Below are 892508 nucleotides of genomic sequence, written 5' to 3' on the forward strand. Positions count from 1 at the left end.
GATTCGCATCGGCCAGGAATGGTCGGGCGTGGCGGGCGAGCCCGGCATCATCGGCCGCTCGTGCGGCTTCAGCGTCTCGACATACTGTTCCCAGGGCAGGTGCCAGTTGTTACGGGGCATCAGCGGGGCTCCCCGCGAGGCTTCAATCCGTCGAGGATGATCGCGCGGGTGCGCAGCGACACGGCCTGACGTTCTGCCGCGTCGGCTCCCTGGAAGCCGGCGCCCAGCAGGGTGGCGATCAGGCGGATGTCCATCGGCCGCAAATCCTCCCTCACCAGGCCGGCGGCCTGGGCCCGCGCCAGCGGTGCGGCCCCCGCCTCCATCAAGCTCTGCCGCAAGGGGGTAAGCGCATCCGGCGACCGCACGTTCCGCACGACCCCGGCCAGGCCCGCATTGCGCACCATGTCCTCGGCCAGCCGGTCCAGGAACCAGAAGAAGACGGACGGGTCGTCCCCCTGTTCGGCGGTGCGCCGACCCAGGTCCGCGACATCGGCCTCCAGCACAGCCAGCGCCAGTTCGGTGCGGTCGGCGAAGTGGCGATAGAGGGTGCCGCGCCCGACCCTGGCCTTTTCGGCGATCAGGTCCAGCGGCGCGTCCAGACCCTGGTCGGCGAAGACCGCGCGCGCGGCCTCCAGCAGGGCGGCGCGATTGTGGACGGCGTCCTTGCGGACAGGTTTGGGGGCGGGGCGCGACATGGTGACGCGCTTAAATGGACAGCGGTGTCCGTTTTGCAAGGGTCGCTAGAGTGGTTTTTCCAACACCACGAACGCCAGTTCCGGCCGGGGCGGATCGACGGGGAAGGGGCGGGTCTCGCCGGTGGGGGCATAGCCGCGCCGCTCGTACCAGGCGATCAGTTCGGCCCGGCGGCGGATGACCGTCATCTCCATGCGACGCGCGCTGAACCGGGCGACAGCCTCGACCTCGGCGGCGGTCAGCAGGCGGCGGCCCAGGCCGGACGCCTGCAGGGTCGGCTCGACCGTCAGCATGCCCAGATAGGCCTGGTCGTCGCCGGCGCGGGCGACCTGGACGCAGCCGATCAGCACGCCGTCGTGGGCCAGCAGGACGACCCGGTCGGGATCGGCGATCAGGGCCGTCAGCTCGTCCGCGCTGGTGCGGGCGCCCGACAGCAGGTCGGCCTCATGCGTCCAGCCGGCCTTGGCCGTGTCGCCGCGATAGGCGCGCTCGATCAGGGTATGCAGCGCGGCGACATCATCGGGCGTCGCCGCGCGGAAAACGATCTCGCTCACCGGGTTACGCCCAGCTCCTCGACCAGATGATCCATGCCGTAGACGTCGCGCAGGGCCACGGTGACGGCCTGGGTGGTGACGATAACGCTGCGGTTCACGGCGCGGTCGTAGCCATAGGCGTTGCGCTGGGTCAGGACGGTGGAATCGAAGTTGGCCCCGATGATCTCGCCCCTGGCATTGATGGCCGGCGAGCCGGACGAGCCGCCGATGGTGTCGGTCGAGATGGCCATGTCCATCACCGCGTTCGGATCGATCCGGTCCTTGGCCGCCAGCAGTTTGGGCGCGACGGCGAAGGGCTCGGCGCCGGTAGCCCGGTCCCACAGACCGGCGAAGGTGGTGAAGGCGGAAAATCGTTGGCCCGGCACGTCCGAGCCTTCGACCTGGCCATAGGTCAGACGCAGGGTGCCGGTGGCGTCGGGATAGACGGCGTCGCCATAGGCGGCGAAGCGGGCGGCGGCCAACTGCTCGGAGGCGCGGTCGGTCGGCGCCTTGACCTTGTTCTCCCACTCGGCGCGAACGGCGCGGGCGTCGGCGTCGATCGACAGCACATACTGGATCAGCGGGTCGTCCGACGCCTGGACCGCCGCGAGGCCGCCGGTCCACAGGGCGCGGCGCACGGCCGGGTCGGCCAGTTTGGTGCCGGCGACGATGCGGGCCGATAGACCCTCGGGGCTTTCCTTGGCCAATAGGGTGCGGACGTGCGGGCTGTCGACCGTCAGCCATTCCCGCGTCTTGGACAGCCACCACTCCAGCCGGATCTGCTCCAGCTCCGGATAGGTCGGACGCTCGGCGAACAGGCCGGATTCGACGCCGGGCAGGCGGCTGTCGGCGTATTCGGCCAGACGCTGATCCGACGGCTTGGCCCGCTCCTGCGCGCCGCGCACGATGGCGCGCGCCCACTGGAACAGCTGCGATCCGCCCGCGACCGAGGTCGTGCCCATGGCGGTGCCGCCCTCAAGCAAGGCGGTTGGGGCGTAGAGTTCGCGGGCTAGGGGCTGAACGGCTTCTAGCGCGCCCCACGGATCAGGGCCGGTTCCGTTCGTGGCGGCGTAGCGCTGCATGAAGTCGGCTTCGGCCGCCGCCTTGGCCGTCATGAAGTTGGCGTCAGTCAGGGCGCGCATCCGGCCCAGGCCGCGCTTGTAGGTGTTCTCCACGCCCACGATGGGGTCCATGGCGATGAAGGCCTGGTCCTCGCCTTCTTCGGCATAGCGGATCAGCCGGCCGCGCAGTTCGGAGGCGATCAGCTGATCCAGCGGCAGGACCACGTCGCGGATGGTGGCCAGTTGGTCCATCGTCAGCAGGCGCTGGGTCGCGCCGGGATTGCCCGAGACGAAGACGGCCTCGCCCTCGGTCGGCTTGTCGGCGTTCCAAGTGAAGTGGATCGGCGTCTCGACCGGCTTGTCGTCTTCATACAGACGGATGAAGGCCGCATCGATGGCGAAGCGCGGGAAGGAGAAGTTGTCCAGGTCGCCGCCGAAGGTCGCGGCGCGATCTTCCGGCGCCCAGGCCAGGCGGACGTCTGAGTATTTGCGGAATTTGTAGAGCTTGAACTGGCCGCCCCGATACAGGCTGACGACCTGGCAGCGGATCTTGGGATCGTTTCCGCAGGCTTCGGTTTCGATCCGGCCGGCCTCGGCCTCGCGCGCCTGGGTGAAGGCCTGGCCTTCAAGACCCTCGCCGGCCTTGTGCATCCGCTCGGTCACGTCCGAAATGTCGGTCAGGATTTCGGCCGTGGCGCCGGGGCATTTGCGCTCTTCCTCGCGCGTCTTGGGCGTGAAGCCGGTCTCGCCATACTGCTGCTGCGGCGTGGACAGGTTGGCGACGCAGGTGGCGACGCAGTGGTTGTTGGTCATCACCAGGCCCTGGCCCGACACCACGCCCGCCGAACAGCCGCCGAACTTCACCGACGACAGCCGCACCCGATCCAGGAAGGCCTGATCGATGTTCGTGCCCAAGGCCGTGTTGGCGCGAGCGATGGGGAAGTTGTCGTAGGTCCACATGCCTTCTTCGGCCAATGCCTTTCCAGGATGGGCCGAGGTGGCGGCGAGAGCGAAAACGGCGGCGGAGGCGAGGAGGGCGAGACGCATGGGATAATCCTATGTCTCCTCCCTGTTCGCGCAGCGAATGGGGAGGTGGCGCGGCGCGTCTTCAGCGCCGTGACGGAGGGGCTTTGCGATACATGACAGGCGCCGGTGCGGTGGTGAAGAGCCCCTCCACCGCTTCGCGGTCCCCCTCCCCATTCGCAAGAGGCGAATGGGGAGGAGACGTTGGGTTCTAGCGCCGCACGCCCAGTTCGCGCAGCAGGCGCGGCTGGTTGTAGACGTTGCGCAGGGCTTCGGTGATGGCCGCGGTCGAGACCGTCACCGTGCGGTTCAGCTCGGGGTCGTAACCGAAGCTGCCGCCCAGCGAGTGGATGTTGCCGTCGAAGGCGGCGCCGATGACTTCACCCTTGGCGTTGATCACGGGCGAACCCGAGTTGCCGCCGATGATGTCGTTGGTCGAGACGAAGTCATAGACGGTCGACTTGTTGACCTTGTCTTCGGCCGCCATCCAGTCCTCGGCCGCGTTGAAGGGCTCTGCGCCGGTGTTGCGCTCGTACAGGCCGCCGATCTCGGTGAAGGGCGTCACCGTCACGCCACGATAGGTCCAGCCCTTCACCTGACCATAGGACAGGCGCAGGCTGAAGGTCGCATCCGGGTACAGGTTGGTGCCGTAGACCGCGAACCGGGCCTGGGCGATCTTCTCGCCGGCGCGGCTGGTCGGGCCGGACACGGCCGATTCCCACTGGGTGCGCGTGGCCTGGGCCGCATCGTCATTGGCCAGGACGAAGGCGATCAGCGGATCGCCCGAGGCGGCCAGCTCTTCCGGCGTCATGGCCAGGGCCTGGGCGCGGAAGGCCGGATCGGCCAGACGCGTGCCGTCGATCAGGCGCGCGGCCACCTGTTCCGGGCTTTCCTTGCCCAGCAGCGCCTTCACATTGGCGTTGTCCACCGTCAGGTATTCGCGGGTCTTGGACAGCCAGAAATCGACGAAGATCTTCTCCAGATCGGTCGAAATCGGCGTCTCGGTCGCCAGGCGACGGCCCAGCGAGGCGATGTCGGCGTCCGAATAACCGGCGCGACGCTCAGCCACCGGCTTGGCCCGCTCCTTGGAGGCGCGGACGATGGATTTGGCGTAGCTGTAGAGTTGCGAACGCTGGCCCGCCGCCGATTCCAGCTGGCGGTAGGGCAGGTAGAGGTCGCGCTGGGCGGTCGAGACGCGCTCCAGATCGGCCCAGGGATCGCCAATGCGCTGGGCCAAGGCCGGGTCGGCGGTGACGCGCTGGCGCAGTTCCTGTTCTTCCGAACGCTTGGTCGCCATGAAGGCCGGATCGGTCAGGGCGCCCTGCTGGCCGTAGAAGACCTTGAAGCTGTTCTCCAGGCCGAACAGCGGATCGACGGTGACGCGCTTGGCCTCTTCGCCGGTGGTCGAATATTCGAGCAGGCGGCCGCGCAGTTCAGACGACTGGATCAGGGTCAGCGGCATCTGCTGATCGCGCAGAACCTCCAGCTGGGCCATGGTCAGCAGGCGCGAGGTCGAGCCGGGGTTGCCGGCGACGAAGGTGACGTCGCCGTCCTTGGGCGCATTGGCGTTCCAGGTCAGGTGGTTCGGCGTGGCGACCGGCTTGCCGTCCTCGTAGATGCGCAGGAAACCGGCATCCAGGGCGTAGCGCGGGAAGTTGAAGTTGTCGGGATCGCCGCCGAAAAAGGCCGCCTGGAACTCGGGCGCGAAGACCAGGCGCACGTCGTCATACTTGCGGAACTTGTACAGCTTGTACTGGCCGCCGCGATAGAAGCTGATGACCTGGCAGGTCAGCTTCTGGTCGTCACCGCAGGTCTCCTTCTGGATCTTGTCGATCTCGGCGGCGCGGGCCTGGACGAAGGCGGCGCCTTCAAGCCCGGCGCCGGCGCCGGTGACGCGGTCGGTCACATCGACGATGTCGGTCAGGATCTCGGCCGTCTGGCCGGGGCATTTCTTCTCTTCCTCGCGGGTGGCGGGCATCCAGCCGTTCTTGACGTAGTCGTTGTCGGCCGTGGACAGGTCTTGGACGCAGGAGACGACGCAGTGGTGATTGGTCAGCACCAGGCCTTCGTTCGACACCAGCGAGGCCGAGCAGCCTTGAAGGCGGACGGCGGCGTTGCGCACGCGGTCCAGCCAGGCCTGGTCGATGTTGGTGCCGTATTTCTCGTTCACCGTCGCGATGGGGAAGTTGTCGAAGGTCCACATGCCTTCGTCGGCCTTTGCGGACGTGGCGGGTGCCGACAGGACGGCGGTCGCGGCGCCCAGGGCGGCCAGCGAGGCGGTAAGACGAAGCGAAGGCAGGGACATGAAGGCGAGACTCCCGAGTGCGGGACGGCCTGTCCCATCTGTTATGTTGTAACTAGCGCCAACAAAGGGCGGGCGCCAAGGGCTGCATGGCCCTTAGTCCCCTGATTTCGAAGCCGCAATGTCCGCGCGGTCGAAGCCTTACCCCGATTTAACTTGGCCGTGAGGCGACGCGCGCTCAGATAGGCGGACGTACCGGGGATTTATCGACGACGATGTCGCTTGCGCTTTCAACACTGCTGTTCGAGTGGCGCCGCTATATGGCGGCGGTCATGGCCCTGGCCCTGTCGGGTCTGCTGGTCCTGGCGATGACCGGTGTCTTCATCGGCATCGGCAAGGGGTTCACCGCGACCATCGAACGGTCGAACGCCGACGTCTTCATCATGCAGCCCGGCGCCAAGAGCCTGATCGGCGGCCCTTCGGGCGTACCGCGTCGTTTCATCCCGCTGGCCTACAACCACCCCGAAGTGGTCGAGGTCATGCCGCTGGATGGCGCCGGCGGCACCTTCCAGAACATCAAGAGCGTCGATCCGACCAAGAGCCAGGCCGACAACGCCAACCAGGGCGCAGCGCGTCAGAAGTTCGTCCAGGCCAGCATCATCGATACCCGTCCGGGATCGGTGACCATTCCGACCGACTATTCCCAGGAACTGGTCGATGCCTTGCGTCAGCCCTACACTGTCGCGGTCGATGAGACGGCGCTGACGACCCTGGGCGTCAAGCTGGGCGACAAGGCCCTGTATAATGGCCAGACCGTCACCGTCGTCGGCGTGACGCGCGGCTATCCCAACATGATGCAGCCGGGCATCGTCATGTCGCGCGACACCCTGCGGATGCTGGGCCAGGCCGACACCGGTGCGCGCGTCGGGCCGCTGATGGTCAAGCTGCGCGATCCGGCCCGTGCACCGGTCGTGGTGGCTCAGCTGAACGCCATGGGCAACGGTCAGTGGAAGGCCTGGACCAAGCAGCAGCTGGCCGACGCCAACGCCGGCGCCATGTTCGAGGAAGGCATCCTGGTCATCATCATCGGCGGCTGCGTCGTGCTGGGGATCATCATCGGCATCGCCATCACGTGGCAGACCCTGCGCGGCGCCATCATGGCCAATATCAAGGAGTTCGCCTCTCTGCGGGCCCTGGGCGTCAGCATGGGCAGCCTTCGTCGGATCGTGGTCGAGCTCAGCTTCTGGGTCGGCGTCGTGGGCGTCATCGCGGCCATCGTCCTGACCTGGCTGGTGTCGTTGCTGGCCATGATGGGGGCGGTGATCATCGCCCTGCCGTTGTCGCTGCTGATCGTGGTGGGGATCGGCCTGATCGCCATCGCCATGGTGTCGGGCCTGCTGTCGCTGGGCATCCTCAAGAACAGCCAACCGGCGGACCTGCTGCGATGACCGATACGTCTTTTGGGCATACGAAGGTTCACGGAAAGCACGGCGACTTCGCGATCGAGGCCAACGGCCTGGTCAAGCGGTTCAAGTCGGGCAAGGCCTGGGTCGAGGTGCTGAAGGGCGTCGATTTCGACGCCAAGCATGGCGACCTGACCATGGTCATGGGGCCGTCCGGTTCGGGCAAGTCCACCCTGATCGCGGCCCTGTCCGGCCTGCTGAAACCCGAAGAGGGTCGGGTGGACGTGCTGGACGTCGACGACCTGTGGAAACTGTCCTCGGGCCGGATCGACAAGTTCCGGCTGGATAACTGCGGCTTCATCTTCCAGGGCTTCAACCTGTTCCCCGCCCTGACGGCGCTGCAGCAGGTCGAGACCGTACTGAAGTTCCAGGGGCTGACGACGGGTCAGGCCAGGAAGCGCGCCACCGTCGCCCTCGAAGAAGTCGGCTTGGGCCATCGCCTGCACCAGCGGCCGGCGGCCCTGTCCGGCGGCGAGAAGCAGCGCGTCGCCATCGCCCGCGCCCTGGCCAAGGATCCCAAGATCCTGTTCGCCGACGAACCGACCTCGGCCCTGGACGGCGAGAACGGCCAGGTGGTGATCAAGCTGCTGCGTCGCGCCGCCACCGAACACGGCGCCGCCGTGATTTGCGTGACCCATGACCCGCGCCTGGAGGCCTGGGCCGACCGCGTCATCCATATCGAGGACGGCAAGATCCTGGACGACCAACGCCGCATACCCGATCCCAACGCTATACTGGCGTCCCACTAACCGACACGACGAATTCTCCTCTTAGGACGACACGCCAATGCCCGGCTTTCTGAAGAAAAAACGCACCTGGATCGGCCTGCTGCTGGTGATCGTGCTGGTGGTCGGCTTCATGCTGTTCCAGTCCGCCGCCAAGACCAAGAAGGTCGAGCAGGACAAGGCTGCGGCCACCAAGGTCGAGAGCCCTTACGCCGCCATCGCCAACGGCAAGGTCGATGTTGAGGGCGGCATCATCCAGATCGCGGCCCGTCGCGGCGGCATCGTGCGCGAAGTGCTGGTGCAGGAAGGCGACCGCGTCGTCGCCGGCCAGATCCTGGCCCGTCAGGAAGACGATGAACCCCGCCTGGCGGTGCAAAGCGCCCAGGCCGCCGTGAACCAGGCCGAAAGCCAGTTGGCCCAGATCCGCGTCGACATCCGCACCGCCCAGCGCGAGCAGGAACGCCTGCAACGCCTGGTCGCCACCAACTTCGTCGCCGCCCAGCGCATGGACCAGGCCCAGGACGCCATCGCCACGGCCCAGGCCCGTCTCGGCTCCCAGACCGCCGCCGTCCAGACCGCCCGCGCCCAGCTGGATCAGGCCCGCTATAACCAGGAACTGACGATCATCCGTGCGCCCAGCAACGGCCGGATCGTGCGCCGTTACGCCAATCCCGGCGCCGGCGCCTCGACCCTGAACGTCTCCAATATGTTCGACCTGGAACCCGAAGCCCCGCGCATCGTGCGCGCCGAGGTGGTCGAGAGCGACCTGCCCAACCTGACCGACGGCCAGGCCGTCGAGATCAGCCCCGAGGGCGACGCCACCAAGGTCTATATCGGCGCGGTGATGCGTCGCGCGGCGGTGTTCGGCGCCCGCAAACTGGCCTCCGACGATCCTTCGCAGCGCACCGACGAGCGGGTGGTGGAAGTGGTGGCCTCGGCCGGCGACGCGCCCCTGCTGATCGGCCAGCGCGTGCTGGTCAAGTTCATGAAACCGGGCGAGACGGCCGGCGCCAAGCGCGTCGCCACGACCGGCGTCGGTCCGAACCAGGCGATGCGCCCGCAGTAGGACAGCGGATCAGCGGCCCCGCCTAGTTTCCTGTGAACTTGCCCGGCCGCTTTTCCAGCACGGCGGCGACGCCTTCCTGATGGTCCTCGGTCAGGTGGGCCAGGGCCTGCATGGCCGCCGACATCTCCAGCATCTGGTCGAAGTTCATGTCGCGCCCCTGGCGCAGCAGGGATTTGGCCATGCGCAGGGCCTGCGGCGGCTTGGCCGCGACCTGGGCGGCGGTGGTCAGGGCCTCGGCCATCAGGTCGTCGTGCGCGACCACGCGATTGACCAGCCCCCATTCTGCGGCCGTCGCGGCGTCGATGGAGCGTGCGGTGAACAGCATCTCGGCGGCGCGGGCATAGCCGATGTTGCGTGGCAGCAGCCACGACCCGCCGTCGCCGGGAATGATGCCCAGCTTCAGGAACGGCACGCCGAAGCTGGCGCGATCCGAAGCGATCCGGATGTCGCCCAGGCCCGCTATATCGCAGCCCAGCCCCATGGCCGGCCCGTTGACGGCGGCGATCAGCGGAACCTCCAGCCCGTACAGCGACCGCACGATCCGGTGCACGACCCGGCGATAGCGTTCGCGGATGGCGGCGCCTGACCCCTCGAACAGGTCGCGCCGGTCCCGCATGGCGGTCAGGTCGCCGCCGGCCGAGAAGGCCCGTCCTGCGCCGGTCAGGACCACGCAGCGGATGGACGCATCGGCGTTGACCCGCTCGCACGCCGCCGCCACCTCGTCCCCGTCGGTCAGGTCGGGCAGGGCGTTCAGCCGCGCCTCGCGGTCCAGCGTCCAGATCAGGATCGCGCCCTGTCTCTCTTCGGCGATCAGGCCCATGCGTCGTCTCCGTGTTCGCGACCGTCATCGACTGCGAACGCCGCGTCAGGCAAGTCCGGAATTGCAAAAGCCCCGGTCGAGACCGGGGCTTTTTCAGGCTGGGGCCGAAAAGGGCCGTCAGCGTTTCTTGATCGTATAGGGTACGAAGTTCGACGGATGGCTGACCACCCGGCTCGAGTTCGACGGCATATGCCGACTGTTGACCAGCATCCCGCCCCAAAGGGCAAAGGACATCATGGCGTGTTGGAGGTTACGCTCCTTATCGTTCATCTTGGCGTCTCCTTTCGCAGAACGATGAAAAGAGACGCGTCGTACCAATGGGATTCCACCGTCAGTCGTTTCGCGTCATTGGGTAATATAAGACGGTTTCGTGAATTTGCAAATTTATTCGTCAGGAGTCGGAGTGTTTTTCGCGTCTGTGTCACAATGAGCGTTCCCAGTCCGAGCAGGCCGGGACCGCCCAAGGCCATCGCCACCCCTTGCGTCATGGTCTGCGCCGTCGATGGCGAGAGCGGCCTGTGTCTGGGCTGTTTCCGCACCCTGAAGGAGATCGCTGGCTGGCGCGCGCTCAGCGACGCCGAACGCGCGGCGGTCATGGCCGACCTGCCTACGCGCCGGTCCCAAGTCGATCCGGCCAAGCTGGGCTAGCGCGGTTAGGCGTTTAAGCTTTCGTCAGCCACGTCGTTTCACGGCATCCAAACGCCGCCCCCTTAGACAGGGGACATGGTTCGCATCGATTTCCAGTCCGTCATCGTGCTCGGCGTCGCCCTCATGGCCTCGTTCGGCACGGCGCTGACGATCCGACATCTGGAGGGCGACGGCGCCGCCCAAGCGGCGACGCCCATGGTCGCGGCTTCGTCCGCCCCGGCGTCAGGCACGGCGGCCCAGGTGGTCAAGGGCGCGGACGGTCACTATTGGGCCCAGGCCAGGATCGAAGGTCGCGCGGTGCGGGTGCTGGTGGACACGGGCGCCAGCGTCGTGGCCCTGACGCGCGCCGATGCCCTGCGCCTGGGCGTCGATCCCGAACCCGAGGATTTCACCGGCCGGGTGCAGACCGCTTCAGGCGTCGTGCGCGCCGCCCCGGTGCAGCTGAAATCGGTCTCGGTCGCCGGGGCGCGGGTGGACGGGGTCGAGGCTCTGGTCGTCGAACAGGGCCTCGAATATTCCCTGCTGGGCATGAGCTATCTGGGCCGGTTGTCGGCCTTTGAGGCCACGCCCGTCGGTCTGACGCTGCGGCCCTAGAGGTCCCTCATCTGGCGACGGGCTTCGCTGAAATACTGCCAGCCCGTCCACAGGGTGATGATGGCGGCGAACCAGATCAGGAAGATGGCGAAGGATTCGAACGCCGGCTGCCAGGCCAGCGGCGATCCGTCAGGATTCTGAAGACCCAGCGCGCTCCACAACAGGGTCAGTTGAAGCGCGGCCAGAGCCACCATCTGCACCGTGGTCTTCCATTTCGCCGCCAGGGTGACGGGCAGTTCGATCCGTCCGGCCATGGTCTCGCGCAGGGCGGAAACGGCGAACTCCCGGAACAGGATCAGACCGCAAGGCAGGGCGATACCGGGCAGCGAACCCGAGGCCAGAACGCCCAGGATGGCGCCCGTCACCAGCACCTTGTCGGCGATCGGATCGAGGATGGCGCCCCAGCGCGTCGTGGAGTTCCAGCGTCTGGCTAAAAAGCCATCGACCCAGTCGGTCGAGGCGGCGATGACGAAGATCCAGAAGGCCCAGACGCTGAACCGACCTTGCGTCTCCGGCGAAAGCCAGGCCTCCAGCGCTCCCGGCGCCGCGCCGGCCATCATGGCGAACATCACCACCCCGGCGGCCAGACGCGCGCCGGTCAGGATGTTGGGGATGGGATTGGCGCGGTGGGCGGGTGTCATCATCATATCCGTTGCAACGCGCCGGGTGTGGCACGGTTCGCCGGTCAGGCCAACGGTTCGAACCGGGGCTTGTCGGTCATGACTGTCAGGGCGCCCTCGGCGATGCCGAAATGCAGGCCGCTGAGCTCCAGATCGCCCCTGGCCTCGCGCTCGGCGATCCAGGGGAAGGTGCGCAGGTTTCGGATCGACAGGCGGACGATGGCCTCTTCGGCCGCGCGCTCCAGCTGATCAGGCGCGACGGTCTCGGCGACGTGCTGGACGACGGGCGTGCCTTGCGCGACCCAGGGGGCGACGAAGTCGGCGCAGCTGTCGGGCGCGCCGTGCAGCATGGCGTTGACCCCGCCGCAGTGGGCATGGCCCATGACTACGATCCGCTTGACGTTCAGGACCTTGACCCCGAACTCCAGCGCCGCCGAGACCCCGTGCAGCCGGCCGTCGGGCTCATAGGGCGGCACCAGATTGGCGACGTTGCGGACCACGAACAACTGACCCGGCGCGGCGTCGAAGATCAGGGCCGGATCGGCGCGGCTGTCTGAACAGGCCACGATCAAGGTGTGCGGCTTCTGCCCCTGCGCCAGGGCCTCATATTCCGCATGGGCGGTCGGCCAGTGCTCGGCCCGGAAACGGCGATAGCCGGCGGTCAGTTCGTCTTCGGTGTCGCTCATGTCGGGTCTTTACCTCCGGCTCAGCTTTTACGGAAGAAGGCGTGGATGCGTTCGGCGAGGGGTTGGTTTATGCCGGCGACCTTGACTAGGTCGCTGACAGACGCGCGGCCCACACCCTTGGCGGAGCCGAAGGCGTGCAGCAGGGCCTTCTTGCGGCCGGGGCCGACGCCTTCGATCTCGTCCAGCGGATTCTTCTTGATGTCCATCGAGCGGCGCTTGGCGTGGGCGCCGTTGGCGAAGCGGTGGGCCTCGTCGCGCAGCCGTTGCAGGTAGTAGAGGGCCGGCGACTTCAGCGGCAGCATGAAGGGCGGCTTGCCGGGCATGAAGAACTTCTCCATCCCCGCATCGCGATCCGGCCCCTTGGCGACGCCGACCACGGCGATGTCGTCCAGGCCCAGGTCGGCCAGCACCGCCAGCACCTCAGCCAACTGACCCGCGCCGCCGTCGATCAGCAGCAGGTCGGGACGGACGGCGTCCTCGCCTTCCTCCTCGTCCTTGACCAGGCGGGCGAAGCGGCGGCGCATCACCTCGCGCATCATGCCGTAGTCGTCGCCGGGGGTCAGATCCTCGCCGCGGATGTTGAACTTGCGATACTGCGACTTCTGGAAGCCGTCGGGGCCGGCCACGACCATGCCGCCGACCGCGTTCGTGCCCTGGATATGAGCGTTGTCGTAGATCTCGATCCGCTCGGGCCGGGTCTCCAGACCGAAGGCCTCGCAGACCTCGTCCAGGATTTTCCCCTGGGCCGAGCTTTCGGCCAGGCGGCGGCCCAGGGCCTCGCGCGCATTGGTCAGGGCGTGGTCGACCAGGGCCAGTTTCTCGCCGCGCTGGGGCCGGACGATCTCGATCTTGCGGTCGGCCTTCATCGAGAAGGCCTCCTCCAGCAGCTCCAGCTCGTGCGGGCGGACGTTGGACAAGATCAGGCGCGGGATCGGCTTGTCCTCATAGAACTGGCCCAGGAAGGCGGCCAGGATCTCGGGGTCGGTGTCGGTCTTGTCCACGCGCGGGAAATAGGCGCGGCCGCCCCAGTTCTGGCCGGCGCGATAGAAGAAGACCTGGACGCAGGCCTGGCCGCCGTCGGAATGCAGGGCGAAGACGTCGCCCTCGGGGACGCTGTCGGCGCTGACGGAGTTCTCCATCGAGATGGCCGACAGGGCGCGGATGCGATCGCGGACGCGGGCGGCCTGTTCGAAGTCCATCTCGTCCGAGGCGGCCTGCATCTCCTGCGACAGGCGGCCGATGACGGCGCGGGACTTGCCGCGCAGGAACTGCTCGGCCTCGGTGACCAGTTCGCCATAGTCCTCCAGCGAGATCAGGCCGGTGCAGGGGGCCGAGCAGCGCTTGATCTGGTGCAGCATGCAGGGGCGGGTGCGGGTCTCGTAGACGCTGTCCGAACAGGACCGTAGCAGGAAGGCCTTCTGCAGCGTGTTCAGCGTGCGATTGACCGCCCAGGTCGAGGCGAAGGGGCCGAAGTAGTGGCCCGGCGTGGTGTGGGCGCCGCGATGCTTCCTGACCTGAGGGGCGCGGTGGTCGCTGCGGATCATCAGTTCGGCGAAGGACTTGTCGTCGCGCAGCAGGACGTTGAAGCGCGGCTTCAACTTCTTGATGAAGTTGGATTCCAGCAGCAGGGCCTCGGTCTCGGACGCCGTGACGACCAGCTCCATCGACCGGGTCTGGGCCACCATCAGGCCGATGCGCTGGGTGTGGAAGCGCCCTTGCGCATACTGGACGATGCGCTTCTTCAGCGACTTGGCCTTGCCGACATAGAGGCACGACCCGTCCTCGCCATACATGCGATAGACGCCCGGCTTGTCCGGCGCGCGGCGCGCCTCGTCAGCGATCAGGGCGGCGGCCGTCAGGATCGCGCCGTCCGTCTCGGCGAGGGCTTCCTCTGTTCGATTCTCTACCATCGCCCGGCAATATAGGGGCTTCCTCGCGATCATGCGCGGGCATGACGGCATGTCTGATGCGTCAGAAGCTGTGCAGTAAATAAGCGCTGCTTTAGACTATGGTTTATGCGGGAGAGGCGCTTGAAGGTCGGCGTGTCTGTTGTGATGAAGTCGAGCGTGGTGATGTTTAGAGATTAAACCTATGTAAACCTCTTGTGCGTGTCCTGATCGCAGGCTGGAGTTTCCGCTGAAGCCTCGCCGGAGGATGGGAGGACACGATGCGACGTGCTGCTGGACGGAATCGAACTGCGGGCTTGCTTTGTGGAACTGCGCTGGCGGCTGGCGTCATCGTTGTTTCCACCTCGGCGAACGCCCAGTGCGCCTTTCCCCCGGCGGTCGGCAACGACATTTACACCTGCACCAGCGCGACATCGACAGGCGGATTGAGCGATCTGGTCGGCGACAACAGCCTGCTGCTCCCGGTCGGAGGCAGCGGCACGCTGAATGGTTCGGTGGTGTTCGGCGACGGCGCGGACCGTGTCGAGATCAACAGCGGGACCATCACCGGCGCCGTCGATCAGGGTGCGGGACGCGACAGTTTCGTGATCACGGGCGGCGCGGTTCTCGGCGGCGTCCAGCAGGGCGGCGGCGTCGACGATTTCCGCATGACGGGCGGCGCGATCCAGTCGCTGAACCAGGGCGACGACTTCGACACCTTCTTCATGTCGGGCGGCCGGATCATCGATTTCTTCGACGACGGCGACCGGGCGGTGATGACGGGCGGCCGGATCGGTCGGGTCAACATGAAACTGGCGAACAACGTCTTCGACATGTCAGGCGGGATCATCGACCGCAATCTGGTGACCGGGTTCGGAGACGACACGATCGTGATCTCGGGCGGCGAGATCGGCGGCAATATCAGCGTCAGCGGGGGCGCCGACAGCCTGACCGTGACCGGCGGTTCGGTCGGCGGCGAGGTGCGGATGAGCGTCGGCAATGACAGCTTCGTCTGGGACGGCGGCGGGATCATCTATGGCATGATCGACATGGGGGGCGACGACGACGTCGCCGTCCTGCGCAACCTGACGGCCGCGAACATGGGGCGGACGCCTGCGATCCTGGGCGGCGAGGGCGATGACGGGCTGACGCTGGACAATGTCACGTCGGCCGGTGTGGCGCGCTTCCAGGGATGGGAGAGCGTGTACCTGACCAACGACACCGAACTGACCATGGACGGCGCCCTGGTGCTGGGCGACGCGGGCAGCGGCACGGGTGTCCTGAGCATCGATGCGACCAGCACCCTGTTCGGCGGCGGGCTGAACGGATCGATCTCGCCCTTCCTGAACGGGAGCCTGGCGCGGGTGGTGAACGCCGGGCGCATCGATTTGACCAACGGCGCCGCAGGGGCGGGGGACCGCTTCACCATCACGGGCGACTTTGTGGGCGCCGATGGGCTCGTGCTGCTCGACACGGTGCTGGGCGACGACAGTTCGGCGTCGGATCGGCTGGTGATCCTGGGCGGCAGCGCATCCGGCACGACCAGCCTGTCGATCCTGAACCGGGGCGGCGTGGGGGCCTCGACGGCGGTGGACGGCATCATGGTGGTGGAGGCCGCGAACGGGGCCAGCACGGCCGGCGGCGCCTTCGCCCTGAACGGTCGGGTCGCGGCCGGGGCGTTCGAGTATTTCCTGTTCCGGGGCGGCGTGTCGCAGGGCACGACGGACAACTGGTATCTGCGTTCGACCGTGGTGACGCCGCCGCCCAGCGTGCCGGCGCCGCAGCCGGCCCCTGCGCCGCCTCCGCTGGAACCGCCGGTTCCCGCACCCCCGCCGCAACCGCCCGAGCCGCCCGCGCCGCCCGTGATCACGAAACTGTCGCGTCGTCGACTATGTCTATTCGCTAAGCTTTGCCGTGGCGCTGTGCGAGGGCGAGATCGACGGGGTCGGGCGGGTCTGGGCCGATGGGCGACTGATGGACATGACGGGCGTCGTGATGAGGGTGTATCGCGGGGGCGAGGACCAGACGCCGGACCCGCTGATCGAGGCGGTGGAGGCGGATGCGCCCGCCTATCGCGGCGCGGCCTATGTGGTGTTCGAGGACTTGCCGTTGGGGCCGTTCGGGGATCGTGTTCCGCAGTTGAGTTTCGAGGTGTTTCGGCGGCCCAGGGGCCAGGCGGCGCGACTGGAGGACCTGCTGGAAGGCGTGTGCCTGATCCCTGGTGCGGGGGAGTTCGCCCTGGCGACCGAGGCGGTGGTGCGTCGCGAGGGGCTGACGCGGACGGCGGTGGAGAATGTGCACAACGGCGAGGGGCGGGCGGACTTGGTTGTTTCGCTGGATCAGCTGCAGGCGCAGCTGCCAAACCTGAAGCGGGTCAGTTTGGTGGTCGGGTGGTTCGGCAGCGATCTGAGGGCCGGGCATTGCCGCGTTCGGCCGGGGGTGGAGCGGCGCGACAAGCCGACGGAGCCGATGAGCTGGTCCGTGGCGGGTGTCACGCGGGATGAGGCCTATGAGGTCAGTCGGGTCGACGGCGCGCCGGCCTATGGCGGGACGCCGTCGGACGAGAGCGTGCATCAGGCGATCCGCGAGATGAAGGCGCGGGGGCTGGAGGTGACGCTGTATCCGTTCGTCTTCATGGACTGCCCTGGGTATCCGTGGCGGGGGCGTGTGGCGGGCGTGGATGGCGCGGGAGCGACGGCGGAGATCGCGGCCCTGTTCGGCGGGACCGAGGATTGGGGTCTGCTGCGGATGGCGCTGCACTACGCCCGGATCGCGGCCGAGGAGGGGGCGGACGGCGTGCTGATCGGGTCCGAGATGCGGGGCGTGACCTGGACGCGGGATGCAGCCGGGGGCTTTCCGGCGGTGGCTCAGTTGCGGGCGCTGGCGGCGGAATGTCGGGCAGTGGTGGGGCCGGGCGTGGCCCTGTCCTATGCGGCGGACTGGAGCGAATATTTCGGGTGGCAGGCGGGCGGGGAGGTGGTGTTTCATCTCGATCCGCTGTGGGCCGATGCGAACATCGATCATGTGTCGATCGACTGGTATCCGCCGCTGAGCGACTGGCGTGCGGGCGACGGCGGGGTGGATGCGGCGGCGTTCGGCGGGGCAGCGGACCCGGCCTATCTGGCGGCGGGCGTCGCGGGTGGGGACGGGTTCGACTGGTTTTATGCCAGCGAGGCGGATCGGGCAGCGCAGGTGCGCACGCCCATCGTCGATGGGGCGTATGGCGAGGACTGGGTGTTCCGGCCCAAGGATCTGGAGGGGTGGTGGTCGAACCGGCACCATGACCGCCCGGGCGGGGTGCGGCGCGCGACGGCGACGGCCTGGGTTCCGGGGATGAAGCCGGTGCGGTTGTCGGAGTTCGGCTGTGCGGCGGTGGACCGGGGCACCAATGCGCCGAACCTGTTCCAGGACCCCAAGAGCACCGAGAGCCATCTGCCGCCGGGATCGAGGGGCGCGCGCGACGACGCAGTGCAGCGCGCGGCGTTGGAGGCTGTGCTGGGGCATTATGCGGATCCTGAGAACAATCCCGCATCGCCAGTCTATGGCGGGCGGATGCTGGCGGGGGCGGACGCCTGGTGCTGGGACGCGCGGCCCTATCCGGCGTTTCCGGCAAGGGGGGATGTTTGGGCCGACGCAGGCGCGTGGCGGGCCGGGCACTGGCTGAACGGGCGGCTGGCGGGGGACGGGCGCGACCTGATCGAGGCGGTGCTGGCGCGCGGCGGGCTGACGCCGGAGGAGATGTCGATCGAGGGCGTCGAGGGGGCGGCGGCTGGATATGTCATCGACCGGCCGATGCGGACGCGCGATGCGCTAGAGCCGTTGCTGGCGGCGTTCGATGTCTGTCGCGTGGGACCGGCCGGGGCGGCGCCGGGCGGGGCGGGGTTCAGCGAGACCGCGTACGTGTCGAGGGGCGTGCATGACCGGCCGTGGTCGCCATGTGGACTGGCGGTCGCTGCGGATGAGGACGGGCTGACGATCCGGTGGACGCCGCGTGTGCGGCTGTTCGGCGACGGCTGGGATGGCGAACCGGCGGCGGTCGATCCGATGCGGTTCCGCTTGAGGGTGCTGGACGGAGGCGTCTTGGTTCGGACGATGGAGTTGGAGGGGTCGTCGGCATCTTATGATGCGGCGGACCTGGCCGTGGACTTCCCCGAGGGCGTGAAGGCGGGCGCGCGGATCGCCGTGGCGCAGTGGGGCGAGGGCTTCGGTTGGGGTGTGGAGGCGGAAATCGGGCTGATCTGAGCAAATAGGGCGGGTCCGGCCCTTTGCGGGGGGCGGGGCATGGCTTAACTGACGCCTCTCGGTTTTTCAGTTGGAGCGACAACGGACGTGGCAGGCGACCCCTACAAGGAACTGGGCGTTTCGAAGGGCGCGAGCGCGGACGAGGTCAAGAAGGCGTATCGCAAGCTCGCGAAGGAACTGCATCCCGACAAGAACCAGGGTGACAAGATCACCGAGGATAAGTTCAAACGGGTGACGGCGGCCTTCGACATCCTGGGCGACGCCGAGAAGCGGGCCAAATACGACGCCGGCCAGATCGACGACGACGGCAACGACCAATATCGCGGCTTTGGCGGCGGCGGTCGCGCGGGCGGCAGCCCATTCGGCCAAGGTGGCGGAGCCGGCGGGCCCGGCGGTCGGGCCAGCTTTGACGGTGTCGATCTGGACGACCTGTTCGGCATGTTCGGCGGGGGCGGACGTCAGCGCGGGGCACGGGACTTCACGGCGCGTGGGCAGGACGTGAAGGCGACGCTGGACATCAGCCTGGAGGACGCCATCGCGGGGGCGACGCGACGGATCCAGTTCTCGGACGGGCGCACGTTGGACGTGACCATTCCCAAAGGCGCGTCGGAAGGCCAGACGATCCGTCTGCGCGGACAGGGTTCGCCAGGACGTGGGGCCGAGAACGGCGACGCCCTGATCGAGCTGAAGATCGAGACGCATCCGATCTACAAGCGCGACGGCGCGGACCTGACGATGGACTTGCCGGTGTCGGTTCCCGATGCGGTGCTGGGCGCCAAGGTGCGTGTGCCGACGCCCGAGGGCGTGGTGCAGATGACGATCCCGGCGGGGTCGAACTCGGGCAAGATCCTGCGGCTGAAGGCGCGCGGGGCGTTCGCGGCCGGCAAGCGGGGGGATCTGTTGGCGCGGCTGGTGGTGACGCTGCCTGACGAGCCGGACGAGGCCCTGACCCGGTTCGCCGAGGAATGGCGGGCCAAGCGGCCCTATATGCCGGGGCGTTGAGCGCGCTCAAGCCGCGCGAAGCGCGGTAGCGCCAAAGGGGAAAGAGCATGATTTCCAAGCCTGATGTGAAGCCGGCGCGGCCGTGGTTTTCGGCGGGGCCGACGGCGAAACGGCCGGGATACAGCCTGGCGGGCCTGCCGTCCGACCTGCTGGGACGGGGCATCCGCGCGCCGGAGGTGGTGGAGCGTTTCGCGCATGGCCTGCGGCTGACGCGCGAGGTGCTGGAAGTCCCCGAGAGCCATGTGATGCTCTATACGCCGGGGTCAGACACGGGGGCGGTTGAGGCGGCGCTGTGGGGCATGCTGGGGCAGCGGCCGGTGCAGGTGGTGGCGTTCGAGAACTTCGGCCTGACCTGGCTGGCTGACGTGAAGGATCATCTGGGGCTGGAGCCCGAGGCGCTGACGGCGCCGTGGGGCGAGCTGCCGGATCTGAGCCAGGCGGACTGGTCCAGGGACGTGGTGTTTCCCTGGAACGGCACGACCTCGGGCGTGCGCGTGCCGGACGCCGACTGGATCGCCGACGACCGCGAGGGGCTGGCCATCTGCGACGCGACCTCGGCCGCCTTCGCCATGCCGTTGCCGTGGGACAAGCTGGATGTCGTGACTTTCAGCTTCCAGAAGGCGCTGGGCGGCGAGGCAGGCATCGGCGTGATGGTGCTGTCGCCGCGCGCGGTGGCGCGGCTGGATAGGTATCGGCCGGATCGGGCGATCCCCAAGCTGCTGCGGCTGACGGACGGCAAGGGTCGGTTCGACCGGGCGCTGGCGGACGGGGTGGCGATCAACACCTTCTCGATCCTGACCATCGAAGACTGGATCGACGCCCTGGACTGGGCGAAGGGGATCGGCGGCCTGTCGGAGTTGATCCGGCGGACGGACGCCAACTATGCCGCGTTGGCGCAATGGGTGAAGCGCACGGACTGGATCGACTTCCTGCCAGATCGGCCGGAAATCCGGTCGACGACTTCGGTCTGTCTGAAGTTCACCGATGCACGGATCGCCGCGCTGGACGCCAAGGCGCAGAAGGCCTTCGTCATGCGCTTCAAGGCCTTGCTGGAAGGCGAGGCGGCCGTGTTCGACATGGAGCCGCACCGCAACGCCCCGCCCGGACTACGCCTGTGGTGCGGTTGCACGGTCGAGACGGCCGATGTGGTCGCAGCGACGCCCTGGCTGGAATGGGCGTTCGAAACGGCGGTCTCGGAATTGGTCCTCACCCGAGAAGCGTAGCGTAATGGGGGAGGATCTTACGGAGACATCGGATGATTCCCCCGCTATAGGCTGCGCCCGCATTCAATGCGGAGAAGTGCTTTGGCGAACGTAGCGGTGGTCGGCGCCCAGTGGGGCGACGAGGGCAAGGGCAAGATCGTGGACTGGCTGTCCAACCGCGCCGACATGGTCGTGCGGTTCCAGGGCGGTCACAATGCGGGCCATACGCTGGTCGTGGACGGCAAGGTCTACAAGCTGGCGCTGCTGCCCAGCGGCGTGGTGCAGGGCAAGCCGTCGATCATCGGCAACGGCGTGGTCGTCGATCCCTGGCACCTAGTCGGCGAGATCGAGAAGATCCAGGCCCAGGGCGTGGCGATCAGCCCCGACATCCTGACCATCGCGGACAACGCCTGTCTGATCCTACCGATCCACCCCGCGCTGGACGTGGCGCGGGAGGCGGCGGCCAGCGCGCCGGGCGCCAAGATCGGCACGACAGGTCGCGGCATCGGTCCGGCCTATGAGGACAAGGTGGGTCGTCGCGCCATCCGGGTTTGCGACCTAGCCAACGAAGACGATCTGAAGGTCAAGATCGACCGGCTGCGCTCGCACCACGACCCGCTGCGCGCGGGGCTGGGGCTGGAGCCGATCGACCCTGAGGCGTTGCTGGTGTCGCTGTTGGAGATCGCGCCGAAGATACTGCCCTATGTGAAGCCGGCGTGGCGGGTGCTGGATCAGGCGCAGAAGGACGGCAAGCGGGTGCTGTTCGAGGGGGCGCAGGGCGCCTTCCTGGACGTTGACCACGGCACCTATCCCTATGTGACCAGCTCCAACACCGTGGCGGGTCAGGCCGCGGCGGGGTCCGGCATCGGTCCGCGCGGCGTCGGCTATGTGCTGGGGATTGTGAAGGCCTATACGACCCGCGTCGGCGAAGGCCCATTCGCTTGCGAACTGGACGATGAGGTCGGGGAGCATCTGGCGACCGTCGGCCGCGAGGTCGGAGTGAATACGGGCCGGGCGCGTCGCTGCGGCTGGTTCGACGCCGTGCTGGTGCGCCAGTCTGTGGCGATCAACGGCATCGACGGCATCGCCCTGACCAAGCTGGACGTGCTGGACGGGTTGAAGACGCTGAAGATCTGCATCGGTTATCGCGTCGATGGCGAGGTGCTGGATTACCTGCCGTCCAGCCTGAAGGCTCAGGCCGCCGCCGAGCCGGTGTTCGAGGAACTGGAAGGCTGGAGCGAGAGCACCGCCGGGGTCCGCAGTTTCAAGGACATCAACGCCCATGCCATCAAATATGTGCGACGGATCGAGGAGCTGATCGGCGCGCCCGTGGCCCTGCTGTCCACCAGCCCGGAACGCGACGACACCATCCTGATGAGAGATCCGTTCCAAGGTTGAGGCGACGGTTTCGTTGATTCAACAGGCTTTAACCAGCGCGCGGTAAGGATAACGGCTCCAACCGGGAGACGGACGTGTTCGCCGCAAACGCCAGAACCTTGAGCCGCATCGAACCCGCCGTCAGGCGGGTGGTGATCGTCGATCCCAACCTGTCGTCCGCACGACTGCTGACGGACATCATGAAGGGGATGGGCGCGCGCGAGGTCTATGCCGAGACCGACGAGGAGCGGGCGCTGGAGCTGCTGCGCGACGTCGAGCCGGGCGTGATCTTCACCGAGCGGTCCGGCGAGACGTTGAACGGCGAGACGCTGGCGCGCCGGATACGCCGGTCGAGCATGGCGTGCCGCATGTCGCCGATCATCATGGTGACGGGCGAGGCGACCGCCGCCGCCATCAAGGGCGCGCGCGATTCCGGCATCCACGAGTTTCTGAGGAAGCCCTTCACCACAGGCGACCTGTTCAAGCGGGTCGAGAACGTCGCGTTGAAGCCCCGGCCCTGGATCGAGGCGGTCGGCTATGTCGGGCCGGATCGGCGGCGGTTCAACTCGGGCGAATTTTCCGGTGCGCGCAAGCGACGCAGCGACGGTTCGGCAGGCGGTGGGCCGGCCGAGGTAAAGGATCAGGCGATCCGCATCCTGATTTCGGCCATGGCGCAGTTCGATCAGGATCCGTCACAAGCGACGCGCGCCATTCGACAGCAGGCCGAGACGTTGAACGGGCTGGCGATCAAGACGGCGGACGCCAAGCTGGCGATGGTCGTGGCGACGCTGCAGGCCTATCTGGCTGGCGGTCAGGTGACCAAGGTCGGGCTGGCCCAGCCGATCGGCGCCGTGGTCGCGACGGCCAAGGCCGCAGAGGCAACAGCCCCGATGGCGCGGGCGTCTTGAGGCGATAGAGGCCTGCCGCGCCGATAAAGCGCGACAGATTACTCTCGATCAGGCGTCGACCAGGTTCCGCTCTTCGGCGGCGGCGCGCATGGCCTTTTGCAGCTTCTCGAAGGCGCGGACCTCGATCTGGCGCACGCGTTCGCGCGACACGCCGTACTGGCCGGCGAGTTCTTCCAGGGTGACGGGGTCGTCCTTGAGGCGGCGTTCCGTGAGGATGTGCTTCTCGCGGTCGGTCAGCTCTTCCATGGCCTCTTGAAGGAGGCTCATGCGGATGCCCTTTTCCTCGTCTTCGGCGAGTTGGGTTTCCTGGGACACGGCCGTGTCGTCGGCTAGCCAGTCCTGCCATTCGCTTTCACCGTCGGCGCGCAGGGGCGCGTTCAGCGAGGCGTCGCCGCCGAGGCGGCGATTCATGTTGGTGACCTCTTCCTCGCTGACGCCCAGTTTGGTGGCGATGGCGGCGAGGTGTTCGGGATGCAGGTCGCCTTCCTCGAAGGCCGAGATCTGGCTCTTGGCTTTGCGCAGGTTGAAGAACAGCTTCTTCTGCGCGGCCGTGGTGCCCATCTTCACGAGGGACCAGCTGCGCAGGATGTATTCCTGGATCGAGGCGCGAATCCACCACATGGCGTAGGTCGCCAGGCGGAAGCCCTTGTCCGGGTCGAACTTCTTGACGGCCTGCATCAGGCCGACATTGCCCTCGGAAATCACTTCGCCGATCGGCAGGCCGTAGCCGCGATACCCCATGGCGATCTTGGCCACGAGACGAAGGTGCGAGGTCACGAGACGGTGGGCGCTCTCGGCGTCCTGGTGCTCAGACCAGCGCTTCGCCAGCATGAACTCCTCGTCCTTGGTCAGCATCGGAAACTTGCGGATTTCCGTCAGATAACGCGACAGGCCTTGTTCAGGCGACATCACCGCGAGCGTACTATTGGCAGCCATATAAAGGTCCCTCCGACCGTCTTGAACGAGCGGGCTCTTCGTCATCGGCCACGGTGCGTGCGCCGACGTCTCACCCCTCAACCGGTAAAGTAGCGATGGGTTGCCGCCATTTTTAGAGGCGGATCGTCACACGAAAGCGTGACCGTGGCCCTGGCGCCACTCGCGCCGATCAGAGGGCTATATAGAACTTGGACAGTTGCTATTCAAGACCTGCGCATTGGACGTGAGGCAAGCTGGGAGTCTAAAACGCGACATGAAAAAGAGCGTGCGCGAACGGGTTCTGATCGTCGTCCTGGCCGTTGGGGCGGTCGCTGCTGGCGTGTCGGCCATTGCGATCGTGGGCCTGTTCGTCATGGCCATGGCCGGAGTGTTCGGCGCTGGGTCCTAGATCCCCAGGATGCCGCGATAGGTCGGATGAACCGCCTCGGCGTGTTCGGGGTGTTTCTGAAGATAGGCCGAGAAGAAGGGGCAGACCGGCAGGATCAGCAGGTCGCGAGCCTTGGCGTCGGCCAGCACGTGTTTGGCCAGCCGGCTGGCGATCCCCTGGCCCTCGAGCCGTTCCGGGACCAGGGTTTCGGTGATCATCAGATTGGGCGGCGAGAGGTTGTAGGTGACGATCGCCACCTCGCCATCGACGGGCAGTTCGTAGCGTTTCAGCTCGGCGTTGTCGTGGATTTCGGGATCGAGCATGGCGGGTCTCAGAGTTCGGACAGCAGGGCTTCGAGGCGCAGCATATCAGTCGGGGGTGCGGTTTCGAAGCGCATCTGTTCGCCGGTGACCGGATGTATGAAGCCCAGGACGGCGGCGTGTAGGGCCTGACGCGACAGGCCCGCCTCTGCGATAGCGGCGCGGACGGGGATGGCGGGACTACCCGAGCCATAGACAGCGTCGCCGAGGATGGGCGAGCCTTTCGACGACAGGTGGACGCGGATCTGGTGGGTGCGGCCAGTGTGCAGGGTGCAGGCGACGCGGGCGGCCATGGGTGCGCCGCCGGCCTTGGCCGGTTCGCCGAAGGTGGTCTGGACGACATAGTCGGTGATGGCCTCGCGGCCGCCGGCCTTGAGCACGGCCATCTTCTTGCGGTCGCCGGTGGAGCGGCCGATGCGGGTCTCGATCCGGCCCTTTGACGGCGACGGTGCGCCGCGCGTCAGGGCGATGTAGGTGCGCTCGATGTCGTGGGTCGCGAACAGGGCCGACAGGCCCTGGTGGGCGCGGTCGGTCTTGGCGGCGACCATGACGCCGGAGGTGTCCTTGTCCAGCCGATGGACGATTCCGGGGCGGGCGACGCCCCCTATGCCCGACAGGCTGTCGCCACAGTGGGCCAGAAGGGCGTTGACCAGGGTGCCGTCGGGCGTGCCGGGCGCCGGATGGGCGGCCATGCCCGCAGGCTTGTCGATGACGATCAGGTCGGCGTCCTCGTAGAGAACGGTCAGGGGGATGGCCTGCGGCTGAGGCGTGGCGGGCGCCACAGGCGGCAGGGCGACGACGTAGAGGCCGGGCTGGGCCTTGGCCGAGCCGCCCGTCAGGACAACGCCGTCGCGGGTGACGGCGCCCTCGGCCAGCAGGGCCTGAAGCCTGGCGCGCGACAGGGTCGGGAAGGCGTCGGCCAGGGCCTTGTCCAGGCGGACGCCGGATGCGTCGATGCGGGCTTCCAGCACTTCGGCGGGGGCAGAAGCGGGCGATAGGTCTTCGTCATCGATCAGGTCAGGGTCGGACACGGGGCCTCCCTAGCACGACCGACCGCTTGCGCGAGGGGCGGAGGTGAGGCGATAGTCAAGCTTGGGGGCGTAAGAGGGTATCCGATGACACGGTGGATGATCGCCGGGGGCGCGGTCGCTGTGGCGGCGCTGCTGGGCAGTTGCACGACCATGAGCAAGGACCAGTGCCTGGCCGGCGCCTGGGGCGAGAAGGGCTATGCTGACGGGACATCGGGCTATCCGATGACGCGGCTGGACGACCACGCCAAGGCCTGCGCCAAATATCAGGTCGCGCCCAATCCAGCGGCCTATGGCTCGGCGCGCGAGGATGGCTTGCGGTCCTATTGCACCTTCGAGCGGGGATGGGCCGAGGGGCGGGCGGGCAATACCTATTACGGGGTCTGTCGGCCGCAGGAGGAGCAGGCGTTCCTGCCCGCCTATCAGGACGGGCTGAGGCTGCATGCGGTCGAGGACGCGTTCGAGACGGCGGAAAGCGCGCTGAGCAGCGCGGAGGACCGGATCGACAATCGCGAGGACAAGCTGAAAGCCAAGCAGAACGAACTGCGAGGCGAGGGCCTGACGGACGAGGAGCGGGACAGGATCCGCGACCGCATCCAGGAGGTTCGAAGCGAGATCCGCGATGCGCGCCGCAACGCTAGAGATGCACGCGACGCGCTGGACCGGGCCGAATGGGACGTTCGCCGGGTGCGGCGCGAACTGAGCGGCCGCTACCCGGTCTAGACGTGGCTCAGGCGGCCCCCGATCAGGCGGCCTTGACGGAGGCGCCGCGGAAGGACGGATCCAGGTCGCCAGAGGCGTAGCGTTTGGCCATCTGGGCGGTGGAGAGCGGGCGGATGGTTGAGGCCTGACCCTCGCAACCGAACTGGACGTACCGCTCCATGCAGAGCTTCTTCATCGCCTCCTTGGCGGGCTTCAAATAGAAGCGCGGGTCGAACTCGCCCGGCTTTTCCGCCAGCGCTTTACGGATGGCGCCGGTGATGGCCATGCGGTTGTCGGTGTCGATGTTGACCTTGCGCACGCCGTGCTTGATGCCGCGCTGGATTTCCTCGACCGGCACGCCCCAGGTCTGGGGCATTTCGCCGCCGTACTGGTTGATGATGTCCTGCAGGTCTTGAGGCACGGAAGAACTGCCGTGCATCACCAGGTGGGTGTTGGGCAGGCGGCGGTGGATTTCCTCGATCACATTCATGGCCAGGACTTCGCCGTCCGGCTGGCGCGAGAACTTGTAGGCGCCGTGGCTGGTGCCCATGGCGATGGCGAGCGCATCGACCTTGGTGGCGGCGACGAAATCGACGGCCTGATCCGGGTCGGTCAGCAGTTGCGAGTGGTCCAGCTTGCCCTCGAAGCCGTGGCCGTCTTCGGCCTCGCCCATGCCGGTTTCCAGAGAGCCCAGCACGCCCAGTTCACCCTCGACCGAGACGCCGCAAGCGTGGGCCATTTCGGTGACGCGACGGGTGACGTCGACGTTGTAGTCGTAGGAGGCGGGCGTCTTGGCGTCCTCTTCCAGCGAGCCGTCCATCATGACGCTGGTGAAGCCGTATTGGATGGCGGTGGCGCAGGTCGCCGGGCCGTTGCCGTGGTCCTGGTGCATGCAGACCGGGATGTGCGGATAGAGCTCGGCCAAGGCGTCGATCAGCTTGGCTAGCACGATGTCGTTGGCGTAGTTCCGGGCGCCCCGGCTCGCTTGAATGATCACGGGAGCATTGACCTCGTGGGCCGCCTCCATGATCGCCAGACCCTGTTCCATATTGTTGATGTTGTAGGCGGGCAGGCCGTAGTCGTTCTCTGCCGCGTGGTCGAGCAGCTGTCGCAGCGTGATGCGCGCCATGGGTATAGTCTCCTGAGCCGAATAGTCTTTTTGATTGGGCAAGAGACTAGCCGCGAGGCGTGACGAAGTCACGTCGCGTTACAGCCTTCCGATCCTCATTTCCAACGATAGGGCGCAGGCGTGATCCGCCTGCATCGCCGCCGATCAGGCGCGCAGGGCCTCGACGCCGGGCAGGGGCTTGCCCTCCATCCATTCCAAGAAGGCGCCGCCGGCGGTGGAGACGAAGGTTAGGTCGGCCCCGACGCCGGCATGGCTGACGGCCGCGACGGTGTCGCCACCGCCCGCCACCGCGATCAGGGCGCCAGCCTTGGTGCGTTCGGCGACGTGCTTGGCTGCCGCGACGGTGGCGGCGTCGAAGGGCGGCACCTCGAACACGCCCAAGGGGCCGTTCCAGATCAGGGTCTTGGATGCGTCGATGGCGGCGTTCAGGCGGGCGACGGTGTCGGGACCGGCGTCCAGGATCTTGTCATCAGCGGACAGGACCTCGCCGGTCTTGACGGTGCGGGCGTCGGCGCCGGGCTTGACCTCGGTCGCCACGACGACATCGACCGGCAGCAGGATTTCGCAGCCCCTGGCCTGGGCTTCCGTCAGAATCTCGCGCGCCGTGTCGGCCATGTCCTTTTCGGCCAGCGAGCCGCCGATATCGACGCCTTGCGCATAGAGGAAGGTGTTGGCCATGCCGCCGCCGATGGCCAATGTGTCCAGTTTGCCGACCAGGTTCTTCAGCAGGTCCAGCTTGGTCGAGACCTTGGAGCCGCCGACGATGCCGATGACCGGCTTCTGGGGATTTCCCAGGGCGGCGTCCAGGGCGTCCAGTTCGCGCCGCATGGATTCGCCGGCGTAGGCGGGCAGGTGGTGGGCGATCCCTTCCGTCGAGGCATGGGCGCGGTGGGCGGCCGAGAAGGCGTCGTTGACATAGAGGTCGCCCAGGTCGGCCAGCTTCTGGGCGAAGACCGGATCATTGGCCTCTTCCGCCGCGTGGAAGCGGACGTTTTCCAGCAGGACCACGCCGCCGGCGTCCAGGTCGCGGATGGCGTCCACGGCGTCCGGGCCGATGCAGTCGTCGGCGAAGCGGACGGGCGCGCCGAGCAGTTCTTCCAGCGGCTGGACGACCGGCTTCAGACTCATCGCCGGAACGCGCTGGCCCTTGGGACGGTCGAAGTGGGCCAGCAGGGCGACCTTGGCGCCCGCGTCGCGCAGGCGCTGGATCGTCGGCAGGGCGACCCGCAGCCGGGTGTCGTCCGTGACCTTTCCGCCCTCCATCGGGACGTTGAAGTCCACGCGGACCAGGGCCGTCTTGCCGGCGAGGTCATGAGCGTCGTCAAGAGTGCGGAAGGTCATGGTCGTTTCCGTTTTACATCTGGCTCCACGCCCAGAAGACGTAGACGAAGAAGGCTGTGACGGCGGTAAGCGTCAGAAGCAGGCCGCCGACGAGTATGTTGAGTACACGTTGCCTATGCGAAGTAGGCGGTGTTTGCCGCCAAACCACAACCACCCAGGCTCCGCACAAGAGCCATAGAGCTGGGACGAGGCGAAGGAAGAGATTCCATAATCCTCCGCTGCTCAGCAAATTCCCTTGAAGCAATTGCTCACTGACATAGTGGGGAAGGTCTAGTGCGGTTCGGCCCACGTAAAACGCTATGGGCGCTGACAGAACCAGAAGGATCGCCAGCGCCCATTTGGTCATCAGAGGAACTTCGCCATCACCAGGGCCGTGTCGGCCATGCGGGTCGCGAAGCCCCATTCGTTGTCATACCAACTCAGGACGCGGGCCAGCTTGCCGTCGACGACCTGAGTCTGGGGCAGGGCGGCGGTGGAGGAGGCGGGGATGTGGTTCAGGTCGTGCGAGACCAGCGGGTCGGTCGTCGTAAACAGGACGCCCTTCATCGGACCGTCGGCGGCGGCCTGAAGCGCGGCGTTGATCTCATCGACCGTCACGTCGCGACCGGAGACGACCTTCAGGTCCACGACCGAGACGTTCGGGGTCGGGACGCGGATCGACGAGCCATCCAGCTTGCCCTTCAGTTCCGGCAAGACCAGGCCCAGGGCCTTGGCGGCGCCGGTCGAGGTCGGGATCATCGACAGGCCGGCGGCGCGGGCGCGGTACAGGTCCTTGTGCATCGTATCCAGCGTCGGCTGGTCGCCGGTGTAGGAGTGGATGGTGGTCATATAGCCGCGCTCGATGCCGAACAGGTCGTTCAGCACCTTGGCCACTGGGGCCAGGGCGTTGGTGGTGCACGAGCCGTTGGACACGACGATGTCGTCGGCGGTCAGGACCTCATGGTTGACCTTGAAGACGATGGTCTTGTCGGCGCCGTCGGCGGGGGCCGAGACCAGGACGCGCTTGGCGCCGGCCTTCAGGTGGGCGCTGGCCTTGTCCTTGGAGGTGAAGATGCCGGTGCATTCGAAGGCGATGTCCACCTTCAGCTCGGCGTGCGGCAGGTTGGCCGGGTCGCGTTCGGCCGTGACCTTGATCTTGCCCGTGCCGACGTCGATCCAGTCTTCGCCCGAGGTCACCGTGCCGGGGAAGCGGCCGTGGACCGAATCGTAGCGGAACAGGTGGGCGTTGGTCTCGACGGGACCCAGATCGTTGATCGCCACGACTTCGATATCCGTGCGGCCGTGTTCGACAATCGAGCGCAGGACAAGGCGGCCAATGCGGCCGAAACCATTGATGGCGACGCGAACGGTCATGGGGAAGCTCCTTATGATCGGTGTGACGAGCGTTATATAGGTGGGCGTCTCAATGGAGCGGTCGCGAATGGGTTTCAACCCCGCGCGCGTAACATGATGTGATGGACGGTTACGCTTCCAGAGGCCCCCCTGACAGCTTCGGGCAAGAAACACCCTTGAGTCGGTTCTTTTCGAGATAACGCGCAAAATTTTTGCGACGGGGCTTGTGTCGGCTCAGCGGCTATGGTTTCTTGGCGTCAGAACAGGGAGCCACCCGTGGCCACGATGACGCGCGACATGATGAAGGGACGAACCGCGAAGGCGGTGGCGGCCGTTCGCGCGCCTGTCGGCCTGGAAAGCCCTGTATTCCTCATTACCCTCGTACTTCTCGGCCTGCTTACGCAAGCGGCGTGGATGCACGCGACCTGACCTAAACACACTCAGGATCGCCTCGCACCACCCCGCTCCCGAAAGGAAGCGGGGTTTTTCGTGCTTGGCGGTTCCAAAAGAACCGGACCGATGACGCAAGATTCTACCTCACAGCCCAGAAAGCCCAACGCGCGTAGCGCGGCGGTGACGGCTGGCCCGAACCGGGCCGCAGCCCGTTCGTATCTGCGCGCCGCCGGCATGCAGGACGCCGACTTCGACAAGCCGATGATCGGCATCGTGAATACGTGGTCGACGGTCACGCCGTGCAACATGCACCTGGATCGCCTTGCCAAGGACGTGCGCGCCGGCATCATCGCGGCGGGCGGCTATCCGGTCGATTTCAACACCATCGTCGTCACCGACGGCATCTCGATGGGCACGGCGGGCATGAAGGCCTCGTTGATCAGCCGCGAGGTCGTGGCCGACAGCATCGAACTGGCCATCGAGGGTCATCAGCTGGACGGCGTGGTCTGCATCGTCGGCTGCGACAAGACGATCCCGGCGGCGGCCATGGCCCTAGCGCGAATGGATATTCCCGGCCTGGTCTATTACGGCGGCACCATCATGCCCGGCGTGATCGGCACGAAGGAAGTCTCGGTCCAGGAGGTGTTCGAGGCCATCGGCGCTCACTCGGCCGGCGCCTTGGACGACGCCGGTCTGAAGGCGGTTGAGCAAGCCGTCTGCCCTGGCGCCGGCGCCTGCGGCGGTCAGTTCACCGCCAACACCATGGCCATGGCCCTGTCGGTCATGGGCATCTCGCCCATGGGCGCCAACGATGTGCCCGCTGTCGATCCGAACAAGGCGGCCGAAGGCGAACGCTGCGGCCGGATCATCGTCGAGCGCGTCTTTTCCGGCGACACGGCCCGCAAATACATCACTCGCGCCAGCCTGAAGAACGCCGCCGTCGCGGTCTCGGCCTCGGGCGGTTCGACCAATGCGGTCATGCACTTGACGGCCATCGCGGCGGAAGCCGGCGTCGATTTCGGCGTCGAGGACTGCCACCAGGCCTGCGTCGAGGCGCCGGTCATCTGCGACCTGAAGCCAGGCGGCCGGTTCCTGGCCTCGCATCTGTTCGCCGCAGGCGGCACCCGTCTGGTCACCCAGCGGATGGCCGAGGCCGGCAAGATCGTGAACACCCCGACCGTCACCGGCCGCAGCCTGTTCGCCGAGGCGGCCGAAGCCGAGGAGACGCAGGGCCAGGTGGTCGTCACCAGCTTCGACGCCCCCGTCATGGCGCGCGGCAGCTACGCCGTCATCTACGGCGATGTCGCCCCAGAAGGCGCGGTCATCAAGCTGACGGGCCACAAGGTCGATAAGTTCGAAGGTCCGGCCTGCGTCTTCGATAGCGAGGAAGACGCCTTCCATGCCGTTCAGGACGGTTCGGTCGGCGAGGGCGATGTCATCATCATACGCTACGAAGGGCCCAAGGGCGGTCCGGGCATGCGCGAGATGCTGCAGGTCACCGCCGCCCTGAAGGGGCGCAAGATCGACAATGTCGCCCTGCTGACCGACGGCCGTTTCTCGGGCGCCAGCTACGGCTTCGTCGCCGGACACGTTTCGCCGGAAGCCGCCGTCGGCGGCCCGATCGCTCTCATTCGCGATGGTGACCGCATCACCATCGACGTCACCAACCGCCGGATAGACGTCAATGTCGATCTGGCGACGCGCCGGGCGGGCTTTACGCCCCACGTAGTCCGCCCGGCGCGAGGTGTCTTCGCCAAATACCGCGCCTCTGTTTCCTCTGCGGCCCAGGGCGCCGTCACCATCCCCAATCCGCCGCCGGCCCAAGTTCCGGCAAGTCACAAGACAACCGCTGCTCAGGAAGCCTGACCCATGGCCATCACCATCTACACCAACGACGACATCCGCCCCGGCGCCATCGCCGGCCAGCGCATCGCCATCATCGGCTATGGCTCGCAAGGCCGCGCCCACGCCCAGAACCTGAAGGACAGCGGCCATGACGTGGTCGCCGGCGTGCGTCACGGCGGCACGGGCTGGAAACACGCCACCGAAGACGGCGTCGCGACCGCCGAGCCGGCCGAGGCCGTCAAGGGTGCCGACATCATCGCCATCCTGACCCCGGACATGGTCCAGGGCGAGGTCTATCGCGACATCATCGAGCCGAACGCCAAGGAGGGCTCGGCCCTGCTGTTCGCCCACGGTTTCTCGATCATCTACGAGCGCATCACGCCGCGCGCCGACATGGACGTGATCCTGGTCGCGCCGAAGGGGCCGGGCGATCTGGTTCGTCGCGAGTTCCAGCGTGGGCGCGGCGTGCCCAGCCTGTTCGCCATCGAGAAGGACGTCACTGGCAAGGCCCGCGACCGGGCCATGGGTTATGCCAAGGGTAATGGCGGCGCGACTGGCGGTCTGCTGGAAACCACCTTCCGCGAAGAGACCGAGACCGATCTGTTCGGCGAGCAGGCCGTTCTGTGCGGCGGCGCCAAGGAACTGGTCATCCAGGGCTTCAACACCCTGGTCGAGGCCGGCTACCAGCCGGAGATCGCCTATTTCGAATGCCTGCACGAGCTGAAGCTGATCGTGGACCTGTTCTACGAAGGCGGCATCTCGAAGATGCATCACTTCATCTCGGAGACGGCCAAATATGGCGCCGTCGCCAGCGGCCCGCGCGTGGTCAACGAAGAGACCAAGGCCCGCATGAAGACCATCCTGGACGAGATCCAGGACGGCACCTTCGCGCGCAACTGGATCGCCGAGAACGAAGCCGGCAAGCCGCAGTACGAAGCCTGGCTGAAGGCGGACCGCGAAAGCCAGATCGAACAGGTCGGCGCCCGCCTGCGCGAACGCATGGCCTGGCTGAACACGCCCAAGTCCGAAGCGGCCTGAGCCCAGCACTAAAGACCGGATGCCCCTGATGACCGCCGCCGCCTTCAAAACCTCAGCCGAGGCCGCTCCCCAGTCGGGCGCGCGCCTGCTGGTCTCCACCCTGGAGCGGCTGGGCGTGGAGGTGGTGTTCGGTTATCCGGGCGGCGCCATCATGCCGGTCTATGACGCCCTGGCCGGATCCAAGCTGAAGCATATCCTGGTCCGTCACGAACAAGGCGCGGCCTTCTCCGCCGACGCCTATGCCAGAAAGAGCGGCCGGGTCGGAGTGTGTATCGCCACCTCGGGTCCGGGCGCCACCAACCTGGTTACCGGCATCGCCAATGCGATGATGGATTCGGTGCCGATGGTCTGCATCACCGGCAATGTCGCCCAGGGCCTGATGGGCACCGACGCCTTCCAGGAGATCGATATCCTGGGCGTCACCCTGCCGATCGTGAAACACTCGATCCTGGTCCGTTCGGCCGCCGAGGTTCCGGCCGCGATCGAGGAAGCTTTTTATATCGCCCGATCGGGTCGCCCTGGCCCGGTTCTGGTCGACCTGCCCAAGGACGTGCAGTTCGCCACGACCAACGACGACTATGGCTTTTCCATTCCCAACGAGACGCCGCGCGTCGATCACGACGCCATCGCCGCCGCCGAGGCCGCGATCCGCGCCGCCAGGAAGCCGCTGGTCTATATCGGCGGGGGCGTGAAGATCGGCGGCGCGACCGAGGCCCTGCGCGCCTTCGTCGCCGCGACCGGCATCCCCCAGGTTTCGACCCTGAACGCCCTGGGCACCATCCCGACAGATGCGCCGGGCATGCTGGGCATGCTGGGCATGCACGGCACGCGAGCCGCCAACCATGCGGTGCAGGACAGCGATCTGCTGATCGTTGTCGGCGCCCGGTTCGACGACCGCGCAACGGGCAAGCTGGCCGAGTTCGCGCCGAACGCCCGCATCGTTCATTTCGACATCGACGCCTCGGAAGTCGGCAAGCTGCGCGCGGCCAATGTCGCCGTCGTCGGCGAACTGCCTGAAGGGGTCGAGGCCCTGACGCAGCGGATGCGCGCGGGCGCGGCGCTGGACATTCAGGCCTGGGCCGACGACTGCGCCCGCGCGGCCGAGGCCGGCGCGCACCGCTATGATGCACCGGGCGAGGGTGTCTATGCCCCGGCCCTGCTGAAGGAAATCTCGGAAGCGGCCGGCGATGATTTCGTCGCCGCCTGCGACGTGGGCCAGCATCAGATGTGGGCGGCCATGCATTGTCGCTTCGCCCGCCCGGAAGCCCACATCACGTCGGGCGGCCTGGGGGCCATGGGCTTTGGCCTGCCCGCCGGCATCGGCGCCAAGCTGGCCGATCCGTCCGCGACGGTCGTGACCATCGCCGGCGACGGCGGCTTCATGATGAACATCCAGGAGTTGGCGACGCTGAAGCGTTACGGCATCCCGCTGAAGGTCGTGTTGATCGACAACTCCTCGCTGGGCCTAGTGCGCCAGTGGCAGGAGCTGTTCTTCGCCGAGAACTATTCCGAGATCGACCTGTCCGACAACCCGGACTTCGTGAAGGTCGCCGAAGCCTTCGGCATCGAGGCCTTCCGTATCGATCGCCGCGATCAGGTGTCCGATGGCATCCAGCGCCTGCTGGCCGCCGACGGTCCCTGCCTGGCCCATGTGGTCATCGATCCCCGAGACAATGTCTGGCCGCTGGTTCCGCCGGGCAAGAGCAATGCTGAAATGATGGAGGGCTCCTGAGATGAGCGACACGATCCACATCCAGATCGACCGTGCGGACGGTTCGCTTCAGCGTCTCATCGGCCTTGTGGAGCGCCGGGGCTTCCACATCGACGGCATCAACATGGCCGACGAGGGCGCCTTCCGCCACATCGCCCTGACCGTGCGCGGCCGCGACGCCGGCCGCTGCAAGGACAACTTGGGTCGCCAGATCGACCGGCTGTTCGGCGTGCGCCGCATCAGCAACGACATTATTCAATCCGAGGCCGCGTAATGACCGCCGAACAAGTACGAGTATCCGGCGTATCCCGAACGGAGGAGATCGCCGCCGACCCCAACCGCGTCATCGTCTTCGACACAACGATGCGGGACGGGGAACAGGCGCCTGGCTTCTCGATGAGCGCCCAGGCCAAGCTGAAGATGGCCCAGGTCCTGACAGACCTGGGCGTCGACGTTATCGAGGCCGGTTTCGCCGCCGCCTCGCCGGGTGACGAAGACTGCATCCGCCGCGTGGCGGGCGAGATCGAGGGGCCGGTCTTCTGCTCCCTGTCACGTTCGAACGAGAAGGACATCGACGCCAGCTTTCGCGCCTTGGCTCCGGCGCCCAAGTCGCATCGCCGTTGCCATGTCTTCATCGGCACCAGCCCCATCCACCGCACCGCCAAGCTGAAGATGTCCACCAACGAGGTGCTGTCGACGGCGGTGCGCTCGGTTGAATACGCCCGCAGCCTGTTCGACGACGTCGAGTTCTCGGCCGAGGACGCCTTCCGCACCGAGCCGGAGTTTCTGGCCGATGTGATGGAAGCCGCCGCCGACGCCGGCGCCCGGACCCTGAACGTGCCAGACACCGTCGGCTATGCGACGCCGCAAGAGGTGCGCGAGCGTTTTGCGGCCCTGTCCGCCCGCATCCACAAGCGCCATCCGCACGTGATCTTCTCGGCCCACTGCCACGACGACCTGGGCATGGCGGTCGCCAACTCCCTGGCCGCCATCGAAGGCGGGGCGCGTCAGGTCGAGGGCGCGATCAACGGCATCGGCGAACGGGCTGGCAACGCCTCGATCGAAGAGGTCATCATGGCCCTGAAGGTCCGCGAGGACCGTTACGGCGTCACGACCGGAGCCGACAGCCGCCACCTGGTGCGCGCTTCCAAGATCCTGTGCGAGATCACCGAGACGGTCATCGCCCGCAACAAGTCGGTGGTGGGCATCAACGCCTTCGCCCACGAGGCGGGCATCCACCAGCACGGCATGCTGGCCGACAGCCGCACCTATGAGATCATGCGGCCCCAGGACGTGGGCTTCGAAGGCAGCTGGTTCGTGCTGGGCAAACACTCCGGCCGCCACGCCATCGCCAAGCGCGCCGAGACCATCGGCAGACCCATCGAGGGCGAGCGTCTGGCGGCCGTGGTCGTCGGTTTCAAACAGCGTGCGGACCAGATCGGCGAGATCAACGATGCGGAGCTGATCGCCATCATCGACCGTGTCGATGGCGTGTCCGAGGTTGTGGCCCAGTATGCCTGATCCCAAAACCCTGTTCGACAAGGTCTGGGACGCCCATGTCGTGCGGACGGAAACGGCCGACACGCCGGGGGTGCTGTATATCGACTTGCACCTGGTCCACGAGGTCACCAGCCCCCAGGCCTTCAGCGATATCGAGGCGCGCGGCCTGAAGGTGCGCCGTCCGGACCGGACCTATGCGACCCTGGACCATTCGACCCCGACCCTGCCGGCGGGGGTGAACGGCCTGAAACCCTATGTCACCGCCCAGGCCGAGGCCCAGGTGCATACGCTGGAGCGCAACTGCGCCGCCCACGGCGTGCCGCTGGCGGGCTGGGACTCCGACGACCGCGGCGTGGTCCATGTGATGGGGCCGGAACTGGGCCTGACCCAGCCGGGCATGACCGTGGTCTGCGGCGACAGCCATACCGCGACGCATGGGGCTTTCGGCGCTCTAGCCTTCGGCATCGGCACGTCCGAGGTCGGCCATGTGCTGGCGACCCAATGCCTGTTGCAGCGCAAGGCCAAGGCCATGCGAGTGACGGTGACGGGCGAGCTGCAGCGGGGCGTGTCCGGCAAGGATGTCGCCCTGGCCGTCATCGCCGCCATCGGCTTCGGCGGCGGCACCGGTTATGTTATCGAATATGCTGGCGACGCGGTGCGTGCGCTGGACATGGAAGGGCGGATGACCCTTTGCAACATGTCCATCGAGGCTGGCGCCCGCGCGGGCATGATCGCCCCGGACCAGACGACCATCGACTGGCTGCGCGGTCGAAAGCACGTCCCCGTCGACTATGAGGCGGCGACGGCCGAGTGGCTGAAACTGTCCAGCGATCCGGGTGCGGTGTTCGACAACGAGGTGATGATCGACGGCGCGGCCATCCAGCCGATGGCGACCTGGGGCACGACGCCCGACGCCGGCGCACCCATCGGTTCGCCGGTGCCTCAACCCCAGTCGGACAGCGACCGCAAGGCCATCGCCTATATGGGTTTCACGGCGGGCGAGGCGACGACCAGCCAGCCGGTGGATGTGGTCTTTATCGGTTCCTGCACCAACGGCCGCCTGCCGGATTTGCGCGTCGCCGCCGAGGTGTTGCGCGGTCGCAAGGTCAAGCCCGGCCTGCGTATGCTGGTGGTGCCGGGTTCCGAGGCCGTGCGTCGCGACGCGGAGGCCGAAGGCCTGGATCAGGTCTTCATCGCCGCCGGGGCCGAATGGCGCATTCCCGGCTGTTCGATGTGCATCGCCATGAACGGCGATTTCGTCTCGCCGGGGCAACTTGCTGTCTCCACTTCGAACCGCAATTTCGAAGGCCGCCAGGGCAAGGACGCCCGCACCATCCTGGCCAGCCCCGCGACGGCGGCAGCGACGGCGGTGGCCGGCGTGCTGACCGATCCGCGCGTCTATCTGAATGAGGTCGAGCATGTCTGAGCCCTTCCAGGTTTTGACCTCCAAGACCGTGACCTTGAGCCAGGCCAATATCGACACCGACCAGATCATCCCGGCGCGTTTCCTGACCACGACCACGCGCGAGGGGCTGGGCAAGGCCGCCTTCCATGACTGGCGTTATGAAGAAGACGGGTCGGAAAAGCCGGAAGCCATTCTGAACCGGATCGACCCCGGCGAGCATCGCATCCTGCTGGCGGGCAAGAATTTCGCCTGCGGTTCGTCGCGGGAACATGCGCCCTGGGCCTTGCTGGATTATGGGTTCAAGGCGGTGATCTCGACCGAAATCGCTGACATTTTTACATCGAATGCGCTGAAAAACGGCCTGCTGCCCATCGTCGTCAGCCAGGCTGTCTGGGACGATCTGGCGTCGCAGCCGGACCAGCCGGTCACGATCGACCTCCAGGCCAATCAGATCCAGCGCGGCAATGCTGAACCCGTGTCGTTTGGGGTCGAATCCTTCGCCCGACAATGCCTGCTGGACGGGGTGGACACCCTGGGCTGGCTGCAAGCAAACATGCCCGAGATCGAAGCCTACGAGCGATCGAGAGAGACCGTCTGATGACCAACGCCGCCCCCAAGACCTATAATATCGTCCTGCTGCCCGGCGACGGCGTCGGACCCGAGGTGACGCGCGCCGCCCGCGACGTGCTGGCTGTCATCGGCGACTTCTACAGCCATGATTTCCAGTTCTCCGAACACCTGATCGGCGGCGCGGCCATCGACGAGACCGGTGAGCCTCTGCCTGAGGCCACGCGTGCGGCCTGTGTCGCCTCCGACGCCGTCCTGCTGGGCGCCGTCGGCGGGCCGAAATGGGATGGCGGCAAGCGTCGGCCGGAAGAGGGCCTGCTGGCGATCCGCAAGGCCATGGGCCTGTTCGCCAACCTGCGTCCGCTGCAGGTTTCGCCGGTGCTGGCGCACCGTTCGCCGCTGAAGAAGGAGATCGTCGAGGGCGTCGATCTGATCGTCTTCCGCGAACTGACCGGCGGCGTCTATTTCGGCGAGAAGACCCGCACCGCCGACCGCGCCACCGACCTGTGCGAATACACCGTGCCCGAGATCGAGCGCGTCACCCGCGCCGCCTTCCAGACTGCGCGCCAGCGTCGGGGCAAGGTGACCTCGGTCGACAAGGCCAACGTCATGGAGACCAGCCGCCTGTGGCGCGAGGTGGTCACCCGCATCCACGCCGAGGAATTCCCAGAGATCGAGCTGGAGCATGCCCTGGTCGACTCCATGGCCATGCACCTGATCAGGAAGCCGCGCGACTATGACGTCATCCTGACCGAGAACATGTTCGGCGACATCCTGTCGGACGAGATCTCGGTGCTGGGCGGCTCCATCGGCCTGCTGCCGTCGGCGTCGCTGGGCGCGGGCGGGCCGGGCCTGTTCGAGCCGATCCACGGCTCTGCGCCGGACATCGCCGGGCAGGATTTGGCCAATCCGGTCGGGACGATCCTGTCGGCCGCCCTGCTGCTGCGTCACAGCCTGAAGCTGGAAGACGAGGCCGATTCGATCGAGGCCGCCGTCGCCGCCGTGCTGGCGGCCGGCGCCGTGACGGCCGATCTAGGCGGCGCACTGGGCACGCGCGCTGCGACCGAGGCTGTCATCGACGCCATTCGCGCCATTCACTGGGCGGCGGCGCATCGGGTGCAGATGCACTGGGCGTGATCGCCTAAACGAACGCTGAAAATCCTGCCGCGAACCTTGGCGATGGCGGCACGTAAAATCCTATAATGGGTCATATAATCGAAGGATCGTGCGGCCCTAGTCTTTTCGCCCATGACCGTTGCAAGAAAGTTGCGCCGTTCACGGTCTAGCCCCTTGCGCATATCGCAAATGCGGTAAAATCTTCGCAACTGCGAGATTGCATAGGGGGTACTAGCTCATGTCGCGGACAACGAACCGACTTATGGGGGCCGCAGGGCTCCTCCTTCCAACACTCTGTCTCATGGCCGCAGGGGCGGCCAATGCACAGGATGCGGCGCCGGCCCTGCTAGGCCATCAGGCCCCGCTTGAGCTGGACAGCGCCGGCGCATCCTGGCTCGGCACCTCGACCGCCCTGGTTCTGCTGATGACCCTCCCCGGTCTGGCGCTGTTCTACGGCGGCATGGTGCGCAAGAAGAACGTCATCGCCACCATCACCCAGTCCGTCGGCGTGTTCGCCGTGGTGTCGCTGGTGTGGTTCATCGCCGGCTACAGCCTGGCCTTCGGCGCCAACGGCAATGCAGCGCTTCAGCCCTATATCGGCAGCCTGGACATGCTGTTCCTGAACGGCGTGTCGCTGCAAACCGCCAACGCCCTGCTGCCGGGCATTCCGGAGTTCCTGTTCATCTCCTTCCAGATGACCTTCGCCATCATCACGCCTGCGCTGGTCACCGGCGCCTTCGCCGAGCGGATGAAATATTCGGCGCTGCTGCTGTTCACCGCCCTATGGTCGCTGCTGGTGTATGCGCCCATCTGTCACTGGGTCTGGGGCGGCGGCTTCCTGGGTTCGGCAGGTGTGCTGGACTTCGCCGGCGGCGCCGTCGTTCACGTCAACTCGGGCGTCGCGGGTCTGGTCTGCGCCATCTTCCTGGGTCGTCGTAAGGGTTATGGCGTCGAGCCGATCTTGGCGCACAACCCGGTCCTGACCATGATCGGCGCCTCGCTGCTGCTGGTGGGCTGGATCGGTTTCAACGCCGGCTCGGCAGGCGCCGCCAACGACCTGATGGGCGTGGCGCTGCTGAACACCATCCTGGCCGCCGCCGCCGGCGCCCTGACGTGGAAGCTGGTCGAGTTCATCGAGAAGAAGAAGGTCTCGCTGGTCGGCATGCTGTCGGGCGTCGTCGCAGGTCTGGTCGCCATCACGCCGGCGGCCGGCTTCGTCGATCCCAAGGGCGCGGTCATCATCGGCCTGATCGCCGGTCCGGTCTGCTACGCCTCGTCGGTGTGGATCAAGAAGCTGCTGCGTTATGACGACAGCCTGGACGCCTTCGGCATCCACGGCGCGGGCGGCCTGATCGGCGCCCTGCTGACCGGCGTGTTCGCCACGACCGCGATCAACAGCCTGTCGGAAGGCGCGAATGTCGGGGCCCAGGCGCTGGGCCTGTTGTGGACCATCGTCTACAGCGCCGTCGGCACCCTGATCATCCTGTTCATCTGCAAGTTCACCACGGGCCTGCGCGTGAGCGAGGCCGAGGAAGCCGCCGGTCTGGACACCTCGCTTCACGGCGAAGCACTGGAAAACTGATGGGGGATCGGGCGCGGCTCCCAATCCGCGCCCCTTCTTTCCGACTGCATAAAACAATCAAAACAAGGGGATAAGCCATGAAGAAGACCATGATCCGCGCGGCCGCCGCCGCCGCCGCTCTAGCTACGGGCCTGATCGGTCTCGCCGCGCCTGCCTCGGCTCAAAGCACCGTCGATGTGGCCTGGAACTTTGGTGTCGTCAGCGACTATGTGTTCCGCGGCTTCAGCCAGACGGGTGAAGATCCCGCCATCCAGGGCGGCGTCGATCTGACCTCGGGCAGCTTCTACGGCGGCGCCTGGGCCTCGAATGTCGATTTCGGCGACGACACCGACGCGGAAGTCGATCTGTACGGCGGCTATCGCACCGAGGCCGGCGGCTTCGCGCTGGACTTCGGGGTGATCGGCTACCTCTACGTCGGAGAGCCGGACGGCGCCGACTATAACTATGCCGAGTTCAAGGCTGCGGCGTCGCGCGCGGTCGGGCCCGCCACCTTCGGCGCCGCCGTCTATTACTCGCCCGACTTCTTCGGCATCGACGACGAAGCGACCTATGCCGAGGTCAACGCCGCCTTCAGCCCGGCCGACAAGTGGACGATCTCGGGCGCCGTCGGCAAGCAGTGGCTGAACGTCAGCGACGACTACACCACCTGGAACGCCGGCGTGGGCTATGCCCTGACCGACAAGGTCGGCATCGACGTCCGCTACTATGACACGGACGTCGATGGCGTGCCGGGCGCCGAAGACCGGATCGTGGGCGCCATCAAACTCGCGTTCTGATCCAGCGACAACTCTGAAAAAGGAAGGCCCCGGAGATCGCTCTCCGGGGCCTTTTGTCTATCGGGCGTAGCGGTCGTGGACGGGGTCGTAGCTGTCCCAGACCTTGCCGTCGGCCAGGGACCGCAGCAGCTTCAGATATTCCGCATGGGTCCAGGCCAGGGGCGTGGCGGAGTCCGTGTTCTGACCCAAGGCGTAAGCTTTGGCGGTCGGGTCGCCCACGCCGTCCCAGACCTGTTCGGCCAGCATCAGGCCGCTGTTGGCGAACCGCTCCATGCCGCGCACATAGGTCTGGCGGATGGCGGCGATATCGGCGGCCGAGGGGGCGCCGTGCAGGCTGACGCGGGCAAGTTCGTAGTGTCCGCGTTCGCCGGTGAAGAAGGGCCAGACCCGGCCGCGCTGACCAGGGCTCATCTCGCCGCCGACGCCGTAGTTGGCGCCCGTCAGATGATCCTCGCCGTAGCCGTCGACGCCGTAACGGCGCCAGCCCGGCGTCTTGTCGCCCTCGGGACCGAAGTCGTAGCGAACGCGATACAGCGGCTCCAGCGACTGATCGTCATAGACGGGCAGGGTGGACAGGATGTGCGGATCGTCCGCCTTGCGCACGCCGTAGCGGACCAGTTCCAGGAAGCCGCCGTCCACGACCCGGTCCTCGGCCGGAGCGATCTGGCCGTTGGCGGCGCCGATCGGGGCCTTGTCGTTCGGGTTCTCGTTCTGGGTGATGCGGATGAAGTAGCGCCCGTCGCCGAAGTCGCCGTTGGTGGTGAACATCCGCGCCTCGATCTTGGACGCATAGCTGTCGGCGGCGATCTGATACCGCGTGGCGCCCGTCGCATCGCCCGAGGCGCGGGCCATCTCGGCCGCGACCGTCAGGCCGGCGACCACGGCGGCGGTGCTGGACGGCGAATAGCCTTGCTGCTCTTCCCAGCGTTCCTGCTGGGTGAAGGGCGGCTTGATCTCGGAATCGTTCCACAACAGGCCGATCTTGCCGCCGTCCACCAGGAAGTCGGCGGCCGGTTTCAGCATGGACTGATACTGTTCGGTCATCTGGGCGTCCGACAGCCAGCCCATCTTCCACAGACGATAGCCCAGCATGATCGGCATGGCCGTCTGGTCCAGCTGAACCGCGACCCATTCCAGCTCGCCATCGACGTGGGTCTTTTGCAGGAACCAGCCGCCGACGCCGGTATTGCCGGGTGTGTTCGGTCCGACCTGCACCTGCGGCAGATAGTTGAAGGCCGCCAGCGGCGTCTCCTTGTCGCCCAGGGCCGCCAGGGCCATGGCCACCTGGTAGAAGTCGCGCGGCCAGACCGCCTTGTAACCGGTGGAGGACTTGGACGCGTCCACTGTGTCGCCCCAGGGGTTGGACAGGGACGCGATCAGGGCGCCGGCGTGGGTGCGGTCCTCCTGCACCTTCAACATCAGGGCCGAGGCATAGGCCAGCTTGCCGCCGTCCGTGGATTGTTCGGCGATGCGCGGCAGTTCGGTCAGGGAGGCGACATAGTCCTCCCAACCCACGCGCTCGCCCTCACCGTTGAAGCGGGCGCGGAGTTCGCCAAAGGTGATCCCGGACGATCCTGAACCTTCCACTGCCGCCACCGCTGCCTGTCGGCTGTCGCCAAATCCGATGTAGATAGCCTGAGCCGATGCAAGCCCTTCGGGTACGCTATGCATCTGGCCGGTCAGAACCACAGTGCCTGGCGTATCGCCGGTCGAGGCGTATAGGCGCGTTAGCCGGCCGTTGGCCTGAAGGTCCGTAAGACCGTCCGAAACGCCGAGGAAGCCGGCGCTGGAAGCTTCGAACGAGCGGCTTGGCATGAGAGCCAGATGAACGTTCCCCTCGTGGGCGAACAACATCTGATTGCTCGCCTCAGCATGATCGCCGCCGCCCGTGTTGGCCATGTGTGGTTCGAGGATGACATAGGGAGTCACCTCACCTTTTAGTGCATGTGTGATGACGGACATAACAAGGGTGTTGCGGTCTGGATCGGTGAAGATTTCCTTGATGATTTCGAACCGTCCGGTCTTGTCGGTCGTGGTCACGCGATAGGCCGGTGACAGGGGACGCCCGGCGGCGTCGACATGGGAATATTCCGTCCTTGACGTCGTGTCGGTGCCCTCGATGGACAACCCGGTTTCGGTCATGACGGCAAGGCGCAACTGCTTGATCTGGGCCTCGTGGATCAGGCCGTACATGGTCTCGGTCAGGATGCCGTCGGCGATGGAATACCAGACCTTGGACACTGCGCCGGTCGGGCCGCCGTCGCGATACTGACCATCGACATAGGCTTCATAGGATGCGCCCGCGCCGGTCTTGGCCGCGCTGGACCAGACGGGGGGTAAGCCCGGTGCGCCGGGGGCGACCGATTGGGCGGAAGCGGCGGAGGCGAGGGCCAGGCCGGCGACGCCGGCGAGGCAGAGGGTCTTTGACATACGCATGGAGGTCCTCACGGATTGCGCGTGGGGGGAAGCGAGCGGGACTCGCGGACGAACAGCGCGCTGACCGCAGCCAGCACGAAGGAGACGGCGCCCAGCACCAGGGCCCAGATGGCCTGGCCGTCGAACAGGGTCTTCAGGATCAGGCCCAGGACTGTGGCGGCCAGCAGTTGCGGCACGACGATGAAAATGTTGAAGACGCCCATATAGACGCCCATCTTCCGGTCCGGCACCGCTGCCGACAGGATGGCGTAGGGCATGGAGACGATCGAGGCCCAGGCGAAGCCGACGCCGATCATCGGTAGCCACAGCAGGCCCGGCTCTCGGATGACGAAGACGCCGAAGAGGCCCGCCGCGCCCAGCAAAAGCATCAGGGCGTGGGTCGCCTTGCGGCCAATGCGCTTGGCCAAGACCGGCAGAGTGAAGGCCGCCAGCGCCGCCACGCCGTTGTAGACGCCGAACAGAACCCCGACCCAGTCGGCGCCCGTGGCGTAGGCGGCCGAGGTGGTGTCGGTCGTGCCGTAATGGACGCGGGTCACGGCGGCAGTGGTGTAGATCCACATGGCGAACAGGGCGAACCAGCTGAAGAACTGGACGACCGCCAGGCCGCGCATCGTCTCTGGCATGCGAAAGATGTCGTTCAGAATCTCGGTGGCGGCGTTGACGATGCGGCGGCGTTGCATAATGCCGACCGCGATCTGAAGCAGGCCGAAACCGGCGGAGAAGCCGGCCAGGACCAGCAGTTCCTTTTCCAGATCCATCACTGAGATCAGCACGAAGCCCAGTCCACCCAACACCGCGCAGACCAGGCCGGAGGTCATCCAGCCCTGGACGCTGCGGGCCGGCGCCTCGGGGCCGTCGTCAGCGGGGGCGCCCAGCGCTTCCTGCTTGGCGCGTTCGAAGGCGGCGATCTGTTCGGGGCTGTATTCCTTGGTGCTCAGCACGGTCCACAGGACGGCTGCGAACAGGCCCGCCGCGCCGACGTAGAAGGCGATCTTGACCGACAGGGGCACGACGCCGGCCTCAGCCGTCGAGGCGATGTTGAAGACATTGGACAGCAGCCACGGCAGGGTCGAGGCGAAGACCGCGCCGGCGCCGATGAAGAAGCTCTGCATCGCATAGCCGGCGGTGCGCTGTTCCTCCGGCAGGTTGTCGCCGACGAAGGCGCGGAACGGCTCCATGGTGATGTTGATCGAGGCGTCCATGATCCACAGCATGGCTGCGGCGAACCACAGGCTGGGGCTGTTTGGCATGGCGATCAGGGCCAGGGTGGTGGCGATGGCGCCGACCAGGAAATAGGGGCGGCGTCGCCCGAACCGGGTCCAGGTCTTGTCGCTGAAATGACCGATGATCGGCTGGACCAGCAGACCCGTCAGCGGCGCGGCGATCCACAGAATGGCCAGCGAATCCACCTCGGCGCCCAGGGTCTGGAAAATCCGGCTGGTGTTGGCGTTCTGCAGGCCGAAGCCGATCTGGATGCCGAAGAAGCCGACGCACATATTCCAGATCGCCAGGCCGGACAGACGCGGGCGGTGGGCGAGGAGGCTCATCTACGGCGCGCCCGGCCCAGCGGTACGAAGCGAATGGCCTGGCCGCCGCCGGACGCCAGGGCCAGCGTCAGCGCATCCCCCGAAGTCACCTCGCGCTGCTCGATGACGATGTCCTCGCGCTTGGCCTTGTAGTCGGCCTCTGGACCGTCGCGGTAGATTTCGGCGCGGTAGCGGCGGCCGGCGTCCAGGAAGTCCAGAGGCGCGGACAGGACGCGCGGATGCTCGTCGGTGATGGCCCCCAGAGCCCAGATGTCAGTGCCGCGTTCCTTGCGGGCGGTGACGACATAGCCGCCCATTTCGGCGGCCAGGGTGCGGCTCTCGTCCCAGTCGACAGGCACGTCCTTGATGAACTGGAACGGTCCGGGATTGTTCTCGTAGTTGACCAGCAGGTCGGCCGCCATCTGGATCGGGCTGTAGATGACGACATAGAGGGCCAGCTGTTTGGCCCAGGTCGTCTGCACGCCGCCGGGGCTGCGCGTCTCCATGCCGAAGATGCCTGGAGTATAGTCCATCGGCCCGGCCAGCAGGCGGGTGAAGACCAGGTTCGGCTCGTGCTCGGGCGGATTGCCGGGGTTGCCCCAGGCCGAATATTCCATGCCCCGCTGGCCCTCGCGGCTGATGATGTTGGGATAGGTGCGGCGCAGGCCCGTATCCTTGAAAGGCTCGTGCGCGTTGATCGCGACCTTGTGGCGGGCGCCGGCCTCGACGACCTTCATATGGTGCTGGGCCATCGCCTGGCTCTCGTGCCAGGCCATGACCATCTGGCCGTCCGGCCCGGCGACGCGGGCGCCCTGCGCATCCGCGACATAGCCGGTCTTCACCGAATGGACCCCGAGGCGTTCATACAGGGCCATCGCCGGTTCGAGCTGCTGCTCATAATGGAAGGCGTTGCCGCCGGTTTCGTGGTGGCCGATCAACTGCACGCCCTTGGACCGGGCATGGGCGCAGACCGCCTCGATGTCGAAGTCGGGATAGGCCTCGGTGAAGCTGAAGTCCGAACCGTTGGCGAACCACTGGCCGTCCCAGCCCTTGTTCCAGCCCTCGACCAAAACCCCGCCGAAGCCGTGCTGGGCCGCAAAGTCGATGTGCTTGATGGTGTTTTCGGTGGTCGCGCCATGCTTGGGGCCGGCGTTCCAGCTCTTCAGCTCCAGGTGCATCTCCCACCAGACGCCGACGTATTTCATTGGTTTGAACCAGCTGACATCGCCCAGTTTGTTCGGCTCGTTCAGGTTCAGGATCAGGCTGGAGTCGATCAGGCCAGCGGCTGTGTCGCTGATCTGCAGCGTGCGCCACGGGGTGTTGAACGGGGCCTCGCGCACCACGGCGGCGTTGGTCAGGCCGGGCGTCAGCTGGGCGCGGAAGTTGGTGCCCTCGGAGCGACGCAGGTTCATGCCGGCGTAGTCAATGCAGGCCGCCTCGTGGATCGAGACGTGCAGGCCCGACTGGCCCTTGACCGTCATCGGGGTCTGGGCGCTGCCGACCGCGTCGATCGGCGTGCGGTCGTAGAGGTATTCCTCGCGGTTCCATTCCCAGGCCGGGCACCACAGGGCCTCGCCGTTTTCAGCCAGATTGAACTCGGTGATCTCGGAGCCGATGCGCACGGTCTTCAGCGCGGGCTGGTCGGGGAATTCGTAGCGGAAGCCCAGGCCGTCGTCATAGAGGCGGAAGACTACATCGACGCGGCGTTGCAGGCCGCCGGTCTCGGCATAGGCGACGCGCCATTCGTTGTAGTGGTTGCGGATGAAGCGACGCTCGCCCCACGGCTGCTCCCAGGTGTCGTCCACGGTCACCGGCTGACCGGCGGTCAGGGTCAGGCCGCGCTCGATAGCGGGGGCGTCGGTCAGCAGGAAGCCCAGCTTGGACGGCGCCACCACGACCCGGCCCTGGCGCAGGACCGAATACATCGGCCGGCCGTCGTTGTCGGTGAAGGCCTCGACCGTCAACACGCCGCCGGGCGACGACGCGCGGGCATGGGCGGGCGTGGTCTGGGCGCGAACGCCGCTGGCGCCGAAGGCCAGGATCGAAACGCCGCCGAGGGCCAGGAAGGATCTGCGCTGCATCATGGGAACTCCGTTACGCCGCCTCTTGCCAACCGCCGCGAACGGTGGCTGAAATATTTGCAGAAAAATTTGCAGCGTCGCCATGCTGCTGTGAGGACCCGCGACCTTGAGCCGCAAGACAACCCGTCTGGAAGACATCGCCCGCCTGGCGGGGGTGTCCATCGCCACCGCCTCGCGCGCGCTGAACGACAGCCCCGCCGTTAACGACCGCACCAAACAGACGATCTGGAAGCTGGCGAAGGAACACGACTATCCGTTCCGTCGCCACATGCCTGCCGGTCCCATCGGCGCCCAGGGCACCATCGCCCTGGTCGTGCCGCGTCCGCAGGGGCGGGAAGGGCGCCTCAGCGATCCCTTCTTCCTGGAACTGCTGGCCGGAGTGGGCGAGGCGGCGCGCGAACGCGGCTGCGACCTGCTGATGAGCCATATCTCGCCCGCCAACTATGACGAGCTGTCGGGCGCGCTGAACACCAGCCGTGCGGACGGTGTGATCTTCCTGGGTCAGTCCAGCCTGCACTCGGCCTTCAACCGGCTGGTGGATGCCGACCATCGCTTCGTCGTCTGGGGCGCCGAACTGCCCGATCAGGACTATTGCTCCATCGGCTCGGACAATATCTCGGGCGGACGGCGCGCGACCCTGCATCTGGCGCGGCTGGGGCGAAAGCGCATCGTCTTTCTGGGCGACCTGGATCCGCCCGAGTCGATGCAACGGCACCGCGGCTATCTGGACGCCTTGGCCCAGGCCGGATTGGCGGTCGAGCCGGACCTGATCGTATCGGCCCATTTCGAGGTCGAGTCGGCCGAGGCCACGGTGGACGCCCTGATCCGGCGCGGCGTCGCCTTCGACGGGGTGGTGGCCGCCTCCGACCAGATCGCCCTGGGCGCCGTGCGCGCCCTGTTGCACGCCGGTATCGACGTGCCGGGCCAGGTCTCGGTCATCGGTTTCGACAATGTGCCGTTCAGCCGTTACTCGCGCCCGGCCCTGTCCACCATCGCCCAGGACACGATGAAGGCCGGTCGGCTGATGGTGTCCAAACTGCTGGACCACGGTGGCGCCGACGTCGGCGCCGGCCGGTCGGAGCGGGTGCCGACCGAGCTGATCGTGCGCGAGACCTGCGGCGGCTGAACCCATCCTCAGACCGCGAACAACAGGCCGGCGAGGGGCGGCAATGTCTGTCCGTCCGCCTCGGTCCAGTTGATCGCCTCGATACGACGCGCACCCGCAGGCGGTGACCAGTCGATGGCGACGTGGCCCAGGTTGAAGACGCACAACAGGCGCTCGCCGTCGTCGCCGCGTTCGAACCGCTCGAAGACCACCAGACCCTGGGGCGCCTCGACCAGTTCAAGACCGCCCAGGCGCAGCGCCGGATGGGCCTTACGCAGGGCGATGACGCGGCGGGCGACGTGCAGGGTCGAGGTCGGATCGGCCTCCTCAGCATCGACGGCCAGTTTCAGGTGGCGCGGATCGACCGGCAGCCAGGGCTCGACCGTCGAGAAGCCGGCGTTGGGCGCGGACGCGACCCAGGGGATCGGCGTGCGGGCGCCGTCGCGGCCCAGGGTCAGGGGCCAGTTGGCGATGGCCTCGGGATCGACCAGCCTCTCGAACGGCACTTGGGCCTGCGGCAGGCCCAGTTCCTCGCCCTGATAGACGAAGACATTACCGCGCAGGCACATCAGCAGCAGCAGGGCCATCCGTGCGAAGGCCGTCTCGTCGCGGCCCTCAGCCCAGCGTGATACCGCGCGTGGCGCGTCGTGGTTCGAGAAGGTCCAGGACGGCCAGCCTTCGCCCTGCTGGTCCGGCCACATGCTGTCGCCCACGCCGATCAGTTCGGGCTTCAGCGCATCGGCATACAGGTAGAGGAAGCCATAGGCGGAATGCAGCCGGTCGTTCCCGGCGGTGAATTCCTTCATCTCGCGGTCGGCGTGATCGCCGCCGACCTCCGCCACCGTGAACCGGCCTTCGTAACTGTCGGTCAGGGCGCGGACGCGGTTCAGGAAGCCGATGATGTCGGGGTGGGACTGGTTGTAGATCTTGTCCTGGAAGTCGAACGGGCGCGTCCGCTTCTTGCCGTCGGCGATCGGCGGGTTGTCGCGCAGGGACGGGTCGTGGATGGCGAAGTTGATGGCGTCCAGGCGGAAGCCGTCCACCCCCTTGTCCAGCCAGAAGCGGGCCGCCGCGATCAGGGCGTCCTGCACCGCCGGGTTCCTGACGTTCAGCTGAGGCTGGGAGGCCAGGAAGTTGTGCATGTAATACTGGCCGCGCCGCGCATCCCAGGTCCAGGCCGGACCGCCGAACACCGACTGCCAGTTCGACGGCGGCGAGCCGTCCGGCTTGGCGTCGGCCCAGACGTACCAGTCGGCATGTTCGCCGTTTCGGCTAGCGCGGCTGTCGATGAACCAGGGGTGTTCGTCCGAGGTGTGGGAGAACACCTGATCAATGACGACCTTCAGTCCCAGGGCATGGGCGCGCGCGATCAGGGCGTCGAAGTCGGCGAGATCGCCGAAGATCGGATCGACGTCGCAATAGTCCGAGACGTCATAACCGAAGTCCTTCATCGGCGACGTGAAGAAGGGCGACAGCCAAATCCCGTCCACGCCCAGCGAGGCGACGTAATCCAGATGGTCGGTGATGCCCGTCAGGTCGCCGACGCCGTCGTCGTTCGAGTCCGCGAAGCTGCGCGGATAGACCTGGTACAGGACCGCCCCTCGCCACCAGTCGTGAGCGAGGGCAGGGGCGGCGTCAGCCGTAAGGAGATCGAGAGGCTGGGCGGTCACGGGACGCTCTTGCAGACGAGGTAATCGAGGGGAGGGACGCGGACGGCGACACTGGCGGGCGCGGAAGATCGGGCGGCGCAATCACCGCGCAGACCCTGCCACCGAAGCGAGCCGGGCTCCACCTCGACCTGGGCCGCGACGGGCGCGGTCGAGGTGTTGAACAGGACCAGGATTTCGCCCCCGTCCTCGCCCCCGTCCTGGCCCATGCGCGACAAGGCGAACAGGCCCGGCTTGTCGCCATAGGCGCGGACCACCTGACGACCGCGTCGCAGGGCCGGTTCGGCGGCGCGGATGCGGGCCATCTCGGCGATGGCGCGATACAGCGGCGCGTCGGTGGAATAGGCGGGCTGACGGCCGCCGACGGGCGTCTCGCTCGCATAAATCGGGGTCTGGCTTGGCCACATGTCCTGGCGCGAGTTTCCGTATCCGCCCGCGCCGGCGAAGCCCTGTTCGTCGCCGTAATAGAGGGTTGGCACGCCCCGGCTCAACATCATCAGGGCATGGGCCAGGGCGATGCGCGACTGAAGTTCGGCGTCGCCCGCGTTCGGATTGGCCTGTTTCACGAAGAAGCCGACCCGGCCCATGTCGTGGTTGCCCAGGAAGGTCGGCAGGATGGCGGCCGTGTCGGCGCCCTTGTCGTAAATCGTGTCAGCGTCGAACAGCTTGGCCAGGGCGTCGGTGCCGACCTTGCCCGAGGCCGCGTCCACCGCCTGTTTCTGGAACGGGAAGTCCAGCACGGCCGGATAGCCGTCGACCCGCGTGAACCGCGCGGTCACGGCCGGGTCGGGATCATAGACCTCGCCGAAGATGTGGAAGTTCGGAATGCCCTTGGCCTCGGCGCGGGCGATCGTGGCGGGGATGAAGGCCTGCCAGAACGCGGGGTTCACATGGCGTGCGGTGTCGATTCGGAAACCGTCGATGCCGTATTTGTCGATCCAGCCGCCGAAGACGTCGATCATGCCCTGGATCACGACCGGATCCTCCGTCAGCAGGTCGTCCAGACCGGCGAAGTCCCCGTCCAGCGAGCTTTCGCCCGAGAAGGTGCTCTCACCCCGGTTATGATAGTGGATCGGGTCATTCAGCCAGGCCGGAACCTTGGCGTTCTCCTCGCCCGCCGGGACGTAAGGCGTATAGGCGTAGTCGGGCCGGGTCAGACGCGAGAAGTCGCGGCCGTCGAAGCCTTCGTTGATCGGCGCGCCATCGACGCCGCCCCGACGGGTATAGGGATAGTCGGCGCGGCTGCGATAGGCGCAGCGCCCCTCGGGACATTCGCGGTACTGGATCACGTCGGCGGTGTGGTTGGCGACGATGTCCAGATAGACCTTCATGCCGCGCGCATGGGCGGCCTCGACCAGGGCGCGCATCACCGCCTCGTCGCCGAAGTGCGGATCGACGGCCGTGAAGTCGGTGATCCAGTATCCGTGGTGCGCCGCGCCGGTATAGTTTCCGTGCGACTGGACCGGCTTGTTCTTGAAGATGGGGGGCAGCCAAACCGCCGTGGCGCCTAGGCCCTGGATATAATCGAGCCGCTGGGTCACGCCCGCCAGATCGCCGCCGTGGTAGAAGTCGGTGTCGGCCGGGTCGAAACCGCTCTTCAGCCGCTCGGCCGGATAGCCGCCGTGATCGTTCGACGGATCGCCATTGGCGAACCGGTCCGGCAGCAGGAAATAGATCACCTCGTCCTGAGGCAGGCGCTGGCGCAGGTCGGCCAAGCTGTCGGCGTTGGCGTTTGATGCCGCCAGCAGGCTGGCTGCGGCCATCATGGCGTGCAGTCCGTTTCGGACGGCTTTCCTCTTCCTCATGGCGCTTGCTCCCTGCCGTCTGGAAAATGCAAAGCCTTCCAGATCGATTTGCAAGATTTTGCAGCAATGGTTGCCACTGTCAACGCGGGTTTAATTTGCTGCGATGCAGCGCAAGCGCCGCCGGTAGTGACCTTATGCCGATGTTGTAGGGGGCGAAAGCAACGCTGATAGAGGGCCGGAATCGGGCGCTCACATTAACTGCTTGCAACGTTGCTAAAGATTTGCATATTTTTGCGACGGCTTCAGATCGCGACGCTCAGAAACGCGGTCAGCCCCAGGGAGGATGACCATGTTCCAACGTCTCAACCGGCGCGCGCGCCTGCTATCCGGCGTCGCTTTCGGCGCAGCCGCCATGATGTCGGTCGGCGCCGCGCAAGCCCAGACCGCCGCCACGACGCCTCAGGCCGACGGCCAGGCGACGGAAGTCGGCGAAATCGTCGTCACCGGCATCCGCCGCTCCATCGAGGCTTCGATCGCAGCCAAGGCCGCAAACACCTCGATCGTCGAAGTCATCTCGGCCGAAGACATCGGCAAGCTGCCGGACGTTTCGATCGCCGAATCCCTGGCCCGTCTGCCCGGCGTGACCTCACAGCGCCTCGATGGCCGCAGCCAGGCCATCTCGATCCGCGGCCTCGGCCCCGACTTCACCACCGCCCTGCTGAACGGGCGCGAACTGGTCACGACCGGCGACAACCGCGGCGTGGAGTTCGATCAGTTTCCGTCGGAACTGCTGGGCGGCGTGACCGTGTACAAGACGCCCGACGCCGCCCTGGTCGGCCAAGGGCTGGCCGGCACGGTCGATCTGCGCACCGTGCGCCCTCTGGCCTATGGCCGTCAGGCCCTGGCGGTGAACTATCGCCACGAGTGGAACGACATCGGCGCCCTGAACTCGGGCACGACCGACAAGGGCGACCGCTACACCATCTCCTATATCGACCAGTTCCTGGACGGGACGCTGGGCGTTGCGCTGGGTTACGCCCACATGAGCTCGCCCTATCAGTCCGAGCGCTTCAATAGCTGGGGCTATCCAAACTACACCGACGGCAATCTGATCACTGGCGGCGTGAAGCCCTATGTCATGTCGTCCGAACTGGAGCGCGACGGCTATATGGGCGTGCTGGAATGGCGCCCGAACGATCGTATCCATTCCACGATCGACGCCTTCTATTCCGAGTTCAAGAACACCCAGGTCCTGCGCGGCATCGAGTTCCCGCTGGCCTGGGGTGGTCTGGCCGAAAACCCTGGCCGCAGCGACACTGTGCTGGGCGGTTGCCAGGTCACCAACAACGTCCCGACGCCGAACGTCTGCCGTCCCGCTCCGTCGCTACGCCCCGGCTATACCGTCGAGGACGGCCTGATCGTCGCCGGCACCTGGGACAACATCAAAGGCGTGGTCCGCAACGACCTGAACAAGCGTGACAGCAACATCACGGCCTTGGGCTGGAACACAGAGTTCGTCGCCAGCGACGATTGGACCCTCGGGCTGGACCTCAGCTACTCCAAGGTCGAGCGCAACGACATCATCCTTGAAACCAACGCCGGCACGGGCCGCAACATCAACGGCGCGCTGGACACTTTAGGCTTCGTCCTGACCGACGACGGCGTGACCCGGTTCACCAGCCAGCTCAACTATGCCGACCCGTCCCTGATCCGCATCACCTCGGCCCAGGGCTGGGGCTCGGACGTCATTCCGGGCGGCCAGGTCGGCTATATGAACACCCCGTCCATCGAGGACGAAATCAAGGCCGTTCGCCTCACCGCCACGCGTGAACTGCACCAGAGCCCGTTCAAGTCGATCGACTTCGGTGCGAACTATTCGGAACGCACGAAGAGCTTCGTCAACGACCAGTATTACCTCGGCGTCCCTGGCGGCGGCGATCTGACGGTGCCGTCGGACTATCTGCTGGATCCGACCGACCTGGGCTACCTCGGCATCTCTCAGGTGCTGAGCTATGACGCGCTGGGTTTGGTCAACAGCGGCCTGCTGGATCGCGTTCGCAACCCCAACGCCGACGTCGCCGCCGGCAATTGGGTTGTGACCGAAAAGGTCTCGACCGCCTATATCCGCGCCAACATAGATCACAACCTGTTCGGTCGCGCGCTGACCGGCAACGTCGGCATGCAGTTCGTCTACACCGACCAGGAAGGCCGCGGCTTCGAGGCCCAGCAACTGAGCGCCGGCGTCGCCGCCGTCACTGAGGTCACGGGCGGCGCGAAATATCTGGAGATCCTGCCCAGCTCGAACTTCATCCTGGAGGTCGGCGACGATCTGTTCGCCCGCTTCGCGGTGGCTCGCACCCTGGCGCGTCCGCGCATGGACGACATGCGCGCCTCGCGGAACTTCTCGTTCGACGCGGGCAAGAACAACGCGTCGGCGACCCCGTCCCAGAACTCGCCCTGGGGCGGCGGCGGCGGCAATCCGGAACTGAAACCCTTCATCGCCGACGTGGTCGATTTGTCGTTCGAGAAGTATTTCGCCAACCGCAAGGGCTACGTCTCGCTGGCCGGCTTCTATAAGCACCTGGAAAGCTACGTTTATACCTACAACCGCATCTTCGACTTCACCGGCTATCCGACCGGCGGTGTCACCCCCGTGATCAACGAAGGCATCCTCTCGACGCCGGAAAACGGCGAAGGCGGCTGGATCAAGGGGCTGGAGTTCTCGGTCTCGGCGCCCTTCGACATCTTCCACCCTGCGCTTGAAGGCTTCGGCGGTCTGTTCAGCGCTTCGCAGACGGACAGCGAGGTCCAGCCGGATCCGACCCAGGCCCCGACCACCATGCCGGGCCTGTCGGAAACCGTCATCAACGGCACTCTGTATTACGAGCGCTACGGCTTCCAGACCCGCGTCTCCGCCCGTCACCGTTCGGACTACCTGGGCGAGGTCGCCGGCTTCGGCAACGGCCGCACCCTGCGGTCGGTCGCGGCGGAAACCGTGGTCGACGCCCAGATCGGCTACGAGTTCCAGAACGGTCCTCTGGAGGGTCTGTCGATCCTGGCTCAGGTCAATAACCTGACCGACGAGCCGTTCAAGACCTTCGAAAACGGCGATGAGCGCCGCACCATCGACTACCAGAGCTACGGCCGGACCTTCGCGGTCGGCATGAACTACAAGTTCTGATTTCCACCCCTCTCTTCTGAGCAAACTTGGGCCGCCGCGTTCGCGAGGCGGCCCTTTTCTTTGTCGCAGCCAAAGCGGGGTGGAAAAGTTTCGTTACAGAGCACGCTTTTCGGCTGGACGCGCATCCCGCGATGTCGGAACCAAGCGCATTGCGAGAACCGCGCGAGCACAGCGCGGCCGTTTTTGTTCACTGGGGGATCACATCCATGACCGTTCCGGACGCCGGAAAACGCCAGGGCGCGGGCCTGGCCTTCGCCTATGTCACCACGCTGTTCTTCGCCTGGGGCTTCGCCACCTCGCTGATCGACCCGCTGATCGCGGCGGTGAAGCGCGTGTTCGACCTGAACAACGCCGAGGCCTTCCTGACGACCTTCGCCTGGTTCATCGCCTATGGGCTGATGTCGCTGCCGGCCGCCTCGGTGCTGAGCAAGCTGGGTTATAGCCGCTCAATTATCGGCGCCCTGATCGTCATGGTCGCGGGCTGTCTGATCGTGCCGGCCGCTACGGCCGCCGACTGGTATCCCGGCGTGCTGATCGCCCTGTTCGTCATCGCCTCGGGCGTGACCCTGTTGCAGGTCGCGGCCAATCCGCTGGTCGCCGAACTGGGAAGCCCCAAGGGCGCGTCCAGCCGACTGAACCTTTCGCAGGCCTTCAACTCGCTGGGCACCACGATCGGCCCGTGGCTGGGGTCGCACGTCCTGCTGACGGGCGGCGTCTTCGCCGCCGGCGCCGTCGTCACCGTCGCCACGCGCACGGAATCTCTACGCAGCATCGACATGGCCTTCCTGGGCATGGGATCCTTCTTCGCCCTGGTCGCCGTCTTCATCTTCACGGCGCGCAAGAAGATCAACGCCGCCGCGCCGGCCTCGACCGAAGCGGTGTCGCCGCTGAAGGCCTTATCTTCGCCCTGGGCCATCTTTGGCGCCCTGGCCATCTTCCTCTACGTCGGATCCGAAGTCGCCATCGGCGGCATGCTGACCAACTTCCTGGAAAGCCCCGACATCCTGAACGCCCCCATCGAGACGGCGGGCAAGATGGTCGCCCTCTACTGGGGCGGCGCCATGGTCGGTCGCTTCATCGGTTCGGCCGTCCTGACCAAGGTTCGCCCTGGCATTGTCCTGGTCTGCTGCACCGTGGCGGCGGGGGTCTTGTGCCTGATCGTCAGCCAGATCGGCGGCCCGACGGCGGCCTACGCCGTGCTTTCGATCGGCCTGTTCAACTCGATCATGTTCCCGACCATCTTCACCCTGACGCTGGAGCGGTCCACCGCCCCGACCTCGGCGACCTCGGGCCTGCTGGTCTTCGGCATCATCGGCGGCGCCCTGTTGCCTCAGGTCGCGGCGCACATCGCCGATGCGGCTGGCCGGCTGCAACCGGCCTTCGTCGTGCCGATGCTGGGCTATGTCGGCCTGACGATCTTCGCCATCGCCTGCATCCGCACCAAGGCGCGGGCCGAAGTGACCTCGACCGCCTCGCACTGAGGCCGGTCGTCGGACAAGACAAAGGGCGCGGAGGGAAAACCTCCGCGCCCTTCTTCATTTGCGCAATGGATCAGCCGTCGATCAGGGCCTGAAGGATCGGCGCCAGCCGGTCCCGCATCTCTTCGCACTGGGCCGGTTCGATGTTGAAACTGCCGCCGCCCAGTTCGCGGCTGATCGACATGCCCATGATGAAGCCGGCCAGCAGGCGGGCGCGAACCGTGGCGTCGGGTCCGCTGAGCCATTCCTCAAGCGGGCCAAAGAAACGTTGGGTGCAAGTGGACTGGACCATGTCCGCCGCCTTGGCCGAACCAATGGAGCGCAGCATGATGGACATGCCTTTGAGCTTGTCGGCCTTCTTGGGCTCGAAGACGATCTCGTGCGCCACGCGCCGGCCGAAATCAGCTTTCTCGCCCTGCATCAGAGCGCTGCCGTCGCCGCAACTGTCCAGCGCGGCCAGGAACAGGTCGTCCTTGGAACCGAAGTAACGGCTGATCAGCGCCGCATCGACGCCGACGTCTCGCGCGATGTCCCGCATTCCCACGTCATCATAGCTCTCGGCCGCGAATCTTTCGCGCGCAGCATCGAGAATGGCCGTGCGGGTCGCGGCGGCGTTTCTCGGGCGTGGGCCGGGACATAACAAGGTGATGACACTCCACAGGTGAATAACCGTAGATCACATATGGCTTTGTCAACGCCTGTTGACAAGCGCCGCGGCGCCGATCATTAAGTCACCACGCGTTGACAAGGCCGACTCCCCATCGGCCTCTGTCCGCACGACTGGGATTTTACCTCCGACAGGGAGATTGCGCAGATGCGCGGGCTGAAGATTGCGGCCGTATCCGTCATGGCGACGGGTGCGCTTTATGGTTGTTCCCCCAAGGCGGAGGCTCCGGCGCAAGGCGCGCCTCCCGTGACAGTGGCCACGCCGCTGAAGCAACAAGTCAGGGACTGGGACGAGTTCACGGGCCGCTTCGAAGCGGTCGAGAGCGTGGACGTGCGCGCTCGCGTCGGCGGCTATATCCAGGCGGTTCACTTCCGCGACGGTCAGATGGTCCAGCGCGGCCAACTGCTGTTCACCCTGGACCCGCGTCCCGCCCAGGCCGCTTTGGCCCAGGCTCAGGCCCAGGTGACCCAGATGCAGTCGCAGGTCACCCTGAGCCGCGCCAACCTGGCCCGCAGCGAGACCCTGCTGGCCTCGCAGGCGGTGTCCAAGGCCGAGTATGATTCCAACAAGGCCGCCGTCGACGCGGCCCAGGCCAATCTGGCCGCCGCCAACGCTGCCGTTCGCACGGCGCGTCTGAACCTGGACTACACCCGCGTCACCGCCCCGACCTCGGGCCGCGTGTCCGACCGTCGCGTCGATCCGGGCAATGTCATCGCCGGCGGTTCGTCGGCGGGCGACGTCCTGACCACCATCATCTCGGGCGGCCCGATCCACTTCGTCTTCGACGGTTCGGAAGCGGTGCTGCTGAAGTATCTGCGTGAGGGCGGCGCCAATCAGGGCGCGACGGTCAACGTCCGCCTGCAGGACGAGAGCACCTACAAGCACAGCGGCCGTCTCGACTTCTCGGACAACGCCGTGGACACCGCCTCGGGCGTCATCCGCCTGCGCGCCATCCTGCCCAACGCCGACGGCTTCCTGCGTCCCGGCATGTTCGGCAGCGCCCAGGTCGCCGGCGCCGGCGCCTACGACGCCCTGCTGGTGCCGGATTCGGCCATCGGCACGGATCAGGCCCGCCGCACCGTCGCCGTGGTCAACGCCGACGGCACCGTGACGAACAAGGCCGTTCAACTCGGCCCGATCGTCCAGGGCCTGCGCGTCGTCCGCTCGGGCCTGGCTCCGACCGACCGCGTCATCATCGCCGGCCTGCAACGCGCGGCCCAGCCGGGTTCCAAGGTCACGCCCAAGAACGGTCAGATCCAGCCGGTCGCAGCCGATGCGTCGCAAGCGCCGGTCACCCAGGCGGCCCCGGCGTCCAGCGCCTCGTTCGCCAACTCCATTCCCGCTGGCTAAGCCATGAACATCTCCCGCTTCTTCATCGACCGGCCGATCTTCGCGGCCGTGATCGCGGTGGTGATCTCCATCATCGGCATCGCCGCCTATCCGCTGCTGCCCCTGTCGCAGTATCCGGAGATCGCGCCGCCGACGATCACCATCAACGCCGCCTATCCCGGCGCCTCGGCCGAGACTCTGGCCGAGACCGTCGCCGCCCCCATCGAGCAGGAGGTGAACGGCGTCGAGAACATGCTCTACATCACCTCCTCGTCCACCTCGGACGGGGCGGTGGCGATCACCGTGACCTTCCAGCCCGGAACGGACCTCGATTCCGCACAGGTGCTGGTCCAGAACCGCGTCGCCCTGGCCGAACCCCGCCTTCCCGAGGCGGTTCGTCAGACGGGTGTCGTGGTCAACAAGGCCGAGAGCGGCTTCCTGATGATCCTGGGGCTGACGTCGCCCGACGGCACCCTGGATAACGACTATGTCGGCAACTACGCCAACTCGACGCTGCGGGACCGTCTGCTGCGCATCGAAGGCGTGGGCGCGGTTCAGGTGTTCGGCGGCGGCAACTATTCGATGCGCGTCTGGATCGACCCGGCCAAGGCGGCCGAGCGCGGTCTGACGGGCCCCGAGATCGTCGCCGCCCTGCGCGCCCAGAACGTCCAGGCTGCCGCCGGCTCCATCGGTCAGCCGCCCTTTGCCAACAACGCTTCCTCCTTCCAGCTCCCGGTCCAGGTTCAGGGCCGTCTGAGCGATCCCGAAGAATTCTCCAAGGTTATCCTGAAGACCGACGCCGAAGGGCGCGTCACCTATCTGCGCGACGTGGCGCGGATCGAACTGGGCGCTCAGGACTACGGCATTCGCGGCTTCTTCGACGGCAAGCGCGGCGTCGGTGTCGCGATCGTTCAGCAGCCGGGCGCCAATGCGCTGGGCACCGCTGATCGTGTCCTGGCCGAGGTCGATGCCCTCAAGGCCGAACTGCCCGCCGGCATGAACATCTCGGTGCCCTATAACCCGACCGAGTTCGTCGCCGCCTCGGTGGAGTCGGTTCAGCACACGCTGGTCGAAGCCGTCATCCTGGTCGTCATCGTGATCATGGTCTTCCTTCAGACCTGGCGTGCGGCCATCATCCCGATCATCGCCATTCCTGTCGCTCTGGTCGGCACCTTCGCGGTGCAGCTGGCGCTGGGCTATTCGATCAACTCCCTGTCCCTGTTCGCCCTCGTCCTTGCGGTCGGCATCGTCGTCGATGACGCCATCGTGGTGGTCGAGAACGTGGAGCGGGCCATCAGCGAGGGCCTCACGCCAAAAGAGGCGGCCTATCGATCGATGCAGGAAGTGTCCGGCGCCCTGATCGCCATCGGCCTGGTGCTGGTGTCGGTGTTCGTGCCGACCATGTTCGTGCCCGGCATCCCAGGCATCTTCTACCGCCAGTTCGCGGTCGTGATCGCCTCGGCCTCGGTCATCTCGCTGTTCGTGTCGCTGACGCTGTCGCCGGCCATGGCCGCCCTGCTGCTGAAGCCGCACAAGAAGGACCATGAACATGCCCGCAAGCCGGGCGTCCTGGGCACGGTCGTCTATTACGGCGGCTGGGCTGGACGTAAGTTCAACGAAGGCTTCGACTGGCTGTCGGACCGCTACGGCCGCTTGACGGCGCGTTTGGTGCGCACGGTCGGCCTGGTGCTGATCATCTATGCCGGTCTGCTGGGCCTGACGGCCTGGCGCCTGATCGATACACCCTCGGGCTTCATTCCCGAGCAGGATCAGGGCTTCCTGATCGGCGTCATCCAACTGCCGGCCGGCGCTTCGCTGGACCGTACCGAAGCCGTGATGACCCGCGCCAGCGACATCATTCGCCAGACCCCGGGCGTCGACGGCGCCATCGCCTTCGCCGGCCTGGACGGCTCCAGCTTCTCCTTCGGCTCCAACGCCGCGACCATCTTCGTGCGTCTGAGTCCGTTCGAAGACCGCACCAAGGAAGAGGCCGCCGCGGCCCTGGCCGGGGCCATCACCCAGGCCACCGGTCAGATCGAGGACGCGCAGATCTTCGTCATCGCCCCCCCGGCGGTTCAGGGTCTGGGCACGGGCAACGGCTTCTCGATGATGATCCAGGATCGCGAAGGCGCCGGCTATCGTCCGCTGGAAGGCGCGACCTTCGCCATGATGGGCGCCGCCGCCCAGGCGCCGACCCAGGTCAGCCAGGTCTTCTCGACCTACAATACCGCCTCGCCCCGCATCACCGCCGACGTCGATCGTGACAAGGCGCTGATGATGGGCGTCCAGCCCAGCGCCGTGTTCGACACTCTGGGGGTCTATCTCGGCTCGTCCTACGTCAACGACTTCAACATGCTGGGTCGTACCTTCCGGGTGACGGCGCAGGCGGAGCCGCAGTCCCGCGACGACATCGCCGACATCGCCAACCTGAAGACCAAGTCGTCGTCAGGGGCCATGGTGCCGATCGGTTCGGTGGCCAACCTGGTGAACGATTCGGGCCCGTCGCGGATCGTGCGCTACAACCTGTTCCCCGCGGCCGAGCTTCAGGGCAACGCCGCAGCCGGGGTGTCGTCGGGCGAGGCGCTGCAGATCATGGAAACCATGGCCGCGCAGAACCTGCCCCAGGGCTTCTCCTACGAATGGACGGGTCTGGCCTATCAGCAGAAGGCGGCCGGTTCGGGCGCGACGGTCATCTTCCTGATGGCGGTGGTGTTCGTCTTCCTGGTGCTGGCGGCTCAGTACGAGGCGTTCACGCTTCCGCTGGCGGTCATCCTGATCGTGCCGATGTGTCTGCTTGCGGCCATCATCGGGGTGAACCTGCGGGGTCTGGACAACAACATCCTGGTCCAGATCGGGCTCGTCGTTCTGATCGCCCTGGCGGCCAAGAACGCCATCCTGATCGTCGAGTTCGCCAAACAGGCCGAAGAAGAGCAGGGCATGAACCGGTTCGAGGCTGCGGTCGCCGCCGCCAAGACCCGTCTGCGTCCGATCTTGATGACCTCGTTCGCCTTCATCCTCGGCGTCGTGCCGCTGATGCTGGCGACGGGTCCGGGCGCGGAGATGAGGCAATCGCTGGGCACGTCCGTCTTCTCGGGCATGCTGGGCGTGACCTTCTTCGGCCTGATCTTCACGCCGGTCTTCTATGTGGTCAGCCGCTGGCTGTCCTCGAAGCTGCCGCAAGGCGACAAGCCCAAGCCGACCACGACCCCCGACCACTCTCCTGATCGGGCCGTGCGTTACGACGAAACCAGCGACCTGACCGATCCGAACGCTCCGGCGCCCGCGACCGGCCGGGGAGGGGACATCTGATGACCCGCAACAAGACCCTCAGCTTCCTGACCGCCGCAGCATCGAGCGCCCTGCTCGCCGCCTGCGCGGTCGGGCCCAAGGCGCCGGTCGCCGACCTGCCCATCGCCGGGACGGGGGGCTTCGTCGGCTCGGCCAGCCCCACCGTCTCGACCGCTGCGGCGCGCGACGACTGGTGGCGGCTGTATGAAGACCCGACGCTGGACGCCCTGATCCAGCAGGCCTTCGCCGAGAACAACCAGCTCGAAGCCGCCTTCGCCAACCTGCGCGCCGTTCGGGCGTCGCTGTCGGAGGCCCGCGTGGGCCGTTTCCCGACTACGACGACCAGTGGCGGGGTCACCCGGTCGCAGGGTTCGTCGGCCAGTCTGGCGGCTCAGCCCGGTATTCCCGCCGGCACGACGATCCCCGAGATCGACACCTATGACGTCGGGATCGAGGCCTCCTATGAAGTCGATCTGTTCGGGCGAGTGGGATCCACCATCCGCGCCGCCCGCGCCGACGCCCGCGCCGCCGAGGCCGCCCTGGCCACGGTCCAGGTGACGGTCGCGGCCGAGACGACTCGCGCCTATGCCGACACCTGCTCGGCCAATGCGCAGATCGCGGTGGCCGAACGGACGCTGGAACTGCAACGCAACACCGCTGAGCTGACCCAGACCCTGCTCGACGGCGGGGCCGGCACCGGCCTGGACGTGGCCAGCGCCCGCGCGGCCCTGGCCCAGACGGCCTCGACCCTGCCGACCCTGCGCGCGGCCCGCAACGAGGCGCTGTTCCGCCTGGCCACCTTGACCGGGGTCACCCCCGCCGAGGCCAGCCAGGCCGCCGCCGCCTGCGTTCGCCCGCCGCAACTCAGCCAGCCGATCCCGGTCGGCGACGGCGCGGCCCTCTTGGCGCGTCGCCCCGACGTGCGCGAGGCCGAGGCCAATCTGGCCGCCGCCGCCGCCCGCGTGAACGTGGCGACCGCCAATCTGTATCCGCGGATAACCTTGGGCGGTTCCTATGGTTCGACGGCGCTGGACGCCGACGGCTTGGGCGATTCTGGAAATACGCGCTTCAGCTTCGGTCCGCTGATCAGCTGGTCGTTCCCGAACGTCTTCGCCGCCCGCGCCCAGATCAAGGCCGCCGGCGCACGGTCGGACGCAGCCCTGGCCACCTTCGACCAGACGGTGCTGACGGCCCTGCAGGAGACGGAAACGGCCCTGTCCAACTACGCCAACGAACTGGACCGCCGTGCCGCCCTGACCGAGGCGCGCGACCAGGCAGCCCGCGCCGCCGACCTGTCGCGCCTGCGCTTCAACGCCGGCGCCGACAGCTTCCTGCTCGTGCTGGACGCCCAGCGCACCCAGGCCGCAGCCGATGCGGCCCTGGCCCAGTCGGACGCCCTGGTCACCACCTACCAGATCGCCCTGTTCCGGGCCCTGGCCGGCGGCTGGCAAGCCGACAGCTGATCGGTTCGCCTTAGCGGCAAGAAAGAAGGGCCGGGCGACACATCGCCCGGCCCTTCTTGTTTGCCTTCGCTATCTCAAGATAGCTGCGGGGCTTTGTATCAGGCCAGCATGCGCACCTTGGGCTCGCGATCCCACTGGCGGGTGCGGGCGGGGGCGAGGAAGGCCTCGGCGTCCTTGGACAGCTCGATCACGCCAGCGTCCGGCTCGACGCCCGCCTTGTCCAGCAGGGGCTGGGCCTCGGGCGTGTGGCCGACGGCCTTGAGGTGGCCGAAGGCGTCCTTGGCGAAATCGACCGCAGCGCCTTCCTTCAGCAACTGGGCGCAGCCTTCGTCGGACAGCACGATGGCGACGGCGTCGAACAGGACCGACGGGCTGCCGGCCAGTTGCCCGTCGGCGGCCAGGGTCTTGCCGCCCTTCAGCTTTGCGCCGCCGATCTTGGGCGCGACGATGAAGACCGAGCCCCCGTCGCCCTCGACCGTCGCACGAACGGCGTCGATGACCGCGCCGTCCGATCCATCGGCGACAAGGATGGCGACCTTCCGGCCCTTCAACGTGTCGGGATATTTGCCGACGATGCGCAGGGCAGGCGAGGCGTCCAGATCGACGGGGGCGACGGCCGGTTCCGACGCCTTGGGCAGAGGCAGGTTCAGGCCGTCGGCGACGCGCTGGGCCAGGGTTTCATCGACGTTCTGAAGATTGGCCAGAACGCGCTCGCGGACGTGGGACAGAGACACCTTGGACAGTTCGAACACGATGGCGCTGGCCAGGTGGGCCTGTTCGATCTCGGTCTGGGAGCGGAAGAACAGCCGCGCCTGGCTGTAGTGGTCGGCGAAGGTCTCGGCGCGCAGCCGGACCTTTTCGCCTTCGAGCGGCACGCGAGCGGTGCGGAAGCCGCCCTTGGGATCCTCGCGCGGGCCGCCGTCCTCGCCCGCTTTGGCCAGGCTGTTGGGTTCGTAATTGGCGCGACCCTTCGGCACGGCCATCTGCATATGGCCGTCGCGCTGGAAGTTTTGGAAGGGGCAGCCCTTGGCTTGGTTGATCGGGATCTGGTGGAAGTTGACCGTGCCCAGGCGTGATAGCTGGGTGTCCTGATAGGAGAACAGCCGGCCCTGCAGCAGCGGGTCTTCAGAGAAGTCGATGCCCGGTACGATATTGGTCGGCAGGAAGGCGACCTGCTCCGTCTCGGCGAAGAAGTTGTCGGGGTTGCGGTCCAGAACCATGCGGCCGATCACGCGGATCGGATAATCCTCTTCCGGCACAAGCTTGGTGGCGTCCAGAATGTCGAAGGGCAGGGCGTCGGCCTGTTCCTGGGTGAACAGCTGCACGCCGAACTCCCATTCGGGGAAGTCGCCCTGGTCGATGGCTTCATACAGGTCGCGGCGGTGATAGTCGGGATCGGCGCCGGCGATCTTGACCGCCTCGTCCCAGCAGGTCGATTGCGTCCCCAGCTTGGGCCGCCAGTGGAACTTGACCAGGGTCGCCTCGCCCTCGGCGTTCAGCAGGCGGAAGGTGTTGACGCCGAACCCCTCCATCATCCGCAGGCTGCGCGGGATGCCGCGATCCGACATGGCCCACATGACCATATGCATGCTCTCGGGCATCAGGCCGATGAAGTCCCAGAAGGTGTCGTGGGCGCTGGCCGCCTGGGGATAGCCCTTGTCGGCCTCCATTTTCACCGAATGGATCAAGTCGGGAAACTTGATCGCGTCCTGGATGAAGAAGACGGGAATGTTGTTGCCGACCAAGTCCCAATTGCCCTCGGTCGTATAGAATTTGACCGCAAATCCGCGCACGTCGCGCGGCGTGTCCACCGAGCCTGCGCCGCCGGCGACGGTCGAGAAGCGGGTGAAGAGTTCGGTCTTCTTGCCGACCTCGGTCAGGATCTTGGCGGTGGTGAAGTCTGACAGGCTGTCGGTCAGTTCGAAGAAGCCGTGGGCGGCTGAACCGCGCGCATGGACGATCCGCTCGGGGATGCGCTCGTGGTCGAAATGCTGGATCTTCTCGCGAAGAATAAAGTCCTCCAGCAGGGTCGAGCCGCGCGGGCCGGCCTTGAGTGAGTTCTGATTGTCGCTGATGGGCACGCCGTGATTGGTCGTGGTGCGGGTTTGCGGCGTCGAGGCGGTCTGGTGCAGTTCGCCGGCATTGCCGAGCGTGGACGCACCGGCGGATGTGGGTGTCTTGGCCATCTGGAAACCTTGGGGCGGCGGCGTCGACAGGGATGCGACGCGCGTTACCATCACAACGTCGCGGGAATGCGATGGTTCTGTGCGGCATCGCGCACAGGCGCAGCGGTGATCGCCCTCAGAAAAGTTCGCTCCGTATGCGGCGCGCCCTTCGCATGCGGCGAGGCGGAGTCTATGACGCGACGATGATCGCACGCCTTCGCCCCGTTCCGTTTGACCTCGGTCCCGTCCATTTCGTCGGCATCGGCGGCATCGGCATGAGCGGCATCGCCGAAATCATGTTGAAGATCGGCTATTCGGTTCAGGGTTCGGACGCCAAGGCCAGCGCCAACACCGAACGCCTGGAACAGCTGGGCGCTCGAATCTTCATCGGCCATGACGCCGCCCATGTGGGCGAGGGCGTCTCGGCTGTGGTCTATTCGACGGCGGTCAAGGCCGAGAACCCCGAGATGAAGACGGCGCGCGAGCGTCGCATCCCGCTGGTTCGACGGGCCGAGATGCTGGCCGAGCTGATGCGGCTGCAGTTCTCCATCGCGGTCGGCGGCACCCACGGCAAGACGACGACGACCTCCATGGTCGCGGCCCTACTGGACGCGGCGGGCCTGGATCCGACGGTGGTCAACGGCGGAATCATCAACGCCTATGGCACCAACGCCAAGGTCGGCGACGGCGACTGGATCGTGGTCGAGGCGGACGAGAGCGACGGCAGCTTCCTGCGTCTGAAATCGACGGCGGCCATCGTGACCAACATCGATCCCGAGCATCTGGACCATTACGGCGACTTCGACGGGGTGCGCAAAGCCTTCGTGGACTTCGTCGAGAACATCCCCTTCTACGGCTTCGCCGCCGTCTGCCTGGATCACCCCGAGGTGCAGCGGCTGGTCGCGGCCATCGATAACCGGCGGCTGGTAACCTACGGCGTCAATCCTCAGGCCATGGTGCGGGCCGAGAATATCGACATGGGGCCGGACGGCTGCCGGTTCGACGTGGTGTTCAAGGGCGCGGGCGCGGACGCCGACGAGACGCGGATCGACGGCCTGTATCTGCCCATGGCCGGGGGGCACAACATCGCCAACGCCCTGGCCGCCATCGCCGTGGCGCGCGAGCTGAACGTGGCCGACGAGGCGATCAGGACCGGCCTGGCCGGCTTCGGCGGGGTCAAGCGCCGCTTCACCACCACGGGCGTGGTCGGGGGCGTGCGCATCGTGGACGATTACGGCCACCACCCTGTCGAGATCGCCGCCGTCCTGAAGGCCGCGCGCCAGGTGGTGCAGAACGCCGAGGGCGACGGCCGCGTCATCGCCGTGGTCCAGCCGCACCGCTACACCCGCCTGCGCGACCTGATGGAAGAGTTTTCGACCTGTTTCTCGGACGCCGACGCGGTGGTCGTGGCCGACGTCTATGCGGCGGGCGAGGCGCCGCTGGACGGGGTGGACAAGCATGCGCTGGTCGAAGGGATCCGTCGTTTCGGCCATCGCTCGGTCCAGGCGCTGGACGGCGTCGAGGCCCTGCCGGGCGTGATCGCGAGCGAAGCCAAGGCGGGCGACTTGGTCGTGCTGCTGGGCGCCGGCGACATCACGTCCTGGGCCTATGCCCTGCCGGGGCAGTTGGAGGCGCGCAGCTAAAGTCTCCGCTCATCCCGGCAAAAGCCGGGACCCAGTTTTTTCGCGAGGCATTGCGTTGGACAGACAACTTGCCCCCTTCAAAATCAAACGCCCAAAGCACTGGGTCCCGGCTTTTCGCCGGGATGAGCGGATTAAAGATATGACTTGGCGTGACAATCTCCCCGACGTGCGCGGCAAGTTGCTGCTGAACGAGCCGCTGGCGCCCTTCACCTGGTTCCGGGTGGGCGGAAACGCCGAGGCCCTGTTCATCCCGGCGGACGCTCATGACCTAGCTGACTTCCTGAAGGCGCTGGACCCGTCCGTGCCCGTGACCGTGCTGGGCGTTGGATCGAACGTCATCGTGCGCGATGGCGGGGTCGAAGGGGTGGTGATCCGTCTGGCGGGCCGTCCGTGGGCGCAGATCACGACGGACGGCGACACGATCACGGCCGGTGCAGGCGCGCTGGATTCCATGGTCGCCAAGGCTTCTGCCAAGGCGGGCCTCGCCGGGCTGGAATTCTATGCCGGCATCCCCGGAACCATCGGCGGTGCCCTGACCATGAACGCCGGCTGCTATGGCTCGGAGACCAAGGACGTACTGGTCTCGGCTTGGGGGCTGAACCGCAAGGGCGAGCGGATCGATTACGGTCTGGCCGACTTCGGCTACACCTATCGCCATAGCCAAGCGCCGGCCGACATCCTGTGGGTCGAGGCCACCTATCGCGGCACGCCCGACGCGCCCGAGGCCGTCGCCGCCCGCATCGGCGAGATCACCAGCCGCCGCGAGACCACCCAGCCGATCCGCGAGAAGACCGGCGGCTCCACCTTCAAGAACCCGCCCGGCCATTCGTCGTGGAAGCTGGTCGATGAGGCCGGATGGCGCGGCAAGCTGCACGCCGAGACCGGCGGCGGGGCCATGTTCAGCGATCTGCACTCCAACTTCATGATCAATCCCGGCGAGGCCACCGCCGCCGACATCGAAGGCCTGGGCGAGGCGGTGCGCGCTGATGTCCTGGCCAAGACCGGCATTCAGCTGGAGTGGGAGATCAAGCGCATCGGTCGGGCGACCTAACCACAAAATTTCAATCGCGGGGGCGAGAAGGTTGATGGCTTGTTAAACATGTAGGCCGCAATCGGAGACGTCATGGCCCGCGCTTTCAAAGACCTTCATGTCGCCGTCCTGATGGGCGGCCTTTCCGCCGAGCGGGAGGTTTCGCTCTCCTCGGGCGAGCAGTGCGCGCAGGCGCTGGAGCGGCAGGGCGTGCGCGTCAGTCGCGTGGACGCCGGGCGCGACCTGGCCAATGTGCTGTCCGGCCTGATCCGGCCCGACGTGGTGCTGAACTGCCTGCACGGCGCCTGGGGCGAGGATGGCTGCGTCCAAGGCGTGCTGGAGACGCTGCGGATTCCCTATACGCATTCCGGCGTGCTGGCCTCGGCCCTGGCGATGGACAAGGACAAGTCCAAGGCCGTGTTGCGGGCGGCGGGCATCAAGGTGCCGGGCGGCGGCCTGTATGATCGCCACGAGGTCGCCAGCCGTCACGTCATCGACCCGCCCTATGTGGTCAAGCCGAACGCAGAGGGGTCGTCCGTGGGCGTCTTTCTGGTGCGCGAGGGCGCCAATCGGCCCGTCGCCGAGGTGGGCGAGCCGGGCTGGGCCTATGGCGAACAGGTCGTGGTTGAACCCTATATCGCCGGCAAGGAACTGTGCGTCACGGTGTTGGGCGAACCGGCCGGGCCGCGCGCCCTGACGGTGACCGACATCACCCCGACCAAGGGCTTCTACGACTATGAAGCCAAATACGCGCCGGGTGGTTCGGTCCACGTCTTGCCAGCTGTCCTGCCGCCCGCCGTGTTCGAGGCCGCGATGCGTCAGGCCGAGGCCGCGCACGTCGCCATGGGGTGCCGGGGGGTGTCGCGATCCGACTTCCGTTATGACGATGTTAAGGACGATCTGGTCCTGTTGGAGGTCAATACTCAGCCCGGCATGACTCCGACTTCGCTCGCGCCCGAGCAGGCGGCCTACACCGGGATGAGCTATGACGATCTGGTTCGGTGGATGGTGGAGGACGCCTCATGCCCGCGGTAGTTCGCGGCGGTCGGCGACAGAGTTCTAATCAGGCTCCCCAACGCGGCGCGGCTCCCAAAGGGGGAGGGCGGTCGCGTGGCGGGGCCAAGAACGCGTCCGCCATTCCCGGCAAGATGGCCGCCATTGGCCGTGTCGATATTTCACCCCGCACCGCCGTTATCGCCCTGGGCGCCGGTGCGCTTTTGCTGGTCGGGGTTCTGGCCACGGGCGCGCGCGCCGAACGGATCGGTGCGTCGGTCTCGCACGGCGTCGATAATCTGACGGCCGGCATGGGGCTGACGCTGAAGCGGGTGCACATCACCGGCGCCTCGCCCGAGGCCGAGCCCGCCATCCAGCAGGCGCTGGGTCTGTATTCCGGCCAGCCGATCACCAGCCTGGATCTGGACGCCATTCGCACGCGGGTGCAGGCCGTGGGCTGGGTCAAGGAGGCGCGCGTGGTGCGCCTGTTGCCAGACACCCTGATCGTCGAGGTCAAGGAACACGACCGTCTCGCCGTCTGGCAGGAGGCCGGTCAGATCAAGGTCATCGATGCGCGCGGTCAGGTCATCGACGGGGCCGATGCTCGCCGCTACCCGACCCTGCCGCTGGTCGTGGGCAAGGGCGCCGATGTCGCGGCCGGCGAGATCCTGCCGCTTCTGGCCCAGCGTCCGCGCCTGATGGGGATGGTGGACGCCCTGGTGCGCGTGGACGAGCGCCGCTGGGACCTGCGTCTCAAGGACGGCAGTCTGATCCAGCTGCCCGCCACCGAACAGGAGGCGGCTCTGATCCGCCTCGATGCGCTGGACCAGCGCGAACGCCTGCTCGACCTGGGCTTCGCCCGTGTCGATCTCAGAACCCCGGACGAGGTCGCCGTGCGACCCACCGGCGACGCCTAGGAACGCCAAGATCATGACCAAGCAACGCGGAGCGGCGAACGATCAGGGTCGGGGCATGGATCCTCGCGCCGGTCGCGCCCCCGTGATCGCGGCGCTGGACATCGGCCAGTCCAAGGTCTCGTGCTTCATCATGAAGCCCGACGGCGTGCGCCACGCCGACCGCACCATCCGCGTCGCCGGCGCCAGCCATGTCCAGTCCAAGGGCGTGAAGGGCGGAGCGATCATCAATATGGACGAGGCCGCTCAGGCAATCGGCCACGCCGTCGAACGCGCCGAGCGGGCGGCCCAGAGCCCGGTCTCCGGTGTCGTCGTCACGACCGCCATCGGCCAGATGGCCAGCCACCGGGTCCAGGCCCGTGTCTCCCTGGGCGCCAATCCGGTCGGCGACGCTGACCTGGCGCGCGCCATCGGCATGGCCCTGGCCCAGATTCGCCTGCCCAATCGCCGCCCAATCCACGTCCTGCCCATCGCCTGGTCGGTAGACGGGGCGCGCGGCGTGCATGATCCGCGTTCAATGCGCGGCGGTTCGCTGGGGCTGGACCTGCTGGTCGTCTCCATGGCCGAGAACGTGTTCACGACCCTGAGCCACTGCCTGGAGCTGGCGCACCTGGACTTGCAGGGCGTGGCCGCCGCGCCCGTCGTGTCGTCCCTCGCCGCGCTGGAAGAGGACGAGATGGATCTGGGCGCCGTCTGCATCGACATGGGCGGCGGCTCGACCAGCGCCGCCGTGTGGGGTGGGCGGTCCTTGCTGCATATCGAAAGCCTGAACGTCGGCGGTGATCACGTCACGTCCGACATCGCGCGCGGTCTGTCGACATCCAAGGCCGGCGCCGAACGGCTGAAGACCCTGCACGGCTCGGCCATGGCCAGCGCCAACGAGGACCGCGAGATGCTGGAGGCCCCGCCACGCGGCGAGGACGCCTCCGCCGGCCCGGTCATCGTCCCGCGCGCCATGTTGAAGACGGTCATCGCTCCCCGCGTCGAGGAAACCCTCGAATTGCTGCGCGACCGACTGAAGAACGCAGGCGTCGGCCTCGAACCCGGCGCGGGCCTGGTCCTGACTGGCGGCGCCAGCCAGTTGAATGGCGTGCGCGAACTGGCGGTGCGCGTCTTCGACCGCCCTGTCCGCCTCGGAAAACCCCAACGGGCGCCACATTTGGCCGACGCCGCCTCCGGCCCCGCCTTCTGCGCCACCGCCGGCGTCCTGCTCCGCGCCGCCTACGGCCCGCGCGAGGCCGTGTCGGCCAGGAAGCTGATGGCGCGCCAGATCACGGCGGCAGACGCGCCGCGCATCCACCGCGGTAACGTGGTGGGGCGGGTAGCCGGCTGGCTGCGGGATAATCTCTAGGCCGTTTTCGAAGAACCGCGATTGTGGCTGAACCGTCGAAAAACTGTGTCTAGATTGTTACATCCAAGTTTGGATTGTGTCTAAAAAGAGGGTGAAACCTTGTTCGACGCCATCCGGTCTCGTAGCAATGATCCCACAGCGGACCGAACTGTCCGCGATTCTGATTTTTGCAGTGGGGCTCATAGGCACATGATCAAGCGCAAGCATCTTTTTGGTACAACAGTTTTGGCGGGGGTCATGGCGATCTCGGCTCCGGTGTTGGCGCAGACGCAATCGCCCGAAGCTACTGAGGTCGGCGAGATCGTCGTCACGGGTTCGCTGATCCGTCGCGACCCGACCACTGCGCCGACGCCGCTGCAGCAAGCGACCCGTGAAGAAATCCTCGCTTCCGGCCAAGGCAACATCATCGACTTCCTCGCCGACATTCCGGCGCTGCAGAACAGCCAGACGCCGGAAGATACGACCGGCGGCTTCATCGGCGTCGGCGGTCTGTCCCTGCTCAACCTTCGTAACCTGGGTAGCGACCGCACCCTGGTTCTGGTCGATGGCCGCCGCCACGTCGGTGGACCGCAAGGCTCCTCGGCTGTCGATGTCGACACCATTCCCACCCCGCTGATCGAACGCGTCGAGATCATCACCGGTGGCGCATCCGCGCTTTATGGTGCGGACGCCGTGTCGGGCGTGGTGAACTTCGTCATGCGCACCGATTTCGAGGGTCTCGAATTCGAAGGCGCTGTCGGGCAGTTGGCTCAGGGAACGTCAGAGTTCAACAAGCGCGCCTCGGTCATTGGCGGCGTGAATTTGTTCGATGATCGCCTGAACCTCTACGGGTTCGCGGAGTATCAGACGTCCGACCGGATAAACGACAACGATCTGGATATCGACTGGCTGACCTCAAACACCCGTCTGTCGACCGTCGATGTCGATCCGGCCGGCGCGCCGAATGACGGCATCTACGACATCGTCCCCCTCAGCAACCTGCGTACGCTGGGTCGCCCGATCGGCGGCATCCTTTCGCTGGCGAACGGCGTTCGTCCCAGCCCTGCGTCCGACCCGGACATCCCATTCGGCAACTGCTCCGCTGCTCAGAACCCACAAGCCTTCTCGTCGGGCATCTGCTTCTCGTCGAATCCGGGTCTGGCGTACCAGTTCCGCGCCGACGGAAGCGCCTATCTGGCCGACTTCGGCTCGGGACGCACCGTTGGGGCCGTCAACCGCACCACCACCATCGGTGGATCGGGCGACTCTTTGGTGTTCCAGGAGATCAACCGTCTTCCCGAGCAGGAAAACAAGCGCTTCCAGGTCGGCGCAAATCTTGATGTCACCAGCAACATCAAGGCTTTCGGTGAAGTCAAATACGTCAGCGAAACCAACACCGACGTCTTCCAGCCGCACTTTATCGACCTGGGCATTCGCCAGTTCGGCGCGACCGAGCAGGCCTCGCTATTAGGCACCATCCTTGCGGGCGAGATCGGTCTGGATAACGCGTATCTCGATCCGTCCGTTCGGGCCGCCATCGTGGCCAACACTCGCGCTGTCTACAACTCTGCGGGCGTCCAAACGGGTACGGTCGCCGATCCGCGGGCCCAGTTCCGCATGTTCAGCTATGACCTTGGCTTCCGCCCGACGGTCGCCGAACGTGAGTTGACCCGCTTCGTCGGTGGCTTCCGTGGCGACATCGATCAGTTCGCCTTCGTGAAGGATATCAACTGGGAGATCGGCTACACCTACGGCAAGGTCGAATCGACAACTGTCGAGCCGGAAACCATTGATGTCGAGCGCTTCCTGTATGCAGCCGATGCGGTCCGCGACACGCTGAACGAGACGGGCAAGGGCGCGAACGCAATCGTCTGCCGCGTTCAACTGCTGGCCGCTCGCGGCATCGGCATCGAAAGCCAGAACGATGGTTCGATCTTTGCCGCGAACGATCCCACCATCGCGGGCTGCGTGCCGCAGAACATCTTCGGTCAAGGCGGCCAGATCGCTGCTCGCGATTACATCCTGACCTCGCTGACCACCGTCGACATCAACGAACAACAGGACGTTCGAGCGTTCGCCTCGGGCAGCCTGTGGGACTTCTGGGGCGCCGGCCCGATCGGTTTCGCCATCGGTGGCGAATATCGCAAGGAGTCGACCAGCCAGGATCTGACGCAGTTCGGCAATCGGGTCATCTTTGGCAATACCGGTGATGACCGTCCTGAAATCAGCTATGATGTCAGCGAAGCTTTCGCCGAAGTTCGCATCCCGCTGCTTCGCGATGTTCCCTTCGCCGAACGCCTCGAGATTTCGGGCGCCTATCGGACCTCGAACTACTCCACCATCGGCACGGCAGACACCTATAGCGTGCAGGCCTTCTGGCGTCCGATCCAAGACATCGCCTTCCGTGGCACTTACGGCGAAGCGGTTCGCGCACCGAATCTGGGCGAACTGTTCTCGTCCGCCTTCGACACCTTCCCGAATCTGACTGACAACTGTTCTTCGGCGATCATTAATTCGACGGCGGATGCGCGTATCCGTCAGAACCGCATCACGAACTGCGCCCTGTTGGGTATTCCGACGACCTACGTCGATCCGAACCCGACCTCGTCCAACGAGGGCAAGAGCGGCGGCAACCCCAACCTGCAGGCCGAAACCTCGCTCAGCTACACGATCTCGGCGATCCTGACGCCGCGCTTCGCGCCCGGTTTCAGCTTCACGGCGGACTACTATTCGATCGATATCGACAATGCGATCGCCACGCTCAGCGCTCAAACCTTGCTGAACCTGTGCACCGACGAGGCGGCTCTGAACACCTCGGCCTGTTCGAACTTCACGCGTCGTCCTGCCGGCGATCCGCAGGAATATGAAATCAGCGACTTCCTGGAAGGGCCGTTCAACTTCGCCGGTCTGCGCGCTCGCGGCATCGATTTCCAGGGACGGTATGGCTTCGAAACGTCGGACCTCTTCGGGTCTGATTACGGCAAGATCGATCTGGGCGTCTCGGGCAACTATCTGATCCGTCGCCAAGACTTCACTAACCCGACGGATCCGTCGATCGCGACGAACCTGGATAAGGCTGCGAACAACCCGCGCGTTCGCTTCCGCACCAGTGCAACCTGGTCGAAGGGGCCGCTGGCCGTGACCTGGAGCACCGACGTGCAGATGGCGACCATCATTGTCGATCGTCGCCAAATCCTGGCTAACCTGGATAACCGCGAAACCGGGTATTTCACGACCGGCAACTTCTACCAGAACGACCTGTCGTTCTCCCTGGACGTGAGCGACAAGGCGACTGTGCGCGGCGGGGTAAACAACATCTTCGACGCAGAGCCGTCGATCCAGGCGGGTCTCCAGGATCAGTTTGACCTGTTCGGTCGTCGCTTCTTCGCTTCGGTCACCGTCAAATACTAAAGTCCGAACCATAACGACGGAAAGGGCGGTCCAAACGGACCGCCCTTTTGCGTTGTGCGGCAGAATCTGCGGTCAAGCTTTTGGTTTGTGGTGTTCTTTCGCCCGACTCACATTATCGCCGTAACCTTCTCTTAACCTTCATGGGCGCAATCCTTAACGCGCTCATAACCAAAGCGATTCGGCGGGGCGGTCGGTTGGTTTGAAGGGGCGGGTCAGCAGGTCGGAAAAAGAAATGTCGCTCTCATTGGTCAAGCCGCAACACACTGAACTGAAGCCCCGCATCGTCGTGTTCGGCGTCGGCGGCGCCGGCGGCAACGCCGTGAACAACATGATCGACGCCGGCCTCGAGGGGGTCGAGTTCGTCGTGGCCAACACCGACGCGCAGCACCTCAGCTTCGCCAAGACGGATCGTCGCATCCAACTGGGCGAGACGATCACCCAGGGCCTGGGCGCGGGCGCCCATCCCGAAGTCGGCATGAACGCCGCCGAGGAATCCGCCGACGAAATCCATCAGCACCTGGAAGGTGCGCATATGGTCTTCATCACCTGCGGCATGGGCGGCGGCACCGGCACCGGCGCGGCCCCCGTCATCGCCAAATGCGCGCGCGATCGCGGCATCCTGACCGTCGGCGTCGTGACCAAGCCCTTCACCTTCGAAGGGCGTCACCGCATGCGCCTGGCCGACGCGGGCGTCGCCGAGCTACAGCGCTATGTCGACACCCTGATCGTCATTCCGAACCAGAACCTGTTCCGCGTCGCCAACGAACGCACCACCTTCGCCGACGCCTTCGGCATGGCAGACCAGGTGCTGCACTCGGGCGTGCGTTCGATCACCGACCTGATGATCCTACCCGGCCTGATCAACCTGGACTTCGCCGACGTGCGCGCCGTCATGTCCGAGATGGGCAAGGCGATGATGGGCACGGGCGAGGCCTCGGGCGACGACCGCGCCCTGCTGGCCGCCCAGAACGCCATCGCCAACCCGCTGCTGGACGAGACTTCGCTGAAGGGCGCCAAGGCCGTACTGGTGAACATCACCGGCGGTCTTGACATGACCTTGCTTGAAGTCGACGAGGCCGCCAACGCCATCAGCGCAGAAGTGGACGGCGACGCCAACATCATCTTCGGCGCGGCCTTTGATCCGGCCCTGGACGGCAAGATCCGCGTCTCTGTCGTCGCCACCGGCATGGACGAGGGCGAGATCAAGCGCATCGAGCCCATTGCCCCACCGGCTGCCAGCGCGCCGCTGGCCGGTCATGACGCCCGCCGTTCGGCCGGCGGCCTGTACGGCACCCAGCCGCGCGCGCCGGAACCGACGCGCGACAATTACCGCGAGCCGGTCCGTGCGGAAGCCCCGCGTGCGCCCGAACCCCGCATCGAGGCGGCGCCGGTCGTGCCGACCTTTCAGGCCCCTGCCGCTCGCGAGCCGGAACTGCGCCCCGAGCCGGTGATCCGGGTCGCGGAACAGCAGCCGCGCGCCCTGGACCCCATCGTCGATCCGTGGGTCGAGGAATATGAGACCCGCGCCCCGGCGCCGCGCGTTGCGCCGCAGGGCGACCTGTACGCCGAACGTGAACGCGCCGCGCCTGTCGCGCAGCCCCAAGCCGACGACGGTTATGACGACCGCGATCACCGCCGCAGCGGCTGGAGCCTGTTCGGTCGCGGCAAGCGCACCCAGCCTCAACACGAGGCCTCCTATGCACCCCAGCCCACGCATCAAGCGCGTGGGTCGGTCCAACCGGCGCAGCAATCGGAACCGGAGGCGGGACAGGCCGATGACGACCTGGAAATCCCATCCTTTCTCCGCCGTCTTGCCAACTAGACAACCCAAGTGACGATGGAACGCCCCGGAGCCCGGCTCCGGGGCGTTCTTCGTTTCAGGATATGTCCCAGACCGAAACAATCCGAAACCGGACTTTGATTTCGCAGTTGCGGCATGCCCGCTACATGAAACCTAGGGCGTAATCCGCACAGGGTGCGGCGCGCAGAACCAAGAGCGAGTTTGAGTTTGTCGGTCAGAAACGACCATCACGAACACACCATCGTCGCCCCGGCCATCATCGCCGGCGTCGGGGTGCATACCGGCCGCCGCGTGCGGCTGGCGGTTCGGCCTGCGCCTTCGGGCACGGGCATTGTCTTCGTGCGCACCGACATTACCGACCGCGACAACCGCATCCCGGTGTCGGGCGAGGCCGTCGTGGACGCCCGCCTGAACACGATGATCGAGAACGGCGCGGGCGTTCGCCTGTCGACCATCGAGCATCTGATGGCCGCCTTCGCCGCGCTGGGCGTGTCGAACGCCGTGATCGAGGTGGACGGACCGGAGCTGCCGATCCTGGACGGGTCGGCGCTGGAGTTTGTGCAACTGCTGGATCGGGCCGGTTTCCGTCCGCAGCCGACGCCGCAACGCTATATCGAGATCCTGGAGACGGTACACGTCACCGAAGGCGACAAGCACGCGGCCCTGCTGCCGTGCGACCGTTACGAGATGCGCTTCGAGATCGACTTCCCGTCAGCCGTGATCGGCAACCAGATCATCGACTTCGTCGTGGACGAGCCGACGTTCCGCAAGGAAATCATGGCCTGCCGCACCTTCGGCTTCGCCCATGAGGTCGAGGCCCTGCGTCAGGCGGGCCTGGCGCGCGGCGGCTCGCTGGAGAACGCCGTGGTGATTGATGGCGACGAAATCCTGAACCCCGGCGGCCTGCGCATGGAACGCGAATTCGTGCGTCACAAGGCGCTGGACGCCATCGGCGACCTGTATGTCCTGGGCGCGCCCCTGCTGGGCCGCTACGAGGGCTACAAGGCGGGCCACGCGCTGAACAACCGTCTGGTGCGGGCGCTGCTGGCTGCGCCACATGCGTGGCGCGAAGTGACGCGCGTGCCGGAGCTGGCGCGAGCGGGCTAAACCCCGATCACCGAAATCAACCGCCCGAAATCCGGTTCGCCGTGCTGGAACGCCCGGCGGTTGGAAAAGAACCGTTCCGCATCCGCGCAGGTGTCGTGGCCGGTCCAGACGGCCTGGCCGACGCTGGCTTGCTGGAGCCGCCACAGGACGAAGCCGGGCAGGTCGAACTGGCGTTTGTCGTCGGTCTCGCCGGGGTGGAAGAAGCGGTCGCTGCCGGGATCGTGGTGGGTGAAGCGGTCCTCGAAATCGACCCCGACCTCGTAGCTGGCGGGGGCGATGCACGGGCCGACGACGGCCAGGGTGCGGCTGGGATCGGCGCCCAGGGCCTGCATGGCGGCGACGGCGGAATGGATTACGCCGCGCAAGGCGCCCTTCCAGCCAGCATGGACAGCGGCGACGATGCGGGTCTCGGGATCTGCCAGCAAAACCGGCGCGCAGTCGGCGGTGAGCACGGAACACAACAGGCCGGGCTCGGCCGAGACGACGGCGTCGCCCTCGGGCCGGTCGCCACGCCAGGGGCCTTCCGCCACGCGGGCGACGGCGGAATGGATCTGGTAGCAGCCGTTCAGATGGTCGGCGTCGGCATTGAAATGGGCGGCGACGCGGCGGCGGTTCTCGGCGACGGCGGCGGGATCGTCCTTTGAGCCGACGCCGGCGTTCAGGCCTTCGTAGAGGCCGGTCGAGACCCCATCCGCGCGGGTGAAGAAGCCGTGGGCGATGCCCGCGGCGGTGAGAAGCGGATGGGTGATGGGGGCCAGATCGCTCATACCCCCACCTATATCAGGCGTCCCAGCCGGGCACGACCAGGGATCGGGGCGCAAAGATCGCGGCGGCCTTGAACAGGCGTCCCATCTGATCGTCGCCGGTCAAGCGGTCGAGCTGGCGCGCGATGACGGCGGCGGCTGTGGGTCGGCTGGTCGTCAGGGCCTCGGCGCGGGCCTGGATGCCCAGCAGGCGCAGGAACTCGCCCTGGGGCAGGCAGCCGGTGACGTCGGCGCCGGTGCGGACGGCGGCCTCCATGATCAGGGGGAAGTCGGCCCACTGGGTCAGGTCGGCCTCGCCCGGTGTCGAGAGGGGATCGACCTTTTGGTGACGGCGCAGGGCCTGGAGGGTGTCGCCGGCCTCGGGCCGGGCGCGGCCGTAGTCGATCAGCAGGGCGGCGCCCGAGGCGGCCTTCATCAGCAGGCCGAGGTCGCGGCCGAAGAGGGCCTGCTGCTCCGAGATTTCCAGGATGCCGCCCGGCGCGATATCGAAGTCCGGCTTGTGGAAGCCGCCGGAGATCGCGGTCAAGCCGAAGATCAGGTCGCCGTCGTCGGTGACGCCGATGCGGCGCTCGGCCCAGCCGCCATCGGCGCGGACGAACTGGCGCGCGGGCATGCAGTCCAGCACCTCGTTGGCGATCAGGATGACGGGGGCGTCGGTCTCGATCCGGGTCAGGTCGCGCACCCAGCGCGGCGACAGGTCGGCGCCGGCCAGGGCCTTGGCCTGAAGATCGCGCAAGGGCGCGCTGGGTTCGATCAGGATCAGGTCGCAGGCTTCGAGAAAGCCGGGAACCAGGCGGGCGGCACGCAGGGCGTCGGTCATCAATGTGCCGTCGCCCGGGCCGACCTCGACCAGGCGGAACCGCTCGGGGGCGCCCAGCCGGTTCCAGGTCTCAACCTCCCACAGGCCGATCAGTTCGCCGAACATCTGGCTGACCAGGGGGGCGGTGATGAAGTCGCCGCGCGCGCCCAGATCGGGTCGCGACGCATAGTAGCCGCCCTTGGGATCGTGCAGGCAGCGGGTGACGTAGTCAGCGACCGTCATCGGACCCGTCAGGGCGATCTCTCGCGCCAGACGGGTCTTGAGGGTTTGCGCCTCGCTCATGCCTCGGCGGCAGCCGGCGGACGCTTCCACGCGCGCCAGATCAGCCAGGCGCCGACCAGGACCATCGGGATCGACAGCATCATCCCCATGGTCAGACCCAGGGGGAAGTCGGGCATGCCGAAGTCAGGCTCGCGCACATTCTCCAGCGCGGCGCGGCACACGCCGTAGCCGACCAGGAACAGGCCGGTGATGTAGCCGGGCTTCCTGAGCAGGTCGAACTTCCAGATCGCAATGGACAGGATGGAGAACAGGACGATCCCTTCCAGCCCCGCCTCATAGAGCTGGCTGGGGTGACGGGGCGCGTCGCCGGCGGGGCAGAAGCCGTACATCTGTTCGATGCGGGCGTTGCAGAAACGCACGGCCCAGGGGACGGTCGTCTCGCGGCCCCACAGCTCGCCATTGATGAAGTTGGCCAGCCGGCCGAACATCAGGCCGATGGGCACCACGGGCGCGACGAGGTCGCCGAGGCGCAGCATGTCGATCTTCTGAGACCGGGCATAGAGGACGATGGCCACGACCACGCCCAGGAAGCCGCCGTGGAAGCTCATGCCGCCGGTCCAGAGCTGGAACAGTTCGAACCGTTCGCCCAGCGTCTGGCCGGTAAATAGCTGGCCGTACATGACCGGCTTGTAGAAGAGGGCGTAGCCGAGACGGCCGCCCAGGATGATGCCCAGCACGATCCACAGCACCAGGTCGTCCAGTTGCGTCGTGGTGACCGGCGGCTTGCCCGGCGCCCACAGCCGCTGGGTCTTGGCCAGGCGCGCGGCATACCACCAGCCCAGAACGATGCCGGCGACATAGGCCAGGGCGTACCAGCGGATCGGAAGCGGTCCGAGGTGGATCAGAACCGGATCGAATTCGGGAAAGGGCAAGGGGCGTTCCTGTGAAGGGCAGTCTCTGAGAGGCGGTTTAGCAAGCGTCGCAGCGTCCGTCGCCTGTGAAGACGAATAACAACGCCTTGATGGCGTCCGCGAAGCAGCAGAAAGAAAGGTTTCGTTCACCATAGTCGGTGAACCTTCGTTAACGACGTTGAGGTCGGAGCCGCCATGCAGACCCGCAATCCCATCCTGGACGAGTTCGCCAAGCTGACGACCGGTGCCATGGGCCTGGCTCAGGCCGCCGGCGAAGAGGCCAAGACCGCCTGGCGCGGGCAGGCCGACCGGATCGCCGCCGAGATGGACCTGGTCCGCCGCGACGAATTCGATGTGCTGAAGGACGAGATCGCCGCTCTGCGGGCCGAGATCGCAGAGCTGAAGGCCGCGAAAAAGCCGGCCGCAAAGCCTGCGAAGGGAACGTCCACAGATGGAACTCAACCCGGGGACGCAGCCGGTTGAGCCGAATCTGCGAACAGGCTTACCGTTCTGTTAACGCCCGCGATTCTCGCGGACGCAGCTCGAATCGAGACAATTGATGGATATCGCCCGGCCAGAGGAGATGGACGTGCCCTTCGACCCGCTTGAGGTCGTCGAGCATGTTCTTACGGCCGAGAATCTTCCGTTCGACCGCACCGATGACGGCGACCTGGCCTTTGCTTTGGCCGGCGACTGGAAGGATTACGAGCTGTGGTTCGCCTGGCGGCCCGAGGGTGATTGCCTTCAGTTGTGCTGCGCGCTGGACCTGAAGGTGGCCAAGAGCCGCAAGACCGCCGCCTATGAGTTGGTCGGCCTGATCAACCAGCGCACCTGGATGGGCCATTTCGAAGTCTGGGCCGAGGACGGCGAGATCGTCTTCCGTCACTCGCTGGCCCTGCCCATGGGCGAGCGCCCGACCCTGGCACAGGCTGCGTCCATGATCGACGCCGCCATCGAGGCCTCGGATCGTTACTACCCCGCCTTCGACTTCATGGTGCGCGGGAACAAGAAGCCGCAGGAGGCCATCGACGCCTGCCTGTTCGAGACCGTCGGCACTGCCTGATGCCAAGCGCGGCTTCCGTGTCGGGCCCTGTCGTCCTGGTTGGCTGCGGCCGACTGGGGTCCGCCATTCTGGAAGGCTGGCTGCTGACCGGGACGGTGGCGGCGTCCGACCTGATCATCCTCAGCCCGTCGGAAAAGCCGGCCGCCGAGGCGGCGCGGGCGCAGGGCGCACGGATCAATCCGCCGCTGGAGACGCTGACCGAGGCCGGCGTCATCGTGCTGGCGGTCAAGCCGGCCCTGTGGCGCGAGGTGATGGCCCCGCTGGCGCCGTTCCTGAACGACCGGGCCGTCATCCTGTCGGTGATGGCGGGCGTGACCGCGCCGACGCTGGCGGAAGGGATCGGCGGCTGGCCCATCGTGCGGGTGATGCCGACGACCGGCGTGTCGCGTGGACGCGGAGTCGCCTCGGTCTGGTCGGCAGATGCGCGGGCTGAGGATATCGGGCGCGCACTGTTCGAGCCGATGGCCGAGACCGTGGTTCTGGCCGACGAGGCCCTGATGGATGCGGCGACGGCGGTGGCCGGATCGGGCGCGGCCTATTTCTACGCCTTCACCGAGGCCTTGGCGCGGGCCGGGGAGGCGGCGGGTCTGGATGGGGCGACAGCGGATGTGCTGGCGCGCGCGACGCTCAGGTCCGCAGCGGATGCGATGGGCGACGATGGGCTGGAGGCCCTGATCGGCCGGATCGCCTCGCCCGGCGGCTCGACCCGCGCCGGGCTTGACGCCATGGCGAAGGACGGCCGCTTGAAGGCGATGCTGGACGAGACGGTCGCGGCGGCTGTGAAGCGCAACCGCGAGATGGGTTAGAAGCGCCCGCGCTCGATCTGATTTCCGAAGCGCTCGAACGCGCGGTCGGCGTCGCGCCAGACGCTGTAGCCCCAGACATCCGCGATGTTGGGCGAGAAGTAGGAATAGTTCACCGGTAGGGTCTGGCCGTCCGCCGTGACGATCTCGCCCTTGATTGCGGCGCCGCCGATCGAGATGCTGTTGATGGGGTCGAGGCCCGGCGTCTGGCGCACCTGCTCCCAGGTCGGGCGGTTCGGCTTCAGATCGACCAGAATCAGATTGGCCGTGGCGCCGGGGTAGCGTTGCTCCAACGCCTTGCCGACCTCGGCCTGAAGCCCGGCGATCTGTTCGTTGACCTCGCGGTCGCCGAGCTTTTCGACCTGACGCTGAAGTTCCGGGCCGACCGTGACGTTCACGGTCGGGGCTTGCGCCTGGGCCATGGCGGCGGCTGCGAGGGTCGCGGCCAGGGGTGCAAAGAAGGCAAGTCTACGCATCGAATTCATCTCCAAGCCCTGTCGGAACCAAGATGAGCCTTGCGGCGCCGTTTCGCCAGACCCCAATCGGCGAAAGCTGAAATGCCTCAGGCGGTCTCGGCGACCGTGACGGTTCCCGGCACGCGGATGGTGGCCTTCAGCCCGCCCAGGTCGCTGCGGTCCAGGGTGACGTCGCCGCCGTGACCGCGCGCCACGTCGCGCGCGATGGCCAGGCCCAGGCCCACGCCCTTGCGGTTCTGGTTTCGGGAATCGTCCAGGCGCGAGAAGGGGCGGAAGGCCTCGTCATACATGGCCTCGGGGATGCCTGGCCCGTCGTCCTCGACGATGATCTCCAGTCCGCCGGACGCCAGGGCGCGGCCCGACAGGCGCACATGTTCGCCGTGGGAGGCGGCGTTGCCGGCTAAGTTCACCAGCGCACGCTTGAAGGCCAGCGGGCGCACGGACGCCGTCATGCCCTCGGGCACCAAAACCTGAACCTCGGCGCCGGCGCGCCGGGCGTCTTCGCCTGCCGCCTTGAGCAGGTCGGAGATCGAGATCGACTTGGGCGGTTCGCCCGCCTCGCCGCGTGCGAAGTCGAGATATTCGTCGATCATATGCTCCATCTCGTCCAGATCGCCGCGCATGGCGGCCTGGCGCTTGAACGGAGGGGCCAGGGCCAGTTCGAGACGCAGACGGGTCAGGGGCGTGCGCAGGTCGTGGCTGACCGAGGCGAGCAGGGCGGTGCGCTGGTCGATGTGGCGCTGGATGCGGTCGCGCATGGCCATGAAGGCGACGGCGGCGGCACGCACCTCGCGCGCGCCATGCGGCTTGAACCGGGGCACGGTTTCGCCGCGCCCGAAGGCCTCGGCCGCATCGGCCAGCCGCTCGATTGCGCGGACCTGATTACGGATGAACAGGATGGCGACGCCCATCAAGAGGACGGTCGCGACCGCCAGCCACAGGACGAAGATGTGGGCCTGGGTCGCCACGGCTCGCTCGCGCGGGGCAATGATGCGCAAGACGCCCTGCGGCTCCTGCACCTGGATGTCGACATAGGCGGGGTAGCGGGTGGTGTCGAACCAGTAGGGGCGGTCCACACGGGCGTCCAGCGCACGGTCCAGCACGCGGTCCACCACGCCGATGGGGCCGCGCCGCTCCTCCGTCGGCAGGGTGCGGCCTTCCTGAAGCACGATGGACAGTGACATGGACCGTTCGGCGCGATTGGCCAGCTTTTCCAGGTTCGCCGGGCTGGGATCATCCTCATAGCTTTCCACAGCCCAGGCGACGTCGCCGGCCAGGCCCTCGGACAGGCGGGCGGTGACGGTCTGCCAGTGGGCGTCGAAGAAGACCCAAGTCACCGCCATCTGCATTACCAGCACCGGCAGGACGATGATCAGCAGCGACCGGCCCCACAGCGAGGTCGGTAGGCGCCGCTTCAGGAATCGCGGCCACAGATAGGCGGGCAGCAGCCGCATCGGATCAGTCGGGCGCCAGCATATAGCCGACGCCGCGCACCGTCTGGAGATAGCGCGGGTTCTTGGGGTCGACTTCCAGTTTGCGGCGCAGGCGCGTTACTTGAACGTCTACGGCGCGGCCGGTGATGTCGGCGGTGTCGGGCGACAGGCTCATCCGCTCGACCGGCGCATGGGCGTGCAGCGCCAAAGTTTTGAGCAGTTGCGCCTCGGCCTCGGTCAGGCGCTGGGGCGCCCCGTCTCGGATCAGCTCCAGACGTTCCATGTCGAAGACGGCGGTTCCCAGCTTGATCTCCTTGGGACCGATCGGCTTGCCGCCGGTGCGGCGCAGGATGGCGTCGATGCGCAGGACCAGCTCGCGCGGCTCGAACGGCTTGGACATATAGTCGTCGGCGCCGCGCGACAGGCCCTCGATCCGATCCTCGGGATCGCCGCGCGCGGTCAGCAGCAGCACCGGCGTCTTGGACAGTTCGGCCTTGCCGCGAACCCAGCTGGTCAGGTCCAAGCCGCTTTCGCCCGGCATCATGACGTCCAGCACGACCAGATCGAACTCGATAAGCTCCATCATCCGCTTGGCGGCGGCCGCGTGGGCGGCGCCGGTGACCCGGTAGCCTTCGCGCGCCAGGAACTCCTTCAACAGCTCACGGATGCGATCATCGTCGTCGACGATCAGCAGATGACGGCCCACGCCGGGGCCGGCAATGGGGCCCGAACGGCCGTGCGAGCGCGATTCCGTCATGCTCATGCGACGTTTCCCCCGCTGCGGGCGTTGACCTGAGCGATTCGTGAGGCTCTAACACCGTCAATTTCGCGGGAGACGTATTTCAATGGCCTTCGTTCCTTTCGACGATCGTGACGGCTGGATCTGGGTGAATGGCGATTTCGTCCCTTGGAGGGAAGCGAAAACGCACGTTCTGACCCATGCCCTGCACTATGGCTCGTCGGTCTTCGAGGGTGAGCGTATGTACGCCGGCGAAATCTTCAAGCTGACGCAACATTCGGAGCGCCTGAAGCGGTCCGCCAACCTGCTCGACTTCGAGATACCCTACAGCGTCGCTGAAATCGACGCCTTGTGTAAGGAAACCTGCGCCAAGAACGGCCTGACGGATTGCTACGTGCGTCCCGTCGCCTACCTCGGCCCTGAACAGACCAGCGTTTCGGCCCTGAACAACAAGGTCCACCTGGCCATCGCTGTGTGGGACTGGCCCAGCTATTTCGACCCCGAAGTCAAGGCGCGCGGCCTGCGTCTGGAATGGTCCAAGTGGCGTCGTCCCGATCCGGCGACGGCGCCGACGACGGCCAAGGCGGCAGGTCTGTACATGATCTGCACCATGTCCAAGAACACGGCCGAGCGTAACGGTTTCGCCGACGCCCTGATGCTGGACTGGCGCGGCTATGTCGCCGAGGCGACCGGCGCCAACGTCTTCTTCGTCAAGGACGGTGTCATCCACACGCCGGACGTCGAGCACATCCTGGACGGCATCACGCGCCAGACGGTGATCGAGATCGCCCGCGAGAAGGGCATTGAGGTCGTGGTGCGCGACATCAAGCCGGAAGAACTGTCTGACTTCTCGGAATGCTTCCTGACCGGCACGGCCGTCGAAGTGACCCCGGTCGCTGAGGTCGGCGAATACCGCTTCACCCCCGGCGTCTTGTCGCTGGACCTGATGGACCACTACGGCAAGCTGGTGCGCGGCCAGCTCTAAGGCTCTACCAACGCAGGGCGAAGCGGCCGACGGCGGCGCCGATCAGGCCCGCCGTCGCGACGCCCAGCGTATACCAAGTGGCGACGAAGGCGGCGGTGGCTTCTCCGCAATGCAGCAGGCCGTAGGCTGTGGCGGCGATACCGCCCGCCGTCACGCCCAGGGCCAGTCCGGCCGCCGCAGGACGTGTCGGCGCAAGCTTGCGCACGGACAGGAAGACCAGCGGCGCGGCGAAGGCCGAGACCAGCAGAATGTTGCGCCCGCAGATGGTCCAGGTCTGGCCCAGCCAACTCGCCAGGCGTTGGTCGGGCGGCGTCAGGCTCATTTCGATCCCGCCCCACAGAACCACGACGCCGACGATAGACATCAAGGCGACGGCTGCCGGGCGCGGATCGACGCCGGGTCGGCCCAGGCGCGTCGCCAACCAGATCGCGGTTCCAGTGAGCGCCGCCGTGTAGATCGCCTTCAACCACGGCGTTGCGGCCTGAAGCGCCTGACCCAGGTCGGGGCGCACGCCCAGCAGCAGGATCACCGCCGTGACGGCTGCAAGGCCGGACACCGCCAGCAGGGCGGGGTTGGGTCGAGCGGGCTTGGCCGGCTCAAGACCCGCAGCCAGGGCGTCGATGAGGTCGTCAGTCTTCATGGGAGTCCACGCTGGCGACCAGCGTCTTCATGGAACGGTGGACGCTGACCTTGGCCGCGCCCTCGGTGAAGCCGTTGCGCGCGGCGGCCTCGGCCAGGCTGAAGCCGCCGATGCGGACGTCTTCGACCAGGCGGCGCTGGCGCAGCGGCAGGATGGACAGAACCTTCTTCAGATCGCGCCGGACCACGCCGTCTTCGACGGTATGCTCGGCCAGCAGAACCGACGCCTCCTCCAGCGGCACATCGTGGCGGCGACCCTGGCGACGGAAGTGGTCGATCAGCTTGTAGCGGGCGATCGCATAGGCCCAGGCCGTAAACGGCAGCGACCGATCATAGGTCGCGCGCTTGGCGTGAATGGCGATCAGGCAGTCCTGCACAAGATCCTCCGCATCGGCTTCATGGCCGATCAGGCGACGTTTGAAAAAGGGCGTCAGAGCGCCGCGCATTTCGGACAGAAGGGCGCGCCAGGCCACGGGATCTCCATCGAGGCCCCGCAACATCAGACGTTTGAGCTCGGCTTCCTTGTCGACCACGCAGTTCCCCATTCGCGCCGGACAGGACGGAGGTTACAGGGTCGGCGTGAAAATCGGTCGAAATATTTTCGGTAACCTTCGCCGCATCGACATCGAACCCTTTCCTGTCAGGCCGATCCGCCACGGATTGACCCTCACACAGGAAACGATCCCATGAACACCCCTCTCAAGATGATGATCGGCGCAGGCGCCTTGCTGGCTCTCGGCGCAAACGCCGCCGCCGCGCAAAACCGTCCTACCGCGCAACAAGAGAACGCGATGGAAAAATGCTACGGCGTGGCCAAGGCCGGTCAGAACGATTGCGCCGCCGGTCCCGGCACGACCTGCGCAGCCACGTCGGTTCGCGACTATCAGGGCAACTCCTGGAAGCTGGTCGCCAAGGGCACCTGCGCCTCGATCCAGACGCCCAAGGGCAATGGTTCGCTGACCGCGATCCCGAACCGCTGATGTCCCCGTTTCCGACCGCTGGACTGGGTCTGAAGCCCCAGCACTATTCGGAGGCCGCGGCCTGTCCGGCGGTCGGAGCCCAGAGCGGCCTGTGGTTCGAGGTTCATCCCGAGAACTACATGGTCGCAGGCGGTCCTCGCCTGTCGTGGCTGGAGACGGTGCGCGCTGCGCGGCCGCTGTCGCTGCACGGGGTGGGACTGTCCCTGGCCGGCGACGAAAGGCCTGATGTCGAACATCTGGCCCGCTTCCGCGCCCTTATAGACCGGTTCGAACCCTTCGTGGTGTCCGAGCATCTGGCCTGGTCGCGACGCGGCGGGGTCTATCACCCCGATCTTCTGCCCGTGCCGCGCAGCCGCGAGATGCTGACCCTGGTGTGCGACCATGTGGACGAGGCGCAGCGCGCCCTGGGACGGCCCTTGTTGATCGAGAACCCATCCGCCTATCTGGCCCTGGCCGATCATGACTGGGACGAGGTGGATTTCCTGGTCGAGATCGCTCGCCGCACAGGCTGCGGCCTGCTGATCGACGTGAACAATGTCCATGTCAGCGCCTCCAACATGGGTTTTTTGGCCGAGGCCTGGCTGGACGCCGTGCCGGGCGAGTTGGTCGGTGAAATCCATCTGGCGGGCCATCGCCCAGATCCGGTTTGGGGCGAGGCCCTGTTGATCGACAGCCATGACGCCCCGGTGTCCGAGGCCGTCTGGGCGCTGCACGACCGATTGGTGTCACGCATCGGCGCCCGGCCGACCCTGGTCGAGCGTGACGGCGACATTCCCGAATTCTCGGTGCTGCTGGCCGAACAGGCGCGCGCCGCCCAGGCGCTGGCCGCCGTGGAGATCCTGTCATGACCGCCTTTCACGCTGCCTTCGATGCGGCCCTGAGCGGGGATTGCGACGCCTTGTGGCCCCACCTGGAGCCGGGCGACCGGACGCTGGGCGCCCTGGCCGTCTATCGCAACACCGCGCTCAAGGGACGAATCGACGCCCTGGAGGCCAACTATCCGACCGTGTTGCAGATGGTCGGCGAGGAATGGTTCCGCGCAGCCGCCCGCGACTTCGTAGAACAACAGCCCGGCGACGCGCCGGTTATGGCGGACTACGGGGCGAACTTCCCCGATTGGCTGGCGCGGTTCGAGCCGGCGCGGGACATGGCCTATCTGGCCCCCTGCGCGCGGCTGGATAGGGCCTGGACCGAGGCGCATCTGGCCGAGGACGCCGCGCCGCTGGATGCGCGACAGGCCGGCGCCCTGGGACTTGGGCTGGCCGGGATGACAGGACGGCTGCATCCTTCGGTTCGGCTGTTCTGGTTCGATTGGACCGCCCCATCGCTGTGGCTGGCGCACCGATATCCCCAGACTGAGGTTCCGCTCGATTGGCGCGCCGAGCCTGAGGGCTTGCTGGTTCGCCGGCCGGGCAGGGTGGTCGAGGCGGATCGGGTGACGCGGGCCGAATGGGCCTTCCTGGACGCCTGCCGCAAGGGGCGGCCGTTCGGCGTCGCTGCAGCGGCGGCCAAGGACGCCCGGCCCGATACCGATCTTCCCGCCCTGTTCGCCGGCCTGCTGGCGCGCGGCGTCTTCGATTCAACCCCGAGCACCAAGGTCCGACCATGAACCCCGTCGCCCAAATCCACCAGAGGATCACCGCCGCCGTGCCGGAGGCGGGGCTGGCCCTGCTGTTGCGCCTCGGGATCGCCGCGCCCTTTTTCCTGTCGGGCCGGACCAAGGTCGAGGGGCTGCTGACCATCACGCCCTCGACCCAGTATCTGTTCGCTGAGGAATATCGCGTGCCCCTGCTGTCGCCCGACGTGGCGGCCCATATGGCGACCTATTCCGAGCACCTGTTCCCGATTCTGATCGTGCTGGGTCTGGTGACCCGCCCGGCGGCGGCGGCCTTGCTGTTCATGACCCTGGTGATCCAGGTGTTCATCGAGCCGGGCGGCTGGCCGACGCACCTGCTCTGGGCCGGCCCGCTGGCCTATTTGATCTCGCGGGGGCCAGGCGCCATCAGCCTGGATCGGTTGCTGAAGATCGACTGATCCACCCGGGCCTCTTGCCAGCCGCGTCACTTTGTCCTTGAAGCGGGGTGAGACCGGCGGACCCGCCGGATACGGGGATCGTCTTTCATGTTCAGTCTGCTGAACCTCCAGAGCCTGTTCGGCCTGGTCGTCATCGTCGCCATCTGCTGGGCGTTCTCCGAGAACCGTCGTGTGTTTCCATGGAAGCTGGCGATCGGCGCCGTGCTGGTTCAGGCCGGTCTGGTCCTGGCCCTGTTCGCCATTCCGGGATCGCGCGCCGTCCTAACGGCCGTGACGGGCGCCATCGACGGCCTGGCTGTGGCGACGTCGCAGGGGACGCGGTTCGTGTTCGGCTATCTGGGCGGCGGGGATCAGCCCTATGCGGTCCAGAACGAAGGGGCCCTGTTCACCTTCGCCTTCAACGTCCTGCCGTTGATCATGGTGATTTCGGCCCTGTCGGCCCTGCTGTGGCACTGGAAAATCCTGAAGTGGCTGATCCGCGGCTTTGGCCTGCTGTTCCAGCGCACCATGGGCCTGGGCGGCGCCTCTGCCCTGGCGGTCGCGGCCAACATCTTTTTGGGCACCATCGAAAGCCCGATCGTCATCAAGGCCTATCTGGACAAGTTGAGCCGGTCCGAGATCTTCCTGATGATGACCGTGGGCCTGGCGACGGTGGCCGGTTCGACCATGGTCGCCTACGCCAGCATCCTGTCGCAGACCCTGCCCAACGCCGCCGGCCACGTGCTGGTGGCCTCCATCGTCTCTGCCCCGGCGGGCGTGCTGCTGGCCCGGATCATGGTCCCGGAACCCAATAAGGAAGCCGCCCAGTCGATCAGCTACGACTCGGCCCTGAAATACGACAGCGCCATCGACGCCATTTCCAAAGGCACGTCGGACGGCCTGATGGTGGTGCTGAACATCTCGGCGGTGCTGATCGTCTTCGTGGCCCTGGTGGCCCTGGTCAACGTCATGCTGGGCGGCTTCATCGTCTTCGGCGAGCCGCTGACGGTCGAGCGTATCTTGGGGGTCCTGCTGACGCCCCTGGCCTGGCTGATCGGCGTCGATGCGCGCGAGGCGGGGCAGGCGGGCTGGCTGCTCGGCGTCAAACTGGCCCTGACCGAGTTCGTGGCCTTCATCGACCTGGGCAAGATCCCCGCCGACGCCATGAGCGAGCGCACCCGGATGCTGATGACCTACGCCCTGTGCGGTTTCGCCAACATCGGTTCTGTCGGCATCACCGTGACCGGCCTGTCGGTGCTGATGCCCGAACGGCGCGAAGAAGTGCTGGGCCTGATCTGGAAAGCGCTGTTCGCCGGCTTCATGGCCACGGCCATGAGCGCGGCCATCGTCGGGGTCATGCCGGCGGTCGTGTTCGGCTGATCGAACACGGCTTTGGCGGCCTCAGGCCGTCCAGGTCTCGGCGAAGACGCGCTGGAAGTTGCCGCCCAGGATCTTGTCGATGGTTCGGGCGCGATAGCCGCGTTTGGCCAGGCCGTCGGCGATGACGGCGCAGCGGTCGGGGCGGTTCAGTCCCGTGACGAACGGCGGCGGCCCTTCGCCGGGCGCGGCGACGCCTGAGGCTTTTCGCTGTTCCAGGCTCGCGTTCCACTGGGCCACGCTCTCGGGCGAGGTGTCGAACGGCCACAGCAGGGCGTCGCTGCCGATCCCGACATGATCCTCGCCACAAATTTCCAGGGCGTGGGTCAGGTGGGCGAAATAGACGTCTAGCGACGGCTGAGCGGGCGCGGTCGTCAGATAGCTGAGTTCGTAGATGCCCATGACGCCGCCGCCCAGGGCCAGGGCGCGCATCAGCCGGTCGGACTTGTTGCGCGGATGGGCGTGCACGGCGCTGGCGCCGGCATGAGTGATCAGAACGGGCTTGGTCGAGGCGGTGATGGCGCCGAGGCTGGACAGTTCGTCGCTGTGGCTGACGTCGATGGCTACGCCACGGGCGTTCATGCGGGCCACCGCGTCGTGGCCCAAGTCCGTCAGGCCTGTGGAGGTCGGCGACATCGTGCCCGAGGCGAAGGGGGTGGTCAGGTTGTAGCTCAGGCCCATCACCAGAACGCCGGCGGCGCGGAACTGGTCGATGGCGTTTATGTCGCCCTCCAGCATTTCGGCCGCTTCGAACGAATAGATGATGCCCAGCTTGCCGGCCGCCTTGGCGCGGGCGAAGTCGGCCGTCGAGGCGATCTTCATGTAGATGTCGGGGTTCAGCGCCACGGTCTTGTCGATGACGGCGATGGAGGCGGCGGTTTCGGCCCGTGTCTCGCCTCCGGATCCGCCAATGGTCAGTTTGGCCGCTGTCAGGCCCGACGCCTTGATGATGTCGCGCGTCTCCTGGTCCAGCGGCGTTTCGGGATCGATCGGCAGGACAAGATTGCCGTTGATCACGATGGCGTCGCGATAAACTTGCGTAGCGTCCACGGTCGAGGGACGGGGCAAGCCCGCACAGGCCGAGACCGAGGAGGCGGCGGCTGCACCCAGCAGCAGGCGACGGGAAATGATCATGGCCTCAGGCTCCATCCCAAGAATGTGTAGGGACCTACCTATTCGTCTTCGGCCTCGTTTGGGTCCAGTGAAATTTTGGACAGGATTCGGTCGAACATGGAGCGGCGGTCCAAGGCGTCATCGAGACGGTCGAGCAAATCGACCAGGTCTCCGGCCTCGGCGTTCAGCTCCATCGCCGCACTATTGAAGGCGGCCCAGAGGGGGGCCAGTTCGGCCGCAAGAGCGTGCCCCTTGGCCGTGAGATGCAGCAAGCGGCGGCGGGCGTCCTCGGGGGCGGTGGTGGATGCGATCAGGCCGGCCTTGTCCATTGAGCGGCTGGCCTCGCTGACGGAGGCGTGAGTGATCTTCAAGATGGCGGCGATCTCGCCCACCGCCATGGGCCGGTTGTGTTCGACCAACTGGCGCAGGATGCCGTACCAGCGCTGCTCGAACTCTATGCCTTGGGCCGCATAGACGCGCGTGCCGTCACGGTCGATGCGTTCGGACGCGCGGCGCAAACGTGCGCCTAGCGCCGCACCGCCGAAACTGCGGCTGTAGTCCGTCACCGGGGCGTGAACTTGCGGATCACGCCGGAGAAGGTCATCAGCAGGCGCTCGCCGGTGTTTATCTGGCCTCGCACGAAGATCAGGCTCTTGCCCGCCTTGGTCACCTGGCCCGTCGCTTCGATCAGTTCGCCGACATAGCCGCCGTCGATGAAGGTGGAGTCCAATTGGACCGTGACGCCCGAGGCGCCCTCCATCTCCTGATAGGCGATCTGGAACATGGCGATGTCGGCGAAGGTCATTAGGCAGCCGCCGTGCATCCGGCCGCCGGCGTTCATGTGCTTCTGCTCGGCGCGGAACGCGCAGCGCATGTGCCCGTCGGGATCGGGTTTGCCGTAGAACGGGCCGACGACGGTGTCGAAGGTGTCGTGCAGATCGTAGGTCTGCCAGCCGGCGAACTCGCCCTCGGTGATGGTGATTTTCTTGGGCATGCAGACTTGGCCTTACTTATGGGCGTGCGTTGCAGCATATAGGCGCAATGAGCGATCCGATCGAAACCGCAATCCTGAACAAAATCGCCGCGCTTGAGCCCGGCAAGAGCATTGAGCCCGCCGAAGTGGCCAAAGAGCTACAGCCGGAGCAATGGCAGCGCATGCTGCCCAAGGTCCGCGCCATCGCGCTGAGCCTGATGCGCCAGGGCAAGCTGACCATCACCAAGAAGGGCAAGCCGGTCGACCCGGACCACGTCCGCGGCGTGACGCGCCTGCGTCAGGCCACGGAGGAAGAGACGGCCCTGGCGCTGAGCCGTCGTCCGCCGGTCGCCGAGGGCGATGACGACTGATCTCGACGAGGTCCTGAGCGACATCCGCGCCTGTCGCGCCTGCGCGGGCTTGCTGCCGCACACGCCGCGTCCGGTGGTGCGGGTGTTTCCAGAGACGCGGCTGCTGATCTGCGGCCAGGCGCCGGGGCGGCGGGTGCACGAAAGCGGTCTGCCTTTCACCGATCCATCGGGCGACCGGCTGCGCGACTGGATGGGCGTGGACTACGAGACCTTCTACGCCGATCACCGCATTGGGGTGGCGGCCCAAGCCTTCTGCTATCCCGGCACGGCGCCCAAGGGCGGGGACTATCCGCCGCCGACACGATGTGCTGACCTGTGGCGTCCGCAGTTGCTGGACGCCTTGCCGCAGATGGAGCTGACGCTGCTGGTGGGCGGCTATGCCCAGGCTTGGGCGCTGGGAGATCGAGCCAAGCGGAACATGACCGAGACGGTGCGGGCGTGGCGCGACTTTGCGCCTAGCCTGCTGGTGCTGCCGCACCCCTCCTGGCGCAACACGGCCTGGCTGAGGAAGAACCCGTGGTTCGAGGCGGAGGTTGTCCCTTATCTGCGGGAACGGGTTCGGGGCATTCTGACTTCCGCTGAAGTCTCGCGAACGCCGCGATCCAGTTCTGTCGTGAGGTCGTAGGGGACGAATGGTCGTGAACTTCTCCAGACTGATCCCGCTTGCGGCCGCGCTGGCCCTGTCCGCCTGCGCCACGCCCTATATTCAGCCGCCTTTGACGCCGCCCGTGGGGTTCGCCGGGGCTCATGTCGAGGATCGCGCCCTGGTCATGTCGGACGGGGCGCGTCTGCCCTATCTGCGCTGGGGGCCGACGGATCGGGCGCCTTGGGCGGTGATCGTGGCGCTGCACGGCATGAATGACCACGACGCCAGCTTCCGTCTGGCCGGGCCATGGTGGGCTGAGCAGGGGATCGAGACCTGGTCGTATGACCAACGCGGTTTCGGCGCCGCGCCGGGGCGAGGCGAGTGGGCCGGCGAACAACGTATGACCGACGACCTGCGCGAGATTACGGCCATGGCTCGCGCCCGCTACCCCCACGCCGTAATCGCCGTGGTGGGCGAGAGCATGGGCGGGTCGGTGACGGCGGCGGCCTTCGGCTCGGACAATCCGCCCGATGCGGACCGGGTCGTGCTGCTGGCGCCCGGCGTCTGGGGCTGGTCGACGCAAGGGCCGCTGAACAGCACGGCGCTGAACATCGCGGCGCGGGCGCTGGGCGACGTGGCGCTGGAGCCGCCCGAGTTCATCACGCGCGATATTCACGCCTCGTCCAATACGCTGGAGCTGATCCGCAACGGGCGTGATCCCATGAGCATTCTCGCGACTCGGTTCGACACCGTCTATGGGCTGGTCGATCTGATGGAGACCTCGTCGCGCAGCCTGGGTCGTATCCGCGGTGACGCTATACTGATGTACGGGGCCCACGACGAGGTGGTGAAGCGCGGGCCGATGCGACTGGCCTTGCAACGCGCCGAGGCCGAGGGCGGCACGTTGCGCACGGCCTGGTATCCGAACGGCTGGCATCTGCTGAACCGCGATCTGGACGCCGAGATCGTCTATCGCGACGTCGTGTCGTGGCTGAAGGATCCCAAGGCGGCCCTGCCTTCGGGCGCGCCGGCCGTCCTGCCGCAGCTTGACCGCAAGGCTTCGGGGTTCCGTAACCTCTCTTAACGCGACGTTTACCATCCAGGCGGCATTTTCTGCCTAGCGGGGCGTTAGTGTCTCCCGCGAGTTTGGGGCGGGGACGCGTGGGCGGCTTCACAGCGGCGTTGCAGAAGTTCGGGATCGGCCGTCTGGCCGCTGTCCTCGGCGTCGCCGCGGGCGTCGCCGCCGTGCTGGTCGCCGTCATGCTGCGCATGGGCCAGGCGCCCGACGCGCTGCTCTATTCCAACCTGGATCTGCGTGAAGCCAGCGAGATCAGCGCCGCCCTGGATCAGGCCGGCATCAGATATTCATCCAAGGGCGACGGTTCGACCATCATGGTCAACCGCGACGAGGTCGGCACAGCGCGGATGCTGGTGGCGGGTAAGGGCTTGGTCACGTCCGGTTCGGTTGGCTACGAGTTGTTCGACAACCAGTCCGTCTTGGGCCAGACGGAGTTCCAGCAGCAGTTGAACGAGCAGCGCGCGCTGCAGGGCGAACTGTCGCGCACCATCATGTCGATGCGCGGCATCACCGCCGCCCGCGTCCACATCACCATGCCGCGCCGCGAAATGTTCACATCCGCCGCCGCCGAGCCGACGGCCGCCGTTCTGGTGGGGCTGGGCGGGCGTGATCTCAGCTCGGATCAGGTGCGGGCGATCCGCAACCTGGTCGCCTCGTCCGTGCCGAACCTGAAGCCCGACCGGGTCACGGTCGCGGACCAGACCAACCGGACCCTGGCCGCCGGCAGCGACGACGGGACCTTCTCCTCAGCTACCGCCGCCGAAGCCAAGGGTAATACGGAAAGCCAGCTTCAGGCGCGCATCAAGGACATCGTCGAAGGCGTCGTCGGAGTCGGATCCGCTAGGGTTCAGGTCACGGCCGACATCGATCAGAGCCGCGCCACCACCCAGGAAGAGAAGTTCGATCCGGATGGTCAGGTCGTCCGTTCGACCACTACCAACGGCTCGCAATCCGCCGACAACACGGCCCAGCCCGACGGCGGCGTCACCGCCACGAACAATATCCCCGGCGGCGCGGCGCCCGGCGCGGCGGCGGCCGGTTCGACCAACACCGAGAACGCCGAAACCACCAACTACGAAATCTCCAAGACCACCACGACCACGACCAAGGAGCCTGGCGAGGTCAAGAAGCTGGCCGTCGCGGTCGCCGTGGACGGCAAGTGGACGCCCGCTGCCGACGGCAAGGGTGAGCCGACCTATGCGCCGCGCACAGCCGAGGAGATCGCCCAGATCAAGTCGCTGGTCGCCGCCGCCGCCGGCATCGACGAGACGCGCGGCGACAAGATCGAGGTCATCAACGTCCGCTTCAACCACGACACCGGCATCGCCGGCGGCCTGGAGGGCAAGTCGTCGCTGCTGGACTTCTCCAAGAACGACGTCATGCGCTTCGTCGAGCTGGGCATACTGACGGTCGTCGCCCTGCTGCTGATCTTCTTCGTGCTGCGCCCGCTGCTGAAGACGGCCTCGGGCGGCACGAACCTGCCGGCCGTCATCGGCGCCAACGGCATGCCGGTGACGACGGTGGCGACGACGGTGATCGGCGCGGACGGTCAGCCGCAACTGGTTCAGCTGCCGGCCCCGACTGAGATGGATCAGAAGATCGACATCGCCCGCATCGAGGGTCAGGTGAAGGCGTCCTCGGTCAAGAAGGTCGCCGACTTCGTCCAGGCGCATCCTGATGACGCCGCCGGCATCCTGCGCACCTGGGTGGCGGAAGGCTGATGGCGAAGCTGGTCAACAAGAAGGCTGCGATCGACGACCCCAACAAGCTGACGGGGCCGGAGAAGGCCGCCGTCATCCTGCTGGCGCTGGGCGAAGAGCACACGGCCCTGTGGGAGCGTCTGGACGACGACGAGGTCAAGGAAATCTCGCAGGCCATGGCGACGCTGGGCAATGTCAGCGCCGAGGCCGTTGAGGCCCTGATGATCGAGTTCGTCTCGGGCCTGTCGGGCTCGGGCTCGGTCATGGGCAGCTATGAACAGACCCAGAAGCTGCTGGCCGCCTTCCTGCCCAAGGATCGCGTCGACGGCCTGATGGAGGAGATCCGGGGTCCGGCCGGTCGCACCATGTGGGACAAGCTGGGTAATGTGAACGAGGCCGTCCTCGCCAACTATCTGAAGAACGAATACCCCCAGACGGTCGCCGTCATCCTGTCCAAGGTGCGCTCGGACCACGCCGCCCGCGTGCTGACCAGCCTGCCCGAAGATTTCGCCCTGGAATGCGTGCAGCGGATGCTGCGGATGGAACCGGTGCAGCGCGAGATCCTGGACAAGATCGAGGCCACGTTGCGCACCGAATTCATGTCGAACCTGGCGCGTACGTCCAAGCGCGACAGCCACGAGATGATGGCCGACATCTTCAACAGCTTCGACCGCCAGACCGAAGCCCGCTTCATCGGCGCCTTGGAAGAGCGCAATCGCGAGTCGGCCGAGCGCATCCGCGCCCTGATGTTCGTATTCGAGGATCTGTCCAAGCTGGATCCCGGCGGCGTCCAGACCCTGCTGCGCGGCGTGGACAAGGATTCGCTGGGCCTGGCGCTGAAGGGCGCCTCGGAGGGGCTGCGCGAGATGTTCTTCTCCAACATGTCCGAACGGGCCTCCAAGATCATGCGCGAAGACATGGAGTCGATGGGCCCCGTGCGTCTGAAGGACGTCGATGCGGCGCAGATGGCCATGGTTCAGGTCGCCAAGGACCTGGCCGCCAAGGGCGACATCATGCTGGCCGGCCAGGGCGCCGACGACGAGCTGATCTACTGATATGACCCATTCCCCCGAAATCCGTCACCTCTTCGCCTTCGACACCGAGTTCGACGCGGACGGCACGGTGGTGCGCCCCGGCGCCTGGACGCCCGCCAAACGCTCGTATCTGCCGGCCGAGGTCGAGGCCCTGGTGGCGCAAGGCCGGCTGGAAGCCCGCCAGCAGGCGCTGGGCGAGATCGAGAACATCCGCGCCATGGCCCTGGGCAACATCGCCCAGTCGGTGGCCTCGGCCATGCCGACGCTGAAGGCTGTGGCCCAGGCGCATCGCGAACAGTCCGCCGACCTGGCCCTGGCGGCCGCGCGCGCCATCGGCGGGGCCGCACTGGAGCGTTTCCCGCAGGCGCCGCTGAAGGCCGCGCTCGAGATGCTGGCGCAGGAGATCGACGCCTCGCCGCGCCTGGTGGTGCGGACCTCGGGCCTGGACGACGAGGCGCGCGCCCTTATCCAGCAGGCCTGCGCCGACAGCGGCTTCACCGGCGTGGTCGCCTTCCGCGACGAACCGGGCATGGCGCAGACGGCCTTCCAGCTGGAATGGGCCGACGGGCGCGCCGATCATGATCCCAAAGGGTCCGCCGATCGTGTCGCCGAGGCGCTGACGGCCGCCCTGGCGGCCGAGGCCGGTCACGCCGAAACCCTTTCCGTCGACAGGAGCATGTTCTGATGGCATCCGACGACCTGGCGCTGGAGGAATTCTCCACCCTTTCCGGCCCGCCGCCGATCGACGATCACGGCGACAAGACCGCCGCAGACCTGGCCACCGTCTTCGACGTGCCGGTCAACATCTCTGCCGTGCTGGGCAAGTCGCACATGTCGGTGGCCCAGCTGCTGAAGCTGAACAAGGGATCGGTGCTGGAGCTGGACCGCAAGGTCGGCGAGGCGATCGACATCTTCGTCAACAACCGCCTGATCGCGCGCGGCGAGGTCGTCGTCGTCGACGACCGGTTGGGCGTGACCATGACGGAAATCATCAAGACCGAGGATTCGGGCGCCTGATCGGCGACCGATTTTAGAGATTAGAGGAGAAGAACGATGCGTCTTCTGGTGGTAGGCAGACTGAGTGGGCAGCTCGCTTCGGCGGTGAAGATGGCCATGGCGCACGGCGCCAAGGTCACCCACGTCGAGCGCGCCGACCAGGCGACCGAGCAACTGCGCCGGGGGCAGGGGGCGGACCTGCTGATGGTCGATTACCAGCTGGACATCGCCGCCCTGATCGCCGCCAACGAGGCCGAGCGGATCACCATTCCGGTTGTGGCCTTCGGCATCGACGCCGATGCCCGCGAGGCCGCTGCCGCCATCAAGGCCGGCGCCAAGGAGTTCATTCCGCTTCCGCCCGATGCCGAACTGATCGCCGCCGTCCTGTCGGCCGTCGCCGACGATGAAAAGCCGATGATCTCGGCCGACCCGTCGATGAAGGCGGTGCTGCAACTGGCCGACCAGGTCGCGCGCTCGGAAGCCTCGATCCTGATCACCGGCGAAAGCGGCGTCGGCAAGGAGGTGATGGCCCGGTATCTGCACGAGCATTCGCGCCGCGCCGAACGCCCCTTCATCAGTGTTAACTGCGCCGCCATTCCCGACAATCTGCTGGAATCCGAACTGTTCGGCCACGAGAAGGGCGCCTTCACCGGCGCCGTCGCGCGCCGCATCGGCAAGTTCGAAGAGGCCGACGGCGGCACCCTGTTGCTGGACGAAATCTCGGAGATGGACGCCCGGCTTCAGGCCAAGCTGCTGCGCGCCATCCAGGAACGGGTCATCGACCGCGTGGGGGGTTCCAAGCCCGTCTCGGTCAACATCCGCATCATCGCCACCTCGAACCGCGATCTGGCCAAGGCGGTGGCGGAGGGCGTGTTCCGCGAGGACCTGCTGTATCGCCTGAACGTGGTGAACCTGCGCCTGCCGTCTTTGCGCGAACGTCCGGGCGACATCGTCGTTCTGGCCGACCACTTCATCAAGAAATACGCCGCCGCCAACGGCGTGCCGGTGCGCCCGATCTCGGCCACGGCGCGTCAGGCCATCGCCGCCCATCGCTGGCCCGGCAACGTGCGCGAGCTGGAAAACGCCATGCACCGCGCGGTGCTGCTGGCGACCGGTTCCGAGATCGATGTGGACGCCATCCGCCTGCCGGACGGCCAGCCGCTGTCGGGGCAAGGCGGCGCGATGACGGGCCATGCCTATGATGGCGGACAGGGGGGCATCGCCGCCCGGGCCGCCCAGGCCGCCGACGCCGTGACCCGCAGTTTCGTCGGCCAGACGGTGGCTGCGATGGAAAAGACGCTGATCCTGGACACCCTGACCCACTGCCTGGGCAATCGCACCCATGCCGCCAACATCCTGGGCATCTCGATCCGCACCCTGCGCAACAAGCTGAACGAATATTCCGATGAGGGCACGGCCATCCCGGCGCCCATGAGCGGCGTCTCGGCCTCGGGCTACGCGGCCTGAGGATGGCGACCCGGTTCGATCGCAGGACGCTGATCGGCGGGGCGGGCGCGCTGGCGCTTGTCGGTTGCTATCCGCGACGCGACGAACCCAAGGCCGACGAGGCTCCGCAACCCTTTCTGCTGAACGACCTGGAAGAGCTCAACGGCGGACGGCTGGGCGTGGCGGCCCTGGATGTCGGCAGCCAGCGCCGGGTGTCCTGGCGCGGACAGGAACGGTTCGCCTTCTGCTCGACCTTCAAGGCCTTCCTCGCCGTCGCCACGCTGGAGCGGGTGCAGCGTGAGGAAGAGCAGTTGGACCGCGCCGTCGCCGTCACGCGGGCGGACATGATCCCCCATGCGCCGGTCACCGAAAAAGCCATCGGCCGCACCCTGACGATCCGCGAACTGATGCAGGCGGCGGTCGAGGTCAGTGACAATCCGGCGGCCAATATCCTGATCCGCGAAATGGGCGGAATCGCCGTATGGCGTTCGTGGTGGCCGACGTTCGGCGACACCACCACCGTCATCTCGCGCCTGGAGCCGGACCTGAACACCGCCCTGCCCAACGATCCGCGCGACACCTGCCTGCCGGACCAGACCATCGCCAACATCCGCGAGCTGGCCTTCAGCGATCGGCTGACGCCGGCGCATGATCAGTTGATCAGCGGCTGGATGATCGCTTCGCCTACGGGTGCGAACCGCATCAAGGCGGGGGCGCCCGAGGGCTGGACCGTCGCGCACAAGACCGGGACCGGCGCCAATGGCGCGACCAACGACATCGGCATGTTGACGCCGCTGTCGGGTTCGCCGGTCCTGCTGGCCGCCTATTTCACCGGCGCGCCCGAGGCGACCGACGATCAGCGCGACGCCGTGATTGCCGAGGCGACGCGTCGGGCCCTTAAGGCGCTGGGGCGTGACTGACACGCCCACCATGATGAAGGACGGCATGGCGCGCCCCACCGGGCGCGACGTCCTGGGCTGGGTCAACCGCGGCGAAGTGCTGATGGCCGTCGGCGTGATCGGCGTGATCATGCTGCTGATCCTGCCGGTCCCGAAGATGCTTCTGGACCTGCTGCTGGCGATCTCGCTGGTCTCGTCCGTGCTGATCCTTATGACCGCCGTGATGATGAAGCGGCCGCTGGACTTCGCCATCTTCCCCACGGTGCTGCTGGTCTCGACCCTGTTCCGCCTGGGTCTGAACCTGGCCTCGACGCGTCTGATCCTGACGCACGGCCAGGAAGGCCACGACGCGGCAGGGCAAGTCATCAACGCCTTCGGTCAGCTGATGATGGGCGGCAACTTCATCATCGGGGTGATCATCTTCGCCATCATCCTGGTGGTGAACTTCGTCGTCATCACCAAGGGTTCGACCCGGATCGCCGAAGTGTCCGCCCGCTTCACCCTGGACTCCATGCCGGGCAAGCAGATGGCCATCGACGCCGATCTGTCCAGCGGCCTGATCACCGAGGAGCAGGCCAAGCTGCGTCGCAAGGAGCTGGAGCAGGAATCGACCTTCTTCGGCGCCATGGACGGCGCGTCCAAGTTCGTGCGCGGCGACGCCGTCGCAGGCCTGATCATCACCTTCATCAACGCCATCGGCGGCATCCTGATCGGCACGCTGCAGCACGGCATGCCGGCGATGGAGGCCGCCAACACCTATGTCCAGCTGACCATCGGCGACGGCCTAGTGACGCAGGTTCCGGCCATCATCATCTCCATCGCCGCCGGCTTCCTAGTGTCCAAGGCGGGCGTCGAGGGCACGGCGGACAAGGCCATGGTCACCCAACTGGCCACCAACCCGGTGTCGCTGGGCGTGGTGTCGGGTGCGGCCGGCCTGATCGGCCTGATCCCCGGCATGCCGCTGATCCCGTTCGCGGCCCTGGCCCTGGGGTCGGGCTTCATGGCCTGGAAGCTGGGGCGCAACCGGCTGAAGCCGCAACCGACCGAGGCCGAGATCGCTGCGACCGCCGCCGCCGCCAAGCCCAAGGAAGATGTCGAAGAACCGATCTCCAACATCCTGACCATCGACGAGGTGAAGATCGAACTGGGCTATTCGCTGCTCAGCCTGATCAACGATCTGGAAGGCCGCCGCCTGACCGATCAGATTCGCGCCCTGCGCCGGTCCCTGGCCCAGGAATACGGCTTCGTCATTCCCCAGGTGCGCATCCTCGACAACATGCGCCTGCCGAGTCAGGGCTACGCCATTCGCATCAAGGAGATGGAGAGCGGCGCGGGCGAGGTTCGGCTAGGGCATCTGATGGCGATGGACCCGTCGGGGCGTCAGGTCGAACTGCCTGGCGAGCACATGCGCGAGCCGGCCTTCGGTCTGCCCGCCACCTGGATCGAAGAGGGGATGCGCGAGGAGGCGACGTTCCGGGGCTACACCCTGGTCGATCCATCGACGGTCCTGACTACCCATCTGACCGAGATATTGAAAGACAACATGGCGGACCTGCTTTCCTACGCAGAGGTTCAGAAGCTGCTGAAGGAGCTCGGCGCCGAGGAAAAGAAACTGGTCGAGGAACTGGTCCCCAGCGTGGTCACGGTCACCACCCTGCAACGGGTGCTGCAATCGCTGCTGCGTGAGAAGGTGTCGATCCGCGACTTGCCGGCGATCCTGGAAGGCCTGGCCGAGGCGGCACCGCACAGCTCCAGCGTCACCACCCTGGTCGAACACGTCCGCGCACGCCTGGGCCGCCAGCTGTGCTGGCAGAACAAGGATGGCGAGGGCGCTCTGCCCATCGTCACCTTGTCGCCGGAATGGGAGAACGCCTTCGCCGAAAGCCTGATCGGTCAGGGCGAGGACAAGCAGTTGGCCATGGCCCCCTCGCGGCTTCAGGACTTCATCCGTGCGGTTCGCGATACCTTTGAGCGGATCGCCATGACGGGCGAGAATCCGGTGCTGCTGACCGGGCCGATGACCCGACCTTATGTTCGTTCCATCATCGAGCGCTTCCGGGGGCAGACCGTGGTGATGAGCCAGAACGAAATCCATCCCAAGGCACGTTTGCGTACGCTGGGCCAGGTCTGACAACGATCTGTAAAATCGACGGAATCAGTTTGATGTTTGACGCGGCGCAGCACGCCGTTAAAGCTCCACCGTCATGATCCCAAGCCCCCGGACCCAATGGTCGCGATTGCGCGACTTCACCCGCACGTCGTCGCTCGCGCGGTCGATGTCGGCCATGCTGATCCTGGTTTTCGGCCTGCTGATCGTCGTCAATGCGACCACCTTCGTGATGATCCAGCGCACAGCGTCGGTGAACCGCACCATCGAACATGCGCAACAGATGCGTCGCGCGTCGCGCACCACCTTGATTTCCATGCTGAACGCCGAGACGGCGCAGCGGGGCTTTCTGCTGACCGGCCGCAGCGATTTCCTTCAGCCCTATCGCCAGGCGCAGGAAGAGATGAAGCCGGCCGTCGCCTTCCTCGACGAAGGCGCCGCGCAGGATCCGACGCTGAAGGCGCCGGTCGATCGCATCCATCGCCTGGCGGACCTGAAATGGGCTGAGATGGAACGGACCGTGACCCTGGCCCAGCAAGGGCGGATCGGTCAGTCGATCCAAGCTGTCCGCTCGGGTGAGGGCAAGCGCTACATGGACGAGCTGCGGGCCGCGGTTGAGGACTTCGACGCCCTCAAGTCCGCCCGCATCGCAGAACGAAGGAAAGCCTCCGACCGTTTCGGCGTCCTGACGGTGACGATGAACGCCATCGCCGGCCTGCTGGTTATCGTGCTGGCGCTGTTGTCGGCCTGGATGGTGCGGCGCTACGTCTCTGAACTTCAGGCCGCCCGCGCCACGCTGGATGCGGCCAATGCCGGTCTGGAAGACAAGGTCCGCGAACGCACCGGCGACCTGATGCGCGCCAACGAGGAAATCCAGCGCTTCGCCTATATCGTCAGCCATGACCTCCGCGCGCCCTTGGTCAACGTCATGGGCTACACTTCCGAACTGGAGCAGGCAGGCAGGGTCGTCGACAAGGCCATCGCCGACGCCGAGAAGACGCGCGCAGTCGATGCCGACGTGATCATGGCGATCCGCGAGGACATGCCAGAGGCCATCGGCTTCATTCGCGCCTCGACCGAGAAGATGGACCGGCTGATCAACGCCATTCTGAAGCTGTCGCGCGAGGGCCGCCGCAACCTTACGCCCGAGACGCTGGACATGACCGCCATGGCCCAGAACATCGCCGACAGCGTCCACCACCAGACCGAGGCCTCGGGCGCGCGAATCGAGGTCCAGCCTCTGCCGGAAATCGAAAGCGATCGTATTTCGATGGAGCAGATTGTCGGCAATCTGATCGACAACGCCGTCAAATATCTGGACGCTAGCCGACCCGGTGAGATCATCGTGTCGGGCGAGGACGTGCCGGGTGGCTGGGTCGTCTATCGGGTCGCCGACAACGGCCGAGGCATCGCGCCGCGCGACCACGAACGGATCTTCGAACTGTTCCGCCGCTCCGGCAAACAGGACAGGTCGGGCGAGGGCCTGGGTCTGGCCTTTGTGCGCAACAGCGTGCGACGGATTGGCGGGACGATCGACCTCGAGTCCGAGCTTGGCAAAGGCTCGACTTTCCTGCTGAAATTCCCCAAACGACTGATCCTAGCTGAACCCGGAGGCGCGCTGTGACGCAACCCGTCAAAATCATCATGGTCGAAGACGACCACGGCCACGCCAAGCTGATCGAAAAGAACATCCGCCGGGCCAACATCAACAACGAGATCAAGCATTTCGACGAGGGCGGCGCGGCGCTGGACTATCTGTTCAGCGACGAAATCCTGACCAATGGCCCGCTGCTGATCCTGCTGGACCTCAACCTGCCCGATATGTCTGGAACTGATATTCTGGAGAAGGTGAAGGGCAACGACCGTCTGAAGCGCGCGCCGGTCGTCGTACTGACCACCACGGACGACAAGGTTGAGATTCAGCGCTGCTACGACTTGGGCTGTAACGTCTACATCACCAAGCCGGTGGATTATGAATCCTTCGCCGGCGCCATCCGCCAGTTGGGCCTGTTCCTGTCGGTCATCCAGGCGCCGGAGATCTGACGATCGAGACGCCGCAGCCTATCCGCCTGCTCTATATCGACGACGACCGGGGCCTGTCCCGGCTGGTCGAGAAGGAGTTGGGGCGTCACGGCTATGCCGTCACCTGCGCCCCCGATGGGGATGCGGGGCTGGAGTTGTTGCAGCAGCATGAATACGACGTCTGCGCGCTGGACCACTATATGCCGACGCGCGACGGGCTGGACGTCCTGCCTGACATCATGACCCTCAGCGCGCCACCGCCGGTGGTCTATGTGACGGGCGCACAGGACGGGCGGATCGCCGTGGCGGCTCTTCGCGCGGGCGCCGCCGACTATGTCATCAAGGACGTGTCCGAGGATTTCACCTCCCTGCTGCGTTCGGCGCTGGAAGACGCGCTGCTACGTCGCCGGCTGCAGCGCGAGAACGACCTGGCCCAGGAAGAAATCAGGCTGGGGCGCGACCGGGCCGAGGCCATGCTGCGCGAGGTCAACCACCGCGTCGGCAACTCGCTGCAGCTGGTGTCCAGCTTCATGTCGCTGCAGATGCGACACATCACCGACCAGGGCGCCAAGGATGCGCTGCGGGAATCGCAGGCGCGGATCGAAGCCGTCGCCCATGTTCACCGCCGCCTCTACACCTCAGGCGACATGAGCACCGTCGCCATGGACGAATATCTGGTGGGGCTGATGGACGAACTGTCCAAGTCCATCGGGCCGGACGAGGGGTCGCCACGTCTGGTGCTGGATGCCGAACCCCTGTCGGTCACGACCGATCAGGCGGTGTCCATCGGCGTCATCGTCACTGAACTGGTCACCAACGCCGTCAAATACGCCTATGCGCCGGGGCAGGGCGGTGAAATCCGCATCCATCTGCGCCGCGAAGGTGACAACAAGGTCGCATTGATGGTCGAGGACGACGGCCCCGGCATGGGCGACGGCACTCCCAAGGGTACGGGCCTGGGCGGCAAGATCATTTCGGCGATGGCCTCGGGCCTGCGCTCGGTCGTCGAGTTCGACGGCGCCCACAAGGGCGTGCGCGCCAGGCTGTCGTTCGACCTCTAGGGTCGGTATCCGTCATGTTGCAGTTCGGCGTCCGCAAACCCGCTTCCGATTATCGTCACCGCGCCACCGCGTTCGGCATCGTCGAACGCGACGGTCTGATCGCCTGTGTCCGCGTGGAGCGCCAGGCCGGTCCCTATTTCGACCTTCCCGGCGGCGGTATCGATGTCGAGGAGACCGAGGTCCAGGCCCTTAAGCGCGAGTTCGTCGAGGAGACGGGCCTAGCCATCGCGCCGCTGAACCGCATCGCCGAGGCCAGCCAGTATTTCGTGCGTTCCACCTCAGAGCCGGTGAACAATGTCGGCGGCTTCTGGACCGCGACCGTCACCGCCGAAAACCCGCATGCGAAATGCGAGGACGACCACACTCTGGTGTGGCTAGATCCGACCTTCGCCCTGTCCCGGTTGAGACACGATTCCCATGCCTGGGCGGTTGCCGTGTGGCTGCGTCGCGCAAGCTGAGCCTTACGGAACGGGCGCAAGGCTGCGCCGTTTACTTTTCAACCCGCAACGCCCTGTCGCGGCTATTGAAAACGGAGAGTCCAGATGGCTGATCACGATCGTGTCGAAGGCGCCGCCAAGAACATCGGCGGCAAGATCAAGGAAGCCGCCGGCAAGGTGACCGGCGACAGCAAACTGCAGGCCGAGGGCAAGGCCGACCAAGTTGAAGGCAAGGTCCAGAATACGGTCGGCGGCGTCAAGGACAGCCTCCGCGACAAGGCCTAAGTCTCACCAGAATTGCGCGAAGATACGAAACGCCGCCCGCGAAAGCGGGCGGCGTTTCTGCGTTTCGATCAATCCTTGTCGCCCCAGAGCTTGATCGACAGGCCCTTACCGTCCGTCGCATCGACGGGGCGGCATTCCGAACTGAAGCCGCCTTCGACCGGACGGGGGCGGCAGTCCATTTCCCGCAAGGCCGACGGCGCGCTGGCCGCTCGCGACTGCGGCCCGCACTGAACGGCATAGGCCGAACCGCCGGCGTTGGCCTGGATCATCTGACAGTCGCCCGCCATCCCACTGGGACGTAGGGCCTCGGGCAGGTCAGCCCCCATGGCCAGGGCCAGCTGTTCGCGCACCTCGGTCTGGCAGACCTCCATGGACTGCGCGCCGCGCACCAGCGGACTGCACCGCGCGCGCTCGAACCCGAAGGGATCGGCCAGGCCCCAGGCCGGAACGGAATGTTGCACCGCAGGCACGGGCGTCTCGACCACCGGCTCCGGCGCGGGCGTCTCCCACACCACGGTTGGTGCGGGTTGTTGCAACAAAAGTAGGGCGAAGGCGGCAGCGATCATGGACAAAGCCCCTCGATGTGGTCGCAGGGCAGGAACTCGCCCGTGACGCGAAATCTACCTTGTCAGGGCGCGCATCGCCTTGTCGAGACCTTCCAGCGTCAGGGGGAACATCCGCTCCTCCATCACCTCGCGCAGCAGGCCGACCGAGGCGGTGTAGCTCCAGTAGCGTTCCTGCACTGGGTTCAGCCAGACCGACTTGTCCCACTGCTGCCGCGCCCGCTTCATCCAGACCGCGCCGGCCTCCTCGTTCCAGTGCTCGACCGAACCGCCCGGCATGGTGATCTCATAGGGGGACATGGTCGCGTCGCCGACGAAGATGGCCCGCCAGTCGCCGGGGTATTTGTGCAGCAGGTCCCAGGTCGCGATCCGCTCGGTGTGCCGACGCCGGTTGTCCTTCCAGACACCCTCGTAGAGGCAGTTGTGGAAGTAGAAGAACTCCAGGTTCTTGAACTCGGTCTTGGCGGCGGAGAACAGTTCCTCCACCAGCTTGATGTGCCCGTCCATCGAGCCGCCGATGTCGAGGAACAGCAGGACCTTGATCGTGTTGCGACGCTCGGGCCGCATGCGGATGTCCAGCCAGCCCTGGCGCGCCGTGCCGTCGATGGTGCCGTCGATGTCCAGTTCCTCGGCCGCGCCCAGTCGCGCGAAGCGGCGCAGACGACGAAGCGCCACCTTGATGTTGCGTGTGCCCAGTTCGACCGTGTCGTCCAGGTTCCGGAACTCGCGCTTCTCCCACACCTTGACCGCCCGGCCGTGTTTTCCTGGCCCGCCAATGCGCACGCCTTCGGAATTGTAGCCGCCATGGCCGAATGGGCTGGTCCCGCCCGTGCCGATCCATTTCGAGCCGCCGGAATGCCGTTCGTGCTGTTCCTCCAGCCGCTGTTTCAGCGTCTCCATCAGCTTGTCGAACCCGCCCAACGCCTCGATCTGAGCCTTCTCATCGTCGGTCAGATATTTCTCGTTCAGCAGCCGCAGCCAGTCCTCTGGAATGTCGGTCGTCAGGTCCTCGCCCGCGCCAACTGATTCCACGCCCTCGAACACGGTCCCGAACACTTGGTCGAACCGGTCATAGTGTTTCTCGTCCTTGACCAGGACCGCGCGCGACAGATGATAGAAGGTCTCGACCTCGCGCCCCGCCAGATCGCGATCCATCGCCTCCATCAGATGGAGCCATTCCTTCATCGACACCGGAACCTTGGCGTCGCGCAGGGCGGTGAAGAAGGGCAGGAGCATCAGACGTCGTCCAGGCTGCGGAGGGCCTGATCCAACTCCGGCAGGCTAATGCTGGCGATCAGCCACAGCACGTCTGGCTTCAGCGTCTCGTAGCTGTGCGCTACACGATTGCGTAGATTGACGATGTCTAGCCACGGAATGTCCGGCAGGCGCGTCTTTATGCCGTCGCTCAGGAAGCGTGCGCATTCTCCTGTCCGCAACAGGTTCATGCAGACAGCGTCATAGACCTGCGTCTGACGCATGAAGCCCTCCCGGCCTTCGGTCGCGATGTAGGATTTCACACGACCGGCGGCGTCTAGGATTTCGGCGATCAGGTTCGCGTCGGCCTCGTCAGACAAGGATCAGGTCTTTCTCCACCTTGGTCCGTACATAGGGCCGCATGACTTCCCAAGAACAGAACTCGACCGGCGTTTCCAGTCGCTCAGCCAGGAGGCGTTCCGTGGTCAGAAACTCGATGCCCATGGGCCGGGATGTATCCACCAGCAGGTCCACATCGCTGTCCGGCCCCGCTTCGTCGCGGGCGTAGCTGCCGAACAGGCGCAGGTTGACGATGCCCTGCTCTTCGAGCCAGGGCTTCAGGTCGCGCAGTTTTTCCAGCAGTTCGGCGCGGGTCATGCGGGCAATATAGTCTATCCACGCCGCAAGATGAACTCGTGGTCGCGCCAGGCGCCGACGGGATACTCGTATTCGCCCGCCTTCTCGAAGCCGTATGCGGCGTAGAGGCGCTGAGCCTTGTCGTTGCCGCTCCAGACGCCGATCCACAGCGGGCCGTCGGTGTTGGTTTCCATCCAATCCAGCGACAGGGTCAGCAGTGTTGTCCCCAACCCAAGCCCTTGGGCGGTCTTCGACACATAGAGGCGGCGAAGCTCCATATGTTCGGGCCGGGCCTCGGGGTGAGGCAGGCCGTTGGGGCCGGCGTTTGAGAAGGCCAGCAGTTCGCCGTCCCGTTCCGCCACCCACCAGGCGGCGCCCAGCTCGGCCAGCTTCTTCAGCGTCGGTTCCACATTGAAACTGGCGTCGAGGAAGGCGTTCAGATCGGTCTGGGGATAGGGGATGCCGAACCCCTCGACGAAGGTATCGATGAAGGTCTGGCGGCCCAGTGCGCCCAAGGCGGCGGCGTCTTCGGGGCGGGCAGGGCGGATCACGATCTCGGTCATGATCCGCCCATAGAGGCAGAGATCAAAAGCCGTCCAGCGCGATCTTGCCGATGGTCGCGCCGCTTTCCAGCTGGCGGTGACCCTCAAGCAGATCTTCGACCGACAGCGCGCCCAGGTTTTTGGTCAGGGTGGTGCGGATGGCGCCAGCGTCCACCAGGCGCGAAACCTCCGTCAGCAACCGGTGCTGTTCGATCATGTCCGGGGTCTGCTGCAACGGTCGGGCGAACATGAACTCCCACACGAAGCCCGCCGCCTTCTGCTTCAACAGTTCGACCGGCAGCCCCTTGAAGTCATCGATGGCGCCGATCACGCCCTGCACCGCCACCGCGCGGGCCAAGGCTTCGAAATGGGCCTGGGTGTGGGTCAAGGATGCGATATATTTCGGGGCGCGTTCACCGGCGGCCGTCAAGGCTTCATCGATCGGGCCGGAGTGATCGATCACCGCGTGGGCGCCCAGGTCCAGGCACCATTGGCGGGTGTCGGGACGCGACGCGGTGGCGACGACCCGCAAGCTGGTGACGGCGCGGGCGATCTGGATCAGGGCCGAGCCGACGCCGCCTGCGCCCCCAACGACCAGCAGGGTCTCGTCCTCGTCCTTGCCGGCCTTCAGCCGGTCGAACAGAAGCTCCCAGGCCGTGATCACCGTCAGGGGCAGGGCGGCGGCCTCTGCAAATGTCAGGGACCTGGGCTTGGGGCCGACGATCCGTTCGTCCACAGCCTGGCGTTCTGCGTTGGACCCGGGACGGTCGATCTGGCCGGCATAGAAGACCTCGTCTCCGACTTTGAACAGGCTGGCTTCGTCGCCGACGTCGATCACCACCCCGGCCGCATCATAGCCCAGGATGCTGGTCTGGCCTTCCTCGGGCTGTCTGCTGCCGCGCACCTTGGTGTCCACGGGGTTCAGGCTGACGGCCTTGACCTGAACCAGCAGGTCGCGCGGGCGAAGGCTCGGTTCGGGCGCGTCGAAGGCGACTAGGGCGGCGGGGTCGGTCGCGGGGCGGGGGCCGGTCGTGCCAATGGCCTTCATGACGATCTCCTCGGGTTTGTTTCGTCGCCTTGCAAATCGGCTTGCGATAGGCTGGCCGCAAGGCGCATCCAAGAAATGACGAACCTGCCATGACGCACCTGCCAATCTTCACCCACCCGTCGATGCTGTCTCACGCGCCCGGCGCGGGACATCCCGAAAGTCCCGAGCGGCTGAAGGCGGTGCTGGACGCCTTAGCCGACGCCGGGCTCGCCGGCGACCGACGCGCCGCCAACTCGGCCGAGGTCGCGGATCTGGAGCGGGTGCATCCGGCCGCCTATGTCGCACGCTTGTTGGAGGCGTCGCCGGTCGAGGGCATGATCCAGCTGGACGCCGACACCGTGCTTTCGCCCGGAAGCGTGCCGGCCGCGCGGCTGGCGGCGGGGGCGGCGATCGACGCGGTGCGGGCCGTGGCGCGGGGCGAGATGAACCGCGCCTTCGCCGCCGTGCGCCCGCCGGGCCACCATGCCGAGCCGGATCGGGCCATGGGGTTCTGCCTGTTCTCCTCCGTCGCTGTCGCGGCGCGGGTGGCTCAATCCGAAGGGATGGCGCGGGTGGCGGTGGTGGATTTCGATGTTCACCACGGCAACGGCACCCAGGCGGCGTTCGAAGACGACGATAGCCTGTTCCTGGCCTCTATCCACCAGATGCCGCTCTATCCCGGCACGGGCGCGGCGTCTGAAACGGGCGTCGGCAATATCGTCAACGCCCCGGTGGCGCCCCATGCGGCGCGTGAAAGCTGGCGCGCGACCTTCGCCGGCGGTCTGATGCCGGCGCTGGAATCGTTTCGGCCGGACCTGATCCTGATCTCGGCCGGTTTCGACGCCCACAGGCGCGATCCGCTGGCGCATCAGTCGCTGGAGGCCGAGGATTTCGCCTGGGCGACACGTGCAATTCTGGAGGTGGCGCGCCGGACGTGTTCGGGCAAGGTTGTGTCGGCGCTTGAGGGCGGTTACGACCTTGAAGGACTAGGCCGCTCTGCGGTCGCCCACGTCGCCGCACTCGGGGAGGACTGAGGACGCATAACGCCTTGAAACCAAAGGCCCGTCCGTTTGTCATGTCAGCCCCCGCCCTGTCCCTCGATTCGACCGAACCGTCCGTGTCCCCGCCTGATGCCGCGCCATCCGTCGGCGCGCTCGTGGCCCTGCGTCCCGGCGCCATCATCCTGACGCGCCACGGCGAGCCGGCCCTGTCGCGCAAATGCATGATCACGGCGCGCCAGTACGGGGAGTGGTGGGCGAAATACGAGATCGGCGGCCTTCTGGCCGGTCAGACGCCGCCGCCCGAACTGGTCGCCGCCGCCCAAGGCGCCGGCGCCATCTACGCCTCCACCCGCCAGCGCGCCCAGGAAACCGCCGCCGCCGCCGCCGCCGGGCGCGAGGTCATGGCCGACGTGATGTTCATCGAGGCGCCCCTGCCGCCGCCGCCTATCCCGGAATGGATCAAGCTGTCGCCCAAATGGTGGGGCGTGGTGTCGCGCTTCTGGTGGCACGCCTTCGACCATCACGACGGCCAGGAAACGCGCGCCCAGGCCGAGGCGCGGGCCGATCAGGCGGCGCAGAAGCTGATCGCGCGGGCCGAGAGCGGCCAGGACGTGCTGGTCTTCGCCCACGGCTATTTCAACCATATGGTCGGTCGTGCGCTGAAGGGCGACGGCTGGAAACTGGTCCACAACCAGGGCTTCAAATACTGGTCTCAGCGTCGTTACGAGAAGCGATAGCTGCTTCTGACGTTGATGCGGCGAGTGCGCCCGATTAGGGTCCGCGCCATGACCGACACCGCCGCCGCCATCCCCGCCGATCTCAGCTTCGAAGACGCCCTGCAGCGCCTGGAGACCATCGTGTCCCGCCTGGAATCCGGCCAGGCGCCGCTGGAAGAATCCATCGCCTTGTATGAAGAGGGCGCCAAGCTGAAGGCCCACTGCGAGGCGCGCCTGAAGGCGGCCCAGCTGCGCGTCGAAAAGATCGTCGTCGGCCCCGATGGCCAGGCCAAGGGTGTCGAGGCGGCGTCGTTCGAATGAACGGTCGCTCTTCGTGAACCGCGTCATCGCCGCCAACTCGCCCGAGCAGGCGGTGATCGATCGTGTGGCCGAGGTCGCTGATCTGGTCACGGTCGCTCTGGATGAACTGCTGCCACGCGCCGAAGGCCCCGAATCGCGCCTGACCGAGGCGATGCGTTATGCGGCGCTCGGCCCCGGCAAAAGGTTGCGGCCGTTCTTTGCGCTGGAGGCCGCACGTCTGTTCGACATCGACGAGCGGTCGGTGCTGCGCGCTGCCTGCGCCCTGGAATGCGTCCACGCCTACAGCCTGGTTCACGACGACCTGCCGTGCATGGACGACGACGACATGCGCCGGGGCCGACCCACCGTTCACCGCGCCTATGACGAGGCGACGGCGGTGCTGGCCGGGGATGCGCTTCAGACCGCCGCCTTCGACATTATCCTGCACGAGGACACCCATGACGATGCGGCCGTGCGCTGCGAACTGGCGGCGCGGCTGTCGCTGGCGTCCGGCGCAAGGGGCATGGCGGGTGGTCAGATGATCGATCTGCTGGGCGTGCGCGACGACCTGGGCGGCGTCGCGCGGATGCAGCGGCTGAAGACCGGCGCCCTGTTCGCCTATGCGTTCGAAATCCCGCTGATCATCGCCGACGCCTCCATGTCGCAGCAGCACGCCCTAATCAGCTTCGCTCACGATGTCGGCCTGGCCTATCAGATCGTCGACGACCTGCTGGACGCCGAAGGCTCGGCCGAGGAGATGGGCAAGGCGGCGGGCGGCAAGGACGCGGCCCTGGGCAAGACCAACTTCGTCACCCTGCTGGGCCTGGAAGCAGCGCGACACAGGGTCGCGCATCTCGCCAACCAGGCCCGGTCGCACCTGGAGCCGTTCGGCGACGAGGCCGAAATCCTCAGGGCCAGCGTGGACTTTGTGCTAAAGCGCCGGTCCTGATACGAAACGTTGACGCGACCTGCGGGTTGATCAATCAGACTTTCCAAGGTTTTTCGGCTGATGCCCGACACCCCGCTTCTCGACACCGTCAATTTCCCGGCCGACACTCGGGCCTTCGACATCGCCCAGCTGAAACAGCTGGCGCAGGAAGTGCGCGCCGAAACGATCGATGCGGTGTCCGTCACCGGCGGCCATCTGGGCGCGGGCCTGGGCGTGGTCGAGCTGACCACGGCGCTTCACCATGTGTTCGAGACGCCCAAGGACATCCTGATCTGGGACGTCGGCCATCAGTGCTATCCGCACAAGATCCTGACCGGGCGACGCGACCGCATCCGCACCCTGCGCCAGGGCGGCGGCCTGTCGGGCTTCACCAAGCGCAGCGAGAGCGAATACGATCCATTCGGCGCCGCCCACGCCTCGACCTCGATCAGCGCCGCCCTGGGCTTCGCCGCCGCGCGCGATCAGAAGGGCGAGAAGAATCGCGTCGTGGCGGTGATCGGCGACGGCTCCATGTCCGCCGGCATGGCTTATGAGGCGATGAACAACGCCGCCGAGGCAACCAGCGGCCAACTGATGGTCGTCCTGAACGACAACGACATGTCCATCGCGCCCCCGGTGGGCGGGATGAGCGCCTATCTGGCCGGCCTGGTGTCGGGCGGGGCGTATCAGAACGTGCGTAGGCTGGGAAAATCCGTCGCCCAGCATCTGCCGCGCCCGTTCCGCAAGGCGGCCAAAAAGGCCGAGGAATATGCGCGCGGCATGGTCACCGGCGGCACCTTCTTCGAGGAGCTGGGCTTCTATTACGTCGGCCCCATCGACGGCCACGACATGGACAATCTGGTGCCGATCCTGAAGAAGGCGGCCGCCATCGAGGACCGGCCCGTGCTGGTTCACGTCGTGACGCAGAAGGGCAAGGGCTATGTCCCCGCCGAAAGCAGCGCCGACAAGCTGCACGCGGTGGTCAAGTTCGACGTGGTGTCGGGCAAACAGGCCAAGGCCATCTCCAACACGCCCAGCTACACCAAGGTGTTCGGGACCGAGCTGATCAAACACGCCAAGGTCGACCCGTCGATCGTGGCGATCACGGCGGCCATGCCGTCGGGCACGGGGCTGGACCTATTCGGCCAGGCCTTCCCCGAGCGGACCTATGACGTCGGCATCGCCGAACAGCATGCGGTGACGTTCGCGGCCGGGCTGGCGGCGGACGGGATGAAGCCGGTCTGCGCCATCTATTCTACCTTCCTGCAACGCGGTTACGACCAGGTGGTGCACGATGTGGCGATCCAGTCGCTGCCGGTGCGGTTCGCCATGGACCGCGCAGGTCTGGTCGGATCGGACGGGGCGACCCATGCCGGGTCGTTCGACATCGGCTTCATGGGGGCGTTGCCCGGCATGGTGCTGATGGCCGCAGCCGACGAGGCGGAACTGGCGGCGATGATTTCGACCAGCCTGTCCATCGACGACCGGCCCAGCGCCTTCCGCTATCCGCGCGGGGACGGCTTGGGCGTGGAGATCCCTGAACTGGCCGCGCCGCTGGAGATCGGCAAGGGTCGGATCGTGCGCGAGGGAACCTCCGTCGCGATCCTCAGCCTGGGCACCCGACTACAGGAATCATTGAAGGCGGCCGACATGCTGGCAGCCCGGGGCGTGTCGGCGACGGTGGCGGACGCCCGTTTCGCCAAGCCGCTGGACGCCGACCTGATCCTGCGTCTGGCGCGTGAGCATGAGGCGTTGATCACGGTCGAGGAGGGCGCCATGGGCGGCTTCGGCGCCTTCGTGCTGCAACTGCTGGCCGAGAAGGGCGCGCTGGATGGCGGGCTCAAGATCCGCACCCTCAACCTGCCCGACGTCTTCCAGGATCAGGATGCGCCGATGGCCATGTACGCTCAGGCCGGTCTGAACGCCGAACACATAGCCGCCGCCGCGCTTCAAGCTTTGGGCGTGTCCGCCAGTCAGGCTGTCCGCGCCTAACGTCCTCAGGCGCGGTCACGAATCCGCATCGCGCCGCGCTCGCCGGTCTCCACCTCGAACCGGCCGGTCGCCCGGATCAGGTCCGAAAGTTTGGCGTAGCCATAGGTGCGCTGATCGAAGTCGGGGTGGGCGTTGCGCAACCGATTGCCGATGCCGCCCACCGCCACCCAGCCGTCGCCGTCCTCGTCCATGTCGGCGATGATGGCCGCGATCAGTCGCGCCGCCTCGGACGGCTTTCGCTTGGTCGCAGGCGCTTCGGCGACCGCCGACTTGGCGCCGGCGTCGACCGGAACCGGCGCGATCAGGTTCTCGGTATAGATGAAGCGGGTGCAGGCCTGGCGGAAGCTTTCGGGCGTCTTCTGCTCGCCGAACCCATAGACGTCGACGCCCTCCTCGCGGATGCGCGCCGCCAACCGGGTGAAATCGGCGTCGGAAGACACTAGGCAGAAGCCGTCGAACCGCCCCGAATGCAGCAGGTCCATCGCGTCGATGACCAGGGCGATGTCGCCCGAGTTCTTGCCCTTTGTATTGGCGAAATTCTGCTGGGGCTGGATGGCGAAACGGGCCAGCACCCGCGTCCAGCCGGCGATTTGCGGGCTGGCGAAGTCGCCGTAGATGCGCCGCGCCGAGGCCTCGCCCAGGGTGGCGATCTCGCTGAACAGCGCCTCTGCGATCCTGGCGGAGGCGTTCTCCGCGTCGATCAGGACCGCGAGGCGAGGGGCCTTGTCGTCAGCCATGGCGGATCTCCTTTTAATATGAGGCCTGAGCCTACAACTGACCCATCGTATTGTCGTGATCCACGGCCTGTTTCTTCAGCCAGCCGACGAAGGCGGTCGCACTGGGCGACGGCGGCCGGTCGCGCGGCTGGACGACATAATAGGCGAACCCGACAGCTTCTGAGCCGTCCGGGAAGGGCGCCACCAGCCGCCCCGACGCCAGGTCCGCCTGGGCCAGGGTGCGTTTGGCCAGGGCCACGCCGCGTCCCGATATGGCGGCTTCGATCAGCAGGCCCGACTGGTTGAAGCGTGAGCCCCGACGCGGATCGGGATGGCGAATGCCGCGCGCCTTCAGCCACATGGCCCAGTCCGGTCGGCTGGGATCGCCGTCGTTGGACATGTCGTGCAGCAGGGTATGGCCGATCAGGTCGCCCGGCTTGCGGATCGGCTTGTCGCCGTCCATCAGCGATGGGGCGCAGACAGGCAGCACTGTTTCCGTCATCAGCCGATCGACTGTCAGGCCCGGATAGTCGCCGGGGCCATAGCGGACGGCTAAGTCCACCTTGCCCTCGGTCAGGTCGGCCGGCTCCATGTCGGCCGAGATCCACAGCTCGATTTCCGGGTGAGCGGTGTGGAAGTCGTCCATGCGCGGCATCAGCCATTTGGAGGCGAAGCCGGGCGCCACGCTGATCGACACCTGTTTGCGGCGCGGCGGCTCGCGCAGCAGGGCCGAGGCGTCCATCAGCCGTTCGAACCCCTCGCGCAGCAGCGGCACGGAGGATCGGCCTAGATCGGTCAGTTGAAGCCCGCGCGCCTCGCGCACGAACAACGGCCCGCCGACGATGTCCTCCAGCAGACGTATCTGCTGGCTGACCGCGCCGGGCGTCACCGACAGTTCGTCGGCGGCGCGCGAGAAGTTCAGATGCCGCGCAGCAGCCTCGAAGGCGCGCAGGGCGTTGAGCGGGAGCAGGGATCGGACCATCGCGGATAGAAATCCTATCAACGAGACAAAGGCAATCTGGTTTGCGGCTCTGGACGCGGAAGCCGAAGGTTCGTGACCTGCCGTCGTCCCTGTTTCCTCTCCCGACGGCCCTGAAAGCAAGACGATGCGTGTATTCCTCGCCTCCATTCCGCTGGAGGCCGCAAAGATCGTGATCATCGGCGGCGGCGAGCCCGCTCTGGCCAAGCTGCGACTGTTCCTCAACACCCCGGCCGAGGTGGTGTGGTTTGCGCCCGACGGCGCGCCCCCGAAGATCGAGACGCCGTTGACGGCGCCCGAGCCAGTGCTGCACGCGCCGCAGGCTGGCGACCTGGCGGGCGCGCGGCTGGTCTTCATGGCGCTGGACGATGCGGACGAACTGACGCGGCTGGGCGCGCTGGCGCGGGCGGCGGGCGCCCAGGTCAATGTGGTGGACAAGCCGCATCTGAGCGATTTCCAGACCCCGGCCCTGATCGACCGCGACGAGGTGGTGATCGGGGTCGCCACTGGCGGATCGGCCCCCATCCTGGCGCGCGACATCCGCACGGCGATCGAGGGCGTGCTGCCCGCCGGTCTGGCCAATGTGGCGCGGCTGGCGCGCGAGTTGCGCGACACGGTCAAGGCCAGCGTGCCGGACTTCATGGCGCGCCGCCGGTTTTGGGAAAAGGCCTTCCGGGGTCCGGCCGCGACGCTGGCGGCCGAAGGTCGGACGGCCGAGGCGCGGCGCGAGATGCTGCGCCTACTGAACTCGGCTGCGCCGGAACAGGGTGTGGTCCATATCGTCGGCGCGGGACCGGGCGATCCTGAACTGCTGACGCTGAAGGCGTTGCGGGTTTTGCAGGACGCCGATGTGATCATCCATGACCGTCTGGTGCCCGAGGCGGTGCTGGAGCGGGCGCGCCGCGACGCCAAGCGGCTGTATGTCGGCAAGGCGCGTGGCGAACATTCGGTGCCGCAGGACCAGATCGAGGCCCTGATGATAGAGGAGGCCAAGGCCGGACACCGGGTCGTGCGGCTGAAGGGCGGCGATCCCTTCGTCTTCGGTCGCGGCGGCGAGGAACTGGATGCCATGCGGGCGGCCGGCGTCCCGGTCTTCGTCGTACCCGGCGTGACGGCGGCCCTGGCCTGCGCGGCCTCGGCGGGCATTCCCCTGACCCATCGCGACCACGCCCAGGCGGTGACCTTCGTAACGGCCCAGGCCAAGCCGGGCGGGGTTGACGCCGACTGGACGCGGCTGGCGGGGCCGAACCACACCCTGGCCATCTACATGGGGTCGGACCGGGCCGAGGAGACGGCGGACAAGCTGATCGCGGCCGGGCGACTGGGCTCGACCCCCGTCGCCATCGTCGAGAACGGCAGCCGACCGGACGAGCGGGTTCTGACCGGCCGACTGGACGGGCTGGGCGCCCTGGTGCGCGGCGCCAATCTGACGGGGCCGGCCCTGTTGTTCGTCGGCGAGACCGCGGCCTTCTCTGCGGCCCAGTTGGACGTTCGAGCGGAGGTCGCGGCGTGAAGATCGTCACCGCAAACCGTCTGTCGGACGGCCGCGTCATCTATGCGGGCGTCGACAACCAGCCGGTCGAGCGCATCGATCAGGCCTCGGTGCTGGACGAGGCAACGACAGACATCGTGCTGGCCGAGGTCGCCGGACGGCCCGATGTGTTCGTCAATCCCTACGCCGTCGAAGTGGAGGGCCATACGCCCTCGGGCCGAGATCGGCTGAAGGAGCGCATCCGTTCGGCCGGGCCGACCGTGGGCCACAGCGTCGCGGGAGGCGTCGCCTGATGTATCGCTATGACGAGTTCGACCATGCCCTGGTGCGCGAACGGGTCGAGGAGTTTTCCGACCAGGTGGCGCGGCGCGCGTCCGGCGCCCTGAGCGAGGACGAGTTCAAACCGCTGCGGCTGATGAACGGCGTCTATCTTCAACTGCACGCCTATATGCTGCGGGTCGCCATTCCCTATGGAACGTTCAACAGCCGCCAGATGCGCCGGTTGGGCCATATCGCGCGCACCTATGACAAGGGCTACGGCCACTTCACCACGCGCACGAACATCCAGTACAACTGGCCCGCCCTGACCGACCTGCCGGCCATGCTGCGCGATCTGGCCGAGGTCGAGATGCACGCCATCCAGACCAGCGGCAACTGCATCCGCAACACTACGACGGACGTCTTCGCCGGAGCCGCCGACGACGAGATCGGGGATCCGCGCCCTTGGTGCGAGATCATCCGCCAGTGGTCCACCATCCACCCCGAATTCTCCTTCCTGCCGCGCAAGTTCAAGATCGCGGTGATCGGCGCCGAGAAGGACCGGGCGGCGATCCGCACCCATGACGTCGGTCTGCAGATCGTGAAAGGCGAGGATGGCGGAACCGCCTTCCGCGTCTTCGTCGGCGGGGGCCAGGGGCGTCTACCGCACATCGCGCAGGAGATCGCGTCGACCATTCCGGCGGCGGACCTGCTGGCCTATCTGACCGCCATTCTGCGGGCCTGGAACCTGCTGGGGCGACGCGACAACATCCACAAGGCGCGGATAAAGATCCTGGTCGCTTCGCTGGGCATCGAGGCCTTCCGCGAAGAGGTGGACAAACACTACGCCACCCTGCGCCACGAGGATCTACGCATCCCCGAGGACGAGGCCGCCCGGATCCAGACCTATTTCGCGCCTCCGCCGTTCGAGGCCCTGCTCAAGGCCAGCGCGCGGTTCGACCGCGCCCTGCTGGCCGATCCCGACTTCGCCCGGTTCGCCCGCAACAATGTGCGGCGTCATCGCCAGGCGGGCTACGCCTCGGTGGTGGTGTCGCTGAAGCCGGTCGGCGGGGTGCCGGGCGACATCACGGCGGACCAGATGGACGCGGTTGCGGGCCTGGCCGAGCGCTATTCGTTCGACGAACTGCGCGCCGCCTATGAGCAGAACCTGGTCCTGCCGCATGTGAAGCTGGACGACGTGCCGGCGCTGTGGCGGGCGCTGCGCGAAGTGGGCCTGGCGACAGCCAACGCCGACCTCGCGACCGACGTCATCGCCTGTCCGGGACTGGACTATTGCAGCCTGGCCAACGCCCGGTCGATCCCGGTCGCCCAGGCCCTGTCGAAGCGGCTGGCGGACATGGACTATCAGGAACGGCTGGGTCCGGTCCGGATCAATATGAGCGGCTGCATCAACGCCTGCGGTCACCACCACGTCGGCCACATCGGCGTGCTGGGCGTCGATCGCAAGGGCGAGGAGTATTACCAGATCACCGTCGGTGGTTCGCCCGACGAACAGGCCGCCCTGGGCGACATCGTCGGCAAGAGCCTGCCCGCCGACGAGGTCGCGCCCGCGATCCAGCGCACCCTGGACCGCTACCTGCAAATCCGCGCCGACGGGGAACGGTTCATCGACACGGTGCGCCGCGTCGGTCCCGATCCCTTCCGCGACGCCATATACGAGACGCTCAATGCAACGGCTTGAAGGCATTCAGAACGGGCTGCGCCTGTCGGTGACGACCTCGCTGGAAGAGGTCGAGGCGGCCGCCGTCAATGAAGACACTCTGGTGCTGGAGTTCGAGGCCTTCCGCGACGGGCGCGGCTTCTCGCTGGCGGCCGTGCTGCGCGAGCGGGGCTATGCCGGACGTCTGATCGCGGCGGGCAAGGTGCTGCCGGATCAGGCGCGGCATCTGCGGCGTTCGGGCTTCGACGCGGTGGAATTGGCGCCCGGAGCCGACGCCTCGGCCTGGGACCGGATGGATCAGGCGTTCAGCGGATCCTATCAGCCCGCCGTCGATCCCGCGCCCACCATCTGGCAGCGTCGGCGTGCGGCGTCCAACGACCGCGATCTGGACGCGTTGGCTGATCGGCTGAACCGCGAGACAGCGGGCAAGGACGCGTCCGAAATCGTGAAGACGGCGCTGGACCCCGCGCTGGGTCTGCGGGTCGGCGCCATCTCGTCCTTCGGGGCAGAGTCCGCCGCCTTACTGGACATCATCGCCAGCGAGGACAAGGCCGTGCCGGTGGTCTTCCTGGAAACCGGCCAGCATTTCCTGCAGACCCTGTCCTATCGCACCCAACTGACCAAGGCCCTGGGCCTGACCGACGTGCGGCTGGTCACGCCGGATGCGGGCGAGAAGGCGACGCTGGATGCGCGCGACGATCTTTGGAAAACGAACGCCGACGCCTGCTGCGACCTGCGCAAGGTGCGACCCCTGGCGCGGGCGACGGCCGGGTTCAACGCCGTCATCACCGGCCGAAAACGCTATCAGGCCGCGACGCGGGCCAAGCTGAAACCGTTCGAGGTGCTGGACGGGGTGCTGCGGATCAATCCGCTGGCGGACTGGGACGCCGACGACGTCGAGGCCTGGCTGGACGAGAACGACCTGCCGCGTCACCCGCTGGTCGAGCAGGGCTATCGCTCGATCGGCTGCTGGCCCTGCACCCGCGCGGTTCAGGACGGCGAAGATACGCGCGCCGGGCGCTGGTCGGGGATGGACAAGGTCGAGTGCGGCATCCACCTAGGCAGGCGTCAGGTCGCGGCCTGATCTTCTCCCCTTCGACCTCGCCTGAAAGCTGAAACGTGTCCGTCACCAAGTCCGTCATCGACCTGATCGGCAATACGCCGCTGGTGCGCCTGAATCGCCTGTCCGACGCGACGGGCTGCGAAATCCTGGGCAAGGCCGAGTTCATGAACCCCGGCGGCTCGATCAAGGACCGCGCCGCCCTGTCGATCGTCCAAGGCGCGCGGGCGTCCGGTGCTCTGAAGCCCGGCGGGACCATCGTCGAGGGGACGGCCGGCAACACGGGTATCGGCCTGGCTCTGGTCGGCGCGGCCCTGGGCCATCCGGTGGTCATCGTGATCCCGCGCACCCAGTCGGAAGAGAAGAAGTCGGCTATCCGGTCGCTGGGCGCGCGCCTGGTCGAGGTGGACGCCGCCCCCTTCTCCAGCCCCAACCATTTCGTCCATTATTCCGGGCGTCTGGCGTCTGAGCTGAACGACAGCGAAGAGGCCGGCGCGATCTGGGCCAACCAGTTCGACAATACCGCCAACCGCGAGGCCCACTACACGACTACGGGCCCGGAGATTTGGGCTCAGACCGACGGCAAGGTCGACGCCTTCGTCTCGGCCGTCGGGTCAGGCGGCACGATTTCCGGCGTCGCGGCCTATCTGCGCGAACAGAAGCCGGACGTGACCATCGCCCTGGCCGACCCGGCCGGCGCGGCCATGTTCAACTGGTTTAACAATGGGGAGATGACGGGCGAGGGTTCGTCCATCACTGAGGGCATCGGGGTCGCTAGGATCACCGGCAACCTGGAGGGCTTCCGGCCCGATCACGCCTATCGGATCGAGGATGCGGAGTTCCTGCCGATCCTGTTCGACCTGGTGAAATATGAAGGTCTGTCGCTGGGCGGCTCGGCCGGGGTCAACGTCGCCGGCGCCCTGCGGTTGGCCAATGAGATCGGGCCGGGCAAGACCATCGTCACCTGCCTGTGCGATCCGGGCTCGCGCTATGCGTCCAAGCTGTTCAACCCGGAATTCCTGCGGTCGAGGGGGCTGCCGGTTCCGAACTGGGCGTAAACGCATCGTCTCCTCCCCATGAAATGGGGAGGGGGACCGCGAAGCGGTGGAGGAGCTCTTCAAGTCCCACTGAAACCGGTGATGCGGTGCAGAACCCCTCCGTCGCGGCGCTGAAGGAGCGCCGCGCCACCTCCCCGCTTCGCAGGGAGGAGACAGGTTGGTTACTTCGCCTTCTGCTCCGCGATCCACGCATCCATGCGCTGGTCCAGCAGCGCCAGCGGCAGCGGGCCTTCGACCAGCAGAGCGTCGTGGAAGGTTCGCACGTTGAACTTCGGCCCCAGTTCCCGCTCGGCCCGCGCCCCAATCTCGCGCAGACGGATCTCGCCGATCTTGTAGGCCGTGGCCTGTCCGGGCCAGCCGATATAGCGCTGAAGCTCGGTCTCGATATTGTGCGGCGCCAGAGCCGAATTGTCGCGGAAGCAGGCGCGGGCCTCCTCCTCGGTCCAGCCCATCCAGTGCAGGCCGGTGTCGGCCACCAGACGGCAGGCGCGCCACATCTCGTAGGACAGGCGGCCGAACCGTTCGTAGGGCGTGCGGTAGAAGCCCATCTCCTCGCCCAGATATTCGGCGTAAAGCCCCCAGCCCTCGGTATAGGCGCTGACATTGGCCTGACGCCGGAAATAGGGTTGGCCGGGCGCCTCTTGCTGCAGGGCGATCTGGAGGTGGTGGCCGGGCACGGCCTCGTGCAGGGTCAGGGCCGGCAGTTCATATAGCGGGCGCTGGTCCAGCTTGGACGTGTTGACGATATAATGGGCGGCGACGCCGTTCTGCATCGAACCGCCGTTATAGCGGCCGGTGGTGTAGTTTTCCTCGATCTGCGGCGGCACGGGCTGCACGTCATAGGTCAGGCGGGGCAGGGTGGCGAACAGGGGCGGCAGGCCGCCGTCGGCGCGCTTGGCCATCTCTGACGCCTGTTGCAGCAGGGCCTCGCGGCTGGTCGCATAGAACTGTGGATCGGTGCGCAGGAAGTTCAGGAAGCCGGCGAAGTCGCCGGTCCAGCCCGACGCCTTCATCTCCACCTCCATGCGCGCGCGAATGCGGGCGACTTCGTCCAGGCCGATCTGATGAATCTGGTCCGGCGTCAGGTCGGTGGTCGTGTGGCCGCGCACCAGATAGGCGTATAGCGCCTTGCCGCCGGGCCGATTGCCGATGCCTGGCTCGACCGGCGCCTTGGGCAGATAGTCGGTCTCTAGGAAGGCCAGCCAAGCCTGGCGAGCAGGCAATATCGCCTCCGAAACCGCCGCCGTCGCCGCTGCGGTTAGACGATCCTTCTCGGCCTGGGGTGCTGTCGAGGGCAGGGTTGTCAGGGGTTTCAGCAGCGGCTCGGCGTCCGGCTTGATCGCCACATCGTTGCGCGCCAGCGTCAGGGCGCTCTCTGTCACGGACCGGGCCTGAATCAGGCCGGTGTCCAGGCCGCGCCGGGCGTTGGCCGTCGTCTGGGCGTAGATGGTTCCGAAGCCCCGGATGCGTTTGATATAGGCCTCGGCCTCCGCCACCGAGTTCAGGCGGGTGCTACCGCCGACATACAGCGCCCAGGTTCCGGGGCCGCCCTCGGCGTCGAAGGCCAGGCGGCTGGTGTCGTAATCCAGCCCTTCGAGGCTGCGGTTCAGGGTGTAGAGCAGGAAGGCGTGGTTGATGCCGCCGGCGTGGGAAAGACTTGCCGGGTCGATGGCGTTCAGCCGCCGAACGAAGCCTTCCAGCGGCGCGCGCTGGGCCAGTTCGAACGTGCGCGACAGGTCCGGAACCCGGCCCATCGCCTCCACATCGCCTTCGCCGCTGGCCGAGAAGGGATCGACGGACTTCAGATAGGCTTCGTAATCGACGATCAGAGTGTTCAACGCCGTGTCCGCCGCCGTGGACGCGACGGCAGCGGGCGGCGTCTGCGCCACGGCGACCAGCGGCGACGTACTCGCGAGCAAGGCCGCAACGGCCAAATGGGAAAACTTCATCACGCCCCTCCTGTTAGGGGGCGCACGCAAGCCGAGCGTGACCGATGCGTCAACCGCAGACGGTGAAGAACTGCTCGATTCCCGCCTTGGCTGCCGGATGGGCGGCGTAGATGTGGCGTTCCTCGTCCGACCAGGAGGCGATCCAGCCCAGGCGGCGGAAACGCTGGAAAACCGGATCCTTGGTCGTGGCTCTGGCGGTCAGAAGTTCGCCGTCATGGACGCCCGCCGGTTCGGACGAGGCGCGATAGCGTTCGGTGTCGCCGCCGGATTCGAGATGGATCTCGCGGCCGGGCTTCTCGCTGGCCGCCGTCAGCTCTAAGGCGCCGGAGCCGGCCTGGCAGAGCAGGTGCAGTTTGACCTCGTCGCTATTGGCGACGCCGTAAGCCAGGATCGCCTCCTGCCCGTCGCGGTTCAGGAACCAGTCGTAGCCGGGCATGGGGGCAGGGGCCGAAGACGCCGCCTCCAGATTCGCGACCGGGGCTGGCGCGTTGGTGGCGCAGGCGGCCAGGGCGGACAGGGCGATCAGGGGCAGGATCAGGCGAGACAGACGCATGGGCTTCCTATCCGGCGCAGCGGTCGGCAAAGCGACGAAGCTTGGCCAGGTGAGGGCGTTCGACGGTGATCGTGTCGGCGTCGCCGCCGACCATGATTGTCATGCGGCCGTCTGCGACGAAGGCGGAAAAGGCGGGATGATCGACCGGGATGGCGGTCTCCAGTTTGCCGCCGCGCCCGACGCGGGCCTCGCTGGTGGCGGTCACGCCGCCGGCGGTGATGCGGGCGAAACCGGCCGTCGCATCCTCGCCATAGACCGCGACCGAGACGGCGCCGGACCCCGGCTGGCACTGTAAGGTTGCGCGCAGCTCAGCGGTGTCGGGAATCTCGTTTGCCAGCACCAAGGGCCCGTCGCCTTCGTACAGGCTCCAGGTCCAGCCGGCCGTTGGCGCCGCCTGCATGCCGACCGCCATCGCGGCGGAAAGAATAAGCATCATGTGTCAGCCCCCGCCGACAACGCGCATCGTCGCGTCGCCCTTAATGTCGTCAGACCCGGCTGTAACCGCAATAGACCAGACCGACGCATCAAGGCTGAACGCGGTTATCCGTCAACGGTTCACGACAGTGGATCAGAACGGGCTGAACCGCTCCACCAAGGCCTGACCCACCGGCGGGGCCTGGACGCGGCTGACGTCGCCGCGACCGCCGTAGGAGATGCGGGCCTCGGCGATCTGGGTGTGATTGATGGCGTTGGCGGACGAAATGTCCTCGGGCCGCACGATGCCGGCGACGGTCAGTTCGCGGACCTCGCGGTTGGTGCGCACTTCCTGCCGACCCTGGATCACCAGATTGCCGTTGGCCAGGACGTCCGTGACGACGGCGGCGATGGTCAGCGACACTTTTTCAGCGCGATTGACCGTACCGGAGCCTGCCGATTTCAGGTCGCCCTCCATGCCGACCATGGCGGAAGGATCGAAACCGCCGGGGAAGGCGCGACCCAGGCTGCTTTCCAGGCCGAACAGGTTGGAGACGCCGCTGGTGATGTTGTTGGAGCGCGAACGTTGTGTCGAGTTCTGGGTCTGGGCCCGGTCGTCGATGTCGATCTTGACCGTCAGGATGTCGCCGATGTGGCGCGCGCGCTGGTCGCCGAAGAATGTGCGGGCGCCGGTGCGCCACAGGCTGTTGGCGCTGGCGGGCGCGGTCTCGCGCGCTGGCAGATAGGCCTGCTGCGCCGGGATCAGGGCGGCGGGATAGCCGATGGGGGCCAGTTCAGGACCGCGCACCGTCTCGGCGACGGTCGAGCAGGCGGCCAGCGGGGCTAGGACGGCGAGGATCAGGATGGCTTTACGCATGACGAGGATTCCCTAGCGGGCGGCGAACTGTTGGGGATTGGCGCGGGCGGCATCGCCGGCGGGGCCGGCGATGGCCTGGCCGGGACCGGAGGCGACCGCGTCGATGACGCGGTTGGAGGTGGTGTTCATGATGGCGACGGGCTCGCCCAGAGCCGCGCTGCGCATGGCCTTGCCCATGACGGCGAGGTTCACGCCGCCGACCTGATAGGTGACGCGGACCATGTCATTGCGGGCGATGACCTGGGACGCGGCGCCGGGGCGATAGGCGGCGCGGGCGATAGGCTGGACTGCGGATTGCGCCACAGGTTGGAACGCCGCGTCCGACGCCGTCTGGACTGGACCGGCGGCGCGACGCACGGCGACGCGGCGCAGGCCGTTGGGGTTGCTCCAGTCGAGACCAGCCTGGCGGGCCAGGGCCTGAAGCTGGCCGGCTTCCAGCACGACCGAGGGGCCAACGCGCTCGGCGACGGCGACATCGGCGGCGGCGCCCGCGCCTTCGAACAGGTCGCCCAGGGTGACCCGGCCGTCGTCATCGACGGGATTGGCGCGCAGGACGACGGGGCTGGCGAATGCGGCGCTGGAGACGGCGCTGACGGCGGCGGTGAGCAGGAGAGAGCGGATCAGAGTCATGGCTCAGCCCTTCACTTGCGAGGCGACCGACAGCATCTGGTCGGCGGTGCTGATGACCTTGGAGTTCATCTCGTAGGCGCGTTGGGCCACGATCAGGGCGCTGATCTCCGATACGGCGTCCACGTTCGAAGACTCCGTATAGGCCTGCATGACCTGGCCGAAACCGATGTCGCCGGGCGTGCCGACGATGGCCGGACCCGAGGCGGCGGTTTCCAGCAGCAGGTTGTCGCCGATGGCTTCCAGGCCGGCTTCGTTGAAGAAGTTGGCCAGTTCGATTTGGCCGACCGTGGTCGGGGCCGTCTGGCCGTCCTGCGTCACCTGAACCAGGCCGGTCTTGGAGATCGACAGCTTGGTGGTGTCCTGTGGGATGGTGATGGCCGGTTCCAGCAGATAGCCGTCGTCGGTGACGATCTGGCCTTCCGGGCTGACCTGCAGGTTGCCGGCGCGGGTATAGCCGATCTCGCCCGAGGGCAGGGTGATCTGGAAATAACCCTTGCCGTCGATGGCCATGTCGTAGGGGTTGCCGGTCGCCTGGGGCGTGCCCTGTTCGGTGACCCGGTAAACCGCGCCGGCCTTGACGCCCGCGCCGATCTGGATGCCCGTCGGAACCACGGTGCCGGCGGACGAGGACTGGGCCCCCATGCGTTCGACGTTCTGGTAGAGCAGGTCCTGGAACTCGGCGCGCTGCTTCTTGAAGCCCACCGTGTTCATGTTGGCGATGTTGTTGGAGATGACCTCCACGTTCAACTGCTGGGCGGCCATGCCCGAGGCGGCGGTGCGAAGTGCGCGCATTGTCCGGGGCTCCCTTAAGCGGCCTTGCCGAGGCGCTCGACGGCGCGACGGCTAAGGTCGTTGGTGTTTTCGATCATGCGCGAAATGCTCTCGTAGGCGCGGCTGATCTCGACGAGATTGGTGATTTCGATCAAGGAGTTGACGTTGGACGATTCCAACGACCCCTGATGGACCTGGGCGTCCGCCGCCTCGATCGGCTGGGTGTTGGAGTTGTTGCGGTACAGGCTGTCGCCGCCCTTCTCCAGGACGCCCAGCGCCTCGAATCGTACGACCGACAGACGGCCGGTGACCTGGCCTTCCTGGGTGATGGTGCCGTCGGCGCCGACGCTGGGTGCGCCCAGGTTGGGGTCCAGAACGATCTCGGCCCCGCCGCCCAGGACAGCCTGGCCTTGCTTGGTGGTCAGGCGGCCTTCCGGGTCCATGGTGAAGGCGCCGTCGCGGGTGTAGGCCTCGCCGTTCGCGCCGTCGCGCACGGTGAAGAAGGCGCCTTCGCCGGCGATGGCGAAGTCCAGGGCGCGGCCGGTCTGCTGCATCGACCCCTGGCCGAAATCGCGGCCCACGCCGTTGTCCAGCACGAAGCTGGCCGAGGGACGGATGGAGTCGTTGCGAGCGCGCTGGCCGATCTCGGTCCCCAGCATCAACTGCTCGACCTTGAAACCGGTCGTGTTGGCGTTGGCGACGTTGTTGGCCACGATGTCCAGCTCGCGGCGCAGCGTCATCTGGCGTGACAGTCCAATATAGGCGGCGTTTTCCACGAGTGGCGTGCTCCTTCGCTCTCGTCTCTCGCAACGGCCGTGCCAACAGGGTTAATCCAGGCGGAATGCGGGTTTGAGCGCCATCGACCCTCAGATGACCCGGCAAATCCTGCCCATTGTAAACGTCGCGTTAACCAAACCCGACGATCCTCGTCATGAGAGAGTCTCCGGGGCGCGCGCATGTTCAAGTTTGGCAAGAAGAAGGGCGATCCGGCTGCGGACGCCAATCTGCCTGCCGTGAAGGAGGGCGAGACCGCCGTCGAAGGCGACGACGCCGCCGCACCCAAGAAAAAGAAGCTGCCGCTGCTGTTCATCATCGCGCCGGTCGCGCTTTTAGTGCTGGGCGGCGGCGGGGCCGCCGCCTTCTTCATGCTGAAGCCCAAGCCCGCAGAGGCGCACGGCGCCGAGGCCGAAGCGGGTCACGGCGAAGAGAAGGCGGACAAAAAGGCCGAACACGGCAAGGAAGAGAAGAAGGAAGCCGGCGGTCACGGCGGCGGCGCAGAAGGCGGTGCGGCGGACCCGTCTCTGGGCGTCATTGCGCCGGGACCTGACGGCGTCACCTTCTACACCCTGCCGGACATGGTCATGAACATTCAGTCGCCCGACGGTCGTCCGACCTTCCTGAAGCTGAAGTTGACGCTGGAGATGCACGACGCCGAGGTGGCGACGCATCTGCAGGAAGAGATGCCGCGCCTGCAGGACATGTTCACCGGCTTCGTGCGTGAGCTGCGCCCCGAGGACCTGAGCGGTTCGGCCGGCACCTATCAGCTGCGGGCGGAGATCCTGCGCCGCGTCAATCTGATCGCCGCGCCGGGCAAGATCGACGCCGTGCTGATCGAAGAAATGCTGGTGCAATAGGCATGACCGACGCAGCCCAGCTCGACCCGTTCGGTGGTCTCGGCGATCCCGGCGACGCCCTGTCCGAACGCGTCCTGAACCAGGATGAGATCGACAGCCTGCTGGGCTTCGACCTGGGCGACGATGACGGCTCCGAACGCTCGGGCATCCGGGCCATCATCAACTCCGCGCTCGTCAGCTACGAGCGGCTGCCGATGCTGGAGATCGTGTTCGACCGCCTGGTGCGGTTGATGACGACCAGCCTGCGTAACTTCACCTCCGACAACGTCGAAGTCAGCCTGGACAACATCTCGTCTATCCGGTTCGGCGACTATCTGAACTCGATCCCGCTGCCGGCCATTCTGGCGGTGTTCCGGGCAGAGGAGCTGGACAACTACGGCCTGCTGACGGTCGATTCCAACCTGATCTATTCGATCGTGGACGTGCTGCTGGGCGGCCGTCGCGGCACGGCGGCGCTGCGGATCGAGGGCAGGCCCTACACCACCATCGAACGCGTGCTGGTGCAGCGGATGGTGGAGGTCGTGCTGAACGACGCCCGCCAGGCGTTCGAGCCGCTGACGCCCGTCCATTTCAACCTGGACCGGCTGGAGACCAATCCCCGCTTCGCCGCCATCGCGCGCCCGGCCAACGCCGCCATCCTGATCAAGCTGCGCATCGACATGGAAGATCGCGGCGGCCGCATAGAGCTGCTGCTGCCCTATGCGACGCTGGAGCCGATCCGCAAGATGCTGCTGCAGCAGTTCATGGGCGAGAAGTTCGGCCGCGACAACATCTGGGAAGGCCACTTGGCCACCGAGATCTGGACGACCGAGACCGAGGTCCGCGCCGTGCTGGACGAACAGCAGATGCCGCTCTCGGCCGTGCTGAACCTCAAGGTCGGCGATACCCTGATGCTGAACGCGACGCCGGATTCCGAGGTCTCGATCCGCGCCGGCTCCATACCCCTGACCACCGGCCGCATGGGCCGCAAGGGTCAGCACATCGCCATACGCGTCGAAGGGCCGGTCAATCCCGAAGCCGCCGCCCGCCTGGGAGTGAATGTCTGATGGTCGGAATGATCATGGACGCGGTGCTGATGCTGCTGCTGGTCGCGGCGGTTGGCTACGGCATCAAGCTGGAACGCAAGCTGGCCGCCCTGCGCGCCGGACAACTGGCCTTCGCCCAGGCGGTGAGCGAGCTGAACAATGCCGCCGGTCGCGCCGAGAACGCCCTGGCGACCCTGCGCGCCTCGGGCCAGGAGACGGACCTGCTGCATGACCGTATCATCAAGGCGCGCGAGGTGAAGGCACAACTCGAAGCCCTGATCGCCCGCGCGCCCGCCGTCGCGCCCGTTCGCGTCGTCGAGGACGAGCCGGTTCGCCGCGCGCCTGCCGCCGTCGCCGCCCCAGCCGTCACTGCGACCGAGGACGAGGAACGCGCCGAGCGCATGGCGGCTTTGGCCGAGCGTATCCAGGGTCTGGCCAGCCCCTCGACCAGCCGTCGCGCCGCCGCGAGCGCCGCCCCGGCCGGTCGCGACAATGTCGCCGCCATCGTTCAGGCGCTGACGGCCGGACGCTCCGCTAACCATTCCGCCAAACAAAGCCTCAACGCCGCGCGTCGTAATCTCGACGACGACTTGTTCGCCGCCTGAGTTCGGAACCCCATTTCATGGCCCGTCTACCCCGCCTTCTGCCCCTGATCGCCATCGCCATCGGCGGGGTGGTCGCCGTGCGCGCCATCGGCGTGGCGCCCGGCCTGTTCGACGGCGCCAAGGCCTGGGCCGAGGAGGCGGCGCCTGCCGCAGCCGGCGCGCCGGTCAAGCCTGTCCTGCCGGGCACTTGCTCCGCCCTGTCGCCCGAGCAACTGGCCCAGCAGGCCGGCATCTCCCCCGCAGAACTGAAGATCATCCAGTCGCTGTCGCAACGCCGCGCGGCGCTGGACGCCCGCGATCAGGATTTCGCCACCGCCCTGCCGCTGATGGTCGCCGCCGAACAGAAGCTGGAGGCCAAGATCCAGGCGCTGGCGGCTCTTAAGGCCGAGATGAAGCAGATGCTGGGTCAGGTGGACGAGCGCGAGAAGGCCGAGATCGACCGTCTGGTCCAGGTCTATTCCGCCATGCGTCCCAAGGAGGCCGCCCCGGTTATGGCCTCGCTGGAAGACCGGGTGCGCCTGCCCGTCGCCGCCGCCATGCGCCCGCGCACCCTGGCCGCCATCATGGCCCAGATGACGGCGCCCCAGGCCAAGGAACTGACCGAGAAGCTGGCCGCCCGCTTCCAGGCCCAGCAGATGGCCGCCCGCGCCGCCGCCGCCGAAGTCACGCCTCCGCCCGTTGCGACGCCCGCCGCCGCAACGCCTGCGCCGACCCCGGTCGCTCAGCCGGCCGCCGCGACCGTAACACCGCCTGCGGTCCGTCCGACGCCCCGCCCGGCCGCCTCTCGTCCTGCTTCCACGCCCGCCCGTCGACCGGCTGCGACGCCTGCACGTCGTCCGACGACACCCGCCGCCACGCCGCCCGCCGGTCCCCAGGCCTATCAGCCGTCGGCCGCCCCCAACGCCCAGCCGCGCCAAACTGTGCAGTAACCTTAAGTGTGATCCCTCATCGGACGTTTCGTCTCGACAGGATCATCAGTTCGACCAATGATCTTCGAACGCTCCGTGAGAGAGCGATTGCATCGAGGATAACGCCATGGTCGGCGAACTGCTTTACGTCGCGCATCGCCTGCGCCGCGCCATCATCCTGGCCGTTCCGACGGCGGGAACCGTGATGATCGCCGCCGTGGCCCAGCACTATCATCTGCTGCCATAAGCACGCCGCCGCTCGGTTTCGCATTGGCATGAGGCGCGTGCGCGTCTATCACCGCGCCTTGCCGAAAATCTGAGCCCGCTCGAAGATCATGTCCGACACGCCTCCCGATCGCCTCTCGGTCGATCCGTCCAGCCCCCATCACGACGCCGAAATGCTGCAACGCGGCGTCGGCATCCGCTTCAAGGGCGAGGAAAAGACCAATGTCGAGGAATATTGCGTCTCGGAGGGCTGGGTGCGCCTGGCCCTGGGCAACCGCGTCGATCGCAAGGGCAAGGCCCTGACCGTCAAACTGCAGGGCACGGTCGAACCCTATTTCCAGAACGACTGAACCTACCTAGGTTCCGGCTCTTCTCAGAGCTCGGAGCCTGCCCATGTCCATTCGCCTGCTGACCGCCAGCGCCGTTGCGCTGGGTCTCGTCGCCTTCGTCCCTGTCGCGAATGCTCAGGACGCCGCGACGGTGGAGCAGGCTATCGTCGTGCGCGACGCGGCGATGCGCTCCAACATCGCGATGGACTATGTCACTCAGCTGACGACCCGGTTCGGCGCGCGCCCGGCCGGCTCGCGCTCGGAACAGCAGGCCGCCGCCTGGGCCGCCGACTATCTGCGCGCCAACGGCTTCCAGAACGTCCGCATTGAGGAGTTCCCTCTGGTCGGCTGGGAACGCGGCGAAAGCTCGGCCGCCATCATCGGCGACAACGCCCAGGCCTTGGTCGCCGCAGCGTTGGGCCATTCGCCCGCCACGCCGCGCAATGGCGTCGAAGCCGAGATCGTGCGGTTCTCCACCTTCGAGGATCTACAGGCCGCGCCTGAGGCCGCCGTGCGCGGCAAGATCGTCTATATCGACCTGGGCCAGATGCACCCCATGCAGGACGGCTCCGGCTATGGTCCCCAGACCCGCGTACGCGGCGCCGGCCCCGGCGTGGCGGCGGCCAAGGGCGCATCGGCCTTCGTGATGCGTTCGGTCGGCTCGGATGAGGACCGCATGCCCCACACCGGCACGACCCGCTATGTGGACGGCAAGCCGACCATCCCGGCCTTCGCCCTGGCCGCGCCCGACGCCGATCAGGTCAGCCGCCTGGTCGCTCTGGGTCAGCCGGTGCGGATGCGCCTGACCTCCACCGCCCACACCTATCGGACCACCAGCCAGAACGTCATCGGCGATCTGCCCGGCGCCAGTCGCCCTGACGAGATCATCGTCCTGGGTTCGCACATGGACAGCTGGGACCTGGGGACCGGCGCCATCGACGACGGGGCAGGGGGCGCCATCACCGTCGCGGCGGCCAAGGCTATAGCCGACAGCGGCCGCCGCCCGGCCCGAACCCTGCGCGTCATCTTCTACGGGTCGGAGGAGGTCTCCCAACCCACGCCCCAGACCGGCAACGGCGGCGGCGTCTATGCGCGCGGCCAAAGTGCGGCCCTGGACAAGCACATCATCGCCGGCGAAAGCGATTTCGGCGCCGACCGCGTCTATGCCCTGCGCCTGCCCGCCGGCGCCCAGGGCTCCGACTTCCAGAAGGCCGCGACCCGCGTTCTCTACCCGATCGGCGTTCTGGCCTCGGATCGTATCGAGACAGAAGGCGGCGTCGATGTGGGGCCGATGGGCCCGCTGGGCGTGCCCTTCTTCGGTCTGGCCCAGGACGGCACGCGCTATTTCGACCTGCACCACACCGCCAACGACACCCTGGACAAGATCGACCCGGCGCAACTGAACCAGAACGTCGCCGCCTGGGCCGGCCTCTTGTGGCTGATCGCCGATTCCGACGTGGATTTCCGGGCGATGAAGCCGGCGGCTCCCGCCGCTCGCTAAGCCCGCTTGGCCCCGACCGGCTGGCTGGCTATACAGCCGGTCCGGTCGCGGGCGTGGCGAAACTGGTAGACGCAGCAGACTTAAAATCTGCCGGACGAAAGTCCTTGCCGGTTCAAGCCCGGCCGCCCGCACCAGTCCAGCAATTACTGCTCCTGTCCGTTTTTCGGCGGTTGCCAATGTCTCGTGTTGGCGCATCGCCTCCCACGGAAACAGCAAGCGACGCCGGAACGGAGTGCGAACGACTAATTGACTGTCATGGCCATACGATGGAGGTGCGAGCCATGCCAGAGCGGGAACTGAACCAGCCTCATGAAGCCGATAAGCGCTATCAACGTCGAAATGAGGAAGGGATCTGGAGCGACGCGGATGACCAGTCCAGATCGCTGAGTGAGGACGTCAAACAACACGCTGAAACCAAAAGCCAAAGATTGAGGGGGACAAAGTGGATTGATCGACCGCCCGCGTGCGCGCGACTGGCTCGGACGCTTTCCGACTTAGGGAGCTAATGGCGCGCAAACCCTTCACCTCTTACACCCACCACGGTGCCGATCTAATGGGGAGTTGAGGGCCCATCTTCGCACATTCGAACGCGCTGGCGTCATTACGTCCTAGTTTGACAACTATCTGATTCTTGGCGACGAGTTCGACCGCAAGGTGCGCGAAGCGCTCGCTGAATCCGATTTCATTGCAGCGTTGGTGGTGACCGCACGCTTCCTAGATTCCGATTACTGTATGAATGTCGCGAGGGAGGAGGCGATCCGGCGCCGCCAGCAAGGATCAACGCGAGTCGTGCCGACCATCGCAAAACCGTGCCGATGGAAGCTCACGAGCTTGTCAGACCTGCTCGCCACGCCGACCGACGGCAAAGCGCTGACTACCTGGGCGAACCAAGATCAGGCTTGGGACATCGTCGCCCAAGCCATTGAGAGCGCCGCAGCAGCGCCTCTCGAAGTGCCAAGCGCGGTAGCAAGTAGGCGGCCTAGCGCTGTCAGGTTAATGGAGGCGGGCCACAGCTGTCCCAACCCTACGAAATCTCAGGCAGCGGCCGCCAACCCAGCCGCCTCAGCCCCGGCGGACGGAGGCCGGGTCGGCTGACGAGATGCCTCTGGGCGTAGAAGGTGTTGTAGATCGCAGCGTGGGTGGTGAGAAAGCGTTGGGCTGACGCTTGGGATTTGAAAAGCAGCAGCAGAAGGGGGGAGCTTCTTCAGCCGTCGGGCTATCTGAGGTCCAAACTTGATCGTCCAGCAGCGGATCGTCTCGTAGCTCACATCGATTCCTCGCGCGGCCATCAGCTCCTCAACGTCACGAAGGATTAGGCCGAAGCGAAAGTAGAGCCACACGGCCTGGCGGATCACCGCCGCTGGGAAGCGATGGCGCTTGAACGATAGCGGCTTCACGAAATGCGATCTCCAATCAGGCGTTTAGGGGGGGGCTTAAGTGGAGACAGGTTAGCGTTAGACTGACAGCACCCCCTAAGAGACGGGGGGCGTAGCAAGTGTCTGCGGTGATCACGAAGCCTATTCGCCGAAAATCTTGCGGCGAATAGGCTTGCCTAAGGCGCGCTCAGGTGGCCTCAGAGCGTAAGCACCAGCTTGAGCCCGCCGACGACGATGCCGTCGCGATCGGACCGCCCGCCAGGATTGTGGATGTACTGCACGCCGGGACGCACGGTGATGGCAGGGGTCAGACGGTAGCCATAGTTCAGCTCGACGGCGTATTCGGTATCCTGCGGATCGCCGACGCGCAGGCCCGCGTCGTTCTGGGCGTGCTGGGCGTCGGTGACGCGCCCGTTCACGATGGCCGCGCCGACGCCGAAGGTGACGTCGTCCTTGGCCCGGCCGGGGACCAGGCCGGTGTAGGTCACGATGACCGCCCCCTTGCTACGCAGCTTGTTGGTCGCACGATCTGCGATGGCGAGGTTGCCGACGACCGACAGGCCGTGGGCGCCGTCCGCCTGGGGGGCGATCAACTGCTGCTGGACGTTGGCGTGGACGCCGGAATGGTGACCCTCGCGTGAAAAGGTCAGGCCGGTCACAGCCTGATAGTCGCCGTTGACGTCATAGACGATGTTGTTGGAATCGCTGGAGTCGTACCAGGCGCCGATCTTGTAGGTTCCCGGCAGGTCGCCGTTCGCGCCGAACCTGGGCGTCCACTGCAGCTCGCCGGCGTAGATCGTGCCGGTCGCGCCCTGCGTCCCCAGATAGAAGCCGCGATCCTCGCGCAGGTTTTCGGGATTGGATTCGATGACGCCCAGATTGACGTGCAGCTCCGGCGTGATGCGTTGGCGAAGCCGGGCGCCCCAGGAACTGACGGGCATGTTGTAGAGATAGCCGCTCACGATCTGGCTGGACGCCGGACCGCACAGGATCAGGTTCATCATATTGCCGCACGGCGTGGCCCCGAAGTCCTCGCCGTGGGTGACGCGGCCGAGCTTGAGCGCGGTGGCGCCGTCGTTGAAGCTCTGCTCGTACCAAAGCTGGCCCAGACGCCAGATCGTGCCGCGGCCATAGATGGTCTGAACGGGCTGGAGCAGGTCGAGGCCTGCATCATTGGCCAGGCTGTTGCCGTGGCGATTAAAGAGGGTGGCCTGAACCTTGCCGCCGGGCAGGCCCCAGGCTTTTTCGGTGTCGATCGTCACCCCCAGGAACAGCTGGCCAGCCGCGCGGCTTTCGTCACGCACGCCGCCGTTGAAGTTGTGAACGGCGTCCACGACCTCGTTCAGGGTGAAGGTCACGCCATTGTCTTTCAGGCGCGTTCGCGCGCCGCCCCAGTCGCCGGTAAGCGCGGGGCGGTCCCACAGGCCGGGCTGGGTTGCGGCGGCCTGCTGGGTCACAGCCTGAGGGGGAGCGTTGGTCGGAACGGACGGCGCGGTCTGCGCCTGCACGGAACCCGCGGCGAACAGGGCGGCGGCGAGAGCGCCGCCGTACAAGGCGACGGAACGGGTGTTGGTCATGCGATTGTTCCTCCCAATGCATGAAGATCGGCCAGCGCCTTTGCGGCGCTCTTGGATTTGAGCCGGCGCGGAAGGCCTGGAACCCGCGCCGGCCTGTCTGCTCAGGCGGCTTGCGATGCGGCCTGCGCCTGGAGAAGCTTCTTGACCTCGGCCTTGGCGACCTTGCCGTAGCCGGACTTGGGAAGCGCATCCCAGAACAGGATGTCGGTCGGGATCTTGTAGCGGCTAAGCTTGCCGTCGAGGTGGGACAGGACCGCCTGGGGGTCGGCCGCCTGGCCTTCGCGCGCGACCAGAACGGCGACGCCGCATTCTCCCCACTTGTCGTGGGGCATGCCGACGACGCAGGCTTCGGAGATGGCCGGGTGGGTCAGGATCGCTTCCTCGATCTCACGCGGATAGACGTTGGAACCGCCCGAGATGAACATGTCCGACGCCCGGCCGGTGATGTAGAGGAAGCCCCTGTCGTCCAGGTGGCCGAGGTCGCCGGTGTGGAACCAGCCGTCCTTGAACGACTTCTCGTTCGCCTCGTCGTTCTCGAAATAGCCGAGGAAGACGGCCGGGCCGCGCACGCAGATTTCGCCCGTTTCATTGGCCGACAGGCGCTTGCCGTCGTCCGACAGAATGGCGATGTCCATGCCCGTGCGGGGCAGGCCGCATGAGCCGATCGGATAGGACGCGTCGTCCTCGATCGTATGTAGACGCGGCGGCAGGACGGTGATGTTGCCCGTGACCTCGCCCAGGCCGAAATACTGGACCAGAACCTTGCCGATCTTGCGCAACGCATGCTGCTGGTCGGCCCGGTACATGGGCGCGCCTGCATAGATGACGTAACGCAGCGAGGAGTGATCGTAGCGGTCTACCGCCTCATGCTGTGTCAGCATGGTCAGGATGGTGGGCACGGTGAACATGTTCGTCACCTTGTGCGTCTCGACCAGTCGCCAGGCCTCTTCGCAATCCAGCCGTTCGGTGGACAGCAGCACGCTGGCGGCGCCCTTGGCGACCTGGGTCACGGCGTGGATGCCCGAGCCGTGCGAAAGCGGTGCGACGACCAGGGAGACGTCGTTCTCCGTCGTGTCCGGCATCAGGTCGCACAGGTGGTTCACGGTGACGAAGGCCATCTGGCCGTGGGTCAGCATCCCCGCCTTGGGACGGCCGGTGGTGCCTGAGGTGTAGAAGAACCAGCAGACGTCGTCGCGATCCACATCGGCCAGTTCGACGTGCGGGGCCGAGGTGTCGGCGACCAGCGCTTCCCAATCTTCGCCCGGCGCGTCTGCCCCGATCCAGAAGACCCTCTCGCAAGCCGTGTTGGCGTCTTTCGCCGCCGCCGCGTGATCGGGAAAGCCGGTGTCGAAGATGTGGGTCGTGGCGCGCGAGGAGGAGGCCAGATAGGCCACTTCCGGCGGCGTCAGGCGGAAGTTCGTCGGCACCCAGACCGCGCCCAACCGCCAGCACGCCCACTGGGTCTCGAACATGGCGTTGCAGTTGCGAGAATGGACCAGGACACGGTCGCCCTGTTTGACGCCACGCTTGGCCAGGGCCGAGGCGGCGCGGGTGACGCGGTCGTTGATCTCGGTCCAGGTCCAGACGCGGTCATCCTGGATCAAACCGGGGCGGTCGCCAAAATGCTGGGCGGCATGAACCAGCATGGAGGCCAGGTTGCTGGTAGGCAGCGTCATGCTTTGATCGGCTCCAGAATGGAGACGTAGTTGGCGACGGCGGCGCCGCCCATGTTGAAGACGCCTGCGACGTCGGCCTTGGGCAGTTGCATGTCGCCCGCCTCGCCGGCCAGCTGCATGGCCGAGATGACGTGCATGGAGACCCCGGTGGCGCCGACCGGGTGGCCCTTGGCCTTCAGTCCGCCCGAGCGATTGATGGGCAGGCGGCCGTCGGCCTGCGTCCAGCCCTCAAGCGCGGCGCGCGCGCCCTGGCCCTGCGGCGTCAGGCCCATGGCCTCGTACTCGATCAATTCGGCGATGGTGAAACAATCGTGGGTTTCGACAAAGGACAGGTCGCCCAGCTTCAGATCAGCGATCTCCAGCGCCTTGGCCCAGGCCTGGGCGCCCGCCTCGAAATGGGTCGGGTCGCGACGCGACAGCGGCAGATAGTCGTTCAGATGGACGGCCGCGCGCCAGCGGATCGCCTTCTTCATCGACCTGGCGGTGTCTTCATCCGTCAGGATCAGGGCGGCGGCGCCATCCGAGATCAGCGAACAATCGGTGCGCTTCAGCGGACCGGCGACGAAGGGGTTCTTTTCCGACTCGTTGCGGCAGAAGTCGAAACCCAGGTCCTTGCGCATCTGGGCGAACGGATTGTCGACGCCGTTCTTGTGGTTCTTGGCCGCTATGGTGGCCAGCGCATCCGACTGGTCGCCGTACTTCTGGAAATACATTTCTGCGATGCGGCCAAAGGCGCCCGCGAAACCGGCGGGGATGTCGCCCTCTTCCTTGCGATAGCTGGCGCCAAGCAGGACGTCGCCAGCCACGGCGCTGGTGGTGTGGGTCATCTTCTCGGCGCCGACGACCAGGGCGAAACGGCCCCGTCCGGCAGCGATGAAGTCGCGCGCCTGGAAGACGGCGGCGGCGCCCGAGGCGCAGGCGTTCTCCACGCGTGTCGCTGGCTTGAAGCGCAGGCCCGGCACACTGTGCATGGCCAGGGAGGAGGGGAAGTCCTGCTTGGAGAAGCCGGCGTTGAACACGCCGACGAAGACGCCGTCGACCTCGTCCTGCTGAATGCCGGCGTCGGCGATCGCCTGGGCGGCGACCATCTCGATCAGGCTTTCGACGTCGGGTGCATCATGAAGTTTTCCGAACGGGCTGTGGGCCCATCCAACGATGGCGGCTTCAGTCATGAGATTTTCCTCAAACGTACAGGGGAGCGCGCAGGTTCGGGCGCGGGGGAGGTGATTTCCGGACGGGCGAGGCGCAGCGACAGTTTCTGCGCTTCGTGCTGAACAATCGGAGCCAGTTCGGCGCGGCGGGCTTCGCCCAGTCGGCTCTCGATGGCTGAGATCGACAAGGCGCCGACGCAGTCGCCCTCGGGGCCAATCACGGCGACACCGATCGCCCAGCTCCCGGCCAGCAGACGTCCGGGATTGAAGGCGAAACCATTGGCGCGAGTTTCGGCGACGGCGTCGCGCAGGAAGTCGGCCGTATAGGTCGGATAGGCGGAGGCCAGTTCGGGGGCGATGGATTCGAGAATCCGCTCGACCTCGTCGTCGCTCATGGCCGCCAGCATGGCCAGGCTGCCGGCGCCCACGCCCAGCGGATGGCGGTCGCCCGCCTGAAGGACGTGAGTGCGGATCGGGAAGGCGCCGTCTAGACGTTCCAGGCAAACGGCGTGGCCGTCGCGCGGCACCGACAGGAAAACCGTGTCCTGGCTGGAAGCGGACAGGCGCTGCAGCGCACCCGAAGCCAGACGGTGGATGCCGAACCGCTCTGTCGCCAGGACGCCCAGGACGAAAGCCTCTGGACCCAGGTGATAGAGGCGATCCTCGGCGCTCTGTTCGATGAAGCCGTTCCGCTCCAGCGCTTTCAGCATTCTGTGAACGGTCGGTTTGGCCAGATTGGACTGGCTGACGATGTCGGCGAGACGCACGCCGTCCTTCGAGCGCGAGCCCACCAGGCGCAGAATTCCAAGCGCGCGATCCAGCGCTTGTGCGCCGTCAGCCTTGATTTCTTGATCCGTCATCTCAAACTCCCAAATGGTCCATATATTGGACTCTTATATAGGTATTTCTGGACTAGAAACTGAACGGACTTATTTTCCCTGTCAAATGGGCATTTGAAGAAAATTAAAAGGTCCAAATAGTGGACCATTAGAATAAAAATCTCAACTTTCGAGTTGTCGTGTGTTTTCGATTACGGTATTCCGTATTCCATCATGACCTATGCGATGGACTCGATCAGCGCCGCCCCCATGCTCGTGGAGCAGGTCTATCAACGGCTGCGGGCGGCGATCACGGACGGCTCACTGGCTCCCGGCCAGCGGGTCCGTCAGGGGGAGCTTGCGGAAAATCTGGGCGTCTCGCGCGCCCCGATCAGCCACGCGTTGCATCTGTTGAAGCATCAGGGCCTGGTGATCGAATCCGGGCGTCGCGGGGTCGAGATCGCGCCTCTGGATCCCGATCAGCTGCGCGATGTCTATCAGATCCGAGCGGCGCTCGATTCTCTCGCGTCGCGGTTGCTCGCTCAGAGATTTGCGGACGGCCGAGTATCGGACGCAGAGGCGCAGCGCCTGGACGCGGCGCTGGTTGCGGGCGACGCCATTCGACCGAAGACGCCTCTGGCCGAGCGGGCGGCCCTGGACGTCGCCTTTCACCAGGTCATTTACGGCCTGTGCTGCAATCCGACCATCGAGGAGACGCTGGCTCCGCTGTGGCCGCACATCCAGCGCGCCATGAATGCGGTTATGGCCGTCGATGAAATCCGCACCCGCGCCTGGCGCGAGCACGCCGAGATCGTGCGCCTGGTCCGGGCGGGGGATGTGGAAGGCGCGGCCTCGGCCGCCTGGAGCCATGCGGCCAACGCCGGCTCCGAAACCGAGCAGAGACTTCGACAGACCAGTCCGGCGTGAAGACCGGCGCCTCAGAACATAGGAGAACGACCATGAAACTGACCCAGGAACAACTCGAGCACTTCCGCACGGAAGGCTACATTTTCATTCCCGAGGCCTTCACGCCTGAAGAGGTGGAGGTGCTGCGCGAAGCGGCAGCAGACGTCTTCGCCCCCGAACGACCAGAGATCTGGCGCGAGAAGTCGGGTGTTCCGCGCACGGCGTTCGCTTGCCACACCTACAACAAGGCCTGCGAGTTGCTGGGCAAACACCCGAAACTGGTGGAGCCGGTGGCGCAGGCTTTCGAAGAGCCGGTGTACATGCACCAGTTCAAGATCAACGCGAAGGCGGCCTTCACCGGTGACGTCTGGCAGTGGCACCAGGACTTTGTGACCTGGCACAACGACGACGGCATGCCTGAGCCGCGGGCCATGAACATCGCTGTCTTCCTGGACGACGTCCTGCCGATCAACGGTCCGCTGATGCTGGTTCCTCGCAGCCACGAGAGCGGAGCGATCGAGGCCGGGCACGACACCGAGACGACCGCCTATCCGTTGTGGACTTTGGACAATGATACGGTGGCGAGGCTTGTTGAGCAGGGCGGCATCGTCGCCCCGACCGGGAAGGCCGGCGGGCTGCTGATGTTCCACGGCAATCTGGTCCATGGCTCGGCTGGCAACATCACGCCCTATCCGCGCAAGATCGTCTATCTGACCCTTTCGGCGGTTTCGAACGCGATCACCAAGCCGACGCGGGCTGAATATATCGCCCACACGGATTTCACCCCCATCGAGCCGGTCTCAGACGACGCCTTGGTTGAATACGCGCGCAGCCAGAAGGCCGCCGCCTAAACCTGATCACGGCGAATACGGGCGCGGGCGCGGTCGCAAAGCGGCCTCGCGTTCCTTTCCGACGACTGAACCACGCGAGGAGACACCGATGGGCGAGAGAATGAAGGATAAGGTCGTCCTGGTCACTGGCGCGGGATCGTCCGGGCCGGGGTGGGGCAACGGCAAGGCTGCGGCGGTGCTCTACGCCCGGGAAGGCGCCAAGGTCTTCGCCATCGACCTGCGGATCGAAGCCGCCGACGAGACCAAGGCCCTGATCGAAGAGGAGGACGGCGTGTGCCAGACCTTCGCCTGCGACGTGTCGAAGTCGGATCAGGTGCAGGCCATGGTCCAGGCCTGCATCGACGCCTTCGGCCGCATCGACGTGCTGCACAACAACGTCGGCATCTCCGAGACGGGGGGCGCCGTGGACGCCTCCGAAGAGAGCTGGCACAGGCTGATCGCCATCAACCAGACCAGCGTCTTCCTGACGTGCAAATACGTGCTGCCGCACATGGTGGCCCAACAGAAGGGCGCCATCGTCAACGTCGGCTCGGTCGCCGGTACGCGCTGGATCGGCTTCCCCTATGCGGCCTACACGGCGACGAAGGCGGCGGTCATGGGACTGACCCAGAATATCGCGCTTCAGCATGCGCACGAAGGCATCCGCGCCAACTGCGTCCTGCCCGGCCTGATGAACACGCCGCTGATCAAGGGGGCGCTGACAGCCGGCTACGAGGGGTCTTTCGACGACATGGTGGCCCGGCGCGACGCCCAATCGCCGACCGGCAAGATGGGCGACGCCTGGGACGTGGCCTACGCCTCCCTGTTCCTGGCGTCGGACGAGGCGAAATACGTCAACGCCACCCAGATCGTGGTCGACGGCGGCCTGACCGCGCGCTGCGCCTGATCGGATTTTCATGATCGCCCCGCCGCCATGACCGACCTGTCGCCATGACTGCTTTGTTGAACGTCGTCCTGCCGGTCTTTGCGCTGATCGCGTTGGGTTATCTGTGCCGGCGAGTGAATGTGCTGGGACCGTCGGCGGTCACGGAGATCAACCGGTTCGTGGTCTGGCTGGCCCAGCCTGCGCTGCTGTTCGGCATCACCGCCAATGCTCATTGGTCCAGCTATCGCCTGGACTTCACCCTGGCCATGGCCGGGGCCTTGGTTGGGACCTTTGTCCTGGTCCTGGCCCTGACCTGGCGCAGGATGGGCGCGGGCGACGCGGTGGTGGACGCCCAGAGCGCCGCCTACGCGAACAATGGCTTTCTGGGCATTCCGTTGGGCCTGCTCGTTTTCGGCGACGGGTCGCTGCCATTCTCGGGCGTGTCGGTCATCCTGACCGCTTGCGTCCTCTACGCCCTGGGTTTGATCGGTCTGGAGATGGCGCAGGCGAGGGGGCATGGGCTGGGCAAGGCCCTGCTGAAGGCCGGCGGGGCGGTGGTGCGTAATCCGATGATGATCGCTCCGGCCGTCGGGGCGGTCTTCTCCACCCTGGGGCTCAAGCCCCCCGAGGGGGTGACCACTCTGCTCGAGCTGCTGGCCGGCGCGGCCATTCCTTGCGCCCTTGTCGCCTTGGGCCTGTTTTTGGCCGAGAACGCCACAGCCGGGTTCGGCGACTGGAGCTGGGCGCCGCTGACAGCGGTGAAGCTGGTGGTTCAGCCGCTCATCGCCTGGCTGATCGCCGGACCGATCCTGCACGCCCCGCTGCAGGTGGTGCAGATGGCCGTGTTGATGGCCATGATGCCGACCGGCGCCGGTCCCTTCATGCTGGCCAAGGTGTACGGCCGGCGCGGCGTGGTCGCGTCTCAGACCATTCTCGCCACGACGCTTCTCTCGGTTGTGACCATTTCCGTGTTCCTGACCCTAATTCGTTGAGCCTTTTTATGCCGATATACGCCTTGGGCGACGTCGCCCCCCGCCTGCCCGATGAGGGTGATTTCTGGATCGCTCCAGACGTGATGGTCATCGGCGACCTCGTTATGAAATCAGGCGCGAGTCTGTGGTTCGGAACCGTCGTGCGCGCCGACAACGATACGATCACGATCGGTGAGAACTCCAACGTTCAGGACCGTTGTGTCCTTCACGTCGATGCCGGCGAGCCGCTCACCATCGGGCGCGACGTGACGGTCGGGCACATGGCGATGCTGCATGGCTGCACCATCGGCGACAATAGTCTGATCGGCATCGGCGCCGTCGTGATGGGCCGGGCCGTGATCGGCCGCAACTGCTTGATCGGCGCCGGCGCATTGATCACCGAAGGAAAGGTCATTCCCGACAACTCGGTCGTGATGGGTGCTCCCGGCAAGGTGGTCCGTGAGGTCGGGCCTGAACAGGTCGCCGCCCTGACCGCCTCGGCGGACAACTATGTGGCCAACTGGAAGCGTATGGTCCGCGACCTGCGGCCAACGTCATGAGGTCGCTGTCGAGCGCCTCCGCCCTGTTGGACACGCTTTGCGGCATTGTCGGCTCTCGGCACGTTCTGACAGGTGACGGCAGGACGCGACGATTTCGTAAGGGCTATCGGTTTGGCGAAGGCTCCGCGCTTGCGGTGGTGCGTCCGGGCACCCTGGTCGAGCAGTGGCGCGTCGCCAAGGCCTGCATAGAGGCGGGTCGCATCCTCATCATGCAGGCCGCGAACACGGGTCTGACCGGCGGCTCGACGCCCGACGGCGCCTATGACCGCGAGGTCGTCATTCTGTCGACGACGCGAATGGAAAAGGCGCATCTGATCCGAGGCGGCCGCCAGGTCATCTGCTTGCCCGGCGCGACGCTTTATCAGCTTGAGACCTTGCTGAGGCCCCTGGGGCGCGAGCCGCATTCTGTGATCGGCTCGTCGTGTATCGGCGCTTCGGTGATCGGAGGCGTCTGCAACAACTCCGGCGGTTCCCTGATCCAGCGTGGCCCGGCTTTCACCCAGCTGGCGCTGTTCGGGCGCATCGATGAGACGGGTCGGCTGGAGCTCGTCAATCATCTGGGCGTCGCTGTTGACGGCGATCCGGAAACCGTCCTGGCCCGGATCGAGGCCGGTGACTTCGCTGACGGCGACATCGACGACGATCCCGATTACGTCGCTTCCGATCAGGATTACGTGGCGCGCCTTCGCGACATCGAGGCGGATACGCCTGCGCGATACAATGCCGATCCGGATCGCCTGTTTGAGGCGTCCGGCAGCGCAGGCAAGGCGGTGGTTTTCGCTGTTCGGCTGGATACTTTCCCGGCCATCGACCACAGCGCCGTTTTTTATATCGGCACGAATGACCCGGCCGTGCTGACCCGCATGCGACGCGATATTCTCGGGGGGTTCGCCCATCTGCCGACAGCGGGCGAATACATGCATCGCGACTGCTACGACATCGCGCGGAAATACGGGAAGGACACGTTCCTGGCCATCCGTTCGCTAGGCACGGGACGCATCGGCCGGCTCTTCGCAATGAAATCACAGTTCGACGCGGTGGTTGAGAGCCTGGGCATTATGCCCAAGTTCTTCGGCGATCGCCTGCTGCAGGTCGTCAGCAGCCTGTTTCCCGAACATCTCCCGGAGCGAATGAATCAGTATCGCGACCGGTTTGAACACCATCTGATGCTGAAGATGTCAGGCGAGGGCGTGGAGGAGGCGCGGACATATCTCGCGCGCACCTTGACCGGCGAGACGTCCGCCTTCTTCGAGTGCACGCCGGACGAGGGCTCGCGCGCCTTCCTGCACCGGTTCGCCGCGGCGGGGGCGGCGGTGCGTTATCGCGCCGTCCACCATCGCCAGGTTTCAGATATCGTCGCATTGGACATCGCGCTGCGCCGCAACGACCAGGACTGGATGGAGGTTTTGCCGGACGACGTGCGGCGCCCGATTTTGAAGAGTCTCTATTACGGGCACTTTTTCTGCCACGTCTTTCACCAGGACTACATTGTCGCCAAAGGTCATGACCCGATCGCCTTGGAGCATCGGATGTGGCGACTGCTTGATCAGAGGCGAGCCGCCTATCCCGCCGAGCACAATGTCGGCCATCTCTATCAGGCCAGCCCGGCCCAGACCGCTCACTTCAAGAGGCTGGATCCGTGCAACTGTCTGAATCCGGGCATCGGAAAGACCTCTCGCCGCGCGGAATGGGTCTGACAAGCCTTCAGGCGGCGGGCGGGGCCGCCAGGCCCTGAGCCAGAAAGCCGCCGTCCACGGTCAGGACGTGGCCCGTCACATAGCTGGCCTCATCGGACAGCAGGAAGACCGCAGCCCCTGCCATCTCATCAGGTGAGCCGTAACGCTTCAGCGGCACGCGACGTCCCCATTCTTCACGTGTGTCGGCCGAATGAACCTGGGCCACGAGAGGGGTCTCGACAGGGCCGGGTGCAATGACGTTCACGCGTATTCCGAACTGAGCAAGGTCCACCGCCATCACCTTCGACAAGGTTATGACGCCGCCCTTGGACGCCCCGTAGGCGCTTCGATCTGCGTTGCCGAGCACGCCAGAGACACTTGCAATATTGATGATCGCCCCGCCGCCGCCCGCCTTCATGGCCCTCGCCGCCGCCTGTCCTACGAGGAAGCTGCCGCGCAGATTTACAGCGATTATGGCGTCGAACGCCTCGACAGGCGTGTCCAGGAAAGGTTGTTCACGCGCCACGCCTGCGCTGTTGACCAGGCCGTCAAGGCGTCCGTGACGATCGACTATGGTCTTGATTGCAGAGTCTACGGACGTCTGATCGGAGACGTCCAGATGCAGCGGTGAAATGGCGGCGTCGCTCAGCGTGGTCGCCGTCGTCGACAGATCCCCGGCGATAACCTTAGCGCCTTCCGAGACCAGTTTGCTGCAGATCGCCGCGCCTATGCCGGACAAACCGCCGGTCACCAGCACAACATGATCCTCTAAGCGTCTTGTCATGGTTTTCTCCAAAAAACACAGTTGGTCCGTAATATGGACCTACGGTGTGTCACTATTTCCTAGTCGTGATAGCTTGCTTGTCTTAGTGAGCGCGGTAATAATGACAATACAGAAACACGAGGTCCAATATATGGACCCTTGGGAGATGATGATGACTGATCGACTTAGGGCGAGTTTCAAAGAGGTGGCGGCTTGAGCGCCCCGCTTATCCAGGCGCGGCGCGTCCGTCATCCGGGCGCATCGCGCTTCGGGCGCGTCCTGACTGCCGTGGGTGAACATTCGCGCCAAGCCCTGGGGTTCATTCAGCCCGGCGAAACGATTCAGGGCGGCGTAGAAAGACTGTTCCTTGAGATGGGCGCGACCGCCGGCGGGTTCCGGCTTATCGGCGGGCGGCTTGCCCAGGCCTATTATCATGTGGCCGGGCCCAGATCCGACAGTGCCCGGGCGGTTGAATACGGGGCGGCCATCGTCATCGACGGCGAGGCGCTCGTCGTTGCAGCCTCGGGATCGTTTGGTCCCTCAGTCGACGGAAAACCCCTTTTGCACCTTCACGGCGCCCTAGCCGACGCTCAGGGACAAGGGCACGGCGGCCACCTCAACGTCGAGCGCTGCATCGCCGGCGTAGGCGGGGTTCACGTCCATCTGATGGCGGGTTCGGGTTTTCGCCAGGCGGCCGATCCGGAAACGCGATTTTCCACCTTCTTCCCCGTTTCAGAGTTGAATGATGCCCCTTACGAACCGCACTGATATTCGGACCGGCCGCCTCGCGACGGTCCGCCTTGGCCCGAACCAGGATTTGGTCGAGGGATTGCAGCAGGCGGCCGCTGAGCTCGGCTTCGAACGCGCGCTTGTGCGTAGCGGCCTGGGCAGTCTCAACGACGCCGTGATCGAGAATGCAGAGGGGCGCACGAAGGTGCTGCAAGGACCTGCGGTCGAGATCCTGACGCTTTCGGGCGAGATCGCTTTGGCGGACGACGCGGCATCGGTCGGCGTCTCTGGCGTCGTCGGCGAGACGACCGGAGCCGTCTGGGCCGGCCGTTTCACGCCCGGCCGCAACCTGATCTGCGTCACGGCGGAGATCGTCATCGAAGAGATCATCGAGTCTGCGGAGCAACACGCAGCCTAAGGCATATCCACGCGCCGCAGCTTTGCGGCGCAAACACCGACGGACCTGCCGCCAAAGAGCGGGCCGCTGAAGGAAAGGACAGGAAGAGGCATGACTAATCTCAATCGCCGTATGCTGCTGGCCGGAGGGCTTGTCGCGCCCGCCGCCCTGGCGGCCTGCGGCAAGGGGCCGGACGCCGAAATCGTTTGGCGGCTCGGCACCAATCTGCCCATCAGCCACCCTCTGAGTGCGCGAATGAAGGAAGCCGCCGGGCGAGTTTACGAGAAATCTGGCCATCGCCTGTTCATCGAGGTGTATCCCAGCGCACAGCTCGGGACCGACGCAGACATGCTGGCCCAGGTGCGCGCCGGCGCGATTCAGATGCTCTCGATCTCCGGCCTGATCATGTCGATTCTGGTGCAGCAGACCGCGCTGAGCGGGATCGGCTTCGCGTTCCAGGACCGCCAGCAGCTCTTCAATGCGATGGACGGCGCCTTGGGAGCCGAAATCAAGGCTGCGCTCGCCCAGCACCATCTCATCGCGACGCCGAAAGTGTTCGAGAGCGGCTTCCGTCAGATCACCACGAGCAGCCGACCGATCAATTCGCCGGCCGACCTCGCCGGCATGAAGATCCGCGTACCGCTCGGCGCTCTCTGGACCTCCATGTTCCGCGCCTTCGGCGCCGCGCCGACGTCGATCAATTTCAGCGAGGTCTATTCCGCGCTTCAGACGCGCGTCGTGGAGGGACAGGAAAACCCGCTGGCCGTCGTGGATACGGGCAAACTCTACGAGGTGCAGCACTACTGCGCCCTGACCAACCACATGTGGGACGGCTTCTGGCTGATTCAAAACGAGAAGGCGTTGAGCCGTCTGCCCAGCGATCTGCGTGACCTTATCCAGTTCGAATTCTCTGGCGCCGCCGAACGGCAGCGCGAGGATCTGGCGGTCCTCGCGGAAACCCTGCCGAAGAAAATGCAGGACGAAGGGCTGATCCTCAATCGACCGGACACGCAAGTCTTCCGCCAGCATTTGCGCGACAAGGGGTTCTACGCCCACTGGCGATCGCAGCTGGGGGAGAGTTCCTGGCGCACCCTTGAGAGCTATGTGGGAGGGTTGGCATGAGCACCGCCGCCGTGGAGAACGCCGTCATTGCGGAGGGCGTGGCACCTCCCCATCACCCGCGCGGCAAGTTCGCGCACTACTTCGAGAAGGCCGTGGCTATTCCAGCGGCCATTATCGTGCTTGTCGAAATCGTGCTGCTGCTAACCAGCGTGATCTTCCGCTTCTTCCTGCACAATCCCATCGTCTGGGCCGACGAGTTGGCTTCGACCTTGTTCATCTGGATGGGCATGTTGGGGGCGGTCCTTGCGCTGCTGCGCGGTCAACATATGCGGCTAACGACCGTCGTCACGCGATCCTCTCCCAGGGTCCGACCGATCCTTGAGGCGCTTGCCGTCATGGCGCCGGCGTTGGTCCTGGCGCTCATGCTGCCGCAAGCCATTTTTTACGCTTATGAGGAGTCGATGATCACCACGCCCGCTCTGGGCTGGTCATTGGGAATCCGCGCCGCCGCCTTGCCGGTGGGCCTGGGATTGATGCTGTTGGTGGCTCTGATGCAGCTGCCTCGGCACTCGTTGAAGGCCATAGGCGTGACCGGCGCACTGCTTGCGATCGGCGCCCTGGGTCTGTGGGCCCTGTCACCGGTGTTGATCGAGCTGGGCCACATGAGCCTGATCCTGTTCTTCATTGTGCTCTTGCTGGGCGGTGTGGTGCTGGGCGTGCCAATCGCGTTCGCCTTCGCCCTCGCCACGGCGGCCTATCTTCTGACGATGACGGACGTGCCGATCTTGGTCATGACCAGCCGGATGGACGAGGGCATGAGTTCGCTGATCCTGCTGGCGGTGCCGCTCTTCGTCTTCCTTGGCGCCTTGATCGAAATGACCGGCATGGCGGCGGCGATGGTCGGGTTCCTCGCCTCGCTTCTGGGTCACGTTCGAGGCGGTCTGAATTACGTGCTGCTCGGCGCCATGTATCTGGTTTCGGGCATCTCAGGCTCCAAAGCCGCCGATATGGCGGCGGTGGCGCCGATCCTGTTCCCGGAAATGAAGAAGCGGGGCGGGGATGAGGGTGAGATGATCTCCCTGCTGTCGGCCTCGGGCGCCATGTCCGAGACCATTCCGCCGTCCATCGTCCTCATCGCTATCGGCTCGGTGGCGGGCGTTTCAATCGCCTCCCTGTTCATCGGCGGGCTGCTGCCGGCCTTCGTTCTCGCCATCGCCCTGGGCGTTATCTCTTGGCGGCGCTCACGCAAGGAGGACATGAGCAAGGTCGTCCGACCGACCCGCAAGATAATTTGGCGCGCCTTCGTCATCGCCTTGCCGGCTCTGCTGCTCCCTGTCGCTATCCGCTTCTTCGTCGCCGAAGGCGTAGCCACGGCGACGGAGGTCTCGACGCTGGCGATCGCCTATGGCGTGATCGCCGGACTGTTCATCTACCGCAAGTTCGATTACCGCCGGATCATCCCGATGCTGGCCAGCACAGCGGCGCTTTCCGGGGCCATTCTGCTGATCATCGGCGCGGCCAGTTCGATGGCCTGGTCCCTGACGACCTCGGGCTTCTCTGCCGATCTCACGCACATGATGTCCAATCTGCCAGGGGGTAAGTTTGGCTTCCTGGCCATGTCCATCATCATGTTCATTATCCTTGGAAGCATCCTCGAAGGCATCCCAGCCATCGTCCTATTCGGCCCGCTGCTCTTCCCGGTCGCCCGCGCCATGGAAATCAATGACGTGCACTACGCCATGGTGGTCATTCTCTCGATGGGGATCGGGCTCTTCGCTCCACCGTTCGGCGTCGGCTATTATTCGGCCTGCGCCATTGCGAAGGTCGATCCGGACGCGGGTCTGAAAAAGATCTGGCCTTATCTGGGCGCCCTGGTCATCGGCCTGATCGTCGTTGCAGCGGTTCCCTGGATTTCGACAGGCTTCTTGCCGACTAAGTAACGAAAACCGACGTGAGCTACGGAGCCCGGATACCGCTGCGTAGCTCACGTCGCCGGATGCCGCACCCACGGCATCGGCGGGCTGAGGTGGAGACAGGATTGGCTGTAGATCGAGAGCGCCGGAACAAGATGATCGGACGGAGCAAAAGCCCGCCTTCTGGCGTAGAGTAGTCGATTAAACCGTAGAACCACCGGACGGCGATGCAGACCCGCCCACTCGTGGAGGCGCTAGTTTGAATTCCATCTCTGAAGAGACAATAGGCCAACGATTTCAGGCCGCCGAAATTCTCACTCGCCATCCAGCCCGCCATCTCAAGCAGCAAGATTCGGGTTATTGCTGAGTTATGCGGACGGGAAATTCATTGCCACCCCACCCCAAAATTTTTGAGCTCGGACGAAATGCGGTGAATGGGTCTGAACCAGTCTGAGATATTGAAAAATAAACTCTCTTGCCGCCGCTCCATCCTACGCTAAACGACAAGTCTGCGAGAGCAAGGAAATACACCCGACATTCCGGCGCGTTATTACCTTGGGCTCAGCTCAGAGTGCGTCTCTGCGCGTCGTCAGCCGTCCCCAAAATCTCATCAGCCTAGTGCCAGTCTCCCGTTTTTAGAGACTAGTCCAGTTTCGGCCGTTCGTGCTTACGAGAAAATACAGGGAAATCTGATCAGACGCACTTGTTCAACCTGCGCGTCAAATTAGCCAGAAGCCCGGTGACCCAAGCTTCATTCGATAAAGCAGGTTCAGAATTTTAACAGAGAAAATAATCGCCCCGACCACAGAGCGTCAATTTTGGATCAGGGAAACAGACCGGATCAGGGCTCGCCCACCGGGTCTGGCTGCGAACATCGCCTGTTGTTCATCCCAAGTGAGAGTCAGGCCGCGATGTATGATCGCGTAAAGCGAGAGGGCCTCGGGCGCCGTGCCATCGAGAACCGCCTGCCTCAGATTCGACGCGAAAAAAGCGATGCAAAAAGCGATGCAATTAGATCCCCGAGAGCAAAAACAGTGCTGCTCAACGGCAGCTTTCGGCGTCAGCCTAATGTCGTGTAGCGCGTTAGGGCTCCAGAGCAGGGGAGAGCAAGAAGCTTTGCGCCTGCGCGACATGCAGAGTCGAGTGCGGGTGGAGGCTTATTTTGCGGGCGTCCCAACCCAGCAACCAAAGCCTCAGTTGGCCGGCACTCACAGTGAGCAGACCACGCAGGGCAGCGAGGCGAGCATACCAATTGGTTCTGTTATTTTGCGGCCTTGAGGCAAAATTGGTCTATTAATATTGTTGACATCTTGGTCTAATCCGAGCGACGGTCCCGTAACAAAAATGAGGCTCTGGGAGGCCCGGGATGAAGCGTTCGTTCGTGACGAGTGGATCCGCATGTCTGGTGCGTGGCGGAAAATACATGATGATGGGCGGCGTTTCGGCCCTGTCGTTTGCAGGCGCCGCCATGGCGCAGGACGTTGGCGCAGGTGCGACGTCCGTCGACGAGGTTGTGGTGACCGGGACGCGACGTACCGTTCAGACCTCTATCGAGACCAAGCGCGGATCGGCGACCATTGTGGACGCCCTGACGGCGGATGAGATCGGGGACTTGCCGGCCCTGTCCGTCGGCGAAGCGATCGAGACCATCACCGGGGCGGCGTCGCACCGCGAAAAGGGCGGTGCGTCCGAGGTGTCGATCCGCGGTCTGGGACCCTTCCTTGGAGCCTCGACCTTCAACGGTCGTGAAGCCACGAACGGCAGCGGCGATCGCTCGGTCAATTTCAACCAGTTTCCGTCCGAACTGATCAATCAGATCAAGGTTTACAAGACCCAGCAGGCCGACCTGGTGGAGGGCGGCGTCTCCGGTCTTGTGGAACTGGGCACGCTTCGGCCGTTGGATTTCAATCGCAGGCGGATCCAGGTCGAAGGCAAGCTTAACTTCAATCCCTATGATGACCGGCTACTGCAGCCCAATGGTCCCGGCTACCGGGGGACGGTCAGCTATGTCGATCAGTTCGATGCGGGATCGCTCGGACGGGTCGGTCTGTCGCTGGGTTTCCAGCGCAATGACGTTACGAACCCGGAGGAAGTCTATAACGCCAGCAGCACCTGGTACGCTTGTAATGACGCTCAGACTGCGGCTGGAAACTGCGCCGAAGTGACCCGCGGCCAGGCCGCGGCGGGGACGCCCTTCTATCTTGTGCCTGGGAGCTACATCTTCCGCCAGATTCAGGAGGATGACACGCGCGACGCCTGGTTCGGCGCGTTGCAATGGCGTCCGAACGACCGACTGAACATCAACCTCGACTATCAATACTCGGACCGATCCTACAACGAGCGCCGCTCCGAACTGGGAATCTCCGAGGCCCGCTACGGCCTGACCAATCGGGTGGTGAACGCGGACCACGTCCTGGAGGCGGTCAGCGGCAACAGTTCGATAGAGGTCAATTCGACCTTCAAGAACCGCTCGGAGACCTATGAGGGCGCGGGGCTCAACATCGAATACGATGTCACCGACGCGCTGACGATCAAGGCGGACGTCTCGTGGTCGCATACGCTCCGGAACGAGACGGATCGCAACGTCCGCCTCAGGTCCGACCCGCTGGACATCTACGGTAACCGAACGGCCCTGAACAATCAGCGTGTGCCCTACACCATGGATCTGCGTAACGGATCTGTGCCGACCTTCACCATCGATCCGCGGTTCGATATCAACAACCACGATCTGTTCAGCGACGACGCGCGCATCCGGCGCGACCAGAGCCAGAGGGACCACGAGATCATGGCGGCGCGCTTCGACGCCACCTATCAGCCGACCGGCGGGTTGTTCACCGCCTTCGACGCCGGCGTTCGCTACTCCGAGATGACCTTCACCGACTTCGACAACCGCGTGGAGTTCACCCAGGATGATCGCGCGGTCGACCGGGCTGCGAACCTGGCCTGCCGCCGCGCCTTCCCGCAGCGCGACTTTCTGAAGATTTCCGAGTCCAACAGCATCAACAGCTGGGCATCGTTCGACGCGGTCTGCCTGTTCGAGTCCTATGCGGGCACGCCCGACACGGGCCTGCCGCTCGACATCCGCGCGGTGGAGAACCGTGACGTCGCCGAGGACGTCCTGGCCGCCTACGGCATGGCCAGTTTCGAAACCTCGCTGGGCGCCTTGCCGCTCCGCGGCAATGTCGGCGTTCGCGTCGTCGATACCCAGGTGACGTCCAAGGGCCTGCGCGCTGACCTGGATGTCGTCAACAATCCGGACGGAACGATCAGTCTCGTCCCCACCGGTGCGTTCGACGAGGTGGTCATCGAGGCCGGCACGACGCGCTGGCTGCCGAGCCTCAACCTGACCTTCGAACTGAAGGAGGACCTGCTTCTGCGCGCAGGGGTCTTCCGCGCCATGTCGCGGCCTGCGCCGAGTGCCCTGGGTGCGGGACGGATCATCACCGTGGATACCGGGACGGACTACGCCAGCGTCGAGGACGCGGTGCGCAACATCACCGCCAACGGCAGCCCGCGCCTTGAGCCGCTGATGTCGTGGAACGCCGACCTGTCGCTGGAATATTACGCCAACAAGGACTCGCTCTACAGCTTGGCGCTCTACGCCAAGCAATTCACCGGCGGCTTCCAGCCGGTCGCCTATGACGAGAGCTTCACGATCGATGGTCAGACCGTCGTCGTTCCCGTGACCCAGACGGAGAACAGCGACGACGAAAGCACCCTGTTGGGCTTCGAAATCACCGCAGCTCACAGGTTCTCGAATCTGCCCGCGCCGTTCGACGGCCTGGGAACCAAGATCAGCTACAGCTACGCCGATCTCGATTTCGAAAATCAGGACGTCCGTTTGGGCGACATCGTCGACGCCGCCACGGGCGAAGTCACCGAGGGGATCATTCCTCCGGCGGGTCTGTCCGGCATGTCCAAACATGTGCTGGCGGCGCAGCTCTACTATCAGATCGGCAAGCTCGATCTGCAGGCCATCTACAAATACCGGTCCGACTATTATCAGGACTTTGTGGGTGGAAACGCACAGCTTCGCTATGTCCACGGCGTCGGCACGACCGACCTTCGCGCCAGCTACGCCATCAACCGCAACGCTCGCGTCCAAGTCGAGGCGGTGAATATCACCGATGAGCCGCGCATCGAGGACATGCCGGTCTGGGGCAGCACGCGCGGCTACTACGCCTATGGCGCGAAATACTATGCCAGCCTGCGTTATCGCTTCTGATCATGGGGGCGTCGGACCGATTGGCCCGACGCCCTGGTTCGGCTAAGCTCGGGTCATGAGACAGAGCCGTCTATTCCATTCCGTGGCCGAACAGATCGTCCAGTTGATCGCGACCGAAGGTCTCGGGCCAGGTGCGAAGCTGCCGGGCGAGCGTGAACTGGCCGATCGTTTCGGCGTCAGCCGGGTCACCGTGCGCGAGGCCGAGTTGGCCTTGCAGGCTCAGGGCAAGCTCTCGATCAAGACCGGTTCGGGCGTCTTCGTCTGTGCGAACCAAACCCGTTCGGACGGATTGCCGACAGTGAGCGCCTTCGAGGTGACGGAAGCCCGCTCGCTGTTCGAGTCCGAAGCCGCCGCCCTGGCGGCGGCGGTCATCCAGGACGAGGCCCTGGCGCGTCTCGACTATCTCGTCCAGGCGATGGACGGCAGCAATCCGGATCTGGATCCCGACACGGCGGATCGCGAATTCCATCACGTCATCGCCGCGTCGGCCAACAACGCCGCCGTGCTCCACACCATCGAGAATCTCTGGCGGATGAGGACCGAGCAGCCGCACGTGAGGGCCGCGCACAAGGCGGTCTGTGAGATCGACGATTCCTCGCGGGTCGCCGAACACACGGCCATCCTCGACGCCCTGAAGGCCCACGACGGCGCGGCGGCCCGGCGCGCCATGCGCAACCACTTCAACCGGCTGCTGTCGGTCATGCTGGACGCAAGCGCGGCTTCGGCGATGCAGGAACTGGAACGTCAGATGGCCGCCAGCCGCGAACGATTCATGATCAGCACGCGAGGATAATTTGCCGGACCAATTGGTATGAAAATAATCGCAAATCACCACACCAAATGGTTGGACTTCTAGGGGTTCACTGGTAGCGTCTTCCTCGACCGGAAAGGTCTGAAGGAGTTCGGCGGGACAAGCCGGACCGTGGGAGACGACCATGTTGGCAAGGCTGGCGGCGACTGCCGTCCTGTTCTGGTCCGGCGCCGCGGCGGCGGAAACCTCGACCCTGGTGAAGACGCCGGCTGAGTATCAGCGCGCGGTCCGCGCCGCGCAGCCGGGCGACACCATCCGTCTCGCAGACGGCGAGTGGCGCGACTTCCAGATTCTGTTCGAGGGCGAAGGGCGGCCGGATCGTCCCATAACGCTCACGGCGCAGACGCCGGGGCGTGTGATCCTGTCCGGCCAGTCCAACCTGCGTCTGTCCGGCCGCCAACTCGTCGTTTCCAATCTGGTGTTTCGCGACGGCTGGTCGCCGACCGGAGAGGTCGTCTCCTTCAGGCGGTCCCGCGACCGCAGGGCGATCGAAAGCCGGGTGACCGGCGTGGTGATCGACGGCTTCAACAAGCCGGATCGCGCCGCCTCCGACAACTGGGTGGCGATGTACGGCCAAGACAATCGCTTCGATCACAATCATCTCGTCGGCAAGACCAACCTCGGCACGACTTTGGTGGTGGTGCGCGACGCGACGCAGGGGCTCGAAAACCGCCACCGCATCGACCACAACTATTTCGGCCCGCGGCCCAATCTCGGCTCCAACGGCGGCGAGACCCTGCGGGTGGGAACCAGCGCAGATTCGCTGTCGGCCTCTCGTACACTCGTGGAGAACAACTGGTTCGAAGGTTGCGATGGCGAAGTCGAGATCGTCTCCAACAAGTCCGGCGGCAATATCTATCGCGGCAATGTCTTCTTCCACTCGCGCGGCGCACTGGTTCTGCGTCACGGTGACGGCAATCTGGTCGAAAACAACGTCTTCATCGGCGGGGGCAAACCCCATACCGGCGGCGTCCGCATCATCAATCGCGACCAGACCGTCCGAAACAACTATATGCAAGGCTTGGCCGGAGACGGCTTCGCTGCGGCACTGAGCGTCATGTATGGCGTGCCGGAGTCTCCGATCAACCGCTATCACCCCGTCGTCGGGGCGGTGATCGAGAACAATACCCTCATCGATGTACGCAGCGTCCTTCTCGGCGCCGGCATGGATGAAGAGCGTTCCGCCGCGCCGCGCCAGACGCGTTTTGCGAGCAATCTCATCGTCGCGACCGCCGAGGGGGCGGACCCCGTGCGAGGCCAGGGCGATCTGTCGGGTTTCGCGTTCTCGGGCAATATCCAGAGCCCGACGGCTTCGGCGATTTTGGCCGACGGGGTGACGGGACGGCAGGTGCGTCTTGTCTCTGGCCCTACCGGCCTGATGATGCCGGAAGAGACGGTCGGCGTCGGGGCGGACGTCCGTCTCCGTCCGATCGCCAGAACCGAAGTCGGCGTGAGTTGGTACTCGAAGGACGCAGCGATGGTTCGGCTCGACAGCGGAAACGCCGTCGCGGTGCGGCCGGGGGAGGGGACGCTGGCTGCGGCGGCCGAGGCTGCGGCGCCCGGTGACCGGCTGGAGCTTGTAGCGGGTCGGTACGAGGTCGATCGGACCCTCAGCCTGGACGCGCCGTTGACGGTTCAGGGACCGGTGAATGGCGTGGCCGAAATCGCCTTCAGTCGGCCCGCGTTGTTTCAGATCGAGGCCGGGGGCTCGCTGAGACTGTCGCGGGTGACTGTGTCCGGCCGGAACGCGCCGGACGAGGTCGGCAACGCCGTGATCCGCGTGCGGCCGGGATCGAACGCCGCCAACTATGAGCTGATCCTGGAAGACAGCCGCATCGACGGGCTGACCGTCAACCGGGGCTTCAACGTCGTCTCGACGGGAAAGGGAAGCATGGCCGCCCTGATCGCGCTGCGGCGGATGACGATTTCCGATGTGTCCGGCGCCGTCGTCTCGGCGGCCGCAGAGACCGACGACAAGGGCGCCTATAACGCCGAGCGGGTCGAGATCGAAGGCGGCGTGTTCCGGCAGGTCGGCGGCGGCGTCGTCGACCTCTATCGCGGCGGAACCGACGAAAGCACCTTCGGCCCGACACTCAAGGTGTGGGACGCTCTGTTCGATCACGTGGGTTCGCCAGACAGCCCCGCTGTTCTGATGCGGGGCGTCCAGCACGCCGAACTGCGTGGCAACCGCCTGATCGACAGCGGCCCCGTCCGCTTCACCCATACGGTCGGCGATCCCGTCCTTCTGGTTTCAGACAACCAGTTTGTGCGCACGCCTGACCTCCAATCCGACCTTGCTGCGGAGACCGCCCGATGATTCCTGGCCGCTCACTCGCCTTCATCTTGACTGTCGGCGTCGGCTTCGGCGCGATGGCGTCCGCCGCCTTGGCGCAGGTTCCGACGACCGTCGTCCTGTCCAGCGCCGTCCAGACCGCGTCCGCCGACGACGCAGGCCCCGTGCTCGTTTCGCCGTCCGACTGGCGGACCATGGCCGAGACTGGCGCGCGCTATCCGCTGTTCGCCGCCGAACAGGCGCGCGTCGAACGCGCTGTCCGCACCGCCATGGCGCGACCAATCAATGTGCCGATCCCCAAAGACCCTGGCGGCGGTTTCACTCACGAACAGCACAAGCGGAACTATCAGGCCGTCTACAACGCCGGCGCCCTCTACCGCCTGACCGGCGAAAAGGCCTATGCAGACCATGCGCGGGACGTGCTGCTGGAATACGCCAAACTCTATCCGACGCTCGGCGCCCACCCGGCAGGGCGAGGCCAGATCCCCGGTCGCCTGTTCTGGCAGACGCTGAATGACTCCGTCTGGCTGGTCTATGCGAGCCAAGGATACGACGCCATTCGCGACACCCTGTCGGCCGAAGATCGCAAGACCATCGACGACGACGTCTTCCGACGCATGGCGCGCTTCCTGTCGGACGAGACGCCGCAGAACTTCGACCGTATCCACAACCATGCGACTTGGGCCGTCGCCGGTGTTGGCATGACGGGCTACGTCCTGCGGGATCGAGACTTGACGGAAAAGGCGCTGACCGGTCTGGCCAAGACCGGTGAGGCGGGCTTCCTACGCCAGATCGACCAACTGTTCTCGCCTGACGGCTACTACGAGGAAGGGCCCTATTATCAGCGCTACGCCATGGCGCCCTTCATCATCTTCGCACGCGCCATCGATCAGAACGAACCCGAACGCGGCATCTTCCGTCACCGGGACGGCGTGCTTCTGAAAGCGGTCGATACGCTGATACAGTCCAGCTACGCCGGCTATTTCATACCCATCAACGACGCCATTCTCGACAAGGGTCTGGACACCGAGGAACTCGTGGCCGGGGTCGCGGTCGCCTATGCCCGCACCGGAGAGCGCGGTCTTCTTTCGATCGCCGAGGCGCAGGGGCGCACCCTGCTGTCTCCGGACGGGTTGAAGGTCGCCCAGGGGTTGGCCGAGGGCGCGCCGGAGCCTTTCGCCTTCAGATCGGTCATGCTGCGCGACGGCCCGGACGGAGAAAGCGGCGGACTGGGCATCCTGCGGTCCGGCGGTCCGGATGGGCAGGCGTTGGTGTTCAAGGCCACGGCCCAGGGCATGGGCCATGGTCATTTCGACAAGCTGAACTGGCTCTTCTACAACAACGGTCGGACGGTGGTGTCCGACTATGGCGCGGCCCGGTTCCTGAACATCGAAGCCAAGGCAGGCGGAATCTATCTGCCCGAGAACACCTCCTGGGCGAAACAGACCGTCGCCCACAACACCCTGATCGTGAACGAAGCCAGCCATTTCGGCGGCGACTGGCGCGTCGGCGAGGCGCGCCCGCCCGAGCGGTTGGTGTTCGACACGGACGAAGACACCCAGATTGTGTCGGCGCGGCAGACGGGCGCCTATGATGGCGTCGTCTTCACCCGCACCCAGGCGCTCGTGCGTCATCCCGAACTCGGTCGGTCCGTGGTCGTCGATCTGCTGCGTGTCAGCGGCGACCGGCCTGCCCGGTACGACCTGCCGCTGCACTACAACGGTCACATCATGACGGTCGGGTTCGAGGCGCAACGCGCCGTGGCCTCCCGTCCGGTCCTCGGCGCCGCCAACGGCTATCAGCATCTCTGGGTCGATGCGTCCTCCGAGCCGACGACGGAGGCGCGCAGCCTTACTTGGCTTCTGGACGGACGGTTCTACACCTATCGGTTCGCGGCCGACGCCCCGTCGCGCGCCATTCTGGCCGAGAGCGGCGCCAATGACCCGGACTTCAACCTGAGGCGCGAACCGTCCCTGATCCAGCGTGTGGATGGTCAGAAGGATGTCAGCTTCGTCGGCGTCCTGGAGCCGCACGGCCTCTACGACGGAACGGCCGAAACCGTCACCGGGGCGGCCAGCGGCGTGCAGTCGATCCGACAGGTGCGTGGCGACGACGCGACCGTGGTGGTGCTGACCCTGCCGTCGGGCAAGCGGCTCGTGCTCGGCGTCGCCGACGACCCGGCGGAGGGTCGCTCGCACACCGTTTCGGCCGATGGTCAGACCTACCAGTGGACCGGCGCCTGGGCGCGCCTGGATCGATAGAGGCCGGCGCATCGCGACCGACCCGAGACATGGGCCCGAGACATGGGAGTGAGGACTATGCAGAAACCATCCGCCATCCGGTGGGCCATCATCGCCCTGATCGCAGTGGCGACGGTGATCAACTACATCGACCGCAACGCGCTCGCGGTGATGTGGCCGGAGATCGCCGGCGAGATCGGCGCGACCAAGGAGGACTACGCCCTTCTCGTCACCATCTTCATGCTCTTCTACGCGGCGGGCCAGTTCGCCTTTGGCCGGCTGTTCGATCGGATCGGCACCCGCCTGGGGTTCGCCTGGTCGATCGGCGTCTGGTCGATCTCCATCGCCCTGCATTCGGTGGCCGGCTCCATCGCTTCGTTCAGCATCTTCCGTGCCATGCTGGGGATCAGCGAGGCCGGCGCGTGGCCGGGCGCGGTCAAGGCCAACGCGGAATGGTTTCCGCCTCGGGAACGCGCCTTCGCCCAGGGCATCTTCAACGCCGGGGCCTCCATCGGGGCCATCATCTCTGCACCGTTGATCGCCTTCCTTTTTCTGTCGCTGGGATGGAAGGGCACCTTCCTCCTGATCGGCGGCCTCGGCTTCGTCTGGGTCTTGCCGTGGCTGATCATCTACCGCGCGGGTCCCGATCGCCACCCCTGGGTCAACGCTGCGGAACGCGCGCTTATTCTGGATGCGCCGGAAGAGACGGGGCAGGCTGCGGCGGCCGCTTATACGCCCACCCTCAAACAGATGATGTCGCACCGCCAGTCCTGGGGCATCGTCATCTCGCGCTTCTTCCTGGACCCGATCTGGTGGTTGTTCGTCTCCTGGCTGCCGATCTATCTGGCGGAAACCTTCGCCTTCGACATCAAGCAGATCGGCATCTTCGCCTGGGTGCCGTTCGTCGGCGCCATGTTCGGCAGCCTGTTCGGCGGATGGCTCTCAGGAAAACTCATCGGTTCCGGCTGGAGCATCGACCGCGCCCGTAAGTGGACCATCACTCTGGGCTGCGTGATCATGGGGCCCGCGCTGCTCGGTGCAGTTCTGGCTTCTGATCCGACCGTAGCGGTGCTCACGATCGCCGGCGTCCTGTTCGGGTTCCAGATCGCCATCGGCAATATCCAGACCCTTCCCGGCGATGTCTTTCACGGCAAGTCCGTCGGGTCCCTAGCCGGCATCGGCGGCATGGCGGCGGTCGCCGGCACCCTGATCACAACCTGGCTCGTGCCCGTCATGACCAAGGTCTCCTACGCCCCGATCTTCATCCTGGTGGCGGCGCTTGTGCCGCTGTCGCTGGCGGCGATTTGGTTCGTCACCGGCCGGATCGAAAAGGTCGATGGACCTGTCGCCAAGGTCGTCGATGACCAAGCCTGACTTTTCAACCTCTCCCGTTCCAAAGGACAAGACGACCATGACCCTGAACAATAAGGTGGCCATCGTCACCGGCGGCGGCCGCGACATCGGCCGCGCGGTCTCGCTGAAGCTGGCTGCAGAAGGCGCCAAGGTCTGCATCAACTACGCCAATGATTCAGCCAGCGCCGAAGAGACCCTGCGCCTGATCGAGGCGGCTGGCGGCACGGCGATCGTTCACAAGGCAGATGTGACCGATGCGACGGCGGTGGACGGCCTGGTCGCCGCCACCCAGGCTGCCTTCGGAGACACGATCGACATTCTGATCAACACGGCCGGCGGCATGGTCGCGCGCAAACCGCTCGCGGATATCGACGAGACCTTCTTCCACACCGTCATGAACCTGAACATGACCTCGGTCTTCCTGACGACGCGGGCGGTCGTGCCGCACATGGGCGAGGGCGCTGCCATCGTGAACTTCGCCTCCCTCGCCGGGCGCGACGGCGGCGGACCTGGCGCCGCCATCTACGCCACCTCCAAGGCGGCCGTCATGACCTTTACGCGCGCCATGGCCAAGGAGTTGGGCCCTAAGGGCATCCGCGTGAACGCCCTGTGCTGCGGCATGATCTCGACGCGCTTCCACGACGACTTCACCAAGCCCGAAGTGCGCCAGGCTGTGGCCGGAAGCGTTCCGCTTCGCCGCGAAGGTCGTCCGCAGGAAGCGGCAGAGACTGCCGTCTTCCTGGCCTCCGACGCGGCCGGTTACATCACCGGCGCCAACATCGATGTGAACGGCGGCGCGTCGTTTTCCTGATCCGCCTGCTGGAGGGCACCCATGCTGAAACACCTGTTTGCGAGCATCTGCACCGCCGCCGTTCTGACCGCGACGGGGGGGACGGCGGCCGAGGTATGGGTTCCCCTGTGGACCGCATCGCCTGCTCCGGATCGCCGGGACGGCACACCTGAAGCTCCGCTTCAGTTCAACGCCGAGACGGTGCGTCAGGACATGCGACTCGGTGCCTCTGCGAACGCGCTTCGGTTCCGGATCAGCAATGAACTGGGGGATGCGCCCCTGCATGTGTCCCATCTCGCCGTCCGAAAGAAGGGTGAGGACGGAAACGGGCTTCCCGTCCTGTTCAACGGCCGGTCCGACATCGTCGTCCCCGTCGGAGCGGCGCTGATCAGCGACCCGGTGGCCCTGGCTGTTCCGGCTTTCGCCGACGTGGCCATGAGCCTGTATTTCCCCGAGCCGACGCGGCCGGCTGTCCGGCGCACGCCGGTTCGGGTCGTCGCAGGCCTTGTCGACGTGGGCGACGAAGCCCGGCTGACTCGTCGTCAGAATGTGGTCTCCGCCGTCTACGGAGCGCGGGAGGCGGCCCCGACCATCGTTGTCGCGCTCGGCGATTCGATCACCGAAGGCGCGACGGCCACCCTCGGCGCGCATCTCGACTGGCCATCGGTGCTCGCGCGACGCTTTGATGAGACCTGTCCGGGACAGGTCGTGGTGCTCAATCAGGGCATCAGCGGCAACCGCCTCATGGATCATGGCCGCAGCCACAGCGCCTTGGCGCGGCTCGACCGTGATGTCCTCGCTCAGCCTGAGGTCGATTTCGTCATCCTGCTCGAAGGCATCAATGACATCCGCCACAGCGGCGCCCCCCTGATGCGCCCAGGCCGTGATGCTGCAGACATGGAACTCGGCTATCGGCAGATCGTGGCGCGACTGCATGACCACGGGATCAAGGTCGTGGGCGGCAGCCTGACGCCGTTCGAGGGATCGGAACGCTACGAGCCCGTCTCCGAGGCGACGCGCCAGTCCTTGAACCGCTTCATCCGAACCGGCGGCGTATTCGACGCCGTCATCGACTTCGACGCCGCCGTGCGCGACCCGGCAAAGCCGGAAGGTTTTCTGGCGGGCGCCAGCCGCGACGACCGGCTGCATCCCAATGACGCTGGCTACGCCCTGATGTCCGAGGCGGTCGATCTATCGGTCTTCGGCTGCAGCCCGAAATGATCGGGGCTGTAGAGGCCTGGCCCATTCTTCCCGCCGAAGGTCGGCGTTGGGATTGTCTGGCTCTCGGAGAGGTGATGCTCAGATTCGATCCGGGAGAAGACCGCGTGCGCAGCGCTCGCAACTTTAGGGTCTGGGAGGGCGGCGGCGAATACAATGTCGCCCGAGGGCTGAGAAAGACGTTCGGTCGCCGGACAGGTGTGCTCACGGCCTTGCCCGACAACGAACTCGGCGCCCTGGCCCTCGACCTGATTGGACAGGGCGGGGTGGACGCTTCAGAAATCCTTTGGCGGACCTATGACGGCATTGGTCGATCGACACGTCTCGGCTTGAACTTCACCGAACGGGGCTTTGGGCTTCGCGGCGCGCTGGGTGTGTCGGACCGGGCAAACTCGGCCGCGTCGCAGATCGCGCCCGACGATTTCGATTGGGATCGTTTGTTCGGCGCCGGCGGCGCGCGGTGGCTTCACACAGGGGGCATATTCGCAGCCCTTTCCGAGAAGACGGCCGAGGCCGCTGTGGTAGCCGTGCAGTCGGCCCGTCGCCATGGCGTCATGGTGTCCTATGATCTCAACTACCGGGCCAGCCTATGGGACAGCCATCCGTCGCCAGACGCCGCGCGTCGGATCAACCAAGCCATCGTCGCGGAATGCGATCTGCTGTTTGGTGATGAGTTTGGTCTGGCCGCCTGTCTCGGCATGGATCTCAGCACGCTGGAGCCACGACGAACGCCCATGGACGACGGACCGCCTCACGCGGCCGCTCGGGCCGTTTTCGAGACATTCCCGCAGTTAAGAGCCGTGGCCTATACGTTGCGCGAGCCCAAGTCCGCCTCGGTGAACGCGTGGCAGGGCGTACTGGAAGGCCGATCGGCGCGTTGGGTCTCGACACTACGGCCGAGCGTGGAGCTGCTTGACCGTGTCGGCGGCGGAGACGCTTTCGCTTCTGGCATGATCGAAGGGCTGCTTGAGGGCGGGACGCCGCAGCGAGCCGTGGATCTCGCCACGGCGCACGGCGCCTTGGCGATGACCACGCCGGGGGACAACGCCAATGTATCGGCGGCTGAGGTCGAGACCGCCGTGCTCGGAGCGCCTGCTTTAACCCGCAGGTGAACGCGCGAATACACCAGGCCCCTCCGACGCAAATCCCTGTCTTGCCTCACCCCTTCGCTAGACCTTCCCATTACACATATTGCCGCTCGCACCGGCTCTTGCGTGTCTTAGGCACAGTTTGCGCTTCGCGGTTTACAGGGAGGGGATCTTCGACCCCTTTAATGCCAGAGATGATTGTCCTCTGGCCCATTGCCAATGTTAGGCGATCATTGAGATGACGGTATCGTCTCAACACGATTGCCAATATGTCGGATGAATTCGTCGGTATAAAAGCGGCTCAGGGATCGCGATGGCTGCGCCTTGCAGAGCCAGTAGCGTGGTTAGTCCGCCGATTAGACGGCGGAGATTGCTCAAATTTTATGGTCTATTCCCAATAGAGCGGGAGTGAGGAGTAGCAGGGATCCGGATGCTGTTCTGACGAGGGGATTTCGTTGACGACAGAGACTCAGCGGTCAGGTTGAAACGGGGCGACCTGTAGCCTTAGGGTGGTATAAGCCGCAGAGAAAGCTCGACAATTCGCGCGTACCCTCGATGTCTGCTACTGGCGATCCGATGCGGGCTTGGCGCGTTGTACCAAAACGTCGTTTTACGCGACCTAGAAACGCATGGGGCTGGGAAGCGTGCTCCGACGCTACTTTCGAGGGGCGGAAAGCGGCGGCGACGCCAGCCCTGTATTCCAGTTCCAAGGCTGGTTGGCGGCCGCCCGTCGACGGACGGCCTCTTCGTGCAACTCGACCATGCCCGGGAACAGGTCGTGCTGGGCAGTGGCTACATCTGCGAAGTGCATGAACATGGCGTCGGACCCGTAGGGCTCCCAAACCGGCGCCGCGTTTGCGCGGGGCCGGGCATCACGCACGAAGGCGGCCCAGTAGCTGACCATGGCGTCTGACAGACGGGTTTCGCGCTCGGTTTGCGGGATCCGCGGCCAGCGCGGCGGCGTGCGATCCAACGTCCCAAAGACGTAGGGCAGTTCGGCGGCGTGGAAGGCATGGAGATTGGCGTCGTCCGCCGCCGGATAGCCGTGGTCGAACAGATAGAGGAAGGACGGCTGGCCCGCCGCCGTCTGGGAGCGCACCAGCCGCTCTGACGTCCAGCCGTAAAGCGCGTCGCGACTGTTCGCCAAGATGCTCTCGCCCATGTCCGACGACGGATAGAGTTGCAGGAAGGCGTCGGCGAGGTCGCCGTAGCGGTCGCGGATCGTCCGCTCATAATCTGCGGCGCTGGCCGGCGTCGGCGGCGCCAGCATCCGCAGCGATCGGATCTCACCGCTGTTGAAGCCGGCCAGAACCGGGACCTTGGCCTGCCGCCCCTGATCGAAGACATTGATCAGTTGGCCCGGAAGGACCTTGCCGTCGATCGCACCGAACGGCGAGAAGCCGCCCATGGCCGCGCGGTCCGTCAAGGTTTGCGGATCCATGCCGCGCAACACGCGCAGACCAGGAGCTTGCAAGGTTCTGGACAGGGCGGCGCCAGCGTCTTCCGCGGAAGGGGCGCCGAAACGGGCCGCCTTCAGCTCTGGCGTTGAAATCATATAAGCGCTCTGAGCGATGGCTCGGTCGAACAGGCCTCGCGCCAGCGGGGAGGTCATGAGGTAGAGTACGCTTAGTCCGCCGGCGGACTCGCCGGCGATGGTCACCTGGTCCGGATCGCCGCCAAAGGCTGCAATGTTGCGCTTTACCCACTCCAGCGCCGCGACCTGATCCATCAAGCCGTAGTTGCCCGAGATGCCGGCGGGCGATTCCGCGCTGAGGTCCGGATGGGCCAGCCAGCCCAGCACGCCCAGGCGATAGTTGATCGACACCACGACCACACCCTCGCGAGCCATTCGGGCGCCGTCATACAGTGTTTCCTTGCTGGATCCGGCGACCAGGGCGCCGCCATGGATCCAGACCATCACCGGCGCCTTGGTGGTGGTTCCGGGGGTCCAGACGTTCAAGGTCAGGCAGTCCTCGCTGGTCCTCCCCAGGTCGGAGGAATAGATCGACTGAACGACAGGCGTGGGCTGAACACAGGCGGGGCCGAAGCCGGTGGCGTCACGCACGCCGTTCCACGTCGCCGCAGGGGCGGGTGGGCGCCAGCGCATCTCGCCGACGGGCGGGGCGGCGTAAGGAATGCCCTTGAAGCTGAGGATGTCGCCATCGGCCTGGCCGCGAACTGCGCCTGCGGCAGCGGTCACGACGGGTGCGGTCTGAGCTGATGGCGCTGAGACACAGGCCATCAACGCCAGGGCGGCGCCGGCGGCGAAGGAAGGGAAGAAACGGCGCATCAGGCGGCTCCAGGTTTCGAGGTCTTGCGTCCCAGTACTCGGGCCAGCCACAGGAACAGGCCGATGGCGACGAGATAGACCGGGATAAGGGTGTAGAGCGCGATCTGCAGCGAGTTTTCGGGATGGGCCGCGCGGAAGAAGTCGCTGGCCGCGCCGACGTAGGTCGGGCCGACGCCCATGCCGATGAAGTTCATCACCAGCAGCAGCAGGGCGCCCGACATGACCCGCTGGTTCGGCTTCACCTCTTCCTGCACCAGCGCCACCGAAGACGACAGGTAGAAGTAGTTCAGGAAGTTCGGCCCCAGCATCAGCGCCAAGGCCAGCGGCCACGACGGCGCCCAGACGAATGCGATGTAGAAGGGCAGGGCGAGGGACAACGAGACGGCCGGCAACAGGGCATAGGCCTTGCGCGTGCGCTTGGTGTATTTGTCGATCAGCCAGCCGGAAGCGAAGATACCGCCCCCCATTCCGATGGCCACGACCAGGGCGTACCAAAGCGCCACGTCGCCCAGCTCCATCCCCTTTTCACGCATCAGGAACAGGACGGCGAAATTGCCCAGGCCATAGGTGACGATCTGGGTCACGCCGCTGCCCAGGGACGCCAGCACCAGGACGGGGTTGGAGAAGAACATCTTCACCGTGTCCCAGAAGCCGGCGCGGACCGGTGAGGCGGCAGGGGCCGCAGTTTTGGCCGCGTCCAGCCCGCCCCGCCTTGGCTCCTTGACCAGGAACGGCGTCACGAGCGCGACGACCAGGCCGACGACGCCGATGGCGATGAAGGCGTCGCGCCAGCTGAAGGCGGCCGCCACCGAGGCGCCGAAGGCGATGCCGAGCGCCGCGCCGACGGGCGGACCCAGATTGAAGATGCCCAACGCCATGCCGCGACGACCGGGCGGGAAATAGTCGGTGATGATCGCGTAGGACGGCGGCACGCCCCCGGCCTCGCCGAAGCCGACTGTCATCCGCGACATGGCCAACTGGCCAAAGTTGCGCGACAGGCCGCAGGCGATGGTCGCCGCACTCCATATGCCGCAGGCGATCGACACGACCCTAACCCGGTTGGTCCGGTCGGCCAGCCAGCCGACGGGTATGGCGATGAAGCAGTAGAAGAATGCGAAATACAGCCCGCCGAGCAGGCCCAACTGTCCGTCGGTGATATTCAGGGCGTCCTGGATCGGCTTGGCCAGGATCGACAGCAGCTGCCGGTCCAGGAAGTTCAGCACATAGATGAACCACAGGACGCCCAGGGCGACCCAGGCGTTTCGCCCGACCGAAGGTCTGGCGACGGCGGGCGGGTCTGCGGGTTCGATTGGCGTCGCACTCATCGGTCGTTTCCTCGGGATGCGGGCCTGATGGCCCGTCTATTTTTCGGGTTGGGTCAGGGCGGCGTAGGTGAGGGTGCGGGCCCTGGCGCGGAACTCGCTGCTGACGGGATCGGCCATCCGCTGGATCATGCCGACGAAGATCAGGTCATTCTCAGGGTCTATCCAGAACCAGGTCCCGCCGCCGCCGCCCCAGCTGAGCGTGCCCTTGCCCTCGACCGCGCCGAGCGCCTGGGGATCGATCATGATGGCGAAGTCCAGACCGAAGCCGAAGGCGGGGTTGAACGGCAGAAGGCGCAGCGGATTGGCGGTGTTCAACACGGCGTCGGGAATGACGTTGGTCGCCATCAGGTCGATGCTGGCGGACGACACGACACGGACGCCGTCCAGTTCGCCCTTGTTGAGGATCATCTGGCAGAACCGTGCATAATCGATCGCCGTCGAGACCAGGCCCCCGCCGCCGCCCTCGAACCGGGGCGGGCGCGTATAGTCGTTGATCGGCATGTCGAAGGCTTCGGTTGCGACCTTCAGCCCGCCCTTGCCGTCGCCGCTGTACATCTCCGTCAGCCGGTGAACCTGATTGGCCGGGACATGAAAGCCGGTGTCGACCATGCCCAGCGGCGTGAAGATCCGGGTGTGCAGGAAGTCGCCGAACGTCTGGCCGGACAGACGCTCAACCACCAGGGCCTGAAGGTCGGTGGCGATGGAGTAGAACCATTCGGTTCCGGGCTGGAACATCAGCGGGATCGTGGCGGCGCGTCGGACCAGATCTTCGTGGCTGTTCGCCATCATGACGCCCGCCTCGCGATAGGCGCGTTCGATGGGGTGGACGTCGAACAGGCCGTAGCCGAGGCCGGTCGTGTGGCTCATCAGTTCGCGCATGGTCGGCGGTCGAATGGCGTCCTGCGTCAGCATCGTTCCGTCCGGCGCCAGGCCGGCGAAGACCTTCTGGCCGGCCAATTCCGGCAGAACATCGGTGACCGGATCGTCGAGACGCCAGCGGCCCTCCTCGAACAGGATCATCATGGCCACGCCCGTGACCGGTTTGGTCATCGAGTAGATGCGGAAGATGGCGTCTCGCGCCAGCGCGGCCTCATCGCCAAGACGCGCCTTGCCGAAGGTGTTGAAGGCGACGATCTGTCCATGACGCATCAGCAGGGTCGACGTTCCCGCCACCATCCCGGCCTCGACCATGCCTGACATATAGCCGTCGAGCGCGCCGAGGCGGTCAGCGTCAAAACCCAGCGCCTCGGGCGAAGGCGCGAAAGGAAGGCCGCCCAGGGTCATTCGCGTGCGCTCCGCAGCCGCTCTTGCGCACGGTCGCGGCAGACGCCGATGAAGCCGTGGGCCATGAAGGCCGCCATCCGCTCCTTGATCGCCTCGAAGTCGTCGGACCGACATTTGCCGCCCGACAGGTGATCGATCCGTCCAGTGCGCGCCAGGCTCAGCGTCAAGGCGCCCGTGACGAAGTGATAGCCCCAGAAGATGTCTTCCTCGGCCGCGTCGGGCATCGCCTGTTTCAACAGGTCGATGAGGCGCAACACGACGGGGTCGTACAGCCGGTCCATGACCTCGGCGCCCCAGGCGGGCGTGTTGTTGATCTGGGCGCTGAGGGCGCCGAAATGCCGCCAGCCGTCGCCGCCGGTCGAATAGGTGTCCAGATCAGTGTCCAGGAAGGCGCGCAGGGCGCCCTCGACCGTCGGCTCTCCGCCCACGGCGTTTTTGTAGGCGTCGAGCGCCTCCATGCGGCGTCCGCTGGTGATGGGCGCGCGTCGCGCCATGACCCGGTCGAACACCTCCTGCTTATCGGTGAAATAGTAGTGGACCAGCGACTTATGCACGCCGACCTTTTCGGCGATGTCCTTGATGGTCACCCCGTAGAAGCCGTGCTGCGAGAACAGCTCCTCGGCGGCGTCAAGAAGTTGCTCCAGGCTTTCGGCCCGTTGTTCAGCCTTGCGACGCGGTTTCGGAGACGGGGTGTTCATGGCCAGAACCTCATGACGGTCCGGCGCGCCCCAAGGGTGAAACGCCGACTCGATGACGGAGATGGTGTCCATCCTAAGCACCCCCGTAGCTGGCGCGAAGCAGGGTCTTGTTGATCTTGCCCGTGGCGGCGAGCGGCATGGTCTCGACCCGCACGATCCGATCGGGAATCCACCAGTCGGCGACCCGCCCCTTCAGCGTCGCCTTTAACGCTGCGTCGTCGATGTCATGCCCCCGCGCCGGCTCGACCACCATCAGGGGCCGTTCGCCCCATTTGGGGTCCGCCCGCCCGATCACCGCGACCAGACCGATGGAGGGCAGGGCGCCGACGATCTCTTCGATCTCGACGGGATTGATCCACTCGCCGCCCGACTTGATCAGATCCTTGGACCGGCCCGCCAGCGTCAGATTTCCCGCGTCGTCCAGGATGGCCAGGTCCCCTGTGTCGAACCAGCCGTCCGGGTCCAGGGCGGTCTTGGTAGCGTCGAAATAGCGCTCGATGACGCTCTGACCCTTCACCTTCAGGTGGCCTACCGCATTGCGTTGCTCGGGCAGGGGGGCACCGTCGGCGTCGGTCAGCTGGAGGTCCAACCCAAGGGGCGGCCGGCCCGACCCTCGCGCCGCTCCGGGCTTGTCGCTGCGGGGGGATATGGCGCCCAGCGGCGACAGCTCCGTCATCCCCCAGCTGGTCTGCACCGTGGCGCCGAACCGGTCCTCCATGCGCCGCAGCAGGCTGTCGGGGCAGCTGGAGCCGCCGATGATGATGCGCTCCAGGCTTTCGGTCTCGCCGCCAACAGCGTCGAGGTGGTCCAGAAGACCCAACCAGACCGTCGGCACGCCAACGGCCACCGTCACCTGATGGTGGTCGATAAGCCGGGCCAGACTGGCCCCATCCGTGACGCGATTTGGCAGGACAAGATCCGCCCCGACCGCCGGCGCCGCAAATGGCAGGCCCCAGGCATTGGCATGGAACATCGGCACGGCGACCAGCACGGCGTCGGCGTTTGTCAGGGCGATGGAGTCCGCCTGTAGCGCGCGCAGGGTGTGCAGGTAGTTCGAGCGGTGCGTATAGGCCACGCCCTTTGGAGCGCCGGTGGTGCCGGAGGTGAAACAGAGGCCCGCGAGCGCGGTCTCCTCGAACCGGCCCCAGGCGGTGGGCCGTCCGTGCGTATCCAACAGGGCTTCGAGATCGACATGCGTCACGTCGGGTCCGACGTTGTCCAGCAGGATCAGGCGCTCGAGGCGCGGACAAGCGGCAAGCAGGGCCTCGGCCATTTCCTGCAAGCCTGCGCCGACCGCCAGCACACGATCATCGGCTTGGGTGATCATCGCGGCCAGGTGCGCGACGGTCAGGCGCGGGTTCAGGGTGTGGCAGACAAGGCCGACTCCCATGGCGGCGTACCAGATCTCGACGTGATGCTGGGTGTTCCAGGCCAGAGTCGCGACGCGGTCGCCGGGCGTCAGGCCAAGATCGAGAAGGGCGCCGGATAGACAGTTTGCGCGGTCTCGGAGCCCGGCATAGCCGATCAGGGTGTCGCGACCGTCTCCGCCTGCCGTGATGACACGCCCTTCGCCATGCCATTTGGCGCCGTGATCCAGGAAGCGATCCACGGTCAACGCGTAGTCTTGCATGGGGCCGGGGGGCGAGCCGATCATACCGGGCAGAGGTCCAGACTGTTGTCGATGCCGGCGGACCGGCGAGGGCGCGGGAACGACGACCGTCAGGCCATCGTCCCCGGCTGGGTTCAGAAGGTCTTCGTCAGGTTCACGCCGAACTGTCGCGGCGGTCCGGCGTAGCGCAGGCCCGCGTTGATGGCGGCGATATAGGTCTGGTCGGTGGCGTTCAGCGCATAGGCGGCCAACGTCCAGTCATTCGTCTTGTAGCTCAGCAGCAGGTTGACCAGGTTTCGGGCTTCCAACCGATCGCCGAGCGCTTCGTTGTTGAAGATGCTCGTCCAGGCCTTGCCGATGTGAGCGTAGTCGACCCGAGGCGACAGGGTCGCGCCGTTCGGCAGGTGGAAGTCATACTGGACGCCGATGTTGAACGTCAGCTCCGGCGCATACCCCTGGGTGTTTCCATCCAGATTCAGGCAGTTGGCTGTTGCGGGGCCGGTGGCGGCGTTGCACGTGCCGCTGCGCGCGATACGCGGATCGGCGGCATAGAACTCGCCCAGTTCAGAGTTGGAGACAGCGGCGCCGACGTCCACGGTCCAGGCGTTGAGCCGCACTTGAGCGGAAGCCTCCAGGCCCATCAGCACAGTCTCGTCGGCGACATTGACGATCGAGCTGAACAGAGGAACGGCCGGATCGCCGACCACGACCTGGAAGCCCTCATAGGTCATGTAGTAGGCGCCCAACTGGGTGCGGATACGCCCACCGAGCATCGTCGACTTCCAGCCCAGCTCGTAGTCGACCACATCCTCCGGGCCGAACGAACTGGCCGGGACGTAGAAATTCGGTGCGTTCAGGCCGCCCATCTTGAAGCCGGTGGCGACGAATCCGTAGAGGAAGTTGTTGTCGTCGACCTTGTAGTTGATGCTCACCTTGCCAGTGGTCTTGTCTGCGGTGACCTCGTCGTTCTGCAGCAGCTGCAGGCCGAGCGCCGGATAGGTCGTATAGACGTTCTCGTTGCGCGAGCTGCTCTCGGACCAACGGGCGCCGACCTGGATCTGAAGCCGATCCGAAAGGTCATAGCTGATCTGGCCGAAGACGGCGGTCGTCTCCTTCGGCGTGTCGCCGAAGATGTAGTAGTCGAAGACGCCCTCGGGGAAACCGATGTGATAGGCGCCTTGCGGGAAGGTCGTGACGGGGAAGGTCACGTCGTCCTGCTGCCAGAAGGCCCCCAGCAGCCAGGTCAGGCGCTGGTTGTCTGGCGACACCAGGTTGATCTCCTGGGACCAGACGGTCTCTTCGACCCGGTCATAGAAGGTGTTGTTGAGCGCACTGGTGCCGTCCAGATCGGTCGAGAACTCGCTGACCCCATCCTGGTAGCCGGTGATCGAACGCAGGGTGATCCCGTTGTCGAAGACATAGCTGACGTTCAGCGACAGGCGGGCGGTCTCGTCCTTGCCCGAGTGCGGGCCGTTGGCGGTGACCTTGAACGGATCGTTGGTCGCCAGCGCCGGATCGGCGGGATAGCCGCCGAAGTCCTGGTTGTTGTAGTCGCCCTTCAGCAGCACGCGTAGAGCCGGCGTCGGCGCCCACAGGACGCTGGCCCGGACGCTGTTCATCTCGATGTCGCCGGGATCGCCGCTATAGGGGCCGGTGATGTCGTGGAAGCTGCTGCGCCGCTCGCTGTTCGCAGCCAGGCGAACCGCCAGGGTGTCGGTCAGCGGGACGTTCACCGCGCCCTGGAGCTTCACATTGTCGTAGTTGCCGACCTGGCCCATCACATAGCCGTTCACGCTCGTGAAGTCGGGGTTGCGCGAGGTGATGAAAACCGCACCGCCCGTGGCGTTGGTGCCGGCGAAGGTGCCCTGTGGACCACGCAGGAGTTCGACGCTGCCGATGTCGTAATAAGGTTCAGCCTGGAAATATCCCGGGAAGACCGGAACGCCGTCGCGATATGTGGTCACCCCCACGCCGATGGCCGTGGTGGGCTCGGACTTACCGATGCCGCGCACGTTGAAAAAGTTGCCTTGGCCGAAGTTCTGGACCGTCGTGGACGGCGCCACGAACTGCAGTTGCTCCAGCGAAAAGACGCCCCGGTCGTCCAGGCTGTCGCCGGACAGGACGGTCGCGGCGACGGCGGTCTCCTGCAGATTGGTCGTCCGCCGTTCGGCGGTCACCACGACATCGCCCACCGATGTGGCCTGCTGGTCGTCAGTCTGTCGTGACGTTGCGTCCTGAGCCTCGGCGGCTCCGGCCCACAACAGGACGGCGGCGGATGTGGTCAGCCAGAGCTTGCGCCCCATGGTCTTCCTCCCTCGATGTTTCCCGCGGCGCTCTGACGGCGCCATGACGGGGACGGTCTCACCGATCGTGGCCCACGTCAATACTAACTCGTCGGCTAGTGAACATTGACCTTTTGGCCAGGATGATCAGAGTGCGCGCGTCCAGACAGGGCGATCGCGGCAATTTCCGCCACAGGGGAGACAGTCATGACCATCGATCTCACGGGCCGCGTTGCCATCGTCACCGGCGCGGGCGGAGGCCTGGGCCGCAGCCATGCCCTGGCGCTGGCGCGTCATGGCGCGCGGGTGGTGGTCAATGATCTGGCGGCGGCGGCGTGCGAGAGCGTGGCGGCCGAGATCCAAGCCTTTGGCGGCGAGGCTTTGCCGTGGACCTGCAGCGTGACAGATCGCGACGGTGTGGTAGCGATGGTCGAGGGGGTGATCCACCAATGGGGCGGGGTCGACATCCTGGTGAACAATGCCGGGATTCTACGCGATCGCACTTTCGCCAAAATGGATCTGGATGACTTCGCGCTGGTGCTCGACGTCCACCTGATGGGATCGGTCAATCTGACGAAGGCCGCATGGGCGCACATGCGCGACAAGGGCTACGGGCGAGTGATCTTCACCACCTCGTCCTCCGGTCTTTACGGGAACTTCGGCCAGTCGAACTACGGGGCCGCCAAGATGGCGTTGGTCGGACTGATGCAGACCCTGGCGCTCGAAGGTCAAAAATTCGACATCCGCGTCAACTGCCTGGCGCCAAGCGCCGCGACGCAGATGACCGAGGGCCTCTACTCCGAGGAGGACCTCAAGGGGCTGTCGACCGATCTGGTCAGCCCCGGAGTGGTCGCGCTCGCCAGCGCGAACGCGCCGACCAAGACCATCTTGCTGGCGGGTTCCGGCGCCTTCGAACAGGCGCATATCACCATGACGCAGGGGATCTTCGTGGGAGAACGCTCCGACTCTGCGGACCAGATCGAGGGCTTGTGGGGCCGGATCGGCAGTCGGGACAATGAGCGCGTGCCTGAAGCCGGATCCGCCCAGTACACCCATGAAGTCGCACAACGGACCCGCGCTCTAAACGAAATCGCCTGAGCAGGCTGTCAGCGCTGCTGCGTCAAATGCGGCTTACGGCTAGTTATCCAAGATGTCTTAGCTTGATGCGAAAGCTTGGATTCGGCCGCGGCGAAGCGTGTCGGCCGCCCGCACCAGCTTCCTAAAGGTTGGTGCGGGCCAGTTCGAGGACCTCGTCGCCGCGGCCGTTCATGATGGCCTTGAGCATGAAGAGGCTGAAGCCCTTGGCCTGTTCCAGCTTGATCTTGGGCGGGATGACGAGTTCCTGGCTGGCGGTGACGACATCGACCAGGGCGGGGCCGGGGTGGGCCATAGCTTGGGCGATCGCGTCCTCTAACTGGTCAGACTCCTCGACGCGGAAGGCCTTGACGTCCATGGCCGTCGCCATGGCGGCGAAGTCGGGGTTCTGAAGGTCGGTGCCGGTGTCCAGGAAGCCGGCGGCCTTCATCTCCATGGCGACGAAGCCCAGCGAGCCGTTGTTGAAGACGATCACCTTCAACGGCAGACCCAACTGGGTCAGGCTGATGAAATCGCCCATCATCATGGTGAAACCGCCGTCGCCCGACAGGGAGATCACTTGCCGATCCGGCGCGGCGGCCTGGGCGCCGATGCCTTGCAGCATCGCATTGGCCATGGAGCCGTGGTTGAACGACCCCAGCAACCGCCGCCGACCGTTCATCTTCAGATAGCGCGCCGCCCAGACGGTCGGGGTGCCAACGTCGGCGGTGAAGATCGCATCGTCGGAGGCCAGGCGGCTGACGACCTCGGCCACATATTGCGGGTGGATGGGACGGCCTCTGGACGAGGGGCGGGCCAGGTCGTCCAGGCCTTTTCGCGCCTCGCCATAGTGTTTGCGCGCGGCGTCGAGGAAGCGCGACGACCGCTCAGGCTTCAGTTGCGGGAGAAGGGCGGCGACGGTTTCGGCCACGTCCCCGACCACCCCCTGGGCCAGGTGGGCGCGCTTGCCCAGGCTGGACGGGTCATGGTCGATCTGGATGATCTTGGCATAGGACGGATAGAAGTTGCGATAGGGGAAGTCAGTGCCCAGCATGACCAGGGCGTCGCAGTTTATCATGGCGTGATAGCCGGACGAGAAGCCGATCAGGCCGGTCATGCCGACGTCATAGGGATTGTCCCATTCGACATGCTCCTTGCCGCGCAGGGCGTGGACGACCGGGGCCTGAAGCGCCTCGGCCAGAGCCAGGACCTGATCGTGGGCGCCGGCGCAGCCGCTGCCGGCCAGGATGGTGACCTTGTCGGCGCCGTTCAGCAGTTCGGCCGCACGCGCCACATCGGCCAGAGCAGGGCTGATGCGGGGCTTGCCCGGCGGGCTCCAGTCGGGCGAGGCCCCGTCGGGCGCCTGGGCCAGGGCCACATCGCCGGGAAGGACGATCACCGCCACCCCGCCCTTGCCGACGGCGGTGTTGAGGGCGCGCGCCAGGACGCCCGGCATCTGGGCCGGATTGGACACCAGTTCGCAGAAGTCGCTGCACTCGCGGAACAGCTCCTGCGGATGGGTCTCCTGGAAATAGCCCAGGCCGATCTCGGAGGAGGGGATGTGGGCGGCGATGGCCAACACCGGAACCCGGTTGCGATGACAGTCGAACAGGCCGTTGATCAGATGCAGGTTTCCCGGCCCGCAACTGCCGGCGCAGACCGCCAGTTCGCCGGTGATCGCCGCCTCTGCGCCCGCAGCGAAGGCGGCCGTCTCCTCGTGGCGGACATGCATCCATTGGATGTCGTCGAAGCGGCGCAGGCTGTCGTTCAGCCCGTTCAGGCTGTCGCCCGTGACGCCCCATATCCGGCGCACGCCGGCCGAGGCCAGGGTCTTCGCCAGCAGGTCTGCGACGGTCATCGCCATGTTCGGCTCCTTGAAGGGTTTCACGCCACGATGCGCACACCAGCACACCGCGTCTTGTCTGGAAATGCGCCGAACAGCATTCGGCTTCGTGCGGCCTCTCCCTGTCGCACGCGAAGCGGCTATGGTGGGGCGATGAGTCGGGCCGCGTCATGATCAAATACATCGGCTCCAAGCGCGCCTTGCTGGGCCATGTGACGGGCGCCGTCGCCGGCGTCCTGCCCCAGGGCGGGCGGGTGTGCGACCTGTTCTCGGGCACGGCGAGGGTCGGTCATGCGTTGAAGAAGCAGGGGTTTCAGGTCTGGTCGAACGACTACAACGCCTATGCCCACGCCCTGGCGACCACCTATGTCCAAGTGGATCGAGAGCGGTGGATCGACCGGGTCGAGATCGTGCTGGCCGAGTTGCGGACGGTGACGCCGCAGGCGGGATGGTTCACCCAGGCCTTTTGCCAGGACGCCCGCTACTTCCATCCTGACAACGGCGCACGCATCGACGCCATGCGCGACCGGATCGAGGCCATGGGGTTGGAGCCGGAGCTGAAGGCCATCGTCCTGGTCAGTCTGATGGAGGCGGCGGACCGGGTGGATTCCACGGCCGGGGTTCAGATGGCCTATATGAAACAGTGGGCGCCCCGGGCGTTGAAGACGCTGGAGCTGAGGACGCCGGACATGGTTCCGGCGATGAAAGGCGGGCCGTGCCGGGCGACGCAGGGCGATGCGATCGAGATCGCCGAACAGGTCGAGGCCGACCTCGTCTATCTGGACCCGCCCTATAACCAGCATTCCTATCTGGCCAACTACCACTGCTGGGAGAGCCTGGTGCTGTGGGACCGGCCCGAGACCTATGGGATCGCCAACAAGCGGGTGGACGTCAGGACGCGCAAGAGCGCCTTCAACAGCCGGCCCGGGATCGGCCCGGCGCTGAGGACCGTGATCGAGCGGGTCAAGGCGCCCAATCTGATCGTCAGCTTCAACGACGAAGGCTATCTGAGCCGGGCCGAGCTGGTCGAGATGCTGTCGGCGCGGGGCCATGTCCAGGTGCTGGAGGTGGCGCACCCGCGTTACGTCGGCGCCCGGATCGGCATTCACAATCCCAAGGGCGAGAAGGTCGGTCAGGTGGGGCGGCTGAGGAACGTCGAACACCTGTTCGTGGTCACGGATCGGCCGGTCGAGCTGCCTGTGGCCGCATAAGCGCAGCGAAAACAACAGTCGCAAGTTGCGGAACGCGAATCGCGGCGTGTCGTTGTGGGACTATGCAACCGCGCCCGCACACCTATCCGACCACTGATCGCACCGACGATTACCGCGTCCGGCCGGCGGTGGAACCGCGTTCGTGGGTGCCGCATGTCGCCGAGGCCGACTGGGGCCGGGACGCGCCGGCCGCCGATGCGCGGCCGACCTTCACTCACAACGCCGCCCGCTACAGCCGGCCGTCCGAGGCGACGCAGCCGGTCGAGCATGTCGATCTCGAACCCGAACTGAGCCCGCCGCCGCGCTGGATGATGGCGCTGGCCGGCGCCGCCGTGGCCGCCCTGATGGGCGCGCTGCTGGGCGGCTTCATGCACATCTGAGGCGGCTTCAGGCGTCCTGAAGCAGGGCCTTGATCGGTGACCAGCTGCGCCGGTGGGCGGGGCAGGGGCCCAATGTTTTCAAGGCGTTCTGGTGGATCGGCGCGTTATAGCCCTTGTGGCTGGCGAAGCCGTAGCCGGGATATTGCGCGTCCAGATCGATCATCAGCCGATCCCGCGCCGTCTTGGCCAGGATTGAGGCCGCCGCGATCGACAGCGACAGGCCGTCGCCGCCGACCACCGTCTGGATCTCACACGGCAGTTTGAAGCGGTAGTTGCCATCGACCAGGGCCGCGACCGGCTGGACCTGAAGCGCCTCGATGGCGCGGCACATGGCCAGGCCCGTAGCGTGCAGGATGTTGAGTTCCTCGATCTCCTCCACCGAAGCGAAGCCGACGCCCCAGGCGATGGCGCGCGCCTTGATCTCGGGCTCCAGTGCGGCGCGGCGCTTTTCCGTCAGGGCCTTGGAATCGTCTATGCCAAGGGGCAGGTCGTCAGGGTTCAGGATGACCGCTCCGGCCGACACCGGGCCGGCCCACGGTCCGCGCCCCGCCTCGTCCACGCCGCAGACGTGCCCGTTGACGCGCTGGATCAGCACCGTCTCCAGCGCGAGGGTCGGGAAGGCCTTGGGGTTTGCAGGGGCTTTAGCCATGGCCCGCCATCGCACGAACCTGGGCGTGACGGAAGCAGGTCGTCTGGTGATCGTTGACCATGCCCACGGCCTGCATGAAGGCATAGACGATCACCGGGCCGCAGAAGTTGAAGCCGCGCTTCTTCAAGGTCTTGGCCATGGCGACGGATTGTTCGGTCTGGGTCGGGGCCTGGCGAAAGTCGGCGTGGGTGGTCTGGATCGGTTCGCCGTCAACGAAGGACCAGAGCCAAGCGGAGAAGTCTTCGCCATTGTCGCGCATTTCCAGCCAGATCTGGGCGCCCCGGATGGCCGCGTTGATCTTGGCGCGCGAGCGGATGATGCGGGCGTCCCCCAGCAGGCGCTGGATGTCGTCCTCGCCGTAGCGGGCGACGATCTCGGGGTCGAAACCGTCGAAGGCGTCGCGGATGCCCTCGCGCTTTCTCAGGATGGTGATCCAGGCGAGACCGGCCTGGAAGCCGTCGAGGACCAGCTTCTCCCACAGGGCGCGCGGGTCGCGTTCCGGCACGCCCCATTCGGTGTCGTGATAGGCGATGTAGAGCGGGTCTGTGGTCCCGCACCAGCCGCAGCGGCCTTCTGCGTGTGAGTCGGTCATGGCGGGAGGTTGCCAGTCTGTTCTGGTGAGGGGAAGGGCGGGATTTGAGACTCGGCAGTGGAAAAAAGACCGTCTGAATAGTCTCAATTGTCTGAGTTCGGGCGGAGAGGTGAATTGCACTGCACCCGCGAAACGCGTGCAAAGTGCAAGACAGTGCAATTTGGCGGGGCGAAGTTGGACTGCGAAAAAACAGTCCAACGAGTCCAAGTTTTCGTCTCCTCCGGCCCTAAACCCGCGCATTGTAAGGGCGGTTGGAGGAGGGGTTGGTCGATTGACGCTGGTGGTTGGTAAGGCTCTGAAATCTGGACGAATGTCCTCAGAGAATAGGATGGAGACCGTCTCCTTCCCATGAAATGGGGAGGAGGACCTCGAAGCGGTGGAGGGGCTCTTGAAGTCCCACGGGCGGCGGTGATGCGGTGAAGACCCCCTCCGTCACGGCGCTGAAGAAGCGCCGCGCCACCTCCCCACGAGGTGGGGAGGAGACCGGTCGTCATTCAGTCACGCACCAATCCGCCGTCCACCACCAGGTTCTGCCCCGTCACCGCACGGCTCCACGGAGAGGCGAAGAAGAGGACGGCGTCGGCGAATTCTTCGGGGGTGGTCACCGAGCGCAGCGGCGTCATGCCGGCGATGAAGTCGAAGACGGCCTCGGGGGTGGCGGCGCTGGCGTCGGTGGTGCGCAGAAGGCCGCCCGAGACCATGTTGACGGTGATCCCGTCGGGGCCGAGGTCGCCGGCGGCGGTGCGGGTCAGCGACAGCAGGGCGGCCTTGGCGGCGGTGTAGTCGTGATAGGGCACGACCGGATTCTGGAACAGGTTGGTGCCGATGTTGACGACGCGGCCGAACCGGGCCGCGGCCATGCCGGGGGCGGTCGCCTGGATGACGTTCAGGGCGCCGCGCACGACGGTCGAGAACTGGGCCGCCAGTTCGTCCCACCCGATGTCCGTCATCTGGGACCGGGCGTCGCCGTTGAAGCTGTAGTCCAGGGCGTTGTTGACCACGGTGGTGACGGGCGCGCCGAAATGGGCTTGCGCGGCGGCGACCATGGCGTCGACGGCGGCGCGGTCGGTCACGTCGGCCTGGAGGGCGACAGCGCGGTCGCCGATCTCGGCGGCCAGGGCTTTCGCCGCCTCGCCGCTGGCGCGCCAGTTGATGATCAGGCGGGCGCCTTCGTTGGCGAAGGCGCGAACGGCGGCCGCGCCGACGCCGCGCGCGCCGCCTGTGACGAGGACGATCTGGTCGGCGATCTTCATGGGGGACTCAAGCGTTGGAGGAGGGGAGGACGTCCTCGCCCATCCAGGCGGGTTTGCGCAAGCGCACAGGGCGGCCGTCCACGGTCAGGTCGCCGTCGAGGCGGTCGATCCGCAGCAGGGCCATGACCGATCCGTTTTGGCCGGACAGGATCTCGCCCGCGCGCAGTTCGCCCTTCAGCACCTCGGCGCCGAAGGCGGGGGGCGGGCCGTCGAAGTCCAGCGGCAGCATCCGGTTCTTGATCGTTCCCCGGCGTTTCATGCGCGAGGTCGTCTCCTGGCCGACGAAACAGCCCTTCTGGAAGTCGATGCCGTTCAGCAGGTCGAAGTCGGCCTCGATCGGATAGGTCTTGTCCTGGGGGGCGTCGGCGGTCGGGTCGGGCAGGCCGATGGAAAGGCGGTGGGCGTCGTAGTCGGCCTGAGCGGCGTCTGGCGTCGCCTCGCCATAGAGACGGCCGCCCATCAGCGGGGTGCGCGGGTCGGGGATGAAGCCGGCGACGACCTCCGGCCAGGCGGCGAAGATGGCGCGGTCGTCGGCGGCGACCTGGACCTTGGCGCGGAGCCTGTACATCGACAGGCGCTGAAGCAGGGCGTCGCGGCGCTCCGTCGCGACATCCAGCAGGACGCCGTCGGCCTGACCCAGGATGAACATGTCGAACAGCAGCCGGCCGGGCGGCGACAACAGCGCGCCGAAGCGCAGTTCGCCTTCCGCCAGCGTCTCCACATCCTGGGTCAGCAGATTGTGCAGGAAGGGTTTCGCGTCCTCGCCCGTGATCGAGATGAGGGCGCGGCTGTCGAGACGGGCGATGGGCATGGGCGCAAGATAGGGCGCGGGCGGCGGCTTCAGAAGATGACAAATAAGAAAAGCGTGGGCTGACGTAATCAATCATGATGGTGCGGTCCTGACGGATCATGCACCGGCCGGCGATCTGTTGTGGGGTCTCGGGTGAATATGCTACAATCTGGACATGAAAGTTCTGCTCGAAATTGCGCTGACGTTTGTCTTTGTTCTCGCTCTTCTGCTGGGAACAAAAGCCATGCAGATCGGCGGTCCAGATATTGTAAGGGTGTTGGTTTGCGGCGCAGTGGGGTCGGGTTTTGCCAGCCTCGTCTGCTGGTCTGTTGGTCGCCATTTGCGGCAAAGACCCGTTAAATCTTAGGCGATCTCGCCTCACGCCACGACGGCGGCGGCCTCAGGATTGAACAGGGGATCGAAGTTGCGCCAGTCGCTGGCGCCCCAGGCCGAGACGCGGGTGACCAGATCGACGATGTTCATCGGCTTGGCGATACAGTCGTCCATGCCGGCCTCTTCGTACTGGATCAGCTGTTCCGGCAGGGTGTTGGCGGTCAGGGCCAGGATCGGCGTGCGGCCGACCGGACCCGGCAGGGCGCGGATGGCGCGGGTGGCATCGACGCCGTCCATCACCGGCATCTGAATATCCATCAGGATCACGTCCCAGTCGCCGTCGCGGGCGGCATCGACCCCTTGCGCGCCGTCGTTAGCGGTGGCGCAGAGGATGCCCTGGGCGGACATGACGGCCATGACCAGGGCGCGGTTGCTGTCGTGATCGTCGACATAGAGAACGCGCAGGGCGGCGGCGTCTTCGTTGGCGGGCGCGGGTTCTTCGATGACTGTATCGGGCGTCGGCAGGGGAATGACGTTGTCGGCCGACAGGTCGATCATGTCGTTGACTACGGACAACAGACGCTGGCCCGCGCCATTGATGCGGGCGGCGTGGTCGGCGTGTTCCTTAACCAGGCCGGCCTTGGACAACAGGTCCGAGAAGCCGATGACGGCGTTCAGCGGTGTGCGCAGTTCGTGCGACATGTCGGTCAGGAACTTCTGCCGCGCCTCGGCCATGGCGGTCTTCTGCTCGGCGGCGACGCGGGCCTGTTCGGCCTCGACCCGTTCGGTCACGTCGATCTCGTTCAGCATGACGCCCAGCTGGCCCGTGACCGGATCGATGACCGGGCGGATGTCGAGGTGGTGCCAGCGCAGGCCCTCGCGGGTGATGATCTCGCAGACGTCCGAGGACAGGTCGCCTGACAGGGCTGCGGCCAGCATGGGCTGTGCGCGCTCGGGTTCCGCGAACCGGGCCTCGAAGGGATGGGTGGTCGAGCCATAGGCCGCGAAGGCCGCGGGGTTGGAGAACAGCGGCCGGCCTTCGCTGTCGAACAGGGAGATCAGGGTGGAGGTGTGACGCAGGGCCTCGACCGCGCGACGCTCCTCGCTCTCGACCTCGATGGGGGCGGCCTCGAACAGCAGGACCGGTGTGCCGTCGTCCAGCCAATGGGTCGAGATGATCGCCGTCACCGTCAACGGCCGGCCGTTGGGATAGAAGGTCCAGTGTTCGGACAGGGTCTCGCCGTTCGCCGTCTCGCGCGCCAGGCGTTCGGTGCGGGCCAGGACGGCGGGGGACATCTGGCTGAAGTCGCGGGCCAGCAGGGCGTCGAGGCTGTCGGAGCCCCACAGATCCAGGGCGGCGGCGTTCGCATAGACGCCTCGCATGGCGGACGGATCGAACATCCAGATCGGGCGTCGAAGCGCGTCCCAGGCCTGCATTTCCGGCGTGTCTCTCAAAGCGGCGACGTTACGGATTTCAGAATAGCCGCAAGGACTTAAGCTTCAGCTAAGCTGTGGGATCATCCTGGGTTGTCACGGCGTATCGCGCGACGACGCCGTCTGGCTGAAAATCATGCTCGGCCAGCGTATCGAGCGAGCGCAGGACGCGGGCCAGGAAGGCGGCAGGATCGCCGTCCTCGATCGCCGGGCGCAGCCATTCGGTGACGACGGCGCGGGCGGGATAGGCGCCGACCGGGCCGGGAATGCTGAGGGCGACCTCAATCCCCTCGGCGACCCAGCCGGCGACGGTCATGAAGAAGTCGGGCGAGGCCAGGAAATCCGAGCGGCGCAGGACATACAGGGTGATGATCCCGTCCTCGACCCCGTCGGGGCGGACGATGACGCCGCTGAGGTCCGGCCGCCAGTCGTCCGACAGCTCGACAACGCGCCACAGGCAGAACCAGATGCGGCAGGTGTTGGGCCGGATCGCGTGGACCGAACAGCCGGCGCCGTCGACGCAATAGGCGCACAGCTCGCCGGTCGGCTTGGCCAGTTCCGGCAGGTCCAGCGGAATGACCCGGCAGCATTCGACGCAACCGCCGCAGGTCCGGCCGGGGAGGAGGGGAAGTGAGGTCATCGCGCCGGATCGTCAGTCCGGCGTCTGCCAGACCTTTCGCGCTCCATAGTCGATGGCGAAGCCCCTGTCGCCCAGCCAGTCGATGCCGATGATGGCCAGGGGCGTGTCGGCTGAGCCCAGGCGGTCGAATACGGGCAGAGCGCCGACCTTGACCGGCGTCGTCGGCCAGCGCCATCGGCCGATCTCCACATCCTCGATCTGCGCCTGACCCAGATCCAGCGGTTCGCCGTCGATGCCGGTGATCTGACCGCCCGAGGGCAGGGCGTCCGCCTTGATGGCCAGGGCGGCGGCGAAGGCGGGGTTCAGGGTGGTGTGCTGGGCGCCGGTGTCCAGCAGGCCCCAGCCGGTCGTATCGCCGATGCGGACCGGCAGCAGGATGCGCCAGGGGCGCTGCCATTCCGTCTCGACCGGCGTCCAGCCCGCCTCGACGGCGCCGCTGGCGCGGACGGACACGCAGGCCTGCGCCGGCCGCCAGACGGCCATGGCCTCGCCGAACAGATCGACGCCGGCCAGGCCCGCGATGTCGTGGCTGTCGAAGCCCGGGGGCTCGATCTCGGGCGAGACGAAATCGCGCATCTGGATCGGTCCGGCCTCGAAGGCGGCAATGCGATAGAGATCGACCTGCACCGCGCCGCCCATGCCTTGGGCCTGATCCGGCGACGGCTCGCGCGGCGGAAGCAACAGGGCGATACGCGGGGCGTCCAGTGTGGTGCCGCTGGACGCCGTGTCCAGCACGAAGGCGAAAGGCCCCTGTCCGTTGACGCGCGCCTGGATGACCGGGCTGTCTCCATCGCCGCGCTCAAGCGCCAGGCAAGACGGTTCCGTGGCGGCGAGCATCAGGGCCGTGGCGAGTGCGAACATGGGCGTCCTCCGACCTCAAGGAGGGCCACGCCGCGACGCGGGCGGCAAGTTAAGCCTTGGTCATGTCGCGCTTATCCGAGCGCACGTTCGAGCTGAGCGATGCGGCGGTCCATGTCGGTGACGACGCCTTCGAGCCGGGCCTTTTCGGAGGCCATGTCGATGGGCGTGCCGTCCTCGTAGGAAATGGTCGCGCCCTTGGCGATCAGGTCCAGCCGATAGATGGCCGTGACGCGCTGGGCCTTGAAGCGTTCGAGGGCGGCGGAGGCGGCTGGATCGGGCGTCTGGATCATGGGCGCGGCTTTTAGCCTATGGCGCCTGCCTGTGGAAACCTGCGTTTGACGCTGAACCCCCGATAGAATCCCTGTATCCGTTGACGGATGATCGGGCGGTTTCCCATCCTGTATATCGCCGAGGCGGACGCCGAGGACGCCGTGCTGTCCTCGGGCGTGCTGGCGCATCTGGTCGAGAGCCTGCCGCATGCGACCTTCACCATCGTCGGCTCGGCCGCCAGCGCGCCGCTGTTCGCCGATACGCCGCGCCTGACCAGGCTGATCGTGCTGGAGCGCGAGGGTCATTTCGAATGGATCGCCCTGTGGAACCAGGTGCGAGGGACCAAATGGGGTCTGGTCGTGGACATGCGCGGCTCGGACCTGTCGGGCAAGCTGAGGCGGCACAAGCGGGCGGTGCGGGGCAAGGATGCGCCGGGTCTGCACGCGGTCGAGGCGGCGGCGGCGGTGCTGAAGCTGGAGCCGGAGGAGATTCCGGGGCCGAAGCTGTTCGTGTCCGACGAGACGATGGCTCAGGTTCAGGCGCTGATGCCGACGATGGGCGGGGACGGACCCATCCTAGCGGTCGGGCCGGGGGTGGAATGGATGGGCAAGCGCTGGCCCGCCGAACGTTACGCCAAGGTGGCGGCCAAGCTGCTGGCCGACGACGGGCCGCTGGCCGGTGGCCGGCTGATGATCGTGGGCGAGGAGATCGACCGCGAGGCGGCGCACACCATCCGCTACGCCGTGCCGCGCGCGCGGGTGATCGAGCTGCAGGGTAAGCTGACACGGCTGCAGACGGCAGCGGCCCTGTCGAAATCGGCGCTGTATGTCGGGGCGGATTCGATCTGGACCCAGCTGGCGGTGGCCTCGGGCGTGCCGGTGGTGGCGGTGTTCGGCCCGTCGGACGAGGCCGTGCGCGGGCCGTGGAAGGGCGAGGCCGTGCGGGGGCCGCGCACCTATGAAGAGTTCAGGAAACTGGACCCGCGCCTGAACCAGGCGATCCAGCATATGATGGATCTGCCGTGGGAACGGGTGATGAAGGCGTCGATGCGTCTGTTGAAGGCGCGGGGCTGAACCCGATCTCCCTCCCCGTTCGGGGAGGGGGGCGCGAAGCGGCCGGGTGGGGGCGGCCGGTGATCGCGCGACAGACCTGTGCCGTATTGCCTGGCCCTCCCCACCCGGTCTCGCCTGCGGCTCGACCCCGCTCCCCGAATGGGGAGGGAGAAGCTTTAGCCGCTTTCGCGAAGGATGCTGCTTCCGCTAGAACCTCGGAAACGTTCGCAGGAGCCAGCCCCATGACCCAGACCTATGACCTGATCGTCCGTGGCGGCGAGGTGGCCAATCATGCGGGGCGCGGCCTGGCCGACGTCGGGGTGATCGACGGCAAGATCGCCTTCATCGGCGACCTGTCCCAGGCCTCGGCCGGCGAGACCTTCGACGCGACGGGCCTGACGGTTCTGCCCGGCGTGATCGACACCCAGGTCCATTTCCGCGAGCCGGGGCTGGAGTGGAAGGAAGACCTGGAGACCGGGTCGCGCGCGGCAGCCCTGGGCGGCGTCGTCGCCGTGTTCGAGATGCCGAACACCAATCCCAACACCACCGACCCGGACACCATGGCAGACAAGCTGGCAAGGGCGAAGGACCGGATGTGGACCGACCACGCCTTCTACGTCGGCGGCACGCACGAGAACGCGGACTATCTGGGCGAGCTGGAGCGGTTGCCGGGCTGCTGCGGGGTCAAGGTCTTCATGGGCGCCTCGACCGGCGACCTGCTGATCGCCGACGACGAGGGGGTGAGGAAGGTCCTGTCGAACGTGCGCCGCCGCGCCACCTTCCATTCCGAGGACGAATACCGGCTGGTCGAGCGGCGGGGCCTGGCCCGCACCGGCGACTGGACCAGCCACCCCGTGGTCCGCGACGCCGAGAGCGCCATCCGCTCGACCCGACGCCTGGTCGGCCTGGCCCAGGAGACCGGCGCGCGCATCCATGTGCTGCACGTCACGACCCGGGACGAGATGGAATATCTGCGCTTGCACAAGGATGTCGCCACCGTCGAGATCACACCCCAGCACCTGACGCTGGTCGCGCCCGAGGCCTATGAGCGGCTGGGCAGCTACGCCCAGATGAACCCGCCGATCCGGTCGCAGGAGCATGTGGACGCCCTGTGGCTGTGGGGCATGCAGCAGGGCGTCGCCGACGTGCTGGGGTCCGACCACGCGCCGCATACCAAGGAAGAAAAGGCCAAACCCTATCCGGCCTCGCCGTCGGGGATGCCGGGGGTGCAGACCCTGGTGCCGCTGATGCTGACGCATGTGGCGAACGGGCGGTTGAGCCTGGAGCGGTTCATCGACCTGACCTCGGCGGGGGCGCAGCGGGTGTTCAGCACGGCCAACAAGGGGCGGATGGCCGTCAGCTATGACGCCGACCTGACCATCGTGGATCTCAAGGCCAAGAAGACCATCACGCATGACCAGCAGGCGACGCGCTGCGGCTGGACCCCGTTCGACGGCGTCGAAGCGACCGGCTGGCCGATGGCGACCATCGTGCGGGGCCGGGTGGTGATGCAGGACGGCGAACTGATCGGATCGGCGCACGGGCGGCCGGTGCGGTTCATGGAGACGCTGTGAGGTCGCTTCGCTCCGTTCTCCACCTCCACTCCGTCATCCTCGGGCTTGCCCCGAGGACCGGAAGGTCCGCCGCATTGCGTCGGCGGCGAACGCACAGCCCGATCCGCACCCGGTCCTCGGGTCAAGCCCGAGGATGACGGAAGTTGGTGGGAAGGCGCCGGGTGTGACGGTGGTGAGGGAACAGCTCGGCCTGATCGGCTTCGGCGCCTTCGGGCGGCTGACGGCGCGACATTTGTCGCCCTGGTTCGACATCCTCGCCCATGATCCGGCGGCGACGCCTGGAGTCGGGGACGGCGAGGGCGTCGCGACCGTGACCGACCTGGCGACCGCCGCCGCCTGTCCCACGGTGGTGCTGGCCGTGCCGGTCGAGGCGCTGGAGGCGACGCTGACCGCCATCCGCCCGCACCTGGCGCCCGCTGCCCTGGTCATCGACGTGGGCTCGGTGAAGGTGAAGCCGGCGCAGGCTATGGCCGACCTCCTGCCGCCCGGCGTGCGGATCGTCGGAACCCACCCGCTTTTCGGTCCGCAGAGCGGCAAGGACGGCATCGCCGGCCTGCGCATCGCCGTCTGCGAAGTGCGAGGCGGAAAGGACGCCCGCCGCGTCGCCGCCTTCTGCCGCCGGGCGCTGGGGCTGAAGGTCTTTTCAGTCAGTCCCGAGGATCACGACCGCGAGGCCGCCACCGTCCAGGGCCTGACCCATTTGATCGCCCGCGTCCTGATGGCCATGGAGCCCCTGCCGACGCGCATGACCACCGCCAGCTTCGACCGGCTGATGCAGGCCGTCGACATGGTCCGCCACGACAGCCCCGCCGTCTTCCGCGCCATCGAACGCGAAAACCCGTTTGCGGCCGAGGTGCGGGAGCGGTTCTTCGCCCTGGCGGATGAGGCGCGGGGGAGGTAGGCGTTGCAGATTAAGCGACCATCGGTATGGTCAAGCCATGGCTGCACTCATCAAACGAAATACGAAACGTGCGCTGATCGTCACAGCAGCTTTGATCATTGTCGGCTTACTGACATTAAGTCTTACGATCACACGTCCCCCAAGCCGCGATTTAGCCGATGAGATTGATCGGGCGCTTGAACAAGACCCGTGCATCGGCTCGGTCGAACGCTGGCCGTCGCGATACTATGGTTGGCGGCCAACTTCCTGGTTCTGGGCGAATGACATTCGAGGGTTGCTTTGGATGGTGAGCGGCCCTTGGCTTGGGTCCGATACCTCCAAAGTCAGTGTTCGTCTCTATCGAGGTGCATCGAATGAGGACTACCCTGCGGGGCGTCATTTGCTCCGTGCGGATCAGGATAAGTTTTCGCTCGATAGCTCAAAATTCCTATTCGCTTCTGGTCTATACGATGTGCGCGCACGCCAAGTGAGGGGTTGGACGTGCGGGACTAGTGACTACCCGGTCGTTGCTTCCATCACATCCCATTCGCGCGAATAAACGCCCCCACATCCTCCCCGACGCCCGGCGCGAGCGGCAACGCCGGATCGGCATAGGTGGCCATGTTGGCGGCGCGGTCGGCGGAGGCGGTCTTGAGGAGGTGGTTGACGCCGTCCCAGAGTTTCAGCGTGGCCTTGGGGTCGGCGGCGGCGAGGGCTTGGGCGTCCGTGACGCCGATCTGGAGGTCGGTGGTTCCCTGGCCGATGAAGACCGGGCCGTCGCAGGCGGCGAGCAGAGCGGCGGGGTCCAGCGGCAGCCACGAGATCAGATAGGGCTGGACCGAGGGGCGGAACAGGGCCGCAAGCGCGGGCGGCGTGTCGGCGACGGTGCGGCCGGCCTCAAGCTCGGACAGAACCGCAAAGGCTTGGGCCTTCAGCGGATCGGGCAGGCCGTTTTCCAACTGTTCGCGGATCACCACGCCCGCCGGGCGGCCGGCGCCGGCCAGCAGGATCAGGCCGCAAACCTTGTCGCCACCACCCTCGACCGCCTTCAGCGCGACAAGGGCGCCCTCGCTGTGGCCGATCAGCCAGGTGCAGGGAAGACCCGCGCGCGAGGCGGCCTCAGTCGCCCAGGCGCGGGCGTCGGCGGCATAGGCGTCGAAGCGCAGATCGGCCTCGGACGGCCCCGCCGCCGCGCTGGCGGCGATGCCGCGCTTGTCGATGCGGATGGTGGCGATGCCTTGTTCCGCCAGACCTTCGGCCAGCAGGCGATAGGTGGAGGCGGCGACGCCCAGCGGGCTGTTCCCATCCCGATCCGTCGGACCGGAGCCGGGCAGGATGACGGCGACGGCGGTGGGCGCGTCGGGCGCCAGCAGGGTTCCGTGCAGGGGCGCGGGAAGAGCGGGCAGGGCGATCTCGGTCGAGACGGGGCCGGCGAGCAGGGCGGCGGCGAGAAGCGCGGGGGTCAGCATCGACATGGCGGTCTCCTTGGCGGCGAGGTCAGAAGGGTTGGCGGTCGGGATCGGCGCGCCAGACGCGCCAGCTTTCGAAGACCGAGAGGGCTGTAACGACAACGACGGCGACGGTCAGGGCTGTGACGCCATAAGGCTGAGACGCGAAGGGCGAGGCGATCAGGCCGATCAGACCGACCAGGCTGAACAGCCGGCCGGCCAGCCGGTTGGAGCGATCCCAGGCCAGTCGGCTCTTGTAGTTCCAGGGCGTACGGACGCCGATCAGGGGATTGGGCGCGACCCGGCCAATGAAAGCGCCGGTGACCAGCAGGATCAGCGACAGGCCGCCCGTCATGACGGCGGGTCCGCTGTCGACGGTCGCGTGCCCCAGGCTGGCCCAGGCGATGGTCAGGCCGATGGCGGCGACGGTGAACAGGGTCAGCCCCTGGCCGATCCGCATCGAGCGACGACGCGAGGCGTCGCCTTGGGCTTCGGCGCGCAGAGCGGCCAGGCCCAGGCCGGCGGCGGTGATGAAACCGATCAGGGTCAGGCCGCCGAAGAAGGTCGCGAACTCGACCCGGTCGCCCCAGCGATCGACCTGCCAGTTCGCGTTCCAGTGCATCGGCATCGGCGTGGTTGGGCCGTTGAAGCCAATGTAGAGGGCGAAGGCCGCCTGGACGCTGAAGACGGCGACGGTCAGATAGTCCAGCAGAGACAGGCGGTCCTTCATCGACGGGGCTCCTTTTGCGCGTGGGGCAGGGCTTCGGTCGCTTCGCCGGTTCCGACGATGTCCATCAGGAAGGCCATGGCCTCCTCGACCGCCGAGATTTCCAGCCGATAGCGGATGGTCTGGCCCTCGCGCTCGGGACTGACCAGGCCGGCCTCCTTTAGGCCGTTGAGGTGGCCTGTGATGGTGGGCCAGCTCATGTCGAAGGCAGCGGCGATGTCGCCGGACGCCAGCGGACCGGCGCGCAGCATGGCGATGATACGACGACGCACCGGATGCGACAGAGCCTTGAATAGGGTGTTCATAGGGATATCCCTAATTAGGAGCATGGCTAAATGCAAGGTGGTATGCGGCGAAATCACGCCCGCCTCGATCCGCCGGCGCCATTGCAACTCTGTCGCAAACCCGCGTATGAGGCGCGATCTTCTGCACTTGAGAATATGTTGCAAACTATGGTTCGCTCTACCCGTCATTTCGTCTGCGCCGCCAGCCTTCTGGCTCTGACTGCGGCCACGCCGGCCTTGGCTCAGCAGGCGACGGAGCTGGGCGAGATCGTAGTGACGGGGTCGCAGGTGCGGTTGCCCGCGCCGGCGGCGGGCGGACAGGTGGCGCGCGGCGGTCGGGTCGGCCTGCTTGGAAACCTGGGCGTGATGGATACGCCGTTCTCGACCAGCAGCTATACCGAAGAGCTGATCCGCAATCAGCAGGCGCGCAGCGTGTCGGAGGTGTTGCAAAACGATCCGTCGGTCCGGGTGTCCAAGGGATTCGGCAATTTCCAGGAGCTGTATGTCATCCGTGGCTTCCCGGTCTTCTCGGACGACATGACCTATAATGGTCTGTACGGCGTGCTGCCGCGTCAGTTCGTGGCGGCGGAACTGCTGGAGCGGGTCGAGGTCTTCCGTGGCGCGACCGCCTTCCTGAACGGCGCTGCGCCGGGCGGCAGCGGCGTGGGCGGGGCGGTGAACCTGGTGCCCAAGCGTGCGGGCGAGGCGCCCCTGACGCGGCTGACGGCGGGTTGGGAAGGGCGCGACGAGATCTACGCCGCCGCCGACGTGTCGCGTCGCTTTGGTCAGGACGACGCCTGGGGCCTGCGCCTGAATGTCGCCAGCCGCGATGGCGAGAGCGCGGTCGAGCACGAGCAGCGCGAGATGCGCGTCGTCGGCCTGGGGCTGGATCACCGCGGCGACCGCGCCCGGTTCTCGGCCGATCTGGGCTGGCAGTCGAACCGGCTGGACGATCCGCGTCCGCAGGTGACGCCGAACGGCGCCATCCCGACACCGCCCTCGGCGGACAGGAACTTCGCCCAGCCGTGGACCTATACGGACGAGGAACAGCTGTTCGGCGCGGTCCGGGGCGAGTTCGACGTGACCGACACCGTGTCCGTCTGGGCCGCATTCGGCGCGCGCGACGGCAAGGAACGCAACAGCCTGGCCAATCCGCGAGCAAATGCGGATGGCACGCTGAGCGGCAGCCGGTTCGACAACGGACGTCGCGATCAGGTCTTCTCGGCGGATGTCGGCGTGCGAGCGGACTTCGACACGGGGCCGGTCGGGCACCGGCTGGTGGCCTCGGCCGCCCAGGTGCAATCGCGCGAGAAGAACGCCTTCGCCTTCTCCAGCGGCTATGCGGCCGGCACGCTGAACGATCCGCTGTATGTGCCAGCCCCGGCGGTCGCCGGTTCTGGCTCGCTAACCGATCCGGGCATCGTAGGGCGGGTCAAGACGACCAGCTTCGCCGTCGCCGACATGCTGTCCTTCCTGGACGACCGGCTGATCGCCACGGTCGGCGCGCGGTATCAGGAGATCGACACTCGGTCGTATGACTACAACACAAACGTCAGGAACGGCGGCTATGCCAGCGACGCGGTCACGCCGGTCTTCGCCGTGGTCTATCGACCGATCGACGCGGTGTCGCTTTACGCCAACTATTCCGAGGCCCTGATCCCCGGCAAGACGGCGCCGACGGTGATCAATGGCGCCCCGGTGTCGAATGCGGGCGAGGTGCTGGAGCCGTTCCGAGGTGAACAGGCCGAAGTCGGGGTCAAATATGACGGCGGATCGTTCGGCGGCACGCTGAGCGTCTTCCGCACGACCCTGCCTAGCGAGTTGTTTGACGGCACGACCTATTCGGCCGGCGGCGAACAGGAGAACCGGGGCGTCGAGCTGTCGGTCTTCGGCGAGCCCGTCCAGGGTCTGCGCGTCCTGGGCGGCGCGACCTGGCTGGATGCGGAGATCACGCGTGCGCTGGATGCCTCGCTGGACGGCAAGTCCGCCATCGGCGTGCCGGACTTCCAGGCCAATCTGAATGTCGAATGGGATGTGCGCGCCATCGATGGCCTCACGCTGGAAGGCCGGGTCGTTCATACCGGATCGCAGCCGGCGAACGGCGCCAATACGGTGGAACTGGAAAGCTGGACGCGGTTCGATGCGGGCGTTCGCTACGCCTTTGTCGCGGGCGACAAGCCGGTGACGCTGCGCGCGCGGGTCGAGAATGTCGCGGACGAGGATCAGTGGGTCGCGGTCGGTGGTTTTCCGGGATCGAACTATCTGACGCTGGGCGCGCCGCGCACGTTCCGCCTGTCGGTCTCGACCGAGTTCTGATCCGCGCCGGCTGATGCACGCCCGAACCATCCGCGCCTGGTCCTGGACGCACAAGTGGTCGAGCCTAATCTCGACCCTGTTCCTGCTGATGCTGTGCATCACCGGCCTGCCGCTGGTGTTCAGCCATGAGCTGAACGAAGTGCTGCTGCACGAACCGTGGGAGCCGAAGAACACCTACGGCCGATTGCTGACCCTGGACGAGGTTCTGGCGGCCGGCCTGGCGCGACATCCGGGCGAGGTTCCGGCCTTCATGAGCTTCGACGAGGACCGGCCGGTGGTGAATGTCACCAGCCGCGGGCCTGACGCCCCGGCGGGAAAATACAGTTTCGAACCCATCGACCGGACCAGCGGCGAGGTGGCGCCTCTGGTCGCCGGCCATCCGGTGATGGAGTTCCTGCTACAGCTTCACACCGACATGTTCCTGGGCCTGCCGGGAATGCTGTTCCTGGGCGCGATGGGCCTGCTGCTGGTCGTGGCGGTGGTGTCGGGGGTGGTGCTGTATGCTCCCTTTATGCGGCGGCTGCCGTTCGGCACGGTGCGGGTGAAGAAGGCCGCGCGGACGCGGTGGTTGGACTATCACAACCTGCTGGGCGTGGTGACCGTGGCCTGGCTGCTGGTGGTCGGGGTGACGGGCGTGGTCAACACCCTGGCGACGCCGATCCTGGCCTATTGGAAGGATACGGCGCTGAAGGAGCTGACGGTCGCCTATGACGCCCCGGCGCCGGCGGGCCAGAGAGCCTCGCTGGACGCGGCGGTGGAGCGGGCCAAGGCGGCTCTGCCGGGGATGCAGCTACAGTTCGTGGCGTTTCCAGGAACCGACTATTCGACCGATCATCACTATGCCGTCTTCTTCCACGGCGACACGCCGCTGACGACGCACATGACCACGCCGGCCCTGATCGATGCGCGGACAGGAGAACTGGCGGCGGTGGCGCAGATGCCCTGGTACGTGAAGACGCTGTCGCTGTCGCAGCCGCTGCATTTCGGAGACTATGGCGGGCTGGCGCTGAAGATCCTGTGGGCGCTGCTGGACATCGCCACCATCGTGATCCTGGGATCGGGTCTCTACCTGTGGCTGGGCAAGGGGAGGCGGAAGTCGTGAGCCGCCATCATCACAATCGCAAGGACCTGAGCCTGTGGGGCATCTTCCGCGTGCCTGTCGTTCTGTTCGGCCTCAGTCTGATCGGCCTGATCGGCGCGCTGTTGCAGGACGGAGCTTGGGACGGGGTGTTCTCGGCCCTGCTGGCCTCGACCGTCGTCGTGACGGCCTGGGCGCTTATCCGATCGAGAAGCTGACGCCGCAGCCGCAGCTGGAAGCGGCGTTGGGGTTCCTGACGACGAACTGGGCGCCGGCCAGCTCATCGACGTAGGCGATCTCGGAGTTTTTCAGGAACGGGACCGAGACGGGGTCGATCAGGGCGGCCTGGCCGTCGGCCTGGATGCGCAGGTCGTCGTCCTCGGCGGTCTCGACCAGTTCGAACCGATACTGGAAGCCCGAACAGCCGCCGCCGTCCACCGCAACGCGCAGCATCAGGGTCTTGCCCTCGACCGCGCCCAGCTTGGCCAGGCGCTTGGCGGCGCTGGCGGCCAGGACGATGCCCTCCGGCGCGCGCGTGGCGACGCTGAAGGCGGGTGTGGACGGTTCTGTGGATTGGACGGTGGTCACGGCTGTCTATATGAGGCGCGCAAGGGCGTTCGCAAAGGCCCCGCCGCTTCAAAGTTGATGACTTGAGCCACACAGACCTCGCCACCTACGCCGAACGCGCCGACCTGACCCTGGGCCGCCGCGTTCCCGAGCCGGCCAGCCGCACGCGGACGGCCTTTGCACGCGACCGCGACCGGATCATCCATGCGACGGCGTTTCGGCGGCTGAAGGAGAAGACCCAAGTCTTCGTGGCGCACGAGGGCGATCATTATCGCACCCGGCTGACTCATTCGCTGGAGGTGGCGCAGATCGCGCGATCGCTGGCCCATGCGCTGAGGCTGGATGATGATCTGGCCGAGACCATCGCCCTGGCCCACGACCTGGGCCACCCGCCCTTCGCCCACGCGGGCGAGGACGAGCTGGTGGTGCAGATGGCCGGGCACGGCGGCTTCGACCACAATGTCCAGAGCTTCCGGGTCGTGACCGAGCTGGAGAACCGGTATCCGCAGTTCGACGGGCTGAACCTGAGCTGGGAGACGGTCGAGGGGGTCATCAAGCACAATGGACCGGTGTCGCACCGGCTGGACGAACCCGCCTGGTCGGTGGTGCGGCCGTACCGGACGGGCGGGGAGGCGGGCTGGGACCTGCGTCTGGGCACGTTCGCCTCGCTGGAGGCCCAGTGCGCGGCCGTCGCCGACGACATCGCCTATAACAATCACGATGTGGACGACGGGGTGCAGGCGGGGTTGATCACCCTGCAGGACCTGGATCAGGTGCCGCTGATCGGGCCGATGCTGGCGCAGGTGCGCAGCGACTATCCCGATATCGACGACCGGATGCTGAGGATCGAGGCCGTGCGTCGGATGATCGGCGTCATGGTCGAGGACGTGCTGGCCGAGACGGCGCGGCGGCTGGAAGACGACCGGATCGTCACGACCGAGGACGTGCGCACGGCGAAACGGACGATGGTGGATTTCTCGTCTGAGATGCACGCCGACCTGGCCATCCTGAGGAAGTTCCTGTTCGAGCGGATGTATCGCCACTACCGGGTCAACCGCACGCGCAGCCAGGCGCGGCGGGTGCTGTCGCAACTGTTCGAGCTGTTCATGGCCGAGCCGGAGGTGATGCCGCCGGAATGGAGCACGCCCGCCCTGACCCGCGACCGGACGCAGCGGGCGCGGGCGGTCTGCGACTATATCGCCGGCATGACCGACCGTTACGCCATAGAAGTGCACCAGAAACTGTTCAGCCTCGACCTCGCCCTCGATCTGTGATTCGAAAGATGCACGCGGGGGCGTAGAGTGATCGTTCGGCGCGCCGATTCGCGCGCCTGACAGACGGCGGAGCGCGACCATGTCCTTTGAAGACGACAACAAGCCGGGCCGGGGCGCCTATACGCCCCCGACCGATGACGACCTGCCGTTCCGTCGCAATTCCTATGATCCGCGCAGCGGCCGCAATGTCGGCTCGGGCGGGGGCAAGGCGCCGCCGGTCACCCTGATCATCAGTGCGGTGGTCCTGCTGCTGCTGATCGTGGCCGTGATCTTCTTCTATCGCTCGGGCATGCGCGCCTCGACCGACGCGCCGCCCGCCGTGGGCCAGCCCGTAGGCGACATGAAGACCGCCCCGCCCATCGACGCCCAGCCGATCGATCCGGCGGCCGGCGTGCGCGTCTATCGCGACGAGGGCGAGACGACCGACGCGCCCGTGACCTTCACCCCGCCGCCCGAGACGCCCCAGCCGCGTCCGGCCGCGCCGCCGACCGCCGCCCCTACAGGCCAGGGTCTGCCGCCCGCCAAGGCCGCGACGCCCGCCGCGCCGACGCCGCGTCCGACGACCGCGCCGCCTGTCGCCGCTCCGGCGACCAAGGCTCCGGCCGCTGCGGGCGGATCGGCCTCGGTGCAGATCGGCGCCTTCTCCTCGACCGAGATCGCGGATCGCGAATACGCCGCCGTCGCCGGCCGGTTCGGGTCGTTCGCCTCCGGCGCCGAAAAGCGCGTGACCGAAGTGACCTCGTCCAGCGGTTCGACGCTGTACCGCACGGCCTTCTCGGGCTTGTCGCGCGAGCGGGCGGTCGCCTTCTGCAACGCGCTGAAGGCCGCCGGGCGGGACTGCATCGTTCGGTGACATCGGCCGCGATCTACGGCTGCGCCGGTCATCGGCTGACGGAGGACGAACGGGCCTTCTTCGCCGAGGCGCGGCCTTGGGGCTTCATCCTGTTCCGGCGCAACATCGACACGCCGGAGCAGGTGCGAGCGCTGACCGACGCGTTGCGGGCGTCGATTGGAGATCCTGAGGCGCCGATCCTGATCGACCAGGAGGGCGGTCGGGTCCAGCGGATGGGGCCGCCACACTGGCCCAAATATCCGCCGGGGAACGCCTATCTGAAGGCGACCGACGATCCGCTGGCGGCGCGCGAGCTGGCGCGGCTGGGCGCGCGGTTGATGGCGCACGACCTGCGCGAGGTCGGGATCAACGTCGACCTGCTGCCGGTGCTGGACGTGCCGGTGCCCGGCGCCCACGACATCGTCGGCGACCGCGCCTATGGTCAGGATCCGCAGACCGTGAGCCTGCTGGGGCGGGCGGCGGCGGAAGGGTTGCTGGCGGGCGGGGTGCTGCCCTGCATAAAACATATGCCAGGCCATGGCCGCGCCTTCGCCGACAGCCATGAGGACCTGCCGACGGTCCATGCCGATTTCGAGACCCTGGACGGCTGGGACTTCGCGCCGTTCAAGGCGATGTCGGACATGCCGTGGGCGATGACGGCGCATATCGTTTTCACCGCCATCGATCGGAAACGGCCGGCGACCCAGTCGAAGAAGGCCGTGAAGATGATGCGCGAGCATCTGGGCTTCTCCGGCCTGATCATGACCGACGACCTGTCGATGCAGGCGCTGAGCGGATCGCTGGGCGAGCGGGCGCATCTGTCGCTGAAGGCTGGCTGCGACGTGGTCCTGCACTGCAACGGCGACATGGCCGAGATGCAAGCGGTGGCCGAGGCGACCGGCAAGCTTAAGGGCAGGGCGAAGGCCCGGGCCGAGGCGGCGATGGCGCGGATCGTTCGCGTTCCCGAACCGCTGGATCCCGTGGCGGCCCATGCGCGGTTCTTCGAGGCCATGGGCGGCCGGCTGGATGTCGCCAAGGGGCCGGACGTGGGGGAGGCGCAGGCCTGATCCCGTATGAGCGAAGCTTTCCAGCCCAATCTTGATTTTACGGCCGTCGCCGAGGTCGAGGATCGCGAGGCGTTCGTGGTCGATCTGGACGGGTATGAGGGGCCGCTGCATGTGTTGTTGGCGTTGGCGCGGAACCAGAAGGTCGATCTGCTGAAGCTGTCGATCACCCAGTTGGCGGAACAGTATCTGGCCTTCGTGCATGAGGCGCGGCGTCGGAACTTCGCCCTGGCGGCGGACTACCTCGTGATGGCGTCGTGGCTGGCCTATCTGAAGTCGCGGCTGCTGTTGCCGCGCACCGAGAAAGACAAGGGCGAGGAGCCGCCGGCCGAGCAGATGGCCGCCGCCCTGGCCTTCCGCCTGCAGAAGCTGGAAGCCATGCGCCGGTCGGTCGAGCAGTTGATGGCCCGGCCGCAGTTGAAGCGCGACGTCTTCACGCGCGGCGACCCCGAGGCGACGGTGATCGTGCCGTCCGACCGGATCGACGCCAGCCTGTATGAACTGATGAGCGCCTATGTGGTGCAGCGGCGGCGCGAGGAGGCCAGGCGCTATGCGCCCGGCCAGCGGGTCGAGGCCTTTGCGTTGGAGGCCGCGCGCGACTGGCTGCGCGAGATCATGCCGAAGCTGGCCGACTGGACCCCGCTGGACCAGGTGGCGCCGCATCGCGAAGGCGAGCACGGACCCAGCCAAGCCAGCTTTACGGCCTCGACCCTGTCGGCCAGTCTGGAGCTGGTCAAGGAGGGGGCGATGGACATTCGACAGACGCAGGCGTTCGCCGAGCTGTTCCTGAAACGGCGCGGGCAGGGTCAGCCGCTGGAGCTGACGCCGTGAGCGACCTCGCTTTCCAACCCGACGAGGCCGAGATCGAGCGGCGGGTCGAAGCCCTGCTGTTCGCGGCCGCCGGGCCGCTGACCGCCGCCGAGATCGCCGCGCGCCTGCCCGAGAACTGCAATGTCGCGCGCGCCATATCGGGCCTGCGCGCCCGCTATGAGGGCCGCGGGGTGGAGCTGGAGTGCGTCGCCGACCGCTGGCGGTTCCGCACCGCGCCGGACCTGGCCTTCATGATGACGCAGGAGCGCGAGGAGCCGCGTCGCCTGTCCAAGGCCGCGCTGGAGACCCTGGCCATCATCGCCTACCACCAGCCCGTCACCCGCGCCGAGATCGAGAGCGTGCGCGGGGTGACCATCTCAAAGGGGACGCTGGACCTGTTGCTCGAGATGGGGTTCGTGCGGTTGCGGGGGCGCCGGCGCACGCCGGGGCGGCCCGTCACCTATGCGACCACGGATCGGTTCCTGGAGCATTTCGGCCTGGCGACCCTGTACGACCTGCCGGGCGTGCAGGAGATGAAGGCGGCGGGCCTGCTGGACCTGTCGCTGCCGGTCGGGTTCGAAGTCCCCGATCCCAGTCGCGCCTCGGAAGCCGACGACGAGGACGGCAGCCTGCCCATCGACGACGATGCGCCTGAGTTCGCCCAGGATTTCGTCGGCGAGACACGCTGACGTCGCGTCACGTTCACGCCGTCTTAGTCAGCGCCATCTAAGCTGGACTTTATGAGTGGCGTGACATCGAAGACGGGTTGGCGGGCGTGGAGCACGTTCAGGATCGCGGTGATCCTGATGTTGTCGTCGATCATCGGCATGGCGGGCGTTCTGGGCACGGTCAGCCAGGGCATCGATGCGCACCAGGCGCGCAAGGAAGAGGCGTTGGTCAAGTTGCGGCTGACGCGGGCGCTGGAAATCATCGGCGAGAACCTGACCACGGCCTCGGTCTGGGACGAGGCCGTCGATCACATGACGACCGGCGATGTGGCCTGGTACGATCGCACCATGGGCGCCTTCTACGCCGTCCAGCACAAACACCATTTCACCCTGGGCTATGACGCGACGGGTCGGCTGTTCCGCATCAGCACCGAGACCCGACCGGCCAGCGCCGAAGCCGGCGATCCATTCGCGCGCGCTGCCCGACCCTTGGTCGATCGGTTGCGCGCCGAGGCGTTGGCGCGTGATCGTTCGGATGCCGCTGTCCGCCTGAGGTCGGCCTTCGTGCGTGTTGACGACACCATCTATGTCCTGGGCGCCTCAACCGTAGTTCGCCACACGGAAACGGGAGCGACGCCGGCGTCTGATCCAGTGGTCGCGTCGTTCAAACCCTTCCTGAGTGAGTTGGACATACTCCGCACGCGGCTGGCGTTGACCGAAGTGCATTTCCAGCCCGGTGAGGCCGCGCCGCCCCAGGGCATGATCGGCGTCGATGTGCGCGACGCTGGCAGCGCCCTTTTGGGCCGCGTTGTCTGGGCGCCGGAACGGCCGGGCTATCAGATCCTGACGCGGGCCGGGCCGCTGCTGCTGCTGCTGATGGTCGTGCTGATCGTCGGCACGGCGTTCCTGTTCTGGAACACGACCGCCGATGTGCGCCGTCTACGGGCGTCCGAAGTCGCCCTGTCGGCAGCGTTGGAGCGGGCCGAGGCGGCGAACCAGGCCAAGACGCGGTTCCTGTCGAACGTCAGCCACGAACTGCGCACGCCGCTGAACGGGGTGCTGGGCATGGCCGAGGTGATCGGGGCGGACCTGGTCACGCCGCAGCAGCGCGACAGGCTGGAAATCCTGAAGGCGTCGGGGCGTCAGCAGCTGAGGCTGGTTGAGGAGTTGCTGGACGTGGTGCGGCTGCGCGACGGGGCGGTGACGCTGGAGGAACGGCCGTTCCGGCCTGACAATCTGCTGCGACGTGTCGCCAATGATCTCAGCGGCGCGGCGCAGGCCAAGGGCTTGAAGATCGACGTCGAGGCCGCCGAGGGCGAATGGCTGGGCGATCCGGTCCATGTCGAGAAGCTGATGGCGGCGCTGAGCGACAACGCCGTGCGCTTCACCCGGACGGGCCAGGTCATCCTGAGGGCCGTCGCTGGCGATCAACTGGTGCTGGAGGTGGAAGATACCGGCCCCGGCATGGAGCCAGAGGCGGCGACGCGCCTTTTCGACGCCTTCACCCAGGGCGACGAGAGCAGCACGCGCACCGCCGAGGGCCTGGGGCTGGGCCTGACGGCGGCGCACGGCCTGGCCGCGTTGATGGGCGGCAGGATCGAGGTCGTGACCGAACCCGGCGTCGGCAGCACTTTCCGTGTCGCCCTGCCGCTGGAAGCCGTGGTTTAGGCCGTCAGCAGGCGCGGCAGTTTGAAGGTCACGGTCTCGCGTGCGCCGCCGTCCTCGGTCACCGTGGCGTCGAATCGCGCGCGGATGGCGTCCACCAGAGCCTCGATCAAAGGCTCGGGCGCAGAGGCGCCGGCGGTGACGCCGACCGTCTGGACCCCTTCGAACCAAGACCAGTCCACCTGAGACGCATCGTCCACGAGATAGGAAGCGCCGGCGCCGGCGCGCATCGCCACCTCGACCAGCCGGACCGAGTTGGACGAGTTCTTGGACCCGACCACCAGCACCAGCTCGCAGCCCTCGCCCAGCACCTTGACCGCGTCCTGGCGGTTGGTGGTGGCGTAGCAGATGTCTTCCTTGTGCGGATCGGGCAGTTCGGGGAAGCGGCGCTTCAGCACCTTGAGGATACCGGCGGTGTCGTCGACCGACAGGGTGGTCTGGGTCGCATAGGCCAGGGGGGCGTCGCCGGGGCGTTGGAACGATTCGGCGTCGGCCTCGGTCTCGACCAGGCTGATGGCGCCCTGCGGCAACTGACCCATGGTGCCGATCACCTCGGGGTGGCCCGCATGGCCGATCAGGATGATGTGCTTGCCAGCGGCATGGTGACGCTCGGCCTCGACATGGACCTTGGACACCAGGGGGCAGGTGGCGTCCAGGAACACCAGCTCGCGCGCCCGGGCGGTGGCGGGCACCGACTTGGGCACCCCGTGGGCCGAGAAGACGACCGGCCGATCGTCGGGGCATTCGTCCAGTTCCTTGACGAACACCGCGCCCATGGCCTTCAGCCGCTCGACGACATGGCGGTTATGGACGATTTCGTGGCGCACATAGACGGGCGCGCCGAACTTCTCGATGGCGCGCTCGACGATCTGGATCGCCCGGTCCACCCCGGCGCAAAAGCCGCGCGGCGTCGCCAACCGCACCGAAATCGGGCGAAGCGGAGCGGCGGGGGGAGGAACATGCGCATTCATGGCCGTGAACCTAGTCGTTTGCGGCGCCGATCGCCATCTGACCCGTGTCGCGAGGGGCGGGATTCTGTCGCCGTGAACAGCGGCGCATCGTCACGGCTTGTCCACAGGCGACGAAAGTCTAGGCTCTACAACGGTTTAGAGCGTGATCACGACGCCTTGACCTATGGGCCGCTCACGATTAGTTTCCGCGCCGAATTCAGACCCGTTCGGACGCACCGTCTGGACGCTGAGCGCACAGGTCCTATCCCCCATGCCGGAATCGCGCGAAGAGGCGATCAAACGCCTCCAAGACAGCGCATCCGCATTGGAGGCGCGGACTACGGCGGAGAAATCCGCCGAGCTGACCGGCCATCAGGTGTCGGGACAGGCCTACAAGATCATCGCCGAGCTTCTCGGCGGCGTCCTGGTGGGTCTGGCGTTCGGGGCGATCGCGGATTGGGTCCTTGGGATCCGTCCGTGGGGTTTGATCGGCGGGGTCCTTCTGGGCTTCGCCTTGTCGATTTACATGGCGCGTCGCACAGCCAACCGGCTGATGGCGCAGGCCAAGGCGTTGGGAACGTCGGCTCCGGCCGAACCCTACGTCGAGGCCGACGAAGACGGGGAACGATAGGGCTTCATGGCCGATCCGATTCATCAGTTTCAGATTCAGAAGGTCATCGACCTTCCTGACGTGACCCTGCCTGTGCTGGGCACGGTCGATCTGGCGATCACCAACTCGCACATCGCCATGACGGCGGCCTTCGTCGTGATCGTCGGCTTCCTGGCCGCCGTGACGTCGAACGCCAAGATCGTGCCGGGCCGACTGCAGTCGGCGGGCGAGGGCATGTTCGGCCTGATCGACAACCTGGCCGATTCCATCATCGGTCACGAAGGCCGCAAGTATTTCCCGTTCGTCTTCACCCTGTTCATGCTGATCCTGGGCATGAACATCCTGGGTCTGTTCCTGACCTTCACGGCGACCTCGCAGCTGGCCATCACGGTCACCTTCGCCCTGATCACCTTCGGCCTGGTCCTGGTCGTCGGCTTCGCCAAGAACGGCCTGGGCTTCTTCAAGCTGTTCTGGCCCATGGGCGCGCCGCTGGCGCTGCGCCCGGTCGTCGGCCTGATCGAGTTCGTCTCCTTCCTGCTCCGCCCGGTCACTCTGGCGCTTCGTCTGTTCGGCAACATGCTGGGCGGTCACGTCGCGCTGAAGATCTTCGCCGGCTTCGTGGTGTCGCTGGGCCTTCTGGGCATGAGCGGCGGCATCGGTCTGCTGGCCTTCCCGGTCGCGGCCCTGTCGCTGGGCATGGTCGTCGCCCTGACCGCGCTGGAGTTTCTCGTGGCCTTCCTCCAGGCCTTCGTCTTCGCCGTTCTGGCCTGCATCTATCTGAATGATGTGGTCAACCTGGACCACGCCCACTAAGGGCCGGACCAGTCTCTTCACCCCAACCACCAACGACTTTAATCTAGGAATACAATCATGGACGCTGAAGCCGCAAAATACATCGGCGCCGGCCTTGCCACCCTCGGCATGATCGGTTCGGCTCTGGGCGTGGGCAACATCTTCGGTCAGTTCCTGGCCGGCGCCCTGCGCAACCCGTCTGCTGCCGCCGGCCAAGTCGGCAACCTGTTCGTGGGCGCCGCCCTTGCCGAAGCCCTGGGCATCTTGGCCTTCGTGCTCGGCATCCTGATGATCTTCGGCTGATATCAGCCGATTACGGCGCGCGGGGTTCGCCCGCGCGCCGCTTCATCTGATCCTGCAGTAGACGGTTCATGGCCAGCACCCACACCATCGACGCGGTCCCGCCTTCGGTCGAAGCGGACCTGCACGCCGAGACGGCGACCACCGCCGAGCACGGCTCGGGCGGCCTGCCGCAATTCCAGTTCGAGCACTGGGCGGGCCAGATCGGCTATCTGCTGATCCTGTTCGTCGTCCTGTATCTGCTGGTCTCCAAGGTCTTCGCGCCGCGCCTTCGCAAGGTGATGGACGAACGGGCCGACACCATTTCCACCGCCGTCGCCACCGCGCGTCAGGTCCAGGCCGAGGCCGCCGAACAGGCAGCCCTCGCTCAGGCCGAAGTCGCCAAGGCGCGCGCCGACGCCCGTTCAATGGCCGCCGCCGCCAAGGCTCGCGTGACCGAGGACGCCAACGCCCGCCAGGCCGCGGAAGAAGCGATCGTCAACGCCCGCATCGCCGAGGCCGAGGCCTCGATCGGCAAGACGCGCGACGCCGCCATGGCCAATGTCTCCACCATCGCCTCCGACACGACCGCCGCCATGGTCGAGCGTCTGACCGGCAAGGCCGCCACCGCAGCCGAGCTGGCCGCCGTCAAGGGAGCCGCCTGATGAACCTGATCTTCGAACACGGCATCTGGAGCTTCGCCAATGCGGAGATCTGGGTCGGGATCGGCCTGATCCTGTTCTTCGGCATCCTGGTCGCCGCCGGCGTGCCCAGGATCGCCGCCAAGGCCCTGGACGCCAAGGCCGCCAAGATCCAGGCGGACCTGGACGAGGCTGCTCGCCTGCGCGCCGAGGCCGAAGCCCTGCTGGCCCAGATCCGCAAGGAGAAGGCCGAGGCCGAGGCGCAGGCTGCCGAGATGATGGCCCAGGCGGAAGCCGACGCCCGTCGTCTGGAAGTCGAGACCAAGGCCAAGCTGGAAGAGACCCTGGCCCGTCGTCAGAAGATGGCCGAGACCCGCATCGCCCAGGCCGAGGCCCAGGCCTCGGCCGAGGTGAAGGCGGCCGCTGCAGATTTGGCCGCCAAGACCGCCGAACAGATCCTGACCGCCCGCATCGCCAGCGGCGCCAAGGATCCGCTGCTGGACAGCGCCATCGCCCAGATCGGCGATCGCCTGAACTGATCGGCGTGACGCTGAATAAAACAAGGCCCCCGACGTCGCCGTCGGGGGCCTTTTTCTTGGGCGATTAAGCCGTGGTCAGTGGGCGTGTGCGCCGCCGATCATTGGCGCTCCCATCCGCTTGTCGCGCGCCACCAGCCGGGCATAGACATTGCCCAGCACGATGCCGAACACGGCGTGGGTGATCAGCAGCCAGGCGAAGGTGCCGAAGCCGGCGCCGGCCGTGAAGGTCCGGTAGTTTCCGAACATGACGATGGCGGCCATCATCAATACCCAGGCGCCGACGGCGAAGACGATGCCCTTGGTTTCAGGCGTATCGGTCGGCAGTCGGGGACACAGGATGGCGAACAGCGGCCCCAGGATGAAGACGCCGCTGATGACGTGGACCACCCACCCGGCGGCCAGATTTCCCGGCATGCCCATCATGCTGGCGATTACCCCCTGGAAGGGATCGAACCAGTTGAGGAACATATTGGGTATTTCGAGCAAGGATACGGCCATGGTCGCCGCAAACCCGGCGATCAGACCCTTTTGTACGCGTGACATCATGACCTTAGCGCCTCCCAACGCATGAGTGGTTCTCTGATAACGCGCAGACAGGATACGCCTGACTGGGAAGCGACGTGTTCACGTTCCTGTGGTTAGCGGTTGCAGCAACGCAACCGCAATAATGTCCGCTAACTAGCGGAACAGCTTGCGGAAATAGCGCCGCACCTGTTTGCGGCCACGCGACAGGCGACGACCAGACCGTCTGGTCACGACCTTTTCGGCGCGGAGGGCCTGTTGCCAGAAGACCGGCGCGAACTCGGGCTTCTTCCGCATCAGGCGGCGGAACGGATAGATCCATTTGGGTCGGGCATACTGCGCGCGGATGAACTGACGTTTGGCCCAGAACGAGCTCTTCAGGATCAGCATCAGGCCGACGGCGATCACTGGAATGCCGCCGGGCCCCGGCAGGGGCGCGATCAGGATGCCCAGCAGCACCACGAACAGGCCGCCGATCATCAGCGCCCAGCGTTTGACCACGCGCAGCATGCGGCTACGCGGTTTCGAAGGCTGGACGAAGAGGACGGGGAGTGTGGTCACGGATGCGCCAGATGGGGAGGGGAGGCCGTCATGACAACGGTCGCCACGACCGCCCGATCCCTCGTCGGGAAAGGAAAAGGCGACCGTGACGACCTTGCCACAACCCTTTTAAGGCTCTGCGTCGATGGCGGATCGGTGTCCGGCGAATGAAGCTTTGGTCATGAACCCCAGTCGTTCGCCGGCTGTGGCCGACGCAACACGGATCAGCCGTAGCGGACGCTGGTCAGCCGCTCGGATTCGGCCCAAAGCCGGCGCGCGACTTCGGCATCGTGGGCCTGAGGCTTGATCTCGGCAGGGCCGGGCGGTCCCTTCATCTCCATGACGCCCTGGGGCCCGTAGTAGTCGCCGCCCCTCACCTGGGGCAGGGTGGCGGCCATCACGGTCGGCAGGGCGCCGTCCGCGGCGGAATGGCTGATCCAGGGCTGAAGCAGCCGCCCCGCCGCCATCATCAACCCACCGGCGCCCGACTGGGCCGGACCATTGGCGATCAGGTCGGTCCTTGCGAAGCCGGGGTGGGCCGCCGCGCTAGTCAGGTTCCACCCCTGAGCCTGGCTGCGCCGGTCCAGTTCGATGGCGAACATCAGCATGGCCAGTTTGGACTGCTGATAGACCGGCCACGGCTTGTAGGCCGTCTTTTCGTAGTTGAGGTCGTCCAGCAGGATACGACCACCGCGGTGGGCCATACTGGACAGTTGGACGACGCGTGCCTGGGCTTGGGTCAGCAGGGGCAGCAGGCGGCCCGTCAGGGCGAAATGCGACAGGTAGTTGGTGCCGAACTGCATCTCGAACCCATCGGCCGTGGTCTGCCGTGTCGGTAGGGCCATCACCCCGGCGTTGTTGATCAGGATGTCGATGGGCCGTCCTGCCGTCAGCTGGCGATCTGCGAAGGCGGCCACGGACGCCAGGTCACCCAGGTCCAGAAGGTCGAACCGTACATCGGCGCCGGGATGTCGTGCGCGGATCAACCGCTCGGCCTCGGCCCCCTTGGTCGGATTGCGGGCCGCCAGCACCACCTCGGCGCCCTTCGCGGCCAGCACCAGGGCGGTTTCCAGGCCCAGACCGCCGGTCGCGCCGGTGATGATGACCAGCTTGCCGCTCTGGTCGGGAATATCGGCTGTGGTCCAGGTCGTCATTTCGCTATCCTGTCGCTGAAATATGGTGTCTCGAAGGGTTCCGGCTTGCATATCTGCATCCGGTGCAAATATGCAAGAAGTGCAAGAAAAGATTTCCGTCAACGATCAGGGACTGCGTGAGCGCAAACGGGTGGAGACGCATGCTCGTATCCAGGCCGAGGGCATGCGCCTGTTCCTCGACAGGGGGTTCGAGGCGACGACCCTGGACGAGGTGGCGCAGGCGGCGGACGTGTCGCGCCGAACCCTGCTGAACTATTTCGGGTCAAAGGAAGAGATCGTCTTTTCGGCCAAGGCGGGATTTCCGCAGATGGTCGCGGACGCCATCGCCGCACGGCCGGCAGACGAGCCGTTGCTGGATATGGTGGAGAACGCTTTCGTCGATCTGGCGCAGCAGCCCCAGTCCGAGGAGACCAAGGCGGTCGCCATCCTGATCCACGGCACCCCCTCGCTGAGGGCAGGCGACCAGGCGAAATACGAACAGGTCGAGCGGCTGCTGGCCGAAGCCCTGGCGGCGCGCAAGGGCCTGGCGTCCGACGACATCGCCTGCCGCGTCGTCGCCGGGACGGCGGTCAGCATCATGAAGCTGTCGCTGGACGCGTGGCTGGCCCATCCCGACGCGCCGCCCGAGACGTTCGGACGCGCGGCCTTCGCGGCGCTGAGACGGGCGGCGGGCTAGAGATCGCTGTTTAACCGCCGTCATCCTCGCCCTTGTGGCGAGGATCCAGACTCCCGATGCGTCCGCAGCGAACGCGCTGGTCGAACACCGGGAGTCTGGATCCTAGGGACAAGCCCTAGGATGACGGGGCTTAGATTTACGCCGCCTGGTTCGATCCTGCCGGCGTCGACCAGCGCAGGACGGGCGAGCGGGCGGCGCGGGTTTCGTCCAGGCGTTTCAGCGGCGCGTGGAAGGGCGCGCCCTTGAAGCGGTCGACGTCGCCGGCCTTCGCCGCCTCGGCCAGCAAGCGCATGGCGTGGATGAAGCGGTCCAGTTCGGCCTTGGACTCGGTTTCCGTAGGCTCGATCAGCATGGCGCCGTGGACGACCAGCGGGAAATACATGGTCATTGGGTGGAAGCCCTCGTCGATCATCGCCTTGGCGAAGTCGAGCGTGGTGATGTCCGTGCCCTTCAGCCATTCGTCGTCGAACAGGGCCTCGTGCATACAGGGGCCGTCGGGGAAGGCGGCCGACATCAGGTCCGACAGGCGAGCCTTGATGTAGTTGGCGTTCAGGACGGCGTCCTCGGCCACCTGACGCAGGCCGTCGGCGCCGTGCGACATCATGTAGGACAGGGCGCGCACATACATGCCCATCTGGCCCTGGAAGGCGCACAGGCGACCGAAGGCCTGAACGGCCTCGTCTTCTTCGCGCTCGATCAGGCGATAGCCATTGTTGTCATGCACGACCCAGGGGGCCGGGGCGAAGGCCGCCAGGGCTTCGGACAGCACCACCGGACCCGCGCCCGGACCGCCGCCGCCGTGCGGCGTGGAAAAGGTCTTGTGGAGGTTGATGTGCATGGCGTCGACGCCGAGGTCGCCCGGACGAACCCGGCCGACGATGGCGTTGAAGTTGGCGCCGTCACAGTAGAAGTATGCGCCGGCCTCGTGCGTCAGGCGGCTGATCTCCAGGATGTCGCGCTCGAACAGGCCGCAGGTGTTGGGGTTGGTCACCATGATGGCGGCGACGTCGTCACCCAGCTTGGACGCCAGGTCGGCGACATCCACGCGGCCGTCCTCGGTCTGGGCGACCTCTACGACGGTGTAGCCGACGAAGGCGGCCGTGGCCGGGTTGGTGCCATGGGCGCTGGTGGGCACCAGCACCTTGCGGCGCTTCTCATGCTGACCCGAGGCCTCGTGCGCAGCGCGGATGGCCATCAGGCCGCACAGTTCGCCGTGCGCGCCCGCCTTGGGCGACAGGGCGACGGCGGGCATGCCGGTCAGGGTCTTCAGCCAGTGGGCCAAGGTGTCCATCAGTTCCAGCGCGCCCTGAACCGTCGAGATCGGCTGCAGCGGGTGGATGTCCGAGAAGCCGGCCAGACGCGCCATCTTCTCGTTCAGGCGCGGGTTGTGCTTCATCGTGCACGAGCCCAGCGGATAGATGGCCAGGTCGATGGCGTGGTTCTTTTGGCTCAGGCGCACATAGTGACGCATGGTCTCCGGCTCCGACAGGCCAGGCAGGCCGATCGGATCCTTGCGGACCAGGTCGCCCAGGTCGGAGCCGTCCGTCTTGGGTTCCGGCAGATCGACGCCGGTCTTACCCCAGCCGTCGCCCTCGAAGATCAGGGCTTCGTTCTGCAACAGGCCCCGGCCGCCGGTCAGGGTGGCGGGCTTTGAAGCGACTTCGTTCGGGGCGGTCGGGCGGCCGACGGTGTTCATGGTGCTCATGGTCGTTATCCCTTACGCGCCGAGGACTTTGGAGAGCGACTTGGCGAGGATCTGGATGTCGGCATCCAGCGTCGTCTCGGTCGCGGCGACCAGCAGGACGTCGTCCATGCCGGCGTCGGGGGCGAGGCGGCTGTAGGGCACGCCGGCCAGGATGTGGTGACCGGCCAGCGCATCCACGACCTCGGCCGCATTCCTGGGCAGGCGCACCGCGAACTCGTTGAAGAAGCGGTCGGTCAGGATTTCGACGCCGGGGATGGCCGCCAGGGCGTCGCGGGTGGCGACGGCCTTTTCATGGTTCAGCAGGGCCAGTTTGCGCAGGCCCGTCTCGCCCAGCAGGCTCATGTGGATGGTGAAGGCCAGGGTGCAGAGGCCCGAGTTGGTGCAGATGTTCGAGGTCGCCTTGTCGCGGCGTATGTGCTGCTCGCGCGTCGACAGCGTCAGGACGAAGCCGCGCTCGCCGTCGGCGTCCACGGTCTCGCCGGTCAGGCGGCCGGGCATCTGACGGATCAGCTTCTCGCGCGTGGCGAACAGGCCGACATAGGGGCCGCCGAAGTTCAGGGCGTTGCCGATCGACTGGCCCTCGGCCGCGACGATGTCGGCGCCCATTTCGCCGGGCGATTTCAGCAGGCCCATGGACACGGCCTCGGTGACCACGACGATCAGCAGGGCGCCGGCGGCGTGGGCGGCCTCGGCGATCTTGGTCACGTCGGTGGCGGTGCCGAAGACGTTTGGGGTCTGGACGACGACGCAGGCGGTGTCAGGACCGATCTGGTCGATCACGGCGGCCTCGGCGTCGATTGCGGCGGGCAGGGCCAGGGTCTCGACGCCGACGGCGTGGACCACGGTCTCGGTCGCCTTGACGTAGTGGGGGTGAACGCCGCCGCTGATCACCGCCTTGTTGCGGCGGGTCACGCGGGTCGCCATCAGCACGCCTTCGGCCATGGCGGTCGAACCGTCGTACAGGCTGGCGTTGGCGACCGGCATGCCGGTCAGGTTCGCGACCTGGGTCTGGAACTCGTACAGATACTGCAGGGTCCCTTGGGCGATTTCCGGCTGATAGGGGGTGTAGCTGGTCAGGAACTCCGAGCGTTGGATCACGTGATCCACCGTCGCCGGAACGTGGTGCTTGTAGGCCCCTGCGCCGCAGAAGAAGGGCACGGCGCCGGCCGTGGCGTTCTTGGCCGCCATGGCGGACAGGGCGCGTTCGACCTCCAGCTCGCCGGCCACGCGGGGCAGGTCCACGGGGCCGTCCAGCCGCGCCGACTGAGGCACGTCCACGAACAGGTCGTCGATCGATTTCGCGCCGATGGCGGCGAGCATCGCCGTGCGGTCGTCGGGCGTCAGGGGGAGATAACGCATTGCCGGTTTCCTTCACCCTTCATCCTCGGGATTGACCCGAGGACCGGATGTTGTGCGGCTCGTGCGTCAAAGGCTTCGCACGAGTGGTTGATCGTCCGGCCCTCGGGTCAAGCCCGAGGGTGACGGAGGTTGAAATTAAAGGGTGGCGAGGAAGGCGTCGTAGGCCGCCTGGTCCATCAGGGCGTCCAGTTGCGAGGCGTCCGAGACCTTGATCTTGGCGAACCAGCCGTCGGCTTCGGCGGCCGAGTTGACGGTTTCCGGGGCGGTCGACAGGGCGTCGTTGGCCTCGACCACTTCGCCCGAGACGGGGGCGTAGACGTCGGAGGCGGCCTTGACGCTCTCGACGACGGCGAAGCTGTCGCCCTTGGCGACGGTCTTGCCGACCTCAGGCACCTCGACGAACACCACGTCACCCAAGGCGTCGGCGGCGTGTTTGGAGATGCCGACGGTGGCGATGTCGCCGTCCAGGCTGACCCACTCGTGATCCTTGGTGAACTTCATTTTGCTTCTCCTGTCTCGTCATCCTCGGGCTTGACCCGAGGATCGGATGTTGTGCGGTCCGTGCGCCGATGTCTTCGCACGAGCGGTTGATCGCCCGGCCCTCCGGTCAAGCCCGAGGGTGACGGGAGTGAATGTTACGCCTTCGGCTTCCGGTAATAGCGTTGCGCCACGAAGGGCATGGCGACGACTTCGGCGGCGGCGGTCTTGCCGCGCACGATGACCTTCAGGTCCGCGCCCAACGCGAAAAACGCGGGGGGAACGAAGCCCATGGCGACGTTCTTGCCCAGCGTAGGGGAGGGGCCGCCCGAGGTGACCTTGCCGATGACGTTACCGTCCATGTCGGCGATCTCGGCGCCTTCGCGGGCCGGGGCGCCTTCCTTGACGATCAGGCCGACGCGGACGCGCGTGGGGCCGTCGGCCAATTCGTGCATGATCCGCTCGGCGCCGGCGAAGTCGGCGCGTTCCTTGCGCGACTTGGACAGGGCGAAGGTCAGCGCGCCTTCGACCGGGCTGGTCGTCGGGTCGATGTCATGGCCGTGCAGGGGCAGGCCGGCTTCCAGACGCAAGCTGTCGCGGGCGCCCAGGCCGATCGGCTTGACGCGGGCGTCTTCCAGGATGGTGTTCCAGACGCGCTCGGCCTGATCCGCCGGCACCGAGATCTCGTAGCCGTCCTCGCCGGTGTAGCCCGAGCGCGAGACATAGCAGTCGGCCCCGAACAGCATCAGGCGGGCGCATTCCATGAAGCCCATCTCGGCCAGGATCGGCTCGTGCGCGGCCATGACCTCGGCGGCTTCCGGGCCCTGAATGGCGATCAGGGCCCGGTCCAGCACGGTCAGTTTGGCGTCGCCTTCAAGGTTCGCCTCCCAGAAGGCGAAGTCCTCGTCCTTGTTGCCGGCGTTGACGACGACGAACAGGCCGTCGTGGTCGGGGCGGCCGGCCATCAGGTCGTCGATGATGCCGCCGTCCTTGTTCAGCAGCAGCGAATATTTCTGCTTGCCGGCCTTCAGGATCGCATAGTCGCCGGGCACGAAACGTTCGAACTGGGCGGTGGCGTCCTCGCCGGTGATCTTGCACTGGCCCATGTGCGACACGTCGAACAGTCCGGCGTGTTCGCGGGTCCAGCGGTGTTCGGCCAGGACGCCCTCATACTGGACCGGCATGTCATAGCCGCCGAAACCCACCATGCGGGCCCCCAGCGCGCGGTGCGCGGCGTTCAGGGGCGTGGTCTTCAGGGCTTGATCGGTCATGGTTCAGGCTTTCACGGTCGCGTGTTGTGGCGGAGCTCCGCCGTCCTCGCGCCCCCGCTGTCCTGAAGCCTGAGAGATTCCGGCGACCAAATCATGTCGCCTTGCTCCGTCGGCGCGCCCATCGAGAGCGACTTTCCAGCGTCCGTATGCTGTCGCGGTCCGTTTGCCTGAGCGTTTCCGGGGCGGTTGCGCCTTCGGCGTCGAGGCCTGTTTCCAGACTCCGAACTCTCCCGCGAGAGCGCTCGACCTAAGGCATCGACTCTGGCCCCAAGTCAAGCGGTCGGGGAACAAGGATGCGTGGGGCGGGTTGTCGTTAAGAACCCCCGTTCGAAACCCAGGAATTCTAAAATGTCGATTATAGACAAGCTGTTCGGCGACAACGACAAGCCGCGTGACACCCCCGCCAAGGCCGACGGCCCGATGCAGAAGGTGCTGGACGAACTGGCGTCTCTCAGGGGCAAGCCGATCGAGACCCTGTCGCCGGCCGAGGCCCGTCAGCAACCGACCCCGACCGACGCCGTGAAATCCCTGCTTCGCAAGGACGGCAAGGACCCCAGCGACGACCTGGGGGTCAAGACGACCGACATCACCATTCCCGGCGCCGCCGGCCCGATCCAAGCCCGCATCTACAAGCCGCACGACCATTCCGAGGACAAGCTGCATCCGGTCGTGGTCTATTTCCACGGCGGCGGCTTCGTGATCGCCGATCTGGACGTCTATGACGGCGGCCCACGCGGCGTGTCCAAGATGGCCGATGTGATCGTCGTCTCGGTCCATTATCGCCAGGCCCCGGAACACCATTTCCCCGCCGCACACGACGACGCCCTGGCCGCCTATCGCTGGGTGCTGGACAACGCCCAGAGCTTTAACGGCGACCCGCAGAAGGTGGCGGTGATGGGCGAAAGCGCAGGCGGTAACCTGGCCATCGGCGTGTCGATGATGGCCCGCGACGCCGGCCTGCCGGCGCCGAAACATCAAGTGCTGGTCTATCCGGTCGCCGGGGTGGACATGGACAATGAGTCCTACGTCGAGAACGCCGACGCCAAGCCGCTGAACAAGCCGATGATGAAGTGGTTCGTGAAGAACATCTTCGCCAACGAGGCCGACGCCCAGGACCCGCGCATCAATATCGTGGAGAAGGCGAACCTGGCCGGCCTGCCGTCCTCGACCGTCATCTGTGCCGAGATCGACCCCCTGCGCACCGAAGGCGAACTGCTGGCCGAGAAGTTGGAACAGGCGGGCGTGGACGTGCGTCACAAGACCTTCCACGGTTCGACGCACGAGTTCTTCGGTATGGCGACAGTCGTGCCGGACGCGGCTGCGGCCCAGACCTTCGCTGCGCATGAGCTGAAGCGCGCGTTCGGCACGGCGATCCTGCCGATCTGATCCTCCAAAATCATTCCCGTCACCCTCGCCCTTGTGGCGAGGGTCCATACTCTCGGTGCTCGCCGGTGCGCCGCGTCGTCGACGGAGCGTATGGATCCCAGGCACAAGGCCTGGGATGACGGCGGGAGGAGATGGAGAGGGTTTCTGTCTTGCGGTGGCGCGTCTCGCCCGCCAAGAACGGGCGACCTTCAGAACCGGATCGACCGCATGACCCGCACCAGCCTCGACGCCCATATCGCCGCCCTGGATGTGGCCGAGGGTCTGAAGACGGTCCTGACCGTCGTCGCCGCGACCTGTTCAGAGATCAGCAAGGTCGTCGCCGGCGGCGCTCTCGCGGGGGCTCTGGGCGCCTCGGGCCAGATCAACGTCCAGGACGAGGAGCAGAAGAAGCTCGACGTCATGACCAACGACATGCTGACCGACCCCCTGCTGGCCAGCCCCGCCGTCGCCGGCGTCGCGTCGGAAGAGATGGACGAGGTTCAGCCGGCGTCCCATTCGACCGGCGCCTATCTGGTCCTGTTCGACCCGCTGGACGGCTCGTCCAACATCGACATCAACGCCCCCGTCGGCACCATCGTCTCGGTGTTGAAGTCCGCCACCGCGACGCCGACCGAGACCGACTTCCTGCAACCCGGCCGCAATCAGGTCGCCGCCGTCTATGCCGTCTATGGGCCGCAGACGATGCTGGTCCTGACGACAGGCGCGGGCGTGAAGGGCTTCACCCTGTCGAACGACGGCGACTGGATCCTGACCCACGACGACATCGCCATTTCGCCGGACACCAAGGAGTTCGCCATCAACATGTCGAACCTGCGCCACTGGGCCGAGCCGGTGCAGACCTATGTCGGCGACCTGTTGAAGGGCGAGGACGGTCCGCGGGCTAAGAACTTCAACATGCGCTGGGTTGCGGCCATGGTCGCAGACGTTCACCGCATCCTGATGCGCGGCGGGGTGTTTCTCTATCCGTGGGACAGGCGCGAACCGACCAAGCCCGGCAAGCTGCGCCTGATGTACGAAGGCAATCCGATGGCCTTCCTGGTCGAACAGGCTGGCGGCAAGGCGACGACGGACGGCGTGCAGGCGATCCTGGATGTGCAGCCGGAACATCTGCACCAGCGCATTCCGGTGGCGCTTGGCTCGGCCAACGAGATCGACGCCTACGCGGGCGTGTGATGCAGATCGCGGCGACAGACGCCCTTCTGGTCATCGACCCGCAGAACGACTTCTGCGAGGGCGGCAGTCTGGCGGTCGCGGGCGGGGCGGGGATCATGCCGCTGATCAACCGGCTGGCGGACCGGTTCGGCCGGGTGATCCTGACACAGGACTGGCACACGCCGGACCAGATTTCGTTCGCCTCCAACCACCTCGGCGCGGCCCCCTTCACCGAGATCGAAGTCGCCTACGGTCGCCAGATGCTTTGGCCGGATCATTGCCTTCAAGGCACGCCCGGCGCCGACTTCCATCCCGACGTCGCACCGACGTTGCGCAAAGCCCTGGCCGTGATCCGCAAGGGCTACAATCCGGCGGTCGATTCCTATTCCGGCTTCTTCGAGAACGACCATCGCACGCCGACCGGCCTGGGCGGCCTGCTGCGTGAACTGGGCGTGACGCGTGTCTTCCTCGCGGGCCTCGCCTTCGACTACTGCGTCCGCTTCACAGCCGAGGACGCGGTGCGCGAAGGCTTCGAGGCCGTGGTGATCTCCGACGCCAGCCGGGCCATTGCGCCACAGACCGAAGCGGCGGCGCGGGACAGTTTCCGGGCGCTGGGGGTGGTGGAGATCGAGGCGGATAGCCTGTTAGGCTGACCTCCCTTTTCGTCATCCTCCGGCGAGCGCAGCGAGACCGGGGGATCTAGGGGCGCGCGTGAGCGCGAACGAGACGCTCCACACATCGTGCGGCGGACGCATCGCCTTCGGCGCCGCTGGCTCCGCCGGTCAGCGCCGCCGCGCGGCTTGCCGGAGGATGACGAAAGTAGAATTAGTGGGCGGCAGCGTAGGCTTCCACCTCGGCGACCCGAGCAGCCTTCTCCGCCTCGCTCAGGAACGACCCCTCGAAACTGTTGCGCGCCAGCAGCGTCACCTGATCCTTCGTCAGGCCGACCGCCGCCGCCAGCCGGCTGTAGTTGTCGTTCACGTATCCGCCGAAATAGGACGGGTCGTCCGAGTTCAGGGTGACGTGCAGGCCCCGGCGCAGCATTTCGGGCACGGGGTGATCCTTCAGATCGTCGACGACACACAGTTTCAAATTCGACAGCGGGCAGACGGTCAGGGTCATCTGCTCGCGCGCCAGCCGCTCGACCAGGGCCTCGTCCTCCATAGACCGATTGCCGTGGTCCATCCGGTCGATGTTCAGCAGGTCCAGCGCCTCGTGGACATAGGCCGGCGGACCCTCCTCGCCGGCGTGGGCGCACAGTTTCAGGCCCAGGTCGCGGGCGGCGGCGAAGACGCGCTGGAACTTGGACGGCGGATGACCGACCTCCGACGAATCCAGCCCCACGCCGATGAAATGATGCAGATAGGGCTTGGCCGCCTCCAGCGTCGCGAAAGCCTCGTCCTCGGTCAGGTGACGCAGGAAGCTGAGAATCAGGCCTGAACTGACGCCCAGTTCCGCCTTGGCCCGGTCCATGCCCGCGATCAGCCCCTCGACCACGACGCCGAACGGCACGCCCCGGTCGGTATGGGTCTGGGGATCGAAGAAGATCTCGGCGTGCCGCACATTGTCGGCGGCCGCCCGCTGGAAATAGGCGAAGGCCAGATCCTCGAAATCCTTGCGGGTCAGCAGGACGGCGGCCCCGGCGTAGTAGATGTCCAGGAAGTCTTGCAGGTTCGAGAAATCATAGGCGGCCCGGACCGCCTCGACGCTGTCGTAGGGGATGGACACACCGTTGCGCTGCGCCAGTTCGAACATCAGTTCCGGCTCCAGCGAGCCTTCGATGTGCAGGTGCAGTTCAGCCTTGGGCAGGCCGGCGATATAGGTGTCGAGCGACATGGGCGATCTCCGGGAGGACATCGCCCAGTCTAACCTACATCCGCTCCGGCGTGTCGATTCCCAGTAGGTTCAGCGCGATTTCCAGCTGGCGCAGCGCCGCCGCCGACAGGGCCAGACGCGAACGTTTGGTCGCCTCGTCAGGCGCGATCAGGACGGGGCAGGCGGCGTAGAATTTCGAGAACGACTGCGCCACGCGATAGGCGTGCTCGGCCACCAGGTGCGGCATCCGCTTGTCGTAGGCGTCGGACACGGCGGTGCTGAATGCGTCCAGCGTCAGGGCCAGGTCGCGTTCGGCCGGTTCGGCGATCACGATGGCGCCGGGCGTCAGTCCCTGTTCGGCGCCCTTGCGCAGCAGGGATTTGATGCGGACCGACTGGTACAGCAGATAGGGGCCGGTCTTGCCCTCGAAGCTCATGAACCGGTCGAGGTCGAAGACGTAGCTGGTGGTGCGCGCGTTCGACAGGTCGGCGAACTTGAGGGCGGCGATGGCCACCTTGTGCGCGATAGCTTCGAATTCTTGAGGCGACAGGTCGTCGCCAAGCTTGGCCTCGTGCAGACGCTCGCGCGCCTTGTCCGTCGCCTGATCGATCAGGTCGCGCAGTTTCAGCACCCCGCCCGCGCGGGTCTTGAAGGGTTTGCCGTCCTGGCCGTTCATGGTGCCGAAGCCCAGATGCTCAAGCGCGCCCGGTTCGGCGTAGCCGGCCAGGTAAGCGGCGCGGAACACCTGTTCGAAATGCTCGGCCTGGCGTTCGTCGACGACATAGAGGGCCAGGTCGGGCGACAGAGCCTTCTTGCGGTCCAGGATCGTGGCCAGGTCGGTCGTGCCGTACATGGCCGAGCCTTCCGAGCTGATGACCAGCAGAGGCGGAGGCGACGGCGCCTCGATCACCGAGCCGTCGGCCAGCTTCTTCTTGCGGGTTTCGCCCGGCTTGGCGACATGGACCACCTGGGCGCCGTCGTCCTCGACCAGCAGGCCGGTCGCCTTCAAATGCGCCAGCATTTCCGGCATCTGGGGGTCGGCGTCGCTCTCGCCGTTCCACAGGTCGAAATCGACCGAAAGGTCGCCGTATTCACGCTTCAGCGCCTCGCGGCTGACGGCCACGAAATGCTGCCAAAGCGCGCGGTAGCCGGGACGCCCGTTCTGCAGCTCCGCCGTCGCCTTGCGGGCGCGGTCGCGGAAGGCGGGGTCTTCCTTGGCCTTGCCTGCCGCCAGCGGATACAGCCGGTCCAGGTCGGCCAGGGTCACGGGACTGTCGGCCGGGAAGGGACCGTCGCTCTCGGCCATGAAGCCTTCAGCCAGGCCTTCGTCGCCGCAGGCTGTGATCAGCAGGCCCATCTGGAAGCCCCAGTCGCCGAAGTGGGCGTCGCCGGTGACGTGGTCGCCCCGGAAGCGGAACAGCCGCTTCAGGCTCTCGCCAATGATGGCGCTGCGCAGGTGGCCGACGTGCATCGGCTTGGCCACGTTCGGACCGCCGAAATCAATCACCACCTTGCGCGGATCGGCGACGGCGGCGGCGCCGGCGTGCTCGGCGTCGGCCGAGACCTCGGCGGCGCGTTCGGACAGAAGCGCGTCAGAGAGCTTCAGATTGATGAAGCCTGGCCCCGCCACCTCGACCGAGGTGAAGCGCGGATCGGCCGTCAGGCGGTCGGCGATCTTCGTCGCCAGTTCGCGCGGATTGGCCTTCAGCGCCTTGGCGGCGGCCAAGGCGCCGTTCGACTGGAAGTCGGCCAGGTCGGGGCGGTCCGACGGCGTGACGCGCGCCAGGGCCGCATCCACGCCTTCGGCGGCGAAGGCGGCGGCGACCGCTTCGCTGAGGACGGTCTTCAAATCAGCCATTTATTCGCTCGGTGCGGCGGCGGGTGCGGGCGCGGCGGGCGTCGTGCCGGCGTTGACGCGGAAGCGGCTGCCCGAGCGGTTGAACTCGGCCATCTCCGGCGTCACGTCGAAACCGACCAGGATCTCGAAGTTGCCGCCGCTGGTGTCCACGCCGGCGCGGGGGATGACGATGGTGCGTTCCTCGTTGACCGAGGCGGTGCGCTGACCGGCGAAGTTCACCGGCAGGTCGAAATATTCCTTGGACAGGATGGCGCTGTTGCGCTCGGTCACGGCGACCCAGTAGCGATAGGTGCGCTGGTCGCTGGTCGCCTGAGGCCCGCGGCCCAGTTGGAACAGCATGCCAATGTCCACGCGAATCGGATCGGCCTCGCGATATTCGCAGTCCGACGAAATGCCTTCGATCTCGCCGGTGTAGCCGACGTTGGAAATGGCGGCGCGGCCGCCCTCCAGCTCGACGTAGCGGGCGGCGTCGTAGAGGATCTTCACATAGGGGCAGGGGCCGGCGTTGGCGCGGCGACGCAAGGGGGCGATGCGCGGCGCGCGGCTGGGAGCGGCTTGCTCGCCCGAGGCCGGCTGTTGTTGTCCGCCGCGCTGGCGTTGAGACGTTTGAGCCTCGGCGGCGACAGGCAGGACGGAGGCCGCAATCGAGAGGGCGGCCAGGGCGGTGAACACGCGACGCATCAGCTTATTTTTCCGACAGCGAGAGAGGGCGCACGATGATCGGCGGCCGATCATCAACGCTCGCCGCTGATAGCGGCTAAAGCGAGGCGCGGCAAACGCTTGCTGGCCTGTCAGCGCTCCATCACCAGACAGGTCGAGGTCGCGGTGGCGTACAGCTTGCCATCCAGCCCGCGCAGATCGGCCTCGGCGAAGGCGGCGCGGCGGCCGGCCTGAACGATCCGCCCCTCGGCCCGAACGGGCGTGCCTGCGCTCAGCGCCTTGTGAAAGACGGTCTTCAGCTCAAGCGTCGTATAGGTCTGGCCTGGCCGCAGCGTCGAATGGACCACGCAGCCGCAGGCCGAATCCAGCACGGTGGCGATCCAGCCGCCGTGCACGCTGCCCAGCGGATTATAGACGGCCGTGGTGGGGATGGCCTCGAAGACGACACGGCCTTCCTCGACCTCGGTCAGTTCGAAACCGACGGTGCGGGCGATGGGCGCGATGAAGCCGCCGGTCAGGCCCAGGCGAAGCTGCTCGACCCCGGACATGGCGGCGATATCGAGCGTGTCGGTCATGCAAACGGCTCCTGATCAGGTCCGTTTACAATAAGGACGGACGCTGCTGTGGCAAGCGTCCGTCGTCTGCGGTCTTACAGGCCGGGCAGTTTGAAGCCGCCGCTGCGGCGCGGCTGGATCGTGATGGCCTGCTGGCCGCCGGTCAGGGCCTGGAGGCGGGCGGCCTCGGTCGTGGCGTCGATAGTCTTCTGGCCTTCGGCGGTCTGACGCGTGGTGGGGGCTTGGGTCGAGGCGTCGTCCTTGCGCCAGAACATCAGGCGGTTGGCGAAGCTTTCGTCCTTGTGCGCCAGGTCGCCGAACTCGTCGTCGACGACATAGCGGGCCAGGGGATCGGCCTGTTCGCCGCCGGCCTGGGCCACCAGAACCTGCTCGCCCGGCGTGCGGGTGACGGCCTGGCGCTGACCCAGAAGGATCTGACGCGCGGCGCTTTCCGGGGCCAGTTCCTGCGGGCGCGGCTGGCCGGGTGCGGGCGGACGCAGGCCGTACTCGGGCGGGATGCTGAGCGGGGCGGTGGAGACGGTGACGAACTCGTCCGGCACGACCTTGGTCAGGCCGATGCCCTGTTTCAGGCTGCCGCAGGCCGAGACGGCCAGGGCGGAGGAGGCGACGAGGGTCAGGACGGCGACACTGCGGATACGCATGGTTTCAGGCTCTGGTCGGCTGATGCACGAAACGCCGCAACGGCGTTGTTGGCATAGTGAAGACGGGGTGATTACGACTTTTCAGGGGCTACGCCAACCTCGGAGCCTGATCGGCCGAGGCGGCGATCCCGCCGAGGCCGTGAATCAGGCTCGAAAAATGGAAAGCCGGTTCAGGCTTTCGCGGGCTTGTCTGACAGCAGGCTGTCCAGAATCAACAGGACCACGCCGATGGTGATGGCGCTGTCGGCGACGTTGAACACCCAAGGGAAGACGCCCGTGCCCGAGAAGTCGATGAAGTCGACGACATAGCCGAAGCGGATACGGTCGATCACATTGCCCAGCGCCCCGCCCATGACGAAGCCGATGGCGGTGATCAGCAGGCGACGGTTCGACTGCGTAGCCCACCAGGCCAGGCCTGCCGAGACGACGATGGAAAAGATCGCCAGGCCCCAGCGCGCTTCGCCCCCGCCGAACAGGCCAAAGCTGACGCCGGTGTTCTCGACCCAGCTGAAGTTCAGGATCGGCGGCAGGACGGGGACGCGCCCGACCTCGTGCAGCATCACGCCGCTGATGATCCAGGCCTTGGTCAACTGATCCAGGACGATGATCAGGAGGGCGAACACATAGGCGGTGACGGCGAGGCGCGTGATCTTCATGGGGCGCGGTTAGCAGGAAGCGGCGCCGGGGCGAAGCGGAAAACGGCGCGCTTCAGAACAGACTGCCCTGACCGGCCGCCGGCGGCTTTGGCTTGACGATCGGACGCGGCGACGCCGGGCGGGGTTCGCCGCCGTCGATGGTTGCGGGTTGAGACCCGTCGCCGAACACCAGCCGGACGGCCTGACCCGCCTCCAGCGCCCGGGCCGAGGTGATCCAGCCGCCGTCCGAATCCTCGACGCGGGCGAAGCCGGGCTTGGGCCGGCCGGGATCCAGCGTCGTCAGCGCCCGCGACAGAGCCGCCAGACGGTCGGCGTCCCGCTCCAGCCGACGCGGCATGACGCCGTCAAGCCGCGCGCCGACGGCCGCAAGCCGAGCCTCGCGCTGATCCAGCCGCCGGTGCAGCGGTTCGGGCGACAGGCGGGCGGAGACCTGAAGCAGCCGCCGCTCGCCCCTTGCCACGCCGGCTTGAAGGGCCGCTCCCAGCCTATCGCCCGCGCCGCGCAACCGATCCTGACCCCGCTCGATCCGTGTGCGCAGCAGGGCCGGGCTCAGTTTGCCGCCCGTCACCGCCAGATGCCGCTCGTGCAAGGCGACGTTGCGTTGCAGGCCCGATCCGAGGCGGCTGGCCGCGTGATCCAGCCGCTGCTGCGCCAGGGCCAGCAGATCCTCCGGCCGCGCCGGCAGGCCGCGCGCCACGGCCCGCAGGCGCGTGCGCCGATCCTCGATCAGCCGACCGCCTGCCTGAACCATGCGCCGGTCCATGTCGGCGACGGCGTAGCGCAGGTCCGCCAGAACCGGCGTCGCCATTTCCGCCGCGCCGGTCGGCGTCGGCGCCCTGCGATCCGAGACGAAGTCGATCAGGGTCGTGTCCGTCTCGTGCCCCACGGCCGAGATGATGGGGATGCGCGCCGCCGCCACCGTGCGGGCCAGGCCTTCGTCGTTGAAACACCACAGGTCCTCGACCGACCCGCCGCCCCGCGCGACGATCAGCAGGTCCGGGCGCGGGATCGGCCCGTCCGGCGTCATTGCGTCGAAGCCGCGAATGGCGTTCGACACCTGGCCGCACGCCGCCTCGCCCTGGACCACCGCCGGCCAGACGATCACGCGGCAGGGCCAGCGTTCGGCGATCCGGTGCAGCACGTCGCGGATCACGGCGCCGGTCGGGCTGGTAATCACGCCGATGACGGCGGGGAAGGCGGGCAGGGCCTTCTTGCGGCCCGGCTCGAACAGGCCTTCTTCGCGTAGCCGAAGCTTCAGCCGCTCCAACTGGGCCAGCAGGGCGCCGGCGCCGGCCGCCTCCATGCTCTCGATCACGATCTGATAGGACGACCGCGCCGGATAGGAAGTGATCTTGCCGGTGACGATGACCTCCAGCCCGGCCTCGGGCTGCACGCCCAGGCCCCGCGCCGATCCCTTCCACACCACGCCGTCGATGGCGGACTTGTCGTCCTTCAGCGTCAGATAGATGTGGCCCGAGGCGTGGCGGTTGACCTTGGAGATCTCGCCGCGCAGCCGCACATGGCCGAACCGGTCCTCCAGCGTGCGCTTCAGCGCAAAGGACAGCTCCGAGATCGACAGGGGCGGATTGTTGTCGCGCGGGGCAGGGGCCTCTGCCGGTCCCTCGAACACATAGGAGTCGTCGCTCATGGGTTCACCTTAGCCTGCGTCGATCCGCGCGGGAACGCCGTGCGCGCCGCGCCGTTCGACTTTCATGGCCGCCGACCCGCAAGGAACCGATCCGTCCGACCAGGACCCGCATGAGCGCGATCTCTCGCGCCGTGCCGGAGGCGGCGGCGCCATGAGCCCGTGGTTGATCATCGGCTGCATCATTCTGTTGGGTCTGGGCGTCTATGTCCTCTCGGCCCTGCTCTAGTTCGTCAGGAAACGTATGAACCGTCTTGTCTCCCTTGCCACCGTCCTCTGCCTGGGCGCCGTCGCCGCCTGTTCGGATCGCGACGACGATTTCGTTCAGGCCCCCGCGCCGGGCGCGGCCCCGGTCGCCCTGCCGGAACAGCAGGCCGACACGGCGGCGACGAACGCCGCCCTGGCCTTCAACATGAACCGCGACCAGTTGGAGGACGCGGACCTGTATTCGCACGCCAACGCCGATCTGGGCGATGTCGAAACCCTGGTGCTGGACGCCTCTGGCGCCCTGACCCATCTTGTGGTCGAGCTTGAGGGGCCGGGCGACATGAAGGTGCTGGTGCCGGTCGCCGACGTGGCCCCTATCGACCGTAACGGCGACAGGGATCTGGTCACCGATCTGACGCCGGGCCAGCTTCAGGCCCTGCCGGCCTGGACCCCACCCGCACGTTGAATGCAGCGTTAAATCTGACGGGTGCTTGACCGGCCGGCGACGGCCGGTCATTGCCCGGTCTCATGAACATTCTTCTCGTCGGATCGGGCGGCCGCGAACACGCCCTGGCCTGGAAGATCGCCCAGTCGCCGCTCGTCACGCGCCTGGTCGCCGCGCCCGGCAACCCCGGCATCGAGAAGCTGTGCGAGCTTCGCGCCATCAAGGTCGATGACGCCGACGGCCTGGCGGCACTGGCGCGTGAGATCAAGGCCGACCTGGTCGTGGTCGGACCCGAGGTGGCGCTGGCCGCTGGTCTGGCTGACCGTCTGGCCTCGGCGAGCATCCCCTGCTTCGGCCCCACGGCCAAGGCGGCGCAGCTGGAAACCTCCAAGGCCTTCTCCAAGGCCTTCCTCGAACGCCACGAAATCCCCACCGCCGGTTACGGCGTCTATGACACCGTCAAGGACGCCAAGGCCGCGCTGGACGTGTTCAAGCCGCCCTATGTCATCAAGGCCGACGGCCTGGCCGCCGGCAAGGGTGTGGCCATCAGCCCCGACCGCCCCGACGCCGAGGCCGAGATCGAGCGCATGCTGGGCGGCCGTTTCGGCGCGGCCGGCGCCCCCGTCGTGATCGAGGAGTTCATGGACGGCGAGGAGGGGTCGCTGTTCGCCCTGTGCGACGGTCAGCGCGCCCTGCTGTTCGGCGGCGCTCAGGACCACAAGCGCGCCTTCGACGGCGATCTGGGGCCGAACACCGGCGGCATGGGCGCCTATTCGCCCGCTCCCGTCTTCACGCCCGACCTGGTGCAGCAGGCCGACGACCTGATCGTCCAGCCGACCATCCGCAAGATGGCCGAGGAGGGCGCGCCCTATCGCGGCGTCCTCTATGCCGGTCTGATGGCGACCGACGAAGGCCCCAAGGTGGTCGAGTTCAACGCCCGTTTCGGCGACCCGGAATGCCAGGTGCTGATGATGCGGATGGCGGGCGACATCGTCCCCTATCTGCTGGGCTGCGCGCGCGGCGATGTCGCTGGCCTGGCCTCGCCGGCCTTCAAGCCTCAAACGGTGATCTGCGTGGTCATGGCCGCCAAGGGCTATCCCGACAGCCCGCTGGAAGGTTCGATCATCCGCGGCGCCGATCAGGATTTCGGCCCTCACGTCCAGGTCTTCCACGCCGGGACCAAGCGTCGCGACGACGGGCTTCTGGCCGCCTCGGGCGGTCGCGTCCTGAACGTCTGCGCCGAGGGCGACGACATCGCCCAGGCCCGCGAGCGCGCCTATGACGCGATCCGCAAGATCGACTGGCCCGGCGGCTTCAACCGCTCCGACATCGGCTGGCGCGCGCTGGAGCGGGGCTGACCGTATCGGCGGGGTGTGGTAGGAGTTAATCCATGGCTGATCCTGCAATCGATCACGACGACGAAGACCTGTTCTCGACGCCTGATGACGCGGCGGACGAGGCCGCAACCTTGCGGGGTCTGGCGGACGCAGCGGCAGGACGGGTCGTCGACAACGAAACCGTCATGCGTTGGGTCGAGTCATGGTCGACGGCCAATCCGCTGCCCCGGCCGAAATGCGGCTAGTCGTCTGGACGGACCAGGCGCTGAGCGATCTTGAGGACATCAGCCTCTATATCGCCGACTTCAACCCCGCCGCCGCAGCGCGTTTTTTCATTCGATTGAAGGCCGCTGCCGAGAGCCTGGCGCATTTTGCAGACAGAGGGCGGCCCGCCATTCATGGAACGCGCGAGCTGACCCTCGTGAAGCCTTACCTGATCCGCTACGCAATCCTGCCGGATCGGGTGGAGGTCGTCACCATCCGCCATTCAGCCCGACGGCCTGAGCGTTAAACTTTACGCCGCCGCGAACAGCAGCCGGCCTTCGCCCATGCGTTCGCGCAAGCCTGGCAGGTCGGTGTGGGCGACCGAGAAGCATCCGTAGCTGCGGCCCAGCTTGCCTTCGCGCGCAAGGAAGTCCGGGTCGGCATAGTCAGCGCCGTGGATGATGATGGCCCGCTCGCGCGCCTTGTCGTTGGAGTATTCCAGTCCGTCCAGCAGGACGTTCGGCCCCTGCTGTGAACCCCAGTTGGCGCCGGCGGTGGCGTAGGCGCCGACCGAGGACATGTTGGAATCCGGCGTGTTCGAGAATCGCTGGGCAAAGCCGGTGTGGGCCGGATCGGACCCGCGACCGTGGCAGGTGCGCAGGACCTTGACCTCGCCGGCGACCAGATCGACTTCGTACAGGCGTTCCTCGCCCGAGAATTTCTTGAAATCGACCAGATACATCCGGTCGCGCAGCGGCAGGTGGCGGTGATGGGTGTCCAGCGCGGTCATGGCGCGCTCCATCAGTTCCTTGCGCACGTGACCGCGGGGATCCAGCGGCGGAGGCGTCAGGGCAGCGGTCTGGATCGTCGGCAATCCGACCTGCGGCATCGCGATTGGGGCTCCGGTCTGAGCCGTGGTCAGCGGCGCCGTGGCGCTTGCGCTGGCGCATCCCGCCAGCATGGCCGATCCACCCAGAATTAGCCCTCGTCTCGATAGCCGCATGCGACGCCCTCGTTGCGGTTGGTCTTGAGGCGTGTTTGTTTCAGTTGGTTACGGGCGAGGCAACCTGAGCCTTGTGGGGCATTTTTGCGGCCAACGTGTCGCGGGGAGAAAACGATGAAGCGTTTCGGAATCGCATTGGCGGCGCTGATGGCGTCGGCCATGAGCGCTGAGGCCCAGCAAAGCCCCACAGGCGTTGGGGTTTCGTCCGAACCCACGACAACGTTCGTCGAGGCCGGAAGGTTGCTGGCCGACCCGTCGAACGGCGTTGTGCAGCGCGATAAAACTCTCGTGATCAGAGGGAACCAGGTCGTCGAAGTGCGCGACGGCTTCGTCGGCGACGCATCTCAGGGCACTATCGTTGACCTGCGACAGGCCTTCGTACTGCCGGGACTGATCGACAGCCACGTCCATCTGACCAGCCAGCAGAATCCGAATGGGCGGCTGGAACAGGTCACCCTGTCCGATGCGGACAAGGCCATGGTCGGCGCTCGCTACGCCCGCCGCACCCTGATGGCCGGCTTCACGACCGTGGCCGACCTGGGCGCCTCGAACGAAGCGATTTTCGCTCTCAGAAATGCGGTGAAGACCGGCGACGTGCCCGGACCGCGCATCATTGCGGCGGGATCGTCGGTCTCGATCCACGGCGGTCATGGCGACATCAACGGCTATCGCGAAGACGTCATGCATCTGCTCTCGTCCGAGAGCATCTGTTCGGGGCCAGAGGACTGCATGCGCGCCGTCCGCACCCAGGTTCGCGCGGGCGCCGACATCATCAAGATCACCGCGACGGGCGGCGTCCTGTCCAACACCGCCGCCGGCCTGAACCAGCAGTTCAGCGATCCCGAACTGACCGCCATCGTCGAGAGCGCCCACCGCATGGGTCGTCAGGTGACGGCGCATGCCCACGGCGTCGACGGCATCAACGCCTTCCTGCGGGCGGGCGGCGATTCCATCGAGCACGGCACCTATCTGGACGACCAGTCGATCCGCCTGTTCAAGTCGAACGGCGCCTGGCTGATCCCGACGCTGCTGGCTGGCGATTTCGTCGCCCGCGTCGCCTCCGGTCCGGACAACTTCTTCACCCCCGCCCAGACGGCCAAGGCGCTGGAGGCCGGTCCCAAGATGCTAGATATGGCGCGTCGCGCGCATGAGGGCGGAGTGAAGATCGCCTTCGGCACCGACTCGGGCGTCTCGGCCCACGGCGACAACGCTCAGGAGTTCGCGCTTCTGGTCCGCGCCGGCCTGACGCCACTGGAAGCCATCCAGGCCGCCACGGTCGGCGCCGCCGAACACCTGAGGATTTCGAACGAGGCCGGCAAGATCGCACCGGGCATGCCCGCCGACATCGTCGCCGTGACGGGCGATCCGCTGTCGGACGTGACCGAGCTGGAGCGGATGAAGTTCGTGATGAAGTCCGGCGTGGTCTATCGCGCCGACTGAATCCTAGAGGTCAGGAATGCGGCGAAAGCCGCCTCATCCTCAAACCGGGCGACGACCGGCCAGGCCGTGACATGCGCGCGCTGGCCGGGCGTCAACCGGACCCAATCCTTTTCCGTGGTGACTAGGCCGGCATCAAAAACGGCAGCGCGTTCGGTTAGGAACTTCATGTCTCCCGCGCTGTAGGCCGCATGGTCGGGGAAGGGGACGAAATCCGCTAGGTCGCAACCCGCCGCCTTCAACGACCGCTCGACCTTCCACGGCTTGGCGATACCGGCGAACCCGACCTGAGGCCCCGACGGCGGCGAACCCTCGGGCGTCAGGCGCGCGACGAAGATGGGCAGGGCGTCGAACACCGCCAGCAGTTCGGGATCGGCGTCCTCGACATCGGTCGGCAGCATGACCACCACGGCGTCGGCGCGCGCCAGCCCCGCCTTCAACGGCTCGCGCATCGGGCCTGAGGGGAAGACCGATCCGTCCCCGAACGGCCATTCGTCGCCGCGCGTCTCGCCGTCCACGACGATCAGGCTGACGGTTTTCTTCAGGGCCGGGTTCTGATGGCCGTCGTCCAGCACCAGAGCCTGCGCCCCGCCCGCGACCGCAGACCGGGCGCCCGCCACGCGATCCCGCGCGATCCAGACCGGCGACGCCTGCGCCAGCATCAGCGGCTCGTCCCCGACATCCTCGGCCGTATGGATTTGAGAATCGACCCGCACGGGACCTTCCAGCCGCCCGCCATAGCCGCGCGACAGGCCTTGCGCCTCAACCCCCGCTGCGCGCAGCAGCCGCAGGGTCTCGCGCGCCACCGGCGTCTTGCCCGATCCACCCACCGTCAGATTGCCGACCGAGATCACCGCACAGCCGGGATCGACCGGAACCGTCCGCGTGATCCGGCGCGCCGTCACGGCGGCCCAGATCCAGCCCAGCGGTTTCAACGCCGTGCGCGTCATCCGGGCGTGATTGCTGTCGCGGATGTACCACCAGCGCGGGGTGTTCAGCTTCATCCCCGGGCCTGCCTCTGCGGCGTCAGCGGGGACAGCAGCGCCCACAGCCGCTCCAGCCCGCCCCCGGCCTCGACCGCCGCACGGCGTCCGCGCTCGCCCATGGCCTTGGCCACGTTCAGGTCCGCCAGCAGCGGCTCGATCACGCCCGGCAGGTCCGACGGCGCTTGAACCAGCACCAGCCCGCCCGCTTCGGACAGTGCGGAGGTCACCGGAGCCCAGTTCGACGCATCCGGCCCTGTGATCGTTGGTCGTCCCAGTCGCGCCGGCTCCAGCGGATTGTGCCCCCCGACCGGCGGCAGGCCGATGGCGGGCGCAAACGAGCCGCCCATCACGACCACGTCCGCCAGCCGTAGGAACAGGCCCATCTCGTTCAGCGTATCGGCCAGATAGATGTCGGTGTCCGGCCCGATGGTCTCGCCGCGCGAGCGCATGGCGAAGGCGTATCCCTCGCGCTGCAGGGCCTGGGCGATGTGCGGCCCCCGCTCGGGATGGCGCGGCGTCAGGATCAGACAGACGCGGTCGCCCAGCCGGTCCAGCGCCCGCACGATGGCGACTTCCTCGCCCTCATGGGTGCTGGCGGCGACGATCACCGGCCGGTCGCCGATGGCGGCGGACACGCGGCTGAAGGCCGCCGGGTCATGCGGCAAAGGCTCGCCCGACAGCTTCAGGTTCACCAGGCCGTCGATGCGCGCGCCCATGCTCTCCAACCGTTGGGCCGAGGCCCCATCCTGGGGCAGGACCAGATCGAAGGCGCCGGTCAGCGCCCGCGCCGAGGCCGGAAACCGCGCCCAGCCCTCGACCGTCTTCTCGGTGATCCGCGCGCTGACCAGAGCCAGTTTCACGCCGCGCCGCTGCGCCTCCAGCAACAGATTGGGCCACAGCTCGCTCTCGACGAACACCGCAAGACTTGGCCGCCAGTGATCCAGAAACCGTGCGACCACGCCCGGCGCATCGACCGGCGCATACTGATGGATCACCCCCACCGGCAGTCGCTCGGCCAGGATGTGCGCCGAGGTCACGGTGCTGGAGGTGACCAGCACGGTCAGGTCCGGCCGCGCCTTCACGAACCGCTCGACCACAGGCAGCAGCGACAGGCTCTCGCCCACGCTGACGCCGTGCAGCCAGACCAGATCGCCGGCCGGTCGTTCGGCGCGGGTGAAGCCCATCCTTTCGTCCACGCGCACCGGGTCTTCCTTGCCCCGCCGCGCGCGCGCGTCCAGCAGGCGGGGCGCCAGCGGCTCCAGCGCGCGGGTCGCGAGCCGATAGGCGATCAGCGGCAAAGGCGTCACGGTTTCAGGCCCGTGATCGCATCGGCCCGCGCCTCGACGGCGTTCAGTCGCGCGGTCCAGTCGGCGAGGACGGCGGCCATGTCGGCACCCTCGGGATAGTCGGCGCGGTCCCAGACGACGGCGCCCTTGCCGAACGGGAGAGGCAGCAAAGCCCGATCCCAGCTCTTCAGCCGGATCGCCGGGCTGCACGACATGCCGATGAACAGCGCCGGCGCCTTGGACAGTTTCGCCATCAGCGGCAGGCCCTCGGCCATGACGTTCACGGGGCCGCGCGGCCCATCGGGCGTGATGGCCAGGGCGCCGACCTTCAACTGTTTCAGCCCGTCCCGCAGGGCCTGCGCTCCGCCCTTGGCCGCAGCGGCCTTGTCCTTGTTGGCGGACGACCCGCGCACCGCGGGGAAACCCTGACGCGCCACGGCCTTGGCGATGAACTCGCCGTCTGCGGACAGGGAGATCAGGGCCTTGGCCGGTTGCGCCCTAACCAGCGGCCAGCACGCCGGGGCCAGGGCGATGCGCGAATGCCAGAAGACGCACAGAACGCCGCCCCCCTGATCCCACACCTTTTCTGCGACCGGTTGGTTCTCGTGCGTCCAACGGATGGTCTTGATGCAGAACCGCATCCACTGCGCCAGGGTCCAGGCCAAGGCGGACTGGACGACGGGATTGCGAAACGGCCTCACGCGACGGTCTCGACCGTGGGCGAGGCGCCGTCCAGCGACTGCTGGCGGGCCAGGCGGGAATAGAGGCCGCCCTTGGCGACCAGGGCGTCGTGCGACCCTTCCTCGACCACGCGGCCGGCCTCGATCACATAGATGCGGTCGGCGTTGCGAACGGTCGACAGACGGTGGGCGATCATCAGGGTGGCGCGGCCCTGCATCAGCCGCTCCAGCGCCGCCTGGACCAGGGCCTCGCTCTCGGTGTCGAGCGCGCTGGTCGCCTCGTCCAGCAACAGGATGGGCGCGTCCTTGACGAAGGCGCGGGCGATGGCGATCCGCTGGCGCTGACCGCCCGACAGGCGCAGGCCCGCCTCGCCGGCGCGGGTATCGTAGCCTTGCGGCAAGGCGGTGATGAAGTCGTGGGCGGCGGCGGACCTTGCGGCCTCTTCGATCTGGGCTTGAGTCGCGCCCGGCCGGCCATAGGCGATGTTGGCGGCGATGGTGTCGTCGAACAGGAAGGGCTCCTGCGTCACCAGGGCGATATGGTCGCGCAGGTCGTGGATGCGCAGGCTTCGCACGTCGGCGCCGTTGATCGTCACCGCCCCGCCCGTCACATCATAGAAGCGCGGCAGCAGGCTCAGGATCGTGCTCTTGCCCCCGCCCGACGGCCCGACCAGGGCCACCGTCTCGCCCGGCGCGACACGAAGCGACACGGCGCTCAGCGTCGGCTCCCCGCCGGGGGCGTAGGCGAACGACACCTGATCCAGCACCACCTCGACCGGCCCGGCGGCTAGGGGCGCAGCGTCGGGGGCTTCACGGATCTCGGCCTCTATGTCCAGGGCGCCGAACAGGCGACGCGCGGCGGTTAAGCCCTCGCTCATCACCGTCGCCAGATTGGTCACCTGGCGCAGGGCTTGCCCCGCGGCCAGCAGCATGCCGATGAAGGCGGCGAACCCGCCCACGGTCATCTCGTCCGACTGTGCGCGCCATCCGGCATAGGCCATGACGGCGGCGACGACGACATAGGCGACCATATCGCTGGACGGACCGGCGAAGGCGCGGGCGTTGGCGCCCTTGATCACATGGCGCTGGCGTCGCGCCACCACCTCGGCGACACGGTCCTGTTCGGCCGCCTCGCGGTTCTCGATCTTGATCAGGCGAACCCCGTCCAGGTTCTCCATCAGGGCGGTGGACAGGTTCTCAGTCTCGGCCATGGCGCCCACCGCGGCCTTGCGTGTCTTGCGACCGAACCGGCGCAGCACCAGCGCCACCAGCGGCACCCCCAGCAGCACGACCATGGTCAGCTGCCAGTCGATGAAGACCATAAAGGTCAGCACCGCGATCAGGGTCAGCAGGTTCTGGGTGTAGTTGACCAAGCCCGAGGTGAAGGCCTCGCGCACCATATTAGCGTCGAACAGCACAGACGAAACGAAGCCGCCGGAATGCTGGCTGCGCAGCCGGGCCAAGTCGGCGCGGATCATGGCCCCGAACAGCCGGATCTGGATGTCGCCGACGATGCTGTGGCCCAAACGGTTGACCAAGGCGGCCTGCCCCAAGGCCGCCAGCGTGCGCACCAGGGCCACCGTCAGAATCGCGGCGGGGATCCAGATCAGCGCCTTGTCCGGCGAAAAGCTGACGACGCCGAACAGGCTGATCGGCTCAGTCCCGTTGAGGAACAGCCCATTGATCGCCGGCTGCAGCAGCTTCAACAAGGCCGCCGTCAGCAGGCCGGTCGCCGCCGCGCACAGCACCGACAGGATCAGCGATCCCTTGTGCTTGGACAGATAGTCGCGCCAGATCCGCGCCAGCAGGGCGCGCAGGGGCATGGTCTCTGAGGCGGCGACGGTCATCGGCTCTCGGTCGGACGGCTTGCGGTTCAAGTCAAGCCGGGACAGGTGACGCGGCGGCTCAGGATCGCTATCTGGCGGGCATGGCGCGCTTCGACCTCTCGACCGCGATGGGCCGTTTTCGGGCGCATTGGCATTATTTCTGGGCCGACCACGCGTTTCTGCGCCTGGCGTTTTCCAATGCCCACTGGCTGGGGCCGGACCTTGTGCGCACCAACCAGCCCTCGCCGCGCCAGCTGGCCTACTGGAAATCCAGGGGCGTCAAGACGGTCATCAACCTGCGCGGCGAGCGGGATGAGGGCTATTACTGGCTGGAGCGCGAGGCCTGCGAACGGCTGGGCCTGACCCTGATCGACGCCCCGCTCGATTCGCGCGATCCGCCCGAGACGGTGCGCATCCACCGCGCGCGTGAGCTGTTCAAGACGATCCAGTATCCGGTGTTGATCCACTGCAAGTCCGGGGCGGATCGGGCCGGGATGATGGCGGTCTTTTATCGCCACTTCCACCTGGGCGAGCCGATCTCCATCGCCATGAAACAGCTGTCCAAGAAATACCTCCACTCGCGCGAAGGTCTGACTGGCGTGCTCGACTATACGCTGGAGAAATACGTCGCCGAGATCGAACCTCGAGGCATCAGCTTCATCGACTGGGTCGACAGCCCCGACTACGACCCCAAGGCCATCCGCGCCGAGTTCAAGGCCGGCTGGTGGGGCACGCTGCTGACTGACAAGCTGCTGCGGCGGGAGTAGGGAGCTCAGCCCCAGGGGCCAGCCTTAGGTTCCTCGCCGCCTTCGCCGTTCGCGCGCGCCTCGGCCGCCAGTTCGGCGTCGCGCCGCGCCTTGCGATCAGCCTCCCAACGCTTGAACCACCGCGCATAGTTCATCTTGTCGCGCAGCGAAAAGCAGAACAGCCCCAGCACCGCCAGCAGGCTGACCAGTTGAAAGGTCTGTTGCGGTTCCAGGTTCATGATCGTCCTCGCATCCACGCCTAACGTCTGGATCGGGGAGCCGGTTCGGCTCCCCGATGTCGCACTCAGGCCCGATTTTTAGGCCGCGTCGCCGCGCGGATCGATCAGCTTGTGGGCGTGCAGGATGAAATAGCGCATGTGGGCATTGTCCACGGTCGCCTGGGCGCGGGCCTTCCAGGCCTTCTTGGCCTCGTCATAGCTGCCGAAGGCGCCGACGAATTCGACTTGCGACAGATCGCGGAACGTCGGCTCGCCCAGGTGACGAAGCTCGCCGCCGATGACGATGTGCAGAAGTTGCGGCGGGACGGCGTTCTGATCGGTCATCGAAAATCCTGAAGGCTGGGCCCGAAGGCAGGGGGAGGAGGTTTGCGCGCGGCATAGGCCGAGAACGCCCTCGGATCAATGTGGGTCGGGGTTTTTCCGCCCTCGCCTTAGGTCGATAAAGGCACGTTTTTACACCGCCGCACGATCATCGGCTGGATCAGCGGGGCCGCGCAGACCAGGCTGGCCTGACGTGGATCCGGCCGGTTGAACGCCCACGGCCGCCCGTGGTGATCGCTGACCTTGGCGCCCGCCTCCTGCGCGATCAGGCAGCCGGCGGCGACATCCCAGTCCCACTTCGGCGTCAGGGCCAGGGCGGCGTCGAAGGCGCCGGCGGCGACCAGCGCCATCCGATAGGCCAGGGCGTTGCGCTTGGAGAACCGCATCGGCGGCCAGGGCTCGTCGTCGAAATAGGGCGCTTCGATCAGTCGCGCATCGCCCAGGATGGAGGCGTCCTCCAGGGTATCGACATCCGAGGCGTGGATCGGCCGGCCGTTGCGTCGCGCCCCGCCGCCGCGCACAGCCACATAGGTCTCCTCGACTTCGGGCGCATGGATGACGGCGGCGACGACCTCGCCGTCCTCGACTACGGCGATGGGCACGCACCACCACGGCGTCCGCTTCATATAGGCGACCGTCCCGTCGATGGGGTCGACGATGAAGATGCGCCGCTTCGACAGCCGCTCGGGCGAATCCGCCGTCTCCTCCGACAGCCAGCCATAGTCCGGCCGCGCCGACAGCAGCCGGTCCTTCAGCATGGCGTCCACCTTCAGGTCGCCGCTGGTGACGGGCGAGCCGCCGACCTTGGATTCGATCTTCAGCCCCGCCTCGCGTTCGGCGATAGCCAACGTCCCGGCGTCGATGGCCGCCTGGCGGATCAGGTCGAGGTCGGCGTCCAGATCCATCATTTTCCCGCGATGGCCACCGCGTCGAACATCAGGCTGGGCACGTTGAACCCGCCCCGGAACTCCAGGTCCGATCCGCGCTGAATGCGCAGATACAGGTCGGTCAGCTTGCCCGCCACCGTGACCTCGCTGACCGGATAGGCGATCACGCCGTTTTCGAACCAGAAGCCGGACACACCGGCGGACCAGTCGCCGGTATTTCCGTTCAGCGACGGCCCGAACATGGAGGTGACCAGCAGGCCGGTCCCGGCGTCCGCCATCAGGCCCGCCAGATCCCGCTCGCCCGGCTCCATGTGCAGATTGTGGGTCGAGACGCCGGACGGCCCGGCCAGACCGCGCGCCGCATGGCCGGTCGATTCCAGACCCAACTGGCGAGCGGCGGCGCTGTTCAACAGCCAGGTGTTCAGCACCCCATCCTCGAACAGGGCGCGCTTCTCGACCGCCACGCCCTCGTCGTCGAACGGGGTGGATCCCATGCCGCGCGGGCGGAATGGATCGTCGATCAGGGTTACGCCCTCGGCGAACACCCGCTGGCCCAGCCGCTCCTTCAGGAAGGAGGTGCCGCGCGCGATGGATGGGCCGGAAATGGCGCCGATGGCCGGCGACACGATCTGGCCCGACATGCGGTTGTCGAAGATGACCGGGGCCGTGGTCGAGGCGATCTTGCGCGGCCCCACGCGGGCGACCGCGCGCTCGCCCGCCGTGCGCCCTATCAGCTCGGGGGCCGGCAGGTCGGACAGGTGACGGGTCGAACGGCTCTCGCCGCCGCGCTCCATCGCGCCGTCCTTTTCCGCGATGACGCCGACGCCCAGCGAGAAGGCCGAACCTTCATAGGCGCCATCGAACCCGTGCGAGGTCACCAGACGCCAGCGGGTGGAGGACCAGCCGGCATGGCCGCCCTCCGACCGCGCCACGCCCGTCACGGCCAAGGCCGCCGCTTCGGCTTCGGCCGAGACCTGTTCCAGGACTTGAGCGCTGCGCTCGCTGGGATCGAACAGGTCTAGATCGACGAACGGCCCGCGCGCCAACCGATCCTCGGGGGCGAAACCGGCATGGGGATCTTCCGGCGCCAGACGCGCCATGGCCACGGCCCGTTCGACCAGTCGCGCCTGGGTCGCGGGCGAAAGATCGGAGGCCGAGACCGACGCCTGGCGCTGGCCCACGAAGACCCTCAGGCCCAGGTCGCGCGATTCCTCACGTTCGACGTCTTCCAGCTTGCCGTTGCGCACCCCGACCGACAGGGACCGGCGATCGGCGCTGACCGCCTCGGCGGCGTCGGCGCCGGCCCTTAAGGCCGCCTGGACGATGTCGTTGAGAAGATCGGTGGAAACGGGCGCAGCCAGGGTTTCAGTCATGCCCCGATATGGCGGACGGCTTGCTGCACCGCAACCGCGTCAGACGACGGCGAAGGCGATCAGGCCCACGGCCGCCGTCAGTAAGGCCACCCAGGTCAGCAACATGCCGATCACCCGACCCAGCGACGGCCCGGTCTGGAACAGCAGGCCCAGGGCATGGACAATCCGTCCGACCAGCAGGGTCGCGCCAACGCCGTGAACCATCCAGGCGGGCGCGCCGACGGCGGCCAGCAGCAGCATGGCGATCATGCCCGGCGTCGCATATTCCACCAGATTGCCGAAGGCCCGGCTGGCGGCCATCAGGTCCGAGTTTCCGCCGTCCCCGAACGACACCATGTGCTTGCGCCGTCCGCTGACCACGATGCCCGACAGCACCAGCATCATCAGGATCAGCAGGCCGCTCCACAGGGCGGCGGCCTGGACGGCGTACATCAGCGGTGTGGTCATGGATCAGTTCTCGCGCCCGACGGGGTAGAGCAGATAGTGGTCGTCGTAGAAGGGCGTGCGTTCGTAGAACCAGGCCAGACGCGCCTGCGGATCGGCCGCGAACGCCGCATCGCCAGCGACCTTAGCCTCGAACTCGGCCTTCAGCGCGGGGTCGGCCGTCATCATCTTGTCCGCCAGCGGCGCGATGGCGTAGGCCTCGATATATTCGACCCGGCTCATGACCTCGGGGAACATGCCCCAGGCGAAGAAGCTCTCGCTGGACTGCGGCTCAAGCAACAAGACGACGATGTCGCCCAGCGGCTGATCCGTCGGCACCCGGACCGAACCGGTGGGGAAGGTCCAGTCGCGCTTCTCGACCTCGACCGCTTTCACCGAGGCCTGGACGTGACCCTCGTTGGTCCGGGTCGCCAGCTTGGGCTCGACCAGCCGCAACATCGACAAATTGACTGTGCGCGGCGCCTCGACCGTCTCCATCGCGATCCCGTGCGTCTTCAGCCGTTCGATGATGTCGGTGCGATAGCCCGGCACCCAATAGGCGGTCGGCCGCGTCAGTGTCAGGGTCGGCTTTGAGCCATAGAAAGGCATCTGCCACAGCTCGGGATCCGGTTGTCCCAGCCAGCGGATTTCTTTCCGGCCCGAGGCGGGGCTGTCGTACATCTCGTACAGGATGCCCTTGAACGGCCGGGTGGAGGACGGCGTCTCGTCGGCCTCGAAGTTGGCGGGGATCTGCGCGGGGCGCAGGGCCTCGTCCTGATCGGTCGCGGCCCTCAGATCCGCCCCCTGATCGGCCAGCAACCGCATCGCCTCCTCGATGAAGACATAGGTGCCCAGCACCCGCTGCTCGTGCGGCTTCAGGCTGTGGTTCTCGATCAGAATGGTCGGCACATGCGCCGCCGAGCCCCAGCCGTTCGAGAACCGCTCGCCCAGGCCGCCGTCCGACAGACCCTTCCTGGGCTCGTCGTCATCCATGCCGAACACCAGTTCGCCGGGGATATGGCCCTCGCGCTCCAGCGCCGTGTTCATCGCCGGCTTGAAGATCGAATCCAGCCAGGCCGAGCCGTTGGGCGAGCGGCTGAACGCCCCGTCCTCGCCGTTGAAGCCGTAGGTGACGTCGTACTGGTAATCCATGCCGTCGGTGACGTGGACGTCCACATACAGGTCCGGCCGGTATTTCAGGATCAGGCCGCGAACCGCCCGCATCTCGGGCTGGTCCAGTTTCAGATAGTCGCGGTTCAGGTTCTGGTTGGTCGCCGTGTTACGCCAGCCCTGGATACGCGGCCCGCGCTGGTTGGGGCGGGAATAGGCGCTGGCCCGCTCATGGCCATCAACGCTCAGGATCGGGATTAGGATCAGGTTGACCCGGTCCAGCAGGGCGTCCTTGCCGTAAAAGGCGATGTCGCGCAGCAGCATCATGCCCGCGTCCTTGCCGTCGATCTCGCCGGGATGGATGCCGGCCTGGATCATCAGCACCGGCTTGGCCGGATCGAACGCAGCGCCGTCCTTGGAGGCGATTACCGCATAGATGGGCCGCCCCTCGGGCGAGACGCCGAACTGCTCGATGCGGATCAGGTCGCTGGCCTGATCCAGACGGTCGAACCAGGCGCGGGTATCGACGTAGTCGGGGCTGAAATCATGCGCCGGATCGGCCTCGAACGCTGTGACCCACGGGTCGCTCGCGTCGCGCAACAGGGCCTTGGACGCCCCATCCCAGGCCGGCGCGGGCGGCAGGAAGGCCTGGTCCCAGGGGGCGGTGTTGGGAAGCGTCTGGGACATGGCGGGGCTCACGCTACAGGCAAGGGCGGCAAGGAAGGCCGAAACCAGAAGAGGGGACTGCATGGCCTTTCGTGAGCCGATTGCGCCCGGCTTACAAGAAGGCGGCTGACAAGGGGCTGGGCAAGGTTTCAACCGCCGCCGCCCAGCGCGGGCGCCCACCCACCGGCCTTGAGCAGCAGCGCCGCCGAGTTCCCCATCTGCCAAAGGCTGTAGAGCAGCACGACGGCCAGAGCTCCGACAGCCACCCTGCGCCAGGGTGCGAACGCCGCCGTCGCCGTGCCGATCACGAAGATGGCGACGCCGACCCACAGGCGCACCGAACTGGCGATCTGGGCGAAGCCGGGATCGAGCTGGGCCAGGATAACCACAACCACGGCGACGATCAGATTGGCCGCCAGGATACAGCTGAACACCAGCCGCCGGTTGGCCCAGAAATGGTCGTCCAGGTCCATCCGCTCGTCGCCGCCCTCAGCCGAAACGCGCGGGAAGGTCACGCTGGCGGCGACATAGAAGGTCGCGGCGATGCTGAGCGAGATCAGCAGCACGAAGGTGTTGAACGGCGCGCCCCGGAAGATGACCCAGGCCTGGTTCCAGAAGGTGGCGATGTCGATGGCCACGAACAGGGCCAGCATCGGCGTCAGCCAGCCGAACCGAATCCGCTGCTTCTCATGCAGGACCCGCGCGAACCCGCCCACCAGTTCGGCGACCGACAGGCCCAGCAGCAGGCCATAAAAACTGAAGAAGAATTCGAATGCGCTCACAGCCATCCCCCGATGTCAGGGGGCGATAGCTAGACCGTTTGGCGCCGCATCGCCAGTCCGCCGCCTCCATCGCTTGCGAGCGACGGAGGCGGCGATCTCATCAGGCGGGCATTTCGACGTCGTTCATGCGATCGATGGCGCGATTGTAGTCGTCCACGATGCTTTCGCGCTCATAGTCGCTCTGGCTCTGCTTGTAGTCGCGCCACGAGCCGATCATCGAGTCGACATAGCCGGCGATGGAGCCGAACTCCGACTTGTTCTCATCGTCTGCAGGCAGGCCGGCTTCGGCCGTGCGCAGCTTGGCGGCTGCGGCGACGAATTCGGGAAGCAGGCGATCCGCTTCGGCCGCATTGTCCTCGATCACGGCGGTGGTGAAGTGGTCGGCCTTCTGCATGGCGTCGATCAGGCTGGCCTCGGCGGGGTGGCCTGACTTGGTCAGGGCCTCGATCTTGGCCGCATTGCTGGCGCGCTGATACTCGCTCAGGGCCGCATCCAATTCGCTGATCCCCGCGATCGCGCCCTGATAGGCCGTCATCAGCGCGGCGTGGGCCGCCTTGCCCTTGGCCAGACCGTCTTCGCGATAGGCGCGGGATTCATAATAGGGGTCCAGCGTCTTCCACTGAGCCAGCAGGGCTTCCAGTTGCGGCAGCAGCTTGTCGACCGCCGCATCGGTGCGTTGGCTCTGGTTACCGCCTGACAGCGCCTTGCCTTCCTTCAGCTTCTCGATGGCCGTTTCCAGCGTGGTGATGTTCTCGGGGAAAGAGATCGAGCTGGTCGTGCTGGCGTTCGGGATATCCAGCTTCTGATAGCTGTCGAAGTTTTCCGGCACGCCCCAGTGTTCGTCGATCAGCTTGTTGAAGCCTTCGGTATAGAGACCCTGCTTCTGCTGCGTGGCCTCATTGCCCGTCGCGGCGCTGACCGACTGAGGTTTCCCATCGGCCCCGCCTTTGGCGTCGCCCTGTCCGCAGGCCGCAAGGCCCATCGTCATCGCGCAGACCAAGGCCATGGCGCTAACAGCTGTCCGAGACTTCATGTGATTTTCCCTTCCTGGACCGGCCAAGGTTCAGCTTGGCCGGAGTGGACAAGGAGAACGCTACGGCCAAGGTCAGGTTCTCGGGAAACCGCCAATTAAGTGCGAGTAAATCGCAAGTGGTTGACTGGCCACGGTTTTCAGGCCGCCGAAAATTCGCCTTTGGATTGTCGGGAGCCAATCAAGCTTGACCGCATTGTTTCTCCATCGCCGTCAGCTTCGGACCCGTCATGCACCAGATCATTGCCCTCGCTGTCACCCTCCTCATCGCCCTGCTGCTTAATGGCGTCGCCGCCGCCAAGATGGTTTCGGTCGGCTATTGGGGCGGGGCGCTCGGTGCGCTGTTCGTGGGTCCGGTGATCGTCTTCTACGCGGTTCACACCCTCGTCTATTTCGTTGTGCGGCTGATCAGGGGCAAGGACCGGGTGCGGTCCTACACCCGGTCGCGGATCAACTATGTCGCCGCCGCCGTGGCCATCCTGGGCGTCCTCGGGGCGGCGGCCGGTCCCGCCTGATCTATTTCCAGATCGGGGCGCTGTCGCCGGGCAGGCCCAGTCGGTCCCACATGTCGGAAACCCGCTCGATCACGGCCTCGTCCATGCGGATTTCCTCGCCCCATTCGCGCTTCGTCTCGGGGGGCCACTTGTCCGTGGCGTCCAGGCCGATCTTGGATCCCAGGCCGCTCTCGGGGCTGGCGAAGTCGAGGTAGTCGATGGGCGTCGATTCGATCACGGTGATGTCCCGCGCCGGGTCCATCTTGGTCGAGATGGCCCACATGACGTCCTTCCAGTCCCGGGCGTCGATGTCGTCGTCCACGACGATGACCCACTTGGTGTACATGAACTGGCGCAAATAGCTCCAGACGCCCAGCATCACCCGCTTGGCGTGGCCCGGATAGGCCTTCTTCATCGACACCACGGCGATGCGGTAACTGCACCCCTCTGGCGGCAGCCAGAAGTCCGTGATCTCCGGAAACTGATGGCGCAGCAGGGGAATGAACACCTCGTTCAGCGCCTCGCCCAGCACGCTCGGCTCGTCCGGCGGCCGACCGGTGAAGGTGGTCAGATAGATGGGGTCGCGGCGCATGGTGATGGCGCTGACCTGAAATACCGGAAATTTCTCTACCGAGTTGTAATAGCCGGTGTGGTCGCCATACGGACCTTCGTCCTCGAACTCGTCCAGCAGGACATGGCCCTCCAGCACGATCTCGGCCTGGGCCGGCACCATCAGCGGCACGGTCTTGCACGGCACCAGCTCGGCCTTGGCGCCGCGCATGAGGCCCGCGAACTGATATTCCGACAGGGTGTCCGGCACCGGCGTCACCGCCGCCAGGATCGTGCCCGGATCGGCCCCCAACACCACGGCGCAGGGCAGGGGCTCGCGCTTTCCGGCCTTCTTGTGCCGGGCATAGTGTTGGGCCCCGCCCCGGTGGGCCAGCCAGCGCATGATGGCCTTGTCCTTGCCCAGCACCTGCATCCGATAGATGCCCAGGTTGAAGTCGTCCTCGCGGTCGTCGCTCGGTCCCTTGGTGACGACCAGGCCCCAAGTGATCAGGGGCGCCGGCTCGCCGGGCCAGCACGACTGGACGGGCAGGGCGGTCAGGTCGATCTGGTCACCCTTCAGCACCACCTCCTGCACCGGTGCCTTCTTCACCACCTTGGGCCGCATCGACATGACGGTCTGCATCAACGGCAGCATCTCCATCGCGTCGCCCAGGCCGCGCGGCGGCGTCGGATTGCGCAGGAAGGCCAGCAGCTCCCCGACCTCGCGCAGCTCGCCTGCCGTCGTCCGGTCCTTGCCCTCCAGCGTCACGCCCATGGCGACCCGCTTCACCGTGCCGAACAGATTGGCCAGGCAGGGGATGGGGCTGATCGTGCCGTCCGGCATGACCGGCTTTTCGAACAGCACCGCCGGCCCGCCGTTCCGCAGCAGCCGGGTCTGGATCTCGGTCATCTCCAGCACGGTGGAGACGGGTTCGGACACCCGCACCAGCTCGCCCTTGGCTTCCAGCTGGTCGATGAAGTCACGCAGGGATTTGTAGGCCATGCCGGGACGCTTAGGCGGGACGCGGCCCGCTGTCACGCGCTGCGCGTCCCATCACCCGATCCACCCCCACCAGCGCCAGCCCCACCACCAGGAACAGACCCAGCATGGCCACGGCCCAGAAGCCGGTCTTGGCCCAGCCCAGCACGGGCACGTTCATGAACCAGTAGGGCCACCAGCCCGAGGCGAAGCCGTGGATCACCGTCCAGCCGGTGTAGATGACGGGAAACGCCAGCCACTTCACCGGATCGCGCCACCGCAACAGGCCCTTGGGCGTGAACATCAGCCAGTCCAGCACCACCGCGATCGGCATCACATAGTGCAGCAGGCCGTTGGCCGCCCAAGCCAACCCTTGCGGATCCCAGACGTGCGACAGCAGGAAATGATAGGTCAGGCCGACTACGGCGATATACATGGCGAGAGCCGCGCGTACGCCCTCGCTGGCCGCCCATCGCCCCAGCCGGCTCTCGGGCCGAACCAGCGGCGCGGTCAGGGCCAGCGCCGCCAGAACATTGGTCAATATGGTGAAATAGCTGAAGAAGTTGACGGTCAGGCCCGGCATCGCCTTGAGCGGTTCAGGCCCGACCATCAGGATATATTGAAGCGCCAGTGCAGCCCAGCCGACGACCGCAAAGGTTGAACGCCACAGCCTGGGCCGGTCTCTTGCACGCAGCACGGGCGCCTCCGTCGTCGATCAGGCGCCAGTCTTGTCCCATTCGAACGCCGGGTCCAGCCAGTCGCCCAGTCTTTCGCCGCGATCCAGCGCATCCATCCGCTGCATCTCCTCGTCCGTCAGGGCGAAATCGAAGATGTCGAAGTTCTCGCGCGCCCGGCTTTCCTTGGTGGTGCGAGGAATGGCGATGATGCCGTGCTGGATCAGCCAACGCAGGGTGATCTGGCCGTTGGTCTTGCCGTGCGCCTTGGCCAGTTCGCTGATGGTGGCGTCGTCGGCGATCTTGCCCTGGGCCAGCGGCGACCAGGCGGTGATCGACGAGCCCAGCTCGGCCGCCGTGGCGACCAGCTGGTCGATGCCGAGATAGGGATGGTGCTCGACCTGATCGGTCAGCAGACGCGCCTTGGACAGGCCCTGCGCCTGACGAAACTCCTTGGACGGGAAGTTGGACAGGCCGATCGACTTCGTCAGCCCCGCGTCCTTGGCGGCGTTCAGGGCGCCCAGCGTTTCCTCGAACGACGGCGTCGTCTTGGGCCAGTGCAGCAGCAGCAGGTCCGGCGTCGTGCCCAGGCTGGCCGCCGATTCCTCGGCCTGTTTCAGCAGGGCGTCATGGGCGAAATGCTCGACCCAGATTTTGGTGGTCAGAAACAGGTCTTCGCGCGCCACGCCCGAATCGCGAATGCCTTCGCCCACCGCCTGCTCGTTTTTGTAGATCCAGGCGGTGTCGATGTGGCGATACCCGATCCGCAACGCCTCGGCGACCATGCGCCGCGCATCGTCGGGCTCCAGCTGCCAGGTGCCGAAACCGAGCAGGGGGATTTCCACGTCGTCGACGGTGATGGTGGGTTGGTCGCCATAGGCCATGGGGCGCGCCTTCGCTGCGTTCAGGGAGCGTGTAATTAGGCGCCCGACCTCGTTCAGGTAAGACGCAGATGCTGTTTCGACAGACTTTTCGGCGCGACCTTGCGCCATCGCCTGTCCAGCGCCGCCTTCAACCAGACGGGATCGACCGTCGCGATCCGCGCCAGGACGATCGGATAGTCGCGATAGTGGTCGGTGAAATGAAACGTCGCCGGGTCCATTTCGATCAGCAGGTCGCGCTCATCGCGATTGTCCAGATGCACCACGATGCTGTCGTCCAGCGCAGGCCTCAGCCAGGTGAAGAACTTCCCCGCAACCTTGTACGACGCCTCGCCATAGGACACGCCGTCCTCCACGCTGGGGAACGACAGCAGCAGGGCGCGGACCTCATCGTGGGTCATCGGCGGCGGTCGTCGCCCAGCACGACGGTCGCGGCCTTGGCGTTCTCGACCGTCTTGAGCAGGCGCAACTGGGCCAGTTCGGGATTGTCCTTCAGCAAGCGCGCCGCATTGGCCAGTGAGCGCAGGGAGGCCTGTTCGCCACGGGCGCGTTCCAGGGCGGCGAGACCTTCCAGACGCGCGCGTTCGACCTCGGTCATCAGGCGGCGCAGTTCGGGTGGCAGGATGACGGCCGTGATCTGGGCCTGTTCGATGCGTGCGGCGCCGACCGTGTCGCCCAGCAGGGCGGCGAAGGCGGCGCTGGCGTCTGGCGACTGCGCCAGCAGGGCCTCCAGCGTCATTTCGCCCGCCAACCGCGTCAGGGCGACGCCGGCGGCCAGGTCGATCTGGGGTTCGACCGGCTCCCGGATCGACCGTTCGGCGTCCTCGATCCGATAGATGACGGCGGCGGCCAACCTCAGGGCCATGCGTTCGGACGACATCACGTCGGCGCGGATCATGTACACTTGGCGATCCAAGGTGACGGGCTGGACATGCAGATTGCGGCCGGTCTTCCACAGCCAGTGAACGCCGGGATCCAGCAGACGCTCATAGACGCCGTCCACATAGAGGGCGCCGCGCTGCCAGGCGTTGATCCTGATGCGCCGACGGCCGCTCAGCAGCGCCACGGCGACAGCGACTGCCACGACGACGGCGACGGCCGACAGACCCCAGGAATCGAACATGCATCCTCCGATCGGGATGCCCGGCGCCGCGGCGGAAGGGCGGGGGCGCGAAGCCCGCATGGCCCGTCCACGGCTTGCCTTTCGGCCGGCGCCGGGCGTCCTTCTTGTGACCAAACACGTGAGGCGTCCCTTTGCGGCTGACCGCGCCCGTGACCGGGCGTCGCGCCAAGACGACCTCTGACGGGGCAAGAGCCCCGCCTCACCTTACCGCCGCGCGACCCGGCGTCCAGCCTTCAATAGGCCAACGCGATCCCGTCCTTGCGCATCTCGGTCGCCGCGCCATAGGTCCAGCGGCCGCCGGGGTTCTGCTGCATCATCACGTTCTGATAGCCGCCGAACCCGCCGTCGGGCTCGCCCAGGGTCCAGCCCATGGCGCGCAGCTGGGCCTTGGTCGCCTCGGGCACGCCGCTCTCCAGATGTAGGACGCCGGTCCCTTCCTGCGGCTGGCCCGTCGGTTCTGACGAGCCATAATGCTGCCAGCGCGGGGCGTCGCCGGCCGCCTGGGGCTCCAGCCCGTAGTCCACCATGTTGATGATGATCTGGGCCTGGCCCTGGGGCTGCATGGCGCCGCCCATGACGCCGAACGCCAGCCAGGGCTCGCCGTCCTTGACCGCGAAACCGGGGATGATGGTCTGGAACGGCCGCTTACCGGGCGCATAGATATTGGGATGGCCGTCGGTCAGGGCGAACAGCTCGCCCCGATCCTGGAACATGAAGCCCAGCGGCTCCGAACCATTGTCCGGCGCCAGGCCTGAGCCCATGCCGCGATAGTTGGACTGGATCCAGCTGACCATCATCCCGTCGGCGTCTGCGACGCTGAAATAGGTGGTGTCGCCGTGGTGCGGCGCGTCGCCCGGCATGACCCGGTCCATCACCCGGTCCGGCCGGATCAGCTTGGCGCGTTCGGCGGCGTATGCCTTGGAGTTCAGCCATTCGACCGGGGTCTTGGAGAAGCGGTCGTCGGCGAACCAGCGCGCCCGGTCCTCGAACGCCAGCCGCTTGGCCTCGGCCTGGACGTGCAGCGAGGCGGCGGACTGGAAGCCCATGGATTTCAGGTCGAACTGTTCGCAGATGTTCAGGATCTGATTGGTCGACAAGCCTTGGGTGTTCGGCCCCAGGCCGAAGACATCCACGCCGCGATAGTTGGTCTGGATCGGCTCGACCCATTCGGTGTGGTGGGCCGCCAGATCGGCGCGGGTCATCCAGCCGCCGATTCGCTTGAAATAGGCCTCGATCTGATCCGCGATCGGCCCCTCGTAGAAGGCGTCGCGCCCGCCCTCGGCGATCAGTCTCAGGGTCTTGCCCAGATAGGGGTTGGCGAAAACCTCGCCCACCTTGGGTGTCGCGCCGCCGGCGGCCCAGATGCGCTTCCTGTTGTCGTTCTCCTCGATCGGGATCTGGCCCCGGTCGAAGGCGGCCATGTTGCGTTCCAGGTAGTAGGCGATGACCTGGGGCACGGGCACGCCCTGCTCGCACAGTTCGGCGACCGGCAGCAGCACGTCCTTCCACGGCAGTTTTCCATAGCGCTGATGCGCGCTCCACCAAGCGTCCACCGTACCCGGCACATTGACCGTCACCGCGCCATAGCGGGGCAGGTAGCCGTCGATGGCCTTGGAGCGCGCCGTCTCAAGGCTGAGGCTGCGCGGACTGGCGCCCGAGCCGTTCAGCCCGACGACCTTCTTCTGCTTTGGGTCCCACAGCATGCAATAGGCGTCGCCGCCGATGCCGTTGGCCACAGGCTCCAGGAAACCCAAAGCAGCGTTGATGGCGATGGCCGCGTCGATGGCCGAACCGCCGCGCCTCAGGGTGTCGATGCCGATGAGGCTGGCCGCTGGATGCGCCGTCGCCGCCGCCCCGTTTGCGCCCCAGACGGTGGAACGGCCCATGAACCTCGGCCCGCTGATCCGGTCGCCGATGCCGACGCCCGCATAGGGATCGGCCGGACGGGCAGGGGCAGGGGCAGGGGCTACCGACGCCGGCGCGGGCTGCTGCGCCTGGGCTGCGGTCGTGGCCAGCATCCCGACGGGAAGGGCGGACAGGAAGGTGCGACGACGCATGGGCGAAATCCTCGAACAACCGATGCGGCATCAAGGGGATGTCCGGCCTGTCCCGCAAGCCTTACGACAAAGAAAAAGGCCGCGTCCCTTTCGGAACGCGGCCCTGATAGTTTCGCGTGAGCGTGAACTCAGCTGATGTCTTCGTTCAGCAGACCGACCTTGAAGAAGCCGTTCTCCTGCATCTTGTTCATGACTTCCATGAACTGCGAGTATTTCACTTCCGGCTGAGCGCGGACGAAGACGCGCTCTTCCTGGCAGGAACCGCCGCCCAGGGCCGTGCAGACGTCAGCCGCCAGGTTGTCGATCGAGGTTTGCTTCTCGGCGATGAACAGCTGACCGGTGTCCTGAATGGTGATGTACACCGGTTCCTTTTCCTCGGTCGGATTGGTGGGCGGCTGTGCCGGCGGCAGGTCCAGACGGATCGAGACGGTCGCCATCGGCGCGGCGACCATGAAGATGATCATGAGCACCAGCAGAATGTCGATGAACGGCGTGATGTTGATATCCGCCGTCTGTTCGATCGTGTGCTTGTCCCCACCGGAACCGCCGATCTTCGCAGCCATGCTCGTCTCCGTTACTCGCCGGCTGCAATCCGCGCCGGCATTTCCCTATGGATCGCCCGAAGGCTTGTTCGGTTCTTGGCGTCCCGATGCGGGCTTGTAAAGCGGTTCTAAACGATCCGGCGTTCCCGAACGTCAATTATACGCGACAGTCCCACGGTGGGCGGGGGCCAGATCGGGCTTCAGGCCTTGGCCAGCTTCAAAAAACGGTCCGCCAGGGCAGGATCGTCCTTGAAGGCGCCGGTGAAGCGGGTCGTGATGGTCGAAACGTGCCGATGATGCACCCCCCGCGTGGTCATGCACTGATGCTCGGCGTCCACCAGAACCGCCACGCCGCGCGGCTGCAGGTGCGATTCGATGGCGTCGATGATGTCGTTGGTCAGGGTTTCCTGGTTCTGCAGGCGCCGCGCATAGATCTCGACCACTCGCGCCAGCTTGGAGATGCCGACCACCTTCTCGCCGGGCAGATAGGCGACATAGGCCTTGCCCAGGAAGGGGGCCATGTGGTGCTCGCAATGGCTCTCCACCTCGATGTCGCGCAGGATGACCATGTCGTCATAGCCGGTCACGTCCTCGAAGGTGCGGCTCAGCTCCTTGCCCGCGTCGGCGTCATAGCCGTCGAACCATTCACCGTAAGCGTCCACCACTCGTTTGGGCGTGTCGATCAGGCCTGGACGGCTCGGATTGTCGCCGGCCCAGGCGATCAGGGTCCGCACGGCCTCCAGCGCCTGTTCGCGCGACGGGCGTGCAACTTCAGCAGGCTTGGGGGTTTCGTCGCTGACGAGGACGGGCTTGGCGGGGATGACGCTCATGAACTCGATCCGTTGAGGCAGGCGCCTCTATAAACGATAGACTATATGTCAGGCCGCTATATGGGACGGACCCTCCGTCCTGCAAGAAAACGAAGTCCACCTCTCTTATGCCGCTGCACATCCACGACACCCTGCGCCGTGAAAAGCGCCTGTTCGAACCGCGCGATCCGAACCGGGTGACCCTCTATGTCTGCGGCCCGACGGTCTATGACTACGCCCATATCGGCAACGCCCGCCCGCCGGTGGTGTTCGACGTTCTGGTACGGCTGCTGCGCCGGACCTACGGGGCGGACAAGGTCGTCTACGCTCGCAACGTCACCGACGTGGACGACAAGATCAACCAGAAGGCCGCCCGCGAAGGCGTGCCGATCGGCGATGTCACGGCCCGCTACGAGGCCGCCTATCTCGCCGACATGGGCCTGCTGAACGTGTCGCCGCCTGACCTGGCCCCGCACGTCACCGACTATATCCCGGCCATCGTCGATCAGATTCAGGCCATCGTCGACGCCGGCTGCGCCTATGCGGCGGAAGGCCATGTCCTGTTCGACGTCTCGTCCTACAAGTCATACGGCGCGCTGTCGGGCCGGAACCTGGACGACATGATCGCCGGCGCCCGCGTCGAGGTCGCCCCCTACAAGAAGAACCCCCACGACTTCGTCCTGTGGAAACCGTCCAAGACCGACGAACCGTCCTGGCCGTCGCCCTGGGGCGAGGGGCGTCCCGGCTGGCACATCGAATGCTCGGCCATGATCGAACAGGCCCTGGGCCTGCCCATCGACATCCACGGCGGCGGCATCGACCTGGTCTTCCCCCACCACGAGAACGAGATCGCCCAGGGCGTCTGCGCCCACGGCCATGCTCATGACGATCAGGCGCACGACGAATACGCCCGCTACTGGATGCACAACGGCTTCCTGACCGTGGATGCCGAGAAGATGTCCAAGTCCATCGGCAACGTCCTGCTGCTGCACGACCTGGTCCAGGCCATGCCGGGCGAGGTCGTCCGCTGGGCGCTGCTGAGCGCCCACTATCGCCAGCCGCTGGATTGGAACCAGGGGCTGCTGGAGCAGAGCCGCAAGAACCTGGATCGTCTTTATGGCGTTCTGCGCGACGCCGACGCGGCCCTGGCCGATTTCGACTCCGCCACGTTGGACGAGGCCGAGATGGAGCTGGCCGAGAACGCCTTGGACCCGGTGCTGGACGCGCTGGAGGACGACCTCAACACGCCGGGCGCCATCGCCCAGCTGTTCGGGCTGGGAAACGCCCTTCGCGATCTGCTGAACGACGCCGAGGCGGACATCAACGACGTCGCCATGGCTCGCTGGAGCCTGGCCGAAGCCGCCAGCCTGCTCGGCGTGCTTTCGCTGACGCCGGACGCCTGGTTTGAGGGCGGCGATCCCGCCCTGAAGGCTGAGGTCGAGGCCTTGCTGGAACAACGCGCTAGCGCCCGCGCCGCAAAGAACTGGCCCGAGGCCGACCGCATCCGTGACCGCCTCAACGCACTGAACGTCGTCGTTATGGACGGCCCCGAAGGCGCCACCTGGCGGATGAAGGGCTGAGACGCATCGTCTCCTCCCCATAAAATGGGGAGGAGCCAGATTTAGTTTGAGCGGCGGATAAGCTCGTCCGCCAGCGTCGGCGTCAGATATCCGTCGGCGGTCCGGCCTGTCGCCACCTGCCAGCGGCGCAGGGCCGCGCGGGTGTTGGACCCGATCACGCCGTCGACGCCCTGGGTGTCGTAACCCAGTTGGGTCAGCGCCCGCTGCGCTCCGATCCGCTGCTCGCGCGACATCGACGGGTCGTTGGGCCAGGCCTTGCTCAGGGTCGGCTTGCCCATGATCCCGTCCGCCGTCAGGCCGATGGCCAGAGCGTAGCTGACCGAGTTGTTGTAGCGGCGGATCACATAATGGTTCGGCAGGGCCAGAAAGGCCGGGCCGTTCGCACCCTGCGGCAGCAGGATGGTCGCCTCTTCCAAGGCTTCGGCCCCGTTCGGCGTGCCGCCCTGGGCCAGGCGAACGCCCTTGGCCGCCCAATAGGCCCAGTTGTGTTTCGGCCCTTCCGCCTCGGCATAGTCGAAGCCGGAGGGCAGGGCGACTTCGTATCCCCAGCCCTGGCCGCGCTTCCAGCCGGCCTGGGCCAGCAGGTTGGCGGCGGACGCCAGGGCGTCGGCGTCGTCGGCCCAGATGTCGACCTTGCCGTCGCCGTCCTGATCCACGCCCAGGCGCAGATAATTGTCGGGCATGAACTGGGTCTGGCCCATGGCCCCGGCCCAACTGCCCTTCAGGCCCGCGCGCTCGCGTCGGCCGTCCACGACGATGTCCAACGCGTCCTTCAGCTGGCCCTCGGCCCAGTCGCGCCGGCGGCCGTCATACGCCAGGGTCGCCAGCGAGCGGATGACGTCATAGTCGCCCTGGACCTGACCGAAGGCGCTCTCCTGCGCCCAGACCCCGACCAGGATTTCGCTCGGCACGCCGAACCGCTGGACCACCGACCACGGCACCCGGTCGATTCGCTGCTTGGCCTGGGCGATTCGCACCGGCGTCACGGCGTTCTGGATATAGGCCCCGGCGGGCTTGGAGAATTCCGGCTGGTTGCGGTCCAGGCGGATCACCGTCGGATCGGGCGCCAGGCCGTCCAGTTCGCGGGCGTAGTCGGCGCGGCGGGCGCCGCCCTTGCGCGCCAGGAATCCCTGTTTCCAGCCCTCGAACCCTTGCTGGTCATAGGCGGCAAGGGGCGGCGTCTGCGGCGCGGGAGCAGGGGTCGTGGCGGGCGCGCCCGGTTGCGGCTGGGGCTGGGGCGTCGGCAGGCCCACCTGCGGCTCGGGCAACATGGGGGCGCAGGCCGAGACGCAGCCGATGAGAAGAAGGCGATAGGAAAAGCGCATGAGATTCAAACTAAAGCCCCCGAGGTCAGACGTGAAATGACATCCGCGCGAATGTCCTTTTCACGGCCATAAAGCGCTTGTGAGGCGAAAGCGTTGCCTTGCTTCTCGCGGCTGTGGTGCAATGCACTGTATTAACCACCTTTATATTGGACGACTTAAGCGTGTGTGGCGTAATGACGCACAAGCTCTGACGGCCTGATGGCGGAGTGGCGACGCGGCGGGCGTGCAACCCCGTAAACCCTCCGTTCGACTCGGAGGTCAGGCCTCCATCTTTTTTGAGCGTGCTATCGCCCTTGAGCACGTTGGGCGTGGGCGACTGTTGCGACGGCTGGGGCAGGCGTGGCCTGGCTTTTCTGCGGTTTTGGCCTTTGGCGGGTTGACCTTCTGAACCCCTCTCTCTATACGACCGCCTCCGCCGCGATCCGACCGGGTCAGCGGCTTTCTTATTGGTTTCTCTCAGGACGTCCGACCATGAAGGTCCGTAGCTCGCTCAAGTCCCTGAAGACCCGCCACCGCGACTGCAAGGTCGTGCGTCGCAAGGGCGTCGTCTTCGTCATCAACAAGACCGACCCGCGCTTCAAGGCGAAGCAGGGCTAAGCAGCGTTTGCTGCACGCCGCCTCGGCGGCGTGCACACGTTGGGTCGCGCTCAAATAGCCCAAAGGGCGATAGCGCGGCGAAAAGCCCTTACGATCCACAGGCTGCGGATGTTTGTCCGCGGCCTTTTTCGTGTTCGCGGTTGAGTCGCATCCATCGCATGGTTAGCGTCCGCGCCTGATTTCTGGAGTATCACTCATGGCTGACGACGCGTCCTTCGACGGTGGTCCCGACATTCTCAACGCGACGGCCCAGGGCCGCCTGCGAACCATCATCGAGCGACTGGAACGCCTCGAAGAGGACAAGCAGGCCGTCATGACCGACATGAAGGAAGTCTTCGCCGAGGCCAAGGGCGAGGGCTACGACGTCAAGATCCTGCGCAAGGTCATCCGCATCCGTAAGCAGGACAAGGCCAAGCGTCAGGAAGAGGACGCCATCCTGGACCTCTATCTGTCGGCCCTTGGCGAGATCTGAGGCTGACCCGGCTTGAAGCGCACCCCCTTCAAGCCAGGAGGCGGGCTGTCGCGATCAGGCAGTCCGAAAGGCGATGGCTTCGCCAAGAAGCCTATCCCAAGTCCATTTGAGCAACAGCGCGAGGCCGCCAAACGCGCTGCTCTCAACGCTTTGAAACGCGCCCGCCGCTCGGCAGAGAAGGCGGGCGTTTCGCTGTCCGAATGGGAGGGCGAGTTCATCGATTCCGTCAGCGAGCGGGTGAAGACCCACGGCCGTGCCTTCGCCGACCCCGAAAAAGGCGCGCCCGGCCAGGCGCTGTCGGCCATGCAAGGCCGCAAACTCAAGGAAATCACCGCCAAGGCCAACGGCGAAGAACCGAAGCGGCGGTGGGGCAGGAAGCCGAAAGAGCCATAACCTTTCGTCATCCTCGGGCTTGACCCGAGGATCGGGCCATCCACAACTCAGCGTTTATGAGCGAGCGCCGACCTTTCATCGCCACCTATATCCAAGCGAGCCGACCGCACGGCGTCATTTACATCGGCATGACGTCGAATCTCTTCGAACGCGGCCATCAGCACAGGACCGGGGCTTTCGAAGGCTTCGCCAGTCGATATGGCTGCGGGCTGCTGGTCTGGTACGAGCAGTTTGAATTGGCCACGACTGCAATCCGGCGGGAAAAGGCGTTGAAGCGCTGGAATCGCGTCTGGAAACTGGAGCTGATCGAACGGACAAACCCTGGATGGGTCGATCTCTATCCCAGTCTATGCGGCTGGACGCCTGATCCTCGGGTCAAGCCCGAGGATGACGAAGAGGGGAGTGTCGCTTCATTTCTTAAAAGGCTGGAATCAGGCGCATAAGCCTCAGCCCGCTTCCTTCAGCTGACCTTCCAGGCCCTGTTCGCGGACCTTGCGGTACAGGGTCGAGCGGCCGATCCCCAGGCGTCGGGCGATCTCGCTCATATGGCCGGCATAGACCTCGATGGCGTGCTGGATCAGGTCGCGTTCGATGTCTTCCAGCGTCCGCAGATGCCCGCGGTCGTCCAGGATGCGGATCGGCTGGTCCGCCTGACTGGCGTGATCGGCCTGGGCGCTGGCGGCCGTGGCGGCATACAGCGGCTGGGCGTCCGGCATGGGGGCGGCGACGCCCGAGACGGCGGGGAAATCGTGCGGCTGCAGGAAGGGCGCATCGGCCAGGACGATGGCGCGGAACACCGCATTCTCCAGCTGGCGCACATTGCCGGGCCAGTCGAACCCTTGCAGCAGGGCCAGAGTCTCGGGCGCGCAGCCGGCGATCCGCTTGCCTTCCTCGGCGTTGAAGCGGGCGATGAAATGATCGACCAGGGGCGCGATGTCCTCGCGCCGTTCGCGCAGCGACGGGGCCTCGATCGGAAACACGTTCAGGCGATAGAACAGGTCCTCGCGGAAGGCGCCGTCCTTGACCTGCTGGGCCGGGTCGCGATTGGTCGCCGAGACGATGCGCACGTCGATCTTGACCGGCCGCTTGCCGCCAACAGGGTCGATCTCGCCTTCCTGCAGGGCGCGCAGAAGCTTGACCTGCATGTCCAGCGGAAGTTCGCCGATCTCGTCCAGGAACAGGGTGCCGCCGTCCGCCTCGCGGAACTTGCCCAGCGTCTTGTCCACGGCGCCGGTGAAGGCGCCCTTCTCGTGTCCGAACAGGATGGATTCGATCAGATTGGCGGGTAGGGCGCCGCAGTTGACGGCGATGAAGGGTTTGCCGGCCCGGTCGCTGGCGCCGTGCAGAGCGCGTGCGATGACCTCCTTGCCCACGCCGCTTTCGCCGGTGATCAGGACGGGGATCGAGGATTTGGCGGCCCGGGCGCCCAGCGCCTTGACCATCCGCATCGGGGCGCTGTCGCCCACGATGTCGTCGAAACTGGTGCGGCCCTGGACGCGCTTGGTCAGGCGTCCGACCTCGGCCGTCAGACGCTTCATCTGCATGGCGTTGCGAACCCCGACCAGCAAGCGTTCCGGTCCGACCGGCTTGACGAAGAAGTCCTGGGCCCCGGCCTGCATGGCCTTGACCACCATGTCGATGCCGCCGTTAGCCGTCAGCACGATGACCGGCTCGTTGATGCCGGCGCTGCGCAGTTCGGCCAGGCACTCCAGCCCCGACATCTCGGGCATGACCATGTCCAGCAGGATCAGGTCGGCCCCGCCGCCGCGCACCATCCGGTCGATGGCCTCGCCGCCGCTGGCGGCATGGACCACGGCGTTGCCGTCCCGCTCCAGCACCGCCTGGATCAGCCGGCGCTGGGTCGGATCGTCGTCAACGACCAGAATGGTCTTGGCCATGAAAGCCCCTTGTGCTGTCGCCCACCCCCGTCGCGGATGGATCGTTTCGGGACGATTTCTAAGAAGTCGAGGTGAAAATCGAGTGATAGGGCATGGTGTCCGCCGCGTTAACGACGGCGAGTATCGTCGCAGCGAATCTCGGGAGACGCCTGCAGTTTCTGGCCGCCGACGATCAGGTCCGGCAGGGCGGCCGGAGCCGTGGTCACGCCTGTCGAAAGGTCTCCGTCCAGGGCCTCGGCATTGCGGCTGCATGCGGCCTGATACTGCCCAACCTTGCGCCACTGTCCGTCGTCGTCATTCTGCTCGAACGCCAGGACCGTCCGCGCCATCGCAACCAGCAAGTCTTCTCGGCCGTCGCCGTTCAGATCCAGCGTCCGCACGGTGCACGGACTGGCCGCGGAGCAGCCAAACAGAACATCGGCCTGGCTTTCAATCTGTGTTTGGAAGCTGGCGGGAATGGTCTGACCTGCAACGGCTTGCAGACGAACGGCCGCCACCCGATCCCTACGCGCCTTGGGCGTATCGCCGGACCGGTAGGTTCTGACCTTGGCCGCGCGGGCCAGGCGCGCGGTCTCGGCGTCGCTGGATCGCGTCAATGTCTCCAGCGCGGCTGCCCCGACCTTGCCGCTCTCGAACCTCAGGAAATCATAGTCGAAGTCTTGGGCCGAGACCGCGCCGCGTTCCAGCCGTGCGATCTGATCCTTCACCGATATCCGCGCGGGATCGGCCAGGGGGCTGAACAGGGCCAGGATGACCAGGACCGACAGGACGGCGGCGACGACATTGGTCCGCTCCAGCGGCTTCATCCAGCCTCCCGGCTTCGCCGCCGCCAGCAGATAACCCGCCCCATAGACCGCCCCGACCAGGGCGCAGGCTGCGGCGATGATCCGGTCGGGCGTCAGGCCGTGCTGGCCGATCCGCAGGCCCAGCCCCCACAGGGCCAGGACGACCAGGGGCGCGATCAGCACCGAGGCGATGCGTACGCCGTATTTCAGCACGACCGGCGGCACATTGTCGGGCCGCCCGTCCTGATAGGCCGTGTTGATCAGCACGATCAGGGCGGCGGCGGCCGACAGGACCAGGGCCGTCGCGCTGCGCGTCTCCCAAAGACCGTCCAGGCCGGTGAAGGGCAGGGCCGCCAGGAAGCCGCCGACCAGCACGGTGATCACCAGCAGCAGCCAGGACAGCAGCATCAGGGCCACGGTCCGCACGCCCCGGATCAGACCGTCGCGCACATCGGTCAGTTGGACCGCCGTGGCGAAGATCAGGACCGTGACGGGGATGGAAAACCAGGCTTCGCCGAGGATGTCCTCAAGGAAGCTGAGGCCGATCATCTTGAACAGGGCCGCGCCCAGATGCAGCAGCAGCCAGAAGGCGCCGGTGAAGCCCAGAGACAGGGCCAGTTGCACCCCCGCCTTCCAGGCCACGTCGAAATATTCGGGATAGTCGACGATCCAGCGCCGTTCGCGCACCGCCGGGACGATCAGGTGGTGGGCGATGAACAGCGCCGCCGCGCCGAACGCCAGAACGGGGAAGCTGAGGAAGGGCGCCTGACGGAAGGCTTCCGCCGACTGACGCGCCACGTCATGCGCGCCCAGCAAGGCCAGAACCACCGCAGCCAAGCCCGTCCAAAGGGCCAGGGCAAGCGGCTTGATCCGTCCCGCCGCCGCCAGCACCACCACGGGACCATAACCCGCCGCCAGGGCCAGGGCGCCGAACAGGGCAGGCTGGGTTGCGGGCCAGGCATGATTGTCCGCCGCCAGATACAGCAGATAAAGCGCCAGTCCCTGAACCAGGCCGGTCGCCAACCGAATAGCGAACAGGCCCGACGCCCCGCCCAGGCCTGTGCGGCCGGTGTCTTGATGCGTCGTCTCGGTCATTCACGTGTCTCCAAAATACAGGATCGCACGGCCGGCGCCGTCGAGAAAGCGTGACGGAAGGTTGCGACTGTCGTCCGACATCCCCAGAACAGGGGTCATGAACGCTCCTTTCAAGACGCCCAGCACCGATGCCCCGCTGTGGGACCTGACCGACCTCTATGCCTCGCGCGACGACGCCAGGGTCGCGGCCGACCTGGAAAAGGCGCGGGGCCTGGTGGATTCGCTGAATGGCCTGAAGGGGAAACTGGCCGCCGAACAGGACGCCGCCGGCCTGGGCGCCGTGCTTGATCGGGCCATTCATCTGTATGAGCAGGCGTCGGACGTGCTGGGGGCTCTGGGCGCCTACGCCTTCCTGTCGGCCTCGACCGCGCGCGACGATGCGGGCGCGCAGGGGTTCGAGGCCGATGTGCGCGAGAAGATCACCGCCATCGCCACCCCCACCGTCTGGCTGACGCTGGAGATCAATCAGATCGACGACGCGGCGCTGGAGGCCGCCCTGACCGCCGACGACGGCGCGGCGCGCTGGCGGCCGTGGTTGCGGCGGGTGCGGGCGATGAAGCCGCACGAACTGTCGTCCGAGCTGGAGACCTTCATCGCCGAGCGTGGGCCGATCACCGCCCAATGGCCGCGCCTGTTCGACGAGCAGCTGGCTGCCCTGCGCGCCAAGGCGGGGAGCGAGAGCCTGACCCTGGCCGAGGCGCTGAACCGCCTGTCGGACGCCAAGCCCGCGCGCCGCAAGGCCGCCGCCGAGGGCCTGTCGGAAGCCCTGGCCGCCCGCGCCCCGACCCTGGCCCTGGTGCTGAACACCGTCGCCGCCGACAAGGCGATGGAGGATCGCTGGCGCGGTTTCAAACGTCCCGCCGACAGCCGCCACCTGGGCAACGAAGTGGACGGCGAGGCGGTGGACGCCATGGCCGAGGCCGTCGCCGCCGCCTATCCGCGCCTTTCGCACCGCTATTACGCGCTGAAGGCCAAGGCGATGGGCAAGGCGCGGCTGGACCACTGGGACCGCAATGCTCCCATCGAGACCACGACCCCGCGCGCCTTCACCTGGACCCAGGGGCGCGAGATCGTGCTGGACAGTTTCTTGGACCTTGGCGGCGACTTCGCCGACCGGGCGGGCGGCTTTTTCGACAAGCCGTGGATCGACGGCCGTGCGCGGGCGGGCAAGCAGTCGGGCGCCTATGCCCACCCCGTCACCGCCGACCGCCACCCCTATGTCTTCCTGAACTGGATGGGCGAGCGGCGCGACGTCCTGACCCTGGCGCACGAGCTGGGGCACGGCGTCCACCAGACCCTAGCGGCGGATCAAGGCACGCTTCTGGCCGACACGCCGCTGACCTTGGCCGAGACCGCCTCCATCTTCGCAGAGGGGCTGACGTTCGACCGCCTCTTGGCGACGGCGCCGAAGTCAGAGCAGCGCGGCCTGCTGGCCGGCCGGATCGAGGACGGGCTGAACACGGTCGTGCGCCAGATCGCCTTCCACCGTTTCGAGACCCGATTCCATGACGAACGCCTGCAGGGCGAGGTGTCGCAGCAACGGATCAACCAGCTGTGGCTGGAGGAAATGGCCGCCTCGCTGGGACCGTCGGTCAAGCTGAACCCCGGCTATGAACACTGGTGGGCCTACGTCAGCCACTTCGTCCATTCGCCCTTCTATGTTTACGCCTATGCGTTCGGGGACCTGCTGGTCGCGGCCCTGATGGAGGCGCGGCGCAATGATCCGGCGGGCTTCACGCCGCTGTATCGCGAGCTGTTGGCCGGCGGCGGATCGCGGACCTATGTCGAGGCGTTGAAGCCGTTCGGTCTGGACCCGCGCGACCCGGCCTTCTGGAGCGTAGGCTGCCAGAGGCTGGAGCGTCTGGTGGATCAGTTCGAGGCGCTGGCCTAGGGCTTTGGGATGACTGCGGGCTTGAGCGGGGCGGGCGCCTCGGTGTAAGTCCGCGATAACGACGAGGGGATTTTCGCCATGGCCGACCTGCACGACACCGCCAACGCACCTGCCGACGCCGATGCGCAAGCCTATCTGCACGGCCATATGGAAGTGCGCGAGCAGGTCTCGACCTACAGCCTGTTCCTGAACCTGGCCAAGTGGGGCAGCCTGGGTATTGCGGTTTTGCTGGTCTTCCTGACCCTGTGGTTCCATCCGGGCGGCAGCTTCATCGCCGCTGTCATCGGCGCGGCCGTTCTGGGCGGCGCAGGCTTCGTGGCGCTGAAGTCCAAGCCGGGCGCCGCGCACTGATCCCTGCATCGGTTGCGCCGTTTGCCGCTGCGGCGGTCTGAAATCACGCAACCTTGCCAAGCTTTGGCATAACCGTGCTTTGACGGCTTGCGCCGGAACGGCCTAACCTTCGTTCAACGAAAAGAACGAGGGGATTCGCTTGGCCGTCGCTATCGCCGTCACGAGAGAACGCCGCGAAGGCGAGACGCGCTGCGCCGTCACGCCCGAGACCGTCAAGAAGTTGATCGCCCTGGGCGCGACCGTCACGGTCGAGGCCGGGACTGGCCTTGGCTCCTCTATTCCCGACGCCGACTATGTCGCCGCCGGCGCGACGGTGAAACCGGACACCCGCGCGGTGCTGGACGGCGCCGACATCGTGCTGAAGGTGCGCGGTCCCACGGCCCAGGAGACCAGCGCGCTGAAACCCGGCGCCATCGTCATCGCCATGCTGGACGCCTGGCGCGACAAGGCCACGGTCGAGGCCCTGACCGGCGCGAACGCTACCGCCTTCGCCATGGAGTTCGTGCCTCGCATCACCCGCGCCCAGGTCATGGACGTGCTGTCGTCTCAGGCGAACCTGGCCGGATACCGCGCGGTGATCGAGGCGGCCTATGCCTTTGGCAAGGGTTTCCCGATGATGATGACGGCGGCCGGCACGGTCGCCCCGGCAAAGGTCTTCATCATGGGCGTGGGCGTCGCCGGGCTTCAGGCCATCGCCACCGCGCGCCGCCTGGGCGCCGTCGTCACCGCCACCGACGTCCGCCCCGCCACCAAGGAACAGGTCGAGAGCCTGGGCGCCAAATTCCTGGCTGTCGAGGACGAGGAGTTCAAGAACGCCCAGACCGCCGGCGGCTACGCCAAGCCGATGTCGCCCGAGTATCAGGCCAAACAGGCCGAACTGACCGCCAGCCATGTGGTCAAACAGGACATCGTCATCACCACCGCCCTGATCCCCGGCCGCGCCGCCCCGGTGCTGCTGACGGCGGCCCATGTCGCCTCGATGAAGCCGGGCTCTGTCATCATCGACCTGGCGGTCGAGGCGGGCGGCAATGTCGAGGGTTCGAAGCTGAACGAGGTGGTGACCACGGCGAACGGCGTCACCATCGTCGGCTGGGCCAATCTGCCCGGCCGCATCGCCGCCGACGCCAGCGCCCTTTACGCCCGCAACCTGTCGGCCTTCGTCGGCCTGCTGATCAAGGACGGGGTCATGGCGGTGGATCTGGAAGACGAGATCCTGAAGGCGGCGGTGGTCACCGATCGTGGCACCGTGGTGCATGAAGGGCTTAAGGGAGCAAACTAATGGAACACGTCGATCCCACCGTCTTCCGCCTGGCCATCTTCGTGCTGGCGATCTTCGTCGGCTATTACGTCGTCTGGAGCGTGACGCCGGCCCTGCATACGCCGTTGATGGCCGTGACTAACGCCATTTCCAGCGTCATCATCGTCGGTGGCCTGATCGCGGCGGCGGCCGTGTCGGGCGACGTGACCGGCCCTAGCGCCTGGATCGCCAAGGGCGCCGGCGTGGTCGCCGTCACCCTGGCCAGCGTCAACATCTTCGGCGGCTTCATGGTCACCCGGCGCATGCTGGCCATGTACAAGAAGAAGGAGCGGCCGGCGCCTAAGCCCGCTCCCGAGGCGTCTTCGTGACGGACGCCGCGCAGATCGCCATCACCGGTTCGTGGGTCGCCACTGGCGTCGGGTTCGGCCTGTGGCTGTACGGCTGGTTCGGGACCAAGATTCCGATCAAGCGCCAGCGGCTGCACGACTGCGGCATCGCCCTGGTCTTCTCGGCCATACTGGTTCGCGTCGTGACGCAGGACCGGCCGCTGGGCGTCTTCGAATGGGCCCTGTTCTTCATCGGCCCGCTGTTCATCGCCGCCGCCCTGTGGCGGCTGGCGCGCACGTCTTGAGGGGAGGGGCGTGATGAACGCATCGCTGGCCGCACTGGCCTATCTGGTTTCGGGCGTCCTGTTCATCCTGTCGCTGCGCGGGCTGTCCAGCCCCGAGACCAGCCGCCAGGGCAACACCTTCGGCATGATCGGCATGGCCCTGGCCATAGGCGTGACCCTGCTGACGCTCGGCACGACGGGCGCGTTGGACACCGTGACTCTGGCCCTGATCGCGGGCGGCGTCATCGTTGGCGGCGGGACCGGCGCCCTGATCGCCAAGCGCGTCGCCATGACCGACATGCCGCAACTGGTCGCCGCCTTCCACAGCCTGGTCGGCATGGCCGCCTGCCTGGTCGCCATCGGCGCCGTCTATGCACCCGAGGCCTTCGGCATCCTTTCGGACGACGGGACGGGCATCAAGACCCTGTCGATCATCGAACTGTCGCTCGGCGTCGCCATCGGGGCCATCACCTTCACCGGCTCGGTCATCGCCTTCGCCAAGCTGAACGGCAATATGAGCGGCGCGCCGATCATCCTGCCCGCGCGGCACCTGATCAATGTCGGCCTGGCCCTGGGCCTGGTCTTTTTGATCGGCATCCTGATCGGCACCAACGGCGCCGCGACCTGGGCCTTCTGGGGCGTCTTCCTGATCGCCCTGATCCTGGGCGCGACCCTGATTATTCCCATCGGCGGGGCCGACATGCCGGTCGTCGTCTCGATGCTGAACTCCTATTCCGGCTGGGCGGCGGCGGCCCTGGGCTTCACGCTGGAGAACATCGCCCTGATCATCACCGGCGCCTTGGTCGGGTCGTCGGGCGCGATCCTCAGCTACATCATGTGCAAGGGCATGAACCGCAGCTTCATCAGCGTCATCCTGGGCGGGTTCGGCGGCGGCGATGCGGCGGCCGGCCCGGCGGGGGCAAAAGAGACGCGCCCGGTCAAACAGGGCTCGGCCGAGGACGCCGCCTTCATCATGAAGAATGCGTCCAAGGTCATTATCGTGCCCGGCTACGGCATGGCCGTGGCCCAGGCCCAGCACGCCCTTCGCGAGATGGCCGACAAGCTGAAGGAAGAGGGCGTCGAGGTGAAATACGCCATCCACCCCGTCGCCGGCCGGATGCCGGGCCACATGAACGTCCTGCTGGCCGAGGCCAACGTCCCCTATGACGAGGTGTTCGAGCTGGAGGACATCAACGCCGAGTTCGCCACCGCCGACGTCGCCTTCGTCATCGGCGCCAACGACGTCACCAACCCCGCCGCCAAGACCGACCCCACCAGCGCCATCTACGGCATGCCGATTCTTGATGTGGAAAAGGCCGGCACCGTCCTGTTCATCAAGCGCGGCATGGGCTCGGGCTATGCCGGCGTCGAGAACGAACTCTTCTTCCGCGACAACACCATGATGCTGTTCGCCGACGCCAAGAAGATGGTCGAGGGGATCGTGAAGGGGCTGTGACGCCGCGTTTTGCTTTGCTCGTCGGCCTGTCCGGTCTCATGGGCCTGTCGGCGTGTTCGGCGATGATGACCTTCACACTGGCAGGCGGCCTCGACCGCCCCGAGGTGACGTTCGACGATGGGCGAAAGGCCTGCGTCAATGAACTGACCGTCTATGAGGCCAACGACGCAGCGGCGCCTCTCTGGTCCATCGAAGCCGAGGGGCGGCGATGCGTGATGTTGCGCCATGTCGTCTATGGCCAAACGCCTCTCGGCTTCTCGGTCTTGACGCCTGCCGCGTCCCTGCGACCGGATGGCGTCTACGAAGCCGTCGGCGGCGGATCGACAACCCACCCGTTGTCGAAGATTCCGTGGAGAGGCTATGCGCGCTTCCATTTTCGCGACGGCGAGTGGCGTTTAGTAGAGACGGTGGCGGACGCGCCATAGGTTGGGTCGAAGGGGCGCCTAGAGCCTTGCATCAGCCCACTATCGCAGCGCTTCCAGACCCGTTATCACGCGCTCGTGAAGACCTCCGGACACCAACGATTTGAAGCCTTGGATTCCCTGCGCGGGGTGTGCGCCATCCTTGTGGTGATGTTCCACATGCCGGTGGCAAGCCACTGGCGTGATTGGGGTTTCATTCAGCATTCCTATCTGTTCGTCGATTATTTCTTCGTCCTGTCGGGCTTCGTCATCGCCCATGCCTATGCCGACCGGCTGAAGTTGGGGCGGGACGCCGGGCGGTTCATGGTGCGGCGGCTCGGGCGGATCTGGCCGCTGCATCTACTGATGCTGGCGGCCTTCGTCGGGCTGGAGTTGGCGCGGCTGACGTTTCAGTTCGACAGTGCGCCGCCGTTCACGCGGGACCGGTCGATCGAGGCGATCTTCGCCAACCTGGCGCTGATCCAGGCCTGGCATGTGCATCCGTATCTGACCTGGAACGGGCCGGCCTGGACGCTCAGCGCCGAATGGGCCTGCTATCTGATCTTCGCCGGGCTGGTTCTGGCTGCGCCGAAACGGTTCCGTTGGATCGGCCTGGTTCTGGCGATCATCGGGGGCGTGCTGGTGGTCAGCTACGCCCGGCGCTGGATGAACACGACCTATGACTTCGCCGTGCCGCGCGCGGTCTATGGCTTCTTCCTGGGCTGTCTGCTGCAGGGGCTGTGGACGCGCATTCCTCGGCTTAAGGGCGCCGCCGCAACGGTGCTGGAGGTCGCGGCCATCGTCGTGGCCTGCGTCTTCATCGGCTATGCTCAGGGGCCGATCACCGTGGCCGTCACCCTGGTCTTCGTGGTCCTGATCTGGGTCTTCGCGGGCGAGGACGGCGCCCTGTCCCGCGTGCTGGATCGTCCGGCGCTGGTCACCCTGGGGCGATGGTCGTTCGCCATCTACATGGTCCACATGTTCATCCTGACCGTGATGATGATCGTGGCTCGGAAGCTAGACCTGGTGCCGGTGCGGCGGATCGATTTCGGCTCGGTCTGGCTGAACGACCTGTTCGCCGTCGCCATGTTCGGCTTCATCGTGGTGGTCGCGGTCGTCGCGCACAGACTGGTCGAACAGCCTGCGCAGCGGATGATCGACCGCTGGACCAAGCCGAAAGCGGCCTGAGCCTCAGGCCGCCATACGCCATTCCGACGCCATATCGGTCGCGCGGCCCTCGTCCCACAGCATGTCCTCGTCCGAGTAACGGCTGCTGGCGGCGGCCGAGATGACGTCGATCACCTGTTCCTCCAGCCGATCCCAGATCACGGCGAGGTCGGACGAGCCGTCGGCCTCGCAGGGCACGATGATGTAGCGGCTGGCGTTGATCGTCTGGGTAGGTTGGAAACGAGCCATGGTGTGATCTCCTGAAGCGACGGCCTCTTGTCGATGATTGTGTTATGGCGCAGTGTTGCGTCAGAAACGGACGTAGGCATAAGGAGCGGCGTTGAGACACGACAAGGCGGCGATGGTGATCGAACTGGCGCGGCGCATGGCCGCCAGCGCCGAAGGCCTGTCCATCGACGAAATGGCGCGCGACATGCGGGTGGGCCGCCGCACCGCCGAACGGATGCGCGACGCGGTGATGATGCTGTTCCCCCAGGTGGACGAGGTGTCGGACCCGCCGTCGAAACGCTGGCGCATTCGCGGCGGCCTTTCGGCCTTCGAGCAGGCGCCGACGGCGACCGAGATGCTGGAACTGTCCAAGGCGGCATCGGCTCTGCGCGCCGCCGGAGAACCGGCGCGGGCGACGGCGTTGGAGGGGCTGGAGCGCAAGCTGAAGGCCGCAATGCGGTCCACCACACTGAACCGGATGGCGCCGGACCTGGAGGCCCTGGTCCGGGCCGAGACCATCGCTGTCCAGGCCGGGCCGCGCCCCTCGGCGGACGAGGCCATGCTGACGGCCATTCGCGGGGCGGTGCTGGCGCAGCAGCCGCTGGGCTTTACTTATTCCCGACCGGGCGCCGAGCCGCGTCGGCGCAGCGTCGCCCCATGCGGCGTCATGTTCGGCCGCGCCAACTATCTGGTCGCCGCAGACCGCGAGACCGGTCGCATCCAGACCTTCCGCCTGGATCGGATGAGCCATGTCGCACCGCAGGAGGGGCTGGCCGTCCCGCCCGCCGATTTCGACCTGGGCGTCTTCGCCAGCCAGTCCTTCGGCATCTATCAGGACGAGATCGAGGATGTCGTGCTGCGGATCACGCCCCAGGGCGCGGCCGAGGCGAAGAGCTGGCGCTGGCATCCGACTCAGAGTTTCGAGGATCAGGCGGACGGCGCGGTCGTGGTGCGGTTCCGGGCCTCGGGTATGCGAGAACTGGCCTGGCACCTGTTCACCTGGGGCGAGCAGGCTCAGATCCTGGCGCCCGAACGGCTGAAGGCCGTCATGGCTGGGGAGCTGGCGGCGGCGGGGCGCGCCTTGGAACGGGCGTCAGCGTGACGAAACCGTAAGCTGACGCGGCGCGTTCAGCACCGCTAGGCTTCGCGCCGACCATCCTGCAGGAGATCGCCCTTGCGCGTCCACGCCTTCGCTTCGTCCGCCATCGCCGTTGTTCTTCTTATGGGAGGAGCCTGCGCGGCCGGTCCGACCGTTTCGCGGCAAGCCGTTCTGGATGAAAGCGCACCCCAGGTGACCGTGACCCGCGACGGCGACCACCTGAACGTCGATTATCGGTTCGAACGCGACGTGCCGGTCTGGGCCTTCATGGACTCGGCGCTGGAAACGGACTCGCGTCAGCCCTGGCGGCCTCGCCAGTGGACGGTGCAGACGCCGGGCGTCGTGATGGAGCGGCGCGGTCACTACGACATCATCCGCAGCACGGATGGCGGCCCCGTGCCACGTGAGGTGCGGTTCCGGGTCAAACCGAAGGCCGTGGACCTGGAGGCCGAATATCGGACCCTGCTGTTCTCAAATGGCGCGGTCGCCCTGCCCACGCGACAGATGGACGTTTTCGCCCTGCCTTCGGCCCAGGCGGCGGAGGAGGTGCCGGACGACCTGAATCGGGTGACGCTGGACGGCGGATCGTCGCGCGTGACCTGGCGCGACGACAATGGGCCGGTGCTGTTCAATGGGCGCCGGCATGACCAACTGACCACGATGGACGAGCGCAGCTATGTCCTGCTGGGCGAGGCGACGGTGACGCCGGGCGAAGGATTGTCGACCGTGATCGACCCGAACCTGCCGCCCTGGATCGGCGAGGAGATTCGCGGCTTCGCGCCTCAGGTCGGCCAATATTATCGCGACAGGCTGGGCGCGCCGGGATCCGGGGGCGACACTCCCATCGTCATGGTGGCCTGGAACGGCCCGACCGAGCGCATGACCAGCATGAGCGGCAGCGTCCTGCCCGGCCTGATCGTCATGTCGTTCGAGGGTCGCGGAGTTACCACCGCCCACCCCGACATCACGGGTCGGTCGCGCTGGTTCATCGGCCATGAGGCGGCGCATTTCTGGCTGGGTCAGACCGTCCGCTATCAGTTCGCCGACGAAGCCTGGATCACCGAGGGTGGAGCGGACCTAATGGCGGTGCGAGCGCTGAAGCGTCTGGACCCCGCCTATGATGACCGCAAAGAGTTGCAGTCCGAAGTGGACGACTGCGTGAACCTGGCAAAGCAACCGGTGGCCCAGGCGGGTGCGCGGGGCGAGCACCGCGCCTACTATGCGTGCGGCGCCGTCTTCGCCATGACGGCCGAGGGCGCGCAGAAACAGCGGACGGGCGGCGACTGGCTCGACTTCCTGAAACCCCTGCTGCGCCAGCCGGACGGCGTGCTGAGCCGTGAAGAATGGCTGACGGCCCTGACGCGGACATCGCGCGATCCGTCGCTGCGCGGGGATATGGAGCGGCTGCTTGATCAGGGCGCGGCCGATCCGTCCGCCGTGATCGCGCGTCTGTTTCAGCGCACGGGCGTGGCCTTCCGCCTCGACAATGGTCGCATCGTCCTGAGCTGAAACGAGAAACGGCGGCCGGATGAACCAGCCGCCGTCTAACGCTCCGCGCTGGGGGATAATCAGCGCGGTGTCGTGGCCTCGGTGATCAGGACGCGCGCCTTGGCGACGGCCTCGGCTTCGGTCGTTTCGCCGTCCGCGATCTGTTGCGCCAGGTCCATCAGCGGCGTGCCGGTGACCGAGCCGGTTTCGCCGATCTCCTGCAGATGGATGCCGTTATGGGCGGCGATGGCGGCCTCCCAGGCCTCGCGCACGGCGGACCAGAAGCCCTGCGTCTTGGTCCAGTAGTCGTCGCCGGCCTGGGGCGAATAGCTGGTGGACCGGTCATAGGTGTTGATGACGTCTTCCTGGACGATGGCGATGGGCTCGCCGCCGGCCTTGCCCGACATCTTCATATTGTCCTGGATATGGACCCAGCCGTCCGGCGTCAGGATGTGGCGGTTCGTGCCCAGATAGCGGTCATAGACCGGATTGCGAACCGCATCGCGACGCGCCAGCGGCCGCCACGTCGGGTTGGAAGTCCAGGCCGACAGGCCGTTGTCATAGGTCCAGCGGCCAACGCCGCCGTAACGGGGCGAATCGTCGGTCTGCCACACCGTCTGGGACCAGGCGCCTGTGCGCTCGGCTTCGGGCACCGCCGTAAGGGTCCACTGGTTCGGCCCGGCATAGGTCAGGACCGTTTGGGGCTGATAGACCCAGTCGTGACGCCAGTGTTTGATGACCATGACCTGGCCCTCATGCTCCATGACCAGGATGTGCTGAAGGCTGATGCGGTCGCCCTTGTCATAGACGACGCGGACGATCTCGCTGCCGCCCGACAGCTTCTCCTCCAGCGGGTCGTAGTCGGCGCGGAAGCTGACGTTCTCGCGCATGTCGAAATGGACGCGGTACTGGCCCGCCTGGGCCAGGATCGACTGGCGATCCCGTTCGAAGGCGCTGGCGGGCGCCGTCGCCGTGGTCGGGGCGGTTGTCTGCTGGGCCAGGGCGGCCGGAGCCGTCGTCGTCAGCAGGGCGGCGGCAATCAATATGGCGCGCATCGGGCGGCTCCTTGAAGTGTGGGAAGATCTCATGGTCGCCTACAGGCGCAGGGTCAGGGAGACGCCGAAGTTGCGGCCCGGCTGGGTGTAGGCGTCCTTGACGGTCGATGTGGCGGACAGGCCGCGCACGTCGCTCCACCAGCCGTAGGTCTCGTCAAAGACGTTGAAGGCGCCGGCCCGCAGCGTCGCCCGCTCCGTCACGTTCCAATAGGCCGTCAGGTCCAGCAGGGTGAAGCTGTCGCCCAGATAGCAGGCCGATCCGCACGACAGGCCGCCATAGGTCGCAGCATCCTTCTTGCCCGACCACGTCACCGTCGCCGAACCGCCCCAGACGCCCGACTGAGCGGCATAGTTCACGCCAGCGACCACCTTGACCGGATCGATGCTGCCCAGCTCGGAGCGACGTCCGTCGGTCGTCTGTTCGCCCTCGGCGTAGGCGGCCGAGCCGATCAGGCTGAAGCCATTGTCCCAGTAGATGTCGGCGCGCGCTTCCAGGCCCCTGATGTCCACCTCGGTCAGGTTGACGTACTGATAGACCAGCGGATCGACGCCGGGGACGCCCGTGCCGCTGACCACTACCTGATCGATGAAGTCGTCATAGTGGGTGGCGAAGGCGGTGGTGTTCAGTCGCATCTTGCCGCCAGCCACATCGATGTCGCGCAGACGAAAACCGGCCTCGAAACTCTCGCTGGTCTCGGGCGACAGGTTCGGGTTCGGGATCGAGCGATACCCGAAGACGGGGTTCTCGAAGAAGTTGTTCACCTGCATCGGCGACGGCGCGCGGAAGCCCAGGCTATAGTTGGCGAAGACGCCCAGGTGCGCCCCGGTCCAATAGACCACGCCCAGCTTGGGTGAGATGTGATCGTCGCTCTGGCCGGAAGCCGCTGCGGGGAAACGGGCGTCGACCTTGGGCGACAGGTCATACCAGTCATAGCGCACGGCCGGGATGATGCTCAGCGCGCCGTCCAGCAGTTCGATCTCGTCCTGCACGAACAGGCCGGCCAACTGGAACTCGGTCTTGGGGAAGGCGCGGATGGGGAAGGTCTCGCCCACCGGCGGGGTGACGCCGTCGCGGATGCCTTCCTGCTTGGTCATCGACCAGTCGCCGCCAACGGTGACGCGGTGCTGAATGGCGCTGCCCTCGCCGAAGATACGGGCGCCTTGGGCCGCGAAGCCATAGACGGTGTTGTCGAAGGTGGTGTCGCGGACGCGGTCGACGGCCGGGATACGGTCCTCGAACGTGTACTGACGCGTGGTGGCGTCCTGCCAATACAACGACACCGAACCGTCGCTGAGGCCGGCGAAGTCCTGGAAGCGCCAGTCCGCGCTGACGCGGTCACGCTGGGTCTCGTCGTGGGCGGTGACGGCCAGGACGGTCGCCGAGCGGCTGCTCAACGCGTCGCCGTCCATCTCTGAATCCAGATGATCGTAGGTCAGGCGCAGCGTGTGGGTCGGGTTCACTTCCCATACCAGCTTGCCCAGGATGGCGTTCGAGCTGAAGTCTTGGGGGTTCGGTTCGGTGCGGGTTGCGCCGACACCGCCGACCGAGCCCTTGTTCTCGGTCTCCTGCGAATCGCGACGCGTATAGGCCAACAGGCCCGAGAGCGATCCCGACCGACCGGCGAAGGCCACGCCTTCGGTCCAGCCTTCGTCGGCGGAGTTATACGCCGCGCGACCGCGCGCGCCGAAGATCTGGTCGCCGATCAGGAAGTCGGACGGATCCTTGGTCGTGAAGGCCACGGCGCCGGCGACGCCGTCAGAGCCGTAAAGCGCCGAGGCCGGGCCGCGCAGGATCTCAACCGACTTGACCAGATCCAGGTCGTTGTAGCCGCCACGACCGACCGCCTGGGCCCCGAAGGAGAAGCCGTTGGGCACACGCACGCCGTCGTTGATGATCAACACGCGGTCGCCGCCCATGCCGCGAATGGTGAAGCCAGAGTTGGCGTCGCGGCCCGCGCCGGACAGGGCCAGGCTGAAACGCGCAGGGGAGGTGGGAACGCTGACGCCCGGCTCGAACCGGATCAGGTCCTTGATGTCGGTCGCCAGCATCGTCTCGATCTGGGCGGCGTCGATGACGCTGACGGTCGCCGGCGTATTGGAGGCCAGACGCTGCGAGCGCGTGCCGATGACCACGACGGGATCGACTTCGGCCGCCGGCGCCGCGGCAAGCGTTTCGGCGCGCGCGGGCTGGACGATCAGGGCCGAACCGACGGCGGCTGCGGCGGTGGAGAGGAGGAGAAGGTTACGCATGAATGGCCCCGCTTGATGACAGGCAGGCGTATTAGTGCGAACGATTATCAGAATCAACCGCAATGACTGTGCGGTTTTGAACCTGAACCTTGGCCGTGACGTTGTGGCGTGATGAAAACAGCCCTGTTCCCGATGGTGGCCGCCATCGCCGCCCTGGCCGCCTGCGGCGATCATCAGGTCAATCCGCCCAACGAGCCGGCCGCACCGCTACGCACGCCCGAGGCGATGCAGCAGGTCGAGCCGCCGGGGCCGTCGTCGTTGGCCATGCGGGGGCCACGCAGTTTCGTGGGAGTGTGGGCTGCCAACCCGCAATGGTGCGCCCGGCCTCAGCGCGAGCGCAGCCCGATCACCCTGACGCCGCTGCGGTTCGACGCCTATGGGCACAACTGCGACATCGCCAGCATCGACGAGACGGGCTCGGGCTATGTCGCGGCCTTGCGGTGCGCGACTTCAGGGCAGGCCAAGACCGAGCGGGTGCATATGGGGACCACCGGCGACGTGATGAACCTGACCTACATCGACCGGGACATGACGACGGTGAAACTGGCGCGCTGCCCCGGTTCGCCGCGTGCGCCCGATCCCGCCAATCCGCTGGAAAAGATGATGAAGCCGGAGGGGGCCGAGACCCCGCCAGCAGAGCCGCCTAGTTGAACAGGAAGTTCATCACGTCGCCGTCCTTGACGACATAGGTCTTGCCTTCGGCGCGCAGCTTGCCGGCCTCGCGTGCCTTGGCTTCTCCCCGCAGGGAGACGAAGTCGTCATAGGCGATGGTTTCGGCGCGGATGAAGCCCTTCTCGAAGTCGGTGTGGATCACGCCGGCCGCCTGGGGGCCGGTGGCGCCGACGGGGATGGTCCAGGCGCGAGCCTCCTTGGGACCGACCGTGAAATAGGTCTGCAGACCCAGCAGCTTGTAGGCTTCGCGGATCAAGCGGTTCAGGCCGGGTTCTTCGAGACCCAGGGTTTCGAGGAACTCCTTCTGCTCCTCGTCATCCAGCACGGCGATCTCGGATTCGATCTGGGCCGAGATGACGACCGAGTTGGCGTTGTCCTGGGCGGCGCGCGCCGCGACCTTGTCGGACAGGTCGTTGCCCTTGTCGGCCGAACCTTCCTCGACGTTCGAGACATAGAGGGCGGGGAGGGCGGTCAGCAGTTGCAGCATATGCCAGGCCTTGGCGTCGTCCTTGGACACCTCGGCGGTGCGGGCGGGCTTGCCGGCGTTCAACTGGGCCAGGGCCAGATCGACCAGCTTCAGCGTCAGACCGGATTCCTTGTCGCCGCCCTTGGCGCGTTTTTCGAGTTGGGGCCGACGGCGCTCCAGGCTCTCCATGTCGGCCAGCATCAGTTCGGTCTCGATGATCTCCAGATCGGCGATCGGATCGATGCGGTCTTCGACGTGGGTGATGTCGTCATCGACGAAGCAGCGGGCCACGAAGGCCACGGCGTCGCAGTCGCGGATATTGGCCAGAAACTGGTTGCCCAGGCCCTCGCCCTTGGACGCGCCCCGCACCAGACCGGCGATGTCCACAAAAGTGATACGCGATGGAATGATCTCCTTTGAGCCGGCGATCTCGGCCAAGGCTTCCAGACGCGGCTCCGGCACCGCCACGTCGCCGGTGTTCGGCTCGATGGTGCAGAACGGGTAGTTGGCCGCCTGGGCCGCCGCCGTCTTGGTCAGGGCGTTGAACAGAGTGGACTTGCCGACGTTGGGCAGGCCGACGATCGCGACTTTAAGAGCCATGGTATTCCTCGTGAGGCGCGAGCCTTTACCCGGTTCGAACCGGTTTGTCAGGCTCGCGCTTCAACTGGGTTCAATGTGCGCCGTGATCCATGCCCGCCATCTCCGGCTGACGCACCGCCGCCTGCACCGTGACGGCCGGCGCCGAGGCGAACTGAAGCGTCAACGGGACGGTCGAACCTTCCACCAGCGGCGCGGTCAGGCCAATCAGCATCAGGTGGTTGCCGCCCGGCGCCAAGGCCACCGCCTGACCGGCCGGCAGGGGCAGGCCTTGCGTCATCTCGCCCATCTTCATCATGCCGTCCTCCATCGTCATCTCGTGGACCTGCAGCGACCCGGCGGCGGGCGTCGAACCGCCCGTCAGACGGTCGTTGGTCGTCGCCTTGAGGGTGACGTAGCAGCCGCCGGCCTTGGCCCCGTTCGGCGATGGACGGCACCAGGCCCCGGTTGCGACCAGGGTGGCGGCTGCGACGGGACCGGCCGCATCCGCTGCGGGTGCCTTGGCCGATTCGGGTTGGTTGCAGGCCGCCAAAGACAGCGCGACGGCGGCGAGGGCGAGTTTGGCTTTCATGGTGTCGGGTCTTTCACGAGGCGGCGGAACGGCGGATCATCGGTCGTATGGCTCGATCGAGCAACACGGCCGCGACAAGGCTCAGTCCCGTCAGAGGATAGAGGATGGCGAGTGGCAGGACGATACCCAGCACGGCGGCGCGCACGCGCGGTCCGGGCGGGGCAGGCGGGGCGCCCAGGCGGCGGCGCGACAGGTTCGGCGGACGGCGCTTCCACCACATGACCAGGCCGCTGATCGCCAGCAGCCAGACGCCGATACAGCCCAGCAGCATGACGATGCGGTTGGCCTGTCCGAACTGCGTGCCCTGGTGGGTGTAGATGCCCAGTTCGATGGCTTTCGCGCCCGCGCCGAACTGATCGTAGCCGATGTCGCCCAGCAGCCGCCCGGATGTCCCGTCGATATAGAGCGAGCGACTGTCCTGAACACGGCGGGCCTGGGTCGTCAGCGTATAGGCCGTGCCCTCGGCCTTGGGGATGTTCACGGCATACGGTCGCGGCAGACCCGCCTGGTCCGCAATGCGTAGCACCTGCGCCATACCACCGTGGCCGGCGTGGTCGCGCGTCATCACCATGCCCTCCATCGTCCAACCGGCGCCGACCGGTTCGTCATGGTGCTGGGCGCGTTGCCAAGCGCCGGCGACGGGCGCGGGCGGTCGCCCCAAGCCCGTCTCCTTGACCAGACCCATGACCCGATCACCCCAGACCGCCGACCACGACATGCCCGTGACCGCCAGGAACAGGACGACGCCCCCGACGTAGAAGCCTGTCAGGGCGTGCAGGTCGCGCCAGAACGGCCGACGACGGCTGTCGGTCATCTTGGGCGTGAAGTTCGCGACGGCTCTTCCGCGCGGCCACCACAGATAGAGACCGGTGGCGAACAGGATGATGGTCCAGCCGGCGACGATTTCGACCAGAATGTTGAACGGCCGACCCAGCAGTGTCAGGCTGTGCGTTTTCTTGACCAGTTCCATGAACCCGCCGGCCGGGATGACGCCCGTCGCGCGCCCGGTGTGGGGATCGACGAAGACGGTCTTCTGCACGCCGTCGCTGCGGTCCACCCGAAGCCTGACGGCCTGATCGGCGCCGGCGGGCAGGACCAGATTAGCGACCCGTCCGCCGCCGGCGGCCGTGGACGCGTTGGCCAACCAGGTTTCCGGCGCGACCTGGGTCTGCACGGTCGGGACATTGATCATGTCGCGATAGAGAAAGCCGTCGATCTCGTCCTTGAACAGATAGAGGCCACCGGTCAGGGCCAGCAGCATCAGCACCGGCATGACGAACACGCCTGCATAGAAGTGCCACCGCCACACGGCGCGATAGGCGTCCGAGAGTGAGGTGTCGCCAAATTCAGAACGCATAACGCACCCCCACATAGGCCGAACGTCCCTCGCCGGGTACAAAGACGGAAGTCGCGACGCGATTGGCGTCCGTCACGGCGTTGACGGTCGAAATATATCGTTCGTCGGTCAGGTTGCGGGCATCCAGGAACAGGGACACCCCTCCACGCAAACTCCAGCCCGCATTCAGGGACAGAGTGGCGTAGTTCGGCGCCGTCAGGGGCGTCGCATCTGCAGCGCTGCGCGTGTTGGCATAGTCGATCAACACGTCCGTCGGGGACCATTCCACGCTGGGCGCCACGAACCATCCGGCGGGGTGGGCATATTTCAGCTCGGCCCGGTACAAATGCTCCGGCACGACGGGCAGACGGTTGTCGCCATAGACGCGGTCGTTCTGGAAGAAGAAGTCGGACCAGGCATAGGTCTGGCGCAGGGTCAGGCGACCGTCGGCGCTGTCGATTATCCGCCAGTCCAGCCCCGCCTCGATGCCCTGATGGACTGTGTCGTCCGCATTGAACGTCGCGGCCGGAATGTTTAGGGCCGGATTGACGCTGTAGTTCAGCAGTTCACCCTCGATCTGGGCGCGATAGGCCGAGACATCGTAGGTGAACGGACCTCGGCGGCCGCGGGCGCCGATTTCAGCAGTCCAGGCATCCTGGATATGGACGGGAACGAACTGCGGCACGCTGCCCTGAACTAAGGCTCCATAGCTGGGGGCCTCCACAGAGCGGGTCAGATTGGCATAGACTTGGGCTCCCGTTTCGTCTTCCCACAGCAGGCCGATGCGCGGCGCGAACCAGTCGAAGGTCTTCTCGGCATTGTTGGCTGGGGCCAGATTGTTTGTGTAGTCCCGCTCCGCACGGCCGTAGCTGCCGCCCGCGACCAGCGCCAGACGGTCCGTGACGAACAGACGTCCCTCGGCGAAGACGTCGATGCTGGTCGCGTCCTGAAGCGAATCGCCGATCTTCGCGCCGAAACGCGCCCCGCCTGTTGCAACGAAGGTGAAAGCGTCCGTCGTGCCGCCGCGATAGCTGATTCCCGCATAGGCATCAGCCCTCATGCCGCCCAGCCGACCGTTCCAATCCAGACGGCCATAGCTGCCCCACTGCAGACTGTTCTGATCGATGACGAGGGAGATGGGGTGGTACAGGTCCTTATCCACCACATAGACGGCTCCCTCGAAAGCCAAGCCGTCGTCCACGCGCCAGCGGCCCAGGATGGTGCTCCTCACGGATTTCACGTCGCGCGCAAAGCCCAGGGTCGCGTTGTTCGCTGGCACGGCGGTCGGATCGGTCAGGGCCTGCTGACGAGTGACGGCGGACGACACCGATTGGTCTAGGTCGTTGCCCTGAACGATTAGCCGCAACTCGCGCCCCTCCCCGAACGAGCGACCCAGATTGAGCGTCAGCCGTTTGCTGTCCGAACTCTGATTGTCCCGGAACCCATCCGAACTGGCCACGGTGGCGGCGGCGTACAGGTCCCAGTCGTCCCAGTCACGGGCAATGGCGACATGGCCACGTTGGGTGTCGAACGATCCGCCCTCGACGCGGATCAGGTTGCGGCTGGCCGCCGTACGGCCTGTCGGAGTGACGACATTGATCGCGCCGCCCAGGGCTGCACCGCCGAAACGCAGGGCGTTGCCTCCCTTGTACACGTCGATATGGCGCGCGATCAGAGGGTCGATCTCCTGGAACTCGCCGAACCCGTCGGGCGCAGTGAACGGCACGCCGTCCTGGGCCAGCAGCACGCCGCGCAAGTGGGCGCCGTTGCCGATACCCGACCCTCGAATCGAAAGCCGCACCTCCTCGCCCCAGCGGCGCTGGGCGAAAACGCCAGGCACGCCGCGCAGCGTATCGGCGAAGCTGAGCGCATAGCGGTCCTGATAGGTTTCCGACGCCACTACGGCCACGGCGCCGGGGGTGCGCGACAGCAGGGCGCGGGCGTCTGCGACGACGGCAGCGTCTTCAACGTTGCGACGGCCGGTGACGATGACGCTGTCGAGCACGGCGGGCTCGGGGGGGGGCTGGGCGAAGGCGGGACTGGCCCATCCAGCGCTCGTCAGTGCGGCGAGCAGCAGCGCGCACGGCGCTGCGGTGGTCTTGAAAGACATGATGATCCTGAAATCAGAACAAGAAAGACGCGCGGGTGCGGAGGCCGGCGCGGGCTTGAGGTCTGGTTCAGGCTTTGGGTGGGGCGGTGGACGGCGGGCGTGGCGGCGCACGCGCCGGGGGCGGNTCTCGAACCGTTCTTCCTTCACGACACTACCGTTTGCCGCGGGATGGAGCAGCCCGGTAGCTCGTCAGGCTCATAACCTGAAGGTCGTAGGTTCAAATCCTACTCCCGCACCCAAGATTTAGCCCGCTATTCCAATAGGATAGCGGGTTTTTCTTTGACCAAATTCAGCACCCCAAATCCACCCGTGGAAGCCTCTTGGAAGCACCCGGCGCGCAAACCCAGGGGCACAGCGGGGGTTTGGATCACGATGCTGAGAGGCTGGGCGACGACGGCAGTTCTGATGCGGCACGGCCAAATGCTTAGCGGATACCTGCCGCCTTGATGACTGGCTCCCGGTAACGCGGCTGTTAGCAAATTCCAGTTGAGGTCAGAACTCACTCGACCTACACGCTTTAAATGGTAAGACCAATTATAGGCGTCTCATGGCTCATCCGCTCAAGCTCAATCCCGACCGCCTGTTTCCGGCCGACGCCGACACCCGCGCGGTCGCGCGGCGTCTGTATGCAGAGATCAAGGGCCTGCCGATCATCAGTCCGCACGGCCATACGGACCCCAGCTGGTTCGCGCTGAACGAAGCCTTCGCCAATCCGGCCGAACTGCTGATCACGCCCGACCACTATGTCTTCCGCATGCTGCATTCGCAGGGAATGGCGATGGAGGACCTGGGCGTTCCCCGCGCCGACGGCGGGCCGGTCGAGACCGATCCGCGCAAGATCTGGCGCCGGTTCGCCGAGAACTATCATCTGTTCCGGGGCACGCCGTCGCGCCTGTGGCATGACTGGGTCTATGCCGAGGCCTTTGGCATCGACGTGCGGCTGTCGGCCGAGACGGCGGACCACTACTACGACGTCATCGACGCCGCGCTGAAGACCGACGCCTTCAGGCCCCGCGCCCTGTTCGACCGCTACAATATCGAGGTTCTGACCACGACCGAGAGCCCGCTCGATACGCTGGAGCATCACAAGACCATCGCGGCCTCGGGCTGGAAGGGGCGGGTCCTGACCGCCTATCGCCCTGACCCGGTGCTGGACCCGGACTATGAGGGCTTCCGCGACAATCTGAAGATCCTGGCCGAACAGACCGGTCGCGATACGCTGAGCTGGGACGGCTATCTGCAGGCCCTGCGCGACCGCCGCGCCTTTTTCATCGCGATGGGCGCCACCTCGACCGATCACGGCCACCCGACCGCCTTCACCGCCGATCTGCCCAAACATGAGGCCGAGGCCCTGTTCCGCCGCGTCTCGACCGCCGCGGCCAGCGCCGCCGACGCCGAACTGTTCCGGGGTCAGATGCTGACCGAAATGGCCGCAATGTCGGTCGAGGACGGGCTGGTGATGCAGCTGCACCCCGGATCGTTCCGCAACCACTCCGCCACCGTCTTCGATCGTTTCGGCCGCGACAAGGGTTGCGACATCCCGACCCAGACGGATTACGTCCGGGCGCTGAAGCCGCTGCTGGACCGGTTCGGGTCGGACAGCCGCCTGTCGCTGATCCTCTTCACGCTGGACGAGACCAGCTACAGCCGCGAACTGGCGCCCCTGGCCGGTCACTATCCGGCGCTGAAGCTGGGCCCCAGCTGGTGGTTCCACGACAGCCCCGAGGGGATGCGTCGCTTCCGAGAGCAGGTCACCGAGACGGCGGGATTCTACAACACCGTCGGCTTCAACGACGACACCCGCGCCTTCCTGTCGATCCCGGCCCGTCACGACGTGGCGCGGCGCATGGACTGCGGCTTCCTGGCCAAGCTGGTGGTCGAACACCGGATGCAAGAGGACGAGGCCCACGAACTGGCCCACGCCCTGACCTATGGCCTGGTCAAGGCGGCCTACAAGCTGTGAGGCGAGAAGGGCGTCGGGCCGAGCAGGCTCAACGTCCCTGAGTTGAGGCATGAAGCGTCGATTTATCGCCGGATATCGAACCCGCCGTCGCCCATGGCCGCGCGCACCTCGTCGGCCGAGAACAGGTTGAAGTCGCCGGGCACCGAATGTTTCAATCCGGCGGCGGCCAGGCCGAAGTTCAGCGCCTCCTGATCCGACCATCCGCTCCACAGACTGAACAGCACGCCAGAGGCGAAGGCGTCGCCGCCGCCGACGCGGTCCACCACGCCTGCCATGTGAATGGCCTCGGCGTTTGTCTCGATCACGCCGTCACCCGACTCAGGTGTGGCGCGGGTCAGCATCACCGCCGACAAAGCCTGGTCGGCGACGCTTTCCTGGACGCGCAGGGTGCAGGCGATGCGTTGCAGGCGGGGGAAGGCGGCGAAGGCGGCCTTGGCGGCCTCGCGACGGCGCACGGCCGGATCGGCGCTGTCGAATCGGGTCTTCAGCACCAGGGCGAAGTCGCGGTCGTCGGCGAAGGCGACCGTAGCGCCGGACAGCATCTTGCCCAGGGTCGCGGGCGGATTGCCGTCCCACTGTTCCCAAAGCTTGCCGCGGAAGTTGCCGTCGTAGCTGACCTTCACGCCCTTCCTGACGGCGGCCTCGATGATGGCGACGGCGGCGGCCGATCCGTTCGGCCCCGTCGCCGGCGTCACGCCCGAGGCGTGCAGCCACTCGACTCCGTCCAGAAGCTGGTCCCAGTCGAAGGCGGTATCGACATGTTCGACGAAGGCCGAACCGGCGCGGTCGTAAAGCACTTCCGACGGACGACGCACGGCGCCGGGCGTCAGGAAATACAGGCCCATGCGGCCCGGCATGAACACGACCTGCGAGGTGTCGACGCCGCGCTTGCGCACCTCGTCCCGCACGCCCCGGCCCAGGGCGTTGTCGGCCAGGACCGTCGCCATGCCTACGGCTGCGCCGAAGTTGGCCAAGGACACGGCGACGTTCGCCTCGGCCCCCGCCGGACGGATCGTCAAGGCGGGGGACTGCATCAGCAGTTCGTTGTCGTTGGGCGAGAACCGCAGCAGCATCTCGCCGAAGCAGAGGATGCGGCGATTGGGCGAAGGGAGCCCCGTCACCAGTTCCACATCGTCCCGTCCTCGAGGCGGGCCACCGGCAGATAGGCAGGCTTGTAGGGATATTTCGCCGCCACGGCCTCGTCGATGTCGACGCCGTGGCCGGGCGTGTCGCCGACATGCAGGAAGCCGTCCTCGAAGTCGTAGTCGTGCGGGAAGACGGCGTCCGTCTCGGGCGTGTGGCGCATATATTCCTGGATGCCGAAGTTGGGCACCCAGGTGTCGAAGTGCAGCGCCGTTCCCATGGTCACGGGCGAGAGATCGGTCGCGCCGTGGCAGCCGGTGCGGATCTGGTACAGGCTGGCCAGGTCGGCGATCCGCCGCAGATGGGTGACGCCGCCCGCGCCGACGATCGTCGCGCGGATGTAGTCGATCAGCTGGTTCTGGATCAGGTCCTTGGCGTCCCAGATCGAGTTGAAGATCTCGCCCACCGCCAGCGGCGTGGTCGTATGCTGGCGGATCAGTTTGAAGGCTTCCTGGTTTTCGGCCTGGGTCACGTCTTCGAGCCAGAACAGGCTGTAGGGCTCCAGCGCCTTGCCGAGTTGGGCGGCCTCCGTGGGCGTATAGCGATGGTGGCCGTCATGCAGCAGGTGATGGTCGAACCCGTAGGTGTCGCGCAGCGTCTCGAACAGTTTGGGGACGTAGTTCAGGGCCTTGCGGGTGTCCCAGCCCGTGAGCGAGGGCAGGGCGGCGTCGGCCGGTTCGTAGAACAGCTTGCCCCGCCCCACGCCATAGGCGTCTTTGACGCCGGGCACCCCAGTCTGGGCGCGAATGGCCTTATAACCCAGGTCGATATATTGTCCGACCGCATCGACGGTCTCGGCGATGTCGGACCCATTGGCATGGCCATAGACCATGACGCCGTCGCGGCTGCGTCCGCCCAGTAGATCGTACAAAGGCATGCCGGCCATCTTGGCCTTGATGTCCCACAGGGCCACATCCACTGCAGCCACAGCGCGCATCGTGACCGGGCCCCGACGCCAATAGGCGCCACGGTAAAGATACTGCCAGATGTCCTCGATCCGCCGGGGGTCCATGCCGATCAGACAAGGGACGACGTGGTCCTCCAGATAGGAGACGACGGCCAGTTCGCGCCCGTTCAGGGTCGCATCGCCGATGCCGTAAACCCCTTGATCCGTCTGGATCTTCAAGGTCACGAAGTTACGCCCCGGGCAGGTGACTATGACTTTGGCGGATACGATCTTCATGGCGGCTCGGACTTCTCACTGTTATGACCATGGGATAGCACGGTCATTTCCAATCAGGAATAGATTGGTAAGGCCATTTTTGCAACCTCGGGAGCGCGCTGATGGGAAATCCAAAAATCGAACCCTTGGCGACTTCGTCCGCAGTCTCCGTATCGCAGGACCGGCTCTACCAGAAGCTGGCCAAGATGCTTTTCGACGACCTAGTGCAGGGCAAGTTCAAGATTGGTGATCGCCTGCCTGCGGAGCGTGAGCTGGCGAGCGACTATGGAGTCAGCCGCCCAGCGGTTCGCGAAGCGATGATCGCCTTGGAGGTCCAAGGCTTCGTCGAGGTTCGGATCGGCTCGGGGGCCTATGTGGTGCGTGTGCCGGGCGTGCAGGACCAGCCAGGCTTCGGCGTGACTGCTTTCGAATTGACTGAGGCCCGTCTTCTGGTGGAGGGCGAGGCCGCCGCCCTGGCCGCCACCACGATTTCAGATGATGAAATAAGTCTGTTGCAACAGCTCGTTAATGAGATCGCTGACGAAAATAGATTGCCGGGCGTGAGCGAACGCGCCGATCGCGAATTCCATCGCGTCATCGCATCGGCGACGCGCAATTCTGCGATTGTTCACATGGTCGAAGAGCTGTGGCGTATGCGTTCCGCCTCGCCAGCGTGCGCCCTTCTTCATGAAAAGGCCCGAACCGCCAATGTGCGCCCGGTGGTGGAAGAGCATCAGGAAATCGTCGAGGCCTTGAAGACGCGCGATCCGCAAAGAGCGCGAGCCGCCATGCGCGCCCACCTGGGTCAGGTGATCGAGCATCTGCTGTTCGCGACGGAAGAGAAAGCGATGGAAAACGCAAGGCAGTCGGTCGCTTCGACTCGCGAGCGGTTCGGCCGTGCCGTTTCCCTTTGATGCTAAAGCCATTGCAATTGGCCTGACCATTAATCTATCTTTGGTCATCTCGCGTGATCCGGCGACAAGACCGGGCGCATCAGGGGAGGCCAAAAATGAGCGTTCAGACGAGCCCGATTCAGATCAAGGCGCCGTCACCGGGCAAGTACCGGTGGGTGATCATGTGGCTGCTGTTTGCAGCCATGGTCATCAACTACGTCGATCGTCAGATGATCGGTTTCCTCAAGCCGACCCTGTCGGCTGAGTTCGGCTGGTCCGAGACCGACTATGCCGACATCGTCTTCTGGTTCCAGGCGTCCTACGCCGTGGCCTACCTGTTGTGGGGCCGGATCATGGACAAGGTCGGGGCGCGCTGGGGCCTGGGCGTCGCCTTCGGCATCTGGCAGATCGGCCATATCCTGCACGGCGCGGCGCGTGACCTTTCGCACTTCATGATGGCGCGGATGGTGTTGGGCGTCGGAGAGGCCGGCGGCTTCCCCGGTGGCATCAAGGCGGTCGCCGAGTGGTTCCCCAAGAAGGAACGCGCCCTTGCCACCGGCCTGTTCAACGCCGGCACCAACATCGGCGCCATCGTCACCCCCCTGATCGTGCCGGGCCTGGTCCTGGCCTTCGGCTGGCAGATGGCCTTCGTCATCACCGGTGTTCTGGGCCTGGTCTGGCTGCCGATCTGGCTTCTGGTCTATCGCCGTCCGCGCGAGCAGAAGAACCTGTCTGCGACCGAACTGGCCTACATCGAGCAGGACCCGGCCGACGTCGTCGAGAAGGTCAAATGGACCAAGCTGCTGACGGTCAAGGAGACCTGGGCCTATGCCCTGGGCAAGTTCCTGATCGACCCGATCTGGTGGATGTTTCTGTTCTGGCTTCCGGACTTCCTGGGCAAGACCTACGGCCTGGATCTGAAGACCTTCGGCCCGCCGTTGGTCGCCATCTATCTGCTGTCGGACGTGGGCTCGGTCGGCGGCGGCTGGCTGTCCTCGCGGTTCATGCATCGCGGCATGAGTGTCAACAAGGCTCGCAAGATCACCATGCTGATCTGCGCCCTATGCGCCGTGCCGGTGGCCTTCGCCGCAGAAGCGTCCAACCTGTGGGTCGCGGTCGGCATCATCGGTCTGGCGACGGCGGCGCACCAGGGCTTCTCAGCCAACCTCTATGCGCTTCCCGGCGATGTCTTTCCGCGCTCTGCGGTGGGCTCGGTCGTCGGCATCGGCGGCATGTTGGGCGCCATCGGCGGCATGGCCATGGCCAAATACGCCGGCTACGTCCTGGAGAAGATCGGCACCTATACGCCCATCTTCATCGTCGCCGCCTCGGCCTATCTGATCGCCCTGCTGGTCATCCACCTGATCACGCCGAAATACGAACAGGCCAAGGTCTGACGAACGGCGCGCGCTCGCGCGGCATGAGCAACGGCTTCCAATAAAACAGAGGGACACGTCCATGAAACGGTACAGTGCGATCGCTGCGGGACTGCTCGTCCTGCCCCTGGCTTCACCGGTCCTGGCTGAGGCTTCGGCGGCCGCACAGGCCGAGCAACGCGATGTGATCCCTCTCGCCACCGGATGGCGTTTCCAGTTCGGAGAGGCGCCGGAAAGCGTCGTCGGCGATGCTTTCGACGACAGCGGTTGGCAGGCGGTCGAGGTGCCCCACACCTGGAACCGCGTGGGCTATTATCTGAACAATCACGAGGACCGTATCCACACCCCCGAGACGGTGAACCGGGAACAGGGCGTCGGCTGGTATCGGCTGCATTTCACCGCGCCGGACTCGTTCGAGGGCGCCAAGGCCTGGCTGCAGTTCGATGCAGCGAGCCGCACCGCCGAGGTCTGGTTGAACGGGCAGCGTCTGGGGGCGCATGACGGCGCCTTCTCGCGGTTCCGGCTGGATGCCACGGCGGCGCTGAAACCCGGTCAGGACAATGTTCTGGTGGTCAAGACGGACAACAGCAAGCCCCAGGCCGGCGCCGCGACGGCGGACAGCCTGCCGCTCGCCGGGGACTTCTTCGTGCACGGCGGCCTGTATCGTCCGGTCAGCCTGATCGCCACGAATTCCGTCCATATCGATATGATGGATTCCGGCGGCAGCGGCGCCTACGCCACGACGCGTTCGATCACGGCGGATCAGGCGCAGATCGATGTCGAGGTTCGTCTGCGCAACGACGGCGTCCGCGACCAGGCGACGACCGTGCGGATCGCCCTGGTGGACGCCGAGGGGCGGGTTCAAGGCGAGGTGGATCGCCGGCAGTTGCTGACGGCGAATGCGTCAGACGTGTTCAAGGGCATGATCACGGTCGCCCGGCCTCGCCTGTGGCAGGGCGTGGCGGATCCCTATCTCTATACGCTGCGAACGGAGGTGATGGATCCTACCGGCGCGGTAATCGACCGTGTCGATCAGCCCTACGGCGTGCGGCAAATCGTGGTCGATCCCGAACAGGGCTTCCTGCTGAACGGCCAGAAGGTGCGGCTGGTCGGCACTGGCTATCACCAGGATCGAGAGGGCAAGGGCTGGGCCGTTACTCCGGCCGACATCGAGGAAGATGTCGCCATGCTGCGCGACATGGGCGTGAACACGCTGCGACTGACCCACTATCAGCACGGGCAGACGGTCCACGATCTGGCGGACCGATATGGTCTGATCGTCTGGGACGAAATCCCGTTGGTCAGCGTGTGGACGCTGGGCGGCGCCAAGGACCCCAGCGAAGGTCTGAGAGCCAATGCCCGACAGCAGCTCACGGAGCTGATCCAGCAGAATCGCAACCATGCCTCCGTCTCGGTCTGGGGCATCGCCAATGAGGTCGATTTTGGAAACTCCCTGCCGATCTTCCTGACGGGCGACGCCTCGTCGCTGCCCGATCCTCTGCCGCTGCTCCACGAGTTGGACGCTCTGGCCAAGAAACTGGATCCCAGCCGCCACACGACCCTCGCCACCTGTTGCGAAGCACGCCATTTCGCAGAGGGCGTGACCGTTCCCGCGACGGCCGTCGCTGCGGATCTCGGGGGGATGAACCTCTACTACGGCTGGTACTATGATGGGCCTTCCGATCTTGCCGCCGCTCTGGATTCAGTCCGTCAGCGCCGCCCCGAACAGCCGCTGGCGATTACGGAATACGGCGCAGGCGGGGCGACCACGATGCACACCGACAACCCCCTGGGCGGTCCCATCGACTCGCGGGGGCGGGCGCAGCCCGAGGAGTACGAAAGCTATATCCACGAACAGGCCTGGTCGATCCTCGCGCCGCGCGATTATCTTTGGGGCACGTGGCTGTGGAACGGCTTCGATTTCGCGACGACCATCCGGCGAGAGGGAGACGCCGACGACATCAATACCAAGGGGCTGATCACCTACGACCGCAAGATCAAGAAGGACGCCTACTTCTTCTACCGAGCCAACTGGTCGTCCAATCCGACGGTCCACGTCACGGCTTCGCGCTACACCGACAGGGCCTATCAGCACGCCGAGGTCAGGGTCTATTCGAACGCCGCATCGACGGCGCTGGTCTTGAACGGCCAGACGCTGGCGGCGCAGGCCGATTGCCCCATGCGCATCTGCGTCTGGCCCGTCAAACTCTCAGAGGGCGTGAATACGGTAGAGGCCGTTGGGCGGTTCGCAGACGGCGAGGTCCGCGACGATGTTCGCTGGACGTTGGGTGAGGACGTCGCTCGCGCGGTGCGGATCGACAGCGGCGCCATCCTGGCTGCGCCGAGCGTGTCGGGCCGGTTCGGTTCGGACAACTTCTTCAGCGGCGGTCGCGCCGGTTCCGCTGATCCGGCGCCGGTCGGTTTCAGACCCGCCACACCCGTAGATGTCGAAGGCGATGATCCGGCGCTGATCAAAACTTATCGGACTGGGACCTTCGACTACGCCGTGCCGGTCGATGCGGGGACCTATGAGGTCACATTGACCTTCCTGGAGCCTACGGCGGGACCAGGCGAGCGGTTGTTCGACGTTCGCGCCAATGGCGACACGGTCCTGGCCGGGTTCGACGTGAACACCGAAGCCGGCGGGGTTCTGAAGGTCGTCAAACGCAAGTTCGAGGCGACGGCGCAAGACGGTCGGATCGTCCTGTCCTTCGCGCCGACGCGCGGCGACGCCTTGGTTTCGGCCATAGAGATCGTGAAAAAATGATTGCGGCCTAACCTGGACAGGCCGCACCAAACCAGATTAACTGGTCATACCAATAAGTGCACAAATGCACACGGGAGGGTTACCAATATGCGCTACACATCCATGCTCCTTGCGTCGGTGGCCCTCTCGGGCCTGGCGGCTCCGGTCTTTGCTCAGGAAACCGCTGCTGCTCCGACCCAGACAAACGATTCCACGGTCTATGCCCTGGATGAGGTTGTCGTCACCGCTCAGAAGCGGCAGCAGCGGCTTCAGGACGTTCCGGTCGCGGTGACGGCGCTGACGGCCGAGACCTTGGAAAACCGCAACGTGACGGAAGTGGCGGATGTGGCGCGGTTGGCGCCCAGCCTGACGGTGACCGAATCTGGTCAGGCCACCAATAACAGCATCAATATTCGCGGCATCGGGACCTCGGCCTTCAGTATCGGCATCGAGTCCGCCGTCGCCGCCGTCGTGGACGACGTGTCGCTGGTCCAACAGGCGCAGGCCTTCTCTCCGCTGGCCGACATCGCCCGCATCGAGGTGCTGCGCGGCCCGCAAGGCACCCTGTTCGGCAAGAACGCCTCGGCCGGCGCCATCAACATCGTGACCCAGGGTCCGACTGCAAATCTCAGCGGTTCGCTGACGGCGGCCGCCACCACCGACAAGGAGACCCGGCTGGAAGGATCGATCGCCGGGCCGCTGGGCGAGCGCGCCGGCTTCCGGTTGAACGCCTATGCGTCCGAGCGTGACGGCTATCTCAAGAACCTGACCACCGGCAATCTGCTGAATGGCGAGGATGCGTGGGGTATCCGCGCGCGTCTGGACCTTCAGCCCACGGACCAGCTTTCACTGTCGCTGACGGCGAGCCATTCGGAATCCGACGTTAACGGCAACGTCCGATCCTTCCGCGAGGCCACGCCGGGCGCTCGGATCGTCGGCGCACCGCTGTCCGGCAATCTTGCCGGAATTCAGCTCGGCCCGGATAACTACAAGGTCCGTATCAACTTCGAGCCCCTGAACCACAGCGAGTCGGAAGTCTTCGCGGTCAAGGGATCGTATGATTTCGGCGCAGCGACCCTGACGTCGATCACCAGCTATCAGGACTGGAAGTACGATTTCAGCGAGGACTTCGACAATATCGCCACGCCGACGCTGACGGACGCCAACAACCCCAACAGCGCGCCTGTGCCGGACGGCATTATCCAGCGGTCCAGCTTCCACACCACCAGCCTGGCGCAGGAGCTTCGTCTGGCGTCCACGGGCGGTGATCGTTTCCACTATCTGCTCGGCCTGTTCTATTCGGACTCCGAGACGGACAGAACCCTGGTGCGCGGCCCGACCTTCCCGACCAACTTCGCGGCGGGCGTCACCAATACGACCTACGCGGCGTTCGGCCAGTTCACCTATGATTTCTCGCCGCGAACCCATGTGGATGTGGGCCTGCGCTGGAATTCGGAAGAGATCAGCGTCGACTTCACCAACCGGCTCGCCACGGCGACCACTTGCCAGTTCACCTGCAGCGGGGACGCGAGCGAGGAGCGCACCACCTACAAGGTTGCGCTGCGGCACGATCTGACCAACGACATCATGGCCTACGCTTCCTTCGCCACGGGCTACAAGGGCCAGGGCTTCGACGTCAGCAGCGGCTTCACCCCGGCTCAGGCCGCGCGGCCGGTCAATGCTGAAACCTCGGACGCCTATGAAGTCGGCATGAAGGGGCGTTTCCTCGATGGCCGGGTCCAGGCGAACATCGCCGGCTTCTGGACCGACTATTCGGACTTCCAAACCCAGAGCATCGAAGAAGATCCCGCCGCGCCGGGCACCTTCGTCGCGCGCCTGCGCAACGTCGGCAGCGTCAGAAGCCGGGGCGTGGAAGTGGACGGCGCAGCGCGGGTGACGGAAAATCTGCGGTTCGACGTGTCCGCCGCCTATATCGACGCCGAGGTTACCGACTTCCCCAATGCGCCCTGCTACAACGGCCAGACGGCGGCCGAAGGCTGCCGAGACCTCAACCCAAGCCCGACGGTTCTGACCGGGGTGCAGGATCTTGCCGGCAAACGCCTGACCAACTCGCCCAAGTTCAAATATTCGATCGCGGGGACCTATGACCTGGATCTGCCGAACCTGCCGTTCAACGCCGCGATTTCCGGCGAGTGGGCATACCGGACCGCAGTGAACTTCGCCCTGGGCGACAATCCGCGTCAGGAACAGGAAGGCTATGGCGTCTTCAACGGCAACGTCAGCTTCGAGAGCTCGCCGGATTCGCGTTACCGCGTGACGGTCTTCGTCAACAACCTGTTCGACCAGCACTATGCGACCACGATCAGCCCCTCCACGGGCGCCTCCACCACGGCGCTGGGCGGCGGATACACTGTAGCCGACGCCGTGTCGCAAATCCTGCCGCGCGCATCGCAGCGCTACTTCGGCATTCGCGCCCGCGCGCGCTTCTAAGCGACTTATCCTGAGACTGCCCGGCCCCTCTGGGGTCGGGCTGCTTTTTCGATGTCTGAAGCCTGAAGGATTGTGATGTGACGCGCCTCAGCAATGCTTCCACCGAGATGCTGGACGCCCGCATATTGCGGTCCGTCTATGATCGGCCGCAGACGCCTGGCGTGGTTCATCTGGGCACGGGCGCCTTCAATCGCGCACACCAGGCCGTTTATGCGGATGCGGCGCTTGAGCATGGGGATTTGGCGGGCGCCATCCTGGGCGTGTCCTTGCGTTCTCAGACCGTGCGAGACCAACTGGCGCCCCAGGACGGTTTGTTCTCCGTCACGGAAAGGTCGGGCGAGGGGGCGGTCACGCGACTTGTCCGATCCGTCAACGACGTCCTGTTCGCCCCCCAATCGCTGCGCGACGTGATCGACGCGCTGGCGGCTGAAACCACGGGGTTGGTGACCCTGACGGTGACCGAGACGGGCTATCTCGCCGGACCGTCGGGAGACCTCGACCTCGCTTCGCCGGCAGTGGCCGCAGACCTGAAGGGGGAGGGCGCGCCGCTCAGCATATACGGCTTCCTGCGCCGCGCGCTTCACGAGCGAAAGGCCGAAGGACGGCGTGGATTAACCCTTCTGTCCTGCGATAATCTGGCCGCCAACGGCACGCGGTTGGAGGCTTGGCTCGATCAGTTTCTGCTCGCCGCCGATCCCGAACTCGCGGCCTGGACGCGCGCCGAATGCCGGTTTCCGTCCAGCATGGTGGATCGCATCGTCCCTGCGACCACGGCGGCTGACCGTGACGCGTTGACGACCCGGTTGGGCGTCGACGACCACGCCGCCGTCTTCACCGAACCCTTTTCGCAATGGGTGGTCGAGGACGCCTTCGTTGGCGACCGCCCGCGTTGGGACGCCGGCGGCGCCCAATTCGTCGGCGACGTGGCACCTTACGAGACCGCCAAGCTGCGAATGCTGAATGGCGCCCATTCGGCCCTGGCCTATATAGGGGTGCGTGAGGGTTGGGTGTTCGTCCATGAGGCGATCCGCGATCCCCGCATCGGTGATCGCGTCGAACGCCTGATGCGAAAGGAGGCCGCGACGAGCCTGTCTCCGACGCCCGGCCAGGATCTGCAAACCTACGCCGATCGGTTGATCGAGCGGTTCGCCAATCCCGCGCTCAATCACCGTCTGGATCAGATCGCTAGGGATGGGTCGGAGAAGATCGTTCAGCGTTGGCTGCCGGTGCTCGCGCATCATCAGGCGGCCGATCGACCCTGCCCGGCCACGCTCGACGCGCTGGCGGCCTGGGTGGTCTTCATCCGCGGAGACCATGGCCCGGTGGTCGATCCCCTCGCAAATCGGCTCGCCAACTTGTGGCGGCAGGCCGGCGCCAAGGAGATCGCTGCGGCGCTGTTCGGGCGCGGCGGTCTTTTGTCGGCCCAGTGGACGGCGTCGTCCGTCAATCTCGCGCGCCTGACGGAACTCATCCACGACGAAAGCCGAACCGGCTGATCTCTCTATCCTCCACGCTCCGCAACCCAGGTTAGGAAACCGATGCGTTACTCCAAAAAGTCCAAAATGGTCGTGCTGGCCGCCTGCGTCCTGACGCTATCGGCCGCTGCAGCCAGTGCATCGGCGTCGTCTGTCGCCCCGTCGAGCGCCGCTGCGACGCCGGTCAGCGAGACCGACGCCACGACGCGGGCGAACGCGCTTCTGGCCCGCATGACGCTTGAGGAGAAGGCGGCCCAGGTCAGCCAGTTCTTCATGTTCGGCGACCCTGCGACTTTCGAACCCAAGGTCCGGGCCGGCGCGGGCTCGCTGCTTTTCGTGACCGATGTCAATGTGATCAACAGGTTGCAGCGCGTCGCGGTCGAAGAGAGCCGACTGGGCATTCCGTTGCTGTTCGGGTTCGACGTGATCCACGGCCTGCGGACCATCTTCCCCATGCCGATCGGCATGGCGGCGTCCTGGGATCCCTCGGCGGCGGAACGGGCACAGGCTGTCGCCGCCAACGAGGCGCGCGCCAGCGGCATCCATTGGACCTTCGCGCCGATGCTGGATGTCACGCGCGATCCCCGCTGGGGCCGTATCGTCGAGGGACCGGGAGAAGATCCCTATCTGGCCTCGGCCCTGGCGCGGGCTCAGGTGCGCGGCTTCCAGGGTGAAACAATCGGCGCGCCGGGGCACATCATTTCCGGGCCGAAGCATTTCGCCACCTATGGCGCCTCCGAAGGCGGGCGGGACTATGACGCCGTCCACGTGTCGGACAGTCAGTTCTACAACGTCTATCTGCCGCCGTTCGCGGCCGCGATCGAGGCCGGAGCCGGCAATGTCATGAGCGCCTATATGGAGATCAACGACGTCCCTGCCGCCGCCAACAAATGGCTGCTGACCGACGTCCTGCGCGACCAGCTTGGCTTCAAGGGTTTCGTGGTCAGCGATGCGAACGGCGTGAAAAGCCTGACGACCCAAGGCTTCGCCGTCGATGAAGCGGACGCCGCGGTTCGCGCCATGAACGCCGGCAACGACATGGAAATGGCGCTGGGGGACGCCGCCTATGCCAACCTCGTCCAGGCGGTCAATGACGGCAAGGTGCCCGTGACGGTCCTGGATGATTCCGTGCGTCGCATCCTGGTCGCCAAGTTCAGGATGGGCCTGTTCGAGAACCCCTACGTCGACGCCTCCCTGACGGCGGGCGTCCTGGCCGATCCGGCGCACCGCACGGAGGCCCGGTCGGCCGCCGCCCGCTCGCTGGTGCTGATGAAGAACGACGACGCCGCCCTTCCGTTGAACCCGGCTGCGAGCCAACGGATCGCGGTGATCGGGCCCATGGCGGATTCCAAGGACGACACCCTTGGCTCCTGGGTCTTTGCGCACGATCCCAACGAAACCATCACCATCTACGAAGGCATCCGCGACCGGGTCGGGGCGAACGGCGTGGTTCAGACCGCCCCGGGCGTGCAGATCAAACGGACCTACCCGTCCTTGTTCGAGATCATGCCCGATCTGGCCAAGCTGCGTCCGCGAGCGGCCGCCTGGCCCGAAGCGCAGGATGCTCAGGAGTTCGATCGCGCCGTCGAACTGGCGCGCAACTCCGACGTGGTCGTGATGGTGCTGGGTGAAAACCAGCTGATGAGCGGCGAGCAGGCCTCTCGGACGGACCTCGCTCTGCCGGGCGATCAGCAACGCCTGCTGGATGCGGTGACGGCGCTCGGCAAACGGGTGGTCGTCGTCCTGATGAACGGACGTCCGCTCGACATCGCCGACGCCGCCGAAAAAGTCCCGGCGATCCTGGAGGCCTGGTACCCCGGCACCCAGGGTGGAGCGGCCGTGGCGGACGCCCTGTTCGGCGACGTCAATCCGGGCGGCAAGCTGCCGATGACCTGGCCGCGCAGCGTGGGTCAGATCCCGGTCTACTATTCCCAGGCCACGACCAAGGCGCCGGAGGACGCGGCCAAACGCTATTGGGACGTGGCGTCGACGCCGCTGTACGTCTTCGGCCATGGCATCAGCTACACGACCTTCGCCTTCTCCGATCTGAAGGTGTCCCGCCCCACCTTCGGTCTCGGACAGCCTGTCGAGATCACGGCGACGGTGACCAACACTGGTGATCGCGTCGGCGACGAGGTGGCGCAGCTGTACATCCACCAGAAATCAGGCCGAGCGACCCGGCCGGTTCGCGAACTTAAAGGCTTCCAGCGTGTGACCCTCGCGCCGGGCGAAAGCCGCACCGTGACCTTCACCCTGCGCGAGGCTGAGCTGCGATATTGGAGCGCGGCCGACAGAGACTGGGTCGTAGATGCTGCCAAGTTCGATGTCTGGGTAGGCGGAGATTCAAATGCCGCGCTGCAGACAGGTTTTGAAGTCGTTCGCTGAAGGTTATGCGATGGCAGGGACTGGTAGGGCTACCTGCCTTTGCTTTTCGGGGGCTTAACCCGATGAATACATCAGATGTTCGCTTTCGTGTCACTGATTCAGGCAGGGTCAGACCCAATCCGGCCGATGCCGTTCTAGTGAGCAGCCCAAGCGCTAGCCTACAGCGGGGGGCACCTTCTGCCTCGCGATCAGGTGGAGACCCAAACAACGAACGCGTCAATCTTCCTCCGAGCCTGCATTCGCAGTCTCGACGGCTTCGCTGCACTTCTCAAGGCCAGTAGAATTGCCCTAAGCTGAGCAACAAAGCTATTGCCGAGCGTCACCCCTAATCGCCATATGTCAGTGGTGTCGTCGGCGACGAGGTATGTTGGGCAATCCACGGAAGGTCCGCTTCCCGGCAGTGCCCCCATGTCTGCATATGGCGCGTTACGGACGATCCGGAGCAGGGGAGGGGACGTCGCTTTGCGTCTAAACGCCATTTACGGAAGTGTCACTGCGAGCAGAGGTCCGTCTTGCTCCGTTTCCAAGGCTGGTAGTTCAACTATGGCGCGCAGACCGCCTGCGGTACGGTTCCTGAGTTCAATTTCACCCTTGGCGCGGGTGAGGATCGCCTTTGCGATGGGAAGGCCCAATCCGGCTCCGCCCGTGTTGCGGTTACGGGAGGGGTCGAGGCGGTGGAAGGGCGTGAAGACGGCGTCGATCTGGTCGGGCGTCAGGCCGGGGCCGTCGTCGTCGATCGTGCACGTCACGAAGCCGTCCTGGGTGACGACGCCGATTTGGGCTCGGCCGCCGTGGACGACGGCGTTGTCGATCAGGTTGGACAGCGCCCGGTCGATCTGGTCCCGGTCGGCGAGCACGAGATGCTCGCCTGTCGCCGTCAAGGACACGTCATGGCCTAGCAGGCGCTGACGCGACACACAGTCTTTCAGCACATCGGCGAGATCGACGGGTTCGGTGGTCCAGACCACCTCCTCGCCGCGCACATAGGTCAGCAGCTGGGCGATCATCCGCTCCATGCGGGCGATGTCGGCGACGGCTTCGTCACGCGGCGCGCCGGTCAGGCCTTCGACGCGCAGGCGAAGGCCTGTCAGGGGCGTTCGCAGGTCGTGGGCGATGGCGGCCATCATTGCCGTGCGACTTCGAAGATGATCCAGAAGGCGGTGGCGCATGGCGTCCATCGCCTTCGCCGCCCCTTGCGCCTCGACCGGCCCCCCGACCCATTTCGCGCTGTCCAGCCGCGTATCGTCCGCCGCCGCCTGTTCGAGACGTCGGAATGGTGCGGTCAGAATGGAACATCCCCACAACGCCAGTGGAATGATCACAGCGGCGGCTACGGCCAGGGCCGTGAGCATGCGCAGACGCTCCGGGGTCACAAATGCGGTGTTGGGCTGTAGATAAAGCCAGGATCCATCCCGTTGCTGAACGGCCGTCGAGAACAGGCCGAAGCGCGTGCCGGGGGACAGGGCGAGGCGGGCGATGAACTGGGTGGCGCGCTCCGACAGGACGCCCCCGGCGCTCGACCGTGTCGCCAGGGCGGGCGGGGCCTGTGGTCTCGATTGGCGAAGCGATCGCACCTGCACCTGATCCGGCGACAGGCCCAGTTCGGACGCGAGACCGGCGCGAATGACGATGTCCTGTCCCTGCGCCGCCGTCTGGAATGGCGGGGCGTCGATCACTGATCGGCGCCAACCCGGCAGGATCTCTGGAGCCTGTAGCGCCTGGACGGCCTCGGCCACCGAAACCCGTCGCGGTTCGGGCGTGGGGAACCACAGGGCGACGACGAAGCTGACGCTGAAACAGACCAGGATTCCCAAGACCGTGAACACCGCCACCTGAAGCCGCAGGGACCACCGCATCACGGGCGACCCACCTCGGAAGAGAAGCGATAACCCAGCCCCCTGACGGTCTCGATCAACGGCGGTCGCCCCTCCCATTCCAGCTTGCGGCGCAGCCGGCTGACCGCAAGGTCTACGGCCCGGTCGAAGTTCTCGGCGAGAGGACCGTGGGTCAGCGCCAGCAGCTGATCCCGGCTGAGGATGCGACCCGGCCTTTCGACGAAGGCCAGCAGGAGCGAGAACTCGCCGGAGGTCAGGCTGAGCGGCTGACCCTCAGGATCGTGCAGCGTCCGCGCCGCCCAATCCAGACGCCAGCCGGAAAATCCGTATCGACCGTCCTGCGGCGTGGTCTCGCGCGCGATGGCGGGCCGACGCAGGATGGCGCGAATACGCGCCAGCAGTTCGCGTGGCTCGAAGGGCTTGGCCAGATAGTCGGCGGCGCCCAGTTCGAGGCCCACGATGCGATCCGTCGTCTCGCCGGCCGCACTGAGCATCAGCACGGGCGCACGACCGCTGACCCTGCGACAGATCGAAAGCCCGCTTTCGCCCGGCATCATCACATCCAGAATGATCAGGTCCGGCACACGGACGGCCAGCGCCGCATCCATGGCGACGCCGCCCTCGACCCCGCGTACCGAGAACTCGGGACCCGTCAGGTAATCCAGCAAGGCCCGGCGCACCCCCGGATCGTCATCGACGATCAGGATGTCCGCGATCCGCACTGTGCTGTGAGCGTCCATCCGCCGACCATCCCGAACCCATGTATCGATCATGTGTCGGAATAGCCCGAGCCGCGCGGGATTCGACATCATGCCGATACACGATCGGCCAAACCTGAAGCGGAACTTTCTGGAGCCGCTTCATGATCGCCATCGCCCTTGCTGCCGTGCTGCAGGAACCCGCCGATGTTCAGTCCGGCCTTTGCCAACGCGCCCTGGCCGCCGCGCCTGCCTATTCCGTCTGCACCGAGACGCCGCACGGCGTGGCCCTGGCGATGGATCGGGCCAATGCGGACGCCCTGGCGCGCCACGCCTCGGCCGGAGAGGCGCGGTTCCAGACCTATTTCGCACGCGACATCGCGCCCTATGCCGTGACCTCGTCTCCGACCCCGCTGGACCGCGGCGCGCTTGAGACGGCGGGGTTCGTCCACGTCCTGCCCTGGCCGGACCCTGAGGCCTTCGACCGGGCCAGACGACAGGGCATCGAGACGGCGGCACGCCAGTTCGCATCGTCACAGGGCCTGGGCGCCGCCCAGGCGGATCAGATGGTGGCCAGGGCCTTGGTCAACGGCGGCGCAGAGGGCGGCAAGGCCGCGCTGGACGCCGGCATGCTGCCCCATGAGCTGGGCCACCTGTGGTTCACCCAGGCCTTCTGGCCGAGGGTCGACCAAGGCGATGAGGGCGTGAGCCATTACGGCGGCCCCGGCCCCGACTGGCTGGACGAGCTGGCGGCGGTCCTTCTGGAGGATGCACCGACCACCGATCGCCGTCGCGCGCAGATGCAGCAACTGTTGCGAGGCGAGGTGGTCCCGACGATCGGTCCCGTCGCGGGACGGGACACCCTGATCGATCTGAAGGGCTTCCTGTCACGGGCGCATCCTGCACTCGCCCGTGTTCAGATGAACCCGCCCAACCTGCCGGCTGGCGGTGGGATCGCACTGGTCTATACCCCGGCGGGCGGCGCTCCCAGCGCGGCAGCCCAGGAGCGGCTGTTCTATATCCAGGCCAGAGGGTTCGTGGACTTCCTCACCGACAAGACCGGACGCGCCACGGTCTTCGCCGACATCGCCCAGGCCTTGGCCGGCGGACGGACGTTCGAGGCCTGGCTGTCGACAGACGGCGCGGCGCTTGGTCTGCCTGACACGATAGACGGCCTCGACCGCCTGTGGCGCGAGGGGCGCTGAACTCTGCATTGCGCGTAGTGACACGGCTGGCGCACTTGCGCGACATCTCGACCAACCCCGGATGTTTCAACTTTAGGCCGCCGCTGCCGAGTCAGTGGGCGAGGCTCTAACGTTGAAAGCCGTCCTACAATCGCACGGCATCAGGGCGTTTTCCGAAACGGAGAAACAGTCCGCCGGCCAGCAAGGCGAGGCCGATGCCGATCAGGAACATGGAGATCATGCCGCCGCCGATCTCATTCTGATTCGCTGCGCTGATGGCCTGAGCGGCTTGCTCTGCATCTGTCGCCGTCAAAGCCGTGGCGAAGGCCGCCTCGTCGCATTGGACCATCAGAGCGCTATCGCCGCCGCGCTCCGTCACGTTCTGTCGGCACTGGGCTGCCAGAGTCGGATCGGCGCTTGGGGGACCAGCGGTGACTTTCATTACACCGCCCACCAGAAGACAGAACAGCCCGATGGCGATCAGGAGCAAAGGGTACTTTTTCATGCGGGCGTCCATTTTAAAACTGTGAAGCTAACTAAGGTCGCGTGTTTTAGCTGCACGTGGTTGGGCACGCGGGTCTTCGGGCTGTGTATTCGGCCGTCGTCTAGATGCCCGGTTCGGGAGGAAGGATGCATTGAAAGTTCTCTGCATCGTTTGTCGCGCCCTCGCCGGCCCATCGGGCCACCTTGGGATAGGCGCACAGCGGACGGGTGCTGAGGGCCTGGCCGGTCGGCATGTTCAATAGGAGCGCCAGGTCATTGGCGTATTTGCTGGCGATGATCCTTTCCGGCGCAGGTCCGCCCTCAACCCACTTGTCCAGTTCGCCAAGGATGTCGAAGGCGTTTGGACCGGGGCCGCCAAGGCAATGGCCCATTGCCGGGACCATGAAGAGCCGCGCGAACTGATCGACCTCGTCTGCGCCCATGACATCGCGTACCCTATTGAAGTAGCGGATCGTGCCTTCTGCGGGGAGGGCGGCGTCGCTCCAGCCGTGATAGATCAGAAGTTTACCGCCAGACGCCTTGAAAGCCGCCATATCGGGACTGTCGGAATCGACGATGCCAGCCATGCGGGCCTGCGCCGTGTCGAAGCTTGCATCGAAATCGAACTGACCCAGCGACCAGTTGGCGTCGTTGAAGACGAAGTTGGCGAAGAAGGAGCGGGCGAAATCGGGATGCTGGGCCGTGGGGTCGGTGATCCACAGATTCCAGCCGCCGCGCTGCGCTTCTCCACCAGGCGCGAAGCCGGGGTAGAGGGACGCCCCGGTCATGCCGCGGCGCGGGCCGCCATAGAGAGATTTCAGCGCCGTCAGTTGCTCGTCGCTGAGGCAGCCCTCGGTCGCGTCCTTGCTGCAAAGGATGGTGCTCGGGTCGAAATGGCATTGGCGGGGGTCTTCGATCACGCCGTCCTTGACGCCGTCCAAGTCGTCGCAGGCCGCGAGGGCCGCGGCCTGTATGCGGGCGAGGTTCGGCGCCTTGAGGATGCTGTCGGGATTTTCATGGGCGACCTTCCACGACCAGGCGAAGGTGGTCATCAGCCGCGTCCAGGAGGCGCCTGGCGCGCCCGCGACGATGCCGTCGAAGTCGTCTGGATAGCGTTGAGCGGCCATCAGGGCCTCGCGCCCGCCGTCCGAACAGCCCTGGAAATAGGAACGCGAAGGACGCCGACCGTAATAGGCCTCGATCAAAGCCTTGGCGGCGACAGCCGTCACATGGTTGGCGCGATGACCGAAGTCGATGATCTGCTCGGGCTGATTGAGCGCCCAGGAGGCGTCCTTGCCGTCCGCGCCGGGTTCGGTATGGCCCATATCGGTGGCGGCGACGGCATAGCCCTGTGTGATCGTGGGCCGCATGGCCAGCCGGGGCGGGCCGAGCGAGCCGCCGAACCCGGCGTTCCCCACAGCCGTAAACTTGCCGTTCCAACTGGCGGTCAGCGGCAACCAGATCTCGGAATGGATTTCCGAGCCCGGCGCCGGCGTCAGCGTCAGCGAAACCCGGCAGTAGGCGGTTTCGGCCGGAAGGGCGGGAACGCCGAAGGCGTCGATGGGCTGGCGATCGCCGGTCTTCATGGCGACGGTGCTGTCCACGCGGGTATTTTCGACACGCACGGTCATCAGTCTGGCGCAGGCCGGGTCGACGCCGGTGGCGGGGGATGAAGGCGTGGAAGGCGAGGATTGTGCGTTGGCGGCGAAGGCTGTCGTCAGGGCTGCGATCGCCGTCGCGGTCGCCAGGCTGTTTCGGAGGATCATGATCAGGGTCTCAGGCGGGATGAGAAGGCGTTGCGGACGCGACCATCGTGCGGGCTGCGATTTCGTCGACCATCGCGGCATGGGTGCGCCGATTGATCGGATAGAAGACGATCAGGCTTGCCGACGTCAGGACGCCGACCAGAGGCGCCCAGAACATCAGGGCCTTGATGTCGGCCAGGGTCTGCGGGCTCTGAGCGACGTTCGGAAGATAGCCGAAACGGGTCAGGGCAAACCCCAACACGCCCGCGCCGAGGCCTAGGGCCAGCTTCTGCGCCAACACGGTCAGGCCGAACACCAAGGATTCGGTGCGCACGCCGCTTCGCCACTCGCCGTATTCGACAGTGTCGGGCAGCATGGACCAGAAGCAGACCACATAGGCGGCGGCGCCGATCGCCTGCAGAACTAGAGCGGCGAACAGCAGGCCGATCTCCTCGCCGTCGGCCAGATGCCAGAACACCAGACCCATGATGGCTGGCACCGCGCCGACCAGCCAGGCGTTGCGCTTGCCGATCACGCGTAGCGCCACGGCCCAAAGCGGCGTCGTCAAGACGATCGTGAGGGCCATGACGGCGAGAGCGATACTGCCCAGTTCAGCGTCGCCCACGACATATTTGAAATAGTAGAGCAGGTTCTTGGAGAACATCGTGCTCGAGAAAGAGCTGATCACGATGGCGGTCAGCAACAGCTGGAGCGCGCGGTTCGACGCCAGGCTCTTGCACACATCGGCGAAGGGGCGTCTGGCCGAGGGCGCTTCATTGGGCACGTCCAGACCGCGGCTCCCCCAAGCCGTGAGCATCAAACACAGGGTGGCGATCGCGCCGTACGCCGCGCCGACAATGATCCAGCCCTGGCGTCCGCCAGCTCCATCGCTCAAGGCCGTGGCGAGCGGCAGGGTGAGGGCGGCGACGGCGATGGCGGCCAGGGCGCCGCAGACCATGCGAAACCCGGTCAGGTCACCGCGCTGGGCGCTGTCGTGGGTGACGCGGGCGAAGAGGGACGCATAGGGTATGGCGACCACGGCATAGAGGGTGCGGAAGGCCAGTTGGCTGAGGAGGGCGAAGGCCACAGCCCCCGCCACATGGCTGCTCGGTCCCATGAACAAGACGACGAAGGCCGGGGCCAAGGCGAGACCGCCCAAGACCAGATAGGGACGATAACGGCCCCAACGGCTTCGCGTGCGATCAGCGATCAAACCAACGATCGGGTCCATGGCGGCGTCCCAGATCAGGGCCGCCATATAGATCAGGCCCGCTGTCGTCGCGGGCAGACCGATGACGTCTGTATAGAAGAACAGCAGATAGAGTTGGGTCGTCTGCCAGTATAGGTTGCAGCCGAAATCGCCAACGCCGATCGCCAGCTTGCGCGTCGTCGATATACGCAGTGGCGCGGCCGCCGATCCGGTTCCAGCGTTCCCCATCGTCTCCAGCCCCATGTTTTTACGGCTGGACTGAGCCCAGACCTATTCTTATTGTGCGAACGTATAACGAAAATTCAGGCGAGGTCGATAGGCGAATGCAGCAACTGATGTATGACATCGACGGCCCACGGTTTGTCGATGCCCAGGGGCGGCACGTCATTCTGAGAGGCGTGAACCTCGGCGGCGACGCCAAGATTCCGTTGAGCCATGCCGGCCTCAATCCGCCGCGGGACTTTTCCGATCACCGTGAGGTCAGTTTCGTCGGACGCCCTTTCCCGCTGGATGAGGCGGACGAGCATTTGGGGCGAATTCGAAGCTGGGGCTTCAATGTGCTGCGGCTGCTGACGACTTGGGAAGCCGTCGAACACGCGGGGCAGGGCCAGTATGACCAGGACTATCTCGACTATCTGACGGCGGTCTGCGCCAAGGCCGGAGAGCATGGGCTGGCCGTCTTCATCGACTTTCACCAGGACGTCTGGAGCCGAATGAGCGGCGGCGACGGGGCTCCCGGCTGGACGTTCGAGGCCGTGGGCCTGAACCTCGCCGCCTTCGACGCGGCCGACGCGGTTCACGTCATGCAGCAGCGGTACGACTACGCTTCTACCGAGCATCGTCAGGAAGAACGCTATCCGATGATGAGTTGGCCGCGCAATTACCAGATGCCGGTCAATGGTGTGATGTGGACGGCGTTTTTCGCCGGCGCCACCCTGACGCCCGATTGGAAGGTCGCGGGCAAGACCGTGCAGGACTTCCTGCAAGACAATTATTTCGGTGCCGTGCGGGCGGTCGCCGAACGCCTCAAGCACCTGCCGAACGTCATCGGCTTCGACAGTCTGAACGAGCCGGGACTGGGCTGGATCGGACAGAAGGTTTCGGAGCGTCGCGCCGGCCCGGACGGGGCCAACGCCACGCCCATCTGGCCGGGGCCGTCGTGGACGCCGCTGGACGCGCTGAAGGCGGCGCGTGGGCTGAAGGTGCGCCTGCCTGTGTTCGAACGCGGCCAAGACAGGCAGTTGAAGGCGACGGGCGAGATCACGCTCAATCCAGGCAAGGTGTCGATCTGGCTGAACGACGGCCCGGACCCATTCGAGGCGGCCGGCGCCTGGTCACTGGTGGATGGGCAGGCAGTGGTCGGGGACGAGGACTTCTTCCGCACGCGCGACGGCCGGGCATTTGATCACGAATACGACTTCATGCAGCCCTTCTTTGGAAAGGTGGCCGCGACCCTGCGCAGCGTGCGGGAAGATTGGCTGCTGTTCGGCGAGATGTGCCCCTATCTGATGCTTCAGGGAAAGACCTTCCCCAAGCCGATGCCGCCCCGCACGGTCAACGCCAGTCACTGGTACGACATGGACATTCTGGGGACCAAACGGTTTGACCCAGAGGCCGATCAAGAGGCGGACCGCCAGCGTTACGCCTTTCAGCTCGGTTATATCCGCGCCATGGGCCTGACCATGCGCGACGAAGGCGCGCCGACCCTGATTGGCGAGTTCGGCATCCCCTACGACCTGAACAATGGCGAGGCCTATGACCGCTGGGCGACAGGCGAACGCGGCGAGCAGGTCTGGCGTGCGCACGCCAAGGCCTTGGGCGCCATGTACGACACTCTGGACGCCTTGCTGCTGTCCTCGACCCAGTGGAACTATTCCGCCACCAACCGAAACGATCTGCGGATCGGCGATGGCTGGAACCAGGAAGACCTCTCGATCTATTCGGTCGATCAGGTGACTTCGGTCGACGATCCGGCTTCGGGCAGTCGCGCTCTGGCGGGCTTCTCGCGCCCCTACGTGCAGCGCGCGCAGGGCCTGATCGTTTCAATGGCCTTTGACGCTGGCGATGCGTGTCTGGACGCGGTCATCAAGGTGGACGCCGCCATCGGAGACGCTACCGAAATCTTCGTGCCGAACTGGCGCTATCCGCACGGCGTCGATATCGCCACGAGCGGGGTGAAGGCGGCCGCGACGCATGACGTCAAGGCGCAGACCGTGCGCGTGAAGGCGTCAGAAGGCGGATTGCTCAAGATCGTCCTGACGTCCTCTCACGCCAAATCGGACGCGAAATAAGGGGAGGCAGCCCCCGTTCCCTAGCGCACAGGCGTCTCGTCGCGCATCCGGCCGAGAGTATCAAGGCGCGGGGCCTGCGGCGATGTTCCCATCGAAATGCCCGTGTTGCGGATCAGCAGGGCCTGATCGCGCCGGGGATCATAGCGCGTCCAGGCGGGCTGGTTGGCCTCATCCGGGCGACCGTCACGGGCGAAGGCGACCCAGTAGTCGGCCATGGCGGTGGCGATGTGCTGATCTGCTTCTGTTGGCGCGTCCTTGAGGCGACCCAAGGTGTCGAAGCCATAGGCGACGTCGGTAGCGTGGGCGGCGCCGGCCGTATCGTGGCGTTTGCCGTCGGGCACATAACCAAAGCTGTAGAGCCAGACGGGACGGCCATCGGTGGCGGCAAGCGCGGCGAGACGCCGCGCCGGCTCAATAAAGGTGAGTTCGGAGGGCATGAGCGCGTTGAGCCTGTCGCGGTCGCCATAGATGGTTAGCAGGGCCTCGCGAGAGACGCCCACATCCTGCAGCGTGCGATCCGCCAGCATGCCGCGAAACACGGCGGGAACAGCGCCCAGCTCAAGATCGGTCGCCCCGATGATCAGCGGCACGTTCGACTGCGCGCCCCTCGCGAAGGCTTCCATGACCTGGGTGGAGACGAACCGCCCGTCGATCATGGGGCCGGAGTAGGTGTCCTTTTCGGGCGTCAGCAGATCCAGACGTCCTCGGACCTTGTCGGCCGGAATGGCGCGCAGTTGGGCGACAGAGGCGTTCGTCAGATTTTGCGCTGTCGCAAAGGCGACGCCCACGCTCTCGGCCGAGCGTTTGTCGCCGGCCTCGCGCAGCGCGGGCCAATGATCGCGTCCGCCGCCAGACTGCACGGCGGCGCGTTGGAACAGGCCTTGAGCCTGCGGGATGGTCATCAGTTGCAAGACAGAGCCGCCGCCCGCCGATTGGCCCATGATGGTCACGCGAGAAGGATCGCCGCCCAGGGTCGCGATATTCTCGTGCACCCATTTTAGCGCCGCCACCTGATCCATCAGGCCGAAATTGCCCGTAGGGGCGTCGCCGGTCTCAGCCGACAGGGCAGGGTGGGCGAAGAAGCCGAACCGGCCGAGGCGATAGTTGAAGGTCACGACGACCGCGCCACGCTCGGCAAGGCGCTCGCCGTCGAAAATCGGCTGGCTGCCGGACCCCATGACGAAGCCGCCGCCGTGGATCCAGACGATCACGGGAGCGGGGCCGCCGGGCCGGGCCTTGGGCGTCCAGACGTTGAGCGTCAGGCAGTCTTCGCTGACTGGCTGGCGCGACTGGCTGTCGTCCCAGGCCGGTCGCGACTGGATGCAATCGTCGCCGTAGGCCGTGGTGTTGCGAACTTCGGTCCAGTGCGGCGCGGGCTGCGGTGCGCGCCAGCGCAACCCACCGACCGGCGGGGCCGCGTACGGAATGTCCTTGAACGACAGGACCGCGCCCTCATCCACACCCAGGATCTGCCCCTGCGCGATGCGCATCTCGATCGAGGGACCGGGCGGGGCCCCCGCAGGGATCGGCGGCAGGGCGCAGGCTGAAGCCGTGGTCAAGGTCAGCCCCAAACAGGCAATCGTGAGGAGGGTACGGGCATTCGACGGATGAGATGTCTGAACCATCTGATATGTCTCCCTGATCGGCGCGACGGATGACTTCCGCTGCTTGTTCGGATCGCTTGCACAATACGCTATGCAGATGCATAACGAATGTCGAGCAGCCTTTGGCGGAGAGATGTCGGAAGATTTCGATGTCGACCCAACCTAAAGCGCCAATCAGGGTCGGCGAGAGCTCGGCGCTCGCTCAGAGTATGACGCAGTCTTCAGGTGCAAGGTTTTGGCCAAGGTAAATCTCAGGGTCCAGCAACGCGAAGCCACCCAGGCCAACCTGCTTCAGGCGGCGCTGGAAGTGTTCTCAGAAAAGGGCTTCGACGGCGCCTCGACGCGAGAGATTGCGGCGCTGGCCGGCGCGCACAATGCGCTGATCAAATACCATTTCTCCAGCAAGGACGCCCTTTGGCGCGCGGCTGTGGCCTTCCTGTTCGAGCGGCAGGCCCAGGAACTGGCCATGCCGCGGTACGACGACCCGGTCCATGCTGACTTCAAGGCCTATGCTCGCGCGGTCATCCGCGCCGTGGTGCTGTATTACGCCAAGCATCCCGAGCATGCGCGCCTGATGGTCCAGGAGAGCATGCGCGACAATGAGCGCCTGAACTGGGCTGCGGACACCTTCATTGTCGACATCAGCCGCGTCTCGGGCAGGTTCATGGAAATGTGCAAGCGTGAGGGCATACTGCCCGACGTATCGACGCCCGCCCTGGTCTATATTTTCGTCGGCGCGGCCCAGACCTTCTATGCGCTGGCACCCGAAGTCCGGCGCGTCTGGAACATCGACCCCTCCGATCCCGACGTGATCGAGGCGCACGCCGACGCGCTGATGAAGGTCCTTGTTCGCTGACAGTTTTCTCTTCCACTCCACACCCAACAAAAACACAGGAAACGACCATGATCCGTCAACTCGCCCTTACCGCCGCCTTCGCCCTTACCGCCGCCTTCGCCCTGACCGCGGCTGCCGCCCCCGCTCTGGCCCAGACGCCTGCCGCTCCGCCCGCCGCTCCGCCTGCGGCCACGACGGCTGCGGCGAAGTTCTCGATCGACACGCCCATGGGCGAGCTGACCTCCGATCCTCAAGCCAAGGTCGTCGTGGGCCAGTTCTTCGAAAAACGCCGCATCGCCGCAGGCGCTCCGCCGATGACGCCGGAAGAGACCGCCGGTCTGGCAGAGATGATCGCCGGCCTGTCGCCGCGCCAGCTAGCGGAGTTTCCGCAGGCCAATCTGGATGATGCCGCTCTGGCGGAGCTGAATGCGCTTCTGGCCGCCATTCCGGCCGCACCCGGCGCCTAGGCGTCATTTGCACTGACGGGGCGGAACCTCGCCCCGTCCGTCCGTAACGACCGCCGCTTGGGCGGCGAACTCCGGGGGGAGCCCGCCATGTCGATGCTCAAGCTGGCTATGGCGGGTTTCGTCATTCTGACGCTCGCCGCAAGCGCCTCGCACGCCAGTGATGTCGAAGCGACGGATCGCCCCTGGGGCCTGGTGGCGAATGACGCGGCCAATCCCATTGGCATCGATACGCCTCAGCCGCGCCTGTCGTGGCGGCCCCCGGCCGCGAGGGCGCAGAGCGCGTACCAACTGCGCGTCGGCGTGTCCGAGCGCGCCCTGGTCGCCGGACAGGTCACCTGGGACAGCGGGCGCGTCGCCTCATCGACCGACGCTGCCGCCCTCTATCAAGGCCCGATCTTGTCGTCGCGTGAGCGCAGGGTGTGGCAGGTCCGGACCTGGGACGGGCGGGGCCGCGCCTCGCCGTGGAGCAACACCGCCTCTTGGGAAATGGGCCTTCTGCAGCCGTCGGACTGGACCGCAACCTGGATCCAACGCAACGCCGAAGCGCCTAGGGGCTGGTCCGATGCGACCCTGACCGTCGATTTCACGTTGGTGGGCCGCCAGTTCGATGTGCTCTTCCGCGCTTCGCCCGAGGGCAAGACCTATGGTGAGGCCTATGTCTGGCGCGTCGGGGAGGATGAGGGGCAAGCCGTCCTGACGGCTCAAGTCCGTCATTATCCGGGTGGCGCACGGGCGGTGGTCAACCAGACGACGCTGGGAAAGATTCCTCTCGGCATGACGGCGGACGCTTTGCGCCAAGGCCGCCACACCCTGAGCATCGAAGCTGTCGGCGATCGAATCGTAACCCATCTGGACGGTCGGTTGATCGATGAGAGGCGCGACGCCAGCCAAACGCGGGGCACGGTGGGGCTGATGTCCGCCGCACCCGACGCCGCCGTCATCCATCGTCTGTCCGTCGTTCCAACCGAAGGCGCGCCGTTCGAGACCACGTTCGCCAATGGTGAAAACCCGTTGACGGGCGGCAGTGTCGGACCTGACGGTCTGATCCTCGCGTCAGGCGTGCCGACCAAGGACCTGGTCGTCCCCCTGTCTCATCCCGCACCTCTGCTGCGTCGTAGTTTCACGGTTGCCGGCGGGAAGGTCACCTCCGCGCGTCTGTACGTCGCAGCGGGGGGATGGGCCGATCTGACGGTCAACGGGGACGCCGTGTCGGAGCTGCCGATGGCGCCGGGCTGGACCGACTACAGCAAGCGCGTCCTGTACCAGACCTACGATGTCGCCGGTCTGCTCACTCCAGGCGAGAATGTGCTGGCCGCCGAGCTGGGCCGGGGTTGGTACGGCGTGACCGAGCCGAACGAGTGGTATTTCCACAAGGCGTCCTGGCATGCCGAGCCGTCGCTGCGCGCCCAGCTGGAGATTACCTACGAAGACGGTCGCCACGAGGTGGTGATGACGGACCAGAGCTGGACCACCACGGACGGGCCGACCCTGCGCGACTCCATCTATGCCGGAGAACGTTATGACGCGCGCCGCGAGCCGGTGGGTTGGCGGTCCGTGCGGTTTGCGGACCAGGGCTGGTCTCCGGCGCGCGAGGCGGTCGCGCCTGCGGGCCGGCTCGTCGCCGCGGCCGCAGAGCCGATCCGTCCCATCTCGCAGGTGCAGCCTGTCGCCCGGATCGAGGTGCGTCCCGGCGTCTGGGTGTTCGACTTCGGGCGCATTCTCACAGGGCGGCCTCAGCTGACGATGACGGGCCCGGCAGGCCGTACAGTCACCCTGGTCCTGACCGAGAAGAAAGCCGAAGACGGCTCGGCCCTGGTTGCCAGCGGGCTGATCGATGCTCAGCTCCAGACCTATCAGTACACGTTCAAGGGGGGCGTCGTCGAACACTGGGCGCCACGCTTCAGCTATGCCGGCTTCCGCTACATGCAGGTCGAGGGACTTGGGGCGACGCCGGGTGAGGACTTCGTCACTGCCGAGATCATCCATTCGGACGTGGCCCCTATAGGCGCCTTCGAAAGCGGCAGCGATCTGCTCAATCGCATTCAGCAGGCGTCGCAGAACGCGCTGTTGAACAATATGCACGGCATGATGAGCGACACCCCAAGCCTGGAGAAGAATGGCTGGACGGGAGACGCCCAGGCCTCTGCGGCGGCGGCGGGCGTCAACTTCGGCATGGCCCGGGTTTGGAGCAAATGGCTGGCCGATTTCCGCGACGCCCAGGCGCCCAGCGGGGAGCTTCCCGAGATCGTGCCGTCCACGCCCTATTACGGCTTCGACCAGACGCCGGGCTGGTCCTATATCTGGGGTCCGACCCCGTCATGGGATGCGGCGATGTTCGTCATCTCCGACGACATGCTGCGCCACTACGGCGACGCGCGGATCATCGCTTCGATGTACGAGGCGCAGAAGCGGCTGGTGGACTATACCTCGACCTTCGTCACCGCGCCCGACTTCACCTATGCCAAGGGTCTGGGCGACTACGCGGGCAAGGGGCCGTTCGGTCCGGTCGACGCCACGGCCTCGGCCTATTATTTCTACATGGTCTCCATGTTGTCGCGGAACGCGGCGACACTTGGGAAGAGCGCCGACGCCGCTCGCTATGCGGCGCTCGCAGCTCAGGTGCGCGACGCCTATAATCGCAAATACTGGGATGCGCAGACCCATCGCTACGTCACGCGCGCCATCGAGAACGGACCGCCGCCACCGTTCAGCCAGACCCAGAACATCCTGCCTCTGGCCTTCGGAATCGTGCCCGACGGCGAGCAGCAGAAGGTCGCCGACGCTGTCGCCGCCGATCTGGAGGCCAACGACTATACGCTGACCATGGGCGTCTATCCGCTTCGGTATGGCCTGACCCTGCTGACGGACTATGGCCACGTCGACACCGTCTATCGCGTGGCCACGAAGGTGACTCAGCCCAGCTGGGGCTTCTGGCTGGCCAATGACATCAACTCGATGCTGGAGGGGTGGGGGCTGAATTCTCGCTCCTGGAACCACCACTACTTCGCCCTGATCAGCGACTGGTTCTACGAGGGATTGGCCGGCATCCGGCCGGACTCGCCCGGTTATGCCGATCTGATCATTCGCCCCGCCCTGCCGACGGGGCTTGATCACGCGACGGGCCGGGTGGACACGCCGCGCGGCGAGGTCAGATCGGCCTGGCGCAGGGAGGGGGAGGCGGCCGTGCTCGACGTTGTCGTTCCCGGCGCGACGCGCGCAGAGGTCTGGCTGCCCAACGGCGGAGAGCGTCTGAAGCGTGGGCCGCGAGGCGCGCGCTTCCTGCGCGCCGAAAACGGGCATGCCGTCTACGCCGCGGCCCCAGGCGCGACGACTTTCATTTTCACGCCAAGATAAGCGACGATCCGACCGTGACCCTCTCTTCTCTTTCGGAAGCCATCACCCGACATGCCCTGACGGCTGCCGATCGACCCGCCCTGAGTCAGGGCGATGTGGTCGTGAGTTATGGCGCGCTCGACGTGCTGCTGAACCGGGCGACCGCCGCGCTGCAGCGCGAGGGGCTGTCGGTTGGCGATCGCATCGCTCTTCTGGGGGAACCGACCGTGGAATACGCCGTCGCCTTCCTTGCCGCCGTGCGCGCGGGAGTGACGCCGGTTCCTCTGGCGCCCGGCGTCACGGACGACACGCTCCGGTCCATGCTTGTGGACGCACAGCCCCGTCTGGTCTTCTGCGACGCCAGCCAGTCGGCGCGTTGCAACGCCTTAGTCGATGTGCCCGCCATCGTCACTCTGGACGGGTCCACGGGCGGCAAGCCGTGGCTGGACTGGCTTGCGCCCGAAGACGCCAAGCCTACGGTCCAGCCCGTTGGACCGGATACCGCGTTCAATATCATCTATTCGTCTGGCACGACGGGGACGCCCAAGGGCATCATCCATTCGCACCGGATGCGCGAAGGTCAGACGGCGGGATTGTCCGGCCTGTTCTCGCCGCTGTCGATCACGCTTCTGGCGACACCCCTCTATTCCAACACTACGTTGGTGACGATGCTGCCCACGCTGTTCGCGGGCGGCTCGGTCCTGATCATGCGCAAGTTCGACACCAAGGTTTTCCTTCAAGTGTCGCAACAGCACGGCGTCACCCACACCATGCTTGTGCCGGTCCAATACCAGCGCCTGATGGCCGAGGCGACATTCGACGACGCCGATCTGTCGGCCTTTCAGATGAAGTTCTGCACGAGCGCGCCCTTCTCCGTGGAGCTGAAGTCAGAGGTTCTGCGTCGCTGGCCGGGCGGACTGCTGGAGATCTTCGGCATGACGGAAGGCGGCGGTGTCTGCTTCCTGCCCGCGCATCTGTTTCCGAACAAGCTGCATACCGTCGGCATGCCCGCGCCCGGCGCCGACATGCGTATCATCGACGACGAGGGCGTCGAACAGCCGATCGGCGAGATCGGCGAGATCGTCAGCTATTCCGCGCAGATGATGCTGCGTTACAATAATCGTCCAGATGCAACGCAGGCTGGGTTCTGGACGGCGTCGGACGGGCGCGCCTTCATCCGCACCGGTGACCTTGGCCGCTTCGACGCCGACGGCTTTCTGCAGATCGTCGGGCGCAAGAAGGACATGATCATTTCAGGGGGGGGTCAACATCTACCCGATCGATCTGGAAATCGAGATCGACGCCCATCCCGAAGTCATCGAAAGCGCCGTCATCGGGGCGCCCGATCGCAAATGGGGCGAGACGCCTGTGGCCTTCGTGGTTCTTCGGTCTGGATCGCAGATCGACGCGGAGGCCCTGCGTGTCTGGGTCAATGAGCGGCTTGGTTCGCTTCAGCGGGTGTCGTCGGTCGTCTTCGTCGACGAGCTGCCGCGAAATGGTCTGGGCAAGGTGCTCAAGACCGCGTTGGCCGAGAGGGTAACGGCCTGACGGGCCAGACAGGAGCGGTCAACGCATTGTCGGGCCGCTCCTCGATTTCCGCAGATGGGATCGCTTCAGGGGGTGGCGAGCCGTTGCGTTTGCAGCCAGTTCAGGAAGTCGTCGATCCAGAAATCGCTGCTGGTGCCTTGACGATTCATGCCGAAGCCATGGCCGCCCTTGGCGTAGATGTGCAGTTCCGGCTGCTGCCCCGTCGAGACGGCGTCGGCGTAGAACTTCATGACGGTCGGCGCAGCCAGATGGTCATCTCCGGCGACAGCCAGGAACACAGGCGGAAGGCCGGCGGGCAGGGCGTCGTCATTGAAGGTCGCGCCATAGATCAGGCCCGCGAACGCCGGCCGCGCCCCAGGGTCCGAAGCCAGAAGAGCGCCGGACGTGACCTTGGCCCCGGCGGAAAATCCGACCATGCCGACGCGGGCCGGATCGATGTTCCATTCGCTCGCGCGCCGTCGCACCAGCGTCAGAGCCTGAAGACCGTCGGCGATCCCCGGTACGGCGGCCTCATCCAGATTTAAAACGCCATTTGCGCGGGCCGCCCCCGCCATGAAGACGAAGAAGTCCCGCCAGTGCGTGCGATCGTCGGCGGGTGTTTCCAGCGTACGGTATTTCAGCACGAAGGCGGTGACGCCGTGGGCGGCCAGCGCGAGCGCCACTTCGGACCCTTCGGCCTGCATCGTCAAATACCGAAAACCTCCACCGGGGGCGATGATGACGGCGGCGCCGGTCGCCGTACCCGCTTCGGGCTGAAAGACCTCCAGCGTCGGTCGGGTGACGTTTCGTACGACTTCAACAGGACCACCGGGGAATTTGCTGACCACTTCGGTTTGACGGGCTTGCTCCGACCCGGGCGCGACGCCTGGCCACACATCGAAGGTCTGAGCCTGGACAGGGGCGCCGAACGCAGCGGCGACAAGGACCGCGAGGCCGAGATGAGCGAGGATGGAAGGCATCAGGATCGATCCTTGTCGGCGGCAGAGGGGCATGGGGCGAGGCCATTTCAGACCGCATATCGCGTCGCCAAGCTAACGCCAGGTCATTTGGTTATGCAATCGCTCAAATATCTGTTGACGGCATATTTGAAATAACGGAACCTCCATTCACGATCTGGGACGACGGGCTAAACCGTCGCCGGGAGGGTCGAAGTGATTGGCGCGGCCAGTCGCACGAATGTCCAGGAACACCCGCTGCAAGCGGGCAGGCCGTCAGGCCTGGGGGGAAACACAATGCGAAATCCATCCTTGAACACGAGGCTGTTGGCGACATCTGCGCTGGTCGTGCTCGGCCTCTCCGTCGCGGGCGCAGCGGCGGCCCAGACGACAACGACCGCGAACCAAGCCGCCGAGCCGGAGGTCGCCAAGGTCGACGACATCGTCGTCACCGGCACGCTACTGCGCGGCGTGGCCCCCACCGGCACCAATGTGGTCAGTGTCGATCGTCAGGACGTCATCGCCTCCGGTGTGGCGTCGTCAAACGATCTGCTCGCCCGCATCCCCCAAATCTCAAGTGCTTTCAACACAGCCCCTCAACCCGGCGGAACGATCGGTCTTCCGATCAACCGTCCCAATATCCGTAACCTGGGGGCCTCGGGGGGATCGACCACCCTGGTGCTGCTGAACGGCAACCGGCTGGTCGGCGCAGGCATTCTGCAGACATCGCCTGATCCCACCATCATTCCGCCGGGCATGCTGGAGCGCGTCGAGGTCATTCCTGACGGCGGCTCGTCCATCTATGGCTCGGACGCCATCGGCGGCGTGGTCAACTTCATCACCCGCAAGACGTTCGATGGCGTCGAGGCGACGGCTCGTTACGGGGTCGCCGACGGCTACGACCAGTTTGACGTCAATCTGACCGCCGGAAGGATCTGGGACGGCGGTTCGGCCATCATCTCCTATGCCTATGCCGAGCACAGCAATATCGAGGGCGCGGATCGGGACTATTTCACTCAGGATTTGCGCGCCAGGGGCGGCACGGACTTTCGGTCCAAGGCGTGTTCGCCCGGCACGATCACCACCCCGAACCCGTTCTCGCCGCTGTTGCCGGGGGTGGATTATGCGCTGCCAGGGCGCACACCGGGCACGAACCTGTGCGACGAAGCCAAGGCCATCGACTTCTATCCGCAAGAACAGCGCCACAGCCTGTTCGCCAGCGTGTCCCAAGCCCTTAACGAGCGCCTGACGTTCGACGCGACGGCCTATTATTCGCAGCGTGAAACCGACCGTCGCGGCATGTCCGCCGCCGAAGGCACGGGCATCCGGGGTGGCGGTGCGATCACCGTGTTGAACCCCTATTTCCGTCCGATCGGCGCAGAGTTGGGTCATACGGTGACGTTCAACTATTCCGACGCCTGGGGCGCCGCCGCGCCGAAGAACACAAGCCGGTTCACCTCGGCGGGCGTGACGCCGTCGCTGACCTATGAACTGAACGATGACTGGCGTTTGAAGACCTCGTTGAACTGGGGGCGAAGCACCAACGAGGTCCGCACCTGGCAGATCGATACGGCGGCCGAGGCTGCCGCTCTCGCCGGCACGACGACCGCGACGGCGCTGAATCCCTATAATGTCGGCGCAACCGACGCCGCTGTGCTCAACAGGATCATCGACTTCCAGAGCTATGGACACTCGGTTCAGGAAATCCGCGAAGCCCGCGCCGTCGCTGACGGCAAATTGTTCGCCTTGCCTGCCGGCGACGTGAAGCTGGCTGTCGGCGTTGAATACCATGAGGAAATGATAGAGGCGCAACAGGGCAACGGCGCGCCGTCCGCCTTGGCGTTGAACAGATCCTCGACCAAGCGGGACGTGACCTCGGTGTTCGGCGAAGTTCTCGCGCCGGTGTTCGACAGCGCAGCCTTCGGTTCGTTCGATCTGTCGGCCTCGGTGCGCTACGACGCCTACAGCGATGTAGGCGACACGACCAATCCCAAGATCGGCTTCAACTATCGGCCGAACCCCTCCCTGACGGTGCGCGGCAACTGGGGCACCTCTTTCCACGCGCCCAGCCTGGCCGACATGGGCGCCGGTGTGGACTCCCGCGTTCAGGTGATCAGCGTCAGCCCTTGGCTTCCCGCAGGCGCGCCCTTCACCGATCTGTTTCGACCGACCCTGCTTCTGGCGGGCGGCAACGACAATCTGAAGCCCGAGACCGCCGACACCTGGTCGCTGGGCCTCGACTGGCGTCCGAGCGGCGCGCTCGAAGGCGTCACCGCCAGCCTGACCTATTTCAATGTGGCGTTCGAAGACGCGATCGGCCTCGCCCCCTTCCTGCGCGGCGCGCCCTTCTTCGCAGATCCGAGCTACGCCAGGTTCTTCGTCCTGAATCCGACGCTGGCGCAGGCGACGGCCCTGACTGCGGGTCTGGCTGTCGATGGCGCGCCGAGCATCGCCGCTCTCTACAGCGGGTTCCTGACCCCCGCCGTCTTCATCGATGCGCGCCGCAACAACCTGGGCACGCTGGATGTCGATGGCCTGGACTTCAATCTTCAGTACAGCCGTCCGGCCGCGTTCGGGCTGTGGAGCGTCGGTCTGGCGGGCACCTACAATCTCAATCGCGAAAGCCGCGCGATTGCGGGTGCGCCCAAGACCGACGAGTTCGACAATGGCGCCAGCCGCTACTCCCTGGTCGGGACGGCGGGCCTGGTCCACGGACAGTTCATGGGCGAACTAACGGTGAACCATAGCGCGTCCGCCGATGTAACCGGCGTGGTCGGCCAGTCGAAAATCGACAGTTTCACGACCGTCAATCTGTTTGGCGCCTACGACCTGTCGCTGGGCGGCGTGTTCACGGACACTTCGCTGACGCTGAATATCGACAACGTCTTCGACGAAGAGCCGCCCTACTACAACGCTGCGGGCGGCACTGCGAACGGATCGACACTGGGCCGCATGGTCTCGGTCGGGATCCGCAAGACGTTCTGATCCTGAGCCGGGCTGTACTCTCCTGCCCGACTTGCTGACTGGCCGATGCGGATCAGCCTCCGCATCGGCCATTTTTTTTGGTGTCCTGGATGAAATCGCGTTTCTTGATTCCTTGTGTCTTGAGCCGGCTGCTCGTCGGTGTCGCCGTGGCGTGCCTAACCGGGACCTCGGTGGCCGCCTATCCCGACGCCGCGCCGTCTTCGGGGGGCCGTCTAGCGGTGGCCGCTGCGTCGCCCGAGGCGCGCGCGGACGCTCTCATTGCGCGGATGACACTGGAGGAAAAGGTCGGCCAGATCAGCCAGCAGTTCGTGCTGGGCAGCGCTGGGCCTGTCGAGGCGCGCGTGAAAGCCGGTCAGCTGGGGTCACTGTTGTTCGTTCGTGATCCGGAAGTCGTCAACCGGCTTCAGAAGATGGCGGTAGAGGAGACCCGGCTGGGGATACCGCTGCTGTTCGGTTATGACGTCATCCACGGGTTCCGCACCATCTTCCCGACGCCGCTGGCGATGGCGGCGACCTGGGATCCTGATCTGGTCGAACGTTCCCAGAGCGTGGCGGCGCAGGAAGCCCGTGCGGTCGGCATCCACTGGACGTTCGCCCCCATGCTGGATGTCACGCGCGATCCCAGATGGGGCCGCATTGTCGAGGGGCCAGGCGAGGATCCTTATCTGGCATCGGTTCTGGCCCGCGCCCAGGTGCGGGGTTTCCAGGGCGAGACCATCGGCCAGGCCGGTCATCTGCTGGCCGGTCCAAAGCACTTCTTAGGCTATGGCGCGTCCGAAGGCGGGCGTGACTATGATAGCGTCAACCTGTCCGACACCCAGCTCTATAACGTCTATCTGCCGCCCTTCATCGCCGCGATCGAGGCCGGGGCCGTCAATGTCATGAGCGCCTATATGGAGCTGAACGACATCCCGGCGGTGGCCAATGACAGGTTGCTCAACGGCTTGTTGCGCGATGAACTGGGCTTTGACGGCTTCGTCGTCTCGGACGCAAACGCCGTCCGCAGCTTGATCCCGCAGCATTTCGCCACGGACGCCGCTGACGCCGCCGCGCGCTCAATCCGCGCCGGCAATGACATGGAAATGGCGCTGGGCGCGGGTGCCTTCGGCAATCTGGTCGGCGCTGTCCGGGATGGTCGGCTAGAAGAGGCCGTCGTGAACCGGGCGGTGCGCCGGGTGCTGATCGCCAAGTTCAAGATGGGCCTGTTCGAAGATCCGTACGTCGACGTTTCGAAGACGGAGGCCATACTCGAAGCGCCGGATCACCGCGTGCTGGCGCGCCAGGCGGCGGAACAGGCGATGGTTTTGCTTCAGAACAAGGACGGGGTCCTGCCGCTGGAACGCGGCGCACACCAGCGGGTCGCCGTGATTGGTCCCCTGGCGGATTCGCCTATCGATACCGTCGGGCCATGGTCATTTGCCGACAAACCCGAGGACACAATCACTGTCTTCAAGGGCCTGAAGGCCAAGCTGGAAGGCGTGGCTCAGGTCGAAACGGCGCCCGGAATCCAGTTGCGTCGCGGCACCGCCTCCATGTTCTCGGCCATGCGACCGATGCCGCCTCGCTGGGATACGGCAAGGGTCGAGGCGGAATACGCCCGTGCTCTGGAACTGGCCCAACGTTCCGACCTGATCATCCTTACGGTCGGCGAAGACTACTATATGAGCGGCGAACAAGCTTCGCGCCTGTCGTTGTCCCTACCGGGCGAGCAGCAAAAGCTGATCGATGCTGTCACGGCCCTGGGCAAGCCTGTGATCCTGGTCATGATCAACGGCCGTCCGCTGGATATTCGTCAAGCGTCGACGCAGGTGCCGGCCATCCTGGAAGCCTGGCATCCGGGATCGGAGGGCGGGGCGGCGGTCGCCAATGTCCTGTTGGGCGACGTGAACCCCGGCGGAAAGCTGCCAATCACCTGGCCGCGCGATGTCGGTCAGATTCCGCTCTATTATGCGCACAACACGACAAAGGATTCGGCAGGGGCGGCGACCCGCTACTGGGATGGTGCGGCGGGACCGCTCTATCCGTTCGGCTATGGCCTGAGCTACACGGACTTTTCGTTCTCCGACATCGTTGTGGACCGACCTGCCATCGACCGTGACGGTACGGTCACCGTTTCCGTCGTCGTCGCCAACACCGGGGCACGTGCAGGCGACGAGACGGCGCAGCTCTACATCCACCAGCGCGCAGGACGTGCGACGCGGCCTGTACGTGAACTGAAGGGCTTTCAACGTGTCACCCTGGCCCCCGGCGAACGTCGCACACTGACATTCACCCTGGGCGAGGCGGAGTTGAGATACTGGAGCGGCGCCGAGCGTAAATGGGTGATTGATCCAGGCCTGTTCGACATCTGGATCGGCGGCGATTCCCAAGCCGCTTTACACGCCACCTTTGAGTTGCGTTGATCGGTCCCGGTCTCGGTCCCGGTCAGGCCATTCAACGCGTTCGGCCGAAGCTCGCTACGGCGGGCGCTCGACAGCACTGTCAGGTTAAACGGCATTGGCCGAACCTTGCCCAGCCAGACGAAATCTCAGGCGACAGCGACCGCCCAAGTCGCATCCGCCCCGGCGCGAAAACGGCGGAGAGTTGGTCGGCTGACGAGATGTCTTTGGGTGTAGAAGGTGTTGTAGATCGCGGCGTGAGTGGTGAGGAAGCGCTGGGCTGAAGCCTGGGATTTGAAGACCTGCTGCTGCCGCTCTCGTCGGCGGATCGGGAGGTGAGAGTTCTCAGCCCGATTGTTTTCTCGCAGTCGCCGGGTGAATGTAGGTGACGCATGCCAAGGTGGTCCAGTGCCGCTGGATACGACCCGAGACCGTCGGTCACGATCCTTTCCGGGTCCACGAGCTGATTTCGGAGCAATCGCTTCAACAACTTCAGGGCGGCTTCTGTGTCTCGCCGGCGCTGGACAACGAGGTCCAACACCTCGCCTTCGTCATCGACGGCGCGCCACAGGTACATGCGCTTTCCCCCGATCGAGCAGACGACCTCGTCGATATGCCAACGGGGTGAAGCTGAGGGCAAAGCGTCTTCAGCCGCCGTGCGATCTGCGACCCAAACTTGATCGTCCAGCAGCGGATGGTCTCATAGCTGACGTCAATCACCCGCGCGGCCATCAGCTCTTCGACGTCGCGAAAGCTGAGGCTGAAGCGAAAGTAGAGCCACACGGCCTGCCGGATCATCGCCGCGGGGAAGCGATGGCGCTTAAACGAGAGTGGCTTCACGAAATGCAATCTCCGATCAGACCCTTAGGCGGCCCTGAAGTGGAGACAAGTTAGCGTTAGACTGACAGCACCGCAGACGCAGCCTTGGCAAGCTTGCTTTGCTCTGCCGGTCCGACGGCAACTTGAAGCCCACGTCGAAGAGGACCTAGCGGCCGTAATCGCTGAAACGCCGGTGCGATGACGTCCGCTCCCCGCCCCTAGCTGACATCGACTGCGACCGGTTTCCGGCATGTAGGCCAACGTCCTCTTTCGGCGGTGAAGCCCAAAACTGAAATGACCCATGGCGGACGTCGGAGAGGTCGGCTTGTCGGACACATGCTGCGCCGCGCCTGTGCATTAACGCTTAAACAGAGTTCGAAACAAACTTGGTCGAGGCGTCTTCTGAGGGGGCTTCGGCTGTTCGTACCGCTGGGGAGGAACCCCGAAGAGACAGTTGCCGTAATACTCGCCTTCGCGAAGCCCTGGATTAGCTTGGAAGTTGATGTATGGCTGTTGACAGTGTGGGCACCGGAGCGGGTTCATGTACCGAAAGCGCGTCCCGTCGGGGGCTTCCGGTAAGTTCGCCTCCAGTTTTGCTAAGGCGGCGTCATCGGGCTTACCCATGGCCGGCGGCGCTCCCGGCACCCATTCGTTGATGATCAACGTGTATGCCCCTGAGCCAGAATACATGTAGCCCATGCTGCTGAAGCCTGCATGAAACGACTGTACGTGAAACGACTGGGCGCAGCTATCACACTCGCAGGACAGCCGAACCGAACCGGGCGTTACCGTGCCACTGAAATGCATCCCCCGTCGGAATAGCCCCTGCCCCACCAGATCATTCGGGTCGCCTTTAGAGCCGGGAAGGAAGAACGGTTGAAAACGAATACCATGACCCTTGCCGGTCAGTAGCTCATCGGGATCGTAAGCTTCTTTTCCGGTTACGGCGCAATCAGCTTGGCAGGCGAGACCGTCATGAACTCGAACGGATATGTGAGCCCAACCCGATAACTCAGCCATCGAGTGAACATGGCGCTTTCCCTCTGCGTCCACGAACTCGATGATTGCGCCGGGCTGAATGGGCCGCGATGACTTGATTTCGCAAGGCTGTTCGCCAGCATCGACATGGCCGATTTCATCGTCGTTCAAAAGTACGGTGAGCAGTCTCATGCGGCGAGGTTAGAGCTAAGCAGTGGCAGGTCAATGTCCGCTTCCCACCCCAAATGGCGGTTCGGGAGGTCTGCTTTGCGGATGGCTCACGCTCGAACACACCGACTCCCCGATAGCGGACGTTCCGAACGTCTCGGATGAGTCACGAAGCGACATTGAGGTCTCCTCAGTCGGCAATGTCTGAGTTTGACTCATAGCTGACCTTCGAAAAGTCGGCTTGCGGACGATGCTCTGCTCGGTCGAGAGGCCCGAGGCTTTAGAAGAAGATGTCCTTCTTCAATTGTTCGTAGACTGCCATGCCCGGCTTTATGCGCGGGACCAGCGTGCTCCTAGCAAAAGACTGTTGGTCATTCCCCCAGCCAGTAAGCCTTAGGTGCTGCTTTGCGAACGTATACACGTCCCCGGCGGCAGATTTGACGTCGTCGGGCGGATTGGTCTCCCATCTCCTGTTTCCGGCCTGAAACTGGAACCTCGTCGGCGCACTAAGCCTTCCATGTCGGCGAGCTTGAGGGGACGCGCGTGAAGGTTGAGACGATGCGATCATGATCACGGGACAGATATGGACGCCTTATTGTGGCGTTGCGCCTGATTTCGGCGAATGGCGCTGGAACTTGGATCCGGTGTTGTTGATGGTCTTGGCCGTCGCCACAGGCCTGATCGCGCTGCGCCTTGAAGGGCGACGACGCGCCTTTGGTCTGACGGCGATGGCTGTGCTGACGGTGGGGTTTGTTTCGCCCTTGTGCGCGTTGAGTTCGGCGCTGTTTTCGGCGCGGACTGTGCATCACGTCTTGCTGGTGGGTGCGGCCGCGCCTCTGTTGGCCGGCGCCCTGCCGGTTCGGCGATATGGATCGCTGGTGCTGGCGACGGCGGTTCAGGCGGTCGTCTTCTGGGCCTGGCACGCGCCGGGGGCCTATGCCGCCGCCCTGTCCAATGACCTGGTTTATTGGGTGATGCAGATCAGCCTGTTGGTCAGCGCGGTCTGGTTCTGGGCAGCAGCGCGAACGGCCACGGCACCGGCGGCGGTCGTGGCGCTGTTAGCGGCCATGCTCGCGATGGGCTTGCTGGGCGCGGTGCTGACGTTTGCGGGTCAGGCCGTCTATGCGCCGCATGCCTATACCACCCTTGCCTGGGGCATGACGCCGCTGGAGGACCAGCAGGCGGCCGGGCTGATCATGTGGGCGCCGGCGGCGGCGCTCTATCTGTTCGCGGCGCTGTGGCGGCTTGGTCGGATGATCGGGCCTGATGTCGAGGCGCGGACGGCGTGATCGAGAAGCTTTTCAGGCAACTGCTCGAATGGGCGGCGGGGCACCATGACGAGGGGCGGTACTCGCCCGTCGGCATCGGGTTTCACTGGGTTATGGCGGGCCTGGTGATCTTCCAGCTCGGCTGGGGCTGGTGGATGGGCCGTCAACCGGTCGGCGGGGCGATGATGGCTGCCTATGATCTGCATTTCGCGGTCGGGGTGCTGATGCTGATTCTGGTGACCGGGCGGCTGTCGTGGCGGTTGTTGGCGCCCAATCTGATCAATGATGCGGACAAGCCGGGGTGGGAGAGCATGGCCGCGCATGTGACCCACTACGTCTTCTACATCTGCCTGTTCGGCTTGCCTTTGTCCGGTTGGGCGATGATTTCGGCGACGGATCGGACGCGGCAGCTAGATACCCTGGGCTTCATCAAATGGCCGCTGCTACCGCTTCAGGATTTGTCGAACACCCAGCTATGGGCGATCGAGGCGGCGGCGGAATGGATGCACTGGGGCCTGGTCGTGACCCTGCTGCTGATGATCCCGATCCACGCGGGCGCGGCGCTTAAGCACCATCTGATCGATAGGGACGACGTGTTTCACGCGATGCTGCCGGTCGTGCCGCTGCGTCAACGGAAGCGGACCCGGTGGCAGCGGCGCTGGCGGGCGCTGGAGAAGCGGGTTGCGTCGACAGCCAGGACGCTATTGCGCGGGCTTCTGGGTCCGAAAGCGATTTGACGGCGGCGGCCATGACCCCGCGCGGATCGTTGCGGCGCTTGCCTGACTTCCAGCGATCGATCTGTTCCAGGATATAGGCGGCGGATTGACCCGCGATCTGGGGGTTGCCGCCCTGACCCGATCCTTGACCGTCCACACCATGGCAAGAGGCGCAGGCGACGATGCCCCGCGAGGCGTCGCCATTCAGATAGATCGCCGGCGCGGGGGAAGCGGCCGGCGACGGCTTTTGTGGAAGGGGCAGGGACGCATAGTAGGCCGCGACTTCGCGCCGACCCTTCTGGTCCAGCGCCTTGGCGATACGGGTCATGGCGTCGTCGGGGCGCAGGCCTGAGGCGTAGTCTTCCATCTGTTTCTGCAGATAGCCGGCGTCCAGGCTCGCCAGCCGGGGCGCCGCCACTCCGTCTCCGCCGCCGTCCAGTCCATGGCAGGTGAAACAGGCGTTGGCCGCTCCGCCGGCCCCGCCGCTCATGGCGATCACCTGGCCATTAGCTGTGAAGGCGCGATCCGTCTGACCTGGCGTGGAGTCGCAGGCCGCCAGGCCGGTCAGCAGAAGTAGGGCGGAAAGGGGCGCGCGCACGGCGATGCAACACCTGCTTATGGCGGAGGTTCCGCAGGGCGTCGTGACCGAGCTCAATGTCGCAGTTGGGAACCTCCGTCCGGCAAGCGGATTGGTCAGGCGAAGCTTTGGGGGGCGGATGGGTTTTCGGACGACGGGCGAGGCGATGGGGCGGCGGGCGACGATCAGCGCGCTGGCGCTCGCCCTGTGCGCCTGCGTGGACAAGGCCGACCTGCCGCGGCCGGTGGTCCAAGCCGATCCGGCCGCCGGACTGGCGGTGATCGAAGAGGTCGGTTGCGCCGCCTGTCACAAGATTCCCGGCGTCGCCTGGCCCCAGGGACGGTCGGGCTCGAACCTTGCCGGTTTCGGCGCGCGGCCCCTGATCGCCGGACGCCTCCCGAACCAGCCCGATGTCCTGATCCGCTGGTTGATCGACGCCCCGTCGATGGACCCCGGAACCGCCATGCCGCCCATGCCCCTGACGCAAGACCAAGCCCGCGATGTCGCGGCCTATCTGTATACGCTCGATGAAGACTGAAGCCCCTCCCGGAATCGCCGGCTGGCCCCCGCCCGTGCTCGATCCGGCCGGCCCCTTCGCCGGGCCGATCCAGACCGTGGCCTGGGTGCTGTTCGTCATGGCTGCGGTGGTCATGGTGGTGGTGCTGGTCGCGCTGGGCATCGCCCTGTTCGGGCCGCGCAAGTGGAAGCGGCGGGTCGGGGGTGAGCGGCTGATCTGGATCGCCGGCCTGGTCTTTCCAGTGGTCGTGCTGACGGGCCTGTTGATCTACGGGCTGACGACGACGGCGCGGGTGGCTGATGCGCCCAAGCCGGGCGAGATGCGCGTGCGGGTCACGGGCGAGATGTGGTGGTGGCGCGTCGCCTATCTGGACGGCCAGGGTCGCGAGATCGTCCAGGACGCCAACGAGGTGCACATCCCAGCCGGTCAGCCCGTGGTGTTCGAGCTGGAAAGCGCAGACGTTATCCACAGCTTCTGGGTGCCGCGCCTGGGCGGAAAGACCGACATGATCCCCGGTCGCCGCAACTTCATGCGGCTGCAGGCCGATGCGCCTGGAACTTACGGCGGACAGTGCGCCGAATATTGCGGCGGGCCGCACGCCCTGATGGGGCTGGTGGTCGTGGCCCATGCGCCGGACGACTACGCCGCCTGGCTTGAGCGACAGTCGCGGCCGGCCGCCGCCGTGCCGTCGGCCCAGGGACCGCTGACGCTGATCGACCAAGGGCGCAACGTCTTCGCCGCCTCGGGCTGCGCCGCCTGCCACACCATTCGCGGCACCGAGGCGAACGGCCTGGCCGGCCCGGACCTGACACATGTCGGATCGCGTCAGACGCTGGGCGCCGGCATCCTGCCGAACAATCAGGGGACGATGGCCGGCTGGATTTCGGACAGCCAGAGCCTGAAGCCCGGCAACCGGATGCCTTCCTATGCCGTCCTGTCGGGCCAGGACGTGCGCGCCGTCGCCGCCTATCTGGAAAGCCTGAAATGAGTTCGGAAACCGGGTTCGATCCCGAACTCTACAAACGCTTCCCCACGACCGAGCCCCGGCCCGAGGGCGAGTTGGAGCAGCTCGAAGAAGTCTGGTGCGGCCCGCGTCGTCCGTGGGAGTGGATCACCGCGATCAACAACAACTACATCGGCGTCTATTACGTCGGCGCGGCCATGCTGTTCTTCGTGCTGGCGGGGGTGCTGGCCCTGCTGATGCGGACCCAACTGGCCCTGCCGATGACGGGCTTCCTGGCGCAGGAGACCTACAACCAGATCTTCACCATGCACGGCACGGTGATGATGTTCCTGTTCGCCGTCCCGGCGGTCGAGGCGCTGGGGGTGCTGCTGTTGCCCCAGATGCTGGGCGCGCGCGACCTGCCATTCCCGAGGCTGAGCGCCTACGCCTTCTGGGCCTATCTGGTCGGGGGGCTGTGCTTCTTCGCCTCGCTGTTCTTCGGTCTGGCGCCCAACGGCGGTTGGTTCATGTATCCGCCACTGACCTCGACCACCTATTCGCCGGGGATCAACGCCGATTTCTGGCTGCTGGGCATCGGCTTTATCGAGATTTCGGCCATCGCCGGCGCCATCGAGATCATCGTCGGGGTGCTGAAGACCCGCGCGCCGGGCATGACGCTGGACAAGCTGCCGATCTTCGCCTGGGCCATGCTGATCTTCGCCTGCATGATCATCATCGCCTTCCCGTCGATCATCCTGTCGACCCTGCTGCTGGAGCTGGAACGCGCCCTGGGCTGGCCCTTCTTCGATGCGGCCAAGGGGGGCGACCCCATGCTGTGGCAGCATCTGTTCTGGTTCTTCGGCCATCCGGAAGTCTACATCATCTTCCTGCCGGCGGCGGGGGCGATGTCGACCCTGATTCCGGCCGTCGCCCAGACCAAGCTGGTCGGTTATCGGCTGGTGGTCCTGGCCATGCTGGCGACGGGCTTCATCAGCTTCGGCGTCTGGGCGCACCACATGTTCACCACGGGCATGCCGCAGATCTCGATCAACTATTTCAGCGCCGCCTCGATGGCCGTCAGCGTACCGGCGGGGGTGCAGGTCTTCGCCTGGATCGCCACCCTGGCGGCGGGAAGGATGCGGTTCAACACGCCCGGCCTGTTCGCGGTCGGGGGGCTGGTGATCTTCGTCATGGGCGGGCTGACCGGGGTGATGGTCGCCATGGTGCCGTTCGACTGGCAGGCCCACGACAGCTATTTCATTGTCGCCCACCTGCACTACGTCCTGATCGGCGGGATGGTCTTCCCCCTGTTCGCCGCCATCTACTACTGGACCCCGATGTCCAGCAGCCGACCGCTGAGCGAGCGGTGGGGCAAGTGGATCTTCTGGTTGATGTTCGTCGGCCACAACGTGACCTTCATGCCCATGCACCTGACCGGCCTGATGGGCATGCCGCGCCGGGTGTATACCTATCTGCCGGATCGGGGCTGGGACCTGCCCAACATGATCTCGACCGTCGGCTCCTTCATGTTCGGCGTGGCGGTCCTGCTGTGGGTCGTCGACATGATCCGCAACTTCCGTCCCTTCGGAAACAAGGACGCGGGCAATGTCTTCGGCGGGCCGGGGCTGGAGTGGCTGCCCTCCGGACGCTATTCGCTGCGCTCTGTCCCGGTGATCAAGAGCCTGTATCCCGTCTGGGACCAGCCCGAGCTGGCGCGCGATGTCGAGGCCGGGCGCTACTTCCTGCCAGGCGCGCCGCGCGGCGAGCGCGAGACGATGATCACCAGTCCGATCAACGCCGAGCCGCAATATCTGCAACGCATGCCTCGGCCGTCCAGCTGGTATGTCTGGGGCGCGATCTTCACGGCCGGTTTCTTCCTGATCCTGACGATCCAGGCCTATCTGGTGTCGGTCATCAGCGGCGTTCTGGCCATCTACTGCATTCTCAAATGGTGCTGGGGACTGGATCGGCCCAGCGGCCCGGCGACGGTGGATGTGGGCGGCGGCGTGCGGTTGCCGACCTATGTCTCCGGCCCCAGCAGTCATGGCTGGTGGGCCATGGTCATCACCCTGATCGTGTCGGGCATGGTCGCGATCATGGCCTGTTTCTCCTACGTCTTCCTGTGGAGCCGGCGGCCGGATCTGTGGCAGGCGCCGCCGGAGATCGGCTCGCTGCCGCTGACGCTGGGCCTGCTCGCTGCCGCCGGGATCGGCGCATGGGCTTCGCAAGGCGCGCTGAAGCTGGGTCGGCCGCGCAGCGCCGGCATCGCCGCGGTTCTGATGCTGGTCGCAACCTTGGCGGCGGGCGGCGCCTTTGCGGCGGAGGCCTCGGCCTGGTGGAACTGGGGCCTGCGTCCCGACGCGTCCAGCCAGGGCGCGACCGTCTATGCACTATTGGCCTGGCAGGGGACGTTCGTCGGTATCTCGCTTTTGATGGGGCCGTTCGTCCTGCTGCGTTGGTTGTGCGGACTGGTGTCGCCCCGTCATCCGGCGACCTTTGAAGTGGTCGCCCTGTTCGTGGCCTTCACGGCGGTTCAGGGAGCGGCGACGACCCTGCTGATCCGCCTGTTCCCCGGCGTGGGCGCATGAGGTTCTGGCTGCTGATGCTGGGCGGCCTGCTGATCTGGGCCGCCCATTTCCTGGGCCTGTATCTGCTGTCGAGCACCAGCGACGTGGCGCGTGACGACGCCGGGGCGTGGAACGGGGCGGGGCTGGGCTTCAGCCTGATCTGCCTGATCGCCATCGCCGGTCTGTGCTGGCGTTGCATCGTCTGGCTGCGAACGAAGCCCACGGACGAAACTCGCGCCTTCGGCCTCCGGCTAGGGGTAGCCGGTGGTCTGCTGGGGGGGATCGGCGTCGTGTTCCAGACCTTGATGTTGCTCACGCCGGCTTGAGGGTCAGTTGGGTCAATGAGCGCTGTCACGCTAACGGCGGTGAGCGGCAACTTCCCCAGCCCGACGAAATATTATGCGACGACGACAACCCACGCCGCGTCGGCTCGGGCGCGACAGCGTCGGAGCGTAGATCTGCTGATGAGATGTCTCCACGTGTAGAAGGTATTTTAGATCGCCGCGTGGGTGGTCAGAAAGCGCTGAGCTGAGGCTTGGGTCTTAAACAGCGGCTGCTGTCGCTCTCGTCGTCGGATCGGCAGATGAGAGTTCTCCGCTTCCAACAAGCAGAGGGCCACAGGCGCATTGAGCCTTAGCCATGGTCAGCCTGCCCGATCCTTGCAGGTTCGTTCTGTCATTCCTTGAGATAATTTTAGGGCTGTCGCGGGTTGGCGGCAGACCGTCGTGCAAGACGTTCATCTTTGGCATGAATTGAATACGCGACGACATCAGTCTTGTTGGAACCCGTCAGGATCAAGGCCTGCAGAATCGAGCATACAGGGCGATCACGAGATAGCAGACCACCGGGATGACGAGCGCGATTCGCAGCGTCGAGATGTCCGCAACGAAGCCGGTGAGCGGCGGGATGATCGCCCCGCCGACGATGGCCATGCATATAATCCCGGAGCCTTCGGCCGCCCGCTTGCCCAGATCGGCGGAGGCCAGGGTGAATATGGTCGGGAACATCACGGCGTTGACCAGGCCGACGGCGAGTAGCGCATAGCCGGACAGGGCGCCGGTCGTGAACACCGACAGCGCGATCAACAGAACCGCGCCGAGTGCGACGCTCGCCAGGACTTTCCACGGGGCGATAAACCGCATGACCCAGGCGCCGAAGAACCGGCCGATGAGGGCGCCGCCCCAATAGAGGGCTAGACGCTCGCCAGCACCTTGGGCTGGGAGCGCCAGGGTGTCGGCCTGCATCAGGTAGTTAGTCATCAGGCTAGCGACGGCGACCTCGGCGCCGACGTAGACGAAGATACCAAGAGCGCCAAAAGCGAAGCGTGGTCGCCTCAGCAGGTTGAAGGCGCTGAGGAAGCCGATGGTCGGCGCCCGTCCCTCGATAAGCCGGTTGCGATTGAGCCAGACCACGCCTGCGACGACGGCCAGGGCCACGGCGATGCCAATATAGGCGTTGGTGATGACGGCGGACTCCACGGCGCGGTAGGCGGTCAAGGCTGGTCCGCTCAGGTCAGACGCGCTCACCGTCGCCAGCGATCCTAGGATGAAAGTGGCCCCGACCCACGGGAAGATAGTGGTGCCGAGCGAATTGAAGGCCTGGGCGAAGGTCAGGCGGCTTGGCGCCGTCCGCGGCTCTCCCAGCATGGAGATCAGAGGATTGGCCACGACCTGGACCAGCGTCACCCCAGAGGCGAGCACAAACAGGGCGCCGAGGAAGGCCGCGAAAAGCCCGGACCCCGCCGCCGGAATGAACAGCAGACAGCCAGCCATCATGATCACCAGGCCGACGACGGCCCCGCGCATATAGCCAACCTTCTGGACGAGGGCGGCGGCGGGCAGGGAGACAATGAAATAGGCGGCGAAGAAGGCCGTCTGGATCAGCATTGCCTGGAAATAGTTGAGCTCAAACAGTTCCTTCAGCTTGGGCACCAGCACGTCATTGAGACTGGTGATGCCGCCGAAGATGAAGAACAGGCCGAAGACGAACCACTGCAGATAGCCGACGTTCCCCCTCGGGCGGCTGGCCGAGGGGATGGTGTCATTGCCGGGCGTGGCGATCATGGGGCTCTCCAGTCAGATGCAGGCGACCTGTGGGGCAAAACATGGTTTCAGGGCGCCATCGGCGCCGCTTCGGACAGGGCGTTCGGGTAGCGGTCCAGCAGAGCGCGGGTGACCCCGTTCGTCCAGCCAAAACCGTCCTGCAGCGGATATTCCCCTCCGCCGCCCGGACGTTGTTCCTCGACGTCGTATTTCTCGAGCATCTTGCCGGTCTCGCGGTAGACACAGTCAACCGTTCCGAGCCAGCGCGTGGCGATGGTCTGGGCCGTGGCGCGATGCCGGTAATCGTCGAGCCCCGAAATCGCGACCCACTGGAGCGGCGCCCAGCCATTGGGGGCGTCCCATTGCTGGCCGGTGTTGAGGGCGGTCGCGCGCAAGCCGCCGGGGGCGATCAGGACGGCCTCGGCCTGGCGCGCCGTTGCACCGGCCTGGTCGCGGCTCGCCCAGCCCGTGAACAGGGGATAGAGGCCCGCTGCCGAGACGCTCGACGTCATCCGGCCGGTCCGGCGATCCCAATCTCCGAAGCGGCGTTCCGAAGCGCTCCAAAGGTAGCGGTTCATGGCGCGTTTGCGGGCTCCCGCGCGGCGATCGAAGTCGCGCACGCAGGCGCGCTCGGCCAGCGCCCGGCAGTGAGCGGCGATGGTCCGCTCCAGGGTCCACAGCAGGCTGTTCAGGTCGATCGGCACGATCTCGGTCGTGTGGAGGGTGGCGAGGTTCTGCGGGTCGTCGAACCAGCGTGAGCTGAAATCCCAGCCGCTCTCGGCGCCTGAGCGCAGGTCGCGATAAACCTGCGCGGCGGGCCGCCCCTCAGCCTCGCGGGCCGTGGCGACGTCCTCGGCCCAGCTTTCGTCACGAGGCGTGTCGCGGGCGTCCCAGTAGCGGTTGAGCAGGGCTCCGTCCGGCATCCGCACGACGTGGTCGCACGCGCCGGTCGCCTCGACGCAGTCGGCGCCCTTCATCCAGAAAGCGTATTCACCCTGCAGGGCCATCAGCTGGGCCCGGCGGCTTTCAGCGTCCTTTCGGTTGGACAGTCCGACCATGAGGGCGAAGAAGGGCGGTTGCGACCGGCTCAGATAATAGGTTCGCGCGCCGTTCGGGATGTGGCCGTGGGCGGCGATCAGGGCCTCGAAGTTCTCCAGCATGGACTCGATGAGCGGCTGCTGGCCGTCGGCTTTCAGGCCCAGCATGGTGAAATAGCTGTCCCAATAATAGATTTCGCGGAAGCGGCCGCCGGGAACGACATAGGGCGCCGGCATGGCCAGGGCCGAGGAGCCCGGCTCGGGCGTCAACGCCGGCCTGGTGAGAATGGGCCAAAGAGCGGCGATGTGCGCCTTCATAACCAGGCCTTGCGGCACGGGCGGCGTGTCCGGCGCGGGCGTGTCTCCGGGGATGACGAAGCGGGCCTCGACGAAGGCCTTCAGCGCCGTGGCGTCGGTCGGCGGCGAAGCGGCGTAATCGGCCATGATCCGGTCGACAGGCATGCGGGGCACGGCGTCGACGAAGGTCTTCCCGTCCGGGAAAATCCTCTGCGACTGAACCGCCTCGAACAGCGGACCGTAGAGATCGGCCGGGGTCTGATCGGGTGCACGCGCCGCAAGACTTGAGGCGGCCAGGGCGACCAGCAGCAGGCGTCCAAATGGGGGTTTCGCGAAACGCATCGTCGAGATCTCCAATTTGCGGGCAAGAACGCCAGGTTTCTGAACGGAAAAGACGCCCTCCGTTCGACAGGAGACGAATGAAGGGCGAGGCTCAGGAGGCGGGGGGAGGCGCTTGTCGGGGGGAGCCGAGATGGCGGTCGAAGAAGCGGGCGATCAGGCCGTAGGCCTCCTTCGATTCCGGCAACTCAGGCCAGACAAAGAAGGCGTGCCCCAGACCGTCGAACAGGAAGAGCTCGGACTCGACGCCCACAGCGGCCAGACGCCGGTGCATGGTGGTCAGGGTCGAGGCCGCGAAGTCGCGCCCGCCGGCCAGCAGGAGGGTAGGGGGAAAGCGCGCGATGACGGCGTCGTCGGTCACCGGGTAGGCCTCTGCGTTGTCCAGTTGGACGCCGTCCATATAGGGATTGGGGATGCCGATGTTATCGACGGCGGACGGTGGCGGGGCGGTTCCGCCGGTCGTCGCCTGGCCCAGAAAGACGCTGTCCCCGCCATAGCCCGAGCCGGTGCCGCAGAAGGTGCCGATGGCGCCGGGCGTCGGCAGGTCGTGAGTCTGGAACCAGGCCGTGGCCTGGGCGACGACGACGCCGCCGGCGGAGCAGCCGTACAGGCCGATGTTTTCCGGGCGGTAGGTTTTCAAGAGTTCGCGATAGACGGCTGCGACATCTTCGGACGCTGCGGGATAGCGGTGCTCAGGCGCGAGGCGATAATCGACGGCCACCACCTTGATCCGTCCGACGGAGGCGATTGGAATGGCCTCGACCAAGGCGCCGCTGCCCGATCCCCACATCCAGGCCCCGCCGTGGACATTGATCAGGACGCGATCCGCGTTTTGCTCTGACACGCCTTGCTTGGGGACGACGATATCGACCGGCACGCCGCCCAAGGTCTGACGGTCCTCGCGGGTGGCGTAGAGGGCTCTCACCTCGGCCAGGCGTGCGTCATTGTAGCGGCCGTAGTGGTCGCGCGCCTTGGCGATATCGTCGCCGAACACGAAAGGCGGCTCGTGCATCAACCGACCGGCGAGAACTCGCGCCTCCGGGCTGGCGAAGTTGGAATAGGGCAGAACGATCGGGGGGAGACGCGCGGTGGACGGGTCGTCGAGGACAGCGGTGGTCTGCGCCACGGCCGGCGAGGTCGTCATCAGCAGCGCCAGGGCGGCGCAACAGGTGCGGATCAACATGGCGACATCTACTCCTTTATCGGGACAGGTCCGACCGTGCGATGCGGGCCAGAACGTGTGCGCTGGGCTTGATCGTCCGCTTGAACGTCGTGCGATCCACCGAGACCAGGCCGAACTTGGGACCATAGCCCGAGAACCATTCGAAATTGTCCAACAGGGACCAATGCAGGTAGCCGATCACCGGCACGCCGTCGGCCCGCGCCGTCAGGACGGCCGCCGTGGCTGCGGGGATGAAGCGGGCGCGTTGGGCGTCGTCGTTCGTCGCCAACCCGTTCTCGGTCACCAGGATCGGCACGCCGGTGCTCTCATGAGCGTAACGGATCGTCGCCCCGATCGCCTGCGGATAGAACTCGTCGCCCGTCTGGGTCTGTTCCGTGTCTTTGGGCGTCGGCAAGGGCCCCTCGGCGCCGATCAGGCTGCGGCCATAGGTCTGGACGCCGAGGAAGTCGTCGTGGCGCGCCTCGGCGAAAAAGGGCGCGTAGACGGCGGCGCGCTTGTCTTCGATCTGACTGCCGGGGCCGACCGCCTGATCGTCCGGGATCGCCAGCGACAGGCCCACCGGCAGATCCGATCGCACCGTCTTGATGGCCTGGCGGACCAGGCGGTGCGCCTCGAGCACGGGCGCGACCATGGCGGCGGCGTGCCCGGCGTTCATCAGCGAGAACCGGTCCGAGCCGCTGGCCTTGGCCGCCTCCGCCAGCATGGCGTCCATGATCGAACGCACGGCGGGGTCGGGCGTCTTTCCCCATTCGCCCAGAAGCTGGAGATTGGGTTCGTTGAAGGTGACGACGTGGCTGATCTGGTCGCCCATGTGCCGGACCACCCGCTCGCAGTGGCGGGCGAAGGTCGCGGGTGCGTCCGGATGGAACCAGCCCCCCTTTGCGGCGAACCAGCGGGGCGAGGTGAAGTGGCTCAGAGTCACCACCGGCGCCAGGCCCGCCTCGCGACAGGCGGTCACAATACGGCGGTAATGCTCGAGCGCGGCCAGGGACACCTGGCCCTCGGCCGGCTCGACGCGCGACCATTCGACGGAGAAACGGTAGGCATTGAGGCCCAGGGAGCGAACGATCTCCACGTCTTCACGCCAGCGTTCGAAGCTGTCGCAGGCGTCGCCTGACGGTTCGCTGAACAGGGTGGGTTTGACCTGCTCCAGCAGCCAGATGTCGCTGGCGACATTGTTGCCCTCGACCTGGTGGCCCGCCGTGGCCGCTCCCCACAGAAAGGGTGCGGCGTTCGCGCGGCGGGCGTCGCGCGTCGGTGCGACGGCGGTCGCGGCAGCGCCGGTTCGGGGGGCGAAGGCCGCCGCGAGGGTTCCGGCCGCCAGAACGGCGCGTCGGTTGAGTGAGCGCATCAGAAGCTCCTGCTGTCGAGGACATCGTCTCCGAGGCGAAGACGCAACGCCTTCTTGTCGATCTTGCCGACGCTGGTCCGGGGCAGGGCGTCGATCAGGATGAGGCGGTCGGGCGCGGCCCAGCGACTGAGCTGTCCCGCCGCGACGAGAGGGGTCATGTGATCCTTGAGGGTTTGCAGCCGCGGCGTGCGGCCTTCTCTGGCGACGGCGAACACCACAGGCCGTTCGCCCCAACGGTGGTCCGGGGCGCCGACGACGGCAGCCTCGGCGATGTCGGGGTCCCGCAGGGCCAGATCTTCGATTTCGGCCGACGAGACCCACTCGCCTCCGGTCTTGATCACGTCCTTCAGTCGGTCCCGGATGACGAGGTCGCCCGCCGCCTCACGGGTGGCGACGTCCTGGGTATGGAGCCAGCCGCCCGACCAGAGAGCGGCGCCGGCTTCGGCGCTGTTCGGATAGGTTTGGGTGAGCCACGGCGCGCGCACCACAACCTCGCCCTGGGCGCCGGATTCGTCCGAGACGTTTTCGCCGTTCTCGTCCTGTAAGTGGACCTGGACCAGCGGGATGGGACGGCCGGCCCAGCGGCGGACCTGCTCAGGCGCGCGAGCGTCATCGTCCTCGTGGCGCGAGAGCGTCAGCACCGGACCGGTCTCCGACATTCCGTAGCCCGCCACGGCGGTGATCCCGACGGCGTCCGCCGCGCGGAGCAGCGATTCCGGCAGGGCCGATCCGCCGATGATGACGGTCCAAGGACCGAGCCGAGCGTCGGGTCCGGCCTCGTCCAGGATCATCTGCAGGATCGTCGGCACGCAGTGCGAATAGGTGACACCTTCGTCCCGCTTCAGGGCCAGCAAGCGCGCCGGGGCGTAGCGGCCGGGATAGACCTGTTTCAGCCCCAGCAGGGTCGCGACATAGGGCAGACCCCAGGCATGGACATGGAACATCGGTGTCACCGGCATATAGACCGACCCGCGCCACAGACCCTGTTCGCAAGGCTGTTGGCCCATGGCCAACCCGACCGCCAGGGTATGGAGGACCAGTTGCCGATGGCTGAAGGTCACGGCCTTGGGCAGGCCTGTCGTTCCGGTGGTGTGGAAGGTGGTGGCCAGGGCGTTCTCGTCGAAATCGACGAAGTCGTAGGTGTCGTCCCCCGAGGCCAGAAGCGCCTCGTAGTCGCCGAGGCTGTCTTCGACGGAGGCGGCCGTGCCGTCATGGCAGGTGATGACGACACAGTCTCCCGGCAGCGCCGTTCGCAACGCTTCAAGTTCGGCGACGAAGTCCGCGTGGACGATTAGGGCGCGGGGCCGAGTGTCGCTGAGGGTGTAGGCGATCTGGTCGCGTGACAGCCGCACGTTCACGGTCTGCAGGACGGCCCCCATCATGGGGATGGCGAAATAGGCCTCAAGGTAGCGATGGCTGTCCCAGTCCATGACGGCGACGACATCGCCCGGCTCGACCCCGTGTTCGGCGAGGACGGCCGCCAGGCGTCCGACGCGATGCGACAGCGCCTCATATCCGTGGCGGCGCCCGTCGGACCCGACGATCTCCTGACCGCTCCGGGCGTCCAGGGCGCTGTGCAGCAGATGCCGGATCAGCAGCGGATAGGCGTAGGCCTCCGGCGCCGGATGGGCGAAGCGAAGCGCCATGGATCAGGGCGCCGGAGCGGGGGGCGGCATGACCTGCGTGGGCCGTTGCCCGGTCGTGGTCCAGGTCTGCAAAGCGTCGAAGGCGGCCCCCAACTGGGCCGGGGTGAAGCCGCAGTGCGCGATCCCTTCGAGGCCGGTTCCCGGCAGGGGCGTTTTGATCTCCGGAACAGTGATGGCAAGCAGGCGATCGGCGTTCCCAGCAGCCTCCGTCTTTCGGACGAGGCCTTCGAACTGGCTGTAGGGAACGAGGGAATCGACGCGATTGTGAAGCGCGACCAGAGGCGTGCTGAAGCGCCCTGTCGAACGCCGCCAGCGATCGGCATAGGCGACGGCTGCGGGATCCGCCTTGATACGGGCGATCTCACGGTTCAGCCGCTGGCTCTCCTCGGACGACAGGAGCGGACTGGCGTAGACCTTGGTCGAGTTGTCGTAGATGAAGCCGCCGAAGGTGGCGTTCATGTCGTCCATGCCGAGGCTGACGGTCATGATCGGGACGATCAAGGACGCCGGCTCGGGCGTCACGCCGGTGATCGAGGCGATCTTGGCGATGATCTGGTCTTCACGCCCGCCAGGGGTCTCGCGCGCCGCCTTGAACAGGGCGGCGATCGGGTCTGCAATCCGCTTCATTTGCAGGAAACGATAGGGATCGCCCAGCGCGCCGATGGCGCCGGCCGTGGTGGTCGAGAGGGCGGAACGTTGGATGTCCGTCTCTCCCGGCAAGGCGTATTCTGTGCCGTGGGTGTAGAAGTTGTAGAGCGCGCGCAGATCGATCAGCAGGCCGACCTCGTCGCTCCAGTTGTCGACCAGTCCGCATCCCGACAGGGCGCCCTTGAAGGCGGTGGGTTGCGTCTCGATGATCGCCATGACGATATTGCCGCCCATGGAGCCGCCGGCCACATAGGCGTCGGTGACGCCCATGCGACCGAGGAAGGCCCGCAAGCGAAGCGTGTTCTCCACGGCGGATTCCACGCCCACACCGGCCTTGTCGAAATCGCTGTGGGCGACGGCGAAGCCCTGGGCGTAGGCGCCCGTCATCAGGCCTCCGGAGGGGTCCTTCTCGACCGGGTCCTTCGACACGGCGATCGCGCTGCCGGGCACGGAATATCCGTGAGCGAAGACCAGGGCCTGGCCATTCCAGTTGGACGGCACGGCCATGGCGAAATGATCGCCGTCCAGCCGGCCGTTGACGGTGAAGCCGCCGTCGTCAAGCGTCCGGACATCGACGTCCGTCGCCTGCTGGGCCGTGGCGCGAGCGGCGAAGGCGGCCTGGGCCGGCTGCAGGTCGGCGTTGGCCGGGGTGCTGCAGGCGGCGCCCGACAGCAGGGCGGCGAACGCAAGGACCGCAAGCGCGCTCCCGCTTCGACCGAGCTTGGGCGTCATCGTCATGGCGGTCTCTCCTACCAGCTGTAGCGCAGGGTCACGCCGTATTGGCGCGGATCGCCGTAGGCCGCACCGACGAGACCCGTCGTGTTGTAGGTGGCGTTCGAGGTGACCCGATATTCCTCGTCGGTGACATTGGTCCCATAGAGCGAAAGGGCGACGTCCGACCCCGCGATATGTTCCCAGTCCACGCGAACATTGAGCAGGCCATAGGCCGGGATCACGCCGAAGGGTTGCAGGTCCGAAGCGACCTGCTGGTCATCCTGCCAGGCATAGGAGGCGCGCAGGCTGACGTCGCCGATCGTCGAGGGAACCGGCAGATAGAGCTTGGCGTCGAGGCTGTATTTGTTCTTGGGCACATACTGGAACGGGAAGCCGCTGCGATCGACGCCGAGGCCGTCGATGTATTTGTCGTAGGTCGCGTCATTGTAGGAATAGGTCGCCGTAAGCGTTAGGGGCGCGATGGGCTGGATGACGCCCTCGAACTCGAAGCCCTTGACCGTGGCCTCGGCAGCGTTGGTGATCAGCTGGGTATTGAACCCGCCGATCAGGGCGTAGTCGCTGCGCTGGATATCCTCATACTTCATGTAGAAGGCGGACAGGTTCGTGCGGGCCTTGATCCCGGAGCTCGACCAGTCGTGCTTCAGGCCGATCTCGCCGTCGGTGACGGTCTCGGGCCGGACCCGGAACAGGGGGCTTGTGGCGCTGACCAGCAGGACGGACGGGTTGATCCCGCCGCTCTTGTAGCCGTGGCGGCTGACGCCATAGATCAGGGTGTCCGGCGTGGCCTGCCAGTCCAGGCCGATCTGCCAGGTGTCGCCGTCGCTCTCGCCGTCGAAGGCGCGGCTGCAGTTGGGGAAGGCGAAGCCGGGGTTGGTCCCGCAGGCGTTGCCGAGTTGGGGGATGTAGATGCTGATGTCGCCGCCGAATTCGTCCCAGGTATAGCGATAGCCGGCGTTGGCGGTCAGCGTATCCGTGATCGCATAGGTGAACTGGCCGTAGACCGCCTTGGAGCGATCATTGGCATGGGCGCTGTCCTGAACCAGGCTGACGGCTCCAAGATTGGCGCGCTGGACGAACGTCAGGGGGGTGACTGTGGAGGTGTCGGAATAGAAGAGCCCGGTCTGGAAGGTCAGACGACCCAGCTCGATGCGGGCCTGCAGTTCTTCCGTCCAGGTCTCGTTATCGACATTCCAGCGGCCGGGAATGGCGCCGTTCAGGTCATTGATCACCAGAACCGAAGCGTCCCCGTCGGAGCCGAAGTCGGCACGGGTTCGGGTGTAGCTGACGACGTTCTTGAGGGTGACGCTGTCGTTGAGCCGGAACGTCGTGTTGTTCAAAGCCAGCAAAGTCCGGCTGACGTTTTTGGTGTCGGCGCTCAGCGCGATACGGTCGTTGCCACGGGCCTGCTGGGCCGCGAGCAGCGGATTGAGCAATGCGGCCGCCGGGCCGGCGGGGTTGACGGCGAGCAGCACCGTCCCAGGTCCGTTCTCGTCGATGTCCACATAGTTGACGGCGGTATAGCTGCTGATGCGGTCGTTGGGCTGGAACAGCAGACCGGCGCGCAGACTGAAGTTGTTGCGGTCGTTATAGTCCTTGCCGGTGTTGACGTCGGTGACGAAGCCTTCACGCTTGTCGAACTGGCCGGCGAGCCGAAGAGACAGTGTCTCGCTGAGCGGAAGGGTCACGGCGGCGCGGGCCGAGCGGCGCTCAAGGTCGCCGACCGTCGCTTCGATATAGCCGTCCGGCGCAAAGCCCGGCTTGACCGGATCGAGCAGCACGGCGCCGCCGGTGGTGTTGCGGCCGAACAGGGTGCCTTGCGGACCTTTCAGGACCTGGATGGACTGTAGGTCGAACAGAAGGCCGGGACCGCTGGCGGTTGAGGGCACCTCGGCGAAATAGGCGACGACGCCCGGTCCGCCGCCAGTGCCCAGGCTGCCGATGCCGCCGATGCCGCGGATCGTGTAGTTTTCCTGGTTGCGGTTGGTATTGCCCACGACGCTGAGTGAGGGGGTGAAGTTCTGCAGATCGGTGCCGGTCTCGATGCCACGCTGACGCAAGCCCTCCTGGCTGAAGGCGGTGACGGCGACGGGCACCTTCTGGATGTTTTCCTCAGTGCGACGGGCGGTGACGACGACTTCGTCGAGCGTGGTCGCTCCCGGTTCAGTTTGTGGTTCGGCCGTTTGGGCCAGGGCCGGCGCAGCGGCGAAGGCCAGCGCGAGCGCACTTGCGCCCATCATGATGGTTTGCCGCATCGCGGTCCCCTTTCCCTATGTAAGCGGCCAGCTTGTCGCCGGCTCATCTGTGTCCGTTGACCGAACGTGGGGATTAAGACCGAGGCCATTTCCGCCGTCAACAAACTTTATTGGCGATAAAATAAAGAAGTGATCCATATAGCGTCGGAGCCGCGATGGCAGTATCAGAAAGGTCGGATTTCAACCGGCGCACCATGACTGACATCCTCTCCCCGTCTTCGACATCAAGGTCGAACCTCAAGCCGACGAAGCGGCCGCGCCGGCGTCCGCAATCGGAACGGCGCGAGGAAACGACGAACACGATCCTGGACGCCGCCGAAAAACTCTTCGCCCTACACGGTCGCGACGGGGTTACGCTCAAGGCGATCGCGACGGCCGCCAGTGTCGATACGGCGCTGATCCACTACTATTTCGGGGACAAGGATGGGGTCTTCCGGGCGGTGTTCGCCCGCCGCGCAGGCGAGGTGAATGCCGCGCGGATCGCGGCCATGGACGCCTATGAGGCGCGGGTCGGTGAGGCGACTACGATCGAAGGCGTCCTCGATGTCTTCCTGCGTCCCATCTATGAAATGGTGATCGAGAAGGGCGAGGGCTGGGTCTATTTCGCCGCCATCGTCGGCCACGCCAACGCCTCGCACTTTGGCGGCAAGGACGTGATGGCCGAGAACTTCGATCCCATCGTCCAGCGCTTCATCGGCATGCTGAAGGCCCTGGCGCCCGACGCGCCGCCGGAGCGCATCTACTGGTTCTTCGATCTCGTCTCCTCCAGCCTGACCCATGGACTGGCCCAAACAGGCCGGATCGACGACGTTTCCGGCGGGCTGTGCAAATCTTCGGATCTCGCGTCTGTGTTGGAGACGATGATCGCCGTCTTCAGCGTAGGGTTCGGGTCGGTTAGCCGCTGAATCCGGATAGAGACCCGCCTTCCATTCGCTGGAGATCAACGGCTAGTCGAAGTCGGATGTCGCCTTTCTGTTGCGAGTTCAACTTCCGCTCCTGGCGCCTTACGGTGATGCCCCGAACATCGATCATGCCAAATATACTACTGCGGCCGGTGCGTGTTCCCGCACCCAACGATCACAACACCCCCGTCGCGAAAGCGCCGGGGGTGTCGTCGTTTGTGGTCCGAGGACGCTCGCCGAACCAGGCCAAGATCGCGTCGAGCACCAATAGATGCCGGGACGCAACAAAACCGCGATTAGCATTAGACAATCACCGCAGATGACGCTGCGGCGCGGACAGCACTCAATGAAATGTGAAATTCCCCAACGCTAGTCGTGCAGATTGCCGGGAAGCCGGATTTCCACAACTGACCCTCGCCCGATCGCCGCCCCGTAATAAGCCGATCCGCCGTGGGCCTCGGCGATGGCGCGCACGACCGCTAGGCCCAGGCCCGTGCCGCCGGTGTCGTCCGAGCCGTGCTTGAAGGCGGTGAAGACGGATTGGGTCATGGGGTCGGGCAGACCGGGGCCGCTGTCCTCGACGGTAATGATGGCGAAGCGGTCATCGACAGTCACGCTGACGGCGACAGGCCCGGGATCGGCGTGGCGGCGGACGTTTTCGAGCAAGGCCAGAACAGCCTGCTGGATACGGTCGCCGTCGCAGACGACCGGAGTGGACGGCGTCGTCCAGGTGATGGGGTAACCCTCGGCCTCGGCTTCGGCGCCGACCAGGGCGCGGACGTCTTCCAGCCGCTTGCCCAGGTCCTGTGGCGTCAGGCGCAGTTGCAGTCGGCCGCTGTCGGCCAGGCTGACGACGCGCAGATCCTCGATCAGGCGACCCAGGGCGTCCACCGGCTTGAGCAGGGTCAGGATCATCTCGCGGTCCAGCGGCAGCACGCCGTCGGCGGCCGCTTGCAGACGGCCCTTCACGATGGTGACGGGCGTTCGCAGCTCGTGCGCGATGGAGGCGTTCCAGGTCGTCATGTCGGCGGCCAGAGCCTCCAGCCGCTGGGCCATCAGGTTGAAGTCGTCCACTAGGTCGGCGGTCTCGGACATGGAGCGATCGCCGGCTGCGGCGCGGGCGGACAGGTCGCCGTCGGCGATGGCGCGGGCGGCGCCGGACAGGGAGGCGAGGGGCAGGACGATGCGCCGGGCTAACTGCAACCCAGCGAAGGCCGCGCCGATCAGGGCCAGGACTGCGGCCGAGGCCAGGGCGACATAGTCCACCGGCTGGGGATGCCAGGCCTGGGGCGAGGCCACCGCATCGGGGTAGTTCTCGAACACCCAGCCGTAGAGCGCAAAGGCGCCGGCGGCGCTGAGGCCCAGCACGGCCAGGGTGACCAGGGCCATGCGCACGGCGATGCGGGGACCCAGGGCGCGGGCGGCCCTCATGGTACAGCCTCAAGGCGATAGCCCACGCCGCGTACGCCGACGAGGACATCGCCGCCGCCGGCCTTGCGCAACTTGAGCCTCAGCTTGCTGAGATGGCTGTCCACCGTCCGGTCCAGCACCTCGTCGCCATTCAGGCAGGCGTCGGCCAGTTCGGCGCGCGAGAAGACCCGCATCGGATAGCGGGCCATGTGGGCCAGCATGCGGAACTCGGTCAGGGTCAGGGGAATGCGTTGCGTGCCTTCGGCCCCTCGCCACTGGACGATATGGGCCTCCAGATCGATCTCAAGCGGTCCCAGGCGAATGACCCCGCCCTGGCCCGAACCGCCGCTGCGCCGCAGGATGGCCTGGGCGCGGGCCACGACCTCGACCGGATTGAAGGGTTTGACGACATAGTCGTCGGCCCCGATGCGCAGCGCCTGGAGCTTGTCGATGTCCTGGTCCAGGGCGGTGATCATGATGACCGGCGTCTCGCCCCTGCGCCTCAGTTCGCCCAGGACGCTCCAGCCATCGACGCGCGGCATGCGCACGTCCAGCAGCACCAGGTCAGGCCGAAGGGTGGCGTGCAGGTCCAGAGCGATCTGGCCGTCCATGGCGCGCACGGTGCGAAACCCCTCGCGCACGAAATAGGCGTCGAGCACGGCGGCGATCTCGGGCTCGTCTTCGGCGATGATGACCAAGGCGCTCATTAGGTCTCCACGACATCGCGCGGCAAAGGGCGGCGGTCCAGCCTAGATGGGGTGTCTCCATGATTTCTCCATGAAGTCCACACGAACGCCCCACGGCGACGTGCGAAGCGGCGTCGATCCCGAAGCCGATTTTGAGAGCCGATGAAATTCAACGCCCACCAGATCTTCGTCGCCGCCATGACCGCCGTGAACGTTGCAGTGCTCGCCGCCTGCGGCGCGTTCATTGTGGCCATGCTGTGAGCAGCGCTAGCCTGCGCTGGGCGCGGATCGCGGCGGCGGCGAGCTTGATCGCGCTGGCCGTGGGGTGCGCCAAGCCGGCCGAACCGCCTGCGCCGCCACCGCCCCCGCCGCCCTCGATCCGACTGGACGACAGCGTGGCGCAGGCGGCGTCGGTCTATCTGGTTTTCATGCGCGACGCAGCGACGTTCGACGGCGGTTTCGCCGACGCCGATGCGGTGCAGGCGGCGTTGCAGCGCGGCGCGACCTATAACGCCGACCAGCTGGCGCGTGGCCTTGTGGCCTATGGTGCGGTGCTGGCGATGCAGTCGCCTGATTTCGTCGCGGGTGTGCGAGCCTATGCAGCCGACCCGGCGCAACGACGCGAAATTCTGGGTCGCCTGGCGGCCGACCCCGCCTATGCCGCGACATTTCCCGGCGCCGATGCGGCGGCGGGCCTGGTCGTCGAGGTTATGGAAGAGGCCGCCGTCGCCATCGAGGCCGCGTCGGACCGGGTCGAAGGTGACGCCTATACGATCCAGGAACGCAACGACCCGCGCCGTCGCTGGGCGGGCCAGCCCGTGGCGGATCGGCCGGGGCGGTTGGAGCGGGCGAAACTGGCGTCTGAGGCGTCTCGACCGGCGTCCCAAGACGAGAGCGCCCTGTTGCTGACGGCCGCCCATGCCGAGCCGTCTCGCACGCCCGCCTCGCTTCGGTCGGCGCCCTATACGCCGGCGGTGACGCGGTCCTTGAGCATCGCTGCGCGGGCCTTGCTGGGCGAAAGCGTGACGGATGACGGGGGTGACGGCGTGCTGCAGGATCCGAACGCGACCTTCTGCCTGCAGATGTCCAAGCTGAACCTGTTCCAATGTCTGGCCGCCGCCAAGCCCAGCTATGAGGACATGTTCTGCATCGGTCGGCACGTGGTCAGGGACCTGGCCGACTGCACGCGCACGGCCGTCAGTCCTGCGTCGAACTGAGAACCGGCGGGCGTCGATATTGAGGCGTCCACCTCAGCGTGACGCCGATGGTGCGGGGGCGCAGGGGGGTGACGGCCTGAGCGTCGGGCAGGCGGAAGGGGTCGCTGTAGGCGAAGGTGTTGGCCTCGGTGTCGAACAGGTTGTCGACAAACAGGGTCGCGGTCCAGGGCGAGGCCGCCACGCCCAGAGCCAATCGGCCCGTGCCATAGTCGCCCATGCGGTGTTGCTGGCGTCCGTCGAAGGTCAGACGCGATGAGCCGACGTAGGACAGGCCGCCGTCGGCGAGCAGATGCAGGCGATCCCCCAGAGGATGACGCCAGGTGAAGCCCAGGTTGGCCGAAGCCTTGGGCACGCCGGGCAGACCGGCGTCGCGCCGGGAATCGAACTGATCGCTTGGATCGGTGATGCGGGGATCGGCGACGAGGCCGTTGGCGAACAACTCCAACGTCTCGGTCGGTTTCCAGTTCGCCTCGATCTCGAACCCCAGATCGGCGCCGTCGCCGACGTTGACGACATAGGCCAGACCGCTGGGCAGGAACTGATCGCTCTGCACGTCGCGCCAACGCGCGGCGTAGACGGCGGCGCGGACGCGGGCGCGTCCCCCGGCTGAGCGATATTTGGCGCCGAACTCCAGGTTCCACAGCGAGTCCCGCTGGTATTCGCGCGCCGGTGAGTCCGCCAGGCCGCTGAAGTCCTGGCCGATGACGCCTGCTGTGTTGAAGCCCCCGGCGCGGTGACCCTGGCTGATCTGGGCCGACAGGTTCAGACGTTCGCTGGGCTGCCAGGCGAGACCGATCTTGGGCGTCAGGCCGGAGGAGACTCCACGCCCGTCGAAGGCGCGCTTGCGTGAACCCTGGCGCACCTCCGAGGTCGTCTCATAGTCGAGGGCGTAATAACGGGCGCCGGCGGTCAGGGTCAGTTTTTGCGTCAGGTCCAGCGACGCCTCGCCATAGACGGCGGCCTCGTCCAAGCTGTCGCGGCGAGCTTCGGAATAGACGGCGCGGGGCTCCGGTGTCAGGGCGGCTAGGATGGGGTTGGTGCGGGTGGTGCTGGACGACACCAGGCCGCCGGCCAGCCAGCGCCAGCGACCTACGTCGGGCGAGGCGAAGTTGGCTTCGCCGACGACCAGATGAATGTCCTTGTTCTCGTCCAGGGCGCCGATCCGCCAGGGCGAGCCGAAACGGCGCAGAGCGCTGGAGGCGTCGTATCGGCTCTTGAACCCATGTTCGACCACCGCGAGCGAGGCGTTCATATGCCCCCAGGCGCCTCGACCTTCCAGCGTCAGCGAGGCCTGATCGAAGCGGTTCTGGTGGGGTTCGCGCACCAGGTTCGCGCGGCGCAGCGGGCCCAGGCCGCGATACACATAGTGGGTGTCCTCGGTCACGATCGACTGGTGAACGACGCCCGCTCGCGCGGTCCAGCCGGGCGCGATCGCCAGCGCCGCCGATACACGTCCGCCACGTCGCGTGCCGTCGTTGACCCGACGCAGCTTCAGTTCGACGTCGTTGATATAGCCGCTGTAGGTCTCGCCATAGATAGCCGCCCGGATCGCCGCGCGATCCCCCGCCAGCGGCAGGTTGGCGATCAACGAGTAGTCGGAGTTCGACCCTCCGCCCCTGGTGTGGGAGCGGGAGAGGGCGACGGACAGGTCTTCCTGACCGAACTCGGGCGCTCGCGTCACGATGCGGACGACGCCGCCAATGGGGCCGGTGCCATAGAGCGTGCCCTGCGGGCCGCGCAAAACCTCGACCCGGTCGATGTCGATCAGTTTCAGATCGGGGTCCGGTGCGCTGTAGGTGACGGGCGTCAGGTCAAGATACAGGCCCACGGTCGATTGGGTCAGGCCGGTGAAGACTCCATCGGATACGCCCCGCAGCAGGATCTTGTTACGGCCGGGGCCGAGGTTGGTCACCGTCATGCCCGATACCAGGCTGTCTAGGCCCTGCATGCCGGTGACGCCGGAACGGGCGATGCGATCGGAGGCGACCGCCGTCATGGCCGACGATGAATCCTGAATCAGCTCCGGCCGGCGAGGGGCGGTGACGATGACTTCGCTGACCTGAGCCACGTCTTCGGTGGGTGCGAGGCGAGGGGGTGTGCTTCGCGCGGGCGGCGGGGTCGTTGGTGAGGAGGCGCGGGACGGCGCACGGCTGATGATCACGGCGCCGTCGGCCCGGATGATATGGCGACATCCCGATCCTGCCAGGATGCGGGTCAGGGCGGTATCCAGCGACATGCGGCCATGAAGCGCCGGGCTGGTTCCCGCGCAGGCGCTCAGACTGCCGCCCAGAGACACGCGCGCCTGGAGCGCCAGGTCGAGCAGTGCGCCATCGACGGATTGGCGGGGGACGTAGAAGTCTAGCGTTCGGCCGTCGGCAGCCTGCGCCGGCGCCGACAGGGCCGTCGTCAAAAGCAGCCCAAGGCTGGGGATCAGGGCGGCGGCGCGTGACCGGGGAAGGCCGGATTTTGGAGGCCGCCTGGCCTCAGCGGGCGCCACGCGCGCTGAGGCGAACTTCGGACGTCGAGGCCTCGACGCGAAAGGGTGCGAAATCCTGGAGCTGCTGCAACATCACGGCCTCGTCGCCTACACGCAGGGCGCCGGTGAAACGCAGCGCCTGAACGGGCGTCGATAGCACGACTGGCTTGTCGAGATAACGCGAAAGATCGTCGGCCACATCGCTCAACGGACGGTCACGATAGACCAGTACGCCGCTGCGCCAGGCCGAGGCGCGATCCGGTGAGACGTTGCTCATGCGCGGCGCCGCTTGGCCCCGCTGTTCCAGGGCCTGGCCTGCGGTCAGGCGCACGGGCGTCGCGGCGTTGGCGGGGGTCACGGCGACAACACCGCGCTGGACCGCGACGGCGAAGTTGCCGCCATGGTTCAACACGTTGAAGGCGGTGCCCAGCACCTGGACCTGATGATCGCCGGCGGCGACCACGAAGGGATGGGCAGGATCGTGGGCGATGTCGAAGGCGGCTTCGCCTTCGGCCAGGGAGACCGACCGCCTGTTGTCGTCGAAGCGGACGTTCAGCGTGGAATGGCGGTTCAGATAGACGTGCGAACCGTCCTCCAGAGCGACCGAAAGCGGTGCGTCGGTGGTGGCGTAGGTTTGGCCGTTAGGTGTCATCCAAAGCCACAGGCCGACCGCCAAGGTGACGCTGGCGGCGATGCCCAGGCCTGCGCCTAGCCAAGGCACGCGACGGCGGGCGCGGCGTTCGCGGGCGGCGGACAGGTCGACGACGGGCGCAGCCGGGATCGGGGCTACGTTTGCTGCATCCAGATCAACCCAAAGCCGTTCGACGGCGTCATAGGCGTGCGCATGGGCGGGCGAGACCTCCAGCCAGGACTGGAAATCGAGCCACGCGGATTCGGGCGCCGTCTCGTCACGCAGGGTGACGAACCAATGCAGCGCCTTTTCCTTGATGTCGGTCTCTGCTGTCATCCGATCCCAGCCTGGAGTTCCGCCGTGCAACGGACTTCCTGATAACCAGACGTCGCCGCGAAGGCCGCACCTCCAGATTGATTCCCCAAAAAGGTGAAAAAGGCCGTCTTCATGGCTGAACCTTTCGGGCCAGAACGCGAAGGGCGTCCATCATGTGTTTCTCGACTGAGCTGCGCGAAACGCCCATCTGGGCGGCGATGTCGGCGTAGCTGACGCCGTCAAACTTGTGCAGGCGAAAGACCGTCTGGGTCTTGGGCGGCAGGGTCTCCAGAGCTACGACCAGGCGGGCCAGCCGTTCGCGACCCGCCACGACGGCCTCGGGGGAGGGGGCGGCGTCCAGATCTTCCGCCGCGCTGACCTCGTGATTGATTTGACGCCATTGGGTGTCGCGGTTGGTCGCCCGCTGGGTGGAGCGCCAACGGTCCATCAGCAGATTGGACGTCAGTCGGAAAAGGAAGGCGCGCGGATTGTCGGGCGGCGGATCTGGATCGAGCGCCGATACCTTGATGTAGACGTCCTGCAGCACGTCATCGACATCGCCGGATGCGCCGCCCAGCCGCGCCCGGCAGAACCGGGCCAGATCCTCGCGCTGCTCAAGATAGGCGGCGACCAGGGGATGCGCGGCGGGCGCGGTCAAACGGGCGAAATCCTCTCGTTCGGCCAAGGCAGGCCGTGACCCTCAATGCCGTGACGATTTTCCTGAGGCAAGGCCCGGTCGGCGGCGTCCTTGTCATGAAGCCGCCGTGCAGCGGCGACGAGCAGGACCCAGATGCGCGCGTTTGCAGGACACGACGGCACAGCGGCTCCGGCCTTTTTGGTCGGCTAGGGCGTCGTCATGTTCGACATCTGGCGCTCGGGCTTCATCCGCCGTCCCTTAAGCAGCTTTGTTGATCACGCCCCGCGCGCGGACGAGGTGGTATGGTTACCGGACTGCGGGTCGCATGCCTATGTGGCGGATCCGTTCGGGATCACGCGCGACGGGGTGCTGACCGTCTTCGTCGAGGCGTTCGACTATCATGTGCGCCGAGGCGAGATTCACTACCGCCAGTACGATGCCGACGACCGGCTGGTGGGCCAGGGCGTCGCCCTGACCGAGCCCTGGCACCTGTCCTATCCGACCCTGATCGAGGACGGCGGCGAACTCTACATGCTGCCCGAGGGCTACAAGAGCGGCGGGCTGATCCTGTATCGTTGCGTGCGTTTCCCGGACCAGTGGGAGGCGGTCGCGCGCGTCGGCGAGGCGGCGGCAATCGATGCGACGGTGGTGAAGCACGACGGCCGGTGGTGGATGTTCCACGCCCTGCCGGGGCCGGATGACCGGGCGATGCGCGAACTGCACGTTGCCTGGGCCGACAGCCTGACTGGACCGTGGACAGTGCACTCGTGCAATCCGGTGATGAGCGGGTTTCACACCTCGCGGCCGGGTGGTTCGGCCTTCGTGCACGACGGCGCCCTGCATCTGCCGGTCCAGGACTGCGCAGAGACCTATGGCGCGGCCATCAACCTGCTGCGGATCGACGCCCTAACGCCGGAGACTTTCTCGGCCTCGGTGGTGAAGCGTTTCGAGGCGGGCGATCTGATCGAAGGGTTCGCCGATGGTCTGCACACCCTGTCGGGCCATGGCGACGTCACTTTCATCGATGTGAAGGGCATCCGGCAGTCGCCGGCGGAGCCCTGGATTAAGGCAGGGTTCAAGGCGCGGCGGCTGTTGGGCCTGAATGGCCCGCGCGGTCGTCGCGCCACGGGCGCCGCCGTCCACCCCGGGATTTTCTCGACCGCTTCCGTTCGCAAGGAAGGCTAGACCATGCGTATCGCCGTCGTTCTGCCCCGTGGCTGCAGCTACTGCCCCGACAAGGCCAACTCGATGGAGACGGTGGTGCGAACCCTGTCGGCGCACAGCCGGCTGAACCGTTCGGTCACTCTGATCTGCGATGCGGGCGCGACGCCGCGTGCGGACCTGAACATGCTGACGGTGCCGGCCGGCCTGGGCCGCAAGGCGCGCAACGAAGCGGTGGCGACCATCCTCAAGGCGCTGTCGCCCGATATCGTCGAATATCATCAGCAGTTGAAGGCCGCGTCCGAACTGGCGCGCCAGTTTCCGAACGCGACCCACGTCCTGTATCGCCACACCCGCATCAAGCCGGCGAAGAACCCAATCGAGGCCTTCCGTTACGGTCGCCGTCTGGCGCGGTTCGACCGGCTGGTGTTCGTCAGCCAGGCGGCGGGACAAGAGTTCGCGACGGACTATCCACGTCTGGCGGGTCGGGTCTCGTCGGTGTGCAATCCCATCGAGGTCGAGGGCTGGCGCGCATCGCCGGAAGCCCGCGAAAACCTGATCCTGTTCTCCGGCCGCGCGATGCGGGACAAGGGGCTGGACCTGTTCTGCGCGGCCTTGTCCGAGACGCTGGATCGTCATCACGACTGGCGTGGCGCGCTGATGCTGGGCGATTGGGAGAAGCATCAAGCCTGGGCAGAGCCTCTGGTTCAGGCGCTGGATCGGTTCGGCGACCGGGTCGAAATCCACAAGTCGGCGTCGCTGGCCGAAGTGCGAGACGTGACGCGTCGCGCCGCCATCGCTGTGACGCCGTCACGCGTTCGCGAGGCCCTGGGACTGGCGGCGCTGGAGGCCCATGCGGCGGGCGCGGCTCTGATCTCGTCGGGGCGAGGCGGTCTGCGTGAAGCGAGCGGCGAACACGCGGTCTATGTCGAGGTCGAGGACGCGGCGCCCCTGACGGCGGCGATGAACCGACTGGTCGAGGATCCGGCGGAACGGCTGGCCCTGGCGCGCGGCGGTCAGGATTTCGTGGAGCGGGTCCATTCCCCCGTCGCCCGCGCCGCCGAATTGGACGCCCTGCGCGAGGCCCTGGCTGATCGGTCGCTGTCGAACCGTGCGGCGTCCAAGGTTCACTGGCCGTGGTTTCTGCCGCGACATGGGTCGCAGCCCAGACTGCAGGGATAGGCGCTCAAGCCCTACGGACGAAGCTGTCGTAGACGTGGGTCACCGCGTCGAACCGGACGCGTGTCGCTTGATCGCCCAACGGCGTCGGCTCGAAGTCCGCATCGGTCAGGCCAGCCGCGACCGGATCGTCGATCTTGTCGGTGTTCCAGCCCAGCAACAGGCGCCCGCCAGGACGCAGGATGGCGGCCAGCGCCTTCAACGCCTTTTTCTGCTGTTCCGGACTGTCGACGCCGTAGCCCAACACGCCGTTGCAGACGATGGCGTCGAAGGTCATGTCGGAGAAGATCCGATCCGCCTCGCAGACGTCGCCGGTGCGGTGCCGGCCCTCGCGGCCCCAGCGTTCCGCCGACGCGTCGATGTCGGTCGTCCAGACCTCGCCGCCGTGGGCTTCCAGTGCGGCATAGTCGTCCAGCGTATATTCGCGGCACCCGACCCACAGGATGCGACCGCCGTCTGTCGCCAGGGCGGGAATATAGCTGTCGGCCATCACGCGCCGGTCCGGCAGGCTGCGGATGCGTGTGGCCTTGGCGGACCGTCGCTTGCGGTCGGCGTCCTTGCCGAAGATCAGCGCCCTTACGACCGTTCCCAGAACCACGCGCTTCCCCTCGGATTGCCCACAGGGTTGTTATCGAGCGACGGATGATCTGCCAATCGCCAGATTGGCGATCTGGCCGGGCTTTATTGCAAAGCCAAGCTTTGCGGAGCCCGCGCCAGCCCCTAGTGACGGCGCATGATCCAGGACGCTCCTCCCCCCGTCGTCGCCCCCGTCGCTTTGCCCGAGATCGTCGTCACCGCCGCGCGCCTGCCGCCGGCGGCGGCCGACGCCGCGTTTTCGGTGGTGAGGATCGATCAGACGGTGTTGTCCCGATCGTCCCGGCTGGACGAAGCGCTGCGGTCCGTGCCGGCGGTGTCGCTGTTTCGACGCACCACGAGCGCGGCGGCCAATCCGACGACCCAGGGCATATCGTTGAGGGCCATCGCGCCGTCGGGGGCGGGGCGGACGCTGGTGCTGCTGGACGGCGTGCCGCTGAACGATCCGTTCGGAGGCTGGGTCATCTGGTCCCAGGCGACGCCGGAATCGCTGGAAAGCCTGGACGTGATCCGGGGCGCTGGGTCTGGGCCTTATGGAGCGGGCGCACTTACCGGCACGATCACGCTGCGCGAAAGGGGGCCAAACAACGAGGGTCTGGACGGGGTGCTGGATGTCTCGGCGGCCGAACGTGGCGGGGTGCGGGCGGCGGGCTCGGCGTCCACGCGTCTGGGGCCGGTGGCGGTGACGTTGAGCGGCCTGCGCGAGATCAGCGACGGCTATGTGCCGGTGCGCGGACCGGCGGCGGGTGCGGCGGACACGCCGCTGGACCTCGACAGCCGCAGCGCGGCCCTGCGGGTCGATACGGCCTTGGGGCAGGCGAACCTGTCGGTGCGCGCCGCGACCTGGGAGGAAGATCGCGGATCGGGCCTGGCCGGAACCCGCGCCAACGCCAGCGGTCACAGCCTCAGCGCCACGGCCGCCCAGGCGCCGACGGCGGACGGCTATGGCTGGCGGCTGCAGGCGTGGCGGATCGACAGCAACCTGGCCAACAGCTCGGCTTCGGTCTCTGACAACCGGGCGACCACGACCCCGGCCAACGATCAGTTCAAGACGCCCGCCACTGGATGGGGGCTGAACGCGGCCCTGCGTCGCCGGATGGCCGATTTCTTTGGTGGTCGGCTGGAGTGGGAGGTGGGCGCGGATGCTCGCTTCAACGACGGCGAGACCAATGAGCTGTTCAGCAATCCTCCACCTGTCACGGGCTTCAAAAAGGGACGGCGTGCGGGCGGCGAGACGAAGGTGGCCGGCGTCTATGTCGATGCGTCGTGGACGGCCGACGACTGGCTGGTCGCCGGAGGGTTGCGCGTCGACCGGTGGGAGAACAAGAACGGGTTCCGCAACGAGTTCGACCTAGCGACCGGCGCTGTTCTGCTGAATGAGAACGACCCAGACCGGTCGGGCGAGGTGGTCAGCGCGCGTCTGGCCGTGCGGCGTGATCTGGGCGGCGGCTATGCGGCGCGGGCGGCGGCCTATTCCGGGTTCAGGCCCGCCACGCTGAACGAACTGCACCGGCCGTTCCGCGTCGGCAACGACATCACCGAGGCCAACGCCGCCCTGACGCCCGAGACGCTGAAGGGGATCGAGACCGGGCTGGCGTTCGACCGCGACGGCGTGCGCTGGGGCGCAACTGTGTTCTGGAACCAGATCGAGGACGCCATCGTCAATGTGACCATCGGGACCGGACCCGCGACCTTCCCCCGCGCCGGGTTCGTGCCGGCGGGCGGTGTTCTGCGTCAGCGCCAGAACGCCGGGACCATCGACGCCTGGGGCGTGGAGCTGAACGGCTCCGTGGACCTGTCGTCCGCGGTGTCGCTGAACGCCGCCGTATCGTGGACCGACGCGGAGATCGACGGCCGATCGGCCGCCGCGCAATTGACGGGCCTGCGTCCCGCTCAGGCCCCGGAATGGAGCGCGACCGCCGGGCTGGACTGGCGCGCGACGGATCGTCTGACTTTGGCGCTGGCGGCGCGTTATGAATCCAGCCGGTTCGACGACGACCTGAACAGCCGCGTGCTGGATGCCACCGTGACGCTGGACGCACGGGGAGAGTGGGCGCTGAACCCGCGCACGACCCTTTGGCTTGCGGCCGACAACCTGCTCGACACCGATGTCGAGGTGTCGGAAACGGGGACGGGTGTCGCTGGTTACGGCCCGCCGCGAACCGTCAGTGCGGGGTTCCGTCTGAGCTATTGATTGCAACTCGAAACGCCTTTTCCGACCGCGTTTTTGCGCGACGCACAGATTTCGACCGTCCAGCGGGTGAAAATGACCTTCAACGCTGTTGCGCGGAGCCGCAGGCGCGCTAATCGCTAGAGAAGGCCGACCCCCGGCCCAAGACCCCGAACGACGAGCCTGTCATGTCCGAAGAATTCTACCGCATGAAGCGGTTGCCGCCCTATGTCATCGCCGAGACCAATGCGATGCGTGCGGCGGCCCGTGCGGCGGGCGAAGACGTGATCGACCTGGGGATGGGCAACCCCGACCTGCCGCCGCCCCAGCATGTGATCGACAAGCTGATCGAGGTGGCGCGCAAGCCCGACGCGCACGGCTATTCGGCGTCGCGGGGCATTCCCGGCCTGCGCCGCGCCCAGGCCAACTATTACGGCCGCCGCTTCGGCGTCGATCTGGATCCCGAGACCGAGGTGATCGTCACCATGGGCTCCAAGGAGGGTCTGGCCAGCCTGGCGACCGCCATCACCGAGCCGGGCGACGTGATCCTGGCGCCAAACCCCTCCTATCCGATCCACACCTTCGGCTTCATCATCGCCGGCGCCGCCATCCGCAGCGTGCCGACCACGCCGGACGAGAAGTATTTCGAGGCGCTGGAACGGGCCATGGCCTTCACCGTGCCGCGTCCCAAGATCCTGGTGATGAACTATCCGTCGAACCCGACGGCCGAGACGGTGGACCTGGCCTTCTACGAACGCGTCGTGGACTTCGCCAAGTCGAACGACCTGTGGATCATCAGCGACCTGGCCTATTCGGAGCTGTATTACGACGGCAAGCCGACGGTCTCGATCCTGCAGGTGCCGGGGGCCAAGGACGTGGCGATCGAGTTCACCTCCCTGTCGAAGACCTACAGCATGGCTGGCTGGCGGATGGGGTTCGCGGTCGGCAACAAGAAGCTGATCGCGGCCATGACGCGGGTGAAATCCTACCTCGACTACGGCGCCTTCACGCCCATCCAGGCGGCGGCCTGCGCGGCGCTGAACGGGCCGCAGGATATCGTCGAGCAGAACCGCAAACTCTATCACCGCCGGCGCGACGTGCTGATCGACAGCTTCGGCCGCGCGGGTTGGGACGTCCCCAAACCCGCCGCCTCCATGTTCGCCTGGGCGCCGCTGCCGCCGGCGCTGGCGCATATGGGCAGCCTTGAGTTCTCGAAGCAGTTGCTGACCCACGCCAAGGTCGCGGTCGCGGCGGGCGTCGGATACGGCGAGAACGGCGAGGGCTTCGTCCGCATCGCCATGGTCGAGAACGAGCAGCGCATCCGCCAGGCCGCCCGCAACATCAAATCCTATCTGAAATCACAGGGCGTCAACGTGCCGCCCAGCCGGGAAGACTGAGAATGCCGTCCGGATTGATCGCGCTGCTGGACGATGTCGCGGGCATCGCAAAGCTGGCCGCCGCCTCGCTGGATGACGTGGGCGCGGCGGCGGGCAAGGCCTCGACCAAGGCGGCCGGGGTCGTGGTGGACGATGCGGCGGTGACGCCGCGCTATGTCATGGGACTGTCGCCCAGCCGCGAGCTGCCGATTATCGGCAAGATCGCCCTGGGGTCGTTTCGCAACAAGCTGATCTTCATCCTGCCGGCGGCCCTGGTGCTGAGCGCCTTTGCGCCCTGGGCCATCACGCCGATCCTGATGTGCGGCGGGACTTATCTGTGCTTCGAGGGGGCGGAGAAGCTGCTGGAGGCCCTTGGCCACGGCGGGCACGAGACGGCGGCGCCGATCACGGGCGACGCGGCGGCGCTGGAGAAGACGACGGTGGCGGGGGCGGTGCGGACCGACCTGATCCTGTCGGGCGAGATCATGGCCATCGCCCTGGCGGATGTGGCGGCCCAGCCGATCCTGACCCAGGCGGCCGTGCTGGCCGTGGTCGGGATCGCCATGACCATCGTCGTCTATGGCGCGGTTGGCCTGATCGTGAAGATGGACGATATCGGCCTGAGCCTGGCGAAGCGCGACAATGGCGGCGTGCGCGCCTTGGGGCGTGGATTGGTCAAGGGCATGCCCGTGGTGATGAGCGCGCTGTCGGTCATCGGCACCGCCGCCATGCTGTGGGTCGGTGGAGGCATTCTGCTCCATGGCTCTCATACACTGGGTTTGCACTGGCCGGCCGTGCCGCTGGAGCATCTGGCGCACGCGGTCGGACAGGTGTTCGGGCCGCTGGCGGGGGTGATGAGCTGGCTGACGACCGCCGTGGCCTCGGCCGTGATCGGCCTGATCGTCGGCGGGCTGGTCGTTCTGGTCGTACATCAGGTCGGGAAGCTGCGGGCCAAGGAATCACACTAGGAGCGACGGCGCGCTGTCACGCGGATGCAATCCGCGGCGGCTAGAGGCCGGTCGCCTGTTGTTGGAGTTCTTCGCATGTCCCTGTCGCGTCACGCCGCCGCTGCTTTCCTGGCCGCCCTGTCGATGGCGGGCGCCGCCTGCGCCTCCGTCTCCGAGACCCCGGTTCAGCAGGTCGCCCCTCAGGCTTCCGTCGCCGCCCTGACGCCGCCGAAACTGATCGTGACCATTGTGGTGGACCAGTTCAGCGCCAACCTCTTCAACCAGTATCGCAGCCGTTACAGCGGCGGCCTGCGCCGCCTGGCGGACCAGGGGCTGGTGTCGACCAACGGCTATCAAACCCATGGCCTGACCGAGACCTGCCCTGGCCACTCGACCATTCTGACGGGCATGCATCCTGTCGAGACGGGCATCCCGGCCAACGACTGGATCGACGCCCAGACCGGCAAGGAGGTCTATTGCCTGGCCGCGCCGCAGAACCATCTGGCGCACGGTCGCGACGACACAGACAACGGGCCGGTGGGGCCGGATCAACTGCGCGCCACGACGCTGGGCGACTGGCTGAAGGCCGTCAGCCCCGACAGCAAGGTCATAGCGGTGTCGGGCAAGGATCGCGGCGCCATCAACCTGGCCGGCCATCAGGGCCAAGCCTTCTGGTTCACCGACGGGTTCGGCCTGACGACCTATGTCGAGCCGGGCCAGACGGCGCAGGCCAAGCTGGCCCCGGTCGCGGCCTTCAACGCCGATTTCAACGCCTGGATGGCGGCGACGCCGACAGCCTGGGACTATCAGAACGAAGAGTGTCGGGCGCTGGCCGGCGACTGGACCATTCGCGGACAGACCTTCCACTCGATGCTGCCGCCTGCGGGGCTGAAGTTCGACACCTCGCCGCAGCTAGACGAGCAGACCCTGAAGGCGGCGGAATATCTACTGGACAGCCAGAAGCTGGGGCAGGGGGCGACCACCGATATGCTGGGCGTCAGCCTGTCGGCGACGGACCGGATCGGCCATATGTACGGCACCCAAGGGCCGGAGATGTGCGAGCAGATGCACCGGCTGGACGCAGCGATGGGCGCCTTCCTGGACAAGTTGGCCCAAGTTCCGGGCGGGGCGCTGGTGGTGCTGACGGCCGATCATGGCGGGTCAGACTTCGTCGAGCGGATGCATGAGCACGGCTATCCCCAGGCGCACCGCGCCGACATGGATGCGATCAAGGGTGTCAATGCCGCGCTGAAGACGCGCTTCAACCTGGACGCCGATCCGCTTCAGTCCGGCGGCAGCGGCCTGATGGTCGCCGACGCCGAGCACAAGTCGCTGCCCGATCCGCTGCGCACCCAAGTCGCGGAGGCGGCGGTCGAGATGTTACGCGCCTTGCCGGACGTGGCCTTCGCCGAGACGCGCGACCGGCTGCTGACCGAGCCTCTGCCCGACAGCCGCCAACCCGAGATGATGACGGTGCGCGAACGCATGCGCCTGTCGACCGTGGCCGAGCGCTCGCCCGACATCCAGTTCGCCTGGACCCAGAACACCACGGCCGGCGGCCGCGTCGGCTCGACCTTGGCCGGTCACGGCACGCCGTGGGAATACGACCGTCGCGTGCCGATCATCTTCTGGTGGCCCGGCGCCCATGGCGAAGAGCGGTTCCTGCCCATCCGCACGGTCGATATCGCCCCGACCCTGGCCCACGTCATCGGCGTGCCGGCCCCCCAGGTCGAGGGCCGTTGCATGGACTTGAACGGGTTTGCCGTGGCCGCCTGCGCGCCGACGGTCGAGGCCGCGGCGCGATAAACTCCTGTTTCGAGGTCGTAAACTCGTGTTTCCCGGCGGGGCTACGGCCTTACGTGGAAAAGGTTTCGTTGGCAGAAGGGAGCAAAGCGCCCAAGCCATCCATACGGATGGCGTCAAAGCCAACAGGAAACGTCCATGAACAGAGCCCGCCGCGCCCGCATCGTCGCGACCCTGGGGCCCGCAAGCCGTGCGCCCGGTATGGTCAAGGCGCTGGCCCAGGCCGGGGTGGACGTGTTCCGCCTGAACTTCAGCCATGGCTCGCATGAGGATCACGCCGCCGCCCTGAAGGCCGTGCGCGGCGCCGAGGCAGCCTTGCAGCGCCCGCTGGGCGTGCTGGCTGATCTGCAGGGGCCCAAGTTGCGGCTGGGCCGGTTCAAGGACGTAGAGATCTCGGTCAAGCCGGGCCACACCATGCGCTTCGATTTGGACCCGACGCCCGGCGACGAGACGCGGGTGCAGATGCCGCACCCGGAAATCTTCAAGGCCCTGCGCAAGGGCATGCTGCTGTTGCTGGATGACGGCCGGGTGCGGCTTCGCGTCGGGGAGCGCGCCGACGAGTGGGCGGATGTGACGGTCGAGAGCGGCTCCAAACTGTCGGATCGCAAGGGCGTGGCGGTGCCGGAAGCGGTGATCCCGGTCTCGGCCCTGACGCCCAAGGACCGCGAGGACCTGGCCTTCGCCCTGCGGATGGGCGTGGATTGGGTGGCGCTCAGCTTCGTTCAGAAGCCCGAGGACATGGCTGAACTGAAGCGGATTGTGAACGGGCAGGCCGCTTGCCTGGCCAAGATCGAGAAGCCGGCGGCCCTGGCCGATCTGGAGGCCGTCCTGGACTATTGCGACGGGGTCATGGTGGCGCGCGGCGACCTAGGCGTCGAATTGGATCCAGAAGATGTGCCGGTGGCGCAGAAACAGATCGTGCGCGCGGCCCGCAATCGTGGCGTGCCGGTGATCGTGGCGACCCAGATGCTGGAATCCATGACCAGCGCCCCGGCCCCGACACGCGCCGAGGCGACCGACGTGGCGAACGCTGTGTACGAAGGCGCAGACGCCCTGATGCTGTCGGCCGAGACGGCGTCGGGCGACTATCCGCTGGAATCCGTCGGCATGATGAGCCGGATCATCGAGCGCGTCGAAAGCGACCCGATGTGGCCCAGCCTGATGGGCGCCGAGCACGCCGGCATGGACGAACATGACGTGGACGCCCTGGTCGGAGCGGCGGGCATGGCGGCCAGCGCGCCCTCGACCGGCTGTCTGGTGGTGTTCACGACCTTGGGCGGAACGGCGCGGCGGATGGCGCGGGAACGCCCGTTGAAGCCGATCCTGGTGCTGACGCCCAATCCCAACACCGCACGCCGTCTGGCCCTGGTGTGGGGACTGGAACCGCGCCTCGGCGAACAGCCGGATTCGCTGGAGGCCGTCACCGACGATGCCGTCAACAGCGCGGTCAAATACGGCCTGGCCGAACCGGGGCAGCGCATCCTGATCCTGGCCGGCACGCCGTTTGGGGCGCCGGGCGCGGCCAACCTGCTGCGGCTGGCCCATGCGCCGGCGGCGGCGTTGAAGGGCCGTAAGAAGAGCTAGAGGGCGATCTCTCGACGCTCGGCCGCACTGCGTCTGCCGGCGTCGATGATCCGCATGACCGTCAGGGCCTGATCCGCCGTCACCGGCGGCGGACCCTTGCCCAGGATTGCGTCGCGCATGGCGGCGTAGAAGGCGGGATAGTCGCCGCGTTCGGGTGTGGGCGTGGTGCGGATCGTTTCATCACCGACCTGTTTGGTCAGGACGCCGGGCGAGGGATCGATACCCCATTTGGCGTCGCCGGGCCGCAGGCCCGCCTTGGACTGGCCTTCCTGGGCGTCCAGGCCGTGCTTGACGAAGCTGCCGCCCGTGCCGTGGACGACGTAGCGCAGGCTGGATTCGGCGGCCAGATGCCCGGCGTTCAGGATGACCCGCAGCCGGTCGTAGCGCAGCAGGACGTGGGCGTAGTCGATGGCCGTCGCGCCCTGACGCTGGGCCTGCAGGTCGGCGTAGACGCCTATGGGTGTACCGAAAAGTTGCACCGCCTGGTCGATCAGGTGCGGCCCCAGGTCGGCCCAGACGCCGCCGTCGCGCTGGTCCTTCCAGCGGTCGGTGACGGTCGGGCGGAAGCGGTCGTAGTGACTTTCGAACACGGCGATCTCGCCCAGTTCGCCCTGGTCGATCAGGCGGCGCAGGGTCAGGAAGTCGGCGTCCCAGCGGCGGTTCTGGAAGACGCTCAACACGCCGGGCGCTTGAGCCGCGACAGCGGCGACGGCTTCGGCGTCCGTCAGGGTCGCGGCGAACGGCTTATCCACCACCACCGACTTGCCGGCCTTCAGCGCGGCGATCGACTGTTCGGCGTGCAGGGCGTCCGGCGTGGCGACGACCATCAGGCGGATGTCCTCGCGCGCAAAGGCGGTGTCCAGATCGGGCAGGATTTCCACGTCGGACAGGTCGGCATGCACCGCCTCGGGCCGCGACGAGACGACGGCGGTCAGGGTCAGGCCGGGCGTGGCGGCGATGAGGGGCGCGTGGAAGGTCTGGCCCGCCAGTCCATAGCCGACGACGGCGACGCCGATTCGATCGTGTGAGGTCATACCCCCGATCAATAGCGGTCCGGGCGCGGCCCATCCAGCACATAGGGCACCACGCCACGCTCGTTTTCGGGCACATGCAGGGTGCGGTCGATGGGCGGGAAGGCGCGCTGGGTGCAGTCGGTGCGCTCGCAGATGCGGCAACTGACGCCGATCCGCGTCGCCGGGCCATTCAGATCCAGTCCGGCGGCATAGACCAGAGCGCCCGCATGCTCGACCTCGCACCCCAGCGACAGGGCGTAGCGACGGTCGTTGGCCAGATAGGAACCGCTGGGCTTGGACACGCTGCGGGCGATGGAGATGTAGCGCGAGCCGTCCGGCATCTGGGCCAGCTGCACCCCGATCCGGTCGGGCGCGGCGAAGGCCTCGTGCACGTTCCACAGGGGGCAGGCGCCGCCGAAGCGGGCGAACTGGAAGCGGGTGGCGCTGTGGCGCTTGGTGATGTTGCCGGCCATGTCCACGCGGGCGAAATAGAAGGGCACCCCGCGCCAGCCGGGCCGTTGCAGGGTCGAGAGCCGGTGGCAGACCTGTTCGAAACTGACCTGGAAGCGGGTGCGAAGCCGGTCGATGTCGTGCTTCTCCTCCCGCGCCGCCTCCAGGAACGCGCGGTAGGGCAGCAGAAGCGCGCCGGCGGCGTAGTTGGCCAGACCGACACGGGCCACGTCGCGCGCGGCCTGGGTGCGGAAGGCGGCCTGGTCCAGTTCGGCCTCGATCAGGTCGCGGAAGGACAGCAGGGCCAGTTGGTGCGCCAGCTGGAACGACCGGGTTGCGCCGGGCTGCCAGGCGTCCAGGGTCAGCACCCGGCTGGCGGGGTCGTAGCGGCGCAGCGCCTCCTGTCCCGCGACATTGACCACGCGCACGCCGTGCAGATCGGCCAGCACCGTCTCCAGCGCCCGTTCGATCTGGCCGTCCTGAGCCAGGGTGGTCGCCAGCGCCTCGGCCGCCGTGTCCAGGGCGTCGATATAGTTGTCGCGATAGTGGAAGAAGTCGCGCACCTCTTCATAGGGCAGCAGGGCGACGCTGGCGCCGCGCTCGTCGCGGCCAAGCGTGTCGTCCAGCGCCTTCACCCGCTCGTCCAGGCGGCGGAAGGTCTGATGCAGGGCCAGGAACTGGCGGGCCAGGCGGGGCGTGTTGGCGACCGCCTGTTTCAGCTCGGCGGCCGTGGGCGGCTCGGCCTGACCGGCGATGTCGGTGGTGGCCTCGCGCAGGTCGGCGATCAGGCGGGCGTCGCCCTCCAGATCGAACAGGCTGGCGTCCACGTGAAAGGCGCGCGTCAGGGCGATCAGCACCCGCGCAGTGGCAGGCCTTTGGTTGGTTTCGATCTGCGAAAGATAGGACGGCGACAGGCCCAGGCGCTCGGCGCACGCCTCCAGCGTCCAGCCACGCGCCTCGCGCAGCTTGCGCAGTTTGGCGCCCAGGAAAAGCTTCTCAGCCATTCGCAACTTTGCAGATCATATCGCCATCCTTTGCAAGCCCGCGCAGTTCCACACTTTTTGCAAAGTTGCGTTTGCCTATTTGCGATGAAGGCGCCACGCCTTGCGCGAACGAGAGGCGAAGATCCATCATGACTCAAGCCATCCTTGAAGAACTGGAGCGCCGTCGCGCCGCCGCCAAACTGGGCGGTGGGGAAAAGCGTATCGCCGCCCAGCACGCCAAGGGCAAGCTGACGGCGCGCGAACGCATCGACGTGCTGCTGGACGAAGGCTCCTTCGAGGAGACCGACATGTTCGTGGAACACCGCAGCCACGACTTCGGCATGCAGGACCAGCGCATCCCCGGCGACGGCGTGGTGACGGGGCGCGGCACCATCGGCGGGCGGCTGGTCTATGTCTTCTCCAAGGATTTCACTGTGTTTGGCGGGTCGCTGTCGGGCGCCCATGCGGCCAAGATCGTCAAGCTGCAGAAGATGGCCCTGACCACCGGCGCCCCGATCATCGGCCTGTTCGACGCCGGCGGAGCGCGAATTCAGGAGGGGGTGGAGAGCCTGGCCGGCTACGCCGACATCTTCCTGCAGAACACCCTGGCCAGCGGCGTCATTCCCCAGATCAGCGTGATCATGGGGCCGTGCGCGGGCGGCGACGTCTATTCGCCGGCCATCACCGACTTCATCTTCATGGTGAAGGACACGAGCTATATGTACGTGACCGGCCCCGACGTCGTGAAGACGGTCACCAACGAAGTCGTCAGCCACGAGGATCTGGGCGGCGCGCGGGTGCATGCCGGCAAGTCGGGCGTGGCGGACGGGGCGTTCGAGAATGATCTGGAGGCCCTGTCGGAGGTGCGCCGCCTGATCGGCTTTTTGCCCCTGTCGAACCGCGAAAAGCCGCCGGTGCGCGAAAGCTATGACGAGCCCGAGCGGGACGAGCCGTCGCTGGACACCTTGATCCCGGCCAATCCGAACCAGCCCTATGATATGAAGGAGCTGATCCTGAAGGTGATCGACGAAGCCGACTTCTTCGAGATCGGCGCCGACTTCGCCAAGAACATCATCTGCGGCTTCGGCCGGCTGGACGGCCAGACGGTCGGGATCGTCGCCAACCAGCCCCAGGTGCTGGCGGGGGTGCTGGACATCGATTCAAGCCGCAAGGCCGCGCGGTTCGTGCGCTTCTGCGACGCCTTCGACATTGCGCTGGTGACCTTGGTGGACGTGCCGGGCTTCATGCCGGGGACCAAGCAGGAGTATGGCGCCCTGATCAAACACGGGGCCAAGCTGCTGTTCGCCTATGCCGAGGCGACCGTGCCGAAACTGACCCTGATCACGCGCAAGGCCTATGGCGGCGCCTATGATGTGATGAGTTCGAAACACCTGCGCGGCGACGTCAACTACGCCTGGCCCACCGCCGAGATCGCGGTCATGGGCGCCAAGGGGGCGGTCGAGATCATCTTCCGCAAGGAGGCCGGCGACCCGGCGGCCCTGGCGGCGCGCGAGGCTGAGTACAAGGACCGGTTCGCCAATCCGTTCGTGGCGGCGGGGCTGGGCTACATCGACGACGTCATCATGCCGCATGGGACGCGGCGGCGGCTGGTGAAGGCGCTGCGGACGCTGAAGAACAAGGTCCAGGAGAACCCCTGGAAGAAGCATGACAATATTCCGCTATAGGTGATGAAACACGTCCTCTTCATCTGCTCACGCAATCGTCTGCGCAGCCCCACAGCCGAACAGGTGTTCGCCAACTGGCCGAATATCGAAGTCGCTTCTGCGGGGCTGGCGCCGGATGCCGATGAGGTGCTGACGGGCGAGATGGTCGAGGACGCTGACTTCATCTTCGTGATGGAGAAGCAGCATCGGGCGAAGCTGGCGCGGCGGTTCAAGCCGCAACTCAAACAAGCCCGCGTCGTCTGCCTCGATATTCCCGATGACTATGCCTTCATGCAGCCCGAACTCGTGGCGTTGCTGAAGGCGAAGGTGACGCCGTTTCTATGAGTGGATTTCATTAAAGCGCCCAATGGGCGCAGCCGGAACCTCACGGTTTTGACGAAGGTTGCAGGGACTGAAATGTTCAAGAAAATCCTCATCGCCAACCGGGGCGAGATCGCGGTTCGGATCATCAAGACCTGCCGCCGCATGGGCATCCAGACGGTGCAGGTCTATTCGGAGGCTGACGCCGGGTCGCTGGCGGTCGAGATGGCTGACGAGGCGGTGCTGATCGGGCCGGCGCCGGCGGCGCAGTCGTATCTGCTGGCCGACAAGATCGTCGAGGCGGTGCGCCAGACGGGGGCGCAGGCCGTGCATCCGGGCTTTGGGTTCTTGAGCGAGAACGCCGGGTTCGCGCGGCGGCTGAGGGACGAGGGGATCGCCTTCATCGGCCCGAACCCCGAGGCCATCGAGGCCATGGGCGACAAGATCAGCTCCAAGAAGCTGGCGGCCGAGGCGGGGGTCTCGACCGTGCCGGGCCATATGGGCCTGATCGAGACGCCGGACGAGGCGGTCAGGATCGCCAACCAGATCGGCTATCCCATCATGATCAAGGCCTCGGCCGGCGGCGGCGGCAAGGGCATCCGCGTGGCCCATTCGGACGCCGACATGGCCGAGGGGTTCGCGGCGGTGAAGGCCGAGGCGCTGAACGCCTTCGGCGACGACCGGGTCTTCCTGGAAAAGTTCATCATCGATCCGCGCCACATCGAGATCCAGGTGCTGGGCGACAAGCACGGCCATGTGGTCCACCTGTTCGAGCGCGAATGTTCGATCCAGCGCCGCAACCAGAAGGTCATCGAAGAGGCGCCGTCGCCCCTGCTGGACGAGGCCACCCGCGCCGCCATGGGGGCCCAGGCCGTCGCCCTGGCCCAGGCGGTGAACTATGACTCGGCGGGCACGGTCGAGTTCGTCGCGGGTCAGGACAAGAGCTTCTTCTTCCTGGAGATGAACACCCGGCTGCAGGTCGAGCATCCGGTGACGGAGCTGATCACCGGCGTCGACCTGGTCGAACAGATGATCCGGTCGGCCTGGGGCGAGGCCCTGGCCTTCGAACAGAAGGACCTGTCGATCAACGGCTGGGCTATCGAGAGCCGCATCTATGCCGAGGATCCCTATCGCGGCTTCCTGCCCTCCATCGGACGGCTGGTCCGCTATGAGCAGCCGGAGGAAGGCGATCAGGGCGACTACACCGTTCGCAACGATTCCGGCGTCCGCGAGGGCGACGAGATCAGCATGTTCTACGACCCCATGATCGCCAAACTGTGCGCCTGGGGCGAGACGCGCGAGGACGCGGTGACGGGCATGGCCCGCGCGCTGGAGGACACCCACCTGTCGGGCCTGGGCCACAATGTGCCCTTCCTGGCGGCGGTGATGGACCAGGACCGGTTCAAGTCGGGCGAACTGTCGACCAGCTATATCAAGGACGAATTCCCGGACGGCTTCCACGGCCTGCGCCCGACGGTGGAGCAGGAGCGAATCCTGATCGCCTCGGCCCTGGCCATGCACGAGGTCATCGCCGAACAGGACGGCGACCCGTCGGACCGCACCGACTGGATCGTTATGATCGATAAGACGCCGCACGGCGTCGGCCTGTCCTATGACGAGGACGAGGAGATGATCCTGACCCTGACGGGCGGGGGCGACATCCGCCTGTCGGACATCGACTGGCGGCCCGGCCTGGCCCAGTTCAAGGCCGAGCTGGACGGCGAGGCCTTCACCGCCGAGGTCAAGCGCGTCGCCGACGGCTTCGACATCCGCCACCGCGCGGCGCTGGCGCGAGTGCGGGTGTTGCGGCCCCACGTCGCCGAACTGTATGCGCGCCTGCCAGAGAAGGCGGCGGCGGACACGTCGAAACTGGTGCTGTCGCCGATGCCGGGGCTGGTGGTCTCGATCCCGGTGGTGGTGGGCCAGGAGGTCAAGACCGGCGAGACGGTGGCGATCATCGAGGCCATGAAGATGCAGAACATCTTGAAGGCCGAACGCGATGGGGTGGTGAAGGCCGTCGGGGCCAAGGACGGGGATCCGGTGGCGGCGGACGACGTGCTGGTGGAGTTCGGGTGATGCGGCAGAGCCCCTCCGTCTCGCCGCTGCGCGTCGACCCACCTCCCCATTTCATGGGGAGGAGGCAGGGCGTTGATCTGTCTCCTCCCCACGCAGTGGGGAGGGGGGCCGCGAAGCGGTGGAGGGGCTCTTCACGCCGCACAGGCGGTATGGCCGCATGACCTTCCCCACCCCCACACCCCTTGAATGGCGCGAGGCCGCCCAGAAGGCGTTGAAGGATCGGCCGATCGAGTCGTTGATGTCCCTCGACGCGGACCAGCTGGTGACGCGGCCGCTGTACGCCGGGGCGAGCGGGGTGCAGGCGATCTTCGCGCCGCGTCCGTCCGACTCCGAAGGCCGGGCCTGGGACCTGCGGACCCTGATCGAGGGGGACGACGCCGAGGCGGTGAATGAAGCGGTGCTGACTGATCTGGAGAACGGCGCGGCCTCGGTGGTGCTGAAGGGCGGGGTGCTGGCGGATTCCGCGCCGCTAGGGCGGGCGCTGGAAGGCGTGGCGCTGGAGCTGGCGCCGGTCGCGCTGGACGCGGGGATCGACGGGCCGGATGCGGCCAACGCCTTGGCGGTCGTGGCGAAGGGTTCGCCGCGCGCCCAGCTGCGGTTCCACATGGACCCGGTCTCGACCTTCGCCGAGGCAGGCGGATCGCCGCGCCAGGTCGAGGAACATCTGAGCCTGGCGGCCAATACGGCGGCGCGCCATGCGGGCGCCTATCCCGACGCGACCTTCTTCATGGCGAGCGGGCGCGTGGCGCACGAGGCGGGCGGATCGGCGGCGCAGGAATTGGCCTTCGCGGCCGCCAGCGCGGTGGCCCATGTAAAGGCGGCCGTGGAAGCCGGGATGTCGGTCGAGGTGGCGCTGCGCGGCACGGTCGTCGGCCTGTCGGTCGATGCCGAATATTTCGACAGCCTGGCCAAGTTGCGAGCCATGCGTCTGATCTGGTCCAGCCTGACGCGGGCGTTCGGCGTCGAGGCGCCGGCCGTGATCGAGGCGCGGTCGTCGCGGCGGATGTTGGCGGCGCGTGACCCCTGGCCCAATCTGCTGCGGTTGACGGCGGCGGGGTTTGCGGGCGCCGTGGGGGGCGCGGACGTGGTGGTGCTGGACGGTTTCACCCGGGCGACCGGGCGGTCCGACGCCTTTGCCCGGCGGCAGGCACGCAACACCCAGCTGGTGCTTATGGAGGAAGCTAATCTGGGCCGGGTGGACGATCCCGCCGCAGGTTCCTGGTATCTGGACGCCCGGACGCGGGATCTGGCCGAGGCCGGCTGGGTCGAGTTCCAGATGATCGAGGCTGAGGGGGGGCTGGTCGAGGCCCTGAAGGGTTCGGTGATTCAGCCCCGCATCGCCCGTGCCCGCGCTGTCCGCGAGGCTGCGTTGGCGAACGGCGCGGCCCAGATCATCGGCGTGACCAAATATGTCGATGCGGACGTGCGTTCCGCCCCGGTCGAGGCGGCCGACGCCGCGCCGTCGCCTGTCGAGCGGGTGTGCGAACCCCTTACGCCGATCCGTTTCACTGCGGCCTTCGAGGAGGCGGCCCAATGAGTTTCCCCGACTTCAGCAAGATCGCCCTGAACCTCGACCCGACGGGGCAAGGGCCGACGCGTGATCCGTGGCTGACTCCCGAGGGACTGACGGTCGAGACAGCATATGGTCCCGACAGCACTGACGCGCTGGAACACCCGCACGGCCTGCCGGGCTTCGCGCCCTTCGTGCGCGGGCCCTATCCGACCATGTATGCGGGCAATCCCTGGACCATCCGCCAGTACGCCGGCTTCTCGACCGCCGAGGAGTCGAACGCCTTCTATCGTCGCAATCTGGCGGCGGGGCAGAAGGGGTTGAGCATCGCCTTCGATCTGGCGACGCACCGGGGCTATGACTCGGACCACCCCCGGGTGAGGGGCGACGTCGGCATGGCCGGCGTGGCCATCGACAGCATCTATGACATGCGCACCCTGTTCGACGGGATCCCGCTGGATCAGATGTCGGTGTCGATGACCATGAACGGGGCGGTGCTGCCGATCCTGGCCCTGTATGTCGTCGCGGCGGAAGAGCAGGGCGTGCCCCACGCCAAGCTGACCGGGACCATTCAGAACGACATTCTGAAGGAGTTCATGGTTCGCAACACCTACATCTATCCGCCCGAGCCCTCGATGCGGATCATCGCCGACATCTTCGCCTGGACGGCGCAGGAGACGCCGAAGTTCAACTCGATCTCGATCAGCGGCTATCACATGCAGGAGGCGGGGGCCTCGGCGGATATCGAGCTGGCCTATACGCTGGCGGATGGGATCGAATATCTGCGGGCGGGCGTGGCGGCGGGCATGCCGATCGACCGGTTCGCGCCGCGGCTGAGCTTCTTCTGGGCCATCGGCATGAACTATTTCATGGAGGTGGCCAAGATGCGGGCGGGCCGCCTGCTGTGGGCCGAGGCGGTGCGGAAAGAGGGCGGCGAGAACCCCAAATCCCTGTCCCTTCGCGCTCACTGCCAGACCTCCGGTTGGAGCCTCGCCGCCCAGGACGTCTTCAACAACGTCCCTCGCACCATGGTCGAGGCCATGGCGGCGGCGGGCGGCCAGACGCAGAGCCTGCACACCAATGCCCTGGACGAGGCCCTGGCCCTGCCGACCGACTTTTCGGCCCGGATCGCGCGGAATACCCAGATCCTGCTGCAGTCGGAGACGGGCCTGACTCGCGTCATCGACCCATGGGGCGGCAGCTTCTATGTCGAGCGGCTGACGCACGAACTGGCCGAACGGGCGCGAGCCCACATGGCCGAGGTCGAGGCCCTGGGCGGCATGGCCAAGGCCATCGAGGCCGGCATCCCCAAGCTGCGGATCGAGGAATCCGCCGCCAAGACCCAGGCTCGGATCGACACCGGCCAGCAGACGGTGGTGGGGGTGAACAAATATCTGAACCCCGTCGTCGACGACATTCCGATGCTGAAGGTCGACAATGCGGCGGTGCTGGCCGCCCAGATCGACAAGCTGAAACGGTTGCGGGCCGAACGGGACCCGGCGGCGACCGATGCGGCGCTTCAGGCCCTGACCGACGGCGCACGCGGAAACGCCAACCTGCTGGAGCTGGCGGTCCAGGCCGCTCGCGCCAAGGCCACGGTGGGCGAGATCTCCGACGCGCTGGAGGCCGCCTTCGGCCGTCATGTGGCCACGGTCCAGACCGTGTCTGGCGTCTACGCCAAGGAGGCGGGCGCCGATCCCCGCTTCGCCCGCGCCCGCGAGATGGTCGCCACCTTCGTCGAGAACGACGGCGGCCCGCCGCGGATCCTGATCGCCAAACTGGGCCAGGACGGCCACGACCGGGGTCAGAAAGTCGTCGCCACCGGCTACGGCGATCTGGGCTTCGACGTCACAGCCGGCAGCCTGTTCCAGACCCCGTCCGAAGCCGCCCGTGACGCGGTGGCGAAGGGCGTCCATGCGGTCGGCGCCTCGTCCCTGGCGGCCGGCCACCTGACCCTGGTCCCCGAGCTGAAGGCCGAACTGGAACGGCTGGGCCGCCCCGACATCATGATCGTGGTCGGCGGCGTCATCCCGCCATCCGACGTCCAGCCCCTGCTCGATATGGGCGCCGCGGCCGTCTATCTACCCGGTTCGGCCATCGCCGACACGGCGGTGGACCTGATCGAAAAGCTGAACCAGCGTCTGGGTTACGCCCAGCCTGCGCCTGCCCAGGCAAAGACTGAGGACAAACCATGATCGGCGCCCTGAACCATGTCGGGGTCGCCACGCCCTCCATCGCGGACTCGATCAAACTGTATCGCGATATCCTGGGCGCGACGAAGATCGGCGAGCCCTTCGACCTACCCGCGCAAGGGGTGAAGGTCTGTTTCGTCGACACCCCGACGGCCCAGATCGAGCTGATCGAACCCTATGACGAGACCAGCCCCATCGTCGGCTTCCTGGCCAAGAACCCCAAGGGCGGTCAGCACCACCTCTGTTTCGAGGTCGCCGACATCCACGCCGCCATCGCCGAGATGCGGGCCAAGGGCGTGACCATCCTGGGCACGGGCGAGCCGCGCATCGGCGCCCACGGGACGCCGGTCGTCTTCCTTCACCCGCGCGATATGGGCGGGGTGTTGATCGAGCTGATGGAAACGCCGAAGGGCGACCACTGATCGGCGCCAAGCGGAGCCTTTCAACGGCTTGGGCCGTTGAGGACGAAACGGGAGAGTCCTCATCATGATGCGCCGCCTGACCGCTTTCGTCGCCATCGCCGCCCTGACCGGCGTATCCGCCTGTTCGCAGGGTGAACCGGAGCAGCCCGCAGCGCCGGTCGAGCCGCAACCGGCGTCGGCGTCCAGCGCGCCGTCGGTCGGCTACGCCTGCGAAAGCGGCGCGACGCTGCAGGTTCAGTATGCCGACAGCGACACCGCGAAGCTGGCCTACAAGACCCAGACCTACGCCCTGCGCTCGGTTCAGGCCGCCAGCGGCGCCCGCTATGTCGGGGCAGGCGTGGAATGGTGGACGGCGACCCGCGACGGGCAGGAGAGCGGCACGCTGAGCCGCCTGGGCCCCGACGGCACGACCGGCGTTGCGGTGCTCGAGCGCTGCTCGCGTCCGGTGGCGGCCGTGGAGCCGGGCATGACGCCGGGACCGATGCCGACGCCGGGTCAGACCCCGACGCCCGCGCCGGGCGGGGTGCTGCCTGCCTCCATGCCCTGCAAGGGTCCGCAACTGAAATTGGCGGCCGAGGGCGGCGACGCGGGCGCGGGCAATCGGGTGCGCAACTTCAGCCTCGAGAACGTCGGGACGCAGGCCTGCAGCCTGACCGGCTATCCCGGCGTGACGTTACAGGATGCGCGGGGCCGCGCCGTGACCTCGATCCGCGCCGACCAGAGCCCCGGCAGCTATTTCCGTCAGGGCCAGGCGCCGACGCCTGTCGAGATCGCACCGCAATCTAAGGCCTATTTCGAAACGGCCTGGAATGTGGTTCCGGACGAGACGATGCAGACGTCCTGCCCCAGCGTGGCGACCCTGCGTGTGACCGCGCCGGGCGACACCGCCGCCGTCAGCCTGCCGTTCGAGTTCCAGCCGTGCGGCGGCAAGATCCGCGTCAGCCCCATCCGCGCCGAGGCGGACCCTCAACCGGCGACCTGATGCGGGTGGAAACGGATCGGAAATCGGCGTAGGTCGCGACCATGACTCAGACATTCTATGACCGCGTCTCCGCCGAGCTGACCGACATCGACGCCCAGGGCCTGACCAAGCCAGAACGCATCATCGCCTCGCGTCAGGGACCGGTGATCCAGGTCGCCGGCCGTGACGTGCTGAACTTCTGCGCCAACAACTACCTCGGCCTGGCCGGCGACGAGCGCGTCACCCAGGCCGGGATCGCCGCGCAGAACAAATGGGGCGCCGGCACGGCCTCAGTCCGCTTCATCTGCGGCACCCTGGAAATCCACAAGGAGCTTGAGGCCGCCATCGCCGGCTATCTCGGTTTCGAGGACGCCATCCTGTTCGCCGCCGCCTTCGACGCCAACGGCGGCCTGTTCGAACCCCTGCTGGGCGAGAACGACGCCATCGTCTCCGACAGCCTGAATCATGCCTCGATCATCGACGGCGTGCGGTTGTGCAAGGCCAAGCGCTATCGGTTCGCCAACTCCGACATGGACGAGCTGGAAAGCCGCCTGAAGGAGGCCCGCGCCGCCGGCGCTCGCGACATCATCATCGCCACCGACGGCGCCTTCTCGATGGACGGCTACATCGCCAAGCTGGACGAGATCCGGGCGCTGGCCGACAAATACGACGCCCTGATCATGGTGGACGACTGTCATGCGACTGGCTTTCTGGGCCCGCAGGGCAAGGGGTCGTTCGCCCATCACGGGGTCGAGGTGGACTTCGTCACCGGCACCTTCGGCAAGGCCTTGGGCGGCGCCATGGGCGGCTTCATCTGCGCGAAGAAGTCGGTCGTCGAACTGCTGAAGCAGCGCGCGCGCCCCTATCTGTTCTCCAACGCCCTGGCGCCCGCCGTCTGCGGTTCCAGCCTGGAAGCCATCCGCATCGCCCAAGGCGCCGAGGGCGACGCCCTTCGCACCCGCTTGTCCGCCAACGCCCACCGCTATCGAGGCGCCATGGCCGACGCCGGCTTCACCCTGCTGGACGGCGAACACCCGATCATCCCGGTCATGCTGGGCGACGCCAAACTGGCTCAGGATTTCGCGGCGCGCGCGCTGGAACTGGGCGTCTATGTGATCGGCTTCAGCTTCCCGGTGGTGCCGCGCGGCCAGGCCCGCATCCGCACCCAGATGTCGGCGGCGCATAGCTTTGACCAGATCGATCGAACGGTCGAGGCGTTCACGACGGCGGGCAAGGAACTGGGCGTTATCTGACGCCTTCCTCTGTCACCGTCGCCACATTATTCCCGTCATCCTCGGGCTTGTCCCGAGGATCCATACTCCCGGTTTTCGCCGGTGCGCACCGTCCTCGACGGAGTTTATGGATCCTAGGCACAAGGCCTAGGATGACGATCTTAGAGTTTTTCAGGAGACGCCATCATGGCTGAAACAATGAAAGCCCTGGCCAAGACCGCACCCGGCGTCGGCCTCGAACTGATCGACGCCCCGGTCCCCGAGGCCGGGCCAGAGGACGTGCTGATCCGGGTGCATCGCACCGCCGTCTGCGGCACCGACATCCACATCTGGAATTGGGACGAGTGGTCCCAGAAGAACGTCCCGACCCCGATGATCACTGGCCACGAATTCGCCGGCGAGATCGTCGCCATCGGCAAGGACGTGGATCGCCCGCTGAAGATCGGTCAGCGCGTCTCGGCCGAGGGCCACGTCATCGACCTGAACTCCGAGGCGGCCCGCGCCGGTCACTTCCACCTGGACCCCAAGACGCGCGGCATCGGCGTGAACCGTCAGGGCGCCTTCGCCGAGTTTGTGGTGGCCCCGGCCTTCAACGTGATCGAACTGCCCGACGACGTGCCCTATGAGATCGGTTCGATCCTGGATCCGTTCGGCAATGCGGTGCACACGGCGCAGCAGTTCGACCTGCTGGGCGAGGACGTGCTTGTTACCGGCGCCGGCCCCATCGGCATGATGGCCGCCGCCGTGGCCCGTCATGCGGGCGCGCGCACCGTGGTCCTGACGGACATCAACGACTTCCGGCTGGAACTGGCGCAGAAGGTGGCGCCGGGCGTTCGCACCGTGAACACCACCAAGGAAGACATCCATGACGTGATGAAGGAGTTGGGCCTCAAGGTCGGCTTTGACGTGGCGCTGGAGATGTCGGGTTCGCCCATCGCCTTCAAACAGTGCGTCGATACCCTGATCATGGGCGGCGGCATGGCGATGCTGGGTATTCCGTCCAAGCCGATGGAGACGGACTGGGGCGCGATCATCCTGAAGGCCCTGACCATCAAGGGCGTCTATGGCCGCGAGATGTTCACCACCTGGCGCAAGATGCTGGGTTTGCTGAAGGCGGGTCTGGACCTCAGCCCGCTGATCACCCACCGACTGGGCTATGCAGACTACCGCGAAGGCTTCGAGGCGATGAAGTCGGGACAGTCGGGCAAGGTGGTGCTGGACTGGGACAAGGCGGCCTGAGATCAGGACAGTGGAGATCAAGAGGGGCGGCCGGTCGGCCCCCCCCTCTTTTCATGATCAGTACCGCGCTCTCAGCGTGATCCCCACCGTGCATGGGTCGCCGGGCGTGCCTAGCACCAAGCCCGAGTTGCCGGCCTGGACTGTCAGCAGTTGGAGATAGTCTTCGTCGAAGGCGTTCTTGACGAAGATGAAGGCCTCCCAGCCGTTGTCGGACCGGAAGCCGGCGCGCAGGTTGACGATGCTGTAGCCCTCGATCTCGGTATGACGCGAGACCGCAGCGTCGGCGTTGTAGGTCAAGCGATAGCTGGCGTCGGCGCCGAAATAGGCCTCTCCGGCTTGACCCAGGCCTTGCACGTCACGGTGCAGTTCGCCGCCGATCGATCCGGCCCAGGGCGAGACGCCCGGCAGATCCTTGCCCGACAGGTCGCAGGCCAGGGTGGAGGTACCGATCGATTCCAGCGGGCAGGGGCCGTTGGTGAAGCTGGCGTATTTGGCGTCCGTCCAGGCGATGTTGGCATAGGCGTCCAGCCACGGCGTCGGCCGTGCGAAGGCGTCGAGCTCGATGCCCTGGATTTCCACCTTGTCCGCATTTGCGAGGTAGCCGCGCAGGGCGCCGGGGCCGGTGTCGACGACATTCGCCTGATAGTCTTCGACGTCGGTGCGATAGGCGGCCAGGTTGGCGGTCACCCGCTTGTCGAACAACTGGGTCTTGAGGCCCAGCTCATAGGTGGTGACTACCTCGGGCTCGACCACGGCGTTGGTCAGGGCAGGCGTGCCGTCGGGCAGGTTCGGGATGCCGGCCATGTTGATGCCGCCCGACTTGTAGCCCCGCGCCAGGGAGCCATAGACGAGGACCGTGTCGGAGATGTCGTAGGACAGGGCGACCTGGCCCGAGAGATCGCCGTCGGAGATGTCGGCGGCATAGGCCTGGGGCCGGGCGACGCCGAGGCGGCGGGTCAGATCAGCGGCGCTGCCGGGGCCGCCGCCGGTGACGGTCGAGACATAGGCGCCGTCTTTCTCTTCATGGGTGTATCGCAGGCCGGGCGTCAGATGCAGCCGGTCGGTGATGTTCCAGGTCAGCTGGCCGAAGACCGCCAGCGAGTCGGTTTCGATCCGCGAGTCGTTGAACACCGTGTAGCCTTCGAGCAGGCCGGGGTTTGTCCCTGGGACCAAAGCGTTGGTGACCGGATCGCGCACGGTCGTCAGCCAGTAGGAGGCGTTGCGGCCGTATTCCGTGACGCCGTGAGTTTCGACCGCCTGATGGAAGGCGTAGGCGCCGACGGTCCAGTCGATGCGGTTGGCGCCGTTGGAGGAAAGGCGGAGCTCCTGGCTCCACTGGTCCTGGTCAGACGGGTTGGCGGACTGCCGCGTGATGTCGAGCGCCGTATAGTCGCGGTCGTTGGCCGGACGCCAGTCCCAGGCCCGCCAGGCCGAGACCGAGGTTAGGGTGGCCCAGCCGAAATCATAGTCGACGATAGCCGAGAAGCCGCGCTGGATCTGGTCGGCGGCGATCGCGCCGTCGACATCTGCGACCCTGTCATAGGGATTTGTGCTGCCGGGCGTATAGCCCAGACCGGCGGCGAGGGCGGGGAACCGCAGATTGACCGGCTTGGCCGTATCGCCGACGCGGACATACAGTTGGGTGCAGCAGTCGGGCGTCTGGTCCGAATAGTCTGCGAACAGGCGGATGGTCAGCTTGTCCGTCGGCTGGAACAACAGTTGGCCGCGCAGGCTGATGGAGTCCTGGGCGTTCTGCTTGCGGCCGACCGTGACATTGTCCACGATGCCGTCGCGGCGGGTCGAGACGAAGGACAGGCGTGCGGCAAGCTTGTCGGTGATCAGCGGACCCGACACCGACGCCTTGGCCTGCAAGAAGCCATAGTCGCCGATGCTGACCTCCCCCTGCGCCTCGGGCGTGAAGCTGGGTGGGCGGGTGATGATGTTCAGGGCGCCCGCGGTGGTGTTCTTGCCGAACAGCGTCCCCTGCGGCCCACGCAGGATCTCGATCCGTTCGATGTCGACGAAGTCCAGCGTCGCCGTCGCCGGACGGCTGTAATAGACCTGATCGATATAGATGCCGACGCCCTGTTCCAGCCCGTCGTTGGCCAGGCCGTAGCTGGCGCCCAAGCCCCGGATGGTGATGGCGGTGTTTCGGGCGTTGGGGCTAAGCAATTGGACGCTGGGCGCTAGCTGGGTGATCTGGCCGATGTTGTAGGCGCCGGTGCGGTCCAGCAGTTCTTCGTTCACGACCGTCAGGGCGATGGGCACGTCCTGCGCCCGCTCGTCCCGCCGCCGGGCGGTGACGACGATGTCGCCGACGCTGGCGACGCTGGGTGCGTTCACCTGAGGTTCGACGACCTCGTCAGGCGCGGCGAAGGCCGCTGCGGGCGCGCCGAGGCAGGCGAGGATGGCCGTGGCGGACAGCAGGCGTCGGGCGGTTGTGGATGTCATCGTGGTCCCCCTCCGGCGACGTGATGCGCCGAGGGGGAAGAGAAGGGTTTTAAATCCTACCGATCAAATGGGGATTTCTAACGCTAGTCTTGAGAAGCTCTGAGGTCAGACGGCAAGCAACTGTTTGATCAGCGCCTTTTCGAAACCCTTGGTCTCCGAACCCGGAAGGACATCGGCGATGGCGCCGCTCTCGAACAGGGCGAAGACCTTGGGGTGGACGTAAGAGGCACGGCAGACGGTGGGGGTGTTGCCGAGCAGGCCGGCGACGGCCTTGACGCAGACGGTGATCTTTCGCTTGGCGTCGGTGGGCGAGGTTGCAGCCTCCGTGTCGCGCAGCGCTCGCGCCGCCGAGACGGTGCCGGCCCAGGTGCGGAAGTCCTTGGCCGAGAACTGCTCGCCCATCGCCTCGCGGATGTAGGCGTTCACGTCGTCGGAATCGACGGGGCACAGCGTGCCGTCCGCCGTGCGGTATTTGAAGAGTTGCTGGCCCGGCAGGCCTTCCAGTTCACGCACGACGCGGGCGAGACGGCGGTCCTTGACGCTGACGCTATGGTCCTTGCCGCTCTTGCCGCGAAACTCGAACGTCAGGGCCGAGCCGTCGACCTCCAGGTGGCGCTTGTGCAGGGTGGTCAGGCCGTAGCTGCGGTTCTGCTTGGCGTAGATGGAGTTGCCGACGCGGATGAGGGTGATCTCCAGCAGGCGCACGGCGGTGGCCAGCACCTTGTCCCGGCACACGCCGCGCAGGGCCAGATCGTGTTCGACCTTGTCGCGCAGTTTGGGCAGGGCGCGCGAGAAGGCGGGCAGCTTGTCGAACTTGTTCTCGGACCGGGCTGTGCTCCAGTCGTTATGATAGCGGTACTGTTTGCGGCCCTTCACATCGCGGCCGGTCGCCTGGATGTGACCGTTGGCCTTGGGGCAGATCCAGACGTCGGTCCAGGCCGGCGGGATGGCCAGGGCGCGGATGCGGGCCACTACCTTGGCGTCGTTGATCGCCTTGCCCTTCGCGTCGCGATAGGACCAGCCCTTGCCGGCGCGACGACGGCTCAGGCCCGCGAACTCGTCGCTGCAGTAGCTGAGCCCTTGCGGAACCTCGGCGGCGATGTCGAAGGCGTGCGATCCGTCGGCCATCCGCCGCGTTTCCTTTTCACGGGTCTTTCAGCCGCTTGCCGAAGACGAGGGACGAACGCGGGGCCTGGGCGGCGAGTTCCGCTTGACCGCGCGAACGGGGCGCGAGACGAGGCGGCATGAACTATCGCCACAGCTTTCACGCCGGAAACTTCGCCGACCTGCTCAAACACGCTCTGGTGCTGTGGCTGGTGAAGACGCGGCAGGGGGCGGGGCCGCTGACGGTGTTCGACACCCATGCGGGGTCGGGGTTGTATGACCTGTCGGGGGACGGGACGCGATCCAGGGAGGCCGAGGCCGGCGTCGCGCGGCTGATGACGGCCGAGGGTCGGACGCCGCTGATGGATGCGCTGGCGGCTGAGGTGGCAGCGATCAATCCTGACGGCGGCGTGCGATATTATCCGGGCTCGCCCCTGCTGATCGCCGACGCCCTCAAGGACGGCGGGCGCTATGTCGGGTTCGAGCTGAACCCGCCGGTTCGGGCCATGCTGGCCGAGGCGCTGGCGGGACGGTCCAATGCACAGGCGCGCGAGGGCGACGGCTATGCGGCGGTGGTCGCAGACGCGGCGAAGGTGCGCGGGCCGCTGGTGCTGATCGACCCACCGTTCGAGAAGCCCGACGATTATGTCCGCTCGGCCGAGACGGCTATCGCCGTGGTGAAGCGCGATCCGACGGCGACGGTGGCGATCTGGACCCCGTTGAAGGATCTGGAGACCTTCGACGGCTTCATCCGGCGGCTGCAGGGCAAGGCCGGCCCGACCTTGGTCGCCGAAGCGCGGCTGAGGCCGCTAACCAATCCGATGAAGATGAACGGCTGCGCCCTGGTGGTGGTCAATCCGCCTGACGGGACACAAGCCGCCGCGAACGAAGTCTGCGGCTGGGTCGCCGGGGCGTTGGGCGAAACGGGCGGGCGGGCCGAGGTCTGGACCTTCTGACCGCAGTCACTAGGTTGGTCGCATGACGCGCATCGCCATTCTGGAAACCGGCCACCCGCCGGAGCATCTGAAGGACGACTTCGACGACTATCCGGCGCGGTTCCGGGCGCTGCTGGGCGAAGGCGTGGCGACGACGCGGTTCGACGTGCAATCCGGTTATCTGCCTGAGGATCCGTCGGCGTTTCAGGGGGCCATCGTCACCGGGTCGGCGGCGGGCGTCTATGACGACCTGCCGTGGATCCCGCAGCTGGTGGACTGGCTGAGGGCGGCGCGAGGACGGACCCGACTGGTGGGTATCTGCTTCGGGCATCAGGCCCTGGCCCATGCTTTCGGCGGCGTGGTCGAGAAGTCGGACAAGGGCTGGGGCGTGGGGTTGCATCGCTACGAGGTGCAGGCAGACGAACCGTGGATGCATCCGCGCGCGCGGACGATCTCGATCCCCGTTTCGCACCAGGATCAGGTGACGGCGATCTCGGATGATGCGCGGGTGATCGCTTCCAGCGGGTTCACGCCCTATGCCGGTCTGGCCTGGGGCCAAGACGCGATTTCGTTCCAGTGCCACCCGGAGTTTCAGCCCGACTATGCGGCGGCCCTGATCGAGGGACGTCGGGGAACGCGTATCCCGCACGACCTGGCGGACGAGGCGATCGACAGTCTGAAACGGCCCAATGACCGGGCCGTGCTGACGGCCTGGATCCGCGCCTTCCTGCTGCTGACCCCGCCTCCGGTCGAGGACTACGGCAGCGGGATCTAGAGCCCGAGCAGCCGGATCAGCACCAGCGCCAGCAACACCAGGGCGCCCAGCGACAGGATGACGGCGGCGACGACACGGCCGCCGGCGCGGGCGACGGCTCGAATGTCGGTCTGGAGGCCCAGGGCGGCCATGGCGACGACGGTCAGTAGGCCGGACGCGGCGGCCATCGGCGCGAGGGTCGCCTGCGGGATCAAATCCAGCGAGCGCAGGGCGATCATGACCAGGAAGCCGACGATGAACCAGGGCAGCAGGCGGGAAAGGCCCGGCCTGATCGCCGTCGGTGCGCGGTCGCGGAAGATCAGCGACAGCGCCAGGATGACCGGCCCCAGCATCAACACCCGCACCAGCTTGACCACCGTGCCGGTCTGGGTGGCGACGACGCCGAACGGGGCGGCGGCCGCCAGGACTTGCGGCACGGCATAGACAGTCAGGCCGGCGAGGGCTCCGTACTGGAGGCCGTTTAAATGGATCAGGCCGCCTAGCAGGGGCAGGGCCAGAACAACGATCACGCCGAGCACGGCGGTGAAGGCGATGGAAGCCGCGACCTCCTCGCCATCGGCGTCGATGACGGGAGCGACGGCGGCGATGGCGGAGTTGCCGCAGATGGCGTTGCCGCAGGCGACCAGCAGGGCCATGCGCGGGTTCAGGCCCAGGGCGCGGCCGATGCCGAAACCGGCCACGATGGCCAGGGCGACGAGGGCGAAGATGCTCAGGACGAAGCCGACGCCCAGCGACGATAGGGTCGCGGCGCTCACCGAGGCGCCGAGCAAAACCACCGCAACCTCCAACAGAGTCTTGGCCGAGAAGTCGATGCCGGCCTTGAACCGCACATCCGGGGTCCAGGCGGTGCGGACGGCGGCGCCCAGCAGGATGGCTAGCACCAGTGGCTCCAGCCAGACACGGCCGATCACGTCGCGCTCGATGCTGGTCAGGCCGATGGCCGCCAGGGTCACCAGCAGGCACAGCATGACGCCGGGCCGGATCTTGCGCCCGAACGCCGTCGCCGACGCCAGGCTGGGCGTATTGGCGGGCGCGGGCAGGGCGGCGGACTTCATAAGCGGGTGATGCGCCGGCTCTCGACGGCAGTCCAACGGATAGTTATTGTCGTTTCAATCCGATTTGGAGATCAATCGTGACCCTGGAACGCCTGCGCATCTTCGTTGCCGTGGCCGAACGCGACCATGTGACGGCGGCCGCGCGGGCGCTGAACCTGACGCAGTCGGCGGTGTCCAACGCCCTGGCGGCGCTGGAGGCGGAGCACGACGTGCGGCTGTTCGACCGGGTCGGGCGGGGCGTCGTCTTGAACGAGACCGGCCAGGCCTTTCTGCCCGAGGCGCGGGCCGTGCTGGCGCGGGCGCAGGCGGCGGAGGCCGCGCTGGCGGACATGAGCGCCCTGCGGCGCGGGCGACTGGCGGTGTTCGCCAGCCAGACCATCGCCAGCTACTGGCTGCCGCGCCGGCTGGTGGATTTCCACAAGGCCTATCCCGGCGTCGAACTGGCGGTCGAGATCGGCAACACGCGCGAGGCGGCGCAGGCGGTGCTGAGCGGCGCCGCCGAGATCGGCCTGGTCGAGGGGGCGGTTGACGAGCCGGCCCTGTCGCAGGTCCAGGTGGGTTCGGACCGGCTGGCGGTGCTGGTGACGCCGGACCATCCCTGGGCGACGCGGCGGCGGCTGGAGGCGCGTGATCTGGCGGACCAGCCCTGGGTGTTGCGCGAGGTGGGGTCAGGCACGCGTTCGACGCTGGAGGCGGCGGTGCACGATATGGGCGTGGATCCCGCGACCCTGTCTGTGTCGATGACCCTGCCGTCGAACGAGGCCGTGCTGGCGGCGGCCGAGGCGGGGGCGGGGGCCACGGCCCTGTCGGAAAGCGTGGCCTATGCGTCCGTGGCGGCCGGGCGGCTGGTGACGGCGCCCTTCACCCTGCCCGAGCGGCCGTTCCGGCTGTTACGACACCGGGAACGGTATCGCAGCCGGGCCGGCGACGTGTTCGTGGAGGCGATGGGCTAGGGCCACTTCACCGAGGGCGGCATGGAACTGAGGATGGACTCCACATTCCCGCCGGTCTTCAGGCCGAACATGGTGCCGCGGTCGTAGAGGAGGTTGAACTCGACGTAGCGGCCGCGCCGGATCAGCTGTTCCTCGCGCTCTTCTTCCGTCCAGGGCTCGGCCATGCGGGCGGCGACGATGCGGGGATAGACGTCCAGGAAGGCTAGGCCGATGTCGCGAGTGAAGGCGAAATCGCGGTCGTAATCGTCGCTGTCGTGATGATCGTAGAAGACGCCGCCAGTGCCGCGCGGCTCATTGCGGTGGGGCAGGTAGAAATACTCGTCGCACCAGGCCTTGTATTTGGCGTGCCAGGTCGGGTCGTGGGCGTCGCAGGCGGTCTGCATGGCGGCGTGAAAGGCGACCGTGTCGGGATGATCCTGGCGGCGGTCCGCCATCAGCACCGGCGTCAGGTCGCCGCCGCCGCCGAACCAGCTCTTGGTCGTGGCGATGAAGCGGGTGTTCATATGTACCGCCGGGACGCGCGGGCTGACCGGGTGGCAGATCAGGCTGACGCCTGTGGCGAAGAAGCGGGGATCGACGTCGGCGCCGGGCACGGTCCTGGCGTAGTCGGCGGGAAAGCTGCCGTGGACGGTCGAGACATGGACGCCGACTTTCTCGAACAGGCGACCGTGCATCATCCCCATGACGCCGCCACCGCCTTCGGGCCGCTCCCAGGCGGTGCGGACGAAACGGCCGGGCTCGCCGGGAAACAGGTCCACGGGCGCTGAATCCTCCAGCGCCTCGAAGGCGGCGTGGATACGGTCGCGCAACTGTTCGAACCAGGCGCGGGTCTCGACCTTCTTCAGGTCGAGCGGATCGGAGAAGACGGCGTCGCTCATGGCGCGCTTGAACCACGTCGCGGCGGCGGCGTCATCCGGACAGGTTGTCATAAGAGGAATCGCAGGCGCTAATGGCCGCCTGCCGTTTTCAGGAAGCCCGCCCATGATCCGTCGTCTTGTGTCCGTCGCTGTGGTCTCACTCGGGCTGGGAGGCGCGGCCCATGCCCAACAGGCCGATGAGGCGCGGGTGTTGGAGATCCTGAAGACTACGCCGCTGATCGACGGGCACAACGACCTGCCGTGGGCGCTGCGCCAGCAGTATGGAAACGACGTCTACGCTGTTGATCTGACCAAGAACTTGGCGGCCTCCACCAAGCTGCATACCGACATCGCGCGGCTGAGGGCCGGTGGCGTCGGTGGTCAATTCTGGTCCGTCTATGTGCCCGCCAGCCTGACGCCGCTGGAGGCCGTCGAGGAAACCTTCGAACAGATCGACACGGCCAAGCGGATCATCGCCGCCCATCCCGAGACCTTCGGCCTGGCGATCACGGCGGACGAGGTGGATGCGGTGTTCAAGTCGGGCCGGATCGCCAGCCTGATCGGGATGGAGGGCGGCTATTCGATCGACGATTCCCTGGCCCTGTTGCGAGAATTCTATCGAGCCGGCGCCCGCTACATGACCCTGACCCACTCCAAGACCACAACCTGGGCCGACAGCGCGACGGACGCGCCGAAATGGGGCGGTCTGAATTCTTTCGGAGAAGAGGTGGTCAAGGAGATGAACCGGCTGGGCATGATGGTGGACCTGAGCCACGTGTCCGAGGAGACCATGCTGGACGCCATGCGCGTATCCGATGCGCCGGTGATCTTTTCCCACTCGTCGGCGCGGGCGGTGACGGACCATCCGCGAAACGTGCCGGATCGGGTGCTACGGATGATGCCCCAGGACGGCGGGATCGTGATGATCAACCTGGCGCCGGGCTTCGTGTCTGAGGCGGTGCGGGCCTGGAACGGCGCCAAGGCCGGGGAGGAGGCGCGGCTCAAGACCCTCAACCCCGGCGATCCCGGCGCGGTGGAGGCCGGTCTGACCGCCTGGACCACCGCCAATCCGACGCCGCAAGCGACCCTGGCCGACGTTGTGGCGCACATCCAGCATGTGCGTGAAGTCGCAGGCATCGACCATGTCGGCCTAGGCGCCGATTTCGACGGCATCGGCAGCCTGCCCGAGGGCATGGGCGGGGTGGATGCCTATCCCCGCATCCTGGCGGCCCTGATGCAGGCCGGCTGGACCGAGGCGGACATCCGCAAGATCGCCGGCGAGAACCTGTTGCGGGTCATGCGGTCCGTCGAGGCCGTGGCGGCGTCAAAGGCCGGCGAGCGGCCGTCGATGGCGCGGCTGGAACCTGCGGCTCAGGACTGACCGATCCCGCCGGTCTGGCGCAGGCCTTCCCACAGGGCGATGCCGGCGGTGACCGACAGGTTCAGCGAGCGGGCCTGGGGGCGCAGCGGCACGACGACGCGGGCGTCGGCGGCGGCGTGGACGTAATCGGGGGCGCCGGCGCTCTCCTTGCCGAACAGAAGCACGTCGTCGGGCTGGAAGACGAAGTCGGGCAGGGGCGTGGCGCCGCGCGTGGTGAACAGCACCAGCCGGCCGGCGGGGCGGTCGGACTGGAATGCGTCCCAATCGGCATGGCGGGTCATGTGCGACAGGGGGCCGTAATCGAGGGCCGCGCGCTTCATGGCGCGGTCGTCGAAACGAAAGCCGGTCGGCTCGATCACATGCAGATCGACGCCGAAACAGGCCGACAATCTGATGCACGCTCCGACGTTCTGAGGAATGTCAGGTTGAAAAAGGGCGAGACGCATTCTAAGGCCTGACATACGCGCGGCGAGGGGGTTTGTCGCGGTCTGTTTGCGAGCGTTTCGCAAGAAACGTCAGCAGCTTGCGCGAAATGGGCGCAAGTGTCGGGCCGTCGGGGATTTCCGGCGTCTTTTGTTGGTTCGTGCCGTGGCTGGGAGAGGCTCCTGGGCTTCTTCCGCGGCGTTCGAGAGGTGGAAACGTGGCCGAATCGGTCGTGCATACGGAAGACACTCACAGCCCCGAGGGCGGTGATCCCAATCGTCGTGACTTCATCTACATCGCAGCGGGCGCTGCGGCGGTCGGCGCGGGGGCGATGATCGCCTGGCCGTTGATCAACCAGATGAACCCTGCGGCCGACACCCTGGCCCTGGCGTCGATCGAGTTCGATCTGACCAAGGTTCAGGAAGGCCAGCAGGTCGTCATCAAATGGCAGGGCAAGCCGGTGTTCGTGCGTTACCGCACCCCGGCCGAGCTGCAGAAGGTCATCGCCGACGATCACGCGCCGGACCTGAAGCAGCCCCAGACGGACGCCGAGCGGACCAAGCCGGGTCACGAGAAATATCTGGTCGTCGTCGGTTCCTGCACCCACCTGGGCTGTGTTCCGACGTTCGGCGCGGGCGATTACGGCGGCTGGTTCTGCCCCTGCCACGGCTCGCACTACGACGCGTCCGGGCGTATTCGTAAGGGGCCTGCGCCCCTGAACCTTGTTGTGCCGGACTACGATTACCTGTCCGACACCCGCGTCAAGATCGGTTGAGGACCAAGGGGGGATCATGAGCGATCACGAGAGCACCTACGTCCCGAAGACGGGCGTCGAGAAGTGGCTGGATACCCGGCTGCCGATCATCCGTTTCGGCGCGGACTATATGTCCCTGCCGACGCCGCGGAACCTGAACTACTGGTGGACCTTCGGCGGCATCCTGGCCCTGTGCCTGATGACGCAGATCGTCACCGGCATCGTTCTGGCCATGCACTATACGCCCAACGTCGACCTGGCCTTCGCCTCGGTCGAGCGCATCATGCGCGACGTGAACGGCGGCTGGCTGATCCGCTATGTCCACGCCAACGGCGCGTCGATGTTCTTCATCGCCGTCTATCTGCACATGCTGCGCGGCCTCTACTACGGCTCCTACAAGGCGCCGCGCGAGATGATCTGGATCATCGGCTGCGTGATCTTCTTCCTGATGATCGCCACCGCCTTCCTGGGCTATGTCCTGCCCTGGGGCCAAATGTCGTTCTGGGGCGCGGAGGTCATCACCAACCTGATCGGCGCCATCCCGGTCCTGGGCGAACCGATCCTGGTCTGGCTGCGCGGCGGACCGGCGATCGACAATGCGACGCTGAACCGCTTCTTCTCGCTGCACTATCTGCTGCCCTTCGCCATCCTGGGCTGCGTCGTGCTGCACCTTTGGGCGCTGCATTCCGCCGGTCAGAACAACCCGGTCGGCATCCTGATCCCCAAGGATCGCGAGAAAAAGGACATGCTGCCCTTCCATCCGTATTTCACGGTCAAGGACGGGTTCGCGATCATCCTGTTCCTGATCCTGTTCGCGATCTTCGTCTTCTATCAGCCGAACGCCCTGGGCCACGCCGACAACTACATCCCGGCCAACCCGCTGGTGACGCCGGCGCACATCGTGCCCGAGTGGTACATGCTGCCCTTCTACGCCATCCTGCGCGCCATCCCGGACAAGTTCGGCGGCGTAGTGGCGATGTTCAGCGCCATCGGCGTGCTGTTCGTCCTGCCCTGGCTGGATACGTCCAAGGTGCGCTCGATGCGCTATCGCCCGACGATGCGGACCTTCTTCATCATCTTCCTGGTGGTGGGCTTTGGTCTGGGCTGGTGCGGCGGTCAGCTGCCGGACGCGCCGGTGCTGGGGTCGTTCAAGACCTTCACCCTGGTTGACGGCGACCTGAACTCGTACCTGTGGCTGACGCGCGTTCTGACGGCCTACTACTTCATCTTCTTCCTGATCATCATGCCGCTGGTCGGATTGAAGGAGCAGCCGCTGCCGATCCCGGCGACGATCTCCGAACCGGTCCTGACCGGCGCGGACGCCGTCGAGCAGAAGGGCTGAGGGTCATGACGATTGGAATGAAGACCGTGTCGATCAAAAAGATCATCGCCTCGGCCGCCATTGCGCTGGGCCTGATGAGCGCCGCCGCGCCTGCCATGGCGGCGGGCGTCGCCGCCCACCCGCGCTCGGGCGGTTTCAGCTTCGAGGGGCCGTTCGGAACCTACGACCAGGGCCAGCTGCAACGCGGCTACAAGGTCTATCACGAGGTCTGCGCCGCCTGTCACGGCATGAACCTGATGCACTATCGAAACCTGGGCGACCGTCATGGGCCGTTCTGGAATCCGAAGTATCCGAACCCGAACGACAACCCGGTGGTCAAGGCGCTGGCCGCCGAGAACCAGGCGCCGGACATTGACAGCGAGACCGGCGAAGCGATCCAGCGCGACGCCACCCCGGCCGACAAGTTCCATTCGCCCTATCCCAACGCCACGGCGGCGGCGGCGGGCAATGGCGGCGCGGCGCCGCCCGACCTGTCGGTCATGGCCAAGGCCCGTCACGACGGCGCCAACTACATCTATTCGCTGCTGTCGGGCTACAAGGCCGCGCCGGCGGGCCTGACGATCCGCGAAGGCCAGCACTACAACCCATATATGGCCGGCGACCTGACGCCGTTCTGGACGGGCGACCATCACGACGTGCCCCCCGGCGGCTTCATCGCCATGCCGCCGCCGTTGCAGAACGGCCAGGTGACCTATGACGACGGTTCGCCCCAGACGGTGGATCAATACGCCAAGGACGTCGCGGCCTTCATCGCCTGGACGTCGGAACCCAAGATGGTCGAGCGCAAGCAGGCCGGCCTGGGCGTGCTGATCTACCTGTTCATCTTCGCCGGCATCACCTACGTCGCCTACCGCCGCATCTGGAAGGGCGTCGCCCACTAAGCGTCTTCCGACCGCCGAAACATCAGCCCGTCGAAGCTTGCTTCGGCGGGTTTTTCGTTTGCGACGAATGGTCCGTGACACGGAATCGACATGGTAGGTTTCGCCGCCTAGGGTCGCCTATCGTTTTCGGCTGTGGGGCCACTGTTCATGCGTCTTGTCTCTTCTTTCGCGGCTGTCCTTTTGGCCAGCGCCTCCCTGTCCGCCTGCGCTACTTCAACCGCGACCGCACCCAACCCCGGCGCCGTCCATAGGGTCCCGGTGTTCGACGCCGCGCGGATCTCGCAGGACATCAAGACCCTGTCGGACGACAGCTATGAGGGACGCGGCATCGCCACCCCGGCGGAAGAGAAGGTCGTGCGTTATCTGAGCGAGGGCTATGCCGCCGCCGGGTTCGAGCCGGGCGGGCCGAACGGTCAGTGGACGCAGGACGTGATCCTGAACCGTTTCACCCAGTCCAATGTCCAGGCCTCGTTGAAGCTGGGCGACTGGACGCTGCCGATGACCCAAGGGCGCGAAGTCGCCATCTCCACCCGCCGTCCCGCCGAGCATGTCAGCCTGAAGGACGCGCCCCTGGTCTTCGTCGGCTATGGCATCAATGCGCCCGAGCGCCAGTGGAACGACTTCAAAGGGCAGGACCTGCGCGGCAAGATCCTGGTCGTTCTGGTCAACGACGCGGATTTCGAGGAGCCGGCGCTGAACACCTTCGGCGGCAAGGCCATGACCTACTACGGCCGCTGGACCTACAAATACGAAGAGGCGGCCAAACAGGGCGCGGCGGGCGTGTTGATCGTGCACGAGACGGCGCCCGCCTCCTATGGCTGGCAGACGGTCGCCAACTCGTGGGGCGTGTCGCAGTTCGACATCTTGCGCCAGAATGCGGCGGCGGAGCGTGTGCCGATGGAGGGCTGGATCCAGCGTGACGTGGCGGTCGATCTGTTCCGCCGCGCCGGGCTGGATTTCGAGGCGCTGAAGGTTCAGGCGCGCAGCCGTGACTTCCAGCCCGTCTCCTTGACCGGCGCGTCCTTCTCGACCGAGTTCGACGTGGCGACCAATCAGGTCACCAGCCACAATGTCATCGCCCGACTGCCGGGTACGACCCACCCCGACGAAACCGTCCTCTATACCGCCCACTGGGACCACATCGGCATGGGCGAGCCGGACGCGACGGGTGACCGCATCTTCAACGGCGCGGTGGACAATGCGTCGGGCACGGCGGGCCTGCTGGAGTTGGCGCGCATGTTCGGCGGCGGCCCGCGCAATGAGCGGTCGGTGGTGATAATCAGCTTCACCGGCGAGGAAAGCGGCCTGCTGGGCTCGGAATACTATGCCGTCAATCCGGTCTATCCGCTGGCCAAGACGGTGGGCGGGTTCAACATGGATTCGATGAACGTCTATGGTCGTGTCACCGGCCTGGGCGTCACCGGCTATGGTCAGTCAGACTTCGACGAGCGCCTGGCGGCGGCTATCCAGCCGCAGGGCCGCACCCTGGTTCCCGATCATGAGAATGCGGCGGGCACCTATTATCGCTCGGACCATTTCCCCCTGGCCAAGCGTGGCGTGCCGATGGCCTATGCCGGCAGCCGGGGCGAGTTCCGGGATGCTCCGATCGCCGAGCGCGAGGCGGCGCGGGCGGAATACGGCGCCAAACGCTATCACCAGGCGGCGGACGAATGGTCGCCGGATTGGGACTATCGCGGCATGATCGAGGATCTGACGGTCTTCTATGATGTCGGCCGCGCCCTGGCGAACGGTCGCGACTGGCCGGAATGGAAGACGGGATCAGAGTTCGGCCCTGTGCGGGCGACCACCGCGTCGGAACGCCGCTAACCCTTATTGACCAACGAGGGGCGGGGAGGCATCCCCGCCCTTTCGCGTTTCCACGTTTCGAGTGCGCCTGAATGATCCTTCGCCGTTCGTCCTTCGTCGCCCTTGCGGCGCTTGCCCTGGCCGCCTGTGCGACCGCCCCGGTCGCAGGTCCCGCTCCAAAGGTTGACGCCTTCGCCGTCGCCTCGGCCGCGACGCCGCAGTTCAGCGCCCAGCGCCTGTCGGACCATATCAAATATCTGGCGTCGGACGAGATGGAGGGACGGTTTCCCGGTCTGGTCGGCGAGGGTCTGACCCTGGCCTATCTGCAGGCCCAGTATGAGGCGATGGGGTTGGAGCCGGGCGGTCGCGACGGATCGTGGCTGCAGCCGGTCGATCTGGTGCGGTTCACGCCGCAGCGGGCGCCGACGGCGTCCTGGGCCGGGGAGGACGGGGCGGCGCATCCGCTGGTTTCGGGGACGGACATCACCCTGCGCGCCGGCTCGGCGGATCCGGTTGTGAAGGCTGAGGCGCCGCTTGTCTTTGCGGGCTACGGCATTTCGGCGCCGACCTGGGACGACTATGGCGATGCGGACCTGACCGGAAAAGTCGTGGTCATCCTGCGTGGTCAGCCGACCGTGATGGGCGAGGATCCAAACTTTTACGGCTCGACGACCCATAAGACCCAAGAAGCGCTGAAGCGCGGGGCCGTGGGGGTCATTACGCTTCAGGATCAGGACAACCGTTGGCGGCGCGCTGTAGGTGGGGCGACCCGGCCGCAGATGACGGTCAAGGGCGCGCAAGACCCGCGCTTCAGCGGCGCCATCAACATGGCGACGGCGACTGCGATCGGCGGCGCGGCCATGGAAGGCGCGGTCGAGCGCGCCAAAGCCAACGCCCTGAGTGGCATCGTCGATCTAGGCGCGCGCCTCAGCGTCGACATCGCCGAGACCACCGAGGTCATTCATTCCAACAACCTGCTGGCCAAGATTCCCGGCACGGAACGGCGGGATGAATATGTCTTCTACTCCGCCCACTGGGACCACGTCGGCAAGGCGAAGACGCCGAACGCCGAGGGCGACGACATCTTCAACGGCGCCTGGGACAATGCGTCGGGGACGGCGGGCCTGATCGAAATGGCGCGGGCGTTCAAGGCAGGCCCGGCGCCGAAACGCACCGTGGTCTTCCTGCATGTCACGGCCGAGGAACAGGGGCTGTTGGGGTCCGAAGCCTATGCCGCCGATCCGGTCTATCCGCTGGCGAAGACGGCGGCGGACATCAACATCGACATGCTGCCATTCACGCCTGCGACGCGGGACGTGGCGGTGTTCGGGGTGGGCAAGTCCGAGCTGGAGGACATCCTGGGCCGGTTCGCCGCCGTGCAGGGGCGGACGGTGACGGGAGACGGCTATCCCGAAGAGGGATTCTACTATCGCTCGGACCACTTCAACTTCGCGGCGGGCGGGGTGCCTGCTCTGATGCCGTGGACGGGCCGCGATTTCGTCGCGGGTGGGATCGAGGCGGGCAAGCCCTACTACGAGGGGCAGATGGCGCGGTATTATCACAAGCTGACGGACGAATGGCGCGCCGACTACGACTTCACGGCGGCGCTGCAAAACCTCGATCTGCTGTATCGGTTGGGGCTGACGGTAGCCGACAGCGAGAGCTGGCCGGCGTGGAAGCCGACGGCCGAGTTCAACGCCATCCGCGACCGCACGGCCGATCAGCGGAGGTAGGTCTCAGGCCGCTGCGAACGGGTAGGGGCTGACGGACTTGGACCAGTCGTCGACGGCCAGCGGGCGGTCGATGGGGGCGGCGGCGCGTTCGGCGCAGGGGTGGCGGTGGCACAGGCGGCAGGCGGGGCCGATGGGAGTGACGTCGGGGCGTTCCAGATCCAGGCCGAGCGCATAGGCCAGGCGGTGGGCGTGGCGTAGTTCGCAGCCCAGGCCGACAGCCAGGTCGTGGGTCTCGCCGAAACCGTCGTGGCCCTGGCGCTCGACCGTGCGGGCGAAGGTAAACCAGCGACCCCCCGGCTTTCCGTCCTGGCCGGGCGTCTCAATGATCTGGGTGACGATCCGGCCCGGCGTGCGGAAGGCGGAATGCAGCCGCCAGCGCGGGCAGGCCCCGCCGAAGCGCGAGAAGGGAAAGGCGCCCGCCGCATAGCGTTTGGAGATGTTTCCGGCCTGATCGACGCGCATCAGGAAGAAGGGCACACCGCGCGCCGTGGGGCGCGACAGGGTGGTCAGCCGATGGGCGGCCTGTTCGTAGCTGACGCCGAACCGGGCCTGGAGCCTGGCAAGGTCGTAACCGGTCTCCTCCGCCGTGCGCTGGAATGCGGCGTAGGGCATCAGGGTCGCGGCGGCGAGGGTGTTGGTCAGGGCGACCTTCAGTAGGGAGCGCGTCGCGTCGTCGGGGGCGTTCGCGGCCTGAACCAAGTCGTTCAGCGCCTGTCCGTGTTCGACCAGGGCCAGCTGATAGGCGATGGCGAAGGCGCGCGAGGACGGGCCCAGCGTCTCGGACAGCAGCAGGCGACGGCGGTGCAGGTCGAAGCGGCGGGTCCATTCGACCATGACCTCGGCGGGCAGGGTGCGGACGCCCAGGTCATGTTTCGCCGCCAGCCGGTGGCGGGCGGCGGGCTCGAAGCCGTCAGCGTGTACGGGGGCCTCTGCCGTCAGGGCTTCGGACAGGGCCTCGCCCAACTGGTCCAGTTCGGGGAAGTGGTTGCCGCGCGACTGGATGTATTCGCGCACCCATTCGGCGGGGCTGGTTTCGACCAGGCCCTCGCCGTTTTCGGCGGCGGCGCGCGAACGGGTGCGGCCGTCGTCGAAGGCCTGATACAGGCGCAGCATGGCGTCGGCCACGCCGGGCGCCTCTTCGAGCAACTGCACCAATTCGTGACGCGGGGCGGACAGGCCCTTGAACAGGGGATCGGCCAGGATCTCGGTCAGGCGAGCTTCGTCGGCGGCGCCGCCCTGGTTCAGGCTGCGCAGATCGACGTCGTAGGTGTCGGCGAGGCGTAGCAGCAGCTGGGCCGAGACGGGGCGCTGGTTGCGCTCTATGTGGTTGAGATAGCTGGGGGAAACACCCAAGTCGGCGGCCATAGCCGTTTGGGTCAGGGCCAGGTCGCGCCGCAGCCGCTTTAGCCGGGCGCCGAGGAAGAGTTTGCGGTCAGCGGCGGCGTCCATGACTGTATAATGTCATGATGTGACTTGCATTGCAAAGTCATGATATGACAAAATGACATAAATGATGTGCCTGTCGCTGTGTTATTCGTGACTTCGGCGTGTTCTTGTCTCCGAGACGGCGGCTGCGGCCGCGCCCTTCAGAGACCGAGTTCGATCATGACCACCTTTGCCGATCTGGTGCCTTCGCCCACCGGCCGTTTCGACGGCATCGAGCGCCCCTACACGCCTGAGGACGTCCTGCGCCTGCGCGGCTCGGTGCCGGTCACCCATACGCTGGCCGAACGCGGGGCCAACCGCCTGTGGCAGTTGCTGCACGACGAGCCCTTCATCAACGCCCTGGGCGCCGTCACTGGCAACCAGGCCATGCAGATGGTCCGTGCGGGCCTGAAGGCCATCTATCTGTCGGGTTGGCAGGTCGCGGCCGACGCTAATACGGCCGGCGCCATGTATCCCGACCAATCGCTGTACCCGGCCAACGCCGCGCCGGAACTGTGCCGCCGCATCAACCGCACCCTGCAACGCGCCGACCAGATCGAACACGCCGAAGGCGGGGCCAAGCGCGACTGGTTCGTGCCCATCGTCGCCGACGCAGAGGCCGGCTTCGGCGGGCCGCTGAACAGCTTCGAGATCATGAAGGCTTTCATCGAGGCGGGCGCCGCCGGTGTCCACTTCGAGGACCAACTGGCGTCCGAGAAGAAGTGCGGCCACCTGGGCGGCAAGGTTCTGATCCCCACCCAGGCGCATGAGCGCAATCTGGTCGCCGCGCGTCTGGCCGCCGACGTCATGGGCACGCCGACCATCACGGTCGCGCGGACGGACGCCGAGAGCGCCCAACTGATCACCTCGGACATCGACGAGCGCGACCAGCCCTTCATCGACCGCGACAACCGCACGCCGGAGGGCTTCTTCCGTCTTAAGGAAGGCACGGGCCTGGACCACTGCATCGCGCGCGGCCTGTCCTACGCCAATATCGCCGACCTGCTGTGGTGGGAGACGTCGCACCCGGATCTGAACGACGCGAAGAAGTTCGCGGAGGCCGTGCAGAAGGAGCATCCGGGCAAGCTGATGGCCTATAACTGCTCGCCGTCCTTCAACTGGAAGGCCAAGCTGGATGACGCCACCATCGCCAAGTTCCAGCGCGAGCTGGGGGCCATGGGCTACAAGTTCCAGTTCGTGACCCTGGCGGGCTTCCACAGCCTGAACAACTCCATGTTCGAGCTGGCGGACGGTTATCGCGATCGCGGCATGGCGGCCTATTCGGAGCTGCAACAGCGCGAGTTCGCCAACGAGGCCATCGGCTACACCGCCACGCGCCACCAGCGCGAAGTCGGCACCGGATATTTCGACCAGGTCGCCACGGTCATCTCCAACGGTCAGTCGTCCACGACGGCGCTGAAGGACTCGACCGAGACCGCCCAGTTCACCCACGCGGCTTAATCAGAAAAGGAACCCGCAAAAATGGAACCTCTGACCCGAACCGAAGCCATCATCGACTTCTGCCTGGCGCCCCTGGCGCTCGACACCGGCACGGAGGCCGAGCGAGAGGTGCGCCGCCGCATGACGCATGTGCTGCGAACCTATCAGGCCAAGACCGCAACGCCGGTCGCCGTGGACTTCTCGTCCATGCCGTCCCAGGTGATCAACGAGGCGGCTCACGGCTACGAATAGGTCGTCCGACCAAAGAAAAAGGCCCGCTCCGATCGCTCGGGGCGGGCCTTTTGTCGTGCTGGACGCGGTTTAGCGCGGGCCGGACGGCGTCGTGTTCAGCGACTGGGTCGCCGTGCTGGCGGCGGCCGGAACCGGTGTTTGGGGAACCGAGACCGAGATGGGTGTGCGCGCCGGGGCGGCGCCGGTTTCCTGGGGATCGCCGACGATGATGGTGGTGATCTGGGTCGCTTCGGTCGTGCAGGTGGCCAGGTCGCGGGTGACGTGGCGGCCCAGGCAGAAGACATCCTCATAGCTGGGGCGTGAGGCGGCCAGGCACTGGAACAGCATCAGCTTGGACATGTTCAGGCAGAACTCGCTGTTCGGCTCGTGCGTCAGGGCCTCCGTATTTACGCGCGCCTCGTCGCCGCCGGAACCCAGGGCGGCCAGAGCGGCGATGGCCAGTGAACGAACCACGGCGGGGGTGTAGGGCGGCGCCTTGCGCGACGGTTCGATGGCCAGGCCCGTGCCGCTGTTGGCGGCGGCGAATAGCAGGTTGGCTTCGTCGGCCGAGGGCAGCATGTCCACTTCCGACAGAGTTTTGGCGCTTTCCAGACGGACTTCGCGATGCGGGATCGGCACGACGGCCCAACTGCGGCGCGGGTCGCTGCGGCCTTGGATGGTGTAGGCGTCCTGCTCGATTGCCTCGGCGATTCCGCGCATGGCCACGGCGTCCTTGCCGATGGTGCTGGAGATCAGGCCGGCGGCGGCGTCGGCGCCGGGCAGGGTGGCGGCATAGGCCGGGTCGGCGACGATCTGGGCCACCATCTGCTGGCGCTGGACCGGATCGATGGCGAACTGGCGCACGCCGGCGACGAACTCGGGCGACTGAAGGGCGATGATCGAGCCATAGGCGATCAGGCCGCGCGACAGCTGGTTGGGATCATAGGACGCGCCCTTTCGCAGAGCGACCTGGATCGATTCGGCGTCTGGGAAGCCGCCCGGCTGGATCGTGCGGGCCTCGCGCAGGAAGGCGACGTAGATGGAGGCGGCGTCCGCCACGTCCTTGTTCAGCGAAATGGGCGGCGGCTGGCGAGCCGCCAGTTCGGCGGCAAGACGTTGCGCTTCCAGCTCAGCCTTCGACGGTCCGCTCTCGCAGCTGGCGAGCAGGACGGCGGCGGCGAGGGCGGCGGCGGAGAGGCCGCGGCTCAGTAGGGCCGATTTCATGAAGACTTCCTCAGGCGATCACGCGCGCACAAAGCGCCAACACTGTTGGCGCTTATAAGGCGGGCCTTATGGTTATCCGAAGGTTAATCGAACAGCTTTGAAACCGATTCCTCGTTCGCGATCCGTCGGATAGCTTCGCCAACCAGCGGAGCCACGGAAACCGTTCGTATTTTCGGGCAGTTCAAAACTTCGTGGGGTTGCTCGATGGAGTTGGTGATCACCAACTCCTTCAGCGGTCCGTCGGTGATCCGCTGGACGGCCGGGCCGGACAGGACGCCGTGGCTGATATAGGCCGAGACCTCGGTCGCGCCCTGGTCGATCAGGGCCTTGGCGGCGTTGACCAGGGTGCCGCCCGAATCGACGATGTCGTCGAACAGAATGCAGCGGCGGCCCTGAACGTCGCCGATGATGTTCATGACTTCGCTCTCGCCCGCCTTGGGCCGACGCTTGTCGACGATGGCCAGGTCGGCGTCGAGGCGGCTGGCCAGCGAACGGGCGCGCACCACGCCGCCGACGTCGGGCGAGACGATCATCAGGTCGTCGCCGCGGGCGTATCGTTCCTTGATGTCCTGCGCCAGCACGGGCGTGGCCACCAGATTGTCGGTCGGAATGTCGAAGAAGCCCTGGATCTGACCGGCATGCAGATCCATCGTCAAGACGCGGTCTGCGCCGGCGCGGGTGATCAGATTGGCGACCAACTTGGCCGAGATCGGCGTGCGGCCGCCGGTCTTACGATCCTGACGGGCATAGCCGAAATACGGGATGACGGCCGTGATCCGCCGCGCCGAGGCTCGCACCAAGGCGTCGGTGATGATCAGCAGCTCCATCAGATTGTCGTTCGCCGGATAGGAGGTCGACTGCAGGATGAAGACATCCTCGCCGCGCACGTTTTCTTCGATGATGGCGAAGACTTCGTTGTCGGCGAAACGCTTGACCTGGGCCTTGGTGAGGGGCGCATCCAGATGGTCGGCGATCGCCTGGGACAGTGCGCGGTTGGAGTTGCCTGAGAGCAGCTTCATCGGCCGGTCATCCTTTCGCCGTCATCCGCCCCCCATGAACGACGGTCGGTTGGCGCGCTCTTTACCAGTGGAGCCGGGCAGGGCAAGTCGTATGCTGAGATTTCCTTGGCATGGCGCGGCTCGGTTGCGGGTGCTAGAGGTCGCCGCGTTGGTTTCCGGGGGAATGGCTTAGGGCCTTTCTCCACACGTCATGGGGTCGTTCTTGTCCGCTTCTAAGTTCCGTTCCGGCATGGTGCTGATGGCCGCGGCGATCGCCGCAGTGACGATTTCAGGCTGCGCCGGCAAAGAGCGCCCGCGCCTCGCCTACGAAGAGCGTCCCGTCGAGGCCCTGTACAACACTGGCTATGAGCGCCTGCAGCAGCGCCGCTGGTCCGACGCCGTCGATTATTTCCAGGAAGTCGAACGCCAGCACCCCTATTCGGACTGGGCGCGCCGCGCGATCCTGATGCAGGTCTACGCCTACTATCAGAACAACGCCTATGCTGACGCCATCGCGGCGTCGGACCGGTTCATCCAACTGTTCCCCGGCAATCCGTCGGCGGCCTATGCCTTCTACATGAAGGCGGTCTGCAACTTCGAACAGATCACCGACGTGGGTCGCGACCAGGGTTACGCCACCGCCGCCCTCGCGGGTCTGAAGGACGTATCCCGCCGTTATCCGGGCACGCCTTATGCGTCGGACGCCGCCGTCAAGATCGACATGGTCAACGACCAGTTGGCTGGCAAGGAAATGAATATCGGCCGCTACTATCAGCGCGCCAACCAGCCATTGGCGGCCGTCAACCGCTACAAGTCGGTCATCGCCAACCCGGACTTCCAGCGCACCTCGCATACGCCCGAGGCCCTGTACCGTCTGGTCGAGGTGAACCTGCAGCTTGGCCTGAAGGAAGAGGCGACCCGTAACGGCGCTGTGCTTGGCTACAACTTCCCCGGCAGCCCCTGGTACGCCGAGGCCTACGCCCTGCTGACCGAGAACGGCCAGACGCCGGACAAGGCGCCTGAGGGCAAGCGCGAGAGCTGGCTGCAACGGATCATTCCGGGCTGATCACGCAACGGCTTGTGAAATGCGGCCAGTGTCGGGATTCTGTCGGTCATGATTCGTTCTCCCGGCGCTTGAAGCGATGCTGACCGCCCTTTCCATTCGCGATGTCGTCTTGGTGGACGTGCTCGATCTTGAGGTCGAGAGCGGCTTGACTGTGCTGACCGGTGAGACCGGGGCCGGCAAGTCGATCATTCTGGACGCCCTGGGCCTGGCGCTGGGCGGACGGGGTGATGCGGGTCTGGTCAGGAATGGCGCGAAACAGGCGGTCGCGACGGCCATCTTCTCCGCGCCCAACGATCCCGATCTTCTGGCCCTCGTCGCCGAGAAGGGGTTCGAGGTCAGGCCTGGCGAGGATCTGATCCTGCGCCGGGTACTGGGCGCCGACGGTCGCAGCCGGGCCTATGTCAACGATCAGCCTGCCGGAGTGACGGCGTTGCGCGAGATCGGCGCGGCCCTGGTCGAGGTGCATGGACAGCACGAGACAGTCGGCCTGCTGGACTGGCGCACCCATCGGGGTTCGCTGGACGCCTATGGCGGTCTTCAGCCGCAACTGCTTGCGGTCGCAACGGCTTCGACCAAGCTGAAGGCCGCCGAGGCCAAGCTGGCGGAGCTGAAAGCCCAGGCCGCCGATGCGGCCGCACGACTGGAAGAGATCAGCCTGAACCTGTCCGAACTGGACGCGCTGGATCCGCGCGCCGACGAGGAGACGGAACTGGCGGGCGAACGGGCGCTGCTGGGCGCGGCGGAAAAGGCCATCGCCGATCTGGCCGACGCCCGCACCCAACTGGGCGGCGACAAGCTGAGCCAGAAACTGGGCGCGGCCCTGCGCGCCGTCGAACACGCACGCCAGCGGGCGGGACAGGCGGGGGCCGAGGGCGACCACCCCGTCATCCTGAAACTGTCCGCCGCCGTGGACGCCATCGACCGCACCATGGTCGAGGCGGCCGAAGCCGTCGCCGCCGTGGACGCCGCCGCCGCCGCCTTCGACTATGAGCCGGGTCGGCTGGACAAGGCGGAAGAGCGGCTGTTCGCCCTGCGCGCCGCCGCCCGAAAGCTGAACACCACGGTCGACGCCCTGCCGACCCTACGCATCCGGCTGCGCGAGCAGTTGCGGCTGATTGAGGACGGCGAGGAGGCCCTGACCAATGCCGGGCGCGAGGCGGCGGAAGCGGCCGAATCCTACGATCTGGCGGCCGAATTCTTGACTTCGGCGCGCGAGGCTGCGGCCGACCGCCTGACCGCCGCCGTCATGGGGGAACTGGGCCCGCTGAAGCTGGAGCGGGCGCGGTTCCGCGTGGCGCTGGAGCCGATCGAGGGCCGGCGCGGCCCAGACGGGGTCGAGACCGTGCGGTTCCAGATCGCCACCAACGCCGGCAACGACTTCGGGCCGTTGGACGCCATTGCGTCAGGGGGCGAACTGGCCCGCTTCGCCTTGGCGATGAAGGCGGCCCTGGCCAGCCGCGAGGACATGCGTCAGCCGGTCATGATCTTCGACGAGGTGGATCAGGGCGTGGGCGGGGCCGTGGCCGAGGCCGTCGGCTCGCGCCTGAAACGCCTGTCGAACGGGGCCCAGGTTCTGGTGGTCACGCACAGCCCCCAGGTGGCGTCGCGCGGTCATGCCCACTGGAAGGTGATGAAGGCCGACCGTGACGGCCTGACCACCACCACGGTCGTCACCCTGGACGACCAGCGCCGCCAGGAAGAGATCGCCCGGATGCTGTCCGGCGCCGAAATCACCGACGAGGCGCGGGCGGCGGCGCGGGCGCTGATCGGCTGATGACCAGGTCTTAGACCCCCAGAATCCAGCCTTCTTCCTGCTCGACCTGTGCGATGAGTTCGGGCGAGGCGTCCTTGGGCGGGCCAAAGGCCTTGGCCAGGTCGCCGGTCTCGTCCATTCGGGCCAGGGCCTCGGCAGTCGAGCGGACCTGGGCCTGGTCCTTGAACTCGCCCTCATTCGGCTTGGTCTCGTGCATCGAGGGCCAGACCTCGACGACCAGGGCCGACAGCGGCTCGACATCTTCGGGCGTCAGGGCGCGCCAGCCGGTGCCGAAGGGCCAGACGGCGCCGGAAGGGCCAAGGCTTTCCAGCAGCCGCCGCACGGCCGGGATGCCGACCAGGGTCTGGCCGCCCACGGCGCCGGCGCCATGCATCTGCCAGACGCTCTTGGGCTGAAGCCGGCCCTTGCGGGCCTTGTTTTCAGTCTCGCGGAACTCGGGGATATCAGCGCCTGAACCAACGGGAGGCTTGGTGGTGGTCAGCCAACGCTGCGCCTGTTTGGCCGGCGCGCCCCACAGGGGCCAGGCCTCATCCGTCATCAGCCGGTTCATCTTGGCCGCGACCTGATAGCGGTTGTTGGTGTTGTCAGCCTTGTCCACGACGTTCGACGCGATGAACTTCCACATCGATTGCCATGGTGTGCCGTCCAGCTTCAGCCGGGCGGCCGTGCCGACAGGATAGCCGAAGTTGAAATCCAGCCCGACCAGCACCCGGTCGCCGCGCTTTCTGTGGTCCGCCAGGATGGAGGCCAGCAAGGCTTCGCCCTCGGCGCGGGTCGCGACATTGTGCGTCTCGGTATAGAGACGGAACCGCACGTCGCGCTTGGCCACACCGATCCACAGCGACGTGTCGCCGAGCTTCTTGGTTTCGGCGGCGGTCCAGTCGGCGACGATATAGGCGTCGAAAAGGCGGGCCAAGGCGGCCTCCTTGATAAAGGCGTGTCGTTAGGAATGAGCGGGGCTTCTACCGCTCCATCGCGGCGACCGAAAGGCCCCTGTCGCGTCTCATCCCTTCAGCAGGGCTTCCAGATGCGACAGCCAGCGCCGGCCCAGCCGAAGCGCCTCGCCGGGTGAACCGGTCTGGACGGGCAGGGCGGCGTCCCACAGGGCCAGTTCGAACTCGGGGTGTCGGGCGTCGGCGAACATCAGGCGCAGCACCACCTGCTCTGCGTCGGGGGCCAGGACATCCAGAGACTTGCGGGCCTCGCCCCGGCGAACGCGGGCCACCACATGGCCATCGACGATGATCTCGCCGCCGTCCACCTCGTCGAAGGCATAGACCAGGCCGTGGGCGCCGTTGGCCCACAGAACCACCACCTGTTCGATGTCGAAGTTCAGCGCGCAGGCGCGGCCTTCGCCCGGCGACAGGGCCTCGACCTCGGGCGCGGCGCCCAGGGTCTTGAGCATGGCGCGGTGCAGGCGACGCGGCGGCTCCATCCACCACGACAGGGCCAGGGCCAGCGTCGTCAGCAGGGCCGCCGCCAGGGCGATCAGCAGAACCACCCGCAAGGCGTCGGCCATGGGCGTCAGGCCTCTAGATCGAGATCGACCACGACGGGGACGTGGTCACTGGGCTTTTCCATGTCGCGAGCGTCGCGATGCGTCTCGATGCCCCGGAACCGGTCGGCGGCCTGTGGCGACAGCAGGGCGAAGTCGATGCGGATGCCGTGGTCGCGTTGCCAGGCCCCGGCCTGATAGTCCCAGAAGCTGTAGGTTCCGGCCGGTTCGCCGCCGATCTCATGCGCGTCGGCGAGGCCCAGGTTCTTGAGCGCCCGGAAGGCCTGTCGGCTCTGGGGCTGGAACAGGGCGTCTTCGGTCCAGGCGGCGGGGTTCTTGGCGTCCTCGGCCTCGGGAATGACGTTGTAGTCGCCGCACAGGGCCAGCGGCTCCTCGAACGCCATCAGGTCGCGGGCGTGGCGGTTCAGACGTTCGAACCAGGCCAGCTTGTAGGCGAACTTCTCGGTCCCGATCGGATTGCCGTTGGGCAGATAGATGGCGCCGACGCGGATGGGCCGGGGCGCCTCGACCAGAGCCTCGATATAGCGGGCCTGTTCGTCCGCATCGTCGCCGGGCAGGCCGCGCCGGATATCGGACAGTGGGTATTTCGACAGCAGGGCGACGCCGTTGTAGCTCTTCTGGCCGTGGGTCTCGACATTGTAGCCCAGGCTCTCGAAGGCCTCGCGCGGGAATTTCTCGTCCACGCATTTGATCTCCTGAAAACAGGCGACGTCGGGAGCGGCCTGCTCCAGCCACGCCAACACGGTAGGCAGGCGGGCGTTGACGGAGTTCACGTTCCAGGTGGCGATGCGCATGACGGCGACGCTAGGCTGCGTCTCGGTTCTGGAAAAGAGGGCGCGCAAAACAAAAGGGCCGCCGGATCGCTCCGACGGCCCTTCGTTTGGTCTGTGACGTCGCTTACGGGCGACCGCCGGCCGGTGCAGCCGCAGCCGTCGTCAGCTTGCAGCCGCCGCCTATGGCCTGGGCGGTAGCGCAGGGATAGACCTGCTGAACCGCATTTTCAGCGTTCAGGCGGGCGATGACGCCGTCGGCGCCGGCGCACTTGGCTTCATAGAAGACGCCGTTGGCGTTGCGGCCCATCAGGCGGGCTTCGGTCACGTCGCAGGATGCGGCTTCGGAACCGACAAGCAGGGTCTTCACGAAGGCGGCGTTCTCGGCGGTGGTGGTGAACTCACACGTGCCTTGTTCCGCGAGGACTTGAATGCATGGGGTTTTGGTCCAGGTCGCGGCCTGTTGCTTGATCCAGTAACCAGGACCATCCGAACAGCCAACTTCATAGATGACGGCGCCGTCGCTGGACTGTCCGCGAAGTTTGGCCTGATCCACGGTGCAGGCGACGCCGGCGTCTACAGCGTACTGGCGCAGGAACTTCTGGATGTCGATGTTGGCGGCGATCGTGCACTGCGCGGCGGGAGGCGCCGTCGGGTTAGCCGCGCGGGCGACCTCGGCCGAATGGGCCAGGATGATGCAGCTTGAGGCTTCCGGCGGCGTCTTGGTTTCGACGATGTAGCCCGGCGCGGCGCCGCAAGCGACTTCATAGACCGTCGTGTCGGCGGCGGTCTTGCCCATCAGCTTGGCCTCGCTGACCTGGCAGCCGGTCGTCGTGAGGTTCATCTGCTCTTGGGCCGAGGCCAAGATTTGCTCGGCCGTGGGGGCGGCGGGCGCGCGTTCGCGACGCTGGCGGCCGGCTGCCGCACGAGACGTGGGGCCTTGGGTCACGGCAGGTTCATCGTCAGCGTTGCGCTGTTGTTGCGATTGCTGACGCTCTTGCGCCATGGCGGGCGCGACGGCGAAGGCGCTGAACAGAAGCGCCGCAAGGGCGGCGGCGAGGCGGGACTTCATGAAAACACCCTGGGTTTCTGAATGCAGGCTGGCTTCGTGGCGGTGTATTTGGGCCGGGTCAAGGCGAGTGTGGACGCTGAGGCCGGACTGAGGCTAGTGTCTGCGCGTTTCGATTGGAGACTGACTTGGCCGACGGCAGCACGCGAACGACAGTGGCGAAGGACGCGCGGGGCCTGACCTATCCGCTCGACGTCGTGCCGGCCCCGGGCGAGGCGATCGAGGTCGCGCGCGGGTTTTTTTGGCTAAGGTTCGCCCTGCCGTTCCAGCTGGATCATGTGAACATCTATGCGATCCGGGATGGCGACGGCTGGGTTGTCGTCGATACGGGATTGAAGACATCGGCGACCATCGCCGCCTGGGAGACGGCGTTGGACGGCGCGTTGGGCGGCAGGCCGGTGACGCGGCTGATCTGCACCCACATGCACCCCGACCATATCGGTCTGGCGGGGTGGCTGTGCGAACGGACGGGCGCGCCGCTGCTGATGTCGCAGATCGAATACATCACCGGCCGGATGCTGATGGCCGAGCAGGCGGGCGATGCGCCGGCCGACGGCGAGGTCTTCTATCGCGCCGCAGGGTGGGACGAGGCGCAGATCGAACGCTGGCGAGCGGATTACGGCGGGTTCGCCAAGGGTGTCAGCCCCATGCCGCGCAGCTATCGCCGACTGTCGGAGGGTGACGCCCTGAGCATCGACGGCGACGACTGGACCGTGGTGATCGGCTCGGGCCACAGCCCGGAGCATGTCTGCCTGTGGCGTCGCTCGGACGACGTTTTCATCGCCGGCGACCAGATCCTGCCGCGCATATCGTCGAACGTGTCGGTCTGGTCGACGGAGCCTGACGCCGACCCGTTGGGTGACTGGATGGACTCGCTGGCCAAGCTGCGGGCCTTGCTTCCGGAGGGTCTGTTCGTCCTGCCGGCACATGGCGAACCCTTCTATGGCGTCCACGCCCGGCTCGACGCCTTGAAGCGCGGACACGAGACAGCGCTGAAACGGCTTGAGCGGACGTTGCGTCAACCGTCTAGGGTCGTCGACGGCTTCCCAGCCGTGTTCGGTCGGGCGGTCGGGGACGGGGTTTTGGGCATGGCCACGGGCGAGGCCCAAGCGCATCTGAACTATCTGGAGAGACGCGGCCGCGCCACGCGGACGCGCGACGAGAACGGCATCGACTGGTGGACCGCCGTCGAACAGGACGAGGAAACGACGTGAGCGAACATATCCGCAGCGAACTGATCGACGGCGTCCTGAACGTCACGTTGGACCGCGCCGACAAGAAGAACGCCATCACCCAGGCCATGTATTCGGCCCTGGCCGAGGCGACCGAGCGGGCGCGGACCGACGATGCAGTGCGTGTGCTGCTGCTGCGCGCCGAGGGCGACAGCTTTTCGGCCGGCAACGACATTCAGGACTTCATCGCCCTGGGATCGCAGGGCGCGGGACCGGGTGAGATGCCGGTGTTCCGGTTCCTGAAGGCGCTGGCGGACCTGGACAAGCCGGCCGTGGCGGCGGTGAAGGGCCGGGCGGTCGGGATCGGCCTGACCATGCTGCTGCACTGCGACCTGGTGGTGGTGGCCGAGGATGCGTTGTTGTCCGTGCCGTTCGTCAACCTGGCCCTGGCGCCCGAAGCGGCGTCCAGCCTGCTGCTGCCCGCCGTGATCGGTCATCAGCGAGCCTTCGAACTGTTTGCGCTGGGCGAGCCGTTGGACGGCAAGACGGCCCTGGCCTGGGGCATCGCCAACCGCGCGGTCCCGGCCGATCAGGTCGAGGCGACGGCGGCGGACCTGGCGGCCAAGGTGGCGGGGCGCGCGCCAAACTCCATCCGCAAGACCAAGCGGCTGATGCGTGACGCAGAGGGCCTGTGGGCGCTGATGCAGCGCGAGGGCGAGGCGTTCGGTTCGCAGATGAAGAGCCCCGAGGCGATGGAGGCGTTCATGGCCTTTACGCAAAAGCGCGCGCCGGACTTTTCCAAGGCGGGCTGACTGTCATCGAACCGCGCCTTGATTTGGCGCAGCTTTGCTTCTAGGTGCCCGCGCCTACTGGAGCGCCGATGCCGCACGCCCTCGCCATACCTGCGGCCCTGAGCCGGATCGAAGCCGAGACCCTTGCCGACGCCGAAGGCGTGGAGGCCTTGGTCATGGCCGCCTTCGGGCCGGGGCGGTTCGCCAAGACGGCCGAGCGTCTGCGTGAAGGGTCCCGCGCTGCTGTGGGCTTTGTCGTGCGGCTGGACGGGCGGGTGATCGGCTCGGTGCGGCTGTGGCCGGTCATGGTCGGTGAAACTGCGGCCCTGTTCCTCGGTCCCATCGCGGTGGACGCCGGCCGACGTAGCGACGGTCTGGGCGCCGAACTGGTGCAGGCCTGTTTGGACCAGGCGCGGACGCTGGATGTCGGCGGGGTGCTGCTGGTCGGCGACAGCGCCTATTTCGAGCGGTTCGGCTTTGCCCATGCGCCCGAGGTGATCCTGCCGGGGCCGGTGGATCGTCGCCGCGTGCTGTGGCTGGCGACGGGCGTGGATCAGGTTTCGGGTCCGGTTCGCATCGGCTGACCTTTCCCGCACGGTTCGCGGGGCCTAAGTCAGTGGGATGGATAATCCCAAGTCAGGACTGAACGCCGTCGCCGAGGCGGCGAAACAGGCGCCCGGACGGGGACTGCCGCCGGTTCACCTGTGGCATCCCGAGCATTGCGGCGAGATCGACATTGTCATCCGCGCGGATGGCGTCTGGATGCACGAAGGCTCGCCCATCGGCCGCAAGGAGCTGGTGCGGCTGTTCTCGACCGTGTTGCGCAAGGACCCGGACGGCTATCACTTGGTCACGCCGGTCGAGAAGCTGAAAATCCAGGTCGAGGATCTGCCGTTCCAGGCCGTGGCGGTGACGCGTAACGGCGACGACCTGATGTTCATGACCGATGTCGGGGATGAGGTCAGAGCGAGTGAGGCCGATTCCATCGTGGTCGAGACCGATCCGACGACGGGCGAGCCGGCACCGCGCATCCATGTGCGACGCGACCTGTGGGCGCGTATCGCGCGATCGGTCTTCTACGAACTGGTCGAGATGGCTGAAGAGGTCGATGGGTGGCTGGTCGTTCGATCAGGCGGTCAGGTTTTCTCGTTGGGAGCCGTGATGTGAGTCTGGAGACGCTGAGAACCCGGCTGGTCGAACGGCTGGCGCCGGTCGAGACCTGGCGGCCGGAACTGGTGGCGGCGCGGTCGGACTTCGACCTGAACCCCCAGGCGACACGGACGGCCAAAGAGCTTCGGCCCGCGGCGGTGCTGATCCCCATCGTGGCGCGACCAGAGGGGGCGACGGTGCTGCTGACGCGGCGGGCGGATACGCTGGCGCGGCACACGGGTCAGATCGCCTTTCCGGGCGGACGGCTGGATCCGGGCGAGAACGCGGTTCAGGCGGCCCTGCGCGAGGCGGACGAGGAGGTGGCGTTGAACCCGGCTGCGGTCGAGGTGCTGGGCCTGTCCGACGCCTATGAGACCGGCACGGGCTTTCTAGTCACGCCGGTGATCGGCTGGTTGCGCGAGGCGCCGGTGACGACGCCGTCGCCGGACGAGGTGGCCGAGGTCTTCGAGACGCCTTGGGACTTCCTGATGGACGCCGCCAACCACAGGCGCGACTTCTACGACATGGACGAGGGGCTGCGGCGCTGGTTCTGGGCCATGCCCTGGGGCGAGCGCTATATCTGGGGCGTGACGGCGGGTATCCTGAAAGCGCTGCACGTGCGGCTGTACGGCGACGAGGCGGCGCCCGAAGTCGCGGCGGACGAGGATGCCGCATGAGCGTCTCCATGGCGGGACAGCCGTGGTTGGAAAGCCAGGCGACGCGGGCGGTGATGGCGGCGCTGGAGGCGGCGGGCGGTCCGGGCTGTGCGCGGTTCGTCGGCGGCTGCGTGCGCAACAGCGTGCTGGGCCAGTCGGTCGATGACATCGACATCGCCACGCGCTTGCGGCCTGAAGAGACCATCGCGGCGCTGAAGGGGGCGGGGCTGAAGGCCGTGCCGACGGGCGTCGAGCACGGAACGGTGACAGGGGTGTCGGAACGGCGACCTTATGAGATCACGACCCTTCGCCGTGATGTCGAGACGGATGGGCGTCGCGCGGTCGTCGCCTTCACCGAGGACTGGGTCGAGGATGCGGCGCGGCGCGATTTTCGCCTGAACGCCCTCTATGCCGATGCGGCCGGGACGGTGTTCGACCCGACCGGCGGCGGGTTGGACGACGCAGCGGCGGGGCGGATCGTCTTCGTCGGCGAGGCGGAGACGCGCATCCGCGAGGACTATCTGCGCATCCTGCGCTTCTTCCGGTTTTTCGCCTGGTATGGGCGGGGTGCGCCGGACGCGGTCGGGCTGGCGGCCTGTGCGACGTTGAAGGGAGGCATGGCGCAGTTGTCGGCCGAGCGGGTGTCCAAGGAACTGCTGAAACTGCTGGAGGCGCGCGATCCGCGTGCGGCGGTGCGGGCGATGGCCGAAACGGGCGTGCTGGCTCAGGTGCTGCCGCAGGTGCAGCCCTTGCCGCTGTTCGAGGCGATGTGCGGTCTGACCGACGATCCAGTGATGCGGCTGTCGGCGCTTCTGCCCGCCGATGCGGCGGCAGTGGTCGGGATCGCGAGCGCTCTACGCCTGTCGAACGCGGTGCGGGACCGACTGGCGGCAGCCGTGGGGGACGGGCCGGCTGTGTCGCCGCGCATGAGCGACGCCGAGGCGCGGGCGGCGATCTATCGGCTGGGGCGCAGGGTGTTCGAGGATCGGCTGACGCGCGCCGAGGCGACAGGCGAGGGCGACGGCGCGCGGCTGCGTTCGCTGGCCGCCGACTGGACCCCGCCGAAGATGCCGGTCGGCGGGCGCGATCTGGCGCGGCTGGGACTCGCCGCGGGGCCTGAGACCGGCCGCCTAATCAAGGCGTTCGAGGACGGCTGGGTCGCCGACGACTTCCCGACCGACGCGCACGAGGCGCGGTTGAAGGCGCTTATCGCGGCGACTGCGCGCGGGTGAACTCTGTGACGACCGGGCGATGGTCGGACCCCGTCGGCTGGCCCAACCGTCGCGTGATCAGGGCCAGGTCGGGCGAGCGATAGACCTGATCGATGGTGATGCCGGCGAAGGCCGGGGCTTGGCTGGGCCAGGTGGCGGGCCAACCAGGCGCGGGGATCAGGCCCATGTCCGCCTGGATCTGGCGACCGATGCGGGCGGTCGAGACGCTGTTGAAATCGCCGGCGGCGATGACGGGGTGGTTCGGCGCGGCCTTGCGACGCGCGGTCAGGGCCATGACTTGGCTGATCTGGCCCCACTGATACTGATACGGCCAAGGGCGGGTCAGGTGGACGCCGAAGACGTTGATCGGGCCGATGGGCGTCTGGATCGCAGCGCCTACGGCGCTGAGGCCGTCGTTTCGATCGGGCAGGCGCTGCAGGATCGGGTAGCGCGAGGCGATGATCGAGCGCGCATGGTCGCCGGGGCCGCGCGTCCGGCCGATGGCGGTGCGGTGGGGATAGCTGGCCAGCAGCTCGTCGATCCGCGCGGCAGGCGCCTCGCCCACCTCGACCAGCACCAGGATGTCGGCGTCGGCGGCGATGATGGACCGGCGCATGGCCGCCACGTCCGTGTTGAACACCCACAGATTGGCGGAATAGACTCGTACGATGGGCTGGTCGGGAACAGGGACGCCCTTCGTCGGCGTCCACTGGGGCCAGACTGCGACAGCGAGCACCAGACAGGTCAGCCCGCCGATGATCGAGGCCGGCCATAGTCGCAAGACGAGGCAAACCACAGTCACGCCGACGGCCGCCAGCAGCACCGGCGACGTGAACTGGGCCAGGATGTCGGTCCAGCGATGTCCGATCCCGCTGAGTGCCGCCACGCCGAACGTCGCCAGTCCCAGCAGCAGGGCGCCTGCCGTCACATTCGCCGCCAACTTGATCAGGGTCATCTAAGACGTGCCTCTCGGATTGAACAGGAAGCGTCGCGCCGCGTTAAGGCGACGCTTTGGAGGGCGACATGGCCAGACGGTCCATCCGGGATATCGAGAACATCTGGTCCAATGTCGAGGGCGTCAAGAAGCTGTCCGACCGGGTGATTGGCATCGGCCCGTTCGGCATGGGCCTGGACGCCCTGCTGACCTGGGTGCCGGTGGTGGGCACGGTCTATACGGTCGGGACGGGCGGCTGGCTAATGCTTCAGGCCGTGCGGGCCAAGGCGACGCCGGCGACCCTGGCGCGGATGGGGGCATACATGGCCTTCGATACGGCGACCGGTACGGTACCCATCGCCGGCGACATCGTGGACACCTTCTTTCCCGGCCAGCTGATGGCGGCGCGGGCGCTGCAGAAGCACATCGAAAGCACCCACTGGGTCGAGGACACGGAGGCCAATGCGCGCGCCAGCGGCGATCATGAGATGCACGAGGCGCGGGTGGAAAACGACCAGACACTGAAGCGGATCGTCTATCTGCACGACTGAGATGCGCGGGCTGAGCGGCCCCAGCCATCGCATTCGCCGAAACGAAATCGCATGAAATCAAAGGCCTGATCGACGGCATCGACCGTCTTCCGGCCTGAGGTAACGCCGCGCCCAAACTGATCTCCGACGACAACGGAGAGAAGAATGAGCGACGATTTCAGCGCGCGTCTGGCCCTGCCTTATCTGGCGGCGGGGCAGATGCAGAAGCATGTGACCCTGAACACCGCCCTGACTCGGCTGGACGCCCTGTTGCAGACGGCGGTGGTCAGCCGGACAACGGCGGTTCAGCCGGGCGATGCGTCCGACGGCGACCTCTATATCCTGCCGGACGATGCAGAGGGCGCGGCCTGGGCCGGGCGGGCGGCTGGAACCTTGATACGGTTCGAGGGTGGCGGCTGGACCGTCGTGCCGACGCCCGACGGCCTGATTGCCGTGGTGCTGGACGAAGGCGCCGTCGTAGTGCGGGCCGACGCGGGCTGGGTATCGTTAGGCGAACGGCTGGGCGAGGTGCAGGACCTGGCGCGGCTGGGCCTGGGCACGACCGCCGATGACGCCAACCCCCTGGCGGCCAAGATCAATGCCGCCCTGTTCACCGCGCGCGGTGTGGAGGAGGGCGGCGACGGCGATCTGCGTCTGACGCTGAACAAGGAGGCGGCGGGCGATGTCCTGTCGCTGCTGTTCCAGACCGGATACGCCGCCCGCGCCGAACTGGGCCTGATCGGCGAGGACGATCTGGGTCTCAAGGCCTGTGACGACGCCGGGACGTGGCGACAGGTATTCCGCGTGGACCGCGCGACGGGCCGCATGGCCTTCGACCACGGCGCGGTCAGGCGCGAGACGACCCTGTTCACCAGCGACGGTGAGTACGCTACGCCACCTTGGGCGCGCTGGGTCGAGGTCGCCTGCGTGGGCGGTGGAGGAGGGGGCGGCGCCGGTCTGGCCGGACCGGCTGGAACCGCTCGCTTCGGCGGCGGCGGAGGCGGGGCAGGCGGTCTGACGCACGGCCTCTGGTCCATCGAAGACCTGGACGACGCCCTGGCGATCACTGTCGGGACGGGCGGCTTAGGCGGTGCCGCGGGTGGCGAGAGCCGGGTCGCGTCGGGCGGGACCGTCCTGTTACGCGCGACGGGCGGGGCCGCTGGAGCCACGGGAACATCCAGCGCGGGTGTGGGTGGCGCCGGCGGACTGGGCCTACGCGCCGCCAATCCCGGCGGCGGTTCGTCGATCACAACGACGGCGGCGACGGGTGGCGAAACCGCCTGTGCCGATGGGCCGGGCGGGGGAGGCGGGGGCGGCGTCTGCTGGTCGACCGGCGGGGGCGGCGGGGGAGGCGCGGTTGGGGCTTGTTGGGCCGTCGCGGCGCCGGCCAGCAACAGCGAGGAGGCCAAGGCGGTCAAGGCGATCTTCATGGGGAAATATCCTTTACGAGAAACGGCGTCTTGAAGGCGTTCGGGCGTCGTCGGGGATGGCGACGACGAGCAAGGTCGGAGCCCAACGAGGCCGTTTTTCGTCCCCGGTCCGTGGAGTAGTTCGGGGGACGCGATGCTGGAAATCGTCTTGCGATCATTTGGCAAAACGCGTTCATGTGGGGCGTGGATACATGCCGATGCAGTCGCGCATGAGATCGCGACGCGGCCTTCCAAGGTCACGGCAGGGCCATGGTTTGGCGTTCGGAGACGCGCCAAAGGTAAGAAAAAGCCCGACGGCCGGGGGCCGTCGGGCTGAAGCTTCTAAATCGTCAGGCGGTCACCAGCGCCAAGCGTCACGGATGACGTCGACAATATAGCCGTCGTATTCGTCGATCAGATAGATGGTGTTGTCGACAGAAACCCAGCGCGTGCCCTCGGGCGGATAGCCCAGGCCGTAGGTGCGCCAGTCGTTTAGCTGATAACGCCAGAAGGTGTCCGGCAGATACTGGCCGACCGACCATGTGCGGTTCCAATACGAGCGCGGGACGCTGTAGTAGCCCCAGCCCGGCGCGAAATAGAAGCCGGCGCGGACGCCGCTGTAGCCTCTGAAGCGGTTGTCGTTCCTCCACCAGTCCGAGCGGTGGTTGCGATAGAAGTCCCGCCGCCACTGATCGCCATTGAAACGCTGGCGGAACTCGCGGTGCTGGCGGTCGCGGTCGCGACCGTTGTTCCAGCCTGAGCCGGGGCGGTTGGGGCGTTGACCGCCGGCGTTCGGACGGTCGGGGCGGTTCCAGCCATTGCCGGGACGATCCGGGCGTTGGCCGCCGGTGCTGGGGCGGTCAGGACGATTCCAGCCGCCTTCGGGACGGTCAGGGCGCTGGCCGCCGGTATTGGGACGGTCAGGCCGGTTCCAGCCGCTCTCGGGTCGTTCGGGACGTTGCCCCCCGGTGTTGGGACGGTCGGGCCGGTTCCAGCCGCCTTCGGGACGGTCTGGGCGTTGGCCCCCGGTGTTGGGACGGTCGGGCCTGCTTCCGCCGCCTTCGGGACGGTCTGGGCGTTGGCCGCCAGTGTTGGGACGATCAGGCCGGTTCCAGCCGCCTTCGGGACGATCCGGGCGCTGTCCGCCGTTACTGGGGCGGTCGGGACGCTCTCCGCCGGACGGCCGTTCGGGGCGGGGCGTGTTGTTTTCCGGTCGGCTGGGGCGTTCAGCACGCGGTTGGCGGGGGGCGTCCTCGCGGCCCATCTGGGGGCGTTCCGGGCGGTTCATGCCACGGGCGCGGCCTTCGCGACGCGGCTGTTCCTGCTGAGCCTGGTCCTGGGCCAGGGCCTGAACGGGCGCCGCGAGCGGGCCGGAGACGGCGGCGATGGCGGTGAAAGCCATCAAGAGGCGTTTCATGGTCTTTGGTTCCTGCACGCCGGTTCTCCGGCGGCTTGAAACGATGATGCGGGCGTGTCGATGAACCCAGGCTGAACATTGTTCGCAATCAACGGACTGTCCGGAAAAACAGAACCCCGCAGACAAGGCCTGCGGGGTCCGAAAGGTCGATCTGTGACGGGGGTTAGTAGACGCCCGACAGGACGCTGGCGATCAGGCCGCTGGCGACGGCGATCAGCAGGATGTCGTTGCCGGCGTGGACATAGCGATAGCCGCGCGGGGCTTCGCGTAGGCCATAAACATAGGGGTCGCGCACATAGTAGCTGCGATACTGGTTGGGCAGATAGCCGCCCGTGCGCCAGCGATAGCTGCTGTAGCGCGGCTCGACCCGGTAATAGCCGTAGCTGGGCGCATACCAGTAGCCCGCGCGCGGACCGTTGTAGCCTCGGAAATCGGAGCGCCCGCGCCACCAGTCGCGATTGTTGCGGTCCCAGCGGTCGTTGCGCCAGTCGCGGCGATCGTCACGGCGTTCGGCCCGGTAGTCATGACGGTCGTCGCGGCGGTCCTGACGATAGTCCTGGCGGTTGTCGTAACGGCCGTTGCGCCAGTCGCGGTTATCGTTGCGACGTTCCTGACGGAAATCGCGGCGGTCGTCGCGACGGTCCTGACGATATTCGCGGCGGTCGCGGTCCTGCGCCTGGACGAGCATCGGCACGGCCGTGGTCGACAGGGCGATGGCGACGACGGCGGCCTTGGTGAGGCGGTTCATCTTCGTGCTCCATTCTGGGCCGACGACGGACATGCCGAACCGACCCGTTAATGATGCTGAAGTTCGGTCCGGCCGCCTGAACGCGTGCTGAACAGCTGTGTCAGGTTCCGAAAGCGGTCTCGACGCTGCGTGGAACGCGCGAGCGAGGTGTGAACGAGAGATTTCGCAGAGATTTCCGAGTGCTGAATCGCGCCGGAAGTATTCATCTCTGCTTTACTGAAAAGTCGGTGCGACGGCGTTCGGCGTTAACTTTAACTTCAAACCGGCGGTATTTGATGGCGTCTCAGAGGCGGGCCCAGAATGGCGCCCGATCAGGAGATACGGTGATGACCGCGCAAGAATTGGCGCACGACCTGCAGGCCCCGCAAGACGGTCTGCCGCTGCCGACCCCGGACATGTCCGGCGACGACCTGTTCAAACTGGGCATGATGTATTCGGCCGGTTCGGGCGGTTGCCCGATGGACCGGGTGTCGGCCCATATGATCTTCAACCTGGCGGCCATGAAGGGCTCGATCGAGGCGCGCGTTTACCGCCGCGAGATGAGCATGGAGATGGAGCGCGAGGAGATCGCCGAGGCCCAGAAGGCCGCACGGCGCTACATCGACATGGGCGTGGTTCAGCTGGTCGCCTGAGCCGACCGGTTCAGAACTGTGCGAAGCCGCTGCCGTTCGATCCGTTGATCGAATAGCTGAAGCCGATGGGCAGGGCGGCGCGCACCTGGGTGAAGAAGGCCGCCAGTTCGCCCAGCGTCGAGCGCGGCACGAAGATGATGTCGCCCCGGCGCAGGGAAACGACCTCGCCGCGACGCGGACGCAGGTCAACGACGCGCATCATGCGCGACCCGCCCGGACCGCGACGGATCAGGGCCACGCTGTCCTGGCGTGACGTGGGCGCGAAGCCGCCGGCCTGGATGACCGCCTGATAGGCGTCCAGATCGCCGATCATTTCGAAGACGCCCGGCGTGCGGACCTCGCCATCGACCCAGACGCGGATCGGGCCGGCCTGGCGCAAGGTCACCTCGACCGTCGGCCGCACCAGTTGCGGCGCATAGGCCGTGGACACCACTGACTGAAGCTGGGGCAGGGTGCGATCCGCCGCCATGACCGAACCGATCAGGGGCAGGGCGATGCGGCCGTCGGGGCCGATCTTGACCGTGCGCGTCAGTTCCGAGGCCGTAGGGGTGGCCACCTCGATCTCGTCGCCGGGGTAGAGCAGATATTCCGGCTCCTGGTCCGTCCAGTCGGCGAAGGGAATGCCGGGGAAGTCTCCGTTCATGGGGCGTTCGACGCGCTGCGGACCGCTGGCGCACGCCGCCAACGAGGCGGCGAGGGAGGCTGAACCCAGGGTCAGCAGGAACAGACGGCGATCTGACAGCATGAGAATCGGTCGGCCTCGACGAGAGATTTGAGCCAACGTCGCCGATCATGGGTAATCATCGGTTAACGCCGGTGGGCGAAGGGTGGCTGGAACAAGCCTTTCAAGGGATTCGGCCCGCTCGATGCGTTCCACGGCACACGTCACGGCAAGACCACGCTACGGCGTGCTGGACGTCATCGGCCTGCTGTTCCGCGAGCTGTTGCTGATGGTCGTGGTCTTCGTGGTGATCCTGGCGCTGGGGTTCGCGGCGGCGATGACGCTGAAGAAGAGCTATACCGCCACCGGATCGGTCTTCGCCGGGGTGGGCCAGGAATACGTCTATCAGCCGCGCGTCGGCACGGCCGAGCGGGGCCAGGCGCCGCAGGGCGACGAGGTCGCCAACTCCGAAGCCGCCATCCTGGGGTCGGGCGCGGTGCGCCAGAAGGTGGTCGAGGCCCTGGGCCCTGCCGCCATCCTGGGCGAACAGACCAAGGGCGGGCCGCAGAAGGCCGAGGCGGCCGCGCGGCGAGTGATCGGGACCAGCCTGGCCGTCGCCACGGCGCCGGGCAGTGCGGTGATCCATCTCAGCTACAAGGCCGATGACCCTGAAAGGGCGGCGCGGGTTCTGAACGCCGTGATCGAACAGTATCTGGTCTATCGCCGCGAAGTGTTCCGCGACAAGACGCCGGCCATCGCCACCCAGAGGGTCGCCTTCGAGGACGAGTTGGGCAATGCGGATCGGGCCTACGAGACCTTCCTGTCGTCCAACGACATCGGTGATTTCGCCGCGGCCAAGGCGACGCTGGCGGCGACCTATCAGACGGTCTTCACCGACCGGATGTCGACGCAGAGCCTGTTGAACCAGACCGCCCAAAGGCTGAACACCCTGGTGGCGCAGCAGGCGGGGACCCCGGCGGAGGTGGCGCTGCAACAGGATCTGAACATTTCGGCCCAGGATCAGGTGCTGCAACTGCGCACCGAACGCGAGCAACTGCTGTCGCGCTATCAGCCCGACGCCCAGCCGGTAAAGGACATTGAGGCGCGCATCGGCCAGCTTCAGGCCTATGTCTCGACCGGAACCGCCGTGGGACCAAAGGAGGTCCGTACCGGGCCGAACCCCGTCTGGACCGAGTTGGAGACGACGCGGATCAATACGCGGGCCGAGCGAGATTCGCTGGCGGCGCGCCTGTCGGTCCTGGATCGCCAACTGAACGATATTCGCGCCCGCCAGACGCGGTTGACCGCGCTGGAATCCGAGAACACGACCCTGGCCGGCAATCGCGAGGTGCTGAGCGCCTCGATCCGCGAGTTCCAGCAGCGCGAGACCCAGAGCCGGGCCGACAACGCCCTGGTCGCCGCCGGCGCCGACAATGTCACCGTCATCGAACGCGCCCAGCCGCCGTCGACGGGCAAGAGCCTGAAGATCCCGCTGCTGGCGGCGGTCTTCCTGTTCGCGGGCTTCACCGCCCTGTGCGTGGGCCTGTTGCGGGTGTTCACGCGTCGCGGCTTCACGACGCCGGCCTCGATGAGCCGGACGCTGGACATGCCGGTTCTGGCCGTCGCGCCCGCCAAGGCGGCGTAGCGACAGTCGTGCTAGGCTGAGGGCTTAGGGAGCGCCTTGGCGATTCGATGGTCGATCTGACTTCAGAAATGGCGGGCCTTTGGGCGGCGCTGGGACCGGCGCCGGCGCATCGCGCGCGCGTCATCCAGTTCGCGTCGGCCGCGACAGGCGAGGGCGTCTCAACCGTGGCGCGCGAGTTTGCGCGTCTGGCGGCCGTGCGGGCGAGAAAGCCCGTCTGGCTGATCGACGGCGACCTGGCCCAGCAGGGGCAGCTGGAGACGGTCTCGGCCGAGCCGGATCGGTTCGGACAGGTCGGCAAGGCGGCCCAGGCCTCGCCCGACGGATCCAGCTTCTACGCCGTGACGCCGCGCGTGACGGGGCGCGACGGCAAGCCGGTGCCGGATTCGCGACTGTTGACGGCGCGGTCGTGCCTGGGCGGACGGTTGTGGGTGACGCATTTCCATATGGAGGCGCTGCGGTCCGGACACCGGGTCGAGGCGGTCGGAGAGCCTCGCTATTGGGAGGCGCTGCGGCCTCATGCCGACACCATCGTCATCGACGCCCCTGCAGCCGACCGCAACGACATGGCGATCATCCTGGCGCCCTTCGTGGACATGACGGTGTTGGTCGTCGCGGCCGAGAGTACGGCGGCCAGCGCCCCGGTCATCCTACGCGACGAGATCGAGGCCGTGGGCGGTCGGATCGCCGGGGTCGTGATGAACCGCTCGACCTACAAGCCGCCAAGCTTTTTGCAGCGACTGACGGGCTGACCCGCTTCCAAATGCGGTGATTTCGCTGTCCGATTTCGGACATTCGCTTAGAAAATGAGGGGGTTGAGCTGGAAATGGGCTCAGCTGCGACACCTTTACGCACGTCGCGCATTGTGCGGCCATGACAAAGTCAGTCGCATTCGTCGGAGCGGGACCGACAACCCTTTATGCGCTTCATGCCCTTCTCTCGCGAGGCGCCGGCGCGGCGCAGATCACGGTCTTCGAGGCGAGCCAGACCGCCGGATGCGGCAGCCCCTACAGTTCGGATTGGAACGACAGGGCGATGCTTTCGAACATCGCCAGCATCGAGATTCCTCCGCTGCGCGAGACGTTGGCGGATTGGCTCGCTACACGGACCACGCCAGAGCTTGAGGCGATGGATGTCGATCGTGCGTCTCTCGACGAGCGGACCTTCGTTCCACGCATCGCCCTGGGCCGGTACTTCGAAAGCCAGTTCGCGATCATGGTGGACCAGGCCCGCGCCGCCGGTTTGAACATTGAAGTCAGAACGGGATGCCGCGTCATCGACGCCGCCAACAGAAATGAAGGTTTGGAGCTAACCTTCATGTCGCCGCCGTCGCAGCGCGTGACGAAGGCCGTGTTCGACCACGTCGTCCTGGCCACCGGTCACCAATGGCCGTCGCGCCAGCAAACCCAGCCCGGCTATCTTCTCAGCCCGTGGCCAGCTTCAGTCCTGGCGCACATTTCAGCAACGAACGTCGGCATACGGGGTTCGTCGCTGACGGCCATCGACACGGCGGTCGCACTCGCCACGTCACATGGAGCGTTCGTCCAACGTGACGAGCAACTGGTCTATCAGCCTGGGCCGGATACTGAGGGCTTTCGCATCACCATGATGTCGCGGAAGGGCCTGCTTCCGGAGGCCGACTTCTATTTCCCGCTGCCGCATCCGCCGCTTGCGTATTGCACTCCGCAGGCGGTCGCCGCCGCCATGGACCGAGGGCGGGTCGGACTGCTGGATGCGGTCTTCGATCTTTTTCGACGTGAGCTGATTGATCTGGATCCCGACTACGCCGCCGAAACGGGATTGCAGGACGCCACGCTAGAGACCTTCGCCGAGGCCTATTTCGCCCGGCGCGCAGCGGTCGATCCCTTCGTCTGGGCCGTCGCCAACCTGGAGGAGGCGCGGGCGAACCACGCTGCAAAGGTGACGGTGGCTTGGCGCGACGCCATCCTTCGGATGCACGAAGTTGTCGCTGCCATCGTGCCCCATTTGGATACAGAGCAGTTCGACCGTTTCAACCGCGCCTTCAAACCGATCTTCGTCGACATCTATGCCGGCGTGCCGCATGAATCGATCGAGCGAATGCTGGCCTTGCACGCAGCCGGCAAGCTGGAAGTCCTGGCCCTTGGCGACGATTATGAAGTCGACGCCCATTGTCCCGAGGGCGGGGCCCGCTTGACGGTCGAGGGCGCGACCAGACATTTCCCGGTCTTTATCGAGGCGACGGGTCAGGCGGCGTTGAGCGGCATTCAGTTCCCGTTCCTGTCACTGTTGGAACAGGGAATCGTTCGAGACGAAGTCGCGAATGATGCGCCCGATGTCGTCAGGGGGATCGCCGTCGATGACTCGTTTCGGCCGGTCAACGCACCTCTGCCCATAGACAGGCTGTTCTGTCTGAGCCTGCCGTTTCTCATGGGGCGTCATCCCTTCGCACAGGGGATCACCAGTTCACACGAAATGGGTGGGATCGTCGGTCGGCGACTGGCGTTGATCCTGGATACCGCAAAGCCTGCGGTCGATCTCGCCGAAACGGCGGCCTGAAGTGAGGGTAAATGAGACTGTTTGCGATCTACATCGGCGGGGAGCATCCGGCCGCGAACATCGAGGTGCATGACATGCGGTTCGTCGCCGCCCCCTCTATCGAGGCGACGCATGAGACCTTGCTCGCCCAGTGGTGGGGTCGCGAGGGGACGCTGCACATCGACTGCTGGTCGGAGATTTCGCAAGCGGACGGCTATGAGATCAGCCTTCTGCCCGAGCCTTACGAGGGCAAGGAAAAACTCTATTACGTAAACCTCGGCGGCTATGATGGCGTGGCCTTCGCCGAGCAGCATCGGAATGTCTTCGTCGTCGCCGACAGCCTGCCTGCGGCCAAGGCGCGCGCCATCAAACAGGCGACGGGATGGACCGACGCGCATCGCGACGAAATGTATGAGGCAGAGCAGGCCTTTGCGCTGGACGACGCCGCTCATGCCGTACGCCTACATATTCACCTTAAGCCGAGCCTGCTGATCGGCGATCCAAACTTCGCCTGCCATTACACGCCGATTCACTGAGCCACCGGGTCAGGCGTCGGTGCGTCTGATCATCGCCGCGCCGTAGAGTTTCGGCTCGAAGCCCTTGGTCCAGAAGACTTTGCCGAGGCCTCGGGCGCAGCGGTCGTAGGTGTGGGCGCGGTCGGGGCGGCGCAGGAGGGCGGACGCCAGCGACAGGGCGCCCCAGACGCCGGTCTGGGCCAGGCCGACCAGCATCCATTTGACGACGCCGGGCCAGTCGCGGCGGGCGGCGGCCATCTGGGTCGGGCTCTGGCCATAGGCGAAGGCGCGGGTCAGGGCGTAGTTCAGGGTGGCGCGGTGGGGCGGGGCGAACTCGTCCGCCCAGGCCTCGGCGGCCCAGCCGAACCGGCCGCCGCGCGCCGACAGGGCGGTGAACAGCCGGTCGTCCTCGCCGCCCGTCTCGTTCATGGCGACATCGAAGGGCGCGTCGCCGGGCAGGGCGGTCGCGCGCACCATCAGACTGTTGCCGCAGCCGTGGATGGTTTCGGTCAGGCCGGTCTCGTTCGGGCCGTCGCGGCCGAAGAATCGCTCCAGATAGGTGGTGGTCCAGCCGGTGTTTTGCGGCACACGCCCGTGAATGGGGCCGAAGACGACATCGGCGCCGGTCTGGACTTGCGCGTCCAGCAGGGCAGCGAGCCAGCCGGGCGAGGCGGCCTCATCGTCGTCCAGGAAGGCGATCAGGGGCGCGTTGGTTGCAGACAAGCCGATGTTGCGCGCCGTCGCCACGCCGGGGACGGGGGCGTGGGCGTAGGTCAGGGAGACGGGCGCCTCGGCGCGCAGGCGCTCTATCAGGACGGCGGCGGAGCCTTGCGGATCATTGTCCGCGATGACGATGGCGGCGACGCGGTGCAGCGATCCGGTCTGGGCGAAGACGGATCGCAGGGCGCGCTCCAGGCTTTCGGGGCGACGCAGTGTGGGGATGATGACGGCGACATCGCGCATGGTCAGACGGCGTCCGCATAGACGGCGGCGCGGTAGAGCCGCAGGGCGAAGGCGCGGGCCTTGACCGGCAGGACCGTCGTCAGGGCGGCCTGTTTCATCAGGCGGCGCGCCAGGGGCAGGCCGGGCAGGCGTTTCAGGGCGCGCGCGGCCTTGTAGCTGGGGTAGGTCTGGACGATGGCGGGGTGCAGGGCGACGACGCGGGCGAAGTTGCCGGCGCCCTGGTCGAACTTGCGCGCCAGGTCCTCGACGGTGTCCAGGCCCATATGGGTGGCCGGATTGTCGATATGGACGACTGGAAACCGGCGCGAGACGCGCATGGCCCACTCTACGTCCTCCCAGCCCCAGCCGCTGAAACCGGGATCGAAGGATTCGGCGGCGAAGACGTCACGGCGCACCAGGAGGTTGGAGGTGTAGACGTATTTCTCGGGCGTCAGGGCGCGCTGGGACGCCGGCAGGCATTCCGAGGCGCCGGACAGGGCGCGGTGGACGGCGAAGCGGGCGTCGGTCGGGGCTTGATCGAGAGAGAAGCCGCCGAAGGCCACGGCGGGGGCGTCGTGGGCGACGAGGCGCAGCCAGGTTTGGAGGAAGACAGGCGTGTCGGGCCGCATGTCGCTGTCTAGGAACAGATAGGCCTCGCCCCGGGCGGCGGTGGTCAGGCGATTGCGACCCCTGGCCCGACCCTCGTTAGCGGCCAGGCTGATCAGGCGGACGGGCAGTTGCAGGGCGTCGAGGGTCGCCTGAAGGCGCGCCGTCAGAGCGGCGTCGGCGGTGCCGTCGTCCAGCAGGATCAGCTCGACCGCGCCGGACAGGGCAGGGGCCTCGGTCTCCAGTTGGCGCAGCAGGGCCTGGGGATCGTCGCGCAGGAAGGGGATCAGGACCGAGATCGTCGGCCTCGCCTGCGACCAGGCGGCGTTGTCGTGGATATGGGCGCTCATGCCGGCACGCTCCGACGCGCGCGGATCAAGCGCAGCAGCACGTCACGGACGCCGGCGGCGTTCAGCGTCAGGGCCACGGCCGCATAGACGAGGCCGCCCACGCCGGCGTCCAGCATCAGCTCCACGAACCCGCCGATGGGGGGCAACATCCAGACGACCCCGGCCATGACGGCCGACGCGATGCCACAGCGGATCAGCGCCTCCCACGGCATGGGCAGGGCGATGGCGCGGCGGCTGAGCAGGAGGCAGGCGATCAGGCCGATGGCGAAGCTGGCGGTGGTCGAGACGGCCGCTCCGACGACGCCCAGCCGGGGGATCAGAACTAGGTTCAAAGCGACGTTGCACAGGGCCGGAATGGCCATGGTGACCAGCAGCAAGCCGGTCTTCTTGCCCAGGGTGAAGCCGAAGCCGAAATAATAGGCGATCATGCCGGACAGGAAGGACGAGGCCGCGATCCAGGGCGTGACCACGGCGGCGGCGGCGCGCAGGTCCTGGCCGATCATCAGTTCCGCCATCGGCCGCGCGACCATCGACAGGCCGACGGCGGCGGGCAGGCCGATCAGGATCAGGGTCGAACCCTGCTCCAACGCGGTCTGGCGCAGGGCCTCGCGGCCACCGCGCTCCAGCGCCATGACCATGGCCGGCGCACCGGCCGCCCCTAGCCAGATGAAGATCACGTCCAGGGTCCGGTTCGCCAGGCTATAGCTGGCGTGATAGGCGCCGACCGCCCCTGCATCCATGAAGGCGGCCAGCAGGAACCGGTCCGTCGAGGCCAGCACCACGGCCAGCGTCAGCGACGCCGCGATCGGATAGCCGTAGGCGGCATAGGCCTTGAGCCGCGCCCGATCCACGGCGGCGCCGGTCGCCTGGCGCAACTCGCCGGGCAGGATGAAGGGCAGGGCGAACAGGGGGGCGATGGCCAGGCCCAGCAGGGGTGAGGCCGCGCCGGCCCCGGCGACGGCGAACCCGGCGCCGACCAGAAAGCCCAGGATGGAGACGCCGATGTCGACGCGGGCCGCTTTCGACACTTCGCCCGCCGCTCGGAACCGCTCCTGCGCCAGCTTGGCCAGGTTGCGCACCGGCGCGCCGGCCAGGCCGAAGGCGACGGCGATCTTGAGCGCGGGCGGCAGGGGCGCCAGCCACACCACCAGGGCGGCGATGGGCGTGAAGACGGCGATGATGGCGAAGGAGGTGCGGTACAGGCTGGCGAAATGGGCGGCCAAGCCCTCGGGCGTGCGTTCGGTCGCCCAGAAGCGGGCCATCGACGCCTCCAGCCAGCTGAAGGTCACGGTGTGGGCCAAGGTGGTGACCGAAAAGGCCAGGGCGTAGTGGCCGAAGTCGTCGGCGCTGAGCAGGCGCGTGAAGACGAAGATGGTCAGGAAGCCGACCGCGCCCTGAACGATCTGGGCCGGCAGATAGCCCCAGACGCCGCGCCAGAACATGCGCTTCTCGCTCAACGCACGGCCGCCCGGTCGCCCAGCAGGACGGGGATGGTGACGGCGATGACCCACAGATCCAGCCAGAAGGACTGGCGCTCAATGTATTCGATGTCCAGCTGAACGCGCTCTCGCACCTGAGCCTCGGTGTCCACCGGACCGCGCGAGCCCTTGATTGCGGCCCAGCCGGTCATGCCGGGCTTGATGCGATGGCGGTGGGCGTATTCGGCGACCAGCAGGGCGGATTCGGTCTCGCCGGTCTTCATGCCGATGGCGTGGGGGCGCGGGCCGACCAGAGACATCTCGCCCGACAGGACGTTGAATATTTGGGGCAACTCATCCAGGCTTGTGGCGCGGATGAAGCGGCCGACGCGGGTGACGCGGTCGTCGCCGGGACAGACCTGGCGGCTGGCGGTGGCGTCGGCGGCCTCGTGGCGCATCGAGCGGAACTTCCACACCACGATGGTCTCATGGTTGAATCCGTGGCGACGCTGGCGGAAGAAGACGGGGCCGGGGCTGTCCAGACGCACCGCCAGGGCGACCAGGGCCATGACGGGGGCGGCGACCACCAGGGCGACCGCGCCGACCAACAGGTCCTGCATCCGCTTGTTGAAAGCCCGACGATCCGGGTCGACCGGCCCGTCCAGCGACGCCAGAGGCGCATTGCCCAGCCGGTTCAGCACCCCGTCGCCGCCCAGTTCCGAATCGACCAGCACCGTCAGCGGATTGGGCAGGGCGTTCAGTCTCTGGGTCAGGTCGCGCACCCGCTGGCCCGCGTTGGGATCGATGGCCAGGACGATCCGGTCCACATAGGGGGTCATGCGATGGGTCAGCAGGGCGTTGGCGTCGCCCAGCACCGGCACGCCGGCGACGCTGTCGGGCGAACGGGCCAGACGATCGTCGAACACGCCCAGCACATTCATGTCGCGCCGCTCCAGCGCCCGCTCGATCAGGATCCTGGCGTTCCGGGTGGCGCCGACGAGGACGATATTGGGCGACAGGGCGCCCAGACGCCGCCAGCGCGCGATCACCGCCAGCCACAGCCCATGCAGCACAATCAGGGCCGCCGTCGTCGTCAGCGCCCAGGGTGCGACCACGTCCAGAGCCGGTCGGTCCAGCAGCCATCCCAGGATCAGGGCGACGCCGGCCGAGACCAAGCCGACGCCCGCGACGCCGAACAGATGCAGGACCCAGGGCGTGTCGCGACCGAATCGATAAAGCTGCAGCGCCCGCATCGACGCGAGAACCAGCACTGCGCCTCCGATTACGGGCGCTGCATCTCCGACGGTGATGTCGGCTAAGCCCATCGGCTGGATCGCCAGGATCGCGCCCAGCGCCAGACCGACGACGACCAGCACATCGACCAGCCTGAAATAATGGGCCGACAGCCGCACGGCCGAGCGTTCGCGCGCATTCAGCCACACCTCGGGCCGGAACGGGCCACGCGCGGCGCGGCCCTTGGGCGGCGCGTCGGCGGCGAGACTGGCGGGGCGGTCGAGCAAAGGGCGATCCAGAGGCGAAGAACGGCCGCGATACTGCCGGTATCGCCTCTATGTCGCGTTAACGTGGACAGTTTCGCCCGAACCGGATTGCGCGACGCATCAGCCTCCGCTATCGACGCCGTCGCAGGAGACGTGGCCGAGTGGCTGAAGGCAACGGTTTGCTAAATCGTCGTACCCCGTAAGGGGTACCGAGGGTTCGAATCCCTCCGTCTCCGCCACCTTTTCCCGACATTTGACGAAGTCGCCGGTTGATCACCTGAACGCCGCCGGCTTCAAGCCGTGCCGCTGGAGCTTGTCGTATAGGGTTTTCCTCGGAACCTGCATTTCGGCGAGGACGGCGGTGATGTCGCCGCGGTGGGACTGGAGAGCGTCGCGGAGGAGTTCGGCCTCGAAGCGGTTGAGGCGGTCCGGCAGGCTGAGGCCGGCGTCGATGGGGCGTATGGTTTCCTCCAGCGACAGGGCCACGCGTTCGGCGAAGTGGGCCAGTTCGCGGATGTTTCCGGGCCAGTCGGCTTCAATCAGGCGGCGTCGCACGCCGTCGCCGAAGGGCGGCGGTTCGATGCCGTGGCGGTCAGCGGCGCGGCGCAGGAAGTGGGCGAACAGCAGGGGGATGTCCTCGCGTCGTTCGCGCAAGGGCGGCACGCGTAATCGCACCACGTTCAGCCGGTAATAGAGGTCTTCGCGGAAGACGCCGGTGCGCGCGGCTTCGCCCAGGTCGATTTTCGACGAGGCCAGTATGCGCAAGTCCAAGGCGCGGGGTTCGTTGGCGCCGATGGGGTGGACCTCGCGTTCCTCCAGCACCCGCAGCATCTTGACCTGGACGGCCAGGGGCATGCTCTCGACCTCGTCCAGGAACAGCGAGCCGTTGTGCGCCCGCTCGACATGGCCGACGCGGCGACGTAGGGCCCCGGCGAAGGCTCCCAATTCGTGGCCGAACAGTTCGCTTTCGATCAATCCGTCGGGCAGGGCGCCGCAGTTGACCGCGACGAAGGGGGCCAGCCGGCGTCGGCCGCCATTGTGCAGGGCGCGGGCGACGGCCTCCTTGCCGGTCCCGGTCTCGCCTTCGATCAGCACATCCATGCGGGCGTCGGCGATCTGGGCGATGGTGGCGCGAAGGGCGGTGATGGCGCGCGAGGATCCTGCTAGCGGCAACTCCTGGCCGCCATCCGAGGCCATGGCCAGCAGGCGGCGGTTCTCCAGCACCAAGCCGCGTTTCTCCAACGCCCGGTTCAGGCTGTCATGAAGGCGTTCGAACGGGAAGGGCTTGGCCACGAAGTCATAGGCGCCGTCCTTCATGGCCGCGACGGCGTCCGCGATGTCGCCATGGCCGGTGATCATGATGACCGGCAGGGCGGGGTCCAGCGCCTGAAGCCGGCTGAGCAATTGGCGCCCGTCAAGGCCGGGCATGCGCAGGTCAGTGACGACCACGCCGGGGAAGTCGGCGTCGATCGCCTTCAGCGCAGGTTCGGCGCTGGAGAAAGCGCGCACGTCATAACCTTCCAGTGTCAGCCGTTCGACCAGAGCCTGGCGGAAGTCGGCGTCGTCCTCGATCAGGGCGACGGCGTTGGGGCGGGCGAACTCCATCAGACAATCCTCAAGGTGGCGACGAAGGTCGCGCCGTCGTCCTCGTCGATCAGGTCAAGCTCGCCGCCGAACCCGGCGATCAAATCGCGGCAGATGACCAGGCCCAGCCCCAGGCCATTGGCGCGGGTGGTGACGAAGGGGGTGAACAACTGGGCGCGCACAGCGGGCGGCACGCCTGGGCCGTTGTCGGAAACGATAAGGCGGACACGGTCGCTCTCGCGCGTGACCTTCAGCGTCAGCCGTGGGCGGTCCCGCCCCTCCAGCGCCTCGGCGGCGTTCTTGACCAGGTTGACGATCACCTGTTCCAGCCGGAAACGGTCGGCGCGCACCGTGACGTCGGCGTCACCTTCCCGGATCAGCGCGACGCCGCCTTCGTCCAGCCGTCCCCGCGTCAGCAGCAGGGCGCCGTGGATGGCGTCTTCCAGTCGCACGACGCCGATCTTCGGGTCCGACTTTCGAGAGAAGACCCGCAGGCCTTCGGTGATGGCGCCGATACGCTGGGTCAGGTCGCCGATGCGCGCCAGTGCGCCCCGCGCCTTGTCCGGGTCTTGGCGGTCCAGCAGGACACCGGCGGTTTCGGCCTGGGTCTGGATGGCGGCGACGGGTTGGTTGATCTCGTGCGCCACGCTGGCCACGATCTGGCCGAGGGCGGCCAGCTTGCTGGCCTGGACCAGTTCGTCGCGCAGCAGTTCGCGGGCGGTTTCGGCGCGGCGACGTTCCTCGATCTGGCGGTTCAGGGCGGCGTTGGCGTCGCGCAGTTCGCGGGTGCCTTCGTCGATCCGCCGTTCCAGTTCGTGCCGCGCCTCCTCTTCGGCGCGCGCGCGGGCCAGGGCCTGTTGGCGACGACGCAGCAGGACGGCGACGACCCCCGCCAACAGGGTGACGATCAGAGCCGCCAGGGCGCGGGCGGTGGTGACGGCGGCCTCTATGGCGCCGCGTCCGGGTGACAGCAGATGCAACGTCCAGCCGGGCGTTTCGGTCGGGACGGCAGCATGCATCCAGCGTTGCTCATGGCCGCTCACGGGCGCCTGGACCAGACTGGGGCGGTCGCCGGAGGGGGTGACGAAGGGCAGGGGCCTCAAGGCTTCAGGCTGAAGCGTTTGGTCTGTGAGGGTCAGGCGTCGCCGCCGTTCGTCCAGCGGCTCGGTGGTGCGGAACCGCCATTCCGGCACGCTGGTGATCAGAACGACGCCGCCGGGGTCGACGACATATGCCGGCTCCCCCGACGCGCGCCATTCGGCCTCAAGATCTGCAAACTCGACTTTAACGACGACGACGCCAAGAGGCGCACCGTCCGGGCGATCCACGCGCCGCGCCAGATAAAGGCCGGGGCGACCCGACACGGTGCCAAGGGCGAAGAACTCCGCCTGGCCGCTGCGCATGGCGTTGATGAAATAGGGTCGAAAACCGTAGTCGGCGCCGACGAAGCTGGTCGGCAGGCGCCAGTTGCTGGCGGCGCGGGTTCGGCCGTTGGCGTCGATGATATAGATGGCGGCGGCGCGGGTCTGACGCGCCAAGTTTTCCAGCTTGAGGCTGACAGGGCCGCCCTGAACCGTCGGCGGGGCGCCCAGCAAAGCGGCGATGTCGGGATCGCCTGCCAAGGCCAGCGGTAGGGAGCGATGTTTCTCCAGCTCGCTGCGCAAGACGGCGGCGTGAAGGGCGGCGGCGGCCTCGGCCTGTCGAACCAGTTCGGCTTGGGCGTCTCGCCGGGCGGCCTCGCCGGCGCCGATAGCCGCGACGACGGCCAGAATGATCCACGCCGCCGCGACGACCAGCCAACTGCGGCGCCAAGGTCTGCGATCCGAGTCCGTGAACGATGTCCTGCGCATAGGGACATTGTGCGGATAATCGCACTATGCCGATAGATGCTTGCGCGAAAAATCGCACGATGGTCTCGGGGTGAGGGTGTGTCGGTAAGAAAAGCGACGTGATTTCATTACGATAGACTGGATGTCGCATTCGCTTTTCAAAGCGACCTTAGTCATCGAAGGTCTGTCGAACGGAGCGTGACGAAGATCGCGCCCATCGAGGAGACTGCGAGGATCGCCCTCGCAAATCAGGAGCCTTTCGTGATTTCAGTCCCATCAGAGGCCGCGCCGGTCGTTCGCCGGCCGTTCTATCGCCACCTGTATTTCCAGGTGTTGATCGCCATCGCGCTCGGCGCGTTGATCGGTCATTTCTGGCCTGACTTCGGCGAAAGCCTGAAGCCGCTGGGCGATGGATTCATCAAGCTGGTGAAGATGGTCATCGCGCCGGTGATCTTCCTGACCATCGTGACCGGCATCGCCGGCATGCGCGACCTGGGCAGCGTGGGTCGTGTCGCCGCCAAGGCCTTCGCCTATTTCCTGGTCTTCTCGACTTTGGCTCTGATCGTGGGCCTGATCATCGCCAATATCGTGCGTCCCGGCGATGGGCTGAACATCGACCCGGCGACGCTGAACGCCGGCGCCGTGGAGCAATACGCCACCGCCGCGCACGAGAGCACCATCGTCGGTTTCCTGATGGGCGTCATTCCGGACACTCTGGTCAGCGCCTTCTCGACCGGCAACATCCTGCAGGTTCTGTTCGTCTCCATTCTGTTCGGTCTGGCCCTTGCGCTGGTGGGCGAGCGCGCCCAGCCGGTGGTCGACCTGTTCGAGACCCTCAGCCTGGCCGTCTTCAAGCTGGTGGCCATCGTGATGAAGGCCGCGCCGATCGGCGCCTTCGGGGCCTTTGCCTTCACCATCGGCGCCTATGGCATCGCCTCCATCGCCAATCTGGCGGCGCTGATCGTGACCTTCTACGTCACCGCCATCATTTTCGTGGTGGGTGTGCTGGGGCTTGTGGGGATCGCCAACGGCTTCAATATCCTCAAGCTGATCCGCTATCTGAAAGAAGAACTGCTGCTGGTGCTGGGCACCTCCAGCTCCGAGGCGGCCCTGCCTAGCCTGATCTCCAAGATGGAGCGCGCGGGCGCCGCCAAGTCGGTGGTCGGCCTGGTCGTGCCGACCGGCTATTCGTTCAATCTGGACGGCACCAACATCTATATGACGATGGCGGCCCTGTTCATCGCCCAGGCGCTGAACATCGACCTGACGATCTGGCAGCAGATCACGCTTCTGCTGGTCGCCATGCTCAGCTCCAAGGGCGCGGCCGGCATTACGGGCGCGGGCTTCATCACCCTGGCGGCGACCCTGTCGGTCGTGCCGGACGTGCCGGTCGCCGGCATGGCGCTGATCCTGGGCATCGACCGCTTCATGAGCGAGTGCCGGGCCCTGACCAACTTCATCGGCAACGCCGTGGCCACCATCGTCGTGGCCCGCTGGGAAGGTGAGTTGGACCGTGACGCCTTGAAGGCCGCGTTGGATGGACAACCGTTGCCGGTGGTGGCTCTGCCCGATCCGGCGGCAGGACCAGGAGATGATCTGATCCTGGCCAAGGACTGATCCGCCGAAACTGTTTTTAGCAAGGACCGTCGATCAACGACGGCCTGGGAGAGGAAACCATAATGACCAGACGCTCGAAATTCGTGTTGTTGGCGACGACCGCTTCGGCGGTTCTGCTCACCGGAGCCGTGCAGGCCCAAGAATCGCTGCCGGCGGCGGCTGAAGACAACTCCACCCAGGTCGAGGACATCGTCGTCGTCGGGACCAACATCCGCGGTGCGCGAACTACGACCGCCCTGCCTGTGATCGTCGCCGATCGTGAGCAGATCGACGCCACCGGCGCCACAACTGGCGATGAGTTACTTCGCACCATTCCACAGATGGGCGATGTCCAGTTCGACAGCTCCAGCGGGGCGCAGACATCCAACTCCGCACGTGGCGACGTCAACTCCGTCAATCTTCGTTCACTGGGTGTAGGCAACACGCTCGTGCTGCTGAACGGGCGTCGCGTGATTCAGCACCCGACCAGCCAGGGTACATCGGATACCGGCACGGTGCCGGTGCTGAGCTATAACTCCAACGCCATCCCCGTTGCGGGTCTGGAGCGGTTGGAAGTCCTGCTGGACGGCGCGGCGGCCATCTATGGCGCGGACGCCGTGGCGGGTGTGGTCAACACTGTGCTGCGTGACAACATCGACGGCCTGACGATCAGCGCACGCTACGGCGGCGCGGAAGGCACGCAGATGCGGGATTTCGAGACCAACCTGTTCGCCGGTCGAAACTTCGAACGCGGCAATATCTCGCTGTTCTCCAACTACGCCTCGCGCACCGCCCTGTGGGCGTCCGATCAGGATTTCACCCGTTCGGACGACATACGTCCGCTGTTCGCCGACGACCCTGATTTCGCCAACGTTCAATCGCTGGATGGTCGCTCGTCAAATACGCCTTGGGCGCGTCTTTCGGTCGGATCTCGGGGTGTGATCCGCTCCAACGGGGTGGCGGTCACCAATACTGCGGGCGCTTTCCGTTTTCAGCCGACCAGCTTTGGGTGTGGGGTCAACGTCGGGGGCGACATCTGCATCGCCAGCGGCAACCACAACTTCAACACGACCAACAGGGACATGCGGTACGACACCCGTGTGGATACGACGGTGCGGCCGTCGGTTGAACGTGCGAACCTGTTTTTGACGGGCCGTTACGACCTGACGCCGGACATCGAGGCCTTTGGTGAGATCGGCTATTACACCGCCCACAGCCGCGCCGTTCAGCCGCCGGTCGTCAATCTGAACCAGATCTGGATTCCAGCCAGCAACTACTACAATCCTTTCGGCCCGGTCCGCTTTGTAGATGGTTCGCTGAATCCGAACCGCCTGCCCAACCTGACCGGCGTGTCCACGGCCGGCCTGCCTGTCCTGATGACCAACTATCGCTTCGTCGATGCCGGCTTCCAGGTGGTCAAGGTCGACAACTATCAGGCGCGTCTGCTAGGCGGCCTGCGGGGCGAATGGCGCGGCTTCAACTGGGAGACGGCTGTCAGCTACTCAGAGGCCGAGGCTGAAGATTCGTCTCCCAACATCAATATGACCGCCTTGCAGCGGCAGCTGGCTCTGTCGACTCCCGACGCCTACAATCCCTTCAGCGGCGGCTGCGTGGCCACGCCAAGCTTCGGCGACTGCTCGCCCAGCTCCCAGGCGGCGATCGACGCCATCGTGTTCGATATGCGCCGTATATCTCGCACGACCTTGGCCATGGCGGACCTCAAACTGTCGCGAGGGGACCTGTTCACCTTGCCGGCTGGTCCGGTCGGGGTGGCTTTCGGCCTCGAAGCCCGCCGTGAAACCCAAAGCGACGACCGCGACGAGAATATAGACGGCACCTTCACCTTCACCGACATGGTGACGGGCGAAAGGAACGCTTCCAACGTTTCGGCCGTCAGCCCCAACCCGGATACGAAGGGAAGCCGCGAGGTCTTCTCGACCTATCTGGAGTTCGCCGTGCCGCTGGTCTCGCCCGAGATGAACATCCCCTTGGTCAATCGCATCGATGTGCAGTTGGCGGGCCGATACGAGCATTATTCGGACTTCGGATCGGTGGCCAAGCCCAAGATCGCGGCGGCCTGGGACATCGTGCCCGGCGTCAGGGTGCGCGGTTCATACTCCGAAGGCTTCCGTGCGCCGAACCTCGAACAGACCAACGCCACGGAATACGGCCGTCTGGCGACCGGCATCGACTATGTGCGGTGCGAGGCCGATCTGCGCGCGGGCAGGATTTCCAACTTCGCGCAATGCTCGCAGAACACGTCCAGTGTGTCGTTGCTGGTGGCGGGCAATCCTGATCTGGAGCCGGAAGAAAGCACCAACACCTCCTATGGCCTGGTGCTTCAGCCGCATTTCATTCCTGAACGCTTTGGCTCTTTCACCTTCACGATCGATCGTTGGCGGATCGAACAGGAGAAGATCGTCGGCCTGTTGGGCTCTCAGACGGCTCTTGCTCTGGATTATCTGAACCGCGTTCAGGGCGGGTCGAACCCGCTGGTCAATCGTCGCGCGCCGACGCCTGAAGATATCTTGCTGTTCCAAGGCACGGGCCTGACGCCTGCCGGCGAGGTGACGTCGATCAATGATCGCTTCATCAACCTGCAGCCTCAGACCGTTTCCGGCCTGGACCTGGCGATGAACTGGTCGCTGCGGCGGACCCGCTATGGCACCTTCACCTTGAACGTGAATGCTTCGAAGCTGGAAGAATTCACGCGCGATCCGGGCGACATCGTCAACGCGCTGTTTGCGGCGCGTGCGGACGGCACGATCAACGCCGGCACAACCCTGCCGGATCCATCGCAGTTGATCGGCCAGAACGGACGTCCTGAATGGCGGGTCAACGCCAGTCTGACGTGGCGCAAGGGGCCGTGGCGATCGGGCCTGTCCAGCCAGTATATCAGCGACTTCGAACAACCCGGCCTGCTGGGAGTGTCCGGCAATCCGTTTGTCGTCGATTCTCGTCGCACGATAAACGGCTACATCGACTACGCCTTCCCTGACGAAACACGGGTGCGGCTGGGTGGGCGCGATCTGACGAACGAGGGTCCGCCTTTGGCCGACAACGGGTATCGCGGCACGGTCCACAGCCCATGGGGTCGCTACTGGTACGTCAACGTGTCCAAGACGTTCTGAGAAGGATAGGGCCATGACCGTTCGCTCCGTCGGATGCCTCGCTGTGCTGGTTCTCACGTCCATGGGGATCGCGCCGCTCGCCCAGGCTCAGGAGGCAAGAACGACGACGGCGGAGGCGCCAGTCGCAGCGGCCTGTCCCGACTATGTGCCGCAGGAGACGCGGTGCTGGTCGGGCCGGGCGGCCAAGGGCGGCTATTACTGGATCGCCGTGCCCAAGGATTGGAACGGCGCTCTGGTCGTCCACGCGCATGGCGGTCCGCGCACCAGCGCGCCTAAGGCTGAAGACCCGCTGGAGGACCTGGAGCGGTTCTCCATGACGGTGCGGGAAGGGTTCGCCTGGGCGGGCTCGACCTATCGCCGCGGCGGCTATGGCGTGCGGATGGCGGCGCAGGATACGGACGACCTGCGCCGGATTTTCTGGGAGGCGTTCGGAAAGCCCAAGCGCACCTTGGTGCACGGACAGTCGTGGGGCGGCAATGTCGCGGCGAAGACCGCCGAGTTGTATGGCCGCGACGCCGAGGGGCAGGTGGTGTGGGACGGCGTCGTCCTGACCAACGGCGTCATCGGCGGCGGCACGCGGACCTATCAGTTCCGGGCCGATCTGCGGGCCGTCTATCAGTTCTATTGCAACAATCATCCGCGCACGGACGAACCTCAATATCCACTGTGGCAGGGCTTGCCGTTGGACAGCCATCTGACCCGCGCGCAACTGACCGAACGTGTCCAGACCTGCACCGGGGCAGGCTTGCCTGAGGCGCGACGCTCAGCCGAACAGAAGCGCAATCTGGCGGATATCCTGGCTGTGACAGGCGTAAATGAGGAGCAGTTGGCTCCGCACCTAGCCTGGGCGACCTTCCTGTTCCGCGACATGGTTCAGCGGCGGCTGGACGGGCTGAACCCGTTCGACAACAGCCAGACCGTTTATCAAGGTTCTCACGACGACGCGGCTTTGAATGCAGGCGTTCAACGCTTCGCCGTCGACCCCATGGGCTTGGCGCGCCTGGCCTATGACGCCGATCTCAGCGGTCTGATCGTGGCGCCGACCTTGACGATCCACGCCAAGAACGACGCGACCGCCTTCGTCTCCAACGATGCGCTGTATCGCGAGACGGTCGCCGCCGCTGGACGGTCGGGCCTGCTGGTCCAGACCTTTACGGACGAGTCTGAGCACAGCCGCCTGTCTCCACCCGAGTATGTGGGGCTGTTCCAGGCCATGATGCGCTGGCTGGACGAGGGCGTGAAACCGACGCCTGGCGACGTGGCGACGCTGTGTCAGGCTGCGGCGTCACGCTATGATGACGGCTGTCATTTCGACGAGGATTTCCGACCCTCCATCGATCAGCGCGCCAACTGATCGGCGCCATCCGTCGGTAGACGGATCAATCGTCGCCGCATCGTCTTGGCGTCGTCGTCAAGACGATGCGGGGGTGTCGTCGCCTCGACACCGGTCCGTCGTAGGGCACCTCCCAGCTTAGTCGAATCTGGGGGATCAGATGTCCAAGACCACATTGAAGACGCGCCTGCTGGCCGCCGCCACCCTAACGGGCGTCATGACGGCCGGATCGGTCGCCTGGGCGCAGGAACAGGCGCCGGTCAACAGCGTCGAAGACGTCATCGTCACCGCGCAGCTGCGCGAACAGAAGACCATCGACGTGCCGTTCGCCCTGACGGCCTATTCGGGCCAGTTCCTGGAAGACCTGGGCATTCAGGAGTTCGAACAGCTGTCGGCCTTCGTGCCGGGCTTCCTGGTGCAGAACCAGTCGCCTAACAATCCGGGCTTCGTGATGCGCGGCATCACCTCCGATTCCGGCGCCGCGACCTCCGAGGCCCGCGTTTCGGTGTTCCAGGACGGGGTGTCGATCTCCAAGTCGCGCGGTTCCTATGTCGAGTTGTTCGACCTTGAGCGCGTCGAGATCGCCAAGGGGCCGCAATCGACGCTTTACGGGCGCGGCGCCCTGATCGGCGCGGTCAATCTTGTTCAGAACCGCGCGCGTCCCGGCGAGACCGAAGCCTATGCCAATATCGAGGCGGGCAACGAAGGCTATCGCATGGTTGAGGGCGCGCTGAACCTGCCGGTCGGCGAGACCGCCGGCCTGCGCCTGGCCACGCGCCTGAAGACCCGCGACGGCTCGGTCGAGAACCTGCTGGGCGGCGAGGATTTCAACGCCATCGAGACCCGGGCTTTCCGTCTATCCGGCGCCTGGACACCGTCGGACGCCATGCGGTTCGACGTGATCGGCAACTATCAGAAGGACAACGCCTCGGGGACGTCGTTCAAGTCGATCGCCTATGCGCCGGCCGATCCGAACACCGGCGCCGTGCTGGGCGGCAAGGAGCCCTGGGAAGGTGCGGCCCTGACGCCGGGCGCCGCGTTTGACGGCGGCAAGTCGCTGGGTCTGGACCGCGAAGTCTGGGGCGTGACGGGTCTGGCCCGCATCGACCTGAACGCCGCCTGGACGCTGAATTCGACCACGGCCTATCGCGAGTTCACCAACTACGAGACCTTTGACGCCGATGGCGTGTCCTTGCCGCTGCTGACGGCCGCCGAGGATACGCATGGCGAACAGTGGAGCCAGGACCTGCGTTTGGGCTTCGACAACGGCGGCCGCCTGACGGGCTTCGTCGGCGCGGGTTGGTTCCATGAAGAGGGCTATCAGCGCACCCCGACCCAGTTCGACGAGCGCCTGATCCTGGCGCAGCTGTCCGGCCTGCTGGACGGTTCGCCTGCGACGGTCAGTGATCGGACCCTGCCGCTGACCGCCTATCCGGCCATCGCGCAGCTCGCACTCGGTGGCCTGCTGACGCCGCTCGGCGCCGGCGCCTTCGCTACGCCTATCGCCGCCAATCTGAAGTCGGCGCACATCGAGACGCCGACCAACAGCTCGGAACTGACGTCCTACGATGTCTTCGCCGACGCCACATATGCCTTCACCGACCGGTTCGAGATGTCGGCGGGCGTGCGCTACACTCGCGACGACAAGACCACCGGATACGCCAGTTCGGTACAGAGCCGTTCTGTGCTCGGCGCCCTGCTGGCGCTGCAAGCGGGCGCCATTCCCGCGGCGCAGGTTCCGACCTTCCTCGGCGCCTTGGCCAACCCCGCCTATCTGGCCATTCCCGCCAGCGCCTTCCCGCTGTTCGGCCTGATCTCGCAGCCGACCGCAAACAACGGCGACTTCGCCTATTTCGACTCCAAGGATGACGGCGTGACCTGGCGTCTGACCGCGCGCTATGCGCTGACGGACGATACGAACGTCTATGCCAACTATGCGCGCGGTCGCCGCCCGGAAGTGATCAGCGCATCGGGCCCGTCGGCGCCGCTGGGCGCGCCCCGGTTCGCCCCGGTGGAAGCCGAGACGGTCGACAGCTATGAGGTCGGCGCCAAGTCGTCACTGCTGGACGGCCGCCTGCGCGTCGATGGCGCGGTGTTCCTGTACAACTACGAAAACTTCCAGACGACGATCCAGCAGGGCACGACCTTCGTCGTCACAAACGCCGGCGAAGCCAAGTCGTATGGCTTCGAGACCCAGGCCAACTTCGCCGTCGCGTCGAACTTCGACCTGTTCGCCACCTATGCCTACAACCACTCGCGGTTCGAGAACGGCATCTATGACGGCAACCAGTTCCGCCTGTCGCCGGATAACGCCGCCTCGATCGGCGCAACCTGGCGTCTGCCGGTCGCTGGGGGCGCGGTCGTGGTGCAGCCGACCTACACCTGGCAGTCCAAGGTCTTCTTCAGCGACGACAACGACCGCCCGGACCTGCAAACGACGGCGCGTGGCGCGATCGTTGCGGACCTGATCCAAGACGAATCTCAGGACGCCTATGGCCTACTGAACCTGCGCGTCCGCTACATCCCGGACTCCGGAGCCTGGGGCGTCGAGGCCTTCGGCGAGAACGTGCTGGACGAGGAATATATCAAGGACGCCGGCAATACGGGCGACGGCCTGGGGATGCCGACCTTCATCGCCGGTCGGCCTGCGTCGTACGGCCTCGTGTTCAAGCTGAAGCTCTGAGGATCTGACGATGAAAATGGATCGCCGCAGTCTTCTGGGGCTCCTCGGTGCGGGGGCGGCGTCGCCTGCCGTGGCGCAGGGGACCAACACCGGATCGGTCGCCTTCCTGCACGGGGTGGCCAGCGGCGATCCCGACACGCGCTCGGCCGTCTTCTGGACCCGCGTCACCCCGGCCGATCCGGCGGTCGGGGACGTCGCGGTGGTGCTGGAAGTCGCACATGACGCCGGGTTCGGCGACATCGTGCGTCGCTCGACCGGGCTGCGCGCGCGGGCCGAGCGGGACTTCACCGTCAAGCACGACCTGGATGGACAGGGCCTGGAGCCGGGGGGCGAGTATTTCTATCGCTTCGTCGCCAATGGCGTGACCTCGCCGGTCGGGCGGGTGCGGACCCTGCCCGAGGGCGCGACGGCCGATCTGGCCCTGGCCGTGGTGTCGTGCCAGCTCTATCCGGGCGGCCTGTTCAACGCCTATGACGCCCTGTCCAGGCTGGATCGGCTGGACGCCGTCGTTCACCTGGGCGACTACATCTACGAATATGGGGCCGAGCCGTCCGACTATGGCATGAGCGCGGGCGTGGCCCTGGGGCGCATTCCCCAGCCGCCGCACGAGATCGTCAGCCTGGCTGACTATCGGATGCGTCACGCGCAATACAAGATCGATCCCGACCTTCAGGCCGCCCATGCCCGTGCGCCCTTCATCTGCGTGTGGGACGATCACGAGGTGGCCAACGACGCCTGGATGATGGGCGCCGAAAACCACCAGCCCGAGACCGAGGGCGACTTCGCGACACGCAAGGCGGCAGCCCTGCGCGCCTATTACGAATGGATGCCGATCCGTGAGCCCAAGGCGGGTGCGCTGAACGAGGCGATCAACCGCAGCTTCGACTTCGGCGACCTGGCCACCCTGACGATGGTCGAGACCCGGCTGCTGGCGCGTGGCGAGCAGATGACCTTCGCCGACATCCCCAAGACGGCGGAGGGTGCGCCGGATGTCGCGGCGTTCGAGGCGCTGCGTCAGGCGTCGGATCGCGACCTGCTGGGCGAGCGTCAGCGTCAGTGGATCGGTGAGACGCTGAGCCGCTCCAAGGCCGCGGGGCGTCCGTGGCAGATCCTGGGCAATCAGGTGGTGATGGCCAAGGTCAAGGGACCGGACATCTCACGCATGATGCCGCCGGAGCAGATCCAGCAGATGGTCGCGTCACTGCCGGCCGACGTCCGGCCTCAGGTCGAGGCGGCGATCCAGTTGTTCAAGCTGGGCCTGCCGTTCAATCTCGACAGCTGGGACGGCTATCCGGCCGGGCGCGAGCGTCTGTACGAAACCTTTGCTGCGGCGGACGTGGCGCCCATCGTCCTGGCGGGCGACAGCCATGCCTTCTGGGTCAACGAACTGCATGACAAGGCGGGCGCACGCCGGGCGGTGGAGTTCGGCACCTCCTCGATCTCCAGCCCGTCGCCGGGCGACCATGTCGGCGGCCTGCCGCTGGGCGTGGCGCTGTCGGCGGCCAATCCCGAGGTCAAGTTCTGTGACCAGACGTCCAAGGGGTATGTGCTGCTGAACGTCACGCGAGACCAAGTCGTCGGCGAGCTGTGGGCCGTGTCGACCATCGCCGCCAAACCCTATGAGCTTAAGAAGGTGAAGACCTTCGCCGTCTCTCCGCAAGGCGACCTGACGGAAGTCTGAAGCGGTCCTAGGTTCAAACGCAATACGGCCCGCAGGCGACTGCGGGCCGTGTCTTTTTGTGTGCGGTGAATGCGGTGGATCAGACTGGCTTGGCGCGGTCCTTGTCCGAGGAGCTGCGGGCCAGTTCGCGGTTCAGCCACAGGGCCAGCAGGGTGCAGACGGCGCCCGACAGCAGATAGGCGCCGGCGGCGATCAGGCCGAACTGGCTGGAGATCCACAGGGCCGCCAGCGGGGCGAAGCCTGCGCCGAACAGCCAGGCCAAGTCGGATGTCAGAGCCGATGAGGTGTAGCGGTTGGTCAGGCTGAAGCTGGACGCCACCGGCCCCGAGGCTTGGCCGAACGACAGGCCCAGCAGGATGAAGCCGGAGATCATAAAGGTCAGCTCGCCCGCCGTGCCGCCGTTCAGCAGTTGTGGCGCAAAACCCGAGAAGGCGGCGATGCCGGCGGCAGTGATCGCCAGCAGGGTGCGGCGGCCGTAGCGGTCGGCCAAAACGCCCGAAGCCAGGATGGCCATCAGGCCGAAGACCGCGCCCACCATCTCGATCAGCAGGAAGCGGACCGGGGTCTCGTTGGTGAACAGGAAGACCCACGACAGGGGGAAGACCGTGACCATGTGGAACATGGCGAAGCTGGCCAGGGGAGCGAAGGCGCCGATGGCGATCTTGGGGCCTTCGGCGCGCAGGGCCTGCGACACCGGGGTCGGCTGAAGCTCGCGGGTCTCGAACAGTTTCTGGAAGGCGGGCGTCACCACGATGCGCAGGCGGGCGAACAGGGCCACCACGTTGATGGCGAAGGCCACGAAGAACGGATAGCGCCAGCCCCAATCGAGGAAGTCGGGCGCCGACAGGGTGTTCAGGAAGAAGGCGAACAGGGCCGAGGCGACCAGCAGGCCGATGGGCGCGCCCAGCTGCGGGATCATGGCGTACCAGCCGCGCTTGCCCTCGGGGGCATTCAGCGCCAGCAGCGAGGCCAGACCATCCCAGGTGCCGCCCAGGGCGACGCCCTGGCCGATGCGGGTGAGGGCCAGCAGCACCGGCGCCCACATGCCGATGCTTTCGAAACCGGGGATGAAGGCGACGGAGACGGTCGAGGTGCCCAGCAGCAACAGGGCGGTCGTCAGCTTGGCGCCCCGTCCGAACTTGCGGTCGATGGCGATGAACAGGACCGTGCCCAGCGGGCGGAACAGGAAGGCGAGGGCGAAGATCGCAAACGACAGCAGTGTGCCGCCGACAGCGCCCGCATAGGGGAAGATCAGTTGCGGGAAGACGACCACCGAGGCGATGGCGTAAACAAAGAAGTCGAAAAACTCGGAAGTTCGGCCGATAATGACGCCGATGGCGATTTCGCCGGCGTCAACCTTGCCATGCCCCTTATGAAGAGCGGCGGCGTCGCGTTCCAGCGACTCTGACGAAGGGGTCGTCGAGGCGGACATGGGCTAGGTCGCTCCGTGTGAGATGGTAATCTGGGCGTACGGCAGGTCGCCGCATTATGACCGGGCGCCCTTTGCGATGAAAGCGGCCTCAAGAGGATAGGACAGATTGTCCAATGTCGTTCCAGATCGAAGCTGACTATCCCGCCGCCTACGAACGCCAACCGTCGCGGCGCCTCCCCCTTGCCCGACGCTTTTCGATTGGATCCGCTTTGCGCCGTCTGCGCCTACTCCTGCTCGCGCCCCTCGTGGCCCTGCTGTCGGCCTGCAATCTGGTCGTGCTGAACCCTGCCGGCGACGTCGCCGCCCAGCAGGGCGACCTGCTGATGATCTCCACGCTGTTGATGCTGATCATCATCGTGCCGGTGATGGCGCTGATCGTCTTCTTCGCCTGGAAGTACCGGGCGTCGAACAAGGAGGCCGAGGCCGAATATCAGCCAGACTGGGACCACTCCACGTCGCTGGAACTGGTCATCTGGGCCGCGCCGCTGATGATCATCATCTGCCTGGGCGCGCTGACCTGGGCGGGCACCCACCTGCTGGACCCCTATCGTCCGATCGACCGGATCAAGCCAGGACAGGCTGTCGAGGAGGGCGTCGAACCACTTCAGGTCAATGTGGTCGCGCTCGACTGGAAGTGGATGTTCATCTACCCGCAGTACGGTATCGCCACAGTCAATGAACTGGCGGCGCCGGTCGATCGTCCGATCCGCTTCCACATCACCTCGTCCTCGGTGATGAACAGCTTCTACATTCCCGCCCTGGCCGGTCAGATTTACGCCATGCCGGGCATGGAGACGAAGCTGCACGCCGTGATCAACCGTCCGGGCGAATACGAAGGCTTCTCGGCCAACTATTCCGGCGACGGCTTCTCCAACATGCGCTTCGCCTTCCACGGTCTGGATCAGGCCGGCTTCGACCAGTGGGTGTCGGGCGTGCGTCAGGGCGGCCAGACGCTGGATCGCGATCAGTATCTGGAGCTGGAAAAGCCCAGCGAGAAGGTGCCGGTCCTGCACTTCGGCGCTGTCGACGGCGCGCTGTGGGACGCGATCCTGAATATGTGCGTCGAGCCGGGCAAGATGTGCATGGGCGAGATGATGGCCATCGACAAACAGGGCGGCCTGTCCATGGCGTCGATACGCAACACCATGCCGCTGGTTTACGACAAATACGCCGGGCGCGGTAAGTCGCCGGCCTATTTCGGCTCCAACGAAAGCTACGTCATGACCATCTGCACGCCGTTGCAGGCCGAGGCGCGCGCCGCCGACCGGATGCGTCAGGCCGAGCTGGATGTCGTCGCCGGCCCCACCAGCCTGGAGCGCCTGACGGGGCAGGGACTGTCGCCCAAGCGCACGCCCATGGCCTCGCTGACGACCCTCGCCAATCCCTTCGCTACGGGGCCGGTTCCGACCGACATCCGTTCCGCCCCCAACGCCTGAGCGAACACAGTCGATGAACGCTGACCAACTCATTCCGCTTATCTTCGGGCGCCTCACGTGGGAGGCCCTGCCTCTGCACGAGCCGATCCTGGTCGTGACCATGTGCGTGGTGCTGCTGGGCGGTCTCGCCCTGTTCGGCGCCCTGACCTATTTCAAGCTGTGGGGATATCTCTGGAAGGAGTGGTTCACCACCGTGGACCACAAGAAGATCGGGATCATGTACATGATCCTGGGTCTGATCATGTTCGTGCGCGGGTTCGCCGACGCCATCATGATGCGCATCCAGCAGGCCATGGCCTTCGGCGGGTCCGAGGGCTATCTGAACGCCCACCACTACGACCAGATATTCACCGCCCACGGCGTGATCATGATCTTCTTCGTGGCCATGCCGCTGGTGACGGGGATCATGAACTATGTCGTGCCGCTGCAGATCGGCGCGCGCGACGTGTCCTTCCCCTTCCTGAACAACTTCAGCTTCTGGATGACCACGGCCGGCGCCATCATCGTCATGGCCTCGCTGTTCGTGGGCGAGTTCGCGCGCACCGGCTGGCTGGCGTATCCGCCGCTGTCGGGCATCGGATACAGCCCCGGCGTCGGGGTCGACTATTACATATGGGCGCTGCAGATCGCGGGGGTGGGGACGACGCTGTCCGGCATCAACCTGATCGCGACCATCGTGAAGATGCGCGCGCCCGGCATGGGCATGATGAAGATGCCGGTCTTCACCTGGACCTCGCTGTGCACCAACGTGCTGATCGTGGCGTCCTTCCCGGTTCTGACCGCCGTCCTGGCCCTGCTGACGCTGGACCGTTACGTCGGCACCAACTTCTTCACGAACGACTTCGGCGGCAACCCGATGATGTACGTGAACCTGATCTGGATCTGGGGTCACCCCGAGGTCTACATCCTGATCCTGCCGCTGTTCGGCGTCTTTTCGGAGATCGCCTCGACCTTCTCGGGCAAGAAGCTGTTCGGCTATACCTCCATGGTCTACGCCACGGTCGTCATTACGGTCCTGTCGTACCTGGTTTGGCTGCACCACTTCTTCACCATGGGCTCTGGCGCCTCGGTCAACAGCTTCTTCGGCATCACCACGATGATCATCTCGATCCCGACCGGGGCCAAGATCTTCAACTGGCTGTTCACGATGTACCGCGGACGCATCCGGTTCGAACTGCCGATGATGTGGCTGATCGCCTTCATGCTGACCTTCGTGATCGGCGGGATGACGGGCGTGCTGCTGGCGGTGCCGCCGGCCGATTTCGTGCTGCACAACTCGCTGTTCCTGGTGGCCCACTTCCACAACGTCATCATCGGCGGCGTGCTGTTCGGCCTGTTCGCGGCCATCAACTTCTGGTGGCCCAAGGCCTTCGGTTTCAAGCTGGACAAGAAGTGGGGCCTGATCAGCTTCTGGTGCTGGGTGCCCGGCTTCTGGCTGGCCTTCCTGCCGCTGTACGTGCTCGGCCTGATGGGCGTGACGCGCCGGATGCGGGTGTTCGACGATCCGTCCTTGCAGATCTGGTTCGTGATCGCCGCCATTGGTGCGGGCGTGATCGCCCTGGGCATCGCGGCCATGTTCATCCAGTTCGCCGTGTCGATCATCAACCGCGACAAGCTGCGCGACACCACGGGCGATCCGTGGGGAGGCCGCACGCTGGAGTGGGCGACGTCCTCGCCGCCGCCGGCCTACAACTTCGCCGCCACGCCGGTCATCCATGACGCCGACGCCTGGTGGGACATGAAGAAGAAGAACTATCAGCGCCCGCTGACCGGCTACAAGGCGATCCACATGCCGTCGAACACCGGAACGGGCGTCATCATCTCGGGCCTGTGCCTGGTGATGGGTCTGGCGCTGATCTGGTACATCTGGTGGCTGGCTGCGATCAGCTTCATCGGGGTGCTGGCCGTCTCGATCGGGCACACCTTCAACTACAAGCGCGACTACTACATCCCCGAGGATGAGGTGCGTGCGACCGAAGAGGCGCGCACGCGCGCCCTGGCCGGAACGGAGGCCTGATCCATGAGCGCGACCACGATCAAGCTCGACGACCCGACCGTCTTCCACCTGGAAGAGGAGCCGCACCACGAGGAAGGCTCCAGCACCATGCTGGGCTTCTGGCTCTATCTGATGAGCGACTGCCTCATCTTCGCGATGCTGTTCGCCGTGTTCGGCGTGCTGGGCGGCAACTACGCCGCCGGGCCTGGACCCAAGGAACTGTTCGATCTGGAGCTGGTGGCGATCAACACCGCCATGCTGCTGTTCTCGTCGATCACCTACGGCTTCGCCATGCTGGCGATGGACAAGAACAACCAGCGTCAGACCCTGATCTGGCTGGCGGTCACGGGCCTGTTCGGCCTGGCCTTCCTGGGGATCGAACTCTACGAGTTCGCGCACCTGATCCACGAGGGCGCGACGCCGCAACGCAGCGCCTTCCTGTCGGCCTTCTTCACCCTGGTGGGCACCCACGGGCTGCACGTCACCTTCGGCATCATCTGGTTGGTGACGCTGATGGTTCAGGTCAGCATGAAGGGCCTGATCCCCGCCAACAAACGCCGCCTGATGTGCCTGTCGATGTTCTGGCACTTCCTGGACGTCATCTGGATCGGCGTCTTCACCTTCGTCTATCTGCTGGGCATGCTGCGATGAGCGCCGACAAGAACGACCATTCGCCTGAGTCCCACGAGACCGACGACCTGGGCCACGAGGCGCACAATCACGGCTCCTACAAGAGCTATATGATCGGGTTCGTGCTGTCGGTGATCCTGACGGCGATCCCGTTCGCCCTGGTGATGACCGGCGTCCTGCCGACCCAGGCGACGGCCTTGATCGTCATGGGCTTCGCCGTGGTGCAGATCGTGGTCCACATGATCTACTTCCTGCACATGAACTCCAAGTCGGAGGGCGGCTGGATCATGCTGGCGCTGATCTTCACCATCATCGTCGTCGTCATCGCCCTGTCGGGTTCGCTGTGGGTCATGTACCACCTGAACACCAACATGATGCCCATGACACACGACATGACGAACATGGGCGGCTGAGGTCGAGATCACGGACACGTCTCCAGCCCCGGATAAGGCCAAGCCCTCGCGACCGATCCGCATCGTCGTATCGGTCGTGGGGGTGGCGCTGTTCGTCGGCTTTCTGGCCTTGGGCGGCTGGCAGATTCAGCGCCTGGCCTGGAAGACCGACCTGATCGCCCAGGTCGACGCCCGCGTCCATGCGCCGGCTGAACCCGGGCCGGGGCCGAGACAATGGCCGACCGTCACACGACAGGACGACCAGTATCGTCGCATGGTCGTGCAGGGGGTCTTCGAGCACGACAAGGAAACCCTGGTTCAGGCCGTGACCGATGCGGGCGGCGGCTTCTGGGTCATGACGCCGCTGGTCGATGCGCGCGGCTTCACCGTCCTGATCAACCGCGGCTTCGTGCCTGCCGGACGGCGCGATCCGGCCGCGCGCGCAGATGGACAGGTCATGGGGCCGCAGACCGTCGTGGGCCTGCTCAGGATCACGGAACCCAAGGGCGGCTTTCTGCGCGCCAACGACGCCGCTGGCGACCGCTGGCGGTCGCGCGACGTGGCGGCGATCGCGGCGCGGCGCGGCCTGACGAACGTCGCGCCCTATTTCATCGATGCGGACGCGACGCCCAATCCGGGGGGCTGGCCGCTGGGCGGACTGACCGTGATCCGGTTCGCCAACAGTCATCTGGTTTATGCCCTGACCTGGTTCGGCATGGCGTTGCTGACGCTGGTCGGCCTTTGGCTGTTCCTGCGAGACGGCCGGCGCAGGCGGCCATGACCTCGGGCCTTCAAAGGCTGCTGGGGCTGGGCGGGCTCAGCGGCGGCGTCGCCTCGCACGGCGGGGCCAACCGGCGCAACATGCTGCTGCTGATCCAGCTGCGCTGGCTGGCCGTCGCCGGGCAGATGGCGACGATCCTGCTGGTTCAGTATGTGATGCGTATCCCGCTGCCGGTGCTGTGGCTGCTGGCCGCGCCCGTGGGACTGGTGCTGGTCAATCTGATCAGCGCGCCGCTGACCGCACGCCGCGAGGAGGTCGAGGATCAGGCGCTGATGATCGCCCTGCTGGCGGATGTGGCGGCCTTGACCTGGCTGCTGTTCCTGACGGGGGGTGCGGCCAATCCCTTCGTGGCGCTTTATCTGCTTCAGGTGGTGCTGGGGGCCGTGCTGCTGGCGCCGGTCTATGCCTGGGCTCTGATCGCCATCACCAGCCTGTGTTTCGCCGGGCTGGGCCTGCATTCACAGCCGTTGAATCTGCCGCCGGCGCGAGAGGATTCGCTGCTCGGCCTTTATCTGCAAGGCAGTTTGATATGTTTCGTCCTGATGGCGGTGCTGCTGGTGCTGTTCGTCACCCGGATCAGCCAGAACCTGCGCGAGCGCGACGCCTCCGTCGCCGCCATGCGTCAGCAGACCGCCGAGCACGATCACATCGTCCGCATGGGCCTGCTGGCGTCGGGGGCCGCGCATGAACTGGGCACGCCGCTGGCGTCACTGTCCGTGATCCTCAGCGACTGGAAGCGGATGCCGGCCCTGACCCAGGATCCCGATCTGGCGCAGGACATGACGGTGATGCGGGCCGAGGTCGAGCGCTGCAAGGCCATCGTCACCGGCATCCTGATGTCGGCCGGCGAGGCGAGGGGACAGGCGCCCGAGCGCACCACCCTGCGGGCCTTCGTCGCCGATGTCGTCGCCAGTTGGAATGGCGACGGCGTTGCCGTGCAGATCCATGACGAACTGGCCCAGAACCCGTCCATCATCGCCGACCCGGCCCTGCGTCAGGTGCTGGGCGTGCTGTTCGACAATGCGGTCGAGGCCGGCGCTGGGCGCATCGTCGTCACCACGACGCGGACGGATGACACGCTCGGCATCGCCGTGAGAGACGACGGACCGGGGTTCCCAGCCGCCATCCTTCAGGCCTGGGGTAAGCCCTACAACTCGACCAAGCCCCGCGCGGGCGCCGGCCTGGGGCTGTTCCTGCTGATGAACGTGATCCGGTCGCTGGGCGGCCGGGTCGAGGCTTCCAATCCCCCGGCCGGGGGCGCAGAGGTGCGGCTGACGTTGCCGCTGTCGGCGCTGGCGCCCAAGGACGAGATCGCTCCATGATCGATGAGGCCAGACTGCTGCTGATCGTCGAGGACGACGAATCTTTCTCGACCACCCTTCGCCGGTCGTTCGAACGGCGCGGTTATGCCGTCGTCAGCGCCGCCAGTCCCGACCAGATGACCGAGGTGCTGAAGACGCATCGTCCCGGCTATGCGGTCGTGGACCTGAAGCTGGGCGGTCACTCCGGCCTGACCTGCGTGGAGGCCCTGCACGCCTTCGATCCCGAGATGAACATCGTCGTCCTGACCGGCTTCGCCAGCATCGCCACGGCGGTCGAGGCCATCAAGCTGGGCGCGCGACACTATCTGGCCAAGCCCGCCAGTTCAGACGACATCGAGACCGCGTTCGGGCGGGCGGACGGCGACGCCGAGACGCCGCTGGGCACGCGCCCGACCTCGATCAAGACGCTGGAGTGGGAGCGGATCCACGAGACGCTGGTGGAGACCGACTTCAACATCTCCGAGGCCGCGCGGCGCCTGGGCATGCACCGTCGCACCCTGGCGCGAAAGCTGGAAAAGCGGCGCGTGACCTAATCCAGCGCGGCCGCGATCCGGTCGGCCAGAGCCTGCAAGGTCGCCGTGTCGGCCATCGGCGCATGGCCGTGACCCTTCATCTCACGATCGGCCCAACGCGGCACGATGTGGAAATGCAGGTGGAACACCGTCTGTCCGCCCGCGTCGCCGTTGAACTGAAGGATCGCCAGACCCTCGGGCTGCAGCGCCTTCTCGACCGCCTTGGCCGTGCGTTGAAGGGCGGCGGTCATGCGGGCCAGAACCTCCGGCTCGACCTCCAGCAGATTGCGGGCCTGTGACTGTTTGGCGATGATCAGGACGTGGCCTTCCGACTGCGGAAACACGTCCATGAAGGCCAGGACGTGATCGTCCTCCCATATTTTTACCGAGGGGATTTCGCCGCGCAGGATCTTGGCGAAGATGTTGTTCGGGTCATAGGCGCCGTGCAGGCTCATGGGCGGTCTCCGTGCGGTGTCGGCCTTGGGAATAGCAGCGGCGAGCGCGAAGGGGGAGCCTTCGCCCGCGCGATGCATTATGGTCACGCTTGAACGCAACGAGGCACGACATGATCCGTTTCATCATCCAGGCGCTGGTCACCATGGCGGGCCTGTGGCTGTCCGCCCGTTTCGTGCCGGGCGTCGACTTCACCAGCACGGGATCGCTGATCGCGGCGGCCATCATCCTGGGGTTGGTCAACGCCTTCGTGCGGCCGATCCTGGTGGTGCTGACCTTCCCGATCACCGTGGTGACCCTGGGCCTGTTCCTGCTGGTGGTGAACGCCGCCATGATCGGGCTGACGTCCATCTTCCTGGATGGATTCCGGGTCGAGGACCTGTGGGCCGGCATCGGCGCAGCCATCGTGACCGGCGTGGTCAGCTGGATCGCCGGGGCCTTCATCGGCGGCGGCGAAGAGGCGCGACGCTAGGCGTCAACCGCCACGGCGTCCATGATGACGCTTTGAAGGGCGGCGATCTCGATCGGTTTCTTCAGCACCCCGTCGGCGCCGGCCGCTCTGTAGCGCGCGACATCCTCGTCGAAGACATTGGCCGTCAGCATGTGGATCGGCGTGGGAGGGCGACCGGATGCGGCCTGTTCGGCGCGGATGGCGATCAAGGCTTCCACGCCATCCATGACCGGCATCATCACGTCCATCAGCACCAGGTCGAACGTTTGGTCGCGCACGGCGGCGACCGCCTCCTGTCCGTTCTCGACCAGGGTCAGATCGACGCCGAACGGTTCGAGCAGCAGGGTCAGCAGCTTGCGATTGGCGGGGTGGTCTTCGGCGGCCAGAATCCGAGGGGCCTGATCAGGTGCGATCAGCGCGGGGGCGATGGAAAACGACGGTATCGACGCCGGCGCCGCGCGGTCGGCGGTGAAGCGGAACCAGAAGACGGCGCCTTGCGGCCGCGCCGACCGAACGCCCAGCGCGCCGCCCAGCGCCTCGACACTGGCGCGGCACAGGGCCAGACCCAGTCCCGAGCCGCCGGCTGCACGTCCGGCGTCAAGCTGTTCGAAGGGCTGGAATATGCGCTCGCGTTGATCCTCCGGCACGCCCGGCCCCTGGTCGTGGACCTCGAAGTCCAGATCGATGCGGCCATCGGAGGCGGGCAGGGCGCGGGCCATTATGCGGATCGTGCCGTTTGGCGTCAGCTTCAAGGCGTTGGACAGATAGTTGATCAGCACCTGTTCGACCCGCGCCTCATCGGTCATGACGACGAAGTGCTCGGGCGCGCCCTGGCGTTCGATCTCCAGCGTCAGGCCCAGTTCCTCGACGCGCGAGCGCCAGACGCGGGCGACGGCGTCCAGCCGTTCGGCGAGATCGACGGGGGCGAGTTGGAGGTCGGTTTGGCCGGATTCGATCTTCGAGATGTCCAGGGCGCCGTTCAACAGCCGCAGCAACATGCCGCCCGCGTCCGCCATGTCGGCGACGACAACCGCTTCAGATTCTGGTCGTGGACGTCCGCGCAGCACCTCGGTCAGGCCCAGGATGACGTTCAGAGGCGTGCGGACCTCATGGCTGATCATGGCCAGGAACCGGGACTTGGCCTGGTTGGCGCGTTCGGCGGCGGCGCGGTCGGTCTCAGCCTGGGCCAGGGCGGTGTGGATCTCGCGTGAACGCTCGGTCACCGCCACCATCAGTTCCACGGTCTCGCGGTCGCTGCGCCATTGACGCCATGCCGTGCCGATCACAGCCAGAACGAAGACGCAGACGCTGACCTGAAGCGCCTTGTCCCAACTGGCTTCGGCGAATGTGATGATGCCCATGGCGATGGAGGGCGGCAGGACCGCGGCGATGAAGCCTTTGCGACTGGCGTGGACCTGTAGGGCCCCGACCATGAGATTGCCCGCGAGCAGCAGCAGAAGGTGCTTTAGATAGTTGGGCTCGATCCGCCAGACCACTAATACGTAGAGAGCGTTGTGCGTCGCCAGAGCCAGGGTGATCAGTTCGGTCCAGCGGTGCAGACGCCAGACTGCATCCGGTGCTTCTGAATGATCGCGGGCCGTCTGCACCACCCGCCACAGCAGCATGTACAGACCGAACTGGAAGAAGGCGAAGTTGGCGGCCCAGGCCCAACCTAAAATCCACCAGGCGACAAGGACGATGGCGGCGATGCTCGCCAGCCGCACCGGGAACATGTCCCGGTACCGATCCGCATACGCCCGCACATAATCAGCGTTCTGGATCACGCAAAGCCGTCCCTACTCACCTAGCTTGGCCATACATGGCGAAGCTTAATGAGCCCTCAATCGGAGCGTGTCGTCAGCCGACCTTCACCCGCGTCGCCGCTTCGGGCAGGTCTTCACCGAACGCGCGTTGGTAGAATTCGGCGATGCTCGGGCGTTCGAGTTCGTCGCACTTGTTCAGGAAGGTCAGGCGGAAGCTGAGCGCCAGGTCGCCGTTGAAGATGATTGCGTTCTGGGCCCAGGTGATGACCGTGCGGGGCGACATGACGGTGGAGATGTCGCCGTTCATGAAGGCGTTGCGGGTCATGTCGGCGACGCGGACCATGGCGGCGATCTGACGCCGGCCTTCCGCCGTGGCGTACTCGGGCGCCTTGGCGGCGACGATCTCGGCCTCCACGTCGTGGTCGAGGTAGTTCAGCGTCGTGACGATGTTCCAGCGGTCCAACTGGGCCTGATTGATCTGTTGCGCGCCATGATACAGGCCCGTGGTGTCGCCCAGACCAATGGTGTTGGTGGTGGCGAACAGGCGGAAATGCTTGTTGGGGCGGATGACGCGGTTCTGGTCCAGCAGGGTCAGACGCCCCTGGGCCTCCAGCACGCGTTGGATGACGAACATCACATCGGGACGGCCGGCGTCGTATTCGTCGAACACCAGGGCGATGGGGCGTTGCAGCGACCAGGGCAGGATGCCCTCGCGGAACTCGGTGATCTGCTTGCCGTCCTTAAGGACGATGGCGTCCTTGCCGATCAGGTCGATGCGGCTGACGTGGCTGTCCAGGTTCACGCGCACCAGGGGCCAGTTCAGGCGGGCGGCTACCTGTTCGATGTGGGTCGACTTGCCGGTGCCGTGATAGCCCTGGACCATGACGCGACGGTCAAAGGCGAAGCCGGCGCAGATGGCGATCGTGGTCTGCGGATCGAATCGATAGGCCTCGTCGATCTCGGGCACATGGCTGTCGCGCTCGGCAAAGCATGGCACGGTCATGTCGCTGTCCACGCCGAACGCCTCGCGCAGGGTCACGCGGCGGTGCGGTTCGAGCGTCAGCAGGGGATCGGGGGAGGCGTCGAGCGGGGAGGTCATGGCAGTGCGATTAGCGCAGGCTGACCGGGTGGTCGAGACCCATGCCGATACGAAGCGCGCGGTTCCTCAAAAGCGGCAGGCGGGCGGCGATCGGCGGAAGCGTTCGCTTGGCCAGATCGGCGACCGGGCCGGTGTTGCGTACGAAGCGGGTCAGGGTGCGAACATTGCGGACGACGGCGGCGTCCACACGATGTCGCAGGCGATGATAGTCGTCGAGGCGGCCAGTCTCGCCGGCCAGGAAATCAGCAGCGCAGGCGGCGAAGACATAGGCGTCCTCAATGCCCAGGTTCATGCCGCGCGCGCCGACCGGCGAGTGGATGTGAGCGGCGTCTCCACCCAGGGCGATGCGTCCGACCGACAGGCGTTCGGCGATGCGATGTGAGACCTTGAAGTCGCTTTGCCAGCGCACGGCGCCGATGCGCCAGTCGGCTGGAATCCGTTCCAACAGAGGGCGGCCAAAGGAGAACAGGCGGAAAGTCTGGCCCGAGAAGGGCAGACAGATGAAGCCGCCGTCCGGCTGAAAGTCGATCCAGCCCTCGTCCCCAGGCGGGCCGTCCAGATCGACGTCCATCAGATGCCACGGTTCGGGCCAGCCGTCGCCGGTGAAGGCGACGCCGAGAGCGTGGCGGGCGATGGAATGGGCGCCGTCGGCGGCGAAGATCAATGGGGCGGTCAGGGTCTCGCCGTCCGCCAGAACGACCGACGCCGTTGTCTTGGTCTGGCTGACGGAGGCTGCTGACCGGTCGCGTTCGATGTGAATGCCCAGCGCAGTCAGCGCTTTGGTCAGGTGGGCCTCGGATCGTGCCTGAGGCAGGATGACCATGGGATGAGCGCCGCCAAGGGCGGCCGTATCGAGAGGAATTTTCGCCAGCGGCCTGCCGTGGTGATGCAAGCTGAGGGCGCGGATCGGCTGGGCCTCGGCCAGAATCGCGGCGGTGACGCCAGTCTCTTCCAGAAGCGACAGGGTGCGCGGGTTGACGCCAAGCGCACGCGACGTCTGGCGCGGCGCGGGATCGGCGTCGAGGATCCGCACATCGACCCCGCGACGGGTCATGAACAGCGCAGCGGCCAGTCCGACCGGCCCTGCGCCTATGATCAGAACGGGTTCCATGGCGAGCTTCCGTTCATCCGACAGGCGCCGGATGAACGGAATGGGCCAGGATCAGTTCGCCGCCAATCGCACATCCACGTTGCCGCGCGTGGCGTTGGAGTAGGGGCAGACCTGATGAGCCTTTTCGATCAGGTCGTCGATGACGGCCTGGTCCAGACCGTGGTCGGTGACGGTCAGGTCCACGTCGAGGTTGAAGCCCTCGCCCTTGGTGTTCTTGCCGAAGCCGACGCCGGCCGTGACCTTGGTGTCGGGGCCGACGGGCGTGCCGGCCTTGCCGCTGACCAGGCGCAACGCGCCGAGGTAGCAGGCGGCGTATCCGGTGGCGAAGAGTTGCTCGGGGTTGGTGCCGTCGCCGCCCTTGCCGCCCATTTCCTTGGGCGTGGACAGTTTGACGTCGATCTTGCCGTCGTCGGTGGCCGAGCGGCCGTCTTCGCGGCCTCCGCCGGAGGCGGTGGACTGGGCGCGATACAGAACTTCCATGGCAGGCTCCTTGGGTTGGGAATGCTTGAGATGGGGGCTTAACGGAAGACGGGAAGGGGACGTTGCATCCTCGCTCTAGCAATCGACCGGCGACGCGGGCTAAAGCACCTGTTCGGGGCGCGTCGTCGGAGTACGCAGTGAAGATTGCCGAACGCTGGTTCGTGTGGGCGGGCATGGTTCTGCTGGGCGGCATCGCCCTAGCGGGGCTTGTGGTCGCCGTCTATGCGGCGTGGCTGTTCCACGACCTGCCCGATGCGTCGGAGCTGGCGGACTATCGTCCGCCGACCGCGACGCGCGTCTATGCCGGCGACGGCACTCTGATCGGCGAGTTCTCGGACGAGCGCCGAATCTATGTCTCCTACGACCAGATCCCGACGACGGTCGTGCAGGCCTTCCTGGCCGCCGAGGATCGCAACTTCTTCCAGCACGGCGGCATCGACGTGGGCGGCATCGGTCGCGCGTCGATCAAGAACGTCTTCAACCTGGCGCAGGGTCGCCGGCTGGAGGGCGGCTCGACCATCACTCAGCAGGTCGCCAAGAACGTCCTGCTGACCAACGAATCCAGCCTGAACCGCAAGCTGAAGGAAGCCATCCTGGCCAATCGCCTGGAGGCGACCCTGTCCAAGGAGCAGATCCTCGAACTGTATCTGAACGAGATCTTCCTGGGCTATCGTTCGTTCGGCATCGCCTCGGCGGCCTACAACTATTTCGGCAAGTCGCTGGGCCAGTTGACGCCGGACGAGGCGGCCTTCCTGGCGTCCCTGCCCAAGGGGCCGAACAACTATCACCCCAAACGCCACCCCGGCGCGGCCAAGGGCCGTCGGGACTGGGTACTGGGCGAGATGGAACAGAGCGGCTGGCTGACGCCGGAACAACTGGTCCAGGCGCGGGCCAAGCCCTTGGTCACGCGCGATGCGCCCCAGCGTTCGGACTACAAGGACGCGGACTTCTTCGTGGAGGAGGCGCGTCGTCAGGCCGCCGCCAATCCCCAGTTCGGCGAGCAACTCCGCGCCGGCGGCTTCTACATGCGCACGACGCTAGACCCGACCTTGCAGACGGCGGCCCGTCAGGCGCTGATGCAGGGGCTGGAGAACTATGATCGACGTCACGGCTGGCGTGGCGGCTGGGGCACCACCGACTTCGCTGACGGCTGGCAGGCGGTCGCTCTGAAGGGGCAGGTTCCGCCCGAACGGCGCAGCTGGCAGTCGGCCGCCATCGAAAGCGTCAGCGGCAATACCGTCCGTATCCGCACGGCCCGCGACGACAAGACCGGCACGCTGCTGGCGGCGGACGCGGCCTGGGCCAACGCCAACCGTCAATTGAAGCGCGGCGAACTGATCTTCGTGGAGCCCAAGGGCGGCCAGTACGCCCTGAAACAGGTGCCGCGCGTCAACGGCGCTCTGGTGGCCATCGAGCCGCAGTCCGGGCGCGTGCTGGCCATGGTCGGCGGCTACTCCTATGCCCTGTCCAGCTTCAATCGCGCCACCCAGGCGCGGCGTCAGCCCGGCTCGGCGTTCAAGCCCTTCGTCTATGCGACGGCGCTGGAAGGCGACTTCACCCCGGCCTCCATCGTGCTGGATGCGCCGATCAGCTTCGCCGGCGGGGCCAATGGTCAACGCTGGACGCCCGAGAACTACAGCCGCCAGTATTATGGTCCGCAGACGCTGCGACGCGGGCTGGAACTGTCGCGCAACGTCATGACGGTGCGGCTGGCCCAGTCGGTCGGCATGAAGAAGATCGTGGATCAGTCGGCCAGGATGGGCATTCCCGGCCTTACGCCGAACCTGTCGGTGTCGCTGGGCGCCGGCGAGGTGACGCCGCTGGAGATCACGGCCGCCTATTCCGCCTTCGCCAACGGCGGGCGGCGGGTGACGCCCTATCTGATCGACTACGTCCAGGACCGCGACGGCGAGACCATCTTCCGCGCCGACGGCCGCAACTGCCGCGAATGCGGACGCGGTTTCTCGGGCCAGGAATCGCCCCGCCTGCAACAGCGCGGAACCCAGGTCATCGACCCGATCACCGCCTATCAGATGAGCTCGATGCTGGAAGGCGTCGTCCAGCGCGGCACCGCCGCCAGCGCTCGGGGCCTGGGTCCGTGGGTCGCCGGCAAGACCGGCACGACCAACGAGTATCGCTCGGCCTGGTTCGTGGGCTTCACCACTGACATCGTGGTCGGCGTCTTCATCGGCTTCGATGACAACCGTTCTCTGGGTTCCGGCGAGGCGGGGGCCTCGGCCGCCGTGCCGGTCTTCACGGAGTTCATGCAGACGGCGCTGAAGGAACGGCCCGCTCGTCCGTTCGTGCGGCCCAAGAACGCCATTTTCCGCACCGTGAATGGCATCGAAGAAGCCTTCCGTCCCGGCACCGAGCGTCAGGCCCCGCCGCCTGCGCCGACCGGGCCGGCTCAGCCTGTCGGGCCGCAGAACTACTACGAGGTCATCCGACGCGAGCAGGAGGCCGCCAGCGGCGCCCCCGCCGCCGCGCCGGCGCCAACAGCACCGCCGCCGCCCAAGAAGGCGCCGGCCGAGGACTTGAGCGGATTGTACTGAGGCTCTAGGTAGACCTTTCGAACGGCACGTCCTCGTGGCGCGCCGTTTTCCTTTAATCCTGCCCTATCGCGCGGCCTGCGGGCCTCGCTACTTGAGGGCGTTGTGTCGCTGGAGAATGCGATGAGACCGGATGTCGAGGCCATGAAGGCCGACATCGAGCAGAGCGTCGCTCTGCTCAGGAGGCGTCTTTGACTGGGATGTCGCTCTAAGAAAGCTCGATGAGCTGAACGCGCGGGTCGAGGACCCGACGCTGTGGGACAAACCCGAACAGGCCCAGGCCGTCAGCCGCGATCGCTCGCAGCTGGAAGCCAAGATCAATACCGTCAAGGCCATGGAGCAGGACCTCGACGACGGGGTGATGCTGGCCGAGATGGCGGACGAGGAAGGCGACGAGGGCGCGCTGGAAGACGCGCGCGCGTCGCTGCGCGGCATCAAGGAACGGGCCGCGCGCGCCGAGCTGGAAGCCCTGCTGTCCGGCGAGGCCGACGGCAATGACGCCTACCTGGAAGTGAACTCCGGCGCGGGCGGCACCGAGTCGAACGACTGGGCTGGTATGCTGCTGCGGATGTATTCGCGCTGGGCCAAGGCGCACAGCTACGAGGTCACGATCGAGGCGCACGAAGAGGGCGAACAGGCGGGGGTCAAGTCGGCCACCATCCTGATCTCCGGCCCGAACGCCTATGGCTGGCTGAAATCGGAATCGGGCGTTCACCGGCTGGTGCGCATCAGCCCCTATGACGCGGCGGCCAAGCGGCACACCAGCTTCGCTTCCATCGGGGTGTCGCCGGTCGTCGACGACGCCATCGAGATCGACATCAATCCGTCGGACGTGCGCACCGACACCTATCGGGCCTCGGGCGCGGGCGGTCAGCACATCAACAAGACCGACTCGGCCGTGCGCCTGACCCACGTGCCGACCAACACCGTCGTGGCCTGCCAGGCCGGCCGGTCGCAGCACCAGAACCGCGAACAGGCGTGGAAGATGCTGCGGGCGCGCCTGTACGAACTGGAACTGCAGAAGCGCGAGGCCGTGGCCCAGGCCCTGGCCGACGCCAAGACGGACATCGGCTGGGGTCACCAGATCCGGTCCTATGTCCTGCAGCCGTATCAGATGGTGAAGGACCTGCGGACCGAGGTGGAGACGTCGGACACGCAAGGGGTTCTGGACGGCGACCTGGACGCCTTCATGGGCGCGGCCCTGGCCCAGCGTGTCGGCGAAACGCGCGGGTCCAGCACGGACTAAGAAAAAGGGGCGGCCCGCTGGGCCGCCCCTTTGTTTGTTGGGTATCGGCCTTCCGGCCTGCCTGTCAGGCCGGGGTCTTGGCCTCGGGCTTGTCCGCCTTGGCGGGCTTCTCGGGGGCTTCCAGCATGGCGGCGCCGGGGGTGTCGCGCTTGGCCTGGTTGCAGCGACCCTGGAACCAGGCGCCTTGGTCGATGGACAGCTGCTCCTGGGTGATGTCGCCCTCGACGCGGGCGGTGGCGTAGAGCTTGACCTGTTTGGCCACGATAGCGCCCGTGATGCGGCCGCGCACGTCCAGCACGTCGGCGTGGACGGTGCCTTCGACCGCGCCGCCTTCGCCGATGACGACGCGGGCCACGCGGACGTCGCCCTTCAGATTGCCTTCGACCTGAAGCTCGCCGGCGCCGGAGATATTGCCTTCGTATTTCACCCCGGCCGCCAGGGTGGACAGGTTGCTGGACCGGGTCGCCGGGCGGGCCGGTTCAGGCGCGCGGGCGGCGGGCGTCGCCGCCGGCAGGTTGGGGGTCGGCGACGGCGTCGGTTCAGGCGCAGGCGGAATGCCCAGCCCGGTCGATCCGCTGTCGTAGGATTTGCTCTTGGTGAACATGGTGCGCTCCGCATCTGCCAGCCAAGGCCGGCCAAGCCCCTAGTAGCCCTGAAGGCCACTAGGCCGTGGGCGAGGGCCTGAGGTCAAGCACGGCTTCCGAACCGTGGTCGTCGATCACAAAACCTTCACCGCCTCCAGCACGGCGGCGGCGTGGTTCGCTACCTTCACGTTGCGCCAGGCGCGGGCGATGCGGCCCTGGGCGTCGATCAGGAAGGTGGCGCGTTCGATGCCCATATATTCGCGGCCGTAGAGCTTCTTCTGCACCCAGACGCCCCAGGCCTCGCAGGCCGCGCCGTCCTCGTCCGAGGCCAGGGTGACGGCCAGGTCGTATTTGGCCTTGAACCGGTCGTGCTTCTTCACCGTGTCCCTGGACACGCCGATGACCGGCACGCCCAGGGCGGCGAAGTCGGGCGCGAGGGCGGTGAAGTCCTGGGCCTCGCGCGTGCAGCCGGTGGTGTCGTCCTTGGGGTAGAAATAGACGACGGCGGGCTTGCCCTTGAGGGCGGCGAGGGTGATGCGGCCGCCACCGTCCGTGGGCAGGTCTAGGGCAGGGGCGGGCTGGCCTTCCGTTGCGGACATGGGCATTTCTCCTGCCGTCATCCTCGGGCTCGACCCGAGGATCGGATGGTGGTCGTGCAGCGCGCCGCCCGTTCGCACGAGCGGCGGAAGGTCCGGCCCTCGGATCAAGTCCGAGGGTGACGGGGTGCTATATGGGGCGAACCAGAACGATCTTCTTCTTGCCGGCGGCCAGCTTGATCACGCCGTCCTTGAGGTCGGCCTCGGTCAGCAGCTGGGCGCCGTCGGACACGGCGGCGTCGTTCAGGCGAAGGCCGCCGCCCTGGGCCAGGCGCCGGGCCTCGCCGTTGGAGGCGGTCAGGCCGGCCTTGGTGACGACGGCGGCGATCATGGCGCCGTAAACCTCGGCCGAGGGCAGTTCAACGGTCGGCAGGTCGGCGGAGACCTGACCCTTTTCGAAGGCGGTCTCGGCGGCGGCGCGTGCCTTGGCGGCTTCGTCTGCGCCGTGCAGCATTGTCGTGGCGGCGTCGGCGAGGGCCTTCTTGGCGTCGTTGATGGCGGCGCCTTCCAGCGCTTCGTAGCCGGCGATCTCGTCCAGCGAGAGGTCGGTGAACAGGCGCATGAAGCGGCCGACATCCGCGTCCTCGGCGTTGCGCCAGAACTGCCAGTAGTCATAGGGCGACAGTTGTTCGGCGTTCAGCCAGATCGCGCCTTGGGCCGTCTTGCCCATCTTGCCGCCCGAGGCCGTGGTCAGCAGCGGCGTGGTCAGGCCGAAGGCGGCCTTTTGATCGACGCGACGCACCAGATCGACGCCCGAGGTGATGTTGCCCCACTGGTCCGACCCGCCCATCTGAAGGGTGACCTTGTGGCTGCGGTTCAGCTCCAGGAAGTCCACCGACTGCATCAGCATGTAGTTGAATTCAAGGAAGGTCATCGGCTGCTCACGCTCAAGGCGCAGCTTGACCGAGTCGAAGCTCAGCATGCGGTTGATGGTGAAGTGCGTGCCGAAGTCGTGCAGGAACTGGATGTAGCCGTAGCCCGACAGCCAGTCGTCGTTGTTGACCATGACCGCATCGGTCGGGCCGTCGCCGAAGGTCAGGAATTTGGCGAAGACCGTCTTGATCGTATCGATGTTCGACTGGATGGTTCCTTCGGTCAGCTGCGGACGCGAGGTGTCCTTGCCGGTCGGGTCGCCGACCTTGGTCGTACCGCCGCCCATCAGGACGATGGGCTTGCCGCCGGCCTGCTGGAGGCGGCGCAGCATCATGATCTGGATCAGGCTGCCGACGTGCAGCGACGGCGCCGTGGCGTCGAAGCCGATATAGCCCGGCACCACGCCCGTGGCGGCCGCCTCGTCGAGTTCGACGGGGTGGGTGATCTGATGAATGTAGCCGCGCGCCTGAAGCGTGCGGAGGAAGTCGGACTTGTATGCGTGTTCGGTCATGGCGGAGGCTCCGTTAGCAGGGATGCCGACGGTCGTCTTCCCCTTCTAGGCTGGCGGTTGGGGCGGGAGGCGATTCAGACGGTCAGGGGCGAAAACAGAGTCTCAATCGTCTGAAACGTCTGAAATCGCGTCGGGGCGAAGTTGCACTGCACGCGTGAAAACAGTGCAAGGTGCAAGAAAGTGCAATTGGGCGAGCCTCCTCCAGATGTGTTGGCCGCCATTATAAGGCCGTTTGGAGGGGTGTTAGGTAAGTCGGTCGTGCGTTGGCTTTAGGCGTTGTTTGCAAAGGACAACGCATCTTGAAATATGGTCGATGTGGACGGTAACCGCAGCCCGACCCTTGATCTAGAGCGTGGGCGTTCGACGCGTGTTTCGCTCGATCAGCCAGCGGGTGAGATTCGCCAGCGACGCCCCGACGGCGCCGCATAAGGCCACCGTCAGCAGGTGCGGCCAGGGCAGGGTCACCCCTTCCGCCAACATCAGAAGGATGAAGACGTAGACAAACGTCAGTCCAGAATACGCAATGATCTTCTTCATCTAGAGTGTAGCCCCGACATGGCTGATGCTTGGAGGGTCATCACGGGATGATGCGATTGATCGTCAGGCCAGCGAACAGAGCGCCTGCGACCCAAGTCAGGGCGACGGACGAGGGTTCGGATGACGCGGCGCTGACGCTCAGGACGAGCAGCATCGGCCCGACGATAAGATAATAGCGGTCTTTCAACGTCTGACGTCTTTCGCGCCATGTCATTTGCGGACCATACGGGGACGACTGGGGCATGCGCCGATGATGTCGGAGGTGCTGAGCACATGCAACGGTTGAATGGGGGCTGCGCATTTCGCAACCCCGCCATTCAGGTTGTTGCTGACGCGCGTTGACCGGCGCGGGGCGTGCGATACGAAGGCGGGATGCGTCTGCCCTTGATCCCGCACCCGACCTCGCCCCACGCCGGGCTGACGCTGGAGGTCGAGACGCGGCGGGCGGGGCGGGTGCTGAGCCTGGAATATGTGCTGACAGGACCGGTCGAGATGGTGCGTTGGCCTGATGCAGCGGCGCGGGCGCGGACGGACGACCTATGGCGGGCGACCTGTTTTGAGGCCTTCGTGCAGACGGCGGGCGGCTATGTCGAATATAATCTGTCGCCGTCGGGGGCGTGGGCGGCCTATCGGTTCGACGGCTATCGCGAGGGGATGCGGGTGCTGGACATCGCGCCGCCCTTCATCGTCACGCGGGCGGCGCCTGGACAGTTCGTGCTGACGCTCGATGTGGAACTGCCGGAGGATGCGACGGGCGGCGTCGGGCTGACGGCGGTGATCGAGGGGCTGGACGGGGCGATCGCCTATTGGGCGCTGGTGCATCCATCGGATAAGCCGGACTTTCATCATCCCGACTCGTTCGCGCTCATGCTTTAGGTCGTCATCCTAGGCCTTGTGCCCAGGATCCATACGCTCGGTGTCAGCAGGTCGCCCACGGCCCTTAAACCTGGATTCTGGATCCTAGGCACAAGGCCTAGGATGACGGGGAGAGAAGAGCTGGGGCGGGTTGTGAGCGGCGCTGTCGTCGGGCATGGCTGCGTCGAAAGTCTCAGGAGCCGCACATGAACTTCGGTCTCGACCGCCTGCTGTCCGACGACGCCCTGAGGGCGCAGCTGAAGGGGCGGCGCGTGGCGCTTCTGGCGCATCCGGCGTCGGTGACCAAGGATCTGCGCCATGCGGTGGATGCGCTGGCCGCCTGTCCCGAGATCACGCTGACCGCCGCCTTCGGGCCGCAGCACGGGATGAAGGGCGACCTTCAGGACAATATGATGGAGAGCCCGGATTATCGCGATCCGGTGCACGGCTTCCCGGTCTTCAGCCTGTACGGCGAGGTGCGGCGGCCAAGGGACGAATGGATGGAGACGTTCGACGTCGTCCTGATCGACCTGCAGGACTTGGGCTGCCGCATCTACACCTATGTGACGACGCTTCTGTACGTGCTGGAGGCGGCGGCGAAACACGGCAAGTCGGTGTGGGTGCTGGACCGGCCCAATCCGGCGGGACGACCGGTCGAGGGGCAGACGCTGAAGCCCGGCTGGGAGAGTTTCGTCGGGGCGGGGCCGATACCGATGCGGCACGGAATGACCATGGGCGAACTGGGCCTGTGGTTCATCGACCAGTTCAAGCTGGATGTGGATTATCGGGTGCTGGAGATGCAGGGCTGGGCGCCCGAACAGGGGCCGGGCTTCGGCTGGCCGCTGGGCGAACGGGCGTGGATCAACCCCAGCCCTAATGCGCCGAACCTGTCGATGGCGCGGGCCTATGCCGGCACGGTGATGCTGGAGGGGACGACCCTGTCGGAGGGGCGCGGCACGACCCGGCCGCTGGAGCTGTTCGGGGCGCCCGACATCGACGCGCGGGCGGTGATTGCCGAGATGCGTGCGCTGGCGCCGCAGTGGCTGGAGGGCTGCATCCTGCGCGACATGTGGTTCGAGCCGACCTTCCATAAGCATGTCGGACAGCTGTGCAGCGGCGTGCAGATCCATATGGACCACCCGGCCTATGACCATGCAGCCTTCAGGCCGTGGCGGGTGCAGGCGCTGGGGTTCAAGGCGATCCGTCGGTTGTATCCCGACTACGACCTGTGGCGTGATTTTCCGTATGAGTATGCGTTCGGCAAGCTGCCCATCGACGTGATCAACGGCGGGCAGGGGTTGCGCGAATGGGTGGATGTGGGTGCGACGCCGGCCGATCTGGATGCGGCGACGACGCCGGACGAGGCGGCGTGGGAAGAGACCCGACGGCCGTTCCTGCTGTATTGACGTGGGTTTTCGTCATCCTCGGGCTTGACCCGAGGATCGGATGCGACAGCGATGGTGCGCCTGATCGGATGCAAAGCGGCGGATAGTCCGGTCCTCGGGTCAAGCCCGAGGATGACGGGGGGTGGACGTGCGATTGGTATAACCAAAATCTATTGTGCATCTGCAAATAAGTGATTGGGCTTATTTGTTGCGGTGCGGTAGGGAGAGCGTCTCCCAACCACCCTGCATTGGATTTTCCGCATGGCCCTGATCAACACGACCATCAAACCCTTCACGGCCGAGGCCTACAAGAACGGCAAGTTCCTGACGGTCACGGACGCCGATGTCGCGGGCAAGTGGGCGATCTTCTTCTTCTATCCGGCCGACTTCACCTTCGTGTGCCCGACCGAGCTGGAAGACCTGGCCGATCACTATGACGCGTTCCAGAAGCTGGGCGTCGAGATCTATTCGGTGTCGACCGACACCCACTTCTCGCACAAGGCTTGGCACGACTCGTCGCCGGCCATCGGCAAGATCAACTACACCATGCTGGGCGACCCCTCGGGCCAGGTGACCAACAACTTCGACGCCATGCGTCCGGGCGTTGGCCTGGCCGACCGTTCGACCTTCCTGGTCGATCCGGACGGCGTGATCCAGTTCACCGAAACCACGTCGGAAGGCATCGGCCGCAACGCCGCCGAGCTGCTGCGCAAGGTCAAGGCCGCCCAGTATGTGCGTTCGCACCCGGGTGAAGTCTGCCCGGCCAAGTGGGAAGAAGGCGAAGCCACCCTGGCGCCGTCGCTCGACCTCGTCGGCAAGATCTAAGACTGACGCCTATCGGGTCCGGCCTTCGGGTCGGACCCACCCGGCCGCCTCCCTGTCTCGTGGGGGCCGGATGCTATTGCGCAAGCCTCGCCGGGATCGGCTCGAAGGCGGCGCGCCACCCCCGAAATTCGAGGACTGCCCCATGCTGGACGCCAATCTGAAATCTCAGCTTGAGGGCTACCTCAAGAACATCGTCCATCCCGTCGAACTGGTCGCCTCGCTGGGCGCGGGCCCCAAGTCGATCGAGCTGAAGACCCTGCTGGAGGAGATCGTCTCGGTCTCGCATGGCAAGGTCGAGATGGGCCGCGACTATGACGACGAGCGCCAGCCCAGCTTCCTGATTCGCAGGAAGGGCACCGACATCGGCGTGCGGTTCGCGGGCATTCCGCTGGGCCACGAGTTCACCTCGCTGGTGCTGGCCCTGCTGCACGTCGGCGGCCATCCGTCCAAGGCGGCGCAGGAGGTGATCCAGCAGATCAAGGACCTGGACGGCGACTATGTGTTCGAGACCTATTTCTCGCTGTCGTGCCAGAACTGCCCCGACGTGGTCCAGGCCCTGAACCTGATGAGCGTCATCAACCCGCGCATCAAACACGTCGCCATCGAGGGCGGCCTGTTCAAGGACGAGGTGGATGAACGCAAGATCATGGCCGTGCCGACGGTCTTCCTGAACGGCGAACTGTTCGGCCAGGGCCGGATGGAGCTGGAGCAGATCGTCGCCAAGATCGACAGCGGCGCCGAGGCCCGCGCAGCCGAGAAGATCAGGACCAAGGCGCCGTTCGACGTGCTGGTGATCGGCGGCGGCCCGGCCGGCGCGGCGGCGGCCATCTATACCGCGCGCAAGGGCATTCGCACCGGCATCGCGGCCGAGCGGTTCGGCGGCCAGGTGCTGGACACCATGTCGATCGAGAACTTCATCTCGGTGCGGCATACAGAAGGGCCGAAACTGGCGGCCCACCTGGAACAGCATGTCCGCGAATACGAGGTGGACCTGATGAACCTGCAGAAAGCCGTCAAGCTGGCGCCGTCCAGGGTTCCGGGCGGTCTGCATGAGGTTGTGCTGGAGAATGGCGCGTCGCTGAAGTCGCGCACCGTCATCCTGTCCACCGGCGCGCGTTGGCGCCAGATGAACGTGCCGGGCGAGGAGCAGTACAAGAACAAGGGCGTGGCCTATTGCCCGCACTGCGACGGGCCGCTGTTCAAGGGTAAGCGGGTCGCGGTGATCGGCGGCGGCAACTCGGGCGTCGAGGCGGCCATCGACCTGGCGGGCATCGTGGCCCATGTGACCCTGATCGAATACGACAGCGAACTGCGGGCCGATGCGGTGCTGCAAAGGAAGCTGGCGACCCTGCCCAACGTACGGATCGTCACCTCGGCCCTGACGACCCAGGTCCGCGGCGACGGCGAGAAGGTGACGGGCCTGTCCTACAAGGATCGCAACTCAGACGCCCATCACGACGTCGATCTGGAAGGCATCTTCGTCCAGATCGGCCTGGTGCCGAACACCGAATGGCTGCGCGGCGCGGTCGGCCTGACCCAGCGCGGCGAGATCGAGGTGGATCATCGCGGCGAGACCTCGCAGCCGGGCATCTTCGCCGCCGGCGACGTGACCACCGTGCCGTTCAAACAGATCGTCATCGCCATGGGCGAGGGGTCGAAGGCGGGTCTGTCGGCCTTCGACTACATGATCCGCACGGTCCCGGCGGAAGAGGTTGTCGAGGCGGCGTAAGCTATCTGGGCCGTGCGACCGCGCTTCGCACGGCCCGCACGATCTCGACCAGGATCGCCCAGGCCAGGGTGACGACGAAATAGACCCAGCGCGCCGCGAGCACCACCAGCAGCGGAATCGCCCACAGTAAGGCCCAGACGTAATAGGGCAGGTCGGAATGGGTGACGGCGCGCAGACCAAGTGCGATCCCGAACATCGGCAAGGTCAGCAGCAGATAGTTCCACAGCGTGATCCTGCGCTTGAGCCAAGGCAGGATGCGACCGGTCTTTCCCGTCGTCATGGATGGTCGTCAGCGGGCGCGGAGGGCGGCGGCGAACCGGTCGTCGATCGCCTGTTCGCCCTGCGCCAGATCGGTGATCACACCGGGATGAGCTTGGGCGAACTGGCGGCACAACTGTTTGGCGTCGGACGCCAGCCGCGTGGCATGGAATGGAAGCTCGTCGGCGGGCAGGTCCGTAATCGGCTCCGAGAACGGCAGGCTCGCCTGCTCCAGATCGACGCCGGCCTGAATGACTTGAATGATCGCGTCCTGATCCCAGCCTGCCGTGGCGGCCTGTCGGGCGAAACGGTTCGCCGCGTCCTCGGCGATCAGTTCATCGACGGGATAGCCAAGCCGTCTGCACACCGCCGTCCGCTCACCCAGACGGCCCACGGTCTCGCCTCCGGCGACCAGGTCGGATTTGGAAAGGGTCTGGATGATGAGGGCGGCGAGGATTGCAGAAACCATGGGATCGGGCCGCTCCTTCGAGAGATTATCCGTCGTGACAATGTTCGCCTGAGCGAACGGTTCAGAACCGCCGCGCGACGCCGACGCCGAACTCTACATCCGGGCTGTCGTCGTTCAGGCCGAAGTTGAGGCCGAAGTCGAGCTGGGCGTTGGGCATTGAGGGCGGCGACCAGACGGCGGTCAGGTCGAAGGTGGACTGGGTGGTCGCCTCGACGGGGTCGTCGTCGCGGCTGATCCAAAGTTCGGCGCCCAGATCCCATTGGCCGAAGCCGCGCCCGATGCCGGCGACCATCGTATAGGCGGCGTGGCGGCCGTCGCCGTCGGCGTTCGAGACCCAGTCGACCTCTGGCGACAGGCTGAAGCTCCAGTCGTCGTTCAGGGGGATGGAGACGGGCAGGATGATCCCGCCCTCGAAGCCGTCGGCGCGAATGGCGCGGGCGCCGGTCGGGGCGGTGACGAAGCCCGAAATGGCGACCGACAAGCCGGAACCATCGGGGTTCTTCAGCGAATGACGCAGGCCGAGGCTGAGGTCGCCGACACCTTCGGCCGTGTCGCGGTCGCCGGTCACGCGATCGGTGGTGCGTTCGCGGTTCCAGGTCGTGAGGCCCAGTTGAAGCTCGGTTAGGCCGGTCAGGCCATAGCGGACGAACAGGTCGCCGGCGTCCCAGGTTTCGGTTTTGGTCGCGCCGTCGGTCTGGCGCGCGCCATCGAACAGGCCCAGTTCGACCTGCCAGCGGCCTTGGTCGAGGACGCAGGTCGGCGTCCCCTTGCCGGGTCGGTCGGCGCAGAAGTCGCGCGGGGCTGAAGACGCATCCTGGGCCAGGACCGGCGCGGTGACGGCGAGGGTCGAGGCGATCAGGACGGCGGAAAGGAGCAGGCGCATGGGGTGTCTCGGGATCAAATGTCGCCCGATCATGCCGCCCAGGCCTTAATCGCGGGTGTCAGTGTAGTTTGAGCCGCCCGGAGACGCGGCGGTGCAGCAGGCGCGACAGGGCCAGCAGCCCGGTGCGGCGCACGCCCAGGATCGCGCGGTGGTGATCCAGGTGCAGCGCCATATAGGCCCATTTGGCGATCAGGCCCTCGATCAGAAAGTTGGGACCGCCCAGCCCGCCCATCAGCGAGCCGACGCCCTTGTCGCCGCCCAGGGACACCAGCGATCCCTTGTCGTGATAGACATAGGGCCCGTGATCGCGCGTCGGGTCCGATAAGGCCTTGGCCAGATAGGCCGCCTGTTGCGCCGCCGCCTGGGCGCGGGCCGGGACGGGGCGACCCTCGGGACCGGGCGCCTCGGCGCAGTCGCCCATGGCGTAGATGTGGGGCGCCGAAGTGCGCAGATGGTCGTCCACCACGAACTGATTGATGCGGCCGGTGGTCAGGCCCAGGTCGCGATTGGTGTCGGCCGCCTTCACGCCCGCCGCCCAGACGATGAGGTCGGCGGGGACTTCGCCCCTGGATGTGTCGAGGCGGTCGGCGTGGACGGCGTTGACCTTGGCGTCGGTCAGCAGGCGCACGCCCTTGGCCTCCAAGGCCTTGGCCGCCTTGGCCGAGACGCGCTCGGGCAGGCCGCCCAGGATGCGTGGCGCGGCCTCGACGATGGTGACGGCGAGGTCGAAACGCTGGTCCGGCGACAGGCCGGCGGACAGTTCGTCGTGACCCTCGATCAGTTCGGTGGACAGTTCGACGCCAGTCGCGCCCGCGCCGACGATGGCGATGTTCAGAGTGCGCTCGTCCGAATAGGCGGCGGCGAGGAAGGCCGAGGTCAGGCGCTTGTTGAAACTTTCCGCATCGGCGACGTCTTCCAGAAGACGGGCGTGCTCGGCCGCGCCCGGCGTGCCGAACAGGTTGGAGCCGCTGCCGATGGCCAAGATCAAGGTGTTGAACGACAGGGTACGTGGCGCGACGAGAACGGCGCCGTCCTGATCTCGGATTTCGCCGAGGGTCAGGGTCTTGTTGGCCGGGGCGAGGCCTGTCAGATCGCCGAAGGCGAAGCTGAAATGATTGCGCCGCGCCAGCACCGGATAGGACAGGCCCTCCTGATGGCTGTCTAGCGACCCGGCCGCGACCTCGTGCAGGCTGGGCTTCCAAAGGTGGAAGATCGACCGATCGATCAGCAGGACGCGCCGACGCCCCTCGCGCGGCCCGAACCGACGCCCCAGGCGGGCGGCGAGCTCAAGCCCGCCGGCGCCGCCGCCGATGATGACGATGTCGTGCTGCATCCGGGTCTCCTGAAGGCGACCCGAATCTAGGGTCAGGCCGGCTTTTCTTCCAGACGCTTGTCCAGATAGGCGCCGACGCGGCGGTCGACGGCGCTCATGTGGTCCTGCCAGAAGTGGCTCGCGCCTTCTTCCAGTTCGTAGTCGATGATGATGCCCTTCTGGGTGCGCAGCTTGTTGACCACGCGCTCGACCTCGACCGGCGGCACGACGGTGTCGGCCGTGCCGTGCAGGAACAGGCCCGACGCCGGGCAGGGGGCCAGGAAGGAGAAGTCGTACATGTTCGACGGCGGCGAGACCGAGATGAAGCCGTCCGTTTCCGGGCGGCGCATCAGGAGCTGCATGCCGATGTAGGCGCCGAACTGATAGCCGCCGACCCAGGTCTGGCTGGCGCCGGGGTTGTTCGACTGGAGCCAGTCGAGGGCGGTGGCGGCATCAGCCAGCTCGCCGATGCCCGAATCGAACTCGCCCTGCGACTTGCCGACGCCGCGCGAGTTGTAACGCAGGGTGGCGAAGCCGCGCTGCTGGAACAGCTGGTGCAGGGTGACCGTGACCGGGTTGTTCATGTGCCCGCCCGCCTTGGGGTGCGGGTGCAGGATCAGGGCGATCGGTGCGTTCGGGCGCTTGCCCGGGGAATAGCGGCCTTCGATGCGACCGGAGGCGCCGGGCAGGATGACTTCAGGCATAGGGGCTCTGGAATCCGTTCAACTGTCATTTCGCGAGTGCGTAATACTTGACCGCAGAGGTAGGACTTTCTAAGTCCCACGCAAGCGGGCCGCCTTCGCGAAGGCGCGGGTTCTAGCACAAGAGACCCGAAAAGCGCGCAATTTTTGAAGGTGCGATATGCGTCTGTCGACCAAGGGACGATACGCCGTGATGGCGATGGCCGATCTGGCGAAAAACGGACGCGGCGAGAGCGGTGAAATCCGGGCGGTTTCGCTGGCCGAGATCGCTGCGCGCCAGGAGATTTCGCTGAGTTATCTGGAGCAGTTGTTCGCCCGGTTGCGCAAGAGCGAGCTGGTCAAGAGTGTGCGTGGACCCGGTGGCGGATACCGTCTGGCCAAGGGGGCGCACGAGACGGTGGTGGCCGAGATCGTGCTGGCGGTGGACGAGCCGATTCGCGCGACGCGGTGCGTGGCGCACGGGTCGCCCAAGGGCTGCATGCTGGCCGGCGAACGCTGCATCACCCATAACCTGTGGGAAGACCTGGGCGACGAGATTCATCGCTATCTGGCTGGGGTTTCGCTGGAAGACGTGGTGATGAACCGCACGGGCCAGCGTCGTCGCAATGTCGAACAGCCGCAAGCTGTCGGGGTGGCGGCATGAGCGGTATCTATCTGGATTACAACGCGTCGGGCCTGGTGCGGCCGGAAGTGCTGGAGATCATGACGCGGGCTTTGGCCGACAACGGCAATCCGTCGGCGGTCCATGCGGCCGGGCGGCGGGCGCGGGCGCGGGTCGAGACGGCCCGGGCTCAGGTCGGGGATCTGGTCGGGGCCGATCCGACGGCGGTGGTGTTCAACAGTGGCGGGACGGAAGCCAATGCGCAGGGCATCGCCAGCGCCCTGGCCGCCGGGTGCGACCGACTGATCGTCTCGGCGACCGAACATCCGTGCGTGGCCGAGACGGCGGCGAATGCGGGTGCGCCGGTCGAGGTGCTGCCGGTCGATGCGAACGGCGTGGTCGATCTGGAGTGGCTGGCGGAGGCGCTGAGCCGTCCGGGGCGGGCCGTGGTCGCCATCCATCATGCGAACAACGAAAGCGGCGTGATCCAGCCCGTGGTCGAGGCGGCGAAGCTGGTGCGCGCGGCCGGCGGCTGGCTGCACGTCGATGCGATCCAGTCGGCGGGCAAGATCCCGGTCGATATGCGTGTGCTGGACGCGGACAGTCTGACCCTGTCGGCGCACAAGATGGGCGGGCCGCAGGGCGTCGGGGCCTTGATCTTCAAGGAAGGTGTGTCGGGCGTGCGCATCCTGCACGGCGCGGGGCAGGAGCGTGGTCTGCGCGCTGGGACCGAGAACGTGCCGGGCATCGCCGGATTTGGCGTTGCGGCCGACAGCGCCGCGCGGGATCTGGAGACGATGGCCTCGCACGTCGGCTGGCGTGACGCCGTCGAGGCCAGGGTGAAGGCCGCCGGGGCGACCATCATCGGCGGCGCTGTGGCGCGTTTGCCCAACACCCTGTTCATGGCGGTCGAGGGCTGGGACAGTCCGCAGCAGCTGATTACCCTCGATCTGGCCGGGGTCATGGTGTCGGCGGGCTCGGCCTGTTCGTCGGGCAAGGTCAAGCCGTCCAAGACCATCAGCGCGATGGGGCTGAATACGCTGGCGACCGGGGGCGTGCGCGTTTCCGGCGGCTGGGGCACGATCGAAGGCGATTGGGTGCGGTTCGCCGACGCCTGGGTCGCCGCCTACAACAAGCATAAGACACGCGCCGCCGAGCGCGTGAGAGAGGTCGCCTGATGGCCGCCGTCAAGGAAACCATCGACGCCGTCGCCGCGCTGGAGAAGTACGAGCACGGCTTCACCTCGGACATCGAGACGGAATACGCCCCGCGAGGCCTGAGCGCCGAGATCGTGCGCTTCATCTCCGAGAAGAAGGGCGAGCCGGAGTGGATGCTGGAATGGCGCCTCGCCGCCTATGAGCGCTGGTTGGCGATGGAAGAGCCGACCTGGGCGGCGGTGAAGTATGAGCCGGTCGACTACCAGTCGCTATTCTACTATGCGGCGCCCAAGCAGAAGGAGGGGCCCAAGTCGCTGGACGAGGTCGATCCCGAGATTCTGGAAATCTACAAGAAGCTGGGCATCCCGCTGAAGGAGCAGGAAGTGCTGGCGGGGGTGCAGGGCGCGCCGCGCGTGGCCGTGGACGCCGTGTTCGACAGCGTGTCGGTGGTCACCACCTTCAAGGAGGAACTGGCCAAGGTCGGCGTGATTTTCATGCCGATTTCCGAGGCCTTGCGCGAATATCCTGAACTGGTACGGCAATATCTGGGGTCGGTGGTGCCGGTCTCCGACAACTATTTCGCGGCCCTGAACAGCGCGGTCTTTTCGGACGGGTCGTTCGTCTACATCCCGCCGGGCGTACGGTGCCCAATGGAGCTGTCGACCTATTTCCGCATCAATGCGAGCCAGACGGGCCAGTTCGAGCGGACCCTGATCATCGCCGACAAGGGTAGCTACTGCTCCTATCTGGAGGGCTGCACCGCGCCGATGCGCGACGAGAACCAACTGCATGCCGCGGTGGTCGAGATCGTGGCTCTGGATGACGCCGAGGTGAAATACTCCACCGTCCAGAACTGGTATCCGGGCGACGCCGAGGGCAAGGGCGGCATCTACAACTTCGTCACCAAGCGCGCCGACTGCAGGGGTGATCGCTCGAAGGTGTCCTGGACCCAAGTGGAGACGGGTTCGGCCGTCACCTGGAAATATCCGTCCTGCATCCTGAAGGGCGAGGAAAGCTCGGGCGAGTTCTACTCCATCGCCATCACCAACGGACATCAGCAGGCCGACACCGGCACCAAGATGATCCACCTGGGCAAGAATTCGAAGTCGCGGATCATCGCCAAGGCGGTGTCGGCGGGCAAGTCGGACTCGACCTATCGCGGCCTGGTCTCGGTGCACCCAAAGGCGACCGGCGTGCGCAACTTCACCCAGTGCGACAGTCTGTTGATCGGCAAGGAGTGCGGCTCGCACACGATCCCCTACATCGAGGCCCGCAACGGCTCGGCCCAGCTGGAGCACGAGGCGACGACGACGCGCCTGTCGGACGATCAGATGTTCTACGCCCAGCAGCGCGGCCTGTCGCAGGAGGAGGCGGTGGCCCTGCTGGTCAACGGCTTCGTCCGCGACGTGATGCAGAAGCTGCCGATGGAGTTCGCCGTCGAGGCGCAGAAGCTGGTGGCGATCAGCCTCGAGGGGAGCGTGGGTTGAGCGAAATCATGGAAACGATTTCTGTCCCTCTGGAAGCCGATGCCGCCGATCGACTCAAGCGAGCCGCTGCGGAAATCGGCATGCCTTTGGCGGAGTTCATCGCTTCGGCTGCTGAGCAGTTCGTGACCGATATCGAGAACGCGAGCGCTGCACTTTCGGCTGATCAAAAGGCGTCCATTGAGCGCGGTCTGCAGGACGCCGCAGCGGGGCGGACATTCAGCCACGATGACGTTTTCACCGAGCTTAAAGCTCGCTTCAAGCGGTGAGGCAGGTCCGATGGTCGAAAGAAGCGCGCGACGCGCAGCGGGACTGGTTGGATCATCTGGAAGGGATCGATCCGCGTTTGACCGATCGCGCATTGGCGGAAAGCGAGGCGTTGTCATCACGCGCCGGTGCAGGCCCGTTTCGCTTTCGACCGTCGCGATGGCGCGGTCTGCGCGAAGCAAGCCTCGTCCGATGGCGCAAGATCATCGTGTTTCAAGTGCTCGGTGACGAAGTGATTATCATCTCATTCTACGACGCCCGCCAGGATTTGGCCGGCGTCCAACCTGTTCCCGAGTCCAACTGATGCTCTCCATTTCCAACCTCCACGTCTCCGTCGGCGAAAAGCCGATCCTCAAGGGGCTGACGCTCGACGTTCCCGCCGGCGAGGTGCACGCCATCATGGGGCCGAACGGGGCCGGGAAGTCGACGCTGGGTTATGCTCTGTCGGGGCGGCCGGGCTATGAAGCGACGGAAGGGTCGGTCGAATGGGCGGGCGAGGATCTGCTGGCGCTGGATCCGGCCGAACGGGCGGCCAAGGGCGTCTTCCTGTCGTTCCAGTATCCGATCGAGATCCCCGGCGTGCCGGCCCTGACCTTCGTGCGGACGGCGCTGAATGCACAGAAGCGTGCGCGGGGCGAGGAGGAGGTGGCGGCGCCGGCCTTCCTGAAGCTGGTGCGCGAAGCGTCCAAGGCGCTGAAGATGGACTTCGACATGCTGAAGCGGCCGCTGAACGTCGGCTTCTCCGGCGGTGAGAAAAAGCGGATGGAGATCCTGCAGATGGCGCTGCTGGAGCCGTCGCTGCTGATCCTGGACGAGACCGATTCCGGCCTCGACATCGACGCCCTGCGCATCGTGTCGGAAGGGGTGAACGCCCTGCGCCGTCCCGACCGGGCCATGCTGGTCATCACCCACTATCAGCGCCTGCTCGACTACATCAAACCGGACCGGGTCCATGTGCTGGCCGGCGGTCGGATCGTGGCCTCGGGCGGGCCGGAACTGGCGCATCAGTTGGAGGCGGAAGGGTACGACAAGTATCTTCTGGAACCGGCATGAGCGCGGCTTTCGCCATCGACCTGACCGACGCCGAAACCTTTCCGTCGCGGCGGACGGAGGCGTGGAAATACAGCGACCTGAAGCGCTGGCTTCGCGAGGCGCCGGAGCCGTCTGGAACGGCCGAGGTCGGGCCGCCGGGGCCGTTCTATGATCTGGGCGGGGAGGCGATCGTCTTCGCCAACGGGCGCGCCGTGGGGGTGACCGACTTCATCGCCTCGGGCGAGCAGACGCTGCGGCTGCGCTATATCTCCGACGCAGTCGGGACGGGCCATACGGCCGGGGCGCGGGTCTCGGCGCGGGCGGGCGCCAAGCTGCTGCTGCTGGAGACGCACGAGGGCGCGGGCTCGGCCTATGTCGCTCACAATACGCTGGAGCTGGACGTGGCGGCCGGGGCCGAGGTGACGCGCGTCGTGCTGGTCGAGGAGCCGGAGGACGCCATCTCCATCGCCGAGGCCCATGTGAAGGTCGAGGCGGGCGGCGTCTATCGCCAGACCATCATCACGACCGGCGCCAAGCTGCAGCGGATCGAGACCCGCATCACGCATTTCGCGCAAGGCGCGCACGTGCAGGCCGATGGCCTGTATCTGCTGAACGGATCGCGCCACACCGACCTGACCAGCGTGGTGCGCCACGTCGAGCATGACGGCGCGACCAGCCAGTTGATCAAGGGCGTGGCCCGCGACACGGCGCGTGGCGTCTTCCAGGGCAAGATCGTGGTCGAGCGCGGGGCCGACGGCACCGATGCGCGGATGGGCCATCACGCCCTGATCGCCAGCGAGCGGGCCGAGATCGACGCCAAGCCGGAACTGATCATCTATGCCGACGACGTGCAGTGCGCGCACGGCAATACGGTGGGGACGCTGGACGAGAGCGCCCTGTTCTACATGCAGCAGCGCGGTATTCCGGCCGACGAGGCCCGCGCCCTGCTGACCCAGGCCTTCCTGATCGAGGTCATCGACCGGATCGAGCACGAGGGCGCGAGAGAGGTGGCGCGGGAATGGCTGACGGCGCGGTTGTGAGCAAGTTCGATCCCTATGCCGTGCGGGCGCAGTTCCCGATCCTGTCGCGACAGGTGAACGGCAAGCCGCTGGTCTATCTGGACAATGCGGCCTCGGCCCAGAAGCCGCGTGCGGTGATCGACGCCCTGGTCGCGACGATGGAGGGCGGTTACGCCAACGTCCACCGCGGCCTGCACACCCTGTCGAACGAAGCGACCGAGGCCTTCGAGAAGGCGCGCGAGATCGTCGCCCGCTTCCTGAACGCCGAAAGCCCCGAGCAGGTCGTCTGGACCAAGGGCGGGACCGAGGCGATCAATCTGGTGGCCAACGGGCTGGGGCTGAGCATCGAGCCGGGCGACGAGATCATCGTCTCGGAGATGGAGCACCATTCCAACATCGTGCCCTGGCATCTGCTGCGCGAGCGGCGCGGGGCGGTGATCAAGTGGATCCCGGTGCTTGACGACGGGTCGCTGGACATGGCTGCCTATGCCGACCTGCTGGGGCCCAAGACGCGGATGGTCGCGGTCACCCATATGTCGAACGTGCTGGGGACCATCAATCCGGTCGCCGAGATCACGCGACTGGCGCATGCGGCCGGCGCTCAAGTGCTGATCGACGGGTGCCAGGGGGCGGTCCATGCGACGCCGGATGTGCAGGCCATCGGTTGCGACTTCTATGTCTTGACCGGCCACAAGCTGTTTGCGCCCACCGGCATCGGCACCCTGTACGGCAAGGCCGAGGCGCTGGAGGCGCTGCCGCCCTATCAGGGCGGGGGCGAGATGATCGAGACGGTCGAGCGGGACCGCGTGACCTACGCCAAGCCGCCGCACCGGTTCGAGGCGGGCACGCCGCCGATCCTCGAGGCCATCGGCCTGGGCGTGGCGCTGGAATGGCTGGCGCAATACGACCGCGCGGCGGTGCAGGCGCACGAGCACGCCCTGTATCAACGGGCCGTGGATCGGTTGGACGGCGAGGGCTGGTTGCGGATCCTGGGCCAGGCCGAGGGTAAGGGCGCGATCCTGACCTTCGCCGTCGAGGGTGCCCATGCTCATGACGTGGCCCAGATCATGGACCGATACGGCGTCGCCGTGCGGGCCGGGCTGCATTGCGCCGAGCCGCTGGCGAAAAGAATGGGGGTGACGTCGAGCACCCGCGCATCCTTCGCCCTATATAACACCGTGGAGGATGCCGACGCCTTCGTGGATGCGCTGATCAAGGCGCGGAACTTCTTCGTGTAAGCTGATGACAGATCAACCTATTCAAGACAGCGACGCCTTCAAGGACGCCTGGGACGAACCCCAGAAGAGCGCCCTGTCGCAAGCCGAGCTGGATACGCTGACCGATCAGCTGATCGAGGCGTTGAAGTCGGTCTATGACCCCGAAATCCCAGTCGACATCTATGAGCTGGGCCTGATCTATCGCGTGGACGTCAATGACGACCGCGACGTGGTCGTGGACATGACCCTGACGGCGCCGGGCTGTCCGGTCGCCGGCGAGATGCCGGGGTGGGTCGAGACGGCGGTGGAAAAGGTCGAGGGCGTGCGCAGCGCCAAGGCCAATCTGGTGTTCGACCCGCCGTGGGACAGTTCCAAAATGAGCGACGAGGCCAAGCTGGCCCTGAATATGTTCTGATGGATATGTTCTGATGACCGAACTTCAAACCACATCCCGTCCGCGCCGCCCGCGCCCCAAGGCCGTCACGCTGACCGACGCTGCCGCCGAGCGCGTGCGCGAGATTTTGGACAATGCCGAGAACGATCACATCGGTCTGAAGATCGGGATCAAGAATGGCGGCTGTGCGGGGCAGGAATACACCTTCGCCTATGCCGACGAGGTCGGACCGCTGGACGAGGTGGTCGAGGATAAGGGCGTCACCATCCTGATCGAGCCCAAGGCCGTGCTGTTCCTGATCGGCACCGAGATCGGCTACGAGACGACGCGTCTGGCGTCCAAGTTCGTGTTCAACAATCCGAACCAGACCGACGCCTGCGGTTGCGGCGAGAGCGTCACCATCGTGCCGGTCGCCGCCGTCTGAGATGGCTTACGACGCCGACTTTGGCGAATGGGCGCGCGAGCATTTCCATGCGCTCGGCCGGCTGGAGATCAAGCGGATGTTCGGCGGGGCGGGGGTCTATGCCGCCGGCGTCATGTTCGCCCTGCTGGATGACGGCGTGGTCTGGTTGAAAGGCGACGAAGCGTTGGGCGAGGCGTTCGTGGAGGCCGGTTCGCGTCAGTTCACCTATCCGACCAAGGACGGGCGGACGATGAGCATGGGCTATTGGACCCTGCCGGAGACGGCGCTGGACGACCCCGACGAGGCGGTCGCCTGGGCGCGGCGGTCGCTGGACGTGGCGGTGAAGAAGGCGTCTGGAAAGAAGCCCAAGTCCGCTACTTAGTCGGCGCTTCCACCAGCACGGCCGGCGTGACCGGCAGACCCGTCGCTTGGGCGACCAGTTCGGCGGTTCGCGTTTCAATGACAGCCTCCAGGCGAGCCAGGAACTCGTCCTTGGGCAGGCCGACGGGGATGGGGGCGAGGAACTCCAGCGTCGCCGTGCCGGGGTGTTTTTCGTATTTTTCCTCGGGCCAGAAGACGCCGAGGTTGGTGGCGAGCGGCACGACAGGCACGTCGAAGTCGCGGTACATGTGCCAGACGCCGGACCGATATTTGAACTTCTGGCCGACCGGCGCCAAATGGCCCTCGGGATAGATCAGGATCTTGCGGTTCTCGGCGCGGGCCTCGGCGGCCCGCATGGCCAGGGCCTTGCGGGCTTCATGGCCACCGCAACTGTTGACGACGATGGCGCCCAGCTTCTTCAGCACCCCGCTCAGCAGGGGGAACTTCTCCAGATGGTCGCCAGTGACGAAGGCGATGTCGTCGAACTGGTCATAGGTGGCGAAGCCGTCGCCCCAGCTCTGGTGCTTCGAGGCGATGATGAAGGCGCCCTCGGGCAACCGGTCCTTGCCGCGCACATCCAGCCGGATGCCGGCGAAGATCGCCATGGCCTGGACCATTCGCTTCACATAGCGGCGGATGACCCAGCTGGCAGGGCCACGGCCGGGCGCGAGCGCCGCAAAGGCGGCCGTCAGCCCGTAGCCGATCGACAGGATCCAGTAGGCGATATTGAAGGCGAAACTGCGCATGGGGCGACTATGGCAGAAAGCTTGGCCTTGTCAGGCCGCTTACGCCGCTTTTTCCAGCGTGGTCGCGGCGGTGACGCAGTTTCGACCGGCGCGCTTGGATTCGTAGAGAGCGGCGTCGGCGCGTTCCAGCAGGCTGGCGGCGGTTTCACCCTTCTGCCGCTGGGCGAAGCCGGCGGATATGGTCACCGAGCCCAGGTCATCGTTGGTCGAGCGACGGCGCAGGGCGCGCGAGGCCACGTCGGTGCGGATGCTTTCCAGCGCCGCCATGACCACGCCCGCGCCTTCGCCGGGGAAGATGATCGCGAACTCCTCGCCGCCGAACCGGGCGGCGAAGCGGGTCTTGCCGCAGATGTTGGACAGGACGGTGGAGACATAGCGCAGCACCTGATCACCAGTCTGGTGGCCCCAGGTGTCGTTGAACCGCTTGAAATGGTCGATGTCGAGGATGGCCAGGCTGAGCGGCGATCCGTCGTCCTCGGCGCAGGCGGCCTCCAGCCGTTCGTCGAAGGCCTTGCGGTTGGCCAGGTTGGTCAGGGCGTCCGTCATGGCGTCGCGGCGCACCTGTTCAAGGTTCTCGCGCAGGCGGATGACTTCTTTGTTGGATTTCTCCAGGCGTTTTTCCAGGATCGCGGTCTCGCGGCGCACGCGGTTGGTCGCGGTCGACAGGCCGCCGACCAGATCCTTCAGCGAGGACGGATCCTCGACAGTTTCCATGGAGTGGGAGGCGTCGGCGAGGGTGTGGCCATAGTCGGCTTGGGTCTTGTGGGCCATTGCGATGGCGCTGGCGACGCTGGCCAGTTCGCGGTCGAGCACGGCGCCGACATCGCGGATCTGATCCGGCAGACGCCCGCGCGGCAGGAATTCGGCGGCCAGCATTTCCGACGTCTTGTCGGTGATGACCGTGGACTGGGCGAGAAGGCGTCGGATTTCCTGGGCCAGGGCGCCATCAGGATCGCTGAGATAGTGCAGCCAGAGTTCGAAGTTCAGCGGCGTCGGCCAGACACCTGCCTTTTCCATTTCGGCGATGACGTTGCGCGCCAAGGCATAGGCTTGTGGACCCCGGAGCGACGTCTCGACCTGTTTGGACATTCTTCTTCCCCTTGGTTCCTGTTCTGGAACCGTATCGGGGCGGACACTAAGGAGTGTTCCGTAATGCAGAGTAAACGGCGCGGGATTTCACCGCGCCGTTATGTACGAATTCAGGCGCGGACGACGACTGGACGGCGCAGGAAGGCCGGGATGTCGTCGCCGAAGCCGCGCACGCCCTGACGCTGAGGCTCGTCCTTGGCGGCCTTGCGGTCGCCGCGACGGTCGGATTGCAGCAGGTGAGGCTCGCGGTCGGCACGATCCGGGCGCTCTGCACGGTCGGGGCGATCCGCACGGTCGGGGCGCGGGGCGCGGGGCGTCTCGACCGCTTCGACCGTCTCGACGGCTTCGGCCATGACCGGAGCGGGCGCGGCGACTTCGACGGCGGCTTCCGGACGGGCCTTGCGGCGGCTGCGGCTGCGGGGGGCTTCGGTTTCCTGAGCCTGAGGAGCTTGGGGTGCGGCGGCGACGGCGACGGTCTCGGTCGGCTCGGCGGCAGGTGCACTGCTGCGCGACCGGCTGCGGCTGCGCTCGCCCGAGCGTTCGCGTCCTCCGGAGCGTTTGTCGTCGCGGGCGGGGCCGTCCTTGATGGCGGCGAAGTCGATGCCGTCCAGAACCAGCTCCTGCGGGTCCATCTTGATCAGCTTCAGCACCTTATCCAGCGACTTGTCGTCGGCTGGGGTCACGATCATGAAGGCCTGGCCCAGCTTTCCGGCCCGGCCGGTGCGGCCGATGCGGTGAACGTAGTCGTCGGCGTGGTGCGAGACATCGTAGTTGAAGACGTGGCTGACGTCCGGGATGTCCAGGCCGCGCGCGGCGACGTCGGAGGCCACCAGGATCTTCAGCGCGCCTGAGCGGAAGTCCGCAAGGGTCTTGGTGCGTTGCGACTGGTCCAGGTCGCCGTGGATCGGCGCGGCGTCGAAGCCGTGCTGCTTCAGCGACTTGGCGACGATATCGACTTCGGACTTGCGATTACAGAAGACGATGCCGTTGCGCACATCCTCACGGCCGACCAGGGCACGCAGGGCGGTGCGCTTGGCCTTGGGGTCCGAGGTCGGGATGCGGACGACGTACTGGGTGATGGTGTCGGCGGTCATCGCCGGACGCGAGGCCTCGATCCGGGTCGGATCCTTGAGGAAGGCGGTCGTCAGGCGGGTGATCTCGGGCGGCATGGTGGCCGAGAAGAACAGGGTCTGGCGACGCGGCGGGGTCAGTTTGAAGATTTTCTCGATGTCGGGAATGAAGCCCATGTCGAGCATGCGGTCGGCCTCGTCCACGACCATGATCTCGACGCCGTTCAGCATCATCTTGCCGCGCTCGAACAGGTCCAGCAGGCGGCCCGGCGTGGCGATCAGGACATCGACGCCCTTGTTCAGGGCCGCGACCTGATCGCCCATGGAGACGCCGCCGATCAGCAGCACCCAGGTCAGTTTGGTGCCCTTGGCGTATTTGGCGAAGCTTTCGGCGACCTGGTCGGCCAGTTCGCGGGTCGGCGCCAGGACGATGGCGCGCGGCATGCGGGCGCGGGCGCGGCCGGTGGACAGGCGATCGACCAGCGGCAGGGTGAAAGCCGCCGTCTTGCCGGTGCCGGTCTGGGCGATGCCCAGCACGTCGCGGCCGGCGAGGGCGACCGGGATCGCCTGTTCCTGAATGGGGGTGGCGGTCGTGTAGCCTGTGTCGGCGACGGCCTGCAGGGTCGTGGGCGAAAGGCCCAGTTGGGAAAATTCGGTCATGAATCCTTGGGAGAGAAAGCGTCTGCGTGCATAGCAGCGACGGAACCGCCCCTCTTTGGGCGAGCGGGCGGCGCGGATCGCAGACCTGTCCCGAGGCTGGGGGGCATATAGAAGTCCCTGCGAAAAAGTCAACTATTCCCGGTTTTCGGTGATCCGACGCTCAGCGGAATAAATTCCCATGGCCAAGGTTCGAAGCGCTTGACTCCTGGGGCGTAGGAGGCGGCATATGTGTGAACAAAGGGAGAACAAATGTGCGGCTCGACCGCGACATAGAAGCCTTGCGCGAGCGCCTGAAAGCGATGGAGACGGACGGTTGTTCGACCGACGGCGCTCGCTTCGACCTGGGGCACGCGCAAGCGGATCGGCATCTGGGTGGGCTGGCGACCCATGCCTTGCATGAAATCTATGCCGCGACGACGCCGGATGCGACGGCGGCCCTGGGGTTCGCCCTGGGGCTGGTTCAGCGAGCGGCGGGCGATCGGCCTGTGGTGTGGGGCGTCCAGGCCATGGCGGGTCTGGAGGCCGGCCAGATTCATGGACCGGGCCTGCGCGAGATGGGGCTGGATCCCGGCCAGGTGGTGCTGGTGCGGGTCAAGGAGACGAAGGATCTTCTGGCGGCGGGCGAGGAGGCCTTGGCGTGCGGCGCGGTGGGGGCGGTGCTGCTGACGGCCTGGGGCGAGAGCAAGATGTTGAGCCTGACGGCGACGCGGCGGTTATCGATGGCGGCGGGGCAGGGGCGGGCGACGGCGATCCTGATCCGGCTGGCGGCCCAGCCTCAGCCCAGCGCGGCCGAGACGCGGTGGCGGGTCAAGACGACGCTGTCGCAGGCGCTGGAGGCCGAGGCGCCGGGTCATCCGACCTATGGGGTCGAACTGTTGCGGCATCGACTGGGCGCGCAGCCGATGGCCTGGACCCTGGAGTGGGATCGTGAGCGCGGAGTCTTCCAGCAAGGCGGGCAGAATGCCGAACATCAACAGTTGCAACGACCGGCGCTACCTGGCGGTCTGGTTTCCCCTGCTGCCGACGGATCGGTTGCGGCGCGAGGAGGGGCGCTCCGACGCTTCGGCTGAGCCTGCCACCGTTCTGGTCGAGAAGGTGAAGGGGGCGCTGCGTCTGGCGGCCGCAAATGGGCAGGCGCTGGCGCTTGGCCTGTCGCCCGGCATGACCCTGGCTGATGCGCGGGCCCGGGCGCCGGACATCCGGGTGGTCGCCCACCGGCCCGAGGCGGATGCGGCCCTGTTGAAGCGGGTGCTGCTGGATTTCGGTCGGTTCACGCCGATGGCGGCGACCGACGGGCCGGACGGTTTGGCGCTGGACATGACCGGCTGCGCGCATCTGTTCGGGGGCGAGGCGGGAATGGCGGAGGCGGTCGCGGCGCGGGCGCGGGGCGTCGGGCTGGCGGTGCGTCTAGCCATGGCCGGCACGCCTGAGGCGGCGCGCGCCCTGGCGCGGTTTGGGCGCGGTGGACTTTACGAGGGTGAGGGGCAGAGCCAGGCGCTGCGCCGCCTGCCGGTCGCGGCGCTGGAGCTGTCGGACAAGGAGACGCAGGCCTTGTCGCGCGCCGGGCTGAAGACCCTGGCGCATCTGGCCGACCGCCCGACGGCTCCCATCGCCGCCCGTTTCGGCGCGGCGGCGGCGACGCGGCTGAACCGGGTGCTGGGGCGAGAGGATGCGAGGATCCGGCCCGAACGGCCGATCCCGCTGATTTCGGTTGATCGTATACTGGTCGAGCCGATCACCGAAACGGTAGACGTCGAGGCGGTGATCGTCGACCTGCTGGTCGAGGCCATGGACCGGCTGGACCTGCGCGGTCAGGGCGGGCGCGCCTTTCAGGCCGGCTTCTTCCGCTTGGACGGAGAGGTGCGCCATATCACCGTCCGCACCGGGCGGCCCAGTCGCGACGCCGTGGGAGTGGCGCGCCTGTTTCGCGAACGGCTGGCGGCGCTGGCGCGACCGCTGGATCCCGGGTTCGGCTTCGATCAGGTGCGGCTGTCCGTGCCGGTGGCGGATCGGCTGGCCTCGCGCCAGCGCGGCTTCGACCGCACCCCGCCGGGCGCCGAGGACCTGGGCCGGCTGGTGGATCGCCTGACCGCGCGACTGGGGCCAGAGGCGGTCAGCCGGTTCGAGCCAGTAGCGTCGCACTGGCCTGAGCGCGCCGTCCGCCTGACGCCCGCCGCCCTTGCGTCCGGTGAAGACGGTGAATGGCTCGACCCCGATCCTGCCGACCCGCCGTTGCGGCCGCTCCAGATGTTCGATCCGCCCCAACCAGTCCTGGCCACGGCGGAGGTGCCGGATCATCCGCCTAATCGTTTCATCTGGCGGCGGGTGGATCACCGTCTGGTCCGCGTCGAAGGGCCCGAACGCATCGCGCCCGAATGGTGGCTCACCCTGAAACGTCCGCTGGAGCCTACGCGAGACTACTATCGCGTCGAGGATCAGGAGGGGCGTCGCTTCTGGCTGTTCCGCTCCGGCTTTTACGGCGAGGATCCAGCGCCGCGCTGGTTCGTGCACGGGGTCTTCGCGTGACCGCCTATGCCGAGCTGGCGACGCGCAGTAACTTTTCCTTCCTGGAGGGGGCGTCGCATCCGAAGCATCTGGTGCTGAGCGCCATCCTGCGCGGGCATACCGGCATGGGGCTGGCCGACCGCAACACCCTGGCTGGGGTGGTGCGGGCGTGGAGCGCGTTGAAGACCCTGCGCGAGGAAGGCTGGTCGCCGCCGGATCGGGTACGCCAAGGCGGCAGTCCTGGCGAGACGGTGCTGGTGGAGGATTCGTTTCCTGTCGACATCGACCCGGAGGTGATCAAGGCGCGGGCCAAGGCCTTCAAGCTGATCCTGGGCGCGCGGCTGCGGTTCAACGACGGGACGCCGGACATCCTGGCCTATCCCGAGGATCGCCAGGGTTGGGGCCGCCTGTGCCGCCTGCTGACCCTGGGTAACAGCAGGGCTAAGAAGGGCCAGTGCGAGATCGGCCTGCGCGACCTGACGCGCGCCCCCGAAGGCCTGCTGCTGATCGTCATGCCGCCCCGTCGGCTGGAGGGGTTGGAGGTCGTGCTGCGTCAGGTGAACGACGCCGCACCCGGCGCCGTCTCGCTGGGCGCCGCCATGGGCCGGATGGGGGACGACCGCCGTCGTCTGGCGCGGCTGAAGACGCTGAGCGCCACGACGGGCGCGCCGTTGCTGGCGGTCAACGACGTTCTCTATCACGATGCCGAACAGCGCGACCTGCAGGATGTCGTGACCTGTATTCGCGAGGGGGTGACGCTGGAGGGGGCGGGCCTTCGCCTGGACCAGAACGCAGAACGTTATCTGAAGCCGCCCGCCGAAATGAGCCGCCTGTTCGTGGATGCGCCGCAGGCCGTGGCGGAGACGCAGGACGTGCTGGCGCGGGTGGCGTTCGATCTGGGGGATCTGAGCTACAACTACCCCGAAGAGCCGGTGCCGCCGGGGATGACGGCGCAGGATCGTCTGGTCGAGCTGGTGGCGACCTACGAGGCGCGGAAATATCCGCAAGGCGTGCCGACGAAGGTGCGGGATATCCTCGACAAGGAATTGACCTTCATCGCCGCCAGCAAGCTGGCCCACTATTTCCTGACCATCCACGATATCGTCCGCTATGCGAACAAGAAGCGCATCCTCTGCCAAGGTCGCGGCTCAGCGGCGAACTCGGCCGTCTGTTATGTTTTGGGGATCACCTCGGTCGATCCCGGTGTGCACGATGTGCTGTTCGAACGATTCCTGTCGACGGATCGGAACGAGCCGCCAGACATAGACGTCGATTTCGAGCACGAGCGGCGCGAGGAGGTCATTCAGCACATCTATGAAAGATACGGTCGCCACCGGGCCGGCATCGCCGCGACCGTAATCCGCTACCGCCCACGCAGCGCCATCCGAGAGGTCGGAAAGGTCATGGGGCTGACCGAGGATGTGACGGCGCGACTGGCCGGAAGCCAATGGGGCAGTTTCGGATCGGACATTCCCGACCGTCATCTGGAGCAGGCCGGGCTTGAGGTCGGCAATCTGACAGTGACACGTGCCGTCGCCATGACCCGGCGGCTGCTGGAGTTTCCGCGACATCTGTCCCAGCACGTCGGCGGCTTTGTCCTGACCCAGGATCGGTTGGACGAACTGGTCCCTATCGGCAATGCGGCCATGCCGAACCGAACCTTCATCGAATGGGACAAAGACGACATCGACGCGCTGCGGCTGATGAAGGTCGATGTGCTGGCGCTCGGGATGCTGACCTGCATCCGAAAGGCGTTCGATCTGATCCACGATCAGGACGCTCAACGCTTGGAACTGGACTGCTTCGAAGAGGAAGATCCGGAGGTTTACCAAATGCTCCAAGAGGGTCGCTCTATCGGCGTCTTTCAGGTGGAGAGCCGAGCGCAGATCAACATGCTGCCGAGGCTGAGACCTGCCGAATTCTACGATCTTGCAATCCAGGTCGCGATCGTCCGGCCTGGGCCGATTCAAGGCAACATGGTCCATCCCTACCTTCGGAGACGCCAGGGCCTGGAGGAGCCCGACTACGCCGGACCCAAGCCCCCGCACGATCCCAACGAGTTGAAGGCTGTGCTTTGGAAGACTCTCGGTGTCCCCCTGTTTCAGGAACACGCGATGAAGGTGGCCATGGTCGCGGCCGAGTTCACATCCGGTGAGGCCAACGGCCTGCGCAAGGCGATGGGGACGTTCCGAGGCGACGGGACGCTTTGGAAATATGAGGAACGGATGGTCGGCCGCATGATCGAGCGCGGCTACGATCCAACATTCGCGCGCAACTGTTTCGAACAGATCAAGGGCTTCGGCTCCTACGGTTTTCCGGAAAGCCATGCCGTGTCGTTCGCCAAGCTGGTCTACATCTCGTCGTGGATCAAATGCCATCATCCGGCGGTGTTCGCCTGTGCGCTGCTGAACAGTCAGCCGATGGGGTTCTATGCGCCGGCGCAGCTGGTGCGGGATGCTCAGGAGAGTCCGCAGAAGGTCGAGGTGCGGGCGATCGATGTGAACCACAGCGTCTGGGACAACACGCTGGAACCTGGCGAGCGCGGGCTGGCGCTGCGGCTGGGCCTGCGTCAGATCGACGGGTTCAGGGAGGATTGGGCGAGGACACTGGCCGGGGCGCGTGACGCGCCCTTCACCGACGTCGAGGAGATGGCGCGACGGACCGGGCTGGAGGCGGCGGCGATGCGGAAACTGGCGGATGCGGATGCGTTTCGGTCGATCGGGCTGGACCGGCGCGAGGGGTTGTGGGCGGTCAGGCGGTTGCCGGACGATGAGCCGTTACCGCTGTTTCAAGCCGCGCGGGCGCGGGAGCTGGGCGCCGAGGCGGCGGCGAACCTGCCGCTGATGCCGCTGAAGGAACATGTCGCCACCGACTATCAGACGACGCGCCTGTCGCTGAAGGGGCATCCGATGGGGATGTTGCGGTCGGTGTTCCGGGCGGAGGGGGTGCTGAGCGCGGCAGAGGTCATGGCCCAAAAGCACGGGCGGCTGGTGCGCACGGCCGGGGTGGTGCTGGTGCGGCAAAGGCCGGGCACGGGCAACGCCATCTTCGTGACGATGGAGGACGAGACGGGGGTGGTGAACGCCCTGTTATGGGCGCGACTGTTCGAGACCTTTAGGCGCGAGGTGATGGCGGCGCGGCTGATGGAGGTGGAGGGCACGGTCGAGAAAAGTGTCGAGGGCGTGCTGCACATCATGGTGCGCAAGGTGGTGGACCGTTCGGCCGAACTGAGCCGGCTGTCTGAGGACTATGATCTGGAGGTCGAGCTGTCGCGAGCGGATGCGGTGAAATATCCGCAAGGTCCACGCAGCCCGACCGGCCGGCATCCGCGCGACGTCCGCATTCTGCCGGGGTCGCGCGACTTTCACTGAGGCGGGATCAGCCGATGGCGGGGACCGTCACGGGCGACCGCTTGCGGGTCAGGAAGAGGACCAGCAACAGGCCAAGGCCCGAGGCGACCGCCCCGGCCATGGAGACGGCAGGATAGCCCAGGCCGCCGGCGATGACCGCGCCGCCCACGGCCGCGCCGATGGCGTTGCCCAGGTTGAAGGCGCCGATGTTCATGGCCGAGGCCAGGTTGGGCGCGTCGCCGGCGGCGGCCATGACCCGCACCTGCAGCGGCGGCACCAGGGCGAAGCTGGCGATCCCCCAAAGGAAGACGAGGATCGAGGTTGGAACGGCGAAGGGCATGGCGAAGGCGAAGGCGACCAGGATGGCCGACAGCGAGGCCAGGGTCACGATCAGGGTGCGGTCGACCGACCTGTCCGCGAACTTGCCGCCCAGCCAGTTGCCCAGCGTCAGACCCAGGCCATAGGTGACGAGCATGGCGGTGACGAAGCCGAGCGAGGCGTGGGTCTGCTCGCGCAGGATCGGGGCGATATAGGTGAAGACCGTGAACATGGCGCTGGAGCCGATCACCGTCAGGGCCAGTGCCGCCAGCACAGGCCCTCGACCGAGGACGCGCAGTTCGGCGGCCACGTTTCCGCCCGTCGGGGCGGGCAGGTTGGGCAGGGTCAGGCGCAGGGCGGCCATGACCCCTACGCCGATGGCGGCGATGCCCCAGAAGCTGGCGCGCCAGCCCAGAGCGTCTCCGGCCCAGGTCGCCAGGGGCACGCCGACGACATTGGCGATGGTCAGGCCCATGAACATGGCCGCGACGGCGCCCGCCTGACGGTTCGGCGCGACCAAGCTGGCGGCTACGATCGAGCCGACGCCGAAGAAGGCCCCGTGGTTCAGCGAGGTGATGACCCGCGCGATCAGCAGCATCGAATAGTCGGTCGAGATCGCCGACAGCAGGTTGCCGACGGTGAAGATGGCGGCGAGGCCGATCAGCAGCGTCCGACGCGGCACGCGGCCGGTGGTCAGGATCATCAGGGGGGCGCCGAGCATGACGCCCAGGGCATAGGCGCTGATCAACAGGCCGGCCGTGGGAATGGAGACGCCCAGGTCGGTGGCGATGACGGGTAGCAGGCCCATCGGTGCGAACTCGGTCACGCCGATGCCGAAGGCGCCGGCCGCGAGGGCGAGAAGGGGAGGATTGAGTTTCATGGGGAGGAAATCTTCGAGGCTCAGACCAGCGGCGGGTTCAGGCGAGCGAACCCTTCCTGCTGGCGATAGGGGGTGTGGGGATAGGGCGGCAGGACATCGCTGGCGGCGTCGAGGACGGCGATCTGGCCGGGCGTCAGGCTCCAACCGACGGCGCCCAGGTTCTGGCGCAGCTGTTCTTCGTTGCGCGCGCCGATAATGACCGAGGAGATGGTCGGACGTTGCAGCAGCCAGTTGATGGCGATCTGGGGCACGGTCTTGCCGGTCTCTGTCGCAATGGCGTCCAGGGCATCGACGACGCGGTACAGGTGCTCGTCCTCGACGGGCGGGGCGAAGGCGGCGGTCTGGTGCAGGCGGCTGCCTTCGGGGATCGGCGCGTCGCGGCGGATCTTGCCGGTCAGGCGGCCCCAGCCCAGCGGGCTCCACACCAAGGCGCCGACGCCCTGGTCGGCGGCGAGCGGCATCAGGTCCGCCTCATAGGCGCGGCCGATCAGGGAATAATAGACCTGGTGGGCGACGAAGCGAGGGCGGGCGTCGCGCTCGGCGATCCCTTGCGCCTTCATCAATGCCCAGCCGGGATAGTTGGAGACGCCGGTGTAGCGGACCTTGCCCGAGGTCACGAGCGTGTCGAGCGTCGCCAGGAGTTCATCCGCCGGGGTCGAGGCGTCGAAGGCATGCAGTTGCAGCAGGTCGATATGGTCGGTGTCGAGGCGACGCAGGGCGCCCTCGACCGCGCCGATCAGTCGGCCGCGCGACACGCCCCAATTACCGGGACCGTCGCCGGTGGGCAGGCCGGTCTTGGTCGAGATCAGCACCTGATCGCGGCGGCCCTTAATGGCCTGGCCCAGCACCTGTTCAGAGGCGCCGTCGGAATAGACGTCTGCGGTGTCGAACAGATTGACCCCGGCTTCCAGGCAGATGTCGATCAGGCGGCGCGCCTCGTTGACGTCGCTGGTTCCCCAGGCCCCGAACAGGGGGCCTGAGCCGCCGAAGGTGCCCGTGCCGAAGCTGAGGACCGGCACACGCAGGCCCGATGCTCCAAGTTGACGATATTCCATGACTGTCCCCGTGGCGGCGTTCGTGTTCGGATGCACAGATGGACGCCGGCGTGCGGCGGCGGTAGGCAGGTGTCAGGCCAAACATTTTTGATCTGGGCGCAAAGATGCAGACGATGATCGGTGCGGATCGGGCGCGCGAGATGGAAGTCTTCGTCGCCGTGATCCAGAGCGGCAACTTTTCGGCGGCGGGGCGGGCGCTGGGTCTGACGCCCTCAGCCATCAGTCGAACCATCGACCGGATCGAGGCGCGTCTGGGCGTGCGATTGATGCTGCGCACGACGCGGGTGCTGACGCTGACGCCCGAGGGGCAGGCCTATCTGGGCGCCGCGCGACGGATTCTGACCGAGATGGACGACGCGGAGCAGGCGATCGCCGATCAGGGGGCGCCGCGCGGGCGGTTGAGGGTCAGCGCCTCCCTTGCCCACGGTCGCCAGCAGGTCGTGCCGCTGCTGGGCGAGTTCGTGCGCCGCTATCCGCATATTCTGGTCGACATCAATCTGACCGACGTGGTGGTCGATGTGGCGGCGGGGCAGGCGGATGTGGCGATCCGGTTCGGGCCGTTGGCCGACAGTCCGCTAACCGCTAGGCGACTGGGCGATACGGGACGCACCATCGTGGCGTCGCCTGACTATCTGGCGCAACGCGGTGTGCCGCGCGTGCCGGAGGACCTGCACGATCACGACTGCCTGAACTTCAACTTTCGGCGTCAGGAGCCGATCTGGCCGTTCCGCAGAGATGGGCGCGACTATGCGCTGACGGTGCGCGGATCGGTGGAAGCGAACAATGGCGAGACCCTGACGCAGTTGGCGCTGGCCGGCGTGGGGGTGACGCGCGTGGGGCATTTCAGCGTGGGCGACGCCATCGCCGAGGGGCGGCTGGTCCCGCTGCTGGAGGATTTCAATCCGGGGGACCGCGAGCCGATCCATGCGGTCTTCGTCGGCGGCGCAAACATGCCGGCGCGGGTGCGGGTGTTCGTCGACTATCTGGCCGAACGGCTGCGCTGAGGCGACCTCAAACGAAAATCGCCGGACGGGCGAACCGTCCGGCGATCTGCAAGATCAGACGTGAGGTGCGATCAGCGCTTGCCGAAGATCATGTCGCCCAGCTTGGCGAAGAAGCCCTTTTCCTCGGGCTTGGCGGCGGCTGGTGCGGCGGCGAGCTTTGGAGCCTCGACCGGCTTGGAAGCCGGAGCAGCGGCCGTGGGTGCGGGTGCGGTCACCGGCTTGGGCGCGGCGACCGGTTCTGCGGGCTTGGGTGCAGCGACAGTGGCGGCGGGTTTGGCGACCGGAGCGGCCTTGGGCGTTGCAGCCGGTTTCGGAGCGGCGGCCTTGGGCGCGGCGGCTTTCGGTGCAGCAGCCTTGGGTGCAGCAGCCTTCGGTGCGGCCGTCTTGGCGAAGGCGGCCTTGGGCGCCGCTTTCGGCGCGGCGGCCTTGGCGGCGACCGGAGCCTTGGCGGCCGGTGCGGCCTTCGGCTTGGCGGCGGCCTTGGGAACTACGGCTTTGGCGGCGGCGGGCTTGGGCGCTGCAGCCTTGGGTGTGACAGCCTTTGCTGCTGCAGGCTTGGGCGTCGCAGCGGGCTTGGTGACGGCCTTGGGCGCTGCGGTTTTCGCGGCGGCGGGCTTCACGGCGCTCGACTTCGGCGCGGCTTTAGGCTTGGAAGCGGCGGTCGCCGGCTTTGGCGACGCTGGTTTAGACGTAGACGGTGACTTGGCCATGTATTCCCCGACCCCTCGGTTTGATAAAAACGCGGCGGCGACGGGCAGACAACGCCGGATCGCTACGATTCGCCATATTACCGGTGTTTGAGAAATGTCCGAGTCCGCTCTTCAGATAATCGCACGGGGCCCCCGCGCCGCCGCAGAAGCCGCCGCCGAGGCAATCGACGCCGATCCCCGATTGGAAGGCGCGACCTATTCCATCCTGGAAGAGGATGAGGACAAGGGCGTGTGGCGCATCGACGCCTTCCCCACGACCGAGGACGAGGTCGAGGGACTGAAGGCCGTGCTGGCCGATCATCCGGTCACGGTCCTGGTCGAGAAGCTGGCGGACGCCGACTGGCTGGCCATGTCGCTGTCGGGCCTGCCGCCGGTCGAAGCCGGGCGGTTCTTCGTCTATGGCGCGCACGATCAGGGCAAGGTGCCCGAAGGCCGGGTGACGCTGAAGATCGACGCCGGCGCCGCCTTCGGCACGGGCCATCACGGCACGACGGTCGGCTGCCTGGAGGCGTTCGACACTCTGCTCAAAACCGAAACCTTCGAGAAGGTGCTGGACGTCGGTTGCGGCACGGGCGTGCTGGCGATCGCGGCGGCCAAGACGGGCACGCCCATAGCGGTCGGCACCGACATCGACGAGCCCTCGGCGCGGATCGCCAACGAGAACGCCGAGATCAACGACGCCAAATGCGACTTCTATTTCGCCGACGGCCTGAGCGATCCGCGCATCGCCCAGCACCTGCCGTACGATCTGGTGTTCGCCAATATCCTGGCCGCGCCCCTGGTCGAACTGGCGCCCGAGATCGGCGCCGCGCTGAAGACCGGCGGGGTCGCCATCCTGTCGGGGCTGCTGCGCACGCAGGAAGAGCGGGTGCTGGAGGCCTATCTGCCGCTGGGGTTCGTGGTCGAACAGACCATTCATCACGACGCCTGGAGCGCGCTGCAATTGCGCAAGGGCTGAGGGACAAGGACGATCATGCGCCAGACCTTCGATGAAACGACCGATCCGGCCTTTGGGGCCAAGCATCTGCCTCTGTTGCGCGCCGAGATGGCCAAGCAGGGGCTGGACGGCTTTCTGATCCCGCACGAGGACGAGCATCAGAACGAGTATCTGCCGGACGCCAACGAACGGCTGGCCTGGGCGACGGGCTTCACCGGTTCGGCCGGGGCGGCGGTGGTGTTCCAGGATCGGGCCAGCATGTTCACCGACGGCCGCTATACGGTTCAGGTGAAGGCCCAGACCGATCCGGCGCTGTTGGAGCGGCGCGATCTGACGGAGGTCGCCGCCTATCTGGAGACGGCGGCGAAGGGGGCGGTGATCGGTTACGATCCTCGCTTGCACAGCCCCGACGCCCTGGTCGCCTTCAAGGCGGCGGCGCAGAAGGCGGGGGCGACGCTGAAGGCCGTGGACGCCAATCCGCTGGACCTGGCCTGGGGCGCGGATCGTCCGGCCCAGCCGACAGCGCCCGTCGTTCCGCACGAAGATGTCTATTCCGGCGAGAGCCATGCGTCCAAGCGGGCGCGGATCGGCAAGGCCGTGGCCGACGCGGGCGCTGACGCCGTGGTGCTGACGGCGCCGATGTCGATCGCCTGGCTGTTCAATGTGCGCGGCGGGGACGTGATCCGTTCGCCGTTGCCCATCGGCCAGGCCGTATTGGCGGCGGACGGCAAGGCGCGACTGTTTCTGGATCCGGCCAAGGTGACGAACGCGCTGCCCGGCTGGCTGGGCGACGACGTTCGGATCGAGGCGACCGAGCAGTTGGCGGATGCTCTGGACGGGCTGTCGGGCCAGAAGGTCATGATCGATCCGTCGCTGTCCTCGGCCTGGTATTTCGACCGGCTGGAGAGCGCCGGGGCGACGGTGGTGCGGGCGATGGATCCCTGCGCCATTCCCCGCGCAGCCAAGAATGCGGTCGAGATCGAAGGCAGCCGCCAGGCGCATATTCGCGACGGCGCTGCGTTGAGCCGGTTCCTGCACTGGGTCGATACGGGGGTTCAGGAGACCTTGCCGAACGAGCGTGAGGTGGTCGAGGCGCTGGAGCGGTTCCGCGAGGAGACCGGGGCGCTGAAGGACCTGAGTTTCGACACCATCGCCGGGGCCGGGCCAAACGGGGCGTTGCCGCATTACAAGCCGGTCGGCGCCACGATCCGCAACGTCGAGAAGGGCTCGCTGCTGCTGGTGGACGGCGGGGGCCAGTATCTGGACGGCACGACCGACGTGACGCGCACCATGGCGGTGGGCGAGCCGACGGCGGACCAGCGTCACAAGTTCACCCTGGTGCTGAAGGCGCATATCGCCATGGCGACGATCCGCTTCCCGGCGGGGACCAGCGGCATGGCGCTGGACGCCATCGCGCGGGCCCCGATGTGGGCGGCGGGGCTGGATTACGATCACGGCACCGGCCACGGCGTGGGTTCGTATCTGGGTGTGCACGAGGGGCCGCAGCGGATCGCCAAATGGGGCACGGCACAGCCGCTGCTGGAGGGGATGATCCTGTCCAACGAGCCGGGCTATTACCGCGAAGGCCATTGGGGCATCCGCATCGAGACCCTGCAGGTGGTGACGCCGGCCGTGGTTCCCGAAGGCGGCGAGCGACCGATGCACGGGTTCGAACAGCTGACGTTCGCGCCCATCGATCGCAAGCTGATCGCGGTCGGGATGCTGACGCCGGACGAGCGGGCCTATGTGGACGCCTATCACGCCGAGACCCTGGCCAAGGTCGGGCCGTTGATGGATGGCGAGGCCAAGGCCTGGCTGGAACGGGCTTGCGCTCCGCTTTAGGCATCCGGTTCGGCTGACGGCTTGGGCTTTTCGGTCGGACAGTGCCGCATGTGGGTGACGGGGCAGGGCAGGTCGGCGAGCGCCGCCCTGGTCGCCTCGTAGCCCGTGGCGACGGGGCCGTCGTAGGTCTTCCAGTCGCGGATGTCGGTGCTGTCCAGCCGGGGCAGGATCAGGACGTCGGCGTCGGCGCGCGACTGCTCCATTTCGGCGTCGGTGGTGATGGTGGCCGAGCGCATCAGGATCGAGACGATGGGCGGGCCGGCCTTCCAGGCGCCCGACAGGATCCATTTCCACCAGGACGGCGGGTTCTCCAGCGAGCGGGCGTCGACGCCGCGCGTCTGGGACATGTCCACGCCGATGATCGGGCCGCTGTTCAGCTGGCGCATCACGCTGGTGGGGAAGTTCTTCAGCACGGCGCCGTCCACCAGCACCTGACCGTCGATGACGACGGGCGGCAGGACGCCGGGAATGGCGATCGAGGCGCGCATGGCGCGGCGCATCAGGCCGGTGCGATGCACCTCGATCCGACCCGAGGTCAGATTGGACGAGACGGCGAAGAAGGGCAGAGCCAGGTCCGCCAGATCGATGTCGCCATAGGCCCGCTCCAGCAGGCCGGCGACCTTGCGGGCGCGCGACATGGCGATGATCGGCACCGCCAGGTCCGACAGCGGGTCGGAATCGACGAAGGCGCGGCGGATCTCGAAATCCAGCCGTTCGGAACTCCAGCCCAGAGCGGGACCGGCGGCGACGACCGCGCCCATCGACGATCCGCCGGCGAAGTCGATGGGGACCTTGGCCTCTTCCAGCGCCTTGATCGCGCCGATGTGGCAATAGGCGCGCGCGCCGCCGCCCGACAGGACAAGGCCGATGGAGGCGCCGGTGACGACGCGGGCGATGCGTTCGGCGTCGCCGGCCTGGCCCTCGACGCAGTGGAACCAGCGGTCGGGCTGCAGCGCATCCAGCCAGACACGGGTGTTGGCCGGGTGATGCATGCGCGGGTCGCGCAGCAGGATCAGGTCGGTCAGCCGGCGTCCGTCGCCGAAACCGTTGCGACGCGGCACGGCGGACGGCGGCGCCAGAAGCCCGCTGCCGACGATGAACATCCGGTCCACCTGGCGCGCGCACAGATTGGCCCAGGTCGGCTGATCCTGTTCGGCGACATAGAGGACATAGTCGTGGTCGCCCTCGACGCGGTTGAACCAGTCCAGCGCCGAACTGAGGGCCGACTGATCGATGACCTGGCAGGTGAAGCCCATGGCCTGGATGGCGGCGGCGACGCGCTCGACGAAGGCGCGGATCGGGCGGGGGCGGGCCGAGACGAAACCGAAGACGCTGGGCTCCGACGCGCCGGCGGTGCGTTCGCGGGCGCGGTGGATCATCAGGCGCGATAGCTCGACCATCAGATCCGGCTCGGTGCGGGCGGCCTCGAAGAAGGCCTCGCGCGGCAGGGCCAGGATCTCGCTGTCCCTCAGGGCGACGACGGTGGCGGTGTGGGGCGTGCCGGCCAGCATGGCCATCTCGCCCACCGGCTCGCCCGTCTTGACCACGCCCAGCAGATGGGCGGGCTGGTCCGCCTCCATCCGAAAGACGCCCAGACGACCCGAGCGGACCAGATACAGCGTGTCGGCCGGGTCGCCCTCGGAAAACAGCGGCTCGCCCCCGGTCAGGGCGAACCAGCTGGCCCGGTCGATCATCCGACCTTCGAAAATGCGCGCGAGCGATGCCGCCAGCGTGTCGGGACGAAGCGTGGCCATGATGGGGTTGTAGGCGAGATTCCAGCGCGGGTGAAACGGGTGTTTGGACGTGCGAAGGCGCCTTCGCGCTTTCGCAGCGAAGTTGGTGGAGGGCTGGGCGGAGCGCCGGGCCTTCGCCCGGAGTGTCAGTTTGTAAGTACCGTTTCGACGAAGGGTATGACGCCCCGCGCGGAAGGTTGGCCTGCAAGCTCGGGGCGTCGAGCGGTGGCGGTCTTATCGCCTAACCCCATAAGCCTGCGACGGGTCGGCGGGGTCTGCGAACCCCGTCCCGAGTGCGATCGAGTATCCCCCCCATCGACAGAGACGCCTTCGCAGCAGCTTGCCCCGCAGCGCCTGGTCGAGCCTTCGCGCGGCAGGGGGCGTCCCAGGCGCTGCGGGGCAAGCTGCTGCGAAGGCGTCTCTGTCGATGGTCGGCGGCGGTGGCGGGGGTGGAAACGCCTCGGTGAACGGGGCCGGCAGCGCCGGCGGTGCGGGTGCGACCTTCGGTGCAGGCGGTGGCGGAGGTGGCGCAGGCCTGACCGTCGGCGGCCTGGGCGGTCCAGGCGCTGCGGGCGCCGTTCGCATCACGGCCGTCGGATGAGCCGGCGGCGACATCCGGCCGAGCCGGTCGAAGTGCTGGAGGCCGAGGCGTGGGAAGCGCCCGACAGCCTCAGCGACGGCGAATGGCGCGCCCAGTCCGGCTGGGACGGGCGCTGCGTCGTGGAAACCTATGACAAGGAGGACGAACAATGACCCGACCGACGATTGAGCCGCTGGCGGAAGGGCGCTGGCTGTTTCGTCGGCTCTACGCCTTCGCCGTCAGCGCAGGGTTGTGGGTGCTGCTGATGCGAACGGTCGGGCGCATGCCGCCCGAGATGCTGCCGAAGATGACGGACGGGCTGATGGGGCTGCTAGCCCTGATCCTGGTCCTCTATCTGGTGGCGCCCACCGCCCAGCAACTGGTCGCCCTGATCGCCAACGCCCGCCTGAAGATCACGGGAGGCCGGCCATGAGCTTTCGGCTGTCCAGCCGGTCGCGCACGCGGCTTGAGGGCGTGCACCCGGCGCTGACGGCGGTGGTCGAGGCGGCCATCGTCCGCACGCCCGTGGACTTCATGATCACGGAAGGGGTGCGCACGGCCGCCCGTCAGGCGGCGCTAGTCAAGGCCGGGGCCAGCCGCACGACGCGCTCGCGCCACCTGACCGGCCATGCCGTCGATGTCGCCGCACTGGTTGACGGGCAGGTGCGGTGGGACTGGCCGCTGTACGGCCGGATCGCCGAGGCGTTCAAGGCGGCGGCGCTCGACCTGAAAACCCCTCTGATCTGGGGCGGCGATTGGAAGACGCTGCGCGACGGCCCGCATTTCGAGCTGGATCGAAAGGCCTTTCCATGAGCGCGGGCTCGATCCTGCGCGCGCTGACGCCCCTGGGCTGGCTGGCGACGGGCGCTGTTGCCTTGGTGCTGGGGTTCGCCCTGTTGGGCGGGCTCGGTTTTCGCTGGGATCCGCTGAACCTTCAGCAGAAGCGTTTGGCGGCCGCTAGGTCTCAGGCGCGCGACGCCGCCTCGTCGGCCCAGGCGCAAGCCGAAGCCCGGCGCATCGAGACAGCAGGCGCGGCGGCTCAGGCCAAACGCGTCGATCACTATCAACACACAACGACGGCGGTCGAGCGGGCGACCGCGACCGCCGTCGCACAGGCCAGGAGCGCCGATGACGCCGACCATCCCTTGGAAGACCGCCGCGCTGATCGTCTGCGCGGCCATGATGACGAACTGTGCCGCCTCGCCCCCGATCTCGACGGCTGCGCCGGCGCGGCTGACGTTGCCGGAAGCGGCGAAGCGGCCGTGCGCCTTGGCGGTCCTGCCGGCTGAGCCCACGGCCGGCGATCTGGACGCGGCCTATGTGCTGCGCGGCGCCCAGATCGTCGCCTGCGACGCAGCGCGGCGTCTGGCGGTCGAGACGCTGCTGGCCGAACGGGCGATGCAGGACGCGCAATATGGCCTGAAGCGTCAGCCGGACTGACGCCCTGCAAAAACGACTCGGCAACTTCTGCCGCCCGAGGGGCAGGCTTGCCGGGTCGTCTCGCCGAACGTCGGCATAAGTTCAATGAAAACAATCGAGGCGCCTTGCTGTCGCCCCGTTTCGGGCTGGCCCCACCCTTGCTCTTAGAGAGACCGAGCAAAACGCTCCTGGCGCTAAAATGGCGCCGGACATCACACGAAGTGAACAGGAAAGCCAAAATGGCTACGAGCATCAATACGAACTACGGCGCAGCTGTCGCCCTGCAGAACCTCAATGCGACCAACGCTATGTTGGAGCGCACGCAAAACCGTGTCAGCACGGGCCTGAAAGTGGGCTCGGCCAAGGACAACGGCGCGATCTACGCCATCGCGACGACCCAGCGCGCCAACATGGGCGCCATGGATGCGGTCCGGAATTCGCTTCAGCGCGGACAGTCGATCGTCGATGTGGCCCTGGCCGCAGGCGACACCATCACCGCCGCCCTGGAAGAAATGAAATCGCTGGCGGTCAGCATCCAGTCTTCGGTCGCCGGATCGGCCGCTGAAACCTCGTATCTGACCGATTTCAACGCCTTGGGTAAGGAAATCGATGCGGCGCTGAAGGGTGCGACCTTCGACGGCGTCAATCTGTGGAATACTACCACAGCGACGGCCATCACCACCAATGTGAGCGGCGGGACCTATCAGATTGGCTTCGGCACGGTCGATAAGGCCGCCGCCGCCTCCGTCGTGGCTGTCTCGGCGGGCACCGCTGCCCGCGCTGGCGCAACGACCACCATTGTCGACGCCGCCATCACGACGATCACCGCCGATCTGGCGACCATTGGCACCCAGTCGAAGTCGGTCGGTCGTCAGATGACCTTCCTCAACAAGCTGCAAGACTCCACCGAAGCCGGTATCGGCAATCTGGTGGACGCCGACCTGGCCAAGGAAAGCGCCAAGCTGACCGCCCTGCAAACCAAGCAACAGCTGGGCGTACAGGCGCTGTCGATCGCCAATCAGGGCAGCTCGATCCTGCTGAGCCTGTTCCGCAACTAAGCCCTCAGGGCTGAACGCTTCGCCTTTCGCCGCGCGGTCACGCGCCGCGGGCGCCGACAGAACTCGCCGCGCACTCGGCAAATCTTGCCTGGTGCGTGGGCCAGCCCGGCAGCACTTGCCGGGTCGGAAGGAGGGTCAATCAAAGGTAAACAAGTAAAAACAGTTAGTTATCGCAAATTGTGCGTGCCTAAAATGGCCCGGCAATTGCTTCTTACCTACCGAGCAAAAAGCTCCCCGCGGCAAAATGCCGTTGGAAATCACTGAAGTGAAAAAGGAACAGCCAAAATGGCTACCAGCATCAACACGAACTACGGCGCCGCAGTCGCTCTGCAGAGCTTGAACAAGACCAGCGCCCAGCTGGAGACGACCCAGAACCGGATCAGCACCGGGATGAAGGTCTCCTCGGCCAAGGACAATGGCGCCATCTTCGCCATCGCCACCCAGCAGCGCGCGAACGCCGCCTCGCAAGACGCCACGCGCAACACGCTGCAACGCAGTCAATCGATCACCGATGTGGCCCTGGCTGCCGGCGACACCATCACTTCCGCCTTGGAAGAGATGAAGTCGCTTGCCGTCAGCATCCAGTCTTCGGTGGCCGGTTCGGACGCGGAAGTCGCCTATCTTAAAGACTTCAACGCTCTGGGTACGGAAATCGCCTCGGCGGTCTCCGGCGCCTCGTTCGATGGGGCCAACAGCTTGACGACACCCTTGGGCGTCGCGGCCGTCACCGGCCTGACCGGCGGCGCGGTCGCTCGCGCCGCCGCCACGACGACTGCAGTCGACACGGCCATCAGCACGGTCACGTCGTCGCTGGCCACGCTGGGCACCCAGTCCAAGTCGCTGGGTCGTCAGATCACCTTCGTCAACAAGCTGCAGGACGCCATGGAGGCCGGTGTCGGCAACCTGGTCGATGCGGATCTGGCCAAGGAAAGCGCCAAGCTGACCGCCCTGCAAACCAAGCAACAGCTGGGCGTGCAGGCGCTGTCGATCGCCAATCAGGGCAGCTCGATCCTGCTGAGCCTGTTCCGCTAAGGCCGAAGGCCAGACCGCTAAGGCGGTCTGGCCAAAGCCGCACCTGATCGGTCGTCGGTTTCCGGCGGCCGGACCTGAGCAAAATGCTCACCCCGGCAAAATGCCAGGGGATCTCACGAAGTGAAAAAGGAGGGCTAGAAATGCCCAGCATCAACACGAACTACGGCGCTGCCGTCGCCCTGCAAAGCCTGAACAAGACCAGCGCCCAGCTGGAAACGACCCAGAACCGCATCAGCACCGGGATGAAGGTCTCCTCGGCCAAGGACAATGGCGCCATCTTCGCCATCGCCACGCAACAACGCGCCAACGCCGCCTCGCAAGATGCGGTTCGCAGCTCGCTGCAACGTGGTCAGTCCATCGTCGACGTGGCCCTGGCTGCCGGCGACACCATCACTTCCGCTTTGGAAGAGATGAAGTCGCTTGCGGTGAACATCGCCTCGTCCACCGGTTCGGCGAAAACGGCATACGAGGCCGATTTCACCGCCCTGGGCAAGGAAATCAACAGCGCGCTGTCCGGCGCCACTTTTGACGGGGTCAACCTGTTGAATACGGCGGCGGGCACGACGACCGATCTTCAGACGGGTTCGGGCACCTATCGCCTGGGTACGACTGCGGCCGTCAGCGCCAACACGCAGTTGGCGATGTTCACGGCGGGAACGCCCGATGTCGCCAACTACACCTCCGCGAACGTCGATCTGGCGATCACGGGCGTGACCAGCGCTCTGGCCACCCTGGGCACCCAGTCCAAGTCGGTCGGCCGTCAGGTCACCTTCGTCAACAAGCTTCAGGACGCGATGGAAGCTGGCGTGGGCAATCTGGTGGACGCTGATCTGGCCAAGGAAAGCGCCAAGTTGACCGCCCTGCAAACCAAGCAACAGCTGGGTGTACAGGCGCTGTCGATCGCCAACCAAGGCAGCTCGATCCTGCTGAGCCTCTTCCGCTAAGGCCCGGAGACCCGGCCGTCTCGGCGGCTGGGTCGTGGCCTTGAACCCCGAGCAAAATGCTCCCGTCGGCAAAAGGCCGACGGACCTCACGAAGTGAAAAGGAGGGCTAGAAATGCCCAGCATCAATACGAACTACGGCGCCGCAGTCGCTCTGCAGAGCCTGAACAAGACCAGCCAACAGCTGGAAACGACCCAGAACCGGATCAGCACCGGGATGAAGGTTTCTTCGGCCAAGGACAATGGCGCCATCTTCGCCATCGCCACGCAACAGCGCGCCAACGCTGGTGCTCAAGACGCGGTCCGCAACTCCTTGCAGCGTGCTCAATCCATCGTCGATGTGGCTCTGGCCGCCGGCGATACGATCACGTCCGCTCTGGAGGAGCAGAAGGCCTTGGCGGTGAACATCGCCTCGTCCACCGGTTCGGCGCAGACGGCCTACCTGGCCGACTACAACGCTCTGGGAACCGAAATCGCGAGCGCCCTGTCGGGTGCGAGCTTTGACGGCGCCAATCTGTTCGCAGCGACCTCGGCGACGGGAGCGATCACGGCGCAGACCGCGCCTGGATCGACCTACACTCTGAAGGCGGCAAGTGCGGCCGCAACGACCGTGGCGACCACGACGACGGCTGCCGCCGCCGACGCGGCGGGACTGTCGGCGACTGTGGATGGGGCCATCACGGCCTTCACCACGGTGCTGGCCGATCTCGGCACCAAGTCGAAGTCGCTGGGACGCAGCATCACCTTCGTCAACAAGCTGCAGGACGCCATGGAGGCCGGTGTCGGCAACCTGGTCGATGCAGATCTGGCCAAGGAAAGCGCCAAGCTGACGGCTCTGCAAACCAAGCAACAACTGGGTGTGCAGGCGCTGTCGATCGCCAACCAAGGCAGCTCGATCCTGCTGAGCCTCTTCCGCTAAAGCCCGGAGACCACGCCGCTTTGGCGGCTGGGTCGTGGCCTTGAACCCCCGAGCAAAATGCTCCCGTCGCCAAAATGGCGGCGGATCTCACGAAGTGAAAAAGGAACGCCAAAATGGCTACCAGCATCAATACGAACTACGGCGCCGCAGTCGCTCTGCAGAGCCTGAACAAGACCAGCCAACAGCTGGAAACGACCCAAAACCGGATCAGCACCGGGATGAAGGTGTCGTCGGCGAAGGACAACGGAGCGATCTTCGCGATCGCAACGTCGCAACGCGCCACCGCCGCCTCGCAGGACGCCGTTCGCGCCGGCCTGCAACGCACCCAGTCGATCACCGACGTGGCCTTGGCCGCCGGTGACAGCATCACTTCGGCGCTTGAAGAGATGAAGTCGCTTGCGGTGAACATCGCCTCGTCGACCGGCTCGGCGCAAACGGCTTATCTGGCCGACTTCAACGCCTTGGGGACCGAGATTGGCTCTGCCATCACCGGCGCCTCGTTCGACAGTGTCAACAGCCTGACGACGCCGTTGGCCAGCCTGTCCACCTTGACGGCCGGCAACCTTGCCGCTGGCGCCGCCACCTCTGCTGCGGTGGATACGGCCATCGGCACCGTCACCGGCGCCCTGGCCACGCTGGGCACCCAGTCCAAGTCGCTGGGTCGTCAGATCACCTTCGTCAACAAGCTTCAGGACGCTCTTGAAGCCGGCGTGGGCAATCTGGTGGACGCCGACCTGGCCAAGGAAAGCGCCAAGCTGACGGCTCTGCAAACCAAGCAACAGCTGGGTGTGCAGGCGCTGTCGATCGCCAATCAGGGCAGCTCGATCCTGCTGGGCCTGTTCCGCTAAGACGCGCGGCCGGAGCGGTCTCACGACCGCTCCGGCTGATCGTTCTTTTCTTTAGAGGGCGTGGGTCAACCCGCGCATGGAGCCATGACAGACAATGTTGCGAGATCAGTAAGCGTACCCCAGCCGAACCCAATCATCGCTGTTGCAGCCAACCCGTCGGTCTCGCCGACGCCGCGAAACGACAACAACGACGCCAGCCGCTTCCGGCTGACGATCGAGTCGTTGGGTGGCAACCGCTTTGTCTACAAGGTTCTGGACCGGGTGACGGGGGAGGTGATCCGTCAGCTGCCGCGTGAAGACGTCGAAAAGCTGCATAGCGATCCGACGTATCGCGGAGGAAGATTGGTCGACACCGCCGTCTGAAAGCGGTCGTCGCCCCGATTATCCAGCGCCGCCGGCTCGCCGGACGGCGCAATCATGGTTTCGACGCCGTTAACCATGTGATTACGACTCATGGTTAATCCTGTACCCAACAGAACGTTCGGGGGCTTGAAGCCGTGACCACCAGCATCCACACCAACACCTCGGCGATGATCGCCCTGCAGAATCTGAACCGCACCAACGACCAGTTGGCGTCGACGCAGAGCCGGGTGAACACGGGACTGAAGGTTCAGGGCGCCAGAGACAACGCCGCCGTCTGGGCGGTCGCCCAGGGACAGCGTGCGGATCGTGGTTCGCTGGAGGCTGTCGCCACCAGCCTGAACCGCGCCACTTCGATCGCGGACGTTTCGCTGGCGGCGGGCGAACAGATCTCGGACCTGCTGATCGAGTTGAAGGGCAAGGCCACAGCCGCTTCCGACGAGAGCGCCACCTTGGCGATGCGGACCTCCTACAACGACGAGTTCCAGGCGCTGCTGAAGTCGATCCAGTCGTTCGCGGACAATGCGATCTTCGACGGATCGAACATCCTGGACGGCTCTGCAACGGCGGGCATCAACTTCTTGGCCAGCGCCGACGGCGCCGAAACCATCACCCTGAACCGTCAAGACCTGACGCTGGCGGGGCTGGGCCTGAGCACGACGCCGGCGGCGCCGGACCTGTTGACCAAGGCCAAGGCGGATGACGCCCTGACGCGGATCAACACCGCCATCTCCACCAGCACGGCGCGTCTGGCCGAACTGGGCGCCCAATCCAAGCAGATCGAGCGCCACACCACCTATGTCGGCAAACTGTCGGACGCGCTGGAGGCCGGCATCGGCAATCTGGTGGACGCCGACCTGGCCAAGGAAAGCGCGCGCCTTCAAGCCTTGCAGGTTCAGCAACAGCTTGGCGTCCAGGCCCTGTCGATCGCCAACCAGGCGCCGCAGATCATCCTGTCGCTCTTCAAGGGCTGATCGCACAGCTTAACGGTTCGTTATCGGGCGCAGGCGCACGATAGGATCGGAGCCGTCTGAATGATCAACAACAGCTATCTGCTGGGTCTGTACGGGGTGACGACGGACACGTCGTCGTCGCTGATCGGTGCGAGCACGGCGGCGAAAACCAAGAAGACGCAGCCGACCGCGCCATGGTCTTCCACCGCGACGCCGGCGAAGGCCAGCGACATGGTGCGCGCGGCCCTGGGCGGCCGCCGCCTGATCGACGAGGGCGCCGTCAGCCTGGATCTGGCCGGCGCCTCCAGCGACTACCGCAAGATGTTCGCCCTGTATCAGGGCCTCAACACGCTCAGCGCCCTGGCCGACCGGGCCGGGGTCAAGGGTCTCACCGCGTCCGAAGCAGCCCTGCTGTCCAAACGGTTCGGCGAAGGCATGGCCGAGATGTCCACCTATCTCAGCACCGCCAGCTTCGAGGACATGCGGCTGGTTCAGGGCGTGGCCCAGACCTCGGTCAAGAGCACCTATGCGCTGGAACGGGCGCCGACGAGCTTCCTCACCGCGCCGCTGCATGACGGTGACCCGACGGCGACGGTCAAGGCGTTCGAGGGCGACGTGAAGTTCTCCATGACGGTCAAGACCGCGGCGGGAACCCAGGCGGTCGAGATGGACCTGTCCGAGATGGGCGCAACCGATCGGTCGATGGGCAATGTCATCGCCTATATGAACGGCAAACTGGAAGACGCGGGCGTCGCGACGCGCATGGGCGTCCAGATGATCCCGGCTGAACCCAAGACAATCAAGAGCGGCGCCAAGACCATCACCCTGCCAGCCGGGCCGGATCAATGGGCGCTGAAGGTCAATGGCGGAACCGGCGAGGCGATCAGCTTCCAGGCCGTCGACACCTCCGACGCCGTCTATGTGACACAGGGCGTCGGCAAGACCGGCACGGCGGGCCAGCTGCTCAAATTCCAGACTGAGGGCGGCGCCGCGCCCGCCGCGCAACAGGGCGTGGACGATCCGTTCTGGGTCGAGGGCCGGGTGGGGCACACCAACCTGCCTGATGGTGTCGCGGCTGTTCGAGCCAGCGCCGTCGCGCCCGACGGCTCAGTTTGGGTCGTCGCCGATCTGACGGCCGGCGAGGGGGACCAGCCGATCAAGGGCGCGCGCGACGTCGCCCTGATGAAATACGATTCCGCCGGCAATCTGATGCAGACCAAGTTGCTGGGAGCCGCATCCAGCGCAAACGGCTTCTCCATCGCCATCGACGATGACGGCAGGGTCGCCCTGGCCGGGTCCGTGACCGGCGCGCTGGAGCCGGGCAAGAGCGGCGACAACGCCGCCACCGCCGACAGTTTCGTCACTGTGTTCGACAACTCCGGCAAGGAGCTGTGGACCCAGCGTCGCGGTGCAAAGGCGGCCGATGAGGCGACCGAGGTTCGGTTCGGCGCAGACGGGATGGTCTATGTCGCGGGCCGTTCGAAATCCGCCATGCCGGGAAACGCAGCCTTAGGCGGCTGGGATTCCTATCTCCAGACCTTCCAGGAGAAGCCGATCAAGATCAACGGCCCGGACGTCGGCGTGAATGTCTCGACTCTTCAGTTCGGCAGCGCCGGAGACGATTCCGTCCAGGCCATGACGGTATCGGGCAACGATCTCTATACTGCGGGCGTCGAGAACGGGAAGGCGGTCGTGCGCCGCTTCACTCTGGACGCGCAGGGCGTGCCGACCCTGGCCTCCAGCCGCGACCTTGGCTACGCCAGCGGCGCCATAGCTGGTATTTCCGTCGAGAACGGCAAGGTCGTGGTGACGGGCCATACCGAGAACGCGGCTTTGGATATCGGCACGGTGACGAACGCCCATGCGGGCGGCAGCGACGTCTTCATCGCCACCCTGTCCGATGATCTTCAAGCCTCGGGCGATGACCGCCTGACCTATTTCGGCGGGGCGGGCGCGGACACCGCCGCGGATGTCGCCATCAAGGACGGCAAGGTCTGGATCACCGGCACGAACCGGGCCGAGGGCGCCGGCAAGGACGATCCCACCTCGGGCTATCTGGCCCAGATCGATCTCGCCACGGGTGCGGTCCAATCCAACCGGACCTGGCGCGCCGACGGCGACCAGGCCAAGCCGACCAGCCTCAGCATCGCCTCGGGCGGCGCCAGCGTGCTGGACCGGCTGGGCCTACCGCAAGGGCAGATCATGCAGGCGGATTCCAAACTGCTGACCGTCGCCACCTCGGCGCGGGTCGGGGATCAGTTCTCGATCACCCCTGCCGCCGGCGGTCGCGCCGTCACCGTTACTATCGACGCCAAGGACACGCTGGAGAGCCTGGCCAAGAAGATCAACGCCGCCTCGGGCCGCCAGTTGGAAGCCAAGGTCGTCACTGATCTGAAGGCCAGGCCTGTCGTCCAACGCCTGGAGATCAAGACGGCGGCGAACAAGGACGGCGCCATCATCTCTTCCGGGGCCGTCGGCAAGGATGCGCTCGGCGCGTTGGGCCTGACGTCCGGCTTCGTCGGCCCGGTCAAGCCGGACAAGGACGCGACCAAGACCTATGGGTTGAACCTGTCGAACAAGCTGAGCCTTAACGACCCGGCGGCGATCAAGGCGGCGATCGAATCGCTGGCTCAGGCCATGACGGCGGTGCGATCCTCATACCGGTCGCTGGCTCCCTCGACAGGCGGCATCACCAACACCCAAACCGGCAACGGCTCCTCGACCAGCTATCAGCAGACGCAGTTGGCCAATTATCAGGCTGCGCTGAACCGCCTTCTCGCCTGATCGCCGTCATGGCCGTCCTTCGCGGTTGACGCCCGGCGCCCGGTCGGAGTTATTGACCTCCTCATCCGCGAAAGCCCCTTCATGGCCCTTCCGAAAGACAACCGCGTCATCATCGTGGTCGGCGCTGGTCTGGTGATCATCGCCGCCGTCGTGCTGGCCCTGATCTTCACCGGCGGCGGCGACAAGACGCCGGAGGATTCGCCTGCGTCCAAGGGCGGGCTGGTGGTCAATCTAGCCGACGCCCCCTCGCTGGAGCCGACGCGCGAGCTGCGCTGCTTCGTCGATGGTCAGTTCGTCGGTATGGCGACCCTGGCCGTCTGCGCCCAACGCAACGGCCTGGCGACCGACGCCCTTGACGTAGGTCTGGACGCCACGGGCGCCCTGGCCGCTGCGCCCACCGCTGCCTTCGCTCCGCCGCCGGAACTGCCGGCCGTCGAGATGGTCGAGACCGCGCCGCCGGCCTATGTCGACCAGACCCCAGCGCCCCGACCTACGCCGGTCGCCAACGGCAGTCCCTGCCTGCGCCACAGCGGTTCGGACTGGCGCACCCTATCGCCGAACATGAGCCTGAACGCCTGCGTTCAGGCCCTGTATTCGGGAACCTGCGTCGGGCCGGGCGACGCCCAGTACGGCCGTTGGGGCGACACGACGCTGCGTCTGGTGCCGCGCCGGGTGGAACAGTCGGGCGACAACTCACGTTTCCGCACTCTGGCGGAGCAGGATCGCAACTGCCAATTTCCCGGGATGAACTGATGCGTCTTGTCGTTCTCGCCGCCCTCGCTGGAACGGCCCTTCTGGGCGCCTGCTCCAACGAGCCCAAGTACGAGTTCGCCGAGGGCGCCTGCTATTTCGTGGCGACGCCGGACAATGCGCCGCCGCGTCTACAGAAGATCGCTGATGATCAGCCCCAGCTGGAACAGTGCGCGGCGCGCCTGGAAGAGATGCGTCTGCGCTTCCTGCGCATGGGCGGCTCGAACCAGGAACTCGCGGGCGCCTATCAGGGCCGGTTCATCTTCATCGACCGCGAGGGGGTCAAGATCGGCAAGAGCCTGAACGGCAGCCGCTTCTTCGCCATGGCCCGCACCGGGGACGGCCGTCTGGCCATCCCCGGCGCCATCCAGCGCGACGAGACCGGCCGTCCCATCGCCATCGCGGCGGACCCCGCCGCCAAGTAAGACTTGCGTGACGTGAACAAAGATGGAACATTCGGTTAACGATTATCCACCGTTTTGGCGGGTCGGATGTCGAAAGCGGCTGGCGGTGACGCGTCGCCCCGGTCAGACATCGGACTGAATTGAAGGGGCGGGCGAGGGACTCGTCGCTCCACACGAGAAGGAAGTTTCCATGGCGGGCAGCGTCAACAAGGTCATTCTGGTCGGCAACCTGGGTCGCGACCCCGAAATCCGGTCCATGCCGAACGGCGACCGTATCGCCAACCTGTCGATCGCGACCTCGGAAACCTGGCGCGACAAGTCCTCGGGCGAGCGCAAGGAAAAGACCGAGTGGCACCGCGTCGTCATCTTCAACGACAACATCGTCAAGGTGGTCGAGAACTATGTGAAGAAGGGCTCGACCGTCTATATCGAGGGCGCGCTCCAGACCCGCAAATGGACTGACCAGCAAGGCGTCGAGAAATATTCGACCGAGATCGTGGTCAGCCGCTTCAAGGGTGAACTGACCATGCTGGGCGGCCGTTCGGAAGGCGGATCGCAAGGCGGCGGCTATGCCGGCGGCGGTGGTGGTCGCGGCGACGACGACTATTCCTCGGGCTTCTCCACCGGCGGCGCCAACAAGCCGAGCGGCCCCAAGGAAAGCTACGACCTGAACGACGACATTCCGTTCTAAGGCCGATTCGAAACGAATATGGGGCGGGGGCCTTACAGCTATCGTGAGGATCCCGCCGTTCCGGCCTTCCCGGACGACCGGCCCCTGGTTCTGTTCGACGGCGATTGCGCGCTCTGCTCGGGCTCGGCGCGCAAGATCCTGAAGCACGACCGGGCGGGGCGCATCCGTCTGGCGCCGACGCAGTCGCCTTTGGGGCGGGCGCTTTTGGTCCACTACGGCGTTGATCCCCACGATCCCTATACGATGCTGCTGATCCAGGACGGTGTGGCGCGACAGCGCTCGGACGGCGTCCTGGGGATCGCGGCCCTGCTGCCGCCGCCCTACCGTCTGGCGGTCGGCGGGCGGATCGTGCCGAGGATCGTGCGCGACACCCTCTATGATTTCATCGCGCGTCGTCGTCGCCGGTTTCCCGGCGCGACCTGGTGCGCCACGCCCCCGCAAGGGGTGGATCTGACGGACCGGGTGCTGGGATGAGCGGACGTGTGCTGGTGCTGGGCGCCAACGGCTTCATCGGCTCGCACGTCGCTGCGGCCCTGTCGTCTGCGGGCTGGTCCGTGCGCGCTGGCGCGCGGCGCATCGCCGAACCGTCCCGTCGCGCGCCGACGTTCGACTGGGTCGTCGCCGACTTCGCCAAGCTGACGACGGCCGAGGCCTGGACGTCCCTGTTGGTCGGTGTCGATGCGGTGGTGAACTGTGTCGGCGTGCTCCAGAACGGCGCGGGCGACAGCACCCGCGCCGCCCACGTCGACGGCCCGCGCGCCCTGATCGAAGCCTGCGAGTCGACGGGCGTGCGGCGGCTGGTGCACATTTCCGCCGTCGGCGCGGACGATGACGCCGGCACCGACTACGCCCGCACGAAGGCGCAGACCGAACGCTTGATCGAGGCCAGCGCGCTCGACTGGCTGATCCTGCGGCCGTCGCTGGTGGTGGATCGCGCGGCCTTTGGCGGCACGGGTTTGATCCGCGCGCTGGCGGCCTTTCCGTTGTTCAGCCCGGTGGTGGGTGGCGACCAGACCTTCCGTCCGATCCCGCTGGGCGACCTGTCCGCCGCCGTCGTGGCGGCGTTGAAACCCGCCGCCCCGTCGCGCCAATCGTTCGACATGCCGGGACCAGAGCCGGTGACCATGGTCGAGACGGTCCGCCTGTATCGCGGCTGGATGGGATTGAGCCCGGCGCCGGTCGTTCGTGTGCCCCGTGCACTTGCTTCGCCTGCGCTGGCCATTGGCGACCTGCTGGGTCGGCTGGGCTGGTCCTCACCGATCCGCACGACCGCGATCAAACAGATGGACCATGACGTGTCGGGTCACGACAGCGGTTGGGCCCAGGCGCTGGGCGTTTCGTCGCGCGGCTTCACCCGTTTCCTGGCCGACACGCCGGCCTCGGTTCAGGATGTCTGGCACGCGCGGCTGTGGTTCGTGCGGCCGGTCTCCATCGTGACCCTGGGCCTGTTCTGGCTGATCACCGGCCTGATCAGCTTCGGGCCAGGCTGGGACCGCGCCGTCGCCATCCTGCGCGAGGGCGGTTATGGCCGCATGGCCGGACCCATTGCCTGGTGGGGCGCACTGCTGGACGTGTTCCTGGGGCTGATGCTGTTCGTGCGGCCGTGGACGGCACGGGTGGCGATCTTCATGTGCCTGGCCACCGTCGGCTATCTGACGGCCGCGACGCTCAGCCTGCCGCACTTCTGGGTCGACCCGCTGGGGCCGTGGCTCAAGGTGGTGCCGATGATGGCCCTGTGCCTGTTCGTGGCGGCGACGGACGCGCGCCGATGAGCCTGTATGTTCTGCTGAAGATCGTCCACATCCTGTCCGGCGCCGTGCTGTTCGGCACGGGCGCGGGCATCGCCTTCTTCATGCTGCGCGCCCACGCCACCAAAGACGCGAAGACGGTCGCCGAGGTCGGTCGCATCGTCGTTCTGGCCGACTTCGTCTTCACCGCGACCGCCGTCGTGATACAGCCGATCAGCGGTCTGGCCCTGATCCATCTGCAAGGCTGGTCCTTGACCAGTTCTTGGCTGCTGGCCGCCTATGGCCTCTATGTCCTGATCGGCGTCTGCTGGCTGCCGGTCGTGTGGATCCAGTACCGGATGATGAAGCTGGCCGAACAGGCGGCCGGGCAGGGCGCGGCCTTGCCGCCCGCCTATCATCGCCTATTCCGCTGGTGGTTCGCCCTGGGCTGGCCCGCCTTCGCTGGCGTCCTAGCCATCTACTGGCTGATGGTCGCCAAGCCGACGTTCTGAGCCGAAACCTGGGGTCATCCAAAGTGAGCCGACGCGAGGCTCTCGCCGTGGCATAGGCGATCTATGACCGACGCCAATCCTGAAGTTGGGCCCGCGCCCGCGCCATTTCCCGCCAAGCCTCATGCCCTGACCGGGCTGGAGATCGGCGCCATCGTGGCGATCATTGTGGTGTGGGGCATCAACAACGCCGGGGCCAAGCTGGCGACCGAGCATCTGTCGCCCTTGCTTGTCGGGGCGATCCGGTTCGGCATCGCCAGCGCCTGTCTGATCGCCTTCGTGCGGCCGCCGTTCCCAGACTGGAAGAGCCTGATGCTGATCGTCATCGTCGGCGGGCCGATCCAGTATGGCCTGGCCTACACCGCCTATTGGTTGGCGACCGACGTCAGTCCGGTGACGGTCGCCAACCAGCTGTGGATTCCCTTCACCACCCTGTTCGCCTTCCTGATCCTGGGCGAGCGGCTGTCCAAGGCGGCCCTGGTCGGCATGGGCGTGGCCTTCGTCGGCGTAGCCTGGATGACGTTGGACGCCCACGCGCTTCAGGACTGGAAGGCCATACTGGTCGCCATCGCGGCCGGCGCGGCCTGGGGCGTGACCACGGTGGTGGCGCGTCGGACCACCTCCATCCCGCCGCTGAAGATGCAGGGCCTGCTGGCGCTGGGCGCCTTTCCGGTCATGGCCTTCGGCTCGGCCGTATTCGAGCATGGGCAGTGGGAGGCGGTGAAGACCGCCACGCCCATGGTCTGGGCCTCGCTGCTTTGGGCCGGGATCGTGTCTTCGGTGCTGGCGACGACCCTGCTGTTCTGGCTGGTCCAGCGGCGCGAGGCGGGGCGGGTGACGCCCTATCTGCTGGTGACGCCGGTGGTGTCGATGCTGATCGGCTGGGGCTTCATGGGCGACATCCTGACGCCGCAGATCCTGACGGGTTCGGCCATCGCCATGGGCGGGGTGGCGCTGGTTGCTCTGGCCGAACGGGGCTTGCGCGCGGGGGCCGCCAAGGCTTGATCTGTTCCTGAGCGCGATTCAGGAGACCCTCTCATGCCCCACGCCCCCCTCGACGCCGACCACGTCTCCCGCCGCTGGCTGGGAAAGGCGACGCATGACCTGCCCGCAAACGAGGCCAGCGTGGTGCGCAGCGCCGCTGAACGCCGTCCGATCTCCGAGGATATCAACGAGACCTTCGACGACCGCCAGACCTTCGGCGAGCGGCTGGCGGACAAGGTGGCGACGTTCGGTGGGTCCTGGACCTTCCTGATCGCGTTCGGCCTGTTCCTGGTGGTCTGGACGGTCCTGAACCTGGTCCTGAGGCGCGACGCCTTCGACCCCTATCCCTTCATCTTCCTGAACCTGATGCTGTCGATGATCGCAGCGGCCCAGGCGCCCATCATCATGATGAGCCAGAACCGTCAGGCGCAGAAGGACCGTCTGGACGCCGGCAACGACTATCAGGTCAACCTGAAGGCCGAGATCGAAATCATGGCCCTGCTGGAAAAGGTCGAGCACCTGACCGCACGCCAAGAGGAGCAGACGGAGCTGATCCGTCATCTTCTGGCGCAAAAAGAAGCCCGCTGAACGGCGTTCAGCGGGCCATCTTCAACGTTTAGGGAAGGCTCAGCTCGCGCTGAGCGCTGCGCAGGCCACACGGTCGCCGGCGCCGCCGATGGGCTGGGCCGAGTGATCGTCGGGATTGGCGTGGATGATGATGGCCGAGCCGTCCGCGTCCCACAGCCACTGTCCTGGACCCTCCGACGAGATGCGGGCGCGCGGGGTGAACAGTTCGGCGTTCACCTTGCCGTCTGCACCGGCATAGATGTTGGGCAGGTCGCCGTCGTCCGGGCCGGCCGCGTTCAGCAGGCCATGCGGGGCCTTGGGTTCGCCGTGATTGATGTGCGCCCCGGATGAGGTGAAGGGCGCGGCGCATTCGCCGGTCGCATGGATGTGGATGCCGTGCCAACCGGGCGTCAGGCCCGAGGCCTCGATCTTGATCACTAGGCCGGTCGGCCCCTGGCGCAGGTCGACGCGGCCGATATTGGCGCCCGAGGCATTGATCAGGACCGCCTGCCCCGTTGCGCCGACAGGCGCGCGTTCGACGTGGGTTTGCGGGGCGTTGCCGGTCGCGGCGCAGGCCGTGGTCAGGGCCAGTGGCGAGGCGATCGCGAGGGCGGCGGCGAGGGTGTGGAGGCGCATAAGGAAAGTCCTTTCAGAGACGGGCTTTCACGGCGACGTCGCTTTGCCACCGAGCCCCTGGAATGCTAGAAATCGTCACAGCGGATCACGTTCCGATTCCGGCCGCATAAAGCCACGCTTCATTGACCGACGACAGCTACGAAAACGCCGCATCTCCGATCAACGGTCGAGGCGGCGGCTCCGACATTTCCACGATCACGATCGAGGACGAACTGAAGCGTTCGTACCTCGACTACGCCATGAGCGTGATCGTCTCGCGCGCCCTGCCGGACGCCCGTGACGGCCTGAAGCCGGTTCATCGTCGCATCCTGTATTCGATGCACGACCTGAACATGACCCCCGAGCGCAGCTATTCGAAATGCGCCCGCGTGGTCGGCGACGTGCTGGGCCGGTTCCACCCCCACGGCGACGCCTCGGTTTATATGGCCTTGGTGCGAATGGCGCAGCCCTTCTCGATGGGGCTGATGCTGGTCGACGGCCAGGGCAACTTCGGCTCCGTCGACGGCGATATGCCCGCCTCGATGCGTTACACCGAGGCCAAGATGGCCCCGGCCGCCGTCGCCCTGATGGCCGACATCGACAAGGACACCGTCGATTTCCAGCCGAACTACGACGAGAAAGAGCTGGAGCCGGTCGTTCTGCCCGCCCGGATCCCGAACCTGCTGGTCAACGGCGCGGGCGGCATCGCCGTCGGCATGGCGACCAATATCCCGCCGCATAACCTGGGCGAGGTTGTCGATGCGGCCCTGGCCCTGCTGGATGATCCCAACGTCACCGACGACGCCTTGCTGGACATCGTGCCCGGTCCCGACTTCCCGACGGGCGGCGAGATCATGGGCCGCACCGCGCCGCGCAATGCGCTGCGCGACGGCCGCGGCTCGGTCATCGTGCGCGGTCGCGCCTCTGTCGAGGAAATCCGCAAGGATCGCGAGGCCATCGTCGTCACCGAACTGCCGTTCCAGGTCAACAAACAAACCCTGATCGAACGCATCGCCGAAATGGTGCGCGAGAAACGTCTGGAAGGCATCTCCGACGTTCGCGACGAATCCGACCGTCAGGGCATGCGGATCGTCATCGAGCTGAAGCGCGACGCCTCCGGCGACGTGATCCTGAACCAGCTGTGGCGCTACACCGCCATGCAGTCGTCGTTCGGCGTCAACATGCTGGCGCTGAACCACGGCCGGCCCGAGCAGATGGGGCTGCGCGACCTGCTGCAGATCTTCCTCGACTTCCGCGAGGAGGTCGTCGTCCGCCGCGTCAAGTTCGAGTTGAACAAGGCCCGCGACCGCGGCCACGTCCTGGTCGGTCTCGCCGTCGCCGTCGCCAATATCGACGAGGTGATCCACATCATCCGTTCCTCGGCCGATCCGACCGAGGCGCGCGAGCGGCTGCAGTCCAAGCCCTGGCCCGTCGGCGACATGATGGCCCTGGTCGAACTGATCGCCGACCCGCGCAGCGTCGTCATCAACGGCGACAGCTTGCAACTGACCGACGAACAGGCCCGCGCCATTCTGGCCCTGACCCTGTCGCGCCTGACCGGCCTGGGTCGTGACGACATCTTCGGCGAGGCGAACGGCCTGGCCGACACCATCCAGGGCCACCTGACCATTCTGTCGGACCGCAAGAACGTCCTGGCCATCATTCGCGACGACCTTATCGACGTGAGGGAAAAGTTCGCCGTGCCGCGTCGCACCCTGATCGGGGAAGGCGACGGCGAGATGGAGGACGAGGACCTGATCCCGCGCGAGGACATGGTCGTCACCGTCACCCACGGCGGCTACGTCAAGCGTGTTGCCCTGAACGCCTATCGGACCCAGCATCGCGGCGGCAAGGGCAAGTCCGGCATGACGATGAAGGACGAGGACGCCATCACCGGCGTGTTCAGCGCCTCGACCCACACGCCCGTTCTGTTCTTCGCCACCAACGGCAAGGCCTACAAGCTGAAGACCTGGCGCCTGCCGCTGGGCAATCCGCAGTCGCGCGGCAAGGCCTTCGTCAACCTGCTGCCCATCGAGCCGGGCGACAGCATCATGAACGTCCTGCCCCTGCCCGAGGACGAGACGACCTGGGGCGACTACGACATCATGTTCGCCACCCAGGCGGGCGACGTTCGTCGCAACAAACTGTCGGACTTCGCCACGGTCAACCGCGCCGGCAAGATCGCGATGAAGCTGGAAGGCGACGACCGTATGGTCGGCGTCGGCCTGTGCACCGCCGACGACGACATCCTGCTGACCACGGCGCTTGGCCGCGCGATCCGGTTCAAGGCCGACGACGTGCGGGTGTTCAAGGGCCGGGATTCGACCGGCGTCCGCGGCGTGCGCCTGCAGGACGGCGACGAGGTCATCTCCATGGCTATCCTGGGCCGGGTCGATGCGACGCCGGAAGAACGCTCGGCCTACGTCAAACACGCCAACGCCATGCGCAAGGCTCTGGCCGGTGCGGATGCGGAAGAGGATGTCGCGGCTCCGGCCGAGGTTGAGGAAGACGTCGCCGACGCGGCTCTGACCGTCGAACGGATCGCCCAACTGGGCGCCGCCGAACAGTTCATCCTGACGGTCACCGAGACCGGCTTCGGCAAGCGCTCCTCGGCCTACGAGTATCGTCGTACCGGTCGCGGCGGCCAGGGCCTGACGGCTCACGGCCTGGGCGGTCGCGCGGGCACGCGCCTGGCTGCGGCCTTCCCGGTCGAGGAGACCGACGACCTGCTGCTGGTCACCTCGGGCGGTCAGATGATCCGCACCCGTATCGACCAGGTCCGCATCGTCGGCCGCTCCAGCCAGGGCGTCACCATCTTCCGCACCGGCAAGGACGAAAAGGTCGTCTCGGTCGAACGCCTGCCCGACAGCGGCGGTTCGGATGAGGCGGACATCGCAGATGAGGGCGGCGAGACCGAAGCCTAAAACCAAGACCCTCTCCCTGCGGGAGAGGGCTTGAGCACACGGCGGCGAGAGCCGTCGTTCTTGTGCGAAAGGGTGAGGGGTTAGGCTGTGCGACGCGATCAGCACCGTAACCCTTCATCCGGCCCTTCGGGCACCTTCTCCCTCAGGGAGAAGGAAGGAATATTGCGGAGGTTTTGGTTGGACATCCTGATCGACGGCCACCCCGCCACGCCTGAAGACCTGGCCCATCAGGCCCTGGTCAACTACGGCGCCTACACCTCCTTCCGCGTCGAAAACGGCGCCGCTCGCGGCCTCGACCTCCACCTCGCCCGTTTGGACGAGGCCGCCGTCGAACTGTTCGGTGAAACCCCCGGCGAGGCCAAGTTCCGCCGCCTGATGGCGCTCGCCGTCGCCGGTCGCGACGCCTGCTGGCTCCGCGTCAGCCTGTTCTCGCCCGAGATCGGCCATCGCAACCCGTCCTTCGTCGGCTGGCCCAAGGTGATGACGGTCGTCTCGCCTCCGCCGCCGCCGTTGGCGAGCAGCGTGCGCGTCACCGCCGTTTCCTACGAGCGCGAAGCCCCGCACCTGAAACACCTCGCGACCTTCGGCCTGACCCGCGCGCGGCGCGCTGCACAGGCCGCCGGTCTCGACGACGCCCTGTTTGTGGACGGGCAAGGGCGGGTGTCCGAAGGGACGCTGTGGAACATCGGCTTCATCCAGGGCGACCGCATCGTCTGGCCCCAGGCGCCGATGCTGGCGGGTGTGACCCAGGCGGTGATCCAGCGCGGTCTGGCCCAGGTGGGCCTGGCCTCGGAAACCCACCTGGTCTCCCTTTCCGAAATCGCCACCTTCGACGCCGCCTTCCTGTGCAACAGCGCCACGCCGGTCTGTCCCATCACGGCCATCGACGACGTCGCCTTCGCCAACGATACCGCCCTTCTGGACCGGATCGAGGCCGCCTGGTCCGCCCAGCCGCCGCAGCCCATCGAGCCCAGCGACGATGACGCCCGCGACGATGACGATGGCGTCAGCCGGCTAGGCCGCTGATTTCGCACCTGCTAAACGACCGCAACGGCACGCGACAGGCTGGGGAGACACGCATGCGCATCGGGCTTTATCCGGGCACCTTCGACCCGGTGACGAACGGGCATACCGACATCATCAAGCGGGCGCTGAAGCTGGTGGACCGGCTGGTCATCGGCGTGGCCCAGAACGACGACAAGGGCCCGCTGTTCTCTACCGCCGAGCGCGTCGAGATGCTCAAGGCCGAGGTCGCGGGCTTCGGCGGCGACATCGTGGTCCAGCCCTTTTCGACCCTGCTGATGCATTTCGCGGAAGAGCTGGACGCCAACGTCATCATCCGGGGTCTGCGCGCCGTCGCCGACTTCGAATACGAGTTCCAGATGACGGCCATGAACCAGCGCCTCAATCAGGACATCGAGACCGTATTCCTGATGGCCGATCCGCGCCACCAGGCCATCGCCTCGCGTCTGGTCAAGGAGATCGCCCGTCTGGACGGCGCGATCGACAGTTTCGTCAGCCCCGCCATCGCCGAGCGCGTGCGGGCCAAGGTCAAGAACGGGATTTGATAGACTATGCGTAAGGCGATCATCACGGCGACCGTCGCCGCCCTTCTGGCGTCCGGCGCGGCCCAGGCCCAGGTTTCGGCCACGGCTGTGGCTCAGACCGTTCCGGCGGCCTCCGACTGGCGCACCGTCGCGCCGGAAAACCTGCTGGTCATCGACACGTCCAAGGGCCGGGTGCTGGTCGAACTGGTCCCCGCCGCCGCTTCCAACCATGCCGAACGCATCCGCACCCTGGCCAACCAGGGCTTCTATGACGGTCTGAAGTTCCACCGCGTCATCCCTGAATTCATGGCGCAAACCGGCGACCCGCAAGGCACGGGCGAGGGCGGCAGCGAGCTGCCCGACCTGAAAGCCGAGTTCAGCTTCCGGCGCGGTCGTGACGCCGGCTTCGTCGCCGTGCCTAGTGTCGGCCCCGGCGTGCGCGGCCTGGTCGGCGATCTTCCGGTCCAGACCCAGCCCGACGCCCAGATGATGGTCACTGCAGACTTCAAGGTCGACGCCCACGGCCTGTTCTGCCCCGGCGTTTTGGGCATGGCGCGCTCGGGGGCGCCTGACAGCGCCAACAGCCAGTTCTTCCTGATGATGGGCGCCCGCGACCAACTGGACGGCGTCTATACGGCCTTCGGTCGAGTAGTTTCCGGTCTGGATGTCGTCGGCAAGCTGAAGAAGGGCTCGGACGCCGAGGACGGCAAGGTCACCGACCCCGACACCATGACCCAAGTCCGCATGGCCTCGGCGATGCCGGAAGCCGGCCGTCCGACCGTGCGCGTCCTGAAAGCAAGCAGCGCCGCATTCGCTGAGCGGATCGCCGCCACCCGCGCCACGCGCGGTAACGGCTTCAGCATCTGCGACGTTCAGCCGGTGGCCGAGGTCGTCGGCGGCTGACGCTTTCAAGACGACGGGGGAGGGGACGATGACGATGCGTAGTCTGATGATCGCGGCTGCGGTGCTGACCGCGACGGCCGGGGCCGGCCAGGCCCAGGACGCGACCGCCGTGCCTGCGCCCCCGCCGCCTCCGGCAGAGTGGCGCACCGTCGCGCCCGAGAACCTGTTGGTCATTGACACCAGCAAGGGTCAGGTCCTGGTCGAACTGGCGCCCCAGATCGCTCCGGCCCATGTCGAACGGATCAAGCTGCTGGCCTCGCGCGGCTTCTACGACAACCTGGTCTGGCACCGGGTGATCGACTGGTTCATGGCCCAGACCGGCGACCCGCTGGGCACCGGCGAGGGGCAGAGCTGGTATCCCGATCTGAAGGGGGAGTTCACCTTCCGGCGCGGCTCGGACATGGCCTTCACCCCGGTCGCGGCCCCGGTCGGCGCCCTGGTCGGCTTCATCGACTCCATCCCCGTCCAGACCCAGCCCGACGCGCTGATGTCGGGCACCGGCGACAACAAGGTCCACGGCTGGGCGCTCTATTGCCCCGGCGTCGCCGGCATGGCCCGTGACGAGGGCGCCGACACCGCCAACAGCCAGTTCTTCCTGATGCGCCAGGCCTATCCGGCGCTTGACAAGCGCTACACCGTCTGGGGCCGCGTCGTGTCCGGTCTGGACGTGGTGCGGTCGTTGAAGGCCAGCGGCACGCCAGACGGCCTGGTTCAGGGACCGGACCAGATGACCCGCGTCCGCGTCGCATCGGACCTGCCCGTCGCAGAGCGCCCGACGGCGTCGGTGCTGAACACCAACTCCGCCACCTTCCAGACGCTGGTGCAGCAAGCGCGTCAGGCGCGCGGCGCGGACTTCTCAGTGTGCGACATCGAACTGCCGGTGCGGATCACGCCCCCAGTCTGACCGTCTCCTCCCCGCTTTGCGGGGAGGGGGAACGCGCGAAGCGTGGTGGAGGGGCTCTCGAAGTCTCACTGACGGCTGTGATGCGGTGAAGAACCCCTCCGTCACGGCGCTGAAGACGCGCCGCGCCACCTCCCCATGAAATGGGGAGGAGACAGGTTGCTTCAGCTCGTCGCCGTCCCTCTGCCCCGACCGCGCCGACGCCTGCGGCTCTTCGCCGGTTTCTTGTCTTCTCTCATCTGCTGCAGCAGCAGCCCTTCTCGCAGTCCCCGGTCCGCGACCCGGACCCGCGCGGACGGCCAAGCCCGCTGGACCGCTTCCAGAATGGCGGCGCCCGCCAGCACCAGATCCGCTCGGTCGGGACCGATGCAAGCCTCGCGCGCTCGGCCGTCCGGCCCCAGGGCCTTCAGCCGATCCGCCGCCGCCTCGCAATCGCCGCGCGTCATCCACAATCCATCGACCCGATCACGATTGTAGCGCGGCAGGTTCAGGTGAATGCCCGCAAGGCTGGTGATCGCCCCGGACGTGCCGACCAGATGCGCCCGGTCTTGGTGGAACAGCTCCAGCATGGGGGCGTCGACGATGCCGCCGGCCGCAATGGCCTCGCCCATGTCCGCGACCATGGCCTCGTACCAGGCCTCGCCCGAGTTCACAGGCTCCGGGTGTCGCTCGGCCAAGGTCACGACCCCCACAGGCGCCGACATCCAGGCGCTGGTGGTCCAGTCGTTTCCGCTGCGCTTCAGCCACGACATCTCGGTCGAGCCCCCGCCCACGTCGATGACCAGCACCGCCTCCGCCTGAGGGTCGATCAGGTTCAGACAGCCCTCGACGGCCAGGCGCGCCTCTTCGGCCGGATCGATGATCCGCAACCGCAGACCCGTTCCCTTGCGCACCCGGTCGATGAACTCGGCGCCGTTCTCGGCCGCGCGACAGGCCTGGGTGGCGACGGCGCTCAGGCGGGCCGAGTCCACGCCCTTTCTGACGATCCGTTCGGCGCACAGAGCCAGGGCGTCATAGGCCCGGTCCATGGCGCGCGGGTCCAGCAGGCCCGTGCGCGACAGGCCTTCGCCCAGCCGCACGATGCGGCTGAAGCTGTCGACGACGCGAAAGCCTTCGCGCGACGGCCGCGCGATCAGCAGCCGACAATTGTTGGTCCCCAGATCGAGCGCGCCATACAGCGGCGCATCTCGACCCGACGCATCCCGTGAACGGGAAGGCTGGGACCGCTCGTCGCGCCGCCTGGGCGCGCCGTGGGTCTCCGGCATGGGCCGTCATTCCGATGTGGGCGGTCCAAAACGGCGCCCGTCCCGATCAGCCTAACCCGCGAAGATCGTCCGCGCCAAGCCATTCTGTCAGGAAGATGAACGGGAGTGATGGGGTCCGGCTCATGCGCCGGGTCGTATCACCCCATCATGACCCAGGTTTACACAGCACGTTTCGCCATCGGTCAGATCGTCCGCCATCGCGACGACGCCTTTCGCGGCGTGGTGATGGATGTCGACCACGCCTATGATGGCCCGGCCGGCGAGACCGGCCTGGTCGCCGCGGACCAGCCCTTCTACCGCGTCTATGCCTTGGGGGACGACGGGGGTTTCGTCGCTTATGCGGCCGAGGGCGTGCTCGAAGACGGTCAATCCGTCCTGTTGCCCGACGACGCCGATCGCTGGTTCACGACCGACGGCTTGGGCCACCACGCGCCTCTGGACGAACAACTGCACTGACGGTTGGAAGGCGCGGCCGGGCCGGGCTAGGATGGCGGCAAAAGAGGAGCGCTCCATGTCCGACTTCGAACACGTCTTCGAACAACCGCCCGAGGGCGCGGCCGCCGACTGGACCATTCCCCAGAACTGGGCGGCCTATACCGAGGTCGAACACCAGACCTGGGACACCCTGTACGCCCGCCAGATGAAGATCCTGCCGGGCCGCGCCTGCGACGCCTTCCTGCGCGGCCTGGACGCCCTGGACCTGAACGCTGGCGGCATACCGGACTTCGACGTGATCAATCCCAAGCTTCAGGCCCTGACCGGCTGGACCGTGGTCTGCGTGCCGGGCCTGGTGCCGGACGAGGTCTTCTTCGACCACCTGGCCAATTGCCGCTTTGTCTCGGGTCAGTTCATCAGGAAGCCGGACCAACTGGACTACCTGCAGGAACCCGACATCTTCCACGACGTCTTCGGCCATGTGCCGATGCTGACCGACCCCGACTTCGCCGCCTATATGGAGGCTTATGGCAAGGGCGGACAGCGCGCGGCCGGCCTGGGCATGTTGCCGAACCTGGCGCGGCTGTATTGGTACACGGTCGAGTTCGGCCTGATGCAGGATACAGACGGCCTGCGCATCTATGGCGCCGGCATCGTTTCCTCGGCGACCGAGAGCGTCTTTGCGCTGGACGACCCGTCGCCCAATCGCCTGGGCTTCGATCTGGAACGGGTGATGCGCACCCTCTACCGGATCGACGACTTCCAGCAGGTCTATTTCGTCATCGACAGCCTGGAAGCGCTGAAGGACGAGACGCTGAAAGACTTCGGCCCGGTCTATGCGGCGCTGAAGGGCCAGGACGATTTGCCCATCGAAACCGTCCTGCCGTCCGATCAGGTCTTCACCCGCGGCACCCAGGCCTACGCCCAACGCGGCGGGCGGTTCGCGGCCTGATCGCCGTCAGGTGTGCGTAATCAGGCTGTTGTGCTTGGTGTCGCGCATGCGCATGAAGGTCAGCAACGACAGCCCGATCATGCCGGTGACGTACCAGAAGAAGATGCTTTCGACGCCCGCGCCCTTCAGCCACAGCGCCACATATTCCGCCGTCCCGCCGAACACCGCATTGGCGATGGCGTAGGGCAGGGCGACGCCCAGCGCGCGGATATGGGCGGGAAACAGTTCGGCTTTCACCACCGCATTGATCGCCGTATAGCCGGACACGATCACCAGTCCCGCCAGCGCCAGCAGGAACGCGATGAACGGGCTCTCGACCGTCGACAGCGCCGTCATGATCGGTACGGTGCACAGCACCCCCAAGACGCCGAAAGCGATCATTACCGGCCGCCGGCCCACCCGGTCCGAAAGCGCGCCCACCGCCGGCTGCAGCAGCATGAACAGGAACAGGGCCGCCGCGCTGATCTCAGTCGCCGTGTTCTTGGGAAAGCCGGTCGTGTTGACCAGGAACTTCTGCAGGTAGGTCGTATAGGTATAGAAGGCCAAGGTGCCGCCGGCCGTCAGGCCCAGCACCATCAACGCCTCCTTGGGGTGTTTCAGGATCAGCTGCGTAGCGCTGGATTTCGGTGCGTCTTTGACGTCGGATGCCTTGTGCGTCTCGTCCAGCCGGCGACGCAGCCAGAAAACGATCACAGCCAAAGCCGCCCCGACGAAGAACGGAATCCGCCAGCCCCACGAGGCCAAAGCTGTCTCGCTGAGCGTATTCTGCAGCACGATCAACAGCAGCAGGGCGATCAGTTGGCCCGAGATCAGGGTGACGTACTGGAAACTGGACCAGAAGCCGCGTCGATGCGGCTCGGCCATTTCCGAAAGATAGGTGGCGCTGGACCCATATTCCCCGCCGACGCTGAGCCCCTGCAACAGCCGCGCGAACAGCAGCAGGGCCGGCGCCGCCAAGCCGATGGTGGCATAGCCCGGCGTCACGCCGATAATCAGCGAGCCGGTGCACATCAGCGTCACCGACAGGGTCAGCCCCGCCTTGCGTCCCTTGCGGTCGGCATAGACCCCCATGATCCACGCCCCGATCGGCCGCATCAGGAAGCCCACCGCAAACACGGCGGCGGCGCTCAGCAACTGGGCGGTGGGGTTCTCGCTGGGGAAGAAGACCGGCGCGAAATACAGGGTGAAGGCCGCATAGGCGTACCAGTCGAACCACTCCACCAGATTGCCGGCGGACCCGCCGACGATGTTTCTCAGGCGGCGGGTGGGGCTCATGGGCGCATCGGTCATCGGCGCATTACACTCTCTGGAAGGGATAGAAGTCGGTCCCAAGCTTCAGAATCGTCGTCAGTTCGTCCAGCGCGCCCCGGCTTTCGCTCAGCAGTTCGGGATCGGCCAGATCGGTCGGCCGCAGTGCGTCGCGGTACCAGCGTCCGGCCCAGTCCGACAGCCGCGCATGCAAGGCGCCGGTCAGCCGCATGGCGGGATTGGTCGCCGCCAGTTCAGCCTCGTTCAGCACGACCCGCAGACGCAAACAGGCCGGCCCGCCGCCGTTCCGCATCGACTGGCGCACATCGACATACTGGACCCGCCCGATGGGACCGTTCGAGGCGGCCAGGTCTTGCGCCACCGCATGACTGCGGGAATTGTCGCGGGTCTCGGTCGGACAGATCAGGGTCAGACGGTCTTCGCCCGGTATCTGGATCAGCATGGAGTTGAACAGATAGCTGCTGATCGCGTCGCCCAGCGGCAGGTCGGCAGACGACACCTCGACGAAGATCGGCTCGAACAGACCGTCCGCCGCACGGCGGATGGCGTCCTGCGTCCCTCCAGTGTCCTCGAACACCAGGTCGTGGAAGAACAGGGTCTCCAGCGCCCCGACGCAGACGACGTCGTTGTGGAAGGTGCCGCCGGCGATGGCGGCCTTGGACTGCTGGGCCAGGACCACGCCCGACGCCTCATGGCGGCGCGCGATCGCCTGCGACGCCTCGCGCGTCTGACGCGCCGGATAGAGGCCGTCCCAAGGCTCGAACGCCTCCCGCCCCCAGACCAGCAGATTGACGCCCGCCGCGCCATGTTCCGCGCACAGCCGCACATGGTTGGCCGCGCCCTCGTCGGCTAAATGCGCGACCGAGGGCAGGGCGTCGTGAACCGCGAACCGCGACGTGTCGGGAAACAGGGCGTCCAGCGCCCGCTTCGTCTGCTGATGCTCAAGCGACCGATGCAGGTTGGTGATCAGATTGGCGGGCGTGAAATGCACCCGGCCGTCGGCCGCGTCCGCGCTGGGCGTCACCGTCGCGGCGTTGGCGGCCCACATGGGCGAGGCCGAACAGGCGGCGGCGGCGAAGCTCGGCGCATCCTTCCACGCCCGCTCCAGCACATGGGCGTCCGATCCGGTGAAGCCCAGGCTCCGCAGAAAGGGGATGTTCGGCCGCTCGTGCGGCGGCAGGACAAACTGGGGCAGGCCCAGGTCCGCCAGGGTCTTCATCTTGTCGAGCCCCTGCAGCACGGCCGCCCGCGGATTCGACGCCTCGCCCTTGCTCAGGCTGGACGCCAGATTGCCCGGCGACAGACCGGCGTAGGAGTGGGTCGGCCCGATCAGGCCGTCGGCGTTGGCTTCGACGGCTTTCACGCTTCCCTCTCCCAGAGGGAGAGGGCTTGAGGCTCGCAGACCGCAGCGATGCGCTTGCCGAAAGGGTGAGGGGGTGCGGTGCGTCCCGTCGGACACCGTAACCCCTCACCCGACCGCGCCAGAACGACGGCTGCGCCGCCGTACGCGTTCTCCCTCTCCCTCTGGGAGAGGGTCATGATCTCAGTCCCTTGATCTCGCCCTCGATGTTCGCGACCGCATCGGCCTCGAAGCTCGCCACCGGGTAGGCGCAGTAGTCTGCCGCATAGTAGGCGCTTGGCCGGTGGTTCCCGCTGGCTCCCAGGCCGCCGAACGGCATGTCGCCCGCTGCACCCGTGGTCGGCCGGTTGAAGTTGACCACGCCCGCGCGGATGCGGCGGATGAAGTGGTCCCAGTTGGCCGGATCGTGGCTGACCAGGCCCGCCGACAAACCATAGCGGGTCGCATTGGCCGCTTGGATCGCGGCGTCGAAACTCGCGACGCGCGTCACCGACAGGAAGGGCGCGAACATCTCCTCGTCCGGCACGTCGATGCCGGTCACGTCGATGATGGCCGGCTTGACGAAGGCGCCGGGCAGGTTGGCCACCGGACCCGAGGCGCGGATGACCTTGGCCCCCATGTCGATCCGTTTCTGCAACGCCTTCAGCGCCGCCTCCGCCGCACGCGCCGAGATCAGCGGCCCGGCATAGGGTTCGGGGTCGCTGTCCCACGGACCGAACACCAGCCGGTCGGACAGGGCGGCGATAGCTTCGATGATGGCGTCGCCTTGCGGCCCTTCCCGCACGATCAGGCGACGGGCGCAGGAACAGCGTTGGCCGGTGGTGATGAAGGCGGACTGAACCGCGATCCCGGCCGCAGCCTCAGCGTTCGCCGCATCCCAGACCACCAGCGGATTGTTGCCGCCCAGTTCCAGCGCCAGGATGACGTGCGGATCGTCGGCGAACTTCCTGCGGAAATGTGCGCCTGCCGCGCCCGAACCGGTGAACATCAGGGCGTCGATCCCGGCGTCCAGCAGGGCCGCCCCCGTCTCGCGTCCGCCCTGAACCACATTGACCACGCCGGTCGGCAGGTCGGCGGCGGCGAAGGCCTCGGCCATCACCTGGCCGACCAGGGGCGTCTCTTCCGACGGCTTGAACACCACGGTGTCGCCCGCCAGCAGGGCCGGGACGATATGGCCGTTCGGCAGGTGTCCGGGGAAGTTGAACGGGCCCAGCACCGCCGCCACCCCGTGCGGGCGGTGACGCAGGGTCGCGCGGCCAAAGGCTGTGTCGGTCGACCGCTCGCCGGTGCGCTCGTCATAGGCGCGGATGGAGATGTCGACCTTGCCGATCATGGCGGCGGCCTCGGTCCTGGTCTCCCACAGCGGCTTGCCGGTCTCGCGGGCGATGGCCTCAGCGATCTGGGGCGCGCGGTCTTTCAAGACGGCCTGATAGCGTTTGACGCCCTCGATCCGCTCGGCGCGCGGCGCATCTGCCCAGGCGGGGAAGGCGGCGCGGGCGGCGTCCACGGCGGCCTGGACCTGGGCCGGACTGGCGGCTTCGCCCTCCCAGTTGGTGGCTTCGGTGGCGGGGTCGGTGGATTTGAATGTGGTCATGATTTCACGCGGACGGTGGCGCCGGCCTTGATCTTCAGCGCGGCGGCGGTTTCGGCGGTCAGGCGCACGATGTCGCCTTCGATGTCGGCTTTCGCCCGCACGGCCCGGAAGGCGGCGATGCTGTCGGTCGAGATCAGGGCCGGCAGTTCGGCCTCGACCGATCCGACGATCTCGACCGTCAGCCGACGCGCATCGCGCACCGTGCGGATGTTGTCGCGCCCGCATGAGACGGTCGGCCCGGCGTCGAAGATGTCCACCAACCCGTTGGGCCGAAAGCCCTCGCTCTCCAGCAGGGCCATGGCGGGCACCCCTTGTGGGTGCACCTTGCCGATCACCGCGCGGGCGGGTTCGGGCAGCAGCTCGGTATAGATCGGGTGGCGCGGCGCCAGGTCCAGGATGAACTGCTTGTCGGTCGATCCGCTCATCCGGTCGGCGTGGTCGAACTCCATCGGGAAGAATTTGTGCGCCACATGGTCCCAGAAGGGGCAGGCGCCGTCGGGCGTGAAGACCCCGCGCAACTCGGCCAGCACATTCTCGGCGAACAGTTCGGGCTGGGCTCCGATCAACATATAGCGCGACTGGCTCAGCAGCCGGCCCGCGCCGCCCTTTCTCCGATCTGCCTTCAGGAACAGCGATCCGACCTCGGTCCAGCCCGTGCATTCATTGACCAGCACCAGGGTCTGGTGATCCAGCTTGACCCCCAGCGACGGCGACGACGCCGTATTGTGGACCACCCGGAACGAGAAGAACGGTCGCTTCAGCCCCACCGTCGCCTTGACCGACCCGACCCCGTCGATGTCGCCGGTGTCGCCGTCTTCCAGCATCAGTGTGTACCAGGCCTCCTGCGGCGTGACCTGGCCCCGGAAACTGGTCTGGCTCAGTTCCAGTCGGTCGGACAGGGCGTCGGGGTCTTCGGGCAGGCTGGTGAAGCCGGGGCCTGACAGAATGGCCAGCTCCAGCAGGTGATCGAGATCGGCAGGGCCGGCAGGACGGACGACGAGCATTCTAGAGAGTTTCCATCCGCAGGGATTTCAGTTTGGCCGCGTCGATTTCGCCCGAGGCGATCTTGCACAGGATCAGGGCGCTCAGCTGGGCGCGTTCGACGAAGCTGTCGGGCCAGGCGAACTCCTGGTCCGAATGGATCTCGCCGCCCCGCACCCCCAGGGTGTCGATATTGGGCAGGCCGGCGGCATGCAGATTGTTGCCCTCGCAAACTCCGCCCGACGGCTTCCAGGCGATCGGCTGGCCCAGCAGGGCGCCGGCTTCCTTAACCGCCTCGAATAGGGCGGTCTGGGCCGCGTCCATCGGCTTGGGCGCACGGCTGAAGCCGCCGTGCAGGTCCAGGCTCAGCCCCTCGAACGGCGGCGCGGCGGCGATGGCCCGCACCGAGGCGTCGATCCAGTCCGCAGCGGCCTTGTCCGGGACGCGCACATTGAACCGCACCACCGCATTGTCGGCGACGACGTTCAGGGCCCCACCGCCGGAAATCTTGGCCACATTGACGGTGACGCCGTTATGTTGACCGTTCAGCCCATGCAGGGCGGCGGCGATGATGGCCGCGCCCGCCACCGCATTGCGGCCCTCTTCGAACGCCCGCCCGGCGTGGGCCGCGCGGCCCGTCACGATCAGATGATAGTTGCCGCTGCCCTTTCTGGCTCCCGCCAGCGTCCCGTCCGCCAGCGCGGGCTCATAGGTCAGCCCCACATGACCCCGCGCACCCAGCTCCGCCAGCAGCGGGGCCGAGGCCGGCGAGCCGATCTCCTCGTCGGGGCTCAGCAGCACGGTCCAGCCGACCCCGTGTTTGTCGGGATGGGTCTCGAATGCCTCCAGCGCGGCTAGCAGAACGCTGATCCCGCCCTTCATGTCTGCCACGCCGGGACCGTTCAGGGCGCCGTCCGACCGCGTCGTCACGGTCTGGAACCGGCTGTCGGCGGGAAAGACCGTATCGTAATGGCCGGTCAGCACGACTTGGATCGGCGCACTGGGTCGCGCAGTGATCTTCAGGGCGTCGGCATGGGCCTCGGTCCGCACCGATCCGTCGTCGGCGACACTGGTCGAGCCCTGCGTCGGGATACGCTCGACTGTGGCGGGCAGCGCGCGCGCCTCGGCCTCCAGCGCATCCAGCACGGCGTTCAAACCGGCGGCGTTTCGGCTGCCGGAGTTGATGTTGGCCCAGTCGATGGTGCGCCCGATGATGGCCTCGCGTCGCGCGGCGACGTGATCGAGGACGGCCTGGTCAGAGGTCAGAATCCGCATCGGCCGGACCCTAGACGCCCCGACCAGAAAGGTGAAGGTCGGGGTCTGTAAGTCATCGCCGATCACCGCTAGTTTCCGCGCGAACAGGGACGCGACATGACACGCACGACGATCGATCTATGGCTTCGGGCCATGAACCCACTGATCTTGCCGCGCGGCATGGCCGAGGCTCAGCGCTCGGCGCGGTCCATGGTGATCGGCCTGGGCATCGCCCTGATCGTCGGCTTGATCCCGACCTGGTGGATGTTCACCTCGGGCTGGTTCGAAACGGCGATGAGCGCCGAATACGCCCGCATGGGTCTGTCGTCGGATCAGGTCGCGATGCAGCGCGAGTTCATGAAGGTGATCTGGCCCTATGCCATCGGCTTCGGTGCGATCTTTTCCGTCCTGCTCTATGGCGTTCTTGCGGTGGTCCAATGGCGGATGATGACGCGCGCCATCCCGATCATCATGCTGGCCCTGATGGCCTATAGTCTCGTGGCCAATATGGGCATGCGGTTTCTGGGCACGATGCCGACGCCGGAACTGCCGCTGTGGATGCTCTTGACCACTTGGCCGGCCGCCGCCGTCTCGGCCGTCATCTACGTCGCGTCCCTGCAGGGCGCCATGCTGCTGCACCGCCTCAGGAACGAGCCCTGAATGACCGTCGTCATCTTCCACAATCCGAAATGCGGCACCTCGCGCAACGCCCTGGCTCTGCTGCGCGAGCAGGGCGTCGAACCGACTGTGGTCGAATACCTGAAGACCGGCTGGGATCGCGCGACGCTGGAGCGACTGGCGACCCGGACCGGCGTCGGCCTGGCGGGCCTGCTGCGCAAGAAGGAGGCCGACGCCGAGGCCCTGCTGGACGCCGGCGCCGACGACGACGCCATCCTAGCCGCCGCCATCGCCCAGCCGATCCTGATCGAACGGCCCATCGTCGAGACCGACAAGGGCGCCGTCATCGGCCGCCCGCCGCAGCGGGTGCTGGAGGTTCTCTAGCCGCCGCCGCGCCCTAGCGGGTGCGACGGCCCCGGTTCGGACGACGGTCGCCCGCTTCGCGGCTTTCGTGGCGCCAGCGGATGGACAGGCTGGTGTCGCCCTGACCGCCGAACTGCGAGGCCACGGCGATGTTGCGCCGGGGCTGCCACTCGACCTTGACCGCCGCGCCGTTCTGACCGCCGCCGATGACCTCCAGATAGACGTCGTCGGTGATGTAGCGCCCGCCCGCGACCGTGACCGCCGAGGCGTCGCCGCCGAAGGACAGCCGGTCCAGGCCCGCCAGTTCTCGCAGGTTGCCGATCACGTCGAACCCGCCGCCGCCCGCCAGGGCCGCAACCCCGGCCGCCAGCTGCGCCGCCTCGAAGGCAGAAAGCTGCGACGCCGACCGCCCGAACAGCACCTGCGACAGGATTTCGTCCTGGGGCAGGGAGGGGGTCGAAGTCAGGGCGATCTTCGGCTCGGCCGCCGTGCCCGTCACGTTGATGGAGGCGGTCAGGGCCGCATCCTCGCGCGTCGCCGCCAGGTTCAGCCGGATCTGCTTCGGATCGGTGGACAGGGTCACGCGTCCGGTGTCGTCGAACACGAACCGCTTGCCCGCGAACTCATAGTCGCCACGCACCACATTGGCCGTGCCGGTCAGTTGCGGCTGGGCGATCGTACCGCGCACCCGCGCATTGACGTCCAGCACCACGTTCAGACCACGCCCGTTGACCCGCACCTTGCCGCCGGTCGACCGCAGGGCGATGTCCATGCCGATCTGCGGGCCGCGCGCCTTCTGCTCGGTCTCGACGGGGTCGCCGCCGGGTCGGTTGATCTCGACCACGTCCATGGAAACGATGCCGGTGGCGCCGGGCAATTCCGGCTCGATCTTGGCCTCGTCGATGTCGATCCGGCCGCCCAACTGGATATTGCCGTCCGCACCTCGAACGATGGTGATCGGGCCCGAAGCCCGCGCCTCGGCGATATCGTTGTCGATGACGCGGAAGCGGCTCAGCGTGAGCTGCGCATTCGATCCCGATCCCTGGCGCAGGCCGATGCGGCCCTGGCCGGACACCGTGCCGCCCGACCCGTCGTTGGCCGTGAAGGTCTCGATTTGCGCGGTCGTGTCGTCGAACCGGGTCCGCAGGGTCATGTCGCCCAGCACCAGCCCCACCGCATTCTCGCGATAGCTGCCCTGGCTCAGGTCGAACCGGCCGTTCAGGCGCGGCGCGTTCAGGGTGCCGGCGAGGGTCGCCTGACCGTTGACTTGACCCGCCAGGCTGCGTTCGCCGCCCAGGAACAGGTCCCAGATCGGCTGGATCTGGCCGTTGATCGACACCCGGCCCGACATCTCGCGGGTCCGGGCGATAGCCAGGCGCAGCGGCGCGGCCGAGGCCTCGACCGGCAGGACCACATCGGCCGAGGCTTGAACCGCCCCCTCGTCCACGGCCGTCGCCTTGATGGTCAGCCGGTCGCCAGCCAGGGTGGCGTCCACCCGTCCGTCCACGGCCAGGCCGCGCGGCGCATCGATACTGCGCACGTTCTGCAGGGCGACGTTCGCCGTTCCCGACAGGTCGCTTCCAGCGCCGCGCATGGCCACCTGGCCCGTCACGCTGCCCCGCAGTTCCGGCGAGATCGACCCCAGGTCCACCTGCGTCAGGTCGGCTTGGACCGCGACTGTGCGCGCATCCTGGCGCAGGTCGGCCAGCAGCACGCCGCCGCCGACGCCCAGGTCCAGATGGGCCGTGCGGTTCGCGCCGTTCAGGGTGATCGAGGCCGGGCTACGGGTCGTGAAGGCCACCTCGCGCACCCGACCGCCGCCGCGCAGCGTCAGGCCGTGCGTCTCGTTCTGGCGCGAATAGACGCCCGTGCCGTTGAACTGGGCCGGCGTCGGCCCGCCCACGTCCAGCGCCAGGGTGAAGGGCAGGTTGTTCAGCGTGCCGCGTCCGTCCAGGTCCAGGGTACGGATGATCCAGCTCTGGCCCGCCAGCCGCACATTGCGCCCGCTGACGTCCAGGATGGCGCTGTCCGATCCGCCGCTGTCCGTCAGCCGGACCCGCCCATTGGCCTCGCCCGAGGCCAGGAAGGCCCCGGCGCGCGCCGTGAACGTCAGGTCCGCGCTGGACGGGATATTGTCCGACAGGGCGACGGCGCCCTTGGCCGTCACGCCGCCTGCATCCACGTCCAGATCACTCAGACGGATGCGCTTGCCGCCCAGGAAGAAGTTGCCCGAGGCGCGTGCGGGGCCATAGTTCGAGCCGCTGACGACCGTGATCCGGCCGTCCGAAGCGTCCGCGCCCTTGCGGAAGCTCAGCGTCAGGTCTGCATTATTCAGCGTCAGCGCGCCGGCCGTCACCTGCTGGAAGCCGGCGGTCAGATCGACGCGCGGCTGGGACAGGGTGCCGGTCAGTGCGCCGCGTCCGTTCATGTCGCCGCCGATCTCGACCGGCCCGGCCGCGAACGGCCCCCGCGCGTTCCAGTCCAGCGCCAGCCTCAGATCGCCCGCCGTCTCGATGATGCCCTTGGCGCCTGCGCGACCGGCCGCGCCGGTCAGTTCGCCGCGCTCGATCTCGATCCGGCCGCCGTTCAACTGGCCGGCCAGTTGCAGGCGGGGCGTCTTGCCCAGCAGGCGATCCAGCTCGGCCATGCCGATGGTCAGGTTCCGGCCCCGCCCGTCGAAGTTCAGCACCCAGGGGGCGCCTGTCCGCGCAGACGACGCCCGGATTGGCCCGCCGAAGGCGCCGCGCGCCTCGGGCAGCACGCGCGAGGCGTCGGTCAGTTGCGCGGTCCCGCGGAAGCTCATCCCGCCCAGCAGGTTGCGCGAGCCCGATCCGTTCAGCGTCAGGCCCTGGCCCTGAAGATCGACCTTCTCCAGCAGTATGGCGCCGTCCTTCATCCGCGCCGCCTGCATCTGCACGCGCGGCGCCGAACCCAGCAGGCCGCCGATGATGCCTTCACCCGACCCGCCGTTGGCGCGGATGTCGCCGTCGAAGTCCATGCGGCCGTTCTTGACAGCGACGTTCAGCGGCCCGGCGATACGGGTCGCGCGATAGCTGGCGAGGTTGGCGTTCAGCAACGTGGCCTGACCGTTCAGGCTCCAGGTCTGGGCGTCGCCCTTGAACAGGCCGGAATAGGCGGCCGGCCCGGCGACGTCGGACCCCACCAGTCGGCTCAGCGACGCGGTCTGGATGTTCAAGGTGATCCCATCCGGCGAACTCCGATCCGAGTTGCGGATCAGTCCGCGCGCTTCGGACTGGACGTTGTCGGAGATCAGCTTCCAAGCCACGCCCTGGCTGGCCTTGTCAGGCGTCGGAACCATGGCGAAGCCAAACCGCGCTGTGCGGCCGATGCGGGTGACGAACGGTTCCAGCAGGTCCGAGCCGCTGAAGTCGGCGAAGCCCGCGACGCGTGATCCCTTGTCGCCGAAATGGCCTTGGACGATCAGGGGGACGAATTGCCCCGTTTGGACGCGGGCGTTGACGACATCGGCGTTCAGCACCGCGACCGCCGAGAACGGCTGGTCGGGCGAATAGCCCAAGGCGCCAGCCAGCGGCCCGCCCTGCACCTCATTGGCGCGCAGGTTCAGGCGCGTGTCTTCCAGCTTGCCGCCGAAGGTCGCGGCCAGGCGCAGATAGTCGCCGGGCCGGTTCAGGCTGTCGGCGTTGACGGTCGCACTCTTTGCCCCGGTGCGCGGCAGGCTGGCGTCGCCCGACAGGCTCCAGCGGCCGTACTCTTTGGAGAAGCCTTCCATCAGTTCGATATTGGCCGAGAACTTGTCGATCCGAACCGAGATCGGCTGCGGGCTGGGCGGTTCGCCGCTGGGCGGTTCGACCACGGGCCGGCGCAGGACGCGGACGGTCTCGGCCTTGATGTCGTTGGCGTGGAAGCTGCGACCCACCAGCGCCAGATAGGACCAATCCATGCTGAGGTTGTTCGCCTCCAGCCAGACCCCTTGGCTATCGGCCAGGGTGATGCGGTCGATGCTGAAATCACTCAGCAGATCGCCCTTAAGCCCATAGACCTTCAGCCGACCATAGCGGCTTATCTTCAGGTCCTGCAGCCGTTGCAGCACCATCTCGCGACCGCCGTCCGAGGCGATGTAGTAGCGCCCGCCCACCAGAGCGGCGGCGATCAGCACCAGCAGACCCGCGAGGATCGCGCCCGCGATCAGGGCGATGCGTTTGACCAGCCCACGACGCGGTTTTGCGGGCCGCGCGGCCTTGGTCGGCGTCGTCTCTTGCGACGTGGTTTCGGGCGGCGTGGCTTCAGGCGGTGTGTCGGTCAAAACGCCTGCCCGATGCTGATGTAGATCTGGAAGGCCGAGTCGCCTTCACTCTTGTTCAGGGGCATCGCCACGTCCGCCCGGATCGGCCCGAACGGCAGCATGTAGCGCACGCCCACGCCCGCACCGTAGCGCATGTTGGTCAGGTTCGGCGTCTCCTGAAAGCCCACCGAGCCGGCGTCCACGAAGGCGACGGCCTGGAAGCTCTGGCCGATCGACTGGCGCACCTCGAACGAGGTCTCGAACAGCGACAGACCCCCACGCGGCGTTCCGTCCGGTAGCTGCGGATTGACGCCCTGATAGGAGTAGCCTCGCACCGACCCGCCGCCGCCGGAATAGAACAGGCGGTCCGCCGGCACGTTCAGCTCGCTGCCGCCGACGATGGACCCGATCTTCATGCGTCCAGCCAGAATGGTGCGGTCACCGGCCACCGGGAAATAGGCCGTCCCTTGCGTTTCGGTGCGCAGGAACAAGATGTTGCTCTCACCCGTCACCGCCGTCGGCTGCACCGCCAGATTGACGCGCCAGCCCTTGGTCGGGTTCAGCGGATCGTTGGAATGATCGATATAGGCGCTGGTCCGCGCGGTGATGATCGCCAGGTCGCGGTCGAAGGTTACGCGTTGTGGGGGCAGGGTGGTGAAGTCGTAGCGCGTCTCGCTGTAGCGCCCCGCATCCAGCCCGATGCCGTAGTTGAAATAGGAGGTCTTGCCGATCCGCTGCTGCAGGTCGGCATAGAGGACTAGGGCGGTGCGCAGATAGGCGTCGGTATCCTCGTTAACCACCGCCGCGCCCAGCTTCAGCGTCCGGCCGGGCCGGCGCCAATGGGGCAGGGACAGGTCGGCGCCGATCCGGCTGTCGATGTCCGCCAGCCGCGCTTCCAGCCGCAGGGTGTCGGCCCGTCCGAACCGGTTGTAGCGCGTCTGGATCACGTCCACCCCGGCGCCTTCGGCCGTGGACCAGGTGGCGCCCGCTTCCAGCACGCGGCGCGGCCGGTCTTGCAGGCTGACGATCACGGGACGCAGGCCGTCTGCCGTAATCTGATCCTGGGGCGACAGGGCCACGCCGATGCCGTCATAGACGCCGGTGTCCAGCAGCCGGCGCTCCAACTCGGCGACCTGATCGGGGTCGAAGCGGTCGCCTTCTTTCCAGGGCGCCAGGCCCGCGACCCAGTCGGGATTGGTCCGACCGCGCGTGGACAGGCGAACGCCGTCCAGCCGCACCAGAGCGCCCGAATCAATGCGATATTCCGGCGCGACGGTGAAGGCGGCATGGTCCACCACGACCCGGCGCGGATTGGCCTTGGCGTCGGCGTAGCCGTCGCGCACCAGGGCCGCGACCAACCGTCCTTCGCCCGAGATGACATCCACCGCGCGGCCGGGATCGCCGGCCTTCAGGGCGATGGCGGTCTTGGCCTTGTCCGCCGCCTCGGCTTCGGGCGCGGGGTCGACCCACTGAATGGTCGGATCGGTCAGCAGGAAGCGGCGACCCGGTTGGACCGAGACGATGGCGATCGGGGTCTCCTCGCCCTCGACGATGTCTTCCACGACCGGCTGGTAATAGGCTTCCGAGCGCAGCAGGGCGGTGGCCGAGGTCACTGCGCTTTCGGCACGACGGCGGGCCTCGAACCGGCTGGCCGGCGTCCCATCGACCTCGCCCACGGCCCGCTCCAGCATGCGGCGCAGTTCGGCGTCCATGTCGCCCCGGATCTGGGCGCGGGGGTCCGCCGCCGCCGCATGGGCGCAGGCCGAAAAGGCCGCAAGGGTCGCGACCAGCAGGTTAGGCCTGAACGTCAAACTCGATCTCTCGTCAAAACTACGCCCCCCGGCAAACCTGACCCTCTTAGTAGAACAGGGTCTCGCTCTCGGGTTGGACCGTCTGTTCCGACGTGCGTTCATCGGGCGGAAGGCTGCTGGACGGCGGGGGCGTGGGGGTCGTGTCATGCACCTCAGGCGGAGGCGGGGGGACTTCTTCCTTGACGGGAGGCGGCGCCGTCTCGACCGGCATCTCACGATAATCGTCGTCCGACCGCGACGGCCGATCGTCGCAGGCCGAGAGCGCAAGCACGCTCAACGCAGCGGCGGCCAGAACGAATGTCGAGCGTGTCATGGAAAGTCCCCGGGTCTTCGCCGATGCAACGCCTGTGGCGCTAAGCCGTTCCCTTAGCGCTGAAAACTCCGCCGGTCATCCCGCGTGATCGGACCATTTTGTGACCATTTGCTTCAGCGTCAGCTCAGACTTGGGGCCGGGCTCCGCCGCCTTGCCGTCGAACAGAGGCGCCGGTCGCGGCAGGCCGTCCTGAAACGTCCCTCTGGCCTGATTGTGCGGATGGTCGGGCGCCTCGGCCAGGCTGAGCACCGGCGTGACACAGGCCTCGGTTCCAGCGAAATGGGCGCTCCAGTCGTCGCGGTCGCGCGTCGCGAACAGAGCGGAGAACCGGCCCTGCAAGGTTGACCAGGCGGTGATATCATACTGAACCGCCTCGCCCGGATCGATATCCAGCCCGGCTAGCAGGGCGGCATAGAAGCGCGGCTCCAGCGCCGCCACCGCCACGAAGCCGCCGTCGCGACAGGCGTAGCAGCGATAGAAGGGTGCGCCCCCGTCCAGCAGATTGGCCCCGCGCCGCTCGCTCCACATCCCCTGACCGCGCAGCGCCTGGAACAGTCCGCCCAGCAGGGCCGCGCCGTCGGTCATTGCCGCATCCACCACGCGACCCCGCCCGGTGGTCCTGGCCTCCACCAGCGTCGCCAGCACGCCGACCACCAGCAGCATGGCCCCGCCGCCATAGTCTCCAACCAGGTTCAGCGGCGGGGAGGGCGGACGATCCGCCTCGCCCATGGCGTGCAGCACGCCGGACAGTCCGATGTAATTCAGGTCATGCCCCACCGCATTCGCCAGCGGTCCCGTCTGGCCCCAGCCCGTCACTCGACCGAACACCAGTGCGGGCTTCCTCGCCTGCAACAACTCCGGCCCATAGCCCAGCCGCTCCATCACGCCGGGCCTGAACCCTTCGATCACGGCATCCGCCCCATCGATCAGCGTCAGAATACGCTCGCGATCGTCAGGCGATTTCAGATCGACCGGCACGGCGATCCGCCCCCGATGCAGCACCGCACCGCCCACCTCGTCGAACACCGCAGCCCCTGCCGAGGCGTCGCGCGTCAACCGCACCACCTCCGCCCCCAGGTCCGCCAGCATCATCCCGGCGAAGGTGACCGGCCCCAGGCCGTCGAATTCGATGATACGGACGCCATTTAACGGTTGCATGCCACATGAGTAGCAGACCGGGTCTTGACCGGAAGGCCGGATTACAACAGAAGGCGCCCTTCGACGGCTCGGGCCAGCCCGGACGTCGCGCGGTGCGCCCTTAGCTCAGTTGGTTAGAGCATCTGACTTTTAATCAGAGGGTCCTCGGTTCGAGCCCGAGAGGGCGTACCATTTAAAGCCCGCTTCGGCGGGCTTTTTGCTGTCTGGAGCCGGACGTCAGTTCAGGGAATCGCGCATCGCCCCGGCCGGATCGGCTTTGGCGCCGACCTCGGCCGCCGCGAGATGTTTCGACAGGGCCGCGACCAGGGCGGGCAGTTGCAGCGGCTTGGCCAGGTGATCGTCCATGCCGGCCTCGCGGCACAGGGCGATCTGGTCCGGCTGGACGTTGGCGGACAGGGCGATGATCGCGAGGCGACGGCCGGTTCCCTGTTCCAGGCGCCTGATCTCCCGCGTCGCCGTCAGCCCGTCCATGACCGGCATCTGCATGTCCATCAGGACCACGTCGTAGGTCTTGGACTGAACCGCATGAACGGCCTCGGCGCCATCACAGGCGGTCGTCACCTCAAGTCCCAGGCCGCTGAGGATGACATTGATCAGCTCGCGGTTGGCCGGCGAATCGTCCGCCACCAGGATCCGACCTTCGGGCATGGCGGAGAGTTGCGAGCTTTCCGTCTGCGTCTCCCCATCCGCGATCAGGAGGGGAGCCGTCAGATGGAAGGTCGAGCCCTGGCCCGGCTGGCTGGAAACCAGGATATCGCCGCCCATCGCCCGCGCCAGCCTGCGCGAGATCGCCAGTCCCAGGCCCGTGCCGCCATACAGCCGCGTCGTCGAGCGGTCCGCCTGCGAGAAGCGTTCGAACAGATGGGCCACGTTTTCCGGGCTCATGCCGATGCCCGTGTCCGTCACCGCCGCCGTCAACCGCCACACGCCGTCATCGCCCTGATCGCCGCCCAGCGACAGGCCCACCGAGCCCTTGGAGGTAAACTTCACGGCGTTGCCCAGCAGGTTCAGCAGAATCTGCCGCAACCGCGCCTCGTCGCCCATCAGGCACGACGGCAGGTCCGGCGCCAGCTCGACCTGGAGCGACAAGCCCTTGGCGAGGCATTGCGCCTCCATCATCTGGGCCGTCTCCCGCGCCAGGGCGACCGGATCGAACGGCTGGGGCTCCAGCTCGATTGCGCCGGCCTCCAACTTGGAATAATCCAGCACGTCGTTGATTACCGACAACAGCGCCTCGCTGGCGGTGGCGATCCGTGCGACATAGCCGCGTTCCTCGTCAGGCAGGGCCTGGCTGGCCTTCAGCAGGTTGGAAAAACCGATAACGCTGGTCAGGGGTGTGCGCAGCTCATGGCTCATGTTGGCCAGGAACTCGCTCTTGGCCGCCGCCGCCGCCTCGGCGCGATCCCTGGCTTCCAGCAGTTCGTCGGCCAGAACCTTGCGGTCGGTCATGTCGCGGATGACGGCGACGGCTTCCGAAGGTTCACCCGGCTTCGCGGCCAATGCGCGGAAGGTGCATTCGACCCAGACGGTGGAGCCGTCGCGGTGGACCGCGCGGTGTTCCAACCGGCATTGCTTGCCGGTGTGCATGGTTTCCAGCACCGACCGGGCCACCCGCTCCTGATCGTCGGGGTGGATATAGTCCAGCGCCGTGCCGCTCATCTCCTCGTATGTCCAGCCCAGGAGAGCCTCGATGGCCGGCGAGATGTATTTGCTGCTGCCGTCAGGGCGGATGCGGGTGATGACGTCGCCGATATTGTCGGCCAGCAGCCGATAGCGCGCCTCGTTACGCTTGGCCTGGGCGATCTGGTTCTGTTGGTCGGTGATGTCCTGGAAGACGCCATAGAGCGCGCTCACGACGCCCGCATCGTCGCGCTCAGCCCGTGCCTGGGTCAGGACAGTCCGCTCTTCGCCGTCCGCGCGGATCAGCCGAAGGCGGCGATCACAGCCTTCGCCCGTCGCTGCGGTGTTCTCGATGGCGGCCAGCAATTCGGCGCGATCTTCGGGATGGTAAAAATCGACGGCGTTGTCGAGGTGAGGATCGAAGCTGTCACGGTCGAGCCCGTGAATGCGAAACACCGCGTCCGACCAGTGAACGGCGCCGCTGGCTAGATCCAGTCGCCAATTTCCGACTTCGGCCATCTGTTCGACCATCTGCAGGGCGCCGTACCGCTCCTCACTGATCCGGCTGACGTCCAGAGCGGCGATGATGTCTTCGGCCATCCGGCCCAGCGTCTTCAGCGTGGCCATGTCCGCGTCCGATGGATGCGCGCGGGGCTGGCGGTCCATCACGCCGAAGGCGCCGATAGGCTGCCCGTCCGGTCCGCAGATCGTCACACCGGCGTAGAAACGCAGATTGTGGGGCGGGTCGACCAGGAAATGATTGCGGGCGACGGGATCGGCCAGGCCGTCCTCCACCACCATGACGGCGCCCGCGCCCTGCTGCACGAGGCGGTCGCCCAAGGTTTTTTCGCGCGGCGTCGTCTGGACGATCGTGCAGTCGCTGCACCAGAGCATGGCGTTGGCGCCGGTGATCAGGGTGACGACGGCCGTCGGCGTATCGAACAGCCGGCACGCCAGTTCCGTAAGGCGCTGAAACGGGCCTGCGGGTGCGTTCAGGGCTTCGAGGCTCTTGGCGACATAGGGCACGGGGGACTCCAACGACGGCGCTCAGAATGGCATCGATCAGAGAATTCTTTGTTACCGATATGCTAAATAGCCAAGCTTTGATTGCAGGGCGTGGCATGGTTTAAGCCCGCCCCATGAAGCCTGTTTTCCTGTCCGCCGTCCTCCTGCTCGCCCTATCGGGTTGCAACGCCGGGCGGTCGGCCGTCGGTGGGGCAGAGCAGGTGGGGGCGGGGTTCGCGGCGGCGGCGTCCGCGCCGCTGGAGGATTTCAACCTGCGTCGCCAGACCATCCCGACGGTCTTGTTGCAGGCCGAAGCCAATCCCTACGACCTGCGCAACCTGAACCAATGCACCACCATCGGCGCCGAGGTGGCGCGGCTGGACGAGGCCCTGGGGCCGGACACCGACGAGCCGCCGCGTCAGGACGGCTCGTTCCTTAGCGAGCGCGCCGCCGATGCGGCGGCGAAGGCGGCGCTGAACGCCATCCGCGACACCACGACCGACTTCATTCCCGGCCGCAGCTGGATTCGCCGTCTGAGCGGCGCCGAGCAGCACAGCCGCCACGTCCAGTCCGCCATCCAGTCCGGCCGGATGCGCCGCGCCTTTCTGAAGGGCATGGGGATGCAGAGGAACTGCGCCCCGCCGGCGGCGCCGAGCTGGTTCCGCCCGACCGGGCGGTCGCAGCATTGATGGTCTGAGCCTCGGGCGGATTTAGCGGCCGAAGGTGCGTCGCCTGTCGCGACGGTCGCCCCTTATGTGGACCGTGCCGTCCTTGGCGAAGGCTTCGAATGACGCTTTGTCGATGTTCCTGAACTCGCCGGTTCTGTCCCAGTCCCAGTCGAACGAGATGCGCTCGCCCTTGTGCGCGAACTTGCCGGACCAGTGGGCGAAGAACGCATATTTGTCGCCACCGATGATGATGACGTGGCGGTGGAGTGCCGTCTCGTTCCCCTCGTCGCGGGGCGGCTCCTCAAGGTAGGTGTTGTAGGCGTGGAAGCCTGACTTCTCGATGCGCATGTCAGTTCGACGTGTGGCGGGCGTGGAAGTCGCGGCGGAAGGCTTCGAACCGGCCCTCCGAGATCGAGGCGCGCATGGCCGCCGTCAGCGCCTGGTAGAAGGCGATATTGTGCCAGCTCAGCAGGACCTTGCCGAGGATTTCGTCGGCGCGGATCAGGTGGTGCAGATAGGCCTTCGAATAGCTGGATGATGGCCCTTCGATGGTCGGGTCCAGCGGGTCCTGATCCTCGGCGAAGCGGGCGTTCTTCAGGTTCAGCGGGCCGTCCCAGGTCCAGGCCTGGCCGTGACGCCCGGCGCGGGTCGGCAGAACGCAGTCGAACATGTCCACGCCCCGATACACGGCCTCGACCAGATCGACCGGCTTGCCCACCCCCATCAAATAACGGGGGCGGTGCTTGGGCAGGAATTCGGGCGCATAGTCCAGCACCTCGCACATGGCCTGATGGCCTTCGCCCACGGCCAGGCCGCCGATGGCGTAGCCGTCGAAGCCGATCTCTTGCAGTTGCTCCGACGACTGGCGACGCAGGTCCTCGAAGGTCGAACCCTGCTGGATGCCGAACAGGGCCTGTGTATCACGCTCGCCGAACCGGGCCTTGGACCGGGCGCCCCAGCGGATCGAAAGCTCCATCGCCTTTTTGGCCGCATCCTTCTCGGCGGGATAGGCGACGCACTGGTCCAGCTGCATCGAGATGTCGGCGCCGATCCGGTCGGCCTGGATCTCGATCGACCGTTCCGGCGTTAGGACGTGTTTGGAGCCGTCGATGTGGCTGGAGAAGGTCACGGCCTCCTCCTTGACCTTCGAAATCCCGGCCAGGGACATGACCTGGAAGCCGCCGCTGTCTGTCAGGATCGGCTTGTCCCAGCCCATGAATTTGTGCAGCCCGCCCAGCCGTTCCATCCGCTCGGGGCCGGGGCGCAGCATCAGGTGATAGGTGTTGCCCAGCAGGATGTCGGCGCCCGTCGCCTTGACCTGATCCACCGTCATCGCCTTGACCGTCGCGGCCGTGCCGACGGGCATGAAGGCGGGGGTGCGGATGTCGCCGCGCGCGGTCTTCAGCACCCCGGTGCGGGCGCGGCCTTCGGTGGCGGAAATGTCGAAGGGGAAGGGCATTCAGGCGATCAGTCGTTCAAGCTGCTCGACCCGCACCAGATCCTTGGGGCGGCCGAACAGGCGGTACAGGGCGATATGGTCCCGGATGTCGGGCACGAACAGCGGGACGTCGTCGATGAAGACCCGACGCCGCGAAGTAAAGCCGACGGCCTGCCATTCGGCGCCGTCGCGGGTCTCCAGATCAGCCATGACCTCGACCAGGATCGGCTGGTCTGGCGCACGACCGAAGACGGCCGAGCGGAACAGGCCTTCGCCCGGATCGGCCACCACCTCGCCGTCCAGCGCGGCCAGCAGGGCGCGGGCGTCGCGGGGGGAACACAGGATGTCGATGTCGGGCACATGCAGGTCGGTCAGGCCATAAAGGGCCATCGCCGCCCCGCCGAAGATCCACCACGGGTCGCGCAGATCGCGCGCGGCCTCGCCGACGGCGGTCAGGCCGTCCTGAAGATCATGCGGGAGGTCATCGGTTGACACGGGTCGCGCTCGTTTTCGTCAGGAGGCGGCATTTAGGCGTTCCGGCGGCGATTGACCACCCGAGCGCCGCGCCGGATCACCAGTCCAGCGTCGCCTCGCCGCGCAGGATGGCCTCGGCCTGATCCGTATGTTTGGCGCCATCACGGTCGTGCAGCACCAGCGGCGGCAGCAGTCGCAGCGGCGCCCGCCCGGTCTTGATGGCGTGGACCAGCACCCGTTTGGCCGGCTCGTCGGCGAAGGGATGGATGGGTCGTATGGCGAAAGATCCGGCCTTCTCTCCCAGCAGCGCCAGCAGGTCCGCCAGCCGATCGGTCCGGTGAACGACCACGATCCGCCCGCCTTCCTTCACCGCCTTCAGCAGGAAGTCGGTCCAGGCCTTCAGCCCGTCGTCGGCCATCCAGGCCCCGCGCTTGCCCTCGGCCGGCGCGCGTAGAGCCCCTGCGTCGTCGAAGAAGGGCGGATTTGACACGGCCCAGTCCGCCGGTTCGACGCCCAGCACCCTGAACCCCGCCGCCACGTCGCCCTGTCGAATCGCGGTGGTCGCGGCGACGCCGTTCAGCGCCGCGTTCTCGACCGCCAGCGCCGCCATGGCCGGATCGCGCTCCAGCCCCATCAGCATGATGCCCGGCCGGCGCGCCGCGATCTGCATCAGGACGGCGCCGGCGCCGCATCCGGCCTCGATCACGCGCTGGCCCGCCTCGGCCGGAACCGCCGCCGCCAGCAGGGCCGCGTCCATGCCGGCGCGATAGCCGCGCGCGGGTTGACGCAGGCGCACCCGGCCGTTCAGCACACCGTTCTCGACGATGTCGTGCGGCAGGGTTTTGACTGCGTCCAAGCCTCAATCTCCTTGACCCTCAAGGGGTCGAACATCATTGTGCGCCGCAACTCGCGGGGGCAAGACGGCCCGTCTGCAAAATCCTTCGACGCGGTCCGCCGCGCCAGTGAAAGAGTATCCGTTTGGACGTCGCCATCGCCGCCTCTCCCCGCCCGAAGGGGGATGTCAACGCCCTTGTCCGGCTGGCCGAGGTCGATATGGCGGCCGTCGACGCCCTGATCCTGGACCGGATGCAGTCGGACGTCCCGATCATCCCCAAGCTGGCCGAGCATCTGGTGTCCGCTGGCGGTAAGCGTCTGCGCCCGCTGATGACCGTCGCCGCCGCCCGCGCCACCGGCGCGACGGGCGACATCGCCGCGCCGCTGAAGCTGGCCGCTGCGGTCGAGTTCATTCACACCGCCACCCTGTTGCATGACGACATCGTGGATGCGTCCGAGCTGCGTCGTGGCAAGGTCGCGGCCCACCTGATCTGGGGCGCCCCCACCAGCGTCCTGGTCGGCGACTTCCTGTTCGCCCGCGCCTTCGAACTGATGGTCGAGACCGATTCGATGCGCGCCCTGGGCATTCTGGCCGAGGCGTCGCGCGTGATCTCCGAGGGGGAGGTGCTGCAACTGACCCGCGCGCACGACCTGAACCTGGACCAAGCCACCTATCTTCAGATCGTGTCGGCCAAGACCGCCGAACTGTTCGCCGCTGCCGCCGAGGCCGGCGCGGTGGGCGCCGGCGCCGATCCGGTCGCGATCAAGGCCCTGCGCGATTACGGCATGGCCCTGGGGATCGCCTTCCAACTGGCTGACGACGCCCTGGACTATGGTGCGACGACCGAGGCCTTGGGCAAGAACGCCGGCGACGACTTCAACGAGGGCAAGGCGACCCTGCCGCTGCTGCTCGCCGTCGCCCGCACCAAGGGTCGTGAAGAAGCCTTCTGGGAGCGCACCGTGACCAAGGGCGAGCGTACGCCCGAGGACTTCACCCGCGCCCGCGAACTGATCATCGGCTCGGGCGCCATCGGCGCGACCCTGGATCTGGCCGGCGACTATGCCGATCAGGCCAAGGCGGCCCTGTCGGTCCTGCCGCTCAGCGACTGGCGCATCGCGCTGGAAGACCTGGCCGATTTCGCGGTGTCGCGCGCAGCTTGACCGAGGCTGCGGATACGCTCGACCAACAGGTTCGCACCGCCGACCTCGACCGCTGGCTGTCCAGCCGCCTGGTCGCGGATGCGCGTGCTCGCGCCGACCTGATCACGCTCTACGCCTTCGAGGCCGAGTTGATGACCATCCCCACGCGCGTGACCCAGCCGCTGCTGGCCGAGATGCGCTACACCTGGTGGGCGGAACAGATGGACGGCGTCTTCGCGGGCGTGCCGCGCAAGGGCCATCCCGTGCTGGAGGCCCTGACCGACCTCGTCGCACGCCATAACCTGAACCGCGCGCCTTTCGACGCCCTGATCGAGGCCCATATCGGCCGTGTGCGCGAAGAACCGCACGACCTGGAAGCATTCTATGTCGGCCCGATGCAGGTCGCGGTGCGGATCCTGGCCGGCGAGGGCCATGATGCGGCCGTCGCCGACGCGGGCCGCGTCTGGGCACTGGCGCAGACCGGCAGGACGCAAGAGGCGGCGGACCTGCGATCCGCAGCCAATGCGGCGCTGAAGCGCCTGCCGCCCATTGGCTTTCCCGCCGTCGCCTACGCTGCCCTGACCGATCGTGAGCGGCCCGAGCCGCTGAAGCGGTTGCGTCTGCTGTGGGCCGTGCTGCGCGGCCGGATCTGACCTAGTCAGTCAGGCCTCCGATCAGGCGCGCCAGCAAGGTGTTCAGCGTCTTCTGTTCCTCAGACGACAGGCCGGACAGCGCCTCTCGCGCCGTGTCCTGATGGCTGGGCATGATCGAATCGATCAGGTCGAACCCCTTGTCGGTCAGGCGGACCAGCGTCGCCCGGCGGTCGCTCGGATGCGGGCGGCGCTCGACCAGACCCGCCTTTTCCAGGCGGTCGATGCGGGCGGTCATGCCGCCTGACGACATCATCGCCGCCTCGAACAGCGCCGTCGGGGTCAGCCCGTCTCGCTCGCTTGCACGACGCAGCGTCGCCAGCACATCGAACTCGCCATGCTGCAAGCCATAGCGCGCGAACAACGGCGTCTGGCGCTCGCGGATCACCAGCTGCGACGCCTCGTTCAGGCGGCCCAGAACCTCCATCGGCAACATGTCCAGGTCGGGGCGTTGGACGGCCCATTGGGCTGCGGCGCGAGAGGCTCTGTCGGGCATGGTTATCTTGACATCGAGATACTTGAGGTCGAGAGACTAGCGCGATTTTCAGTGGGAGTCCTCACCATGACCGCACGATCTGACGCCGCGCCGACGCGTGGCGCGGCATTGCTGTTACTGGCGGCCATCGTCGCCCTGGCGCTGAACCTGCGTCCGGCGATGGCGGCGGTCGGGCCGCTGCTGGACCTGATCGAAGGCGCGACGGGCATGGGCTCGACCGCTGCCAGCCTGCTGACCACCTTGCCTGTGCTGATGATCGGTCTGGGCGCCCTGTCGATCCGGCCGTTGCGTCGGCGGCTGGGCGAGCGGCGCGGGGTCTTGCTGGGCGCGGTGCTGATCGGCGGGGCCTGTCTGGTGCGGGCGGTGCTGAGCGATGCGGCGGGTCTGATCGCCAGCGCGGCGGTTGTCGGCGTCGGCGTGGCGCTGATCCAGGCCTTGGCTCCGGTCGTCATCAAGCGGGCCTTTCCGGCTCAGTTCGGCACGGTCATGGCGCTCTACACCACCGGCATCATGGGCGGTGCGGCCATTGCGGCGGCGACGGCTGCGGGCCTGGCTGATGCGGTCGGTTGGGCAGGAACTCTGGCGCTGTGGAGCGTGCCTGCCTTTGCGGCCGCGATCATCTGGCTGGCGGCGTCACGCGATCCGGCGGCCGAAGAGCCGAACCGCGCCGCCGTGGTCGAGGCGACGGACCCGGAGATTCCCTTCTGGCGTCAGGGCCGGGCCTGGCGTCTGATCCTGATCATGGGGCTGGGCACGTCGGCCTATACGCTGGTGCTGGCCTGGCTGCCGCCCTTCTATATCGACCTGGGTCAGCCGAGGGCGACGGCCGGCTATCTGCTCAGCGGAATGACCGGCGCCGAGGTCATGGCGGGGTTGCTGGTGTCGATGACCATCGGGCGGTTCCCGGATCGGCGCGGACCGATCCTGACGGCGCTGGTGTTGGCCCTGCTTGGTCTGGCCGGACTGGTGGTCGCGCCGGTCAGCCTGGCGGCGCCGGTGGTGCTGGTCCTCGGCCTGGGGATCGGAGCCGTATTCCCGCTCAGCCTGATCCTGGCGATGGATCAGATCGACGATCCCGCGCGGTCCGGTGACCTGCTCGCCTTCGTCCAGGGGGGCGGATACATCATCGCCAGCCTGTCGCCGCTGGGCGCCGGCCTGTTGCGCGACCACATGGCCGACCTGACCCAGGCCTGGGTGCTGATGGGCGTCGGCGTGATCCTGCTGGGCGTGATGACGCTGGGGTTCCGGCCGGGCCTGCCCAAGCTGCGCTAAGCCCCGGCCTGGGAGATCAGCCCGCGTCTCGCCAAGCTTTAAGGCTTTCCATCGCCCGGATGCTCATCAGCCGTTTCTTGGCCCGGCCCCGTTCCTTGAGCGGGATTTTGACGCCGGCCTCGTCGACCTTGGGCGCCTCCAACGGGGGCAGCAGGCCGTAGTTGATGTTCATCGGCTGGAACTTCGAACCTGCCAGGTGCCCGCCGGTGATGTGCTCGACCAGGGCGCCCATGGCGGTCTCGGGCGGCGGCGGCGACAGGTTGCGCCCCAGCGCCTGGGCGGCGGCGAGACGACCGGTCAACAGGCCCATGGCGGCGCTTTCGACATAGCCTTCCACACCCGTCACCTGGCCTGCGAAACGCAGGCGCGGCATGGCCTTGAGGCGCAACTGGCGGTCCAGCAGGTGCGGGCTGTTCAGATAGGTGTTGCGGTGCAGGCCGCCCAGACGCGCGAACTGGGCGTTCTGCAGGCCGGGGATCATGCGGAAGGTCTCGGCCTGCGCCCCGTGCTTCAGCTTGGTCTGGAAGCCGACCATGTTGAACAGGGTGCCCAGCGCATTGTCCTGGCGCAGTTGCACGATGGCGTAGGCCTTGACCAGCGGGTCGCGCGGATTGGTCAAGCCGACGGGTTTCATCGGGCCGTGGCGCAGGGTCTCGCGACCCCGCTCGGCCATAACCTCGATGGGCAGGCAGCCGTCGAAATAGGGGACGTTCTCCCATTCCTTGAACTCGGCTTTTGGGCCGTCGATCAGGGCGTCGATGAAGGCGCTGTATTGCGCCTTGTCCATCGGGCAGTTGACGTAGGCGGCGGCGTCGCCGCCGGGGCCTTCCTTGTCATAGCGCGACTGACGCCAGGCGATGTCGAAGTCGATCGAGTCGGCGTGGACGATGGGGGCGATGGCGTCGAAGAAGCTGAGGCTTTCCTCGCCCGTCGCCTTCAGGATGGCCTCGGCCAATGCGGGCGAGGTCAGGGGGCCGGTGGCGACGATGACATTGTCCCAGTCCTCCGGCGGCAGGCCGGCGATCTCTTCCCGCACGATGGTGATCAGGGGATGGGCCGACAGCTTTGCGGTCACGGCCTGGGAGAAGGCGTCGCGGTCCACGGCCAGGGCCCCGCCGGCCGGCACCTGATTGATGTCGCCGCAGGCCATGATGATTGAATCCAGCGCGCGCATCTCGGCATGCAGCAGGCCCACGGCATTGTGCTCCCAGTCGTCCGACCGGAAGGAGTTGGAGCAGACCAGCTCGGCCAAGCCATCGGTGTGGTGGGCGTCGGTCTTGACTCCGGGCACGCCACGCATCTCGTGCAGGATGACGGGCACGCCGGCGTTGGCGATCTGCCAGGCGGCCTCGGAGCCAGCCAGGCCGCCGCCGATGACGTGGATGGGGGAGGGGCCGAAGTCGGGGGAGGAGGAAGCGCTCATCGCGGCCTTCTAGCGGGCGGGTGGCGCGGTGTCATGGTCCCCTGCTATATCCGCCGCCGGTAATCAGGGGCGAGATTTGAACGGGCATCGGGTTCTGCGACTGGGCGAGACGCTGTGGGCGGCCTTCGCGATCCTGCCTCGGCTATGGCGCGGCGCTTGGGGCGCGATCCTGGCCGCCGCCGTGGTCTGGAGCATCCAACCGCTGGCGGCGGGCGCGGCGAGCCTCATCTGGGCGGCGGTCGGCCTGGTCGCGACGTTGGTGCTTGTGGGGGCGCTCGGCCGGATCGCCATCACGGAGGACTTGCCGCAGGCGCGGCGGCTGGGCCTGGGGCCAGCGGGGCTTCAGTTCGGCCGGCCAGAGCTGCGCCTGCTGTGCGCTGGCCTGTTGTGTGCGGTCTTCCTAGCCATGATCCTGTCGGTCGTCGCCCTAGTGCTGCTGGCCCTGTTCGGCATGGCCGAGCTGGACGCCCAGGCCATCGAACTGCGCCAGTGGAGCGCGGTCGGCCCGGTCTGGAAGCTGGTACTGTTGGCGGCGGTCACGGTCTTCGCCCTGTTCGCCGTCGTCGCCTTTAGCGTGCGGCTGTCCCTGTTCGCGCCGGCGACCATCGGGCGTGGCCAAATGGTGTCGCTGCAAAGCATGAGCATCGCGCGCGGCGCCTTTTGGCCCTTGCTGGTCGGCCTGATGGTGACGTCGGCGCCCAAGATCGGGCTGGTGTTGCTGTGGGGCGCGGGGCTGCTGTCGGGTACGGCGGGCTGGGTCGTTTTCGCCGTCGTGCTGACGGCCTTTCAGGCGCCGCTGACCCTGGCCTTCGTCGGCGCCGCCTATCGCCGGCTCGACGTACAGGGTTGAGGTCGGCGCTTGACGGGATCATCCTGTCGGTCCCTTGGACCGGGATAGCGACATGACGAACCCAGAGGTGCTGATCGACGAGCGGATCGCGGGGTTGGGCGACTGGCGCGGCGATACGCTGGCGCGGATGCGCGCGCTGATCCACGAGGCCGAGCCGGAAGTGGTCGAGACCTGGAAATGGCGCGGCGTGCCGGTGTGGGAACGCCACGGCATCCTCTGCACCGGCGAGACCTACAAGGCGGTGGTGAAGCTGACCTTCCCCAATGGCGCGGCGCTGGACGACCCGGCAGGCCTGTTCAACGCCAGCCTGGAGGGCAATGTCCGCCGCGCCATCGACATCCGAGAGGGAGAGACGGTCGATGCGGCGGCGTTCCGGGCCTTGATCCAGGCTGCCGCCGCATTGAACCTGTTGAAGGCCGCAAAGGCCCGAACTTAGGCCAGCCCTGCCGCTACGGTGTAGGCGGCCTCGGTCTTGGCGGCGACCTCGTCCAAGGTGACGCCGTCGGCCAGTTCGACCAGCTCAAGCCCCGCGCCGTCCGGCTTGACGTCGAAGGTCGCCAGGTCGGTGATGATGCGGCTGACCACGCCCGTGCCGGTCAGGGGCAGACTACATTCCTTCAAGACCTTGGACTGGCCGTGCTTGTTGGCGTGTTCCATGACCACGACCACGCGCTTGACGCCTGCGACCAGGTCCATGGCGCCGCCCATGCCCTTCACCAGCTTGCCGGGGATCATCCAGTTAGCGATGTCGCCGTTCTGGGCCACTTCCATGGCGCCCAGGATCGACAGGTTGATGTGCCCGCCGCGGATCATGGCGAAGCTGTCGGCGCTGCTGAAGTAGGACGACTCCGGTATCTCGGTGATCGTCTGCTTGCCGGCGTTGATCAGGTCGGGATCCTCGTCGCCCTCATAGGGGAAGGGGCCCATGCCCAGCATGCCGTTCTCGGACTGGAGGGTCACGGTCATGCCGGCGGGGATGTAGTTGGCGACCAGGGTTGGAATGCCGATTCCCAGGTTCACGTAGAAGCCGTCCTGCAGTTCCTGGGCGGCGCGTTCGGCGAGTTGTTCGCGGGTGCGGGGCATGATCAGACCTCCGAGCCAGCGGCGGCGCCGGCGGCGCGTTGACGGACAGTGCGCTGTTCGATGCGCTTCTCGGACACGGTCTGGACCAGGCGGTCGACGTAGATGCCCGGCGTGTGGATGTGGTCGGGATCGAGCGAGCCGACGGGGACGATCTCCTCGACCTCGACGACCGTGACCTTGCCGGCTGTGGCCATCATCGGGTTGAAGTTGCGGGCGGTCTTGCGGAAGACCAGGTTGCCGCGCTCGTCGGCCTTCCACGCCTTGACGATGGACAGGTCGGCGGTCAGGCCGGTTTCCATGACGTAGTCGCGGCCGTCGAAGTTGCGGACTTCCTTGCCCTCGGCGACCAAGGTGCCGACGCCGGTGGCGGTGAAGAAGGCGGGGATGCCGGCGCCGCCGGCGCGGATACGCTCGGCTAAAGTGCCCTGCGGGTTGAACTCAAGCTGCAGCTCGCCGGCCAGATACTGGCGCTCGAACTCCTTGTTCTCGCCGACGTAGGACGAGATCATCTTGGCGATCTGGCGGGTGCCGAGCAGTTGGCCCAGGCCGAAGCCGTCGACGCCGGCGTTGTTGGAGATGACCGTCAGGCCCTTGACGCCGCTGTCGCGCAGGGCGGCGATCAGGTTCTCGGGGATGCCGCACAGGCCGAAGCCCCCGGACATGACCGTCATGCCGTCGAAGGTCAGCCCCTCCAGCGCGGACGTGACGTCAGCGTAGATCTTTCCCATGCTCTCCCTTTTTTCATTGCCTGATGAATATCGGCGCTTTGACCACGCCTAACGCGGGGGCAGGCGGGGGGCAAGTCGCGGCGTCCCTCGGACGTCGCGATTTTCAGACGCACCCCGTGAAAAACAGGGTGCAAAGTGTGCACTTCGTCCGAATTACCTTCCGGCTCGGGGTCGAAAAAACAGTGTGCAAAGTGTGCACTTCGTCTGAAATCATGCAGGCTCGGACCTGATGTCGGCATCGTCGGCGCCGTGTTCAAGGGCGGATGCATCCGCATGGGGCGGGACGGCGTATTCCATGACACCTGCAAGCTCCGCCTGATCGCCAAGGACGCCCTGATGAACCTGACCAATGTCGCCATTCGCCAGCTTCAGGACGCGCCCTTCCCCGATTTCGTGACCCGCCCGGCGATCGACAGCCTGGTGAGCGAGGCGCGCAAACGGCTGGATCGCGACGGGCCGCACGACGAAGCGGCGTTCGCGCACGAGATGGCCCAGCGGGCCATCGCCGAACACACCGATGCGGCCAATGAGCAGCATTACGAACTGCCGCCCGAGTTCTTTCAGCTGTGTCTGGGCAAGCGGCTGAAATACTCGTGCTGCCTTTATCCGACGGGGCGCGAGACGCTGGATCAGGCGGAGGAGGCGGCGCTGGCCGAGACCTGCGCCCATGCCGAGCTGAGCGACGGGCAGACGATCCTGGAGATGGGTTGCGGCTGGGGCTCGCTGTCGCTGTGGATGGCCGAGAAATATCCCAATTCGAAGATCACGGCGGTGTCGAACAGCCATGGCCAGCGCGGCCATATCGAGGCCCAGGCGGCGCAGCGGGGCCTGACCAACCTGACGGTCATCACGCGCGACATGAACGCCTTCGAGACCGAGCAACGCTTCGACCGCATCGTCTCGGTGGAGATGTTCGAGCATATGGCCAACTGGCGCGCCCTGCTGACCAAGGCGCGGGGCTGGCTGAAGGACGATGGGCGGATGTTCATCCACGTCTTCACGCACCGCGACGCGCCCTACCGGTTCGATCACACCGACAGCGGCGACTTCATCGCCCAGCATTTCTTCACCGGCGGGGTGATGCCCAGCCACGGCCTGATCCGTCAGTTCCCCGACCTGTTCGCAGTCGAGCAGGAATGGACCTGGAACGGCGGCCATTACGCCAGGACGGCCAATGACTGGCTGGCGAACATGGACCGGAACGCCGAGCGGGTCGCGGTGTTGATGCGCGAGACCTATGGCGACGACGCCAAACTCTGGACCCGGCGCTGGCGGCGCTTCTACCTGGCGACCGCCGGTCTGTTCGGCAACGACGAGGGCCGCACCTGGGCGGTCAGCCACTATCGCCTGAAACCGGCCGCCTGAAACCCGAATGAGGACACGAGCATGATCAAATATGTCGCGGCATACCTCGGGGCGGGCCTGACGTTCGCCGCCATCGATTTCGTCTGGCTGACGACCATGACCGACCGGCTGTATAAGCCGGTGCTGGGGCCGATCATGCTGGACAAGCCGGACATGAAGGCGGCGGTGGCCTTCTATCTAATTTCCATCGCGGGGACGGTCTTCCTGGCCATCGCCCCGGCCCTGAAGGAAGGGAACTGGACGCGGGCGGCGATCAACGGGGCGGTCCTGGGCTTCGTCGCCTACGCCACCTACGACCTGACCAATCAGGCGACGCTGGCGGTTTGGCAGACCAAGCTGACGATCATCGACCTGATCTGGGGCACGACCTTGACGATGGTGTCCGCGACGGGCGGCTATTTCGCCGCGCGCTGGGCCGAGGGCCGTTTCGGCTGACCCAGGCGACCTGATGTCGTGCTTGCGAACATGGTTATGCGTGTCTAAACGTCACCCCTGAGTTGAGCGCGGGGGCGGCAGTTGGGAGAAGGCGGTCACCGATTGCTGTCTGCGCGTGGCGTGGCCGACGCCGGCTGGCTGTATGGCGCCCATGTGGCCCGGTATGTTTCGCCCTTGGTGCTCTATCCGGTCCTGACGCGCCGCCTGGGGTTGGACGGGTTCGGGGTCTATGCGGCGGGGATCGCGCTGGCGCTGATCGTGGCGGTGGTCGTCGATTACGGGCTGTCGCTGTCGGGGCCGCGCGACATCGCCGGGACGGTCGAGGGGCGGGGCGCAATCGTTGGTCAGGCGCTGGCGATGCGCGGGGTGCTGGCGGCGCCGGCCGTCGTGCTCGGCGTCGGTCTGGCGATGATCAATCCCGTTCTCGACGGCGCGGGCTTTGTCGTGGCGATGGCGATCCTGCTGGGTGTGGGGCAGGGCGCCAGCCTATTGTGGTTCTTTCAGGGGATCCGTGACCCGGCGAAGGCGGCGATGCTGGAGGTCGGATTTGCGTTGGCGGCGACGGTCGCAGTGCTGGCATGGCCCAGCCTGACGGTCGGCGGGGTGATGGCGGTTCAGGCGGCGGGCGTCCTGGGCGGGGTAGCCGCAAGCGCAGTGCTGTTGTTCCTGCGCCATGAGATGACGGCGCCGGAGCGCGGGTTCGTGCGGCGGGCGCTGGTCGAGGGGGCGCCTCTGTTCGCCAGCCGGGCGGCAGTCGTGGCCTATACGGGAGCGGGGGTTCTGATGGTCGCGGCCCTGGCCGGGCCTGTGCAGGCGGCGCTGTATGGCGTGGCGGACCGGCTAGTGTCGGCGTCGGGATCGTTGATGCGGCCGCTGGCCGGACTGATCGCGCCGCGGATCGCGGGGCTGCTGGTCGAGGATGCGGGAGCGGCGTTTCGCACGGCGCGCTGGGTGTTGGGGCTGTCGGCAGCGGGGTTCGTTGTCTTGGCGGCGGGTCTGACGCTGGGAGCGCCGGTTCTGGTGCGGCTGCTGTTCGGGGAGGGGTTTGCGCCGGCGGTCGAGGTGCTGAGGTTGCTGGCCTGGGTTCTGCCTCTGGTGGCGATCAGCCAGGTGCTGGGGCTTCAGCTGATGACGCCGCTTCGCATGGATCGACGGTTCGCCCTGATCGTGGGGGTGGGGTGCGTCGCGACGCTGGGACCGGCGGTTATGCTGACGCCGACCTATGGCGCCGCTGGCATGGCGTGGGCGCGGATCATGGGAGAGGCGGCGGTGGTGGTCGCCTGTCTGGTCTGTCTGAAGGCGCATTGGGCGTCGCTGTTCCAGGGCGGCGGGAGGCGTGATGTCCAGGCGGTATGACTGGCTGATCGTCGGGGCGGGCTTTACCGGCGCGGTGGTCGCTGAGCGGCTGGCGCGCGGGCTGGATAAGACCGTGCTGGTGATCGACCGGCGCGATCATGTCGGCGGCAATGCGCACGACCGGCGCGACGAGGGCGGGCGGCTGATCCACCCGTATGGGCCGCATGTGTTTCATACCAACAGCGGGCGGATCTTCGACTATCTGAGCCAGTTCACGGCCTGGCGGCCCTATTTCCATCGGGTCAGGGGGCATGTGGACGGGCGGCTGGTTCCCGTGCCGTTCAACCTGGATTCGATGCGGCTGCTGTTTCCCGAACGGATGGCGGAACGGCTGTCGGACACCTTGGTCCAGAGGTTCGGTTTCGGCGCGCGGCCCAGCATCCATGACCTGAGGCAGGCGGCGGACGATGCGGACCTGAAGGTCCTGGCGGACTATGTGTTCGGCAAGCTGTTCGCGAACTACACCGCCAAACAGTGGGGGGTGGCCGCCGATGCCTTGGACGCGTCGGTCCTGGCGCGCGTGCCGATCGCGATCAGCCGCGACGACCGCTATTTCACCGACCGATACCAGGCCATGCCGCGCGAGGGTTATGGGGCCTTGTTCGAGCGGCTGCTGGACCACCCGAACATCCATGTGTCGCTGAACACCGGCATGGATCAGGTCGAGGCGCAGACGTGGGAACGCATGGTTTATTGCGGGGCGCTGGACGACTATTTCGGACGGTCGGCGGGGGACTTGCCCTATCGCAGCGTGCGGTTCGAGCATCAGGTCGTCAATGTGGAGGACGGCCTTCCGGTCGGGACCGTCAACTATCCCAATGAGTTCGATTTCACGCGCATCACCGACTTTCGCCATCTGACCGGCGAGCGGGGCGCGACGACGGCGACCGTGACCGAATATCCGGTCGCGCATGAGGTCGGGGTGAACCAGCCTTACTATCCGGTCCTGTCCGAGGCCTCTCGCAGTTTGGCGGCGCAGTATCGGGCGATGGCGGCGACGCTGGCGGGCGAGGTCTGGTTCGCCGGGCGGCTGGCGGATTTCCAGTATTACAACATGGACCAGGCGGTGGGTCGGGCGCTGAGCCTGGTCGAGAAATCACTGGCGCCGGCCGTGGCCAGGATGGCGGCGTGAAACGCTCGGTCTGGGCCGTCGTGGTGACGTGGAACCGGCGCGCGCTGCTGGAGCGCTGTCTGGCGCATCTGATCGCGCAGACGCGTCAGTGCGACGGGGTGGTGGTGGTCGACAACGCCAGCGACGACGGCACGGCCGAGATGCTGGCCGACGCCTGGGCGGGCAAGGCGCTGGTGGTGCGGATGCCGGTCAACACCGGCGGGGCGGGCGGGTTCAACGCCGGGATCCGCGCGGCGGTCGAGGCTGGGGCTGACAGGGTCTGGCTGATGGACGACGATGTGATGGCCGCACCCGATGCGCTGGAGGCGCTGTTGCGCGCCGAGACGATGCTGGAAGGCGAGGGCGTGACGCCGGCCTTCCTGTGTTCCAGCGTGCGCTCGCCGGATGGGCATCTGACCAATGCGCCGGAGATCGACCACCGACGGAATGCCCTTGGCTATCCGGCATGGGGCGAGCGGCTGGAGCAGGGATTGATCCCGGTGCGGCAGGCGACCTTCGTGTCGGTGATGGTCGGCCGGGCGGCGGTGGGGCGGCACGGCCTGCCGCTGGCGCCCATGTTCATCTGGGGCGACGATACGGAATATACGCTGCGGCTGACGCGGGACGGGCCGGGTTATCTGGTCGCCGCCAGCCGGGTCGTGCATGTGCGCGCCGCGCCGGGGCATCTGACCATTGAGACCGAGGCCGATCCGGGGCGCGAGCGGCTGCATCGCTATCTGACCCGCAACATCATCCTGGCCAAGCGACGGCATGAGGGGCCGGCGTCGGCTCTGCGCTATGTCGCGTCGCGTTTGCGGATCGCCGGTCGGCTGGCGTTGCAGGGGCGGTGGCGCAAGGCCGGTGTGCTGATGGCGGGGGTCGTGGACGGGGCGCGGTTCGATCCGAAGGTCGAGCATTGCACGCCGTCCTAGGGCCGGGGCGGCGCACGGGCCTGCGATGGTCCCAGGTGAGTGCGGCCTATCAGCGGGCGGTGCTGGTCCTGCTGGGGCTGGGGGTGACGCTGCCGATCTTTCTGACACCAGGTCATGTCAGCGGGCCGCGTTTGGGCGATCTGGCGCTGCTGCTCGCCCTGCCGCTGATCGGCGTGGAATGGCGGCGGATGACGGCTGTGCTGAAGGCGGCGGGGGCGGTCGCAGTCTTCTTTCTGACGGTTACGCTGTTGTTGCAGGCGTCGCGGGTCGGCGAGCGGTTGAATGCGTCGGACGCGACCTTCTGGTTTCGCTGGATCGCGTCGGCTGCAGTCGCGCCAGCTGTGGCGAGCCTGATCCTGAGGGATGCGGCGCGGCGGCGGTTGTTGTTTGCGGCGATCCTGATCGGGGCGGCGGGGCATCTGGCGACCTATGGTCTGACCTTCCTGGTCGGACTGGAGACGCTGAAGGGAATTGGCCTTGCGTCGCCGCGGGCGGTCGTCACCACGGTTGGCGCTCAAGTTCGGATCACGACCCTGGCCGAGCATCCGAATGCGGCCATGGCGATGATCGGACTGGCGGTTCCGGCCGGGGTGATCCTGGCGGGGCGGCGTTGGATGGCAGGAACGACGACGTGGGGCGGAGGCGCCCTGGCGATAATGGGGTTCGTCAGCACCCTGTCGCGGGGCGGGATTGCGGCAGGCGTTCTTGCGGTTCTGGCTCGCATCGTCGTGGGATTGCGGTGGCGTGAGCGTATCAGGCCGCTGAGGGTAGTGCTGGCGGTGTGCGTCGTAGGCGTCGCAGTTCTGGGTGCGCAGGCCGGGATCGACGAGGCGCGGTTTGCGGGGCGGTTCGACCGGGCGGCGCTGGAGGAGAACCTGACGGGGCGGATGGCGACGTGGCGGCGAACAGTCGATCTGGTGCTGGAACGGCCGATGGGCGCGGGCTGGGTGTCGGCGGACGAGATGGGGGCGTTTCGAGCGCTGTCGGTCAGCCATAATGGCTATCTGTTCATGGCGCGGACTGTGGGGATGATCGCGGCCCTGGTCATGCTGGGGCTGCATCTGTGGTCGGTGGCGCGGTTGGACGTTTTGACGCCGCTGTCGGTCTATCTGCTTATGACTTTATTCAGTGAGGACCTGACGCAGGGCGCGGGGTTCGTCTTTCTGTCGTGCCTGGTCGCGGCGCTGGCGTGGCGAAGGCCGGTGGCGCCGTGAGGGTGCTGATCGTAAACACCCTGTATCCGCCGGCTCAGGTCGGAGGCGCGGAACGCAGCGTGGCGCAGTTGGCGCAAGGGTTGGCGCGGGCGGGGACGGAGGCGTCGGTGCTGACGCTTCAGTCGGGGCGGGAGACTGTCGAGGCGGTGGACGAGGGCGTTGCGGTGCATCGCCTGCCGCTGAACAATTTCTATTGGCCCTATGACGGCCAGCGTCGGTCGGCCGTGCGGCGAGCCGTGTGGCATGGGCTGGAGGCCGCCAATCCGTGGATGGATGGGGCGGTCGATCGGGTGGTGGAGCGTGTTCGGCCCGACCTGATCCATCTGCATCTGACGACGGGGTTTTCGCTGTCGGTCTATCGGGCGGCGGAGCGGCGGGACCTGCCGCTGGTGCAGACGCTGAGGGACTGGTCGATGATGTGTGCGCGGGCGTCGATGTTCCGGCGCGAACGGCGCTGCGAGCGGCGTTGCGGGTCTTGCGTGGTCCTGACGGCGGCGAAACGCGTGCAGGCGGTGGATCATGTGATCGGGCTGAGCCAGCCTGTCCTGAAGGCTCATATGGCCGCCGGATATTTTCGGGACGCTGCGGCGTCGGTGATCGGCAATGCCGCGGCGGAGGCGGTGGTTTCTGCTCGGCCGTCGCTGGCGGACGATCCGGTCGTGACCTTCGGCTTCATGGGGCGGGTCGAGCCGGAGAAGGGGATCGAAGTCCTGTTGCGCGCGACGACGCGGCTGGAGGGGGACTGGCGGCTGAGGATCGCGGGGCGGGGCGAGCCCGCCTATGTGCAGCGGCTGAGGCGGGGCTATGCCGATCCGCGCATCGTCTGGCTGGGGCAGGTGGAGGCGGCGGACTTCTGGCCCACGGTCGATGTGTTGGTCGCGCCGTCCGTGTGGGCCGAGCCGTTCGGGCGGGTCGTGGTCGAGGCGGTGCAGCAGGGGCGGGGCGTGATCGCGTCAAGCATCGGCGGTCTGCCTGAGGCGGCTAGCGGGGCGGGAACGGCGACCCAGGTGGAGCCGGGCGACGAGGGCGCGCTGGCGCGGGCCATGGGCGAGGTGCTGGCGGCGCCGGAGCGTTGGCGGTTCGCAGGGGGCGGGGCGCCGATGTGGACCGAGGCCTCCATCATAGACGCCCACAGGGCGATCTATCGGCAGGTGCTGGTCAGAAGATCGTCCAGGACTTCGGCCGAGCGGGACCAGGAATAGAGCGCGGCGCGGCGCAGACCGGCGTCGCGGCGGGCGGGGTCTGTTTCGGTCAAAAGGCGAGCCATGTGGTCGGCCAGGGTCGCGTCGTCGTGGGGATAGAAATAGAGGGCGGCGTCGGCGCAGACCTCTCTCGTCGCGGGGATGTTCGAGGCGACGACCGGGCAGCCGTGGACGAAGGCTTCAAGCGGGGGGATGCCGAAACCTTCGTAGAGGCTGGGGAATATGAGGCCGTGTGCGCCGTCGAGCAGGGCTGCGATCTCGGCGTCGGAACGCCGCCCGGCGAAGATCAGCCGCGGGTCGGTCTGGATGGGGGGGTGATCGAAGATCGTGTACGGGCGCGCGCCGATCAGGACCAGTCGGATGGAGGGATCGGCTAGGCGGGCGAGGGCGCGGATCGCGACGGCGAGGTTCTTGTTCGGGGTCAGATTGCCGAGGGCCACGAAATAGGGGCGGCCCGTCAGGTCTAGCTTGTCGATGACGGCGGGGTCTGGCGTGATGCCGCGAAGATGGTCGGCGCTGTTCGGGGCCACGGCGATGTCGGAGGGCGACAGGTTCAGGACGGTCGCCAGTTCTCGGCGGGAAAACTCGGACACGGTCGCTAGTCGAGCCTGCCGCGCCAGCAGTCGGCCGAGGATGCGGTGGAAGGCGGCGTAACCCCGGCGGAAACGGTCGGGATGGCGGAAGACGGCGGCGTCGTGAATGACGACGACCTGGCGGGGATGCAGAACGGGGCCTGAACCGCCCAGCGACAAGAGGCGGCCGTGGCGCGCGGCCCAGACCAGGGCGGTCTGTTCCCACAGATGGCCGCGTCCGCCCGGCACGCTCTGGACCGGGATGTTCGTGAGCTTGAGATCGTCGGCGCCGACGGGCGTCAGCAGGACGTAGCGGCCGGCGGCGCCGGGCCGGTGGTCCAGGGCGCGGACGATCTCGCGGGCATAGCGTTGCACTCCGCTCATGGGCTGGGTCAGGAAGCGGCCGTTGATGAAGAGGGGCTCAGCCACCCAGGCGCTTCAGGGCGAAGGCGTCGCGATAGATCTGGACCGTTTGTTCGGCCATGCGCGACGCGCACAGGGCGGTCCTTGCGACGGGGAGGGGAGCGACTCGGCTTTGGAGCGCCGTGAGCATCGCCTGGGCCAGATCGTCCGGCGCGGCGTCCTGGGGCAGGCGGTCGATGCGGGCGCCGGCCTGGATCAGGTGAGCGACGCCGCCGACATCGGTGGTCATGATCGGCAGGCCCAGGGCGGCGGCCTCGATCATGGCGTAGGCGCCGGCTTCGTAGCGGCTGGTCATCGCGAACAGGTCGAAACCGGCCATCAGACATCGGGCGTCGCGTCCGCCCATCAGCCGGACGGCCTTGCCGCCCGCAGCCTGGACCGCCGGAGCCAGGTCGCCGTCGCCGATCAGGACGCCGATGACGCGCGGGTCGGCGGCGTGAGCCAGACGCACGGCCTGGGCGAAGCGGACGGGGTCCTTCTGCGCGCAAAGGCGGCCGACGAAACCGACCGCGAGGGCGTCGTCGGGGAGGTCCAGCGCCCGTCGGGCCGCCTGACGATCTGTGGACGGCAGGGCGGCCACGCCGTTGGGGACGACATGGAGGCGATGTGGGGGCAGGCCCCAGCGGCGTGCGACGGCGGCTTCCTCTTCCGACACCGCGATGATGGGGTCCCCGTTTGTCCGGCCCAGCAGGAACTCCGCGATGCCGGCGACGGTCTTCGACAGGCGGGGCGGACCCATCATGGACAAGGCGTGAGGGGTATAAATGCGGGCGGCGCCGGGGGCGTGAGCCAGTCGTACGAGAGCGCCGGCCTTGGCGCTATGGCCGTGCACGATCTCGAACGGGCCGAGACGCGCGATCAGGCGGTTGAGCGCGTGAAGACGGGCGATGTCCCACGGACCGACGCCGCGTCGCATCGGCAAGCGTTCGAGGGCGTGCAAGGGGAGGGCGGCGACCTCGGTCTGAAACCAGGCGTCTGCGCGTCGCGCGGAATAGATCAGGGAAACCTGATGGCCGCTCTCGGTCAAAGCGCTGGCCAGATCGACCACATGACGCCCCGAGCCGCCGCCGGACGGCTCGATGACCAGAAGGATACGCAAGGATGTCGTCCCCCGACGATGGCTCAGTCTTGCAACTGAAAGCCATCGTCGAGAAACGTCAAGATTGTGTTTTAGGCAACGACGGCCTTGACGATCTTGCCGGGCGCGCGCGGCGGCTCGCCCTTGGGCAGGGCGTCGACGTGGTCCATGCCCGATTCGACTTCGCCCCAGACGGTGTACTGGCGGTCCAGGAAGGTGGCGTCGTCCAGGCAGATGAAGAACTGCGAGTTGGCGCTGTTGGGATCCGAGGTGCGGGCCATCGAGCAGACGCCGCGCACGTGCGGCTCGGCCGAGAACTCGGCCTTCAGGTTGGGCTTCTTGGAGCCCGAGGTGCCGGTGCCGGTGGGATCGCCGCCCTGGGCCATGAAGCCCGGGATCACGCGGTGGAAGACCACGCCGTCATAGAAGCCTTCCGAAGCCAGTTCGGTGATGCGTTCGACGTGGCCGGGGGCCAGGTCCGAGCGCAGTTTGATGACCACGTCGCGGGCTTCGCCGTCGCCGGTGTCCAGGGTGAAGGTCAGGGTGTCGGCCATTTCGGTCGTCCTCTTGGGGGTTGATTTGAGGCGGGACATAGCCCGCAACGCCGGTCGGGGCTATGTGGGAACGATGAGTGAAGACGAAAAGCCCCAAGAACGCCGCCGCATGGTCAAACCGCCCACGGGCGGCACCGCCGCCGGGCGCGGCATGGGCACCAAGATGAAGACGGCCGACACCAAGTCTATGTCGAGCCAGCAGTGGATCAAGCGCCAGCTAGCTGACAAATGGTCGGAGAAGGCGCGGGCCGAGGGCTGGCGCTCGCGCGCGGCCTTCAAGCTGATCGAGATCGACGACAAGTTTCACCTGATCAAGCGCGGCAGTAAGGTCATCGACCTGGGTGCGGCGCCGGGCGGCTGGATCCAGGTGGCGGTCAACCGCGGGGCGGGCGCGGTGGCGGGCGTGGACCTGCTGATGATCGAGCCGATTCCCGGTTCGACCCTGTTGCAGGCCGACTTCACCCATCCGGGCGTGGACCAACAACTGATCGACGCCATCGGCGGGGCGCCGGACCTGGTGCTGTCGGACATGGCGCACAACACGGTCGGCCACCGTCAGACCGACCACCTGAAGATCATCGCCCTGATCGAGATCGCCGCCGACTTCGCCATTCGGACATTGAGGCCGGGCGGGAATTTCGTGTCCAAGAACTTCCAGGGCGGCGACGCCGGCGGGGTTCTGGCGCGACTGCGCGAGGAGTTCGAGACAGTGAAATACGTCAAGCCGGAATCGAGCCGAAAGAACAGCGCCGAGGTCTTCCTGGTGGCGCTGAACAAACGATGAGCGAGGCGGCGGTCCGGCAGGCGTTTCTGGATCAGGCTGTGATCTGCACCGCGGCGGGCGCGCCCTTCACCGGGCGGGTTTGTCGGCTGGTCGGGGAGCGGCTGACGGGCGAGGGCGAGATCGGGCGGCGGGTGTTGGATTGGGACGGCGTGCCGTCGCACCAGGGCGACGCCCTGCCGCTGCGGCTGATGGGCGGGCTGCACGCCTTGGTGCGGTCGGGTCGAGATGAGGCGCTGTCGGCCCTTTATCCACCAGGGGCGGCGCCGGATGACGACGAAGCCTTATGGTCGGTCGTGGCGCGGGTTCTGGTCGAAGATACCGAGTTTTTTTCGCCTTGGCTGGACGGGCCGCCTCAGACCAACGAGGTCGGGCGGTCGGCGGCCGTGATGGCGGGACTGCTGGTGCTGGGGGATCGGTTCGGCCTGCCGTTCGCCTTGCATGAGCTGGGCGCCAGCGCTGGGCTGAACACCGTGCTGGATCGCTACGCCTATCGGCTGGGCGAGACCGAGGCGGGCGTGGCTGGATCGCCCGTTCGGCTAGAGCCGCTCTGGACGGGCGCATCGCCGCCGTCGGCGGGCGTAACGGTGGCGCGTCGTGCCGGCGTCGATCGCAACCCGCTGGACGTGCGCAATCCGGCGACGCGGGAGCGGTTAAGCGCCTATGTCTGGGCCGATCAGCGGGCGCGTCTGGCGCGGCTGGAGGCGGCTCTGGATCTGGCGGCGGGCGATCCGGCCGTGATCGACAAGGCGGATGCGGCGGACTGGCTGGAGGCGAAACTGTCGCCGACGCCCGAGCCGGGCCTCTGTCGCGTCGTCATGCACACCATCGCCTATCAGTATTTTCCGGCCGACAGCCAGGCGCGGATCCGGGCGCATATCGAGGCTGTGGGGGCGAAAGCGACCGAGGCCGCTCCCCTGGCCTGGCTGAGTTTTGAGGCGGCTTCGGGCAGCGTGGACCGGCGACCCGCGCTGGACCTGACGATCTGGCCGGGCGGCGAGACGCAAAGGCTGGCGATCTGCCAGCCGCATGGCGCCGAGATCGACTGGAAGGCTTAGGCCGTCGCGACGGCGGCGCGGGCCTTGCGATCCTCGATTCTTGTCCAGATACGGTCGTGCAGGGTGAAGAAGACCGTCTGAACCAAAGGCTCGATCATGCCGATAGCGAGGGCCGTGCGGATGTCGTTGGTCAGGACATAGGCGACCGTGACGGCGACGGTGAAGTGCATGACGCCATAGGTCACCGTCTTCAGCGCGACCTGTTTGAACGAGCGGGGCAGGGCGTGGCTGTGGCCGCGATGGCCGTGGGCGTCGTGCGAACGCTGCTGTTCCTCGAGCGACATGATGTCGAGGCGGGCGGTAAAGGCTTCCGTCGCCTCTTCGATGTTGGAGGCCATGCGGCGGCGCTCGACCTTGTGCCACACGCGGTCGTGGACGGTGTAGGCGATGGTCTGGAAGATCGGCTCGACCATGCCGATGGCCAGGGCGATGCGCCAATCGCGCGTGATGGCGAAGGCCACCAGGATCGCCACGATCAGGTGCATGACGCCATAGCTGGCGATCTTCAGAGCCAGTTTGCGCGCGGTGCTGAGGATGACGCCGACCATGTGAAAAGAATGGTGGTCGGCCCGGCGGGTTGCAAAGCAATAAAATCTATTGGGTCCATAAGCTGCAAGACCCTTGCCGTTGACCCCTCCTGACCGTTATACGCGGCCCGCAAAACGGAGACTCCCTATGGAGATACGCGAAGGACTGACCTTCGACGATGTTTTGCTGGAACCCGGCCCGTCCGAGTTCATGCCGGCGATGGTCGATGTCTCGACCCAGCTGACACGCGACATCAGACTGAACATCCCGCTGCTGTCGTCCGCCATGGACACGGTGACAGAAAGCCGCCTGGCCATCGCCATGGCCCAGTCCGGTGGACTGGGCGTTCTGCACCGCAACATGACGATCGAGGAGCAGGCCGACGAGGTCCGCGCCGTCAAACGCTATGAGAGCGGGATGGTGGTGAACCCGGTCACCGTCGGCCCGCAGACGACGCTGGGCGAGGTTCGCCAGATCGTCGCCGCCAAGAAGATCACCGGCTTCCCCGTCGTCGATCCGGCGACCGGCAAGCTGGTCGGCATGCTGACCCATCGCGACATGCGGTTCGAGAGCGACCTGAACGTCACGGCGGCCTCGCTGATGACCACGGGCGACCTGATCACGGTGCGCGAGAGCGCCGGTCGCGACGAAGCGCGCGACCTGCTGAAGACCCGCAAGATCGAGCGCGTCGTCGTGGTGGACGAGGATTATCGGGCCGTCGGCCTGATCACCATGAAGGACATCGAGAAGGCCCAGGCCTTCCCGAACGCCGCCAAGGACGACCAGGGTCGTCTGCTGGTCGGAGCGGCCTCGACGGTCGGCGACGCCGGCTATGAGCGTGCCATGGCCTTGGCTGAGGCAGGTTGCGACGTGGTGGTGATCGACACCGCCCACGGTCACTCGGCCTCGGTCGCCCAGGTGGTCGAGCGTATCAAGCGCGAGAACAACCGGCTGCAGATCATCGCCGGCAACGTCGCCACCTATGATGCGACGCGGGCCCTGATCGATGCGGGCGCCGATGCGGTGAAGGTCGGCATCGGCCCCGGCTCCATCTGCACCACCCGCATCGTCGCGGGCGTGGGCGTGCCGCAACTGACCGCCGTGATGGACTCGGCGCGGGCCGCGCGCGGCACGGGCGCCTCGGTCATCGCGGACGGCGGCATCAAATATTCGGGCGACCTGGCCAAGGCCATCGCGGCCGGCGCGAACGTAGCCATGATGGGTTCGATGTTCGCCGGCACCGACGAAAGCCCCGGCGAGGTCTTCCTGTATCAGGGCCGCAGCTACAAGTCGTATCGCGGCATGGGTTCGGTCGGCGCGATGGCGCGCGGCTCGGCGGATCGCTACTTCCAGAAGGAAGTCTCGTCCGAGAAGCTGGTGCCCGAGGGCATCGAGGGCCAGACGCCGTACAAGGGGCCGATCAGCCCGGTCCTGCACCAGATGGTCGGGGGGCTTCGCGCCTCGATGGGCTATGTGGGCGCCGGCACCATCTCCGACTTCCAGGAGCGTGCGCGCTTCGTGCGCATCACCGGCGCGGGCCTGCGGGAGAGCCACGTCCACGACGTGATGATCACGCGCGAGGCGCCGAACTACAGACAGGGATAAGGCATGACGACCGAACTGACCTATCTGGCCCTGACGTTGATCCTGGCGCTGGTGCAGGTCTTCCTGCCGGCCGGGGCGCGAACGGTCGAGTTCGGCTCGAAGTGGAATGCGGGTGCGCGCGACGAGACGCCGGCCTCGACGAAGCCGCTGACCGGCCGCCTGGAACGCGCCGAGGCCAACCTGTATGAGACCCTGCCGCTGTTCATCGGCGCCGTGCTGATCGCCCATGTGATCGGCGCGGCCGGTCCGCTGACCGTGTGGGGGACGGCGCTCTATTTCTGGGCGCGCGTCGTCTATGTGCCGCTCTACGCCTTTGGCGTTCCCTATGTCCGGTCGCTGGTCTGGGTGGTCTCGCTTGCGGGACTGGTCATGGTCCTGGCGTCCCTGTTTTTCCTGAAAGCCTGAATTGACCCCAGCCGCCCGCCTCGCCGCCGCCGCCTCCGTCCTGGACTCCATCGCCCAGGGCCGCCAACCGGCCGAGGCCGTGATGAAGGCCTGGGGGACCGCCAACCGCTACGCCGGGTCCAAGGACCGGCGCGCCATCGCCGACCGGGTGTACAAGGTGCTCCGCGCGCGCGGCCGCCTGTCGTGGATCATGGGCGGGCGCGAGGACGGCCGGGCCCTGGTGATCGGCTCGCTGCACGCGCTCGACGGCCTGTCGGTGGAAGAGATCGAGGCCCTGCACGCCGGCGACGGCTATGGCCCGCGCCCGCTGTCGAAACAGGAGCGCAGCCGTATCACGGGCGGGCAAGGCGAACTGCCCGGCTGGGTCGCGGCTGGCCTGCCCGAGTTCGTGGTCGAGGATTTCAAGGCGACCTTCGGCGAGCGTTGGACCGACGAAGCCCACGCCCTGATGGCGCCGCGCGCGCCCATCGATCTGCGCGTCAATGACGCCAAGGCCACCTTGGACGAGGTCGAGGCAGAGCTGAAGGCCGCCGGTCTTGAGGTTTCGCGCACGCCCTGGTCCACGCTGGGCCTGCGCGTCCCGTCGGAGCCGCCGCCCAACATCCAGGCGCTGGACGGCTTCAAGGCCGGCAAGTTCGAGATTCAGGACGAGGGCAGCCAGGTCGTTTGCTGGCTGGCCGGAGCTCAACCCGGCACGACTGTGGTGGACTATTGCGCCGGCGGCGGCGGCAAGACCCTGGGTCTGGCGCAGTCCATGAGCGGGCCAGGAAGCCAGAATGGGGGCAAGCTGATCGCCGCCGACGTGGTCAACAAGCGGCTGGAGAATATCCGCCCGCGCCTGAAACGCGCGGGCGTCGAGGCGGACCTGGTCCTGATCGGTCAGAACGGCGGTGGGTTGGAAGCCGTCAACGGCCAGGCCGACCTGGTCTTCGTCGACGCGCCCTGTTCGGGTTCGGGCACCTGGCGTCGTCGCCCCGAGGACGCCTGGCGTCTGACGGCCGAAGAGGTCGACAAGGTGCACGCGCTTCAGGTCCGCATCCTGGGCCAGGCCGGCAAGCTGGTGAAGCCGGGCGGCCGTCTGGTCTATGTCACCTGCTCGATGCTGGCGCGCGAGAACGAGGCCAGCGCCGACGCCTTCGAGGCCGCCAATCCCGACTTCCGCCCGGTCTCGGTCGCCGATGTCCTGTCGGCGCCGCAACTGACCGACGCCGCCCGCGCCAGGTTCGCCGAACTAGCGTCCGGCGCGCGTCTTCGCCTTTCGCCGGCCTCGGCCGACACCGACGGCTTCTTCGCCGCCGTGTACGAGCGCGCCGCCTGATGGGGGCTGGGCTGGTGCGGCATGGCGAGGTGTTGGTCCTCTATGTCATGGCTGCGCCCGCCGAATATGGCCTGCATCTTCAAGCCCGCATCCAGCCGCTGATGACCGGCGTCGGCCCGGTCGAGGCCGCCATCGCCCTGACCGCCGCCCTGGCGCGGCTGGAGGCGGCCGGCGACCTGCCGGACCTGATCGTGTCGTTGGGCTCGTGCGGGTCGCGGGTGCTGGAGCACGCCTGCGTCTATCAGGCGTCGTCGGTCGCCTATCGCGACATGGACGCCAGCGCCCTGGGCTTTCCTAAGGGCGTGACGCCGTTGCTGGACCAGCCTGCGGTCCTGCCGCTGCCGTGCCCGATCCCCGGCGTGCCGACATCCACCCTGTCTACGGGCGCAAACGTCGTGTCCGGCGCCGCCTATGACGCCATCGACGCCGAGATGGTGGACATGGAGACCTGGGCCCTGGTCCGGTCGGCGCAGACCTTCGGCGTGCCCCTGGTCGCCCTACGTGGCGTATCTGACGGCCGCGCCGAGCTGAAGGCGCTGGAGGACTGGACCTCCACCCTGCACCACGTGGACGAGAACCTGGCCGCCGCCCTGGACCGTCTGGTCGCGGTGCTGGAGGCCGACGGCCTCGCCGCTCTTGAAATCCCGGCCTCACAAGGCCAAGACCCCGCCCATCTCTCCCCGGATTCGATCACGTCATGACCACGCCGCACCAGAAGGTTCTCATCGTCGATTTCGGCAGCCAGGTGACGCAGCTGATCGCGCGCCGCCTGCGCGAGGCCAGCGTCTATTGCGAGATCCATCCGTTCCAGAAGGCGGAAAGCGCCCTGGCGGCGATGAACCCGGCGGCCATCATCCTGTCGGGCGGTCCCGAGAGCGTGCATGAAGAGGGCAGCCCCCGCGCGCCCCAGGCCGTGTTCGAGGCCGGCGTGCCGGTGCTGGGCATCTGCTACGGCGAGATGACCATGTGCGAACAACTGGGCGGCAAGGTCGAGGGCGGCCACACCCGCGAGTTCGGCCGCGCCGAGATCACCGTCGAGAAGACCTCGCCCCTGCTGGCAGACCTGGCCCCGGTCGGTGGGGAAGAGACCGTCTGGATGAGCCACGGCGACAAGATCGTCGCCATCCCCGAGGGGTTCGATGTCGTCGCCTCTTCGGCCGGCTCGCCCTATGCCGTGATCGCCGACGAGGCCCGCCGCTTCTACGGCGTGCAGTTTCATCCGGAGGTGATGCACACCCCGCGCGGCCACCAGATGCTGAAGAACTTCACCCACGGCATCGCGGGCTTGAAGGGCGACTGGACCATGGCCGCCTATCGCGACGAGAAGATCGCCCAGATCCGCGAACAGGTCGGCGACGCCAAGGTGATCTGTGGCCTGTCCGGCGGCGTCGACAGCTCGGTGGCGGCCGTGCTGATCCACGAGGCGATCGGCGACCAGCTGACCTGCGTCTTCGTCGACACCGGCCTGCTGCGCAAGGACGAGGCGACCCAGGTCACCACCCTGTTCCGAGAGCACTACAACATCCCGCTGGTGCATGTTGATGCGTCGAAGGAATTCCTCGGCGAACTGGCGGGCCAGTCGGACCCCGAGACCAAGCGCAAGATCATCGGCCGCGTCTTCATCGAAATCTTCGACCGGGAGGCCAGCAAGATCGAGGGCGCCGAATTCCTGGCCCAGGGCACCCTCTATCCCGACGTGATCGAGAGCGTCTCCTCGTCCAGCGGCAAGGCCCACGTGATCAAGAGCCACCACAATGTCGGCGGCCTGCCCGACTATATGAAGCTGAAACTGGTCGAGCCCCTGCGCGAACTGTTCAAGGACGAGGTCCGCGCCCTGGGCCGCGAGCTGGGCCTGACGGACGCCTTCGTGGGCCGTCACCCGTTTCCCGGACCGGGCCTGGCCATCCGCATCCCCGGCGAGATCACGCCCGAGGCCGTCGAGACCCTGCAACAGGCCGACGCCATCTATCTGGACGAGATCCGCAAAGCCGGCCTGTACGACCAGATCTGGCAAGCCTTCGCCGTCCTGCTGCCGGTCAAGACCGTCGGCGTCATGGGCGACGCCCGCACCTACGAAAAAGTCCTTGCCCTGCGCGCCGTCTCATCCACCGACGGCATGACCGCCGACTTCTACCAGTTCCCCTGGGATGTGCTGGGCAAGACCGCGACGCGCATCATTAATGAGGTCCGGGGCGTGAACCGGGTGGTTTATGACGTGACGTCCAAGCCGCCCGGGACGATTGAGTGGGAGTAAGGGGTGAGAAAATAACCGATATAAACCAATATGGTAGATCGCTTAATTACGTGACGCAACCTAACCAGCTGTTCTGCTTTCTAAGTGGTCGAAAAATAACACCAAAACTCGCCAAGTTTGAGTGAAAAGAGTTTCCAGCAATTTATCGCTGACGGTATTTTTGACGGTATACACTGTAGGCTGGAGCCCAACCCGTCAGACACGCGCGTGCTTGAAATCCGCGGAGCCACTAGCGGCTGAAGGTCCGAGCCTAACTCAAATCGGAAGTTGAAGATGTCTGTTTTTTGGCCGCACTTTTTAGCCAAGTTGAAAAGCAATCTTCCCGACTAGGCCGGTTCGCTCCACGCCTCGGTTATACAGTTCGAACTGCGCGCCCTGGGCGTCGGCCAGGGTGTGAACGATCGCCAAGCCTAGACCTGAACCGGACGCTTGGGATGAGCTGGCGCGGAAGAATCGGTCGGTGAGGTGGGGAAGCGTGGCTTCGTCGACGCCTGGCCCGTGATCCCAGACGCAGACCGCACCTGTCGTGTGCACATGCACGATCACAGGCGGGGCGCCGTGGTGGAAGGCGTTGTCGATGAGGTTGAGAATCTGTTCGGTGATGAGCTCTTCGGCGCCGAGGACGATCACCGGTTCGGCCGGAAGACGGAGGCGCAGAGCGCCGGCGGGGAAGGCCCGGCGCTCGCGGGCGGCCTGACAAGCCCGGCGAACGGCGCGGCCCAGATCCGCGGAAGACGATATCCGAGCGCCGTCGGCGCGGGCCGTGGACAGTAGTTGCCCGACGAGGCGTGTCATACCCCCGACCGCGTCGCGGGAATCGGCGATCAGTCGCCGTTCCTGGGGCGTCCAGGGTCGTGACGAGCCTTCCAGAATCTCGAGATTGGCGGATACCACCGAAAGCGGCGTACGCAGTTGGTGCGAGGCGTCGGCCGCGAACCGCTGAATGCCGGAGGTCGAGGTTTCCAGTCGCGCAAGCAGATGGTTGAATGCGTTCAGAACCGGCCAGAATTCGCGCGGCGCGAGATCGACATTGGTCGGGGCGAAATCGGCAGAGGGGCTGGGGCGGCGCGTCAGATCGTCGATCAGACGTTTGAGCGAGTTCAGGCCCCATTGCAGGGCGGGCCAGACCAGAAGGCCAGCGAGCACGACAAGAAGGCCGGGAAGGAGCAGCATGCTGCGATAAAGCTCGCGCAGGCTGGCGCGGCGAGAGTCCAGGCTCTGGGCGACCGAGACGCGGACGGGGGCGTTGCGACCGGGAATGATCAGGGTCTGTTGCGCCATCCGCACCGAAACGCCCCTGACGGACAAATCTGCGAAGACCGGCCGATCGGCCTGGGCCTGCGGGAGGTTGGGCAGGTCGGGATAGCCGGTGACGAGCCGGTCGCCTTCGCGGACGCTGTAGAAGACGGCGTCACGCTCAGGACCGTCCAGTAAGGCCAGGGCCCAGGGCGCGACGTCGACGGTGATGCGATCATTCGCGACCGATACCGTCTCACGAATGGTCTGAAGCGCGCCGGCTAGCAGTCGGTCCGCATTGTTCGCCACCACCCGCTGGGCGGTCCAGGCGCCGACCGCCAGAACGACGACGGCGAAGATCGCCAGCGGAACCACCTGTGCGATCAACAGACGTATGACCAGGCTGTGGGAACGGGCGGGCCGAGCGAGGCTCATGGATCGAGGCGATACCCGCGACCGCGGATATTGGTCACGGCGGGGCCGTCGGGCTGAAGCTTGCGACGCAGGCGGCCGACATGGATTTCCAGCGCATTGAGGGACGGCGCCTCGTCCTGCGGAAACACCTCGGCGGCCAGCAGGTCGCGGTCCACCACCTGTCCCGGCCGGGACGCCAGGACGCGCAAGGCGGCCCATTCGCGGGGACGTAAAGCGAGGTCGCGGTCGTTGACCAGGGCGCGCCCGGTGCGCCAGTCGCAGAAGAGGGTTCCGACCACGACCGCGCCGGCGGCCTGTCCCTGACGCCGGCGCACGATGGCGCGAAGGCGGGCAACTAGTTCCGATGGGGCGAACGGCTTGACCAGGTAGTCGTCGGCCCCGAGGTCCAGGCCCGCGACGCGATCGCCGAGGGCGTCGCGCGCCGTCAGCATCAGCACCGGCGTAGTTGATCCTCGACGTCTCAGGGTTCGGAGCACCTCGAAGCCGTCGATGTCGGGCAGGCCTATGTCCAGGATGGCGGCGTCGAAGACCTCGGCGCTTTCGAGCTGCAAGGCCTGTTCGCCGCTGTCGATACAGCTTGCCTCGAACCCCGCCTCGTGAAGACTGGCCTCGAGCGAATGCCGCAGCGCCTTGTCATCTTCGACGACGAGTATTCTCATGGCGACAGGACGGGGCGACGGATCATGAGCGACACCATAACCAGAAAGCCGGAGCGGTGAAGACGGATCGACGACATCTGCTGATGGGTCTGGCGGGAGGCCTGGCGGGATTGGGCGCCGCCGCCTGCTCCTCGGAGCCGAAGGGGGCGGGCACGGCGCAGCGGGTGCGTTGGCTGGCGCGCCGTGAAGGGGAGCTGCACATCCTGACCAACACCAGCCTGATGGGGCCGGTCCTGGAGGCCTTCGGTCGTCGCTGGCCCGGGATCAGAGTACATCTGGAAGACATCAACTCCACGCGGATCGCCGAACAGGTTCGCGCGCTTGCGGACGCCGGGCAGGATGGGCCGGACCTGGTCTGGAGCACGGCGATGGATGTGCAGGTCAAGCTGATCAACGACGGCTATGCCCAAGCCTACAAGTCCCCGCACCGGTCGGCGATGCCCGACGGGTCGGTGTGGCGCGATCAGGGGTATGGGCTGACCGCCGAGCCGATCGTGTTCGCCTATAACAAGGGCCAGCTTTCGGGCCCTGACGTGCCGCGCAGTCACGCGGATCTGCTTGGGTTGCTGAGGGCCCGACCGGAGATCTTCGACGGCCGCGTCACCCTCTATGACGCCGAACGCAGCGGCGTGGCCCTGATGCAGCTGTCGGCGGACGTGCAGATCTATCCCGACGCCTGGCCATTGATGGAGGCGCTGGGCGCCCAGCGTCCGCGCCTGGACACCTCGGGGCAGAGGATGATGGGCCAGATCGCCGATGGGCGGATGGTGTTCGCCTACAATATGAACCGATCCTACGGCGAATCCTGGGCCGAGCGTGTTCCCCAGATCGGGTTGATCACGCCTGACGACTATCATCTGTCCGTGTCGCGCGTGGCCTTCATTCCTCGCAACGCCGCCCATCCGAACGCGGCGCGACTGTTTCTGGACTTCCTCCTGTCGCGCGAAGGCCAGCGGGTGATCGGGGCGCTGGGTGTTCGGCCTGTCCGCGACGATGTCGATGCGCCTCTGCGTCCCGCGTCGCCTGGCGTTCGGCCTATCCGTGTGGGTCCGGCCCTGTTGGCCAATCTGGATCAGGCCCGGCGTGCGGGCCTGCTGACGCGTTGGGACGCAGCGATGCGTCTGGGCGTCAGGGCGCCCTCGGATCCTGCCGCGCCCTAAGCGTTTCTGTGGATAAGTCCACAAAGTCCGAAACCCGCCTTTCTGTCACGCTGCCGTCACGGCCGCTCGAGCCGCCGTTCTAGCGCGGCCATAAGTGACTGCACTTGATCCCGGAGAGCAACGAAATGCGAACGGAGCGCTTCGAACGGCAATAAAATTGCGGTTTTCACCTATTTGACACCGCGCCTGGGGTCGATCTTACTCAGCTTCAGCAAGGCGGGAGAGATCGGCTCCGGCCGACGCCGAAGGCGCAACCGCCCCGGAAACGCTCAGGCAAACGGACCGTCTTGCTGAAGGAACGCTGGAGAGAAGGACGGGTCCGGGGGATCCGCCCTCGCCGAAGGAGAAACGGGTCGCAAGGCCCCGAAGCTCTCAGGCCTGATGACAGCGGGGGCGAAACGGCGCCGCAGAGCGTCGCTCGCGTCAGACACCCCTGGGGAGGGGCGTCATCTTTATGAGGACCATCGCCTTGTCTCGTCTCAACCGCCATCTGACCACCTGCTGCAGCGCCATCGCCCTTCTCTCGTGCGCCGGCATCGCTCACGCACAGGACGCCCAAACGGCTCAAGAAGCCGCCGCCTCGGTGGACGACATCGTCGTCACCGCGTCCCGGATCGACCGGGCCGGCTTCCAGGCGCCCACGCCCACCATCCATCTGACGGCCGAGGATCTTTCGGTCGGCGCACGCTCCAACATCGCGGCTGCGCTGAACGACATGCCTCAGTTCAAGGCCAGCAGCTCGCCCCAAACCACCGGCACAAACACCGGCGCGGGCAATGCACCGGTCGACCTGCGCGGCTTGGGGATCAACCGCACGCTGGTCCTGATCGACGGGCGCCGGGCGTCGAGCGAGAACGACCTCAACAGCATTCCGTCCGTTCTGGTGAAGAGCGTGGACGTCGTCACCGGCGGCGCATCCGCAGCCTGGGGATCAGGCGCTGTCGCCGGCGTGGTGAACATCGGCATCGACCGCTTCTTCACGGGCGGCAAGCTGGGCGCCGAATACGGCATCTCGTCCTTCGATGACGCCGAACAGCAACGTTTCGAGGCCGCATGGGGCACGCCGTTCGCCAACGACCGCGGTCATTTCGTCATCGGAGGCGAATATCTGGACAATGACGGTGTCGTCCCCAAGACCTCGCGTCCGTCCATCGGTCGCTGGGCCCAGGTCTCGAATGGCGCGGGCGGATTCGTCACTGTTCCCAACGTCGGCTTCTCCAACGCGGCCTACGGCGGTCTGATCATGTCCGGCGTGAACGCCGGCAAGGTGTTCAACCCCGACGGCACGCTGCGCGCCTTCAACTATGGCACGGTGGTCGGCACGAATACGGTTGGCGGCGAAGGACCGTCGAACGATGACCTCAGCCCCCTGGTCACGCCCCAGCGGCGTTACACTGGTCTGGCCAGCGCCACCTACGAGCTTTCCGACAAACTGCGCCTGACCGCCGATGTCCGTCATTCGCGGATGTGGAACAACTACATCTGGTTCGGCGACCACAACCGCGGCAATCTGACGATCAAGAACGACAACGCCTTCCTGTCGACGGCGATCAAGCAGCAGATGGCGGCGGCGGGCCAGACCTCGTTCACCATGGGCCGCTTCAACTCCGACCTGTCCTATTCGACCATCGACTTCGAGCGGGTCACGACCCAGGCGACCATCGCCCTGGACGGCGAGTTCGGCGACAACTGGCGCTGGGGCGCCTATTACAGCCACGGCGAATACGAGAATAATATCGACACGCCCGGCTTCCTGCTGACCACCAACTACGCCCAGGCGGTCGACTCGGTCATCAGCCCCGTCACCAATCAGCCCGTCTGCCGCGTGACCCTGACCAACGCCAACTCCGGCTGCGTGCCGATCAACCTCTTCGGCCTGGGCGCGCCGTCTCAGGAAGCCATCGACTACGTCACCGGCACGCCCCAGCAGCGCACGACCACCAAGCTGGATGTCGCCGGCGTCAGCCTGCGCGGCGAGCCCTTCAGCCTACCTGCGGGGGATGTGTCGATCGCCGTCGGTCTGGAGGCCCGCAAGGAGCAGACCGATCAGCGCGTGGGTGAACTGGACGCGGCCAAGGCCTTCCAGACCTTCAGCTTCTCGGCCATGTCGGGCGAGTTCACCGTCAAGGAAGCCTTCGGTGAGATCCTGGTGCCGATCGTTCGCGACCTGCCGGTCCTGAACAATCTTGAGTTCAACGCCGCTGCCCGCATCTCTGACTACGACACCACGGGCTCGATCTGGTCGTGGAAGGTCGGCGCGACCAACGAGTTCTTCCCGGGTTTCCGGGGGCGCATCACCCAGTCGCGCGACATCCGTTCGGCCAACCTGACCGAGCTCTACACCACCACCACGACCGGCTATAACAACATCAACGACCCGCTGAAGGGCCAGACCGTCTACACGCTGAACAACGGCGGGGGTAACCCGAACCTGGCGCCGGAAACGGCGGACACCCTGACGCTGGGACTGACCTATTCGCCCCCGTCGATCCCCGGCCTGAACATGTCGGTCGACTACTACAACATCAAGATCGACGACGTGATCACCACGATCGCACCGCAGGATCTGGTCAGCCGCTGCTTCAACGGGAACACCGCACTTTGCGCCAATGTCGACCGTGACGCCTCGGGCAATCTGATCCGCACCCGGTCCACCTATGTGAACCTGGCCGAGTATCAGACCGATGGCATCGACGCCGAAGTGTCCTATTCGTCGCCGGCGGACCTGTGGGTTCCGGGCGCGACCGGACGGGTGAAGATGCGCCTGGTCGGGACCTGGGTGAACAGCCTGACGACGGACGACGGCATCTCCGAGATCGAATACGTCAAGTCGCAGGGTTACGCCTTCGGCCTGGGCGTGCCGGAACTGCGGGTCAACGCCAGCCTGGGCTGGCAGGGCGAGGTGTTCGGCGCAAACCTGCGCGCTCGCTACATCTCGGAAGGCGTCTACAACAGCACCGTCAAGATCGTGAACAACGACATCGACGCCTTCACTTACGTCGATCTTGGGCTGACGGCCGATCTGGCCCACTACGGCGCCGACGGCGTCGAGCTCTACGCCAATGCGACCAACCTGTTCGACAAGTCGCCTCCGGATGGGTCGCTCTTCTCTCCGTACTACGACGTCGTCGGTCGGTACGTCACGGTAGGCGCGCGTTACCGCTTCTAGTTCGGGTAGCGCGCTCCCGGTCGCCGGCTTCGTTCTCCCGATCGGGAGCCGGCGACCCCTTCTTCTTTCCCCCAGTTCACGGTCTGAATGATGATCTCTCGTCTCCCGCTGGCCCTCGCGCTCGCCATTTCCGCAGCGCCCGCCGCCTTCGCCGAAGCGCCCAAACCGGCTGCGATTGTGGCCGATGGCCTGCCGGCGGTGCCGGACGATCTGGTCGCCGCGACCCAACCCTATCTTCAGGCGCGCCGCGCCGCCTTCCTGGGGTGGAACGCCGCCGACCGATCCATGCTGGTCAAGACCCGGTTCGGCGCTACGGACCAGCTTCACGTCGTCGCCGGTCCCGACGGCGCACGCACCCAGATCAGTTTCGAGGCGGAGCCGATCCTGGCCGGCGCCCTGTCGCCGTCCGGCCAGACCCTGTTGGTCCAGAAGGACAATGGCGGGGACGAGTTCTACCAGCTCTACACCCTGACCGGCGGCCGCCTGACCCGCATCACCGACGGCAAGAGCCGCAACTGGTTCGGCGCCTGGAGCCCGGACGGCAAACGCGTCGGCTATGCCTCGTCGCGCCGCAACGGCGCGGACATGGATCTGTATGTCGTCGATCCTGAAAATCCCTCGACCGACCGTCTGGTGGCGCAGGTGTCCGGCGGCGGCTGGAACATCGCCGACTTCTCCAGGGACGGGACCAAGGCCCTGGTCCTGAACCGGATGTCGATAAACAACGCCGTGGTCTATGAGCTGGACTTGGCGTCCGGCCGCATGACCCCGCTGACCGATCCGGCGGCCCAGGTCTCCTATGTCGATCCCAAATATGCGGCCGACGGCACGGTCTGGGCGACGTCCAACAAGGATTCCGACTTCTTGCGCCTGGGACGGATCGGGCAGGGCGGTTTCGCGCCCGTCAGCACCGAGACCCGGTGGGATGTCAGCGACTACGCCCTGGCGCCGGACGACAGCTTCATCGCCTACGCCGTGAACGAGGCGGGCGTCTCTCGGCTCAAGGTCATGGATGTCGCCACGGGGGCGGTCCGCGTCGTCTCCGGCCTGCCTGACGGCGTCATCCCCTACAGCATCGGCCCGTCCATCGACATCGCGCCATGGGGGGCGATCGGGCTGAGCCTGTCGTCCGCTCGCGTGTCGGGCGACGCCTTCTCAATCGATCCCACGACGCTGGCCGTCACCCAATGGACCCACAGCGAGACCGGCGGCCTGGACCCCGCGATCAACATCGAACCCAAGCTGGTGGAGGTGAAAAGCTTCGACGGCGAGACCGTTTCCGGCTTCCTCTATCAACCTGACCCCGCCAAATTCCCCGGCAAGCGCCCCCTGATCGTCGACATTCACGGCGGCCCGGAAGGCCAGACCCGACCCGACTTCCTGGGCTCGCAGAACTATCTGCTGAATGAGCTCGGCGTGGCGATCTTCTTCCCCAATGTACGGGGGTCCTCGGGCTACGGCACGCGCTTCGTCAACTTGGACAACGGCCCGTTCCAGCGCGAGAATTCGGTCAAGGACGTAGGCGCCTTCCTCGACGCGCTGGAGGTGGATCCCAATCTCGACGCCTCACGGTTCGCCGTGACCGGCGTCTCTTACGGCGGCTATATGTGCTACGCCACGGCGGTGCATTACAGCGACCGGCTGAAGGGGGCGAACTGCTACGTCGCCATCTCCAACTTCGTCACCTTCTTGGAAAACACCCAGTCGTATCGGCGCGACCTGCGACGCGTCGAATACGGCGACGAGCGTGATCCGGCCCAGCGCGCCCAGCTTCAGGCGATCTCGCCCCTGACCAGCGTTGACAAGATCACCATTCCCCTGCTGGTCGCCACAGGCGGCAACGACCCCCGCGTTCCCGCGTCCGAAGCCGATCAGATCGTCAGCGCGGTCCGCAGCAACGGCGGCACGGCCTGGCACCTGCTGGCGCAGAACGAGGGTCACGGTTTCCACAAGAAGGAAAACGAGGACTACTATTTCTGGACCAGCCTGTTGTTCTGGAAACAGACCTTGCTGGGCGACGCCGCGCGCTGAGCCCCGACCGGCGCCGTTCAGAAAACCGTTCATGACCTTCAAACGCATCGTCGCGGCGAGCGCGGTTTCGGCCGCGCTCCTTGCCGCGCCCGTGATGGCGCAGAGCCGCACGCCGGTTCACACCGACCATCACGTCCACGTCCATTCGCCCGCGATTCTGGAGATCCTGCCGGCCTATTGCAGCAGTCCGGGGCGTATCGGCGCCTGCGATCCGGCCTTCGTCGAGCCGCTGACGGCCGATGATCTGCTGGCGGACATGGACGAGGCGGGCGTCCAGACGGCCTGGATGATGTCCACCGCCTATCTGGCCGAAAGCCCGATGATGGTTCCTGCGCTGGCCGACGCCGCGACGCGGGTTCACGACGCCAACGCCTTCACCGTCGCCACGGCGGCGGCGCATCCGGGGCGGTTGGTCGCTTTCGTCTCGGTCAATCCGCTGGCGCCCGATGCTCTGGCGGAAATTCGGGCGTGGAAGGACGCCCCCTACGCCCAGGGATTGAAGCTGCACCTGACCAACTCGGGTGTCGATCTGCGCAATCCCGACCACGTCCGTCGCCTGGCGGTCGTTTTCGAGGCCGCATCGGACGCCCGGCTGACCATCATGATCCACATGCGCACTCGAGCGGAAGACTACGGCGCGCCCGATGTTCGAATCTTCGTCGAACAGGTTCTGCCCCACGCCCGCAACATCCCCGTCGTCATCGCTCATTCCGGCGGCTGGGGCGGCTTGGACGATAACACCTGGAACGCGCTGGAGGGATTTCGAGAAGTCCTGGCGGAACGGCCTAACACTGCGCCCAACCTGTTCTTCGACCTAGCCCAGGTCTTCGACTCCGATACGTCGCCCGACAACCGCGCTCGACTGGTCGATGTCATGCGGAGCGTCAGCATCGGCCGCTTCGTGCCGGGTTCCGACTGGCCGTTTTCCGGTCCGCTGGACGACTATCTGAAAAACGCGATGAGCTTGTTGCCGCTGTCGTCACAGGAGACGACAGCCTTGCGGCAACGGCGCATTGTGATGAGGTAAGGGCTGCGCGAGAGCGGGTCAAAACCGACATTTCGCCTGGGGGTTACAGGGGAGCGGGACCGTCGGCCTCGTGAACGGGCGGAAGGTCCGATTCTGACTCATGTGAGATGTTCAGGATGTGCGCTTTTCGGTATGCGCGGAAGCGCACAGCACTCTACCGCTGGCAAGCCTGAGACACCTTAATTGGAGAGCGGGCACACCGCTTCGGTCGGCGAACGCCAATCCTCAGTCAGAAGGTCACGCGCTATCCGCCATGCCCGGTCGCGGCGCTGGTCCTGTTCGAGCGCCAAGGGCGGTGCCGGGCAATCCGGCTGAACGCCTCTATCCCGGGGTAGGCCGGGCCGGTTCATCCGAAACAGCAGCAACGGGATCTTGAGGTCCATGTGGCTGTTCGGCAGTTCGAGATCCCAGCTATAGCCGCTCTTATTGCCCTCATGGGCGCCGCCGACCTCCTCGCCGACGACACGCCGCGTCGGACATGGTAGAGTATTGAGGCCAGCTCGGCCCCGCCCGACAATGTACTTCCGCCTGCCAACACCACCAGTCGACCCTTGAACACCGGCGACGACGGCGTCCAGCGTGACATCAGGCCTAGGGGCGGGGCGTTGCGGCGGGTCAGGCGCCTGTTCCAGAGCCGTCTTTGTCGGGGCAGACCCTCCGCCTCGAAGACGTCCGTTTCGAACGTCCGGCCGCTCAGGCTCCTGACCGAGATGTGCTGGCCGCGCGCCTCGACCTTCGCATAGCGATGCAAAGGCCGCTCAACGAGGTAAGAAAACAGTACGGCTTTGTTCGGTTCAGATCCGCCCCCGTTCTCGCGCAGGTCGAGGATCAGATCGCGTGCGCCCCTCTGTTCGAGATCCTGGAAGATCGCGTGAATGGCGTCGGCGAAGGTGGTTCCGGCCGCCCTTATCCGCCGGTTGCTGAAGGTCGGCACGGCCAGATAGGCAGTGTTGTCATCGAGCCATTCCAGCGTTGGCAGGGAAGGACCCTCGGGCGCCGACTGCGGCCGGGCGCTCGCCGGTACGCCCGGCAGATCGCGGGCATGTCGCCCGGCGCCATCCTCATACTCGACCCGGAATACGTCCTGAGGCCCACGCAGCCTGTAGAGGATAGACGCAAACCCGCGCCCTGAGGCGTCCCGCATCGCGCCGGTGCGGATGACGCCGTCGTGGGGTGTGACCGAGGCGATTTGCTGAGTCAGTTCGGGTTCCTCGACCCCGTCGACCGAAATCCCGTCGGCACCGCTCGCGTCGCCGTAGCCAACACCGGGGCACGCACAGGAGACGAGACGGCTCAGCTCCACATCCATCAGCGGGCAGGGCGTACGGCTCGTCCGATCCGCGAACTGAAGTGTTTTCAGCGCTTCACCCTGGCCCGCGGCGAACGCCGCACGCTGACATTCACCTTGGGCGACGCGGAGCTGAAATACTGGAGCGGCGCCGAGCGTAAATGGGTGGTCGATCCAGGCCTGTTCGACATCTGGATCGGCGGCGATTCTCAAGCTGCCTTGCACGCCACTTTTGAGTTGCGTTGATCGGTCCCGGTCAGGCTGGCTCAATCAGCCCGTTCTGTCTGGCGATCGAACGGCTGATTGGGGAACCGCAGCAAAGACATGTTCGGTGAAGATCATGGACTGGTTCGTCGTTCACGACTGGACGGCGGGGTTTGAGGCCCTAAACGTGGTCGAAACTTAGCCTATCCATGATCGCCTGAAGGTATTGAAGATCCGGGACTGAAGAACGGCCGTGGATCAGAGGCTGCGTTCGGAGGCGGCTGGAAGCCGCCGACGTCGCCGTGGCCAAGGTGGTCGCCGTGGACGATTTCGCATCTGAAGAGTTCAAACGTTTCACAACGTCGCGCCTTAAAAAGACAAACCTAGGAAGCGGCGGAATAGGCCGCAAGCCCGTTCTGCGATGGCTTGAGCGCCTCAGTTCGGACCGCACGTATCGATCCAGCACGCGAGCAGTGCTAGGTCGTTTGCATGAGCGCATTGTCTTTCGTCTTCTACTGTCTGGCCTATCATCCTGTGCTTGTGATGATCGCCGCTTTGGTCGGGACGGTCGCGATCATGCTTTTTCGCGCCCTTCGCAGAGGCGGCAGTCGGGGGCTGATCTTCGCCCTGGCGGTGTTTGTGGTGGGCATGATCAATGTCTTCACGGGCCAGTTTCTGAACGCCGCCTTCCTCAACGCTGTCGGAACGCGGGGCGAAGGGGTGATCACGGATGCCCAAGAGACAGCGTCGCGACTCAACGACATGCCGGTCTGGCGATATGAGGCCGTGGTCCGGACGCAAGACGGGCCCGATCAGCGGGCGCGCTTCTCCACTCTTTCGGCAACCCTTTGGCCGATACGGAACGAGATTCTGGTGCCGCCGCTGGGGGAACGGTTTGCGGCCAAGTTTGTCCCCGGCTTCGCGCGAAACTTCGTCATCCTGACGGATGAGACGCCGTCTGGACGACGGCGTCTGTTGGCCGAGTGGCGTGCGCCTGTCGATATCGCCGAGCGCCGGGTGCGCGCCAGCCCCGCCAATCGTGAGTTCCGAACCGAGTACCGAGAGGCCCTGACACTCTTCCTGCGCGAGCATGCGGATGCCGATCCTGCGCTGACGGCTGAGTTCCAGGCGCGCTTGACGGAGCTGAATGCGTCGAGGCCGGAATGAAACGCCGCATCGGTCTGAGCCTGGGGCTCCTCGTGCTGGCGGCGTCGGCGCCGCTGGAGCGGACGCCGGTCGGTGGGGCCGAGGCGTTCGCGCGGCACGATTTCGGGGCCGTGAACTTCAGGGCCCTGGACACGGTGGCCGTGCCGTGGAAGCTGGTCGCGGCGGCGCTGGTGCTGGACGATCGGCAGGGGGGCGAGGTCAGTCAGGCGCATCTCAGGGCGCGGCTCCAGACCTTCGGCTTCCTGTGGCCCGAGCGGATCGAAGGCGCCGATGCGCCGATCATGCCCAGCCGCAATCATCCGTTAGGCATCAGCGTCGGCGAAGTCACGCCGGGCCTGCCGCCGGTCAAGGTGACGGTCGCCAACCTGGGCTGCGCCTCCTGCCATGCGGGGCCGGCCTATGCCGCCGACGGGTCGCCGCGACCGACGACCGCCTGGCTGGGATCACCCAACACCAGCCTGGATCTGGAAGCCTACACCCGAGCCGTAACGGAAGCCCTCAAACGCCAGGGCGGCGATACGCCCGCGCTTCTTGCGGCGGTTCGAACCCTGTTTCCCGAGACCGATGCGTGGGAGATGGCCAGCCTGCGCTGGGCAGTCCTTCCGCTGGCGCGGCGGCGGCTGGCCGAGGTTCCCGACGGGGGCAGTCCCCTGCCGTTCGTCAACGGCTCGCCCGGCCTGACGAACGGGATCGCGGCGTTGAAGCTGCAAGGCCACACCTTGTCCAGCGCGGAGGAGGCCGGCTTCACCTCCATCCCCGACCTCGCCGATCGCAACTTCCGTTCGACCCTGCTGTACGACGGCGCCTATGCGCCGCAGGGCCAGCCGCGCTGGCGGTCGATGGGGCGTGAGGATCTGACGCCGGAGAATCGCAACCGCTTGGCGGCCATCACCAGCTTCTTCACCGTGCCCAGCATGGGTCAGTCGCCGCGCGGCGCCCATCGTCAGATTCCGGCTGCGGAACGCGCCTTCACCTGGCTGGAGACACGTCGCCCCCAAGCGTTTCCGGGGCCGGTCGATCGGGCCGGCGCGGCGAGAGGGGCGGTGGTCTATGCCCGCGCCTGTTCGTCCTGCCACGGCGTCTATTCCGGGCCGGTGGAGCGCCCGCGGCTTGAGCGATTTCCGAACTGGCATGGTCATGTCGGGTCCGACCCCGCGCGGGCGGCGGCCTTCACAAACGACCTGACGCGCTACGCCGCCAACGGCGGTTATAACAAGATTCTGGACGCCCGTCCGACCGGCGAATACGCCGCTACCCTGCTGTCCGGCCTGTGGGCGACCGCGCCCTATATGCACAATGGGTCCGTGCCGACGCTGGCGCAGTTCCTGTTGCTCGAACCGCGATCCGAACGGTTTCTCGTCGGGGGTCATCGACTGGATTTCGAGGCCGTCGGCATCGCGGGGCGGGACCAGGGCGGGGTCCGTGTCTATCCCACCGGCTATAGGCCTTGGTCGCAGCCGGCCGTGTTCGACACCCGTATGCCCGGCCGATCCAATCGCGGTCATGAAGCCGAGGTCGAAGGCCTGACGGTCGCCGAGCGCCGGGACCTGATCGAATATCTGAAGGGCCTCTAGCTCAGACGATCAAGGCGTCCAGGCCGAGGCGAGGCTTGGGCGGCAGGTCGCGAACCGGCGCGACCCCCAGCCGGAAGGCGGTGATCAGGCGACGGTCGCCGCCGATGTCGAAATCCGCACTCACGCGTTCGCGCGCTTCGACATCGTCAGCCAGAACCGCCATGGGCGCGGCCGACAGTCCGGCCTGGGTGAAGCCGAGCCAGGCGCGATGAAACCGTCGTCCTGTGTCGAACGGCGCTTCGTTCGCGGGGCGATGGAGCAGGGCGATGGCCGAGGCGCTGCGCACCACCGCCGCCTCGGCGACCAGGGCGCCGGACAGGCCGATCCGGTCCAGCGTCTCGAACACGCCGGGCCTCAGCACGACCCCGGCCCCGGCGGCCTCGATCCCGGACATTTCCATGGCCTCGGCGTTCAGCCCATCGAGAGACCAGGACGGATGGCGTCGCGACAGCCGCATCCACGACACCAGCTCCGCACGATAGGGGGCGTTGCGGAACCAGCGGAGGCTAGCCTCATCGTAAAGGCGTGCCAGTTCAGCGATGGGCTCCGGGGTTTGAACGACGATCAGGTCCTCGCTGCGCTCCAATCGGGCCAGCGCCGCCTGGGCGTCAGCGCCGCCTTCGAACTTTCCGCGATAGGTGCGCCGCTGGGTTAGATGTGCCGCCAGCGGATCGGAAACCTCGCCAGGGCGAATGGTCAGTTCTGCGATGCTGACGCCGTCGTGCCCGACATCGACCCTCAGGCCGCGCCGTCCGGCGGCGAGGCAGAAGCCCTCCACCGCCGAGCCATGGCTGACGTTCAGGTCGCGGCCTTCGGGATCGCCGACGGGCAGCCTGCGGCTTTCGTCCTCCAGCACCTGCACCCGGCCGTCGGGCATCAGCCGCCACCGCGTCGGCTGCGTGTTATGGACGCTGGGGGAAAGGGCGGCTTCGCCTACCAGCGCCCGGAACGTCTGTGCATCCAGCGTCATCGCAGATCTTTCCTGAACAGGTTCAGTCGCTGAAGCCGCCGCGCGCCCAGCTTTTCCATCTGGCGCAGCGAGGCGGTGTTCTCGTCCGCGATCCAGGTCACGCCGCACTGTTTGTAGCCGCCCGCGAACAGGGCCTTGATCACCCGGTGCAGCATGGCGCCGTTCAGCCCCTGTCCGTGCAGGGCGCGCTTGACCGAATAGAAGATGATCACCGCGCGTCGCCGCCTCAGCCGCTCGCGGATGAAATGGACCATGGTCATCGGCCCCATCCGACCGCGCGTCGCCTTCTGGAACGGGTTCAGGTCGGGGATGCAGATCACCACCCCGGCGGGCTCGCCCCTGTAGTGGACGACGCAGGCGATGCGAGGATCCACGATCCACATCATCTCACCCGCCTGAAAGTCGAACTCGGCCGGGGTCAGGGGCACGAACATCGGATTGTCGCTGAAGCCGTCGTTGAGGCATTGCCGGGCCTCCTCGAACCGAGCCTTGAAGGCGCTGCGGCTGATGGGCTTCCAGGTCCAGTCGGGGTTCGACAGCACCGCGCGCTGCTTGTCGCCCAGCAGGGCTTCGGCAGTCGTCGGTCCGACATCGAACTCGAAGGTCGACATCGGAAACACGGGTGCGTAGCCGCAGGCCTCCAGCAGGCGCGGCAGATGCGCGGCGCCCCAGATCATGTCGGTATAGGGCGGGTTTTCGAACCCCTCGGTCAGGACCCCCGCCTGCTGCATGGCCGTCAGGTTGAAAGCGCCGACCAGTTCATCACAGCCTTCGGCGCGCGCGAAGGTCTCGGCCGCGTCGAACAGAAGTCGCGCGGTTTCGACGCTGTCCTCGCCGTCGAAATAGCCGAACTGACAGCGTCGCGTGTCGTGACGCGCATTCGAGGACGGATGGGTGTGGGCCGTCAGCCGTCCGACCGGACGCCCGTCGCGCCAGGCGGTGAAAAAGGTCAGGCGGCCGCCGTCGTCGCGCATCAGAGGGTTGCGCGACGGATCCAAATACCGTTCCAGATCCGCGCGCATCGGCGTCACATAGGGGCTGTCGGCGGGATAGATTTCCAACGGAACCCGGAAGAAGCCTTCCAGATCGCCCTCGCGAAGGGTCACGGCGGCAGCGGTCATGCGGGCCTCTCCGTCGTCAGCCGCGCCATTCGGAAGGCGAGGCCCAGATCGATCTCGGCCTCGGTGTTGCGCAACAGATCCGGCAATCGAACCAGGCCGATCCGAACCGGCGACCGGCTCAACAGTCCGACGTGGGTGGCGTCGGATCGCGCCAGAAGATCCAGCAGCGGCTCGCGTTCGGTCTCGTCGATCGTCCCCGTACCGGCCTGCAGGGCGGCGGCGCTCCACAGAGGCTGGCGCTCCAGCGTCTGCGCCATCGCCTCGGGGCGATAGTCGGCGAGATCGTGTTCGGACAGGACCGACAGATCCTTCAGCATCGGCTCTTTGGTCAGGTCGCCCAGGAAGCCGTCGAGGGATCGAGTGTTCGCCGAGGCCATGCGCTGGCGCAGACTGGTGCGCCGTCCGGCGGCGCCGAACGGCTGGATGCGGACGACCAGGGTCATGGTGATCAGGGCCGCGCCGATCAGGGCGAACAGGCGAACCCGGTCGTCGAGCGCGCCGACATCCAGTTGTTCGATCAGGCCGCAGGTCAGGGCCAGGGTCGTCGCCACGATCACGGCGGCGTCGATCCAGACGTCGCGCGCATCGCTGACCCCGTTCGACAGGGCCAGCAGGACGATCACGAGGGCGGCGATGGGGCTGAACCCGATGGGCGCGGCCACCAGTTCGGAAAAGTCAGTGCCGATCAACGGAATGACGATGGCCAGGCCGACGGCGAGACGGCGAACGGCGCCGTTCTCTGCGCGCGACAGGGCCTTGCGGTCCCTCGCCCACAACAGGATCAGGATGGCGACCAGGGAAGAAAGGATGATGACGGCCAGCGCGCTACGGGAGCCGAAGGCGACATGGCTGGTCGTAAACAGGGCGAAACCCAGACCCAGGGCGGACGCTGCGAAGACGGCGATCTTCATCGCGCGCGGCGCATGACGGCGAAGCAGCCCTTCGGCCAGCAGCAGGGCCGCAAGGGGGGCGAGCGATATGGCGGCGTAGGTCGCGCCCTCGAAGATCGGCAGGCCCGTTCGGACGGCCAGACTTCGCACGCCATAGAACACCGACATGGCCCCGAATAGGAAGACCAGGCGCGGCGTCAACGGACCCCCGGCGCGGCGCACGAGCAGGGCGACGACATAGGCCGCCAGTCCCGCCGCCGCGAACCCGTCGAGCAGGGCCTGGGTCTCGACCCGGATCATGCGGCGTCTTTCAGCAATCGGGCCATGAAGGCGCGCACGACCAGCCCCTTTATGGCGGCGACGGGCGCCCACAACGGCCGTTCGGTCCGGCCCGCGAAGGCGTTGAGGAACCAGCCTCGGCAATCGGTCCTGGATCTGCGGCCCATCAGCAGCCACAGCGCCTCATAGGCCATCAGGCAGCCGGTCGAGATCACCATCGGCGCGAAGGACATCCGCTTGGCCGTCCCGGCGGCGAGGGCGGCAGCCGCGTCCAGATCGACGTGACGGGCCGACGACGAATGGACCATGACGTATTCGAGCTCCTTCATGAAGCTGGCTCGCAGGTCTTCGGGCCGGATCGCATCCAGCGCCTTGCCGCGCGTCGGATACCTCAGACGCTCCTCCGGGCGCGGGTCGGAGGGACGCACCACGATCACCGAGGGCAGGGGCGAGGCATAGGCGTCGATCACGGTCGCGCCGGCCGCCTTGGCGGCGCGATACAGGGCTATGCTTGCGGCGATGTCATCGGTTCCGTTGACGATCACCGGATAGCGCGCCGCCAGGTCCGCGACCTGATCCACCCACTCTGCGCCCAGCCGCTCGATCTCGACCTCGGGGTTGATGCGCCGCGCCGCCGCGCAGGCGACCTCGGCCTTGTCATGGCCGACGGTGTCCGTGAAGGCGAAGACCTGGCGGTTCATGTTGGACGTTTCGAACACGTCGATGTCGCAGACGGCGAACCGCCCGACGCCCGCGCGGACCAGCGCCAGGAAACAGGCGCCGCCCATGCCGCCCACGCCCGCGACGAATACGGCGCCGCCTTTCAGGGCCGCCTGTTCCGCCTCGGTGACGAAGCCCAGATTGCGGGTGGTGAACTCGGCATAGTCGAAGGCCGTCACGTCTTCCATGCGCGCAAACTTCCCCAGGGTTGAGTGTGGTCGAGCCAATGCACCAGCGGCAGCAGGGCCGCCTGGATCATCAGCAGGGTAAACCGGCCGAGCAGGCCGGGGACGGTGTCAGGCGGGGCCACCTTGGCCAGATAACGGCTGGCGGCGCGCATATCGATCTGACCGATCTGCAGCAGGTCGTCGCCCCGGCCATAGTCCAGCTCTGCAGCGCAGAGGGCGTTGTAGATCGCGTCGCGATGTTTGGCGGCGCTCTCGAAGGTCTTTTTCAACTCGTCTGAACCGCCGGTATAGGCGTCGGTGATCACGAACCGATCCGCGTCGAAACCGGCCTCGTCGCCGACCCCGAAGGCGTGACGCCAGTTCTCCATAATCTGGCGGGCCAATCGCTCGTGTTGGAAGGAGCGTCGGGCCGTCGGCCTGCCGGGATAGACGTCGGAAAAGGTCTCGGCGACCATGCCGACGACGGCCGGAACCTGGGTCACGCTGGACACCCAGACGGCCCGGCATTGCCGGCGCACGAACAGCAGGACGCAGGTCAGGCCATAGAGGGTGGCGGACAGACCGCTTCCACGCACATCGGGACGCACCATGACCAGACCCAGATGCAGGATTTCCACCGACCGTCCGCCCAGGTCGGCATCCAGAATGGCCAGGGCGTTGAACGCGACCGGCCGTCCGCCCCGCTTCTCATAGACAACGGTCAGCACGGTGCGGGACAGGGTCTCTGGATCGCCGGAGAAGATGCCGTAGGTCAGGTCGCGGTCCGCCAGAACGCTGCGGGCGATGGACCTGACATCCTCGACCAGCATCGCGAGATCGGCCGGCGACAGCGCCAGGCCTGGCCGCTCGACGATCCGAGACCGTAGACCTGACCCCGCGCCCACCGTCGTGTCCAGCAGTCGTGGCGTCACAGGCTTGCTCATGAATGGCGATCTCGTTTCAGGACGGCTCTGCTTACTGCGTGCGACCTTCACCTTTATGAACATCGAATGGGGCAGCGAACACGAGAATTTTCACCTCCCGCCGGACTAAGCCACGCAGTAAGCTCTGCCTTTCGCCCCAAGCGAAGTCAGAGACTTTGGATGGACGGTACGTCGCTCGGAGTGCGTATGGGTATGTTGTGCTCGTTCCCTTTTAACGAATGCCCAAGGCACTTCTACCTCTCCAGCAGAGCCTTGGCGGCCACAAGCTTGACCATCAGGTCTGACGCCTGTTCGAAAATGAGGCCCGTCGTTCCGAAATACTCCCGCTGGTTCGTGGCGCACCAGTCGGTGGTGACGATGCGGACTTGATCGCCTTTCGGTGAAGCGCCTGAGGCATAGAGGAAGTCGCCGCTGCGGTCGGCCAGGGGCATCGGGCGGTCTTGGTTGGCGCGGGCCATGAAGTCGTCGAACTGGGCGCGCGAGACGGTTGCGACCATCAGCTTGCCGTCGAAGCGGACAATGGAATCGAAGACGTAGCGGCTGACCGGCCCGGCGGGGACGCCCGTGCCCAGGGTGGTGTGGCCGATGAAGCCGGCGTCGGCGCCGGCCGCCTGGGCCAGGCCGGCTGCGACACGCTGTCCGGTGTCGCCCAGCGACAGGGCGCGAGGGCTGGTCCCCAGGATGGTCCGCTCCTCGTCGGTCAGATTGGCGGCGAGGGTCACGGCGATCAGGTCCGCCAGCGCAGGAGAGGCGGGGGCGTCCAGCGCGACCGCGCGGGATTCGGCTGTGACCGAGCCGTCCGACAGGAACTCAGCCGCCGTATAGGCGGCGGTCCAGGAGCCGGTGTGGACATAGGCGCTGCGGCCCTGGCGATGCTGGAACAGCAGGTGGTTATGACCGCCGATCATCAGGCTGCCGTCGGGTAGCAGCGGCAGGATGTCCCCGTCGGCGGTGACGCCTGCGTGGCTCATGATCATGACGAGATCTGCGCCGGCGAGGTTGTCGTCCAGATTGGCGCTGGCCCAGTCGGCGGCGGACGGGATCGACAGTTGGTCGCGCGAGGCCTTGGGGTAGGTGGTCAGAGAATTGGTCGCCATGCCCACGACCCGCAGCGAACGGCGACCGAAGGGCAGGGTCGTGGACGGGTCTGCATAGCCGGCGCCCGTGCGCGTATCACCGATGGTGCTGACGACATGAACGCCCAGGCTCTTCATCCGAGCGACGACCTGGGCCAGGTCGGGGGTCAAGTCGTTGTCGTGATTGCCCAGGTTGAACACCGTCGGGGCGATCTTCGGCAAGGCCGCCAGGAAGGCCCAGTCCACCACGCCGCCCGACCGCACGGCGACGACATTGCCGTGCTCGAAGATGTCGCCGTCGATGGCGATGACGTGCGGCACGGGGTTGGAGCGGACTTCGGTCTCGAAGGCGGCCAGCAACTGGGCGGTCCGCTCATAGGCGGAATGCATGTCGGAGACGGCCAGCACTCGGCCGATCACATCCGCCCGTTTCATGCCGATCAGCCCCGGCGCGAAAGCCGTCGCCCCGGCGAGTTGCAGGAGCCGGCGACGGGAGGGCGTGACGAGAGGCATACGCAATCCAAACAATGTCTTGGAGGCGTGCGGAGCGGACTCACGCACCTTTTAAGCATCGCATTTCGGCCCTATCGGCACAATGCCGGCCGGCGCTGTGCAGCTCTGCGCAGGACAGATTGTCACATGGGTGTGGCTGCGTCTTTAAAGGTTCAAGAAACATGCGCGCTCTGCGCTGGCGGCCGTCGCTGCGAAGCTCTACGGCGTCGCGCGACAAGTCCTCCCCACTGTCGCCAAGGAAATCCCCGCCCATGCTTCGCCAAGCCCTTCTGGCCGCCACCGTCAGCGGCATCGCCCTGTTGAGCGCCGGCTCGGTTCTCGCCCAGACGACGGACACCAATGTCGAAGCCGCCGGCGTCGACGACATCGTCGTCACCGCCCAGCGCCGCAGCGAAAACATCCGCGAGGTGCCGTTCGCCGTCACCGCCCTGAACACCCAGACCCTGCAGGACATCTCGGCCGGCGGCGCCGACATCCTGTCGCTGTCGGCGCGCGTGCCCAGCCTTCAGGTCGAGAGCTCGAACGGCCGCTACGCCCCGCGCTTCTACATCCGCGGCCTGGGCAATGTGGACTTCGACTTCACCGCCTCGCAGCCGGTTTCGGTGGTGCTGGACAATGTCGTGCTGGAGAGCGTCTATCTGAAGGGCTTCCCACTCTTCGACGTGCAGCAGTTGGAAGTCCTGCGTGGTCCGCAAGGCACGCTGTTCGGCCGCAACACCCCCGCTGGCGTCGTCAAGATCGACACCGTCAAGCCGTCGGACGACTTCACCGGGTTTGGCTCGCTAACCTACGGCAACCTGGGTTCCGCCCGGGCCGAGGCGGCCGTCACCCTGCCGGCGTCTGACACGCTTCAGGTGCGCGGCGCCATCCTGTGGAACCACCGCGACGACTGGGTGAACAACGCCTTCAACCCGTCCTTCGCCAATGCGGACAAGGATGATCTGGGCGGCTTCAACGATCTGGCCGCGCGCGTTCACGTCGCCTGGACCCCCACCGATCGTCTCTCGACCCTGCTGACGCTTCAGGCTCGCGACTATGACGGCACGGGCACGATGAACCGCGCCAACGCCCTGACCAAGGGGTCGAACGAACTGAACGGAAACTTCGACCGTGACACCGTCTATTATGACGGCGGCCGCAACAACTTCCAGAAGCAGAAGACCACCTCGCAGTCGATTCAGGTCGCCTATGATTTCGGCCCCGCCACCCTGACCGGCATCGTCGGTTCGTACCAGGGCTGGTCCCAGGGCGACGGCGACATCGACGGCGGCGTGGCCACGGCTCCGGCGACGGCGCCTTTCAAGACCCCGTTCAACTCCGAGACCGGCACCCTCTCCAGCGACCTGCTGCAGAACACCTATGAGCTGCGCCTGGCGTCGAACGGCGACGGCCGGGTCGGCTGGCAGGTCGGCGCCTTCTATTGGGACGAGCGGATCAACCTGGTCTCCGGCACCTTCAACGGCACGGGCAACCCCGCGCCGACGCGGGTGACCGACATCGTGCAGAAGTCGGATTCCTGGTCGGTGTTCGGACAAGGCAGCTACAAGCTGACGGACGCTTTGAAGGTGACGGCGGGCGTGCGCTACACCGACGACAACCGCGACTACAACGGGCGGATCGTGTTTGGGACGGGCGCTGGCGGCACGGGCGCCGTCTCCGTCGGCGACGAGCAGGTCAGCTGGGACGTCAGCGCCCTCTATCAGGTCAACGACAGCCTCAACCTGTTTGCGCGCGCGGCCAAGGGTTATCGCGGTCCGTCGATCCAGGGCCGCAACCTGCCCGTCCTGACGACGGCCGATTCCGAGACGGTCATGTCGTACGAGACCGGCCTGAAGGCCCGCCTGCTGGACGGCCGCGCACGCTTCAACGCGACGGCCTATGTCTATGAGGTCAGCGACATGCAGTTCACCGCCATCGGCGGCGCGGACAACTCGAACCGCCTGATCAACGCCGACAAGGGCGAGGGTTACGGCCTGGAACTGGATGGCGACATCTATCTGGGCGCGGGCTTCAGCCTGTCGGCCGGCGCCGCCTGGAACCACACCGAGATCAAGGACAGCGACCTGCTGGTGGCCATCTGCGGCGCCAACTGCACCGTCACCGATCCGATCGTGACCGTGGGCACGACCCGTCGCGCCAACATCGACGGCAACCCCTTCCCGCAGGCGCCGGAATACACCGCCAACCTGACGCTGAACTATGTCCGGTCGCTGGGCAACGACACCGAGCTCTTCGCCTCGACCGACTGGGTCATGCAGAAGGACTTCAACCTGTTCCTGTATGAATCGGTCGAGTTCATGCAGGACACGGCGTTCGAAGGCGGCCTGCGCGCAGGCTGGCGCGACCTGAACCGCGGCATCGAGGCGGCCGCCTATGTCCGCAACATCACTGACGAAGAGAACGTGATCGGCGGCATCGATTTCAACAACTTGACCGCCTTCGTCAACGAACCGCGCACCTACGGCGTGCAGCTGACCAAGCGGTTCTGATCGACATGCATTGAGGCGTCGATCTGCAAGGCTGCGGATCGACGTCTTTTCGCATCGTCCAGAATATGTCCATTGCGGATTGCTCCGCTATGGGCCTCGCAACGCAGCAGCGACATAGGCTTTCCAGTGCGGATGCTGGACTGGTTTTTAGACTGATTTGTCTGATTATCCTGGTCGCCATGGCCATTCTCTGCACGTTGAAAAGCCAAACCTGATGAAATCCACACCTTCGGGCTGTTGCTGGCCGTCGCCGGCGGTCTGCTGCGCAGGATAGGAGTCGTCTTCCAGGTCCGTCGCTGCTGATCCCGACCTGACCTGCGCAAATGACGCAGCTGCGCCGCAAATAAGCCGTGAACCATTCGGCGATCAGACGGTTAGCCAAGCCAGACCTTAGGGAAGGGCCCAGATGAACACCCACGGACTATCAGGCGCGGTCGTGCGACCCCTGCACGGCCTTTTGCTGGCGTTTCCAATCGCCCTGTTCACCTTCGCCCTGTTCACCGACATCGCCTATCTGAAGACGGCCGAGGTTCAGTGGACCAACTTCTCGGCCTGGCTGATCACTGGGGCGCTAGTGTTCGGCGGGTTGGCTGGCGTCTTCTCGATTATCGATTTCGTGCTCGGCCGGTCGCGTCGTGCGCTGATCCATGTCGTCGCCCTGGCCCTGGCCTGGGTGCTGGGCCTGGTGAACGCCTTCAAGCATAGCCAGGACGCCTGGAGCTCGGTCGGCGCCTTTGGCCTGATCCTGTCCATCCTCTGCACAATCCTGGTCCTGGTCGCCGGCTGGACCGCCTATGCCGCGCGGGAGAGCGTCCGATGAACAAGAACCTGCTCGCAGCCAGCGCCGCAACCCTCGCCATGGCCCTGACCGTCGCCTCGTGCGGCAACGCCAGCGATCCCAAACTAAATCAGACCGGCGCCACGCCCGACCTGCCCCAGGTCAACGAGACCCTGGTCCCGGCGATGAAGATCAGCCCGCCCGCCGGCTGGAACGGCGAGACGCCGACCGTGCCTGCAGGCTTCACCGTCAGCGCCTTCGCCACCGACCTTAAGATTCCGCGCCAGATGCTGGTCCTGCCCAACGGCGACGTCCTGATCGCTGAGGGGCGTGGCGGCCATGCCCCGGCCATGCGGCCCAAGGACGTCATCGCCGGCGTGATCAAGAAACAGGGCAACACCAAGATCGCCGGCGGCAACCGCATCACCCTGCTGCGCGACGCCAATAACGACGGCATCCCCGAACTGCGCACCGTCCTGGTCGAGAACCTGGATGCGCCCTACGGCCTGGCCTATGTCGACGGTTCCCTTTACGTCGCCGAACAGGGCGCGCTGGTCCGCTTCGCCTTCCAGCCCGGGCAGACCGGCATCGCGACGCCGGCCGAGCGCGTCACCGAACTGCCTTCGCGCATCAACCACCACTGGACCAAGTCCCTGACCGTCAGCGCCGACGGGACAAAGCTCTATGTCGGCATCGGCTCCAACTCCAACATCGGCGAGCGCGGCATGGCCGTGGAGGAAGAGCGCGCCGTGGTCTGGGAAATCGACCGCGCGACCGGCGCGCGCCGGACAATCGCCACCGGCATCCGCAACCCGACCGCCCTGGCGATCGAACCGACGACCAGCCTGTTGTGGTCGGTGGTCAACGAGCGCGACGAGCTGGGCCCGCAACTGGTGCCGGACTATCTGACCCAGGTGAAGGATGGCGCTTTCTACGGCTGGCCCTACAGCTATTGGGGCCAGAACCGCGATCCGCGCGTGATGCCGCAAAACCCGGAGATGGTGGCCAAGGCCATCGCGCCGGACTACGCCCTGGGATCGCACGTCGCGGCGCTGGGCATCGACTTCGCGCGCAACGGCGGCTTCGGCGGTGCGTTTTCCAACGGCGCTTTCATCGGCATGCACGGCAGCTGGAACCGACAAGATCCGTCTGGCTACAAGGTCGCCTGGGTGCCCTTCAACGGTGGTCGCCCCGCCGGCCCGCCGGTCGATTTCGCCACCGGCTTCCTGAAGAACGGCGAGGCGCGCGGCCGCCCGGTCGGAGTCGCCTTCGACCCTAACAAGCGCGTCCTGCTGGTCGCCGACGACCTGTCCAATACCGTTTGGCGCATCGCCCCGGCACGCTGAACGGAAAACGGCTCACCCCTGCGTTTGGGTGAGCCGTTGGTTTCGGCGCAAGTTGCTAGCTGGAAGCGTCGTTCAGACAGCGAACGCCGCCGGCATGTGTAAGGGTGAGGTCCGCCTGTTCAGGGCGTGAAGTCGATGGTGCGCTCGAAGGGCGCGTCGACCGCTCGACCTCGTTCCAGGATCGGCGTGACTTCCGCGCCGTCCATCAAAGCCAAAGCCGCTTCTCCAAAGCCCAGACCCGGGCGCGTTTCTTCCAAAACAACGCAGTCCGTCACATGGCCCGACGCCAGCGCGGTGCAGCGCAGACGAACGCTGAAACGCTCGGTGGAGGTCTGCAGTGCGACCGTCTGCTCCACGGCAGGCTTGGGCGCGGCGTACAAGGCGGCGTCCTTGAGCATGGGCGCACTCGGAGCGCTCAGCAACGTGGTGATCAGGGTCAGGCTGAGGGTCAGGGTCATGGCAGGCCTCGTTCGCCTTCTATTAAGATTTGCGCCCGACCTCCGTTCCCTGAAATCTGGAAAACTCGGCCAGATGCGTCAGAAAAAACACACCGCTATCCGTACGCTGCGCTCAGAACGGTTTGAGACTGGCCTGGCGGGTTTCGCACAGCCTCTTCAGCCAAGTTCGAACCGTGCGCATACGGGCGGTGTCGTGAACGTCGCGGTGGGTGGCCAGCCAGAAGCGGCGCTCGATCAGGATGGACGGCAGGACGCGCACCAGACCCTCGGCCAGGAAGCAGGGCAGGACGCCGATGCCGCCGCCGGCCGCGATGATCTCCTTCTGGGCGCGGATCGAGGACGAGGCGACGTGGGGCGTCAGGCCGGGGCGCACCTCGTCTAGATAGCGCAGCTCGGGCGCATAGATCAGGTCGTCGATATAGCCGACGATGTCGAAAGCGGTCAGGTCGTCGACAGTCTGGGGCGCGCCGTGCTGCGCCACGTGGTCGGGCGAGGCGTAGAGAGCCAGCTGATAGGGCGTCAGCGGCTCTACGATCAGGCGCGCGGCGTCGGGCGCGGCCAGGGTGATCGCCATGTCCACCTCGCGTCGGGTCGGCGACAGGAAGCCGGACGTGGCCGCCAGTTCGATCCGCAGGCCGGGGCTGGCGCGGCGCAAGGCGGGCAGGGCGGGAGCCACGATACTGACGCCGAACCCTTCCGAGGCGCTGATGCGCACGACGCCGGCCAAGGTGTCGGCCTGGGTCACGCGGGCGGCGGCCTCCATCGCGCTTTCGGCCTCCAGCCCCATGTCGAGCAACTGGGCGCCCGCCGCCGTCAGCTGAAGGCCGGTGGTGGATCGGACGACGAGGGTGGACTTCAGCGTGCTTTCCAGCCGCGCCACGCGTCGCCCGACGGTGGCGGCATCGACGCCCAAGCGCACGGCCGCGCCGCCCAGCGAGCCCGCCCGCGCTGCGGCGATGAAGATGCGAAGGTCGTCCCAATCGAACATCGGCGGATCATCCGGTCATGCAAAAATGCAGAAAGCTGGCTGCAACTTTGCATTATCGCACCTGGGGTGTGGGGTGATAGCCATAGGCGAACAAAAGAACGATCAGGGAGATCCAGGCCATGCGCGACATCCGCCACTTCATCGACGGTGCGGCCTTCGACGGCGCGTCCGGGCGTTTCGGCGACGTGTTCGATCCCAACACCGGCGAGGTCCAGGCGCGCGTGCAACTGGCCACGACTGGCGAGGTCGACCGGGCGGTTCAGGCGGCGCAGAACGCCTTCGACGGCTGGGCCTCGACCAATCCCCAGCGCCGCGCCCGCGTCATGTTCGACTTCAAACGCCTGGTCGAGGCGCGGATGGACGAACTGGCCGAGCTGCTGTCCAGCGAGCACGGCAAGGTCATCGCCGACTCCAAGGGCGACATCCAGCGCGGGCTGGAGGTGATCGAGTTCGCCTGCGGCATCCCGCACGCGCTGAAGGGCGAATATACGCAAGGCGCCGGTCCCGGCATCGACGTCTATTCGATGCGCCAGCCGCTGGGCGTGGTGGCGGGCATCACCCCGTTCAACTTCCCCGGCATGATCCCGATGTGGATGTTCGGCGTGGCCATCGCGGTGGGCAACACCTTCGTTCTGAAGCCGTCGGAACGGGACCCGTCCTTGCCGGTGCGCCTGGCCGAGCTGATGCTGGAAGCGGGCGCGCCGAACGGTGTGCTGAACGTGGTCCACGGGGACAAGACGGCGGTGGACGCCATCCTGACCCATCCGCTGGTTCACGCCGTCAGCTTCGTCGGCTCGTCCGACATCGCCCACTATGTCTATCAAACCGGCGCCGCCAACCATAAGCGGGTCCAGGCCATGGGCGGGGCCAAGAACCACGGCATCGTCCTGCCTGACGCCGACATGGATCAGGTGATCAAGGATCTGGCGGGCGCGGCGTACGGCTCTGCCGGCGAACGCTGCATGGCCCTGCCGGTCGTGGTGCCGGTCGGCAAGAAGACGGCGGACGAACTGCGCGAGCGGATGGTGGCGGAAATCCCGTCGATGCGGGTCGGCGTCTCCACCGACGCGGGCGCCCACTATGGCCCCGTCGTCACGGCCCAGCATCGCGACCGTATCGCCGGCTGGATCGAGAAGGGCGTGCAGGAAGGCGCCGAACTGGTCGTCGATGGCCGCGACTTCAGCCTGCAGGGGCACGAGAAGGGCTATTTCATCGGCCCGTCGCTGTTCGACCATGTGAAGCCCGAGATGTCGTCCTATCAGGAGGAAATCTTCGGTCCTGTATTGCAGATCGTCCGCGCCGAGACCTTCGAGGAGGCCCTGGCCCTGCCGTCGAACCACCAGTACGGCAACGGCGTCGCCATCTTCACCCAGAACGGCCGCGCGGCGCGCGACTTCGCCGCCCGGGTCAATGTCGGCATGGTTGGCATTAATGTGCCGATCCCGGTGCCGGTCGCCTATCACACCTTCGGCGGCTGGAAGCGATCGGCGTTCGGCGACATCAACCAGCACGGCATGGAGGGCGTCCGCTTCTGGACCAAGACCAAGACCGTTACCGCCCGCTGGCCGGACAGCGCGCTGGAGCATTCTGACAGTTCGTTCGTCATTCCGACGATGCGCTGAGGTCGCCATGGATTTCGCCCTTACCGACGACCAGCGCGCCATTCAGGATGCGGCCCGTGCCTTTTCCGACGCCGAACTGGCGCCTCATTCGGCGCGCTGGGACGAGGACAAGCATTTCCCCGTCGATGTGATGAAGCAGGCGGCCGAGATGGGCTTCTGCGGCATCTACACCGGCGAGGAACACGGCGGCATGGCGCTGGGCCGGGTCGAGGCGGCGGTCATCTTCGAAGAGCTGTCGCGCGGCGACGTGGCGACAGCGGCCTTCATCTCGATCCACAATATGGCGACGTGGATGATCGACCGGTTCGGGTCGGACGAGTTGCGCGGGCGGTTCGTGCCGCCTCTGGTCGGCATGGACAAGATCGCGAGCTACTGCCTGACCGAGCCGGGTTCGGGGTCGGATGCGGCGGCGCTGCGGACCACGGCGGTGCGTGACGGCGACCGCTATGTGCTGAACGGGTCCAAGGCCTTCATCTCGGGCGCGGGGACCAGCGACCTGTATGTCGTCATGGTCCGCACGGGCGGGGAGGGGGCGAAGGGTGTCAGCGCCATTGTGGTCGAGGCCGGGACGCCCGGCCTGTCGTTCGGCGCGCAGGAGAAGAAGATGGGCTGGAACGCCCAGCCGACCGCCATCGTCCAGTTCGACGACTGCCGTGTGCCGGTTGCAAATCTGCTTGGCGAGGAAGGTGCGGGTTTCCGCTACGCCATGGCCGGACTGGACGGCGGACGGCTGAACATCGCCGCCTGTTCGCTGGGCGGTGCGCGGCTGGCGCTGGAGACCGCCCAGGATTACGTGGCGACCCGCAAACAGTTCGGCCGTCCGATCGGCGAGTTCCAGGCGCTGCAGTTCCGCCTGGCTGACATGGCGACGGACTTGGAGGCGGCGCGGCTGATGGTGCTGCGCGGCGCCTGGGCCATCGACAATGACCACCCGGAAAAGACCAAATGGTGCGCCATGGCCAAGCGCCTTGCCACCGACGCCTGTTTCCAGATCGCCGACGAGGCGCTGCAACTGCACGGCGGTTACGGCTATCTGAAGGACTATCCGCTGGAGCGGATCGTGCGCGATCTGCGGGTCCACCGCATCCTGGAAGGCACCAACGAGATCATGCGGGTGATCGTCGCTCGGGAGATGGCGCGGGGATGATTGCGCTGCTTGCTCTGATGGCGGCGGTGCAGGCCGGGAATGAACCCCAATGGGTCACGGGGCGTATTCAGGACCGAGACCCAGTCGCCTCCTTTCTGACCTGGGACTTTTCGTCGGTGATCCTGCGCGCTACGTGCAGAAACCGAGAGGTCATCGTCGACTATTACGGTGACGACGTCGTGCCGCGAGACGCTCCGAAGACCAGTCTCTTTGTTGACGGAGCCGCTTTTGAAATGCGTCGAACAGGCGTCGCGGAATATGCCATCGATGCGGCTGGGATCGCCGCCTTGCAACGCGGCCAGTGGGTGGAGTTCGATGCACCCAACGAGATGGATGAGCCCTGGCATCTTGGCGAGGCCCAAGCGTTGAAGGCTTTAGCTGCAACGTGTTCAGGAACCAAAAAATGAGCGAAGTTGAAGTCCTGATCCGCATCGAAAACGGCGTCGGTCGCATCACCCTGAACCGGCCCAAGGCGATCCACGCGCTGAACAGGGCGATGTGCGAGACGGTGATCGCGGCGCTGCTGGACTGGCGTTCGAATCCCTCCGTCTCCTCCATACTTGTCGATCACGCAGGCGAGCGCGGGTTCTGTGCGGGCGGCGACATCCGCATGATCGCGGATTCAGGCGCGGGCGACGGCGTGGACGCCAAGGCCTTCTTCCTGGCCGAGTACCAGCTGAACGCCCTGATGTTCGGCTATCCCAAGCCGATCACGGCCATTGTGGACGGCATCGTCATGGGTGGCGGCGTCGGGATTTCGGAACCGGCGGACGTCCGCATCGCCACCGAACGCACAACCTACGCCATGCCGGAGACGGGCATCGGCCTGTATCCCGAGGTCGGGGGCGGGTGGTTCCTGCCGCGTCTGCCGGGCCAGACGGGCGTCTGGATCGGGCTGACGGGCGCGCGGCTGAAGGCGGCGGATACGGTGGCCTTGGGCATCCATACCCATTTCGTATCGAGCGACGGCGTTGAGGCCTTGAAGGCCGATCTGCTGGCCGATGCCGCCGATCCGGCTGCGGTCGCGGCTCGTTATGCGAAGGACGCCGGACCTGCGCCTCTGGCCCCCCATCGCGAGGCCATCGACCGGCTGTTCGCTTTCGACACGGTCGAGGACATCTTCGCGGCGCTGGAAGCCGACGGGTCCGACTGGGCCTTGGCTCAACTGGCGGCGCTGAAGACCAAGTCGCCGACCTCGCTGAAGGTCACGCTGCGCCACATTCGCGAGGGGGCGAAGGCCGCGTCGTTCGACGACAACATGGCCGTGGAATACGCCGTCAGCGGCCGGATCGGCGCCACCCACGACTTCCAGGAAGGCGTGCGGGCCGTGATCGTGGACAAGGACAATCAGCCCCAATGGTCCCCCGCGGACCTGTCGGGCGTTGCCGACGAGACTCTAGACGCGCTGTTCGCGCCTTTGCCAGACAATGAAAAATGGACGCCGCTGGCCTGACCTCGGCGCCGACAAAGGGAGAGAGACCATGACCAAGATCGCCTTCATCGGCCTGGGCAATATGGGCGGCGGCATGGCCGCGAACCAGGCCAAGGCAGGCCATGCGGTCGCCGCCTTCGACCTGTCGGCGCAGGCGCTGGAGCGGGCCAGCGCGGCGGGTTGCGGCTCGGCCGCTTCGGTCGCCGAGGCCGTCAAGGACGCCGAGGTCGTCATCACCATGCTGCCCGCCGGGCCGCATGTGCTGAAGGTCTATTCGGAACAGATCATCGGCGCTGCGCCTTCTTCGGCCCTGCTCCTGGATTGCTCGACCATCGACGTAGAAACCGCGCGCAAGGTCGCCGGTCTGGCCAAGGCCGCCGGCTACGCCTTTGCAGACGCGCCGGTGTCGGGCGGCACGACGGCGGCGGATGCAGGCACTCTGGCCTTCATGGTCGGCTGCGACGAAGGCGACTTCGCGCGCGTCGAGGCGGCGCTGGCGCCGATGAGCCGGGTCGTCATCCGCGCGGGCGACCACGGGGCGGGGCAGGCGGCCAAGATTTGCAACAACATGCTGCTGGGCATTTCCATGCTGGGCACATGCGAAGCCATCGCCTTGGCGGAAAAGCTGGGTCTCGACCCGGAGCGCTTCTTCGAAATCACATCTCAATCTACGGGTCAGTGCTGGAGTGTGAACAGCTATTTCCCTTGGCCCGGCCCGGTGCCGACCGCCCCGTCCAACCGCGGCTATCAGGGTGGTTTCGCCACGGCCATGATGCTGAAGGACCTGAAGCTGGCCCAGGATGCGGCGGCAAAATCGGGCGCCTCCACGCCCCTCGGCGCTCAGGCCGAGGCCTTGTACGCCTTGTTCGATGGCATGGGCCACGGCGGACTCGACTTCTCGGCCATGCTGCAGATGCTGCGCGGGCGGTTGTCGGATCTGAATCCCGCCTGACGCGCATCACGCGATTCCAAAGCCCGCACCGTTTCGACGGTGTGGGTTTTTTCATGCCTGGCCGATCGAGTCGAACTGAGGCCAGCTCGTGCGACCAAGCCGCGCGCCTGGAGGGTCGGGCCGTTTACGCAGCATTTGAGGTCTTCTCCAGAAAAACCTCGTGTCTGCAATGAGTTGTCAGACAGTCGCTTTTCAGTCGGCGTATTTGAAGACCAAGCGTCGCTGAAAAATAGCCTGAAATGCGGCCAAACGTGGCTTGCGGCGCACATTACTCCCGTGTCATGTAACCGCTTACATCATCTATCGACGGATCTTCGAGAAGGGGCCGGGGCGGTAGGGAGCAGGGAGAGACCGATTGGATATGGCCGCGCCAACCGCAGCGCCGTCTGCGACGCATGAGGGTTCGCCTTTCGCAAAGGCCGCCACCATGCGCGACGTGGCCGAACGCGCCCAGGTGTCGGTGGCGTCCGTCTCCCGCGTGCTGAACGGCTTGGGCGTGACCTCCGACGCAACGCGCCAGCGCGTTCTAGATGCCGTCGAGCACCTGCGTTACGTGCCGCACTTCGGCGCCCGCAGCCTGTCGACCAGCAAGAACGACACCATCGGCGTCATCCTGCCCGACCTGTTCGGCGAGTTCTTCTCGGAGCTGATCCGGGGCATGGACTTGGCCGCCCGCGCCCATGGCAAACACCTGATCGTCTCCAGCTCGCATGACGGCGCCGACGACACCCTGGCGGCCGTTCGGTCGATGCGGGGACGGGTAGACGGCATGATCGTGCTGTCGCCACATCTCGGCGCGGCGAACCTGGCGTCCGAGTTCGCTGGCCGCATGCCCGTGCTGCTGATGAACGGCGGCACGGCCGAGGCGGGACGCGCCGCCATCATGATCGACAACCACGGCGGCGCCGTCTGCGCCGTCGAACACCTGATCGCCACGGGACGTCGTCGCATCGCCCACATCCGCGGCGCCGCTGGCAACATCGAGGCCGACACGCGCGCGGCCGGCTATTCTGCGGCGCTGGACGGCCATGACCCGATCATCGTCGAGGGTGACTTTTCCCAGGCCTCGGGCCACCGCGCCGCGACCCAGCTGCTGGCCATGGCGGAGCGTCCCGACGCCGTCTTCGCGGCCAACGACATGATGGCCGTTGGCGCCCTGTTGGCCTTTCAGGAAGCCGGCGTGCGCTGCCCGGAAGATATCGCCGTCGTCGGCTTCGACGACGTGCCGATCGCCGCCCTGATGCGGCCCGCGCTGACCACCATGCGCGTCAATATCGCGGAAATCGGCCGTCGAGGTGTCGAACGCCTGATCGGTCTCGTCCAGGCCGGCCAGAACGCCGAGACCCCGGACACCGCTTGCGAAATCGTTCGGCCGATCTTGGTCGAACGCCAATCCACCGCGGCGGCATCGTCCGCCAGGTTCAACAAAGGGTAGGCCAGCCATGTCGCTGAAAACCGATCCCATCAGGAGGGGAGAGCTCAGGATGAACCAGTTCAACACGCGTAAGGCCGCCCTGGCCGCCGCATCGGCTATCGCCATCAGCATGGCGTTCGTCGGCGCCGCCCAGGCACAGAACGCAACGACGACGCTGCGTGGCGCGGTCTATGACGGCCAGACCGTAGAAGCCGGTGCGACGGTCGTCGCTACCGAAGTCTCCACCGGCTACGCGACCCGTTCGCGCGTCGGCGCAGACGGCCGTTATGTTCTTTCGGGCCTGCGTCCCGGCACCTATCGGGTGCAGGTGACCAGCGCAGACGGTCAGACGGCGCAAGAGACCGTCACCCTTTCGTTGGGTCAGGTCGGCACGCTGAACCTTGATGTCGCCTCGACCGCCGCGACCGGCGCAGCTGCTGATGGCGCGACCGAACTGGGCGAGATCGTCGTCACCGGCCGTCGCGTCTTCGAGGTTCGCACGCCCGAAGTCGCCACCAATGTGACGCAGCAGCAGATCAACAACCTGCCGCAGATCAGCCGCAACTTCCTGAATTTCGCCGCTTTGGCTCCGGGCCTGCGCGTGACCGAGGACGACAGCGAGCGCACGATCTCCGCCGGCGGCCAGACCGCCCAGGCGATCAACGTCTTCATCGATGGTCAGAACCGCAAGTCGCTGATCAGCGACGGCGGCGTCGCCGGTCAGGACGACAGCCGCGGCACGCCCTTCCCGCAGGGCGCGGTGCAGGAGTTCCGGGTCATCAGCCAGAACTTCAAGGCCGAGTATGAACAGGCTGGTTCGGCGATCGTCACCGCCGTCACCCGCTCGGGCACCAACGAGTTCCACGGCGACGCCTTCGTCTTCTACCAAGACCCGGATTGGGTCGCCCAAGATCAGATTTCCGAGCGCCGCGGCGCCGAGAAGGCCCCGGTGCGTCGCCTGCAGTACGGCGCCAGCCTGGGTGGACCGATCATCCAGGACCGCCTGCACTTCTTCGGCGCCTACGAGCGCAAGGATGAAGACCGGATCGCCCAATCCTTCCTGAACCGCACCGAATACAACGACTTCTTCGCGGCGGACCTGGGCACGGTTTCGACGCCCTACGAGCAGGACGTCTTCTTCGGCAAGCTGTCGTGGCAGATCGACGACCGTCAACGTCTGGAGTTCAGCACCGAATACAAGACGGAAGAGGACATTCGCGGCGCCAGCGGCCAGAACGCCCCCAGCCGCGCCGCCCGCAACAATGGCGAGACCCAAGCCTTCAACCTGCGGCACCAGTTCCAGGGTCAACATTTCCTGAACGAGTTCGCGATCGACTATCTCAAGTCGAGCTATCAGCAGTCGGTGATCAATGGCGGCGACTACGGCAGAAGCTATGTGATATTCAACGATAATATCCCTGACGTCGCGAGTAATCCGGCCAGCCTTGGTTTCCAATATAATGTTAACAATCGCAACTCGACCGTGTTCACTGCTGGCGGGCGGGCCGATGCACAGTTCCTGGAACAAAAAAGCACGACCATTCGCAACGACCTGACCATTCCAGATCTGGCGTGGATGGGTACGCACACCATCAAGATGGGTGCAAAGTATTCGATGCAAAACTATTTTGTGCAGAAGGATTTCGGACGCAACCCGACCTTCACGTATGACATCGAAGCAAGGCCCGAAATCAACGGAAGTCGAGAAATCCCCGTCGCCGTGGATCTCGGAGTGGCTGTTCCGCCAGCGGACGTCGATAACAATGTCATTGGCCTGTATATTCAGGATGACTGGCAGATCACAGACAAGCTTGAGATAAACCTCGGAATTCGCTGGGATTATGAGGATAATGCGGTGAACAACGATTACCGCACGCCGGACTCGATCCGAAATATGCTGGCGGCGATCCAAAATCTTCCGGGGTATGATTTCCCATCATACTTCAACCCCGCTGACTATGTTTCAGACGGTGATCGCAAGGCATTTAAGGGCGCGTTCCAGCCGCGCTTCGGCTTCTCGTATGACGTGTTTGGGGACGAGCGGACGGTTATCTTCGGTGGGGCCGGTCGTTATTATGATCGGGTCGGCTTCAACTTTGCGTTTGATGAACGCTTCAAGCCATTCCAGTTCAACAAGACCGTTTACTTTACGCGAAATGGCACGCCGATCCAAACGGGATCGGATGGAGCGGGCAATCCGATCTTCACCAATACAGTCGCTTGGAATGCGTCATATCTCACACCCGCCGGTCTCGACCCTCTGTTGGCGGCCAGCCCCGGCGCCGGCGAGGTCTTCCTGGTCAAGAACGACTTCGAGCCGCCCCGCACGGACCAGTTCAACATCGGCGTGCGTCAAAAGTTCGGGCGCTGGCAGACGGCTCTGACCTTGGCCGCCGGTCACACCGAGGGTGAATCCGCCTGGTATATCGCCAACGCCCTGACGGAAACTGGCGGTCGGTTCAACGGCCCGACGCCGGGATCGGTCGGCTTCGCGCAGTTCCGCAACACCATCTTCTTCCAGAACACGGACAAGGAACGGGACTACAAGGCGATCTATTTCACGGCCGACAAGCCCTACAACGCCGAAGATCGCTGGGGCTTCAATCTCGCCTACACCTATATGGACGCGACACAGAACGGCAGCCGCGACAACGGCTACGGCGCGTTCGACTTCGACTACAACACGCCGGAACTGTCGCCTGAGTACCGGTCGTCCACGGACGAGCGTCACCGCGTCGTGGCGTCCGGCACCCTGGGCCTGCCCGCCGACTTCCTGCTGTCGGGCATCGTCACCCTGGGTTCGGGTCTGCCTTACAACATCAACGACTGCCCGAACGCACCGGCCGGCGGCCCCAACATCTGCTTCAACGCCGGCAATCCTGAAAAACGCGCCTTCCTGCCGGGCCTGAACTTCGCCTATCGCCAAGTCGATCTGCGCCTCACCAAGGGCTTCGACGTCTTCGGCGGACAGCGGGTCGAGTTCATCGCCGACGCGATCAACATCTTCAACTTCACCAACTTCAACGCGTTCGACACCGGCTTCAACAGCCCACGCTACGGCGCGGGAACCGGAGTCTTCCTGCCGACCCGTAGCTTCCAGGTCGGCCTGCGCTACTCCTTCTAAGACCCTGAGCCTGGGCCGCCTTTCGCTTGTCGGAAGGCGGCCTTTCTTTTTCGATACAGACCCAGTGAGCGTGCCCATGAATCGCCGAAACTTCCTGATGCGGACCACCACAGGCGCTGCGGCTTTGGCCGTCGGCTTTCCCGTAATGGCCTCGGCGCAGCAGGCGGTGAATTCGGCGGTGACGGGGGCGGTGAATGGGACGGAGCGGCGGCCCTTGAGGCTGGATCGCGAGATCGCCGAGCTTCAGGAACGCACGTTCCGTTGGTTCGAGAAGGTGACGGATCGGCGCACGGGCCTGACACCGGATCGCTGGCCGACGCCGTCCTTCTGTTCGGTGGCGGCGGTCGGGTTTGCCCTGACCTGCTGGCCGGTGGGCGTGGAGCGCGGCTGGATGAGCCGGGCCGAGGCGCGCGAGCGGACGCTGACCACGCTGCGATTCTTCCATGACTTGCCGCAGGGGCCGGAAGCGACCGGCACGGCGGGCCACAAGGGCTTCTTCTATCATTTCCTGGACATGCAGACCGGGCTGCGGTTCGCGCAGAACGAGCTGTCCACGGTCGATACGGCCCTGCTGATCGGCGGCATGTTGTTCGCCGCCCGCTATTTCGACGGCCGCCATGCCGACGAGGCGGAAATCCGTCAGAAGGCCCAGGCCATCTATGAGCGGATCGAGTGGCCGTGGGCCGTGATCCGCGACAACCGCATCACAATGGGCTGGCATCCCGAGAGTGGCTTCATTCCCTCGGACTGGCACGTCTATAACGAAGGCATGCTGGTGCTGCTGCTGGCCGTGGGCAGCCCGACCCATCCGGTGTCGGTCAATGTCTGGCACGAATGGGCCGCCAGCTACGACGAGAGCTGGACTGACCGCTGGGGCAGCTGGCACCTGAACTTCGCGCCCATCTTTGGGCATCAGTACAGCCATATGTTCATCGACTTCCGCGGCATTCAGGACGCCTGGATGCGGGGGCAGTCGGCCCAACTGGGCGAGCAACTGGACTATTTCGAGAACAGCCGCCGCGCCGTCTATGCCCAGCAGAAATACGCCCACGACAATGTCGCGGGCTGGGCGGGCTATTCGTCCGAGGTCTGGGGCCTGACGGCCTGCGACGGGCCGGGCGACTTCAAACAGGTGATCGACGGCAAGGAACGCGAGTTCTTCAGCTATTCCGCGCGCGGGCCGGGAGAGCGCGACGACGGCACCATCGCCCCTACGGCGGCGGCCAGCTCCATCGCCTTCGCGCCCGAGATCGTCGTGCCCTGCGTCAAGGCGATGAAGCAGAAATACGGGGCGGGCATCTATACCGAGTGGGGTTTCCTCGACAGCTTCAACCCCACCCTGACGGTGCGCGACGGGCCGTTGCAGCACGGCAAGATCGTGGACGGCGTCGGCTGGGTGGACGGCGACTATCTGGGCATCGACCAGGGGCCGATCGTCATCATGACCGAGAACCACAGGTCCGACTTCGTCTGGCGCTATATGCGCGGCGAGCCCAATATCCGTCGCGGGCTTGAGATTTCGGGCTTCACCGGCGGATGGCTGAACGCATGACGCAGACCGCCCATAGGCGCGCCGCCTTGGCCCTGATGGTGGGAGGTGCGGCTGCGGCCTGCACCCCGCGTCGGTCGGGCGAGACTGTGTTGCGCTTCTGGGCCATGGGCAATGAGGGCGGGACCGTCGGGCAACTGATGCCCGAGTTCGAGCGGCGCAATCCGGGGGTTCGGGTCTCGGTCCAGCCCCTGCCGTGGACGGCGGCGCACGAGAAACTGCTGACCGCCTATGCCGGGGCGTCGCTGCCGGACGTCAGCCAGATCGGCAATACCTGGGTGGCGGAACTGAGCGCCATCGGCGCCCTGTCGCCGACCCCGCCCGAGGCGGCGAACCTGCTGACCGATCAGTTTCCGGCGGTGCTGGAGACGAACGAGATCGCCGGCCGGGCCATGACCACGCCCTGGTATGTGGACACCCGGCTGCTGTTCTATCGCAAGGACCTGCTGGCGCGAGCCGGGTTCGGCGCCCCGCCCGAGGACTGGGCCGAGTGGAAGCGGGCCATGCATGGGATCAAGCGCGTGGCGGGCGAGGGGAACTTCGCCATCCTGCTGCCGCTGAACGAGTTTGAGCAGCTTCTGACCTTCGGGCTTCAGATCGACGCGCCGCTGCTGCGTGATCGGGATACGCGGGGAAACTTCTCCAGCCCCGGCTTCGTTGCGGCCCTGGCCTTCTATCGCAGCCTGTTTGCGGAAGGGCTGGCGCCCCTGGCCTCGGCGACGCAGATTTCCAACGTGTGGACGGAGTTCGCCAAGGGGTATTTCAGCTTCTACTTCTCCGGCCCGTGGAGCGTGGGCGATTTCCGGGACAAGCTGCCCGCGTCTTTCCAGCCGAACTGGGCCACGACCGGCGTGCCGGGGCCGAACGGCCTGGGCGCCTCGGCTCCGGGCGGATCCAGCCTGGCGGTGTTCAAGTCCTCGCCGCATCAGGACGCGGCCTGGGCCCTGGTCCGCTATCTGTCAGAACCGGCGGTGCAGGCCCGGTTCAACACCATCGTCGGCGACCTGCCCGCGCGCCAGAGCGCCTGGGACATCGCCGGGGTCGAGCGCGATCCGATGTTGGCGCCCTTCCGGGGGCAGCTGTCGCGCGCCAAGGCGGTGCCCAAGGTGCCGGAATGGGAACGGATCGTGACGGAGATGCAGATCGTCGCCGAACGGATGGTACGCGGCGAATACAGCCCTGAGACCGCTGCCGCCGAGATCGACCGCCGCGCCGACCGGCTGCTGGAAAAGCGCCGCTGGATGATCGAACAAGGCAGGGCCGTATGACCGTCGTCGATCCCACTCTCGCGAAGGTCAGGCCGTCGCGGGGACGCGGCGCACGCGAACGCGCCGCCTGGGCCTTCGTCGCCCCGGCGATGATCGCCATCGGCCTGTTCTTCGCCATTCCGGTGATCGCGGCCCTGCTGCTCAGCCTGACCGACTTCGACATCTACGCTTTGGCGAACCTGGACAATCTGCGTTTCGTCGGCCTGCAGAATTATGAGCGGCTGCTAACCAATCCCCTGTTCTGGGGGGCGATGAAGAACACCCTTACGTTCGCGGTTCTCGGCGTGCCCTTGTCCATCGCCGCGTCCTTGGCGGCGGCGGTGATCCTGAACGCGCGGGTTGTGAAGTGGCGGCCGATCTGGCGGGTGATGTTCTTCGCCCCCTATGTCACCACCCTGGTCGCGACGGCGGTGGTGTGGCGCTATCTGCTGCACACCCGCTATGGGGTCATCAACTGGGGGCTAACGAGCATCGGCCTGCCCGCTGTGGATTGGTTGGGCGACCCCTCGACCTCGATCCCCGCCATCCTGATGTTCGTGGTCTGGAAGATCTTCGGCTACAATATGCTGATCTTCCTGGCGGTGCTTCAGACCGTGCCGGACGACCTCTATGAGGCCGCCCGCATCGACGGCGCCGGGCCGTGGAAGCAGTTCCGCCATGTGACCCTGCCGGCCATCGCACCGACGATGCTGCTGGTCTCGATCATCTCGGTCGCCAGCTTCTTCCAGCTGTTCGCCGAACCCTATGTGATGACGCAGGGCGGCCCGGCCCAGAGCACGGTGACGGTGCTCTACTTCATGTATGAAGAGGGCTTCAAATGGTGGAACCTGGGTTCCGCCAGCGCGGTCGCCTTCGTCCTGTTCCTGTGCATCCTGGCGATTACCCTGGTCCAGTTGGCGGTGGCGAAGCGCGTGGGGGCGTATCAGTGAAAATGTCCTCTAAAGACCGTCATCCTCGCCCTTGTGGCGAGGATCCAGACTCCCGGTGCGTCCGCAGTCTGCAATCCCGTCGAACACAGGGAGTCTGGATCCTAGGGACAAGCCCTAGGATGACGGGAAGTGAGGAAGGGCTGTGAAACTGCGATCCGTCTTCCTCAACCTCGCCGTCGCTCTCATCGCCTTGGTCGTTCTGTTCCCGCTGGTCTGGATGGTGTCGGTCAGCTTCATGGCGACCGGCGAGGCGGCCGTCTTCCCGCCGCCGCTGCTGCCGTCACATTGGACGCTGGAGCACTACCGCGACCTGTTCCTGAACCAGGGCATGGGGCGGTATCTGTGGAACAGCTTCGCCCTGGCGACACTGGCGACGATCCTGGCGCTCAGCTTCACCGTCCCGGCCGGATACGCCTTCGCCAAACTGAAATTCGCCGGGCGCGAGCGGTTGTTCCAGTTCCTGGTCGCCGCCCTTGTGGTGCCGGCCCAGATCGGCACCCTGCCGCTGTTTTTGATGCTGAAGGGGATGGGGCTGGTGAACACCTATGCCGGGGCGCTGGTGCCATGGCTGGCCTCAATCTTCGGCCTGTTCCTGGTGCGCCAGTATGCGCTGAGCATTCCCGACGAGATGCTGGAGGCCGCCCGGATCGACGGCGCCAGCGAAGGGCAGATCTTCCGCCGCATCGTTCTGCCGACGCTGCAGCCGATCATCGTCACCCTGGGCCTGTTCGTCTTCCTGGGCAGCTGGAATGACTTCCTTTGGCCGTTGATCATCCTGACGGACCAGTCGAACTACACCCTGCCGGTGGCTCTGGCGGCCCTGTCGCGCGAGCATGTGCAGGATATCGAACTGATGATGGCCGGCGCCGTCGTCACGGTCGCGCCCGTGCTGATCCTCTTCCTCGCCCTGCAACGCTACTACATCCGCGGCATGCTCGCGGGCAGCGTGAAGGGCTGAATCTGAAACGACCTACCCCTCAATAATCGTCATCCTCGCCCTTGTGGCGAGGATCCAGACTCCCGGTGGCGGACGTGCGTCCCCCGTTTCGACGGAGTCTCTGGATCCTAGGCACAAGGCCTAGGATGACGATGGGGGGAGAGGCTCATTGGAGTAATCCGAATGCGTATCCTGACCTCCATCCTGGCGCTCAGCGCCGCCTTGATGGCCGCGCCCGCCGTCGCGCAGGAGACGCGCGTGCTCGACAGCATGGACGACGCGGCGCGGTGGGAGGCCAGCGCCTCGACCGACGTTCACGCCGCCGTGTCCGCCGTCGCCGGGCATGATAGACGGGCGGTGCGGCTCGATTACGATTTCGACGGCAAGGCCGGTTATGCGGTGCTCGGTCGGCCGCTGCCGTTCGACCTGCCCGACAACTACGAGATCAGTTTCTGGGTGCGCGGCGCCGGGCCGACCAACACCTTCGAGGTCAAGCTGACGGACGCCTCGGCGGACAATGTCTGGTGGAAGCAGACCGCGCGCTATGACTTCCCCGACGGCTGGACCCGGTTCGTGATCAAGCGCCGCCAGGTGTCCAAGGCCTGGGGGCCCAGCCCCGAAACCATCCTGCGCCGCGCTGAGCGGGTCGAGTTCGTCGTGGTCGCGGCTGACGGCGGCAAGGGTGCGATCGAGATCGATCAATTGACCCTGCGCGCCCTGCCGGTGGATCCGCCGGTCCCGCCTCAGCCGGTCGCTAGCGATGGGCGGGCGCAAACGACCGCCGCCAACGCCGTCGATCTCGATCCGAAAACCGCCTGGACCCCGCCGGTGGGTGAGGCGTCAGCCCTGACGCTGGACCTGGGTTATGAGCGCGAATTCGGCGGCCTGACCCTGCGCTGGGGCGAGCGGGGCGCGGCGGCGGATTATCGGGTTTCGGCCTCGACCGACGGACGAGACTGGCGTGAACTGGTTGCGGTCCAGGGCGGCAACGGCGGTGTCGATTGGTTGCGCACGCCCGAGGCGACGGCGCGTTGGCTGAAGCTGGAGCCGCTGCGGCCCGTTCCGGCGCCGGACGTGGTTGGTTCTTCCGGCGCGGGCCAGCGGCTGGGCGCGACCCAGGCGACGACCTATGCCTTGAACGAGATCGAGGTCGAACCGCTGGCCTTCGGCGCTGACGCCACGGTCTTCGTCGAGGCGGTGGCCAAGGAAAATCGGCGCGGCCTCTATCCGCGCGGCTTCTCCGGCGAGCAATCCTACTGGACCCTGGTCGGGGTCGATGGGGGCGGGGAGAGCGGCCTGATCGGCGAGGACGGCGCCATCGAACTACGCCGCGCCGGACCCAGTATCGAACCCTTCGTGGTCGACAACGGGCGGCTGATCACCTGGGCCGACGTCAGTATCGAACAGGGGCTGAAGGACGGCGATCTGCCGATTCCGTCGGTGACCTGGACCGCCGACGATTGGACGCTGAAGATCACCAGTTTCGCCGACGGCCAGGCCGATCAGGCGCAGCTGTGGGGGCGTTACGACCTGACCAACACCTCCAGCCGGCCGCGCTCCCTGACACTGGCCTTGGCCGCGCGACCGATGCAGGTGAATGCGCCGCGTCAGTTCCTGGCCATTCCCGGGGGCGTCAGCTCGGTCGAGACCATCGCCTGGAACGGCGCGGAACTGAGGCTGAACGACACGGCTCGTGTGCAGCCGCTGACGACGCCCGACCGTGTGGCGTTGGCGACCTTCGACGCCGGCAGCGATCCGCAATCCCTGATCCTGCCGTCCGTGCAACGGCCGGCTGCCGAGGTCATGACGACGACCGACGCCACAGGTCTGGCCGCCGGCGCCTTGACCTATGATGTGACCTTGCAGCCCGGCGAGACCCGCACGGTGGGTTGGGTCTCGCAACTGTCCGGCGAGGATTTGGCGCCCGAGCCGATGGGACAGGCGGCTGCGGTTCTGGACACGGTGGAGACACGGCTGGCCGCCGAATGGCGTGAAAAGCTGGACCGGGTCGAGCTGACCCTGCCGCCCGCCGCCCAACGGATCGAGGACGCGTTGAAATCCTCCCTGGCTCATATGCTGATGTCGCGTCAGGGGCCGATCCTTCAGCCCGGCACCCGCAGCTACAACCGTTCCTGGATCCGTGACGGGGCCATGATGGCCGAGGGCCTGAACCGGCTGGGGATGGCCGAGCATTCGGCCGACTATCTGCGTTGGTACGCTCCCTATGTCTTCGACAACGGTAAGGTGCCGTGTTGCGTCGATGCGCGTGGAGCCGACCCTGTGCCCGAGAACGACAGCCACGGCGAGTTCGTCTTCCTGGCCGCCGAGACCTACCGCTACACCAAAGACGAGGCCCTGCTGCGTCAGGTCTGGCCTCAGGTGCAGAAGGCCATCGCCTATATGGACGAGTTGCGCGCCTCGACCCGGACGGCGGCGTTCCAGACGCCGGACCAGCGCCACCTGTACGGCCTGCTGCCGCCGACGATCAGCCACGAGGGCTATTCGGACAAGGCGGCCTATTCGTATTGGGACGATTTCTGGGGGCTGCTGGGCTACAAGGACGCGGTCTTCATCGCCGAGACTCTTGGCTATGCGGACGCCGCCGCGCGCTATGCGCAGGCGCGCGATCAGTTCTCCGCCGACATCCGCGCCTCCATCGTCGCGACGGCCCAGCATCACGACATCGACTGGATCGCGGGCGCGGCCGACCGGGGCGATTTCGACGCCACCTCGACCACCATCGCCCTGTCGCCGGCGGGCGAGCAGGATAATCTGCCGCCCGAGCTGATGGCGCGAACCTTCCACCGGTATTGGGAAAACTTCCAGAAGCGGTTGACCAATCACACGGCGTGGAAGGACTATACCCCCTACGAATGGCGGCTGGTCGGCGCCTTCGTGCGGCTGGGCCAGAAGGATCAGGCGCTGGAAGTGCTGGACTTCCTGATGGCCGACCGCCGGCCCGAGGCCTGGAACGGCTGGGCCGAGGTCGTGGGGCGCGAGAAGCGCGAGCCGCGCTTTATCGGCGACATGCCGCACGCCTGGATCAGTTCGGACTATATCCGTTCGGCGCTTGACCTGTTCGCCTATGAGCGGGATCGCGACCATGCCCTGGTGCTGGCGGCGGGCGTGCCGGAGGCCTGGCTGGATACGGATGAGGGCGTTGGGGTGCGGGATCTGCGCACCGCCTATGGCCCGCTGACCTATGGCTATCGCAAGGAACGGCAGGGATATGTGCTGACCCTGGGCGACGGGGCGACGCCGCCGGGTGGGTTCGTGTTGCAATGGCCGGCGGGGCAGGGGCGGCCGGAGCGGGTGCGGATCGACGGCCGCGCGGCGACGTGGGCAGGCGACGAACTGATCATTCCGGCGGGTGCGAGGCGGGTGGAGCTGCGCTGACCCCTCACCCTTTCGCGCAAGGACGATCGCTAACGCACTCGTGCGCTCCAGCCTTCTCCCCATGGGAGAGGGTGATCAGAGGCGCTGAAACGCTTTGCCGTTCGCGTCGAACAGGTGCGCCTGTCGGGCGGGCACGTGCAGCGTCAGCCGCTCGCCGGCTTTGGCGCGGAGTTCGCCCGACAGCTGAACCGTCAATGTGTCTTCGGACGCCGGATGCTTCAGGTGCGCCATGGTCGTCGCGCCCAGAGTTTCCACGAACATGACCTCGGCGTTCAGTACGTTGCCGTCGCCGGTCGTGGTCAGGTGTTCGGGGCGGACGCCCAGGGTCACGCCGTCGCCGGGCTTGGCGGCTGCGGCGTCCACGGCGACCCGGATTGTCTCGCCTGCGGATGTCTTCACCGTCGCGCCAGCAGCCGAGGCTTCCACGATCTCGGCGCTCAGCAGATTCATCTTCGGGCTGCCGATGAAGCCGGCGACGAACAGGTTAGCGGGATGGTCGTACAGGTCCATCGGGGCCCCGACCTGTTCGATCCGGCCGCCGTTCAGCACCACGATCCGGTCGGCCAGGGTCATGGCCTCGACCTGGTCGTGGGTGACGTAGATCATGGTGGTCTTCAGTTCGGCGTGCAGCCGCGCGAACTCGTAGCGCATCCGCACCCGCAGGGCCGCGTCCAAGTTGGACAGGGGTTCGTCGAACAGGAAGACCTCGGGCTCGCGCACGATGGCGCGGCCGATGGCGACGCGCTGGCGCTGGCCGCCCGACATGGCCTTGGGCTTGCGGTCCAGATAGTCGGTGATGCTCAGCGCCTCGGCGGCGGCGCGGACGCGGCGGTCGATCTCGCCCTTGTCCGTCTTGGCCAGCTTCAGGCCGAAGGCCATGTTCTCATAGGCCGTCATGTGCGGATAAAGCGCATAAGACTGGAACACCATGGCGATGCCCCGGTCCGACGGCGACAGGTCGTTGACCACGCGGTCGCCAATGAAGATCTGGCCTGTCGTCGCCTCTTCCAGACCCGCGATGGTGCGCAGCAGGGTGGACTTGCCGCAGCCTGATGGGCCGACGAAGACGATGAACTCGCCGTCGGCGATTTCCAGATCGACGCCCTTCAGCACCTCTACGGCGCCGAACGCCTTCTTCACGTCGACCAGACGGACGTTCGCCATGCTTCCTGCTTCCCTGATCCGTTTCTGTTTTGCCGCACCGTAACCGGTTACATCGCAGGATCAATGGCGCGAGACGTCTCAGTCGCGATCAGTCGCGATCTGGCGCGCCGAGCGGGAAATAGTCGCGATAGGGGCGGGCATCGTCCACGCAACGGGCGATGGAAGGGCGCGCCAGCAGCCGAGCGCGATAGGCCTTCAGCGTCTCGAACCGTTCAGGGATCGGGTGGGTCCAGTCGGCGTAGAACAGGGCAGGCGCGGCGGCGCAGTCGGCCAGGCTGAACCCATGATCGGTAGCCCATTCGCGTCCGGCCAGACGCTGATCCAGCCAGGCGTAGGTCGTCTCCAGCATTTTCCGCGCCTCGGCGTCGCCCAACGGGTCGCGGTCGGTCTCGGCGCGCATCGAGTTGAAGACGATCCGGCCCTGGGGCGTCGAGACATAGTTGTCGAACACCCGATCCATCATTCGCACCTCGACGGCGGCTGCGGCGTCGTCGGGGATCAGGCAGATCGGGCCGGGGTAATAGGCTTGCAGATATTCGATGATGGACGAGGATTCGAGCACCGTGGTCTCGCCGTCCTGCAAAACCGGGAACCGCTTGAGAGGCCACAGGGCGAGCAGTTCCGCATTGGCCGACGGGTCTTCCAGCGTGCGGTATTCGAAGGCGATGTCGTTCTCGTAGAAGGCGGTCAACGCCTTCTGACAGAAGGAGGAGAAGGGGTGGGCGTAGAGTTGCATCGCGTCCTCCAGACCGATCGGCCGATTCGACTTTCACCCGCCGACGGCGGGAGTCAATTTGCAAAACTGCAAAATTACGCTTTTGCAAAACGGCGCCGCTGGATAGAAGCCCGCCACAGATCGCGGGGACCACGACATGATGCATCGCAAAATCCTGATGACGACGGCTTCGTTGGCGTGGCTGACCATTGCCGGGGCCGTGCAGGCGCAAGAGGCTTCGCGCGTGGACGACATCGTCGTCACCGGCTCGCGGATCGCGGGCGGTGATCGGATTGCGCCGGTCCAGACGGTAGGTCGCCAGACCATCGCCGCCGCAGGGATGGCTGACGCGTCGCAACTGGTTCGCCTGGTCACCGCCAACTCCGGCTCGGAAGCCCAGGTGGATCAACTGAACCAGCCGCAGAGCTCTGGCACGGCCCAGTTCAACCTGCGTAATCTGGGCCTGGGTTCGACGCTGGTGCTGGTGGACGGTCAGCGCTGGACCAACAGCGCCGTGGTTGCGACGGACGGTTCGGGCTTCGTCGATATCAACTCGCTCGTGCCCATGATCGCGCTGCAGCGGGTCGAGGTCGTCAAGGACGGCGCCTCGGCCGTCTATGGCTCGGACGCGGTGGCGGGCGTGGTGAACTTCATCACCCGGCGCGGTGTGGACCGGCCCGAGGTCAGCGCCAAATACGCCGTCGCCGACGGGTCGGAAGAGAGCGTGATCGAGGCTATCGGCGGGCTGAAACTGCTGGGCGGCGACCTGACGCTGGCGGCTTCGCATTTCCATCGTTCGGCTCTGGGATCGGACGAGCGGGACTTCACCCAGGCCGAACGCTATGGCCGCGCCGCCTGGACCGCCGTGACCAGCTATGGCCAGCCGGGATCCTATTTCCGGCCCAGCCGCAACGGGTTCTCGCCCGACCCGGCGTGCGGCAATCCGGCGTTCGCCAGCGCTTATCTGAACGCGCCGACCGACACGTTCTGCCGGCTGGACTATTCCGACTTCTTCGACCTGACGCCGGAGGAGACGCGGACGCAGCTGTTCGCCGGCTATCGTCGGCCTGTGGGCGACATGACCCTGTCGCTGCAAGGCGCCTGGTCGGCGACGAACACCATCGCACGCCAGTCGCCGTCGCTGCCGATCCTGGCGCGGTCGCTGACGGTGCCGGCGTCGCATCCTGACAATCCGTTCGGTGAGGCGGTCCTGTTCCGGGGGCGTCTGCTGGGCGCCGAGGTGGGGGCGTCGCAGGCCGACTTCGACTATCACACTTGGCGCATCGCCGGCGGTCTGGACGGGCGTTTCGCCAACAGCTGGACCTGGAACCTGAGCGCGACCAGCAGCCGTCAGCACGTCGCCTATGACAAGCCCGACACCATCGGCAGCGCCCTGCAGAACGCCCTGAACGGCCTTGGCGGAGCCGGCTGCAACCCGGCGACCGGCGCGCCCGGCGTCGGCGCCTGCCAGTATTTCAACCCGTTCGGCAGCGCCTATCTGGGGACCGGCACGGCCAACAGCGCCGCGTTGATCGACAGCCTGATCGGCTCGACCGGCCTGCGGGGCGCCTCGACCCTGACGACCGCAGACGCCTCGACCAGCGGCGAGGCCTTCGCCTGGAACGGCGGGTCGGTCGATGTCGCGGTCGGCGCCCAGTATCGCCGCAGCGCCTTCCGTCACGACTGGAGCGATCTGGTCAATGCGGGCGACCTGCTGACGGCGGGCGTGTCGCCCGACTTCGAGGGCGATCAGGAGGCGCTGGCTGCCTTCGCCGAGGCGCGCCTCCATTTGGGCGACCGGATCGAGGCGCAGCTGGCCGGGCGCTACGAATCCTATGACGGCGACGAGGGCCGGTTCAGCCCGAAGGCCGCCGTCCGCTGGGACATCAGCGACGCCTTGGCCCTGCGCGCCTCTTGGGGACAGGGGTTCCGCGCCCCGTCGGTCTACGCCCAGTCCGGCGCCCAGGCGTCGCAGCCGTCGGTGTTCCACCGGGGCGCCTTCGTCTTCGTCAACACCCTGACCTCGGGCCGGGCCGATCTGAAGCCCGAGAAGTCCGAGAGCCTCAGCCTGGGCGCGCTGTGGAAACCGATCGCCGGGCTGGAGCTGGGCCTGGACGCCTGGCGGTTCGACTATACGGACCAGGTGGTCAAGGAATCGGCGCAGGCCATCATCGATCAGGCGGCGGCGGATATGGCGGCGGGCCGGAGCGGCACGGACGCGCAGGGCCGAATCACCCGCTCACCCAGCGGCGCCCTGACCTTCGTCCAGCTCTATTTCATCAACGCCTCGTCGATCGAGACGCAAGGGCTGGATTTGTCGGCCAGCTATCGCCACGGCCTTTGGGGCGGGGAGGCGTCGGCCTCGGCGACCTGGACCTATGTGGACGCCTATGACATCCGGCTGAATGCGTCAGCGGCGGAAGTTTCCGGTGTCGGCTCAACCAATCTGAACAACATCGGCCGGTCCCTGCCGCGCAATCGCGGGGAGTTCGCCCTGGGCTGGAGCGGCGGGGCGAACGCCGTCACCGCGCTGGTTCATTACACGGATGGATACGCCAACGACCGCAGCGGGATCACGGACGCCAGCATCGCCAGCCAGACGACGGTCGATCTGCTCTACAGCCGCTCCCTCGGCGCCGATCTCGATCTGGCGGTCGGGGTGGTGAATGTCGCCGACAAGGCGCCGCCGCTGGCGCAGTTCGCCCTGGGTTACGATCCGGTCGTGGCGGATCCGCGCGGGCGGGTGTTCAGCGTCGGCCTGACGAAGCGGTTCTGATCGTCGGCTTGCACGGTCAACCGGGCGGTGTATGCATCCCCCTGGGGAGAATCCGATGACCGACGGCGAGACGACGCGCAAACAGGCGATCCGGGACCTTTCCGAGGATACGCTGGGCTTCGGCGGGGTCGAGGTGCGCACGGCGCGCGACCTGCTGGTCCGCCCGCGCCTGGTGCTTCAGGCCTGGATGATCGAGGGGCCGACCGGGGGCGGGCGCTACGCCAAGCCGTTGAAGCTGTATCTGACGCTGAACGCGATCATCATGCTGATCGTTTTTCTCAAGGGCGGGCTGAGCGGCTATCTGGACAGCATGCCGGCGGAGATGCTGAACCCCCTGTTGGAACAGGCCGGCAAGTCGCGCGACGCCTTCATGGCGGACGCCGACGGATGGATGTCCTTCCTGACCATACCGGTGATGGCGCCGCTCTACGCCCTGGCGGCCATGCCGCTGTTTCGATTGTGGGACGCCGAAGACCTGGGCCTGCGCCGGGGGTTCCGGGCGTCCTTCGCCTATCTGAACGCCTGGACCGTGCCGATGCTGCCGCTGTCCTGGTTCGTGTTCGGGAAGGGGCCGGCCGCCCTGATCGCCAGCCTGCTGATGGCCGTGCTGGGCTTCGCCGCCTTCCTGCGCATGGGGCGGGGACGGTGGTATCGCGGCGTCTTGCCGGGTGTCGGTAAGGCCCTGATCCTGTTCGCGGCGATAGGCCTGTCGGGGGCCTTGGGGACGGTCATAGTGATCGTGATCGGTGTGATCGCCGGGGTGGCGGCCTAGGCGGACCACCCCGAAAAACAGGGTGCAATCTGTGCACTTCGTCTGAAATCGGCGGCGGACGAAATTGCACTGCACCCCGGAAATGAGTGCAAAGTGCAAGACAGTGCAATTTGCGAGCGCCCGAATTTCAAAGATCGTCCGACATCATACTGCACGTCGCGGCCTGTATGGTCGATTGACGCTGATGGCGGTCAGGTCGCTGTAAATGCCGAAGATTTTTCGGTCGGATAGGATGGCCGGCTTGGAGCGGCTTCGGCGGATGCTTAAGTTTAGCCTGAACCGATCGTGGCCGTGAGGCCAAAAAGCGGCTGTCGCCGTCTCCCGTTAGGGGGCGGATATTGGCGCCGGCTAAGGTCCTATCCTGCGCCCAGAAATGATCTGGCGACCGAGTCAGTGACGGATTATCATCGCCGACCGAAGCCGCACGGTTTCAACCTGCTTATCGCCGGTCAAGGTCACGATCCAAGACCTGGCCCCGTGCCCCGAGATGTCGAACTCGACCTCGGCGGCGTTCCAATTCCGGGGCGCGTCCGTTTGCACGAACAACCGAGGTCCCGGCGGCGTCGAGGCGTCGCGCGGCGGCAAGGGGCGGCTTGGTTGAACCCTCAACAGCTTGTCCAAGGGCAGCTCCGCCAGGACCCGCCTCGGATCGTCACAGGCCGTGGCCGACTCTTGCGGATCACACTCGACGGCGAACGGCAGCTCATCCGTCCCAGCCGCCAGCCGCATTGCCTCGGTCAGTCGGCCGAGTGTCCCCAACTGGCCGTCCATTTGCCCCTCGGACCCGCCGATATAGCCGGTCAACTCGGCGCACCGCGCCTCAGTCGCCGGCTCGGGATAAGACGGCCCATACTGCATCCCCGAGCTCAGATCGCTGACCGTCAACATGGTCTCCGGATTGTCGGGATTGCCGGGCGCGCTTGGATCGCCGGCCGAGACCACATGCACCCGCCGGGCGCAGATTCCGTCTCGCTCGGGCTGGGACTTTTCCCAGAACAGCGCCCGGTAGACCTGCCCCGGGACCCAATAGCGTCTCACCCATCCGCCGGTGATCCGCTCCGCCGTCTCAGGTGGCAGCACCTTCGGCGCCAGCACCAGAGGATCGGCTTGTTTAACCTCCGCCAGCGGCAGGGTCCGCTCAGGCTCTTGCGCTGCGAGGACCATCGCGAACAGCAGTTCCATCATAACGCGCGCACTCCTAGATTGTGCGTCACTATAGCTTCAGCTGGCCGCTAAGGCGACCAATCAACCGGCCAGTGAAGGCGCTTGCCGAGCGCTTAATGAAGCAATCTGCACGCCCCGTCATGGATCGATTGCATGTGACGTCCGCAAAGGGTCGATTTGCGCTAAGGGCTCCCCAACACAAACCGACCTCCGCCGAGGAACAATGACCTACACCCTATACGGCATTCCCAACTGCGACACGGTCAAGAAGGCGCGGGTCTGGCTGGAGCAGCAGGGGGTCGAGTATGTCTTCCATGACTATAAGAAGGCCGGGGCCGATGCGGGGCTGCTGGGGCTGTGGATCGACGAGCATGGGTGGGAGACGGTGCTGAACCGGGCCGGGACGACGTTCAAGAAGCTGCCGGATGCGGACAAGGCGGGCATCGACAAGGCCAAGGCGATCGCGCTGATGTTGGCGCAGCCGTCGATGATCAAGCGGCCGGTGCTGGACCTGGGGGATCGGCGGCTGGTGGGGTTCAAGCCCGAGGTCTATGCCGCCGCGCTCACTTGAGCAGGACGGTCGCGGCGACGCCGAAGTGGTCGGAGGGGTATTCGCCATTGGTCGGCGTGTCGCCGAAGATGTGGGCCTCGACGGGGGTGAAGAACTCCGGCTCGACGAAGATGTGGTCGATGACGCGGTCGGGGTGACCCTTGGCCGGGTTCAGGGTGGTGGCGACCGAGCCGCGGGGCAGGGCGCTGAGGAAGCGCGGGCCGGTCAGGGTCGCCAGGCCTGAATCCTCCTGGGTCGCATTGAAGTCGCCCATGACGATCAGCGGCACGCCCTCCTGCGGCAGCCAGCTGAGCAGGGACGAGATCTGACGCGCGCGCACCGGGCCGGCATCGGGCTGCCAGGCCAGGTGGGTGACGACGACATCGACCGGGCGTCCCTTAACCGAAACCCGAAGACGGAGCGTGGTGCGGAAGTCGTCCAGCGGCTCCAGCTTGATCGAATCCTCGGCCAGCACCGGCAGGCGGGTCAGCAGGGCGTTGCCGTATCGGCGCGGCGCCCCCTCCGGGTCGGTCGAGACGAAGGCGACGTGATAGCCGCCCAGCTCGCGCGCCAGCATGCGGGCCTGGTTCTCCAGCCCGACATCGGCGTCCTCCAGCACTTCCTGAAGGGCGATGACGTCGGCGTCCTGGGCCTTCAGCGCCGCGATCAGCAGCGGGCGGCGGGCGGTCCAGTCGCCGAGATTATGCCAGATGTTGAAGGTGACGAGCCTTAGCCCGGCGGTGGTGTGGGCCGCCGGGGTCGTGGCGCAGGCCGCCAGCGGCGCGAAGGCGGCGGCGGCCAGCAGGGTGCGGCGCTGGATCACGCCGTGGTCAGCCCTCGACGTCCGTGCTGGGGCGGTCGTGGCCGTCGGCGCTCTCGGTCACCCACTTGCCGTCGGCGGTCTCGTATTCGATGGCGGCGGTCTCGTCGGGCACCCGCTGCTCGCGCGCGACGCGGACGGCGGCCGCCTTGGCGTCGTCATGGGTGGCGAAGGTCTCGGAATAGGTGCCGCCGGACGTATAGGCCCAGCCGCCGTCGTGTTCGACGATGCGATAGGTGACATGGGCCATGGGACGCGCTCCTGAGGTTGATGATCGGACCCTAGACCGAACAGGCGGCGGCTGGAACGGCGACCTTACGAAGATTTCACGTAACAAAGCGCATCCGTGGACGCATCCCGCAGCCTCTTGTGATCAGAAGGCCGCCGCATCAGGCTGCTGCAGGATCACAGAAGAGATTACACCATGACCCCTGTCGTCGTCGTTTTCATCATTTTCGCCTCGATCGTGGCCGTCATTATTGGCCCGTCGTTCCTGAAGAACCGCGAGCGTCGCGAGATGCAGCTGACCGTTCGTCACGCAGTGGACAAGGGTCAGACGCTACCGCCAGAGCTGATCGACGCCATGACCAAGGATGTTCAGAAAGGACTGCCATCGCGAACCAAGGACATGCGCAAGGGCGTGCTCAGCCTGGCAAGCGGTGTGGGCATCGCCGGGTTCGCGCTCACGGTTGGCGGTTTCACCAGTCAGTGGGGTGGAAACGGCGAGGGGCCTCTGCTGGGCCTGGCCTGCATTCCGGCCGCCATCGGCGTCGCCTTCATCATCCTGGGCTTCTTCAACCCGAACAAAGACTGACGTCCGCCGGAAGGGGGAAACGTCATGATCAAAACACTCAGAGACTTCCACGATGTCGAGCTGGCCGCCCAGGCGGCGGCAGGCGGGCGGCGTGAGTATGGCGAACTGGTCCGTCGGCACGGGTCGGCGGTGCGGGGGCTGCTGCGACGGATGGGGGCCACGCCGTCCCTGTCCGACGACGTGGCGCAGGACGCCTTCCTGCAAGGGTTCCAGCGCTGCTCGGAGTTTCGCGGGCAGGGGACTTTTGCGGGCTGGATCAAGAAGATCGCCGCGCGGCTCTATCTGAAGCGAGTCGCCAAGGAGGCCCGCTATGTCGCCGAGGTCGAGACGGATCAGGCGGATGTCGTGGTCGATCGCGGCGGCCTGATGGATCTGGACGAGGCGCTGAAGACGCTCAACGAGACCGAGCGGGTGTGCGTGTCCCTGTGCCACGGCGCGGGGATGTCACATCCCGAAATCGCGGCGGCCATGAATTTGCCGCTCGGAACGGTGAAATCCCATGTCAAACGTGGTCTGGATAAACTTCGCGCGCGGCTTCAACCGGCGCAGGGCGACGGGAGGTCGATCCATGTCGGCTGATGAATTCGATCCCGCGATCGAGCGGTTGTTCGCGCAAAGCCCGCGACTGGCCGACGAGGTCCTGTTCCTTGCGACGTTGCAGGCGCGGATGGAGAAGCGGTCGCGCTGGCGGGTGTTGGCGTTGACGGCGGCCGGGCTGGTCGGCGGCGTGCTGGCGATTCGCGAGGGCCTCACCGTGAACTTCGCCTCAGGCGGCGAGACGACGCTGGACCAGGGACTGCGCGCGGCGGCGGCGACGGCGCAGGGTGCGGCCCAATCGGGACTGGACGGGTTGGGTGTGGGCTCGGTCGATCTGTCCAGCGGCACGGGCGTTCTGGCCTTCTGGATCGTGGCCGGGGCCATGGCTGCGGTGCTGGCGGCGGGTGCGGCGCGGTTGTCGCAGGACGTGTGAAGGTGACTTCGCCGGCGGGTGGGCCTATCTGAACCGCGTTCAGACAGGAGGCCCGCCGGATGTCCATTCAAACCCAGGAGACCGTGAAGCGGATCTCCGTGCCCGATATCGCGGGTCGCAAGGGCGGCGAGCCCATCGTCTGCCTGACCGCCTATGACGCGCCGATGGCGGCCTTGCTGGACCCGCACTGCGACGTGCTGCTAGTCGGCGACAGCCTGGGGATGGCGGTTCACGGCCTGCCCAATACGGTGGGCGTCACCTTGGAGATGATGATCCTGCACGGGCAGGCGGTCATGCGGGGCGCCAAGCGGGCCATGGTGGTCGTGGACATGCCGTTCGGCTCGTACGAGGGCGGCAAGGAGGTGGCCTACGCCAACTGCGTGCGGGTGATGCAGGAAACGGGCGCCCAGGCGGTGAAGCTGGAGACCAGCATCGAACTGGCCGAGATCGTCGCCTTCCTGGTCAAGCGCGGCATTCCGGTCATGGGCCACGTCGGTCTGCGGCCCCAGGCGATCCTGGCCGAGGGCGGCTTCAAGGCCAAGGGTCGCACCGACTACGAGCGTGAACGGGTCATGGCCGAGGCCAAGGCCACGGCAGAGGCGGGCGCCTTCTGCATCGTCATCGAAGGCGTCGCCGAATCGCTGGCGCGCGAGATCACCGAAACGATCGACACCCCGACCATAGGCATCGGCGCCTCGGCGGCCTGCGACGGTCAGGTGCTGGTGATCAACGACATGCTGGGCATGTTCGACTGGACGCCGCGGTTCGTGCGGAAATACGCCGATCTGCGCACAGAGATCGACCGCGCGGCCGCCGCTTTCGCCGCCGATGTGAAAACCCGCCGTTTTCCTGCCGAAGTCGAGACCTACTTCTCGAAAAAGCCGGCTTCGCAGTAACGGACGACGTTGCGGGCGAGGTGCCGACCTTCTAGGGTCCGCGCCGGTTTGCTTTTAGCGATTTTGGGGCGACGTTTCAGTGGTTGATGTCTTCGAGCAGGTCGAGGAGGAGCTTCGCTCCGAAAAGGTGAAGCGTCTGGCCAAGACCTGGCTGCCCGTTTTCGGCGTGGTGCTGGTTGTCGCCCTGATCGGCGCGCTTGGCTGGTGGGGCTGGGACAGCCTGAACACGAACAAGGCCGGCAAGGGCGCAGAGGCCTATGATCGCGGCATGGAGGCCCTGAGGGCCGACAAGCCGATGGACGCCCGCGCCGCCTTCGAGGAAGCGGTCAAGGAAGGCAACGGGGCCTACAAGGTCCTGGCCCTGCAACAGCAGGCCGGCTTGGCCGTCAGCGCCAACAAGTTCCCCGACGCCGTCCGCCTGTTCGACGAAGCCGCCAAGGCCTCCAGCGATCCGCTGCTGTCGGATCCGCCTGCGCTGAAGGCCGCCTTCCTGATCATGGACACCGCGCCCCTGGCCGATATCGAGGCCCGCCTGACGCCGCTGGCCGAGGATGACCGTCCGCTGCACGCCTTCGCCCAGGAAGCCCTGGCCCTGGCGCGCCTCCAACACGGCAAGACCAAGGAGGCCCGCGAGGCCTTCGTCCTGCTGCAACTGGGTCAGGATGTGCCGGACTCGATCCGTCAGCGCGCCCAGATCGCCGTGGAATCCATCGACGCCGGCACCGCAGCCGCGATCAAACCCATCATCGACGCCGCCGCCAAGGCCACGCCGCCGGCGCCCGGCGCCGCGAATGCGATGACCCCTTCGGCGCCTGCTGCGGCGGCTCCCGCCGCTGCGCCGGCTGCCCAATAGTGACGACCCCTTACAGGACGCCCCAGATGAACCGAGTTCTGAAAGTCGCGCTGATCTGCGGCGTCGCCGTGACGGTCGCGTCCTGCGGCACCGTGCGCCGCAACCTGCCGTTCGGCCTGGGCGGCAAGGAAGAGGTTGGCGCGACAGCCTCGGCCGGGCAGCGGATTTCGGTGCTGGAGTTCGAACAGAGCCTGACGCCGTCGGCCGCCCTGTCGGGCCGCGACTTCTTCCTGCCCGGTCCCCAGGCGATCACGGCCTGGACCCAGCCTGGCGGCACGTCCGAGAACCTGGTCGAGCACGTCATCGCCGCGCCGAACTTCCAGATCGCCTGGAAGCGTAACATCGGCGAGGGTTCGGCCCACGTCGGCAACGTCATGGCGCCCATTGTGGCCGCCGACGGCAAGATTTTCGTGCTGGACGGCGAATCGACCGTTTCGGCCGTGTCGGCCGACACCGGCGAAGTCCTGTGGAAGGCCAACGTCAAGAACGCTGACCGTGATCGCAACGGCGGCTTCGGCGGCGGTGTCGCCGTGGGCGGCGGTAAGGTGTTCGTCTCCTCGGGCTATCGTTCGATGTCGGCGCTGGACGCCAACACCGGCGCGGTGGTCTGGACCCAGCAGGTGGACGCCCCGATCCATGGCGCCCCGACCGTGTCGGGCAACCGCGTCTTCGTGGTCGATGTGGACAGCCAGTTGTTCGCCTTCGACGCCGCGACCGGCGCCCAGGACTGGACCTATCGCGGCATCGCCGAGCCGGCGCGCGTCATGCGCGCCTCCAGCCCGGCCGTCAGCGGCAACACCGTCGTCGCGCCCTTCGCATCCGGCCAACTGGTCGCGCTGAGCGCCCTGAACGGTCAGGCCGTGTGGGAAGAAACCCTGTCGCGCACCAGCCGCACCAGCGCCCTGTCCGAGGTTCGCGACGTGGCGGGCCGTCCGGTCATCAGCCGCGGCATGGTCTATGGCGTCAGCCACTCCGGCGTGCTGTCGGCGCTGGACCTGCGTTCGGGCCAGGCCAAGTGGCAGCTGCCGGTGACGGGCGTGAATGCGCCCCTGCCGGTCGGCGACGCCGTCTACGTGGTGTCCAAGTCGGGTCAGCTGATCACCGTCAACCGCGACACGGGCCAGATCTACTGGACCCGCGAGCTGAACGAGGGACGCGTCCGCAAGGAAGGCGGCTTCTTCGGCCTGTTCGACCGTGAACTGACGCCGCAATGGTCGGGGCCGCTGCTGGCCTCCAACCGCCTGGTGATGGTCAATTCCTTCGGCGAGGCCGTGGCCTTCGATCCCAAGACTGGCGCCGCGCAGACGACCTTGAAGCTGGGTGCGCCCGCCTATATCGCGCCTGCCGCTTACAACGGCGCCCTGTACGTGCTGACCGATAATGGTCAGCTGATCTGCATCCGCTGATTTTCAGCCCGAACTAAGCTAGAAAGCCGACATGGCTCTGAAGGTCGCCATCGTCGGCCGCCCCAATGTGGGCAAATCGACACTGTTCAACCGCCTCGTCGGCAAGCGCCTCGCGCTGGTCGACGATCGCCCCGGCGTGACCCGCGACCGGCGCTATGCCGACGGCAACATCGGCGACATGGATCTGACGCTGATCGATACGGCCGGCTACGAGGATGTCACCGACGACAGCCTGGAAGCCCGGATGCGCGAGCAGACCGAGGCGGCGCTGGACGACGCCGAACTGGTCATGTTCATGATGGACGCCCGCGAAGGCGTCACCTCGCTGGACCGGATCTTCGCCGAGCGCCTGCGCAAGGTGCACAAGCCGATCATCCTGCTGGCCAACAAGTCCGAGAGCCGCGAGAGCGGCGGCGGCGTCGGCGAGGCGCACGCCCTGGGCTTCGGCGAGCCCGTCGCCATCTCCGCCGAGCACGGCGAGGGCATGGCCGACCTGTACAAGGCCATCCGCGCGGCGTCCGAGGACATCTTCGTCGAAGAGATCGACGAGCCGGACAAGCCGATCCGCATCGCCGTCATCGGCCGTCCGAACGCGGGCAAGTCCACCCTGATCAACCGCTTGATCGGCGACGACCGTCTGCTGACGGGGCCGGAAGCGGGCATCACCCGCGACTCCATCTCGGTCGACTGGGTGTTCGAGGGCAAGAACATCCGCCTGGTCGACACGGCCGGGATGCGTCGCAAGGCGCGGGTGCAGGAGAAGCTGGAGAAGCTGTCGGTCGCCGACACCATCCGGGCCATCACCTTCGCCGAAGTCGTCATCTTGATGATGGACAAGGACGACGCCTTCGACACCCAGGACCTGCAACTGGCGGACCTGGTCGAGCGCGAAGGCCGCGCCCTGGTCTATGTCGCGTCCAAATGGGACCTGGAAGAAGAGCCCCAGGCCCGCATGGCCAAGCTGAAGGGCATGGCCGAGGACAAGCTGCCCCAGCTGAAGGGTTCGCCCTTCGTCGTGCTGTCGTCGCACTCGGGCCGGGGCGTCGAACGCCTGATGCCCGCGGTGCTTCAGGCCTATGACACCTGGTCGGTCAAGGTGAAGACCAAGGACCTGAACACCTGGCTGTCCATGGCCACCCAGCGGCACCCGCCCCCCGCCGTGGATGGAAAGCGCATCAAGCCGAAATACATCGCCCAGACCAAGGCCCGTCCGCCGACCTTCGTGCTGATGGCCAACCGGGCCGAGTCGATGCCCGAGCATTACAAGCGCTATCTGGTCAACTCGATCCGCGAGAGCTTCGACCTGCCGGGCACGCCGATCCGCCTGAACGTCAAGTCCAGCGGCGTGAACCCCTATGCCGAGGGCGGCGCCAAGTCGGGGCCGGAACGCTACAAGGGCGACGCCAAGACCGCGCCGCGCCGCGTGATCAAGAAGGCCGAGAAGGAAGAGGCGCTGTCCAAACTGCCCGGCAAGGCGCTGGAGCAGAAGAAGACTCGCAAGGCCCAGCCCAAGATATTGGCCGGGCTGAAATCCAGCGCCTCCAAGAAGGCCGGCTCGTCCATCGCGGTCCAGAAGGGCGCCCGTGGCGGCGCCCGTCAGGTCTCGCGCTCCGGCCGGATTCGTACGGGCCAAAAGGGCGGCGCCAAGAAGTGATGGCGTGACCGAGGTCGCGCCCGTCCTTCCCGACCGGCCGACCTCGCGGTGGCTGATCCTGGACGGGCAGGGGCGGGTGCTGCTGTTGCATTTCGTCTTCTCCCAGGGGCCTCTGGCCGGCACGGCCTTCTGGGCCACGCCCGGCGGCGGCTGCGAACCGGGCGAGACCTATGAGGACGCCGCCCGTCGCGAACTGTTCGAGGAGACGGGCCTGGTCGTCGCCGATCCCGGCCCGCAGGTCGCCCAGGTCCGCGTCAGTTTCCGCCTGCCCGACGGCCGCATGGCCGATGTGGATCAGCGGTTCTTCCTGCTGCGCACGGAGGCTTTCGACCTGTCGTCCGCCGGCTGGACCGATGAGGAGCGGGACGTCCTTGTGGCGCATCGCTGGTGGAGCCTCGCCGACATCCGCGCTTCGACCGAGACGATCTGGCCGGCGGAACTGGCGGATCTGCTGTCGAGTCTCTGAACCGTCGGTCCCCAGCGTTTCGAGACCGATTTTCGCTCGCAAACATACCGCTTGCTCGTCCATTGAAAGCGGCGCTTGGATTTGGGATCAATCCGGAGCGATTCATGACCACGACCCAGGTGTTCGACCTTCAGGCGGTGCAGAAGATCCGCAAGGGCGCCGTCCTCGTCGCCCTGCTGGCCTTGGTCGGGCTGACCATGGTGTCACAATCGGTCACCGGGCTGGAGAGCCCGCTGCATGAAGGCGTCGAGGCCGTGGGTCTGGCCGCCATCGTCTTCGCCATCGTTGGCCGCGCCTGGTGTTCGCTCTATATCGGCGGGCGCAAGAAGGCCGAGATCGTCTCGCGCGGCCCCTATTCGATCAGCCGCAACCCGCTCTATATCTTCAGCTTCTTCGGCGCCTTCGGCATCGGCGCCCAGAGTGGCAGCCTGACCCTGGCGGTGCTGTTCACCCTGGCGTCGCTGGCGGTCTTCTATCTGACCGTTCGCCGGGAAGAGGCCTGGCTGGACGCGACCTTCGGCGTCGACTATGCGGCTTACAAGGCGCGCACGCCGCGTTTTTGGCCCAACCTCGCCCTGTGGCGCGACGAGGCGGAACTATCGGTGCGGCCGTCCTTCTTCCTGACCACCATCCGCGACGGCCTGGTGTTCCTGCTGGCGATCCCGCTGTTCGAGGCCATCGACCTGGCGCAGGCCGAGGGTTGGCTGCGGGTTCTGGCGCGGCTGCCCTAAGGCGCGCGACCCAGCCGCACCAGAACGGCGTCTCGATAGGTGCGGCTGACCACCAGTTCGGCGCCGCTCTGCATCGTCAGCCGCCAGGACCCGTCCGACAGGGGCTGCACCCCCGCGACTCGCGCCAGATTGACCAGGGTAGATCGATGGATGCGGGCGAACAGGCGCGTGTCCAGACGCGTCTCCAGCGCCTGAAGGGTGTCGCGGACCAGGCCCTCGCGCCCGTCCCAGTTCACGACCACATAGTTGCCCGCCGAGGCGAACCATTCCACCGCCCGCAGATCGACCGAGGCGCGGCTTCTGCCGGTCGAAACCAGCAGGCGGGCGTCGTCGGGCTGAACCTGCCGGGCAAGGGCCAGGGCGCGGGTCAGGTGGTCGAGGCGAACTTGAGCATCGCGCGCCTTGTGCCACTGGGCGGCGGCAAGGCCGACGGCGACGGTCGCGGTATAGAGCAGCAGGGCGACCGGCAGCCGGTCGATGATCCGCTCGATCAAGTCGCTCGGCGTGGCGACCAGATGCAGGAAGGTCAGGTCGATCCGCGCGCCGAGCGCGGCGATCAGGGGCACGACGGCGACCATCAGTCCGGTCAGGACGCCTGCCGCCTTCCAGCCGGCGCCCCAACGCTGCATCACAAGCCAGACCATCAGGCCGACGGCCAGCCACGGCGCATAGGTCAGGCCGGCCCACAGCAGGGAGGTCGAAAGGTCCAGTTCCGGCCGGTCCCGCCGCAGATACCAGGCCACCGACGCCACCGTCGCCACATAGGAATAGGCGGCGAACCCCGTCATGACGACGGCGACCGACGGCGTCCTCATGCCGGCCCTGTGCGTGTAATCCGGGCGCGACGCCGCAGGATCAGGGTCGCCGTCCAGATCACGGCCATCGACTGGAACAGGACGGTCGGCCAGAGCTGGCTCCAGGGCTGGGGCAGGAAGGTCAGGAAGTTGCCGGAAAAGGCGCTGAGCACCGCTGCGTGGGCGCTCAGCACCTTCACCAGATGCTCGTATCTCCACAAGTCGGGCGAGAAAGGCCAGTCGCGCGGACGTGAAAACCGCCACAGGTCCCACGCCGCGACCGACAACGCTCCATAGGCCAGGGCCGCAGACACCACGGGCGGGCCGTCCGAGCGGCCCATGGCGATCAAGGCCAGCACCCAGACGCCGATGCCCAGGGCGCCGAACGTCGCCGCCCAGTCCAGCGGTCTGGCTCGATCCTGGGGTCGGACATCAGGCCGTTTGCGCCCCAGCACCCGCACGCCCGAAAACAGGGTCAGCGACGCGGTCGCCGACAGCGCCAGGAAATAGGTGTTGAAGCGCAGCGCCGTCATCACCCAGGCGCCGGCCAGCAGTGTCGTCATCAGCACCACGAAGGCGCGTCCCCACAGCCGATGCGCGCGCGAACCCTTGGCGGTCAGCAGGGGGCCAAAGCCGACCAGGACGGCGGCCATGCCGGTCGAGATGTGCAGGACAAGGAAGGGCTGGAACAGGGTCATGTCCGGCCCATGACCGCTGCGCTCGATCTGCAGCAAGGCGCCTGGGACCGGATGCAGCCGTCAGGGACGAACGGTCAGCCGACCATCAGGGTTTCGCGCATCCTTGCAGCATCCCTGCCCGGAGGCAGGCCGAACTGGCGGGCGTATTCGCGGCTGAACTGGGAGGGGCTGTCATAGCCGACGGCGAAGCCGGTCTCGGCCGCGCCATCGACGCCGGTCAGCAGTCGGGCGCGCGCCTCTCGCAATCGCACCTGTTTGTGGAACTGTAGCGGGCTCATGGTCGTCACGGTGCGGAAATGCCGGTGGAAGGTGGACAGGCTCATGCCCGCCATGTCCGACAGGGCCTCCAGCCGCATCGGCTCGGCGTAGTGGGCGCGGATCCAGCTGATGGCGCGGCTGACGCCCGACAGGCGGCTTTCGGCTGAGCCGATCTGGCGGACGGTGGCGGCGTGCCGGCTGTGCAGTAGCCGCCAGACCAGTTCGCGCTCGATCATCGGCGTCATCACAGCGATCTCGCTGGGTCGGTCCAGAAGGCGCAGCAGGCGCGCCATGGGCTCCAGCAGTTCGTCCTCCAGCCGGGTTACATGGATGCCGGTCGGCGGCGGCTGATCCGAGGCGTCTGGGGCGTCGATCTCCAGCATCAGGCCGGCGATTGTCGCAGGGTTCAGATCGAAGCTGAGCGCTCGGTACGGCGCCTCGATGATGCTGCCGCACACCGGTAGTTCGGCCGACACTACCAGGCAATCGCCAGCCCGATAGGAATAGACGGTCTCGCCCAGGATCGTCTGTTTGGCGCCGCACACGACCAGGCACAGCATGGGATCGTAGGGAACCGCCACCATCCGCGTCGGGGCGTCGCTGCCATACAGGCGCAGGCCCGGCACAGCCGAGCGCGACAGATCGGGCGGCGCATGACGCGCGACGATGTCGGTCAGTTCGGGCAAGAGGCTCATGGACGCATCCAACGCCTGTCGGTGCGTGCGCGCAAGCGGGCGAGGGCGGTTTGACAGGATCGTGCAAGACTTCGCCCGGATCGCCCTAACGCCATTCGCCTGAAACGGCGTCTTCTCCGTCTCGTCAGACAGAGGAGACTTCCCATGACAACCACCACCCAAAAGACCTGGCTCGTGACCGGCGCGTCCCGTGGCCTGGGCGCCGGCATCGCTCGCGCCGCCCTGGACGCAGGCGACCGCGTCGTCGCCGCCGGTCGCAACCGTGACGCCCTCATCAAGGCCTTTGGCCCCGATAGCGACACCGTCCTGTCCGTCGCGCTGGACGTCACGGACGCGTCCGCCATCGCCGCCGCCGTGGAGGCCGCCATGGCCCAATTCGGCCGCATCGACGTGCTGGTCAACAACGCCGGCTACGGCCACCTCGGCCTCTTCGAGGAGACGACCGCACAGGACGCGCGCACCCAGTTCGACACCAATGTCTTCGGCCTGTTCGACATGACCCGCGCCGTCTTGCCGGTCATGCGCGCCCAGCGTTCGGGCCATGTGTTCAACGTCTCGTCCGTGGGGGGCATGGTCGGCGGGGCATCCGGCGCGATCTATTGCGCCTCCAAGTTCGCCATCGAGGGCTTCAGCGAGTCGATCGCCCAGGAGGTCAGCCCCTTCGGCGTCCACGTCACCATCGTCGAGCCGGGCTTCTTCCGCACCGACTTCCTGGACGCGACCTCGGTCGTCTACGCCGCCAATCCCATCGCCGACTACGCCGAGACCTCGGCTGCGCTACGCGACTTCTATGAGGCCCGCAGCCACAACCAGGCTGGCGATCCTGCCAAGCTGGGACAGGCGCTGGTGGCTTTGGCCAATGCGGAAAACCCGCCCGTGCGATGGGCGGCCGGAACGGACGCCGTAGGTATGATCGAAGGCAAGATCGCGGGGCTGACGACGGAGCTGGAGGCCTGGCGCGACCTGTCGCAGTCGACTGACGGCGACTTCTCGTTCCGCGAGGAACCGGGCGCCAGCGCCTGGGGCTGACCCTCCGACCTAGACCAGCGCTTCCGTCGTCGGTCCGGCCTTCCAATCGCGGAAGCGGATCGTCAGCGGGGGCGTGGCGTCGCCGCGAACCAGATCGACGACCAGGGGCCCGATCTCAGAGGGGTGGGGCAGGCCGGACGGGTCTTCGCCCGGATAGGCCTGGGCGCGCATGGCGGTGCGCATCCGGCCGGGGTCGACGATGCTGACGCGCACAGGCGTGCTCTCGATCTCGTCGGCCCAGGCCTTCACCAGGGCCTCGGCACCCGCCTTGGTCGCGGCGTACATGCCCCAGAAGGCCTTGGGCGCGCTGGCGACGCTGGTGGTGAAGTGGATGGCGCGGCCGGCGTCGGAGGCGCGCAGCAGCGGTTCCAGCGAGCGGATCAGGCGATAGACGGCGGTGAAGTTGGTCTTCTCGATCTTGGCGAACTCGCGCGGATCGGCGTGGGACACCGGCGTCAGGCCCGACGGCCCCATGGTGGCGGCGGCATGGACCCAGATGTCCAGCTTCTTGAACCGTTCGAAAATGGCGCCGCCCAGCCGGTCGATGGCTCCGCCGTCCACTAGGTCGAACGGGATCAGGGTCGCGTGGCGGCCGGTGGCGGCGAAGATGGCGTCGTCCAGCTCTTCCAGACCGCCCTGGGTGCGAGCGGTCGCAATGACGTGCGCGCCCGCCTTGGCCAGAGCCAGCGCGCTCTCATAGCCGATACCGCGCGAGGCGCCGACGACGAGCGCGATACGGTCTTTCAGGGGCAGGGATTCAGTCATGCCGGGGTGGTAGGAGTGGCGGCGCGGCGGGTCAATGTGTTCGACGAATACCCGCTTCGCGCCAACGGCGCTGCGTGTTGATCGCATGGATGGCTTCGCCCGATCCACGCCTTCACAAAGTGCGCCGCAGTTGCGCCACACATGAACGGTCAAGCTTCGGCTTCGAGTGTTCGGAAGGGGACCGAAATGAAGATCAGGATCATTGCCGCCAGCGCCTTGGCGCTTTCGCTCATCGCCGGTGCAGCCCAAGCCATGACGGTGCAGGAGTTTCTGACCACCGCCAACGCCATCCCTCAGAACCCGACGGCCCTGCTGCGCTCGGACACGCGCCGGCTGATGGCCGAGTTCCGCGGCGCCGCCCGCACGGTTCGCGCCGAACAGACCGCCGCCACGACGGCCGGACGCACGCCTGCGACCTGCATGCCGGAAAAGGTGGGCTTCTCGCCGGACCAGATACTGGCCCGCTTCAACACCATTCCCGCCGCGCGTCGCAACATCAGCGTGACCCAGGCGATGCGCGAATGGATGGCGGCGGAGTATCCCTGCCGATAGGGCCAGGCGGATCGACGATCCTTCGCAGGACGGACGAAATCCGATTGAGGAATTCCGGTTCGTCCCCAGCCCCAACGATCTGTCCACGGCGCAGGCGGCGTCCCCGTCTGACGTAGGCGTGTGGGAGGGCTAGAGCGTTAATCGATGAACGCCTTCGCCCCCATGCCCTTCTCGTCCTCGCCCATGGAAAACGGCGGCGTCAGTTCGATGCCGCACAATCTGGAAGCCGAGCAGGCGCTGCTGGGCTCGCTGATGTTCGACAACGCCGTGTTCGAACGGCTGAATGACCGACTGCGCGGGGTGCACTTCTACGAACCCTTCCATCAGCGGCTGTTCGAGGCGGTCGAGGATCATATCCGCCAGGGCATGCTGGCCGAGCCCACCATCCTGATGGAGCGGTTCAAGCAGGATCCGGCGTTTCAGGAGTTCGGCGGCCTGCGCTACCTCGCCGATCTGGTGGACCGGGCGCCGCCCGCCGCCAACGCCCCCGACTATGCCCGTGTCGTCTATGACCTGGCCCTGCGCCGCGACCTGATCCGCATCGGCGGCGAGATCATCAAGGAGGCGCCCAACCCCGAGACGCCCGCCGACGAACAGATCGAACAGGCCGAACAGACCCTGTATTCGCTGGCCGAGACGGGCAAGCCGTCGTCCGGTTTCGTCAGCTTTTCCCACGCCTTGTCGGGCGCCGTTCAGATGGCGGCCGAAGCGTACCAGCGCGAGGGCAAGCTGGCCGGCCTGGCCACAGGCCTGAACGATCTGGACCGGAAACTGGGCGGCCTGCACCCCTCCGACCTTCTAATCCTCGCCGGCCGTCCATCGATGGGCAAGACGGCCCTGGCCACCAACATGGCCTTCAACGTGGCCCGCGCCTATCAGTGGGAGCCGACGCCGGAGGGCCGCAAGACGGTCAACGGCGGGGTGGTCGCCTTCTACTCGCTGGAAATGAGCGCCGAACAGCTGGCCATGCGTATCCTGGCCGATGCGTCCGGCGTGTCCTCGGACAAGCTGCGCAAGGGCGAGATCGACGCCACCGACTTCGGCAAGCTGCGCGACGCAGCGGTCGAGATCGGCGAAAGCCCCCTCTACATCGACGACACCGGCGGCCTGTCCATGTCCAAGCTGGCCGCACGGGCGCGCCGCCTGAAGCGGACGGAACAGGGGCTGGACCTGATCATCGTCGACTATCTGCAACTGATCACGACCGGCAACACAGGCGGGCAGAAGAACCGGGTGCAGGAGGTGTCCGAGATCACCGGCGGGTTGAAGGCCCTGGCCAAGGAATTGTCGGTGCCGATCATCGCCCTGTCGCAGCTGTCGCGTCAGGTCGAGCAGCGCGAGGACAAACGCCCTCAACTGTCCGACCTGCGTGAATCCGGCTCGATCGAGCAGGACGCCGACTGCGTGATGTTCGTCTATCGCGAGAGCTACTACCTGGGCCGCGCCGAACCGCGCGAGGGCACCGAAGAACACCTGCAATGGCAGCAGGACATGGACCGCCTGCAAGGCCAGGCCGAGGTCGTCATCGGCAAGCAACGCCACGGCCCCATCGGCATCGTCAAACTGGCCTTCGACGCCGACACCGTCCGCTTCGGCAACCTGGCGCACGGCTATGAAGAGGTCAGCTACGAGTAGGTGGCTCGATGCCTCCGTCTCTTCTAGGGCGACCCAGAACCGAAAACGCTCAGACCTATAACCGCCGCCCATAGCAATGGTGCAAGGCTCAGACCCAGCGCCAGCCTTGGCTGTCTCAGTCCATAAGCGATCCAGGCCATAAGCGGTGACACCAGGATGGCGATGGGAAGCGTTAGAACCGCCCAGAAAAATATCTGCGCCGGGACAGAACGATCAGTCCCGAAGCCCATGAGCGTCGCCGCCGCCATGGCGCCCGCCGGCGCCGTCGCCAGCACACCGCCTACGCTGGCCACGATTAGCCAGATCAACAACGGCTGGCTGCGCTTTGGCTGATGCGGAACGAACGTCATGACCAAAACCTAACAGCCTTCCCCTCTTCCATCGCCGAAAACTTGGGGCATAACGAGCGGATGTTGACCCCCGCCGTCCTGTCCGTCGATCTCAGCGCCTTGGCGCGGAACTACCACACGCTGGGCGCCGTCAGCGGCCAGCCGGTGCATCCCGTGGTCAAGGCGGACGGCTATGGATTGGGGGCGCAGGCGGTGGCGACGCGGCTGATGGCCGAGGGGGCGCGGACCTTCTTCGTGGCGCGGGCGGCCGAGGGGGTGCGGCTGCGGGCCGCGCTGGGGTCGCAAGGCGACGGCGGGCCGGTCATCTATGTGCTCGACGGATGCCACGGCGACGACGCCGAGAGGCTGAAGGCGGCGGAGCTGCGGCCGGTGCTGAACCATCCGGCGCAGATGCAGGCCTGGGCGGCGGCGGGCGGCGGGACGTGCGGTCTGCAGATCGACACCGGCATGAACAGGCTGGGCGTCCGGCCCGAGGATGCGCCCGAGGCCTTTGACGGTCTGGCCCTGGTCCTGACCCACCTGGCCTGCGCCGACGAACCGGCCAATCCGATGAACCGACGCCAGCGCGACGCTTTCGCGGGCGTGGTGGGTCGCTATCCGGGCGTGATCCGGTCCTTCGCCAATTCCAGCGGCTGTTTCCTCGGACCCGATTTCGCCTTCGACACCGTGCGGCCGGGCATCTGCCTGTACGGCGGCGGGCCCGAGGGGCGGCCCGATCCCAGGATCGCGCCCGTGGCTGCGCTGACGGCCCAGGTGCTTCAGGTCCGCGACGTGCCGGCGGGCGAGAGCGTCGGCTACTCGCGTGGTTTCATCGCCGAGCGGCCGATGCGGATCGCGACGGTGGCGGCGGGCTATGCCGATGGATTGCTGCGGTCCTACTCGCCGCAGGGCGAGGTCTGGATCGCGAACGAGACCCGACCGCTGCTGGGTCGGGTCTCGATGGACGTCTGCGCGGTGGACATCACCGGCCTGGACGTCGCGGTCGGCGATCCGGTCGAGCTGTTCGGCCCGAACCGGCTATTGGACGATGCCGCGGCCGCGGCGGGGACCATCAGCTATGAGCTGCTGACCTCGATCACCCCCCGCGTGCCGCGCGTCTATTCTCAGTAGCCAGCGCCCATCGCGGCGAGACCGGCGGTCGAGGCGACGAAGGTCAGGGCGATGGCGCCGACGATGGCGGCCATGACGAAGCCCAGGACGAGACCGGCGATCAGGACGACGATGAAATAGACCACCTTCTTGTCTTCCGGGACCTTCATCAGGATCGGCAGGCCCAGGAACAGCAGAACCAGGCTGTAAATCCCGCCGATGACGGCCAGCAGGCCCAGCATCGGGATCAGGTTGAAGATGCCCGCGATCCACGACGCGGTCGAGGCATAGACCGCCAGCTTCATCGCCTGAACCGGGTTCGGCGTGCCACCGAAGCTGGAGGCCAGGGCGTTGATGATCAGACCCAGAATGAAAACGCTGGCCAAAGCCAAGCCGTAGGAGACGATGGCCAGCACCAAGGCGCTGACGATCGAGGCATGGCCGAACACCACGCCGCCGATCAGGGTCGCGACCGGACCGATGGCGGCCAGGATCATCGCATAGCGCGTGAACAGGCTCTTGTTGGTGGCGAACTCGCCGTCGATGCGCAGCCACTCGATCTTGGGCTGAAGCAGGATTCCCTTGACCCGTGCGATCAGGGCGGGATCGACGGCGGGTTGGGAGTGGGTCGTCGGATCGGTCATGGCGCGCCTCGGCGATTGATGTGTGTCGAATGTTGACGTTGCGTCGCCTCAAGAAGCAAGGGCGTGCGACGGGTTCTCAATACCTTGGTATGGCAAAGGTTGCGTGTACGACCGAAACTGTCGTGGAAACAGGCCATGCGCTGTCGAACAGGCGGCCCAAACCGTCCGATCTGCTAAGGAAGCCCATGGCTCGCGATTCCGCTCTCTATGTCTGTCAGTCCTGCGGCACGGTTCACGGCAAATGGTCGGGCCAGTGCAGTTCCTGCGGCCAGTGGAACACCCTGAGCGAGGAAAGCCGTTCGGCCCCGCCCGGCGCGATCAAACCTTCGGCGGCCACCTCGGCCCGAACGCGCGGCATTCAGTTCGAGACCCTTCAGTCCGACACGCCCGAACCGCCGCGCATCACCACGGGCGTGGCCGAGTTCGACCGCGTCTGCGGCGGCGGCGTGGTGCCGGGATCCGCCATCCTGCTCAGCGGCGACCCTGGCGTGGGCAAATCCACCCTGTTGCTGGAGGTCGCGGCCAAGGCGGCGCTGAAGGGATCGCGCGTGGCCTATATCTCCGGCGAGGAAGCCGTCGAGCAGATCCGGGCGCGGGCCAAGCGAATGGGTCTGGCGGATGCGCCAGTCAATCTGGCGGCGGCGACGGCGCTGCGTGAAATCCTGGGCACGCTGAAGCGCGAGCATTTCGACATCGTCATCGTCGATTCGATCCAGACCCTGTGGTCCGATGTCCATGAAAGCGGCCCCGGCTCGATCACCCAGGTCCGGGCCTGCGCCGGCGAGATGGTGCGTCTGGCCAAGTCTCACGGCGTGGCGGTCATACTGGTCGGTCACGTCACCAAGGACGGCCAGGTCGCCGGCCCCCGCGTGGTCGAACACCTGGTCGACGCCGTCATGACCTTCGAGGGCGAGCGCGGCTATCCGTTCCGCATCCTGCGCGCCGGCAAGAACCGCTTCGGCGCCACCGACGAGATCGGCGTGTTCGAAATGGGCGACAGCGGCCTGCGCGAGGTGGCCAATCCGTCCGCCCTGTTCCTGGGAGAAGGCAAGGAGCGTGCGCCCGGCGCCGCCGTCTTCGCCGGAATCGAAGGCTCGCGCCCCGTGCTGGTCGAAATGCAGGCCCTGGTGTCCAAGTCCGCCTATGGCACCCCGCGTCGAGCCGTGATCGGCTGGGAGACCGGGCGCCTGGCCATGGTGCTGGCCGTGCTGGAGGCCCGCTGTGGTTTCGGCTTCGGCGATCAGGACGTCTATCTGAACGTTGCGGGCGGCCTGCGCATCAACGAACCCGCTGCGGACCTCGCGGCGGCGGCGGCCCTGATCAGCTCGGCGACCGGCGTCTCCCTGCCCCAGGGCTGCGTCGTCTTCGGCGAGATCGGCCTGTCGGGCGAGGTCCGCAGCGTCGGCCGCGCCGAGGCCCGCCTGCGCGAGGCGCAGAAGCTGGGCTTCGATCAGGTGCTGAGCCCCACGCTGACCGCCAAGACCAAGGGCGTGAAGGTGACATCGGTGACGCGTCTGACGGATGTGGTCGAACGAATCTCGCAGAACCGCTATTAGACCCCCGTAGCAACCGCAGGATCCCGAACGCGTGACCGGATACGACGTCTTCGCCATTGTGGTGATCCTGTTTTCCGTCGCCGCCGGCTGGGTGCGCGGCGGGGTGCGCGAGATCATCACCCTGCTCAGCGCGACCCTGGCCGCCCTGGTGGCGCTGATCAGCCTGCCGTGGACCGCAAGTATCGGCCGGTCGTTCGTGGATCCCGAGTGGGCCGGGTCGATCCTGGCGGCCGTCCTGACCTTCTTCGTCGTCTATTTCGGCCTGCGCCTGGTCGGGTCGATGATTTCCAAGAGCGCCAAGGACAATCCGCACCTGGGCGGCGTCGACCGCGTGTTCGGCCTGCTGATCGGCGGCATCCGCGCCCTGGTCCTGATCGGAGCCGTTCATCTGGTCGTCGTGGCGGCCCTGCCGGGGGAGCGGACGCCGCGTTGGCTGACCAATGCGGCCCTCTATCCGGTCAGCGCCATGGGCGCGCGCGCCATCCAGATTGTCCTGCCCAGCCTCGGGCGCGGCGCCGACGCGATCACGCCCGTGGTCGATTCGTCCGTGCGCAGGGGATTTTCGGACGACGAAGCCTTGCCCCAGACGCAATCAGAGCCTAACTCGCGCCGCGAAGCCGCCCCTTAAGTTTCCCCGGTCATCGGAGCCCCACGATGCGCCACCATATCGCCGATCCCGTCGTTCACCGCGAGCACTGGCGCGAGCCGGAAGACGACCAGCTGCGGCTGGAGTGCGGCGTCTGCGGCGTCTGGGGCGCCGACGCGGACGAAGGCTCGGCCATCGTCGCCCTTGGCCTGCACGCCCTTCAGCACCGCGGTCAGGAAGCCTGCGGCATCGCCAGCGTCAAGGACGAGCGGTTCCACACCGAACGTCACCAGGGCCTGGTGGGCGAGGCCTTCGGCGGCGCCGATCTGATGACGCGGATGCCCGGCCGCGCGGCCGTGGGCCACACCCGCTATTCCACAGCGGGCGGCAGCTTCCTGCGCAACATCCAGCCGATGTTCGCCGACCTGGACCAAGGCGGCATCGCCCTGGCGCACAACGGCAACCTGACCAACTTCAAGTTCCTGCACAGCCAGTTGGTCAGCGAAGGCGCCATCTTCCAGTCGACCTCGGACTCCGAAGTCATCCTCCACCTGATCGCCCGCAGCCGTAAGGCCAAGATCGTCGACCGCTTCATCGACGCCCTGGCTCGGATCGAGGGCGGCTATGCCCTAGTCGCCCAGACGCGCACCAAGATGATCGGCGCACGTGACCCGCTGGGCATCCGGCCGCTGGTGCTGGGTCAGGTCGGCGAGGCCTGGGTGTTGGCGTCCGAGACCTGCGCCCTGGACATGATGGGCGCGACCTTCGTCCGCGACGTCGAGCACGGCGAGATCGTGGTCATCGACGACAGCGGCCTGCGTTCGCTCAAACCCTTCCCCGCGCGCGTCGCTCGCCCCTGCCTGTTCGAATACGTCTATTTCTCGCGCCCGGATTCGGTCGTGAACGGCCGTTCGGTCTATGAGGTCCGCAAGGAGATGGGCCGGGGTCTGGCCCGCGAACTGGGCGTCGACGCCGACATCGTCGTGCCGGTGCCCGACTCGGGCGTGCCGGCGGCTCTTGGCTATGCCCAGGAAAGCGGCATTCCCTACGAGATGGGCATCATCCGCAGCCACTATCTGGGCCGCACCTTCATCCAGCCCAGCCAGGGCGCCCGCCAGAAGGGCGTGCGCATGAAGCACAGCCCCAACAAGTCGGCTCTCGCCGGCAAGCGGGTCGTGCTGATCGATGATTCCATCGTGCGCGGCACCACCTCGCTGAAGCTGGTTCGGGCCGTGCGCGCCGCCGGCGCGACCGAGGTCCACCTGCGCTCGGCCAGCCCCCAGATACTGTTCCCCGACTTCTACGGCATCGACATGCCGGAGCGCGCCCAGCTGCTGGCCGCCAACAAGACTCTGGAAGAGATGCGCGACCTGCTGGAAGTCGATTCGCTCGGCTTCCTGTCCATCGACGGCCTGTATCAGGCGATGGGCGAGACGGGCCGCGACAACGCCGCGCCCCAGTTCACCGACCACTATTTCACCGGCGACTACCCCACCCGCCTGCTGGATCGCGAGATCGAGGAAGGCGGCCGCGAGTTCGGCGCCAAACAGTTGTCGCTGCTGGTCAGCGCCTGACGGCTGCCTGTTTAGCGAGGCTTAGAGAAAAGGGCGCTCCGAAAAGCGCCCTTTGCCGAACAACTGGTCAGCCCTGGCTCACCACTTCACGCTCAGACGCGCATAGCCGTAGCGCCCGTTGAAGCCGAAGGGGGAATAGTAGGGGAAGCCCAGCACGCCGTTGGAGTTCAGCGTCGCCGGCACGAAGTCCGGGTATTCGTCGAACACATTGTCCACCCCGATCGCCACCCCGACGCGTTCCGTCAGCTGGAAACGGCCTTCCAGATCGACGACCGTCTTGGCGCCCGTGCTGTAGTCGTTGGCCGGGGTCGAGCCGGCCTGCAGCACATCGCCATAGTAGGTGGCGCGCACGGTGGCGCCCCACTTGTCCCGGCTCCAGTCCGCCGCCGCCGAGACCTTGGTGTCCGGCGTGCCGTCCTCGATGGTCAGGATACGCTGGCGCGAGAAAAGGGTCGGCACCGGATTCAGCACGGATGAGGAAGTCGGCACGCTGTTCACCGACACATCGTTGAAGTTGGCCGCTACCGTGAAGTCGAAGTCGCCGAGCGTGTCCGTGGGCAGACGATAGCGGCCCACGATGTCCACCCCCTCCGTCGAGGTCGAGACCCCGTTCAGGAAGAAGCGCGCCGCCTGGACGCCTTGCGGATCCAGCAGGCTGGCGACTTGACCCGAGAATGTCCGGTTGATCAGCTCGGACAGTACGATTTGATCTTCGATGTCGATCTTGTAGGCGTCCACCGTCAGGTCGAACCGGCCCAGGCGGATGACGGCGCCCAGCGAATAGTTGGTCGAGGTCTCGGCCTTCAGCGGACGGGCGCCCAGGGCTGCGGCGACGGCGCTGGTGGCGGGGAAGGTGCCGGTCTCGACCACGGCGCCGTTCTGGATCACCGAGGCGGTCGAGGTGAAATACGACTGCTGCAACGAGGGCGCGCGGAAGCCGGTCGAGACCGATCCCCGCAGGGCGAAACTGGGCGTGAAGTCATAGCGGGCCGACAGCTTGCCTGTCTGGGTGTCGCCGAAATCGGAATAGTCCTCGAACCGCACGGCGCCCTCGACGCGCAGCTTGTCGGTCAGGGGGATTTCCACGTCGGCGTATGCGGCGAAGTTGTTGCGATCGACATCGACGGCGTTCGAGGGCTGGAAGCCCACGAAGCCCTGGGCGCCGCCGGTCAGGGCGGTGTTGGCGCCCAGCGGGCCGCGGTTGTAGCTTTCGGGCTGACCGGCCTCGATCTTGTAGTTCTCCCAGCGCTGCTCAAGGCCCCAGGCGAAGTTCAGCGGGCCGCCGGACAGGCCGACCTCGAACTCGCGGCTGAAGTCGGCGCCCAGAACCAGCTGGTCATAGATCAGGCTGCCGGAATCGAAGCTGGTCGGCGAAGCGGCGCCATAGGTGGAGTTCAGCGAGTCCTCGGTGCGGAAGTCCAGAGCGTTGCGGCCGTAGGTCAGGCTAACGTCCGTGTTCCAGCCGGCCAGTTCGCCGCGCAGGCCGCCGGCCAGGGATGCGTCCTTCGAGCTGATCGCCACCTTGGGCAGGAAGCCATTGGGATAGATGGCGGCGACATTGTTGGCGTTGTCGGACAGGCGAGGGAAGGCGGCGCCTTCGCTGTCGCGGTCCTGATAGCCGGCCCAGCCATAGGCCTCCCAGCCGTTGCCCAAGCCCTTGCCGGCGTTGGCGAAGACCGTCCATTGCTCCACGTCCGGGTCGCCGAAGCGGGCGGTGATGGCGCCGTTCGCCGCTGCACGGGGGTCATAGTCCGAGCGGTTGGTCGATTCGCGGTTCAGATATTCGGCCGACAGGGTCAAGAAGCCGTCGTCGCCCAGCGAGAAGCCCTGCCAGGCCGAAGCCGTCACCGTGCCGCCGTCCTGTTCGTCGCGCTCGCCGCGCGCGGTTTTTACCGTGGTAAAATACTGGCCGTAGGTCACGCTGGCGCCGCCGCCGCTGGAGGCTTCCTTCAGACGCAGGTTCACCACGCCGGCGATCGCGTCCGAGCCGTACTGGGCCGATGCGCCGTCGCGCAGCACCTCGACCCGGTCCAGGGCGCCGGTCGGGATGGTGTTCAGGTCGACGGCGGCCGACCCGCGACCCACGACGCCGTTGACGTTGACCAGGGCTGAGGCGTGGCGACGCGTGCCGTTCACCAGCACCAGCGTCTGATCCGGCGACAGGCCGCGCAGGGTGATCGGCCGGATCGAGTCGGTGCCGTCGTTGGCGGATGGGCGCTGGAAAGTCAGCGACGGGACGGCCTGGGCCAAGGCGGTGGCGAACTCGGTCGTGCCGCGCGTCTGAAGCGCCTGCGCCGTCACCACATCCACGGGGGCCAGGGTGTCTAGGCGCGAGCGGTTCTGGACCCGCGTGCCGGTGACGACGATGTCGTCCACTTGGGCCGCCTCTTCGGCGCTAGGCTCGGCGGTCTGGGCGAAGGTGGGAGTGGCGGTCAGCAGGGCGAGCGTCGAAACGGTCGCGAACAGGGCCGGGACGGCGGCCCGTTTCAGGGTAGTGCGCATTGAGAGATTTCCTAAGGCTTATTTTTGGCGCGAGCGCGCATCGCCGCCGCTGATGGCGGCGGGCTTTGAAGTCGATCTGAAGTTCAGGTGTCGTGCGGCCTCAGCCGCAACATCGCCCACGGGCGGGCGGCATCGCCACGAAATAAGGGGTAATCGTCATCGCCGTCTCCAACCGCACGGTCGGGGAGGTCCCGGCGGTCATGGCCATATCAGGGCGAAGGTGCGGCGGGTCAATCGACGCGGGAGCGCATGTTTTCTGCGGCGGTCTGGTAGAAAATCTATCGCAACGCAAAGCGGGGCGCTCCGAAGAGCGCCCCGTTCCTTGGATGTGTCGGTCGTCTTAGAAGCTGTAGCTCAGGCGACCATAGAAGAACCGCCCGTTGAAGCCGTAGGGCGAGTATTGCGGGAAACCGACCGATCCCGTCAGCGCGTTGAGAGCTGCCGGGGTGTAGTTCGGATATTCGTCAGTCAGATTGTTGACGCCGACCGCCAGACCCACGCCGCCAGGGAAGGCATAGCGCCCTTCCAGATCGAACAGAGTGCCTGATCCGGTCTGGTAATTATTGGATGTCGTGTTGTTCGGCACCAGCACGGAGTCGTAGTATGTCGCCTTCGCCGTGACGCCGAACCCGCCCAATGTCCAATCGGCGCTGCCGACGACCTTATATTTGGGCGTGCCCTTTTCAAACGAAAGTATGTTTGCGGTGTCGAAGAGGAAGTTCGGCGACACCGGGATAGCCAGCCCGGTTGGAATACCCGGCACCTTGTCCACGGTCGTCTCGTTGTAATTTCCCGCCACAGTGAAGTCGAAGCGGCCGATGGTGTCGGTCGGCAATCGATAGCGCCCGACCACGTCAATGCCCTTGGTCGTGGTGTCCAGACCGTTGGTCCAGAACCGGGCGGACGAGACGCCCAACGGCTGAATGATGGCCAGGACGGCATTGGTGGTCTGTGCGGACTGGCTGGGTCGTGACGGGCCGAGGTTCTCGGAGAGGATGATGCGGTCCTTGATCTCGATCTGATAGGCGTCGACCGTCAACTCAAACCCGCCCGAACGGAATATGGCGCCCAGCGAATAGTTGGTGGAGGTTTCCGGCTCCAGGGGTTTGGAACCGAGCGCCAGCGACACTGGATCATCGACTCGGAAAGTTCCGGACTGGATCAGGTTGGTCACCGGCGGATTTCCGGTGGTGACCAGGTTGGTCGCAACATAGCTGAAGTACTGCTGTTGCAAGGCCGGAGCGTGGAAGCCGGTCGAAATGGCGCCGCGCAGAGCGAAGCTGTGCGAAAAGTCATAGCGCGCCGACAACTTGCCGGTCAGCTGATCGCCAAAGTCGGAGTAATCTTCGTAGCGCCCGGCCAGCCCGACCGAGAGGGCCTCGGTCAACTTGCCTTCCAGATCAAGGTAGGCGCTCCAATTGTTGCGATCGACGTCGATAACATTAGCGGGCGAGAAGCCGGGAAAGCCCTGTGCGCCGCCGCCCCGAGTGCTGCCAGCCAGCTTGTCGTAAGATTTGGGCTCGCCTGCGGATTGCCCAAAGCTTTCAGTGCGGTATTCAACGCCGAAGGCGAGGTTGATGGGCTCGTAAAGACCCAGGGAAATCGGCTTCACCCCATCGATGCCGAGAGTAAATTGATCATACTCCAGCCCGCCCGCAGCAAACTCCTTCTGGGTCATGCCGCCCTGGTTTCCGTACGAGGCGTTGATGCTGTCGAATACGCGGTAGTCGATGGTGTTCCGCCCGTAACTGGTCGAAATGTCCCAATCGATGCCCGCCGCCGAGCCTTTCACGCCGCCGTATAGATTGTAGTCGACGATATCGGTGCCGATCTTCGGGATGAAGCCGTTTGGATAGACGGCGAGGACGTTGTTAGGGTTGTTGAAAGCGCGCGCGGTCGCCGCTGATACGGTTTCCTTGTGCTGGATCCCTGCGAAGCCATAGGCTTCCCAACCGCCGCCCAGCGGCTTGCCGGCGTTGAACCAGATCGACTGAGCGTCCACTTCCGGATCGCCATAATGGCCGATCACCTGATCGGTCGCGCCGTTGGATACGGCGCCAGGGTCAGCGAAATCGGCGCGGTTCGTGCGATCACGACTTTGCAACTCGCCCGACACGGTCAGGAAACCGTCGTCGCCAAGCGGCAGACCCACCCAGCCCGCAACCGACTTCTGTGTCCCGTCCTTGCGGTCCTGAGAGCCGCGCGCGGTGTCGAAGCTGGTGTCGTATCGGCCATAGTTGAGTGTCAGGCCACCGCCTTCGCGCGCTTCGCGCAGGCGCAGGTTGATGACGCCGGCAATGGCGTCCGATCCGTATTGGGCCGACGCGCCGTCTCGCAGCACCTCGACCGAGCCCAGGGTCACGGACGGGATGGTGTTCAGATCGAAAGCGGTCGAGCCACGTCCCAGATTGCCGTTGACGTTGACCAAGGCGCTGACATGGCCGCGCTGACCATTGATCAAGACCAGGGTCTGATCGGGCGCGAGGCCGCGCAGGGTTGCGGGGCGAACGTGGTCCGAGCCGTCGGAGATCGAGGGGCGAGGAAAGTTGATCGATGGAGCGGTGGCGGCGAGGGCGGTGGCCGTCTCTGTGCCCGTGCCGCTGCGCGTCAAGGTCTCGCCAGAGATGACGTCGACGGGCGCGATGCTGTCCAGGCGGCTGCGTCCGACAGTGCGGGTGCCGGTGACGATGATTTCGCCGACCTCGGTGGTGTCGTCGGTCGGTGAAGGCGTCGTTTGAGCGAAGGCCGATGACGCCATGAAAAGCGCGCTGGTGGAGGCGAAGGCCAGCAGGACCTTACGGCCGTGTCCGATTTGCATTGATGATCCCCGGCAGAAGCACGACGGCCATGTGGGCGGGCGCTCGACAGGCCGCCATGCCGTCGCCCCTCGACCGGGCTTCGTCCGTTGGCGCAATAATCTTTCGCCGTTGAGGTCGAAATCGGTCGCGAGTGGAGGCTGTGACCGCAAAGCAGCGGCGTCAAGCAAGCTTGTTGTCTATCCAATCGTTTGGACAATCAACGATCTCGCCTTGTTGTAAACTTGTCATAGATTGCGCGATCCGCGCGAAACGCGTCGCAGACCGGTTTTTAGGCAGCAAAAAGGGCGCGTCCCTTGCGGGGCGCGCCCTTGATGTCTTGGCGATCCGGCCCGAAAGCCGAGGTCAATCAGGCTTCGTCGCCGAAGCCTTCTTGTTGACCGGCGCCGCCTTCGATCAGTTCCTGGGCCGATTGCTCGGCGGCCTGGCGCTCATCGTCGAACTGGCTGCGGATCACGTCCTCGCCCTTGGCCTGACGCTCGGCTTCGTCCATCGAACGGGCGATGTTGATCTTGACCGATGCGCGGACCTCGGCGTGCAGGCGGACCGGCACTTCGTGGACGCCCAGGTTCTTGATCGCCGTGTTCAGGACGACCTGCGAACGCTCGACCTTGCCGCCTTCGGCCTGGATGGCCTCGGCGACGTCGCGGCCGGCGACCGAACCGTACAGGTGACCGGTTTCACCGGCCTGACGGATCATGATGTAGGTCTGGCCGTCGATCTTGTCGGCGACCTTCTGTGCATCGGCCTTGTTCTTGTCGTTGCGTTGCTCGATGGCGACGCGGTCGAGTTCGAACGCCTTCAGGTTCGCGGCGGTGGCCCGACGGGCCTTGTCGCGCGGCAGAAGGAAGTTACGGGCGAAGCCGTCCTTGACGGACACGACGTCGCCGATGGCGCCGAGATTCTCGACGCGTTCAAGCAGAACGACCTTCATCTCACTTCACCACGTAAGGCAGGAGGGCCAGATAGCGAGCGCGCTTGATGGCCTTGGCCAGTTCGCGTTGCTTCTTCTGGGAGACGGCGGTGATGCGCGAGGGCACGATCTTGCCGCGTTCGGAGACGTAACGCTGCAGCAGCTTCACGTCCTTGTAGTCGATCTTCGGCGCATTGGCGCCCGAGAACGGGCAGACCTTGCGGCGACGATAGAAGGGGCGGCGGCCGGCGGCGCCGGAGCCCGCCGGTGCGCCCGGGGTCGGGGCGGTGGTATCGGTCATGTTCCGGGTTCCTTATTCGGCGGCGTCGGAAGCGGCGTCGTCGCGCGGCGTGCGCTCGCGCTCACGCTCGCGTTCACGCTCGCGGCGGGCCAGCAGCGGCGACAGTTCCAGGTCGAGTTCCTCGACGCGGACGGTCAGCCAACGCAGCACGTCTTCGTTGATCGACAGCTGACGCTCGACCTCGGCCATGGCGGCCGGGGGGCAATCGACGGCCAGCAGCGAATAGTGAGCCTTGCGGTTCTTCTTCACGCGGTACGTCAGGTTGCGCAGACCCCAGTACTCGATCTTGGCGACGGAACCGCCGCCTTGTTCGATCAAGCCCTTGATGGTGTCGTTCAGCGCTTCGGCCTGTTGCGCCGAGATATCCTGGCGCGACATGACCGTGTGCTCGTAAAGAGCCATGCGGTATTCTCCCTTGTGGGCGTCGGCGTGGAAACGACCGGGTAAGTCGATCCCCACGATGGCTCCTGGCGCGGCGGCCGGACCGAACGTCCAACCCTTTGGTGTTCCGCGACAGGACCGAAGCCCTGGAAAGGCGGGGCCTATAGGGGAAAAGGGGGCGCGACGCAACGTTTCTCCCTCCCCGGCACGGGGAGGGTGGCCGAGGCGAAGCCGAGGTCGGGCGGGGAGGGCAGGGCGACGCCCCACAGACTTGTCTTAATGACGCAGGCGCGACCCTGCCGGGCCGCCCCCACCCGGTTGCTCCGCGACCACCCTCCCCGAACGGGGAGGGAGAGGCGCCTGTGCGCTTGTGGGTCGTAACCAGCCCGCCTAAACCAACTCCATGCCGAAGCTGACGTCAGCGGTCGATCCGCAAAGCCCGAAATACAAGTCCCTGCATGCGCACAACAGCGCCCTGGTCGCCGAACTGCGCGATCATGTGGCCAAGGCCGCGCGAGGCGGTTCCGACAAGTCGCGCGAGCGCCATGTGGCCCGTGGCAAGCTGTTGCCGCGCGACCGTGTCGAGCGGCTGCTGGACCCCGGTTCGCCCTTCCTGGAGGTCGGGCAGTTGGCCGCTCATGAGATGTATGACGGCGAGGCCCCGGCCGCCGGCGTCATCGCCGGGATCGGCCGGGTCTCGGGCCGTGAGGTCATGATCGTCTGCAACGACCCGACGGTGAAGGGCGGCGCCTATTTCCCAATGACGGTGAAGAAGCATCTGCGCGCTCAGGAGATCGCCGAGCAGAACCGCTTGCCGTGCGTCTATCTGGTGGACTCTGGCGGGGCCAACCTGCCGCACCAGGCCGAGGTCTTCCCCGACCGCGACCATTTCGGCCGCATCTTCTTCAACCAGGCCCGGATGAGCGCCAAGGGCATCGCCCAGATCGCCTGCGTCATGGGCCTGTCCACCGCCGGCGGCGCCTATGTGCCGGCCATGTCGGACGAGACGATCATCGTGCGCAACCAGGGCGCCATCTTCCTGGCCGGCCCGCCCCTGGTGAAGGCCGCCACGGGCGAGGTGATCTCGGCCGAGGAGTTGGGCGGGGCAGAGACCCACGGCCGTCGCTCGGGCGTGGTCGACCATGTGGCCGAGAACGACGAGCATGCGCTGGAGATCGTTCGGTCCATCGTCGCCAATCTGAACACGACCAAGTCCGTCGACATGGACGTGCGCGAACCCCGCGCGCCGGCCTTCGCGGCCGAAGAGCTGTACGGCCTGATCCCCGACGACGTTCGCGCCCCCTATGATGTGCGCGAGGTCATCGCCCGGCTGGTGGACGGGTCCGAGTTCGATGAGTTCAAGACCCTGTATGGCTCGACCCTGGTCTGCGGCTTCGCCCGCATCTGGGGCTATCCGGTCGCCATCCTGGCCAACAACGGCGTCATCTTCTCCGAGAGCGCCCAGAAGGGCGCCCACTTCATCGAGCTGGCCTGCAAGCGAAAGATTCCGCTGCTGTTCCTGCAGAACATCAGTGGCTTCATGGTTGGCGGAAAATATGAGGCCGGCGGCATCGCCAAGGACGGCGCCAAGCTGGTCACGGCCGTCGCCAGCGCAGAAGTGCCCAAGTTCACCGTCCTGATCGGCGGCAGTTTCGGCGCCGGAAACTACGGCATGTGCGGCCGGGCCTATTCCCCGCGCTTCCTCTTCACCTGGCCCAACAGCCGCATCGGCGTGATGGGCGGCGAACAGGCCGCCAGCGTCCTGGCCACCGTCCACCGCGACGCCGAGACCTGGAGCGCGGACGACGCCGAGGCCTTCAAGGCCCCGATCCGTCAGAAGTACGAGGACGAGGGCAATCCCTATTACGCCACCGCCCGCCTGTGGGACGACGGCGTCATCGACCCGGCCCAGACGCGGGACGTTCTGGGCCTGGCGATCAGCGCCAGCCTGAACGCCCCGATCCCCGAGACGACCTTCGGCCTGTTCAGGATGTGATGAGATGAAATCCGTTTACGCCATCGCCGCCCTGATGCTGTCCGCCCCGTTCGCCGCCCCCGCCTTCGCCCAAACTGCGCTGAAGACCATTCCCGCCGAATATCAGGGGGAATGGAGCAGCGTGCCGGAAGCCTGTGGCAACCGCGAAAGCGGCGAGCGGTTCGTCATCAGCGACAGCTCGATCTCCTATTTCGAGGAGGGAGACAGCGTCGTCGAAGTGACCCGCATCGATGCGAACTCGATCCACCTCGTCGTCGATTACGAGGATTATGATGGGATCGAACGCCTTCAACGCACGCTCATCCTGTCCGACGACCGACAGACGCTCAGCTTCTATTATGGCGATGGCCCCGAAGACGTGAGCCGCCGCTGCCCCCAAGGAGACCCCCATGGCGAATGAAAATACCCCGGCGGACATCGACGCCCTGGACGTGACCGACGCGGAGGCGGCCGAGATCAATTCCATCGCCCAGCCTCTGGTGGCCGATCCGGCGCCGGATGCAAACGACGATTTGGTGCAGATCGATTCGACCACCGACGGCATCGTCTTCGTCACCATCAATCGGCCCGAGAAGAAGAACGCCTTCGACGCCGCGACCATCGCCGCGCTTCACGAGACGTTCGAGACCCTGCACGGCGCCGACCGCGTGCGCGCCGTCTTCATTCGCGGGGCGGGCGGCACCTTCAGCGCCGGGGCCGACCTGAACTGGATGCGCGACGCCGCCGGCTGGTCCGAGAGCGACAATCGCGACGACGCCATGGGCCTGGCGAAAATGCTGAAGGCGCTGCACGACATTCCGGCCCTGACCGTGGCCGTGGTCGAGGGCAACGCCATGGGCGGCGGGGCCGGCATTGTCGCCGCCTGCGACATGGCCGTGGCGGTCGAGGGTGCGCGCTTCGCCTTCTCCGAGGTCAAGCTGGGCCTGATCCCGGCGACCATTGCTCCCTATGTCGTCGAGGCCATCGGCGCCCGCCGCGCCCGCCAGCTGTTCCTGACCGGAAACAGCTTCGACGCCGACTACGCCGCCCACACAGGCCTGATCGACCTGGTGCTGCCCGAAGGTTCGGTGGACGAGTTCATCTCGATGCTGACCGACAGCCTGACCGGCAATGCGCCCGGCGCGATGGGCGAGGCCAAGCGCCTGGTCAACGACATCGCCCACCACAAGATCGACAGCAGCCTGCTGGACGAGACCGCCAAACGCATCGCTCGCGCCCGCGTGTCCGACGAAGGCCGCGAGGGCGTGCTGGCCTTCCTGGAAAAGCGCAAGGCCAGTTGGACCGTCTGATCGCCACCGAACCGGCCGTCGTTCGCGACGGCCGGTTCAGCCTTAAGATTCAGGCGTAGTTGAAGCTGATCGAAATCCGGTCGGCCTTGGCCAGGTTGGTCGGCACCTCGTGCCGCAGCCAACTTTCCCACATCAGCACCGTGCCGGCATTCGGCTGCAGATAGACGAACGGCCGTTCGGCCTCCGACGCCTCCTCGGTCACCGAGGGGCGGGCCATCATGAAGGGCAGGCGAGGGTCTTCCAGCTTCAACGACGAGGCGCCGTCCGGGATGTCGATATAGACGGTGCCCGACAGGAAGGCGTGCGGGTGGATGTGGCCGGTATGGCCGCCGCCGGGCTTGAGAATATTGACCCACAGATTGTCGAGACGCGGTTTCCTCGCCAGGTCGAAGTTCAGCGCCTTGGCGTAGGCCACGGCGTGCCGGTCCAGGTGGCGCTTCAGTTCGGCGAACTCGGGGAACCGCTGCGGCAGGTCGTTCAGCGAGCCGTAGGAAGTATAGCCGCGATAGGCGTTGGCCTTGCACCATTGGCGGCCGGCCGCGTCCTCCTCGGCCATCATGCGGATGACGTCGATCAGTTGCGCGTTGAAGTCGGGCCAGCCTCGGCCCTCGGCGAGGGAGGCCTCATAGACCTGGGTGACGAAGAGGGGGCGCAGGGACATGGGATTGGCTTAACGCCTGCGGGGGCGGCTGAGAAGGGTCGTGCGCAGCCTCTCGCCTGCCTCGCACGATCCGGCTAAGAACACTTCATGTTCAAGTCCGTCCTTGTCGCCAATCGCGGCGAAATCGCCTGCCGCGTCTTCCGTACCGCCAAGCGGATGGGATTACGCACCATCGCCGTCTATTCCGAGGCGGACGCCCAGGCCCTGCATGTGCGAGAGGCCGACGAGGCGGTGCTGATCGGCCCGGCGGCGGCGCGTGAAAGCTATCTGGACGGCGCCAAGGTGCTGGCGGCGGCCAAGGCGACGGGGGCGGAGGCGATCCACCCCGGCTATGGCTTCCTGTCTGAAAACGCCGAGTTCGCCGAGGCCGTGGCGGCGGCGGGCCTGATCTGGATCGGGCCGGACCCGTCCTCGATCCGGGCCATGGGGCTGAAGGATGCGGCCAAGGAGTTGATGATCCAGGCCGGGGTGCCTGTGACGCCCGGCTACCAGGGCGCGGACCAGTCGGAGGCGACCCTGACGGCCGAGGCGGCGCGGATCGGCTATCCGGTGCTGATCAAGGCGGTCGCGGGCGGCGGCGGCAAGGGGATGAAGCGGGTCGATGATCCGGCCGATTTCGCCGCTGGCCTGGCCAGCGCCAAGCGCGAGGGCGCGGCGGCCTTCGGCGACGACCGGGTGCTGATCGAACGCTACATCACTCGCCCGCGCCACATCGAGGTGCAGGTGTTCGGCGATAAACACGGCGATGTCGTCCACCTGTATGAACGCGACTGTTCGCTGCAACGCCGCCACCAGAAGGTGATCGAAGAGGCTCCGGCGCCGGGTATGAGCGAGGCCGTGCGCGCCGCCGTGACGGGCGCGGCGATCAAGGCGGCCAAGGCGGTCAACTATGTCGGGGCCGGAACCATCGAATTCATCGCCGACGCCTCGGACGGGCTGAAGGCGGACGGCATCTGGTTCATGGAGATGAACACCCGGCTGCAGGTCGAGCACCCGGTGACCGAGAGCGTGACCGGCGTCGATCTGGTCGAATGGCAGTTCCGCGTCGCGGCGGGCGAACCCCTGCCGCTGAAACAGGATCAGATCCAACTGAACGGTTGGGCCATGGAGGCGCGCCTCTATGCCGAGGATCCGGCGAACGGCTTCCTGCCCAGCATCGGTCGGCTGGAGCATTTCGTCATGCCGGACGGCATCCGCGTCGACGCCGGCGTGGAGCAGGGCGGCGAGGTCAGCCAGTTCTACGACCCGATGATCGCCAAGCTGATCGTGTATGAGGACACCCGCGAGGAAGCGGCGGCGCGCCTGGCCGAGGCGGCCGGCGAGGTCGAGGTCTGGCCGGTCAAGGCCAACGCCGGTTTCCTGAAACGCTGCCTGGAGCATCCCCGATTCGTCGCGGGCGACGTGGATACGGGCTTCATCGCGGCTGAGGAGGCGGATTTGCAGCCCCAGCCGTCCGACGAAGCGACGCTGGCGGCTCTGACCCTGATCGCAGAAGCTGCCGCGGATGCGGTCGAGGTGCGTGCGGATCGGTTCAGCCCGTGGGGCGGGCAACCAGGCCTGTCCTATGGCGTGCGCCTCAACGCGTCGTCGCAGACGACTGTCTGGGCCCAGATCGACGGACAGGGCGTATCGGCGGCGGTGACGCCGGTCGAGACCGGCTGGCGCGGTCCGCAGGGCGAACTGGCCCATGTCGGTTTCGACCAGGTCCAGGCCGGGGATCGGCTGTTCGGCTATCAGTCCGTCGATGACGGCTTCGTCCTGTTCGTCGATGGCGAGGCGCGTAGGGTGACGCCCTATCGCGCAGCCGTGGGTTCAGGCGCGGGCGCGGTCTCCGACGGCTCCCTTCGGGCGCCCATGCCTGGCAAGATCGTCGCCACGCCGGTCAAGGCGGGGGACACGGTCGCCAAGGGGCAGCCCGTCGTGGTGCTGGAAGCCATGAAGATGGAGCACGCCCTGACCGCGCCGTTCAATGGCGTGGTGGAGAGCGTGGCGACGCTGGGCGATCAGGTGGTCGAGGCGGCCGTGCTGGCGGTGGTGAAGCCCGACTAAAGCCCCACGCCGCCGATGGGGCGGGTGAAGACGGTGTCGCCGAAGGTGGCGATCAGGCTGAGGGCCGGCAGCAGTTCGTGGGTTTCGCGGATCTGGGCGGACCAGGCGTCGTGCGTGGCCTTACTCATCCAGACCTCGGTGACCCACAGGGCGTCGGCGTCGTTCAGGTCGTGGGCCAGGACGTAACTGTGGCAGCCTGGGCGCTTCAGATTGGGGTCCAGCAGGCACAGCCCAAGTTCGTCGCGACGACCGGAATGGGCCGTCAGGCGGGTAATCAATCCGTACATGCTGGTCCTGTGTCGCGCCTGACGAGGGGAGGCGGCGCTCAATCATCCTGGGCCCTGTAGATTAAGAATCTGGCCAATGCGCCTAAGGGTCACTACGTGGGGCCAATGCCGCTTCACATGATCAAACTGGGCGTCGGAGTGCCGGACGTCGAATGGCTGGAGACCCGCGCCGCCAAGGGCGGGCCGCTGGTGGTCCACACGCGAATGACGCCGAAACGCGCGTCGGAAATCGAGGACGGCGGGTCGCTGTATTGGGTGGTGAAGGGGACCATCGTTTGCCGTCAGCGCGTGCTGGACATCGCCACCCTGGGCGAGGGTAAAGAAAGCCGCTGCGAGATCACGCTGGAGCCCAGGGTCGTCCGCACCGCGCCGATGGCGCGACGCCCGTTCCAGGGCTGGCGCTATTTCGAGCCCAAGGATGCGCCGGTGGATATGACCGAGCTGGATGCGGGCGAGGCGCCGGAGGAGCTGGTGCGGCAACTTCGCGAACTGGGCGCCTGGTAGGGCCAAACCCACAAAGTTTTTGGGAGTTGACCCCGGCGGGTCCGCGTGGCCTGTGCCGCCTCCGATGATCGCGCTCAGCCCCCAGACCCGTTCCGCCTTCCGCGACCTGCTCAACCTGGCATGGCCGGTGATTCTGGCGCGGATCGGCATCATGACCATGGGTCTGACCGACGCCATCGTGGTGGGCAACTTCTCCAGCAAGGAACTGGCGTTCCACTCGCTGGCCTGGGCGCCGACGTCGATCGTGGTGACGACGGCGGTGGGCCTGATGCTGGGCGTACAGGTGATGACGGCGCGCATGCTGGGCGAGGGGCGTCGGCACGCCGTCGGCTCGGTGTTGCGTCGGGGCATGACCTATTCGCTTCAGATCGGCGTGATTTCCATGATCGCCCTGATCGCCATCGGCCCCTGGGGGCTGGGCAAGCTGGGGCTTGAGGACGGACTGGCGGAAGGCGCGGGTCCGGCCCTGGTCGTGTTCGCCCTGTCCATGCCCTTCTATCTGATCTCGGTGACGGGGCAGTTCTTCCTGGAGGCCCTGGGCCGACCCAAGCCCGGCATGGTCGCCATGTGGGTGGCGAACGGGGTCAATCTGGCGCTGAACATCGCACTGGTGCCGGACCTTCTGGGCATCGGTTTCGACGGCGCCTTCGCCTCGGCCTGGGCGACGTTCGGCGCGCGGGCGGCGTTGGCGATCTTCCTGGTGATCTACATCCTGCGCCTGCCCGAGGCGCGGTCGCTGGGCATTTTCGACAAGCCCGAGCGCGACCCCAAGGCGGCGCGCGAACAGGTCAAGGTCGGCCTGGGCGCCGGTGCGTCCTATTTCATCGAAGTCGGGGCCTTTTCCGGCTTCACCTTCTTCGCCGGCCAGATCGGCACGGCGGAGACGGCCGCCTGGGCGGTGGTGCTGAACGTTTCGGCCATCGTCTTCATGTTGCCCATGGGGTTGTCTTCGGCGACGGCGGTGCTGGTTGGACGCAGCTATGGCGCCGGCGACGGGCGAGGGGTGTTGAGAGCCGGTCTGGTCGGGTTGGGAGTGGTCACGGCCATGACCCTGGTCGTGGCGCTGTTGGTCTGGCCCAGCGCGCATCTGATCGTCGGGGCCTACAACCGCGACCCGGCCCTGTTGGCCATTGCGGCGCCGGCCCTGGTTCTGGCGACCCTGTTCTTCGTGGCGGACGGCATCCAGGTCGTGGCGGCCCAGGCGAACCGGGCGGCGGGCGATGTGTGGTGGCCCACTATCATGCATTTCGCCGCCTATGGGGCGGTGATGATGCCGCTGGGCTGGGTGCTTGCGCACCAGATGGGCATCGACGGCCTGGTCTGGGCGGTGGTGATCGCCAGTCTGGCGTCTTCGACCCTGCTGACGGGGCGTTTCGTGCGGGTGGCGCGGCGTTTGCCGCAAGGTGTTTGAGGAAACGGCGCCGCCGCTCTATATCCCTGCGCTCCCCCGAACTCCTGGACGATCATGGCCCGCATCCTCATCACCTCGGCGCTGCCCTACATCAACGGCATCAAGCACCTGGGGAATCTGGCGGGCTCAATGTTGCCGGCCGACGTCTTGGCGCGGTTCAAGCGAGCCCAGGGTCATGAGGTCCTCTATATCTGCGCCACGGACGAGCACGGAACCCCGGCCGAACTGGCCGCCGCCGCCGCCGGTCAGGACGTGCGGACCTATTGCGACGAGCAGCACGAAATCCAGAAGACCGCCGGTCAGGCGTTCGGCCTGAGCTACGACTGGTTCGGCCGCTCCTCCAACCCGCAGAACCATCGCCTGACGCAGCATTTCGCCGAAGCGCTGGAGAAGAACGGCCTGATCGAGGAACGGGTGGATCGGATGATCTATTCGATCGACGACGCCCGCTTCCTGCCCGATCGCTATGTCGAGGGCACCTGCCCGCACTGCGGCCATGTCGGCGCGCGCGGCGATCAGTGTGACAACTGCGGACGCCTGCTGGACCCGACCGACCTGATCGATCCCTATTCGTCGGTGTCGGGGTCGAGGAATCTGGAGGTGCGCGATACGCGCCACCTCTATCTGTTGCAGACGAAGATCGAGCCCGAGATTCGCGCCTGGGTCGACGGCAAGAGCGGCTGGCAGCTGCTGGCCAAGTCCATCGCCTACAAGCATCTGGACGAGGGGTTGATCGACCGGGGCATCACCCGCGACCTGGCCTGGGGCGTGCCGGTGCTGAAGGACGGATTCCCGCGTCTGGGCATGGAGGACAAGGTCTTCTACGTCTGGTTCGACGCCCCCATCGAATATATCGCCGCGACCGAGGAATGGGCTGAGGCGACGGGCAACACCTGGCGCGACTGGTGGCGTCTGGACGAGGGGGCGGAGGACGTTCGTTATGTCCAGTTCATGGGCAAGGACAACGTGGCCTTCCACACTGTGTCGTTCCCCGCGACCATCATTGGCTCGGGCGAACCGTGGAAGACGGTGGACCAACTGAAGGCCTTCAACTGGCTGAACTGGTATGGCGGCAAGTTCTCGACCAGCCAGAAGCGCGGCGTCTTCATGGATCAGGCGCTGGAGCTGCTGCCGGCCGACTACTGGCGTTGGCGCCTGACGGCCTACGGCCCGGAACATGCGGATTCGGCCTTCACGTGGGAGGATTTCCAGGCCTCGACCAACAAGGACCTGGCCGATGTGCTGGGCAACTTCGTCAACCGAATCGTCAAGTTCGCCGAGTCGAAGTTCGACGGTGTCGTGCCCGAGGGCGGCGAGGCCGGGCCGGTGGAGATCCAGCTTGAGGCCGACATCAAGGCGGGCATCGCCGAGGCGACCGAACAGTTCGAGGCCATGGAGTTCAGGAAGGCGGCCCAGGCCCTGCGCGCCGTCTGGGTGCTGGGCAACGAATATCTGCAGGTCGCGGCGCCCTGGACCGCGCTGAAGACCGACCGTGACCGCGCGGCCGTGGGCGTTCGCACCGGCCTGAACCTGGTGGCGCTTTTCGCGCGTCTGGCGGCGCCGATCCTGCCGTTCTCGGCCGAGAAGATCGCCGCCTCGGTGGGCGCCAGCGACCTGAGCTGGCCCGGCGCGGACGAGGATGTGCTGAACGTGCTGACCGTCGGTCAGCCGGTCGCCGCCCAGGGCGTGCTGTTCGCCAAGATCGAGGACGCCCAGGTGGCGGAATGGTCCGAACGCTTCGGCGGCGCGGACGCCTGATCGGGCGGGTGGGGGATATGCGATGACGCCGACCCTGACGCCCCCGAACGACGAACGTCGCGCCGCGATTCGCGAGCGATTGGCGCGCACAGGCCGGACGCAGATCGACGGCGTCCTGGCCCCGGCCGACGCTCAAGGCCTGTATGAGGCGGCGACGACCGCCGATTACAATGTCGTGACCCGGCGCGGGACGGGGCATGTCGATCTGCCCGCCGCCTGGCTGTCGTCGCTGCAGCCGGGACAGAAACAGGCCTTGGGGCAGGCGGTGCAGGTCTCGGCCCAGACCGACTTTCAGTATCTGTACGACAACCACCCCATCTACGATCTGGTCGAGGCGGGGCAGGCGGCGCCGGTGTGGTCCGATCTGCTGGCCTTCCTGAACGGCGAGGCCTTCCTGAACCTGATGCGGGACGTGACCGGCGAGCCGCGCATCGCCCTGGCCGACGCCCAACTGACACGCTATCGCGCCGGACATTTCTTGACCGAGCATGACGACCATGCAGACGGCAAGAACCGTTTCTTCGCCTATGTGCTGAACCTGACGCCCGCCTGGCGGATCGAGTGGGGTGGCCTGCTGGCCTTCCACGGAACCGACGGCAATGTGGCCGAGGCCTTCACGCCGCGCTTCAACACCCTGAACCTGCTGAAGGTGCCGACGCCTCATTCGGTGACCCAGGTCGCTCTGTCGGCGGCCGCGGACCGAATTTCCGTCACGGGGTGGCTGAGGGGCCTCTGATCAGGCCTATTCGGCGAACACCACTGGCAGGCCAGCCGCGTGCCAGGCCTGGATGCCGCCGGTCAGGTTGAACAGCGGTTGTCCTTCGGGGCCGGTCGGGCCGACGAAGGCGCAGACCTGGTGGCTGCGGCCGCCCTTCAGGCACTGGACGATGATCTTCCTGTCGGCGGGCAGGTCCAGCGCCTCCCAGGCGGCGGGCATCTGGCTGAGCGGTGCCAGGATCGCGCCGTCGATGCGGGCTGCGGCGAACTCATCCGGCTCGCGCACGTCGATCAGGATCGCCTCGCCCGATTGCAGCCAGGCGGCGGCCTCCTCGACCGTGACCGTGGCGACCGTCATGTCGCGGGCGCCGGGGCAGGCGCGGTCGGCGCGGCGGGGGCCGGGGTCGGGCTGTCCTCGGTGCGCTTTTGCCCCAGGTGCTTGGCGGCTTCCTTCTCACCGATTTCCAGGAAGGCCGGGGCCGAGGCGTTGAACTCTTCCATATGGCCGGTGCGGACCACCACCTGACGCGCGCCGTCCCAGATCATGTGCAGGGCGACATACAGCACGACGACCAGGCCGATATAGCCGATCCAGGCGAAGCGGTGCAGCAGCTTGGCGATATAGGTGGCGGCGACGCCCATCAGAGCGATCGACAGGATCAGGCCAAAGACCATGATCCACGGATGCTCGTGCGCGGCTCCGGCGACAGCCAGCACATTGTCCAGCGACATGGTGATGTCGGCGACCATGATTTGCAGCAGGGCGGCGCCAAAGGTCTTGCGCTTGACGCCCAATTCCTCGGGCGATGGGCCTGTGCCGTGTTCGATGCTCATGGCCAACTGAAGCTCGGCCTCGGCTTCCGCCTGGTTATGCGTGCGCTGCTCCTGCAGTTCGCGCCACATCTTCCAGCAGACCCACAGCAGCAAGAGGCCGCCCGCCAGCAGCAGGCCGACCAGAGCCAGAAGCTGGACGGTGATCAGGGCAAAGCCGATGCGCATGACCACGGCGGCGGCCAGGCCGATCAGGATGGCCTTCTTGCGCTGGTCCTGGGGCAGGGCGGCGGCGGCGAGACCCACGGCGACGGCGTTGTCGCCGGCGAGGACCAGATCCATCAGCAGGACCTGGCCCAGAGCCGTGGCCTGGCTGGCGAATTCGGGAGACGAGAAAAATTCCATTTCCGCTCTCTAACGCCGGTGCGACCTTCTGTCAGCCGCGTTGCGCGCGCGCCGCCTCATAAAGCGCGACGGCGGCGGCGTTTGAGACGTTCAGGCTCTCGAATCCGCCCGGCATGGGGATCTTGGCCAGAACGTCGCAATGTTCGGCGACCAGGCGGCGGATGCCGTCGCCCTCGGAGCCCATGACCAGTACGGTGGGCTGGCGATCCAGCGCCTCTTCCAATGTCTGTTCGCCCGTTCCGTCCAGACCCACGGCGCGCCAGCCCAGATCGGCCAGACGCTCCAGCGCGCGCGACAGGTTGGTCACCCGGGCATGGGGCAGGCGTTCGGTCGCGCCGACCGCCGCCTTGGCCAGGGCGCCGGCCAGAGCGGGAGCGTGACGGTCCTGGACGATGATTCCCCGCGCGCCGAAGGCCAGGGCCGAGCGGAAGATGGCGCCGACGTTCTGGGGATCGGTCAGTTGATCCAGCATGACGATGATCCCTTGCGCCGGATCGGCCAGCTCATCCAGCGACACGCCTTCCAACGGCTGGACCTTGAAGGCCAGGCCCTGGTGCACGGCGCCGGGGGGCAGCATCCGGGTCAGGGCCTGGACCTCGACCACCTCGATCTTGTGGCCGTTGGCCAGTTTGCCCTCTTCGATCTCGGCGGCGCGCTCGGCCGTGGCCAGCAGGCGACCCGTGCCGCGACGCGCGGGATTCGCCAAAGCGGCCAGGACCGGGTGCCGGCCCCACAGAAAATTATCGGCGTCCGACTTGCTCCGATCCGGCGCGCGAGGCGGGCGGGGCGCATCGTCGCGCCCGCCAAACCCTTGCGGAGCGGACTTTTGACCCTTGTCGCGCGGCCCCTCAGGCCGGTTTCCGAAGGCCGGTTTTTTACCGCTTCTCCGGTCGTTGCGTTCTGTTTTCGACGACACTATAAGACGCCCTCCGATTTGGAGCCCCACGGGCTTTCGGGTCTGGGCGCACCCTCTATCCTAGAGGAGGCGACAAGCCGAAGGCTTTTGTTTCGTCCCGCTTCTTTATAGCGGAAACGAGGGGTCCGACGGTTCGACAAGGCGCGCTGGGGGAATGTCCCGAGTGGCAAAGGGGGGGGACTGTAAATCCCCTGCGTAAGCTTCGAAGGTTCGAGTCCTTCTTCCCCCACCACGCGCCTTGACGGATACGACGGATCAGGACGACGGAGAGGAACCGGCTGCGGCGTTCCAAAGAACTTCCGCAGTCTCCGCGCGGGTATAGCACAATGGTAGTGCAGCAGCCTTCCAAGCTGAGGATGTCGGTTCGATCCCGTCTACCCGCTCCAGGTTTTTTGATCAGCATCGCGCCCCTCAACCCGGGCCATCAGGAGTTTGGCCATGGCCAAGGAAAAGTTCGAACGGAACAAGCCGCACTGCAACATCGGCACGATCGGCCACGTTGACCACGGCAAGACGACGCTGACGGCTGCGATCACGATGGCGCTGGCCAAGGCGAGCGGCGGCAAGGCGATGAACTACGCCGACATCGATGCTGCGCCGGAAGAAAAGGCCCGCGGCATCACGATCAACACCGCGCACGTGGAATATGAGACGGCCAACCGTCACTATGCCCACGTCGACTGCCCCGGCCACGCCGACTATGTGAAGAACATGATCACGGGCGCGGCGCAGATGGACGGCGCGATCCTGGTGGTTTCGGCCGCCGACGGCCCGATGCCGCAGACGCGTGAGCACATCCTGCTGGCCCGTCAGGTCGGCGTGCCGGCCCTGGTGGTCTTCATGAACAAGGTCGATCTGGTCGACGACGAAGAACTGCTCGAGCTGGTCGAGATGGAAGTGCGCGAGCTGCTTTCGTCGTACCAGTTCCCCGGCGACGACATTCCGATCACCAAGGGCTCGGCCAAGGCCGCGACCGACGGCGTGAACCCGGAAATCGGCGAACAGCGCGTTCTCGAACTGATGCAGACTGTGGACGACTACATCCCGCAGCCGGCGCGTCCGCTCGACCTGCCCTTCCTGATGCCGGTCGAGGACGTGTTCTCGATCTCGGGCCGCGGCACCGTGGTTACGGGTCGCGTCGAGAAGGGGATCGTCAAGGTCGGTGAGGAAGTCGAGATCGTCGGCATCCGTCCGGTCCAGAAGACGACCTGCACGGGCGTCGAAATGTTCCGCAAGCTGCTGGACCAGGGTCAAGCCGGTGACAACGTCGGCGTCCTGCTGCGCGGCACCAAGCGTGAAGACGTCGAGCGCGGCCAAGTGCTGTGCAAGCCGGGCTCCATCACGCCGCACACCAAGTTCCTGGCCGAAGCCTACATCCTGACCAAGGAAGAAGGCGGTCGTCACACCCCGTTCTTCACGAACTATCGCCCGCAGTTCTACTTCCGCACGACGGACGTGACCGGCATCGTTCACTTGAAGGAAGGCGTCGAGATGATCATGCCGGGCGACAACGCCGAGCTGAACGTCGAGCTGATCACCCCGATCGCCATGGACCAGGGCCTGCGCTTCGCCATCCGTGAAGGCGGCCGCACCGTCGGCGCCGGCGTCGTCGCCAAGATCGTCGAATAGTAAGACGGCCTCAAGCCGCGAGCCTCCGCGAGGCGAGCATAGGCCGACCAAAAGAGTAAGCGTAACAGAGCGGCCCTCGGAGTGATCCGGGGGCCGTTTTGCTTTGCCCTTCTCCCATGGGGAGAATGTGGCTCGTAGAGCCGGATGAGGGGGTATGGTGTGAAAGGCGTCGCACAGCGTAACCCCTCACCCTTTCGCGCAAGACCGATCGCTGACGTTCTTGGGCGCTCAAGCCCTCTCCCAAAGGGAGAGGGATGGGGATGGGGGAGTTTGGAAAGCCGGGCGTCAGGGCGCAGAAACGGCCCTCGTCAACGCGCCGTTCAGTTCCCGGCGTTGACGAAGTTGCGCACGCGCGGCGGCGCCGGAGGGGCGGGCGGCGAGCGGATGATGCGGATCGAGCTGCTGCGGCAGGCCTGAGCGGTCAGGCGACCGGGCAGGCGGGTCGAGCCGTCGCCGCAAGCCTCGCTGATCTGGTCCTGGGACAGGCCGCGCGCGCTCGACAGGTCGGCGCCCCGGATGTCTGTGCGGCGCAGGGAGGCGTTGCTGAAATTGGCGCGGGAGAAGGTCGCGCCGCTCAGTCGCGCCCCATCCAGGCTGGCGTTCGAGAAGTCGGCGTTCGAGAAGTCGCCGCCCGACAGGTTGGAGGCGTTGACCTCGGCGTTGGAAAAGTTGGCGCCGGCCGCGCGGACATTGGTGATCGTCGCCCCGAACAGTTCGCTGTTGGAGAAGTTGGTGCCGGCCAGGGTCGCGCCGTTGAAGTTCACCCCGTGCATCTCGCCGCCCGACAGGTCGGCGCGGCTCAGATTGGCGCGGACGAAGGAGGACCCCTGCGCCTCGGCCCCGACCAGGACGGCGCTGGTGAAGTTGGCCGAGGTGAAGTTGGCGCCGACGATCTCGACGCCCGATAGATTGGCGCGGCTGAAGTCGCTGCCGGTGAAGTTGGAGCCCATCATCTCGGCGCCACGTAGATTGGCCCCAACCAAGGTGGCGTTCATGAAGCTGGCGCCGGTGAAGGTGGCGCCCGACAGGTTGCGGCCCGACAGTTCGCAGCGGTTGCACGATCCGCCCAACGACACCGAACGGGCGACGTCGCGGTCCTGCATCGACATCTCGACCCCGGCGAAGGCCGGCGACGCGACGAGCGCCGCGCCCAGGGCCAGCAGGGCCAGGGCGGGTCGGAACCGGATATGTTCAGCGATCTGTTTCACGAGACCTGAATGCCCCGAAACCCCTGCCATACCTACTTAAATCGAGGTAACTTCATGAAATCCAGGCAAGGTCCGCGACCCTCAGCAGGCGGGAATGCGAAGCCCACGCGGCAGGACGGTCGACTCGTCGCCGCACGCCTGGTTCAACTGGCCCTGGGTCAGGCCGGTGGCCCGCGTCAGCTGGGCGCCTGACAGATTGGTTCCCGACAAGGTCGCGCCGGCGAAGCTTGCGCCCTCCAGATAGGCGCCCACGAAACTGGCGTTGGTCAGGTTGGCGCGCGAGAAGTTCGAGCCGGAGAAGACCCCGCCATAGGCCTCGACGTCGCGCATGTCGGTGTTGGAAAACCGCGTGCGGTTCATGACGCTCAGGCTCAGGTCCGCCTGACGCAGACGTGCGCCCGACAGGTTCAGGCCCCGCGCCTCCAGCCCCGAGAAGTCCCCCTGGAACAGGTTGCAGCCGGGGCAGGCGGCGCCGCGCTTCACGCTAGCGATCTGGCCCGCGTTCTGGGCCAGGGCGGGCGCGGCGACGGCCAGCAGGGCGGCGATCAGGCCGACGGAAAGTGTGCGTTTCATGGACCGGGCTCCGACGTTTGATCGTCTTGCAGCAAACCCTAGGCCATAACCCTTAACCTACCCCTGATCTCCGCCCTTCAGCGCCGGGGCCGCCCCGCAGGTGTCGCAGACCCAGGCGGCGCCACGCTGCTGCAGGCTGAAATCACCGCAGGCGGGGCAGGCGACGGCCTCGCTGTCAGCCATATGGCGCGGCTCGGGCTCGACCTTCTTGCCGAAGGGCAGGACGACCAGATTGTCGGGCGCGGATCCGCGCGCGAACCCCTTGGAGATGAACCGGGCGGCGGGCACGGCCTCGTTGGCGTCGGGCTTTCCATCACCGAGGCCATCGGCATTGAGATCGTCCGTCCCGGCGTTGGCCAGTTCGTCGCGGTCCAGATAGGAGACGCCCAGCTCGCGGAAGATGTAGTCCAGGATCGAGGTCGCGGACTTGATGGAGTCGTTGCCGGTGACGCGCCCGGCCGGCTCGAACCGGGTGAAGACGAAGGCGTCCACGAACTCGTCCAGCGGCACGCCGTATTGCAGGCCGATGGAGATGGCGATGGCGAAGTTGTTCATCAGGCTGCGGAAGGCGGCGCCTTCCTTGTGCATGTCGATGAAGATTTCGCCCAACTCGCCGTCTTCGTATTCGCCGGTGTGGATATAGACCTTGTGGCCCCCCACGGCGGCCTTCTGGATATAGCCCTTGCGACGGTCGGGCAGTTTGCGACGCGCGCGCTCCCGCTCGATCACGCGTTCGACGACCCGTTCGGCCGGGACCGGGCGAGGGGGTTCGCGCACAGGCTCGGCCCGCGCCGTCTCGATGTTCGGCAAGGACAGCAGCGGACCGGCTGGCGGCGCAGCGCGGGCCAGGCGGATGGCGCGACGACCGTCCAATGCGCCCTGGCTCAGCAGACGCGCGGCCTGGGCCGAGGTGGCGCGCCAGTCCATCGGTTCGACCGCGATATCGGCCAGGTCGCTGAACGGTTCGATGGCGCGCCGCAGGTCGGCTGCGACCGCCGCCGGATCGGCCAGCAGGCCGGCGACGGACGTCGGCGCCTCGTGCCAGTCGCTCAGATCGCCATGACCGAAGACCCAGCGCGTGGCCGCCGTCTCGGCCTCTTCGGACACCCCCAACAGGGTCAGCAGCAAGCCGTCGCCGTCCTCCACACCCAGCACGTCGCGGATGAAGCCGGGGTCCAGCACCGGGGCGGCGAACACCGTGTCGAAATCCTCGGCCCAGGCCAGGGCGTTCTCGATGGCGGCCAGTTCGATGTCGGTAAAGCCCAGCGCGCGCAGCGACGCATGGTCGATGCCCGGCGCCTCGACCAGGGTGCGGCGCCCGAACGTCCACCGCTCCGCCGCCTCCACATCGCCACCTGCCGCCGTCAGCGCCGCCGCCAGGGCAGGGTGCAGCCGGCGACCGATCTCGCCGTCCGCCGTCTGGAACACATCGACCGCCGCGATCCGGCCCAGGCCCAGCCGCAGCCGCGCCTCAGCATCCTCGACGAACAGGCCGATGGCCGAGTGCCGCCGCGCCTTGGGCGCGACCGCCAGGGCTTTCGACGCCACGGCGGCGAGGGGGTCTGTCAGCCCTTTCAACGCATCGCGCCGCGCGGCTTGAGTCTCGGCGGCGGCGCCTTTCAGATCGTCCCAGTCGGGACAGAGACCGCGCACGCTCGCCAACTCGGCCGAGGTATGGGCCGCCGTCGCCGCGACCAGTCCCGCGAACGCCTGCGCCCGAGCCGTGCGATCATTGTCCGCCGCCAGGGCCTCCAGCAACCCGTCCAGCCCAAGGGCCATCACCCCCGGCGTCGCCGCCTGAAGGTCCAGCGCCACGGTCAGCAACCGCGTCAGCTCCGCCAGATCGGCCGCCGCGTCGCCGTCCAGCGCCAGCACGGCGTCCAGGTCGATGACGGCCCGGCTCGCAGACGCCGTCGCGGTCTCAGCATCGCGCGGATCGAAGGCGACGATCAGCCCGCCGTCCAGCGCCGCTTCCGCCGCCAGCAGGGCCTCCGGCGCGCCCGCCGCGATCTGCGTCCGGTCCGCCAGGGCGACCAGGGGCGCGCCCTCGACCATTGGCTCCAGCGCCATGGCGGGCCGTTCGCCATCAACGGCCCTCAGGATGTCGGCGTCGCTGGCTCCGCAACGTCGCGCCAGCGCCGCCGCACGCCCAAGCGCCGGATTGCGAGAGGGATCGCCGCAGTCGCCGCGCGGGCCTTCGCAACGGTCCACCACATCGGCGACCCCCGCCAAGGCCTCGGCCAGCGCCTGCGCCGCCTGCGCTCCCAAGCGTGCTGCGGCCCGCTTGCCGCTGTGCGTCCTCAGACTGGCGCCTGCGCCGGGATCGTTCAGATCGACGACGCCAGCCGCGACCGGCTCCGATCCCGCCGGCGCCGCCAGGCCCAGCTTGAATGCGCCTGAAAGTTCGCTTGCGAACGCGGGGGCCTCGGCTTGGTCGAATACGCCCTCGGCCACGCCCGTCGCCGCCAGCCGCTCGGCCCAGGCGTCGACCCCACCGTTCAGCCAGTCGCCGGACATGGGCGTCGTAAATCCTGCAGCCTCGACCCAGTCCAGCCAGGCCTCGATCTGCGCGTCGGACCAGCCCGCGGGCGCCAGCACTTGCTGCACGCTGGCCGGGCGCTCGACGGCGCGGGTCTCCATCGCGACTCGTTCGGCGCGAACGGCGAAGCCGGATTGAAAGCGCATGGCGGCGTCTCTCCGAAAGGTTCGGCCCAGCCTAGGCGGTCGCGCGTCCCTTCGCCAATACATCTGGTGTGCTCAGGCCATGTTGCCCACAAGATATCGATTCGACCTGACCCTTCTGAACGCTGGACGAAGGGGGCGCGGGTTTCTATGATCCGCACCAGACGCCGCCTCCCTTTTCGGCGAACCCTTACGGTTGGATTCCACGACGTGTTGAGCAAGATTTTCGGCTGGTGGGAGGGCGCCACAATCGGCACCCGCTTCACCATCGCCAAGCGCGGTCGCTTCGTCGGCCAGGACGAGAACGGCAATCGCTATTTCGAGAGCCGCGACAACGTCAGCTACGACGGCCGCAAGCGTCGCTGGGTCATCTATGACGGCTATGCCGAGGCGTCCAAGGTGACGCCCGACTGGCACGGCTGGCTGCACTACACCTTCGACCTGCCGCCGACCGAGCAGCCGCTGCCGCGTCGCGTCTGGGAAAAGGATCACCTGCCCAACATGACCGGCACGCCCCTGGCCTGGCGTCCGCCCGGTTCGCTGGCCAACGAGGCCAAGCGTCCGGCCGCGACCGGCGACTATCAGGCCTGGACGCCCGAGTGAAAGCGCGCCGCATCCTGTTGGGCGCAGCGGCCGTCGTGGGTGTGCTGAGCGCCGGCGCGGTGACCGCCAGCGTGCTTCAGGACGCGCCGCGCGATGCGCGCCCGGTCCAGGATCCGATCGGCGACATCCTGCGCACCACGCCCTCCGTGCCGACCGAGACCCCGCCTGCGGGCGCTCCGGCGCCGCGCTCGCCTGTCGCCGTGACGCCGCCCCCGACCGTCATCATCGCCGAAGACGCTGCGGTCGAGGAAAAGGCCGAACAGGAGGTCGCGGCCGAGAAGCCCGTCGCGACCAAGGCCATCGAACAGCCTGACACCCCGGCGCGGCGCCAGCGTCGCAAGTTCGCGGTCATCCAGGCCATCGACAAGGTCACGGCCGAGTCCATGAAGTTCGAGGTCGAGGTCGGCGGTCGGCCCGTCCGCTTCAACCGCAACCTGATCTTCGCCGCCCGCGCCTGTGAGGTCACGACCCCGGACGAACTGACCGAGGACGCCATCGCCTATATCGACGTGTCGCTTCAGCCGCGCGGCCAGCAGGCCTCGCCGCGCCAGATCTTCCGCGGCTGGATGTTCGCCTCGTCGCCCTCCGTCAGCGGGATCCAGAACCCCTATTACGACGCCTGGATCGTGGGCTGTAAGAACTGACCTTTCACGCCGCGAGGAGGCTGAGGATGGATCGCGATAAGCCGCTCAAGAAAAGCGAAACGGTCGAGATCCGACTGCCCCACGCGACCAAGAGCGCCTTCATGGCCCGCTGCCGCGCCGAGGGCCGCACCGCCAGCGACGCCATCCGCCGCTTCATCGACGCCGAACTGAGCCAGACATCGACGACGCGACGCGCACCCCGCTTGGGCTGGCGTCCGCTGCTGGCCGCCGCCGTCGCGGGCCTCGCCCTGGGCGCCGTCGCCGCGCCGTCGTTGGCGCAATCTTCGCCGCCTACCCGCGCCGCCTTTGATCGGATGGACCGCAACCACGACGGCATCGTCAGCTTCGACGAATACCGCGTGCGCTAGCGGATGCGGACCAAGAACCTGTCCCACTGAAGGTTCAGCCAGGTCCAGGGCTTGAACAGGCCCGCGCCCGGCTTCCACGACGCCAACACGATCTCGGCCCGACCCATGATGTTCTCGGCGGGCAGCAGGCCCACCCCGACCTCAGGCGGCCAGCGGCTGTCCAGCGAGTTGTCGCGGTTGTCGCCCATCATCAGATACTGGCCCGAAGGCACGCGGCGCAGGGGTGTGTCGTCGCCCGGCAGGTCCGGCCCGCCGTCATAGGTCACATAGGTCCGCCCGTAGGCCAGGGTCTCGCGCACCTGCTGCACCCAGCGCTGGGGCGCGTCATGATCGGCGACGACATTAAGCCGGGTCTGGCGCACCGCATCGCCGTTGACGAAGACCATGCCGCCGCGCACTTGAACCGTGTCGCCGGGCAGGCCCACCACCCGCTTGATCCAGGTCTGTTTCGGATCGCGCGGCAGGCGGAACACCACCACGTCCCCGCGCCGGGGCTCGCGCTCCATGACCCGGCCCGGCGTCATGGGCGGGCTGAACGGCAGCGACGCCGTGCTCCAGCCATAAGCGTATTTCGACACCACAATGTAGTCGCCGGTCACCAGCCCCGGCTCCATCGACGACGACGGAATGGTGAAGGGCTGGAACAGCAGGATGCGGAGCGCCGTCGCCAGGATCAAGGCGGCGACCAGCGTCACGGCGATCTCTCGCATCTCGCTCAGGACGGTCGAGCGGGGCGGGGCTTGGGGTGGGGTCTGGGTCATGCCGCCATTGACCGCCAGACCCGGCGCCAACGCCAATCCGAACCTGTCGGGACAGGCCCAATATCGTGTCCGGACAGATCAGGCGGAGGCCATTATGCCGTGGCCAGGGCCACCGCCTCGACGCCGGTCAGGGCCCCGCTCAAAGCCGCTTGATCCGGCCTGATCGTCAGCGCCGGCGACAGCCGGTCAAGATAGGCCGCCTGCGGCGTCTCCACCGCGCCGAACTGGCTCAGATGCTCCGTCAGGAACTGCGCGTCCAACAGCGTCCAGCCGCCCTTGCGCAACCGCGCGACCAGATGCACCAACGCCACCTTGGACGCGTCCCGCTCGCGGCTGAACATGCTCTCGCCGAAGAAGGCCCCGCCCAGCGACACCCCATACAGGCCGCCCACCAGCCGCTCGTCTCGCCAGCATTCGATGGAGTGGACGAAACCCATGGCGAACAGGGCCGCGTACAGCCGCCGGATCGGCCCATTGATCCAGGTGTCCTCGCGATCCGGCCCTTGCGCCGCCGCACAGCCGTCCAGCACCGCCTCGAAGGCGGTATCGACCCGCACCTCGAACGGCTCGCCCCGCACGGTGCGACGCAGGCGCGACGGGATGTGGAAGGCGTCCAGGGGCACGACGCCGCGCTGTTTCGGCTCGATGATGAAGACGCGTGGATCGTCACGCGCCTCGGCCATCGGAAACACGCCCCGGGCGTAACAGGCCAGCAGGTCCTCGGGGCCGAAACCGCCGAAAGGCCCGCTGGCGCTGAAATCGGGGTCTGTCAGGCGTCGCCCTTCTGACGGGCGGCCCACTTCTCCAGCCAATGGATGTCGTAATCGCCCGACAGGATGTCGGGCTCCTGCAACAGCTTTTGGAACAGGGGGATGGTGGTGTCGACGCCGCCGATGACGATCTCGTTCAGCGACCGCTTCAGGCGGGCGATGGCCTCCTCGCGGTCGCGGCCATGGACGATCAGCTTGCCGATCAGGCTGTCGTAATAGGGCGGGATCGAATAGCCGGCGTAGATGGCGCTATCCAGACGCACGCCCAGGCCTCCGGGGGCGTGGAAGTCGGTGATCTTGCCAGGCGACGGGGTGAAGGTCTCGGGGTTCTCGGCGTTGATCCGCACCTCGATGGCGTGGCCCTGGAACTTGATGTCTTCTTGCGTGAACGACAGCGGCAGGCCGGCGGCGATGCGCACCTGTTCGCGCACCAGGTCGACGCCGGTGATCATTTCGGTCACCGGGTGTTCGACCTGCAGGCGGGTGTTCATCTCGATGAAGAAGAACTCGCCGTCCTCCCACAGGAACTCGATGGTGCCGACGCCCAGATAGCCGATGGCGGCGATGGCCTTGTTGACCGTCTCGCCGATCTGCTTGCGACCCTCGGCCGACAGGGCGGGCGAGGGGGCCTCTTCCAGCACCTTCTGGTGACGACGTTGCAGCGAGCAGTCGCGCTCGCCCAGGTGAACGACATTGCCGTGGCTGTCGGCGATGACCTGGATCTCGATGTGGCGCGGCTTCTGGAGATAGCGCTCCATATAGACGGCGCCGTTGCCGAAGGCGGCCTTGGCCTCGGACTGGGCGGTCTGGACCGCCTCGACCAGGTCGTCAGGCGTCAGAGCGACCTTCATGCCGCGTCCGCCGCCGCCCGCCGCCGCCTTGACGATCAGGGGGAAGCCGATGGCCTTGGACGCCTCGATCGCGGCCTCGACGGTCTCGACCTCGCCCTTGGAGCCGGGGACAACGGGGATGCCGGCGTCCATGACGGTCTGCTTGGCGCTGATCTTGTCGCCCATGACCCGGATATGCTCGGGCTTGGGACCGATGAAGGTCATGCCATGGGCTTCGACGATCTCGGCGAAACGGGCGTTTTCCGACAGGAAGCCATAGCCGGGATGGATCGCCTGGGCGCCGGTGATCTCGGCCGCCGCGATGATCGACGGGATGTTCAGATACGACTTGGCGGCCGAGGCGGGGCCGATGCAGACGCTTTCGTCGGCCAGCCGCACCCACATGGCGCCGCGGTCGGCTTCGGAGTGAACGGCGACGGTGGAGATGCCCATCTCCTTGCACGCCCGGTGGATGCGCAGCGCGATCTCGCCGCGGTTGGCGATCAGGACCTTGGTGAACACGGCTTAGGCTTCCAGCAGGACGAGGGGTTCGCCGAACTCGACCGGTTGGGCGTCGCCGACCAGGATGTCCGCCACGACGCCGTCGCGCGGGGCCTGGATCGGGTTCATTGTCTTCATGGCCTCGACGATCAGCAGGGTCTGGCCCTTCTTGACCGTGTCGCCCTTTTTGATGAAGGCGGGCGCTTCCGGCGAGGCCTGCAGATAGGCGGTGCCGACCATCGGCGACTTCACCTCTTCGCCGGCGCGGGCGACGATGGTCGCTGGATCGGACGGCATGGAGGGCGGAGCGGCGGCGGCGGGCGCAGCAGCCGCGACCGGGGCGGCCGCATAGGCGACGGGGGCGGCGTTGACCGTGATCTCGCGTGCGACGCGGATGCGCAGATCGCCGCGCTCGACTTCGACTTCCGTCAGGTCGGTCTCGTTCAGGATGTCGGCCAGCTGGCGAACCAGGGCGGCGTCGATTTCGGCGTGTTTCTTGTCATCGGCCATTGGATTTGCGCCTTGTCTTTCGTGGTCTTGAGTAAACGGGACGGGCCTCAGCCGCGTTCCCGCACCTTGGTGAGAGCCGCCTGGACGGCCAGTTCATAGCCGACCGCGCCGAAGCCGGCGATGACGCCGGTCGCCGCGGAAGACACATAGGAGTGATGGCGAAACGCCTCGCGCGCCGCCGGATTGGACAGATGCAGCTCGACCACGGGGATCGACAGCGTCTTCAGCGCATCGTGCAACGCCACTGACGTGTGCCCATAGGCGGCCGGATTGATGATCAGGGCGTCCACGCCTTCGCGCGCCTCTTGAATCCAGTCCACCAGCACGCCCTCGTGGTTGGTCTGGCGGAACACGATGGTCGCGCCCTCGGCCGCCTTGACGCAGCGCTGTTCGATGTCCGCCAAGGTGTCGCGGCCATAGATTTCCGGTTCCCGAACCCCAAGCAGGTTCAGGTTTGGACCGTTCAGCACATGAATGACGGGCGTGTCGGACATGGGGCGAAGAAAATCGTTTCCGGGAATCGCACTGGCGAGATTCAGCACAAGAGGGGCCTTTTAGCCGACGCGGGGCCTGGGTCAAACGGTCGCCGCATCGAACCTTACGCAAGGTCAGTCATCGTGGATGGCGCAAATTTCGCATTCCTCGTCTCATTCGTCCCTGGTCGGGACAGGGCTGAAGGAGCGCGGAGGATGCGCCAGGACGCCAAGATCGTGATCAGATCCGTCGTTGCGGCCTTCGCCGCCGTGGCCGTGGCGATCGGCGCCTTTCTGTTCGAGGCCGGCTGAGGCCGTACGCCGTCTGGCGTCGCGTGGCGCCAGCCTCTATCTGAGGTCCGCCTCTTAGCGCCCGGAGACCAGACGCGTGCACCAGATCCATCTCAACGGCGAACCCCGCCAGGTCCAGGCCGCCACCATTCTGGCTCTGGTCGAGGAACTGTCGCTGGACCCCCGCAAGGTCGCCGTCGAACGCAATCTTGAGATCGTCCCCAAGTCCCTGCACGCCGCCACCCCCGTGGCTCAGGGCGACCGCATCGAACTGGTTCAGTTCGTCGGCGGCGGCTGATCGCGATCAAATCCCGCTACGACGGCTTTCCCTGACGCCCTGGGGGGACTAGGTCAGCCCCATGACCGATACAGCCTCCGAAACTTGGTCCGTCGCCGGCCGCACCTTCAACTCGCGCCTGATCGTCGGCACCGGCAAATACGTCGACTACGCCCAGAACGCAGCGGCGGCCGAGGCAGCGGGCGCCGAGATCGTCACCGTGGCCGTGCGCCGGGTGAATCTGACCGATCCGAACCAGCCGATGCTGGTCGATTATGTGAAGCCGGATCGCTTCACCTTCCTGCCCAACACCGCCGGCTGTTTCACCGGCGAGGACGCGGTCCGCACCTTGCGCCTGGCGCGCGAGGCGGGCGGTTGGAGCCTGGTCAAGCTGGAGGTGCTGTCCAACACGGCCCACCTCTATCCCGACATGATCGAGACGCTGCGGGCGCTGGACCTGCTGATCAAGGACGGGTTCGATGTCATGGTCTATTGCACCGACGACGTTGTGATGGCCAAGCGGCTGGAAGACGCCGGCGCCGCCGCCATCATGCCCGCCGCCGCCCCCATTGGCTCAGGCCTGGGCATCCAGAACCCCATCAACGTCCGCCTGATCGTCGAACAGGCCAAGGTGCCGGTCCTAGTCGACGCCGGCGTCGGCACGGCCTCGGACGCGACCCTGGCGATGGAGCTTGGCTGCGACGCCGTCCTGATGAACACCGCCATCGCCGGCGCCAAGGACCCCATCCGCATGGCCCGCGCCATGAAACACGCCGTCATCGCCGGCCGCGACGCCTATCTGGCCGGGCGGATGCCGAAACGGATGTATGCCGACCCATCGTCGCCGCTGGCGGGACTGATCTGACAATCGTCTCCTCCCCACATCGTGGGGAGGGGGACCGCGAAGCGGTGGAGGGGCTCTCGAAGTCCCACAGGCGGCTGCGATGTGTCGCAGGGCCCCTCCGTCACGGCGCTGAAGAAGCGCCGCGCCACCTCCCCATGAAATGGGGAGGAGACGATGCTGAGCCATCACAATGCCGCTGGCCCATTCGCAGCGAATCCAATCGCTTGCCGAATTATGTCCCCCTTCTCCTGCCCACGGTGTCAAACCGCCGCATAATACACCCGTCCCGTCGCATGGAGGGCTCGCTTGGCCTGCGACCTTGCGGCGGCGGGAGCGGATGGAACGGGAGCGGGTCTGAAACGGCTCGCGCTGACATCGACTCATGGAGCGGTGTCGAAGGGTCGAGGGGGATACTCGATCGCACTCGGGACGGGGTTTCGCAGACCCCGCCGACCCGTCGCAGGCTTATGGGGTTAGGCGATAAGACCGCCACCGCTCGACGCCCCGAGCTTGCAGGCCAACCAACCGCGCGGAGCGTCATACCCTTCGTCGAAACGGTACTTACAAACTCACACTCCGGGCGAAGGCCCGGCGCTCCGCCCAGCCCTCCATAAACTTCGCAGCGAAAGCGCGAGGCTGATCACCCCTGTCCGGAGACCCGCATGGCCCACCCCAAACCCCGTCGTCCAAAGCCTGGTCGCGGCTTGCCGCCACCCCACAAGCCGACCCCCGAAGAGGAGGCCGAGATTGAGCGACTCATCGCGGAAATCGAAATCGAACACATCCGGCTGGACGCCATCCTGATCGAGAAGCAGGCCGAGGCCGCAGAACGCGCGCGCATCAAGGCCTTGATGCGCAAGGCCGAGGCGCAGGACGCAAGCGACCTTGCCGACAGCCCTCCAGACGAACAACCCGCCGTCGCGGTCGAAGCGCCGAGACTCGTCAGAGACCTCTGGTTCTAATCGTCCAGCAAGGCTTGCAGCAGCGGATGAGCCAGGACCGGTGCCGCGAGACGCACCACGGCCTGGGGGTCTTCCAAGCGCACGGCGGCCGTGGCGTCGGCGACGATGAAGTCGGCGTGGGTGCGTGACGGTTCGGTCAGGCGCTCGTGGCCCGGCCGCACGGTGGCCAGATATTGCGCCACGACCGAATCCGCCGATCGGCCCCGCTCGGTCTGGTCGCGCAGCAGGCGGCGGATGAAGCGGATGTCGGACGGGGTGTCCACGAAGACCCGGATGTCGAACAGGGCGGTCAGGTCGGGGGTGCAGAGCACGTGGGTGCCCTCGACGATCACCACCTCGGCCGCCGCGATCGGTTCGCCGCCCGGTTCGCGCCCATGGTGGATGAAGGAATAGACCGGGGCCGTCACCGCGCGCCCGGCCTTCAGTTCCTTCAGGTCCGCGATCATCAGGTCGTGATCGCGCGCCGCCACATCGTCGAAGTCGAAGGTCGCCGCGTCGAAGCCGGGGAGGGAGGCGGCGTCGCGATAATAAGAGTCCTCGCGCACCAGCACCGCCGACCCCTGGGGCAGGGCCGAAACCAACGCCTCCGCCAGGGTGCTCTTGCCGGAGCCGGAGCCCCCCGTGATCGCGATCAATATGGTCATGGGCGGTCTTCTAGTGCGGTCGTGCAGCCGGCGCCACGGGGGACGATCTGTCGCGCCCTGGCCGATCCCCGACTTGACGTTAGGTCACGTTGCTTATCGCCGATCACCAATGTTAGCGTCCGTTCAAGCGTCGGATCAATCAGACGCAACCAAGGAACAGGAAACGACATGCTGGGCTTGATGCAGGACTGGCCGCTGACGGTCGACAAGATCATCGACCACGCCAAACACTGGCACGGCGACCGCGAGGTGGTGACCCGCTCTGTCGAGGGGCCCATCGTCCGCACGACCTATGGCCAGATCCACGAGCGCGCCAAACGCGTGTCCAGCGCCCTGAAGGCCTGGGGCGTCAAGCCGGGCGACCGCGTCGCCACCCTGGCATGGAACACGGCCAACCATATCGAGGCTTGGTACGGCATCATGGGCATCGGCGGGGTATGCCACACCCTGAACCCGCGCCTGTTCCCGGAACAACTGATCTACATCATCAACCACGCCGAAGACCGGATCATCTTCGTCGACCTGACCTTCGTGCCGCTGCTGGAAGCCATCCTGCCGCACATCCCCAAGGTCGAGCGCGTCATCATCATGACCGACGCCGCCCACATGCCGCAGACCAAACTGCCCAAGGCCGAGGCCTATGAGGACGCCATCGCGGGCCAGTCAGCGGACGTCGTCTGGGGCGACTTCGAGGAAAACACCGCCGGCGGCCTCTGCTACACCTCAGGCACGACGGGTAATCCCAAGGGGGTGCTGTATTCGCACCGCTCCAACTTCCTGCACACCTTCATGGCGATGCAGTCCACCGTGGTCGGGGCCAAGACGACCGAGGTCATCCTGCCGGTCGTGCCGATGTTCCACGCCAACGCCTGGGGCATCGCCTTCGTCGGGCCAGCCTCGGGCGCGAAACTGGTGATGCCGGGCGCCAAGATGGACGGCGCCTCGATCTACGAGCTGCTGGAAAGCGAAAAGGTTACCTTCTCGGCCGCCGTGCCGACGGTCTGGCAAGGCCTGCTGGCCCATATGCGCGAGCATGATCTGAAGCTGTCAACCGTGACCCGCGTGCTGATCGGCGGTTCGGCCGTGCCCGAAAGCCTGATCCGCGCCTTCCACGACGACTTCGGCATCGAGGTGCTGCAGGGCTGGGGCATGACCGAGACGTCGCCGATCGGCACCCTGTCCAACATGACGCCGGAACTGGCCCAACTGCCGTTCGAGGAACAACTGGCCTATCGCACCAAACAGGGCACGCCCCCGTTGGGCGTTGAGTTGAAACTGAAGGACGACGCCGGCCAGACCCTGGCGCACGACGGCGCCGCCGTCGGCCACCTGATGGTCAAGGGCCCCACCGTTGCGGCCGCCTATTTCCGGGAAGAGCGCTCCATCATCGATGGCGAAGGCTTCTTCGACACCGGGGACGTGGCCACGGTCGACGACCGGGGCTTCATGCAGATCACCGACAGGTCCAAGGACGTGATCAAGTCGGGCGGCGAGTGGATCAGCTCCATCGAGATCGAGAACATCGCCGTCGGCCATCCCAAGGTCGAACTGGCCGCCGTCATTGGCGCCGCCCACCCCAAATGGGACGAGCGGCCGGTGCTGCTGCTCAAGCTGAGAGACGGCGAGGCCCTGGACAAGCAGGAACATCTCGACTTCCTGACCGGCAAGATCGCCAAATGGTGGATGCCCGACGACGTGGTCGCTGTGGACGACATCCCGCTGGGCGCCACGGGCAAGATCGACAAGAAGCTTCTGCGCGAGCGGATGAAGGACTACCGTCTGCCCACCGCAGCCTGAACCGAACCGGAGCCTGAATGCCGATCAGAAAGCCCGTCCCCGCCGTATTGCCGTGGCTGACGGCGCTCGCGGCGGCGCCGGCGGTGCTGATCGTGGCGGCCATCGCGGCGACGCGATTCGGCGGCGTCGATCTGTCGGTCAGCTACGACCTGCTGACCTGGACGGTGGCGCGTATCCTGGCCTGGGTCGGTCTGGCGGGCGCGCTGGCGGCGGCGGTGCTGGCGCTGCGCGATCTGAAGGGCAGGGGGCTTTATGCGCTGGCGGCCCTGGTCCTGGCCGGCGCGACGGTGGCCGGCTTCGTCTGGCGTCAGAGCCAGGACGCCGCGCCGAACCCGCGTGACGTGACCACCAATGTCGCCGAGCCGCCGGCCTTCTCGCGCGTCGCGGCCCTGCATGCCGGATCGACGGCCGAGACCTGTCCCGACCTGGGCGCCGTCCCGACCCAGGTCCTGGCCCAGCAGGCGACCTCGGCCCTGGTCGACGCCGGCTTCGTCGTCACCCGCGCCACCACCTTCCAGGTCGAGGCCGTGCATGAGGGCGCCTGGTTCGGCTTCGTCAGCGATGCCGTGGTCCGCATCCGACCCGGCCGCACCGACATCCGCGTCGCCGCCCGCGACGGACGCCCCGACGGCGGCGCGACCTGCCGTCTCGCCGCAAAGATCGCCCAAAACCTGGAGGCCGAACGCTAGACCAGCCGGAAACGAGCCGTCAGGTCCGGCTCGATATCGCTTAGGGCCGTCCCGTTCTCGACCAGCTTGATCAGATGGGCCAGCACCGACAGCGACGCCGCCGGCCACAGCCGCTGATCGACGGCGGCGTACATAACCGGCACCATCTCGGCGACCGTCCGATCCCCCGCCGCCAGCCTGTGAACGATCTGCGCTTCCCGCTCCATTCGGTGGGCGCGATACGCCTCCAGAAACGGCCGCACTTGCGTCACCGGCGCCCCGTGCGTCGGCCACAGCATGTCGAAATCCCGCGCAATCACCGCGTCCAGACTGGCCAGATACTGGCGCATATTCCCATCGGGCGGCGCCACGACCGTCGTCGACCAGCCCATGACGTGATCCCCGCAGAACAGGGCGTTCTCCTCGCGCAGGACGAAGGCCATGTGATTTGACGCATGACCCGGCGTGAACATCGCTTCGATCGTCCAGCCGTCGCCCTGGATCAATTCGCAGCCCGTCAGCACGACATCGGGCGCGAACTCCGCATCCTCATCCTCGTCCAGGGCGTCCGACGCATGGGTCTCTCGCATCGGAGGCTGGGCCGCCAAAATCTTTGCCCCAGTCGCCTGCGCAAACGACCTCGCCAGCGGCGCATGATCCCGATGCGTATGCGTCACCAGCACATGGCTGACCCGCCGCCCCTCGACCGCCGCCATCAGCGCCGCCAGGTGCGCCTGATCCAGCGGCCCCGGATCGATCACCGCCACCTCGGCCTCAGCGTCAGGCCGCCCGACGATATAGGTCCCCGTCCCGGTGAAGGTGAACGGCCCCGGATTGTCGGCGATCACGCGCTGGATCAACGGAGACACCTGATCGCGCCGCCCATAGGCGAAGTCGAACGCCCGAACGAAAGGGATCATCGCCAGGGCTCCATCTGGCGCAGAGCTTGCGTTAACGCGTCGGTAATCATGCTTGGAGCGCCCGCCATGGCCCGTTCGATCGCCTACGCTGTATCAAATCGGCTCCCGCTCGTCGCGACCGCCTTCCTCTGTCTCGTCGCGGTGCAACTGATCGCCGCCTCCTGCACCCCAGAACCCGCGCCCTATGCGGCGCGAGCGACGATCCAGCGCTGATCGGCGCTATTCCCGACGGACGCGGAAGGGCGGGTCGTTCGCCACCTTCATCATATAACTTCCCAGCGCCGCCCGGCGCACCGTCACCGGATACTGACGGCTGGCTGAGAACAGCACTTCCACGCCATCCGTCTTTCGCCACACAGATCCGTCGTCCAGCGTGATCGACCACTCGCCCCTGCCCAGGTTTCTCGCCGATGTCATAGTCGCGGAGATGGATTGCAGGTTTTCTGCCCGACCCGAATTCTCGAAAGGGTTCAGCGCCGACACGTTGAAACCGAACAACCGCCGCTGATTCTGCTCCACATCCTGGCGACTGACGACAGCAACCTCTCCAGCGGCGGCCAATCGGGTGGCGGCGGCGTCGAAGCACGCCAATCGTGCAACATCGGCCTCAATCGCACGGCAGCGAGTGACCGTGCCGATAAGGTCGTTTCCGGCAGGCGCGTTATTTTGTCGCGCTTCAGCATGGCTAGCGATCAAACTCGTCGCCATTGCCGCCATAACCGCGATTTTTGATCCGGTTTCCCGTCTAATATGGGTCATTACATTCTCGTTAAATAGGCCCTTCGGCCAAGTATATCATTAGAAATCAAGGCGCGCCCGATGTCTCTGTGGCGACCGTGGTGTGTCGTCTTTGCGACAGGCGTGTCTCCAATGTGTTCAAGCGTCGCCTTCTCGCTGGACTTAGCAGGGTCGTTGGTATGCTCTCCCGTCCAACCGATCGCGTGGTCGGCAAACGGCTATTGATTGAGCGGTTCGTTTCTTAACGACTTTGGCTCTTCCCGGGAGAACAAGCCTTGAACACCAACAGATATCGTCGCGGCCTTCTGGCGACCACGATCATCGGCGGCGCCGCTCTGGCGATGGCCGCCACGCCCTCGTTCGCACAGTCGACTGACGACCAGGCGACCGACGTCGGCGAGATCGTCGTCACCGGTTCGCGCATCGCCCGTCAGGACTATCGTTCGACCAGCCCGATCGTCACCGTCACCGCCCAGGACTTCCAGGCGACCGGCGCCGTCACCATCGACAGCCTGATTAACGACCTGCCGCAGTTCACGCCGTCGATCTCCTCCACCTCGAACAACCCGTCGAACGGCGGCCAGGCTAACATCAACCTGCGCAACCTGGGTTCCAACCGTACGCTGGTCCTGATGAACGGCCGTCGCGTCGTTCCGTCGAACTCGGACGGCTCGGTCGACGTCAACCTGATCCCTACCGCTCTGATCAAGAACATCGAAGTCATCTCAGGCGGCGCCTCTGCCGCTTACGGCTCGGACGCCCTGGCTGGCGTCGCCAACTTCATCCTCGACGAGAACTTCTCGGGCGTTCAATTCGACGCTCAATACGGTGAAACCGACCGTAGCGATGGCAAGACCGAAAGCTATTCGGTCACCGTCGGCGGCAACTTCGACGACGACCGCGGCAACATGGTGCTGTCGCTGGGCCGTTCGACCCGCGATGTCATCTATAACGCCGCTCGTGAGTTCTCCGCTGTCTCGGGTCCGTCGGGCACGTCGCCGCTGGGTTCGACCATCTTCGACAGCACCAACCTACCAAGTGCGGCTGCTGTCGCGGCTTACTTTAACAGCCCCGGCCTGCCGGAAACCGGTGCCTTCGGTTTCAACGATGACGGTTCGCTGTTCTCTTATACCGGCAAGCTGAACGTTAAGAATCCGGCTGGTGCTGGTCCCGAGTACACCGCGCCGGGCGCGGATTACACGTTCAACACGGGCCCGCTGAACTATCTACAGTTGCCGATCGAGCGTTACAATGTTTATGGCGGCGGTCGCTACAAGATCAACGACAATGCCGAAGTTTACGCGAATGCGCTGTTCACACAGTACATCGCCGACACGGAACTGGCGGCTAGCCCTGCAGCCTCCGGTACTGGCTTCCGCGTTCCTGCGACGAACCCGTTCATCACGCCTGACTTGCGCGCTCTCTTGAACACGCGCGCCAATCCGAACGGTTCGTTCGCCCTCAACAAGCGGTTCACTTCGCTTGGCGGTCGTCACTCGACGGAAGAATACAACATCTACCAGATCACGGCGGGTGTTCGCGGCCGTGTGCCGCAGAGCGAGTGGACCTATGACGTCTATGGCTCGTACGGTCGTGTTTCGAACACGACGACGCAAACCGGCAACGCCTCGCGTTCATCGGTCCAACGTCTGCTGGACGATCCGTTCGGTGGAGCGGGTGGCGTGGTTAACGGTGTCACTGTTGCGCCGATCTGCTCCGGTGGCTTCGACTTCTACGGTGTGACTAACCTCTCGGCTGAGTGCGTCAGCTACATCGGACGTTCGGCTCGTAACTCGACGGTTACGGAACAGCGTGTCATCGAAGCCTCGCTGCAGGGCAAGGCGTTTGACTTGCCCGCTGGTGAAGTTCGCGTCGCTCTGGGCGCTCAATATCGTCAGGACGACTTCGCTTTCGGCGCCGATTCCTCTCTGGCTCAACAAAACGCAGTCACGCCTCACCTGGGCGCCAACGGTCAACCTGACGGCGGCAACATCGGTGGTTCGGAAATCGCGGGCTTCAACCCGACGCCTTCGTTGAGCGGCGGAACGAACTCGAAGGAACTGTTCATCGAAGCCCTGGTCCCGCTACTTTCGGACCTGCCTTTCGTTGAACAGCTCGACCTGAACCTTGGCTATCGCTACGCCGACTACAGCACCGCTGGCGGCACCCAAGCCTATCGTGCTGAACTCGATTGGACGGTCGCTGGCGGCTTGCGCGCTCGCGGTGGTTACAGCCGATCGGTTCGTGCACCCTCGATTGGTGAACTGTTCGCCACACCTAGCACCGACTTCCCGAGCATCGGCAGACCTTCGGCAACCGGAACGGGTGGCGATCCTTGCGATATCCGCAGCAGCTTCCGACAGGCTTCAAACCCTGCCGCTGCTGCGGTTCGGCAACTCTGCCTGACCCAAGGCATCTCTCCTATAGCGATCGACCGCTATACCTATGCGAACAACCAGGTCGAAAGCCGTACAGGCGGTAACCCGGATCTGACTGAAGAAACCTCCGACAGCTGGTCGATGGGACTGGTCTATCAGTCGCAGTTCGCTTCGCCTTGGCTGTCGGGCTTCTCGGCTTCGATCGATTACTACAACATCGAGATCACCGATGCGATCGGGTCGATCAATGCCGCCGATGCTCTCACGGGTTGCTTCAACGTGACGGGCGAAAACCCGACGCTTGCCGCATCTAACTTCTATTGCCAACTGCTTCGCCGGGATCCGCTGTCCGGCAACATTGTCGGCGCAATCGAAAACCAGGCCAACCTCGGCATGGTCAAAACTTCGGGTATCGATCTGCAAGCTGACTGGGCGTTCAATATCGCCGACATCGGCGGTGGTGATTGGGGTCGTCTGAAGTTCAACACCGTCGTCAGCTGGCTTGAGAACTACGAAGACAACGTCATTGAGGGTGGTATCTTTACCGACCGTACGGGCACGATCGACAGCGACTTCGGTAAAACCTTCCCAGAATGGAAGGCGCTGAGCTCTGTCACCTGGGCCAGTGGTCCGTTCTCGGTCGGCGCACGTTGGCGTCGGGTCGGCGAAATCACGGTGGCAAATACCACCGAGGTTCTGCCTTCGATCGACTACTTCGATCTGAACGGTTCTTGGTCGGTGAACGACACCGTCGCCTTGCGCGCCGGCGTCAACAACCTGACCGACGAACAACCCAACGTCTTCGATCCGGGCGTTCAGGCCAACACCGACCCGTCCACCTATGATGTGCTGGGTCGCCGTTACTACGTCGGTCTGACCGCCAAGTTCTAAGGCCGGTCAACGACACGAGACTGAGGCGGCGGAGCAACGCTCCGCCGCCTTTTTCGTTTAAGCGCCGCCGTAGAAAAACCATCGGGGCGAGCGAGCGTTAATGAACGCCGCCCGTTCGCGGCGCTCCTGAAGGAAGACCATGCTCAAACTCCTCGTTCCCGGTATCTCGGCCCTGTCGCTGCTGGCCGCAGGCTCTGTCGTCGCTCAAACCCAGGACGGTCCGATCGTCACGGGCAATCGTTCGGGCGAAACCGCCGACGCGCTGAAGACCCGCGAGGCCATCGCCTATGCGCGGCCTCTGCCGCGTGGGGCGCCCAGCGCCGACTATCCGCTGGTGGCGTGGTGCGACGCCTTGGTGACGGGTCATGCGGATCTGGGCGACACGCTGCCGACCAAGGCGCCCGAGGACGTGGAACTGGTGCGTCTGGGCCGGCTCGAAGCCCAGGATTTCCGCAGCGCTCTGGCCGTTGCAACGCCGCGTCAGTCGGCAGCTTCCAAGGGCGAGGCCGAACAGGCCGTCGCTGGCGTCAAGGCCCAGTGGGCGACGCTTATGAGCAACCCCGACGCCGAAGCGCGCAGCCAGTCGTTCGGCCTGTTCTTCGGTCTGCCCGGCCGTTGCGAACATGCTGCACGGCGTATCCGCAACAATGTCACGGCACCGCCTGCGACGCTGGAGAGCGTCGGCATCAACTAGTCGGCGTTCACGCGCTCTGTGTCACCAAAAACGGCGGCTTGAGCTTGGGCTCAGGCCGCCGTCTCGCGTTTGGCGGCATAGGGATCGTAGTTGAGGATGGGGGCCAGCCAGCGTTCGGCGGTCGCCACGTCCCAGCCCTTGCGGCGGGCATAGTCTTCGACCTGGTCCAGATCGATCTTGCCGACGCCGAAATAGTGGCTGCCCGGATGGCCGAAATAGAGGCCCGAGACCGAGGCCGGGGGCGTCATGGCGTAGCTCTCGGTCAGGGCCATGCCGGCGTTGTCCTCGGCCTGGAGCAGGCGGAACAGGGTGGCCTTTTCCGTGTGGTCGGGCTGGGCCGGATAGCCGGGGGCGGGGCGGATGCCCTGGTATTGTTCGGCGATCAGTTCATCGACATTGGCCGTCTCGTCGGCGGCATAGCCCCACAGCTGAGTGCGGACTTCCTTGTGCAGCCGCTCGGCGAAAGCCTCGGCCAAGCGGTCGGCCAGGGCGGTGGCGAGGATGGCGGAATAGTCGTCGCCGGCGTCCTTGAACCGTTTGGCGATCTCCAGTTCGCCATGACCAGCGGTGACCGCAAACGCGCCGATATAGTCCTCGCCTTCTTCAGCGATGAAGTCGGACAGGGCCAGGTTGGGCTTGCCGTTCGATTTCTTGATCTGCTGGCGCAGGGTGTAGAAACGGGCGATTTCCGTGTCCCGGTTCTCGTCGGCATAGACCACGACATCGTCGCCGTCGGCCCGGGCGGGCCAGAAGCCGACGACACCCTTGGCCGTGAACCACTTCTCGTCGATGATCCGTTTCAGCATGACCTTTGCGTCCTCGAACAGATCGCGCGCGGCCTCGCCGACGATCTCGTCTTCCAGGATCAGCGGATAACGGCCGATCAGCTCCCAACTGGCGAAGAAGGGCGTCCAGTCGATGTGGTCGGCCAGGTCCTGAAGGTCCCAGGCGTCGAACGCCTTCACGCCGATGAAGGCCGGCTTGCCCGGCATGGGCTGGGCGGGGTCGATGCGGAAGCGGTTGTCGCGCGCCTGTTTGATCGAGGCGCGGGCCTTCACCTCCTGGCCACGGGCGTATTGCTCGCGGATGCGGATATATTCGTCGCGGGTGGCGGCCTCGTTCTTTGTGCGTTCGGTCTTGGACAGCAGGCCCGAGACCACGCTGACGGCGCGTGAGGCGTCAACGACATAGGTGGTCGAACCGCGGCGGTAAGCCGGTTCGATCTTGACCGCCGTATGGGTCCGACTGGTGGTGGCGCCCCCGATGAGCAAGGGAATGTCGAAGCCGCGCCGCTCCATCTCGGCTCCAACGAAGACCATCTCGTCCAGGGACGGGGTGATCAGGCCGGAAAGGCCGATAATATCGACATTGTGCTCGACGGCGGCGTCCAGAATCCGGTCGGCCGGGACCATGACGCCCAGGTCGATGACCTCGTAATTATTGCACTGAAGTACGACGCCGACGATGTTCTTGCCGATGTCGTGGACGTCGCCTTTCACGGTCGCCATCAGGATCCGGCCCGCCTGTTCGCGCGGCTTGCCGGCCTTTTCGGCCTCCATGAAGGGGTTCAGCCAGGCGACCGCCTGCTTCATCACGCGTGCGGATTTCACCACCTGCGGCAGGAACATCTTGCCCGAGCCGAACAGGTCGCCTACGACGTTCATCCCGTCCATCAGCGGACCCTCGATGACGTGCAGCGGTCGGTCGAAAGACAGGCGCGCCTCTTCGGTGTCTGCGTCGATGAACTCGGTGATGCCGTTGACCAGGGCGTGTTCGATCCGCTTGCCGACCGGCTGTTCGCGCCATTTCAAATCGACGACGCGGGCCTGACCCTTCTCGCCCTTGTAGCGGGGGGCCATGTCCACCAGCCGCTCGGTGTTCGAGACATTGGTCCGTTGCGGCCGGTTCAGGATCACATCCTCGACCGCCTCGCGCAGTTCGGCGTCGATGTCGTCATAGACGGGCAGGTCGCCGGCATTGACGATGCCCATGTCCATGCCCGCCGCGATGGCGTGATACAGAAAGACGCTGTGGATCGCCCGGCGCACCGGCTCGTTGCCGCGGAAGCTGAACGAGACGTTGGACACCCCGCCCGAGATGCGGGCGTAGGGCAGGGTGCGCTTGATCTCGCGTGTGCCCTCGATAAAATCGACGGCGTAGTTGTCGTGCTCCTCGATCCCCGTCGCCACGGCGAAGATGTTGGGATCGAAGATGATGTCCTCGGGCGGGAAACCGACTTCGTTGACCAGGATATTGTAGGCGCGGGTGCAGATCTCGATCTTGCGGGCGGCGGTGTCGGCCTGGCCCACTTCGTCGAAGGCCATGACCACGACGGCGGCGCCGTAGCGCAGGCATTTGATCGCATGGTCGCGGAAGGCCTGTTCGCCCTCCTTCATGCTGATCGAATTGACGATGGGCTTGCCTTGGACGCACTTCAGCCCCGCTTCGATCACCTCCCATTTGGAGCTGTCGATCATCACCGGCACGCGGGCGATGTCGGGCTCGGCCGCGATCAGGTTGAGGAAGGTCCGCATGGCGACGACGCCGTCCAGCAGGCCCTCGTCCATGTTGATGTCGATGATCTGGGCGCCAGCCTCGACCTGCTGGCGGGCGACGTCCAGCGCCGCCGAATAGTCGCCCTCGACCACCAGCTTGCGGAATTTGGCGGAGCCGGTGACGTTGGTCCGTTCGCCGACGTTGATGAAGGTGGGTCTCACGCAAAAACTCCGCTCATCCCGGCGAAAGCCGGGACCCAGTGCTTTTGGGACGCACGGTGCTTAGGATTGAGGGCGATGACATCGCGCTGATGGCTATCGCCCAAGGAACTGGGTCCCGGCTTTCGCCGGGATGAGCGGAAGAGGGCAGCCATCACGCCACCATCTCGAAGGGTTCGAGCCCCGACAGTCGCAGGGCCACCGGCCGTTCCGGAATCGCGCGGGGCTTCAACGGCGCGACCTCTTCGGCGACGTGGCGGATGTGGTCCGGGGTCGTGCCGCAGCAGCCGCCGACGATGTTGACCAAGCCCGACGCCGCCCATTCCTCGATGAAGTGGGCGGTCTCGTGAGGTTCCTCGTCGTACTGGCCCATGGCGTTGGGCAGGCCGGCGTTGGGATAGGCGGCGACCAGGGTGTCGGCGACGCGGCTCAGTTCGGCGATGAAGGGCCGCATCAGGTCGGCGCCCAGGGCGCAGTTGAAGCCGACGGCGAACGGCTTTGCGTGGCGCACGCTGTTCCAGAAGGCCTCGGCCGTCTGGCCAGACAGGGTGCGGCCCGACCGGTCGGTGATGGTGCCGCTGATCCAGATGGGCAGGGCGTCCATGCCCTCGTCTTCCAGGTCCTTGATGGCCTTGATCGCGGCCTTGCAGTTCAGCGTGTCGGTGATGGTTTCGATCAGATAGAGATCGACCCCGCCCTCGTTCAGCGCCTTCACCTGATGGCGATAGGCCTCATAGACCTGATCGAAGGTGACCAGACGCGCGCCGGGGTCGTTCACGTCGGACGACATCGACAGCATCTTGTTCAGCGGGCCGATGGAGCCAGCGGCGAAGCGCGGCTTGTGCGGCTCCTTTTCCGTCCAGCGATCGGCCGAGGCGCGGGCCAGTTTGGCGCCTTCCAGATTGATGTCCCACACCGCCTGGGCGTCCAGGGCGTAGTCTTCCTGAGCGATGGTGGTGCCGGAGAAGGTGTTGGTCTCGCTGATGTCGGCGCCGGCGGCGAAATACTGGTCGTGCAGGTCGGCGATGACGTCGGGACGGGTGATGCAGAGGATGTCGTTGTTCCCCTTCATCTGGTCCTTCTCATTGTAGCCGTTGGCGGCGACGAAGCGATCGGCGCGGAAGTCGGCCTCATCCAGGCCGCGACGCTGGATCATCACGCCCCAGCTGCCGTCTAGGACCAGGATCCGTTCCTTGGCCGCCTGATGCAGGGCGGCGATACGTGCTGTGCGGGTGAGGGGAAAGGTCATTACGCCACGGCCTTGGTTTCACGCACGCCCAGCACCCGACAGATCGCATAGACCAGGTCGGCGCGGTTAAGGGTGTAGAAGTGGAAGTCGGAGAAGCCCTCTTCCTGCAGACGTGCGCAGGTCTCGGCGGCGACCGAGGCGGCCAGCAGCTTGCGGGTCTCGGGATCGTCGTCCAGTCCGTCGAAATGGGCCTTGAGCCAGTCGGGGATGCTGGTCCCGCAGGCGCCGCACATGCGGGTCAGGCCGGCGAAGTTGGACACGGGCATAACGCCGGGGATCAGGGGAATGGTCACCCCCGCCGCCCGCACCCGGTCGCGGAAGCGCAGGAAGGCGTCGATGTCGAAGAAAAACTGGCTGACCGCGCGGGTCGCGCCGGCATCGACCTTGGCCTTCAGGACCTCGATGTCGTGATCGATGGAGGGGCTTTCGGGGTGGCGTTCGGGATAGGCGCCGACCGTGACGTCGAAACCGCCGACGCGGCTGATGGCTTGGGTCAGTTCCGTGGCGTTGGCGTAGCCGTCGGCGCGGGGCTGATAGACGCCGCCGATGCCGGATCCACCGGGCGGGTCGCCACGCAGGGCGACGATGTGATCGACACCAATGGTCTTGTAGCCTGCGATGACTTCATCCACCTCGTCGCGGCTGGCCTCGACGCACGTCAGGTGGGCGGCGGGGCGCAGCGAGGTCTCGGCGATGATGCGCTGCACCGTGCGGTGCGTGCGCTCACGGGTCGAGCCGCCGGCGCCGTAGGTGACGGAGACGAAGGCGGGGTTCAGCGGCTCCAGGCGGCGGATCGCCTTCCACAGATTGGCTTCGGCCTCGTCCGTCTTGGGCGGGAAGAACTCGAACGAGACGCGCACGTCGTCGCGGTTGGATCCGGCGCGGGCCACGGGACCGAGCGGCGACAGCAGCAGGGCGCGGGCGGCAGCTAAGGAGGCCATCAGGCGGTCTTTCTGTCCTGGACGCGGCGTTCCGCCGTCCAGATGGTCACGGTCAGGCCCTCGGCGTCATGCGGCAGGGCGATGGGGGCGGACGGGGTCAGGCCGCCGTCGAGCAGCCAGCCGTTGATCTCGCTATCGGCGAAACCGAGGCGGCGATGCTGGTGCGCCTCGCGCATGTGCTCGAAGTCGTGGGGGGCGAAGTCGATGATGACCAGGCGGCCGCTCGGGCTGACCAGACGAGCGGCCTCGGCGACGGCGGCGGACGGGTCGGACAGATAGTGCAGAACCTGGTGCACGATCACCAGATCGGCGCTGGCGGCGGGTAGGCGGGTGGCGAAGATGTCGCCGTGGCGCAGCTCGACCTTGTCCAACCCGGCCTTGGTGACATTGGTGCGGGCGATGTTGAGCATGTTCTGGCTGAGATCCAGCCCGACCGACATCTTGGCCTTCTTGCCGAACAGGGTCAGCATGCGACCCGAGCCGGTGCCCAGATCGACGACACGTTCGAACGGACCGGGGCCGACGGCCTTTTCCAGGGCGGCCTCGACCGCGGTCTCGCTGACATAGAGCGAGCGCAGGCGATCCCACTGGGGCGCGACCTGTTCGAAATAGCTGACGGCGGCTTCCTCGCGGTCCTTGCGGACCTCATCGAGGCGGCGGTGGTCGGCCTCGCCGGCGTCCTCGGCCAGGATGTCCAGCACGGTGTCGATCAGGCGGCGCGCCTGGGCGTCGTGCGACAGGCGGTAGTAGACGCGGGCGCCGTCAGGAAAGCGTTCGATCAACCCGGCGTCGGTCATCAGCTTCAGATGGCGCGACACGCGCGGCTGGCTCTGGTCCAGGATGCGCGACATCTCCATGACCGAAAGCTCTTCGCCGGCCAGCAGCGACAGGACGCGCAGACGGGTGGGTTCTCCGGCGGCGCGAAGGGCTTCGACAGTCTGATCGGCGGACAGGCTCATGTGTTCATATAAAGATATCCTTATATGATTTGGCAAGTGAAATCGCTTCCCCGACGGGGCTGCGACGGGAATAGTTCGTGCGTGCGTTCAAGGGTTCGCAGCCCTTTTGGAGTGGTCCCATGCGTAACCTGCTGATTGCCGCCTTCGCTCTTGCCGCCGCCGGCCCCGCGCTGGCCCAGAGCGACTTTCCCGAGCCGCCCATACCTCAGATGTCGGGGCCTCCCATGCAAGGGATGCGTCCGCCGGAGCGAGAGAGCCTGGCGCAGATGCAGGCGCGGATGACTCAGATGTTCGACCGGCTGGACGCCAATCACGACGACGTGGTGGATGCGACCGAACTGGCCAATGCGCGGGGCGGTCGGATGCTGGCGCGGATGGATGCGGACGGCGACGGGCGGGTGACGCGCGAGGAGTTCACCGTGGGTCTGGACGCCCAGTTCAAGGCTCTGGACAAGAACGGCGACGGGGTGGTGACGGCCGACGAGCGGCCGCAGCGTCCGCGCTGAGATCAGGCCACGGGTGTCTTCAGCGGTTCGCCCGCGAAATGCGCCTGAAGGTTCTGCATCAGCAGCATCAGCATGCCCTGCACCCCGGCGGTCGTGGCGCCGGCGGTGTGGGGCGTCAGGACGATGTTGGGCACGTCGGACCAGCGGTTGGGGTCGGTCGGCTCCTCGATGAAGACATCCAGCGCAGCCTGGCCCAGGGCGCCCGACTTCAGGGCGGCGATCAAGGCGTCTTCGTCCACGACCTGGCCGCGCGAGACATTGACCAGCAGGCCGTCGGGGCCGAGCGCGTCGAGGATGTCGCGCGAGATCAGGCCGCGATTTGTCTCGTCCGCCTTGCAGGCGACGACCAGGATGTCGCTGGCCTTGGCCAGGGCTTCCAGGCTTTCGGCGCGGGGCCATTCGGCGTCGTGGGGACGCGGCCCCCACCAGCTGACCGCCATACGAAAGGCCTCGGCGCGGTCGGCGACGGCCTTGCCAATATGGCCCAGGCCGACGATGCCCAGTTTCTGGCCGCCGAGCGAGGCGGTGATCGTGCGGGTCTCGGCGGTCCAGCCGCCGGAACGGACCTGACGGTCGCCCGAGGCGATCTGGCGACGAGCGGCCAGGATCAGCCCTAGGGCATGGTCGGCGACATCCTCGTGATTGACGCCGGGGGCATGGGTGACGGGCAGGCCGCGCTCGCGGCACCAGTCGATGTCGATGCCGTCATAGCCAGAAGTGAAACAGGCCAGCAGGTCGAGGTTGGGCAGACGTTCGATCAGCGCCTTGTCCAGCGTCGCCTCGCCGGCGACGACCATGACGCGGATGTCGTGAGCGGCCTCGATCGGCGGACCTTCCCAGAAGCGATAGACGTCGTAGGCGCTCTCAAGAAAGCCCGAGAGCGGGGCGAGATGCCGCTGCATGATGAGGACGGCGGGGCGTTGGGTCATGCAGCGGCTCCTCTTTTCAGGTCAGGCGATCAGCGCCCGAACTTCTGGTGCTGGATGCGTTTGGGGATGATGCTGTCGGCGCCTAGGCGGCGCATCTTGTCCTGTTCGTAGGCTTCGAAGTTGCCTTCGAACCATTCCACGTGACCGTCGCCTTCGAAGGCGAGGATGTGGGTCGCCAGACGGTCAAGGAACCAGCGGTCGTGGGAGATGACCACGGCGCAGCCCGCGAAACCCTCAAGGGCCTCTTCGAGGTTCTGCAGGGTTTCGATGTCCAGGTCGTTGGTTGGTTCATCGAGCAGGATCAGGTTGCCGCCCGAGGCCAGGGTCTTGGCCAGGTGGACGCGGTTGCGCTCACCGCCGGACAGTTGGCCGACCTTCTTCTGCTGGTCGCCGCCCTTGAAGTTGAAACTGCCGACGTAGGCGCGGGTGTTGATCTCGCGCTTGCCGACCATCATCACTTCGGTGCCGCCCGAGATGGCCTGCCAAATGGTCTCGTCCGGCTTCAGATCGTCGCGGGATTGGTCAACATAGGCCAGCTTGACCGTTTCGCCGACCTTGACGGTGCCGCCGTCGGGCGTTTCCTGGCCGGTGATCAGCTTGAACATGGTCGACTTGCCGGCGCCGTTGGGGCCGATGACGCCGACGATGCCGTTGGGCGGCAGCTTGAAGGTCAGGTTGTCGAACAGGGTCTTGTCGCCATAGGACTTTTGCAGACCCTCGACTTCCAGAACGACATTGCCCAGGCGCGGGCCAGGCGGGATCTGGATGTGGGCGTGGGTCTGGGCGCCGCGCATCGATTCCTGCTCGTCCACCATCCGTTCGTAGGCGGCCAGACGGGCCTTGGACTTGGCCTGACGAGCCTTGGCGCCGGAACGGACCCAGTCCAGTTCGCGGCTGAGGGCGCGCTGGCGGGCTTCGGATTCCGAGTTTTCCTGAATAACGCGCTTGGTCTTGGCTTCCAGCCACGAGGAATAGTTGCCCTCGTGCGGGTGGCCCTTGCCGCGGTCCAGTTCCAGCGTCCACTTGGTGACGAGATCCAGGAAGTAGCGGTCGTGGGTCACCAGGATGACGCAGCCGGGGAAGTTTTCCAGGTGATGCTGCAGCCAGGCGACGGATTCGGCGTCCAGGTGGTTGGTCGGTTCGTCGAGCAGCAGCATGTCGGGCTTTGATAGCAGCAGGCGGGCCAGGGCCACGCGGCGCTTCTCACCGCCGGACAGGTTGGTGACTTCCCAGTCGTCGTCGGGGCAGCGCAGGGCGCCCATCGCCATTTCGATACGGCTGTCGATGTCCCAGACGTCGCCGGCGTCGATCTTCTCCTGAAGGGCGGTCATCTCCTCCATCAGTTCGTCGGTGTAGTTCTCGCCCAGTTCGGCGGCGACTTCGTTGAAGCGGTTGACCCACTGCTTCTCTTCGCACCAGGATTCGACGTTCTGACGGACGTTGAGGGTGGGATCGAGCTGGGGCTCCTGCTCCAGATAGCCGCGCTTGATGCCGTCGGCGGCCTTGGCTTCTCCGGTGAACTCGTTGTCCAAGCCGGCCATGATCTTCAGCAGGGTGGATTTACCCGAGCCGTTAACGCCGACGACGCCGATCTTGGCGTCGTTGTAGAAGCTGAGCCAGATGTTCTCGAAGATCTTGCGGCCGCCGGGGAAGGTCTTGGTCAGACCCTGCATCTGGAAAATATATTGCTGCGCCATGAGGTGCGGTGCGCCCTTCGGGTTCGTCTGATTGGGGAGTTGGGGCGGATGTAGCGATCCTGAGGCCCGAGAGCAAATAAGGCGGCGCGCAGGGGTTATCAGCCTCGCGCTTTCGCAGCGAAGTTGGTGGAGGGCTGGGCGGAGCGCCGGGCCTTCGCCCGGAGTGTGAGTTTGTAAGTACCGTTTCGACGAAGGGTATGACGCTCCGCGCGGAAGGTTGGCCTGCAAGCTCGGGGCGTCGAGCGGTGGCGGTCTTATCGCCTAACCCCATAAGCCTGCGACGGGTCGGCGGGGTCTGCGAACCCCGTCCCGAGTGCGATCGAGTATCCCCCTCGACCCTCCGGCACCGCTCCATGAGTCGATGTCAGCGCGAGCCGTTTCAGACCCGCTCCCGTTCCATCCGCTCCCGCCGCCGCAAGGTCGCAGGCCAAGCGAGCCCTCCGATGCGACGGGACGGGTGTATTATGCGGCGGTTTGACTCCATGAGCAGGAGAAGGGGGACATAATTTGGCAAGCGGCTGAAAACGCTGGGAATGGACCAGCGTCATTGTGATGGCTCAGCATCGTCTCCTCCCCATTTCATGGGGGAGACGCGGCGCGCCTTCAGCGCCGTGACGGAGGGGCTCTTCACCGCATCGCAGCCGCCTGTGGGACTTCGAGAGCCCCACCACCGCTTCGCGGTCCCCCTCCCCACAAGTGGGGAGGAGATGATGGTTTGGAACGGCGCGAAAGCTTGTCCGTTGGTGAGGCTCACACGCCTTGATCCGGCCCGAAACCGGGTGCGGTATGGCGTCGCTTGAAGCCTGACTTTCTCGGATGACCATGAAGACCCGATCGATCGTGCTCGCCGCCGCCTTCGCCCTGTCGGCGTGCGGCAATCCCAACAGCTCCAAGGCGCAGGAGGGCGAGTTCGCCCAGCCGACGCGCACGGCGCCGTCCGATTCGGCGGGGATGAAGTCCAGCTTTGCGCCGGTCGTGCGGTCCGCCGCGCCCGCCGTGGTCAATATCTCGGCGCGCAGCGTGCAGCGGGTCCAGGCCGATCCTTTCTTCCAGTTCTTCGGCGGCGGCATCCCCCAGGCGCGGGTGGCGGAATCGGTCGGGTCGGGCGTCATCGTCCGCTCGGACGGGATCGTGGTGACCAACAATCACGTCATCCAGGGCGCCCAACAGATCAAGGTCGTGCTGAACGACCGGCGCGAGTTTCCCGCCACCGTCATCCTGGCCGACGAGCGCAGCGACATCGCCGTGCTGAGGCTGGAAAACGTCAGCGACCGCCTGCCGGTCCTGGCCATCGACGATCAGGAAGAGCAGCAGGTCGGCGACCTGGTCCTGGCCATCGGCAATCCGTTCGGCGTGGGCCAGACGGTGACCAACGGTATCATCTCGGCCCTGAACCGGACAGAGACGGGCATTTCCGACAGCGGCTCATTCATCCAGACCGACGCGGCCATCAATCCGGGCAACTCGGGCGGGGCGCTGGTGGACATGGACGGCGACCTGATCGGCATCAACACCGCCATCTTCTCGCGCTCCGGATCCTCGGCCGGGGTCGGGTTCGCCGTGCCGGCCGCCATGGTCAAGCGGGTGGTGGATTCGGCGCTGGGCGGGGCGACGACGGTCGTGCGGCCGTGGCTGGGGGTGAAGGGTGACACCGTTACTGGCGACATCGCCGGCAGCCTGGGCCTGACCCGGCCGCAGGGGTTGGTGGTCACCGATGTCTACGCTAACGGCCCAGCCGCCCGCGCGGGCGTGCGCCAGGGCGACGTGATCACCACCGTCGATGGCCAGGAGATCAACGACCAGGGCGGGCTGAACTACCGCGTCGGCTCGCGCAATCCGAACGACCAGGTCCAGGTCGCCATCCTGCGCGACGGGCGGGCGCAGACATTGACCGCGCGGGTCCAGACCTTGCCGGGCGACGCCGATCCGAAACAGGGCGTCACCATCGCGGCCGGTCCCTTCGCCGGGGCCGAGGTCGTGGCCCTGAACCCGGCCCTGGCCGACCGTCTGGCCGGTGATCCCTTCGCCACGGGCGTCATCGTCACCGGCGTGTCGGGCCGTGGCTATGCGGCGCGCGCAGGCTTCCGCCAGAACGACCTGATCGTCAGCATCAACGGCCGCGCCATCGCCAGCGCCCGCGACGTCGAGGCCGCCAGTTCCGGTCGCGGCCCGTGGGAGGTCGTCGTCAACCGCGGCGGCCGCCAGATCCGCGGCGTGCTGAGATAATTGTCCACGACCGAGTCACAACATAGTCCTCCACAAGCTTGACCGTGTTGGCTGCTCTGTGCGGGATGAGGCCATGAAATATCTATCTTGTGTCATCGCCGCCGCGTTTTTCTGTGCAGCCTGGAGCGCGGGTCATGACGATCCCCTGACGGCTGCGTTGCCCGCAAATCCCGACTGGTTGAAGCCGCAGACGCCGCTGAAGCTGTTTGGGAATACCTATTTTGTGGGGACAGGCGGGATCAGCATCGTCCTGATCGATACGGGGGACGGCCTGATCTTGATCGACGGCGCCTTGCCACAGACGGCGGCAGCGACCGAGGCGAACATCCGTCAGCTGGGTTTTCGGGTTGAGGACATTCGCTACATCCTGAACACCGAAGCCCATTTCGATCATTCGGGCGGTCTGGCGGCGCTGGCGCGCGATAGCGGCGCAGAAGTAATCACCAGTCCGATCGGCGCCGCCGCCCTGAAGGCCGGTCAGGTCGATGCCCATGATCCTCAAGCCAGCAATATTTCCAGATCGCCGCCTGTTCCCAATACCCGAGGGATCGAAGACGGCGGCGCGCTGCGGTTGGGGAATACGGTGGTGACGGCCGTGTTCACGCCTGGTCACACGCCTGGAAGCGTCAGTTGGACATGGCGGTCGTGCGAAGGCGAAACGTGCAGGAATGTGGTCTTTGCGTCCAGCCTGAACGCCGTGGCGAATGGGGGCTTCACCTATACCGGACATCCAGAGGTGACGGCGCAGTTGCGCGCGTCCATCGACCGTGTCGAAGGGCTGACCTGCGACCTGCTGATCTCGGCCCACCCGGACAACTCGGGCGGAGACGTCAAGATCGCGGCGCTTGAAGCCGGGGCGACGCCCAACCCCTTCCTCGCGCCTCGTGCGTGTCAGGCCTATGCCGAGCGGGCGAGGGGGCGACTGCAGGCGAGACTGGACCGGGAAGCTTCGCGCTAACGCGCCTTCGTCGGCCCGCCGATGGACCAGGTGTGGCCGAAGGGGTCGCGGAGTTGGCCGTAGCGGTCGCCCCAGAACTGGTCAGCCATGTCCATGACGGGTTCGGCCCCGCCGACGGTCATGGCGCGGGTCCACCAGGCGTCGGGATCGGCGACCTGGAGGTGGAGCGTGACGCCGGCGGGGCGGACGTCCTGGGCGCCGCTGTATTCCGGGAACTCGTCGTTCAGCATGACGCTGGCGCCGTTGATCTTCAGGTGGGCGTGGATCAGGCGTTCGCCGTCGTCGGCGACATTGCGGGCCAGCACCTCGGCCCCGAACGCGATGATGTAGAAGTCCACCGCCGCCGAGGCGCCGCGCGACGGGATCGTCAGGTGGGGCGTCAGGCCCGAGGTCGGGCCTTGATGCGGATTGGCGTCGGTCATGAAGGCGGTCTCCGTGGCAGGTCGGCATAGTAACGCGTGAAAAGCCTTTGGCGAACGACTACATAGGTCGCACACATGAGCGACCTGTTCGAAGCCTCCGGCATTCTGCCCCCCGACGCCCCTCTGGCCGATCGCCTGCGCCCACGCACGCTGGACGAGGTGGTGGGGCAGGACCATCTGCTGGGTCCCGGCGGACCGATCCGGCGCATGATCGAGGCCGGGCGGCTGGGCTCGATGATCCTGTGGGGGCCGCCGGGGACAGGCAAGACCACCATCGCGCGGCTGCTGGCCCAGGCGGCGGGCTATGAATATCAGGCGATCAGCGCGGTGTTTTCCGGTGTCGCCGATCTGAAGAAGGCGTTCGAGGCGGCGCGGATGCGGCGGGCGGCGGGACAGTCGACGCTGTTGTTCGTGGACGAAATCCACCGCTTCAATCGCGCTCAGCAGGACGGCTTTCTGCCCTTCGTCGAGGCGGGGGTGGTCACTCTGGTGGGGGCCACGACGGAGAATCCCAGTTTCGAGCTGAACGGCGCTCTGTTGTCCCGCAGCCAGGTCTATGTGCTGAAGCGGCTGGACGATGCCGCGCTGGATCAGCTGCTGGCGCGGGCCGAGGCGCATATGGACAAGGCTCTGCCGCTGTCGCCCGAGGCGCGGCATGCGATGCTGGCTCTGGCCGACGGGGACGGGCGATATCTGCTGACCATGTCGGAGGTGCTGTTCGACCTGCCCGACGGCGAAATGTTGGACGTGCAGGGGCTGGCCGGGGTGCTTCAAAGGCGGGCGCCGGCTTATGACAAGTCGAGAGAAGAACACTACAACCTCATATCCGCACTGCATAAATCGGTGCGCGGATCGGATCCCGATGCGGCGCTGTATTGGCTGGCGCGGATGCTGAACGGGGGCGAGGATCCGCTGTATCTGGCGCGGCGGATCGTGCGGATGGCGGTCGAGGACATCGGTGAGGCGGACCCGCTGTCGATCCTGGTCGCCAATGCGGCCAAGGACACCTACGACTTTTTGGGCAGCCCCGAGGGCGAACTAGCCCTGGCGCAGGCCGTGGTTCACCTGGCGACCGCGCCCAAGTCGGTGGGGGTGTATGAGGCCTTCAAGGCGGCCAAGAAGGCGGCGTACGAAACGGGCTCGCTTATGCCTCCCGCCCATATCCGCAACGCCCCGACCAAGCTGATGAAATCGCTCGGCTACGGCAAGGGCTACCAATACGACCCGGATACGCCCGAGGGCTTCTCGGGCGCGAACTTCTTCCCCGACGGGATGGAGCGCCGCACCTTCTACAAGCCCAAGGGCGAGGGGCATGAGGAGAAGGTCAAGGCGCGGCTGGATCGCTGGGCCGAGATGCGGGCGCGGATGGCGGTGGACGGCACTGTGGACGCGGCGGGGGACTGACCTCTAGAAGCCCTCGATGACCGATCGCCAGCCCGTCGCCCTGTCCCAAGACGAAATCGCCGCCGTCCGTTCGTGGGTAATCCACGAGGATGCGCATGTCATCGCCTTTTCCAAGCCGTCGGGCCTGTCCAGCCAGGGCGGGCGGATCAAGGCGCATACGCTGGACGATCTGCTGTGGGCGTTCGCGCGGTCGAACGGCAAGCGGCCGGAGCTGGTGCATCGGCTGGACCGCGATACCTCGGGCGTGATCCTGGCGGCAAAGACCAAGCCGGCGGCGAGTTTTTTGGGCAAGGCGCTGCAGATGCGGCGGTTTCGGAAACAGTATCTGGCCCTGCTGTCGGCCGCGCCCGAACCGGCGTCCGCGACCATCGACGCCCCGCTGAGGCGCGAGGAGATCGGCCGCGAAAGCTATATGCGGGTCGTGGCCTTCGATGCGCCGGGCGCGCAAGGCTCGCAGAGCAAATACCGGACTCTGGCCTCGGGACAGGAGGGGGCGGTGGTCGAACTGGAGCCGCTGACCGGACGGATGCACCAGCTGCGGGTGCATATGGCCCATATCGGTCGGCCGTTGATCGGGGACGTGCGGTATGGCGGCGCCCTGACCACGGCGGTCGGGCCAGCGCCGCGCCTGATGCTGCACGCCGCCAAGCTGAGCTTCCCTCATCCTGAGGGCGGCACGACCACGGTCGAGGCGACGCCGCCCGAGGATTTCGCCAAACTGCGGACCGCGCTGGGCCTGTGAGCTTGCGGGGCTGATCGGGCCGTGGTCGAGTGATCTTAGAACCTGGAGAGGTCCCTATGGTCGCCACCGTCCTGATCGCCATCGTCGCCCTGATCCACGCCTATATCGTCGTGCTGGAAATGGTGCTGTGGACCACGCCGCGCGGGCGCAAGGCGTTCGGCATGAGCGTGGAGAAGGCCGAGCTGACCAAGGTGCTGGCCGCCAATCAGGGACTCTACAACGGGTTTCTGGTCGCCGGTCTGGCCTGGGGGCTGTGGCTGGCCGAGCCGGGGTTTCAGATCAAGGTCTTCTTCCTGGCCTGCGTCATTGTGGCGGGCCTGTATGGGGCGGCGACCGTCAGTCGAAAGATCCTGCTGATCCAGGCCCTGCCTGCGGGACTGGCGCTGGCCGCGCTGCTGCTGGGCGTTTGAGGGAACGTCGTGCCGGTTATGACGCTATGTGGTTGAAAGGATACCTATGATGAAGCGTCTCGCCATCGCCTTGACCGGCCTTTCCGCCCTCGCGCTGAGCGCCTGCGCCAGCCTGGCCCCCTATGGCGCCCAGCAGGGACAGGGCGGGCAGGGGTTTTCGGAGCAGAGGATCGAGTCCAACCGCTATCGCGTCAGCTATAACGGCGTGGGGGCGGCCGGGCGTGTCGCCGACTGGGCCTTGTTGCGCGCCGCCGACCTGACGACCGAACAGGGCTATGACTGGTTCGAGGTGACCCAGAGCTGGACCGACGGTCGGCCGGGCGGCGCGGGCGGCGTTCGGCCCAGCGTTTCGATCGGCGGCGGCAGCAGCCGGTATGGCGGCTATTCCGCGTCCGGCGTCGGTGTGGGCGTGGGTCTGAACTTCAGCGGTCCGCAGCCGACTTCGACCACGCTGGAAGTCGTGCTGGGTCGGGGCCAGAAGCCGGATCGCCCCAACGCCTATGATGCGCGCTCGGTCCAGGGTTCCATCCCGCGCTGACCATCGCTTTCGGCGCGTGCGGCGTATAGAAGGCCGCACGATGACACGTTTTCTTCTCGTCGCGGCAGGCGGGGCCATCGGCTCCGTCGCACGCTATGGCCTGGGGTTGGCCGCTGGGCAGTTGGCGCCTAACGCCGGCTGGCCGCTGGGCACGTTCGCGGCCAACGTTCTGGGCGGCCTGATGATGGGCCTGCTGGTCGGTTGGCTGGCGTTCCGGGGCGGGGCGCAGCACGAGGCGGTGAGGCTGTTCGCCGCCGTCGGCGTGCTGGGCGGGTTCACGACCTTCTCGTCCTATTCGCTGGAGGCGGTGCAGATGATCGAGCGCCGCCAGATCGGTTTGGCCTGCGCCTATGTGGTCGGCTCGGTCGTCTTGGCTATCCTGGCCCTTTTCCTCGGCCTGATGATCGCCCGCCGCGCCCTTGGAGCTCCGCTTTGACCGACTATTCTCCCGCCGACGAGCCGCATGACGCTGAAAAAGACGCTATAAAGGACGCCCCGAAGCGCGAAGTCCTGACCATCTATGTCGCCGAGGACGAGGACGGCATTCGTCTGGACCGCTGGTTCCGCCGACGCTGGCCGCACCTGTCCAATATCCAGGTGCAGAAGATGGCGCGCAGCGGTCAGATCCGCGTCGATGGCGCCCGCATCAAGCCCGAAGGCCGCCTGACCGCCGGGGCCGCCGTGCGCGTGCCGCCGATCCCGGACGACACCTCGCGTCAGGCCGGGGACATGCACACCCTGTCCGAACAGGACATTAGGTTCGTCAAGTCGCTGGTCCTGTACGAAGACGACATGGTCATTGCGATCAACAAGCCGCACGGCCTGGCGGTGCAGGGTGGAACCAAAACCAGCCGCCACGTCGATCGTCTGCTGTCGGCCTGGGGTGAAGGGGTCAACCGCCCGCGTCTGGTCCACCGTCTGGACCGCGACACCTCGGGCGTCCTGTTGCTGGGCAAGGGGCCTGAGGCGGCCAAGCGGCTGGCGGGCGCCTTCGCGCGACGTCAGGCCAAGAAGACCTATTGGGCCATCGTGATCGGCAATCCGAAACCCTATTCGGGCCAGATCGACATGCCGTTGAAGAAGACCGGCATCAACGATTTCGAGATGATGCGTCCGGCCGAGCGCAAGGACCCCAAGGCCGAACCGGCCGAGACGGCGTTCAGCACCGTCAGCCGCGCCTCGCACCGGGCGTCGTGGATGGCGCTGCGGCCCTTCACCGGACGGACCCACCAGTTGCGCGCTCACATGGCGGGGATCGGCCACCCGATCCTGGGCGATCCGAAATACGGCAACGAGAAGTCCAGGGAGCTGTCCGGGCCGCTGAAGCTGCAACTGCACGCGCGCAGCATCGAACTGGACCACCCGCGCGGCGGCGTACTGAAGGTCACGGCGCCGCTGAGCCCCGAGATGAAGGCCGGCTTCGCCCACTTCGGCTTCTCGGAGGACGAGGCGGAGGACGATCCCTTCCTGGGCGTGAAGCGAATCCGGTGACGGCGGTCGGGCAGGCACAGGTCGAGCAGGCCAAAGCCTTAGCTGCGGTCGGGCGGCTGAATGAGGCGTTGGACGTGCTGACGCCGGTGGTCGCGAATGCCGATGCGCCGTGGCAGGCGCTGTCGGTGCATGCCGATCTGCTGAAGCGGGCGGGGCGTCTGGCGGACAGCGCGGATCTGTCCCAGCGACTGGTCGCGGTTCGACCGCACAGTGTGCCGGCGCGGCACAATCTGGCCTCCGCCCTGGGCGATCTGGGCCGGGGGGCCGAGGCGGAGGCCGCCTGTCGCGGAGCCATGGCCATCGGCGGGGATGCGCCGGAAACCTGGCTGGTGCTGGCGCGTGCGCTTCAGGCGCAGAGCCGGTTCGATGAGGCCGAGGACGCCTATCGTCAGGCGCTGGCGCGACGGCCCGGCTATGGCGATGCGTTGAGGGATCTGAGCCAGTTGATCTGGATGCGTGACGCCGATCTCGAGGCCGCCTGCGCGCCGCTGGACGTGGCCATCGCCGCGTCGTCCGACGCGCCCATGCCGCGTCAGATCAAGGCGCGGCTGCTGGAATACGCTGGGGAAGCGGAGCGGGCGTATCGCACGCTGGTGTCTGGGCCGCTGGATGGGCCGGGGGAGCTGGCGGCGGCGCAGGCGTGCCTGACGCTGGATCCGCGCCGGGCGCTGGATCATGCGAACCGGGCGGCGGCGCTGGCGGGCGGCGAGGTCGCGGCGATCATGGTGACCCAAGCCGAATGTTTGTTGGCCCTGGGCGAGGCCGAGGCGGCGCTGGTTCCGATCGAGGCGCTGCGTGTGCGAGAGCCGTTGAACCAGCATGTGCTGGCTTTTCAGGCGACGGCCTGGCGGATGCTGGGCGATGATCGCTATGGCCGGATGTACGACTACGACGCCTTCGTGCGTCCCTATCGGCTGGAGGCGCCGCAGGGGTGGGCGTCGCTGGAGGCCTATCTGGTCGATCTGGCGCGTGCGCTGCATCAGCTGCACACGCTGAAGACCCATCCGGTGGGCCAGTCGCTGCGCGGGGGCTCGCAGACCGCCGCCGCGCTGAGCGAAAGCGACGATCCAGCCATTCGGGCCTTCTTCCAGGCCATCGACAAGCCGATCCGCGACTATATGGCGGCGGTGGGCCAGGGCGACGATCCCCTGAGGGCGCGCAATACCGGCGCGTATCGCATCCAGGGCAGCTGGTCGGTGCGGTTGCGGCCGAACGGGTTTCACGCCGACCATATCCATTCGAACGGCTGGCTGTCGTCGGCCTGCCATATTGAACTGCCGCCTGAGGTTACGGGCGAGGGGCGCGAGGGCTGGTTGCGATTCGGCGCGCCGCCGGGTCTGCCAACCCTTGCGGCCGAACATCACCTGCAGCCCAGGCCGGGCACGCTGGTGCTGTTTCCTTCCTATATGTGGCACGGCACCCAGCCGTTCGGCGGCGAGGCGTCGCGCCTGACGCTGGCGTTCGACGTCGTGCCAGCCTGATTTCAACGGACCTTTCATGACTGACAAGCCCGCCCCGCATCGCCCGCGTTTCGTCGAACAGTCGCCGGATCGGATCACGCGCTTCTGGAAGGAGGCGGTCGTCGGTCCGCATGCCGATGGCGGCTGGGCTGTGCTGCTGGACGGGCGCACGCCCAAGACGCCGGACAAGGCGGCGCTGGTCCTGCCGACGCAGGCCGCAGCTCAGCTGGTCGCCGACGAATGGGCGGCGCAGGGCAAGTTCCTCGATCCCTCGACCATGCCCGCGACCCGGCTGGCCTCGACCGCCATCGACCGGATCGGACAGGCGCGCGAGCCGGTGGCGGACGAGATCGCCGCCTACGCCGGGTCGGACGTGGTCTGCTACCTGGCCGAACATCCGACGCCGCTGGTCGAGCGCCAGGCGCGGGAATGGGGGCCGTGGCGCGACTGGGCCGCGCGCGAGATGGGGGTGGTGCTGGAGCCTGTGGCCGGCATCGTGCATCGGCCGCAGTCGCCGGACGCCATTGCGCGGGTCCAGGCGCACGCCCTGTCGCTGGACGACTTTCGCCTGACGGGGTTGGCGACGGCCGTGCCGTTGCTGGGGTCGGCGGTGCTGGCCCTGGCGGTGGAGCAGGGCGCGCTGGACGGCGGCGCGGCGTTCGACCTGTCGCGGATCGACGAGCTGTTCCAGGAAGAACAATGGGGCGTGGACGCCGAGGCCGCCGAACGCACCGAGGCGCGCCGCGCCGAGGCGCAACTGCTGGATCAATGGTTCAGAGCCCTGGATTAGGGGCTGAACTCAGGATGCGGAGTGGGCGATCAGCATCGCGCGCTCTTCGTTCGTCAGGTGACGCCAGCGGCCCTCGGGCAGGTCACCGAGTTCCAGCGGGCCGATGCGGATGCGATACAGGTCCACGACCTCCAGCCCGACGAGGTCGCACATGCGGCGGATCTGGCGATACTTGCCCTCGTCCAGGATGAACCGCAGGCGTTGCGGCCCGATCTGGGTGACGCGGGCGGGCTTGAGCGGCTTGTCGTTCAGTTCCATGCCGTGCCGCAGGCGGCTGAGCTTGCCCTCGGTGATCAAGCCGTCGACGACGACCAGATATTCCTTGTCGAGCTCCGACGCGGGTCCGATCACCGCCTTGGCGACGACGCCGTCGGACGACAGCAGCAAGAGGCCGCGAGAATCCTCGTCCAGCCGGCCGATGGGGGGCAGGGAGGCGTCGCGGGCGGGGATCTCACCCTCGCCGATGCGGTTGGATTTGTTCAGCAGGCGCACGGCGGGAATCTTGCCGGGGTCGGGCTGGCCCGAGACGTAACCGACCGGCTTGTGCAGCACCAGGGTCATGCCCGACGCCAGGGCCGCCTGGGCGGTGTCGTTCAGGGTCAGGGTCTCGCCGGGCTGAATCTTGCGGCCCGCATCGCTGATGGTTTCGCCGTCGATGGAGACCAGGCCGTTGGCGATCAGGGTGTCGGCCTCGCGCCGCGAACAGACGCCGGTCTGGCCCAGCCACTTGTTCACGCGAACGGGTTCGTCGCCATCATAGGTGCGGGTGAAGGCCATGCGATTCCGTCGTCCAGTCGATGCGGCTATCTAGAGCCGGGCGGGCGCGCGAGCAAGCCGGACGCGGTTTTCAGGATCAGGAAGGCCAGTCTGTTCCAAATGGCAGGTTGATCCTGACGGGATCGCCACTATATCTGACAGCATTCCACAAATGATCCAGAGTGCGGGACGACATGCGTCGGACCCGTCGATTTTCTTTTTTCTGATCATGGCGTGGGCGGTTCGACAGCGTCGCTTGTCGGATCTGGATCAGTATTGAAACATACCAAGGAGACGTCTTGTTCGCTCAAAACAAATCTTCCGCAGGCCCCCGTCGCACCGGTTACAACCGTCCTGTCCCGACCCGTCTGCGCATGGGGCTGGTGATGCGGCGTGACATGGCGTTCGGCGAGCTGGGCGACGTGGAGGGTGCGTTGCGGGCGGAAGGCGTGGGCCTGGCCCCGATCTCGACGGGCGACGCCAGCCTGATCACCGGCGGCGTGACCGTGCTGGCCACCGCCACGGCCAAGGACATCGTCGAAGGTCGGTTGAAGGGCTTGGTCGTTCCGGGCGGTTCGACGGATGAGGCGTCGCTGGCGGCGATCAAGTCGCTGTTGGACCTGGCGCGCACCAACGGCCTGACGGTCATCGCCTTCGCCGACGGTGTGGCCCTGGCGGCCGAAAGCTTCGGCGTGTCGGCCGAGGCCGATGGCGCAGTGTTCAAGGACGGCGCCGTGACGCTGCTGGGCGACAACGGCGCACTGTCCAAGATCGTCGGCGCGATCGCCTGATCAGACGGCGCGGAACAGCAGGATGAGGTTGTTCGCCGGCATCTGAACCCGCAACGTGGCCGCAAGGCCATGCGAGCGGGCCAGGGCTTCGACCGCCTCGCGGTCGCGCAGACCCCATTCAGTGTTTCGCGCCTTCAGACTGTCGTCGAAGGCGGCGTTTGAAGCCGCCAGCGCAACGCCGGCCTCGCGATAGGGGCCGTAGAGCGCCAGCAGACCGCCGGGGCGTCGCAGCACGCGACCGGCTAAATCCATCAGCCCCTCGGTCGCCGACCAGGGGCTGATGTGCGTCATGTTCGCACAATAGAGGGCGTCGAAAGGTCCTTTTGGCCATGTCGCCGGATTGGCGGCATCGAGCGCCAGCGGCGGGTTCAGGTTCGCCAGCGCGAGTTGGCGCGTCCAGGCGGCGATGCTGTCTCGCGCCTGTTCGCTGGGATCGCTGGGCGTCCAGTTCAGGCCGGGCAGTGCAGCGGCGAAGGCGGTGGCGTGTTCGCCCGATCCCGAGGCGATCTCAAGCACGCGTCCGCGCGCCGGCAGGTGGGCGCGCAGGACCTGCAGAATCGCCTCCGCGTTGCGACGCGCAGCGGGCGAACTGAGAGCGCCGTCAGGTAGGGCGGAGAGGGAATCCAAGGTTTGCACACGTCCTTTTAGCATCGAAGCGGCCGACTGGGCCTGCGATCTTTTGCCTGGGACACCGGTGGACATCGGCGCTTTCTTGCACGGTTTGACGTGGCGGAAAGACCGGAGCATCTCGCCTGTAACAGTGCGTGATCGTCGCGTGCTGAAGGTCACGACGGCGTCAGATCGTCGGGCCTGTTCGCTCAGGAGACGCCCTTGCCCATTTCCACCACGCCCGGACTCCATCCGGCGCCGACCACCCATGCCGGCCTCGTCGCCTGGGTCGAGCAGATCGCCGCCCTGACCAAACCCGCCCGCGTCCACTGGTGCGACGGGTCGCAAGAGGAGAAGGCGGCCATAACCGCCGACCTGCTGACCAAGGGCACGCTGAGGGCGCTGGATCAGGACAAGCGGCCGGGCTGTTATTACGCCGCGTCCGATCCCCGCGACGTAGCGCGGGTTGAGAGCCGGACGTTCATCTGTTCGGACGACGAGGCCGACGCCGGGCCCACCAACAACTGGGCCGATCCGATCGAGATGCGCGCGCGTCTAGACGGTCTGTTCGATGGCTGCATGGCGGGGCGGACGATGTATGTCGTGCCCTTCTGCATGGGGCCGCTGGGATCGGCCATCAGCGCCCTGGGCGTCGAGATCACCGACAGCGGCTATGTCGCCCTGTCGATGGGCGTGATGACCCGCATGGGCAAGCCGGCGCTGGACCAGTTGGGCGACGGCGGCGTCTTCGTGCCCGCCGTCCATACGCTGGGCGCGCCGTTGGCCCAGGGGCAGGCCGACGTGCCCTGGCCCTGCAACGACGACAAGTGGATCGTGCATTTCCCGGAGACGCGGGAGATCTGGTCCTATGGCTCGGGCTATGGCGGCAACGCCCTGCTGGGCAAGAAATGCTACGCCCTGCGCATCGCCTCGATCATGGCCCGCGACGAGGGGTGGCTGGCCGAGCATATGCTGATCCTGAAGCTGACCGATCCGAAGGGACGCGCGAAATATGTCGCCGCCGCCTTCCCGAGCGCGTGCGGCAAGACGAACCTGGCCATGCTGCAATCCAGCCTGCCGGGCTGGAAGGCCGAGACCATCGGCGACGACATCGCCTGGATGCGGTTCGGCGACGACGGACGGCTGTATGCCGTGAACCCCGAGGCCGGCTTCTTCGGCGTCGCGCCCGGCACCAGCCGCAACACCAACCACAATGCGCTGGAGACCCTGGCGACCAACACCATCTTCACCAACACCGCCCTGACGGCGGATGGCGACGTGTGGTGGGAGGGGCTGACGAAACAGGCGCCGGAAGGCCTGACGAACTGGAAGGGCCAGCCGCACGATCCGGCGTCCGGCGAACCGGCGGCGCATCCCAACGCCCGCTTCGCCGCACCCGCCAGCCAATGCCCCGCCATCGCGCCGGAATGGGAAGACCCCAGGGGCGTGCCGATCGACGCCATACTGTTCGGCGGTCGTCGCGCCAGCGCGGTGCCTCTGGTGACCGAGGCGTTCGATTGGGAACACGGCGTCTTCATGGGTTCGACCGTGGCGTCCGAAGGCACGGCGGCGGCGGAGAACAAGGTGGGGGAGCTGCGCCGCGATCCCTTCGCCATGCTGCCCTTCTGCGGCTACAACATGGGCGATTATTTCGCGCATTGGCTGAAGATGGGGCAGGGGCGCGACGCGTCGAAACTGCCGCGCATCTTCTTCGTCAACTGGTTCAGGAAGGATCAGGACGGACGGTTCGTCTGGCCCGGATTCGGCGACAATGCGCGCGTGCTGAAGTGGATCAGCGAACGGATCGATGGCGAGGCCGAGGCGGTGGAGACGGCGGTCGGGCGAGTGCCGTCCGTGGCGGCGCTGGATTTGTCGGGCCTGGACCTGACGACGGCGCAGTTGTCGATCCTGCTGGATGTGGATGCGGGCGTCTGGGCCGAGGAGGCGGCCTTGATCCCGGACTTCTATCACCAGTTCGGCGACCGTCTGCCGACCGCCCTGTGGGACCAGCACGCGGCCCTGGTCGCGCGCCTGAGCGATGCGGGCGCGGCTTCGATGGCGGCGGAATAGGCTGAAGCCATCTTGCAATAGGGGCGTCGCGGGTCGATCAGACGGCCCGTGATGTCTTGCCCTCCCATCGTGATCGTCGGCGCCGGCGTGCTTGGCCTGTGCACCGCGTTCGAACTGCATCGGCGCGGCCGGGCGGTGGTGGTGGTCGATCCGGGCGAGGTGAACGCCTCCCTGATCGCGGCGGGGATGATCGCGCCGGCGATGGAATCGGCCATCGACGACGTGGCGCCGGATTACGCCCGGCTGTTCCGGGCGGGGCGAGACCTGTGGACCGCGTTCGCGGTGGCGGCGGGGATCGTTCTGGCGCACCGGCCGGCCGAATGGCGGGGCGGGGATGTGGACGGGATGGAAGCGAGGCTGCGCGCGCTGGGCTTCGACGCTAGGCGCGAGGGCGACTGTGTCACGACCGACGAGGATTATCAGGTTGATCCCGCACAGGCGCTGTCGGCGCTGAGGCAGGCGCTGGGCGACGCTGTTGTCGTGGGGCGGGTGACGGGGATTGCACGCACTGATCACGGCTGGCGAGTCTCTGTCGGCGACCAGATGCTGGACGCCGAGGCGGTGGTGCTGGCGACGGGCGTGGGCGAGGTGATCTCGGGCCTGCCTGAGGCCGCGCGGGGTCTGATCGACGCCATCCAGCCGATCCGGGGACAGATCGGCGTCGCCGCCCGAGAATTGGTGGATCATGTCGTGCGCGGGCCGGGTGCCTATGTCACGCCGATGGCGTCGGGTGCGGTGATCGGGGCGACGATGGAGCCGGGGCGGCTCGACACGGTCCCGGATGCGGAGACGTCCGAACGCCTGACCCAGGCGGTGTGGCGCGTGCTGGATCGGTCGCCGGAGCCTCTAAACATCGAATGGCGCGCGGGCGTGCGCGGCGCGACGGCGGACGGTCTGCCGCTGGCGGGCGCCGTGCCGGGCGGGCAGCGTCTGTTCATGGCCTTGGCGCCGCGTCGCAACGGCTGGCTGCTGGGGCCGCTGGTCGGGGCGGTCGTCGCCGATGAGATCGAGGGGCGGGCGGCATCGCCGCACGCCCACGCCCTCGACCCCGGTCGGTTTTAGCCCTCCATCGCGAAGCGGACGGTGAAGTTGACCGTGGCGCCGTCGACGGGGCGGCCGTCCACGGTGCGCGGGTTCATGCGGAAGGCGCGCGTCAGACCCTGGGCGGCGCGGCCGAAGCCTTGGCCGCTGGGGGTCTCGCCCACGACGCGGCAGCCGGTCAGACCGCCGTTCACGCCCACGATGCAGCTGAGGCTGGCGGAACCCGGCGTGCCGTTTTCCGCCGCGCGGGTGGGATAGGCGCGCGCCATCTGCGCCTGCGACGGGCGGCTGGCCCAGGTCGGATTGTTGATCACCGAGGGCGGACGCGGCGGGGTCTCGACCGTGGCCGTACCGCCTTCGACGCCGGTGGGCGCCGTGCTGACGATGACCTGTCCGGGCGGCGCCGTATGGGTCGGATTTTCCGGCGGGGTCAGCGCGATTGTCGGCACATCGATCGGCACCGTCAGCGCCGGTTTGTGGATCGGCGTCGGCGGGGCGGCCGTGACCGTGGGCGGAAGCGGCTTGGGCTTGGGTGGAGTCTGGAAGAAGACATCGATCGGCTTGTCGGGCTCGGCCGGTTGCGTCATCCCGCTCAGCTCGAACCGCTGGTTATACAGCACCACCCCGGCCGCGACGTGGAGGACGACCGAGACGCCGATGGCGCCCAGCATCCAGCGCGGGATGGGTTTCTTGCGTTCCCCGAAGTCGATGGGGCTGATCAAGCCGGGTCCACCGGCGGCACGGATCATCATAACTTCACTCCCTCGTTCACCACCCCCGCGGCGCCCGTAAGGTGAAGTTGAGCGCGCAGGTTGTGGCGGCTTTGCGGCAAAGGTTTCGGGGTTCGACCAATGTCGATCCGTTAACGGCGGCGTTAAGAATTAAGGGTTGGTTAACTACGTTCGCCGACCATCCGCACATGGGCATCGGAGCGATTCCATCGGCAGGCGGGGTAGAGGCGGCCATTCGGCGCGCGTCGAACGCCGTGGGCGTGGACTACGACTTCCTAATCAAGACGGCGCGTCGCGAAAGCGCCATGAACCCGTCCGCCAAGGCGCCGACCTCGTCGGCGGCCGGTCTGTTCCAATTCATCGAGCAGACCTGGCTCGGCACCGTCAAGCAACACGGCGCCCAGCACGGCTATGGCCAGTATGCCGACCTGATCCAAAGGGGCAGCGACGGTCGCTGGCGGGTGGACGGTTCGGCGCGCAACGTGGTGCTGGACCTGAGGTTCGACCCCCAAGCCGCCTCGACCATGGCGGCCGAACTGACGGCGTCCAACGCGGCCTATCTGCGGGGGCGCACCGGCAAGGAGCCGGGGGCCGGCGATCTGTATGCCGCCCACTTCCTGGGGCCTGCAGGAGCGGCGGGCCTGATGCAGGCCATGGATCGCAATCCGGGGGCCAGCGCCGTGGCCTTGTTCCCTGACGCCGCTCGGGCCAACCGCAGCATCTTCTATCGCAGCGGCCGCGCCGCCACCGTCGCCGAGGTTCACGCCAATCTGCAACGCACGGCAGGCGAGGGCGCGCCGGCGGCTGGCACGGGCGAAACCAAGTATGCGGTGCCGAATCTGAGCGACAAGGACCAGATGCTGGCGGCGCGGATGGACCGGTTGAAGCAGGACCAGGGGCTGCTGGCCCTGTTGCTGGGTCAGGACGGATCGTCCAGCAACGGCTTCGGCGGCGCTTTCTCGCCAAATGGCAAACAATCGACCTAGAGCCTGATCGGTTGAGGGGAAGTCGCTGTGCGACTTCACTGATGCCGTGAATCAGGCTCCAGATAAAAGCGAGAGCCTGATTCACGCTTCAGCCGAACCGCGAAGCGGTTTGTCAAAAAAGCGATCAGGCTCTTAATCGTTGCATTGCAACCGATGGTAAACCAGCCGTTAAGCATGGCAGTCTCATTCTGGGATCAACGCCCGATTCCATGACGAGCCGTCCATGACCGCCTTCCGCGCACGCCTGACAGAAGTGGACATTCGACGCCTCATCAAGGCGACGGACGACGACGAGCGGGCCGAGGCGGCGCACAAGCTGTGCCGCAACATGGAACGCGCCGACCTCGACGAGGACGACCGGACGGCGGCGCAGAAGATCCTGCGCCTGCTGGCCAATGACGCCGCCGAACTGGTGCGGCGCGCCATGGCCGTCACGCTGAAGGCGTCGGACCTGATCCCCAATGATGTGGCGCGCAAGCTGGCCGGCGATCTGGACAGCATCGCCCTGCCGATCATCGCCTCGTCTCCGGCCTTCAGCGACGAGGATCTTATCGAGATCGTGCGCGCCGGGTCGGCGGTGCGCCAGGTCGCGGTGGCGGGACGGTCGCGGGTCTCGCGCGATGTCGCGACCGTGCTGGCTGAGGAAGGCTGCGAACAGGCTGTGCGCACCGTGTCGGCGAACGACAACGCCGACCTGTCGGAAGCCGCGCTGGCGGCCGTTGTCGATCGCTTCGCCGAGGCGCCAGAGGTGCTGACGGCTCTGGCCTATCGCCAGGTTCTGCCGCTGAGCGTGACCGAGCGCCTGATCCAGCTGGCCAGCGACGCGGTGCGCGAGCATCTGATCAGCCGCCACGCCGTCGCACCGGAGACGGCCATCCGTTTGGCCCAGTATGCGCGCGAGCGCACGACAGTCGATCTGGTCGATCAGGCCGCCGTCAGTGCGGATCTGGCCGCCTTTATGACCCATCTGAATGCGCGTCGCGTCCTGAACGCTTCGCTGCTGCTGCGTGGATTGGCGCGCGGTCAGATGGCGATGTTCGAACATGGCTTGGCCGAGCTGGCCAATACGCCCCATCACCGGGCCTGGCTGATGGTGCATGATGCGGGGCCGCTGGGGCTGAAGGCCATCTATGATCGGGCTGGCCTGCCGCCGCGCCTGTTCCAGGCCTTCCGCGCCGGGGTCGACACCTGGCGGGCGCTGGCGTCCGAGGGGATCGATACGTCCAGCGCTTATTTCCGCGAGCAGATGCTGGAGCGGTTCCTGACCCAGCGACCGAACGTGCTGCGCGACGACCTGGCCTATCTGATGGAGCGGCTGGACCAGTCGCCGTCATTGTCCCTAAGCGCCGCAAAGGCCGCCTAAAAGAAAAGGCCCGCCAAACGGCGGGCCTTTTGCATCAGGATTGAGGGGGACGGTCAGCCTGCGAGATGGTCGGCGACGCGCGCTTCCAGGGTTTCGGCCAGGGCGCGGCCGGTTGGGTGTTCGTCCGTCTTGATCTGGTCGCGGACCACGGCGCGAATGGCGTCGATGTGGGCGTCAAGCACAGCGACCGGCGCGGCCATGCGGCGGTCGGCGTCGTCCAGCATCTTGCACAGCGAACCGGCGATGCGCGTCACCAGCGGATATTCGTAGGTCGTGCCCAGACCCTTTAGGTCGTGAGCGCGGAAATACAGAGCCTCGGCGGTGGTCGGGTTATAGCCTTGTTCGCGGATGTCAGCCTGGGCCTTGTCCAGCTTGACGATCTCGTCGTTCAGCCATTGGCCGAACTGGGCCGACATGGCCTTCAGCGCCTCTTCGGCGCGGGCGATGGCGTCGGCGTTGATGCCGAAACCGCCGCCGACCTTCATGCGCAGGGCGTTGGTCGGGGGGGTGATCTGCGCCGGATTGCTCATGGCGGGCTCCATAGGACTTTGACGCAAACGTACGGGATTGGGCTTAAGAACCCGTGACCGGATCAGTTGGCGAACTGTTCGGCCATCACGCGTTCGTCGAACGAGCGTCCGGCGTCGAACAGCATGGTCAAGGTGAGGTCGCGACGTTCGCGCACCTCGACGCGGGCGACGCGCCTGACCTCGAAGTTGTCGGCGGTGGCGGAGACGGGCCGCTTGTCGGCCTCCAGCACTTCGAACCGCACCTTGGCGCCGTGCGACAACAGGGCGCCGCGCCAGCGCCGGGGCCGGAACGCGCTGATCGGCGTCAGGGCCAGGATGCGGGCGTCCAGCGGAATGATCGGCCCGTGCGCCGACAGGTTATAGGCGGTCGATCCCGCCGGTGTCGCCACCAGGCAGCCGTCGCAGGACAGTTCTTCCAGCCGCACGCGGTCATCGACCGTGATCCGCAGCTTTGCGGTCTGGCGCGTCTGACGCAGCAGCGAGACCTCGTTGATGGCCAGGCCGGTATGGACCTCGCCGCTCTCGGTCCAGGCGTCCATCTGTAGGGGGTGGATGACAGTGCGTTCGGCCGCGGCGATTCGCTCCAGCAGGCCCTCTTCCTCATAGTCGTTCATCAGGAAGCCGACCGAGCCGCGGTTCATGCCGTAGACGGGCGTGCGCTGGCGCAGGTTGCCGTGCAGCGTTTCCAGCATCTGACCGTCGCCGCCCAAGGCCACGATCACGTCGGCCTCCAGCTCGGACACGGCGCCGTAGCGGGCGATCAGCGCCTTGCGCGCCGCCTGGGCCTCAGGTCGGTCGCTGGCGACGAAGGCCAGCGAGGGTAAGGCTGGAATGGAGGAGGAACTGGGCTGGGTCACGGCGGGACGTGAGCCGAGCTTGACGGCGAAGTCAAACGATCGCGGGCTTTTCCACCATCTGGCGGAAGGCGCGAGAGGCCGAATGGGCGTTCATCGGCGTCGCCGTCCAGCCGCCGTCGGCAGGCATTCCGCCCGACAGCTTGCGCACCTCGACCAGCAGGGAGGCGAAGACGGCCTTGTCCACGCCCACGGCGATACAGGCCAGATAGAGGGGTTCGGCGGTCGGGGCGCGCACGGCGTGATGGACCTGGGCGTCGCTGAAACCGCCCAGGGCCGCGAGCGCTTGTTCGAACAGTTCGAAGCGCTGTTCGCGAAGGGCTCGGACAAGCAGGCCGGGACGGAGTTGGCCGGCGGCCTGCAACTTTTCCACCAGGCGACGTTCCATGTCGGAGCGTTCGCGGTCTTCGGCCAGCCGACTGGTCGGTGCGGTGCGCCATTCCGGGCTGCCCACGGCCTTTGCGGCGGCCTGCTGGACAGCCGCGTTCAGTTGGGCGTCGTCGATGCGGAACCGTTCACCGATCGACTGGCGCAAGGCCTGGCCGACCCATTGATACAGTTGCTGGGCCAGTTGTTCGTTCAGCCGGGGATGCCGCGTCAGCGGCGCGCGCAGACCGGCGATGCGACGCGAATGCTCCACCAGCTTGCGCATGGCGTCCTCGCTGATATCCGCCGAACGGTTCGACGCCAAGGCCGTCATGGTGACGGCCTCGCCTCGGTCGATGATGCTGTCCGCTACGGGGCGGGACAGTTGGGGGCGTCGCGCCACCGCGATCTGATGTTCCAGCGTCGCCTCGATCAGCAGGCGGGTCAGGTCGGCGTCCTTCAGCAGGGGGCTGGAGGTGATGACCGGGCGAGCGATCTCGATCTCGTCCAGCGCCAGCATGTTGATCAGGGCGGGCGGCGCCCAATCGACGCCGGCGATGCGTTCGGACAGGGCCAGGCGGATGTCCCGCTCGGCCTGGGCCGCCAGGGTCAGGAAGATGTCGCTGAGCAGCGGGCCGACCTCGGCCGGCGGCCGCGTCGCTTCACAAAGGGATGTGACCTTCAGCAGCAGGCGCTGGCGATCTTCCGCCGATCGGCTTTGCGCCAGGGTCAGCAGTTGGGAAACGGTCCGGTCGTCCCAGGCGTCGCGGGGCGGCTCCAATTGAACGACAGACACAGCGGCTCCCCGAACCGACGACGATGCTTAACCATAAGGCGCGGTCGTGAAGACGGCGTTAAGCAAAGCTGACGAGCGTCCTGTGACGTCGCGTCAACATCGGTCAAGGCGGGTTGACGGCGCTGGCGTGCAGGGGGACGGTTCCTCAAAGCCCGTTCAGAGGCAGGAGGAAACCATGGCGGACGGAACGAGTCCTTCGATCAAATCGCGCGTGTCCGAGGCCGAATGGCAGGTCCGCGTCGAGCTGGCGGCCCTTTACAGGCTGGTCGCCCTGAACGGTTGGGACGACATGATCTTCACCCATATTTCGGCGCGCGTGCCGGGGCCCGAGCATCATTTCCTGATCAATCCCTACGGCTTCTACTTCGACGAGATCACGGCCTCTTCGCTGGTGAAGGTCGATCTGGAGGGGAACATCGTCCAGGACACGACCAACTTCATCAATCCGGCGGGCTTCACCATCCACTCGGCCGTCCATGCCGCACGCGACGACGCCAAGTTCGTCATCCACCTGCACACGGTGAACGGGGTCGGCGTGGCGGCCCAGTCCGAAGGTTTGCTGCCGATCAGCCAGAACGCGTGTTTACTACAGTATCAGGTTGCGTATCATGGGTACGAGGGGTTGGCCCTGAACCATGACGAACGCGAACGTCTGGTAGCCGACCTGGGGGACAAACCGCTGATGCTGCTGCGAAACCACGGCACGCTGGCGGTCGGGGAAACGGCGGCTCAGGCATGGATCGGCATCTTCTTTCTGGAGAGGGCCTGCGCACAGCAGGTCGCGGCCCTGTCGGGCGGGCGTCAGCACATCCTGCTGGCCCCAGACGAGGCGCAGGCGGAAACCAGGGAACAGGGACGGGGCATCGGCTTCATCTCGGCCCTGGCCTGGCCAGGCGCCCTGCGTCAGTTGGATCGCAAGTCGCCGGGTTACGACGCCTAGGTCTCGCCGGAGCTGGGGCGGTTCTGGCGCTGGGTGCGCTGGCGCCCGCCCAGGCCTTTGCCGGCGCTTGGGTTCAGCCCAAGGGCAAGGGTCAGGCGATCGTCAAATATGAGCGATTGAGCGCCGATAGCGGGTTCGACGCCTCTGGCGAGGAGCGTGACCTGCCCGGCGAACGTCGCGATGCGGCGCTGGGCCTGTTCGCCGAATACGGCGCATCGAACCGGCTGACCCTGCAGTTGAAGGCCGACTGGCAGGACGGCGAGGACGCCTTCGTCGATTACAACGGGCGCGGTCCCATCGAGATTGGCGCGACCTGGCAGGTCTGGCGCGACGATCGCAACGCCGTCAGCCTGTATGGCGGCTATACGTGGGCTGGGGAGGGGCGCAACGCCGGTTACGCCCAGCCGGGCGTGGGCGAGCACGACTGGGAGGCGCGGGTTTCGGTTGGCCGATCCCTGGGCGATATGGGCGCGCGCTGGGGTATGGAGGGGTCGTTCGTCGAGCTTCAGGCCGCGCGTCGCCTGCGTGACGGCCTGCCTGACGAGACCCGCATCGACGCCACGGCGGGCGCCCGGATCGGTCGCGACTGGATGGTGCTGGGCCAGGCGTTCGGCGGGGCGGCGGATGGCGGATCGCGCTGGCTGTCGCTGGAAACCTCTGTCGTGCGCGATTTCGGCGGCTGGAGCGTGCAGGCCGGATGGAGGCAAACCGTCGCAGGCCGCGAGGCCGCCATCGCCCGTGGGCCGGTTCTGGCGCTTTGGCGTCGTTTTTAGGGAAGATTTCTGCGACGGAAAATGTGATCCGCCACGTTACTGATACGTAACATTGCGCGCACTTCATTACCCGGTAATGCATGCGGCGTCCCCCTGATCGAGAGACCCCCGCGTGATCAAACGTCACTTCTTCATCATCGCCGCAGCCATTCTGCTGGGGCTGATGGTCATCGCCGCCATCGTCAAGATTTCCATGGGAGACGACAAGTCCGCCCAGGCGCCGGGCGCCGGCGGTGGGCGACGTGGCGGCCAGCAGGTGTCGCAAGCCGTTGTGGCCCAGCGTCAATTCTCGGACCAGATCCGGGTGCTGGGCGTGGCGCGGGGACAGCGGTCGGTCAACATCACCTCCTCGACCACCGAACTGATCACGCGCGTCCTGTTCACTGATGGCCAGCTGGTGTCGGCCGGCGCGCCTCTTGTCGAGCTTCAGGCGCGTGAGGAAGACGCCGCCATCATTGAGGCCCGCGCCAACGTCAATCAGGCCCAGCGCGAATATGACCGCTACAAGGTGCTGGCCGACCGGGGGATTGCGCCCCAGGTGTTGCTGGAGCAGGCCGAGACAAGCCTGGAGACCGCTCGCGCCTCGCTTGAGGCCGCTCAGGCGCGACGCGGCGACCGCGTCATCCGCGCACCGTTTGCGGGTCGCATGGGTCTGACGACGGTGACGGCGGGCACCCTGATCAATCCAGGCGCGGTGATCGCGACGCTGGACGACACCTCGACCATCCGCGTCGATTTCCCCCTGCCGGAACGCTATCTGAACCTGCTGCAGCCGGGCGCGCAGTTGACGGCGACGGCCGACGCCTATGGCGACGAACCTTTCCAGGGCCGGATCGCCCTGATCGACACCCGCGTCAACGAAACCACCCGCGCCGCCACGGCCCGCGCCGAGTTCGCCAATCCCGGCGGCCGCATCCGGCCCGGCATGCTGCTGCGCGTCGTGGTCCAGCAGGGCCAGCGCCAGGCGGCGGCGGCGCCGGAATCAGCCGTGCAATATGAGGGCGCGGGCGCCTTCGTTTATCGCATCGCGCCCGGTCAGAACGGCTCGACCGCCCAGCGGGTCGAGGTCGAGACCGGCGTGGTCGAGAACGGCTTCGTCGAAATCCTGTCGGGCATCGAACCCGGCGACCACATCGTCGGTACGGGCCTGAACCGCATCCAGCCGGGCGCGCCGGTCAGCGTTGCGGGCGCGGATCGCAAGTCGTCTGCCGACCGCAAGTCGGGCGCCGCCCAATGATGCTGTCCGACGTTTCGGTCCGGCGGCCCGTCTTCGCGGCCGTCGCCGCCATCGTGCTGTGCGTGATCGGCGCGGCGGCCTTCTTCTTCCTGCCGGTTCGCGAACTGCCGGACGTCGATCCGCCCATCGTTTCGGTCAACACCACCTACGCCGGCGCCTCGGCCGAAGTGATCGAGAGCCGGATCACCGAGCCGGTCGAGCAGCAGATCGCCGGCATCCAGGGCGTCGAGCGCATCAACTCGACCAGCCGTGACGGCCGTTCGAACGTAAACATCGAGTTCTCGCTGGACCGCAACATCGACGACGCCGCCAACGACGTGCGCGACCGCGTCAGCCGCGTGGTCGGCCGCCTGCCGGACCAGGCCGACCCGCCTGAGGTCGCCAAGGCCGATTCTGACAGTCAGCCGATCATCATCGTTTTCCTGCGCTCGACCAGCATGAACCGGCTTCAGCTGACCGACTACGCCGACCGCTATCTGGTCGACCGGATGGCGACTGTGCCGGGCGTGGCTCAGGTCAACATCTATGGCGAGCAGCGCTATTCGATGCGGGTCTGGCTGGATTCCGCCGCCATGGCGGCGCGCGGGCTGACGGTCACCGACGTCGAGACGGCCCTGACCAACCAGAACGTCGAACTGCCTGCCGGCTCTCTGGAATCGACGGACAAGGACTACACCGTGCGGGTGGCGCGCACCTACGCCCGGCCCGACGACTTTCGCCAACTGCCCATCGGCACGCGCGGTTCGGCCTCGGCCTCGGCGTCGGTCGCCACCGGGACGGGCAGCGGCTCGTCGGCCATCATCCAGGGCCAGCCCACCTATGTGACGCGTCTGGGCGACATCGCCCGCGTGGAAGAGGCGCCGGAAGAGGATCGCCGCCTGTTCCGTGGCAACGGCATGGATCAGATCGGCCTGGCCGTGACGCGTCAGGCCCAGTCGAACGACCTGGCCATCTCGGACGGCGTCCACGCGATGATCGACGAGATTCGTCCGACTCTGCCGCCGGGCGTGACCATCGAGATCGGGTCCGACAACTCGGTCTTCACCTCGCACGCCATCGACGAGGTCTGGATCACCATCGGGATTTCGATGGCTCTGGTGGCCCTGGTCAACTTCATCTTCCTGGGCAGTCTGCGAGCGGCGCTGATCCCGTCCATCGTGGCGCCCATCTGCCTGCTGGCGACCTTCATCGTCCTGGCGCCGCTGGGCTTCTCGCTGAACCTTCTGACCCTGCTGGCCCTGGTGCTCGCCATCGGCCTGGTGGTGGATGACGCCATCGTCGTGGTCGAGAATATCCAGCGGCGTCTGGACTTGGGCGAGCCGCCATTGGTCGCCGCCGAACGTGGTGCGCGTCAGGTCTTCTTCGCTGTCGTGGCGACGACCGTGGTGCTGCTGTCGGTGTTCGCGCCCCTGCTGTTCCTGCCTGGATATGTCGGGCGTCTGTTCGTCGAACTGGCGGCGGCCATCGCGGCCGCCGTGGCCTTCTCGGCCTTCCTGGCGCTCAGTCTGTCGCCGATGCTGGCGTCAAAGATTCTGAAACCAGCGCACGGCGGCGGGTGGGTCGCGCGCCGGGTGGACTGGGGCATGGACCGGCTGAAGCGCTCCTATGCGCGATCGCTGGACATGATGCTGGGCCGCCGCATCGCCGTGATCGGCGTCGGCGCCCTGATCCTGCTGGTGGCGGCGGGCGCAGGCGGCATCTTCCTGACCCTGCCTAACGAACTGGTGCCGGACGAGGATCGGGGCCGGGTGACGGTGCGCGTCGCCGGGCCCGAGGGCGCTGGCTTCGACTATACCCGCAAGATCATGCTGGGGCTGGAACCGCTGCTGGCCGAATACAAGGCGAGCGGAGAGGCGGATAGCTATCTGGTCTCGGCGCCCGGCTTCGGCGGCGGCAGCTTCAACTCCGGCAACGCCGTCCTGACCTTGGCCGACTGGTCCAAGCGCGACCGCACAGCGGCCGAGATCGCGCAGGAGCTGAACGGCAAGCTGCGCGGACAGACGGACGCCCAGGTCAACGCCTCGACCCCCGGCGCCTTCCAGCGTGGGGGCGGCAACTCCAACTCCATCGAACTGATCGCGACAGGCAGCGACTATCAGCAGATCTATGCCTGGCTTCAGCCGATCCTGACGGCGGCCCAGGCCAATCCCGGCTTCTCGCGCCCGCGCCTGAACTATGAGCCGAACTCGCCGCGACTGCTGGTCGACGTCGATCCGCAGAAGGCGGCCGCGCTGGGCGTGTCGTCCCAGTCCATCGGACGAACGCTGGAGACCATGTTCGGATCCCGCCGCGCCACGACCTACATCAAGGGCGGCCAGGAATACGACGTCATCCTGCAGACCGAGCGCGACAACCGGCGCGAGGTCTCGGACCTGGAGGCCCTGTATGTCGCGACCGGCGGCGGGCAGCTGGTGCCGCTGTCGGCGGTGGTGACGACCAAGACCAGCGGCGACACGCCGGACCGTCGTCGTCTGGATCGCCAGCGTTCGATCTCGCTGCAAGCCGACCTGAACCCCGGCACGACCATCGACGACGCGGTGCAGTTCCTGCGCGCCGAGGCGGCCAAACAGCCGCAAGGCGGCGTCGTGACCCAGTGGGGCGGCGCGGCGCGTGATCAGCAGGAAGCGGGCGGTGCGGTCCTCGCGGCCTTCGGCCTGGCGCTGCTGCTGGTCTTCCTGGTGCTGGCGGCCCAGTTCGAAAGCTGGATCACGCCGGCGGTCATCATGCTGACGGTGCCGCTGGCGGCGGCAGGCGGTCTGTTCGGCCTGTTGATGGCGGGGTCCAGCCTGAACATCTACAGCCAGATCGGTCTGATCATCCTGATCGGGGTCGCAGCCAAGAACGGCATCCTTATCGTCGAGTTCGCCAACCAGCTGCGCGACCAGGGCCGGTCGATCCGCGAGGCGATAATCGAATCCTCGTCGCTGCGTCTGCGTCCGATCATCATGACCTCGATCGCCACCGCCTTCGGCGCCTTGCCGCTGGTGCTGTGGCAGGGGGCGGGCGCCGGCAGCCGTCAGACGATCGGCGTGGTGATCTTCACCGGCGCAATCTTCGCTACCGTCCTGACCCTGTTCGTGGTGCCGGTGATCTATGGTGTCCTGGCGCGCTTCACCAAGTCGCCTGAATGGACCTCGCGCAAGATCGAGGAGTGGGAAGCCCAGGAAATGCGCGAAGGCGGCCCCAAGGAACTGCCGGAAGGCTGAAGGATCAGGAGGCGGGCGCCGGATCCGGCTTGTAGCCCGTCTCCACCTTCAGGAAGGCGATGACGTCGCGGCGGTCTGTGGCGTCTGGCAGGCCGGGGAAGGTCATCTTGTTGCCGGGCAGGAAACCGCGCGGGTTCTGCAACCAGTGATCCAGCTTCTCGGCGTCCCAGACGAAGTTCGCATTCCGCAGGGCGTTGGAATAGCTGTAGCGCGGCCTCGCGCCGGCCTCGCGTCCGAACACGCCATGCAGGTTCGGCCCTGTCATGTCCGCGCCACCCTCGCCGATGGTGTGACACGACCGGCAGCGCGCGAAGGTGCGGCGGCCGTTCGCCAGATCGCCGGCATTATAAGGCGCGGGCAGGGAGGCCAGCAGCGTCGCCTTCTCCGTTTCCGACAGGACGTGAACGGGCTTGGCGGGGGTCGTCGATGACGGCTCGCCTTCCCCACAGGCCGCCAAGGCCAGGATGGGTGCGAGAAGCAGTGGGGCGGCGAGGGCGAAACGGGTCATGACGGCTCCTGTTCAGCCTGTGATAGCGAAATGCGTCGGCGCGGCAATTGGTCAAGCTGTCCTGCTGGACGTGGAGGCCTCGCACCTGATAATCAGTGTCAAAGAAACGCGGAGCCGCCGGGGAGCGGCCTCGCTCGTGAAAGCGTAGAATTGACCGATACCATCAAGCTGAGCCAGGCCCGACGCGGCGATCGCGGCGTCATCGTCCAGGTGGGCGCCCATTGTCATCACCAGGGAGAGGCGGTCGAGCTGGAACGCCGCCTGCTTGAACTGGGCTTCGTCGAGGGCGCGCAGATCGAACTGTTGCACGAAGGCCTGTTCGGTCAGGACCCCATCGCCATGAAGGTAGACGACATGCGCGTGGCCCTGCGTCGGCATGAGGCCGAGAGCCTGACCATCAAGCTCGACTCTGGCAAGCTGGACGCCGCCTGATGGACATCGCCCTGAAGACCGCCCGCGTCGCCTTGGTGGGCAATCCCAACAGCGGCAAGACGGCCCTGTTCAACGCCCTGACCGGCGCGCACCAGAAGGTCGCCAACTACGCCGGCGTCACAGTGGAGCGCAAGGAAGGCCTGATCCGCGCTGCCTCCGGCCGGACCATGTCCGTGCTTGACCTGCCCGGCACCTATTCCCTGCGCGCCCGCAGTCCCGACGAGGAGGTCACGCGTGACGCCGTCCTGGGGCGTCTGGCCGGAGAGACGCCGCCCGATGTGGTGGTCTGCGTCGCCGACGCCACCAACCTGCGCCTGGTCCTGCGTCTGATCCTGGAGTTGAAGGCCGTCGGCCGGCCGATGGTTCTGGCGCTGAACATGTACGACATCGCCCAGCGTCAGGGACTGCGGATCGATCTGGAGCGGCTGGGCGCCGAACTGGGCGTGCCGATCATCACCACGGTCGCCACGCGCAAGCGCGGCATCGACGATCTGATCGTCGCCATCGAAGACCGGGCCGCCGTCGCCGCCGTGACTGAAAGCCAGTGGCATAGCCCGGACGCCGCCGAACTGCGCACCGCCGCGCGCGAGGCCGAGCGGATCATGAAGGCCTGTGTGCGCCCGCCCGAACGGCCCGACACCCTGACCGGCAAGATCGACGCTGTGCTGCTGCATCCGTTGGGCGGGCTGCTTATCCTGATGGCCTTGCTGTTCGTCATGTTCCAGGCCGTGTTCAGCTGGGCCGCGCCCCTGATGGACGGTATCGAGGCCGGCATCGGCTGGCTGGGCAGTCTGGTCGCCACGGTCCTGCCGGATGGCCTGTTGCAGAGCCTGATCGTGGACGGGATCATTTCCGGCGTCGGCAGCGTGCTGGTCTTCCTGCCGCAGATCCTGATCCTGTTCCTGTTCATCATCGCCCTGGAAGACTTCGGCTATATGGCCCGCGCGGCCTTCCTGATGGACAAGATCATGGGCGGGGCCGGACTGCATGGCCGGGCCTTCATTCCGCTGTTGTCCAGCTTCGCCTGCGCCATTCCCGGCGTGATGGCGGCGCGGGTGATCGATTCCAAGCGCGATCGCCTGACCACCATACTGGTCGCGCCGCTGATGACCTGCTCGGCGCGGATCCCAGTCTATACGCTGATCATCGCCGCCTTCATTCCCAACGAGACGGTCTGGGGTTTCGCCAATCTGCAGGGACTGGTGATGTTTGGCCTCTACGCCGCCGGCATCGTCAGCGCGCTTCTCGTGTCACTCGTAATCCGCAAGGTGTTTTGGCGCGGCGCGGTCGAGCCCTTCATGATGGAACTGCCGACCTACAAGACGCCGGACCTGAAGAGCGTGGGCTTCAATCTGTGGCTCCGGGCCAAGATATTCCTGAACCGCGCGGGGCGGATCATTCTGCCGGCCGTGATCATCCTTTGGGTGCTGGCTACCTTCCCCTATCCGCCCGAGAACGCGACCCTGCCGGCCATCGACTATTCGTTCGCCGGCATGCTGGGCCGGGCGCTTGAGCCGATCTTCGCCCCCATCGGCTTCAACTGGCAGATGGTCATCGCCCTGATCCCCGGCATGGCGGCGCGCGAGGTTGCGGTGGCGGCGCTGGGGACCACCTACGCCATTGCGGATGCGGAGAATGCGACCGGACTTCTGGCCACGACCCTGGCCTCGCACTGGTCGCTGGCGACGGCCCTTAGCTTCCTGGCCTGGTACATCTTCGCGCCCCAGTGCGTGGCGACACTGGGCGTGGTGCGGCGCGAGACCAACTCGCTGAAATGGACCTGGATCATGATCGGCTACATGTTCGGTCTGGCCTATCTGGCGTCGCTGGTGACCTATCATGTGGCGGTGGCGCTCGGGGGCGGCTAAGCCGGAGGCGTTCGCCGCCTTCTGGACGTCTCGATGCACCCTGTGATCGCCGCCGCCGTCATGGGCGGGCTGGGCCTGATTTTCGGCAGTTTCATCGCCGCCGTCAGCGTGCGCCTGCCGCGTGACGAGGACATCGTCGTCGCCCGCTCGCGATGCCGGGGCTGCGATCAGCCCTTGCGCGCGTGGGAGCTGATACCGCTGTTCAGTTGGCTGGCCCTGCGAGGCCGTTGCGCGCGGTGCCAGACGCGCATTTCCCAGCGCTATCCGCTGATCGAACTGGCTGCGGCGGCCATCGGCGTCTGGGCAGGGCTCAGCGGCGCTTCCTGGCTGATGGCGGGGGCGACGGCGCTCCTGGGTTGGCAACTGCTGCTGATCGCCATCATTGATGGCGAGAACTTCTGGCTGCCCGACATCCTGACCTGGCCTCTGGTGGCGACGGGCCTGGCGGCGGCGGCGATGATCGGCTGGGATCTGGCCCTGTCGCATCTGATTGGGGCGGTGGTCGGGTTCGGCGGCCTGTGGCTGGTCGGCTGGCTCTATCAGGTGATCCGCAAGCGCCAAGGTCTGGGCGGGGGCGACCCGTTCCTGTTCGCGGGGGCAGGGGCCTGGGTCGGCTGGATGGGTCTGCCCAGCGTGCTGCTGTGGGCCTGCGCGGTCGGGCTCAGCCTGGTGTTCGGCATGCTGGTGGTGCGCCGGACGGTCAGCGGAACCGAGAAGCTGCCGTTCGGTGTGTTTCTGGCGGTCGGGATCTGGCTGACCTGGCTATACGGACCCCTGGGGCTTTAACGCCCCGTGGTCAGCTTGACGATGATGATGGCGGCCGTGTCCAGAATGGCTTCGGGCGTGTCGGCGCGGCGCAGCAGGTCGAAACTGGCCGCCGTCGATTCCGCGATCGAGGCGATCTGGTAAGAGGCCAGGCGCGGATTGTAATCCTTGGGGTGCAGGCCGCTGGCGTGGGCCTGCGCGACGCGACGCTCGATCGCCAAATGCAGGCGGCGCAGGCGGCGCACCCGGCTCTCGACGAAGGCCACGTCACCGTTGTCCGCCAGCATGTGCTCGACCCGCAGCACTTGGCCGTGGTTTCGCCAGATCGCCATCACGTCCAGGATGAAGGCCCGAGCGATGGCGAAGGCCTTGTCGCCCGGCCAGTCAGCCTGGAAATGCGCCGCCAGACCCTGAAAATCCGTCGCGGCGACCTCACACAGCGCCAGAACAGGCTCTTCGACTGTCTTGAAATAGGTGTAGAAATTCGATGGAGACACGCCTGCGGCCGAGGCCAAGTCGGCGACGCGGATCTCGCCGTAATGCCGCTCGTTCAACAGGCGTTGGGTCGCGTCGAGGATCGCCTGGCGGGTTCTCCCACCGCGCGCACCGATCTTGTGGCCCAGCTTGTTGGTTGTGTCGGCCATGTCCCCGATGGTCGCATAGAGATGGTGCCGGCTGCAGGAATCGAACCCGCGACATCCAGTTTACAAAACTGGCGCTCTACCAACTGAGCTAAGCCGGCCCGCGTGTGCGGTGTTCGGCCCTTATGTCCAGCCTCGCGCCGGGACGCAAGACGGGCTTGCGCCCCGGGGCGGACAAATCGCTCGTCAACGCCAGGGAACTGGCGGCGTGTAGCTGGCGACGAAGCTTTCCCAGGCCTCGCGGGTCTTGAAGTCCAGGCCGCCGTCCCAGGCCGATCCCATGTAATAGGTGAAGGGCTGGCCCGGCGTGACGCGCAGCAGGATCAGATAGTTGTCGGCGTCCTGCGTAAAGCCCTCGACCATGGCCGGATCGACCAGGATGGCGACGCCGATGCTGCCGTGCTCGGGATTTTCCGGCTCCCAGAACATCAGGCGGCCGTTGGCGGCGTCGCGGGTGACGAAGCCGGAGCCGTTGTCATTGGTGCGCCGGGTTATGCCGATGCCGACGATCAGGGGCTCGGTGCTGTCCGAGTTCAGCGTCGAGGTCATGCGGGTGAAATTGGACCCCATCGGCAGGGAGAAGTCGCGCGTCTCCCACACCCGGCGGTTCACATCGACGGGCCATGGGGCGTAATCGACGCTGAAGCGCGCCTCGTCTCCGCCTGTCTCTTCAATGCGATAGGTCTTGAAGTTGCGGCTGGTCCACAGCTTGTTGTCCTGCCAGACGCCCAGGCCGCCTGCGCCGCGACCGCGACCGACGTCGTAGTAGTCCAGGCCCTCGCCCCGGTCGGTATGATAGTTGGGGAACTTCAGCTGGCGGTCCATGAAGGGGTAGCGGACGCGCTTGGCCCAGACGTCGATACCCGATCCGGACGGCGGTTCACGGCCCTCTAGTGTGGGTCCGTAGATGCGGTGGGCGACGCGGTCGTTCTCCCACAACAGGTCGTCGAACCGATCCGGCGCGAAACGGGCGACGGCCCGGGGGCGCTGTTCCTCGGCCGTCGGAGGCGTCAGGCGCTCGATGGTCGAGGGCCGGTTCAGTCCGGCGGGATCGTAGGACAGGGCGGCGGTGGCGCGCATCTCCTCGGCGCGGCGACGCAGCTCCTCCTCGCCGACCACGGTGACGGGCGCCGGAGGCGTCGGCGTCGTTGCGGCGATGACCTCGGGCGTGTCACGCTCGGGCTCGGCCTGCGGCAGGGATTGGACCGGACCGTTCAGGTCCGCGACCTCCAGCCCCGCCAGCACATAGGCGCCGGTGGCGTAGAGGCCGGTCTCCTCGGGCTTGGTCGAGACGGGCTGGTCGCCGGTCTTCTGCGCCGCGCCGATTAGGCCGCTGGGCAGGACATGGCGGTTCAGCGCCGCCCAGCCCTTGGTCACCGCCGGCAGATAGGTCTCGCGATCCAGCAGGCCGTGGTTGATGCCCCACGCCAAGCCATAGACATAGAAGCCCGACCCCGAGGTCTCGGCCTCGGGATAGACCTCGGGCGCCAACAGGCTGGCGCGCCACAGGCCGTCGTCCTGCTGCAGTTCCAGGATCCGGCTCGACAGCTTCTGGAACAGATCGACGTAATAGGCCCGGTTCGCATGGTCAGCGGGCAGGCTCTCCAGCCACCGCGCCAGACCCGCCATGGTCCAGGCGTTGGCGCGCGACCAGTAGATCGGCGCGCCGTTCGCCTCGGTGCGGTCCTTGAACCGTTCGTCGCGCAAGAACAGCCGCTGCTCGGGAACCCACAGATGCTCGGCGGTGCGCCGCCACTCCCGGTCGGCCGCCGTCAGATATTTGGGATCGCCGGTCAGGGCCGACATCCGCGCCAGCACCGGTGGGGCCATGAACAGGGCGTCGGCCCACCACCAGACCAGGGCCGGGGTCTCGACCGAGCGGTTCAGGTGCGGGACCTGCCAGTCCAGCCGCTGGCGCAGCGGCATCAGCAGGCCCTCCTGGCGCCGTCGGGCGTAGAGTTCCTCGTACAGGTCGCCGATGGCGATATCGTCGGCGTTCAGCATGGTCGGCCCCGACCGGGCGCCGCGCACGCTGTAGTTATAGTGTTCGGCCACAGCGGTCAGGAACCGCAGCGTCTCGGGATCGTCCGACACGCGCGCCAGTCGCGCCGCCCCGACATAGAAGGTGGCGGCCACCCAGTTGGACGACATCTGCGTCAGATTGCTGCCGGTCGACAGGGCCAGGGGCTCGCCCGCCATGGCCGCGATCTGGGACGCCGTTACATACTCGGCGGCGGCCAGGGCTTTGGCCCGCGACGGCAGGACGTTGGGATCGAAATCAAGCGTCGGCCGCGGGGTCGGCTCCAGCCAAGCCGCCTCGACGCCGGGGGGCAGGGGCGCGCTACGGCCCGTCTGCGCCGCGACCGGGCCGGTCAGCAGGGTGGTCGCCATCAGGGCGGCGGTCAGGCCTACGGCCATGCGGAACGAACGATACGCCATCTGTGTCCTCCGAAGCGCCGAGACTTGCGCTTTTCATTATTTGCCGTGGAGTACCATAAGGTGGACAAAATGGCACGCCAAGGTAACCGGTGTCTTTTTCTCCGCGACATAGTATCTGGTGGGATCAGACTCGCGAGACGATCCAACGTCTCCGTATTGAGGACCAGTGAAGGACGTCATGGCTCATCCGCTCAAGCTCAATCCCGACCGCCTGTTTCCGGTTGACGCCGACACCCGCGCGGTCGCGCGTCGTCTGTATGCAGAGATCAAGGGCCTGCCGATCATCAGCCCGCACGGCCATACGGACCCTAGCTGGTTCGCGCTGAACGAACCCTTCGCCAATCCGGCCGAACTGCTGATCACGCCGGACCACTATGTCTTCCGCATGCTGCATTCGCAGGGGATGGCGATGGAGGACCTGGGCGTTCCCCGCGCCGACGGCGGGTCGGTCGAGACCGATCCGCGCAAGATCTGGCGCCGGTTCGCCGAGAACTATCACCTGTTCCGGGGCACGCCGTCGCGCCTGTGGCATGACTGGGTCTATGCCGAGGCCTTTGGTATCGACGTGCGGCTGTCGGCCGAGACGGCGGACCACTACTACGACGTCATCGACGCCGCGCTGAAGACCGACGCCTTCAGGCCCCGCGCCCTGTTCGACCGCTATAATATCGAGGTCCTGACCACGACCGAGAGCCCGCTCGATACGCTGGAGCATCACAAGACCATCGCGGCCTCGGGCTGGAAGGGGCGGGTTCTGACCGCCTATCGCCCTGACCCGGTGCTGGACCCGGACTATGAGGGCTTCCGCGACAATCTGAAGATCCTGGCCGAACAGACCGGTCGCGATACGCTGAGCTGGGACGGCTATCTGCAGGCGCTGCGCGACCGCCGGTCGGTCTTCATCGCGATGGGCGCCACCTCGACCGATCACGGCCACCCGACCGCCTTCACCGCCGATCTGCCCAAACATGAGGCCGAGGCCCTGTTCCGCCGCGTCTCGACCGCCGCGGCCAGCGCCGCCGACGCCGAACTGTTCCGGGGTCAGATGCTGACCGAAATGGCCGCAATGTCGGTCGAGGACGGGCTGGTGATGCAGCTGCACCCCGGATCGTTCCGCAACCACTCCGCCACCGTCTTCGATCGTTTCGGCCGTGACAAGGGTTGCGACATCCCGACCCAGACGGATTACGTCCGGGCGCTCAAACCCCTTCTGGACCGGTTCGGGTCGGACACCCGACTGTCGCTGATCCTCTTCACGCTGGACGAGACCAGCTACAGCCGCGAACTGGCGCCCCTGGCCGGCCACTATCCGGCGCTGAAGCTGGGCCCCAGCTGGTGGTTCCACGACAGCCCCGAGGGCATGCGTCGCTTCCGCGAACAGGTCACCGAGACGGCCGGTTTCTACAACACGGTCGGCTTCAACGACGACACCCGCGCCTTCCTGTCGATCCCGGCCCGCCACGACGTGGCGCGGCGCATGGACTGCGGCTTCCTGGCCAAGCTGGTGGTCGAACACCGGATGCAAGAGGACGAGGCCCACGAATTGGCCCACGCCCTGACCTATGGCCTGGTCAAGGCGGCCTACAAGCTGTGACCCGCCTTTCCGATGCGGCCCTGAAGGGCCTGCCCGCCGACGTCGCCGTTCCCGTTTACGACCGCGCCCAGGTGAAGACCGGCGTAGTCCATCTGGGCATCGGCGCCTTTCACCGCGCCCACCAGGCGGTCGTGTTCGACGACGCGCTGGCGAGCGGCGACCTGCGTTGGGGCGTGCTGGGCGTCTCGCTGCGGTCGCCGGGCGTGCGTGACCAGTTGAATCCGCAGGACGGGCTCTACACCCTGGTCGTGCGTGACGGATCGGACGAGCATCTGCGCATTATCGGCGCCGGTCGCGGCGTGATGGTCGGGCCGGAAGACCCCGCCGCTCTGGTCGCGGCCATGGCCGACGCCGACGTCCACATCGTCACCCTGACCGTGACCGAGAAGGGCTATCGCCTCGACCCGGCGACGGGCGACTTGCTGCTCGACGACGCGGATGTCGCCGCCGACCTGGCCGACATCGCTTCGCCTCGCACGGCGCCCGGTTTCATCGTTGCAGCGTTGCGGGCGAGGAAAGCGGCGGGGTTGAAGCCCTTCACCGTCATCAGTTGCGACAACCTTCCCCACAACGGCAAGCGCATCCGCGCCGGGGTGCTGACGATGGCCCGCCACATCGATCCGTCGTTAGCCGACTGGATTGAGGCGGAGGGCGCCTTCCCACAGACCATGATCGACCGGATCGTTCCGGCGACCATCCCCGACGACATCGCCCGTCTGACCGCCCGGCTCGGCGTCGAGGACCACGGCATGGTCAAGGCCGAACCCTTCACCCAGTGGGTGATCGAGGACTGGTTCGCGGGTGAACGGCCGGACTTTGCGGCTCTGGGCGTGCAACTGACCGACGCAGTAGAACCGTGGGAGGACGCCAAGCTGCGCCTGCTGAACGGCGCCCACTCGGCCATCGCCTATCTGGGCGCCCTGTCGGGTCATGAGCATGTCCACGAGGCCGTCGCCGTCCCCGCCTTCCGCGCCTATGTCGAGGCTCTGTGGGACGAGGCGCAGACCACGCTGGACCCGCCGCCGGGCCTGGACATCCCCGCCTATCGCGAGGCGCTGATGGCACGGTTCTCGAACGCGGCCCTGATGCACAGGACCCGCCAGATCGCCATGGACGGGTCGCAGAAACTGCCCCAGCGGCTGCTGGCCGGGGCCGCCGAACGTCTGGCGGCCGGGCAGGATATCGACGCCATGGCGCTGGGCGTCGCCGCCTGGATGAAATGGCAGTCGGGTGTGACCGAAGGCGGTGAGACCGTCGTCGTCGACGATCCGCTGGCGTCGAAAACCGCCGAACTGCTGGCCGGGGTCGACAACGACCAGGCGCGGGTTTCGGCCCTGCTGAGCCTGTCCGCCGTCTTCCCGCCCGCGCTCGCCGCCGACGACCGGTTCGCAGTCGCGATCACGGGCGCCTATCTGTCGCTCAGCCAGAACGGCGCGGTCGAGGCCGCGCGTCTGGCAGCGGAGTAGTCCATGTCTCGCGTCCTGATTCTGAACCCCGCCGACGACGTCGCCATCGCCCTGGACGACATCGCGACCGGCGATACGCCCGACGGCCTGGACGCTCCGGCGCGCGCCGACATCGCCACCGGTCACAAGATCGCTCGCCATGCGGTGGAGGAGGGCGGTCTGGTCCGTCGTTATGGCCAGGTCATCGGCCGCGCCAGGACCGCCATCGCCGCCGGGAACCACGTCCACGTCCACAACCTGTCCATGGCCGAGGACGGGCGCGAGGCCGAGGTCGGCGCCGACCTTCGCCCGCCCGCGCCGCTGTCGGGCGCGACGTTCAACGGCATCGTCCGTGCAGACGGTCGGATCGGCACGCGCAACTACATCGGCGTCCTGACCAGCGTGAACTGTTCGGCCACCGTGGCGCGCCGCATCGCCGACGCCTTCCCGGATTCCGGCCTGCCAAAGGGCGTGGACGGCGTCGTGGCCTTCACACACCAGGGCGGCTGCGGCGGCTCTTCGCTGAGCAGCGACGTGACCCTGCTGCAGCGGACTTTGGCCGGCTATGCCCGACATCCGAATTTCCACTCCATCCTGATCGTCGGCCTGGGCTGTGAAGCCAACCAAATCCCCGCCTGGCTGGCCAACGAAGGCCTGGAATCCGGTCCGCACCTTCGCGCCCTGACCATCCAGGAAGCTGGCGGCACCGCCCGCGCCATCGAGGCCGGGATCGCGGTCGTCCGCGACCTGGTCGCCGAGGCGGCGAAGGTCGAACGCCAGCCTGTCTCCGCATCCCACCTGACGGTCGGCCTTCAGTGCGGCGGTTCGGACGGCTGGTCCGGAGTCACCGCCAATCCTGCCCTGGGCGCGGCGGTGGACCTGCTGGTCGCCCACGGCGGCTCGGCCATGCTGTCGGAAACGCCCGAGATCTGGGGCGCCGAACACCTGCTGCTGCGGCGTGCGGCGTCGCAGGACGTGGCGGACAAGCTGAACGCCCGTCTGGCGTGGTGGCGTGATTATGCCGACCGCCACCAGATGGAGCTGAACAACAATCCCTCGCCCGGCAATTTGAAGGGCGGCCTGACCACCATCCTGGAGAAGTCTTTGGGGGCGGTGGCCAAGTCCGGTTCGACTCCGTTGAACGACGTGATCGGCTATGCCGAACCGCTTCAGGCCAAGGGGCTCAGCTTCATGGACAGCCCCGGCTACGATCCATGCTCGGCGACGGGCCAGATCGCCTCGGGCGCCAATCTGATCGTTTTCACCACGGGCCGGGGCTCGGTCTTCGGCGCCAAGCCTGCGCCGTCGATCAAGGTCGCCTCCAACGCCAAACTGGCGAACTGGATGGACGAGGACATGGACATCGACGCCTCGCCCGTCCTGACCGGGACCAGCCTGGCCGACGTCGGCGCCGTCATTTTCCAGAAGATGCTCGATGTCGCCTCGGGCGAACCGTCAAAGTCCGAGGCCCTGGGCGTCGGGGACAACGAGTTCGTGCCGTGGCAGGTGGGGGCCTATCTCTGACGAGTGCTACACGCGGGCGCTTGCGTCTCATGGCTTGTCCATTATCGTGGGACGAGTAAGCATAATGTGAGACGCCGCGCAGACGGCGAAGGAAAACGCCCATGCATCGTCGCTCCCTTCTGCAACTCGGCCTGACCGGGGCGCTCGCTTCGGCCGCGCCTGCCTTCGCTCAATCGGTCGGTCGCACCTTCGACGCCGCAGACTATGGCGCGGTCGGCGATGGCGTGACAATCAACACCCGCCCGATCCAGGCCGCCATCGATGCGGCGGCGGGGCAGGGCGGGGGCGTAGTGGTGCTGAAGCCCGGCCTCTATCTTTCCGGCTCGCTGTTCTTGAAATCGGGCGTGACCCTGTCGATCGGCCGAGGCGCGACCCTGCGCGGGGTTCAGAACTTGGACGCCTATCCTATGGTCCGCACCCGCGTCGCCGGGGTGGAGATGGACTGGCCCGCCGGCCTGCTGAACATCTATCAGCAGCAGAACGCCAGGATCACCGGCGAGGGCCTGGTCGACGGCGACGGCAAGGTCTTCTGGGACAGCTATTGGGCCATGCGTCGTGATTATGACCCGCGCGACCTGCGCTGGGCCGCCGACTACGACTGCCGCCGTCCGCGCCTGATCCATGTCTATGACTCGCAGCAGGTCGAAGTCTCGGGCCTGAACCTGGCGCGGTCGGGATTCTGGACCGTGCACATCTGCTATTCGCGCGACGTGAAGGTCGCCGACCTGATCATCCGCAACAACCTGGGCGGCCGCGGTCCCTCGACGGACGGAATAGACATCGACTCGTCCGAGCGGGTGTTGGTCGAGCAGTGCGACCTGTCGGTCAACGACGACGCCATCTGCATCAAGGCCGGCCGCGACTGGGATGGTCTGCGCGTCGCCCGCCCGTGCCGCCAGGTGAAGATCCGCGACTGCATCGTCCGCGACGCTTTGGCTGGGATGACGTTCGGGTCGGAAACCTCGGGCGGCTTCGACGACATCGAGGTGTCGGGCCTGCGGATCGAATATCCCGTGCCGCTGGGCATCTTCTTCAAGTCGGGCCACACGCGCGGCGGCGTGATTTCCAATATCCGCCTGCGCGACATCCATCTGCAGGACGTGCGGACGTTGATGCAGGTCAATCTGAACTGGTATCCGAACTACAGCTACGCCCAGATCCCGGCGGGCATCGCCGACATCCCCGACTATTGGCGCGCCCTGGCTACGCAGGTCCCGCGTGAACAGGGCATTCCCCGCATCCACGATGTCCGCCTGTCGAACATTAAAGCCGTCGGCGGCAAGGTCGGATTCGCGGCCGCCGCCTATCCCGAGGCGCCGCTGAAGGACTTCACCTTCGAACGGCTGGACTGGGACGTGCAGGACGCAGGCGCCATCGCCAACGCCGAAAACTGGCGCTTCCGCGACTGCAACATCGACACCCTGGACGGCAAGGGGCCGAAGGTGACGGACTCGACGGGCGTCACCGGCCTGCGCCCACGGGTCGCCTGACACCCGCCCCCAGACCTTCAGCACCAAACAAAAAGAAGGCCCGGAGCGGTTCGCTCCGGGCCTTTAGTCTATCGCGCTAAAAGCGTCAGGGAGGGAAGATCAGTACTTCCAGCGCAATCCCACGGCGATCTCTCGGCCGGTGTGGCGGTAGTCGGACACGCGGTCCGCCACGTCGACATAGCGATCGGTATATTCATCGGTCAGGTTGATGCCTTCGAGCGAGAAGGTCAGGTTCGGCGTGAACTCGTACGACATGGAGGCGTCGATGTTGGTCGTGTCGTTGACGCCCTCTTCCGAGTTGCCGTTCGCGCCGGGGAAGGACAGCAGATACTGGCTGCGGTGCGCGACCGAAACGCGGGCCTGGAAGGGACCGTCCTCATAATACAGGGTCGCGTTGGCGGTGTTCTTAGACTGGCCTGTCAGCCGGTTCTTGCCGGCCGTGCCGTAGCTGACTTCTGAATCGACCCAGGTGACGTTGCCGGTGAAACCAAAGTTGGACCACAGGCCGGGCAGGAAGGTGAAGGGCTGCTGGTACTGGATTTCGATACCTTTCAGCGCCCCGCCTGCGCCGTTGAGGCGACGTGTGACCTGGAAGATGTCGGTCGGGTTGGCTGCGCCCTGCAGCAGCTCGTTCGGCAGGCCCAGCAGATTGTAGGCGATGCCCACGGTCTCTGAGGTGATGAAGCTGTCGATGTCCTTGTAGAAGACGGCGCCGGCCAGCAGACCTTCGTTCTGGAAATACCACTCCACCGAGAAGTCGTAGTTGGTGGCGCGGAACGGATCGAGCAGGGGATTGCCGAAGGAGACGGTCCGCGTCGTGGGAGATACGCTGCCGCCGGGTGTCAGGTCGCCCAGGGTCGGACGCGACATCACCTTGGCGGCGCCCAGGCGGATAACGAGGTCCTCGCGTGGCTCCAGCGCCAGATTGAACGACGGCAGAACGTCGTCGTAGTCGTTGTTGGTGGTCAGGTATTCATAGGTCGTGACAGCTGGCGTTCCCGAGCTGACTGCCCGCCAGCCCTTGGCCTCGACCTCGGTCTGGGCGTAGCGAACGCCGGCATTGCCCCGCAGGACCATGCCCGCCACGTTGGTGTTGAAGTCGGCCTGGAAGAAGACGCCCTTGTCCGTCTCGTCCACCTCGCGCTCGCTTTGGTTGGCGACCAGAGGGTCGTCGTAGAAGCTGAGGAAGTCGGCGATCTTGGAGATGTCGGGAACGATGAAGGTCAGGTCGGAACCGGCCCCGGCCTTTACCCCGTCACCGATGCTGACGACACGGCCGATGCTGTCGACGCCCGTCAGGCGGTCTGCGCCTGTGGGGTTGGTCTTGCTCCGCGTCAGACCGAAGGTCTCGAAGCCATAGGTCCGATATTCGCCGCCGACCTTGAAGGTGAGGGAGTCGGACCAGTCATAGGCCAGAGAACCGGCGCCGACCTGGTTGTCGAAGTTCCCGCCGGAGGTGCTGCGCGTCGCATTGACCAGGGTGAAACGCTGGCCCGACGTGACGTCGAAGCCGTAGTTGATGCGTGGCGCGCGATCGTTCTCGCGGAAGTCGAAGCTATAGCCGTTTACGCCCGCAGCCTCGAAGGCGTAGGCGACGTTCAGCGGCGTGCGGGCTTCCGAACGGTTGGCGCCGATCTTCAGATTGCCGTGCAGGCGATCGGTGAAGTCGTGACGCACGTTCAACGACGCCTGATAGAAGTTGCTTTCGTTGCGCGTGAACCCGTTCTCGGCCCGCACCAACATGTTGTCGAAGACACCGTAGGACAGTGTGTTCTTGTCTGCGTCGATCGCATAGTCGCGCACGATCACGTTGTTGACGTTGGCGCGGCTGAAGGACCAAGCCTCGATGTTGGGGCTTTCGAGTTCGGAGTTGAACCGCGACCACAGCAGATCCAGCACCACTTCGGTGCGGTCGCTCGGGCGCCATTGGAGCGCCCCGGTCATGCCCAGCCGATCCTCCTGGGTGTTGCCCAGGGTGTAGCGCGGGATACGCGGATAGTAGGCGCTGAGCAGCGCGTCGCGTTGCGCTGTCGTGGTGCAGGGGATGCAACTCGCGAAGTTCTGACCCAGGCCATACGGATAGTTGGGATAGTCGGCCAAGGTTTTGCCGGCGGGGATCGGAGGGTTGACGGCGCCCGACTGCCAGCGCGTGGTGTTGAAGCTGCCCAGGATTGGCGACCGTTCCGAATAGGCCACCGAGACCAGCGCACCGAACGTGCGGTCCTCGTTCGACCAGCTCAGCAGGCCGGCCAAACGCGGGACGGTTTTTTCCGACAAGTCGTTGTACGACGCCTGTACCGACAGGGCGGAGTTCAGGCCGCTGCCGCCGAAGTCCAGCGGACGGCCGGTTTGCAGATCGACGGTCGCGCCCAGCGAGCCTTCTTCGATCTCGGCCGACTGTGTCTTGCGGACCTTGATGCTGTTGAACAGCTCGGACGCGAACATGGAGAAGTCGAAGCTGCGGTTGCGGTTGCCGCCCGACGCCGCCTGGGCTTCCAGGCCGTTGATGCGCGTGCGGGTGAAGTCGGAGCCTAAACCGCGAACAGAGATGGTCGTGCCCTGGCCGTTGACGCGGTCGATGGTTACGCCGGGCAGGCGCTGAATGGCCTCGGCCAGATTCTGGTCGGGGAAGTCGGCCATGTCCTCGGCCAGAATGGCGTCGACGGCGCCGGCCTCGCGGCGCTTGATGCTCAGCGCCTGCTGAAGGCTGGAGCGGAAGCCGGTGACGACGATGTCATCAACCGTGGCGGCGCCTTCTTCCTGGGCCGCTTCTTCCGTTGCGGGCGCGGGGGCGGTCTGAGCCAGCGCCGACGAAGCGCCCATCAGTGCCGCCAGGGATACGCCAACGGCGCACAGAGTCCGGGTGTTGGTCCGTCGCATTCGTTCTCTCCCCATCCCGGCGGCCGTTTGGCACCGGTGTCATTTTTTGGTACGCTGTCGCGCATAGTTGGATTGGCGACGTGCCGTTTATTGCAACAGCTTCCCGCATTTTGCAATATGCCGATGTTTCGAACGCGACAATCTGTCGAAAACTCTCGACAAAACCTCGACAATTCAGGCGTTGGGTCTCGACAAATTGTCGATGTTTCTATGCGCGGCGCTCGACTTCGACGGCATAGACGTGATTAGCGCCGTGCATGTTCGACACGAAGACGATCCATTTGGCGTCCGGCGTGAAGGTCAGATTCGGCTCCAGCCGGTAGTCGTGGTTCGACAGGTCCACCAGCCGTTCAGAGCGCATATACTCGACGAAAATCTGGTCGTCCTTGTCGCTGGACGGATCGGCGTCGACGATCGGTTCGGGACGCAGCAGGACGATCCATTTGCCATCGGGCGCATGGGCGACCATGTCGCCATCGCCGCCGTCGCCGGCGAACAGGCTGCCGTCCGGCGAGACGTTGTAATGGACGGACCAGTCGTTCTGCTCGACCCGGCGATAGACCCGGCGGCCCGTCTCCAGATCGACCGAGGCGACCCAGAAGACCTGACCGCGCGGGGTCTGAAGGTCATACAGAACTTGTTTGCCGTCTGGGCTGAACCATTCGTGGCCGAAGATCTCGAAGTTCATCGTCCGCTGGTGGGTCTTTCTCAGGCCCGTGCCGTCGGCGCGGATGGCCCACATCCGGTCCACGCGGTGCCAGGGGCCTTCGTGGCAGAAGATGATCTGCTGCGGATCGGTGGGCGAGAACTGGGTGTGGCCGATCCATTCGTTGGTCTTGTGGATCACGCGCCGCTCGCCTGTCGCCAGGTCGATGACGAAGATTTCCATCGGATAGCCGGCGGCCCAGCGCTGAAGCATCCGCACGCCCTTGGCGCGGGCGAAGTTCAGCGGCTTTCCGTCTGGACCGTTGGCCTCGTATTCGGCTTGGTCGAAGCGGCGGTTGCGCGGGTCGGGCACGGTGGGCTGAAGCGGCTGGCTGTCATAGGCGACGAAGCCCAGCAGCAGGGTTTCGTCGGCGTTGACCGAGTTGATCTGGCCGTTCGGGATGCGGCCGATCTCGCGCCGCTGTTTGGTGTCGGCGTCGATGACGAACAGGGTCTTGCCGCGGTCCATCAGCTGACCTTCGCCAGGCGCGGTGACGGAATAATAGACGTTGCGCCCCTTGCGGCCGGCGAACATCAGGTCGGCGTCGTGCTCGGGGACCAGGACGTTGACGGTCCAGGTCGCCAGATCGACGGTCGAGATACCCTGGGGCGTCGAGATGACCATCAGGTCGGGCGCGCCGGTCTTGGGCGGCAGGAACATGTTCTTGTAGAAATAGGGCTTTCCACCGCCGCCATCGGGCGAGACGCGGCGGATGCGGTGGCCGGTCTTGGGATCGACCCACTCGGTCGGCACGGGGCCTTCCCAGCGCGGCCGCTCGACCGGCGTCTCCTGGGTCGAGGGCGGGGCGGTGTTGGGCGCGGGCCAGACGGGGGTCTGGCCCGGCGCCGGCGGGGTTGCGGATGTGGCCTGCTGGGCCTGAACGGTCGTGGTTGCCAAGGCGCCGACGGCGGGGGCCGCGAACAGGGCCTTCAGGGCGGTGCGTCTGGAGGTCGTCATTGGGGGCGTTCCTCTCGGTTTTCTTGGATTACGGCGCGGGCGTCAGGCCTTCGACCCGAACGGTCCAGCCGTCCTTGGGAAAGCCTGGGGCGTGGCCGCTGGACCCGTCCCAACCCGCCGCCATCAGACCAACGGCCATCAGCAGCGACCCGTTGGACGGGAAATAGGTCTCGGCCGCGCGGCGATAGCCGGGACCGTCGGGATTGACCGCCATCTCGACCCCTCCGGCGCCGGCCGAGACGGGCACCAGTTCGTCGGCGTGCTCGTCCAGGTGGACCCGCGGGGTCATGCCGGTGACGCCCCACTGATTGTTCTTCAGATCGGCGAACAGCCAGTCGACAGCCTTTTCCGGTTCGCCGATGCGGGCCGCGGTCATGGCCATCATCGGGAAGTCCCAGCCCCAGGTCTGACGCACGTCCCAGGTCTGCTCCACCGCGTCGAAGGTTCGGCGCATGGCGGCGGGATCGATCCGCGCGCCGGGGATGAAGCCATAGGCCATCAGGAAGGAGGGGTGGTCGCGGTTCTTGCACTGGGCCGCCGCCGCGTGCCTGCGGCACGCGTCGGACATGGCCGTCTCCCAGAAATCCGGGAGGTTCTCGATCGGCAGGTACAGGCCGTCCTTCATCGGGGGTGGGGCGATCCTGGCCAGGGCCTGATCCCAATCAGCGCGGCGGGCCTGGCCCTTGCGTTCGCGCCACTGTTGCGCGGTTTCCAGCGCCCAGCGGAAATACTCGACCTCGAAGGTCGGGTTCACCGTGGTCAGGGGATCGTAGTTCTCCTGCGCGGGGATCATCGGCGCGCCCAGATTTAGCCGGCCGTCGTGTTCGATTGGCCAGGAGGCCAACAGGTCGGCTGTCGCCTCGACGACTTCGCCGTATCGATCCAGCACCGCCGGATCCTTCTCGGCGCGCCAGACCAGTTCGGCCAGCAGGATCGGGTGCGGCTGCTGCCACATGATGAAGGGCGAGACCAGGCTGGGGCTGTTGCGGCCCTCGGGCCCGACCATCTTGGGCCACCAGGCGCCCTTGACGTGGTGGCGGGCGGCCTCGGCGCGGGCGTTGTCCAAATTGCCGACATACCAGGGCAGGCTGCGCTCAAGCATGTCGGCGTGGCCCCACATGGCCTGCCAGCCGGCGTGCCAGGGGTGCATTTCCAGGTGGAACTTGCCGTACCAGCTGTTGGAGAACAGACCTTCTTCCTGGGGCGGCAGTTCGCCGGCCCCGTTCACGGCGGACAGATACTGCGACAGGATTACACGCCGCTCCAGCTCGGCCGCGCGCGGGTCGGTGGAGCCCGTGAAATCGACAGCGCCGCCCTGGGTCCAGAAGCCGTTCCAGTGGGCGGTGGTCGCCTGGACGCCGGCGCTGTAGGCGGGGGTCGCGGGCGTCTGGGCCTGCTGATCGAAGCGAACCATGACGGTCAGCCGGTCGCGACCGGAGGAGACGACGCGGAAGGCGTCGGCGCCGCTCTGTTCGATCTTACCCGAGGCGGTGATGCCGGAATAATAGGTGGTGTCGTCCAGGGTGCGGCGAATGTGGACGTCGCCCGTGTCGGAGGCGACGATGCTCAGGGTTTGCGCGCCAGAGGCCTCGAACGTCGTCGGATCGGGATTGATGGCGGGGTTCACGCCCGGATAGCGGACCTGGACGCCCAGGCCGTTGGCGGCGACGAGGGGCGAGACGATCTCGACCATGACCATGTCGAGCGTCGGGTGGACGCGGGTCACGACCTCGACCGGCTGGCCGTCATAGGTGAAGCGGCTGGTCAGGGCGCCGGACCACAGGTCCAGCGTCTGGCGCGTGTCGGCGACCTTGGCGAAGTCCAACGGCTTGCCGTCGGCGAAGGTCAGGCCGATGCGGCTGAGGGAGAACCGATGCGGATTGGCCCGCAGCCAGGTATATGCAGGCTGGGTCTCGGCGACCGCCCAGGACTTCATCCAGGCATAGGGCTGTTCGCCCCGACCCGGCACGGGCACGTCGATCAGGCCATCCTGTTCGGTATAGCCGTTCGGGTTGGGAAAGCTGTGCCAGGCCCACTGGGCCATGGTCAGCAGGGGCGACAGTTCCGAATACTGTTCCGGGAAGGTCTGGAGCCCCGTGACGTCGGCGGTGAAGCCCAGGTCGCCGTTGCCCAGCATGATCGGGGCATGGCGGTCGATGGCCGTCAGGCTGACGTTGTGGCGCGTGACCAGGGCATGACGGTCGATCGGCGCGACAGGCGCGACGGCGGCGGCAGGCGTCACCGTCTGGGCGTAGGCGGCCGTGGGGCCGGCCAGCAGGGTGAAGGCGAGAAGGGCGGTGCGAAGACGCATCAGGCGGCATCCTTCTTCAGTCCAAGGCCGGCGCCCTTCCAGCCATACCAGGCGACGACGGCGAAGCAGACGGCGGGAAGGAGGAAGGCGACGTTGGCGCCGTAGAGGTCGGCGATCTTGCCCATGGGCCAGGGCAGCAGCACGCCGCCGCCGATGGCCATGACCATCAGGGACGAGGCCTTCTTGGTGCCGGCGCCCAGGCCAGTGGTGCCCAGGGCGAAGATGGTGGCGAACATGGTGGACATGAAGAAGAAGACGGCCAGCAGGGCGATGGGCGAGACCTTGTCGATGCCGGCGGCGACGACCAGGGTCAGGACCACATTGATCACGCCATAGGTGGTCAGCAGGACGCGAGGCTTGACCTTGAGCAGCAGGGCGGTGGCGAAGAAGCGCCCGACCAGATAGCCGATGGCCGCCAGCGACAGCATGAAGGCGCCCTGCTGTGAGGTCAGGCCCTGCCAGTTGTGCGTCACCAGATTGATGAAATAGGCGCCGATGCCGACCTGGGCGCCGATGTAGAGAGCCTGGGTGATCACCCCGGCGATGAAGTGCGGCTGTTTGGACAGGGGCAGGGCAGGGGCGTCACCTTCGACTGCGCCGCCGTGATCCGACAGGCCGGTCTCGGGCAGGCGGGCGCGCCATACGGCGAGGGCGAACAGCACCACGCCGACGGCGATCAGCCCGTAGACGATCTGGATCGAGCGGGTCGCGCCGCCCAGGGCTTCGGTCGTGGTCGGACTGAAGAAGACCGCCCCGCCGATCAACGGCCCGAAGAAGACGCCCAGGGCGTTGAACGACTGGGCCAGGTTCAGCCGCTGGGAGGCCTTGGCCGGGTCACCGAGGACGTTGACGTAGGTGTCGGCGCTGGTCTCCAGGATGCACAGGCCGGCGGCGAGAACGAACATCGAGCCGACGAAGGGCAGGAAGGCGCCCGCGCCCGCCGCCGGTATGAACAACAGGGCGCCGACGGCGGTGACCGCCAGGCCCGATACGATGCCAAACTTGTAGCCCCGCGCGTGCAGCAGCATGCCCGCCGGAATCGAAAGCAGCAGATAGGCGCCGAAATAGGCGATCTGCAGCCAGGCGCTGTCGGCCTGGCTGATGCTCAGCGTTTCCTGGAAATGCTTGTTCAGCACGTCCAGCAGGCCATAGGCCAGGCCCCAGATCAGGAAGCAGGCGATGGCGAAGGCCAGCGGGCCCTTCAGCGAACCGGCGGGCTTTGCCCCTGAAGATTGGGCGAGGCCGCCGGGGGTGTGGGCCGCGTCGGTCTCGATGACCATGATCAGTCTCCTGGGGTTTCTCTGGGCCTGGCCGTCTTGATGCGGCTTCGGCGAAAGGGGTTAGATGCGGTAGATCGCCTCGGCGTTGGCGGCGAACAGGCGGTCGCGCTCATCAGCCGAGAAGTCGGCGGTGATCGCGTCGAAGGCGGAGTAGAAGGCCTCGAACGTCCCGTGGACGCTTTCGACAGGGAAGTCGGAGGCGAACATGGCGCGCTCGGTCCCGAAGGCGTCGATGCATTCCAGGATGATCGGGCGGATGGTTTCAGGCGTCCAAGCCCGGTCGGTGATGCCCAGGCCGGAAATCTTGATCGAGACCTGGGGCTGGGCGGCCAGCAGGCGCAATCCTATCCGCCAGCGTTCCATGCCGATTTCGTTCCGGTCGGTGGGCAGGCCGGCGTGGTTGACGATCATGGGGATGTCGGGATGGCGCGCGGCGATGATTGAGGCGGTGGCCATCTGCGACGGATACAGCTGCAGGTCGAACGACAGGCCATGCCGCGCCAGCTTGGCCAGCCCCGCGACCCACTGCGGATCGCGCAACAGGTCGCGGTCAGTATAGGTCTTCAACGGATCCTCGTGCCAGCAGACGATCTGGCGCACGCCGCGCAGGTTCGGCCGGGCCGCGTGGGCCTCCAGCAGGGCGTCGAGGTCGGGGTCGAGCAGGTCGGCGCCGGCGACGATGGCGTGCGGATAGCCGTAGTCATCCGCCAGCGACTGGAGCCAATCGGTTTCGGCCAGTTGCCGGCCGATGGGCTGGCCGGCCTCGACGTGGACGATCTTGTCCACGCGCCAGCCGGCGGTGTCGGCGAGGTAGTCATTCAGAAGATAGTTCTTGTGCGCGATGGGCGACATGTCCCCTGCCGGATTGTTCGGCAGGGGATCGTCCTGAAGCCAGCCGTAGCGCGCACGCGACAGGTCCCACAGGTGGACGTGGCTATCGACGATGCGAAGGTCGCTGCCCACCTGTCGGCTCCTCAGTAGGTCGTGCGGCCGCCCGACGTATCGAACGTCGAGGCGGTGGTGAAGCTGCATTCCTCGGACGCCATGAAACAGACCATGGCGGCGCTTTCCTCGACCTCGCCCAGGCGGCCCATGGGGATCTTGGAGCGCATGTAGTCGACCTGGCTCTGGGGCAGTTGCGCCAGGATCGGGCTTTCGAAGGTGGCGGGGGTCAGGCTGTTGGCGATGACGCCCTTGCCGGCCAGTTCCTTGCCCAGCGACTTGGTGAAGCCGATCACGCCCGCCTTGGACGCCGAATAGGCGCTGGCGTTGGGATTTCCTTCCTTGCCCGCAACCGAGGCGACGTTGACGATGCGGCCATAGCCGTTCTCGAGCATGAAGGGCACGACGGCGCGTGAGCAGTAGAAGACGCCGTTCAGATTGATGTCGACGACCCGCTTCCAGCTGTCGATCGGGAACTCGTGCACCGGCACGGTGGCGCCGGTGATGCCGGCCGAGGCGATCAGGATGTCGATGCCGCCCAGGGCCTTGTTCGATTCCTCCGCAGCCGCAGCGACGGCGTCGGCGTCGGACACGTCCAGGGCCACGACGTGGGTCGCGCCGACTTCCTCGGCAGCCGCCTTCAGCGCGTCGGCGTTCAGGTCCCACAGCACGACCTTGCCGCCCTCGGCGACGATACGCGCAGCCGAGGCCTTGCCCAGGCCCGAGGCGCCGCCGGTGACGACGGCGGTTCGGCCCGCGAAACGCCCTTGATAGGCGCTCATCGCGTCCACTCCACGAAGGTCTGGCCTTGCTCGCCCAGCTTCTGGATGCCCAGGCGAACCGTGTCGCCGGCCTTCAGATAGAGGGGCGGCTTCTGGCCCAGACCAACGCCCGGAGGCGTGCCGGTGGTGATCAGGTCGCCGGGCTCCAGCGTCATGAACTCCGACAGATACGACACGATCTCGGCGACGCCGAAGATCATGGTCTTCGTATTGCCGGTCTGCATACGCTTGCCGTTCAGGTCCAGCCACATGTCCAGATTCTGGACGTCGCCCACCTCGTCGGTCGTGACGATCCACGGGCCGACGGGGCCGAAGGTGTCGCAGCCCTTGCCCTTGTCCCAGGTGCCGCCGCGCTCGGTCTGGAAGGCGCGCTCGGACACGTCGTTGATCAGCACATAGCCGGCGACGTGATCCAGCGCCTCGTCCTGGGTCACGTAGGTGGCGGGCTTGCCGATCACGATGCCCAGCTCGACTTCCCAGTCTGTCTTTTCCGAACCGCGCGGAATGATGACGTCGTCGTTCGGCCCGTTCAGGCAGGTGATGGCCTTGGTGAAGACGACGGGCTCGCCCGGGATGGGCAGGTTGGATTCGGCGGCATGGTCGGCGAAATTCAGGCCGATGGCGATGAACTTGCGGCTGCCGCTCACCGGCACCCCATAGCGGGGTTCGCCCTGGACGAGGGGCAGGGTCGTCGGGTCGATGGCCTTCAGCGCCTCAAGCGCCGCGCCATGCAGTTGGTCCGGCGTGATGTCGGCGACGACGCCCGACAGGTCGCGGATGCGGCCTTCGGCGTCCAGCGTGCCCGGCTTTTCCTGGCCCCTTGGGCCGTAACGCAGCAGTTTCATTCTTGAGTGTCTTTCGTCTTAGCGCGCGTAGGGGCGATGCAGGGCGATGTCGTGGTTCAGCTCGACGCCGAAGCCGGGCGCATCCGGCACCTTGAGCTTGCCGTTCACCGGAACCGGTTCGCCGATCAGCTGGGGATGGAACATGGGCACGACCTCGTCGGCGCCGGGGGCCATCATCAGGAACTCCGCGAACGGGCTGTTATGGCGCGTCACGACGAAGTGGTAGGAATAGACGCTGGATCCGTGTGGGATCATCAGCACGCCCTTGGCGTCGGCCATGGCGGAGATCTTGATCAGTTCGGTCACGCCGCCGCACCAGCCCACGTCCGGCTGGATGATGTCGCAGCATTCCATTTCCAGCAGCATGCGGAAGCCCCAGCGGGTGGCCTCGTGCTCGCCGGTCGTGACCAGCATACCCTTGGGCGCGGCTTTCTTGAGCGCCTGATAGCCCCAGTAGTCGTCGGGGCTCAGCGCCTCCTCGATCCACTTCAGACCCAGCTTGTGCGCCTCGTGGGCGAGGCGGGTGGCGTAGTTCAGGTCCAGCGCCATCCAGCAGTCGAACATCAGCCAGAAGTCGTCGCCGCAGGCGTTCCTCATGGCCTCCAGCTCGGCCAGGTTCTTGTGCAGGCCTTCCTCGCCCTCGGCGGGGCCGTGGTGCAGGGGCATCTTGCCGCCGATGAAGCCCAGTTCCTTGGCTTTGTCGGGCCGCGCGCCGGTGGCGTAGAAGGTCAGTTCGTCGCGCACCGCCCCGCCCAACATGGCGAAGACCGGCTCCTGGCGCAGACGGCCCAGCAGATCCCACAGCGCCAGGTCGACGCCGGAGATGGCGTTCACCACCAGGCCCTTGCGGCCATAGTACTGGGTCGAGAAATACATCTGGTCCCAGATCTTCTCGACCTCGGACGGATCGCGGCCTTCCAGGAAGCGGGCCAAGTGTTTCTCGACGATATAGGCGGCGGGTTCGCCGCCGGTTGTGACCGCGAAGCCGACCACGCCGTTCTCGGCCTCGATCTCGACCACCAGGGTGCCCAGCACATTGATGCCGAAGCTGCGGCGGCTCTGGCGGTATTCGGGGTATTTGGCCATCGGCGTGGCGATATGATCGTCGATCCAGTGGCCGTCGCCCTGGTCATGATAGTCGGCGCCGCCCCCGGTTCCGTCGTTCTTCACGACGAAGGCGCGGACGTGCTTGATCTTCGGTAGGCGGCTCATTGAGAAATCACCGGCATTTGGTGATTTGCTCCCATCATGCGGGATTTCACTGGCTTTCCTCCGTGCGCCGCGTCAAACTCAACCCAGTTCCCCGGACAAGCTTGCGTGGTTTGCTACATTCTGAGAATGAGGATTACGAAATGGGACGAGTGGCGTCAATCAAGACCGCACAGGTCGATGGGGAAGAAGAGGTCGGCGCCAAGGCGTCCGGCAGTCAGACCCTGCTGCGCGGCCTGGACGTGATCGACGCCCTGATGGAAGGCTCGCTGCCTTTGGCCGAGCTGTCCGAGAAGCTGGACCTGACCCGCAGCACGACGCACCGCCTGGCCTCGGCCCTGGTCGATCGTCGCCTGCTGTCGTTCCGCCCGCGCGAGGGCTATAGCCTGGGTCCGAAACTGCTGGAACTGGGCCATGCCGCCAGCCAGCAGATGCACCTGCCGCGCGTCGCCCGGCCCTGGCTGGAACAGCTGTCGGCCCAGACCGACGACACGGTTCACCTGGGCGTACTGGACGGCCGACATGCGCTTTATCTGGACAAGGTCGCCGGTCGTCGCCGCATCAACATCGGCTCTCGGCTGGGGGAGCGGCATCCCATCGCCTCGACCGGTCTGGGCAAGGCGCTGATTCTCGACAAGTCCGAGCCGGATTGGATTGACTTCTATGCGCCCGAGGGCGCGCCATTTGATTCGTCGGCCCGCGCCGTCTGGCTGGAGCGGATGCATGGCTATGCCCAGAAGGGCTACGCCTTCGACCTGGAAGAGAACGAGGACCAGATCCGCTGCGTCGCCGCCCCGATCCGCTCGGTGGACGGCCATATCGTCGCCGCGCTCAGCGTCTCCTCGGCCGCCCAATACATGTCCGACGCCCGGATGACGGAACTGACCAAGACCGTCACCGACGCCGCCAACGCCATCAGCGCCGACCTCGGTTGGCTGCCGAAACCCTGAACACAGTGAAACGCCGGAGCCCGCATGCTGCTTGAGAACAAGGTCGTCCTGATCACGGGCGCATCGCGGGGTATCGGACGGGCGACGGCGATCGAGGCCGCACGCCAGGGCGCGAACGTCGCCATCAACACCTACAAGGACGACGCGGTCGCCGCCGAGGTGGTCGCCGAGATCGAGACCTTGGGCCGAAAGGCCATCGTGGTCGATGCCGACGTGGCCCTGCCGGACAGCGCGACGACCTTCGTGAACGCGGCCGTCGCGGCGTTCGGGCGCGTGGACGTCTTCGTGTCCAACGCCGGCATCTGCCCCTTTCACGCCTTCCTCGACATGCCGGTCGAGATCCTGCGCCGCACGATGGAGGTCAATCTCCACGGGGCCTATTTCATGACCCAGGCGGCCGCGAACCAGATGGTCAAGCAAGGGGAGGGTGGTTCCATTGTCGCCATCAGCTCGATCTCGGCCCTGGTTGGCGGCGAGATGCAGACCCATTACACCCCGACCAAGGCGGGGGTGCACAGCCTGATGCAGTCCTGCGCCGTCGCCTTGGGTCGCCATGGCATCCGCTGCAACTCGGTCCTGCCCGGCACCATCGCCACCGACATCAACAAGGACGATCTCGCGGACCCGGCCAAGCGCGAATATATGGAAGGCCGCATCCCCTTGGGCCGCCTGGGCAAGCCTGAGGACATCGCCTCGGTCGTCGCCTTCCTGGCCTCGGACATGGCGGCCTATATGTCCGGCGCGGCCCTGCTGGTCGACGGCGGCGCCTTCGCCAACTTCCAGTAGGACGGGGCCGTGATCATCTCGTCGCCGGGCGATTACCGAGAGGCGGCGCGGCGCAAGCTGCCGCCCTTCCTGTTCCACTACATCGACGGCGGGGCCTACGCCGAGCAGACCCTGCGCCGCAACGTCGAGGACTGGCAGGCCATCGCGCTTCGCCAGCGCGTGCTGCAGGACATGACCAGCCTCAGCCTGGAAACCCGGCTGTTCGACGAGACCCTGCGTCTGCCGGTCATTCTGGCGCCCGTCGGCCTGACCGGAATGTACGCCCGGCGCGGCGAGGTGCAGGCGGCCAAGGCGGCGGCGTCGCGCGGCGTGCCCTTCACCCTGTCCACCGTCTCGGTCTGTCCGATCGAGGAGGTGGCGCCCGCCATCGACCGGCCCATGTGGTTTCAGCTCTATGTGCTGCGCGACCGGGGCTTCATGAAGAATGCGCTGGAGCGGGCAAAGGCGGCGGGGGTGAAGACTTTGGTCTTCACCGTCGATATGCCGACGCCCGGCGCCCGCTACCGCGACGCCCATTCGGGCATGAGCGGCGCCAACGCCGAGATCCGCCGCATGGTCCAGGCCATGACGCACCCAGCCTGGGCCTGGGATGTGGGGCTGAACGGACGGCCGCACGATCTGGGCAATGTCTCTGCCTATCTGGGCAAGCCGACGGGCCTGGCCGACTATATCGGCTGGCTGGCCAACAACTTCGATCCGTCGATCTCGTGGAAGGACCTGCAATGGATCCGCGATTTCTGGGACGGGCCGATGATCATCAAGGGCATTCTGGACGCCCAGGACGCCCTTGACGCGGTCAGCTTCGGCGCCGATGGCATCGTTGTGTCGAATCATGGTGGGCGTCAGCTGGATGGGGTGCTGTCGTCAGCCCGGGCGCTTCCGGCCATCGCCGAGGCGGTGAAAGGCGATCTGAAGATCCTGGTCGATTCCGGCATTCGCAACGGTCTGGACGTGGTCCGCGCCATCGCCCTGGGCGCCGACGCTGTCATGCTGGGTCGGGCCTTTGTCTACGCCCTGGCGGCAGGCGGTGAGGCCGGCGTCGGCAATCTGCTCGACCTGTTCGAGAAGGAGATGCGGGTGGCCATGACCTTGACCGGGGCGAAGTCGGTTGGCGGGATTACGCGGGACATGCTGGCGCTCTGACCTCTCGTTTCTTCTCCCTTTGGGAGAAGGTGGCCGCGAAGCGGTCGGATGAGGGTCAGGTGGTGGGCTAGGTCGCAGACCCGACCCTCACCCTTTCGCCTGACGGATCGCCTGCGGCTCTCCGAGGCTCAAGCCCTCTCCCAACGGGAGAGGGATATGTGCGCCTACGCCCCCAACGCCTCGATCAGGTCGCCCATGTTGCGGATGAAGACCGAGGTCGAGACGCCCTCAACCGGGAAGTCGGTGTTGTAAGGCGAGGTGTCCCAAAGATCGCCGACGCGGGTCATCTGATATTCGCCGCCGGTCACCACCGTGGGTGAGGGGCCGTTGTAGGGGTTCGAGGTGGTGGTCAGCGGCGTGGGCCAATAGCCCCGCGTGTTCAGCCCGGCCATCACCTCGGCGGCGCGATTGGCGTGCGGTCGGGTCGGACGACGGGCGTCGCTGGACATGTCCCAGACATCCACGTCCTGAAGCGTGAAATATTTCGGCAGGTTCAGCGAGCCGGGGCGCGCCTTCAGCGGCGAGCCTTGCGTCGCTTCCTCGACCGGCAGGGCCGACAAGCGCGCATATTCGGCGCGCAGGGCAGGGGTGTCCACATTGCGGAAAGAGCCATAGTGGACGATCAGATTGGTGGGGTTGTCGTCGGCGTAATACTGGCCGTTGGCGATATTGGACCCACGCCGGTGGATGTAGATCGGCGTGTTAGCGCCCTCCAGGACGAAGGTCGGATGCGTGCGGCCCGGCGTGTTCAACGGCGGCTTGGTCGCCACCTGATCCAGCCAATCCATCGCCTCGGGCAGGCGCGCCAGATATTTCCGGTCGCCAGTCAGGCGATAGAAGCCCAGCATCGACTTGATGTTCGTACCCGTCGCATGTGTGACGAAGGCTTGGGGTTCGATGGTCCGCGCGCCGGCCGGCTTCAGCGTGTCGGGGAAGTGTTGCAGGCCCCAGGCAGGTTGCGGCTGCGGCTGCTGGGTCTTCACGAAGATGTCCATGCCGCGGTTGATCGCGTCCAGAATCTTCGCATCGCCCCGGCCGTTCCGCGCCAGGCCATGATAGGCGTAGATCAGGAACTCCAGGTTCTCGCCCGCCACGTCGTCGTTGAAGGTGATGTAGGGGGTGTAGTCCGCGTGCCCGTGCAGGCCGCCGTTCTCGACGAATGGATAGCGCTGGGGCCAGCCGCCGTTTTCGTACTGGCTTTCCAGCACGAAGCTGATCGCCTTGTTCAGGGGCGCCAGATATTTGCGGTCCTTCTTCTCCAGATAGACCCGCAGCAGCAGTTGCGACGCCTCGGCCGTGCCCGCGTCGTCGAAGGTGGCGTTGCCGTAATAGTGGTGGAATTCCTCCAGCCGCCAAGCATTGGCGGCGACCGTGCCGTACCACTGCTTCAGCGACTCTTCGCCGGCGGTGTCGATGACATAGTTCCAGCCGCCCAGCGGGTGCTGGCCCTTGACCAGGGCGTCGGCGGCCTTCTTGGCGGCCTCGTAGTAATATTCGTCGCCGGTGGCGTGATAGGCGTCCAGGAACAGGTGGCCCACGGTCGCGGTTCCGGGCGGCTGGACCCAGATCATGGTCGGGCTGGCTTCCAGTTCGCCCCAGCGGCGCGAGAAGTCAGGCAGGTACTGCCAGACATAGCCGCCCTCGACGGCGGCCTCCTCGCTCATGAACCGGGCGGCGCGCTTCATGGCTTCCAGGACGGCGGGGCGCTCGGGAGAGGCCTGGGCGAAGGCGGGGCCGGATGCGGCGACGAACGTGGCGGCGGCGCCGGCGGCCAGCAGGGCGCGGCGGTTCATGGACGTGACGGACATGGAAACTCCTGGTGTGACCTCTCTCGGACGGTTCTTCGCGACCGTTTCGAAGCGTCACTCAAGCATGACTGACACCGGTTTCCTAGTCCTTCGTCGCCAATGAAAAAAAGGCCGCATGGACTTCTCCACGCGGCCTCCACCAAATCACGATGCTTGCAGCCTCAGCGGCGGATATCGAACCCGCCGTCGCCCGTGGCCGCGCGCACCTCGTCGGCGGTAAACAGGTTGAAGTCGCCGGGCACCGAATGTTTCAATCCGGCGGCGGCCAGGCCGAAGTTCAGCGCCTCTTGATCCGACCATCCGCTCCACAGACCGAACAGCACGCCCGAGGCGAAGGCGTCGCCGCCGCCGACCCGGTCAACGACGCCCGCCATGTGGATGGCCTCGGCGTTTGTCTCGATCACGCCGTCACCCGACTCAGGTGTGGCGCGGGTCAGCATCACCGCCGAAAGGGCCTGGTCGGCGACGCTGTCCTGGACGCGCAGGGTGCAGGCGATGCGTTGCAAGCGGGGGAAGGCGGCGAAGGCGGCCTTGGCGGCCTCGCGACGGCGCACGGCCGGATCGGCGCTGTCGAATCGGGTCTTCAGCACCAGGGCGAAGTCCCGGTCATCGGCGAAGGCGACGGTGGCGCCGGCCAGCATCTTGCCCAGGGTGGCGGGCGGATCGCCGTCCCACTGTTCCCAAAGCTTGCCGCGGAAATTGCCGTCATAGCTGACCTTCACGCCCTTCTTGACGGCAGCCTCGATGATGGCCACGGCGGCGACCGATCCGTTCGGCCCCGTCGCCGGCGTCACGCCCGAGGCGTGCAGCCACTCGACTCCGTCCAGAAGCTGGTCCCAGTCGAAGGCGGTATCGACATGTTCGACGAAGGCCGAACCGGCGCGGTCGTAAAGCACTTCCGACGGGCGACGCACGGCGCCAGGCGTCAAAAAATACAGGCCCATCCGGCCCGGCTTGAACACGACCTGCGAGGTGTCAACGCCGTGCTTGCGCACCTCGTCGCGCACGCCGCGTCCCAACGCATTGTCGGCCAGGACCGTCGCCATGCCTACGGCTGCGCCGAAGCGGGCCAGGGACACGGCGACGTTCGCCTCGGCCCCCGCCGGACGGATCGTCAGGGCGGGGGACTGCATCAGCATTTCGTTGTCGTTGGGCGAGAACCGCAGCAGCATCTCGCCGAAGCAGAGGATGCGGCCGCCCGAGGCATTGTCAGTCATGGTCGAAAGGCTAGCCTTAGATCAGCGTGCTTGCCAGCCGCCGTCGACCGGCAGGATGGCGCCCTGGACATAATCCGAGGCCCGGCTGGCCAGGAAGACGGCTGCGCCGCCCAGGTCCGAAGGCTCGCCCCAGCGCCCGGCCGGGATGCGGCCCAGGATCTCGGCCGAACGGACCGGGTCCTCGCGCAGAGCCTGGGTGTTGGCCGTGGCGAAATAGCCGGGGGCGATGGCGTTGGCGGTGATGCGGTGCGGCGCCCACTCGTTGGCCATCAGCTTGGTCAGGCCGGCGACGCCCGACTTGGAGGCGGTGTAGGAGGGGACGCGGATGCCGCCTTGGAAGGACAGCATGGAGGCGATGTTGATGATCTTGCCGCCGTCGCCCTGTTTGATGAACAGGCGGGCGACCGCCTGGCTCATGAAGAAGACGGTCTTCAGGTTGATGTTCATCACCAGGTCCCAGTCGGCCTCGGTGAAGTCCACCGCGTCGGCGCGACGGATCAGGCCCGCGTTGTTCACCAGGATGTCGATCCGGCCCATGGCGGCCAGGGCTTCCTGAACCACGCGCTCGACCGGCTCGATCGAGGTCAGGTCGGCGCTGATGGCGTGGGCGCGACGGCCCAAGGCCTGCACCTTGGCGACCGTGTCGTCGGAATCCGACAGGGCGACCGAGACGATGTCGGCGCCGGCTTCGGCCAGGGCCAGGGCGATGCCTTGGCCCAGACCCACGTTGCCGCCGGTGACCAGGGCGACCTTGCCGGTCAGGTCGAACGGATTACTCATGTTTTTCTTCCTCTTGTCCTGATTACTTCAACTGGCAGATGTCGAGCTTGTACATGTCGGTGTAGTCGAGATTCTCGCCGCCCATGCCCCAGATGAAGGTGTAGTTCGATGTGCCTGCGCCCGTATGGATCGACCACGGCGGGCAGATCACCGCCTCGCCGTCGGCGATGACGATGTGTCGCGATTTGTCCGGTTCGCCCATGAAGTGGAAGACACGGTCGTCCTCGCCCAGGCCGAAATAGAGGTAGGCTTCCGAGCGGCGGTCGTGAATGTGCGGCGGCATGGTGTTCCACACCGAGCCGGGCTTGAGCACCGTCACGCCCAGCAGCAGCTGGCAGGACTTGACCTTCGCCGGCACGACATACTGGTAGATGGTCCGTTCGTTCGACGTCTCCAGCGCGCCCATTTCCAGCGGCACGGCCTCGTCGATCGAGATCTTGGTCAGGTCGTAGCGGGCGTGGGCCGGGGTGGCGACCAGATAGAATTTCGCGGGCTCGGCGGCGTCGTTCGAGGCGAAGGTGACGTCGCTCGACCCCATCGGCACATACAGGCCGTCGCGGAAGCCCAGTTCGATGGTCTCGCCGTCGACGGTGATCGAACCGGCGCCGCCGATATTGACCACGCCCAGTTCGCGGGCCTGCAGGAACGGCGCGCCGGCCAAGGACGGCGGCTCCGAATGGGTGGGCAGGGTCAGGGCGGTCCCGGCCGGGGTCGCGCCGCCGATGATCATGCGCTCGTGGTGCGAATAGTTCAGGCTGATCTTGCCCGGAACGAACAGGCCCTCGATCAGATAGCGATCCCGCAGCTGCTGGTTCGAGGCGCCGTCCATCATATCGGGATGGGTGGCCTGATAGACTTTGTCGTACATGGGGTCGTACATGCGGGTCTCCCTAGGAGCTCGCAGCGCGAGCCACAGTGACGGATCTTGCGTCCGTCCTTCTGTAGACTAGGTAACCGGTGTCATATTATGATGCAATGGATTACACCATAATCGCCGACATCTGTTCGGCATCGCTTCGCCACCGTCTTGAGGATTCCCCCATGAAGATCGCTCTCATCATCGAAAACAGCCAGGCCGCCAAAAGCGAGACGGTGCATGCCGCGCTGACCGCTGTCGCGGAGCCCCTGGGCCATGAAGTCTTCCACTATGGAATGTATGCGGCCGAGGACAAGGCGTCGCTGACCTATGTGATGAACGGCGTCCTGACCGGCATCCTCCTGAACTCCGGCGCGGCCGATTTCGTCGTCACCGGCTGCGGCACGGGCACAGGCTCGATGCTGGCTGCCAACGCCATGCCGGGCGTCTTCTGCGGTCTGATCATCGACCCGACCGACGCCTTCCTGTTCGGCCAGATCAATGACGGCAACGCCATCGCCATGCCCTACGCCAAGGGCTTCGGCTGGGCGGCGGAACTGAACCTGCAGGATGTCTATCGCAAGCTGTTCGAAGGCGAGCGCGGTCTGGGCTATCCCAAGGAGCGGGCCGAGATTATGCGCAAGAATCGCGGCGTTCTCAGCGACCTGAAGGCCGTGACCTGCCACGACATGCTGACGGTGCTGAAGACGATGGACCAAGACCTGCTGAAGGCGGCCATCGCCGGCGAGCGGTTCCAGGACTACTTCTTCGCCAACGCCACCGACGAAGGCGTCCGCGACTATCTGAAGGGTGTTCTCGCCGCCAAGCCCGTTCTCGAAACGGCTTGAGGCTAGGGGTCGGCGCGCGATCCCGCGCGCCGACCGACCTTCTCAGGCCGCCGGGATCGCCGACTTGCGCACCACCAGGGCCGGTCGGACTTCCGGCTGCTGCATCTTGGCCGGATCGACGCCGCGCATCGGCGCCAGCAGCTTCTCGGCCGCCATCCGCCCCATGTCGCGGATTGGCAGGCGCACCGACGTCAGATTGGGCCAGACCCGCGCCGCCATGGGCAGGTCGTCGAAGCCCACGACCGACAGATCACGCGGCAGTTCCAACCCACGATCCCGCGCGGCCTGCATCACGCCGATGGCCATGTCGTCGTTCAGGGTGAAGATGGCGGTCGGCGGCGTCTCCAGCGCCAGCAGGGCGTGCCCCGCCTCGACGCCCGATTCGAACGTATAGGCGCCCTTGAAGTCATAGGCCGGGTCCAGCGGTATGCCGCGCTCGGCCAGGGCGTCCAGGAAGCCCTTGCCCCGCACGGCCGACGACCGGAACAGGTCCGGGCCGCGCACCAGGCCGATTCGCCGGTGCCCCAGGTCGGCGAGATGCGCCGCCGCCTCGGCCGCGCCGATCCAGTCGTTGGTAACCACCATGGCCTGCGGCTCGTCCAGCGCCACCGAGGCGATGCGGACATAGGGGCAGTCCAGGTCGCGCAGCAGGTCGATGACCTGTTCGTCCTCAGACACCGACGGCGGCATGATGACGCCATACAGACGCTGGCGCTCGACGAAGCCTCGGATGTCTTCCAGCAGGGTAGGGGAGTTGCGGTTGCACGGGTGGACGACCAGTTCCAGACCCGAACCCTTCAGCGCATCCAGCACGCCCTGCTGCATGTTCACGACATAGGTCGGGCTGGGGTTGTCGTAGATCAGGCCGACCAGGAACGAGCGCCGGAATGCCAGGCCGCGCGCCTGGGGATCGGGGGTGAAGCCCAGGGTCTTGATGACGGCGTTGACCCGTTCGCGCGTGTCTTCCTTGACGAACGGCGATTGGTTGATGACCCGCGAGACGGTCTTCTTGGAGACCTGCGCTTCTCTGGCGACATCGTTGATCGTGGCCCGCTTGCCCGGTTTGCCGGATCGCGGATCGTCCTGAGCCAAGGTTCGGCTCCTTCCCTATGTGCAATGCAAAGGCATAGCCGCGACTCGCGGTCAGCGCCATGGGGCGTTGCTAAAGCGCATTGACACCGGTTTCCTTCGTCGCTCTTATCGAAGCTTATTCACGAGGCGACCCTTTTGACTTCGACCCCTTCTCTCGCGAGCCAGGCCGATGCGCGGCCGGCGGATCCCGCCGCGATCGCACAGCAGTTCGTCGCAGCACGCCTGGCTGCGCGCAACACACCCGATTATCCAGGCGTGATTCCTCAGAGCATGGCCGAGTCCTACGCTATTCAGGACATCGCCATCGGCCTGTTTCCCGATGAGGTCGTGGGTTGGAAGGTGGGCGGCGTGCCGCCGGCGCAGCAGCCGAAACTGGGCATCCATCGCCTGGCCGGCGCGATCTTCGCCCGCAACGTCTGGCCCGCGCCCGGCGACACCGTCGTGCCGCTGCCCGAGATCGAGGGCGGGTTCGCCGCCGTCGAATCGGAGTTCATCGCCCGGATCGGCGCCGACGCCGATCCCGCCAAGACGGACTGGACCATCGAGGAGGCCACGGCCGCCGTGGACAAGGTCTTCATCGGCGTCGAACTGGCCGGCAGCCCGCTGTCGGCGATCAACGACTTGGGTTCGGCCGTCGTCGCCTCCGACTTCGGCAACAACGGCGGGCTGATGATCGGCCCCGAGGTCGAGAATTGGCGCGAGCGTCTGGACGGCATCGAGGTCGAGACCGTCATCAACGGCGCCAGCGTCGGCACGGGCGGTTCGCTTTCGCTGGCCGGCGGGGCCATGGAATCGGTGCGCTTCCTGCTGGAGCATTGCGCGCGCTGGGGCCGTCCGCTGAAGGCGGGCACGCTGGTCTCGACCGGCGCCGTCACCGGCGTCCACCGTGTCCACGCGGGCGACGAGGCCGTGTGCATCTTCAAGGGTATCGCAGAACTTCATTGTTCGGTCGTCAGGGCCGAGGCCAAGTAAACATCATCGGACGTCAACCCCGCCGCCGTTCAGGGACGGAAAGAGCAAGGGACGCGTCGAGGAAATTTAGGAACGGGTTTTCATAACCATGTCAGACGCTTCCGTCGCGCCGCCGATTCAGATCAAGGCGCCGTCACCGGGCAAATACCGGTGGCTGATCATGTGGCTGCTGTTTGCGGCCATGGTCATCAACTACGTCGACCGGCAGATGATCGGCTTCCTAAAGCCGACCCTGTCCGTCGAAATGGGCTGGTCGGAGACCGACTACGCCGACATCGTCTTCTACTTCCAGGCCACCTACGCACTGTTTTATGCGATCTGGGGCCGGCTTATGGACAAGATCGGGGCCCGGTGGGGCCTGGGGATCGCCTTCGCCATCTGGCAGGTCGGCCATATCCTGCATGCCGGCGCGCGCGATCTGTCCCACTTCATCATGGCCCGGATGGTGCTGGGCGCCGGTGAGGCCGGGGGCTTCCCCGGCGGTATCAAGGCCGTAACCGAGTGGTTCCCCAAGAAGGAACGCGCTCTGGCCACCGGCCTGTTCAATGCCGGCACCAACATCGGAGCCATCGTCACGCCCCTGATCGTGCCGATCCTGGTGCTGTCCTTCGGCTGGCAAATGGCCTTTGTCATTACCGGCGCATTGGGTCTGATCTGGCTGCCGATCTGGCTGCTGGTCTATCGCAAGCCACGCGATCAAAAGCGCCTGTCCGCGACTGAACTGGCCTATATCGAACAGGATCCGGCCGACACCGACGAGAAGGTGGGCTGGCTCAAGCTGCTCACCGTCAAGGAAACCTGGGCCTATGCGGCGGGCAAGTTCCTGATCGATCCGATTTGGTGGATGTTCCTGTTCTGGCTGCCGGACTTCCTGGGGAAGCGTTACGGCCTGGACCTGAAGACCTTCGGTCCGCCTATCGTCGCCATCTATCTGTTGTCGGACGTGGGTTCCGTGGGCGGCGGCTGGCTGTCGTCGCGGATGATGCATATGGGCATCAGCCTGAACAAGGCGCGCAAGCTGACCATGCTGTTGTGCGCCGTGCTGGCCGTGCCGGTCATGTTCGCCGCAGAGGCGTCGAACCTGTGGGTCGCGGTCTTGATCATCGGCCTGGCCACAGCGGCGCACCAAGGCTTCTCGGCCAACCTCTATGCCCTGCCGGGCGACGTCTTCCCGCGCAAGGCCGTAGGATCGGTGGTCGGCATTGGCGGGATGCTGGGCGGTATCGGGGGGATGGTCTTCTCCAAATATGTAGGCCAAATCCTGGAGAAGATCGGCACCTATACGCCCATCTTCATCGTGGCCGGTTCGGTCTATCTGATCGCGCTTCTGGTCATTCACCTGGTCATGCCGAAGTACGAGCCGGCCAAGGTCTGACGAACGGCGCTGGGGGCCTAGGTCCCGACGCATCGAGGATTACGGCCGGGCGAGCGATCGTCCGGCCGTCGTCTTTTCAGCATGGAGGCATGACGATGGATATGGAACGCAGGACCCTTCTGGGGCTGGCTTCGGCGGCCGGGATGGCCTTAAGCGTCACAGGCGCACGGGCGCAGACGATCGCCGACGGCGGGCGCGCCGGCCCTGCCGACCCGACTGAGATCATCCGCCTTTGGCCCGACGGCGCGCCGGGCGGGCAGGGGGTGACGGTCACGCCGATCGTGCTGGAACGCTCGACCGATCCCGCGTTCCACGACCGTTACGCCCAATATACGACCGACCCGATCCTGACCGTTTTCCGGCCTGAGCGGCCGAACGGATCGGCCATGCTGCTGATCCCCGGCGGCGGCTATCGCTGGGCCGTGCTGGACAAGGAAGGATACGATGTCGCGCGCGTCCTCGCGGCCAGCGGCACGACCTGTTTCGTGCTGCGATATCGCCTGCCGGCCGACGGATGGGCCGCCGGCGCCGACGCGCCGCTTCAGGACGCCCAGCGTGCGATTCGGCTTATCCGCAGTCGCGCCGCCGACTATGGCGTCGATCCAAAGAAGATCGGCGTCCTTGGCGCTTCAGCCGGCGGGCATCTGGCGGGTCTGGCCAGCGCGCGGACGGAAGCGACCTATGCGGCCGTGGACGCCGCCGATGCTGTGTCTCTCCGGCCGGACCTGACCGTGTTGATGTATCCGGTGGCGACCATGGCGGACCCTCATGTCCACGCCGGATCGCGCACCAACCTGCTGGGCGAGACGCCGTCGCCCGAGCGGATCGCGGCCTATTCTCTGGAACTGATGGACTGGCGAGGCGCGGCGCCCGTCTTCCTGCTGCACGCCATCGACGACGCCTCGGTGCCGGTCGAGAACAGCCTGCAACTGCTGACCACGCTGAAGGCCGCCGCTGTCCCGACCGAGGCGCATCTGTTCCAGGAAGGCGGCCATGGTTTCGGCGTCCGCTTGATCCAGGACAAGCCCGCCCAGGTTTGGCCCGAGCTGGTCCGCGCCTGGGCCGCGCGGCTCGATTTCGCGCTCTAGGTTCCCGGCTGGATGTAGGGAATGGCCGAGAAGAAGGCCCGTTCGTCGCCGCGGGGGTCGTCGGCCATGCGCGGCTGCACGTCCATCAGCATCGTCTGGCGGCGCGGCAGCTCATAGCGGTCCCAGCGCGGCAGGCCCGCATGGTTGGGATCGCCGTCACGAGCCAGGGCGATGAAGGCGTCGCTCATCCGGTCCGCCAGGCCTTGCGCGCCCGGTCCCCGCGTCCGCGATCCGGCCGCCTCGACATTGTCGAATACCAGAGGGATGTCGGCGGTGTGGAAGGCGCCCTTGCGACCCGCGGCCAACTCACCGGGGAAGTCGAGTTGATAGACCCAGGCGGGCGCCCCGGCCTTGGCCCGCTCCTCCGCTTCGATCACCGCCCCACGCCAGGACCGGCCCGCCGTCGTTGCGGCGATCAGCACCTGATCGGGCGACCAGTCGGGATGCATGGCGCGATAGCCGGCGATCACCGCCTCGGGCGTGATGTCGATCCGCATGACGCCGGGCGATAGCCGATCCGCCAAAGTCCCCCACGTCAGGCCGACATTCTTGGGGTCGTTGCCCATGAAGCCCAGCGTCTCTTCACGGGTGTTGCCGATGATCATCGGGATCGACCGGCCCAGGGGCGCGGCGTCAGGATAGAAGGGGTGGCGGGGCAGGGTGCGGAAATCCAGCACCGGCCCGAAATACACGCCGCCGAAGCCCAGGATCGGATCCTCGGCGCCTTGTGCTTCCAGCAGCCTTTCGACCGGCATCGTCGCCGCCTCGGCCGCCCGATCCGGCGTCAGGTCCAGCGCCTTCAACCAAGCCGTCGCCCGTGTCGTGGCGTTGATCGGGCCGGACGCCGTGACCTGCTGGCCGCTCATCGTCGCGGCGCGGTGGAACAGGTCATGGGCTGCGGGCGTCGCCATCAGGGTGGCGATCTTGGCGCCCCCGCCCGATTGGCCGAACAGCATGACCCGCGACGGGTCGCCGCCGAAGGCCGTGATATTGTCCCGCACCCACTGCAGCGCCAGGATCAGATCCAGCTGGCCCGCATTGCCCGAATCCTCGAACCCCGGCGCCAACCGCGCCAGATAGGCGTAGCCGAAGACGTTCAGCCGGTGGTTCAGCGTCACCACCACCACATCGCCTCGTGCCGCCAGACGCGCGCCGTCATACAGCGGGTCCGATCCCGATCCGCTCGAATAGGCACCGCCATGGATATAGACCATCACCGGCCGTCGGGCGGCGTCGGTCCCAGGGGTCCAGACGTTCAGAAACAGGCAGTCCTCGCTCTGGTTCGCCTCATCACCTCGCTGGGGGCTAGCCGCGCCATAAGTCGTCGCGCGAACAGGCTCACGCCACGACGTCGGGCGCTCCGGCGGCTGGAAACGTCGCGTCGGCGCGCCGTAACGCACGCCCTCGAAAACGCTGATTCCTTCGCGCCGAACACCGACGACGGGACCGGCCCTGGTCTGCACTCGCGGATCGCGAGAATCGGCCCTGGCGACGAAGGGCATGGCGGCGCCGGCGAGGCCTGCGGCTATAGCGATGCGTCGGTTAATCATCGTACGCCGCCATTTGCGGCTTTGAAGCGAGCGCCGCCTGATATGAAAATGCCGACACGCATGATCTCGATGTTTGCAGACATTATTTCCCTCCGTCGCCGGCGTGTCGCGCGCCTGATCTTTCGTTCGAACGCCGGGGATCGCCGTAGGTTACAAATTGGAGATCAAGGCGGTCATGTTCTTGCCACACGCTGGCAACTGTGGCTAAACATTTATGACACCGGTAGCAGCAGCTTGGCGAACAAGTTCTGACACCGGTGTCGCCCGCCAGCAGCGGGAGGCTTGAACGAGGACATTTCGATCCTCGAGACGCCAGACCTGGGAGGAGAAATGACAATGACCCAACGCCATAAATTTGCGCGCCAAGCGCTGGTCGCCACCGCTTCGCTGGGGGCGCTCGCCCTGGCCATGATGGCGCACGACGCCGCCGCCCAGGCAGCTGAAGTCGCCGCGCCTCAACAGGATGACGCCGCTGAAGTCGACGACATCGTCGTCACCGGCTTCCGCGCCAGCCTGCAAAACGCCCTGAACATCAAGCGCCGCGAAGCCGGTGTCGTCGACGCCATTTCGGCCGAGGACATCGCCGACTTCCCCGACACCAACCTCGCCGAATCCATCCAACGCATTCCCGGCGTCTCCATCGACCGCGATGCGGGCGAGGGACGTTCGATCACCGTGCGCGGCCTGAGCTCCGAGTTTACCCGCACCCGCATCAACGGCATCGAAGCCCAGTCCTCGACCGGCGCGACCGACTCCTCAGGCGGCGTGAACCGCGGCCGTGGTTTTGACTTCAACGTCTTCGCGTCCGAGCTGTTCAACAACATCACGGTTCGCAAGACCGCCTCGGCCGAGGTCGAGGAAGGCTCGCTGGGCGCCACCGTCGATCTGCAGACTAGCCGTCCGTTCGACAAGATGGGCTTCCAGGGCGCAGTTTCGGGCCAGTACGGCTACAACGACTTGTCGCAAGACTGGAGCCCACGCTTCGCCGCCCTGGTGTCCAACACCTGGGCCGACGACCAACTCGGCGCCCTGTTCTCCATCGCCTATAGCGAACGCGACAGCCTGGAAGAGGGCTTCAGCTCGGTCCGTTGGGGGCCGGCCAGCGCCGACGGCGGCTTCCAGAACGGCAGCGTTTTAACAGGTCCCGGATTGCCCGGTGCAGCGAAAACCTATCACCCGCGGATTCCACGATACGGCAGCCTTGAGCACAGCCAGGAACGTCTGGGGGCGACATTGTCGCTGCAGGCCCGACCCGGCAATGGGCCGACCCTGTTCACCATGGACATGCTGTATTCAAAGCTCGATTCGACCCGCAGCGAGAACTTCCTGCAGGCATGGTCGCTCAGCCGTGACGCCACCCAGGGCGGCAAGCCTCAGGTCGATATCGTCAACTTCGAGATCGATCCGACCACCGGAGAAATGATCTACGCCCAGCTCGACGATATGGACATCCGCAGCGAGCAGCGGTTCGACGTGCTGGAAACCGAGTTCAAGCAAATGACTTTTGGCGTCGAGCATGAATTCTCAGATAAATTGCGTTTCAGCGGCCTGGTCGGCCGCGCCGAATCCAACTTCGGAAACCCGGTTCAGGTCAGCGCGATCATCGATCGCCAGGACGTCGACGGCTATTCCTACGACTTCCGTCAAAACCGCAATCTGCCCGCCATCAACTGGGGCTTCGACGTCACGAACCCAGCCCTTTGGAGCATCGTCGGCCCGACCGGCGCACAGCCTCGTTCGGAACTGCGTTCAAGCCAGAATTTCCAAGAAAACGTCTACACGACTGGCGAGGCAAATATTGAGTTCGACGCCACCAGCTGGCTGACCGTGAAGGCTGGTGTCAGCCGGAAAGAATACGAATCCAGCAGCCGCCAGTTCGCTCGCGCGGCCAATGGAGCGCCCGCACTTCCGGCCGGAGTGACCATCGCCTCTGTAACTAATCTACTGGATGGGTTCGGGCGCAATCTCGACCTGCCTTCAGGCTCGGTTACGTCCTGGGTTCGGCCTGACTTGGCGGCCCTCCAGGGTGTCTGGAACTACAACTGCAACTGCAACACAGGCGTGGCTGGTGGTGACTTCCGTCTTCTGGGCCTGAACGGCGGCACATCGACCTATGGCAACTGGCGCGATGTGACCGAGACCGACACCGGCGCTTATGTGCAGGCGGACTGGGACACCGAGGTGATGGGTGTGCCCTTCCGAGGCAACATCGGCGTCCGTCAGGTCAAGACAGAAATTGAATCGCTTGGCTATTCCAATGTCGGCGGCATCGCGACGCCGGTGAAAGGTGAGAACGAATACACCGATACCTTGCCTTCGTTGAACCTGTCGATCGAGCCTGTGAAAGATCTAATCGTGCGGGTCGGCGCCGCCAAGGTGATGGCGCGGCCGCCGGTCACGAATCTAGTTCAGGTCTTCACTCTCAGCGCCGTCGGCGCCTCCAGCAACACGGCGTCACGGGGCAATGTCGATCTGGACCCGTATCGCGCCACGACCTACGACCTGTCGGTCGAATACTATTTCGCACCAGAGGCCCTGCTGTCCTTCGCCTACTTCTACAAGGACATCTCGACCTATGTGCAGACCACCAATCAAACGCTGACCTACGCCGATTTGACGGCGCTGAACCCCATCGTTTTCCCGGTCGATCCCACGAACAGAGATCGTCCTGCGACCTCGCAGTACGTGCTGAGCACGCCCGTCAATACAAAGGGCGGACCGCTGAAGGGTTTCGAGATCAGCTACCAGCAGACCTTCAGCTTCTTGCCTGGCCTGCTGTCCAATGTCGGCACCCAGTTGAACTACACCCACGTCGAGTCTGAGATTGATTACTGCACCTCGGCTGCGTGCAACGCCTTTGTGACCGCCGACCTCGTGAACCTGTCGCCCAACGCCTGGAACGCGACGCTGTATTACGATGACGGCAAGTTCAACGCGCGCGTCTCGGCCGCCTATCGCGATACCTACTTCCAGAACGTTCCGGGATCGAACGGCGCGACGGGTCTGATCCCTTATCAGGGCAAGACTGAAACCACGACGATCGACGCGTCCGCGTCGTACAACCTCACTGACAATCTCAGCATCTCGTTGGAAGGTCTGAACCTGACAGATGAAGAAAACCGTCAGAATCACGGTGACATCGGTGGGCCGCGTGACAGCACCTACGTCTATCACCACACCGGTCGCCAGGTTTACGTCGGCGCGCGGTATCGCTTCTGATCGGAAGGACGAGCCGCTTTGGCGGCTCGTCTGTAGAACCTCGAATCGTTCTGGAAGAGGTGGTCGAAAGGCCGCCTCTTTTTTTGTGTGGGAAAGGCGACAGCGAGCGCGACGAGCTGTCACTGCCCGCTTTAACCTTCAACGATTTCTAGATTTTGGGCGGTCGTCAGCGGCGGGCTGACGGATGGCGGAGAGGGTGCCCGCAGGACGCTCATCCGCCGTTGTGCCTAGCTGTCCAAATCACGTTTATTAACAGTTGTTTATCGTGGTTTCCGTCCAGCGGTGTCCACCACCGTTGCTGGCAATCCAACCGGTTGTTTTAGGGTCGGGCTTAGGGCCACGTCGCCCTCATGAGCACAACAAATCGCCTTACCGCACTCGCCGCCAAGTCCCTTGGTATTGGTTTTCACAATGATGGAGCAGGCCTTTATCTCCGCGTCGCTGAGCGTCGGAAAAGCTGGGTCTATGTATACCAGTGGAAGGGTCGTCGCCGTGAGATGGGCCTCGGCAGCTTCTCCGATACGTCATTGGCCGAAGCTCGCATTAAGTGCTCAGCCGCACGAACACTGGTGAAATCTGGCGTGGACCCGCTAGCCAAGTCAGATCAGAAAAGCTCCGCCCCCTCGTTCAGCGCAATGGCTGAGGAATTCATCGCTCTCAAGGGAGGTGGCTGGCGCAACGATAAGCACCGTCAGCAGTGGTCCAACACTCTCAAGGACTATGCGAAGCCGATTGCTGACACGCCGGTTGATGCAATCACCACCGAAGATGTGCTCGCATGTCTGGTGCCCATCTGGAAGGCGAAGCCAGAGACCGCATCACGGGTGCGGATGAGGATCGAGAACGTTCTCGACGCAGCGAAGGCTCGTGGTCATCGGTCGGGTGAAAATCCGGCTGCTTGGAAGGGGAATCTTGCCCATCTTCTGCCCGCCCGCTCAAAGCTCAGCCGGGGACATCAGCGCGCCCTCCATTACGACCACGTCCCTGCGTTTATCCAAAGCCTCAGGCAGCGTCAGGGCGTAGCCGCAAAGGCTCTGGAGTTCACTGTTCTGAACGCTGTGCGTACATCTGAGACCCTCAACGCAACGTGGTCCGAGTTCGATCTGGACGCCAAGGTTTGGACCATTCCCGCCAGCCGTACGAAAACGTCCACGCAGCTTCGCGTTCCGCTGTCTGACGACGCCCTCTCGGTTGTTGATGAGGTGCGGGGCCTAGGGAGTGATTTCGTATTCCCGGCGACATCGTTGGACGCACCGCTCTCCATCAACGCTATGCGCTCGGTCTTGATCCGAATGGGAACCGGAGAACAGGCGACGGTGCATGGCTTCCGTTCGTCCTTCCGGGATTGGGCAGGAGAGACCACCGACTTCCCCCGAGACATTGTCGAAATGTGCCTTGGACACGCAGTCGGTAGCGCTGTGGAGCGAGCCTATCGCCGTGGCGATGCTCTGGATCGGCGCAGGGCAGTCATGGAGGCTTGGGCCGCCTATCTCTCCGGATCACGGAACATGTGAAGAGGCTAAAATCCAGCGTTTCCGGGCTTTCCATTCTAGTTAAGTGTCGATTGTTTTTAGCTTTTGACACCCGAAAATCTGGTCCTAATGGGGTTGGTCCTCCGACGCACTTCCGCTGTCGGTCACAGAGGATCAGACATGTTTCCCACCTTCAGTATTTGTCCGTCGGCAACGGAGAGTGCGAGTTGAGCCGCACCGTCCCGAGCCACTCCTTGACGATGACGATCAATGAGGCGTGCGTTTATATGCGCGTCAGTCGGTCCACGATCTACAACCTCGCCAAGGACAATAAGCTGCCCATCCGCAAGGTTGCCGGACGCTCGCTAATCCTCCGGAGTGATATCCACTCTCTGCTGGGGGTCGGCGGGTGACCGGCTGCGCAGAAGGCACGTACACCAACACGACTGAGTATCGTTCTGCGGTGCTGAAGGTCGTTCCGTCTCCTAGCCCTGCGCTGGTTGCCCTGACCGATGACTTATATGCGCGGATCAGGGCGTCTCAGACCCCGACGAAGAAGCCTAAGCAGTCAGATGATGAGGCGTTCCACGCATCGCTCCTCGCGTTTGTGGAAGCCATTGCAACAGTTGCACTGCTGCGCATCCAGCCGGATCGCGAAGTGAATGTCGCGTTTGGCTACGGGAAGTACACAGGCTCCAAAATCAGCGCTGTCCACCTCAGAAAAATTAGGGAGGCCATGAGGGATGCCGGCCTTATCGAGGTTGCATCTCATTTCTTCGACAGCACAGGGGAGAAAAAATCCTATGCCACGCGCATCAAGCCCACTGCGGCTTTCAAAGCGCTGGTTCAGTGGCATGGCGTCGAGCTTCCTCCGCTCGAACCTCCGTTCCCAGCCTACGTCCTCCACAAACAGCAGCATGGGGTGGGCGCTGCGCCTGAGGACATAGTTGCTCTGGATGCAGTGATTCAGCGCTACAACGAGTTCACACGTCAGTTTCGCCTAACGCTGCCCGACAGCGCGTGGGTCGAACTTGAAGCCTATATGGTCGGTGCTGACCCAACCGGGAACACGAAGAAGCTGCACTACGGCTTTGACGAGCGCCGTATCTTTTTGACGCGCATCTTCACTGGAACATGGGAGCGTGGAGGCCGGGCGTATGGCGGCTATTGGCAGGGCATGCCGAAACGCTTCCGCAATCAACTGCTTATCGACGGCCAGCCTACCGTTGAACTGGATTACAGCCGCCTTCATCCCACGATGCTCTACAATGAAATTGGCATGGACTTGCCTAACGGTTTCGACCCCTACACGGTCCCCGGCTTTAAGGTGGAGCTAGCTGGGGCTAAACAGACCTTCAATCGCCTCTTGAATCACGACCGGCAGATTACGTTCATCAAGGCCGATCAGGGCGAGTGGTTTGATGATGCTAAATCATTCAACGAATATCGCGATGCCATGGTTGAACACCTAGCTCCAATCGCTCACTATTTTCGAGACGATATGGGTGCACGGCTTCAGAAGAAAGACAGTCTGTTGGCGCTAAATGTCATAACGCGCTGTATGGATGAGAACATCGCGGCATACCCGGTACATGATAGCTTCATCGTTAGGCGCGATAATGCTCAAAGATTGAAGGTAATTATGGAAGAGGAATATTTCGAATTGATGAGATTTAGTTGCATGGTGAAATGAGTTAACTCAATTCCTTATTGTTATAGCATCTATATAGATAATAGTGGCATTCGCCTATGCAGTGAAGCTAGCTATAAGGCGCGGTAGAGGGAGCCCAGCCACGCTGTTCTCCATTATTGGCAGCCGTAACTATTGCAATAGTTGCAATGGAATGAGCGTCTTTACCGTGGTAGATCGACTTACATTGTGACGGAGATTTTTATGACTGAATCCACGACTGAACTGACGGTCCTCACTACCGAAATAATCGCCGCCTACGTCGAAAATAACCGGGTTGAGGTCGATGCCTTGCCGAACCTCATAAGGGCTGTGTACGGCGCTCTAAATGGCCTTGGCGTGGACGTTGTGGAGGTCGAGGTGGAGCAGCCGAAGCCGACAGCGTTGCAGGTTCGGAAATCCATCACGGATGCGGGTTTGGTCAGCTTCATTGACGGTAAGACGTACCAAACCCTCAAGCGCCACATCGGCCGTCACGACATGACGCCAGACGACTACAGGGCTCGGTACGGCCTATCTGCCGACTATCCCATCGTCGCCCCTGCCTACGCCGCTCGCAGATCGGAACTGGCCAAGGCCATTGGCTTGGGAACGAAGCCGCGTCAGGCAACGAAGTCGCGCAAGAAGGCATAAGGGCCTCGTCACACGAAGCCAGATTTTTTGTCGCGCTCACTACCCCTCTCAGGAAGGGGGCACCCTTCAAGATTGCTGAAACTCGACAACCCGCAGGTATCTGATCCTCACGTAGGCTATGCTGGTTAGAGCTTGCTGCTGTGAACTTGAGGAGACCGAATGGCCTTAGGCGATCTGACTCGTGATGCCGTGATCGCTGCAATCAGCGAATATGATGTCGCTGGCCGTCAAAGCTTTTTGGCGAAGTATGGCTTCGCAGACTCAAAGCGATACTGGCTCGTTTGGAATGGAAAGCACTACCCGTCAAAGGCGATTGCCGGCGTCGCACACCGCTTCATCGACGGTAGGCCAATCCTAGGCTCGGCCACCTTCACGGGTGGTGAAGCGTCCGTGGGCAAGAAGCTTCGGCAGTTAGGGTTTGACCTCTACATCGTCCCGCCCAATCCGGATTGGTCTAGAGACGAACTCATCCTAGCGTTGGACCTCTATTTTGAGAACACGCAGGTCATTCCGGGCAAAGAGAGCAGAGCTGTAGACGACCTGTCGGCGCTGCTGAATGCCATGCATCAGGCCATGGGAACGCAAGCAGGAAGCACGATCCGCAATGCCAACGGCGTGTATCTGAAGCTCATGAACATTCGCTCCCTTGATCCGGCCTATCTAGCTCAGGGCAAGGTCGGAATGCAGTCAGGCGGTAAGATAGAGAAGGCGTTGTGGGCCGAGTATGTTGGCAGGCGAGAGCAGTTGGCAAAAGATGCCGCCGACATACGTACGGCGATCACATCTCTGGACGTGAAAGCTATTGGCACCATCGACGCCGATACCGCGTATGAGGGGGAGGAAGGTGGAGTTATTATCCGCCTGCACAAACGATACGAACGAGACTCGCGCCTCATTGCGGAGAAGAGGATGGCTGCGAAGGCGTCTGGCTCGCTCAAATGCGAGGCCTGCGATTTTGACTTCGCGATGGTCTACGGCGCGCTTGGCAGCGACTACATTGAAGTCCACCACACCAAGCCAGTCCATTTGATGGAGCCGGGCTCAAAGACCCGCTTGAGCGATCTCGCGCTGCTTTGCGCTAATTGCCATCGCATGGCCCACCGCAAGCGAGTTCCGTTGACTGTCGATGAAGTACGACGTGCACTTGCGGTAGCGAGAAAGCTCGTCGTGCAGCCGTAAGTTACCGTTGTGGAGGTGTGTCTAATTCGCAAATCGATGCGTTGCAGAATCTCATTCATCGGAATGTCTCAGGGCGCCTTTTGGCGGCTGACGCCATCGCTCTCAGTTGCCGCTCACTGGGTTGATAGCCGATGGCCTTGTAGGCTGCTGGAATGCTCCCGAAGCGCCGCCGATACGTACTGGAGCCGGGCTTGCCATGGGAGTTTAAGACCTGCTCACTAAGGTAACCATGCTCCGCTAACGCTGACCGAAGGCGCGCTGTAAGTTCATCCATCGTATAGGTTTGGCAATGATCCTGACGCTTCCTGTTCGATGCCCTCAGGTGCGCGTCGAGATAGGCGTAGCGCGGCGGGAGCGGCATATTGAGTAAGATCCTGAGTTGGCCGATCGACCCGAATATCCGCCCATAAACCCCCGCGCTATACTGCCCATGCAGTCGCAAGAGCCTCTGACTGATGTCTCCATGTTCGACGGCTACGCGTCTGACATCTGCGAGTGCGGCCTCTCTTGTAATTGGTCCTGCTCTCCGGAGGCGTTTACGACGGGTCGATTGGAAGGTCGCTTCCGAAACGATTGCCGGCACCGCGTCTTCAGCCACTATCCATTGCTCACGCGGAGCAGGAACGCCCCATGGCTCTCCGACGCCCTTGATCCTGCGACCACCGATCAGCCGCCCGACATATGTCTCGTTCCGAAGGGTGTCGGCGACGCGCTTGGGTGACCAAAAGCCCATTGAGTCACGGACCCCTTGATCCCTAGCCAATGCACGAGACACGGTGCTGAAAGTCGCCGCGCTCCGAAGGTACATTCGGAAAATTCTTCGAACCAGCGAGACCTCAGCATCCGGACCGTGGACGAGGCGAGTGCGAACTCCTTGCTGTTTTCGCATGAGCGCATCTGTGACGGCTGGCACAGCCGGCCCGCCTCGATAGGTGAACACGCGCCGGAAGCCGAAGGGAACCTTTCCACCGATCCAGTACCCCTCGGCCAGTAGGCCCCTTTGTGCCCGGCTTACTTTCTGTGAGAGGTCGCGGCTGTATTCTGCCGCCATCGCTCGCTTGAGATGCTTCAGGAGCGCTGAGGTGGGGCTGCCGTCGTTCTCGAAAGGCTCCGCACAGTAAGCGACCCGGACTCCGGCTTCAGAGCATATGAACTCATAGTGCGCGGCTTGGTCTGGGTTCTGGAACCTGCCCCAGCGGCTTACGTCGTAGACAAGAATGGTCGCGAAATCGGTCTCACCCGCCACGACCTCCGCCAATAGCTGTTTCAGTCCTGCTCGCTTTTCCAGACTAAGGCCGCTGATCCCGGCGTCCTCATAGGTCCGTACGATCTCTAGACCATGTTCCATCGCGTAGGCGGTGTTGGTCGCCATTTGGAAATCGATAGAATAGTCCTGTCGCTCTGTGGACATGCGCACGTACTGCACTGCCCTCTGAGTTCGCCGCTGGTTCTTCGCCATCGAGACCTCGCCAAGCTGACTAGTTCGCTGGACACTAACTTAGGGGGGCTGACTGAGCCAGTGCTTCACCTTAAGGCAGCCCCGACAGGCTGTTCCGCTTTCCACTCATGACGCACGTTCGTCACGCCTTCTCGCCGGCATTGAACTCTTTCCAACGGCCTCGTCACACGAAGCTATATATTTTGTCGCGCTCATTCCTCCTGTCAGAACCGGCCGGGGGTGTCGGGATTGCTAGAACTCAACGACGGCTTGCGACCACCGGATCAGGTGACTCGAAAACGACCGGTTCCGATACAGCACCGCTAGCCGTATCGTAAAATAGCTTGTTCACCGTTTCGATACATGTAGAATTTCGCTACAAGTTTTCGATACAGGAGCAGCCAATGAGCCGCGTCTTTGCATATCTCCGGGTCAGCACCGCAGATCAAACAACGGAAAACCAACTTCGGGAGATTGAGGGGGCTGGCTTCACCATCGAGCCGCAACGAGCGATAGCCGAAACTATCTCAGGGTCGGTTGCCGCTATCGAGCGGCCTGCATTCGCGAAGTTGCTCGACCGCCTTGAAGAGGGGGACGTTCTCTTGGTGACCAAGCTTGATCGCCTAGGCCGAAACGCTATGGACGTTAGGGCTACCGTAGAGCGTCTAGACCGGTCGGGCGTGCGAGTTCACTGTCTCGCTCTAGGTGGGGTCGATCTGACCAGCGCGGCTGGCAAGATGACAATGTCGGTCATCGCTGCCGTAGCGGAGTTTGAACGTGATCTGCTGATCGAGCGGACGCAGGCTGGGTTAAAAAGAGCAAAGGCAGAAGGCCGATCGCTTGGTCGGCCGCCAACCCTGTCTCAAGCGCAGCAAGAAGAAGTGAGAGCCCAGCGCGCCGCTGGTGTGTCGTTGGGGGCCTTGGCGGCAGCCTACAAGGTAACCCGTTCGGCAATACAGCGCGTTGAAAAGCGCGCTGATCGCAGCCGAGACCTCCTGTAAGTCAATCTTGAAGAGCACAACGAGCCGGCTTCGCGGGCGCGCCTGCACATGTGCTGACGGCTGTGGCCTAAGCTGCGGCATCACTTTTTGGAGGTGAGGTCAGGTCAACGTGGCGACCTATGGTCTGTATGGACAGAGCGCCGCTTAATCCCATAGCATCGACGCTATTTAGAAGGTTCCGACACCCGGCTAAATCTAAATTTTGATCCAAGCTATTGCTAACATTAGAGACATCAGTCTGAAACGTATGAAGTACTGCGCGCTGCTCTCTTGGAAGCATGGCGGCAGTCTCTATGATCTTCCAATTTAGTTTTGCGAGAACTTTACGTGCATTATCTATGGACTCCTTAGGGGCGCTTTTTCCGTCAGCCACCGCATAGTTTATGCTGGAAACTTCAACATAAACGTCAGCAACCAGAGAGTTTAGCTCTCTGAGATTTCCAAGCACATACTCAGAAGACATCCTCTGTCGCTCGTATTTTTCAGTGATGTGCGGGGATAACACTGCGGCTGCAATTGCAAGTCCAATGGTAATGATAAGCGGAACTTCCGCATTCCAAAGCACCCGACACACTACTAACAGGAAGCGTCTGATGGCTGACCCAGCACTAGTTAGGCAGCGTGATATTATCGTGCTCATTTGACTTTCGCCGGAACTGATAGCCCAAGCTTCTTTTTCGAGTCCGCAGCTTGATTTTCAGCACGTGTAAGGACCGCTTTTGGCGCTTTTGTCGCAAGACCTATCATGGCCGTAAGGTCGCCCGTCGCAGGGTCGTTCGGGGACTGGCTGTTTTCTGCTGCAACTGAATTGCCCGAAGCGCCACATGCAGACAGCGCTCCCGCTAGAGCCAGCGCAATAAAGGCATTGATAAATTTTGCTAGCCGAGCGTCGCGATCTTTAAGGTTGTAGCGCCCGGGAGACATAAATTTTAGCTGGGCGTCAGCGAGCGCGTTCTCGTCGTAGAAAGCTGTGACGATTTGATCGTACGATAGCTGCGACACATCCGCATGCTTCTCTGCAGCGTTAAACAACGCTACCGCCAATGCTATCAACTGTGCAGGCGCTACTGCACCCAAGAAATCTGATCCGTCGTAAGACGGCGCATTAACAGAGACCCATGACGTGCTCGCAGTACTATAAGCGTCATAGGCGTAATCGAAAAACGATTCCGTATATTTATCGCGAGCAACTTCAGCAATAGCTGGCGGTTTCTCAAAGTACCTAACTAAATATGACGGCAAATCCGATTTTAGCCGATTCTGAAGCCATTTAACTCGTCTAACCGGCACGTCTGCGTAAGGCATGCTAGGCACGCGGATAACTTGTTGCGGAAAGAAATCTCCACTCACTTCACCAAACAGGACTTGGCCGCCAGCGCCTCGTGTGGGAACAACTACTAGATCGCCCCGCATCATCCGGTTGGTCAGATGCTTCACGGTTCGGAGATGCACGGAAACGTCGGTTCCGGCGGCCGCTGCGAAATCAGAAAGTAGGATGGGTGATCCGTCGCTCCGGACAAATCCCTTGTTAGACTTAACGGCACCGGACTGACGAATCGATTGCCTAAGTGCGTTGTCATCTTGAAGGTGCGACGGGCGCAACGTTAGCCCCGGAAACTCAAGAAAGATTGCGTTTTCGGATAGGAAGGTATCAGCGTGGCTGCGAACTCGACCGGGGTGCACCACCCAAATCTTCTGCTCAGGCGCAATGACTTTCGAATTTAGATCGACAACGAACTTCGTCATAGGCTCCCCGATTTTGAGCCTGAGCTACAACCATGTAGCGAGCGTGTCCATTGCTTTGATTGCGCACATGTAGCGGCTATCGCTCGATTTGACGTAAAAGACATTCGGTCGCAACGCCCAGCGCGCGGGATATATCGATAAGCTCGACAATATCTATCCTCCGCTCCCCACGTTCGATCTTGGAAACGTAGGATTGAGGTTTCCCGAGGCGAGTAGCCAACTCCGCCTGAGTTAGGCCCGCTTCTCGACGCGCCTTCACGAGTGTTTCTCGCAACTGGTCGTAGCGCGCGGAAAATACCGATTGGGTCATGTGCGCCGATCCAAAGAACGACGCTTCCCCTAAAACCCGATTTGGAATATCCCATCTTAGGTTATCGACTTGGGGGTATGCATGCGAAACACAGTTAGCCAGACAGATGGAACCTTGAGGTTGTCATTTACGATTGCTCGCGCTGCATCATTAGGCGTTTTCGGCTGCATTAGTTTGGCGGGGTCGGTTCACGCAGCGCAAGCAGGCAATGCCATATCGACGAAGGAGCAGCACATTCGAGAGCAAGTGCGCCAAGCCAGAGATATACTGGAAGAGGCGACATTCGACTTTCCTTCGGCACGGGTCCGGAACGTCAAAGCCGGAATGTCGGGTGACACGATGACGTTCATCTGCGGCTCCATAAATGGCAAGAACCGTCTTGGTGCTTACGTTGGGTGGCAGAGGTTCTTGATAGCTGGTGACCAGTTGATATCGGAGCCGCAAAATCTTGATGATCCCGGTGCTGTTAGAGCTTCGGCGGCGATCCAGACGATCTGCGGTACGGGAGGCGCGTTAGAGAAGGGTGGCCTACAGAATGGCTACTCGTCGCCTACGGACTGGACGTCGGTGCTGTCGCCCACAGCCTGAAAACATTAAGTCAGCAAGAGAGGAACAGGCATCCGACATATTCTTCGGGTCGCCCTATTCCATACTGACAGGCTGCTTTGCGGCCCCTGCTGAAGGTAGACTCGGCTTATTTCTCAGTGGCGGCATATCGCACACCAGACTAGGTCCCGAGACCGGCTCAACACCCTATCAGGCTCAACGCAACGATCTGTTTGGGGTCTGCCCCTTAGCGTGATCCGATGGCACCTGTACGCAAATCAAAGCCACAGCTTCGCAGGCCAAGACCCCGTGTGGATCGGCCTAGACGGCGCAAAGATCATCGTAATGCGCGGTTCGCCGTTGCAATCCTTGCAATGATGGCTGTGATTTTCGTGGGAGTGCTCCTCTGGCCTTCTCCTGACCCACTCGGGTTGGTTAGTAGAGCAGCTTCACCACAGCCCGTTGCATCTTTAGAACGACCGGCTGGTCGGTTCTCCTGCCAAGTCGCCTATGTGAACGACGGTGACACGTTCAGGTGTGAGGATGGCACTAGAGTTCGTCTTCATGCCGTAGCCGCTCGGGAGAGCGACGAGACGTGCTCGCCGGGTCATCCTTGCCCACAAGCGTCGGCAGCTTCGGCGACCGCAACCCTGAGGGCTCTAGTGTCTGGGCAGAGACTCTCCTGTGAGAAGACGGGCACGAGCTACAACCGCATCACTGCCATCTGTTGGACGCCGTCAGATGAGGAAGTGAACTGCGCCATGGTTCGCAGCGGGACCACCGTCCTTTGGGATCGGTTCAGTCGCCAGCGTGCGATCTGCGCGTCGTAACCCAACTTATGCACAGCGAAATGAACCCTTAGGGCCGAGCTTAGGGCCCGTCTAAGTCGGCTCGGCAGCTACTTGAAAACTATCACCATTTTGATGGCGATGGCGGAGAGGGTGGGATTCGAACCCACGGTACCCTTCCAGGCACGCCGCATTTCGAGTGCGGTACATTCGACCACTCTGCCACCTCTCCGCGGCGCCGATATCGCTTGGTCGAGCGAGGGGCTTCTCTAATCGGAGCCGCAGCGCTTCGCAACCCGTCTGTGAAAGAAATCCGACGCTATCTTTGAGCAGGCAGGGACAGGCCCGGCGCGGCGCCGGTTTGGGCGTCCACGCCCTTGAATCGAAACAGTTCGGCGGGCCGGCCACCCGTGGTCGAGGAGAGCTGTCCGGTGGGTTCGACCAGGCCCGTGCGCTCCACCCCGCGCCGGAAGTTCTGCTTGTGCAGGCTGAGGCCCGAGACGGCCTCGGCGCCCGCCTGAAGCTGGGACAGGGTGAAGACGCCGGGGGTCAGGTCGAACAGGACTGGGCGGTATTTCAGCTTACTGCGCAGACGACCCAGGGCGGTCGCCAGGATGCGTCGGTGATCTGAGGTCATCATGCGGCCGGGCAGGGGCTGGGGCGAGGACTGACTGGCGTCGCGCCAGGCCTCCGCGATCAGGCGCGCCTCGTAGAGCAACTCGTAGCGTTCGAGCACCCGTTCCTCGTTCCAGCGGTGCTCGGGCGACAGGGCGAACAGGGCGCGGGCGCGGGCGAGGCGGTGCTCGTCGCCGGCGGCCCAGGCGAGCAGACCGTCGGTCAGGACATCGGAATGGTCCCCGCGGCGATCTTCCCAGGGAAAGAAATCGAAGACGGCGTCCCAGCGGGCGTCGTGGGTCTGGCCCTCGGCGGCGTCGGGCGTCAGGGCCAGATAGCCGACGGAGACCTCGCGGTGGCGCCCAGGGCCGGGCGTGGCGCGCGGAGAAGCGCGTCCAGCGTCGCCGAAAGTGTAGAGCTGTTCGACGAAGCCCAGGCGGAAACCGGTCTGGGCCGTCACGAAGTCACGCAGGGCGCGCTCGAAGGTGCGGTCGCGCAACGGATCGAACGGGCCGAAGGGCAGGGCGCGCGAGCCGTCTTCGGCTGGGGTGGTCAGGACGACGGCCTGGCGGGCCTTCAGCGTCATGACGACGGCCGACAGACCGATGCGAACGCCGTCCTGCGCCCCCTGCGTCATGGTTCTATTCCGTGTGCCAGGCGTCGTCGGCGGGGATCAGGCCGACGGCCCCGGCCAGGACGCGGTAGCGTTCCAGATAGCGGGCCTGGGCGACCGGGGCGGGTTGAGGCTCGATGGTCAGGCTGTAACCCTCGGGCGGGCTGCCGAAGAAGCCGAGCGATTCCTTTTCGGTGAAGCCGGCCAGCTGCGTCGCCTCGAAGAAGGCGCAGGCCTTGTCGGCCTTCTTGATCAGGGTCTTGATCGTCTGGGGCGTCTTGGGCGGCAGGCCGTATCGCAGGTGGATGGCGGCCTCCAGCCGAGCTTCGAAGTCCTTGTAGCCCGAACCCAAAGCAGCCTTGAACGGCGAGATCATGTCGCCGATGACGTATTCCGAGGCGTCGTGCAGCAGGGCGGCCAGTCGCCATTTGGGATCAAGGCCGGGCTTGATGTGGGCGGCGATCTCTTCGACGACGCAAGAGTGCTGAGCGACTGAAAAGGCATGCTCGCCGATGGTCTGGCCGTTCCAGCGGGCGACGCGGGCTAAGCCGTGGGCGATGTCTTCGATCTCGATGTCGAAGGGCGAGGGATCGAGCAGGTCCAGGCGACGGCCTGACAGCATGCGCTGCCATGCGCGGGGGGCGTTCTTCTTGGGTGTGCGCTCGGCCAAAGGGCGTGTCCTGATCGCTTGTCGGGGGGTCAGGTGACGCAAAGATGCGCCGGGATCAAGCCGCACGGCCCCAGCCGCGCCGATGGGCGGGGAAAACCGGCCCTTTCGACGGGTGTCAGCGGCCGACGTTCAGCGCGACCAGATCCTTGGCGTCGTCGAAGATCTGACCGTTCTGGCGATCCTTGGAGCGGACCACCGCGACTACGATGGGGCCGCCGCCGGGGCCTCTGGCCTCGAAACCGACCTGGCGCCAGCCGGCGTCGCCGGGCTGGTCATCGGCCAGGATATAGGTCATGCGCGTGGCGGCGCCCGGTGCGCGGGTGCGCACGCGCGTGGAATTATCGTTGGTGTCGATGCTGACGCTGGAGGTTTCCGTGCGGGTGTTCTGGCCATCCTTGGCCTGGATGTTGATGCCGCCGATGCGGACGCTGGCGTTGTCGCCCTGGGTTTCGATACGCAGTCCGGGCAGGCGCACCGAGGCGTTGTCGCCGCGCGCCTGGATATCGACACCGGGCGCCTGGACCGAGGCGGTCTCGGTCGGCTCGGTTGTTTCGGATGGCTCGATCTTGGGGGCGTTCGGGCGGGTCGCCAGTTTGGCCGTCGTCTGGGGCAGGTCCGCGCTGACTCGCGTCTCGAAGTCGCGCAGCACGTCATCGACCGACCGTCCGTCCAGCTTGACCAGATGCAGAACCACGTCGGCGCCTTTGGGCCCGCCATAGACGCAGCTCGTGCCGCCGGCAGCAACCAGACCCTTGCGCGTCAGCACGCCGAGACTGTCGGGGCATTGCAGGGCGTCGATCACCTTCAGCACGCCCGCCCCCTGGTCGTCGTTGGACGATGTGGTGGTGATGCGGACCGAGTTGTCGCCTTCGCAGGCGGCCAGGCTGACGCTCAGGGCTAGGTAAAGCAGGACATGACGCATGGTCGAACCTCTCGTGGCCCCCATTCTGCGCGACGCGGCCGTGCGATCCAGTGAAATCGCGGTAATCACGGGATCAGCCGCCGGGGCGCGAGCCTTCGCGGCGATTCAGGAAGGCCAGGCGTTCGAACAGATGCACGTCCTGCTCGTTCTTCAGCAGGGCGCCGTGCAGCGGCGGGATCAGCTTGTTGGGCGTCTTTTCGCGCAGGGTCTCGGCGTCGATATCCTCGACCAGCAACAGCTTCAGCCAGTCCAGAAGTTCTGACGTGGACGGCTTCTTCTTCAGGCCCGGCGTGTCGCGGATCTCGTAGAAGGTCTTCAACGCCTCTGAAACCAGGCGCGGCTTGATGCCGGGGAAATGGACATCGACGATCGCCGACAGGGTCTCGGCGTCGGGGAAGCGAATGAAGTGGAAGAAGCAGCGACGCAGGAAGGCGTCGGGCAGTTCTTTCTCGTTGTTGGAGGTGATGATGACGATGGGGCGCACCTCGGCGCGGATCGTCTCGTCGGTTTCCTGGACGTAGAATTCCATCCGGTCGAGCTCCTGCAGGAGGTCGTTGGGGAACTCGATGTCGGCTTTGTCGATCTCGTCGATCAGCAGGACGGGGCGGGCAGGGGCGGTGAAGGCCTCCCACAGCTTGCCCTTCTTCAGATAGTTGCGGACGTCGTGGACGCGTGCCTCGCCCAGCTGGCTGTCGCGCAGGCGGCTGACGGCGTCATATTCATAAAGGCCGCTGTGGGCCTTGGTCGTGGACTTGACGTGCCAGGTGATCAGGGGGGCGTCGAAAGCCTTGGCGATCTCATAGGCCAGGACCGTCTTGCCGGTGCCCGGCTCTCCCTTGATCAGCAGGGGACGTTCCAGCGCGACGGCGGCGTTGACCGCAACCTTAAGATCGCTGGTGGCGATGTATCGATCAGTGCCTTCGAACCGGCTCATGAAAAAACCCACTCCGTGTCTCCACGAAGTGGGTAGCGGATCGCAATCCGTGTGAACAGCGATCAGGTGATGCGTTTGGCCGAGACCGGGTCGCTGGCGGGGAAGGTTTCTTCCAGGCCTTCATCGACCAAGGCCTCCTGGCGGCTTTCGTTCTCGTCGATCTTGTCCAGTTGATCCGGCATTCCGTCCTCTGAGGCGCAAGACTTCGCGTGCGGCGTGTCCGACGAGGCGTCGCTGCGGGCTTTGGTGTTGTCCATGTCGATCTCTCCCTTATCGAGTCGGGCTGTCTTGATCGCCGTCCGGGCCATAGCCCAGGTCGGAGATGTCGTCATCTGAGAGGCGTTTGGCTTCCCAGTGTGCGGCGCTGGCCTGCGCGCCGCGTTCATTTTCCATCAGGCCGGAATAGACGAGTTCGATCTCGTCCGGGCCTGACTGGGGTTCGCCGTCGGCATCGGACTGGCTGCGGGTCTCGCCATCCACGCCCAACAGGGCGTCAGCTTCCCGTTCGATGCCGTCAAGCGCGAGTTGGTCATCCAGATCGACCTCAGCGTCCTCGTCGAAATCCTCTTCGTCGGCGTCACCGTCGGCCTGGGTCACGTCCAGAACCTGATCGGCCTCGTCCAGCAGGAGGTCGCCTTCGCCTTCGTCGTCCAGATGGGTTTCGTCGAAGGTTTCCGACTGTTCCTGATCGTCCTGATAATCGTTGTCCGGCATTGGGATCTCCTCTTCGGGAAATCAACGCAACGGCGACGATACGCGTTCCAGCGGAGGCGGCGGACAAGGGATGGTTAACTGATGGCGGGCTAAGGTTCGACTCAACTGGGCCGGTCCACGCGTGACCGGCTCGCCCCTCTCTGGAGTTCGGTTCTCAATGGCCCTGAAGCTGTCGCTGAAACCCGGCGAGAAGTTCGTCCTGAATGGCGCCGTGGTCCAGAACGGCGACCGTCGCGGCGTGCTGATCCTGCAGAACCGCGCCAGCGTGCTGCGCGAGAAGGACATCATGCAGGCCGAGGACGTCACCACGCCCGCCCGCCGCATCTATTTCCCGATAATGATGATGTATCTGGAAGAGAGCGCAGCGGCGAAATTCTATGACGAGTTGGCGCTGCGGATTACGGAGTTTATGGGCGCGACGCAGAACCCCGACATCCTGGCGGAATGCGTGTCGGCCTCGCGGCATGTGCTGGCGCGCGAGTATTATAAGGCCCTGATGTCGGCGCGTAAGATTGTCGAGTATGAAGAGAGAGTGCTGAATGTCGCTTCAGGCCTACACAGCGGCGACAGCGAGAGCTGAGAGCCCGCGCGACCTGGAGTACCGTCTGTTCGGTCAGGTCACGCGCGCTCTGGTTCACGCCTCGACCGTCGACGAATCCGACATCGCTACGCGTATCGACGCGCTGGACTGGAACCGGCGCCTGTGGTCGACGCTGGCCGGCGACTGCAGCGATCCCGCCAATGCGCTGGGGGCGCCCATGCGCGCGCAGATCATTTCGCTGAGCCTGTTCATCAATCGCCATTCCTCGGCAGTGATGCGAGGCGAGGAGACGTTCCAGGACCTGATCGACATCAACCGGATGATCATGCAGGGTCTGTCGGGCGGCGTATCGCCGACGCAATAAAGCCTTCCGGTTCACGAAAACGCGAAGCCTCTTGGCGCAAGGCGTTGAGACGTCTTATGTTTCATCTCCCTGTTCAACAGTCGAAAGGAGGTGATCCAGTGTCTCATTGTCATCAATCGCGAGCGGCAGCCGCGACCCTGGTCCTCGGAGAGGGCCTGGTCTGATCCTTTCAGACTGAGTTGCGGCCGGACCGTTCGCGGTCAGGCAATGAAGGGCCGCCGGGGAAACCCGGCGGCCCTTTTTGTTGGGTTTAGTGGAGCAGGCGGGCGAACCAGCCGGCGACGTGATGAGCCACCTCGACAACGGTCGCCCAGATCAGGAACAGGTAAAGCGCGCTGGCGGCCGTGGCCAGAATGCCCAAAAGGATCGCAACGCCGTCGCGCTGCATCATGCCCAGAGCGAACAGGACCAGAGCGATGCCGGGCAGGGCGTCTCCGAACGGGATAGGCAAAGCCATGATCAGCGCCAGCACCACGCAGACAAGGCCGGTGAAGGTGTCGGCGATATCGCCCGTCAGCAGCGGTAGGCGCGGACGGGTCAGCTTTTCAATGGCGCGAACCAGTTTGAGGACGCTGACGCCATTGGGCCTTCTGCGCACGGCGCGCCGCATGCGATCGGAGAAGATATAACGACGCCCCGCTATACGGACCTTCGCCGATAGCACCCAGCGGCGCAGCCAGGCCGGAGCGGCCACAGGCGTGGCGATCAGAGCGTTATAGGCCGCGCGCGACACGGATGCCCGCAGCATCCACCGCGGCAACCAGACGCTTCGTCTCTGGAAAGCGAGCTCCAACGACATCAGGATGATCGGCACGGCGAACACCGCCTTGCCGCCTGGCGGCCAGGGCAGGAGCGCCAGCAGCGACAGGATCAGGATCATGGCCCCGAAGCCGCGCTCACCGAAGGACGCGACCAGTTCGGCCATGCTTAGCTTGGGTTCGGGGGCGTAGCCGAGATCTTCGAGGACATCGGAAAACCGCCGCAGGTCGTCGTTCGGAGGCGGTTGGGCGGACATCAGGCGGGGCGCTCGGCTGGAGATTGCGCCCATCTAGGCGGTCGGCGTGCGGATCGCCACTTACAGAACGGAAAGGCGATCAGATAATTCGCCTATGTCTCAGTCCTGCACATGGTCCGGCTTACCCTTGCGCTTGGTGGCGGCGAGCTCTTCGAGTTGGGGTTCGGTCATGGACGCGGCCATGGATTTGGACGCGCCCTTCAGTTTCGACTTCGGCGTCTCGCCGCGCTTGGCGGACAGGGCGGCGCCGGCGGCCTTCTGCTGAGCTGCGGACTTGGCTGGCATCGGTTGTCTCCTTCTGCGGAGACAAGCCGTCAGCTTCCCAGCAGTTCCCGGCCGATCAGGAAGCGACGGATTTCGTTGGTGCCGGCGCCGATGTCGTAGAGTTTGGCGTCGCGGACCAGGCGTTCGACCGGCCATTCCTTGGTGTAGCCGGCGCCGCCCAGGGCCTGGACGGCTTCCAGCGTGACCTTCACAGCGTTTTCCGAGGCCAGGAGGATGGCGCCCGCCGCGTCATAGCGGGTGGTCTTGCCCTGATCGCAGGCTCGGGCGACGGCATAGACATAAGCGCGGGCGCTGTTCAGGGCGACGTACATGTCGGCCACCTTGCCCTGCATCAGCTGGAACGAGCCGATGGGCTTGCCGAACTGCTTGCGATCGCGAACATAGGGCAGGACCACGTCCAGCGCGGCCTGCATGATGCCCAGGGGACCGGCCGAAAGGACGGCCCGCTCATAGTCCAGGCCGCTCATCAGCACGCCGGCGCCGCCCCCCAGCGGGCCCATGATGTTTTCCTCAGGCACTTCGCAGTCCTCGAACACCAGTTCGGCGGTGTCCGAGCCCCGCATGCCCATCTTGTCCAGCTTCTTGGAGACGCTGAATCCCTTCATGCCCTTTTCGATCAGGAAGGCGGTGCATCCCTTCGATCCCGCTTCAGGATCGGTCTTGGCGTAGACGACCAGGGTTTCGGCGTGCGGTGCGTTGGTGATCCAGAATTTGGTGCCGTTCAAGACGTAGCGGTCGCCCCTCTTGTCGGCGCGGGTGCGCATGGACATCACGTCTGAGCCCGATCCGGCTTCGGACATGGCCAGCGAGCCGACGTGTTCGCCGCTGATCAGTTTGGGCAGATATTTCTGCTTCTGCTCGGGCGTGCCCCAGCGACGGATTTGGTTGACGCACAGGTTGGAGTGGGCGCCATAGCTCAGGCCGATCGAGGCCGAGGCGCGCGACACTTCTTCCATCGCCACGACGTGTTCGAGATAGCCCAGACCCAGGCCGCCGTACTCTTCCTCGACAGTGATGCCGTGCAGGCCCAGTTCGCCCATCTCGGGCCACAGCTCACGCTTGAACTCGTTCTTTTCGTCGATCTCGGCGGCCAACGGGGCCAAGCGGTCGGCGGCCCAGCGGGCGGTCGTGTCGCGGATGGCGTCGGCGTTTTCGCCAAGGCCGAATTCCATGGATTGGGGCGCGAAGGGAATGCTCATGCGCTAGGGCGTAGCATCGCGCACGGCTGTTCGCCAAGCGTTGTCAGACGCGGTCGGCCCGTCCCCAGCGACGATACAGATTATAGCCCGACACCCCGACGCAGGCGACGGCGATCAGGGCCAGCACCCAGGCGACGGTGGCCGTGTCGCTGCTGTTCGACACCGACGCCCGTCGAAACGCCGCCATGGCGACGCCCAGCGACAGCATGCCCAGGCCGCCCATGATCAGGAAGGTGGCCGTCTCGCCCCAGCCGGGGCGTTTGGCGGCCCTGGCGCGGGCGACGACTTCGCGCGTGGTCAGCGTCTGTTCGACGGGCGCCGCATTCGGTTCGGAGGTCAGTGAGGCTTCACCATCGACGGGCGCAACGGCGTCCGGTTCCGAAAGGCCCGGCGCGGTCAGGACGACGCTGGTTTTCTCGGGGCCGGAAAACTCTGTCGTGGGGGCGGTGGGCTGAGCTTCCAGCGGCGCCTGTAGGTCATTGGCGACGACGATCGGCGCCTGGGTCGATACGACTTCCGATTGGCCCATCAGCGGGGCGATGTCTGCGACAGGGCCGACGACCGTGGCGGGATAGATGGACTGGGGTTGGGGCGCAGCCGACGCGGCGGTCTCGTCATGGGCAGGGAAGGGGGCGATGGCCTCGTCCAGCGCACCCTCGACGGCGGCCAGGGTCGGTTGTGGCGTCTCGAATGGAGACGGCAGGGGGGCGGCCAGCAGGTCCGCCAGGGTCACGGGCGCGCCGGGCGCAGCATTGAACAGCGCATGTTCGGCCGAGCGTCGGCGTGTCGGCTTTTCGGCGGCGGCCTCGTCCGCCCATTCGGACAGGGCGAAGGCGGCCTGGCGGGCGGCGCCGGCGTTCAACTGCTCGACCACGTCGGACGAAGCGAACCGATTGGCGCCGATGGAGAAGGCGAAACTGGCCAGGGCGTCGAACTGGTGCTGGTTGAGGGGAACGCGGACATGATCGGTCACGGCCTTCACGATCGGGATCAGGTCGTATTGCATCAGCAGTTCGGCGTCCGCTTCGGACACCGTGGCGCCCTCGCGGGCCGAATGGGTGTGGCCGTAGCCGATGACCCAGCGGCCGTCGCTGCGCTGCATGGCGCGAGGACGGAAGCCTTCGAAGCTCTTGATCAGCAGGACACCCTCGCGGGACACCTTGCTTGGTTTGGGGAGGACGTCAGACACAGTTGACCCAATTGGAAACAGGCGCGCGGCGCTCGCACGATCATCAGCAAGGCCCGCGCCGGATCGGCGTGGATGATGTCTAGAGCAGCACCAGTGTGGCCAGACCAAGGAAGATCAGGAAGCCGAAGAAGTCGGTCGTCGCCGTGACAAACACGGCGGACGAGACAGCGGGGTCGAACTTCAGCTTGGACAGGGTCAGGGGCGTCAGGACGCCGATAGAGGCGGCGATCAGCAGGTTCAGGATCATGGCCGCGCCAATGACCAGGCCGATCTTCCAGTCTTCGTCGCGGAACCAGAAACCGGCTGCGATGCCGATCAGGGGCGCCAGGATCAGACCGTTGGCCAGGCCCACCATCATCTCGCGCCAGAAGGTGCGGGGGGCGTTGGAGCTGTTCAGTTCGCGCGTCGCCAGGGCACGCACGGTCACGGTCAGGGCCTGGGTGCCCGCGTTGCCGCCGATGGCCGAGACGATGGGCATGAGGACGGCCAGGGCGACGATCTGCTGGATCGTGCCTTCGAACAGGCCGATGACGCTGGCGCCCAGGGCCGCCGTCGCCAGGTTGATCGCCAACCACGGCACTCGGCCGCGCACGATCTCGGACACGGACGAACCGCGATCCTCGTCGGAAACACCGGCCAGACGCAGGATGTCCTCGCGGTTCTCTTCCTGAATGATGTTGACGATGTCATCGACGGTGATCTGACCCACCAGACGGCCGGCCGCGTCCACGACGGGCGCCGAGATCAGGTGGTATTTCTCGAAGATGTAGGCGACTTCTTCCTGGTCCTGGCCGACGTCGATGACGTTGATCGGCTCCATCAGCTCGGTCAGGGCGGTGCTGCGCGCGGCGCGCAACAGACCGCTGATCGGCACGCCGCCGACGGGGCGGTTGACCGGATCGACCACATAGATGTCGAAGAAGAGCTCCGGCAGGTCGTCGCCCTGTTTGCGGATGTGGTCGATGGTGTCGCCCACGCTCCAGAACTGGGGGGCGGCCATCACCTCGCGCTGCATCAGGCGGCCGGCGGACTCCTCGTCATAGCCCAGGCTGCTCTCGATCGCGGCGCGGTCGACCTCGGGCATGGCGGCCAGGACGCGTTCGCGCTGGTCGTCTTCCAGGTCCTCCACCACGGCGGCGGCGTCGTCGGAATCCAGTTCCTGAAGCGCCACGGCCAGGGTGCCGTGCGGCACGCGCTCCAGCACCTCCTCGCGAATGTTGTCGTCCAACTCGGGCAGGGTCTCGGCCAGCAGTTCCGGCGGCAGCCACAGCACCACGACGGCGCGGTGTTCCGCCGTCAGAAAGCCCATCAGGTCGGCGACATCGGCCGGGTGCAGATCTTCCAGCAGCGACCGCAGTCGCACCCCATCGCCGTCGTCGGCGGCGTCCACGACTTTCTCGACGAATTGAGGGGTGAGGACATAGTCCTCGTCCAGGGCGGCGTGGTCTTCGTTATCAGGCGCTTCGGCTGGAGCGAAGGCGGAGTCCGTGGTGTTCACGTGGTCGCCTCCCTTGGTATGTCCAGCCGTAGTTAGCCGATGAATCGCCCTGTTTAGCCAGATGGTGCGGTCGAGAAGACTCGAACTTCCACGGGTTGCCCCACAGCGACCTCAACGCTGCGCGTCTACCAATTCCGCCACGACCGCTCGCATCGGAGCGGCGGCGAATAGACGAAGCCGCCGGAAAAGGAAAGCGGGAATTGAACGGTTCGTGGAGAGTAGCGAATGCGAGCCTCAGGCGGACCCGGCCATGAAGTCATAGACGTCGGCCTGGCGGGTGACGGTGATGGCGATTCGGTCGTCGCGGATCTCGATCTCGCCGCGCGCCACGGGATAGTTGTTGGCCAGAATCCAGACTTCGTCGCCCTCTGCGGCGTCCAGAGGAATCACCGCGCCACGGCCCATGCGCAGCAGTTGCGACATCGGCAGCACCGATCGACCCAGAACCACGGAGATTTCGACATCGACGGCGTTGATTTGAGTCACGGAAAGCTCTCGTTCACTGAAAGGCCGTCCCTTGCGGAAACGCCTTAGGGTGCACATTGAAGCGTCATGCTTGCTGAGCCGTTAAGCCCGTCCCTTCAGAAACTGCGTCTCGACGACGGGCGACCCGTCGAATGGGCCGTGTCGAAGGGCTATGTCGACTATGCCGCCGCCGAGGCCTTTATGGAGGCGCGCGTCGCCGCCATCGCGGCCGGGGAGGCGCAGGAGATGGTGTGGCTGCTGGAACATCCGCCGCTCTACACAGCCGGTGTCTCGGCCAAGGACGAGGATTTGCTGGATGCGGGTCGGTTCCCGGTGCACCGGACGGGGCGGGGCGGGCAGTTCACCTATCATGGGCCCGGCCAGCGCGTGGCCTATGTGATGCTGGACCTGAACCGACGCGGCAAGGACGTGCGGTGTTTCGTGCGCGGGCTGGAGTTGTGGCTGATCGGCGCCCTGGACCAGTTCGGCGTCGAGGCGGACATCCGGCCGGGACGCGTCGGCGTGTGGGTCGAGCGCAAGGGACCGGGCTGGTCGCGCGAGGACAAGATCGCCGCCATCGGCGTCAAGGTCCGCAAATGGGTCAGCTTTCACGGCATCAGCCTGAACGTCGAGCCAGACCTGGACCATTTCGGCGGCATCGTGCCCTGCGGCATTCAGGAACACGGCGTCACCAGCCTGGTCGATCTGGGCGTGCTGGCGACGATGGATGAGGCGGACAAGGCCCTGAGACGCAGCTTCGGCCGGATCTTCGGCGCGGCGGTCGAGGCTGACGCGCCGTTCTGAGCGCGCCGCATCGCCGCAGGTCGTGTGACAATCGGGCGAAATCCTGTCCGCCGGGGTTGGCAAGCGCGTGACGCATGAGGTTTAACCTTCATCACGAGCTTGAAAATCAAAGGCCGCAGGAAACCTCCATGAACCGCATGATCGCCGCCGCATCGGCCGCCGTCCTGTCGCTGACCGTCGCCGCCGGCGCCGCAGTCGCACAGGATTTTCGCGCCCTGGCGCAACAGGACCTTCAGACCGCGCATGACGCACTCGCGGCCAACCACCCCGCCGCCGTCATCCCCGGCGCGCCCAGCGAAGCTTTCCGCACCTGGATCGACGCCGGCCTGGCCGATGCGCAAGGCAAGGTTGGTCGCGTCAACAGCGGTGACAGCCACGCCTATCTGATGCGCTATTACGCCAACGGTTTCCGCGATTCGAACATCGCGATCCGCCCGACCTACGAGGGCCTCGGCCCGTTCTTCGCGACCAGCTGGCCTGGCGTCGCCACGGCGTGGCGCAATGGCGAATATGTCGTCTCCTATGTGAAGCCGGGCGTGCGCAACGTGCCGCCGGTCGGTGCGGCTCTGGTCAAGTGCGGCGACAAGACCGCCGCTCAATTGGCAGAAGAGCGGCTGGACCGTTGGGAAGGCGATCTGACGACCGAGGCCGGTCGCGTTCGTACCGCTCCCTATCTGCTGTGGAACCGCAACAACCCCTTCACCGGCGGCGTGCCCTCGCTGTGCACCTTCAAGGTCGGCCGCCGCGACCGTGACTTCCAGATGCAGCCCCAGCCGGCCGACGCCGCCAGCCTGGAAGCCGCCTATCGCGCCACCGTCTATACGCCCGGCGCCAATCCGCTGTCGGTCGAGACGGTCGACGGTCGTCCCTGGATCAACGTCCATACCCTGGCGGACGACGCTGGATGGGACGCCTTCTTCGCCGCAGCCGAGGGGCAGTTGCCCGCCATTCGCGGCGCGCAAGGACTGGTCATCGATCTGCGCGGCGCCAACGGCGCATCGCTGAACGCCACGGGCAAGGGCTACGGCCTGGCAAACCGTATCTGGACGCCGGAGTTCACCGTCAGCCGCCAGCCCGAAGCCGGCTCGATCACCTATCGCGCCACGACGGCCAACCGTCAGTGGTTCGCCGACACCCTGGCCCGGATGCAGGCCGATCCGCGCTTCGTCGCTGAGTCCGGCCCGGTGATCGAACAGACGCAGGCCATCGTGGCCGCCTTCGATTCGGCGCTGGCGGCCAACCAGCCGACCTTCACCATGCCGGGCCGCGCGTCGGTGCCGGATACGGGTGCGGCCAACCCTGTCACAGGGCAGGTGGTGGTTCTGGTCGATAGCGGCTGCACCAGCGGCTGCCTGGATACGCTGGACCTTCTGACCCGTCTGCCGAACGTGCGCCTGGCCGGATCGGTCACGGCCGAGGATTCGATCTTCATTGAGCCCACCGTGCTGCGCCTGCCGTCGAACTATGCCGAGCTGAGCTATGGCCACAAGGCCTGGACCACGCGTCAGCGCGGCAATGACGCGCCCTTCACCCCGGCGCAGGGCCTCGCCTACACCGGCGCGGCGACCGACGAGACCGCCGTGCGCGCCTGGGTCGGCACGCTGTTCCAATAAGATATCTTTACGTCTGATGGATCGAGGGGCGGGCAGGGGGTGGAACCCCGGCCCGCCCCTTCCCATTTGCAGACCATGACCGATTTCGCCCAAACACACGAAAGCCTGCGTTCGCCGTCGGGCTTCGACCTGACGCCGCCCGACGACGCCGAACGCGCGCGTCTGGAAGCCGACCTTAGCCCCGAGGAGAAACGCGTCCTGCTGTCGCACGGCACCGAGGCGCCCTTCTGCGGCACTCTGCTGGGCGAGAAGCGGGCAGGGGTCTTCTGCTGCCGCGAATGCGGCCTGCCGCTGTTCAAGAGCGGCACCAAGTTCGAGAGCGGCACCGGGTGGCCCAGCTTCACCAAGCCGGTGGACGAGAGCCACGTCCACGAGATCCGCGACACCAGCTACGGCATGATCCGCATCGAGACCCAGTGCGCGCGCTGCGGTAGCCACCAGGGCCACGTCTTCCCCGACGGCCCGCCGCCGACTGGAAATCGCTATTGCATCAACTCGGTCGCCCTTAGTTTCGTGGCGGAGGGTGAGGCTCTTCCCGACCCATTGCACCGTGGCGACGGCGTCGCCTGACCTTGGCCTTAATCGCTGTGCTAGGATAATGTTGAACGGAGGTGGCCTATGCTGATCGCAAGTCTCTTGGCGGGTGTGGCTCTGGCTGGGCCAGTGGGCGATCCTGACGGTGTTGTCACGACCGCGCCGACTAACGCTCCGACCTTGGCGCAAGCCATGGCCACCGCTCCTGAAGCATCCCTAACAGCTCCGACAGCCCAGGACGCCGCTCCGCACGGCCTGACCACCGAACAGCAAATTCAGAACTGGATCAGCTCGCGTACGCCGGGCGCCAGCTTCGACGAAGGCGCCGGGGCCGGTCCGCCGGTTGAGCGCAAGATGCACGGCATGGTCGAGGCGGGAATCGGGACCGGCGGCTATCGCAGCTATGGCGCTGCCGTCTCCCTGCCTGTCGGAGAGAATGGCCGTCTGGACCTGGCGTATCGTGAGGGCCGCAACGAGCCCTGGGGCTATGGTTACGGCGGCTATGGGCTGCGTGGACCGGGCTTCTATTCGCCCTATGGCGGCGGATTACGCGGTCGGGGCTATGGCGCCGACACCACCACAAAGTCTCTGTCCATGGGCTTCAGTTGGAAAAAGGACGGCGACGCGGACGAGCGTGATCCGTATCGCCGAGGGCTGTACGGCTACGACTGACCGCCTCTGAGGCTAAGGCTGAACTCAAAAAGGCCCGGCGAAAGCCGGGCCTTTTCAGTTCTCAGATGGTGCCGCCGGGGGGAATCGAACCCACGACCTCAGCCTTACCAAGGATGCGCTCTACCACTGAGCTACGGCGGCCCCGACTGAGGAAGCGGCCGTATAGCCAAACCCTTCCGGGGAGGGAAGCGCCTTTTTGATCCTCCGAAAGAAAGTTTGGACATGGCCCGTTATCACGGCATCATCCGGCCATGACTCATCCTCCGCATGACGCCGATACGCCTGCCGCCGCCGCTGCGGCGACGCCGCCCGTCGAATCGGGGCCGGAGTTCGAGATCGCACGCGCCAAGGCCGAGAAGGCGATCCGGCTGGCCTCGGCCCTGCGCGCCAACCTGCGTCGTCGCAAGGCCCCGGCGCGGACGCCGGCTGCGCCGCGCGACAGCAACTGACGCCTCGCAACTGAAAGTCATCGGCTCGCGACGTCGCAGCCCTTTGGCAAGTGTACAACGGCTTGCTAGAGAACCATCCCCCCGAGGCGTTTCCTTCGGGCGCGCTTAAGGACGTCATGGACAGCATCGCCATTCAGGGCGGCGCCCAGCTTTTCGGGGACATTCCCGTCAGCGGCGCCAAGAACTCCGCCATCAAGCTGATGGCCGCCTCGATCCTGACGGATCAGCCCTTGCTGCTGACCAATATGCCGCGCCTGGCGGACACACGGTTCCTGGGCCAACTGCTGCGCCAGTTCGGCATCGAGGTCACCGAGCGCGACGGCGCGGATGGGCAGGAGAGCCTGTTCCACGCCAAGGATCTGACCTCGACCTTCGCCCCCTATGATCTGGTTCGTCAGATGCGGGCCTCGTTCAATGTGCTGGGACCCCTGCTGGCGCGCACCGGCGAGGCCAAGGTGTCTCTGCCTGGCGGCTGCACCATCGGTGCGCGTCCGGTGGACCTGCACCTCCAGGCGCTGACCGCGCTGGGGGCCGAGATCGAGCTGGACGAGGGCTATGTCACCGCCCGCGCGCCCAAGGGGCTGCGTGGGGCCGAGATCGAGTTTCCGTTCGTTTCGGTCGGGGCGACCGAACACGCCCTGCTGGCCGCGGTCTTGGCGCAAGGGACGACAGTGCTACGCCGTGCCGCGCGCGAACCCGAGATCGGTGATCTGGCCCGCTGTCTGACCGCCATGGGCGCCAAGATCGAGGGCATCGACACCGACGTCCTGACCATCACCGGCGTCTCGTCGCTGAACGGTGCGAAATGGTCGGTCATTCCCGACCGGATCGAGATGGGCTCCTATGCCGTCGCCGCCGCCATGGCGGGCGGCGAGGTGCGCCTGACCAAGGCGCGGGCCGAGCTGATCGGCTCGCTGACCGACAAGATGATCGAGGCTGGGGTCGAGGTATCGCCCACCGCCGACGGGGTGCTGATCAAGCGCGATCCGAAGCAGCGCCTGAAGGCCGTGGATGTGGAGACGGCCATCTATCCCGGCTTCGCCACCGACTTGCAGGCCCAGTTCATGGCCCTGATGACGACGGCCGAGGGCGTCAGCACGGTGCGCGAGACCATTTTCGAGAACCGCTTTATGCACGTGCCGGAACTGGCGCGGCTGGGGGCGGACATCTCGGTCCATGCGGGCGAGGCGCACGTCAGCGGCGTGGAGGTGCTGCACGGCGCTCAGGTCATGGCGACGGACCTTCGGGCCTCGATGTGCCTGGTCATCGCGGGGTTGGTCGCCGAGGGTGAGACGACGGTCGGGCGCGTCTATCATCTGGATCGCGGTTTCGAGCGTTTGGAAGAAAAGCTCGGCGCGTGCGGAGCTGACATCCGACGGATAAAGGGAACAGGTGATGAGCACTGAGATCGACGGCGTCATCACCGAACCCAAGGCGCCGGTCGAGCCGCTGCGCCTGCTGGCCGAGGACGCCGACGATCTTCAGATCATTTCCGCAGCGCTGCAGGACGCCATTCTGCGGCCGGTCGATATCGTGTGGGAGAAGAGTGCGCGCACGCTGACCATCGCCTTCAGCCGCTTCTGCTGGGAATGCGGCGGGACGCGGGTGATGTGCGCCATGCAGTTCGGCGACGTGCTTGCGGTCAAGAGTCGTCGCCTGTCGCGTAACCCAGACGCCTCGCTGGAACTTCTGGCGCTCGATTTCATCCCGACTGAGACGCCCGGCGGCAAGGTCATCCTGATGTTCGCCGGCGGCGGGGATTTGCGGATCGATGTGGAATGCCTGGACGCCGTGGTCACCGACATTTCCGAGCGGTGGCCCGCGCGGGTCGCGCCGACCCACCTCGACGGCCCGGATTTGGACGCCCCCAAACGCGACGAAGGGAATGCGGCATGAGAGGTCCCCACAAGCTGGCCTCGGTCGAGCTGGATGCGGTGACATTGCCCGCCGCGACGGCCGAGATCGAGCACGAGCGCCGGGTCGCCATTTTCGATCTGGTCGAGAAGAACAGTTTCGAGCCGGTCGGCGCGGAGGGCGGATCTTATAAGCTCAAGCTGTCGCTGCAGGACAACCGGCTGGTGTTCGACATCGACGGCGAGAACTTCAATCGCACCTACGCCATCAGCCTGACGCCGCTGAAGGGCGTGATCAAAGACTATCTGCTGATCTGCGACAGCTATTACGAGGCCCTCCGCGGCTCTTCGCCCAGCCAGATCGAATCGGTCGACATGGGCCGGCGTGGCCTGCACAACGAGGGGGCCGATCAGCTGAAGACGCGGCTGGATGGCAAGATCGTCGTCGATCACGAGACAGCGCGACGGCTGTTTACGCTGCTGTGTGCGCTCTACCGTCGCGGCTGACCTCGACTATCTCTGCGTTTTCGGGCATTAGGCCCCTCCATTCCGCCCCTCGCGCCCGCCCGGCGTGGGGTCGAACGCATTTTAATCGGGCGTGAGAGGCCGCATGGCTAAGGAAGAACTGCTCGAGTTTCCCGGCACCGTCAGCGAACTGCTGCCGAACGCCACCTTCCGCGTGACGCTTGAGAACGACCACGAGATCATCGCCCACACGGCGGGCAAGATGCGCAAGAACCGCATCCGCGTGCTGGCCGGAGACAAGGTTCTGGTCGAAATGACCCCCTACGACCTGACCAAGGGTCGCATCACCTATCGCTTCAAGTAAGTGACGACGGCGCGTCCTGAATTGGTGCTGGCCTCGGCCAGCCCGCGCCGCATCGAACTGCTGGCGCAGGTCGGGATCACGCCCGACCATATCGATCCCGCCGACATCGACGAGACGCCCCTGAAGGGCGAGACGCCGCCGCGTCTCGCCGAACGCCTGGCGACCTCGAAGGCTAAGGTGGTCGCCGCACGGCGCCCTGAGGCCGTGATCATCGCCGCCGATACAGTCGTTTCGGTCGGCCGCCGCTTCCTGGAGAAGGCGGCGGACGAGGCCGAGGCGGTCCGTTTCCTGAAACTGCTGTCCGGCCGCAATCACCGTGTCTTCACCGGCGTGGCTGTTGTGCGTGACGGCAAGCTGTCGTCGCGGGTCAACGAGACGCGCGTGACCTTCAAGCCGCTGTCGGACCACGAGATCGCGACCTATGTCGCCACGGGCGACTGGCGCGGCAAGGCCGGCGGCTATGGCATCCAGGGACCGGCCGGGGCCTTCGTTCAACGAATCGTCGGCAGCCATCCGTCGGTGATGGGTCTGCCGGTCTATGAGGCCGTCCAGCTGTTGAACGGCGTCGGCTGGCGCGCATGAGCGGCGCCGTCGAGGTCTTCCTCGACGAGACGCCGGGCGAGACGCGTGGCGCGGTCATGCGCGACGGGCGTTACACCCATCTTCTGATCCATCGCGAAGGCGACCCGGCCCAGACGCGGCTCGGCGCCCGGTCGATCGGCCGCGTGACCGAGGTGAATCAGGGCCTGCGCGGCGCCTTCGTCGACATCGGCGCGGACGCCGCAGCCTTCCTGCACTTCTCCCGCAACGACCGCCTGAGCCAGGGCGAACGATTGGAAGTCGTCGTCACCGCCGAGCCTCGGGCCGGGAAGGGCGCTGTCGTCCGTCGTCTAGGGCCGGGGGAGGGGACGCCCCGCCTGCTTCAGGCTGCGCCCAGCATCGCCGAACAGTTGCGCGACCTCGCGCCAGGCGAGGAATCAGTCGTCGGCATCGCCGCCATCGACGCCGTGATCGAGGCAGAGGAAGAGGCCCTGGCGCGGTCATGCGTCTTCGCGTCGCACGGAATCGATCTGGCTATCGAACGCACCCGCGCCCTAGTGGCTATCGACATCGATTTCGCTTCCATGCCGGGGCGGGATCCGAAACAGGCGAGGGCGGTCGCGAATCGCGAGGGGCTTAGACAGGCGGCGCGGTTGATCGGCCTGCGGAACTGGGCCGGTCTGGTCGTCATCGACCTGGTCGGGGACGGTGAGGACGCCGAGGCGCAGTCCAAGGGCGCCAGGACCGCCTTCGCCCACGAACCTCAGGCCGTGTTCGGACCCGTCAGTCGATTCGGTCTGCTGCAACTGTCGCTGCCTTGGCGACGCATGCCGATCGAGGAAGTATTACTCGGCACGGATGGGCGCGCCTCGGCCCGGACGCGTGCCTTGTCTTTGGTGCGGGCTCTGCGGCGACAACTTTTGTCCGACACTCGATCTGCGCGCATCACCGCACGCTGTGCGCCGGAGGAGGCCGCTATCGCCGGCCCGCTGGCGGCTCGGCTCGGGCCGAGAGCGCATGTTCTGGCCGACGTCGCCGTCCCCGTCGGGCGCGGCGATATAGAAGAGAGTTGAGCCATGGCGACCTGTCCCATCTGCCGCAAGGCCGACGCCGATCCCAAGTACAAGCCCTTCTGCTCGCGCCGCTGTTCCGAGGTCGATCTGCAGCGCTGGTTTACCGGCGGCTACGCCATTCCGGCCGCCCTGGACGAGGGCGCTGAAGATGATGGCGAAAAGGACTGATTGGGCGCTGGACAGGCGGAAAAGCCTCCCCTATAGACCCGCCTCTCGCGACGCCGCGTCGGCGCCTGGATAGCTCAGCTGGTAGAGCAGCGGATTGAAAATCCGCGTGTCGGTGGTTCGAACCCGCCTCCAGGCACCATCTTCTTCCCTCACATTGATCGTCATGCGTTTGAGGCATCATCCGATGCTTCTGCGGCTGGATGTCGCCTGATCCTACCTATGGGTTGAGGCTTGATTGATCGTTCTTTGGGGCGATCTGGTAAGATTTAGCCGCGTCGAAGCGATCTGCGACAAGCTTGCTCCAAATGATGCGCAATCATCATGAAAACGTCGCGCCCGCAGGTTTTAATGCCGGGGTCAGGTGGAACTTTTCTCCAACTCACGCGACGGGTTAAAAGCCGCTCTTGTCCCTTGACGCTCCGGTAAGGGTTCGTCAAAGGGTTGAGACGCCTTCCCAAGGAGGCGTTAATACGGATTACAGGAGACGCGTTCTCCGAAGGTTCGATCATCAGAGGCTGGGCGGGCGACCGGACAGTCTCTACCGAAGATTTCAGCGGGTTCTGATCCTCGAAAGGACGGGACGCGTTGAAGGAAACATTTCAGGTTGGGGGGCGGTCGCTGACTATGGCCGCACCTTTGGTTCCACGAGTCAGACCAAGCAGGAACTGGCGAATTATGCTGAACAGCAAAAAGACGAACATCCTTCTCGCCATGGCCGGCGCCGCCGCGCTGATGGCGAGCTCGCCGGTCCTGGCCCAGGCTCCGGCCGAGCCGACCCCGGCTGCCTCGACTGCGGCCCCGGCCGCGGCCCCGGCGACCCCGGAAGGCGACCCGGCGACCATCGCCGAAACCACCGGCGGCGCGCATGGCGGCGGCATCACCCCGATCTCCATGTTCATGGAAGCCACGGTCGTCGTTAAGGTCGTCATGGCCGGCCTGCTGCTGGCCTCGATCCTGTCGTGGACCCTGCTGCTCATCAAGCTGTTCGAGTTTGGCGCTCTGAACCGCAAGACCGACACCTTCCTCGAAAACTTCCGCGGCGCCCGCACCATCGCTGACATGCGCGCCGTCTCGACCCAGGAAGAGTTCGACGGCAACCCGCTGGCCGACATGGCCGCCGCCGCCACCGAGGAAATCGAACTGTCGCGTCAGTCGGGCCTGTCGGTCACCGGCGATCATCTGGACTCGGCCTTGGGTCGCGCTCAAGCCGCCGTCGCCGCCGTTCAATCCGGTCTGGCCAAGCGCCTGTCGGGCGGCCAGCAGTTCCTGGCGTCGGTCGGTTCGATTGGTCCGTTCGTCGGTCTGTTCGGCACCGTTTACGGCATCATGAACTCCTTCATCGGCATCGCGGAATCCAACACGACCAACCTGGCCGTCGTTGCTCCGGGCATCGCTGAAGCCCTGCTGGCCACCGGTATCGGCCTGTTCGCCGCTATCCCGGCCGTTGTGTTCTACAACTACTTCAACACCCGCATCGCTGGTTACGGCACCCGCGCCGACGGCTTCGCCGCTGAGCTGCTGAACGGCATCTCGCGTCAGCTCGACAAGGGAGCGTAAGACGGATGGCCGCCAAGATTAAATCGGGCGGCGCTGGCAACAACCAGGTCGAGGCCAACAGCGATATCAACGTCACGCCTTTCGTTGATATCATGCTGGTCTTGCTCATCATCTTCATGGTCGCGGCTCCGCTTGCTTCCGTGTCGGTGCCGGTAGAGTTGCCAATCGCCGTCGCCAAGGCGGCCCCGAACCCGCCCAAGCCGGTCTATATTTCGATCCAGAACGACGGCGACGTCTATGTGGGCGACTTCAAGACCGACGTCGGATCCCTGGGCGCTGATCTGAAGGAACAGATCGGTGCTCGGAACCCGGCCGATGAGCGGATCTTCATTCGGGGCGACCAGAACACCCGTTACGGCGACTTCATGCAGGTCATGAATGCGCTCCAGGATAACGGCTTCTATAGTGTTGCACTGGTCGGTGAAGACCAGGCGACGAGTTAGGGTGCGGAGATAGAATGACAGACGTCGAATATCATCGCAGTCGTTACGACGTACCGAAGGCCAAGGGCTTCATGGGGGTGTCTTACCCTGTGCTGATCGTGTGCCTGCTGATCGTCACCATCCTGTTCGCTCTGCTGATCTTCTTCTTGCAACAGTCGAAGTTCAAGCTGAAGGAGTTCAACTACGTCGACGAGTCCGTCGAGGTCGAGTTGGTCGAGCCGGTTCCGCCGCCTCCGCCGGTGAACATCACGCCGACGAAGAAGGAAGACCGCGTCGAATATACGGGCCCGCCCGTGAACATTCCGGGACCGCCGCCTCCGCCCGCACCTCCGGCTCCGCCGCGTCCGTCGACGATCACCAACGTTCAGTGGTCGCGTCAGCCGCGTCCTACTGCTGACGACTTCCCGGCGCGTGCGCTGGAGCGGGAAATCAGCGGTTCGGCCACGGTCGAGTGCACCGCGCGCTCGAACGGCGCACCGGCCAACTGCCGCGTGATCTCGGAAGAGCCCGCCGGCATGGGCTTCGGCCGCGCCGCCATTCGGGTGGTTCAGCGTGGACAACTGTCCCCGCGGACTGTCGATGGTGCAGCTCAGGACGCTACGTTCCGCGTCCGGGTGCCCTTCACCCTCGGGTGATCGCCACGGCAATAGACAAGACGCCCCGGAGAGCAATCTCCGGGGTGTTTTCGTTTGTCGGGCGTGCGTCTGAAATCTCTGACGAAATGTCACGAAGTTGCTTGATCGCTTCCCGCAGGCCCGGTAGAGAACGCGCCTCGCGATGAGCGGGCCGCCTTAGCTCAGTTGGTTAGAGCGCCGGTTTGTGGAACCGGAGGTCCTCAGTTCAAGCCTGAGAGGCGGTACCATCGCAAAGCGCGGTCGGGCTTGAAGCCCGCCGTTGCAGCGACCATCTCCTGATCATCGACCAGGCGGTTGATCCCTCAAATCGACAGGAGAAGGCCTCATGAAGACGCGCAAGCTAGGTCCGAACGGTCCCGAGGTTTCGGCCATGGGCCTGGGCTGCATGGGCATGAGCGCCTTTTATGGCGGTTCGGACGAGGCCCAGTCCATCTCGGTCATCCACCGCGCGCTCGACTTGGGAATCATCCTGTTCGACACCGCCGAGATGTACGGCCCCCACACCAACGAGGTCCTGGTGGGCAAGGCGCTTAGGGACAGGCGCGATCAGGCCTTCATCGCCACCAAGTTCGGCATCAACTACAACGCCGACCGCACCAAGCTGATGACCGACGGCGGCCCAGCCAATGTCCGCCGCGCCATTGAGGGCAGCCTGCAACGTCTCGGCGTCGATCACGTCGATCTCTACTATCTCCACCGCGTCGATCCGGACACGCCGATCGAGGAGACGGTCGGGGCGATGGCCGAACTGGTCCAGGAGGGCAAGGTCCGCTTCCTGGGCCTGTCCGAGGCCGCGCCCGACACCCTGCGCAAGGCCCATGCGACGCATCCAATCACGGCGCTGCAAACCGAGTATTCGCTGTGGACTCGCGATCCCGAGGACGAACTGTTCGAGGTCGTGCGCGAACTGGGCATCGGCTTCGTGCCCTACAGCCCGCTGGGCCGGGGCTTCCTGTCCGGCGACATCACCTCGATCGACGATCTGGACGCCGACGACTTCCGTCGCACCAATCCACGCTTCATGGGCGAGAACTTCCAGAAGAACTTGGATCTGGTCGAGGCGGTGAAGACCATCGCCGCCGACAAGGGCGTCACCGCCGCCCAACTGGCGCTGGCCTGGGTCCTGGCGCAGGGCGAGGATCTGGTTCCGATCCCCGGCACACGCCGAATTGCCACGCTGGAGCAGAATGCGCAGGCGGCGGACGTCGTCCTGACGGCTGAGGACCTGTCACGCATCGAGGCGATCTTCCCCAAGGGCGCCGCGACGGGGCATCGCTACGCCGAGGCCGCGCGGGCGGCCCTGAACCGCTGAGGCCGATTAGGCCGACATGAAAAGGCCCGGTCGGATCGCTCCGGCCGGGCCTGTCGTCTGTCTGGCACCTCGATCCTACTGAATGCGGGTCCAGGTCTGGGTCTTGCATAGAGGCGCGACAATGCAGCCGCGCAGACGCAGGCTGTTGTCGTTGGTCATGGTGATGGTGCCGCGATAGGTGCCGCCGTCGGCCGGATTATAGACCGAGCCGTTGCGCCATTCCGTCGGGCCGCCGGTGAAGCCGGTCAGCATAGGCAGGTTGCGCAGGGTGCGGCTGCGTTGGGCGGCGTCGCGATTGTGTTCGTCACGGGCGTTGGCGTCGGTGCGGATGTGATCCGAGGTCACCAGCGTGCCGCACAGGGCCTGACCGCAGCGCGCGATACGCACCTGGCCACCATTGGTCGGCGTCTGCCACAGGCCGGTCGGATCGCCAGCCAGGGCCGGAGAGGCGAGGGCGGCCGCCAGGGTGGCTGCGGCCAGCATGATCTTGATCTTCATAGTCGTTCCCTTTCATCGGGTCGGTTGCACGGCCCGTTGAAAGCGACGTTGATCCCGGTTTCAGTTGAAAACAAGGCTGAAACAACGGGTATCGCCAACGAAAACCGGACCTTAAGTCAACTTTGGCCGTCGACCAGCGCCAGCCATTCGTCCTCGGTCAGAACCTGTACGCCGTGTTTCTCGGCGTCTTTCAGTTTTGATCCTGCGCCGGGGCCGGCGACCAGATAGTCTGTCTTCTTCGACACCGATCCCGAGACCTTGGCGCCCAGGCTTTCGGCGCGGGCCTTGGCTTCGTCGCGGGTGAAGCGTTCCAGGGCGCCGGTGAAGACGACGGTCTTGCCGGCGACCGGGGTGTCGGACTTGGGCCGTTCGGCGTCGACGATCTCGGTCATCTCGGCCTCCAGTGCGGCGACGACTTCGAGATTGTGCGGCTCGTGGAAGAAGTGGGCCAGGGCCAAGGCGGCGACGGGGCCGACGCCGGTGACACCGGCGATCTGGTTCAGGATTTCCGACGGGCCTTCCTCGCGCGCCACGCGGGCCAACTCGACCAGGCCGGACCAGTTGTCGCTCATGGTCGCGAGGGAACGACGGGCCGGGGCGGCCATGCCGGGGAAGGCCTGGCTGATCTTCATGTCCATGGTCGCCTCGGGCCAGGGATCGTCAGCGGGCGGCGTGGCCTCGGCCATCAGGGTCAGGACACGGGGGGATATGGCGTGGGCGGCGGCCAGGGCGGTCCAGGCGTCGGACGGCACGCCCGAGGCGGCCTGGAGACAGGCGGCCTTCAACGCAGGCCAGTTCTCGAAGGCGCGGGCCAGGACGATGGAGGTCTGTTCGCCGATGTCGCGTATGCCCAGGCCGAACAGGAAGCGGTCCAGCGAAATGACGCGGCGGGCGTCGATGCCAGCGACCAGGTTGCGGATGCTGGTCTCGCCATAGCCGTCGTCGCGCTCCAGTTCCTTCAGCCGCGCTTCGTCTCGCGCCAGGCGGAAGATGTCGGCGGGCTCCTTGATCCAGCCGCGCGCATTGAAGGCGACCAACTGCTTTTCACCCAGGCCTTCGATGTCGAAGGCGCGGCGGCCGACGAAATGTTTGAGCCGTTCGACGATCTGGGCGTCGCAGATCAGGCCGCCGGTGCAGCGGCGCTTGACCTCGTCGCCCTCGCGCACGGCTTCTGACCCGCAGACCGGGCATTTGTCGGGGAAGGCATAGGGGACGGCGTCGGCGGGACGTAGGTCGAGCACGACGCCCAGGATTTGGGGGATGACGTCGCCGGCGCGTTGCAGGCGGACGGTGTCGCCGATGCGGACGTCCAGACGTTCGATTTCGTCTTCATTGTGCAGGGTGGCGTTCCTGACCACCACGCCGCCGACGGTGACGGGGTGGAGCCGGGCCACGGGGGTCAGGGAGCCGGTGCGGCCGACCTGGATGTCGATGCCGTCCAGCACCGTGGTCGCCTGTTGGGCCGGGAATTTGTGGGCGATGGCCCAGCGGGGGCTGCGGGCGACGAAGCCCAGGCGGCGCTGCCAGTCCAGGCGGTCTACCTTGTAGACCACGCCGTCGATGTCATAGCCCAGGGTCGCGCGGTCGCGCTCCAGTTCGCGATAGACGGCGATCAGGCCTTCCGCGCCCTCAACCCGGCGCGAGCGGTCATTGACAGGGAAGCCCCAGGCCTTGAGCTTTTGCAGGGCCTCCCACTGGGTCTCGGCGAAGTCGCTGGAATGTTCGCCCCAGGCGTAGGCGAAGAAGTTCAGCGGGCGTTTGCCGGTGATCCGGGCGTCCTTCTGGCGCAGAGAGCCGGCGGCGAAATTGCGGGGGTTGGCGTAGGTGCGGCGGCCCTCGGCCTCGGCGGCGGCGTTGAAGGCGGCGAAGGCGTCGTTGGGGGCGTAGACCTCGCCCCGGATCTCGATCCGGTCGGGCCAGTCGTCGCCGGCCAGACTCTGTTGCACATCCGCGATGGTGTTCAGATTGGCGGTGACGTCCTCGCCGGTGCGGCCGTCTCCGCGCGTGGCGCCGATGGTCAGCCGGCCGTCGACATAGAGCAGGTTGGCGGACAGGCCGTCGATCTTGGGCTCTGCGACGAAGGCTATGGGCTCGTCGGCCGGCAGTTTCAGGAAACGGGCGATGCGGGCCACAAAGTCGCGCACCTCGCCCTCGTCGAAGGCGTTGTCCAACGACAGCATTGGCACGCCGTGGCGAACCTCGGCGAACTGGCTGGAGACGGCGGCGCCCACCTTGTTCGACGGCGAGTCGGGGCGGACCAGGTCGGGAAAGGCAGCCTCGATCGCCAGGTTGCGAGCGCGCAGGGCGTCGTAGTCGGCGTCGGAGATTTCGGGCGCCGCCTCGGCGTAGAGGGCGTCGTGGCGCGCCATCTCGGCCGCCAGCCAGGCCAGGGCCTCGGCGGCCGTTTCGGCGGTCAGATCTTCGACAGGAGTTTCAAGAGGAATCGCGGGAGCCATGTCCGCCATCATATCATCTGTCGCGGCGGCCGTGCATCGCGCAAAGCCGATGATGATAGAACCGTAGGCTGACGGCCCGATCTCTCGGCGCTAGGGTCCGGGGTTCTGTGTTGGAGCTTGCATGAATCGTTCGACCCTTTGCCTTGTCCTGACCGGCGCCGCCCTGGTCATCAGCGGCTGCAACGCCGTTCCCGTCGCAACGACGCCTGTCGCACAAGCGCCCGTCGCGACGGGGCCGACCCAACTACTGGAGGATGTTCGTATCCTCTCGGCGGACGACATGCAGGGTCGTAACACCGGCTCTGAGGGCGGCGAGCGGGCGCGTGCCTATATCGTGTCTCGGCTGGAGGCCATCGGCGTGCAGGCGCCGCTGTTTGGGCGCTTGCAGCCGTTCGAGGCGCCGGGCCGCACGCGCGAAGGCGTCAAGACGTTCAGCGGGGTCAACATCGTCGGCCTGATTCCCGGACGGCGCATCGCCGACCGCTATATCGTCGTGACGGCGCACTATGACCACGTCGGGGTCAATGACGGCCAGATTTTCCATGGCGCGGACGACAACGCCTCGGGCGTCGCGACCATGCTGGAACTGGCGGCGCGGCTGAAGGCGAACCCGCCGGAGCACAGCGTGCTTATCGTGGCCCTGGACGGGGAGGAGAGGGGCCTGTTGGGCGCCCGCGAGTTCGTCAAGGCGCCGCCCGTGCCGCTGTCGTCCATCAGTCTGAACCTGAACTTCGACATGACGGCGCGGGCCGAGACCGACGGCCATCTGTGGGTCACCGGCACCTATCAGCATCCCAATTTGCGGCCGGTGCTGGAAGCCGTGCAGCCGAACGGGGCCGTGTCCTTCGCCTTCGGCAAGGATACGCCGCGGGATACGGGCGAGAACAACTGGGTCGATGCGTCCGACCACGGCGCTTTCCATGCGGCGGGCGTGCCGTTTCTTTACATGGGCGTGGACTATCACCCCGATTATCACCGCCCCAGCGACACCTTCGAGCGGATCACGCCGTCGGTATTCACCAGCGCGACCGAGATCGCCATCGCCGGCTTCCGCGCCCTGGATCAGGCGCTGGATCGATGAGATCCCGCCTCGGTGCGATTGTCGTCATGGGCGTGCTGGCCCTCAGCGCCTGCGAGCGTCGAGAGGCTGACGCGCCGCCGCCGGAAACCGCGCCGTTCAGTCATCGACTGAGCGCCGACATCTCGGGCGACTATCGCCCCGTTGGCGAGGGGAGCGGCAATCTGGTGTCGATGTTCGTCGGTCAGACTGCGGGGTTTACGGCCTGGGAGGCGGGACAAGGCGGCCCGCCGCCGCTGATCCTGTCGCTGGTCGGGCCGCAGGGGTCGATGCGGGTGACGCCCGACGCCTATGCAATCACCGACGACACGGTGCAGATGACGGGTTCGGCGCCGGGCGGGGGCGTGGTGCGTCTGCAGGGGCGGATCGACCAGGGCGCCCTGGCGACGGCGCGGCGCAATCTCGGCGACCAGACGCCCGTCATCACCGGAACGGTTTCGGTGGATGGGCAGCGCACGGCCTTCGCGCTGAGCTGGTGGGGCGGCGACTGATCAGAGGATAGCGCGCACGGCCAGATAGACCCCGGTCGCGATCAGAATCCAAAGAAGGACGCTAAGGCCAACCATAAAACCGACGGACCGGAGGCCGGACCAGCGCGGTTCGGAATCACCAGTGGGCAGTTCGCTGGATCGAGGAGGTTTCTTGGTCACAATCAACTTATGGTAGCGCGTTGATTGATGGTCAATGTTGATGCGAAGGCAGTCGCATTAAGGTTGATAATTTCGCAACCCTGGGAAATGATGCTCCTGAGGGGGCGGATGAATGTCGACAGTGGAGGCTGCCGAGCGTCAGGTTGAACCTGCGCGTCGCACCGCGGTGTGGCGTGGAGCCGATGGTGCCTGGCTGATCCGCCTGCTGGATGTGAGCCTCTCGTCCTGCGCCATGATGTTCCTGTTGCCGCTGTTGGTGCTGACTGCCGTGGCGGTGAGGGCGCAGGATGGGGGACCGGCGCTGTTCCGCCAACAAAGGATCGGGCGAGGCGGGCAGGTGTTCGACTGCCTGAAGTTCCGGTCCATGAGCATCGACGCCGAGGCCAGCTTGCCCGACCTCGTGGATGCGGAATGGAATGCGGTGCGCAAGTTTCGACGCGATGCGCGGGTCACCCGCCTCGGCCGCGTCTTGCGGCTTTCCAGCCTGGATGAGCTGCCGCAGTTGCTGAATGTGCTGAAGGGCGAGATGTCGCTGGTCGGACCGCGTCCCATCGTGATGGACGAGGCGACGCTGTATGGGCGGCGGCTGGCCGACTATTGCGCTGTGCGGCCGGGCCTGACGGGGCTGTGGCAGGTGTCGGGCCGCAACGACGTGCCCTATCCGCGTCGGGTGGCGATGGACGTCTGGCTGGTCAGGAACCGGACGGTGCGCGTCTATCTGACGATCCTGGCGCGCACGATCCCGGCGGTGCTGAGCCGCAAGGGCGTCTATTAGGGCAGGCGTTCCTCGAAGCCGCCATCCGTGCCGATGATAGCGAGATCAGCGAGATCCAGGAACAGCCCGTGCTCGACCACGCCGGTGATCAGCTTCAGATCGTCGGCCAGGCGAACCGGATCATGGATGGCCTTGCAACCCGCGTCGTAGATCAGGTTGCCGCCGTCGGTGCGGACCAGACCGCGATCTGCCTGACGCACGCGGGCGGGCTGGTTGATGTCGTGATCGATCAGAACGTCGGCGATGCGGTTGGCCGTGGTCTTGTGACCGAAGGCGACCACCTCGATAGGCAGGGGGAAGGTTCCCAGCACCGGCACCACCTTGGCGGCGTCGGCGATGACGATGCACCGGGCCGAGGCCTCCCACACCAGCTTCTCCCTCAGCAGAGCCGCGCCGCCGCCCTTGATCAGGGCCAGGCCTGGGCCGACCTCGTCGGCGCCGTCGACGGTCAGGTCGATGCGGGGGGTGTCTTCCAGCGTCGACAGCGTCAGGCCCAGTTCGCGCGCCAGGTCAGCGGTCTTTTCCGAGGTCGGGACGCAACGCAGACCCGACAGGTTGCGCGCCGCCAGAGCCTTGACGAACCAGGCGGCGGTGGAGCCGGTGCCCAAGCCCACGACCATGCCGGCCTCGACATGGGTGGCGGCGGCCTCGCCGGCGTTTTTCTTCTGGATATCGCTCATTTGGACTTCGCGGCTTTCTTGGCTTTGGCATCTACGCGGAAGGCGGCGGCCGCTTCGAGTTTGACGGTCTGGCGGGCGCGGCCGAAGGCCATGGCGTCGGCGGGCACGTCCTCGGTGACGACGGAGCCGGAGGCGATCAAGGCGCCTTCGCCGATGACGACAGGGGCGACCAGGCTGGAGTTCGAGCCGACGAAGGCCCCGGCGCCGACCTGAGTCTGCGCCTTGTTGAAGCCGTCGTAGTTGCAGAAGATGGTCCCGGCGCCGATGTTGGCGCCCGCGCCGACCGATCCGTCGCCTAGATAGGCCAGATGGTTGGCCTTGGCGCCCTCGGCCATCTTGACGTTCTTGACCTCGACGAAGTTGCCGATCTTGACCCCGGAGGCCAGGTCCGCGCCGGGGCGCAGACGGGCGTAGGGACCGACCTCGGCGCCGGAGGCGACGCGGGCGCCCTCGACATGGCTGAAGCTGCGGATGCGGGCGCCGCCCTCGATCACCGCGCCGGGGCCGAAAACCACGAAGGGTTCGATGACGGTTCCGCCACCGACCTGTGTGTCCCAGGCGAAGTGGACGGTGTCAGGCGCGGCCATGGTGACGCCGGCCGCAAGGAAGGTCTGGCGCTGGACGGTCTGGAACAGGGCCTCGGCCTGGGCCAGCTCGGCCTGGGAGTTGACGCCCATGACGGCGTCCTCGGTGGCGAAGACGGCGTGTGTCGGATGGCCGGCCTGGCGCGCCAGTTCGACCACGTCGGTCAGATAGTATTCGCCTTTGGCGTTGTCGTTGCGCACATCCGCCAGCAGCGAGAAGAGCAGGGCGGCCGGCGCGGCCATAACGCCAGAGTTGCAGGCGGTGATGGCAAGGATTTCGGCCGAGGCTTCCTTGGCCTCCGTGATGGCGGTCAGGGCGTCGCCGTCTAAGATCAACCGGCCATAGGCGCCGGGATCGCGGGCCTCGAAGCCGATCACGGTCACACCGTCGGCATTGAACGCAGGCTCGATGTCGGCAGATTTCAGCAGGGGCACGTCGCCATAGGTGACGACCACCTCGCCGTCGAAGCCGGCCAGAGCCTGTTCGGCGGCGCGGACGGCGTGACCGGTGCCCAGCGGCGGGTCCTGGACGGCGATGGCGGCCTCGCCCAGGCGTTTGACCACATGGGCGCGGACCTCGGGCGAGTGGGTTCCGACGACGACGACGATCCGTTCGCAGCCCAGGCCTTCGGCCGCGTCGATGGCGTGGTCCAGCATGGCGCGATGAGCGACCGGATGCAGCACCTTGGGTAGGGTCGACTTCATCCGCGTGCCTTGGCCGGCGGCGAGGATGATGGCGGCGCGGGGGCGCGTCTGGCTGGTCATGAATCGTCTCGCGGTCTAGTCGTCGTTCGCCGTCTACAGCGACCCCGCCGTTCCGTCATCCTCGGGCTTGACCCGAGGATCGGATTTGGCGAGCGCGGGTGCGTCGCCGTTTCGCACGCGCGGGGCGGCGCCCGATCCTCGGGTCAAGCCCGAGGATGACGAATGGAAAGAGAGTGACCATGACCGATCGCGACCTGGAAGGCTGGACCATCGCCTTCGATCTAGATGGGACGCTGGTCGATTCCGCACCGGACCTGATCGGAACGCTGAACAGATTGCTGGTCGAGGAGGGACTGCCGGCCGTGCCGATGGAGTCGGCCCAGACCCTGATCGGTTCGGGCGCGCAGGCGCTGTTGGCGCACGGGTTCGAGGCGGCGGGCGCGTCGGTCGAGCGGGCGCGGTCCGACGAACTGTTCGAGCGGTTCCTGATCGATTACGCCGCCCACATCGCCGACGGTTCACAGCCGTACGGAGGCGTGGTCGAGACTCTGGAGCGGTTGAGCGTGCGCGGAGCGATCCTGGTCGTGGCGACCAACAAGCGTTCGGACCTGTCGGAACTGCTGTTGGAGAAGCTGGACCTGACGCGGCATTTCGCCGCCATCGTCGGGCCGGACCGGGTCAGCGCCCGCAAACCCTCGGGCGCGCATCTGAAGGAGGCGGTCGTCAAGGCCGGCGGCGATCCCGATCGGGCCATCATGGTCGGAGACGCGGCGCCGGACGCGGATGCGGCCAAGGATGCGGGCATGCCGTGCATCCTGGTCACCTTCGGCTTCACGCTCGTGCCGGTCGAGGAACTGGGTGCCGACGTCCTGATCGACGATTTTGAGGATGTCGAAGAGGCCATCGACGGCATCCTGTCGGACTTCTACGTCATGAAGGCGCTGAAATTCTGAGGGACGCGGACAGGAAATCTGTCGGCTGAATGATCGCCGGTGCGGTTGCGGATCGACGCGGCGATGGACAGATTGGCGCACCCCTGTTGAAAGCAACTCCATGCTCGCCCGATTTTTCAAGATCCCGCTGTGGCAGCGCACCGCCGCCGGCTTCATCCTCGGCATCATCGCCGGGCTGATCCTGCGGGAGCGGGCCGAGGTCTGGCTTCAGCCGATCGGCGACGTCTATCTGAACCTGATCCGCATGGTGGTGGCGCCCCTGGTCCTGTTCACCATCGCAAGCTCCATCGCCAAGCTGGGCGAGGGAGCGGGGGCCGTGCGGCTGGGGGTGCGGACCATCGTCTGGTTCGCCATCACGTCGCTGCTGGCCGTGCTGGTCGGGTTCGCGTTCGGGCACATCATCAATCCGGGTGTAGGCCTGTCCAACCTGCCGCTGGGCGAGGTCAAGGACCGGGTGATCCCCACGCCGCTCGAAGTGTTGATCGGCGTGGTGCCGACCAATCCTTTCGCGGCGCTGGCCGAGGGCAAGGTGCTGCAGATCATCTTCTTCTCGGCCTTGGTCGGCATGGCGCTGGTGGCGCTGGGCGATCGGGCGCAGGGAGTGCGGCGCCTGGTGGACGAGGGCGCCGCCGTCATCTTCCGCATCACCCGCTGGGTGATCCAGCTGACGCCCATCGGCGTGTTCGGCCTGATCGGCTCGGTCGTCGGCGGTTATGGCTGGGAGGCGCTGCTGCCGCTGCTGAAGTTCATCCTCGCCATCTATGCGGCCTGCCTGTTCCACATCCTGATTGTCTATTCGGGCCTGCTGAAGGTGCACGGTCTAAAGGTCACCAGCTTCTTCCGCGGCGCCTTCGCGGCCCAGCAGACGGCGTTTGCGACATCATCGTCGCTGGGGACGCTGCCGATCACATTGCGCCAGACAGTCGAGCGTCTGGGTGTGCCCCAGGCCTATGCCGCCTTCGCCGTGCCCCTGGGCGCCAATGTGAAGATGGACGGTTGCGGCGCCATCTATCCGGCCATCGCTTCGATTTTCATCGCCCAGTATTTCAAGATCGACCTGACCTTGACGCAATATATCCTGATCGGCCTGACGGCGGTGTTGGGGTCGCTGGGGACCGCAGGCGTGCCGGGAACCAGCATCGTCATGCTGACCCTGACCCTGTCCACGGCCGGTCTGCCGCTGGAAGGTATCGGCTATATCGTGGCCATCGACCGGATCATCGACATGATGCGCACCGCGACCAACGTCACCGGCCAGATGCTGGTGCCGGTGCTGGTGGCCAAGGAGGAGGGCATTCTGAACGAAGACATCTACAACGGTCATGTCGCCTGGTTACCGGGCGACCCGGAAGCCGACACGCCCGAAGGGGTCCGCGCCGCCGGAATCTGAAACGGACTCTTGCGCAGGGCCGGCGACCGGGCTATGTCGCCGCCTCCGCAAGGCAAGGACGCGTAGCTCAGCGGGAGAGCACCTCGTTCACACCGAGGGGGTCACAGGTTCAATCCCTGTCGCGTCCACCATTTCTCCCATTTCCAATCTAGCCTTGCATCGCCCAGTCTTGCGGCCATTGGCCTGTGACCGAGCGGTAGGCGAGGGCGAAGGCGCCGATCAGTCCGGCCGAGGCACCGGCGGTCGGAGCGGCGATATAGGCCTCCATATCGAGATCGCGGATGCTGGCGTCATAGCCGCCCAACTGCCGTGTCAGCGCGTGCCGGACCAAGCCATACATATGCGGCTGCATCACACCGCCGCCGATGATGATTCGCTCCGGACGTAGCGTGTAGGTCAGGTTGGTGCAGAGGCCGGCGATATATTCGGCCGCCATCGCCCAAGCGGGATGATCGCGGGCGAAGGTCTCGGCCGGCGCGCCCCATCGGGCGTGGAGCGCAGGGCCGCTCGCCAGGCCTTCCAGGCAGTCGCCGTGGAAGGGGCATGTGCCGGCGAATGTGTCGTCGCCCTTTGCGCGAGGCAGGCGGATATGACCGGCTTCGGGATGGTTCGCCCCGCCATGAGGTGCGCCGTTGACCATCACGCCGACGCCCACCCCGGTCCCGATCGTGACGTAGCAGAAACTTTCCAGCCCTTGCCCGCTGCCGAACAGCCGTTCCCCGATCGCCGAGCCGTTCACATCGGTGTCCAGCGTCATCGTCACATCCAACGTGCGCCGCAGATGGGCCAGCAGGTTGACGTTGCTCCAGCCGGGCTTGGGCGTTGTCGTGATCGCACCATAATCGGCCGCGTCGGTTCGTAGGGAGAGGGGGCCAAAGCTGCCGATCGCCAGCGCCGCCAGCTTGCCGTGGCGCGACTGGGCCTCGACGAAGAAGGCGGCGACGGCATCCAGCGTTTCGTCAGGCGTGGTGGTGGCGATTCGGACCTGTTCGACGATCCTGCCATTGGCGTCCGCGACGCCGCAGATGAATTTGGTGCCGCCGGCCTCGACGCCGCCGAGCAGGATGGGATGGGTCATTGTTGCTCGCTTATGGGTGCGACGAAGATTCGCGGGAGTGAACGCAGGATGCCGTCAGGCGTTTATCGGCCATGACCCTTCTTGCTCGCATATTGATCACGCTGGACGCCACGACGAAGATTCTGACCCGCAAGGAACGGCTGCTCTGACGAGCAATCCGTGCGCGGCAGGATTTGGCGATTGCGTTGAACGCTATGCATCGCCACCTTTGCCTTCAGACTAAGACATGAGACGAGGACGCCGATGGCCCGCAAACCCAACTACAGCTTCGAACGCCAGGAACGCGAGCGCGCGGCGGCCATCAAGGCGGCCGAAAAGGCAGCGGCCAAGGCCGAACGCAAGGCTGAAACCGCGACCGAAAAGGCGCCGCCCGCCGAAGACTGACGCTTTGCAGCAAAATCCATCCGTCTTTTCGTTGTTTGGATAGGCGCAAAGCCCTATTCTTGCACGATGACACGCTGGACCCCCGATAGCTGGAGAACCAAGACCGCCCTGCACATGCCGGCGGACTATCCAGATCCCAAAGCCCTCGCCGTCGTCGAGGACGAGTTGCGCGCCCTGCCGCCGCTCGTCTTCGCCGGCGAGGCCCGCCGCCTGACGTCGAAACTGGCCCAGGTAGAGCGGGGTGACGCCTTTCTGCTTCAGGGCGGCGACTGCGCCGAGAGCTTCAAGGAGTTCTCGACCGACAATATTCGCGACACCTTCCGCCTGATCCTGCAGATGGCGGTGGTCCTGACCTTCGCCGGGCGCAAGCCGGTGGTGAAGGTCGGCCGGATCGCCGGTCAATTCGCCAAGCCGCGTTCGTCGCCGCTGGAAGAGATCGACGGCGTCGAGCTGCCCAGCTATCGCGGCGACATCATCAACGGCATGGGTTTCACGCCGGAAGAGCGCGTGCCCGATCCGCAGCGCCTGATCCGGGCCTATAATCAGTCGGCCTCGACGCTGAACCTGCTGCGGGCCTTCGCCGGCGGGGGCTATGCCGATCTCTACAACATCCATCGCTGGACCTTGGGCTTTGCGGGCGACAATGCCGCCGGCGCCCAGTACCGCGAGTTGGCTGACAAGATCACCGAGGCCCTGGCCTTCATGGAGGCGGTCGGCGTCACGCCCGAAACTCACCCGGACCTGAGTCGGGTCGAAGTGTTCACCAGCCATGAAGCCCTGCTGCTGAACGTCGAGAGTGCCCTGACACGTCTGGACGGCGGATCGGGCGAATGGTTCGACACCTCGGCGCACATGCTGTGGATCGGCGAGCGCACGCGTCAGCTTGATGGATCGCACGTGGAGTTCATGAAGGGGATCAAGAACCCTATCGGTGTGAAGTGTGGGCCGACCATGACGTCCGACGACCTTCTGCCGCTGATCGACGCGCTGAACCCCGATAACATTTCGGGCCGTCTGACGCTGATCGGTCGCTTCGGTCACGACAAGGTGGGCGAACGTCTGCCCAAGCTGATGCGGGAAGTGAAGGCGTCTGGCCGCAAGGTCATCTGGTCGATCGACCCGATGCACGGCAATACGCTGAAGGCCGGAAACGGCTACAAGACCCGGCCGTTCGACCGGATCCTGGGCGAGGTGCGGACCTTCATCGACGTGGCCGAGGCGGAAGGGGTTCACCCCGGCGGCGTCCACCTGGAAATGACCGGCCAGAACGTCACAGAATGCATCGGCGGCGCCCAGGCGGTGACCGAGGACGACCTGTCCAACCGCTATCACACCCATTGCGATCCGCGCCTGAACGCCGACCAGGCGCTGGAGTTGGCTTTCCTGGTGGCTGAGCGCCTCAAGGCGGGACGGGTCGCGCAGTCGGCGGCGGCCTAGCCGCCGTCAGCGCCCCAAATGCGGGCCGATCCGGTCATGGTGACGCCATCTCTGCAGCGCCAGATCGAACCGATTTCGAAGGTAGTGATCAATGGAAGTTGCGGCCCAGATTGACGACAAGCCCGGTCGGGTCGCCTATCAGGGCGCGCCCGGCTCGTTCAGCCACGAGGCCTGTCTGGCCTTGCGGCCATGGGACGAGGCGGTGGCGTTCGAGACCTTCGCCCAGGCTCTGGATGCGCTCAGGGTCGGTAACTGCGGTTGCGCCCTGATCCCTGTCGAGAACTCGACCATCGGCGTTGTTGAGCCGGCGGCGACGTTGGTGGGCGGGCTTGGCGTGGAGCCGGTCGCCGAGGTTTGGCGGCCCATCCGTCATGCGCTAATGGCGACGCCGGGGGCGCGGCTGTCGGATATCAAGACGGTCGAGAGCCACCCCATCGCCCTGGCTCAGTGCAAAGGCACGCTGGCCGGCCTGAACGTCGAGGTGATCGAGCATTTCGACACCGCTGGCGCGGCGCGCGATGTCGCTGAAGCGGGCGATCCGACGCGAGCCGCCATCGCCCCGGTCGGCGCGGCCGAGGTCTATGGCCTGTCGATCCTGCGCAACGACTTGCAGGATTCCAGCGATAATCAGACGCGTTTTGTCCTGTTGAGCTTCCCTGAGGGTTGACGGCGCACGGTCTTTGCGTCCTTAAGACCTGCACGGATCGCAAAACGATCCGCATAACCGGAACCGGACCATGTCCCGCCAGCGCGCTCTTTCTGTTTCTTCCGACCGTTCGCGCGCGGTTTCCGGCCTCTATTTTGGCTACGGCTTTTACGGCTTTCGATACGCCGGCTGAGGCGTCGGGCGCACTCCGTCCCTGACAGTCTCACCGGCGACCGCTCTGAACCAGAGCGGCTGTTCGCCCCTGCACATATCGAAATTCAGAATGCCGAAAGCCCAATCCCATGCCCAATTCCAACGTCCAGCAAGTGTGGCCTGACATGGTCGACCTGACGCCCGAGCAGCAGGCGCTCGCCGCCCTGCGCGCCGAAATCGACAGCATCGACGACCAGATTCTTGCCCTGTTCGAGCAGCGCCTGGCCGTCGCCGCCACCGTCGGCCGCGCCAAGGATGCGCCCAGCGGACCGCATACCAAGCTGCGTCCCGACCGGGAGCAGACCGTGCTTTCGCGCATGCTGACGCAGGCCCAGCCCGAGAACGCCGAGGCGGTCGAGCATCTGTGGCGCGAAATCGTCGGCTGGGGCCTGGCGCGCCAGGGCCGTCTCCAGGTCCAAGTCTGGGCGCCGATCGAGCCGACCCGCGCCTATGACGGCGCCCGCCTGCGCTTCGGCGCCGCCGCCGACATCAGGATGGTGCGCGATCCGCAAAAGGCTCTGGCCTTCGCCGCCGAAGGGCACGGGATCGCGGTGCTGGCGATCAACACCGAGGACGCCTGGTGGATGGGCCTGCGTCGCGAATGGTCGATGCTCAGCGTGTTCGACGGTTACGGCGGCGAGACGCCGACGTCTCTGGCCGTGGGCAAGATAGATCCGCCGGCCTTGCCCAAGGGGCGTCGGGTCGTGGTGACGGCCGGTGGGGACGCAGGCGATGGCGGCGGCGCGCGGCGCTGGGGGCTGAATACGCATCACGGCTGGACCATCGCCCTGACTGACGCCGCCTTGGCGCCGGGCGATGCCGAGGGCTGCGTCGGCGCGATCGGCTGATCCAGAAAGGGCTGCATCCGGCGAACGGATGCAGCCTTTTTCGTTTCAGACGGCCATATTGTCGATCAGCCGCGTCTTGCCCAGCCAAGCGGCGGTCAGGATGCGGGCGGGCGCGTCGACAATGTCGTTGCGGAACGGCGTAAGATCCTCGGCGTGGCGGATGACGACGTAGTCGACGCGCTCAAATCCGGCTTTCAGGATGGCGGCATAGGCTTCGCGCTCGACGCCGGGCAGGGGGCGACCGCTGGCGGCCTGGACGCCGGCCTCAGCCAGGATGCCGTTCAGACGCCGCGCGGTCTCAAGCTCTGTCTCGGTCAGGTAGCCGTTGCGCGAGGACAGAGCCAGGCCCCAGCCGTCGCGTTCGGTCGGCGCGCCAACGATCTCGACCGGAAGGTCCAGATCTCGCACGAAGCGGCGGATGACCATCAACTGTTGATAGTCCTTCTCGCCGAAGACGGCGACGTCAGGCTGCACCTGATTGAACAGCTTGGTGACGATCAGGGCGACGCCACCGAACATCTGAGGCCGGAAATCGCCCTCCAGGCCCAGGGCGGGGCCGGCCATGGCGATGCTGGTCGCGAAGCCGTCGGGATACATTTCCTCGGCCGAGGGGGCGAACATCAGGTGACAGCCGGCGCCGGCTAGGAGACGCGCGTCCTCTTCCTGTTGCCGGGGATATTTGCCCAGGTCTTCGTGCGCGGCGAACTGGGTCGGATTGACGAAGTTGGAGGCGACGACGCGGTCGGCGCGGCGCGCGGCCTCGCGCACCAGCGTCAGGTGGCCTTCATGCAGGGCGCCCATGGTCGGAACCATGCCGACGCTCAGGCCTTGTCGTTTCCAGTCCCGGATGATCGCACGCAGTTCGGCGACGGTGCGGACGACGGGGAGGGGGGCGGCGTCTATCATTATGAAGCGATTAACCTTTCCGCTTAAGCCTGTTGATGCACCAGACCGCAAAGTCTGGGCTCTAGGGTCGTGCTTATGACGCCCGCAGAAGCGACCCGTCCAGTTCTGATCGCCTTGGCCTGCGCCAGTGGCTTGGCCGTGGCCGGCTGCGGCGCGGTGGACAGCAATCCGCATCGCTTCAGCGCGATGGCCGAGAACGTCGCCGCGATCGACATTCCGTTGAAGCCCGACAGCCCACGCCGAGCTGCCGAACAAGCTGGCCTGCGTCCCGCCCGGTTTACGCCGGTCAAGGTCGCCGTGATGGACCCGCACGCCATGTGGGATGCGCGTGACGTCCAGGCCGGCATTCGTCACGAGGTTGAGGATACGGGTTTGCGCGACGCTGTCATCCGCGTCACCCAGCCCGTGGTCCAGGCGGCGGCGCCCGCCGTCGCCAAGGCGGTGGCGGACGAGGCGGTCGCGCGGATCCATGCGCCCCTGTTGCGTCCCGCCAGTCTGAACATCCCGATTGAAGGACGGACGATCCAGCTCGGTGCCTATTCCAGTCCCGCCGGCGCGCAACAGGCGTGGGCGCGGTTGGGGGCCAGGTCCGATCTGGCGGGCCTGTCGCCGGTGTTCGAGACGGTTCAGGTCAACGGCCGCAGCCTGACGCGGCTGAAGGTCGGACCGGTCTCGACCGAGACCGCCGCCGCCGTATGCCGATCCGCCGATGTCGCGGACGCATGGTGCGCGCGCAACAGCTGAGGACCGCCCGCTCGCCGTCCACAGGTCTGCGTTAAGGTTCCGTTGACGTTTGCGGCGTTGAGGCCGAGTCTCGCCGGACCTAGGACCGCGCAGTTTGAGTCGCGTGGTCGGCACAGAGGATTCCCTCGAATGACGCAGCCGCATGTGATCGTCCTCGGCAACGAAAAGGGCGGGGCGGGCAAGTCCACCCTGGCCATCCATATCGTGACAGGCATGCTGCATGCCGGTCGGACGGTGGCGATCATCGACCTGGACCTGCGCCAGCGGTCGATGCAGCGATTCTTCCACAATCGCCTGGCCTGGCTGGCCGCGAATGGACAGACGCTGCCTCAGCCCTTCATCCCCGATATGGGCGACGGCAAGGCCCTGGCCAAGGCGGATGTCGCCGAACAGATCGCCGTGTTCGAGCGCGCTTTCGACGAGGCGGCGGCTCAGGGTGTGGATTGCATCCTGATCGATACGCCTGGCGGGGATACGGCCGTTTCGAACGCGGCACACGCCCGCGCCGACCAGATCGTGACGCCGATGAACGACAGTTTCGTCGATTTCGACCTCTTGGGCGACGTCGATCCGGTGACGCTGGATCTGCTGAAACCGTCGATCTATTCCGAGAGCGTCTGGGAGGCGCGCAAGCAGCGGGCCATCGCCCAGGGGCGTCACGCCACCATCGACTGGCTGGTGGTCACCAACCGCTTGGCTGTCGCAGAGGCGCGCAACCGCAAGCGTCTGGAAGAGCGGATGAACAAGCTGGCCAAGCGCGTCGGCTTCCGCGTCGGACCGGGCCTGCGCGACCGGGTGATCTATCGCGAGTTGTTCCCGTTCGGCCTGACAGTGGCGGACCTGTCCAACGATATCCGGCCGGTGGCGGTGTCGCTGGCCCACGTCGCCGCGCGCCAGGAAATGCGCAACCTGATGAAGGCCATGGGGCTGGAACAGGCGCTCAGCCCTTTGGACGTGGCGGCCTGATTTCTCCATGGGCCTGATTTGGCTGGCCTTGGCGGCGATCGCCGTCTGGGCGCTGGTGCGACTTGGGCGACAGACCGAGCGACGCGGACGGGCGCATTGGCGTGTGACTGCGACCCTGCTGGGGGCGGTCATGCTGGCCGGCGCCGCCCTGGCGGCGTTTCGTGGGTCGTGGCTGACGGCTGCCGCTCTGGCGGGAGCGGGCCTCTATCTGGCCTGGTCGTCGCGTATCCGGCCCGTGATCCGATCTGAACCGATCAGCGAAGCAGATGCGCGCGCCGTGCTGGGCGTCAGGCCAGGCGCGAGCGAGGCCGAAGTTCGCGCGGCGTGGAAGCGGGCCATGGCGCGCGCCCACCCGGACCAAGGCGGCACCGAAGGCCTGGCCATTCGCGTCAATGCGGCGCGGGATCGACTATTGAGAAAAACGGGACGCCTCTAAGCCAATCCTCGGCGCGAACGGATCACTGACGTGGTGCTATTATCTAGCACAGTCACGAAATCAGAAACAGAAACTGTTGCAAAACAAATCCAGCCGATCTAGAGCGGGTCGTCATTTGTTGAACGGAGTTTCTGGATGAAGATCGCATATATCGCGGCATTGTCGGCCTTGGCTTTGCTGGCGGCCTGCAACAAGCCGGGCGAGGCGCCCGCTGCGCCAGCCGCCCAAGCGGAAGCGCCTGTGACCCTGAAAGCTCCGGCCGGCGTCTACGTCTTGGACCCGACCCACGCGACGCTGCAGTGGTCGCTGCTGCACAACACGATCTCTCATTACACGGCGCGATTCGACAAGGTCGAGGCCGAGCTGTCGCTGGACCCTGCGAACCTGGAAAACTCGAGGATCACGGCGACCATTGCCCCGACTTCGGTCAGCGCCGCCTATCCTGCGGATTATCAGGCGTCGCACGGTGGCTCAGGCTTCACCAGCTGGGACGACGACATCGCGAATAGTCCCAACTTCCTCAACGCCAAAAGCTTCCCGACCATCAGCTTCGCCTCGACGGCCGTCGAGAAGACAGGCGCGCGGACGGCCAAGGTAACCGGCAACCTGACCTTCCTGGGTCAGACCCATCCGGTAACGCTGGACGCCACATTCAATGGCGAGATCGAGCGTCATCCCTTTGCTCAGGTTCCTGCCGTCGGTTTCGCGGCCGAGGGCAAGTTCAAGCGCTCAGACTTCGGCATGGCGGTCGGCCCCGTGGGCGATGAGGTGACGATCCGCTTCGACGGCGAGTTCATCCAGAGGGCCGCGCCGGCCGCTCCGGCGAACTGACAAGACCCAAAGGGCGGCGGATCGATCCGCCGCCCTTTTTTGTAATCAAACGATCAGAAGTCTTCATGTCGAACGCCAACAGCCGCTATTCGCCCGTCGCAATCGCCCTGCATTGGACCATCGCGCTGCTCATCCTGTCGATGATCCCGATGGGGTTGTGGATGACGGCGGCGATCGAACGGCCTGACAGCCAGGCCCTGGCCTATCGGGTCTTCCAGATCCACAAGTCGATCGGCTTCCTGATCCTGGCCCTCACCGTGGTGCGGATCGTTTGGCGGCTGACCCACCGTCCGCCGGCTCTGCCGGGCGGGATGAAGCGGTGGGAGGCGTTCGCGGCCGGGGCGACGCATGTGGCCTTTTACACGCTACTCCTGGCTCTGCCGCTGACCGGATGGTTATATGTGTCGGCCGGCTGGGCGGTGTCTCAGGATCGGGCGCTGGAGGTGGCGACCAGCTGGTTTGGCCTGTTCCCGGTCCCCCATCTGCCGGGCGTCGCCGAACTGTCGATCCAGATGCGACGGGCGCTGGCGTTCCAGGCCATGGGCGCCCATTCGCTGATGGCGTGGGGGGCGGTGGTTCTGATCGTGCTGCACGTCGGTGCGGCATTGAAGCATCAGTTCATCGATCGGGACGGCGTGCTGAGCCACATGGTCCCTGGCCTGAAACCTGGCCATGCGGCGGTCGGGCGCGCGCCGTCGTCACCCTGGGTCGAACGGGCCGTCGGTATTGCGCTGGTGCTGGCCGTCGGCGTCGCGGGCGCTATCGCTGCACGTCCCTATGCCCTGCCTGAGAGCCAGGTCGCCGCTGCGACGACGCCCGTCGCGGCCCCAGTTCCCGCTGCCGATGCCCCGGTCACGCCAGGCTCGGCGACGGGGTGGACCATCAATCCAGCGGCGTCGAGCATCGGCTTTAGTGGAACCCATGCCGGCAAGCGCTTCGAGGGTCGCTTCGAGCGTTGGCAGGGTCAGGTCTGGTTCGATCCGGCCGATCTGGCGGGGTCCAAGGCCGTGGTGACCGTTCAGACGGCATCCGCTCGGACGGGCGATCCGACGCAGGAAGGGTCTCTGCAAGGGCCGGAATGGCTTAACCCCGAGCAATATCCCGTCGCACGTTTCGAGGCGGGGACTTTCCGATCGCTGGGCGGTGATCGTTACGAGGCGACAGGAACGCTGCGCATCAAGGCGACGACGATTCCCGTGGTCCTGCCTTTCCGATTCACCGAAACCGATGGCGTCGCCCGCGTCGAGGGCGCGCTGGAATTGGATCGAACGGCGCTGGACCTGGGCATGGCGTCGGACGCCACGGCCGACTGGGTGTCGAAGATGATCGGGGTGCGGATCGAGGTGTCGGCCCGCCGCGCTCAGTGAGCCGCCGCTTGCCCTGACGGAAGTCTGGCCTTACGGGTCCGCGCCTTGATCAATGATTCAGGGAGGGGTCGATGACCCTCGCACTTCTGTTTCCGGGCCAGGGCAGCCAGGCCGTCGGCATGGGCGCTCAACTGGCCGACGCCTTTCAGTCCGCACGCGACGTCTTCGCCGAGGTGGACGAGGCTTTGGGCCAGAAGCTGTCGGTTCTGATGCGCGAAGGCCCCGAGGACCAGCTGACCCTGACCGAGAACGCCCAGCCCGCCCTGATGGCGGTGTCGATGGCGGCGATGCGGGCGCTGAAGGTCGAGTTCGGTTTCGGCGTTGCGACGGCGGCCTATGTCGCCGGTCACTCGCTGGGTGAATATTCTGCATTGGCGGCGGCGGGTTCGATCTCGCTGTCGGATACGGCGCGACTGTTGAAGCTGCGCGGTCAGGCCATGCAGCGCGCGGTGCAGGTGGGGCGCGGCGCGATGGCTTCGCTGATCGGACCCAAAACGGATCTGGCGTTGGCGGAAGCGGCGGCGGCGGCCGGTTCGGAAATCGGCGTCTGCGTGGTCGCCAATGACAACAACAACGGCAATATCGTCATCTCGGGCGAGAAGGCGGCCGTGGACCGCGCCATCGAGAAGGCCAAGGAACTCGGCGCGCGGGCGATCCCGCTGAACGTCTCGGCGCCCTTCCATTGTCCTTTGATGCAGCCCGCCGCCGATGAGATGGCGACGGCCCTGGCTTCGGCGACCATCGTGGCGCCAGTCGTTCCGGTCGTAGCGAACGTGCTGGCGCGGCCGGAAAGCGACCCGGAAGTGATCCGCCGCCTGCTGGTCGAACAGGTGACCGGCCGCGTGCGCTGGCGCGAGAGCATGGAATGGATAGCGAGAGAGGGCGGCGTCACCCGTTTCGTCGAGATCGGCTCGGGCAAGGTGCTGACGGGCATGGCCAAGCGGATCGCGCCTGATGCGGAGAGTTTGCCGCTAAACACGCCGGAAGAGCTGGAAGCGTTCGCCAAATCGTTGTGAACCCCCAAGGTCGTCATCCTCGGGCTTGACCCGAGGATCAGACCGTCCGCACTTCGGCGTCTGAGCGCCATTATCGACATCGGCGCCGCACAGCGCCTGATCCTCGGGTCAAGCCCGAGGATGACGGAAGGAATAGAGGGAACAGATGTTCAATCTTGCAGGCAAGACCGCGCTGGTGACAGGCGCGACGGGCGGGATCGGCGGGGCGGTGGCGCGGGCGCTGCACGCCCAGGGCGCGACCGTGGTGCTGTCGGGCACGCGCGAGGCGGTGCTGGCGGATCTGGCCACGGAACTGGGCGAGCGGGCGCATTTCGCCACGGCGAACCTGTCGGACCCGGAATCGGTCGATAATCTGGTCGCTGCGGCCGAGGCGGCGGCGGGGTCGCCGCTGGACATTCTGGTGGCCAACGCCGGCATCACCAAGGACGGCCTGCTGATGCGGATGAAGGACGAGGACTTCCAGTCCGTCCTGACCGTCAATCTGGAATCCTATTTCCGCCTGACCCGCGCGGCGGTGAAGGGGATGATGAAACGCCGTTCGGGGCGAATCATCGGCGTGACGTCGGTTGTCGGCGTGACCGGCAATCCGGGCCAGACCAACTATTCAGCGTCCAAGGCCGGCATGATCGGCTTTTCCAAGTCGCTGGCGCAGGAAGTCGGTTCGCGCGGCATCACGGTCAACTGCATCGCGCCCGGCTTCATCGCCTCGCCGATGACGGATGTGCTGAACGACCAACAGCGCGACACGATCCTGGGCCGTATTCCGGCGGGCCGGCTGGGTTCGGGCGACGAGATCGCCGCCGCCGCCGTCTATCTGTCGTCCGACGAAGCCGCTTATGTGACGGGCCAGACCCTGCACGTGAACGGCGGCATGGCGATGATTTAAGGTCGGTTGCCGTCATCACGACGCGCAACAGACTATTTCCAGCCCGAAAGCCTGTGCTAAAGGGGCTTGATGCAACGGCGGTTCGGGCTTTCGGGCTTGCGTCGCCTTCGCTGCCGTGAGACGGCGATTTCTGAGCTACCCCCGCCTCTACGGCGATTTTAAACAGGCAGAGAGACACTCATGTCCGACACCCTCGAGCGCGTTCGCAAGATCGTCATCGACCATCTGGACGCAGATCCGGACAAGGTCACCGAAAAGGCCAGCTTCATCGACGACCTGGGCGCCGACTCGCTCGACAACGTCGAGCTGGTGATGGCCTTCGAAGAAGAATTCGACATCGAGATCCCGGATGACGCCGCCGAGCACATCCAGACGGTCGGCGATGCGGTCAAGTTCATCGACGAAAAGTCGGCCGGCTGATCTCAGTCGCCGATATCGGCCGAACAGGCTGACGGTTCACAGGGCCGCCCGGCGCTCCTAGCGGAGACGCCCGGCGGCCTTTACTGTTTCTGACCCGCGCGAATCCCTATGTGATTCCGAAGGCTGGGATAAAGTTGAAGGAGCACGCACCATGCGCCGCGTCGTCGTTACGGGCATCGGTCTGCTGACCCCCTTGGGTTGGGGCGTCGAGAAGAGCTGGAAGGGTATCGTCGAGGGACGCTCGGGCATCGGTCCGATCACGTCGTTCGACACCACGGGCTATGGCTGCACCATCGCCGGCGAGATCCCAAGCGTGGATGGGCGCGGCGGCGGCGGCGAGGGTGACTTCGATCCCGAGAAGATCATGTCGGTCAAGGATCGGAAGCGCGTCGACGACTTCATCCTGTACGCTATCGCGGCGGCGGACGAGGCCCTGGCTGACGCGAACTGGAAGCCCGAGACGGACGAGGACAAGGAACGCACCGGCGTAATGGTCGGCTCCGGCATCGGCGGCCTGGGCCCCATCGCCGAGACGGCCATCGTCCTGAAAGAACAGGGCGTGCGCCGCGTCAGCCCCTTCTTCATTCCCAGCGCCCTGATCAACCTGGCGGGCGGGCAGATTTCGATCCGCCACGGCTTGAAGGGCCCGAACCACGCCGCGGTCACCGCCTGCGCCACCGGCGCCCACGCCATCGGCGACGCGGCCCGGATGATCGCCCTGGACGACGCCGATGTGATGGTGGCGGGCGGGGCCGAAAGCTCGGTCGTGCCGATCGGTATTGCGGGCTTTTTGGCCTGCAAGGCGCTGTGCACCGCCTATAACGACACGCCGGAGAAGGCGTCGCGTCCCTATGACAAGGGCCATGCGGGCTTCATCATGGGCGAGGGCGCCGGGATTCTTGTGCTGGAGGAATACGAACACGCCAAGGCGCGCGGGGCCAAGATCTACGCCGAGGTCGTCGGCTACGGCATGAGCGGCGACGCCTATCACATCACCGCCCCGTCCGAGGACGGCGAAGGCGGGGTGCGGGCCATGAAGATGGCGCTGAAGCGTGCAGGAATGCAGCCGTCGGACCTGGACTACGTCAACGCCCATGGCACCTCGACCATGGCCGACTGGATCGAGCTGAAAGGCATCGAGGGCCTGGCGGGAGATCACGCCAAGAACCTGACCGTCAGCTCGACCAAGTCGATGACGGGCCACCTGCTGGGGGCAGCCGGCGCCATCGAGGCGGCGTTCTGCGTGCTGGCGATCCGCGATCAGGTCGCGCCCCCGACCATCAATCTGGACGACCCGGAGATGGAGACACCCATCGACCTGGTGCCCAACAAGGCCAAGCCGATGAAGATCGATGTGGCCATGTCGAACAGCTTCGGCTTCGGAGGCACCAACGCCTCGGTGATCTTCAAGAAGGTCGACTGAGATGTTCGGGCGGGGACGGGTCGAAAAGTCCAGCGGGCGGTCGGGGTTCACGGTCTCGCTGCTGACCGCGTCCGCCACCTTCGGCCTGTTCCTGCTCGCCGCGCTGATCGCGGTCTGGGCCATCTATTATGCGCCGGGACCATCGGCGCGGCAGGGCGACAAGACGGTCGTGACCCTGGCCAGCGGATCGGGCGTCTCGGCCATCGCGGCGCGGATGAAGGCGGCGGGGGTGATCCGTTCGACCGATCTGTTCCGCGCGGCGGCGACCTTGACCGGGGCGGATCGTCGGCTGAGAGCCGGCGAATACGAGGTGCCGTCCGGTACGTCCCTGGCCGGGGTGCTGAACCTGCTGGTGGAGGGGCGGGTGGTGCGCCATTTCGTGACCCTGCCTGAGGGTTGGTCGTCGCTGCAGGCCGTGGACATCCTGAACAAGGAACCGACGCTGACCGGAACGGTGGCGCAGACGCCCGAGGAAGGCAGTCTGTGGCCCGACACCTACGAGGTTTCGCGCGGCGATACGCGCCAGTCGGTGATCGACCGGATGCAGCGCGCGGCCAACGAGAATTTGCGTCTGCTGTGGAGCCAGCGCTCGCCGGCCACGGTCGCGCGCAGTCTTGAGGAGGCGGTGGTCCTGGCCTCCATCGTGGAGAAGGAGACGGCTTTGGCGGCCGAGCGTCCGCGCGTGGCGGCGGTGTTCTCGAACCGGCTGCGGGCCGGGATGCGGCTGGAGAGCGACCCGACCATCGTCTATGGCGTGACCAAAGGACGGCCGTTGGGACGCGGCATCCGCCGTTCAGAACTGCTGGCGCCGACGCCGTGGAATACCTATCAGATCAACGGCCTGCCGCCGACGCCCATCGCCAATCCGGGCAAGGAGGCGGTCAAGGCAGTGCTGAACCCGCCGGCCGATCCAGCATTGTTCTTCGTGGCGGACGGATCGGGGGGACACGCCTTCGCCCTGACCTATGACGAGCATCTGCAAAACGTGGCGCGCTGGCGTCAGATCGAACGCCAAAAGGCGGGCCTGCCGCCGGAAGCGGCCGCACCCGTGACGCCAGGGACCAGTGCGGCACCGATGACGACCGAGCCGGCCGCGGCGCCCATCGCGGGCGGTCAGGCGACGATCACCCTTCCGGCCGGCGCGACGCAGGGACCACGATGAGCATCCTGTCGGGAATGACCGGTTTTGGCCGGGCGGATGGGGCCGGCGAGGGCTGGACCTGGTCGGTCGAGGCGCGCTCGGTCAACGGGCGCAATCTGGAGATTCGGTTCCGGGGACCTAACGGTTTCGATGCACTGGAGCGGTCGGCCAAGGCGGCGGGTCAGGCTCGGTTCGCACGCGGCCAGGTCACCATCGGCGTCCAAGCCAAGCGGGTTGAGGCGAGCGAGGCGGCGGTCACGATCAACGCTTCCGTTCTGGCGCGTTATCTGACCCTGGCCAATGAACTGGCCGAAGACGGGGCGACGCCGCCGTCCGCCGACGGCCTCTTGGCCCTGCGCGGCGTGATCGAGGCCCCGGAAGAGGTGGACGATCCCGAAGCGCGGACGGCGGTCGAGGCGGCCATGGCCCGCACCGTCGAAGAGGCGCTGGATGCGCTGAAAGCCTCGCGCCACAACGAAGGCGCGCAGCTGACGCCGGTGATCGAGGAGTTCATCGCGCGGATCGAGGCGTTCGTCGTCCAGGCCGAGGGCGAGGCGACGGCGCAGGTCGAGGCCATTCGCGACCGGTTCACGCGCCGAATCTCCGAACTTGCTCCCGATGCGCCGGGCCTGGAAGACCGGATTTTCCTGGAAGCCGCCGCCCTGGCGACCAAGACGGACGTGCGCGAGGAGCTGGATCGGCTGGCGGCGCATGTCGCGTCGGCGCGCCAGCTTGTGGCCTCGGCGCCCGCTGGGCGCAAACTCGACTTCCTGATGCAAGAATTCATGCGTGAGGCCAACACGCTGTGCTCGAAATCCGCTACGACCGCGCTCACCGGAATCGGCCTGGAGCTCAAGGCCGTCATCGAACAGTTGCGTGAGCAGGTCCAGAATGTCGAATGAACGCACGCCCCGCCGGGGCGTCCTCTTGATCGTCGCCAGCCCCTCGGGCGCCGGGAAGACGTCGCTGTGTCGCCGGTTGATGGCGGACCATGGCGGGCTGGAGCTGTCCGTCTCCATGACGACGCGCGGCATTCGCCCAGGCGAGGTGCATGGCCGCGACTATAATTTCGTCGAGCACACCGAGTTTCAGCGGCTGATCGACGAGGACGCCTTCCTGGAATGGGCGGACGTTCACGGCAATCGCTACGGCAGCCCGCGCGCGCCGGTGGATCGGGCGCTGGCCGAGGGTCGCGACGTTCTGTTCGACATCGATTGGCAGGGCGCGCGCGATGTCGCCGAGAAATGCCCGGAGGACGCCGTGCGCGTCTTCATCCTGCCGCCCAGCCTGGAAGAGTTGCGCCGCCGTCTGGTGACGCGGTCGCAGGACGCCGAGGACGTGATCGAGCGCCGCGTCGCCAATGCCAAGGGCGAGATCGAACACTGCGACGCCTTCGATTATGTGCTGGTGAACGAGGACTTCGACCGGTCCTATGCCGAACTGGCCCACATCTATCATGCAGAGCGGTCGCGCCGGTTCCGTAACCTGTGGGTCGAGGATTATCGCACGGCCCTGCTGCGCGAAGTCGTCTGAATAAAAAGACAGCGTCGCAGGCCGTGAGGGGCCGGCGACGCTGCGGGGTACTCAACGCTACGCTACTGAAGCCCTTGTGCCGTTCGGAAGGTTTCAGAGGGTAAATATGGCAGTAGGGGACATTCCCTAACTGTCGAATGCGTGTGGTTTACGTCCTGTTCGCCCTCTTGACCTAACGATAGGCGGTGAACGGGGGTATCATGAGCTTTCTGGATTCCATCGCACCGCTTCTGGCGAGCAGCGCCAAAGAACGCGTCAAGCAGGTGCCTGTCAGGCTTCTGCTGGCCGCCCTGGTGGCATGGGCGATGAATGAAGCCGTGATGGTGCAATGGATTCCGCTGTGGCTGGCGGCCGCCGTGCTGGTGCAGGGCGTGGAACTGTTGGCCATGGCGCCATTCAGGCGAGCAGAACCGTCAAGCAGTCGTTTGGCGGTCGCCGTCGGCCTGGCGTCCACGACCCTCATGGCGACAACCTATGCCATAATCGCGCTGGTCATTTGGTCCACCAATCATCCGGCCTTGGTGACCTTGGCCGCCTTGACGATGGCGGGCGGGCTCTTGACCAATGTCGCGTCCGGCATCGCCTCACGGATGATCTTCTTCATCGGCGGCAGTCCCTATCTTGCGGCCTTGGCGCTGATGCCAGTGATCAAGGTGACGCAAGGGGATACGCGCGGCGTTGTGGTCATGACCCTGTCCGCCGCCTTGTTCGTCGGCATGGTGTTGAACATCTATTGGCGTGTGCACGGGTCGCGCGAAGCCGAGGTCCAGTCCCGCGCCGAGGCCGAGCAGCGTCTGGAGCAGGCGCAGGCGGCCATGGCGGATCGCGCGGCGATGGCCGCCATCGTCAGCCATGAACTGCGCACGCCCGTCAGCGCCATCCTGGCCGGCGCCCACGTCATTCGCGGCGGTAAGCTGCCTGAGCAGCGCGAGGAGACCGCCGACCTGATCATTGACGCCGGGCAGCTGATGACCGGAATGCTGAACGATCTGCTGGACCACTCCAAGATGGAGGCGGGGGCGATGTCGATGGAGAGCCGCGATTTCGAGCTGGGCGACCTGGTTCGCGACACGGCGCGGTTCTGGGCGGCGCCGGCGGCGGAGAAGGGGCTGACGCTGGAAATGTCAGGCGTAGAGGGCGACGCTGTCTGGCTGCGCGGCGATCCCTACCGCCTGCGCCAGATCATCAACAATCTGGTGTCCAACGCGATCAAGTTCACGCCGTCCGGCACGATCCGGCTGCAGGCCGAAGCGCCGCGCGCCGACGGCCGCGATCGTCTGACCCTGACCGTCACCGATCAGGGTGCGGGTATTGCGCCCGACGCGATGAGCCGGCTGTTCACGCCGTTCGCGCAAGGCTCCGCCGAGGTGGCGCGCACCTATGGCGGGACAGGTTTGGGCCTGACCGTCAGCCGGGAACTGGCGCGCTTGATGGGCGGCGACCTGACGGTCACGAGCGTGGCGGGGCAGGGGGCCGCCTTTACTCTGTGCGTCGATCTGCCTGCAGGTGAGCCGAAGGAGGCTGAAGACAGCCTAGACGCCGCGGCGCCGGTGCTGGCGCGCCGAATCCGGGTGCTGGCCGTTGACGATCACGAGATCAATCGCCGCACCATCTCTCTGGTGCTCCAGCCGCTGGACGTGGATCTGGCGACGGCATCGGACGGGCATCTGGCGCTGTCGCTGCTGGCCGAGCGGGCGTTCGACGTGGTGCTGATGGACGTGAACATGCCGGGCATCGACGGTAACGAGGCGACGCGACGGCTGCGCGCCTCGGGCGGCCTTAACGCCGCCGTGCCGGTGATCGGTTTTAGCGCAGGGACGGAGGCCGAGCAGGTTCAGGCCTGCTATGCCGCCGGGATGACGGACTGGCTGGCCAAGCCGCTGGAGCCCAGGAAACTGTACGACGCCCTGCACCGCGCGACGTCGGCTGCGGCAAGGGCGGCGGCCTAGGCTCGGGCGGCGAACCAGGGGCGCAGGCGGTTCAGGGCGTCCTCGATCTCGGGCGTCGAGACGGCGAAGCTGAAGCGGATGAAGCGGTGGCCATCGACTGGGTCGAAATCAACGCCGGGCGCGGTGGCTACGCCGGTGTCTCGCAGCAACTGTTCGCAGAAGGCGACGCTGTCGTCCGTCAGATGGCCGATGTCGGCCCAGATGTAGAAGGCGCCGTCCGGCGGGGCGATCTTCTTCAAACCCAGAGCAGGCAGAGCGTCCAGCATCAGCTCGCGATTACGGGCGTAGTTGTGGATGTGGCCCTCCAACTCATCGACAGCTTCCATGGCGACCAGGCCGGCGTGCTGACTGAGGCTGGGCGGCGTCAGGAACATGTTGCCGATATAGGCGCGGGCGGCGTCGATCCGGGCCTCGGGGACCAGCAACCAGCCCAAGCGCCAGCCGGCCATGCTCCAATATTTGGAGAAGCTGTTGATCACCACGGCGTCGGGGGCGAACTGCAGCATCGACGGGGTCGGGCCGACGTAGCTGAGGCCGTGATAGATCTCGTCGGAGACGATGGCGATGTCTCGCGCTCGGCAGACCTCGGCGATGGCGGCGAGTTCGGCATCGGGGATGATGGTGCCGGTTGGATTGGCCGGGCTGGCGATGATGACGCCGGCAGGGGCGGGATCCAGGGCTTGGAGTTGGGCGGCGGTCAACTGGAACCGGGTGTCGGGGCCGCAGGCGATCTCTACCGGCTCAAGGTGCAGGGCCCGCAAAGTGTTGCGATAGGCGACATAGCCGGGACGGGCCAGGGCGATGCGGTCGCCGGACTTGAACTGGGTGCTGAGCGCGAGCACAAGGGCCGGCGAGGCGCCGCAGGTCAGCAGGATGCGGTCGGGATCGACCGTGACGCGGTAGCGGTCGTTATACAGGCGGGCGATGCGGGCGCGCAGGTCGGGGCTTTCCCAGTAACCCATGGCGTCGGCGTCCAGCACCGTGTGAGCGCGGGCGATGGCGGCGGCAGGGGCGCCGGTCGAGGGCTGGCCGAACTCCATATGGATGATCGACCGGCCTTCGGCCTTCAACTGGTGCGCCAGTCGGCTGACGGAGATGGCGCGGAAGGGTTCGACGGTCATGGCAGTCTCAGGCAAGGGCATCCGCCAGACGCAGGAAGCCCGCCACGTCGATGGTCTCGGCGCGGGCGTCCGGTTCGACGCCGGCGGCCTCGCACAGGGCGGCGCCGCCGAGCTGTTTCAGGCTGGAGCGGAGCATCTTGCGGCGCTGGCCGAAGGCGGCGGCGGTGACGCGCTCCAGCTTCTTCAGCCGTTCGGGCGACGGGCGTTCGTCCAGCGGGACCAGGTGGACCACGGCGGAGGCCACCTTGGGCGGCGGGGTGAAGGCGGCGGCGGGCAGATGCATGACGATGCGTGCGGTGCAGACGGCCTGGGAGATGACCGCCAAGCGGCCGTAGGCGTCTTCGCCTGGCCCTGCGGCGACGCGCTCGGCGACCTCCTTCTGGAACATCAGGGTCAGGCTGTGCGGCAGCCAGGGGCCCGTCAGCCATTTAATTAGCAGGGGGGTGCCGACGTTGTAGGGCAGGTTGGAGACCATATGGGCGGGGCCGGAGACCAGATCAGCCTCCTTCACCTTCAGCGCATCGGCCTCGACGATGGTCAGGCGGCCGGAGCCGTCGTCCAGTTCGGTCAGCAGGGGGATGAAGCGCGGATCCTTTTCCACCAGAACCACAGGACCGGCGTCGGATTCCAGCAGGGCGCGCGTCAGGCCGCCAGGGCCGGGGCCGACCTCTATCACCGCGCGGCCCTCGAACGGGCCCGCCATGCGGACGATCTTGCGCGTCACATTGAGGTCCAGCAGGAAATGCTGGCCGAAGCTCTTCTTGGCCGAAAGGCCGTGGGCGTCGAGGGTTTCTCGGAGGGAAGGAAGGTCGGTCACACGCCCTGTTAGCGCGCGGCGCGGGCCGCCGCCATCTCCGATGCCAGACGAATGGCGGCGATCAGGCTATCGGGACGCGCGATACCCTTGCCCGCGATGTCGAAGCCGGTGCCGTGGTCGGGCGAAGTGCGGATGATTGGCAGGCCCAGAGACACGTTCACGCCACCCCAGAAGTCCAGCGTCTTGACGGGGATCAGGGCCTGATCGTGGTACATGCAGATGGCCGCCTCATAGGTCGCGCGCGCCTCGTCATGGAACATCGTGTCGGCGGGTCTGGGATCGGTGATGTCGATGCCTTCGGCGCGGAGCTGTTCGGCGACGGGGATCAGAATGTCGAGTTCCTGAAGCCCGAGGGCGCCGCCTTCGCCGGCGTGCGGGTTCAGGGCGGCCATGGCCAGGCGAGGGCGGGCGATGCCGAAATCGCGCTTCAGGCTTTCGTGCACCACGCGGGCGGTGCGGGCGACACGCTCGGCCGTGACCAGTTCTGGCACCTGGTCTAGGGCGACGTGGATGGTGACGAGACAGGCGCGCAGGTCTTGCGCCGTCAGCATCATCACCGGGCCGCGCGTGCCGGGATATGGCGCATCCGCAGTCAGTTCAGCGATGAACTCCGTATGGCCGGGAAAGCGGAAGCCAGAGGCGTACATCGGCGCCTTGGCGATAGGAGCGGTGACAACACCGGAAGCCTCGCCGGACAGGGCGAAGCTGACGGCCTCTTCGATCCCGTTCGCGACGGCCGAAGCGTTGGCGGGATCGGGCTTTCCGACCTCGACCGGCGCGGGAAGGGGGCGGTGGATGACCGGAAGCGCCGAGGCGAACCGGCCTTGGGAATCGCTGGGCAGGTTCACTTCGACTACCGGCACGTCTTGGGCACGCAGGAGGTCTACGTCGCCGATAACGGCGAAGGCGAGCGGCTGATCCTTCAGAGCCTTCCAGGCGGCGGCGACGATCTCGGGCCCGACGCCGGCGGGCTCGCCGAGCGTCAGAACCAGAGGCGCGACCGCTGGGGTCATTTGAACTCGATCAGGGCGTCGCTGCGCAGATCGCGCAGGTAGCGACGCTCCAGCACGGCCAGGTTCTGGCTGCGCAGACGATTTTCGACCTGCTGGCGGTTCGGCGCCTCGGGACCGCCGACGCGGCGACCGCAGACGGCGACGAGATGCAGGCCCAGCGGGGTACGGATTGGCGTGGAGATGGCGCCGATCTCGCCGGTGCGGGCGAACTGCTGGAACTGGGGCGCCAGGTTGGCGACGTCGGATTCGCCCAGATCGGCGCCTAGTACGCCCTGGGTCGCGCGCGCTTGGGAGATGATGTTGTCGCAGGTCAGGCCGTTGCGTAGGTCTTCCAACTTGGTAGTCGCGGCGGCGACATCGGCTTCCGATGCGGTGTCCGGCAGTTCGACCATGACCTGACGCAGGGAGACCAGACTGGTAGCGGCACCGTCACGCTTGTCGCGCAAATAGATGATGTAGACGCCGCCATCGACGACGATAGGGTTGGACAGCTGGCCGGCTTGAAGCTGGTCCAAGACCGCCTGGACGGCTGGCTGGACCGAATCCTTGACGATCCAGCCGGCGTCGCCGGGCACGCGAGCGTTTGCGGACGGGGCCGAGGAGAACTGCTGGGCGACGGCCTGGAAGGGCGCGCCCTGGATGATCTGCTGCACCAGCTGACGGGCGCCGTTCAGGGCTGCCTGGGCGCCGCCGACGCGCGCGGCGTCGATGTAGATTTCACCGATCAGGAACTGGGGCTTGGACGCCGCCTCGTTCAGGCGACGGACTTCCTGATCGACCTGAAGGGTGCTGGCGCGGGCGCGGCTGTTGAAACGACCGGGAATCAGCTGGCTCCAGCCGATCTGGGTGCGCAGGTTCTCGCGGAAGGCGGCGGGCTGAATGCCGCCCTGTTGAAGGAACTGGAGATAGGCAGCGGGCGCCGTGCCGGCGGCGCGGGCCATTTCCGCGATTTCGGCGTCGACCTCTTCATCCGTGACCTTGAGGCTCTCGAACTTGGCCATCTCCTGGTTCTTCAGGCGATCCTCGATCAGGGCGTTCAGCGCGGCCTGCTGGATGGCGGGCAGGTTCTGCTCGGTCGGCTGGACCTGTGACGAGGCGATCAGCATCAGCATGCGCTGGCGCAGATCATAGCCCGTGATGATCTTGTCGTTGACGGTGGCGACGATGCCGTCCGCCATCTCGAACTGAGGTTCCGCCCGCGCCGTAGCGGGCGCTTCCTCCGCCGCGGGATTGGGCGCGCCGGCCGCAGGGCCTTGCGCAGGCGCCTGCACGGGAGCGGGGGCCGTCTGGCCATGGGCAGAACCGGCGAGCAGGAACGCCGCGAGCGCAGCCCCCGTCGAATAACGCATCAAACCCATTGGTCGTCCTGATTCCTCACAGCGGTCCGCCAGCCAGGCCGGCAGGCGGTCGCGCCCCGTAAAGCGTCATGCTCAACGCATGTCGCCCTGTCCATAACCTGAACCTCCGAAAGTGGCGAGGTTTAGGCGTACATAGATGCCTTCCGACGGGCCGCCCGGCCGCGCGCGGGTGTTGTCGCGGCGATATCCCAGTTCGAAGCGCAGGCAATCGTCATCGAAGAGCACGCCGACTTCGGATCTGGTGATCTCGTTCTGATCCAGATCGGCGATGCCGGCGACCGCGACGCCCCAGTTGCCATAGACGAACTGCTGACCCGCCAGTTGGACGAACTCGTAGTTCCGGTTCAGCACGCCATCGATCGGATTCGACTGATCCAGGATGTAGCTGACAGTGGCCAGGTTGCGACGGCCCCAGCGGCCATCGACGGCGGCCTCGGCGCGGCGCACGTCGCCCGAGCCGTCGATGGTGGCGTGAACCCAACTGCGGATGCGGTCGGACGGCGAATAGTCACCCTGAACCACCCAGTCGGAGGTCTCCGCCGCCAGGCCTGTCGGATCGTACAGGCGCGCAGGATCGTCGGGGATCGAGGTGCGGAAGTCGTCCTGCTGGTCGAAGCGATAGCTCCGGCCGACGAACAGGCTGGCCTTGCGACCTTCGGCCCAGCGGACAGTGGCGCGTCCGCCGGCGGTCAGGCGCACACCGCCCTCCAACAGGTCGTAGCCGGAGAAACGGTCCATGCGGAACAGGGACGATTCGTCCAGTTCCAGAACCTGGGAGTCCTCGATGGGGATGCGGCGATCCAGGCTGACCTTGTTGGAGACCGACAACTGGCCAACCGGCTCAAGGATGATGTCGGTGTCGCTGACCCGTTTGACCAGAGGATAGCTGACATCCACGCCGGCGCTGAGGCGTGAACGGCTGACAGTCGCGTCGCTGTCGATCCCCAGCATCGGGGGCAGGTCGGACATGGAATAGAGATCGACGCGGGTGTCGATGAACGGCTCGATGCGCACGCCGACCGGCAGGATGACGGTGCGCCGCCACTCCACTTGGCCCGTGATGCGCCGGCTGTCGACGCCGCTGAGACCGGCCGTAACGGGGGGCACGATCTCGGGGTTGAGAATCGGCGCGCCGACGAAGGCGTCGCGATAGAGAGATACGGCCGAGCCCTTAAGGCGCAGACGCCCGCCAAGAATGAGTTCGTGCGGCTCCCAGCGCGCGTCGATCAGCGGCGCGACCAGAGGCAGCGTGTCGTCGTTCTCGAACACCTTGAAGCCATTGGCGTCGCGGAAGTCGTTCGCGGCGAAGGCGGGGTTCAGACGCAGGCTCTGGATGGAGAATGCCGCGACCGAAACATAGGATCGGTCGGTCTGATGCTCGGCGTAGATCTGACTGATCAGGCGACGGCGGTCGCCGTAGTAGAGGCCGTTGTCCTGATAGGGCGTACGGATGTCGTAACGGTCGAACAGGGTCTTGTCCGAGGTCCGCTCGGCCGTGAAACCGAAGCGCCAGGGACCGTCGGGGTCGAACTCGCCGTGCGACAGCAGATAGCTGCGGCTTTTGCGGTCGCCAAAATCGACGTTGCTCTCGAAGTCGCCGTCGCCGTCCGAATCGAAATCGCCGAATTCGCGGGCGTAGGTATAGCCGCCGCGCGCCACGATCATGCCGTTGGCGAACCGGCGGCGCCATTGCAGGTTCAGCAGCGGCGCGACGGAGGTGTTGATCTGGGGACTGATCAGCCAGTCCTCGGACGGCGAGACGACGTGAAGGTAGGGAACCTCGACCGAGACGCCGCGCCCTTCGTCATAGTTGACGATCGGCACGAGGAAGCCCGAGGCCCGCTCAACCGACGGGTCAGGGTGGGCGAAGAAGGGCGTGTAGAAAACCGGAATGGGGCCGATGTAGAAGACCGCGTTTCGATACAGGATGGCGCGTAGCTGCTCGTCCTGAACGACCTTTTCCGCCTGGATCGAGATGGTGGGACGGCGTGGGCCATTCGCATCGCAGATCGGGCAGGGGGTGAAACGGGCGTAGTTCAGCTCGTTGACGTTCTCGCTGCGACGGACGGCCGTGGCGGCCATCAGACTGGCGCCATTGCTCAGGCGCGTGGCGAAATCGACCGCGACGCCGGTGGTTAGATCTTTGTCCAGCTCCAGCCGGCTAGCGTAGACGACGGTGCCGTCAGGCGCGATGGCCTCGACGTCGCCCTCGCCGGTGGCCGAGCCGACGTTCAGGTCATAGGCGAGATTTTCGCCGCGCAGCACATGGCCGCGTGTGCGGACATAGGCGCGGTTTTCAGGCGTGCCGCTGACGATGATTTTGTCGCCGTCGCGCCGGGCGCTGTCGGCGTCGACATAGACGGCCTGGGGCGGCAGTCCGTCAGCAGGCGCTGTCGTGGCTGTCGCCGGGGCCATTTGGGCTAGAGCAGGCGTGGCGAAGGGCGCGCAGGCGACCAGGGCCGCACCGGCGAGAAGCCTTGCTCTGAAAGCGTTGAAGCGCCGATCGCGGCGATCACCCTGCATAGGCCATCCGTATTCTGAGAAGCGAGCGCCCGATTAGCCGTCTTCGGTATAGAACAGCAAGGTAAAGGCTGCGAGCGCCGTCAGAACGGGTGGCAGCCACGCGGCGACAAAGGGCGCTACGACCTCGGCCGATCCCATCGCCGACGAAAACTGGTTCAGGAAAAAGAAGGCGAAACCCAGGACCACGGCGGAAACGCTCATCCGCGCCAAATCGCCCAGACGCATCAGCCGAAGCGAGAAGGCGGCGGCCAGGATCGACATGGCGGCGAACACCAAGGGCGTGGCCAGAAGCTGCTGGAAGCGCAGTCGGTAGGCCGTGGAGGTGAAGCCGGCGTTCTCGATGCGGCTGATCTGGTTGGGCAGCGACCAGAAGGGGGTCGATTGCGGCCGCGCGAAACGGTCGAAGGCCTCTTCGTCGGCCAAACTGGAGACTAGGGTCAGGCTGGAATAGGTCACGGCGCGCTGGCCGATCTGGGCGCCGACCGCGTCGGTCAACCGCCAGGCTCCCGCATTCAATGAGGCCGATTTGGCGTCGATCCGTTCCGAGAAGGTGCGGCCGCCGCCGGGCGCGGTGGTGTAGATGAAGAAGCTGACGTTCAGCAGGCGGGCGTTGGCGCGGTCCTGCTGTCCGGCGCGGATGATCATCTGACGCTGGTCGTCGCCTTCACGCAGCCAGATCGCCTCCTTGGGATCGCCGCCGGGCGCCGTGCCGGAGATTCGCGCGCGTTCGCGCTGCCACAGGCCATCGCCGGCCGAGGCCAGCGGCCCCAGCACGGTCACCGTCAGCACGCCCAGGACGAAGGCCATGCCGGCGGCTGGCAGGACGAAGCGCCAGGCGGACACGCCGGCGGCGCGCATGGCGATCAGTTCGCTGCGTCGGTTCAGGCTGATGAAGGCCGACAGGGTGCCGAACAGGAAGACGAACGGCATCAGCTGCACGATGACCGACGGCGACTTCAGCAGCACCAGACCGAAAATTCGCACGGCCGACAGGTCTTGAGCCGAGCCGACGCCGCGCGAGACCTCGACGAAGTCGATCAGCATGACCAGGGCCGAGATCACGGCCAGGGCCACGCCCAGGGACTTGAGCTGCTGGACCAGCACATAGCGTTCGATCCCGCCGAGACGGGGAATGTGCGGCGAACGACGGGCCGGCATGAGCGCGGTGGTCATGCGAACCTCGCTTTCAGGTCGCGCACAAAGAGCCAACGCTTGCTGCGTCGCGGCTTCAGCGCGCGGAACAGCACGCGCAGCGCCACCGCGATGGCGATGATGGGCACCACATATTGAAGGATGTTCATGCTGGCGTTCCAGGCGCTGGCGGCGACCAGGCCATAGCCGATGACGCGCAGCAGCAGGAACAGGCCCGCCGCCTTGGCGATCCGCAGCGTATAGCCGGTCCGGCTGAAGGCGCCGCCCAGAATGGCGGACAGGGCCAAGGCCATGGCGACTAGGGCATAGAGCGGCGACGACAGGCGCGAATGCGCCTCGGCCAGCAGTTCACCGCGCGAACCGGCGACTTCGATTACCTTGGCCGTCGGGTTCAGCAGTTGGCGCAGATAAAGGTCCGTCGGCTTGTAGCGGATCGTGTCGGTAACGCCGACGAAGGGAGCGAGCGAGAAGTCGTATCGTCCGAAAGACAGCGTCTCCAGCACGCCGCCCGAGGAATAACGCTGGGCCGAACCGTCGAGCATGGTCAGGACGGGCGTCCCGCCTGCGTCACGGCTGAACCGGGCCTCGGAGGCGTTCCAGGTGGTGACCTTCTCCTTGTCGTCCAGATAGACGAACAGGTTCTTCAGCAGGCCATTCTGTTCGATCTGCTGGACATAGACCGTAAGACCGTCCGGCCCCTGGACGAACTGGCCTTCCTCGACCAGCAGCGCGGCGAGATCGGTGCGAATGTCGAAGGCCTGACGCCGGGCTTCCTGCTGCGCCCAGGGGAGAATGAAGACGTTGACCAGCAGGGTGACCAGGGCGACCAGAACGGCGATGCGGGCGGCGGGCGAGATCAACTGCCAGCGCGTCATGCCGCCGGCGAAGGCCGCCGTCAGTTCCTGTTCGCGTTGCAACCGCGTCAGGGCGATCAGGGCGCCAACGAAAAGGCCGATGGGCAGAATCACCGACAGCAGTTGTGGCAGGGCCAGCAGGGTCAGTTTGACCATGACCCACACGCTCTGGCCCCGCTCCACGATCACCTGGAGTTGGTCGAGGCTCTGGCTCAGAATTCCGATTCCCGCCAGCGCTGCGCAGGCGGCGACCACGGGGAACAGGATCTGGCGAAAAAGGTATCTTTGAATCAGGGTCATGGGCGGTTGGACTTCGCCCGGTTGCAGGCGGCGATATTGAGGCGCATCTAGTAGCACATCAGGGCGCGTCCGCGACAAGCAGACGCGCCGTTGTCTTTTTGCCTTTGCAGACGCCGGGTGGGGCCTGGCTGGAGTTGTTTGAATGAAGATCGAGTTCGTCGCCGCCGTGGACGCCGCCGAGATTCTGGCGGTTCCCGTTTTTGAAGACCGTGCATTTTCGCCAGCTGGGTCCGCTCTGGACGCCAAGACCAGCGGCGCCTTGACCAAGGCCGCCGGCAAGGGGCGCTTCACCGGCAAGGCCGGCCAGAGCCTGAGCGTCGCCGCGCCGGCCGGCGTCAACGCCGACGCTGTGCTGCTGGTCGGCGCGGGCGCCAAGGACAAGCTGGACGACCTGGCGGTCGAGGCCTTTGGCGGAAACGCCTATGCGGCCGTGAAGTTGTCGGGGGCCGAGGTTCTGACCATCGACGCCTCCGACCTAGCGCCGGAGCAGGCCGCCCGCGTCGGCTTCGCCGCGCGTCTGGCCGCCTATCGCTTCGACAAATATCGCACGACGCAGAAGCCGGACAAGATTCCGTCGATCACGACCATCCGCGTCGTGACCTCGGACCTGCGCGCCGCCGAGGCCGCGCTGGAGCCGCTGTCGGCCGTTGCGGACGGCGTGATCTTCGCTCGCGATCTGGTCTCCGAGCCGGCCAACGTCCTTTATCCGGCAGAGTTCGCCAAGCGCGTCAAGGCGCTGGAGAGTTTGGGCCTGGAGGTCGAGATTCTCGGTGAGGCCGAGATGGAGAAGCTTGGCATGCGCACCCTACTGGGTGTCGGCCAGGGCAGCCGTCGCGAAAGCCAGCTGGCGATCATGAAATGGAACGGCGGCGAGGCGGGGGCCCAGCCGCTGGCCTTCGTCGGCAAGGGCGTCTGCTTCGACACCGGCGGCATCTCGATCAAGCCGGCCGACGGCATGGAAGACATGAAGTGGGACATGGGCGGCGCGGCCGCCGTGACCGGAACCATGATCGCCCTGGCCAGCCGCAAGGCCAAGGCGAACGTCATCGGCGTTCTGGGCCTGGTCGAGAACATGCCTGATGGCAACGCCCAGCGTCCGGGCGACGTGGTCGTGTCGATGTCGGGCCAGACGGTCGAGGTCATCAACACCGACGCCGAGGGCCGTCTCGTTCTGGCCGACGCGCTTTGGTATACGCAGCAGCGCTTCAAGCCGAAGTTCATGATCGACCTGGCGACCCTGACGGGCGCCATGATCGTGGCCCTAGGCCTGGATTATGCCGGTGTGTTCTCGAACTCCGACGACGTGGCCGATCCGATCCTGGCGGCGTCGAAGAAGGTTGGCGAGAACTTCTGGCGCATGCCGATCCCGGCCATCTATGAGCAGCACATCGATTCCAAGATCGCCGACGTGAAGAACACTGGCAACGGCCGCGCCGGGGGTTCGATCACCGCCGCCCTGTTCCTGCAACGCTTCACCAACGGCGTGCCGTGGGCGCATCTGGACATCGCGCCGACCGCCTGGGCCAACAAGAGCCCCAGCCCCACCGTGCCCGAAGGCGGCGTCGGCTTCGCCGTGCGCACGCTGGATCGCATGGTCGCCGACGCTTACGAAGCCTGATCGCCGAGGATAGAGCCGGGTGAGCGGCAAGCCCGAAATCTGGTTCTACCACCTGGAGCGGTCGACGCTGGATCAGGTGCTGCCGACCCTGCTCGAAAAGACGATCGAGCGGGGTTGGCGGGCGCTGATCAAGTCGTCGCATTCGCATCGGCTGGACGAGGTCGACGAGACGCTGTGGACGTTTCGCGACGAGAGTTTCCTGCCGCACGGTCGGGCGGATCAGCCCAATGCCGATCGTCAGCCTGTGCTGTTGAGCGAATCGGGAGAGAACCTGAACGGTGCTCAGGCGCTGTTCATAGTCGACGACGCAGAACTGGGCGCGACGGAAGGGTTCGCACGATGCTTCATTATTTTCGACGGTCGGGACGAACCGGCGTTGCAGCACGCGCGCGGACGCTGGAAGGCGCTGAAGGACACGGGCGCGAACCTGGCCTACTGGCGTCAGACCGACGAAGGGCGCTGGGAAAAGGCGGCCTGATCGGGCTGGTTCTGCTTGCGGGCTGTTCGACGCCTGTCGCCGATGCGCCTGCCCCGCGCATCATCGAACAGGCCCAGATGAATCCGCCCGTCGGCAGCCGTATGCCGACCGCACAGACCGACGACGTCTGCAAAGCGGGCGAGATGCAGTATCTCGTCGGCAGGTCTCGCACCGAAATCCCGGTTCCGGTGGACGTGGTGAACCGACGCGTGACCTGCACCACCTGCCCGGTCACCCACGACTTCTCAGCCTATCGGCTGAACATTCTGTACAATGAACAAACTGGCGTCATCGAACAGGTCCGCTGCGGCTGACGCGAAGGAGAAGACCATGAAGATCATCGTGAGCACCCTGATGGCGGCCAGCGCATTGGCGTTGTCGGCCTGTGCGCCGACGCAAACCGCCGAGCCTGCGCCGGGTTCGGAAACCGCCTTCAAGGCCTGCAGGGTCGAAGACTACCAGAGCTATGTCGGGCGCAACCGCTCGACCATCCCCACGGCGCCTGAGGGCCAGACCTTCCGCGTCCTGTGCACCACCTGCGCGGCGACGATGGACTATCGCGAGAACCGCGTGAACTTCGTCTATGACGAGGCGACCAGCATCGTGCGCGAAGTGAAGTGCGGCTGACGCTCAGCGCCCCACCGTATCGCCGGGCCACAGCGGGCCGCTGAACTTCTCCGCCAGATAATCCATAAAGGCCGTGACCCGAGCGGGTCGCGGCCCGCCGCTGGGGGCCACCAGATGCAGCGCGATGGGTGGTAGGCGCCAGTCGGTCATCACCGTCTCCAGACAGCCGTCGGCGACGTCCTTCCAGTAGATGAAGTCCGGCTGGGGGAAGAGGCCCAGCCCTGCACACAGCGAAGCGGTCAGGGCGTCGGAGTTGTTGGCCCTCAGCGGCCCCCGAGGATGCACGACGACCTCTTCGCCCGCATCATTCCTGAACCGCCAGGTGTCGGGGCTGGGCATATAGGCGTAGCCGAGGCAGGCGTGACGGGCCAGATCGTCGGGGTGGGTCGGGCGACCACGCTGTTCCAGATAGGACGGCGAGGCCACCAGGGCGCGCGCCACCGGCCGCAGCTTGCGCGCCGTCAGCGAGGAATCCGCCAGGGCCGCGATCCTCAGCGCGCAGTCGAACCCGCCGCCGACCAGATCGATCACCTCGTCCGACAGATGCAGGTCAATCGACACGTCCGGGTGGGTGGCCAGAAACTCGGGCAGGGCAGGCGCGACATAGGCCATGCCGAACGACATGGGCGCTGCCAGCCGCACCAGGCCACGCGGGGTCACGGACATGTCCAGCGCCTCGGACACCGCGCCCTCGGCCTCGGCCAGCATATGGGCGGCGCGGGCGGCCAGGGTGCGGCCCGCATCCGTCAGGGAGAACCGGCGCGACGTGCGGTGCAATAGTGTGGTGCGAAGTCGCTGCTCCAGTCGCGTCACCGCCTTGGACACGGTGGCCTTGGACAGGCCCAGGGTCTCGGCCGCGCCGGAGAAGGACTGGCTGTCGGCGACCTTGGCGAAGATGGCCAGGGCTTCGAGGTCGGGCAGGCGGGACATGGGCGGCTCTGCGTCCTGAAACGATGAGTTTCGGTTGTTTCTATTTCTGATCGGTCGCTGATCTCTATCTTGGCGTCAAGCAAAGGCGTCGGACGGTTTCGACGCGAAAGGACGAGTTCAATGATCGAGCGCAGACCGTTTGAATCCCTTGGCGGCGCCAACCACGGCTGGCTGAACGCCAAACACCATTTCTCCTTCGCCGACTACTATGATCCCAGGCGGATGAGCTGGGGCAATCTGCGGGTCTGGAACGACGACGAGATCGCCGCCGGCTCGGGCTTTCCGCCGCATCCGCACGCCGACATGGAGATCATCACCTACGTCCGCGACGGGGCCATCACCCATGAGGACAGCCTGGGCAACAAGGGCCGCACGGTCGCCGGCGATGTGCAGGTGATGAGCGCGGGCACTGGCATCCGCCACGCCGAATATAATGCCGAGCCGGACCTGACCCGGATATTCCAGATCTGGATCGAGCCGACCAGGCGCGGCGAGGCGCCCAGCTGGGGCTCCAAACCCTTCCCGAAGGGCGAGCGGTCCGGTCAGTTCGTGGTCCTGGCGTCCGGCTTTGACGGCGATGATGACGCCCTGCCGATCCGCACTGATGCGCGGATCGTGGCGGCGACGCTGAAGGCTGGCGACAGCGCCGCCTATCCTCTCGGCGCGACCCGTCGGGCCTATCTGGTTCCGGCCAAGGGCGAGGTTGAGGTCAACGGCGTCAAGCTGAACGCTCGCGACGGCGCGGCTATCGCCCAGGAGGATGTCGTGACGGTCAAGGCGTTGTCGGACGCAGAAATCGTGCTGGTGGACGCGGCCTGAATTTAGGATCAAGCTTCACGGTCGGACCTGATCCGACCGTGAAGTCTGCACCGACAACTGAGGAATGAGAATGTTCAATCAAGTGAATGGCTGGTCTTCTCGCGCGCTGGCGGCGCTGAGGATCGTGGCCGGCCTGCTGTTCCTGGCGCATGGCGTCGTCAAGGTGTTCGGCTTTCCTGCCGGGGCCGAGCCGGGCCAGCAGGAGCTGCTGTCGCTGTTCGGCATCGGCGGCCTGATCGAACTGGTTACCGGCCTTCTGCTGATCCTGGGCCTGTTCACCCGTCCGGCTGCGTTGATCGCCTCGGGCCAGATGGCGGTGGCCTACTGGATGTTCCACTTCCCCAGCAGCCCTTATCCAGCGGTGAACGGCGGCGATGCGGCCATCCTGTTCTGCTTCGTCTTCCTCTACATCTTCACGGCCGGTCCTGGCGCGTGGAGCATCGACGACCGCAACGAAAGACGCTTCTGACGTCGGTATGACAAAGGCCGCCGCGCTATCTGGCGCGGCGGCCTTTCGTGCTTAAAGGGTCGCGGCCCAGTCGGCGGCGCGGACCAGGCTGTCGACGATGCCTGGCTCGGACGAGGCGTGACCGGCGTCGCCGACGATGTCCAGATGGGCCTCGGGCCAGGCGCGGTGCAGCGCCCAGGCGCCTGAGATCGGCGTCACCACGTCGAACCGCCCCTGGGCGATCCAGCAGGGGATGTGGCGCATCCGATCCACGTTCTTCAGCAGCCAGCCGTCCTCCTCGAAGAAGCCGGCATTTGTGAAGAACCAGTTCTCGATTCGGGCGAAGGCGACGGCGAAGTCAGGCTCCGCGAACTTGGCCGGCCGGGCGTTCGGGCCCTCGACGCTGACCGTCTCGCCTTCCCAGCTGGACCAGGCGACGGCGCAGCGTTCGCGCTCGGCCACGTCGTCGCCGATCAGGCGCTTGTAGTAGGCGGCCATGAGGTCGCCGCGCTCCGCCTCGGGAATGGGACCGACGAAACGCTCCCAGGCGTCGGGGAAGATCATCGAGGCGCCGTCCTGATAGAACCAATGCAGCTCCTTCTTGGTCAGCAGGAAGATTCCCCGCAGCAGCAGGGCGATGACCCGTTCAGGGTGGGTGATGGCGTAGGCCATCGACAGGGTCGAACCCCAGGAACCGCCGAACACCACCCATTTGTCGATGCCGCACAACACGCGCAGACGCTCGATGTCGTCGATCAGGGTCCAGGTGGTGTTGTCCTCCAGCGAAGCGTGAGGTCGTGACAGACCACAACCGCGCTGGTCGAACATGATGATGCGATAGACGGCCGGGTCGAAGAAACGCCGCATGCCAGGGTTCACTGCACCGCCCGGTCCGCCGTGCAGCACCAGGACAGGCAGGCCCTGAGGATTGCCGGATTCCTCGTAATAGATTTCGTGCACGCCCTCGGTCGTCATCCAGCCCGAGGCGTAGGATTCGATCTCGGGGTGGAGCACACGACGCGGCTCGGCGGGCGTAGGGAAGGCCATGGAGGGACGGTCTTTCTGCGAGAACGAAGCGATTAGGAACGAAGCGCGGCGATGGCCAGGCAGACCCAGCCGGCGATCATCAGCAGTCCGCCGATGGGGGCGACGGCGCCGAAGGCCGGGGCGCCGAGAAAGGCGATCAGCGCCAGGGACAGAGAGAAGACCAGCCCCCCGAGCGCGCCCAGCCATCCGGCCAGACGCGCGAACCGACCGCCCGCGACCCATTGGGCGCAACCGAAGGCGAAGACGGCGTGAACCAGTTGATACTGGCCGCCGGTGGTCAGGAGGGGCTTCACCTGTGGCCCCGCGCCATGAGCGGCGAAGGCGCCCAGGGCTATGGCCAGGGCGCCGTTCAGGGCGGCGAGGAGGGTCAGGTTGCGACTCACGATCATTCGGGAACCCTAGACCGGCGAATCCTGAATGTCTGCGACCCGAAAGGGTTAACCAGCGCGAGGCAGGGGCGTCAGATGGCTGGCCATCGCGGAAGCGGCGGCCTTGATGCCCTTGCGTACCGCAGCCTCGTTGGCGGGAGCAGGCGCGCGCAACAGACCGATGGACGGCGTCAGCGGCCCGTCCGGCAGGTCGGACAGGACGCGATAGAGAAGATAGGATCCGACGTCTTCCTCGACCTCGGACGTGGCGTCGGCTTCGAGGCCTGCGGCGTTCAGGGCGCGCACCATGTCAGCGACGGGAGCCGTGGTGCGTGCAATGCCGGGGCCGGTGCGCGACAGGCGGTCCTTGTAGTCCAAGGTCCGGTTCTCGGCGCGCATCTGGACGCGGAAGCCGTCGCCCTTTTGCGTGCGTCCAACCAGCAAGACGGCACGACATTCGCCGCTGCCCAGGCGGGCGGCCAGGGTCGAGGCCAGAACATCGGGATCGGCGGCGGCGATGGGGACAGACCGCGCGCCGATGGGGCTCCAGATTTCGCCGGACAGGTCCTCGACCAGATCCCAGCCTTCGTCCTCGCCGTCATAGGCGCAGATGATGATGCCGGGCCGGCGGTCGGCGCTCACAGGGCCGTCGATATCGTTCATCGTGCCGGCCATAGCCCAATCCATGACAGTTCGGTGACGCGCAGGAGGCTGTAACTTGCCAGCATCGTCAAGCCCTGTTGATCCTTAACCCAGGTCGCCCACGGCCGCATCAAGCAACATGAAGGCGCGCCCACTGTCGGACGCCAAGCTGCTTTGGACGGCCGCGCTGTCGCCGGCGCGGGCCGAGGCCGAAAGCATCACGGCGAAGTTGCGGACGTAGCGTTCGGCATCGACCCTCAGTTCGGCGTCGCTGAGAACGCGGCGTGAGACGCTGCGCACGGCGGCGGGGGCGACGCGGCGCACGATCTGGCGCGCGGCGTCGGGATCGCCCTTGCTGATCGCGCGGGCCGCTTCTTCGACGCGCGAGCGGGGCAGTAGAGCGTTGGGATCCACGCCCATGCGGCGGATCGCGGCGGCGACGCGGTCGGACAGCGCCTCGGCCTCGGCGGGCGAGGGGGAGGGGGTGTCCAGCTCCAGCGGGGCCTCATCGTCGTCATTGCCGGATACCAGATCGCTCCAGTCCAGACGGTCGTCCGAGGCCGGGCGCGGCGTGTCGGCCGGCTCCAGGCGAAGGCGGCTGCGCAGACCGAACTTGCGTTCTTCGACGGGCGGCGGGCTAGAACGAGAGGCGCGGGGGTCGGGGCGAGGCTCAGGTTCGGGCGTCGGCTCGCGACGGCGGGCCGGAGAGGCGTCGCCCGACACCACGCCCATCAGGCGCACGGCCTCGGTCAGCATGTCGTGGTTGCGGCGCACCCGTTCCTGGAAACCGACGTCCAGCGCCTCGGTGTCCTCGGCGGCCTTGCGTGAGGCGGCGGACAGGGAAGCCAGGCCGTCCTCGACCGTGGCACGCACCGCGTCTGCGCGAGCGCGGGCTTCCTGAGGCAGGCGCGAGGCGCGTTCGTCGATGTCGGCGACGGCGGTGTCGATTTCGGACAAGGCCGAGTTGAGGCGCCCGACCAGCGTCTCTAGGCGATTGACCATCCGCTCGCCGGCCTCATCCACCAGGCCTGAGGTTTCGCCGACGATGCGACGGGCGTCCGCGATACGGGCGTCGGCGGCCTGATCGGCCTTCTGGGCGGCGTCGAACAGGGATTCGCCCAGTCGGTCCGTGCGCAGCCGAGCCTGTTCTGCGGCGTCGGCGGCTGCGGCGCGGGAATCCTCGGCCGTGGCGCGCATCTGCTCCAGCGCGCGGCGGGTTTCTTCCATCAGGGCGTCACGGGCCTCGGCGGCCAGGGCCTCGAACCGATCCAAGGCGACCTTGGTGGCGGAATCGAAGCCGTCGGCCTCGCGTTGCGACATGTCCACCAGGGCGCGGAATTGGTCGGCGGCGGCCTCGACCAGATCGCGCATCGACTCGACCGAGGTCTGGGACGTGCGGTCCAGGTCGCCGGCGGCGGTTCGGGTGGCGGACAGGTGTTCGATCAACTGGGCGCGCTGGCTTTCGACCTGGGCGGAGAAGTCCTCCTGATCGGTGCGCAGGGCGTAGGCGGCGGTGACCAGGGCGGCGCGCTGCTGGCCCAGGCCTTCCTCGACCGACTGAATCTGTTCGGCGACGCCCGAGCCGGCGTTTTCCAGACGAATGGTCTGGCGCGCCAGATCGTCGGAGGCGACGCGGGCCGCATCCTGGGCCTCGCCGGCGGCGGCGGCGAGATCGGCGGCGCGGGCGGCCAGCGCCGCCTCGGCTTCACGAAGTTGCGCCTGGGCCAGGTCGGAGGCGTCGGCGACCATTCGCGACTGGCGTTCGACCGCATCGATTACGCCGGACGCCTGGGTGTCCAGATGAAGGCCCAGAGTCTGCATCTGGTCGCGCTCACGCCCCAGGTTTTCGGTCAGGCGCCGTGCGGTGCGGCCGGCGTTCTCCGCCGCCTCGTTCAGACGCGTGGTTTCCTCGGCCAGGGCCTCACGCAACATGGACATGTCGTTGCGGGCGCGTTCGGCGGCCAGGGCGGCGTGATCGATGTCGGCGCGCAGCGATTGCAGGACTTCGCCGGTCTGTTGGGCGGCGAGGGCCGTGGGGGCGACCAGGGCTTCGGCCAGTTGCCGGGCGCGGCGGGTCTCGGCGGCCAGACCCGCGCCTTGACGCACGGCATGGGCCAGCATGATCGCCAGGCCGGCGGGGGCCAAGGCGATCAGGGCGTAGATGGCGATCCGCAACGGATCCAGCTCCGCTCCGCCGGCGCCGAACTCATAGGCGGCCCAGGAAGCGACGCCGCCGATCCACAGGGCGGAGGCGATGCCGGCGATCAGATAGGCGTGACGGCCGGACGGTTCGGCTTGGGTCTTGGTCGCGACGGTCTTAACCACGGGCGGCTTGGACAGTTCGAAGGTGGCGGGCGGCTTTCCTGCGGCAACGGCCATTTCGACGGCGGCTGTCGATTCCGGCATCGGCTCGGCGGTCAGTTCAGGCGCGACGACCGAGGCCGGTTCGGCGATGGGGCCGCGCGCAGCGGCCTCGGCGCGTTCCTGGGCCAGGCGTTGCTCTTCCAGCAGGCGACGGCGACGGCGCTCGGACATCGGCGGCTCGAACGTCGGCTGAATGATCTCCGGCTCGGGTTCGGGGATCGGTTCGAGCTCGGGCGTCGTGTCGTCCGACAACGACTCGTCGGCAGTCGACAGTTCGACGGGGATTTCGACCTCGTCGTCGGTCAGCTTCAGCGGCGGCCGTTTGGGAGACTTCATCAGCTCTAAAACTCGATCTCTACGCGGGCGCCCGACAACGCCTAAGAAACCCTAGAGCATGATTGGTTCGGACGGAACCGACTCGAATGCGATCAGCAGTCGCGCTTGGTTTCCGACAGAACGGCCGAGGACGGTGCGGCCTCGCGGCATTCGACGACACGGCGGACTTCGCGGTCGGAATGCGACGGGGTGTGGGTGTCGACGCCGAACTGGGACAGGACGGCGGCGGCCAGAAGCGCGATGAAGCCGGCGATCAGTTCGACCAGCGCCTGCATTCCACCCTCCCTCGCGGCCAGAATGGCCACGCTCCTTATGCGCCAAATCGACGAACGTCACAATCCCGCCTTCAACGCCCACCCCTTCAAAGATTGACCCCGCGCGAACTGCATGGAACGGAGGCAGGAGGCGCTCCGACACCGTGTCACGCGAATCAGGCAGATGGGTCGCATGACGCAGAGCGGCGACAGTTACGAAGGCAGTTTGCTGGAGCCCGGTCCGGGGCTGTGGACCGTGGCGGTCGCCAATCGCTTTTCCGTGCTGATGGAGAACGAGGCCTATTTCGACGCCCTGTCATCGGCTTTGCAGAAGGCGGAACGCTCCATCGTGCTGCTGGGCTGGCAGTTCGATCCCCGCACCCATCTGGATCCCGAAACCCGGCCCGGCGACAAATCAGCCGAGATCGGTCGCCAGTTGCGCATGATGGTCAAGAAGAAGCCCGACCTGGACGTGCGGTTGCTGATCTGGAAATCGCCGCTGCTGATTGCGGCGTCGCAGGGCTTTTATCCACACCGGGCGCAACGCTGGTTCCGCAAGCGGATGGTGGAGTTCCGGCTGGATTCGCCTGGACCGATCGGCGCCTGCCATCACCAGAAGGTGGTGGTGATCGACGATAAGGTGGCCTTCTGCGGCGGGGGTGACATCTCTACCGACCGTTGGGATTCCGACGAGCATCTGGACGGCGACCCGCGTCGCGCCCTGCCCAGCGGTCTGATTTGCAAGGCCCGGCACGAGGTGATGAGCGTGATGGACGGCCCGGCGGCGCGAGCCCTGGGCGATCTGGCGCGCGAACGCTGGTTCAAGGCGACGTGGGAACGGACGACCCCGGACGAGGTCGAGGGCGACCCCTGGCCCGACGGCGTGCCCGTGCAGATCACCGACGTGCCCGTCGGCATCGCCCGCACCGAGCCCAAATGGTCGGGCCGGCACGAGGTGCGCGAGAGCGAGGCCTTGCACCTGGAGGCCATTCGCCGGGCCAAGCGTCTGATCTATTTCGAGAACCAGTATTTCACATCGCCCGTTATCGCCGCGGCCCTGGCTGAAAGGCTGGCCGAGGTGGACGGGCCGCAGGTGATCGTCATATCGACGGCGAAAAGCCCAAGCTGGTTCGACAGCCTGACCATGGACACGGCGCGGGCCGAGGTCCTGTATCGGCTGGAGCAGGCAGACACCTATAACCGCTTCTTCGCCTTCGCGCCCCTGACCGAACATGGCGACCGGATCATCGTGCACGCCAAGGTGACGATCATCGACGACCGGCTGCTGAGGATCGGATCCACGAACCTGAATAATCGATCGATGGGCTTGGACACCGAGTGCGACATCGCCGCCGAGCCGACGGATGAGGCCGGGCGGGCCGTGATCACCGCCCATCGCCATCGCACCATCGCCCACTGGCTGGGCGTTGCGACCCAAGATTATGCGGCGGTCGAGGGGGTGTTCGGCTCGGTCGGCCAGGCGATCTGCAGCTTCGAGACGGATCGGCTGAAGCCGTTGGGATCGAACCCGCCGACGCGTATCCAGCGGATGTTCGCGGAATGGCAGTTGGGCGACCCCACCTCCTCGACCGACGCCTGGCGGCCGTGGAAGCGGCTGAACAGGTCTCAACGCACCCGTCCCGCGTCCGAGGGCGGTCAAGCGCCAGGTTGAACCACCTCGAAGTCGATGATCAGCGGCAGATGGTCCGAGGCCACTCGCGCCAGGGGCGAGAAGGCCGACCGCACCGCACGGATGCGGATCTCTGAGCTGACGAAACAGTGGTCGATGCGGATGGCGGGGAAGGCCGAGGGGAAGGTCTTGACGCTGGGCTTCAGGCCCAGCTGACGCTGACAGTCCTGAAGGCTTCGGCATAGGGTCTGATAGGGGCGGGTGATGGAGGTGGCGTTGAAATCGCCCGCCAGCAGGGTCGGACCCGTGCAGCCGCCGACCCAGCCGGCGCCGGCCAGGGCCGCCGCCTGAAGTCGCTGCTCGCGCGGCACCAAGCCCAGGTGGGTGTTCAGGACGTTGATTGCGGTACCGTCGATCTCGATCTCGGACCAGATGGCGCCGCGTGGCTCCAGGCCCGGAATGCCGGACACGGTGGGCAGGGCGCCGGCGCGGATCAGCCGTTCGGGATGCGGCGTCAGGATGGCGTCGCCGTACTGTTCGGTCTCGACCCGCATCGCTGGATGGAAACGCGAAGTCATGGCTAGGCCCGTGGCGATGGCCTGGGCCTGATCTACCCCACCAGTGCGGGCGCGCCCTACGTCCAGTTCCTGGAGACAGACGATGTCCGGCTCGTATTCGCCGATGACGGCGACGATCCGGCCGACGTCCAGTCGACGATCGGTGCCGACGCAGCGGTGGACATTATAGGTGAGAAGGCGAGGCATGGGTTTGCGGCTATATGAGCGTTGACCGTGGGCTAGGCCTTCTGGCGCGCGATTGCGACCCCGATACGACGATCAGAGCAGGATCAGGTGATCAGGCAGTTCGTTGGGATTGTCGGGGCGCGGCGGGAAGTGTCGGGCCAACACCTGTCCGCACAGGTCGATGGCCGCCGCGAATCCCTCAACCGGACGGTCGGCGCGCAGTTCGCGGGTCAGGACGGCGACGGCCTGGGCCCAGGCGTCCTCGTCCACCTTGGCGTAGATGCCTTCGTCCGCGATCAGTTCGACCTGCTGTTCGTCCAGGGCCGCAAAGATCAGGACGCCGGTGCGTTTCTCGGTGACATGGACGCCGTGCGCGAGGAACTGCTGCAAGGCGGCCTCTCGGACGCGGCCGCGTCGGATCGCGGCGGGCGTCGCCAGGCGGCGAACGGCGGGTATGCGGGTCAGCAGAAAGACGCCGACGAACACCAGCGCTTGCGACAGGGCGTAGAGGGCCAGGGCCTGGCCGGTGGTCGCTGCCTGTGCGGCCTCATGCGCAGCTTCCCACCCATCGCCGGGCCAGCGGAAATCCAGCACGAACGGAATGAAGACAATGGGCGCAAGAAGCGCCATCGCCGCCGCCCAGGCCAGGCTGACATCGACATAGGCGGACACGCGTCGCGACACGACGCAGAAAATTTCGCCCGACGTCTGTTGCTCGGCCGCCGAGATGGCCTCGGCGATCCGGGCGCGGTCGCTGTCCGTGATCTGCATCACCATCCCCCCGAGGCGCCGCCGCCGCCAAAACTGCCGCCTCCGCCGCCGAATCCACCCCCGCCGCCGCCAAAGCCGCCGCCACCGCCCCAACCGCCGCCGCCACGCCCCGAGCTTCGCAGCGCTTCGGAAGCGGCCCACAGCAGCACGGATCCGACGTTGCTGCGCCGCCCGCGCCCGGATCGCATGGCGATCAGGAACATGAACAGGAAGATGGCCGCGATGATGACGATCGGGACGATGGCCTCGCCCTTGGTCTCCTGTTGTTGAGCCGCAGCCGCCTGGGCGCGCGCCTGAGCCTCTGCGGGATCGAGCGACAGCTGCGCGATCAGGGCGTCCACGCCCCTGACCACGCCCGCCTGGTAATCGCCGTCGCGGAACGACGGCAAGATATCGTCGCGAATGACTTGGGACGAGAAGGCGTCGGTCAGAATCGGCTCGAGCCCATATCCGACCTCGACGCGGACCTTGCGTTCGTTCGGCGCGACGATCAGCAGGGCGCCGTTGTCGTTTTCCTTCTGGCCGATGCCCCAGGTGCGACCCAGCTGATAGCCGTAATCCTCGATCTCCTGCTCGTGAAGGCTGTTGACGGTCACGACGACAAGCTGGTCGGTGCTGCTGGCCTCCAGCGCCGCCAGCTTTTCCGTCAGAGCCTGTTCGGTCGCGGGATCGAGCAAATTGGCCTGATCGACCACTCTGCCGGTCAGGGGCGGGAAGTCGATTTTGGTTTGGGCTGCGGACGGCTGGACGAAAAGCAGCGCAGCGATCAGGCCCAAAAGGAGGACGGCGAGGCCCGGTTGACGCCGCGCCGCCACTTGAAGGCCTGTCACTGGGCGGGCGGGGTCGCGCCCGGCACCACAGCCGGTGCACCGCCGCCGGGCGCCGAGGCGTTGGCGGGCGGGGCGTTCAGGTTGAAGTTGACCTGGGGCGCCGACTGGGCGGCGGCGGCGGCGGTGAACAACTGCATCGGCTGCGATCCGCCATGCATGGTCTTGGCCCAGATCACCTGCGGGAAGGTGCGCAGCGTGGTGTTGTAGTCGCGGACAGCCTCGTTGTAGTCGCGGCGCGAGATGGCGATGCGGTTCTCGGTGCCTTCCAGCTGCGACTGCAAGGTCAGGAAGTTCTGGTTAGCCTGAAGCTGGGGATAGGCTTCGACCGTGACCAGCAGGCGCGACAGGGCGCCGGACAGTTGGCCCTGAGCCTCCTGATACTGCTGGAAGGCCTGCGGGTTGTTCAGGTCTTCGGCCGAGACGTTGACCGAGGTGGCGCGGGCGCGGGCGTTGATCACGTCCGTCAGGGTGGTGCGTTCCTGTATCGCGGCGCCCTGAACGGTGGCGACCAGATTGGGAACCAGGTCTGCGCGGCGCTGATACTGGCTCTGCACGTCCGCCCAAGCCGCCTCGGCGCGTTCCTGCTTGGTCGGAATGGTGTTGTAGCCGCAGCCCGCGACGGCGGGGACGATCATCAGAGCGCCGGTCAGAGCGACGGCGCGAGCGTTGAAGCGGACCATGACATCTCCCAGTCGGCGATAGCGCCGTGGAGTGGGACTATTCACCGGCCCAATAAATGCATCAAGCGTCCAATGGCTCCGGTTCGATATTGTTGATGCGGCAGGCCGCCGAATAGGTGTTGGCCAGCAGACAGCCGATGGTCATGGGGCCGACGCCGCCCGGAACCGGGGTGATGCGACCCGCGACCTCGACCGCCTCCTTGAATGCGACATCGCCGACGACGCGGGTCTTGCCCTCGGCCGCCTTAACCGGATCGGCGGAGGGGACGCGGTTGATGCCCACGTCGATGACGGTCGCGCCCGGCTTGATCCAGTCGCCCTTGATCATCTCGGGACGACCGACGGCGGCGACCAGGATGTCGGCGCGGCGGCACACCTCGGGCAGGTCGCGTGTGCGGGAATGGGCGACGGTGACGGTGCAGCTTTCGCCGAGCAGAAGCTGGGCCATCGGCTTGCCGACGATGTTGGAGCGGCCGACGATCACGGCGTTCAGACCCGACAGGTCGCCCAACTGATCCTTGAGCAGCATCAGACAGCCCAGCGGGGTGCAGGGGACCAGGCCCGGCAGGCCGACGGCCAGACGACCGGCGTTGACGACGTGGAAGCCATCCACATCCTTGTCCGGGGAAATGGCGTCCAGCACGACCGAGGCGTCGATGTGGGCGGGCAGGGGAAGTTGCACCAGGATGCCGTGGATGCCCGGGTCTGCATTCAACTGGGCGATCAGGGCCAGCAGTTCGTCCTGGCTGGTCGTATCGGCCAAGCGGTGGGTGTCGGACCGCATCCCGGCGCGCAGGGTCGTCTCGCCCTTGTTGCGCACATAGATCTGGCTGGCGGGATCTTCACCGACGATGACGACGGCCAGGCCAGGTTTGACGCCGTGTGCCGCCTCCAGTCGGGCGACGGCCGCGCCGACGCGCTCCACCAGGGCGACCGAAAAGGCCTTGCCGTCGATCAGGGTCGCAGGCGTGGATTGGGCCGACATGGCAGCTCCGTCTGGCGGGAAATCAGGATGGCGGCGATTTACAGCCGTCACGGTTCGGCGTCTATGATCCCCGTCCACTACTGGAGGAATTCATGAATCGTCCGTCTCTTGCCGCCGCTGTCAGCACCGTCGCCCTTCTGTGGGCCGCCGCGCCGGCTTTGGCCCAGGACGCCCAGCCCTTGCGGATCGGCGCGACGGTCAACGGCGCCCTGACGGATGCAGACGGCAAGGCGGCGGACGACGAATATCGTTATGACGACTATCGGTTCGACGCGCGGGCGGGCCAGCGTCTGGAGGCCATTCTGAGGTCCGACGCCTTCGATGCGTTTCTGGCGGTCTATGCGGAAGGCGCCGAGGGTGAGCCGCTGGCGACCGACGACGACGGGCTGGAAGAAGGCACGGATGCCCGGCTGCGCTTCACGCCCGAGCGGGCCGGCGCCTATGTCCTGCGGGCCAGGACGCTGAGCGGGCTGGACGGCGGCGACTATCGCCTGTCGTTGCAGGAACGGGCGGCCGCCCCGCGTGCGCCGCGACCCAGCGGCATTCGCCTGGGCGCGACCCAGAGCGGCGAACTGACCGCTCGCGATCCCGAGCAGGAGGACGGCGGCCGCTATGACGCCTACGCCTTCCGGGCCAACGCCGGGGACCGGTTCGTCGTGACCCTGGAGTCCAGCGCCTTCGATCCTCTGGTGCGAGTCGGGCGGATGAATGGTCCCGATTTCGTCGAGATCAGCTCCAACGACGATGCGCCTGGCGGCGGGCTGAACTCGCGCCTGACCTTTACGGCGCCGACGGCCGGCGAATACATCATCCGCGCAACCTCGCTGGAAGACGGCCTGGGTCGGTATGAGGTGGGTCTGGCCGAGGCTCCGCCCGCCCCGCCGTCCAAGCCGATCGCCGTGGGCGACGAGATCAAGGGCGAGCTAGGTTCGGACAGCGCCACCAACGACAACGGCCAGCGCGCCGAGACCTATCGCTTCACCGGCACGAACGGCCAGCGCGTCGCCATCGAGATGAAGTCCAGCGACTTCGACGCCTATCTGACCCTGCGTCGCGCGTCGGACGATTCCATGCTGGCCGAGGATGACGACGGGGCCGGATCGGGCACCGATTCCCGTATCGCCCGCACCCTGGACGCCGATGGCGACTATATCATCGAGGCGCGCGGCTTCAGCGACGAGGCCGAAGGCGACTATACGCTGAAGCTGACCGAAACCGCTCCGCCGCCTCCGCCTACGGCGGCGACTTTCGGAGAGAAGGTCGAGGGCGAGATCACGGACGAGGACCCCCAAGGCGACGACGGCAAACGCTATGACGCCTATGTCTTCACCGGGACGGAGGGACAGCGCGTCCAGGCGATCCTGCGCTCGGGCGATTTCGACGCCTATCTGGAGATCGGCGAGGCTGGCGATACTTTCGAGGCTCTGGCCAGCGACGACGACGGCCTGGCGGAAGGCACGGATTCGCGCCTGAACTTCACACTGCCGTCGGCCGGCGATTATGTGGTGCGGGCCTCGCCGCTGAGCGCGGACGGCAAGGGGCTGTATTCACTCGAACTGCTGGATCGCGGGCCTGAACCCAAGCCGGGCAGTCTTCTAGTTGGCGGGACCGTGCGCGGAACCCTGTCCAACAGTGCGGCTCTGAGCGACGAAGGCGCCTATTTCGACGCCTATCGGTTCCAGGCCAAGAAGGACGAAAAGCTGCGGATCACTATGGTCTCGAACGCTTTCGATTCGTTCATCGACCTGGGCCGGCTTGATGACGACGGCGACTTCACCAGCCTGGCCACCGACGACGATGGTCTGTCGGACGCCCACGCAAAGCTGGATTGGACCGCGCCGGACGACGGCTGGTATCTGGTGCGCGCCCGCGCCTATGGGCCCAACCAGACCGGCGCCTATGCCCTGACGGTCGAGCGCCAGCCGGCTGGCGCTTCGACCGCCGCCCACAATGAGGCGCCTGTCGTCGTCGTAGCGCCGAAATAGGGCGGTGACCGACACCGCTCCGCCGAACCGCAAGGACCAGCACCTGGACGTGGTGCTGGCCGGTCGCGGGCGGCATGCGCGCGACGCCGGCTTCGACCGGGTGCATTTCGTCCATGAGGCCTTGCCCGACCTCGATCACGACAAGATCGATCTCGGCGCCGACTTCCTGGGGCGGCGGCTGAAGTCGCCGTTGCTGATCAGCGCCATGACCGGCGGCCCGACGCGGGCCGAGGCGATCAATGCGCGCCTGGCCGAGGCGGCCCAGCATCTGGGCATCGCCTTGGCAGTTGGCTCCCAGCGCGCCGCGGTCGAGGGTGGAGCGGCAGGCGGCCTGGACCGGACGCTGCGTCGTCGGGCGCCTGACACCTTCATCCTGTCCAACATCGGGGCCGCCCAGCTGACGCGCGGCTTCGGCCTGGACGAGGCTCGGCGGGCGGTCGAGATGATCGACGCCGACGCCCTGGTCGTTCACCTCAACCCGTTGCAGGAGGCGTGTCAGCCTGAGGGCGACCGCGACTGGTGGGGCGTCGGGGCGGCGCTGGAGGCTCTGGTCCTTAAGCTGGAGGTTCCGGTCGTCGTCAAGGAGACCGGCGCGGGCCTGTCTGGACGCACGGCGCGGCGGCTGGTGGACATGGGCGTGGCCGCCGTGGACGTCGCAGGCGCCGGCGGCTCCAACTGGGGACTGGTCGAGGGCGAGCGCGCCGTCGATCCGGCGGAAAAGGCCCATGCCGCCGTCTTCTCCGACTGGGGCACGCCCACGGCCCATGCGCTGGTGGACGTCAGGCGCGCCTGCCCGGAGGCCGCCATCATCGGATCGGGCGGTGTTCGCAACGGGCTGGACGTCGCCAAGGCGATTCGTCTCGGTGCCGACGTGGCGGGGCAGGCGGCGGGGGTGCTGGCGGCGGCGACCATCTCGACTGATGCCGTCGTGGATCACTTTCAACTGGTCATCCGACAACTGAGAACCGTCTGTTTCTGCACCAACTCCGCCAATCTGGCGGCCCTGAGACGGGCGCCGCTGCATCCCTTCGATTGATCTGCGCGGTTGCCAATCCATTGGCGCCGTGTGTAGAGGACCGCCTCCTGTTGGGGAGTAGCTTCCGGCTTCAGCGTCGGGATCGTGTCAACATACTCGCGTTTCGACGCGTGGCGCGATCAGCGGACCATCACCGCCTAGCGAGACCAGCGCGTTCCACCGCCGCACCGGCCGGAGTGGAACCGCTGTCTTGCGTCCGGTCGAGTGCAGTCCATGACCCCAGGAACAATCGCCATCCTGTCCCTCAGCATGTCCACGGACGCCTTTGCGGCCGCCGTCGGACGCGGGGCCTCGCATCGACCGGCCGTCAAGGACGCCATCAAGGCCGGTCTGGTCTTCGGCGTCATCGAGGCGATCACGCCTCTGATCGGCTGGGGACTGGGCATTATTGCCGCAGGCCTGGTCGAGAAGGTGGACCACTGGATCGCGTTCACGCTTCTGCTGATCGTCGGCGGCAAGATGATCTGGGAAGGCGCCAAGCCGCGCGATGCGCAAGACGACGCTGCGCCGCGCCGGTCCGGCCCTTGGGCCCTCATCGCCACCGCCGTCGGCACCAGCATCGACGCGGCGGCCGTCGGCGTGGGTCTGGCCTTCATCGGCGTGAACATCTGGGTGATCGCCGCCTCAATCGGCTTCACCACCTTCGTCCTGACGACCATCGGCATGCTGATCGGCAAGGCTGTGGGAACCCGTTTCGGCAAGACCGCGGAGATCATCGGCGGCGTCGCCCTGATCGGCTTGGGCACGACGATCCTGCTGGAGCACCTGGGTATTCTCGGCGGCTAAGCCGTCAGGCCGAGGGCAGAAGGTCCGCGGCGAAGGCCCGATAGCGACCGGCGCGCACGCCGTCTGTCGCGCGAGCGATGTCGGGTGCGAAATAGTGGTCGCTGGTATAGGGGGCGGCTGCCTCTCGCACGATGGCGAAAACCTGTTCCAGGGCGGGGGAGCTGGTCAGCGGGCGATGGAATTCCAGACCCTGCGCCGCCGCCAGAAGTTCGATGCCGACGACCGTCGCCGCGTTCTCGGCCATGTCCAGCAGGCGGCGCGCGCCGTGGGTGGCCATGGAGACGTGGTCTTCCTGATTGGCGCTGGTGGGCACCGTGTCCACGCTGCAAGGATGGGCGACCATCCGGTTCTCGGCGATCAGCGCGGCGGCGGTCACCTGAGCGATCATGAAGCCCGAGTTCAGGCCGCTTTCCTTGACCAGGAAGGCCGGCAGTTCGCTCATCTTCGGGTCGACCAGGATCGATGTGCGGCGTTCCGAGATATTGCCGATCTCGCACAGGGCCATGGCGACCTGATCGGCTGCAAAAGCAACGGGTTCGGCATGGAAGTTGCCACCCGAGATGACGTCGCCGTCTTCGATGAAGACCAGAGGATTGTCGGTCACGGCGTTGGCCTCGCGCTCCAGTGTGGCGGCGGCAGTGTTCAGCACATCCAGAATTGCGCCCATGACTTGGGGTTGGCAGCGCAGAGAATAGGGGTCCTGCACCTTGGCGCAGTCGTCGCGGTGGCTGTCGCGGATGGCTGAGCCGATCATCAGGTCGCGAAGGCGGCCGGCGACGGCGATCTGACCCGGTTGGCCACGCAGGGCATGGATGCGCGGATCGAACGGGGCGTCGGAACCTTTCAGCGCATCGACCGACAAGGCCCCGGCCGCGATCCCGGCGGCGAAGACCGCCTCGGCCGCGAATAGACCCGCCAGCGCCAGCGCCGTCGAACACTGCGTGCCGTTCAACAAAGCCAGGCCTTCCTTGGGGCCGAGCGTCAGGGGCGTCAGGCCGATCTTGGCCAGGGCCGCTTCGGCCTCCAGCGTCTCGCCGTTCAGCCGCGCCTCGCCCACGCCGATCAGGACGCAGGACATATGGGCCAGCGGGGCCAGGTCGCCCGAGGCGCCGACCGATCCCTTGGACGGGATGCAGGGCAGGACGTCTGCGTTGACGAGAGCGATCAGCGCCTCCAGCGTCTCTCGACGGATGCCCGACGCGCCGCGCGACAGGCTAGCGATCTTCAGCACCATCAACAGGCGCGTCACCGCGTCGGGCAGCAGCGGCCCGACGCCGCAGGCATGGCTGAGCACCAGATTGCGCTGCAGCGTCTCCAGATCACCCGGCGCGATGGAGGTATTGGCCAGCAGGCCAAAGCCGGTATTGACGCCATAGACGGTGCGGCCCTGGGCCACGATGTCGGCGATCACGGCCGCGCCCCGGTCCACGTCGGTCCAGGCGGTCGGCGCTAGTTCGACCGTGACAGGGCCGTCGAGGACCGCGCGCAACTGGGCGAGGGTGAGGGGGGATTGGCCGAGGGTGAGGGTCATGTCTGCTTCTTTTTCTGTCTGCGGCTCAGCCGGGCCGCCGTGAGATCCACAGGCCGAACAGCGCCGCGATCGGGAACATCAGCACCCCATAGACCGCCGCCGGCAGCGACATTTCCGGCTGCTGCAACACGCCCTGGGCAATGACGATGGCGAGGGTGGCGTTGTGGATGCCGACCTCGAAGGCGCTGGCCACCGCTTGGCTTTTCTCGATCTTCAGCAGGCGCGGAACCACGTAGCCGACCGTCAGGCTGAGGACACAGAAGGCGATGGCGATCCCGCCGAGCAGCAGGACGTTGGCCGCCAGCAGATCAAAGCTGCTGGCCGCCGCTCCCACGATCACCAGGACAAGGATCGCCACCGAGGCGATACGGACGGGCTTGTCCATCGCGCTGGCGAAGCCCGGCTTCAGCGCCCGCACGGTCATGCCCAGCGCCACCGGCACGAGAACGATCAGGAACACCTCCAGCGTCTTGCGGAACTGCAGGCCAACGCTGAGGTCGCCGGGCTGGAACCAGGCGATGGCCAGGTTGGTGATGACCGGCAAAGTCACGACGGCGATCACCGAATTGATCGCCGTCAGCGAGATGTTCAAAGCCACGTCGCCTCGAAACAGGTGGCTGTATAGGTTGGCCGTCGTGCCGCCGGGCGAGGCCGCCAGCAGCAACATTCCGACCGCCAGGATCGGCGGCAGGCGGAACAGAAGCACCAGGGCGAAACAGATGGCCGGCAGCACCAGCAACTGACAGCCCAGGGCGACGGCGGCAGCCCTGGGCTGTTTGGCCACGCGCACGAAGTCGGCGGGCGTCAGATCCAGCCCGAGGCCGAACATGATGATCCCCAGGGCCAGAGGCAGGGCGACGGCGGCGAATTCCATGCGGCTTTCCTCGAAGGCGGGGGCGTGCTGTTGATCAGCCCTGAAACACTGGATCAGGCAAGGCTGGGAAGGTTCAGTTCGTGCTCACGAGCGGCGGCTTTGGCGATGTCGTATCCGGCGTCTGCGTGGCGCATGACGCCGGTGGCCGGGTCGTTCCACAGCACCCGCTCCAGCCGTCTGGCGGCCTCCGGCGTGCCGTCGGCGACGATGACGACGCCCGAATGCTGGGAATAGCCCATTCCGACCCCACCGCCGTGGTGCAGCGACACCCAGCTTGCGCCCGAGGCCGTGTTCAGCAGGGCGTTCAACAGGGGCCAGTCTGACACCGCGTCCGAGCCGTCCATCATGGCCTCGGTCTCGCGGTTTGGGCTGGCGACCGATCCGCTGTCCAGATGATCGCGGCCGATGACTATAGGCCCCGACAGTTCGCCCGAGGCCACCATCTCGTTGAACATCAGTCCTGCGCGGTGGCGATCACCCAATCCGATCCAGCAGATACGGGCCGGAAGTCCCTGGAATGCAATGCGCTCGCTCGCCATATCTAGCCAGCGGTGCAGGCCTGCGTTGTCGGGGAACAGCCGCTTTATGGCCGCGTCGGTCTTTCGGATATCATCTGGATCGCCGGTCAGGGCGGCCCAGCGGAAAGGTCCGACCCCGCGGCAGAACAGCGGACGGATATAGGCGGGCACGAAGCCGGGAAAATCGAAGGCGTTGGTCACGCCCGCGTCGAATGCGACCTGGCGGATGTTGTTGCCATAGTCGGTCGTCGGCACGCCCATCGCCTGGAAGGCCAGCATCGCCTTGACGTGTTCGACGATGGAGGTGCGCGCGGCGGCGGCGACGCTGTCAGGATCGCTGACGCGTTTGTCTTCCCATTCGGCGACGGTCCAGCCGGAGGGCAGATAGCCATTGATCAGATCGTGGGCGCTGGTCTGGTCGGTGACCAGGTCGGGAAGGACGCCGCGTCTGACCATCTCAGGTAACACATCCGCAGCATTGCCCAACAGGCCGACAGATATAGGGTTTTCTGTTCGCCCGGCGTCTTCGATCAGAGCCAGCGCCTCGTTCAGCGTCTCGGCCATGACGTCGAGGTAGCGGGTCTTCAGCCGCATCTCGATCCGGCTGCGCTGGCATTCGATGGCGAGGCAGGAGGCGCCGGCCATGGTCGCCGCGAGCGTCTGGGCGCCGCCCATGCCGCCCAGGCCCGCCGTCAGGATCCATTTGCCCGACCAGTCGCCGCCATAGTGCTGGCGGCCGGCCTCCATGAAGGTCTCATAGGTGCCTTGGACGATGCCTTGGGTGCCGATGTAGATCCACGACCCGGCCGTCATCTGGCCGTACATCATCAGGCCCTTGCGATCGAGTTCGTTGAAATGCTCCCAGGTCGCCCATTTGGGCACCAGGTTGGAGTTGGCGATCAGGACGCGCGGAGCGTCGGCGTGGGTGCGGAAGACGCCGACAGGCTTGCCCGACTGAACCAGCAGGGTCTCGTCGGCCTCAAGCGCTTGCAAGGTTTCAACGATCTTGTCGAACGCCACCCAGTCACGCGCCGCCTTGCCGATGCCGCCATAGACGACCAGGTCCTGAGGCCGCTCGGCCACTTCTGGGTCGAGGTTGTTCATCAGCATGCGCATGGCGGCTTCGGCCGCCCACGTCTTGGCGGTCTTGTCCGGCCCGCGCGGGCTGCGAACGATCCGGGCGTTGGGCGTGTTCATCTTTGGCTCTCCGCGAAGTCGATGCAGGCGGTCAGGACGCGGTGCAGATGCCTCCGCATCGGCTCGGCGCGTTCGGGTTCGTAGGCGCTAGGCCAGTTGTCCGGCGACACGGGGCCTGATGGATCGAGGATGTAGCCCCGGTCCGCCAGTTCCATCTGGATGGCGTGGACGCCGGTCTCGGGCCGGCCATAGTGGCGCGTGGTCCAGCCGCCCTTGAAGCGGCCGTTGACGACCAGGCTGGCGCCACTGACGGCGCAGGCGGCCTCCACGGCCTGGGTCAGGTCTCCGGCGCAGGTCACGCCGTCGTTGTCGCCGATGTTGAACTGAGGCAGTTCGCCCTCGAACAGGCGCGGCACGACGGACCGGATGGAATGGGCGTCGTAGAGGACGACCGGGCCGTAGCTGCGCAGCCGGTCCAACTGGGATTGCAGGGCGGCATGATAGGGATCGAACCATGTCGCGCGTCGCTCGGCGATCTCGGCCGCATCGGGCTCCTGGCCCGCCCGATACAGCGGCTCGCCGTCGAAGGTCTCGGTCGGGCACAGGCCGGTCGTCGTCATCCCGGGATAGAGGGAGACGCCCGACGGATCGCGGTTCACGTCGATGACGCTGCGGGACACGCCGGTGCGTACCAAGGTCGCGCCCATGTCGATGGCGAAGTCGTACAGCCGATCCACCCACCAGTCCGCGTCCTTGCGGGCCAGCCAAGGCGAGGTCATCCGCGCCTCGATGGCGGCCGGAATGTCGGTCCCCGTGTGCGGCAGGCCAATCACCAAGGGCGCCGAACCCTCATGCACGGTCAGCCAGTCCTGCATCCGTTCAGCCTCCCTCGCCAAATCGATCCATCGTGGTATGTCTAGACATATTGATCGCAACGACACGGACCTGTCCAGTGACCCTTCAGCCGCAGCCTGTGGATCGCACCCTCTGGTTCGAGGCGGCCCTGTTGCCGGACGGCTGGGCGCAGGGTGTCCGGATCGGCGTGGCGGATGGGCGGATCGTCAGTCTCGAAGCGGGCGTTGCGCGAACAGCGGCAGATCAGGGCGGGGACGTCGCCCTGCCAGGTGTCGCCAATGTCCACAGCCATGCCTTTCAGCGGGCCATGGCCGGTCTGACCGAGGCGCGGGGGCCGTCAGACGACGACTTCTGGACATGGCGCGAACTGATGTACCGCTTCCTCGACCGAGGCGGGCCAGAAGAGATCGAGGCCATCACCGCCCTGGCCTTCATGGAAATGCTGGAAGGCGGCTTCACCCGCGCCGCCGAGTTCCACTATCTGCATAACGACCCATCGGGCGCCGCCTATGCCGATCGGGCCGAGATCGCCGCACGTATCGTGGCGGCGGCGAAGGCGACGGGGATCGCCCTAACGATGCTGCCGGTCTTCTACGCCCATGCCGGGTTCGGCGGGCAGCCGCCGTCGCATGGACAGCGACGCTTCATCAACGATCTGGACGGTTTCGCCGATCTGGTCGCGCGATGCCGCGCCCTGACCGCCGAGCTGCCTGACGCCGTGGTCGGCGTGGCCCCGCACAGCCTGCGCGCCGTCAGCCCGGACGAACTGGCCGCTATGCCCGCGCTGGCGGGCGACGGACCGATCCATATCCATGTCGCCGAACAGACCAAGGAGGTGGCGGACTGCCTAGCCTGGTCGGGGGCGAGGCCGGTCGAATGGCTGCTGGCCAATGCGCCGGTCGATCCGCGCTGGTGCCTGATCCACTCGACCCATGTGACCCAGACCGAATGGCGCGGCGTGGTTGAACGCGGCGCAGTCGTCGGCCTGTGCCCCATAACCGAGGCCAACCTGGGCGACGGCGTCTTCCCAGCCGCCGAGTTCACCCGCGCAGGGGGACGGTTCGGCGTGGGCACGGATTCCAATGTCCAGATCGGCGTCGCCGAAGAGTTGCGGATGCTGGAATACAGTCAGCGTCTGGCGCTGCGCGGACGCTCGGTCATGGCGGACCCTCAACGCTCGACGGGCCGAGCCTTGTTCGAGCGCGCATTGGCGGGCGGCGCCCAGGCGACGGGCGCTGCGTCGGCTCTGAGCGTCGGGGCGCCGGCGGACATCGTGTCGTTGGATACGAGGGGGCTGGCCTTCGCCGGACGGTCGGGCGATGCGTTGCTCGACAGCTGGATCTTCGGCGCGCCGACGGGCTCGATTTCGTCGGTCTGGCGTGCGGGGCGCGAGGTCGTGAAGAACGGCCGCCATATCGCGCGGGACGTTATCGAGGCGCGCTATCGCCAGGCGCTGGCGACGGTGCTGGGGTGAGCCTGCATCGCCGCATCTACGCCGATCTGGAGGGGCGGATCCTGTCCGGCGACCTGTCGCCCGGCGATCGGATTCCGTTCGAGCATGAGCTGACCGACCGCTACGGCTGTTCGCGCATGACGGTGTCCAAAGCCATTTCCGAACTGGCGGGGCGGGGGCTGGTCACGCGCCGTCGCCGCGCTGGCACCTTCGTCGCCCAGCCTAAAGCGCATGCCGCCGTTCTCGCCATTCCCGACCTTAGGGCCGAGGTGATCGAGCGAGGACAGGTTTACGGCTATGTCCTGCTGGTACGGATCGAGCGCGAGCCGGAGGGCACGGACGAGATCGAACTGGCGTCGAGCGGCCGTCTGCTGGACCTGACCTGTCTGCACAGCGCCGACGGCGCACCGCTGGCGCTGGAGCATCGGTTGATTGCACTGGGGGCTGCGCCCCAAGCCATAGACGTGGATTTTCAGACGGTTCCGCCGGGAAGCTGGCTGCTGGACTCCGCACCCTGGACTGAGGCGGAGAACCGCATCTCGGCCGTCGCGGCCGACGCCCGCGCCTCGCGCCTGTTGCAACTCAAGCCCGGCGCCGCCTGCCTGTGCGTCGAGCGGCGGACGTGGCGGGACGGGCAGGGGGTAACGCGGGTCTGGCAGACCTTCCCCGGCGAGCGCTACGATCTGGTGGCGCGTTTCTCGTCAGCCCACTCACCCGTTCTGGCCAAGGAGCCGCGCCGATGAAGGCCGACCGTCTGCTGATCGATTGCCACGTCGCCACCATGGTCGAGGGGACTGTCCCCTATGGCGCCATCCAGGATGCGGCCGTGGTCGTCTCCGATGGCCGCATCGCCTGGGTGGGGCCTCGCGCTGATCTGCCGTCCTTGGATGCGGCCGAAACCGAGCGGCTGGACGGGCGCTGGGTCACGCCAGGCCTGATCGACTGCCATACGCACCTTGTGTTCGGCGGCGACCGGTCGGCCGAGTTCGAACAGCGGCTGGGCGGGGCGACCTACGAAGAGATCGCGCGCGCCGGCGGCGGCATCGTCTCGTCGGTCAAGGCCACGCGGGCGGCGTCGGAAGATGAGCTATTCGCCTCGGCCATGACGCAGTTGGCGGGGCTGAAAGATACTGGCGTCACGACCGTCGAGATCAAGTCCGGCTATGGGCTGGATCGCGAGACGGAGCTGAAGATGCTGCGTGTCGCTCGCCGGATCGGACGCGAAGGCGGGGTGCGTGTCCGCACCAGCTATCTTGGCCTGCATGCCGTGCCGCCCGAATATCGCGACGACCGCGCCGCATATGTCGATCTGGCCATCGACGACATCCTGCCTGCCGCCCATGCCGAAGGCCTGGTCGATGCGGTCGACGCCTATTGCGAGCCCATCGCCTTTTCGACTGACGAGGTGTCGCGCCTGTTCGACAAGGCGCGCGCGCTGGGCCTTCCGGTCAAGCTGCACGCCGACCAGTTGTCGAACGGCGGCGGCGCGGCCCTGGCGGCGCGCTATCAGGCCCTGTCCGCCGACCACATCGAACACGCGACCGAAGAGGGCGTCGTCGCCATGGCCGCCGCTGGCGTCGTCTCCGTCCTTCTGCCGGGCGCCTATCTGATGCTGCGCGAGACCCAGGCGCCGCCCGTCGATCTGCTACGCCGCCACGGCGTACGCATGGCCGTCGCCACCGACTGCAACCCCGGAACCTCGCCCGTGGCCTCCATGACCGCCGCCCTGAACCTCGCCTGCGTCCAGTTTCGCCTGACGCCGGAAGAGGCTCTGGCTGGCGCGACGCGAGAGGCGGCGCGAGCGCTGGGGATGCTGGACGAGATCGGCACAATCGAAACGGGCAAGGCGGCGGACCTTGCAATCTGGGACATCACTCGACCGGCGGAGCTTTGTTACTGGCTGGGCAAGCCTTTATGCGCGGCGAGTTATTGGGAAGGTATACGCCTATAGATTGCGTTCTGAGACAGAATAACCTTAGATTGTTCCCATGCAGGGCAAACAATCAGACGATGTCGAGGCCTTCATCGCCCACTGGTCGAGCGTTCCGATCAGCGAAAGGGCGCACTACCAGACCTTCATCATCCAATTGTGCCGCCTGATCGGAGCGCCGGCTCGGGATGATGAACGGACCGGCGACCTGGACTACTGCTTCGAAAGGCCGGTTCGGTTTCGGCATGACGACGGGTCCAGCCAGTCTGGCTACATCGACTGCGCCAAGCGCGATTGTTTCGTGCTGGAGGCGAAACAGTCGCAGAAGAGGCGCGAGGGCGGGCCGTTCGATCCGGTCGTTCAACTGGCGCTGTTTACGCGCTCCGTGGCCAAATCACGTGCGCCGTCGCAAGAGGCCCTGGATCGGCTGATGCGTACAGCCAAGCGCCAGGCCGAGAACTACGCCAAGGCGCTGGATGAATGGCCGCCGTTTCTGGTGATCGTGGACGTCGGGCGATCGATCGAGCTTTGGTCCGACTTCGCGCGTCAGGGCAAGATCTACGCGCCGTTCCCCGATCGCGCAGGTTATCGGATCACGCTGGATCAGCTTCGCTCGCCCGAGGTGAGGGATCGCCTGCGCCGGGTCTGGACCGAGCCCATGTCGCTGGACCCGGCCGCCAGGGCGGCCGAGGTGACCACGGCCATCGCGTCACGTCTGGCCTGGCTGGTGAGATCCATCAACAACCGGCGGCAGGTCGGGCTGGACCGAGTGGACGCTTCGGCTCAGGCTGAAAAGACGGCGCTGTTCGTCATGCAATGCATCTTCGCCATGTTCGCCGACAGCGTCAGACTAATCGATGACCGAGGATTCCTGAGGCTGCTGGAAAGCTATCGCTCCAAGGCTGACCGGTTTCACGATGGCGCGCGGATATTTTTCAGGACAATGGATGAAGGCGGCCACTGCCTGGCGACGCAGGAACGTATCCGGCGGTTCAATGGCGGACTCTACCACCGCGTGGACCCCATTCCGATCACCGAGGATGAGTTGTCGGCGCTAACTGCGGCGGCACGATGCGATTGGGCCAATGTCGAACCGGCGATCTTCGGCGCCCTGCTGGAGCAGGCGCTTGATCCAGCGGAACGCGCTGAACTGGGCGCCCACTACACGCCGCGCGCCTTTGTCGAGCGCCTGATCGAGCCGACGATCATGGAGCCGTTGCGCGCAGATTGGGAGGCGGTCGAAGCCCAGGCCATCGGCCTGTATTTGAACGGTGATCCCTTGGGAGCGCGTCGTCTGATCCGTGGCTTCCACGAACAACTGTGCAAGGTGCGGGTGCTGGATCCCGCCTGCGGCACTGGCAACTTCCTCTATGTCGCCATGCGAATGATGAAGGAATTGGAAGAGGAGATCGTCAGCACCTTGGGTGAAATGGGCGAGCACCAGGGCCTTCTGGCCCTAGAAGGCCATGTGGTCAGTCCAGAGCAGTTTTATGGGCTGGAGAAGAACGCCAACGCCGCCTGGATCGCTGAGATGGTCATGTGGATCGGCCATCTCCAGTGGCATTTTCGCGTGTCCGGCGACGCCATGCCCAGCGAGCCGATCCTGAAGGACTTTCGCACGATAAAGCGGGCTGACGCGCTGCTCGAGTGTGCGCGCATCGAAATCGTTCGCGACGGCGCCGTTCACCGCCGCGCTCCGGATGGAGACCACAGAGGACGGCTGTTGTTCGAGCGAGAGACAGACCGGGAGACCCTCCGTTACGTCGATCCGCGTTCGAAGCCTTGGCCTTCTGTCCATTTTATCGTCGGTAATCCGCCCTTTATTGGCGGCAAGGATCTGAGGCGGGAACTTGGCGACGGCTATGTTGATGCCCTGGCGACCATCAGGAACGGCCGGTTTCTGTCTGCAGATTTCGTCACCGCCTGGTGGGACCGGGCGGCTGAAATCTTGACCCAGCCCGGATCGACCCTGCGACGCTTCGGCTTCATCACGACCAATTCGATCACCCAGACCTTCTCGCGTCGGGTGCTGGAGCATCACTTGGATGATGGACCACCGATCCGGCTGGTCTTTGCGATCCCGGATCATCCTTGGGTCAGGGGTGTGGGATGTGCGGACGTGCGTATCGCCATGTCCGTCGTAGAGAGGGGCGAACCGGACGGGCAGGGGCGTTGGCTGAAGGTCCGTGATGCGCAGGCGCTGACGTTCGAGGAGAGGCATGGCGACATCGGCGCCGATCTGATGCTGGACAGCCGGCTGACGCGGGTCGGGGCGTTGAAGGCCAATGCGGTGCTGGCCTATCGCGGCGTGCAGTTGATGGGGGCGGGCTTTCAGGTCTCGCCGGCGAGGGCGAAGGCGCTGTTGTCGGGATCGGATCGGCAGGCGCCATCCCCGGTTCGAGACTATCGGAATGGAAGAGATTTGGCGGACCGACCGCGGGGCGTTCAGGTCATAGACTTCTTCGGTTGGGATGAAGGCGAAGCGCGGCGTCGCCATCCGCTATTGTATCAGCATCTGCTGGAGACGGTGAAGCCGGATCGGGACCGCAACAACAGGGCCGCCTATCGCGACAACTGGTGGATATTCGGAGAGCCGCGTCGCGATCTCAGGGCCGCGCTGGAGGGGCTGGACCGCTACATTGTCACCGTCGAGACGGCCAAACATCGCTGGTTCCGCTTCGTGGATGCTTTGACCCTGCCGGACAACAAGCTGGTGGTGATCGCCAGCGATGATCCCGCCGTGCTGGGCGTGCTGTCCTCAAGGCAACATCGGGCGTGGTTCGCCGCCAACGCAGGGAGGATTGGCGAATACGAGCGCGAGGCCGTCTATGTGAAGGGGGCCTGTTTCGACGCATTTCCGTTCCCCGATCTGAAGGGCGACTTGGCGGCCGAGATCGGCGTGCGGGCCGAGGAACTGGATAGGCTGCGGTCCGATGTTCTGGGGCGCCACGCCGCCTTGACCATGACTGGATTGTACAACGCCAGGGCGCGGATGGGCGGCGATCTACTGACGGAGGCGGAACGAGTCGTACATGAGACCGGATGCGTGGGCGTGCTTGACCACCTGCACCAACGGCTCGATGGCCTAGTCGCCCACGCCTACGGCTGGCCCGACGACCTGACGGACGGCCAGATCGTTGATCGCCTCATCGTCCTGAATCAGGCGCGTGCAGAGCAGGAGACGCGGGGCGATATCCGGTTCCTGCGCGCAGGCTACCAAGCTGGAAAGGTCAGGCAGGGCGGCGGGGTGAAACCTGTTCAACCCAGTCTGCCGACGTCGCGCGAGAAGATGTTCCTGCCGGAGGAACCAGGCGCTCTTGCCTCAAGCTTGCTGTCCATCTTGCGCAAGGCTGGTGTGCCGATGCCGCCTGCAGCCTTGGTCGCCGAGTTTGAGGGCAGCCGGCCCCGGGCACGCCGAATGATCGACCATACGCTGGCGGTGCTGGCTGTCGCGGGCTCTGTTCAACGCACCGACGTCGGCTGGTTCGCGCCGCGGCGTATGCCGAGCTAAGGGCTCAGGTCTGGGCGACGCCCATGGCCTTCATCAGGGCGTCGCGGATGGCGGCTTCGGTGAAGGGCTTCTGGATGGTGGCTTGGCCGCGCCATTCTTCGGGCAGGCCGCCTTCGCCGTAGCCGGTGGAAAAGACGAAGGGCACGCCGCGCGCCTTGAGGATTTCGGCGACGGGGAAGACCTGGCGGCCGGCGACGTTGACGTCCAGCAGGGCGGCGTCAAGGTCGGCTGTGTCGCGGGCCAGGGTCTCGCCGTCGTCGATGTTGGACGCCGGACCGACCGGAATGCATTCCATGTCTTCCAGGATCGTCTCAAGGAGCATGGCGACGAGGGATTCATCCTCGACGATCAGGACACGGCGGCCGGTCAGGGGTTGGGTCATTGTGCGGCCGTCCTGTCGAGCGGAACCGTCAGTTCCGCGATCAATCCATCGGGGGCGTAGACCAGATCGATCTCGCCCGCCAGATCATGGCGAATGTTTCGTTCAATCAAGCGGCTACCGAAACCTCTTCTGTCCGGCGCCGTAACTTTCGGTCCGCCCATTTCGCGCCAGCTGAGCTGGAGCTTGCGGGCTCTCTGATCGGCAAGAGACCAGTCGATCAGGATGCGGCCTTCCGGCGTGTGGAGCGCGCCGTATTTGGCGGCGTTGGTGGCCAGTTCGTGGAATATCATACCCAGCGACAGCACGATGGCGGGTTCCAGCGATACCGGTGGACCGTTCAGACTGATGCGGGTGTGGCCATAGGCCTCGGTCTCGTGCTCCAGGATGGCGCGCAGGTCGGCGCCTTCCCAATGGCTCTGCGTCAACAGATTGTGGGTGTGGGACAGGGCCATGATCCGGGACTGGAAGGTCTCGGCGAAGCCTGCGGGATCGGTGTTGGAACGGGCTGTCTGGATGGCGATCGACTGGACCGTGGCCAGGGTGTTTTTCACCCGGTGGTTCAGTTCGTCGATCATCAGCTTCTGGCGCTGGGCCGCCAGAACGTTCTCGGTGATCTCGTGACCCTGGACGAAGATGCCGACGACCGCGCCTGCGTCGTCACGGATCGGCTGATAGATGAAGTTGAGATAGACGGTTTCCAAGGGGCCGTCGGGCGTGCGCTGCAACTGGGCCACGCTTTCGCGGCCTTCGTAGGGTTCGCCGGTGACGAAGACGCCGTCCAGAAACTCGTAGAAGCCTTGGCCCACAAGTTCCGGCAAGGCCTCACGCACGGGCTTGCCGGCGATGTCGCGGTGGCCGATCAACTGACCATAGGCGTCATTGTGCATCTGGAACCGGTGGTCCGGGCCGGACAGGATGGCGACGAAGCCCGGCGCTTGCATGAACATCTCGACCAGGCGATTGCGCTCGGTCTCAAGGCGGCGATTGTCTTCTTGGACCGACTGAGCGCGGCGCAGGACCGAACCGCCGACGATGGCGTCGAGGGCGGTGGTCGGCTCGTCCGGCTGAATTGCGGGGGAGAGGTCGGTGACGTCCGTTGTGTGCTGGAGCAGCAGCACTACCTCGCCGGCGTCGTTCAGGATCGGGGTGTGGGTAGCGCTCCAGATTCTTTCCACAAAGACCTCGCTGCCGTCCGGCCGGGTCTGGGGCACAGAATAGCGCACGACGGCGAGGTGATCGCGTTGGCGAGTGTCGCGTGCCTTTTCCAGCGAGGCGCGGACTTGGCGCACATTGTCCGGCGCCTCGGATCCTGGGCCTGAATCAAAGGCGGCGAACAGCGGCTGGCCCATCACTTCGCTGCGCCTGGCGCCTGTGACGTCCCTGTAGGCTTGGTTGACCTCTACAATGCGGAAATCAGGCGTGAGCAGCACATAGGGATTGGGCGAGGCCTCGAAGGCGGCGCCCAGATCGACGGTCAGGTCGTTTGATTTCGTCGTGTCGTTCAACGCCTACCCCGTCCAGCTTGACGATAACGCACGATCTTGAAATCGGTTCTACCGCGAGATGTCGCGAACTGTGATCGCAAGGTCATTGGCCTGACCGCAGGATTTGCTAATCAGCGAGGATGACAATCGCCGGCGTCTTCGCCACCCTCTCGCTCATGATGGCTCCCGCAGCTGACCAGCCCACCGTCCGCATTCAGCAGGGCGTCCTGATCGGACGCGCCGATGCCGACGTGGCCGCGTTCAAAAATATACCCTACGCCGCGCCGCCGACGGCCGAGCGACGCTGGCGGCCGCCGGGCGCCGCGCCGACCTGGCAGGGACAGAGGGATGCCAGCGCCTATGGCCCCCTGTGCATCCAGGCGCCGCCCAGCGGCGATCCCGGCGTCGGGCCCTTGCCCATGAGCGAGGACTGCCTGAACCTGAACGTCTGGCGGCCGGTGGGTACGCGCCAGCCGGCGCCGGTCATGGTGTGGATCCATGGCGGCGGGCTGGTGAACGGGTCGGGGACGGCTCCGTTGTATGACGGCACGACCCTGGCCAAGCGCGGCGTCGTCGTGGTGACGCTGAACTATCGGCTGGGGCGGCTGGGATTCTTCGACCACCCGGCGCTGGCGGCCGAGCGGCCTGCAGGCGAGGCGGCGGGCAACTATGGCCTGATGGATGTGACGGCGGCGCTGAAATGGGTGCGCGCCAATATCGCGGACTTCGGCGGCGATCCCGAGAACGTCACGATCTTCGGCGAGTCGGCGGGCGGCGCCATCGTGACGCGGCTGATGATCTCGCCGCCAGCACGGGGCCTGTTCGACCGGGCCGTGGTGCAGTCGGGCCTGGGACGAGAGTTGCAGACCCCGCTGGACAAGAAGGGGCCGCACGGCGCCCCCTCGGCGCGTGAGCGGGGCGAGGTCTGGTCATTCGGCGCGGGCCTGAGGACCGCCGCCGATCTGCGCGCCGCACCGGCCGACATGTTTCTGACGCCGCCGCCGGTGTTCGCCAACGGCGACCTGACCCTGATCGACGGGCGGATCGTGCCGTCCACGGTCGAGACGGCGTTCAAAGCGGGGCGGCAGGCGCCGGTTCCCCTGATCATCGGCACGAACAGCGCCGAGTTCTGGTGGATGCGGCCCACGGACCGCAACGGCTATGGCCAGATCGACGACGATATGACCTGGCTGGAGCGGGCCGACGCGGTCCAGGCCTATGGCGGTCTGGACGCGTTCGACAAGCTGGCCATCACGGACCTGGTGTTCTCGGAACCGGCGCGGATGCTGGCGCGGCTGCACAACAAGGCCGGTCATCAGGCCTGGCTCTATCGGTTCGACATCTCGTCGCCGCAGAACCCCGAGCCGCACGGCGGCGCCACTCACGCGATCGAGCGGCCGTATGTGTTCGGCACGCTGACCACCCTGCCGTATCCGGTCGAGGATCGCGATCGCAAGGCGTCGGAGGCCATGATCGGCTACTGGACCGCCTTCGCGCGCTCGGGCGATCCCAATGGCGTCGGCCGGATCGAATGGCCGCGCGCCAGGGCAGGGGATACCCGGCTGATGAACTTCGGCAATGCGGGGCCGACGGTGACGCCGGTTCCGTTCAGCGCGCGGCTGGACCTGCTGGAACGGTTCCGCGACCGGCCCCGGCCGTAAGGGTTTCAGCCGGCCGAAGTGGCGTTCGACTGCTTCTCCTTCAGGGTGACCAGTTCTTCGGCCATGGTCGGGTGGACGGCGCAGGTGGCGTCCCACTGGGCCTTGGTCAGGCCGGCCTTCACGGCGATGGCGGCCAGCTGGATCATCTCAGGGCTGTCCGGGCCGACGATGTGGACGCCGACGACGCGCTGGCTGTCGGCGTCGACCACCAGCTTCATCAGCACCCGCTCGTCCGAGCCGGTGAAGGCGTATTTCATCGGACGGAAACGGGTGACGTAGACGTCCACCCCCTTGGAGCATGACCGGCGCGCCTCGGCCTCGCTGAGGCCCACGACGCCGACGGGCGGCTGGCTGAAGACGGCAGTGGCGACGGCCTCGTAGTCGAAGTGCTGGGGATTGTCGCGATAGACCGTCTGGTGGAAGGCGACCGCCTCGCGGATGGCGACGGGCGTCAGGTTCATCCGGTCGGTCACGTCGCCGATGGCCCAGATGTTGTCGGCCGTGGTCTTCGAGTACGGATCGACCTTGATCGCACCTTCGTCGTTCATCTCGACGCCAGCGGCTTCCAGGCCCAAATCCTTGACGTGCGGAATGCGGCCGGTCGCGAACATGACCACGTCGGCTTCCAGCTTCATGCCGTTTTCCAGGTGGTTGACCAGACCGGTGGCGGTCTTTTCGATCTTCTCGTGCTGGCAGCCAAGGACGACTTTGATGCCGCGCTTCTCGATCTCGCCGGCCAGGTGCGCGCGCACGTCGTCGTCGAAGCCGCGCAGTATGTTGGGGCCGCGATAGATCAGGGTGGTCTCGACGCCGAGGCCGGCGAAAATGCCTGCGAACTCCACCGCGATATAGCCGCCGCCCGCGATCAGGATGCGCTTGGGCAGTTCGGGCAGGTGGAAGGCTTCTTCGGAAGTGATGGCGTGTTCTATGCCGGGCATGTCTTCCGGCTTCCAGGGACGGCCGCCGGTGGCGATCAGGATCTTCTCGGCGGTGATGGTGCGGTTCTTGCCGACGATCTCGACGGTGTGGGCATCCTTCAGGACCGCGCGGCCGTGGACCAGTTCGACGCCCGCCTTGCCCAGGTTGGCGGCATAGATACCCGACAGGCGTGCGATCTCGACGTCCTTGGCCTCTAGGAAGGTGGGCCAGTCGAACTTGGCGTTGTCGAAGGACCAGCCGTAGCCCTCGGCGATCTCGAGCGCGTGGCTGACCTCGGAGGCCATGACCATGAACTTCTTGGGCACGCAGCCGCGGATGACGCAGGTGCCGCCGACCCGATACTCCTCCGCGACCGCGACCTTCTTGCCGTCCAGCGCCGTCAGCCGCGCCGCCCGCACCCCGCCCGAACCGGCGCCGATGACGAAGAGGTCGTAGTCGTAGTCGGCCATGGGTGGATTCCGTTCAGCAGAGGGCATCGGCATTTAAGCCGCGCTGCGCGAAATCCAAGAGGTTCAAGCTATTGGGAAACAGGGAAAGACGATGGTGGGTGATGTAGGGTTCGAACCTACGACCCGCTGATTAAGAGTCAGCTGCTCTACCAACTGAGCTAATCACCCGACCGATCGTCTGCGTCTTCGGAGGCGAGAGGCCTTGCCGAAGGGCGCTCCTACTACCCAGCGGTTCGGGGGTTGGCAAGCGCTTTCGCAAACTTTCTTCGGCGGGGTATGGTCCCTGTGGAATCAGCCGCGGCAAGCGGCGGGGGAGCGAGCACATGGCCTTCTGGAACCGGCGTCGATCGATCGATGTCATGATGGCGCCGCACGACGGACCGCGGCTGAAGCCCACGCTGAGCTGGCCGCATCTTCTGGCCCTCGGCGTGGGGGCCATCGTCGGCACCGGCATCCTGACTCTGATCGGCGTGGGGGCCGGGCTGGCGGGGCCGGCGGTGCTGATCAGCTTTGGTCTGGCGGGTATTGTGTGCGCCTGTGCGGCCCTGGCCTATGCCGAGCTGTCGACCATGATGCCGACGGCGGGCAGCGCCTATACCTATTCCTATGCCGTGCTGGGCGAGATGATCGCCTGGGTCGTGGGGTGGAGCCTGATCCTGGAGTATTCGCTGGTGGTCTCGGCCGTGGCCGTAGGCTGGTCCGGATACGCCGTCGGCTTTCTGAGCGGGCTGGGGATCGACCTGCCGCTGGCGCTGGTCGCCGGGCCGCATGCGGGCGGGATCATCAACCTGCCGGCCGTGGCCATCATCGGGGTGGTTACGGGCCTGCTGCTGCTGGGCACCAAGGAGAGCGCGACGCTGAATGCGGTGCTGGTGCTGATCAAGATCGCGGCGCTGGTCGTGTTCGTGGCCATCGCCCTGCCGGCGTTCAAGCCCGAGCATTTCACGCCCTTCATGCCCAATGGCTTCGGCGCGCCCTTCGTCCAGACGGGGGTGATGGCGGCGGCGGCGATCATCTTCTTCGCCTTCTATGGGTTCGACGCCATCTCGACGGCGGCGGAAGAGACCAAGAAGCCCGAGCGCGACCTGGCCATCGGCATCGTCGGCTCCATGCTGATCTGCACGGCGCTGTATTTGGTCGTGGCGGCTGCAGCCATCGGCGCGCGTCCGGTGGCGAGCTTCGCCGACAGCCCCGAGCCCTTGGCGCTGATCCTGCGTGAGATGGGGCAGGGGACGGCGGCCCAGTGGATCGCGGCGGCGGCGGTGATCGCCCTGCCGACCGTGCTGCTGGCCTTCCTGTTCGGTCAGAGCCGTATCTTCCTGGGCATGGCGCGCGATGGCCTGTTGCCGCGTCGCCTCGCCAAGGTGTCGAGCCGGGGCGTGCCGGCGGTGGTGACCGTGTTCACCGCCGTGGTGGTGGCGATCCTGGCGGGTCTGTTGCCGCTGGACGAACTGGCGTCGCTGGCCAATGCCGGGACGCTGGCGGCCTTCTGCTCGGTCGGGGTGTGCCTGATCGTGCTGCGCATCCGCGAGCCGAACCGCAAGCGGGTGTTCAAGGCGCCGCTATGGCCGCTGGTGGGCGCGGTCAGCGTGATCGGCTGCATCATCTTCTTCCTGAGCCTGAAGCCGGTGACGCAGATCGGGTTCGTCGTCTGGAATGTGATCGGGATCGCCATCTATCTGCTGTGGTCGTCCAAGAATTCGCGCCTGGCCAAGGGCGAGGAGACGGCAGCCTGATGGCGTTGCGCGATCTGACGGGCGCGGTCGATTTCGCCGTGCTGAACGGCATGACGGGCGGGGACGACGCCATCAACGAGGAGGTCTTGGGCCTGTTCGTCAACCAGGCCGGCCTGTGGTCCGTCATGCTGGACCCCAAGGCCGAGGGCTGGCGCGACGGGGTTCACACGATCCGGGGCGCGGCCGCGGGCATTGGGGCGCGAGACCTGGCGGCGATCTGCGCCGAGGCGGAAGGCGCGGACCAGACGTTGGCCGCCCCGGCGCTGGAGCGGGTCCGGGATGCGCTTCAGGCGGCACTGGCGGATGTCGCGGCCTATCGCCACGAGCTGATGCTGCGAGGCCTCAGGGCCTGAGGCCGTCGGGCGAAATTGCACTGCACTCCGAAAACGCGTGCAAAGTGCAAGAAAGTGCAATTTCGGCGGGCGGCGCGCAGCGATGTCAAAGACCGCTCGCATTATAGGGCCGCCCGAGGAGGCGTCAGGTCGATTGACGCTGCTGCGACTTAAGCGCTTGAAATCGGGCCGAACTTCTCTCGCCGATAGGATGGCTGGCGTTAGCGCAGCCTAGCTGCGCGTCCGGTCGTAGGTCGCGAACTCGTGGGCGATGCAGCGGTCGATGAGCAGGCGCCAGACGGGTTCGGCGATGTCGGGCGACAGGTGGTGGGCCTCCGCCGAGACCAGAACCTTGGCGACCACGTCGTCGATGCGCGCCTGGTCGAAGACGGCGTCGCGGTCGGGCTTGATGCGGGCGGCGGCGTCCATGTAGCGCTGGCGCTCGGCCAGCAGGGCGACAAGGGCGCGGTCAAGTGCGTCGACGCCTTGGCGGACATCGGCCATCGACTGGCATTCAGCGGGATCGACGCGGGCGTCGACGGCGACAAGGGCAGGGTGGTGCATGGCGGTGGGGTTAGCCGCTCAGGCCGCTCAAGCCAAGACGTTCAACCGACGAAGGCGCGTTCCAGCACGTAGTCGGCGGGTTCGGCGTTGGAGCCTTCCTTCAGGCCATAGGTCTCCAGCAATTCGCCAGCTTCCTTGATCATGGCCATGGAGCCGCACAACATGGCGCGGTCGCGGGCGGGGTCGAAACCATCGGGCAGGCCCAGATCGCGGAAGAAGTCGCCGGACTTGATGCGGTCGGTGATTCTGCCGGGCGTTTTGAAATCCTCGCGGGTCACGGTGGGGTAGTAGGTCAGCTGGGCCTTGGCCTCTTCGCCGATCAGGGGATCGTCATGGATTTCGCGGGTGAAGAAGTCGCGATAGGCCAGGTCGGCGACGCTGCGGACCGTGTGGATCACATAGACATGGCCGAAGCGGGCATAGGTGTCGGGATCGCGCGCGACGCTGAGCCAGGGCGCCAGACCGGTGCCGGTGCCGATCAGAAACAGCCGCTCGCCGCCGGTCAGGGCGTCCAGCACCAGGGTGCCGGTCGGTTTCTTGCCCATCAGGACGCTGTCGCCGGCCTGGATTTTTTGCAGGCGCGAGGTCAGGGGGCCGTCGGCGACCTTGATGGAGAAGAACTCCAACTCCTCGGCCCAGTTGGGGCTGGCGATAGAATAGGCGCGCAGGACGGGTTTCCCACCGTCTTCGTTCGGCAGGCCGATCATCACGAACTCGCCCGAGCGGAAGCGGAAATCCTCGGGCCGTTTCACGCCGAAGCTGAACAGGCTGTCGGTCCAGTGTCGGACCCACAGAACCTCAAGTTCGTTGAACGGGCTGGCCTTGACGGGAGCGGGGGAGAGGGCGGCGTCTGTCATCGTGCGGTCTCTCTAATCTGAGAACCCCTCGCAGGGAAGGAAAAGCCTTTCGCCCGGCGACCACTTTTCCTCGTGACGGCTTGCAGAAGCGCCGCTAGCGTCCGGCCCCATGCGCACAGTCCTTCTCGCCTCGACCATCCTTCTGTCGGCCAGTTCCGCACTCGCCCAGGAGACGCCCTCCAACATCCTGACGCCCGAGCGGGTGTTTTCCAGTCCCAGTCTGAACGGGCCGGTGGCCAAGGGGGTCAGCCTGTCGCCCGACGGGCAGCTGGTCGCCTTCCTGCGTTCGCGCGAGGACAATGTGGACGTTCAGGACCTGTGGGCCGCGCCGACCGGCGAGGGCGAACCGTACAAGCTGATCGACGCGCGAGCACTGGTGCCCGACGCGGGCGAGCTGTCGGAGGCCGAAAAGGCCCGGCGTGAGCGGATGCGGATCAGTGCGCGCGGCGTGGTGGAATATTCGTGGGACCAACAGGGCCGCTACATACTGGCGCCGCTGGAAGGCGACATCTTCCTGGCCAATCGGGCCGACGGCAAGGTGCGCCGCCTGACCGAGACGCCCGACGATGAGATCGACGCCAAGGTCTCGCCCAAGGGCAGCTATGTCTCCTATGTCCGCGATCAGAACCTGGTGGTCTATGATCTGGCAACGGCCAAGGAGACGTCGATCACCGACGACGGCGCCGGCCTGATCACCTGGGCCACGGCCGAGTTCATCGCCCAGGAGGAGATGGACCGCGACACCGGATACTGGTGGAGCCCGGACGAACGCTACATCGCCCTGACCCGCGTGGACGAAAGCTCGGTGGACATCGTGCCGCGCTTCGAAATCACCGGCGCCGGCGCGACCATGGTCGAGCAGCGGTATCCCCGTGCGGGCCGCCCCAATGCGGTGGTCGAACTGTATGTGCGGGACCTGCAGGGCGGGGGACGGGTCAAGGTGGACCTGGGCTCCAACACCGACATCTATCTGGCGCGGGTCGATTGGGCCGGCGACGGCAAGACCCTGTACGTCCAGCGCCAGTCGCGCGACCAGAAGACGCTGGACCTGCTGAGCGTCGATCCGACCACGGGCGCGTCGCGCGTGATCCTGAGCCAGAAGGCCGATGCCTGGGTCGATCTGAACAACGACTTCCGCGTGCTGGCGGACGGCCGGTTCATCTGGTCAAACGAGGACAGCGGCTGGCGGCACCTTTATCTTTATGACCGCAACGGGCGGCGTCTGAGGGCGATTACGCGCGGCGACTATCCGGTCAAACATCTGGACGGCGTCAACGAACAGACCGGCGAGGTCTATTTCACCGCCTCGATGCGCGACGGCAAGGAGCTGCCGATCGAACAGCAGATGTTCCGCGCCAGCCTGAACCGCACGGTCGATCCGGTGGCGGTGACGCCGGGCGGCGGTTGGTGGAGTGTTTCGGTCAACGGGCCGGCGACGGCCTATGTCGGCAACTATTCCGATCCGGCGACGCCGACGCAATCGGCCCTGTACCGGATCGACGGCACGCGCGTGCGCTGGATCGAGGAGAACAGGCTCGACGCCGGCCATCCATTCGCGCCCTATGTCTCGCGGCTGCGGGCGCCCGAGTTCGGCACGATGCAAAGCCACGGCCAGACCCTGGTCTGGCGCATGACCACGCCGCCCGATTTCGATCCGGCCAAGAAATATCCGGTGGTGATGCAGGTCTATGGCGGACCGGGCACCGGCGCGGGCGTCCAGAATAGCTGGCAGCCCCTGACCAACCAGTTGCTGACCGAGGCGGGATACATCGTCTTCCGCGTGGACAATCGCGGCGAGGGGGATAGGTCGCAAGCGTTCGAGACCAGCATCTATCGCCGCCTGGGCATTCCGGCGGTCGAGGATCAGGCCCAGGCCGCCCAATGGCTGAAGACCCTGCCTTACGTCGATCCCGACCATATCGCGGTGATGGGCTGGAGCTTCGGCGGCTTCCTGAGCCTGCTGACCCTGACCGACAAGGACGCTGACCTAGCGGCGGCCCTGGCGGGCGCGGCTCCGACCGAGTGGAGCCTTTACGACACCCATTACACCGAACGCTACATGTCCACGCCGCAGGCCAACCCCGAAGGTTATGCCGCCACTGACGTCCTGCCGCGGCTGGACGACCTGACCGGGCGGCTGCTGATCCTGCACGGCATGGCCGACGACAATGTGATCTTCGGCAACGCCACCCGCGTCATCGATGCGCTGCAGGCCAAGAGCGTGCCATTCGAGATGATGCTCTATCCCGGCCAGCGGCACGGCGTCCGCGGCGAACCGAGGCAACTGCAGCAATGGCGCACCTATCTCGACTTCTTGGACCGGACTATCGGCAAGCGGGCCGAGCCAGCCGCCGACTGATACTGGCGGCTGCGGTCGCGCTGGCCCTTGCAGGCTGCGCGACCGGGCAGGGCGCCTATCCGTCCGCGTCCGCGGTGGTCGAGGCGGGGCGGGCGAACGACACCGCGCATGCGGTGCTGCGCTGGACGGACAACTCACCCAGCCGGGGCGTGTCGGCGATTTCCGGCATGCCGATCCTGCTGAAGGACAATATCGAGACGGCTGACATGCCGACCACGGCCGGGTCGCTGGCCTTGGCGGACAATGCTCCGGGTCGCGATGCGCCTCTCGTCGCCCGGTTGAGGGCCGCCGGGGCGGTGGTCGTCGGCAAGACCAATCTGTCGGAGTGGGCCAATATCCGGGCGTCGGATTCGATCAGCGGCTGGAGTGCCGTCGGCGGGCAGACGCTGAACCCTTATGATCCCGCGCGAACGCCGTGCGGATCATCGTCAGGCAGCGGGGCGGCGGTGGCGCTGGGGCTGACGCCGGTCGCTATCGGGACCGAGACGGACGGGTCGATCACCTGTCCGGCCTCGGTCAACGGCGTGGTCGGGTTCAAGCCCACCGTCGGCCTGGTGTCGCGGACCCACATCGTGCCGATCAGCCATTCCCAGGATACGGCGGGGCCGATGGCGACGACGGTCCGGGATGCCGCCAAGGTGCTGACGGTCATTGCCGGGTCCGATGCGGCCGATCCCGCCACTGTCGAGGCCGACGCGCGCAAGATGGACTATGCGGCCGGGCTGGACGCTGGTTCTCTGCGCGGCGCGCGGATCGGTGTGATGCGGTTCCTGAAGGGTTATTCGGCCGAGACTCAGGCGGTGTTTGAGCAGAACCTGCGAGCCCTGCGCGATGCGGGCGCCGTGCTGGTCGATCTGCCGGAGGGGCCGGACGGTCGGGTCATCGGAGCGGCCGAGTTCAAGGTGCTGCTGTACGAGTTGAAGCACGACCTGAACGCCTATCTGGCCTCGACCGACCCGGAACAGGTCCGCGTCCGAACTTTGGCCGACGTGATTGCTTTCAACGCCACCGAGCCGCGCGAGACGGTGTTGTTCGGTCAAGACATTTTCGAGCGCGCTCAGGCGATGGGGGATCTGACGACGGCTGATTACATGGAGGCGCGCGGGACTTCGCTGCGGCGGGCGGGACCGGAGGGGATCGACCGGCTGATGCGCGACAACGCCCTGGTCGCCCTGATCGCCCCGACGACCTCGCGGGCCTGGACCAACGATCCCAAGGACGAGGACGATATGGAAGGATCAGCCAGCCAGCTGGCCGCCGTCGCCGGCTATCCGCATCTGACCGTGCCGATGGGCTTTGATCGGGGAATGCCGGTGGGTCTGAGCTTCCTGGGCGGGAAGTGGGACGACGCAAGCATCCTTTCGCTGGGTTACGCCTTCGAACAGGCGACGCGGGCGAGGCGGCCGCCGCCTGACGTTCGACCCTGACATCGGTTCGGGGCGGCCGCGAGGGACTGTGGCATGGCCAATGGCGAATTCCACCTTCAGCGGCGGATGGTCGCGTGAGCGACCTGATCGCCAATGTCGTCGGCTCGGCGGCGGCCGTGTGCTCGATCACCAGTTTCGCGCCTCAGGCGATCAAGATCTGGAAGGAGCGGGACGCGTCGTCGGTCAGCCTGAAGACCTATTCGCTGACGGTGACCTGTTTCGTGCTTTGGGTGGTCTATGGGGTGATGACGCAGGCCTGGCCGGTGACGGTGGCGAACGCCTGCGCCCTCGTTATGGCCTCAGGCGTGCTTGCGATGAAATGGCGGTTTCGAGATGGCGATCCGAAGAAGTGACGCGAGCTTTACCCGACGTGATCTTGGCGCCCCCGCCGATGCGGGCTAACCCGTAGTTCACAACGTCCTATAGGGAGACGCCCCAATGCCCGATCTCGCACAAGTCACCGAACACATCCGCAGCGCCGTCGGCGACAACTCCGGCCTCGGCAAGACCGTCAAGCTCGACCTGGGCGACCAGGGCAAGATCTTCATCGACGGCGCCTCGGTGCCGAACACGGTGACCAACGAAGACAAGCCCGCCGACGCCACCGTCTCCATGAAGTGGGATGACTTCATGGCCCTGTCGGAAGGCAAGCTGGATCCGATGATGGCCTTCATGCAGGGCAAGCTGAAGATCGCCGGCGACATGATGATCGCCCAGAAGCTGGCTCCGCTGCTGAAGCGCTGATGCCGGTCTGAACGACCAGTTATGGCGGCGCGGCTCCTGATCGAGGCCGCGCCGTTTTCGTATCGAGCGCCCGGCAGAGGCGAGAACGGGAAGAGGATAACGCCATGGACTTCAGACATTCCGACCGCGCCCTGGACTGGCACGCCCGCGTCCGCCGGTTTCTGGACGAACAGGTGATCCCGCGTGAGGCCGAGTATTTCGCCCAAGTGCGCGAGGATTCGACCCGCCAGCCACCGGTCATGGAGGCGATGAAGGCCGCCGCTCGCGAGGCCGGGCTGTGGAACATGTTCCTGCCGGGCGAGCATGGCGCGGGCCTGACCAACTTGGATTATGCGCCCTTGGCGGAGATGATGGGACAGCATCTCTGGTCGGCGGAGGTGTTCAACTGCAACGCCCCCGACACCGGGAATATGGAAGTCCTGCACATGTACGGCGACGCCGCCCAGCAGGACCGCTGGCTGAAACCGCTGATGGCGGGCGAAATCCGCTCGGCCTTCCTGATGACCGAGCCCGAGGTCGCCTCGTCCGACGCGACCAATATCCAGACCCGGATCGAGCGCGACGGCGACCACTATGTCATCAACGGGCGCAAATGGTGGTCCACCAACATGGGCCATCCGAACGTCGCCATGACCATCGTCATGGGCAAGACCGACTTCGACGCCGCCGCCCACGCCCAGCAGTCGCAGGTGATCGTGCCCGTAAACACCCCCGGCTTCCGCATCGAGCGGATGCTGTCGGTGTTCGGCTATGACGAGAAGCCCATCGGCCATGCCGAGGTGGTGCTGGAGAACGTCCGCGTGCCGATCGAGAACCTGATCGCCGGCGAGGGCCGGGGGTTCGAGATCGCCCAGGGGCGGCTTGGTCCAGGCCGTATCCACCACTGCATGCGAGTGATCGGGGCGGCGGAACGGGCGCTGGAGCTGATGGTCGTGCGGCTGCTGAACCGGACGGCGTTCAAGAAGCAGTTGGCCGAACATTCGATATGGGAACAGCGGGTCGCCGAGGCGCGCACCAATATCGAGATGTGCCGACTGCTGGTGCTGAAGGCCGCCTGGATGATGGATCAGGCGGGGGCCAAGAACGCCCGTTCCGAGATCGCCCAGATCAAGGTCGCGGCGCCCAAGATGGCCTTGCAGATCATCGACGACGCCATTCAGGCGTTCGGCGGGGCCGGCGTCTCGGGCGATACGCCGCTCGCCGAGCTCTATGCCGGGGTGCGGACGCTTCGTATCGCTGACGGCCCAGACGAGGTCCACAACCGCACCATCGCCCGGCTGGAATACGCCAAACACGGCGGCAAGCCGGTGCGTTGAATTCACCGTGCCGCTTCCTAGATCATCGGAACCCCGGCCGTGGCGTGACGTTCGACCACATTGAACGATGCGACCCGCGCGGTCGGGCATCGGGGCAGCGCTGGACGGATCGGCTGATATGAATGCTCGCTTCGAGCCCGATACCCGGGCAGCGTCGGATGTGGCGCGGTTCAGGGCCGTGCGTGCGGTCATGGCCGAACTGGCCAAGGACCTGTCTGCAGAAGACCTGTCGGCCCAGTCGATGGTCGATTGCAGTCCCGGCAAATGGCATCTGGCTCACACCAGCTGGTTCTTCGAGGCGATGATCCTGTCGGAGGACCCGGAATATCGGCCCGTCGATCCGCGTTTCCAGCAGTTGTTCAACTCCTACTACGAGGCGCTGGGCGAGCGGGTGTCGCGCGACCAGCGCGGGCTGATGACCCGCCCGTCGGTGGACGAGGTGCTGGCCTATCGCCGCGAGATCGACCGGCGCATGGCCGGCTGGTTGGCGCAGGGGCCGTCAAGCGGTCAGCAACGGTATCTCTTCGAACTGGGTCTGCATCACGACCAGCAGCATCAGGAGCTTTTCCTGATGGATATGATGAACCTGATGTCGCGCTCGCCGCTGGACCCGGCCGCCTATGAGGTCGAGCCGCGCGGCGCGCCTATCCAGGCGACGCGGGGCGGAATGGTCGCGTTCGACGCCGGTCTGGTGTCGATCGGTCATGACGGCGCCGGCTTCGCCTTCGACAACGAGGGACCGTCGCACCGCGTCTGGCTGGAGCCGTTCGCCTTGGCCGCCGATCTGGTGACAAATGGCGAGTGGATCGGGTTCATCGAAGACGGGGGTTACAGCCGACCTGACCTGTGGCTGTCGGACGGTTGGGCGACGGTGAAGGCCGAGCGCTGGACTGCGCCGCTGTATTGGCGCCGTGACAACGGTGACTGGACGGTCATGAGCCTGACGGGGCGCGGGGCGGTCGATCCGGTTGCGCCCGTTCGCCACATCAGCTTCTATGAGGCCGACGCCTATGCGCGATGGGCCGGCAAGCGATTGCCGTCCGAGGCGGAATGGGAACATGCGGCGACGACCGCGCCCGAGGGCTTCTCGAACCTGTCGGGCGAGGTCTGGCAATGGACGTCCAGCGCCTATGCGCCTTACCCCGGCTTCCAGCCGACGCCCGGCACGGCCGCCGAATACAACGGCAAGTTCATGGCCAATCAGATGGTGCTGCGCGGCGGGGCCTTCGCCACACCCGAGGGCCACAGCCGCGTCACCTATCGCAACTTCTATTATCCCCAACAGAGGTGGGCCTTCATGGGTCTGAGACTAGCCGAAGACGCCCCGCAAAGGCGCGCTGCGCCGACGGACGATGCGCAGACCGCAGGATTCCGGCGCGACATGGTCGATGGCCTGTCGCGCGACCAGAAGGCCGTGCCGCCCAAATGGTTCTATGACGCGGAAGGGTCGCGCCTGTTCGAAGAGATCACGGCCCTGCCGGAATATTATCCGACACGGCAAGAGACGGCTCTGCTGCGCGAAAGCGCTGCGGCCCTGACCGCCGATTTCGGACCGGACGCCGTGCTGGTGGAGTTCGGGTCCGGGGCCAGCGAGAAGACCCGTATCCTGCTGGACGCCGTGCCTGACCTGGGCGCCTATGTGCCGTTGGATATCAGCGAGACGGCGCTGCTGGACGCTGCGACCCGTATCCGCGCGGACTATCCGGGCCTGAAGGTCCAGCCGGTATTGGGCGATTTCGAACATCTGGCGCCCTTGCCGGATGATTTGCCGCGCGGACGGCGGATCGGTTTCTTCCCCGGTTCGACCATCGGCAATCTGCACCCCGCCGAGGCCGAACGCTTCCTTGCGGCGGCGCGGCGGATGCTGGGGGAGGGGGCGCTGTTCATCCTTGGCGTTGATCTGGTCAAGGATCCGGCGATCCTGGTCGCCGCCTATGACGACAGCCAGGGCGTCACCGCCGCCTTCAACCGCAATCTGTTGGTTCGGGCCAATGCCGAGCTGGACGCCGATTTCGATCTGGACGCCTTCACGCACCGCGCGGTTTGGAACCCCGCGGCGTCACGGATGGAAATGCATTTGCAGGCCGTTAAGCCGACGACGGCCCGGATCGGCGATCAGACGTTCCGCTTCATGAGTGGCGAGACGATCCACACCGAGAGCTCGCGCAAGTTCACGCCCGATACCGTCGAAGCCATGGCCAAGGCGTCGGGCTGGTCATTGGTGCGCATCGACGTGTCGCCCGAACCCAGCGTCGCGCTGGCTCTGCTTCGGGCCTAAACCAACTTAGGGCGTCGAATCGCGCGACGCCCCGGCAGCGCAAAGAAAAAGGGCGGCGCGTCGATGACGGGCCGCCCTTATTTTGTATCGCATCAGCGGATTATTCGCCGTCAGGCGTGTCCGCGTCTTTCTTGGTTCCGTGCGAGGCTTCTCCACCCTTGCGGCCAGCCTGTGCGGCGAGGCTGCGATCCTGGGAGAAGCTTCTCTTCTCGCTGGGGACGCTGGCGCCCCCTTTGCGCGCGATTTCGCGCTGACGTTCGGGGTCCATGGAGGCGAAACCTCGCTTGGAAACGCCGGAGGGTCGTGTGGGCTGGCTGTCCATCGGGGTCCTTTCAGTGCTGCCGTTGCGCTTGCTGAAGTGAACCCTGTGACTCGGTGACGGTTCCGTTCGGAACCCTGTTTTACTGTCACACCCCTGAACGTCTTCGTGGTTTGACTTCAGGCGGCCCCATAAGGCCTGGAATCACCTTCGCCGCCGCCGTCGGGTTCCATGGGCGGAACTTCATCGGGCGTATCCGACGGCTGGATTTCCGGTTGAGGCGTGGTCTCGGGCTGGATTTCCGGCTGGGGCGTGGTGGGCGTGGGTTCGATGTAGGTCATGATGATCATCTCCTTGCCCGTAACCAACGCGACCTCGCCCTGGACGTTCAAAGGAACCACAGGTCGCCAGGTCGGTTTGTTGTGCGAACCCGGAGATCGACATGACCAACACCCCCATCACCTCGCCTTCGTCCGACGACATCGTTCTGGACGACGATGATCTGACGCGGCGTCTGGACCGCGAAGCCGACGCCATTCTTGCCGACGGCGAACGCCGTACGTTCGGCGAAACCGCCTCCATCCGCCAGGCCGTGCGCGAAGACGTAGGCCTGGTGCGCGAGAAGATTTCGGGGCGGGTGCACCGCGTCCAAGAAGACATTCAGGACAGCCCGATGAAGGCGACCCTTTATGCGCTGGGCATCGGCGTGATCATCGGCATGATCCTGCGCCGCTGATCCAGGCGAAAGCTTCAGGCAGGCCCCGTCGGCTCACGCTGGATCGGGGCCTGTCGCATTGCGGCGTCCGACACGAAAGGATTGGTGCGGCGTTCTTCGCCAAAGGTCGAGATCGGTCCGTGGCCCGGCACGAAGGTCACGTCGTCGCCTAGCGGCCAGAGCTTTTCGATCACCGAACGGATAAGGGCCGGCGGATCGCTCATGGGGAAGTCGGTGCGGCCGACCGATCCTTTGAACAGCACGTCGCCGACCTGAGCGAATCGGGCCTCTCGATTGAAGAAGATGACGTGGCCCGGCGTGTGGCCGGGACAGTGGCTCACCTCCCAGGTCGTTTCGCCCAGCGACACCGTGTCGCCGTCCTCTAGCCAGCGGTCGGGCGTGAAGGGGCGGGCGTCGGGCAGGCCATACATTTTTCCGCTCTCGACGATCCGGTCGATCCAGAACTGGTCGGCCTTCTGTGGGCCTGTGATCTGTACCTCGGTCTTCTCCTGCATCTCCGCCGCGCCGCCCGCGTGGTCCAGATGGCCGTGAGTGATCCAGATCTGGTCTACGGTCAGGCCGCGCCGCGCGACCTCGGCCAGAATCGCATCGACCGAACCGCCCGGATCGATCACGGCGGCCTTGTTGGTGGCGGTGCACCAGACGGTCGTGCAGTTTTGCTGAAGCGGGGTGACGGGCGTGACGAAGACGCCGATGGGGGAGGCGGGTTGGCTCATATCGTCAACATAACCATCCCTGAGCCGCGAAACCACCGGCCGCGACCACGCCCGCGTTGACCTTTGGGGCCCTTCTCGACATAAGGGCGGGCTTCGAGGTGCCGCTCCAAACGGGGCGGCCTTCTTGCTTTATCCATTCCGCGCCGGCCGTCCTAAAGGCCCATGCGCCACAGAGCGTCAGAATCTCCGCCATGCAAGTCGTCGAAAAGTCGAACGAAGGCCTCAGCCGCGTGATCGCGGTCACCATTCCCGTCGCGGAGCTGAACGAGAAGCTCGAAGCCCGCGTCAAGGAAGTCGCCCCCCAGGTGAAGCTGAAGGGCTTCCGTCCGGGCAAGGTGCCGGTCGCCCACGTCAAGAAGACCTTCGGCCGTGAGTTCATGGGCGAGATCATCAACGCCGAGCTGAACGAATCCAGCCAGAAGGCTCTGGACGAGGCCAAGGTCCGTCCGGCCGCCCCGGCCGAGATGAAGCTGACGTCCGACATGGACAAGGTCATCGCCGGTCAGGAAGACCTGTCCTACGAAATGGCCCTGGAAATCATGCCGGACTTCACGCCGGTCGATCCCAAGACCCTGAAGCTGGACCGCCCGACCTATGAAGCGTCCGACGCCGATCTGGACGAAGCCCTGACGGAGCTGGCCGGTCAGGCCAAGACCTACGAAGACAAGAAGGGCAAGACCGTGAAGGCCGCCGAGGGCGACCAACTGACCATCGACTTCCTGGGCAAGCTGGACGGCGAACCCTTCGAAGGCGGCACGGCCGAGGATGCGGACCTGGTGATCGGCTCGGGCCGCTTCATCCCCGGCTTTGAAGAGCAGCTGACGGGCGCCAAGGTCGGCGAAGAGAAGACCATCGAGGTCACCTTCCCCGAGAATTATCAGGCCGCACATCTGGCCGGCAAGCTGGCCACCTTCGACGTCAAGGTGAAGGCCATCAAGGCTGAGGTCGAAGCCAAGGTCGACGAGGACTTCGCCAAGCGCATCGGTCTGGAATCGCTGGACAAGCTGAAGGAACTGCTGAGCCAGAACCTGAACCAGCAATACGCCGGCGCCGCCCGCTTCAAGCTGAAGCGCGCCCTGCTGGACCAACTGGACGAAGCCCACGACTTCCCGCTGCCGCCGAAGATGGTGGACGCCGAGTTCGACGGCATCTGGCAACAGGTCGAGGCCGACAAGACCGCCGGCCGCCTGCCTGAAGAAGACGCCGCCAAGTCCGACGAAGACCTGAAGGCCGAATACCGCAAGATCGCCGAGCGCCGCGTCCGTCTGGGCCTGGTTCTGGCCGAGATCGGTCGCGCCAACAACGTCCAGGTCACCGACCAGGAACTGAACGCCGCCATCCTGCAGGAAGCCCGCAACTATCCGGGCCAGGAACAGGCCGTCCTGAACTTCTACCGCCAGAACCCCAACGCCGCCGCCCAGATGCGCGCCCCCATCTACGAAGAGAAGGTCGTCGACCTGATCGTGGGCGTCGCCGACGTGACCGACAAGCCGATCACGAAGGAAGAGCTGCTGAAGGAAGACGAAGACGAGGGCTGATCGCCTTATCCGCTTGATTACCAAAGGGCGCTCCTTCCGGGAGCGCCCTTTTTTATTGACCAAACGACGTAATATGCCATCCCTGCTTGCTGTGTAGCGAAACAGGGGTTGAAGTCATGTTGATTGAACTTGTCGTAGCGATGGCTGCGATCACGAACGTTCAAGAGCAAAACCCGACAAGCCCGCCTGCGACATTGGAGGTGGACAGTGTCGAGGTCGTCGGCAGCCGTCTCGAAGACGCAGCTCAGGATTTCGTGCGAACCGTCAATGTCGAGCCGCCGCTTGGTACACTGCCTGGTCGATGGACCAAGCCCCTCTGCATAAGCGTGGCCAACTTCCGCGCCCCATGGGGGCGTTTCATGGTCGATGGCGTGACCAAGCGTGCGACGGATGTGGGCTTGAATGTCTCCGGCCCTGGATGCCGCCCAAACGTTCTCATCGTTGCTACGGATGATGGACCTCAAATGGCAGACGCCATGGTCCGGAACGATCGTCGAAGATTCCGGCCGCCGATCGATCATTCCAGTCACGACTTGTCCGATCTTGATGATTTCCGGCGGTCAGATGCGGCTGTGAGGTGGTGGCAAGTGACCTACCCACGTAATTTAGAACAGGGAGGCGTGGTTGGGGGGCGTGGCCGTAGCGAAGAGCGTTTGGGAGGTCAACGGTCTACTTTTGTGCCCAAAATCGCTGTGCGTAATCCAAGTCTGATCGCCCCGACGATTCGATACGACATCGAGACGGTGACCGTAGTGGTCGATCTGTCGAAAACCGATGACGTGCCAATGTCCGCGTTGGCGGATTACATCGCCTTGGTCACCCTTGCGCAGATTGATCCGCGAGAGCGCTTCGACGGGCAGTCCACCATTTTGAACATGTTCGACGAGCCCAATCGATACGCCTCGATGACGGATTGGGATCTGGATTACATGCATGCCGTCTACGACGCGGATCTGACGCGTAATTCGGTGCGGGGGCATCAGGCTGAAGTCGCGCGCGCCCTTGTCGCCCGGCGGCAGGCGAGATTTGTCTCGCAGCCTGAGAAAACATCGGAGTGAAAGAGCGATTTTGCCTGATGCGGTCCATGGACGTTTGATGGCATGATCGCAAAGTAGACGATCGAGTGGGTGTCGGGATGTGGTTGGTTATCACCGCAGCGGTTCTTGCGATGGCGGGACAGCAGCAGACTGCAAGTCCCGATCCGACAGAGATCGACAGCGTCGAGGTGACGGGAAGGCGTCTTGAGGACGCCGCAAGAGATTTCGCGCGGTCGGTGGACGATCGGCCACCTTTGGGCACATTGCCCGGTCGCTGGTCAAAGCCGCTCTGCATCAGCGTCGCTCATTTTCAGGCCCCTTGGGGCCAGTATGTCAGCGACGGTGTCGGTCGGCGGGCGCGCGAAGTGGGGTTGGACGTCGGTGAGCCGGGCTGCCGGACCAACGTCCTGATCGTGGGAACTGACGATGGTGCGCGCATGGCGGACGCCCTTGTGCGGGCCGACCGTCGTCGCTTTCGCGATCGCGTCGATCATTCAAGCAAGGATTTGTTTGATCTCGCGAAATTCAGAACCTCCGATGCACCCGTTCGTTGGTGGCAGATAACCTACCCTCGCACCATCGATGACGGCGTTCTCATGGGCGGACGGTCCCTGAACACACCCGACGCCTCTGCTCCGGTGATGGCCGTCAGGGCGCCCAGCCTGATACGACCGACGCTCAGATATGACATCGAAACCGTTACGGTCGTGGTCGATCTGTCGAAAACGGGAAAGGCGTCCATGACCGCCTTAACCGACTATGTAGCCATGGTCGTGCTTGCACAGATCGACCCTGACCGGGCGCCTGCGGGTCAGTCGTCGGTCCTGAATGTCTTTGAAGACCCCGACTTTTATTCGGAAGGGATGACGGATTGGGACGCCGACTATCTGCACGCCGTCTATGCCGCCGATCAGAACCGCAACAGCGTGGCTGGACATCAAGCGGAGGTGGCGCGTGTGTTGGCTGCGCGTCGACAGCAGCGGTCGAGTGCGGAGGCCTTGCTGGAAGGCGAATAGCAGCAACGCCTTGCGCCGCGGCGGGTTGAACGCGATATGCTGAAGTGAACCGGCGCGACAGGCGTCGGACCTTGCACCCGAGAAGGCTGAATGCGCGATCCGATCGAACTGATGAACATGAACCTGGTGCCGATGGTGGTGGAGCAATCCAGCCGTGGCGAGCGCTCCTTCGACATCTTCTCGCGCCTGCTGCGCGAGCGGATCATCTTCCTGACGGGGCCGTTCGAGGACGGCATGGCGTCGCTGATCTGCGCCCAGCTGCTGTTCCTTGAGTCGGAAAACCCGAAGAAGGAAATCAGCATGTATATCAACAGCCCCGGCGGACAGGTGTCTTCGGCGCTCGCGATCTACGATACCATGCAATACATCAAGAGCCCGGTCTCGACCGTGGTGATGGGCATGGCCGCCTCGGCCGGCTCGCTGATCCTGACGGCCGGCGCTGCGGGCCAGCGCATCGCCTTGCCAAACGCGCGCATCATGGTGCACCAGCCGTCGGGCGGGTTCCGTGGCCAGGCGTCGGACATCGAACTGCACGCCGCCGACATCCGCTACACCAAGAAGCGTCTGAACGAGATCTACGTCCATCACACCGGCCGGACGTACGAGGAAGTCGAGAAGACCCTGGACCGCGACCACTTCATGTCGGCCGAGGAAGCCAAGGCCTGGGGCATCGTGGATCACGTCTATGACCGCCGCGAACAGGCCGACGCCGACGGCGTGAAGACGCCCGGCAACTAAACTCCGATCCACGATCGAACGGAAAAGGCGCACCGATGCCGGTGCGCCTTTTTTCATTTGTGCTATCAGGCGGCCATGCAGTTCACACGAGATCCAAGCGGCACGGTCGAAGTCGACGGCGAAACCTATGAGTGGGAGCTTCGTCGCCAACCCCAGCCCAAGGGTGGCAATGTCTGGGAGGGCATGGCCGTGTCCCTGCGCCATGTCGATTTCAAGCGCGAGGCCATCGTGCAGTTCCCGCCGCCCCTGCGACCCAATGGCCGGCCGGATGTCGAGAAGCAGCGGGTCAATGTTGATGCCGTCCGCACCGCCATCACCTCGGCCATCGAGGCGGGCTGGGATCCGGCGTCGCGTGGCAAGGCCGTGGTGTTCGATGTGGACGCCGACGGCAACTGACGGCCCTCACGGCTTCTGGCGGAACACTCTGAAGCCGGGCTCCTGGGCCATGGCCAGCATTTCCGTGTCGCCCGAGGTGTCGCCATAGGCTGCGGCCAGCGTCATGTCGTCGCCATAGGCCGCCTTAAGCCGGTGCACCTTTTCCTCGCCGCGACAATTGGGGCCGGCGAAGTCGCCCGTGATCCGGTCTTGCGAATCGAAGAGGAACTCGGTGCCCAGCAGGGCCTCTGCGCCCAGTTTGCGGGCGAAGGGGGCGACGGTCGTGGAAGGGGAGGCGGTCACGATTACGCGATGCGCGCCGCGCTCGCCCCATTCGTTCCAGACCTTGAGCGCATCGGGGCGCATGAAACGGGGCCAGATTTCCTCGGCGAAACGTTCAGCCTCAGCTTCCAGGGTCTGGCGCTGGACGCCTTTCAGAAACTCCTTCACCGACGCCGACTTGATCCGTCCCCGGTCACGATCCCGCGCATAGGCCGCCACGGCGGGCGCCAGCTTGACCAAACCCAGCGCCCAGGCCCCCGGTCCGGCGCGCCAGCGCAGGAATTCGGTGAAACTGTCGCGAATCGTCAGCGTGCCGTCGAAATCGAACGCGACGATGGGTCGCCCCGCAGCCTCGGACTGGCGCAAATCCTGCACGATACCCATGTCAGACATTCGCCTTGATCCCCGCCGACACTGATCCATCCACGCACTGCAACAATCCCCTGCCGCCTTCGGGGTTGTCGTCGCACGTGGGATGGGTGATTGTCATTTTTTGAAGACCTTCGCAGCCAGAGTACTGGAATCAATGTGAGGGAAGCGCGTTTCGGGCCATTTCGGTCCGCCCCGCGGGAGTGAGATAAGGGTCTATGACCAAAGCAGCCGGCTCAGACGCCAAAAGCACCCTGTACTGCTCGTTCTGCGGAAAGAGCCAGCACGAGGTCCGCAAACTCATTGCGGGCCCGACCGTCTTCATCTGCGATGAATGCGTCGAACTGTGCATGGACATCATCCGTGAAGAGCACAAGATCGGCTTCAAGAAGACGACCGACGGCGTTCCCACGCCCAAGGAAATTCGCGATGTCCTGGACGATTACGTCATCGGCCAGAGCCACGCCAAGAAGGTCCTCTCGGTCGCCGTCCACAACCACTACAAGCGCCTGAACCACGCGACGAAGAACAACGACGTCGAACTGGCCAAGTCCAACATCATGCTGATCGGGCCGACCGGCTCGGGCAAGACGCTGCTGGCCCAGACGCTGGCGCGCATCATCGACGTGCCTTTCACCATGGCCGACGCCACCACCCTGACCGAAGCCGGTTATGTGGGCGAGGACGTCGAGAACATCATCCTGAAGCTGCTGCAGGCCTCGGACTATAACGTCGAGCGGGCCCAGCGCGGCATCGTCTACATCGATGAAATCGACAAGATTTCGCGCAAGTCGGACAACCCGTCGATCACCCGCGACGTGTCGGGCGAAGGCGTGCAGCAGGCCCTGCTGAAGATCATGGAAGGCACCGTCGCCTCCGTGCCCCCGCAGGGCGGCCGCAAGCATCCGCAGCAGGAGTTCCTGCAGGTCGACACCGCCAACATCCTGTTCATCGTCGGCGGCGCCTTCGCTGGGCTTGAGAAGGTGATTGCGGCGCGCGGGGCCGGCGCCTCGATCGGTTTCGGGGCCAAGGTCAAGGAAATCGACGAGCGTCGCACCGGCGACATCCTGAAGGGAGTCGAGCCCGACGACCTGATGCGGTTCGGCCTGATCCCCGAGTTCATCGGCCGTTTGCCCGTTCTGGCGACGCTGGAAGACCTGGACGAGACGGCTCTTGTGACCATCCTGACCGAGCCGAAGAACGCTCTGGTCAAGCAGTACAAGCGCCTGTTCGAGATGGAGAATGTCGAACTGAGCTTTACCGACGACGCCCTGATCGCCGTCGCCAAGAAGGCCATCACCCGCAAGACCGGCGCGCGCGGCCTGCGTTCGATCCTGGAAGGCATCCTGCTGGAGACCATGTTCGAGCTGCCGACCTTCGAGGGTGTCGAAGAGGTCGTGGTCAACGCCGAGGTCATCGAAGGCAAGGCTCAGCCCCTGCTGATCTATTCCGAAGTGTCGAAGAAAAAGGCCGACGGCGCCGCCTGATCGGGCCGCAAGAAGCGATACAGACGAAGGCCGGAGCGAGAGATCGCTCCGGCCTTTTTCGTTTCCGATTCGAGGGGTCAGGCTGTCGGGCGGGCATCCGCCAGCACCAGAATGTGACCGGGGTGGGCTTCCGCTTCGGCCCTGGCGCATTGGACGGCGCTCTTGGCGTCGGTGAACACGCCTTCGAACAGGCCATCGCTGGAGGTGACGCGCCAGCGGGCGCCGACGGGCTGGATCGTCAGGGTTTCGATGGCCGGCGGCGACGGGGGAACCGCCGCAATCATTGCGGGCGCCTGTGCTGGTCGCGGTTCAGGCGGTCGGCCTCGGCCTGCAACCTCGCGGCCAGGCGTTCGGCAGACGCCCGGTCGGGCAGGGGGCGTGTCGTGGCCTTGTTGACCGCCACGGCCCAGCCGCCTGCGCGGGGCACCACCCGGTATCGTCGGGGTGGGACGGGGTCTGAGGCCCCGCCTTCGACATGGCCCTGCATCATCGCGACGGCCCCCGAGGAATCGGCGCGCCGAACAGGGCGCCGATGAAGGTCATCGCCATCTGGACCGAGGTCGGCTTTGGGGCGGGGCGTTTCAGCGATTCCGCCAGCAGGTGTGAACGGCTCATGGGTCATCTCCTCGGCCCCACAGAAGACGCCCGAACCCCGTAAAGCCGCCATGTCGAAAGCGTCTCGTCGCATAATGTAGGCGTAAATCGGCGTGATCGCGGGCCGTGCGACCACGCAGATGTGGGCCGTTCATCGGTCACGCTTGAACCGCGGGTCTTTCAAACCACATACTCATCCGAACGCCGTCGGAATCGACGGGCCGTCATGCGCCGGTCGGGCCTCTTGCCCGGCGGACCGTGGCGGCGGGCCGGAGATGATCAATGGCCCAGGAGTACGCATCATGACTGAACCAAAGATCCTGCCCGTCCTGCCGCTGAGAGACATCGTCGTCTTCCCGCACATGGTCGTGCCGCTCTTCGTGGGGCGTGAGAAGTCCGTGAAGGCGCTGGACGAAATCATGAAGGGCGAGAAGCAGATCCTGCTGGCGACCCAGAAGAACAGCGTCGACGACGATCCGTCGCCGGACGCCATCTATCCCATCGGCGTGCTGGCCACCGTGCTTCAGCTGCTGAAACTGCCCGACGGTACGGTGAAGGTGCTGGTCGAGGGCAAGGGCCGTGCGCGCCTGACCCGCTTCACCGACCGCGAGGAGTATTTCGAGGCCGAGGCCGTCGAGATCGAGGATGAGCCGGGCGACGCCTCGCAGGCCGAGGCCATGCTGCGCGCCGTGGTCGAGCAGTTCGAGAACTATGTGAAGCTGAACAAGAAGGTGCCGCCCGAGGCCCTCAGTTCCATCCCCCAGATTACCGACGCCTCCAAGCTGGCTGATTCTGTCGCCGCCCATCTGTCGGTCAAGATTGCCGACAAGCAGGGGCTGCTGGAAACCTTCGACGTGCCCAAGCGGCTGGAGAAGGTCTATGGCCTGATGGAGGGCGAAATCTCGGTCTTACAGGTCGAGAAGAAGATCCGCTCGCGCGTGAAGCGCCAGATGGAGAAGACCCAACGCGAATATTATCTGAACGAGCAGATGAAGGCCATCCAGCGCGAGCTGGGCGAGACCGACGACGCGCGCGACGAGATCATGGACCTAGAGAAGCGCATCCGTAAGACGCGCCTGTCCAAGGAAGCCCGCACCAAGGCTGAGGCCGAGGTCAAGAAGCTGCGCAACATGTCGCCGATGTCGGCCGAATCGACCGTGGTTCGGAACTACCTCGACTGGCTGCTGTCCGTGCCGTGGGGCAAGGCCAAGCAGAAGCCGATCGACCTGGCCAAGGCCGAGGAAATCCTTGAGGAGGACCACTTCGGCCTGGAGAAGGTCAAGGAGCGGATCGTCGAGTATCTGGCCGTCCAGGCCCGCACCGGCAGCCTGAAGGGGCCGATCCTGTGCCTCGTCGGACCTCCCGGCGTCGGCAAGACCTCGCTGGCCAAGTCCATCGCCAAGGCGACCGGGCGTGAGTATGTCCGCATGTCCCTCGGCGGCGTGCGCGACGAGAGCGAGATCCGCGGCCACCGCCGGACCTATATCGGCTCCATGCCCGGTAAGATCATCCAGTCGATGAAGAAGGCCAAGACGACCAATGCTTTCGTCCTGCTGGACGAGATCGACAAGCTGGGGTCCGACTGGCGCGGGGATCCGTCCTCGGCTCTGCTCGAGGTGCTGGACCCGGCTCAAAACTCGACCTTCGGCGACCACTATCTGGAGGTGGACTACGACCTGTCCCAGGTGATGTTCGTGACGACCGCGAACAGCCTGAACATGCCGCAGCCGCTGATGGACCGGATGGAGATCATCCGGGTGTCTGGCTACACCGAGGACGAGAAGGTCGAGATCGCCAAGCGTCACGTCCTGCCCAAACAGCTGGAAGACCATGGTCTGAAGGCCGACGAGCTGATCGTGCCGGAAAACACGATCCGCGACCTGATCCGCTACTACACCCGCGAAGCCGGCGTGCGGTCACTGGAACGCGCCCTGGGCGGACTGGCGCGCAAGGCCGTGCGCGAGATGGCCAAGACGGGCGCCAAGACGATCACGGTGGATGACGCCAAGCTGGCCGAATACGCGGGCGTGAAGAAGTTTCGCTATGGCGAGACGGACGAGGAAGATCAGGTCGGCATCGTCACGGGCCTGGCCTGGACAGAGTTCGGCGGCGACATCCTGACCATCGAGGCGATCAAGATGCCCGGCCGGGGTCGCATGACCGTGACCGGCAACTTGAAGGAGGTGATGAAAGAATCGATCTCCGCCGCCGCCTCCTACGTTCGGTCGCGAGCGCTCGACTTCGGCGTCAAGCCGCCGGTGTTCGAGAAGACCGACATCCACGTCCACGTGCCGGACGGCGCAACGCCCAAGGACGGTCCGTCCGCCGGCGTCGCCATGACCGTGGCCATGGTCTCAGTCCTGACGGGCGTGCCGATCCGCAAGGACATCGCCATGACCGGCGAGATCACCTTGCGCGGACGGGTCACCGCCATCGGCGGCCTGAAAGAGAAGCTACTTGCGGCGCTCCGCTCGGGCGTCAAGACCGTGCTGATTCCGCAGGAGAACGAGAAGGACCTCGCCGAGGTGCCGGACAATGTGAAGTCGGCGCTGGAGATCGTGCCGATCTCCACGGCGGATGAGGCGCTGAAGTGGGCGCTGGTCGGCGCGCTGACGCCGGTGGAATGGGACGAGGCGTCGGAACCGCTTCCGGCGCCGGTTCCGCCCATCGACGGGCCCACGGCCGCCGTCAGCCATTAACGTCAAGTTGAACGCGGAGCGCCGCCGGTGAGCATGCCGGCGGCGTTTTCGTTTTTGACGCAACCGTCGATCTGCCCTTTAGTGATTCGTTCGGAGGACAGATGACCAAAGCGGAACTGATCGGCCGAATGGCCAGCGCGGCGAACATCAGCCGCGACCAGGCGAAATCGGCGCTTGAGGCCTTTACCGATGGTGTGGCTGAAGCGCTGTCGGATGGTCGAGACGTCAAGCTGATCGGGTTTGGCAGCTTCGTCGCCGTCGAGCGCAAGGCCGGCGTCGCCCGCAATCCTCAAACGGGGGCCGCTGTGGCGCGCCCCGCATCCCGCACCGCACGCTTTCGCGCCGGGGAAGGTTTGAAAAGCGCCTTGAACGGCTGACGTCCAACGGGCATAAGCCCGGCTCTGCATTGAGGGCGGCTAGCTCAGCTGGTCAGAGCATCTCGTTTACACCGAGAGGGTCGGCGGTTCGAACCCGTCGCCGCCTACCAAACAAAAAGGCCGCCGGAGCGATCCGGCGGCCTTTCGTGTTTCTGGCGTTCGCTTCGATCAGAAGCGGAAGCTGGCCCGCAGCAGCAGCGAGTAGCGGACGTAGTCTTCCAGCAGTTCGGCGTCGCCGGTCAGCGATAGCATGCCCAGTTCGTTGCCGAAGTTCAGGCGGAAGCCCAGAATCGGTCCGCCGCCTTCGACGGCGTCGGGCGACAGGATGAAGTCGGGGCCGCCGCTGGCGAAGCGGGCGATGGTCTCGCCGGCGTCCACCGAGATGTTCTGGCGATAGCCGATGCGAAGTTCGGGACGCACCCAGCCGTTACGGCCGAAGCCGTAACCGATGTTCATTGCCGCCACAGCCGAGAAGATGTGGCTGTCGCGCGAATCGATGTCGAGGTCGAAGCCGTCGCCGCCGCCAGTCTCGCTGCGGGCGCCTTCGGACAGGCGGAAATACTCGCCGTAGATTTCCGGGCGAATGTTCAGGCGACCAAAGTTGCGCTCATAGGATGCGCCGCCGGCGACCGCCGCCGTCCAGCCGTGCCAGTCGGACTTGTTGTTCAAGAAGACGCCGCTGGCGACCAGAGAACGGTCGGCGGTGAAGGAGGCGTAACCACCGGCCGCACGGGCCCAGGTCGTCCAGTACTGGCCCTGAGCACGCCAGTAGAGGCCCAGTTCAAGCAGGTTGGCCGACAGGACCTCTTCAGCCTCGGCTTCGGGATCCTTGATGTCGGACGAGGTGAAGGCGGCCGAGATGCCGAAGGCGCCCAGGCTAGAGCCCTTCTCCACGCCGCCCGCGACGCCGAAGCCTTCCGAGCGGAAGCCGTAGGAGTCGGTCTTGTCCTTGTCGGCGTAGAAGTTGATTTCCTGCACCCAGGCGCTGGTCTCGCCGGGCGCGGCGACGGCGTTGCGACCCGTCAGGGCGCGCGTCACAGCATCGACGCCGGCCGACAGCGACATCAGCGGGCCGCCGGAATGGTCGGGCAGCATCTGCTCGTAGGCGTCGATGAAGCCGTCGCGCGACGTTTGTGATAGGAAGAGATTGCGAAGCGTCTCGTTGGACCCCAGCGCGCCATAGACGGCGTCGTAGGCCGAGGCCTCGACCGGGATCAGGCCGGCTTCCGAAGCCGTGCGGCGGCGCGCATCGACATAGACGGTGTTCGCCGCCTGATTCACACCGCCTTCGACGACGTAGAGGTAGGGCGAGTTGCCCGACAGCAGGGTCTGGTTGATCTGGCCGACGTTGAGCGTGCCGGCCGTGATGATGTCGAACCGCTCAGGCCCGTCGAGCAGCGACGAGAAGCGGACGCCCAGGGTGGAACCGGTCGCCAGGGTCGCATTGCCGCTGACGTTGAAGCCGCCTGCGGTATTGTTGGCCGGATCCAGATTCACCAGCAGCGTGCCTTCCGCGCCGATGTTCAGGTTCGAGATCGCCGTGGCGCCAGTCTGGGTGGCGGCCAGGGTGCCCTTGGACACGTTGATGTCCAGAAGGCCGTCGGCGTTCTTGATGGCGCCCGAGACGACCGCGCCGCCGCTGATGTTCAGACGATCCGCGCCCGCGCCGAAGTCGATGTCGCCCGAGACGACGCCGTTTTCGATGTTGAGCGTATCGGCGCCCGAGCCCAGTTTGATCGCGCCGACGATGGCCGGTTCGTTGGCGTCCGGCACGCCGTCCTTGTCGGTATCGACAGCAGTGCTGCCCTCGGCGGCGGGGATGCCGTATTGGCGAAGGGTGACGCCGGTCGTGTTGGCCGAGAGGTCGATCGCGGTGACGGTTCCGTCCACCGGGGTGGTGTCTGTGGTGCTGGGCGTCAACGAGCCGATGATCGAACCGGCGTTGTTGAGCTGCGTCAGCGAACCCGATTGGTCGCGGATAACTGTGGCCGAGCCGTGGTTGCCACCAAAGGACGCTACGATGTTGCCGGTGTTGGTCAGCGACCCGACATTGGCGCCGGCGCCGATCAGGACGGCGGTGGCGTTTTCGGTCAGTTTGCCTGAGGCGACCGCCTGGATGTTGCCCGAGTTGTTGATGGTCGGTGCAGTGACGCCCGAGCCCACCCAGATGGCGGTGGCGTTGGCGTCGACGGCGGTCGAGGCGATGCCGCCTTCGTTGCGGACACCGCCAACCACGTTGACGGCTTGGCCGCCTGTGACGCCCAGCTGAAGCGCACGGGATTCGACGCCGGAATAGAGGCCGGAACCAATGATTGTGCCACGGTTGATCAGGCCATAGGCCGCATCGCCGGTGCCCACGGCGCCGAGGGTCACTGTATTTGTGGTGGATCCGATCAGCAACGCAGGCGCGCCGCCCAGCGAGGTGATCGAGGCCGTCGTTTCGCTGACGTCCGGGATACCGTCGCCGTCACGATCGGGATCGTCGCGGTTCTTGATGCCGTCGCCGTCATCATCCTCGTCGCCGTTCTTGACGCCGTCCTTGTCGTCGTCGCCTTCGATGCCTGCGTCAGAATAGGCCAGAGCCTTGTCCAGAAGCACGCCGCCGGCGACGTTCGCGCCGACTCGTACGGCCGGCCCGCCCTGAAGCAGGTCATCGGCGTCCAACTCGTCGAGGAACAGGGTCGTCGCGTTGTCGAACGTGCCCGTTGTGGGGCGAGCGGGCGGCGGGGTCGTGTAGCGGTAGCCCGTGGCCACCACCGAGGAATGAATCTTCAACGCGCCGCCGACATCGCCCTCGATGGAGACGCCGGTCGCATTGGCGCCAAGCGCCGAGATGGAGCCTGCAAGATCGACGTTGCCCGATATGGGGCCGGTCGTGCGAATGGCGGTGCTGTCATTCCCGGTGACACGCACCGTGCCCAAGCTCTGGAGCTTGCCGTTCACGGCTGATTCGACTGACAAACCGTAGGAGTTGTTGCCTTCGACGGCGATCGCCCCGGTGCTTTCGATCAGGATGTTGCCAGTGAAGGGCGAGGCGCCGGTCACTCGTACGCCATAACGGTTGGTCCCGGTGGCGAAGGGACCATCGAGGTCGCCGTCGCCGTCTGTATCCTTGATGTCGGCCGTTTCCTGCGTGTCGTTGACGGTGATCGTGCCGCCGACGATGACCGAGCCGGTGTTGCCGCCGTTCACCAAGATGCCGGTCGAGCCGTCGGCCGATTTGTCCATGGTGATCGAGCTGCCGCTGTCCAGATCGACCGTGTTGTTCGAGTTCAAGGTCACCGCTGCGCCTGAAGCGACGGCGACGCTGCCGCCGCTAGCGATGCGGATGTTATCAGCAGCCGTGCCGGTGGCATTGGAAGTCTGGATCGGCGTCGTGCGGGCGGTCGAGATAACGATCTCGGCCTGAGACCCGGTGGCGACCATCAAAGGGGCGATCGCTACGGCGGTCGCGAGCAAAATACGCATTCGGTAGAAACCCCTGGTGGTCACGCATCACGTTACGCCGACCCCTTAGCAGGGTCCGCGCCAGCCTTCCAAGTTTATCGAATTTGAGGCGAATGCAAGGCCGCATGGCTTGCGCGGCCGCCTATGATCGGACCCGCGTTCTGCGGTTTGCGCCTGTTGCGCTGGATACGGAGGGTTTTGCATCGCGCCGCACTTGAGCTTTGCCGCGACGGGGTTTACGGCCGTCGCAAGGTCTAAAGGCCGCGTCCCGACGACGCATCCAACGAACCCCTTCGGCGTTCGACAGCCCAGACCAGGCGAGAACACCCCATGAGCATGACAGACCTCGACGTTCAGGAAAGCGAACTCCGACTGATTCCGGGGCTGGACGTGGAAGTCGCGGATACCTTGCGGGCCTTGAAGGCGGCCGCGATGGACGAGCGGCCGCGTCTGGTGGACACCACCATGCTGTACGCGCCGCGCTCGGGCGGGGTGAAACGCTACATCCTGTCCAAGAAGGCCTGGATCGAATCGAACCGGCCCGGGGTCAGCCATTCGCTGATCGTGCCCGGCGCCCGGCACAAGGCGCGCGCCGACGGCATCGTGCAGTTGCGTGCCACAAAGCTGCCGTTCGGCGACGGCTATCGCTGGCCTAGTTCGGTGAAGCGCTGGAGCGCCTGGGTGGCGGCGATGAAGCCGTCGATCATTGAAGCCGGCGATCCCTATACGCCGGGGCAGGGGGCGCTAGAGGCCGGCCAGCGGGTCGGATGTCCGGTCGTCGGTTTCTGCCACTCCGATCCTGCGGGGCTGGCGGCGCTGCACTTCGGCGAATGGGCCAAGAAGCCGGTCGAGAAGCGCTGGGCCAAACTGTTTTCCCAGTTCGACCGGGTGGTGTCGCCCAGCCGTTTCATCGCGCGACGGCTTGAGGAGGCCGGCGTTGATAATATCGTCATCCGTCCCTTGGGCGTGGAGATCGACACCTTCCGGCCGGAACGCCGGGACCGCCAATGGCTGCTGAACAAGCTGGGCCTGGGCGAGGACGCCCGGTTGCTTTGCTTCGCCGGACGGCCCGCGAAGGAGAAGAACGTCGATGTGCTGATCGAAGCGGTCCAAAAGCTGGGCGCGCCCTATTATCTTGTGCTGGTCGGCGCAGGCGCCGGGATGCCGGAGGAGGATCGCGTCATCTCCATGCCCTATGAAAGCGACCCCAAGGCCGTCGCCAAGATCATCGCCAGCTGCGACGCCTTCGTTCACGCCAACGACAAGGAGCCGTTCGGCCTGATCGTGCTGGAGGCCATGGCGTGCGGTCGCCCCGTGGTGGGCGTCAACGCGGGCGGGGTCGCCGAAACGGTGGACGAGACCGTGGGCCAGTTGGCGGTCAGCGCGGACGCCGGCGACTATGCCGAGGCAGTCGAGGCCCTGTTCGCGCGCGATATCGAAGCCATCGGTCTGGCGGCGCGCGAGAAGGCGGTCAGCCAGTTCGCCTGGAACCGCGTGTTCGAGGACCTGTGCATGGTCTATGGCGAGCTGACGGGCGAGGCGGCCTTCGTGAACCCGGATACGGCCCTGCCGCTGCATTGATGGGGTCGTGCAGACGCACGGCGATCAGCGATTGAATGGGGCGCGTTTCCGAAGAACGGGGCGCGCCACTTCTTTTTGCAATGTCTGGAAAAGAAGTGGCGCGAGTGACGGGGCTCGAACCCGCGACCTCCGGCGTGACAGGCCGGCACTCTAACCAACTGAGCTACACCCGCGTATCAGGTCGAAACTTTTGAGCTGTTTCGAAAGCTTCTTGGGAAGGCGGTGTGCGCCACTCTTCTATTGCTAGAGAGAGTGGCGCGAGTGACGGGGCTCGAACCCGCGACCTCCGGCGTGACAGGCCGGCACTCTAACCAACTGAGCTACACCCGCGTTTCCCGGCCGAAGCGGCTGTGCGCCCCGGCGAGGGGCGTCGTTTAGGCGGGCTGACACATCGCGTCAAGCGACCTTTTCGGAGAAACGCGACCCTCAACGCGACGGGGCCGTGGACGGCGTGACGATCGCCGCCTGGGGCGGGCTGTGCGGGCCCGCCAGGCCGCCGCTCGTGGGCTCCTGAGCGGCCACGGCCGGGGCGGGCGGTTCATAGTGGACGCCGACGCCCGGCCCCAACGGCAGGTCGAAGGCCACCCAGGCCGCCACCATGGCCAGACCGGCGATCAGGAAGGCCCCGGCATAGGGCAGCATGGTCGCCATCAGCGATCCCAGGCCGAATCGTGGATCCCAACGCTGGGCGAAGGTCAGGATCAGCGGGAAATAGCTCATCAACGGTGTGGCGATGTTGGTGACCGAATCGCCCATCCGATAGGCGGCCGTCGTCATCTCGGGTGAAATGCCCAGCAGCATGAACATGGGCACGACGATGGGCGCCAGGGCCGACCATTTGGCCGAGGCCGAGCCGATGAACAGGTCGAAGAAGCACGAGACGAAGACGACGCAGATCAGCAACAGCGGGGCGGGCAGGGCGAGGCCCTTCAGGCCCGCCGCCGCATGGACCGCCAGTATGGGGCCGAGGCCCGACCAGTTGAACATGGCCACGAAGTGGGCGGCGAAGAAGGCGAGCACGATATAGGGCGCCAGCTGGGCGATGCCGTCGCGCATCATCGTCACCATGTCGCGGTGCGACTGGATCGTGCCCGCCCCCGCGCCATACGCCCCGCCGGCGACGAAGAAGGTGATTGCGAAGAAGGCGACCAGGGACTTGTAGAGCGGATTGAACTTCTGCTCCGGGTCCACCTCGGGATCGACGAACGGCGAGCCCGGCAGGAAGGTCAGCATGGTCCACAGCGCGATCATGCCCAGAACCGCCATGCCGGCGAACCGGAGGCCGCGCTTCTCGGCGGCGGTCAGCGGCTGTTTTTCCGAGGCGTTGGGTGCGGCGACGCCCTCGGCCGGCTTCCAAACGCCCAGGCGCGGCTCGATCACACGATCCGTCAGGAACCAGACGATGGGGGTGAAGACGAACACCACCCCGACGATGAAGAACCAGTTGCCGGCGATGTTCACCGAATAGGACGGGTCGATCAGTTGCGCGGCCGGTTCGGTGATGCCCAGGATCAGCGCATCGCTGGCGCCCGGAAACAGATTGCCGGCATATCCGCCCGAAACGGCGGCGAAACCTGCGGCGAGGCCGGCCAGCGGATTGCGGCCCGCCGCGGCGAAGATCACGGCCGCTAGGGGAATGACGACCACATAGGAAGCGTCCGACGCGTGGTGGGACACCATGCCGGTGATCACGACGATCGGCGTCAGTATGGCGCGTGGCGCATTCAGCAGGGCGCCGCGAATGGCGGTGGCGAACAGGCTCGTCCGCTCGGCGACCGATGCGCCGTAGATGATGGTGATGACGATCCCCAGCGGCGGGAAGTCGGCCAGGGTGCGCGGCATGCCGATGATCAACTGCGCCAAGTTCTCGGGCGACAACAGGCTCTTGGCGACCAACTGATCGCCGGTCACCGGATTTACGGCGGACCAGCCCAGGCCCGCGCCGACCATGCTGAGGACGATCAGTCCGCCGATCAGCCACAGGAACA

The 892508-nt window shown here is 66.2% G+C and carries 814 protein-coding genes, 18 tRNA genes, 6 pseudogenes and 3 riboswitches (2 of these 841 only partly in view); of the genes and pseudogenes, 484 read left to right on the plus strand and 354 right to left on the minus strand.

Features of this window, described 5'->3' with window-relative positions:
- From CHRYSEO8AT_RS10095 to CHRYSEO8AT_RS10115, 5 genes are all read right to left on the minus strand, one after another.
- Positions 1–120 carry the 5' portion of an MFS transporter gene (locus CHRYSEO8AT_RS10095; protein WP_159849667.1) on the minus strand. 1578 nt of this gene lie to the left of the window's left edge, so only the first 120 of its 1698 coding nucleotides appear in the window; the start codon lies at positions 118–120; its stop codon lies off the left edge, out of view.
- A complete protein-coding gene (locus CHRYSEO8AT_RS10100) occupies positions 120–695 on the minus strand; it encodes a TetR/AcrR family transcriptional regulator (RefSeq protein ID WP_159849669.1) in 576 nt (191 codons plus the stop codon). Before CHRYSEO8AT_RS10100 ends, CHRYSEO8AT_RS10095 begins: the two co-directional genes overlap by 1 nt.
- A gap of 45 nt (positions 696–740) precedes the next feature.
- Complete coding sequence (locus CHRYSEO8AT_RS10105) at positions 741–1247, minus strand: GNAT family N-acetyltransferase (protein ID WP_159849671.1); 507 nt, start codon at positions 1245–1247, stop codon at positions 741–743.
- Positions 1244–3334: a S46 family peptidase gene (locus CHRYSEO8AT_RS10110; RefSeq protein WP_159849673.1), complete on the minus strand. Its 2091-nt coding sequence runs from the start codon at positions 3332–3334 to the stop codon at positions 1244–1246. Before CHRYSEO8AT_RS10110 ends, CHRYSEO8AT_RS10105 begins: the two co-directional genes overlap by 4 nt.
- A 187-nt stretch (positions 3335–3521) precedes the next feature.
- A complete protein-coding gene (locus CHRYSEO8AT_RS10115) occupies positions 3522–5615 on the minus strand; it encodes a S46 family peptidase (RefSeq protein ID WP_159849675.1) in 2094 nt (697 codons plus the stop codon).
- A gap of 212 nt (positions 5616–5827) precedes the next feature.
- Here CHRYSEO8AT_RS10115 and CHRYSEO8AT_RS10120 point away from each other — a divergent pair, with 212 nt between their 5' ends.
- The 3 genes from CHRYSEO8AT_RS10120 to CHRYSEO8AT_RS10130 are packed head-to-tail and all read left to right on the plus strand — an operon-like array spanning position 5828 to position 8806.
- A complete protein-coding gene (locus tag CHRYSEO8AT_RS10120; RefSeq protein WP_159849677.1) occupies positions 5828–7000 on the plus strand; it encodes an ABC transporter permease in 1173 nt (390 codons plus the stop codon).
- Positions 6997–7764: an ABC transporter ATP-binding protein gene (locus CHRYSEO8AT_RS10125; protein ID WP_159849679.1), complete on the plus strand. Its 768-nt coding sequence runs from the start codon at positions 6997–6999 to the stop codon at positions 7762–7764. Before CHRYSEO8AT_RS10120 ends, CHRYSEO8AT_RS10125 begins: the two co-directional genes overlap by 4 nt.
- A gap of 37 nt (positions 7765–7801) precedes the next feature.
- On the plus strand, positions 7802–8806 hold the full coding sequence (locus CHRYSEO8AT_RS10130) for an HlyD family secretion protein (protein WP_159849681.1): 1005 nt from the start codon (positions 7802–7804) through the stop codon (positions 8804–8806).
- Positions 8807–8828: 22 nt separating this feature from the next.
- On the opposite strand, the gene CHRYSEO8AT_RS10135 is transcribed toward CHRYSEO8AT_RS10130, so the two are convergent.
- Together CHRYSEO8AT_RS10135 and CHRYSEO8AT_RS10140 are read right to left on the minus strand one after the other, a co-directional pair.
- Positions 8829–9626 carry a crotonase/enoyl-CoA hydratase family protein gene (locus tag CHRYSEO8AT_RS10135; protein ID WP_159849684.1) on the minus strand — a complete coding sequence of 266 codons (798 nt, stop codon included), beginning with the start codon at positions 9624–9626 and terminating at the stop codon, positions 8829–8831.
- Positions 9627–9743: 117 nt separating this feature from the next.
- Entirely contained in the window at positions 9744–9896 is a 153-nt protein-coding gene (locus tag CHRYSEO8AT_RS10140; RefSeq protein WP_167762455.1) for a hypothetical protein, read from the minus strand.
- A 156-nt stretch (positions 9897–10052) separates the two neighbouring features.
- Between CHRYSEO8AT_RS10140 and CHRYSEO8AT_RS10145 the strand changes: the two genes are divergently transcribed.
- Positions 10053–10274 (plus strand): DUF1289 domain-containing protein, encoded by a 222-nt coding sequence (locus tag CHRYSEO8AT_RS10145; RefSeq protein WP_159849686.1) that lies wholly within the window; start codon positions 10053–10055, stop codon positions 10272–10274.
- 75 nt (positions 10275–10349) lie between these two features.
- Complete coding sequence (locus CHRYSEO8AT_RS10150) at positions 10350–10868, plus strand: TIGR02281 family clan AA aspartic protease (protein WP_159849689.1); 519 nt, start codon at positions 10350–10352, stop codon at positions 10866–10868.
- Here CHRYSEO8AT_RS10150 and pgsA read toward each other — a convergent pair.
- Genes pgsA through uvrC form a run of 3 tightly spaced genes read right to left on the minus strand, consistent with a single transcriptional unit; the run spans position 10865 to position 14084 of the window.
- Positions 10865–11509 (minus strand): CDP-diacylglycerol--glycerol-3-phosphate 3-phosphatidyltransferase, encoded by a 645-nt coding sequence (pgsA, locus tag CHRYSEO8AT_RS10155; RefSeq protein ID WP_201304404.1) that lies wholly within the window; start codon positions 11507–11509, stop codon positions 10865–10867. The two genes, CHRYSEO8AT_RS10150 and pgsA, sit on opposite strands and share 4 nt — an antisense overlap.
- A gap of 44 nt (positions 11510–11553) precedes the next feature.
- Positions 11554–12174 (minus strand): carbonic anhydrase, encoded by a 621-nt coding sequence (locus CHRYSEO8AT_RS10160; RefSeq protein ID WP_159849693.1) that lies wholly within the window; start codon positions 12172–12174, stop codon positions 11554–11556.
- Between the two features lie 20 nt (positions 12175–12194).
- Positions 12195–14084: an excinuclease ABC subunit UvrC gene (uvrC, locus tag CHRYSEO8AT_RS10165; protein WP_159849695.1), complete on the minus strand. Its 1890-nt coding sequence runs from the start codon at positions 14082–14084 to the stop codon at positions 12195–12197.
- A gap of 1208 nt (positions 14085–15292) precedes the next feature.
- Here uvrC and CHRYSEO8AT_RS16140 point away from each other — a divergent pair.
- The 6 genes and pseudogenes from CHRYSEO8AT_RS16140 to CHRYSEO8AT_RS10190 all read left to right on the plus strand — a co-directional run.
- Positions 15293–15742, plus strand: a pseudogene (locus CHRYSEO8AT_RS16140) (autotransporter outer membrane beta-barrel domain-containing protein); the annotation flags it as partial.
- A 313-nt stretch (positions 15743–16055) separates the two neighbouring features.
- Positions 16056–18302 (plus strand): glycoside hydrolase TIM-barrel-like domain-containing protein, encoded by a 2247-nt coding sequence (locus tag CHRYSEO8AT_RS10170; protein ID WP_236547502.1) that lies wholly within the window; start codon positions 16056–16058, stop codon positions 18300–18302.
- An 87-nt stretch (positions 18303–18389) separates the two neighbouring features.
- A complete protein-coding gene (locus CHRYSEO8AT_RS10175) occupies positions 18390–19304 on the plus strand; it encodes a DnaJ C-terminal domain-containing protein (protein WP_159849698.1) in 915 nt (304 codons plus the stop codon).
- A 47-nt stretch (positions 19305–19351) separates the two neighbouring features.
- Positions 19352–20527, plus strand: coding sequence for a phosphoserine transaminase (locus tag CHRYSEO8AT_RS10180; RefSeq protein WP_159849700.1), 1176 nt, complete (start codon positions 19352–19354; stop codon positions 20525–20527).
- 81 nt (positions 20528–20608) lie between these two features.
- Positions 20609–21904 carry an adenylosuccinate synthase gene (locus CHRYSEO8AT_RS10185; protein WP_159849702.1) on the plus strand — a complete coding sequence of 432 codons (1296 nt, stop codon included), beginning with the start codon at positions 20609–20611 and terminating at the stop codon, positions 21902–21904.
- A 74-nt stretch (positions 21905–21978) separates the two neighbouring features.
- Positions 21979–22791 (plus strand): two-component system response regulator, encoded by an 813-nt coding sequence (locus tag CHRYSEO8AT_RS10190; RefSeq protein WP_159849704.1) that lies wholly within the window; start codon positions 21979–21981, stop codon positions 22789–22791.
- A 48-nt stretch (positions 22792–22839) separates the two neighbouring features.
- On the opposite strand, the gene rpoH is transcribed toward CHRYSEO8AT_RS10190, so the two are convergent.
- Positions 22840–23727, minus strand: coding sequence for an RNA polymerase sigma factor RpoH (rpoH, locus tag CHRYSEO8AT_RS10195; RefSeq protein ID WP_135193456.1), 888 nt, complete (start codon positions 23725–23727; stop codon positions 22840–22842).
- A gap of 253 nt (positions 23728–23980) precedes the next feature.
- Here rpoH and CHRYSEO8AT_RS16235 point away from each other — a divergent pair, with 253 nt between their 5' ends.
- Positions 23981–24115 (plus strand): hypothetical protein, encoded by a 135-nt coding sequence (locus CHRYSEO8AT_RS16235; protein ID WP_255451479.1) that lies wholly within the window; start codon positions 23981–23983, stop codon positions 24113–24115.
- On the opposite strand, the gene CHRYSEO8AT_RS10200 is transcribed toward CHRYSEO8AT_RS16235, so the two are convergent.
- Positions 24112–24417: a GNAT family N-acetyltransferase gene (locus CHRYSEO8AT_RS10200; protein ID WP_159849706.1), complete on the minus strand. Its 306-nt coding sequence runs from the start codon at positions 24415–24417 to the stop codon at positions 24112–24114. The two genes, CHRYSEO8AT_RS16235 and CHRYSEO8AT_RS10200, sit on opposite strands and share 4 nt — an antisense overlap.
- Positions 24418–24425: 8 nt before the next feature.
- Positions 24426–25445, minus strand: a complete 1020-nt coding sequence (locus CHRYSEO8AT_RS10205; RefSeq protein WP_159849708.1) for an RluA family pseudouridine synthase — start codon at positions 25443–25445, stop codon at positions 24426–24428.
- 84 nt (positions 25446–25529) lie between these two features.
- Between CHRYSEO8AT_RS10205 and CHRYSEO8AT_RS10210 the strand changes: the two genes are divergently transcribed.
- Complete coding sequence (locus tag CHRYSEO8AT_RS10210) at positions 25530–26165, plus strand: DUF2799 domain-containing protein (RefSeq protein WP_159849710.1); 636 nt, start codon at positions 25530–25532, stop codon at positions 26163–26165.
- 22 nt (positions 26166–26187) lie between these two features.
- On the opposite strand, the gene fba is transcribed toward CHRYSEO8AT_RS10210, so the two are convergent.
- The 3 genes from fba to gap all read right to left on the minus strand — a co-directional run bounded on the left by fba (position 26188) and on the right by gap (position 29967).
- Complete coding sequence (gene fba, locus CHRYSEO8AT_RS10215; RefSeq protein ID WP_159849712.1) at positions 26188–27273, minus strand: class II fructose-bisphosphate aldolase; 1086 nt, start codon at positions 27271–27273, stop codon at positions 26188–26190.
- A gap of 144 nt (positions 27274–27417) precedes the next feature.
- Positions 27418–28614, minus strand: coding sequence for a phosphoglycerate kinase (gene pgk, locus CHRYSEO8AT_RS10220; protein WP_159849715.1), 1197 nt, complete (start codon positions 28612–28614; stop codon positions 27418–27420).
- A gap of 345 nt (positions 28615–28959) precedes the next feature.
- A complete protein-coding gene (gene gap / locus CHRYSEO8AT_RS10225; RefSeq protein ID WP_159849717.1) occupies positions 28960–29967 on the minus strand; it encodes a type I glyceraldehyde-3-phosphate dehydrogenase in 1008 nt (335 codons plus the stop codon).
- A 255-nt stretch (positions 29968–30222) separates the two neighbouring features.
- On the opposite strand from gap, the gene CHRYSEO8AT_RS10230 reads away from it, so the two are divergent.
- From CHRYSEO8AT_RS10230 to CHRYSEO8AT_RS10280, 11 genes are all read left to right on the plus strand, one after another.
- On the plus strand, positions 30223–30375 hold the full coding sequence (locus CHRYSEO8AT_RS10230; RefSeq protein ID WP_157076419.1) for a hypothetical protein: 153 nt from the start codon (positions 30223–30225) through the stop codon (positions 30373–30375).
- Between the two features lie 90 nt (positions 30376–30465).
- Positions 30466–32205: a dihydroxy-acid dehydratase gene (locus tag CHRYSEO8AT_RS10235; protein WP_159849719.1), complete on the plus strand. Its 1740-nt coding sequence runs from the start codon at positions 30466–30468 to the stop codon at positions 32203–32205.
- A 3-nt stretch (positions 32206–32208) separates the two neighbouring features.
- Positions 32209–33222 (plus strand): ketol-acid reductoisomerase, encoded by a 1014-nt coding sequence (gene ilvC / locus CHRYSEO8AT_RS10240; protein ID WP_159849721.1) that lies wholly within the window; start codon positions 32209–32211, stop codon positions 33220–33222.
- Between the two features lie 19 nt (positions 33223–33241).
- On the plus strand, positions 33242–34954 hold the full coding sequence (ilvG, locus tag CHRYSEO8AT_RS10245) for an acetolactate synthase 2 catalytic subunit (RefSeq protein WP_159849723.1): 1713 nt from the start codon (positions 33242–33244) through the stop codon (positions 34952–34954).
- 1 nt (position 34955) lies between these two features.
- On the plus strand, positions 34956–35207 hold the full coding sequence (locus CHRYSEO8AT_RS10250) for an ACT domain-containing protein (RefSeq protein WP_159849725.1): 252 nt from the start codon (positions 34956–34958) through the stop codon (positions 35205–35207).
- Positions 35207–36454: a 2-isopropylmalate synthase gene (locus tag CHRYSEO8AT_RS10255; protein WP_159849727.1), complete on the plus strand. Its 1248-nt coding sequence runs from the start codon at positions 35207–35209 to the stop codon at positions 36452–36454. Before CHRYSEO8AT_RS10250 ends, CHRYSEO8AT_RS10255 begins: the two co-directional genes overlap by 1 nt.
- Positions 36447–37859 (plus strand): 3-isopropylmalate dehydratase large subunit, encoded by a 1413-nt coding sequence (leuC, locus tag CHRYSEO8AT_RS10260; protein WP_159849729.1) that lies wholly within the window; start codon positions 36447–36449, stop codon positions 37857–37859. The genes CHRYSEO8AT_RS10255 and leuC overlap by 8 nt, the downstream gene beginning before the upstream one ends.
- Positions 37852–38436, plus strand: coding sequence for a 3-isopropylmalate dehydratase small subunit (leuD, locus tag CHRYSEO8AT_RS10265; protein WP_159849731.1), 585 nt, complete (start codon positions 37852–37854; stop codon positions 38434–38436). The genes leuC and leuD overlap by 8 nt, the downstream gene beginning before the upstream one ends.
- Positions 38436–39542 (plus strand): 3-isopropylmalate dehydrogenase, encoded by a 1107-nt coding sequence (gene leuB / locus CHRYSEO8AT_RS10270; protein WP_159849733.1) that lies wholly within the window; start codon positions 38436–38438, stop codon positions 39540–39542. Before leuD ends, leuB begins: the two co-directional genes overlap by 1 nt.
- A 217-nt stretch (positions 39543–39759) precedes the next feature.
- Positions 39760–41103: an ammonium transporter gene (locus CHRYSEO8AT_RS10275; RefSeq protein WP_159849735.1), complete on the plus strand. Its 1344-nt coding sequence runs from the start codon at positions 39760–39762 to the stop codon at positions 41101–41103.
- A gap of 77 nt (positions 41104–41180) precedes the next feature.
- On the plus strand, positions 41181–41879 hold the full coding sequence (locus CHRYSEO8AT_RS10280) for a TorF family putative porin (protein WP_159849737.1): 699 nt from the start codon (positions 41181–41183) through the stop codon (positions 41877–41879).
- A 57-nt stretch (positions 41880–41936) separates the two neighbouring features.
- Here the strand turns inward: CHRYSEO8AT_RS10280 and CHRYSEO8AT_RS10285 are convergent, their stop codons facing one another.
- The 3 genes from CHRYSEO8AT_RS10285 to CHRYSEO8AT_RS10295 are packed head-to-tail and all read right to left on the minus strand — an operon-like array spanning position 41937 to position 47925.
- Positions 41937–44315, minus strand: coding sequence for a glucan 1,4-alpha-glucosidase (locus CHRYSEO8AT_RS10285; RefSeq protein WP_159849738.1), 2379 nt, complete (start codon positions 44313–44315; stop codon positions 41937–41939).
- A gap of 8 nt (positions 44316–44323) precedes the next feature.
- Positions 44324–45862 carry an MFS transporter gene (locus tag CHRYSEO8AT_RS10290; protein WP_159849739.1) on the minus strand — a complete coding sequence of 513 codons (1539 nt, stop codon included), beginning with the start codon at positions 45860–45862 and terminating at the stop codon, positions 44324–44326.
- A complete protein-coding gene (locus tag CHRYSEO8AT_RS10295) occupies positions 45859–47925 on the minus strand; it encodes a glycoside hydrolase family 97 protein (protein WP_159849740.1) in 2067 nt (688 codons plus the stop codon). The genes CHRYSEO8AT_RS10290 and CHRYSEO8AT_RS10295 overlap by 4 nt, the downstream gene beginning before the upstream one ends.
- 103 nt (positions 47926–48028) lie before the next feature.
- On the opposite strand from CHRYSEO8AT_RS10295, the gene CHRYSEO8AT_RS10300 reads away from it, so the two are divergent.
- The gene (locus tag CHRYSEO8AT_RS10300; protein WP_135193437.1) at positions 48029–49048 is read left to right on the plus strand and encodes a LacI family DNA-binding transcriptional regulator; all 1020 of its coding nucleotides are present in this window, start codon (positions 48029–48031) and stop codon (positions 49046–49048) included.
- 8 nt (positions 49049–49056) lie between these two features.
- On the opposite strand, the gene CHRYSEO8AT_RS10305 is transcribed toward CHRYSEO8AT_RS10300, so the two are convergent.
- The gene (locus CHRYSEO8AT_RS10305; protein WP_159849741.1) at positions 49057–50697 is read right to left on the minus strand and encodes an alpha-amylase family glycosyl hydrolase; all 1641 of its coding nucleotides are present in this window, start codon (positions 50695–50697) and stop codon (positions 49057–49059) included.
- Positions 50694–52499, minus strand: coding sequence for an alpha-amylase family glycosyl hydrolase (locus tag CHRYSEO8AT_RS10310; protein WP_159849742.1), 1806 nt, complete (start codon positions 52497–52499; stop codon positions 50694–50696). The genes CHRYSEO8AT_RS10305 and CHRYSEO8AT_RS10310 overlap by 4 nt, the downstream gene beginning before the upstream one ends.
- A gap of 289 nt (positions 52500–52788) precedes the next feature.
- On the opposite strand from CHRYSEO8AT_RS10310, the gene CHRYSEO8AT_RS10315 reads away from it, so the two are divergent.
- Entirely contained in the window at positions 52789–55620 is a 2832-nt protein-coding gene (locus CHRYSEO8AT_RS10315; protein WP_201304405.1) for a TonB-dependent receptor, read from the plus strand.
- 206 nt (positions 55621–55826) lie between these two features.
- On the plus strand, positions 55827–57101 hold the full coding sequence (locus tag CHRYSEO8AT_RS10320) for a sugar MFS transporter (protein ID WP_159849744.1): 1275 nt from the start codon (positions 55827–55829) through the stop codon (positions 57099–57101).
- Positions 57102–57171: 70 nt separating this feature from the next.
- Here the strand turns inward: CHRYSEO8AT_RS10320 and CHRYSEO8AT_RS10325 are convergent, their stop codons facing one another.
- Positions 57172–57741 (minus strand): TetR/AcrR family transcriptional regulator, encoded by a 570-nt coding sequence (locus tag CHRYSEO8AT_RS10325; protein ID WP_255451482.1) that lies wholly within the window; start codon positions 57739–57741, stop codon positions 57172–57174.
- Positions 57742–57912: 171 nt separating this feature from the next.
- Between CHRYSEO8AT_RS10325 and CHRYSEO8AT_RS10330 the strand changes: the two genes are divergently transcribed.
- From CHRYSEO8AT_RS10330 to CHRYSEO8AT_RS10340, 3 genes are read left to right on the plus strand one after another with little or no spacing between them, the layout of a single operon-like run.
- Positions 57913–59115: an efflux RND transporter periplasmic adaptor subunit gene (locus CHRYSEO8AT_RS10330; RefSeq protein ID WP_159849745.1), complete on the plus strand. Its 1203-nt coding sequence runs from the start codon at positions 57913–57915 to the stop codon at positions 59113–59115.
- A 3-nt stretch (positions 59116–59118) separates the two neighbouring features.
- The gene (locus tag CHRYSEO8AT_RS10335) at positions 59119–62403 is read left to right on the plus strand and encodes an efflux RND transporter permease subunit (protein ID WP_159849746.1); all 3285 of its coding nucleotides are present in this window, start codon (positions 59119–59121) and stop codon (positions 62401–62403) included.
- Complete coding sequence (locus tag CHRYSEO8AT_RS10340; protein WP_159849747.1) at positions 62403–63845, plus strand: efflux transporter outer membrane subunit; 1443 nt, start codon at positions 62403–62405, stop codon at positions 63843–63845. The genes CHRYSEO8AT_RS10335 and CHRYSEO8AT_RS10340 overlap by 1 nt, the downstream gene beginning before the upstream one ends.
- Before the next feature lie 98 nt (positions 63846–63943).
- Here CHRYSEO8AT_RS10340 and CHRYSEO8AT_RS10345 read toward each other — a convergent pair whose 3' ends face one another.
- A complete protein-coding gene (locus CHRYSEO8AT_RS10345) occupies positions 63944–66031 on the minus strand; it encodes a catalase (RefSeq protein WP_159849748.1) in 2088 nt (695 codons plus the stop codon).
- A 182-nt stretch (positions 66032–66213) separates the two neighbouring features.
- Here CHRYSEO8AT_RS10345 and murC point away from each other — a divergent pair, with 182 nt between their 5' ends.
- The 8 genes from murC (at position 66214) to lpxC (ending at position 78239) form a co-directional block, all read left to right on the plus strand.
- The gene (gene murC / locus CHRYSEO8AT_RS10350; protein WP_159849749.1) at positions 66214–67653 is read left to right on the plus strand and encodes a UDP-N-acetylmuramate--L-alanine ligase; all 1440 of its coding nucleotides are present in this window, start codon (positions 66214–66216) and stop codon (positions 67651–67653) included.
- 139 nt (positions 67654–67792) lie between these two features.
- Positions 67793–68704: a UDP-N-acetylmuramate dehydrogenase gene (gene murB / locus CHRYSEO8AT_RS10355; RefSeq protein ID WP_159849750.1), complete on the plus strand. Its 912-nt coding sequence runs from the start codon at positions 67793–67795 to the stop codon at positions 68702–68704.
- 72 nt (positions 68705–68776) lie between these two features.
- Entirely contained in the window at positions 68777–69718 is a 942-nt protein-coding gene (locus CHRYSEO8AT_RS10360) for a D-alanine--D-alanine ligase (RefSeq protein ID WP_159849751.1), read from the plus strand.
- Positions 69706–70593 carry a cell division protein FtsQ/DivIB gene (locus CHRYSEO8AT_RS10365; RefSeq protein ID WP_201304406.1) on the plus strand — a complete coding sequence of 296 codons (888 nt, stop codon included), beginning with the start codon at positions 69706–69708 and terminating at the stop codon, positions 70591–70593. Before CHRYSEO8AT_RS10360 ends, CHRYSEO8AT_RS10365 begins: the two co-directional genes overlap by 13 nt.
- A gap of 13 nt (positions 70594–70606) precedes the next feature.
- On the plus strand, positions 70607–71941 hold the full coding sequence (gene ftsA, locus CHRYSEO8AT_RS10370) for a cell division protein FtsA (RefSeq protein ID WP_236547504.1): 1335 nt from the start codon (positions 70607–70609) through the stop codon (positions 71939–71941).
- A 237-nt stretch (positions 71942–72178) separates the two neighbouring features.
- A complete protein-coding gene (locus CHRYSEO8AT_RS10375) occupies positions 72179–75331 on the plus strand; it encodes a TonB-dependent receptor domain-containing protein (RefSeq protein ID WP_159849752.1) in 3153 nt (1050 codons plus the stop codon).
- A 232-nt stretch (positions 75332–75563) separates the two neighbouring features.
- Positions 75564–77153, plus strand: a complete 1590-nt coding sequence (ftsZ, locus tag CHRYSEO8AT_RS10380; RefSeq protein ID WP_159849753.1) for a cell division protein FtsZ — start codon at positions 75564–75566, stop codon at positions 77151–77153.
- A 186-nt stretch (positions 77154–77339) separates the two neighbouring features.
- Entirely contained in the window at positions 77340–78239 is a 900-nt protein-coding gene (lpxC, locus tag CHRYSEO8AT_RS10385; protein WP_159849754.1) for a UDP-3-O-acyl-N-acetylglucosamine deacetylase, read from the plus strand.
- Here the strand turns inward: lpxC and pgeF are convergent.
- Genes pgeF through lgt form a run of 3 tightly spaced genes read right to left on the minus strand, consistent with a single transcriptional unit; the run spans position 78236 to position 80977 of the window.
- Complete coding sequence (pgeF, locus tag CHRYSEO8AT_RS10390; protein WP_159849756.1) at positions 78236–79006, minus strand: peptidoglycan editing factor PgeF; 771 nt, start codon at positions 79004–79006, stop codon at positions 78236–78238. The genes lpxC and pgeF overlap by 4 nt on opposite strands.
- Positions 79007–79019: 13 nt before the next feature.
- A complete protein-coding gene (locus CHRYSEO8AT_RS10395; RefSeq protein WP_159849758.1) occupies positions 79020–80105 on the minus strand; it encodes a class I SAM-dependent methyltransferase in 1086 nt (361 codons plus the stop codon).
- A complete protein-coding gene (gene lgt / locus CHRYSEO8AT_RS10400; RefSeq protein WP_159849760.1) occupies positions 80102–80977 on the minus strand; it encodes a prolipoprotein diacylglyceryl transferase in 876 nt (291 codons plus the stop codon). Before lgt ends, CHRYSEO8AT_RS10395 begins: the two co-directional genes overlap by 4 nt.
- 174 nt (positions 80978–81151) lie before the next feature.
- Between lgt and CHRYSEO8AT_RS10405 the strand changes: the two genes are divergently transcribed.
- The 3 genes from CHRYSEO8AT_RS10405 (at position 81152) to CHRYSEO8AT_RS10415 (ending at position 82825) form a co-directional block, all read left to right on the plus strand.
- Positions 81152–81439: an accessory factor UbiK family protein gene (locus CHRYSEO8AT_RS10405; RefSeq protein ID WP_159849762.1), complete on the plus strand. Its 288-nt coding sequence runs from the start codon at positions 81152–81154 to the stop codon at positions 81437–81439.
- 76 nt (positions 81440–81515) lie between these two features.
- Positions 81516–82019 carry a YbjN domain-containing protein gene (locus tag CHRYSEO8AT_RS10410; protein ID WP_087119719.1) on the plus strand — a complete coding sequence of 168 codons (504 nt, stop codon included), beginning with the start codon at positions 81516–81518 and terminating at the stop codon, positions 82017–82019.
- Positions 82020–82036: 17 nt separating this feature from the next.
- Complete coding sequence (locus CHRYSEO8AT_RS10415; protein WP_236547505.1) at positions 82037–82825, plus strand: pyrroline-5-carboxylate reductase; 789 nt, start codon at positions 82037–82039, stop codon at positions 82823–82825.
- Here the strand turns inward: CHRYSEO8AT_RS10415 and CHRYSEO8AT_RS10420 are convergent.
- The 3 genes from CHRYSEO8AT_RS10420 to CHRYSEO8AT_RS10430 form a co-directional block, all read right to left on the minus strand.
- Positions 82822–83298, minus strand: coding sequence for a hypothetical protein (locus tag CHRYSEO8AT_RS10420; RefSeq protein WP_201304407.1), 477 nt, complete (start codon positions 83296–83298; stop codon positions 82822–82824). The two genes, CHRYSEO8AT_RS10415 and CHRYSEO8AT_RS10420, sit on opposite strands and share 4 nt — an antisense overlap.
- A gap of 86 nt (positions 83299–83384) precedes the next feature.
- The gene (locus CHRYSEO8AT_RS10425) at positions 83385–84752 is read right to left on the minus strand and encodes a HAMP domain-containing sensor histidine kinase (RefSeq protein ID WP_159849768.1); all 1368 of its coding nucleotides are present in this window, start codon (positions 84750–84752) and stop codon (positions 83385–83387) included.
- 4 nt (positions 84753–84756) lie between these two features.
- Positions 84757–85488 carry a response regulator gene (locus CHRYSEO8AT_RS10430; RefSeq protein ID WP_370514252.1) on the minus strand — a complete coding sequence of 244 codons (732 nt, stop codon included), beginning with the start codon at positions 85486–85488 and terminating at the stop codon, positions 84757–84759.
- A gap of 88 nt (positions 85489–85576) precedes the next feature.
- Here CHRYSEO8AT_RS10430 and CHRYSEO8AT_RS10435 point away from each other — a divergent pair, with 88 nt between their 5' ends.
- A complete protein-coding gene (locus CHRYSEO8AT_RS10435; RefSeq protein WP_159849773.1) occupies positions 85577–86455 on the plus strand; it encodes a branched-chain amino acid aminotransferase in 879 nt (292 codons plus the stop codon).
- A 4-nt stretch (positions 86456–86459) separates the two neighbouring features.
- Here the strand turns inward: CHRYSEO8AT_RS10435 and CHRYSEO8AT_RS10440 are convergent, their stop codons facing one another.
- Together CHRYSEO8AT_RS10440 and CHRYSEO8AT_RS10445 are read right to left on the minus strand one after the other, a co-directional pair.
- The gene (locus CHRYSEO8AT_RS10440) at positions 86460–87095 is read right to left on the minus strand and encodes an NrsF family protein (protein WP_159849775.1); all 636 of its coding nucleotides are present in this window, start codon (positions 87093–87095) and stop codon (positions 86460–86462) included.
- Positions 87085–87627, minus strand: a complete 543-nt coding sequence (locus tag CHRYSEO8AT_RS10445) for a sigma-70 family RNA polymerase sigma factor (RefSeq protein WP_159849777.1) — start codon at positions 87625–87627, stop codon at positions 87085–87087. Before CHRYSEO8AT_RS10445 ends, CHRYSEO8AT_RS10440 begins: the two co-directional genes overlap by 11 nt.
- A gap of 153 nt (positions 87628–87780) precedes the next feature.
- On the opposite strand from CHRYSEO8AT_RS10445, the gene CHRYSEO8AT_RS10450 reads away from it, so the two are divergent.
- The 5 genes from CHRYSEO8AT_RS10450 to CHRYSEO8AT_RS10470 all read left to right on the plus strand — a co-directional run bounded on the left by CHRYSEO8AT_RS10450 (position 87781) and on the right by CHRYSEO8AT_RS10470 (position 91467).
- Positions 87781–88074, plus strand: a complete 294-nt coding sequence (locus tag CHRYSEO8AT_RS10450; protein WP_159849779.1) for a DUF2282 domain-containing protein — start codon at positions 87781–87783, stop codon at positions 88072–88074.
- Positions 88074–88922, plus strand: a complete 849-nt coding sequence (locus tag CHRYSEO8AT_RS10455; protein ID WP_159849780.1) for a DUF692 domain-containing protein — start codon at positions 88074–88076, stop codon at positions 88920–88922. Before CHRYSEO8AT_RS10450 ends, CHRYSEO8AT_RS10455 begins: the two co-directional genes overlap by 1 nt.
- Entirely contained in the window at positions 88919–89683 is a 765-nt protein-coding gene (locus tag CHRYSEO8AT_RS10460) for a DNA-binding domain-containing protein (protein WP_159849781.1), read from the plus strand. The genes CHRYSEO8AT_RS10455 and CHRYSEO8AT_RS10460 overlap by 4 nt, the downstream gene beginning before the upstream one ends.
- The gene (locus CHRYSEO8AT_RS10465; protein ID WP_159849782.1) at positions 89680–90108 is read left to right on the plus strand and encodes a DoxX family protein; all 429 of its coding nucleotides are present in this window, start codon (positions 89680–89682) and stop codon (positions 90106–90108) included. Before CHRYSEO8AT_RS10460 ends, CHRYSEO8AT_RS10465 begins: the two co-directional genes overlap by 4 nt.
- A gap of 87 nt (positions 90109–90195) precedes the next feature.
- Positions 90196–91467, plus strand: a complete 1272-nt coding sequence (locus tag CHRYSEO8AT_RS10470) for a NupC/NupG family nucleoside CNT transporter (protein ID WP_159849783.1) — start codon at positions 90196–90198, stop codon at positions 91465–91467.
- 21 nt (positions 91468–91488) lie between these two features.
- On the opposite strand, the gene CHRYSEO8AT_RS10475 is transcribed toward CHRYSEO8AT_RS10470, so the two are convergent.
- Genes CHRYSEO8AT_RS10475 through CHRYSEO8AT_RS10485 form a run of 3 tightly spaced genes read right to left on the minus strand, consistent with a single transcriptional unit; the run spans position 91489 to position 93571 of the window.
- Positions 91489–92598 carry a dipeptidase gene (locus tag CHRYSEO8AT_RS10475; RefSeq protein WP_159849784.1) on the minus strand — a complete coding sequence of 370 codons (1110 nt, stop codon included), beginning with the start codon at positions 92596–92598 and terminating at the stop codon, positions 91489–91491.
- A 38-nt stretch (positions 92599–92636) separates the two neighbouring features.
- Positions 92637–93143: a MarR family winged helix-turn-helix transcriptional regulator gene (locus CHRYSEO8AT_RS10480; RefSeq protein ID WP_159849785.1), complete on the minus strand. Its 507-nt coding sequence runs from the start codon at positions 93141–93143 to the stop codon at positions 92637–92639.
- Positions 93140–93571 (minus strand): PaaI family thioesterase, encoded by a 432-nt coding sequence (locus CHRYSEO8AT_RS10485; RefSeq protein ID WP_039246907.1) that lies wholly within the window; start codon positions 93569–93571, stop codon positions 93140–93142. Before CHRYSEO8AT_RS10485 ends, CHRYSEO8AT_RS10480 begins: the two co-directional genes overlap by 4 nt.
- A gap of 47 nt (positions 93572–93618) precedes the next feature.
- Between CHRYSEO8AT_RS10485 and CHRYSEO8AT_RS10490 the strand changes: the two genes are divergently transcribed.
- The 15 genes from CHRYSEO8AT_RS10490 (at position 93619) to CHRYSEO8AT_RS10560 (ending at position 107572) form a co-directional block, all read left to right on the plus strand.
- Positions 93619–93921: a DUF3253 domain-containing protein gene (locus CHRYSEO8AT_RS10490; protein ID WP_159849786.1), complete on the plus strand. Its 303-nt coding sequence runs from the start codon at positions 93619–93621 to the stop codon at positions 93919–93921.
- Positions 93911–94546, plus strand: coding sequence for a uracil-DNA glycosylase family protein (locus CHRYSEO8AT_RS10495; RefSeq protein ID WP_159849787.1), 636 nt, complete (start codon positions 93911–93913; stop codon positions 94544–94546). Before CHRYSEO8AT_RS10490 ends, CHRYSEO8AT_RS10495 begins: the two co-directional genes overlap by 11 nt.
- Positions 94547–94559: 13 nt before the next feature.
- Positions 94560–95591: an alpha/beta fold hydrolase gene (locus CHRYSEO8AT_RS10500; RefSeq protein WP_236547506.1), complete on the plus strand. Its 1032-nt coding sequence runs from the start codon at positions 94560–94562 to the stop codon at positions 95589–95591.
- Positions 95592–95668: 77 nt separating this feature from the next.
- Positions 95669–97306, plus strand: a complete 1638-nt coding sequence (fliF, locus tag CHRYSEO8AT_RS10505) for a flagellar basal-body MS-ring/collar protein FliF (RefSeq protein WP_159849791.1) — start codon at positions 95669–95671, stop codon at positions 97304–97306.
- Positions 97306–98340: a flagellar motor switch protein FliG gene (gene fliG, locus CHRYSEO8AT_RS10510; protein WP_159849793.1), complete on the plus strand. Its 1035-nt coding sequence runs from the start codon at positions 97306–97308 to the stop codon at positions 98338–98340. The genes fliF and fliG overlap by 1 nt, the downstream gene beginning before the upstream one ends.
- Position 98341: 1 nt before the next feature.
- A complete protein-coding gene (locus tag CHRYSEO8AT_RS10515; protein ID WP_159849795.1) occupies positions 98342–99004 on the plus strand; it encodes a flagellar assembly protein FlbE in 663 nt (220 codons plus the stop codon).
- Entirely contained in the window at positions 99004–99336 is a 333-nt protein-coding gene (gene fliN, locus CHRYSEO8AT_RS10520) for a flagellar motor switch protein FliN (protein ID WP_159849797.1), read from the plus strand. Before CHRYSEO8AT_RS10515 ends, fliN begins: the two co-directional genes overlap by 1 nt.
- A 36-nt stretch (positions 99337–99372) precedes the next feature.
- Positions 99373–100782 (plus strand): sigma-54-dependent Fis family transcriptional regulator, encoded by a 1410-nt coding sequence (locus tag CHRYSEO8AT_RS10525; RefSeq protein ID WP_159849799.1) that lies wholly within the window; start codon positions 99373–99375, stop codon positions 100780–100782.
- A gap of 2 nt (positions 100783–100784) precedes the next feature.
- Positions 100785–101681: a class A beta-lactamase gene (bla, locus tag CHRYSEO8AT_RS10530; protein WP_159849801.1), complete on the plus strand. Its 897-nt coding sequence runs from the start codon at positions 100785–100787 to the stop codon at positions 101679–101681.
- A 10-nt stretch (positions 101682–101691) separates the two neighbouring features.
- Positions 101692–103791 (plus strand): flagellar biosynthesis protein FlhA, encoded by a 2100-nt coding sequence (gene flhA / locus CHRYSEO8AT_RS10535; RefSeq protein ID WP_159851697.1) that lies wholly within the window; start codon positions 101692–101694, stop codon positions 103789–103791.
- A gap of 154 nt (positions 103792–103945) precedes the next feature.
- The gene (locus tag CHRYSEO8AT_RS10540; RefSeq protein WP_236547507.1) at positions 103946–105391 is read left to right on the plus strand and encodes a CHASE3 domain-containing protein; all 1446 of its coding nucleotides are present in this window, start codon (positions 103946–103948) and stop codon (positions 105389–105391) included.
- Positions 105388–105810: a response regulator gene (locus CHRYSEO8AT_RS10545; RefSeq protein WP_236547508.1), complete on the plus strand. Its 423-nt coding sequence runs from the start codon at positions 105388–105390 to the stop codon at positions 105808–105810. The genes CHRYSEO8AT_RS10540 and CHRYSEO8AT_RS10545 overlap by 4 nt, the downstream gene beginning before the upstream one ends.
- A gap of 35 nt (positions 105811–105845) precedes the next feature.
- Positions 105846–106850 (plus strand): histidine kinase dimerization/phosphoacceptor domain -containing protein, encoded by a 1005-nt coding sequence (locus CHRYSEO8AT_RS10550; RefSeq protein WP_255451505.1) that lies wholly within the window; start codon positions 105846–105848, stop codon positions 106848–106850.
- Between the two features lie 14 nt (positions 106851–106864).
- Complete coding sequence (locus tag CHRYSEO8AT_RS10555; RefSeq protein ID WP_159849803.1) at positions 106865–107308, plus strand: NUDIX domain-containing protein; 444 nt, start codon at positions 106865–106867, stop codon at positions 107306–107308.
- Positions 107309–107392: 84 nt separating this feature from the next.
- Entirely contained in the window at positions 107393–107572 is a 180-nt protein-coding gene (locus tag CHRYSEO8AT_RS10560) for a CsbD family protein (protein WP_135195023.1), read from the plus strand.
- 68 nt (positions 107573–107640) lie between these two features.
- Here CHRYSEO8AT_RS10560 and CHRYSEO8AT_RS10565 read toward each other — a convergent pair whose 3' ends face one another.
- From CHRYSEO8AT_RS10565 to CHRYSEO8AT_RS10590, 6 genes are read right to left on the minus strand one after another with little or no spacing between them, the layout of a single operon-like run.
- On the minus strand, positions 107641–108138 hold the full coding sequence (locus CHRYSEO8AT_RS10565) for a hypothetical protein (RefSeq protein ID WP_159849805.1): 498 nt from the start codon (positions 108136–108138) through the stop codon (positions 107641–107643).
- A 54-nt stretch (positions 108139–108192) separates the two neighbouring features.
- The gene (locus tag CHRYSEO8AT_RS10570) at positions 108193–109371 is read right to left on the minus strand and encodes a VWA domain-containing protein (RefSeq protein WP_159849807.1); all 1179 of its coding nucleotides are present in this window, start codon (positions 109369–109371) and stop codon (positions 108193–108195) included.
- Positions 109371–109709, minus strand: a complete 339-nt coding sequence (locus CHRYSEO8AT_RS10575; RefSeq protein WP_159849809.1) for a DUF86 domain-containing protein — start codon at positions 109707–109709, stop codon at positions 109371–109373. Before CHRYSEO8AT_RS10575 ends, CHRYSEO8AT_RS10570 begins: the two co-directional genes overlap by 1 nt.
- A complete protein-coding gene (locus tag CHRYSEO8AT_RS10580; RefSeq protein ID WP_159849811.1) occupies positions 109702–109986 on the minus strand; it encodes a nucleotidyltransferase family protein in 285 nt (94 codons plus the stop codon). Before CHRYSEO8AT_RS10580 ends, CHRYSEO8AT_RS10575 begins: the two co-directional genes overlap by 8 nt.
- Before the next feature lie 14 nt (positions 109987–110000).
- The gene (locus CHRYSEO8AT_RS10585) at positions 110001–110528 is read right to left on the minus strand and encodes a GNAT family N-acetyltransferase (RefSeq protein WP_159849813.1); all 528 of its coding nucleotides are present in this window, start codon (positions 110526–110528) and stop codon (positions 110001–110003) included.
- A 22-nt stretch (positions 110529–110550) separates the two neighbouring features.
- Positions 110551–111555, minus strand: a complete 1005-nt coding sequence (locus CHRYSEO8AT_RS10590; RefSeq protein WP_159849815.1) for a zinc-binding alcohol dehydrogenase family protein — start codon at positions 111553–111555, stop codon at positions 110551–110553.
- 89 nt (positions 111556–111644) lie between these two features.
- Here CHRYSEO8AT_RS10590 and CHRYSEO8AT_RS10595 point away from each other — a divergent pair, with 89 nt between their 5' ends.
- Genes CHRYSEO8AT_RS10595 through dxs form a run of 5 tightly spaced genes read left to right on the plus strand, consistent with a single transcriptional unit; the run spans position 111645 to position 116471 of the window.
- Positions 111645–112568, plus strand: coding sequence for a histone deacetylase family protein (locus tag CHRYSEO8AT_RS10595; protein ID WP_159849817.1), 924 nt, complete (start codon positions 111645–111647; stop codon positions 112566–112568).
- Positions 112569–112609: 41 nt separating this feature from the next.
- Positions 112610–113272: a histidine phosphatase family protein gene (locus CHRYSEO8AT_RS10600; protein ID WP_159849819.1), complete on the plus strand. Its 663-nt coding sequence runs from the start codon at positions 112610–112612 to the stop codon at positions 113270–113272.
- A 48-nt stretch (positions 113273–113320) separates the two neighbouring features.
- Positions 113321–113572 (plus strand): exodeoxyribonuclease VII small subunit, encoded by a 252-nt coding sequence (locus CHRYSEO8AT_RS10605; protein WP_008260204.1) that lies wholly within the window; start codon positions 113321–113323, stop codon positions 113570–113572.
- 52 nt (positions 113573–113624) lie between these two features.
- Positions 113625–114500, plus strand: coding sequence for a polyprenyl synthetase family protein (locus CHRYSEO8AT_RS10610; RefSeq protein WP_159851701.1), 876 nt, complete (start codon positions 113625–113627; stop codon positions 114498–114500).
- A gap of 57 nt (positions 114501–114557) precedes the next feature.
- The gene (dxs, locus tag CHRYSEO8AT_RS10615) at positions 114558–116471 is read left to right on the plus strand and encodes a 1-deoxy-D-xylulose-5-phosphate synthase (protein WP_159851702.1); all 1914 of its coding nucleotides are present in this window, start codon (positions 114558–114560) and stop codon (positions 116469–116471) included.
- A 5-nt stretch (positions 116472–116476) separates the two neighbouring features.
- On the opposite strand, the gene CHRYSEO8AT_RS10620 is transcribed toward dxs, so the two are convergent.
- Positions 116477–117208, minus strand: a complete 732-nt coding sequence (locus tag CHRYSEO8AT_RS10620) for an NYN domain-containing protein (RefSeq protein ID WP_159849821.1) — start codon at positions 117206–117208, stop codon at positions 116477–116479.
- A gap of 31 nt (positions 117209–117239) precedes the next feature.
- On the minus strand, positions 117240–118169 hold the full coding sequence (gene gcvA, locus CHRYSEO8AT_RS10625; protein ID WP_135195033.1) for a transcriptional regulator GcvA: 930 nt from the start codon (positions 118167–118169) through the stop codon (positions 117240–117242).
- Between the two features lie 124 nt (positions 118170–118293).
- On the opposite strand from gcvA, the gene cysG reads away from it, so the two are divergent.
- The 5 genes from cysG to CHRYSEO8AT_RS10650 are packed head-to-tail and all read left to right on the plus strand — an operon-like array spanning position 118294 to position 123715.
- A complete protein-coding gene (cysG, locus tag CHRYSEO8AT_RS10630; RefSeq protein WP_159849823.1) occupies positions 118294–119679 on the plus strand; it encodes a siroheme synthase CysG in 1386 nt (461 codons plus the stop codon).
- A complete protein-coding gene (locus CHRYSEO8AT_RS10635) occupies positions 119676–119951 on the plus strand; it encodes a DUF2849 domain-containing protein (protein WP_159849825.1) in 276 nt (91 codons plus the stop codon). Before cysG ends, CHRYSEO8AT_RS10635 begins: the two co-directional genes overlap by 4 nt.
- Entirely contained in the window at positions 119951–121618 is a 1668-nt protein-coding gene (locus CHRYSEO8AT_RS10640; protein WP_159849827.1) for a nitrite/sulfite reductase, read from the plus strand. The genes CHRYSEO8AT_RS10635 and CHRYSEO8AT_RS10640 overlap by 1 nt, the downstream gene beginning before the upstream one ends.
- On the plus strand, positions 121605–122681 hold the full coding sequence (locus tag CHRYSEO8AT_RS10645) for a phosphoadenylyl-sulfate reductase (protein WP_159849829.1): 1077 nt from the start codon (positions 121605–121607) through the stop codon (positions 122679–122681). The genes CHRYSEO8AT_RS10640 and CHRYSEO8AT_RS10645 overlap by 14 nt, the downstream gene beginning before the upstream one ends.
- A gap of 35 nt (positions 122682–122716) precedes the next feature.
- Positions 122717–123715 (plus strand): cysteine synthase A, encoded by a 999-nt coding sequence (locus CHRYSEO8AT_RS10650; protein ID WP_159849831.1) that lies wholly within the window; start codon positions 122717–122719, stop codon positions 123713–123715.
- Between the two features lie 161 nt (positions 123716–123876).
- On the opposite strand, the gene CHRYSEO8AT_RS10655 is transcribed toward CHRYSEO8AT_RS10650, so the two are convergent.
- The 7 genes from CHRYSEO8AT_RS10655 to flgF all read right to left on the minus strand — a co-directional run bounded on the left by CHRYSEO8AT_RS10655 (position 123877) and on the right by flgF (position 129685).
- Positions 123877–125664, minus strand: coding sequence for a DUF885 family protein (locus CHRYSEO8AT_RS10655; RefSeq protein WP_159849833.1), 1788 nt, complete (start codon positions 125662–125664; stop codon positions 123877–123879).
- Positions 125665–125713: 49 nt separating this feature from the next.
- Positions 125714–126217, minus strand: coding sequence for a hypothetical protein (locus tag CHRYSEO8AT_RS10660; RefSeq protein ID WP_201304409.1), 504 nt, complete (start codon positions 126215–126217; stop codon positions 125714–125716).
- 7 nt (positions 126218–126224) lie between these two features.
- Complete coding sequence (locus CHRYSEO8AT_RS10665) at positions 126225–126653, minus strand: hypothetical protein (protein WP_159849835.1); 429 nt, start codon at positions 126651–126653, stop codon at positions 126225–126227.
- 132 nt (positions 126654–126785) lie between these two features.
- The gene (flgH, locus tag CHRYSEO8AT_RS10670) at positions 126786–127508 is read right to left on the minus strand and encodes a flagellar basal body L-ring protein FlgH (protein ID WP_159849837.1); all 723 of its coding nucleotides are present in this window, start codon (positions 127506–127508) and stop codon (positions 126786–126788) included.
- A gap of 12 nt (positions 127509–127520) precedes the next feature.
- Positions 127521–128138: a flagella basal body P-ring formation protein FlgA gene (locus CHRYSEO8AT_RS10675; protein ID WP_159849839.1), complete on the minus strand. Its 618-nt coding sequence runs from the start codon at positions 128136–128138 to the stop codon at positions 127521–127523.
- 3 nt (positions 128139–128141) lie between these two features.
- Positions 128142–128930 carry a flagellar basal-body rod protein FlgG gene (flgG, locus tag CHRYSEO8AT_RS10680; RefSeq protein WP_159849841.1) on the minus strand — a complete coding sequence of 263 codons (789 nt, stop codon included), beginning with the start codon at positions 128928–128930 and terminating at the stop codon, positions 128142–128144.
- Between the two features lie 14 nt (positions 128931–128944).
- The gene (flgF, locus tag CHRYSEO8AT_RS10685) at positions 128945–129685 is read right to left on the minus strand and encodes a flagellar basal-body rod protein FlgF (protein ID WP_135195044.1); all 741 of its coding nucleotides are present in this window, start codon (positions 129683–129685) and stop codon (positions 128945–128947) included.
- A 180-nt stretch (positions 129686–129865) separates the two neighbouring features.
- On the opposite strand from flgF, the gene CHRYSEO8AT_RS10690 reads away from it, so the two are divergent.
- From CHRYSEO8AT_RS10690 to CHRYSEO8AT_RS10720, 7 genes are all read left to right on the plus strand, one after another.
- Complete coding sequence (locus CHRYSEO8AT_RS10690; RefSeq protein WP_159849843.1) at positions 129866–130543, plus strand: flagellar basal body-associated FliL family protein; 678 nt, start codon at positions 129866–129868, stop codon at positions 130541–130543.
- Positions 130544–130545: 2 nt separating this feature from the next.
- Positions 130546–131589: a flagellar motor switch protein FliM gene (fliM, locus tag CHRYSEO8AT_RS10695; protein WP_159849845.1), complete on the plus strand. Its 1044-nt coding sequence runs from the start codon at positions 130546–130548 to the stop codon at positions 131587–131589.
- Positions 131589–132173: a DUF6468 domain-containing protein gene (locus CHRYSEO8AT_RS10700; RefSeq protein WP_159849847.1), complete on the plus strand. Its 585-nt coding sequence runs from the start codon at positions 131589–131591 to the stop codon at positions 132171–132173. Before fliM ends, CHRYSEO8AT_RS10700 begins: the two co-directional genes overlap by 1 nt.
- Before the next feature lie 17 nt (positions 132174–132190).
- Positions 132191–133102, plus strand: a complete 912-nt coding sequence (locus tag CHRYSEO8AT_RS10705) for a MotE family protein (protein ID WP_159849849.1) — start codon at positions 132191–132193, stop codon at positions 133100–133102.
- 314 nt (positions 133103–133416) lie between these two features.
- A complete protein-coding gene (locus CHRYSEO8AT_RS10710; protein WP_159849851.1) occupies positions 133417–133656 on the plus strand; it encodes a DUF3297 family protein in 240 nt (79 codons plus the stop codon).
- A 43-nt stretch (positions 133657–133699) separates the two neighbouring features.
- Complete coding sequence (locus tag CHRYSEO8AT_RS10715) at positions 133700–135136, plus strand: M20/M25/M40 family metallo-hydrolase (protein ID WP_159849853.1); 1437 nt, start codon at positions 133700–133702, stop codon at positions 135134–135136.
- Between the two features lie 47 nt (positions 135137–135183).
- Positions 135184–135270, plus strand: a tRNA-Leu gene (locus CHRYSEO8AT_RS10720).
- A gap of 1439 nt (positions 135271–136709) precedes the next feature.
- Here the strand turns inward: CHRYSEO8AT_RS10720 and CHRYSEO8AT_RS10730 are convergent.
- The 4 genes from CHRYSEO8AT_RS10730 to CHRYSEO8AT_RS10745 all read right to left on the minus strand — a co-directional run bounded on the left by CHRYSEO8AT_RS10730 (position 136710) and on the right by CHRYSEO8AT_RS10745 (position 141776).
- Positions 136710–138089, minus strand: a complete 1380-nt coding sequence (locus CHRYSEO8AT_RS10730) for a carbohydrate porin (RefSeq protein WP_159849855.1) — start codon at positions 138087–138089, stop codon at positions 136710–136712.
- 101 nt (positions 138090–138190) lie between these two features.
- A complete protein-coding gene (locus tag CHRYSEO8AT_RS10735) occupies positions 138191–139765 on the minus strand; it encodes an acyl-CoA synthetase (RefSeq protein ID WP_159849857.1) in 1575 nt (524 codons plus the stop codon).
- A complete protein-coding gene (locus tag CHRYSEO8AT_RS10740) occupies positions 139762–140937 on the minus strand; it encodes an acetyl-CoA acetyltransferase (RefSeq protein ID WP_159849859.1) in 1176 nt (391 codons plus the stop codon). The genes CHRYSEO8AT_RS10735 and CHRYSEO8AT_RS10740 overlap by 4 nt, the downstream gene beginning before the upstream one ends.
- Complete coding sequence (locus tag CHRYSEO8AT_RS10745; RefSeq protein WP_159849862.1) at positions 140934–141776, minus strand: IclR family transcriptional regulator; 843 nt, start codon at positions 141774–141776, stop codon at positions 140934–140936. The genes CHRYSEO8AT_RS10740 and CHRYSEO8AT_RS10745 overlap by 4 nt, the downstream gene beginning before the upstream one ends.
- A gap of 192 nt (positions 141777–141968) precedes the next feature.
- On the opposite strand from CHRYSEO8AT_RS10745, the gene CHRYSEO8AT_RS10750 reads away from it, so the two are divergent.
- The 6 genes from CHRYSEO8AT_RS10750 (at position 141969) to dld (ending at position 147584) form a co-directional block, all read left to right on the plus strand.
- The gene (locus CHRYSEO8AT_RS10750) at positions 141969–142661 is read left to right on the plus strand and encodes a GntR family transcriptional regulator (RefSeq protein WP_201304410.1); all 693 of its coding nucleotides are present in this window, start codon (positions 141969–141971) and stop codon (positions 142659–142661) included.
- A 32-nt stretch (positions 142662–142693) separates the two neighbouring features.
- The gene (locus CHRYSEO8AT_RS10755) at positions 142694–143491 is read left to right on the plus strand and encodes a phytanoyl-CoA dioxygenase family protein (protein ID WP_159849864.1); all 798 of its coding nucleotides are present in this window, start codon (positions 142694–142696) and stop codon (positions 143489–143491) included.
- 88 nt (positions 143492–143579) lie between these two features.
- Positions 143580–144377, plus strand: a complete 798-nt coding sequence (locus CHRYSEO8AT_RS10760; protein WP_159849866.1) for an SDR family NAD(P)-dependent oxidoreductase — start codon at positions 143580–143582, stop codon at positions 144375–144377.
- A gap of 44 nt (positions 144378–144421) precedes the next feature.
- Positions 144422–145348 carry an AEC family transporter gene (locus tag CHRYSEO8AT_RS10765; RefSeq protein WP_159849868.1) on the plus strand — a complete coding sequence of 309 codons (927 nt, stop codon included), beginning with the start codon at positions 144422–144424 and terminating at the stop codon, positions 145346–145348.
- Between the two features lie 8 nt (positions 145349–145356).
- On the plus strand, positions 145357–145887 hold the full coding sequence (locus CHRYSEO8AT_RS10770) for a gamma carbonic anhydrase family protein (RefSeq protein ID WP_159849870.1): 531 nt from the start codon (positions 145357–145359) through the stop codon (positions 145885–145887).
- A complete protein-coding gene (gene dld, locus CHRYSEO8AT_RS10775; protein ID WP_159849872.1) occupies positions 145884–147584 on the plus strand; it encodes a D-lactate dehydrogenase in 1701 nt (566 codons plus the stop codon). Before CHRYSEO8AT_RS10770 ends, dld begins: the two co-directional genes overlap by 4 nt.
- Before the next feature lie 7 nt (positions 147585–147591).
- Here dld and CHRYSEO8AT_RS10780 read toward each other — a convergent pair whose 3' ends face one another.
- A complete protein-coding gene (locus CHRYSEO8AT_RS10780; RefSeq protein WP_159849874.1) occupies positions 147592–148347 on the minus strand; it encodes an SDR family NAD(P)-dependent oxidoreductase in 756 nt (251 codons plus the stop codon).
- Between the two features lie 267 nt (positions 148348–148614).
- Between CHRYSEO8AT_RS10780 and CHRYSEO8AT_RS10785 the strand changes: the two genes are divergently transcribed.
- The 12 genes from CHRYSEO8AT_RS10785 to CHRYSEO8AT_RS10840 all read left to right on the plus strand — a co-directional run bounded on the left by CHRYSEO8AT_RS10785 (position 148615) and on the right by CHRYSEO8AT_RS10840 (position 166469).
- Complete coding sequence (locus CHRYSEO8AT_RS10785; protein ID WP_255451506.1) at positions 148615–149094, plus strand: PCC domain-containing protein; 480 nt, start codon at positions 148615–148617, stop codon at positions 149092–149094.
- The gene (locus CHRYSEO8AT_RS10790; RefSeq protein ID WP_159849879.1) at positions 149069–149473 is read left to right on the plus strand and encodes a PPC domain-containing DNA-binding protein; all 405 of its coding nucleotides are present in this window, start codon (positions 149069–149071) and stop codon (positions 149471–149473) included. Before CHRYSEO8AT_RS10785 ends, CHRYSEO8AT_RS10790 begins: the two co-directional genes overlap by 26 nt.
- Before the next feature lie 90 nt (positions 149474–149563).
- A complete protein-coding gene (locus tag CHRYSEO8AT_RS10795) occupies positions 149564–150574 on the plus strand; it encodes a TRAP transporter substrate-binding protein (RefSeq protein ID WP_159849881.1) in 1011 nt (336 codons plus the stop codon).
- Positions 150571–152454, plus strand: coding sequence for a TRAP transporter large permease subunit (locus CHRYSEO8AT_RS10800; RefSeq protein ID WP_159849883.1), 1884 nt, complete (start codon positions 150571–150573; stop codon positions 152452–152454). The genes CHRYSEO8AT_RS10795 and CHRYSEO8AT_RS10800 overlap by 4 nt, the downstream gene beginning before the upstream one ends.
- A gap of 1339 nt (positions 152455–153793) precedes the next feature.
- Entirely contained in the window at positions 153794–156652 is a 2859-nt protein-coding gene (locus CHRYSEO8AT_RS10805) for a TonB-dependent receptor (RefSeq protein ID WP_201304411.1), read from the plus strand.
- Between the two features lie 55 nt (positions 156653–156707).
- Positions 156708–157445, plus strand: coding sequence for a FadR/GntR family transcriptional regulator (locus tag CHRYSEO8AT_RS10810; protein ID WP_159849885.1), 738 nt, complete (start codon positions 156708–156710; stop codon positions 157443–157445).
- Between the two features lie 142 nt (positions 157446–157587).
- A complete protein-coding gene (locus CHRYSEO8AT_RS10815) occupies positions 157588–159780 on the plus strand; it encodes a polysaccharide lyase 6 family protein (RefSeq protein WP_159849887.1) in 2193 nt (730 codons plus the stop codon).
- A complete protein-coding gene (locus CHRYSEO8AT_RS10820; protein WP_236547511.1) occupies positions 159777–162017 on the plus strand; it encodes an alginate lyase family protein in 2241 nt (746 codons plus the stop codon). Before CHRYSEO8AT_RS10815 ends, CHRYSEO8AT_RS10820 begins: the two co-directional genes overlap by 4 nt.
- Before the next feature lie 57 nt (positions 162018–162074).
- Positions 162075–163370 (plus strand): MFS transporter, encoded by a 1296-nt coding sequence (locus CHRYSEO8AT_RS10825; protein WP_201304412.1) that lies wholly within the window; start codon positions 162075–162077, stop codon positions 163368–163370.
- A gap of 37 nt (positions 163371–163407) precedes the next feature.
- Positions 163408–164160 carry an SDR family NAD(P)-dependent oxidoreductase gene (locus CHRYSEO8AT_RS10830; RefSeq protein ID WP_159849891.1) on the plus strand — a complete coding sequence of 251 codons (753 nt, stop codon included), beginning with the start codon at positions 163408–163410 and terminating at the stop codon, positions 164158–164160.
- A gap of 21 nt (positions 164161–164181) precedes the next feature.
- Positions 164182–165360: an SGNH/GDSL hydrolase family protein gene (locus CHRYSEO8AT_RS10835; protein ID WP_159849893.1), complete on the plus strand. Its 1179-nt coding sequence runs from the start codon at positions 164182–164184 to the stop codon at positions 165358–165360.
- Positions 165357–166469 (plus strand): sugar kinase, encoded by a 1113-nt coding sequence (locus CHRYSEO8AT_RS10840; protein WP_159849895.1) that lies wholly within the window; start codon positions 165357–165359, stop codon positions 166467–166469. Before CHRYSEO8AT_RS10835 ends, CHRYSEO8AT_RS10840 begins: the two co-directional genes overlap by 4 nt.
- A 631-nt stretch (positions 166470–167100) precedes the next feature.
- On the opposite strand, the gene CHRYSEO8AT_RS10845 is transcribed toward CHRYSEO8AT_RS10840, so the two are convergent.
- From CHRYSEO8AT_RS10845 to CHRYSEO8AT_RS10870, 6 genes are all read right to left on the minus strand, one after another.
- The gene (locus CHRYSEO8AT_RS10845) at positions 167101–168735 is read right to left on the minus strand and encodes a carboxylesterase/lipase family protein (protein WP_159849897.1); all 1635 of its coding nucleotides are present in this window, start codon (positions 168733–168735) and stop codon (positions 167101–167103) included.
- On the minus strand, positions 168735–170060 hold the full coding sequence (locus tag CHRYSEO8AT_RS10850; protein ID WP_159849899.1) for an MFS transporter: 1326 nt from the start codon (positions 170058–170060) through the stop codon (positions 168735–168737). The genes CHRYSEO8AT_RS10845 and CHRYSEO8AT_RS10850 overlap by 1 nt, the downstream gene beginning before the upstream one ends.
- Before the next feature lie 36 nt (positions 170061–170096).
- A complete protein-coding gene (locus tag CHRYSEO8AT_RS10855) occupies positions 170097–171344 on the minus strand; it encodes a serine hydrolase (protein ID WP_159849901.1) in 1248 nt (415 codons plus the stop codon).
- A complete protein-coding gene (locus CHRYSEO8AT_RS10860; protein ID WP_159851707.1) occupies positions 171341–172042 on the minus strand; it encodes a TetR/AcrR family transcriptional regulator in 702 nt (233 codons plus the stop codon). Before CHRYSEO8AT_RS10860 ends, CHRYSEO8AT_RS10855 begins: the two co-directional genes overlap by 4 nt.
- Before the next feature lie 73 nt (positions 172043–172115).
- The gene (locus CHRYSEO8AT_RS10865; RefSeq protein WP_370514253.1) at positions 172116–173651 is read right to left on the minus strand and encodes an AMP-binding protein; all 1536 of its coding nucleotides are present in this window, start codon (positions 173649–173651) and stop codon (positions 172116–172118) included.
- A 134-nt stretch (positions 173652–173785) separates the two neighbouring features.
- Entirely contained in the window at positions 173786–175954 is a 2169-nt protein-coding gene (locus tag CHRYSEO8AT_RS10870) for a TonB-dependent receptor (RefSeq protein ID WP_159849905.1), read from the minus strand.
- Between the two features lie 186 nt (positions 175955–176140).
- Here CHRYSEO8AT_RS10870 and CHRYSEO8AT_RS10875 point away from each other — a divergent pair, with 186 nt between their 5' ends.
- Positions 176141–177031: an SDR family NAD(P)-dependent oxidoreductase gene (locus CHRYSEO8AT_RS10875; protein WP_159849907.1), complete on the plus strand. Its 891-nt coding sequence runs from the start codon at positions 176141–176143 to the stop codon at positions 177029–177031.
- 121 nt (positions 177032–177152) lie between these two features.
- On the opposite strand, the gene poxB is transcribed toward CHRYSEO8AT_RS10875, so the two are convergent.
- Positions 177153–178871 carry a ubiquinone-dependent pyruvate dehydrogenase gene (gene poxB / locus CHRYSEO8AT_RS10880; protein ID WP_159849909.1) on the minus strand — a complete coding sequence of 573 codons (1719 nt, stop codon included), beginning with the start codon at positions 178869–178871 and terminating at the stop codon, positions 177153–177155.
- A 149-nt stretch (positions 178872–179020) separates the two neighbouring features.
- On the opposite strand from poxB, the gene CHRYSEO8AT_RS10885 reads away from it, so the two are divergent.
- Positions 179021–180061 (plus strand): DNA adenine methylase, encoded by a 1041-nt coding sequence (locus CHRYSEO8AT_RS10885; protein WP_159849911.1) that lies wholly within the window; start codon positions 179021–179023, stop codon positions 180059–180061.
- Between the two features lie 62 nt (positions 180062–180123).
- Positions 180124–180441, plus strand: coding sequence for a hypothetical protein (locus CHRYSEO8AT_RS10890; RefSeq protein WP_159849913.1), 318 nt, complete (start codon positions 180124–180126; stop codon positions 180439–180441).
- A 7-nt stretch (positions 180442–180448) separates the two neighbouring features.
- Here the strand turns inward: CHRYSEO8AT_RS10890 and CHRYSEO8AT_RS10895 are convergent, their stop codons facing one another.
- The 4 genes from CHRYSEO8AT_RS10895 to CHRYSEO8AT_RS10910 form a co-directional block, all read right to left on the minus strand.
- Complete coding sequence (locus CHRYSEO8AT_RS10895) at positions 180449–181090, minus strand: ribonuclease HII (protein ID WP_159849915.1); 642 nt, start codon at positions 181088–181090, stop codon at positions 180449–180451.
- On the minus strand, positions 181083–181682 hold the full coding sequence (locus CHRYSEO8AT_RS10900) for a DNA-3-methyladenine glycosylase I (RefSeq protein WP_159849917.1): 600 nt from the start codon (positions 181680–181682) through the stop codon (positions 181083–181085). Before CHRYSEO8AT_RS10900 ends, CHRYSEO8AT_RS10895 begins: the two co-directional genes overlap by 8 nt.
- Before the next feature lie 494 nt (positions 181683–182176).
- A complete protein-coding gene (locus CHRYSEO8AT_RS10905) occupies positions 182177–182935 on the minus strand; it encodes a 3-oxoacyl-ACP reductase (RefSeq protein ID WP_159849919.1) in 759 nt (252 codons plus the stop codon).
- Positions 182936–182942: 7 nt separating this feature from the next.
- Positions 182943–183746 (minus strand): folate-binding protein YgfZ, encoded by an 804-nt coding sequence (locus tag CHRYSEO8AT_RS10910; protein WP_159849922.1) that lies wholly within the window; start codon positions 183744–183746, stop codon positions 182943–182945.
- Between the two features lie 154 nt (positions 183747–183900).
- Here CHRYSEO8AT_RS10910 and CHRYSEO8AT_RS10915 point away from each other — a divergent pair, with 154 nt between their 5' ends.
- The gene (locus tag CHRYSEO8AT_RS10915) at positions 183901–184092 is read left to right on the plus strand and encodes a hypothetical protein (protein WP_159849924.1); all 192 of its coding nucleotides are present in this window, start codon (positions 183901–183903) and stop codon (positions 184090–184092) included.
- Between the two features lie 11 nt (positions 184093–184103).
- On the opposite strand, the gene CHRYSEO8AT_RS10920 is transcribed toward CHRYSEO8AT_RS10915, so the two are convergent.
- The 4 genes from CHRYSEO8AT_RS10920 to CHRYSEO8AT_RS10935 form a co-directional block, all read right to left on the minus strand.
- Positions 184104–185495: a response regulator gene (locus CHRYSEO8AT_RS10920; RefSeq protein WP_159849926.1), complete on the minus strand. Its 1392-nt coding sequence runs from the start codon at positions 185493–185495 to the stop codon at positions 184104–184106.
- Positions 185496–185562: 67 nt separating this feature from the next.
- The gene (locus tag CHRYSEO8AT_RS10925; protein WP_159849928.1) at positions 185563–186132 is read right to left on the minus strand and encodes a hypothetical protein; all 570 of its coding nucleotides are present in this window, start codon (positions 186130–186132) and stop codon (positions 185563–185565) included.
- Between the two features lie 12 nt (positions 186133–186144).
- Positions 186145–186993 (minus strand): aspartyl protease family protein, encoded by an 849-nt coding sequence (locus tag CHRYSEO8AT_RS10930; protein WP_159849930.1) that lies wholly within the window; start codon positions 186991–186993, stop codon positions 186145–186147.
- A gap of 71 nt (positions 186994–187064) precedes the next feature.
- Positions 187065–187283, minus strand: a complete 219-nt coding sequence (locus CHRYSEO8AT_RS10935) for a hypothetical protein (RefSeq protein ID WP_159849932.1) — start codon at positions 187281–187283, stop codon at positions 187065–187067.
- Between the two features lie 87 nt (positions 187284–187370).
- Between CHRYSEO8AT_RS10935 and CHRYSEO8AT_RS10940 the strand changes: the two genes are divergently transcribed.
- The 3 genes from CHRYSEO8AT_RS10940 to CHRYSEO8AT_RS10950 all read left to right on the plus strand — a co-directional run bounded on the left by CHRYSEO8AT_RS10940 (position 187371) and on the right by CHRYSEO8AT_RS10950 (position 190790).
- Complete coding sequence (locus CHRYSEO8AT_RS10940) at positions 187371–188336, plus strand: glycosyltransferase family 9 protein (RefSeq protein ID WP_159849934.1); 966 nt, start codon at positions 187371–187373, stop codon at positions 188334–188336.
- Between the two features lie 221 nt (positions 188337–188557).
- Positions 188558–189889: a dihydroorotase gene (locus tag CHRYSEO8AT_RS10945; protein WP_159849936.1), complete on the plus strand. Its 1332-nt coding sequence runs from the start codon at positions 188558–188560 to the stop codon at positions 189887–189889.
- 133 nt (positions 189890–190022) lie between these two features.
- Entirely contained in the window at positions 190023–190790 is a 768-nt protein-coding gene (locus tag CHRYSEO8AT_RS10950; RefSeq protein ID WP_159849938.1) for a prephenate dehydrogenase/arogenate dehydrogenase family protein, read from the plus strand.
- A 515-nt stretch (positions 190791–191305) separates the two neighbouring features.
- On the opposite strand, the gene CHRYSEO8AT_RS10955 is transcribed toward CHRYSEO8AT_RS10950, so the two are convergent.
- From CHRYSEO8AT_RS10955 to CHRYSEO8AT_RS10965, 3 genes are read right to left on the minus strand one after another with little or no spacing between them, the layout of a single operon-like run.
- Positions 191306–192244, minus strand: coding sequence for an alpha/beta hydrolase (locus CHRYSEO8AT_RS10955; protein WP_159849940.1), 939 nt, complete (start codon positions 192242–192244; stop codon positions 191306–191308).
- A gap of 22 nt (positions 192245–192266) precedes the next feature.
- On the minus strand, positions 192267–192947 hold the full coding sequence (locus CHRYSEO8AT_RS10960; protein WP_159849942.1) for an SdpI family protein: 681 nt from the start codon (positions 192945–192947) through the stop codon (positions 192267–192269).
- Entirely contained in the window at positions 192944–193249 is a 306-nt protein-coding gene (locus CHRYSEO8AT_RS10965; protein ID WP_159849944.1) for a metalloregulator ArsR/SmtB family transcription factor, read from the minus strand. The genes CHRYSEO8AT_RS10960 and CHRYSEO8AT_RS10965 overlap by 4 nt, the downstream gene beginning before the upstream one ends.
- A gap of 345 nt (positions 193250–193594) precedes the next feature.
- Between CHRYSEO8AT_RS10965 and CHRYSEO8AT_RS10970 the strand changes: the two are divergent.
- The 3 genes and pseudogenes from CHRYSEO8AT_RS10970 to CHRYSEO8AT_RS10980 all read left to right on the plus strand — a co-directional run.
- A pseudogene (locus CHRYSEO8AT_RS10970) lies at positions 193595–195481 on the plus strand (TonB-dependent receptor); the annotation flags it as partial.
- Positions 195454–196646, plus strand: a pseudogene (locus CHRYSEO8AT_RS10975) (PepSY-associated TM helix domain-containing protein). The pseudogenes CHRYSEO8AT_RS10970 and CHRYSEO8AT_RS10975, both read left to right, overlap by 28 nt.
- Positions 196643–196840, plus strand: a complete 198-nt coding sequence (locus CHRYSEO8AT_RS10980; RefSeq protein ID WP_201304413.1) for a hypothetical protein — start codon at positions 196643–196645, stop codon at positions 196838–196840. Before CHRYSEO8AT_RS10975 ends, CHRYSEO8AT_RS10980 begins: the two are co-directional and overlap by 4 nt.
- On the opposite strand, the gene erpA is transcribed toward CHRYSEO8AT_RS10980, so the two are convergent.
- Positions 196821–197141, minus strand: coding sequence for an iron-sulfur cluster insertion protein ErpA (erpA, locus tag CHRYSEO8AT_RS10985; RefSeq protein WP_370514254.1), 321 nt, complete (start codon positions 197139–197141; stop codon positions 196821–196823). The two genes, CHRYSEO8AT_RS10980 and erpA, sit on opposite strands and share 20 nt — an antisense overlap.
- 131 nt (positions 197142–197272) lie before the next feature.
- Between erpA and CHRYSEO8AT_RS10990 the strand changes: the two genes are divergently transcribed.
- The 6 genes from CHRYSEO8AT_RS10990 (at position 197273) to CHRYSEO8AT_RS11015 (ending at position 203505) form a co-directional block, all read left to right on the plus strand.
- Entirely contained in the window at positions 197273–198463 is a 1191-nt protein-coding gene (locus tag CHRYSEO8AT_RS10990; RefSeq protein ID WP_159849954.1) for a deoxyguanosinetriphosphate triphosphohydrolase, read from the plus strand.
- Positions 198464–198542: 79 nt separating this feature from the next.
- Positions 198543–199316 (plus strand): SPOR domain-containing protein, encoded by a 774-nt coding sequence (locus CHRYSEO8AT_RS10995; protein ID WP_159849956.1) that lies wholly within the window; start codon positions 198543–198545, stop codon positions 199314–199316.
- Positions 199313–200362: a beta-N-acetylhexosaminidase gene (gene nagZ, locus CHRYSEO8AT_RS11000; protein WP_159849958.1), complete on the plus strand. Its 1050-nt coding sequence runs from the start codon at positions 199313–199315 to the stop codon at positions 200360–200362. The genes CHRYSEO8AT_RS10995 and nagZ overlap by 4 nt, the downstream gene beginning before the upstream one ends.
- Before the next feature lie 6 nt (positions 200363–200368).
- Positions 200369–201190 (plus strand): ScpA family protein, encoded by an 822-nt coding sequence (locus tag CHRYSEO8AT_RS11005; RefSeq protein WP_159849960.1) that lies wholly within the window; start codon positions 200369–200371, stop codon positions 201188–201190.
- The gene (gene scpB, locus CHRYSEO8AT_RS11010) at positions 201187–201858 is read left to right on the plus strand and encodes an SMC-Scp complex subunit ScpB (protein WP_159849962.1); all 672 of its coding nucleotides are present in this window, start codon (positions 201187–201189) and stop codon (positions 201856–201858) included. The genes CHRYSEO8AT_RS11005 and scpB overlap by 4 nt, the downstream gene beginning before the upstream one ends.
- Before the next feature lie 117 nt (positions 201859–201975).
- Complete coding sequence (locus CHRYSEO8AT_RS11015; RefSeq protein ID WP_236547614.1) at positions 201976–203505, plus strand: ATP-binding protein; 1530 nt, start codon at positions 201976–201978, stop codon at positions 203503–203505.
- Here CHRYSEO8AT_RS11015 and ispH read toward each other — a convergent pair.
- On the minus strand, positions 203502–204473 hold the full coding sequence (gene ispH / locus CHRYSEO8AT_RS11020; protein ID WP_159849966.1) for a 4-hydroxy-3-methylbut-2-enyl diphosphate reductase: 972 nt from the start codon (positions 204471–204473) through the stop codon (positions 203502–203504). The two genes, CHRYSEO8AT_RS11015 and ispH, sit on opposite strands and share 4 nt — an antisense overlap.
- Positions 204474–204723: 250 nt before the next feature.
- On the opposite strand from ispH, the gene CHRYSEO8AT_RS11025 reads away from it, so the two are divergent.
- The 5 genes from CHRYSEO8AT_RS11025 to CHRYSEO8AT_RS11045 all read left to right on the plus strand — a co-directional run bounded on the left by CHRYSEO8AT_RS11025 (position 204724) and on the right by CHRYSEO8AT_RS11045 (position 207313).
- On the plus strand, positions 204724–205083 hold the full coding sequence (locus CHRYSEO8AT_RS11025; RefSeq protein ID WP_135195075.1) for an AtpZ/AtpI family protein: 360 nt from the start codon (positions 204724–204726) through the stop codon (positions 205081–205083).
- A 6-nt stretch (positions 205084–205089) separates the two neighbouring features.
- A complete protein-coding gene (locus CHRYSEO8AT_RS11030; protein WP_159849968.1) occupies positions 205090–205875 on the plus strand; it encodes a F0F1 ATP synthase subunit A in 786 nt (261 codons plus the stop codon).
- A gap of 57 nt (positions 205876–205932) precedes the next feature.
- A complete protein-coding gene (locus CHRYSEO8AT_RS11035; RefSeq protein ID WP_008261286.1) occupies positions 205933–206157 on the plus strand; it encodes a F0F1 ATP synthase subunit C in 225 nt (74 codons plus the stop codon).
- A gap of 68 nt (positions 206158–206225) precedes the next feature.
- Positions 206226–206798, plus strand: coding sequence for a hypothetical protein (locus tag CHRYSEO8AT_RS11040; protein ID WP_159849971.1), 573 nt, complete (start codon positions 206226–206228; stop codon positions 206796–206798).
- A complete protein-coding gene (locus tag CHRYSEO8AT_RS11045; RefSeq protein ID WP_159849973.1) occupies positions 206798–207313 on the plus strand; it encodes a F0F1 ATP synthase subunit B in 516 nt (171 codons plus the stop codon). Before CHRYSEO8AT_RS11040 ends, CHRYSEO8AT_RS11045 begins: the two co-directional genes overlap by 1 nt.
- 75 nt (positions 207314–207388) lie before the next feature.
- Here CHRYSEO8AT_RS11045 and CHRYSEO8AT_RS11050 read toward each other — a convergent pair whose 3' ends face one another.
- The 3 genes from CHRYSEO8AT_RS11050 to CHRYSEO8AT_RS11060 all read right to left on the minus strand — a co-directional run bounded on the left by CHRYSEO8AT_RS11050 (position 207389) and on the right by CHRYSEO8AT_RS11060 (position 209529).
- Positions 207389–207859: a DUF6789 family protein gene (locus tag CHRYSEO8AT_RS11050; RefSeq protein ID WP_159849975.1), complete on the minus strand. Its 471-nt coding sequence runs from the start codon at positions 207857–207859 to the stop codon at positions 207389–207391.
- Between the two features lie 132 nt (positions 207860–207991).
- Positions 207992–208396 carry a PGPGW domain-containing protein gene (locus CHRYSEO8AT_RS11055; protein ID WP_236547514.1) on the minus strand — a complete coding sequence of 135 codons (405 nt, stop codon included), beginning with the start codon at positions 208394–208396 and terminating at the stop codon, positions 207992–207994.
- A gap of 203 nt (positions 208397–208599) precedes the next feature.
- A complete protein-coding gene (locus tag CHRYSEO8AT_RS11060) occupies positions 208600–209529 on the minus strand; it encodes an SDR family oxidoreductase (protein ID WP_159849977.1) in 930 nt (309 codons plus the stop codon).
- A gap of 70 nt (positions 209530–209599) precedes the next feature.
- Between CHRYSEO8AT_RS11060 and CHRYSEO8AT_RS11065 the strand changes: the two genes are divergently transcribed.
- A complete protein-coding gene (locus tag CHRYSEO8AT_RS11065; protein ID WP_201304414.1) occupies positions 209600–210205 on the plus strand; it encodes a TetR family transcriptional regulator in 606 nt (201 codons plus the stop codon).
- A 136-nt stretch (positions 210206–210341) separates the two neighbouring features.
- On the opposite strand, the gene gcvPB is transcribed toward CHRYSEO8AT_RS11065, so the two are convergent.
- The 4 genes from gcvPB to gcvT form a co-directional block, all read right to left on the minus strand.
- On the minus strand, positions 210342–211910 hold the full coding sequence (gene gcvPB / locus CHRYSEO8AT_RS11070) for an aminomethyl-transferring glycine dehydrogenase subunit GcvPB (protein WP_201304415.1): 1569 nt from the start codon (positions 211908–211910) through the stop codon (positions 210342–210344).
- A gap of 12 nt (positions 211911–211922) precedes the next feature.
- Positions 211923–213269: an aminomethyl-transferring glycine dehydrogenase subunit GcvPA gene (gene gcvPA, locus CHRYSEO8AT_RS11075; RefSeq protein WP_159849979.1), complete on the minus strand. Its 1347-nt coding sequence runs from the start codon at positions 213267–213269 to the stop codon at positions 211923–211925.
- Between the two features lie 135 nt (positions 213270–213404).
- Entirely contained in the window at positions 213405–213770 is a 366-nt protein-coding gene (gene gcvH, locus CHRYSEO8AT_RS11080) for a glycine cleavage system protein GcvH (RefSeq protein WP_159849981.1), read from the minus strand.
- Positions 213771–213904: 134 nt separating this feature from the next.
- The gene (gcvT, locus tag CHRYSEO8AT_RS11085; RefSeq protein ID WP_159849983.1) at positions 213905–215017 is read right to left on the minus strand and encodes a glycine cleavage system aminomethyltransferase GcvT; all 1113 of its coding nucleotides are present in this window, start codon (positions 215015–215017) and stop codon (positions 213905–213907) included.
- A 145-nt stretch (positions 215018–215162) separates the two neighbouring features.
- Positions 215163–215260, minus strand: a riboswitch (glycine riboswitch).
- 105 nt (positions 215261–215365) lie between these two features.
- On the opposite strand from gcvT, the gene CHRYSEO8AT_RS11090 reads away from it, so the two are divergent.
- From CHRYSEO8AT_RS11090 to CHRYSEO8AT_RS11100, 3 genes are all read left to right on the plus strand, one after another.
- The gene (locus tag CHRYSEO8AT_RS11090; RefSeq protein ID WP_159849985.1) at positions 215366–216403 is read left to right on the plus strand and encodes an alpha/beta hydrolase; all 1038 of its coding nucleotides are present in this window, start codon (positions 215366–215368) and stop codon (positions 216401–216403) included.
- A 207-nt stretch (positions 216404–216610) separates the two neighbouring features.
- Complete coding sequence (locus tag CHRYSEO8AT_RS11095; RefSeq protein WP_159849987.1) at positions 216611–217576, plus strand: class 1 fructose-bisphosphatase; 966 nt, start codon at positions 216611–216613, stop codon at positions 217574–217576.
- On the plus strand, positions 217576–218208 hold the full coding sequence (locus CHRYSEO8AT_RS11100; protein ID WP_159849989.1) for a nicotinamidase: 633 nt from the start codon (positions 217576–217578) through the stop codon (positions 218206–218208). The genes CHRYSEO8AT_RS11095 and CHRYSEO8AT_RS11100 overlap by 1 nt, the downstream gene beginning before the upstream one ends.
- Before the next feature lie 172 nt (positions 218209–218380).
- Here CHRYSEO8AT_RS11100 and CHRYSEO8AT_RS11105 read toward each other — a convergent pair whose 3' ends face one another.
- From CHRYSEO8AT_RS11105 to xseA, 7 genes are all read right to left on the minus strand, one after another.
- The gene (locus CHRYSEO8AT_RS11105; protein ID WP_370514238.1) at positions 218381–219412 is read right to left on the minus strand and encodes an adenosine deaminase; all 1032 of its coding nucleotides are present in this window, start codon (positions 219410–219412) and stop codon (positions 218381–218383) included.
- Positions 219413–219425: 13 nt separating this feature from the next.
- The gene (argS, locus tag CHRYSEO8AT_RS11110; protein ID WP_159849993.1) at positions 219426–221228 is read right to left on the minus strand and encodes an arginine--tRNA ligase; all 1803 of its coding nucleotides are present in this window, start codon (positions 221226–221228) and stop codon (positions 219426–219428) included.
- The gene (locus CHRYSEO8AT_RS11115; protein WP_159849995.1) at positions 221229–221909 is read right to left on the minus strand and encodes a Tat pathway signal sequence domain protein; all 681 of its coding nucleotides are present in this window, start codon (positions 221907–221909) and stop codon (positions 221229–221231) included.
- A 110-nt stretch (positions 221910–222019) separates the two neighbouring features.
- Positions 222020–222463 carry a PaaI family thioesterase gene (locus CHRYSEO8AT_RS11120; RefSeq protein ID WP_159849997.1) on the minus strand — a complete coding sequence of 148 codons (444 nt, stop codon included), beginning with the start codon at positions 222461–222463 and terminating at the stop codon, positions 222020–222022.
- A gap of 74 nt (positions 222464–222537) precedes the next feature.
- A complete protein-coding gene (locus tag CHRYSEO8AT_RS11125) occupies positions 222538–223104 on the minus strand; it encodes a DUF3035 domain-containing protein (RefSeq protein WP_159849999.1) in 567 nt (188 codons plus the stop codon).
- Positions 223105–223274: 170 nt separating this feature from the next.
- Positions 223275–223760 carry a signal peptidase II gene (lspA, locus tag CHRYSEO8AT_RS11130; protein WP_159850001.1) on the minus strand — a complete coding sequence of 162 codons (486 nt, stop codon included), beginning with the start codon at positions 223758–223760 and terminating at the stop codon, positions 223275–223277.
- Between the two features lie 52 nt (positions 223761–223812).
- Positions 223813–225408 (minus strand): exodeoxyribonuclease VII large subunit, encoded by a 1596-nt coding sequence (gene xseA / locus CHRYSEO8AT_RS11135; RefSeq protein ID WP_159850003.1) that lies wholly within the window; start codon positions 225406–225408, stop codon positions 223813–223815.
- Between the two features lie 64 nt (positions 225409–225472).
- Here xseA and CHRYSEO8AT_RS11140 point away from each other — a divergent pair, with 64 nt between their 5' ends.
- The 5 genes from CHRYSEO8AT_RS11140 (at position 225473) to CHRYSEO8AT_RS11160 (ending at position 227905) form a co-directional block, all read left to right on the plus strand.
- Positions 225473–225634, plus strand: a complete 162-nt coding sequence (locus CHRYSEO8AT_RS11140) for a hypothetical protein (RefSeq protein ID WP_201304416.1) — start codon at positions 225473–225475, stop codon at positions 225632–225634.
- A gap of 15 nt (positions 225635–225649) precedes the next feature.
- Entirely contained in the window at positions 225650–226078 is a 429-nt protein-coding gene (locus CHRYSEO8AT_RS11145) for a hypothetical protein (RefSeq protein ID WP_159850005.1), read from the plus strand.
- A gap of 62 nt (positions 226079–226140) precedes the next feature.
- Complete coding sequence (purD, locus tag CHRYSEO8AT_RS11150; protein WP_159850008.1) at positions 226141–227415, plus strand: phosphoribosylamine--glycine ligase; 1275 nt, start codon at positions 226141–226143, stop codon at positions 227413–227415.
- A gap of 32 nt (positions 227416–227447) precedes the next feature.
- The gene (locus CHRYSEO8AT_RS11155) at positions 227448–227639 is read left to right on the plus strand and encodes a CopG family transcriptional regulator (protein WP_135195096.1); all 192 of its coding nucleotides are present in this window, start codon (positions 227448–227450) and stop codon (positions 227637–227639) included.
- A complete protein-coding gene (locus CHRYSEO8AT_RS11160; protein ID WP_236547515.1) occupies positions 227597–227905 on the plus strand; it encodes a type II toxin-antitoxin system RelE/ParE family toxin in 309 nt (102 codons plus the stop codon). Before CHRYSEO8AT_RS11155 ends, CHRYSEO8AT_RS11160 begins: the two co-directional genes overlap by 43 nt.
- Before the next feature lie 3 nt (positions 227906–227908).
- On the opposite strand, the gene CHRYSEO8AT_RS11165 is transcribed toward CHRYSEO8AT_RS11160, so the two are convergent.
- On the minus strand, positions 227909–228559 hold the full coding sequence (locus tag CHRYSEO8AT_RS11165; RefSeq protein ID WP_236547516.1) for a murein L,D-transpeptidase catalytic domain family protein: 651 nt from the start codon (positions 228557–228559) through the stop codon (positions 227909–227911).
- A gap of 156 nt (positions 228560–228715) precedes the next feature.
- On the opposite strand from CHRYSEO8AT_RS11165, the gene CHRYSEO8AT_RS11170 reads away from it, so the two are divergent.
- Positions 228716–230041 carry an amidohydrolase family protein gene (locus tag CHRYSEO8AT_RS11170; RefSeq protein ID WP_159850012.1) on the plus strand — a complete coding sequence of 442 codons (1326 nt, stop codon included), beginning with the start codon at positions 228716–228718 and terminating at the stop codon, positions 230039–230041.
- Here CHRYSEO8AT_RS11170 and lpxK read toward each other — a convergent pair.
- The 4 genes from lpxK to CHRYSEO8AT_RS11190 are packed head-to-tail and all read right to left on the minus strand — an operon-like array spanning position 230026 to position 234837.
- Positions 230026–231042, minus strand: coding sequence for a tetraacyldisaccharide 4'-kinase (lpxK, locus tag CHRYSEO8AT_RS11175; protein WP_159850014.1), 1017 nt, complete (start codon positions 231040–231042; stop codon positions 230026–230028). The two genes, CHRYSEO8AT_RS11170 and lpxK, sit on opposite strands and share 16 nt — an antisense overlap.
- Positions 231039–232331 carry a 3-deoxy-D-manno-octulosonic acid transferase gene (locus tag CHRYSEO8AT_RS11180; protein WP_159850016.1) on the minus strand — a complete coding sequence of 431 codons (1293 nt, stop codon included), beginning with the start codon at positions 232329–232331 and terminating at the stop codon, positions 231039–231041. The genes lpxK and CHRYSEO8AT_RS11180 overlap by 4 nt, the downstream gene beginning before the upstream one ends.
- Entirely contained in the window at positions 232328–233011 is a 684-nt protein-coding gene (locus tag CHRYSEO8AT_RS11185; RefSeq protein ID WP_159850018.1) for a lysophospholipid acyltransferase family protein, read from the minus strand. Before CHRYSEO8AT_RS11185 ends, CHRYSEO8AT_RS11180 begins: the two co-directional genes overlap by 4 nt.
- Positions 233008–234837 (minus strand): ABC transporter ATP-binding protein, encoded by a 1830-nt coding sequence (locus tag CHRYSEO8AT_RS11190; protein WP_159850020.1) that lies wholly within the window; start codon positions 234835–234837, stop codon positions 233008–233010. Before CHRYSEO8AT_RS11190 ends, CHRYSEO8AT_RS11185 begins: the two co-directional genes overlap by 4 nt.
- A gap of 80 nt (positions 234838–234917) precedes the next feature.
- Here CHRYSEO8AT_RS11190 and CHRYSEO8AT_RS11195 point away from each other — a divergent pair, with 80 nt between their 5' ends.
- Complete coding sequence (locus CHRYSEO8AT_RS11195) at positions 234918–235583, plus strand: tyrosine-protein phosphatase (RefSeq protein ID WP_159850022.1); 666 nt, start codon at positions 234918–234920, stop codon at positions 235581–235583.
- Between the two features lie 5 nt (positions 235584–235588).
- On the opposite strand, the gene CHRYSEO8AT_RS11200 is transcribed toward CHRYSEO8AT_RS11195, so the two are convergent.
- The 8 genes from CHRYSEO8AT_RS11200 to CHRYSEO8AT_RS11235 all read right to left on the minus strand — a co-directional run bounded on the left by CHRYSEO8AT_RS11200 (position 235589) and on the right by CHRYSEO8AT_RS11235 (position 242396).
- Positions 235589–235801, minus strand: coding sequence for a hypothetical protein (locus tag CHRYSEO8AT_RS11200; RefSeq protein WP_159850024.1), 213 nt, complete (start codon positions 235799–235801; stop codon positions 235589–235591).
- A 78-nt stretch (positions 235802–235879) separates the two neighbouring features.
- Positions 235880–236125, minus strand: a complete 246-nt coding sequence (locus CHRYSEO8AT_RS11205; protein ID WP_017505336.1) for a DUF4170 domain-containing protein — start codon at positions 236123–236125, stop codon at positions 235880–235882.
- Positions 236126–236232: 107 nt separating this feature from the next.
- Positions 236233–237030 (minus strand): 3'(2'),5'-bisphosphate nucleotidase CysQ, encoded by a 798-nt coding sequence (locus tag CHRYSEO8AT_RS11210; RefSeq protein ID WP_159850026.1) that lies wholly within the window; start codon positions 237028–237030, stop codon positions 236233–236235.
- Positions 237027–238382, minus strand: a complete 1356-nt coding sequence (locus tag CHRYSEO8AT_RS11215) for a TldD/PmbA family protein (RefSeq protein WP_159850028.1) — start codon at positions 238380–238382, stop codon at positions 237027–237029. Before CHRYSEO8AT_RS11215 ends, CHRYSEO8AT_RS11210 begins: the two co-directional genes overlap by 4 nt.
- Before the next feature lie 39 nt (positions 238383–238421).
- The gene (locus tag CHRYSEO8AT_RS11220) at positions 238422–238829 is read right to left on the minus strand and encodes an MAPEG family protein (protein ID WP_159850030.1); all 408 of its coding nucleotides are present in this window, start codon (positions 238827–238829) and stop codon (positions 238422–238424) included.
- Between the two features lie 3 nt (positions 238830–238832).
- Positions 238833–240602 (minus strand): M14 family metallopeptidase, encoded by a 1770-nt coding sequence (locus tag CHRYSEO8AT_RS11225; protein ID WP_370514239.1) that lies wholly within the window; start codon positions 240600–240602, stop codon positions 238833–238835.
- Between the two features lie 128 nt (positions 240603–240730).
- A complete protein-coding gene (locus tag CHRYSEO8AT_RS11230) occupies positions 240731–241363 on the minus strand; it encodes a hypothetical protein (protein ID WP_201304417.1) in 633 nt (210 codons plus the stop codon).
- Between the two features lie 100 nt (positions 241364–241463).
- Complete coding sequence (locus CHRYSEO8AT_RS11235; RefSeq protein ID WP_159850036.1) at positions 241464–242396, minus strand: DUF3829 domain-containing protein; 933 nt, start codon at positions 242394–242396, stop codon at positions 241464–241466.
- Between the two features lie 227 nt (positions 242397–242623).
- Here CHRYSEO8AT_RS11235 and CHRYSEO8AT_RS11240 point away from each other — a divergent pair, with 227 nt between their 5' ends.
- Positions 242624–242908 carry a hypothetical protein gene (locus CHRYSEO8AT_RS11240; protein ID WP_159850038.1) on the plus strand — a complete coding sequence of 95 codons (285 nt, stop codon included), beginning with the start codon at positions 242624–242626 and terminating at the stop codon, positions 242906–242908.
- Position 242909: 1 nt separating this feature from the next.
- Here the strand turns inward: CHRYSEO8AT_RS11240 and CHRYSEO8AT_RS11245 are convergent, their stop codons facing one another.
- The 8 genes from CHRYSEO8AT_RS11245 to folE all read right to left on the minus strand — a co-directional run bounded on the left by CHRYSEO8AT_RS11245 (position 242910) and on the right by folE (position 250522).
- Entirely contained in the window at positions 242910–244439 is a 1530-nt protein-coding gene (locus CHRYSEO8AT_RS11245) for a UbiD family decarboxylase (RefSeq protein WP_159850040.1), read from the minus strand.
- Between the two features lie 10 nt (positions 244440–244449).
- Complete coding sequence (locus CHRYSEO8AT_RS11250) at positions 244450–245112, minus strand: Pr6Pr family membrane protein (RefSeq protein WP_159850042.1); 663 nt, start codon at positions 245110–245112, stop codon at positions 244450–244452.
- 18 nt (positions 245113–245130) lie between these two features.
- Positions 245131–245973, minus strand: a complete 843-nt coding sequence (locus CHRYSEO8AT_RS11255; RefSeq protein ID WP_159850044.1) for an aldo/keto reductase — start codon at positions 245971–245973, stop codon at positions 245131–245133.
- Positions 245974–246026: 53 nt separating this feature from the next.
- Positions 246027–246371: an MmcQ/YjbR family DNA-binding protein gene (locus CHRYSEO8AT_RS11260; RefSeq protein ID WP_159850046.1), complete on the minus strand. Its 345-nt coding sequence runs from the start codon at positions 246369–246371 to the stop codon at positions 246027–246029.
- A complete protein-coding gene (locus CHRYSEO8AT_RS11265) occupies positions 246368–247093 on the minus strand; it encodes an SPFH domain-containing protein (protein WP_159850048.1) in 726 nt (241 codons plus the stop codon). Before CHRYSEO8AT_RS11265 ends, CHRYSEO8AT_RS11260 begins: the two co-directional genes overlap by 4 nt.
- A 233-nt stretch (positions 247094–247326) precedes the next feature.
- Entirely contained in the window at positions 247327–249150 is a 1824-nt protein-coding gene (locus tag CHRYSEO8AT_RS11270) for a gamma-glutamyltransferase family protein (RefSeq protein WP_159850050.1), read from the minus strand.
- A gap of 128 nt (positions 249151–249278) precedes the next feature.
- Positions 249279–249713, minus strand: a complete 435-nt coding sequence (locus CHRYSEO8AT_RS11275; protein WP_159850052.1) for a biopolymer transporter ExbD — start codon at positions 249711–249713, stop codon at positions 249279–249281.
- Between the two features lie 179 nt (positions 249714–249892).
- A complete protein-coding gene (gene folE, locus CHRYSEO8AT_RS11280; protein WP_159850054.1) occupies positions 249893–250522 on the minus strand; it encodes a GTP cyclohydrolase I FolE in 630 nt (209 codons plus the stop codon).
- Between the two features lie 107 nt (positions 250523–250629).
- Between folE and cysS the strand changes: the two genes are divergently transcribed.
- Positions 250630–252081: a cysteine--tRNA ligase gene (gene cysS, locus CHRYSEO8AT_RS11285; RefSeq protein WP_159850056.1), complete on the plus strand. Its 1452-nt coding sequence runs from the start codon at positions 250630–250632 to the stop codon at positions 252079–252081.
- A 41-nt stretch (positions 252082–252122) separates the two neighbouring features.
- Here the strand turns inward: cysS and CHRYSEO8AT_RS11290 are convergent, their stop codons facing one another.
- Positions 252123–253406 carry a lytic murein transglycosylase gene (locus CHRYSEO8AT_RS11290; RefSeq protein ID WP_159850058.1) on the minus strand — a complete coding sequence of 428 codons (1284 nt, stop codon included), beginning with the start codon at positions 253404–253406 and terminating at the stop codon, positions 252123–252125.
- Positions 253407–253598: 192 nt separating this feature from the next.
- Between CHRYSEO8AT_RS11290 and CHRYSEO8AT_RS11295 the strand changes: the two genes are divergently transcribed.
- From CHRYSEO8AT_RS11295 to CHRYSEO8AT_RS11315, 5 genes are all read left to right on the plus strand, one after another.
- Positions 253599–253675, plus strand: a tRNA-Ala gene (locus tag CHRYSEO8AT_RS11295).
- 202 nt (positions 253676–253877) lie between these two features.
- Positions 253878–254003, plus strand: coding sequence for a type B 50S ribosomal protein L36 (ykgO, locus tag CHRYSEO8AT_RS11300; RefSeq protein WP_008263184.1), 126 nt, complete (start codon positions 253878–253880; stop codon positions 254001–254003).
- A 196-nt stretch (positions 254004–254199) separates the two neighbouring features.
- Complete coding sequence (locus CHRYSEO8AT_RS11305; protein WP_135195123.1) at positions 254200–254475, plus strand: DUF2312 domain-containing protein; 276 nt, start codon at positions 254200–254202, stop codon at positions 254473–254475.
- Between the two features lie 12 nt (positions 254476–254487).
- On the plus strand, positions 254488–254868 hold the full coding sequence (locus CHRYSEO8AT_RS11310; protein ID WP_370514241.1) for a hypothetical protein: 381 nt from the start codon (positions 254488–254490) through the stop codon (positions 254866–254868).
- A 56-nt stretch (positions 254869–254924) separates the two neighbouring features.
- Positions 254925–255311 (plus strand): GIY-YIG nuclease family protein, encoded by a 387-nt coding sequence (locus CHRYSEO8AT_RS11315; RefSeq protein ID WP_159850060.1) that lies wholly within the window; start codon positions 254925–254927, stop codon positions 255309–255311.
- A gap of 3 nt (positions 255312–255314) precedes the next feature.
- On the opposite strand, the gene CHRYSEO8AT_RS11320 is transcribed toward CHRYSEO8AT_RS11315, so the two are convergent.
- Positions 255315–256766, minus strand: coding sequence for a sigma-54 dependent transcriptional regulator (locus CHRYSEO8AT_RS11320; RefSeq protein ID WP_159850062.1), 1452 nt, complete (start codon positions 256764–256766; stop codon positions 255315–255317).
- A gap of 107 nt (positions 256767–256873) precedes the next feature.
- Positions 256874–258646: a DUF4153 domain-containing protein gene (locus tag CHRYSEO8AT_RS11325; protein ID WP_159850064.1), complete on the minus strand. Its 1773-nt coding sequence runs from the start codon at positions 258644–258646 to the stop codon at positions 256874–256876.
- Positions 258647–258743: 97 nt separating this feature from the next.
- Between CHRYSEO8AT_RS11325 and CHRYSEO8AT_RS11330 the strand changes: the two genes are divergently transcribed.
- From CHRYSEO8AT_RS11330 to CHRYSEO8AT_RS11365, 8 genes are all read left to right on the plus strand, one after another.
- Entirely contained in the window at positions 258744–260537 is a 1794-nt protein-coding gene (locus CHRYSEO8AT_RS11330; protein WP_159850066.1) for a M3 family oligoendopeptidase, read from the plus strand.
- A 78-nt stretch (positions 260538–260615) separates the two neighbouring features.
- Positions 260616–260888 (plus strand): aa3-type cytochrome c oxidase subunit IV, encoded by a 273-nt coding sequence (locus CHRYSEO8AT_RS11335; RefSeq protein ID WP_159850068.1) that lies wholly within the window; start codon positions 260616–260618, stop codon positions 260886–260888.
- A 139-nt stretch (positions 260889–261027) separates the two neighbouring features.
- Complete coding sequence (locus CHRYSEO8AT_RS11340; RefSeq protein ID WP_159850070.1) at positions 261028–262167, plus strand: Re/Si-specific NAD(P)(+) transhydrogenase subunit alpha; 1140 nt, start codon at positions 261028–261030, stop codon at positions 262165–262167.
- A complete protein-coding gene (locus tag CHRYSEO8AT_RS11345; RefSeq protein WP_159850072.1) occupies positions 262167–262514 on the plus strand; it encodes an NAD(P) transhydrogenase subunit alpha in 348 nt (115 codons plus the stop codon). The genes CHRYSEO8AT_RS11340 and CHRYSEO8AT_RS11345 overlap by 1 nt, the downstream gene beginning before the upstream one ends.
- Positions 262511–262777 carry a hypothetical protein gene (locus CHRYSEO8AT_RS11350; RefSeq protein WP_159850074.1) on the plus strand — a complete coding sequence of 89 codons (267 nt, stop codon included), beginning with the start codon at positions 262511–262513 and terminating at the stop codon, positions 262775–262777. The genes CHRYSEO8AT_RS11345 and CHRYSEO8AT_RS11350 overlap by 4 nt, the downstream gene beginning before the upstream one ends.
- Before the next feature lie 13 nt (positions 262778–262790).
- Entirely contained in the window at positions 262791–264212 is a 1422-nt protein-coding gene (locus CHRYSEO8AT_RS11355) for an NAD(P)(+) transhydrogenase (Re/Si-specific) subunit beta (RefSeq protein WP_159850076.1), read from the plus strand.
- Complete coding sequence (locus CHRYSEO8AT_RS11360; protein ID WP_159850078.1) at positions 264209–264637, plus strand: hypothetical protein; 429 nt, start codon at positions 264209–264211, stop codon at positions 264635–264637. Before CHRYSEO8AT_RS11355 ends, CHRYSEO8AT_RS11360 begins: the two co-directional genes overlap by 4 nt.
- 108 nt (positions 264638–264745) lie before the next feature.
- A complete protein-coding gene (locus CHRYSEO8AT_RS11365) occupies positions 264746–265801 on the plus strand; it encodes an acyltransferase (protein ID WP_236547517.1) in 1056 nt (351 codons plus the stop codon).
- 3 nt (positions 265802–265804) lie between these two features.
- Here the strand turns inward: CHRYSEO8AT_RS11365 and CHRYSEO8AT_RS11370 are convergent, their stop codons facing one another.
- The gene (locus CHRYSEO8AT_RS11370) at positions 265805–266029 is read right to left on the minus strand and encodes a hypothetical protein (protein ID WP_159850082.1); all 225 of its coding nucleotides are present in this window, start codon (positions 266027–266029) and stop codon (positions 265805–265807) included.
- A 91-nt stretch (positions 266030–266120) separates the two neighbouring features.
- Between CHRYSEO8AT_RS11370 and CHRYSEO8AT_RS11375 the strand changes: the two genes are divergently transcribed.
- Both CHRYSEO8AT_RS11375 and CHRYSEO8AT_RS11380 read left to right on the plus strand, forming a co-directional pair.
- Entirely contained in the window at positions 266121–267110 is a 990-nt protein-coding gene (locus tag CHRYSEO8AT_RS11375) for a YafY family protein (RefSeq protein WP_201304418.1), read from the plus strand.
- A gap of 189 nt (positions 267111–267299) precedes the next feature.
- Positions 267300–268616, plus strand: coding sequence for a hypothetical protein (locus CHRYSEO8AT_RS11380; protein WP_236547518.1), 1317 nt, complete (start codon positions 267300–267302; stop codon positions 268614–268616).
- A 59-nt stretch (positions 268617–268675) separates the two neighbouring features.
- Here the strand turns inward: CHRYSEO8AT_RS11380 and CHRYSEO8AT_RS11385 are convergent, their stop codons facing one another.
- Together CHRYSEO8AT_RS11385 and CHRYSEO8AT_RS11390 are read right to left on the minus strand one after the other, a co-directional pair.
- Positions 268676–269650, minus strand: a complete 975-nt coding sequence (locus CHRYSEO8AT_RS11385; RefSeq protein ID WP_159850084.1) for a DUF6607 family protein — start codon at positions 269648–269650, stop codon at positions 268676–268678.
- Between the two features lie 39 nt (positions 269651–269689).
- Entirely contained in the window at positions 269690–271900 is a 2211-nt protein-coding gene (locus CHRYSEO8AT_RS11390) for a TonB-dependent hemoglobin/transferrin/lactoferrin family receptor (protein ID WP_159850086.1), read from the minus strand.
- Positions 271901–272011: 111 nt separating this feature from the next.
- Between CHRYSEO8AT_RS11390 and CHRYSEO8AT_RS11395 the strand changes: the two genes are divergently transcribed.
- On the plus strand, positions 272012–272551 hold the full coding sequence (locus tag CHRYSEO8AT_RS11395; RefSeq protein WP_159850088.1) for a hypothetical protein: 540 nt from the start codon (positions 272012–272014) through the stop codon (positions 272549–272551).
- Here the strand turns inward: CHRYSEO8AT_RS11395 and ychF are convergent.
- The 4 genes from ychF to CHRYSEO8AT_RS11415 all read right to left on the minus strand — a co-directional run bounded on the left by ychF (position 272544) and on the right by CHRYSEO8AT_RS11415 (position 277652).
- Complete coding sequence (gene ychF / locus CHRYSEO8AT_RS11400) at positions 272544–273638, minus strand: redox-regulated ATPase YchF (protein WP_159850090.1); 1095 nt, start codon at positions 273636–273638, stop codon at positions 272544–272546. The two genes, CHRYSEO8AT_RS11395 and ychF, sit on opposite strands and share 8 nt — an antisense overlap.
- 70 nt (positions 273639–273708) lie before the next feature.
- Complete coding sequence (locus CHRYSEO8AT_RS11405; protein ID WP_159850092.1) at positions 273709–274206, minus strand: copper chaperone PCu(A)C; 498 nt, start codon at positions 274204–274206, stop codon at positions 273709–273711.
- Positions 274207–274219: 13 nt separating this feature from the next.
- Complete coding sequence (locus CHRYSEO8AT_RS11410; protein ID WP_159850094.1) at positions 274220–275563, minus strand: PepSY domain-containing protein; 1344 nt, start codon at positions 275561–275563, stop codon at positions 274220–274222.
- A complete protein-coding gene (locus tag CHRYSEO8AT_RS11415) occupies positions 275553–277652 on the minus strand; it encodes a TonB-dependent receptor domain-containing protein (RefSeq protein WP_159850096.1) in 2100 nt (699 codons plus the stop codon). The genes CHRYSEO8AT_RS11410 and CHRYSEO8AT_RS11415 overlap by 11 nt, the downstream gene beginning before the upstream one ends.
- Positions 277653–277814: 162 nt before the next feature.
- Between CHRYSEO8AT_RS11415 and CHRYSEO8AT_RS11420 the strand changes: the two genes are divergently transcribed.
- Both CHRYSEO8AT_RS11420 and uxaC (CHRYSEO8AT_RS11425) read left to right on the plus strand, forming a co-directional pair.
- A tRNA-Met gene (locus tag CHRYSEO8AT_RS11420) sits at positions 277815–277891 on the plus strand.
- A 308-nt stretch (positions 277892–278199) separates the two neighbouring features.
- Positions 278200–279615, plus strand: a complete 1416-nt coding sequence (uxaC, locus tag CHRYSEO8AT_RS11425) for a glucuronate isomerase (RefSeq protein WP_159850098.1) — start codon at positions 278200–278202, stop codon at positions 279613–279615.
- A gap of 62 nt (positions 279616–279677) precedes the next feature.
- Here uxaC (CHRYSEO8AT_RS11425) and CHRYSEO8AT_RS11430 read toward each other — a convergent pair whose 3' ends face one another.
- Both CHRYSEO8AT_RS11430 and manD read right to left on the minus strand, forming a co-directional pair.
- The gene (locus CHRYSEO8AT_RS11430) at positions 279678–280736 is read right to left on the minus strand and encodes a sugar kinase (RefSeq protein ID WP_236547519.1); all 1059 of its coding nucleotides are present in this window, start codon (positions 280734–280736) and stop codon (positions 279678–279680) included.
- The gene (gene manD, locus CHRYSEO8AT_RS11435) at positions 280733–281941 is read right to left on the minus strand and encodes a D-mannonate dehydratase ManD (RefSeq protein WP_159850100.1); all 1209 of its coding nucleotides are present in this window, start codon (positions 281939–281941) and stop codon (positions 280733–280735) included. The genes CHRYSEO8AT_RS11430 and manD overlap by 4 nt, the downstream gene beginning before the upstream one ends.
- Before the next feature lie 101 nt (positions 281942–282042).
- Here manD and CHRYSEO8AT_RS11440 point away from each other — a divergent pair, with 101 nt between their 5' ends.
- The 6 genes from CHRYSEO8AT_RS11440 to bglX (CHRYSEO8AT_RS11465) all read left to right on the plus strand — a co-directional run bounded on the left by CHRYSEO8AT_RS11440 (position 282043) and on the right by bglX (CHRYSEO8AT_RS11465) (position 293246).
- The gene (locus CHRYSEO8AT_RS11440; RefSeq protein WP_159850102.1) at positions 282043–282834 is read left to right on the plus strand and encodes a FadR/GntR family transcriptional regulator; all 792 of its coding nucleotides are present in this window, start codon (positions 282043–282045) and stop codon (positions 282832–282834) included.
- Positions 282835–282929: 95 nt separating this feature from the next.
- A complete protein-coding gene (locus tag CHRYSEO8AT_RS11445) occupies positions 282930–284210 on the plus strand; it encodes an MFS transporter (RefSeq protein ID WP_159850104.1) in 1281 nt (426 codons plus the stop codon).
- A 61-nt stretch (positions 284211–284271) separates the two neighbouring features.
- Entirely contained in the window at positions 284272–286956 is a 2685-nt protein-coding gene (locus CHRYSEO8AT_RS11450) for a glycoside hydrolase family 2 TIM barrel-domain containing protein (protein WP_159850106.1), read from the plus strand.
- Positions 286957–287043: 87 nt separating this feature from the next.
- Positions 287044–289386 carry a TonB-dependent receptor gene (locus CHRYSEO8AT_RS11455; protein WP_159850108.1) on the plus strand — a complete coding sequence of 781 codons (2343 nt, stop codon included), beginning with the start codon at positions 287044–287046 and terminating at the stop codon, positions 289384–289386.
- 77 nt (positions 289387–289463) lie between these two features.
- A complete protein-coding gene (locus CHRYSEO8AT_RS11460; RefSeq protein ID WP_201304420.1) occupies positions 289464–290882 on the plus strand; it encodes a mannitol dehydrogenase family protein in 1419 nt (472 codons plus the stop codon).
- 42 nt (positions 290883–290924) lie between these two features.
- Positions 290925–293246 carry a beta-glucosidase BglX gene (bglX, locus tag CHRYSEO8AT_RS11465; protein ID WP_159850110.1) on the plus strand — a complete coding sequence of 774 codons (2322 nt, stop codon included), beginning with the start codon at positions 290925–290927 and terminating at the stop codon, positions 293244–293246.
- A 479-nt stretch (positions 293247–293725) separates the two neighbouring features.
- Here the strand turns inward: bglX (CHRYSEO8AT_RS11465) and CHRYSEO8AT_RS11470 are convergent, their stop codons facing one another.
- Positions 293726–295102: a cell wall metabolism sensor histidine kinase WalK gene (locus CHRYSEO8AT_RS11470; RefSeq protein ID WP_159850112.1), complete on the minus strand. Its 1377-nt coding sequence runs from the start codon at positions 295100–295102 to the stop codon at positions 293726–293728.
- Entirely contained in the window at positions 295102–295821 is a 720-nt protein-coding gene (locus CHRYSEO8AT_RS11475; RefSeq protein WP_159850114.1) for a response regulator, read from the minus strand. Before CHRYSEO8AT_RS11475 ends, CHRYSEO8AT_RS11470 begins: the two co-directional genes overlap by 1 nt.
- Positions 295822–295943: 122 nt before the next feature.
- Here CHRYSEO8AT_RS11475 and CHRYSEO8AT_RS11480 point away from each other — a divergent pair, with 122 nt between their 5' ends.
- Positions 295944–296984 (plus strand): hypothetical protein, encoded by a 1041-nt coding sequence (locus CHRYSEO8AT_RS11480; protein WP_159850116.1) that lies wholly within the window; start codon positions 295944–295946, stop codon positions 296982–296984.
- A 124-nt stretch (positions 296985–297108) separates the two neighbouring features.
- Here CHRYSEO8AT_RS11480 and CHRYSEO8AT_RS11485 read toward each other — a convergent pair whose 3' ends face one another.
- From CHRYSEO8AT_RS11485 to CHRYSEO8AT_RS11495, 3 genes are all read right to left on the minus strand, one after another.
- Complete coding sequence (locus CHRYSEO8AT_RS11485) at positions 297109–297468, minus strand: hypothetical protein (RefSeq protein WP_159850118.1); 360 nt, start codon at positions 297466–297468, stop codon at positions 297109–297111.
- Between the two features lie 100 nt (positions 297469–297568).
- A complete protein-coding gene (locus CHRYSEO8AT_RS11490) occupies positions 297569–299212 on the minus strand; it encodes a tannase/feruloyl esterase family alpha/beta hydrolase (RefSeq protein WP_159850120.1) in 1644 nt (547 codons plus the stop codon).
- A gap of 10 nt (positions 299213–299222) precedes the next feature.
- Positions 299223–300629: an MFS transporter gene (locus CHRYSEO8AT_RS11495; RefSeq protein WP_159850122.1), complete on the minus strand. Its 1407-nt coding sequence runs from the start codon at positions 300627–300629 to the stop codon at positions 299223–299225.
- Positions 300630–300724: 95 nt separating this feature from the next.
- Here CHRYSEO8AT_RS11495 and CHRYSEO8AT_RS11500 point away from each other — a divergent pair, with 95 nt between their 5' ends.
- Positions 300725–302692 carry a cellulase family glycosylhydrolase gene (locus CHRYSEO8AT_RS11500; RefSeq protein ID WP_159850124.1) on the plus strand — a complete coding sequence of 656 codons (1968 nt, stop codon included), beginning with the start codon at positions 300725–300727 and terminating at the stop codon, positions 302690–302692.
- Between the two features lie 20 nt (positions 302693–302712).
- Here CHRYSEO8AT_RS11500 and CHRYSEO8AT_RS11505 read toward each other — a convergent pair whose 3' ends face one another.
- The gene (locus tag CHRYSEO8AT_RS11505; RefSeq protein WP_159850126.1) at positions 302713–304251 is read right to left on the minus strand and encodes a carboxylesterase/lipase family protein; all 1539 of its coding nucleotides are present in this window, start codon (positions 304249–304251) and stop codon (positions 302713–302715) included.
- A 280-nt stretch (positions 304252–304531) separates the two neighbouring features.
- Between CHRYSEO8AT_RS11505 and CHRYSEO8AT_RS11510 the strand changes: the two genes are divergently transcribed.
- The 5 genes from CHRYSEO8AT_RS11510 to CHRYSEO8AT_RS16150 all read left to right on the plus strand — a co-directional run bounded on the left by CHRYSEO8AT_RS11510 (position 304532) and on the right by CHRYSEO8AT_RS16150 (position 310479).
- On the plus strand, positions 304532–305152 hold the full coding sequence (locus tag CHRYSEO8AT_RS11510) for a TetR/AcrR family transcriptional regulator (protein ID WP_159850128.1): 621 nt from the start codon (positions 304532–304534) through the stop codon (positions 305150–305152).
- 47 nt (positions 305153–305199) lie between these two features.
- Complete coding sequence (locus CHRYSEO8AT_RS11515) at positions 305200–305598, plus strand: hypothetical protein (protein ID WP_159850130.1); 399 nt, start codon at positions 305200–305202, stop codon at positions 305596–305598.
- An 87-nt stretch (positions 305599–305685) separates the two neighbouring features.
- The gene (locus CHRYSEO8AT_RS11520; RefSeq protein ID WP_159850132.1) at positions 305686–308952 is read left to right on the plus strand and encodes a family 78 glycoside hydrolase catalytic domain; all 3267 of its coding nucleotides are present in this window, start codon (positions 305686–305688) and stop codon (positions 308950–308952) included.
- A 14-nt stretch (positions 308953–308966) separates the two neighbouring features.
- On the plus strand, positions 308967–310367 hold the full coding sequence (locus CHRYSEO8AT_RS11525) for a class I adenylate-forming enzyme family protein (protein WP_201304421.1): 1401 nt from the start codon (positions 308967–308969) through the stop codon (positions 310365–310367).
- Entirely contained in the window at positions 310264–310479 is a 216-nt protein-coding gene (locus tag CHRYSEO8AT_RS16150) for a hypothetical protein (RefSeq protein ID WP_236547615.1), read from the plus strand. Before CHRYSEO8AT_RS11525 ends, CHRYSEO8AT_RS16150 begins: the two co-directional genes overlap by 104 nt.
- 65 nt (positions 310480–310544) lie before the next feature.
- On the opposite strand, the gene CHRYSEO8AT_RS11530 is transcribed toward CHRYSEO8AT_RS16150, so the two are convergent.
- Positions 310545–311438: an alpha/beta hydrolase gene (locus CHRYSEO8AT_RS11530; protein ID WP_159850134.1), complete on the minus strand. Its 894-nt coding sequence runs from the start codon at positions 311436–311438 to the stop codon at positions 310545–310547.
- A gap of 303 nt (positions 311439–311741) precedes the next feature.
- Here CHRYSEO8AT_RS11530 and CHRYSEO8AT_RS11535 point away from each other — a divergent pair, with 303 nt between their 5' ends.
- Together CHRYSEO8AT_RS11535 and bglX (CHRYSEO8AT_RS11540) are read left to right on the plus strand one after the other, a co-directional pair.
- Positions 311742–314399, plus strand: a complete 2658-nt coding sequence (locus CHRYSEO8AT_RS11535) for a TonB-dependent receptor domain-containing protein (protein WP_236547520.1) — start codon at positions 311742–311744, stop codon at positions 314397–314399.
- Between the two features lie 119 nt (positions 314400–314518).
- The gene (gene bglX, locus CHRYSEO8AT_RS11540; RefSeq protein ID WP_236547521.1) at positions 314519–316801 is read left to right on the plus strand and encodes a beta-glucosidase BglX; all 2283 of its coding nucleotides are present in this window, start codon (positions 314519–314521) and stop codon (positions 316799–316801) included.
- 125 nt (positions 316802–316926) lie between these two features.
- Here bglX (CHRYSEO8AT_RS11540) and CHRYSEO8AT_RS11545 read toward each other — a convergent pair.
- Positions 316927–317617, minus strand: a pseudogene (locus CHRYSEO8AT_RS11545) (IS6 family transposase).
- A 336-nt stretch (positions 317618–317953) separates the two neighbouring features.
- The gene (locus CHRYSEO8AT_RS11550; protein WP_201304422.1) at positions 317954–318766 is read right to left on the minus strand and encodes a hypothetical protein; all 813 of its coding nucleotides are present in this window, start codon (positions 318764–318766) and stop codon (positions 317954–317956) included.
- A 542-nt stretch (positions 318767–319308) separates the two neighbouring features.
- Here CHRYSEO8AT_RS11550 and CHRYSEO8AT_RS11555 point away from each other — a divergent pair.
- Both CHRYSEO8AT_RS11555 and CHRYSEO8AT_RS16155 read left to right on the plus strand, forming a co-directional pair.
- Positions 319309–320031, plus strand: coding sequence for a cytochrome c oxidase assembly protein (locus CHRYSEO8AT_RS11555; RefSeq protein ID WP_236547522.1), 723 nt, complete (start codon positions 319309–319311; stop codon positions 320029–320031).
- Entirely contained in the window at positions 320028–320747 is a 720-nt protein-coding gene (locus CHRYSEO8AT_RS16155) for a cytochrome b (RefSeq protein WP_159850140.1), read from the plus strand. The genes CHRYSEO8AT_RS11555 and CHRYSEO8AT_RS16155 overlap by 4 nt, the downstream gene beginning before the upstream one ends.
- 7 nt (positions 320748–320754) lie before the next feature.
- Here the strand turns inward: CHRYSEO8AT_RS16155 and CHRYSEO8AT_RS16295 are convergent.
- Positions 320755–321216 (minus strand): annotated as a pseudogene (locus tag CHRYSEO8AT_RS16295) (cytochrome c); the annotation flags it as partial.
- Between the two features lie 226 nt (positions 321217–321442).
- Between CHRYSEO8AT_RS16295 and CHRYSEO8AT_RS11565 the strand changes: the two are divergent.
- Genes CHRYSEO8AT_RS11565 through CHRYSEO8AT_RS11580 form a run of 4 tightly spaced genes read left to right on the plus strand, consistent with a single transcriptional unit; the run spans position 321443 to position 325656 of the window.
- Complete coding sequence (locus CHRYSEO8AT_RS11565; protein ID WP_159850144.1) at positions 321443–321841, plus strand: cytochrome c family protein; 399 nt, start codon at positions 321443–321445, stop codon at positions 321839–321841.
- Complete coding sequence (gene coxB / locus CHRYSEO8AT_RS11570) at positions 321831–322808, plus strand: cytochrome c oxidase subunit II (protein ID WP_159850146.1); 978 nt, start codon at positions 321831–321833, stop codon at positions 322806–322808. Before CHRYSEO8AT_RS11565 ends, coxB begins: the two co-directional genes overlap by 11 nt.
- A complete protein-coding gene (gene ctaD, locus CHRYSEO8AT_RS11575; protein WP_159850148.1) occupies positions 322805–325351 on the plus strand; it encodes a cytochrome c oxidase subunit I in 2547 nt (848 codons plus the stop codon). Before coxB ends, ctaD begins: the two co-directional genes overlap by 4 nt.
- Positions 325348–325656, plus strand: coding sequence for a hypothetical protein (locus CHRYSEO8AT_RS11580; protein ID WP_159850150.1), 309 nt, complete (start codon positions 325348–325350; stop codon positions 325654–325656). Before ctaD ends, CHRYSEO8AT_RS11580 begins: the two co-directional genes overlap by 4 nt.
- A gap of 71 nt (positions 325657–325727) precedes the next feature.
- On the opposite strand, the pseudogene CHRYSEO8AT_RS16300 reads toward CHRYSEO8AT_RS11580, so the two are convergent.
- From CHRYSEO8AT_RS16300 to CHRYSEO8AT_RS11615, 8 genes and pseudogenes are all read right to left on the minus strand, one after another.
- Positions 325728–325928 (minus strand): annotated as a pseudogene (locus CHRYSEO8AT_RS16300) (IS6 family transposase); the annotation flags it as partial.
- Between the two features lie 196 nt (positions 325929–326124).
- Positions 326125–327393: a sugar MFS transporter gene (locus CHRYSEO8AT_RS11585; protein ID WP_159850152.1), complete on the minus strand. Its 1269-nt coding sequence runs from the start codon at positions 327391–327393 to the stop codon at positions 326125–326127.
- A 47-nt stretch (positions 327394–327440) separates the two neighbouring features.
- Positions 327441–329048 (minus strand): alpha,alpha-trehalase TreF, encoded by a 1608-nt coding sequence (treF, locus tag CHRYSEO8AT_RS11590; protein ID WP_159850154.1) that lies wholly within the window; start codon positions 329046–329048, stop codon positions 327441–327443.
- Between the two features lie 91 nt (positions 329049–329139).
- On the minus strand, positions 329140–330228 hold the full coding sequence (locus tag CHRYSEO8AT_RS11595) for an alpha/beta hydrolase (RefSeq protein WP_159850156.1): 1089 nt from the start codon (positions 330226–330228) through the stop codon (positions 329140–329142).
- 16 nt (positions 330229–330244) lie between these two features.
- Positions 330245–331579 carry a glycoside hydrolase family 1 protein gene (locus tag CHRYSEO8AT_RS11600; RefSeq protein ID WP_236547523.1) on the minus strand — a complete coding sequence of 445 codons (1335 nt, stop codon included), beginning with the start codon at positions 331577–331579 and terminating at the stop codon, positions 330245–330247.
- A complete protein-coding gene (locus tag CHRYSEO8AT_RS11605; protein ID WP_159850158.1) occupies positions 331579–333225 on the minus strand; it encodes a long-chain-fatty-acid--CoA ligase in 1647 nt (548 codons plus the stop codon). Before CHRYSEO8AT_RS11605 ends, CHRYSEO8AT_RS11600 begins: the two co-directional genes overlap by 1 nt.
- Before the next feature lie 3 nt (positions 333226–333228).
- Positions 333229–334611, minus strand: a complete 1383-nt coding sequence (locus CHRYSEO8AT_RS11610; protein WP_159850160.1) for a S9 family peptidase — start codon at positions 334609–334611, stop codon at positions 333229–333231.
- Positions 334612–334622: 11 nt separating this feature from the next.
- Positions 334623–336860 (minus strand): TonB-dependent receptor, encoded by a 2238-nt coding sequence (locus CHRYSEO8AT_RS11615; RefSeq protein WP_236547524.1) that lies wholly within the window; start codon positions 336858–336860, stop codon positions 334623–334625.
- Positions 336861–337054: 194 nt separating this feature from the next.
- Here CHRYSEO8AT_RS11615 and CHRYSEO8AT_RS11620 point away from each other — a divergent pair, with 194 nt between their 5' ends.
- Positions 337055–337765 (plus strand): TetR/AcrR family transcriptional regulator, encoded by a 711-nt coding sequence (locus CHRYSEO8AT_RS11620; RefSeq protein ID WP_159850162.1) that lies wholly within the window; start codon positions 337055–337057, stop codon positions 337763–337765.
- A 366-nt stretch (positions 337766–338131) separates the two neighbouring features.
- On the opposite strand, the gene CHRYSEO8AT_RS11625 is transcribed toward CHRYSEO8AT_RS11620, so the two are convergent.
- Positions 338132–339193: an ATP-binding protein gene (locus tag CHRYSEO8AT_RS11625; RefSeq protein WP_159850164.1), complete on the minus strand. Its 1062-nt coding sequence runs from the start codon at positions 339191–339193 to the stop codon at positions 338132–338134.
- Entirely contained in the window at positions 339190–339879 is a 690-nt protein-coding gene (locus CHRYSEO8AT_RS11630; protein WP_159850166.1) for a response regulator, read from the minus strand. Before CHRYSEO8AT_RS11630 ends, CHRYSEO8AT_RS11625 begins: the two co-directional genes overlap by 4 nt.
- Positions 339880–340115: 236 nt before the next feature.
- Between CHRYSEO8AT_RS11630 and CHRYSEO8AT_RS11635 the strand changes: the two genes are divergently transcribed.
- Positions 340116–341075: a hypothetical protein gene (locus CHRYSEO8AT_RS11635; RefSeq protein WP_159850168.1), complete on the plus strand. Its 960-nt coding sequence runs from the start codon at positions 340116–340118 to the stop codon at positions 341073–341075.
- Here the strand turns inward: CHRYSEO8AT_RS11635 and CHRYSEO8AT_RS11640 are convergent.
- The 3 genes from CHRYSEO8AT_RS11640 to CHRYSEO8AT_RS11650 all read right to left on the minus strand — a co-directional run bounded on the left by CHRYSEO8AT_RS11640 (position 341056) and on the right by CHRYSEO8AT_RS11650 (position 345155).
- Positions 341056–343485, minus strand: a complete 2430-nt coding sequence (locus tag CHRYSEO8AT_RS11640) for a TonB-dependent receptor (protein ID WP_159850170.1) — start codon at positions 343483–343485, stop codon at positions 341056–341058. The genes CHRYSEO8AT_RS11635 and CHRYSEO8AT_RS11640 overlap by 20 nt on opposite strands.
- 73 nt (positions 343486–343558) lie before the next feature.
- The gene (locus CHRYSEO8AT_RS11645) at positions 343559–344518 is read right to left on the minus strand and encodes a FecR domain-containing protein (protein ID WP_159850172.1); all 960 of its coding nucleotides are present in this window, start codon (positions 344516–344518) and stop codon (positions 343559–343561) included.
- A 109-nt stretch (positions 344519–344627) separates the two neighbouring features.
- Positions 344628–345155 carry an RNA polymerase sigma factor gene (locus CHRYSEO8AT_RS11650; RefSeq protein WP_236547525.1) on the minus strand — a complete coding sequence of 176 codons (528 nt, stop codon included), beginning with the start codon at positions 345153–345155 and terminating at the stop codon, positions 344628–344630.
- A gap of 198 nt (positions 345156–345353) precedes the next feature.
- Here CHRYSEO8AT_RS11650 and CHRYSEO8AT_RS11655 point away from each other — a divergent pair, with 198 nt between their 5' ends.
- Both CHRYSEO8AT_RS11655 and CHRYSEO8AT_RS11660 read left to right on the plus strand, forming a co-directional pair.
- On the plus strand, positions 345354–346319 hold the full coding sequence (locus CHRYSEO8AT_RS11655) for a hypothetical protein (protein WP_159850174.1): 966 nt from the start codon (positions 345354–345356) through the stop codon (positions 346317–346319).
- 3 nt (positions 346320–346322) lie between these two features.
- Positions 346323–347477, plus strand: coding sequence for a glycosyltransferase family 4 protein (locus CHRYSEO8AT_RS11660; protein WP_159850176.1), 1155 nt, complete (start codon positions 346323–346325; stop codon positions 347475–347477).
- A gap of 4 nt (positions 347478–347481) precedes the next feature.
- On the opposite strand, the gene CHRYSEO8AT_RS11665 is transcribed toward CHRYSEO8AT_RS11660, so the two are convergent.
- Positions 347482–348072: a bifunctional 2-polyprenyl-6-hydroxyphenol methylase/3-demethylubiquinol 3-O-methyltransferase UbiG gene (locus tag CHRYSEO8AT_RS11665; RefSeq protein WP_236547526.1), complete on the minus strand. Its 591-nt coding sequence runs from the start codon at positions 348070–348072 to the stop codon at positions 347482–347484.
- Between the two features lie 135 nt (positions 348073–348207).
- On the opposite strand from CHRYSEO8AT_RS11665, the gene CHRYSEO8AT_RS11670 reads away from it, so the two are divergent.
- The 5 genes from CHRYSEO8AT_RS11670 to pyk all read left to right on the plus strand — a co-directional run bounded on the left by CHRYSEO8AT_RS11670 (position 348208) and on the right by pyk (position 355948).
- Positions 348208–350262, plus strand: a complete 2055-nt coding sequence (locus CHRYSEO8AT_RS11670; RefSeq protein WP_159850178.1) for a TonB-dependent receptor — start codon at positions 348208–348210, stop codon at positions 350260–350262.
- 164 nt (positions 350263–350426) lie between these two features.
- Complete coding sequence (locus CHRYSEO8AT_RS11675; protein WP_159850180.1) at positions 350427–351635, plus strand: LL-diaminopimelate aminotransferase; 1209 nt, start codon at positions 350427–350429, stop codon at positions 351633–351635.
- A gap of 2 nt (positions 351636–351637) precedes the next feature.
- Complete coding sequence (locus CHRYSEO8AT_RS11680; protein WP_159850182.1) at positions 351638–352582, plus strand: DUF808 domain-containing protein; 945 nt, start codon at positions 351638–351640, stop codon at positions 352580–352582.
- Between the two features lie 75 nt (positions 352583–352657).
- Positions 352658–354367 carry an alkaline phosphatase family protein gene (locus CHRYSEO8AT_RS11685; RefSeq protein ID WP_159850184.1) on the plus strand — a complete coding sequence of 570 codons (1710 nt, stop codon included), beginning with the start codon at positions 352658–352660 and terminating at the stop codon, positions 354365–354367.
- 135 nt (positions 354368–354502) lie between these two features.
- On the plus strand, positions 354503–355948 hold the full coding sequence (gene pyk / locus CHRYSEO8AT_RS11690; protein WP_159850186.1) for a pyruvate kinase: 1446 nt from the start codon (positions 354503–354505) through the stop codon (positions 355946–355948).
- Here pyk and CHRYSEO8AT_RS11695 read toward each other — a convergent pair.
- Genes CHRYSEO8AT_RS11695 through CHRYSEO8AT_RS11705 form a run of 3 tightly spaced genes read right to left on the minus strand, consistent with a single transcriptional unit; the run spans position 355945 to position 358545 of the window.
- The gene (locus tag CHRYSEO8AT_RS11695; protein ID WP_159850188.1) at positions 355945–356982 is read right to left on the minus strand and encodes an oxidoreductase; all 1038 of its coding nucleotides are present in this window, start codon (positions 356980–356982) and stop codon (positions 355945–355947) included. The genes pyk and CHRYSEO8AT_RS11695 overlap by 4 nt on opposite strands.
- A gap of 8 nt (positions 356983–356990) precedes the next feature.
- Entirely contained in the window at positions 356991–358415 is a 1425-nt protein-coding gene (locus tag CHRYSEO8AT_RS11700; RefSeq protein ID WP_159850190.1) for a short-chain fatty acyl-CoA regulator family protein, read from the minus strand.
- Entirely contained in the window at positions 358408–358545 is a 138-nt protein-coding gene (locus CHRYSEO8AT_RS11705; protein ID WP_159850192.1) for a hypothetical protein, read from the minus strand. Before CHRYSEO8AT_RS11705 ends, CHRYSEO8AT_RS11700 begins: the two co-directional genes overlap by 8 nt.
- On the opposite strand from CHRYSEO8AT_RS11705, the gene CHRYSEO8AT_RS11710 reads away from it, so the two are divergent.
- The 9 genes from CHRYSEO8AT_RS11710 (at position 358544) to tdh (ending at position 370011) form a co-directional block, all read left to right on the plus strand.
- Positions 358544–360079 carry an acyl-CoA carboxylase subunit beta gene (locus CHRYSEO8AT_RS11710; RefSeq protein WP_159850194.1) on the plus strand — a complete coding sequence of 512 codons (1536 nt, stop codon included), beginning with the start codon at positions 358544–358546 and terminating at the stop codon, positions 360077–360079. The two genes, CHRYSEO8AT_RS11705 and CHRYSEO8AT_RS11710, sit on opposite strands and share 2 nt — an antisense overlap.
- 3 nt (positions 360080–360082) lie before the next feature.
- On the plus strand, positions 360083–360403 hold the full coding sequence (locus CHRYSEO8AT_RS11715; RefSeq protein WP_201304423.1) for a low molecular weight protein tyrosine phosphatase family protein: 321 nt from the start codon (positions 360083–360085) through the stop codon (positions 360401–360403).
- A 72-nt stretch (positions 360404–360475) separates the two neighbouring features.
- Positions 360476–362455 (plus strand): acetyl/propionyl/methylcrotonyl-CoA carboxylase subunit alpha, encoded by a 1980-nt coding sequence (locus CHRYSEO8AT_RS11720; protein WP_159850198.1) that lies wholly within the window; start codon positions 360476–360478, stop codon positions 362453–362455.
- Positions 362456–362612: 157 nt separating this feature from the next.
- On the plus strand, positions 362613–363992 hold the full coding sequence (locus CHRYSEO8AT_RS11725) for a methylmalonyl-CoA mutase family protein (protein WP_159850200.1): 1380 nt from the start codon (positions 362613–362615) through the stop codon (positions 363990–363992).
- Entirely contained in the window at positions 363989–366160 is a 2172-nt protein-coding gene (scpA, locus tag CHRYSEO8AT_RS11730; RefSeq protein ID WP_159850202.1) for a methylmalonyl-CoA mutase, read from the plus strand. Before CHRYSEO8AT_RS11725 ends, scpA begins: the two co-directional genes overlap by 4 nt.
- Positions 366157–366579 (plus strand): methylmalonyl-CoA epimerase, encoded by a 423-nt coding sequence (gene mce / locus CHRYSEO8AT_RS11735; protein ID WP_159850204.1) that lies wholly within the window; start codon positions 366157–366159, stop codon positions 366577–366579. Before scpA ends, mce begins: the two co-directional genes overlap by 4 nt.
- 64 nt (positions 366580–366643) lie before the next feature.
- Complete coding sequence (locus CHRYSEO8AT_RS11740) at positions 366644–367561, plus strand: DUF4232 domain-containing protein (protein ID WP_201304424.1); 918 nt, start codon at positions 366644–366646, stop codon at positions 367559–367561.
- 41 nt (positions 367562–367602) lie between these two features.
- Positions 367603–368793 carry a glycine C-acetyltransferase gene (locus CHRYSEO8AT_RS11745; RefSeq protein ID WP_159850206.1) on the plus strand — a complete coding sequence of 397 codons (1191 nt, stop codon included), beginning with the start codon at positions 367603–367605 and terminating at the stop codon, positions 368791–368793.
- 177 nt (positions 368794–368970) lie between these two features.
- A complete protein-coding gene (tdh, locus tag CHRYSEO8AT_RS11750; protein ID WP_201304527.1) occupies positions 368971–370011 on the plus strand; it encodes an L-threonine 3-dehydrogenase in 1041 nt (346 codons plus the stop codon).
- A gap of 57 nt (positions 370012–370068) precedes the next feature.
- On the opposite strand, the gene CHRYSEO8AT_RS11755 is transcribed toward tdh, so the two are convergent.
- Together CHRYSEO8AT_RS11755 and CHRYSEO8AT_RS11760 are read right to left on the minus strand one after the other, a co-directional pair.
- Positions 370069–372462, minus strand: coding sequence for a TonB-dependent receptor (locus CHRYSEO8AT_RS11755; RefSeq protein ID WP_159850210.1), 2394 nt, complete (start codon positions 372460–372462; stop codon positions 370069–370071).
- A gap of 105 nt (positions 372463–372567) precedes the next feature.
- Positions 372568–373590 (minus strand): DNA topoisomerase IB, encoded by a 1023-nt coding sequence (locus CHRYSEO8AT_RS11760; RefSeq protein WP_159850212.1) that lies wholly within the window; start codon positions 373588–373590, stop codon positions 372568–372570.
- Positions 373591–373706: 116 nt separating this feature from the next.
- Here CHRYSEO8AT_RS11760 and rlmJ point away from each other — a divergent pair, with 116 nt between their 5' ends.
- Entirely contained in the window at positions 373707–374522 is an 816-nt protein-coding gene (rlmJ, locus tag CHRYSEO8AT_RS11765) for a 23S rRNA (adenine(2030)-N(6))-methyltransferase RlmJ (protein WP_159850214.1), read from the plus strand.
- Positions 374523–374544: 22 nt separating this feature from the next.
- Positions 374545–375276, plus strand: coding sequence for a type 1 glutamine amidotransferase (locus tag CHRYSEO8AT_RS11770; protein WP_159850216.1), 732 nt, complete (start codon positions 374545–374547; stop codon positions 375274–375276).
- On the opposite strand, the gene CHRYSEO8AT_RS11775 is transcribed toward CHRYSEO8AT_RS11770, so the two are convergent.
- Positions 375273–376331 carry a YeiH family protein gene (locus tag CHRYSEO8AT_RS11775; RefSeq protein ID WP_201304425.1) on the minus strand — a complete coding sequence of 353 codons (1059 nt, stop codon included), beginning with the start codon at positions 376329–376331 and terminating at the stop codon, positions 375273–375275. The two genes, CHRYSEO8AT_RS11770 and CHRYSEO8AT_RS11775, sit on opposite strands and share 4 nt — an antisense overlap.
- Before the next feature lie 77 nt (positions 376332–376408).
- Between CHRYSEO8AT_RS11775 and CHRYSEO8AT_RS11780 the strand changes: the two genes are divergently transcribed.
- A complete protein-coding gene (locus CHRYSEO8AT_RS11780) occupies positions 376409–377284 on the plus strand; it encodes a LysR family transcriptional regulator (RefSeq protein ID WP_159850218.1) in 876 nt (291 codons plus the stop codon).
- Here the strand turns inward: CHRYSEO8AT_RS11780 and hemF are convergent.
- Positions 377281–378162, minus strand: a complete 882-nt coding sequence (gene hemF, locus CHRYSEO8AT_RS11785; RefSeq protein ID WP_159851724.1) for an oxygen-dependent coproporphyrinogen oxidase — start codon at positions 378160–378162, stop codon at positions 377281–377283. The two genes, CHRYSEO8AT_RS11780 and hemF, sit on opposite strands and share 4 nt — an antisense overlap.
- 103 nt (positions 378163–378265) lie before the next feature.
- On the opposite strand from hemF, the gene CHRYSEO8AT_RS11790 reads away from it, so the two are divergent.
- The gene (locus CHRYSEO8AT_RS11790) at positions 378266–379522 is read left to right on the plus strand and encodes a dipeptidase (RefSeq protein ID WP_159850220.1); all 1257 of its coding nucleotides are present in this window, start codon (positions 378266–378268) and stop codon (positions 379520–379522) included.
- Here CHRYSEO8AT_RS11790 and CHRYSEO8AT_RS11795 read toward each other — a convergent pair.
- Positions 379513–379968, minus strand: a complete 456-nt coding sequence (locus CHRYSEO8AT_RS11795; protein WP_159850222.1) for a tRNA (cytidine(34)-2'-O)-methyltransferase — start codon at positions 379966–379968, stop codon at positions 379513–379515. The two genes, CHRYSEO8AT_RS11790 and CHRYSEO8AT_RS11795, sit on opposite strands and share 10 nt — an antisense overlap.
- A gap of 194 nt (positions 379969–380162) precedes the next feature.
- On the opposite strand from CHRYSEO8AT_RS11795, the gene petA reads away from it, so the two are divergent.
- From petA to CHRYSEO8AT_RS11820, 5 genes are all read left to right on the plus strand, one after another.
- A complete protein-coding gene (petA, locus tag CHRYSEO8AT_RS11800; RefSeq protein WP_159850224.1) occupies positions 380163–380720 on the plus strand; it encodes a ubiquinol-cytochrome c reductase iron-sulfur subunit in 558 nt (185 codons plus the stop codon).
- A 16-nt stretch (positions 380721–380736) separates the two neighbouring features.
- On the plus strand, positions 380737–382041 hold the full coding sequence (locus CHRYSEO8AT_RS11805; protein WP_159850226.1) for a cytochrome b N-terminal domain-containing protein: 1305 nt from the start codon (positions 380737–380739) through the stop codon (positions 382039–382041).
- A 5-nt stretch (positions 382042–382046) separates the two neighbouring features.
- On the plus strand, positions 382047–382922 hold the full coding sequence (locus CHRYSEO8AT_RS11810) for a cytochrome c1 (protein ID WP_236547527.1): 876 nt from the start codon (positions 382047–382049) through the stop codon (positions 382920–382922).
- Between the two features lie 147 nt (positions 382923–383069).
- Positions 383070–384749 (plus strand): M28 family metallopeptidase, encoded by a 1680-nt coding sequence (locus CHRYSEO8AT_RS11815; protein ID WP_159850228.1) that lies wholly within the window; start codon positions 383070–383072, stop codon positions 384747–384749.
- A gap of 71 nt (positions 384750–384820) precedes the next feature.
- Positions 384821–386461, plus strand: coding sequence for a M28 family peptidase (locus CHRYSEO8AT_RS11820; RefSeq protein ID WP_159850230.1), 1641 nt, complete (start codon positions 384821–384823; stop codon positions 386459–386461).
- A gap of 3 nt (positions 386462–386464) precedes the next feature.
- Here CHRYSEO8AT_RS11820 and CHRYSEO8AT_RS11825 read toward each other — a convergent pair whose 3' ends face one another.
- Positions 386465–387910, minus strand: coding sequence for a short-chain fatty acyl-CoA regulator family protein (locus tag CHRYSEO8AT_RS11825; RefSeq protein WP_159850232.1), 1446 nt, complete (start codon positions 387908–387910; stop codon positions 386465–386467).
- A gap of 156 nt (positions 387911–388066) precedes the next feature.
- On the opposite strand from CHRYSEO8AT_RS11825, the gene aceA reads away from it, so the two are divergent.
- Entirely contained in the window at positions 388067–389347 is a 1281-nt protein-coding gene (gene aceA, locus CHRYSEO8AT_RS11830) for an isocitrate lyase (protein ID WP_159850234.1), read from the plus strand.
- Between the two features lie 21 nt (positions 389348–389368).
- Positions 389369–389578, plus strand: a complete 210-nt coding sequence (locus CHRYSEO8AT_RS11835; protein ID WP_066550777.1) for a hypothetical protein — start codon at positions 389369–389371, stop codon at positions 389576–389578.
- 69 nt (positions 389579–389647) lie between these two features.
- Here the strand turns inward: CHRYSEO8AT_RS11835 and CHRYSEO8AT_RS11840 are convergent, their stop codons facing one another.
- A complete protein-coding gene (locus tag CHRYSEO8AT_RS11840) occupies positions 389648–390781 on the minus strand; it encodes a hypothetical protein (RefSeq protein WP_159850236.1) in 1134 nt (377 codons plus the stop codon).
- Positions 390782–390864: 83 nt separating this feature from the next.
- Positions 390865–391800 carry a ribose-phosphate pyrophosphokinase gene (locus tag CHRYSEO8AT_RS11845; RefSeq protein ID WP_135193234.1) on the minus strand — a complete coding sequence of 312 codons (936 nt, stop codon included), beginning with the start codon at positions 391798–391800 and terminating at the stop codon, positions 390865–390867.
- 190 nt (positions 391801–391990) lie between these two features.
- Here CHRYSEO8AT_RS11845 and CHRYSEO8AT_RS11850 point away from each other — a divergent pair, with 190 nt between their 5' ends.
- Together CHRYSEO8AT_RS11850 and recN are read left to right on the plus strand one after the other, a co-directional pair.
- Positions 391991–392845, plus strand: a complete 855-nt coding sequence (locus tag CHRYSEO8AT_RS11850; protein ID WP_159850238.1) for an outer membrane protein assembly factor BamD — start codon at positions 391991–391993, stop codon at positions 392843–392845.
- Positions 392846–392921: 76 nt separating this feature from the next.
- Positions 392922–394619 (plus strand): DNA repair protein RecN, encoded by a 1698-nt coding sequence (gene recN, locus CHRYSEO8AT_RS11855; RefSeq protein ID WP_159850240.1) that lies wholly within the window; start codon positions 392922–392924, stop codon positions 394617–394619.
- Positions 394620–394629: 10 nt separating this feature from the next.
- Here recN and CHRYSEO8AT_RS11860 read toward each other — a convergent pair whose 3' ends face one another.
- The 4 genes from CHRYSEO8AT_RS11860 to CHRYSEO8AT_RS11875 form a co-directional block, all read right to left on the minus strand.
- Positions 394630–395535, minus strand: a complete 906-nt coding sequence (locus CHRYSEO8AT_RS11860) for a cobalamin biosynthesis protein CbiG (RefSeq protein ID WP_159850242.1) — start codon at positions 395533–395535, stop codon at positions 394630–394632.
- A gap of 87 nt (positions 395536–395622) precedes the next feature.
- The gene (locus CHRYSEO8AT_RS11865) at positions 395623–396138 is read right to left on the minus strand and encodes a hypothetical protein (protein ID WP_159850244.1); all 516 of its coding nucleotides are present in this window, start codon (positions 396136–396138) and stop codon (positions 395623–395625) included.
- 5 nt (positions 396139–396143) lie between these two features.
- Positions 396144–396929, minus strand: coding sequence for an exodeoxyribonuclease III (gene xth / locus CHRYSEO8AT_RS11870; RefSeq protein ID WP_159850246.1), 786 nt, complete (start codon positions 396927–396929; stop codon positions 396144–396146).
- 103 nt (positions 396930–397032) lie between these two features.
- Positions 397033–397977, minus strand: coding sequence for a hypothetical protein (locus CHRYSEO8AT_RS11875; protein ID WP_201304426.1), 945 nt, complete (start codon positions 397975–397977; stop codon positions 397033–397035).
- 125 nt (positions 397978–398102) lie between these two features.
- Here CHRYSEO8AT_RS11875 and CHRYSEO8AT_RS11880 point away from each other — a divergent pair, with 125 nt between their 5' ends.
- The 6 genes from CHRYSEO8AT_RS11880 (at position 398103) to CHRYSEO8AT_RS11905 (ending at position 402974) form a co-directional block, all read left to right on the plus strand.
- A complete protein-coding gene (locus tag CHRYSEO8AT_RS11880) occupies positions 398103–399188 on the plus strand; it encodes an MBL fold metallo-hydrolase (protein ID WP_159850248.1) in 1086 nt (361 codons plus the stop codon).
- On the plus strand, positions 399185–399958 hold the full coding sequence (locus CHRYSEO8AT_RS11885) for an enoyl-CoA hydratase (protein WP_159850250.1): 774 nt from the start codon (positions 399185–399187) through the stop codon (positions 399956–399958). The genes CHRYSEO8AT_RS11880 and CHRYSEO8AT_RS11885 overlap by 4 nt, the downstream gene beginning before the upstream one ends.
- 68 nt (positions 399959–400026) lie before the next feature.
- Complete coding sequence (locus CHRYSEO8AT_RS11890; RefSeq protein ID WP_159850252.1) at positions 400027–400521, plus strand: GNAT family N-acetyltransferase; 495 nt, start codon at positions 400027–400029, stop codon at positions 400519–400521.
- 37 nt (positions 400522–400558) lie between these two features.
- Positions 400559–401104, plus strand: coding sequence for a DUF1285 domain-containing protein (locus CHRYSEO8AT_RS11895; RefSeq protein WP_159850254.1), 546 nt, complete (start codon positions 400559–400561; stop codon positions 401102–401104).
- Complete coding sequence (locus CHRYSEO8AT_RS11900) at positions 401101–401763, plus strand: CoA pyrophosphatase (RefSeq protein WP_159850256.1); 663 nt, start codon at positions 401101–401103, stop codon at positions 401761–401763. The genes CHRYSEO8AT_RS11895 and CHRYSEO8AT_RS11900 overlap by 4 nt, the downstream gene beginning before the upstream one ends.
- The gene (locus CHRYSEO8AT_RS11905; RefSeq protein WP_159850258.1) at positions 401760–402974 is read left to right on the plus strand and encodes a CCA tRNA nucleotidyltransferase; all 1215 of its coding nucleotides are present in this window, start codon (positions 401760–401762) and stop codon (positions 402972–402974) included. Before CHRYSEO8AT_RS11900 ends, CHRYSEO8AT_RS11905 begins: the two co-directional genes overlap by 4 nt.
- On the opposite strand, the gene CHRYSEO8AT_RS11910 is transcribed toward CHRYSEO8AT_RS11905, so the two are convergent.
- Positions 402949–403908 (minus strand): endonuclease/exonuclease/phosphatase family protein, encoded by a 960-nt coding sequence (locus CHRYSEO8AT_RS11910; RefSeq protein WP_159850260.1) that lies wholly within the window; start codon positions 403906–403908, stop codon positions 402949–402951. The two genes, CHRYSEO8AT_RS11905 and CHRYSEO8AT_RS11910, sit on opposite strands and share 26 nt — an antisense overlap.
- 68 nt (positions 403909–403976) lie before the next feature.
- Here CHRYSEO8AT_RS11910 and CHRYSEO8AT_RS11915 point away from each other — a divergent pair, with 68 nt between their 5' ends.
- Positions 403977–404438: a DUF4112 domain-containing protein gene (locus CHRYSEO8AT_RS11915; RefSeq protein WP_159850262.1), complete on the plus strand. Its 462-nt coding sequence runs from the start codon at positions 403977–403979 to the stop codon at positions 404436–404438.
- Positions 404439–404582: 144 nt separating this feature from the next.
- Entirely contained in the window at positions 404583–405881 is a 1299-nt protein-coding gene (locus CHRYSEO8AT_RS11920) for a DUF2793 domain-containing protein (protein WP_159850264.1), read from the plus strand.
- A gap of 303 nt (positions 405882–406184) precedes the next feature.
- On the opposite strand, the gene CHRYSEO8AT_RS16165 is transcribed toward CHRYSEO8AT_RS11920, so the two are convergent.
- The gene (locus tag CHRYSEO8AT_RS16165) at positions 406185–407243 is read right to left on the minus strand and encodes an RcnB family protein (protein ID WP_236547529.1); all 1059 of its coding nucleotides are present in this window, start codon (positions 407241–407243) and stop codon (positions 406185–406187) included.
- Between the two features lie 163 nt (positions 407244–407406).
- Positions 407407–407991 carry an RcnB family protein gene (locus CHRYSEO8AT_RS11930; protein WP_159850266.1) on the minus strand — a complete coding sequence of 195 codons (585 nt, stop codon included), beginning with the start codon at positions 407989–407991 and terminating at the stop codon, positions 407407–407409.
- A gap of 326 nt (positions 407992–408317) precedes the next feature.
- Between CHRYSEO8AT_RS11930 and CHRYSEO8AT_RS11935 the strand changes: the two genes are divergently transcribed.
- On the plus strand, positions 408318–408623 hold the full coding sequence (locus CHRYSEO8AT_RS11935; RefSeq protein WP_159850268.1) for a sel1 repeat family protein: 306 nt from the start codon (positions 408318–408320) through the stop codon (positions 408621–408623).
- A gap of 10 nt (positions 408624–408633) precedes the next feature.
- On the opposite strand, the gene CHRYSEO8AT_RS11940 is transcribed toward CHRYSEO8AT_RS11935, so the two are convergent.
- Positions 408634–409368: a polysaccharide biosynthesis/export family protein gene (locus tag CHRYSEO8AT_RS11940; RefSeq protein WP_159850270.1), complete on the minus strand. Its 735-nt coding sequence runs from the start codon at positions 409366–409368 to the stop codon at positions 408634–408636.
- A 121-nt stretch (positions 409369–409489) separates the two neighbouring features.
- Here CHRYSEO8AT_RS11940 and CHRYSEO8AT_RS11945 point away from each other — a divergent pair, with 121 nt between their 5' ends.
- The 4 genes from CHRYSEO8AT_RS11945 (at position 409490) to CHRYSEO8AT_RS11960 (ending at position 413979) form a co-directional block, all read left to right on the plus strand.
- Positions 409490–410929 carry a chain-length determining protein gene (locus CHRYSEO8AT_RS11945; protein ID WP_159850272.1) on the plus strand — a complete coding sequence of 480 codons (1440 nt, stop codon included), beginning with the start codon at positions 409490–409492 and terminating at the stop codon, positions 410927–410929.
- 47 nt (positions 410930–410976) lie between these two features.
- Positions 410977–411678, plus strand: coding sequence for a hfsB (locus CHRYSEO8AT_RS11950; protein ID WP_135195397.1), 702 nt, complete (start codon positions 410977–410979; stop codon positions 411676–411678).
- A gap of 121 nt (positions 411679–411799) precedes the next feature.
- Positions 411800–413464: an FAD/NAD(P)-binding protein gene (locus CHRYSEO8AT_RS11955; RefSeq protein WP_159850274.1), complete on the plus strand. Its 1665-nt coding sequence runs from the start codon at positions 411800–411802 to the stop codon at positions 413462–413464.
- An 11-nt stretch (positions 413465–413475) separates the two neighbouring features.
- On the plus strand, positions 413476–413979 hold the full coding sequence (locus CHRYSEO8AT_RS11960) for a DUF1543 domain-containing protein (protein WP_159850276.1): 504 nt from the start codon (positions 413476–413478) through the stop codon (positions 413977–413979).
- Positions 413980–413988: 9 nt separating this feature from the next.
- Here CHRYSEO8AT_RS11960 and CHRYSEO8AT_RS11965 read toward each other — a convergent pair whose 3' ends face one another.
- From CHRYSEO8AT_RS11965 to CHRYSEO8AT_RS11980, 4 genes are read right to left on the minus strand one after another with little or no spacing between them, the layout of a single operon-like run.
- Positions 413989–414921, minus strand: coding sequence for a glycosyltransferase family 2 protein (locus tag CHRYSEO8AT_RS11965; protein WP_159850278.1), 933 nt, complete (start codon positions 414919–414921; stop codon positions 413989–413991).
- A 2-nt stretch (positions 414922–414923) separates the two neighbouring features.
- Positions 414924–415856, minus strand: coding sequence for a glycosyltransferase family A protein (locus tag CHRYSEO8AT_RS11970; RefSeq protein WP_159850280.1), 933 nt, complete (start codon positions 415854–415856; stop codon positions 414924–414926).
- A complete protein-coding gene (locus CHRYSEO8AT_RS11975; protein ID WP_370514242.1) occupies positions 415853–417313 on the minus strand; it encodes a polysaccharide biosynthesis C-terminal domain-containing protein in 1461 nt (486 codons plus the stop codon). Before CHRYSEO8AT_RS11975 ends, CHRYSEO8AT_RS11970 begins: the two co-directional genes overlap by 4 nt.
- On the minus strand, positions 417310–418794 hold the full coding sequence (locus tag CHRYSEO8AT_RS11980) for an exopolysaccharide biosynthesis polyprenyl glycosylphosphotransferase (protein ID WP_159850291.1): 1485 nt from the start codon (positions 418792–418794) through the stop codon (positions 417310–417312). Before CHRYSEO8AT_RS11980 ends, CHRYSEO8AT_RS11975 begins: the two co-directional genes overlap by 4 nt.
- Before the next feature lie 126 nt (positions 418795–418920).
- Here CHRYSEO8AT_RS11980 and CHRYSEO8AT_RS11985 point away from each other — a divergent pair.
- A tRNA-Ser gene (locus tag CHRYSEO8AT_RS11985) sits at positions 418921–419012 on the plus strand.
- A gap of 34 nt (positions 419013–419046) precedes the next feature.
- Here the strand turns inward: CHRYSEO8AT_RS11985 and CHRYSEO8AT_RS11990 are convergent.
- Entirely contained in the window at positions 419047–420378 is a 1332-nt protein-coding gene (locus tag CHRYSEO8AT_RS11990) for a sigma-54 dependent transcriptional regulator (protein WP_159850293.1), read from the minus strand.
- Positions 420378–422207, minus strand: coding sequence for an ATP-binding protein (locus CHRYSEO8AT_RS11995; protein WP_159850295.1), 1830 nt, complete (start codon positions 422205–422207; stop codon positions 420378–420380). The genes CHRYSEO8AT_RS11990 and CHRYSEO8AT_RS11995 overlap by 1 nt, the downstream gene beginning before the upstream one ends.
- Before the next feature lie 243 nt (positions 422208–422450).
- Between CHRYSEO8AT_RS11995 and CHRYSEO8AT_RS12000 the strand changes: the two genes are divergently transcribed.
- From CHRYSEO8AT_RS12000 to CHRYSEO8AT_RS12020, 5 genes are all read left to right on the plus strand, one after another.
- The gene (locus tag CHRYSEO8AT_RS12000; RefSeq protein ID WP_370514255.1) at positions 422451–423803 is read left to right on the plus strand and encodes a dicarboxylate/amino acid:cation symporter; all 1353 of its coding nucleotides are present in this window, start codon (positions 422451–422453) and stop codon (positions 423801–423803) included.
- Between the two features lie 62 nt (positions 423804–423865).
- Positions 423866–426913, plus strand: coding sequence for a TonB-dependent receptor domain-containing protein (locus tag CHRYSEO8AT_RS12005; RefSeq protein WP_159850299.1), 3048 nt, complete (start codon positions 423866–423868; stop codon positions 426911–426913).
- Between the two features lie 13 nt (positions 426914–426926).
- Complete coding sequence (locus CHRYSEO8AT_RS12010; RefSeq protein WP_201304427.1) at positions 426927–428267, plus strand: hypothetical protein; 1341 nt, start codon at positions 426927–426929, stop codon at positions 428265–428267.
- Between the two features lie 139 nt (positions 428268–428406).
- Positions 428407–430929, plus strand: a complete 2523-nt coding sequence (locus CHRYSEO8AT_RS12015; RefSeq protein WP_159850301.1) for a TonB-dependent receptor — start codon at positions 428407–428409, stop codon at positions 430927–430929.
- Between the two features lie 10 nt (positions 430930–430939).
- A complete protein-coding gene (locus CHRYSEO8AT_RS12020; RefSeq protein WP_201304428.1) occupies positions 430940–432610 on the plus strand; it encodes an alkaline phosphatase in 1671 nt (556 codons plus the stop codon).
- 79 nt (positions 432611–432689) lie between these two features.
- Here the strand turns inward: CHRYSEO8AT_RS12020 and CHRYSEO8AT_RS12025 are convergent, their stop codons facing one another.
- Positions 432690–434042, minus strand: coding sequence for an MFS transporter (locus CHRYSEO8AT_RS12025; protein WP_159850303.1), 1353 nt, complete (start codon positions 434040–434042; stop codon positions 432690–432692).
- A 209-nt stretch (positions 434043–434251) separates the two neighbouring features.
- Between CHRYSEO8AT_RS12025 and cyoA the strand changes: the two genes are divergently transcribed.
- The 7 genes from cyoA to CHRYSEO8AT_RS12060 all read left to right on the plus strand — a co-directional run bounded on the left by cyoA (position 434252) and on the right by CHRYSEO8AT_RS12060 (position 441132).
- Positions 434252–435478: a ubiquinol oxidase subunit II gene (cyoA, locus tag CHRYSEO8AT_RS12030; RefSeq protein ID WP_159850305.1), complete on the plus strand. Its 1227-nt coding sequence runs from the start codon at positions 434252–434254 to the stop codon at positions 435476–435478.
- Between the two features lie 13 nt (positions 435479–435491).
- Positions 435492–437495, plus strand: coding sequence for a cytochrome o ubiquinol oxidase subunit I (gene cyoB, locus CHRYSEO8AT_RS12035; protein WP_159850307.1), 2004 nt, complete (start codon positions 435492–435494; stop codon positions 437493–437495).
- 3 nt (positions 437496–437498) lie between these two features.
- Positions 437499–438125 (plus strand): cytochrome o ubiquinol oxidase subunit III, encoded by a 627-nt coding sequence (gene cyoC / locus CHRYSEO8AT_RS12040; protein WP_159850310.1) that lies wholly within the window; start codon positions 437499–437501, stop codon positions 438123–438125.
- A complete protein-coding gene (gene cyoD / locus CHRYSEO8AT_RS12045; RefSeq protein ID WP_159850312.1) occupies positions 438122–438517 on the plus strand; it encodes a cytochrome o ubiquinol oxidase subunit IV in 396 nt (131 codons plus the stop codon). The genes cyoC and cyoD overlap by 4 nt, the downstream gene beginning before the upstream one ends.
- Before the next feature lie 82 nt (positions 438518–438599).
- Positions 438600–439277 (plus strand): SURF1 family protein, encoded by a 678-nt coding sequence (locus tag CHRYSEO8AT_RS12050; RefSeq protein ID WP_236547530.1) that lies wholly within the window; start codon positions 438600–438602, stop codon positions 439275–439277.
- Positions 439274–440599 (plus strand): ATP-binding protein, encoded by a 1326-nt coding sequence (locus tag CHRYSEO8AT_RS12055; RefSeq protein ID WP_159850314.1) that lies wholly within the window; start codon positions 439274–439276, stop codon positions 440597–440599. The genes CHRYSEO8AT_RS12050 and CHRYSEO8AT_RS12055 overlap by 4 nt, the downstream gene beginning before the upstream one ends.
- A complete protein-coding gene (locus CHRYSEO8AT_RS12060; RefSeq protein ID WP_159850325.1) occupies positions 440596–441132 on the plus strand; it encodes a response regulator transcription factor in 537 nt (178 codons plus the stop codon). Before CHRYSEO8AT_RS12055 ends, CHRYSEO8AT_RS12060 begins: the two co-directional genes overlap by 4 nt.
- Here the strand turns inward: CHRYSEO8AT_RS12060 and CHRYSEO8AT_RS12065 are convergent.
- Positions 441129–441566, minus strand: a complete 438-nt coding sequence (locus tag CHRYSEO8AT_RS12065; protein ID WP_159850327.1) for an HIT family protein — start codon at positions 441564–441566, stop codon at positions 441129–441131. The genes CHRYSEO8AT_RS12060 and CHRYSEO8AT_RS12065 overlap by 4 nt on opposite strands.
- 110 nt (positions 441567–441676) lie before the next feature.
- Here CHRYSEO8AT_RS12065 and CHRYSEO8AT_RS12070 point away from each other — a divergent pair, with 110 nt between their 5' ends.
- Positions 441677–442036: a phage holin family protein gene (locus CHRYSEO8AT_RS12070; protein ID WP_159850329.1), complete on the plus strand. Its 360-nt coding sequence runs from the start codon at positions 441677–441679 to the stop codon at positions 442034–442036.
- On the opposite strand, the gene CHRYSEO8AT_RS12075 is transcribed toward CHRYSEO8AT_RS12070, so the two are convergent.
- From CHRYSEO8AT_RS12075 to CHRYSEO8AT_RS12090, 4 genes are all read right to left on the minus strand, one after another.
- Positions 442033–443799, minus strand: coding sequence for a response regulator (locus CHRYSEO8AT_RS12075; RefSeq protein WP_201304430.1), 1767 nt, complete (start codon positions 443797–443799; stop codon positions 442033–442035). The two genes, CHRYSEO8AT_RS12070 and CHRYSEO8AT_RS12075, sit on opposite strands and share 4 nt — an antisense overlap.
- Before the next feature lie 73 nt (positions 443800–443872).
- A complete protein-coding gene (gene cobS / locus CHRYSEO8AT_RS12080; protein WP_159850331.1) occupies positions 443873–444877 on the minus strand; it encodes a cobaltochelatase subunit CobS in 1005 nt (334 codons plus the stop codon).
- A gap of 10 nt (positions 444878–444887) precedes the next feature.
- Positions 444888–445988 carry an NAD(P)/FAD-dependent oxidoreductase gene (locus CHRYSEO8AT_RS12085; protein WP_159850333.1) on the minus strand — a complete coding sequence of 367 codons (1101 nt, stop codon included), beginning with the start codon at positions 445986–445988 and terminating at the stop codon, positions 444888–444890.
- 51 nt (positions 445989–446039) lie between these two features.
- Positions 446040–446468, minus strand: coding sequence for an organic hydroperoxide resistance protein (locus tag CHRYSEO8AT_RS12090; RefSeq protein WP_159850336.1), 429 nt, complete (start codon positions 446466–446468; stop codon positions 446040–446042).
- Positions 446469–446605: 137 nt separating this feature from the next.
- Between CHRYSEO8AT_RS12090 and CHRYSEO8AT_RS12095 the strand changes: the two genes are divergently transcribed.
- Positions 446606–449020 (plus strand): penicillin-binding protein 1A, encoded by a 2415-nt coding sequence (locus CHRYSEO8AT_RS12095; protein WP_159850338.1) that lies wholly within the window; start codon positions 446606–446608, stop codon positions 449018–449020.
- Positions 449021–449140: 120 nt separating this feature from the next.
- Positions 449141–450263 (plus strand): peptide chain release factor 2 gene (gene prfB / locus CHRYSEO8AT_RS12100; RefSeq protein WP_159850340.1). Its coding sequence is split into 2 segments (ribosomal slippage): positions 449141–449209 and positions 449211–450263, totalling 1122 coding nucleotides; the frame shifts between segments, so codons are not numbered across the junction.
- A gap of 64 nt (positions 450264–450327) precedes the next feature.
- Here prfB and CHRYSEO8AT_RS12105 read toward each other — a convergent pair.
- The 5 genes from CHRYSEO8AT_RS12105 to CHRYSEO8AT_RS12125 all read right to left on the minus strand — a co-directional run bounded on the left by CHRYSEO8AT_RS12105 (position 450328) and on the right by CHRYSEO8AT_RS12125 (position 453551).
- Positions 450328–450867, minus strand: coding sequence for a polymer-forming cytoskeletal protein (locus tag CHRYSEO8AT_RS12105; protein ID WP_159850342.1), 540 nt, complete (start codon positions 450865–450867; stop codon positions 450328–450330).
- Between the two features lie 114 nt (positions 450868–450981).
- Positions 450982–451446, minus strand: a complete 465-nt coding sequence (locus tag CHRYSEO8AT_RS12110) for a peroxiredoxin (protein ID WP_159850344.1) — start codon at positions 451444–451446, stop codon at positions 450982–450984.
- A gap of 127 nt (positions 451447–451573) precedes the next feature.
- Positions 451574–452827, minus strand: a complete 1254-nt coding sequence (gene tyrS / locus CHRYSEO8AT_RS12115) for a tyrosine--tRNA ligase (protein ID WP_159850346.1) — start codon at positions 452825–452827, stop codon at positions 451574–451576.
- Between the two features lie 345 nt (positions 452828–453172).
- Complete coding sequence (locus CHRYSEO8AT_RS12120) at positions 453173–453364, minus strand: hypothetical protein (protein ID WP_159850348.1); 192 nt, start codon at positions 453362–453364, stop codon at positions 453173–453175.
- A gap of 40 nt (positions 453365–453404) precedes the next feature.
- Positions 453405–453551, minus strand: coding sequence for a hypothetical protein (locus CHRYSEO8AT_RS12125; protein WP_159850350.1), 147 nt, complete (start codon positions 453549–453551; stop codon positions 453405–453407).
- Positions 453552–453736: 185 nt separating this feature from the next.
- On the opposite strand from CHRYSEO8AT_RS12125, the gene CHRYSEO8AT_RS12130 reads away from it, so the two are divergent.
- The 4 genes from CHRYSEO8AT_RS12130 to ahpF all read left to right on the plus strand — a co-directional run bounded on the left by CHRYSEO8AT_RS12130 (position 453737) and on the right by ahpF (position 458158).
- Positions 453737–454240, plus strand: a complete 504-nt coding sequence (locus CHRYSEO8AT_RS12130; protein WP_159850352.1) for a DOMON-like domain-containing protein — start codon at positions 453737–453739, stop codon at positions 454238–454240.
- Between the two features lie 185 nt (positions 454241–454425).
- Positions 454426–455625, plus strand: a complete 1200-nt coding sequence (locus CHRYSEO8AT_RS12135; protein ID WP_159850354.1) for an exo-beta-N-acetylmuramidase NamZ domain-containing protein — start codon at positions 454426–454428, stop codon at positions 455623–455625.
- A 240-nt stretch (positions 455626–455865) separates the two neighbouring features.
- Positions 455866–456429, plus strand: coding sequence for an alkyl hydroperoxide reductase subunit C (ahpC, locus tag CHRYSEO8AT_RS12140; protein ID WP_135195428.1), 564 nt, complete (start codon positions 455866–455868; stop codon positions 456427–456429).
- A 142-nt stretch (positions 456430–456571) separates the two neighbouring features.
- Complete coding sequence (gene ahpF, locus CHRYSEO8AT_RS12145; protein ID WP_159850356.1) at positions 456572–458158, plus strand: alkyl hydroperoxide reductase subunit F; 1587 nt, start codon at positions 456572–456574, stop codon at positions 458156–458158.
- Between the two features lies 1 nt (position 458159).
- Here the strand turns inward: ahpF and CHRYSEO8AT_RS12150 are convergent, their stop codons facing one another.
- The 5 genes from CHRYSEO8AT_RS12150 to CHRYSEO8AT_RS12170 form a co-directional block, all read right to left on the minus strand.
- The gene (locus CHRYSEO8AT_RS12150; RefSeq protein WP_159850358.1) at positions 458160–458438 is read right to left on the minus strand and encodes a hypothetical protein; all 279 of its coding nucleotides are present in this window, start codon (positions 458436–458438) and stop codon (positions 458160–458162) included.
- A gap of 9 nt (positions 458439–458447) precedes the next feature.
- A complete protein-coding gene (locus CHRYSEO8AT_RS12155; protein WP_159850360.1) occupies positions 458448–458885 on the minus strand; it encodes a hypothetical protein in 438 nt (145 codons plus the stop codon).
- A gap of 61 nt (positions 458886–458946) precedes the next feature.
- A complete protein-coding gene (locus CHRYSEO8AT_RS12160) occupies positions 458947–459768 on the minus strand; it encodes a transporter (protein ID WP_159850362.1) in 822 nt (273 codons plus the stop codon).
- Between the two features lie 58 nt (positions 459769–459826).
- Complete coding sequence (locus CHRYSEO8AT_RS12165) at positions 459827–461101, minus strand: NAD(P)/FAD-dependent oxidoreductase (RefSeq protein ID WP_159850364.1); 1275 nt, start codon at positions 461099–461101, stop codon at positions 459827–459829.
- Positions 461102–461133: 32 nt separating this feature from the next.
- On the minus strand, positions 461134–461784 hold the full coding sequence (locus tag CHRYSEO8AT_RS12170) for an alpha/beta hydrolase (RefSeq protein ID WP_159850366.1): 651 nt from the start codon (positions 461782–461784) through the stop codon (positions 461134–461136).
- A 157-nt stretch (positions 461785–461941) separates the two neighbouring features.
- Between CHRYSEO8AT_RS12170 and CHRYSEO8AT_RS12175 the strand changes: the two genes are divergently transcribed.
- From CHRYSEO8AT_RS12175 to CHRYSEO8AT_RS12225, 11 genes are read left to right on the plus strand one after another with little or no spacing between them, the layout of a single operon-like run.
- On the plus strand, positions 461942–462424 hold the full coding sequence (locus CHRYSEO8AT_RS12175) for an Rrf2 family transcriptional regulator (protein ID WP_159850368.1): 483 nt from the start codon (positions 461942–461944) through the stop codon (positions 462422–462424).
- Entirely contained in the window at positions 462421–463560 is a 1140-nt protein-coding gene (locus CHRYSEO8AT_RS12180; protein WP_159850370.1) for a cysteine desulfurase family protein, read from the plus strand. Before CHRYSEO8AT_RS12175 ends, CHRYSEO8AT_RS12180 begins: the two co-directional genes overlap by 4 nt.
- Entirely contained in the window at positions 463560–465026 is a 1467-nt protein-coding gene (gene sufB / locus CHRYSEO8AT_RS12185; protein ID WP_159850372.1) for a Fe-S cluster assembly protein SufB, read from the plus strand. The genes CHRYSEO8AT_RS12180 and sufB overlap by 1 nt, the downstream gene beginning before the upstream one ends.
- Positions 465023–465292, plus strand: coding sequence for a hypothetical protein (locus tag CHRYSEO8AT_RS12190; RefSeq protein WP_159850374.1), 270 nt, complete (start codon positions 465023–465025; stop codon positions 465290–465292). Before sufB ends, CHRYSEO8AT_RS12190 begins: the two co-directional genes overlap by 4 nt.
- A gap of 47 nt (positions 465293–465339) precedes the next feature.
- On the plus strand, positions 465340–465594 hold the full coding sequence (locus CHRYSEO8AT_RS12195) for a hypothetical protein (RefSeq protein ID WP_159850376.1): 255 nt from the start codon (positions 465340–465342) through the stop codon (positions 465592–465594).
- Positions 465594–466343: a Fe-S cluster assembly ATPase SufC gene (sufC, locus tag CHRYSEO8AT_RS12200; RefSeq protein ID WP_159850378.1), complete on the plus strand. Its 750-nt coding sequence runs from the start codon at positions 465594–465596 to the stop codon at positions 466341–466343. Before CHRYSEO8AT_RS12195 ends, sufC begins: the two co-directional genes overlap by 1 nt.
- Complete coding sequence (gene sufD / locus CHRYSEO8AT_RS12205) at positions 466340–467362, plus strand: Fe-S cluster assembly protein SufD (protein WP_159850380.1); 1023 nt, start codon at positions 466340–466342, stop codon at positions 467360–467362. The genes sufC and sufD overlap by 4 nt, the downstream gene beginning before the upstream one ends.
- Entirely contained in the window at positions 467341–468579 is a 1239-nt protein-coding gene (locus CHRYSEO8AT_RS12210) for an aminotransferase class V-fold PLP-dependent enzyme (RefSeq protein WP_159850382.1), read from the plus strand. The genes sufD and CHRYSEO8AT_RS12210 overlap by 22 nt, the downstream gene beginning before the upstream one ends.
- A gap of 4 nt (positions 468580–468583) precedes the next feature.
- A complete protein-coding gene (locus tag CHRYSEO8AT_RS12215; protein WP_159850384.1) occupies positions 468584–468973 on the plus strand; it encodes an SUF system Fe-S cluster assembly protein in 390 nt (129 codons plus the stop codon).
- A 13-nt stretch (positions 468974–468986) separates the two neighbouring features.
- Positions 468987–469376 (plus strand): iron-sulfur cluster assembly accessory protein, encoded by a 390-nt coding sequence (locus CHRYSEO8AT_RS12220; RefSeq protein ID WP_159850386.1) that lies wholly within the window; start codon positions 468987–468989, stop codon positions 469374–469376.
- A 1-nt stretch (position 469377) separates the two neighbouring features.
- A complete protein-coding gene (locus CHRYSEO8AT_RS12225) occupies positions 469378–469737 on the plus strand; it encodes a TfoX/Sxy family protein (RefSeq protein WP_159850388.1) in 360 nt (119 codons plus the stop codon).
- On the opposite strand, the gene CHRYSEO8AT_RS12230 is transcribed toward CHRYSEO8AT_RS12225, so the two are convergent.
- The 3 genes from CHRYSEO8AT_RS12230 to CHRYSEO8AT_RS12240 all read right to left on the minus strand — a co-directional run bounded on the left by CHRYSEO8AT_RS12230 (position 469730) and on the right by CHRYSEO8AT_RS12240 (position 473301).
- Positions 469730–470482, minus strand: coding sequence for a 1-acyl-sn-glycerol-3-phosphate acyltransferase (locus CHRYSEO8AT_RS12230; RefSeq protein ID WP_159850390.1), 753 nt, complete (start codon positions 470480–470482; stop codon positions 469730–469732). The two genes, CHRYSEO8AT_RS12225 and CHRYSEO8AT_RS12230, sit on opposite strands and share 8 nt — an antisense overlap.
- A 39-nt stretch (positions 470483–470521) precedes the next feature.
- Positions 470522–471571: a GGDEF domain-containing protein gene (locus tag CHRYSEO8AT_RS12235; RefSeq protein ID WP_159850392.1), complete on the minus strand. Its 1050-nt coding sequence runs from the start codon at positions 471569–471571 to the stop codon at positions 470522–470524.
- 110 nt (positions 471572–471681) lie between these two features.
- Positions 471682–473301, minus strand: a complete 1620-nt coding sequence (locus tag CHRYSEO8AT_RS12240) for a DEAD/DEAH box helicase (RefSeq protein WP_159850394.1) — start codon at positions 473299–473301, stop codon at positions 471682–471684.
- 251 nt (positions 473302–473552) lie between these two features.
- On the opposite strand from CHRYSEO8AT_RS12240, the gene CHRYSEO8AT_RS12245 reads away from it, so the two are divergent.
- Genes CHRYSEO8AT_RS12245 through CHRYSEO8AT_RS12255 form a run of 3 tightly spaced genes read left to right on the plus strand, consistent with a single transcriptional unit; the run spans position 473553 to position 479177 of the window.
- A complete protein-coding gene (locus tag CHRYSEO8AT_RS12245; protein ID WP_159850396.1) occupies positions 473553–474371 on the plus strand; it encodes an ImuA family protein in 819 nt (272 codons plus the stop codon).
- Positions 474262–475827, plus strand: coding sequence for a DNA polymerase Y family protein (locus tag CHRYSEO8AT_RS16250; RefSeq protein WP_304488852.1), 1566 nt, complete (start codon positions 474262–474264; stop codon positions 475825–475827). The genes CHRYSEO8AT_RS12245 and CHRYSEO8AT_RS16250 overlap by 110 nt, the downstream gene beginning before the upstream one ends.
- The gene (locus CHRYSEO8AT_RS12255) at positions 475824–479177 is read left to right on the plus strand and encodes an error-prone DNA polymerase (protein ID WP_159850398.1); all 3354 of its coding nucleotides are present in this window, start codon (positions 475824–475826) and stop codon (positions 479175–479177) included. The genes CHRYSEO8AT_RS16250 and CHRYSEO8AT_RS12255 overlap by 4 nt, the downstream gene beginning before the upstream one ends.
- Positions 479178–479184: 7 nt before the next feature.
- On the opposite strand, the gene CHRYSEO8AT_RS12260 is transcribed toward CHRYSEO8AT_RS12255, so the two are convergent.
- Positions 479185–480354: an MFS transporter gene (locus tag CHRYSEO8AT_RS12260; RefSeq protein WP_159850400.1), complete on the minus strand. Its 1170-nt coding sequence runs from the start codon at positions 480352–480354 to the stop codon at positions 479185–479187.
- A 20-nt stretch (positions 480355–480374) separates the two neighbouring features.
- On the minus strand, positions 480375–481409 hold the full coding sequence (locus CHRYSEO8AT_RS12265) for an aldo/keto reductase (protein WP_159850402.1): 1035 nt from the start codon (positions 481407–481409) through the stop codon (positions 480375–480377).
- A gap of 104 nt (positions 481410–481513) precedes the next feature.
- Between CHRYSEO8AT_RS12265 and CHRYSEO8AT_RS12270 the strand changes: the two genes are divergently transcribed.
- Positions 481514–482413: a LysR family transcriptional regulator gene (locus tag CHRYSEO8AT_RS12270; RefSeq protein WP_159850404.1), complete on the plus strand. Its 900-nt coding sequence runs from the start codon at positions 481514–481516 to the stop codon at positions 482411–482413.
- Positions 482414–482484: 71 nt separating this feature from the next.
- Here CHRYSEO8AT_RS12270 and CHRYSEO8AT_RS12275 read toward each other — a convergent pair whose 3' ends face one another.
- Positions 482485–483033, minus strand: a complete 549-nt coding sequence (locus CHRYSEO8AT_RS12275) for a hypothetical protein (protein WP_201304431.1) — start codon at positions 483031–483033, stop codon at positions 482485–482487.
- Between the two features lie 184 nt (positions 483034–483217).
- On the opposite strand from CHRYSEO8AT_RS12275, the gene CHRYSEO8AT_RS12280 reads away from it, so the two are divergent.
- Together CHRYSEO8AT_RS12280 and CHRYSEO8AT_RS12285 are read left to right on the plus strand one after the other, a co-directional pair.
- Positions 483218–484081, plus strand: a complete 864-nt coding sequence (locus tag CHRYSEO8AT_RS12280; RefSeq protein ID WP_159850406.1) for a 50S ribosomal protein L11 methyltransferase — start codon at positions 483218–483220, stop codon at positions 484079–484081.
- Positions 484082–484096: 15 nt separating this feature from the next.
- Positions 484097–485902 carry an aminopeptidase P family protein gene (locus tag CHRYSEO8AT_RS12285; protein WP_159850408.1) on the plus strand — a complete coding sequence of 602 codons (1806 nt, stop codon included), beginning with the start codon at positions 484097–484099 and terminating at the stop codon, positions 485900–485902.
- On the opposite strand, the gene CHRYSEO8AT_RS12290 is transcribed toward CHRYSEO8AT_RS12285, so the two are convergent.
- Positions 485899–487656, minus strand: a complete 1758-nt coding sequence (locus tag CHRYSEO8AT_RS12290) for a patatin-like phospholipase family protein (protein ID WP_159850410.1) — start codon at positions 487654–487656, stop codon at positions 485899–485901. The two genes, CHRYSEO8AT_RS12285 and CHRYSEO8AT_RS12290, sit on opposite strands and share 4 nt — an antisense overlap.
- A 406-nt stretch (positions 487657–488062) precedes the next feature.
- Between CHRYSEO8AT_RS12290 and CHRYSEO8AT_RS12295 the strand changes: the two genes are divergently transcribed.
- The 22 genes from CHRYSEO8AT_RS12295 (at position 488063) to CHRYSEO8AT_RS12400 (ending at position 504182) form a co-directional block, all read left to right on the plus strand.
- Positions 488063–488236 (plus strand): hypothetical protein, encoded by a 174-nt coding sequence (locus tag CHRYSEO8AT_RS12295; RefSeq protein WP_201304432.1) that lies wholly within the window; start codon positions 488063–488065, stop codon positions 488234–488236.
- The gene (locus CHRYSEO8AT_RS12300; RefSeq protein ID WP_159850412.1) at positions 488233–488388 is read left to right on the plus strand and encodes a hypothetical protein; all 156 of its coding nucleotides are present in this window, start codon (positions 488233–488235) and stop codon (positions 488386–488388) included. Before CHRYSEO8AT_RS12295 ends, CHRYSEO8AT_RS12300 begins: the two co-directional genes overlap by 4 nt.
- Positions 488385–488648 carry a hypothetical protein gene (locus tag CHRYSEO8AT_RS12305; RefSeq protein ID WP_159850414.1) on the plus strand — a complete coding sequence of 88 codons (264 nt, stop codon included), beginning with the start codon at positions 488385–488387 and terminating at the stop codon, positions 488646–488648. Before CHRYSEO8AT_RS12300 ends, CHRYSEO8AT_RS12305 begins: the two co-directional genes overlap by 4 nt.
- Positions 488645–489028, plus strand: a complete 384-nt coding sequence (locus CHRYSEO8AT_RS12310) for a M15 family metallopeptidase (protein WP_159850416.1) — start codon at positions 488645–488647, stop codon at positions 489026–489028. The genes CHRYSEO8AT_RS12305 and CHRYSEO8AT_RS12310 overlap by 4 nt, the downstream gene beginning before the upstream one ends.
- Positions 489025–489504: a hypothetical protein gene (locus CHRYSEO8AT_RS12315; protein ID WP_159850418.1), complete on the plus strand. Its 480-nt coding sequence runs from the start codon at positions 489025–489027 to the stop codon at positions 489502–489504. Before CHRYSEO8AT_RS12310 ends, CHRYSEO8AT_RS12315 begins: the two co-directional genes overlap by 4 nt.
- On the plus strand, positions 489485–489655 hold the full coding sequence (locus tag CHRYSEO8AT_RS12320) for a hypothetical protein (RefSeq protein WP_201304558.1): 171 nt from the start codon (positions 489485–489487) through the stop codon (positions 489653–489655). The genes CHRYSEO8AT_RS12315 and CHRYSEO8AT_RS12320 overlap by 20 nt, the downstream gene beginning before the upstream one ends.
- 218 nt (positions 489656–489873) lie before the next feature.
- A complete protein-coding gene (locus CHRYSEO8AT_RS12325) occupies positions 489874–490692 on the plus strand; it encodes a flagellin (RefSeq protein ID WP_159850422.1) in 819 nt (272 codons plus the stop codon).
- A 285-nt stretch (positions 490693–490977) separates the two neighbouring features.
- A complete protein-coding gene (locus CHRYSEO8AT_RS12330) occupies positions 490978–491724 on the plus strand; it encodes a flagellin (RefSeq protein ID WP_159850424.1) in 747 nt (248 codons plus the stop codon).
- A gap of 140 nt (positions 491725–491864) precedes the next feature.
- Entirely contained in the window at positions 491865–492668 is an 804-nt protein-coding gene (locus CHRYSEO8AT_RS12335) for a flagellin (protein WP_159850426.1), read from the plus strand.
- 112 nt (positions 492669–492780) lie between these two features.
- A complete protein-coding gene (locus CHRYSEO8AT_RS12340; RefSeq protein WP_159850428.1) occupies positions 492781–493584 on the plus strand; it encodes a flagellin in 804 nt (267 codons plus the stop codon).
- Positions 493585–493697: 113 nt separating this feature from the next.
- Entirely contained in the window at positions 493698–494432 is a 735-nt protein-coding gene (locus CHRYSEO8AT_RS12345) for a flagellin (RefSeq protein WP_159850430.1), read from the plus strand.
- An 84-nt stretch (positions 494433–494516) separates the two neighbouring features.
- Positions 494517–494795 (plus strand): flagellar protein FlaG, encoded by a 279-nt coding sequence (locus CHRYSEO8AT_RS12350; protein ID WP_236547531.1) that lies wholly within the window; start codon positions 494517–494519, stop codon positions 494793–494795.
- Between the two features lie 134 nt (positions 494796–494929).
- Positions 494930–495766 (plus strand): flagellin, encoded by an 837-nt coding sequence (locus CHRYSEO8AT_RS12355; RefSeq protein ID WP_159850432.1) that lies wholly within the window; start codon positions 494930–494932, stop codon positions 495764–495766.
- 60 nt (positions 495767–495826) lie between these two features.
- Positions 495827–498529 carry a transcriptional regulator gene (locus CHRYSEO8AT_RS12360; protein ID WP_159850434.1) on the plus strand — a complete coding sequence of 901 codons (2703 nt, stop codon included), beginning with the start codon at positions 495827–495829 and terminating at the stop codon, positions 498527–498529.
- 81 nt (positions 498530–498610) lie between these two features.
- Positions 498611–499282, plus strand: coding sequence for a hypothetical protein (locus CHRYSEO8AT_RS12365; RefSeq protein WP_159850436.1), 672 nt, complete (start codon positions 498611–498613; stop codon positions 499280–499282).
- Complete coding sequence (locus CHRYSEO8AT_RS12370) at positions 499282–499704, plus strand: hypothetical protein (RefSeq protein WP_159850438.1); 423 nt, start codon at positions 499282–499284, stop codon at positions 499702–499704. Before CHRYSEO8AT_RS12365 ends, CHRYSEO8AT_RS12370 begins: the two co-directional genes overlap by 1 nt.
- A gap of 169 nt (positions 499705–499873) precedes the next feature.
- A complete protein-coding gene (gene ssb, locus CHRYSEO8AT_RS12375; protein WP_159850440.1) occupies positions 499874–500374 on the plus strand; it encodes a single-stranded DNA-binding protein in 501 nt (166 codons plus the stop codon).
- 18 nt (positions 500375–500392) lie between these two features.
- A complete protein-coding gene (locus CHRYSEO8AT_RS12380) occupies positions 500393–500848 on the plus strand; it encodes a thiol-disulfide oxidoreductase DCC family protein (protein ID WP_159850442.1) in 456 nt (151 codons plus the stop codon).
- A complete protein-coding gene (locus tag CHRYSEO8AT_RS12385; protein ID WP_159850444.1) occupies positions 500845–502146 on the plus strand; it encodes an SDR family oxidoreductase in 1302 nt (433 codons plus the stop codon). The genes CHRYSEO8AT_RS12380 and CHRYSEO8AT_RS12385 overlap by 4 nt, the downstream gene beginning before the upstream one ends.
- Entirely contained in the window at positions 502143–502613 is a 471-nt protein-coding gene (locus CHRYSEO8AT_RS12390) for a DUF2269 domain-containing protein (RefSeq protein ID WP_159850446.1), read from the plus strand. Before CHRYSEO8AT_RS12385 ends, CHRYSEO8AT_RS12390 begins: the two co-directional genes overlap by 4 nt.
- Before the next feature lie 63 nt (positions 502614–502676).
- Entirely contained in the window at positions 502677–503615 is a 939-nt protein-coding gene (locus CHRYSEO8AT_RS12395; protein WP_159850448.1) for a DMT family transporter, read from the plus strand.
- A gap of 33 nt (positions 503616–503648) precedes the next feature.
- Complete coding sequence (locus tag CHRYSEO8AT_RS12400) at positions 503649–504182, plus strand: DUF1003 domain-containing protein (protein WP_159850450.1); 534 nt, start codon at positions 503649–503651, stop codon at positions 504180–504182.
- 39 nt (positions 504183–504221) lie between these two features.
- On the opposite strand, the gene CHRYSEO8AT_RS12405 is transcribed toward CHRYSEO8AT_RS12400, so the two are convergent.
- On the minus strand, positions 504222–504797 hold the full coding sequence (locus CHRYSEO8AT_RS12405; RefSeq protein ID WP_159850452.1) for a superoxide dismutase family protein: 576 nt from the start codon (positions 504795–504797) through the stop codon (positions 504222–504224).
- Between the two features lie 122 nt (positions 504798–504919).
- On the opposite strand from CHRYSEO8AT_RS12405, the gene gyrA reads away from it, so the two are divergent.
- The 5 genes from gyrA to CHRYSEO8AT_RS12430 all read left to right on the plus strand — a co-directional run bounded on the left by gyrA (position 504920) and on the right by CHRYSEO8AT_RS12430 (position 511054).
- Positions 504920–507700 carry a DNA gyrase subunit A gene (gene gyrA, locus CHRYSEO8AT_RS12410; RefSeq protein ID WP_159850454.1) on the plus strand — a complete coding sequence of 927 codons (2781 nt, stop codon included), beginning with the start codon at positions 504920–504922 and terminating at the stop codon, positions 507698–507700.
- A gap of 177 nt (positions 507701–507877) precedes the next feature.
- A complete protein-coding gene (locus CHRYSEO8AT_RS12415; RefSeq protein WP_159850456.1) occupies positions 507878–508726 on the plus strand; it encodes an aminotransferase class IV in 849 nt (282 codons plus the stop codon).
- Positions 508727–508779: 53 nt separating this feature from the next.
- The gene (gene coaD, locus CHRYSEO8AT_RS12420) at positions 508780–509268 is read left to right on the plus strand and encodes a pantetheine-phosphate adenylyltransferase (protein WP_159850458.1); all 489 of its coding nucleotides are present in this window, start codon (positions 508780–508782) and stop codon (positions 509266–509268) included.
- A gap of 6 nt (positions 509269–509274) precedes the next feature.
- On the plus strand, positions 509275–510150 hold the full coding sequence (locus CHRYSEO8AT_RS12425) for a peptidylprolyl isomerase (RefSeq protein ID WP_159850460.1): 876 nt from the start codon (positions 509275–509277) through the stop codon (positions 510148–510150).
- A 34-nt stretch (positions 510151–510184) separates the two neighbouring features.
- Positions 510185–511054, plus strand: a complete 870-nt coding sequence (locus CHRYSEO8AT_RS12430; protein ID WP_370514256.1) for a peptidylprolyl isomerase — start codon at positions 510185–510187, stop codon at positions 511052–511054.
- Between the two features lie 161 nt (positions 511055–511215).
- Here the strand turns inward: CHRYSEO8AT_RS12430 and CHRYSEO8AT_RS12435 are convergent, their stop codons facing one another.
- Positions 511216–512316 carry a Ppx/GppA phosphatase family protein gene (locus tag CHRYSEO8AT_RS12435; RefSeq protein ID WP_159850464.1) on the minus strand — a complete coding sequence of 367 codons (1101 nt, stop codon included), beginning with the start codon at positions 512314–512316 and terminating at the stop codon, positions 511216–511218.
- Positions 512317–512463: 147 nt separating this feature from the next.
- On the opposite strand from CHRYSEO8AT_RS12435, the gene hspQ reads away from it, so the two are divergent.
- Positions 512464–512772, plus strand: a complete 309-nt coding sequence (gene hspQ / locus CHRYSEO8AT_RS12440) for a heat shock protein HspQ (RefSeq protein WP_159850466.1) — start codon at positions 512464–512466, stop codon at positions 512770–512772.
- Between the two features lie 55 nt (positions 512773–512827).
- Positions 512828–513703 (plus strand): phenylalanine 4-monooxygenase, encoded by an 876-nt coding sequence (gene phhA / locus CHRYSEO8AT_RS12445; RefSeq protein ID WP_159850468.1) that lies wholly within the window; start codon positions 512828–512830, stop codon positions 513701–513703.
- Between the two features lie 6 nt (positions 513704–513709).
- Here phhA and CHRYSEO8AT_RS12450 read toward each other — a convergent pair whose 3' ends face one another.
- The 5 genes from CHRYSEO8AT_RS12450 to CHRYSEO8AT_RS12470 form a co-directional block, all read right to left on the minus strand.
- A complete protein-coding gene (locus CHRYSEO8AT_RS12450; protein ID WP_255451487.1) occupies positions 513710–514978 on the minus strand; it encodes an MFS transporter in 1269 nt (422 codons plus the stop codon).
- A 22-nt stretch (positions 514979–515000) separates the two neighbouring features.
- Positions 515001–516335, minus strand: coding sequence for an N-succinylarginine dihydrolase (astB, locus tag CHRYSEO8AT_RS12455; protein ID WP_159850472.1), 1335 nt, complete (start codon positions 516333–516335; stop codon positions 515001–515003).
- A 172-nt stretch (positions 516336–516507) separates the two neighbouring features.
- Positions 516508–517926: a succinylglutamate-semialdehyde dehydrogenase gene (gene astD, locus CHRYSEO8AT_RS12460; protein WP_159850474.1), complete on the minus strand. Its 1419-nt coding sequence runs from the start codon at positions 517924–517926 to the stop codon at positions 516508–516510.
- Complete coding sequence (locus tag CHRYSEO8AT_RS12465; protein WP_159850476.1) at positions 517923–518930, minus strand: arginine N-succinyltransferase; 1008 nt, start codon at positions 518928–518930, stop codon at positions 517923–517925. Before CHRYSEO8AT_RS12465 ends, astD begins: the two co-directional genes overlap by 4 nt.
- A 1-nt stretch (position 518931) precedes the next feature.
- On the minus strand, positions 518932–520182 hold the full coding sequence (locus CHRYSEO8AT_RS12470; protein ID WP_159850478.1) for a hydrolase: 1251 nt from the start codon (positions 520180–520182) through the stop codon (positions 518932–518934).
- Between the two features lie 132 nt (positions 520183–520314).
- On the opposite strand from CHRYSEO8AT_RS12470, the gene CHRYSEO8AT_RS12475 reads away from it, so the two are divergent.
- Both CHRYSEO8AT_RS12475 and arsC read left to right on the plus strand, forming a co-directional pair.
- Positions 520315–520821, plus strand: coding sequence for a hypothetical protein (locus tag CHRYSEO8AT_RS12475; protein WP_159850480.1), 507 nt, complete (start codon positions 520315–520317; stop codon positions 520819–520821).
- Positions 520822–521163, plus strand: coding sequence for an arsenate reductase (glutaredoxin) (gene arsC / locus CHRYSEO8AT_RS12480; RefSeq protein ID WP_159850483.1), 342 nt, complete (start codon positions 520822–520824; stop codon positions 521161–521163).
- 13 nt (positions 521164–521176) lie between these two features.
- Here the strand turns inward: arsC and CHRYSEO8AT_RS12485 are convergent, their stop codons facing one another.
- The 4 genes from CHRYSEO8AT_RS12485 to CHRYSEO8AT_RS12500 all read right to left on the minus strand — a co-directional run bounded on the left by CHRYSEO8AT_RS12485 (position 521177) and on the right by CHRYSEO8AT_RS12500 (position 528688).
- Positions 521177–525427, minus strand: coding sequence for a translocation/assembly module TamB domain-containing protein (locus CHRYSEO8AT_RS12485; protein WP_159850485.1), 4251 nt, complete (start codon positions 525425–525427; stop codon positions 521177–521179).
- Positions 525424–527217: an autotransporter assembly complex family protein gene (locus tag CHRYSEO8AT_RS12490; protein ID WP_159850487.1), complete on the minus strand. Its 1794-nt coding sequence runs from the start codon at positions 527215–527217 to the stop codon at positions 525424–525426. Before CHRYSEO8AT_RS12490 ends, CHRYSEO8AT_RS12485 begins: the two co-directional genes overlap by 4 nt.
- 46 nt (positions 527218–527263) lie before the next feature.
- Entirely contained in the window at positions 527264–527530 is a 267-nt protein-coding gene (locus tag CHRYSEO8AT_RS12495) for a hypothetical protein (protein ID WP_159850489.1), read from the minus strand.
- Between the two features lie 75 nt (positions 527531–527605).
- Entirely contained in the window at positions 527606–528688 is a 1083-nt protein-coding gene (locus tag CHRYSEO8AT_RS12500; RefSeq protein ID WP_159850491.1) for a CaiB/BaiF CoA-transferase family protein, read from the minus strand.
- A 94-nt stretch (positions 528689–528782) separates the two neighbouring features.
- Between CHRYSEO8AT_RS12500 and CHRYSEO8AT_RS12505 the strand changes: the two genes are divergently transcribed.
- A tRNA-Lys gene (locus CHRYSEO8AT_RS12505) sits at positions 528783–528859 on the plus strand.
- Between the two features lie 45 nt (positions 528860–528904).
- On the opposite strand, the gene CHRYSEO8AT_RS12510 is transcribed toward CHRYSEO8AT_RS12505, so the two are convergent.
- Positions 528905–531334, minus strand: coding sequence for a PAS domain-containing protein (locus CHRYSEO8AT_RS12510; RefSeq protein WP_159850493.1), 2430 nt, complete (start codon positions 531332–531334; stop codon positions 528905–528907).
- Between the two features lie 113 nt (positions 531335–531447).
- Between CHRYSEO8AT_RS12510 and CHRYSEO8AT_RS12515 the strand changes: the two genes are divergently transcribed.
- The gene (locus CHRYSEO8AT_RS12515) at positions 531448–532002 is read left to right on the plus strand and encodes a hypothetical protein (protein ID WP_159850495.1); all 555 of its coding nucleotides are present in this window, start codon (positions 531448–531450) and stop codon (positions 532000–532002) included.
- A gap of 21 nt (positions 532003–532023) precedes the next feature.
- On the opposite strand, the gene CHRYSEO8AT_RS12520 is transcribed toward CHRYSEO8AT_RS12515, so the two are convergent.
- From CHRYSEO8AT_RS12520 to CHRYSEO8AT_RS12535, 4 genes are all read right to left on the minus strand, one after another.
- Positions 532024–532329: a hypothetical protein gene (locus CHRYSEO8AT_RS12520; protein ID WP_159850497.1), complete on the minus strand. Its 306-nt coding sequence runs from the start codon at positions 532327–532329 to the stop codon at positions 532024–532026.
- A gap of 1 nt (position 532330) precedes the next feature.
- Positions 532331–533440, minus strand: a complete 1110-nt coding sequence (gene tgt, locus CHRYSEO8AT_RS12525) for a tRNA guanosine(34) transglycosylase Tgt (protein WP_159850499.1) — start codon at positions 533438–533440, stop codon at positions 532331–532333.
- A complete protein-coding gene (locus CHRYSEO8AT_RS12530) occupies positions 533441–533914 on the minus strand; it encodes a hypothetical protein (protein WP_159850501.1) in 474 nt (157 codons plus the stop codon).
- A 76-nt stretch (positions 533915–533990) separates the two neighbouring features.
- Positions 533991–534749, minus strand: a complete 759-nt coding sequence (locus CHRYSEO8AT_RS12535) for a tRNA1(Val) (adenine(37)-N6)-methyltransferase (protein ID WP_159850503.1) — start codon at positions 534747–534749, stop codon at positions 533991–533993.
- A gap of 122 nt (positions 534750–534871) precedes the next feature.
- On the opposite strand from CHRYSEO8AT_RS12535, the gene CHRYSEO8AT_RS12540 reads away from it, so the two are divergent.
- The gene (locus CHRYSEO8AT_RS12540; RefSeq protein ID WP_159850506.1) at positions 534872–535888 is read left to right on the plus strand and encodes a polyprenyl synthetase family protein; all 1017 of its coding nucleotides are present in this window, start codon (positions 534872–534874) and stop codon (positions 535886–535888) included.
- Positions 535885–536520, plus strand: coding sequence for a squalene/phytoene synthase family protein (locus CHRYSEO8AT_RS12545; protein WP_159850508.1), 636 nt, complete (start codon positions 535885–535887; stop codon positions 536518–536520). The genes CHRYSEO8AT_RS12540 and CHRYSEO8AT_RS12545 overlap by 4 nt, the downstream gene beginning before the upstream one ends.
- A 1-nt stretch (position 536521) precedes the next feature.
- On the opposite strand, the gene CHRYSEO8AT_RS12550 is transcribed toward CHRYSEO8AT_RS12545, so the two are convergent.
- Entirely contained in the window at positions 536522–537013 is a 492-nt protein-coding gene (locus tag CHRYSEO8AT_RS12550; RefSeq protein WP_159850510.1) for a MarR family winged helix-turn-helix transcriptional regulator, read from the minus strand.
- Positions 537014–537079: 66 nt separating this feature from the next.
- On the opposite strand from CHRYSEO8AT_RS12550, the gene CHRYSEO8AT_RS12555 reads away from it, so the two are divergent.
- Entirely contained in the window at positions 537080–538285 is a 1206-nt protein-coding gene (locus CHRYSEO8AT_RS12555) for an MFS transporter (RefSeq protein ID WP_201304433.1), read from the plus strand.
- Positions 538286–538301: 16 nt separating this feature from the next.
- Here CHRYSEO8AT_RS12555 and trmFO read toward each other — a convergent pair whose 3' ends face one another.
- A complete protein-coding gene (gene trmFO, locus CHRYSEO8AT_RS12560) occupies positions 538302–539708 on the minus strand; it encodes a methylenetetrahydrofolate--tRNA-(uracil(54)-C(5))-methyltransferase (FADH(2)-oxidizing) TrmFO (RefSeq protein ID WP_159850512.1) in 1407 nt (468 codons plus the stop codon).
- 76 nt (positions 539709–539784) lie between these two features.
- Here trmFO and CHRYSEO8AT_RS12565 point away from each other — a divergent pair, with 76 nt between their 5' ends.
- Together CHRYSEO8AT_RS12565 and CHRYSEO8AT_RS12570 are read left to right on the plus strand one after the other, a co-directional pair.
- Complete coding sequence (locus CHRYSEO8AT_RS12565) at positions 539785–540558, plus strand: hypothetical protein (protein ID WP_159850514.1); 774 nt, start codon at positions 539785–539787, stop codon at positions 540556–540558.
- A 52-nt stretch (positions 540559–540610) separates the two neighbouring features.
- Positions 540611–540994, plus strand: coding sequence for a DUF1801 domain-containing protein (locus tag CHRYSEO8AT_RS12570; protein WP_159850516.1), 384 nt, complete (start codon positions 540611–540613; stop codon positions 540992–540994).
- On the opposite strand, the gene CHRYSEO8AT_RS12575 is transcribed toward CHRYSEO8AT_RS12570, so the two are convergent.
- Together CHRYSEO8AT_RS12575 and CHRYSEO8AT_RS12580 are read right to left on the minus strand one after the other, a co-directional pair.
- The gene (locus CHRYSEO8AT_RS12575; protein ID WP_159850518.1) at positions 540991–541641 is read right to left on the minus strand and encodes a 3-oxoacid CoA-transferase subunit B; all 651 of its coding nucleotides are present in this window, start codon (positions 541639–541641) and stop codon (positions 540991–540993) included. The genes CHRYSEO8AT_RS12570 and CHRYSEO8AT_RS12575 overlap by 4 nt on opposite strands.
- Positions 541642–541643: 2 nt before the next feature.
- Positions 541644–542369 carry a CoA transferase subunit A gene (locus tag CHRYSEO8AT_RS12580; protein ID WP_159850520.1) on the minus strand — a complete coding sequence of 242 codons (726 nt, stop codon included), beginning with the start codon at positions 542367–542369 and terminating at the stop codon, positions 541644–541646.
- A 336-nt stretch (positions 542370–542705) separates the two neighbouring features.
- Between CHRYSEO8AT_RS12580 and CHRYSEO8AT_RS12585 the strand changes: the two genes are divergently transcribed.
- The 7 genes from CHRYSEO8AT_RS12585 (at position 542706) to CHRYSEO8AT_RS12615 (ending at position 549984) form a co-directional block, all read left to right on the plus strand.
- A complete protein-coding gene (locus tag CHRYSEO8AT_RS12585) occupies positions 542706–543734 on the plus strand; it encodes a cyclopropane-fatty-acyl-phospholipid synthase family protein (protein ID WP_159851735.1) in 1029 nt (342 codons plus the stop codon).
- 21 nt (positions 543735–543755) lie between these two features.
- Positions 543756–544169 (plus strand): DUF2177 family protein, encoded by a 414-nt coding sequence (locus CHRYSEO8AT_RS12590; protein WP_159850522.1) that lies wholly within the window; start codon positions 543756–543758, stop codon positions 544167–544169.
- A 102-nt stretch (positions 544170–544271) separates the two neighbouring features.
- Entirely contained in the window at positions 544272–545525 is a 1254-nt protein-coding gene (locus CHRYSEO8AT_RS12595) for an oligosaccharide flippase family protein (protein ID WP_159850524.1), read from the plus strand.
- The gene (glf, locus tag CHRYSEO8AT_RS12600; protein ID WP_159850526.1) at positions 545509–546657 is read left to right on the plus strand and encodes a UDP-galactopyranose mutase; all 1149 of its coding nucleotides are present in this window, start codon (positions 545509–545511) and stop codon (positions 546655–546657) included. The genes CHRYSEO8AT_RS12595 and glf overlap by 17 nt, the downstream gene beginning before the upstream one ends.
- Complete coding sequence (locus CHRYSEO8AT_RS12605) at positions 546654–547568, plus strand: glycosyltransferase family 2 protein (protein WP_159850528.1); 915 nt, start codon at positions 546654–546656, stop codon at positions 547566–547568. The genes glf and CHRYSEO8AT_RS12605 overlap by 4 nt, the downstream gene beginning before the upstream one ends.
- Complete coding sequence (locus tag CHRYSEO8AT_RS12610; RefSeq protein WP_159850530.1) at positions 547553–548782, plus strand: O-antigen ligase; 1230 nt, start codon at positions 547553–547555, stop codon at positions 548780–548782. Before CHRYSEO8AT_RS12605 ends, CHRYSEO8AT_RS12610 begins: the two co-directional genes overlap by 16 nt.
- A complete protein-coding gene (locus CHRYSEO8AT_RS12615) occupies positions 548758–549984 on the plus strand; it encodes a glycosyltransferase family 4 protein (RefSeq protein ID WP_159850532.1) in 1227 nt (408 codons plus the stop codon). Before CHRYSEO8AT_RS12610 ends, CHRYSEO8AT_RS12615 begins: the two co-directional genes overlap by 25 nt.
- Here the strand turns inward: CHRYSEO8AT_RS12615 and CHRYSEO8AT_RS12620 are convergent.
- The 3 genes from CHRYSEO8AT_RS12620 to CHRYSEO8AT_RS12630 all read right to left on the minus strand — a co-directional run bounded on the left by CHRYSEO8AT_RS12620 (position 549924) and on the right by CHRYSEO8AT_RS12630 (position 552611).
- On the minus strand, positions 549924–550985 hold the full coding sequence (locus CHRYSEO8AT_RS12620) for a glycosyltransferase family 1 protein (RefSeq protein WP_159850534.1): 1062 nt from the start codon (positions 550983–550985) through the stop codon (positions 549924–549926). The genes CHRYSEO8AT_RS12615 and CHRYSEO8AT_RS12620 overlap by 61 nt on opposite strands.
- Positions 550978–552078: a glycosyltransferase family 4 protein gene (locus CHRYSEO8AT_RS12625; protein ID WP_159850536.1), complete on the minus strand. Its 1101-nt coding sequence runs from the start codon at positions 552076–552078 to the stop codon at positions 550978–550980. The genes CHRYSEO8AT_RS12620 and CHRYSEO8AT_RS12625 overlap by 8 nt, the downstream gene beginning before the upstream one ends.
- A gap of 71 nt (positions 552079–552149) precedes the next feature.
- On the minus strand, positions 552150–552611 hold the full coding sequence (locus CHRYSEO8AT_RS12630; protein ID WP_159850538.1) for a peptidylprolyl isomerase: 462 nt from the start codon (positions 552609–552611) through the stop codon (positions 552150–552152).
- A 73-nt stretch (positions 552612–552684) separates the two neighbouring features.
- Between CHRYSEO8AT_RS12630 and CHRYSEO8AT_RS12635 the strand changes: the two genes are divergently transcribed.
- A complete protein-coding gene (locus CHRYSEO8AT_RS12635) occupies positions 552685–553395 on the plus strand; it encodes an RlmE family RNA methyltransferase (RefSeq protein ID WP_159850540.1) in 711 nt (236 codons plus the stop codon).
- Positions 553392–554450 carry a DUF2332 domain-containing protein gene (locus CHRYSEO8AT_RS12640; RefSeq protein ID WP_159850542.1) on the plus strand — a complete coding sequence of 353 codons (1059 nt, stop codon included), beginning with the start codon at positions 553392–553394 and terminating at the stop codon, positions 554448–554450. The genes CHRYSEO8AT_RS12635 and CHRYSEO8AT_RS12640 overlap by 4 nt, the downstream gene beginning before the upstream one ends.
- Here the strand turns inward: CHRYSEO8AT_RS12640 and CHRYSEO8AT_RS12645 are convergent.
- The gene (locus CHRYSEO8AT_RS12645) at positions 554447–554998 is read right to left on the minus strand and encodes a DUF2061 domain-containing protein (protein ID WP_159850544.1); all 552 of its coding nucleotides are present in this window, start codon (positions 554996–554998) and stop codon (positions 554447–554449) included. The genes CHRYSEO8AT_RS12640 and CHRYSEO8AT_RS12645 overlap by 4 nt on opposite strands.
- A 127-nt stretch (positions 554999–555125) precedes the next feature.
- Between CHRYSEO8AT_RS12645 and guaB the strand changes: the two genes are divergently transcribed.
- From guaB to guaA, 5 genes are read left to right on the plus strand one after another with little or no spacing between them, the layout of a single operon-like run.
- Complete coding sequence (gene guaB / locus CHRYSEO8AT_RS12650; protein ID WP_159850546.1) at positions 555126–556583, plus strand: IMP dehydrogenase; 1458 nt, start codon at positions 555126–555128, stop codon at positions 556581–556583.
- Positions 556584–556586: 3 nt separating this feature from the next.
- The gene (locus CHRYSEO8AT_RS12655; RefSeq protein ID WP_159850548.1) at positions 556587–556988 is read left to right on the plus strand and encodes an MAPEG family protein; all 402 of its coding nucleotides are present in this window, start codon (positions 556587–556589) and stop codon (positions 556986–556988) included.
- A gap of 1 nt (position 556989) precedes the next feature.
- The gene (locus tag CHRYSEO8AT_RS12660; RefSeq protein WP_159850550.1) at positions 556990–558306 is read left to right on the plus strand and encodes an RsmB/NOP family class I SAM-dependent RNA methyltransferase; all 1317 of its coding nucleotides are present in this window, start codon (positions 556990–556992) and stop codon (positions 558304–558306) included.
- A complete protein-coding gene (locus CHRYSEO8AT_RS12665) occupies positions 558306–559007 on the plus strand; it encodes a 5'-methylthioadenosine/S-adenosylhomocysteine nucleosidase (RefSeq protein WP_159850552.1) in 702 nt (233 codons plus the stop codon). The genes CHRYSEO8AT_RS12660 and CHRYSEO8AT_RS12665 overlap by 1 nt, the downstream gene beginning before the upstream one ends.
- A complete protein-coding gene (gene guaA / locus CHRYSEO8AT_RS12670) occupies positions 559004–560560 on the plus strand; it encodes a glutamine-hydrolyzing GMP synthase (protein WP_159850554.1) in 1557 nt (518 codons plus the stop codon). The genes CHRYSEO8AT_RS12665 and guaA overlap by 4 nt, the downstream gene beginning before the upstream one ends.
- A gap of 297 nt (positions 560561–560857) precedes the next feature.
- Here guaA and CHRYSEO8AT_RS12675 read toward each other — a convergent pair whose 3' ends face one another.
- Together CHRYSEO8AT_RS12675 and CHRYSEO8AT_RS12680 are read right to left on the minus strand one after the other, a co-directional pair.
- Positions 560858–562231 carry a sensor histidine kinase gene (locus tag CHRYSEO8AT_RS12675; RefSeq protein WP_159850556.1) on the minus strand — a complete coding sequence of 458 codons (1374 nt, stop codon included), beginning with the start codon at positions 562229–562231 and terminating at the stop codon, positions 560858–560860.
- The gene (locus CHRYSEO8AT_RS12680) at positions 562228–562890 is read right to left on the minus strand and encodes a response regulator transcription factor (RefSeq protein ID WP_159850558.1); all 663 of its coding nucleotides are present in this window, start codon (positions 562888–562890) and stop codon (positions 562228–562230) included. The genes CHRYSEO8AT_RS12675 and CHRYSEO8AT_RS12680 overlap by 4 nt, the downstream gene beginning before the upstream one ends.
- A 56-nt stretch (positions 562891–562946) precedes the next feature.
- Here CHRYSEO8AT_RS12680 and CHRYSEO8AT_RS12685 point away from each other — a divergent pair, with 56 nt between their 5' ends.
- The 4 genes from CHRYSEO8AT_RS12685 to CHRYSEO8AT_RS12700 all read left to right on the plus strand — a co-directional run bounded on the left by CHRYSEO8AT_RS12685 (position 562947) and on the right by CHRYSEO8AT_RS12700 (position 570277).
- Positions 562947–564050, plus strand: a complete 1104-nt coding sequence (locus tag CHRYSEO8AT_RS12685) for an ABC transporter substrate-binding protein (RefSeq protein ID WP_159850560.1) — start codon at positions 562947–562949, stop codon at positions 564048–564050.
- A gap of 207 nt (positions 564051–564257) precedes the next feature.
- A riboswitch (glycine riboswitch) is annotated at positions 564258–564345 on the plus strand.
- A 174-nt stretch (positions 564346–564519) separates the two neighbouring features.
- Positions 564520–567219: a TonB-dependent receptor domain-containing protein gene (locus tag CHRYSEO8AT_RS12690; protein WP_236547532.1), complete on the plus strand. Its 2700-nt coding sequence runs from the start codon at positions 564520–564522 to the stop codon at positions 567217–567219.
- Positions 567220–567309: 90 nt separating this feature from the next.
- Positions 567310–569250, plus strand: coding sequence for a prolyl oligopeptidase family serine peptidase (locus CHRYSEO8AT_RS12695; RefSeq protein WP_159850564.1), 1941 nt, complete (start codon positions 567310–567312; stop codon positions 569248–569250).
- Positions 569251–569281: 31 nt separating this feature from the next.
- Positions 569282–570277 (plus strand): amidohydrolase family protein, encoded by a 996-nt coding sequence (locus CHRYSEO8AT_RS12700; protein WP_159850566.1) that lies wholly within the window; start codon positions 569282–569284, stop codon positions 570275–570277.
- 346 nt (positions 570278–570623) lie between these two features.
- Here the strand turns inward: CHRYSEO8AT_RS12700 and CHRYSEO8AT_RS12705 are convergent, their stop codons facing one another.
- Positions 570624–571421 (minus strand): S41 family peptidase, encoded by a 798-nt coding sequence (locus CHRYSEO8AT_RS12705; protein ID WP_159850568.1) that lies wholly within the window; start codon positions 571419–571421, stop codon positions 570624–570626.
- 24 nt (positions 571422–571445) lie between these two features.
- On the opposite strand from CHRYSEO8AT_RS12705, the gene CHRYSEO8AT_RS12710 reads away from it, so the two are divergent.
- The 3 genes from CHRYSEO8AT_RS12710 to CHRYSEO8AT_RS12720 all read left to right on the plus strand — a co-directional run bounded on the left by CHRYSEO8AT_RS12710 (position 571446) and on the right by CHRYSEO8AT_RS12720 (position 574510).
- Positions 571446–571811 (plus strand): fibronectin type III-like domain-contianing protein, encoded by a 366-nt coding sequence (locus tag CHRYSEO8AT_RS12710; protein ID WP_159850570.1) that lies wholly within the window; start codon positions 571446–571448, stop codon positions 571809–571811.
- Positions 571812–572258: 447 nt separating this feature from the next.
- Positions 572259–572936 (plus strand): hypothetical protein, encoded by a 678-nt coding sequence (locus CHRYSEO8AT_RS12715; RefSeq protein WP_159850572.1) that lies wholly within the window; start codon positions 572259–572261, stop codon positions 572934–572936.
- A complete protein-coding gene (locus CHRYSEO8AT_RS12720; protein WP_159850574.1) occupies positions 572933–574510 on the plus strand; it encodes a hypothetical protein in 1578 nt (525 codons plus the stop codon). The genes CHRYSEO8AT_RS12715 and CHRYSEO8AT_RS12720 overlap by 4 nt, the downstream gene beginning before the upstream one ends.
- A gap of 1 nt (position 574511) precedes the next feature.
- On the opposite strand, the gene CHRYSEO8AT_RS12725 is transcribed toward CHRYSEO8AT_RS12720, so the two are convergent.
- The 6 genes from CHRYSEO8AT_RS12725 to CHRYSEO8AT_RS12750 all read right to left on the minus strand — a co-directional run bounded on the left by CHRYSEO8AT_RS12725 (position 574512) and on the right by CHRYSEO8AT_RS12750 (position 581190).
- A complete protein-coding gene (locus CHRYSEO8AT_RS12725) occupies positions 574512–575480 on the minus strand; it encodes a hypothetical protein (RefSeq protein WP_159850576.1) in 969 nt (322 codons plus the stop codon).
- A complete protein-coding gene (locus CHRYSEO8AT_RS12730) occupies positions 575477–576601 on the minus strand; it encodes a GNAT family N-acetyltransferase (protein WP_159850578.1) in 1125 nt (374 codons plus the stop codon). Before CHRYSEO8AT_RS12730 ends, CHRYSEO8AT_RS12725 begins: the two co-directional genes overlap by 4 nt.
- A complete protein-coding gene (locus tag CHRYSEO8AT_RS12735) occupies positions 576598–577791 on the minus strand; it encodes a hypothetical protein (protein WP_159850580.1) in 1194 nt (397 codons plus the stop codon). Before CHRYSEO8AT_RS12735 ends, CHRYSEO8AT_RS12730 begins: the two co-directional genes overlap by 4 nt.
- Positions 577788–578678, minus strand: coding sequence for a ThiF family adenylyltransferase (locus CHRYSEO8AT_RS12740; protein WP_159850581.1), 891 nt, complete (start codon positions 578676–578678; stop codon positions 577788–577790). The genes CHRYSEO8AT_RS12735 and CHRYSEO8AT_RS12740 overlap by 4 nt, the downstream gene beginning before the upstream one ends.
- The gene (locus tag CHRYSEO8AT_RS12745) at positions 578666–579601 is read right to left on the minus strand and encodes a hypothetical protein (protein WP_159850583.1); all 936 of its coding nucleotides are present in this window, start codon (positions 579599–579601) and stop codon (positions 578666–578668) included. The genes CHRYSEO8AT_RS12740 and CHRYSEO8AT_RS12745 overlap by 13 nt, the downstream gene beginning before the upstream one ends.
- A 233-nt stretch (positions 579602–579834) precedes the next feature.
- Positions 579835–581190: a metallophosphoesterase gene (locus CHRYSEO8AT_RS12750; RefSeq protein ID WP_201304434.1), complete on the minus strand. Its 1356-nt coding sequence runs from the start codon at positions 581188–581190 to the stop codon at positions 579835–579837.
- A 251-nt stretch (positions 581191–581441) separates the two neighbouring features.
- Between CHRYSEO8AT_RS12750 and CHRYSEO8AT_RS12755 the strand changes: the two genes are divergently transcribed.
- The 3 genes from CHRYSEO8AT_RS12755 (at position 581442) to CHRYSEO8AT_RS12765 (ending at position 585803) form a co-directional block, all read left to right on the plus strand.
- Positions 581442–583679, plus strand: a complete 2238-nt coding sequence (locus CHRYSEO8AT_RS12755) for a TonB-dependent receptor (protein ID WP_159850585.1) — start codon at positions 581442–581444, stop codon at positions 583677–583679.
- Positions 583680–584085: 406 nt separating this feature from the next.
- The gene (locus tag CHRYSEO8AT_RS12760) at positions 584086–584499 is read left to right on the plus strand and encodes a DUF2231 domain-containing protein (protein ID WP_159850587.1); all 414 of its coding nucleotides are present in this window, start codon (positions 584086–584088) and stop codon (positions 584497–584499) included.
- The gene (locus CHRYSEO8AT_RS12765) at positions 584496–585803 is read left to right on the plus strand and encodes a sorbosone dehydrogenase family protein (RefSeq protein WP_159850589.1); all 1308 of its coding nucleotides are present in this window, start codon (positions 584496–584498) and stop codon (positions 585801–585803) included. Before CHRYSEO8AT_RS12760 ends, CHRYSEO8AT_RS12765 begins: the two co-directional genes overlap by 4 nt.
- A gap of 119 nt (positions 585804–585922) precedes the next feature.
- Here the strand turns inward: CHRYSEO8AT_RS12765 and CHRYSEO8AT_RS12770 are convergent, their stop codons facing one another.
- The gene (locus CHRYSEO8AT_RS12770; protein ID WP_159850591.1) at positions 585923–586261 is read right to left on the minus strand and encodes an energy transducer TonB; all 339 of its coding nucleotides are present in this window, start codon (positions 586259–586261) and stop codon (positions 585923–585925) included.
- Positions 586262–586373: 112 nt separating this feature from the next.
- The gene (locus tag CHRYSEO8AT_RS12775) at positions 586374–587249 is read right to left on the minus strand and encodes a LysR family transcriptional regulator (protein WP_159850593.1); all 876 of its coding nucleotides are present in this window, start codon (positions 587247–587249) and stop codon (positions 586374–586376) included.
- A gap of 119 nt (positions 587250–587368) precedes the next feature.
- On the opposite strand from CHRYSEO8AT_RS12775, the gene CHRYSEO8AT_RS12780 reads away from it, so the two are divergent.
- The 12 genes from CHRYSEO8AT_RS12780 (at position 587369) to CHRYSEO8AT_RS12835 (ending at position 605019) form a co-directional block, all read left to right on the plus strand.
- Entirely contained in the window at positions 587369–588871 is a 1503-nt protein-coding gene (locus tag CHRYSEO8AT_RS12780; RefSeq protein WP_159850595.1) for a CoA-acylating methylmalonate-semialdehyde dehydrogenase, read from the plus strand.
- Between the two features lie 7 nt (positions 588872–588878).
- Complete coding sequence (locus tag CHRYSEO8AT_RS12785; protein ID WP_159850597.1) at positions 588879–590018, plus strand: isobutyryl-CoA dehydrogenase; 1140 nt, start codon at positions 588879–588881, stop codon at positions 590016–590018.
- A complete protein-coding gene (locus CHRYSEO8AT_RS12790; RefSeq protein WP_159850599.1) occupies positions 590015–590425 on the plus strand; it encodes a hypothetical protein in 411 nt (136 codons plus the stop codon). Before CHRYSEO8AT_RS12785 ends, CHRYSEO8AT_RS12790 begins: the two co-directional genes overlap by 4 nt.
- Complete coding sequence (locus CHRYSEO8AT_RS12795; RefSeq protein WP_159850601.1) at positions 590422–591471, plus strand: enoyl-CoA hydratase/isomerase family protein; 1050 nt, start codon at positions 590422–590424, stop codon at positions 591469–591471. Before CHRYSEO8AT_RS12790 ends, CHRYSEO8AT_RS12795 begins: the two co-directional genes overlap by 4 nt.
- Positions 591472–591499: 28 nt before the next feature.
- Entirely contained in the window at positions 591500–592402 is a 903-nt protein-coding gene (gene mmsB / locus CHRYSEO8AT_RS12800; RefSeq protein WP_236547533.1) for a 3-hydroxyisobutyrate dehydrogenase, read from the plus strand.
- A 427-nt stretch (positions 592403–592829) separates the two neighbouring features.
- Positions 592830–593837 (plus strand): LacI family DNA-binding transcriptional regulator, encoded by a 1008-nt coding sequence (locus CHRYSEO8AT_RS12805; RefSeq protein ID WP_159850605.1) that lies wholly within the window; start codon positions 592830–592832, stop codon positions 593835–593837.
- A gap of 49 nt (positions 593838–593886) precedes the next feature.
- Positions 593887–596940 carry a TonB-dependent receptor gene (locus CHRYSEO8AT_RS12810; RefSeq protein ID WP_159850607.1) on the plus strand — a complete coding sequence of 1018 codons (3054 nt, stop codon included), beginning with the start codon at positions 593887–593889 and terminating at the stop codon, positions 596938–596940.
- A 76-nt stretch (positions 596941–597016) separates the two neighbouring features.
- Positions 597017–598492: a glucoamylase family protein gene (locus tag CHRYSEO8AT_RS12815; protein WP_159850609.1), complete on the plus strand. Its 1476-nt coding sequence runs from the start codon at positions 597017–597019 to the stop codon at positions 598490–598492.
- Positions 598489–599757 (plus strand): sugar ABC transporter substrate-binding protein, encoded by a 1269-nt coding sequence (locus tag CHRYSEO8AT_RS12820; RefSeq protein ID WP_159850611.1) that lies wholly within the window; start codon positions 598489–598491, stop codon positions 599755–599757. The genes CHRYSEO8AT_RS12815 and CHRYSEO8AT_RS12820 overlap by 4 nt, the downstream gene beginning before the upstream one ends.
- On the plus strand, positions 599754–600686 hold the full coding sequence (locus CHRYSEO8AT_RS12825; protein ID WP_236547534.1) for a carbohydrate ABC transporter permease: 933 nt from the start codon (positions 599754–599756) through the stop codon (positions 600684–600686). The genes CHRYSEO8AT_RS12820 and CHRYSEO8AT_RS12825 overlap by 4 nt, the downstream gene beginning before the upstream one ends.
- A 142-nt stretch (positions 600687–600828) precedes the next feature.
- Complete coding sequence (locus CHRYSEO8AT_RS12830; RefSeq protein WP_159850613.1) at positions 600829–601644, plus strand: carbohydrate ABC transporter permease; 816 nt, start codon at positions 600829–600831, stop codon at positions 601642–601644.
- Positions 601645–601806: 162 nt separating this feature from the next.
- Positions 601807–605019: a discoidin domain-containing protein gene (locus tag CHRYSEO8AT_RS12835; RefSeq protein ID WP_159850615.1), complete on the plus strand. Its 3213-nt coding sequence runs from the start codon at positions 601807–601809 to the stop codon at positions 605017–605019.
- 75 nt (positions 605020–605094) lie between these two features.
- Here CHRYSEO8AT_RS12835 and CHRYSEO8AT_RS12840 read toward each other — a convergent pair whose 3' ends face one another.
- Both CHRYSEO8AT_RS12840 and CHRYSEO8AT_RS12845 read right to left on the minus strand, forming a co-directional pair.
- Positions 605095–606183 carry an ABC transporter ATP-binding protein gene (locus CHRYSEO8AT_RS12840; protein ID WP_159850617.1) on the minus strand — a complete coding sequence of 363 codons (1089 nt, stop codon included), beginning with the start codon at positions 606181–606183 and terminating at the stop codon, positions 605095–605097.
- 88 nt (positions 606184–606271) lie between these two features.
- Entirely contained in the window at positions 606272–606919 is a 648-nt protein-coding gene (locus CHRYSEO8AT_RS12845) for a glutathione S-transferase family protein (protein ID WP_159850619.1), read from the minus strand.
- A 136-nt stretch (positions 606920–607055) separates the two neighbouring features.
- Here CHRYSEO8AT_RS12845 and CHRYSEO8AT_RS12850 point away from each other — a divergent pair, with 136 nt between their 5' ends.
- Positions 607056–609674 (plus strand): TonB-dependent receptor domain-containing protein, encoded by a 2619-nt coding sequence (locus tag CHRYSEO8AT_RS12850; RefSeq protein WP_159850620.1) that lies wholly within the window; start codon positions 607056–607058, stop codon positions 609672–609674.
- A gap of 55 nt (positions 609675–609729) precedes the next feature.
- Positions 609730–610446, plus strand: a complete 717-nt coding sequence (locus tag CHRYSEO8AT_RS12855; RefSeq protein WP_159850622.1) for a hypothetical protein — start codon at positions 609730–609732, stop codon at positions 610444–610446.
- A gap of 390 nt (positions 610447–610836) precedes the next feature.
- On the opposite strand, the gene CHRYSEO8AT_RS12860 is transcribed toward CHRYSEO8AT_RS12855, so the two are convergent.
- Positions 610837–611628 (minus strand): hypothetical protein, encoded by a 792-nt coding sequence (locus CHRYSEO8AT_RS12860; protein ID WP_236547535.1) that lies wholly within the window; start codon positions 611626–611628, stop codon positions 610837–610839.
- Positions 611629–611833: 205 nt separating this feature from the next.
- On the opposite strand from CHRYSEO8AT_RS12860, the gene CHRYSEO8AT_RS12865 reads away from it, so the two are divergent.
- The gene (locus tag CHRYSEO8AT_RS12865) at positions 611834–612181 is read left to right on the plus strand and encodes an ArsC family reductase (protein ID WP_159850626.1); all 348 of its coding nucleotides are present in this window, start codon (positions 611834–611836) and stop codon (positions 612179–612181) included.
- Here the strand turns inward: CHRYSEO8AT_RS12865 and CHRYSEO8AT_RS12870 are convergent.
- Positions 612174–612983, minus strand: a complete 810-nt coding sequence (locus CHRYSEO8AT_RS12870) for an endonuclease/exonuclease/phosphatase family protein (protein WP_159850628.1) — start codon at positions 612981–612983, stop codon at positions 612174–612176. The two genes, CHRYSEO8AT_RS12865 and CHRYSEO8AT_RS12870, sit on opposite strands and share 8 nt — an antisense overlap.
- A gap of 7 nt (positions 612984–612990) precedes the next feature.
- Positions 612991–613230, minus strand: a complete 240-nt coding sequence (locus tag CHRYSEO8AT_RS12875; RefSeq protein ID WP_159850630.1) for a DUF2188 domain-containing protein — start codon at positions 613228–613230, stop codon at positions 612991–612993.
- A 174-nt stretch (positions 613231–613404) separates the two neighbouring features.
- Here CHRYSEO8AT_RS12875 and CHRYSEO8AT_RS12880 point away from each other — a divergent pair, with 174 nt between their 5' ends.
- From CHRYSEO8AT_RS12880 to CHRYSEO8AT_RS12920, 9 genes are all read left to right on the plus strand, one after another.
- Entirely contained in the window at positions 613405–613794 is a 390-nt protein-coding gene (locus CHRYSEO8AT_RS12880) for a DUF6249 domain-containing protein (RefSeq protein WP_159850632.1), read from the plus strand.
- Between the two features lie 24 nt (positions 613795–613818).
- On the plus strand, positions 613819–614373 hold the full coding sequence (locus tag CHRYSEO8AT_RS12885; protein WP_159850634.1) for an RNA polymerase sigma factor: 555 nt from the start codon (positions 613819–613821) through the stop codon (positions 614371–614373).
- Positions 614363–614764 (plus strand): hypothetical protein, encoded by a 402-nt coding sequence (locus tag CHRYSEO8AT_RS12890; RefSeq protein ID WP_159850636.1) that lies wholly within the window; start codon positions 614363–614365, stop codon positions 614762–614764. The genes CHRYSEO8AT_RS12885 and CHRYSEO8AT_RS12890 overlap by 11 nt, the downstream gene beginning before the upstream one ends.
- Positions 614765–614823: 59 nt before the next feature.
- Positions 614824–615660: a 3-methyl-2-oxobutanoate hydroxymethyltransferase gene (gene panB, locus CHRYSEO8AT_RS12895; RefSeq protein WP_159850638.1), complete on the plus strand. Its 837-nt coding sequence runs from the start codon at positions 614824–614826 to the stop codon at positions 615658–615660.
- Positions 615661–615739: 79 nt separating this feature from the next.
- Positions 615740–616513, plus strand: a complete 774-nt coding sequence (locus CHRYSEO8AT_RS12900; protein WP_159850640.1) for a tetratricopeptide repeat protein — start codon at positions 615740–615742, stop codon at positions 616511–616513.
- Between the two features lie 26 nt (positions 616514–616539).
- The gene (locus tag CHRYSEO8AT_RS12905; protein WP_159850642.1) at positions 616540–617919 is read left to right on the plus strand and encodes a PQQ-binding-like beta-propeller repeat protein; all 1380 of its coding nucleotides are present in this window, start codon (positions 616540–616542) and stop codon (positions 617917–617919) included.
- Positions 617920–617950: 31 nt separating this feature from the next.
- Positions 617951–619573 (plus strand): ribosome biogenesis GTPase Der, encoded by a 1623-nt coding sequence (der, locus tag CHRYSEO8AT_RS12910; RefSeq protein ID WP_159850644.1) that lies wholly within the window; start codon positions 617951–617953, stop codon positions 619571–619573.
- Positions 619574–619577: 4 nt separating this feature from the next.
- Complete coding sequence (locus CHRYSEO8AT_RS12915) at positions 619578–620039, plus strand: NUDIX hydrolase (protein ID WP_159850646.1); 462 nt, start codon at positions 619578–619580, stop codon at positions 620037–620039.
- 104 nt (positions 620040–620143) lie between these two features.
- On the plus strand, positions 620144–620770 hold the full coding sequence (locus tag CHRYSEO8AT_RS12920) for an isoprenylcysteine carboxylmethyltransferase family protein (protein ID WP_159850648.1): 627 nt from the start codon (positions 620144–620146) through the stop codon (positions 620768–620770).
- Here the strand turns inward: CHRYSEO8AT_RS12920 and CHRYSEO8AT_RS12925 are convergent.
- The 3 genes from CHRYSEO8AT_RS12925 to CHRYSEO8AT_RS12935 are packed head-to-tail and all read right to left on the minus strand — an operon-like array spanning position 620767 to position 623215.
- Positions 620767–621585 (minus strand): LytTR family DNA-binding domain-containing protein, encoded by an 819-nt coding sequence (locus tag CHRYSEO8AT_RS12925; protein ID WP_236547536.1) that lies wholly within the window; start codon positions 621583–621585, stop codon positions 620767–620769. The two genes, CHRYSEO8AT_RS12920 and CHRYSEO8AT_RS12925, sit on opposite strands and share 4 nt — an antisense overlap.
- Positions 621582–622298, minus strand: coding sequence for a hypothetical protein (locus tag CHRYSEO8AT_RS12930; protein WP_236547537.1), 717 nt, complete (start codon positions 622296–622298; stop codon positions 621582–621584). Before CHRYSEO8AT_RS12930 ends, CHRYSEO8AT_RS12925 begins: the two co-directional genes overlap by 4 nt.
- 38 nt (positions 622299–622336) lie before the next feature.
- On the minus strand, positions 622337–623215 hold the full coding sequence (locus CHRYSEO8AT_RS12935) for an AraC family transcriptional regulator (protein ID WP_201304436.1): 879 nt from the start codon (positions 623213–623215) through the stop codon (positions 622337–622339).
- Between the two features lie 144 nt (positions 623216–623359).
- On the opposite strand from CHRYSEO8AT_RS12935, the gene CHRYSEO8AT_RS12940 reads away from it, so the two are divergent.
- Entirely contained in the window at positions 623360–624244 is an 885-nt protein-coding gene (locus tag CHRYSEO8AT_RS12940; protein WP_159850650.1) for an oxidoreductase, read from the plus strand.
- Between the two features lie 9 nt (positions 624245–624253).
- Here CHRYSEO8AT_RS12940 and CHRYSEO8AT_RS12945 read toward each other — a convergent pair whose 3' ends face one another.
- The gene (locus CHRYSEO8AT_RS12945; protein WP_159850652.1) at positions 624254–625009 is read right to left on the minus strand and encodes an SDR family NAD(P)-dependent oxidoreductase; all 756 of its coding nucleotides are present in this window, start codon (positions 625007–625009) and stop codon (positions 624254–624256) included.
- Positions 625010–625195: 186 nt separating this feature from the next.
- Here CHRYSEO8AT_RS12945 and CHRYSEO8AT_RS12950 point away from each other — a divergent pair, with 186 nt between their 5' ends.
- The 3 genes from CHRYSEO8AT_RS12950 (at position 625196) to alr (ending at position 628656) form a co-directional block, all read left to right on the plus strand.
- Positions 625196–625561 carry a hypothetical protein gene (locus CHRYSEO8AT_RS12950; RefSeq protein WP_159850653.1) on the plus strand — a complete coding sequence of 122 codons (366 nt, stop codon included), beginning with the start codon at positions 625196–625198 and terminating at the stop codon, positions 625559–625561.
- 144 nt (positions 625562–625705) lie between these two features.
- Positions 625706–627196, plus strand: coding sequence for a replicative DNA helicase (locus CHRYSEO8AT_RS12955; protein ID WP_159850655.1), 1491 nt, complete (start codon positions 625706–625708; stop codon positions 627194–627196).
- Positions 627197–627606: 410 nt separating this feature from the next.
- Positions 627607–628656, plus strand: a complete 1050-nt coding sequence (gene alr / locus CHRYSEO8AT_RS12960; protein ID WP_159850657.1) for an alanine racemase — start codon at positions 627607–627609, stop codon at positions 628654–628656.
- Here the strand turns inward: alr and CHRYSEO8AT_RS12965 are convergent.
- Positions 628650–629279 carry a Yip1 family protein gene (locus CHRYSEO8AT_RS12965; RefSeq protein WP_159850659.1) on the minus strand — a complete coding sequence of 210 codons (630 nt, stop codon included), beginning with the start codon at positions 629277–629279 and terminating at the stop codon, positions 628650–628652. The two genes, alr and CHRYSEO8AT_RS12965, sit on opposite strands and share 7 nt — an antisense overlap.
- A gap of 185 nt (positions 629280–629464) precedes the next feature.
- Here CHRYSEO8AT_RS12965 and radA point away from each other — a divergent pair, with 185 nt between their 5' ends.
- Genes radA through purF form a run of 3 tightly spaced genes read left to right on the plus strand, consistent with a single transcriptional unit; the run spans position 629465 to position 632995 of the window.
- Positions 629465–630835 (plus strand): DNA repair protein RadA, encoded by a 1371-nt coding sequence (gene radA / locus CHRYSEO8AT_RS12970; RefSeq protein ID WP_159850661.1) that lies wholly within the window; start codon positions 629465–629467, stop codon positions 630833–630835.
- 31 nt (positions 630836–630866) lie between these two features.
- The gene (locus tag CHRYSEO8AT_RS12975; protein ID WP_159850663.1) at positions 630867–631463 is read left to right on the plus strand and encodes a CvpA family protein; all 597 of its coding nucleotides are present in this window, start codon (positions 630867–630869) and stop codon (positions 631461–631463) included.
- A 26-nt stretch (positions 631464–631489) separates the two neighbouring features.
- On the plus strand, positions 631490–632995 hold the full coding sequence (gene purF, locus CHRYSEO8AT_RS12980) for an amidophosphoribosyltransferase (RefSeq protein ID WP_159850665.1): 1506 nt from the start codon (positions 631490–631492) through the stop codon (positions 632993–632995).
- Positions 632996–633073: 78 nt separating this feature from the next.
- Here purF and CHRYSEO8AT_RS12985 read toward each other — a convergent pair whose 3' ends face one another.
- The 5 genes from CHRYSEO8AT_RS12985 to rpsF all read right to left on the minus strand — a co-directional run bounded on the left by CHRYSEO8AT_RS12985 (position 633074) and on the right by rpsF (position 639929).
- Positions 633074–635497 (minus strand): TonB-dependent siderophore receptor, encoded by a 2424-nt coding sequence (locus CHRYSEO8AT_RS12985; protein WP_159850667.1) that lies wholly within the window; start codon positions 635495–635497, stop codon positions 633074–633076.
- A gap of 340 nt (positions 635498–635837) precedes the next feature.
- Positions 635838–638315: a TonB-dependent siderophore receptor gene (locus CHRYSEO8AT_RS12990; protein ID WP_159850669.1), complete on the minus strand. Its 2478-nt coding sequence runs from the start codon at positions 638313–638315 to the stop codon at positions 635838–635840.
- A 347-nt stretch (positions 638316–638662) separates the two neighbouring features.
- Positions 638663–639247 (minus strand): 50S ribosomal protein L9, encoded by a 585-nt coding sequence (gene rplI, locus CHRYSEO8AT_RS12995; RefSeq protein ID WP_159850671.1) that lies wholly within the window; start codon positions 639245–639247, stop codon positions 638663–638665.
- A gap of 1 nt (position 639248) precedes the next feature.
- On the minus strand, positions 639249–639527 hold the full coding sequence (gene rpsR, locus CHRYSEO8AT_RS13000) for a 30S ribosomal protein S18 (protein ID WP_008259463.1): 279 nt from the start codon (positions 639525–639527) through the stop codon (positions 639249–639251).
- Positions 639528–639539: 12 nt separating this feature from the next.
- Positions 639540–639929 (minus strand): 30S ribosomal protein S6, encoded by a 390-nt coding sequence (gene rpsF, locus CHRYSEO8AT_RS13005; protein ID WP_159851741.1) that lies wholly within the window; start codon positions 639927–639929, stop codon positions 639540–639542.
- Positions 639930–640311: 382 nt separating this feature from the next.
- On the opposite strand from rpsF, the gene CHRYSEO8AT_RS13010 reads away from it, so the two are divergent.
- Genes CHRYSEO8AT_RS13010 through CHRYSEO8AT_RS13020 form a run of 3 tightly spaced genes read left to right on the plus strand, consistent with a single transcriptional unit; the run spans position 640312 to position 643193 of the window.
- The gene (locus tag CHRYSEO8AT_RS13010) at positions 640312–641904 is read left to right on the plus strand and encodes a carboxyl transferase domain-containing protein (RefSeq protein ID WP_159850673.1); all 1593 of its coding nucleotides are present in this window, start codon (positions 640312–640314) and stop codon (positions 641902–641904) included.
- Positions 641905–641908: 4 nt separating this feature from the next.
- Positions 641909–642304 carry a hypothetical protein gene (locus tag CHRYSEO8AT_RS13015; protein WP_159850675.1) on the plus strand — a complete coding sequence of 132 codons (396 nt, stop codon included), beginning with the start codon at positions 641909–641911 and terminating at the stop codon, positions 642302–642304.
- Positions 642294–643193 (plus strand): enoyl-CoA hydratase-related protein, encoded by a 900-nt coding sequence (locus tag CHRYSEO8AT_RS13020; protein ID WP_159850677.1) that lies wholly within the window; start codon positions 642294–642296, stop codon positions 643191–643193. Before CHRYSEO8AT_RS13015 ends, CHRYSEO8AT_RS13020 begins: the two co-directional genes overlap by 11 nt.
- A 49-nt stretch (positions 643194–643242) precedes the next feature.
- Here the strand turns inward: CHRYSEO8AT_RS13020 and CHRYSEO8AT_RS13025 are convergent, their stop codons facing one another.
- Positions 643243–643854, minus strand: a complete 612-nt coding sequence (locus CHRYSEO8AT_RS13025; RefSeq protein WP_159850679.1) for a TIGR02466 family protein — start codon at positions 643852–643854, stop codon at positions 643243–643245.
- 87 nt (positions 643855–643941) lie between these two features.
- On the opposite strand from CHRYSEO8AT_RS13025, the gene CHRYSEO8AT_RS13030 reads away from it, so the two are divergent.
- A complete protein-coding gene (locus CHRYSEO8AT_RS13030) occupies positions 643942–645903 on the plus strand; it encodes a biotin carboxylase N-terminal domain-containing protein (RefSeq protein ID WP_159850681.1) in 1962 nt (653 codons plus the stop codon).
- Here the strand turns inward: CHRYSEO8AT_RS13030 and CHRYSEO8AT_RS13035 are convergent.
- Positions 645900–646190, minus strand: a complete 291-nt coding sequence (locus CHRYSEO8AT_RS13035) for an antibiotic biosynthesis monooxygenase family protein (RefSeq protein WP_159850683.1) — start codon at positions 646188–646190, stop codon at positions 645900–645902. The two genes, CHRYSEO8AT_RS13030 and CHRYSEO8AT_RS13035, sit on opposite strands and share 4 nt — an antisense overlap.
- A gap of 105 nt (positions 646191–646295) precedes the next feature.
- Between CHRYSEO8AT_RS13035 and CHRYSEO8AT_RS13040 the strand changes: the two genes are divergently transcribed.
- The 4 genes from CHRYSEO8AT_RS13040 (at position 646296) to CHRYSEO8AT_RS13055 (ending at position 650599) form a co-directional block, all read left to right on the plus strand.
- Positions 646296–646694 carry a DUF1489 family protein gene (locus tag CHRYSEO8AT_RS13040; protein ID WP_201304437.1) on the plus strand — a complete coding sequence of 133 codons (399 nt, stop codon included), beginning with the start codon at positions 646296–646298 and terminating at the stop codon, positions 646692–646694.
- 64 nt (positions 646695–646758) lie between these two features.
- Entirely contained in the window at positions 646759–648105 is a 1347-nt protein-coding gene (locus tag CHRYSEO8AT_RS13045) for an MATE family efflux transporter (RefSeq protein ID WP_159850687.1), read from the plus strand.
- 54 nt (positions 648106–648159) lie between these two features.
- A complete protein-coding gene (gene metG, locus CHRYSEO8AT_RS13050; RefSeq protein ID WP_159850689.1) occupies positions 648160–649863 on the plus strand; it encodes a methionine--tRNA ligase in 1704 nt (567 codons plus the stop codon).
- A 22-nt stretch (positions 649864–649885) separates the two neighbouring features.
- Positions 649886–650599 (plus strand): 2OG-Fe(II) oxygenase family protein, encoded by a 714-nt coding sequence (locus CHRYSEO8AT_RS13055; RefSeq protein ID WP_159850691.1) that lies wholly within the window; start codon positions 649886–649888, stop codon positions 650597–650599.
- Between the two features lie 6 nt (positions 650600–650605).
- On the opposite strand, the gene CHRYSEO8AT_RS13060 is transcribed toward CHRYSEO8AT_RS13055, so the two are convergent.
- From CHRYSEO8AT_RS13060 to rlmB, 3 genes are read right to left on the minus strand one after another with little or no spacing between them, the layout of a single operon-like run.
- Complete coding sequence (locus tag CHRYSEO8AT_RS13060; RefSeq protein WP_159850693.1) at positions 650606–650938, minus strand: rhodanese-like domain-containing protein; 333 nt, start codon at positions 650936–650938, stop codon at positions 650606–650608.
- Positions 650935–651756, minus strand: a complete 822-nt coding sequence (locus tag CHRYSEO8AT_RS13065; RefSeq protein WP_159850695.1) for a TerC family protein — start codon at positions 651754–651756, stop codon at positions 650935–650937. Before CHRYSEO8AT_RS13065 ends, CHRYSEO8AT_RS13060 begins: the two co-directional genes overlap by 4 nt.
- A gap of 31 nt (positions 651757–651787) precedes the next feature.
- Positions 651788–652672: a 23S rRNA (guanosine(2251)-2'-O)-methyltransferase RlmB gene (gene rlmB / locus CHRYSEO8AT_RS13070; protein ID WP_159850697.1), complete on the minus strand. Its 885-nt coding sequence runs from the start codon at positions 652670–652672 to the stop codon at positions 651788–651790.
- A 148-nt stretch (positions 652673–652820) separates the two neighbouring features.
- On the opposite strand from rlmB, the gene CHRYSEO8AT_RS13075 reads away from it, so the two are divergent.
- The 3 genes from CHRYSEO8AT_RS13075 to tuf all read left to right on the plus strand — a co-directional run bounded on the left by CHRYSEO8AT_RS13075 (position 652821) and on the right by tuf (position 654301).
- A tRNA-Tyr gene (locus CHRYSEO8AT_RS13075) sits at positions 652821–652904 on the plus strand.
- Positions 652905–652984: 80 nt separating this feature from the next.
- Positions 652985–653058, plus strand: a tRNA-Gly gene (locus CHRYSEO8AT_RS13080).
- A gap of 52 nt (positions 653059–653110) precedes the next feature.
- A complete protein-coding gene (tuf, locus tag CHRYSEO8AT_RS13085) occupies positions 653111–654301 on the plus strand; it encodes an elongation factor Tu (protein ID WP_135195311.1) in 1191 nt (396 codons plus the stop codon).
- Positions 654302–654621: 320 nt separating this feature from the next.
- Here the strand turns inward: tuf and CHRYSEO8AT_RS13090 are convergent, their stop codons facing one another.
- From CHRYSEO8AT_RS13090 to CHRYSEO8AT_RS13100, 3 genes are all read right to left on the minus strand, one after another.
- Positions 654622–655509: a pentapeptide repeat-containing protein gene (locus tag CHRYSEO8AT_RS13090; protein WP_159850699.1), complete on the minus strand. Its 888-nt coding sequence runs from the start codon at positions 655507–655509 to the stop codon at positions 654622–654624.
- Positions 655510–655590: 81 nt separating this feature from the next.
- A complete protein-coding gene (locus tag CHRYSEO8AT_RS13095; protein ID WP_159850701.1) occupies positions 655591–656082 on the minus strand; it encodes a pentapeptide repeat-containing protein in 492 nt (163 codons plus the stop codon).
- Between the two features lie 57 nt (positions 656083–656139).
- Positions 656140–658767, minus strand: a complete 2628-nt coding sequence (locus CHRYSEO8AT_RS13100; RefSeq protein ID WP_159850703.1) for a TSCPD domain-containing protein — start codon at positions 658765–658767, stop codon at positions 656140–656142.
- Between the two features lie 207 nt (positions 658768–658974).
- On the opposite strand from CHRYSEO8AT_RS13100, the gene CHRYSEO8AT_RS13105 reads away from it, so the two are divergent.
- Genes CHRYSEO8AT_RS13105 through CHRYSEO8AT_RS13115 form a run of 3 tightly spaced genes read left to right on the plus strand, consistent with a single transcriptional unit; the run spans position 658975 to position 660379 of the window.
- Positions 658975–659367 carry an NADH:ubiquinone oxidoreductase subunit NDUFA12 gene (locus CHRYSEO8AT_RS13105; RefSeq protein ID WP_159850705.1) on the plus strand — a complete coding sequence of 131 codons (393 nt, stop codon included), beginning with the start codon at positions 658975–658977 and terminating at the stop codon, positions 659365–659367.
- A complete protein-coding gene (locus CHRYSEO8AT_RS13110; protein WP_159850707.1) occupies positions 659364–660011 on the plus strand; it encodes a DUF2155 domain-containing protein in 648 nt (215 codons plus the stop codon). Before CHRYSEO8AT_RS13105 ends, CHRYSEO8AT_RS13110 begins: the two co-directional genes overlap by 4 nt.
- 26 nt (positions 660012–660037) lie before the next feature.
- Positions 660038–660379, plus strand: a complete 342-nt coding sequence (locus CHRYSEO8AT_RS13115) for a hypothetical protein (protein ID WP_159850709.1) — start codon at positions 660038–660040, stop codon at positions 660377–660379.
- Here CHRYSEO8AT_RS13115 and lepB read toward each other — a convergent pair.
- The 5 genes from lepB to aroQ form a co-directional block, all read right to left on the minus strand.
- On the minus strand, positions 660376–661140 hold the full coding sequence (gene lepB, locus CHRYSEO8AT_RS13120) for a signal peptidase I (RefSeq protein WP_159851742.1): 765 nt from the start codon (positions 661138–661140) through the stop codon (positions 660376–660378). The genes CHRYSEO8AT_RS13115 and lepB overlap by 4 nt on opposite strands.
- Before the next feature lie 92 nt (positions 661141–661232).
- Complete coding sequence (aat, locus tag CHRYSEO8AT_RS13125) at positions 661233–661913, minus strand: leucyl/phenylalanyl-tRNA--protein transferase (RefSeq protein WP_159851743.1); 681 nt, start codon at positions 661911–661913, stop codon at positions 661233–661235.
- Positions 661910–663262, minus strand: coding sequence for an acetyl-CoA carboxylase biotin carboxylase subunit (accC, locus tag CHRYSEO8AT_RS13130; RefSeq protein ID WP_159850711.1), 1353 nt, complete (start codon positions 663260–663262; stop codon positions 661910–661912). The genes aat and accC overlap by 4 nt, the downstream gene beginning before the upstream one ends.
- A 3-nt stretch (positions 663263–663265) precedes the next feature.
- Complete coding sequence (accB, locus tag CHRYSEO8AT_RS13135) at positions 663266–663751, minus strand: acetyl-CoA carboxylase biotin carboxyl carrier protein (protein WP_159850712.1); 486 nt, start codon at positions 663749–663751, stop codon at positions 663266–663268.
- Between the two features lie 47 nt (positions 663752–663798).
- Positions 663799–664245 carry a type II 3-dehydroquinate dehydratase gene (gene aroQ / locus CHRYSEO8AT_RS13140; protein ID WP_159850714.1) on the minus strand — a complete coding sequence of 149 codons (447 nt, stop codon included), beginning with the start codon at positions 664243–664245 and terminating at the stop codon, positions 663799–663801.
- 367 nt (positions 664246–664612) lie between these two features.
- On the opposite strand from aroQ, the gene thiS reads away from it, so the two are divergent.
- The 3 genes from thiS (at position 664613) to CHRYSEO8AT_RS13155 (ending at position 666598) form a co-directional block, all read left to right on the plus strand.
- A complete protein-coding gene (gene thiS, locus CHRYSEO8AT_RS13145) occupies positions 664613–664813 on the plus strand; it encodes a sulfur carrier protein ThiS (protein WP_135193027.1) in 201 nt (66 codons plus the stop codon).
- 61 nt (positions 664814–664874) lie between these two features.
- A complete protein-coding gene (locus CHRYSEO8AT_RS13150; RefSeq protein ID WP_159850716.1) occupies positions 664875–665657 on the plus strand; it encodes a thiazole synthase in 783 nt (260 codons plus the stop codon).
- 641 nt (positions 665658–666298) lie between these two features.
- On the plus strand, positions 666299–666598 hold the full coding sequence (locus CHRYSEO8AT_RS13155; protein ID WP_159850718.1) for a hypothetical protein: 300 nt from the start codon (positions 666299–666301) through the stop codon (positions 666596–666598).
- On the opposite strand, the gene udk is transcribed toward CHRYSEO8AT_RS13155, so the two are convergent.
- Positions 666595–667242, minus strand: coding sequence for a uridine kinase (udk, locus tag CHRYSEO8AT_RS13160; RefSeq protein WP_135193024.1), 648 nt, complete (start codon positions 667240–667242; stop codon positions 666595–666597). The two genes, CHRYSEO8AT_RS13155 and udk, sit on opposite strands and share 4 nt — an antisense overlap.
- Before the next feature lie 168 nt (positions 667243–667410).
- Between udk and CHRYSEO8AT_RS13165 the strand changes: the two genes are divergently transcribed.
- Positions 667411–669039 carry a long-chain-fatty-acid--CoA ligase gene (locus CHRYSEO8AT_RS13165; protein WP_159850720.1) on the plus strand — a complete coding sequence of 543 codons (1629 nt, stop codon included), beginning with the start codon at positions 667411–667413 and terminating at the stop codon, positions 669037–669039.
- A gap of 17 nt (positions 669040–669056) precedes the next feature.
- A complete protein-coding gene (locus tag CHRYSEO8AT_RS13170) occupies positions 669057–669728 on the plus strand; it encodes a DUF1499 domain-containing protein (RefSeq protein WP_159850722.1) in 672 nt (223 codons plus the stop codon).
- On the opposite strand, the gene CHRYSEO8AT_RS13175 is transcribed toward CHRYSEO8AT_RS13170, so the two are convergent.
- Positions 669725–670627 carry an MBL fold metallo-hydrolase gene (locus CHRYSEO8AT_RS13175; protein ID WP_159850724.1) on the minus strand — a complete coding sequence of 301 codons (903 nt, stop codon included), beginning with the start codon at positions 670625–670627 and terminating at the stop codon, positions 669725–669727. The genes CHRYSEO8AT_RS13170 and CHRYSEO8AT_RS13175 overlap by 4 nt on opposite strands.
- A 66-nt stretch (positions 670628–670693) precedes the next feature.
- On the opposite strand from CHRYSEO8AT_RS13175, the gene CHRYSEO8AT_RS13180 reads away from it, so the two are divergent.
- Positions 670694–670840 carry a hypothetical protein gene (locus CHRYSEO8AT_RS13180; RefSeq protein WP_201304439.1) on the plus strand — a complete coding sequence of 49 codons (147 nt, stop codon included), beginning with the start codon at positions 670694–670696 and terminating at the stop codon, positions 670838–670840.
- Positions 670841–670846: 6 nt separating this feature from the next.
- On the opposite strand, the gene CHRYSEO8AT_RS13185 is transcribed toward CHRYSEO8AT_RS13180, so the two are convergent.
- Complete coding sequence (locus tag CHRYSEO8AT_RS13185) at positions 670847–671386, minus strand: hypothetical protein (protein ID WP_159850726.1); 540 nt, start codon at positions 671384–671386, stop codon at positions 670847–670849.
- A 254-nt stretch (positions 671387–671640) separates the two neighbouring features.
- Here CHRYSEO8AT_RS13185 and CHRYSEO8AT_RS13190 point away from each other — a divergent pair, with 254 nt between their 5' ends.
- Together CHRYSEO8AT_RS13190 and CHRYSEO8AT_RS13195 are read left to right on the plus strand one after the other, a co-directional pair.
- Positions 671641–674634: a TonB-dependent receptor domain-containing protein gene (locus CHRYSEO8AT_RS13190; RefSeq protein WP_370514245.1), complete on the plus strand. Its 2994-nt coding sequence runs from the start codon at positions 671641–671643 to the stop codon at positions 674632–674634.
- A 139-nt stretch (positions 674635–674773) separates the two neighbouring features.
- Positions 674774–675328 carry a hypothetical protein gene (locus CHRYSEO8AT_RS13195; protein ID WP_159850728.1) on the plus strand — a complete coding sequence of 185 codons (555 nt, stop codon included), beginning with the start codon at positions 674774–674776 and terminating at the stop codon, positions 675326–675328.
- A 50-nt stretch (positions 675329–675378) separates the two neighbouring features.
- Here CHRYSEO8AT_RS13195 and metH read toward each other — a convergent pair whose 3' ends face one another.
- The 4 genes from metH to CHRYSEO8AT_RS13215 all read right to left on the minus strand — a co-directional run bounded on the left by metH (position 675379) and on the right by CHRYSEO8AT_RS13215 (position 681191).
- Complete coding sequence (gene metH / locus CHRYSEO8AT_RS13200) at positions 675379–678045, minus strand: methionine synthase (protein WP_159850730.1); 2667 nt, start codon at positions 678043–678045, stop codon at positions 675379–675381.
- A 151-nt stretch (positions 678046–678196) separates the two neighbouring features.
- Positions 678197–679291, minus strand: coding sequence for a homocysteine S-methyltransferase family protein (locus CHRYSEO8AT_RS13205; RefSeq protein ID WP_159850732.1), 1095 nt, complete (start codon positions 679289–679291; stop codon positions 678197–678199).
- Positions 679291–680232: a methylenetetrahydrofolate reductase [NAD(P)H] gene (metF, locus tag CHRYSEO8AT_RS13210; protein ID WP_159850734.1), complete on the minus strand. Its 942-nt coding sequence runs from the start codon at positions 680230–680232 to the stop codon at positions 679291–679293. The genes CHRYSEO8AT_RS13205 and metF overlap by 1 nt, the downstream gene beginning before the upstream one ends.
- Positions 680232–681191 carry a metalloregulator ArsR/SmtB family transcription factor gene (locus CHRYSEO8AT_RS13215; RefSeq protein WP_159850736.1) on the minus strand — a complete coding sequence of 320 codons (960 nt, stop codon included), beginning with the start codon at positions 681189–681191 and terminating at the stop codon, positions 680232–680234. Before CHRYSEO8AT_RS13215 ends, metF begins: the two co-directional genes overlap by 1 nt.
- Positions 681192–681310: 119 nt before the next feature.
- Here CHRYSEO8AT_RS13215 and CHRYSEO8AT_RS13220 point away from each other — a divergent pair, with 119 nt between their 5' ends.
- A complete protein-coding gene (locus tag CHRYSEO8AT_RS13220) occupies positions 681311–681697 on the plus strand; it encodes an EF-hand domain-containing protein (protein WP_159850737.1) in 387 nt (128 codons plus the stop codon).
- Positions 681698–681699: 2 nt separating this feature from the next.
- Here CHRYSEO8AT_RS13220 and CHRYSEO8AT_RS13225 read toward each other — a convergent pair whose 3' ends face one another.
- Positions 681700–682626, minus strand: a complete 927-nt coding sequence (locus CHRYSEO8AT_RS13225; protein WP_159850739.1) for a 2-hydroxyacid dehydrogenase — start codon at positions 682624–682626, stop codon at positions 681700–681702.
- Positions 682627–682655: 29 nt separating this feature from the next.
- Positions 682656–684323: an energy-dependent translational throttle protein EttA gene (gene ettA, locus CHRYSEO8AT_RS13230; RefSeq protein WP_159850741.1), complete on the minus strand. Its 1668-nt coding sequence runs from the start codon at positions 684321–684323 to the stop codon at positions 682656–682658.
- Between the two features lie 822 nt (positions 684324–685145).
- Between ettA and CHRYSEO8AT_RS13235 the strand changes: the two genes are divergently transcribed.
- Positions 685146–686549: a Do family serine endopeptidase gene (locus tag CHRYSEO8AT_RS13235; protein WP_159850743.1), complete on the plus strand. Its 1404-nt coding sequence runs from the start codon at positions 685146–685148 to the stop codon at positions 686547–686549.
- A gap of 73 nt (positions 686550–686622) precedes the next feature.
- Positions 686623–687507: a subclass B3 metallo-beta-lactamase gene (gene bla, locus CHRYSEO8AT_RS13240; protein WP_159850745.1), complete on the plus strand. Its 885-nt coding sequence runs from the start codon at positions 686623–686625 to the stop codon at positions 687505–687507.
- On the opposite strand, the gene CHRYSEO8AT_RS13245 is transcribed toward bla (CHRYSEO8AT_RS13240), so the two are convergent.
- Positions 687504–687929, minus strand: coding sequence for a VOC family protein (locus tag CHRYSEO8AT_RS13245; RefSeq protein ID WP_159850747.1), 426 nt, complete (start codon positions 687927–687929; stop codon positions 687504–687506). The genes bla (CHRYSEO8AT_RS13240) and CHRYSEO8AT_RS13245 overlap by 4 nt on opposite strands.
- A gap of 75 nt (positions 687930–688004) precedes the next feature.
- Between CHRYSEO8AT_RS13245 and CHRYSEO8AT_RS13250 the strand changes: the two genes are divergently transcribed.
- From CHRYSEO8AT_RS13250 to CHRYSEO8AT_RS13285, 8 genes are read left to right on the plus strand one after another with little or no spacing between them, the layout of a single operon-like run.
- Positions 688005–689333 carry a replication-associated recombination protein A gene (locus tag CHRYSEO8AT_RS13250; RefSeq protein ID WP_159850749.1) on the plus strand — a complete coding sequence of 443 codons (1329 nt, stop codon included), beginning with the start codon at positions 688005–688007 and terminating at the stop codon, positions 689331–689333.
- A 16-nt stretch (positions 689334–689349) separates the two neighbouring features.
- Positions 689350–690075 (plus strand): RluA family pseudouridine synthase, encoded by a 726-nt coding sequence (locus CHRYSEO8AT_RS13255; RefSeq protein WP_159850751.1) that lies wholly within the window; start codon positions 689350–689352, stop codon positions 690073–690075.
- Positions 690076–690131: 56 nt separating this feature from the next.
- On the plus strand, positions 690132–690485 hold the full coding sequence (locus CHRYSEO8AT_RS13260) for a DUF1304 domain-containing protein (RefSeq protein WP_159850753.1): 354 nt from the start codon (positions 690132–690134) through the stop codon (positions 690483–690485).
- A gap of 49 nt (positions 690486–690534) precedes the next feature.
- Positions 690535–691023, plus strand: a complete 489-nt coding sequence (locus CHRYSEO8AT_RS13265; RefSeq protein WP_159850755.1) for a hypothetical protein — start codon at positions 690535–690537, stop codon at positions 691021–691023.
- A gap of 40 nt (positions 691024–691063) precedes the next feature.
- Positions 691064–691459: a fluoride efflux transporter CrcB gene (crcB, locus tag CHRYSEO8AT_RS13270; protein WP_159850757.1), complete on the plus strand. Its 396-nt coding sequence runs from the start codon at positions 691064–691066 to the stop codon at positions 691457–691459.
- A 47-nt stretch (positions 691460–691506) separates the two neighbouring features.
- On the plus strand, positions 691507–692514 hold the full coding sequence (locus CHRYSEO8AT_RS13275; RefSeq protein ID WP_159851745.1) for an RluA family pseudouridine synthase: 1008 nt from the start codon (positions 691507–691509) through the stop codon (positions 692512–692514).
- Positions 692511–693995, plus strand: coding sequence for a putative 2OG-Fe(II) oxygenase (locus CHRYSEO8AT_RS13280; protein WP_159850759.1), 1485 nt, complete (start codon positions 692511–692513; stop codon positions 693993–693995). The genes CHRYSEO8AT_RS13275 and CHRYSEO8AT_RS13280 overlap by 4 nt, the downstream gene beginning before the upstream one ends.
- A 16-nt stretch (positions 693996–694011) precedes the next feature.
- Positions 694012–694764, plus strand: coding sequence for an ATP12 family chaperone protein (locus CHRYSEO8AT_RS13285; protein WP_159850761.1), 753 nt, complete (start codon positions 694012–694014; stop codon positions 694762–694764).
- A 9-nt stretch (positions 694765–694773) separates the two neighbouring features.
- Here the strand turns inward: CHRYSEO8AT_RS13285 and CHRYSEO8AT_RS13290 are convergent, their stop codons facing one another.
- A complete protein-coding gene (locus CHRYSEO8AT_RS13290; protein ID WP_159850763.1) occupies positions 694774–695541 on the minus strand; it encodes a pseudouridine synthase in 768 nt (255 codons plus the stop codon).
- A 278-nt stretch (positions 695542–695819) separates the two neighbouring features.
- Between CHRYSEO8AT_RS13290 and CHRYSEO8AT_RS13295 the strand changes: the two genes are divergently transcribed.
- On the plus strand, positions 695820–696311 hold the full coding sequence (locus CHRYSEO8AT_RS13295; RefSeq protein ID WP_236547538.1) for a hypothetical protein: 492 nt from the start codon (positions 695820–695822) through the stop codon (positions 696309–696311).
- Here CHRYSEO8AT_RS13295 and CHRYSEO8AT_RS13300 read toward each other — a convergent pair whose 3' ends face one another.
- Positions 696312–696947: a DUF938 domain-containing protein gene (locus CHRYSEO8AT_RS13300; RefSeq protein ID WP_201304440.1), complete on the minus strand. Its 636-nt coding sequence runs from the start codon at positions 696945–696947 to the stop codon at positions 696312–696314.
- Positions 696948–697142: 195 nt separating this feature from the next.
- On the opposite strand from CHRYSEO8AT_RS13300, the gene CHRYSEO8AT_RS13305 reads away from it, so the two are divergent.
- Together CHRYSEO8AT_RS13305 and CHRYSEO8AT_RS13310 are read left to right on the plus strand one after the other, a co-directional pair.
- On the plus strand, positions 697143–698990 hold the full coding sequence (locus CHRYSEO8AT_RS13305; RefSeq protein ID WP_159850767.1) for a phosphoenolpyruvate carboxykinase (GTP): 1848 nt from the start codon (positions 697143–697145) through the stop codon (positions 698988–698990).
- A gap of 51 nt (positions 698991–699041) precedes the next feature.
- Positions 699042–700052: an FAD-binding oxidoreductase gene (locus CHRYSEO8AT_RS13310; protein ID WP_201304441.1), complete on the plus strand. Its 1011-nt coding sequence runs from the start codon at positions 699042–699044 to the stop codon at positions 700050–700052.
- On the opposite strand, the gene CHRYSEO8AT_RS13315 is transcribed toward CHRYSEO8AT_RS13310, so the two are convergent.
- On the minus strand, positions 700049–700783 hold the full coding sequence (locus CHRYSEO8AT_RS13315) for a TonB family protein (RefSeq protein ID WP_159850769.1): 735 nt from the start codon (positions 700781–700783) through the stop codon (positions 700049–700051). The two genes, CHRYSEO8AT_RS13310 and CHRYSEO8AT_RS13315, sit on opposite strands and share 4 nt — an antisense overlap.
- A gap of 167 nt (positions 700784–700950) precedes the next feature.
- Between CHRYSEO8AT_RS13315 and CHRYSEO8AT_RS13320 the strand changes: the two genes are divergently transcribed.
- Together CHRYSEO8AT_RS13320 and CHRYSEO8AT_RS13325 are read left to right on the plus strand one after the other, a co-directional pair.
- Positions 700951–701748, plus strand: coding sequence for a transglycosylase SLT domain-containing protein (locus tag CHRYSEO8AT_RS13320; RefSeq protein ID WP_159850771.1), 798 nt, complete (start codon positions 700951–700953; stop codon positions 701746–701748).
- A gap of 223 nt (positions 701749–701971) precedes the next feature.
- A complete protein-coding gene (locus CHRYSEO8AT_RS13325) occupies positions 701972–703111 on the plus strand; it encodes a DUF2336 domain-containing protein (RefSeq protein ID WP_159850773.1) in 1140 nt (379 codons plus the stop codon).
- Positions 703112–703164: 53 nt separating this feature from the next.
- Here the strand turns inward: CHRYSEO8AT_RS13325 and CHRYSEO8AT_RS13330 are convergent, their stop codons facing one another.
- The 3 genes from CHRYSEO8AT_RS13330 to CHRYSEO8AT_RS13340 form a co-directional block, all read right to left on the minus strand.
- The gene (locus CHRYSEO8AT_RS13330; RefSeq protein ID WP_201304442.1) at positions 703165–703641 is read right to left on the minus strand and encodes an Hpt domain-containing protein; all 477 of its coding nucleotides are present in this window, start codon (positions 703639–703641) and stop codon (positions 703165–703167) included.
- A 62-nt stretch (positions 703642–703703) separates the two neighbouring features.
- Positions 703704–704498, minus strand: coding sequence for an NAD kinase (locus tag CHRYSEO8AT_RS13335; RefSeq protein ID WP_236547539.1), 795 nt, complete (start codon positions 704496–704498; stop codon positions 703704–703706).
- 31 nt (positions 704499–704529) lie between these two features.
- Positions 704530–705657 (minus strand): DUF2336 domain-containing protein, encoded by a 1128-nt coding sequence (locus tag CHRYSEO8AT_RS13340; RefSeq protein WP_159850777.1) that lies wholly within the window; start codon positions 705655–705657, stop codon positions 704530–704532.
- A 175-nt stretch (positions 705658–705832) separates the two neighbouring features.
- Here CHRYSEO8AT_RS13340 and CHRYSEO8AT_RS13345 point away from each other — a divergent pair, with 175 nt between their 5' ends.
- From CHRYSEO8AT_RS13345 to CHRYSEO8AT_RS13360, 4 genes are all read left to right on the plus strand, one after another.
- Positions 705833–706597: a class II aldolase/adducin family protein gene (locus tag CHRYSEO8AT_RS13345; protein WP_159850779.1), complete on the plus strand. Its 765-nt coding sequence runs from the start codon at positions 705833–705835 to the stop codon at positions 706595–706597.
- A 116-nt stretch (positions 706598–706713) separates the two neighbouring features.
- Positions 706714–707370: a hypothetical protein gene (locus CHRYSEO8AT_RS13350; protein ID WP_236547540.1), complete on the plus strand. Its 657-nt coding sequence runs from the start codon at positions 706714–706716 to the stop codon at positions 707368–707370.
- Positions 707371–707482: 112 nt separating this feature from the next.
- Complete coding sequence (locus tag CHRYSEO8AT_RS13355) at positions 707483–708607, plus strand: efflux RND transporter periplasmic adaptor subunit (protein ID WP_159850781.1); 1125 nt, start codon at positions 707483–707485, stop codon at positions 708605–708607.
- Positions 708607–711813 (plus strand): efflux RND transporter permease subunit, encoded by a 3207-nt coding sequence (locus CHRYSEO8AT_RS13360; RefSeq protein ID WP_201304537.1) that lies wholly within the window; start codon positions 708607–708609, stop codon positions 711811–711813. The genes CHRYSEO8AT_RS13355 and CHRYSEO8AT_RS13360 overlap by 1 nt, the downstream gene beginning before the upstream one ends.
- A 4-nt stretch (positions 711814–711817) precedes the next feature.
- On the opposite strand, the gene CHRYSEO8AT_RS13365 is transcribed toward CHRYSEO8AT_RS13360, so the two are convergent.
- Positions 711818–712321, minus strand: coding sequence for a cytochrome c family protein (locus CHRYSEO8AT_RS13365; RefSeq protein WP_159850785.1), 504 nt, complete (start codon positions 712319–712321; stop codon positions 711818–711820).
- A gap of 150 nt (positions 712322–712471) precedes the next feature.
- Here CHRYSEO8AT_RS13365 and CHRYSEO8AT_RS13370 point away from each other — a divergent pair, with 150 nt between their 5' ends.
- Genes CHRYSEO8AT_RS13370 through CHRYSEO8AT_RS13380 form a run of 3 tightly spaced genes read left to right on the plus strand, consistent with a single transcriptional unit; the run spans position 712472 to position 715407 of the window.
- Positions 712472–712753 (plus strand): FeoA domain-containing protein, encoded by a 282-nt coding sequence (locus CHRYSEO8AT_RS13370; protein ID WP_159850787.1) that lies wholly within the window; start codon positions 712472–712474, stop codon positions 712751–712753.
- Positions 712753–714621, plus strand: coding sequence for a ferrous iron transporter B (locus CHRYSEO8AT_RS13375; protein ID WP_159850789.1), 1869 nt, complete (start codon positions 712753–712755; stop codon positions 714619–714621). Before CHRYSEO8AT_RS13370 ends, CHRYSEO8AT_RS13375 begins: the two co-directional genes overlap by 1 nt.
- A 33-nt stretch (positions 714622–714654) precedes the next feature.
- Positions 714655–715407: an A24 family peptidase gene (locus tag CHRYSEO8AT_RS13380; RefSeq protein WP_159850791.1), complete on the plus strand. Its 753-nt coding sequence runs from the start codon at positions 714655–714657 to the stop codon at positions 715405–715407.
- Here CHRYSEO8AT_RS13380 and CHRYSEO8AT_RS13385 read toward each other — a convergent pair.
- The 3 genes from CHRYSEO8AT_RS13385 to CHRYSEO8AT_RS13395 all read right to left on the minus strand — a co-directional run bounded on the left by CHRYSEO8AT_RS13385 (position 715404) and on the right by CHRYSEO8AT_RS13395 (position 718466).
- Positions 715404–716030, minus strand: coding sequence for a TetR/AcrR family transcriptional regulator (locus CHRYSEO8AT_RS13385; protein WP_159850793.1), 627 nt, complete (start codon positions 716028–716030; stop codon positions 715404–715406). The two genes, CHRYSEO8AT_RS13380 and CHRYSEO8AT_RS13385, sit on opposite strands and share 4 nt — an antisense overlap.
- 22 nt (positions 716031–716052) lie before the next feature.
- Positions 716053–716128 (minus strand) — tRNA-Thr (locus CHRYSEO8AT_RS13390).
- An 85-nt stretch (positions 716129–716213) separates the two neighbouring features.
- Positions 716214–718466: a glycoside hydrolase family 88 protein gene (locus CHRYSEO8AT_RS13395; RefSeq protein WP_236547541.1), complete on the minus strand. Its 2253-nt coding sequence runs from the start codon at positions 718464–718466 to the stop codon at positions 716214–716216.
- 178 nt (positions 718467–718644) lie between these two features.
- Here CHRYSEO8AT_RS13395 and uxaC (CHRYSEO8AT_RS13400) point away from each other — a divergent pair, with 178 nt between their 5' ends.
- The 4 genes from uxaC (CHRYSEO8AT_RS13400) to CHRYSEO8AT_RS13415 all read left to right on the plus strand — a co-directional run bounded on the left by uxaC (CHRYSEO8AT_RS13400) (position 718645) and on the right by CHRYSEO8AT_RS13415 (position 724519).
- On the plus strand, positions 718645–720060 hold the full coding sequence (uxaC, locus tag CHRYSEO8AT_RS13400) for a glucuronate isomerase (RefSeq protein ID WP_159850795.1): 1416 nt from the start codon (positions 718645–718647) through the stop codon (positions 720058–720060).
- Positions 720057–721526 carry a mannitol dehydrogenase family protein gene (locus tag CHRYSEO8AT_RS13405; protein ID WP_159850797.1) on the plus strand — a complete coding sequence of 490 codons (1470 nt, stop codon included), beginning with the start codon at positions 720057–720059 and terminating at the stop codon, positions 721524–721526. Before uxaC (CHRYSEO8AT_RS13400) ends, CHRYSEO8AT_RS13405 begins: the two co-directional genes overlap by 4 nt.
- 3 nt (positions 721527–721529) lie before the next feature.
- Positions 721530–723029 (plus strand): UxaA family hydrolase, encoded by a 1500-nt coding sequence (locus tag CHRYSEO8AT_RS13410; RefSeq protein WP_159850799.1) that lies wholly within the window; start codon positions 721530–721532, stop codon positions 723027–723029.
- Between the two features lie 101 nt (positions 723030–723130).
- A complete protein-coding gene (locus tag CHRYSEO8AT_RS13415) occupies positions 723131–724519 on the plus strand; it encodes a glycoside hydrolase family 28 protein (protein WP_159850801.1) in 1389 nt (462 codons plus the stop codon).
- A 99-nt stretch (positions 724520–724618) separates the two neighbouring features.
- Here the strand turns inward: CHRYSEO8AT_RS13415 and CHRYSEO8AT_RS13420 are convergent, their stop codons facing one another.
- The 8 genes from CHRYSEO8AT_RS13420 to rhmD form a co-directional block, all read right to left on the minus strand.
- Entirely contained in the window at positions 724619–727399 is a 2781-nt protein-coding gene (locus CHRYSEO8AT_RS13420; RefSeq protein WP_159850803.1) for a TonB-dependent receptor, read from the minus strand.
- Between the two features lie 208 nt (positions 727400–727607).
- Positions 727608–729062 carry an oligogalacturonate lyase family protein gene (locus tag CHRYSEO8AT_RS13425; protein ID WP_159850805.1) on the minus strand — a complete coding sequence of 485 codons (1455 nt, stop codon included), beginning with the start codon at positions 729060–729062 and terminating at the stop codon, positions 727608–727610.
- A gap of 28 nt (positions 729063–729090) precedes the next feature.
- Positions 729091–731373 carry a hypothetical protein gene (locus CHRYSEO8AT_RS13430; RefSeq protein WP_236547542.1) on the minus strand — a complete coding sequence of 761 codons (2283 nt, stop codon included), beginning with the start codon at positions 731371–731373 and terminating at the stop codon, positions 729091–729093.
- Positions 731373–732653, minus strand: a complete 1281-nt coding sequence (locus CHRYSEO8AT_RS13435; protein ID WP_159850807.1) for a sugar MFS transporter — start codon at positions 732651–732653, stop codon at positions 731373–731375. The genes CHRYSEO8AT_RS13430 and CHRYSEO8AT_RS13435 overlap by 1 nt, the downstream gene beginning before the upstream one ends.
- 60 nt (positions 732654–732713) lie before the next feature.
- Complete coding sequence (locus tag CHRYSEO8AT_RS13440) at positions 732714–733616, minus strand: amidohydrolase (RefSeq protein WP_159850809.1); 903 nt, start codon at positions 733614–733616, stop codon at positions 732714–732716.
- 11 nt (positions 733617–733627) lie between these two features.
- Positions 733628–734377: an SDR family NAD(P)-dependent oxidoreductase gene (locus CHRYSEO8AT_RS13445; protein WP_159850811.1), complete on the minus strand. Its 750-nt coding sequence runs from the start codon at positions 734375–734377 to the stop codon at positions 733628–733630.
- Positions 734374–735222, minus strand: a complete 849-nt coding sequence (locus tag CHRYSEO8AT_RS13450; RefSeq protein ID WP_159850813.1) for a fumarylacetoacetate hydrolase family protein — start codon at positions 735220–735222, stop codon at positions 734374–734376. The genes CHRYSEO8AT_RS13445 and CHRYSEO8AT_RS13450 overlap by 4 nt, the downstream gene beginning before the upstream one ends.
- 18 nt (positions 735223–735240) lie before the next feature.
- Positions 735241–736434: an L-rhamnonate dehydratase gene (gene rhmD / locus CHRYSEO8AT_RS13455; protein WP_159850815.1), complete on the minus strand. Its 1194-nt coding sequence runs from the start codon at positions 736432–736434 to the stop codon at positions 735241–735243.
- Between the two features lie 140 nt (positions 736435–736574).
- Here rhmD and CHRYSEO8AT_RS13460 point away from each other — a divergent pair, with 140 nt between their 5' ends.
- The 3 genes from CHRYSEO8AT_RS13460 to lldD are packed head-to-tail and all read left to right on the plus strand — an operon-like array spanning position 736575 to position 739310.
- Complete coding sequence (locus CHRYSEO8AT_RS13460) at positions 736575–737381, plus strand: IclR family transcriptional regulator (protein WP_159850817.1); 807 nt, start codon at positions 736575–736577, stop codon at positions 737379–737381.
- Between the two features lie 24 nt (positions 737382–737405).
- Positions 737406–738167 carry an SDR family NAD(P)-dependent oxidoreductase gene (locus CHRYSEO8AT_RS13465; RefSeq protein WP_159850818.1) on the plus strand — a complete coding sequence of 254 codons (762 nt, stop codon included), beginning with the start codon at positions 737406–737408 and terminating at the stop codon, positions 738165–738167.
- 9 nt (positions 738168–738176) lie between these two features.
- Positions 738177–739310, plus strand: coding sequence for an FMN-dependent L-lactate dehydrogenase LldD (gene lldD / locus CHRYSEO8AT_RS13470; protein WP_159850820.1), 1134 nt, complete (start codon positions 738177–738179; stop codon positions 739308–739310).
- Positions 739311–739474: 164 nt separating this feature from the next.
- On the opposite strand, the gene CHRYSEO8AT_RS13475 is transcribed toward lldD, so the two are convergent.
- The 4 genes from CHRYSEO8AT_RS13475 to kduI form a co-directional block, all read right to left on the minus strand.
- On the minus strand, positions 739475–741118 hold the full coding sequence (locus tag CHRYSEO8AT_RS13475) for a pectate lyase (RefSeq protein ID WP_159850822.1): 1644 nt from the start codon (positions 741116–741118) through the stop codon (positions 739475–739477).
- Positions 741119–741279: 161 nt separating this feature from the next.
- Positions 741280–742335 (minus strand): sugar kinase, encoded by a 1056-nt coding sequence (locus tag CHRYSEO8AT_RS13480; RefSeq protein WP_159850824.1) that lies wholly within the window; start codon positions 742333–742335, stop codon positions 741280–741282.
- A gap of 21 nt (positions 742336–742356) precedes the next feature.
- Positions 742357–743115: a 2-dehydro-3-deoxy-D-gluconate 5-dehydrogenase KduD gene (gene kduD, locus CHRYSEO8AT_RS13485; RefSeq protein WP_159850826.1), complete on the minus strand. Its 759-nt coding sequence runs from the start codon at positions 743113–743115 to the stop codon at positions 742357–742359.
- A 22-nt stretch (positions 743116–743137) separates the two neighbouring features.
- Positions 743138–743983 (minus strand): 5-dehydro-4-deoxy-D-glucuronate isomerase, encoded by an 846-nt coding sequence (kduI, locus tag CHRYSEO8AT_RS13490; protein ID WP_159851752.1) that lies wholly within the window; start codon positions 743981–743983, stop codon positions 743138–743140.
- A gap of 173 nt (positions 743984–744156) precedes the next feature.
- Between kduI and CHRYSEO8AT_RS13495 the strand changes: the two genes are divergently transcribed.
- Positions 744157–744819: an RpiB/LacA/LacB family sugar-phosphate isomerase gene (locus tag CHRYSEO8AT_RS13495; protein ID WP_159850828.1), complete on the plus strand. Its 663-nt coding sequence runs from the start codon at positions 744157–744159 to the stop codon at positions 744817–744819.
- A gap of 42 nt (positions 744820–744861) precedes the next feature.
- On the opposite strand, the gene CHRYSEO8AT_RS13500 is transcribed toward CHRYSEO8AT_RS13495, so the two are convergent.
- Complete coding sequence (locus CHRYSEO8AT_RS13500) at positions 744862–745911, minus strand: LacI family DNA-binding transcriptional regulator (protein ID WP_159850830.1); 1050 nt, start codon at positions 745909–745911, stop codon at positions 744862–744864.
- A 135-nt stretch (positions 745912–746046) separates the two neighbouring features.
- Between CHRYSEO8AT_RS13500 and CHRYSEO8AT_RS13505 the strand changes: the two genes are divergently transcribed.
- The 3 genes from CHRYSEO8AT_RS13505 to CHRYSEO8AT_RS13515 all read left to right on the plus strand — a co-directional run bounded on the left by CHRYSEO8AT_RS13505 (position 746047) and on the right by CHRYSEO8AT_RS13515 (position 749346).
- Positions 746047–746883, plus strand: coding sequence for a 2-keto-4-pentenoate hydratase (locus tag CHRYSEO8AT_RS13505; RefSeq protein WP_159850832.1), 837 nt, complete (start codon positions 746047–746049; stop codon positions 746881–746883).
- 88 nt (positions 746884–746971) lie between these two features.
- Positions 746972–748258 carry an MFS transporter gene (locus CHRYSEO8AT_RS13510; protein ID WP_159850834.1) on the plus strand — a complete coding sequence of 429 codons (1287 nt, stop codon included), beginning with the start codon at positions 746972–746974 and terminating at the stop codon, positions 748256–748258.
- A gap of 101 nt (positions 748259–748359) precedes the next feature.
- A complete protein-coding gene (locus tag CHRYSEO8AT_RS13515; protein WP_236547543.1) occupies positions 748360–749346 on the plus strand; it encodes an alpha/beta hydrolase in 987 nt (328 codons plus the stop codon).
- Here CHRYSEO8AT_RS13515 and CHRYSEO8AT_RS13520 read toward each other — a convergent pair.
- Positions 749343–750896: a carboxylesterase/lipase family protein gene (locus CHRYSEO8AT_RS13520; protein ID WP_159850838.1), complete on the minus strand. Its 1554-nt coding sequence runs from the start codon at positions 750894–750896 to the stop codon at positions 749343–749345. The genes CHRYSEO8AT_RS13515 and CHRYSEO8AT_RS13520 overlap by 4 nt on opposite strands.
- 336 nt (positions 750897–751232) lie before the next feature.
- On the opposite strand from CHRYSEO8AT_RS13520, the gene CHRYSEO8AT_RS13525 reads away from it, so the two are divergent.
- The 6 genes from CHRYSEO8AT_RS13525 to CHRYSEO8AT_RS13550 all read left to right on the plus strand — a co-directional run bounded on the left by CHRYSEO8AT_RS13525 (position 751233) and on the right by CHRYSEO8AT_RS13550 (position 759089).
- Positions 751233–754115, plus strand: coding sequence for a TonB-dependent receptor (locus tag CHRYSEO8AT_RS13525; RefSeq protein WP_159850840.1), 2883 nt, complete (start codon positions 751233–751235; stop codon positions 754113–754115).
- A gap of 350 nt (positions 754116–754465) precedes the next feature.
- Positions 754466–755629, plus strand: a complete 1164-nt coding sequence (locus CHRYSEO8AT_RS13530; RefSeq protein ID WP_159850842.1) for a site-specific integrase — start codon at positions 754466–754468, stop codon at positions 755627–755629.
- A gap of 218 nt (positions 755630–755847) precedes the next feature.
- Positions 755848–756000: a helix-turn-helix domain-containing protein gene (locus tag CHRYSEO8AT_RS16305; protein ID WP_370514257.1), complete on the plus strand. Its 153-nt coding sequence runs from the start codon at positions 755848–755850 to the stop codon at positions 755998–756000.
- Positions 755997–757280: a hypothetical protein gene (locus CHRYSEO8AT_RS13540; protein ID WP_159850845.1), complete on the plus strand. Its 1284-nt coding sequence runs from the start codon at positions 755997–755999 to the stop codon at positions 757278–757280. The genes CHRYSEO8AT_RS16305 and CHRYSEO8AT_RS13540 overlap by 4 nt, the downstream gene beginning before the upstream one ends.
- A gap of 201 nt (positions 757281–757481) precedes the next feature.
- On the plus strand, positions 757482–757910 hold the full coding sequence (locus CHRYSEO8AT_RS13545; protein WP_159850847.1) for a MucR family transcriptional regulator: 429 nt from the start codon (positions 757482–757484) through the stop codon (positions 757908–757910).
- A 159-nt stretch (positions 757911–758069) separates the two neighbouring features.
- Entirely contained in the window at positions 758070–759089 is a 1020-nt protein-coding gene (locus CHRYSEO8AT_RS13550; protein ID WP_201304443.1) for an HNH endonuclease, read from the plus strand.
- A 55-nt stretch (positions 759090–759144) separates the two neighbouring features.
- Here CHRYSEO8AT_RS13550 and CHRYSEO8AT_RS13555 read toward each other — a convergent pair whose 3' ends face one another.
- Entirely contained in the window at positions 759145–760548 is a 1404-nt protein-coding gene (locus CHRYSEO8AT_RS13555; RefSeq protein ID WP_159850849.1) for a recombinase family protein, read from the minus strand.
- A 383-nt stretch (positions 760549–760931) separates the two neighbouring features.
- Between CHRYSEO8AT_RS13555 and CHRYSEO8AT_RS13560 the strand changes: the two genes are divergently transcribed.
- Positions 760932–761528, plus strand: a complete 597-nt coding sequence (locus CHRYSEO8AT_RS13560) for a recombinase family protein (protein WP_159850851.1) — start codon at positions 760932–760934, stop codon at positions 761526–761528.
- 67 nt (positions 761529–761595) lie between these two features.
- On the opposite strand, the gene CHRYSEO8AT_RS13565 is transcribed toward CHRYSEO8AT_RS13560, so the two are convergent.
- From CHRYSEO8AT_RS13565 to CHRYSEO8AT_RS13610, 10 genes are all read right to left on the minus strand, one after another.
- Positions 761596–761991 carry a hypothetical protein gene (locus tag CHRYSEO8AT_RS13565; protein WP_159850853.1) on the minus strand — a complete coding sequence of 132 codons (396 nt, stop codon included), beginning with the start codon at positions 761989–761991 and terminating at the stop codon, positions 761596–761598.
- Positions 761992–762164: 173 nt separating this feature from the next.
- Complete coding sequence (locus tag CHRYSEO8AT_RS13570; protein ID WP_159850855.1) at positions 762165–763274, minus strand: hypothetical protein; 1110 nt, start codon at positions 763272–763274, stop codon at positions 762165–762167.
- Positions 763275–763350: 76 nt separating this feature from the next.
- Complete coding sequence (locus tag CHRYSEO8AT_RS13575; RefSeq protein WP_159850857.1) at positions 763351–763584, minus strand: helix-turn-helix domain-containing protein; 234 nt, start codon at positions 763582–763584, stop codon at positions 763351–763353.
- Between the two features lie 1476 nt (positions 763585–765060).
- Positions 765061–765150: transfer RNA gene (locus CHRYSEO8AT_RS13580), tRNA-Ser, on the minus strand.
- Between the two features lie 87 nt (positions 765151–765237).
- Positions 765238–766170 (minus strand): NAD regulator, encoded by a 933-nt coding sequence (locus CHRYSEO8AT_RS13585; RefSeq protein WP_159850859.1) that lies wholly within the window; start codon positions 766168–766170, stop codon positions 765238–765240.
- A 4-nt stretch (positions 766171–766174) separates the two neighbouring features.
- Positions 766175–766816 carry a YfbR-like 5'-deoxynucleotidase gene (locus CHRYSEO8AT_RS13590; RefSeq protein ID WP_135195719.1) on the minus strand — a complete coding sequence of 214 codons (642 nt, stop codon included), beginning with the start codon at positions 766814–766816 and terminating at the stop codon, positions 766175–766177.
- A 115-nt stretch (positions 766817–766931) separates the two neighbouring features.
- Positions 766932–767738 (minus strand): methyltransferase type 11, encoded by an 807-nt coding sequence (locus tag CHRYSEO8AT_RS13595; protein WP_159850861.1) that lies wholly within the window; start codon positions 767736–767738, stop codon positions 766932–766934.
- A gap of 73 nt (positions 767739–767811) precedes the next feature.
- On the minus strand, positions 767812–768672 hold the full coding sequence (locus CHRYSEO8AT_RS13600; RefSeq protein ID WP_159850863.1) for a MoxR family ATPase: 861 nt from the start codon (positions 768670–768672) through the stop codon (positions 767812–767814).
- 62 nt (positions 768673–768734) lie between these two features.
- Positions 768735–768929, minus strand: coding sequence for a hypothetical protein (locus CHRYSEO8AT_RS13605; RefSeq protein WP_159850865.1), 195 nt, complete (start codon positions 768927–768929; stop codon positions 768735–768737).
- 13 nt (positions 768930–768942) lie between these two features.
- Positions 768943–769386 carry a hypothetical protein gene (locus tag CHRYSEO8AT_RS13610; protein ID WP_159850867.1) on the minus strand — a complete coding sequence of 148 codons (444 nt, stop codon included), beginning with the start codon at positions 769384–769386 and terminating at the stop codon, positions 768943–768945.
- 157 nt (positions 769387–769543) lie between these two features.
- Here CHRYSEO8AT_RS13610 and flbT point away from each other — a divergent pair, with 157 nt between their 5' ends.
- Complete coding sequence (flbT, locus tag CHRYSEO8AT_RS13615) at positions 769544–769966, plus strand: flagellar biosynthesis repressor FlbT (protein WP_159850869.1); 423 nt, start codon at positions 769544–769546, stop codon at positions 769964–769966.
- Positions 769926–770291, plus strand: coding sequence for a flagellar biosynthesis regulator FlaF (gene flaF / locus CHRYSEO8AT_RS13620; protein ID WP_159850870.1), 366 nt, complete (start codon positions 769926–769928; stop codon positions 770289–770291). Before flbT ends, flaF begins: the two co-directional genes overlap by 41 nt.
- A 250-nt stretch (positions 770292–770541) precedes the next feature.
- On the opposite strand, the gene CHRYSEO8AT_RS13625 is transcribed toward flaF, so the two are convergent.
- From CHRYSEO8AT_RS13625 to CHRYSEO8AT_RS13655, 7 genes are all read right to left on the minus strand, one after another.
- Positions 770542–771306 (minus strand): exopolysaccharide biosynthesis protein, encoded by a 765-nt coding sequence (locus tag CHRYSEO8AT_RS13625; protein ID WP_201304444.1) that lies wholly within the window; start codon positions 771304–771306, stop codon positions 770542–770544.
- 99 nt (positions 771307–771405) lie between these two features.
- The gene (locus tag CHRYSEO8AT_RS13630) at positions 771406–771591 is read right to left on the minus strand and encodes a DUF3008 family protein (RefSeq protein ID WP_159850874.1); all 186 of its coding nucleotides are present in this window, start codon (positions 771589–771591) and stop codon (positions 771406–771408) included.
- Positions 771592–771620: 29 nt separating this feature from the next.
- Positions 771621–772790: an isovaleryl-CoA dehydrogenase gene (locus CHRYSEO8AT_RS13635; protein ID WP_159850876.1), complete on the minus strand. Its 1170-nt coding sequence runs from the start codon at positions 772788–772790 to the stop codon at positions 771621–771623.
- A gap of 43 nt (positions 772791–772833) precedes the next feature.
- On the minus strand, positions 772834–773979 hold the full coding sequence (locus CHRYSEO8AT_RS13640; RefSeq protein ID WP_159850878.1) for a lysozyme: 1146 nt from the start codon (positions 773977–773979) through the stop codon (positions 772834–772836).
- Between the two features lie 79 nt (positions 773980–774058).
- Positions 774059–775477, minus strand: a complete 1419-nt coding sequence (gene mgtE / locus CHRYSEO8AT_RS13645) for a magnesium transporter (protein ID WP_159850880.1) — start codon at positions 775475–775477, stop codon at positions 774059–774061.
- Between the two features lie 62 nt (positions 775478–775539).
- Positions 775540–775624: transfer RNA gene (locus CHRYSEO8AT_RS13650), tRNA-Leu, on the minus strand.
- 87 nt (positions 775625–775711) lie between these two features.
- A complete protein-coding gene (locus CHRYSEO8AT_RS13655) occupies positions 775712–775963 on the minus strand; it encodes a FliM/FliN family flagellar motor switch protein (protein WP_017505209.1) in 252 nt (83 codons plus the stop codon).
- Between the two features lie 66 nt (positions 775964–776029).
- Here CHRYSEO8AT_RS13655 and lipB point away from each other — a divergent pair, with 66 nt between their 5' ends.
- The 4 genes from lipB to CHRYSEO8AT_RS13675 all read left to right on the plus strand — a co-directional run bounded on the left by lipB (position 776030) and on the right by CHRYSEO8AT_RS13675 (position 779565).
- Positions 776030–776746, plus strand: coding sequence for a lipoyl(octanoyl) transferase LipB (gene lipB / locus CHRYSEO8AT_RS13660; protein WP_159850884.1), 717 nt, complete (start codon positions 776030–776032; stop codon positions 776744–776746).
- 128 nt (positions 776747–776874) lie between these two features.
- Complete coding sequence (locus CHRYSEO8AT_RS13665) at positions 776875–778359, plus strand: hypothetical protein (protein WP_159850886.1); 1485 nt, start codon at positions 776875–776877, stop codon at positions 778357–778359.
- Positions 778360–778434: 75 nt separating this feature from the next.
- Positions 778435–778929, plus strand: coding sequence for a peptide-methionine (R)-S-oxide reductase MsrB (gene msrB / locus CHRYSEO8AT_RS13670; RefSeq protein ID WP_159850888.1), 495 nt, complete (start codon positions 778435–778437; stop codon positions 778927–778929).
- A gap of 156 nt (positions 778930–779085) precedes the next feature.
- Positions 779086–779565, plus strand: coding sequence for a hypothetical protein (locus CHRYSEO8AT_RS13675; protein ID WP_236547545.1), 480 nt, complete (start codon positions 779086–779088; stop codon positions 779563–779565).
- A 66-nt stretch (positions 779566–779631) separates the two neighbouring features.
- Here the strand turns inward: CHRYSEO8AT_RS13675 and CHRYSEO8AT_RS13680 are convergent.
- A tRNA-Thr gene (locus CHRYSEO8AT_RS13680) sits at positions 779632–779706 on the minus strand.
- A 110-nt stretch (positions 779707–779816) separates the two neighbouring features.
- Between CHRYSEO8AT_RS13680 and CHRYSEO8AT_RS13685 the strand changes: the two genes are divergently transcribed.
- The 14 genes from CHRYSEO8AT_RS13685 to CHRYSEO8AT_RS13750 all read left to right on the plus strand — a co-directional run bounded on the left by CHRYSEO8AT_RS13685 (position 779817) and on the right by CHRYSEO8AT_RS13750 (position 788424).
- Positions 779817–780014 (plus strand): hypothetical protein, encoded by a 198-nt coding sequence (locus CHRYSEO8AT_RS13685; protein WP_159850891.1) that lies wholly within the window; start codon positions 779817–779819, stop codon positions 780012–780014.
- Between the two features lie 116 nt (positions 780015–780130).
- Entirely contained in the window at positions 780131–781420 is a 1290-nt protein-coding gene (gene murA / locus CHRYSEO8AT_RS13690; protein WP_159850893.1) for a UDP-N-acetylglucosamine 1-carboxyvinyltransferase, read from the plus strand.
- Positions 781410–781910, plus strand: a complete 501-nt coding sequence (locus tag CHRYSEO8AT_RS13695) for a DUF2948 family protein (RefSeq protein ID WP_159850895.1) — start codon at positions 781410–781412, stop codon at positions 781908–781910. The genes murA and CHRYSEO8AT_RS13695 overlap by 11 nt, the downstream gene beginning before the upstream one ends.
- A complete protein-coding gene (locus tag CHRYSEO8AT_RS13700; RefSeq protein WP_159850897.1) occupies positions 781907–782374 on the plus strand; it encodes a UPF0262 family protein in 468 nt (155 codons plus the stop codon). Before CHRYSEO8AT_RS13695 ends, CHRYSEO8AT_RS13700 begins: the two co-directional genes overlap by 4 nt.
- A 103-nt stretch (positions 782375–782477) precedes the next feature.
- A complete protein-coding gene (gene infA / locus CHRYSEO8AT_RS13705) occupies positions 782478–782696 on the plus strand; it encodes a translation initiation factor IF-1 (RefSeq protein ID WP_008261544.1) in 219 nt (72 codons plus the stop codon).
- Entirely contained in the window at positions 782697–783278 is a 582-nt protein-coding gene (locus CHRYSEO8AT_RS13710; RefSeq protein WP_159850899.1) for a nucleoside triphosphate pyrophosphatase, read from the plus strand.
- A complete protein-coding gene (locus tag CHRYSEO8AT_RS13715; protein WP_159850901.1) occupies positions 783275–784309 on the plus strand; it encodes a ribonuclease E/G in 1035 nt (344 codons plus the stop codon). Before CHRYSEO8AT_RS13710 ends, CHRYSEO8AT_RS13715 begins: the two co-directional genes overlap by 4 nt.
- 3 nt (positions 784310–784312) lie before the next feature.
- Complete coding sequence (locus CHRYSEO8AT_RS13720) at positions 784313–784477, plus strand: DNA gyrase inhibitor YacG (protein WP_135195741.1); 165 nt, start codon at positions 784313–784315, stop codon at positions 784475–784477.
- Between the two features lie 63 nt (positions 784478–784540).
- A tRNA-Phe gene (locus tag CHRYSEO8AT_RS13725) sits at positions 784541–784616 on the plus strand.
- A 536-nt stretch (positions 784617–785152) separates the two neighbouring features.
- On the plus strand, positions 785153–786034 hold the full coding sequence (locus CHRYSEO8AT_RS13730) for a MotA/TolQ/ExbB proton channel family protein (protein WP_159850903.1): 882 nt from the start codon (positions 785153–785155) through the stop codon (positions 786032–786034).
- 5 nt (positions 786035–786039) lie between these two features.
- Positions 786040–786477, plus strand: a complete 438-nt coding sequence (locus CHRYSEO8AT_RS13735) for a biopolymer transporter ExbD (RefSeq protein WP_159850905.1) — start codon at positions 786040–786042, stop codon at positions 786475–786477.
- A gap of 14 nt (positions 786478–786491) precedes the next feature.
- Complete coding sequence (locus tag CHRYSEO8AT_RS13740; RefSeq protein ID WP_159850907.1) at positions 786492–787112, plus strand: energy transducer TonB; 621 nt, start codon at positions 786492–786494, stop codon at positions 787110–787112.
- A gap of 150 nt (positions 787113–787262) precedes the next feature.
- Positions 787263–787339: transfer RNA gene (locus tag CHRYSEO8AT_RS13745), tRNA-His, on the plus strand.
- Positions 787340–787437: 98 nt separating this feature from the next.
- On the plus strand, positions 787438–788424 hold the full coding sequence (locus tag CHRYSEO8AT_RS13750) for an aldo/keto reductase (protein ID WP_159850909.1): 987 nt from the start codon (positions 787438–787440) through the stop codon (positions 788422–788424).
- Positions 788425–788499: 75 nt separating this feature from the next.
- Here CHRYSEO8AT_RS13750 and CHRYSEO8AT_RS13755 read toward each other — a convergent pair whose 3' ends face one another.
- Positions 788500–788922: a DUF2147 domain-containing protein gene (locus tag CHRYSEO8AT_RS13755; RefSeq protein ID WP_159850911.1), complete on the minus strand. Its 423-nt coding sequence runs from the start codon at positions 788920–788922 to the stop codon at positions 788500–788502.
- Positions 788923–789038: 116 nt separating this feature from the next.
- Positions 789039–791378: an NAD-dependent DNA ligase LigA gene (gene ligA / locus CHRYSEO8AT_RS13760; RefSeq protein ID WP_201304445.1), complete on the minus strand. Its 2340-nt coding sequence runs from the start codon at positions 791376–791378 to the stop codon at positions 789039–789041.
- 121 nt (positions 791379–791499) lie between these two features.
- Here ligA and CHRYSEO8AT_RS13765 point away from each other — a divergent pair, with 121 nt between their 5' ends.
- The 3 genes from CHRYSEO8AT_RS13765 to CHRYSEO8AT_RS13775 all read left to right on the plus strand — a co-directional run bounded on the left by CHRYSEO8AT_RS13765 (position 791500) and on the right by CHRYSEO8AT_RS13775 (position 793881).
- Entirely contained in the window at positions 791500–792459 is a 960-nt protein-coding gene (locus tag CHRYSEO8AT_RS13765; RefSeq protein ID WP_159850915.1) for a M28 family peptidase, read from the plus strand.
- Positions 792456–792947, plus strand: coding sequence for a hypothetical protein (locus CHRYSEO8AT_RS16255; RefSeq protein ID WP_159850917.1), 492 nt, complete (start codon positions 792456–792458; stop codon positions 792945–792947). Before CHRYSEO8AT_RS13765 ends, CHRYSEO8AT_RS16255 begins: the two co-directional genes overlap by 4 nt.
- Positions 792948–793218: 271 nt before the next feature.
- Positions 793219–793881 (plus strand): sugar transferase, encoded by a 663-nt coding sequence (locus CHRYSEO8AT_RS13775; RefSeq protein ID WP_201304446.1) that lies wholly within the window; start codon positions 793219–793221, stop codon positions 793879–793881.
- Here the strand turns inward: CHRYSEO8AT_RS13775 and rpiA are convergent.
- Complete coding sequence (gene rpiA, locus CHRYSEO8AT_RS13780; RefSeq protein WP_159850919.1) at positions 793878–794561, minus strand: ribose-5-phosphate isomerase RpiA; 684 nt, start codon at positions 794559–794561, stop codon at positions 793878–793880. The genes CHRYSEO8AT_RS13775 and rpiA overlap by 4 nt on opposite strands.
- The gene (gene glmU, locus CHRYSEO8AT_RS13785) at positions 794558–795910 is read right to left on the minus strand and encodes a bifunctional UDP-N-acetylglucosamine diphosphorylase/glucosamine-1-phosphate N-acetyltransferase GlmU (protein WP_159850921.1); all 1353 of its coding nucleotides are present in this window, start codon (positions 795908–795910) and stop codon (positions 794558–794560) included. Before glmU ends, rpiA begins: the two co-directional genes overlap by 4 nt.
- Before the next feature lie 179 nt (positions 795911–796089).
- On the opposite strand from glmU, the gene CHRYSEO8AT_RS13790 reads away from it, so the two are divergent.
- The 3 genes from CHRYSEO8AT_RS13790 (at position 796090) to CHRYSEO8AT_RS13800 (ending at position 798324) form a co-directional block, all read left to right on the plus strand.
- Positions 796090–796803, plus strand: coding sequence for an HAD-IA family hydrolase (locus CHRYSEO8AT_RS13790; protein ID WP_159850923.1), 714 nt, complete (start codon positions 796090–796092; stop codon positions 796801–796803).
- A gap of 100 nt (positions 796804–796903) precedes the next feature.
- On the plus strand, positions 796904–798193 hold the full coding sequence (locus CHRYSEO8AT_RS13795; RefSeq protein WP_159850925.1) for a dicarboxylate/amino acid:cation symporter: 1290 nt from the start codon (positions 796904–796906) through the stop codon (positions 798191–798193).
- 56 nt (positions 798194–798249) lie between these two features.
- Positions 798250–798324: transfer RNA gene (locus tag CHRYSEO8AT_RS13800), tRNA-Val, on the plus strand.
- A 17-nt stretch (positions 798325–798341) separates the two neighbouring features.
- Here CHRYSEO8AT_RS13800 and CHRYSEO8AT_RS13805 read toward each other — a convergent pair.
- Complete coding sequence (locus CHRYSEO8AT_RS13805) at positions 798342–799271, minus strand: ROK family protein (protein ID WP_159850927.1); 930 nt, start codon at positions 799269–799271, stop codon at positions 798342–798344.
- 243 nt (positions 799272–799514) lie between these two features.
- On the opposite strand from CHRYSEO8AT_RS13805, the gene CHRYSEO8AT_RS13810 reads away from it, so the two are divergent.
- From CHRYSEO8AT_RS13810 to CHRYSEO8AT_RS13825, 4 genes are all read left to right on the plus strand, one after another.
- Positions 799515–799655: a hypothetical protein gene (locus tag CHRYSEO8AT_RS13810; protein WP_201304447.1), complete on the plus strand. Its 141-nt coding sequence runs from the start codon at positions 799515–799517 to the stop codon at positions 799653–799655.
- Positions 799656–799721: 66 nt separating this feature from the next.
- Complete coding sequence (locus tag CHRYSEO8AT_RS13815; RefSeq protein ID WP_159850929.1) at positions 799722–801092, plus strand: class II 3-deoxy-7-phosphoheptulonate synthase; 1371 nt, start codon at positions 799722–799724, stop codon at positions 801090–801092.
- 91 nt (positions 801093–801183) lie between these two features.
- Positions 801184–801759 (plus strand): prephenate dehydratase domain-containing protein, encoded by a 576-nt coding sequence (locus CHRYSEO8AT_RS13820; RefSeq protein ID WP_159850931.1) that lies wholly within the window; start codon positions 801184–801186, stop codon positions 801757–801759.
- A gap of 281 nt (positions 801760–802040) precedes the next feature.
- Positions 802041–802799: a chorismate mutase gene (locus CHRYSEO8AT_RS13825; RefSeq protein WP_159850933.1), complete on the plus strand. Its 759-nt coding sequence runs from the start codon at positions 802041–802043 to the stop codon at positions 802797–802799.
- Positions 802800–802844: 45 nt separating this feature from the next.
- Here the strand turns inward: CHRYSEO8AT_RS13825 and panC are convergent, their stop codons facing one another.
- Positions 802845–803705, minus strand: coding sequence for a pantoate--beta-alanine ligase (gene panC, locus CHRYSEO8AT_RS13830; protein ID WP_159850935.1), 861 nt, complete (start codon positions 803703–803705; stop codon positions 802845–802847).
- A gap of 75 nt (positions 803706–803780) precedes the next feature.
- Between panC and CHRYSEO8AT_RS13835 the strand changes: the two genes are divergently transcribed.
- The 13 genes from CHRYSEO8AT_RS13835 (at position 803781) to CHRYSEO8AT_RS13895 (ending at position 816417) form a co-directional block, all read left to right on the plus strand.
- The gene (locus tag CHRYSEO8AT_RS13835) at positions 803781–804449 is read left to right on the plus strand and encodes an SPOR domain-containing protein (RefSeq protein ID WP_159850937.1); all 669 of its coding nucleotides are present in this window, start codon (positions 803781–803783) and stop codon (positions 804447–804449) included.
- A 129-nt stretch (positions 804450–804578) separates the two neighbouring features.
- Positions 804579–805415: a division plane positioning ATPase MipZ gene (locus CHRYSEO8AT_RS13840; RefSeq protein WP_159850939.1), complete on the plus strand. Its 837-nt coding sequence runs from the start codon at positions 804579–804581 to the stop codon at positions 805413–805415.
- Between the two features lie 7 nt (positions 805416–805422).
- Complete coding sequence (locus CHRYSEO8AT_RS13845; protein WP_159850941.1) at positions 805423–805851, plus strand: molecular chaperone DnaJ; 429 nt, start codon at positions 805423–805425, stop codon at positions 805849–805851.
- Between the two features lie 135 nt (positions 805852–805986).
- Positions 805987–806682, plus strand: coding sequence for a YceI family protein (locus CHRYSEO8AT_RS13850; RefSeq protein ID WP_159850943.1), 696 nt, complete (start codon positions 805987–805989; stop codon positions 806680–806682).
- Between the two features lie 65 nt (positions 806683–806747).
- Complete coding sequence (locus tag CHRYSEO8AT_RS13855) at positions 806748–808049, plus strand: cytochrome b/b6 domain-containing protein (protein WP_159850945.1); 1302 nt, start codon at positions 806748–806750, stop codon at positions 808047–808049.
- A 71-nt stretch (positions 808050–808120) separates the two neighbouring features.
- The gene (fabD, locus tag CHRYSEO8AT_RS13860; RefSeq protein WP_159850947.1) at positions 808121–809065 is read left to right on the plus strand and encodes an ACP S-malonyltransferase; all 945 of its coding nucleotides are present in this window, start codon (positions 808121–808123) and stop codon (positions 809063–809065) included.
- 145 nt (positions 809066–809210) lie between these two features.
- Entirely contained in the window at positions 809211–809951 is a 741-nt protein-coding gene (gene fabG, locus CHRYSEO8AT_RS13865) for a 3-oxoacyl-[acyl-carrier-protein] reductase (RefSeq protein ID WP_159850949.1), read from the plus strand.
- A 180-nt stretch (positions 809952–810131) separates the two neighbouring features.
- A complete protein-coding gene (locus CHRYSEO8AT_RS13870; protein ID WP_008264317.1) occupies positions 810132–810371 on the plus strand; it encodes an acyl carrier protein in 240 nt (79 codons plus the stop codon).
- 151 nt (positions 810372–810522) lie between these two features.
- Positions 810523–811794: a beta-ketoacyl-ACP synthase II gene (fabF, locus tag CHRYSEO8AT_RS13875; RefSeq protein ID WP_159850951.1), complete on the plus strand. Its 1272-nt coding sequence runs from the start codon at positions 810523–810525 to the stop codon at positions 811792–811794.
- A 1-nt stretch (position 811795) separates the two neighbouring features.
- A complete protein-coding gene (mltG, locus tag CHRYSEO8AT_RS13880) occupies positions 811796–812956 on the plus strand; it encodes an endolytic transglycosylase MltG (RefSeq protein ID WP_159850953.1) in 1161 nt (386 codons plus the stop codon).
- Complete coding sequence (locus CHRYSEO8AT_RS13885) at positions 812953–813837, plus strand: YicC/YloC family endoribonuclease (protein WP_159850954.1); 885 nt, start codon at positions 812953–812955, stop codon at positions 813835–813837. Before mltG ends, CHRYSEO8AT_RS13885 begins: the two co-directional genes overlap by 4 nt.
- Positions 813827–814468, plus strand: coding sequence for a guanylate kinase (gene gmk / locus CHRYSEO8AT_RS13890; RefSeq protein ID WP_159850956.1), 642 nt, complete (start codon positions 813827–813829; stop codon positions 814466–814468). The genes CHRYSEO8AT_RS13885 and gmk overlap by 11 nt, the downstream gene beginning before the upstream one ends.
- 200 nt (positions 814469–814668) lie before the next feature.
- On the plus strand, positions 814669–816417 hold the full coding sequence (locus CHRYSEO8AT_RS13895; RefSeq protein ID WP_159850958.1) for an ATP-binding protein: 1749 nt from the start codon (positions 814669–814671) through the stop codon (positions 816415–816417).
- On the opposite strand, the gene CHRYSEO8AT_RS13900 is transcribed toward CHRYSEO8AT_RS13895, so the two are convergent.
- From CHRYSEO8AT_RS13900 to CHRYSEO8AT_RS13930, 7 genes are all read right to left on the minus strand, one after another.
- Positions 816414–817538, minus strand: coding sequence for a pyridoxal phosphate-dependent aminotransferase (locus CHRYSEO8AT_RS13900; RefSeq protein WP_159850960.1), 1125 nt, complete (start codon positions 817536–817538; stop codon positions 816414–816416). The two genes, CHRYSEO8AT_RS13895 and CHRYSEO8AT_RS13900, sit on opposite strands and share 4 nt — an antisense overlap.
- 7 nt (positions 817539–817545) lie before the next feature.
- Complete coding sequence (gene rsmA, locus CHRYSEO8AT_RS13905; RefSeq protein ID WP_159850962.1) at positions 817546–818355, minus strand: 16S rRNA (adenine(1518)-N(6)/adenine(1519)-N(6))-dimethyltransferase RsmA; 810 nt, start codon at positions 818353–818355, stop codon at positions 817546–817548.
- 8 nt (positions 818356–818363) lie between these two features.
- The gene (gene pdxA, locus CHRYSEO8AT_RS13910; RefSeq protein WP_159850964.1) at positions 818364–819368 is read right to left on the minus strand and encodes a 4-hydroxythreonine-4-phosphate dehydrogenase PdxA; all 1005 of its coding nucleotides are present in this window, start codon (positions 819366–819368) and stop codon (positions 818364–818366) included.
- Positions 819365–820726 carry a peptidylprolyl isomerase gene (locus tag CHRYSEO8AT_RS13915; protein WP_236547546.1) on the minus strand — a complete coding sequence of 454 codons (1362 nt, stop codon included), beginning with the start codon at positions 820724–820726 and terminating at the stop codon, positions 819365–819367. Before CHRYSEO8AT_RS13915 ends, pdxA begins: the two co-directional genes overlap by 4 nt.
- A 72-nt stretch (positions 820727–820798) precedes the next feature.
- On the minus strand, positions 820799–823249 hold the full coding sequence (locus CHRYSEO8AT_RS13920) for an LPS-assembly protein LptD (protein ID WP_159850966.1): 2451 nt from the start codon (positions 823247–823249) through the stop codon (positions 820799–820801).
- Between the two features lie 33 nt (positions 823250–823282).
- Positions 823283–824422 (minus strand): LPS export ABC transporter permease LptG, encoded by a 1140-nt coding sequence (gene lptG / locus CHRYSEO8AT_RS13925; protein ID WP_236547547.1) that lies wholly within the window; start codon positions 824420–824422, stop codon positions 823283–823285.
- The gene (locus tag CHRYSEO8AT_RS13930; RefSeq protein WP_159850968.1) at positions 824419–825555 is read right to left on the minus strand and encodes an LptF/LptG family permease; all 1137 of its coding nucleotides are present in this window, start codon (positions 825553–825555) and stop codon (positions 824419–824421) included. Before CHRYSEO8AT_RS13930 ends, lptG begins: the two co-directional genes overlap by 4 nt.
- A 142-nt stretch (positions 825556–825697) precedes the next feature.
- On the opposite strand from CHRYSEO8AT_RS13930, the gene CHRYSEO8AT_RS13935 reads away from it, so the two are divergent.
- The 4 genes from CHRYSEO8AT_RS13935 to CHRYSEO8AT_RS13950 all read left to right on the plus strand — a co-directional run bounded on the left by CHRYSEO8AT_RS13935 (position 825698) and on the right by CHRYSEO8AT_RS13950 (position 828278).
- Positions 825698–827173 (plus strand): leucyl aminopeptidase, encoded by a 1476-nt coding sequence (locus CHRYSEO8AT_RS13935; RefSeq protein ID WP_159850970.1) that lies wholly within the window; start codon positions 825698–825700, stop codon positions 827171–827173.
- 19 nt (positions 827174–827192) lie between these two features.
- Complete coding sequence (locus CHRYSEO8AT_RS13940; RefSeq protein WP_159850972.1) at positions 827193–827651, plus strand: DNA polymerase III subunit chi; 459 nt, start codon at positions 827193–827195, stop codon at positions 827649–827651.
- 77 nt (positions 827652–827728) lie between these two features.
- A complete protein-coding gene (locus CHRYSEO8AT_RS13945) occupies positions 827729–827965 on the plus strand; it encodes a hypothetical protein (protein ID WP_236547548.1) in 237 nt (78 codons plus the stop codon).
- Between the two features lie 16 nt (positions 827966–827981).
- Positions 827982–828278 carry a hemolysin gene (locus tag CHRYSEO8AT_RS13950; protein WP_159850974.1) on the plus strand — a complete coding sequence of 99 codons (297 nt, stop codon included), beginning with the start codon at positions 827982–827984 and terminating at the stop codon, positions 828276–828278.
- A gap of 3 nt (positions 828279–828281) precedes the next feature.
- Here CHRYSEO8AT_RS13950 and CHRYSEO8AT_RS13955 read toward each other — a convergent pair whose 3' ends face one another.
- Positions 828282–829208 (minus strand): LysR family transcriptional regulator, encoded by a 927-nt coding sequence (locus CHRYSEO8AT_RS13955; RefSeq protein ID WP_159850976.1) that lies wholly within the window; start codon positions 829206–829208, stop codon positions 828282–828284.
- Between the two features lie 120 nt (positions 829209–829328).
- On the opposite strand from CHRYSEO8AT_RS13955, the gene CHRYSEO8AT_RS13960 reads away from it, so the two are divergent.
- Positions 829329–830027, plus strand: a complete 699-nt coding sequence (locus CHRYSEO8AT_RS13960) for a pirin family protein (protein WP_159850978.1) — start codon at positions 829329–829331, stop codon at positions 830025–830027.
- Positions 830028–830097: 70 nt separating this feature from the next.
- Complete coding sequence (locus CHRYSEO8AT_RS13965) at positions 830098–830496, plus strand: DoxX family protein (protein WP_201304448.1); 399 nt, start codon at positions 830098–830100, stop codon at positions 830494–830496.
- Between the two features lie 51 nt (positions 830497–830547).
- On the opposite strand, the gene pip is transcribed toward CHRYSEO8AT_RS13965, so the two are convergent.
- From pip to CHRYSEO8AT_RS13990, 5 genes are all read right to left on the minus strand, one after another.
- Positions 830548–831522 carry a prolyl aminopeptidase gene (gene pip / locus CHRYSEO8AT_RS13970; protein WP_159850982.1) on the minus strand — a complete coding sequence of 325 codons (975 nt, stop codon included), beginning with the start codon at positions 831520–831522 and terminating at the stop codon, positions 830548–830550.
- 32 nt (positions 831523–831554) lie between these two features.
- A complete protein-coding gene (locus CHRYSEO8AT_RS13975; protein ID WP_159850984.1) occupies positions 831555–831911 on the minus strand; it encodes a DUF423 domain-containing protein in 357 nt (118 codons plus the stop codon).
- Between the two features lie 48 nt (positions 831912–831959).
- Positions 831960–832565: a hypothetical protein gene (locus tag CHRYSEO8AT_RS13980; RefSeq protein ID WP_159850986.1), complete on the minus strand. Its 606-nt coding sequence runs from the start codon at positions 832563–832565 to the stop codon at positions 831960–831962.
- A 72-nt stretch (positions 832566–832637) separates the two neighbouring features.
- The gene (locus CHRYSEO8AT_RS13985; RefSeq protein WP_159850988.1) at positions 832638–835232 is read right to left on the minus strand and encodes a tipN; all 2595 of its coding nucleotides are present in this window, start codon (positions 835230–835232) and stop codon (positions 832638–832640) included.
- 92 nt (positions 835233–835324) lie between these two features.
- Positions 835325–835507 carry a hypothetical protein gene (locus CHRYSEO8AT_RS13990; RefSeq protein ID WP_159850990.1) on the minus strand — a complete coding sequence of 61 codons (183 nt, stop codon included), beginning with the start codon at positions 835505–835507 and terminating at the stop codon, positions 835325–835327.
- Positions 835508–835679: 172 nt separating this feature from the next.
- Between CHRYSEO8AT_RS13990 and CHRYSEO8AT_RS13995 the strand changes: the two genes are divergently transcribed.
- Positions 835680–837158, plus strand: coding sequence for a phospholipase D-like domain-containing protein (locus CHRYSEO8AT_RS13995; RefSeq protein ID WP_159850992.1), 1479 nt, complete (start codon positions 835680–835682; stop codon positions 837156–837158).
- On the opposite strand, the gene CHRYSEO8AT_RS14000 is transcribed toward CHRYSEO8AT_RS13995, so the two are convergent.
- From CHRYSEO8AT_RS14000 to CHRYSEO8AT_RS14020, 5 genes are all read right to left on the minus strand, one after another.
- On the minus strand, positions 837143–837880 hold the full coding sequence (locus tag CHRYSEO8AT_RS14000) for an endonuclease/exonuclease/phosphatase family protein (RefSeq protein WP_159850994.1): 738 nt from the start codon (positions 837878–837880) through the stop codon (positions 837143–837145). The two genes, CHRYSEO8AT_RS13995 and CHRYSEO8AT_RS14000, sit on opposite strands and share 16 nt — an antisense overlap.
- 72 nt (positions 837881–837952) lie before the next feature.
- Positions 837953–838630: a TPM domain-containing protein gene (locus CHRYSEO8AT_RS14005; RefSeq protein WP_236547549.1), complete on the minus strand. Its 678-nt coding sequence runs from the start codon at positions 838628–838630 to the stop codon at positions 837953–837955.
- Positions 838630–839460: a YgcG family protein gene (locus CHRYSEO8AT_RS14010; RefSeq protein ID WP_159850998.1), complete on the minus strand. Its 831-nt coding sequence runs from the start codon at positions 839458–839460 to the stop codon at positions 838630–838632. Before CHRYSEO8AT_RS14010 ends, CHRYSEO8AT_RS14005 begins: the two co-directional genes overlap by 1 nt.
- Positions 839457–840140: a LemA family protein gene (locus tag CHRYSEO8AT_RS14015; protein ID WP_159851000.1), complete on the minus strand. Its 684-nt coding sequence runs from the start codon at positions 840138–840140 to the stop codon at positions 839457–839459. The genes CHRYSEO8AT_RS14010 and CHRYSEO8AT_RS14015 overlap by 4 nt, the downstream gene beginning before the upstream one ends.
- Before the next feature lie 61 nt (positions 840141–840201).
- On the minus strand, positions 840202–841125 hold the full coding sequence (locus CHRYSEO8AT_RS14020) for a bifunctional methylenetetrahydrofolate dehydrogenase/methenyltetrahydrofolate cyclohydrolase (protein ID WP_159851002.1): 924 nt from the start codon (positions 841123–841125) through the stop codon (positions 840202–840204).
- Positions 841126–841217: 92 nt separating this feature from the next.
- On the opposite strand from CHRYSEO8AT_RS14020, the gene CHRYSEO8AT_RS14025 reads away from it, so the two are divergent.
- The 3 genes from CHRYSEO8AT_RS14025 to CHRYSEO8AT_RS14035 all read left to right on the plus strand — a co-directional run bounded on the left by CHRYSEO8AT_RS14025 (position 841218) and on the right by CHRYSEO8AT_RS14035 (position 844932).
- Positions 841218–843110 carry a PPC domain-containing protein gene (locus tag CHRYSEO8AT_RS14025; RefSeq protein ID WP_159851004.1) on the plus strand — a complete coding sequence of 631 codons (1893 nt, stop codon included), beginning with the start codon at positions 841218–841220 and terminating at the stop codon, positions 843108–843110.
- A gap of 4 nt (positions 843111–843114) precedes the next feature.
- On the plus strand, positions 843115–844146 hold the full coding sequence (gene fni, locus CHRYSEO8AT_RS14030) for a type 2 isopentenyl-diphosphate Delta-isomerase (protein WP_159851006.1): 1032 nt from the start codon (positions 843115–843117) through the stop codon (positions 844144–844146).
- Between the two features lie 43 nt (positions 844147–844189).
- Positions 844190–844333, plus strand: a riboswitch (yybP-ykoY riboswitch).
- 26 nt (positions 844334–844359) lie between these two features.
- Positions 844360–844932: a manganese efflux pump MntP family protein gene (locus CHRYSEO8AT_RS14035; protein ID WP_159851019.1), complete on the plus strand. Its 573-nt coding sequence runs from the start codon at positions 844360–844362 to the stop codon at positions 844930–844932.
- A 4-nt stretch (positions 844933–844936) separates the two neighbouring features.
- Here the strand turns inward: CHRYSEO8AT_RS14035 and hutH are convergent, their stop codons facing one another.
- Genes hutH through hutG form a run of 4 tightly spaced genes read right to left on the minus strand, consistent with a single transcriptional unit; the run spans position 844937 to position 849867 of the window.
- The gene (gene hutH / locus CHRYSEO8AT_RS14040) at positions 844937–846463 is read right to left on the minus strand and encodes a histidine ammonia-lyase (RefSeq protein ID WP_159851021.1); all 1527 of its coding nucleotides are present in this window, start codon (positions 846461–846463) and stop codon (positions 844937–844939) included.
- A 25-nt stretch (positions 846464–846488) separates the two neighbouring features.
- Positions 846489–847394 (minus strand): bile acid:sodium symporter family protein, encoded by a 906-nt coding sequence (locus tag CHRYSEO8AT_RS14045; RefSeq protein ID WP_370514258.1) that lies wholly within the window; start codon positions 847392–847394, stop codon positions 846489–846491.
- Positions 847391–849052: a urocanate hydratase gene (gene hutU, locus CHRYSEO8AT_RS14050; protein WP_159851025.1), complete on the minus strand. Its 1662-nt coding sequence runs from the start codon at positions 849050–849052 to the stop codon at positions 847391–847393. The genes CHRYSEO8AT_RS14045 and hutU overlap by 4 nt, the downstream gene beginning before the upstream one ends.
- On the minus strand, positions 849049–849867 hold the full coding sequence (gene hutG / locus CHRYSEO8AT_RS14055) for an N-formylglutamate deformylase (RefSeq protein ID WP_159851027.1): 819 nt from the start codon (positions 849865–849867) through the stop codon (positions 849049–849051). Before hutG ends, hutU begins: the two co-directional genes overlap by 4 nt.
- A gap of 77 nt (positions 849868–849944) precedes the next feature.
- Here hutG and CHRYSEO8AT_RS14060 point away from each other — a divergent pair, with 77 nt between their 5' ends.
- From CHRYSEO8AT_RS14060 to CHRYSEO8AT_RS14075, 4 genes are read left to right on the plus strand one after another with little or no spacing between them, the layout of a single operon-like run.
- Positions 849945–851321: a formimidoylglutamate deiminase gene (locus CHRYSEO8AT_RS14060; RefSeq protein WP_159851029.1), complete on the plus strand. Its 1377-nt coding sequence runs from the start codon at positions 849945–849947 to the stop codon at positions 851319–851321.
- Positions 851318–852043, plus strand: coding sequence for a histidine utilization repressor (gene hutC / locus CHRYSEO8AT_RS14065; protein ID WP_159851031.1), 726 nt, complete (start codon positions 851318–851320; stop codon positions 852041–852043). Before CHRYSEO8AT_RS14060 ends, hutC begins: the two co-directional genes overlap by 4 nt.
- Positions 852040–853251 (plus strand): imidazolonepropionase, encoded by a 1212-nt coding sequence (hutI, locus tag CHRYSEO8AT_RS14070; protein ID WP_159851033.1) that lies wholly within the window; start codon positions 852040–852042, stop codon positions 853249–853251. Before hutC ends, hutI begins: the two co-directional genes overlap by 4 nt.
- 37 nt (positions 853252–853288) lie before the next feature.
- A complete protein-coding gene (locus CHRYSEO8AT_RS14075; RefSeq protein ID WP_159851034.1) occupies positions 853289–856741 on the plus strand; it encodes a DNA methyltransferase in 3453 nt (1150 codons plus the stop codon).
- 4 nt (positions 856742–856745) lie between these two features.
- Here the strand turns inward: CHRYSEO8AT_RS14075 and CHRYSEO8AT_RS14080 are convergent, their stop codons facing one another.
- The gene (locus CHRYSEO8AT_RS14080; protein ID WP_159851036.1) at positions 856746–857123 is read right to left on the minus strand and encodes a response regulator; all 378 of its coding nucleotides are present in this window, start codon (positions 857121–857123) and stop codon (positions 856746–856748) included.
- Positions 857120–858628 (minus strand): sensor histidine kinase, encoded by a 1509-nt coding sequence (locus tag CHRYSEO8AT_RS14085; RefSeq protein WP_159851038.1) that lies wholly within the window; start codon positions 858626–858628, stop codon positions 857120–857122. Before CHRYSEO8AT_RS14085 ends, CHRYSEO8AT_RS14080 begins: the two co-directional genes overlap by 4 nt.
- 119 nt (positions 858629–858747) lie before the next feature.
- On the opposite strand from CHRYSEO8AT_RS14085, the gene CHRYSEO8AT_RS14090 reads away from it, so the two are divergent.
- Complete coding sequence (locus CHRYSEO8AT_RS14090) at positions 858748–860268, plus strand: carboxylesterase/lipase family protein (protein WP_159851040.1); 1521 nt, start codon at positions 858748–858750, stop codon at positions 860266–860268.
- A gap of 5 nt (positions 860269–860273) precedes the next feature.
- Here CHRYSEO8AT_RS14090 and gor read toward each other — a convergent pair whose 3' ends face one another.
- Positions 860274–861656: a glutathione-disulfide reductase gene (gor, locus tag CHRYSEO8AT_RS14095; RefSeq protein ID WP_159851042.1), complete on the minus strand. Its 1383-nt coding sequence runs from the start codon at positions 861654–861656 to the stop codon at positions 860274–860276.
- A 92-nt stretch (positions 861657–861748) separates the two neighbouring features.
- Positions 861749–861824, minus strand: a tRNA-Lys gene (locus CHRYSEO8AT_RS14100).
- Positions 861825–861979: 155 nt separating this feature from the next.
- Between CHRYSEO8AT_RS14100 and CHRYSEO8AT_RS14105 the strand changes: the two genes are divergently transcribed.
- Positions 861980–863392, plus strand: coding sequence for an amino acid permease (locus CHRYSEO8AT_RS14105; RefSeq protein WP_159851044.1), 1413 nt, complete (start codon positions 861980–861982; stop codon positions 863390–863392).
- Positions 863392–863745, plus strand: coding sequence for an Hpt domain-containing protein (locus tag CHRYSEO8AT_RS14110; protein WP_159851046.1), 354 nt, complete (start codon positions 863392–863394; stop codon positions 863743–863745). The genes CHRYSEO8AT_RS14105 and CHRYSEO8AT_RS14110 overlap by 1 nt, the downstream gene beginning before the upstream one ends.
- Positions 863746–863955: 210 nt before the next feature.
- Here the strand turns inward: CHRYSEO8AT_RS14110 and CHRYSEO8AT_RS14115 are convergent, their stop codons facing one another.
- The gene (locus CHRYSEO8AT_RS14115; protein WP_159851049.1) at positions 863956–864288 is read right to left on the minus strand and encodes a chorismate mutase; all 333 of its coding nucleotides are present in this window, start codon (positions 864286–864288) and stop codon (positions 863956–863958) included.
- 41 nt (positions 864289–864329) lie between these two features.
- Positions 864330–865145 (minus strand): ferredoxin--NADP reductase, encoded by an 816-nt coding sequence (locus CHRYSEO8AT_RS14120; protein ID WP_159851051.1) that lies wholly within the window; start codon positions 865143–865145, stop codon positions 864330–864332.
- Positions 865146–865254: 109 nt separating this feature from the next.
- Between CHRYSEO8AT_RS14120 and CHRYSEO8AT_RS14125 the strand changes: the two genes are divergently transcribed.
- The 6 genes from CHRYSEO8AT_RS14125 (at position 865255) to egtB (ending at position 873269) form a co-directional block, all read left to right on the plus strand.
- Positions 865255–867504, plus strand: coding sequence for a S9 family peptidase (locus CHRYSEO8AT_RS14125; RefSeq protein WP_159851053.1), 2250 nt, complete (start codon positions 865255–865257; stop codon positions 867502–867504).
- On the plus strand, positions 867438–868931 hold the full coding sequence (locus CHRYSEO8AT_RS14130; protein WP_201304449.1) for an amidase: 1494 nt from the start codon (positions 867438–867440) through the stop codon (positions 868929–868931). The genes CHRYSEO8AT_RS14125 and CHRYSEO8AT_RS14130 overlap by 67 nt, the downstream gene beginning before the upstream one ends.
- A 74-nt stretch (positions 868932–869005) precedes the next feature.
- The gene (locus tag CHRYSEO8AT_RS14135) at positions 869006–869284 is read left to right on the plus strand and encodes a SemiSWEET family sugar transporter (protein ID WP_159851060.1); all 279 of its coding nucleotides are present in this window, start codon (positions 869006–869008) and stop codon (positions 869282–869284) included.
- A gap of 85 nt (positions 869285–869369) precedes the next feature.
- On the plus strand, positions 869370–869675 hold the full coding sequence (locus CHRYSEO8AT_RS14140) for an SCP2 sterol-binding domain-containing protein (protein WP_159851062.1): 306 nt from the start codon (positions 869370–869372) through the stop codon (positions 869673–869675).
- Positions 869676–869779: 104 nt separating this feature from the next.
- Positions 869780–870991, plus strand: coding sequence for an acyl-CoA dehydrogenase family protein (locus tag CHRYSEO8AT_RS14145; protein ID WP_159851064.1), 1212 nt, complete (start codon positions 869780–869782; stop codon positions 870989–870991).
- Positions 870992–871109: 118 nt separating this feature from the next.
- A complete protein-coding gene (gene egtB / locus CHRYSEO8AT_RS14150) occupies positions 871110–873269 on the plus strand; it encodes an ergothioneine biosynthesis protein EgtB (protein WP_159851066.1) in 2160 nt (719 codons plus the stop codon).
- A gap of 100 nt (positions 873270–873369) precedes the next feature.
- Here egtB and CHRYSEO8AT_RS14155 read toward each other — a convergent pair whose 3' ends face one another.
- The gene (locus CHRYSEO8AT_RS14155; RefSeq protein WP_159851068.1) at positions 873370–873591 is read right to left on the minus strand and encodes a general stress protein; all 222 of its coding nucleotides are present in this window, start codon (positions 873589–873591) and stop codon (positions 873370–873372) included.
- Between the two features lie 116 nt (positions 873592–873707).
- Positions 873708–873869, minus strand: coding sequence for a hypothetical protein (locus tag CHRYSEO8AT_RS14160; RefSeq protein ID WP_201304450.1), 162 nt, complete (start codon positions 873867–873869; stop codon positions 873708–873710).
- 101 nt (positions 873870–873970) lie between these two features.
- Between CHRYSEO8AT_RS14160 and CHRYSEO8AT_RS14165 the strand changes: the two genes are divergently transcribed.
- Positions 873971–874264, plus strand: coding sequence for a hypothetical protein (locus CHRYSEO8AT_RS14165; protein WP_159851070.1), 294 nt, complete (start codon positions 873971–873973; stop codon positions 874262–874264).
- A 14-nt stretch (positions 874265–874278) separates the two neighbouring features.
- Here CHRYSEO8AT_RS14165 and CHRYSEO8AT_RS14170 read toward each other — a convergent pair whose 3' ends face one another.
- Positions 874279–874980 carry an MBL fold metallo-hydrolase gene (locus CHRYSEO8AT_RS14170; RefSeq protein WP_159851072.1) on the minus strand — a complete coding sequence of 234 codons (702 nt, stop codon included), beginning with the start codon at positions 874978–874980 and terminating at the stop codon, positions 874279–874281.
- Positions 874981–875171: 191 nt separating this feature from the next.
- Here CHRYSEO8AT_RS14170 and tig point away from each other — a divergent pair, with 191 nt between their 5' ends.
- The 5 genes from tig (at position 875172) to CHRYSEO8AT_RS14195 (ending at position 879705) form a co-directional block, all read left to right on the plus strand.
- Positions 875172–876518 carry a trigger factor gene (tig, locus tag CHRYSEO8AT_RS14175; RefSeq protein ID WP_159851074.1) on the plus strand — a complete coding sequence of 449 codons (1347 nt, stop codon included), beginning with the start codon at positions 875172–875174 and terminating at the stop codon, positions 876516–876518.
- Between the two features lie 116 nt (positions 876519–876634).
- A complete protein-coding gene (locus tag CHRYSEO8AT_RS14180; RefSeq protein WP_159851076.1) occupies positions 876635–877576 on the plus strand; it encodes a hypothetical protein in 942 nt (313 codons plus the stop codon).
- A gap of 83 nt (positions 877577–877659) precedes the next feature.
- The gene (locus CHRYSEO8AT_RS14185) at positions 877660–878571 is read left to right on the plus strand and encodes a hypothetical protein (protein WP_159851078.1); all 912 of its coding nucleotides are present in this window, start codon (positions 877660–877662) and stop codon (positions 878569–878571) included.
- Positions 878572–878661: 90 nt separating this feature from the next.
- Positions 878662–879309: an ATP-dependent Clp protease proteolytic subunit gene (locus CHRYSEO8AT_RS14190; protein WP_135195868.1), complete on the plus strand. Its 648-nt coding sequence runs from the start codon at positions 878662–878664 to the stop codon at positions 879307–879309.
- Between the two features lie 75 nt (positions 879310–879384).
- Complete coding sequence (locus CHRYSEO8AT_RS14195) at positions 879385–879705, plus strand: hypothetical protein (protein WP_159851080.1); 321 nt, start codon at positions 879385–879387, stop codon at positions 879703–879705.
- A gap of 6 nt (positions 879706–879711) precedes the next feature.
- Here the strand turns inward: CHRYSEO8AT_RS14195 and CHRYSEO8AT_RS14200 are convergent, their stop codons facing one another.
- Positions 879712–880359: an HAD-IB family hydrolase gene (locus CHRYSEO8AT_RS14200; protein WP_201304451.1), complete on the minus strand. Its 648-nt coding sequence runs from the start codon at positions 880357–880359 to the stop codon at positions 879712–879714.
- Positions 880360–880553: 194 nt separating this feature from the next.
- On the opposite strand from CHRYSEO8AT_RS14200, the gene clpX reads away from it, so the two are divergent.
- On the plus strand, positions 880554–881822 hold the full coding sequence (gene clpX / locus CHRYSEO8AT_RS14205) for an ATP-dependent Clp protease ATP-binding subunit ClpX (protein ID WP_159851082.1): 1269 nt from the start codon (positions 880554–880556) through the stop codon (positions 881820–881822).
- A gap of 77 nt (positions 881823–881899) precedes the next feature.
- Here the strand turns inward: clpX and CHRYSEO8AT_RS14210 are convergent, their stop codons facing one another.
- Genes CHRYSEO8AT_RS14210 through CHRYSEO8AT_RS16240 form a run of 3 tightly spaced genes read right to left on the minus strand, consistent with a single transcriptional unit; the run spans position 881900 to position 882437 of the window.
- Positions 881900–882106, minus strand: a complete 207-nt coding sequence (locus tag CHRYSEO8AT_RS14210; RefSeq protein ID WP_159851084.1) for a hypothetical protein — start codon at positions 882104–882106, stop codon at positions 881900–881902.
- Entirely contained in the window at positions 882103–882312 is a 210-nt protein-coding gene (locus CHRYSEO8AT_RS14215; protein ID WP_159851086.1) for a hypothetical protein, read from the minus strand. The genes CHRYSEO8AT_RS14210 and CHRYSEO8AT_RS14215 overlap by 4 nt, the downstream gene beginning before the upstream one ends.
- Positions 882309–882437: a hypothetical protein gene (locus CHRYSEO8AT_RS16240; protein WP_255451491.1), complete on the minus strand. Its 129-nt coding sequence runs from the start codon at positions 882435–882437 to the stop codon at positions 882309–882311. Before CHRYSEO8AT_RS16240 ends, CHRYSEO8AT_RS14215 begins: the two co-directional genes overlap by 4 nt.
- Positions 882438–882718: 281 nt before the next feature.
- Here CHRYSEO8AT_RS16240 and lon point away from each other — a divergent pair, with 281 nt between their 5' ends.
- The 3 genes from lon (at position 882719) to CHRYSEO8AT_RS14230 (ending at position 885602) form a co-directional block, all read left to right on the plus strand.
- A complete protein-coding gene (lon, locus tag CHRYSEO8AT_RS14220; protein WP_159851088.1) occupies positions 882719–885115 on the plus strand; it encodes an endopeptidase La in 2397 nt (798 codons plus the stop codon).
- Between the two features lie 101 nt (positions 885116–885216).
- Entirely contained in the window at positions 885217–885492 is a 276-nt protein-coding gene (locus CHRYSEO8AT_RS14225; protein ID WP_159851091.1) for an HU family DNA-binding protein, read from the plus strand.
- A 33-nt stretch (positions 885493–885525) separates the two neighbouring features.
- Positions 885526–885602, plus strand: a tRNA-Val gene (locus tag CHRYSEO8AT_RS14230).
- Between the two features lie 58 nt (positions 885603–885660).
- Here CHRYSEO8AT_RS14230 and CHRYSEO8AT_RS14235 read toward each other — a convergent pair.
- Entirely contained in the window at positions 885661–888960 is a 3300-nt protein-coding gene (locus tag CHRYSEO8AT_RS14235; protein WP_159851093.1) for an autotransporter outer membrane beta-barrel domain-containing protein, read from the minus strand.
- Positions 888961–889269: 309 nt separating this feature from the next.
- Between CHRYSEO8AT_RS14235 and CHRYSEO8AT_RS14240 the strand changes: the two genes are divergently transcribed.
- The gene (locus tag CHRYSEO8AT_RS14240) at positions 889270–890520 is read left to right on the plus strand and encodes a glycosyltransferase (RefSeq protein WP_159851095.1); all 1251 of its coding nucleotides are present in this window, start codon (positions 889270–889272) and stop codon (positions 890518–890520) included.
- A 96-nt stretch (positions 890521–890616) separates the two neighbouring features.
- Here the strand turns inward: CHRYSEO8AT_RS14240 and CHRYSEO8AT_RS14245 are convergent.
- The 3 genes from CHRYSEO8AT_RS14245 to CHRYSEO8AT_RS14255 form a co-directional block, all read right to left on the minus strand.
- Positions 890617–890693: transfer RNA gene (locus CHRYSEO8AT_RS14245), tRNA-Asp, on the minus strand.
- Between the two features lie 80 nt (positions 890694–890773).
- Positions 890774–890850, minus strand: a tRNA-Asp gene (locus CHRYSEO8AT_RS14250).
- A gap of 96 nt (positions 890851–890946) precedes the next feature.
- Positions 890947–892508, minus strand: partial view of an AbgT family transporter gene (locus tag CHRYSEO8AT_RS14255; protein ID WP_159851097.1) — the 3' portion only. It continues 70 nt past the right edge of the window; 1562 of the gene's 1632 nt are visible here — the last part of the coding sequence; the start codon falls outside the window, past its right edge; its stop codon occupies positions 890947–890949.

Origin of the sequence: Brevundimonas sp. G8 (assembly GCF_902506205.1) — a bacterium.
Classification (GTDB): domain Bacteria; phylum Pseudomonadota; class Alphaproteobacteria; order Caulobacterales; family Caulobacteraceae; genus Brevundimonas.

Excerpts from the sequence above, each read along its gene's own strand:
- CHRYSEO8AT_RS10100 (WP_159849669.1), bottom strand. The coding sequence starts at position 695 with ATGTCGCGCCCCGCCCCCAAACCTGTCCGCAAGGACGCCGTCCACAAT.
- CHRYSEO8AT_RS10110 (WP_159849673.1), bottom strand. The coding sequence starts at position 3,334 with ATGCGTCTCGCCCTCCTCGCCTCCGCCGCCGTTTTCGCTCTCGCCGCC.
- CHRYSEO8AT_RS10115 (WP_159849675.1), bottom strand. The coding sequence starts at position 5,615 with ATGTCCCTGCCTTCGCTTCGTCTTACCGCCTCGCTGGCCGCCCTGGGC.
- CHRYSEO8AT_RS10120 (WP_159849677.1), top strand. The coding sequence starts at position 5,828 with ATGTCGCTTGCGCTTTCAACACTGCTGTTCGAGTGGCGCCGCTATATG.
- CHRYSEO8AT_RS10125 (WP_159849679.1), top strand. The coding sequence starts at position 6,997 with ATGACCGATACGTCTTTTGGGCATACGAAGGTTCACGGAAAGCACGGC.
- CHRYSEO8AT_RS10130 (WP_159849681.1), top strand. The coding sequence starts at position 7,802 with ATGCCCGGCTTTCTGAAGAAAAAACGCACCTGGATCGGCCTGCTGCTG.
- CHRYSEO8AT_RS10135 (WP_159849684.1), bottom strand. The coding sequence starts at position 9,626 with ATGGGCCTGATCGCCGAAGAGAGACAGGGCGCGATCCTGATCTGGACG.
- CHRYSEO8AT_RS10140 (WP_167762455.1), bottom strand. The coding sequence starts at position 9,896 with ATGAACGATAAGGAGCGTAACCTCCAACACGCCATGATGTCCTTTGCC.
- CHRYSEO8AT_RS10145 (WP_159849686.1), top strand. The coding sequence starts at position 10,053 with ATGAGCGTTCCCAGTCCGAGCAGGCCGGGACCGCCCAAGGCCATCGCC.
- CHRYSEO8AT_RS10150 (WP_159849689.1), top strand. The coding sequence starts at position 10,350 with ATGGTTCGCATCGATTTCCAGTCCGTCATCGTGCTCGGCGTCGCCCTC.
- pgsA (WP_201304404.1), bottom strand. The coding sequence starts at position 11,509 with ATGACACCCGCCCACCGCGCCAATCCCATCCCCAACATCCTGACCGGC.
- CHRYSEO8AT_RS10160 (WP_159849693.1), bottom strand. The coding sequence starts at position 12,174 with ATGAGCGACACCGAAGACGAACTGACCGCCGGCTATCGCCGTTTCCGG.
- uvrC (WP_159849695.1), bottom strand. The coding sequence starts at position 14,084 with ATGGTAGAGAATCGAACAGAGGAAGCCCTCGCCGAGACGGACGGCGCG.
- CHRYSEO8AT_RS10170 (WP_236547502.1), top strand. The coding sequence starts at position 16,056 with ATGAGGGTGTATCGCGGGGGCGAGGACCAGACGCCGGACCCGCTGATC.
- CHRYSEO8AT_RS10180 (WP_159849700.1), top strand. The coding sequence starts at position 19,352 with ATGATTTCCAAGCCTGATGTGAAGCCGGCGCGGCCGTGGTTTTCGGCG.
- rpoH (WP_135193456.1), bottom strand. The coding sequence starts at position 23,727 with ATGGCTGCCAATAGTACGCTCGCGGTGATGTCGCCTGAACAAGGCCTG.
- CHRYSEO8AT_RS16235 (WP_255451479.1), top strand. The coding sequence starts at position 23,981 with ATGAAAAAGAGCGTGCGCGAACGGGTTCTGATCGTCGTCCTGGCCGTT.
- CHRYSEO8AT_RS10200 (WP_159849706.1), bottom strand. The coding sequence starts at position 24,417 with ATGCTCGATCCCGAAATCCACGACAACGCCGAGCTGAAACGCTACGAA.
- CHRYSEO8AT_RS10210 (WP_159849710.1), top strand. The coding sequence starts at position 25,530 with ATGACACGGTGGATGATCGCCGGGGGCGCGGTCGCTGTGGCGGCGCTG.
- fba (WP_159849712.1), bottom strand. The coding sequence starts at position 27,273 with ATGGCGCGCATCACGCTGCGACAGCTGCTCGACCACGCGGCAGAGAAC.
- pgk (WP_159849715.1), bottom strand. The coding sequence starts at position 28,614 with ATGACCTTCCGCACTCTTGACGACGCTCATGACCTCGCCGGCAAGACG.
- gap (WP_159849717.1), bottom strand. The coding sequence starts at position 29,967 with ATGACCGTTCGCGTCGCCATCAATGGTTTCGGCCGCATTGGCCGCCTT.
- CHRYSEO8AT_RS10235 (WP_159849719.1), top strand. The coding sequence starts at position 30,466 with ATGACGCAAGATTCTACCTCACAGCCCAGAAAGCCCAACGCGCGTAGC.
- ilvC (WP_159849721.1), top strand. The coding sequence starts at position 32,209 with ATGGCCATCACCATCTACACCAACGACGACATCCGCCCCGGCGCCATC.
- ilvG (WP_159849723.1), top strand. The coding sequence starts at position 33,242 with ATGCCCCTGATGACCGCCGCCGCCTTCAAAACCTCAGCCGAGGCCGCT.
- CHRYSEO8AT_RS10250 (WP_159849725.1), top strand. The coding sequence starts at position 34,956 with ATGAGCGACACGATCCACATCCAGATCGACCGTGCGGACGGTTCGCTT.
- CHRYSEO8AT_RS10255 (WP_159849727.1), top strand. The coding sequence starts at position 35,207 with ATGACCGCCGAACAAGTACGAGTATCCGGCGTATCCCGAACGGAGGAG.
- leuC (WP_159849729.1), top strand. The coding sequence starts at position 36,447 with ATGCCTGATCCCAAAACCCTGTTCGACAAGGTCTGGGACGCCCATGTC.
- leuD (WP_159849731.1), top strand. The coding sequence starts at position 37,852 with ATGTCTGAGCCCTTCCAGGTTTTGACCTCCAAGACCGTGACCTTGAGC.
- leuB (WP_159849733.1), top strand. The coding sequence starts at position 38,436 with ATGACCAACGCCGCCCCCAAGACCTATAATATCGTCCTGCTGCCCGGC.
- CHRYSEO8AT_RS10275 (WP_159849735.1), top strand. The coding sequence starts at position 39,760 with ATGTCGCGGACAACGAACCGACTTATGGGGGCCGCAGGGCTCCTCCTT.
- CHRYSEO8AT_RS10280 (WP_159849737.1), top strand. The coding sequence starts at position 41,181 with ATGAAGAAGACCATGATCCGCGCGGCCGCCGCCGCCGCCGCTCTAGCT.
- CHRYSEO8AT_RS10285 (WP_159849738.1), bottom strand. The coding sequence starts at position 44,315 with ATGCGTATGTCAAAGACCCTCTGCCTCGCCGGCGTCGCCGGCCTGGCC.
- CHRYSEO8AT_RS10290 (WP_159849739.1), bottom strand. The coding sequence starts at position 45,862 with ATGAGCCTCCTCGCCCACCGCCCGCGTCTGTCCGGCCTGGCGATCTGG.
- CHRYSEO8AT_RS10295 (WP_159849740.1), bottom strand. The coding sequence starts at position 47,925 with ATGATGCAGCGCAGATCCTTCCTGGCCCTCGGCGGCGTTTCGATCCTG.
- CHRYSEO8AT_RS10310 (WP_159849742.1), bottom strand. The coding sequence starts at position 52,499 with ATGAGGAAGAGGAAAGCCGTCCGAAACGGACTGCACGCCATGATGGCC.
- CHRYSEO8AT_RS10315 (WP_201304405.1), top strand. The coding sequence starts at position 52,789 with ATGTTCCAACGTCTCAACCGGCGCGCGCGCCTGCTATCCGGCGTCGCT.
- CHRYSEO8AT_RS10320 (WP_159849744.1), top strand. The coding sequence starts at position 55,827 with ATGACCGTTCCGGACGCCGGAAAACGCCAGGGCGCGGGCCTGGCCTTC.
- CHRYSEO8AT_RS10330 (WP_159849745.1), top strand. The coding sequence starts at position 57,913 with ATGCGCGGGCTGAAGATTGCGGCCGTATCCGTCATGGCGACGGGTGCG.
- CHRYSEO8AT_RS10335 (WP_159849746.1), top strand. The coding sequence starts at position 59,119 with ATGAACATCTCCCGCTTCTTCATCGACCGGCCGATCTTCGCGGCCGTG.
- CHRYSEO8AT_RS10340 (WP_159849747.1), top strand. The coding sequence starts at position 62,403 with ATGACCCGCAACAAGACCCTCAGCTTCCTGACCGCCGCAGCATCGAGC.
- CHRYSEO8AT_RS10345 (WP_159849748.1), bottom strand. The coding sequence starts at position 66,031 with ATGGCCAAGACACCCACATCCGCCGGTGCGTCCACGCTCGGCAATGCC.
- murC (WP_159849749.1), top strand. The coding sequence starts at position 66,214 with ATGATCGCACGCCTTCGCCCCGTTCCGTTTGACCTCGGTCCCGTCCAT.
- murB (WP_159849750.1), top strand. The coding sequence starts at position 67,793 with ATGACTTGGCGTGACAATCTCCCCGACGTGCGCGGCAAGTTGCTGCTG.
- CHRYSEO8AT_RS10360 (WP_159849751.1), top strand. The coding sequence starts at position 68,777 with ATGGCCCGCGCTTTCAAAGACCTTCATGTCGCCGTCCTGATGGGCGGC.
- CHRYSEO8AT_RS10365 (WP_201304406.1), top strand. The coding sequence starts at position 69,706 with ATGCCCGCGGTAGTTCGCGGCGGTCGGCGACAGAGTTCTAATCAGGCT.
- ftsA (WP_236547504.1), top strand. The coding sequence starts at position 70,607 with ATGACCAAGCAACGCGGAGCGGCGAACGATCAGGGTCGGGGCATGGAT.
- CHRYSEO8AT_RS10375 (WP_159849752.1), top strand. The coding sequence starts at position 72,179 with ATGGCGATCTCGGCTCCGGTGTTGGCGCAGACGCAATCGCCCGAAGCT.
- ftsZ (WP_159849753.1), top strand. The coding sequence starts at position 75,564 with ATGTCGCTCTCATTGGTCAAGCCGCAACACACTGAACTGAAGCCCCGC.
- pgeF (WP_159849756.1), bottom strand. The coding sequence starts at position 79,006 with ATGAGCGATCTGGCCCCCATCACCCATCCGCTTCTCACCGCCGCGGGC.
- CHRYSEO8AT_RS10395 (WP_159849758.1), bottom strand. The coding sequence starts at position 80,105 with ATGAGCGAGGCGCAAACCCTCAAGACCCGTCTGGCGCGAGAGATCGCC.
- CHRYSEO8AT_RS10405 (WP_159849762.1), top strand. The coding sequence starts at position 81,152 with ATGCAGACCCGCAATCCCATCCTGGACGAGTTCGCCAAGCTGACGACC.
- CHRYSEO8AT_RS10410 (WP_087119719.1), top strand. The coding sequence starts at position 81,516 with ATGGATATCGCCCGGCCAGAGGAGATGGACGTGCCCTTCGACCCGCTT.
- CHRYSEO8AT_RS10420 (WP_201304407.1), bottom strand. The coding sequence starts at position 83,298 with ATGCGTAGACTTGCCTTCTTTGCACCCCTGGCCGCGACCCTCGCAGCC.
- CHRYSEO8AT_RS10425 (WP_159849768.1), bottom strand. The coding sequence starts at position 84,752 with ATGCGGCTGCTGCCCGCCTATCTGTGGCCGCGATTCCTGAAGCGGCGC.
- CHRYSEO8AT_RS10430 (WP_370514252.1), bottom strand. The coding sequence starts at position 85,488 with ATGACGGAATCGCGCTCGCACGGCCGTTCGGGCCCCATTGCCGGCCCC.
- CHRYSEO8AT_RS10435 (WP_159849773.1), top strand. The coding sequence starts at position 85,577 with ATGGCCTTCGTTCCTTTCGACGATCGTGACGGCTGGATCTGGGTGAAT.
- CHRYSEO8AT_RS10440 (WP_159849775.1), bottom strand. The coding sequence starts at position 87,095 with ATGAAGACTGACGACCTCATCGACGCCCTGGCTGCGGGTCTTGAGCCG.
- CHRYSEO8AT_RS10450 (WP_159849779.1), top strand. The coding sequence starts at position 87,781 with ATGAACACCCCTCTCAAGATGATGATCGGCGCAGGCGCCTTGCTGGCT.
- CHRYSEO8AT_RS10455 (WP_159849780.1), top strand. The coding sequence starts at position 88,074 with ATGTCCCCGTTTCCGACCGCTGGACTGGGTCTGAAGCCCCAGCACTAT.
- CHRYSEO8AT_RS10460 (WP_159849781.1), top strand. The coding sequence starts at position 88,919 with ATGACCGCCTTTCACGCTGCCTTCGATGCGGCCCTGAGCGGGGATTGC.
- CHRYSEO8AT_RS10465 (WP_159849782.1), top strand. The coding sequence starts at position 89,680 with ATGAACCCCGTCGCCCAAATCCACCAGAGGATCACCGCCGCCGTGCCG.
- CHRYSEO8AT_RS10470 (WP_159849783.1), top strand. The coding sequence starts at position 90,196 with ATGTTCAGTCTGCTGAACCTCCAGAGCCTGTTCGGCCTGGTCGTCATC.
- CHRYSEO8AT_RS10475 (WP_159849784.1), bottom strand. The coding sequence starts at position 92,598 with ATGATCATTTCCCGTCGCCTGCTGCTGGGTGCAGCCGCCGCCTCCTCG.
- CHRYSEO8AT_RS10485 (WP_039246907.1), bottom strand. The coding sequence starts at position 93,571 with ATGCCCAAGAAAATCACCATCACCGAGGGCGAGTTCGCCGGCTGGCAG.
- CHRYSEO8AT_RS10490 (WP_159849786.1), top strand. The coding sequence starts at position 93,619 with ATGAGCGATCCGATCGAAACCGCAATCCTGAACAAAATCGCCGCGCTT.
- CHRYSEO8AT_RS10495 (WP_159849787.1), top strand. The coding sequence starts at position 93,911 with ATGACGACTGATCTCGACGAGGTCCTGAGCGACATCCGCGCCTGTCGC.
- fliG (WP_159849793.1), top strand. The coding sequence starts at position 97,306 with ATGGCGAAGCTGGTCAACAAGAAGGCTGCGATCGACGACCCCAACAAG.
- CHRYSEO8AT_RS10515 (WP_159849795.1), top strand. The coding sequence starts at position 98,342 with ATGACCCATTCCCCCGAAATCCGTCACCTCTTCGCCTTCGACACCGAG.
- fliN (WP_159849797.1), top strand. The coding sequence starts at position 99,004 with ATGGCATCCGACGACCTGGCGCTGGAGGAATTCTCCACCCTTTCCGGC.
- CHRYSEO8AT_RS10525 (WP_159849799.1), top strand. The coding sequence starts at position 99,373 with ATGCGTCTTCTGGTGGTAGGCAGACTGAGTGGGCAGCTCGCTTCGGCG.
- bla (WP_159849801.1), top strand. The coding sequence starts at position 100,785 with ATGGCGACCCGGTTCGATCGCAGGACGCTGATCGGCGGGGCGGGCGCG.
- flhA (WP_159851697.1), top strand. The coding sequence starts at position 101,692 with ATGATGAAGGACGGCATGGCGCGCCCCACCGGGCGCGACGTCCTGGGC.
- CHRYSEO8AT_RS10540 (WP_236547507.1), top strand. The coding sequence starts at position 103,946 with ATGCTGATCCTGGTTTTCGGCCTGCTGATCGTCGTCAATGCGACCACC.
- CHRYSEO8AT_RS10555 (WP_159849803.1), top strand. The coding sequence starts at position 106,865 with ATGTTGCAGTTCGGCGTCCGCAAACCCGCTTCCGATTATCGTCACCGC.
- CHRYSEO8AT_RS10560 (WP_135195023.1), top strand. The coding sequence starts at position 107,393 with ATGGCTGATCACGATCGTGTCGAAGGCGCCGCCAAGAACATCGGCGGC.
- CHRYSEO8AT_RS10565 (WP_159849805.1), bottom strand. The coding sequence starts at position 108,138 with ATGATCGCTGCCGCCTTCGCCCTACTTTTGTTGCAACAACCCGCACCA.
- CHRYSEO8AT_RS10570 (WP_159849807.1), bottom strand. The coding sequence starts at position 109,371 with ATGCTCCTGCCCTTCTTCACCGCCCTGCGCGACGCCAAGGTTCCGGTG.
- CHRYSEO8AT_RS10580 (WP_159849811.1), bottom strand. The coding sequence starts at position 109,986 with ATGACCCGCGCCGAACTGCTGGAAAAACTGCGCGACCTGAAGCCCTGG.
- CHRYSEO8AT_RS10585 (WP_159849813.1), bottom strand. The coding sequence starts at position 110,528 with ATGACCGAGATCGTGATCCGCCCTGCCCGCCCCGAAGACGCCGCCGCC.
- CHRYSEO8AT_RS10590 (WP_159849815.1), bottom strand. The coding sequence starts at position 111,555 with ATGAAGGCCATTGGCACGACCGGCCCCCGCCCCGCGACCGACCCCGCC.
- CHRYSEO8AT_RS10595 (WP_159849817.1), top strand. The coding sequence starts at position 111,645 with ATGACGCACCTGCCAATCTTCACCCACCCGTCGATGCTGTCTCACGCG.
- CHRYSEO8AT_RS10600 (WP_159849819.1), top strand. The coding sequence starts at position 112,610 with ATGTCAGCCCCCGCCCTGTCCCTCGATTCGACCGAACCGTCCGTGTCC.
- CHRYSEO8AT_RS10605 (WP_008260204.1), top strand. The coding sequence starts at position 113,321 with ATGACCGACACCGCCGCCGCCATCCCCGCCGATCTCAGCTTCGAAGAC.
- CHRYSEO8AT_RS10620 (WP_159849821.1), bottom strand. The coding sequence starts at position 117,208 with ATGGCTGACGACAAGGCCCCTCGCCTCGCGGTCCTGATCGACGCGGAG.
- gcvA (WP_135195033.1), bottom strand. The coding sequence starts at position 118,169 with ATGGTCCGATCCCTGCTCCCGCTCAACGCCCTGCGCGCCTTCGAGGCT.
- cysG (WP_159849823.1), top strand. The coding sequence starts at position 118,294 with ATGCGTGTATTCCTCGCCTCCATTCCGCTGGAGGCCGCAAAGATCGTG.
- CHRYSEO8AT_RS10640 (WP_159849827.1), top strand. The coding sequence starts at position 119,951 with ATGTATCGCTATGACGAGTTCGACCATGCCCTGGTGCGCGAACGGGTC.
- CHRYSEO8AT_RS10645 (WP_159849829.1), top strand. The coding sequence starts at position 121,605 with ATGCAACGGCTTGAAGGCATTCAGAACGGGCTGCGCCTGTCGGTGACG.
- CHRYSEO8AT_RS10655 (WP_159849833.1), bottom strand. The coding sequence starts at position 125,664 with ATGAAGTTTTCCCATTTGGCCGTTGCGGCCTTGCTCGCGAGTACGTCG.
- CHRYSEO8AT_RS10660 (WP_201304409.1), bottom strand. The coding sequence starts at position 126,217 with ATGCGTCTGTCTCGCCTGATCCTGCCCCTGATCGCCCTGTCCGCCCTG.
- CHRYSEO8AT_RS10665 (WP_159849835.1), bottom strand. The coding sequence starts at position 126,653 with ATGATGCTTATTCTTTCCGCCGCGATGGCGGTCGGCATGCAGGCGGCG.
- flgH (WP_159849837.1), bottom strand. The coding sequence starts at position 127,508 with ATGCGTAAAGCCATCCTGATCCTCGCCGTCCTAGCCCCGCTGGCCGCC.
- CHRYSEO8AT_RS10675 (WP_159849839.1), bottom strand. The coding sequence starts at position 128,138 with ATGACTCTGATCCGCTCTCTCCTGCTCACCGCCGCCGTCAGCGCCGTC.
- flgG (WP_159849841.1), bottom strand. The coding sequence starts at position 128,930 with ATGCGCGCACTTCGCACCGCCGCCTCGGGCATGGCCGCCCAGCAGTTG.
- CHRYSEO8AT_RS10690 (WP_159849843.1), top strand. The coding sequence starts at position 129,866 with ATGTTCAAGTTTGGCAAGAAGAAGGGCGATCCGGCTGCGGACGCCAAT.
- fliM (WP_159849845.1), top strand. The coding sequence starts at position 130,546 with ATGACCGACGCAGCCCAGCTCGACCCGTTCGGTGGTCTCGGCGATCCC.
- CHRYSEO8AT_RS10700 (WP_159849847.1), top strand. The coding sequence starts at position 131,589 with ATGGTCGGAATGATCATGGACGCGGTGCTGATGCTGCTGCTGGTCGCG.
- CHRYSEO8AT_RS10705 (WP_159849849.1), top strand. The coding sequence starts at position 132,191 with ATGGCCCGTCTACCCCGCCTTCTGCCCCTGATCGCCATCGCCATCGGC.
- CHRYSEO8AT_RS10710 (WP_159849851.1), top strand. The coding sequence starts at position 133,417 with ATGTCCGACACGCCTCCCGATCGCCTCTCGGTCGATCCGTCCAGCCCC.
- CHRYSEO8AT_RS10715 (WP_159849853.1), top strand. The coding sequence starts at position 133,700 with ATGTCCATTCGCCTGCTGACCGCCAGCGCCGTTGCGCTGGGTCTCGTC.
- CHRYSEO8AT_RS10730 (WP_159849855.1), bottom strand. The coding sequence starts at position 138,089 with ATGACCAACACCCGTTCCGTCGCCTTGTACGGCGGCGCTCTCGCCGCC.
- CHRYSEO8AT_RS10735 (WP_159849857.1), bottom strand. The coding sequence starts at position 139,765 with ATGACGCTGCCTACCAGCAACCTGGCCTCCATGCTGGTTCATGCCGCC.
- CHRYSEO8AT_RS10740 (WP_159849859.1), bottom strand. The coding sequence starts at position 140,937 with ATGACTGAAGCCGCCATCGTTGGATGGGCCCACAGCCCGTTCGGAAAA.
- CHRYSEO8AT_RS10745 (WP_159849862.1), bottom strand. The coding sequence starts at position 141,776 with ATGACGGATCAAGAAATCAAGGCTGACGGCGCACAAGCGCTGGATCGC.
- CHRYSEO8AT_RS10750 (WP_201304410.1), top strand. The coding sequence starts at position 141,969 with ATGACCTATGCGATGGACTCGATCAGCGCCGCCCCCATGCTCGTGGAG.
- CHRYSEO8AT_RS10755 (WP_159849864.1), top strand. The coding sequence starts at position 142,694 with ATGAAACTGACCCAGGAACAACTCGAGCACTTCCGCACGGAAGGCTAC.
- CHRYSEO8AT_RS10760 (WP_159849866.1), top strand. The coding sequence starts at position 143,580 with ATGGGCGAGAGAATGAAGGATAAGGTCGTCCTGGTCACTGGCGCGGGA.
- CHRYSEO8AT_RS10765 (WP_159849868.1), top strand. The coding sequence starts at position 144,422 with ATGACTGCTTTGTTGAACGTCGTCCTGCCGGTCTTTGCGCTGATCGCG.
- CHRYSEO8AT_RS10770 (WP_159849870.1), top strand. The coding sequence starts at position 145,357 with ATGCCGATATACGCCTTGGGCGACGTCGCCCCCCGCCTGCCCGATGAG.
- dld (WP_159849872.1), top strand. The coding sequence starts at position 145,884 with ATGAGGTCGCTGTCGAGCGCCTCCGCCCTGTTGGACACGCTTTGCGGC.
- CHRYSEO8AT_RS10780 (WP_159849874.1), bottom strand. The coding sequence starts at position 148,347 with ATGACAAGACGCTTAGAGGATCATGTTGTGCTGGTGACCGGCGGTTTG.
- CHRYSEO8AT_RS10790 (WP_159849879.1), top strand. The coding sequence starts at position 149,069 with ATGATGCCCCTTACGAACCGCACTGATATTCGGACCGGCCGCCTCGCG.
- CHRYSEO8AT_RS10795 (WP_159849881.1), top strand. The coding sequence starts at position 149,564 with ATGACTAATCTCAATCGCCGTATGCTGCTGGCCGGAGGGCTTGTCGCG.
- CHRYSEO8AT_RS10800 (WP_159849883.1), top strand. The coding sequence starts at position 150,571 with ATGAGCACCGCCGCCGTGGAGAACGCCGTCATTGCGGAGGGCGTGGCA.
- CHRYSEO8AT_RS10805 (WP_201304411.1), top strand. The coding sequence starts at position 153,794 with ATGAAGCGTTCGTTCGTGACGAGTGGATCCGCATGTCTGGTGCGTGGC.
- CHRYSEO8AT_RS10810 (WP_159849885.1), top strand. The coding sequence starts at position 156,708 with ATGAGACAGAGCCGTCTATTCCATTCCGTGGCCGAACAGATCGTCCAG.
- CHRYSEO8AT_RS10815 (WP_159849887.1), top strand. The coding sequence starts at position 157,588 with ATGTTGGCAAGGCTGGCGGCGACTGCCGTCCTGTTCTGGTCCGGCGCC.
- CHRYSEO8AT_RS10820 (WP_236547511.1), top strand. The coding sequence starts at position 159,777 with ATGATTCCTGGCCGCTCACTCGCCTTCATCTTGACTGTCGGCGTCGGC.
- CHRYSEO8AT_RS10825 (WP_201304412.1), top strand. The coding sequence starts at position 162,075 with ATGCAGAAACCATCCGCCATCCGGTGGGCCATCATCGCCCTGATCGCA.
- CHRYSEO8AT_RS10830 (WP_159849891.1), top strand. The coding sequence starts at position 163,408 with ATGACCCTGAACAATAAGGTGGCCATCGTCACCGGCGGCGGCCGCGAC.
- CHRYSEO8AT_RS10835 (WP_159849893.1), top strand. The coding sequence starts at position 164,182 with ATGCTGAAACACCTGTTTGCGAGCATCTGCACCGCCGCCGTTCTGACC.
- CHRYSEO8AT_RS10840 (WP_159849895.1), top strand. The coding sequence starts at position 165,357 with ATGATCGGGGCTGTAGAGGCCTGGCCCATTCTTCCCGCCGAAGGTCGG.
- CHRYSEO8AT_RS10845 (WP_159849897.1), bottom strand. The coding sequence starts at position 168,735 with ATGCGCCGTTTCTTCCCTTCCTTCGCCGCCGGCGCCGCCCTGGCGTTG.
- CHRYSEO8AT_RS10850 (WP_159849899.1), bottom strand. The coding sequence starts at position 170,060 with ATGAGTGCGACGCCAATCGAACCCGCAGACCCGCCCGCCGTCGCCAGA.
- CHRYSEO8AT_RS10855 (WP_159849901.1), bottom strand. The coding sequence starts at position 171,344 with ATGACCCTGGGCGGCCTTCCTTTCGCGCCTTCGCCCGAGGCGCTGGGT.
- CHRYSEO8AT_RS10860 (WP_159851707.1), bottom strand. The coding sequence starts at position 172,042 with ATGAACACCCCGTCTCCGAAACCGCGTCGCAAGGCTGAACAACGGGCC.
- CHRYSEO8AT_RS10870 (WP_159849905.1), bottom strand. The coding sequence starts at position 175,954 with ATGGGGCGCAAGCTCTGGCTGACCACATCCGCCGCCGTCCTGTTGTGG.
- CHRYSEO8AT_RS10875 (WP_159849907.1), top strand. The coding sequence starts at position 176,141 with ATGACCATCGATCTCACGGGCCGCGTTGCCATCGTCACCGGCGCGGGC.
- poxB (WP_159849909.1), bottom strand. The coding sequence starts at position 178,871 with ATGGCGATGACCGTCGCAGACCTGCTGGCGAAGACCCTGGCCTCGGCC.
- CHRYSEO8AT_RS10885 (WP_159849911.1), top strand. The coding sequence starts at position 179,021 with ATGATCAAATACATCGGCTCCAAGCGCGCCTTGCTGGGCCATGTGACG.
- CHRYSEO8AT_RS10890 (WP_159849913.1), top strand. The coding sequence starts at position 180,124 with ATGCAACCGCGCCCGCACACCTATCCGACCACTGATCGCACCGACGAT.
- CHRYSEO8AT_RS10895 (WP_159849915.1), bottom strand. The coding sequence starts at position 181,090 with ATGGCTAAAGCCCCTGCAAACCCCAAGGCCTTCCCGACCCTCGCGCTG.
- CHRYSEO8AT_RS10900 (WP_159849917.1), bottom strand. The coding sequence starts at position 181,682 with ATGACCGACTCACACGCAGAAGGCCGCTGCGGCTGGTGCGGGACCACA.
- CHRYSEO8AT_RS10905 (WP_159849919.1), bottom strand. The coding sequence starts at position 182,935 with ATGAAGATCGCCGACCAGATCGTCCTCGTCACAGGCGGCGCGCGCGGC.
- CHRYSEO8AT_RS10910 (WP_159849922.1), bottom strand. The coding sequence starts at position 183,746 with ATGCCCATCGCCCGTCTCGACAGCCGCGCCCTCATCTCGATCACGGGC.
- CHRYSEO8AT_RS10915 (WP_159849924.1), top strand. The coding sequence starts at position 183,901 with ATGAAAGTTCTGCTCGAAATTGCGCTGACGTTTGTCTTTGTTCTCGCT.
- CHRYSEO8AT_RS10920 (WP_159849926.1), bottom strand. The coding sequence starts at position 185,495 with ATGCAGGCCTGGGACGCGCTTCGACGCCCGATCTGGATGTTCGATCCG.
- CHRYSEO8AT_RS10925 (WP_159849928.1), bottom strand. The coding sequence starts at position 186,132 with ATGACCTCACTTCCCCTCCTCCCCGGCCGGACCTGCGGCGGTTGCGTC.
- CHRYSEO8AT_RS10930 (WP_159849930.1), bottom strand. The coding sequence starts at position 186,993 with ATGTTCGCACTCGCCACGGCCCTGATGCTCGCCGCCACGGAACCGTCT.
- CHRYSEO8AT_RS10935 (WP_159849932.1), bottom strand. The coding sequence starts at position 187,283 with ATGATCCAGACGCCCGATCCAGCCGCCTCCGCCGCCCTCGAACGCTTC.
- CHRYSEO8AT_RS10940 (WP_159849934.1), top strand. The coding sequence starts at position 187,371 with ATGATCGGGCGGTTTCCCATCCTGTATATCGCCGAGGCGGACGCCGAG.
- CHRYSEO8AT_RS10945 (WP_159849936.1), top strand. The coding sequence starts at position 188,558 with ATGACCCAGACCTATGACCTGATCGTCCGTGGCGGCGAGGTGGCCAAT.
- CHRYSEO8AT_RS10950 (WP_159849938.1), top strand. The coding sequence starts at position 190,023 with ATGACGGAAGTTGGTGGGAAGGCGCCGGGTGTGACGGTGGTGAGGGAA.
- CHRYSEO8AT_RS10955 (WP_159849940.1), bottom strand. The coding sequence starts at position 192,244 with ATGTCGATGCTGACCCCCGCGCTTCTCGCCGCCGCCCTGCTCGCCGGC.
- CHRYSEO8AT_RS10960 (WP_159849942.1), bottom strand. The coding sequence starts at position 192,947 with ATGAAGGACCGCCTGTCTCTGCTGGACTATCTGACCGTCGCCGTCTTC.
- CHRYSEO8AT_RS10965 (WP_159849944.1), bottom strand. The coding sequence starts at position 193,249 with ATGAACACCCTATTCAAGGCTCTGTCGCATCCGGTGCGTCGTCGTATC.
- CHRYSEO8AT_RS10995 (WP_159849956.1), top strand. The coding sequence starts at position 198,543 with ATGTCCTTTGAAGACGACAACAAGCCGGGCCGGGGCGCCTATACGCCC.
- CHRYSEO8AT_RS11005 (WP_159849960.1), top strand. The coding sequence starts at position 200,369 with ATGAGCGAAGCTTTCCAGCCCAATCTTGATTTTACGGCCGTCGCCGAG.
- CHRYSEO8AT_RS11015 (WP_236547614.1), top strand. The coding sequence starts at position 201,976 with ATGTTGTCGTCGATCATCGGCATGGCGGGCGTTCTGGGCACGGTCAGC.
- ispH (WP_159849966.1), bottom strand. The coding sequence starts at position 204,473 with ATGAATGCGCATGTTCCTCCCCCCGCCGCTCCGCTTCGCCCGATTTCG.
- CHRYSEO8AT_RS11025 (WP_135195075.1), top strand. The coding sequence starts at position 204,724 with ATGCCGGAATCGCGCGAAGAGGCGATCAAACGCCTCCAAGACAGCGCA.
- CHRYSEO8AT_RS11030 (WP_159849968.1), top strand. The coding sequence starts at position 205,090 with ATGGCCGATCCGATTCATCAGTTTCAGATTCAGAAGGTCATCGACCTT.
- CHRYSEO8AT_RS11035 (WP_008261286.1), top strand. The coding sequence starts at position 205,933 with ATGGACGCTGAAGCCGCAAAATACATCGGCGCCGGCCTTGCCACCCTC.
- CHRYSEO8AT_RS11040 (WP_159849971.1), top strand. The coding sequence starts at position 206,226 with ATGGCCAGCACCCACACCATCGACGCGGTCCCGCCTTCGGTCGAAGCG.
- CHRYSEO8AT_RS11045 (WP_159849973.1), top strand. The coding sequence starts at position 206,798 with ATGAACCTGATCTTCGAACACGGCATCTGGAGCTTCGCCAATGCGGAG.
- CHRYSEO8AT_RS11050 (WP_159849975.1), bottom strand. The coding sequence starts at position 207,859 with ATGATGTCACGCGTACAAAAGGGTCTGATCGCCGGGTTTGCGGCGACC.
- CHRYSEO8AT_RS11060 (WP_159849977.1), bottom strand. The coding sequence starts at position 209,529 with ATGACGACCTGGACCACAGCCGATATTCCCGACCAGAGCGGCAAGCTG.
- CHRYSEO8AT_RS11065 (WP_201304414.1), top strand. The coding sequence starts at position 209,600 with ATGCAAGAAGTGCAAGAAAAGATTTCCGTCAACGATCAGGGACTGCGT.
- gcvPB (WP_201304415.1), bottom strand. The coding sequence starts at position 211,910 with ATGAGCACCATGAACACCGTCGGCCGCCCGACCGCCCCGAACGAAGTC.
- gcvPA (WP_159849979.1), bottom strand. The coding sequence starts at position 213,269 with ATGCGTTATCTCCCCCTGACGCCCGACGACCGCACGGCGATGCTCGCC.
- gcvH (WP_159849981.1), bottom strand. The coding sequence starts at position 213,770 with ATGAAGTTCACCAAGGATCACGAGTGGGTCAGCCTGGACGGCGACATC.
- gcvT (WP_159849983.1), bottom strand. The coding sequence starts at position 215,017 with ATGACCGATCAAGCCCTGAAGACCACGCCCCTGAACGCCGCGCACCGC.
- CHRYSEO8AT_RS11090 (WP_159849985.1), top strand. The coding sequence starts at position 215,366 with ATGTCGATTATAGACAAGCTGTTCGGCGACAACGACAAGCCGCGTGAC.
- CHRYSEO8AT_RS11095 (WP_159849987.1), top strand. The coding sequence starts at position 216,611 with ATGACCCGCACCAGCCTCGACGCCCATATCGCCGCCCTGGATGTGGCC.
- CHRYSEO8AT_RS11100 (WP_159849989.1), top strand. The coding sequence starts at position 217,576 with ATGCAGATCGCGGCGACAGACGCCCTTCTGGTCATCGACCCGCAGAAC.
- CHRYSEO8AT_RS11105 (WP_370514238.1), bottom strand. The coding sequence starts at position 219,412 with ATGTCCTCCCGGAGATCGCCCATGTCGCTCGACACCTATATCGCCGGC.
- argS (WP_159849993.1), bottom strand. The coding sequence starts at position 221,228 with ATGGCTGATTTGAAGACCGTCCTCAGCGAAGCGGTCGCCGCCGCCTTC.
- CHRYSEO8AT_RS11115 (WP_159849995.1), bottom strand. The coding sequence starts at position 221,909 with ATGCGTCGCGTGTTCACCGCCCTGGCCGCCCTCTCGATTGCGGCCTCC.
- CHRYSEO8AT_RS11120 (WP_159849997.1), bottom strand. The coding sequence starts at position 222,463 with ATGACCGACACGCTCGATATCGCCGCCATGTCCGGGGTCGAGCAGCTT.
- CHRYSEO8AT_RS11125 (WP_159849999.1), bottom strand. The coding sequence starts at position 223,104 with ATGCGTATCCGCAGTGTCGCCGTCCTGACCCTCGTCGCCTCCTCCGCC.
- lspA (WP_159850001.1), bottom strand. The coding sequence starts at position 223,760 with ATGAAGATCACGCGCCTCGCCGTCACCGCCTATGTGTTCGCCCTCCTG.
- xseA (WP_159850003.1), bottom strand. The coding sequence starts at position 225,408 with ATGAGCGACGACTCCTATGTGTTCGAGGGACCGGCAGAGGCCCCTGCC.
- CHRYSEO8AT_RS11140 (WP_201304416.1), top strand. The coding sequence starts at position 225,473 with ATGGCCGCCGACCCGCAAGGAACCGATCCGTCCGACCAGGACCCGCAT.
- CHRYSEO8AT_RS11145 (WP_159850005.1), top strand. The coding sequence starts at position 225,650 with ATGAACCGTCTTGTCTCCCTTGCCACCGTCCTCTGCCTGGGCGCCGTC.
- purD (WP_159850008.1), top strand. The coding sequence starts at position 226,141 with ATGAACATTCTTCTCGTCGGATCGGGCGGCCGCGAACACGCCCTGGCC.
- CHRYSEO8AT_RS11155 (WP_135195096.1), top strand. The coding sequence starts at position 227,448 with ATGGCTGATCCTGCAATCGATCACGACGACGAAGACCTGTTCTCGACG.
- CHRYSEO8AT_RS11160 (WP_236547515.1), top strand. The coding sequence starts at position 227,597 with ATGGTCGACGGCCAATCCGCTGCCCCGGCCGAAATGCGGCTAGTCGTC.
- CHRYSEO8AT_RS11165 (WP_236547516.1), bottom strand. The coding sequence starts at position 228,559 with ATGCTGGCGGGATGCGCCAGCGCAAGCGCCACGGCGCCGCTGACCACG.
- CHRYSEO8AT_RS11170 (WP_159850012.1), top strand. The coding sequence starts at position 228,716 with ATGAAGCGTTTCGGAATCGCATTGGCGGCGCTGATGGCGTCGGCCATG.
- lpxK (WP_159850014.1), bottom strand. The coding sequence starts at position 231,042 with ATGAAGCTGAACACCCCGCGCTGGTGGTACATCCGCGACAGCAATCAC.
- CHRYSEO8AT_RS11190 (WP_159850020.1), bottom strand. The coding sequence starts at position 234,837 with ATGACCGTCGCCGCCTCAGAGACCATGCCCCTGCGCGCCCTGCTGGCG.
- CHRYSEO8AT_RS11195 (WP_159850022.1), top strand. The coding sequence starts at position 234,918 with ATGGCGCGCTTCGACCTCTCGACCGCGATGGGCCGTTTTCGGGCGCAT.
- CHRYSEO8AT_RS11200 (WP_159850024.1), bottom strand. The coding sequence starts at position 235,801 with ATGAACCTGGAACCGCAACAGACCTTTCAACTGGTCAGCCTGCTGGCG.
- CHRYSEO8AT_RS11205 (WP_017505336.1), bottom strand. The coding sequence starts at position 236,125 with ATGACCGATCAGAACGCCGTCCCGCCGCAACTTCTGCACATCGTCATC.
- CHRYSEO8AT_RS11210 (WP_159850026.1), bottom strand. The coding sequence starts at position 237,030 with ATGATGGATCTGGACGCCGACCTCGACCTGATCCGCCAGGCGGCCATC.
- CHRYSEO8AT_RS11215 (WP_159850028.1), bottom strand. The coding sequence starts at position 238,382 with ATGACTGAAACCCTGGCTGCGCCCGTTTCCACCGATCTTCTCAACGAC.
- CHRYSEO8AT_RS11220 (WP_159850030.1), bottom strand. The coding sequence starts at position 238,829 with ATGACCACACCGCTGATGTACGCCGTCCAGGCCGCCGCCCTGTGGAGC.
- CHRYSEO8AT_RS11225 (WP_370514239.1), bottom strand. The coding sequence starts at position 240,602 with ATGTCCCAGACGCTTCCCAACACCGCCCCCTGGGACCAGGCCTTCCTG.
- CHRYSEO8AT_RS11235 (WP_159850036.1), bottom strand. The coding sequence starts at position 242,396 with ATGAAGTCTCGGACAGCTGTTAGCGCCATGGCCTTGGTCTGCGCGATG.
- CHRYSEO8AT_RS11240 (WP_159850038.1), top strand. The coding sequence starts at position 242,624 with ATGCACCAGATCATTGCCCTCGCTGTCACCCTCCTCATCGCCCTGCTG.
- CHRYSEO8AT_RS11245 (WP_159850040.1), bottom strand. The coding sequence starts at position 244,439 with ATGGCCTACAAATCCCTGCGTGACTTCATCGACCAGCTGGAAGCCAAG.
- CHRYSEO8AT_RS11255 (WP_159850044.1), bottom strand. The coding sequence starts at position 245,973 with ATGGCCTATGGCGACCAACCCACCATCACCGTCGACGACGTGGAAATC.
- CHRYSEO8AT_RS11260 (WP_159850046.1), bottom strand. The coding sequence starts at position 246,371 with ATGACCCACGATGAGGTCCGCGCCCTGCTGCTGTCGTTCCCCAGCGTG.
- CHRYSEO8AT_RS11265 (WP_159850048.1), bottom strand. The coding sequence starts at position 247,093 with ATGTTCGATTCCTGGGGTCTGTCGGCCGTCGCCGTCGTCGTGGCAGTC.
- CHRYSEO8AT_RS11270 (WP_159850050.1), bottom strand. The coding sequence starts at position 249,150 with ATGCGTCGTCGCACCTTCCTGTCCGCCCTTCCCGTCGGGATGCTGGCC.
- CHRYSEO8AT_RS11275 (WP_159850052.1), bottom strand. The coding sequence starts at position 249,713 with ATGGCTGCGAAGATCGGCGGTTCCGGTGGGGACAAGCACACGATCGAA.
- folE (WP_159850054.1), bottom strand. The coding sequence starts at position 250,522 with ATGAGCGTCATCCCCGCCAAGCCCGTCCTCGTCAGCGACGAAACCCCC.
- cysS (WP_159850056.1), top strand. The coding sequence starts at position 250,630 with ATGCCGCTGCACATCCACGACACCCTGCGCCGTGAAAAGCGCCTGTTC.
- CHRYSEO8AT_RS11290 (WP_159850058.1), bottom strand. The coding sequence starts at position 253,406 with ATGCGCTTTTCCTATCGCCTTCTTCTCATCGGCTGCGTCTCGGCCTGC.
- ykgO (WP_008263184.1), top strand. The coding sequence starts at position 253,878 with ATGAAGGTCCGTAGCTCGCTCAAGTCCCTGAAGACCCGCCACCGCGAC.
- CHRYSEO8AT_RS11305 (WP_135195123.1), top strand. The coding sequence starts at position 254,200 with ATGGCTGACGACGCGTCCTTCGACGGTGGTCCCGACATTCTCAACGCG.
- CHRYSEO8AT_RS11315 (WP_159850060.1), top strand. The coding sequence starts at position 254,925 with ATGAGCGAGCGCCGACCTTTCATCGCCACCTATATCCAAGCGAGCCGA.
- CHRYSEO8AT_RS11320 (WP_159850062.1), bottom strand. The coding sequence starts at position 256,766 with ATGGCCAAGACCATTCTGGTCGTTGACGACGATCCGACCCAGCGCCGG.
- CHRYSEO8AT_RS11325 (WP_159850064.1), bottom strand. The coding sequence starts at position 258,646 with ATGACCGAGACGACGCATCAAGACACCGGCCGCACAGGCCTGGGCGGG.
- CHRYSEO8AT_RS11330 (WP_159850066.1), top strand. The coding sequence starts at position 258,744 with ATGAACGCTCCTTTCAAGACGCCCAGCACCGATGCCCCGCTGTGGGAC.
- CHRYSEO8AT_RS11335 (WP_159850068.1), top strand. The coding sequence starts at position 260,616 with ATGGCCGACCTGCACGACACCGCCAACGCACCTGCCGACGCCGATGCG.
- CHRYSEO8AT_RS11345 (WP_159850072.1), top strand. The coding sequence starts at position 262,167 with ATGGAACACGTCGATCCCACCGTCTTCCGCCTGGCCATCTTCGTGCTG.
- CHRYSEO8AT_RS11355 (WP_159850076.1), top strand. The coding sequence starts at position 262,791 with ATGAACGCATCGCTGGCCGCACTGGCCTATCTGGTTTCGGGCGTCCTG.
- CHRYSEO8AT_RS11370 (WP_159850082.1), bottom strand. The coding sequence starts at position 266,029 with ATGGCTCGTTTCCAACCTACCCAGACGATCAACGCCAGCCGCTACATC.
- CHRYSEO8AT_RS11385 (WP_159850084.1), bottom strand. The coding sequence starts at position 269,650 with ATGCGCGCCATATTGATTGCCGCCGCCCTGCTGACGACGACGGCTCCG.
- CHRYSEO8AT_RS11390 (WP_159850086.1), bottom strand. The coding sequence starts at position 271,900 with ATGCGTAACCTTCTCCTCCTCTCCACCGCCGCAGCCGCCGTCGGTTCG.
- CHRYSEO8AT_RS11395 (WP_159850088.1), top strand. The coding sequence starts at position 272,012 with ATGAAAACAGCCCTGTTCCCGATGGTGGCCGCCATCGCCGCCCTGGCC.
- ychF (WP_159850090.1), bottom strand. The coding sequence starts at position 273,638 with ATGGCTCTTAAAGTCGCGATCGTCGGCCTGCCCAACGTCGGCAAGTCC.
- CHRYSEO8AT_RS11405 (WP_159850092.1), bottom strand. The coding sequence starts at position 274,206 with ATGAAAGCCAAACTCGCCCTCGCCGCCGTCGCGCTGTCTTTGGCGGCC.
- CHRYSEO8AT_RS11410 (WP_159850094.1), bottom strand. The coding sequence starts at position 275,563 with ATGCGTTCTGAATTTGGCGACACCTCACTCTCGGACGCCTATCGCGCC.
- CHRYSEO8AT_RS11415 (WP_159850096.1), bottom strand. The coding sequence starts at position 277,652 with ATGTCTTTCAAGACCACCGCAGCGCCGTGCGCGCTGCTGCTCGCCGCA.
- uxaC (WP_159850098.1), top strand. The coding sequence starts at position 278,200 with ATGGCTCATCCGCTCAAGCTCAATCCCGACCGCCTGTTTCCGGCCGAC.
- manD (WP_159850100.1), bottom strand. The coding sequence starts at position 281,941 with ATGAAGATCGTATCCGCCAAAGTCATAGTCACCTGCCCGGGGCGTAAC.
- CHRYSEO8AT_RS11440 (WP_159850102.1), top strand. The coding sequence starts at position 282,043 with ATGGGAAATCCAAAAATCGAACCCTTGGCGACTTCGTCCGCAGTCTCC.
- CHRYSEO8AT_RS11445 (WP_159850104.1), top strand. The coding sequence starts at position 282,930 with ATGAGCGTTCAGACGAGCCCGATTCAGATCAAGGCGCCGTCACCGGGC.
- CHRYSEO8AT_RS11450 (WP_159850106.1), top strand. The coding sequence starts at position 284,272 with ATGAAACGGTACAGTGCGATCGCTGCGGGACTGCTCGTCCTGCCCCTG.
- CHRYSEO8AT_RS11455 (WP_159850108.1), top strand. The coding sequence starts at position 287,044 with ATGCGCTACACATCCATGCTCCTTGCGTCGGTGGCCCTCTCGGGCCTG.
- bglX (WP_159850110.1), top strand. The coding sequence starts at position 290,925 with ATGCGTTACTCCAAAAAGTCCAAAATGGTCGTGCTGGCCGCCTGCGTC.
- CHRYSEO8AT_RS11470 (WP_159850112.1), bottom strand. The coding sequence starts at position 295,102 with ATGCGGTGGTCCCTGCGGCTTCAGGTGGCGGTGTTCACGGTCTTGGGA.
- CHRYSEO8AT_RS11475 (WP_159850114.1), bottom strand. The coding sequence starts at position 295,821 with ATGGACGCTCACAGCACAGTGCGGATCGCGGACATCCTGATCGTCGAT.
- CHRYSEO8AT_RS11480 (WP_159850116.1), top strand. The coding sequence starts at position 295,944 with ATGATCGCCATCGCCCTTGCTGCCGTGCTGCAGGAACCCGCCGATGTT.
- CHRYSEO8AT_RS11485 (WP_159850118.1), bottom strand. The coding sequence starts at position 297,468 with ATGAAAAAGTACCCTTTGCTCCTGATCGCCATCGGGCTGTTCTGTCTT.
- CHRYSEO8AT_RS11490 (WP_159850120.1), bottom strand. The coding sequence starts at position 299,212 with ATGATCCTCCGAAACAGCCTGGCGACCGCGACGGCGATCGCAGCCCTG.
- CHRYSEO8AT_RS11495 (WP_159850122.1), bottom strand. The coding sequence starts at position 300,629 with ATGGGGAACGCTGGAACCGGATCGGCGGCCGCGCCACTGCGTATATCG.
- CHRYSEO8AT_RS11500 (WP_159850124.1), top strand. The coding sequence starts at position 300,725 with ATGCAGCAACTGATGTATGACATCGACGGCCCACGGTTTGTCGATGCC.
- CHRYSEO8AT_RS11515 (WP_159850130.1), top strand. The coding sequence starts at position 305,200 with ATGATCCGTCAACTCGCCCTTACCGCCGCCTTCGCCCTTACCGCCGCC.
- CHRYSEO8AT_RS11520 (WP_159850132.1), top strand. The coding sequence starts at position 305,686 with ATGTCGATGCTCAAGCTGGCTATGGCGGGTTTCGTCATTCTGACGCTC.
- CHRYSEO8AT_RS11530 (WP_159850134.1), bottom strand. The coding sequence starts at position 311,438 with ATGCCTTCCATCCTCGCTCATCTCGGCCTCGCGGTCCTTGTCGCCGCT.
- CHRYSEO8AT_RS11550 (WP_201304422.1), bottom strand. The coding sequence starts at position 318,766 with ATGAGACTGCTCACCGTACTTTTGAACGACGATGAAATCGGCCATGTC.
- CHRYSEO8AT_RS11555 (WP_236547522.1), top strand. The coding sequence starts at position 319,309 with ATGATCACGGGACAGATATGGACGCCTTATTGTGGCGTTGCGCCTGAT.
- CHRYSEO8AT_RS11565 (WP_159850144.1), top strand. The coding sequence starts at position 321,443 with ATGGGTTTTCGGACGACGGGCGAGGCGATGGGGCGGCGGGCGACGATC.
- coxB (WP_159850146.1), top strand. The coding sequence starts at position 321,831 with ATGAAGACTGAAGCCCCTCCCGGAATCGCCGGCTGGCCCCCGCCCGTG.
- ctaD (WP_159850148.1), top strand. The coding sequence starts at position 322,805 with ATGAGTTCGGAAACCGGGTTCGATCCCGAACTCTACAAACGCTTCCCC.
- CHRYSEO8AT_RS11580 (WP_159850150.1), top strand. The coding sequence starts at position 325,348 with ATGAGGTTCTGGCTGCTGATGCTGGGCGGCCTGCTGATCTGGGCCGCC.
- CHRYSEO8AT_RS11585 (WP_159850152.1), bottom strand. The coding sequence starts at position 327,393 with ATGATCGCCACGCCCGGCAATGACACCATCCCCTCGGCCAGCCGCCCG.
- treF (WP_159850154.1), bottom strand. The coding sequence starts at position 329,048 with ATGCGTTTCGCGAAACCCCCATTTGGACGCCTGCTGCTGGTCGCCCTG.
- CHRYSEO8AT_RS11595 (WP_159850156.1), bottom strand. The coding sequence starts at position 330,228 with ATGTTGATCCGCACCTGTTGCGCCGCCCTGGCGCTGCTGATGACGACC.
- CHRYSEO8AT_RS11600 (WP_236547523.1), bottom strand. The coding sequence starts at position 331,579 with ATGCGCTCACTCAACCGACGCGCCGTTCTGGCGGCCGGAACCCTCGCG.
- CHRYSEO8AT_RS11605 (WP_159850158.1), bottom strand. The coding sequence starts at position 333,225 with ATGGCGCTTCGCTTCGCCCATCCGGCGCCGGAGGCCTACGCCTATCCG.
- CHRYSEO8AT_RS11610 (WP_159850160.1), bottom strand. The coding sequence starts at position 334,611 with ATGACGATGACGCCCAAGCTCGGTCGAAGCGGGAGCGCGCTTGCGGTC.
- CHRYSEO8AT_RS11615 (WP_236547524.1), bottom strand. The coding sequence starts at position 336,860 with ATGCGGCAAACCATCATGATGGGCGCAAGTGCGCTCGCGCTGGCCTTC.
- CHRYSEO8AT_RS11620 (WP_159850162.1), top strand. The coding sequence starts at position 337,055 with ATGACTGACATCCTCTCCCCGTCTTCGACATCAAGGTCGAACCTCAAG.
- CHRYSEO8AT_RS11625 (WP_159850164.1), bottom strand. The coding sequence starts at position 339,193 with ATGAGGGCCGCCCGCGCCCTGGGTCCCCGCATCGCCGTGCGCATGGCC.
- CHRYSEO8AT_RS11630 (WP_159850166.1), bottom strand. The coding sequence starts at position 339,879 with ATGAGCGCCTTGGTCATCATCGCCGAAGACGAGCCCGAGATCGCCGCC.
- CHRYSEO8AT_RS11645 (WP_159850172.1), bottom strand. The coding sequence starts at position 344,518 with ATGACAGCAGAGACCGACATCAAGGAAAAGGCGCTGCATTGGTTCGTC.
- CHRYSEO8AT_RS11655 (WP_159850174.1), top strand. The coding sequence starts at position 345,354 with ATGTTCGACATCTGGCGCTCGGGCTTCATCCGCCGTCCCTTAAGCAGC.
- CHRYSEO8AT_RS11660 (WP_159850176.1), top strand. The coding sequence starts at position 346,323 with ATGCGTATCGCCGTCGTTCTGCCCCGTGGCTGCAGCTACTGCCCCGAC.
- CHRYSEO8AT_RS11670 (WP_159850178.1), top strand. The coding sequence starts at position 348,208 with ATGATCCAGGACGCTCCTCCCCCCGTCGTCGCCCCCGTCGCTTTGCCC.
- CHRYSEO8AT_RS11675 (WP_159850180.1), top strand. The coding sequence starts at position 350,427 with ATGTCCGAAGAATTCTACCGCATGAAGCGGTTGCCGCCCTATGTCATC.
- CHRYSEO8AT_RS11680 (WP_159850182.1), top strand. The coding sequence starts at position 351,638 with ATGCCGTCCGGATTGATCGCGCTGCTGGACGATGTCGCGGGCATCGCA.
- CHRYSEO8AT_RS11685 (WP_159850184.1), top strand. The coding sequence starts at position 352,658 with ATGTCCCTGTCGCGTCACGCCGCCGCTGCTTTCCTGGCCGCCCTGTCG.
- pyk (WP_159850186.1), top strand. The coding sequence starts at position 354,503 with ATGAACAGAGCCCGCCGCGCCCGCATCGTCGCGACCCTGGGGCCCGCA.
- CHRYSEO8AT_RS11695 (WP_159850188.1), bottom strand. The coding sequence starts at position 356,982 with ATGACCTCACACGATCGAATCGGCGTCGCCGTCGTCGGCTATGGACTG.
- CHRYSEO8AT_RS11700 (WP_159850190.1), bottom strand. The coding sequence starts at position 358,415 with ATGGCTGAGAAGCTTTTCCTGGGCGCCAAACTGCGCAAGCTGCGCGAG.
- CHRYSEO8AT_RS11710 (WP_159850194.1), top strand. The coding sequence starts at position 358,544 with ATGACTCAAGCCATCCTTGAAGAACTGGAGCGCCGTCGCGCCGCCGCC.
- CHRYSEO8AT_RS11705 (WP_159850192.1), bottom strand. The coding sequence starts at position 358,545 with ATGATGGATCTTCGCCTCTCGTTCGCGCAAGGCGTGGCGCCTTCATCG.
- CHRYSEO8AT_RS11715 (WP_201304423.1), top strand. The coding sequence starts at position 360,083 with ATGAAACACGTCCTCTTCATCTGCTCACGCAATCGTCTGCGCAGCCCC.
- CHRYSEO8AT_RS11720 (WP_159850198.1), top strand. The coding sequence starts at position 360,476 with ATGTTCAAGAAAATCCTCATCGCCAACCGGGGCGAGATCGCGGTTCGG.
- CHRYSEO8AT_RS11725 (WP_159850200.1), top strand. The coding sequence starts at position 362,613 with ATGACCTTCCCCACCCCCACACCCCTTGAATGGCGCGAGGCCGCCCAG.
- scpA (WP_159850202.1), top strand. The coding sequence starts at position 363,989 with ATGAGTTTCCCCGACTTCAGCAAGATCGCCCTGAACCTCGACCCGACG.
- mce (WP_159850204.1), top strand. The coding sequence starts at position 366,157 with ATGATCGGCGCCCTGAACCATGTCGGGGTCGCCACGCCCTCCATCGCG.
- CHRYSEO8AT_RS11740 (WP_201304424.1), top strand. The coding sequence starts at position 366,644 with ATGATGCGCCGCCTGACCGCTTTCGTCGCCATCGCCGCCCTGACCGGC.
- CHRYSEO8AT_RS11745 (WP_159850206.1), top strand. The coding sequence starts at position 367,603 with ATGACTCAGACATTCTATGACCGCGTCTCCGCCGAGCTGACCGACATC.
- tdh (WP_201304527.1), top strand. The coding sequence starts at position 368,971 with ATGAAAGCCCTGGCCAAGACCGCACCCGGCGTCGGCCTCGAACTGATC.
- CHRYSEO8AT_RS11755 (WP_159850210.1), bottom strand. The coding sequence starts at position 372,462 with ATGACATCCACAACCGCCCGACGCCTGCTGTCCGCCACGGCCATCCTC.
- CHRYSEO8AT_RS11760 (WP_159850212.1), bottom strand. The coding sequence starts at position 373,590 with ATGGCCGACGGATCGCACGCCTTCGACATCGCCGCCGAGGTTCCGCAA.
- rlmJ (WP_159850214.1), top strand. The coding sequence starts at position 373,707 with ATGAACTATCGCCACAGCTTTCACGCCGGAAACTTCGCCGACCTGCTC.
- CHRYSEO8AT_RS11770 (WP_159850216.1), top strand. The coding sequence starts at position 374,545 with ATGACGCGCATCGCCATTCTGGAAACCGGCCACCCGCCGGAGCATCTG.
- CHRYSEO8AT_RS11775 (WP_201304425.1), bottom strand. The coding sequence starts at position 376,331 with ATGAAGTCCGCCGCCCTGCCCGCGCCCGCCAATACGCCCAGCCTGGCG.
- hemF (WP_159851724.1), bottom strand. The coding sequence starts at position 378,162 with ATGAGCGACGCCGTCTTCTCCGATCCGCTCGACCTGAAGAAGGTCGAG.
- CHRYSEO8AT_RS11790 (WP_159850220.1), top strand. The coding sequence starts at position 378,266 with ATGATCCGTCGTCTTGTGTCCGTCGCTGTGGTCTCACTCGGGCTGGGA.
- CHRYSEO8AT_RS11795 (WP_159850222.1), bottom strand. The coding sequence starts at position 379,968 with ATGCGTCTCGCCCTTTTTCAACCTGACATTCCTCAGAACGTCGGAGCG.
- CHRYSEO8AT_RS11805 (WP_159850226.1), top strand. The coding sequence starts at position 380,737 with ATGAGCGATCACGAGAGCACCTACGTCCCGAAGACGGGCGTCGAGAAG.
- CHRYSEO8AT_RS11810 (WP_236547527.1), top strand. The coding sequence starts at position 382,047 with ATGACGATTGGAATGAAGACCGTGTCGATCAAAAAGATCATCGCCTCG.
- CHRYSEO8AT_RS11815 (WP_159850228.1), top strand. The coding sequence starts at position 383,070 with ATGCGTCTTGTCTCTTCTTTCGCGGCTGTCCTTTTGGCCAGCGCCTCC.
- CHRYSEO8AT_RS11820 (WP_159850230.1), top strand. The coding sequence starts at position 384,821 with ATGATCCTTCGCCGTTCGTCCTTCGTCGCCCTTGCGGCGCTTGCCCTG.
- CHRYSEO8AT_RS11825 (WP_159850232.1), bottom strand. The coding sequence starts at position 387,910 with ATGGACGCCGCCGCTGACCGCAAACTCTTCCTCGGCGCCCGGCTAAAG.
- aceA (WP_159850234.1), top strand. The coding sequence starts at position 388,067 with ATGACCACCTTTGCCGATCTGGTGCCTTCGCCCACCGGCCGTTTCGAC.
- CHRYSEO8AT_RS11835 (WP_066550777.1), top strand. The coding sequence starts at position 389,369 with ATGGAACCTCTGACCCGAACCGAAGCCATCATCGACTTCTGCCTGGCG.
- CHRYSEO8AT_RS11840 (WP_159850236.1), bottom strand. The coding sequence starts at position 390,781 with ATGAAATCGGCCCTACTGAGCCGCGGCCTCTCCGCCGCCGCCCTCGCC.
- CHRYSEO8AT_RS11845 (WP_135193234.1), bottom strand. The coding sequence starts at position 391,800 with ATGAAGCTGCTCTCAGGCAACTCCAACCGCGCACTGTCCCAGGCGATC.
- CHRYSEO8AT_RS11850 (WP_159850238.1), top strand. The coding sequence starts at position 391,991 with ATGGGGTCGTTCTTGTCCGCTTCTAAGTTCCGTTCCGGCATGGTGCTG.
- recN (WP_159850240.1), top strand. The coding sequence starts at position 392,922 with ATGCTGACCGCCCTTTCCATTCGCGATGTCGTCTTGGTGGACGTGCTC.
- CHRYSEO8AT_RS11865 (WP_159850244.1), bottom strand. The coding sequence starts at position 396,138 with ATGGCCGACGCCTTGCGGGTGGTTCTGCTGATCGCCCTGGCGGCGGCC.
- xth (WP_159850246.1), bottom strand. The coding sequence starts at position 396,929 with ATGCGCATCGCCACCTGGAACGTGAACTCCGTCAACGCCCGCCTGCCT.
- CHRYSEO8AT_RS11875 (WP_201304426.1), bottom strand. The coding sequence starts at position 397,977 with ATGAAGTCCCGCCTCGCCGCCGCCCTTGCGGCGCTTCTGTTCAGCGCC.
- CHRYSEO8AT_RS11890 (WP_159850252.1), top strand. The coding sequence starts at position 400,027 with ATGCCGCACGCCCTCGCCATACCTGCGGCCCTGAGCCGGATCGAAGCC.
- CHRYSEO8AT_RS11895 (WP_159850254.1), top strand. The coding sequence starts at position 400,559 with ATGGATAATCCCAAGTCAGGACTGAACGCCGTCGCCGAGGCGGCGAAA.
- CHRYSEO8AT_RS11905 (WP_159850258.1), top strand. The coding sequence starts at position 401,760 with ATGAGCGTCTCCATGGCGGGACAGCCGTGGTTGGAAAGCCAGGCGACG.
- CHRYSEO8AT_RS11910 (WP_159850260.1), bottom strand. The coding sequence starts at position 403,908 with ATGACCCTGATCAAGTTGGCGGCGAATGTGACGGCAGGCGCCCTGCTG.
- CHRYSEO8AT_RS11915 (WP_159850262.1), top strand. The coding sequence starts at position 403,977 with ATGGCCAGACGGTCCATCCGGGATATCGAGAACATCTGGTCCAATGTC.
- CHRYSEO8AT_RS11920 (WP_159850264.1), top strand. The coding sequence starts at position 404,583 with ATGAGCGACGATTTCAGCGCGCGTCTGGCCCTGCCTTATCTGGCGGCG.
- CHRYSEO8AT_RS16165 (WP_236547529.1), bottom strand. The coding sequence starts at position 407,243 with ATGAAACGCCTCTTGATGGCTTTCACCGCCATCGCCGCCGTCTCCGGC.
- CHRYSEO8AT_RS11930 (WP_159850266.1), bottom strand. The coding sequence starts at position 407,991 with ATGAACCGCCTCACCAAGGCCGCCGTCGTCGCCATCGCCCTGTCGACC.
- CHRYSEO8AT_RS11935 (WP_159850268.1), top strand. The coding sequence starts at position 408,318 with ATGACCGCGCAAGAATTGGCGCACGACCTGCAGGCCCCGCAAGACGGT.
- CHRYSEO8AT_RS11940 (WP_159850270.1), bottom strand. The coding sequence starts at position 409,368 with ATGCTGTCAGATCGCCGTCTGTTCCTGCTGACCCTGGGTTCAGCCTCC.
- CHRYSEO8AT_RS11945 (WP_159850272.1), top strand. The coding sequence starts at position 409,490 with ATGCGTTCCACGGCACACGTCACGGCAAGACCACGCTACGGCGTGCTG.
- CHRYSEO8AT_RS11950 (WP_135195397.1), top strand. The coding sequence starts at position 410,977 with ATGGTCGATCTGACTTCAGAAATGGCGGGCCTTTGGGCGGCGCTGGGA.
- CHRYSEO8AT_RS11955 (WP_159850274.1), top strand. The coding sequence starts at position 411,800 with ATGACAAAGTCAGTCGCATTCGTCGGAGCGGGACCGACAACCCTTTAT.
- CHRYSEO8AT_RS11960 (WP_159850276.1), top strand. The coding sequence starts at position 413,476 with ATGAGACTGTTTGCGATCTACATCGGCGGGGAGCATCCGGCCGCGAAC.
- CHRYSEO8AT_RS11965 (WP_159850278.1), bottom strand. The coding sequence starts at position 414,921 with ATGCGCGATGTCGCCGTCATCATCCCCACACTGCGTCGCCCCGAAAGC.
- CHRYSEO8AT_RS11970 (WP_159850280.1), bottom strand. The coding sequence starts at position 415,856 with ATGAGCGCCCATATCCACGACAACGCCGCCTGGTCGCAGGCGAGGCCG.
- CHRYSEO8AT_RS11990 (WP_159850293.1), bottom strand. The coding sequence starts at position 420,378 with ATGGAGTTCGCCCGCCCCAACGCCGTCGCCCTGATCGAGGACGACGCC.
- CHRYSEO8AT_RS11995 (WP_159850295.1), bottom strand. The coding sequence starts at position 422,207 with ATGCGCAGGACATCGTTCACGGACTCGGATCGCAGACCTTGGCGCCGC.
- CHRYSEO8AT_RS12005 (WP_159850299.1), top strand. The coding sequence starts at position 423,866 with ATGACCAGACGCTCGAAATTCGTGTTGTTGGCGACGACCGCTTCGGCG.
- CHRYSEO8AT_RS12010 (WP_201304427.1), top strand. The coding sequence starts at position 426,927 with ATGACCGTTCGCTCCGTCGGATGCCTCGCTGTGCTGGTTCTCACGTCC.
- CHRYSEO8AT_RS12015 (WP_159850301.1), top strand. The coding sequence starts at position 428,407 with ATGTCCAAGACCACATTGAAGACGCGCCTGCTGGCCGCCGCCACCCTA.
- CHRYSEO8AT_RS12020 (WP_201304428.1), top strand. The coding sequence starts at position 430,940 with ATGAAAATGGATCGCCGCAGTCTTCTGGGGCTCCTCGGTGCGGGGGCG.
- CHRYSEO8AT_RS12025 (WP_159850303.1), bottom strand. The coding sequence starts at position 434,042 with ATGTCCGCCTCGACGACCCCTTCGTCAGAGTCGCTGGAACGCGACGCC.
- cyoB (WP_159850307.1), top strand. The coding sequence starts at position 435,492 with ATGAACGCTGACCAACTCATTCCGCTTATCTTCGGGCGCCTCACGTGG.
- cyoC (WP_159850310.1), top strand. The coding sequence starts at position 437,499 with ATGAGCGCGACCACGATCAAGCTCGACGACCCGACCGTCTTCCACCTG.
- cyoD (WP_159850312.1), top strand. The coding sequence starts at position 438,122 with ATGAGCGCCGACAAGAACGACCATTCGCCTGAGTCCCACGAGACCGAC.
- CHRYSEO8AT_RS12055 (WP_159850314.1), top strand. The coding sequence starts at position 439,274 with ATGACCTCGGGCCTTCAAAGGCTGCTGGGGCTGGGCGGGCTCAGCGGC.
- CHRYSEO8AT_RS12060 (WP_159850325.1), top strand. The coding sequence starts at position 440,596 with ATGATCGATGAGGCCAGACTGCTGCTGATCGTCGAGGACGACGAATCT.
- CHRYSEO8AT_RS12065 (WP_159850327.1), bottom strand. The coding sequence starts at position 441,566 with ATGAGCCTGCACGGCGCCTATGACCCGAACAACATCTTCGCCAAGATC.
- CHRYSEO8AT_RS12070 (WP_159850329.1), top strand. The coding sequence starts at position 441,677 with ATGATCCGTTTCATCATCCAGGCGCTGGTCACCATGGCGGGCCTGTGG.
- cobS (WP_159850331.1), bottom strand. The coding sequence starts at position 444,877 with ATGACCTCCCCGCTCGACGCCTCCCCCGATCCCCTGCTGACGCTCGAA.
- CHRYSEO8AT_RS12085 (WP_159850333.1), bottom strand. The coding sequence starts at position 445,988 with ATGGAACCCGTTCTGATCATAGGCGCAGGGCCGGTCGGACTGGCCGCT.
- CHRYSEO8AT_RS12090 (WP_159850336.1), bottom strand. The coding sequence starts at position 446,468 with ATGGAAGTTCTGTATCGCGCCCAGTCCACCGCCTCCGGCGGAGGCCGC.
- CHRYSEO8AT_RS12105 (WP_159850342.1), bottom strand. The coding sequence starts at position 450,867 with ATGTTCACCAAGAGCAAATCCTACGACAGCGGATCGACCGGGCTGGGC.
- CHRYSEO8AT_RS12110 (WP_159850344.1), bottom strand. The coding sequence starts at position 451,446 with ATGTCCGCAACGGAAGGCCAGCCCGCCCCTGCCCTAGACCTGCCCACG.
- tyrS (WP_159850346.1), bottom strand. The coding sequence starts at position 452,827 with ATGACCGAACACGCATACAAGTCCGACTTCCTCCGCACGCTTCAGGCG.
- CHRYSEO8AT_RS12120 (WP_159850348.1), bottom strand. The coding sequence starts at position 453,364 with ATGAAGAAGATCATTGCGTATTCTGGACTGACGTTTGTCTACGTCTTC.
- CHRYSEO8AT_RS12130 (WP_159850352.1), top strand. The coding sequence starts at position 453,737 with ATGCGTCTGCCCTTGATCCCGCACCCGACCTCGCCCCACGCCGGGCTG.
- CHRYSEO8AT_RS12135 (WP_159850354.1), top strand. The coding sequence starts at position 454,426 with ATGAACTTCGGTCTCGACCGCCTGCTGTCCGACGACGCCCTGAGGGCG.
- ahpC (WP_135195428.1), top strand. The coding sequence starts at position 455,866 with ATGGCCCTGATCAACACGACCATCAAACCCTTCACGGCCGAGGCCTAC.
- ahpF (WP_159850356.1), top strand. The coding sequence starts at position 456,572 with ATGCTGGACGCCAATCTGAAATCTCAGCTTGAGGGCTACCTCAAGAAC.
- CHRYSEO8AT_RS12150 (WP_159850358.1), bottom strand. The coding sequence starts at position 458,438 with ATGACGACGGGAAAGACCGGTCGCATCCTGCCTTGGCTCAAGCGCAGG.
- CHRYSEO8AT_RS12155 (WP_159850360.1), bottom strand. The coding sequence starts at position 458,885 with ATGGTTTCTGCAATCCTCGCCGCCCTCATCATCCAGACCCTTTCCAAA.
- CHRYSEO8AT_RS12160 (WP_159850362.1), bottom strand. The coding sequence starts at position 459,768 with ATGCGCCTGCTCCTTTCCGCCGTCCTGATCGCCTCGACCCTCGCCGTC.
- CHRYSEO8AT_RS12165 (WP_159850364.1), bottom strand. The coding sequence starts at position 461,101 with ATGCAGCACGACATCGTCATCATCGGCGGCGGCGCCGGCGGGCTTGAG.
- CHRYSEO8AT_RS12170 (WP_159850366.1), bottom strand. The coding sequence starts at position 461,784 with ATGCCTGAAGTCATCCTGCCCGGCGCCTCCGGTCGCATCGAAGGCCGC.
- CHRYSEO8AT_RS12175 (WP_159850368.1), top strand. The coding sequence starts at position 461,942 with ATGCGTCTGTCGACCAAGGGACGATACGCCGTGATGGCGATGGCCGAT.
- CHRYSEO8AT_RS12180 (WP_159850370.1), top strand. The coding sequence starts at position 462,421 with ATGAGCGGTATCTATCTGGATTACAACGCGTCGGGCCTGGTGCGGCCG.
- sufB (WP_159850372.1), top strand. The coding sequence starts at position 463,560 with ATGGCCGCCGTCAAGGAAACCATCGACGCCGTCGCCGCGCTGGAGAAG.
- sufC (WP_159850378.1), top strand. The coding sequence starts at position 465,594 with ATGCTCTCCATTTCCAACCTCCACGTCTCCGTCGGCGAAAAGCCGATC.
- sufD (WP_159850380.1), top strand. The coding sequence starts at position 466,340 with ATGAGCGCGGCTTTCGCCATCGACCTGACCGACGCCGAAACCTTTCCG.
- CHRYSEO8AT_RS12210 (WP_159850382.1), top strand. The coding sequence starts at position 467,341 with ATGGCTGACGGCGCGGTTGTGAGCAAGTTCGATCCCTATGCCGTGCGG.
- CHRYSEO8AT_RS12215 (WP_159850384.1), top strand. The coding sequence starts at position 468,584 with ATGACAGATCAACCTATTCAAGACAGCGACGCCTTCAAGGACGCCTGG.
- CHRYSEO8AT_RS12220 (WP_159850386.1), top strand. The coding sequence starts at position 468,987 with ATGACCGAACTTCAAACCACATCCCGTCCGCGCCGCCCGCGCCCCAAG.
- CHRYSEO8AT_RS12225 (WP_159850388.1), top strand. The coding sequence starts at position 469,378 with ATGGCTTACGACGCCGACTTTGGCGAATGGGCGCGCGAGCATTTCCAT.
- CHRYSEO8AT_RS12230 (WP_159850390.1), bottom strand. The coding sequence starts at position 470,482 with ATGCGCAGTTTCGCCTTCAATATCGCCTACTGGATCCTGTCGATCGGC.
- CHRYSEO8AT_RS12235 (WP_159850392.1), bottom strand. The coding sequence starts at position 471,571 with ATGTCCAAACAGGTCGAGACGTCGCTCCGGGGTCCACAAGCCTATGCC.
- CHRYSEO8AT_RS12240 (WP_159850394.1), bottom strand. The coding sequence starts at position 473,301 with ATGACCGAATTTTCCCAACTGGGCCTTTCGCCCACGACCCTGCAGGCC.
- CHRYSEO8AT_RS16250 (WP_304488852.1), top strand. The coding sequence starts at position 474,262 with ATGCCGAACATCAACAGTTGCAACGACCGGCGCTACCTGGCGGTCTGG.
- CHRYSEO8AT_RS12260 (WP_159850400.1), bottom strand. The coding sequence starts at position 480,354 with ATGAAACTCAATCCTCCCCTTCTCGCCCTCGCGGCCGGCGCCTTCGGC.
- CHRYSEO8AT_RS12265 (WP_159850402.1), bottom strand. The coding sequence starts at position 481,409 with ATGGAATATCGTCAACTTGGAGCATCGGGCCTGCGTGTGCCGGTCCTC.
- CHRYSEO8AT_RS12270 (WP_159850404.1), top strand. The coding sequence starts at position 481,514 with ATGCAGACGATGATCGGTGCGGATCGGGCGCGCGAGATGGAAGTCTTC.
- CHRYSEO8AT_RS12280 (WP_159850406.1), top strand. The coding sequence starts at position 483,218 with ATGTCCGAGTCCGCTCTTCAGATAATCGCACGGGGCCCCCGCGCCGCC.
- CHRYSEO8AT_RS12285 (WP_159850408.1), top strand. The coding sequence starts at position 484,097 with ATGCGCCAGACCTTCGATGAAACGACCGATCCGGCCTTTGGGGCCAAG.
- CHRYSEO8AT_RS12290 (WP_159850410.1), bottom strand. The coding sequence starts at position 487,656 with ATGGCCACGCTTCGTCCCGACACGCTGGCGGCATCGCTCGCGCGCATT.
- CHRYSEO8AT_RS12295 (WP_201304432.1), top strand. The coding sequence starts at position 488,063 with ATGGTCGGCGGCGGTGGCGGGGGTGGAAACGCCTCGGTGAACGGGGCC.
- CHRYSEO8AT_RS12300 (WP_159850412.1), top strand. The coding sequence starts at position 488,233 with ATGAGCCGGCGGCGACATCCGGCCGAGCCGGTCGAAGTGCTGGAGGCC.
- CHRYSEO8AT_RS12305 (WP_159850414.1), top strand. The coding sequence starts at position 488,385 with ATGACCCGACCGACGATTGAGCCGCTGGCGGAAGGGCGCTGGCTGTTT.
- CHRYSEO8AT_RS12310 (WP_159850416.1), top strand. The coding sequence starts at position 488,645 with ATGAGCTTTCGGCTGTCCAGCCGGTCGCGCACGCGGCTTGAGGGCGTG.
- CHRYSEO8AT_RS12315 (WP_159850418.1), top strand. The coding sequence starts at position 489,025 with ATGAGCGCGGGCTCGATCCTGCGCGCGCTGACGCCCCTGGGCTGGCTG.
- CHRYSEO8AT_RS12325 (WP_159850422.1), top strand. The coding sequence starts at position 489,874 with ATGGCTACGAGCATCAATACGAACTACGGCGCAGCTGTCGCCCTGCAG.
- CHRYSEO8AT_RS12330 (WP_159850424.1), top strand. The coding sequence starts at position 490,978 with ATGGCTACCAGCATCAACACGAACTACGGCGCCGCAGTCGCTCTGCAG.
- CHRYSEO8AT_RS12335 (WP_159850426.1), top strand. The coding sequence starts at position 491,865 with ATGCCCAGCATCAACACGAACTACGGCGCTGCCGTCGCCCTGCAAAGC.
- CHRYSEO8AT_RS12340 (WP_159850428.1), top strand. The coding sequence starts at position 492,781 with ATGCCCAGCATCAATACGAACTACGGCGCCGCAGTCGCTCTGCAGAGC.
- CHRYSEO8AT_RS12345 (WP_159850430.1), top strand. The coding sequence starts at position 493,698 with ATGGCTACCAGCATCAATACGAACTACGGCGCCGCAGTCGCTCTGCAG.
- CHRYSEO8AT_RS12350 (WP_236547531.1), top strand. The coding sequence starts at position 494,517 with ATGACAGACAATGTTGCGAGATCAGTAAGCGTACCCCAGCCGAACCCA.
- CHRYSEO8AT_RS12360 (WP_159850434.1), top strand. The coding sequence starts at position 495,827 with ATGATCAACAACAGCTATCTGCTGGGTCTGTACGGGGTGACGACGGAC.
- CHRYSEO8AT_RS12365 (WP_159850436.1), top strand. The coding sequence starts at position 498,611 with ATGGCCCTTCCGAAAGACAACCGCGTCATCATCGTGGTCGGCGCTGGT.
- CHRYSEO8AT_RS12370 (WP_159850438.1), top strand. The coding sequence starts at position 499,282 with ATGCGTCTTGTCGTTCTCGCCGCCCTCGCTGGAACGGCCCTTCTGGGC.
- ssb (WP_159850440.1), top strand. The coding sequence starts at position 499,874 with ATGGCGGGCAGCGTCAACAAGGTCATTCTGGTCGGCAACCTGGGTCGC.
- CHRYSEO8AT_RS12380 (WP_159850442.1), top strand. The coding sequence starts at position 500,393 with ATGGGGCGGGGGCCTTACAGCTATCGTGAGGATCCCGCCGTTCCGGCC.
- CHRYSEO8AT_RS12385 (WP_159850444.1), top strand. The coding sequence starts at position 500,845 with ATGAGCGGACGTGTGCTGGTGCTGGGCGCCAACGGCTTCATCGGCTCG.
- CHRYSEO8AT_RS12390 (WP_159850446.1), top strand. The coding sequence starts at position 502,143 with ATGAGCCTGTATGTTCTGCTGAAGATCGTCCACATCCTGTCCGGCGCC.
- CHRYSEO8AT_RS12395 (WP_159850448.1), top strand. The coding sequence starts at position 502,677 with ATGACCGACGCCAATCCTGAAGTTGGGCCCGCGCCCGCGCCATTTCCC.
- CHRYSEO8AT_RS12400 (WP_159850450.1), top strand. The coding sequence starts at position 503,649 with ATGCCCCACGCCCCCCTCGACGCCGACCACGTCTCCCGCCGCTGGCTG.
- CHRYSEO8AT_RS12405 (WP_159850452.1), bottom strand. The coding sequence starts at position 504,797 with ATGCGCCTCCACACCCTCGCCGCCGCCCTCGCGATCGCCTCGCCACTG.
- coaD (WP_159850458.1), top strand. The coding sequence starts at position 508,780 with ATGCGCATCGGGCTTTATCCGGGCACCTTCGACCCGGTGACGAACGGG.
- CHRYSEO8AT_RS12425 (WP_159850460.1), top strand. The coding sequence starts at position 509,275 with ATGCGTAAGGCGATCATCACGGCGACCGTCGCCGCCCTTCTGGCGTCC.
- CHRYSEO8AT_RS12430 (WP_370514256.1), top strand. The coding sequence starts at position 510,185 with ATGCGTAGTCTGATGATCGCGGCTGCGGTGCTGACCGCGACGGCCGGG.
- CHRYSEO8AT_RS12435 (WP_159850464.1), bottom strand. The coding sequence starts at position 512,316 with ATGCCGGAGACCCACGGCGCGCCCAGGCGGCGCGACGAGCGGTCCCAG.
- hspQ (WP_159850466.1), top strand. The coding sequence starts at position 512,464 with ATGACCCAGGTTTACACAGCACGTTTCGCCATCGGTCAGATCGTCCGC.
- phhA (WP_159850468.1), top strand. The coding sequence starts at position 512,828 with ATGTCCGACTTCGAACACGTCTTCGAACAACCGCCCGAGGGCGCGGCC.
- CHRYSEO8AT_RS12450 (WP_255451487.1), bottom strand. The coding sequence starts at position 514,978 with ATGAGCCCCACCCGCCGCCTGAGAAACATCGTCGGCGGGTCCGCCGGC.
- astD (WP_159850474.1), bottom strand. The coding sequence starts at position 517,926 with ATGACCACATTCAAATCCACCGACCCCGCCACCGAAGCCACCAACTGG.
- CHRYSEO8AT_RS12465 (WP_159850476.1), bottom strand. The coding sequence starts at position 518,930 with ATGCTCGTCGTCCGTCCTGCCGGCCCTGCCGATCTCGATCACCTGCTG.
- CHRYSEO8AT_RS12470 (WP_159850478.1), bottom strand. The coding sequence starts at position 520,182 with ATGCGGATTCTGACCTCTGACCAGGCCGTCCTCGATCACGTCGCCGCG.
- CHRYSEO8AT_RS12475 (WP_159850480.1), top strand. The coding sequence starts at position 520,315 with ATGAACCCACTGATCTTGCCGCGCGGCATGGCCGAGGCTCAGCGCTCG.
- arsC (WP_159850483.1), top strand. The coding sequence starts at position 520,822 with ATGACCGTCGTCATCTTCCACAATCCGAAATGCGGCACCTCGCGCAAC.
- CHRYSEO8AT_RS12495 (WP_159850489.1), bottom strand. The coding sequence starts at position 527,530 with ATGACACGCTCGACATTCGTTCTGGCCGCCGCTGCGTTGAGCGTGCTT.
- CHRYSEO8AT_RS12500 (WP_159850491.1), bottom strand. The coding sequence starts at position 528,688 with ATGCAACCGTTAAATGGCGTCCGTATCATCGAATTCGACGGCCTGGGG.
- CHRYSEO8AT_RS12515 (WP_159850495.1), top strand. The coding sequence starts at position 531,448 with ATGAAGCCTGTTTTCCTGTCCGCCGTCCTCCTGCTCGCCCTATCGGGT.
- CHRYSEO8AT_RS12520 (WP_159850497.1), bottom strand. The coding sequence starts at position 532,329 with ATGCGCATCGAGAAGTCAGGCTTCCACGCCTACAACACCTACCTTGAG.
- tgt (WP_159850499.1), bottom strand. The coding sequence starts at position 533,440 with ATGCCCTTCCCCTTCGACATTTCCGCCACCGAAGGCCGCGCCCGCACC.
- CHRYSEO8AT_RS12550 (WP_159850510.1), bottom strand. The coding sequence starts at position 537,013 with ATGCCCGACAGAGCCTCTCGCGCCGCAGCCCAATGGGCCGTCCAACGC.
- CHRYSEO8AT_RS12555 (WP_201304433.1), top strand. The coding sequence starts at position 537,080 with ATGACCGCACGATCTGACGCCGCGCCGACGCGTGGCGCGGCATTGCTG.
- trmFO (WP_159850512.1), bottom strand. The coding sequence starts at position 539,708 with ATGAGCGCTTCCTCCTCCCCCGACTTCGGCCCCTCCCCCATCCACGTC.
- CHRYSEO8AT_RS12570 (WP_159850516.1), top strand. The coding sequence starts at position 540,611 with ATGACGAACCCAGAGGTGCTGATCGACGAGCGGATCGCGGGGTTGGGC.
- CHRYSEO8AT_RS12575 (WP_159850518.1), bottom strand. The coding sequence starts at position 541,641 with ATGCCCCGCACCCGCGAACAACTCGCCGAACGCGCCGCCCAGGAACTG.
- CHRYSEO8AT_RS12580 (WP_159850520.1), bottom strand. The coding sequence starts at position 542,369 with ATGGGAAAGATCTACGCTGACGTCACGTCCGCGCTGGAGGGGCTGACC.
- CHRYSEO8AT_RS12585 (WP_159851735.1), top strand. The coding sequence starts at position 542,706 with ATGAACCTGACCAATGTCGCCATTCGCCAGCTTCAGGACGCGCCCTTC.
- CHRYSEO8AT_RS12590 (WP_159850522.1), top strand. The coding sequence starts at position 543,756 with ATGATCAAATATGTCGCGGCATACCTCGGGGCGGGCCTGACGTTCGCC.
- glf (WP_159850526.1), top strand. The coding sequence starts at position 545,509 with ATGTCCAGGCGGTATGACTGGCTGATCGTCGGGGCGGGCTTTACCGGC.
- CHRYSEO8AT_RS12630 (WP_159850538.1), bottom strand. The coding sequence starts at position 552,611 with ATGGCCGACACCCTGACCTTCACCCTGGACACCGGCGACGGCGAAGCC.
- CHRYSEO8AT_RS12635 (WP_159850540.1), top strand. The coding sequence starts at position 552,685 with ATGAGTGAAGACGAAAAGCCCCAAGAACGCCGCCGCATGGTCAAACCG.
- CHRYSEO8AT_RS12640 (WP_159850542.1), top strand. The coding sequence starts at position 553,392 with ATGAGCGAGGCGGCGGTCCGGCAGGCGTTTCTGGATCAGGCTGTGATC.
- CHRYSEO8AT_RS12645 (WP_159850544.1), bottom strand. The coding sequence starts at position 554,998 with ATGGTCGGCGTCATCCTCAGCACCGCGCGCAAACTGGCTCTGAAGATC.
- guaB (WP_159850546.1), top strand. The coding sequence starts at position 555,126 with ATGGAGATACGCGAAGGACTGACCTTCGACGATGTTTTGCTGGAACCC.
- CHRYSEO8AT_RS12655 (WP_159850548.1), top strand. The coding sequence starts at position 556,587 with ATGACGACCGAACTGACCTATCTGGCCCTGACGTTGATCCTGGCGCTG.
- CHRYSEO8AT_RS12665 (WP_159850552.1), top strand. The coding sequence starts at position 558,306 with ATGGGGGCTGGGCTGGTGCGGCATGGCGAGGTGTTGGTCCTCTATGTC.
- guaA (WP_159850554.1), top strand. The coding sequence starts at position 559,004 with ATGACCACGCCGCACCAGAAGGTTCTCATCGTCGATTTCGGCAGCCAG.
- CHRYSEO8AT_RS12675 (WP_159850556.1), bottom strand. The coding sequence starts at position 562,231 with ATGAGCCTCGCTCGGCCCGCCCGTTCCCACAGCCTGGTCATACGTCTG.
- CHRYSEO8AT_RS12680 (WP_159850558.1), bottom strand. The coding sequence starts at position 562,890 with ATGAGAATACTCGTCGTCGAAGATGACAAGGCGCTGCGGCATTCGCTC.
- CHRYSEO8AT_RS12695 (WP_159850564.1), top strand. The coding sequence starts at position 567,310 with ATGATCTCTCGTCTCCCGCTGGCCCTCGCGCTCGCCATTTCCGCAGCG.
- CHRYSEO8AT_RS12700 (WP_159850566.1), top strand. The coding sequence starts at position 569,282 with ATGACCTTCAAACGCATCGTCGCGGCGAGCGCGGTTTCGGCCGCGCTC.
- CHRYSEO8AT_RS12705 (WP_159850568.1), bottom strand. The coding sequence starts at position 571,421 with ATGCGGGACGCCTCAGGGCGCGGGTTTGCGTCTATCCTCTACAGGCTG.
- CHRYSEO8AT_RS12715 (WP_159850572.1), top strand. The coding sequence starts at position 572,259 with ATGAGCGCATTGTCTTTCGTCTTCTACTGTCTGGCCTATCATCCTGTG.
- CHRYSEO8AT_RS12720 (WP_159850574.1), top strand. The coding sequence starts at position 572,933 with ATGAAACGCCGCATCGGTCTGAGCCTGGGGCTCCTCGTGCTGGCGGCG.
- CHRYSEO8AT_RS12725 (WP_159850576.1), bottom strand. The coding sequence starts at position 575,480 with ATGACGCTGGATGCACAGACGTTCCGGGCGCTGGTAGGCGAAGCCGCC.
- CHRYSEO8AT_RS12730 (WP_159850578.1), bottom strand. The coding sequence starts at position 576,601 with ATGACCGCTGCCGCCGTGACCCTTCGCGAGGGCGATCTGGAAGGCTTC.
- CHRYSEO8AT_RS12735 (WP_159850580.1), bottom strand. The coding sequence starts at position 577,791 with ATGATCCGGGTCGAGACCCAGGCCCTGCTCGACGGGTTCGCGGCGGCG.
- CHRYSEO8AT_RS12740 (WP_159850581.1), bottom strand. The coding sequence starts at position 578,678 with ATGGAAGACGTGACGGCCTTCGACTATGCCGAGTTCACCACCCGCAAT.
- CHRYSEO8AT_RS12745 (WP_159850583.1), bottom strand. The coding sequence starts at position 579,601 with ATGAGCAAGCCTGTGACGCCACGACTGCTGGACACGACGGTGGGCGCG.
- CHRYSEO8AT_RS12750 (WP_201304434.1), bottom strand. The coding sequence starts at position 581,190 with ATGCCTCTCGTCACGCCCTCCCGTCGCCGGCTCCTGCAACTCGCCGGG.
- CHRYSEO8AT_RS12755 (WP_159850585.1), top strand. The coding sequence starts at position 581,442 with ATGCTTCGCCAAGCCCTTCTGGCCGCCACCGTCAGCGGCATCGCCCTG.
- CHRYSEO8AT_RS12760 (WP_159850587.1), top strand. The coding sequence starts at position 584,086 with ATGAACACCCACGGACTATCAGGCGCGGTCGTGCGACCCCTGCACGGC.
- CHRYSEO8AT_RS12765 (WP_159850589.1), top strand. The coding sequence starts at position 584,496 with ATGAACAAGAACCTGCTCGCAGCCAGCGCCGCAACCCTCGCCATGGCC.
- CHRYSEO8AT_RS12770 (WP_159850591.1), bottom strand. The coding sequence starts at position 586,261 with ATGACCCTGACCCTCAGCCTGACCCTGATCACCACGTTGCTGAGCGCT.
- CHRYSEO8AT_RS12775 (WP_159850593.1), bottom strand. The coding sequence starts at position 587,249 with ATGTTCGATTGGGACGACCTTCGCATCTTCATCGCCGCAGCGCGGGCG.
- CHRYSEO8AT_RS12780 (WP_159850595.1), top strand. The coding sequence starts at position 587,369 with ATGCGCGACATCCGCCACTTCATCGACGGTGCGGCCTTCGACGGCGCG.
- CHRYSEO8AT_RS12785 (WP_159850597.1), top strand. The coding sequence starts at position 588,879 with ATGGATTTCGCCCTTACCGACGACCAGCGCGCCATTCAGGATGCGGCC.
- CHRYSEO8AT_RS12790 (WP_159850599.1), top strand. The coding sequence starts at position 590,015 with ATGATTGCGCTGCTTGCTCTGATGGCGGCGGTGCAGGCCGGGAATGAA.
- CHRYSEO8AT_RS12795 (WP_159850601.1), top strand. The coding sequence starts at position 590,422 with ATGAGCGAAGTTGAAGTCCTGATCCGCATCGAAAACGGCGTCGGTCGC.
- mmsB (WP_236547533.1), top strand. The coding sequence starts at position 591,500 with ATGACCAAGATCGCCTTCATCGGCCTGGGCAATATGGGCGGCGGCATG.
- CHRYSEO8AT_RS12805 (WP_159850605.1), top strand. The coding sequence starts at position 592,830 with ATGCGCGACGTGGCCGAACGCGCCCAGGTGTCGGTGGCGTCCGTCTCC.
- CHRYSEO8AT_RS12810 (WP_159850607.1), top strand. The coding sequence starts at position 593,887 with ATGAACCAGTTCAACACGCGTAAGGCCGCCCTGGCCGCCGCATCGGCT.
- CHRYSEO8AT_RS12815 (WP_159850609.1), top strand. The coding sequence starts at position 597,017 with ATGAATCGCCGAAACTTCCTGATGCGGACCACCACAGGCGCTGCGGCT.
- CHRYSEO8AT_RS12820 (WP_159850611.1), top strand. The coding sequence starts at position 598,489 with ATGACGCAGACCGCCCATAGGCGCGCCGCCTTGGCCCTGATGGTGGGA.
- CHRYSEO8AT_RS12825 (WP_236547534.1), top strand. The coding sequence starts at position 599,754 with ATGACCGTCGTCGATCCCACTCTCGCGAAGGTCAGGCCGTCGCGGGGA.
- CHRYSEO8AT_RS12835 (WP_159850615.1), top strand. The coding sequence starts at position 601,807 with ATGCGTATCCTGACCTCCATCCTGGCGCTCAGCGCCGCCTTGATGGCC.
- CHRYSEO8AT_RS12840 (WP_159850617.1), bottom strand. The coding sequence starts at position 606,183 with ATGGCGAACGTCCGTCTGGTCGACGTGAAGAAGGCGTTCGGCGCCGTA.
- CHRYSEO8AT_RS12845 (WP_159850619.1), bottom strand. The coding sequence starts at position 606,919 with ATGCAACTCTACGCCCACCCCTTCTCCTCCTTCTGTCAGAAGGCGTTG.
- CHRYSEO8AT_RS12850 (WP_159850620.1), top strand. The coding sequence starts at position 607,056 with ATGATGCATCGCAAAATCCTGATGACGACGGCTTCGTTGGCGTGGCTG.
- CHRYSEO8AT_RS12855 (WP_159850622.1), top strand. The coding sequence starts at position 609,730 with ATGACCGACGGCGAGACGACGCGCAAACAGGCGATCCGGGACCTTTCC.
- CHRYSEO8AT_RS12860 (WP_236547535.1), bottom strand. The coding sequence starts at position 611,628 with ATGGAACTGCTGTTCGCGATGGTCCTCGCAGCGCAAGAGCCTGAGCGG.
- CHRYSEO8AT_RS12865 (WP_159850626.1), top strand. The coding sequence starts at position 611,834 with ATGACCTACACCCTATACGGCATTCCCAACTGCGACACGGTCAAGAAG.
- CHRYSEO8AT_RS12875 (WP_159850630.1), bottom strand. The coding sequence starts at position 613,230 with ATGGCCCATGTCACCTATCGCATCGTCGAACACGACGGCGGCTGGGCC.
- CHRYSEO8AT_RS12880 (WP_159850632.1), top strand. The coding sequence starts at position 613,405 with ATGACCCCTGTCGTCGTCGTTTTCATCATTTTCGCCTCGATCGTGGCC.
- CHRYSEO8AT_RS12885 (WP_159850634.1), top strand. The coding sequence starts at position 613,819 with ATGATCAAAACACTCAGAGACTTCCACGATGTCGAGCTGGCCGCCCAG.
- CHRYSEO8AT_RS12890 (WP_159850636.1), top strand. The coding sequence starts at position 614,363 with ATGTCGGCTGATGAATTCGATCCCGCGATCGAGCGGTTGTTCGCGCAA.
- panB (WP_159850638.1), top strand. The coding sequence starts at position 614,824 with ATGTCCATTCAAACCCAGGAGACCGTGAAGCGGATCTCCGTGCCCGAT.
- CHRYSEO8AT_RS12905 (WP_159850642.1), top strand. The coding sequence starts at position 616,540 with ATGAACCGAGTTCTGAAAGTCGCGCTGATCTGCGGCGTCGCCGTGACG.
- der (WP_159850644.1), top strand. The coding sequence starts at position 617,951 with ATGGCTCTGAAGGTCGCCATCGTCGGCCGCCCCAATGTGGGCAAATCG.
- CHRYSEO8AT_RS12920 (WP_159850648.1), top strand. The coding sequence starts at position 620,144 with ATGACCACGACCCAGGTGTTCGACCTTCAGGCGGTGCAGAAGATCCGC.
- CHRYSEO8AT_RS12925 (WP_236547536.1), bottom strand. The coding sequence starts at position 621,585 with ATGAGGACGCCGTCGGTCGCCGTCGTCATGACGGGGTTCGCCGCCTAT.
- CHRYSEO8AT_RS12935 (WP_201304436.1), bottom strand. The coding sequence starts at position 623,215 with ATGAGCCTCTTGCCCGAACTGACCGACATCGTCGCGCGTCATGCGCCG.
- CHRYSEO8AT_RS12940 (WP_159850650.1), top strand. The coding sequence starts at position 623,360 with ATGACAACCACCACCCAAAAGACCTGGCTCGTGACCGGCGCGTCCCGT.
- CHRYSEO8AT_RS12945 (WP_159850652.1), bottom strand. The coding sequence starts at position 625,009 with ATGACTGAATCCCTGCCCCTGAAAGACCGTATCGCGCTCGTCGTCGGC.
- CHRYSEO8AT_RS12950 (WP_159850653.1), top strand. The coding sequence starts at position 625,196 with ATGAAGATCAGGATCATTGCCGCCAGCGCCTTGGCGCTTTCGCTCATC.
- CHRYSEO8AT_RS12955 (WP_159850655.1), top strand. The coding sequence starts at position 625,706 with ATGAACGCCTTCGCCCCCATGCCCTTCTCGTCCTCGCCCATGGAAAAC.
- alr (WP_159850657.1), top strand. The coding sequence starts at position 627,607 with ATGTTGACCCCCGCCGTCCTGTCCGTCGATCTCAGCGCCTTGGCGCGG.
- CHRYSEO8AT_RS12965 (WP_159850659.1), bottom strand. The coding sequence starts at position 629,279 with ATGACCGATCCGACGACCCACTCCCAACCCGCCGTCGATCCCGCCCTG.
- radA (WP_159850661.1), top strand. The coding sequence starts at position 629,465 with ATGGCTCGCGATTCCGCTCTCTATGTCTGTCAGTCCTGCGGCACGGTT.
- purF (WP_159850665.1), top strand. The coding sequence starts at position 631,490 with ATGCGCCACCATATCGCCGATCCCGTCGTTCACCGCGAGCACTGGCGC.
- CHRYSEO8AT_RS12985 (WP_159850667.1), bottom strand. The coding sequence starts at position 635,497 with ATGCGCACTACCCTGAAACGGGCCGCCGTCCCGGCCCTGTTCGCGACC.
- CHRYSEO8AT_RS12990 (WP_159850669.1), bottom strand. The coding sequence starts at position 638,315 with ATGCAAATCGGACACGGCCGTAAGGTCCTGCTGGCCTTCGCCTCCACC.
- rplI (WP_159850671.1), bottom strand. The coding sequence starts at position 639,247 with ATGAAGGTCGTTCTGCTTGAACGCGTCGAGAATCTCGGCGCCATCGGC.
- rpsR (WP_008259463.1), bottom strand. The coding sequence starts at position 639,527 with ATGACCGATACCACCGCCCCGACCCCGGGCGCACCGGCGGGCTCCGGC.
- rpsF (WP_159851741.1), bottom strand. The coding sequence starts at position 639,929 with ATGGCTCTTTACGAGCACACGGTCATGTCGCGCCAGGATATCTCGGCG.
- CHRYSEO8AT_RS13010 (WP_159850673.1), top strand. The coding sequence starts at position 640,312 with ATGCCGAAGCTGACGTCAGCGGTCGATCCGCAAAGCCCGAAATACAAG.
- CHRYSEO8AT_RS13015 (WP_159850675.1), top strand. The coding sequence starts at position 641,909 with ATGAAATCCGTTTACGCCATCGCCGCCCTGATGCTGTCCGCCCCGTTC.
- CHRYSEO8AT_RS13020 (WP_159850677.1), top strand. The coding sequence starts at position 642,294 with ATGGCGAATGAAAATACCCCGGCGGACATCGACGCCCTGGACGTGACC.
- CHRYSEO8AT_RS13025 (WP_159850679.1), bottom strand. The coding sequence starts at position 643,854 with ATGTCCCTGCGCCCCCTCTTCGTCACCCAGGTCTATGAGGCCTCCCTC.
- CHRYSEO8AT_RS13030 (WP_159850681.1), top strand. The coding sequence starts at position 643,942 with ATGTTCAAGTCCGTCCTTGTCGCCAATCGCGGCGAAATCGCCTGCCGC.
- CHRYSEO8AT_RS13035 (WP_159850683.1), bottom strand. The coding sequence starts at position 646,190 with ATGTACGGATTGATTACCCGCCTGACGGCCCATTCCGGTCGTCGCGAC.
- CHRYSEO8AT_RS13040 (WP_201304437.1), top strand. The coding sequence starts at position 646,296 with ATGCCGCTTCACATGATCAAACTGGGCGTCGGAGTGCCGGACGTCGAA.
- CHRYSEO8AT_RS13045 (WP_159850687.1), top strand. The coding sequence starts at position 646,759 with ATGATCGCGCTCAGCCCCCAGACCCGTTCCGCCTTCCGCGACCTGCTC.
- metG (WP_159850689.1), top strand. The coding sequence starts at position 648,160 with ATGGCCCGCATCCTCATCACCTCGGCGCTGCCCTACATCAACGGCATC.
- CHRYSEO8AT_RS13055 (WP_159850691.1), top strand. The coding sequence starts at position 649,886 with ATGACGCCGACCCTGACGCCCCCGAACGACGAACGTCGCGCCGCGATT.
- CHRYSEO8AT_RS13060 (WP_159850693.1), bottom strand. The coding sequence starts at position 650,938 with ATGACGGTCGCCACGGTCACGGTCGAGGAGGCCGCCGCCTGGCTGCAA.
- CHRYSEO8AT_RS13065 (WP_159850695.1), bottom strand. The coding sequence starts at position 651,756 with ATGGAATTTTTCTCGTCTCCCGAATTCGCCAGCCAGGCCACGGCTCTG.
- tuf (WP_135195311.1), top strand. The coding sequence starts at position 653,111 with ATGGCCAAGGAAAAGTTCGAACGGAACAAGCCGCACTGCAACATCGGC.
- CHRYSEO8AT_RS13095 (WP_159850701.1), bottom strand. The coding sequence starts at position 656,082 with ATGAAACGCACACTTTCCGTCGGCCTGATCGCCGCCCTGCTGGCCGTC.
- CHRYSEO8AT_RS13100 (WP_159850703.1), bottom strand. The coding sequence starts at position 658,767 with ATGCGCTTTCAATCCGGCTTCGCCGTTCGCGCCGAACGAGTCGCGATG.
- CHRYSEO8AT_RS13115 (WP_159850709.1), top strand. The coding sequence starts at position 660,038 with ATGGATCGCGATAAGCCGCTCAAGAAAAGCGAAACGGTCGAGATCCGA.
- lepB (WP_159851742.1), bottom strand. The coding sequence starts at position 661,140 with ATGACCCAGACCCCACCCCAAGCCCCGCCCCGCTCGACCGTCCTGAGC.
- accB (WP_159850712.1), bottom strand. The coding sequence starts at position 663,751 with ATGGCCGATGACAAGAAACACGCCGAAATCGACGCCGCCCTGGTTCGC.
- aroQ (WP_159850714.1), bottom strand. The coding sequence starts at position 664,245 with ATGTCCGACACGCCCGTCATTCATGTGCTGAACGGTCCAAACCTGAAC.
- CHRYSEO8AT_RS13150 (WP_159850716.1), top strand. The coding sequence starts at position 664,875 with ATGACCGATACAGCCTCCGAAACTTGGTCCGTCGCCGGCCGCACCTTC.
- CHRYSEO8AT_RS13155 (WP_159850718.1), top strand. The coding sequence starts at position 666,299 with ATGGCCCACCCCAAACCCCGTCGTCCAAAGCCTGGTCGCGGCTTGCCG.
- udk (WP_135193024.1), bottom strand. The coding sequence starts at position 667,242 with ATGACCATATTGATCGCGATCACGGGGGGCTCCGGCTCCGGCAAGAGC.
- CHRYSEO8AT_RS13165 (WP_159850720.1), top strand. The coding sequence starts at position 667,411 with ATGCTGGGCTTGATGCAGGACTGGCCGCTGACGGTCGACAAGATCATC.
- CHRYSEO8AT_RS13170 (WP_159850722.1), top strand. The coding sequence starts at position 669,057 with ATGCCGATCAGAAAGCCCGTCCCCGCCGTATTGCCGTGGCTGACGGCG.
- CHRYSEO8AT_RS13175 (WP_159850724.1), bottom strand. The coding sequence starts at position 670,627 with ATGATCCCTTTCGTTCGGGCGTTCGACTTCGCCTATGGGCGGCGCGAT.
- CHRYSEO8AT_RS13180 (WP_201304439.1), top strand. The coding sequence starts at position 670,694 with ATGGCCCGTTCGATCGCCTACGCTGTATCAAATCGGCTCCCGCTCGTC.
- CHRYSEO8AT_RS13185 (WP_159850726.1), bottom strand. The coding sequence starts at position 671,386 with ATGACCCATATTAGACGGGAAACCGGATCAAAAATCGCGGTTATGGCG.
- CHRYSEO8AT_RS13195 (WP_159850728.1), top strand. The coding sequence starts at position 674,774 with ATGCTCAAACTCCTCGTTCCCGGTATCTCGGCCCTGTCGCTGCTGGCC.
- CHRYSEO8AT_RS13205 (WP_159850732.1), bottom strand. The coding sequence starts at position 679,291 with ATGACCTTTCCCCTCACCCGCACAGCACGTATCGCCGCCCTGCATCAG.
- metF (WP_159850734.1), bottom strand. The coding sequence starts at position 680,232 with ATGGCCTCCTTAGCTGCCGCCCGCGCCCTGCTGCTGTCGCCGCTCGGT.
- CHRYSEO8AT_RS13215 (WP_159850736.1), bottom strand. The coding sequence starts at position 681,191 with ATGAGCCTGTCCGCCGATCAGACTGTCGAAGCCCTTCGCGCCGCCGGA.
- CHRYSEO8AT_RS13220 (WP_159850737.1), top strand. The coding sequence starts at position 681,311 with ATGCGTAACCTGCTGATTGCCGCCTTCGCTCTTGCCGCCGCCGGCCCC.
- CHRYSEO8AT_RS13225 (WP_159850739.1), bottom strand. The coding sequence starts at position 682,626 with ATGACCCAACGCCCCGCCGTCCTCATCATGCAGCGGCATCTCGCCCCG.
- ettA (WP_159850741.1), bottom strand. The coding sequence starts at position 684,323 with ATGGCGCAGCAATATATTTTCCAGATGCAGGGTCTGACCAAGACCTTC.
- CHRYSEO8AT_RS13235 (WP_159850743.1), top strand. The coding sequence starts at position 685,146 with ATGAAGACCCGATCGATCGTGCTCGCCGCCGCCTTCGCCCTGTCGGCG.
- bla (WP_159850745.1), top strand. The coding sequence starts at position 686,623 with ATGAAATATCTATCTTGTGTCATCGCCGCCGCGTTTTTCTGTGCAGCC.
- CHRYSEO8AT_RS13245 (WP_159850747.1), bottom strand. The coding sequence starts at position 687,929 with ATGACCGACGCCAATCCGCATCAAGGCCCGACCTCGGGCCTGACGCCC.
- CHRYSEO8AT_RS13250 (WP_159850749.1), top strand. The coding sequence starts at position 688,005 with ATGAGCGACCTGTTCGAAGCCTCCGGCATTCTGCCCCCCGACGCCCCT.
- CHRYSEO8AT_RS13255 (WP_159850751.1), top strand. The coding sequence starts at position 689,350 with ATGACCGATCGCCAGCCCGTCGCCCTGTCCCAAGACGAAATCGCCGCC.
- CHRYSEO8AT_RS13260 (WP_159850753.1), top strand. The coding sequence starts at position 690,132 with ATGGTCGCCACCGTCCTGATCGCCATCGTCGCCCTGATCCACGCCTAT.
- CHRYSEO8AT_RS13265 (WP_159850755.1), top strand. The coding sequence starts at position 690,535 with ATGAAGCGTCTCGCCATCGCCTTGACCGGCCTTTCCGCCCTCGCGCTG.
- crcB (WP_159850757.1), top strand. The coding sequence starts at position 691,064 with ATGACACGTTTTCTTCTCGTCGCGGCAGGCGGGGCCATCGGCTCCGTC.
- CHRYSEO8AT_RS13285 (WP_159850761.1), top strand. The coding sequence starts at position 694,012 with ATGACTGACAAGCCCGCCCCGCATCGCCCGCGTTTCGTCGAACAGTCG.
- CHRYSEO8AT_RS13290 (WP_159850763.1), bottom strand. The coding sequence starts at position 695,541 with ATGGCCTTCACCCGCACCTATGATGGCGACGAACCCGTTCGCGTGAAC.
- CHRYSEO8AT_RS13310 (WP_201304441.1), top strand. The coding sequence starts at position 699,042 with ATGTCTTGCCCTCCCATCGTGATCGTCGGCGCCGGCGTGCTTGGCCTG.
- CHRYSEO8AT_RS13315 (WP_159850769.1), bottom strand. The coding sequence starts at position 700,783 with ATGATGATCCGTGCCGCCGGTGGACCCGGCTTGATCAGCCCCATCGAC.
- CHRYSEO8AT_RS13320 (WP_159850771.1), top strand. The coding sequence starts at position 700,951 with ATGGGCATCGGAGCGATTCCATCGGCAGGCGGGGTAGAGGCGGCCATT.
- CHRYSEO8AT_RS13325 (WP_159850773.1), top strand. The coding sequence starts at position 701,972 with ATGACCGCCTTCCGCGCACGCCTGACAGAAGTGGACATTCGACGCCTC.
- CHRYSEO8AT_RS13330 (WP_201304442.1), bottom strand. The coding sequence starts at position 703,641 with ATGAGCAATCCGGCGCAGATCACCCCCCCGACCAACGCCCTGCGCATG.
- CHRYSEO8AT_RS13345 (WP_159850779.1), top strand. The coding sequence starts at position 705,833 with ATGGCGGACGGAACGAGTCCTTCGATCAAATCGCGCGTGTCCGAGGCC.
- CHRYSEO8AT_RS13360 (WP_201304537.1), top strand. The coding sequence starts at position 708,607 with ATGCTGTCCGACGTTTCGGTCCGGCGGCCCGTCTTCGCGGCCGTCGCC.
- CHRYSEO8AT_RS13365 (WP_159850785.1), bottom strand. The coding sequence starts at position 712,321 with ATGACCCGTTTCGCCCTCGCCGCCCCACTGCTTCTCGCACCCATCCTG.
- CHRYSEO8AT_RS13375 (WP_159850789.1), top strand. The coding sequence starts at position 712,753 with ATGGACATCGCCCTGAAGACCGCCCGCGTCGCCTTGGTGGGCAATCCC.
- CHRYSEO8AT_RS13380 (WP_159850791.1), top strand. The coding sequence starts at position 714,655 with ATGCACCCTGTGATCGCCGCCGCCGTCATGGGCGGGCTGGGCCTGATT.
- CHRYSEO8AT_RS13385 (WP_159850793.1), bottom strand. The coding sequence starts at position 716,030 with ATGGCCGACACAACCAACAAGCTGGGCCACAAGATCGGTGCGCGCGGT.
- CHRYSEO8AT_RS13395 (WP_236547541.1), bottom strand. The coding sequence starts at position 718,466 with ATGGCGTATCGTTCGTTCCGCATGGCCGTAGGCCTGACCGCCGCCCTG.
- uxaC (WP_159850795.1), top strand. The coding sequence starts at position 718,645 with ATGGCTCATCCGCTCAAGCTCAATCCCGACCGCCTGTTTCCGGTTGAC.
- CHRYSEO8AT_RS13410 (WP_159850799.1), top strand. The coding sequence starts at position 721,530 with ATGTCTCGCGTCCTGATTCTGAACCCCGCCGACGACGTCGCCATCGCC.
- CHRYSEO8AT_RS13415 (WP_159850801.1), top strand. The coding sequence starts at position 723,131 with ATGCATCGTCGCTCCCTTCTGCAACTCGGCCTGACCGGGGCGCTCGCT.
- CHRYSEO8AT_RS13420 (WP_159850803.1), bottom strand. The coding sequence starts at position 727,399 with ATGCGACGGACCAACACCCGGACTCTGTGCGCCGTTGGCGTATCCCTG.
- CHRYSEO8AT_RS13425 (WP_159850805.1), bottom strand. The coding sequence starts at position 729,062 with ATGACGACCTCCAGACGCACCGCCCTGAAGGCCCTGTTCGCGGCCCCC.
- CHRYSEO8AT_RS13430 (WP_236547542.1), bottom strand. The coding sequence starts at position 731,373 with ATGCGTCTTCGCACCGCCCTTCTCGCCTTCACCCTGCTGGCCGGCCCC.
- CHRYSEO8AT_RS13435 (WP_159850807.1), bottom strand. The coding sequence starts at position 732,653 with ATGGTCATCGAGACCGACGCGGCCCACACCCCCGGCGGCCTCGCCCAA.
- CHRYSEO8AT_RS13445 (WP_159850811.1), bottom strand. The coding sequence starts at position 734,377 with ATGAGCGCCTATCAAGGGCGTTTCGCGGGCCGAACCGCCGTCGTCACC.
- CHRYSEO8AT_RS13450 (WP_159850813.1), bottom strand. The coding sequence starts at position 735,222 with ATGAAACTGCTGCGTTACGGCCCAAGGGGCCAGGAAAAGCCGGGCACG.
- rhmD (WP_159850815.1), bottom strand. The coding sequence starts at position 736,434 with ATGAGCCGCCTACCGAAGATCAAGCACGTCCGCGCCTTCGTCGTGAAG.
- CHRYSEO8AT_RS13460 (WP_159850817.1), top strand. The coding sequence starts at position 736,575 with ATGGGACGAGTGGCGTCAATCAAGACCGCACAGGTCGATGGGGAAGAA.
- CHRYSEO8AT_RS13465 (WP_159850818.1), top strand. The coding sequence starts at position 737,406 with ATGCTGCTTGAGAACAAGGTCGTCCTGATCACGGGCGCATCGCGGGGT.
- CHRYSEO8AT_RS13475 (WP_159850822.1), bottom strand. The coding sequence starts at position 741,118 with ATGTCCGTCACGTCCATGAACCGCCGCGCCCTGCTGGCCGCCGGCGCC.
- CHRYSEO8AT_RS13480 (WP_159850824.1), bottom strand. The coding sequence starts at position 742,335 with ATGACTGACAATGCCTCGGGCGGCCGCATCCTCTGCTTCGGCGAGATG.
- kduD (WP_159850826.1), bottom strand. The coding sequence starts at position 743,115 with ATGAGTAATCCGTTCGACCTGACCGGCAAGGTCGCCCTGGTCACCGGC.
- kduI (WP_159851752.1), bottom strand. The coding sequence starts at position 743,983 with ATGTACGACAAAGTCTATCAGGCCACCCATCCCGATATGATGGACGGC.
- CHRYSEO8AT_RS13495 (WP_159850828.1), top strand. The coding sequence starts at position 744,157 with ATGAAGATCGCTCTCATCATCGAAAACAGCCAGGCCGCCAAAAGCGAG.
- CHRYSEO8AT_RS13510 (WP_159850834.1), top strand. The coding sequence starts at position 746,972 with ATGTCAGACGCTTCCGTCGCGCCGCCGATTCAGATCAAGGCGCCGTCA.
- CHRYSEO8AT_RS13515 (WP_236547543.1), top strand. The coding sequence starts at position 748,360 with ATGGAACGCAGGACCCTTCTGGGGCTGGCTTCGGCGGCCGGGATGGCC.
- CHRYSEO8AT_RS13520 (WP_159850838.1), bottom strand. The coding sequence starts at position 750,896 with ATGATTAACCGACGCATCGCTATAGCCGCAGGCCTCGCCGGCGCCGCC.
- CHRYSEO8AT_RS13525 (WP_159850840.1), top strand. The coding sequence starts at position 751,233 with ATGACCCAACGCCATAAATTTGCGCGCCAAGCGCTGGTCGCCACCGCT.
- CHRYSEO8AT_RS13530 (WP_159850842.1), top strand. The coding sequence starts at position 754,466 with ATGAGCACAACAAATCGCCTTACCGCACTCGCCGCCAAGTCCCTTGGT.
- CHRYSEO8AT_RS16305 (WP_370514257.1), top strand. The coding sequence starts at position 755,848 with ATGACGATCAATGAGGCGTGCGTTTATATGCGCGTCAGTCGGTCCACG.
- CHRYSEO8AT_RS13545 (WP_159850847.1), top strand. The coding sequence starts at position 757,482 with ATGACTGAATCCACGACTGAACTGACGGTCCTCACTACCGAAATAATC.
- CHRYSEO8AT_RS13550 (WP_201304443.1), top strand. The coding sequence starts at position 758,070 with ATGGCCTTAGGCGATCTGACTCGTGATGCCGTGATCGCTGCAATCAGC.
- CHRYSEO8AT_RS13555 (WP_159850849.1), bottom strand. The coding sequence starts at position 760,548 with ATGGCGAAGAACCAGCGGCGAACTCAGAGGGCAGTGCAGTACGTGCGC.
- CHRYSEO8AT_RS13560 (WP_159850851.1), top strand. The coding sequence starts at position 760,932 with ATGAGCCGCGTCTTTGCATATCTCCGGGTCAGCACCGCAGATCAAACA.
- CHRYSEO8AT_RS13565 (WP_159850853.1), bottom strand. The coding sequence starts at position 761,991 with ATGTCTTCTGAGTATGTGCTTGGAAATCTCAGAGAGCTAAACTCTCTG.
- CHRYSEO8AT_RS13570 (WP_159850855.1), bottom strand. The coding sequence starts at position 763,274 with ATGACGAAGTTCGTTGTCGATCTAAATTCGAAAGTCATTGCGCCTGAG.
- CHRYSEO8AT_RS13575 (WP_159850857.1), bottom strand. The coding sequence starts at position 763,584 with ATGACCCAATCGGTATTTTCCGCGCGCTACGACCAGTTGCGAGAAACA.
- CHRYSEO8AT_RS13585 (WP_159850859.1), bottom strand. The coding sequence starts at position 766,170 with ATGACGCAGGGGGCGCAGGACGGCGTTCGCATCGGTCTGTCGGCCGTC.
- CHRYSEO8AT_RS13595 (WP_159850861.1), bottom strand. The coding sequence starts at position 767,738 with ATGCGTCATGTCCTGCTTTACCTAGCCCTGAGCGTCAGCCTGGCCGCC.
- CHRYSEO8AT_RS13600 (WP_159850863.1), bottom strand. The coding sequence starts at position 768,672 with ATGAGCCGGTTCGAAGGCACTGATCGATACATCGCCACCAGCGATCTT.
- CHRYSEO8AT_RS13605 (WP_159850865.1), bottom strand. The coding sequence starts at position 768,929 with ATGGACAACACCAAAGCCCGCAGCGACGCCTCGTCGGACACGCCGCAC.
- CHRYSEO8AT_RS13610 (WP_159850867.1), bottom strand. The coding sequence starts at position 769,386 with ATGCCGGACAACGATTATCAGGACGATCAGGAACAGTCGGAAACCTTC.
- flbT (WP_159850869.1), top strand. The coding sequence starts at position 769,544 with ATGGCCCTGAAGCTGTCGCTGAAACCCGGCGAGAAGTTCGTCCTGAAT.
- flaF (WP_159850870.1), top strand. The coding sequence starts at position 769,926 with ATGTCGCTTCAGGCCTACACAGCGGCGACAGCGAGAGCTGAGAGCCCG.
- CHRYSEO8AT_RS13625 (WP_201304444.1), bottom strand. The coding sequence starts at position 771,306 with ATGTCCGCCCAACCGCCTCCGAACGACGACCTGCGGCGGTTTTCCGAT.
- CHRYSEO8AT_RS13630 (WP_159850874.1), bottom strand. The coding sequence starts at position 771,591 with ATGCCAGCCAAGTCCGCAGCTCAGCAGAAGGCCGCCGGCGCCGCCCTG.
- CHRYSEO8AT_RS13635 (WP_159850876.1), bottom strand. The coding sequence starts at position 772,790 with ATGAGCATTCCCTTCGCGCCCCAATCCATGGAATTCGGCCTTGGCGAA.
- lipB (WP_159850884.1), top strand. The coding sequence starts at position 776,030 with ATGCTTGCTGAGCCGTTAAGCCCGTCCCTTCAGAAACTGCGTCTCGAC.
- CHRYSEO8AT_RS13665 (WP_159850886.1), top strand. The coding sequence starts at position 776,875 with ATGAACCGCATGATCGCCGCCGCATCGGCCGCCGTCCTGTCGCTGACC.
- msrB (WP_159850888.1), top strand. The coding sequence starts at position 778,435 with ATGACCGATTTCGCCCAAACACACGAAAGCCTGCGTTCGCCGTCGGGC.
- CHRYSEO8AT_RS13675 (WP_236547545.1), top strand. The coding sequence starts at position 779,086 with ATGGCCACCGCTCCTGAAGCATCCCTAACAGCTCCGACAGCCCAGGAC.
- CHRYSEO8AT_RS13685 (WP_159850891.1), top strand. The coding sequence starts at position 779,817 with ATGACTCATCCTCCGCATGACGCCGATACGCCTGCCGCCGCCGCTGCG.
- murA (WP_159850893.1), top strand. The coding sequence starts at position 780,131 with ATGGACAGCATCGCCATTCAGGGCGGCGCCCAGCTTTTCGGGGACATT.
- CHRYSEO8AT_RS13695 (WP_159850895.1), top strand. The coding sequence starts at position 781,410 with ATGAGCACTGAGATCGACGGCGTCATCACCGAACCCAAGGCGCCGGTC.
- CHRYSEO8AT_RS13700 (WP_159850897.1), top strand. The coding sequence starts at position 781,907 with ATGAGAGGTCCCCACAAGCTGGCCTCGGTCGAGCTGGATGCGGTGACA.
- infA (WP_008261544.1), top strand. The coding sequence starts at position 782,478 with ATGGCTAAGGAAGAACTGCTCGAGTTTCCCGGCACCGTCAGCGAACTG.
- CHRYSEO8AT_RS13715 (WP_159850901.1), top strand. The coding sequence starts at position 783,275 with ATGAGCGGCGCCGTCGAGGTCTTCCTCGACGAGACGCCGGGCGAGACG.
- CHRYSEO8AT_RS13720 (WP_135195741.1), top strand. The coding sequence starts at position 784,313 with ATGGCGACCTGTCCCATCTGCCGCAAGGCCGACGCCGATCCCAAGTAC.
- CHRYSEO8AT_RS13730 (WP_159850903.1), top strand. The coding sequence starts at position 785,153 with ATGCTGAACAGCAAAAAGACGAACATCCTTCTCGCCATGGCCGGCGCC.
- CHRYSEO8AT_RS13735 (WP_159850905.1), top strand. The coding sequence starts at position 786,040 with ATGGCCGCCAAGATTAAATCGGGCGGCGCTGGCAACAACCAGGTCGAG.
- CHRYSEO8AT_RS13740 (WP_159850907.1), top strand. The coding sequence starts at position 786,492 with ATGACAGACGTCGAATATCATCGCAGTCGTTACGACGTACCGAAGGCC.
- CHRYSEO8AT_RS13750 (WP_159850909.1), top strand. The coding sequence starts at position 787,438 with ATGAAGACGCGCAAGCTAGGTCCGAACGGTCCCGAGGTTTCGGCCATG.
- CHRYSEO8AT_RS13755 (WP_159850911.1), bottom strand. The coding sequence starts at position 788,922 with ATGAAGATCAAGATCATGCTGGCCGCAGCCACCCTGGCGGCCGCCCTC.
- ligA (WP_201304445.1), bottom strand. The coding sequence starts at position 791,378 with ATGGCTCCCGCGATTCCTCTTGAAACTCCTGTCGAAGATCTGACCGCC.
- CHRYSEO8AT_RS13765 (WP_159850915.1), top strand. The coding sequence starts at position 791,500 with ATGAATCGTTCGACCCTTTGCCTTGTCCTGACCGGCGCCGCCCTGGTC.
- CHRYSEO8AT_RS16255 (WP_159850917.1), top strand. The coding sequence starts at position 792,456 with ATGAGATCCCGCCTCGGTGCGATTGTCGTCATGGGCGTGCTGGCCCTC.
- CHRYSEO8AT_RS13775 (WP_201304446.1), top strand. The coding sequence starts at position 793,219 with ATGTCGACAGTGGAGGCTGCCGAGCGTCAGGTTGAACCTGCGCGTCGC.
- rpiA (WP_159850919.1), bottom strand. The coding sequence starts at position 794,561 with ATGAGCGATATCCAGAAGAAAAACGCCGGCGAGGCCGCCGCCACCCAT.
- glmU (WP_159850921.1), bottom strand. The coding sequence starts at position 795,910 with ATGACCAGCCAGACGCGCCCCCGCGCCGCCATCATCCTCGCCGCCGGC.
- CHRYSEO8AT_RS13790 (WP_159850923.1), top strand. The coding sequence starts at position 796,090 with ATGACCGATCGCGACCTGGAAGGCTGGACCATCGCCTTCGATCTAGAT.
- CHRYSEO8AT_RS13795 (WP_159850925.1), top strand. The coding sequence starts at position 796,904 with ATGCTCGCCCGATTTTTCAAGATCCCGCTGTGGCAGCGCACCGCCGCC.
- CHRYSEO8AT_RS13805 (WP_159850927.1), bottom strand. The coding sequence starts at position 799,271 with ATGACCCATCCCATCCTGCTCGGCGGCGTCGAGGCCGGCGGCACCAAA.
- CHRYSEO8AT_RS13810 (WP_201304447.1), top strand. The coding sequence starts at position 799,515 with ATGGCCCGCAAACCCAACTACAGCTTCGAACGCCAGGAACGCGAGCGC.
- CHRYSEO8AT_RS13815 (WP_159850929.1), top strand. The coding sequence starts at position 799,722 with ATGACACGCTGGACCCCCGATAGCTGGAGAACCAAGACCGCCCTGCAC.
- CHRYSEO8AT_RS13820 (WP_159850931.1), top strand. The coding sequence starts at position 801,184 with ATGGAAGTTGCGGCCCAGATTGACGACAAGCCCGGTCGGGTCGCCTAT.
- CHRYSEO8AT_RS13825 (WP_159850933.1), top strand. The coding sequence starts at position 802,041 with ATGCCCAATTCCAACGTCCAGCAAGTGTGGCCTGACATGGTCGACCTG.
- panC (WP_159850935.1), bottom strand. The coding sequence starts at position 803,705 with ATGATAGACGCCGCCCCCCTCCCCGTCGTCCGCACCGTCGCCGAACTG.
- CHRYSEO8AT_RS13835 (WP_159850937.1), top strand. The coding sequence starts at position 803,781 with ATGACGCCCGCAGAAGCGACCCGTCCAGTTCTGATCGCCTTGGCCTGC.
- CHRYSEO8AT_RS13840 (WP_159850939.1), top strand. The coding sequence starts at position 804,579 with ATGACGCAGCCGCATGTGATCGTCCTCGGCAACGAAAAGGGCGGGGCG.
- CHRYSEO8AT_RS13845 (WP_159850941.1), top strand. The coding sequence starts at position 805,423 with ATGGGCCTGATTTGGCTGGCCTTGGCGGCGATCGCCGTCTGGGCGCTG.
- CHRYSEO8AT_RS13850 (WP_159850943.1), top strand. The coding sequence starts at position 805,987 with ATGAAGATCGCATATATCGCGGCATTGTCGGCCTTGGCTTTGCTGGCG.
- CHRYSEO8AT_RS13855 (WP_159850945.1), top strand. The coding sequence starts at position 806,748 with ATGTCGAACGCCAACAGCCGCTATTCGCCCGTCGCAATCGCCCTGCAT.
- fabD (WP_159850947.1), top strand. The coding sequence starts at position 808,121 with ATGACCCTCGCACTTCTGTTTCCGGGCCAGGGCAGCCAGGCCGTCGGC.
- fabG (WP_159850949.1), top strand. The coding sequence starts at position 809,211 with ATGTTCAATCTTGCAGGCAAGACCGCGCTGGTGACAGGCGCGACGGGC.
- CHRYSEO8AT_RS13870 (WP_008264317.1), top strand. The coding sequence starts at position 810,132 with ATGTCCGACACCCTCGAGCGCGTTCGCAAGATCGTCATCGACCATCTG.
- fabF (WP_159850951.1), top strand. The coding sequence starts at position 810,523 with ATGCGCCGCGTCGTCGTTACGGGCATCGGTCTGCTGACCCCCTTGGGT.
- mltG (WP_159850953.1), top strand. The coding sequence starts at position 811,796 with ATGTTCGGGCGGGGACGGGTCGAAAAGTCCAGCGGGCGGTCGGGGTTC.
- CHRYSEO8AT_RS13885 (WP_159850954.1), top strand. The coding sequence starts at position 812,953 with ATGAGCATCCTGTCGGGAATGACCGGTTTTGGCCGGGCGGATGGGGCC.
- gmk (WP_159850956.1), top strand. The coding sequence starts at position 813,827 with ATGTCGAATGAACGCACGCCCCGCCGGGGCGTCCTCTTGATCGTCGCC.
- CHRYSEO8AT_RS13895 (WP_159850958.1), top strand. The coding sequence starts at position 814,669 with ATGAGCTTTCTGGATTCCATCGCACCGCTTCTGGCGAGCAGCGCCAAA.
- CHRYSEO8AT_RS13900 (WP_159850960.1), bottom strand. The coding sequence starts at position 817,538 with ATGACCGTCGAACCCTTCCGCGCCATCTCCGTCAGCCGACTGGCGCAC.
- pdxA (WP_159850964.1), bottom strand. The coding sequence starts at position 819,368 with ATGACCCCAGCGGTCGCGCCTCTGGTTCTGACGCTCGGCGAGCCCGCC.
- CHRYSEO8AT_RS13915 (WP_236547546.1), bottom strand. The coding sequence starts at position 820,726 with ATGGGTTTGATGCGTTATTCGACGGGGGCTGCGCTCGCGGCGTTCCTG.
- CHRYSEO8AT_RS13920 (WP_159850966.1), bottom strand. The coding sequence starts at position 823,249 with ATGCAGGGTGATCGCCGCGATCGGCGCTTCAACGCTTTCAGAGCAAGG.
- lptG (WP_236547547.1), bottom strand. The coding sequence starts at position 824,422 with ATGACCACCGCGCTCATGCCGGCCCGTCGTTCGCCGCACATTCCCCGT.
- CHRYSEO8AT_RS13930 (WP_159850968.1), bottom strand. The coding sequence starts at position 825,555 with ATGACCCTGATTCAAAGATACCTTTTTCGCCAGATCCTGTTCCCCGTG.
- CHRYSEO8AT_RS13935 (WP_159850970.1), top strand. The coding sequence starts at position 825,698 with ATGAAGATCGAGTTCGTCGCCGCCGTGGACGCCGCCGAGATTCTGGCG.
- CHRYSEO8AT_RS13945 (WP_236547548.1), top strand. The coding sequence starts at position 827,729 with ATGAATCCGCCCGTCGGCAGCCGTATGCCGACCGCACAGACCGACGAC.
- CHRYSEO8AT_RS13950 (WP_159850974.1), top strand. The coding sequence starts at position 827,982 with ATGAAGATCATCGTGAGCACCCTGATGGCGGCCAGCGCATTGGCGTTG.
- CHRYSEO8AT_RS13955 (WP_159850976.1), bottom strand. The coding sequence starts at position 829,208 with ATGTCCCGCCTGCCCGACCTCGAAGCCCTGGCCATCTTCGCCAAGGTC.
- CHRYSEO8AT_RS13960 (WP_159850978.1), top strand. The coding sequence starts at position 829,329 with ATGATCGAGCGCAGACCGTTTGAATCCCTTGGCGGCGCCAACCACGGC.
- CHRYSEO8AT_RS13965 (WP_201304448.1), top strand. The coding sequence starts at position 830,098 with ATGTTCAATCAAGTGAATGGCTGGTCTTCTCGCGCGCTGGCGGCGCTG.
- pip (WP_159850982.1), bottom strand. The coding sequence starts at position 831,522 with ATGGCCTTCCCTACGCCCGCCGAGCCGCGTCGTGTGCTCCACCCCGAG.
- CHRYSEO8AT_RS13975 (WP_159850984.1), bottom strand. The coding sequence starts at position 831,911 with ATGATCGTGAGTCGCAACCTGACCCTCCTCGCCGCCCTGAACGGCGCC.
- CHRYSEO8AT_RS13980 (WP_159850986.1), bottom strand. The coding sequence starts at position 832,565 with ATGGCCGGCACGATGAACGATATCGACGGCCCTGTGAGCGCCGACCGC.
- CHRYSEO8AT_RS13985 (WP_159850988.1), bottom strand. The coding sequence starts at position 835,232 with ATGAAGTCTCCCAAACGGCCGCCGCTGAAGCTGACCGACGACGAGGTC.
- CHRYSEO8AT_RS13990 (WP_159850990.1), bottom strand. The coding sequence starts at position 835,507 with ATGCAGGCGCTGGTCGAACTGATCGCCGGCTTCATCGCGCTTCTGGCC.
- CHRYSEO8AT_RS13995 (WP_159850992.1), top strand. The coding sequence starts at position 835,680 with ATGACGCAGAGCGGCGACAGTTACGAAGGCAGTTTGCTGGAGCCCGGT.
- CHRYSEO8AT_RS14000 (WP_159850994.1), bottom strand. The coding sequence starts at position 837,880 with ATGCCTCGCCTTCTCACCTATAATGTCCACCGCTGCGTCGGCACCGAT.
- CHRYSEO8AT_RS14005 (WP_236547549.1), bottom strand. The coding sequence starts at position 838,630 with ATGCAGATCACGGACAGCGACCGCGCCCGGATCGCCGAGGCCATCTCG.
- CHRYSEO8AT_RS14015 (WP_159851000.1), bottom strand. The coding sequence starts at position 840,140 with ATGGTCCGCTTCAACGCTCGCGCCGTCGCTCTGACCGGCGCTCTGATG.
- CHRYSEO8AT_RS14020 (WP_159851002.1), bottom strand. The coding sequence starts at position 841,125 with ATGTCGGCCCAATCCACGCCTGCGACCCTGATCGACGGCAAGGCCTTT.
- CHRYSEO8AT_RS14025 (WP_159851004.1), top strand. The coding sequence starts at position 841,218 with ATGAATCGTCCGTCTCTTGCCGCCGCTGTCAGCACCGTCGCCCTTCTG.
- CHRYSEO8AT_RS14035 (WP_159851019.1), top strand. The coding sequence starts at position 844,360 with ATGACCCCAGGAACAATCGCCATCCTGTCCCTCAGCATGTCCACGGAC.
- hutH (WP_159851021.1), bottom strand. The coding sequence starts at position 846,463 with ATGACCCTCACCCTCGGCCAATCCCCCCTCACCCTCGCCCAGTTGCGC.
- hutU (WP_159851025.1), bottom strand. The coding sequence starts at position 849,052 with ATGAACACGCCCAACGCCCGGATCGTTCGCAGCCCGCGCGGGCCGGAC.
- hutG (WP_159851027.1), bottom strand. The coding sequence starts at position 849,867 with ATGCAGGACTGGCTGACCGTGCATGAGGGTTCGGCGCCCTTGGTGATT.
- hutI (WP_159851033.1), top strand. The coding sequence starts at position 852,040 with ATGAAGGCCGACCGTCTGCTGATCGATTGCCACGTCGCCACCATGGTC.
- CHRYSEO8AT_RS14075 (WP_159851034.1), top strand. The coding sequence starts at position 853,289 with ATGCAGGGCAAACAATCAGACGATGTCGAGGCCTTCATCGCCCACTGG.
- CHRYSEO8AT_RS14080 (WP_159851036.1), bottom strand. The coding sequence starts at position 857,123 with ATGACCCAACCCCTGACCGGCCGCCGTGTCCTGATCGTCGAGGATGAA.
- CHRYSEO8AT_RS14090 (WP_159851040.1), top strand. The coding sequence starts at position 858,748 with ATGACAATCGCCGGCGTCTTCGCCACCCTCTCGCTCATGATGGCTCCC.
- gor (WP_159851042.1), bottom strand. The coding sequence starts at position 861,656 with ATGGCCGACTACGACTACGACCTCTTCGTCATCGGCGCCGGTTCGGGC.
- CHRYSEO8AT_RS14105 (WP_159851044.1), top strand. The coding sequence starts at position 861,980 with ATGGCCTTCTGGAACCGGCGTCGATCGATCGATGTCATGATGGCGCCG.
- CHRYSEO8AT_RS14110 (WP_159851046.1), top strand. The coding sequence starts at position 863,392 with ATGGCGTTGCGCGATCTGACGGGCGCGGTCGATTTCGCCGTGCTGAAC.
- CHRYSEO8AT_RS14115 (WP_159851049.1), bottom strand. The coding sequence starts at position 864,288 with ATGCACCACCCTGCCCTTGTCGCCGTCGACGCCCGCGTCGATCCCGCT.
- CHRYSEO8AT_RS14120 (WP_159851051.1), bottom strand. The coding sequence starts at position 865,145 with ATGACAGACGCCGCCCTCTCCCCCGCTCCCGTCAAGGCCAGCCCGTTC.
- CHRYSEO8AT_RS14125 (WP_159851053.1), top strand. The coding sequence starts at position 865,255 with ATGCGCACAGTCCTTCTCGCCTCGACCATCCTTCTGTCGGCCAGTTCC.
- CHRYSEO8AT_RS14130 (WP_201304449.1), top strand. The coding sequence starts at position 867,438 with ATGGCGCACCTATCTCGACTTCTTGGACCGGACTATCGGCAAGCGGGC.
- CHRYSEO8AT_RS14140 (WP_159851062.1), top strand. The coding sequence starts at position 869,370 with ATGCCCGATCTCGCACAAGTCACCGAACACATCCGCAGCGCCGTCGGC.
- CHRYSEO8AT_RS14145 (WP_159851064.1), top strand. The coding sequence starts at position 869,780 with ATGGACTTCAGACATTCCGACCGCGCCCTGGACTGGCACGCCCGCGTC.
- egtB (WP_159851066.1), top strand. The coding sequence starts at position 871,110 with ATGAATGCTCGCTTCGAGCCCGATACCCGGGCAGCGTCGGATGTGGCG.
- CHRYSEO8AT_RS14155 (WP_159851068.1), bottom strand. The coding sequence starts at position 873,591 with ATGGACAGCCAGCCCACACGACCCTCCGGCGTTTCCAAGCGAGGTTTC.
- CHRYSEO8AT_RS14160 (WP_201304450.1), bottom strand. The coding sequence starts at position 873,869 with ATGACCTACATCGAACCCACGCCCACCACGCCCCAGCCGGAAATCCAG.
- CHRYSEO8AT_RS14165 (WP_159851070.1), top strand. The coding sequence starts at position 873,971 with ATGACCAACACCCCCATCACCTCGCCTTCGTCCGACGACATCGTTCTG.
- CHRYSEO8AT_RS14170 (WP_159851072.1), bottom strand. The coding sequence starts at position 874,980 with ATGAGCCAACCCGCCTCCCCCATCGGCGTCTTCGTCACGCCCGTCACC.
- tig (WP_159851074.1), top strand. The coding sequence starts at position 875,172 with ATGCAAGTCGTCGAAAAGTCGAACGAAGGCCTCAGCCGCGTGATCGCG.
- CHRYSEO8AT_RS14180 (WP_159851076.1), top strand. The coding sequence starts at position 876,635 with ATGTTGATTGAACTTGTCGTAGCGATGGCTGCGATCACGAACGTTCAA.
- CHRYSEO8AT_RS14190 (WP_135195868.1), top strand. The coding sequence starts at position 878,662 with ATGCGCGATCCGATCGAACTGATGAACATGAACCTGGTGCCGATGGTG.
- CHRYSEO8AT_RS14195 (WP_159851080.1), top strand. The coding sequence starts at position 879,385 with ATGCAGTTCACACGAGATCCAAGCGGCACGGTCGAAGTCGACGGCGAA.
- CHRYSEO8AT_RS14200 (WP_201304451.1), bottom strand. The coding sequence starts at position 880,359 with ATGTCTGACATGGGTATCGTGCAGGATTTGCGCCAGTCCGAGGCTGCG.
- clpX (WP_159851082.1), top strand. The coding sequence starts at position 880,554 with ATGACCAAAGCAGCCGGCTCAGACGCCAAAAGCACCCTGTACTGCTCG.
- CHRYSEO8AT_RS14210 (WP_159851084.1), bottom strand. The coding sequence starts at position 882,106 with ATGATTGCGGCGGTTCCCCCGTCGCCGCCGGCCATCGAAACCCTGACG.
- CHRYSEO8AT_RS14215 (WP_159851086.1), bottom strand. The coding sequence starts at position 882,312 with ATGATGCAGGGCCATGTCGAAGGCGGGGCCTCAGACCCCGTCCCACCC.
- CHRYSEO8AT_RS16240 (WP_255451491.1), bottom strand. The coding sequence starts at position 882,437 with ATGAGCCGTTCACACCTGCTGGCGGAATCGCTGAAACGCCCCGCCCCA.
- lon (WP_159851088.1), top strand. The coding sequence starts at position 882,719 with ATGACTGAACCAAAGATCCTGCCCGTCCTGCCGCTGAGAGACATCGTC.
- CHRYSEO8AT_RS14225 (WP_159851091.1), top strand. The coding sequence starts at position 885,217 with ATGACCAAAGCGGAACTGATCGGCCGAATGGCCAGCGCGGCGAACATC.
- CHRYSEO8AT_RS14235 (WP_159851093.1), bottom strand. The coding sequence starts at position 888,960 with ATGCGTATTTTGCTCGCGACCGCCGTAGCGATCGCCCCTTTGATGGTC.
- CHRYSEO8AT_RS14240 (WP_159851095.1), top strand. The coding sequence starts at position 889,270 with ATGAGCATGACAGACCTCGACGTTCAGGAAAGCGAACTCCGACTGATT.